Source organism: Brevibacillus fortis, from assembly GCF_003013395.1.
Taxonomy (GTDB): domain Bacteria; phylum Bacillota; class Bacilli; order Brevibacillales; family Brevibacillaceae; genus Brevibacillus; species Brevibacillus fortis.
This window is the reverse complement of record NZ_PXZM01000003.1, coordinates 1-679,336: the sequence shown is the minus strand read 5'-3', so window position 1 is coordinate 679,336 and position 679,336 is coordinate 1. Positions and strand designations below refer to the sequence as shown.

At 47.0% G+C, this 679,336-nt stretch carries 616 protein-coding genes, 4 tRNA genes, 8 pseudogenes, 3 riboswitches and 4 other annotated features; of the genes and pseudogenes, 505 read left to right on the top strand and 123 right to left on the bottom strand.

Annotated elements, in window-relative coordinates; genetic code table 11:
* Positions 1-264: 264 nt before the first annotated feature.
* Positions 265-1,248 (top strand): ABC transporter substrate-binding protein, encoded by a 984-nt coding sequence (locus tag C7R93_RS04975; protein ID WP_106837745.1) that lies wholly within the window; start codon positions 265-267, stop codon positions 1,246-1,248.
* 54 nt (positions 1,249-1,302) lie between these two features.
* On the opposite strand, the gene C7R93_RS04970 is transcribed toward C7R93_RS04975, so the two are convergent.
* The 4 genes from C7R93_RS04970 to C7R93_RS04955 all read right to left on the bottom strand — a co-directional run bounded on the left by C7R93_RS04970 (position 1,303) and on the right by C7R93_RS04955 (position 5,198).
* A complete protein-coding gene (locus tag C7R93_RS04970; protein WP_106837744.1) occupies positions 1,303-2,097 on the bottom strand; it encodes a DUF817 domain-containing protein in 795 nt (264 codons plus the stop codon).
* A 38-nt stretch (positions 2,098-2,135) separates the two neighbouring features.
* Positions 2,136-2,939 carry an alpha/beta hydrolase gene (locus C7R93_RS04965; RefSeq protein WP_106837743.1) on the bottom strand — a complete coding sequence of 268 codons (804 nt, stop codon included), beginning with the start codon at positions 2,937-2,939 and terminating at the stop codon, positions 2,136-2,138.
* Complete coding sequence (locus C7R93_RS04960; protein WP_106837779.1) at positions 2,936-3,937, bottom strand: ABC transporter substrate-binding protein; 1,002 nt, start codon at positions 3,935-3,937, stop codon at positions 2,936-2,938. Before C7R93_RS04960 ends, C7R93_RS04965 begins: the two co-directional genes overlap by 4 nt.
* Before the next feature lie 70 nt (positions 3,938-4,007).
* The gene (locus C7R93_RS04955) at positions 4,008-5,198 is read right to left on the bottom strand and encodes a helix-turn-helix domain-containing protein (protein ID WP_106837742.1); all 1,191 of its coding nucleotides are present in this window, start codon (positions 5,196-5,198) and stop codon (positions 4,008-4,010) included.
* A gap of 348 nt (positions 5,199-5,546) precedes the next feature.
* Between C7R93_RS04955 and C7R93_RS04950 the strand changes: the two genes are divergently transcribed.
* From C7R93_RS04950 to C7R93_RS04935, 4 genes are read left to right on the top strand one after another with little or no spacing between them, the layout of a single operon-like run.
* Positions 5,547-5,876, top strand: a complete 330-nt coding sequence (locus C7R93_RS04950) for a PadR family transcriptional regulator (RefSeq protein ID WP_046234712.1) — start codon at positions 5,547-5,549, stop codon at positions 5,874-5,876.
* Between the two features lie 14 nt (positions 5,877-5,890).
* On the top strand, positions 5,891-6,757 hold the full coding sequence (locus C7R93_RS04945; RefSeq protein WP_106837741.1) for a pentapeptide repeat-containing protein: 867 nt from the start codon (positions 5,891-5,893) through the stop codon (positions 6,755-6,757).
* A gap of 12 nt (positions 6,758-6,769) precedes the next feature.
* A complete protein-coding gene (locus tag C7R93_RS04940) occupies positions 6,770-7,531 on the top strand; it encodes an ABC transporter ATP-binding protein (protein WP_106837740.1) in 762 nt (253 codons plus the stop codon).
* The gene (locus C7R93_RS04935) at positions 7,532-8,299 is read left to right on the top strand and encodes an ABC transporter permease (RefSeq protein ID WP_106837739.1); all 768 of its coding nucleotides are present in this window, start codon (positions 7,532-7,534) and stop codon (positions 8,297-8,299) included. It begins immediately after the preceding gene.
* Between the two features lie 202 nt (positions 8,300-8,501).
* Here the strand turns inward: C7R93_RS04935 and C7R93_RS04930 are convergent, their stop codons facing one another.
* Positions 8,502-9,329 (bottom strand): sulfurtransferase, encoded by an 828-nt coding sequence (locus C7R93_RS04930; protein WP_106837738.1) that lies wholly within the window; start codon positions 9,327-9,329, stop codon positions 8,502-8,504.
* A 93-nt stretch (positions 9,330-9,422) separates the two neighbouring features.
* On the opposite strand from C7R93_RS04930, the gene C7R93_RS04925 reads away from it, so the two are divergent.
* A complete protein-coding gene (locus C7R93_RS04925) occupies positions 9,423-10,022 on the top strand; it encodes a DUF502 domain-containing protein (RefSeq protein WP_106837737.1) in 600 nt (199 codons plus the stop codon).
* A gap of 164 nt (positions 10,023-10,186) precedes the next feature.
* On the opposite strand, the gene C7R93_RS04920 is transcribed toward C7R93_RS04925, so the two are convergent.
* The gene (locus tag C7R93_RS04920) at positions 10,187-10,426 is read right to left on the bottom strand and encodes a hypothetical protein (RefSeq protein ID WP_106837736.1); all 240 of its coding nucleotides are present in this window, start codon (positions 10,424-10,426) and stop codon (positions 10,187-10,189) included.
* Positions 10,427-10,491: 65 nt separating this feature from the next.
* Positions 10,492-10,935 carry a DUF2621 domain-containing protein gene (locus tag C7R93_RS04915; RefSeq protein ID WP_106837735.1) on the bottom strand — a complete coding sequence of 148 codons (444 nt, stop codon included), beginning with the start codon at positions 10,933-10,935 and terminating at the stop codon, positions 10,492-10,494.
* A 167-nt stretch (positions 10,936-11,102) separates the two neighbouring features.
* On the opposite strand from C7R93_RS04915, the gene C7R93_RS04910 reads away from it, so the two are divergent.
* The 3 genes from C7R93_RS04910 to C7R93_RS04900 all read left to right on the top strand — a co-directional run bounded on the left by C7R93_RS04910 (position 11,103) and on the right by C7R93_RS04900 (position 12,996).
* Positions 11,103-11,477 (top strand): ATPase, encoded by a 375-nt coding sequence (locus C7R93_RS04910; RefSeq protein ID WP_106837734.1) that lies wholly within the window; start codon positions 11,103-11,105, stop codon positions 11,475-11,477.
* A 106-nt stretch (positions 11,478-11,583) separates the two neighbouring features.
* The gene (locus tag C7R93_RS04905) at positions 11,584-12,543 is read left to right on the top strand and encodes a tetratricopeptide repeat protein (protein ID WP_106837733.1); all 960 of its coding nucleotides are present in this window, start codon (positions 11,584-11,586) and stop codon (positions 12,541-12,543) included.
* Positions 12,544-12,609: 66 nt separating this feature from the next.
* On the top strand, positions 12,610-12,996 hold the full coding sequence (locus C7R93_RS04900) for a VOC family protein (protein WP_106837732.1): 387 nt from the start codon (positions 12,610-12,612) through the stop codon (positions 12,994-12,996).
* Between the two features lie 96 nt (positions 12,997-13,092).
* Here C7R93_RS04900 and C7R93_RS04895 read toward each other — a convergent pair whose 3' ends face one another.
* The 3 genes from C7R93_RS04895 to C7R93_RS04885 are packed head-to-tail and all read right to left on the bottom strand — an operon-like array spanning position 13,093 to position 15,682.
* Positions 13,093-13,899 (bottom strand): ABC transporter permease, encoded by an 807-nt coding sequence (locus tag C7R93_RS04895; RefSeq protein ID WP_106837731.1) that lies wholly within the window; start codon positions 13,897-13,899, stop codon positions 13,093-13,095.
* Positions 13,880-14,683 carry an ABC transporter ATP-binding protein gene (locus C7R93_RS04890; protein WP_106837730.1) on the bottom strand — a complete coding sequence of 268 codons (804 nt, stop codon included), beginning with the start codon at positions 14,681-14,683 and terminating at the stop codon, positions 13,880-13,882. Before C7R93_RS04890 ends, C7R93_RS04895 begins: the two co-directional genes overlap by 20 nt.
* 6 nt (positions 14,684-14,689) lie before the next feature.
* Positions 14,690-15,682: an ABC transporter substrate-binding protein gene (locus C7R93_RS04885; protein ID WP_106837729.1), complete on the bottom strand. Its 993-nt coding sequence runs from the start codon at positions 15,680-15,682 to the stop codon at positions 14,690-14,692.
* 126 nt (positions 15,683-15,808) lie between these two features.
* On the opposite strand from C7R93_RS04885, the gene rnz reads away from it, so the two are divergent.
* The 4 genes from rnz (at position 15,809) to C7R93_RS04865 (ending at position 17,934) form a co-directional block, all read left to right on the top strand.
* Positions 15,809-16,762 carry a ribonuclease Z gene (gene rnz, locus C7R93_RS04880; RefSeq protein ID WP_106837728.1) on the top strand — a complete coding sequence of 318 codons (954 nt, stop codon included), beginning with the start codon at positions 15,809-15,811 and terminating at the stop codon, positions 16,760-16,762.
* A 46-nt stretch (positions 16,763-16,808) separates the two neighbouring features.
* Positions 16,809-17,033, top strand: a complete 225-nt coding sequence (locus C7R93_RS04875) for a hypothetical protein (protein WP_106837727.1) — start codon at positions 16,809-16,811, stop codon at positions 17,031-17,033.
* 26 nt (positions 17,034-17,059) lie between these two features.
* On the top strand, positions 17,060-17,716 hold the full coding sequence (locus C7R93_RS04870) for a YczE/YyaS/YitT family protein (protein WP_106837726.1): 657 nt from the start codon (positions 17,060-17,062) through the stop codon (positions 17,714-17,716).
* Positions 17,717-17,844: 128 nt separating this feature from the next.
* Positions 17,845-17,934 carry a YjcZ family sporulation protein gene (locus C7R93_RS04865; RefSeq protein ID WP_106652846.1) on the top strand — a complete coding sequence of 30 codons (90 nt, stop codon included), beginning with the start codon at positions 17,845-17,847 and terminating at the stop codon, positions 17,932-17,934.
* A 110-nt stretch (positions 17,935-18,044) separates the two neighbouring features.
* Here the strand turns inward: C7R93_RS04865 and C7R93_RS04860 are convergent, their stop codons facing one another.
* Complete coding sequence (locus tag C7R93_RS04860) at positions 18,045-18,317, bottom strand: stage VI sporulation protein F (RefSeq protein ID WP_106837725.1); 273 nt, start codon at positions 18,315-18,317, stop codon at positions 18,045-18,047.
* A 187-nt stretch (positions 18,318-18,504) separates the two neighbouring features.
* On the opposite strand from C7R93_RS04860, the gene C7R93_RS04855 reads away from it, so the two are divergent.
* Positions 18,505-19,425, top strand: coding sequence for a S8 family peptidase (locus C7R93_RS04855; protein ID WP_106837724.1), 921 nt, complete (start codon positions 18,505-18,507; stop codon positions 19,423-19,425).
* Positions 19,426-19,494: 69 nt separating this feature from the next.
* Here C7R93_RS04855 and C7R93_RS04850 read toward each other — a convergent pair whose 3' ends face one another.
* Positions 19,495-19,821 (bottom strand): hypothetical protein, encoded by a 327-nt coding sequence (locus C7R93_RS04850; RefSeq protein WP_106837723.1) that lies wholly within the window; start codon positions 19,819-19,821, stop codon positions 19,495-19,497.
* 69 nt (positions 19,822-19,890) lie between these two features.
* Between C7R93_RS04850 and C7R93_RS04845 the strand changes: the two genes are divergently transcribed.
* Together C7R93_RS04845 and C7R93_RS04840 are read left to right on the top strand one after the other, a co-directional pair.
* Entirely contained in the window at positions 19,891-20,337 is a 447-nt protein-coding gene (locus C7R93_RS04845; RefSeq protein WP_106837722.1) for a YaiI/YqxD family protein, read from the top strand.
* Complete coding sequence (locus tag C7R93_RS04840; RefSeq protein WP_244191440.1) at positions 20,337-21,008, top strand: phosphatase PAP2 family protein; 672 nt, start codon at positions 20,337-20,339, stop codon at positions 21,006-21,008. Before C7R93_RS04845 ends, C7R93_RS04840 begins: the two co-directional genes overlap by 1 nt.
* An 8-nt stretch (positions 21,009-21,016) precedes the next feature.
* Here the strand turns inward: C7R93_RS04840 and C7R93_RS04835 are convergent, their stop codons facing one another.
* Positions 21,017-21,898, bottom strand: a complete 882-nt coding sequence (locus C7R93_RS04835; protein ID WP_106837721.1) for a LysR family transcriptional regulator — start codon at positions 21,896-21,898, stop codon at positions 21,017-21,019.
* A gap of 134 nt (positions 21,899-22,032) precedes the next feature.
* Between C7R93_RS04835 and C7R93_RS04830 the strand changes: the two genes are divergently transcribed.
* A complete protein-coding gene (locus C7R93_RS04830; protein WP_208637782.1) occupies positions 22,033-23,250 on the top strand; it encodes an MDR family MFS transporter in 1,218 nt (405 codons plus the stop codon).
* A gap of 278 nt (positions 23,251-23,528) precedes the next feature.
* Here the strand turns inward: C7R93_RS04830 and C7R93_RS04825 are convergent, their stop codons facing one another.
* Together C7R93_RS04825 and C7R93_RS04815 are read right to left on the bottom strand one after the other, a co-directional pair.
* A complete protein-coding gene (locus C7R93_RS04825; protein WP_106837720.1) occupies positions 23,529-24,917 on the bottom strand; it encodes an amino acid permease in 1,389 nt (462 codons plus the stop codon).
* Positions 24,918-25,420: 503 nt separating this feature from the next.
* Positions 25,421-26,839, bottom strand: coding sequence for a sigma-54 interaction domain-containing protein (locus C7R93_RS04815; protein ID WP_106837718.1), 1,419 nt, complete (start codon positions 26,837-26,839; stop codon positions 25,421-25,423).
* A 196-nt stretch (positions 26,840-27,035) separates the two neighbouring features.
* Between C7R93_RS04815 and C7R93_RS04810 the strand changes: the two genes are divergently transcribed.
* On the top strand, positions 27,036-28,247 hold the full coding sequence (locus C7R93_RS04810; protein ID WP_106837717.1) for an ornithine--oxo-acid transaminase: 1,212 nt from the start codon (positions 27,036-27,038) through the stop codon (positions 28,245-28,247).
* Positions 28,248-28,516: 269 nt separating this feature from the next.
* Positions 28,517-28,654 (top strand): sporulation histidine kinase inhibitor Sda, encoded by a 138-nt coding sequence (gene sda, locus C7R93_RS04805; RefSeq protein ID WP_007725857.1) that lies wholly within the window; start codon positions 28,517-28,519, stop codon positions 28,652-28,654.
* A 106-nt stretch (positions 28,655-28,760) separates the two neighbouring features.
* Here sda and C7R93_RS04800 read toward each other — a convergent pair whose 3' ends face one another.
* Entirely contained in the window at positions 28,761-29,270 is a 510-nt protein-coding gene (locus C7R93_RS04800) for a molybdopterin-binding protein (RefSeq protein WP_106837716.1), read from the bottom strand.
* Positions 29,271-29,678: 408 nt separating this feature from the next.
* Here C7R93_RS04800 and C7R93_RS04795 point away from each other — a divergent pair, with 408 nt between their 5' ends.
* From C7R93_RS04795 to C7R93_RS04775, 5 genes are all read left to right on the top strand, one after another.
* Positions 29,679-31,205 carry an AbgT family transporter gene (locus C7R93_RS04795; RefSeq protein ID WP_106837715.1) on the top strand — a complete coding sequence of 509 codons (1,527 nt, stop codon included), beginning with the start codon at positions 29,679-29,681 and terminating at the stop codon, positions 31,203-31,205.
* Between the two features lie 131 nt (positions 31,206-31,336).
* A complete protein-coding gene (locus C7R93_RS04790) occupies positions 31,337-32,506 on the top strand; it encodes a MalY/PatB family protein (RefSeq protein ID WP_106837714.1) in 1,170 nt (389 codons plus the stop codon).
* 78 nt (positions 32,507-32,584) lie between these two features.
* Complete coding sequence (glsA, locus tag C7R93_RS04785; protein WP_106837713.1) at positions 32,585-33,517, top strand: glutaminase A; 933 nt, start codon at positions 32,585-32,587, stop codon at positions 33,515-33,517.
* Between the two features lie 93 nt (positions 33,518-33,610).
* Positions 33,611-33,892, top strand: coding sequence for an Fpa/YlaN family protein (locus tag C7R93_RS04780; RefSeq protein WP_106837712.1), 282 nt, complete (start codon positions 33,611-33,613; stop codon positions 33,890-33,892).
* A gap of 108 nt (positions 33,893-34,000) precedes the next feature.
* Positions 34,001-34,241: a binding site (T-box leader), on the top strand.
* Positions 34,242-34,290: 49 nt separating this feature from the next.
* Positions 34,291-34,531, top strand: a binding site (T-box leader).
* A gap of 63 nt (positions 34,532-34,594) precedes the next feature.
* Positions 34,595-35,929: a sodium-dependent transporter gene (locus C7R93_RS04775; protein WP_106837711.1), complete on the top strand. Its 1,335-nt coding sequence runs from the start codon at positions 34,595-34,597 to the stop codon at positions 35,927-35,929.
* A 56-nt stretch (positions 35,930-35,985) separates the two neighbouring features.
* Here C7R93_RS04775 and cax read toward each other — a convergent pair whose 3' ends face one another.
* Positions 35,986-37,029 (bottom strand): calcium/proton exchanger, encoded by a 1,044-nt coding sequence (gene cax / locus C7R93_RS04770; RefSeq protein WP_106837710.1) that lies wholly within the window; start codon positions 37,027-37,029, stop codon positions 35,986-35,988.
* Between the two features lie 102 nt (positions 37,030-37,131).
* On the opposite strand from cax, the gene C7R93_RS04765 reads away from it, so the two are divergent.
* On the top strand, positions 37,132-37,398 hold the full coding sequence (locus C7R93_RS04765) for a hypothetical protein (protein ID WP_106837709.1): 267 nt from the start codon (positions 37,132-37,134) through the stop codon (positions 37,396-37,398).
* Positions 37,399-37,454: 56 nt separating this feature from the next.
* Here C7R93_RS04765 and sleB read toward each other — a convergent pair whose 3' ends face one another.
* Positions 37,455-38,213: a spore cortex-lytic enzyme gene (gene sleB, locus C7R93_RS04760; protein WP_106837708.1), complete on the bottom strand. Its 759-nt coding sequence runs from the start codon at positions 38,211-38,213 to the stop codon at positions 37,455-37,457.
* Between the two features lie 154 nt (positions 38,214-38,367).
* On the opposite strand from sleB, the gene C7R93_RS04755 reads away from it, so the two are divergent.
* The gene (locus C7R93_RS04755; RefSeq protein ID WP_106837707.1) at positions 38,368-39,996 is read left to right on the top strand and encodes a thiamine pyrophosphate-binding protein; all 1,629 of its coding nucleotides are present in this window, start codon (positions 38,368-38,370) and stop codon (positions 39,994-39,996) included.
* Between the two features lie 74 nt (positions 39,997-40,070).
* Positions 40,071-40,412 carry an Asp23/Gls24 family envelope stress response protein gene (locus C7R93_RS04750; RefSeq protein WP_106837706.1) on the top strand — a complete coding sequence of 114 codons (342 nt, stop codon included), beginning with the start codon at positions 40,071-40,073 and terminating at the stop codon, positions 40,410-40,412.
* 46 nt (positions 40,413-40,458) lie between these two features.
* Here C7R93_RS04750 and ftsW read toward each other — a convergent pair whose 3' ends face one another.
* The gene (gene ftsW, locus C7R93_RS04745; protein WP_106837705.1) at positions 40,459-41,628 is read right to left on the bottom strand and encodes a putative lipid II flippase FtsW; all 1,170 of its coding nucleotides are present in this window, start codon (positions 41,626-41,628) and stop codon (positions 40,459-40,461) included.
* A gap of 64 nt (positions 41,629-41,692) precedes the next feature.
* Positions 41,693-42,037: a YugN family protein gene (locus C7R93_RS04740; RefSeq protein ID WP_106837704.1), complete on the bottom strand. Its 345-nt coding sequence runs from the start codon at positions 42,035-42,037 to the stop codon at positions 41,693-41,695.
* Positions 42,038-42,187: 150 nt separating this feature from the next.
* Between C7R93_RS04740 and C7R93_RS04735 the strand changes: the two genes are divergently transcribed.
* Together C7R93_RS04735 and C7R93_RS04730 are read left to right on the top strand one after the other, a co-directional pair.
* The gene (locus C7R93_RS04735; protein ID WP_106837703.1) at positions 42,188-42,628 is read left to right on the top strand and encodes a CBS domain-containing protein; all 441 of its coding nucleotides are present in this window, start codon (positions 42,188-42,190) and stop codon (positions 42,626-42,628) included.
* Between the two features lie 114 nt (positions 42,629-42,742).
* Positions 42,743-43,780 carry a MerR family transcriptional regulator gene (locus C7R93_RS04730; RefSeq protein WP_106837702.1) on the top strand — a complete coding sequence of 346 codons (1,038 nt, stop codon included), beginning with the start codon at positions 42,743-42,745 and terminating at the stop codon, positions 43,778-43,780.
* 253 nt (positions 43,781-44,033) lie between these two features.
* On the opposite strand, the gene C7R93_RS04725 is transcribed toward C7R93_RS04730, so the two are convergent.
* Positions 44,034-44,642 carry a hypothetical protein gene (locus tag C7R93_RS04725; protein ID WP_106837701.1) on the bottom strand — a complete coding sequence of 203 codons (609 nt, stop codon included), beginning with the start codon at positions 44,640-44,642 and terminating at the stop codon, positions 44,034-44,036.
* A gap of 139 nt (positions 44,643-44,781) precedes the next feature.
* Between C7R93_RS04725 and C7R93_RS04720 the strand changes: the two genes are divergently transcribed.
* The 9 genes and pseudogenes from C7R93_RS04720 to C7R93_RS04680 all read left to right on the top strand — a co-directional run bounded on the left by C7R93_RS04720 (position 44,782) and on the right by C7R93_RS04680 (position 58,140).
* Positions 44,782-45,489, top strand: coding sequence for a thermonuclease family protein (locus C7R93_RS04720; protein ID WP_106837700.1), 708 nt, complete (start codon positions 44,782-44,784; stop codon positions 45,487-45,489).
* Positions 45,490-45,704: 215 nt separating this feature from the next.
* Entirely contained in the window at positions 45,705-47,396 is a 1,692-nt protein-coding gene (locus tag C7R93_RS04715) for a methyl-accepting chemotaxis protein (protein ID WP_106837699.1), read from the top strand.
* Positions 47,397-47,420: 24 nt separating this feature from the next.
* Positions 47,421-49,868 carry a bifunctional diguanylate cyclase/phosphodiesterase gene (locus tag C7R93_RS04710; protein ID WP_106837698.1) on the top strand — a complete coding sequence of 816 codons (2,448 nt, stop codon included), beginning with the start codon at positions 47,421-47,423 and terminating at the stop codon, positions 49,866-49,868.
* Positions 49,869-49,910: 42 nt separating this feature from the next.
* A complete protein-coding gene (locus C7R93_RS04705; protein WP_106837697.1) occupies positions 49,911-52,361 on the top strand; it encodes a bifunctional diguanylate cyclase/phosphodiesterase in 2,451 nt (816 codons plus the stop codon).
* A 263-nt stretch (positions 52,362-52,624) separates the two neighbouring features.
* Positions 52,625-55,228, top strand: a complete 2,604-nt coding sequence (gene ppsA / locus C7R93_RS04700) for a phosphoenolpyruvate synthase (RefSeq protein WP_106837696.1) — start codon at positions 52,625-52,627, stop codon at positions 55,226-55,228.
* Between the two features lie 201 nt (positions 55,229-55,429).
* Positions 55,430-55,632 (top strand): annotated as a pseudogene (gene copZ, locus C7R93_RS04695) (copper chaperone CopZ).
* A 103-nt stretch (positions 55,633-55,735) separates the two neighbouring features.
* Positions 55,736-56,362: a nitrite reductase gene (locus tag C7R93_RS04690; protein WP_106837695.1), complete on the top strand. Its 627-nt coding sequence runs from the start codon at positions 55,736-55,738 to the stop codon at positions 56,360-56,362.
* Positions 56,363-56,529: 167 nt separating this feature from the next.
* Positions 56,530-57,402: a cupredoxin domain-containing protein gene (locus tag C7R93_RS04685; protein WP_106837776.1), complete on the top strand. Its 873-nt coding sequence runs from the start codon at positions 56,530-56,532 to the stop codon at positions 57,400-57,402.
* Between the two features lie 48 nt (positions 57,403-57,450).
* Positions 57,451-58,140, top strand: coding sequence for a cytochrome c biogenesis CcdA family protein (locus C7R93_RS04680; protein ID WP_244191439.1), 690 nt, complete (start codon positions 57,451-57,453; stop codon positions 58,138-58,140).
* Positions 58,141-58,205: 65 nt separating this feature from the next.
* Here C7R93_RS04680 and C7R93_RS04675 read toward each other — a convergent pair whose 3' ends face one another.
* From C7R93_RS04675 to C7R93_RS04665, 3 genes are all read right to left on the bottom strand, one after another.
* A complete protein-coding gene (locus C7R93_RS04675) occupies positions 58,206-59,321 on the bottom strand; it encodes a copper amine oxidase N-terminal domain-containing protein (protein WP_106837693.1) in 1,116 nt (371 codons plus the stop codon).
* 67 nt (positions 59,322-59,388) lie between these two features.
* Positions 59,389-60,240, bottom strand: coding sequence for a copper amine oxidase N-terminal domain-containing protein (locus tag C7R93_RS04670; RefSeq protein ID WP_106837692.1), 852 nt, complete (start codon positions 60,238-60,240; stop codon positions 59,389-59,391).
* Positions 60,241-60,303: 63 nt separating this feature from the next.
* Positions 60,304-61,971, bottom strand: coding sequence for a ribonuclease J (locus C7R93_RS04665; RefSeq protein WP_106837691.1), 1,668 nt, complete (start codon positions 61,969-61,971; stop codon positions 60,304-60,306).
* A 165-nt stretch (positions 61,972-62,136) separates the two neighbouring features.
* Here C7R93_RS04665 and C7R93_RS04660 point away from each other — a divergent pair, with 165 nt between their 5' ends.
* Positions 62,137-62,556, top strand: coding sequence for a thioredoxin domain-containing protein (locus tag C7R93_RS04660; protein WP_106837690.1), 420 nt, complete (start codon positions 62,137-62,139; stop codon positions 62,554-62,556).
* Between the two features lie 88 nt (positions 62,557-62,644).
* On the opposite strand, the gene C7R93_RS04655 is transcribed toward C7R93_RS04660, so the two are convergent.
* Positions 62,645-63,085, bottom strand: a complete 441-nt coding sequence (locus C7R93_RS04655; RefSeq protein ID WP_106837689.1) for a protease complex subunit PrcB family protein — start codon at positions 63,083-63,085, stop codon at positions 62,645-62,647.
* Positions 63,086-63,146: 61 nt separating this feature from the next.
* Here C7R93_RS04655 and C7R93_RS04650 point away from each other — a divergent pair, with 61 nt between their 5' ends.
* Together C7R93_RS04650 and C7R93_RS04645 are read left to right on the top strand one after the other, a co-directional pair.
* Positions 63,147-65,042: a hypothetical protein gene (locus C7R93_RS04650; protein WP_106837688.1), complete on the top strand. Its 1,896-nt coding sequence runs from the start codon at positions 63,147-63,149 to the stop codon at positions 65,040-65,042.
* A 72-nt stretch (positions 65,043-65,114) separates the two neighbouring features.
* Positions 65,115-65,570, top strand: a complete 456-nt coding sequence (locus tag C7R93_RS04645; RefSeq protein WP_106837687.1) for a YlbF/YmcA family competence regulator — start codon at positions 65,115-65,117, stop codon at positions 65,568-65,570.
* Position 65,571: 1 nt separating this feature from the next.
* On the opposite strand, the gene C7R93_RS04640 is transcribed toward C7R93_RS04645, so the two are convergent.
* The gene (locus C7R93_RS04640) at positions 65,572-65,901 is read right to left on the bottom strand and encodes a hypothetical protein (RefSeq protein WP_106837686.1); all 330 of its coding nucleotides are present in this window, start codon (positions 65,899-65,901) and stop codon (positions 65,572-65,574) included.
* 75 nt (positions 65,902-65,976) lie between these two features.
* Between C7R93_RS04640 and C7R93_RS04635 the strand changes: the two genes are divergently transcribed.
* Positions 65,977-66,321 carry a YlbG family protein gene (locus tag C7R93_RS04635; protein WP_106837685.1) on the top strand — a complete coding sequence of 115 codons (345 nt, stop codon included), beginning with the start codon at positions 65,977-65,979 and terminating at the stop codon, positions 66,319-66,321.
* 144 nt (positions 66,322-66,465) lie between these two features.
* Complete coding sequence (locus C7R93_RS04630) at positions 66,466-67,230, top strand: LamB/YcsF family protein (RefSeq protein ID WP_106837684.1); 765 nt, start codon at positions 66,466-66,468, stop codon at positions 67,228-67,230.
* A 32-nt stretch (positions 67,231-67,262) separates the two neighbouring features.
* On the opposite strand, the gene C7R93_RS04625 is transcribed toward C7R93_RS04630, so the two are convergent.
* From C7R93_RS04625 to modA, 3 genes are read right to left on the bottom strand one after another with little or no spacing between them, the layout of a single operon-like run.
* On the bottom strand, positions 67,263-67,925 hold the full coding sequence (locus C7R93_RS04625; protein WP_106837683.1) for an ABC transporter ATP-binding protein: 663 nt from the start codon (positions 67,923-67,925) through the stop codon (positions 67,263-67,265).
* 16 nt (positions 67,926-67,941) lie between these two features.
* A complete protein-coding gene (modB, locus tag C7R93_RS04620) occupies positions 67,942-68,628 on the bottom strand; it encodes a molybdate ABC transporter permease subunit (protein ID WP_106837682.1) in 687 nt (228 codons plus the stop codon).
* Between the two features lie 30 nt (positions 68,629-68,658).
* Entirely contained in the window at positions 68,659-69,456 is a 798-nt protein-coding gene (gene modA, locus C7R93_RS04615) for a molybdate ABC transporter substrate-binding protein (protein WP_106837681.1), read from the bottom strand.
* Between the two features lie 143 nt (positions 69,457-69,599).
* Between modA and C7R93_RS04610 the strand changes: the two genes are divergently transcribed.
* The 5 genes from C7R93_RS04610 (at position 69,600) to C7R93_RS04590 (ending at position 73,657) form a co-directional block, all read left to right on the top strand.
* On the top strand, positions 69,600-70,559 hold the full coding sequence (locus tag C7R93_RS04610; RefSeq protein ID WP_106837680.1) for a helix-turn-helix transcriptional regulator: 960 nt from the start codon (positions 69,600-69,602) through the stop codon (positions 70,557-70,559).
* Positions 70,560-70,757: 198 nt separating this feature from the next.
* Entirely contained in the window at positions 70,758-72,626 is a 1,869-nt protein-coding gene (locus C7R93_RS04605; RefSeq protein ID WP_106837775.1) for a stalk domain-containing protein, read from the top strand.
* Positions 72,623-73,144 (top strand): shikimate kinase, encoded by a 522-nt coding sequence (locus C7R93_RS04600; protein WP_106837679.1) that lies wholly within the window; start codon positions 72,623-72,625, stop codon positions 73,142-73,144. The genes C7R93_RS04605 and C7R93_RS04600 overlap by 4 nt, the downstream gene beginning before the upstream one ends.
* A gap of 57 nt (positions 73,145-73,201) precedes the next feature.
* Positions 73,202-73,363 carry a YqzE family protein gene (locus tag C7R93_RS04595; RefSeq protein ID WP_106837678.1) on the top strand — a complete coding sequence of 54 codons (162 nt, stop codon included), beginning with the start codon at positions 73,202-73,204 and terminating at the stop codon, positions 73,361-73,363.
* A gap of 39 nt (positions 73,364-73,402) precedes the next feature.
* Entirely contained in the window at positions 73,403-73,657 is a 255-nt protein-coding gene (locus C7R93_RS04590) for a YkuS family protein (RefSeq protein WP_106837677.1), read from the top strand.
* 33 nt (positions 73,658-73,690) lie between these two features.
* Here C7R93_RS04590 and C7R93_RS04585 read toward each other — a convergent pair whose 3' ends face one another.
* From C7R93_RS04585 to C7R93_RS04575, 3 genes are all read right to left on the bottom strand, one after another.
* Positions 73,691-74,548, bottom strand: a complete 858-nt coding sequence (locus C7R93_RS04585) for a hypothetical protein (RefSeq protein WP_106837676.1) — start codon at positions 74,546-74,548, stop codon at positions 73,691-73,693.
* Between the two features lie 110 nt (positions 74,549-74,658).
* On the bottom strand, positions 74,659-75,783 hold the full coding sequence (locus tag C7R93_RS04580) for a YqhG family protein (RefSeq protein WP_106837675.1): 1,125 nt from the start codon (positions 75,781-75,783) through the stop codon (positions 74,659-74,661).
* 36 nt (positions 75,784-75,819) lie between these two features.
* Complete coding sequence (locus C7R93_RS04575) at positions 75,820-77,526, bottom strand: DEAD/DEAH box helicase (protein WP_106837674.1); 1,707 nt, start codon at positions 77,524-77,526, stop codon at positions 75,820-75,822.
* Between the two features lie 221 nt (positions 77,527-77,747).
* Positions 77,748-77,845: riboswitch (glycine riboswitch) on the top strand.
* Positions 77,846-77,962, top strand: a riboswitch (glycine riboswitch).
* 78 nt (positions 77,963-78,040) lie between these two features.
* On the opposite strand from C7R93_RS04575, the gene gcvT reads away from it, so the two are divergent.
* The 5 genes from gcvT (at position 78,041) to C7R93_RS04550 (ending at position 84,081) form a co-directional block, all read left to right on the top strand.
* Positions 78,041-79,144, top strand: a complete 1,104-nt coding sequence (gene gcvT, locus C7R93_RS04570; protein ID WP_106837673.1) for a glycine cleavage system aminomethyltransferase GcvT — start codon at positions 78,041-78,043, stop codon at positions 79,142-79,144.
* 41 nt (positions 79,145-79,185) lie between these two features.
* Complete coding sequence (gcvPA, locus tag C7R93_RS04565; protein WP_106837672.1) at positions 79,186-80,538, top strand: aminomethyl-transferring glycine dehydrogenase subunit GcvPA; 1,353 nt, start codon at positions 79,186-79,188, stop codon at positions 80,536-80,538.
* Entirely contained in the window at positions 80,531-82,000 is a 1,470-nt protein-coding gene (gene gcvPB, locus C7R93_RS04560) for an aminomethyl-transferring glycine dehydrogenase subunit GcvPB (protein ID WP_106837671.1), read from the top strand. The genes gcvPA and gcvPB overlap by 8 nt, the downstream gene beginning before the upstream one ends.
* Before the next feature lie 99 nt (positions 82,001-82,099).
* On the top strand, positions 82,100-83,179 hold the full coding sequence (locus C7R93_RS04555) for an undecaprenyldiphospho-muramoylpentapeptide beta-N-acetylglucosaminyltransferase (RefSeq protein WP_106837670.1): 1,080 nt from the start codon (positions 82,100-82,102) through the stop codon (positions 83,177-83,179).
* A gap of 71 nt (positions 83,180-83,250) precedes the next feature.
* Positions 83,251-84,081 carry a lipoate--protein ligase family protein gene (locus C7R93_RS04550; RefSeq protein WP_106837669.1) on the top strand — a complete coding sequence of 277 codons (831 nt, stop codon included), beginning with the start codon at positions 83,251-83,253 and terminating at the stop codon, positions 84,079-84,081.
* Between the two features lie 55 nt (positions 84,082-84,136).
* Here the strand turns inward: C7R93_RS04550 and dat are convergent, their stop codons facing one another.
* On the bottom strand, positions 84,137-84,988 hold the full coding sequence (dat, locus tag C7R93_RS04545; RefSeq protein WP_106837668.1) for a D-amino-acid transaminase: 852 nt from the start codon (positions 84,986-84,988) through the stop codon (positions 84,137-84,139).
* Between the two features lie 318 nt (positions 84,989-85,306).
* On the opposite strand from dat, the gene C7R93_RS04540 reads away from it, so the two are divergent.
* Positions 85,307-86,644, top strand: a complete 1,338-nt coding sequence (locus tag C7R93_RS04540) for a M28 family peptidase (protein ID WP_106837667.1) — start codon at positions 85,307-85,309, stop codon at positions 86,642-86,644.
* Between the two features lie 121 nt (positions 86,645-86,765).
* Here the strand turns inward: C7R93_RS04540 and C7R93_RS04535 are convergent, their stop codons facing one another.
* Positions 86,766-87,773, bottom strand: coding sequence for a hypothetical protein (locus tag C7R93_RS04535; RefSeq protein ID WP_106837666.1), 1,008 nt, complete (start codon positions 87,771-87,773; stop codon positions 86,766-86,768).
* A 156-nt stretch (positions 87,774-87,929) separates the two neighbouring features.
* Between C7R93_RS04535 and C7R93_RS04530 the strand changes: the two genes are divergently transcribed.
* The 3 genes from C7R93_RS04530 (at position 87,930) to C7R93_RS04520 (ending at position 90,074) form a co-directional block, all read left to right on the top strand.
* Entirely contained in the window at positions 87,930-88,493 is a 564-nt protein-coding gene (locus C7R93_RS04530) for an NADPH-dependent FMN reductase (RefSeq protein WP_106837665.1), read from the top strand.
* 99 nt (positions 88,494-88,592) lie between these two features.
* On the top strand, positions 88,593-89,024 hold the full coding sequence (gene mntR / locus C7R93_RS04525; protein ID WP_106837664.1) for a transcriptional regulator MntR: 432 nt from the start codon (positions 88,593-88,595) through the stop codon (positions 89,022-89,024).
* 120 nt (positions 89,025-89,144) lie between these two features.
* A complete protein-coding gene (locus tag C7R93_RS04520) occupies positions 89,145-90,074 on the top strand; it encodes a patatin-like phospholipase family protein (RefSeq protein WP_106837663.1) in 930 nt (309 codons plus the stop codon).
* 41 nt (positions 90,075-90,115) lie between these two features.
* On the opposite strand, the gene C7R93_RS04515 is transcribed toward C7R93_RS04520, so the two are convergent.
* Positions 90,116-90,475 carry an ABC transporter C family protein gene (locus C7R93_RS04515; protein ID WP_106837662.1) on the bottom strand — a complete coding sequence of 120 codons (360 nt, stop codon included), beginning with the start codon at positions 90,473-90,475 and terminating at the stop codon, positions 90,116-90,118.
* Between the two features lie 36 nt (positions 90,476-90,511).
* Positions 90,512-91,459 (bottom strand): DUF1385 domain-containing protein, encoded by a 948-nt coding sequence (locus tag C7R93_RS04510; RefSeq protein WP_106837661.1) that lies wholly within the window; start codon positions 91,457-91,459, stop codon positions 90,512-90,514.
* Between the two features lie 124 nt (positions 91,460-91,583).
* Here C7R93_RS04510 and C7R93_RS04505 point away from each other — a divergent pair, with 124 nt between their 5' ends.
* The 9 genes from C7R93_RS04505 (at position 91,584) to C7R93_RS04465 (ending at position 99,790) form a co-directional block, all read left to right on the top strand.
* Positions 91,584-92,096, top strand: coding sequence for a YqhR family membrane protein (locus tag C7R93_RS04505; protein WP_167402430.1), 513 nt, complete (start codon positions 91,584-91,586; stop codon positions 92,094-92,096).
* A gap of 156 nt (positions 92,097-92,252) precedes the next feature.
* Complete coding sequence (aroQ, locus tag C7R93_RS04500) at positions 92,253-92,693, top strand: type II 3-dehydroquinate dehydratase (RefSeq protein ID WP_106837659.1); 441 nt, start codon at positions 92,253-92,255, stop codon at positions 92,691-92,693.
* Positions 92,694-92,721: 28 nt separating this feature from the next.
* Entirely contained in the window at positions 92,722-93,792 is a 1,071-nt protein-coding gene (locus C7R93_RS04495; RefSeq protein ID WP_106837658.1) for a M24 family metallopeptidase, read from the top strand.
* A 41-nt stretch (positions 93,793-93,833) separates the two neighbouring features.
* Positions 93,834-94,391, top strand: coding sequence for an elongation factor P (gene efp / locus C7R93_RS04490; RefSeq protein ID WP_106837657.1), 558 nt, complete (start codon positions 93,834-93,836; stop codon positions 94,389-94,391).
* A gap of 223 nt (positions 94,392-94,614) precedes the next feature.
* Positions 94,615-95,019, top strand: a complete 405-nt coding sequence (gene tnpA / locus C7R93_RS04485) for an IS200/IS605 family transposase (protein ID WP_146142406.1) — start codon at positions 94,615-94,617, stop codon at positions 95,017-95,019.
* A gap of 2 nt (positions 95,020-95,021) precedes the next feature.
* A complete protein-coding gene (gene tnpB / locus C7R93_RS04480) occupies positions 95,022-96,113 on the top strand; it encodes an IS200/IS605 family element RNA-guided endonuclease TnpB (protein ID WP_106837655.1) in 1,092 nt (363 codons plus the stop codon).
* A 155-nt stretch (positions 96,114-96,268) separates the two neighbouring features.
* Entirely contained in the window at positions 96,269-97,123 is an 855-nt protein-coding gene (ant(6), locus tag C7R93_RS04475; RefSeq protein ID WP_106837654.1) for an aminoglycoside 6-adenylyltransferase, read from the top strand.
* A gap of 422 nt (positions 97,124-97,545) precedes the next feature.
* Complete coding sequence (locus C7R93_RS04470; protein ID WP_106837653.1) at positions 97,546-98,115, top strand: RNA polymerase sigma factor; 570 nt, start codon at positions 97,546-97,548, stop codon at positions 98,113-98,115.
* The gene (locus tag C7R93_RS04465; RefSeq protein ID WP_106837652.1) at positions 98,096-99,790 is read left to right on the top strand and encodes a DUF4179 domain-containing protein; all 1,695 of its coding nucleotides are present in this window, start codon (positions 98,096-98,098) and stop codon (positions 99,788-99,790) included. Before C7R93_RS04470 ends, C7R93_RS04465 begins: the two co-directional genes overlap by 20 nt.
* 51 nt (positions 99,791-99,841) lie before the next feature.
* Here the strand turns inward: C7R93_RS04465 and C7R93_RS04460 are convergent, their stop codons facing one another.
* Genes C7R93_RS04460 through comA form a run of 3 tightly spaced genes read right to left on the bottom strand, consistent with a single transcriptional unit; the run spans position 99,842 to position 101,868 of the window.
* Positions 99,842-100,303 (bottom strand): DUF441 domain-containing protein, encoded by a 462-nt coding sequence (locus C7R93_RS04460; RefSeq protein WP_106837651.1) that lies wholly within the window; start codon positions 100,301-100,303, stop codon positions 99,842-99,844.
* Between the two features lie 36 nt (positions 100,304-100,339).
* Positions 100,340-101,056, bottom strand: a complete 717-nt coding sequence (locus tag C7R93_RS04455; protein ID WP_106837650.1) for a 2-phosphosulfolactate phosphatase — start codon at positions 101,054-101,056, stop codon at positions 100,340-100,342.
* Positions 101,047-101,868, bottom strand: a complete 822-nt coding sequence (gene comA, locus C7R93_RS04450) for a phosphosulfolactate synthase (RefSeq protein WP_106837649.1) — start codon at positions 101,866-101,868, stop codon at positions 101,047-101,049. Before comA ends, C7R93_RS04455 begins: the two co-directional genes overlap by 10 nt.
* Positions 101,869-102,017: 149 nt before the next feature.
* Here comA and C7R93_RS04445 point away from each other — a divergent pair, with 149 nt between their 5' ends.
* The 21 genes from C7R93_RS04445 (at position 102,018) to C7R93_RS04345 (ending at position 116,867) form a co-directional block, all read left to right on the top strand.
* On the top strand, positions 102,018-102,281 hold the full coding sequence (locus C7R93_RS04445; RefSeq protein WP_007725730.1) for a YqhV family protein: 264 nt from the start codon (positions 102,018-102,020) through the stop codon (positions 102,279-102,281).
* A gap of 79 nt (positions 102,282-102,360) precedes the next feature.
* Positions 102,361-102,840, top strand: a complete 480-nt coding sequence (locus C7R93_RS04440) for a CD1247 N-terminal domain-containing protein (RefSeq protein ID WP_106837648.1) — start codon at positions 102,361-102,363, stop codon at positions 102,838-102,840.
* A 139-nt stretch (positions 102,841-102,979) separates the two neighbouring features.
* Positions 102,980-103,942, top strand: a complete 963-nt coding sequence (gene spoIIIAA, locus C7R93_RS04435; protein ID WP_106837647.1) for a stage III sporulation protein AA — start codon at positions 102,980-102,982, stop codon at positions 103,940-103,942.
* On the top strand, positions 103,930-104,448 hold the full coding sequence (spoIIIAB, locus tag C7R93_RS04430; protein ID WP_106837646.1) for a stage III sporulation protein SpoIIIAB: 519 nt from the start codon (positions 103,930-103,932) through the stop codon (positions 104,446-104,448). Before spoIIIAA ends, spoIIIAB begins: the two co-directional genes overlap by 13 nt.
* Positions 104,449-104,464: 16 nt before the next feature.
* Positions 104,465-104,668 carry a stage III sporulation protein AC gene (spoIIIAC, locus tag C7R93_RS04425; RefSeq protein ID WP_007725726.1) on the top strand — a complete coding sequence of 68 codons (204 nt, stop codon included), beginning with the start codon at positions 104,465-104,467 and terminating at the stop codon, positions 104,666-104,668.
* A 13-nt stretch (positions 104,669-104,681) separates the two neighbouring features.
* Entirely contained in the window at positions 104,682-105,071 is a 390-nt protein-coding gene (spoIIIAD, locus tag C7R93_RS04420) for a stage III sporulation protein AD (protein ID WP_007725724.1), read from the top strand.
* Between the two features lie 16 nt (positions 105,072-105,087).
* A complete protein-coding gene (spoIIIAE, locus tag C7R93_RS04415) occupies positions 105,088-106,272 on the top strand; it encodes a stage III sporulation protein AE (RefSeq protein ID WP_106837645.1) in 1,185 nt (394 codons plus the stop codon).
* Positions 106,273-106,280: 8 nt separating this feature from the next.
* A complete protein-coding gene (gene spoIIIAF, locus C7R93_RS04410) occupies positions 106,281-106,958 on the top strand; it encodes a stage III sporulation protein AF (RefSeq protein ID WP_106837644.1) in 678 nt (225 codons plus the stop codon).
* Positions 106,959-106,989: 31 nt separating this feature from the next.
* Complete coding sequence (gene spoIIIAG / locus C7R93_RS04405; protein WP_106837643.1) at positions 106,990-107,685, top strand: stage III sporulation protein AG; 696 nt, start codon at positions 106,990-106,992, stop codon at positions 107,683-107,685.
* A gap of 13 nt (positions 107,686-107,698) precedes the next feature.
* Entirely contained in the window at positions 107,699-108,373 is a 675-nt protein-coding gene (locus tag C7R93_RS04400; RefSeq protein ID WP_106837642.1) for a SpoIIIAH-like family protein, read from the top strand.
* A 207-nt stretch (positions 108,374-108,580) separates the two neighbouring features.
* Positions 108,581-109,081, top strand: coding sequence for an acetyl-CoA carboxylase biotin carboxyl carrier protein (accB, locus tag C7R93_RS04395; RefSeq protein ID WP_106837641.1), 501 nt, complete (start codon positions 108,581-108,583; stop codon positions 109,079-109,081).
* Positions 109,082-109,097: 16 nt separating this feature from the next.
* A complete protein-coding gene (gene accC / locus C7R93_RS04390) occupies positions 109,098-110,453 on the top strand; it encodes an acetyl-CoA carboxylase biotin carboxylase subunit (RefSeq protein ID WP_106837640.1) in 1,356 nt (451 codons plus the stop codon).
* Positions 110,454-110,522: 69 nt separating this feature from the next.
* On the top strand, positions 110,523-110,939 hold the full coding sequence (locus C7R93_RS04385) for an Asp23/Gls24 family envelope stress response protein (RefSeq protein WP_106837639.1): 417 nt from the start codon (positions 110,523-110,525) through the stop codon (positions 110,937-110,939).
* 152 nt (positions 110,940-111,091) lie between these two features.
* Positions 111,092-111,649 (top strand): alkaline shock response membrane anchor protein AmaP, encoded by a 558-nt coding sequence (gene amaP, locus C7R93_RS04380; RefSeq protein ID WP_106837638.1) that lies wholly within the window; start codon positions 111,092-111,094, stop codon positions 111,647-111,649.
* 12 nt (positions 111,650-111,661) lie between these two features.
* Positions 111,662-111,874 (top strand): DUF2273 domain-containing protein, encoded by a 213-nt coding sequence (locus tag C7R93_RS04375; protein WP_106837637.1) that lies wholly within the window; start codon positions 111,662-111,664, stop codon positions 111,872-111,874.
* 47 nt (positions 111,875-111,921) lie between these two features.
* Positions 111,922-112,326, top strand: a complete 405-nt coding sequence (gene nusB, locus C7R93_RS04370) for a transcription antitermination factor NusB (RefSeq protein ID WP_167402429.1) — start codon at positions 111,922-111,924, stop codon at positions 112,324-112,326.
* A gap of 18 nt (positions 112,327-112,344) precedes the next feature.
* Positions 112,345-113,307 (top strand): tRNA (adenosine(37)-N6)-threonylcarbamoyltransferase complex transferase subunit TsaD, encoded by a 963-nt coding sequence (locus C7R93_RS04365; RefSeq protein WP_106837635.1) that lies wholly within the window; start codon positions 112,345-112,347, stop codon positions 113,305-113,307.
* A gap of 88 nt (positions 113,308-113,395) precedes the next feature.
* Complete coding sequence (folD, locus tag C7R93_RS04360) at positions 113,396-114,250, top strand: bifunctional methylenetetrahydrofolate dehydrogenase/methenyltetrahydrofolate cyclohydrolase FolD (RefSeq protein WP_106837634.1); 855 nt, start codon at positions 113,396-113,398, stop codon at positions 114,248-114,250.
* A gap of 112 nt (positions 114,251-114,362) precedes the next feature.
* Positions 114,363-115,745 (top strand): exodeoxyribonuclease VII large subunit, encoded by a 1,383-nt coding sequence (gene xseA / locus C7R93_RS04355; RefSeq protein WP_106837633.1) that lies wholly within the window; start codon positions 114,363-114,365, stop codon positions 115,743-115,745.
* Complete coding sequence (gene xseB, locus C7R93_RS04350) at positions 115,714-115,965, top strand: exodeoxyribonuclease VII small subunit (protein ID WP_007725705.1); 252 nt, start codon at positions 115,714-115,716, stop codon at positions 115,963-115,965. The genes xseA and xseB overlap by 32 nt, the downstream gene beginning before the upstream one ends.
* A complete protein-coding gene (locus C7R93_RS04345) occupies positions 115,965-116,867 on the top strand; it encodes a polyprenyl synthetase family protein (RefSeq protein WP_106837632.1) in 903 nt (300 codons plus the stop codon). The genes xseB and C7R93_RS04345 overlap by 1 nt, the downstream gene beginning before the upstream one ends.
* A 53-nt stretch (positions 116,868-116,920) precedes the next feature.
* Here C7R93_RS04345 and C7R93_RS04340 read toward each other — a convergent pair whose 3' ends face one another.
* Positions 116,921-118,615: a M3 family oligoendopeptidase gene (locus tag C7R93_RS04340; protein ID WP_106837631.1), complete on the bottom strand. Its 1,695-nt coding sequence runs from the start codon at positions 118,613-118,615 to the stop codon at positions 116,921-116,923.
* Positions 118,616-118,865: 250 nt separating this feature from the next.
* On the opposite strand from C7R93_RS04340, the gene dxs reads away from it, so the two are divergent.
* From dxs to C7R93_RS04290, 9 genes are all read left to right on the top strand, one after another.
* Positions 118,866-120,752, top strand: coding sequence for a 1-deoxy-D-xylulose-5-phosphate synthase (gene dxs / locus C7R93_RS04335; protein WP_106837630.1), 1,887 nt, complete (start codon positions 118,866-118,868; stop codon positions 120,750-120,752).
* A complete protein-coding gene (locus C7R93_RS04330) occupies positions 120,749-121,567 on the top strand; it encodes a TlyA family RNA methyltransferase (RefSeq protein ID WP_106837629.1) in 819 nt (272 codons plus the stop codon). The genes dxs and C7R93_RS04330 overlap by 4 nt, the downstream gene beginning before the upstream one ends.
* A gap of 128 nt (positions 121,568-121,695) precedes the next feature.
* Complete coding sequence (locus tag C7R93_RS04325) at positions 121,696-122,553, top strand: NAD(+)/NADH kinase (protein ID WP_106837628.1); 858 nt, start codon at positions 121,696-121,698, stop codon at positions 122,551-122,553.
* Between the two features lie 5 nt (positions 122,554-122,558).
* Positions 122,559-123,008: a transcriptional regulator AhrC/ArgR gene (gene ahrC / locus C7R93_RS04320; RefSeq protein ID WP_017248017.1), complete on the top strand. Its 450-nt coding sequence runs from the start codon at positions 122,559-122,561 to the stop codon at positions 123,006-123,008.
* A gap of 16 nt (positions 123,009-123,024) precedes the next feature.
* Positions 123,025-124,749 (top strand): DNA repair protein RecN, encoded by a 1,725-nt coding sequence (recN, locus tag C7R93_RS04315; RefSeq protein ID WP_106837627.1) that lies wholly within the window; start codon positions 123,025-123,027, stop codon positions 124,747-124,749.
* 196 nt (positions 124,750-124,945) lie between these two features.
* A complete protein-coding gene (gene spoIVB / locus C7R93_RS04310; protein ID WP_106837626.1) occupies positions 124,946-126,280 on the top strand; it encodes a SpoIVB peptidase in 1,335 nt (444 codons plus the stop codon).
* Positions 126,281-126,539: 259 nt separating this feature from the next.
* A complete protein-coding gene (spo0A, locus tag C7R93_RS04305) occupies positions 126,540-127,328 on the top strand; it encodes a sporulation transcription factor Spo0A (RefSeq protein ID WP_007720793.1) in 789 nt (262 codons plus the stop codon).
* 391 nt (positions 127,329-127,719) lie between these two features.
* Complete coding sequence (locus C7R93_RS30565) at positions 127,720-128,034, top strand: hypothetical protein (protein WP_244191437.1); 315 nt, start codon at positions 127,720-127,722, stop codon at positions 128,032-128,034.
* Positions 128,035-128,301: 267 nt separating this feature from the next.
* A complete protein-coding gene (locus tag C7R93_RS04290; RefSeq protein ID WP_106837624.1) occupies positions 128,302-128,988 on the top strand; it encodes a hypothetical protein in 687 nt (228 codons plus the stop codon).
* 276 nt (positions 128,989-129,264) lie between these two features.
* On the opposite strand, the gene C7R93_RS04285 is transcribed toward C7R93_RS04290, so the two are convergent.
* A complete protein-coding gene (locus C7R93_RS04285) occupies positions 129,265-129,465 on the bottom strand; it encodes a hypothetical protein (RefSeq protein WP_106837623.1) in 201 nt (66 codons plus the stop codon).
* 215 nt (positions 129,466-129,680) lie between these two features.
* Between C7R93_RS04285 and C7R93_RS04280 the strand changes: the two genes are divergently transcribed.
* The 3 genes from C7R93_RS04280 to C7R93_RS04270 all read left to right on the top strand — a co-directional run bounded on the left by C7R93_RS04280 (position 129,681) and on the right by C7R93_RS04270 (position 131,693).
* Positions 129,681-130,151, top strand: a complete 471-nt coding sequence (locus C7R93_RS04280) for a hypothetical protein (RefSeq protein WP_106837622.1) — start codon at positions 129,681-129,683, stop codon at positions 130,149-130,151.
* 112 nt (positions 130,152-130,263) lie between these two features.
* Complete coding sequence (locus C7R93_RS04275) at positions 130,264-130,839, top strand: beta-class carbonic anhydrase (RefSeq protein WP_167402432.1); 576 nt, start codon at positions 130,264-130,266, stop codon at positions 130,837-130,839.
* Positions 130,836-131,693 carry a metallophosphoesterase gene (locus tag C7R93_RS04270; RefSeq protein ID WP_106837620.1) on the top strand — a complete coding sequence of 286 codons (858 nt, stop codon included), beginning with the start codon at positions 130,836-130,838 and terminating at the stop codon, positions 131,691-131,693. Before C7R93_RS04275 ends, C7R93_RS04270 begins: the two co-directional genes overlap by 4 nt.
* 7 nt (positions 131,694-131,700) lie before the next feature.
* Here the strand turns inward: C7R93_RS04270 and C7R93_RS04265 are convergent, their stop codons facing one another.
* Positions 131,701-132,567, bottom strand: coding sequence for a LysR family transcriptional regulator (locus tag C7R93_RS04265; protein ID WP_106837619.1), 867 nt, complete (start codon positions 132,565-132,567; stop codon positions 131,701-131,703).
* Positions 132,568-132,667: 100 nt separating this feature from the next.
* Here C7R93_RS04265 and C7R93_RS04260 point away from each other — a divergent pair, with 100 nt between their 5' ends.
* The 8 genes from C7R93_RS04260 (at position 132,668) to C7R93_RS04225 (ending at position 138,422) form a co-directional block, all read left to right on the top strand.
* Positions 132,668-133,480, top strand: coding sequence for a class I SAM-dependent methyltransferase (locus tag C7R93_RS04260; protein WP_106837618.1), 813 nt, complete (start codon positions 132,668-132,670; stop codon positions 133,478-133,480).
* Entirely contained in the window at positions 133,464-133,844 is a 381-nt protein-coding gene (locus C7R93_RS04255; protein ID WP_106837617.1) for a VOC family protein, read from the top strand. Before C7R93_RS04260 ends, C7R93_RS04255 begins: the two co-directional genes overlap by 17 nt.
* A complete protein-coding gene (locus C7R93_RS04250) occupies positions 133,841-134,644 on the top strand; it encodes a class I SAM-dependent methyltransferase (protein WP_106837616.1) in 804 nt (267 codons plus the stop codon). Before C7R93_RS04255 ends, C7R93_RS04250 begins: the two co-directional genes overlap by 4 nt.
* Before the next feature lie 116 nt (positions 134,645-134,760).
* Complete coding sequence (locus C7R93_RS04245; protein ID WP_106837615.1) at positions 134,761-134,937, top strand: DUF2759 family protein; 177 nt, start codon at positions 134,761-134,763, stop codon at positions 134,935-134,937.
* Positions 134,938-135,091: 154 nt separating this feature from the next.
* Positions 135,092-136,258, top strand: coding sequence for a putative cytokinetic ring protein SteA (gene steA / locus C7R93_RS04240; protein ID WP_106837614.1), 1,167 nt, complete (start codon positions 135,092-135,094; stop codon positions 136,256-136,258).
* Positions 136,259-136,283: 25 nt separating this feature from the next.
* Positions 136,284-136,838, top strand: a complete 555-nt coding sequence (locus tag C7R93_RS04235; protein WP_106837613.1) for a copper transporter — start codon at positions 136,284-136,286, stop codon at positions 136,836-136,838.
* Positions 136,825-137,517, top strand: a complete 693-nt coding sequence (locus C7R93_RS04230) for a glycosyltransferase family 2 protein (RefSeq protein ID WP_106837612.1) — start codon at positions 136,825-136,827, stop codon at positions 137,515-137,517. Before C7R93_RS04235 ends, C7R93_RS04230 begins: the two co-directional genes overlap by 14 nt.
* Positions 137,499-138,422, top strand: coding sequence for a UDP-N-acetylmuramyl pentapeptide phosphotransferase (locus tag C7R93_RS04225; RefSeq protein ID WP_244191436.1), 924 nt, complete (start codon positions 137,499-137,501; stop codon positions 138,420-138,422). Before C7R93_RS04230 ends, C7R93_RS04225 begins: the two co-directional genes overlap by 19 nt.
* Here the strand turns inward: C7R93_RS04225 and C7R93_RS04220 are convergent.
* Entirely contained in the window at positions 138,419-138,679 is a 261-nt protein-coding gene (locus C7R93_RS04220) for a DUF2627 domain-containing protein (protein WP_007720834.1), read from the bottom strand. The two genes, C7R93_RS04225 and C7R93_RS04220, sit on opposite strands and share 4 nt — an antisense overlap.
* A 216-nt stretch (positions 138,680-138,895) precedes the next feature.
* On the opposite strand from C7R93_RS04220, the gene C7R93_RS04215 reads away from it, so the two are divergent.
* From C7R93_RS04215 to C7R93_RS03950, 53 genes are all read left to right on the top strand, one after another.
* Entirely contained in the window at positions 138,896-140,965 is a 2,070-nt protein-coding gene (locus C7R93_RS04215; RefSeq protein WP_106837610.1) for a sigma 54-interacting transcriptional regulator, read from the top strand.
* A 233-nt stretch (positions 140,966-141,198) separates the two neighbouring features.
* Positions 141,199-142,290, top strand: a complete 1,092-nt coding sequence (locus tag C7R93_RS04210; RefSeq protein ID WP_106837609.1) for a Glu/Leu/Phe/Val dehydrogenase dimerization domain-containing protein — start codon at positions 141,199-141,201, stop codon at positions 142,288-142,290.
* 139 nt (positions 142,291-142,429) lie between these two features.
* Positions 142,430-143,851: a dihydrolipoyl dehydrogenase gene (lpdA, locus tag C7R93_RS04205; RefSeq protein WP_106837608.1), complete on the top strand. Its 1,422-nt coding sequence runs from the start codon at positions 142,430-142,432 to the stop codon at positions 143,849-143,851.
* Between the two features lie 18 nt (positions 143,852-143,869).
* Positions 143,870-144,862 (top strand): thiamine pyrophosphate-dependent dehydrogenase E1 component subunit alpha, encoded by a 993-nt coding sequence (locus C7R93_RS04200; protein WP_106837607.1) that lies wholly within the window; start codon positions 143,870-143,872, stop codon positions 144,860-144,862.
* A 13-nt stretch (positions 144,863-144,875) separates the two neighbouring features.
* Positions 144,876-145,859, top strand: a complete 984-nt coding sequence (locus C7R93_RS04195; protein ID WP_106837606.1) for an alpha-ketoacid dehydrogenase subunit beta — start codon at positions 144,876-144,878, stop codon at positions 145,857-145,859.
* A 20-nt stretch (positions 145,860-145,879) separates the two neighbouring features.
* The gene (locus C7R93_RS04190; protein ID WP_106837605.1) at positions 145,880-147,217 is read left to right on the top strand and encodes a dihydrolipoamide acetyltransferase family protein; all 1,338 of its coding nucleotides are present in this window, start codon (positions 145,880-145,882) and stop codon (positions 147,215-147,217) included.
* A gap of 241 nt (positions 147,218-147,458) precedes the next feature.
* Positions 147,459-149,609, top strand: coding sequence for a copper amine oxidase N-terminal domain-containing protein (locus C7R93_RS04185; protein WP_106837604.1), 2,151 nt, complete (start codon positions 147,459-147,461; stop codon positions 149,607-149,609).
* 329 nt (positions 149,610-149,938) lie between these two features.
* The gene (gene mce, locus C7R93_RS04180; protein WP_106837603.1) at positions 149,939-150,355 is read left to right on the top strand and encodes a methylmalonyl-CoA epimerase; all 417 of its coding nucleotides are present in this window, start codon (positions 149,939-149,941) and stop codon (positions 150,353-150,355) included.
* A gap of 91 nt (positions 150,356-150,446) precedes the next feature.
* On the top strand, positions 150,447-151,568 hold the full coding sequence (locus tag C7R93_RS04175) for a M20/M25/M40 family metallo-hydrolase (protein WP_106837602.1): 1,122 nt from the start codon (positions 150,447-150,449) through the stop codon (positions 151,566-151,568).
* A gap of 145 nt (positions 151,569-151,713) precedes the next feature.
* Positions 151,714-152,913, top strand: coding sequence for a DUF3866 family protein (locus C7R93_RS04170; RefSeq protein WP_106837601.1), 1,200 nt, complete (start codon positions 151,714-151,716; stop codon positions 152,911-152,913).
* Between the two features lie 161 nt (positions 152,914-153,074).
* On the top strand, positions 153,075-153,632 hold the full coding sequence (locus C7R93_RS04160) for an NUDIX domain-containing protein (RefSeq protein WP_106837774.1): 558 nt from the start codon (positions 153,075-153,077) through the stop codon (positions 153,630-153,632).
* Positions 153,633-153,636: 4 nt separating this feature from the next.
* Complete coding sequence (locus C7R93_RS04155; RefSeq protein ID WP_106837599.1) at positions 153,637-154,809, top strand: endonuclease Q family protein; 1,173 nt, start codon at positions 153,637-153,639, stop codon at positions 154,807-154,809.
* Positions 154,810-154,876: 67 nt separating this feature from the next.
* Positions 154,877-155,503: a stage II sporulation protein M gene (gene spoIIM, locus C7R93_RS04150; protein ID WP_016739960.1), complete on the top strand. Its 627-nt coding sequence runs from the start codon at positions 154,877-154,879 to the stop codon at positions 155,501-155,503.
* Between the two features lie 94 nt (positions 155,504-155,597).
* On the top strand, positions 155,598-156,062 hold the full coding sequence (fur, locus tag C7R93_RS04145; RefSeq protein ID WP_106837598.1) for a ferric iron uptake transcriptional regulator: 465 nt from the start codon (positions 155,598-155,600) through the stop codon (positions 156,060-156,062).
* A 156-nt stretch (positions 156,063-156,218) separates the two neighbouring features.
* A complete protein-coding gene (locus C7R93_RS04140; protein WP_106837597.1) occupies positions 156,219-156,458 on the top strand; it encodes a YqzK family protein in 240 nt (79 codons plus the stop codon).
* A gap of 93 nt (positions 156,459-156,551) precedes the next feature.
* On the top strand, positions 156,552-157,439 hold the full coding sequence (gene xerD, locus C7R93_RS04135) for a site-specific tyrosine recombinase XerD (protein WP_106837596.1): 888 nt from the start codon (positions 156,552-156,554) through the stop codon (positions 157,437-157,439).
* A 117-nt stretch (positions 157,440-157,556) separates the two neighbouring features.
* Entirely contained in the window at positions 157,557-158,729 is a 1,173-nt protein-coding gene (gene deoB / locus C7R93_RS04130) for a phosphopentomutase (protein ID WP_106837595.1), read from the top strand.
* 60 nt (positions 158,730-158,789) lie between these two features.
* Entirely contained in the window at positions 158,790-159,599 is an 810-nt protein-coding gene (locus C7R93_RS04125; RefSeq protein ID WP_106837594.1) for a purine-nucleoside phosphorylase, read from the top strand.
* Positions 159,600-159,623: 24 nt separating this feature from the next.
* Positions 159,624-160,931, top strand: coding sequence for a pyrimidine-nucleoside phosphorylase (locus tag C7R93_RS04120; protein ID WP_106837593.1), 1,308 nt, complete (start codon positions 159,624-159,626; stop codon positions 160,929-160,931).
* A gap of 330 nt (positions 160,932-161,261) precedes the next feature.
* Positions 161,262-161,732, top strand: coding sequence for an Lrp/AsnC family transcriptional regulator (locus tag C7R93_RS04115; protein WP_012686077.1), 471 nt, complete (start codon positions 161,262-161,264; stop codon positions 161,730-161,732).
* 113 nt (positions 161,733-161,845) lie between these two features.
* Positions 161,846-163,504, top strand: a complete 1,659-nt coding sequence (locus tag C7R93_RS04110) for a peptide ABC transporter substrate-binding protein (protein WP_106837592.1) — start codon at positions 161,846-161,848, stop codon at positions 163,502-163,504.
* 249 nt (positions 163,505-163,753) lie between these two features.
* Positions 163,754-164,686, top strand: a complete 933-nt coding sequence (locus tag C7R93_RS04105; protein WP_106837591.1) for an ABC transporter permease — start codon at positions 163,754-163,756, stop codon at positions 164,684-164,686.
* Between the two features lie 6 nt (positions 164,687-164,692).
* Entirely contained in the window at positions 164,693-165,610 is a 918-nt protein-coding gene (locus C7R93_RS04100) for an ABC transporter permease (protein ID WP_106837590.1), read from the top strand.
* A gap of 14 nt (positions 165,611-165,624) precedes the next feature.
* Positions 165,625-166,614, top strand: coding sequence for an ABC transporter ATP-binding protein (locus tag C7R93_RS04095; protein WP_106837589.1), 990 nt, complete (start codon positions 165,625-165,627; stop codon positions 166,612-166,614).
* 14 nt (positions 166,615-166,628) lie between these two features.
* Positions 166,629-167,588 carry an ABC transporter ATP-binding protein gene (locus C7R93_RS04090; protein WP_106837588.1) on the top strand — a complete coding sequence of 320 codons (960 nt, stop codon included), beginning with the start codon at positions 166,629-166,631 and terminating at the stop codon, positions 167,586-167,588.
* Between the two features lie 181 nt (positions 167,589-167,769).
* Positions 167,770-169,842, top strand: coding sequence for a methyl-accepting chemotaxis protein (locus C7R93_RS04085; protein ID WP_106837587.1), 2,073 nt, complete (start codon positions 167,770-167,772; stop codon positions 169,840-169,842).
* A 146-nt stretch (positions 169,843-169,988) separates the two neighbouring features.
* Complete coding sequence (locus C7R93_RS04080; RefSeq protein ID WP_106837586.1) at positions 169,989-171,173, top strand: D-alanyl-D-alanine carboxypeptidase family protein; 1,185 nt, start codon at positions 169,989-169,991, stop codon at positions 171,171-171,173.
* Between the two features lie 147 nt (positions 171,174-171,320).
* Positions 171,321-171,671: an anti-sigma F factor antagonist gene (spoIIAA, locus tag C7R93_RS04075; RefSeq protein ID WP_007724108.1), complete on the top strand. Its 351-nt coding sequence runs from the start codon at positions 171,321-171,323 to the stop codon at positions 171,669-171,671.
* On the top strand, positions 171,671-172,120 hold the full coding sequence (gene spoIIAB, locus C7R93_RS04070; protein ID WP_106837585.1) for an anti-sigma F factor: 450 nt from the start codon (positions 171,671-171,673) through the stop codon (positions 172,118-172,120). The genes spoIIAA and spoIIAB overlap by 1 nt, the downstream gene beginning before the upstream one ends.
* Positions 172,121-172,131: 11 nt before the next feature.
* Positions 172,132-172,887 (top strand): RNA polymerase sporulation sigma factor SigF, encoded by a 756-nt coding sequence (sigF, locus tag C7R93_RS04065; RefSeq protein WP_017248054.1) that lies wholly within the window; start codon positions 172,132-172,134, stop codon positions 172,885-172,887.
* Positions 172,888-173,080: 193 nt separating this feature from the next.
* A complete protein-coding gene (locus C7R93_RS04060; RefSeq protein ID WP_106837584.1) occupies positions 173,081-173,695 on the top strand; it encodes a stage V sporulation protein AA in 615 nt (204 codons plus the stop codon).
* Positions 173,692-174,111, top strand: a complete 420-nt coding sequence (locus C7R93_RS04055; RefSeq protein WP_106837583.1) for a stage V sporulation protein AB — start codon at positions 173,692-173,694, stop codon at positions 174,109-174,111. Before C7R93_RS04060 ends, C7R93_RS04055 begins: the two co-directional genes overlap by 4 nt.
* 81 nt (positions 174,112-174,192) lie before the next feature.
* Entirely contained in the window at positions 174,193-174,684 is a 492-nt protein-coding gene (gene spoVAC, locus C7R93_RS04050; RefSeq protein WP_106837582.1) for a stage V sporulation protein AC, read from the top strand.
* Positions 174,685-174,697: 13 nt separating this feature from the next.
* Complete coding sequence (spoVAD, locus tag C7R93_RS04045) at positions 174,698-175,723, top strand: stage V sporulation protein AD (protein ID WP_106837581.1); 1,026 nt, start codon at positions 174,698-174,700, stop codon at positions 175,721-175,723.
* Positions 175,723-176,073, top strand: a complete 351-nt coding sequence (gene spoVAE, locus C7R93_RS04040; RefSeq protein WP_106837580.1) for a stage V sporulation protein AE — start codon at positions 175,723-175,725, stop codon at positions 176,071-176,073. The genes spoVAD and spoVAE overlap by 1 nt, the downstream gene beginning before the upstream one ends.
* 29 nt (positions 176,074-176,102) lie before the next feature.
* Positions 176,103-176,717 carry a stage V sporulation protein SpoVABEA gene (gene spoVAEA / locus C7R93_RS04035; protein ID WP_106837579.1) on the top strand — a complete coding sequence of 205 codons (615 nt, stop codon included), beginning with the start codon at positions 176,103-176,105 and terminating at the stop codon, positions 176,715-176,717.
* Positions 176,671-178,140, top strand: a complete 1,470-nt coding sequence (locus tag C7R93_RS04030; RefSeq protein ID WP_106837578.1) for a spore germination protein — start codon at positions 176,671-176,673, stop codon at positions 178,138-178,140. The genes spoVAEA and C7R93_RS04030 overlap by 47 nt, the downstream gene beginning before the upstream one ends.
* 179 nt (positions 178,141-178,319) lie before the next feature.
* Positions 178,320-179,642 (top strand): diaminopimelate decarboxylase, encoded by a 1,323-nt coding sequence (gene lysA / locus C7R93_RS04025; protein WP_106837577.1) that lies wholly within the window; start codon positions 178,320-178,322, stop codon positions 179,640-179,642.
* Positions 179,643-179,766: 124 nt separating this feature from the next.
* Entirely contained in the window at positions 179,767-182,040 is a 2,274-nt protein-coding gene (locus C7R93_RS04020; RefSeq protein WP_106837576.1) for a GGDEF domain-containing protein, read from the top strand.
* A gap of 68 nt (positions 182,041-182,108) precedes the next feature.
* Positions 182,109-182,537, top strand: a complete 429-nt coding sequence (locus tag C7R93_RS04015; RefSeq protein WP_106837575.1) for a peptidylprolyl isomerase — start codon at positions 182,109-182,111, stop codon at positions 182,535-182,537.
* Between the two features lie 183 nt (positions 182,538-182,720).
* Positions 182,721-183,389 carry a site-2 protease family protein gene (locus C7R93_RS04010; protein WP_106837574.1) on the top strand — a complete coding sequence of 223 codons (669 nt, stop codon included), beginning with the start codon at positions 182,721-182,723 and terminating at the stop codon, positions 183,387-183,389.
* A 19-nt stretch (positions 183,390-183,408) separates the two neighbouring features.
* Positions 183,409-184,173 (top strand): segregation/condensation protein A, encoded by a 765-nt coding sequence (locus C7R93_RS04005; protein ID WP_106837573.1) that lies wholly within the window; start codon positions 183,409-183,411, stop codon positions 184,171-184,173.
* The gene (scpB, locus tag C7R93_RS04000) at positions 184,163-184,747 is read left to right on the top strand and encodes an SMC-Scp complex subunit ScpB (protein WP_106652983.1); all 585 of its coding nucleotides are present in this window, start codon (positions 184,163-184,165) and stop codon (positions 184,745-184,747) included. Before C7R93_RS04005 ends, scpB begins: the two co-directional genes overlap by 11 nt.
* 144 nt (positions 184,748-184,891) lie before the next feature.
* The gene (locus tag C7R93_RS03995; RefSeq protein WP_106837572.1) at positions 184,892-186,061 is read left to right on the top strand and encodes a D-alanyl-D-alanine carboxypeptidase family protein; all 1,170 of its coding nucleotides are present in this window, start codon (positions 184,892-184,894) and stop codon (positions 186,059-186,061) included.
* The gene (locus tag C7R93_RS03990) at positions 186,054-186,644 is read left to right on the top strand and encodes a nucleoside recognition domain-containing protein (protein WP_106652985.1); all 591 of its coding nucleotides are present in this window, start codon (positions 186,054-186,056) and stop codon (positions 186,642-186,644) included. The genes C7R93_RS03995 and C7R93_RS03990 overlap by 8 nt, the downstream gene beginning before the upstream one ends.
* A gap of 11 nt (positions 186,645-186,655) precedes the next feature.
* Positions 186,656-187,189, top strand: a complete 534-nt coding sequence (locus tag C7R93_RS03985) for a spore maturation protein (RefSeq protein ID WP_007724050.1) — start codon at positions 186,656-186,658, stop codon at positions 187,187-187,189.
* Between the two features lie 114 nt (positions 187,190-187,303).
* Positions 187,304-188,053: a pseudouridine synthase gene (locus C7R93_RS03980; protein ID WP_106837571.1), complete on the top strand. Its 750-nt coding sequence runs from the start codon at positions 187,304-187,306 to the stop codon at positions 188,051-188,053.
* Positions 188,054-188,160: 107 nt separating this feature from the next.
* A complete protein-coding gene (resA, locus tag C7R93_RS03975) occupies positions 188,161-188,685 on the top strand; it encodes a thiol-disulfide oxidoreductase ResA (RefSeq protein ID WP_106837570.1) in 525 nt (174 codons plus the stop codon).
* Positions 188,686-188,698: 13 nt separating this feature from the next.
* Positions 188,699-190,333: a cytochrome c biogenesis protein ResB gene (resB, locus tag C7R93_RS03970; protein WP_106837569.1), complete on the top strand. Its 1,635-nt coding sequence runs from the start codon at positions 188,699-188,701 to the stop codon at positions 190,331-190,333.
* Between the two features lie 24 nt (positions 190,334-190,357).
* Positions 190,358-191,587 (top strand): c-type cytochrome biogenesis protein CcsB, encoded by a 1,230-nt coding sequence (ccsB, locus tag C7R93_RS03965; protein WP_106837568.1) that lies wholly within the window; start codon positions 190,358-190,360, stop codon positions 191,585-191,587.
* A gap of 88 nt (positions 191,588-191,675) precedes the next feature.
* Entirely contained in the window at positions 191,676-192,392 is a 717-nt protein-coding gene (locus tag C7R93_RS03960; RefSeq protein WP_012686105.1) for a response regulator transcription factor, read from the top strand.
* Between the two features lies 1 nt (position 192,393).
* Positions 192,394-194,178, top strand: coding sequence for an ATP-binding protein (locus C7R93_RS03955; protein ID WP_106837567.1), 1,785 nt, complete (start codon positions 192,394-192,396; stop codon positions 194,176-194,178).
* Positions 194,179-194,192: 14 nt separating this feature from the next.
* Positions 194,193-195,323: an HAD family hydrolase gene (locus C7R93_RS03950; protein WP_106837566.1), complete on the top strand. Its 1,131-nt coding sequence runs from the start codon at positions 194,193-194,195 to the stop codon at positions 195,321-195,323.
* A 39-nt stretch (positions 195,324-195,362) separates the two neighbouring features.
* On the opposite strand, the gene C7R93_RS03945 is transcribed toward C7R93_RS03950, so the two are convergent.
* From C7R93_RS03945 to C7R93_RS03920, 6 genes are all read right to left on the bottom strand, one after another.
* The gene (locus C7R93_RS03945) at positions 195,363-195,638 is read right to left on the bottom strand and encodes a hypothetical protein (RefSeq protein ID WP_244191435.1); all 276 of its coding nucleotides are present in this window, start codon (positions 195,636-195,638) and stop codon (positions 195,363-195,365) included.
* Between the two features lie 12 nt (positions 195,639-195,650).
* Complete coding sequence (locus tag C7R93_RS03940; RefSeq protein ID WP_106837565.1) at positions 195,651-196,934, bottom strand: ArsB/NhaD family transporter; 1,284 nt, start codon at positions 196,932-196,934, stop codon at positions 195,651-195,653.
* 118 nt (positions 196,935-197,052) lie between these two features.
* Positions 197,053-198,636 carry a phosphoglycerate dehydrogenase gene (gene serA / locus C7R93_RS03935; protein ID WP_106837564.1) on the bottom strand — a complete coding sequence of 528 codons (1,584 nt, stop codon included), beginning with the start codon at positions 198,634-198,636 and terminating at the stop codon, positions 197,053-197,055.
* Entirely contained in the window at positions 198,629-199,783 is a 1,155-nt protein-coding gene (locus tag C7R93_RS03930) for a pyridoxal-phosphate-dependent aminotransferase family protein (RefSeq protein WP_106837563.1), read from the bottom strand. The genes serA and C7R93_RS03930 overlap by 8 nt, the downstream gene beginning before the upstream one ends.
* A 71-nt stretch (positions 199,784-199,854) precedes the next feature.
* Positions 199,855-200,103 (bottom strand) — a binding site (T-box leader).
* Between the two features lie 372 nt (positions 200,104-200,475).
* Positions 200,476-200,682: a ferredoxin gene (locus tag C7R93_RS03925; RefSeq protein WP_007724004.1), complete on the bottom strand. Its 207-nt coding sequence runs from the start codon at positions 200,680-200,682 to the stop codon at positions 200,476-200,478.
* 103 nt (positions 200,683-200,785) lie between these two features.
* The gene (locus C7R93_RS03920; protein ID WP_106837562.1) at positions 200,786-201,697 is read right to left on the bottom strand and encodes a hypothetical protein; all 912 of its coding nucleotides are present in this window, start codon (positions 201,695-201,697) and stop codon (positions 200,786-200,788) included.
* Positions 201,698-201,777: 80 nt separating this feature from the next.
* On the opposite strand from C7R93_RS03920, the gene C7R93_RS03915 reads away from it, so the two are divergent.
* From C7R93_RS03915 to C7R93_RS03890, 6 genes are all read left to right on the top strand, one after another.
* Entirely contained in the window at positions 201,778-202,893 is a 1,116-nt protein-coding gene (locus tag C7R93_RS03915) for a YpbB family protein (RefSeq protein ID WP_106837561.1), read from the top strand.
* Positions 202,890-204,401 (top strand): RecQ family ATP-dependent DNA helicase, encoded by a 1,512-nt coding sequence (locus C7R93_RS03910; protein WP_106837560.1) that lies wholly within the window; start codon positions 202,890-202,892, stop codon positions 204,399-204,401. Before C7R93_RS03915 ends, C7R93_RS03910 begins: the two co-directional genes overlap by 4 nt.
* A gap of 16 nt (positions 204,402-204,417) precedes the next feature.
* A complete protein-coding gene (locus tag C7R93_RS03905) occupies positions 204,418-204,996 on the top strand; it encodes a CPBP family intramembrane glutamic endopeptidase (protein ID WP_106837559.1) in 579 nt (192 codons plus the stop codon).
* A complete protein-coding gene (locus C7R93_RS03900) occupies positions 204,993-205,667 on the top strand; it encodes a LysM peptidoglycan-binding domain-containing protein (protein ID WP_106837558.1) in 675 nt (224 codons plus the stop codon). The genes C7R93_RS03905 and C7R93_RS03900 overlap by 4 nt, the downstream gene beginning before the upstream one ends.
* Positions 205,668-205,717: 50 nt before the next feature.
* Positions 205,718-206,632 carry an NAD(P)/FAD-dependent oxidoreductase gene (locus C7R93_RS03895; RefSeq protein ID WP_106837557.1) on the top strand — a complete coding sequence of 305 codons (915 nt, stop codon included), beginning with the start codon at positions 205,718-205,720 and terminating at the stop codon, positions 206,630-206,632.
* A gap of 375 nt (positions 206,633-207,007) precedes the next feature.
* Positions 207,008-207,607, top strand: a complete 600-nt coding sequence (locus C7R93_RS03890) for a genetic competence negative regulator (RefSeq protein WP_106837556.1) — start codon at positions 207,008-207,010, stop codon at positions 207,605-207,607.
* 73 nt (positions 207,608-207,680) lie between these two features.
* On the opposite strand, the gene C7R93_RS03885 is transcribed toward C7R93_RS03890, so the two are convergent.
* Entirely contained in the window at positions 207,681-208,424 is a 744-nt protein-coding gene (locus C7R93_RS03885) for a PIG-L deacetylase family protein (protein WP_106837555.1), read from the bottom strand.
* 311 nt (positions 208,425-208,735) lie between these two features.
* On the opposite strand from C7R93_RS03885, the gene C7R93_RS03880 reads away from it, so the two are divergent.
* Positions 208,736-210,025 (top strand): Glu/Leu/Phe/Val family dehydrogenase, encoded by a 1,290-nt coding sequence (locus tag C7R93_RS03880; RefSeq protein ID WP_106837554.1) that lies wholly within the window; start codon positions 208,736-208,738, stop codon positions 210,023-210,025.
* Positions 210,026-210,674: 649 nt separating this feature from the next.
* On the opposite strand, the gene C7R93_RS03870 is transcribed toward C7R93_RS03880, so the two are convergent.
* A complete protein-coding gene (locus tag C7R93_RS03870; RefSeq protein WP_106837553.1) occupies positions 210,675-211,646 on the bottom strand; it encodes an asparaginase in 972 nt (323 codons plus the stop codon).
* Positions 211,647-211,728: 82 nt separating this feature from the next.
* Between C7R93_RS03870 and prsW the strand changes: the two genes are divergently transcribed.
* The 17 genes and pseudogenes from prsW (at position 211,729) to C7R93_RS03790 (ending at position 224,956) form a co-directional block, all read left to right on the top strand.
* A complete protein-coding gene (gene prsW / locus C7R93_RS03865) occupies positions 211,729-212,403 on the top strand; it encodes a glutamic-type intramembrane protease PrsW (protein WP_106837552.1) in 675 nt (224 codons plus the stop codon).
* Between the two features lie 20 nt (positions 212,404-212,423).
* On the top strand, positions 212,424-212,582 hold the full coding sequence (locus tag C7R93_RS30170; RefSeq protein ID WP_007716480.1) for a hypothetical protein: 159 nt from the start codon (positions 212,424-212,426) through the stop codon (positions 212,580-212,582).
* A gap of 25 nt (positions 212,583-212,607) precedes the next feature.
* Positions 212,608-213,266: pseudogene (locus C7R93_RS31000) on the top strand (cell wall hydrolase).
* A 32-nt stretch (positions 213,267-213,298) separates the two neighbouring features.
* Positions 213,299-214,666 carry a germination protein YpeB gene (gene ypeB / locus C7R93_RS03855; RefSeq protein ID WP_106837550.1) on the top strand — a complete coding sequence of 456 codons (1,368 nt, stop codon included), beginning with the start codon at positions 213,299-213,301 and terminating at the stop codon, positions 214,664-214,666.
* Between the two features lie 113 nt (positions 214,667-214,779).
* Entirely contained in the window at positions 214,780-215,463 is a 684-nt protein-coding gene (locus C7R93_RS03850; protein WP_106837549.1) for a flagellar brake protein, read from the top strand.
* A 25-nt stretch (positions 215,464-215,488) separates the two neighbouring features.
* A complete protein-coding gene (locus C7R93_RS03845) occupies positions 215,489-215,671 on the top strand; it encodes a hypothetical protein (RefSeq protein ID WP_106837548.1) in 183 nt (60 codons plus the stop codon).
* Positions 215,672-215,990: 319 nt separating this feature from the next.
* Positions 215,991-216,662 (top strand): (d)CMP kinase, encoded by a 672-nt coding sequence (gene cmk, locus C7R93_RS03840; RefSeq protein WP_106837547.1) that lies wholly within the window; start codon positions 215,991-215,993, stop codon positions 216,660-216,662.
* Entirely contained in the window at positions 216,659-217,249 is a 591-nt protein-coding gene (locus C7R93_RS03835; protein ID WP_106837546.1) for a lysophospholipid acyltransferase family protein, read from the top strand. Before cmk ends, C7R93_RS03835 begins: the two co-directional genes overlap by 4 nt.
* Before the next feature lie 188 nt (positions 217,250-217,437).
* Positions 217,438-218,610, top strand: coding sequence for a 30S ribosomal protein S1 (gene rpsA / locus C7R93_RS03830; RefSeq protein ID WP_106837545.1), 1,173 nt, complete (start codon positions 217,438-217,440; stop codon positions 218,608-218,610).
* Positions 218,611-218,686: 76 nt separating this feature from the next.
* On the top strand, positions 218,687-219,739 hold the full coding sequence (fni, locus tag C7R93_RS03825; RefSeq protein WP_106837544.1) for a type 2 isopentenyl-diphosphate Delta-isomerase: 1,053 nt from the start codon (positions 218,687-218,689) through the stop codon (positions 219,737-219,739).
* An 85-nt stretch (positions 219,740-219,824) separates the two neighbouring features.
* On the top strand, positions 219,825-220,460 hold the full coding sequence (locus C7R93_RS03820; RefSeq protein ID WP_106837543.1) for a YphA family membrane protein: 636 nt from the start codon (positions 219,825-219,827) through the stop codon (positions 220,458-220,460).
* 7 nt (positions 220,461-220,467) lie between these two features.
* Entirely contained in the window at positions 220,468-221,373 is a 906-nt protein-coding gene (locus C7R93_RS03815) for a YIEGIA family protein (protein ID WP_106837542.1), read from the top strand.
* A 3-nt stretch (positions 221,374-221,376) separates the two neighbouring features.
* Positions 221,377-221,559, top strand: coding sequence for a capping complex subunit for YIEGIA (locus tag C7R93_RS03810; RefSeq protein ID WP_106837541.1), 183 nt, complete (start codon positions 221,377-221,379; stop codon positions 221,557-221,559).
* A gap of 54 nt (positions 221,560-221,613) precedes the next feature.
* Complete coding sequence (gene der / locus C7R93_RS03805) at positions 221,614-222,927, top strand: ribosome biogenesis GTPase Der (protein WP_106837773.1); 1,314 nt, start codon at positions 221,614-221,616, stop codon at positions 222,925-222,927.
* Positions 222,928-222,942: 15 nt separating this feature from the next.
* Positions 222,943-223,545, top strand: a complete 603-nt coding sequence (plsY, locus tag C7R93_RS03800; RefSeq protein ID WP_106837540.1) for a glycerol-3-phosphate 1-O-acyltransferase PlsY — start codon at positions 222,943-222,945, stop codon at positions 223,543-223,545.
* A gap of 13 nt (positions 223,546-223,558) precedes the next feature.
* Positions 223,559-224,611 carry an NAD(P)H-dependent glycerol-3-phosphate dehydrogenase gene (locus C7R93_RS03795; RefSeq protein WP_106837539.1) on the top strand — a complete coding sequence of 351 codons (1,053 nt, stop codon included), beginning with the start codon at positions 223,559-223,561 and terminating at the stop codon, positions 224,609-224,611.
* A 78-nt stretch (positions 224,612-224,689) separates the two neighbouring features.
* On the top strand, positions 224,690-224,956 hold the full coding sequence (locus C7R93_RS03790) for a stage VI sporulation protein F (RefSeq protein ID WP_106837538.1): 267 nt from the start codon (positions 224,690-224,692) through the stop codon (positions 224,954-224,956).
* Positions 224,957-225,076: 120 nt separating this feature from the next.
* Here C7R93_RS03790 and C7R93_RS03785 read toward each other — a convergent pair whose 3' ends face one another.
* Entirely contained in the window at positions 225,077-225,553 is a 477-nt protein-coding gene (locus C7R93_RS03785; protein WP_106837537.1) for a hypothetical protein, read from the bottom strand.
* Positions 225,554-225,687: 134 nt separating this feature from the next.
* On the opposite strand from C7R93_RS03785, the gene C7R93_RS30555 reads away from it, so the two are divergent.
* The 7 genes from C7R93_RS30555 (at position 225,688) to folE (ending at position 230,266) form a co-directional block, all read left to right on the top strand.
* Entirely contained in the window at positions 225,688-225,876 is a 189-nt protein-coding gene (locus C7R93_RS30555; protein WP_106837536.1) for a DUF2768 family protein, read from the top strand.
* Between the two features lie 12 nt (positions 225,877-225,888).
* Complete coding sequence (locus C7R93_RS03775; RefSeq protein ID WP_106837535.1) at positions 225,889-226,185, top strand: 2Fe-2S iron-sulfur cluster-binding protein; 297 nt, start codon at positions 225,889-225,891, stop codon at positions 226,183-226,185.
* 16 nt (positions 226,186-226,201) lie between these two features.
* Complete coding sequence (locus tag C7R93_RS03770) at positions 226,202-226,549, top strand: 2Fe-2S iron-sulfur cluster-binding protein (protein WP_106837534.1); 348 nt, start codon at positions 226,202-226,204, stop codon at positions 226,547-226,549.
* 16 nt (positions 226,550-226,565) lie between these two features.
* Complete coding sequence (locus C7R93_RS03765; RefSeq protein ID WP_106837533.1) at positions 226,566-227,294, top strand: hypothetical protein; 729 nt, start codon at positions 226,566-226,568, stop codon at positions 227,292-227,294.
* A gap of 182 nt (positions 227,295-227,476) precedes the next feature.
* Complete coding sequence (spoIVA, locus tag C7R93_RS03760) at positions 227,477-228,955, top strand: stage IV sporulation protein A (RefSeq protein WP_106837772.1); 1,479 nt, start codon at positions 227,477-227,479, stop codon at positions 228,953-228,955.
* A gap of 236 nt (positions 228,956-229,191) precedes the next feature.
* Positions 229,192-229,464, top strand: a complete 273-nt coding sequence (locus tag C7R93_RS03755; protein ID WP_005831316.1) for an HU family DNA-binding protein — start codon at positions 229,192-229,194, stop codon at positions 229,462-229,464.
* A 235-nt stretch (positions 229,465-229,699) separates the two neighbouring features.
* On the top strand, positions 229,700-230,266 hold the full coding sequence (gene folE / locus C7R93_RS03750) for a GTP cyclohydrolase I FolE (RefSeq protein WP_208637785.1): 567 nt from the start codon (positions 229,700-229,702) through the stop codon (positions 230,264-230,266).
* Positions 230,267-230,524: 258 nt separating this feature from the next.
* Here folE and C7R93_RS03745 read toward each other — a convergent pair whose 3' ends face one another.
* Positions 230,525-230,923 (bottom strand): hypothetical protein, encoded by a 399-nt coding sequence (locus C7R93_RS03745; RefSeq protein WP_167402427.1) that lies wholly within the window; start codon positions 230,921-230,923, stop codon positions 230,525-230,527.
* Positions 230,924-231,231: 308 nt separating this feature from the next.
* Here C7R93_RS03745 and C7R93_RS03740 point away from each other — a divergent pair.
* The 37 genes from C7R93_RS03740 (at position 231,232) to C7R93_RS03565 (ending at position 262,234) form a co-directional block, all read left to right on the top strand.
* Positions 231,232-231,308 (top strand) — tRNA-Pro (locus tag C7R93_RS03740).
* A 111-nt stretch (positions 231,309-231,419) separates the two neighbouring features.
* Positions 231,420-232,130 carry a lytic transglycosylase domain-containing protein gene (locus tag C7R93_RS03735; protein WP_106837531.1) on the top strand — a complete coding sequence of 237 codons (711 nt, stop codon included), beginning with the start codon at positions 231,420-231,422 and terminating at the stop codon, positions 232,128-232,130.
* Positions 232,131-232,167: 37 nt separating this feature from the next.
* On the top strand, positions 232,168-232,398 hold the full coding sequence (gene mtrB, locus C7R93_RS03730; RefSeq protein ID WP_007716531.1) for a trp RNA-binding attenuation protein MtrB: 231 nt from the start codon (positions 232,168-232,170) through the stop codon (positions 232,396-232,398).
* A 76-nt stretch (positions 232,399-232,474) separates the two neighbouring features.
* Complete coding sequence (locus tag C7R93_RS03725; protein WP_106837530.1) at positions 232,475-232,990, top strand: hypothetical protein; 516 nt, start codon at positions 232,475-232,477, stop codon at positions 232,988-232,990.
* 125 nt (positions 232,991-233,115) lie between these two features.
* Positions 233,116-233,952, top strand: a complete 837-nt coding sequence (locus C7R93_RS03720; RefSeq protein WP_106837529.1) for a heptaprenyl diphosphate synthase component 1 — start codon at positions 233,116-233,118, stop codon at positions 233,950-233,952.
* Between the two features lie 4 nt (positions 233,953-233,956).
* Positions 233,957-234,676 carry a demethylmenaquinone methyltransferase gene (locus C7R93_RS03715; RefSeq protein ID WP_106837528.1) on the top strand — a complete coding sequence of 240 codons (720 nt, stop codon included), beginning with the start codon at positions 233,957-233,959 and terminating at the stop codon, positions 234,674-234,676.
* Positions 234,677-234,752: 76 nt separating this feature from the next.
* Entirely contained in the window at positions 234,753-235,622 is an 870-nt protein-coding gene (locus C7R93_RS03710; RefSeq protein ID WP_106837527.1) for a UbiA-like polyprenyltransferase, read from the top strand.
* Complete coding sequence (locus tag C7R93_RS03705; protein ID WP_106837526.1) at positions 235,619-236,215, top strand: UbiX family flavin prenyltransferase; 597 nt, start codon at positions 235,619-235,621, stop codon at positions 236,213-236,215. Before C7R93_RS03710 ends, C7R93_RS03705 begins: the two co-directional genes overlap by 4 nt.
* A 4-nt stretch (positions 236,216-236,219) precedes the next feature.
* Positions 236,220-237,083 carry a menaquinone biosynthesis protein gene (locus C7R93_RS03700; RefSeq protein ID WP_106837525.1) on the top strand — a complete coding sequence of 288 codons (864 nt, stop codon included), beginning with the start codon at positions 236,220-236,222 and terminating at the stop codon, positions 237,081-237,083.
* A 9-nt stretch (positions 237,084-237,092) separates the two neighbouring features.
* Complete coding sequence (locus C7R93_RS03695; protein ID WP_106837524.1) at positions 237,093-238,058, top strand: polyprenyl synthetase family protein; 966 nt, start codon at positions 237,093-237,095, stop codon at positions 238,056-238,058.
* A 104-nt stretch (positions 238,059-238,162) separates the two neighbouring features.
* On the top strand, positions 238,163-238,606 hold the full coding sequence (ndk, locus tag C7R93_RS03690) for a nucleoside-diphosphate kinase (protein ID WP_007716560.1): 444 nt from the start codon (positions 238,163-238,165) through the stop codon (positions 238,604-238,606).
* Positions 238,607-238,734: 128 nt separating this feature from the next.
* The gene (locus tag C7R93_RS03685; protein ID WP_106837523.1) at positions 238,735-239,508 is read left to right on the top strand and encodes a CheR family methyltransferase; all 774 of its coding nucleotides are present in this window, start codon (positions 238,735-238,737) and stop codon (positions 239,506-239,508) included.
* A gap of 76 nt (positions 239,509-239,584) precedes the next feature.
* The gene (locus C7R93_RS30165) at positions 239,585-239,743 is read left to right on the top strand and encodes a hypothetical protein (RefSeq protein WP_007716564.1); all 159 of its coding nucleotides are present in this window, start codon (positions 239,585-239,587) and stop codon (positions 239,741-239,743) included.
* A gap of 228 nt (positions 239,744-239,971) precedes the next feature.
* Positions 239,972-241,135, top strand: coding sequence for a chorismate synthase (gene aroC / locus C7R93_RS03680; protein WP_106837522.1), 1,164 nt, complete (start codon positions 239,972-239,974; stop codon positions 241,133-241,135).
* A complete protein-coding gene (aroB, locus tag C7R93_RS03675; RefSeq protein ID WP_106837521.1) occupies positions 241,135-242,235 on the top strand; it encodes a 3-dehydroquinate synthase in 1,101 nt (366 codons plus the stop codon). The genes aroC and aroB overlap by 1 nt, the downstream gene beginning before the upstream one ends.
* Before the next feature lie 2 nt (positions 242,236-242,237).
* A complete protein-coding gene (gene aroH, locus C7R93_RS03670; protein WP_106837520.1) occupies positions 242,238-242,615 on the top strand; it encodes a chorismate mutase in 378 nt (125 codons plus the stop codon).
* 288 nt (positions 242,616-242,903) lie between these two features.
* Positions 242,904-244,418 carry an anthranilate synthase component I gene (trpE, locus tag C7R93_RS03665; protein ID WP_106837519.1) on the top strand — a complete coding sequence of 505 codons (1,515 nt, stop codon included), beginning with the start codon at positions 242,904-242,906 and terminating at the stop codon, positions 244,416-244,418.
* Positions 244,412-245,437 (top strand): anthranilate phosphoribosyltransferase, encoded by a 1,026-nt coding sequence (trpD, locus tag C7R93_RS03660; protein WP_106837518.1) that lies wholly within the window; start codon positions 244,412-244,414, stop codon positions 245,435-245,437. The genes trpE and trpD overlap by 7 nt, the downstream gene beginning before the upstream one ends.
* Complete coding sequence (gene trpC / locus C7R93_RS03655; RefSeq protein WP_106837517.1) at positions 245,427-246,227, top strand: indole-3-glycerol phosphate synthase TrpC; 801 nt, start codon at positions 245,427-245,429, stop codon at positions 246,225-246,227. The genes trpD and trpC overlap by 11 nt, the downstream gene beginning before the upstream one ends.
* Positions 246,224-246,892 carry a phosphoribosylanthranilate isomerase gene (locus C7R93_RS03650; protein WP_106837516.1) on the top strand — a complete coding sequence of 223 codons (669 nt, stop codon included), beginning with the start codon at positions 246,224-246,226 and terminating at the stop codon, positions 246,890-246,892. The genes trpC and C7R93_RS03650 overlap by 4 nt, the downstream gene beginning before the upstream one ends.
* Positions 246,855-248,075, top strand: a complete 1,221-nt coding sequence (trpB, locus tag C7R93_RS03645; RefSeq protein WP_106837515.1) for a tryptophan synthase subunit beta — start codon at positions 246,855-246,857, stop codon at positions 248,073-248,075. The genes C7R93_RS03650 and trpB overlap by 38 nt, the downstream gene beginning before the upstream one ends.
* 2 nt (positions 248,076-248,077) lie before the next feature.
* The gene (gene trpA, locus C7R93_RS03640; RefSeq protein ID WP_106837514.1) at positions 248,078-248,896 is read left to right on the top strand and encodes a tryptophan synthase subunit alpha; all 819 of its coding nucleotides are present in this window, start codon (positions 248,078-248,080) and stop codon (positions 248,894-248,896) included.
* Between the two features lie 29 nt (positions 248,897-248,925).
* Positions 248,926-250,020: a histidinol-phosphate transaminase gene (hisC, locus tag C7R93_RS03635; protein ID WP_106837513.1), complete on the top strand. Its 1,095-nt coding sequence runs from the start codon at positions 248,926-248,928 to the stop codon at positions 250,018-250,020.
* A 69-nt stretch (positions 250,021-250,089) separates the two neighbouring features.
* Complete coding sequence (locus tag C7R93_RS03630) at positions 250,090-251,193, top strand: prephenate dehydrogenase (protein WP_106837771.1); 1,104 nt, start codon at positions 250,090-250,092, stop codon at positions 251,191-251,193.
* A gap of 91 nt (positions 251,194-251,284) precedes the next feature.
* Positions 251,285-252,568 carry a 3-phosphoshikimate 1-carboxyvinyltransferase gene (gene aroA, locus C7R93_RS03625; RefSeq protein WP_106837512.1) on the top strand — a complete coding sequence of 428 codons (1,284 nt, stop codon included), beginning with the start codon at positions 251,285-251,287 and terminating at the stop codon, positions 252,566-252,568.
* Between the two features lie 320 nt (positions 252,569-252,888).
* Complete coding sequence (locus tag C7R93_RS03620; protein ID WP_106837511.1) at positions 252,889-254,010, top strand: amidohydrolase family protein; 1,122 nt, start codon at positions 252,889-252,891, stop codon at positions 254,008-254,010.
* Positions 254,011-254,157: 147 nt separating this feature from the next.
* Positions 254,158-254,748 carry an RNA polymerase sigma factor gene (locus C7R93_RS03615; protein WP_106837510.1) on the top strand — a complete coding sequence of 197 codons (591 nt, stop codon included), beginning with the start codon at positions 254,158-254,160 and terminating at the stop codon, positions 254,746-254,748.
* On the top strand, positions 254,745-255,395 hold the full coding sequence (locus tag C7R93_RS03610) for a zf-HC2 domain-containing protein (protein ID WP_106837509.1): 651 nt from the start codon (positions 254,745-254,747) through the stop codon (positions 255,393-255,395). The genes C7R93_RS03615 and C7R93_RS03610 overlap by 4 nt, the downstream gene beginning before the upstream one ends.
* Positions 255,396-255,523: 128 nt before the next feature.
* On the top strand, positions 255,524-256,471 hold the full coding sequence (locus tag C7R93_RS03605) for a tetratricopeptide repeat protein (protein ID WP_106837508.1): 948 nt from the start codon (positions 255,524-255,526) through the stop codon (positions 256,469-256,471).
* A 103-nt stretch (positions 256,472-256,574) separates the two neighbouring features.
* On the top strand, positions 256,575-257,693 hold the full coding sequence (locus tag C7R93_RS03600) for a hypothetical protein (protein WP_106837507.1): 1,119 nt from the start codon (positions 256,575-256,577) through the stop codon (positions 257,691-257,693).
* 9 nt (positions 257,694-257,702) lie between these two features.
* The gene (locus C7R93_RS03595) at positions 257,703-257,918 is read left to right on the top strand and encodes an IDEAL domain-containing protein (RefSeq protein ID WP_106837506.1); all 216 of its coding nucleotides are present in this window, start codon (positions 257,703-257,705) and stop codon (positions 257,916-257,918) included.
* An 89-nt stretch (positions 257,919-258,007) separates the two neighbouring features.
* Positions 258,008-258,430: a DUF2487 family protein gene (locus C7R93_RS03590; RefSeq protein ID WP_106837505.1), complete on the top strand. Its 423-nt coding sequence runs from the start codon at positions 258,008-258,010 to the stop codon at positions 258,428-258,430.
* A gap of 252 nt (positions 258,431-258,682) precedes the next feature.
* A complete protein-coding gene (locus C7R93_RS03585; protein ID WP_069845319.1) occupies positions 258,683-259,201 on the top strand; it encodes a Rieske (2Fe-2S) protein in 519 nt (172 codons plus the stop codon).
* 1 nt (position 259,202) lies between these two features.
* Entirely contained in the window at positions 259,203-259,874 is a 672-nt protein-coding gene (qcrB, locus tag C7R93_RS03580; protein ID WP_106653045.1) for a menaquinol-cytochrome c reductase cytochrome b subunit, read from the top strand.
* 28 nt (positions 259,875-259,902) lie between these two features.
* Positions 259,903-260,694 (top strand): menaquinol-cytochrome c reductase cytochrome b/c subunit, encoded by a 792-nt coding sequence (locus tag C7R93_RS03575; protein ID WP_106837504.1) that lies wholly within the window; start codon positions 259,903-259,905, stop codon positions 260,692-260,694.
* A gap of 76 nt (positions 260,695-260,770) precedes the next feature.
* The gene (locus tag C7R93_RS03570) at positions 260,771-261,370 is read left to right on the top strand and encodes a DUF1405 domain-containing protein (RefSeq protein ID WP_106837503.1); all 600 of its coding nucleotides are present in this window, start codon (positions 260,771-260,773) and stop codon (positions 261,368-261,370) included.
* A 48-nt stretch (positions 261,371-261,418) separates the two neighbouring features.
* A complete protein-coding gene (locus C7R93_RS03565) occupies positions 261,419-262,234 on the top strand; it encodes a sporulation protein YpjB (protein WP_106837502.1) in 816 nt (271 codons plus the stop codon).
* Between the two features lie 59 nt (positions 262,235-262,293).
* On the opposite strand, the gene C7R93_RS03560 is transcribed toward C7R93_RS03565, so the two are convergent.
* Positions 262,294-263,151: a YitT family protein gene (locus tag C7R93_RS03560; RefSeq protein WP_106837501.1), complete on the bottom strand. Its 858-nt coding sequence runs from the start codon at positions 263,149-263,151 to the stop codon at positions 262,294-262,296.
* 216 nt (positions 263,152-263,367) lie between these two features.
* Here C7R93_RS03560 and C7R93_RS03555 point away from each other — a divergent pair, with 216 nt between their 5' ends.
* The 15 genes from C7R93_RS03555 (at position 263,368) to C7R93_RS03485 (ending at position 278,921) form a co-directional block, all read left to right on the top strand.
* Positions 263,368-263,706: a nucleotide pyrophosphohydrolase gene (locus C7R93_RS03555; RefSeq protein ID WP_106837500.1), complete on the top strand. Its 339-nt coding sequence runs from the start codon at positions 263,368-263,370 to the stop codon at positions 263,704-263,706.
* Position 263,707: 1 nt separating this feature from the next.
* Complete coding sequence (gene dapB / locus C7R93_RS03550) at positions 263,708-264,460, top strand: 4-hydroxy-tetrahydrodipicolinate reductase (RefSeq protein ID WP_106837499.1); 753 nt, start codon at positions 263,708-263,710, stop codon at positions 264,458-264,460.
* A 50-nt stretch (positions 264,461-264,510) separates the two neighbouring features.
* Positions 264,511-264,921 carry a methylglyoxal synthase gene (locus C7R93_RS03545; RefSeq protein WP_106837498.1) on the top strand — a complete coding sequence of 137 codons (411 nt, stop codon included), beginning with the start codon at positions 264,511-264,513 and terminating at the stop codon, positions 264,919-264,921.
* Positions 264,918-265,613, top strand: coding sequence for a bacillithiol biosynthesis deacetylase BshB1 (gene bshB1 / locus C7R93_RS03540; protein ID WP_106837497.1), 696 nt, complete (start codon positions 264,918-264,920; stop codon positions 265,611-265,613). The genes C7R93_RS03545 and bshB1 overlap by 4 nt, the downstream gene beginning before the upstream one ends.
* A gap of 16 nt (positions 265,614-265,629) precedes the next feature.
* A complete protein-coding gene (gene bshA, locus C7R93_RS03535) occupies positions 265,630-266,757 on the top strand; it encodes an N-acetyl-alpha-D-glucosaminyl L-malate synthase BshA (RefSeq protein ID WP_106837496.1) in 1,128 nt (375 codons plus the stop codon).
* Between the two features lie 142 nt (positions 266,758-266,899).
* On the top strand, positions 266,900-268,123 hold the full coding sequence (locus C7R93_RS03530; protein ID WP_106837495.1) for a CCA tRNA nucleotidyltransferase: 1,224 nt from the start codon (positions 266,900-266,902) through the stop codon (positions 268,121-268,123).
* Positions 268,113-269,096 carry a biotin--[acetyl-CoA-carboxylase] ligase gene (locus C7R93_RS03525; RefSeq protein ID WP_106837494.1) on the top strand — a complete coding sequence of 328 codons (984 nt, stop codon included), beginning with the start codon at positions 268,113-268,115 and terminating at the stop codon, positions 269,094-269,096. The genes C7R93_RS03530 and C7R93_RS03525 overlap by 11 nt, the downstream gene beginning before the upstream one ends.
* A gap of 261 nt (positions 269,097-269,357) precedes the next feature.
* Entirely contained in the window at positions 269,358-270,221 is an 864-nt protein-coding gene (gene panB, locus C7R93_RS03520; protein ID WP_106837493.1) for a 3-methyl-2-oxobutanoate hydroxymethyltransferase, read from the top strand.
* Positions 270,218-271,084 (top strand): pantoate--beta-alanine ligase, encoded by an 867-nt coding sequence (panC, locus tag C7R93_RS03515; protein WP_106837492.1) that lies wholly within the window; start codon positions 270,218-270,220, stop codon positions 271,082-271,084. Before panB ends, panC begins: the two co-directional genes overlap by 4 nt.
* 20 nt (positions 271,085-271,104) lie before the next feature.
* Positions 271,105-271,488, top strand: a complete 384-nt coding sequence (gene panD, locus C7R93_RS03510; protein ID WP_007723146.1) for an aspartate 1-decarboxylase — start codon at positions 271,105-271,107, stop codon at positions 271,486-271,488.
* An 82-nt stretch (positions 271,489-271,570) separates the two neighbouring features.
* Positions 271,571-273,025: a tetratricopeptide repeat protein gene (locus C7R93_RS03505; RefSeq protein ID WP_106837491.1), complete on the top strand. Its 1,455-nt coding sequence runs from the start codon at positions 271,571-271,573 to the stop codon at positions 273,023-273,025.
* 91 nt (positions 273,026-273,116) lie between these two features.
* Complete coding sequence (gene dinG, locus C7R93_RS03500; RefSeq protein ID WP_106837490.1) at positions 273,117-276,020, top strand: ATP-dependent DNA helicase DinG; 2,904 nt, start codon at positions 273,117-273,119, stop codon at positions 276,018-276,020.
* A gap of 41 nt (positions 276,021-276,061) precedes the next feature.
* Positions 276,062-276,961, top strand: a complete 900-nt coding sequence (locus C7R93_RS03495) for a ComEC/Rec2 family competence protein (RefSeq protein ID WP_106837489.1) — start codon at positions 276,062-276,064, stop codon at positions 276,959-276,961.
* A 15-nt stretch (positions 276,962-276,976) separates the two neighbouring features.
* Complete coding sequence (locus C7R93_RS03490; protein ID WP_047069024.1) at positions 276,977-277,600, top strand: redox-sensing transcriptional repressor Rex; 624 nt, start codon at positions 276,977-276,979, stop codon at positions 277,598-277,600.
* A gap of 16 nt (positions 277,601-277,616) precedes the next feature.
* Positions 277,617-278,921, top strand: a complete 1,305-nt coding sequence (locus C7R93_RS03485) for an amidohydrolase (RefSeq protein WP_106837488.1) — start codon at positions 277,617-277,619, stop codon at positions 278,919-278,921.
* Positions 278,922-278,984: 63 nt separating this feature from the next.
* Here the strand turns inward: C7R93_RS03485 and C7R93_RS29915 are convergent, their stop codons facing one another.
* Positions 278,985-279,164: a hypothetical protein gene (locus C7R93_RS29915; RefSeq protein ID WP_146142405.1), complete on the bottom strand. Its 180-nt coding sequence runs from the start codon at positions 279,162-279,164 to the stop codon at positions 278,985-278,987.
* A gap of 133 nt (positions 279,165-279,297) precedes the next feature.
* Between C7R93_RS29915 and C7R93_RS03480 the strand changes: the two genes are divergently transcribed.
* The 23 genes from C7R93_RS03480 (at position 279,298) to C7R93_RS03370 (ending at position 306,795) form a co-directional block, all read left to right on the top strand.
* Positions 279,298-280,002: a hypothetical protein gene (locus tag C7R93_RS03480; RefSeq protein ID WP_106837487.1), complete on the top strand. Its 705-nt coding sequence runs from the start codon at positions 279,298-279,300 to the stop codon at positions 280,000-280,002.
* A 29-nt stretch (positions 280,003-280,031) separates the two neighbouring features.
* Complete coding sequence (locus C7R93_RS03475) at positions 280,032-280,511, top strand: cell wall elongation regulator TseB-like domain-containing protein (protein ID WP_106837486.1); 480 nt, start codon at positions 280,032-280,034, stop codon at positions 280,509-280,511.
* Positions 280,512-280,663: 152 nt separating this feature from the next.
* On the top strand, positions 280,664-281,191 hold the full coding sequence (locus C7R93_RS03470; protein WP_106837485.1) for a hypothetical protein: 528 nt from the start codon (positions 280,664-280,666) through the stop codon (positions 281,189-281,191).
* Positions 281,184-282,695: an AAA family ATPase gene (locus tag C7R93_RS03465; protein WP_106837484.1), complete on the top strand. Its 1,512-nt coding sequence runs from the start codon at positions 281,184-281,186 to the stop codon at positions 282,693-282,695. The genes C7R93_RS03470 and C7R93_RS03465 overlap by 8 nt, the downstream gene beginning before the upstream one ends.
* Positions 282,696-282,873: 178 nt before the next feature.
* Positions 282,874-285,744 carry a WIAG-tail domain gene (locus C7R93_RS03460; protein ID WP_106837483.1) on the top strand — a complete coding sequence of 957 codons (2,871 nt, stop codon included), beginning with the start codon at positions 282,874-282,876 and terminating at the stop codon, positions 285,742-285,744.
* A 216-nt stretch (positions 285,745-285,960) separates the two neighbouring features.
* A complete protein-coding gene (asnS, locus tag C7R93_RS03455; RefSeq protein ID WP_106837482.1) occupies positions 285,961-287,250 on the top strand; it encodes an asparagine--tRNA ligase in 1,290 nt (429 codons plus the stop codon).
* A gap of 122 nt (positions 287,251-287,372) precedes the next feature.
* Entirely contained in the window at positions 287,373-288,056 is a 684-nt protein-coding gene (locus tag C7R93_RS03450) for a DnaD domain-containing protein (protein WP_106837481.1), read from the top strand.
* 105 nt (positions 288,057-288,161) lie between these two features.
* Positions 288,162-288,584 (top strand): hypothetical protein, encoded by a 423-nt coding sequence (locus tag C7R93_RS03445; protein ID WP_106837480.1) that lies wholly within the window; start codon positions 288,162-288,164, stop codon positions 288,582-288,584.
* Entirely contained in the window at positions 288,565-289,737 is a 1,173-nt protein-coding gene (locus C7R93_RS03440) for a glycosyltransferase family 4 protein (protein WP_106837479.1), read from the top strand. The genes C7R93_RS03445 and C7R93_RS03440 overlap by 20 nt, the downstream gene beginning before the upstream one ends.
* 122 nt (positions 289,738-289,859) lie before the next feature.
* Positions 289,860-290,906 carry a glucose-1-phosphate thymidylyltransferase gene (locus C7R93_RS03435; RefSeq protein WP_106837478.1) on the top strand — a complete coding sequence of 349 codons (1,047 nt, stop codon included), beginning with the start codon at positions 289,860-289,862 and terminating at the stop codon, positions 290,904-290,906.
* A complete protein-coding gene (locus tag C7R93_RS03430; RefSeq protein ID WP_106837477.1) occupies positions 290,903-291,706 on the top strand; it encodes a glycosyltransferase family 2 protein in 804 nt (267 codons plus the stop codon). The genes C7R93_RS03435 and C7R93_RS03430 overlap by 4 nt, the downstream gene beginning before the upstream one ends.
* On the top strand, positions 291,703-292,653 hold the full coding sequence (locus tag C7R93_RS03425) for an NAD-dependent epimerase/dehydratase family protein (RefSeq protein WP_106837476.1): 951 nt from the start codon (positions 291,703-291,705) through the stop codon (positions 292,651-292,653). The genes C7R93_RS03430 and C7R93_RS03425 overlap by 4 nt, the downstream gene beginning before the upstream one ends.
* 26 nt (positions 292,654-292,679) lie before the next feature.
* The gene (locus C7R93_RS03420; protein ID WP_106837475.1) at positions 292,680-293,753 is read left to right on the top strand and encodes a glycosyltransferase; all 1,074 of its coding nucleotides are present in this window, start codon (positions 292,680-292,682) and stop codon (positions 293,751-293,753) included.
* A gap of 12 nt (positions 293,754-293,765) precedes the next feature.
* Entirely contained in the window at positions 293,766-295,052 is a 1,287-nt protein-coding gene (locus C7R93_RS03415) for a UDP-glucose dehydrogenase family protein (protein ID WP_106837474.1), read from the top strand.
* A gap of 97 nt (positions 295,053-295,149) precedes the next feature.
* Positions 295,150-297,009 carry an oligoendopeptidase F gene (pepF, locus tag C7R93_RS03410; RefSeq protein WP_106837473.1) on the top strand — a complete coding sequence of 620 codons (1,860 nt, stop codon included), beginning with the start codon at positions 295,150-295,152 and terminating at the stop codon, positions 297,007-297,009.
* A gap of 249 nt (positions 297,010-297,258) precedes the next feature.
* Entirely contained in the window at positions 297,259-298,482 is a 1,224-nt protein-coding gene (locus C7R93_RS03405; RefSeq protein ID WP_106837472.1) for an efflux RND transporter periplasmic adaptor subunit, read from the top strand.
* A gap of 4 nt (positions 298,483-298,486) precedes the next feature.
* On the top strand, positions 298,487-301,582 hold the full coding sequence (locus C7R93_RS03400; RefSeq protein ID WP_106837471.1) for an efflux RND transporter permease subunit: 3,096 nt from the start codon (positions 298,487-298,489) through the stop codon (positions 301,580-301,582).
* Between the two features lie 124 nt (positions 301,583-301,706).
* Positions 301,707-302,495: an SDR family oxidoreductase gene (locus tag C7R93_RS03395; RefSeq protein WP_106837470.1), complete on the top strand. Its 789-nt coding sequence runs from the start codon at positions 301,707-301,709 to the stop codon at positions 302,493-302,495.
* 20 nt (positions 302,496-302,515) lie between these two features.
* Entirely contained in the window at positions 302,516-303,007 is a 492-nt protein-coding gene (locus C7R93_RS03390) for a YajQ family cyclic di-GMP-binding protein (RefSeq protein WP_106837469.1), read from the top strand.
* A 92-nt stretch (positions 303,008-303,099) separates the two neighbouring features.
* A complete protein-coding gene (locus C7R93_RS03385) occupies positions 303,100-303,576 on the top strand; it encodes a hypothetical protein (protein ID WP_106837468.1) in 477 nt (158 codons plus the stop codon).
* Between the two features lie 66 nt (positions 303,577-303,642).
* On the top strand, positions 303,643-304,434 hold the full coding sequence (locus C7R93_RS03380; protein WP_106837467.1) for a phosphotransferase: 792 nt from the start codon (positions 303,643-303,645) through the stop codon (positions 304,432-304,434).
* A 79-nt stretch (positions 304,435-304,513) separates the two neighbouring features.
* Entirely contained in the window at positions 304,514-306,172 is a 1,659-nt protein-coding gene (locus C7R93_RS03375) for an AMP-binding protein (protein ID WP_106837466.1), read from the top strand.
* Between the two features lie 116 nt (positions 306,173-306,288).
* Complete coding sequence (locus C7R93_RS03370; RefSeq protein ID WP_106837770.1) at positions 306,289-306,795, top strand: GNAT family N-acetyltransferase; 507 nt, start codon at positions 306,289-306,291, stop codon at positions 306,793-306,795.
* A gap of 78 nt (positions 306,796-306,873) precedes the next feature.
* Here the strand turns inward: C7R93_RS03370 and leuD are convergent, their stop codons facing one another.
* Entirely contained in the window at positions 306,874-307,458 is a 585-nt protein-coding gene (gene leuD, locus C7R93_RS03365; RefSeq protein WP_106837465.1) for a 3-isopropylmalate dehydratase small subunit, read from the bottom strand.
* Entirely contained in the window at positions 307,455-308,885 is a 1,431-nt protein-coding gene (gene leuC / locus C7R93_RS03360) for a 3-isopropylmalate dehydratase large subunit (RefSeq protein ID WP_106837464.1), read from the bottom strand. Before leuC ends, leuD begins: the two co-directional genes overlap by 4 nt.
* A 114-nt stretch (positions 308,886-308,999) precedes the next feature.
* Here leuC and C7R93_RS03355 point away from each other — a divergent pair, with 114 nt between their 5' ends.
* Genes C7R93_RS03355 through C7R93_RS03340 form a run of 4 tightly spaced genes read left to right on the top strand, consistent with a single transcriptional unit; the run spans position 309,000 to position 312,413 of the window.
* The gene (locus C7R93_RS03355) at positions 309,000-309,887 is read left to right on the top strand and encodes a LysR family transcriptional regulator (RefSeq protein WP_106837463.1); all 888 of its coding nucleotides are present in this window, start codon (positions 309,000-309,002) and stop codon (positions 309,885-309,887) included.
* A 58-nt stretch (positions 309,888-309,945) separates the two neighbouring features.
* Positions 309,946-310,293: a thioredoxin family protein gene (locus C7R93_RS03350; RefSeq protein ID WP_106837462.1), complete on the top strand. Its 348-nt coding sequence runs from the start codon at positions 309,946-309,948 to the stop codon at positions 310,291-310,293.
* A 33-nt stretch (positions 310,294-310,326) separates the two neighbouring features.
* Positions 310,327-311,235, top strand: a complete 909-nt coding sequence (locus C7R93_RS03345) for an RluA family pseudouridine synthase (protein ID WP_106837461.1) — start codon at positions 310,327-310,329, stop codon at positions 311,233-311,235.
* 59 nt (positions 311,236-311,294) lie between these two features.
* A complete protein-coding gene (locus C7R93_RS03340; protein WP_106837460.1) occupies positions 311,295-312,413 on the top strand; it encodes a YheC/YheD family endospore coat-associated protein in 1,119 nt (372 codons plus the stop codon).
* 64 nt (positions 312,414-312,477) lie between these two features.
* Here the strand turns inward: C7R93_RS03340 and C7R93_RS03335 are convergent, their stop codons facing one another.
* The 3 genes from C7R93_RS03335 to C7R93_RS03325 form a co-directional block, all read right to left on the bottom strand.
* Entirely contained in the window at positions 312,478-313,278 is an 801-nt protein-coding gene (locus tag C7R93_RS03335; RefSeq protein ID WP_106837459.1) for a VOC family protein, read from the bottom strand.
* A gap of 99 nt (positions 313,279-313,377) precedes the next feature.
* A complete protein-coding gene (locus C7R93_RS03330; RefSeq protein ID WP_106837458.1) occupies positions 313,378-313,830 on the bottom strand; it encodes a GNAT family N-acetyltransferase in 453 nt (150 codons plus the stop codon).
* Positions 313,831-313,857: 27 nt separating this feature from the next.
* Complete coding sequence (locus C7R93_RS03325) at positions 313,858-314,355, bottom strand: NUDIX hydrolase (RefSeq protein ID WP_106837457.1); 498 nt, start codon at positions 314,353-314,355, stop codon at positions 313,858-313,860.
* A gap of 158 nt (positions 314,356-314,513) precedes the next feature.
* On the opposite strand from C7R93_RS03325, the gene C7R93_RS03320 reads away from it, so the two are divergent.
* Both C7R93_RS03320 and C7R93_RS03315 read left to right on the top strand, forming a co-directional pair.
* Positions 314,514-315,875: a D-serine ammonia-lyase gene (locus tag C7R93_RS03320; protein ID WP_106837456.1), complete on the top strand. Its 1,362-nt coding sequence runs from the start codon at positions 314,514-314,516 to the stop codon at positions 315,873-315,875.
* Between the two features lie 22 nt (positions 315,876-315,897).
* Positions 315,898-317,514 carry a serine hydrolase domain-containing protein gene (locus tag C7R93_RS03315; protein WP_244191445.1) on the top strand — a complete coding sequence of 539 codons (1,617 nt, stop codon included), beginning with the start codon at positions 315,898-315,900 and terminating at the stop codon, positions 317,512-317,514.
* Positions 317,515-317,654: 140 nt separating this feature from the next.
* On the opposite strand, the gene C7R93_RS03310 is transcribed toward C7R93_RS03315, so the two are convergent.
* Complete coding sequence (locus C7R93_RS03310; protein WP_106837454.1) at positions 317,655-318,398, bottom strand: class I SAM-dependent methyltransferase; 744 nt, start codon at positions 318,396-318,398, stop codon at positions 317,655-317,657.
* Between the two features lie 236 nt (positions 318,399-318,634).
* On the opposite strand from C7R93_RS03310, the gene C7R93_RS03305 reads away from it, so the two are divergent.
* Positions 318,635-319,084 carry a hypothetical protein gene (locus C7R93_RS03305; RefSeq protein WP_106837453.1) on the top strand — a complete coding sequence of 150 codons (450 nt, stop codon included), beginning with the start codon at positions 318,635-318,637 and terminating at the stop codon, positions 319,082-319,084.
* Between the two features lie 66 nt (positions 319,085-319,150).
* On the opposite strand, the gene C7R93_RS03300 is transcribed toward C7R93_RS03305, so the two are convergent.
* Entirely contained in the window at positions 319,151-320,602 is a 1,452-nt protein-coding gene (locus C7R93_RS03300; protein ID WP_106837452.1) for an amidase family protein, read from the bottom strand.
* 142 nt (positions 320,603-320,744) lie between these two features.
* The gene (gene trhO / locus C7R93_RS03295) at positions 320,745-321,689 is read right to left on the bottom strand and encodes an oxygen-dependent tRNA uridine(34) hydroxylase TrhO (RefSeq protein WP_106837451.1); all 945 of its coding nucleotides are present in this window, start codon (positions 321,687-321,689) and stop codon (positions 320,745-320,747) included.
* Positions 321,690-321,886: 197 nt separating this feature from the next.
* Between trhO and dut the strand changes: the two genes are divergently transcribed.
* Positions 321,887-322,423, top strand: a complete 537-nt coding sequence (gene dut / locus C7R93_RS03290; RefSeq protein WP_106837450.1) for a dUTP diphosphatase — start codon at positions 321,887-321,889, stop codon at positions 322,421-322,423.
* A 72-nt stretch (positions 322,424-322,495) separates the two neighbouring features.
* Here dut and C7R93_RS03285 read toward each other — a convergent pair whose 3' ends face one another.
* Complete coding sequence (locus tag C7R93_RS03285) at positions 322,496-322,798, bottom strand: DUF3846 domain-containing protein (protein ID WP_106837449.1); 303 nt, start codon at positions 322,796-322,798, stop codon at positions 322,496-322,498.
* Between the two features lie 149 nt (positions 322,799-322,947).
* Here C7R93_RS03285 and C7R93_RS03280 point away from each other — a divergent pair, with 149 nt between their 5' ends.
* The 6 genes from C7R93_RS03280 to C7R93_RS03255 all read left to right on the top strand — a co-directional run bounded on the left by C7R93_RS03280 (position 322,948) and on the right by C7R93_RS03255 (position 330,285).
* Positions 322,948-324,174, top strand: a complete 1,227-nt coding sequence (locus tag C7R93_RS03280; RefSeq protein WP_106837448.1) for an NAD(P)/FAD-dependent oxidoreductase — start codon at positions 322,948-322,950, stop codon at positions 324,172-324,174.
* Positions 324,175-324,394: 220 nt separating this feature from the next.
* Positions 324,395-325,456, top strand: a complete 1,062-nt coding sequence (locus C7R93_RS03275; protein ID WP_106837447.1) for a sulfate ABC transporter substrate-binding protein — start codon at positions 324,395-324,397, stop codon at positions 325,454-325,456.
* Positions 325,457-325,486: 30 nt separating this feature from the next.
* On the top strand, positions 325,487-326,323 hold the full coding sequence (gene cysT / locus C7R93_RS03270; protein ID WP_106837446.1) for a sulfate ABC transporter permease subunit CysT: 837 nt from the start codon (positions 325,487-325,489) through the stop codon (positions 326,321-326,323).
* Positions 326,324-326,335: 12 nt separating this feature from the next.
* Positions 326,336-327,202, top strand: coding sequence for a sulfate ABC transporter permease subunit CysW (gene cysW / locus C7R93_RS03265; protein ID WP_106837445.1), 867 nt, complete (start codon positions 326,336-326,338; stop codon positions 327,200-327,202).
* The gene (locus C7R93_RS03260) at positions 327,199-328,320 is read left to right on the top strand and encodes a sulfate/molybdate ABC transporter ATP-binding protein (RefSeq protein ID WP_106837444.1); all 1,122 of its coding nucleotides are present in this window, start codon (positions 327,199-327,201) and stop codon (positions 328,318-328,320) included. Before cysW ends, C7R93_RS03260 begins: the two co-directional genes overlap by 4 nt.
* 351 nt (positions 328,321-328,671) lie before the next feature.
* Positions 328,672-330,285 carry an ABC-F family ATP-binding cassette domain-containing protein gene (locus C7R93_RS03255; protein ID WP_106837769.1) on the top strand — a complete coding sequence of 538 codons (1,614 nt, stop codon included), beginning with the start codon at positions 328,672-328,674 and terminating at the stop codon, positions 330,283-330,285.
* 66 nt (positions 330,286-330,351) lie between these two features.
* Here C7R93_RS03255 and C7R93_RS03250 read toward each other — a convergent pair whose 3' ends face one another.
* Both C7R93_RS03250 and C7R93_RS03245 read right to left on the bottom strand, forming a co-directional pair.
* The gene (locus C7R93_RS03250) at positions 330,352-330,546 is read right to left on the bottom strand and encodes a hypothetical protein (protein ID WP_106837443.1); all 195 of its coding nucleotides are present in this window, start codon (positions 330,544-330,546) and stop codon (positions 330,352-330,354) included.
* Between the two features lie 43 nt (positions 330,547-330,589).
* Positions 330,590-332,233, bottom strand: coding sequence for a PucR family transcriptional regulator (locus tag C7R93_RS03245; protein WP_106837442.1), 1,644 nt, complete (start codon positions 332,231-332,233; stop codon positions 330,590-330,592).
* Positions 332,234-332,386: 153 nt separating this feature from the next.
* On the opposite strand from C7R93_RS03245, the gene C7R93_RS03240 reads away from it, so the two are divergent.
* The 18 genes from C7R93_RS03240 (at position 332,387) to C7R93_RS03155 (ending at position 349,275) form a co-directional block, all read left to right on the top strand.
* Positions 332,387-332,584 carry a DUF3311 domain-containing protein gene (locus tag C7R93_RS03240; protein WP_106837768.1) on the top strand — a complete coding sequence of 66 codons (198 nt, stop codon included), beginning with the start codon at positions 332,387-332,389 and terminating at the stop codon, positions 332,582-332,584.
* On the top strand, positions 332,581-334,071 hold the full coding sequence (locus tag C7R93_RS03235) for a sodium:solute symporter family protein (RefSeq protein WP_106837441.1): 1,491 nt from the start codon (positions 332,581-332,583) through the stop codon (positions 334,069-334,071). The genes C7R93_RS03240 and C7R93_RS03235 overlap by 4 nt, the downstream gene beginning before the upstream one ends.
* Positions 334,072-334,098: 27 nt before the next feature.
* Positions 334,099-335,721 (top strand): amidohydrolase, encoded by a 1,623-nt coding sequence (locus C7R93_RS03230; protein WP_106837440.1) that lies wholly within the window; start codon positions 334,099-334,101, stop codon positions 335,719-335,721.
* Positions 335,718-336,977, top strand: coding sequence for a M20 family metallo-hydrolase (locus C7R93_RS03225; RefSeq protein ID WP_106837439.1), 1,260 nt, complete (start codon positions 335,718-335,720; stop codon positions 336,975-336,977). Before C7R93_RS03230 ends, C7R93_RS03225 begins: the two co-directional genes overlap by 4 nt.
* A 128-nt stretch (positions 336,978-337,105) precedes the next feature.
* Positions 337,106-337,963: a carbon-nitrogen hydrolase family protein gene (locus C7R93_RS03220; RefSeq protein ID WP_106837438.1), complete on the top strand. Its 858-nt coding sequence runs from the start codon at positions 337,106-337,108 to the stop codon at positions 337,961-337,963.
* 36 nt (positions 337,964-337,999) lie between these two features.
* Positions 338,000-338,671, top strand: coding sequence for a GNAT family N-acetyltransferase (locus tag C7R93_RS03215; protein ID WP_106837437.1), 672 nt, complete (start codon positions 338,000-338,002; stop codon positions 338,669-338,671).
* 41 nt (positions 338,672-338,712) lie between these two features.
* The gene (locus C7R93_RS03210) at positions 338,713-339,384 is read left to right on the top strand and encodes a GNAT family N-acetyltransferase (RefSeq protein ID WP_106837436.1); all 672 of its coding nucleotides are present in this window, start codon (positions 338,713-338,715) and stop codon (positions 339,382-339,384) included.
* Positions 339,385-339,504: 120 nt separating this feature from the next.
* Complete coding sequence (locus C7R93_RS03205; protein WP_106837435.1) at positions 339,505-339,840, top strand: DUF4406 domain-containing protein; 336 nt, start codon at positions 339,505-339,507, stop codon at positions 339,838-339,840.
* A gap of 25 nt (positions 339,841-339,865) precedes the next feature.
* Positions 339,866-340,108, top strand: coding sequence for a hypothetical protein (locus C7R93_RS03200; RefSeq protein WP_106837434.1), 243 nt, complete (start codon positions 339,866-339,868; stop codon positions 340,106-340,108).
* Positions 340,105-341,403: a sigma-54 interaction domain-containing protein gene (locus tag C7R93_RS03195; protein ID WP_106837433.1), complete on the top strand. Its 1,299-nt coding sequence runs from the start codon at positions 340,105-340,107 to the stop codon at positions 341,401-341,403. The genes C7R93_RS03200 and C7R93_RS03195 overlap by 4 nt, the downstream gene beginning before the upstream one ends.
* 163 nt (positions 341,404-341,566) lie before the next feature.
* Positions 341,567-342,436, top strand: coding sequence for an energy-coupling factor transporter ATPase (locus C7R93_RS03190; RefSeq protein WP_106837432.1), 870 nt, complete (start codon positions 341,567-341,569; stop codon positions 342,434-342,436).
* Positions 342,433-343,293 (top strand): energy-coupling factor transporter ATPase, encoded by an 861-nt coding sequence (locus C7R93_RS03185; protein ID WP_106837431.1) that lies wholly within the window; start codon positions 342,433-342,435, stop codon positions 343,291-343,293. Before C7R93_RS03190 ends, C7R93_RS03185 begins: the two co-directional genes overlap by 4 nt.
* Before the next feature lie 13 nt (positions 343,294-343,306).
* A complete protein-coding gene (locus C7R93_RS03180) occupies positions 343,307-344,143 on the top strand; it encodes an energy-coupling factor transporter transmembrane component T family protein (protein WP_106837430.1) in 837 nt (278 codons plus the stop codon).
* 66 nt (positions 344,144-344,209) lie between these two features.
* On the top strand, positions 344,210-344,767 hold the full coding sequence (locus tag C7R93_RS03175) for an ECF transporter S component (protein WP_017248213.1): 558 nt from the start codon (positions 344,210-344,212) through the stop codon (positions 344,765-344,767).
* A complete protein-coding gene (locus C7R93_RS03170; protein ID WP_106837429.1) occupies positions 344,767-345,729 on the top strand; it encodes a P1 family peptidase in 963 nt (320 codons plus the stop codon). The genes C7R93_RS03175 and C7R93_RS03170 overlap by 1 nt, the downstream gene beginning before the upstream one ends.
* 37 nt (positions 345,730-345,766) lie before the next feature.
* Positions 345,767-346,984: a M20 family metallopeptidase gene (locus C7R93_RS03165; RefSeq protein ID WP_106837428.1), complete on the top strand. Its 1,218-nt coding sequence runs from the start codon at positions 345,767-345,769 to the stop codon at positions 346,982-346,984.
* A 143-nt stretch (positions 346,985-347,127) separates the two neighbouring features.
* Entirely contained in the window at positions 347,128-348,915 is a 1,788-nt protein-coding gene (locus C7R93_RS03160; RefSeq protein ID WP_106837427.1) for a M3 family oligoendopeptidase, read from the top strand.
* 120 nt (positions 348,916-349,035) lie between these two features.
* Positions 349,036-349,275 carry a hypothetical protein gene (locus C7R93_RS03155; protein ID WP_106837426.1) on the top strand — a complete coding sequence of 80 codons (240 nt, stop codon included), beginning with the start codon at positions 349,036-349,038 and terminating at the stop codon, positions 349,273-349,275.
* A 78-nt stretch (positions 349,276-349,353) separates the two neighbouring features.
* Here C7R93_RS03155 and C7R93_RS03150 read toward each other — a convergent pair whose 3' ends face one another.
* On the bottom strand, positions 349,354-350,262 hold the full coding sequence (locus C7R93_RS03150) for a C40 family peptidase (protein ID WP_106837425.1): 909 nt from the start codon (positions 350,260-350,262) through the stop codon (positions 349,354-349,356).
* 177 nt (positions 350,263-350,439) lie between these two features.
* On the opposite strand from C7R93_RS03150, the gene C7R93_RS03145 reads away from it, so the two are divergent.
* From C7R93_RS03145 to C7R93_RS03045, 21 genes are all read left to right on the top strand, one after another.
* Positions 350,440-350,516, top strand: a tRNA-Asp gene (locus tag C7R93_RS03145).
* Positions 350,517-350,559: 43 nt separating this feature from the next.
* A tRNA-Thr gene (locus C7R93_RS03140) sits at positions 350,560-350,635 on the top strand.
* 7 nt (positions 350,636-350,642) lie between these two features.
* A tRNA-Leu gene (locus tag C7R93_RS03135) sits at positions 350,643-350,729 on the top strand.
* A 228-nt stretch (positions 350,730-350,957) separates the two neighbouring features.
* On the top strand, positions 350,958-352,004 hold the full coding sequence (locus C7R93_RS03130) for an NAD(P)/FAD-dependent oxidoreductase (protein WP_106837424.1): 1,047 nt from the start codon (positions 350,958-350,960) through the stop codon (positions 352,002-352,004).
* Between the two features lie 156 nt (positions 352,005-352,160).
* Positions 352,161-352,790, top strand: coding sequence for a VanW family protein (locus tag C7R93_RS03125; protein ID WP_106837423.1), 630 nt, complete (start codon positions 352,161-352,163; stop codon positions 352,788-352,790).
* A gap of 132 nt (positions 352,791-352,922) precedes the next feature.
* Entirely contained in the window at positions 352,923-353,468 is a 546-nt protein-coding gene (locus tag C7R93_RS03120) for a hypothetical protein (RefSeq protein ID WP_106837422.1), read from the top strand.
* Between the two features lie 57 nt (positions 353,469-353,525).
* Positions 353,526-354,152, top strand: a complete 627-nt coding sequence (locus tag C7R93_RS03115; protein WP_106837421.1) for a fumarylacetoacetate hydrolase family protein — start codon at positions 353,526-353,528, stop codon at positions 354,150-354,152.
* 334 nt (positions 354,153-354,486) lie between these two features.
* Positions 354,487-355,389, top strand: a complete 903-nt coding sequence (locus C7R93_RS03110) for a C40 family peptidase (protein ID WP_106837420.1) — start codon at positions 354,487-354,489, stop codon at positions 355,387-355,389.
* Between the two features lie 203 nt (positions 355,390-355,592).
* On the top strand, positions 355,593-356,198 hold the full coding sequence (locus C7R93_RS03105; RefSeq protein WP_106837419.1) for a TetR/AcrR family transcriptional regulator: 606 nt from the start codon (positions 355,593-355,595) through the stop codon (positions 356,196-356,198).
* A 33-nt stretch (positions 356,199-356,231) separates the two neighbouring features.
* Entirely contained in the window at positions 356,232-357,743 is a 1,512-nt protein-coding gene (locus C7R93_RS03100) for an o-succinylbenzoate--CoA ligase (protein WP_106837418.1), read from the top strand.
* A gap of 10 nt (positions 357,744-357,753) precedes the next feature.
* Positions 357,754-358,170: a MaoC family dehydratase gene (locus C7R93_RS03095; protein WP_106837417.1), complete on the top strand. Its 417-nt coding sequence runs from the start codon at positions 357,754-357,756 to the stop codon at positions 358,168-358,170.
* Positions 358,167-359,213 (top strand): 3-oxoacyl-ACP synthase, encoded by a 1,047-nt coding sequence (locus C7R93_RS03090; protein WP_106837416.1) that lies wholly within the window; start codon positions 358,167-358,169, stop codon positions 359,211-359,213. The genes C7R93_RS03095 and C7R93_RS03090 overlap by 4 nt, the downstream gene beginning before the upstream one ends.
* 67 nt (positions 359,214-359,280) lie before the next feature.
* Positions 359,281-360,450, top strand: coding sequence for a substrate-binding domain-containing protein (locus C7R93_RS03085; protein ID WP_425266726.1), 1,170 nt, complete (start codon positions 359,281-359,283; stop codon positions 360,448-360,450).
* 12 nt (positions 360,451-360,462) lie between these two features.
* Positions 360,463-361,233: an ABC transporter ATP-binding protein gene (locus tag C7R93_RS03080; protein WP_106837415.1), complete on the top strand. Its 771-nt coding sequence runs from the start codon at positions 360,463-360,465 to the stop codon at positions 361,231-361,233.
* Entirely contained in the window at positions 361,217-361,918 is a 702-nt protein-coding gene (locus C7R93_RS03075) for an ABC transporter ATP-binding protein (RefSeq protein ID WP_106837414.1), read from the top strand. The genes C7R93_RS03080 and C7R93_RS03075 overlap by 17 nt, the downstream gene beginning before the upstream one ends.
* A gap of 27 nt (positions 361,919-361,945) precedes the next feature.
* Positions 361,946-362,806: a branched-chain amino acid ABC transporter permease gene (locus C7R93_RS03070; protein WP_106837413.1), complete on the top strand. Its 861-nt coding sequence runs from the start codon at positions 361,946-361,948 to the stop codon at positions 362,804-362,806.
* Positions 362,807-362,813: 7 nt separating this feature from the next.
* Positions 362,814-363,812: a branched-chain amino acid ABC transporter permease gene (locus C7R93_RS03065; RefSeq protein WP_106837412.1), complete on the top strand. Its 999-nt coding sequence runs from the start codon at positions 362,814-362,816 to the stop codon at positions 363,810-363,812.
* 142 nt (positions 363,813-363,954) lie between these two features.
* Positions 363,955-365,538 (top strand): acetate--CoA ligase, encoded by a 1,584-nt coding sequence (locus C7R93_RS03060; RefSeq protein ID WP_106837411.1) that lies wholly within the window; start codon positions 363,955-363,957, stop codon positions 365,536-365,538.
* 105 nt (positions 365,539-365,643) lie between these two features.
* Positions 365,644-366,459: a transglycosylase domain-containing protein gene (locus tag C7R93_RS03055; protein ID WP_106837410.1), complete on the top strand. Its 816-nt coding sequence runs from the start codon at positions 365,644-365,646 to the stop codon at positions 366,457-366,459.
* 156 nt (positions 366,460-366,615) lie between these two features.
* Complete coding sequence (locus tag C7R93_RS03050; RefSeq protein ID WP_106837409.1) at positions 366,616-366,864, top strand: YuzF family protein; 249 nt, start codon at positions 366,616-366,618, stop codon at positions 366,862-366,864.
* A 70-nt stretch (positions 366,865-366,934) separates the two neighbouring features.
* Positions 366,935-367,828 carry a manganese catalase family protein gene (locus C7R93_RS03045; protein ID WP_106837408.1) on the top strand — a complete coding sequence of 298 codons (894 nt, stop codon included), beginning with the start codon at positions 366,935-366,937 and terminating at the stop codon, positions 367,826-367,828.
* An 80-nt stretch (positions 367,829-367,908) separates the two neighbouring features.
* On the opposite strand, the gene xerS is transcribed toward C7R93_RS03045, so the two are convergent.
* Positions 367,909-369,021 carry a tyrosine recombinase XerS gene (xerS, locus tag C7R93_RS03040; protein ID WP_106837766.1) on the bottom strand — a complete coding sequence of 371 codons (1,113 nt, stop codon included), beginning with the start codon at positions 369,019-369,021 and terminating at the stop codon, positions 367,909-367,911.
* Positions 369,022-369,167: 146 nt separating this feature from the next.
* On the opposite strand from xerS, the gene C7R93_RS03035 reads away from it, so the two are divergent.
* The 4 genes from C7R93_RS03035 to C7R93_RS30160 all read left to right on the top strand — a co-directional run bounded on the left by C7R93_RS03035 (position 369,168) and on the right by C7R93_RS30160 (position 372,302).
* Positions 369,168-369,545, top strand: coding sequence for a (2Fe-2S) ferredoxin domain-containing protein (locus C7R93_RS03035; protein WP_106837765.1), 378 nt, complete (start codon positions 369,168-369,170; stop codon positions 369,543-369,545).
* Positions 369,546-369,839: 294 nt separating this feature from the next.
* Complete coding sequence (locus tag C7R93_RS03030) at positions 369,840-371,033, top strand: glycine C-acetyltransferase (RefSeq protein WP_106837407.1); 1,194 nt, start codon at positions 369,840-369,842, stop codon at positions 371,031-371,033.
* A complete protein-coding gene (locus C7R93_RS03025; protein ID WP_106837406.1) occupies positions 371,030-371,992 on the top strand; it encodes an L-threonine 3-dehydrogenase in 963 nt (320 codons plus the stop codon). Before C7R93_RS03030 ends, C7R93_RS03025 begins: the two co-directional genes overlap by 4 nt.
* Before the next feature lie 151 nt (positions 371,993-372,143).
* On the top strand, positions 372,144-372,302 hold the full coding sequence (locus C7R93_RS30160; protein WP_167402426.1) for a hypothetical protein: 159 nt from the start codon (positions 372,144-372,146) through the stop codon (positions 372,300-372,302).
* Positions 372,303-372,387: 85 nt separating this feature from the next.
* On the opposite strand, the gene C7R93_RS03020 is transcribed toward C7R93_RS30160, so the two are convergent.
* Complete coding sequence (locus tag C7R93_RS03020) at positions 372,388-373,992, bottom strand: glycosyl hydrolase family 18 protein (protein ID WP_244191434.1); 1,605 nt, start codon at positions 373,990-373,992, stop codon at positions 372,388-372,390.
* A 146-nt stretch (positions 373,993-374,138) separates the two neighbouring features.
* On the opposite strand from C7R93_RS03020, the gene C7R93_RS03015 reads away from it, so the two are divergent.
* The gene (locus C7R93_RS03015) at positions 374,139-375,113 is read left to right on the top strand and encodes a YpdA family putative bacillithiol disulfide reductase (RefSeq protein WP_106837404.1); all 975 of its coding nucleotides are present in this window, start codon (positions 374,139-374,141) and stop codon (positions 375,111-375,113) included.
* 13 nt (positions 375,114-375,126) lie between these two features.
* Here C7R93_RS03015 and C7R93_RS03010 read toward each other — a convergent pair whose 3' ends face one another.
* Entirely contained in the window at positions 375,127-375,465 is a 339-nt protein-coding gene (locus C7R93_RS03010) for a histidine triad nucleotide-binding protein (RefSeq protein WP_007727375.1), read from the bottom strand.
* 72 nt (positions 375,466-375,537) lie between these two features.
* Positions 375,538-376,827, bottom strand: coding sequence for an acyl-CoA thioesterase/bile acid-CoA:amino acid N-acyltransferase family protein (locus tag C7R93_RS03005; protein ID WP_106837403.1), 1,290 nt, complete (start codon positions 376,825-376,827; stop codon positions 375,538-375,540).
* Between the two features lie 155 nt (positions 376,828-376,982).
* On the opposite strand from C7R93_RS03005, the gene C7R93_RS03000 reads away from it, so the two are divergent.
* Complete coding sequence (locus C7R93_RS03000) at positions 376,983-377,423, top strand: Rrf2 family transcriptional regulator (RefSeq protein ID WP_012686286.1); 441 nt, start codon at positions 376,983-376,985, stop codon at positions 377,421-377,423.
* Between the two features lie 128 nt (positions 377,424-377,551).
* Here C7R93_RS03000 and C7R93_RS02995 read toward each other — a convergent pair whose 3' ends face one another.
* Positions 377,552-379,015, bottom strand: coding sequence for an MFS transporter (locus C7R93_RS02995; protein WP_106837402.1), 1,464 nt, complete (start codon positions 379,013-379,015; stop codon positions 377,552-377,554).
* Positions 378,993-380,072: a bifunctional transcriptional activator/DNA repair enzyme AdaA gene (locus C7R93_RS02990; RefSeq protein ID WP_106837401.1), complete on the bottom strand. Its 1,080-nt coding sequence runs from the start codon at positions 380,070-380,072 to the stop codon at positions 378,993-378,995. Before C7R93_RS02990 ends, C7R93_RS02995 begins: the two co-directional genes overlap by 23 nt.
* Before the next feature lie 324 nt (positions 380,073-380,396).
* Between C7R93_RS02990 and C7R93_RS02985 the strand changes: the two genes are divergently transcribed.
* The 11 genes and pseudogenes from C7R93_RS02985 to C7R93_RS02930 form a co-directional block, all read left to right on the top strand.
* On the top strand, positions 380,397-380,771 hold the full coding sequence (locus tag C7R93_RS02985; RefSeq protein ID WP_106837400.1) for a response regulator: 375 nt from the start codon (positions 380,397-380,399) through the stop codon (positions 380,769-380,771).
* 137 nt (positions 380,772-380,908) lie between these two features.
* Entirely contained in the window at positions 380,909-382,270 is a 1,362-nt protein-coding gene (locus C7R93_RS02980) for an ethanolamine ammonia-lyase subunit EutB (protein ID WP_106837399.1), read from the top strand.
* Between the two features lie 20 nt (positions 382,271-382,290).
* The gene (eutC, locus tag C7R93_RS02975; protein WP_106837398.1) at positions 382,291-383,124 is read left to right on the top strand and encodes an ethanolamine ammonia-lyase subunit EutC; all 834 of its coding nucleotides are present in this window, start codon (positions 382,291-382,293) and stop codon (positions 383,122-383,124) included.
* Between the two features lie 76 nt (positions 383,125-383,200).
* Positions 383,201-383,410, top strand: a complete 210-nt coding sequence (locus tag C7R93_RS02970; RefSeq protein ID WP_007727355.1) for a hypothetical protein — start codon at positions 383,201-383,203, stop codon at positions 383,408-383,410.
* A gap of 377 nt (positions 383,411-383,787) precedes the next feature.
* A complete protein-coding gene (locus C7R93_RS02960; protein WP_106837397.1) occupies positions 383,788-384,717 on the top strand; it encodes a helix-turn-helix transcriptional regulator in 930 nt (309 codons plus the stop codon).
* Between the two features lie 82 nt (positions 384,718-384,799).
* A complete protein-coding gene (locus C7R93_RS02955; RefSeq protein WP_106837396.1) occupies positions 384,800-385,294 on the top strand; it encodes a GyrI-like domain-containing protein in 495 nt (164 codons plus the stop codon).
* 120 nt (positions 385,295-385,414) lie between these two features.
* Complete coding sequence (locus tag C7R93_RS02950; protein WP_106837395.1) at positions 385,415-385,999, top strand: TVP38/TMEM64 family protein; 585 nt, start codon at positions 385,415-385,417, stop codon at positions 385,997-385,999.
* An 11-nt stretch (positions 386,000-386,010) separates the two neighbouring features.
* A complete protein-coding gene (locus tag C7R93_RS02945) occupies positions 386,011-386,700 on the top strand; it encodes a response regulator transcription factor (protein WP_106837394.1) in 690 nt (229 codons plus the stop codon).
* Between the two features lie 7 nt (positions 386,701-386,707).
* A complete protein-coding gene (locus C7R93_RS02940; RefSeq protein WP_106837393.1) occupies positions 386,708-388,054 on the top strand; it encodes a HAMP domain-containing sensor histidine kinase in 1,347 nt (448 codons plus the stop codon).
* An 80-nt stretch (positions 388,055-388,134) separates the two neighbouring features.
* Positions 388,135-388,761 (top strand): LysE family translocator, encoded by a 627-nt coding sequence (locus tag C7R93_RS02935; protein ID WP_106837392.1) that lies wholly within the window; start codon positions 388,135-388,137, stop codon positions 388,759-388,761.
* A gap of 42 nt (positions 388,762-388,803) precedes the next feature.
* Positions 388,804-388,953 (top strand): annotated as a pseudogene (locus C7R93_RS02930) (MFS transporter); the annotation flags it as partial.
* 41 nt (positions 388,954-388,994) lie between these two features.
* Here C7R93_RS02930 and C7R93_RS30155 read toward each other — a convergent pair.
* Positions 388,995-389,150: a hypothetical protein gene (locus C7R93_RS30155; RefSeq protein WP_167402425.1), complete on the bottom strand. Its 156-nt coding sequence runs from the start codon at positions 389,148-389,150 to the stop codon at positions 388,995-388,997.
* 277 nt (positions 389,151-389,427) lie between these two features.
* Positions 389,428-390,657, bottom strand: coding sequence for an MFS transporter (locus C7R93_RS02925; protein ID WP_106837763.1), 1,230 nt, complete (start codon positions 390,655-390,657; stop codon positions 389,428-389,430).
* A gap of 287 nt (positions 390,658-390,944) precedes the next feature.
* Here C7R93_RS02925 and C7R93_RS02920 point away from each other — a divergent pair, with 287 nt between their 5' ends.
* The 7 genes from C7R93_RS02920 (at position 390,945) to C7R93_RS02890 (ending at position 400,802) form a co-directional block, all read left to right on the top strand.
* On the top strand, positions 390,945-392,039 hold the full coding sequence (locus C7R93_RS02920; protein ID WP_106837391.1) for a GerAB/ArcD/ProY family transporter: 1,095 nt from the start codon (positions 390,945-390,947) through the stop codon (positions 392,037-392,039).
* Positions 392,036-393,460 (top strand): spore germination protein, encoded by a 1,425-nt coding sequence (locus tag C7R93_RS02915; RefSeq protein ID WP_158264006.1) that lies wholly within the window; start codon positions 392,036-392,038, stop codon positions 393,458-393,460. The genes C7R93_RS02920 and C7R93_RS02915 overlap by 4 nt, the downstream gene beginning before the upstream one ends.
* Positions 393,457-394,599, top strand: coding sequence for a Ger(x)C family spore germination protein (locus C7R93_RS02910; protein WP_106837389.1), 1,143 nt, complete (start codon positions 393,457-393,459; stop codon positions 394,597-394,599). The genes C7R93_RS02915 and C7R93_RS02910 overlap by 4 nt, the downstream gene beginning before the upstream one ends.
* 220 nt (positions 394,600-394,819) lie before the next feature.
* Positions 394,820-395,947, top strand: a complete 1,128-nt coding sequence (locus tag C7R93_RS02905; RefSeq protein ID WP_208637780.1) for a P1 family peptidase — start codon at positions 394,820-394,822, stop codon at positions 395,945-395,947.
* A 219-nt stretch (positions 395,948-396,166) separates the two neighbouring features.
* Positions 396,167-397,915, top strand: a complete 1,749-nt coding sequence (locus C7R93_RS02900) for an ABC transporter ATP-binding protein (RefSeq protein WP_106837388.1) — start codon at positions 396,167-396,169, stop codon at positions 397,913-397,915.
* A gap of 22 nt (positions 397,916-397,937) precedes the next feature.
* Positions 397,938-398,720: an IucA/IucC family C-terminal-domain containing protein gene (locus C7R93_RS02895; RefSeq protein ID WP_106837387.1), complete on the top strand. Its 783-nt coding sequence runs from the start codon at positions 397,938-397,940 to the stop codon at positions 398,718-398,720.
* 123 nt (positions 398,721-398,843) lie between these two features.
* Positions 398,844-400,802 (top strand): EAL domain-containing protein, encoded by a 1,959-nt coding sequence (locus C7R93_RS02890; protein WP_244191433.1) that lies wholly within the window; start codon positions 398,844-398,846, stop codon positions 400,800-400,802.
* 27 nt (positions 400,803-400,829) lie between these two features.
* Here C7R93_RS02890 and C7R93_RS30150 read toward each other — a convergent pair whose 3' ends face one another.
* Genes C7R93_RS30150 through C7R93_RS02880 form a run of 3 tightly spaced genes read right to left on the bottom strand, consistent with a single transcriptional unit; the run spans position 400,830 to position 405,434 of the window.
* Positions 400,830-400,967 carry a hypothetical protein gene (locus tag C7R93_RS30150; RefSeq protein ID WP_167402424.1) on the bottom strand — a complete coding sequence of 46 codons (138 nt, stop codon included), beginning with the start codon at positions 400,965-400,967 and terminating at the stop codon, positions 400,830-400,832.
* A gap of 7 nt (positions 400,968-400,974) precedes the next feature.
* Positions 400,975-403,833, bottom strand: a complete 2,859-nt coding sequence (locus tag C7R93_RS02885) for a DEAD/DEAH box helicase (protein ID WP_106837385.1) — start codon at positions 403,831-403,833, stop codon at positions 400,975-400,977.
* The gene (locus tag C7R93_RS02880; RefSeq protein WP_106837384.1) at positions 403,830-405,434 is read right to left on the bottom strand and encodes an SWIM zinc finger family protein; all 1,605 of its coding nucleotides are present in this window, start codon (positions 405,432-405,434) and stop codon (positions 403,830-403,832) included. Before C7R93_RS02880 ends, C7R93_RS02885 begins: the two co-directional genes overlap by 4 nt.
* A 234-nt stretch (positions 405,435-405,668) precedes the next feature.
* Here C7R93_RS02880 and C7R93_RS02875 point away from each other — a divergent pair, with 234 nt between their 5' ends.
* The 7 genes from C7R93_RS02875 to C7R93_RS02845 all read left to right on the top strand — a co-directional run bounded on the left by C7R93_RS02875 (position 405,669) and on the right by C7R93_RS02845 (position 411,615).
* Positions 405,669-406,523 (top strand): DMT family transporter, encoded by an 855-nt coding sequence (locus tag C7R93_RS02875; protein WP_106837383.1) that lies wholly within the window; start codon positions 405,669-405,671, stop codon positions 406,521-406,523.
* A 100-nt stretch (positions 406,524-406,623) separates the two neighbouring features.
* Positions 406,624-407,508 (top strand): YitT family protein, encoded by an 885-nt coding sequence (locus C7R93_RS02870; RefSeq protein ID WP_106837761.1) that lies wholly within the window; start codon positions 406,624-406,626, stop codon positions 407,506-407,508.
* 153 nt (positions 407,509-407,661) lie between these two features.
* Positions 407,662-408,444, top strand: coding sequence for an IclR family transcriptional regulator (locus C7R93_RS02865; protein ID WP_106837382.1), 783 nt, complete (start codon positions 407,662-407,664; stop codon positions 408,442-408,444).
* Between the two features lie 12 nt (positions 408,445-408,456).
* Positions 408,457-409,104 carry a pyroglutamyl-peptidase I gene (gene pcp / locus C7R93_RS02860; RefSeq protein ID WP_106837381.1) on the top strand — a complete coding sequence of 216 codons (648 nt, stop codon included), beginning with the start codon at positions 408,457-408,459 and terminating at the stop codon, positions 409,102-409,104.
* A 16-nt stretch (positions 409,105-409,120) separates the two neighbouring features.
* Positions 409,121-409,843, top strand: coding sequence for a 5-oxoprolinase subunit PxpB (gene pxpB / locus C7R93_RS02855; RefSeq protein ID WP_106837380.1), 723 nt, complete (start codon positions 409,121-409,123; stop codon positions 409,841-409,843).
* A complete protein-coding gene (locus C7R93_RS02850; protein ID WP_106837379.1) occupies positions 409,840-410,847 on the top strand; it encodes a 5-oxoprolinase subunit C family protein in 1,008 nt (335 codons plus the stop codon). Before pxpB ends, C7R93_RS02850 begins: the two co-directional genes overlap by 4 nt.
* Before the next feature lie 3 nt (positions 410,848-410,850).
* Positions 410,851-411,615, top strand: coding sequence for a LamB/YcsF family protein (locus C7R93_RS02845; protein WP_106837378.1), 765 nt, complete (start codon positions 410,851-410,853; stop codon positions 411,613-411,615).
* An 18-nt stretch (positions 411,616-411,633) separates the two neighbouring features.
* Here the strand turns inward: C7R93_RS02845 and C7R93_RS31090 are convergent.
* Positions 411,634-411,821: pseudogene (locus C7R93_RS31090) on the bottom strand (hypothetical protein); the annotation flags it as partial.
* Positions 411,822-411,976: 155 nt separating this feature from the next.
* Between C7R93_RS31090 and cdaS the strand changes: the two are divergent.
* Entirely contained in the window at positions 411,977-412,591 is a 615-nt protein-coding gene (gene cdaS / locus C7R93_RS02835) for a sporulation-specific diadenylate cyclase CdaS (protein WP_106837377.1), read from the top strand.
* Between the two features lie 104 nt (positions 412,592-412,695).
* Here the strand turns inward: cdaS and C7R93_RS02830 are convergent, their stop codons facing one another.
* Entirely contained in the window at positions 412,696-413,922 is a 1,227-nt protein-coding gene (locus tag C7R93_RS02830) for an aminopeptidase (protein WP_106837376.1), read from the bottom strand.
* A gap of 246 nt (positions 413,923-414,168) precedes the next feature.
* Here C7R93_RS02830 and pepF (C7R93_RS02825) point away from each other — a divergent pair, with 246 nt between their 5' ends.
* Both pepF (C7R93_RS02825) and C7R93_RS02820 read left to right on the top strand, forming a co-directional pair.
* Positions 414,169-415,968: an oligoendopeptidase F gene (gene pepF, locus C7R93_RS02825; protein WP_106837375.1), complete on the top strand. Its 1,800-nt coding sequence runs from the start codon at positions 414,169-414,171 to the stop codon at positions 415,966-415,968.
* An 81-nt stretch (positions 415,969-416,049) separates the two neighbouring features.
* Positions 416,050-416,379, top strand: coding sequence for an MGMT family protein (locus C7R93_RS02820; protein WP_106837374.1), 330 nt, complete (start codon positions 416,050-416,052; stop codon positions 416,377-416,379).
* Here C7R93_RS02820 and C7R93_RS02815 read toward each other — a convergent pair.
* Positions 416,376-416,735 (bottom strand): Lin0512 family protein, encoded by a 360-nt coding sequence (locus C7R93_RS02815; protein WP_048032795.1) that lies wholly within the window; start codon positions 416,733-416,735, stop codon positions 416,376-416,378. The two genes, C7R93_RS02820 and C7R93_RS02815, sit on opposite strands and share 4 nt — an antisense overlap.
* Positions 416,736-416,900: 165 nt before the next feature.
* On the opposite strand from C7R93_RS02815, the gene C7R93_RS02810 reads away from it, so the two are divergent.
* A complete protein-coding gene (locus C7R93_RS02810; RefSeq protein ID WP_106837373.1) occupies positions 416,901-418,865 on the top strand; it encodes an ATP-dependent DNA helicase in 1,965 nt (654 codons plus the stop codon).
* A gap of 41 nt (positions 418,866-418,906) precedes the next feature.
* Here C7R93_RS02810 and C7R93_RS02805 read toward each other — a convergent pair whose 3' ends face one another.
* Entirely contained in the window at positions 418,907-420,523 is a 1,617-nt protein-coding gene (locus tag C7R93_RS02805; RefSeq protein WP_106837372.1) for a multicopper oxidase family protein, read from the bottom strand.
* A 1,367-nt stretch (positions 420,524-421,890) separates the two neighbouring features.
* Between C7R93_RS02805 and C7R93_RS02790 the strand changes: the two genes are divergently transcribed.
* Both C7R93_RS02790 and C7R93_RS02785 read left to right on the top strand, forming a co-directional pair.
* A complete protein-coding gene (locus C7R93_RS02790) occupies positions 421,891-423,966 on the top strand; it encodes an acyltransferase family protein (RefSeq protein ID WP_106837371.1) in 2,076 nt (691 codons plus the stop codon).
* A gap of 172 nt (positions 423,967-424,138) precedes the next feature.
* Positions 424,139-425,026, top strand: coding sequence for a DMT family transporter (locus C7R93_RS02785; RefSeq protein WP_106837370.1), 888 nt, complete (start codon positions 424,139-424,141; stop codon positions 425,024-425,026).
* A 71-nt stretch (positions 425,027-425,097) separates the two neighbouring features.
* Here the strand turns inward: C7R93_RS02785 and C7R93_RS02780 are convergent, their stop codons facing one another.
* The 3 genes from C7R93_RS02780 to C7R93_RS02770 form a co-directional block, all read right to left on the bottom strand.
* Positions 425,098-425,625, bottom strand: coding sequence for a GNAT family N-acetyltransferase (locus tag C7R93_RS02780; protein WP_106837760.1), 528 nt, complete (start codon positions 425,623-425,625; stop codon positions 425,098-425,100).
* A 96-nt stretch (positions 425,626-425,721) separates the two neighbouring features.
* Positions 425,722-426,660: an alpha/beta hydrolase gene (locus C7R93_RS02775; protein ID WP_106837369.1), complete on the bottom strand. Its 939-nt coding sequence runs from the start codon at positions 426,658-426,660 to the stop codon at positions 425,722-425,724.
* A 64-nt stretch (positions 426,661-426,724) separates the two neighbouring features.
* Positions 426,725-428,035, bottom strand: coding sequence for a helix-turn-helix domain-containing protein (locus C7R93_RS02770; RefSeq protein ID WP_106837368.1), 1,311 nt, complete (start codon positions 428,033-428,035; stop codon positions 426,725-426,727).
* Between the two features lie 396 nt (positions 428,036-428,431).
* Here C7R93_RS02770 and C7R93_RS02765 point away from each other — a divergent pair, with 396 nt between their 5' ends.
* The 23 genes and pseudogenes from C7R93_RS02765 (at position 428,432) to C7R93_RS02655 (ending at position 457,803) form a co-directional block, all read left to right on the top strand.
* The gene (locus C7R93_RS02765) at positions 428,432-429,364 is read left to right on the top strand and encodes an ABC transporter permease (RefSeq protein ID WP_106837367.1); all 933 of its coding nucleotides are present in this window, start codon (positions 428,432-428,434) and stop codon (positions 429,362-429,364) included.
* Between the two features lie 3 nt (positions 429,365-429,367).
* Positions 429,368-430,312 carry an ABC transporter permease gene (locus C7R93_RS02760; RefSeq protein ID WP_106837366.1) on the top strand — a complete coding sequence of 315 codons (945 nt, stop codon included), beginning with the start codon at positions 429,368-429,370 and terminating at the stop codon, positions 430,310-430,312.
* 28 nt (positions 430,313-430,340) lie between these two features.
* Complete coding sequence (locus tag C7R93_RS02755) at positions 430,341-431,360, top strand: ABC transporter ATP-binding protein (protein ID WP_106837365.1); 1,020 nt, start codon at positions 430,341-430,343, stop codon at positions 431,358-431,360.
* Positions 431,361-432,308, top strand: coding sequence for an ABC transporter ATP-binding protein (locus C7R93_RS02750; protein WP_106837364.1), 948 nt, complete (start codon positions 431,361-431,363; stop codon positions 432,306-432,308).
* A gap of 36 nt (positions 432,309-432,344) precedes the next feature.
* The gene (locus tag C7R93_RS02745) at positions 432,345-433,973 is read left to right on the top strand and encodes a peptide ABC transporter substrate-binding protein (protein WP_106837363.1); all 1,629 of its coding nucleotides are present in this window, start codon (positions 432,345-432,347) and stop codon (positions 433,971-433,973) included.
* Between the two features lie 80 nt (positions 433,974-434,053).
* On the top strand, positions 434,054-435,856 hold the full coding sequence (locus C7R93_RS02740; protein ID WP_106837362.1) for a S9 family peptidase: 1,803 nt from the start codon (positions 434,054-434,056) through the stop codon (positions 435,854-435,856).
* Positions 435,857-435,861: 5 nt separating this feature from the next.
* The gene (locus C7R93_RS02735) at positions 435,862-437,880 is read left to right on the top strand and encodes a S9 family peptidase (RefSeq protein WP_106837361.1); all 2,019 of its coding nucleotides are present in this window, start codon (positions 435,862-435,864) and stop codon (positions 437,878-437,880) included.
* Between the two features lie 135 nt (positions 437,881-438,015).
* Complete coding sequence (locus C7R93_RS02730) at positions 438,016-439,365, top strand: spore germination protein (protein WP_106837360.1); 1,350 nt, start codon at positions 438,016-438,018, stop codon at positions 439,363-439,365.
* Positions 439,362-440,432 (top strand): GerAB/ArcD/ProY family transporter, encoded by a 1,071-nt coding sequence (locus C7R93_RS02725; RefSeq protein WP_106837359.1) that lies wholly within the window; start codon positions 439,362-439,364, stop codon positions 440,430-440,432. The genes C7R93_RS02730 and C7R93_RS02725 overlap by 4 nt, the downstream gene beginning before the upstream one ends.
* Position 440,433: 1 nt before the next feature.
* The gene (locus C7R93_RS02720; RefSeq protein ID WP_106837358.1) at positions 440,434-441,531 is read left to right on the top strand and encodes a Ger(x)C family spore germination protein; all 1,098 of its coding nucleotides are present in this window, start codon (positions 440,434-440,436) and stop codon (positions 441,529-441,531) included.
* Between the two features lie 235 nt (positions 441,532-441,766).
* Positions 441,767-443,146 carry a M20/M25/M40 family metallo-hydrolase gene (locus tag C7R93_RS02715; RefSeq protein WP_106837357.1) on the top strand — a complete coding sequence of 460 codons (1,380 nt, stop codon included), beginning with the start codon at positions 441,767-441,769 and terminating at the stop codon, positions 443,144-443,146.
* Between the two features lie 170 nt (positions 443,147-443,316).
* Positions 443,317-444,288 carry a peptide-methionine (S)-S-oxide reductase MsrA gene (msrA, locus tag C7R93_RS02710; protein ID WP_106837356.1) on the top strand — a complete coding sequence of 324 codons (972 nt, stop codon included), beginning with the start codon at positions 443,317-443,319 and terminating at the stop codon, positions 444,286-444,288.
* 96 nt (positions 444,289-444,384) lie between these two features.
* Entirely contained in the window at positions 444,385-445,962 is a 1,578-nt protein-coding gene (locus C7R93_RS02705; RefSeq protein ID WP_106837355.1) for a glutathione ABC transporter substrate-binding protein, read from the top strand.
* A gap of 95 nt (positions 445,963-446,057) precedes the next feature.
* Positions 446,058-446,960: a M15 family metallopeptidase gene (locus C7R93_RS02700; protein WP_106837354.1), complete on the top strand. Its 903-nt coding sequence runs from the start codon at positions 446,058-446,060 to the stop codon at positions 446,958-446,960.
* Between the two features lie 79 nt (positions 446,961-447,039).
* The gene (locus C7R93_RS02695) at positions 447,040-447,687 is read left to right on the top strand and encodes a TetR/AcrR family transcriptional regulator (RefSeq protein WP_167402423.1); all 648 of its coding nucleotides are present in this window, start codon (positions 447,040-447,042) and stop codon (positions 447,685-447,687) included.
* Positions 447,688-447,926: 239 nt separating this feature from the next.
* Positions 447,927-448,442 (top strand): acetyl-CoA carboxylase biotin carboxyl carrier protein, encoded by a 516-nt coding sequence (gene accB, locus C7R93_RS02690; protein WP_106837352.1) that lies wholly within the window; start codon positions 447,927-447,929, stop codon positions 448,440-448,442.
* Between the two features lie 31 nt (positions 448,443-448,473).
* The gene (locus C7R93_RS02685) at positions 448,474-450,597 is read left to right on the top strand and encodes a methylmalonyl-CoA mutase family protein (RefSeq protein WP_106837351.1); all 2,124 of its coding nucleotides are present in this window, start codon (positions 448,474-448,476) and stop codon (positions 450,595-450,597) included.
* Complete coding sequence (gene scpA / locus C7R93_RS02680; RefSeq protein ID WP_106837350.1) at positions 450,597-452,768, top strand: methylmalonyl-CoA mutase; 2,172 nt, start codon at positions 450,597-450,599, stop codon at positions 452,766-452,768. Before C7R93_RS02685 ends, scpA begins: the two co-directional genes overlap by 1 nt.
* Complete coding sequence (meaB, locus tag C7R93_RS02675; RefSeq protein ID WP_106837349.1) at positions 452,765-453,817, top strand: methylmalonyl Co-A mutase-associated GTPase MeaB; 1,053 nt, start codon at positions 452,765-452,767, stop codon at positions 453,815-453,817. Before scpA ends, meaB begins: the two co-directional genes overlap by 4 nt.
* Positions 453,818-453,821: 4 nt before the next feature.
* Positions 453,822-455,387, top strand: a complete 1,566-nt coding sequence (locus C7R93_RS02670) for an acyl-CoA carboxylase subunit beta (protein WP_106837348.1) — start codon at positions 453,822-453,824, stop codon at positions 455,385-455,387.
* 18 nt (positions 455,388-455,405) lie between these two features.
* A complete protein-coding gene (locus C7R93_RS02665) occupies positions 455,406-455,855 on the top strand; it encodes an acetyl-CoA carboxylase biotin carboxyl carrier protein (RefSeq protein ID WP_106837347.1) in 450 nt (149 codons plus the stop codon).
* Between the two features lie 14 nt (positions 455,856-455,869).
* Positions 455,870-457,216 (top strand): acetyl-CoA carboxylase biotin carboxylase subunit, encoded by a 1,347-nt coding sequence (gene accC / locus C7R93_RS02660; protein WP_106837346.1) that lies wholly within the window; start codon positions 455,870-455,872, stop codon positions 457,214-457,216.
* 90 nt (positions 457,217-457,306) lie between these two features.
* Positions 457,307-457,803, top strand: a pseudogene (locus C7R93_RS02655) (SRPBCC family protein).
* Positions 457,804-457,877: 74 nt separating this feature from the next.
* On the opposite strand, the gene C7R93_RS02650 reads toward C7R93_RS02655, so the two are convergent.
* Positions 457,878-458,693, bottom strand: coding sequence for an alpha/beta fold hydrolase (locus C7R93_RS02650; protein ID WP_106837345.1), 816 nt, complete (start codon positions 458,691-458,693; stop codon positions 457,878-457,880).
* Between the two features lie 112 nt (positions 458,694-458,805).
* On the opposite strand from C7R93_RS02650, the gene C7R93_RS02645 reads away from it, so the two are divergent.
* From C7R93_RS02645 to C7R93_RS30545, 4 genes and pseudogenes are all read left to right on the top strand, one after another.
* On the top strand, positions 458,806-459,759 hold the full coding sequence (locus C7R93_RS02645) for a helix-turn-helix transcriptional regulator (RefSeq protein WP_106837344.1): 954 nt from the start codon (positions 458,806-458,808) through the stop codon (positions 459,757-459,759).
* Between the two features lie 2 nt (positions 459,760-459,761).
* Positions 459,762-460,097, top strand: a complete 336-nt coding sequence (locus tag C7R93_RS02640; RefSeq protein WP_106837343.1) for a hypothetical protein — start codon at positions 459,762-459,764, stop codon at positions 460,095-460,097.
* A 70-nt stretch (positions 460,098-460,167) separates the two neighbouring features.
* Entirely contained in the window at positions 460,168-460,542 is a 375-nt protein-coding gene (locus C7R93_RS02635) for a hypothetical protein (RefSeq protein WP_106837342.1), read from the top strand.
* 6 nt (positions 460,543-460,548) lie between these two features.
* A pseudogene (locus tag C7R93_RS30545) lies at positions 460,549-460,759 on the top strand (MFS transporter); the annotation flags it as partial.
* 72 nt (positions 460,760-460,831) lie between these two features.
* On the opposite strand, the gene C7R93_RS02625 reads toward C7R93_RS30545, so the two are convergent.
* A complete protein-coding gene (locus tag C7R93_RS02625) occupies positions 460,832-461,425 on the bottom strand; it encodes a TetR/AcrR family transcriptional regulator (RefSeq protein WP_106837341.1) in 594 nt (197 codons plus the stop codon).
* Between the two features lie 179 nt (positions 461,426-461,604).
* On the opposite strand from C7R93_RS02625, the gene cyoE reads away from it, so the two are divergent.
* The 12 genes from cyoE (at position 461,605) to C7R93_RS02565 (ending at position 478,255) form a co-directional block, all read left to right on the top strand.
* A complete protein-coding gene (gene cyoE / locus C7R93_RS02620) occupies positions 461,605-462,522 on the top strand; it encodes a heme o synthase (RefSeq protein WP_106837340.1) in 918 nt (305 codons plus the stop codon).
* Positions 462,523-462,669: 147 nt separating this feature from the next.
* Positions 462,670-462,852, top strand: a riboswitch (cobalamin riboswitch).
* Between the two features lie 135 nt (positions 462,853-462,987).
* The gene (locus C7R93_RS02615) at positions 462,988-464,316 is read left to right on the top strand and encodes a prenyltransferase/squalene oxidase repeat-containing protein (RefSeq protein ID WP_106837339.1); all 1,329 of its coding nucleotides are present in this window, start codon (positions 462,988-462,990) and stop codon (positions 464,314-464,316) included.
* Positions 464,317-464,319: 3 nt separating this feature from the next.
* Positions 464,320-466,359 carry a DUF4430 domain-containing protein gene (locus tag C7R93_RS02610; RefSeq protein WP_106837338.1) on the top strand — a complete coding sequence of 680 codons (2,040 nt, stop codon included), beginning with the start codon at positions 464,320-464,322 and terminating at the stop codon, positions 466,357-466,359.
* A 59-nt stretch (positions 466,360-466,418) separates the two neighbouring features.
* Positions 466,419-467,930 carry an S-layer homology domain-containing protein gene (locus tag C7R93_RS02605; RefSeq protein ID WP_158264005.1) on the top strand — a complete coding sequence of 504 codons (1,512 nt, stop codon included), beginning with the start codon at positions 466,419-466,421 and terminating at the stop codon, positions 467,928-467,930.
* Positions 467,931-467,941: 11 nt separating this feature from the next.
* Positions 467,942-468,964, top strand: a complete 1,023-nt coding sequence (locus tag C7R93_RS02600; protein WP_106837336.1) for a DUF4430 domain-containing protein — start codon at positions 467,942-467,944, stop codon at positions 468,962-468,964.
* 13 nt (positions 468,965-468,977) lie between these two features.
* Entirely contained in the window at positions 468,978-469,634 is a 657-nt protein-coding gene (locus tag C7R93_RS02595) for an ECF transporter S component (RefSeq protein WP_106837335.1), read from the top strand.
* Positions 469,624-470,538 carry an energy-coupling factor transporter transmembrane component T gene (locus C7R93_RS02590; protein ID WP_146142404.1) on the top strand — a complete coding sequence of 305 codons (915 nt, stop codon included), beginning with the start codon at positions 469,624-469,626 and terminating at the stop codon, positions 470,536-470,538. The genes C7R93_RS02595 and C7R93_RS02590 overlap by 11 nt, the downstream gene beginning before the upstream one ends.
* Complete coding sequence (locus C7R93_RS02585; RefSeq protein ID WP_158264004.1) at positions 470,531-472,186, top strand: ABC transporter ATP-binding protein; 1,656 nt, start codon at positions 470,531-470,533, stop codon at positions 472,184-472,186. The genes C7R93_RS02590 and C7R93_RS02585 overlap by 8 nt, the downstream gene beginning before the upstream one ends.
* An 83-nt stretch (positions 472,187-472,269) precedes the next feature.
* Positions 472,270-472,599, top strand: a complete 330-nt coding sequence (locus C7R93_RS31085) for a heterocycloanthracin/sonorensin family bacteriocin (protein WP_208637779.1) — start codon at positions 472,270-472,272, stop codon at positions 472,597-472,599.
* Between the two features lie 151 nt (positions 472,600-472,750).
* Positions 472,751-474,694 (top strand): putative thiazole-containing bacteriocin maturation protein, encoded by a 1,944-nt coding sequence (locus C7R93_RS02575; RefSeq protein ID WP_106837331.1) that lies wholly within the window; start codon positions 472,751-472,753, stop codon positions 474,692-474,694.
* A complete protein-coding gene (locus tag C7R93_RS02570) occupies positions 474,691-476,631 on the top strand; it encodes a TOMM precursor leader peptide-binding protein (RefSeq protein WP_106837330.1) in 1,941 nt (646 codons plus the stop codon). Before C7R93_RS02575 ends, C7R93_RS02570 begins: the two co-directional genes overlap by 4 nt.
* A gap of 22 nt (positions 476,632-476,653) precedes the next feature.
* Positions 476,654-478,255: a SagB family peptide dehydrogenase gene (locus C7R93_RS02565; RefSeq protein WP_106837329.1), complete on the top strand. Its 1,602-nt coding sequence runs from the start codon at positions 476,654-476,656 to the stop codon at positions 478,253-478,255.
* Between the two features lie 40 nt (positions 478,256-478,295).
* Here C7R93_RS02565 and C7R93_RS02560 read toward each other — a convergent pair whose 3' ends face one another.
* A complete protein-coding gene (locus C7R93_RS02560; RefSeq protein ID WP_106837328.1) occupies positions 478,296-480,041 on the bottom strand; it encodes a cysteine desulfurase-like protein in 1,746 nt (581 codons plus the stop codon).
* Positions 480,042-480,315: 274 nt separating this feature from the next.
* Here C7R93_RS02560 and C7R93_RS02555 point away from each other — a divergent pair, with 274 nt between their 5' ends.
* From C7R93_RS02555 to C7R93_RS02485, 14 genes are all read left to right on the top strand, one after another.
* Positions 480,316-480,819 carry a GNAT family N-acetyltransferase gene (locus tag C7R93_RS02555; RefSeq protein WP_106837327.1) on the top strand — a complete coding sequence of 168 codons (504 nt, stop codon included), beginning with the start codon at positions 480,316-480,318 and terminating at the stop codon, positions 480,817-480,819.
* Positions 480,820-481,137: 318 nt separating this feature from the next.
* Positions 481,138-481,749, top strand: a complete 612-nt coding sequence (locus C7R93_RS02545; protein ID WP_106837325.1) for a DedA family protein — start codon at positions 481,138-481,140, stop codon at positions 481,747-481,749.
* Between the two features lie 184 nt (positions 481,750-481,933).
* Positions 481,934-483,418, top strand: a complete 1,485-nt coding sequence (locus tag C7R93_RS02540; RefSeq protein ID WP_208637778.1) for an amidohydrolase family protein — start codon at positions 481,934-481,936, stop codon at positions 483,416-483,418.
* Between the two features lie 188 nt (positions 483,419-483,606).
* Positions 483,607-484,449, top strand: a complete 843-nt coding sequence (locus tag C7R93_RS02535; RefSeq protein WP_106837324.1) for an ABC transporter ATP-binding protein — start codon at positions 483,607-483,609, stop codon at positions 484,447-484,449.
* Positions 484,382-485,137: an ABC transporter permease gene (locus tag C7R93_RS02530; RefSeq protein WP_106837323.1), complete on the top strand. Its 756-nt coding sequence runs from the start codon at positions 484,382-484,384 to the stop codon at positions 485,135-485,137. Before C7R93_RS02535 ends, C7R93_RS02530 begins: the two co-directional genes overlap by 68 nt.
* Positions 485,138-485,166: 29 nt before the next feature.
* Entirely contained in the window at positions 485,167-486,162 is a 996-nt protein-coding gene (locus C7R93_RS02525) for an aliphatic sulfonate ABC transporter substrate-binding protein (protein ID WP_106837322.1), read from the top strand.
* A gap of 79 nt (positions 486,163-486,241) precedes the next feature.
* Entirely contained in the window at positions 486,242-487,102 is an 861-nt protein-coding gene (gene kynA, locus C7R93_RS02520; RefSeq protein WP_106837321.1) for a tryptophan 2,3-dioxygenase, read from the top strand.
* A 199-nt stretch (positions 487,103-487,301) separates the two neighbouring features.
* Entirely contained in the window at positions 487,302-488,402 is a 1,101-nt protein-coding gene (locus C7R93_RS02515) for an ATP-binding protein (RefSeq protein WP_208637777.1), read from the top strand.
* On the top strand, positions 488,363-490,765 hold the full coding sequence (locus C7R93_RS02510) for a DUF5682 family protein (RefSeq protein WP_106837319.1): 2,403 nt from the start codon (positions 488,363-488,365) through the stop codon (positions 490,763-490,765). The genes C7R93_RS02515 and C7R93_RS02510 overlap by 40 nt, the downstream gene beginning before the upstream one ends.
* Positions 490,750-491,889, top strand: coding sequence for a VWA domain-containing protein (locus C7R93_RS02505; RefSeq protein WP_106837318.1), 1,140 nt, complete (start codon positions 490,750-490,752; stop codon positions 491,887-491,889). The genes C7R93_RS02510 and C7R93_RS02505 overlap by 16 nt, the downstream gene beginning before the upstream one ends.
* A 19-nt stretch (positions 491,890-491,908) precedes the next feature.
* Entirely contained in the window at positions 491,909-495,376 is a 3,468-nt protein-coding gene (locus C7R93_RS02500) for a DUF4132 domain-containing protein (RefSeq protein ID WP_106837317.1), read from the top strand.
* A 2-nt stretch (positions 495,377-495,378) separates the two neighbouring features.
* Positions 495,379-497,037, top strand: a complete 1,659-nt coding sequence (locus C7R93_RS02495) for a hypothetical protein (protein ID WP_106837316.1) — start codon at positions 495,379-495,381, stop codon at positions 497,035-497,037.
* Positions 497,038-497,061: 24 nt separating this feature from the next.
* On the top strand, positions 497,062-497,352 hold the full coding sequence (locus tag C7R93_RS02490; RefSeq protein WP_106837315.1) for a hypothetical protein: 291 nt from the start codon (positions 497,062-497,064) through the stop codon (positions 497,350-497,352).
* A gap of 147 nt (positions 497,353-497,499) precedes the next feature.
* Entirely contained in the window at positions 497,500-499,440 is a 1,941-nt protein-coding gene (locus C7R93_RS02485) for an AraC family transcriptional regulator (RefSeq protein ID WP_106837314.1), read from the top strand.
* 165 nt (positions 499,441-499,605) lie between these two features.
* Here the strand turns inward: C7R93_RS02485 and C7R93_RS02480 are convergent, their stop codons facing one another.
* Positions 499,606-500,529, bottom strand: coding sequence for a LysR family transcriptional regulator (locus C7R93_RS02480; protein WP_106837313.1), 924 nt, complete (start codon positions 500,527-500,529; stop codon positions 499,606-499,608).
* A gap of 133 nt (positions 500,530-500,662) precedes the next feature.
* Here C7R93_RS02480 and C7R93_RS02475 point away from each other — a divergent pair, with 133 nt between their 5' ends.
* The 6 genes from C7R93_RS02475 to C7R93_RS02450 all read left to right on the top strand — a co-directional run bounded on the left by C7R93_RS02475 (position 500,663) and on the right by C7R93_RS02450 (position 506,526).
* Positions 500,663-501,709, top strand: a complete 1,047-nt coding sequence (locus C7R93_RS02475; protein WP_106837312.1) for a 2,3-butanediol dehydrogenase — start codon at positions 500,663-500,665, stop codon at positions 501,707-501,709.
* Positions 501,710-501,885: 176 nt separating this feature from the next.
* A complete protein-coding gene (locus C7R93_RS02470; protein WP_106837311.1) occupies positions 501,886-503,463 on the top strand; it encodes a glutathione ABC transporter substrate-binding protein in 1,578 nt (525 codons plus the stop codon).
* 248 nt (positions 503,464-503,711) lie between these two features.
* Positions 503,712-504,116 carry an IS200/IS605 family transposase gene (tnpA, locus tag C7R93_RS02465; RefSeq protein ID WP_425266725.1) on the top strand — a complete coding sequence of 135 codons (405 nt, stop codon included), beginning with the start codon at positions 503,712-503,714 and terminating at the stop codon, positions 504,114-504,116.
* 2 nt (positions 504,117-504,118) lie between these two features.
* Entirely contained in the window at positions 504,119-505,210 is a 1,092-nt protein-coding gene (gene tnpB / locus C7R93_RS02460; protein ID WP_106837309.1) for an IS200/IS605 family element RNA-guided endonuclease TnpB, read from the top strand.
* 136 nt (positions 505,211-505,346) lie between these two features.
* Complete coding sequence (ybaK, locus tag C7R93_RS02455) at positions 505,347-505,832, top strand: Cys-tRNA(Pro) deacylase (protein ID WP_106837308.1); 486 nt, start codon at positions 505,347-505,349, stop codon at positions 505,830-505,832.
* A 142-nt stretch (positions 505,833-505,974) separates the two neighbouring features.
* On the top strand, positions 505,975-506,526 hold the full coding sequence (locus C7R93_RS02450; RefSeq protein ID WP_106837307.1) for a dihydrofolate reductase family protein: 552 nt from the start codon (positions 505,975-505,977) through the stop codon (positions 506,524-506,526).
* 79 nt (positions 506,527-506,605) lie between these two features.
* Here the strand turns inward: C7R93_RS02450 and C7R93_RS02445 are convergent, their stop codons facing one another.
* Positions 506,606-507,433, bottom strand: coding sequence for a hypothetical protein (locus C7R93_RS02445; RefSeq protein WP_106837306.1), 828 nt, complete (start codon positions 507,431-507,433; stop codon positions 506,606-506,608).
* A gap of 131 nt (positions 507,434-507,564) precedes the next feature.
* Between C7R93_RS02445 and C7R93_RS30530 the strand changes: the two genes are divergently transcribed.
* Together C7R93_RS30530 and C7R93_RS02435 are read left to right on the top strand one after the other, a co-directional pair.
* Positions 507,565-507,867: a hypothetical protein gene (locus C7R93_RS30530; protein WP_244191431.1), complete on the top strand. Its 303-nt coding sequence runs from the start codon at positions 507,565-507,567 to the stop codon at positions 507,865-507,867.
* Positions 507,756-508,334, top strand: a pseudogene (locus tag C7R93_RS02435) (ABC transporter substrate-binding protein); the annotation flags it as partial. The gene C7R93_RS30530 and the pseudogene C7R93_RS02435, both read left to right, overlap by 112 nt.
* 292 nt (positions 508,335-508,626) lie before the next feature.
* On the opposite strand, the gene C7R93_RS02425 reads toward C7R93_RS02435, so the two are convergent.
* Both C7R93_RS02425 and gltC read right to left on the bottom strand, forming a co-directional pair.
* Complete coding sequence (locus C7R93_RS02425) at positions 508,627-509,064, bottom strand: VOC family protein (protein ID WP_106837305.1); 438 nt, start codon at positions 509,062-509,064, stop codon at positions 508,627-508,629.
* An 87-nt stretch (positions 509,065-509,151) separates the two neighbouring features.
* The gene (gltC, locus tag C7R93_RS02420; protein ID WP_106837304.1) at positions 509,152-510,054 is read right to left on the bottom strand and encodes a glutamate biosynthesis transcriptional regulator GltC; all 903 of its coding nucleotides are present in this window, start codon (positions 510,052-510,054) and stop codon (positions 509,152-509,154) included.
* Between the two features lie 124 nt (positions 510,055-510,178).
* Between gltC and gltB the strand changes: the two genes are divergently transcribed.
* Both gltB and C7R93_RS02410 read left to right on the top strand, forming a co-directional pair.
* Positions 510,179-514,792: a glutamate synthase large subunit gene (gltB, locus tag C7R93_RS02415; RefSeq protein ID WP_106837303.1), complete on the top strand. Its 4,614-nt coding sequence runs from the start codon at positions 510,179-510,181 to the stop codon at positions 514,790-514,792.
* Positions 514,793-514,912: 120 nt separating this feature from the next.
* Complete coding sequence (locus C7R93_RS02410) at positions 514,913-515,425, top strand: WG repeat-containing protein (protein ID WP_106837302.1); 513 nt, start codon at positions 514,913-514,915, stop codon at positions 515,423-515,425.
* Between the two features lie 311 nt (positions 515,426-515,736).
* On the opposite strand, the gene C7R93_RS02405 is transcribed toward C7R93_RS02410, so the two are convergent.
* A complete protein-coding gene (locus C7R93_RS02405) occupies positions 515,737-515,949 on the bottom strand; it encodes a glycine zipper domain-containing protein (RefSeq protein ID WP_106837758.1) in 213 nt (70 codons plus the stop codon).
* Between the two features lie 192 nt (positions 515,950-516,141).
* Here C7R93_RS02405 and C7R93_RS02400 point away from each other — a divergent pair, with 192 nt between their 5' ends.
* Positions 516,142-516,564, top strand: a complete 423-nt coding sequence (locus tag C7R93_RS02400; RefSeq protein ID WP_106837301.1) for a VOC family protein — start codon at positions 516,142-516,144, stop codon at positions 516,562-516,564.
* 75 nt (positions 516,565-516,639) lie between these two features.
* Here C7R93_RS02400 and C7R93_RS02395 read toward each other — a convergent pair whose 3' ends face one another.
* From C7R93_RS02395 to C7R93_RS02385, 3 genes are all read right to left on the bottom strand, one after another.
* Positions 516,640-517,968, bottom strand: a complete 1,329-nt coding sequence (locus C7R93_RS02395; RefSeq protein WP_106837300.1) for a GntP family permease — start codon at positions 517,966-517,968, stop codon at positions 516,640-516,642.
* A gap of 25 nt (positions 517,969-517,993) precedes the next feature.
* Complete coding sequence (gene gntK, locus C7R93_RS02390) at positions 517,994-519,535, bottom strand: gluconokinase (protein WP_106837299.1); 1,542 nt, start codon at positions 519,533-519,535, stop codon at positions 517,994-517,996.
* A gap of 196 nt (positions 519,536-519,731) precedes the next feature.
* Positions 519,732-520,598 (bottom strand): MurR/RpiR family transcriptional regulator, encoded by an 867-nt coding sequence (locus tag C7R93_RS02385; RefSeq protein ID WP_106837298.1) that lies wholly within the window; start codon positions 520,596-520,598, stop codon positions 519,732-519,734.
* A gap of 171 nt (positions 520,599-520,769) precedes the next feature.
* Between C7R93_RS02385 and gnd the strand changes: the two genes are divergently transcribed.
* Positions 520,770-521,666 (top strand): phosphogluconate dehydrogenase (NAD(+)-dependent, decarboxylating), encoded by an 897-nt coding sequence (gnd, locus tag C7R93_RS02380; RefSeq protein WP_106837297.1) that lies wholly within the window; start codon positions 520,770-520,772, stop codon positions 521,664-521,666.
* 55 nt (positions 521,667-521,721) lie between these two features.
* On the opposite strand, the gene C7R93_RS02375 is transcribed toward gnd, so the two are convergent.
* Positions 521,722-522,426 carry a MerR family transcriptional regulator gene (locus C7R93_RS02375; protein WP_106837296.1) on the bottom strand — a complete coding sequence of 235 codons (705 nt, stop codon included), beginning with the start codon at positions 522,424-522,426 and terminating at the stop codon, positions 521,722-521,724.
* A 179-nt stretch (positions 522,427-522,605) separates the two neighbouring features.
* On the opposite strand from C7R93_RS02375, the gene C7R93_RS02370 reads away from it, so the two are divergent.
* On the top strand, positions 522,606-523,871 hold the full coding sequence (locus C7R93_RS02370) for a class I SAM-dependent methyltransferase (protein WP_106837295.1): 1,266 nt from the start codon (positions 522,606-522,608) through the stop codon (positions 523,869-523,871).
* Between the two features lie 2 nt (positions 523,872-523,873).
* Positions 523,874-526,459: a metallophosphoesterase gene (locus tag C7R93_RS02365; protein WP_106837294.1), complete on the top strand. Its 2,586-nt coding sequence runs from the start codon at positions 523,874-523,876 to the stop codon at positions 526,457-526,459.
* Positions 526,460-526,509: 50 nt separating this feature from the next.
* Here the strand turns inward: C7R93_RS02365 and C7R93_RS02360 are convergent, their stop codons facing one another.
* Positions 526,510-527,922, bottom strand: coding sequence for an alanine/glycine:cation symporter family protein (locus C7R93_RS02360; protein WP_106837293.1), 1,413 nt, complete (start codon positions 527,920-527,922; stop codon positions 526,510-526,512).
* A 42-nt stretch (positions 527,923-527,964) separates the two neighbouring features.
* Positions 527,965-528,942 (bottom strand): glutaminase, encoded by a 978-nt coding sequence (locus C7R93_RS02355; RefSeq protein WP_106837292.1) that lies wholly within the window; start codon positions 528,940-528,942, stop codon positions 527,965-527,967.
* Between the two features lie 265 nt (positions 528,943-529,207).
* Between C7R93_RS02355 and C7R93_RS02350 the strand changes: the two genes are divergently transcribed.
* The 13 genes from C7R93_RS02350 (at position 529,208) to C7R93_RS02290 (ending at position 542,754) form a co-directional block, all read left to right on the top strand.
* Positions 529,208-530,467 (top strand): ATP-binding protein, encoded by a 1,260-nt coding sequence (locus tag C7R93_RS02350; protein WP_146142407.1) that lies wholly within the window; start codon positions 529,208-529,210, stop codon positions 530,465-530,467.
* 4 nt (positions 530,468-530,471) lie between these two features.
* Complete coding sequence (locus C7R93_RS02345) at positions 530,472-531,404, top strand: response regulator (protein WP_106837290.1); 933 nt, start codon at positions 530,472-530,474, stop codon at positions 531,402-531,404.
* Between the two features lie 149 nt (positions 531,405-531,553).
* Entirely contained in the window at positions 531,554-532,303 is a 750-nt protein-coding gene (locus tag C7R93_RS02340) for an alpha/beta fold hydrolase (RefSeq protein WP_106837289.1), read from the top strand.
* Positions 532,304-532,310: 7 nt separating this feature from the next.
* The gene (locus C7R93_RS02335) at positions 532,311-532,895 is read left to right on the top strand and encodes a TetR/AcrR family transcriptional regulator (RefSeq protein ID WP_106837288.1); all 585 of its coding nucleotides are present in this window, start codon (positions 532,311-532,313) and stop codon (positions 532,893-532,895) included.
* A 331-nt stretch (positions 532,896-533,226) separates the two neighbouring features.
* On the top strand, positions 533,227-533,889 hold the full coding sequence (locus C7R93_RS02330) for a GntR family transcriptional regulator (protein ID WP_106837287.1): 663 nt from the start codon (positions 533,227-533,229) through the stop codon (positions 533,887-533,889).
* Between the two features lie 11 nt (positions 533,890-533,900).
* The gene (locus C7R93_RS02325; RefSeq protein ID WP_106837286.1) at positions 533,901-535,238 is read left to right on the top strand and encodes a serine hydroxymethyltransferase; all 1,338 of its coding nucleotides are present in this window, start codon (positions 533,901-533,903) and stop codon (positions 535,236-535,238) included.
* A 263-nt stretch (positions 535,239-535,501) separates the two neighbouring features.
* The gene (locus C7R93_RS02320; protein ID WP_327951806.1) at positions 535,502-536,509 is read left to right on the top strand and encodes a LacI family DNA-binding transcriptional regulator; all 1,008 of its coding nucleotides are present in this window, start codon (positions 535,502-535,504) and stop codon (positions 536,507-536,509) included.
* Positions 536,510-536,574: 65 nt separating this feature from the next.
* Positions 536,575-537,543: a sugar phosphate isomerase/epimerase family protein gene (locus C7R93_RS02315; protein ID WP_106837284.1), complete on the top strand. Its 969-nt coding sequence runs from the start codon at positions 536,575-536,577 to the stop codon at positions 537,541-537,543.
* A gap of 10 nt (positions 537,544-537,553) precedes the next feature.
* Positions 537,554-538,612 carry a Gfo/Idh/MocA family protein gene (locus tag C7R93_RS02310; RefSeq protein ID WP_106837283.1) on the top strand — a complete coding sequence of 353 codons (1,059 nt, stop codon included), beginning with the start codon at positions 537,554-537,556 and terminating at the stop codon, positions 538,610-538,612.
* Between the two features lie 34 nt (positions 538,613-538,646).
* A complete protein-coding gene (locus tag C7R93_RS02305) occupies positions 538,647-539,984 on the top strand; it encodes an ABC transporter substrate-binding protein (protein WP_106837282.1) in 1,338 nt (445 codons plus the stop codon).
* Between the two features lie 108 nt (positions 539,985-540,092).
* Positions 540,093-541,403: a carbohydrate ABC transporter permease gene (locus C7R93_RS02300; protein WP_106837757.1), complete on the top strand. Its 1,311-nt coding sequence runs from the start codon at positions 540,093-540,095 to the stop codon at positions 541,401-541,403.
* 12 nt (positions 541,404-541,415) lie between these two features.
* Positions 541,416-542,243: a carbohydrate ABC transporter permease gene (locus tag C7R93_RS02295; protein WP_106837281.1), complete on the top strand. Its 828-nt coding sequence runs from the start codon at positions 541,416-541,418 to the stop codon at positions 542,241-542,243.
* Positions 542,244-542,262: 19 nt separating this feature from the next.
* Positions 542,263-542,754: an SRPBCC family protein gene (locus C7R93_RS02290; RefSeq protein ID WP_106837280.1), complete on the top strand. Its 492-nt coding sequence runs from the start codon at positions 542,263-542,265 to the stop codon at positions 542,752-542,754.
* A gap of 80 nt (positions 542,755-542,834) precedes the next feature.
* Here C7R93_RS02290 and C7R93_RS02285 read toward each other — a convergent pair whose 3' ends face one another.
* The gene (locus C7R93_RS02285) at positions 542,835-544,244 is read right to left on the bottom strand and encodes a sigma-54 interaction domain-containing protein (protein ID WP_106837279.1); all 1,410 of its coding nucleotides are present in this window, start codon (positions 544,242-544,244) and stop codon (positions 542,835-542,837) included.
* 231 nt (positions 544,245-544,475) lie between these two features.
* Here C7R93_RS02285 and pdhA point away from each other — a divergent pair, with 231 nt between their 5' ends.
* The 5 genes from pdhA (at position 544,476) to C7R93_RS02260 (ending at position 549,770) form a co-directional block, all read left to right on the top strand.
* Positions 544,476-545,543 (top strand): pyruvate dehydrogenase (acetyl-transferring) E1 component subunit alpha, encoded by a 1,068-nt coding sequence (gene pdhA, locus C7R93_RS02280; protein ID WP_106837756.1) that lies wholly within the window; start codon positions 544,476-544,478, stop codon positions 545,541-545,543.
* Entirely contained in the window at positions 545,540-546,523 is a 984-nt protein-coding gene (locus C7R93_RS02275; RefSeq protein WP_106837278.1) for an alpha-ketoacid dehydrogenase subunit beta, read from the top strand. Before pdhA ends, C7R93_RS02275 begins: the two co-directional genes overlap by 4 nt.
* A gap of 17 nt (positions 546,524-546,540) precedes the next feature.
* Positions 546,541-547,842, top strand: a complete 1,302-nt coding sequence (locus tag C7R93_RS02270; protein WP_106837277.1) for a dihydrolipoamide acetyltransferase family protein — start codon at positions 546,541-546,543, stop codon at positions 547,840-547,842.
* On the top strand, positions 547,843-549,288 hold the full coding sequence (lpdA, locus tag C7R93_RS02265; protein ID WP_106837276.1) for a dihydrolipoyl dehydrogenase: 1,446 nt from the start codon (positions 547,843-547,845) through the stop codon (positions 549,286-549,288).
* 131 nt (positions 549,289-549,419) lie between these two features.
* Positions 549,420-549,770 carry a VOC family protein gene (locus C7R93_RS02260; RefSeq protein WP_106837275.1) on the top strand — a complete coding sequence of 117 codons (351 nt, stop codon included), beginning with the start codon at positions 549,420-549,422 and terminating at the stop codon, positions 549,768-549,770.
* Positions 549,771-549,909: 139 nt separating this feature from the next.
* Here the strand turns inward: C7R93_RS02260 and C7R93_RS02255 are convergent, their stop codons facing one another.
* From C7R93_RS02255 to C7R93_RS30515, 4 genes are read right to left on the bottom strand one after another with little or no spacing between them, the layout of a single operon-like run.
* Entirely contained in the window at positions 549,910-550,500 is a 591-nt protein-coding gene (locus C7R93_RS02255) for an NAD(P)H oxidoreductase (RefSeq protein ID WP_106837274.1), read from the bottom strand.
* 2 nt (positions 550,501-550,502) lie between these two features.
* Positions 550,503-550,736 (bottom strand): hypothetical protein, encoded by a 234-nt coding sequence (locus C7R93_RS30525; protein WP_244191429.1) that lies wholly within the window; start codon positions 550,734-550,736, stop codon positions 550,503-550,505.
* The gene (locus C7R93_RS30520; RefSeq protein ID WP_244191428.1) at positions 550,733-550,960 is read right to left on the bottom strand and encodes a hypothetical protein; all 228 of its coding nucleotides are present in this window, start codon (positions 550,958-550,960) and stop codon (positions 550,733-550,735) included. The genes C7R93_RS30525 and C7R93_RS30520 overlap by 4 nt, the downstream gene beginning before the upstream one ends.
* A 38-nt stretch (positions 550,961-550,998) precedes the next feature.
* Positions 550,999-551,163, bottom strand: coding sequence for a hypothetical protein (locus C7R93_RS30515; protein WP_244191427.1), 165 nt, complete (start codon positions 551,161-551,163; stop codon positions 550,999-551,001).
* Positions 551,164-551,331: 168 nt separating this feature from the next.
* Between C7R93_RS30515 and C7R93_RS02245 the strand changes: the two genes are divergently transcribed.
* Together C7R93_RS02245 and C7R93_RS02235 are read left to right on the top strand one after the other, a co-directional pair.
* Positions 551,332-551,679 (top strand): winged helix-turn-helix transcriptional regulator, encoded by a 348-nt coding sequence (locus C7R93_RS02245; RefSeq protein ID WP_106837273.1) that lies wholly within the window; start codon positions 551,332-551,334, stop codon positions 551,677-551,679.
* A gap of 491 nt (positions 551,680-552,170) precedes the next feature.
* On the top strand, positions 552,171-552,665 hold the full coding sequence (locus C7R93_RS02235; RefSeq protein WP_106837755.1) for a YdhK family protein: 495 nt from the start codon (positions 552,171-552,173) through the stop codon (positions 552,663-552,665).
* A 92-nt stretch (positions 552,666-552,757) separates the two neighbouring features.
* Here the strand turns inward: C7R93_RS02235 and C7R93_RS02230 are convergent, their stop codons facing one another.
* The 3 genes from C7R93_RS02230 to C7R93_RS02220 all read right to left on the bottom strand — a co-directional run bounded on the left by C7R93_RS02230 (position 552,758) and on the right by C7R93_RS02220 (position 555,933).
* A complete protein-coding gene (locus C7R93_RS02230; RefSeq protein WP_106837754.1) occupies positions 552,758-553,228 on the bottom strand; it encodes a GbsR/MarR family transcriptional regulator in 471 nt (156 codons plus the stop codon).
* Between the two features lie 133 nt (positions 553,229-553,361).
* Complete coding sequence (locus C7R93_RS02225; RefSeq protein ID WP_106837271.1) at positions 553,362-554,747, bottom strand: M14 family zinc carboxypeptidase; 1,386 nt, start codon at positions 554,745-554,747, stop codon at positions 553,362-553,364.
* Positions 554,740-555,933 carry an MFS transporter gene (locus tag C7R93_RS02220; protein ID WP_106837270.1) on the bottom strand — a complete coding sequence of 398 codons (1,194 nt, stop codon included), beginning with the start codon at positions 555,931-555,933 and terminating at the stop codon, positions 554,740-554,742. Before C7R93_RS02220 ends, C7R93_RS02225 begins: the two co-directional genes overlap by 8 nt.
* 358 nt (positions 555,934-556,291) lie before the next feature.
* On the opposite strand from C7R93_RS02220, the gene C7R93_RS02215 reads away from it, so the two are divergent.
* Positions 556,292-557,140 carry a VOC family protein gene (locus C7R93_RS02215; RefSeq protein WP_106837269.1) on the top strand — a complete coding sequence of 283 codons (849 nt, stop codon included), beginning with the start codon at positions 556,292-556,294 and terminating at the stop codon, positions 557,138-557,140.
* 95 nt (positions 557,141-557,235) lie between these two features.
* Here C7R93_RS02215 and C7R93_RS02210 read toward each other — a convergent pair whose 3' ends face one another.
* Positions 557,236-557,865, bottom strand: a complete 630-nt coding sequence (locus C7R93_RS02210) for a hypothetical protein (RefSeq protein ID WP_106837268.1) — start codon at positions 557,863-557,865, stop codon at positions 557,236-557,238.
* Between the two features lie 285 nt (positions 557,866-558,150).
* Between C7R93_RS02210 and C7R93_RS02205 the strand changes: the two genes are divergently transcribed.
* From C7R93_RS02205 to C7R93_RS30510, 3 genes are read left to right on the top strand one after another with little or no spacing between them, the layout of a single operon-like run.
* Entirely contained in the window at positions 558,151-558,573 is a 423-nt protein-coding gene (locus tag C7R93_RS02205) for a MaoC/PaaZ C-terminal domain-containing protein (protein WP_106837267.1), read from the top strand.
* A gap of 26 nt (positions 558,574-558,599) precedes the next feature.
* Positions 558,600-559,853, top strand: a complete 1,254-nt coding sequence (locus C7R93_RS02200; RefSeq protein WP_244191426.1) for a class I adenylate-forming enzyme family protein — start codon at positions 558,600-558,602, stop codon at positions 559,851-559,853.
* 19 nt (positions 559,854-559,872) lie between these two features.
* Positions 559,873-560,118 (top strand): AMP-binding enzyme, encoded by a 246-nt coding sequence (locus C7R93_RS30510; RefSeq protein WP_244191443.1) that lies wholly within the window; start codon positions 559,873-559,875, stop codon positions 560,116-560,118.
* 40 nt (positions 560,119-560,158) lie between these two features.
* Here C7R93_RS30510 and C7R93_RS02195 read toward each other — a convergent pair whose 3' ends face one another.
* Entirely contained in the window at positions 560,159-562,243 is a 2,085-nt protein-coding gene (locus C7R93_RS02195) for a sigma-54-dependent Fis family transcriptional regulator (RefSeq protein WP_158264003.1), read from the bottom strand.
* A 203-nt stretch (positions 562,244-562,446) separates the two neighbouring features.
* Here C7R93_RS02195 and C7R93_RS02190 point away from each other — a divergent pair, with 203 nt between their 5' ends.
* From C7R93_RS02190 to C7R93_RS02160, 7 genes are all read left to right on the top strand, one after another.
* The gene (locus C7R93_RS02190; protein ID WP_106837265.1) at positions 562,447-563,607 is read left to right on the top strand and encodes an acyl-CoA dehydrogenase family protein; all 1,161 of its coding nucleotides are present in this window, start codon (positions 562,447-562,449) and stop codon (positions 563,605-563,607) included.
* Positions 563,608-563,623: 16 nt separating this feature from the next.
* Positions 563,624-564,793 carry a CaiB/BaiF CoA transferase family protein gene (locus tag C7R93_RS02185; RefSeq protein WP_106837264.1) on the top strand — a complete coding sequence of 390 codons (1,170 nt, stop codon included), beginning with the start codon at positions 563,624-563,626 and terminating at the stop codon, positions 564,791-564,793.
* Complete coding sequence (locus C7R93_RS02180) at positions 564,790-565,560, top strand: SDR family NAD(P)-dependent oxidoreductase (RefSeq protein WP_106837263.1); 771 nt, start codon at positions 564,790-564,792, stop codon at positions 565,558-565,560. The genes C7R93_RS02185 and C7R93_RS02180 overlap by 4 nt, the downstream gene beginning before the upstream one ends.
* Before the next feature lie 30 nt (positions 565,561-565,590).
* Entirely contained in the window at positions 565,591-566,769 is a 1,179-nt protein-coding gene (locus C7R93_RS02175; RefSeq protein ID WP_106837262.1) for a lipid-transfer protein, read from the top strand.
* Positions 566,770-566,797: 28 nt separating this feature from the next.
* Positions 566,798-568,489: a long-chain-fatty-acid--CoA ligase gene (locus C7R93_RS02170; RefSeq protein ID WP_106837261.1), complete on the top strand. Its 1,692-nt coding sequence runs from the start codon at positions 566,798-566,800 to the stop codon at positions 568,487-568,489.
* A 290-nt stretch (positions 568,490-568,779) separates the two neighbouring features.
* Complete coding sequence (locus tag C7R93_RS02165; RefSeq protein WP_106837260.1) at positions 568,780-570,258, top strand: Lsa family ABC-F type ribosomal protection protein; 1,479 nt, start codon at positions 568,780-568,782, stop codon at positions 570,256-570,258.
* A 162-nt stretch (positions 570,259-570,420) separates the two neighbouring features.
* On the top strand, positions 570,421-570,999 hold the full coding sequence (locus C7R93_RS02160; RefSeq protein WP_106837259.1) for a dihydrofolate reductase family protein: 579 nt from the start codon (positions 570,421-570,423) through the stop codon (positions 570,997-570,999).
* 63 nt (positions 571,000-571,062) lie between these two features.
* On the opposite strand, the gene C7R93_RS02155 is transcribed toward C7R93_RS02160, so the two are convergent.
* Positions 571,063-572,028 (bottom strand): DHH family phosphoesterase, encoded by a 966-nt coding sequence (locus C7R93_RS02155; RefSeq protein ID WP_106837258.1) that lies wholly within the window; start codon positions 572,026-572,028, stop codon positions 571,063-571,065.
* An 86-nt stretch (positions 572,029-572,114) separates the two neighbouring features.
* Positions 572,115-574,127 carry a sigma-54 interaction domain-containing protein gene (locus C7R93_RS02150; protein ID WP_106837257.1) on the bottom strand — a complete coding sequence of 671 codons (2,013 nt, stop codon included), beginning with the start codon at positions 574,125-574,127 and terminating at the stop codon, positions 572,115-572,117.
* 249 nt (positions 574,128-574,376) lie between these two features.
* On the opposite strand from C7R93_RS02150, the gene C7R93_RS02145 reads away from it, so the two are divergent.
* The 7 genes from C7R93_RS02145 to C7R93_RS02115 all read left to right on the top strand — a co-directional run bounded on the left by C7R93_RS02145 (position 574,377) and on the right by C7R93_RS02115 (position 582,605).
* Positions 574,377-575,987, top strand: a complete 1,611-nt coding sequence (locus tag C7R93_RS02145) for a glutathione ABC transporter substrate-binding protein (protein ID WP_244191442.1) — start codon at positions 574,377-574,379, stop codon at positions 575,985-575,987.
* Between the two features lie 29 nt (positions 575,988-576,016).
* Positions 576,017-576,937 carry a nickel ABC transporter permease gene (gene nikB / locus C7R93_RS02140; protein ID WP_106837255.1) on the top strand — a complete coding sequence of 307 codons (921 nt, stop codon included), beginning with the start codon at positions 576,017-576,019 and terminating at the stop codon, positions 576,935-576,937.
* Between the two features lie 17 nt (positions 576,938-576,954).
* A complete protein-coding gene (locus C7R93_RS02135) occupies positions 576,955-578,499 on the top strand; it encodes an ABC transporter permease (protein WP_106837254.1) in 1,545 nt (514 codons plus the stop codon).
* 10 nt (positions 578,500-578,509) lie between these two features.
* Positions 578,510-579,475: an ABC transporter ATP-binding protein gene (locus C7R93_RS02130; RefSeq protein WP_106837253.1), complete on the top strand. Its 966-nt coding sequence runs from the start codon at positions 578,510-578,512 to the stop codon at positions 579,473-579,475.
* Positions 579,476-579,495: 20 nt separating this feature from the next.
* The gene (locus tag C7R93_RS02125) at positions 579,496-580,461 is read left to right on the top strand and encodes an ABC transporter ATP-binding protein (protein ID WP_106837252.1); all 966 of its coding nucleotides are present in this window, start codon (positions 579,496-579,498) and stop codon (positions 580,459-580,461) included.
* Positions 580,462-580,498: 37 nt separating this feature from the next.
* The gene (locus C7R93_RS02120) at positions 580,499-581,854 is read left to right on the top strand and encodes a M20/M25/M40 family metallo-hydrolase (RefSeq protein ID WP_106837251.1); all 1,356 of its coding nucleotides are present in this window, start codon (positions 580,499-580,501) and stop codon (positions 581,852-581,854) included.
* 175 nt (positions 581,855-582,029) lie between these two features.
* Positions 582,030-582,605 (top strand): hypothetical protein, encoded by a 576-nt coding sequence (locus tag C7R93_RS02115; protein ID WP_106837753.1) that lies wholly within the window; start codon positions 582,030-582,032, stop codon positions 582,603-582,605.
* Positions 582,606-582,717: 112 nt separating this feature from the next.
* Here the strand turns inward: C7R93_RS02115 and C7R93_RS02110 are convergent, their stop codons facing one another.
* Entirely contained in the window at positions 582,718-583,089 is a 372-nt protein-coding gene (locus tag C7R93_RS02110; RefSeq protein WP_106837250.1) for an ArsR/SmtB family transcription factor, read from the bottom strand.
* The gene (locus C7R93_RS02105; RefSeq protein ID WP_106837249.1) at positions 583,090-583,524 is read right to left on the bottom strand and encodes an SRPBCC family protein; all 435 of its coding nucleotides are present in this window, start codon (positions 583,522-583,524) and stop codon (positions 583,090-583,092) included.
* A 214-nt stretch (positions 583,525-583,738) separates the two neighbouring features.
* Between C7R93_RS02105 and C7R93_RS02100 the strand changes: the two genes are divergently transcribed.
* The 9 genes from C7R93_RS02100 (at position 583,739) to tyrS (ending at position 595,393) form a co-directional block, all read left to right on the top strand.
* Positions 583,739-584,515, top strand: a complete 777-nt coding sequence (locus C7R93_RS02100) for a putative protein N(5)-glutamine methyltransferase (RefSeq protein WP_106837752.1) — start codon at positions 583,739-583,741, stop codon at positions 584,513-584,515.
* A gap of 401 nt (positions 584,516-584,916) precedes the next feature.
* Positions 584,917-586,392 carry a protein adenylyltransferase SelO gene (locus tag C7R93_RS02095; RefSeq protein ID WP_106837248.1) on the top strand — a complete coding sequence of 492 codons (1,476 nt, stop codon included), beginning with the start codon at positions 584,917-584,919 and terminating at the stop codon, positions 586,390-586,392.
* Between the two features lie 107 nt (positions 586,393-586,499).
* Complete coding sequence (locus C7R93_RS02090) at positions 586,500-587,318, top strand: VHS/ENTH/ANTH domain-containing protein (RefSeq protein ID WP_106837247.1); 819 nt, start codon at positions 586,500-586,502, stop codon at positions 587,316-587,318.
* A gap of 110 nt (positions 587,319-587,428) precedes the next feature.
* On the top strand, positions 587,429-588,391 hold the full coding sequence (locus tag C7R93_RS02085; protein ID WP_106837246.1) for an AAA family ATPase: 963 nt from the start codon (positions 587,429-587,431) through the stop codon (positions 588,389-588,391).
* A 14-nt stretch (positions 588,392-588,405) separates the two neighbouring features.
* Entirely contained in the window at positions 588,406-589,044 is a 639-nt protein-coding gene (locus C7R93_RS02080; RefSeq protein WP_106837245.1) for an RNA ligase family protein, read from the top strand.
* A gap of 137 nt (positions 589,045-589,181) precedes the next feature.
* Positions 589,182-590,243: a suppressor of fused domain protein gene (locus C7R93_RS02075; protein WP_106837751.1), complete on the top strand. Its 1,062-nt coding sequence runs from the start codon at positions 589,182-589,184 to the stop codon at positions 590,241-590,243.
* Positions 590,244-590,282: 39 nt separating this feature from the next.
* Positions 590,283-591,947, top strand: a complete 1,665-nt coding sequence (locus tag C7R93_RS02070) for a DUF6138 family protein (RefSeq protein ID WP_106837244.1) — start codon at positions 590,283-590,285, stop codon at positions 591,945-591,947.
* A 318-nt stretch (positions 591,948-592,265) separates the two neighbouring features.
* Positions 592,266-593,765, top strand: coding sequence for an ATP-binding cassette domain-containing protein (locus tag C7R93_RS02065; RefSeq protein ID WP_106837243.1), 1,500 nt, complete (start codon positions 592,266-592,268; stop codon positions 593,763-593,765).
* A 73-nt stretch (positions 593,766-593,838) separates the two neighbouring features.
* Positions 593,839-594,068 (top strand) — a binding site (T-box leader).
* A 56-nt stretch (positions 594,069-594,124) separates the two neighbouring features.
* Complete coding sequence (tyrS, locus tag C7R93_RS02060) at positions 594,125-595,393, top strand: tyrosine--tRNA ligase (RefSeq protein WP_425266724.1); 1,269 nt, start codon at positions 594,125-594,127, stop codon at positions 595,391-595,393.
* Positions 595,394-595,451: 58 nt separating this feature from the next.
* Here the strand turns inward: tyrS and C7R93_RS02055 are convergent, their stop codons facing one another.
* The 3 genes from C7R93_RS02055 to C7R93_RS02045 are packed head-to-tail and all read right to left on the bottom strand — an operon-like array spanning position 595,452 to position 597,966.
* Positions 595,452-596,663, bottom strand: coding sequence for an MFS transporter (locus tag C7R93_RS02055; RefSeq protein WP_106837242.1), 1,212 nt, complete (start codon positions 596,661-596,663; stop codon positions 595,452-595,454).
* 31 nt (positions 596,664-596,694) lie between these two features.
* Positions 596,695-597,510, bottom strand: a complete 816-nt coding sequence (locus C7R93_RS02050; RefSeq protein WP_106837241.1) for a MerR family transcriptional regulator — start codon at positions 597,508-597,510, stop codon at positions 596,695-596,697.
* Between the two features lie 12 nt (positions 597,511-597,522).
* Positions 597,523-597,966 (bottom strand): hypothetical protein, encoded by a 444-nt coding sequence (locus tag C7R93_RS02045; protein WP_244191424.1) that lies wholly within the window; start codon positions 597,964-597,966, stop codon positions 597,523-597,525.
* A gap of 97 nt (positions 597,967-598,063) precedes the next feature.
* Here C7R93_RS02045 and C7R93_RS02040 point away from each other — a divergent pair, with 97 nt between their 5' ends.
* The 13 genes from C7R93_RS02040 (at position 598,064) to C7R93_RS01975 (ending at position 645,215) form a co-directional block, all read left to right on the top strand.
* Positions 598,064-598,480, top strand: coding sequence for a MarR family winged helix-turn-helix transcriptional regulator (locus C7R93_RS02040; protein WP_106837240.1), 417 nt, complete (start codon positions 598,064-598,066; stop codon positions 598,478-598,480).
* Positions 598,481-598,483: 3 nt separating this feature from the next.
* On the top strand, positions 598,484-599,674 hold the full coding sequence (locus C7R93_RS02035; RefSeq protein ID WP_106837239.1) for an MFS transporter: 1,191 nt from the start codon (positions 598,484-598,486) through the stop codon (positions 599,672-599,674).
* Positions 599,675-599,925: 251 nt separating this feature from the next.
* On the top strand, positions 599,926-600,390 hold the full coding sequence (locus tag C7R93_RS02030) for a DinB family protein (protein WP_106837238.1): 465 nt from the start codon (positions 599,926-599,928) through the stop codon (positions 600,388-600,390).
* A gap of 170 nt (positions 600,391-600,560) precedes the next feature.
* Positions 600,561-601,709, top strand: coding sequence for an AI-2E family transporter (locus C7R93_RS02025; protein ID WP_106837237.1), 1,149 nt, complete (start codon positions 600,561-600,563; stop codon positions 601,707-601,709).
* A 778-nt stretch (positions 601,710-602,487) separates the two neighbouring features.
* Positions 602,488-605,766 carry a tyrocidine non-ribosomal peptide synthetase TycA gene (gene tycA / locus C7R93_RS02020; protein ID WP_106837236.1) on the top strand — a complete coding sequence of 1,093 codons (3,279 nt, stop codon included), beginning with the start codon at positions 602,488-602,490 and terminating at the stop codon, positions 605,764-605,766.
* Positions 605,767-605,860: 94 nt separating this feature from the next.
* Positions 605,861-616,630: a tyrocidine non-ribosomal peptide synthetase TycB gene (gene tycB, locus C7R93_RS02015; RefSeq protein WP_106837235.1), complete on the top strand. Its 10,770-nt coding sequence runs from the start codon at positions 605,861-605,863 to the stop codon at positions 616,628-616,630.
* 104 nt (positions 616,631-616,734) lie between these two features.
* Entirely contained in the window at positions 616,735-636,198 is a 19,464-nt protein-coding gene (gene tycC / locus C7R93_RS02010) for a tyrocidine non-ribosomal peptide synthetase TycC (RefSeq protein ID WP_106837234.1), read from the top strand.
* 84 nt (positions 636,199-636,282) lie between these two features.
* A complete protein-coding gene (locus C7R93_RS02005) occupies positions 636,283-638,064 on the top strand; it encodes an ABC transporter ATP-binding protein (RefSeq protein WP_106837749.1) in 1,782 nt (593 codons plus the stop codon).
* Positions 638,065-638,066: 2 nt separating this feature from the next.
* Positions 638,067-639,866 carry an ABC transporter ATP-binding protein gene (locus tag C7R93_RS02000; protein WP_106837233.1) on the top strand — a complete coding sequence of 600 codons (1,800 nt, stop codon included), beginning with the start codon at positions 638,067-638,069 and terminating at the stop codon, positions 639,864-639,866.
* Positions 639,863-640,564, top strand: coding sequence for a 4'-phosphopantetheinyl transferase family protein (locus C7R93_RS01995; RefSeq protein WP_106837232.1), 702 nt, complete (start codon positions 639,863-639,865; stop codon positions 640,562-640,564). The genes C7R93_RS02000 and C7R93_RS01995 overlap by 4 nt, the downstream gene beginning before the upstream one ends.
* On the top strand, positions 640,565-641,326 hold the full coding sequence (locus C7R93_RS01990) for a thioesterase II family protein (RefSeq protein ID WP_244191423.1): 762 nt from the start codon (positions 640,565-640,567) through the stop codon (positions 641,324-641,326).
* Positions 641,327-641,377: 51 nt separating this feature from the next.
* Positions 641,378-642,961, top strand: a complete 1,584-nt coding sequence (locus C7R93_RS01985) for an alpha/beta hydrolase (RefSeq protein ID WP_106837231.1) — start codon at positions 641,378-641,380, stop codon at positions 642,959-642,961.
* Between the two features lie 298 nt (positions 642,962-643,259).
* Positions 643,260-645,215, top strand: a complete 1,956-nt coding sequence (locus C7R93_RS01975; protein ID WP_106837229.1) for a GTP-binding protein — start codon at positions 643,260-643,262, stop codon at positions 645,213-645,215.
* Positions 645,216-645,315: 100 nt separating this feature from the next.
* Here the strand turns inward: C7R93_RS01975 and C7R93_RS01970 are convergent, their stop codons facing one another.
* Positions 645,316-645,936, bottom strand: coding sequence for a Crp/Fnr family transcriptional regulator (locus C7R93_RS01970; protein ID WP_106837228.1), 621 nt, complete (start codon positions 645,934-645,936; stop codon positions 645,316-645,318).
* Between the two features lie 82 nt (positions 645,937-646,018).
* A complete protein-coding gene (locus C7R93_RS01965; RefSeq protein WP_106837227.1) occupies positions 646,019-646,666 on the bottom strand; it encodes a Crp/Fnr family transcriptional regulator in 648 nt (215 codons plus the stop codon).
* A gap of 317 nt (positions 646,667-646,983) precedes the next feature.
* On the opposite strand from C7R93_RS01965, the gene C7R93_RS01960 reads away from it, so the two are divergent.
* From C7R93_RS01960 to C7R93_RS01910, 11 genes are all read left to right on the top strand, one after another.
* Entirely contained in the window at positions 646,984-648,471 is a 1,488-nt protein-coding gene (locus C7R93_RS01960; RefSeq protein WP_106837226.1) for a 4-hydroxyphenylacetate 3-hydroxylase family protein, read from the top strand.
* A gap of 63 nt (positions 648,472-648,534) precedes the next feature.
* Complete coding sequence (locus tag C7R93_RS01955; RefSeq protein WP_106837225.1) at positions 648,535-649,071, top strand: 3-hydroxyanthranilate 3,4-dioxygenase; 537 nt, start codon at positions 648,535-648,537, stop codon at positions 649,069-649,071.
* Complete coding sequence (locus C7R93_RS01950; protein WP_106837747.1) at positions 649,062-650,066, top strand: amidohydrolase family protein; 1,005 nt, start codon at positions 649,062-649,064, stop codon at positions 650,064-650,066. Before C7R93_RS01955 ends, C7R93_RS01950 begins: the two co-directional genes overlap by 10 nt.
* Positions 650,063-650,524, top strand: a complete 462-nt coding sequence (locus tag C7R93_RS01945) for a RidA family protein (RefSeq protein WP_106837224.1) — start codon at positions 650,063-650,065, stop codon at positions 650,522-650,524. Before C7R93_RS01950 ends, C7R93_RS01945 begins: the two co-directional genes overlap by 4 nt.
* 10 nt (positions 650,525-650,534) lie before the next feature.
* Positions 650,535-652,001 carry an aldehyde dehydrogenase gene (locus tag C7R93_RS01940; protein ID WP_106837223.1) on the top strand — a complete coding sequence of 489 codons (1,467 nt, stop codon included), beginning with the start codon at positions 650,535-650,537 and terminating at the stop codon, positions 651,999-652,001.
* A gap of 32 nt (positions 652,002-652,033) precedes the next feature.
* Complete coding sequence (locus C7R93_RS01935; RefSeq protein WP_106837222.1) at positions 652,034-652,819, top strand: 2-keto-4-pentenoate hydratase; 786 nt, start codon at positions 652,034-652,036, stop codon at positions 652,817-652,819.
* A gap of 22 nt (positions 652,820-652,841) precedes the next feature.
* The gene (locus C7R93_RS01930; RefSeq protein WP_106837221.1) at positions 652,842-653,729 is read left to right on the top strand and encodes an acetaldehyde dehydrogenase (acetylating); all 888 of its coding nucleotides are present in this window, start codon (positions 652,842-652,844) and stop codon (positions 653,727-653,729) included.
* A gap of 25 nt (positions 653,730-653,754) precedes the next feature.
* Positions 653,755-654,777: a 4-hydroxy-2-oxovalerate aldolase gene (dmpG, locus tag C7R93_RS01925; RefSeq protein ID WP_106837220.1), complete on the top strand. Its 1,023-nt coding sequence runs from the start codon at positions 653,755-653,757 to the stop codon at positions 654,775-654,777.
* A gap of 12 nt (positions 654,778-654,789) precedes the next feature.
* Positions 654,790-655,578 (top strand): 2-keto-4-pentenoate hydratase, encoded by a 789-nt coding sequence (locus C7R93_RS01920; protein ID WP_106837219.1) that lies wholly within the window; start codon positions 654,790-654,792, stop codon positions 655,576-655,578.
* 373 nt (positions 655,579-655,951) lie between these two features.
* Entirely contained in the window at positions 655,952-656,629 is a 678-nt protein-coding gene (locus C7R93_RS01915; protein ID WP_106837218.1) for a response regulator transcription factor, read from the top strand.
* The gene (locus C7R93_RS01910) at positions 656,626-658,428 is read left to right on the top strand and encodes a HAMP domain-containing sensor histidine kinase (protein ID WP_106837217.1); all 1,803 of its coding nucleotides are present in this window, start codon (positions 656,626-656,628) and stop codon (positions 658,426-658,428) included. The genes C7R93_RS01915 and C7R93_RS01910 overlap by 4 nt, the downstream gene beginning before the upstream one ends.
* 277 nt (positions 658,429-658,705) lie before the next feature.
* Here C7R93_RS01910 and C7R93_RS01905 read toward each other — a convergent pair whose 3' ends face one another.
* The 4 genes from C7R93_RS01905 to C7R93_RS01890 form a co-directional block, all read right to left on the bottom strand.
* Entirely contained in the window at positions 658,706-659,452 is a 747-nt protein-coding gene (locus C7R93_RS01905; RefSeq protein WP_106837216.1) for an SAM-dependent methyltransferase, read from the bottom strand.
* 197 nt (positions 659,453-659,649) lie between these two features.
* Positions 659,650-660,153, bottom strand: coding sequence for a stalk domain-containing protein (locus C7R93_RS01900; protein WP_146142403.1), 504 nt, complete (start codon positions 660,151-660,153; stop codon positions 659,650-659,652).
* Positions 660,154-660,155: 2 nt separating this feature from the next.
* Positions 660,156-660,941 carry a hypothetical protein gene (locus tag C7R93_RS01895; RefSeq protein WP_146142402.1) on the bottom strand — a complete coding sequence of 262 codons (786 nt, stop codon included), beginning with the start codon at positions 660,939-660,941 and terminating at the stop codon, positions 660,156-660,158.
* Between the two features lie 240 nt (positions 660,942-661,181).
* Positions 661,182-661,868, bottom strand: a complete 687-nt coding sequence (locus C7R93_RS01890; protein ID WP_106837213.1) for a hypothetical protein — start codon at positions 661,866-661,868, stop codon at positions 661,182-661,184.
* Positions 661,869-662,307: 439 nt separating this feature from the next.
* Between C7R93_RS01890 and C7R93_RS01885 the strand changes: the two genes are divergently transcribed.
* The 7 genes and pseudogenes from C7R93_RS01885 to C7R93_RS01855 all read left to right on the top strand — a co-directional run.
* Positions 662,308-662,973, top strand: a complete 666-nt coding sequence (locus C7R93_RS01885; protein ID WP_106837212.1) for an N-acetylmuramoyl-L-alanine amidase family protein — start codon at positions 662,308-662,310, stop codon at positions 662,971-662,973.
* 14 nt (positions 662,974-662,987) lie between these two features.
* Complete coding sequence (locus C7R93_RS01880) at positions 662,988-663,644, top strand: GDSL-type esterase/lipase family protein (protein ID WP_106837211.1); 657 nt, start codon at positions 662,988-662,990, stop codon at positions 663,642-663,644.
* Between the two features lie 37 nt (positions 663,645-663,681).
* A complete protein-coding gene (locus C7R93_RS01875; RefSeq protein ID WP_106837210.1) occupies positions 663,682-665,088 on the top strand; it encodes an MBOAT family O-acyltransferase in 1,407 nt (468 codons plus the stop codon).
* An 80-nt stretch (positions 665,089-665,168) separates the two neighbouring features.
* Positions 665,169-666,242, top strand: a complete 1,074-nt coding sequence (locus tag C7R93_RS01870) for a DHHW family protein (protein WP_106837746.1) — start codon at positions 665,169-665,171, stop codon at positions 666,240-666,242.
* A 25-nt stretch (positions 666,243-666,267) separates the two neighbouring features.
* Complete coding sequence (locus tag C7R93_RS01865; RefSeq protein ID WP_106837209.1) at positions 666,268-666,774, top strand: DUF4358 domain-containing protein; 507 nt, start codon at positions 666,268-666,270, stop codon at positions 666,772-666,774.
* A gap of 359 nt (positions 666,775-667,133) precedes the next feature.
* Complete coding sequence (locus tag C7R93_RS01860; RefSeq protein ID WP_106837208.1) at positions 667,134-667,700, top strand: SLOG family protein; 567 nt, start codon at positions 667,134-667,136, stop codon at positions 667,698-667,700.
* A 529-nt stretch (positions 667,701-668,229) separates the two neighbouring features.
* Positions 668,230-668,525: pseudogene (locus tag C7R93_RS01855) on the top strand (sensor histidine kinase); the annotation flags it as partial.
* A 285-nt stretch (positions 668,526-668,810) separates the two neighbouring features.
* Here the strand turns inward: C7R93_RS01855 and C7R93_RS01850 are convergent.
* Positions 668,811-669,515, bottom strand: a complete 705-nt coding sequence (locus tag C7R93_RS01850) for a response regulator transcription factor (RefSeq protein WP_106837207.1) — start codon at positions 669,513-669,515, stop codon at positions 668,811-668,813.
* A 118-nt stretch (positions 669,516-669,633) separates the two neighbouring features.
* Between C7R93_RS01850 and C7R93_RS01845 the strand changes: the two genes are divergently transcribed.
* From C7R93_RS01845 to C7R93_RS01825, 4 genes are all read left to right on the top strand, one after another.
* Positions 669,634-673,353, top strand: a complete 3,720-nt coding sequence (locus tag C7R93_RS01845; protein ID WP_158264002.1) for an ATP-binding protein — start codon at positions 669,634-669,636, stop codon at positions 673,351-673,353.
* 948 nt (positions 673,354-674,301) lie between these two features.
* Complete coding sequence (locus C7R93_RS01840; protein WP_106837205.1) at positions 674,302-675,210, top strand: ETX/MTX2 family pore-forming toxin; 909 nt, start codon at positions 674,302-674,304, stop codon at positions 675,208-675,210.
* A gap of 446 nt (positions 675,211-675,656) precedes the next feature.
* The gene (locus C7R93_RS01830; RefSeq protein WP_106837204.1) at positions 675,657-677,693 is read left to right on the top strand and encodes a transporter substrate-binding domain-containing protein; all 2,037 of its coding nucleotides are present in this window, start codon (positions 675,657-675,659) and stop codon (positions 677,691-677,693) included.
* Complete coding sequence (locus C7R93_RS01825) at positions 677,671-679,041, top strand: sigma-54-dependent transcriptional regulator (protein WP_106837203.1); 1,371 nt, start codon at positions 677,671-677,673, stop codon at positions 679,039-679,041. The genes C7R93_RS01830 and C7R93_RS01825 overlap by 23 nt, the downstream gene beginning before the upstream one ends.
* Positions 679,042-679,336 lie beyond the last annotated feature (295 nt).

Below are 679,336 nucleotides of genomic sequence, written 5' to 3'. Positions count from 1 at the left end.
ACATTAAAAAAGATGACCCCAGATGAATTCAGGAGTCACCTCATCGCTGCTTAAATTTTCAACAGGCTTATTTCAAATACTGTCTATTTCTTGGGTAACAGTTCATAGGCAGGAGGTCTTTTTTCATTTCCATCAACAAAAAGTTGAGCATCCTAGCATAATCCGCTATAATACCCATTATGATTTTGATAATTATTCTCAACGAGAGTGTGGTCAAGCTGGAGAAAGTGGCTTGATACATAGTGCAGATGGAGGAACAACCGAATGAAAAAAATAGCAAAACATTCAATAGCAAGTATGGTATTAGCAAGCTTAGTGCTCATCGTGAGCGCATGCTCTGGTTCGCCGAACGCTGCGACTCCTGAGACGCAAACGGGTGATAGCCAAACGACGACCCCAGCTGCCGATGCGACACGGGTACTGAAGGATGCGATGGGAAATGAGGTAAAGGTGCCAGCTCAACCGCAGCGCGTGATCGCTTCTTATTTGGAGGATCATTTAGTAGCTTTGGGAGTGAAGCCAGTAGCACAATGGTCAGTAGGGAACAGCGAGGTACAAGGCTACCTGCAAAAGGAGCTAGCGGGTATTCCAGCAATTCCTTACGATCTGCCACCGGAAGTAGTCATGAGCCACAATCCTGACCTGATTATTTTGGACAGCGCGACCTTGATCCAAGGCGACAAGTATAGTCAGTACGAAAAAATCGCGCCAACCTATACCATTGGAAAAGAAAAGAACACCGATTGGCGCAAAGAGCTCCTGACAGTAGGGGATGTCCTCAACAAGGGGGAAGAAGCGAAGAAAGTGCTGGCGGATTATGAGACATTTGCAGCCGAGTCCAAACAAAAGTTGCAGCAAGCGATCGGAGAAAAATCAGCGGCAGCACTGTGGATGACTGGGAAAAATGTGTATGTAGCACGTCAGGACTTGTCTAGCGGCGATGTGCTTTACAAGGACCTTGGGTTTAAGGTTCCTGCCATCGTACAGGAAATCTCCAAGTCAGGAGAAGCAAACTGGAACGCGATTTCCATGGAGAAATTGGCTGAACTCGATGCCGAGTACTTGTTTATCGTAAATAGTAATCCGACTGCTGTGGAACAACTGCAAAAGGATCCAGTATGGGCGAATATCCCTGCTGTGAAGAATGGAAATGCGTATTCGTTTGCCAAGGATTCCAGTTGGCTTTACACAGGCGTCATTGCCAACCGCCAAATGATCGAAAATGTATGGAGCAGCGTTATCAAATAAAAAGAGAAAGCCTAGCCACCCTTTGCTGTTTCGTGCGAAGAGTGGCTAGGCTTTTTACATGTGTTTCTTGCTATCATGGGATTGGGATCTTCTGGATTTTACGTGCTTCAATTCCGCCACGATAATAAAGCTCACGATGACAAGTAAAAACCACGAGCTGATTTTACTGAGATGCACGAGCTCCCAGCCTGCCCTTTGATTCGGATAATTCCAGGCGCCGAGGAACGTCGCTATATTTTCCGCAATCCAAATGAAAAAACCAATCAAAAAGTAGCCGAGGGGAATCGGCATGAACAGCGTCTCGTTGGCAACGCGAAAATAAACACGAGTTTTCCAAAAGACGATGAAGATAGCCGCCATCAGGACCCAGCGTAGATCCCAAATATAATGGTGGGTGAAAAAGTTGAGGTAGATCATCGCGCCCAAGATCGTAGCGATCATCGGATGCGGCCAACCCTCGATAGTGACATGTAATCTCCGCCATGCTTGACATAAGTAGCTCGCGACACTGGCGTACATGAACCCACTGTAAAGAGGAACGCCAAGCACCTTGCTGTACGCATCCTCCGGATAGCTCCAAGATCCCATATGCACCTTGAATATTTCCAGGCACAGTCCGATGACGTGAAAGACCGTGATGACCTTCAATTCGTCCCGAGACTCCAAGCCGCTTTTCACCATGAAGATCTGGAAGAGTAGGCAGAGCAAAAGCAGGAGGTCATACCTCGGCAAACCGGGAATGGTGACGAACTTGGACAAGGCAAGCGATCCAAAAATAAAGACCGGAAACAAGCAAGACATGGCTTCTTGATAGCCGAAATGAAGCAATAAACGTATATATCGTATCATTTGTCTGTCCTTCACGTTCTGAAAGTAGTTTCAGAGGGTTATTCCGTAAGCACGAACCGCACAAGTCTATTAATAGCGGAAGGCAGCACGCTTACGTGGCCCTCATCTTCGAATTGGATGTAGCTCACTTGAACACCTTTGGTAGCGAGTGGTTCCATGCGCTCGACGACCCGTTGAGCACCCTCGACCATGAAGGAGAGCTCATCACCACCAACAATGACAAGGAGCTTGACTTCATGGTCCCCTTTCCATTGGGAGATGAAGCGTTCCTGCTCCCTCAATACCTCGTCATTACCCCACCAGACGGAAGGGCTGCCAGATACGACGTGTGAGAAAAGCTTCGGACGCGAGAACATCGTATACAGTGTGAAATGACCACCCAAGGAGTGCCCAAAAATCGCCTGTTTGTTTGGATTTATTTGCCATTCGGAAGAAATAGCTGGCATCAACTGCTGTTCAAGGAAATCGAGGAACAAATCAACTCCGCCATGCTCTGGCCAAGGCTGCCCATTTGGTCGCTCAGGAAGTGTAGCAGCATCCACCGGCATGGTCAGATCGTAACAACGGCGGTCCATGTCAAATGGCAGTCGTGATGGATAGCCGATTCCTACAACAATGGCTGGGTTGAAGCCCTTTGGCTTGCGCGTTTGCACCTTCACCGTCTCGGCAATCGTTCCGAACATCGCATCGCCATCCACTGCATAGATAACAGCATATCCTTCAGGAGGAGCCTCAGCTTCAGGAATCGCAATCATAATCCGATAGTCACGACCTTGGCTTGATTGCAGTGTCCACTCTACACAATTACTAGGGGAATAGCCGTTTTTCTCTATGATCCTCATTTTGCAATCAATCCTTTCACATCGTCAATGACTTTCATATGTGCGATCAGGCCGCCACTTAACCAGTGATCTCCCTCTACCCTAAACGTACGACCGTTTTTCACAGCCTCCATGCTTTTCCAAACAGCACTCTCTGTCAATTCTTTCTCGTATGCATCTCCTGTACCAGCGTCATTGATGAGGAAAATGTAGTCCGCATCCAGATCAGGCAAGCTCTCTAGTGACAAATTAATCCCACCGCCGGATACAACCTGACTCGGCAAAAAGCCTAGTTCATTGGTAAGGACGTATCCACTGAAGAAATCATACTTGATGAAGAACATCCCTCTGCCATTAAAGCGAATGATCGCTGCTTTTTTGCCTTGGATATGGGGGGCCAGCTCTTTTTTGGCTGATTCGACATGCTCCTTATATTTCTGCAAAGCTTGTTCAGCTTCCGTCGACTTGCCCAATATATCGCCAACTATTCGTACGGAAGAGTCAAGATCAGCATTTGCTTGCTTGAACACATACGTCGGAGCAATCATTTTATATTTATCGTACACACCGCTTTCCATATGATTGGCATTGTGCAGCAGAATGAGATCCGGTTCATGGGCCATAACCGCTTCCGGCTCTGGAGGCAATCCACCTGCGAAGGTAATGGACGGCAGATCTTTAAGCTTATCTTGTAAGTACATTTTCGGTCTTGAGCCAGTTGACCATTGCACGACAGGCGCAACGCCAAGTGCAACCAAAGTATCTTCCAGATTGGGAGCGAATATTTTGGCAGGTGCGGATGGTAATGTCACCTCGTTACCCATTTCGTCCTTTAGTACCCGCGGGTAGGCAGGTTGGTCGGCAGAGCTCTTTGCTGATGCTTCGGCACTCTGAGTCGCCGATGAATCGACCTTCTGCGTCACTGCCTCACTGCTTGCATGGTTTCCGCAGCCTGCCGCAAGTCCAGCAACGAGCATCGTCGTGGTCAGCATCAGCGCTAGGTTCGCTTTCTTTGTCATGCGGAGCTTGTTTCTACGATCCATATAAGTAGAATCCCCTCTCGTTGATAATGTTTCTCACTGAAAAACATTATAAATCACCCAAGAAAGGGGCTCCATGGACAACACCTTGAATCGCATTTGGACTTTTCCCCGTTACCATCAGCAGCATTTCATCCAGCATCCGGTTCATGGAAACTGGTGAATACTCGTACCACGGATTAGAAGGTAAGGGATAGAGGTACCCATTTTGAACAGCGCGAAGTCTTCTCCAAAGCGAATGATGCTGGAGTGTCAGCCAGCTTATGCGTGTTGACTCATCCAGACAAACGAACAACAGGATTCGCTCCGGGTCTAAGCTCGCAAGCTGTTCGAGCGTGATTGGCTGATTGCAAGGTGACGTTTCCTCTTCCACAAGAGTAAGCTGCAAATCATCGCATAAAAGCTCCTTCATCCCCTTGTTGTTGTAAAGATGGATGCCATCCCGATAAAGTCGAATGATCGCAAACTTATCTTGCTTGAGCTCGGTCTGCAGGTCTGCACGAACGGCAGTAGCCTTCGCCTCATAAAAAGCCATCCAGGAATCACATACTGCTTCTTTGCCCGTGTAGCTAGCAATTTCACGTAATTGCTCTCTCCAGCGAGAAGACTGCAGGGGCAAGACGTCTATGCCATGTGCGGACAAGCGTTGTCTGGTAGTCTCGGGAAGCTCTATGTGGCTAATGACAACATCCGGCCTGGCAGCCAGAAGCATGATTTCCTGATCGTCATCGTTCCACGGTGTCTCGACCGCTTTTAGATGAACCGTAATCTGTTGCTGATACTGCTGATAGTAATAGGGGGTCCACTTCGCATCTAAAGGAGCAGCGACTGGTATAATCCCCAGTACTACTAGATGTCCCAGCAGGGAAGGGGAGTAGACGGCAACTTTGCGCTCGCAAGCTCTTTCATACGCGGAGGGGGACACACCCACTTCCTTCTTGAACTTCCGGCTAAAGTAAAATTCATCGCTATACCCGATTGTTTTCGCAATATCCCGCAGCCTCATGTCCGTCTCGCGTAACAATCGCTTGGCGTGATTCATACGCAGACTCGTTACATAGTCCATGACACTTTGTCCGTAAGCCTTCTTGAACGAATCACCAAAATAGCTCGGACTCAAGTTCGCCATCGCTGCGAACGTAGTTACGTTTAACGGACGATCGAAGTTACAGATCATATAGGCGCGAACCTCACTGAGTGCCATTTGGCGACTAGGCTCGCATTCTTCGTTATGCTTCATGAATCATCCACCTTTTCAGGCAAGTGCACAAGTTTGTGATAATGATAATTATTATCTATGAATGGTACTGAAAATGATAGGGGAAGAAAAAATAAGACGACCGCCTCCCTTGCTAGGTCAAGTGAAGCAAGGCAGTACCCCAAAGGGTAGATGGGCTAGGTTGCTGTTGTTTGCAGGTTGTTGATTGTTATTTGCAAAACAGCTGAATGCTATCGTATCCGTTAGGTTAAAGAATCAGTTAGATACCGCTATGAATTTATATCATGTTTTCAATCAAAGTATTTGATTAAAAACACTACCTTGACAGTCATGGTAGTGTGTCGTACTATACAAATACGGGGTGACTATATGAGTGAGAACAAAATTACTTCTGACCTGTTGCGCGGGCATACCGATACGATGATCTTACGGCTCTTATCCGAAGCTGACCGCTACGGTTACGAGATCGTCAAGCTGATTGCCGAACGCTCGGGCGGCGAGTATGAATTAAAGGAAGCCACGATGTACTCCAGCGTCCGGCGGCTTGAGGTGGACGGTGATATTGAGTGGTACTGGGGCGATGAGTCTCAGGGTGGACGGCGTAAATATTTTCGGATAACCGAAAAGGGCAAGGCGACTTACGCCCGCAATAAAAGCAACTGGGAATATGCGAAGCGCGTGCTTGAAAACTTATTATAAGGAGTGTTGAGGTTATGAATGAGAGATTGACCAACTATTTGAACGGCGTTTTCGCACCGTACGATGGGGTAAAAAGCGTCACTGAATTAAAGGTCGATCTGCTTTCCGATTTGCAGGAGCGGTTCCGCGAACTCAAAGCCGAGGGTAAGGACGACGAAACCGCTTTTGAGATGACCATTGATAGCATCGGCGACATTGAGCAAACGGTACTGGAGGTCGCTAACCTCTCCCGCTCGCTGGAGCGGCAGGTGGTGACGAACTTTAGCGCGAGTAACCTGCCTAAGAGCGACTTTGCGGGCGTTATCGCGCACAAAGGAAAATTCACAGCGAGCGCGTTGCGAGGCTCTGATTTCACGGACGCGGACTTGACCGGCAGCTCTTTTGCGGCTAGCGACGTACGCGGTGCCCTTTTTGACCGCGCGAACCTGACCGACTGCAATCTAACTTCCCTTGATCTTTCGGATGCGAGCTTTATTCAATCCATCCTTATGCGCACCAACTTCAGCAAGTCGGGGCTAGACGGAGCAAAATTCATAGGTGCAAAGCTGACCGACGTCAAGCTGACCATGATCGACCTCAGAAAAACAATCTTTGAAAACTGTATGTTTGACGGCGTTGACTTCAATTCTTCCGATCTGCGAGGTCTGTGTCTTGACGGGCAAACCTTTAACGGCGTCAAGTTTGAGAAGGCGGTACTGAACGAAGTTTCGTTTAGAGGCGCGTCGTTCAAAAATGTGTCTTTCCATTCCTCGTTTACCTTTTCTAAGAAATATTACCGAGCTATCAAAACCATCTGCTTCGACGGCGCGATGATGGATAAGTTGACCTATGCAGCGCTTAAAGGGATGGAAGCTGATTTGTCAAAGGTTACGGTCAGATAAGGAGGATAACATATGAAAAACAAGTCCATTCAAGTGAAGGGACTGCAAAAGTCCTACAAGCAGCATCAAGTCCTAAAGGGCGTCGATTTCGAGGTGGAAAAGGGCAGTATTTTCGCCCTGCTCGGCTCCAATGGCGCGGGCAAGACAACGGCTGTCAAAATCCTCACCACGCTACTAAAACCAGACAGCGGAACCGTTACCGTAAATGGATTCGACGTTGCATCCAAGCCTGACAATGTGCGACAGGCGATCAGTCTGACCGGGCAATTTGCTGCCGTGGATGAAATTCTGACCGGACGAGAAAATCTTCTCATGATTGCAAAGCTAAGATACCTCAAAAATCCGCGTCAGGTTGCAGACGATTTGCTTAAGCGCTTTGGTCTGACAGAGGCTGCCGACCGGAGGGTGTCTACTTATTCAGGTGGTATGCGCCGCAGGCTCGACATCGCCTTGAGTCTTGTGGGAAAACCACAGATCGTTTTCCTCGACGAGCCGACAACTGGGCTTGACCCCGAAGCACGCATCGAGGTTTGGAAGATCGTCAAGGAGCTTGCCGACGGAGGCACGACGATCTTTCTAACCACACAGTACTTGGAGGAGGCCGAGCAGCTTGCCGACCAAATTGCCATTCTGCACGAGGGCAGGATTATTGCCAGCGGCTCGCTCTCGGAGCTAAAGAAGCTGTTCCCATCCGCAAAGGTCGAGTATGTTGAAAAACAGCCTACATTAGAGGAGATCTTCCTCGCGATCGTCGGTAAAAAGGAGGCTATGTAAATGGAGGTGGCAAAAAACCACTTTTTAAGCGATATGGGCGTTATGCTTGGGCGCTCACTGCGCCATATTACCCGCAGTATGGACACCATCATCACGGTCACCGTCATGCCAATCGCATTTATGTTGCTGTTCGTCTACGTGTTTGGCGGTGCCATTCAAACCGGAACGGATAACTATGTGAATTACCTGTTGCCCGGCATACTACTGATTGCTATTGCGAGCGGGGTATCCTACACGGCTTTTCGCCTGTTCACCGATGTGCAACGGGGCATATTCGAGCGGTTTCACACTATGCCGATTTCACGTTCCACCTTGCTGTGGGGGCATGTGCTGACCTCGCTAGTATCCAACGCCATATCGGTCGTCATCATCATTCTCGTAGCGCTAGTTATGGGCTTTCGTTCGTCGGCGGGGATACTGCCATGGCTTGCGGTAGTCGGTATACTCTCGCTGTTTACGCTGGCATTGACTTGGGTCGCGGCGATTGCCGGACTGTCCGCAAAAACGGTGGACGGCGCAAGCGCCTTTTCCTATCCGATTATCTTCCTGCCGTTTATCAGTTCGGCGTTCGTGCCGACCGAGTCGATGCCATCGGTCGTTCGCGCCTTTGCCGAAAACCAGCCGGTGACCTCGATAGTGGAAGCCATCCGTGCGCTACTGTCAGGCCAGCCGGTAGGCAATGATATATGGGTCGCTCTTGCGTGGTGCATCGGAATTTTGCTCGTAGCATATTTCTTTGCAATGAGGGTATATAAAAATCGGGTGTGAAAATATCCTCAACAAAAAAGAAACAAGAGATCCAAAATGGCTCGTGAGGCAATGGCTTCACGGGCTGTTTTCTTTGTTGTGATATTCGACTTTGCTTGACTAGCTCTTTGTCACGTTGTCCCCCAAAGAGGGCCGCAACAGCCTGCCTCCTGGCAACCTGTCACAGCCCCCAAACCCGCGTCCCGACGCGGCCTCTCGTTTCTTACTCTTCTCCTGTCGCGATCGGATTATCAGGATACGAGCTCCAGTCACTCCAACTGCCCAGATACAACTTCACATCTGTTCGACCAGCAGCATGGAAAGCAAGCAGATTGGAGCAAGCTGTCACGCCTGAGCCGCAATAGACGATCAATTCTTTATCGGCATAAGGGGCGAGACGCTTTTGCAGCTCGTCTGCCGGGAGCATCGTCTGATCAGCAGCGAGGTTGTCTTTGTAAAAGAAATTGTGCGCTCCGGGGATGTGTCCTGCTTTTGCGTCGATCGGTTCGTTCTCGCCCCGGTAGCGTTCTGGCGCACGAGAATCGAGCAATACAGAATGCTCGCTGCGTTTTTGAACACCTTCCATGTTAACCAGCATGTCGTGGCGGACATGGGGGACGAATTGACGAGCTTGTACAGTAGGGACTACTGCTGTTACCTCATAGCCAGCCTTTTTCCAAGCAGCGTATCCGCCGTCGAGTACAGCTACCCGATCGTGACCAAGGTATCGCAACAACCACCACAGACGTCCTGCCATCGCCATTTCCTGATCATCGTAGGCGATGACAGTCGTGTTGGCATCGATTCCCACTCTTGAAAAATGGGCAGCCAGCAGATCCGTATCTGGTAGAGGATGACGGCCACCATGCTCACTTTTTGCGCCAGAAAGGTCACGGTTCAGATGAAAGTAGAGGGCTTGCGGGATATGGTCCTTCTCGTATTCCTCTGCACCTGCTTCAGAAGCACTTAAAGCAAAACGACAATCGACGATCACCGTATTTTCATCATTCAGATGATCCTTGAGCCATTGAGGTGTGACAAGTGCTTGCATGAATCTCCCTACTTTCGCTTTTTTTCTTCATCATAGCAGATGGCAATCCAATCAGGTACAATAATTACGGTAAGGTGGGAGAGGAGAAGAGAGATGAAGCGTTTCATTCGCTATTTTTTAGAGGGGCTATTGTTTGTCATTCCTTTGGCAGTGACAATTTATATTTTGTACTGGATTTTCACGACAGTGGATAACTGGTTCTATATGCTGGTCAACAACTGGTTTAATCTCCAAATTCCTGGACTGGGCTTCGTCTTGACCATAATCGGCATCACGATTGTTGGCTTCCTTGCATCCAACGTGCTGACACGCGGAGTACTGTCGCTAGTGTCCACCGTTTTCGAGAAAGTGCCGTTTATCAAACTCATTTATACGTCCATCAAGGATTTGATCGGAGCATTTGTAGGGGAGAAGAAGAGCTTCGACAAGCCGGTGCTCGTGACGCTATCAAGGGATGGAAATGCAAAGGCAATCGGATTTATCACAAAGGAAAGCCTCGATTCATTTGGTCTCACAGACCATGTAGCGGTATATTTACCGCAGTCGTACAATTTTGCAGGAAATCTCCTGTTGTTTCCGAGCGATCAAGTACAGCTGCTTGAAACGGAAAGCTCAGAAGTCATGGCTTTTCTGATATCGGGTGGGGTATCCGGAGGAGCGCAAAACGTCAACAAAAAAAGTAGTGATGCATAAAAAAACAAACCTCCAGCGCCACTAATCGAGTGGTTTTGGAGGTTTGTTGCTTGTTGTTTAGGTAATTTGTTTTCTAGAACGGATGTTTTAAAAAATCCGATCTGGGCTTATCCACATGAAAAAGACACTCAAACGAGTTTGAGTGCCCTCTGACTTCATTAATGTTAACTGCTAAAAAATCCACTATGGCTGGAATATTTGCGACGATAGTGACGATGACCGTATGTTCGATGCCCCATCTTCCAAGGCCGGTATCGGTAATCGCTGCTGCTGTACTTGTGATAGCCACGTCCGGTCATTTTCCACAAGAACCGGGAGCCTTTCTTAAAGAGGACCGCCACAATGACAATCGCAACGATCAATATTACGAAACCGATCCCCAAAATCGTGAGTAGGACTGACATCCACATCGTCTCCTTGCCAAAAAGGTCTTACCCTTTTTTACGGATGACTCCACAGGAAGTTTCAATTATCCCTCGGCATTCAAAAATTTCTCATAGGGCGTGTAGTCGATTTCTTTGGATTTCAGGTGGGCAATGAGCCATTTGTGGTCACGCTTAGGGGTTGCTACGATGTACCCCTTTACAATCAAATCTGTTGTAATGGTGGATGCTTTCTCTTCCAGCGCGATCTGACCGATTCTCGCTGCGATGGAACGTCTTGCAACATCACGAAACAGCTGTGGCACAGGTTCAACCAATTCATTGAGCAAGGTCAGACCCTCATCTGTCCAGAGTGCTCGCGTCTGATCTATGTAATGATCTTGCCAATCCAAGTCAGATTTTCCGTCTTGCTTGGGCATGGACTTGAGAAATTTGCGGAACATGAAGTACCCGCCAATCGCCATAAGACTTACGAGAACGATGGTCCAGCCAACGATAAACAGGGAAAACTCTGTAGACATTTCACCCATACCTTGTACACCTCATTACCAATATCCATTCATTAGTAAAAATTGTACCTTATTTTGGTTCGGGCAACAAACTTTTTGTGCGTTTGCCTATCCTTGGGGTTTGCTCTTCCCAAGAACACATACAATTTAGTATGATTAGAATTAATCTTTATTGGGAGTTGACGCTCATGTTCAAGCTTGGACAACGCGTCGTCATTGTTGCCGACTCCTTCGAGCAAGGTTTGCCTGTGGGTGAATACGGTTACCTGATTGCTCGTGACCGCAATCCGGACAGCGCATTTTCCTGGGTTTTACGCATTCCGAAAATTGATAAGCAAATCGCCGTTGTAGAAGAAGATATCGCCTTGGAGGAGCAATTGCTAGAGGAAGAAGCAAATCGCATCTCCCAGGAGGCTTTACTTGATTTTGCATTGGCGACAAGGAACGAAGCACTGTTTCGACAACTGATGGGAATGGAAGATGCAGAAGAGGCAAATGACGAACCCGCGAAGGAATCAATGGAGGAATTTATCCGTAAAGTAAATATCAAAGCATGGATCTAACTGGCGGTTTTCCTTGTGTGGAGAATCGTTCTTCTTCTTTGGAAATATCTTGTCCTTTTAACAAGCATTTGAAACCTTTGTGAGGAAATGAAAGAGAGGCTGTTTCATGTCTGAATTTGTGACGTTTACCAATGAGCTTGGTCAAACCATCGATATGTCCCGAGAGGATTACCAGAAAAAAATCATTCCGCAAAATCTGGATAAGTACTGGGATGAAAAAGATAAGCTTCGCGATTTTGCGATGGAGTTGGTGAAGGGTCAATTTCATGAGCAAGCCCAGATCGCTGCTGACAGGCTTCTCGAATTATACGGGCCAATTGAGTCTGCTCTCATTTTCCGTGCAGTCGTTCATATGCAGGCGAGAGAATTTGAAAGCGCTAAAAAAATTCTGACAGATTGTCTGGAACGATTCCCGTCCTCGGGTACGGCTTGCACCAATTTGGCAAAAATCTTCGCGTTTGAGGGAGATGAGGCAAAAGCGTTCGAGACCCTACATACAGGTTTGCACAAAGACCCGAATCAAGAAAATGGCTTGAACATGTTTGTCGAGAGCTTCTTGCAAAGAGGGAAAAAGGATGAGCTGAAAGGGCAGCTTGAGTCGCTGGCAAGTAAAGAAGGCGCTTGGAGACCACAGCTGCAACTGGCTCGTCTAGCTTTGGAGGAGGAGGATCTCCTGCATGCGATGAAATGGTACACGGTAGCGATTGAAGGAGCGAAGGACCGCTTTGAAGTCGTCATGACTGTGACTGGTGAACTGGGACAAGCGGGTTATGTCTATCAGTTGATTCAGATTTGTGAAAAGTTCTGGACGCCACATTTCCCGTATCCTTATGCTGGCTTCAACTATGCCAACGCGCTGTTGGCGACCGATCAAATGGAAAAGGCAATTGTCATCCTGCGAAACATGCAAGAGCATTTGCCAGATAACTACAAGCCAATGGTCGATCACTTCCTGAATCGGGTGCCAGGAGCACTGGAAGTCGAGGCTGCGGCACAACAAAAAGTCGTTGAGACTCAAGCAGGCGATACGGCAACGAAAAAGAGCTGGTGGAAGTTTTGGAAGTAAATCGATAGTGGTAGCGCCCGGCATTTGGTTGTCGGGCGTTTTTCTATACGAAAAGGGGGGATTGCGATGCTGCATCATGTTGAAGTGTATGTTTCCAATCTGGCGCGCTCAAAAGATTTTTGGAGTTGGTTGCTGGAGAGTGAGTTGGGCTATGTGCGCTATCAAGAATGGGCAAGTGGGATTAGCTGGAAACAGAACGCTACTTATCTAGTATTTGTGCAGGCAGAGGAACGCTTCCTCGATACCCCGTATCATCGGTGTCGAGTGGGTCTGAATCATTTGGCATTTTACGCAAGGGATCGCGAGCATGTAGATGAGATGCGGGAGGAAGCCATACGTCGCGGCATCTCTGTGCTCTATCAGGACCGGCATCCGCATGCTGGAGGCGAGGGACATTACGCGTTGTACTTCGAGGATCCGGACAGGATCAAGGTCGAAATTGTGGCTCCGTAACCTGGCGGAGGAAAAACTAGCAGGAGGAGTGTGGTGCATGGAAAAACGGTGCAATCATCCCCGGCAGATGAATGGCACCGTTTTTGTAGAAGCCATCTATTTAAACTGGCTGGTGAGCCGTCGCTCTATATAGGCTACGCCTTGATACATCAGGGTAGCGATTACAGCGATAATAGCGAGACTCATCATGACCAGGGTAAAATTAAACACTTGGAAACCGTATATGATCAAATACCCCAAGCCTTGCTGGGATACGAGAAACTCTCCGACTATGACGCCCACCCAGGAAAGACCGACATTCACTTTCAGCGTTGCGAGGAGGGTTGGAATGGTAGCTGGCAAAATAACGAGCGTGAAGATTTGTCGTTTGCTGCCCCCGAGTGTTTGGACGACTTTGACGTAGTTTTGATTGACTTCCTTGAAGCTGGTGTAGACGTTAATCGTGGTAATGATGACCGAGATCGCGCAGCCCATGGCAATAACGGAGAGCAATCCTGGCCCGAAGCCGACGATGAAGACCGGACCAAGAGCTACCTTGGGCATACTGTTGGCAATTACGAGATAAGGCTCTAGTACGCGGGAGAGAAATGGCGACCACCAAATGATCGTTGCGATGAGAGCACCGAGGATCGTTCCCAAAAGAAAGCCAATGATCGTTTCCCATACAGTTAAACCGACATGCGGGAGAAGACTGCCATCCAGCAATTGCATCCAGAATTGAGCCCAAATCTTGGATGGATAGCTGAAGATGAGCGCATTAATGGTGTTGGTTCGAGCCAAGAGCTCCCATAAGCCGAGAAAAACGAGAAAGAGGAACAGTTGAGTGGAAAAGACGGAACAGCTCATACGCTTTTCTAGCTGCAAGTAGCGGCGATGGAAGGATTCAATTTCCTTTGGTTGCATCAGATACTACCTCCATCTCTTTCCACACGCGATGGAATAAGTCTTGGAATCCATCATGATTTCTAGCGTCGAATGGCAGAGCGTCCCGGATGGGGCTGGGCACGACAATCTCGCTGTTGATGCGTCCTGGGTTGCGTGAAAAGATATAAACGCGATCACCCATTGCGATCGATTCGGAGAGATCATGTGTCACAAGGACTGCCGTTTTTTTGTGCCGACGCAGCGTTGAAAAGATCAGGTCTTCGAGCTTGAGTTTGGTCTGGTAGTCCAATGCCGAGAATGGTTCGTCAAGCAACAGCACATCAGGCTGACAGGCGAGTGTTCGCACGAGTGCAACCCGCTGCCGCATACCGCCTGACAGCTGCTGAGGAGAGGATTTGCGCACATCAGACAGTTCCATTTCATCTAGCAGATGCAGAGCGTACTCCTCTGTCTCCTTGGTACGGATGCCTTGGATATCGAGTCCGAGAAACACGTTGTCTTCGATGGAGCGCCAGTTGAACAAATAGTCTTGCTGAAGCATGTAGCCAACTTGCCTAGACGTTCCGCTGACTTCTCTTCCGTCGATCCGCACCTTGCCTGCTGTCGGCTTCTCAAGCCCTGCAATGAGTGAGAGCAGCGTCGTCTTGCCACAACCGCTGGGACCAACCAGACAAATGAAGTCGCCTTCCTCCACGCGCAGGTTAATGTCTTGGACCGCCATGAACGCCCTGGTCGTGGATAAATAAAGATGGGTCACGTGGCCGAGTTCTATTTTTGCCGGCGTAGAAGAAATCTGCTTCATGACGGCCTATTTCCCTTCCTTGGATTGGGTCGCAAAAGTGGTGTTGACCAGCTTGGTGTAATCAGCGCGTTGCTTTAACTCACCGGCTGCATCCATAATGTCTTGGAGTTGGTTCCATTCTTTTTCTTCCAAAATGGGATCAGTCGCATAGGAGCCCTGTTCCAGATAACGTTGAACAGCGCTTTCCAAAATAGTTGGATCGATTTGCTGGAAGTACGTAGCGATCACATCTGCCGTTTCTTTTGCACTGTGACTGGCAACCCACTGTTGCCCTTTGTAGACCGCATTGGTAAACTTTTGGATAGTTGCTGCGTTGCTGTCGATATAGCTTTGTTTAGTCATGAAGACGGTGTAAGGAACGGTTCCGCTCTCTTTGCCAAAAGAGGCGACGACATGGCCGATTCCTTCCTGTTCAAAGCGGGAGGCTTCCGGTTCAAATAGCTGTACATACTCTCCGGTACCAGATGCGAAGGAAGACGCAATATTTTTGAATTCGATATTCTGAATCAATTCCAGATCGCCTTGCGGATTGATCTGGTGCTTTTTGAGTACATACTCTCCGACCATTTGCGGCATGCCGCCTTTACGTTGCCCCAAGAAGACACTGCCTTTTAGCTTGTCGAAAGTAAAGTCATCCATTTTGTTGCGAGAGACGAGAAAGGTACCATCCGTTTGCGTGAGCTGCGCAAAGTTGACAACTGGATCGGCCGCTCCTTGCTGAGAGACGTAGATGCTGGTCTCGGAGCCGACGAGCGCAACTTCGATGCCGCCGGATAATAGAGCCGACATCACTTTATCTCCGCCCGGAATGGTTGAGAGCTCCACTTCCAGACCTTCTTCCTTGAAAAATCCTTTTTCAAGTGCGACATATTGCGGAGCGTAAAACAAAGACCGAGTTACTTCACCAATTCTTATTTTTTCGGGAGTGCTGGAGCAGCCAGTCAAGACGGCCGTCAAAACGAGAAAAGCGGCCAGCCCCAGCGCCAAAAATCGTTTCATGATTAGGAGTCCCTCCTTACTAGGCTGTGTATATTGTAGGCTATGCGCCCAGACAAAAAAGGGTGAATGCCTAGAGATCGAGACAGGCACATGTTAGGGGAGGGCCATAAAGGAGATGGAAATAGCGTGATCGTTACATTTTTAGGCACCGGATCAGGTGCACCTACTACGCGAAGAAACGTGAGCGGGATAGGCTTGCGATTTTTACAGGCTGGCAAGTGGTGGTTGTTTGACTGCGGAGAAGGGACTCAGCATCAATTACTGCGAGCCCCGATGAAAATTAGTCAATTGGATAAAATCTTTATCACCCATCTGCATGGGGATCATTTGTACGGACTGATTGGACTGCTTGCGAGCCGGTCTTTGCGCAATACTGAACCGACTCCGCTGGAGCTATACGGACCACCAGGACTCGACCGATATTTTCGAGCTGTCATGGAGGCAAGTCCGGTTCATTTGCAATATCCATTGGAAATAAAAATCGTCAGTGAAGGTGTAATCTACGAGGACGAAGAGATCGTGGTGAGTTGTCGAATGGCGAAACATCGCGTGCCTTCTTTTGCTTATGCCGTGATGGAGAAGGAGAAGACAGGAGCTTTTCAAGTAGAACTGGCAAAGCAGGCCGGGGTGCCTTCAGGACCGTTATTTGGAGCTTTGAAGAGAGGAGAACAGGTCACACTCGAGGATGGTCGTGTTCTGGACGGGAAGGACTTCGTTGGAGAGCCGCAGCCAGGACGCAAAATCGTCTTCAGTGGAGATACAGAACCAAGCCAAGCGGTTTTGGAGCTGGCAAAAGGGGCAGATTTGCTCGTCCATGAAGCGACTTACGCTCATCACGACAAGGAGCTGGCGACCAGAAGCGGACATTCCACAGCAAGCGAGGCGGCTCAAATTGCCAAAGAAGCGGGCGTGAAAGAACTATGTCTGACGCACTTTAGTCCACGTTATGAAGATGAAGATGGTGATTTTTCGATGGAGGATCTGCTGGCAGAAGCGCAGCAAATTTTTCCCGCGACCCAATTGGCAGATGATCTTGGCAGTGTTTCTGTAAAGCGAGAGAGAAACGATGGGAGAAAATAATAATCCTTGCTATAATGAATGATCACGATGGAGGAGGTGGGGGAGCATGAAGCGGATTACCTTTGCTACACCAGAAGAACTTATTCAACATTGTCAGACGGAAGAAGTCAGCCTCGTTGTCGAATATCGAGACGATGTGAACAAGCAACGCCAGGTCATTTTGACGGGAGAGCAGCTTGCAGAGGCACAGACCTACCTGAACTTCTCCAAGTCCGAAGCGTTTTACCGGAAGGACGGGCTTTTTTACGAAGTCATTGCAGGCTGGAAGTAAACCACATCGTCAGGAGATGAGCAAACGTGTCCGGCAGAGGGTTCAACAGGCCGATTGCAGTTCGCTACATGATGTTTGTGCTTGGCTTGTTCGTGGGTGCATTGGGTACGGTATTTGCCATTAAAGCAAACCTCGGTGTAGCACCTTGGGAAACCTTTCACATCGGCCTGCAAAAAACATTTGGATTAACGATTGGCATATGGTCTCAGATCGTAGGAGTCGTTGTCATTTTCGCCACTTATTTGGTGGCAAAATTGAAGCCTAATTTTGGAATGTTCTTAAATATGATTTGCTTTGGTGTTTTTCTCGATCTTATCTTATGGTTGGATTTTATTCCTGAGCTGCAATCTATCTGGGCGAGGCTCTTGATGTTTCTTGTAGGTGTTATTGTTTTGGCTGTCGGGATCGGAATGTATTTATCTCCTTCTCTTGGGGCAGGACCGCGCGACAGCTTCATGCTGGCGATGAACGAGCGTCTTGGCTGGAGTATCCAGCGAGTACGACTCATCATAGAAGTAACCGTACTGCTTGCAGGTGCTGCTTTGGGCGGACCTGTGTCAATCGGCACGATACTGATTGCACTGTTAACGGGACCGATGATTCAACGGACGATTCCGTTTTGGCGTCATGTCATGAAAAAGCAGTATGGACTGCCAGAGCCAGTTGAAAGACAAGCGAGCTAACCTCCTTTTCATTTGTCAGTAACTGTGTGAAAAACCGGGAAAAAAGGTCTTGTATAGGCGATGGTCCAATCATCCTTGAGCATTCGCACATACAGTATGACTAGTTGCTGGCAAAGGAGGGAAAGCGAATGAGTCTGTTCAACGGAGGATTTGACGACTTTGCTTTAATACTGGTGTTGTTCGTATTGCTCGTTATCGTTGCTTGCGCTTGCGACTAACGAAAACACTGGGCATCAGCTTGGCATGAAGGGAGAGCGATTTTTCGCTCTCTCTTTTGTTTTGCAAAAAAAAGGCCTCGCCAAAGAGGGGCGAAGCCAAAGAAATGATCTTATCCGAGCCGATCATGCACTTGCTTTTTTACACTGGACATTTGTTTATCCGAAAGTTTGACACCTACAGCTTTGCTGACTTTTTTTATCAACTCGCTTAATTTCTTTTCGTCTTTCAAGTCTTTCATGGAGAAGTCTTTTGCCAGCGATCGAATATCGCCCATCGTCCATTTCTTCTTACTTTTTTTGTTGATGGATTTCAAGAGGGAACTTGGACTGTCCTTCGCTTTGAGCTTGAGTCTTGCGCTTGCTTTTCCTTTTGCTTTTGCCATGATGTTTCGCTCCTTTCAAAGGAATACGCCTGCCCTATGCAGTTATATGGAAAAGCAAGGGAGTTCGCTTGGACAGATTCACACGGCAATTCGCCTATTTTGGTCAACGTTGTGCAATGGCCCAAACCCATAGGGGGAGCCGTGACATAGGATGAGTCAGAACGACGCATGACAGGAGGCTAGTAGGTTGAAAATTGTTAGCTTTCATCGGGATACGCCGTTTACCGAGATACTGTCAGATTTGAAAACCAAGGTTCTGTCTAAAACCGAGAGACTTCCATGGCGATGCTATGATGACCTTTCTTGCCTATGTGTCAAACAAAAGATTTTTGAGCAGCATGAAGAGCTTTTTCGAAAGTATAAAGCGATGGTAGAAGAGAACATCACCGTTAGTGTCCATGCGGAAGGGGAGGATGAAATTCCGTGGGGCGTGCGATACGTGGGTGCACAGAGATTGTGGCGAAAGGGGCGCGGAGCAGGCGTCAAGGTCGCCGTCATCGATACGGGAATCTCCCGCGATCATTTTGATTTGAAGGATCAAATTAAGGGTGGCATCCAACTTATGCGCGGCAAACAAAACGGACATGGTACGCATGTAGCGGGGATCATTGTAGCCGAGATGAACCAAAAGGGAATTGTCGGTGTTTCTCCAGAGGCCCATTTATATGACGTACGTGCTTTTGATCAAGAGGGCAAATCATCTTTGTCTACCATTTTGCAGGCCCTGCAATGGTCGATTGCCAATCAGATGGATGTCATCAACATGAGCTTTGGCATGCCCCAGTATAGCGAAGCAATGGCGAGAGCAGTTGGTCGGGCCAATCAGCAAGGAATCGTGATGGTAGCATCGGCAGGAAACGGTGGGGGAGAAGTGGAGTATCCAGCGCGGTACGATGGGGTTTTAGGTGTCAGTGCGATTGATCAAGCGGGTAAACTGGCATCCTTCAGTGCGAGAGGCAAGGGCGTAAATATGAAGGCACCCGGAGTAGATATCCTGTCTACCTGGCCGGGGAATCAGTTTAAAAAGCTGAATGGCACTTCGATGGCCGCCCCGCATGTGGCAGGGCTGAAGGCGTTAGAAATTGGGCGCAAGCGAAAAAAAGCATAGCGTTCCTTATGAAAAAACAGCTCCGAGGCTAAAAATGAAGCCAAGGAGCTGTTGCTTTTTATAAACGAATTATTGATGGATTTTGGTGCCATGGTCTTGCTGGACACGGAACCATATATTAAGATCATTAATAACACTGGCCAATTCGTGGATCTCACTGTTCAATTCGCAAGATCTTACGAAATTTTCCTCTTCGGACATTTGCGTGGTTTTCTCAATAATGACCTTCTCTACCCGGTGTATTTGATCCGGAATGGTCGCGCGGATTTCTTCCCACTCCAGTAACATGTCCGCTCTTTCTACATTCGAATAATCTTCCCATTCCAGATGTAGCACGGGAAGACGTATACCTAGCCGTTCATCATGGATAAATTGATAGCGCAAAGGTGAACTCACTCCTCTCCACCTCCATCATACCAAAAATGAATCGGTACGGGGAGAGAAATACACGCGAAAGGAGAACTCATGTCAAAAGGACGTGTTCTTATCGATGCGGACGCTTGTCCGCGCCAGGCTCTCCTGACTGCCCAAGCATTGTGCAAGGAGCTCGACTGGATCTGTTTGACCTTTGCCAGCTATAATCATCAAATCGGCAACGCAAATCATGTAACGGTAGATGCTGGCCCACAAGCGGTAGATATGAAGCTGGCGAACGAAACGAGCTCAGGGGATGTCGTGGTGACGCAAGATATTGGTCTGGCAGCGCTCATCCTTGGGAAGAGAGCCCATGCCCTGACACCGCACGGGATGGTTTTTGACCCCGAACGGATTGCGTTTCATTTAGAAGAACGAAATGAAAAGGCGAGATATCGGCGCGGGGGAGGTCGTACGAAGGGGCCTGCTGCTCGCACGCGTGAAGACGATCAGCGATTTGCTGAGTCTTTGCGCTTTTTGATGGAAAGAGGCGAGTAATGATGAATCAGACAACTAGAAAAAATGGATATGTACGCGGAGCACTTACGTTTGCTGTTCTTGCCACGATCATGTTTGCCCTCTATGTAGCGGGGAAAGTGGCAGGCATGGATCAGGCTGCAATCGCATTTGCAGAGTCGATTCGCTCGGATGCAGGGACTGCTTTTTTCCGTTTTGTAACCAATCTTGGCGGAGGTATGTTTCTTGTACCTGTAGCGGTAATCATGTTCGTTGTCCTATACATAAAGAAATATCGTGTGGAGGCAATGTTTGTACTCATTTCCCTTGGTGCCAGCGAAATAGCAAATGAGCTCTTAAAGCTGTTCTTTGGCAGACCTAGACCGAGTGGCATCAATCTGATTGAGCTGCCGGAGTCCTTTTCGTTTCCGAGTGGTCATGCGATGATTGGACCAGCCTTTTATTGCATGGTTGCATGGTGGATTACCCAATGGTTTGCGGAGAAAAGATGGTCGTCGCTCTTGCAGCCTGCGGTTTTTATTTTCGTGGCATTGCTCGCGCTCAGCCGTGTGTACTTGGGTGTCCATTATTTGAGTGATGTGCTTACCGGCTTTTTCCTGTCAATGTGCTGGTACTATCTCCTTCGTCTTGGCTATGAAGGATGGATGGGGAGACGAAGCACGGTCGTCGACCCCATTCCGCATTCCAGATAATCATAAAGCTATGTGGAATAGCCTAATTCACTCATTAAACTCAGCCATTTTTCTACGCTGGGTTTATTTTTTTTGTCCTTTGGCAAGACGATATACGCTGAGCGTTTGGGAGGCTTATTGCCTGTTATGATCAGTTCCTTCAACGTACCTGCCGCAAGCTCGGCTTTGACCGTAGAGCGCGTCATCAAGCTCACGCCGAGACCTTCTTTGATCAAATCGATGGCGAGCTCTGCTTTGTCTACTGTCAGCTTGGGTACGTAATTACGTGGCAGTGTCTGTCTAATCCACTCGTTGAAGGGAGGGCCCCAATTCACGTACAGCAACGGCAGATTGCGCAGCTCGCGCGAATCGACGTGAGTAGATGCGGCAATGGGGCTCTCTGGACAGCAAACTAGGACAATCTCATCATCCCACGTCGGAATGACGTCAAAGTTGGGCAGGGACGGGGGGACGTACACGATTCCTATTTGAATCACGTTGTCCAGCAAATACTGGATGACATCGGATGAGTGCCCTGTCTTTGTGCTGATCGCAATTTGCGGATACCGATAGTGGTACTCTTTCAAGATCGGCTCGAGGGTGGAAGTCCAGATCGCGTTTAAGCTGCCGATCGATAAATAGTCTTCATAAGGCTGGAGGGAAGCGACTTCATTTAGGGCTTCATGGGACAGCTTGAGGATTCTCTCTGCATACGGTAAAAGGGTTAAGCCTGCTTGGGTAATCTCAACACTTCTTTTATCACGAATGAAAAGAGGCTTGCCAACTTTTTCTTCCAGTTGCTTGATTCGCATTGTCACCGTAGACTGGACTAAGTGGAGCATTTCCGCAGCCTTGGTGAAGTTCTTCGTCTGGGCCAATGTGTAGAAAGCGCGTAATTGTTCGAAGTCCATACAGTTGGAATCCCTCTTATCTAAATATTTGATTACCATATACAAAAATGTTCGTTTCCCAAATTATACCCTGTTCGCTAAGCTGGGGATATCCTTATTTCATGTGGGGTATCGGGAGAGCGAGGGGTATTTGGATGAAGTGGGAATGGTGGCGAGAAACGCCCTTTTCAGTGAAGCTGCTGTTAAGCACATCTTTTATGATGAATATGGGCTTCTATGCATTAATCCCATATCTCACTTTGTATTTGACGGGTAGCATCGGCTGGACACTGACGATGGCAGGGATTGTCCTGAGTGTCAGACAGTTCTCCCAGCAAGGTCTTGCCTTTTTGGGCGGTGTGATGGCAGATGCCTTCGGCTACAAAGGAGCGATGTTCCTCGGATTGGGCGTGCGTGCCGTTGGTTTTGCGATGTTCGCATTCTGTACCGAGACGTGGCACTTTTTTGTTGCCGCGATTCTTTCTGGATTGGGTGGGGCGCTGTTTGAGCCCGCTTGTTCTGCTGCCTATGCGATCATTACACCCGAGGCCATTCGAAAAGAAGTATTCTCCCTCCGCAATGTGCTTGGTAATATTGCAGTTGTCGGTTCCCAAATAGTAGGGACGGCACTCTCGGCTATTGATTTTACGTACATTTCGTTGTTTGCAGGGGCCGTCTTCGGACTGAATACAATTGTGATCTTCTTTTTATTCCCACCGATTCGCGCCACTAATACACGGCATAGCATATGGGAAAGTATGTCCACGGTAGTGAAGGACAAGCTGTTTGTACGATTTACCTTTATTTTGATGGGGTATTATTACTTGAATATGCAGGTGTTCTTAACGATTCCGCTGTTTGTTGAAAATGTTACGCATAGCAAGGCGAATGTAGGGATTGTGCTTTCTGCGCTCTCGCTGTTTGTGATCTTGTTTCAGATGAAGGTTACACAATTGCTGGAGGGTTATCAGCAAAGGCTTACCTTAATTGGCATCGGGACGTTGTTTATGAGTGTGGGACTATTTCTGTTCGCATTTGCCGATTCATTGTGGCTCATTCTCTTGGATGTTTTCCTTTTTGCACTGGGTAGCATGATTGCGGTACCGAATTTGGTGGATGTCGTTCCGCGTTTTGCTCCCAAGGACTTGGTGGGCGCCTATTACGGATTCAACGGGTATTCGATTGCCATCGGGGGTTCATTCGGACAGATAGCGGGAGGATGGGTGTACGATGTAGGGCTGCGCTTGCAAACACCGTGGCTGCCGTGGACCATTTGTTTGGTCATCGGGTTTTGGGTGGCCTGGATGCTGCATCGCATGGAACAACAAACCGGACAAATCGGAAATGATCTAAAGAAAATAGCTCGCTCGTAAATATTTTTGGGCGAAATGAAACATTTTCCATCGCTCATACGTATATAACGATAGAGATGATTGGCGCAAGAAAGTGAGGGAATTTTATGGAAGATATGAAAAAGTTGAAGCGTATGTTGCTGGTAACGAGTTCCCTTGGATTTGCAGTCTTTGCCATGGTAGTCGTTACGGAAATTGTCCGAATCTCATTGTAGCATTGCCAAGCCTATCGCATATAAAACATGAAAAGCTTGCAGTCCCTTCTTGAAAGAGGGGGCTGCAAGCTTTTCTTTTTGGGTTTAGGCTTCGAGTTTCTTTTTAAAATGGAATTGATATACGCATATCGCAATGATCATGAACGGAACTCCGCAGTACAAGGCGATGCGCTGTTCTGAATCGAATGCCAGACTCACGAGAACGAGCAAGTTCAAGATCAAGGAAATCAAAGGCAGGATTGGGTACAAAGGTGTACGGAACTTCAAATCCTCCAGCTTGCCTCCATTTTTCAGGTAATGGCGACGGAAAGCGAGCTGTGAAGCGGAGATGGAGATCCAACCAACCTGTGCGCCGAGACCAGCGATAGACAACAGTACCATGAACACCGTATCTTCTGCAAGAAAACCGGACAGAAGAGACAAGAGAGCAATGGCAAAAGTAATCAACAAAGCGTTCATCGGAATCCCTTTTCCATTTACGGCCCCAAGCTTTTTCGAAGCCATTCCTTCTTTGGACAGGGAATAAAGCATACGAGTTGCTGCGTACAAGCCAGAGTTGGCTACAGACAGAAGTGCTGTCAGAACAACGAAGTTCATAATGTCAGCCGCATAAGGAATCCCAATACTGTCAAATACGACGACAAACGGACTCTCAATCACACCCGCCTGTTGGTGTGGAATCATCCCTGCCACGATAGCAATCGCCAGAATGAAGAATACGAGTGTGCGCCAAACTGTTGTACGAATTGCTTTCGGAATTGTCTTCTCTGGATCCTCACTTTCTCCGGCCGCAATCCCGATCAACTCGGTACCTTGGAAAGAGAAGTTCACGGTTATCATCGTCATCAGCAAACCTGTAATTCCAAAGGGAAGAAGAGGGCTTTCTGTAAAGTTCGAGAGCATTGGCGCAGGCTGACCGTTTTTCAGGTCGATGAGGCCAAACATCGCCGCTCCACCCAAAATGATGAACAAGATGATAGCGCTTACTTTAATGCTGGAAAACCAGAACTCAGATTCACCGAACGCTCGAGCGGATAAAGCATTTAATGCAAAGAGCACTACACCGAAAATCGCGCACCACATCCAAACAGGTGAGTCAGGGAACCATCGTTGCATCAGCAATCCTGATGACAACAACTCTAAAGCAACGGTCACGGCCCAACCAAACCAATACAACCAGCCTACACCAAACCCAAGTGAGGGGCTAACAAAGCGGGTCATATATGTTTGGAACGAACCGGCCACTGGCATGGCAACTGTCAGCTCGCCAAGGCATAGCATAGTCAGGTACATAATAAAGCCGCCGACTAAATAGGAGAGAATGGCACCAACTGGTCCTGCCTGACTAATTGTATAACCTGATCCGAGAAATAACCCGGTTCCGATTACGCCGCCAAGAGAAATCATAAAGAGGTGTCTGCTGTTCATCGTGCGTTTCAATTGATTGTGTTGCTCCATGTTGCTTTGGGACATATAACCCTCTCCTTCACGCGAGTATGTTAAATGGATGTATGCGTTTTCAGGCGCGATAGCGATATATGCTCTGCAAGAATGATACCAAAAGAAATAATTTATGAAAATAATATTTTCGAGACATATATTGCTAAAAAGTGCAAAATGATTCGGCAGTTAATGCAAAATAATTAAAAAAACGCCAAATCTCTTGGCGTTTATTGAACTTCCTGAAATTAACATGAAAGTTTTTAGAAGGTAACGATAAACGAACAAAGAAAAAGCACAGAGCTCGCAGACCTTGACAACGCCTACCCAGTCGGAACTTCAAAAAGGGGACCACGCTTGTCGAACACTTCTTCCGTGGGAAGCTTCCGCCCGTAGGGTGGCTTTGGCTCGACGGTCCCCTTTTGGGAGTGGAGACGGCCAGTGAATCCCACCTGCTGGCGTGTCAGAGTCGAAGAGAACTGTGCTTTTTCTTCTCCTCCACTATGTTGACTCAAACCAAAATGTGCTTTAACTCTTTATCCTTTAATCCCCAGCTTACGCAAGCGATACTGCAAGCTCTGACGACTGATTTGCAATTCCTTGGCTGCTCGTGAAATATTTCCGTTATAGCGTTCCACAACATGGTGAATATATGCTGTTTCAAATTCTTGCATGGTTTCCTTCAACGGCTTTCCTTCGTCCACAAATGGCAACGCGTGAGGGGAAGGTTGCTCGACCGTCACGGAACCGGCTGGCGTACGACGCAAAAAGTGTAAGGGCAAATGTTCATAGCGAATGGTTGATTCGTCAATCATCAGATTCATGGAACCCTCAATCAAGTGTTGAAGCTCACGCACATTGCCAGGCCAGTCGTGCTGGATAAAAAATTGCAGAACCTCGTCACTAATGCCTCTTACTTCCATTTGGAACAGCTCATTGTATTTTTCGATAAAATGGCTCACCAGCATCGGAATATCGTCCTTGCGTTCCCGAAGCGGGGGGAGAAACAACGTGACGACTCCAAGACGATAGTACAGATCTTTTCGCAAATGCGAGTTCGCGATTGCCTCAACAGGATCTTCATTAATGGCCGCAATGATGCGTACATCGATCGACCGATCCTTTGTGTCACCAATACGTCTAATCGACTTCTCTTGCAGAGCACGCAACAATTTTGCCTGTAGTGGCATACTAAGCGAGTTGATTTCGTCGAGAAAAAGTGTTCCGCCTTCCGCTTGCTCAAACAATCCAGGTCGCTCTACTGCACCGGTAAATGCTCCACGGGCAGTTCCAAACAAAAGCCCTTCGATCAGGCTATCCGGAAGCGCAGCGCAGTTTTGTGAAATAAAGGGACCAGATGCACGTAGACTGGCATTATGAATGCTTTGCACGAACAGTTCTTTCCCCGCACCAGTTTCACCGACTACCAATACGGACGAGGAGGTGCGTGCTGCGCGTTTGGCATTCTCTATGACATCGAGAATCGGACCGCTTCTCCCGATAATGTGCTCGAATGTGTAGCGTGACCCGTTTTTTTGCAGCAGGTTTTCTCTGATCAATCGTTCCATTTTGGTGACGTCATTTGCGATTTCCATCGCGCCGATGACCTTGCCGTTTTCAATGATGGGGTACGTATTGTTGATGGTTGAAATTTCTTTTTGCTTGTCATTGAAATACGTTTGGCGTGTATTGCGAATGCTATTTCCGGTACACAAGCATGTGAGCAAGGTACTTTCCTGTCCTGACGGGAACTGAAACACCTCTGCCAAAGGTTTGTGCAAAACGTCTTGTCTGGTCATCGATTCCAGCTCAGTCATTTTGGAATTGTAGACAATCGTTGTCCCTTCCGAATCGATGACATGTACACCTTCATTCATTCTGTCCAAAATATGTTCATAAATGCGCAAGAGAGTGTCAGGTGAAGAATTATGCGTAGAAGACGACACCGTGGTCACCAGCCTTTCCTTATGATGGTATCATAGCATAAAGGGAATGAGTGCAAAAACATTATGCACTGCAAAAGAATATGAATATGATATGCAAAATTTTTTTGCTAAACAGTTCGGATAGGATCGACTTTGTGGGGTTTTCCTGTTTGGCATCGTTCTTGCTAGATAATTTTAGCAAGTGATCTTGAAGGAGGCTAACGACATGAGTAAAACAAACGTGGTTATTGAACAAACAGAAAAATACGGTGCGCACAACTATCATCCGCTACCGATCGTTATTTCCAAAGCAGAAGGCGTATGGGTACACGATCCGGAAGGCAATAAATATCTGGATATGCTGAGTGCATATTCTGCGCTGAATCAAGGGCATCGTCATCCACGTATCATCCAAGCTCTGAAAGATCAAGCAGATAAAGTAACGCTCACTTCCCGTGCTTTTTACAATGACCAACTGGGTGAATTCTACGAAAAGCTCTCTGCGGTAACAGGAAAAGAAATGATCCTGCCAATGAACACCGGTGCAGAAGCAGTAGAAACAGCACTCAAAGCGGTTCGTCGTTGGGCTTATGATGTGAAAAAAGTACCGGAAAACCAAGCAGAAATCATCGTATGTGAAGGCAACTTCCATGGCCGTACAGTCACAGTGACGTCCTTCTCGTCTGCAGAAGAGTACAGACGTGGCTTCGGACCATTCACACCTGGCTTCAAAATCATTCCTTATGGCGATATCGAAGCACTTAAGCAAGCGATTACACCGAACACAGCAGCATTCATGCTGGAGCCGATCCAAGGGGAAGCAGGGATCATCATTCCGCAAGATGGCTTCTTGAAGCAAGCGCAAGAGGTATGTAAAGCAAACAATGTACTCTTGGTCAGCGATGAGATCCAAACAGGCTTCGGTCGCACAGGTAAAATGTTTGCCAGCGATTGGGAAGGTGTAGTACCAGACATGTACATCATGGGGAAAGCTCTTGGTGGTGGCGTGTTCCCAATTTCTGCAGTAGCAGCGGATAAAGAAATCTTGAGCGTATTTGAACCAGGATCCCATGGTTCTACCTTTGGCGGAAATCCACTCGGATGTGCAGTTGCCATAGCAGCTATGGATGTATTGGCTGACGAAGGTCTTGTACAACGCTCCCTGGAAATGGGCGCATACTTCATGGAGAAATTGGGAGAAATTAACAACCCAATCATCAAGGAAATTCGCGGTCGCGGTTTGTTCATTGGCTTGGAGCTGACAACAGCGGCTCGTCCATATTGCGAAAAACTAAAAGGACTGGGCCTCCTGTGCAAAGAAACACATGAGACAACCATTCGCTTTGCACCGCCACTCGTCATCAGCAGAGAAGACCTGGATTGGGCAATTGACCGAATCAAGCAAGTTCTGCACGTGACAGAAGTGGCAAACGCATAAAAACAATGACGAAAGCCATCCTGTAGAGGGTGGCTTTTTACATGAATTTAGACAGAATAGTCACATCATTCGTTCGACAAAATTCGACTAGCTGTGGATAAATGGAAAAAAACATCCACAAAGGAAATGCTTGGATGTTTATCAGTTACACACAATTTGCCCACATGTTACCAACAAGATGTCCACATTGCTTGTGGATATCCGAACGATTGTTCGATACGGAAGCTTTTGATACAATGGGCTCATATTAGAGATGGAGGTGAGCAAAGGTGAAATACTTAAGTGACCAAATGTTGATAGAAGTATATCATCGCGCTGTCGACCTTCAACTAGATGCAGCTTTTATCGAATTGCTTCGCGAAGAACTACAGCATCGAAATATCCGTATCACACAGTTCAGCGCCTAAGAGCAATATCATCACACATACGTAACATATGGCAAAAGCCATCCTCTTTACTTCGAAGGAGGATGGCTTTTGTTATGCAAGAAACGATTATCTTACGTGGCTTATCTTACGCTTGCTCGGTAATAAACTCCAGAGCCGTAATTCCTTTGATCGGGGCTTCATTTGCTAGCAACACTTCCGGCAAATAGAAGTACACAGGGCCATCTTCTTTAATAGGCTTGCCGTCTTTGGAGAATTGCAGGATGGCTCTTCTTGCCTCTGCAAGTGGTAGTATGATCGCTTCCTGATCCTGACGGTGAAGACGAACATGAGTCACCTCTGGAAGTGGCTCAGCATTAGTAATGAAGGGATCAAGACGGATTCCGTACTCGCCTTCGAGCACTTTGCGTTCTTCGGCTAAGCTTTTTCGTTCGGAAGGAAGCGTAGCCCCCTCGCGCAATTCCTTATCCCACTGCGTCCCTGTACCATGCAAATACTTTGTCTGCGTAGCCAGCGAACTATCATCTTCGCCCGAGTATGTTTTCAGATCGAATTTGCGTTCATCAAATACCCAAACAGTTGGATCTAATGTAATAGGGAAAGCAATGGCCCCTTTGAACACGATAACATCAGACATACGTCATTCCTCCGTGATCATTCATAATCGATTTCTATTTTACTATAGACCTGCAAATGACAGCAATTATCGAAAAAAGCGAAAATTTCATAAAATAGTCTAAAAATTATTGACATGCATTTTATAGATTATATAATCATATTAGAAAGTTATTATGTGAGAGTGAACTTTGCCTACTGGATTTGAACTTCTGCTAAAAAGTTGGAGTCAGATAATAGGCATTGTGTACAAGCTTTTCGATTATTGGAAAGGCTTTCACGAAAAAAGGGAAGCTCACTTCGTCTTTCTCCCGCAGAACCATCAACGGTGATGATCGCAAGAGAAGGCAGACCAAATCATTCATCCCGAGGATGGTTGCAAAGCCGCAAGAACATTCAGGGAATTCAAACGACTTAGGGGGGCGAAACTATGGCGAAAGGCACGAATGTGCAAGCAGATCTGATGAAGCAAAAAGGTATCTTAAAGTGGATTGAAACGGTAGGGAATAAACTCCCGCATCCATTTGTGTTGTTCATTATTTTGTGTGGTGCATTGATGGTAGTCTCTGCAATCCTCGCAGCTATGGATTTTTCGGTTATGCATCCTGCAAAAGGCGAAGAGGTTGCAGTTAAGAGCTTGCTTAGCGTCGAAGGTATTCACTGGATTTTAACGAGTATGCTGAAAAACTTCATTGAATTTCCAGCACTTGGTCTAGTTCTAGCGATGACGCTTGGAATTGGACTGGCAGAAAAAATCGGTCTTTTGACGACTGTTCTACGCAAAATGATGGCAGGCATTCCGGCATCGGTTGTCAGTTACGCAATTGTCTTTGTCGGTATTTTGGGAAATCTTGCTTCTGATGCAGCCATGGTTATTATTCCTCCGCTTGGCGGTCTTGTGTTCTTGGCAATGGGGCGTCACCCGATTGCAGGTTTTGCAGCTGGTATGGCTGGTGTATCCTCCGGTTTTACAGCGAACTTTTTCATCGCTGGTACAGATGCTCTCTTGGCAGGGATCAGTACCGAAGTAGCGAAAACGATTGATCCGAACGCAATGGTTACGCCAGTGGATAACTGGTTCTTCATGTCAGCTTCCGTTGTGATCCTCGCTTTCTTTGGCGGATGGATTACTGATAAAATTATCGAACCACGTCTTGGCACGTATCACGGCGAACGAAACGTACAATTCGAAGAGGTAACTCCTCAAGAGAACAAAGCACTGCGCAAAGCTGGTATCGCAGCGTTGATTTTCGTGGTGATTGTAGGATTGCTGGTCGTTCCAGAAGGTTCACTGTTGCGTGATCCAAAGACAGGTGGCTTCTTGACATCACCGTTTTTGAAAGGAATTATCCCAATCATCCTGCTGTTCTTCGTAACCGTATCGTTTGTGTATGGTAGAGCAATGGGACTGATTAAAACATCAAGGGACATTCCGCATTACATGTCCGAAGCAATCAAGGATATGTCCGGCTTTATTGTGTTAGCGTTTACAGCAGCACAGTTCATCGCGTTCTTTAACTGGAGCAATATCGGTATCTTGATGGCTGTTAATGGCGCAGAATTCATGACAAACATGGGCTTGACAGGCTTGCCGATCATTATTGCCTTTACACTCTTCACGGGTATCTGTAGCTTGTTTATCACGAGTGGTTCAGCGCTGTGGGCGATCCTGGCACCGGTATTCATGCCAATGCTGATGCTGTTGGATTACAACCCGGCGTTTATCCAAGTCGCTTATCGGATTGCAGACTCTGCGACCAATACGATCTCACCTGTGAATCCGTATATCCCGCTCTTCCTAGCTTTCTATCAGAAGTACAATAAGAATGCAGGAATGGGTACGATTTTCTCTACCATGACTCCATTTGCAATCGTTTTCTTGGTCGTTTGGATCTTGCAATTGACAGCATGGTACTTCCTGGATCTCCCATTTGGTCCTGGTGTATACGCTCGCTAATCTATTTCAAAACAAGAAGAGAGTCGCTCATCGGGCGGCTCTTTTTTTCGTACACTTGAAGCTTGGACAATTGGAAAAAGACGGTTTATGCTGTGTGTATAAGTGTGAGGGGAATTAAGGAGGGAACGAACGTGTACGATTTTGATCAGCGCATCGAACGCAGAGGGACAGAGAGTGTCAAATGGGAGATTCAGAATCCGAAATGGAACGGTGAAGGGATGCTTCCGCTGTGGGTGGCGGATATGGATTTTGCTTGTGCTCCTGAGATCACGGAGGCATTGATCAAACGGGCGAGTCACCCGATATACGGATACACGCTGAAGTCAGATGCCCTTTATCAGAGCTTGAAAGAGTGGATACACAAGCGATTTGGTGTAGAAGTGGAAGTGAGTTGGATGACAGGGATACCTGGAGTCGTTCCCGGCATTCACGTAGCGGTAGAGGCTTTTACAGCTCATGGAGATGCTGTCTTGATCCAAACGCCTGTGTACCATCCTTTTTACCATGCAGTCGAAAATCGCAGACGTCATGTCGTTACCAGCCCACTCTTGGAGCGTGACGGCCGCTATGAAATGAATTGGGATGATCTAGCACAAAAGCTAAGCGACCCGCGGGTGAAGCTCATGCTGCTCTGCACACCGCATAATCCGATCGGGCGAGTATGGACCAAAGAAGAGCTGGAGCGTTTGGGAAGATTGTGTGTAGAAAATGGCGTGATTGTGGTTGCCGACGAGATTCATTCGGATTTGGTCTATGAGCCAAATATTCATACGCCTTACTATTCACTAGCACCGGAGCTGGCCAACCAGAGTGTGACCTTTCTATCAGCCGCCAAAACATTTAATTTGGCGGGTCTGTATACATCTTATTTGATGACAGAAAATCAGCAGCTTTTACGGGACTTCACGATCACAGCATCCAAAATGGGCTATGAAAATCTGAACCTGTTTGGGATGGAAGCAACGATTGCTGCCTACCAACATGGAGAAGCATGGCTTGCGGAACTGTTGATCTACTTGCGTAGGAATGCAGCCTATGTGCATGAGTATTTATCGACTCGTATTCCTGGGGTATCCATGGCAATTCCGGAAGCAACATACTTGGGGTGGATGGATTTTAGACAGCTAGGACGTAGTCAGGCGGAGTTGAACAAGCTCATTCGCGAGGAAGCAAAGCTCGGTTTGCACGATGGCACGACGTTTGGGCGGGATGGTGCAGGGTTTATGCGAATCAATTTTGCCTGCCCCAAATCCATTCTAGTCGAAGCGATGGAACGATTGGAGCACGCCATTCAGAAGTAGGGCCAATTTGACATGGGTATTGTAGAAATCTACAATCGAATCTATACACATCGATGTAATAGACTGAGGGGTTTTTCGATGGATCTGAAACGAGCCTCCGAACAATTGGAGCAAGTACGTAACCAGTCACTAGAGTATACAAACAAGGGGAGTGTAGCGTCATACATCCCTGAATTGGCAAAAGTCGATCCACATCAATTGGGAGTGGCTGTATGCTTGCCCGATGGGACGATATTTTCTGCTGGTGATGCAGATGTACCTTTCTCGATGCAAAGTATCTCTAAGATTTTCTCTCTGATCGTCGCCTTGTGCCAGAATGGCAAAGAATACGTGTTTCGGCATGTGGGGAAAGAGCCAACTGGCGACCCGTTTAATTCTATTATTAAGCTGGAGACGACCGAATCACATAAACCACTGAACCCGATGATCAATGCAGGGGCCATTGCGGTTGCGGGCATGATTCGCGGTGCCAACGTGGACGATCGGCTAGATGCTGTACTGGCTTTGATGCGGAAAATGACGGGAAATCCCCATCTTTCTATCAATCAGGCTGTTTATTGTTCGGAAAAGAAAACGGCAGATCGAAATCGTGCCCTTGCGTGGTTTCTAAAGGACAGCGGCATACTGGAAACCGATGTGGAAGAGACACTTGATCTGTATTTTCGCCATTGCTCGATAGAAGTGACCGCCAAGGAAGTAGCTACACTAGGGATGGTGCTTGCAGCAGACGGAATTCTCGTGAATACGGGCGAGCGAGTGATTCCGGAAGAGGTAGCACGAATCTGCAAGACCTTCATGGTGACTTGCGGGATGTACAATGCCTCTGGTGAGTTCGCTATTGACGTAGGAATCCCAGCGAAAAGTGGGGTTGCCGGCGGTATTATGGCAACAGTGCCACAGCGAATGGGTATTGGTGTGTTTGGTCCATCTTTGGATGATAAAGGAAATTCAGTGGCGGGTGTCAAGCTTTTGGAGCTGCTCTCAAGAGAGTGGAAGCTTGGTATCTTTTAGCTTCTTGCAGTTGATCTGTCTTCTCCCCTTTTCAAATGGCCCAGAATCGCGTACTATGTATGATAAGGATGGAGGCAAACGGAGGGATAGGTTTTGACAGAAATTAAGGTTCCCGATCTGGAACAAAAAGCGCTAGCGTTGCTTCAAGCAGACGCCGACAAAATTTACAAGCTGATCGACGTACAGATGGAAAACCTGACCATGCCGCAGTGCCCACTGTATGAAGAAGTGCTGGATACCCAAATGTTCGGGCTTTCTCGTGAAGTAGAGTACGCGGTCCGCTTAGGACTGATTAGTGAAGACACTGGTCGAGAAATTATGGGTTCATTGGAACGAAAATTGGCCCATCTTCATGAACTGTTTAATCAAAAGTAAGGCGAGGAGAGCGGCGATCATCCTCGCTTTTCATTTTGTAGAAAGAAAAAACACTTGCCTATTTCGTGTATTTATATTAAATTAAACTCTATAATTTTTTATTAATTTTGAAATGCAATGACGGAGACTAGTATGCGGAATCACCACTTGTCAGGGAGAAGCTGCCTTAGACTGAAAGCAGCTTTGAAGTGCGCCCCGTAGAATTCCCTCCTGAGCAGCCCTCTTAATGGTTTTTGCCTAGTAGGAGGAATCGGGTCATTCCCGTTATCAATGATGGAGAGAAGTGCGAAGGGATTTTTGTATCCCGTGCACTTAATCAGGGTGGTACCGCGAATAACTCGTCCCTTTTTTGGACGGGTTTTTTTATTTTCGGAAAACGCCCTATAACCTAATCATAGAAACAAGCAAGGAAAGAGACTAGTAAACGGACCAGCAGCATGACAGGGAAGGTTGCCATAGACTGAGAGCAGCCCAATGCTTAAGCCCCGTAGAATTCACTCTTGAGCTGACCTCTGAACGCAGGCGCCGCCAGTAGGAGAGTCCGGGTCATACCCGTTATCAATGACGAAGCGAGGCATCGCCAATAAGGGATGTCTAAGTAGGGTGGTACCGCGAGAAAAAGAATAACTCGTCCCTTTTTGGGGCGGGTTTTTTTGTATCCATTTTAGGGCATAAAAAGAACATCTTTGGAGGGTGAAAAATATGAAACAAGCCGAACAATGGACGAGCAGGCTCGGCTTCATCTTGGCAGCAGCAGGCTCGGCGATCGGACTGGGGGCCATTTGGAAGTTCCCTTATATGGTCGGAACGAGCGGTGGTGGAGCGTTCTTTCTGCTATTCATTATCTTCACGCTAGCAATTGGTCTTCCGTTGTTGCTAGGAGAATTCACAATCGGACGCAGTACACAAAAAGAGGCGATCAGTGCGTATAAAACAATCGCGCCAGGGTCACTTTGGCATTGGATCGGTCGCCTTGGGGTGATCACTTGCTTCTTGCTCTTGTCCTTTTACAGTGTGGTGGGAGGCTGGATTCTTAGTTATCTTCTTCGCGGGTTTACTGGTCAATTGCAAGGACCAGCTTATGATAAAGTGTTTGGTGACATAATCGGTGATCCTATTGGTGCAGTAGTTGCCCAGCTGGTTTTCATGCTCATTACTGCATGGGTAGTAGCGAGAGGCGTACAAAGTGGAATTGAGTCCGCTAACAAGTACATGATGCCTGGTTTGTTCCTTTTATTCATGGTATTGATGGTTCGTTCCTTGACGTTGGATGGGGCGATGGAGGGAGTGTCCTTCTTTCTGCGTCCTGATTTTTCCAACCTGAGTGCTGAATCGATCCTGTACGCATTGGGTCAATCCTTTTTCGCGCTGAGCGTCGGGGTGTCCGTCATGGTCACGTACAGCTCGTACCTCGCCAAAAACGAAAGTCTGGTTCGTTCTGCCGGATCCATTGTAAGTTTGAATTTGCTCGTATCGCTGTTTGCTGGTTTGGCGATTTTCCCTGCGGTGTTCTCCCTCGGAGTAGAGCCAACAGCAGGGCCGGGATTACTGTTTATCGTCTTGCCTTCCGTGTTTGAACAAATTGCCTTCGGCGGTATTTTTCTGTTAATCTTTTTGGCTCTTTTCCTTTTCGCTACGTTGACTTCAGCATTTTCGATGCTGGAAATTATCGTTGCTTCTCTGGCAAAAGGAGACGAAGCCAAGCGCAAGCGTCTCGCTTGGGTGGTTGGTCTGTTGATTTTTATCGTCGGTGTTCCGTCAGCTTTGTCATTTGGCGTCTGGAGCGAGGTTACGCTGTTCGGCAAGTCTATCTTTGATGCGATGGACTTTTTGGTCAGCAATATCTTGATGCCGCTTGGAGCGCTGCTCATTTCGATCTTCGTTCCTTTGAAAATGAAGCGCGAGACCTTGATAAACGAGCTGGGGGCGCATACTTCTCTGGGCAAACGCCTGTTTATCATTTGGCTTCTCCTGATTAAATATGTAGCACCGATCGCGATTCTGGCAGTTTTCCTGAAAATGCTGGGTATCTGGTAAAACAAAGAAAGGCTTCGCCACATAGGATGGCGGAGCCTTTCTTTTGGGGGAGGGACTTACGCGAAGAAAAAGACCGTACCCAAAATAATATACACGGTCAAGAGAAGTACGCCTTCAAACCAGTTCGTGGCGCCATCCCGTGTAATAGAAATGGTAATAAAGGTAGCGACTCCGATTGCAGCCAGTTCAAAGGTAGTGAACACGATGTCCATTGGATTGCCTAGCAAGAGACTGATGATGACGAGAGTAGGGGCCACGAACAACGCAATCTGCAAGCTGGAGCCAATCGCAATCTCGACTGCTGCACCGATGCGTCCTTTTAGTGCCAAAAGCAAGGCAGCGCTGTGTTCTGCGGCATTCCCGATGATCGCAATGACAAAAGCACCGACGAATAACTCCGACCAGCCTAACGACTTGGAGACATGCTGTACTCCCTCTACTAGCCATTCCGAAACAACGGCTACGAAAAAAGTAGAGACAGCAAGCATCAAAAGAGAGACACCCTTGGACCATACCGCATCACTTTCTTGCGGCTCGATATCCGATAAAAAATCGCTGTGCGTAATCATCGAAAAGATCAGCCACAAAATGTAGGCAATGATAAGCAGGCTGGCGATGACGATACTGATGATCTCCACCTTGATCATAGGCAGATCGAACATGAAGACAGCCGGTATGAACAAAGCGACGATCGCGAGTGTCATCAGGGAAGCATTGTGACTTGCCAGCCTGCCATTAAAGGTTTGTTCTTTGTACTTTAGACCGCCTAGCAACGTGCTCAAGCCAAGAACCAACAGCATATTTCCGATGATCGCACCCGTAATAGAGGCTTTGACCATATCGAACAAGCCTTCTTTTACAAGAAAAAAAGCAATAATGAGTTCTGCAGCATTTCCAAAGGTGGCATTTAGAAAGCCGCCAATTCGATCTCCAGCGTAATGGGCGACGCTCTCTGTCGATTTTCCAAGCCAAGCCGCCAAAAAAATGATGGCAAGGGAAGACGTGGCGAATTGGAGCATTTCATTTCCAGAAAAATAGTGGGCGTAGAGAGCTAACAGCATGCTCCCGCCTACTAATGAGAAAAAAAGTTTCAAGTTCATATCATCACCTCAGTAGTTTTTACTCATCCCTAAATCCTCATAGGTATAGAGTTCCTGTTCTGGACAAAACTAACCATGAACAAGAAAAGTGAGGTGTTTTTTATGACCCAGCCTTTGTTGTGCCCGACATGTAAATCGAATCGGATGAGGTTCACTGTCATCGAGCAGACCCCTCGCTATATAAGACTGGACCCACAGTCAGGCGAAGTCGTAGCAGAACTCAATCAAGAACAGCTCGATTTGTTTCATCAGCCGTACAAAGGTGAGAACTACATGATTCAATGTGGCGTTTGCGGTACCACAGAACCGGAAGAGCGATTCATCAAAATGGCCCAACATATGCAATCGCAACGTTCGAATGGAGGCTAGAATAGGAAAACAGGCACGCAGTTTACGACTGTCGCGCCTGTTTTTTTTATGGAAGGCTAGCGGCAAAAGATGTGTCTGCCGATCTTTTTGATTTGAGGGCGGCTCCAAATCCAACCAGATGTAGCCGTATCCGGGTTGAAATAATAGATGGCCCCGTCTGATGGGTCCCAACCTTTGAGCGCATCATTCACTGCTTTTTTTGCCTGCTCGTTCGGTGACAGCCAAATCTGTCCATCCGCCACAGCCGTAAAGGCACGAGGTTCAAAGATAACGCCTGCTGGTGTATTGGGGAAGGAAGAGTTCTTCGTCCGGTTCAGAATAACAGCCGCCACTGCCACTTGGCCAATGTAAGGCTCGCCACGCGCTTCTCCGTACACGGCATTCGCCATCAAGCGCAGGTCGTTCTCCGATACCCCGGCTGCGTGATAGGTAGGCTTAGAAGGCTTCGATGGTGCAGGTGTAGCGGTTTGGGGTGCCCCGAGATCAGAAGCCGTGGGCTTATAATTTTTCGTTGCGTTGTACAGCTTTACTTTCGTCTGTGCCCCGAGGACACCGTCTACGGTTAAGCCAAACTCATACTGAAAGTTACGCAACGCCCAATAAGCACCCCACCCGAATACGCCGTCTACTTTTCCCGTATAAAATCCAAGGTGCTTCAAGCGATACTGCATTTCGCGCACGTCTGAGCCTTCTGCCCCTACTTTGACGATTTGCTTACTAAATGCATCCGAGCGCACCGGAGATACTATAACCGCAGTCGTAACCAGAAGTGCGAATACTACTACAGGTAGCAGCCATTTGACAGGCTGTTTCATTTCTTACCCTCCTTCGGGTATGGATTTGAATATCAGTTGATTATTGTTAGGTTCTCCAACTTCCGTCATTTTGGCCTTAGTAAAATAATGGAGAATGCGTAGACTACCAGTAGTGTCTGGGTAAGGGACTACGTTACGTAAAGGGTGGGTTTTCATGCAGGTCGCGCAATATTTGACGGAACAATTGATCAGATGGGGAGTAAAGCGAATATACGGTGTGGCAGGTGACGGAATCTTTGCTTGGCTGGATCAGATCGCGAAGCAATCCGACATCCAGTACATTTCATGCAGGCATGAATCAGCTGCGGCCATGATGGCAAGTGCGGAGGCAAAACTGACGGGGTGTCCGGCTGTTTGTACCGCGACGATGGGGCCGGGTTTCGTCAATTTGCTGAATGGACTTGCAGATGCGCATACGGATCGTGCACCCGTTATTGCGATCACAGGTCAAGTGGAGACATACAAGCTGGGTGGCGCGTACAAGCAGTTTATCTCACAAGAAGACATGATACGTCCCATCAGTTTTTATTCGACGACGATTACACATCCCGATGCAATCCAAAGTGTTCTGCATAAAGCATTTGTCACGGCTATGCAGCAAAAAGGAGTGACGCATTTCTCCATTTGCAAGGACGTCTTTTCCCAGACGACTTCAGATGCAGTTCTTCCTGCACTTCCACGCATTCCACATGCCATTTATCCCGATCGGATGGAGATAGAGCTCGCTTGCGAGCAGGTTGTGAAGGCGCAAAAGCCTCTCATACTGCTTGGAATCGGTGCTCGTAAGTCAGCGGATTCGTGTGTGAAGCTAGCGGAACAGTTAGGGGCAGGCGTATTGCTGTCGCTTGGAGCAAAAGGGGCAGTAGAAGAATCTCATCCACTTGTGATCGGTGGATTGGGAGAGGGGGGGAGCGAAACAGCTTTACATGCCCTTGCGGAAGCGGATTTGTTGTTGATTTTGGGAGCGAGCTGGTTCCCCCGCGCTTTTTTGCCAAAGAAACTGTCCGTCATTCAAGTAGATCATCGGCCTGGGTCGATTCATGCACACCCTTACCTCCAGTCTGTTACGGCCGAATTGGACGATGTCCTGCCAATTTGGATGAGACGGTTGCAATCACGCAGATTGGATGAGGCGTGGCAGGAACAAATCAAGCGATGGCATGGAGAGTTTGGCGAGGAAACAGAGCAGGCTGTTATTCAGCAACCGAGTGAACAAGTGAAGCCACAAACCTTGATACATACGCTTGGGGGCTTGGTAAATGAAGATGCGATTATCGTCCTGGATACGGGTGAGCACACCATCTGGTTTAATCGTGCGTTTCGGGGGAAAAAACAGATCCCACTCTTTTCTGGGAAGTGGCGAACAATGGGGTTTGGGTTGCCTGCGGCTGTGGCTGCAAAGCTAGCCTATCCTGAGAAGCAGGTCGTCTGCGTCGCAGGGGATGGGGGATTGCAAATGAATCTGGCAGAGCTTTTGACAGCGGCACAGCTCCAACTGCCAATTGTAATTCTCGTGGTGAACAATGGGACATTGGGATTAGAAGAAGTCAAAATGAGTCAGGCTGGTTTGATCCCATTTGGAGTGAAATTACGTAACCCAGATTTTCAACAATTGGCGAATGCTTGCGGGATCAGTGGAAAGGTTGTCAAAGAGGTACAAGCTCTGGAGCCGGTATTGCGGGATGCACTCGCAGCAGATCAGTTGACACTCGTCGACATTCATTGCACGTCTCCGACACTAACGGAAAGAAAAAAACAAATTTCCTTCCAAGCCCAAGCATGAAATGTTTATAATGAGAAAAAAGGTAAATGAAACCAGTGGGCAAGTGCGAAACGGGCGAAGAGGAGGGCGGCCTGATGGCTGACAGTCTTGGCGAAATCAGAGTAGCAGATCAGGTGATCGCGATCATTGCTGGCGTTGCTGTAGAAGAAGTGTTGGAAGTCACAGTCCGTTCAGGCGGAATCTATCAAGACTTGGCGAAAAAGCTTAATGGCGGCGCGAAAGGCATTACCGTATCCGTAATAGACGACAGAGTCACCATTGACATGCGTGTGTCCATTCGTTATGGGGCGCAGATCCATCATGTCTGTCAAGTCCTGCAGGAAAAAGTAAAAGAAGCCGTCGAAACATTGACTGGTCTGTATGTGGAAGCTGTGAATGTACGGGTGGAAACAATTGAACTCTTTCAAAACGAGTAAGGAAAAAGGGATACTGGACGCATCCGGTATCCCTTACGTATGTTACTTACATGGCATATGGCTGTTTTTGCAATTGCTCCTCTACCTTCTGGCGACTGACTTCCCGTGAAATACTGAGCAAAAAGCCAGTGGAGAGCAGACATACGAGCAAGGAGGAACCACCATAACTAATAAACGGCAGTGGTACGCCTGTCAATGGAATCAAACCCGTTACTCCGCCAATGTTTAAGATCGCCTGTATGGCGAACATGCTGACAACACCGATTCCGGCAAGACTGGCAAAGGTGTCTTTTACACGCAGACAAATATGGATGCCGCGCAGCAAGAAAAGCAAGTAGATCAAGAGGAACACAGAAGCGCCGATAAAACCAAGCTCTTCTGTCATGATCGAGAAAATAAAATCGGTATGCCTCTCCGGCAAATACAAATACTTTTGAATGCTTTTTCCAAAGCCTGTCCCAGCCAAACCGCCATGTGCAATCGCAATCCATGATTGAATGATGTTGTAGCCAGTACCATCCATATCACTCCATGGATTGAGGTAGGAGTAAATCCGATTCAAGGCATGGGGCTTTGCTGTGATGTATACCAATAGGGCAACAGTCACAGCTGGTGCACCAAGACCGACCAGTTGACGGATTTTGGCCCCACCACAGATCATGACAATCAAAGCGCACCCAAGCAAGATGGCGGCAGAACCGAGGTCGGGTTGGACTACAATCAGCATAAAAAACAGTCCCGTTACCATCAGTGGGGGCATCAAACCAGATTTCAGCTTTTGTATCCCGTTCCCTTTTTTAGAGATGATCGCTGCCAAGTACAGAATAAGGCCAAGCTTGGCAAACTCCGCAGGCTGTAAGGTTGCAGAACCGATTTCAAACCACGATCGAGCTCCGTTAACTTCCTTACCTATACCTGGAATAAGGACCAGGAGCAAAGAAAAGAAGCTGACGAACGCAATCAATAAGAAATTTCTCTTATAAAAGGAGAAGGGGATATTCATAGCCACAAGCATCCCAACGACACCGACCAGCAAGAAAACCGATTGACGCTTCACGAAATAAAGCTCATCTCCGCCACAATAATCACAGCCGCCGCTTGTAAAGCTGGTCAATGCGAAAATGGAGCTGGAGCTGAGCACCATGGTTATGCCAAACCCAACAAGTAGGGCGGTCAAAAACAGGAGCAAGAAGTCAGGAACGCCCCTCGTCTTCATAAAATACCCCCTCTACGTGAAACAGAGAGGGGATTCCTCTCTGTACACTGTGCCATTTCATTTTTTAGTGTGAGGACAGCTTTTCGCCCAGCATTTGCAGCTTCAATTTCACTGTTTTTACAACGGAGTCTGGCATTGGGTAATCGTAATCCAGACCGTGTGGGAAAAGATGTTTGCCCATATAAGGATCTTCGAGCTTCAGGACGGCGTGCGTATCCTCAAGTTTGCCTTCTGTCACGTTCGCTTCGATACGCAGGTAGAAGACGTTGCCTTTATCTTGGATTTTATAATCGTATGTAGCATGCTTGTAATCCCAAGCGCCGCGATCAAAGCCGAGTTCGCTCATGTAGTGCTCCAGATCGGCGAAAAAGACTTCTTTCGTGCCAATCCCCGTGTCCTTAATGACCATTCTTTTTCCTCCTAAAAATGGGTGAGATATTCACTTATTAATCATAGTCTGTTTTTGGAAGAAGCGCAATATATCATACTCTTTCTTCGCATGAAACGATAGGAGAGCGGACAAACTACAATCGTTGATTAGCAAAAGGAGGAGAATGAAATGGCAAAGCTGGAAAATCGCACACTGCGCGAAATCATGACAAAAGATGTCGCTACTGTGACGCTTAAGGATAATGTGTATGAAGTGGCTTGCAAAATGCGCGACTGGAATGTAGGGGTCATTCCGGTTGTAGATGAAAAAAATGATGTGATCGGTATCATTACGGACCGTGATATTGTGATTCGTGGTTTGGCTGAAAAGCATGAAGGATCGGCTGCCACCGAGGTAGTCATGACACGGGACATTATTCTCGGTCAACCAGGAACGACGGTTGATGAAGCGGCAAAGATTATGGCTCAACATCAAATTCGTCGATTGCCTGTTGTCGAAAACGGCAAGCTGGTTGGCATTGTGGCGTTGGCAGATATGGCTGTACGTCAATTTCACCAGGATGAGGCGAGTGACGCTCTCCAACAAATTTCTGAGCCGGCGACACATTAATAGGATAGAAACGAGCTGTCGGGAGGAATCCGGCAGCTTTTTTTCTTTCGTTCTGTACATTCACGCTGCGTCAAGGTTTATGATAGGGAAAGAATGATACAGGGAGAGAGATCCATGCAAATCAAAGACATGGCCCATCGCTTGCAAATAACCCCACGTGCGATTCGATATTATGAAGAAAAAGGATTGATCAAGCCATCGAAAGCAGATGCGTCCGGGTATCGCCAATTTACAGAGGAGGACGTCTGGAGGCTGCAAACCATCATTACACTGCGCGAGGTCGGGATGGCGGTAGAAGACATTCGGGAGCTCCTGATTCAAATGAAAGATCAGGAAGGCAGTCTTCTCTATTATTTAGAGTTGCAGCGTTCGTTTATGTATACAAGGTGGGTTGAAATGAGCAAGGTCATCCAAACGACAGAAGCGATGATTGAGCGGATAAAAGGCAGAGAAACGATTGATCCAGGAGAGCTGTTTACACTGGCAGAAGCGAACAAGCGATTGAAGCAGACACGGGATAACTGGGTGGATCGATGGGATTTTAATGAATGGGCTGACCGCTACGACGAATGGGTACATGGCGGGAGTGGTCATGAATCATACGAAAACGTACTGGACGAGGTCGTCGCGACAGTTGCGGTCAAACCGGGAGAATACGGCTTGGATGCTGGAACGGGGACAGGAAACCTCGCAGGGCGTCTCGTGAAAAAAGGGGCCAGGATGAGCGGGTTCGATCAATCTCCGCAAATGCTGAAGCAATGCAGAGCAAAACACTCAGAGGTCGAGACAAAGCTAGGAACCTTTTTCGCATTTCCGTTTTTAGAAAATCGGTTTGACTTTGTGGCTACGAGTTACGCCTTGCACCATTTGACCGATGATCAGAAACAACTGGCATTGTCGGAATGTCGTCGCGTTTTAAAACCAGGAGGACGATTGGTCATTGCCGATTTGATGTTTGTGGACCTGACGCATAGACAAGCGCATCTTGATGCCCTAGAGGAGGCAGGTCATACGAGAATGATTGCAGATATTCAGGACCGCTGTTATGCAGATCGCTCCCGATTGCTACAGGAGCTTGCCAATCTTGGGTTTACGAATGAAGTAAGACAGCTTGGCACCTATACGCATTTGATCTTGTCGACTTGTAAATAGTACGTTTGAACACGCATTTCACTTTTGGGCTCTTCCAACTACTGGCACGCATCTAGCCTTTTGCATAGGCTGTAGCGAGAAGGAAAGGAGGACTCCACCATGGGTCTGTTCGACGGTTTTTTTGATCGCGATAACGAGGAATTTATATGGATTATTATAGTCGTGGTCGTCCTGTTGTTCTTGTTTAGCGCCGATCGTGACTAAAGTCTGGACGTATAGACAAAACGACCTTGCGCGAAGGTCGTTTTTTTCGTTAGAAAAAACGGATTTCTTTATTCAAAACATGCTCGCGCGGTGGCTGTTCCCGTGGCGCTGCATAGGGGGTCAAGGAAAAGCAAACACCGTCAAGTTGATCGGGGAGGGCGGGGCTGACCGTAAACTGGAGGGAGATTTCTCGGTCAGAGCCGCGCGCTCCGCTTTTGCGCACATGGTGCTCCTGCGAGGTTGCGATTTCGAGCATGAGATGCGGGCGTAGCATACCGATGTCTTCGTCGGTATCGGCCATTTTTATCTCGATATGTACGATGCTCACATTTTTATGTTGTATAGCATGTGTCAACGTGTAGGTAATACCGTCAAGTATCGTTGTTTTCATAATCGGAAGTACACCTATCAACTCGCCGTTCTCATTCGGGAAAACTGGCCTTGCCTCTGAATTCAAAGTGTGCAGAAACCAGCCCAGCTCATCTTCATCGATACTATATCTCTCAGCCCATTCCTGTCTGATTTCCTGGGGTGGGATTAATCTTTTCCCGTTTGCAAGCACTTTTCGCTCATGCAGAAGCTGAAGAATACACTCGTCGATTTTTTTGCATTCGTCGTTGTACCGGTTTGGTACCAGTTGAAATTCGGACCAGCCCATCTAGTATCGCTCCTTTTTTATGTTTTCATTATTTTACCAATAATCTTGAACGTTTGTACTTTTTCCTCTCCTATTGACCTCCGTTGGCAAATCTACTACGCTGGAAAACAATGCAACGTAGAAAAGGGGAAGAAAGAAAATGAAGCACGTAACCATATATCTGCTCGCACTGGTTCTTTTGCTATCGGCATGTGGAGCGTCCGGCAAGCCTGAAGCTAACGGCGAGATAGATGCTGTGATCAAACGAGTGGTTGATGGCGATACATTCGAACTGGACAGTGGGGAAAAAGTACGTATGATTGGCGTAGATACCCCAGAGACAGTGAAACCCAACCACCCAGTCGAACCGTATGGGAAAGAAGCGAGCAATTACTCCAAGGAGCTTTTAACCGGAAAAAAGGTCAAGCTGAAGTTCGATGTTGAGCCTTATGACAAATACAAGCGTTTGCTTGCTTATGTATATATGGAAGACGGCACATTCGTCAATGAAAAGCTCATTCGTGACGGCTACGCCCGGATCATGACGATTCCACCGAATGTAGCCCAAGCAGATCTGTTCTTGGCAGCAGAGCGGGAGGCGCGGGAGCAGAATCGTGGGCTGTGGGCCTTAGAAGGGAAGCAGACAGATACTCCTAAGGAAAAAGCCAAGCCAAAACAGTCCAAGAACAATACCGCGGCAGACACCGCGCCACCAGAAGGCAAGACGATCAAGGGCAATATAAACAGTAAAGGCGACAAAATCTATCATGTTCCTGGCTCGGCTAGCTACGAGCAAACAAAAGCGGAAATGTGGTTTGCGACGGAGGAAGAAGCGCAGCAAGCAGGTTTTCGGGCGCCAAAACGATAATATATGTAAGAAAGCCTCGTCTGCTTTGGCAGTCGGGGCTTTTACATTGTCGAAAAGAATTACAAAAATGTTTCAGAACGATGTTTTTTTGATAAAAAAGGTCAAAAGTCCTATAGAAAATGCCGTTATATAAGAGGAAGGGATTATAAAACAACTTACATCTTTCACAGAAAGAAAAAATAATTCGTAGAATTATGATGGAGGAAACAACTATTATGAAGATGACGGTAAGGAAAAAGCTATTTTTAGGCTTTTTGGCAGTGTTATTACTTTTAGTGGCAGTCGCAGGGATTGGTTATTCTCAGATTTCATCCATCGATTCTCGCTACAGTACAATGATCCAAGGTCGTGTCAACAAGGAGATGCTGTCCAAGGACATTATCGCAAGTGTAAGTGAACGCCAAAAGTATGCACGCGGTTATGTCATTGTAGGCGAGGACAGCTATCTGACGGGCTATACAAAAGCAAATGACAGCTATAAAAAGCTTACATCAGAACTATCCCAAATGGGCATGACGTCTGAAGGACAAAAGCTTGTAGCAGAGATGAATGAGCTGCATGCGCAACACGAGAAAATTATTGATAGGGTCGTTGCCTTGAAACAGCAGAACAAAGTAGAAGAGTACACACGCTTGGTCAGAGATGAGTGTACACCAGTCGGCGAATTATTTATTCAAAAAGCGCAAGAATTCGTTGATCTCGAACAAAAACTGTTGGAACAAGATATTGCTGAGCTGGATAGCAGTATTCAATCTACCAAGCTTCTGGTTATCGTGCTAAGCTTGATGGCGCTTTTCACTGGAGTAGGTATCGCCATTTTCATTGGAAATGCCATTTCTCGTCCCGTTTTATTGATCACGAATGCAGCAGAACAAATTGCCGCAGGGAATTTGGCCTCAGCAGATGTTCAAATTAAGAATCGCGACGAAATAGGAGAACTGGCCCACCATTTTTCCCAAATGAAGCGCAATCTGCAAGATTTGTTAGAACGAGTCTCTTTCCATTCCCAGCAAGTAGCCGCATCCTCCGAGGAATTGACTGCCAGCTCCGAATTAACACGTCAGTCAGCAGAACACGTATCGCAATCGATTGAAGGTATTGCAGCAGGAGCTGAGCAGCAAGTCAATGATGCCGAGAATGCCACACAGATTGCAGTGAAAATCTCTCAAGTTATGCAGCAAGTATCCATGAGCATGCAGCATGCGATCGGGTCATCCATTGAAGCGAACCAAACAGCAACCGAAGGCAATGAAGTGGTAGCCAAATCAATTGAACAAATGAATGAGATTAATCAAAGAGTGAGTTCTTCTACCGAAGTGGTCAACATGCTTGGCGAAAAATCAAAAGAAGTCGGCTCAATCGTTTCGATGATTACCGAAATCGCTAGTCAAACGAATTTATTGGCTTTAAATGCAGCGATTGAAGCGGCGAGAGCGGGAGAACAGGGAAGAGGATTCGCAGTCGTAGCGGATGAAGTTCGCAAATTAGCAGAACAATCCGCGCAAGCAGCATCGCAGATCGCTTCCATCATCGGGGATATTCAAAGAGATACAGAAAAGGCGATTAACGTCATGAGTCAAGGGGACGTAGCTGTTAAAGAGGGAGTCATCATGATCGAACAAGCTGGGGTGGCCTTCTATAAAATTTTGGGAGTAGTAGACGAAGTCTCGAAAAGAACACAAGAAATGTCAGGACAAATCACAGAAGCCAATAACGGAACTGTTTCCGTAGTGGAATTTATAGAGGGAATTGCGCATGTTTCAAGAATGGCAGCCGAAAACACGCAAAGCGTAGTTGCTTCTGTACAAGAACAATCAGCTTCTATGGAACAGATTACAACCGCTTCCAGTACACTCGCCGAAATGGCAGAAGAGCTGCAGCATTCCATCCGTAAGTTTCAATTGTAGTGCGACAACAGGCGGGGGTGCCATGTGTTTAATAAAATCAGAGATGTTAAGTATGCATTATCTGCATTGGAAGAGTCATCTGTTATTTCGATAACGGATGAAAAAGGAATCATCACCTACGTCAATCACAACTTCTGTCAAATCTCCAAGTTTAGCAGAGGGGAATTAATCGGAAAGAACCATAACATCGTCGATTCTGGTTTCCATCCGCGAAACTATTTTACAGCGTTATGGGATACAATCAGCCGAGGAAAAGTATGGAAAGGCGAAATGAAAAATCGGGCGAAGGACGGTACGGAATATTGGCTTAGCATGACATTAGTGCCGTTCATGAATGACAGTGGATTCCTTTATCAGTACGTGGCAATCGGGACGGACATCACGAAACGAAAGCAGATGGAAGAGTCTCTTTCGAAGACGATGAAGGACTTGCACGATATCAAAAATGCACTTGATGAATCCTCGATTGTAGCGATTACAGACGACAAAGGCGTCATTACCTATGTAAATGACAAGTTCTGTGAAATCTCCAGATACGAAGTGGATGAATTAGTTGGAAATACACATCGGGTCGTTAATTCTCGCTATCATTCCAAGTCGTTTTTTAAATTGATGTGGGAAACGATCAAGCAAGGTCGAGTCTGGAAGGGCGAAGTGAAGAATCGTGCCAAAAACGGCAATGAATACTGGATGAATACGACCATCGTGCCATTTCTAGACGACCGGGGAGTTCCGTATCAATATGTTTCGATCCGCACGGATATTACCGACCGAATTGAAGCAGAGGCAGCTTTGGCAGAAGCATTGCAGAACGATTTTCGCAGGACGGTCCAAAACTTGCAAAACTGTGTGTTCAAGATCGTGACAGATCCAAAAGGGAACATCACCTATACCTTGTGTGAAGGGAAAATTGCCGAAGAGCTTGGGTTAACATCTGAGAGGATGCTGAGAAAAACGTCGTATGAAATTTTTCCTTATGATGTGGCTGAGCAATTGGAAAGCAATTTTCGCAGAGCATTTACTGGCGAGCCCGTTACCTTCGAATTGAAATTATCCGGAAATGATTATTATATTACGTTGTCACCTATTGAGGAAAACGGGGAGATCGTGGAAATGGTAGGCTCCATGATTGACATCACCGAGAGAAAAAAGGCGGAAGAAACGATTCGCTACATGGCCCATTACGATTCCTTAACTAACCTGCCGAATCGAACGCTTTTTCATGAAAAGCTGGCAAAGGCTATGCTCAAAGCAAAACAAAAAGACGAGAAAATTGGCGTCATGTTCATCGATTTGGATCGATTTAAAAACATAAATGATACGCTTGGTCACTCTATAGGGGATGTGCTTTTACAGGCCGTAGCAAATCGTCTAATCGGTTGTTTGCGAAAAGGGGACTCTGTTTCTCGACTAGGCGGAGATGAGTTCGCCATCTTTCTCACAGGAGTCACACGCAAAGAGGTTAGCGAAATTGCGCAGCGAATCATCACGAGCATGTCCGAATCGATTACGTTAGAGCATATTGAAATCTTCATCACACCAAGCATCGGCATCAGCATGTATCCGGATGATGGAGAAGATATTGAAGCACTGTTGAAGAATGCGGACGCTGCCATGTATTTGGCAAAAGAGCAAGGGAAAAATAATTATCAATTTTTCTCGGAGGAGCTGCATCAGGTTCTAGCCAAAAAGCTACAGCTTGAAAGAGAGCTGCGAAAAGCTTTGGATGAGAAACAATTTACGCTGCACTACCAGCCGAAGGTTTTTTTGCAGACGGGCCAGATTATCGGTATGGAGGCTTTGATTCGATGGGAACATCCAGAGCTCGGCCTCATCCCACCTATTCAATTTATTCCGATCGCGGAAGAAACAGGCTTGATCGTACCACTTGGCGAATGGGTGATGCGTACAGCCTGCCAACAGACAAAAGTATGGCAAGAAGCGGGGTATTCACAGCTTGCGGTTGCAGTGAATATCTCTTTGCGTCAATTTATGCAAAACAATCTCATTGAGATGATTACCTCCATCTTGGAAGAGACGAGACTGGCACCTCAATTTTTAGAGCTTGAAATTACGGAAAGCATGGCATTGGACGTGGATTATACCATTCGGATTTTGAATCGATTAAAAAGTCTTGGGATTAGCATCAGTATTGATGATTTTGGGACGGGCTACAGTTCTTTGAGCTATCTAAGTCAATTTCCGATCGATCGGCTAAAAATCGACCAATCCTTTGTCCGGAATTTGAATCCTCGGAATCAAGCAATCATTAAAACAATCATCCATATGGCACACAACATGAAAATTGCCGTTATCGCAGAGGGAGTAGAAACACAAGAACATGCTGATTTTCTAAAGGAACAAATGTGTAACGAAGTCCAAGGTTACTTCTACAGTAAACCGCTCCCCACGAATGAAATCGATTCGCTTTTGCAGATAAATGGTTATGGAGTAACAGGCAGCATGGTTTAAGTGAGACCATCCAGATTAACAAAAGGAAAGCGGTGAAGAAGCTTGGATCATCAGATACATGGGACGTACGACAGTTACCTTGTGATACTATCTTATTTAATCGCGGTTGCAGCTTCTTTTTCTGCTCTCAACCTTGCAGCCAGAGTGAGTACAAGTAAGGGGAAGCATCAGCTACTCTGGTTGATTTTTGGTGCCACGACGATGGGGGTCGGAATATGGTCCATGCATTTTGTTGGAATGTTGGCACTTACCCTCCCCATTAAGGTTCTATATGACATGGAATATGTCATCCTGTCCGTCGTCTTTGCCATTTTTGTCTCAAGTATAGCCTTGTTTACAGTAACGAAAAGCAACCTGAATGCAAGACAGCTAGGTATTGCGGGAATTCTTATGGCTGCTGGGATATCTGGCATGCACTACGTGGGAATGGCCGCGATGATTATCGAAATTACATACGATCCGTGGATCGTCATCCTATCCGTCATCATCGCAGCGACTGCTTCCGCAGCGGCACTATGGCTCTTGTTTTACTTTCGCCGTGATCAGTCGAAATACGCGTATGTATACAAATTGGCCAGCTCACTCATTATGGGAGCTGCAATCGCGGGTATGCATTACACCGGGATGGTTGCTGCGCATTTCTACGTAACGGAAATGCCAACAACCGAAGTGGAAACGCAGATCGAGTCGGAGACCCTGGCTTATATCATTGTCTTGGCCACCTTTTTACTGATCGGCATTACATTGTTCGGCTTGTTTATTAACAAACGACTCTCGCAAAAAGATACAGTCATTCAGGAAAATGAAAGCTGGTATCGTTCCCTTTATAAAAATAATGAGTACGGCATTATTTCCTTAGATACAGGTGGATGCATTATCAAAATGAACCCGGCTGTCACGAAGATTGGTGGACTGCTGGAGGAAGAATTCATCAATCAACACGTATCCAAAATTCGCATGCATATTGTTGAGGAGAAAAGGGACATCACCATAGATTCTTTTGCCCAGTCTTTTCAGCCCATTCGTAATAATTTTGAGACGACCATCCTTCATCCCAACGGAAATCGCGTGGAGCTGAGTGTGCTCAATGTCCCGGTTGAGATTGAAGGAGAGGTAGTGGGGAATCACATTATTGTGAAGGATATTACGGAGGAGAATCGTGCGAAAGAAAAAATCAAGTATTTAGCTTATCACGATGAGCTGACCGACCTACCGAACCGAAGGAAGTTTAATCAAGTCCTTCATCAATCGATTGAAAAAAGCAGCCAAGATTCATCGAGCTTTGCCGTCATTGTGATCGATATCGATCGGTTCAAAATGATCAATGATTCCTTGGGACACTCCTATGGCGATATCTTTTTGCAGGGTGTTAGTAACCGAATCGTAGAGAGTGCAGAAGGGTACCATGCAACCATTGCGCGGATGGGGGGAGATGAATTTACCATCCTCTGCGAAACCGGAGCGGACCGCAAGGAAGCGGCGAGTTTAGCGGATAAGATCATTGAAGCGTTGAAACAGCCATTCTCACTAAAAGACAGTGAATTTTACATATCAGCAAGTATTGGAACGGCAATTTTCCCAGACCACGGAACTGATGGCGTCGCGTTGCTCAAAAAAGCAGATACGGCTATGTACGAGGTGAAAAAACAGGGGAAAAATGGCCATCTGTTCTATACGCCGGATTTTGATGTCCAATTGCTGAAAAATATTGAGATCGAAAGTGATCTCCGAAAAGCAATTGAACGAAATGAGCTGGTGGTGTATTACCAACCTCAATTTCATGCAGAAAGCAATCGCATGATCGGAGTGGAGGCGCTCGTCAGGTGGAATCATCCAACCAAAGGGATGCTTTCACCAGGAGTGTTTATCCCTATTGCGGAAGAGACAGGGATGATCTACGAGATCGGTACATGGGTGCTTCGCGAAGCGTGTAGGCAAATGAAGCAATGGCATGATAAAGGGGGACCGTTGATACCTGTATCCGTCAACTTATCCTCTCATCAATTCCACCAGCGGAACCTAGTCAAGTACATCAAAAATATTCTCGAAGAAACCAAGCTTGCCCCGCACTTTTTGGAACTGGAAATCACAGAGAGCATGATGATGGATCCGGCCGTATCGATCAGTATCCTACATGAGTTAAACAAAATTGGAACGAGAATCAGTCTGGATGATTTTGGAACCGGTTACAGCTCTTTGGGCTATTTAAAAAAGTTCCCGATCCACAAATTAAAGATTGACCGCTCCTTCATAACAGACCTGTCTCGAAATGATAACGATAAAGCTATTGTGGCCACCATTATTTCGATGGCGCAGCATCTGAAATTGGATGTGATTGCAGAAGGCATTGAAACGAAGGATCAGTTGGACATTTTGACAGAAAATCATTGCAAGAAAATTCAAGGGTACTATTACAGTCGCCCATTATCTGCCAATGAGGTGGAGCAAGTGTTTTTTGTTCCCACCAGGAGGCATCTTAGCAAAGAAGCGTAAGGAAAAACTCCCTGTCTTTTAGAGATGGGGAGTTTTTTGGTATCTAAATGTGACGAATGGTTGTGGAAAATCAAAAAAGAACCTGGGCAGTTTTACCAGGTTCTTTCATATTGCACATGAATAGACACGATGATATAATCGGATCACGACTGTCTTTTTGTTGTAAAAAAACACAATTGTTGCATCTTACAACTTTATCTTATCATGCCGGTGAACTCTTGTCAAATGTTTTTTCTCAATTTAATGGTTAGGAGAGATGTTGAATGAGTTCTTTCGTTCTCGGTTTTCATGAAATGGAAAAACAGCTTTTGCTCGTTGGCGGAAAAGGGCTGAATTTAGGGGAATTATCAAAAATTCAAGGAATACAAGTACCAGAAGGATTTTGTGTTACAACAGTGGGATATCAAAAAGCCATCGAACAAAACGAAGCGTATCATGCTTTATTGGATCGACTAACTATGCTAAAGGTAGAAGATCGAAATCAAATTGGTGAAATCAGCAGGAAGATTCGACAGATCATTATGGAAGTAGAAATTCCTTCCGATGTTGCGTGCGCAGTTACTCACTATCTCTCCCAGTTTGGAGAGGAACATGCTTATGCCGTGCGTTCTAGTGCGACTGCTGAAGATTTACCACATGCCTCTTTTGCTGGTCAACAAGACACCTATTTAAATATCATCGGCGTCGATTCCATCTTGCAGCATATCAGTAAATGCTGGGCTTCCCTATTTACGGATCGAGCGATAGTCTACCGTATACAAAATGGATTTGACCACAGTCAAGTTTATTTATCCGTTATCGTTCAAAGGATGGTTTTCCCACAGGCTTCAGGGATTTTATTTACCGCTGATCCAATTACATCCAACCGGAAGTTGCTATCAATCGATGCTAGTTTTGGACTTGGAGAAGCACTGGTCTCTGGCTTGGTATCTGCCGATTGTTATCAAGTACAGGAAGGGGCAATCGTCGATAAGAGGATAGCAACCAAAAAATTGGCGATCTATGGACGTAAAGAAGGCGGAACAGAGGCACAGCAGATCGATCCTGATCAGCAAAAGACGCAAACACTTACTGAACAACAAATATTACAACTGGAACGCATTGGAAGACAGATCGAAGCTTATTTTGGTTACCCACAAGATATTGAATGGTGTTTGGTTGATGATACTTTTTATATTGTCCAGAGTCGGCCAATTACGACTTTGTACCCGATCCCTGAAGCGAATGATCAAGAAAATCACGTGTACGTATCAGTCGGCCATCAACAAATGATGACCGATGCCATGAAACCACTGGGATTGTCTTTTTTCTTGTTAACGACTCCTGCACCTATGCGTAAAGCTGGTGGAAGGTTGTTTGTTGATATTACAAATATGCTGGCTTCACCTGACAGCAGACAAACATTACTAGATACCCTGGGACAATCCGATCCGCTCATAAAAGACGCACTTATGACCATAATGGAGCGAGGAGATTTTATAAAATTCGTACCAGACGATAAAAAAGAACTGAGTTCCAGTAAAAGCATCTCGTCTGCGGGTTCGCAAGCACAGATGGAAAGCGATCCGACAATTGTCGCTGATTTGATTACGAGTAGTCAAACATCGATCGAACAGTTAAAACAAAGCATCCAAACGAAATCAGGATCAGATTTATTTGATTTTATTCTTGAAGATATCCAGCAATTAAAGAAGATTTTATTTGATCCACAAAGTTTGGGTGTAATTATGGCTGCTATGGATGCTTCATCATGGATCAATGAAACAATGAACAAGTGGCTAGGTGAAAAAAACGTAGCAGATACGCTTTCTCAATCTGTACCCAACAATATTACTTCGGAAATGGGTCTGGCGCTATTGGATGTCGCTGATGTGATTCGTCCTTATCCAGAAGTAATTGATTATTTACAACATGTAAAAGAGGATAACTTTTTGGATGAACTGGTTACGTATGATGGTGGACAGGAAACCCAAGATGCTATCAATGATTATCTCAACAAATACGGAATGCGATGTGCCGGTGAAATCGATATGACGAAAACGCGCTGGAGCGAAAAACCAACTACACTTGTCCCCATGATTCTGAGTAATATCAAAAACTTTGAGCCTAATGCTAGCAATCGGAAATTTGAGCAAGGGCGACAGGAAGCTTTGAAAAAAGAGCAAGAATTATTAGAGCGATTGAAGCAATTACCGGATGGTGAACAAAAAGCCAAAGAAACAAAACGCATGATCGACCTAATCCGTAATTTCAGCGGGTATAGGGAATATCCAAAATACGGCATGATTAATCGCTACTTCGTGTATAAGCAGGCTTTACTGAAAGAAGCCGAACAACTTGTAGAAGCCAACGTTATTCATGGAAAAGAAGATATATACTATCTCACTTTTGAAGAACTTTACGAAGTCGTACGCACAAATAAATTAGATTACGAGACCATCAGCAAACGAAAAGACGATTACAAGTTCTTTGAAAAACTAACTCCCCCACGAGTAATCACGTCTGATGGTGAAATTATTGTAGGTGAGTACAAACGAGAAAATCTCCCAGCAGAAGCTATTGTAGGTCTACCTGTCTCTTCCGGAGTTATTGAGGGAAGAGCACGTGTCATCATAAACATGGAAGATGCTGATCTAGAAGATGGAGATATATTAGTCACCTGCTTTACTGACCCTAGCTGGACACCATTGTTTGTATCCATAAAAGGCCTAGTCACCGAAGTTGGTGGACTGATGACTCATGGAGCAGTTATCGCACGTGAATTTGGCTTACCAGCAGTTGTCGGCGTGGAGAATGCGACCAAACTGATAAAAGATGGGCAACGAATTCGCGTGCATGGAACGGAAGGGTATATCGAAATATTGTAATGGCTGAATACGTCACGAAAGAGCCTCTGTCGTAATGGATACGATCGTTCAATCAAAACAGCGGAGAGCCTAAGGTCTTAGGTTGCCGCTGTTTTATTTATCAGCGCAACAGGAGAATTGTAAATTGGGTATTGAATACCCTACAGGGGTATCGTAAAATATAGTCAAATAAAGCTTCCCAAAATCAAAGGAGGATGTAAGATGAATGTCACTTTGAATGTTCAAGGAATGTCTTGCAATCACTGCGTCATCTCCATTGAAGGTGCTCTTCAAAAACTAGACGGGGTTAGCCAAGCAAAGGTAAGCCTTGCTGACAATCAGGTAAGCGTGGCTTTTGATGAATCCGTTGTTTCGCTGGAAAATGTAAAGAGACCATTGAAGATCAAGGATACGATGTCGTTTAAAGCAAAGGTTTAGGGAAAGGTTGTGATAGTAGAATGGCAGCCTTTCTTATAGTTTATATTTAACTGAATATTATAAAAATAATAATTGTAGGAGGATTGCCCTTTGAAGCGTGTACAGTTTGCCATAAGTCCAGAAATTCGTGTCGGTGGTTCCGTGTTTACGCCAACAGATATGGTGGCGATCGGTCAAATCGTTGGCGAGGATGCACAAATTGAACTGTCGACCTTCCAGCAGCTTATAATCGAGATGAACGAAGAGAAGGCTGAGGATGCGAAAAAAGCACTGCGTGAAAAAGGCTTATGCGTGTACGAAACGGGTTCTGTTGTGAAGAATTTGTCTGTCTGTTCTTTTTGCAAAGGAGCAGAAATTGAAGGGCTAGATGCAGCAAGAAATTTAAATGATACGATTGCAGGGATGACGGTTCCTTTTACGATGAGGGTCGGTTATACGGGATGCCCGAATGCCTGTGGAGAGCCATTGGTAAAAGATATCGGGATCGTCAAGCGAAAAGAAACTTTTGAAATCTACGTCGGAGGCCAATCGAAAACAATGGAGGCCAAAACAGCCGAGCTTCTGGTTGAGCAGGTGAAGGAAGAGCAATTATCCTCCATCGTCCAAAGCATCATTACGTTGTACCAGACGCATGGGAAAAAGAGAGAGAAGTTTTTCAAGTTTGTCGAGCGATATGGATTGGAGAATGTCCGCAAAGAATTAGGGCTGTCTTCCTGACAAGGGAAGATCGTCGAGATCGGACCGATCCATGAGAGTCTGTATCATCCCTCTCACCCATACATCCAACGAGGATGTCCTTTTCTTGTTCGCTTTGTCCTATTTTGTTGGCGTAGGACATACTTTACAATGAGGGGAATATACTCGGGGGTGGTATCTTGAGCGCGGTGTATCAGGTCCTGATCTACGTCGGTTTTGCTTACGTTAGCTTCACATGGTTTATATGGCGACGAAAGCAGGGAATCGATCATATGCAAGGTATGATGAGCACGATGTCGGTCAGTATGTTGATTGGGTTGATCGGTGGGTTGATCCTGGGCGATGTTTACAGGGGAGACCTTTATGTATCCACCATGTGGGGAATGCTGGCAGGTGGACTGTCTGGTTTTCTGCTAGGGGTTCCCTTGTCGATCCTGAGTATTGTGGAAGGAATCTTATCGGGTGTCATGGGCGGGATGATGGGCGCCATGCTGGGAGAGATGGTTCCGGGTGAAAAAGTAGAGCCTCTCTTGTTTGTTTTCGTCATGCTCTATACCGTATGTATGCTGCTCGTAGCCAAGCTGATTGATTCCAATAAAAAAGAAACGAAGTGGTCCTCCTTTTTTCATCATCCAGGCACTCCAGCTGTGTTGCTGCTTGCCGTCTTCTTCTGGTTCCAATCATTACCGTTTCCATCCCCGGCTCTGTATGCAGGCGATCGCGCAACAGAAATCAATCTCACAGCCGTCGACTTTTCCTATCAACCGAACCAATTTACCGTGAAAAAAAATACGGAGATCAAAGTCGTCTTTCAAAATGATGGCAATGTAGAGCACGATATTGAGGTTGTGTCCCATGGAAAAATCGTTACGATTTCAGAATCGAGCAGGGAGCATCATCATGAAGCAAAGGCTGAGGGCGTGGTTCATTTGCACGCCAAGCCAGGAGAGTCTGTTGAAACTGTGTGGAAGGCATTGGAAGAAGGAAGCTATGAATTTTATTGTACGATCCCTGGACACAAAGAAAGTGGCATGATGGGACGCTTGCAAGTGACGGGATGAAGCAAAGGAGAGGCGAATGGCGCATGGATCAGCAAGCCCTTTTCCGATTTGTATTACGGAATGGGCGAGCAAGCACCGTTGATTGGGGCATTGCTGCTCGGGGTAGTCGGGGCGTTTGCACCGTGCCAGCTATCAGGGAATGTCGCTGCTTTTACGGTGTTCGGGAAGAATGTCTTTGTCCAAGCTGGCTTTCGCAGTCATGTATGGATGTTCATCCTTGGTAAAGCAGTCGTGTATTCCGCTTTGGGAGCAATCGTATTTGGGTTTGGCGAACAGCTCTCTACCCAAGCGATTCCCTTGTTTCAGTGGGCGAGAAAATTACTGGCACCGATGTTTATACTGATTGGACTGTTCTTACTTGGATGGATTCGACTGCCCTTTCTACATACACAATCATTCGAGGAAAAAATCAAGCGTTTTTCTGAGCGATTTGAAGGAAAGACACAATCCTTTTGGCTTGGCGTTGCCTTTTCCCTCGGGTTTTGTTCGACGATGTTTTGGCTCTTTTTTGGACTGACGATGCCACTGATGTTCGCCAGCTCTTTCGGGCCGATCATTCCCACAGTATTTGCACTTGGTACGGCGCTGCCGCTGCTCATCGTTCTACTGCTGCTTGCTGTTGCAAGTGATAGTCCTTCTCTCATGAACAAAACGAGGACATGGGGTACGTTAACGCAGAAGTTAGCTGGAATCGTGTTCGTCCTGCTCGGTATTTCGGACTTTATGGCATTTTGGTAAGGGGTGTGACAAGACACAATTTGAGGGAAAAAAAGAGAGCTGGTGGGCTCTCTTTTTCGTTGACTTCAAGGGAGTGGTGGTATGACTGTGACAGATTTCAATCCCCATATATGATCGAAATAAATAGAGCAATTAAGCATTTCGGAAATATCTCGCAACGGTACAACAAGGATGGTATTATTGTACAGCTTTGCTTTTGCAGATGCAGTTACTTGGCTCCCATTAAGAAGGAATCGATTACTTCCGACTGGAAGCGTTATGGTCGAATCTCCTTGTTTGAGTGTTGCAGTCTGAGTTGGATCGTCCCATTGAATGGTGGCACCAAGCGCTTTTGCTAGTTCGCGAAGCGATACATAGGTGACATCATTTTCAGTAAAGGTTTGATTCACCAGCTTTTGATTATTTACGGTCACGTTCAGCGCTTCTGCATAAGGAGCCGTGCTTTGGGAATCGGTTTGTATCCTAACGATCAAGTCATCAAAGTTTGTGAACTTGGATTTTAAAAGGTCGAGTGGTATTTTAAATGATGTTCTTACAAAGTGTCCTGGCTCTAAGCGAAGTGACGCATTGATAACAGGGTGGGTATTCTCGGGATATAATAATCTAGTTTCTTCGTAGTTTAAAATCTCCAATCCAGAGTATGTAAGGTTAACCGCTGTTGCCTCTCCCCGATTCATCACAATCATATTTTCAATATAATGAGTGTCTGTAACTTCAATAGAGGTTGTTTCCGTATATATGCCTGGACTAAGCTCTGCTTTGCTCCCAAGTGTAAACGTATATGTAGGCTTTAAGTAAGCACCAGTCAAATCTGAAGCTTTTGTAACTGAAGGAACAAGATCAAAATAAATACTATTTTTTCCCCCTAACAGGTTATTTCCTGGATACATTACTTGGCTTTGAATTTCAAGAAGCTCAGAGTCTATACTTATTTTTTTTCCATTTTTATTATGCAGTTCAAGTTTCCCAGAAAGGTCCAATATTTCATAGGGACTAACATTGCCCCAACTCAAATAACCATGTGCATAGTGACTCCCATTCTCCCTTGTCGAGAACTTTAATTCGGTCAATTCAAACTGCAAAGGATTCTTCTCAAAAGATGCATAGGACACTGGAATTGATGCAAAGAAAATAAAAAAGGTGAAAGCAAGGCACGTAAAAAGTCTAACCATCTTCCCCATTTCAAATCACCCCAAGATTGAAAATATCATGTTAGAAAAGCCTTCAAGAAAGAAGGCTTTTCCCTACTCATCTGTAAAGATTATTCGGAACGACGATGACGGTTTTCTGACCCCCTTTATGTTCAAAAACAACATAGTAATCAAGCATTTCTACAATATCTCGTAAAGGTACAACCAGAGTGGTGTTATTGTACAGCTTCGCTATTCCCGACACAGTAGTTTCGCGACCTTCATCAATAAAGCGATCACTGCCAACCGGTATGACTATTTTTCTATCGTATTCCATGAAGTTGTCTCTCAGGATGAGCGTTGCCGTTTGGGTAGGATCATTCCACTGGATAGTAGCACCAATAACGCCGGCTAACTCGCGAAGGGAAACATAAGTGACATCATTTTCAACAAAGGTTTGTTGCACAAGCTTTTTATTATTTACGGTAACAATCACTGCTGAGTCGTCTTTATAAGGAGCAGCGTTATCGTGGATAAAGTCTATACTAATTTTTCTGATGTCTTTCAAGTTCTTAAACCTAGAATCGATAAAATCAAAGGGTAGTTCAAATCTTGCTTCTACAAACTGTCCCGGCTCTAGCTTCAACGACGAATTGATAACAGTATGGCTAGTTTCGGGGTAGAAGTGAACCATTCCGTTTCTGTCCGTAAATGAGAGGCCTGAGTATTTAAAATTTGTAGCGGTTGCTTCACCTTGATTAAGGAATAGGGCATTAATAAAAAAACTGGTTTCCTCTGATCCTCCATAAATCATTGAATCTCTAATGACATTTGCTTTGAGTTCTGCCTCTTTCCCTAATGCAAAAGTATAGTTTGGTTTTAGATAAGCCCCTTCAGACACTGGAACCAAAGCAAAGAAAATAAAAAAGATTGCAAGAAGGCACGTAAAAAGTCTAACCATTTTTACCATTTCAAATCACCCCAAGATTGAAAATATCATGCTAGAAAAGCCCTCATAAAGAAGGCTTTTCCCTCACACATCCATAATAATCGGCAGAATCATGGGTCTGCGCTTTGTTTTGGCATACACGAATTTCCCAATCGCTTCCCGCATTCCTTGCTTCAGGCGGTTCCACTGACTCACATTGGCTTCTTGCAAATTGGTGATTACCTCGGATGCAAGGCGAGTCGCTTCTTCCAACAGGCCCTCTGATTCCGGGGCATGAATGAATCCGCGAGAAATAAGGTCAGGACCCGACAAAATCTTGCCGTCGGTTTTACTGCGCGTCACAACGATCACGAGAATGCCATCTTCCGAAAGATGTTTGCGATCCCGTAATATTCCATTCCCTACATCACCGATTCCTAAACCATCCACCAAAGTATTTCCGGCAGGGATTTTTCTTTCCTGCACCGCCGCACCATCCTGAATATCCACGACATCTCCGTTATTTACGATAAAAATTGACTCGAAATCAACGCCGACGGATTCAGCCAACAGACGATGTTGATGGAGCATTCGATACTCACCGTGAATGGGAATAAAGTATGTTGGTTTCATGAGAGTGAGCATGAGCTTCAACTCTTCTTGGAAGCCATGACCGGACACATGCATGCCTGTCCCAGAGCCATAAATAACGTTGGCGCCCATGATAAACAAGTTGTCGACGATGCGTGCTACATTCCGTTCATTTCCCGGGATAGGGGAAGAAGAGAGGATGACAGTATCGCCGCGTTCTACTTTCACGTGTCGATACCCGGAGGTCGACAATCGAGATAAAGCGGCCATGGGTTCGCCTTGGCTTCCGGTGCATAGGACAGCGACACGGCCTGGATCGAGCTCGCTCACTTCTTCTACTTCCACCAGCATGTCTTCTGGAATATGTAAGTAGCCTTGTTCCGATGCGATTTTGACCACATTGACCATACTTCGGCCCAATAAAGCGAGCTTTCGATTCGTCGCTTCTACGGCATCGATGACTTGTTGCAGGCGGTACACATTGGAGGCGAACGTCGAGACAAAAATTTTCTGCTGTGCTTTCCCGAACGCTTCCAATAGACGATCGCCCACATGTTTTTCCGATGGCGTAAAACCGGGACGCTCTGCATTGGTACTTTCTGACAACAAGGCGAGTACACCTTTCTGTCCGATTTCAGCCATTCTGTGCAAATCGGGGGATTGCTTATGCACCGGCGTCAGATCAAATTTAAAGTCTCCCGTATGCACAATGGAGCCTGCTTTTGTCTCAAACACGACACCCAAGCAATCCGGAATGCTATGGTTCGTTTGAAAAAAGCTGATCGTGAGCGATCCTAATGAAATGGTAGAGTGACGATCGATGGAGATGAGAGTGGTCTGATGAAGCAAATCATGTTCTTTCAGCTTCAATTCGATTAGTCCTAGTGTCAATCGGCTACCGTAAACAGGGACATTCAACTGTCTTAGAAAATAGGGAATGCCCCCGATGTGATCCTCATGACCATGCGTGACAATCAAGGCACGGACTTTTTCCTGATTTTCCAGCAGATAACTAATGTCCGGTATGATCAGATCAATTCCTAAATAACTCTCATCCGGAAACTTCGAGCCACAATCAATGAGGACAATTTCATCCCCGCATTGAATTCCGTACATGTTTTTGCCGATTTCATATACTCCTCCTAAAGCAAAAATAGAAAGAGTTTCATTCCATCCATTCATACGCAGTCAATGACCTCCCCAAAGTATCTTGTGGTTACTTTTGCCTATTGGAAAGCTGAGTATGTATGGATACAGAGGTTAGATCATCATGCAAAAATGGATGAATGAACCAATCAGGAGTCGGGCACACTGGGGTAAGACTCATTTTGGAAGGGAGCAGCTCCGGTGAAAACAAAAAGATTTCTTTTCCGCTTGTTTCTATTGATTGCCATTGCGGCTGGTGTGGAATGGTTTGTGTACGCGAACCAACAAGCGCAAACCGAAGTGGTAGCAGAAGAATCGCACGCTCATCATGCAGCGCCGACACTCGCTGTGACGCATACCCTTGAGAAAGATGATTTGCAACTCAAATTGGCTGTTACGAACTTCTCCTTTTCCCTCGAAAACATGGGGAAAGAAAACAAGCACGGGGAAGGGCATGTTCACCTGTACCTCGACGGCAAAAAGATCGCTAAAGTATTTGAGTCGAGCTATGTCTTGAAGGATATCTCTGCTGGGAAGCATGAGGTCAAGGTAGAACTGGCCCATAATAACCACGAGTCGTATGGTGTTGCAGAGAGCTTTTCCATTGAGGTAAAGCCCTGACAAGTGAGGGTAATTGTTGGGAAAAGGAAAAAAGCCGACTTCGATACGCCTTGTGGCATTCGAACTGTCGGCTTTTTTCGTGGATAGACTAGCGCATATGCACACTGACTTTTGCTTGCTGGTCTGGCAGGGCTATAACCAAAGTCGGATAGCTGATGACTTGCGTTTTCATCGAACCTGGAGCTGGTGCTTGTACCCGAACGTGTACGGCAAAGGCATGAGGGCCTGTCCGCTTGACTTGGTCCGCTACTAAACGATATCCTCCTGTTGGGCGCTGTCCCGCACCTACGACTACATAGGATTTTCCATTACCACGGACAATTGTGTGTCCGCCATTTTTTCGAACCTTCTTCAAAGCTTCCTGTACGGCAGGCGGATAGGGAGCAGCCACAGCTTCATATGCAACATCTGCTTGTGCAACCTCTTTCGCCACCGGCTCAGATACGGTAGGATGTTGAGGTGACAAGACTTGTGTACCCGTTACAGCCAAGGTTGCTGTTAAAAGCAAACTAGGAAATACATGCAACATCAAGATCCCTCCAATAGGTAAAAGTAATGGATCGAACAACATATAGACTGAGGTGACAGGCGTGCGTGTGAAGGATTCGCTGGAATACCTGTCCGAATCAACGCGACAAGCGATTCTACATGAACAGACCAAACGATATCAGATTGCCGAAGAGCAAGATGTAACAGCGAGATTATTGGACCCTGTTTTTATTGGGCAAGTGTGGGAACAGGCAGATGAGTTGGAACGAGCCGTTATCCGGCTTTTCGTAACCAAAGCGACGAGAGGTTTTTTTAGCAAACGAACTTGGGAACGTGAAACGGCAAAAGAGCACAGACATCTGTCAGTCGGCTTGACAAAATTGCGGCGGCTTGGACTGATCTTGACTGTACGGAAAATGTGGAGTGAGATCGGCTATTTAATGCCACAAGAGGTTCGAGAGCAGTTGACGAATCAAATGCTGCCGGAAGGCTCTCAGGCTTTTGTTTCTCTTTCAAAAACGCTCCCTTATTATATATCAACAGGCAGAGGGATACAGCTGGATCTTTTTGGGCTTCTGTTGTTTATACGGGACAACCAAATTCCCATTACGCAAAAAGGAAGTATTCATCGCAGGATGTCGCAAAAAATGCTACCACTGCTCTCGCTGACAGACGAGCATGTAAAGGGAATCGTGATTCCACCGCTCGATCAGGAACAAAGAGAGGGCTTATCCTTGACCGTTGTGCTTGATATTGCTCTCAGACTGGGCCTGGTGCAACGGGACGGGCGAGAACTTGTACTCGACGTCGATCGAACGAAGCAATGGCTGCATCAACCACCGCCCATACGTTGGGAAGAGATGTACCAACTCGTCATGGAACAATTTTTGCCGCATGGCGACTGGTGGGAATTTTTCGTTCAATTGATGAGGCGGGTTCCTCTCGAGCAGTGGTGTTCCATCCATGAGCAATTGCGCATGCTAAAAGAAGCAGGATTCCCTTTACCCGACAATGCAGAGGCGCTAATTGTCGAGCAATGGATGCATGTGCTGTTAGGCTTAGGATGGATTCAGCTCGGGATGGACGAGGAGCGAGGGATTTTTTGGCGGTGGAGTAGCTTGCCGCGATTATCGTCAGAGGAAGGCTGGTTTGTGGACCCCACAGGCGCCATTACAATCCCTCCGCTTGTTCCGTTGCTGGATGTATGGGAAATCAGCCGATTTTGCCAGCTCCAATTTGATGGGCAATTGATTCGGGGTGAATTGCAAGCAAGGCTGTTGCAACCGTATTTGGCACAAGGGGGGGCAGAGGAGCAAATCATAGAAAAGCTTAGGGCCTCCTGCGTTCATCCGTTGCCCGAGAGCTTGATAGAGGTTGTGAGCCAATGGGCGAGAACAGCAAGGCAAATTCAAATGGAGCCGTACTTCCTCGTGCGGACAGCGCATGCCGGATTTCTGGAAGAATGGCGCGAAATTCCTGACTTTCATCCATTTCTTACCCAAGTGATATCCCCAAATGCGTTTTTGATTCCGTTCTCGCAGGAAAAAGAACTGATTCGCTTGCTTCGTCACTTTGGTTATGAGCCGCAAGCGCTGTCACATGTTGCTAGCGCAAGCAAAGAGCTCCAGCCACGCGAAAACAGTCAAGCGGGGAATAAAGGTTTGCTTCTCATCGAACGGCCTTGGGACGGTTATGCTATTGAAAACACGTTCCCTGAGCAAAATGAGCAAATCGCCGCGCTACCCAAAATGTGGACGAAGCATTTCCAATCGTATCATCCACAATCCATGAGGGACTTGTTTAAGCGTGCAACAGAACTGAAGCTGGAAGTGGAGATCCAGCAAAGTGGAAAAGAAAAGCTGCGGGGGTTACCGACAGAAGTACGCCTGGAAATGGGGTACTGGATGGTTACGATCGCTGGACAGAGCGGCAAACAGTGTTATCGTCTCGACAACATCGAGCGGGTGCGCATTGTAGTGCCCGAATATCTGTACTAAGGGTGTGCATCGTGATACAATCAGGGATGACGTAAAGTTTTCAAGCTTTACGGCGAAAGGAGGTCTCGCTTTATGGATACATTGGAAGCTGTGGATATGACGCAGTTGATAATGGAGTCTCATGAGCTGTCCACGATGATTAACCAATCGCGCGAGGTCTCGGGGTACTTGCAGGCCAAACGCCAAATGGAAGCAGATGAGGAAGTGCAACGTCTGCTCGTCGTGTTCGAGGCTAAGAAGGAACAGTACGAAGATGTGCAACGGTTCGGGAAGTATCACCCCGATTACAATCATATATCCAAAGAAGTACGGGAACTGAAGCGCAACATTGAACTGAGGGATTCCGTACAGGCATTCAAGCGAGCAGAGGATGCTCTGGATGAGCTCTTGTATCAGGTGAGTAGAACCATTGCTCATTCCGTATCAGAAACAATCAAGGTACCGAGCAACAATCCATTTTTAGAGGCGCAGGGCAGCGGTTGCGGGACTGGCGGAAGCTGTGGATGCAGCACGAAAAAGCCATCGTAATTTACGCTGTACCCGATTCATTTTGGCGTAGCAGAAAACAGTCTTCACAAAGATTGCCACAGCAAAATTGCTTTTCGTCAGGTACGCGAAAGCGGAAGCGATACACATGCTGCACGTCATCAGAACGCACGTAAATGCATTCTGGCTTTAATTTGGTATCAGTGGTCAGGCGCTCTCCTGTTTCCATTAGCTGCTTTGTCAGCATAGGAGCAGGGAGCGTACTGCTTACATAGAAAAAGCGCTGGCCTGCATATGTTCGCCAACTGCTATGGGTCACGATTTTTTCGCGGTGAAGCGCTTCCTCGAATTGATGATAAAACGTAGCCAGCATAGACCACGATTCCTTTCTGTAATAAGCTTTCACCAGTAAGTATACCATGATTGGGAAGGAGACCGACGGCAAAACATGAGAGAGCGACGTCTGGGGGTCGCCGTGTGGGTGAAAAACACGCGTGCCGCCAAAAATTTACGCAAATTTGGCACCATTCATTACATCTCCAAGCGCTTAAATTACGTTTCGATGTATGTGGATGCCAATTTGTTGGATGAAACGATTCGTATTATGGAAAAGCTGCACTTCGTAACGAAAATTGAACGTTCCCATCGCCATGAGATCCCGGTAGAGTACAACAATGCCAGACCGGATAAGGCAAAGGAATACGATTATAAACAAGAGAAGAACCAGGTAATGGCACTAGCAGAGACCTTACTGACAGAAGAAAGCAGCCAAGCAACCGTTGGTTCGACATAAGTTGTTCATAAGCTGCCATTTTTCGGCAGCTTTTTTGCTTTTGTTAAACTGGCGTACATGGTATGCTAAAGTGGAAGAAAACGAGAAGCCACGCGCATGAATGCGTTTTCAAAAGATAGATTAGGGAAAGAAAGGTGAGCATACATGATTCATCTGGATATTAACTGCGATATGGCAGAGGGTTTCAGCAGAGGCCGACAATCAGAGGATTTGGGGATTATGAAATGGATCACCTCCGTTAATATTGCTTGCGGATTGCATGCAGGGGATCCCCATATTATTTGCAGAACAATCGAAGCTGCACTCAGGCATGATGTGAAAATCGGGGCTCATCCCGGTTATGCAGACATTCAGGGCTTCGGACGTCGTTCGATGAACTTGTCTGTCAATGAAGTGTATGAGCTGGTGTTGTATCAAGTTGCAGCTTTGGCTGGGACGACAAAAGCACTCGGTGGGGAGCTTCACCATGTGAAATTGCATGGCGCCCTATATAACGAAGCGGCTGAACGCCCAGAGCTCGCTGAAGCGGTGGTCCAAGCCATTGCGGATATTGATGAAGAACTGATTCTGTATGCACTGTCTGGCAGTAAGCTCGTAGAGGCAGGCTTGGAACACGGCCTTCAGGTGGCAGAGGAAGTATTTGCAGAACGGGCTTATTTGCCGAATGGTCGATTGGCCCCGCGTGAGTTGGAAGGAAGCGTGCTGATCAGCAAGGAAGAACGCATGGAGCAGACACGCCAGCTCGTTTTGAAACAAAGAGTAAAGACGGTTAATGGCGAGCACGTTGACTTGGCGGCCGATACCCTTTGCGTCCACCACGAGAGCCATGACATACTGCAATTTCTTGTCGAAGTACATAAATGGGCAAAGCAAAACGATGTGAAGATTGAACCAATCACAGCTCGATAGTAAAAAAGCCATTCAGCAATGCCATCCCATTATCAGGAAATGGACGTTGCTGGATGGCTTTTTTCATTTTTCCGTTCTTTGATTGTGCCGTTATCGATCAGTAAAATGACATCCGCGAGCTTCTCGGCTTCTTCACGATCATGGGTGACCAGCAGAAACGGGATGTTCCAGATGGCGTGAAGGCGAAGCAACTCATCCTGGCATTGTTTACGCGTATCCGCATCCAGTGCGGATAAAGGCTCATCAAGGAGCAGAATGTCGGGTTCAGTAGCAAGTGCACGTATGAGTGCCACCCGCTGTTTTTGTCCTCCGGATAACTGGTGCGGATATTTTTGCAGCAGATGATCGATTCCCACCGTAGACAACAATGGAGCCAAATTGAGCTCATGTCCCTTTTTCAAGCCGTATCGAACATTTTGCTCCACCGTCATGTGAGGGAACAGCGCATAATCTTGAAATAAATACCCGATGTTGCGCTTTTGAACGGGAAGCGGCTTCTGTCCTTCGCGATAATAGACGTTCTCATTTAATTGGATCACGCCGGTATCAGGATGAACCAGACCTGCAATACTGTTCAGTATCGTTGTTTTGCCAGAGCCGGATGGTCCGAACAGCACGACAATTTCCTTCTGTACCGAAAAGGACACATCCAAAATAAAATCAGGCAAACGCTTCTGAATGTTGACGGAGAGCATCTACCATTCACCTGCCTTACTTTTGATTGGCGTACCTGCGCACATTGCGACGACTCCACCAATTCAACCAGAGTGTCGTACCCATACCCAAGGAAACAATAATGATGACCCAAAACAATGCCTTATCCATCTGACCAGCCTCAACAGCAAAATAAATGGCGACGGGAATCGTATCGGTTTTCCCAGGGATGTAGCCTGCGAGCATGAGAGTAGCACCAAACTCCCCTAAACCACGGGCAAAAGAAAGAACAAACCCGGCCAACAGGCCAGGCCAAGCCAACGGAAAGGTGACGGTCCAGAACAATCGCCATTCGGAAGCGCCCATCGTGCGTGCCGCATTCTCCAAACGATGATCAACTCCTGTGAAGGCAGCGACAGCACTCTGATACATCAACGGAAAGGAAACGACAATTGAGGCAATAACGGCTCCTGTCAGTGTAAAGACGACGGTAATGTTGAACCATTCTTGCAAAAGCTTGCCGAGAAAACCGTTTTTCCCGAAAAGCATCAACAAGCCAAAGCCGACAACAGTGGGAGGGAGAACGAGCGGAAGTAAAAAGAAAGACTCCAGTACATTCTTCCCCCAAAAATCCTTTTGTGTCATCCATCTTGCAAAAACCATCCCAAGGACAAATACAAAGGAGGTGGAGAGCGCAGCTACTTTCAGAGAGAGCATCAAAGGAGTAAGATTGGTTTCGATCACGCTTGCCACCTCCCATTCGATTATGCTGGTTTATTGAAACCCGTACTTCTGTAAGATCGCTTTTCCTTTGTCGCTTGTCAAGTAGGCAAGAAAAGCTTTTGCTGCTTCAGGGTTTTTCGATGCGCTGACGACCGCACCTGGATAAACGATCGGCTTGTGCCATTCAGGCTTGGCTGTCGCCAATACCTTTACATTTTTCGAAGCTGCGGCATCACTGGAATAGACGATACCGACTTCCGCGTTACCGGATTCCACGAAGGTCAAAACTTGGCGAACATCGCTGCCAAATACCATTTGTGCGGAAAGCGAATCCCACAATTTCAGCGAATCCAATGTTTCTTTTGCATATCGTCCTGCTGGGACTGTCTCAGGCTCACCGACGGCAATATGCTTGATCGCTGCGTTGTTCAGTTCTTCAAAAGAAGTGATAGCGACAGAGCTTGTGTTACCTGCAATGAGAACAAGCGAGTTTTTCGTGAAGTCTTGGCGAGAGTCTTTGTTGATCAGGTTCTGTTCCTCTAGACCATCCATATCTTTTTTACTAGCCGACAAAAATACGTCAGATGGAGCGCCTTGGGTAATTTGTGTAGCGAGTTTGCCTGAGCCTCCGAAGTTAAAGGTCAGGGTCGTTCCCGGGTGTTCCGTTTCATATTGGGTTTTTAACTCATTCAAGGCATCAGTCAAGCTGGCTGCGGCAGATATCATTAGTTCGACCTTTGGTGCATCGGTTTTGGCCGGTTCACTTGCTTGTGGTGTTGTTTGTGTTGTCGAGCAAGCAGTGAGCATCAAGCAAAATGCCGCCAATAAAGCTAACCAGTGCTTCTTCATAAAAAAAGACCTCCATAATTATATTTAGTTATAATTAATTATAACTGGACATAACTAGATTATATTGATTCGTAATGAATAATCAATTGCGATTTTACGACACTTGATTGAAAATATAGCAAAGGAGATGACGGAGGCGGGACATGAGTCAACAAAATTCTTATACCACAGAAGAAATAGCGAAAATTCTACGTATTTCCAAGCTGACGGTCTACGATCTGATTAAAAAAGGAGAGCTGCCCGCTTATCGCGTCGGTCGGCAAATGCGCGTAGACGAAAGCGATCTGGAAGCGTACAAGGCGAAGGCAAAGGGAGAATACAGACAAGCCTCAGCTGTTAGCATTCGAGAGACAGGACAAGCTCAGCAATCGTCACGACATGAGCAGGCTGGTACAGGCCGCAATATCATTATCAGCGGGCAGGATGTGAGCCTGGATTTGCTGGCGGGGCATCTGGAGAAAAAGGATGAGGCATACCGACCGCTTCGCTCGTACGTGGGCTCTCTGAACAGCCTCGTGGCGATGTATGCGGGTAAGGCGGATATCGTCAGCACGCATTTGTACGATGGGGATACCAATGAATACAATGTCCCGTACATTCGTCGCATATTGTGTGGGCATCGTTATGTCGTCGTCAATATGCTGTCACGTTGGGCGGGATTCTACGTTCAGGCAGGCAATCCGAAACAGATCAAGACATGGAGTGATTTTACCAAGCCAGGTATTCGAATGGTCAATCGGGAAAAAGGATCCGGTGCACGCACTTTGATTGAAGAGCAGTTTCGATTGGCAAAAATAGCGGGGAGTGACGTAATTGGCTTTGATCGGGAAGAGTCCAATCATCTGGCAGTCGCAGGGGTAGTGGCACGGCGCGAGGCAGACGTAGGGGTGGGCATAGAAAAGGCAGCTTCACTCGTCGGAGTGGAGTTTGTACCAACTGTGCGTGAGCGATATGACCTCGTCTTATTGAAAAACAAGGACAACGAACAGCTCATTCAAGCCGTTCTTGATGTTCTCGGGTCACTCCCGTTTCAAAAGGAATTAGAAGCAGTTGGAGGCTATGATCTCAGCCAAACCGGAAAAATTATGTACGAAACTTGGTAAAAGCTAAAGAAAGCTGCCAATCATTACGATACAATGAGTGGCGGCTTTTTTATTTTTCGCAGGAAAGAGATTATCGTCAAATATGGCGTTTTCTCTACAGAATCTCCTGATTTTCTACTCAGTTTGACATATATTTGCTACAATGAAACAAAAACATTTAGCGCCTGCCGCCGGGCGATTTATTATATGGGGGCTGTCATGAAATCACTACATAAAACGAGCTTGCTAGTATGTGTGACGATCCTCGTTTTTTTTGGCTCAGCTGGGGTCGTCGCGTATTGGCCAGCAATTTCTCAAATCATTGCCATGAATCAATCTCCGGAGGAGGAGCAAAAGTTCGTCGATCCATTCTCATATGATCCTCCACTGCCGTCTTATGTAAAGGATCTAAACCCTGTATATAAGATTCAAGCTGAATTACATACGTCTGAAGCAAAAATAACGGGAAACATGACCTTGGAGTTCGACAACCCGAAGACGCCAGATGTACGGCTGTATATTTACGACTACCTGTGGAACAAAATGACGGTGAAGTCGATTCGCTACAAGGACAAGCCGCTTTCTTTTGAACGTGGTCAATCGCTGGTGAAGATGGCCAATCCTCTCGGAAAGGAGCTTCGTGGCGCTTTAACCATTGAATTCGAGAACCCGGTTCCGCGTAGGGGTACTCGCTTTGGAGTCAAAGACGATATATGGACGTTGACGACATGGTATCCGATGCTCGGTGCCCAAAATCAAAAAGGCGTTTGGTATGACCCTCCGCAACGCGTTGATTTTGGTGATCCATTCGTTTACCACTATGGGGATTATGATGTGTCATTTACCTCTCCACAAGGCTACCAATGGGTCAGTTCATGGGGCAGAGGACAATCGAAGGCAGTTGGTGGCAGTAAGCAGCAAGTCCATTATCAAGCAAAAAATCTGTTGAACTTTGGACTGGTGGGAAGCCCGCTTTATCACATTGAAACGATTCAATTTGCTCCGAATTTATCGGTTGACATTGCATCCGTCGATAAAGGAAACATTGAAAGAATCAAGACCATTGCCCAATCAGTATTTCCTACTTTTATCGATATGTTCGGTCCGTTGCCGTATCCACACGTGGCGATTGCGGAGACAAGTACAGGAACGACGTACGCGATGGAATACGCTAACCTCGCCATATTCAAAAGAGACATGCATCATAACAATCTGCTCGATCATTGGCTTCCGCATGAGGTGGGGCATCTTTGGTGGTACAACAGTGTGGCTACACTGGAGTCCTCGCATGGGTGGCTTGATGAGGGGCTGGTGGAGCTCGGCGTGTATCATTACTTGCAGAAGCGTTATGGTGCGCAATCAGCTACGAGTCTGTTAGACGAGTACAACCGGGATGTCAAACGTTTGCAGGAGCGTTATCCAAATGGAAAGCTGGACAAGCCGTTGCAGAAGTTTGTCACAGAAGAAGAGTTTAAGCTGACCTGGTATTCCCGGGGAGCACTCCTGTTTGACAACCTGCGCAGCAAGATCGGTGACGATGCGTATAAGCGATTCTTGCAGCGCGTCCAGCAAAATTATCATGGCAGTGTCATTGGTGCAGAGCATCTCGACCAGGCACTTGGGCAAACCTTGCAAGGGGAAGCAAAATATTTCACCCTGTATACCAATAGTGCAAATAAGAATGGCTTTGGTGCATTGCAGTTGGAGCCCTATATCACCACGATCATCAACAACATGAGTTTTTATCCATCGATTCCGGCGCGGGTAACCCAAAATACGGTGTACATTCCGCTGCGTGAGCTAGGTGAGAAAATGGGACTAGCGATTAGCTGGGACGACAAGAAGCAAATGATCCGCGTAAAAGGAAATGGACGCGAAGTATTTATAAAGGAACGGGAGCGCTTTGCTGACGTAGCTGGGAAGCGAATAGATTTAGGCAGCCCGTTAATCGAAATCAAAGAACGTACGATGGTCCCACTGTCATTTTTTGAACAAGCAATGGGATATGAGACAGTATACAATCAACAACAAAAAACAGTGAAGATCAATACACACCGAACGATTGGAAAGGCGGCAGAAACAAAATGACGAATCTGGTGTTGGTCGGATTTATGGGAACTGGAAAAACTACGGTGGGCGCCGCACTCGCTGCTTCTTTAGGAATGAAGCATACGGACTTGGATGATGCGATTGTGGAAAGCGAAGGGCGCAGTATTCCAGAAATATTCACCGCTCAAGGCGAAGCGTATTTCCGAGACGTCGAGACGAAACGTCTTGCACAATTACTGGCAGAAGGATCTCAGGTAGTAACAACTGGTGGAGGAGCTGTATTGCGGAAGCAAAACGTAGAGATGATGATGGAGCATGGCATCGTCATCGCGCTGCATGCCACAGAAGAAGAGCTCATCAAGCGTTTGGAAAATGATACAGGTAGGCCTTTGTTGGCAGGAGGAGTAGCGACAAGGGTAAAAACCTTAATGGCAGAGCGCGCAGGTGTATACGATTTCGCGCCGATTCAGGTGGATACGACAGGAAAGAGCCTTTCCGATATTGTGTTGGAAATTACGACCCAAGTGGTTGAAAGAACGCAGGACGGGGAACAATAGAGGGGACAGCGCTTGCGCCGTGGTGTGAATCCGCGAGTAAGAAGGAGGTCAAGTGTGATGTCCTTTCAGGAATATTTAAAGTACCTGACAAAACAGTTTGTTCAGTACGTGGATACCCCAAAAGATGAACGCCGTTTGCGTAAGACTCCACGCGAGTCATGGGCTTCACGCTGGTTTGGTGCCATTCCGATGTCCATTCGACTGTTGTGGCGCAAATAAAATTCGTAAACCTACCATGAACGAAGACGGAGGGTGCATATGGCGAGAGTAGCGGTAGAAAATTCCCTGTCTGAAGTGTGCGAGATGTTGCGTCAAAATGGTTACGATGTTGTTGATCTGGGCAACTGGCAGCAGGTTGTAGATGCGATTGTCATCACAGGCCAGGACATCAACGTACTGGGTAATCAAAACAAAACGATTACAGGAGCTCCCGTCATTAATGCAGAGGGAATGACGGTCAATGAAATTTTTCATGCCGTTCATGAACGTCTGTCTCCTACAAATCATCGGTGAATAAAACACGTAAAAAACAAGCTCTCCAACCGGTTATTCGGAAGGAGAGCTTGTTTCGTTTACAAAAAATCGTCCGACGCGATGAGCATAGGAATACGGGACAAAGCGCAGACCCTCATCCCATACGCCCACATACGCATTTTGGTCATTCCATAAATGCAGGGACCCCACGACAAAGGGAGCCAGTACTTGCGATTGATGAATCGGGACGGCCAATGTTACAGGCGAGGTATAATCTTGTCGCCACAATTGGTTCCAGGACACGTCTGTGTCTGTTGTACTCATTTGGCTAACCCACCCAATATGGTCAAAAGGATCAGCCTCGATAGCGCTTAAAATTCTCGTTTGCGTCAGGCGCTGCCCATTTTGTATGAGCTGCTCGCTTGCAAAAGCATCGACAGTAGGCTCACTGACTTGAAAAGAAGTGGGATACATTTCTCCTGTTTTTGCATTGACCATTTGTGTATCTGGCTTCTGGGTGATCAGCCAGTGGGAAGCAAACCCGTCATAAACTGGTTCTGCCGCTATTTCTTTCGGAGCAAAGGCGTCATCGAACAAGATGTACTCCCCGACACCGTATTCCAGCAGGACGAATTTCTCATGGGAAGTTGAATCTGGTGATTCTCCTATTACCAAATATCCGACTTGCTTGTCCGCCTTCTTTATACTTACCAGCCATTGATGTTGCCCTGCACCAAGTGTTTGCACGTCCGTCTTTGCGTCCTGCCATTGCTTGAATTGTGGGTCTCGGCTTGAGATAGCATCCATCCATTCTCGAATTTGTGCTTGGAATTGCTTGTCCCAGCTTGCCTCGTCTTGCGCAAAAGCTGGTAAGGAAAGCAGCATCAGAGACAAAAGAGCAGCGATAAAAGGAAGAAATCGTCTGGTCACAACTATGCACCACCTTTTGTAAAGGCTTAACCTATTCCTATTGTAACCAGCTATGACAAAAAGATTTGTTGCAACGTGTCTTTTCTATTCCACATTTTCTCGTTGATCTTTTACATGATTCGCCCAGATGCGGGGAGATGTCGCATGCTTTTTGCTTTCGAAGACCGCATGAGGGGAGGGACGGAAGATAAATAGAACAAGCCACCATTGATGAACTGAACCTCGATCCGCGGCTCGTATTGCCATGCCAGCTCGTCTTTTCGGCGTTGTCTTTCCTCATCTGGCGTGCTCTTCTTCCATTCCGCCTGATTAATCTCTTCGCGTGGGGTGGTTTGGATTCCATTTGCACGTAAAAAGTCGAGGATTCGTCCACCAGAAGCCCGATATTCGTCAAAAGCTATTGGCTGTTCGACAGAAGGTGGCCCAGCAGGATCAGGTTCGGGATGCGGAGCTTCCTGTTCGAGTGATGACTGAGCTTCCGGTTGCTCTACTTCTTCTTCCGTTTCGTCTGCGTCTGTCTGCTCATTTTGTGGTTCGCGCCGTGCCAATTCCTCATAATACGCTTCCAAAATGGTCATTTCTTCGGTCAAACGTGCGCGCGCGTCCTCCGCCCATTGCTGATCTTCTTGTTCCAATGTATGTTCGACTTCCTGTTGTGCCATTTGGAGGGCTTCCTGTATGGTGACCCTTCGATCCAGCGTGTAATAGTAGTCGGGGATCGCGGGGGTCAAGGAAAGTTGAAATAAAAATGAAGTGAAATCCGTCACCATCCGTGGTTGATGCAAATTAATTCCCATATACAACAGAATGTCGCGTCGCTTGTCACAAAGTAGGGAAATTTTCAAGTTCATTCCGAGCCAAGGCACGAGAGGGGTTGAGCGACGCTTACCGGCATTGCCTAAAATGCCACCTTGTTGCTCGTACATACAGACAAAGCTGCCATGCTTTTTGGCTGAAGCGAAAATTTGTTGCATGCGTGCAGCACCAAGGTGCAGATGCTCGGACCGCAAACCCTCAGGCGTGCAATCCGGATGAAAAGTAAAGGTGAGCACTAATGGCTGATAAGCCAAATTCATCTTATCCACCCAGCTCCAGTAAAAAGGGCGGTTGCCGATATCCTTGTCCACCTCAACAGGGAGTTTGACTGTCAAATATTCCGGGTGAGATTCGACGATATGGGCAGAAAAAGTCGCTAAATAGCGCTCGACAAATTGTCTGACCTGTTGTTGCTGCATCAAGAGACCTCTTTTCTTTTTCGTTTCCAGCAAGATTTATTGGTCAGCCGCCTCAGAAAGCGGGACCGCTGCTTTTGTTATTTTGCTTGCTCGAATCGCGTGACCAATGTTATCGAGCTTCAACGCCATTTCTTTGGAGGAGCGGGAATCCATAATAATTTGAATCAGATTATCTTCCAAGGACTGACTTAGATTCAGGCGCTCCACAATATCATCGAGTTCACCGATGACCATTTCAAACAGATCGATTTTTTCATACAGCAGGTTGAGAATATGCTCTTCGATCGTTCCTATTGTAGATAAATTGTAAATGTGTACATCCCTTTTTTGTCCCAGGCGATGGACACGACCGATTCGTTGCTCCACTCGCATGGGATTCCAAGGCATGTCGTAATTGATTACCTGATTGCAGAACTGCAAATTGATGCCTTCCCCGCCAGCTTCCGTCGCGATCAGGACTTGTGCACGATTTTGGAAAAGATCTGTCATCCAGTCTTTTTTACTGCGTTTAAAGCCGCCGCGGAAGGGGACGGAAGTAATGCCGTGGTCGTGCAAATACTTTTGCAGATAGTTTTGTGTTGCCCGATACTCTGTAAAAATGATCACTTTGTCGTTGATTTGTTGAATGAGCTCAACCGTTTTGGCAGCCTTGGAATGCGTCTCTATTTGTTTGATCATCTCTACTAGCTCAAGAATTTGCGTACGCAAAGGAGAGTTCTCGCCGGTGCGCTGGTGCATATTATACAGCGTCATGAACGCAGCTTCCTTACTAGAGCAGACCTCTCGCTGTAAGGTAATCAGAGCAAGGGAGTTGAAGCCTCCAACCCCAAATCCTGTTTGATATTGCTCGCGGACAAAGCGGGTCACACCTTCGTACAAGGTCATTTCCTCAGGGGAAAGGTCAATCGGAATCGACTGAACGCGACGACTGGTGAATTGGATACCACCATCACTTCGTTTGTTGCGAATCATGACCTTTTCAATTTCTTCTCGCAATTTCTCGCTGTTTTTGGATTGGCGTTTGCCCTCTACGTAATTGGTAGAGAAGGTGGAAGTATGGCCAAGGTGACCTGGCTTTAACAAATTGATGAGGTTGTACAGCTCGTCCATCTCATTTTGAATCGGAGTTGCTGTAAGGAGCAGGCAATATTTTTTACGGATTTCTTTGACGAACTGATAGTTGCGTGTCCGTTTATTTTTGAGTTTATGAGCTTCGTCGATGATGAGCATGTCGTAATCGATGTCGAGAACGTGACGCCTGTGAGGGTCTCGTTTTGCTGTATCAATCGATGCGACTACGACTTCGTGCTGCCGCCACATATACTCTTTTTTTTGCGCCACTGCTGAAATGCCGAATTTTTGATGAAGCTCTTTTGTCCATTGAATGACGAGAGAGGCGGGAACCAGAACGAGAATTTTTTTAGCCAAGCCACGAACCATGTACTCCTTCATGATCAACCCTGCTTCGATCGTCTTTCCCAGACCGACCTCATCTGCGAGGATGGCACGGCCGCGCATCTCTAACAGGACACGTTTCGCCGTCTCCAACTGGTGAGGAAATGGCGACAAGAGTGGGAGGTATTTCAGACATTGCAGCTGGTCAAACTCGGGAACAGCCATCGCTTCTTCCGCTTCCAAGGAGAGCTTGAACAGCTCCCACTTATCCCAGGGACCATCTTCTTGCAAGCGTTCTGTAAGCGGATTGATCCAACTCGTATCAAATGAAATAGGAACATTCGGCATAAATAGATACCCCTTTACGTTGCTCTGCCATAACTTTCATGGTTAACGCCAAAAAACTGAACGTTTTTCTATTGTCAATGTGTTTTGTTAAGTTTTTCTGAATCTGACTGTTAATTTGTATATTTTCAACTTCGAGCTCTCATGGTAGGATAAAGAGGTAGTACATCTATTAGTATGGAAATGATAGCAAAAACTTATGTATGACCATGAAACAACCGCGAATGATGGTAGTAGGGAGAGACTGCTTGAACGCTTGGCAGCGCCGAAGGAGCAAGCCGGTAACGGTGAATCTCTCAGGCAAAAGTACCTCTACCGGACGCAACTCTGGAGAGAGCTCACACGAGCCACCAAAGGGGAAACTTGCATATGGGGGAACGATGTAACCCTCACGTGATTCGCAAGGTAACTCTCAGGTACCAAGGACAGAGGAGGAGAAATGGGCACCATTATTTTGGTGTACCCGTTTTTCCTCCTCTGTTTTGTTTTGGATCTTATTGTTCACAGGAGGTGCCACATGTCCAATTTGAAACGTACGCCACTATTTGATTCTTATGCAAAGTATGGCGCGAAAACCATCGACTTCGGTGGGTGGGATCTGCCAGTGCAGTTTACAAGCATTGGTCAAGAGCATGAAGCCGTTCGGACAAAAGCTGGTCTATTTGATGTTTCCCATATGGGAGAAGTGGACGTAAAAGGGGAAAACGCTCTTTCTTATCTCCAGCGTGTGACTACGAATGACGTATCCAAGCTGGCAATTGGACAGGCGCAGTACAGTGTGCTCTGCTACCCGGATGGTGGGACGATAGATGATCTGCTTGTTTACAAGTATGCAGATGATCATTACCTGCTCGTCATCAACGCGGGCAATATCGACAAAGACTATGCGTGGCTAGAAGAACATCTGATTCCAGGCGTAACGATTGAGAATATTTCGCCACAGACAGCACAAATCGCGATTCAAGGTCCTTTGGCAGAATCCATTCTGCAAAAGCTGACGACTACTGACTTGTCTCAAATCGGCTTTTTCCGTTTTGAGCGAGATGTGCAAGTGAGCGGCATTCCGGCATTGGTCTCCCGTACTGGCTATACAGGCGAGGATGGCTTTGAGATTTATTTGGATGCCAATCGTTCGGCAGAGCTGTGGGACATCTTGCTCGCAGCAGGAAAAGAAGAAGGTCTTTTGCCGTGCGGTCTCGGTGCGCGCGATACGCTTCGTTTTGAAGCCAAGCTGCCACTGTACGGCCAAGAGCTCAGCAAAGACATCACACCGATCGAAGCGGGCATTGGCTTCGCTGTCAAGGTAGACAAAGAAGTGCCGTTCATCGGTCAGGAAGTGCTGAAGGCACAAAAAGAAAATGGTGCCCCGCGCAAGCTGGTAGGGATCGAAATGATCGACCGTGGGATTCCACGGACGCATTACCCCGTCTATGTGGGGGAAGAGCTCATTGGCGAAGTGACGACAGGAACACAATCTCCAACCTTGAAGAAGAACGTCGGTCTCGCTCTCGTAAAAACCGAGCATGCTGCGTTAGGTACACAAGTAGAAGTAGAAATTCGCGGAAAACGTCTCAAAGCAGAAATCGTTGCCGCTCCATTTTATAAACGCCCGAAAAACTAATCGATCCACCACATACATCCTTTTAGAGGAGGACAACGTCCGTGAAATACCGCTACCTGCCCCAAACTGATCAGGACAAGCGCGAAATGCTGGAAACGCTTGGCATTTCAAGCATCGAAGAACTGTTTGCTGATATTCCGGAAGAAGTACGCTTCAAAGGTGCTTTGAATATTCCAGAAGCCCTTTCCGAGCCAGATTTGGTGAAGTATTTTACACGCCTCGCAAATAAAAACGTGAACTTTAGCACGCATGTTAACTTCCTCGGTGCAGGTGTTTATCAGCATTACACGCCGAGCACAGTCAATCACATGCTGCTCCGCGGAGAATTCTTTACCGCTTATACACCTTATCAGCCAGAGATCAGCCAAGGTGAGCTGCAAGCTATTTTTGAGTTCCAAACGATGGTATGTGAGCTGACAGGCATGGAGGTAGCAAACTCCTCGATGTATGACGGCGCGACTTCTTTGGCAGAGGCAGCGATGATGGCTGCTGGTCACACTGGCAAAAAGCGCGTAATCGTTTCGCGCGCTGTACATCCGGAAGCGCGTGGTGTTTTGAAAACATATGCGTATGGACAAAACGTTGAGCTGGTTGAAGTAGGTATCAACAGCGATGGCGTTACAGATACAGCGGCTCTGGAAGCGCTTGTCGATGAAAACACAGCAGCGGTCATCGTGCAGTATCCGAACTTCTTCGGAAACGTCGAGGACTTGGGAGCGATTGAACCAATTGCGCACGGAAAAGGTGCACTGTTGATCACATCCTCCAATCCGCTTGCTCTGGGTGTACTGGAGGCGCCAGGCAAATTGGGCGCAGATATCGTAGTGGGCGACATGCAGCCATTCGGTATTGCAGCATCCTTTGGCGGACCGCACTGCGGATATTTCGCTACGACATCCAAATTGATGCGCAAAATGCCAGGTCGTATCGTTGGTCAAACGAAGGACGAAAATGGCAAACGCGGCTTCGTATTGACGCTGCAAGCACGTGAACAACATATTCGTCGTGAAAAAGCGACTTCCAATATCTGCTCGAACCAAGCGCTGCTCGCTTTGGCTGCTTCCATTGCCATGACAGGACTCGGCAAGCAGGGGGTACAAGAAATGGCGATGATGAACCTGCAAAAAGCTCATTACGCCAAGAATGCCCTGCAAGCAAAAGGCTTGGAGATCGTATACACCTCACCATTCTTTAACGAGTTTGTCGTGAAGCTGAACAAACCAGTTGCAGAAGTGAACAAAGGGCTGCTGGCTGCTGGAATCATCGGGGGCTATGATCTCGGTCTCGACTATCCAGAGCTTGCGAATCATACCTTGTTTGCAGTAACTGAGCTACGTACCAAAGAAGAAATCGACACATTGGCGGCTGAATTGGAGGCGATCACACGTGCGTAACGACCAGGAGAAAGCACTGATCTTTGAAATGAGCAAACCAGGCCGTGTGGGCTACAATTTGCCGGCATTGGATGTTCCAGAAGTAGAAGTAGCAAGCCTTTTGCCAAAGCATCTCATTCGCGAAACACCAGCTGAGCTGCCAGAGGTATCTGAGCTGCAATTGGTTCGTCACTATACAGAACTGTCTCGTCGCAACCACGGGGTAGACAATGGCTTCTATCCGCTCGGTTCTTGCACGATGAAATACAACCCGAAAATCAACGAAGACGTTGCCCGTTATGCAGGCTTCGCGCAGACACATCCGTACCAACCGGAAGAAACAGTACAAGGTGCCTTGGAGCTTTTGTACAATCTGCAAGAAGAGCTCGCAGAGATCACCGGGATGGACGCTGTGACCCTGCAACCAGCTGCTGGTGCTGCGGGTGAATGGACAGGATTGATGATGATTCGTGCCTACCACGAAAGCCGTGGAGAAGGCCACCGTACCAAAGTAATCGTGCCGAACTCCGCACATGGTACGAACCCGGCATCTGCTGCTGTAGCTGGCTTGGATACCGTAACCATTGCATCTGACGATCGGGGATTGGTTGACATTCAAGCACTGCGTGATGCGGTTGGTCCTGACACAGCTGCCTTGATGCTGACAAACCCGAACACACTCGGACTGTTTGAGGAAGATATCGTGGAAATGGCGAAAATCGTCCATGAAGCTGGCGGTCTGCTGTACTACGATGGTGCGAATGCGAACGCGATTTTGGGAATTGCCCGTCCGGGAGACATGGGCTTCGACGTGGTGCATCTGAACTTGCACAAAACGTTTACAGGACCTCACGGCGGTGGCGGTCCAGGTGCAGGTCCAGTCGGCGTGAAAAAAGTTCTCGAGCCATTCCTGCCTACACCAATCGTAGCGAAGAAGGAAGACGGAAGCTTCTACTGGGATAGCAATCGTCCGGCTTCCATCGGTCGTGTAAAAGGCTACAACGGCAACTTCGGTATTCTCGTTCGTGCGTACAGCTACATTCGTACAATGGGTCCAGAAGGCTTGCTGCAAGTTTCCCAAAACGCAGTGCTCTCAGCCAACTACATGATGCGTCGTCTGGCAACGGCTTATCATCTGCCATTTGACCGCGTCTGCAAGCACGAGTTCGTTTTGTCTGGTGTGATCCAGAAGAAGCTGGGCGTTCGCACGCTCGATATCGCAAAACGCTTGCTCGACTTTGGCTATCACCCGCCAACGATCTACTTCCCATTGATCGTAGACGAGTGCCTCATGATCGAACCGACCGAAACCGAGACAAAAGAAACGCTCGATGAGTTCATCGACGTCATGCTGCAAATTGCCCGCGAGTGCGAGGAAACGCCAGAAATCGTTCAGGAAGCTCCTCATACCACTGTGGTCAAACGTTTGGATGAAGCGACAGCGGCAAGAAAGCCGATCCTGCGTTATCAGCCGCAAGCATAATCTTCGATTCCAGGAAAAGTCGCCTGTTGTTACGGGCGGCTTTTCTTTCCGTTTGGTGCTATCATGGGGGAAGAAGAAGCAGGGGAGGGTTCGAGCTGAATGAAGAGAAAAATTGTCTTTACTGGTGGCGGTTCGGCAGGACACGTCACTGTGAATCTTGCGCTCATTCCCCATTTTATCAAGCTGGGTTGGGATGTTGCCTACATAGGTTCTGCGACAGGAATCGAACGAGAGTTAGTCGCCAGCCATCCGGATGTTCGCTATATAGGCATTTCTTCGGGGAAGCTGCGACGTTACTTCGATTGGAAAAACGTGAGTGACCCGCTGCGAGTCCTCAAAGGCATTTGGCAAGCTTCTCGCTTTCTTGGCAAGTGGAAGCCGGATGTGATTTTTTCCAAAGGAGGCTTCGTTTCTGTACCTGTAGTGTTTGGGGGCTGGGTAAACCGACTTCCTGTCGTCATCCATGAATCTGATCTGACGCCTGGTCTCGCTAACAAGCTGGCTGTCCCTTTTTCCAGTAAAGTGTGCGTAACTTTTCCAGATACGCTTTCGAAAGTGCCGAAAAACAAAGGGATTCACGTAGGCGCAGTCGTGCGAGAAGAGCTGAAACAAGGTCGAAAAGAAGCAGGGCTGGCTTATTGCTCCTTTTCAGCCAAAAAGCCTGTCCTACTTGTCATGGGTGGGAGCTTGGGAGCACGGAGAATTAACGAGGCAGTGCGTGGTACATTGCCCTCCTTGCTAGAGCATTTTTCGATCGTACATATCTGCGGCAAAAATCAAATCGATGAAACGATTCAAATGGCAGGCTACAAACAATTCGAATATGTACAGGAGCAATTGCCAGACCTGCTGGCGATGGCTGATCTTGTCGTGTCACGTGCAGGCTCCAATGCGATCTATGAGTTTTTAGCCCTGCAAAAGCCGATGCTCTTGATCCCGTTGTCCCGTGAAGCAAGTCGGGGGGATCAGATATTGAATGCGCAGTCTTTTGAAAGGCAGGGCTTATGTCATGTGCTGCTGGAAGAAGAGCTGACGGATGAGCGCTTTTATCGAGCAGTGAATCACTTGCATAAGAACAGGGAGACCATCTTGGAGCGAATGCGCGAAGAAAATGAGCAGAAAACAGATGCATTGGCGCAGGTCATGGTTATTTTACAGGAGACGGCCCGTTCAAATTAGCCCATCAAAAGCTTGCCGTCCTTCGTGCCAGAAGCGTACAATGAAGGCGTTGTGAATGAGGAGGTACATAGATGGAACAGTGGCGCTATATCGTGACGGAAGCAATGTCACCCGCGATGAATATGGCAGTAGATGAAGCAATTTTGCAGTTGCACAGTGAGGGGAAGGTTCCCCCGACCGTTCGCTTTTACACGTGGGACCCGGCGACACTGTCGATTGGTTATTTCCAAAAGGCAATCAAGGAAATCAATCTGGAGGAAGTTCAAAATAGAGGACTGGGCTTTGTTCGCAGAGCAACCGGAGGGCGTGCTGTTCTGCATGATCAGGAGCTGACATACAGTGTCATTGTATCCGAAGACCATCCGAAAATGCCCTCAAGTGTGACGGAAGCCTACAAAATCATTAGCTTGGGACTGCTACACGGATTTCAAAACCTTGGACTCTCAGCGGAAATGGTCTCGCTGGCGAGTGAAGAGGAGAAGGAAAAGTACAATTCTCCAGGTTCATCTGCTTGCTTCGATTCGCCTTCTTGGTATGAACTCGTAGTAGAGGGGAAAAAAGTAGCGGGAAGCGCTCAGACCCGACAAAAGGGTGTTATTCTTCAGCACGGCTCCATTCTGCTTGATATGGACGTAGATTTACTATTCTCGCTCTTACATTTCCCATCGGAGCGGGTAAAACAACGGATGATCGATAGTTTCCGCCAAAAAGCAGTGACGATCAACGAAGTAAGCCCTCGGCCAATCAGTCTCCAAGAATCCATCGAGGCGTTCTCGAAAGGCTTTGCATCCGGATTGGAAGTGGAATTGATTCCGTCAACGCTAACGGATGAAGAACTCGCTTTGGCAGAAGAACTCGTGAGTACGCGCTATGCCACAGACGAATGGAATCTGCGTCGTTAATCAATAAAGAAAAGCTCTCTCGGATGGAGGTTCATACCGGGAGAGCTTCTTTTCATTATACGAGTACACTTGTGTTGATATGCTGTTCAAACAAGTCTTGTAGTTTAAGTATGACAGGTCCTGGGTGTCCGTTGCCGACTGCGGCGCCATCTACCGAGATGAGCGGCATGATTTCCGCGGTCGTGCTGGTGAGGAATACTTCATCGGCTTGTTGCAAGAAAGCAATGTCGAATGCTTCTTCATGTACGGTGATGCCATTGTCCCGAGCCAAATCAATGACTACTTGGCGAGTAATTCCGTGCAGGATCAGATTGTCAGCCTGATGCGTATACAGCTCGCCATTTTTCACGACGAACAGATTGGAGGCGCTGCACTCTGTGATGACGCCGTTACGGTGCAAAATCGATTCTTGGGCACCTGCATCCTTTGCGTATTGTTTGACAAGAACAGCCCCCAACAGATTGAGCGTTTTAATATCGCAACGCAGCCAGCGGATATCTTCGACGAGCTGAGCTGTCCAGCCTTTTTTCATATCAGCGACAGGGCGGTCCTTGCTACGGACAAAGCCCATGATCACAGGCTTGATACCAGACGGGATATCGTGTACACGCGGTGAGGCGCCACGAGATACTTGCAGGTAAAGGCTGGCGTCGTCATTCTCCGTGATGTTGTTCTTGGCGATCAACTGATTGGCTAAGTCAGTCAGTTCTTCATGGCTCCATGGAAGCTCCATTTTTATTTCTTTGGCACTTCGGAACAAACGGGTGAGATGACCATCCCATTGGTACATGCGCCCTTTATAAATACGTACTACCTCATATATGCCATCCCCAAAGTTATAACCACGGTCTTCTGGATCAACAGCCACTTGCCCATCTTCTACCCATTTGCCATCTACATACAGCATGGTACTTCCCCCTCAATGGATTCCAATCCGTTTCTTTCAAACGGTTTTTTTGTTGATTCCACCTTAGCAAAAGGGAAGGACATAGGTCAATTTGAAAGTCGCCTTTTCTTTATCAATAATTTTACGTAAGAAAGTACCTTTCTATTAAGAATTCATATGGAGGGAAGTCACTCGAAAAATCGACGTTTTGGGAGAAGGAAAACGAAAGCTGTCCGGCGGTGGCGCAGGATGATGTTATTTGACTAACTATTCTGACTAGACGCTACTTGTCATAACCGCCCATAATAAATGCAAAGAGCGAAGGAAAGGGAGAATGCCATGCGATTTGTCCGTCATTATGCGCTATGTGCCTTGCTTGTCTGTGGAACGATATTGCCGTTACCTTTCCTTTCAGATCATGCTCATGCAGAGGAAAATCAAGATTGGATCGATAGTGAAAGTCTGTACAGCCATGTCGAGCAACTGGCAAGAACAGCCCGTCCACCTGCTACAGAAACGGAATTTGCAGCAGCTGTCTATGTGGAAAATACTCTTCGTTCTTACGGGTACACGACCAAGCTCGATCCCTTTTCTTATTATACGTATCGAAAACCTACTACTCTATCACTAACCATGGAAGAATGGCCGGATCAAAGATGGACAGCGAGCGGATTTGCTTTTGGGATCAATGGAACCGCGACAGCAGAAGTGGTGGATGCAGGCTTGGGAAGAGCGGTTGATTTTGCGAATGATGCATCTCGGGGGAAGATTGCCTTGGTCAAACGAGGAGAGATTCCGTTCGGAGAAAAAGTACGCCAAGCAGCGGCTGCCGGAGCCGTTGCTCTTATCATCTGGAATGATCGAGTGGAAGGCTGGAATGCTTCGCTGGGCGAACCGTTAGATATGGCTGTTCCTGTGATAGCTTTGTCCAAGGCTGATGGCTCGAAGCTCCAAAAACGCATTAGGGACAACTCGCACATAAAGGGAACCGTAAAGGTAGAAGGAGCCATAACCAGCAAACAAACCTCGTATAATATCGTGGCAAGCAAAAAGCCCAATCAAAACGACACGGGGCAAGTCGTCATGGTATCCGCTCATCATGATTCCGCTGGGTTGTCGGCTGGGGCCAATCACAATGGCTCTGGTGTAGCAGCCTTACTTGAAATAGCGCGTAATATGGCTGACAAGCCGATCGATACCGAAGTGAGGTTCGTAAGTTTCGGTGGTGTTACTTCGGGAAGCAGAGGCCCGATAGCATATGCGAATTCCTTATCAGTCAAAGACCGACAAGCCATGATTGCAGCCTTTTATGTCGATGGAGTTGGCAGTCAAAAGGCAGAGTTGGTTGCAACCAATTCGCTGGGCAACGAAAATTTGCCAATCCAACTCCTGAGAGAAGCAGGGGTGTCTCCTTCCGACAAGGAAAGGACGCGAGAACGAAATGGTGCAACGGGCTTTTTGGCCGCAGCAGGTATTCCTACGGCTCTTGTGACGAATGCAGGGTCGGGACAAGCAACAGAGGACTCTTTAGCGCAAATTGATCGGGAACAAATAGCAACAGCAGCAAAGGCGGTCCTTTCAGCAATCCACAAAATTACGGAACAAACAACGCCACCTTATCCGATGGGTTCTCCAAGTGGGGGACAGCTGAGAGCGGAGAGTGAGGCTTTGCAGTAACCGTCTCCTTTGGGGGACGTTTTTATTTGTGGTAAAATAAAGAGCGGTTAGCTGCTAGGCTTCACGAAAAATGTGGTCAAGAGTTTTCTTGACCACTGGGAAGCTTGTTTTTTATTTGTGCTCAATTCTGACGCTTCCAAACGTACCAGCCCATTAAGAACATGCCGCAATAGGTCGCTGCACTGGCGATCATAGAAATACTCCACGGAACAACGAGTGGGAGCAGTGAGAATACAAGGACGGTAAGCAGCATGACGACGATCAACGGCAGCATTTGCAGATGTTGACGGGTTGCAATGGGATGTGTCAACGAGTAGAGTAGGGCAGCGAGAATGACTCCGCCATGCACAAGGGAGAGGATAGCAAGGAGCCAATCGCCTCCCGTCATCAGTTGGACTAAAATTTGCTTGATGGGCAGCACAGAGGCGTGGGCATCATGCCAATGGGCAAGAAGGATGGCTTGACCTAACATCGTAAACAAAAGGAAGATTCCAGCTCCTAAGATTGCCCCCATCCGAACAGTTCGCTCATGGGATGCATGTACTGCCAGTGGCAGAGTCGTAGCCAAGCTGATGAGAAAATGCAAGGCAAGGAAAAATACAGAGTGAATTAGCCAGTTCACATTCATCTGATAACCCAAGCTCGGTATGGGAACATGGGATTGTGCGCTGAAAATCAATCCGAATAATAATAAACCGATTGACAGAGATAGGGCTGTTGCAGTGACAATCCATCTCCAACGATTTATGATAAAGAAGATGGCTGTAATGGACAGAAGGATGAACCAGAGTGGAGACAACTCCTCCAAGAGGAAATCTGCCTGTTGGCCAAGCATGACTCCTGTATAGCCCAATAGCAGAATGTGGGTGATGACAGATAGGCTAGAAGCGAACGCTTCACCACACAATACATAGTACAGCTCGTACAGGGAGCGAATTTGCTTGCGATGGCAAAAGGTCAACAGCTGGACACCGAACCATCCGAGGCCAAGAGCCGCAAGTGCAATGCCAATCGTCCCCCAGGAACCGAAATAAGTAAAAAAGCGTAACCACTCATATCCACCCAAATAGAATCCGCCTAACGCAGACCCTGCAAAAAGTACGGCGATATGCCAAGCGACTTTGTCCATAGGCATCATCCTCACTTGCAACTTGGTACAAGTGTATGAGACAAACAGGTATGTTCAGAACACACGATATTAAATAAACATATATGTTTACAAAATATACTTAATGGAATATAATGATGAACATACCAGTATTTAGATTATCGATGGGGTGAAACCATGAAAATTGTAGGAATAGCTGGAAGCATGAATGCCAATTCTACGACAAAACAAGCGATTCATATTGTACTCGAAGCAGCGAAGGCTGCAGGTGCCGATATTGAAATGATCCATCTCGCGGACTGGAAGCTGCCGCTGTATGATGATCGTGACGATACCAGTACGTATCCTGAAATTGTCCATCAATTTGTCAAAGCGGTATCTGACGCGGATGGGCTTGTGATCGGTTCGCCTGAATACCATGGCACAATGACAGGCGCTTTGAAAAATGCCATTGACTTCCTGGAAGCCCGTATATTGCGCGACAAGCAGGTTGCCATTATTGGCGTCGCTGGGGGAAGCATGGGTGCTACGAACACGGTCAACACCTTGCAGTTAATCATGCGCAACCTGCACGCATGGCCATTGCCATCTAGCCCTTCCATCCCAAGTGCTTACAATGCCTTTACACCAGAAGGCAAGCTGAAGGATGAGCGTTTGCAGGCACGCATGGAGCAGTTGGGAGAACAACTCGTACAATATGTCCAAATGATGAACCCAACACGAGAAAAACAGCTGCGATAGGTACTTTTTGCTTGCAAATGGTTCTCATTACACGGTATCATATTTCTACGTGCCTTTTTTGGCTAGATGAAATAACGGTTTGGAAATGAGGGGTTCACAATGCCGCCGACGCCGAGTATGGAAGACTATTTGGAACGCATTTACAACTTAATTGAAGAAAAGGGCTATGCTCGTGTCTCCGATATTGCTGAAGCGTTGGAAGTACATCCCTCTTCGGTCACGAAAATGGTTCAGAAGCTGGACAAAGACAAGTATTTGGTCTACGAAAAATACCGTGGACTTGTCTTGACACCAAAAGGGAAGAAAATCGGAAAACGCCTAGTGGACCGTCACAGTCTGCTGGAAGAATTTATGCGGATCATTGGCTTGGATGAAGAGCATATTTATAAGGATGTGGAAGGAATCGAGCACCATCTTAGCTGGGAATCGATTACATGCCTGGAGTATCTGGTTCAGTACTTCGAGGCAGATCCAAAGCGAATAGAAGAGCTTCGTAACATTCGTTTGTTAGATGAGCAAAAAGAGGAATAGTCTATATCTTTATCGTATTATAGCGCAAGCCGACCAGGCTTGCGTTTTTCTTTGTGGTAACGGAAAAGCTGTCGTCTTATACATGGAAAATGGAGAGGAATTTTAGGGAGGGGAAACAAGGTGAAAGCGGATGCGGTCTTTGAAGGTGGTGGCGTAAAAGGAATCGCGTTTATCGGTGCCTTGCGAGTCATGGAGGAGAATGGATACACATGGGAAAGACTCGCTGGTACCTCGGCAGGCTCCATTGTAGCAGCTTTGCTCGGCGCAGGCTACTCCAGCCATGAATTGAAACCGATCTTTGAAGAGCTGGATTACCTACACTTTCTCAAGCGCTCAGGGCTGGGCAGGCTCCCTCTCATCGGACCACTCTATGAACTAGTCGTGCGGGAAGGGATTTATCGAGCAGATCGAATCGAGTTGTTCATAGAGGATTTGTTACGGAGAAAAGGAGTTCGAACATTTGGAGATCTTCCTCCTGGTAAGCTGAAAGTTGTCGCATCAGATGTCACTGACGGAAAAATGCTGATACTTCCCGACGATTTGGCACGGTATGGTGTAGAACCAGATCATTTTCCTGTGGCACGAGCGGTTCGCATGTCTTCGTCTATTCCGTTCTTTTTTCAGCCTGCAAAGCTGGCAAGTGCTGGACATGTCCACTACATCGTCGATGGCGCATTATTGAGTAACTACCCCGTGTGGTTATTTGATGTACCGGGGACACCGCGGTGGCCGACGATTGGTTTTCGCCTAAGTGATGACCAAGACAAGAGAGAAGCGACGAGCATCAATGGCCTTTTTTCCTTCTCGAAGGGATTGCTTGCGACGATGCTAGATGCGCATGACCGCCTGTATGTAGAAAAGGCGAAAGCCGTTCGGACGATTTTCATTCATACGTTAGGGGTGAGGACCACCGAATTTCAGCTATCAAAAGAAATGAGACATAAACTGTTTGAATCAGGGGAGGCAGCGGCTCACAAATTTTTGGCACAATGGGATTTTGAAGATTACGTCAAAGTGTTTCGCAATAGCTCTCCGAAAATGCTGGTTTAATAAAAAAACAGGTCGCCGATTCAGGCAACCTGTTCTTGTTTTTAGTGGGAGATATTATTTTGCGATTTTTCGTCTTGCTTCTCTTTTTGCTTTCCTTTGCTGCCTTCGATCACACGAAACGGATGATCTTTTCTCGGGGTAGTCGACTGCTTCTTCACAGCTTGCCGAGAAATGGAGGGCTTTGGCTTCACCTTGGCCTTCGGTTGTCTAGGTTTGCCAGAGCCTGCGCCTTGTGAAAAGAAGGAGCCGGTTTGTAAATAGTTGCGCACGACCAAGAAAAGTACAACGGATAATCCCAGGATGACAATCGTACTGACAGGATCATTGATGAGCGTCATCAAAAATCCGTAAATCGCCAATACCATCACTATCATTATCACTGGTGGAATGCGGCGTAACATAGGGCCTCACCTCTATGGGAATAAAAATGCCTCACGTTATCCGGTCGTAACCATTCTTTCCTGCACGTGCTTCTGATCAAGCTCCCGCATCTTCTGGAACGAAGCGATGGCTACCTCGACTTGGCTGTCATCTGGTTCACGAGTTGTGATCTTTTGCAGCCACAATCCTGGATAACCAAGGTAACGTAGGACTGGTACATCACGGAGCTTGTTTGTCCACTGCAAAACTTCATAGGATACACCGATGACCAGTGGCAAAAGAACAATGCGTTGTACGACCCTCTCCGTCAGGGAGTCATAACTGAATAACGAATAAATCACAACACCGACCAGCACCGAGAAAATGAGAAAGCTACTCCCGCAACGGTAATGCAGGGCGGAAAATTTTTGTACATTGGCTACTGTTAATTCTACCCCGGATTCGAATGCGTTAATCACTTTATGCTCAGCCCCGTGGTATTGAAAAAGCCTTTTAATCAACGGAGCTTGTGCAATGGCTGTAATGTAACCGAGGAGGAGCAAGATTTTAAATCCGCCTTCAGCCAACGTTTGAGGAACGCCATCCGGTACCCATTTACCGAGTAAGAAATCGGCCAGAAAAACGGGAACGAGTGTAAACACGAATTTGCCGAACAGGAAGGAAAGTACCCCGACGACAGCAACACCTAAAATCATGGTGAGCTTCGATGGACTTTCAGAAACCTCTTCTCCTGACTCCATACTGTATTGTTCAGAGGCGAAGTTGAGATGTTTGGCCCCATTGGCGCTGGCTTCGACCAAACCAACAATCCCACGCAATAACGGAATCTTTTTTAGCGTAGTAATCCATTTATATTCCGATCTTGGGGATTCAAAATACTCAATTTCATGATTTTTTTTGCGAACAGCTGTAACAGTCATGGTTTTGCCACCGAACATAACTCCTTCGATGACGGCCTGACCGCCGTAGCTAGGTACGTTTTGTTGCGCCAATACAATCACCATCCTTACTACTATATTAACGGAAATGGCGACTTGAAGCTACAAGGAGTTCGCACTTTTCCAACAAATGTAAAGCAAAAGTGAAAAGCTTTGAGGAAGAGCATACTACAGAACAGAGGTGATGGAAATGGAAGTAAGCAAAACAGGACGGAAGCACAAACAAGCACGAGTATCCCAAACGGAGGAAAGCAGGCAAGGGAGTAAAAGACTCTCGACTTCAAAGATTTTGGAGGTCGCTTTCTGGGGAACAATCATTTGGGGGCTCATTCGCTTGATGGCTCACTTTTTGAACATGACCCCGTACGGAGTCGGAGCGTTTGCACGCCCCTTTATCAGTATTGAGGATGAAAATACGTTTGCGAGCTTGTGCCTTGGTGCCATCGTGCTGTTCGTTGAAACAGTCGTTGCTTCATTTGTGTTCAGCTTGCTTTTTAGCCGGATCCGTGCATGGTGGCTAGGACTCGTCTACGGGGCAGTCATGCTAGTAATAGCGGGCTTCTTCTTTCATATCGGAAATTGGGAAGTAGCCACTTTGAGTACGGAAGGGGCTTGGTATCTGACGTTTGGCTTGTTCATCGGGATGACAATCATGCTCGAGCAATCAGACGAGAATCATGCTTGGAATGAGTCCACAAGGTAGGAGGATTTCTCCTTTCCTTGTCAAAATGGATGTAACAATGTTTAAAATGTTGTCTAGATGAATGCCCACTATGGAACCAGGACGGCTTGTGGTAAAATGTTTCATTAGTAAAAAAACTTTTTTCGAAGAATGTAGATGATGGGGGAGGAATGGTCGATGACTTCCGTTTTGTTACTGAACGGGCCCAACCTGAACTTATTGGGGACAAGGGAGCCGGATGTTTACGGAAGGGAAACGCTGGAAGATGTGGTAACAATCCTGACGGGTGTCATGGATGAGTTGGGCGGAGTGCTTGAGCATCTCCAATCGAATCACGAAGGTGTCCTCATCGACGCGATTCATCAGGCGAGAGGTGTCCATGACGGCATCTTGATCAATCCAGGGGCTTTTACACATTACAGCTATGCGATTCGAGACGCATTGGCCAGTGTGGCTCTGCCAACGATTGAAGTACATATTTCCAATATTCATGCACGAGAAACATTTCGCCATCACTCGGTCATCGCTCCTATTGCGATTGGACAAGTTGTCGGGTTGGGAATCGATGGATATGAATGGGCGCTAAGAGCGCTCGTCCGTAAAATCGAAAAAAAATAAAAGCTTTCGAAAAGGGGAAAAGGCAGCCATGAAACAACGTCTGCATAAATTGCGCGAGGCACTTACACAAGTTGGAGCAGAGGCGTTTATTACCGAAAAAACAGAGAACCGCTTCTACCTGAGTGGTTTCACTGGATCAACGGGATGGGTGATTGTCACCGAGACAGAGGCGTTTCTCGTCACTGACTTCCGCTATGTGGAACAAGCGCAAGAACAAGCACCTGATTTTACGGTAGTAAATAACGAGCGAAAAGCTGTTGAAGCCATCGCAAAGCTCCTGCAAGAGAAAGGGATCAAGCGCTTGGCATTCGAGAGCAGCGTGTCTTTTAGCACCTATCAGGAATGGAACAAAGGATTTGACGGAGTGGAGCTGGTACCAACAAGCGGTCTGCTTGAAAAAATCCGTATGTATAAAGACGACTCCGAGATGGTCATTATTCGGGAAGCGGTTCGTATCGCAGAAGCTGCGTTTACACATATTCAAGGCTACATCAAGCCAGGTGTGCGCGAATCCGATGTTGCTTTGGAATTGGAATACTTCATGCGCAAACAAGGAGCGACGGGCTCTGCCTTTGATATGATCGTAGCGTCGGGTGTACGCGGCGCTTTGCCACATGGACGTGCGTCCGAGAAAGTGATTCAAGCAGGGGAAATGGTTACGCTCGACTTTGGTGCTGCTTATCAGGGTTACAATTCTGACATCACACGTACGTTGTCCGTCGGAGAGCCAGACCCGAAAATGCGAGAAATCTACGAGATCGTTTTGCGTGCACAGTTGGCAGGCTTAGAAGCATTGAAGCCAGGTGTATCCGCAAAAGATGCGGACGCAGCAACGAGAGATATCATCACAGCAGCAGGCTATGGCGATGCCTATGGACATAGCGCAGGTCACGGTCTCGGACTGGAAGTTCACGAGCTGCCAGGGTTGTCGACCGTAAGCACCTTCGTATTGGAGCCAGGTATGCTCGTTACGATGGAGCCAGGCATTTATGTAACAGGTCTTGGTGGCGTGCGCATCGAAGACGATGTGTGGATTACAGCTGATGGTCACGAGAACCTGAACAAGTCCACGAAAGAGTTGCTCATTTTGCCTGTGTAATTTATACTTATTCTGTTATTGATTGATTTGGGAGGACTACCATGATCTCTGTAAACGATTTTCGTACCGGTTTGACAATCGAAGTGGATGGCAATATTTTTACCGTGCTAGAATTCCAACACGTAAAACCAGGTAAAGGTGCGGCATTCGTTCGCTCCAAGCTGCGTAATCTGCGTAGCGGCAACACGACAGAAATGACCTTCCGCGGCGGCGAAAAAGTAAACCCTGCTCGGATTGAATCCAGCACGATGCAGTACCTGTATGCTAGTGGCGATGAATACACTTTCATGAATACTGAAACATTCGAGCAAATGACGTTCACTCAAAAACAAATCGAACGTGAACTGCGTTTCCTCAAGGAAAACATGAACGTGCAAATCATGCAGTACAACGGAGAAACAATCGGTATTCAATTGCCGAATACTGTTGAACTCGTTGTAACAGAATGTGAGCCAGGTGTAAAAGGTGACACTGCTTCTAACGTAACAAAGAAAGCGACCTTGGAAACTGGTTTCGTAGTAAACGTTCCTCTCTTCGTAGAAGAAGGAGAGCGTCTGATCATCGATACTCGTACGGAAGCATACGTTTCCCGCGCGTAAAAGTACGGATTGCAAGAAAAGCTGTGCCCATTTGGGTGCAGCTTTTTTTTATCACTCGTGCCGTAAAACCCCTTGCTTTAGCTATGGGGATATAAGGCACTTTGCTCTGCATCCCCTGTAGGGGGTGCTAAGAGCAAACAAAAATAGTCCTTTTTTTGCAGATCTCTGTTAGATATGTCTTCTCTATCTAACGAAGTGGTATAATTAACCATAGGTGATGGTTTTGAGTAGATCAGTGGAAAGTAACCATAATGTCGTATTTGACTGTAAATATCTCGTTGTTTTTTGTCCGAAGTATCGTAAAAAGGTTTTGAAAGAGCCAGTAGACATTCGATTAAAAGAGTTGTTTCTTGAAAAGGCAGTGGAACTACGTGCGGAAGTTATTGAAATGGAAATCATGCCTGATCATGTTCATTTGCTCATCAAATGCGATCCGCAATTCGGAATCCACCGAGTCGTAAAACATTTGAAGGGCTATACATCCAGAGTGTTGCGGATGGAATTTAGACATCTCAAAAGCAGACTTCCCTCGCTATGGACAAACTCCTACTTTGTTGCAACGGTTGGCACGGTGCAACTCGATGTGATTAAGAAATACATGGAGTCTCAAAAAGAAAGGAATGATTGAACTTGCACAGAGCCTACAAATTCCGTTTGTATCCAAACAAAGAACAAGCAACGCTCATCAACAAGACAATTGGATGTACTCGCTTTGTATTCAATCACTTTCTTGCGAAACGAAAAGATGCTTACGAACAAGAAAACAAAACGCTGAATTACAATGACTGTTCTGCTTTGCTCACGCAACTCAAAAAAGAAATCGAATGGTTGAAAGAAGTGGACTCCACTGCCCTGCAATCAACCTTAAAAGATTTGGACTCCTCATACAAAAAGTTTTTCAAAGAGAAAAAAGGCTATCCCAAATTCAAGAGCAAGAAGAACCCAAAGCAATCCTATACATGCAAGATGAACATCAAAATAGAAGGGAATCGCATCAAACTTCCTAAGCTGGGATGGGTATCGTTTGCTAAATCCAGAGAAGTTGAAGGGCGAATCCTATCGGCTACGATTAGATGTAATCCTTCAGGTAAATACTTTGTGTCCGTATTGTGTGAAACAGAGAGTAAATTACTCCCAAAAGTAGAACAAACAGTTGGGATTGACCTTGGGATCAAGGATTTCGCTATTCTCTCTACTGGTGAGAAGGTGGCAAACCCCAAATACTATCGCAAGTATGAAAAACAACTGGTGAAGTGGCAACGGATTCAATCTCGTAGACAAAAAGGCAGCAACAACCGGAACAAGGCGCGTATCAAAGTAGCTCGACTCCACGAAAAAATTGCAAACACCCGTAACGATTTCCTACACAAGCTGTCAACCAAGCTGATCAACGAAAGCCAAGTGATCTGTTTGGAGGACTTGCAAGTGGAAAATATGATCAAAAATCACAAGTTAGCCAAATCCATTGCAGATGCTTCGTGGTCGATGTTTCGTACGATGCTGGAGTATAAGGCAGAATGGTATGGAAGAAAGGTCTCCATTGTTGGAAAACAATTTCCTTCAAGCCAGCTCTGCTCAACTCCAAACTGTGGATACCGCAACAAAGAAGTGAAAAGTCTCAACTTGCGCAGTTGGATATGTCCGAACTGTGGCATACAACATGATCGTGACCAAAACGCTGCTATCAATATTGAGCAAGAAGGACTTCGATTGTTGGCGTAGTCAACTAAACTGTGGGACACACAGGGATAGCTTGGTAAAATTCACTCCGTTAGGGGTGACTACCCAAGAATCCCCCGCCTTTAGGCATGGGGAGTGTCAAGCAATTACACTACATTAAGTGGTACAAAGAAATAGTAGGGTGGAGGGGTACCGCATTGAGAACGGAACAAGAAATGATGAGCATGCTGATCGATTTCGCCAGGAAGGATGATCGAATCCGCTTAGTAACCTTGGAAGGATCACGCACGAACAAAAATATATCCGCTGATTCATTTCAGGATTATGATATTTCGTATTTTGTGACAGAGATGGATTCTTTCAAGGAAAATGATCAATGGCTTAATATTTTTGGGGATCGGATCATGATGCAAAAGCCGGAGGATATGGAGCTTTTTCCGTCCGAATTAGGAAATTGGTTTTCCTATCTCATGCTATTTGAGGATGGAAATAAAGTAGATCTGACGCTGATTCCGATTGACGAGACAGAGCAATATTTTGCAGATAGCGACGGCTTGGTTGAGGTTTTGCTAGATAAGGACGAACTTATCAAACAAGAGGTGCTCGCTTCCGATCATCAATATTGGACCCGGAAGCCAACTGCTAGAGAGTTCGATGACTGCTGCAATGAATTTTGGATGGTCTCTACTTACGTGGTCAAAGGTCTGGCGAGAAAAGAAATCTTGTTTGCGATTGACCATCTAAACGAAATTGCCCGACCGAATTTGCTCCGAATGATGGCATGGCAAATCGGATGTGAGAAAGGATTTACCTTCAGTGTCGGGAAAAACTACAAATTTATCGATCACCATCTTCCAAAAGAAGATTGGGAAACATTACTATCCACTTATCGCGAAAATGGCTACGCAGACATGTGGGAATCGTTATTCACTTGCTATGATCTATTTCGAAAGTACGCCAGAGCGGTGGCAGAAAGTCTCGGATATTCGTATCCCAACTACGATGAAGCTATTACTAAATATGCGGAAAATATCTACCATTCATGGAAGTGATGGATGGAACTCGACCGCCTTTTTCAAGGGCGGTTTTATTTTTGGAAGGTATCAATCCACCAACAAAGCTGGTGAGAAGAAAAAGCACAGGGCTCGTAGACCTTGACAACGCCTACCCAGTCGGAACTTAAAAAAGGGGACCACGCTTGTCGAACACTTCTTCCTTGAGAAACTTCCGCCCGTAGGGTGGCTTTGGCTCGACGGTCCCCTTTTTTAAGTGGAGACGGCCAGTGAATCCCCCATGCTGGCGTGTCAGAGTCGAAGAGAACTGTGCTTTTTCTTCTCCTCCACTATGTTGACTCAAACTTTTTTAAAAAATGCATTCATTCATGGAAAGAAAATCCAAAATGATCCGTTAATCCAAATGAACCTGCCAAAACGAACGCTGCGCAGCGAACTTTTTTGAAATGGGAGGATTTCTTTTGCAGGATGATTGGTTGCTCATTCAACAGGTACAAACAGGGAATCGGGATGCCTACGCGCACCTGGTCGACAAGTACAAAGATCGATTATACAGCTATCTTTATCGAATGACGGGACAGCAGCAGGATGCCCAAGACCTGACACAAGAGGCTTTCATCAAAGCGTACTGTCAACTGGATAAGTATAAGCCGACAGATGCTTTTTTGGCCTGGCTGTATCGGATTGCGTCCAACTTGTGTATAGACGCGTGGCGCAAGAACAAGCACTACGCCAAAACACCTTTGGAAGAGACACGGCTGATTGAATCCGATACACCCGAAAAAGCTTATCTGGAAAAAGAAAAGCAAGATACCTTGCAGCAGCAAATCATGGCGTTGGGTGAAGAATACCGCGTTGTGTTTTTGCTGAAATACTTGGAACAGATGAGCTACAAAGAGATTAGCGAGATTTTGCATGTTCCGGTTACAACTGTACAAATGCGTATCCATCACGCAAAGAAAAAGCTCCGGGCTAGTATCGCGCAAGAAATGTCAGGAGGTGCTGCTATCTATGAATTGCTCCAAAACTGAAGAGTTGCGCAAGTATTTGACTGGTGAGCTATCTGCAAGTGAAGCTAGACTGCTGGAACGACATGTCGAAGAGTGCCTGCTCTGTCAGCGGCAGATGATGGAGGAAGAGGATAGCAGCGAGGAGTTCCCGAGCCTGCACGCGCCAAGCGCGTTGCCCACAGATTTTACTGCCCAGGTGATGACGGCGTTAGAGCAAGTAAAATTGCCAAAGCCAAAACCAGATTGGAAAAAAAGGAGTGTAAACATTTTGAAGAAAACTGCGTTAGCCGTAGCGAGTGTCACGGCAATCATAACATTTGGTTCGATGGTATCCCCGACGTTTGCGAGCTATGTAAACAGTGTCATCCAACAGATAAAAGGTGTCGATCAAGGAATGAAGCAGGCAGCAGAGAATGGCTATGCCCAAGCAATCAATAAAAGTGCAACGGATCAAGGAATTACACTGGTTGTCAAAGAAGTCGTTGCAGACCCGGCGCGGATGGCGATCATTGCAAATATCGTGGATCAAAATGGCAAGCGTATCCCGTTTGATCCGGAAAAAGACGCATTGTCCCTTACTTACAAAACAAAATCAGGTGAAGACCTAAATCCTGGGGGAGGGGGCTATTCCTACGGTGAAGAAGAAGAATATCTTGTCGTCAGCCATGATATTTTCCGATTTCTGAAAGATAGCAAGTCATTACCAGATGAGATGATCGTCGGTGTCGAAGCAAGCATGTTGGGTGGGAAAGAAGGTAGCTGGAAAGTAGAGTTTCCAGTAGATATGAAAAAGGCAAGGGCAGTGGCAAACTATACAGAGGTCGGACAAAAATATATGACACCGCACGGGATCCAGATCATGTTGCAAAACATTATGACGGTACCGAGCACGAGTATGATGGAAATGGAAATTAACTGGACAAAAGAAAGAGAAGAACAAATCCAAAAATGGAAAGAGCAAAACGGTTGGATTGTAAAAGAGCCAAAAACAGGTGTGTTTACAGAAGCGGAGAGGATGGAGAGGTATTTTATCGACATGGGAGTAGCATTCCAAATATTTGATGAAAAAGGGAATGTAGTAGCAGGATGGGACGATGCCATGCATGAAGAACTCAACCAAATCCGAAAGAACAACGTAAAGCATTCGTATCGAGGAAAAGTGCATGATGACGGCAAAGGAGTTACGAAATGGAATGGGATAACTCCGCTAGCAAAGGATCAAACGTACAAATTGAAAATGCATTCCCTGTACCTGTATGAGCCATCGCAATTTCAGGCAACCATCCCGGTGGATACCTTGTTAAAGGATAAGGTGAGCTTGACGAACAATGACAGTACCTATACCTTAACGGGCTTTACCTTAAAAACAACGGAGGACGAAGAAAAAATTGGGAATGAGACCTATTTTGGAAAAGGTGCACTGATTCCGTTCTCGGCTATACTGCCAGAAGGGATCGTTTACACGACTGAATGGTCGGCACTGGATGAGTCCAAACAAACATACAATGTATCTCTTAACGGAACAACATATACAAGAGGTAAGGATGGAAGAGTGCATGTTACAGGAACATTCTTCATCCGCGACCTTGAAAAACAGCCGAAAGAATTAAAGCTGTCTCACCCTATCCAACAACGCCAATATCAAGACCTCAACTGGGAAGTTCCTTTTGAGACATCAAACAACGCTAAACGCTAAAAACAACATAGACAAATCCCCCTCCTATGTAAAAGAGGGGGATTTCACTTTCTATCTGCTTCCAAACCACTCCCACAGCTTCAACACGAAGGCAGTAATACCAGCAGCCATCAAAGGTCCGACGGGAATACCCCGAAAAAACACAATGCCAATAATCGAGCCAATCACGAGCCCAACAATCATATGCGGCTCTGTTCGCAGCAAATCGAGTCCTTTTCCATTCATCCAGGTTGCAATGGCCCCACCAGCCAGTGCGGTTAAGCCGACGACCGTAGTGAAGAGAGGTGTGACGTCTTTCCACGATATTTTTTCGCTGGCGAATGGAACCAGCACGGAAATGGTCAAAAAGAGCAGGCCGAGCTCCAATCCGCGACGTTCTACCGTTGGAAAAAAGCGCTCCAGTGCCGTTAGCTTCAACACCAACAATATACTCGCGGCAGTCGCAATAATTGGTGAGCGCCCAATAAGACCGATAACGATCAGGATGACAAGCATCACTTCTCCAGACATCATTGGCATCAAAACCCCTGTCCCTGTTCTCCTTTCACATTATGAGACAAGGTGTGGGAGTATGCGTTTCTCCTTGATGTAAGGAACGATTTGATACTGATCAACTTGGGAGCAGTACCGTAAATCATTGGTGTGATGATGCTGGACGAGTCTTTTTCCTGTAGTTGTGTGGGGCAGTAGCTCACTTAGTTTTCCAGCATAGTAAAGGTAGCTCGCCTTCAGAACTTCACCCAGATCGCAAATTTGGATGCTTGGCAGCGATTGCTGTGCCTGCGCGATCATCAAGCCGGCAGCCAGACCGTCCTCCAGCGCAAATTCCGACCGGGTACCCGCGCAGTACAAGGTAATATCGAGGTGATGCGAGAGGGCGTGCTTGATGCATGCAGTGGCATTCAAAAAGCAGCCAATCAAAAGAGCATGGGCACGTTCTGCTTTTTGGATCGCGCGAGTCCCATTCGTCGTGGTGAGAATAAGCTGGCTCCCCGTTTTCCCCAGAGCTGCGATTTCGGTTGGTGAGTTGTTGCAGTCGAATTCCGGGATTTTCTTGCAGTGGCGTTCGCCAGCCAAAATACAGTCGTTAGCGCGAAGGGAGTTCGCTTGCCCAATTGTTTCGACCGGGATTACGCTACGAAATCCATTGCCTAATGCGGTGACAATCGTACTGGAGGCACGAAGCACATCGATGACGATGACAACATGTTTACTGATCTGTTCAAAACGAATTTCTTCCACGGTCGGCACCACTTCTATTCGCACGGAAAACACCTCCCTTTCTCCATGAGAAGGGCTGTATCGCCGCGCAATCCTCGCCGTAGCGTCTCCACAGAGAATACATCTGTATAGGCAATATTTCCGAGATTAACGTCGCTGCCAATGGCTTTGATGAAGCAGACCTGTTGATCTTTTTGTGGGGCTTCCCAGATCAGTCGGGAGGCTTTTTCATTGGCTGCTTTGACAATGTCTCGAACAAAGGCATCGTCAATCTTGCCATCTTCATCACAAACACCTACAGTACCACTCTCTCTCGCTTCCACAATAACGTGACTGGCACCATTGTGCAGATCGAAACTGAGCGTCTCCAGCAATTCCTCTCTACATGTGCGATAATCGGCCTCTTTTTTTCCGACCTCAGTGTAGACCACCAGATCATTGTCTAGAGCGTAATTGATGGCTTCCTGACGCTGTGCGAAGGTTAAAGGGAACGTCCCATCGGATATTTCTACCGCAGTAAAACCGAGAGAGTGAATCAACTTCATGTACTCTGCAATCGTATTGTGCTGAATGGCAATTTCAAAAAAAGTTCCTCCTGGCATGATGTGTACGCCATTTTGTTTTGCGAGGGTCAATTTTTGGTTGAGTATTTCGAGTGGGTACAGAGCGATGGTGCCAAAACCGAGTTTGTATAGATCGATATAAGGAGCAGCCAGCGCTAATAAGTCGGAATATGCGGTAAGTCCAAGGCCTTTGTCAATGACCATGGTTAAGCCCTTCACACGGGGCTTCTCTCGTATTCGCCCGGACGGGTTTGCCCAGCTGTCAGGCAAAAACGATTGATCACACTCTACCATCGGCAAGTTCCTCATTTCTTCTAGGCGTATGGTTCAGTGTATGCCTAGTTGAGGGGAGGAGTGAGGGCAAACGCCTATAGAGGTGGTGCAAAAAGTGCTGAAATGAAGTGGTACAGGCATAGAGTGAAAGGAGGGGAGGACGAGACGGTATGTTGGAAAAAGCAATTATGGGTATGGCGGCACTTAGGGTCTTCTCAGGCAGTATCGAGATCATTGCAGCTTTGCTCATTTTAAAAGTGAACCAGGTCGAAAAAGCACTGCTCATTAATTCAGGGCTTGCGATCGTTGGGCCGATCATCTTGATCACCACTACGACAATCGGCTTATTAGGCATGTCAGATCGGGTAAGCTTTGCCAAAATCGCTTGGATTCTGGTGGGGATCTCCTGCATCCTGATTGGCGTCCGCAAATAGTTACCCATTTCCTTCCATTGGTAAATCCAGACACGATGGGGAAGGATATGTGGGAGAGATTGGATGGGAGGGAATGTGGATGCCAGAATCATTGGCGAATCGAATCGCATACTTGCTAGGGTTGGCAGATGGGTTGGAAGTGGGTGAGAAGAGCCCTGAAGGAAAAGTGATGGTAGAGATGATTGAGATTCTAAATGAAGTAGAAGGTCAGCTACGAGAGCTTCACGCGCGAGTGGAAGAGGCCGAGGATTATGTGGAGGCCTTGGATGAAGATTTGGAGGATATTGAGCTCTACCTTTTTGAAGATGAGGATGACTTGTATGAAACCGTTGTCGATTGTGAGGACGATGACGACGAGTACGCGACATTCTACGATTTGGATGATGATGAAGACGCGCAACTATATGAAGGACAAGTCGATCCCCATCTCGATACGACCTACGAGTTCGCATGCCCTAGCTGCCAGAAAGAAATCTATCTGCATGAGGGCAAAGATGAGGAAGGTTTCAGACACTATGTAATAGAGCCGGTGGATAATAAGAAAACGGATAATCGATGATCCCTATAGGAAAAGCTTGCACTCGCGTTTCTAGCACGAGAGCAAGCTATTTTTTTTGCATAAAACCCGTCCACCTCCGCATAGGATGGAGGTAAGTCAGAGTGGACAAAGGCAGAATGCTGCAAAAGGAGGGTACCTGATGAATGAGATCTTGGTGATATTGCCAGCAACATTACGCACGATTTTGACGGCCCTTCCTATCGCGGTAAGAGAGAATCTGGAAGAGATTCGGCTTCGGCAAAGCCAGCCGCTAGAAGTCCGGTTTGGCCAACAATCTAGCTACGTGACATCATCGGGGCAAATCACTTCCATACCCGCTCAAGGATGGCTGTTTTCAGCAGAAGAGGCTGCAAAGCTCTTAAACCAGGTCAGCCAGCATTCTCTCTATGCCTTGGAAGAAGAGTTGAAAAGGGGCTACATCACGGTGGTTGGCGGTCATCGCATTGGCATTGCGGGAAAAGTGGTGCTGGACAAGGGAGAAGTGAAAGGAATCAGAGATGTGACCAGCTTCAACATCCGGATTGCCCGCGAGAAAAAAGGCGCGGCCAAGAAGGTCATGCCGTATTTGTTTGAAGATGGCAACTTGCTGAACACGCTGCTCATCTCCCCACCTCAGTGCGGGAAGACAACCTTGCTGCGTGATATGGCGCGAACTATCAGCTACGGGAGCGAGTGGTCTTCAAGTCGCAAGGTAGGAATTGTGGACGAGCGTTCTGAATTGGCGGGATGCTTGCAAGGAGTTCCTCAACGAGACGTCGGACCGAGGACGGATGTACTGGATGCTTGCCCAAAGGCTGCGGGGATGATGATGCTGATTCGTTCCATGTCTCCTGATGTTCTGATTGTGGACGAGGTGGGAAGAGCAGAAGATGGCGATGCTGTCTGGGAAGCGATTCATGCAGGTGTAGCCGTCATTTGCTCGGCGCATGGAGCAAGCGTCAAGGAAGTGGCCGAACGCCCCATGCTGGGCAAGCTGATTCGATATGGAGCCTTTTCACGTTATATCGTACTCAGCCGCGCTAAAGGTGTCGGAACGATCCAGGCCATCTACGATCAAAGCATGAACCTGGTTGAAAGGGAGAAGGTTGCATGGTCAAGCTGATGGGAGCCGTACTCATCCTGTTTTCGGCGTCGATGGTTGGTTGGCAGATCGGCAAGTATTACGCGAATCGTCCCGTTCAGCTTCGGGCTCTGCTCGTTGCTCTGCAAATGCTCGAAACGGAAATCGTTTTTGGGATGACCCCATTACAGCGGGCGTTTGTGAAGGTCGGTCATCGCGTCTCTGAAGAGGTAGGGAAAGTATTTGTTTTAGCCGCTGAATTCTTGCAAACAGAAAAGGCGCATTCGGCTGAGGAAGCCTTGCAACAAGCAATGAACAGACTCTGGACACAGACCGCCTTGCGAAGACAAGAGCGAGAGGTGCTTGAGAGTCTAGGTCAGGTACTCGGATCATCCGATCGGGAAGACCAGCAAAAGCATTTGCGCCTAGCTGTCACCCACCTGCGAGGGCTGGAAGAGGAAGCTCGTGCAGAACAGGAAAAGTACGAAAAAATGTACAAGAGTTTAGGCTTTTTAGGTGGACTCTTGGTCGTCATCCTGATGTTCTAAAGGCGAGGTGTTCACAGTGGATTTTGATTTGACACCTGTATTCCAGATAGGAGCAGTAGGTTTCATAACAGCCATCCTGCATACGGTCCTGAAGCAGGCGGGCAAGGAAGATATTGCGCATTGGGCAACTCTGGTCGGATTCATCATTGTCCTGTACATGGTGTCCCATTACATCGGCGACTTGTTCTCCGAGGTAAAACGCGTCTTCCTGTTCAACTGAGGAGGGGCTCCAGATGGAGATTGTACAAATAGTCGGACTAGGACTGGTGGCTACGATTCTCGCGCTAGTCATTAAGGAACAGAAGCCGATGTTCGCCTTTTTGCTGGCGATCGCGAGCGGAGTCATCATCTTTTACTTTCTCGTCGGAAAAATAGCAGATGTCATTCGGGTTTTGGAAAGATTGGCGGTTCAAGCAGATTTGAACCTTGTGTTTCTGGAAACGATTCTAAAAATCATTGGAATTGCCTACATTGCTGAATTCGGTGCACAGATGACCCGAGATGCTGGACAAGGTGCGATTGCTTCGAAAATCGAGCTCGCTGGCAAAGTTCTCATCCTGGTTATGGCTGTACCGATCATCCAAATCATTATCGAAACAGTGATCGACTTGTTGCCGGCATAAGGGAGGTGGGATGTCCATGGCACACACTTTCAAGCTGATCCTGTTCTTGTTCCTGCTCCTTGCCTTGTTTCCAGTTGCCGTGTCTGCTGCTGTGACACCCGCGGCCGGTCCGATCAATCAAATCGTGCAACAACAGGTCGATCACTTGCAGCTAGACCGAGTCGAGCAGTACTGGCAACAGTTGCAGCGCGACTATAAAGGGTATTTGCCCGACTTGAAATCGCAAGGCTTTATCCAAATCCTCATGCAGCAAGGTGACTTCAGTGTTTCAGGAGTGCTGCAAGGAATGGGCAAGTTCATCTTTCATGAGATTTTGATGAATGGCAAGCTGCTCAGCTCCATTATTATCATTACGGTCTTCGCGATGATTCTCGAAACGATGCAGAACGCCTTTGAACGTAATGCGGTGTCAACAGTGGCGTACTCGATTGCTTATCTCGTCTTGATGGTACTTGCGATCAATAGCTTTCATGTCGCCATTACTTATGCCAAAGACGCAATCGCGAACATGTCTGATTTCATGCTGGCTATGATCCCACTCGTCATCGCGCTGCTTGCTTCAGTAGGGAATTTGGCATCAGCCACGATGTTTCACCCGCTGATTATCTTCATGATCAACACCAGTGGCATGATGATCTCGTACGTCGTGTTTCCGCTACTGTTTCTCTCAGCCATGCTCTCTATCGTCAGTCTGTTTTCAGAGAGGTATAAAGTAACGCAATTAGCGACCTTGCTTCGCAATATTGCAATGGGTGTCCTTGGCTCATTTCTGACGATTTTTCTCGCCATCATTTCCATACAGGGAGCGACTTCAGCAGTTGCGGACGGGGTCACTCTCCGAACAGCGAAATACATCACGGGCAATTTTATCCCGATAGTAGGTCGTGTGTTCTCCGATGCGGCAGATACCGTACTCAATGCCTCGCTTCTGGTCAAAAATGCCGTTGGCTTGGCAGGAGTTTTGATCCTGATCATACTTTGCGCGTTTCCGGCTTTGAAGATACTGGTACTGGCTCTGATCTACAATCTGTCATCTGCCGTTCTCCAACCGCTTGGAAACAGCCCAATCATCAGTGCGTTAGGTACGATTGGGAAAAGTCTTTTGTTCGTCTTTGCTGCTTTGGCGACAGTAGGCCTGATGTTCTTTCTGGCGATTACGATCATTATTGCGGCGGGCAACATCTCCATGATGGTTCGGTAGGTGATGAGATGACGTGGTTAACACTGTGGTTGAAAAAAATTATCCTGCTCGTCCTTTTGGCTGCCTTCCTCGATCTGATCCTGCCAAATACGACACTGCAACGCTACGTAAAAATGGTGATGGGCTTGATTCTCTTGCTGACGATCATTTCTCCCGTGTTCAGTCTGTTCAGCCTCTCGCAGGAAGATTTGGCCTTTCGTCTGGATCGCTACCAACAAGAGCTGAACAAGCCTGCTTCGGCAGAGTGGAAGCGCATCACTGATAAGCTGCTCGGTCAACAAAATCAACAGATGACCGCTTATGTCCAGTCGCAGGTAGCGTCCTCGGTAAAAGCCAGTGTCAAAGAGCAGTACGGCGTCACTGTCGAAGATGTGACGATTACCGTCAATCAGCAAAATCCGGAACAGCCAACCCTAGAGCGAATCGAGCTGGTAGTCGCTGACACGAACAAGGAAGAGCAAAAAGGGCAGAGCACGATTGAACCGATTAAACCTGTCCAGCCTGTCGAGATTACGATTGGCGAACCGATTGAGATACAGCCTGATCCCAAATCAGATATTGCAGCAACAGCCCATCACGACAATCCACTTTACGCACAAATCACAAACGATGTAGCGAAAGAGTGGGGGCTTTCGAAGAGTCAGGTCGTCATCACGGACGAATCGAAAGAAAGAGAAAAGCAGTAGCGGATACAGTCAGTGAAGCGAGGTGAAAACAATGAACCAATTATGGGAAAAGCTGAAAAGGCTGTTCATGAAGCAACAAGGCGAGGCGATGCAGGAAGAGAAGAAAATCGTAGTGGGGAGCAAGGGCAAAAATCAAAAACTAAAGCCGCTGCATTATTTCATCGTCATATTGGGAATTGGCGTAGCCATCATGATTTTGACGGATTTTCTCAGAGTGGAAAAAGATCAGCCACTCGGATTTGGAGATATAGGGAATGAGGCACCCGGTCCCTCTGGAGGCGATGTAACCTCCCAGGTACTGGGGGGATCACCGACTACGGATGTCATCGCAGAATATGAAAACATTTACGAAACGCAGCTTCGCGATATCCTCGCTTCTGTTGTCGGCGTAGGCGAAGTGGAGGTCATGGTCAATCTGGAATCAACACCAGAGCTGGTTGTGGAAAAAAACCGTAACATTCGTTCCTCAACCAATCAGGAAATGGACAAAGAAAAGGCAACCCGCAATCAAAATGACCAGTCACGAGATGAACAAGTAGTCATCGTCCAAGGTGGGAAGCAAGATGCACCCGTCATCGTGAAGACGCTGAAGCCGAAAGTCCGCGGGGTCCTGGTAGTGGCTAAAGGGGCCGATAACATCCAGGTTAAAGCGTGGATCACTGAAGCCGTACAAAAGGTTTTGGATGTTCCCGCTTATAAAATATCCATTTTGCCCAAAAAAGGGTAGGAGGTAATGACGAATGATTCTGCGAAAGCAAACGGTATGGTTGTTGACAATGCTTGCTGTCATGGTTGTGCTCTCCGGATATTACTTGGTGAAGGGGCCGCAAGAACAGGTTCCAACATCAGGACAAGAGCAAGCCGTCCAGAAACAAGAGCAAATTTCCGGTGTGGTTGTTGAATCCAAGCAAGTCGATCACGCCCCACAAGCAACTCCTGTCGATAAAGCTCCAAAGGCAACTCCGGTAGACGGAACAAGTGGCACTAAGGAAGCAAAAACTCCTGCTGCGCCAGAAGCGAAACCAGCCGCAACAAACACGGTTGTCCCGGTTGCAGAAACGGCGAGCGAAATTTTCCAGGGCTACAAAATGAAACGCGAAGCCATGCTAGCGCAACAAAAAGACGAGCAGCTTGCGATCGTAAACAGCACGGATTCCTCTCCGCAGGCAGTAGCAGAAGCGATGGCGAAGTTTGAAGAACTGTCCAATACGGAAAGTGCTACGATGACTGCAGAAGAAATGCTCAAGGCGAGCGGCTATCAGGATGCGGTAGTTACCGTCCAAAATGACAAGGCGACAGTCATTGTACAAAAAGATAAATTAAGCGCAAACGAGGTCGTGGAAATCATTGCAAACGTGAAGCAGCACTTGAATATCCCGGCGACAAACATTAACGTACAATATAAGTCATCCTAACAAAAGCTGCGATACTTTCTCGTAATAAGGGATAGGAGAAACGGGCATGATGGTAAGGATTTTCTCGCTTCTGTTGGAAAAGAAGCGGGGAAATCCTTTCTTGACGTGGTATAGGCAACAGGCTACCATGGATTTATGGTTTGCCAAAAGGATACATAATGGACTCCACGAACCTTATTGAAAGAAAAGAAGGAGTGCTTGTTCGTAATGAAAATGCATGAAATCCGCGAAATTATTAAGTTAATTGATCAATCTTCCATTCAAGAATTTAACTTGGAAACAGAAGGTGCCAAGGTGTCTTTGAAAAAATCCAATGGTACGGAAACGATTGTCGTAACGCAACCAGCGGTTCAAGCTCCTGTTGCAGCACCAATAGCACATATCCCGGCTCAGCCAGTTATCGCGGCAGCGCCAGTCGTAGCAGAAGCTCCGAAAGCAGCAGCTGTACAAGCATCGGATGAAGCAAATCTCCACAAGATTGTATCTCCAATGGTAGGGACTTTCTACAGCGCACCAGAACCAGGCAATCCGGCTTACGTACAAGCTGGTGACAAAGTGACTGCGAGCAAAGTCGTTTGCATCGTGGAAGCCATGAAACTCTTTAACGAAATCGAAGCAGAAGTAAGCGGCGAGATCGTGAAGGTGCTCGTAGAAGACGGCCAATTGGTTGAGTATGGCCAAGCATTGTTTTTGGTGAAGCCAGAATAAGGTGGGGGAGAGCGGAATGTTTCAAAAAGTATTGATTGCCAATCGCGGGGAGATTGCCGTGCGTATTATCCGGGCATGCCGCGAGCTGGGCATTCGTACGGTCGCCGTATACTCCGAAGCGGATCGTGAAGCGCTTCATGTGAAGCTGGCCGACGAAGCCTACTGTATTGGTCCAAAGGCATCCAAGGAAAGCTATTTGAATATAGCAAACATCATGAGTGTAGCGACCAAGGTAGGGGCAGACGCCATCCATCCTGGTTATGGCTTCTTGGCAGAAAACGCTGACTTTGCCGAGATTTGTACCGCCTGCAACATTACCTTTATCGGTCCAGACCCAGAAGCGATTGTGAAGATGGGGGACAAGTCCACAGCCAAGGATACGATGAAAACTGCAGGAGTACCGACTGTACCTGGTACGGAAGGGCTGATCGAAGATGTGATTGACGCTGTTGTCACAGCAAATGAAATCGGCTATCCTGTCATGGTCAAAGCGACGGCGGGTGGCGGCGGACGCGGGATGCGCGTAGCCGTTAACGACGAAGATTTGGAAAAAGCGATCCGTCAGGCGCAAAACGAGGCGAAGACGGCTTTTGGCAATCCAGGGGTTTACTTGGAGAAGTTCGTGGAAGGTCCACGACATGTGGAAATTCAAATCATGGCTGACAAGCATGGCAATGCCGTATACTTGGGTGAGCGCGACTGCTCCATACAACGCCGTCACCAAAAGCTGATCGAGGAAGCTCCATCTCCAGCTTTGAGTGAAGAGCTGCGTAGGCAAATGGGTGAGGCTGCCGTTGCGGCGGCAAAAGCCGTCTCCTATCACGGAGCGGGTACTGTCGAATTTTTGCTGGATAAACACGGACAGTTCTACTTCATGGAAATGAATACGCGCATTCAGGTAGAGCATCCTGTAACAGAGCTGGTGACTGGCTTTGACCTGATCAAAGAACAGCTGACCGTAGCAGCAGGTCAACCATTGTCCTTTACACAAGAGGAGATTCAAATGGATGGCTGGGCAATTGAATGCCGTATTAATGCTGAGAACCCTGCGAAAAACTTCATGCCTTCGCCAGGTCGTATCACGGAATATTTGGCGCCAGGCGGTTTTGGTGTGCGCGTTGACAGTGCAGCGTATGCGGGATATTCCATTCCGCCATACTACGACTCTATGATCGCCAAACTGATTGTGTGGGGCAAGGATCGTAACGAAGCGATTGAGCGCATGAAACGCGCCTTGAGCGAATTTGTTGTAGAGGGTATTACGACGACGATTCCATTCCATTTGAAGGTAATGGAGCACGAAGTATTTGTCAGCGGGAATTTCGATACGAAATTCTTGGAAACCTACGACTTGAACCTGGATGAAGAGTAAGTAGGGCTGATTTGTAAAAATACGGTGTGCTTGGTATAATGAAATACAAATTAGAGGGAGGTGCGAAGCATGGAAGAGTTTACTCCAGATTTAGATAGAACAGAACTTGGTAAGGTCCAGATCGCTCCCGAAGTGTTGGAAGTGATCGCCGGCATGGCTGCGTCCGAAGTAGAAGGTGTGGCGCAAATGAGCGGCGGTTTCGTAGGAGAAATAGCTGAACGTTTAGGCCGTAAAAATATAGCGCGTGGTGTGCGTGTAGAGGTTGGCTCCCGTGAAGCAGCGGTGGATGTCTCTATCATTGTCAAATACGGACATCGCATCCCGGAAGTCGCTCGAAATATTCAAGATAGTGTACGCAATGCGATTGAGACCATGACAGGCCTTTCAGTAGTAGAAGTAAACGTACATATCGTTGATGTTGAGTTGAAAGCTGAAGAAAAAGCGCCGGCACCAGTACCGGTCGAAGATCACCAGCGCGTGCGCTAACAAGCAGCGGATGGATGCCCCCTACGAACAGGGGGCATTTTCCTCATTTGAAAACCTGATTTTATTTAGGCTTTCAGCGTAAATTCATGGAGTTTTCCGGAGCGTGCCGTGTTTGGCTCCTTTTTCAAACATGGCTGAAAGGAGAGGTGCTTGTGAACTTGTTTGACCGCTTTATCTTGACGATTTACAGCTTTGCGCTCATTGTTTTGTCCTGCATAGTGATAGCAGCTACCAGCGGACTGATCCCGCAAGATTTTTTCCGTCCATACGTGGATCAGATGCTGGCGGGTACGAACATCACCTATCTCATTGTCGCGATTATTTTCCTCGTAGTCAGCCTTCGCTTCTTTTTCAGTTCTTTTCGCTCTAACAAGCCTAAAGTAGAACGGGGAATCCGTCAGCGCAGTGATTTGGGTGAGGTTAACATTACGATTCAGACGATCCAGACCATTGCTGAGCGTGCAGCCCGCCGTGTAAAAGGAGTGCGCGATATGAAAACGACAGTCAAAGCACTCGAGAGCGGCAATATTATCACCCTGCGCGTTTCGGTAGATGGAGAAACGCCATTGCCTGAACTGACACAGAAGCTACAGGCTGACGTGAAGGAGCAAGTCGAAGGGATTGCTGGTGTTGTCATTTCCGAGGTGGCCATTGTCGTGACGGAAGTAGCTCAGCAGGAAAATTACGCGGCTCGTAAACGGGTGGAATAGAAGGTGAAGTCCATGGTGTGGGAGTTATTGTGGGAACACAAGGGGAAGCTAATGGGGATTTTGGCCGGACTTTTTTTCGGCATCATCTACCTTCTCGCCGGATTTTGGGATACACTGGTTTTGGTTGTGCTTGTCGGGACCGGTTATTATATTGGTCGCAAGCTCGATCATAAAGAGGACTTGCGTGAGATACTCGACAAAATTTTGCCAGGCAAGTTTCGGTGACATAAAGAAGGTCCGAGCTCAATTTAATTAGTAGGTGAATGAATGGTATGAAACGACGAACAGCACGAGAAAAAGCAGTCCAATGTCTTTTCCAAATCGATATGGCAGAGGTTCCGCTAACGGATGCGGTTGCCCTCGTAATGGAAGAATCCGAGGAAAATGCGCAGTACTTGCGTTATCTCCTCGACGGTGTAATGAAAAACTTGACTGAGATTGATTCAGAAATCAAGAAGTATCTGCGTGGATGGCAATTGGAACGGATTGCCAATGTAGATCGAGCTATTCTTCGTCTGGCGTTTTACGAGATCATGTTCGAGCAAGACACTCCTGACAAAGTCGTGATGAACGAAGCGATTGAAATCGCGAAGCTCTTTAGCGACGAGCAGTCCCACCGATACATTAACGGTGTGTTGTCGAGCTTCTTGCAATCGCGTGAAACCAAGCAGGCGTAATAGGTAGGAGATACAAGCATGAGTAAGGTAATGTTGGGCATCGACACGAGCAATTACCGGACATCACTGTGCTTGGCTCAGGAAGACGGCCAAATTGTCGCAGAAGCAAAACGCCTTCTAAAAGTAAAGGAGGGCAAGCGCGGACTGCAGCAATCTGAAGCCGTCTTTCAGCATGTGATGAACCTGCCGGAACTAAGTGAAGAGATGAAGTGGAAGGATTACGAGATTGCAGCGATTTGCGTAAGCGAGAAGCCCCGTCCGCAAGACGGATCGTATATGCCTGTATTTAAGGTAGGAGAGGGCTTGGCGAAATCGTTGGCGACTTATTTGCGCGTTCCCATGCATTTGACGACTCATCAAGAGGGACATATCGCGGCGGGGGAATATACCGCTGAGGTACGTCCGGCAGAGGACCGCTTTTTGGCTGTGCATTTGTCTGGAGGCACCAGCGAATTGTTATTGTGCGAGCGTCATGCAGCGGGTTATGCCATTGAGAAGATCGGCGGGACGATTGATCTGCACGCTGGGCAGCTGGTGGATCGGATTGGTGTGGCACTCGGTCTGTCCTTTCCTGCCGGTCCTGCTTTGGAGCAATTAGCCAAGGAATCAACAGGTGCATTTCGGATTTCTTCTGCGGTGGATGGGCTTTCCTTTAGTTTTTCTGGTCCAGAAGCGTCGCTTTTGCGTGAAGTGGAGAAAGGAAAGACGAGTCCTGCTGAGATTGCACGGGCGACAGAGCAATGTATTGCCAATACACTTGAAAAGTCATTGCGCCATGCAGTAGAGCAAGGCTACCCGAAGGACATCTTGATCGTTGGAGGAGTAGCTGCTAATTATTACATACGTGAGAGGCTAATCAAACGCCTGCAACACCCTGCTGTGAAGGCGAACCTGTACTTCTGTGACCCCGTTTACTCCGGTGACAACGCCTATGGAGTCGCTATGTTGGGGTGGATGAAGCAAAAGACGAACATTAAATAATTACGAACTTTTTATAATTCGGCTTTACAGCTGAGGGGGAAATCGGTACACTTAACGTATCGACGTTGATAAAGGAGGCTTTTTCTCCATGGCTGCAACCATTCTCCAGGGAAAAGAAGTAGCGCAGAGCATTCGGGCCGAATTGGCGAACGAAGTAGCTGAATTGAACAAACAAGGGATCGTACCGGGTTTGACTGTTGTCATTGTTGGCGACGACCCGGCTTCTCACTCCTATGTACGTGGGAAGGCAAAAGGCTGCGAGGAAGTCGGCATTTCATCCGAGATCATCATGAAGGACGCTGACATCACAGAGGAAGAGTTGTTGATTATCATTCAACAGTTGAACGAAAATCCGAACGTTAATGGGATTTTGGTTCAGCTTCCTCTTCCTGCTCATATTTCAGAGCATGCGGTAATCGAAGCCATTGCCCCTGAAAAAGATGTGGACGGTTTCCATCCGATTAGCATAGGAAACATGGTATTGGGAAATGAAACGATGCTTCCTTGCACGCCGCACGGGATTATTGAATTGATCAAGCGCACAGGAACCTCGATGGCAGGCAAGCATGCAGTGGTGATCGGGCGAAGCAACATCGTTGGTAAGCCAGTCTCATTGCTCCTGCAACAGGAAAATGCTACGGTAACCATGTGTCATTCTCGTACGCAAAATCTCGAGGATTACACCCAAAAGGCAGATATCCTCGTGGTAGCAACTGGTCGGGCTCATATGATCGGCAAGGAGCATGTCAAACCGGGCGCCGTCGTCATTGACGTTGGTGTGAACCGCATCGAAACGGGTAAGCTGGTTGGAGATGTCAAGTTCGACGAGGTCAAAGAAGTGGCTAGCTTTTTAACCCCGGTTCCAGGCGGTGTTGGCCCGATGACGATTACGATGCTGCTAAAAAATACGGTTGTGGCAGCCAAAAAGCAAGCAAAACAATAGAAGAAAATCTGCAATATATTATAGAATGGATAAGGCATAAGCTTTATCCATTCTTTTGCATAGTTCTTGTTACATGCATGGCAAAGCCAAGTTTTTGTAAAGGAGGGGCCGCATGGCATTGCAGGATATCTTATCAGTCAGTGATCTCAATCGTTATATTAAGATCGTGCTGGAAAAGGAACCCCACCTACAAGATATATGGGTGAGAGGAGAAATCTCCAATTTTACTCACCATTCCAGCGGTCATATGTATTTCACGCTAAAGGACAAGCAGTCCCGTATCAAAGTCGTCATGTTTGCGAGTTATAACCGTTTCCTGCGTTTCTTGCCCAAAGATGGGGCAAAAGCGATTGTACGTGGGTCAATTTCCGCATATGAACGGGACGGCGCGTATCAGTTCTACGCCAAAGAAATGCAGCCAGATGGTCTGGGCTCGCTTTATTTAGCATTTGAGCAGTTAAAAGAAAAATTGGCGCAAGAAGGGTTATTTGCAGCGGAGAGGAAGCGGATGCTCCCGCGTTTTCCCAAACGTGTCGGTGTCGTCACTTCGCCGACAGGAGCTGCCATCCGGGATATTTGCACGACGATTCGCAGACGGTATCCGCAGGCAGAGATCGTACTTTCACCAGCAGTTGTCCAAGGTGCGGACGCACCAGCATCGATTGTCTCCGCTATTCGGATCTTGAACGATCAGCCTAACATTGATGTTCTCATCGTAGGGCGCGGTGGTGGTTCCATCGAGGAGCTGTGGGCGTTTAATGATGAACACGTAGCGAGGGCAATTGCTGCTTCACTCATCCCCGTCATCTCCGCTGTTGGACATGAGACGGATGTGACGATCGCCGATTTCGTAGCAGATGTCCGGGCAGCTACGCCCACAGCCGCAGCTGAATTGGCTGTACCCCATTATTTGGAATGGGTCGAGAGAGTGCGGCAGCTCGAAATACGGATGCATCGAGCGGTTCGTGGCACTATGACAGAGCAGAGAAACCGTCTGACACGTCTGAGCAATTCGTATGCGATGCGCCAACCGGAGCGGAGGCTGGAGGAAGCCGTAGAACGATTGGATCGGGCACATTTGCGGATGCGTCAATCGATGAAGCATTTGCTGGAGCGAAGACGCGAGCGCTATGCGAGATTAGACGAACAAATCAAGCGCTATCGCCTCGCTGATCAAATCGGGGACAAACGGAAGAATCTAACCAAGCTTCGTGCCACCCTGGATGAGCGGATGCTGGGGCGTCTCAACCAAAAAAGAATGGCTTTCGCAGCTCGTGTAGCTACGTTGGAAGCGCTTAGTCCCCTGAAGGTCATGAAGCGTGGTTTCTCACTGGTTTACTCCAATAACAGACTCGTAAAATCGGTGGAACAGTTTGCTCCGGGCGACGAGATCATGGTACGATTAAGTGATGGCAGTGCAACTGCGCGTGTGGAAAAATTGAATCGGGAGGAGGAGAAGCACAATGGCTCGCAAAAAAACGGAGCAAGAGACTGATATGCAGTTTGAAGACGCGATGAAGCGTCTGGAAGAAGTCGTCAATCGACTCGAAGAAGGGGACATTCCTCTCGAAGAAGCGATTACGCTGTATCAGGAAGGGGTGACTCTTTCCAGAATTTGTGGCCAAAAGCTGGATGCAATCGAAGCGAAGATTACCCAGTTGGTGGAAGAAGACGGACAGGTAAAGCAGAAGGCTTTTCGTGTGGAAGGAGAATAATGATCGGCGTGCATACATTCGAGAGTTATTTGGTAGAGAAGACCAACTATATAGAACAAAGACTCTTGCCAGCACTTGAGCAGCAAGGAGTTCCGGAAAACTTGTATGAATCCATGAAGTATTCGCTCATGGCAGGCGGAAAAAGGTTGCGTCCCATGCTGGTGTTGGCGGTTCTCGAAGCACTGGACAAGCCGATTGAACGGGGTGTGGCATTTGCGGCTGCCTTGGAAATGATACATACGTATTCCTTGATTCACGATGACCTCCCCGCGATGGACGACGATGATCTTCGGCGCGGAAAACCGACGAATCACAAAGTATTCGGTGAAGCAACAGCTATTCTCGCAGGAGATGCTTTGCTGACGAGAGCGTTCGCCTACATTGCAGAAGCATACATGGATCGCTCCGATGTTTCAGCGTCCACTACCGTGAAACTGATTGCGGAGCTGGGAAAACGAGCAGGAGCAACTGGCATGGTTGGCGGACAGATGGCTGATATTGAAGGAGAGAGCAAGCGCCTTAATCTGGATCAGCTCGAATTTATCCATCGTCACAAAACGGGTGATCTCTTGATCGCAGCCTTGCGCGGGGGAGGCTACCTCGCAGAAGCAACCGAAGGACAAATGGAAGCATTGACACGCTATGGTATATGTATTGGTCTTGCTTTTCAAATTCAGGATGACATCTTGAATGTAGAAGGGGATGCCCAAGAGCTGGGGAAAGCAGTTGGCAGTGATGCGGATAGGGAAAAAGCGACGTACCCATCGCTTCTTGGTCTAGCCGAATCCAAGGCACGCCTTGACGAGTTGATAGCAGAGGCAAAAGCAGCACTTGTAGATGCAGGAATCGAGAACTCTGCACTCAGCCCTCTGGCTGACTATGTGCGTGATCGCAATAAATAAGGGAAAGCTGGCACCCCATACGGGAAATGCCAGCTTTTTTGCGTTCCTACCTATTACAAGCTTTTATCATCAATGCTATTTAAAAATTGCTCGATCTCACTAATCACAGATGGTATGCTGTCTTCCTCAAATGGAGAATAGAGCTTCGCTACTTGTACCAGCTCGAGAAACGATTTGCTACCTCCCTCTTGGCAAAGCGTCAAATAATCCTCCCAAGCCTGCTTCGGCTCAGATTGAGCCCGTTTCCAAAATTGGAACGCGCAAATCTGGGCAAGTGTGTAGTCGATGTAATAGAAGGGACTTTGAAAAATATGCGATTGCTGCTGCCAGAATCCGCCCTCCTCAAGATACTCATTCTGTGCGTAATTGCGATGCGGGAGGTACTTGCGTTCAATTTCACGCCAAGCGCGTTTGCGTTCTGCCGGGGTCATATCTGGATTCTCGTAGACAACATGCTGGAATTCATCAACAGACACGCCGTACGGAATGAATTGCAGGCCTCCACTCAAATGAGTGAATTTGTATTTGTCTGTATCTTCCTTGAAAAAACGCTCCATCCACGGCCACGTCAAAAACTCCATGCTCATCGAATGAATTTCACAAGCCTCAGCGGTCGGGAAATGATATTCAGGAACTTCAAAGTCTCGGCTTACATACACCTGAAACGCATGTCCTGCCTCGTGCGTAAGTACGTCGATATCATCAGAGGTACCGTTAAAATTGGCGAAAATAAATGGGAGCCTGTATTGGCTGAGGTATTCACAGTAGCCGCCTGTAGCCTTGCCTTTTTTGCTCAATAGATCTAAACAGTCATTGTCCAGCATGAAGTTGTAAAATTCGTCCGTTTCAGGTGACAGCTCGGCATACATCTGTTTCCCGTTTTCTACAATCCATTCCGGCGAACCTTTTGGGCTTGCATTCCCCGTAGCAAAATCAAAGGAAAGATCGTAATACTCTAGTGTATCAACACCAATGCGCTGGCGCTGACGCTCAACCAGCTTTGACGAAACTGGAACGATATGCTCAAGTACTTGTTGGCGGAAGCTGGCTACCATTTCGGCATTGTAATCGGTGCGGTTCATCCGTGCATATCCTAGCTCCACAAAACTCTTGAAGCCTAGTTTTTTTGCGATGCGTGTGCGTACTTTGACAAGCTGATCGTAAATGCGATCAAATTCGTCCGTATGTTGCTGCATAAAATCGTACTTCGCTTCATTCGCACGCTTGCGTACGTCTCTATCCTTCGAAACGGTAAAAGGTATTATCTCTGAAAGGTTTCGCTCTTCTCCTTCAAACATGATTTTGGCAGTAGCTTTTCGTGCGACATATTGACTGGACAAACGGTTTTCTTCCTGTAAATCAGTGATAACTTCCGGAGAAAATGTGCGGAGTGTGCTCTCTGCGATACGAAACAGCTGTGCTCCCCATTTTGCTTCCAATTCAGCGCGGAAGGGAGAATCGACGATCGCCTGATAATAACGGGAAACGATTCCGGTATACAAAGGAGTTGCTTCATCCCAAAAGTCCTGCTCCGTTTTGTAAAAGGAATCCTCTGTATTGATCGTATGGCGGATTTGTGCGACGTTACGCGTAGATTCCACTTCTTGGCGCAGTTTGTTCAATTGAGCCATGATGATATCTTGCTCAGATAAGCTTTCGGCATTTTGAAACGCTTTCAACAATTGCGAGAATTGTCCGTCTACTTTTTCCATATCCATGCGCTCATACTGAATTTGCGAGAACTTCACGGAGGTCCACCTCTTTTATTCGGATTATGTATTCATCACCATCTTACCAGAAATTGCAAAACTTAACCTCATATTCGTGTATGTTGATCAAAAGTGGTGTTTTTATTAAGAAACCGTTATAATGAATCAAGCTGAAAATAAGCGCAATAAGGCTCTTGCAAATAAAGGGAAGCCGGGTTTTCTATGGGCTTGATTGATATGCAGCATGCACAATCGCCGGAGAACGAACAGTGGAAAGTGAGGAATACCAATGCTGCTTACTACTATAAATGATCCTCAAGACTTGAAAAAGTGCACGCAACCGCAGCTACATACATTGGCATCGGAGATCCGACAGTTTCTAATCGAAACACTCTCGAAAACGGGCGGTCATCTAGCGCCGAATCTGGGAGTCGTCGAGCTGACGCTAGCGCTGCACTATGTTTTTGACAGTCCCAAGGACAAGCTGATTTGGGATGTCGGTCATCAAGCATACGTACATAAAATGCTGACCGGGCGCCGGGAGATGTTTCCGACCTTGCGTCAGTACAAAGGGCTTTGTGGTTTTCCGAAAATGGTGGAAAGCCCGCATGACGTCTGGGAAACCGGGCATAGCAGCACGTCGTTGTCTGCTGCAATGGGAATGGCGACAGCGCGGGATTTGAAAAAAGAAAAGAACCATGTCATTGCTGTGATCGGTGACGGTGCGCTGACAGGCGGTATGGCTCTGGAGGCCTTGAACCACATCGGTCATGAGCGTAAGAATGTCATCGTTGTGTTAAATGATAACGAGATGTCCATTGCGCCAAACGTTGGGGCCTTGCACAACTACTTGGGTAAAATTCGCTCGACGGAGAACTATCAATGGGCGAAGGATGAAGTCGAAGGATTGTTGAAATCCATTCCGGCTGTAGGGGGCAAATTGGCCAACATGGCTGAACGCTTCAAGGACAGCATGAAGTACTTGCTCGTATCTGGCGTGCTGTTCGAGGAGCTCGGCTTTACGTATATTGGTCCTATTGACGGACATAACATGGAACTGTTGCTGGATACAATGAAGACAGCCAAGCATACAAAAGGCCCTGTACTGATCCATGCCATTACGAAAAAAGGACTAGGCTATGCGCCGGCAGAAGCCGATTCGGTCAAGTGGCACGGTATCGGTACGTATAAAATCGAATCAGGTGATACACCAAAATCTGCACCAACGTATACATCCGTTTTTGCGGATACGATGATGAAGCTCGCAGATGAAGACAAGTCGATCGTGGCTGTTACCCCTGCGATGCCAGCAGGTTCAGGCTTGATCCCATTTGGACAGAAGTACCCGGACAGACTGTTTGATGTCGGGATTGCAGAGCAGCACGCATGTACATTTGCGGCAGGATTAGCAACACAAGGCTTGAAGCCGGTCTTTGCGATTTATTCGACTTTCTTGCAAAGAGCCTATGATCAGTTGATCCACGATGTCGCGCGCCAAAAGCTCAATGTGATTTTCGCCGTTGACCGTGCTGGGCTCGTCGGAGCAGACGGGGAGACGCACCAGGGGATGTATGACGTGGCATTCATGCGCATCATTCCGAATATGGTCATCATGGCACCGAAGGATGAAAACGAACTGCGTCACATGATGAAGACAGCAGTTGAATATAAAGAGGGTCCGATCTCTTATCGTTATCCGCGTTTGCCGGTTCGTGGCGTCAAAATGGATGACGACTTAAAGGTACTTCCAATCGGAAAAGCAGAGATTGTACGCGAAGGCAAAAACGTGGCGATCCTCTCGTTTGGTCACGTATTTGAAATTGCTGAGGCGGCTGTCAATCAGCTTCAAGAAGAAGGAATCAAGCCAATGCTTGTCAATGCACGTTTTTGCAAGCCTTTGGACGAAGAGCTTTTGTTCCGACTGGCGAAGGAAGGCTATGAGATCATTACTGTCGAAGAGGGCTGTGAAATGGGCGGATTCGGCAGCGCTGTCATTGAATGCTACAATCGCGCAGGCTATCATGGAATGAATGTACAGGTTGTTGCGGTACCTGATTATTATGTCGAGCATGGAAGTGTAAAAGAACAGCGGCAAGAGGTAGGGCTCACAGCTGATAATATTGCTGCGCGTGTCCGAGCCTTGATGCCAATTTCGAAGGGCGTAGTGGAAGCATGAGTGTAAGGAAAGAACGGGTAGATGTTCTCTTGGTCGAAAGAGGCCATTATGAAACCAGAGAAAAAGCAAAAGCAGCCGTAATGGCAGGCCTTGTGCAAGTAGCTGGCGAGCGCTGTGACAAGCCGGGAACCAAATTTGCCGAGGATGTTGCGATTACGGTGAAGGGCGAGGTACACCCGTATGTGAGTCGGGGTGGCCTCAAGCTGGAAAAGGCATTGCGGGTCTTTGAGATCGACATGAAGGATCGTGTCATGATGGATATCGGGGCCTCCACTGGCGGTTTTACAGACTGTGCGCTGCAAAATGGTGCGCGACTTGTATACGCTATTGATGTCGGGTACGGACAACTCGCGTGGAGCTTACGACAGGATGAACGGGTAGTGGTCATGGAACGGACGAATTTCCGTCATATGGACCCGGAGGCATTTGAACATGAACGTCCTAATGCGGCATCGATTGACGTATCGTTCATTTCTTTGCGACTGATTTTACCCGTGCTGTACCGTTTTCTGAAGGATGGCGGCGATGTTGTTGCGCTAATCAAGCCTCAATTCGAAGCAGGTAAAGAAAGAGTCGGCAAGAATGGAATCGTACGTGATCCAGAAGTACACGAGAGCGTGTTAACTGACATTGGACAATTTGCCAGTGGATTGGGTTTCGCACTGAAAGGCTTGGACTACTCTCCTATTACGGGGGGAGAAGGAAACATTGAATTTGTTATGCATGTCCAGAAAAGTGAGGGCGGCATGGATTCGGAAGCTTGGTTGCAATGCCTGACAGAGGTAGTTGCTTCTGCTCATGCGAATTTGAAATAGGATGAAAAACCAAAGCCTCGGGAGTTTTGTCACAATCGAGGCTTTTTATTTATGCACGTGAAGTTGTATACTTGTATATGAGGTTGTTCAAGAAGGATTTCCAACCAACCAGTTTTGGGGTGGATCACGTGAAGAAAATTGGAATCATAGCGAACAAAGGCAAGCCCGAAGCACGTATCGTTGCACGGGAACTGCTGTATTTACTTGAGGACAGAGGCGCGCAGGTATTCCTGGATGAACATGTTGCATCAGATGTAGGACATCCAGAACTGGGCGCATCTGTAGAAGAGATGGGGACGCAGGCGGATCTAGTTTGTGTATTGGGGGGCGATGGCACGCTACTCAGAATTGCTCGCCAGCTCGCCGGTCACTCTATCCCGATCTTTGGGATTAATTTAGGCACGTTAGGCTTTTTGTCAGAAGCGGAACCGGAGCATCTGCCTCAGGCTGTAGACAATCTCCTTTCTGGCAAGTACGACATTGAAAAGAGAGCGATGCTGGAAGCGTGTTTGGTGCGAAAAGGAACCACACTGGGGACATACACGGCCATGAATGATATTGGGATTGCAAAAGGATCATTTTGCCGGATCATTCAATGTGCGGTCTTTATGGATGACGAGTACGTCGCAACGTTCAGTGGAGATGGTGTCATTGTCTCTACGCCGACAGGATCAACGGCATACTCACTCTCTGCAGGTGGTCCAATAGTGGCGCCCAATGTGGACATGCTATTACTGACGCCAGTGGCTCCTCATTCTTTGACGGCCCGGCCGATGGTCCTGTCAGGCAATCAAACCATCCGGGTCGAAGTAGATGCCATTCATCAGGAGATGGGCCTGTCCATTGACGGGCAATTTGGTTATCGACTCGAGGGTGGCGATCAGATTTACATTAAAAAGTCACCATGTGTTACCCCGCTGATTAAGTGGAAAAAAGGTGGCTTTTTCGAAGCAATACGAACGAAATTACAAGGGGAATGGGAGTAATCCATATGAACAAAGGGCAACGACATATTCGAATTCGGGATATCATCAGTAATCAAGAGGTGGAAACACAGGATGATCTGGTGGACCGCTTGCGGATTGCTGGCTTTAACGTAACGCAAGCGACTGTATCCCGTGACATCAAGGAATTACACTTGGTAAAAGTGCCGCTCCCTGATGGACGATATAAGTATTCTATGCCTGCTGAACAAAAATTCAATCCACTGCAAAAGCTGAAACGCATGCTTGTGGATTCCTTTATTAGCATTGACCAAGCTGATCATTTTATTGTACTGAAGACACTTTCGGGACATGCGAATGCGGTAGCTGAACTGATTGACAACCTTCCATGGGAAGAAATCATGGGGACAATCAGTGGCGACAACACGATCCTGATTATTTGCCGTTCCAAAGAAAATACCAATGAAGTGACGAAACGCTTAATGGAAATGTTGTAGAAGGTGGTCGCTTGCGATGCTAGTGGAACTCTCGATCCGAAATTTTGCCATCATCAAATCAGTGACGGTCTCTTTCCAAAAAGGCTTAAACATCCTGACAGGTGAGACTGGTGCCGGTAAATCCATCATTATCGATGCGTTAGGTCTGTTGTTAGGAGGCCGGGCCTCGGCTGATTTTGTCCGTTACGGTGAACCTCGTGCAGAAGTGGAAGGACTGTTTGAATTGCCGCCTGGTCACCCTGGACTTGCCGTTTGTAAGAATGTCGGTGTCCAGATTGAGCAAGACGGTATGCTCGTGGTACGCCGAGATATATCGAATCAAGGGAAGAGTATCATTCGAATAAATGGCCAGCTCGTGACCCTCGCTATGCTGCGTGAGTTAGGGCCTTGGCTGGTTACGGTGCATGGACAACACGACACACATATGCTGATGCAGTCAGACAAGCATATCAATTGGCTTGACGCATATGGGGAAAGTGCGTTGGGAGCTGCGAAGCAAGAGTACGGTACCCTGTATGCTGCTTACCGTAAAACCAAGCAAGATCTGGAGCGTATGGCACGTAACGATCGGGAGCTGGTACAGCGCATCGATCTCTTGCAATATCAGCTCGATGAAATTGAGGCAGCAACCCTCACGCCTGGCGAAGACGAGAAGCTCATGCAGCAGCGGAAAAAGTGGATGAACATTGAAAAAGTTTATTCAACGATTCAAGACGCATACCGCGCATTGCATGGTGACCAGAAGGGCATGGATTGGTTAGGACATGCGATGGGAGAGCTAGAGCGTGGTGTGAACTACGAAGAACAGCTCGTGCCGATTTTGGAGACGGTCCAATCGGCATACTACCAGATAGAAGACGTGGTACATAACCTTCGTCAATTGTCGTACCAAATGGATTTTGAACCGGAGCAGCTGGCGGAGGTAGAACGTCGTCTTGATCAAATCCAGTCGTTAAAACGCAAGTATGGCAAAAGTGTTGACGATATTTTGGAGTACGCTGCCACGATTCAGGATGAATTGGATGACATGCATCACTATGAAGATCGCCTCCAGCAGGTAGAAAAGCAATTGCAGGAGTTTGCAGCCGATTTGGCGGTAGAGGCTTTGGAGGTGTCTGTTATTCGTTCCGAATGTGCAGGAAAACTCGCACAAGAGATCGAGCAGCAGCTAAAAGAACTGCACATGGAGCGTGCTCGTTTTGCCATCGATGTCAGACAGACGCCGGATGATGATGGGGTGGAAATCGACGGAATCAAGCGCTTCGTAGATGCGAACGGAATGGATCAGATCGAGTTTTTAATCTCACCTAACCCGGGTGAGCCATTGCGTCCCTTGGCGAAGATTGCATCCGGCGGGGAGCTGTCTCGCGTCATGCTGGCCATTAAAACGATTTTGGCGGGCACAGATCAAGTGGAGACACTCATTTTTGATGAAGTCGACACAGGTGTAAGCGGAAGAGCGGCTCAAGCGATAGCAGAAAAACTCGCCCGAGTCGCTGGACAGCGCCAAGTCCTGTGCATTACGCACTTGCCGCAGGTCGCATCCATGGCAGACGCGCATTTTCTGATCAAAAAGGAAATGAGCGAGAATGAAACGGAGACGCGGGTGCATCGTTTGTCTGATGATGAACGGGTAACGGAGCTGGCTCGCATGCTAAGCGGGGCAGAGGTAACAGCGAAAACAGAAGAACATGCGCGCGAGATGATCACTCTTGGTCGCGAACGAAAGACTGTCAGCTAATTTAAGTTGGCAGTCTTTTTTTCGTGGTTTCTAATGTTCAGAGTGGGTTATTTTCCTGACATAATCCGCTTGGCTGGTGGCAACATTAAAGGTACACAAGGTGGAGGTGTCCCTCATGACCGCTTGCGGTCAAACAAAATGGACTTGACCGTTTTGTTTTGTAGGTGTAGGTAGGGAACGGTAGGAGTGATTACTGGTGATCCGACAAAACAAAAGAAAATGGATGGGAAGTCTCCTTCTCCTCATCACGGCGCTTGTCGTGAGTTCCACCCCGTTCCGCGATCTGTCCTCCTTTCCCCGTGAATTGCGTTTGATGGAAGGGTCCCTCGAGCAGTTACGGGTCTCTGTGCCGGTAATGGGCACGCTAATCAATAGCAATCCTGATATTTTGCACGTTAACGGGACAGAGGCGCGTGAGGTTTCCGTTGATTTGAGCAGACCCATGTCCGTTGAACCGCGAAGGGCTGGGGAAGCCCAATTGCAGGTGAAGTGGCATAACATTCCGCTGACTGCTGTAAAAGTAAATGTATTGCCAGATCTGCGGTTGTACCCTGGTGGACAATCAATCGGGGTGAAGCTGCAAACAGCGGGTGTTTTGGTTGTCGGTCATCATTTAGTTGACGATGGTAAGAACAAGTTTTCTCCAGGTGAACAGGCAGGAATACACGTTGGTGACATGATTATCAAAATGAACGACATGTACATCAATGACATGAACGATGTAAAGAAATTGATTAACGAAACGGGAAAAAAGGATCACTCCGTTCAATTGCTTGTCGTTCGTGGCAAGGAAAAGCTATCGCTCACTTTGCACCCTGCGAAAGACAAAAAAGACAGTGAATATCGTATGGGTCTCTATATTCGGGATTCAGCGGCAGGCGTAGGGACATTGACCTTTTTTGATCCGAATTCCAAAGCGTACGGGGCATTAGGGCACGTCATTTCCGACGTTGATACTGGTCAAGCCATTGTTGTAGGGGATGGCCAGATCGTGCAAGCCAGTGTCACATCGATTGAAAAAGGACAAAGTGGCAACCCAGGGGAGAAATTTGCACGTTTCTACAATGAAAGTGAAGTTCTCGGAAATATAACCAAAAACACCCCTTTTGGCATTTTTGGAAAAATGAAAGACGAGCCCAAACGCAGTTATTATCAAGAGCCGTTACCAATCGCTCTTGCTGAGCAGGTAGAAGAAGGGCCAGCCAAGATTCTTACTGTCGTGGAAGGCCAGAAGGTGGAAGAGTTCGATATTGAGATTGCAAACGTGGTCAAGCAGCATTTTCCTGCAACCAAAGGAATGATCATTAAAGTCACGGACAAACGCCTTTTGGAAAAGACGGGTGGTATCGTACAGGGGATGAGCGGAAGTCCCATCATTCAAAAAGGCAAAATCGTCGGTGCCGTCACCCATGTGTTTGTCAATGATCCTACTTCGGGATATGGCTGCTTCATTGAATGGATGCTTCAGGATGCTGGCGTGAATGTGCGCGGTACTGCTGAATCCCGTACAAATACGAGCAAAGCTGCCTGAATGAAAAGCCGTCACGCGAACGATGCGAGACGGCTTTTCCGATTTTTGCAGTCCTTTGACGAATCGATTATAAATGGATGGATTCTTTGTCGAAATATCAGTTAAATCATTCAATCTTTCGTCATTGGCAGGAATGGAATTTGCTTTGTCGAATAATTTTTATAGAGAAAAGATGGTAAGGACTAATCCTTTTAGATTTGTTAACCTCTAGAACGCCACCTTCTTTCCAAAAGACCGTCCATTGTTAGGAGGAACGACCTTGAGCAAGATTGAAGTGTTGTTGGCAGATGATAACCGTGAATTTGTAAATCTGTTAGAAGAGTACATCAGTAGCCAGTATGACATGAATGTTGTAGGTGTTGCTTACAACGGCAATGAGGTAGTTCGACTGCTGCAGGAACGTGTACCCGATGTATTAATTTTGGATATCATCATGCCACATCTGGATGGCTTGGCTGTTTTGGAGCAAATACAGGCCATGCGCTTAAGTCCCCAACCTAAAATCATCATGTTGACTGCTTTCGGGCAGGAAGAGATTACGAAGAAAGCAGTAGAACTGGGAGCAGCTTACTACATTTTGAAACCGTTTGATATGGAGGTGCTGGCACAGCGCATCCGACAAATCATTACGACCAAACCTGCCTCTTCTTTTGTTTCTTCCGTGAAACCGCAAGCAACCTTGCAAATCCGCGGACGCAATTTGGATGCGAGCATCACCAGCATTATTCATGAGATTGGAGTTCCGGCTCATATCAAAGGTTATTTGTATTTGCGGGAAGCGATTACAATGGTATACAACGATGTCGAGCTGCTTGGTTCGATTACCAAAGTCCTGTATCCCGACATCGCAAAGAAATTCAATACAACCGCTAGTCGCGTAGAACGTGCGATCCGTCATGCGATAGAAGTAGCGTGGTCCCGTGGTAATTTGGACTCCATCTCCAGTTTGTTTGGCTATACGATTTCCAACACCAAGGCGAAGCCGACTAACAGTGAGTTTATTGCCATGGTGGCGGACAAGCTGCGGATTGAAGCGAAGATTAGCTAGGATGTAGATACTCATGTAAACGATCCTTACTTAATACAAAAGGACATTAGCATCTGCGTGCTAGTGTCTTTTTGTATTGGTAGGACTCTAGGATTCGAGATCCTAAGATGCGAAAAAGCAAAATTATTGGAGGTAGTTTTGAAAATTCAATTCTTTCAAAAAAAAATCTGGTTCCACAATCGAAAGTACATTGTTCTAACTCCTACATTTCATACAAGGGATATTTTTGCATGTGAATATGATAAAGATATATATATGATTTTTGGCAATCAATTATCGTTGCAGAATTTAGCTTGTTCTCCTTCATCATTCACTACAGCTTAATACGAATCAGTGGAAAGATCTAAGACAGAAAGTACATCAGCAAAAGGGAAGGGTTAGAAGTTTTGAAGTGAATCCAAGAAAATTTTCTGATTTAGATTATGATGATTATTCAAGGTTCCATTATAAGGAAAATAAAGATAAGATATTGATGAAGCGAGATTATGACACTCTTTTTCTAATAGGGAGCAAAATCGTATTTGAATACGCTTCTGGTTTTTTTGAGCCACTTTCAAGAACGGGAGCAGGTTCGTTTCTTAGGAGTTTTGGTCATGAACACTTTCATTTATATCCATTCACTTTAGACACGCAAGGTCTTAGTGTTGACTATTATGACAAAGTATTGTGGAACAAACATTTAAAAGATAATGAAATAAAAAACTAGAAGAATGGATAGAAAAGCGAGGTGCAAAATGGAAAATCAAAAAGAGCAATGCCCAAAATGTGGATGCAACGAGATTGGAAAAGGGAGGCAACCAAGGAATTCGGGAGTGTTTCCATTAGGGAAGCTTGTTCCTCTTAGTTCTGCGATCATTCATAGTATCTGTACAAATTGCGGGTATGTTATCGAAAGTTATATTGAAGACCCATCGAAATTTAAATACCCGAATACATAGGTTTTATTGAGAATGATTTCAATCGGAGATAAAAAATGAGCAAACTATTATCCTATAAAGAAATTCGTATTAGCTCTTCTACATCGCCTATTGAGTATAAGAGCGCTGGTTATCGTCAAAGGTATCTAGCCATTGAAAGAAAAGAGATCGCCAATACAGGTATTGACTGTGAAACCTGTCTTTTTTATGCCGGCGTATCAGGAATGGATATGAAAAACCCAACAAAAATATCCAACAAATTAAATCAAGGGATACATACACTGGACCAGGATTTCATTTCTGATCTATCCTGTCTCATTCCCAATGGTCATTACGTAGTAACTTTACTAAAGGTGTATCCAAGGGTTAAAAGAGAGGCACATGGGACTGAGTACTATAAGGCTGGGCTAAGGAACATGAGCAGTATGAGGAAAATCGAAGAATATATAGTACCGATACAATCTAGTGAATCATTAAATCCCATATCAATAAATGAGTACATAGAAAGGGTGGATGTAAAAGAAACACCAACGGCATTGAGCATTTCTTTCTTAGATATAAAATATCCACTAAAAGATTTTGATGAGGTATGGGTTTATAGTCATTTTTTATTGGACGGCCATCATAAAATGTTTGCGGCAGGTAAAGCCAAAAAAGCGATTACACTATTATCCTTTTTATCGATTGATGAATCATTCGCAAATAAGGAACAAATAGATAAACTTTTCCATGTTTTAACCTGAGTAGGATAGTCTGTGAAACAAGGGCAGGTCAATTATTGGTTATATGGGCAACACAGGTTTTAGCGTTGGGTATCATCTCCACTTGGATGTAGTTTTTGCAAAATTACTGGAAAGCAGCAGAAAAACTAAGCCGTGTGCAGTGGAAAGAAGTAAAGCCAGGTTATGTTAACCCTGGCTTTGTTTAGAACGTCATGAGATCCTGTGGATATTTCTGTAGCTGGTTACTTTGGGACTTGCTGCGGAAGTATTTTTCAATTCAAATAGTATTTCTGAGGACTACTCAATCCAGTTTGTTCCATGCCTTTGTCTGTCGTTTGACTCGGTTGATAAGGCAACATACCAAATTCCTGTCCCCTCATCAAATCGATCAATGGCTAATACGTAGGCAGGCAGTGGCACTTCTGGTGTGCTTGCCGTTTCACTACAAGCAGGAAGGATTAGTGCTATTGCAAGGAGTAAGGCTAGTTTTAATTTCAAGCTGCGACTCTCCTAGTTATGTTTTTAATGATTTTACCGAATTTAGGAAATATATAGGGATAGATCGATTGATATGGAAATGTTTGGTATAATTGTCGTGAGACTGATATGATCAGTAAAAAACATCTCTTTTCCAAAAAGGAGGGGGATGTTACTTTATGTATCCTGCAAAAGCAAATAAGGCATGAACTACTCTATCCGGAGGAATTGAACCAATGTGCCTAGAATTAATCGTCATGATAAAAGAAACACCAGGATTTGAACCTAAGCCGCTACTCTCTCCTTATGTTTTGTCAGGCAAGCTGTCACGCGAAAATAGCCCTCATTTTTTCAAGCGTTTTCCGAAAAGGCAGGGATGGTGGGTGACAACCGAAGAGGGTTGCGCTTGCAGATTTAGCATTTCCAAGCATCCTGATAAGGTAAAACTCGGAATGTACCCGGAAGAGGAGAGGCCTCGTCATTATCAAAGATATGTAGAGGACTATCAAAAAAGCATGACCAGAATGATGCAGCTACGTGCGTGGTGCGAGGAGCTACTTGATCACGACAAGACGCAGGTTGAACTGTATGGTCTATGGATGGGTGACAAATTCACAAAAAGAGAACCAATTTACGCGACGATCGAACACCTCTTTTCACCAAAAAAATTTCGTATAGACGAGCAACATTACATCCTGACCAGATGAAATCTCGATAAGAAACTGCCACAGTCCCTTGCGAGATTTTGATCCTCCTATGTAAAATAGAAAGCAGACAACACATAAACATACTACTAAGAGCGAGGCAGGTGCTGTGAAAGTGCGCAATTTGGATGAAATTCTCGCATATAACCGTGAATTTGTGGCGAATCAAGAATATGAAAAGTATCAAACAACCAAGTTTCCTGATAAGCGTCTGGTCGTACTCTCTTGTATGGATACCCGTTTGGTTGAACTCCTACCGAAAGCCATGAACATGCGCAATGGGGATATCAAGCACGTAAAAAGCGCCGGGGCAATCGTGTCCCATCCTTTTGGAAGTATCATGCGCAGTATACTTATTGCGATCTACGAATTGAATGCTGAAGAAGTGATGGTGGTCGGGCATTATGACTGCGGGATGAGTGCGATAGACAGCAAACGCACGATGGAGAAGATGCTGGAGCGAGGAGTCTCGGCTCAAACGTTTTCCACACTTCAACATGCAGGGATCAACTTACATAAATGGCTGCACGGATTCGATCGTGTAGAAGAAAGTGTGAAAAATAGCGTAGAAACGATTAAAAACCACCCGCTCCTCCCACCAAATGTGGAGGTCCACGGTTTACTCATTGACCCGGTTACCGGACTATTGGACGTTGTCGTGAATGGGTATGAGGCGAACGGAAAACAGTGAATGATCCAAACCTTGCCCCCATTTCACGGAAAACATTTCTCCATAAAATCACGAAATGGGTAGGTGGATTGATTGGCCTCGGTGTAGCGACTGGCGTGTACGGTCATGTCTGGGAGCGAAAAGCTCTTGAGATTGTGCGATTGTCCATCACGATACCGGGATTACCTGAAGCCTTTAAGGGAACAAAGCTTATTCAATTCAGTGATGTCCATCTCGGTCATTATTTTGAACCTAAAGACTTACAATCCGTTATAGAAATGATCCAGAGCGAAAAGCCGGATTTGATTTGCTTCACGGGAGATATCATTGATGAAGTGACGCGACCTCTGTTCGCCGCCGTCCCACTTTTCAACCAGCTCCTGGCCCCATTAGGCAAATTCGCCGTTTTGGGCAACCACGATTATCGAGCTGGTGAACAACAAAAAGTTCGGGATGGGCTAGTCGCGTCTGGATTCGAGGTGTTGGATAATCGGCATGTAGTCGTGCACAAAGATGGCCAGCAGTTATACATGGCTGGCGTCGATGATGTTTTCTATGGCGTACCTGATCTTCCACGGGCGTTGGAAAATATCCCGCCGGAGGGCAGCGTTATCTTGTTGGTGCATGAGCCTGATTTTGCTGATATCGCGTCAGAGCATCCCGTGCATCTCCAACTGTCCGGTCACAGCCATGGCGGACAAGTGCGCTTGCCCTTCATTGGTCATCTTCTGGTGCCGCAATACGGACGTAAATATGTACAAGGACTGTATCAGGTAGGTGGCATGGCTGTGTACACCAACAGAGGGTTGGGTACGACGATCTTACCTGTTCGTTTATTTTGCCGCCCAGAGCTTACGGTCATAACGCTACATTGAACTTTTATTAATAATGTTCCTTGATCCATTGGACGAATTGCTGGAAAGCATCGTCCTCTTTTTTTGGATGCAGGTAGGCGATGAGTGTAGGGCGTACTAATTCACCGTTTGCGAAATCGTATGCGACCAATCTTCCGGTCGCTAACTCGTGTTGTATGGTTCTTTCCGGAAGGATCGTGATTCCTAGCTGGCGTTCGACCATTTTTTTAACAGCATTAAAGCTGTCGAGTTCCATAATAATATTCGGAAAAACTCCCTGCTGTGCCAGATAGCGGTCAATCCGTTGGCGATAGGGAGCGGTGTGATTCCCGAAAACAATCATTTCCTCAGTTCCCCATGCCTGAAAACCAGGAAACTCGCTAGCCCAAGGATGGCTGGGCGCCATGACGAGCAGGAGCCGATCACTGGGAAGAAATTCTTGATGGATATGTGGATGATACATTTCACTCCCGAGGAAGGCAATATCAGCCGTTCCCGTTAGCAGAGCGCTGAGGGATTCTTCGTACAACGTAGAACGGACGTAGCAAGTAAAGCCCGGATGAGCAATACGGTACTCCCCGATCAGTCGCGGCAGCTCATAGGCGACAAAAGCCTTTCCTGCGACGATGTTCATCGATTGGCGCTGTTCTTTCTCTTGGATAAAGGAGCGCATTTGCTCCACGATGTTCGTAGCAACAGGTAGTAATCGACGTCCTTCACCTGTGAGACTGACCCCTGAGGCAGTGCGAACAAATAGCGCACTCCCAACCTGGCGCTCAAGCTGCTTCAATCGGTGCGTCAGTGTTGATTGCGCCAAAAACAATGCCTGTGCAGCACGATTAATTGATCCATGACGAGCAATCGTCAAAAATACCTCAAGACTTTCTCGATCCACTGTTAGTTGCCTCCTATTCAAATTCTCGATAACTAGTTATCTGTATTCTATAACAAGGATGACAAACATTGGAATATGATTAGGGCAGGAGGTGTTCCCGATGAAGAATCATGAGGAGATTAAACAGGCTGTGCAAGCGCAATTTGGAAAAAATGCGGAGCAATACGTGCAAAGCAAGACGCATGCAAAAGGCAGCGACCTAGAACTGATGGTGGAGTGGATGCAGCCATCAGAGAAGTGGCGGGCACTGGATATCGCCACAGGAGGTGGGCACGTAGCGAGGACATTGGCTCCACATGTGAGCTTGGTCGTCGCCACGGACTTGACTCGCCCGATGCTTATGGCGGCGTCTGCGGCTAATGATACAGCACTTGTCAAAAATGTGATGTATGTTCAGGCCGATGCAGAATCACTCCCGTTTCTCGATGAATCATTTGAGATCGTCACATGCCGAATCGCGGCTCATCATTTTCCAGATCCCGCGGCTTTTGTTTATGAGGTGAGTCGAGTGCTGTCCCCTGGTGGGTTGTTTCTGTTCATCGACAACGTTTCACCTGAGGAGTCGTCACTCTCGGCATTCATAAATGAGGTAGAGAAAACACGCGATCCCAGTCATGTTCGCTGTCTTTCCGTAAGTGAATGGCGCGATTTGTGTGAAGCGAATGGCTTGGCCCCACAAAAGCAGCAACAACGCAAAAAAAAGTTTGAGTTTTTACCGTGGGTCCAGCGCACTTCCGAATCATCTGAGCAGGAAGCGGCCGTCGAAAAAATGCTGCTGAACGCTACAGATGAACAAAAGGAATATCTAGGACTTACGAGTAAGGAAGGCAGAGTATTGACCCATCAGATTGACGAATGGATGGTTCTGTGCAAGAAAAGAGGAGGAAACGAAGAAGATGACAACAAAGCATGAATGGATTGGGCTCGATCATATACAATTAGCAGCACCAGCCGGAGCAGAGGACGTAGCGCGCAAGTTTTTCGGTGAGCTTTTGGGAATGCCCGAGGTTCCAAAGCCAGAGAAGCTTCTCGTTCGAGGTGGTGTATGGTTTCAATGTGGCGCTCAAATGATTCATATTGGAATCGAAGAAGGGTTCATTCCCGCGAAAAAAGCACATCCCGCATTCCTCGTGCAAAACATTGGCTCGCTAATGGAGCATCTGCAAGCACATGGGGTATCGATTCGGATTGACGAAGAAATCCCTCACCTTATCCGCTTTTTCACAGAGGATCCATTTGGAAACCGACTGGAGTTCATGGAGGCGAAGCAGGAATGACGATTGATTTTCACGCTGAGAAAAACCAGCTGAGCTATACAGGAAGAACCGCAGACGATTCGTGGAGTCAGACGATCCTGTCACTCATCAATCCCGTGGGAAAAAACGTCGTGGACATCGGTTGTGGCGGTGGAATTTACAGTAAGGCTTGGTCTGGGTTAGGGGCTGCTACTGTCACGGGCGTTGACTTTTCCCATGTGATGGTAGAAGCGGCGAGAGAGCAATGCGCTGACGATCCGAAGATTTCGATTGCACAGGGGGATGCCCGTGCAACAGGCTTACCAAGTCACTGTGCGGATATTGTATTTGCTCGCGCATTGATCCATCATTTTCCTGAACAAGACTTGCAGAAGTTTTTTAAAGAAGTGATCAGGTTATTGGCACCGGGGGGAATATGCCTGATCCAAGACCGGACGATGGAAGATGTCAAAATGCCAGCCTCGCCGACTCATTTTCGCGGCTATTTCTTTACCCGATTCCCGCGATTGCTCACGATAGAACAGACACGCAGACCGGATGATACAACGGTGCAGAACACGATGAAGTTAGCAGGGCTTGAACAGGTGAACAAAACTACGTTATGGGAGACAAGACGCGAATACGATAGCTGGTCTGAACTCCAAGCTGACTTGCTATCAAGAAAAGGCCGCTCCATTTTGCATCAATTGACAGATGTGGAACTGAAAGACCTCGTTCATACCATCCATGATCATGTAGCCGGGCAAGTAAAATGGATTGAGCAAGATTGCTGGAGTATATGGATAGGTAGCGCAACATGTGGCACAATAAAAGGGGAATAATTGTGAAACTTTTTGTTCACAAATTTGGATATGCTTGTCTCATAATACGTGAAGCTATATAATGGAATTGCCATTGTATTCCGGTTTGCGTCATCATGGTGAAGGAGTTGTCGTTCATGAAAATCGTTTTATTTGACATCCTGATGTTTATCTTCACATTCTTTATTGCTTGGGGCTGTTTGAGTTCCATCAAAGCGAAAAACACATTTGCAATCTTATTTGGCTTTGTATCTTTGGTGGTGTTCCTGTTCGCAGATGGTTTGATCATTTACTACATGGTCAAGGGTGCGTAGATTAAACTGAAAACGCTTCGCTTAAAAGAGGTTGTGCATTTGCACAGCTTCTTTTTTTTGTGAAAAACATCTCGATATTTTCATGAAACATGATGGGACCGTTTTTTGCATGTAGCAAGGAAATATTTAGCATACTAAGAGCGGAGGTGGAAAAGTGGGCAAACAAAAAGGTTCTGCAGCACATTCATTCATGGCTGTCGTAGCAGCTGATCTGAAGACGAAGCAGTTGTGCAAACGTCTCCACTCCCATCATATCGCCATCATTGATCACCCGGACGTTGATGAAATAGCAGCACAGTCCTTGTTGGAAAGAGGGGTAAAAGTCGTCCTTAACCTTTCGCCATTCATGACGGGGCAATACCCGGCTGAAGGGGCTCGTCGACTTTTAACAAACGGTGTCACACTCTATGAAGTGTTGGATGTAGATGTGTCGGATTCGTTCATGGAATGGATCGAAGGCAAGTATGCAACGATCCTTGAAGAAAATCTGTACATCTTTCTGGAAGAGAAGTGGGTCCATGTATGTAGGTTGCTGCAAGTTACGGTGCCATCCGTTTTAAACCGATGGCATGAAGCACACGATAAGTTGGATGACACACTCTCTTCGTTTATTGACAATACACTTTTGTACGCTAGCAAGGAAAAAGACCTATTTTTAAAACCACTTTGCCATGTGCGATTACATACAAAAATGGAACAGCGACATGTGGTTGTCGTCGTTCGCGGTAAACATTACAAAGAGGACTTACTGACGCTTTCTTCCTACATTCGGGAATATCGTCCTGTATTGATCGGAGTCGATGGCGGTGCAGATGCTCTCATGGCTGCAGGGTATCGTCCAGACCTGATTGTGGGAGATATGGACAGTGTCTCGGACAGAGCGCTCCAAAGCGGTGCGGAGATCGTCGTACATGCTTTTGTGGATGGAACAGCACCTGGAACGACCCGTATAAAAGCTCTCGGTTTACCGTGTCATGTCTTGCCTGCGCCCGGTACGAGCGAAGATGTGGCGATGCTATTAGCGTACGAAAAGGAGGCTGAACTGATCGTCACGATCGGCGCCCATACTAGTATGATTGATTTTCTGGAAAAAGGGCGCAAAGGTATGGCGAGCACGTTATTGGTCCGCACGAAGATCGGGACGAAGCTAATTGATGCCAAAGGAGTTAGTCATCTCTATCGGCCGAGCGAGTCATGGAAACTGTGGAGTTGGTGTATAGTCGCTATGCTTCTACCTGTTTCAGCCGCGCTCGTCATTAATCCAATCGCCCGACATGCTGTACACATGATCTGGACCCAGTGGCGGACTTGGGCTTTATGAACAACGCACTTTCATGGAGGTATACATGATACCCTTCCGCTATCATTTGATTTCACTGGCTGCCATATTTGTCGCACTTGGGGTAGGTATCTTGTTAGGAGGGACGGCAGGCCATTCATGGATTTCGCAAGGAACAAAAGAGATTCTTTCCAAAATGGAAGCAAAGTACGATCACGCTCTCAAAAGCAACCATGAATTAAGGCAGCAAATGAATCGATTGCTCAAGGAAGTTGCGCGCAGCAACGAAGAGGTCGTCCAACTCATGAGCATACGCTATGTGGATGAACTTGCGGGAAGTAAGGTGTATGTTTGGCAGGAGGATGGCAACGTTGCTGAACGGATTAAGCAACTGATGTATTCAGTAGGGATAGAAGTGGTTTCTTATCGCGAGGGAAACAGTTGGGAAGATGGCGTGCTTTTGGTTGTCGCCAGGCAAGCACCACTTTGGCTACGGGAAAAACAGGCGAATTCCTGGATTCAGGTTGGAGAAGTGCCAGACTCTCCTGCCAAACAATGGTCACTTTTGGAGCAAGTGCAAAATAGATTGGCAGAGAGGAAGGACTCGCGTGAAAAAAGTTAGCGTCGTCATCCCAGCGTTCAACGAACAGGCTTCCATCGGTGATACACTTCGTGCCATCCGTGAACGCTTTTTTTGTGATGAATTAATCGTCGTCGATGATGGCAGTAAAGATGAGACGGCAGATATCGCAAGCAAGTGGGCGGATAAGGTGATTCGTGCGCCGCGCAATCAAGGGAAAGGTGCTGCTGTTCAACTGGGCTGGAAGTGCGCCAGCGGGGATGTGGTCATGCTTCTCGACGGTGATTTGCGAGACAGCGCAGCAGAAGCCGCACATTTGCTTGCGCCGGTTCTGCAAGATGTTTGTGATATGGCCGTAGCTGTTCTTCCGCCTCCGCAAGTAAAAGCAGGTCTCGGATTAGCAAAAGGCTTGGCCCATCATGGCATCCGGATGTTGACAGGCTTTGAAGCAAGAGCTCCTTTATCGGGACAACGGGCAATTCGTCGCGAGCTTCTTAACCGGTTGGGGAGTCAGGATAAAGGATTTGGCATTGAGGTGGGGCTCACTGTCGATGCTTTGCGGGCAGGGTATCGTGTAGCAGAGGTCCCTGTCTTTTTTTCGCACCGTGAAACGAAAAACGATTGGGCAGGCTTCCGCCATCGTGGGAAAGAGTTTGTCGCGATTAGCCGAACGTTATGCTGGAAATGGTGGGAGGGGCAGGAGTGGAAACGAAAATCATAGTCCTCATGCTGCTCTTCGCGGTCGTTTTTCCGCTAGTGCTTAACCGCCTGCTGCATAAAATGGTTACCCAAAAGCTCTGCGCACTGGGGATGAGTCGATTCAATTACGATGGAGACCCCGTGCTGACAGCGGGAGGGCTCATCCTCGTATATTCGAGCGCTATAACCGGGATTGTGCTCGTAGGACTGCTTTTGCTCAGAGGGGCCAAAAGCGAGCTTCTCCTGCACGGTATTTTATTCGTAATAGGAATGCTTATAATGGCATTTTGGGGATGGCGTGATGATCGCGCATCAGATCGAGATGCAAAAGGCTTTCGTGGACATTTCGGCGTGTTATGGAGAGAGAGGCGAATGACGAGCGGCATGTGGAAGCTGATTGGTGGGACAAGCACGGCTTTTTGTCTTTCCTTAACTCTTTCGAACTCGTTGTGGTCAGGTATTGTTTCCTTTGGTTTACTTGCACTCTCCCCCAATATTATTAACTTGTTTGATTTGAGGCCTGGACGGGCGCTCAAAATGTTTTGGTGTCTAACAGCACTGGCAGGCGCTTTTGGCCTATGGATAATGTGGGCCAGTGCAGCGACGGCAAACTGGATTTTTTTGATCCCTGTTTTCATTGCAAGTATACTCATGTTTCCCCATGACGCTGGCGGCAAAATCATGCTCGGAGATACAGGGTCGAATGCTTTGGGATTTGCAGCGGGCTTTACCTTTGTCATCGGGACCCCCGTTTATGTACAGGTGTGCATGCTCGTTCTTTTTTTGTGTCTTCAGATTGCGGCAGAATTTTGCTCGTTTTCCCGCGTTATCGAACAGGTCGGTTGGCTCCATCGACTCGATCAATGGGGGAGAGCTACAGGAGCAGAAAATAAAAAAAACCAGACTGGCTCGTCCGGTTTGGTCTAGTCCTCGTCATCAGGTTCAGGAACCATGAAACGGGGCTGTACGCGATTTTTTTTGCGCTCGTGATGGAGAATAAATCCGGCAATAAACCATACAGGGATGGCGAAAGCCAGTATACCTAAAATGAGTTTTCCCCACAAAAATCCAACATCTGGAGAGGCCGAATAGAAGAATGCGTCGCGGATTAATTTGATTCCGTACATGGCGATTGCTGCCGGGATTACCATAATTAAGAGTGCAATGATTTTCTGAAAAACCAAGGGTTGGGTCACCCCTTTCTCTAACGCTGAACTACCTCAACTACTGCAGCACGGTCTATTCATCATATCGGATGCGAACTGCCTTGTCCACCGTCCCTGTTGCACACGAACGAGCGCACGTTAGGGAAGAACGCCTGTCCATCAACGATTTGTTGGAGTACAATGGTAACGAGTAAGATCGTAAAGAGGTTGTTCAAAAAGTGAGGGGTCTCTCGCATGCACAAGCTGCTCATCGTTGGTGCGGGACGTGGTGGAACAGCACTCCTGCGGATGCTAAACCAGATGGATCGATTACAAGTCGTTGCCGTCGTAGATCAACGGCCGGACGCTCCAGGCATACTGCTGGCTCGTTCATTGGGGATTCCCGTCGATCAAGATTATCGACCTTATTTGGATGAGGATCTGGATGTTATTTTAGAAGCTACAGGGGATTTGGGGGAGTATGAGCATCTCAGGCAATTAAAGAACCATAAGACGGTGCTCATCCCAGGAACGTTTACGAGAATCGTCATGAAATTGATACGGGAACGCGACAAGCTGATTGCGGTCTTGATGCAAAATCAGCGGGAGCGGGAAACGATGCTGGACTCCACGCATGACGCGATCATCGGGGTTAATCGCCAAGGAATTATTACGCTGTTCAATAAAGCTGCAGAGCGATTGATGGGCATTGAGGCGAGTGAAGTGCTGGATACAAAAGTTTCGGAGCGTATACCGAACACCCGGTTACATATTGTATTAAAGACAGGCTCTCCCGAATTGAATCAGGAGCAAGTCTTGCCGAATCAGACGCGGATTATTACAAACCGCGTGCCCGTCCGCAATGATCGAGGAGAAGTTGTCGGAGCTGTCGCCATTTTCCGTGATATTACAGAGATCATGGTTTTGGCAGAAGAAGTGACGAACTTGAAAGATTTGCAGAGCATGCTGCAAGCAATCATTCAATCTTCGGATGAAGCGATATCTGTCGTTGACCAATACGGAAATGGACTTTTGATCAACCCGGCCTATACGAGGCTAACGGGCTTTTCGCAAGATGACATCATCGGCAAACCAGCGACGGTAGACATTTCCGAAGGCGATAGTATGCACATGCAAGTCTTGAAAACGAAGAAGGCAGTGAGAGGCGTCCCCATGAAATTGGGACCAAAACGCAAGGACGTTATGGTCAATGTTGCACCTGTTCTGGTCGATGGAGAGCTGAAAGGCAGCGTTGGCGTCATTCACGATGTTTCCGAATTCAAGCGCCTGACAGAAGAGCTGGAGAAAGCTCGGCGTATCATACGCAATCTGGAGGCAAAATATAGCTTTGCAGACATAATTGGCTATAGTGAGCCGATGCAGCAAGCGATCGAGCAAGCCAAAAAAGCAGCGTCAACACCAGCAACTGTCCTTCTTCGTGGAGAATCGGGAACGGGGAAAGAACTGTTTGCCCACGCCATACATAATGCAAGTGAACGAAAATACAACCAATTCATCCGGGTCAATTGTGCAGCGATCTCAGAGAGCCTCTTGGAGAGTGAGCTTTTCGGTTATGAGGAAGGTGCGTTTACAGGTGCGCGCCGAGGAGGAAAGCGGGGGCTGTTTGAGGAAGCGAGCGGTGGAACGATCTTTTTGGACGAGATCGGCGAGCTGTCCATGAGCATGCAGGTCATGCTTTTGCGCGTCCTACAGGAGCGAGAGGTAGTGCGAGTTGGTGGAACGAAGCCAATCAACATCGATGTTCGCGTCATTGCGGCTACCCATGTGAATCTGGAGGCTGCTATCGGAGCGGGACGTTTCCGTGAAGACCTGTACTATCGTCTCCACGTCGTACCGATTCATATCCCGCCACTCAGACAGCGCTTGGAAGATATTAAGCCGATTGCTTTGTATCTGCTGCGAAAAGCCAATCTGGAATACGGAAGAAATGTAGAAGAGCTGCATGAAGAAACATTGCAGATGCTTCTGTCCTATCACTGGCCAGGCAATGTACGCGAGCTAGAGAATGTACTGGGCAGGGCGATGATTCATATGCGGATCAACGAGCGCATCATTATGCCGGAGCATTTACCCCCTCTGGAAAGAAGAATCGTTTCGACCAAAAAGGAAGAGACCCAGCGAGAGGGCACCACTGGTACCACATTAAAAGAAGCAGTGGAAAAAGCAGAACGCCAGCACATTTTGCGGGAACTGGCAGCAGCCAAAGGCAATCGCACCCTTGCGGCGAAACGCCTCGGAATCGCGATTCGCAGTTTGTACTACAAGATGGAAAAATTGGGCATCATGGATGTGCAGGAAGAGTAATGAACTAACTACGCAAAATGTTGCATGCAAATCTTTGCGTGTATATGCAAAAAAATGCAGACTTGACGTCGGGAAGCTTATTCCACGTTCTTGTAAATAAAGCGCTTTCATAAGTTTGATATTATTGGCATGACTTTTGCATATACTTTTTGGCGGGAAATTCTCCAAATGGAGCCCACTGTTACGCCTGCTTACCTAAGCGGAAAACGAAAGATACTAGGGAGGTTTCTTCAGTGAACATCTTTGATTACATGCAAAAGTACGATTACGAGCAATTGGTATTTTGCCAAGACGAAAATTCCGGGTTAAAAGCAATCATTTGCATTCATGATACGACACTAGGACCAGCACTCGGCGGTACGCGCATGTGGCCGTATAAAACAGAAGAAGAAGCGATTGTGGACGTATTGCGTCTCGGTCGTGGGATGACTTACAAAAACGCAGCAGCTGGACTCAATATCGGTGGCGGTAAAGCCGTTATCATCGGTGATCCGCGCGAGCATAAGAGCGAAGAGCTGTTCCGTGCTTTCGGCCGCTATATCCAAGGACTGAATGGCCGTTACATTACTGCTGAGGATGTAGGTACAACAGTAGCAGATATGGATATGATTCACTTGGAAACGGATTTCGTAACAGGTGTTTCTCCAGCATTCGGTTCCAGTGGCAACCCATCCCCAGTAACAGCTTACGGTGTCTACCGTGGAATGAAAGCCGCTGCCAAATTGGCTTACGGTTCTGATTCTCTCTCCGGTCGTGTGGTAGCCGTACAGGGTGTAGGAAACGTAGCGTACAATCTGTGCCGCCACCTGCATGAAGAAGGCGCGCATTTGATCGTAACGGACATCAATCAAGAAAACGTAGATCGCGCAGTGAACGATTTCGGTGCCAAAGCCGTAGGCGTTAACGAGATCTTTGGCGTAGAGTGCGATATCTTCTCTCCTTGCGCATTGGGTGCGATTATTAACGATGACACTATTCCACTCTTTAAAGCAAAAGTGATTGCAGGGGCAGCTAACAACCAGCTGAAAGAAGAAAGACACGGCGACCAAATTCACGAAAAGGGTCTGATCTACGCACCTGACTACGTGATCAATGCTGGTGGTGTAATCAATGTGGCAGACGAGCTGCAAGGCTACAACCGCGAGCGTGCACTGAAAAAAGTAGAAACGATCTATGACAGCATCCTGAAAATTTACGAAATCGCTGAACGTGATGGCGTGCCTTCCTACAAAGCTGCTGACCGTATGGCGGAAGAACGCATTGCAAGTGTAGCAAGATCACGTAATACTTTCCTGCAAAACGGCAAGACTGTTTACAAGCGCTAATCTCGTTTCTTCTATTAAAGTTCATACTCCTGTCCGCTCTTCTAGAAAGGGCGGTCAGGAATACATAAACGGTTTTCTTTGAATATTCATATTCTCGTAAATACACAAGTTAGCTTTCCGAATGAAAGGAGAGATCGTGGTGTCTCAAGAGTTTGATCTAGTCGTCCTCGGGGGAGGTACCGGCGGTTATGTAGCAGCAATCCGCGCTTCCCAATTGGGAATGAAGGTAGCAATCGTGGAAAAAGAAAAGCTCGGTGGTACTTGCTTGCACCGTGGTTGCATCCCATCCAAAGCGCTATTGCGCAGTGCAGAAGTATTCTCCACCCTGAAGGAAGCTGACAAATACGGAGTCTCGGCTGGTACTGTAGGCTATGACTTCACGAAAATACAAGAGCGTAAGCAAGGCATCATCGACCAACTTCACAAAGGGATTCAGTACTTGATGAAAAAAGGCAGCATTACAGTCTTTGAGGGCATTGGAAGAGTGATGGGGCCTTCCATTTTTTCTCCGCAGGCAGGTGCTGTTCGTATTGAAAAGGAAAACGGCGATCAAGAAATGATCGTACCACGGTTCCTTTTGCTTGCAACAGGTTCTCGTCCACGCACACTTCCCGGTTTGGTTATCGACGGCTCTTATGTGGTAACAAGCGATGAAGCGTTGCAGTGGGAGCAATTGCCAGCTTCTGTTGTCATCGTTGGTGGCGGTGTCATCGGGATTGAGTGGGCTTCCATGCTCAATGATTTCGGTGTGGAAGTAACTGTTGTGGAGTACGCCGACCGTATTTTGCCGTTTGAGGATGAAGAAGTGAGTAAGGAGTTGGCTCGTCTGTTGAAAAAGCGGAAAGTCAACATCGTGACGGGAGCAAAGGTGCTGCCTGAATCGTTGGAAAAAGGGGAAGGCAAAGTCTCTATTCAGGCGGAAATCAAGGATGGAGTCCAAATCTTCGAAGCCGAAAAGGTACTCGTATCAGTAGGACGCCAAGCGAATGTAGAAAACATTGGTTTGGAAGCAACAGAAATCAAAGTTGAGCGTGGCGTAGTTGTGGTGAATGAATTTTTCCAGACCGCAGAGTCTCATATTTATGCGATTGGGGATGTCATTGGCGGTCTGCAATTGGCACATGTTGCTTCGCATGAAGGAATACTCGCCGTGGAGCACATGGCTGGACAAAACCCGCACCCGATGGATTACACCAAGGTTCCGAAATGTACGTATAGCCGACCAGAAGTCGCAAATGTCGGACTCACTGAAAAAGAAGCAAAAGAACAAGGCTATGATGTGAAAATCGGCAAGTTCAGCTTTAAGCCGCTGGGTAAAGCACTGATCCACGGTGAGAATGACGGCTTTGTGAAGTTGGTCGTTGATGCCAAGACCAATGATTTGTTAGGGGTTCACATGATCGGTACACATGTGACAGATATGATTTCCGAAGCGGGCTTGGCCCGTGTACTGGATGCGACTCCGTGGGAGATCGGTCAGACAATTCACCCGCATCCATCCTTATCAGAAGCAATCATGGAGGCAGCTCAGGCTGTCGACGGAAAAGCGATACACAATTAGCAAGGAGGGAATGTAACGATGACAACCAAGCGGCATGAGCAAGTGGGATTAACCGATGCGCAAGTCCTTGACATGTATTATTACATGCTATTGGCCAGAAAAATTGACGAGCGCCAATGGCTGTTGAATCGTGCGGGCAAAGTACCGTTCGTGATTTCCTGCCAAGGTCAGGAAGCAGCTCAGGTGGGGGCAGCTTTTGCGATGGAAAAAGACAGAGATTTCTTGTGCCCGTACTATCGCGATCTTGGTTTGGTGCTGGTCTTTGGCCAAACAGCCCGTGATTGCATGCTGTCCGCATTTGCGAAGGCAGAAGATCCGAATAGCGGTGGAAGACAGATGCCAGGTCACTTCGGTGGCAAGAAGTACAATATCTTGTCGGGCTCAAGCCCTGTGACTACCCAAGTGCCACACGCTGTCGGTATGGCTTTGGCAGGTAGAATGAAGCAAAAAGATTTTGTTGTGTACGCATCGTTCGGAGAAGGCTCCAGCAACCAGGGGGACTTCCACGAAGGTGCGAACTTTGCGGGCGTCCACAAGCTCCCGGTAATCTTTTTCTGCGAAAACAACAAATACGCGATCTCTGTACCACTGACAAAGCAGTTGGCTTGTGAAAGTGTAGCAGACCGTGCGATCGGTTACGGCTTCCCGGGAGTCAGTGTAGACGGAAACGATCCGATTGAAGTATACCGTGTCATGAAAGAAGCGGTTGAACGTGGGCGCAGTGGTCAAGGGCCAACACTGATCGAAGCTGTTATGTATCGCCTTGTTCCACACTCGAGTGACGATGACGATCGTGTGTATCGTACGAGAGAAGAAGTGGAAGAAGCGAAGAAAAAGGACCCGTTGATTGTATTTGCTGCCTATTTGAGAGAGATCGGACTTTTGGACGAACATAAGGAAGCGGATATGCTTGCCCGCGTACAGCTGGAAGTGGATGAGGCCACTGAATACGCAGAAAACGCGCCATATCCAACACCAGAATCGACAATGACATACGTATACGGGGAATAAGGGGGGATCTTTTATGGCAGTCATTTCTTTTATTGATGCAATTACAATGGCGATGCGTGAAGAAATGCGTCGCGATTCCAATGTGTTTATTCTCGGAGAAGACGTTGGCGTACGCGGTGGGGTTTTCCGTGCGACAAACGGATTGATTGAAGAGTTTGGCGAGGAGCGCGTGATTGATACGCCACTGGCTGAATCTGCCATTGTCGGTGTAGGGATTGGTGCGGCAGCTTATGGTATGCGTCCAATCGCGGAGATCCAGTTTGCGGACTTCATCATGCCAGCTGTGAACCAAATTGTCAGTGAGGCGGCGAAAATGCGCTATCGTTCGAACAACGACTGGCATTGCCCAATCACGATTCGTGCCCCATTCGGTGGAGGGGTTCACGGTGCACTGTACCACTCGCAATCCGTAGAAGCGATGTTCACGAATACCCCTGGTTTGAAAGTAGTGGCACCTTCGACACCTTATGACGCAAAAGGTCTTCTGAAAGCAGCCATTCGCGATGAAGATCCGGTGCTCTTTTTCGAGCACAAGCGTTGCTATCGTTTGATCAAGGGCGAAGTGCCTGAAGACGACTATGTGCTGCCAATTGGCAAAGCAGACGTTAAGCGAGAGGGTACAGACATCACTGTCATCTCCTATGGTTTGACTCTGCACTTCTGCCTGCAAGCTGCGGAAAAGCTCGCACAAGAAGGGATCAGCGCGCATGTTCTCGATTTGCGCACACTGTATCCGTTGGACAAAGAAGCGATTGTAGAAGCAGCTTCGAAGACAGGCAAAGTATTGATCGTACACGAGGACAACAAAGAAGGCGGCGTTGGCGGTGAGGTAGCTGCCATTGTAGCGGAGCATTGCCTGTTCGATTTGGATGCACCGATTAAACGACTTTGCGGTCCAGATGTGCCGGCTATGCCATACAGCCCGCCGATGGAAAAATACTTTATGCTGAACCCGGAAAAAGTATTGGAAGCAATGCGCGAGCTGGCCAACTTTTAAGGCGAGGAGGACCAAGGATTATGGCAACGAAAGTACTTATGCCCCAGCTCGGAGAGAGCGTGACCGAGGGCACCATTAGCAAATGGTTGGTCAATGTAGGCGACACAGTCAAGAAATACGACTCACTGGCCGAAGTGACGACGGATAAAGTAAACGCAGAGGTTCCTTCTACCGTTTCAGGACGCGTCACTGAGATCGTCGTGCCAGAAGGTGAGACAGTCGCTGTCGGCACATTGATTCTCTATATAGAAGAAAGTGGAGCGGAAGGTTCTGCTGCAACACCTGTTAGCACGACAGAAATACCAGTTCCACAAGCACCTGCAACTGAGCAGCCAAAGGCAGCTACGCCGGCTGTATCCATTCAGCAAGCGCCAATCGCTGATGGACCAAAACAACGTTATTCACCTGCTGTTGTCATGCTCTCACAGCAACATGGCATTGATTTGTCCCGAGTTGTAGGGACAGGAGCAGGCGGTCGTATTACACGCAAAGATGTTCAAGCGATTATCGACGCCGGCGGACAAAAGCCAGCTGAGACAGTGAAGGAAACGGTTGCGCAGGCTCCCGTGGCAGCAGTCGAACCATCTACTGTCGCTCCAACACCTGCACCGTCAGCACCACCTTCCACTCCTGCTGCTCCAGTAGATATTCCAGTTGCAAGCGGTGATCAGGTTGTACCTGTAACGTCCATTCGTCGTACGATTGCAAACCGGATGGTACAGAGCAAACATGAAGCTCCACATGCTTGGACGATGGTCGAAGTAGACGTGACCAATCTGGTTAACTTCCGCAATCAGGCAAAAGGCGAATTTGCGAAAAAAGAAGGACTCAACCTCACTTTCCTGCCGTTCTTCATCAAAGCGGTCGTGGAAGCGTTGAAAGAGTATCCGATGATCAATTCCACATGGGCACATGACAAAATCATTGTGAAAAAGGACATCAACATCTCTATCGCAGTAGCCACGGAAGATGCTCTCTATGTTCCTGTGATTAAGCATGCTGACCAAAAATCGATTCTGGGTATCGCAAAGGCAGTCGACGATCTGGCAGCGCGCACTCGTGCAGGGAAATTGACGATGGATGATATGACGGGCGGAACCTTTACGGTTAACAACACAGGTTCTTTTGGCTCTGTTTTGTCACAGCCGATTATCAATGCTCCACAAGCTGCGATTCTTAGTGTCGAGTCCATTGTGAAACGCCCTGTCGTGATAAACGACATGATCGCAGTGCGTTCGATGGTCAATCTGTGCATGTCCTTGGATCATCGCGTGCTGGATGGTCTGATTTGTGGGCGATTCCTGCAAAGTGTTAAGCAAAAGCTTGAGAATGTAGGGCCGGATACCAAGCTGTACTAAGGTGTCATCGAAACCAGGTCAAATAAAGACCTGGTTTTTTGATGAAATAATCGCAAAAAAAATTTTCCAATTCGATCGTTACGCATGTAACTTTTTCTGAGACATCTTCGTCTTACCATTTGGAGCCAGTAAGTCTCATAAATGATCTAGAAGAGATTCCCACCAGATAGCATTTGTGGTAGACTGGTAGCGACCTGCTAGAGAGATTTTCCAGATTAACGGTAAATATGGGAGGAAAAACATGGAGAAAAGTAAAAAAGCACTACCAATAGTGCTGGCATCAGCGCTGGCCGCTACACCTTTTGTTGCAGTACCGCAAGCATATGCTGTCGAAAAATTGGATGTATCAGCTGACAACGATGGTGCCGGGAAAGAAAGTGACTATGATATTAAATTCACGCTAGAAGAAGACCTGTCGAGCGGAGATACCATCACGGTTGATTTCGACGATGATTTCGATGTGGATGATAAAATCAGTAAGAAAGATATTTCCGGTATAGATGTCAAAAAAGTTGAAGTAGATGACAATGAAGTAATTATCACGGTGGATGAGGATTTTGATTCCGGAGATAAAATCTCGTTTACCATTAAAAGCGGGATCACAAATCCTGACGATAAGGGTACATATGATGTAAGCGTAGAAACCGAAAATGAGAGCTCTGACACAGACGAAGTGGAGATCAAAAAAAGCAGCTCCAGCAGTAGTAGCAAGTCCAAAAACGATTACAGCGTAACATTGAGCAGCAAAGCAGCAGGCGAAAAAGTAAGCCTCAAACTCGGCAAAATTTCTCTGAGTGGTAGTGATGAGCTGGAGACGAACTCCACCATTACCGTCACTTTCCCGGAGAAAGGCATGTTGCCTTCGAGCATTGATGAAGACGATGTAAAAGTAAACGGTACGACAGCGAAATCCGTCAGCATTAGCGGCAGCTCGGTAGATATCAAGATTCCGAGTGGAGCAGACTCAGATGATTACATTACGCTGGAGTTTGACAAATCTGCTGGCATTGAGAATCCTAGTTCCGGCGACAAATATGTTTTCAAAGTGAAATACGATGGTACGACATATGAGTCAGATGAATTCGAAATTACGAAAAACGGCTCCAGCAATAGCAGCGCTTCCGACAGCTTTACGGTAAATCTGTCTGATCCAGGGGCAGGAGCGCGCACTAGCTACACATTTGATGCTGACTTCGGCAGCAAAGAGTTGAAAGAAGATGGAGAACTGATTCTCGAGTTCCCGTCGTCTGATATGGTACCGGGTATTTTGACAGCTTCAGACTTCTTGCTCAATGGAAAATCAGCGAAGAAAGCAACTGCAATCGGGAACAAAATTGCCTTGGTTGCGCCAACCGGCTTCAAAGCGACGAGCAAAGTGAAGGTTGAAGTTACTTACGGGGCGTGGATTTCGAATCCTAAATCGGCTGGCAGCTATACGTTGAAGGCTACTGTTTCCGGAAGAACCTTGGAATCCAAATCCTTCAGCATCGGTGGCTCTTCTGTGAACCCGACGCCAACCAACCCAACTAACCCGACTAATCCAGTACCTGTTCCAAATACAACTACGAACAACAGCACCGCGACAATCGCGTTGACGCAAAATGCACTTGGCAAGCAAACGGGTGTAAATGTGGCAATCAAAGGATTGGGTGTTGGTCTGCAAAAGCAGCGCGATTTCGTCGAGATCGTATTCCCAGTAGGCTACAAGGTGCCGGCTTATATCGCACCAGCTAATATTTCTGTGAATGGTGTAGGTGCGAATTTCGTTGCTGTTCGTGGACAAAACGTTCTGATTTATCCATCTCAGGATATTCCGGCGGCAACAAACGCTAATGTCGTGATCAATCCAGCGGCGAACATCGTAAACCCTGCTGTGAAAAACACATATAGCATCAGCGTATTTACTTCCGAAGAAAGAGGTTTGCTGTTCGCGCGTGCTGTTGGTGTAGGTATGCCTTCGCCTCAAACGAAGCCTGTAACGCCAACACCACAACAGCCGCAACAACCATCGACGGTTATTCCTACGAACTCGGCTTCCTTTAAAGTAAATACGGCAAACTTCACACTGCATGGCAAAACGTATCCTCTCTCTGTAGCTCCTTACATTGCAGATGGAAATACGACCATGGTTCCAGCCCAATTCTTTAAAGAAGCGCTGGCACTGACTACGCAATGGAACAATACAAATGTTGCTGTTATCAGTGGAACCAAAGTAGTGAAATTTACAGTTGGATCGAAAACAGCAAAAGTAGGCAAAACGGAAGTCCAACTGCCAACACCTGTTGTCCTCAAAAACGGCATGCCAATGATTCCAATCCGTACCGTTACGGATAATCTTGGTTATAAAGTCGGCTGGGATGCGAAAACTTCCAGCGTATTTGTACACAAATAAAAACTAGCTGGGACAAACAAAAACCCCTTTCCGCTTTTCGGTCGGAAAGGGGTTTTTCATCGTTTATACATCACTCGTTTATTGAAAGTAAAAAAATGTGGGAACAATAAGTGAGAGTATTAGAATGCCGATCAGGATTTTTGCAAAGAGCGATTGGTGTCTCATTCTAATCGAACCTCCTTTCAAGGTAGAGGAAATTATCAGGTGATTCTGTAAGTGGCTGTGCTAGAATGAAGGAAAGGATATCATTGGCTTTCTTTTTTAGCCCATGCTGAAATTGTACCGAAATGTAGCCAATGAGACAACCACTTACAAAAGGATGATGATTCGTGAGCGCACCGAACAAAATTGCCCATATCGGCATTGCGGTAAAAAGCTTGGAAAAGACGCTTCCCTTTTATACCGAGCAGTTGGGATTGGAGTTGGTTGGAACTGAAATCGTAGAGAGTGAACAAGTACATGTTGCATTTTTGCAGATCGGGGAAAGTCATATTGAATTACTAGAACCACTGAGTGATGAGAGTCCGATAGCAAAATTTATAGAAAAACGCGGAGAAGGCATTCATCACATTGCTTTTGATGTAGATGACGTTGCGAGCCGTTTATCCACATTAAAAGAGCAAGGTATCCCTCTTATTCACGAGGTTCCCAAAGCAGGTGCGCACGGTGCATTAATTGGATTTTTGCATCCAAAGGCAGCGAATGGCGTTTTGTATGAGCTGTGCCAATATCCGAAAGAATCATAGGCGTTTACGTAGTAGAAAAAATTTTTTTGCGGTATACTGGAACTTGTGAATAAGTACCAAAATCGGGCAGTACGATCAGGAGGTAACGAGTGTGAGTACGATCAACCAAGAGCGTTTGTTAAATGAATTTCTTGAGCTCGTCCAGATTGACAGTGAAACGAAGAACGAAGCAGAGATCAACAAGGTTCTCAAAGAAAAACTAATTGCGATGGGCTTTACCGTAGAAGAGGATGACGCAGCAGCAAAAACGGGGCATGGTGCCAACAATCTGATCGCAACCTTGGAGGGAACTGGAAAAGGTCCAGCTATCCTGTTCAGCAGCCATATGGATACGGTTGTACCAGGAAACGGAATCAAGCCACAAATTCGCGATGGCTATATTTATTCCGATGGAACGACGATCCTTGGTGCGGATGACAAAGCAGGAATCGCCGCGATCTTTGAAGGTATTCGCAGCCTGAAAGAGCAAAACTTGCCACATCCTACGATCCAAGTCGTTTTGACTGTGGGAGAAGAGTCTGGACTAGTAGGATCCCGCGCAATGGATTCCAGCCTGCTGAAAGCAGAAATGGGCTTCATCCTTGATTCGGAAGGTCCGGTTGGAAAAATTACAGTAGCCGGTGCTGGACAATACCGCATCGTAACCAAAATCCACGGCAAAGCAGCGCATGCAGGTGTGAATCCGGAGGATGGCATTAGTGCTATAACGGTCGCTAGCAAAGCGATTTCCCGTATGCCGCTGGGCCGTATCGATGCGGACACAACTGCAAACATCGGTCGTTTTGAAGGCGGAAAAGCGTACAATATCGTAACGGATTATGTGGAAATTTGGTCGGAAGCACGCAGCTTGGTTATGGACAAGCTGGAAGCTCAAGTGAAAAAAATGACGACAGCATTTGAAGAAGTAGCAGCCGAGATGGGTGCGACTTGCGAAAATGACGTTATTTTTATGTATCACGGCTACAAATTCAACGAAGAAACTCCTGTTGTGCAAAAAGCGATTGCAGCAGTAAAACGTGTTGACCGCAATCCTGAGCTGGTTGCAAGCGGCGGCGGAAGCGACGGTAACGTATTTAACGGCTACAACGTGCCAAGCGTAAACTTTGCGATCGGCTATGAAGAAATCCATACAAAAAGCGAGCGTATGCCAATCGCTGAACTGAACAAAGCGGCTGAGTTGGTGCTTGCTGTTATTGCAGAAGTACAAGAGTAACCAAAAGAAGGTCGGAATCTCCTTGTGAGGGGTTCCGGCCTTTTCGTTATTTTGCTTTCTCGTTTGTATGTTTGAGACAACCACTGTTCATCATAGACTGAATAGAAAGCTCCGGGACGAGGCAGGAATGAAAGGGGGACGCTGCGTGCTCCGTTTGGCGGTGGGGACGGTCCAAAAAGTGCTGGAAAAGCAAACAGGGATGCAGATACTCGAAGTCCGGACAGAATCGGTTGCTGGACACAAAATGGAGAGAGTGTTGTCTTTTTTGCAGGAGGATTATAAAAGTGGGGATGTACTTCTGATCAATACAACCGCTGTCCGTCTTCAATTAGGGACAGGCGGGTATCATTTTGTTATAGGAAAGATTGTCCAACCAGAGGAAACCGATGTCCTTCCGAATGATTGGGGGCATGTCATGAAAATGCGCTATTCGCCGTGGCAGCTGGCGGTTGATTCGGTAGAAGAACAGGCCAGTCCGTACCATCCTTTGTTTGTGCAAGAAGACTTATCCTTGGAAGGTACCCCTGTTTTGATCGGAGAGCTGCACAGTCTTCTGCCTGTTGCGGTTCTTTCTTTGCATAAAAACAATCCAAATGCCCGTATCGTATATGTCATGCCAGACGGCGCCTCCTTGCCGATTGCCTTGAGCCAGCACGTCCATCAATTAAAAGCAAACGGGAGCTTGGCTGCGACAGTGACGACAGGACATGCATGGGGTGGAGATCGCGAGTCGTTGACGATTCATAGTGGCTTGTTGGCAGCACGCCATGTAGAGCATGCCGATATCATTGTTTGTATGCTGGGACCTGGTGTAGCAGGTACGGGTACCCCTTATGGCTTCTCGGGAATTCAGCTGGCCGAGGTCATTCATGCCGTATCCGCTCTCGGTGGAACACCCTTTTTTATTCCTAGAATCAGCTTTGGCGATCCACGTACCAGACATTACGGTGTCAGTCATCATACATTCTCGATATTGAACAGATTTGCTCTCCGTCCCGCCCTTGTTCCGATCCCGATTTTCGGGGATGAAAGAGATGAAGTTCTCACACAACAAATGAAAACGATTGAAGTTGCGGGAAAGCATAATTTCATCAAGGGAAAGGTCCCAGAATTGTCAGAACTGGCATCGCTGGAAAAGGGGTATGGCTTGTCCTTTTCTACGATGGGGCGAAATTGGCAAGAAGATCCTGCTCCTTTTCAGACGGCATGGATGGCTGCTGATTTTGTAGGAAACAATCTGGGCTACATCGTCCGAGCAGTTAACGACGCCCAGCATTCGCCCGCTTCATCAAGTACTCTTGAAGCGTTAGGTCTTTATTTGACCAGGAACGTAGTGCAGCCTTGATCTCCCAACCTTTCCCGACCATACGCAATTGCTTTTCGCTAACATATGTTTTCATTCGTGATCTCCTCCGATACAATAAGGTGGACAAGCTCTATGCTCCCAACTTATGGAGGGAATCGACGATTTAGAACGACTTCATGGAAAAAAGGATGGTGACGACAGTGAGTAAATATGATCACTTATATGAAAAAACCATTTCCAGTCAACCGATTTATGATGGAAGAATTATTAAGGTCAAGGTGGATGAGGTGCTTCTGCCCAATGGCAACACAGCTAAGCGAGAAATCGTGAATCATCAAGGGGCGGTTGCCGTATTGCCGATAACAGATGATAACAAAATGGTTGTGGTTCGACAGTTCCGCAAAGCATTGGAGCGCAGCATCGTGGAAATCCCAGCGGGAAAGCTGGAGCCGGGGGAAGAGCCGCTTGCATGTGCGATACGCGAGCTGAAAGAAGAGACGGGCTATGTTGCGAGTCAGTACACACCGCTCAGCTCTTTCTACACATCGCCAGGCTTCGCGGATGAAATTTTACATGTTTTTGTGGCCACTGGTTTAAAAAAAGGAGAAAGCAAGCCGGACGAGGATGAGTTCGTCGATGTGCTGGAAGTGACTCTGGAAGAAGCGCATGCCCTGCATCAAAGCGGAGAAATTCGAGATGCCAAGACGGTAGTGGCATTGTTTGCATGGGAAAACAATATGCTTCGCGAACGTGGCTAGTACCATGCTGCGCTCCTTTTTTTGCGACATGCATATTCATATCGGGGGTACGTGGACGGGTAAACCAGTGAAAATAACGGCTTCCCGCCAAATGACACTTACCAAAATTTTAGAGGAAGCCTCAGATAAAAAAGGAATGGATGTCATTGGGATCATCGATGCACATTCACCGGAGGTTCAGGATGAGCTGGTAGATCTCTTGGAAAAGGGATTAGCGACTGAGCATGAGGATGGAGGAATTACCTACAAAGATACTTTGCTCATACTGGGGTGCGAAGTAGAAATCAAAGAGCCAGGACGTGGTGCAGCTCATTTTCTTGTTTATCTGCCGAAGCTACGAGATATGAAGCAATTTACTGCCTGGCTGTCTGAACGCTGCAAAAATGTGCATTTAAGTTCTCAGCGCATCTACACATCCCTTATGGAATTACAAGCCTGTGTCCAGCAATTGCAAGGCCTCTTGATCCCGGCACATATTTTTACGCCGCATAAAGGGTTGTATGGGAGCTGTACGGATTCGATGGCCGAAGTACTTGATCCTTCGCTCATCTATGCGGTTGAGCTGGGATTGAGTGCGAATACCCTCATGGCCGACCGCATATCCGAGCTTCATGACAAAACCTTTCTCACAAATTCAGATGCCCATTCACTAGCGAAGATTGGCCGGGAATACCAAGTGATGTATATGCAAGAGCGATCCTTCGCAGAGTGGACGAAAGCAATCAAACGCATCGGTGGCAGAGGTGTTCATAAGAACTACGGTCTGCACCCCGAGCTTGGCAAATATCATCAGACGGCGTGCCAAGGGTGCCAGTCTTTACTAGCGGCTGATGCTTCGGGTAAATGTCCGGAATGCGGTTACCAACGGATTGTGCGAGGGGTTGCAGCGCGCATTGATCAGCTGGCGGATATAGAAACATGCAAGCATCCGGTGTTCCGTCCTCCTTATATCGAGCAAATCCCGCTGGAATTCATCCCGGGGATCGGTCCGAAATTGTTGGACAAGCTGTATCGGTCGTTTGGTACACAAATGAATGTATTGCATCGGGTGAACGAAGAAGAGCTCACCCATGTTGTCGGAGAGAAAATCGCTTCGCTTATCGTGCAAGCACGAGAGGGAAAGCTGTCTGTCCAAAAAGGGGGCGCAGGTACTTACGGAAAGATCGTCCCGATGTAGGTTGTCATAGGGGGGAACTCGTCCGCATAAGCTGTACAGTAATCAGCGAAGCGGGAGGCGACGAAGTGTGCGTTCACGAGTCGGACAAACTATCCAATCCTATGCGAGAGAACATCAGTCACTCTACTGGTTCACGATCGTCCTGTTTACGATGGGCATTATTTTCGGAGCCGTCCTCGTCAATTCACTGCCACTATCACAGAAGCAGGAGCTGTACGGTTTTTTGCAATATTTTTTCAACAGTCTTGGGAGTGATGGAATCCCTGAGACCAGTGCCCATTTTCAGCAGGCGTTTGGTCATTATGCCAAGACCATCGCGATCATGTGGGTACTAGGGTTGTCCATCATTGGGTTGCCCATGATTTTGTTGATGCTCTTCTTAAAAGGAGTCGTGGTTGGTTTCACCGTCGGTTTTTTGGTGAGTCAACTCCAATGGCAAGGCGTAACATTTGCCATGGTGGGTGTTCTCCCGCAAAATTTATTAGTCGTCCCTGCCCTTTTTATTGTAGGGGTCAGCGGAATTTCATTTTCCCTTCGACTCATCCGGACGAGAGTGCTGAGCAAAAGAGATGTCATCATGCCGCATTTTATGGGCTATACCGTTCTTGTTCTTAGCATGCTGGCGGTATTGACGATTGCAGCCTTGTTTGAAACCTTCATTTCCCCCAGGCTGATGCAACTCGTACTTAATTAAGAATAATTCTCAGGTAAGAACTTATGCATTTGACTTATTCGATGCGCCTCTACTATAATAGGAACAGGTTTCATGCGAGCGGGGAGGGGCATTAATGTTGGAAGAAAAATTAGAGAAAATTAAGCAGCAGTTGCATTCACAAAACTACAAGCTGACACCACAGCGTGAAGCCACTGTTCGCGTGTTGTTGGAGAATGAAGAAGATCATTTGAGCGCGGAAGATGTTTACTTGTTGGTGAAGGATAAAGCACCGGAAATCGGGCTTGCTACCGTATACAGGACATTAGAGCTGTTGAGCGAACTGAAGATCCTTCATAAAATGAATTTTGGCGATGGCGTAGCTCGTTACGATCTTCGTGATGATAATGCTGCCTATCACCATCATCACCTCATTTGCCTCCATTGTGGTACGGTGGATGAAATTTTTGAAGATCTGCTTGTCACAGCAGAAGAGAAAGTCAAGAATGTTTATAACTTTTATATTACCGACCATCGATTGACCTTTTACGGAATCTGCAATCGTTGTGTAGATAAAGTGAACGTGGAGGACTTCAAATAAAGTCGACTTCTCTGGGAACGGAGAAGTTTTTCTTTTTTCCTTGGGAGCTTTTGTAATGGCAGTCCTATTCCTGTGGAATCCTAGGAGAGGATCGATTCGAATGGAGTAAGGGACAAGTGCATATAAATGAAAAAAAGTCTGTAAGGAGGCTTACGGATGAAGGTCTCTTATCGCCGCTTGATGGAGGGGCTTCGTTTCTTGCTTCTTTTCATTACCTGCACCTTGCTCTCCTACGGCATCATTACTTTGCTGGCGGACAAATTTCTTCCGGCAAACCCTTATCATGAACCACATGGGAATGCGGTGAAGGTAGTAAAAGTCATCAATACCTCTCAGGCACAGGATTTTGACGGATATGTCGCACGACTACAGCTCTTTTTTTTAATGGGAGAGTAATGCAAGTTTCAGTTTTTTATTTGGAGAAGCAGGAGTTTCTTTTTCTTTGTGGAAAGCAATACAAGATACTTATCAGCTGAAGGGGACAGCTTCATGGACAGTCTGATTGATCAGTTTATTCATTTCCTGACTGTGGAGAAAGGGCTATCGAGAAATACCCTGGAATCCTATCAACGGGATATGGTGGCCTTTACCTCGTATTTACAGGAGCAAGGTGTCACTCGAATAGAGGATTCTACTCGTACGCACATCATTGGTTACTTGCTTGTTTTACGGGAAAAAGGACGTGCTACAGCAACGCTTTCTCGCAATATGGCATCGATACGAGCGTTTTATCAGTTTCTCATTCGGGATAAATACATAGAGAAAGACCCATCCATTCATCTGGAAACACCGAAGATCGAGAAACGCTTGCCGAAAGTGCTCTCTGTTGAGGAAGTGGAATGTCTTTTGGAAAGTCCTCCTGTCAATCATCCTGCCGGGCTGCGGGACAAGGCGATGCTAGAGCTTTTATATGCGACAGGCATACGTGTCTCGGAGTTAGTCAATCTGGATAGTGCTGATGTAAATCTGGATATGGGCTTTGTCAAGTGCTTGGGAAAAGGATCAAAAGAGCGAATCATTCCGTTAGGCTCGGTTGCCATTCAAGTGGTTCGCCACTATTTACAGGCAGGGCGCCCCAAGCTGGTAAAAGGAACTGGCGATTCTGCATTATTTCTGAATCACTTGGGCAAACAAATTACACGGCAAGGTTTTTGGAAAATTATCAAACGATATGCCCAAAAATCAAACATCCGTGCAGAGATTACACCCCATACGCTTCGCCACTCTTTTGCCACTCACTTACTGGAAAATGGAGCCGATTTGCGCTCTGTCCAAGAGATGCTTGGGCATGCTGATATTTCAACCACCCAGATTTACACACATGTGACCAGAACGCGGATTAAGGACATCTATGCCAAGACGCATCCGCGAGCATGAGTATGAAAAACGATCGACTCCGCCTGATTATCGGGCGGAGAAAAATTTTCTGAATCAGGTCAGACGTCTGACGACTTGGTTGTAGAATCGAATGACTGGTAAACAGGAGGCGCTAAGATGCAGTATTCACGAGTTTTTTTGATCGTCATGGACAGCGTAGGGATTGGCGAACAACCTGATGCCCCTAAGTTCAATGATGCAGGATCGAACACCTTAGGTCATATTGCAGAACGTGTTGCAGGATTTTCATTGCCTAACTTGCAAAAATTAGGATTGGGAAATATAGCACCACTCCAAAACGTTGCGCCAGTAGCAACCCCTATGGCCCATTATGGAAAAATGCAGGAAATCTCCATGGGGAAAGATACGACGACTGGTCATTGGGAAATTATGGGTCTGCATGTTTCTACTCCGTTTAACACGTATCCAGACGGATTTCCACAAGAGCTGATCTCGGAATTTGAGCAACGTATCGGTCGCAAGGTGCTTGGCAACAAGGTCGCTTCGGGGACGGACATTCTCGACGAGCTTGGCGAAGAGCATATGAATACTGGTGCAGTGATTGTCTATACGTCTGCGGACAGTGTATTCCAGGTGGCAGCGCACGAGGAGATTGTTCCGCTTGAAGAGCTGTATCATATTTGCGAGGTAGCTCGTGAGTTGACGCTTCGAGATGAATTCGCCGTTACTCGTGTCATTGCGCGTCCATTTGTTGGACAGCCAGGCAATTTTAGCCGCACAGCAAATCGCCACGATTATTCCGTGAAGCCATTTGCTCCGACAGTCATGAATCGTTTGCAAGATGCTGGCCTTGCTTCTATTGCGATTGGCAAAATCGGTGACATCTACGCAGACGAGGGCGTTACCCAATCTATCCGTACCAAAGATAACATGGACGGTGTGGATCAAATCCTGGGTACGATGAAACAATCGTTTACAGGCCTTTCTTTTGTCAATCTCGTAGACTTCGATGCGAAGTTCGGTCATCGCCGCGATCCAGAAGGGTATGGTCAGGCATTGATGGAGTTCGATGCACGTATTCCAGAGCTTTTGGAAGCGCTACAAGAAAGGGATTTACTGGTAATCACGGCAGATCATGGAAACGACCCCGTACATCATGGCAGTGATCATACGAGAGAATATGTTCCGTTGCTTGTCTATCACAAGGGTATTCAAGCTGGACAAAATTTGGGTATCCGTGAAACATTTGCGGACTTGGGTGCGACCATCGCAGACAATTTTGAGGTAAGTGCTCCAACGATTGGGAAGAGCTTCCTTAATCATTTATAAAGGTTAAGTAAAAATAAACATTTATATAATAGAAGAAACACAAAAAAGGAGAGAGTTGAAATGGCAAATTTCCATGATGCAGTAGCATATATCGAACCGAAACTAACAGAAAAACCTACGATTGGTCTCGTACTTGGATCTGGGCTGGGTGTTTTGGCGGATGAAATCGAAAATCCAGTGATCATTCCTTATCATGAAATTCCTGGCTTCACTGTGTCCACCGTTGTCGGTCACAAAGGACAACTCGTGATTGGCAAGCTGCAAGGCAAGCAAGTCGTTGCGATGCAAGGTCGTTTTCACTTTTATGAGGGGCATGGTCTGGACGCCGTTGTTTTCCCGATCCGTGTTATGAAGCTGCTCGGCGTAGAAACCATTATTGTGACCAATGCGGCTGGCGGAATTAACGAAGGTTACAATGCAGGCGACCTCATGCTGATTTCCGATCACATTAACATGACGTTCCGCAATCCATTGATCGGTGCAAACGATGAAGAATTGGGACCACGCTTCCCAGATATGTCTGAGGCTTATTCCAAGCAGCTCCGCAAGCTTGCACATGAAGTTGCGTCCGAGCAAGGAATCCAGCTCCGTGAAGGTGTATACGCAGGTCTGCTTGGTCCTACCTACGAAACTCCTGCCGAAATCCGCATGCTTCGCTTGATGGGTGGGGATGCTGTCGGGATGTCAACTGTACCAGAAGTAATCGTGGCACGACACATGGGTGTTAAGGTGCTCGGTATTTCGTGCATTAGCAACATGGCAGCAGGTATTTTGGAACAGCCCCTGTCCCATGATGAAGTTATGGAAACAACAGAGAAGGTAAAATCGCAATTCCTGGCTCTGGTTAACGGTATCGTAGCCAAAATGTAAGTAACGGATTCGGAGGGATTAACGATGCGTATGGTCGATATGATCGCCAAAAAACGTGATGGCGGAGAACTGACAACAGAAGAGATTCAATTTCTGGTGACAGGCTATACAGATGGAAGTATTCCGGACTACCAAATGTCCGCTTTGGCAATGGCAGTCTTTTTCCGTGGCATGACTGCGAGAGAAACGGGAGATCTAACCTTGGCAATGGCAGGGTCAGGCGAACAGCTTGACCTGTCTTCCCTGCAAGGAATTAAGGTAGACAAGCACAGTACAGGCGGAGTAGGGGACAAGACTACTCTTGTTGTTGCGCCATTGGTAGCGGCAGCGGGTATTCCTGTAGCAAAAATGTCTGGAAGAGGCCTCGGATACTCAGGAGGCACCATTGACAAGCTCGAGTCCTTCGCAGGTTTTGAAGTAGAACGCACACGCGAGCAATTTTTGCAGCAGGTGCGTGATATTGGCGTGTCCGTAATCGGGCAGTCTGGCAACCTGACACCTGCAGATAAGAAGCTGTATGCTCTGCGTGACGTGACAGCTACTGTAGAAGCTGTACCGTTGATTGCAAGCTCCATTATGTCCAAGAAGATTGCTGCTGGGGCAGATGCCATCCTGCTTGACGTGAAAGTAGGGAAGGGCGCTTTCATGAAGAGCATTGAAGAGGCAGAGACATTAGCAAATGCGATGGTTGCAATCGGCAGCCAAGTAGGACGTAAAACGGTGGCGGTTATCAGTGATATGAACCAGCCGCTTGGCTTCGCTGTGGGCAATGCACTCGAAGTGAAAGAAGCGGTGGAGACACTTGCAGGTAAAGGTCCTCGCGATTTGACTGAGCTGGTATTGGCTATTGGTTCGCGCATGCTTGTTATGGGTGGACTCGTTACGAATGTGGAAGAAGGACGTAAGAAGCTCGAAGATCTGATGGCTTCCGGAAAAGCAGTGGATAAGCTGGCAGAGATGGTCGAGGCCCAAGGTGGAAACAAGCAGGACGTCTATGATTTGTCTCGTCTGCCGCAAGCAAAGCTTATTCATACCGTTACAGCCGAGCAGGATGGCTATATCAGCGAGATTGATGCGGAAGCAATCGGTCATGCTTCTGTTGTCTTGGGTGCTGGCAGATTGACTAAAGAAATGCCAATTGACTTGGCAGTAGGTCTTGTTCTGCACAAAAAACGCGGGGATCAAGTGAAGGCTGGAGAAGTATTGGTTACCATTCATGCCAACGAAGACCGTCTTCTGCAAAGTGCTTTGAAAGAAATGGAAGGGGCCTTCCAAATTTCGACAGCGATCGATGGAGATCAACCGTTGATTTATAAAATTATCGAAGCATAGAACATCCGAGTGTTAGTTGATTAATCAAATAAAACAAGGCGTGCAGAGCTCATGCGCACGCCTTGTTTTATGAGTAAAAATACAGTTTTTCGAAAAAATATTGTTGATTAAATCTAGTTTTTCATATTCAATAGTAAGATATAAGTCCATATTTATCATATAAAATATATTTTACTGTTCGGATTGACTTTATAAAGTTTTATTATTCTACTTGTCAAATTTCGTTGACACCGCTATCATTTCCGATTACTTTTATTGTATTAGACTGTTTGTAAAAGATTATTGCGAAATTCGTAAAAAATTGATGGAGGTTCCCAGAAAATCGTATTTATGAAAAAGCTGGACCATGTCGACAGACAGATTCTGCAAATCCTCCATGAAGATGGGCGTATCCCATATACAGAAATCGCCCATCAACTAGGCGTGAGCGAAGGAACGATTCGATCGCGCATCACTCGTCTTTTGCAAGACGGAGTCTTCCAATTCGTAATTCAACCCGATCCAGAGAAATTAGGATTACATGTGCAGGCTATCATCGGGTTAACCACAAAGCTAGGTTTGCAGAAAGAAGTGGCAGAAAAATTAAGCAAATTTTCTGCAGTACGCTTTGTAGGCGCTTATAGCGGTAAGCACGACTTGATTATCCAAGCGTGTTTCCATAGTAATGATGAGCTAATCACCTTTGTCAACGAACGACTCTCTCAAATTGAAGGCATTGCAGCTGCGGACGTTTCACTGGAACTGAAGCAGTACAAAGATACCTTCTCTTTCGTTCAAGACGACGAGGTGACCCTGCAATGAAAGGGGTTGATGCCTTCCAGCCGAAGTCAAGCAGCTTCGTGTAGTTTTCATTTTTTTCGTCCTTTATTTTCAGAAAAAAGACAAAAAAGAAAAACATACTGGGGGTTATTGCGTTGAAAAAGAATGTGTTTGCACTTGTGAGCTCGATTGCTGTATTAGGAACTGCCCTGGCAGGGTGCGGAGGAGGCCAACCAGCTGCCGCTCCACCAGCAGGAGGAACACCTGCAACTCCAGCACCTTCACAGCCTGCAACACCAGCTGCTGAGAAGAAGCCACAAGTTTTAAAGATGAACTTGCACTCGGAGCCACCTACAACTGATCCAGGGCTCGCAGAGGACACGACTTCAGGCGCGATTATCTTGGCAACCTTTGATGGCTTGACGCGCATTGGTACTGACGATAAGCCGCATGAAGCTGCCGCAGAGAGCTACACAGTCTCTGATGATAAGCTCACTTACACATTTAAAATCAGAGAAGCGAAATGGAGCAATGGTGATCCTGTAACAGCACATGACTTTGAGTATGCTTGGAAGCGTGCTCTCGATCCAAAAACAGCTTCCAACTACGCATATCAGCTGTACTACGTGAAGAATGGCGAAAAAGCAAATAAGGGCGAAGCAAAGCTTGATGAAGTAGGCGTGAAGGCACTTGACGATAAGACGCTGGAGGTTAAGCTGGAGAATCCTACTCCATACTTCCTAGAATTGCTTGCATTCCGTACCTACTTCCCAGTTAACAAAAAAGTAATTGATGCAAATCCGAAGTGGGCAGGCGAAGCAAGTTCGCACGTCGGAAACGGACCTTTCAAAATCGAATCTTGGGAGCACAAAAGCAAAATGGTGCTCGTGAAGAACGACAATTATTGGGATAAAGATAATGTAAAGCTCGATAAAATCGAATTCTCCATGGTAGAAGACGAAAATACAGAGCTCTCCATGTTCGAAAATGGCGAAATCGATTGGGCTGGGGCACCTATGAGTGCTTTGCCAACAGATGCAATTCCAGCATTGAAAGATCAAGGCAAGATTCAAACCAATCCAATCGCTGGTACGTACTGGTACAAGTTCAATACCGAGAAGCCGCCATTTAATAACATTAAAGTTAGAAAAGCATTTGCCTACTCGATCGATCGCAAAGCCTTGATCGACAACATTCTCCAAACGGGTCAAATCCCGGCAACAGGCGCTGTACCTCCATCCATGGTGCTGAATCCAAACGGCTATTTCAAAGACAAAGATTTAGAAAACGCGAAAAAGCTTTTGGAAGAGGGACTGAAAGAGGTTGGCATGAGCAAGTTGCCAGCGATTACGTTGTCCTACAACACATCTGAGGCTCACAAGAAGATTGCTGAGGCCATCCAAGACCAATGGAAGAAAAATCTCGGTGTAGATGTGAAACTCGAGAACAAAGAGTGGAAAGTTTACCTCGAAGATATGCATGAGGGTAACTTCCAAATTGGACGGATGGGCTGGCTGGGTGACTTCAATGACCCAATCAACTTCCTGGAGCTCTACAAGGATAAAATGGGTGGAAACAACGATACTCGTTGGGAAAATGCAAAATATAAAGAGTTGTTGAACCAATCCGCTCAGGAGCCAGACCTCGAGAAACGTAAGAAAATTTTGGCAGATGCAGAGCAAATCCTTATGGATGAAATGCCAATCATGCCAATTTACTTCTACACGCAATCTTGGGTACAGAAGCCAGAAGTGAAAGGCGTTCACCAAACTGGTTTGGGTGACGTGGATTGGAAAGGCGCTTACATCGAGTAATTTCATAACGAAGGAAACGGGATTTGCGGCAGAGGGTATATGGTTGCGCATATACCCTCTGCTATGCAAGCCCTTCCCATAAATACCAGCTGGCTTGATTGCCAGCAAAGAGAAAATAGAGAGAGAAGCTTTACTGCAAGAGATCTAAGGGTTATTTACACAGCCGATTTTTACACTGTGTCGATAGCGTTCCGCAGTGTAAACATGGGACGTGAAAGCAATCAAAAATCTACCAAGGGGGTAAGTTAGTTGATCCGTTATCTCGGTAAGCGCATCATTTTTATGCTCATCTCGCTCTTCTTAATTGTAACGGCCACCTTCTTCATCATGAAAGCAGTACCAGGTGGTCCATTTACATCCGAGAAGCAGGTCCCGCCGGAAATTAAGGCAGCACTAGAGGCAAAGTACAAGCTGAACCTACCGATGCACGAACAGTACTTTGAATATTTGAAGGGTGTAGTAACGTGGGAGCTCGGTCCGTCGTTTACGGAGAAATCTTCAACTGTTAACGACATGATTAATCGTGGTTTCCCAGTTTCTGCTCACTTGGGAGCACAGGCTTTATTGCTCGCTATTTTTGGTGGGATTACGCTAGGGGTTATCGCAGCGCTAAACCATAATAAATGGCAAGACTATTCCGCGATGGTCATCGCCGTTTTGGGATTATCGGTACCAAGCTTTATTTTGGCGTCCTTTTACCAATACATTTTCGCTATTAATTTGGGCTGGTTTCCAATCGCGAAATGGGAAGGATTTGAATACACCATCCTTCCATCATTGGCACTCGCCGCATCACCGATGGCATTTATTGCGCGTTTGACGCGTTCCAATATGATTGAAGTTATGGGTCAAGATTACATCAAAACAGCAAAAGCAAAAGGTTTGCACACTGTTGCTATTACAGTAAAACACGCAATCCGTAATGCGCTCTTGCCAGTTGTTACTTACCTGGGTCCACTGATTGCCGGTATTTTGACAGGTGCATTCGTTATTGAACGTATTTTCGGTGTTCCTGGTCTTGGTCGCGAATTCGTATTGTCCATTACAAACCGCGACTATACGGTAATCATGGGTACGACCGTGTTCTACTCCATGATCCTAGTTGTGATGATTCTGATTGTTGACATCGCATACACCTTGGTAGACCCACGGATCAAACTTTCGGACGCAGGAAAGGAGTAATGACACGTGCAAAACTTGACTAAAGAACATTTCGAGCCAATTTCCGTTGACCTTCGTCAAGCGGAAGCAATCAAGCGCCCAAGTCTCTCTTTCTGGTCTGACGTTTGGCGTCGTTTGAAAATGAATAAAGTCGCAATGATTTCTATGATCTTCATTGCTGCATTGATTGTATGTGCCATTGTGGTTCCATGGCTAACTCCTCAAGATTATTTTACGACAGATCTGGCTGGCAAGAACAAAAAGCCGTCTGCTGAACATTGGTTTGGAACAGATGACCTAGGCCGTGACGTATTTGAGCGTATTTGGTACGGAGCACGTATCTCACTGCAAGTAGGTCTTGCCGCAGCGTTCATTGACCTGATCATTGGTGTGATCTGGGGCGGTATCGCAGGTTTCTATGGTGGAAGAGTAGATGAAATGATGATGCGTTTCGCAGATATCTTGTTTGCGATTCCGTACCTGCTGGTTGTTATTTTGTTGATGGTTGTTTTAGAGCCTGGTGTCGGAACGATTATTCTTGCCTTGACGATAACGGGATGGATCGGAATGGCCCGGATTGTGCGTGGTCAGATCCTTCAATTGAAAAACCAAGAGTTTGTACTGGCAGCACGCTCCCTTGGTGCTGACGCCAACCGTCTGATCTTCAAACACTTGATTCCTAATGCTTTGGGTCCAATCATCGTAACGTTGAGTTTGACTGTACCTTCCGCGATTTTCGCAGAATCCTTCTTGTCCTTTATCGGGTTAGGGGTTTCTGCACCGATTGCATCGTGGGGAACGATGTCCAACGAGGGCTTGCCGGCCATGAAGTATTATCCATGGCGATTGACATTCCCGGCAATCTTTATTTCCATGACCATCTTGGCATTTAACTTGTTCGGTGACGGTCTGCGTGATGCAGTAGACCCACGCCTGCGTAAATAGGAGGGAACGTCGTTATGGAACGCATTCTTGATGTAAAAGACCTGCATGTATCCTTCCATACGTATGCAGGTGAAGTAAAAGCAGTCCGCGGTGTGAATTTTCACGTCAACCGCGGAGAGGCTGTAGCGATTGTAGGGGAGTCCGGTTGCGGTAAATCCGTAACCGCTCAAACCCTCATGAAGCTGATTCCGATGCCTCCAGGTGAAATCAAAAAAGGGCAAATTCTCTTCAATGGCGAGGATATTGTCAAGAAGTCGAAAAAAGAGATGGAATCGATTCGCGGTAAAGATATCGGGATGATCTTCCAAGATCCAATGACTTCCTTGAATCCTACAATGACCATCGGTAGCCAAATTACCGAGGGCTTGATCAAACACCAAAACATGTCTAAAGCTGCAGCACGTGATCGTGCCATTGAGCTGTTGACTATGGTTGGTATTCCGCAACCTGAGAAACGTGTGGAGCAATATCCACACGAGTTCTCTGGCGGTATGCGTCAACGTGCAATGATCGCAATCGCTCTCGCCTGTTCGCCGAAGCTGTTGATCGCGGATGAGCCGACGACAGCTTTGGATGTAACGATTCAGGCGCAAATTTTGGACCTGATGAAAGATTTGCAAAAGAAAACGGGCACTTCCATTATCTTGATCACACATGACCTTGGTGTTGTTGCTGAGATGTGTGAACGCGTAATTGTTATGTACGCAGGGAAAGTGATCGAGACTGGAACAGTTGACGATATTTTCTACAATCCGCAACACCCTTACACCAAAGGCTTGCTTCGCTCGGTACCACGTCTTGACTTGAACCGTGACGAGCCACTGACACCGATTTTTGGTACACCGCCAGACCTTCTGCGTCCGCCAGCTGGCTGTGGATTCACCGCGCGTTGCGAATCAGCGATGCGTGTGTGCCAAGAGATCGATCCTGAGCTGAACGACATCAGCACGACTCAGCGAGCAGCTTGTTGGCTTCAGCATCCGCTTGCTCAGAACCGTGCGTAGAAGGAGGGATATCAGTGGATAATCGTGAAAATTTGATTGAAGTACGTAATCTCAAAAAGTTCTTTTCGATTGGCGATAATACTCTGAAAGCTGTGAATGATATCTCGTTTGAGATCAAACGCGGAGAAACATTGGGCGTAGTAGGAGAGTCAGGCTGTGGAAAGTCCACTGCCGGTCGTACCATCTTGCGACTGTATGATGCGACTGAAGGGGACGTCCTGTTTGAAGGTAAGAGCATCATGAATTTGAACCAGCAGGAAATGAAGGCGATGCGCCGCAACATGCAGATGATTTTCCAAGACCCATACGCATCCTTGAATCCGCGTATGACAGTTGGGGACATCATTGGCGAGGCGCTGGATATTCATGGCCTGGCGACTGGTCAAAAGCGCAAAGAGCGCATCCAGGAGCTCCTTGCCTTGGTAAGCTTGAATCCTGAGCATATGAACCGTTTCCCACACGAGTTTTCTGGTGGTCAGCGCCAACGTATCGGAATTGCCCGTGCATTGGCAGTAGAGCCAAAATTCATCGTGTGTGACGAGCCGATCTCTGCTCTGGACGTATCCGTACAAGCACAGGTTGTAAACCTGCTTGAACAACTGCAAGAAAAAATGGGTCTGACTTACATGTTCATTGCCCATGACTTGTCCATGGTAAAATACATTTCCGACCGTGTAGCGGTTATGTACCTGGGTAAAATGGTTGAGCTGGCAGAAAGTGATGCTTTGTATGAAAAGCCGCTCCACCCGTATACTCAAGCGCTGTTGTCGGCGATTCCGATTCCAGACCCAGAAATTGAGCGTAACCGTGAGCGCATTGTATTGCAAGGAGATGTACCTAGCCCTATGAATCCACCAAGCGGTTGCCATTTCCGTACGCGTTGCCCGAAAGCGATGCCGGAATGCGCTGCATCCGTACCTGTATGGAAAGAAGTAGAGCCAGGGCATTTCGCAGCCTGTCATTTGTATAACTAAATCAACTACAAATAACGAGTTCCGAGGCTACTCGTGCAGCCCGGAACTCGTTTCCCTTCATAAGGGAGGTTTTACCTCTGAAAAAAATGGGTATTGTTACCCAGAGGAAGTTTTTTTTCAGGGGTATTTTTTCGGAGTTCTACACTGGAAAATTGTAGGAGTGGAAAAGGGGGCAAGCAGCATGAGTAAATTTTTGTCGCCACGATGGAAAAAAAAGGAGGCATTTTCGAATCTCATACAAAAAGTAAATGTAACAAGCCAAGTAGCATCGGAAAAGCTTAAAGGATCTCTTGCAACAAAAATGATTGTGTTTGGTCTAATCCTTGTACTTATTATCATCGGTTCTTTGCAATACATAGCCCTTTCCTTTTCGAAATCAACGTTGTTTAGCATCACCTCAAACCAGGCGAAAATGCTGGCTGACCAGCATGCGAATAGCATAGAAGATGACATTAAGGCGATTGTGAACTCCACCAAATCGGCGGGAACCAAACGTGTGATGATGACAGACCTGCAGCCGCTTATCATGGAGCAGTTTACTTTATTGCGCCAAGCACATAAAGAAGTATCCAGAATCTATTTGATTGACACGGCTACCGGGAAATCCCTGTATTCCTTGACCGGGACGAATGAGATTGACTTCAAGCAAAAGCAGTACTTCCAAAGAGCGCTAACCACGAAATCCTTGGTCATTTCTGATGAAGAAATCGTTGAAGGAAGCAACAAGAGTTTTCTTTATATTGCGACACCCATAGGGGAAAAAGCCGATGATACGAGCCGGTTGTTCGTTGTTGGCTTTACGATTGACCAAATGATTCAAAAGATTCCTGAGATCTCTTTCATGGAAAATGGCTATGCATTTGTCGTTCGACAAGATGGTTTGGTTGTGGCCCATCAAAATCCGAATAATAACAACAAGCTCGTGCTGGCAGGGGATAAAGATTATGAAAAGATGCTATCCCTGATGCAGCATGAGACAAGCAACAGCTTACTGTACTCGGATCATGGTATTGATTCGTTTGCAGCATTCGCACCGATCCCGATGTTGAAATGGAATGTGGTTTTGTCCACGGGAACCGACGAAGTGTATGGTGAAGTGGATGGAATGTGGCTGTACTTCGTGCTCTTCAGCTTGCCGATCATCGGACTCTCGGTTTGGGCGATCTGGTGGTTTGCGAAGCGGATTCGACTGTCTCTGTTCGCGATAGCACGCGATATGGATCAAATCGGCGCCGGACATTTTAATATTAACGTAAAGGTTAACGGCAATGATGAGTTGGCTATGGTTGGCCGCAAAATGAATGACATGGCGGCTGAACTTCGTAAGCTGATTGCCCTTGTACAGGGACAAGCTACACAACTGAACGTAGCGACAGATGAGCTGACATTGTTTGCGCAAGAAAATAAAGGAGCCATTAACGTCATTACGGATAATATCTCTACGATCGCGCAACGCGTCTCTACGCAGACGAATGAAGTGCAAGCAACGGCCAATACCGTCTCTGAAATATCGGAAGGTGTTGAACAGGTGGCTGTGGCTGCCGAATCTACATCGGTTGCTACGACCCGTACGTTTGAGAGAGCGCAAGGCGGAATGGAGCTAGTGGAGAACGTAATCAATACGGTACGACGTGCCACAAGTGAGGTAGAGCGTACAGCAGGGCAAATGCACAGCCTTCGTGAGCGGGCTCGTGAAATTACGAGCATCGTCGAAATGATTACGAGTATTGCATCGCAGACGAATTTGTTGGCGCTGAATGCAGCCATTGAGGCTGCCCGTGCTGGAGATGCTGGTCGAGGATTCTCGGTTGTAGCAAGCGAAGTTCGTAAACTCGCAGAAGAAAGCAGCTCCTTCTCTGAGCGTATCGCGTCCATTGCACATTCGATCAATGATGAGGCAATGGATATGAGCAAGCATATGGATGAGATCGTTACAATGGTGAGTGGAGGCTTGCAGTCTGTCGAGTCTGTGGGTACTGCTTTCCAAAATATCGTGGGAGAGATTCAATCGGCTGCAGAGCAAAGCGAATCGATGACGGCAACCTCGGAAGAGATGGCGGCAGGTAATCAGGTTGTGACGAACTCCATGCAGCGTCTTGCCACCATGTCGGATGAAATTAGTGAATCCATTTCAGGTGTGGTAGAGACAGTTGACGAGCAATTGAATTCGATTGCACGCATTAATGAAAACGTGGAACAATTGAAAAAAATGGCGGACGAGCTAACTCAAAATGTGAGCCGCTTCGTCATTTAAGGTAGAGTCCCTTCTGCAAGCTGCGGAAGGGACTCTTTTTCGTGAAACCGGATGTGCTTTCGAGAAGATAATCTTGCCGTTTTTGTGTGAATATTTTCCTTTCGTGATGGTGAGAATAAAACCATGAATGGAGGGAAGAGACTGCTATGAAACGGAATGGATATCTCGCTCTATGCTTTGTTATGTGCTTCACCATCTTTTCTCCGATGGCTGTTGCCAAAGAAAAGGCTGGACAGCAAAAGGGCGATAATCATTTTGCCCCACTAGCGTCATCCGCGGTGATGATTGAAGCGGATACGGGAACTGTCTTGTATGAAAAGAACGCAAATGAAAAAATGCCACCCGCGAGTATCACCAAAGTAATGACCATGCTTTTGATCATGGAAGCGGTGGAGCGGGGAGAGCTTAAGCTTACCGATAAGGTTCGTACGAGTGAAAGAGCAGCATCGATGGGCGGGTCGCAAATTTTTTTACAGCCCGGTGAAGAAATGACGGTAGAGGACATGCTGAAAGGGATTGCGATTGCTTCTGGAAATGATGCCTCAGTAGCGATGGCTGAGCATTTGGCTGGGACAGAAGAGAGTTTTGTTGCGCGAATGAATGAACGCGCACAGCAGCTGGGAATGAAAAATACGCATTTTGTCAACTCCAATGGACTTCCTGCCGCGAATCACTATTCATCGGCGGTAGACATTGCGATTATGTCACGCGAACTCTTAAAGCACGAAGGCATCACGAAGTTCACTGGTACGTACCAAGACTACTTGCGCAAAGATACGGAGAGCCCCTTCTGGCTTGTTAATACGAACAAGCTGGTGCGTTTTTATGAGGGTGTGGACGGTTTGAAAACAGGATACACAGGGGAAGCGAAATACTGTTTAACAGCGACTGCCAAACGCAACAACATGCGTGTTATTGCAGTCGTCATGGGTGAGCCAGATGTAAAAACGCGCAACAATGAGGTTTCGACCATGTTCAATTATGCATTCACACACTTTCAAGTGATGCCGATGTACAAAAAGGGAGAAGCTGTGCGCGCACTCGTTGTGGATAAAGGTCAGAAACCACAAATTAATGCGGTGACACCACATGCAGTAAGCTTGTTGATGAAAAAAGGAGAATCAGCTGATACCTTCCAGAAGGAAATTGTCATCAATGAGGCGGTTCATGCACCAATAGCAAAGGACCAAGTAATCGGCCACATTTTCATCCGAACAAAAGATGGCAAGGAAGTAAACCGAATCGATCTGTTCCCAGAAGATCAGGTAGATAAAGCCAACATGTGGGAGATTCTCAAGCGAACCACCAAGAGCGTTTTGATAAGCTACTGACAGACAGCATGAGCGCGAAAAGAATCGAGTTGCCCCGAATGGAATGGCGCGGCTGCTCGATTTTTTTGTTCTTTTGTCGGCTGGCAGGAATTGGTTTCCTCGAGGAAGAAAGAGAGTTTCTATCAAGGGAGAAGGAGTGTGTCAGCTATGAGTTTACGAGTTGCGATGGAGACACGGCAGGACGTGCTGGTGATCCGTTTGCAGGGGGAGCTGGATCATCATACGGCAGAGGAGTTGCGTAAGAAGGCGGATGACCTTTTGCGTACCTCTACTATACGCCATATTGTACTGAGTCTGGCTGATCTGACGTTTATGGACAGCTCTGGTATCGGAGTTATTTTGGGAAGATACAAGCAGATTTCTGCCCGCTCTGGAGAAATGTACGTCTGCTCGATCAATCCTACGATCTATCGAATATTTGAGATGTCCGGGTTATTCAAGGTGATCAAGTTTCGCGAAAACGAAGCGGATGCTTTGCATGTTCTGGGGGTGGCGTAATGATGGTACAGCGTAACTTTATGTCAGTGTCGTTTGCAGCATTGAGCCAAAATGAAGCATTCGCACGTGTAGCAGTCGCAGCCTTCATTTCGCAACTCGATATTACGATGGACGAACTAGAAGAAATCAAGACCGTTATATCCGAGGCTGTTACGAATGCCATTATTCATGGTTATGACGAAAATCCTGAGGGTGTGGTACAGATTTCTGTGCGAATTCAAGAGGACAGCATTGATCTGATCGTGGAAGACAATGGACGAGGTATTGAGAATGTGGAGCAGGCCATGCAGCCGCTCTATACGACGAAACCGGAGCTTGAGCGTTCTGGAATGGGCTTTACGATTATGGAGAATTTCATGGATTCTTTGGAAGTGGCAACGGTTGTGGGTAAAGGAACAACTGTGCGCCTCACCAAACGCCTGGCGTTTGCCAACGCCTTGCAAAATTAGGGGTAGTGCCTATGGGTGCCGATATCAAAAACGCGAGTCAACCATTTCTGACCAATGACCAAGTAAAAGAGCTAATTGCCAAAAGTCAGGCTGGGGACACTGAGGCAAGAGAGCTTCTCGTCAACAGCAATATTCGGCTGGTCTGGTCCGTCGTCCAGCGCTTTATCAACCGTGGATACGAAGCGGATGATTTGTTTCAGATCGGTTGTATTGGCCTCTTGAAAGCCGTAGACAAGTTTGATCTCTCCTATGATGTTCGATTCTCAACCTATGCTGTTCCGATGATTATTGGAGAAATTCAGCGCTTCTTACGCGATGACGGTACAGTTAAGGTAAGTCGATCACTCAAAGAAACAGCCAATAAGGTACGACGAACAAAGGATGAGCTGTACAAGCAATTCGGTCGCGCACCCACGATTGCTGAGGTTGCGGACGTGGTGGGGATTACGCCAGAAGAAGTCGTGTTTGCGCAGGAAGCGAATCGGGCGCCCTCTTCCATCCATGAAACGGTTTTCGAAAATGATGGGGACCCCATTACTTTGATCGATCAGATTGCGGATGAAGGGGTCAACAAATGGTTTGAAAAAATCGCCCTCAAGGATGCGATCAGTCGATTGAGCGAGCGGGAACAACTCATCGTCTACCTGCGTTACTACAAGGATCAGACGCAGTCGGAAGTAGCAGAGAGGCTGGGAATCTCGCAAGTGCAGGTATCGCGCCTAGAGAAGCGCATTTTACAAACGATCAAAGAGCAAATTGAACATTAACTGATGCAAACACTCCGGTCACTACGTGGCTGGGGTGTTTTGTTTTGTGAAAAACGACTCGACGTTTTTCATTAAACAGAATGTGACCGCTTGCGGTCAGCAAATAAACGATCATTTCCGTTTATTTGCATGGGTTTTATGGCTCGGCACATACTAGCGAATAATCAGGTATGTGATGGAAGGGGAAGGTACCATGAAAGACGCGTTGTTTCTGCGCCTGCGAAAGCGATTGGCCGTACAGCCACAAGCAATGATCACGCTTGGGGACATCTGCCAGCTTTTCTGGGATGGAGAGCGCGAGGAAGCGTTAAAGCGGATGCCCATTTACCAGACAAAGCCAACGGATGGGAATTTGATCATTATCGATATTATGCAGGTGATTAAAAGGCTGCGTTCTGTCTATCCCGACGTGGAACTGGACGTCCAGGGTGCTCCTCAAATTATAGTGGAAGTACTCAATTCACGAAAGAAATCGAACCCGATTTTGGTGGCGATGGTGTGGCTTCTGTTGTTCATTGGCTCAGGCTTGGCGATCATGAATTTCCATACCGATGTCAGCATGATGCAGGTTCACGAACGAATCTACTATTTGATAACAGGTGAAAAAAGTTATCAGCCTTTGTGGATGCAAATCCCTTACTCCATCGGGATCGGCTTGGGGATGATCCTGTTTTTTAACCATATCTTCCAGAAAAAAATCAACGAAGAACCTAGTCCGTTAGAAGTTGAATTGTTTATGTACCAGCAAAACCTGGATCAATACTACTTACAAAATGAAAATAAGGAAAACCAGCGGACGAAGAAATGAGCGTCATCCAGTGCTTGTTGCTTATATTAATCGGGCTGGGTGGAGGACTTGCAGTAGGGAGTGGGCTGGTCGCGTTTATTACCGTTCTGGATATTATTCCAAGGTTGACGCAATTAACGAATGCTCATCGGTATATCCGCTCGCTGGAATGGGCTCTAGTGGCAGGAGCGCTTTTTTTTACGTTTATTGATTTTTTTCACTGGGGTGCTCGTTTGCCCGTTATCGTTTCTTCGATTTACGGAATATTTGCAGGGATATTTGTGGGGACACTTGCCGCAGGCTTGACTGAGGTACTGAATGTCTTTCCGATATTGGCGAAGCGAATCCACATGGATGGCAGTCTTCTCTTTCTGTTGATGGCGGTGGTTTTGGGAAAAGTGACGGGTTCCTTACTGCAATGGCTGCTCCATCTGTGAAATGGTAAATACCACTATTCATAGGCAACTTTAGAAAAAGGAAGGATATAGGAAGAAAGCTTACAAAGGGAGTGAAAGGGCATGGCAACCAAAACAAAATCCAAATCCAAAGCCCCCGGATCGATGCAGATGACCAAACAACTGTATCAACAGCAGGCTTCCAAGTTCCAGCCCAAACGAAATGTTCTGCTTAACTCGTTTCGTGCTTTCTGGGTAGGAGGGACCATATGTTTGTTGGGTCAGGCCATTCAAAATATGTATATTACGTTCTTCGGATTTACGGAGAAAACGGCAAGCAATCCGACCGTTGCGACGCTCATCTTTCTATCCGTTTTGCTGACTGGGCTTGGTGTGTATGACAATATCGGGCAGTATGCCGGAGCAGGATCAGCGGTGCCTGTTACAGGCTTTGCCAACTCGATCGCTTCTGCTGCCATCGAACATCGGAGCGAAGGGTTTGTGCTCGGCGTTGGGGGAAATATGTTTAAGCTTGCTGGTGCGGTCATTGTATTTGGGGTTGTTGCTGCTTTCATTGCGGGAATATTAAAGAGCCTGATCAACATGTTTTTCTAAGGGAGGGCTGTCGGTGTCAAACAATCAACCAGTGAAACGAGTCAATCGGCAAACCTGGCACTTCGATCAAAATGTTCGCCTGCAATGCTCGGCAGTTGCTGTGGGACCAAAAGAAGGAGAAGGACCACTGGCGCACTTGTTTGATAAGATCCACGACGATATGTATGCAGGCCAACAGACATGGGAAGACGCCGAACGCCAGTTGATGGAGGATGCAGTCAACACCTTGCTGCAAAAGGCAGGGATCACGGGCAAGGATGTGGATATCATTCTTGCTGGTGACCTGTTGAATCAGAACATCACCACCAACTTTACAGCAGAAAAGCTGACGATTCCGCTTCTGGGCATGTATGGAGCTTGTTCTACCTCGATGCTTACACTGGCAAATGCTGCGGCTTTGGTAAACGCAGGCTACGCCAACAAGGCGATTGCTGCTTGCAGCAGCCACAATGCCACAGCGGAAAGGCAGTATCGTTATCCTACGGAATATGGGGGCCAAAAGCCGCCAAGCGCCCAGTGGACAGTGACAGGAGCCGGTGCGGGATTGGTCGGGATAGGGGGAAGTGGTCCGCGCATTACGTATGCAACGATGGGAAAAGTAGTGGATATGGGGATTAAAGACCCGTTTGACATGGGAACGGCCATGGCGCCAGCAGCTGTCTCGACGATCCAAACGCATTTTCAAGATACGGGGCGCTCTCCACAGTTCTATGATTTGATCGTGACTGGCGACCTGGCAGCTGTCGGGTTTCCGATTCTAAAGGAGCTCATGTTGACAGAAGGATACGACATGGATCAAGTCTACAATGATTGCGGATTGATGATTTACTCCCCCGATCAGGATGTATTTGCAGGCGGGAGCGGTTGTGCCAGCAGTGCAGTGGTCACGTATAGCTACATTTTGGATCAACTCAACCGTGGAATACTGAAAAACGTGTTGGTCTGCGCCACGGGAGCTCTCTTAAGCCCGGTAAGCTATCAGCAGGGCAATTCGATACCGTGCATCGCCCATGCGGTTGCACTTGAAGGAGGAAAATGATGGAGTACCTGATTGCTTTTGTCGTAGGGGGATTGGTTTGTGTAGTAGGTCAGCTCCTTCTGGATGTTGGCAAGCTAACGCCTGCTCATGTCATGAGTACGCTGGTCGTGGCAGGAGTATTTCTCGATTTTATCGGCGTGTATGACAAGTTTATTGATTTCGCAGGCGCAGGTGCGACTGTACCGATTACGAGCTTCGGTCATTCTTTGTACCATGGAGCCATCAGCGAGGCTGAACAACATGGGTTCATCGGTGTGGCAACCGGGATTTTTGAGGTCACGAGTGCGGGTATATCGGCTGCGATTGCATTCGGATTTTTTGCCTCTCTCGTCTTTAAACCCAAAGGGTAAGTCCAGGCAGTAAAAGGCGGTGACCCAGCATGGACACAGTACGCCGGAAAGTTATAGTGGTGACAGACGGAGATCATATTGCCCAAAAAGTTATCGAGAGTGTCGCCAAGCAATTTGGTGGTCGATGTATATCGCTGTCTGCCGGGAATCCGACTCCATTACGAGGCAATCAGATGGTCGAACTCATTAAAATGACACCATATGATCCTGTAATTGTCATGTTCGATGACAACGGAGATTACGGCAAGGGTAGAGGGGAGAGAGCACTCGAATACGTGGTGAAGCATCCTGATATCGAAGTAATCGGTGCGATTGCAGTAGCCTCGAATACACGCTGGGTCAAGGGTGCGACTGTTGCTTATTCCGTAAACAATCAAGGACAAATTGTAGAAGAAGCCGTGGATAAGGACGGGTACGCAGACGAGCAGCTTCAGCATCATATTTATGGAGATACCGTAGACATCTTGAATTCCTTGCATGTACCGAATGTCATAGGCATTGGAGATATAGGGAAGATGGAAGGTAGGGATAGCTTGCAAAATGGTTGTCCCATCACAACAAGAGCAGTGCAATGGATAATGGAAAGGAGCGGCTCTTATGGCACAGGTCACGGAAAAACGGCATCCCATTTCGACTTATCTTGAAGAGAACCAGAAGTATTTGAACGACAGGCTTGGTGTTGGCAAGAGTTTTGATATCGGGGTCCATGATTTTTATGTGGGTCATACACGAATGTTGTTGTATTACATAAATGGCTTCGCCGAAAGCTTGCTTATTTCGCAAATCATGCGTGAGCTAAACGATGTGCGTGAGCGTGATCTGGCTGATAACGCTTTCGACCAATTGTTTCATAAGTTCATCCCTTTCTTCCAACTTAGTAAGGTGGAAACGACTGACGAATTTATGGATAAATTGCTCGTCGGTCAAGTAGGGCTTATTATTGACCGATCTCCTCACGCCATTATTATCGATGCCAAAATCCTGCCGAATCGCTCCCCACAAGAGCCAGATACGGAGCGAATCGTTCGTGGCGCGCATGACGGTTTTACAGAAGTACTCGTAACTAATACGGCTCTTACTCGTCGAAGAATACGTGATGAACGGCTCCGCTTTGAAATCATGCAGATTGGGGAGCGTACGAAGACAGATGTCGCGGTTGCATACTTGCATGATGTAGCGAATGAAGAGCTGGTCCAAACGTTAAAGGAGCGACTACAAAACATCCAAATTGACGGGATACCGATGGCGGAAAAAACCGTCGAAGAATTTATCATCGGAAAGACGATGAATCCGTTCCCTTTGGTACGATATACAGAGCGCCCCGATGTGGCTGCTGTACATCTATTGGAAGGTCACGTACTGATTTATGTGGATACTTCACCGAGTGTCATGATCACACCCGCTACTTATTTTCATCATGTACAGCATGCGGAGGAGTATCGACAAACACCGGTAATCGGAGCTTATCTGCGCTGGGTTCGTTTTTTGGGGATTTTTGCTTCCGTTTTTGTATTGCCGATCTGGCTGCTTTTGGTCATGCACCCTTCCATGATACCGGAGCCACTTCACTTCCTAGGGATCAAAAAGATGGGCAGCATTCCTATTTTGGCACAATTTTTGATCGCTGAGATCGGTCTGGACTTGATGCGGATGGCCGCTATTCATACGCCGGCACCCCTCTCGATTGCCGTTGGTTTATTAGCCGCCATTCTTGTTGGGGATGTGGCGATCAAGGTAGGACTCCTTGCACCCGAGGTTATCTTGTATTTGGCAGTTGCAGCAATCGGGATGTATGCAACGCCCAGTTATGAGTTGAGCTTGGCTAATCGACTTATTCGCTTGTTTCTGATTCTCATGGTAGGCTTTTTCTCTACACCGGGATTGATGATCGGACTAACGCTCGTCCTGATTTTCTTGGCTTCCACACGTTCGCTCAATACGCCTTACTTATGGCCGTTCATTCCCTTCAACTACAAAGGGATGAAGGATATTGTGGTACGGCTGGCTGTGCCAAGCAAAAATAACAGGCCGAGTATCGTTCGCGCGCAAAATTCCTCTCGGCAATAATATTCTGAAAACGGATGGCTTCACCCATTGTCAAACGCACAACCTTGTAGTAAATTGTAGGAAAGCCTTACGAACAAAAGTTTCTGTATGGCAACTGACGTTCCTCGTTGGTTGCCTTTCTCTATAAAATTTTGTCTATATACATCATCGGTGCGAATGAACTGGGGAGGAAACGAAACATGTACTTACACGGGACAAGTCGAGTGAATGAACAAGGAAACCTGGAGATCGGAGGCTGTGATACGACACAGCTAGCTACAACTTATGGAACACCTTTATATGTGTATGACGAACAACAAATTCGCACCAAATGCCGGGAATTTGTTCATGCATTTCACAATACAGGTTTTTCCTTCCAGGTTGCTTATGCGAGCAAAGCTTTTTGCACGATGGCAATGTGCAAGCTGGTTGAAGAAGAAGGCTTGTCACTCGATGTAGTATCTGGCGGCGAATTGTATACGGCCCTGCAAGCTGGATTCCCCGTAGAGCGCATCCATTTTCATGGCAACAACAAATCTCATGATGAGTTAATCATGGCGCTTGACGCCAAAATCGGCTGTTTCGTAGTGGATAACTTTTATGAGTTGCACATTTTGGCGCAATTGGCCGAAGAGCGGAACGAAAAAGTCTTCGTACTCCTGCGTGTCACACCGGGTGTAGAAGCTCATACGCATGAGTACATTTCAACAGGGCAGATCGACTCCAAGTTTGGCTTTGACGTGCAAAACGGCCAGGCTCTTGAGGCGATTCAGTTTTCTCACGAAAGCGATCATCTCCATTTATTAGGGGTTCATAGCCATATTGGCTCACAAATATTTGAAACAGAAGGCTTCCTCGTCGCTGTCAAACGATTGACAGAACTGTTGGGTGAAGCAAAAGGAAAGCTTGGATTCCTGCCGGAAGTACTGAATGTAGGAGGCGGCTTCGGTATTCGGTATGTAGAAGGCGATACACCGCAGCCCGCGGAAACGTATATCAAAGCCATTACAGATATTGTTCGCCAAGAACTCACAGCGCTTGCGATTCCGCTGCCTGAGATTTGGATCGAGCCAGGTCGGAGTATTATAGGGGATGCAGGGACTACCTTGTACCGAATTGGATCGCAAAAGAACATTCCAAATGTCCGGAAATATATTGCGGTCGATGGTGGAATGACAGACAATCTGCGACCAGCTTTGTACGATGCACAATATGAAGCAGCGATTGCGAACAAAATGAATGCACCTGCTACAGAAGTTGTTTCCATTGCCGGGAAGTGCTGCGAGTCAGGTGATATGCTCATCTGGGATGTGAAGCTGCCAGAAGCGCAAGCGGGCGATATTCTCGCAGTCCCAAGCACAGGGGCATATGGTTATTCGATGGCGAATAACTACAACCGGATTGCTCGTCCTGCTGTTGTATTCGTAAAAGACGGAGAAGCAGAAGTGGTCGTAAGACGCGAGACGTACGCAGAAGTAGTCGGTCACGATGTTTTGCCAAAACGCGCGCAGCTTATGCGCTAAACTTCATAAAAACTCCACAAACCTTCCCGATTGTTTGGGAAGGTTTTGTATTTCCTTCATCTGCCATTCATGATTGCTTAATGTTTTCTCGGCATAATGAAAGGGTGAGGGGGAGCGATTCATCATGTTGTCGACTCTTATGAAGCGATTTCGACGAATACCCTATTTTTCCTTGGACAAACGCCAATGGATGAAGGCGATGATTCGGCAGGAATTGGATAGAGAGAAGAAAGTCGTCCTTTTTTATATAGATATCGTCAAGCTGACTGAGGTAGAGCATCGCTACGGTGATACGAGTGCCAAGAGAGTTCTTCATATATTTGAAACTATTTTGCCAGCTGTAGCTCGTCAAGCATTTGAAATCAAAGGGAGAATCATCGCGATTCAAAAACTGTGGGGAGATGATTTTGCGATCTACACGTCCTTTTCGAAAATGATGAGCGAGGAAGACTGTCAAATGCTATCGATTCATTTTCAGGAGTTAGCTGAACGACAGCTAAATCGACAAGTGAGCTTCGTCAATCGCGAGGAGCTTCGCGTCCATATCGGCTATGCGGAAATCATCGGAGAAGATATCGTGAAAGAGATGTATACCTCTGTCAAACATGCTGTTCATATGGCTAAGTATGGGATTACCTCTGAAAAATATGCGCATATCAGACAATTTCACAAGCTGCTTGCAGAAGAAAACGTTCAGATGCATTTCATGCCGATTATTCATTTGCCAAATGGCGAAGCTTTGGGATGGGAGGCACTGGCGCGAGGACCGGTCAACAGTCTCTTTGCAACTCCCGCTGCCTTATTCAATTATGCGCAGGAGACGGATACTGTTTTTCGTTTGGAGCACATATGTCGCAAACGAGCATTGGAGCATATGCGCTACCTGAAGCCGCATGAAAAACTATTCATCAATCTGGACCCACGGGCGATTGACGATCCGTTTTTATTGCGTGGAAAAGTCCAGTTGCTTTTGGCAGAGTATGAGCTGACGCCACAAAACATTGTCTTTGAGATTACAGAGCGCCACGCGATTACAAATTACGCTGCCTTTCGAAAAATCATCGAGGAATACCGCAAGCAGGGCTATATGATTGCCGTAGATGATGCGGGAGCAGGGTATTCCAGCTTGGAATCGATTACAGAAATTTACCCAGACTTTATTAAGCTCGATATGTCATTGATCCGCAATATCGATGTCGATCCGATTAAGCAGGCGTTGTTGGAGACGTTTGTTTCCTTTGCTGACAAAGTGAACTGCAAAATCATAGCAGAAGGGATCGAGACGGAGCGAGAGCTGGAAACGCTCATGGACGTCGGTGTCATCTATGGACAGGGTTACTATTTAGGAAAGCCGGACAAAGGGATGGCACAGCTATGTGGGACGGCTATGAACTTTCTGCGGTTTACGATGGAAAGGCGGATAGAAAAAGAAGCAGAACCAAGGCTGTCCACTCCGGCTATGACCGAAATCTTGGCGAAGACAATCAGTGTGGAAAAGCACGTGAAAGTAAGACGCATCCATGAAATTTTCGAACAAAATCAACGAATTGAAAGTGTGGTTGTGCTGGAGCACGGCATACCGGTTGGACTTGTCATGCGTTTTTCTTTGTATCAAATTCTCGGCGGTCAATACGGAATCGCGCTGTATTATGAAAGGCCTGTTTCTCAAATCATGAATACCAACCCACTCAAAGCTACCAAAGACGACAAGCTGGATGAGGTAGCGAAGCGAGCGATGGCAAGAGACGCCTATCATTTGTATGATGTAGTCATAATAATTGACGAGCATGGCGAGTACATCGGTATCGTTACGGTGCAGAAGCTGTTGGACAAAATGGCTTCCATCAAACTCGAGATGGCGAGCTCCGCCAATCCGTTGACAGGTTTGCCGGGGAATGTGCAGATTGAAAGGGAATTGAATCAACGGCTGAAACAGAATCATCATCATGTGGTCATCTACTGTGATCTCGACCGTTTCAAATGGTTTAACGACCACTACGGGTTCGAAGTGGGGGATCAGATTATCGTTCGAACCGCGAACTTGTTGCGGGAAGCTTCGAAATGGTACGGAAGCGGCTCAGACTTCATTGGTCATATTGGCGGAGATGATTTTATCCTGATTACAACAGTGCAATGTGCGAATGACGTTGCCTTGTTTATTATGGATGCTTTTACGCCGTATTTTTCGGACATTTATGAAAAGCGTAGAATGGGTGACGGTCAGGAGCTCTCGATGTCGATGGCAGGTGTCGTCCTTTATGCAGGGAAGTACACCAGTGCGGAACAAGTTGCGGAGAGGGCAGCGTACGTAAAAAGGGTGGCAAAAGCGCAGTCGGGGACTGTTTTTATTACCGACTGTGAGTTACCTGGCGAAGAGCAGATGTGCATGGAGGGATAAATTGGACGTCAACCGTTCTCCATGGTAGAATGGGTACGTTAACTTTACAAGGTATGGAGGTTCAACATATGAAAAAAGCGCTCATCACCATGGAAAATGGTAACCAAATCGAGTTGGAGCTGTTCGATCAAGAAGCTCCGGGCACAGTAGGAAACTTTGAGAAATTGGCTAACGAAGGCTTCTACAACGGTCTGTCCTTCCACCGTGTTATCCCTGGCTTCGTAGCACAAGGCGGTTGTCCTTACGGAACAGGTACAGGTGGCCCAGGTTACACAATCAAATGTGAAACAAAAGGAAACCCACACAAGCATCTGCGCGGTTACCTGTCCATGGCACACGCAGGAAAAGACACAGGCGGAAGCCAATTCTTCATCTTGTATGATGCTTTCCCTCACCTCGATGGCGTACATACAGTATTTGGTCGCGTCACTTCCGGTCTGGAACACATTGATGCAATCAAACAAGGCGATAAAATGGGTACAGTAAAAGTAGGATAATAGTAGTGAAATGAACACCGATGAGGGAAACCTTGTCGGTGTTTTTTCGATAGGATGCATGCTGGGTCCAGCTGAAATGGGGTTGTAAGCCTATCTATCTGCTGGTATGCTAGAAGATAGACGATTTTTATCAGGAGTTGTTCAAAAAGATGACTTTTTGAACGCGGATGATTGGAGGAAGCAATGGATCTTTTTCATTTTGATTGGAAAACGGTACCGTTTCGCATGATTGCGTTCGTTATCGCTTTTACTTTGCATGAATGGGCGCATGCCTTTGTCGCTTGGAAGCTGGGTGACAATACGGCGAAATCGGAAGGCCGTTTAACATTAAATCCCATCCCGCATATTGATCCGTTTGGTTTGATTCTCATCCTGTTTGGTCCGTTTGGTTGGGCGAAGCCGGTGCCGATCAATCCTCTTCATTTTCGCGGGAACAAGCGTTTAGGTATCGTCTATGTTTCGTTTGCGGGTCCATTAATTAACCTGATACTCGCAGTATTGTTTTGCGTCGTGTTATTCCTTGTGGATGGTTCCGGTGTACTGGTGGGAATGCATGAAAAAGTAGCTTATGCAATTAAATGGACATTAATATTTTCTGTCTGGATCAATACAGCTCTTTTCATTTTCAACCTTTTACCGATTCCGCCATTGGACGGTTACAAGATACTGAGATTCTTGTCTCCTCGCAGTTGGGATGGAAAGTTTTATAATTATGAAGTCTACGGACCTTGGATTCTTCTATTACTAATTTTTATCCCAGGTGTCCGCACGATAATCTTTGGAGTTCCCCATGAGATTGCTCTGACATGGGTTGAACAGATGGCAATTAATATCTTGAAAGTGTTCATCTAACGGAAACGAGGGACGACTTTTGGCTTACAGCATCAAACTTGATTCCTTTGAGGGACCACTCGATTTGTTGCTCCATCTGATCGACAAGGCTGAGGTGGACATCTACGACATACCGATAGCGGAAATTACGGAGCAATACCTCGCGACGATTGACAAGATGCAAGAGCTCCAACTGGATGTGGCCAGTGAGTTCGTAGTCATGGCGGCTACGCTCCTCTCTATTAAAAGCAAGATGCTGTTACCCAAAAAGGAGGAGCATGTCTTTCAGCAGTTCCTCGATATGGATGTAGATGAGATAGACCCGCGTGAAGAACTGGTTGCGCGTCTGTTGGAGTACAAGCGCTATAAGATGCTTGCCGAGAACCTACGAGAAATGGAAATCGGCCGTAATCAAGTTTTTACGCGGCCCGCAGAAAATTTGTCTCCTTATGCGCGTGAAGAGGATCATACTGTGACGAATGTGACCCTATACGATTTGATCAACGCGCTGGAAAAATTGGTAAAGAAAACAAAAGAAAAAGAACCGATGACCACGGTGTCGCGCGACGAAATCTCCATTAAGGATCGGATGACGGAGATACGCCAAGCCGTACGTGGCGGTGGGATGGTTCGATTTTCTGAGTTGTTTACCCAAGGGGCGACGCGTACAGAGATTGTAACAACCTTTCTCGCCTTGCTTGAGCTCATGAAGGCTAAGCACATTACGTGTGTACAAAATCAATTGTTTCAAGACATCATCATCTGTGAAAACGGAACGGAAGGAGCCCATACCGATGGACTATGACAAGCTGAAAGGCGTAATCGAGGGCTTGCTGTTCATCTCGGGTGACGAAGGAATCGATGCCAAAGAAATCAGTGAAATCACTGAGGTGTCGGAAGAAGAGGTCATCGACTTGATCGAAGACATGAAAGCTGACTTCCGCCGGGCAGGACGCGGTATTCAAATCGTGGAAGTGGCAAAAGCGTATCAACTGACCACTCTGCCCGAGCATGTGCCCTATTTTGAACGGCTAGCAACATCGCCAGGCCAGTCAACGCTGTCACAAGCAGCATTGGAGACACTCGCTATTGTTGCCTACAAGCAGCCTCTGACCCGTTCGGAGATTGAAGAAATCCGTGGCGTTAAATGCGAGAAAGCACTGAACACCCTCTTATCCAAACAACTCATTCGCGAAGCGGGGAGAGCAGAGGGGATCGGACGCCCCATTTTGTACGCGACCACCAAAGAATTTTTGGAGCATTTTGGTCTACGGGAACTGGGGGATTTGCCAGAACCGCCTGTCAATCTTGATATCGAAGAAGCGCGACTGGAAGCATCAGCGCTATTCGGAAAAGCAGAAGAACCGACAAACGACTAGTTACAGCTCGGACAGTTTTTCGTACTATCATACGACTCGTCCCCATATACTATGGTACAAACCTGTGTATCGTGGTATAACGACGGCTTTTCTCTTGCCTTATCGGCAATGGTGAGTCCAAGTTTTCAAATGGGGAGGACGTTTATGAACATACGAAAATATCTGTCCGGCGTACTCGTCGTTTTTCTTTTTATACAGATGGCACTTACGCCGGCAGCGGTGGTAAAAGCTGCTGCCGCTCCACCTGGCATATCAGCCGAAGGAGCGGCGCTAATCGATGTTGAGAGTGGGCGGATTCTTTACTCCAAAAACGGTACGAAAAAAATGAGGATTGCGAGCCTGACCAAAACGATGACAGCAATCGTAGCGATTGAGATGGGCAAATTGGATGCACAGGTAACGGTACCACAACAAGCAGTAGGCGTAGAAGGTTCATCGATCTACTTGAAAAATGGAGAGAAGCTCACGCTTGAAGAACTGCTGTACGGTTTGATGCTGCGGTCTGGCAATGACGCAGCAGTAACCATCGCGACGCATATCGGAGGATCAGTGCCTGGATTCACTTACTTGATGAATGAAAAGGCTGCAATGATTGGAATGGAGCATACCAATTTCACCAATCCGCACGGTTTAGATGACAGTAACCAGCATTACTCCACGCCAGAAGATATGGCAAAGCTGTCCGCTTACGCCTTACATAATCCGGTATTTCGTCAAATCGTCTCAACGAAAGTCAAGGATATTTCTTGGGAAGGTGAACAGTGGGACCGGCGTCTACTCAACAAAAACAAGATGCTACACCTATACAACGGTGCTGATGGCGTAAAAACGGGATACACCAAACTCGCGAAGCGCTGTCTGGCTTCTTCTGCCACACGGGATGGGAGGCAGCTGGCGACGATTACCCTGAATGCTTCTGATGACTGGAACGACTCCTCCAAGCTGATGGATTGGGGCTTTGCGAATTATCCGCTTAAAGAGCTGGTCAAAAAGGGGCAGGAGGTAAAGCCTGACACGCCAGTCACACTTGAAGCAGGAACTCATCTCGTCACAACAAACGCTTTTCAGTATCCACTGCAAACGGCAGAGGCAGAGGGGATTCACAAGCGTGTCGTTATGGGAGAATCAACGGTAACACCGAAGATGAACGGTCAACTGGCAGGGTTTCTTCAACTCTATTTAAAAGAAAAGATGATTGGGCAGGTTCCGTTGCTAGTTAGTGTGGATACGCCGACTTTAGCCGTTCCGCAAGCTTCACACTCGATGTGGCAGCAGTTTTGGGGCATCGTGTCAGGGGGGCTGTGGAGTGCTTAATGTCATCTGGCTCGGGCTCATTGTCATTAGCATTGTCGTTGCGGCCATGACGGGACGGATGGAAGCGATCAATGCAGCAGCGTTTGAGGGAGCCAAGACAGGAGTAACCGTTAGTCTCGGACTACTCAGCGTTCTCGCCTTTTGGATGGGAATGATGCGGATTGCAGAAAAGTCAGGACTCCTTGAACTATTGGCGCGGGTATTGTCACCGATCATCCAAGTCCTTTTTCCCGATGTACCAAAAGGGCACCCTGCTATGGGATATATCCTCTCGAATATGAGCGCAAACCTGCTCGGACTCGGTAATGCAGCAACGCCAATGGGGCTAAAAGCCATGGAAGAACTCCAAAAGCTGAATCCAGACAAGCAAAATGCTTCGGCTGCCATGTGTACGCTGCTGGCGATCAATACAGCGAGCATCACGATTATTCCTACGACGATGATCGCGATCCGCATGCAGTATGGCTCCGTAAATCCCGTAGAAATCGTAGGTACTACGCTGTTATCTTCCTTTGCTGCCACGATTGTCGCCCTGTTGATTGATCGCATGTATCGTTATCGGCATATACGAAGACACAGATAGGGGGAGTCCTTATGTACCAATGGGTATCCCTGCTCTCTCTTTGGGCCATTCCCGTTACGATTGCCTTTGTCTTGTTGTATGGGTGGCGGAAACAAGTCCCCGTCTACGAGACGTTTGTAGATGGAGCAAAAGGCGGCTTAACCACTACGATTCGGATACTCCCGCACCTGATTGCCATGATGGTCGCAGTGAGTATGTTTCGGGAGTCAGGAGCATTGGATCTATTACTTCGCGCACTCAAACCGCTTCTTGACCTGCTGCATTTTCCAGAAGAACTGGTTCCGTTGGCGTTGCTTCGTCCGTTGACAGGAACAGGCTCACTTGCGATTGCAACAGATCTGATCGCGCAGTACGGTCCCGATTCTTTTTTGGGCAGATTGGCAGCTACCATGCAAGGGAGCACAGATACGACCCTGTATGTCCTAACCGTTTATTTTGGTGCAGTTGGCATTCGGAATTCTGCCTATGCGTTAAAGGTAGGCTTGTGGTCGGATCTGGCTGGCGTCATATTCTCACTGCTCATTGTCTCCTATATTTTCGCGTAAAGAAGTCCAAATAGTGTAGGCTGATAAAACTTCCTCATGGATATGGGGAAGTTTTTCCCTTTTTCTTGTCCACACTAGTAAGAATGGGTATGATGTTGTAGAGGTGAACCAACGATGGAACGTTTACAAAAAGTATTAGCGCATGCTGGAGTCGCCTCTCGTCGCCATTGTGAAGAATTGATTGCGCAGGGCAAGGTGCAGGTAAATGGCCAAGTCGTACGAGAGCAGGGAATAAAAGTCGATCCGCTCAACGACAAAATTGTGGTGAATGGACAGCAGGTTAAGCTGGAGCAGCATGTGTATCTACTGCTGTACAAGCCGACTGGTGTCATTACGAGCGTCACAGACCCGCGCGGCAGACGAGTAGTGATCGATCTGTTGAAGGGAATAAAAGAACGGGTATATCCAGTCGGTCGCTTGGATTATGATACTTCCGGCTTGCTGCTCTTGACGAACGACGGAGAGCTTGCCAACAGGCTGGCACACCCAAGCTATGAAATCGATAAAGTGTATCGGGCATGGGTAAAGGGAATCCCCAGTCAGGAAAAAGTACGCAAGCTAGCAACCGGCATTCGTTTGGAAGACGGCATGACTTCTCCCGGTCAGTCCAGATTGTTGACGTCAGAGTCTAGCAGCCAGAGAGCATTGGTAGAACTGACGATACATGAGGGACGAAACCGCCAAGTGCGCAGAATGTGTGAGGCGATTGGCCATCCGGTTTTGACATTGGAGCGAATCCGTCTAGGGTTTCTCACTTTAGATGGGCTAAAGCCGGGCGAATTTCGCAGGCTTACTCATGAGGAAGTAGAGAGCTTGAAGAGGGGATTGGTTCAAAAGCAACGCAGTCCGCGCTCGAAACATTGATTCGTTCAAAATCTGTTCATAAGTTGTGCGCTGTCGGAAAAACTAGGAACGCTATAATAGAATGGGAAAACGATGCAATTTATTAGCAGTAGATGGGAGTAGGCGTCATGAACAAAAGCAATCGTACATATGTCAGGATCGCGGTATTGGGTGTTTTGCTTGTAGCGCTGGTCTTTGCACTCTATTCCAGCTTTGTGAAGGACCCCGGTGCTGTGAAAGTAGGAAGCGATGCTCCGAATTTCAGCTTGGAGCAACTGAATGGACCAGAGGTGACTCTGGAAGGCTTGAAAGGCAAGGGCGTTATCCTCAATTTCTGGGGCACGTGGTGTGAACCCTGTAAAGAAGAAATGCCGGCACTGCAAGAGCAATATACGAAGTTCAAAGACAAGGGATTGGTTGTAGTCGGTGTCAATATCGGTGAATCGCCAGTTGCCGTAGAACCATTCGTGAAGCAGTTCGGGATTGACTTCCCTATTTTGCTCGATCGCCAATCGGAAATTACAAAGCTGTATCGAATCGGTCCAATTCCGACAACCTTTTTCATCGACCCAGATGGAGAAGTGCAGGACATTTTTATCGGCCAGTTAGATGAAGCGATGATTGAGTCGAAAATTACAAAAATCTTGCCGTAAGTGAGGAGCAATGATGGATCAGCGAAAATGCGAATGCGGTCATACCAACCCGGTTGGGACGCTGCTCTGTGAGACTTGCGGGAAGCCTTTGAATGTGGAAGTCCACGAGCAGACATCGTTTCCTGACATGCGTTATGAAGGAATGGCAAGACGTTCACAAACGAATAAGACGAAGGTAATCGATCGAGTCTGGAACTTTTTTTCTTCGGTCAAAATTGCAATCGGTATCATTATTGTCATTTTGGTGGCGTCCGCAGTCGGAACCATCTTTCCGCAGCAAATGTACATACCGGTCCCCGTTCCGACTGAAGCAGACGTTGCCCGTTTCTATACGGAATCATATGGAACACTGGGAACGATTTTCTACGGACTAGGCTTTCACAATATGTACTCCTCATGGTGGTTTGTGACCCTCCTGGTCATGCTCGGTACTTCTTTGGTTATCTGTAGTCTGGACCGCGTAGTGCCGCTGTATAAAGCGTTAAAGAAGCCAAGATTGAACCAGCACAAGTCCTTTTTGAAAGGGCAAAAGCTGTTTGCAGAAGGGGAGCTTGCTCCAGAAGCCAATCAGGAAGCGATACTGGACGCCTCCGCTTTGGCATTGAAGCAAAAAGGATACCGCATTTTCCGCACGGAACGAGCGATCATGGCTGAAAAAGGTCGTTTTAGCCGTTGGGGTCCTTACATTAATCACATCGGACTGATATTGTTTTTGGTCGGTACCTTGATGCGAAGCCTGCCTGGCTTTTACTTGGACGAGTACGTCTGGGTGCGTGAGGGACAAACAATGGCGATTCCAAATACCCCGTACTACATAAAGAACGAGAACTACACGACAGAGTATTGGTCGGAAGAAGAAATGCCGGAACAACTGGAGCTTAAGGGCGGAGCCATCGTGAAGAGCTACCAGACAGAGGCCATTTTGTATGAAAATAAAAGCGCTGACGTTCCAGGGAAAAAACCGGATTTGGTAGAAGTGCAGAAGGGGCCGATCGTCGTGAATCATCCGATGGAGCAGGACAGCCTCTACATTTACCAGAGCGGCGTGCAAGAGATGCAGCTTGGAGCGCTTAATTTTACACTGGTCGATTTGAAAAACAATAAAAAAGAGATCGGTCTGATCAAAATTGACCTGTACAATCCACAGCCCGAGCAAACTATCGCGAATGGGTTCACGGTAAGGATTTTGGACTACTTCCCCGATTTTATTATGGGAAAAGACGGGAAGCCGGCAACGAAAACCAATTTGCCTAAAAATCCGATGGTGGCCTTGGAGGTCATTGGAGAGAACGGCGCGTATAACGAAAAAGTGGTTTATCTAGAAGGAACCATTCTTACACAGAAAAATGATCCGCGTTACGGACTCGACATCAAAATGCCTGATTTAGTCGATATTGCAGGACTGAATATACGGGTGGACAAGGCACTGCCGCTGATTTATTTCGGTTCGTTTATCTTCCTTGCGGGCGTTGCAATCGGTATGTTCTGGCAACATCGTCGGGTTTGGGTACAAACACAAGAGGGAAATATCTTGGTAGCAGCTCATACGAATAAAAACTGGTTCGGTCTTCGCAGGGAAGTAGACGGGATGGTTAAACAAGCCGAGCTCCCTGTCACGATAGAAGATAAAACGAAGGCCAAGGCCTAAAGCTCCAAAGGGGGTACTAACAACGTGCAGCTCATTCAACTGAGTGACTGGTTATTGGATATCGCGTTTCTGCTCTACGTCATCTCGTCTATCGTATTCGCGGTAGCCGTTACGGGGAAAAACTGGGCAGGGCGTGATCCCAAGCAACACGAAGAGCGCTATGGACGGATTGCTTATTGGTTAGCTGTTATCGGTTTTGTGGCGCAAACAGGGTACGTAGTTGCCCGCTGGATTGCCGGCGGTCACAGCCCGACGAGCAATATGTTTGAGTTTATGGCATTCTTGGATTACTGTATTATCTTGGCCTATTTGATTATTTACCGGATCTACAAGCTGACCTCGATTGGGGCGTTTGTCCTGCCGCTTGGGGTTATCATGCTCGCGTATTCGTACGTGTTCCCGAAAGAAATCACCCCATTGATTCCGTCTTTGCAGAGCTATTGGCTGCATATTCACGTGACTACCGCTGCACTGGGTGAAGGGATTTTGGCAGTTGGTTTTGCAGCGGGTCTGATGTATTTGATCCGTACTGTTCCGCAGCATATCTCAACGAAAAGTACGAAATGGCTGGAGATCGTGCTCGCTGTGGTCCTGATGCTCGTTGGATTCATTTTGATGGATTCTACTTTTGCTCGTATGGATCAGAAGACAGTATTTGAGATGAGAAAAGAAGAAATGAATGCAGCAGGACAAATGGTAAAACCGAAAGTGGAGTACATCCTGCCAGCAATTGTTTCACCTGCTGATTCAACGATAATGAAGGAAGGGCCGATGTCTCCACTCTTTACGGCACCTACCTGGATGGAAGGAAAAGACGCCGCACGTAAATTGAACACGATGCTGTGGTCAGTTCTTACAGGTGTGATTCTGTACGGCGGATTGCGCTTGATTTTCCGAAAACGATTAGGGGCTGCAATCAAGCCTTCCGTTGAGAGCGTAGATCCTGAGCTTCTGGATGAGATCAGCTATCGAGCGATCAGTATCGGATATCCTGTGTTTACACTCGGAGCTCTTATCTTTGCGATGATTTGGGCAGAAGAGGCGTGGGGACGATTCTGGGGCTGGGACCCGAAAGAAGTATGGGCGTTAATTGTCTGGCTCTTCTACAGTGCCTACTTGCACTTGCGTCTATCCAGAGGATGGATCGGTGCAAAGTCAGCCTGGATGTCTGTCATCGGGTTCGTCATTATTTTGATTACACTAGTCGTGGTCAACTTGGTCATTGCTGGTTTGCACTCCTACGCTGGGGTGTAAAATTTCTACGAAAAGCTGGTTTTACCACCAGCTTTTTGGACTATCTTCTTACAGTTTTACGATATTATGAGAGCAAGAGGTGTTCCAGATGGAAAAAATGGCACGTATTCTCGTAGTGGATGATGAAGAACGCATTCGCAGACTTCTGAAAATGTACTTGGAAAGAGAAAACTTCTTGATTGATGAAGCAGATAATGGAGAGCAAGCAGTCGAAATGGCAGTGGGAAGTGACTATGACATCATTTTGCTCGACTTGATGCTGCCAGGAATGGACGGGATCGAGGTATGCCAGCGTGTTCGTGAATTCAAGGCAACCCCTATTATTATGCTGACGGCAAAAGGAGAAGAAACGAACCGCGTTCACGGGTTTGAGGCAGGGGTGGACGATTATGTGGTGAAACCGTTCAGCCCGCGTGAGGTCATGTACCGGGTAAAAGCGATTCTTCGTCGCTCTTCCGCGACAGCATATTTGAAGACAGAGACATTCAACAGTCATTCTGTTCTCGTTTTCCCGGAACTGACCATTGACCACGATGCACACAAAGTCATCGCAAGTGGCCAAGAAGTGAGTCTGACTCCGAAAGAGTATGAGCTGTTGCACTATCTGGCATTGTCGCCAGATAAAGTGTTTACGCGTGAAGAGCTGTTAAAAGATGTGTGGCACTACGAGTTCTTTGGCGATTTGCGCACGGTGGACACGCATATCAAGCGTCTCCGCGAAAAATTGAACCGTGTTTCTCCGCAAGCTGCCAATATGATCGCCACGGTATGGGGTGTCGGATACAAGCTAGAGGTGCCTAAGTAAAGTGGACGTTATTTTTCGCAGTGTAGTCGGAAAGCTATGGATGACCATTATTGCCTTATTTGCTCTCGTCTTGACGATATTCAGTTTGTTGCTCGTTCAATCCTTTGATAGCTTTTATAGCAATCGGCAGTCCAAGAATTTGCACGATCTGGCAGATGGCATCGCAATCGGTTTAGCGCAGAGTCCGGATATGACAGCAGCGATGGAGATGGCTTCCAGGTTTGGCTTGGTCCATCATACGGGAATGGTCATTCTAGATGAAAAAGGCAACCAAGTCGGTATGAGCGAGGGAGCTGGTCTCCCTCGTATTCCAGTAGAGCAATTGCTCCAAAATCCAGCGTTGCGTTTACCTGATGCGCTGGCAGGCAAGCATCCTGCCACCAAAACGATTTATATTGATGTGAAGAATTCCGCTGATCACACGAACAACAAGCATGAATTGCTTGCGGTCGCTGTGCCTTTAGAATTGGCAGCAGGGAAAACGGGCGCAGTGGTCATGTATCAGGCGATTGAAGATTTTGATGATACGGTTAGTGAAGTCAGATTTTTAATCTTTGTGGTTGGCGTTATCGGATTCGTCTCTACCACTGTATTCGCCTTTTTCCTCTCATCGCGTATTACGATTCCATTACGTCAGATGAAAGAAACGGCGCATCGTATTGCGGAAGGGGACTTTCATGCTGAAATCCCGATCAAGACCCAAGACGAGACAGGTGAGCTGGCTGCTTCTTTTAACACGATGGCAAGCAAGCTCAATCAGTTAGTCGATGCACTGTCCAAAGAGAAGGAGCAGCTGGCGAGTGTCCTTAGAAGCATGGTAGATGGTGTTGTGATGATAGATGCGAGCGGTAAGCTGGCCGTAACGAATCCTCCAGCAGAACGATTCTTACGCGATTGGAATTTCGAGCATTCAGAGGAGCCTGTGCCGTTGTTCTCGTTCTATCAGCAGGTATTGCAAACCGGACAGGAAGTGACAGAGAATGTCCCTGTTCAGGGGCGGATATGGTCCGTTGTCATGGCACCTTTGAATGATCGCGATCAAATCCGTGGCGCTGTCGCAGTTCTTCGGGACATCACGCAGGAGCGCAAGCTGGATAAGATGCGGAATGATTTTGTGGCAAACGTATCCCATGAGCTGCGAACACCTCTATCCATGCTACAAGGATATAGTGAAGCGATTGTGGATGATATCGTGGCTACACCGGAAGAGCATAAAGAATTGGCGCAGATCATCTATGACGAGTCAGCGCGTATGACCAAGCTGGTGAATGAATTGCTCAGTTTGGCGCGGATGGAAGCGGGACATGTTGAATTGTTCCAGGAGACGTTGGAGTTGCGTCCTTATTTGGAGCGCATTCAACGCAAATTCACCAATTTGGCGAGGGAACGCGAAATTCATCTCTTCCTTGAAATATCGACGACGCACACGCATGTGCTCATTGATCCAGATCGGATGGAGCAAGTGCTAACGAACTTGATCGATAATGCGCTGCGGCATACCCCAAGTGGGGGAAGCGTCACTATTCGGGCGCGCGGGGATAAAACGTTGCTGGTTGAAATAAGCGATACGGGCAGTGGCATCCCGCAAGAAGATTTGCCGTTTGTTTTTGAGCGATTCTACAAAGCTGACAAAGCTCGCACACGTGGTCGACTAGGCGGAACTGGTCTTGGACTAGCCATTGCGAAAAACCTTGTCGAGGCACATGGTGGCACCATCAGTGTACAAAGTAAGCTGGGTGAGGGAACGACATTTACGATCGCCTTGATGCTGCATAAAAACAAATAGGAGTGTAGAGAGAAATGATCAAAACGATCTTATTTGATGTTGACGGGGTTATGTTGAGTGAAGAGCGTTACTTTGATGCTTCTGCATTAACAGTGTGGGAATTTTTGTACAGCCCGCAATATGTAGGCCTTGCAGGCGAGGAATTCACACCTGCTCCAGAAGAAGCGCAAATCAGACGAGTGCGCGAGCAAGTTTTCGCTCATGATGAAGTGCTGAATTTTATCAAGTCACGTGGAATCAACTCAAACTGGGACATGGTTTTCCTCGCGTTTTCCTATCAGTTGATTCGTTTGATTGAAGCGGTTAAAACGCAAGTTCCAGAAGCAACTAGTCTTCTCAACGAACAAATTGATCGACCGCAACTGGCAAAAGTGAAAGAGTGGGCTGCTACTTATGCTCCTGATTTCCAAGTAGACTACGCGGCGTTCACTGCTGATTTTGCTAAAGGTTCCGCACAAAAAGCAGAAATGCTGCTCTACCTGAATCAGATTGCAAAAGAGCGTTGCGGTGTTTCAACAGAAATGTTCTCTCGCAATAGTGATCTATGGCAGTTGATTCAAAAGACATTTCAAGAGTGGTATCTCGGTGATGAGCGCGTGGCGGCATCGATTGGACGAGAAACCATGCAGCCAGGCAAGAAGGGCTTCTTGTCAGACGAGATTCCAATTGTACCGCCGGCAGAAATGGTCGAGTTGTTCCGCACGTTAAAAGAAAAAGGATATATTCTGGGTATTGGAACAGGACGTCCTACCATCGAGACACATGTTCCCCTCAGTGAGATGAACATACTGGAATGGTTCGATCCAAACCGCGTCGTAACTGCCTCTCACGTACTCGATGCGGAAGAAGCATTTCCTAGCTTTGCGCCAATGTCCAAGCCACATCCTTATTCCTATGTGAAAGGGCTGCTCGGACTCGATGCACCGATTAGCGATGCTGTCCATTTTTCATTGCCAATCGAAAATGGAGAAGAAGTGCTGATTGTCGGAGATTCGCTCGCAGATTTTCTCGCGGCTCGCTCGATCGGTTGCAAGTTCGCAGCGACATTGACTGGGCTGTCTGGTCAAGACGCACGCAGCAAGTTTGAAGAGGAAAAAGCAGATTTTATTCTGGATGATGTTCGCGATATCCTTTCCATTCTGTAAACAAAGAAACTCCGCCGTATTAGAAACGGCGGAGTTTTTTTAATCCCAACAAATCGATTGCAAGCATTTGAAACGAAAGGTATGAATCAGAAAAGATTCAATCATGTTAGTCCTCACGATTACCTCGAAAGAACCGTCTTCACGAGAAAAAAACATGACATCCGTATAGTCTTTGTTCCCTTCAAAATAACGGCGAACCTCTTTCAAGCGCTCTCGCATCGATTCGGTTTTGACGATGATTTCGAAAGTAGCGCCCTGCTCAGAAACAATTTCCTTGATCTCGATTTCCTTTTCATCATAGGTGTAATGGAACAAAAGTATTCCTCCTCACCAAATAAAATAACGAAGGTAAACGTAGACATGAGCAATCATGATAGAGAGGATCATCAACGGGAAGGCGACCTTCATAAAGCTGAAAAAGCCGATATGATATCCTTCCTTTGAAGCCAAGCCAGCAACAATCACGTTGGCACTAGCCCCAATCAGGGTACCGTTCCCTCCTAAACACGCCCCAAGTGCAAGGCTCCACCAAAGCGGCTCCAAATTGGTGATCCCAAGAGCGCCCATTTCCTTGATCATCGGAATCATGGTGGCAACGAACGGGATGTTGTCAACAAAGGCAGAGGCGATCGCGCTCAACCAGAGGATCAACAGAGAGGTCTTCAGTGAATCTCCACCTGTCAGATTTATCGCTTCACTTGCGAGCTTTTTGATCACGCCTGTCTCAACTAAACCAGAGACGAGAACAAACAGGCCAATGAAGAAGAAAATCGTATTCCATTCCACTTTGCTGATCGCGTCTTCTAAATAATGCTCTCCAGTAAGGAGGAGCAATAGAAAAGCTCCAGTTAAAGCGATGGTTGCCGATTCCAAATGAAGGGCCCCATGGAGCATGAATCCAATAATGGTTAACCCCATCACCGACAAAGACTTTTTCAATAAACGGCTATCGGTAATTTCATCGCGCTCATTTAGCTGCATGATTTTTGCACTCAACTCAGGTGACGTTGTTAACTGCTTTCGGTAAATCAAGACCAAGCAAACAACGGTTACAGCCATAATCACGATGATAATTGGGCTCAGATTCACGAGAAACTTCATAAAATCAAGCTCGGGTACAGAACTACCAATCATGATATTCGGTGGGTCACCGATCAACGTAGCTGTTCCTCCGGCATTGGAAGAGATAATTTCGCTGATTAAAAAAGGAATCGGATTCAGCTCGAGCTGGCGAGCGATGCTAAACGTCACAGGTACGATGAGAAGTACAGTGGTAACATTGTCCAAAAAGGCGGAAGCAACGGCCGTGATCAAGCTCAGATAGACGAGGATGCGAATCGGTTTACCCTTTGCGACCTTTGCCGCACGGATGGCTACATACTTGAATACACCGGTCTGCGCCGTAATGGCAACCAAAATCATCATCCCAATGAGTAGACCGAGCGTGTTAAAGTCGATGTGGTGAATCGCTTGTTCCTGTGTAACGATCCCGAACAAGACCATAAGAATTCCGCCGGACATAGCGACGATGGTTCGATGTAATTTTTCGCTAATAATAAATGCATAGGTAACTAAAAAGATACCAATAGCGAATAATGCCTGGTTCGTCATAAGAAGCTCCTTCCTAGGTGTGTAGAATTATCTTGTCCCATTATAGCTCTAACCAAAATAAGGGTAAAGAAAAAGACCCGGCATATGGCCAGGTCTATTCTTGTTTGGAAAGGAGAGGCTACAGCTCGATTTGTGTAACGCTTTTCACTTCGGCCAGCTCGCCCATCGTATCGAGCAGCTCTGGGGTCAATGGTTTGTCGACAGAGAGCATCATAATCGCGTCTCCACCCATATCACGGCGTCCTACCTGCATCGTTGCGATGTTTACACTGTTTTCACCCAAGATCGAGCCAACACGTCCGATTACACCAGGACGGTCATTATGGTGAATGTAGAGGAGGTAGCCCTCAGGTGCTACGTCAATCGCAAAGTCGTCAATTTTTACAATACGCGCACCGTAACCATTGAGTCGCGTTCCAGCCACAGTACGTGTCTCTTGCGTCGTTTTTAAGCTAACGGTCAATAAGTTCGTAAAGCCTTTGTTTTGCGCTGCCTTTTGCTCAGTTACGGTGATGTCACGTACTTTTGCCAAAATTGGGGCGTTCACATAGTTGACTTCCTCACCCAAGCGGAAGGACAGCACGCCTTTGAGGACTGTGCGAGTCAATGGGGACGTGTCTACATCCGTCAGCTCACCGCTATATTTAATCGAAATCTCCGAAATGGAACCTACTGTCACTTGGGCAAGGAAATGTCCAAGCTTTTCACCCAGCGTAAAGTACGGCTGAACTTTTTCCATCACGTGTGCAGGGATCGAAGGCAAATTCACGGCGTTTTTGAATGGCTCGTCACGCAGAACCTTCAGGATTTCTTCTGATACGTCTACAGCCACGTTTTCTTGCGCTTCAATCGTCGATGCTCCTAGATGTGGAGTCGTTACCACTTGTGGCAGACCGACGAGAGGGTTGTCTACAGGTGGTTCTTCTTCGTAAACGTCCAGAGCTGCCCCCGCGACTTTTCCAGCGGTAATCGCCTCGTAGAGAGCCTTCTCGTCAATGATTCCCCCGCGAGCGCAGTTGATCAAACGAACGCCATCTTTCATTTTCGCGAATTCACGCGAGCTGATAATATGGCGGGTTTCCTTTGTCAGCGGAGTATGGACGGTAATAAAATCTGCTTTGCGGCAAATTTCATCCACAGTTGCGTTGGATACTCCCATCTTTAGTGCACGTTCCTCAGTCATGAAAGGATCGAAGCCCATGACGGTCATGCCAAATGCTTTCGCGCGCTTCGCAACCTCGGAACCGATACGGCCCATACCGATGACTCCCAATACTTTGTTGTTTAATTCAACCCCTTGGAAGCTTTTGCGATCCCATGTACCGTCTACCAGCTTCTTGTGAGCTTGAGGGATGTTACGAGCGACAGCCATCAACATCGCAAACGAATGCTCTGCAGTAGAGATGGTGTTGCCGTCTGGAGCGTTAATGACTGGAATACCTGCTTGGGTTGCAGCGTTGATATCAATGTTATCGACCCCAACACCGGCGCGACCAACTGCCTTCAGCTTTTTGCCGGCAGCGAGCACTTCTGCTGTCACTTGGGTTTGGCTGCGCACGAGTAGTGCATCATAGTCGCCAATCACAGCGATCAGTTCGGCAGGGGAGAGGTTTGTTTGACGAACTACCTCAACATCAGAAGCGTCCAAGAGTTGTTGAATTCCAAATTCGCTAAGTGGGTCAGTAATGAGTACTTTATACATGTGCAATGAGCACCTCCTGAGCAGCTTTTACACCAGCACCCAACTCTACTGGGGCACCGATTTGGTGAAGCGACATTTCGATGGCAGAAATGACTTGCAGGACATCCAGTGGCTCACAATAGCCCATATGCCCGATGCGGAAGATCTTGCCTTTCAAGTGCTGCTGACCGCCAGCAATCGTGATGTTGAATTGCTGAGTTAACATTTTGCGGAGAGCTTCTGCATGAAAGACACCAGCAGGGTCGCAAGATGTAACTGTCGTCGATGCGTACTTATCTTCCGCCATCAGTTTTATGTTTAGTGCTTTCATCGCTGCGCGAGTCATGTCTCTCATCAGCTCATGACGCTTCACGATAGCTGGCAAGCCTTCTTCCTCCAACATATCCAATACCTCGGCGAGACCGAAAATGAGGGATACAGCAGGCGTATACGGTGTTGTTTGTTCAGCTAAGCTCTTGCGGTATGCTTTCAGGTCCAAATAGAAGGCGAGCGATTTGTTTTGCTCAATCACTTGCCATGCGCGTTCACTTGCAGCGAGGAAGGCAAGACCTGTTGGCAGCATGAAAGCTTTTTGCGAGCCAGTTACCACGATATCGACACCCCAAGCGTCCATTTCACATGGAACCGCGCCGAGGTTGCTTACCGCATCCACAATGAAGAGGGCGTCTGAATGAGTGCGGATTGCTTTCGCCAAGTCAGCAATCGGATTTTCTACGCCAGTGGATGTTTCACAGTAGGTGGCGAAAACGGCTTTTACTTGCGGCTTTTTTTGCAGGAATGCTTCAACTAGCTCTGGCGTTATGGCTTCGCCCCAAGGCACTTCCAACCGATGGGCGATTACACCGTAACGCTCGCATATTTTTGCAAAGCGCTCACCGAATGCACCGCTGACGAGAATGGCAGCTTCATCGCCTGGTTGGAGCGTGTTTACGACGCCCATCTCCAGCGCGCTCGTTCCGCTACCTGCCAAGATGTATACGTCCTGCTTAGTGCCAAAGTAAGGCTTCAGTCTTTCAGCAGTACGGGCGAAAAGAGCGGAAAATTTGCCGCTGCGGTGTCCAATCATCGGTTGGTTCATCGCCGATTGGACACGTGCTGGAATGGGGGTAGGACCAGGGATTCTCAAAATCATTTTGTCTGCAAACATGGTTTCTCTCCTCCTATTTATGTGCATATCAAAAAAACCTCCCGTTCTCACACTGCTCCTATTACAGAACAGTGAGGGACGAGAGGCTTTGCTTCGCGGTGCCACCCTCATTCGCTCTTTTTTTCTCAAAAAAGAGCCTTGGTAGGTACATGACCTTAAAGAGATAACGGATCTACCGTTTGCGTCTACTGGGATAGTGAATCCACTTTTCAACGCAGCAGCTCAGAAGTGCTTAACCGTGGGAGAAACCGCCGATTCGCAGCAACCATCGGCTCTCTGGGGATTTCTCATTCACAGCGTTTCTTCGTCGTCGCTGTTGTTTTATAAGGTGTTTCGTAAGATTTGTACTTACGATATCACGTCAAAATGACACCGTCAAGAAGAAAAACAAGAAAAAATGAACATTAATAATTTTATGTCGGTTATCGTTCGTGAATAATAGTTAATTGGATGGTTGAAAGTCCATGAAAATGACCAAAACACGAACATTAAGATATTAACCTCACAAAAAATGGGAAAAACACATTTTAATGTTCGGTTTTTGCTGTTGCTTTTATCTTACCGAAAAATCACAAAAGAAGGAACGGGAAGTTGTTGATCATTCGTTCAGGGGAGGAGGGGAGGGCATAATAAAAAACCTCTTACATACCGAAGTACGTAAGAGGTTTCTTCTTCCATTAGTAGATGGAATACTATTCCACTTTAATAGAGTCGGTCGGGCATCCTTCAGCAGCATCACGAACATCGTCATGCAGGATATCCGGGATTTCAACGCTGTTAGCATTGTCATCCAACTTGTTGAACGCAAGGCCCTCATCGTCATAATCAAAGACGTCAGGAGCCGTGGCGCCACAAGCACCGCAAGCAATACAAGTATCTTTATCTACCCATGTAGTCATCGTGGTTTCACCTCCCATACCGAAGTGGTACGTCCACTATCATAGACCATTGTATGCTCTTGGTGACAAGATTTCAAGATTGAATCAGTCTAAAAATGTACGACTACTTATAAAGAGGGATTTCAGGCGCCTTCAGCACGGAGTAGAGCTGTGTATTTAAGCGTTTAAAATCTCCCGCAGATACTGCATCTGTTGCGTTTAATACCTTCACGGCAGCGGCTAAATCCTTGATACCCAGTGCTTGAACTTCATTAGAGGCGATGAGCAAATCAAGTCTTGCAGTCAGGTCCTCAGGATTATAGCTGCTCCATTGGTTGCTTGCGGACATAGCAACAGCTGCGAGATAGGTGCGGTAATGAAACGGATACTGCTTCCACTGCGCGGTGTTAACGGTTCCAGGGATTTGCTTTGGCATGGGTTGCTTCACCACATAAGCCGATTCCCAAGAAGCAATGGAGTGATACACCATTTCCTGTGCCGTTAGCCAGTTATTTTCGAAAAGCGTCAGATTCGCTCCGATAGAAGCAGGCGTAGCATTATTTTGATCGGAACGAATCTGCTCCATACTATCCAAATACGCCCGTACACTGTTCGTAAAAGTGGCGTGAGCTTGTCTTAACATGGGGGATGTCGGCAATGGAACGTTTTTCTCCAGCTCTTTCCTTGTCTGGTCAGCTAAATTGCTGAGCTGCTTCAAGCCATCCTTCCGTTCACTTTCATTCATTTGATTCCATTTATCCATCGTATTAAAATGCGCTTGCTTCAGATCAAGCAACGGTGCATAAACGGCATAGTAAAATCGAATAAAGTCCTGTTCATTGTACAGCTTTTGCTCACGTAGCAGCTTTTCTTTTTCAGCTTCCTTTTTCTCAGCTTCGAGTACGGCGGCTTGTTCCGACTCCAATTGTGTCTTCATATAATGGGCCCCGAAAAAAAATCCACCAACTGTGCATGCAAGTGTTATGATGATCATGTACGCCATCATAAATTCAGTTTTTTTCAATCGTTTTGTCATACCATCCTCCAAATCCAATGATGCAGTTTACTTCGCTTACTTTAAGCTTTGCAAAATATAGAATGATGTAAGGAGTACCAATGAACAGTCGGAACAGTGCGGCAGAGGAGCAGGACCTTTTATGTGCGGTCGCCTTGAATGCCATGTTACCTCTGGCCAATGAACGAACGCTGCAATCAGCCTACTACATACTGCGTGGCAGAAAAGCCAATCAGACACTGCAAGATGTGCATTTGTATACCCTTTATCCGTATTATCGGATGTTTTCTCGTTTTCCAAGAGAGGATTGGGAGAAAATAGTTTCAACTTTATTTCAGGCAGGCTGGATTTTACCTGTTGATGCAGTTGGAACGAACTCGAAGCCGACATTTACCTTTTCTGATACAGGATTGCAGCATGCCAAACATACGTACCAAAAATATCGATTTGATGTGTGGTTCGCACCTTTTACACAGTCCGATTTGGCGGAGCGAATCGAACCATTTTGGAGCAGGCTTCATCTTATGGTGCAGACGATCTCGCAAATGCATCATGGTGATCTCGGCTTCATACCGGTCGTTTCGGATAAGACAGCACAGCGTTGGGTAAAAAACCAATTGGCTGATGCGGCCATGCGAAATGCGTGGAAACAGCAATTGTCTGACGAGCTATATCGACTGTGGGAGCCCTTGGATGAAGGTGTACAGGAGCTTTTGTTTTGTCAGCTGTCAGGAGCAGGGCAAGTGGGCAAGACCATGGGGCAAGTAGCAGACATTCGCCAAACGAGTCGTGGCTATCTCACGCTGCAATTTCGATACGGGCTTGGCGCTTCGATACAGACGCTGCTTGCGAAGAGCAATCTTTTTCCTCTTTTATCAAAACTAGTTACAGAAACGCACAAGCTAGATCCACGTCTAACCGAAAGTGCTGCAAGAACATACGCCATTCTTCAGACTGGCTGTGGTAAAAAAGAAATAGCGAAGAAACGACAAATGAAAGAAAGTACGATAGAAGATCATTTGGTAGAAATTGCCCTGCGCTGTTCGGAATGGGACATGACGACGTATTTGCCGAATGAGTTGGCAAAAGAGATCGTGGAAACAAGTGAGCGCCTCGATACAAGCAGACTCCGGCTCATCAAGGATCAATTGGAAGAGACAGTTACGTATTTGCAAATCCGATTGGCACTGGCACGCGCGACAAGGAGGGCAAAATGAATAATCAGCTAATGTCCGACAGATTAATGCTGCATTTCGGATACGACTCATTTCGCCCCGGTCAGGAGTCCATAATTGAGCGTCTATTGCGTGGACGAAGTGTTCTCGGGTTATTAGCAACAGGTGGCGGGAAATCAGTGACGTATCAGCTGCCAGCATTGCTTTTGCCGGGTCTGACCGTCGTGGTTTCCCCACTAATCTCCTTGATGGTCGATCAGGTGCAGCAGCTTCGAGCGCGAAAAAAAATTCCGGCTACCTATTTGAACAGCATGCAGGATCCGACAGAGTCCCGCGAAATCTTAAAAGGGCTCGCGGAAGGAGCGTACAAGCTGTTGTATGTTTCTCCGGAAAAACTTCAACAGCCCTATGTTCAGCAGGTGTTAAAGCGGGCGAGAGTGTCTCTAATCGCTATTGATGAAGCGCATTGCATCTCGCAATGGGGACATGACTTTCGTACAGATTACTTGCGATTGCCGGAAGTCGTGAAACAGTTGGGAGCACCGCCTGTTCTGGCTGTGACGGCAACTGCGACAGCGACTGTTCGTGAGGAAATTTGCAGCTTGTTTTCCATTGAAAAGGAAGATGTCGTGTTGCAGTCCCTTAATCGGGCAAATATCGCCTATGATCTGGTTGAAGTTACGGAGGAAAGTGACAGGCGTTCTTATGTATTTGATCAGATAGATCGTTTGCAGGGCCCTGGGATCGTTTACTGTAGCACGAGACAAGCTGTAGATGTGTTGGCAGCCTCTTATCAACTAGACGGGAAAAAACGCGTTCACGGTTACCACGGCGGCATGAACAGCATGGAGAGAATGCTGATCCAATCCCAATTTCTCGCGGGAGAACTGGATGTTATTATTGCAACCAATGCATTTGGTATGGGAATCGATAAGTCAGATATTCGCTACGTCATCCATTATCAGATGCCAGCCAGTCTGGAGGCATACGCACAAGAAATAGGGCGGATCGGTCGTGACGGCAAGCCAGGGTATGCGCTGCTTTTATTTTCGTGGGACGATCTGCAGATTCATCAGCACATGCTGGAGAAGGAGTACCCGACACAAGCGCAAGTTCAGAAATACGACCAGTTGTGCAATTCCGGAGTACCCTTGACGAACGAGGCATTAGCGATGGCAGATATATCAGAAGAAATGAGCGCACTTCTTGCTTTTTATGCGGAAAGGGTGCTGGCCTCATACGAAGTTGCCGCTGCGGGAGAATCGTATCCGAAGGCTCAAATCATTTGGCAGGAAACGGAAAAAAGAAAAAGCTTTAAACAAAGAAAACTGGCAGAAATGGTATCTTACGTACGAGGAGAAAACTGCTTGCGTGCGAGCATCAATACGTATTTCAAAGAAAACGATCATCAATTTGATCTGTACTGCTGTAAGAAATGCGGTCTAACGAAGGATGCCTACTTCAAAACGAATGACAATGCAATCGCAAAGAATGAACAAATCAGATGGAATTTGCGGCAGGCGTTACACACTCTTTTGCCGAACAAATAAAGGAGAGAAACATCGAGTGAGGGAAGATCGGCTAGAGGTGGATGAAGCCACTCTTCGGCTGAATCTATGGTTGACACAAGGAATCGTGATGGGAGTGGCTGCTGCCGGTAGCTTATTGGTACTGGGCTGGGATGCTACCCTTTCCTTGTTTACATTGCCAGGTTGGAATGCCGTGCTGTGGGCCATGTCTGTAGCCGCAGGCATTATCACCGCGAGTATTGCGATGGATCATTACTTGCCCAAGCGATGGCAAGATGATGGCAGTATCAATGAAAAAGTTTTTGGGACCATGTTACCATCCACCACAATTCTCGTCTGTATGGTAGTAGGGGTGGGAGAGGAATGGCTATTCCGTGGAGTTATTCAATCGCTTACCGGGAATTTTTGGAGCAGTCTTATTTTTACGCTGATTCACGTACGGTACTTGAAAAAACCGCTCATGATTATAAGTGTATTTGGTACAAGCTGGATCTTGGGACTGTTGTTTTCCTACTATCAGTCCCTTTGGCCTTCGATTGTGGCTCATATCCTAATTGACGTCATGTTAGCTTTTTATTTACAAAATACGATCAAGAAAAAGGGGGAGGAAGAGTGAATCTCGAGCATAATCCATTACCACCCCGACGCTCCCGTCATACTCGCCCAAAAGCGTCGTTCTCGTTTAAAAAGTGGATTCAACCGGGATTGGTCTTGTTTGGATTTGTTTTTTTCGGGTTGATTGGTCTTGAGTTGTACAGAGCCAATGCCCCACATGAGTCCGTAGCTTCTGGTAGTGTTAAAGTGGAAGAGGTTAACAAGCCGAGTACCACTTCGCAAGGAAACAAGACAGGCGAAAAGGAGCCTGTATCCGTAGTTCTTCCTTCTACGCCTGATCCCAATGCAAGTGTAACCAACCCACCTACCAAAGCGAAAACGACCGAATTAAAACCAATTGAGCATTCAGTGAAGGCGACCACAAGCGTACAGACACCTGCTGTGAGCCCAGCTCCACCCCAGACTTCGACTGGGACACCTGTAAACAAGGCAAACCAGATCGCGAGTACTACTAGCAAGGCAGCTACACCGGGAAAACAAGCTTCAACACCTCCTACAGCAAAATCGAAGGTCGTAAAACATGTGGTGAAGAAGGGCGAAACGTTGTTTATGCTGTCACGAAAGTACTATGGAAACAATTCAAACGTAGGACGAATCGCAAAATATAATGGACTTCATACAGAATCAGGCCTCGTTGCAGGGAAAGTTGTTTTGGTACCCATCGCTCAGTAATGAGATCATGCTCCACGGGCAATGCTATCGGGAAAAGGATAAGCAGGTGGATGCGAGTGGAGTATGATACGGTCATTGTCGGTGGCGGGATTGCAGGGTTGCAAACCGCAATCCAGCTTGCAAGATGCCTTCGACGCGTTGTAGTAATTGACATGCCAGGTGGTCGATCAACAGTCGCCAAAGCCTACCGAAACATTCTCGGATTTTCGGAGGGGGTTAGTGGCGATTTTTTGCGTCAAGTAGGAAGGGAGCAAGCACAAAAATACGGCGCTAGCTTTTTAACAGACGAGGTAACAAAGCTTGCTACTGACGCAAGCGGCTTATTTTCGGTAGGTACGAAAAATGGCATACATACGCTTACTTCACGGACACTCGTATTGGCGACTGGCATTTGTGATCCGTTTCCAAGGATCCCTGGCTTCACCGATTGTGTAGGAACATCGATCTTCTTGTGTCCCGACTGTGACGGCTATGAAACAGTAGAGAAAGACACGGCAATCATTGGAGCAGGCCAGCACGCTGTTTCGATGGCAGACGAGCTCAGCTATTATACAAACAGGTTAACAGTCATTAACCATGCAAAAGTGCAGGTGGATACGCATGCTCTCTCTGGACTGAGCCAGCGAGGGATTTTGTATCGGGAGGAAGAAGTATGTGCCCTTCATCATGCGTCGGGGCAATTGCAAGAAATCGTGCTCTCTTCAGGTGAACGCTTGTCTGCAGAAAGAGCATTTCTTGCCTTTCCTGGTGCTCATGCATTGACAGAGCTTTTACGTGGTTTTACCGTACGCATTCATGAAAAGGGGCACATTTATACCAATCCGCGAACAAAAGAAACCGATCATCCCAACATATGGGCTGTTGGAGATATCAATGAGCATTCTCAACAAGTGTCGATTGCCATGGGCGATGGAACTCAGGCGGCCATTTGGATTCAAAAGCGGCTGCGTGAATATGAGACGTAGAAAAGGCGCCGATTCTGGGCGTTTTTTCATGTACAACTCCTTATGAATGAGAAGGAACCCGAACTAGCAGGGCTAAATATAAATAGGTAAGAAGAACAATGAGGTGGAACGTTTCCTGGGAAAGCGCAGGAAATGACAGACAACAACAAAGTTTCTTTATCCGCGAGTGGATTCGACATCGATACGCGAATGATGCGTAGGTGCCATGGTAGCTTTGTTCCAGTAGCTAAATGTGATATGATAGGACTACCCCGTATTTTCCAGTCCATCAAAAAATGGATGAATGCCAACAGGTATTCGCCGGAGAATGTGGAGAACTCTTACAGGCTTACCATCATATTTTGTAGTACGACTGGATGGCGAGGAGGGACAGTCATGCGTGTTGAACGCCTTGGTCAAGATAAAATACGAATCTTTTTAACTTTTGACGACCTCACAGAGCGCGGGATAGAAAAAGAAGACATGTGGCGTGACATTCCTAAAGTTCATGAACTGTTCAACGACATGATGGAACAGGCTTATCACGAATTAGGGTTTGAAGTATCAGGGCCTGTTGCAGTTGAAGTGTTCGCCTTGCCAGCTCAGGGAATGGTCGTAATCGTAACGCGTGGCAAGACGGGCTCAAAGGACGGAAAAGAGGAAGAGTTCGAAGATGAGGATGTATACGAACTAGAGGTTACATTGGAAGAAAGCGATTTGATCATGTATGCCTTCCGGGACTTTGAGCATATGGTTGAAGCCGCCCATCGCATTAACGCTCTTTTGACCAATGGAGGAGCTGCCTACTTCTATCAGGGGAAATATCATCTGGTGCTGGAGGAAGTCGAATTGGATCAGGAGCGTTATCACAAGCTAATTGCGATCCTCTCTGAGTACGGAGAAGCGACGCCGATAACGATTTATGTGTTGGAAGAATACGGGAAAGTGATCGTTGCCGACGATGCTGTAAAAGAAATATGCAGGCATTTCACGTAATCGAAAAAGAAATGTCTGGGAATATAAAACAGCACCTAGTCAACCAACTAGGTGCTGTTGCTGTCTGTACAGATTATGCTAGGCCAGCAAAAAAATCAGCCTCTTTACCTTGAATGGTATAGTTCGGAAGGCTGTGCCAAGCCAATATGTAATGATTGCTTGGCGGAACAGAATCGTGTTTGCCTTTTGTAACCCCTGGGAAAACGCGCTCTACCGATAAGTGCTGTGTTCTGTGCGCCCGCAAGGCATCTGCTACTTTCTGCATGTATTCCGGGGCGTGAATGATCGTCGTAATGCTCTCGATTGGATCCGTAAAGGGAGGCTTTATAGAACCAAATCCTTCGTCGGATGAGCGAGTCGCATAATAGAACTTTCGTACACTCGTATCTGGGCCTAAAGAAAGGACAGCCTGGGTGGTAGCATGGCTAATTGCCAAATGGTCAGGATGTCCGGAGATGCCATGTGGTGCAAACGTAACGACGATTTCCGGTTGGATCTGGTGAATCGCCTGGTGGATACGAGTAACGAGCTCATCTACGGGCACTGTGTTTAGGAACTTATCCTGGTATTCCCAGACGTCTACCTGATCGAAACCGAGTATGGCACAAGCGTCGCGAAGCTCTTGCTCGCGAAAGCGAGGGAGTTCTTCCGGTGTGCATAACGGTGGTTCACCAGCTTTCCCTGCTTGCCCTTTTGTTGCACACAATAGATAAGAGCTGGCTGTTTTTGTTTCGCTATATTTGGAAATGGAAATCCCACAAGCAAACGTTTCGTCATCGGGATGGGCAAAAACAAACAAAATAGATTTTTTTTTCATAAAAACACCTCCATGAATAAACTTCCACCATTACCTTTTCCATTATGGCATAAATTCACTAATCCTGTAATGAAAGAAACAAGTTTGGGGACAATACAAGCATGATTGGACGTGCATTTGAAGCTGTTTGCGCAAAATGAAGTTTGTAAAAGCGATTTCAAAATGAATGGTAAATAATTGAATGATTATGCAAAACAAGGCACGAAAACGTTTTCGAAATGGAAAAAAAACATTTTTAAGCTTCTCATAAATGATACAAGCGTGTATACTAAAGGCGGCATTGACCGAAAACATTTTTGAGGTGGTAAGTAATGGGTAATCAAGACGTGGTAACCGAAAGCACCGAAGGGAAAGAAAAGCAAGAATCATTGAACTTGCTCCATTCAACTCAAACGGTGATCAAGGAAGCACTGGAGAAACTAGGTTACCAAGAATCGATGTTTGAACTCTTGAAGGAGCCGCTACGCGTTTTGACCGTACGCATTCCGGTTCGCATGGATAACGGCGAAGTAAAGGTGTTTACGGGCTATCGTGCACAGCACAACGATGCAGTAGGTCCGACCAAGGGGGGCATTCGTTTCCACCCGGAAGTTACTGAGGATGAAGTTAAAGCACTTTCTATCTGGATGAGCCTCAAAGCCGGTATCGTTGACCTGCCATATGGCGGTGGTAAAGGCGGTATCATTTGCGACCCGCGTGAAATGTCCTTCCGTGAACTGGAAAGACTGAGCCGCGGTTACGTTCGCGCAATCAGCCAGCTTGTGGGCCCTACTAAAGATATTCCAGCTCCGGACGTCTTTACGAACTCACAGATCATGGCATGGATGATGGACGAATATAGCCGTATCCGTGAATTTGACTCGCCTGGTTTCATTACGGGTAAACCAATTGCTTTGGGTGGTTCCCATGGCCGCGAAACAGCAACTGCAAAAGGGGTAACCATTTGCATTCGTGAAGCAGCGAAGCGTCGCAACATCGAAGTAAAAGGTGCTCGCGTAGTTGTTCAAGGCTTTGGTAACGCTGGTAGCTACTTGGCAAAATTCATGCATGACGCAGGCGCTAAAGTCGTAGGTATCTCTGATGCGTACGGTGCCCTGCATGATCCGAACGGTTTGGATATTGACTATTTGCTGGATCGTCGTGATTCTTTTGGTACAGTTACGAAGCTGTTCAATAACACGATTTCCAACAAAGAACTTCTTGAGCTGGACTGCGACATTTTGGTTCCAGCAGCGATCGAAAACCAAATCACAGCTGCAAATGCTCACAATATCAAGGCGCAAATCGTAGTAGAAGCGGCAAATGGCCCAACTACTCTTGAAGCGACTAAGATTTTGACTGAGCGTGGAATTCTACTGGTTCCAGACGTACTGGCTAGTGCCGGTGGTGTGACTGTTTCCTACTTCGAGTGGGTACAAAACAACCAAGGCTACTACTGGTCTGAAGAAGAAGTAGAAGAGAAGTTGGAAAAAGTAATGGTTCGTTCGTTTGAAAATGTATACTCCATGTCTCAAACTCGTCGCATTGACATGCGTCTGTCTGCTTACATGGTTGGTGCCCGTAAGATGGCTGAAGCTTCTCGCTTCCGCGGTTGGGTATAGTTTTTCAAACAACCCTCCATATATTAAGAAAACATGGCTTCGCCAACTTTGGCGGGGCCTTTTTTTATTGGAGGTATGTGGCTGTAGTGGAGAGAAGAATATTTCCAGTCTAGGCTCCAGGCTCCGTCCTACTGGGGGATAAGACTGTCCGCTCCGAAGGAATTCGCGGGGAATCGCAAAAGTGGTAGCTGCTTCGAAGTAGGAGCACGGTTGCGTTTCTTTTGCCCGCTCATCCCTTCTCCGCTTAGTAGGACTCCACAAGTCGCTACGTCTGGAAATATTCTTCTCTGTCGTATCTGATTCATTCTTCAATCTTTTAAGTCTTTTAAAACAAGGTTAAACATGGATAGCTCGTAGAGGAAACAGGAGAAAACAGCGAAGATCTTAGGGACACCGACGGAGACTCCATGCAAAAAGCGAAACACGCCCTTAAGCGGCCACCTCTGAAACACATCACTGAAAGGACTACTTTGGCCGCGGTTTCGCTTTTTGCATGGAGTCGTGCAGTCAATCCCTCAGGGGGTGGCCCTAGAATCTGAGCGTTTTCTCCTGTTTCCTCCCCACCACCACAACAACGTACAAGGGGCCCTGTTCATTATTCATTAAACGAAAAAACCTCCTGATGTGCAGGAGGTTGTCGTCATATTATTTACTGGTCGAATAACTGCTGCAGCTCTTTGAAATCCCGTGTTTTTTGAAGCGTTACAATTAACTTTAGACGAGCTTTTTGACCGTTCAAGCCATTGGAGAAGATGATGCCCATCTCTTTTAGTTTGCGGCCCCCACCTTCATAGTCATAGATATCCTGCACCTGGCCATTATAGCAACGCGAGACGAGCACAATCGGCACGCCCTTGTCCAGTAATTGCTGGAGGGTAGGGATGATCGCGGGAGGAAGATTTCCTAATCCGAATGCCTCTACAACGAGTCCATCAATGGATTGCTCCAACAAAAAATGCAACCAAGCGGGCTCCATGCCAGCAACTGCCTTGATCAGCGGTACATTCGCATCAGCATGGGTAATGGCATACTGCTCTCGATCCAATGGAGCATGGTGGTATTGCACACTTTTTTTCGCAATAGTTCCAATCGGGCCGTATTGTGGCGACTGGAAGGTAGCGACATTGCTCGTATGTGTTTTGGTTACGTGACGTGCTGCGTGAATTTCATCATTAAAAACAACGATAACGCCTTTGTTCAGACTTTGGGAGTCAGCAGCTGCGCGAACGGAAGAAATGAGATTTACGGGACCGTCAGCCCCGAGCTCATTGCTGCTGCGCATGGCTCCGGTTACGACAATCGGGACGTTGACCGACAATGTCAGATCCAGGAAGTATGCTGTCTCTTCCAACGTATCGGTCCCATGCGTAATGACAATGCCATCATAATGATCGTGTTGAAAGGCTTCCTCAATATGGAGTCGCAGCTGATTCATGATGGCAGGAGTCATGTGAGGGCTAGGCAGGTTAAGTACATTTTTCATGGTGACGTCCGCGTGTTTTTCTAAAAAAGGAAGGATTTTGTTGACTGCTTGATCATCCAGTGGCTTTACGCCTTCTGAGTCATCGACAGACATGGCAATCGTGCCGCCTGTATTCACTACCAAAATTTTTTTTGACATGATCTCTCTCCTGTAGCGGGTTTTCATCAACCAGTATTCATGGTACGATGAACAGTAGTCTTGTGTAAAGGAGTAATAAAAGATGATTGCTTTGATCGGCGCGGCAGTTGCCCCCGGTATCGCCATCTTAAGTTACTTTTACCTGCGTGACAGTCTCGAACCGGAGCCGATTTCGATGGTGATCCGGTCGTTTATCTTTGGGATGCTGCTGGTCGTACCGATTATGGTGCTCCAGTACATCATGCAGAATGAATGGAACTGGCGGGATGGCATTGTCGCGGAAGTTTTCCAATCCGCTGTCGTGGAAGAATTTTTTAAATGGATGGTCATCTATTTTACAGTTTATAAACATTTGGAATTTGATGAGCCATACGATGGAATTGTTTATGCTGTTGCGGTGTCACTTGGTTTTGCTACGTTGGAGAATTTGTTCTACCTCATTATCAATGGGACAAACATTGCCATCTGGCGTGCCTTTTTGCCGGTATCCAGCCATGCGTTGTTTGCGGTGTGGATGGGCTATTATCTCGGAAGGGCCAAGTTTTCCAAAGACGCCAAACATGAGCGGCTTTTTTTATGGATGTCGATTACTTTGCCGATCAGCTTGCATGCATTGTACAACGTGATCTTTTTGGCAGTGCAAAATTGGTTGGTAGTGATTGTGCCATTCATGCTCGTTTTGTGGTGGCAGGGCTTAAAAAAGGTACAAAGAGCACACGATTACGGTTCTAAAAATCTCTCTTCACGTCCACAATAGACGGTAAGGAGGAGACGTGCGTGTTAAAAACCGAACGAGCAAAAGTGACTATTCAATGCAATGTATGTGGAGAAAAGTTTACACTGCGTGGTCATCGAGAACCTGGAGGGCAAATAGAAACAGGGTTCAAGCAGTGCCTATGTGACAATGACAAGCACTTTCGGATTGACGAGTCCTGATCTTTTCCATTCCCAACTAAAAAGCGTGACAACTCTATGTGGGCCGATGCATTTAGCATCGGTCTTTTTCATATCCAGATTTACATGCATAATCCAATCTTTCTCCACTAACACTATGCAAAGATTTCAATACATGCCAAGGAGGATTCAGCCGTGCGTACAATCTGGATCGCAGGTGTGTTGGTGATGTTGGTAGCAGCGGGCTTGAGTGGTTACAAGGTCGTCTGGAAGGAAAAGAATGTAGCTGCCGTACAAGAAGAACAGATGGCTGCACCTGCAGCAAAGAAAAAAACCGCCAAGACCAAAGCCAGCTTTCATCCTTCACGAGTCTCTGACAATGATTTGAAAATCATGGCGAATGCTGTTTACGGGGAGTCAAGAGGAGAGCCATTTGAAGGGCAAGTAGCTGTCGCAGCCGTTATATTGAACCGCGTGAAGAGCCCTTCGTTTCCTGATACGCCCTCGGCTGTGATATTCGAACCACGTGCCTTTACGGCAGTTGCTGATGGGCAAATATGGCTTACACCGAATGAAAGCGCAACGAAAGCAGTGAAGAATGCACTAAACGGCTGGGATCCGACCGGAGGCTGCACGTACTATTTTAATCCGGATACAGCAACATCCGGTTGGATTTGGAGTAGGCCGCAGGTCAAAAAGATCGGGAAACACATCTTCTGCAGATGATCGATGCGTAATCAAAGGAGGAGTGGCAAGGGATGATATATGGAGCAACAGCACGCGTTTTATTTCCCGTCGCCCTGGTCGCCTTAATAGGTGCTGGTGTGTGGGGATATCAGGAGCACAATGAGAAGAACTCAGTCCTGATCAAAGCGGAGAACTCATACCAACGAGCTTTTCACGATCTCACGTATCATGTGGACAAGCTGCACGATGAGTTAGGCAAATCGCTTGTGGTCAACTCCCGCAGACAAATGACGCCAATCTTGACGAATGTTTGGCGGCTTGCTTATGCGGCACAAGCGGATGTCGGACAACTCCCATTGACCTTGATGGCGTTTAGCAAAACCGAAGAAATGCTTTCGAGGGTCGCTGATTTTTCCTATCGCGTAGCTGTACGCGATCTGGATAAGCAACCGTTGAGTCAGAGCGAATACAAGACGTTAAAGAGCTTGCACACCCAGGCAAAAGATATCCAGGATGAACTACGCAACGTCCAAACACTCGCGATGGACAAACAATTGAGGTGGATGGATGTCGAGACGGCATTAGCGAACAATGATAAAAAAGAGGACAATTCCATTATCGATGGCTTCCAAACCATTGAGAAAAAAGTGCAGGAATACCCTGATTTAGACTGGGGCGTCGGGATACAGAGTCTCGATAAGAAAAAGCAGCAGCGAATCAAAGGGATCGATGGCAAACCAGCCACGAAAGAGGAAGCAGAGAAAAGTGCACTGGAATTTCTCGGGATGAAGCCGGGAGATGCGAAGGTAGAAGTAAACGAGAACGGCAAGGGTCAGGAGTACTCAGCATATAGTGTGCGCGTCACGCCAAATGGACACAAGACAGCCATTAACCTCGATGTCACCAAACGCGGCGGAAAAGTCGTTTGGATGATGAACGAGCGTGCAGTTGGCGAGGAAAAGCTGGACATGAAGCAGGCGGAAGAAAAAGGGCGAGTGTTCTTGCGCAACCACGGGTTTGAGAATATGCAGGTCTCCGAGATTGACAGCTACGACCGCAACGCACTCTTTACGTTTGTCCCTGTTCAGGATGGCGTCAGAATATATCCGGATGGGGTGGTCGTTGAGATTGCGCTGGACAATGGAGATGTTACTGCCTATAACTCGACGGAGTATCTGTTTAATCACAAAAAGAGAATTCTTTCACAGCCCCGTCTCTCAAAAGAAGAAGCAAGAAAAAAAGTCAATCCGAGTGTAAAAGTGACGGATCAGCGCCTTGCCCTCATCGAAGGGAAAAACGATGGGAAAGAAGTGCTGACGTGGGAAATGACAGGCAGCTTTGAAGGGAATTCGTACATGATCTACATCAACGCCATGAATGGAGAAGAAGAAGAAGTGGTGAAAATGGAAACGGGATCAGGACAGAACGAAGGACAATAGCATTGAAAACCATGGGGAAAGCTAGTTTTTTAGCGGCTTTCCCTATTTGCTGATTCGAAACAAAAGGGTATATAATGGAAAGGGTGATAGGGAAGGGGAGGAACATTTACTTTATGATGCTTCCACGAATAGGACAAACAATCAGACTAAACTTCACGAGTTCCTCAGAAGAAACGGAGCTGCAAACTTTCAAAAGCCGTGTGGCTGATTTGAAGGATGATGTAGCTTCCATCGAGTTGCCAACCAGCGAAAACACTGGAAGGACTGGGATATTTCAACCAGGGACAGAATGCTTGGTTTGGTATGTTGGCGAGGATGGCTCACGCTATGAATTCCGCTCTGCGATTGTCGGCAGGCAAAACAATCACATTCCTGTACTGCTTTTGCAACTGCCGGCCAAAGAGGAGATTGTGCGAACACAGCGACGAAACTACTTGAGAATTGACACCACGGTAGACATCGCAGTCAAACTGGATGATCCGATTCGACGCTATCATTTTCTGGCACGAACGCTGGATATCAGCGGTGGTGGGCTATCTTTTAGCTGTGAGGAAAGCTTTCATTTGAAGGAAAAAGACAGCTTGCACGTCTGGATTTCCCTTCCAAGTAAAAATGGACAAGTCCAACATGCTTTTGTGGTGATGGAAATCGTCCGCCAAAAACCGGCGGAAGAAAAAGGTTTGCACCAATGGATATCAGGGAAGTTCACCCAAATCAGTGAGCAAGATCGGGCAAAAGTGGTTAGAGCGTGTTACGAGAGACAGCTAGAGCTTCGCAAAAAAGGCGTTGTGGATTGACGCTTCATCAGAGGAAGTGACCCTATTGACCAGTCAGTACAACGATCGTTTTCGCAGCTTTTCCAAACGGGTAGAAAAAGGCATCATGATTGGAATTGTCGTATGCGCGATTGTACTGACAATAGGCGAAGTCCTCATTCAGTACGCACCCGCAAGACTCGTATTAATCGAAACAGAGCGCTTGGAAGGCGTGTCCAGAGAGCCCTAAAGGTTTGCGCATGCTTCCATACTATGGTACTATTATAGATATTATATAAAACGGTCTTGGATCGTTTTTTTAGACCCGCTATTGGTCACAGCTGATTAGAAAAATGTTTCGATGTTTCAATCCCCTGAAGAGAGGGGACATTTTTTCATTTGAACGAGTACACCGTAGTGGTGGTCACGTAAATTGCACTCGTTTGCTGGCTATCGTTCGCCTATAGCATTCAAGAGTCGTGAGAGACAACTGTTTTGCCCTCGACACGATAACCAAGTGTCAACGCGTTCAAAAAGACCGAACTAACGTACATAGCAGGTGAGAAATAATGAACATTGCCATCGATGGACCAGCGGGAGCAGGCAAGAGCACTGTCGCCCAAAAAGTAGCGGGACAACTGGAATACGTGTACATTGACACGGGTGCCATGTATCGTGCCCTTGCTTGGGCAGTCCACCATCATCAGCTCCCTATCAACGATGAGTCTACAGTTTCCGAACTTTTGCAAAAAAACAAGATTCAACTGGTTCGGGAAAACGGACAGCAACATGTATACTGGAATGAAATCGATGTCACAAGCTGGATACGTTCCACAGAAGTGAGCCAGTACGCCTCCATTGTAGCGAGCTACGGTTCCGTACGTGAGCAAATGCTTGTGCTCCAGCGACGATTGGCGACTCAAGGCAATGTCGTCATGGACGGCAGAGATATCGGTACTCATGTTTTGCCTGATGCAGATGTCAAGATATTTTTGACGGCCTCCAGTAAGGAGCGTGCAGAACGCCGCTGGAAGGAACTACTCGCAAAAGGTACCCAGACAGACTTGGCTGAGCTGGAAAAAGAAATCGAAGAGCGAGATCGACGGGACATGCAGAGAGAAGTGGCACCTTTGCGCCAGGCGGAAGATGCCGTTTTGGTAGACACAACAGGAATAACCATTGATCAGGTAGTCGATCGCATCCTGCAAATCTGCGAGCGAACGGGAGAGTCAACCCATTGAGTTACTATCGTTTATTCAGAGGTTTTTTTCGCATAATTTTTTCGCTTGTCTTTCGTTGGCAAGTGATCGGGCGTGAACATATACCTAAGGAAGGCCCAGTGATCCTTTGTGCCAACCATATTTCGTTGTGGGACCCACCTCTTCTCGGGAGTGGGATCGAGCGTCAGGTTCATTTCATGGCCAAAGAAGAGCTTTTCAAAATTCCGGTCGTATCCTTTCTCATTACCAAATTCGGTGCATTTCCGGTCAAACGGGGTGCAGGAGATCGTGCGGCCATTCGCACGACTCTCAAATTGCTGGAAGATGGAAAAATCTTTGGAATTTTTCCGGAGGGAACCCGCAGCAAAACAGGGGAACCAGGAGAAGCGATGCCGGGTGTGGCGATGTTCGCTCTCAAGTCAGAAGCCGCGGTCATTCCGGTAGCCATTATCGGGCCTTATCGACCGTTTCGTTCCATTAAGATCGCTTACGGAAAACCAATCAATCTGACGCATCTGCGTGAGGCCAAATCAAGCGCTGATACGTTGAAGGAAGCGAGCGATCTGATTATGGAGCACATTAAGCAATTACGGAACCAGCATCTCTGATCGCAAACGGTATAGAATTGCTAAAGGGACGAATACTAAATCTGCTGGAACTTACTGGCTTCATCAGTACTAACTGCCAGCCATCAGGCGACAGTTAAAAATATACATGCTCCCGCTTCGTGTAGCGAGGTTGTACACAACCTGTACATAGACGTTTGGGACTGGATGGTATTAAGGAGGTCTTTTGAATGATGGAAGAAACGAACGTAAGCTTGACGGATGCAACAACTATTTCCGTAGGAGATGTCGTAAAAGCAACCGTAACAAAAGTTGAGGACAAACAAGCGCTTGTAGATCTAGGTTACAAGTACGATGGTCTGATTCCTATCAGCGAACTGTCTCCACTGCATGTTGAAAAGGTATCTGATGTGGTAGCGGTTGGTGATACTTTCGAAGTGAAAGTCATCAAGCTTAACGACGAGAAAGAAGAGCTCGTTGTCTCCAAGAAAGCCGTAGCGATGGAATCCTCTTGGTCTGATCTTGAGCAAAAAATGCAAGCTGGTGAAATCATCGAAGCGACCGTGAAGGAAGTAGTGAAGGGCGGTCTGGTTGTTGATGTAGGCGTTCGCGGCTTCATTCCGGCTTCCATGGTAGAGCGTCATTTCGTTGAAGATTTCTCCGATTACAAAGGCAAAACGTTGGCTTTGAAAGTAGTAGAAATGGATAAGGAAAAGAATAAAGTTATCCTGTCCCATAAAGCAGTTTTGGAAGACGAAGTAAAAGTGCAAAAGCAATCCATTATGGATAAAATCCAAGTGGGTCAAGTATTGGAAGGAACGGTTCAACGCATGACCGATTTCGGCGTATTCGTGGATATCGGTGGTGTTGATGGATTGGTTCACGTATCTGAACTTGCTTGGAACCGTGTAGATAAGCCGTCCGATATCGTGAAGGAAGGCGACAAGGTACAAGTGAAGGTCCTCAAAATTGACCGTGAAAACGAGCGAATTGGCCTTAGCATCAAGGAAACGCAAGCAGGTCCATGGGCGAACGTTGCTGAAGATTTCAAAGCGGGCTCTATTCTGAATGGTACTGTAAAACGTATGGTGTCATTCGGTGCATTTATTGAGCTGGCTCCTGGAATTGAAGGCCTCGTACACATCTCTCAAATTGCAAACCGCCGGGTGAATACACCAAGTGAGGTTTTGAAAGAGGGCCAAGAAGTACAGGTGAAAGTATTGGATGTTGTTCCACAAGAACAGCGCATTAGCCTCAGTATCCGTGCAGTAGAAGAAGACCGTGTGGAGCAGGCAGAACGTGCGAGCAAGCGTGAACAGCAACAATTCACGCAAGAAAACAACCAACCAATGGGCGTGACATTGGGCGAGTTGTTCGGTGATCTGAAAGACAAGTTTAAGTAAGATAAAAAGCAGGATTCATGGGGATACGCTCTGGCGTATCCCTTTTTTCTGGGAGTGAAAGTCTAGGAGGGGTACGATGGATCGTCGTTCGATTAGAAAACTGGATCATATTCGAAATGCTCTTGTCAGCGGGGAAGATGGTGCAAATAGCTTTGATGATGTTAGCTTTGTTCCGAACAGCTTGCCGAATACAGCGTTAGCTGAAACCTCACTGGACACCGAGATCGCATCCTTGCGACTCTCCTCGCCGATTATGATCAATGCGATGACGGGTGGAGCTGGTGGGACTACGCAGATCAATCAAAAACTGGCGATGATCGCAAGGGAACGCAATCTGGCTATGGCTGTTGGCTCACAAATGGCCGCTCTGCGTGATCCAGAGGTTACGGATAGCTATCGGATTGTCAGGCGGGAACATCCACAGGGGATCTTGTTTGCAAACGTTGGGGCGGAGGCTACAGTGGAGCAGGCAACAGCAGCAGTGGAGATGATAGAAGCGAACGGACTGCAGATCCATCTGAATGTCATGCAGGAGCTGTTGATGCCTGAGGGTGATCGAGATTTTCGCGGCTATCTCGAGCGCATTCATGCGATCAGGGAGAGCCTGGATGTGCCGGTTATTGTCAAAGAAGTTGGTTTTGGCATGGCGAAGGAATCGATCGAGAAACTAATGGAAATCGGGATCAGAACGATCGATGTGGGTGGACGTGGCGGAACAAATTTTGCTCAAGTGGAAAATATGCGAAGCGAACATCCTCACGCGATGTTTGAGGATTGGGGATTCACGACGGTGGAGAGCTTGCTAGAGGCGAATGCTGTCGGTCATCCTGGAATGTCGTACATAGCAACGGGCGGTGTTCGTCATGGACTCGATGTAGTCAAAGCTGCTTCTTTAGGAGCGTCCGCTGTCGGGATGGCAGGGGCAATGCTGCGTCTGGTTCAACGCGAATCTCTGGAAGAATGCTTGGCTACTGTAGACAGATGGCATCAACAAATTCGTGTGGCGATGACTGCACTAGGAATGAAACGTCTGGCAGACACGGTTTGTACCCCTGTGATGATCACGGGAAAAACAGCGGAGAGAGCTAGGCTACGTCACAGGCAACTGGAGAGACTGGCGCAACGTTAGTTAGTGGACGAGCATTCGATTCATGAAATTTCCTTGGTTGAGGCATACTTTTGGGGGAGACAACCATCATTTTGAGGAGATGAACATGAACGAGGGAACCGTTGCGATCCTCATCCAGTGGTCTTTGCTATGTCTTGTCTGGATGGGAAGCTTTGACTTGCAGCTGCGAAACATGAAGATGGAACGCAGACGAGTGCTCGCAGTGATCAGCGCGTTTTTAATTTGTACGTTTGTTAGCTGGGAAATCTATTTCGCCCCCATTCAGGTTAGTCTAAGTGGAACGATATTGCCACTGATCGCAAGCATTGTCCTTTACACAAAGCTCATGTCCAAAATACGCAGATTGTACTTGCTGAGTGCGCTGGCAACGGCCCTTTTGCTATTTTGGCTGCGTTGGCTATTTTTTACCGATCCGATCTTGCTGTTTTGGGATGAAAGGATCATTGTACCCGCTGTTGGAGTCAGTACGATTTTTTTGATGAGCAGAACAAATCTGGGTCAGCTGTTTCAGCTCACGCTCTCCATGCCGCTCGCAGATGCGATACATTCGCTATATTTTTGGAAATTGTCGGGTTCCTGTCATTGGGGTTCGGAGTATGCGCAAGATCTACTGTGGAGTGGCATATCTTTATGGGCTCTCGTGAGCATAGTCTGGTCTGCGGTTCGTCGTATTCTTGGTAGAACAGAACCAGAGTCTTCCCATTCCGATACGGGCAGGTGACGCTAGGGTGTTGAAGGAATTGCTAGCTTATGAATACGTTTTTCCTTTAGTTCTGGGGTTCCTTTTCGGCATTTTGTGTCGGATTCATCTTTTGCGAACAGATTATCGACAATATCCAACCTATCCACACGGTAAAATTATTCACGTTTCACTTGGGGTGATCGCATCTGCGCTCGGAGCGTTAGCGATTCCTGCTCTGCTCAAAGAGAATTACACAGCAGTAACATTTTTGACGGTGGCTGCTCAACAATTCCGCGATGTCAGGAACATGGAACGCACTACTCTGACGGAGATCGATAAGCAGGAGCTGGTGCCCCGTGGTGGCCCTTATATCGAAGGAATCGCAATGGTGTTTGAAGGGCGCAATTACATGGTCATGTTTACCTCTTTGGTGACAACGACGGCTACCATCCTTTTTCATTGGTGGGGCGGTGTCATTGCAGGTGTCATCGCCTTGATGATCTCTCGCAAGCTGCGCTCTGGGAAAACACTATCGCTGATTGCAGAGATTGAGCCGGGAGAAGTGAGAGTCGATGGAAAAGACTTGTATGTCAACGACATTTACATCATGAACGTCGGGTTGGCAGATGCCCAACAGATCATACGTGAGCAAGGTGTGGGTTTTATTGTGACGCCGAGGGATGCCAATGCCAAAGTCACGATTGCCCACCCAGGACAGCGGCAAGCGATTCTGCACGATGTTGCGACGCAGCTCGGTGTATATACAGATACGGGAGAGCCATCGCTAACACCGTTGGTAAAACGTGATATACAGTCAGGGAGACTGGGCGTATTTTTATTGCCGCAAGAAAAAGATTTGGAACGCGCAACGTCCGTCATTCGTGCAGTCCCGATTCTCGAAAGCGTCTTCCGAATGCCAACGAAGACTAGAATCGTGAAAAAGGAGCTGTAGGTCATGACAGGATTAATCTTGGCGGTGATTACGACGAACAGAGACAGAATTGCGGGTGGTGTCCCGATTTTTATCGAGTCTACTACGGAGGGTATGCAGCAAACCGCTTTTACTTTGGAAAAGATACTGGACGCGATGGTGCATGAAGTGAGCGCCGATACCCTTATCATTGTTCGGCATAAGTAGTGTATGGTATGATTAGCTAGTCAAAACGTAAAATGAGAGAGAGTGTTGTTGATTATGGGATTACCAGTGGTAGCCATTGTGGGGAGACCCAACGTGGGGAAGTCCACGATTTTTAACAGATTGATTGGCCAACGAGTCGCGATCGTGGAGGATATGCCGGGAGTAACCCGTGACCGCCTGTACGGGAAAGGTGAATGGCTAACTCATACTTTCCATGTGATTGATACCGGTGGAATTGAGTTTGGCGAGACCGACGAGATTCTTACACAGATGCGTTACCAGGCAGAGCTCGCGATTGATGAAGCAGATGTCATCATTATGATTGTAGATAGCCGTACAGGTGTGACAGATGCAGATGTTGAACTGTCACGGATGCTGAATCGGACAGGAAAACCTGTCGTACTCGCGGTGAACAAAGCGGATAATCCGGAAATGCGTGCGGATATTTACGACTTTTATTCCTTGGGCTTGGGCGAGCCATTCCCTGTCTCGGGTAGCCATGGTCTTGGCTTGGGCGATATGCTGGAAGACGTGGTTCAGCATTTCCCTGCTGAGGATGACGAGGAGAGAAAAGAAGATGTCATTCGCGTATCCATCATCGGTCGTCCAAACGTAGGGAAGTCTTCCTTGACGAATGCGATTCTTGGTGAAGAGCGAGTTATAGTCAGTGATGTTGCCGGAACGACCCGTGATGCGATCGATACGCCGTTTGAGCGCGATGACCAAAGCTACATTCTCGTGGATACGGCAGGTATGCGCAAGCGTGGTAAGGTGTATGAAACAACGGAAAAATACAGTGTAATGCGCGCGATGCGTTCCATTGAAGATTCGGATGTTGTTCTTGTTGTCATTGACGGTGAAGAGGGAATAATCGAGCAGGACAAGAAGATCGCAGGTTATGCACATGAGGCTGGTCGCGGTGTAATCATTATCGTCAACAAATGGGATGCTGTCGAAAAAGATGACAAAACGATGCAACGCTTCACTGAGTTGATCCGCGAAGAGTTCAAATATCTGCATTACGCACCGATCATGTATGTTTCTGCGAAATCAAAACAACGTGTTCACACGATTCTTCCAAAGGTCAATGAGGTTTCTCAAGCTCATGCGATGCGAGTTCCTACCTCTGTCCTTAATGATTTGGTAACGGATGCGACAATTCGTACCCCACCACCGTCTGATCGTGGAAAGCGCTTGAAAATCAACTATACGACTCAAGCGACGGTGAAACCACCGACGTTCATTCTGTTTGTTAACGATCCAGAACTGATGCACTTCTCCTATGAACGTTACATAGAGAACAAAATCCGCGAAGCATTTGTGTTTGAAGGCACGCCAGTACGAATCTGGACGCGGAAAAAAACGTAGGGAGAGAAAAACGCCATGGTGTTATTATCCTGGGTGCTTAGCTATTTAATCGGTTCAATTAGCTTTAGCTATCTTATCGCCAAAAAAGTCGCAGGAATTGACATACGTTCTCATGGCAGCGGAAATGCCGGTGCAACCAATACCCTCCGGGTGTTAGGAAAAGGCCCCGGCATTGCCGTTCTCCTTCTTGATGCACTAAAAGGAATAGCTGCGATGGGACTGACTCACCTCATGACAGGGGACCCGGCAGCGTATGCAGTGGCAGGCTTGTTTGTTATTGCCGGTCACAATTGGCCGATTTATTTTGGATTCCGCGGGGGAAAAGGCATTGCGACGACGCTAGGTGTCGTGCTAGGTTTTTCTCCCTTGGCATTTTTGATCGCTGCCGTATTGGCTGTCATTGTTATTGCGATCACTCGCTTTGTTTCATTAGGGTCATTGGTTATCGTAACGGTTATCCCATTTACCCTTTACTTGTTGGACAAACCCATTTCCTTTTTTTGGGCGAGCTTGGCGATCGCAATCTTTGCTTACGTTCGTCATTTTAATAATATCCGCAATCTTCTTTCAGGAAACGAACGGAAACTAGGGGACAAGTCCAACCGGAAGCTGGGATAGAGAACGTACGGATATGAGAAAAGTGGAGGGGGACGTATTGGTTCAAAATGTTACGGTCATTGGGGCCGGAAGCTGGGGAACGGCACTTGCAACAGTCTTGGCGGACAACGGGCATCAGGTTACGCTTTGGGTTCGGGATAAAAAGCTGGCAGAAGAAATAAACAGCAAGCATGTGAATGAGAAGTACCTGCCGGGAGAAACGCTTTCTGCCAACATCGTGGCGACGACCAATATTCAAGAGGCAGTAATTGGCAAGCGCATTGTTCTCCTCGTTGTTCCTTCACATGCCATGCGCCAAATTTGTCAGCAAGTGGCTCCGTACTTAGAACCGGATGTCCTTTTGATCCATGCGACCAAAGGCTTTGAACTGGAAAGCCTGAAGCGAATGTCAGAAGTCATTGCGGAAGAGGTGCCAAAAGAGATTGCGTCCAGATTGGCTGTATTGTCAGGGCCGAGCCATGCCGAGGAAGTAGTCAAACGGCAACCAACGACAATTGTGATGGCATCCGAATCGGAAGAAAGCATGTTCCGCTCTCAGGATTTGCTGATGAATACGAATTTTCGTGTGTATACCAACCCGGATTTGATTGGCGCGGAGATCGCCGGAGCGTTGAAGAACATCATTGCACTTGGTGCAGGGATGTCTGATGGCTTAGGGTATGGAGACAATGCAAAAGCGGCCTTGTTGACCCGTGGCTTGGCGGAAATTAGCCGTCTGGGTATAAAGCTTGGTGCTAAGCCGCTTACGTTTTCAGGCCTGGCTGGTGTTGGTGATTTAATTGCCACTTGTACGAGTAAACACAGCCGAAACTGGCGTGCAGGCTATATGCTCGGACAAGGAAAAAAACTCGATGACGTGCTGACACAGATGGGGATGGTCGTCGAAGGCGTTCGCACGACGAATGCAGCCTTTTCCTTATCGCAACGCGAGCAAGTTGAAATGCCAATCACTTCTGTTCTTTATGGAATGCTGTTTGAAGGAAAAGAAGCACGTCAAGGCGTGGAAGAACTGATGGGGCGAGGAAAAACCTTTGAGATGGCGTACCTCAATCCCGATGCGGAATAAGTCATGAATGAAGTATCACCGAATTAGGCTTCTGCACATACGATAGGGTGAAAGCCCATGTGCAGGAGGAGAGTTCACATGAATAACATGTCGAAGCGACTTTTTGAGCGTTTGCAAGGGAAAGCAACGGAAAATGTCGATGAAGAAAAGCTTCGCTCACTGGCCGGTCAGGTTAAGCGCAGTGATTTTGAAGACGAGACCAAGCTGCGTCAAATCATTCGCACGCTCGCTACCCTTAGTGGAAAGCAATTAACTCCTGAAAAGGAGGATAAAGTCATTGAAATGTTTCGCAATCAGGAAATCAATCTGAGTGACATGTCCTCCTTGACCAAGCTACTCAAATAAGAGAAATGGGCGATTATGCCCGTTACCTGCAACAAAAACCGTCATACAGTAAGACTAGGAACAATCATGGCTCTACAGGGACATGGCTGACCTACAGATTGCAAGAAAAAAAGAGGGATCTTATCCCTCTTTTTTTCGTTCCTTGGTGTTGCTGCTAACCTGTGTAATCAAGTTCTGGACCAAAGGGGATTGCAGGAGACCGAGTAATTGCCCGATATCTATATTGGCTAACAGGTTGCCTAAGCCTCCTGATTCCTGGGGTGTTTCTGCTGCCTTTTGTGGCTCTGGAGCAGCTTTGCGTTTGCCAGTAGGCTTGTCGGCAACGACTTCAGGCTCAGGTGTGCGTTTTCCGAGATTCTCAATCATCTCCATCGCCCCGTACAACGAATCCATTGTGTCTTCTACCTGCCGAATCGTGCTGCCGATCCCTTTGATGTTATGGCGCATTTTCGAAACGGAGGTGCGCAAATCGACCGCGGGCAGGATTTTTTTCGGTGTGATGGAAAGGGAGACATTTTCGACTTGGTCGCTTAATTTTTTGCTGGGTATAGGCGCGTAAGGATTCCGCCATTTTCGATTATTTACTTTATTACTCAACGTTTCATCCCTCCAATGGGCGAATTCATCACGATAGTCTATGCGAATGTCTAGTATTAGGTTCGCAAGCGTCAGACGAAGAGGGGGAAGTATGGTATAATAAAGCAAAAAATGCAAAGGATGCTGCAGTCCCGATGTATATTGATCCTATGACAAAGATGAACATTTCCCTCATCGCCATTGGGCTAATGTTCGTCTGCAATTTAATTATGATCTTTGCCAGAAAAATAACCAATACGTTTTTGCGGTTCCTTGTGAAGACCTTCGCATTTTTATTATTACTCGTCGTGCTTGTCATGATTTTAATTGTGATTTTTGTCTAGGGAGGATTATCGATGTCAACGATCACACTACTTACTCGTGCAGGCAGTCATGAAGTCTCGATCGAGTTGAATCAATCGATTGTTGCTCTTGCGAAAAAGAACAATGTCGTGTGGGGCCATGCTTGCCAAAGAGGGGTATGTGCACAATGCCGTACGCATGTTTTGGAAGGGGCAGAGTTCTTAAACGAAGTGACACCAGAAGAAAAACTGCGATTGCGCAAGGCAGAACGAGCAGAAGGCTACAGATTAGGCTGCCAGACGAAGATTGTTTCACCAGGAACAGTCAAGGTAGCTCATCGACCGTATTAGTAAAGGAAGTGACGGAATGGGGAAAGTAACCTTTCTCCCGAGCAAGAAGAGTGTGAAGGCGCGCACTGGGCAAACCTTAGTCGGTATCGCTTCGTCAGCTCGCGTCGTAATCCCGCAGAGATGCGGTGGGCACGCATCTTGTCTGATGTGCCGCGTGGTCGTTGAGGATGGCCTCTTGTGCCCGCCAACGGTGCTAGAAAAGCGCAAGCTGCCTGAAAAGGATCTGGCGAATGGCATTCGTTTGGCCTGTCAGGCAAAAACGACGGAAAAGGATTGTACGGTCAGGATTCCAGAAAGCAAGCTGAAATCAGTGGTAGCGGCTGCACTCGAGCGACAACGCAAAGAAAATGAAGATGGAATGTAAGAGGTGTGTACATAAGATGTGGCAATCGTGGCGAAAATCGTTCAAGCTTGTGATCAGTTTGACGATTCTGTCTTCCCTTTTATCTGGCTGCTTGTATCCGGATGAGCGCAGGGCAGAGAATCAAATTCCTAGTACATTTTTTGTAGAAGCAACGCAAAAAGCGATTGAGCAATTTCAAAAAGACACAGCAGTGTTGCCGATCGTAACGAAATCCATCGATACTCCTATTTTTGAAAAATACGAGATTGATTTCCGCAAGATGATCCCTAAATATATGCCGGATGTACCTGGGAACGCATTTGAAAAAGGCGGCGTATACAAGTACGTACTGATTGATGTGGATACAAAGCCGACAGTGAAGCTCATTCATTTGGCAGCTGTCAGTACGGTAGCGGACGTACAGAGTGAAGTAGACCGTTATAAGGGACATTTCGAAAAGCTGCCTGTACTCGCTGACTTGGGGAATGGATACTATTCCATCGATCATGAACGGCTCGGGTTAAAAGCATGGCAAGTGCCGTCCACGATGGGGACTTACTTGCTGCCACTGGTCATGAACGCCCAAGGACAAGTTGGGATCGATTATGCTACGGATATCGCGCAATTGCTTCGGGATACAAAAGTAACCGTACCGGATAAAACAGACCCACGGTACGTATTGGCGCGCAATTCCATGTTCGTGCCAGCAAAATCGTTTCCATATGAAATGGTGAATGGTGAACCGAAACTTCTCAAACTAAATTAACTTCGTGAAAAACGACTCTGATCAGGGTCGTTTTTTTTTTGTTCTAGTTAACGCAAAAATACATATATTTGTACTGTCCACAAAACTAGTACGAGATTCCCTACGAAAATACTGGCGGTCAGGGATAATTCGGAAAATCGGTCATAGTGTAAAAATAGACAAATAGAAGGAGGTCATCGATGGTGGAACGAGTCGACATCTTTAAAGACATTGCCGAACGGACGGGCGGAGACATCTACCTCGGAGTGGTAGGCCCTGTGCGTACGGGAAAGTCGACCTTTATCAAACGGTTCATGGAGCAAGTTGTAATCCCGAATATCAACTCTGAAGCGGAGCGGATTCGAGCTACAGACGAGTTGCCGCAGAGCGCTTCAGGACGAACAATCATGACAACCGAACCCAAATTTGTTCCGAACCAGGCCGTTAACGTACATGTGACAGAAGGACTCAGCATCAATGTCCGCCTCGTTGACTGCGTTGGCTATACGGTGCAAGGGGCAAAGGGGTTTGAAGACGACAATGGCCCAAGGATGGTAAATACACCTTGGTATGAAGAGCCTGTACCATTTGAGGAAGCGGCCGAAGTCGGCACACGCAAGGTTATCCAGGAACACTCAACCATCGGAATCGTTGTGACAACGGATGGCAGCATCGCGGAAATACCGCGTGTAGGATACATCGATGCAGAGGAGCGGGTTGTAAACGAGCTGAAGGAAGTTGGAAAACCGTTCGTGATCGTGGTGAACTCGACGCGTCCGCGCTCCGACGAAGCACAAAACCTTCGCGTACAGCTCCAGGAAAAATACGATGTACCAGTCGTTGCTTTGTCGGTTGATCATATGACAGAGCAGGAAATCTTGCTCCTCATGAGAGAAGTCCTGTTTGAATTCCCAGTCCATGAAGTAAATGTCAATCTTCCGAGCTGGGTGATGGTGCTGGAAAACGGGCACTGGCTACGTCAAAACTACGAGGAAGCTGTACGTGAGACCGTGCAGGACATCCGCCGGTTACGCGATGTGGACCGTGTCGTCGGCTTCTTCAATGACTATGACTTTGTAGAGAAAGCCTCTCTTGCTGGTATGCATATGGGGCAAGGGATCGCAGAGATTGACCTCTACGCGCCAGATGAACTGTATGACCGCATCTTGATGGAAATTGTCGGCGTAGAGATAAATGGCAAGGATCACTTGCTGAAAATCATGCAGGAATTCGCACATGCCAAGCGCGAGTTTGATCAGGTAGCGGAAGCATTGCACATGGTCCGAAGTACGGGCTACGGTATAGCAGCCCCGTCGTTGCATGAAATGACCTTGGACGAACCTGAACTAATCCGCCAGGGACCGCGCTTTGGAGTCAGACTCAAAGCAACAGCACCGTCTATTCACATGATTCGGGTGGATGTCGAGTCTGAATTCGCTCCGATTATCGGAACAGAGAAGCAGAGTGAGGAGCTTGTCCGCTATCTCATGCAAGATTTTGACAAAGACCCGCTTTCTATCTGGAACTCCGATATTTTTGGACGCTCGCTCCATTCCATCGTTAGAGAGGGAATCCAGGGAAAAATTACCATGATGCCAGACAACGCCAGATACAAATTGCAGGAGACATTGGGTCGAATCATCAATGAGGGATCGGGTGGCCTGATTGCGATTATACTCTAAAAATAGTTCTAAAGTCCTATAAACAACAAATATAAGGAAGGCATCTGACATGACGAGATGCCTTTTTTTCTTGTATTTCGTTCAAATTCGACAGGAGGGGCTTGAATTTAAGAAATCGGTGTATTACTATAAGCTTGTCAGATCGGTAAAAACAACCAATCGTGTATAAAACGCTTCGTTTCGGTTAAGAAAAATAATAGCTAGGACTTGGTGTTCTTTGAGGGGAGGTGAATATAATGAACAAAACAGAACTGATTGCAAAAGTGGCTGAAACCACAGAACTCACCAAGAAAGATGCAACAAAAGCAGTTGATGCAGTTCTTGACGCAATTGCAGATGCATTGAAAACTGGTGATAAAGTCCAACTGATCGGCTTTGGTAACTTCGAAGTTCGTGAACGTGCGGCTCGTAAAGGTCGTAACCCACAAACTGGTGAAGAGATCGAAATCGCTTCCAGCAAAGTACCTGCGTTTAAACCAGGTAAACAACTCAAAGACTCCATCAAGTAGTTGTTTCTTTTGAGAACGAAGCACTTACATAAAAAATCCACATTGATAAAATGTGGGTTTTTTTCTGTGTACATACAGTTTGCCTATGAAAATACTGGTATATCTTTTTGTCTTTTTTTAAACGATATGGTAAGATTGGCTTTGATCGCGAGCAGGCACTAAGTCTGACAGGAACTTGGCGCAGGCAGACTTTAGTGATGAGAAACAAGGCGTATGCCGTTACATAGGAGGTACAATCATGAATGTCGACTTGGATAAAATACAGCAAGCTGTTCGCATGATCCTAGAAGCAGTAGGGGATAATCCTGATCGAGAAGGAGTGCTAGATACCCCTAAGCGAGTTGCTAAAATGTACGCCGAAGTATTCGAGGGCATGCATATAGACGAAGAGCAGTATTTCGAGACTGTCTTTAGCGAAGATCATGAGGAAATGGTTTTAGTGAAGGATATTCCGTTTTACTCCATGTGTGAGCATCACCTGGTTCCCTTTTTCGGAAAAGCGCATGTCGCTTACGTACCGCGTGGGGGCCGCGTGGTAGGACTGAGCAAGCTGGCACGTGCGGTTGATACCGTGGCAAAACGCCCGCAGTTGCAGGAACGAATTACAGCAACAGTAGCTGACGCGATTATGCGCAAGCTCGATCCGCATGGCGTGGTTGTGGTTGTAGAAGCAGAGCATATGTGCATGACGATGCGTGGTGTGAAAAAGCCAGGGTCGAAAACGATTACCTCTGCTGTTCGCGGGATGTTTGAGAAAGATGCGGCTGCCCGTGCAGAAGTATTTAGCTTGATTCGCTCATAGTCATCGGATTTGCATACGGAAATTATATTCAATCTATAAGAAAAACGATGTAGTAGATAGAGTTCCAGCCAATCGCGAGTCGCCTTACAACACTTCTCATTCGGAAAATCATTCGGGGAGGGGTGTTTTTATTTTTAGAATGACTGATAAACGGACGTGAATTTTTAAGGAGAGCGTGGGCCGGATTTCGGTGCGAAAAAAACGAACGTCCTGGCAGGAACGTCCGTAATATTAGCCCACGCAAATCTAAAGGTTGCCCTACCAGGGTGAAGGGAATCGAGCCGCTTCAAAGTTCATGAAGTGTACTGTATTTTCGAGTGGTTCGGGAACAGTAGTACCATCCGTGGTGGCTTGAGCAAAGACTTGAACCGCATCTCCTGCAGATAATTGGAGGATGGAGGAAGCGCTCACCAGATTGACGATCGCCAATTCTTCACCTAAAAAATCGTTATCAGCAACTCTTAGCGTCCCGTTTATTGCAATAAAGATTCTTACACTGTAGCTAGTAGGAACATTAGCGAAAAACCCTAGACTCGCTATGATCAAATATACGCCATTATGTTTCGGAGTAAAGGTCGATGTGCTCGGATTATACTCATTGTTTAAATCAAATAATTCATCAGGATATTCAATTGCTGTCAGATCAGCAGGCCCCACATTTTATGCAGTAGCTTGATTGATGGCTCTGAATGCTGACCTTGTTTTTGTTGTTATTTTCATTGTGGATGGAAGAACAGCAAGGGTGAGGTTGTCTTACACTGGAACGGTATTTGACATGCGGCTCTCGTACAAATTGATGGGTATTAGGCTGACACGTGAGGAATCTTCATAATCTGGTAAATTATTCAACGGGATGAAAAAAGATGGAAGATATTAGCGCTTTTGTCTTGCAAGGGTGAGTGGCTGTATTGTATAATCAAAAACGTAAGTAGGGAGTAATCTTTTCACGACTAACGTGAAAACGTCGGGATGTGGCGCAGCCCGGTAGCGCGCACCCTTGGGGTGGGTGAGGTCCAGGGTTCGAATCCCTGCATTCCGACCATTGCATAGAACGATCAGAAGCCTTGAGCATAGGCTTCTTTTTTTGTGTGAAATTTCTATTCTCCCAAGTAGTGCCATTTTGCTATTGGCTTCCTGATCTTTCTTTTTTATAATGATAGGTAGACAAGCTAGGGAAGGGTTGTTCAATGCTATGAAGGTGCCTGTATCACTTCAACCATATTTGCAAACATTGCCGCAAACCTATGATGCCTCTTCGCTTTCGTATGGAAACGAAGGGCTCTTCTCGGACATCCTGCAGTCCCAGTTAGCAACAAACGGCCAGCGGGTTATCAGTTCGCAGGAGATTTTGGCCAAGCTAGATGGTTCAAGGAACTGGAAGATTCCTGCCCATAATCAAAATGAGCAGTCCCTGTTTTTTGCGAAAGGGCCATCTGTTCCTACCCCGGAAATCTTGGACAAGATTGATCAGACAGCGAAAGCGATCGGAGTAGACGTTGATCTGGTGAGAGAGGTCGTCAGGGCCGAATCCAATTTTAATCCGAATGTAGAATCTCACGCAGGGGCGAAGGGCTTGATGCAGCTGATGGACAATACGGCAAAATCCATGCAAGTCCGCAATGTATACGACCCTGATGAAAACCTTGCAGGTGGTACAAAATATTTGAAGTCGCTATTGGATCGTTATGATGGAGATGTGAAAGTAGCGCTTGCTGCTTACAATGCTGGTCCAGGTCGGATGAGTCGTCTAGGAATCAGCAGTGATGACGAGCTTGAAGCGAAGTTTGACCAATTGCCGCAAGAGACACAGCGCTATGTAGACAAGATCATGAGCCGACTGGAGTCAGAAGGGGCATCATACTAGACGTACGCGCATACCGTATTGGTCAGGAGGAAACATATTGGCACAACCATCGGGTTTTAACCAGGATTATTTCGTAGTCAAAGCGAAGGAAAATGGCGTTCATGTGATCGGTTTAACAAGAGGCACTGATACGCGTTTTCATCATACAGAGAAGCTCGATAAAGGCGAAGTCATGATTTTTCAATTTACGGAGCACACCTCTGCGATTAAAGTGCGAGGTAAAGCAGTGATTTACTCGCAGCATGGCGTCGTGGATACGACCGAATAAAGAGCAAGTCGTTTTGCTAAGAAGCAGGCATAGCCTGCTTTTTTTGTTTGTACAATGGAGGAGAGGAGGGATGTCTATGCCGCGCCAATTGTTGATGGCGATTGCTGTTTCCACTTTCTTGGCACTGATGCTGTCGCTCGTTCCTACAAATCAGTGGATGCAAGCGGATATACCGACGTTTCAGTCAGCACGTGCCATTCACTTAAGCGAGCAAAATGCCCTTGATTTGTTTACAAGGATGTCGACGCATTATAATATTAAGCGTATAAAATGGGAAAACCCATCGATCTATGTCGATTTTGTGGTGAAACCAGCCGGAAAAGTAGAGTTAAACACTGTCTATCAAGATTTTTACCGTTTGACATACGACTTGCGTACCTATGCAGACAATGTCGGACCCGTATACTATCGCTTGTTGGAGGAGACGGATCCACCAAAAGAATCGAGATTATTGATTGCCATACAATCGACAACGGGAAATCTGGTAGGACATGACAAACCTTTGACCGACCCTTCGGATATCCAAACCTTTGTAAGCAGTACATTTCCTATTCGGATCGAGCCGTATTTTTATGAGCGAATTAGTCCCTGATGGAAGAAGTATGGTATGATAGTAGAGACGGCCTTTTGACCGGACGGCAGAGGAAGACCGAAGAGTAAGGAACAGTACGGAACAGGCAGACATCTATAGGTTGTGCAGCTTGTGGAGGAGGACGCATGAGCAAAGAACTTTCCCCGAATGTAGAAGAAGTTCGGTCCATTATCGAACAAATCTACAAGAGAATCACCCATTCCTATGTAGAACATTATGTTGACGTTCCTTCCATGGCGGAAAATCGTCTAGAGCTGTTGTACCTTTTTTTGCTGGAACAAGACATGCCGAAGGAAAAAGCTTCGGTTTTATGTACAGCAACAGGGCTTGTCCAATTGGGACTAGACACGCATGAGCTCGTGAAAAATGAGTACGACTCCTCACAGAGCGCGGAGCGAAACCGACAGCTGACCGTACTTGCGGGTGATTATTACAGCAGTCGCTATTATCACCTTCTGGCTTCAGCGGGTGAAATCCAAGCCATTCAAGTGTTGTCGGCAGCGATTCAGCGAGTGAATGAAGCGAAAATGAGACTCTACGTCGCTGGGCGAGACAGCAAGATTTTATCAGATGAAGAGTACTGGGAACTGCGAAATACGATTGATACGGGCTTATACGTGGCTGTTGTAGAGGAGTATGCCGATTCGACTGATCGCTGTCGCTTCTGGAGCGATCTGATGAAGGAAACAGCCAAGGTAGAGAGTGTGATCGAAGAGTGGGAGCAGCTCAAATGGCAAGAACAAGTCCCCTTTGGTTTTGCCCGCTTTTTGCTGCAAAAACCTGGGGCTACACTCGCGCAAGTTTTGTCTGGCGTTGAGGGGAAAGCCATCGAATTAATCGGCTTGTGTGAGCAAATGGTGCGTACGCTGCATCCAGCAGAGACACGTAACATGCTTGCATCCATTACGGCACGGTACTCCCATCGGATCAGTCGCTTGAAGAAGGTAATTGAGGAGATGTAGCCAAGTGAACCAGACACAGATGAATGAGAAAGCAGAGTACGTTCACTCCGTTTTCGAGAGCATTGCAAGCGATTACGACAAAATGAATAATGTAATCAGCTTTGGCAGTCATATTGCGTGGCGTAATTACACAATGAAGCAGATGAATATCCAGCCAGGGCATACGGCGTTGGATGTTGCCTGTGGTACAGCAGACTGGACCATTGCATTGGCCAAGGCTGTTGGAAAAGAAGGCAGTGTTGTTGGTCTTGATTTCAGCCAGAATATGCTGGATGTAGGGGCATATAAAGTGGCGAACGCAGGTGTTGGTAACAACGTAAAGCTAGTGAACGCAGATGCAATGAATCTGCCGTACGAGGATCATACATTTGACTTCGTGACGATCGGGTTTGCCCTGCGCAATGTACCGGATGTTCAGCAGGTCTTGAATGAAATGGCGCGTGTCGTGAAGCCGGGCGGTAAAGTCGTTTCTCTGGAAGTGTCCAAGCCTCCATTCATTCCGTACCGGAAGCTATTTTACTTATATTTCTATAAAATCTTGCCATTGATCGCAAAGCTGACAGTCAACAAGTACGAAGAGTACGCATGGCTGCCGCATTCCCTGACCAATTTCCCGGACAGTCGCGAGCTGGCAACCATGTTTCAGAAAGCAGGCTTGGACCCGGTTCAGGTCAAATTGTTTATGGGTGGCGTATCAGCCTTGCATATTGGCACCAAGCCATAGCTTGACGTATGCGATGGCGCTAACGCGTACATGGGGAGTAAACCGGTATTTCTTCACTAGATAGGAAGTGTCATAGATGGGTCTACGTAAATTGAAAATCATCTTGGAAATGATAAAATTCGAGCACTCCCTTTTTGCCTTGCCTTTTGCTTTTATGGGAGCTGTTTTGGGAAGTATTGTAGTAGAGAATGCATGGCCTACCTGGTCAGAAATTTTTTGGGTGACGGTAGCTATGGTGGGCGCACGCAGTGCAGCGATGTCTTTAAACCGAGTCATCGACCGGGTTATTGATGCGAAAAATCCTCGGACGGTCACGCGAGCGATTCCTGCTGGCCTTATTTCGATTGTGGAAGTCATTTTGTTTATCGTGGTGTCATTTGCGGTATTGTTCATTGCTGCATTCCAGTTAAATGATTTGGCTGTGAAGTTGTTGCCGCTTGCCGTGTTTGTTCTTGTGCTTTATTCCTATACGAAACGCTTTACTTGGCTTTGCCACTTTGTTCTCGGGGTTGCCATTGGGTTTGGGCCGTTGGGTGGCTGGGTAGCTACAACGGGGCAAGTAGATGGCATCGGCCTGCTATTGTTCGCATCCGTTATGTTCTGGACTGCGGGATTTGATATCATTTATGCGTGCCAAGACGCAGAGTTTGACCGAAAAGAAGGACTCCATTCAATGCCGAGCCGCTTCGGAATTGCCAATGCACTTCTGATTGCTCGCGTATGCCACGTTCTTACTTTCGTTGGCCTGATGTCCTTGTATGTAGTTGCAGACTTGTCTATTTGGTTCCTGGTAGGTGTACTCATTTCGGGTGCAATTTTGATCTATGAGCATACGTTGGTGAAGCCAACAGATCTGTCCAAGCTAGATATGGCATTCTTCAATCTGAACGGCATCTTGAGTGTCGTGATGTTTACCTTTACGATGATTGATTTGGTGATTGTATGAACAAGCAAAAGTGGGCTGTCGGGATAACGGGTGCAAGTGGTGCTATCTATGGTGTTCGAGTTGTCCAGGAGCTTTTACGTGCTGGACATATCGTTCACTTGATGATTACAGAAGCAGGCTGGCAAGTATTTCGTGATGAACTGGATTGGCACACGGATGACAGAGAAGCTCTATTGCAGGAGAAGCTGCATCAAGACTTTTCGGGTGAGCTACATTATTGGGGACTGCGAGATTTCAATTGTCCCGCAGCCAGTGGTTCCTATCGCTGTGACGGTATGATCGTAGTACCGTGCTCGATGGGGACTGTTTCTGGCATCGCACATGGCGCGTCAGGTAATTTGCTGGAGCGTGTTGCTGATGTCATGATCAAGGAAGGTCGGCGCTTGGTCATCGTTCCGAGAGAGACGCCGCTCAATGCGATTCAGCTTGAGAACATGCTCAAACTAAGCCGTCTGGGAGTCAAGATTCTGCCTGCCATGCCAGGCTACTATCAGAAGCCGCAAACCATGGATGATCTGATCAATTTTGTTGTAGGGAAAACTTTGGATGCAATTGATGTACCACATTCGCTGTTCCGGCGTTGGGGGGAATAAACGCATGCAAAAGTCTTTGCGTGTAGGGCAAATTTTGTATACCAATGTATTGCCGGTTTACTTCTATTTTGATCAGGCGAAATTCGAAGACCGAATCGAATTCATCCGCCAAGTTCCTGCCCAGTTAAACTCCGCAATGGCGAATGGCGAGATTGACTTGGGACCGATTTCTTCGTTTAGCTATGCTGAGCATACTTGCGAATACGTGGCATTGGCAGATCTGTCTGTCAGTGCCAAGGGGAGAGTAGGCTCCCTTTTCTTATTCAGCAAAAAGCCGATTGAACAATTAAACGGTGCCAAAATAGCATTAACCAACACATCGGCTACCACAGTGAACCTCTTAAAGATCATTCTCCATAAGTTTTACGATTATGAGATTTCTTACGTTACACAGGAACCCATTTTGCAAGAAATGCTGGAGGATGCTGATGCAGCGCTCTTGATCGGGGATGACGCCATTTCGGCTGAGCGAACGGCCAACGACCTGCATGTCTATGACTTAGGGGAGCTGTGGCACCAATTTACGGGCTATTCCATGACCTTTGCCATTTGGGCTCTTCGTCGAGCGGTTATTTCAGACCATCATGATTTGATCGCAGAAGTCCATGCATCCTTTTTAGAGAGTAAAAGGAAAACAAGAGCGAATACAGCCCCATTGATTGACTACGTTCACACACATTTCGGTGGAGAGAAAGAGCAATGGATCCACTATTTCCAAGGATTACAGCACGATTTCGGTGACGTTCAGCGGATTGGACTGGAGTACTATTACCGATGCGCAGCGGAGCTGGGACTTCTATCGGCACCTGCAACCGTCGATCTGTGGCAGGCTGGCGGCCGACAGACCAATACTACGTTGACGAGATAGGTGGAACGGATGAATCTAGTCGATATTTACTTCAAGATGAAAAAAGATGTCCAATACATAGAAGATGAACTGGAAAAAGCAATTGATACGCCAGTTCGAGAGCTGAATCAATCTTCGACTCACTTGCTCAAGGCAGGAGGAAAGCGGATTCGTCCCGTTTTTGTTTTGCTTGGCGGTAAGTGGGGCAATTACGATGTCAAAAAACTAAAGCATGTGGCCGTTCCTCTCGAACTGATTCACATGGCTTCCCTGGTGCATGATGATGTGATTGATGATGCGGATAAGCGTCGCGGGAAAGATACCGTTCGGATGAAGTGGGATAACAAAGTAGCCATGTACGCCGGCGACTATATTTTTGCACGGGCATTAGCCATTGCTTCTCAACTCCCTATCCCGCAATTGCACCAAATTTTATCGAATGCAATCGTCGAGGTTTGCAAGGGAGAGATCCAGCAAGTAAAAGATTTGAATAACTGGGACCAAAACTTCCGTACGTATTTGCGCAGAATCAAACGAAAAACTGCGCTATTAATTGCGATTAGCTGTCAATTAGGAGCAGTTGCAAGCGGTGCGACAGATGAAATGATTCGCAAAATGTACTGGTACGGCTACAATGTGGGGATGGCTTTTCAAATTACCGACGACATTTTGGATTTTACAGGGACTGAGAAGCAGCTAGGGAAGCCTGCTGGAAGCGATTTGGTGCATGGAAACATTACGTTGCCAGCGCTTTATTCGGCTCATCATGGAAAAGCACGGGTGCAATTCCAGGAATGGATCGCGCAAAATACTTTCTGGGATCATACGGATGAAGCGATTCGTATGGTGCGAGAAGATGAAGGCATTGCCTTTTCGCAGCGCCTCGCTGAACGGTATATTGCCCGAGCGCATGCTATTCTCGCGGATTTACCTAACAACCAAGCAAAGACATCTTTGACAGGTATTGCCAATTTTATTATCGATCGCAAATTTTAATGATATTTTGACGGTCTGCCTGTTGCTTGACCACTCTAGTTTTGATAAAATTTTCGTTGGTGTCCTATACACCAATACATAGCTCTAATGGAGGCATACTTACAATGGAAAAAACATTCCTTATGGTAAAACCAGACGGCGTACAACGCAACCTGATCGGGGAAATCGTATCCCGTTTTGAGAAAAAAGGCTACCAACTCGTAGGTGCTAAGCTGATGACAGTTAGCCGCGAACTGGCTGAAGAACACTATGCAGAGCACAAAGAGCGCCCGTTCTTCGGTGAACTGGTAGACTTCATCACTTCCGGACCAGTATTCGCTATGGTATGGCAAGGTAACAACGTAATCACAACTGCTCGCGCTATGATGGGCAAAACTAACCCAGTAGACGCTGCTTCCGGTACAATCCGTGGCGATTTCGCTACTTCCGTTGGTATGAACATCATCCACGGTTCTGACTCTCCTGAGAGCGCTGAGCGTGAAATCGGCCTCTGGTTCTCCGCTGAAGAAGTTCTCTCCTTCGAGAAAACTATCCAACGCTGGATCTAAGAATGATACGGAAAACCCCATTTGTTGGGGTTTTCTTTTTTTTGTCAAAATCTTTGTCAAAACAGATAGGATTATGGCGAAATATAGCGAATGAAGTTAGGGAGTTTGCAAAGGGGGTACGATTCAGCATGGAAGATAAGGACTTTCTCCAATTTATTGCTAGTGTTAAGAAAATGACTGGAATTGATCTTGCCCTCTACAAGGAAGCACAGATGAAGCGCCGTCTAACCTCGTTGAGACAAAAGCGGGGGTACAACACATTTGCCCAGTATTTCGATGCCATCGCGAAAGACAAGGAGCTTTTCTATGAGTTCCTTGACAGGATGACCATCAACGTATCGGAATTTTTCCGCAATCCAGGCCGATGGGAAGTTCTCGAGAATAAAATTTTGCCACGCTTGGCAAAGCAATCGCCGCGGGTGAAATGCTGGAGTGCGGCATGCTCGACAGGGGAGGAGCCGTACACACTCTCACTGATTTTGCTACGCAAGAAGATGGATGCGACCGTGCTTGCTTCCGATATTGATGAGGGAGCATTGGCAAAAGCGAAACAAGGGGTATATACGGACCGCTCCCTGCAAGATTGTCCGAAAGACCTCGTAACAAAGTATTTTGAAAAGGATACACTCAGCTATCGCATAACGGACGAAGTGAAGAGAAAAGTGACGTTCAAAAAACATAATTTGCTGGCGGACTCATTTGATTCTCAATTTGATTTGATTATTTGCCGGAACGTGATGATTTACTTTACCGAGGAAGCAAAGCATGAGCTGTATCATAAGTTTAGTCGGGCACTGAAACCAGGTGGGGTTCTCTTTGTAGGCAGCACTGAGCAAATCTTTCAGCCGCAACAGTACCAACTGGAAACAGAGGATACGTTCTTCTATCGAAAGATGGGTTGATTCATGTTGGCCTTAGTATATCTCTGCTGTTTTTTTCCAAGACTAGGAATACCTACTTTGCTAGAGGAGGCAGCAGATGGATAAACACAAGGTCATCGAAGCATACCGTCGAGGGCTGATCACACTGCAGGAATGTGGTCAGATATTAGGGGCGGAGAGGACACAACTAGATGATTTGATACGCGTGGATCACACTCGAAAACCGCTGAGCCCCAATCCTTTTTTTAACGTGTAGGTATGTCAATCCTGAATCATTCGCGATAGCGTAAAGAGAGCGCTTCTCCTTATACGGAGGGGCGTTTTCCTGTAAGAAGAAAAGGTTTTTCGCAAACGTTTGGCACTTTTGTATTTCCACGGCGTACTAGGTATGATATTATAGCGCTTAAAAGTGATAAAGGACAGCACCCCGAAAAGAGTACCAGTAGGGGGTACAGGCTGCCTGGAGGATGGAGGAAGGATAGAGATGCGTTACTTGACAGCAGGGGAATCCCACGGGCCGCAATTAACAGCCATCATCGAGGGCGTACCGAGCAATTTGCCGATTTCCATTGAGGAAATTAATGAGCAGTTGGCGCGTCGTCAGAAAGGCCATGGTCGCGGCAGAAGAATGCAGATTGAAAAGGATCAGGTGAAAATTCTTTCTGGTGTCCGTCATGGATATACAACCGGAGCTCCTATCACACTGGTCGTTGAAAATAAGGATTGGACGCATTGGCAAGGAATCATGAGTGCTGAGCCTGTAGAGGAAGGCGCTGAAGAAAAGCGTCGTGTTTCCCGTCCACGCCCTGGACATGCTGATTTAAACGGGGCTATTAAGTATCATCAACGCGATATGCGCAATATTCTGGAACGCTCCAGTGCTCGTGAGACTACGGTTCGCGTAGCTGTTGGTGCTGTAGCCCGCCAATTGCTAGCTGCATTTGGTATCCGTATTGGCGGACAGGTACTCCAGATCAATGAGATCGTGGCGAAGCGTCAAGAAGTGAGTCTGGACGAGCTGATTGCTCGCACAGAAGAATCGCCAGTACGCTGCTTGGACAAAGAAGCAGAGCCACTGATGATGGCAGCGATTGACAAAGCAAAAGAAGACGGGGATTCCCTCGGTGGTACCGTAGAAGTGATCGTAGAAGGCGTGCCGATTGGTTTGGGTAGCCATGTGCAATGGGACCGCAAGCTGGATGGACGTCTTGCACAAGCGATTATGAGCATTCAGGCTTTCAAAGGTGTCGAAATCGGTATCGGTTTCGAGGCATCTGGTCTGAAAGGCTCGCAAGTTCATGACGAGATTATTTGGAACGAAGAAACAGGCTACAGCCGTAAAACGAACCGTGCAGGTGGACTCGAAGGCGGAATGACGACAGGAATGCCTGTAGTAGTACGCGGTGTTATGAAGCCGATCCCTACCTTGTACAAACCGTTGATGAGTGTGGATATTGACTCCAGAGAGCCATTCTCAGCGAGCATTGAGCGTTCCGACAGTTGTGCTGTTCCAGCGGCAAGTGTGGTTGCGGAGGCAGTTGTAGCGTGGGAGATCGCGAATGCGATGTGCGAAAAATTCCCTTCTGATTCTCTTGACGACATGGCAGAAAACGTACGTCAATACCGTGCTTACACGGAGAAATTCTAATGGGTGTAGAGAAGCTGACTGTTGAGCTGGGGGAGCGTTCCTACCAGATTGTGATTGGCGACGGTCTTTTGCACCAGGCAGCAGCGTTGCTAGTAGAGGCAGGAATTGCTTCTACTAGCAAGCTGATGATTGTCACAGATGAGAATGTGGCCGTTCATTACTTGGAGCCTTTGCTCGATGTTCTGCGGGAGAATGGGTATCAGGCCCACTCTGCAATCGTCCCTGCTGGTGAACAATCCAAGAGCCTGGCTGTCTACGAACGTTTGATGACAGAGGCTATTGAAGCAGGATTGGACAGGAAGTCTGCTGTATTGGCTCTCGGTGGTGGAGTCGTCGGAGACTTGGCTGGATTTGTGGCTGCTACGTACATGCGCGGCATTGATTTTGTTCAAATGCCGACTACCTTGCTCGCACATGATAGTTCGGTGGGTGGAAAAGTAGCCATCAATCATCCGCTCGGAAAAAATCTCATTGGTGCTTTCCATCAGCCAAAAGTAGTCATTTACGACACGAAAGCCTTGCGCAGCTTACCGAAGCGTGAAGTCGCAGCAGGATTTGCAGAGGTTGTGAAGCACGGACTCATCGCTGATGCTGCCTTTGTCGATTGGCTGGAAGACAACGCTGATTTGCTATGGCAACTCGATTCAGAATTATTAGGGAAAGCCATTGAAAAAGGTTGCGCAGTCAAAGCGGCTATTGTTTCGCAAGACGAGACAGAGCAAGGGCAGCGTGCATTGTTAAATTTGGGCCATACGTTTGGTCATGCGTTTGAAGCGCTGTCTGCCTACTCCACCCTGAATCATGGAGAAGCCATCTCGATTGGGATGTGCTTGGCAGCAAAGGTAGCGGAACGTATTGGTTTTGCCGAGACAGGTGTATACAATCGCACGAAACGGATGCTGGAATTGTTCCATCTGCCAACTGCGTGGCCGGGTACTCTTTCTCCAGATGCTGTGCTAGAAGCCATGAAACGAGACAAAAAGACGGTAGGCGGAAAGCTGGCATTGGTGTTGCCGAGGGCAATCGGGCAGGTTGAAGTCGTCAAAAATATAGAAGAAGAACTCATACTGGGAGTCATGAGAGAAGAAGTGGAGGGATAAGGATGGGAATGAGAGGAATCAGAGGCGCGGTCACGGTGGAAGCCGATACGCGTGAAGAGATTGTCTCCTCTACCAAATGGTTGTTGGAGGAAATGGTAAGCCACAATGAAATAAACCCCGAAGACATTGGTAGCATTATTATCACGACGACAGAGGACCTCTGTGCGACCTTCCCAGCGCAAGCAGCTCGCCTGCTTGAAGGAGAAGCTTGGCAATATGTACCCCTCATGTGCGCAAGAGAAATCCCGGTGCCGGGTGGCTTGCCGCTTTGTATTCGTGTCATGATGCATGTGAATACGGACAAGACAGCAAAAGACATTCATCACGTCTTTTTGCGTGAAGCAGTCAAGCTGCGCCCGGATTTGACAAATCGCGGTTGACAATTATGGCGCTCTCTTTTACCATAAGTGAAACGAGAGCGCCTCGTTTTTCCGGTAATAAGCAAAAGCCGGCTGAGAGCAGAGAATGAGTAGAGCAGAGTTGAGATGAGTTAGGTCGAGGAGAGAAGAGAAGGCTGGGTACATATTGACACCCAATCCAGGTCTCTTTGTCTGGATTTTTTTGTATACAAAAAATTCTCCCCCTACCTCTCGCTCTAGGAAGCGGGTGTAGAAAAGGTGGATGTCTCATTCCCTTTTCTCTCCCACTAATTGAGGAGATGAGAGTCCATGTATTTCCCTTCCCTTGCCGAGGTTAAGACCCTCTCGGCGTCGCATTCCCTTATCCCTGTAAGCATGAAACTGTTGGCGGATCAGGAGACACCGATTCGCTTGTATCAGAAGATTCGCACGAGTGATTCTTTTTTGCTGGAGAGTGTAGAAGGTGGTGCTCGTTGGGCGCGTTTTTCTTTCATTGGTATGAATCCTTTTCAGATCGTGGAAGCAAAAGGTGAAGAAATCACCGTTTCCTATCGCACTGGTGAAACGCTTGTCCAGACAGGAAATCCCGTGTCCTTTTTGCGTGAAGAAACCGATCGCTACAAAAGCCCGAAGCTGCCGGGGTTGCCTCGTCTTAGTGGGGGTGCAGTAGGTTTTTTCGGCTACAATACATTGCGCTATTTTGAAAATTTGCCAGCACATCGCAAGGAAGCTGTACGAGTGCCGGATATGCGCTTTCTGTTCGTAGACGAGATGATCGCATTTGATCATTTGAAGCAGGAAATTCAATTGATTGTGAACCTCCATGTGGAGCCAGGCGACACTGCGGATACTATTGGCGAAAAATACAAGCAAGTCTGCGAACGAATCGAGGAGCTGGCTGCAAAAGTCATGGCTCCGCTTGAAATAGATCAACGCATTCAAGTAGCGGCAGATACACCAACGCCATTAACAGTAGAACCAAATATGACGCGCGAGCAATATGAGCAGCTAGTCGTGCAGGCGAAAGAATATATCGCAGCAGGCGACATTTTTCAAGTCGTGTTGTCCCAACGTTTTTCCGTAAAGACAGATGTCGATCCTTTTGCGGTGTATCGATTGCTGCGTACGTTGAATCCTTCCCCGTATATGTACTATCTCGAATACGAGGGCGAGACCGTGGTCGGGACATCACCAGAACTGCTCGTGCGTGTAGAAGATGAAAAAGTAGAGATGCGACCGATTGCAGGAACGCGAAAAAGAGGGGCAACCCCGCAAGAAGATGCTGCGCTAGCGGCTGACCTTTTGGCAGATAAAAAGGAGAGAGCCGAGCACTACATGCTGCTGGATCTAGGGCGCAACGATGTAGGGAAAGTCTCTGCTTACGGAAGCGTGAAAGTGGAGGAAGCACTGGTTATTGAAAACTACTCCCATGTGATGCATATGGTTTCGCATGTGACAGGCAAGCTTCGTGAAGGACTGCACGCTTTCGATGCATTGCTGAGTGCTTTTCCGGCTGGTACGGTATCTGGTTCTCCCAAGCTACGGGCGATGGAAATTATTGCAGAGCTCGAGCCTGACGCACGCCATCTGTATGCGGGAGCAATTGGCTACATTTCGTTTGATGGTTCACTCGATAGCTGTATCACGATTCGAACGTTGTTCTTTCAGGATGGTTACGCACATGTACAGGCAGGAGCAGGCATCGTAGCGGACTCAGTCCCTGCGAGTGAATTTCAAGAGACGGTGAACAAAGCAGCAGCGATGCTCTCTGCGTTAGAAAAAGCTGAACAGATGTTTGTCAGAAAGGTGGAGTTGTCATGCTAACGTACGCGCTAGAGCAAATTCTGCTTGGTAAACACTTAACACGAACGGTTGCAGAAGAGGCCATGGGCGAGATTATGGACGGAAAGGCAACTCCGGCTCAAATAGGTGCATTTTTAGCGAGTCTTCGCTTGAAAGGCGAGGAAGTAGAAGAGATTATCGGTTTTGCCAAAGCGATGAGAGCGCGGGCGATGAGTTTTCCGATCGATCAGCCGGGTTTGGTAGACACCTGCGGAACAGGCGGCGACGGTAGCCATACCTTTAACATTTCGACGGCGAGTGCAATTGTCGCAGCGGCTGACGGGGTACGCATCGCGAAGCACGGGAATCGTGCGGTTTCCAGCAAAAGCGGTAGCGCTGATGTTTTGGAAGCGTTGGGAGTGCCAGTCAATTTATCTCCAAAGGATGCGGCAGACTGCCTGCGTGCAACGAATCTCTGCTTCCTGTTTGCTCCCCTGTACCACCAAGCGATGAAGCATGCGGCTGGTCCGCGAAAAGAATTGGCGATTCGCACGGTGTTTAATTTACTTGGACCATTGACGAATCCTGCAGGTGCCAGCCATCAGCTGATGGGCGTCTATGATGCCAAGCTGCTTCCAAATGTAGCCGCAGTCCTGAATGAGCTGGATGTGAACAGAGCGCTCGTTGTTGCAGGCTCGGATGGTTTGGATGAATTGACGGTCACGGGAACGAGCCATATTGCCGAGTTGCGGGATGGGCGCATTTTGACTTATGAAATCGAGCCTGAACAGTTCGGTCTGCGTAGACATGAGAAGGATGCTTTGCGCGGCGGTGATGCGAATGAGAATGCCAAGATCATTCACGACGTGTTTTCCGGTGCACGCGGGGCAGCACGCGACATCGTTTTGCTGAATGCGGGAGCGATCCTTTACCTCGCAGATCGAGTTAGCTCGATTGAAACAGGAGTTATACGTGCAGCGGAACTGATCGACGGCGGACTGGTCATGCGCAAGCTCGAACACGTTCGTCACATCGCAGGAGGAATGATTCATGCTTCGTAAAATCGTAGAAAAGAAACGCGAAGAGATCGCACGTCTTTATACAGATACAACGGTTTCGGCATTGCTTACAGCAACGAAGGAAGTCCAACGTCCACGCGGATTTCGTCAGGCATTGGAGACGAGTGTACGGCCTGTAAGTGTGATTGCCGAAGTAAAAAAAGCATCGCCATCCAAAGGATTAATTCGACCTGATTTCCAAGCAGTGACCATCGCGAAGGCTTATCAAGCCGCTCGCGCAGAATGTTTGTCTGTTTTGACAGACGAGTCCTTTTTTCAAGGGAGCTTGAGCTATCTGCGGCAAATCCACGAGGCAATCGATCGGCCATTACTCAGAAAAGACTTTCTTCTTGATGAAATTCAAGTCGTCGAAGCAAGAGCAGCAGGTGCAGATTGTGTGTTGCTCATTGCCGCCATTCTCGATCGGGAAATGCTTCGTCACCTGAACCAAACTGCCGAGGAGCTGGGCATGGATGTACTGGTTGAGGTCCATGACAAACGTGAATGCGAGCTTGTTTTTCAAGCGATGGAACCAAAATTGCTCGGGATCAACAATCGAAACTTAAATACATTTCAAACTGACCTTGCCGTGACGCATGAGTTGATTGCAGAGCTGCCCACATCATTGACGGTCGTTAGCGAGAGTGGGATTTCGACACCAGCGGATATTGCGAATGTCCGAAGTGCAGGAGCCAGAGCGGTGCTGGTTGGAGAGCATTTCATGCGCCAAAAAGATGTAGAGCGCGCAGTCATTGATCTCGTGGGAGAAGCAGCACCGGGGGTGAGTGTATGACTCGTTTAAAAATATGCGGGATTAAGCGAGCGGAAACACTTTCGCTGTTAAAAGAGCTAGAAGTTGATTACGTAGGCCTTGTTTTTGCGCCAAGTAAAAGACAAGTTGATGCACAAACTGCTGGAGAATTACTAGCAGCTGTTCCCGGCCATCCTCCTGCTGTTGGCGTGTTCGTGAATCCTACGATAGAAGAGCTGGAGGAAGTGCTACACAAGGCACCGTTATCCGTGATCCAGTTGCATGGACAGGAGACGCCAAAATTTTGCCAGCAAGTTCGGGAGCGGTTTGCAATTCCAGTATGGAAGGCGTTGGCAGTAGGCGGAGAAGCGGATGCTGCTCAAGCAATCCAATCCTATCAAGGCATTGTAAGTGCCTTTTTGTTTGATACGTATGATCCTAGTCATGCAGGTGGTACAGGGAAGAAGTTTTCGTGGGAGCAAATCCCTACTTTGCAAGCTGCATGCAAGGACGCAGACTGCATCATCGCTGGAGGGATTCATGCGGAGAATGTAGGAGAATTAATGGGACAGTATCAAGCAGGGATTGTCGATGTGTCCAGTGGAGTAGAGACGGATGGCGAAAAAGACGCCGAAAAAATAAAAGTATTGGTGGAGAGGGTGAAGGCGCATGAACAACAGTCAAACAACTACGCGAGTCGTGCCTGACGAAAACGGGCGATTTGGTGCCTTCGGAGGCAAGTTTATTCCGGAAACTTTGATGAATGCAGTGACACAGCTCGAGATCGCTTTTGAAGAAGCTCGTCGTGACCCGGCATTTGTTCAGGAATTGAACGGACTTCTCAGCGAGTATGCTGGACGCCCAACCCCGCTCACCTATGCAGAGCGTTTGACGAAAGCGGTCGGCGGTGCCCAAATTTATTTGAAGAGAGAAGATCTCAACCATACAGGTGCACATAAATTGAACAATGCTTTGGGCCAAGCTTTACTTGCCAAACGGATGGGCAAAAAATCAATTATTGCAGAAACGGGCGCTGGTCAGCACGGAGTGGCAAGTGCAACCGTTGCGGCAAAGCTCGGACTCTCCTGCAAGGTGTTCATGGGAGAAGAAGATATTCGCCGTCAGTCATTGAATGTTTTTCGAATGAAGCTGCTTGGTGCCGAAGTCATCCCTGCGGTTTCTGGATCACGTACACTTAAGGATGCGACAAACGAAGCGATTCGCCATTGGGTTTCTCACGTAGATGAAACATTTTATGTCATCGGATCTGTGGTTGGCCCACATCCGTATCCGTACATCGTACGCGAATTCCAGAAAATTATCGGGGAAGAGACTCGCAGTCAAGTCCTGCAAATGCTCAGAAGGCTGCCGGATGAGATCGTTGCTTGCGTGGGTGGCGGAAGTAATGCGATTGGCATGTTTTATCCGTTCATTCAGGATGAGTCTGTCGCGCTCAGAGGGGTAGAAGCGGCAGGAAAAGGAATCGATACCGATAAGCATGCGGCAACACTAACACTTGGACGCCCGGGAGTCATCCACGGTTCCTTGACCTACTTATTGCAGGATGAATGCGGACAGGTACAAGAAGCTCATTCGATTTCGGCTGGCTTGGATTATCCGGGAGTAGGACCTGAGCATGCTTATCTGAAAGACAGTGGAAGAGTGACCTATACATCGGTAACGGATGCGGAAGCTCTCGAGGCAGTACAAGTGCTTTGCCAAACAGAAGGCATCATCCCAGCATTGGAGAGCGCACATGCGATAGCGGAAGCGATAAAACGTGCGAAAGAGATGTCTTCAGACAAAATACTTGTTATTTGTTTGTCTGGTCGAGGTGACAAGGACGTACTGACTATTCAAGAAGCGCTGACAACAGGAGGGGGAGAGTAATCATGACGACAGCTCTTAACAGAATCGATCAATTATTCGCCGATCGAGATCGCAAGCGATTCATCCCGTTTCTAACGGTAGGCGATCCTTCGATAGAAGCAACTTTCCACCTCGTAAAAGCGATGGTCGAAGCGGGGGCTGATCTCATCGAGCTCGGTGTCCCTTACTCCGATCCTTTGGCAGATGGCCCAACGATACAACGTGCTTCAGAGCGCGCGCTGGAAAATGGCGTGACGATCGGGGATGCTTTGCAATTGGTCAAAAGGCTCCGCGAATCAGGTATGGAGGCTTCCATCGTCCTGTTCTCCTACTTCAATCCGGTTTTACAATATGGTATCGAGCGCTTTTTTGCCGATCTTGCGGCCTATGGTGCTGACGGTGTTGTCATTCCTGATTTGCCCATTGAGGAAAATGGTCCAGCAGTGACCGCCGCAAAACAGCATGGTATTCATGTCATTTCACTCGTGGCACCAACTTCCAGTTCCAGAATCAATACGATCGGCGCGCAAGCAACCGGATTCCTCTATTGTGTATCGTCGCTGGGTGTGACGGGTGCCCGCGTGGACCTGCGAGAGGATTTGGCAGATTTTCTGGAGCGAGTAAAGGCGAGCACAACAGTTCCTACAGCGGTAGGCTTCGGAATTTCCACACCGGATCAGGTAAGAGCAGTAGCGCCTCATACGGATGGAGTGATTGTGGGAAGTGCCATCGTACAGCAGATCGAGAAGCATGTTGAAGAGTTGAAAGACCCCATACAAATGCCGCAAGCTGTAGAAAAAATAAAAACCTTTGTACATCAGTTAGCCAGTGCGCTACAATAGTGGGAAAAATGTGACTGGAGTGAACGTGGATGCAACCGAAACAACGCATACTCAATGCCCCGGTATATCAACCTGGCAAGCCCATTGATGACGTCAAACGTGAATTTGGCTTGACAGAAGTCATCAAGCTGGCGTCCAATGAAAATCCTTTTGGTTCCTCACCGAAGGCGAAAGCCGCCATTACGGAACAATTGGATAATTTGGCCCTTTATCCAGACGGTGCAAGCCTTAATCTGCGCTGGGATCTTGCTGACTTCCTCGGGGTCAAACCAGGCCAATTGTTTTTCGGCAACGGGTCTGATGAAATTCTGTTGATGATCTCGCGTGCTTTTTTGGGCGAAGGAACAAACGCAGTCATGGCGACGCAAACGTTCTCGCAATATCGCTCAAATGGGATCATTGAAGGAGCAGACCTGATTGAGGTGCCGTTGAAAGATGGCGTTCACGATCTTGAAGCGATGGCTGCGGCTGTCAACGAGCAGACGAAGGTCATATGGGTATGTAACCCGAACAATCCGTCTGGCACGATTGTAACGACATCCGAGTTGGAAGCTTTTCTGAAAAAGGTTCCCAAAAATGTGCTGGTCGTTTTGGATGAGGCTTACTACGAGTATGTGGTTGATCCAGAATATCCACAAACAGTACCGATGCTCGCTGAGTATCCGAACCTGATTATTTTGCGTACGTTCTCCAAAATCTATGGCCTGGCTGCTCTTCGTATCGGCTACGGTATTGCTACGGAGGAGCTCATTTCCTCTCTAGAACATGTGCGTGAGCCATTCAATACAGGCACACTTGGTCAAGTAGCAGCACGAGCGGCGTTAAAAGACCAGGAATTTGTGAAATCATGCCGCGATCGTAATCGTGAAGGCATGAAGCAGTTTACTGATTCCTTTGACGAGTGGGGACTTTCTTACTATCCATCTCAGACCAACTTTATCTTGGTTGATTTGAAAAAGGATTCCGATGAAGTATTCAAGAAGCTGCTCTCTCAAGGCATTATCGTTCGTTCTGGTAATGCGCTAGGCTTCCCAGGTTTTCAACGCATTACCATCGGGACAAAAGAGCAAAATGATAAGATTCTTTCTGTACTAAAAGAAATCGTGACTGGAGCATTGAAATAGAGGACGAAGATGCCGGGCATGCCTCGGCATTTTTGTCTAAGAGAGTTGAAGGAAGGATAGAGAGTGGAGATGAAAAAAACCACCATTACTGTAATCGGCGTCGGGCTGATCGGCGGCTCAATTGCGCTGTCTATGCGACGCGATCCAAATATTCGAGTTGTCGGCTACGATGTACGTCAGGATTGCCTGGATAAAGCACTGACGCTTGGTGTCATTCATGCTGGCACGACAGATTTGCAAACCGCAGTGCGAGAAGCAAATATCATTTTCCTGGCATCACCTGTAGAGCAAATCGTTGCAACCATTCGTTCGTTAGTGGAAATGGATTTGCAGCCTGGTGTGATCATTACGGATGTTGGCAGTACAAAAGCAGGTATTGTCAGACAAGCGGTAGATGTCATTCCCGATCACGTTACGTTTATTGGCGGACATCCGATGGCTGGTTCGCATAAATCCGGTGTGGAAGCTGCTTCTGACCGTCTTATGGAAAATGCCTACTATGTATTGACACCAGCGCCGGGAACACCTGAAGAAAAAGTAAAGCAATTGTCTGAACTACTCACACTGACACGTGCAAAGGTCGTGCAAATGGACGCGGCTTCCCATGATCAGGTCGTGGGTGCAGTCAGTCATTTTCCGCACATTCTCGCTTCTTCTCTGGTCAATCTGGTGGCAGGGTACGATGAGGAAAATGCTTGGCATGCAACCCTTGCTGCTGGTGGCTTCCGTGACATTACGCGCATTGCATCGAGCAACCCTCAGATGTGGCGTGACATCTTGCTGCAAAACCGCGATCCCATCTTGAAAATCGCAAAAGATTGGGCAAACGCATTGGAAGATGTCGTTCACCTCGTAGAAAAGGGAGATCCAGAAGGAATCGAGCATTTCTTCAAAAAGGCACGTGAATTCCGCGACAGCTTGCCGGAGCGCAAAACGGGTGCATTGCCTCCATTGAACGATTTGTATATCGATATCCCAGACAACCCGGGCGAAATCGGACGAATCACGACACTGTTGGGTGCAAAACAAATCAACATCACGAATCTCCAAATCAGAGAGACACGGGAAGACGTTTATGGGGTGCTGCGCATTACATTCCATTCACAACAAGAGTTGGAAAAGGGAGAGGAAGTTCTTCGCTTTTTCGATTACAATGTATACAAGCGCACATAAGTTTTTTTATGTAAAAACACTTTACAACGAAGACGCTTCACAGTGCGACTGGTGATTTGAGAGAGCGTGAGAGAGAAAAGGAGTGGAAGAAATGCTTCGCGTACAACAAGCCAACCAAATCAAAGGTACCGTTCGTGTGCCAGGAGATAAGTCCATTTCCCATCGTGCAGTTATGTTTGGAGCTCTAGCAGAAGGAACCACAACTATCGAAGGCTTTTTGCCGGGGGCCGATTGCTTGAGCACGATTAGCTGCTTCCGTCGGATGGGGATCGAGATAGAACAACAAGGAGATGCCGTAACTGTACAAGGAAAAGGCTGGTACGGCTTGCAGGAACCATCTCAGCATTTGGATGTAGGGAACTCCGGTACGACCATTCGCTTGATGGCCGGGATCATGGCGACACAGCCTTTCCATGTAGTGATGGAAGGCGATGAGTCCATTGCCAAAAGACCAATGCGCCGTGTGATCGGACCGTTGCGTCAAATGGGCGCCAAAATCGATGGACGAAAAGACGGCGAGTTCACACCGCTATCCATTCGTGGCGGGGAGCTTCAAGGGATTGCGTATCAATCCCCAGTTGCAAGTGCACAAGTGAAGTCAGCGATTATGCTGGCAGGGCTGCAGGCAAAAGGCGTGACGAGTGTAACAGAGCCGCATTTATCCCGCGATCATACAGAGCGTATGCTGCAAGCATTTGGTGTACAAGTCGTGCGTGATGGCTTGACTGTTTCAGTAGAAGGCGGACAAAAGCTGAAGGGCCGTGCCATTTTTGTTCCTGGGGACATTTCTTCCGCTGCCTTTTTGATTGCAGCCGTGATGGTCGTACCAGGCAGCTCTCTTCTGATTGAAAATGTCGGGATTAACCCAAGCCGCACGGGTATCATTGATGTGGTCAAAGCGATGGGGGGAAGCCTGGAGCTGCTCAATGAGCGAGTCGTAAATGAAGAGCCGGTTGCAGACCTTCTCGTAACACATTCGGAGCTGCACGGTATTGAAATCGCCGGGGATATCATTCCACGACTTATTGATGAAATTCCGGTGATTGCCGTCATGGCGACGCAGGCAAAAGGGCAAACCGTTATCCGTGATGCCGAAGAGCTGAAAGTAAAGGAGACAGACCGTATTGCCACGGTGGTAAGTCAGCTGTCCAAATTTGGTGCTAGGGTGACCCCTACCGATGACGGAATGATCGTCGAAGGAAAGACAGAATTGACAGGGGCTGTCATCGATAGCATGGGAGATCATCGAATTGGCATGGCGATGGCGATCGCAGGTCTCGTTGCCGAAGGGGAGACGACGATTGAAAATGATGATGCCATTGATGTATCGTTCCCTGGCTTCCACGAGCTGCTTGTGAGAATCAGTCAAAAGTAAAGAATGAAGAGAAGCCTGTGCCTCTAAAGGGGAGCAGGCTTCTTATTTTGTCGCGAAGAGAAAGCGTTCCGAATTTTAGCAAAAATGATTTGACAAGCGCTTACATTCCATTTATTATAAAAGTACAGTATGGTTTCTCTCCACTCCTATCCAATATAAGAAAGCACATGTGTGCTACCGTCGTTTGAATGCGCTTACATCAACGGCGGTCTTTTTTTGTTTAAAAATCGCTTTGGTCCTAATTTAGTACTTTTTCCCCTTTCTGTGCATATGCTCGTACAAGAATAGTGCATACATAAGAAGCGGGAGGGGGACGAGCTATGCTGGAGCGAGGGATGGTCATACGCGGGGGAACAATTGTCACAGCACTCGAAATGAAAGAAGCTGATATTTGGATTCGTCATGGGAAAATCGTACGAATTGCAAAAGATACCTTGACGAAAAATCCGTTCAACGATTCATATGAAGAAATAGATGCTACTGGTATGTATCTTTTGCCGGGTTTCGTCGCACTCCCGACACATTCGTTATATAAAATCAAAGATGTAGATGTTTATATAGAAGCCATGCGAAATCTCATCAGAAGTGGATGTACAAGCCTGGTGGACATCTTCCGACCAGAGAGTTGGATGAGCAGACCACAGATTCACTATCAACAAACTCAGCATTTCAATAGCTTGTTGGATTATGTTTGGCACGTGGAAATCGATGTCGCTGATCTGCACGGTGACCGCTTAGCGGAGTGGTTTAACCATGGCTGCTCTTCGTTTCATGTCACGATTCGAAATCCAGAAGAAATTTCCACAATAAAATGGGAAACGCTTTTGCAACTTCATACGTCTAAACATACGATCCTTCACATGCAGGTGCAAAATGATCCGTTCTTGAAAAAAGAACAACGGGAACACATTCGCCAGATTTGGATGGAGGCTACTCGTTATTGGCGGTTACGCACTGTCATTACTGATTCTCACGCAGCCTTTCATTTTGAAGAAAATGACCCGTACTTTCATATCTTTCGTTTGCCTGCTGAAGTGACGGATCAAGGGCTTCGTCAATTACATCGTCAATGGTTTGGGAGCTGGCAAGTAGCCTCTCCGATTCACGATGTGCGAATTGATACGCGAAAGAGCTGGTGCAAGCCAGAAGAATTGCTTTCTTTGCTAGTCAGGCTCACTTCGACAAATGTTGCCAAAGTAACTGGACTGTATCCGCGAAAAGGAAGCTTGACAACTGGCGCAGACGCTGATATCGTTTTCCTGAAAAAGGAAAACTGGTTGACAAAGATTGATCTTTCCACTATTCTCAATTTTAGTGAAATGCATCTTCCAACATCTGTTATGTCGAACGGTAAATGGATATATCGAGATATGCGGTTTATCCCTTTGATTGGTATGGGTAAGTGCTTATTCGACACGAAGCCCTACGCTTATGTCATATAACCCCGGTTTGGGGGTTTTTTCGTGAATGGTTTCCAGCAGACAGACGAGAAAAAGAATCGTAAGGTCGCGCAACTTTTTACATCCCCAGCAGTCTAATTATGCAAAAGGCCGCTGAGGGATCGGAATCGCAAGGAGGTAATCCTGATCATGACCGATTCCCAGCTTATCCGAGAGATTAAAGAAGGTAATCTGGAATGCTATGCTGAACTGATTCGTCGATATGAAAAAAAGATCCTCTCATTTGTCACTCATCTTTTGCGTCAGGCACATTTAGAGCATATAGCGGAGGATATATGTCAGGAGACGTTTTACAAGGCGTATAAGAGCATTCATTCTTTCCGAGATGTAGAAGCTACATTCTCCACCTGGCTCTATACGATTGCACGCAACTCCGTACTCAGTGAATTGCGCAAGAGCCGCAATTCTGACGTGTATCTGGATGATACGTTGCAAGTGCCTATGGCATCTCCAAAGTCACTGCCTGAGCAAGTTTTGCTCCGGAATGAACGGGAGAGCATGGTAAGACTGGCAATCAACAGCTTGCCAGAGAAGCAACGCTCAGCGCTGATATTACGCGAGTACGAACAAATGGATTACACAGAAATCGCTACGATACTAGATTTAACAGTGAGTTCTGTGAAGTCTTTGCTGTTTCGAGCGCGGCAAAGTATTCGTGGACAGTTGGAAAACTACATCCTGGACCCTCATTTGGATGAAGCTGAAGGGATGAATCGATGATGAGATGTGAAGAAGTTCAGGAAATACTGCCTGAATACGCCGAAAATCTGTTGCCTGAGGTGACTCAACGCCGGGTTGATCACCATATGGCGGCATGCTATGCCTGTCGTTCCGACTATGAGATATGGTCGGACAGTGGTGAGTGGATGGAGATGGATAAAGAAGAATACCATTCTGTAACTCCATCACGTTCCATTGTAGACGCGGTGATGGCCCGTATTTTATCGGAAGAGCAGTGGGCGATCCCAATTGGCAGGAAAATTTTCAGCGTGACAGCGAGAATGCGACGCATGGCTGCGAGTGTAGCTGTTTTGTTGCTCATGGTCTTTTCGTTCACTTTATATGTGAATACAAGTACCACGGAGCACGCGAATTCTCTGGTTATTAACGGAGAAGTTATGGAGATTAACACGCCAAAAGCGCAAGTCATTTCCTCTTCGATGCAAACAGACGATGGTACATACGTGGTAGAAGCACAGCCATATACGTCGCAGGGAGATTCGCTGGAACATGCCACTGCTTCGATCGTACCGCTCGATGGGAAGCCGACTTCTACTGATTTAGCCAAACCGAATTACAATATCGTACTTAGTATTTTTGGAATCCTTATCACTGTTCTTACAATGAGCTGGCTAACGCGAGCGTAATGGTATATGATCAAGAGTAAAAGAAAAGACCGTCTTCGGACGGTCTTTTGTGGCTATTTTATTAGAGTGGTTGTTCAACAAGCACGTAGAGCAACAAGGCCACGCAAAATACATATGAGGTGAAAGAAATGCCGAAAAAGTGGCTGCTTGTCATAGACGAAGCGATCAAGCGTATCGAAAACGATGAAGTGGAGTTGGGTTTGACCGCCTTGCAAAAGGTTCAGGAACATGGAAAAGATTTGCCGGATGTCATGATGTATTTGGCAGAGGTCTGGTACCGACTCGGTCATTTGGAAGAGGCGGGTCAATTGCTGACAGATGTCATGGCGAAAAATCCACAAATGGATTCCTCTTTGCGTAGAGAATGCCAGCTGCTGTTGGCGGAGATTGCTTTGGACTCCAGTGATTTTGAGACGGCGCAACATCTTCTCTATGAATGCAAAGAATCTGGCTTTGAAAGCATCCAGCTTGACTTGCTGCTCGCGGATCTGTATTCACTCCAAGATTTAGATGAAGTAGCGGTCAAGTATTTGGAGCAAGCGAGACTAAAAGAGCCAGATAACCAAGATATTATGGCAGCGTTGGGTAATATGTATTTCCGTATAGGAGAAGACGAGAAAGCAATGAAGCTCCTGGAACGAGCTGGGGATGAAAGTCTGTCCATGCTTCTGACGAAGGGGCGTTCGTACGCACAAAGCGGTCAATTCGAACAGGCTTACCAAGTATTCCGTCAGGCGTTGGTCATGGATCGTTCGCCAGAAGTGCTTTACGGATGTGCACTGATGGCGTTCCACGTAGGACGACTGGATGAAGCAGCAGAATTGGTTAGCAGTTTGCAAGCGGTCGACGAGGAGTATGTGGCTGCGTACCCATTATCTGCAGATGTGAATCTTTCGATGGGGAAAACAGAAGCGGCTATTGAGGCTTTGAAGCAATATGTATCTTTGTCAGGTTTCGATTTGGATCAGATCCGTAGGTTGATTGCCCTTTTGACTCAAGCGGGGCGCTATGAGGAAGCGAAAGAATACCAACAGCTTCATGACCTGTGGGACCATGAAACCGACGAGGAATCATAAAAAATCGACAAACAGGAAGTCACTTCGGTGGCTTCCTGTTTATTTTTCCGCATTTTGGCAAGAATGAGAGACAAGTAAGCCATCGTAAAGAAGGGATGCAAAGATGAACTTGGCTGAGATTTTGGTGTACACCGATATCCGGCAGCTCCATCAGATTGCCAACCATTACGGATGCGAATGCAACCCTCATTCCAAAAACGAATTGATTACGTCACTGCTGTCTAGCTTGAGGCACAGGTTGACAATCTCTCAAGAAGTTGAGCAGCTGAGCAGTGCGGAGACCCATTTTTTGCTCCAATTGTTCCTGGACAAGCGTACGGTCATGTCGCTTGAGGATTTGTTGGCGAAGGCTGGAGTGGCACTGGAGTGTGAAAAGGAAAAAAAGCAGGAGGAAGGACGGAAGTTTGTTGCAGCTGCAATGAAGCGAGGATGGATTTTTCCGGCGAAAAGTAAAACAGTAGGGCAGTATCAAATTCCGCTGGACATCCGTGAGCCGTACTTGCAAGCGTGGCTAACGAAGTGGCGTGAGTCAAACGCATTAGTTCATCCCGGTCCGCAAGCTTATAGGGATGAGGGAACAGCTCTATGCGATGATATCATGCAATTTTTACAATTTCTCCAGCAGGAGCCAGTGCCGCTAACCGCAGAAGGTGGCATGTACAAGCGTCATCAGCAGCAGCTTTTTCAATTTTTGTACGTAAAAGAAGAGCCGCTATTGCCGCAAAAATGGCGTTTTGGGTACGGTCTGCACTTTGATTTATACCCTGACCGTTTTTCGTTGCTATACGATTTCTGCTACTATCACCGATGGATTGAAGAAGTGGATGGCAAGGTAGCAATAACGGAAGCAGGGAGGGAGCGACTGGAGCAAACGTATAACGATCAATTGTACCATGATGTCATTCGCTTCTGGATGAGGCTGTACAAGCGGGCTATTCCGAACTTGCCGATGCTGGTTCAGCTTATTCCATTGATCGCATCGGGTGGTTGGGTAAGTCAGCAATCGCTGATGGACACGCTGCTCCATTGGATGAAAGAGTTTTACTACGATTCGCCTACAGATATTTTGGTGAATCGGGTATGCAAGATGATGGTGCATCTGGGATTGTTGCGCGTCGGTCAAGACGAAGAGGAGCAGTGGTTATACACCGCAACGTATGCGAGCCAGACTTGGCTTCGAAAATACAATGGTTTTACCGAAACGACTATTTTATTGAAGTGAGGGATGGGTATGGAGTGGCCGAATTTCTATTCCAACGCGTACGGAACGAACAATCAAATGGTTTCCGGTTTACTATCTGAAATGGTGATAGACGAGCAGATGCGTCAATATCGCAAGCGCACGCTAATCCAGGAGATTGATGAGGCACTTGCAACGAAAAACAAAGAGCTGTTTTTGCGGTTAACAGACGAATTAAAAGAAATCATGGCTTACGAGCAAGCCTAATTACATAATCGTATGTGTTATTGCGAGTCTCCGACCATTCATGGTACGCTTGTTTCCAGAAATGAACGAGGAAATGAGGAGACGGCTCTATGCAGTGGAACTTGAACGATTTTGAAAACTGGGAGGAGTTGCGGTCCTTTGTGGATACCGCGCTGCTCCCTCTTTATTTGTACAGCTCGGACAGAAAAGTAGAAGAGCATGTTGTGCGCACGAACTACTTATTAAATGTGGCTGCCGGGATTGAGCAGCGGCTGAAGGGACGCGTGCTGCTGTTTCCGTTAAGCTATCAAATTGCAGAAGAACAGCTGGAGCAAAGAACACCGGCGGAATTCCTCTATAAAGTAGTGCTTCATTTTCGTGGAGAACAGATTCAACTAAAGGAACGATCGGAAGAAGGCGTGTTGACTTTAATGGTAGGGGATGAAGACCTGGACTCTTCTTTGCGATTTGAAGTGACCGTGGATGTGCTGTACAAAGAGGTCATCAAGATGTGGCAAACTGGGCGGGGATAATCGTTTTGACTTAACAAAGAGACGCAATAGAGAAAGCGTTTTCCGGTAATACTACAGAAAAATGGGTGGGGCAAGGTCTTAAATTTGACAATCTGGCAACAATATCCTGTCACACATCGTTTGGGTAAAGACATGTCCACTGGACATTCTTGACATCTTTATAGGCGTTAGCTATGATTGGGATTGACCTAGTGTATATGTATGAAAATGCCATCGTAGCGCTATTTTACAGGATAAGGAGGGAAAAAAGATATGGGAGACAAACGCGAAATTTCCAGGCGTACTTTTTTGAACTACGCCCTGATGGGAACTGGCGGATTCCTTGCTGCGGGAATGATCACCCCAATGATTCGCTTTGCGGTAGACCCCCTTCTGCAAGGACATGCAGGTGGAGATAAAGTAGCTGTCGGCAGTCCGGATGAGTTTAGTGCCGTGCCAAAACGCGTTGAATTCAAGGTCCATACCAAGGACGGTTGGTATGAATCAGAATCTACACTTACTGCATGGGTTACCAAGAACGACAAGGGTGAGATTCTTGCTCTGTCCCCGATCTGTAAGCACTTAGGGTGTACGGTTGACTGGGGAACTGGCCCAGGACAACCAAATGAGTACTTCTGTCCTTGCCACATGGGTCGTTATTCGATCAATGGCGAGCACATTTTGGGAACGCCACCGACGGCCTCTCTTGATGAGTATGAGACAGAAGTCAAAGAGGGAAAATTGTATTTAGGTAAAGTGAAAGCAAATCCTCGTCCGGGGGTGAACGGCTAAAATGATGCAAAAAATGTATGATTGGGTCGACGAGCGCTTAAACATCACTCCGATGTGGCGTGACTTGGCTGACCACGAAGTACCTGAGCACGTGAACCCGGCACATCATTTTTCCGCTTTTGTTTACTGCTTTGGTGGACTTACGTTCTTTATTACCGTTATTCAAATTTTGTCTGGTATGTTCTTGACTATGTACTATGTACCAGACGTTATCAATGCTTACGAATCCGTTAAGTACCTCCAGAACGAAGTAGCGTTCGGGGTAATCGTACGCGGTATGCATCACTGGGGTGCCAGCTTGGTAATCGTGATGATGTTCCTACATACTCTGCGTGTATTCTTTACAGGTTCATACAAAAAGCCTCGTGAATTGAACTGGGTAGTCGGCGTACTGATTTTCTTCGTTATGCTGGGTCTTGGTTTCACAGGGTATCTCTTGCCTTGGGATAACACAGCATACTTTGCGACTAAGGTAGGTGTACAGATTGCAGACTCTGTACCATTTATTGGTCCTTATGTAAAAACGTTGCTCACAGGTGGAGACATTCTAGGGGCGCAAACGCTTACTCGTTTCTTCGCGATTCACGTATTCTTCCTACCAGGCGCACTGCTTGGTTTGTTGGGAGCTCACTTTGTTATGATCCGTTCGCAAGGTATTTCGGGTCCACTATAATCGGTCTTCGAAAAAAGGAGGAAATAGCATGGCAAAACAAGATAAAGATGCTACCTTCGTCGGAGATTCCCGAGTATCGGCGAAGCGTATCCCAAACATTTCTCCATCCTACGCGGACTTTCCAGGTAAAAACGAGCCGTTTTGGCCGAACTTCCTGTTGAAAGAGTGGATGGTGGCAGCCGTTTGCTTGGTTGGCTTCCTCGTGTTGACGGTTTCTCATCCGTCACCGTTGACTGACAAAGCAAACCCGAATGATACATCATTCATTCCGTTGCCAGACTGGTACTTCTTGTTCCTGTATCAATTGCTGAAATATCCATGGGCTGCAGGGGATTGGGTCGTGCTTGGAATCGTTGTTATTCCAGGTATCGCATTTGGTGCACTGATGCTGGCGCCTTGGCTGGATACCAGCAAAGATCGTCGTCCAAGCAAGCGTCCAGTTGCTACTGGCTTAATGCTGACTGCACTGGTTGGTATTTTTTACCTGACGTGGGCGGCAAACCATGAATATCATCTGGCTCACCCAGATAAAGGTAAAGGAACTGGTGGCAAAGAGGGATCTAGTGCAACAGCACCTGCTCCTGCAGACACTAGCTTTAAAGCAGATGCACTTTGGAAAGCGCAAACAAGCTGTATGGGATGCCATGGTAAAAACATGGAGGGTGGCATGGGTCCAAACCTCCAAACAATCGGTGCAACTTTGGATGCAGCCAAGATTACTGACGTCATAAAGAACGGTAAAGGCGCAATGCCAGCCGGTTTGATCAAAGATGATGCGGAAATCGCAAAGCTGGCTGAATACATGGCTGGCTTGAAATAAGCTAATAGAGGAAAAGCTGGCTGGTAATGCGGTCAGCTTTTTCTTTAGCGGCGTACACAGCGGGAGACGATTATACATGATCTGGATATGGGAGTGGTTTCGGCAATCTTTGGGCAAAAGGTGGTTTCTTTGGACGCTGTTCGTCGTCAACTTTTTGGGAACCATATATGGATTCATGTGGTATGGTAACCAATTGGCTGAGACACCAGCGTATTTAATTCCTTTTGTCCCTGACAGCCCGACAGGTAGCGGACTTTTTTCGCTTGTACTCCTTACCTATTTGTTGGGTCGCCACATTCCTGTACTGGAAGCTTTGGCTGGCATCACCAATTTTAAGTATGGTGTCTGGGCCGTCTGCATTATCGTGGTTGGTTGGATGATGGGCAATGAAGTGCGTTGGACAGACGTGATGCTGATCATTTCCCACACCGGCATGGCTGTGGAATCTGTTTTGTATGCGCGTTTTTACAAGCTAAGTCTTCTGCCGGTGGGAATCGCTGCGCTGTGGACACTGAATAATGATTTTCTCGATTACGTCATGGACATCCATCCGTGGCTGCCGAGTGTGCTGGATCCGTATGAGGGCTTCGTTGGCTTGTTTACGGTTCTTCTCAGTCTGATCTCGATCTCGGTGATCTGGTGGGTCAATATGAAGTATACGACAAATAAGGTCTAATCTTGTCCTCCTTTCCATAGGCTGTACTAGGGAAGGAGGTTATTTGCGTTGAAGAAAAATATCCGGTTTTTATTATTCTTTCTCATGATCGGGTTGTTCTTGTCGTGGCCCATTCATAATTTGTACTCGAAGCTGAACCAACCGATAGAAGAAAAGCAGTTGGCAGCATTGGATCAAATTGCGCATGAGTTACTGACGTATGCAAAAAAGGGAGATCTTGAAGGGGCAGAGCAGCGCATTGTACAACTGGCGGAACGATTCCCGAACCAGCATTTGCCCAATCCGATACGAATTGAGAGTTTGAATGCAGTGACTCAGTCCATATTGGCAGCCAAGCAAAGTTTTGCATCTGCAAACGCAAGTGAACAGCAATTGCTGTGGCATGCCACGCGGGTCCGTATCGCCATAGACGCATTGACACATGATCACCAGCCGATGTGGCGCAGCTACTATCCTTCACTCGTAACACAGGTCCAAAATTTGCAGCTATCGGCTGTTGAACGGAATTTCAGTCAGTTTCGCGAACAGTTCGATGAGAATTACCGATTATTTTTGGCCATTAAGCCAGGCATGAGTATTCAGCTTCCGGAGGGACAAATGTCCTCGATTACGGTTGCCTACGATATCATATCCAAAGAGATGCGGAACTCCCAAGTAGATTGGCAGTTAGTACGAGAGGCGTTGCGAGAATTGAACAACTCTTTTCAAGTGGCTTTTGTGGGAGAAGAGAAGAGTACGTTTGCTCGTTTGATGATGCGGCCAGATTCACCTATCGTGATTCTCGCATCGATCTCGATTGCTTTGGTCATGGCCTTGTCTTATGTGGCGTGGAAGAAATATGATGGAGAAATCCGTTCAACTTAATGGATGCAAAAAACCTTGCCTGTACGAAAAGGCAAGGTTTTTTGCTGTGCTGCTTCGTTCTAGTCGTGAAGCGGTTTCTTGTTTTCATCAAGGGTGAAGCCTTCTCCGAGAACTTCATGCACATCGTTGACGATGACAAAAGCATGCGGATCAATTTCTTGCACAATGGTTTTAAAACGCATGACTTCATTTCGGCTGACAACGACATAGATGACTTTCTTTTCATCGCCAGAGTAGGCACCTTTACCCGCAAAGAGTGTCACACCTCGTCCTAGATCGAGAAGTTGCGTGGCGATGTTATCTGCTTCGTTGGATATGATCGTCATTGCTTTTCCTGCGTACGCGCCATCCTGGAAAAAGTCGATGACACGTGCTGCGATAAAGACGACGACGAGGGTATACATGGCGCTCTCTAGATTCAAATAGACGAGGGACGCCCCAATGACCAAGATGTCTCCGAAAAACAACGTCCTCCCCATACTGATACCCATGTATTTCTGAAGCAGTCTAGCAATGATGTCTACACCGCCGGTTGTCCCGCCGTAACGGAAAATAATCCCTAGACCGACACCAACAGCTACCCCGGCATACAGGGAAGCGAGCAAGCGATCTTTCATCGGCAATGGAAGTACACCATCAAATACGGACAAAAAGACGGAGAGAGAAACCGTTCCCAAAATCGTGTAGAAAAAAGAAGTTCGTCCAAGAATTTTCCAGCCCAAGAAAAATAGCGGTATGTTCAGGACGAAGAAGACGATTCCCTGATCCACAGCAGGAACTAACAGCTTGATCAAAATACTGATACCAGTAATTCCACCCTCAGCTAGATGGTTGGGAATGTTGAACGCGTTAATACCAAATCCCATAATGGCAGAACCGATGATAATGGCAATGATACTGTCAAGACGAATTTTCATATTTCCTCCTGTTCGCCGGACCAGGAAAAGGCTTCCCCCCGGACATGATGTGCAGGTAATACTTGGGTTACCTGAGGGCTATCCGAAAGCCATTATAAATGAACGCTCGTTTGATTGTCCATATGCTGGAAAGACAAAGTATTGTGATTTGGCAAACGAAGCCTTTTTTAGTACGATAGGTGAAAGAGAGAAGAATGTGAAAAAAGGAGTGGGCGGATGGAACGGGAAAAGACTATGCAAGAGATGCAGCATGAAGTTGATCAATACATATCGCAATTTAAAGAAGGCTATTTTTCCCCGCTTTCGATGCTGGCTAGGATGACGGAAGAAGTAGGTGAACTAGCCAGAGAGATTAACCATTTCTATGGGGAAAAACCGAAGAAAAAGGACGAAGGCGAAAAAACAGTAGAGGAAGAGCTGGGTGACGTACTCTTCATCGTGATTTGTTTCGCAAACTCACTCGGTATCGATTTGCAGGAAGCGTTTGATCGTATTATGCACAAGTTTAATACTCGCGATAAAGATCGCTGGACGAGAATAGAGGAGAACGAGTAGCATGACTAAACAAATCCGTGTAGCAGTTGCAGGCGCAAATGGTCGAATGGGGCAAGAAGTAGTGAAAATGCTAGCGCAAGATCCCACGCTCGTTTTTACAGGCAATCTGGACACGCGTGTGAGCGAAGAGGGAATCAATCAGCAACTGGACGAAATGAAGCCGGATGTTCTAGTAGACTTTACGACTCCGCATACCGTGTATCGTCATATGGAGCTCTGTCTGGCTCGTGGTGTGAGACCGGTCGTGGGAACAACGGGACTGACGACAGAGCAGCTGCAAGAGATGACAGAACGCTATAAAGAAGCGGGACTGGGTGCCATCATTGCCCCGAATTTTGCGATCGGCGCGATTCTATGTATGAAGTTTTCCGCAATGGCGGCAAAATATATGCCGCATGTGGAAATTATCGAGCTGCATCATGACCGCAAGCTGGATGCGCCAAGCGGAACTGCTTTGAAGACGGCCGAGATGATCGCAGCCGTTCGGGAAGAGCTCAAGCAAGGGCATCCTGAAGAGGTGGAAACGATTCCAGGCGCTCGCGGTGCTGACTACGAAGGCTTCCGGATTCACAGTGTCCGTCTGCCAGGCATGGTTGCTCATCAGGAGGTTTTGTTTGGTGCAACAGGACAAACGCTCTCCATTCGCCACGACTCGATTAACAGAGAATCATTCATGCCAGGCGTGAATATGGCCATTAAAGCCGTGATGAATATGAACGGATTGATTTACGGATTGGAACATCTGATTGATTAAACGTTTGATTAACATACACACGATACCCAGCCATAAAGGGAGAGGTTTTCTTGAAAATTGCATTGATTGCCCATGATCGAATGAAAGAACAGATTGTGCAACTAGCGATGGCCTATGAATCCATTTTGGCAAAACACGAGCTGTATGCAACAGGAACAACTGGGTCGCGAATCATGGAAGCTACGTCGCTGTCCTTAACCCGGTTTCTGTCAGGGCCATTAGGAGGCGATCAACAAATCGGTGCGATGATCGCCCGCAATGAGATGGACTTGATTATCTTTTTGCGTGATCCGCTTACCTCACAACCACATGAGCCTGATATTATCGCGTTGCTTCGACTGTGTGATGTGCACAAGATACCGTTTGCCACGAATCTCGGTTCGGCAGAGATCATGCTGAAGGCTTTGGAGCTGGGACAACTGGATTGGCGCGAAGTGGTGCATGAGGAGAATGAAGCATGAGTTCACTCGATATTTTGGCAATCGGAGCGCATCCTGACGATGTCGAGATTGGCGCGGCAGGCAGTCTGATCTTGGCAGCCAAAGAGGGGAAGCGCGTGGGGATTCTTGACTTGACCTATGCTGAGCTGTCATCGAATGGAACGGTTGAAAGAAGGCAGCAAGAGGCGGCTGCGGCTGACCAAGTGATGGGAGTGGCTGCTCGCTATAATTTTGGTCTACCTGATCGTGGCTTGGAAGCTGTCAGGGAAAGTGCGATTGAACGTGTCGTAAAGCTAATTCGTGAAATACGCCCAGCCATTGTGCTTGCGCCTTATTATTCGGATCGTCATCCAGATCACGAAAGCGTAAGTCGGATCGTTCGAGAGGCGGTGTTTAATGCGGGCATCCGCAAGTATTTGCCGGAGCCTTCTTTGCCTGCTTATCGACCTTCGCAATTCCTTTACTATTTCATTAATTCCACTGTCACGCCTCAGGTTGTCGTGGATATCACCGCTGTTTATCCGCAAAAAATGGAGGCGCTGCGTTGCTACCGCAGTCAGTTTGAGCTAGAAAAAGGTAGTGTTCAAACACCGCTAACCAATGGGTATTTGGAGTCTGTCGAGTATCGAGAGCGACTGTTTGGTCAGCAGGCTGGTGTAGCCTATGCAGAAGGATTTGTCAGTGCAGCTCCGTATGTATTAAAGAGCTTGTGAGAAGGAGTGACACTGTATGAAGATCGGGATTACTTGCTATCCGTCATTGGGCGGATCGGGGGTAGTAGCCACAGAGCTGGGCAAGCTATTGGCCGAGCGGGGACATCAAGTCCATTTCATTACAGGTGGAATGCCATTTCGCTTAGGAGCGTTTCACCCGAACATTTTTTATCATGAAGTAGAAGTGAACAACTATGATGTTTTTAAATATCCACCCTATGATTTGACCTTGGCGAATCGAATGGCGCAAGTGGCGAAAAATGAAAACTTGGACTTATTACATGTGCATTATGCTGTGCCACATGCGTTGTGTGCGTTTCTCGCCAAGCAAATGGTTGGGGATCATTTGAAAATTGTGACCACCTTGCATGGGACTGATATAACTGTTCTGGGTTATGACTCGAATTTGAGTGATATGATTCGCTTCGGCATTGAGCGAAGCGATTTGGTAACAGCGGTGTCCAATGATTTGATCAGGCAGACGAAAGAGCTGCTGCATGTTGAAAAAGAAATAGTCCCTGTGTACAACTTCGTAGACAAGCGGCGTTATTACCCGAAAGAGGTAACGAAGCTGAAAAAGGTATTTGCACCGAATGGTGAAAAAATTCTTATGCACATCTCTAATTTCCGTCCGGTCAAACGAGTTCCGGATGTGATTGAAATATTTTCGCGCGTACGTAAAGAAATGCCTTCCAGACTGATCCTCATTGGTGAAGGGCCCGAAATGGGTCTGGTCCGCAAGATGATCGCTGAGCTCGATCTGAGTGACGATGTTTGCTTCCTCGGCAAGCAGGAGGACGTCGCAGAGGTATTGTCGATGGCAGACATCATGCTGCTCCCATCGGAAAAGGAAAGCTTCGGTCTCGTCGCATTGGAAGCAATGGCTTGTGGTGTGCCTGTCGTCGCTACAGTGGCAGGAGGATTGCCCGAAGTCGTTCTGGATGGTGTGAACGGCTTTTTGCGTCCAATCGGGGACGTTGAAGGCATGGCGAAAGAAACGATTCGTCTCCTCCAAAACGAAGAGCTATACCGCGAATTTTCGACGAATGGCATTGAACGATCCTGCAAAACGTTTTGTCACGAAACGATTGCATCCCAGTATGAAGCGCTTTACGCCAACTTGCTGGCTAGTACATCCGATTAAAAACTAAGTTTTTGAACGTAAGATCGAGCTTTTGGCTAGCTGATGCACTTTGGATATAAAAATAAACAATCCATACAAAACTCTCATGAAAAACGCCTCCTTGTGTAGATCAGGCGGAGCAAACTAGAAAGGGGGGATTGGATTGGCGATAGAATTGGCAAAGCGTGTTCTTGACAGATTGGAGGAACACGGCTTCGAAGCTTACTATGTAGGTGGTTGCGTCCGCGATTGGCTTTTACAACGACCTGTTCATGATATAGATATATGTACGAATGCCCATCCCGGCGACGTCATCCGATTGTTTCCCGATCATGTCCCGACTGGTCTGAAACACGGTACTGTGTCTGTAAAAGTTGAGGGGCAGATGTTCGAGGTAACCACGTTTCGGACGGAAGGAAAATATGAAGATTACCGACGACCCGCTGAGGTTCAGTTCGTTTCAGAACTTCGGCTCGATCTGGAGCGACGAGATTTTACGATGAACGCAATGGCTATGGATCGTAATCAAGTATTGCACGACCCGTTCGGTGGACGTGAGGATATGGAGCATCGGATGGTTCGGGCTGTAGGCATCCCACTAGAGAGATTTCAGGAGGATGCTCTTCGGCTTTTACGAGGTGTACGGTTTGCTTCCCAATTAGGTTTTGCTATAGAAGATCAGACCATGCTAGCCATGAAACAGACGGCACCTTTATTAGCTCATATTGCTGTGGAGCGGATAAGGGAAGAGCTGAATAAAACACTCGACAGCAAAGCCCCAGAGGTAGGTTGTCAGTTGTTGAATGAAACGAAGCTCATGGCTTATGCCCCTGGTGTAGAAAAACTGTTCGTCCTGTCGAATGAGCATGTCTGGCGGCTCCATCATTTGGAAAGCATAACTCAAAAATGGTCGTTACTACTGTTTGCGGCGAATTATTCTCCTGTACAATCGCGTGAAGTATGTCAGTTCCTCAAAATGTCCAAGAGAGAAACAGAAGCAATTTGTTGCTTGGTTGAACTTCTGACACGATTGCAGCCGCAATGGGATGTCCCTCAATCAATCGAGTGGGGGCCACTGCTGCTTGAAGTAGGGTGGGACACGTGCAACGAGTTCGCCATTTTATTGCAAGCGTGTTGGTGGAAAGAGAGGCAATCGTTCTCGAAACAAGCACTCATCGATCAATACGAGAGCATGCCTGTCAAAACTCTCAAGGATTTGGCAATCACGGGGCTTGACCTGCAAGTGGCTATTCAGAAAAAGCCAGGTGAGTGGATTGTCCACGTCTTGGAATCGTTGCTAAGACAAACGGCTTTGCACGGTTTACCAAATACACCAGAAGCACTCGTCGAAGTTGCAAAGAAAGAGGTTGCACAAGATGAACATTAAGCAAGTCATCCTTCAAGCATTCCGTGACCAGCCGGGTAGTTTCATCTCTGGTGAAGAATTAAGCCAAACATGTGGTTGTTCAAGAACGGCGGTTTGGAAACATATCGAAGAGCTGCGCCGGGATGGTTACGAGGTAGAGGCGGTACGCAAATCGGGGTATCGCCTATTGGTAGCTCCTGATCGCTTGTCAGCAGCAGAAATCATGGCTGGGCTTGCGACAGATCGGATCGGACAAAATGTCATCGCTTACGATGAGGTGGTATCGACACAACCACTCGCACACGAGGCTGCTGCCAAAGGGGCAGTAGAAGGTACGCTAGTGCTAGCAGAGCTGCAAACAGGTGGGAAAGGCAGACTAGGTCGACCATGGCATTCTCCGAAAGGTACGGGGATCTGGATGAGCTTGATCATCCGTCCTGCGATTCCTTTGCCGAAGACACCTCAGATGACGTTGTTAACGGCAGTAGCCGTAGCGAAAACGATTCGGGAAGAAACGGGATTGCCTGTCAAAATAAAATGGCCGAATGATATTTTTATTGGAGACAAAAAAGTATGCGGGATTTTGACAGAACTGAATGCAGAATCGGATCGGGTCAATTATTTAGTAATCGGAATTGGGCTCAATGCCAATAGTGTCGAGACTGATTTTCCAGCTGAACTGGCACAGATTGCGACTTCACTTCGAATTGAATCTGGTGAGCCACTCAAGCGTGTTTCGTTTATTCAGCGGCTTTGCCGAATTTTTGAAGAAGAGTACGACCACTATTTGCAAGCTGGCTTCGAGCGTGTAAAACAAGAGTGGGAGGATCATTCGTACACCATTGGCAAATGGGTGACCCTCCAGACGATTTCACAACAGCTTGAAGGTCGTGCCGTTGGCTTAGATGAGGAAGGCGTACTGAAGGTCGAGGATCAGGCGGGACAGATTCACAAAGTTTATTCGGCTGATGTCAATTATCGTGCAAATGATTAAATCATTTGCTATACTCCAATTTGGAGGCTGTATCACTACGTGAACGGTACTCCTGGAGTATTTTTGGATAGATCGTGCAATCTTAATGCAATACGTGTATGGACAAAAATCTGCTCAGAGCCTGTGTGGACCGAGACAGAAGGAATCCGTTGGACGCATGATGTCTTTTTGACATGGACAACCTTCTCCCGATTGACGTGAGAAGGTTTTTTTATTCCTCACACGATCCACGGGCTTGATGCAAAAGAGGAGAAATGAAAAATGGCAACAAACGACAGACCCATTACGACTTCGAGTATCCGCAAGAAAAAAGAAACGCGAACCCCGATTACCATGGTGACCGCCTATGATTATCCGTCAGCCAAATTAGCGGATGAAGCTTGCGCTGATATGATTCTGGTTGGTGATTCATTGGGAATGGTCGTACTCGGTTATGACTCCACCATCCCTGTTACGATGGAGGATATGCTACATCATACGAAAGCAGTAACGAGAGGGGCCAAGCGTGCATTTGTCGTGGCGGACCTACCTTTCCTCAGTTATCACGGAACGCTTGAGGAAGCGGTGAAAAACGCGGGCAGACTAATGCAAGAAGGGCTGGCCAAGGCGGTCAAGATGGAAGGGGGGCGTGAACTCGCCCCAATCATTACACGTTGTGTACAAGCAGGCATCCCTGTCGTTGGACATATTGGACTTACCCCACAATCGGTCCATCAATTAGGTGGTTACAAAGTACAAGGTAGAGATCTGGAGGCAGCCCAAAAATTGTTGGACGAAGCTCTTGCCATTCAAGAAGCGGGTGCATTCGCCATTGTTCTGGAATGTGTTCCAGAAGAGGTCGCAGGCATGATTGCGGACAAGCTGGACATCGCTGTGATTGGGATCGGAGCAGGTGTGACTTGCGATGGACAAGTGCTGGTGTTCCATGATCTGGTCGGCTACGCATCGGATATCACACCGAAATTCGTCAAGCGCTACGCAAACATCGGAGAAACAATCCGTGAAGCGATTGAGACCTACAACAAAGAAGTCGAAGCAAGAAGCTTCCCGGGGCCTGAGCATGTCTTCCATGCCTCAGAAGAAACCATCAAGGAATTGTACGGGGAAGGAGTGAAGCAGTCATGATGCAAACGATGATGCAGCAAGTCTCCACAATTGCAGAGATGCGCGTTCATTTAAAAGAAGCACGTCGGCAAGGCAAAACGATCGGGATGGTGCCGACTATGGGATTTCTGCATGAAGGACATCTCAGCTTGGTGAAAGCTGCCCGTGAAGTATGCGATTTGGTCGTGATGAGCATTTTCGTAAACCCGCTGCAATTTGGGCCGAATGAGGACTTTGAACGCTATCCGCGTGATATCGAACGGGATAGCAAATTGGCTGAAGATGCGGGAGTGGACTTCCTATTTACCCCGGAAGTCAGCGAGATGTATCCAAAGCCGATGTTGACCAATATTTCAGTTGCGAATGTGACGTCTCCATTGTGTGGAGCTTCTCGCCCAGGCCATTTTGATGGCGTATCGACCGTCGTCAATAAATTGTTTCAAATTGTCCAGCCCGATTACGCCTTTTTTGGACAAAAGGATGCCCAGCAGGTAGCCGTTGTAACGCAAATGGTTCACGACTTGTCGATGCCAGTTCAAATCGTTCCATGCCCAATTGTACGCGAAGCGGATGGACTTGCCATGAGCTCTCGAAATGTATACTTGTCAGCGGACGAGCGCGCACAAGCGCTAGTGCTATCACAGAGCTTGAAGCATGCAAAAGTATGGTTGGGAGAGGGTATGGCTCTTTCAGAAATCAAAGATCGTATGACGCATATCATTTCCGAGAAGCCGCTGGCTGATATTGATTATGTGGAAATCTTGAGCTATCCAGCGCTTGCACCAGTCGAGCAGGAAACAGCAGGTCAATCGATCATCATCGCGCTAGCTGTTCGTTTTGGCAAAACACGCCTGATCGACAATACGATTACAACAATCAAGTAGAGAAAAGGGAGGAATTCTTAGTGTTCCGCACCATGATGAAAGCAAAAATCCATCGCGCAACGGTAACCGAGGCAAACTTGAACTATGTTGGCAGTATTACCATCGACAAAAATTTGTTGGATGCACTGGATATTTTGCCTAATGAAAAAGTACAAATCGTCAATAACAACAACGGAGCACGTCTGGAAACATACGTCATCGAAGGTGCTCCAGGTAGTGGCGTCATTTGCTTGAACGGAGCAGCTGCACGTCTCGTACAAGAGGGCGATATCGTCATTATTATTGCCTATGCGATGATGACGGATGAAGAGGCGAGAACCTACAAGCCACGTGTCGCCATCATGGATGAAAAAAATCAGATCAAAGAATTGATTGCAGAAGAAGTACACGCGACGATTCTGTAAGCGATCTGTCGCTTCCTGCATAGAGCCACCTGCCTTGTGAGACAATGAAAGTACTCATGCCTCATAGGGGGTGGCTTTTCTTGTGAAAATCGAAGACTGGTTCCATACGCTTCGTAACAAAGCGCAGACGATTGAAGAGAAGTGGCAGAAGGCTTCTGAAAAAGAGCGTCTTCAGCTCGCGGAACAATTGTTTCAATTGCGTCAAGTAAGCGATACAGTCGTAGACCTGTGGCTTCAATTCGAAGAAAAATTATCGAATGCCATTCGAAGTATCAAGGAAATGGAAGGACAGCTTCCGGCAGAAGAGAAAAAGACGCAACAGTCGCAGGTGAATACAGAAGCACCAAAGGCCGTTGAAATGAAAAAAACAGCAGACGGAAAAAAGAAAGACCATTCCCCGGAAACCAATCTATATGAGCCGATTTTTCGTCGTGGGGAAGGATTTTATCATTTACGCATGTTCCAGGACGCGAAAAAGTGTTTTGCAGAATTAGTCCAAAAATCACCAGACTGGGAAAGTGGCCGCCTGTACTACGCCTACAGTCTCCTATTGTGTGAGGAGAAAGAATTAGCCTTTCGGGAATTCCGTCTTCTCGGCAGGACAGCAAGCTCACCTACCATTGTGGCCATCAGCTTCAATGCCATCGGATGCATACTGGCAGAGGAGGAGCAATGGCTAGAGGCGGCACAAGCTTTTAAGACGTCTCTCGAGATCAAGCCAGAACAAGAAGAAGCCAAATACAACCTCGCGCTATGCTATTTAAGGGATGGCGATGCACAGGAAGCTTTGGACGAATTAGAACCGTATCTAGAAGAAAACGAGCACGATTGGGAAGCGCAGATGCTATGGCTGCGTGCTGCCAAATTACTGCATACGATGGATCAGACGGTGGAATGGAGTCCACCGAAAGGCTTGCAGCTGCCGACACGTGATTTGGACAGCGATACTCTTCAGGAAATGGCTTCTCTGTACGAAACAGTGGGCAACTACCACCGGGCACAAATTTGCTATCACTTTTTGGCTGAGCGTTTACCAAAAGATGGGTGGACGTGGCATGGCTTGGCTTGGAATACTTGGCTCATAGCGGGTACGAAGCGCGCATTGACGCTCGTCAAAAAAGCAATCAGTCTTGCACCTGAAAATGACGACTTTCTTTTTAGTTATGGATGGATGCTTTTGTTTGACGGAAGGGTAGACGAAGCAATCAAAGCGTTTCGGATCATACTGGAGAAAAACCGAGACAATCGTCTCGGACAATCCGGGATGATTTCCGCATATGAAAAGCTTGGGGATACACAAGAGGCGAAACGGTTAGCAAAGTATTTCCTGGAAGACGCTGAGCCGTATGTACGTTCGTTAGGGTATCTTCATCTGGGAAGAATCGCGGTTGTGGAAGAAAATTGGCGCCTAGCTGAACAATATTTTCAACGGGCATTGCCATTCGCAGAACAGTTATGGGAAATCCCCATCTATCTACAATTGTGTGCAAGCAAGCTCGGTCAATCAGAAATGCAAACCGAGCTCGTACAGCCTTAAATGTACAGGAGAGCAGGAATATTTCCCATCGTTGCCGAATGTGAATGGGTGCGGATTGAATGTTTCCGCCCAGGTTACGAGGTGACAGCGTTTGAATCGATTACTAGTTGTAGACTTTGAGACGACGGGAAGCCATCCACGCCAAGGAGACAGCATCATTCAGATTGGTGCCGTCGCAATCGATGACGGGCAGATTACCGAGAGTTTTTCCACCCTGATTCATCCTGGCCAGGATATTCCCCCATTTATTACCCAATTAACAGGGATTACCAATGAGATGGTTGAAAATGCTCCTTCCTTGGAAGAAGTATTTCCAGATTTCTTGCGTTTATTGGACGGACGAGCTTTTGTTGCACATAATGCAAGCTTTGATCTCCAATTTTTACAAGAAGCCCTGCTGAGCCAGGGCTATTATGCGTTCGATGGCTATGTGCTTGATACAGTAGAGCTATCCCGTGTTCTTTTGCCAATGCAAAATAGCTATAGACTCGGAGAACTAGCGTCTGAGCTGGACATAGAGCACGATAATCCCCATCAAGCAGACAGCGATGCACTTGCCACGGCGCAGCTCTTTCTCCACTTGCTGGATATTTTAAAGAAAATGCCGCTTGTGACGATCTCGCGGCTACAGATGCTCGTCTCTTCGTTTCGCTCTGATATCGAGGTTCTTTTACGTCAGATCGAAATGGAAAAGCTCATAGAACTGCCAGAGCTGGATGGAACGCCAAAAGAAACGGATTCCTCAGACATGTGGGATATTTATCGCCAGCTGGCCCTTCGGAAGCGAGAAGAAAAAGCAACGGTGTCTCTGAAACGTCCCCATATCGATGCGGGCGTGACTAAAGCGTTTGCTGATCAGCTCGAGGATGTTTTGGGCGAAAACGGGCACATGCAAGCTAAAATGACGGGGTATCAACGTCGGGATGCTCAAGACGCGATGATGCATGCCGTCTATGAGGCAATGGAGGATGGTGCGCATTTACTGGTAGAGGCAGGGACAGGTACGGGAAAATCATTAGCCTACCTCTTGCCGGGGATTATTTGGGCCCATCACAATCAGCAGCAGCTGGTGGTCAGTACCAACACCATTCAATTGCAGGAACAGCTATTCCATAAGGAAATCGCTACCTTGCAGGAGTCGTTGCCGTTTTCCTTCACAGCTTCGACACTAAAAGGCAGAGGAAACTACTTATGCTTGCGTAAATTTGAACAAGCCGTAGACGAACCTGTAGAAGGAAGCAGCCAAGAAATGCGGTTGGTCAAAGGACAGATGCTGACGTGGCTCACGCAAACCGTTACCGGTGACGTGGAAGAGCTGAGCATGCCCCCAAGTGGTCAACTGCTATGGCAGCAGGTAAAAAGTGATACGAGCTCTTGTTTGAATCGGGCTTGTCCTTGGTTTAGCCGCTGCTACTATTTCCAGGCGAAGGAACGCGCACGCGATGTTGACGTACTCATCGTCAATCACGCCCTTTTTATCAGCGACTTGCAAGCGGAAAACAGAATCCTCCCTTCGTATGAAGTTGCCATCGTTGATGAGGCCCATCATTTGGAGGATGCCGCGACACAGCATTTAGGCAAGCAGTTTTCAACTACGCAGCTTCTCTTCTTGTTAGATCGTGCATCGCTTGAAGAGAGTGGGGCTATTGCCCGCTTCGCAGAAGAACTGCAAAGCTGGATGCCTACCGTACAAGAAGATGTTGCCACAATGCTTCAGGAGCTGAGAAAGCAGTCCGCTTCTTTGCGAGAGAAAGCGCAGCAATGGACGCAGCTCTTGTATTCATGGGCATCAGGGCGCGCGGAGGAAACGACAGACGCCGGACGTGAGACAGTACGTTATCGGATCGAATCGTTTGTAGGCAAACACGAGAAAATACGCAAAGTAACCAAAAAGCTGATTGAAGGGATGACAGCACACGCTGCGGGCATCGAGCAGCTTTTGCGAACCACTCCACAAGAAGAAAAGCCTCCTTTTGCCGTACGCAGTCTACTGACGGATTTATTCGGTCTGATCAAAGACTGGCAAAACGCCGTGGAGCTACTTCACTTCTTTTTACTTGAGCAGGATGCCGAGTATGTATATTGGATGGAAGTAGAGTCCCGGACAGCTCGCAAGCAGGTCCATTTGTCAGCAGCACTCTTGAAGGTTGCCGACTCACTGGCAGAACCGCTTTTCGCGCAGAAGCGGAGTCTGATCTTGACATCAGCCACTCTGACTGTCAAAAACAGCTTCTCCTACATCAAAAGCCAGTTTGGTCTTGACCAACTACCTGAGGAACGAGTGCGTACCTTGTCACTGCCTTCGCCGTTTCATTATGAAGAGCAGGGGCTGCTGTTGATTCCATCAGATTTCCCCGCACCGGGCAAAGAGAGTGACCATACGTATTTAGAAGAGGTAATTCAGGGTTGCGTTGATGTCGTACTGGCTTCGAAAGGAAGGACGCTGATTCTGTTTACCTCCCACTCGATGCTTCGACTCGTTTACCAAGCGATGAAGGAACGGCTTGCGGAGGCTCCAGAACCGTATACGTTATTCGGTCACGGCATCGATAGCAACAATCGGAGCAAGCTGGTACGTCTGTTCCGAAGCATGGAGAGAAGTGTTCTGCTAGGGACGAGTAGCTTCTGGGAAGGTGTCGATATCCAGGGGGAATGGCTGAGCAGCTTAGTCATTGTTCGCCTCCCATTTGCTCCGCCGAATCATCCTGTATATCAAGGCAGGGCAGAGCTGTTGAAGGCAGAAGGAAAGAACGCCTTTATGTCTTTGTCTCTTCCACAAGCCGTTTTGCAATTCAAACAAGGTGTAGGGCGATTGATTCGCCATCACTTGGATCGCGGGGTCGTGATCGTATTCGACACTCGTGTGGTTGAGTCGAGATATGGACGTTCATTCCTTAAATCTTTGCCGCCATTTCAGATCGAAAGTGGTTCATGGCCAACGCTGCGAGAGCGCATAGAACCATTCCTTAGTATGCAATCCCTGTCAGATTCATAAAATGAAGCAATAGTCTCATAGGGATTAAGGTGATAAAATAAATGTTATGGAAAAAAGCGTGGCGTTGGTGGATTGTGGTTCTCTGTGCGATTTTCCTTTGCGCATGCTCGATTGACAGTCATTTGCTAGAAGCAGCAGTGAAGATCGAAGATCCGTTTGAAACGGAGACCGAACAGGACTTTTCTGGTCTCATTATCACCTACTTGGCACTTCCTCATGGTGAAAGTACACTTTTGAGAATGCCAGGTGGCAAAACGATGCTGATTGATACGGGTACGGCAGAAGATTGGCCCGTTCTTTCAGCGCGTTTGGCAGAGCTTAAGATCACACGGCTCGATTATGTGGTGTTGACGAACGATCAGCCTGAATATATGGGAGGCTACGCTTCATTAAGCCAGCAAGTGCTTGTAGATGCCGTCATTTTGCCCAAGCTGATCTCACCATCGATTCGCCATGTCGTGCTGCTTCGCCCCAACCAAAAGCAGATGGAAGCAGAACAAGGACAAGTACTTACTCTTGACCAAGAAATCTCCATGGAAGTTTTGCTTCCGGATGAGCCATTATTTTTATCGCCACAGAACAATTCTCTCGTTTTTCGATTGATGCACGGTCAATTACGGTTTTTATTTATGAGCGCCGTGAATGAAAAAGCAGAAGAGAGACTGTTGGAACAAAAAAATGACAAGCTGAAGGCGGAAGTGCTCAAGGTAGCCGGTCAGGGGAGCAATCAAGGGTCTACGCAACCCTTTCTGACGCAGGTCGATCCGCAGGTCGCCATTATTCAAACAGGCCGATCGCGGGATCAAATGAAAGAAGGTCAGACGGAAGTCATGGAGCGCTTGGGGGAGTCATGGGCGGAGACATATATTACCAGCCACGACGGTTCCATTACCATTTTATCGAATGGAAAAGAATATCGGATTTTGAAGCAAAAGAATTAGGGGGGAAGACCGAACGTGGCAAAACACGAAAAGATTTCGGAAGCGGTCGTCCGTCGTTTGCCGATTTATCTGCGTTACCTCAGTTATTTGCAGCAGGTTGAGGTGACCACCGTTTCCTCCCAACAGATGGGCAAGAATCTTGATGTGAATCCTGCCCAAATCAGAAAAGATCTTGCAGCTTTTGGTGATTTTGGAAAAAAAGGAATCGGCTATGATGTCGATTATTTGGTGGAAAAAATACGTGAAATTCTGAAGCTAACGGATGAAATCCGTGTGGCTTTGGTCGGAGCTGGACATTTGGGCCATGCCATTAGTAACTACAACGCTTATTTGAAAGATAACATGCGGATTGCGGCCATCTTTGACAATAACCCCGAAAAGCAGGGCAAAAAGGTCGCAGGTATACCGATCCAGCCTTTATCAGAGCTGGAAGAAACGATCGTAAACAAGCAAATTAAGCTGGCGATTATTACGGTACCGGCACCTGCTGCGCAATCCGTATGTGATCAGTTGACTCAAGCGGGTATCAGGGGGATCTTGAATTTCGCCCCTACGACGATTCGCGCAGGAAAAGATGTTCGCATTCACTATGCGGATGTGACGTCCAACCTGCAAAGCTTGGCCTACTACTTGACGTAAGAACGGAGTGTATACTATGAAAAAGACGATCCTCATTCACGCAACAGTCATTACCGCTAACGATACGAATGAAGTCATTTATGATGGTGCCGTAGCATTCGAAGGCAACAAGATTACGTACGTAGGCCCAACGCCTGAGGACCTCTCGGAAGCAGGATACGATGAAGTCATTGATCAAAAAGGGGACTACATACTGCCTGGATTAATCAACACACATGGACACGCTGGCATGTCCCTCCTGCGCGGTTATGCAGATGATTTGCCGCTGCAACAATGGCTGGAAGACAAAATGTGGCCATTGGAGGCGCAATTCACGGGGGACACAGTAAAATGGGGTACCCAATTGTCGCTTATCGAGATGATTCGTACTGGAACTACTACGTTTGTAGATATGTATGATCATATGGATGTCGTGGCGAAGGAAGTCGATGCAGCTGGAATGCGTGCACGCCTTTGCCGAGGTATGATCGGTCTGTGCTCCGAAGAAGAACGTCAAACAAAGCTGAAAGACGCGACTCTTTTTGCAAAAGAGTGGCATAATCAGGCAGACGGTCGGATTACAGTCATGATGGCACCGCATGCGCCGTACACTTGCTCGCCAGAATTTATTACCCAAATTATCGAAAAAGCCGATGAGCTTTCCTTGCCGCTTCATATCCATATGTCTGAAACCGCTTGGGAAGTTGGGCAAAACGAGAAGGACTATGGACTGCGTCCAGTTGCTCATTTGGAAAAGCTGGGAATGTTTAATCGCCCAACACTCGTCGCGCACGCTGTTCACCTGACGGATGAAGAAATCGACATTTTGGCAAAATACAACGTGAGAGTTTCTCATAACGTAGTGAGCAATCTGAAGCTGGCAAGCGGTGTTGCGCCAGTTCCGAAGATGTTGGCAAAAGGTGTCAGCGTTTCGCTGGGTACCGACAGCTCGGCAAGCAACAACAATTTGAATTTGTTTGAGGAATTGAAACTCGCTGCGATCCTGCACAAAGGTGTGAACAACGATCCAGTAGCCGTACCAGCAGAGGAAGCACTTCGCATGGCTACTCGTTATGGCGCAGAAGGGGTATTCCAAGAGGAAACACTCGGAAGCATTGAAGTAGGCAAGCAAGCTGACTTGATCGTGCTAGATAGTCACCAAGCACATTTCCACCCAGCCCACCAACCGATTTCACACGTGGTGTACGCAGCAAATGGACGAGATGTGAAAGATACGATTGTAGCGGGTAAATTCTTGATGCGTAATCATAAACTGTTGACCATCGATGAGGAGCGCGCGATTTACGAAGCGAACCGTGTATTCCAAACGTTAAAACGGTAAAAGGCTCCTGTCAGGTGGGGGACAGGAGTAAGGAAGTGCAGGTGTAGGTAGGGGAATTGGATACTACGACGTTCCGTTGTTCATTTTCGCCACAGCTTTTGTCAGGAGATGATGGCGAAAATGAAGAGTGGGTGTGTGCGACCATTGACGCAAGGGAGACGACAATCCTGCCCAGGAGACGCGGTATTCCTGCAACAGAAACCCAAGTATGTCAGGAGATGTGGTTTGTTGTGAAGCTGTCACGCGCTCACCTCCTCGGGGTGTATATGTAGTATGACCGCCTGACCTCAAGCTATGATTAGCAACTTTTCCGTGTCGTTCTAAAACCTTCCCGTATAGCATAGGCTAAAGACAAAAATGGGACAGGGGGGACGACATGTACATCCGGCCCAAAATGCTGTGGTGGCTCATTCCTATCCTACTCGGTCTATTCCTCCTCGGTATTGTATTGGGGACGGTAAGTCGATCAGCCAATACAGACAGCACAGATACTGCGTCTGCGGTCAAACAAACAGCAGGTACGGAGCAGACTGCGACAACGGTAGAGGAGCTTTTGGAGCAGATCACGCAGGACGAGGAACGCTCATTTTTGGTATACATGCAGGATCAGACCTTGCATGGGCGATATCGAAATGAACAATTTCAGCTCGCAGGAGAAATCGGTGGCCACCAGCTTGAAATAGCCAGAGAAGATGGGCAGCCAGTGTCGGTGCGAGTTGATGGTCAGATTCAGGATCATGCCGCACTGCCCTATGCGCTGTTCACCCCGCATGAGCACGCAGCTTTGCTCAAGGGAGTTTTGCAATCTGTTCGTCCTGAACGCCTGAAAGATACTGCAGGGCAAGGATGGAGTGGATATCGGATAGCGGTACCACCTGAGGAAGTCTCTTCGCTATTATCGATGTGGCTAGGTCCATCCTTCCCCATTCAGGATTTGACTTCGAATGTAACGAACGGAATTAACGTCAACTACCAACTATGGTACGAATCATCTACGGGGCAGCTTCGTCAACTGAAGCTGGATTTGCAAATACAAACGGCAGTTGGAGTGAAGAGAGATCAGCTTCGATTCCGATTGTAATGTCAGCCACGTAAAGGAGTTACTTTGCTGTGTTAGTACGAATTATCCTATCAATCGTAGCCGTCATTTTACTAACGGGAGCAGGATTCGCCTATCACTTGACGGCTTCAGTAGCAGGAGAGCGCAAACAATTTGAGGAGACCGTTCGTCAGTGGGTCCACGACCGTACAACGATCACGGAGATTGAATCCATTGATGAATATCGAGGCAAGGAGAGCTACGCGGTCGTCATTGGGAAAAATAAGGCGGGGACACCGGTTGTTGCTTGGATGACAGATCAAAAAGTTAGCTTTGATCGAATGGATCTAGCAGTTCCCAAAAAGAATGTAGAAGAGGCGGTTTACAAGTCATTCCCGCAATCGGAGATCACTCATTTGGTTCCTGGTCTCGAAAACGCCAAGAAATTTTGGGAAGTCACTGTTAAAGACAAAGACGGTCGTTTTCACTATATTCACTATGATTTATTCACAGGTGCTCTACTAACCTCATACGTGCTTGCGCCAACCTAATACGCTTCCTTGACGACAGGCCTTTTCCTTATGGGAGAAGGCCTGTTTGGCATTCCACCCAACATCTGTATAAGAAATTGATATACTCATATGATATACTGGGGACGTTGCAGAGAGAGAAAACGAGAACGATATTTATGGGGGGAGTAGCCGTGCAGTTGAAAAAGAGCACAATTGGATTGTCTTTGGTAGCAACATTGGCACTCCTGTTCGGAGGATGGTTCTTGTATCAAAAGATGGAGATTGAGGAGCCAATCCGTGCAGAAATTGGACAAATGCAGTCCGCAACATTGGGCAATTTGGAGATCAACAAAGATAAAATTCAAATAGATGTAACTGTTACAAAGCCAGACGCTTTTCCAGCAGAATATCGCAATCTGTTAGCAGAAACAAAAAAGATTGCAGGGGAAAAAGAAGTAGTCATTGACATAGACAACCAGTCGACAACGATGAACGATATATGGCAGAGCGGTCAATTTGTGTTTACTGAAGCGGTGGAATTACATGAATATAGCCGCATTCCGGCCCTCATGGAACAATGGAAAAAGGGGAATCAGCTGGACGAAGCATCTGCATTGATGGATGACGAGAACATTTATGTTTACTTGAAAAAAGGAACGGAGGATTTTTACACCATCATATCCCGTTCAATTGAAAAAGAGGTGACGGCACGTGCGTAAGGAAATACTGATCGGCGTCGTACCTGCACTGTTGATTTTTCTTGTTTTTCTAGGTGTAAATATTACGCCTTTCCTGGTATTTGGAGCCGTACTGGGGGCGATTTACTTTCTGGTTATTCGTCAACAAAATGGACAAGGCGGGAATGTCGCGCTTGGTGGGAAAAGAAAAGTAAACAAGCACGAGCTGCCGAAATCGGACGTACAGTTTGCTGATATCGGTGGACAGGAACGCGCAAAAAAAGAACTGAAGGAATCGCTTGATTTTCTGGTGTACAAGGACAAAATTGAGCAATACGGGATTCGCCCGATCAAAGGTGTTCTTTTGACAGGTCCTCCTGGTACGGGTAAGACACTGATGGCGAAAGCGGCAGCGAACTATACAAATTCTGCTTTTGTGGCGGCTTCAGGTTCGCAGTTTGTAGAAATGTACGTCGGTGTCGGTGCACAACGCGTCCGTGAATTGTTTCAAGAAGCGAAGGCATTAGCAGAGAAAAATGGGCAAGACAGCGCGATTATTTTTATCGATGAGATCGATGTCGTCGGTGGAAAAAGGGACGGTCAACAGCAGCGTGAATACGATCAAACCTTGAACCAGCTGTTGACAGAGATGGATGGTGTAGCTACGACCGACAAGCCGAGAATTTTAGTCATGGCAGCTACGAACCGGAAAGACATGCTCGATGCAGCGCTGTTGCGTCCTGGTCGTTTTGACCGTCATATTTGCGTTGATCTTCCAGACAAGCCAGCACGCGAGCAGATATTGACCATTCATACGGCTAATAAACCGCTTGGCGAGGACGTCACACTGGAAAAAGTGGCACAGGAGACATTCGGTTTTTCTGGCGCTCAGCTGGAAAGTGTAGCGAATGAAGCGGCCATTTACGCCATGCGTGACCGTCAGGAAAAGATCACTGCGAAGCATTTTGCTTTTGCTGTGGACAAGGTCATGCTCGGAGAGAAGGTTGACCGTCAAGCATCAGAGGAAGAGAAGAAGCGTGTTGCTCTTCATGAATTGGGCCATGCCATTGTCAGTGAGATGGTGCGATCAGGCTCTGTCTCGCAGGTCACGCTGAGTCCACGTGGCAAAGCACTTGGATACGTCCGACAAAATCCAATGGAAGACCGCTATCTGTATACCAAGGAAGCAATGGAAAAGCAAATCATGGTTAGCCTCGGGGGAGCCGTAGCGGAGGAAATCTACTACGGTGGACGCAGTACTGGATCGAAGAATGATTTCGAGCAAGCGCTGGGAATGGCACAGGAAATTGTACAAAGCGGGATGTCGGATCTGGGGATTGTACATTTGCAATACGTGGAGAAGAGTCGTATTCATGACGAGGTTGAGCGCCTCTTGGAAGGATTGCTCACAGAAACTCGCAATCTTTTGAGACAGTATGACTCCGTTTTCCAAACGGGCTTGTACACTTTGATGGAAGCAGAAGTTCTGCAAGGCGATGAGTTTAGGACGCTTTTGTCACAAACGAAGGAAGAAGTTGCGGTATAAATGAAGATAAAGAACCTGCTAGCCAATGGAAGAGTTGGCGAAGCAGGTTTTTTTGCGTTTGCTGGCAACTTAGGCAAATAAGGACGAAACAATTTTGTAGACGCGGTGCCAAATACCGAAATGGCTGAATATCCTACAAGAGTGATACGGGAATGAAATCAGGAGGCAAGGAGACCCTATGGCCAATGTGAACCGGCGAAAAACAAACAAAAGTCTGAGTAAAACCTTTAGGCAGACCATGCACGAGTTACCGCTCTCTTATACATCATCACCCGATCGGGAGTGGATGGAAGACCTCGAATTAAATCTGCTTGAAAGTAATTTGGAGAGCAATCAGAGAATACCTCCCCTCTCTGATGCCACACCCAAAGAGCAACAACAACCGATTCCCAAAGTACCCAAGCAGGACCTATCCTCCAGACAGGACTCGTCTTTCAAACAGGAGTCGTCTTTCAAACAGGACTCGTCTTCCAAACAGGATTCAACTTCTAAACAGAGCGTATCCTCCAAACAAAACTCAACAGCCAAACAAAACTCATCCACCAATCAGAACTCATCCACTAATCAGAACTCATCAACCAATCAAAACGCATCCACCAATCAGAACTTTTATTCGAAGGTCATCAAAGATCGAAATGATGATCGTGTCCAATCGTTTGTCTATACAGACGACTTGACAGATCAATCGGTGACAACAGAAAAAATTGCGAATCGTGCCATTGACTCATCCAAGATTAAGCAAGGCGCCGTGGATAATTCGATTTTGAAGGATTATGCCGTGGACAGCAGCAAACTCGCGGACATGAGCGTAACCTCCACCAAACTCGCACCGCATGCGATACTGAGGGATCATCTGGGGCGGGGAATCGTAGACGGTGAGCATTTGCAGGATTATTCGATATCCGCGCAAAAATTGATCAATCATAGCATTACGTCGGAGAAGTTAGCTGATAAAACCATCGACTCCATGAAATTTGCCGACCACTCGATTCAGAGTAAGCATATTCAGGAGCAAGCCATTACGCATGAGTTGATCCAGGATCAATCGATTACTACGGAAAAAATAAAAATGGGATCCATTCAAACAAGTAACCTCGCCAATTATGTGATCAACACAGTGAAGCTTGAGGATGGAGCAGTCACAGGAGATAAAATACGCGATGGAGCAGTCACTTCGACGAAGATAGACGAGGATGCAATTGAGTCTCAACATATCCGTGAAGGCTCCATTTACCGTCACCACCTCACTGAAGAGCTAATAGATGGCAGTAATATTAGCGCTGGCAGCATCACGAATCATCACATTGCATTTCAGGCCATTTACAGCCAGCATTTACAGCCAGAAGCAGTGACCAGTGATAAAGTGGGGCCATATGCGATTTTGACTGAGCATTTGGACAATAACAGTGTGACGACAGAAAAACTCGCCAAAGAATCCATCGGTAGTACACATTTACAAGCTGGTAGTGTCCTAGCGAGCCACTTGCAAGACGGGATGCTGACGTCCAAAAAAATTGGGGATCAGCAGGTTACCACTGGAAAAATAGCCGACAAGGCTGTCACTATCGACAAATTGGCGAACAGGAGTGTAGGAGAGAAACACTTACTCGACGAGAGTGTGAGTTCACGACATCTGATTGACGGGTCCATTCGTTCAGAAAAGTTGGCAAGAAGATCTGTAGAAGAACATCATTTGGCTGACAAACTCATTGGGGGCAATCATCTACGCGAATACATCATCCACACGCAACATCTGCATGACCACTTGGTGACCACCTCAAAATTGGCGCCGGAATCTGTTTCCACAGACAAAATTTCAGACCTAAGCATTACGACAAGCAAAATTGGAGATGCCGTCGTCACAGCCCCCAAAATAGCCAAAGATGCGATCAAGACACGCCACCTGGGCAGAGCAGCCGTCACAGGGGAAAAGATCGCCGAAAAAGCAATATCGTCTACACATCTCAACAGTCATACCATTCAAAATGAACATCTCCAGGGTAACTCCATTTCCAAGGAAAAATTACAGGAAGGCAGTGTCACCCGAGAGAAAATAGCTGACCAGAGCATTGATGCGAGCAAGCTGGATAGCCATTCGATTCATGGTGCTCATGTCATAAAAGGCAGCTTGGATGGAACCCATATTATGGAGGGGACGCTCAAAGGAAATCATCTTGTCACCAAAAGCATAACAGAACAGCATCTGCAAAACCGGATCATTACGCAGGAAAAACTGGCAGAGGACTCCGTGACCGGTTCCAAAATTGCGCCCAAAGCTGTCTCTACGCTTCACATTGCGAATGAGTCGATTACGGCTGAGAAGCTGAGCTTTCCGGTCATTGAAACGCATAATCACGTAGGAGTAACCTTTCAACAATTCGGTTTCGTCCCATTCAGACTTTCTGCCACGAGCAAGTCCACAGATGTGACCGTTCGTTTGCCACAGCCATATGCGGATACACATTATTGTATGGTGGCGATGACAAATCAACCGGGGATATATACGTCGCTCAAATACACCAAGAGGACTTCTGCGATCATCACCGTGTTTCGCAATCAAGAGGGTCAAGAAACGACTGGTGTAATTCACTGGATCGCGATTGGAGAAAAGGGGATAGGTGTTCCACACGAAATATTGGAATGGTCAACGGAGAGGGAGCAACTGGAGGCAGAAGAAGTCGACGAAGATCAGATCGAGGAAGATCAAGACATGGATGATGAAGACATGGATGATGAAGATACCGATGATGATGACACCGATGATGATGACACCGATGATGATGATGCCGATGATGAAGATACCGATGATGAAGACTCGGATGATGAAGACACGGATGATGAAGATACGGATTATGAAGATACGGACGATGAAGACACGGATTATGAAGACACGGATTATGAAGATACGGACGATGAAGACACGGAAGATGAGGACATGGACGAGGATGACATGGATGAAGATGAAGAGGATACGGATGAAAGTGATCTCGAGCAAGATTATTATGAAAGTAGTGAAGAATACGATAGCGATATCGAGTATGATAAATAATTCGGTAGGAAACAACAATGGGGCGAGTGGATGAATCAGAAGCAGGGAGGCCGATGTTGAGATCAGGTCTCCCAAATGCACATTTTGTTTACATAATTATTTTATGGTTAACATTTTAAAAGAGACTTTCATTGAATTTGCAGGCCCCCAATAGTATAATTGTTAGGTATACTTAGTCTGTATTTGCGTGGCATGGTAAATGGAGGGAATCATTCAATGTTGACGACGATTGCCCGAATCGGGCAGCATGTTGGACAAGAAGTACGCCTGGGATGCTGGTTATACAACAAACGCAGCAGCGGCAAGATTCAATTTTTGCAGCTCCGTGATGGCTCTGGTTTTATTCAAGGTGTAGTAGTAAAAGCAGAAGTAGCGGAAGAAGTGTGGGAGAATGCATCGCAGCTCACACAAGAAAGCTCACTATACATAACCGGTGTTGTTCGTGCTGATGACCGCGCACCAAGCGGTTACGAACTGACAGTAACAGGTGTGGAAATTATTCAGATCGCCCAGGAGTATCCGATTTCCTTGAAGGAACACGGTGTTGACTTCCTCATGGACCATCGCCACCTGTGGTTGCGTTCTCCACGTCAGCGTGCAGTCATGGCTGTGCGTTCCGAGGTGATTCGCGCCATGTATGAGTTCTTCCACGAGAACGGATTCGTAAAGGTAGATCCACCGATTTTGACACCGACCTCTGCGGAAGGTACCACTAATCTGTTCCATACCAAATATTTTGATGAGGATGCATATCTCTCGCAGTCCGGCCAGCTTTATATGGAAGCAGTCGCTATGGCGTTAGGTCGCGTTTACTCTTTCGGTCCAACTTTCCGTGCTGAGAAATCCAAGACACGTCGTCACTTGATCGAGTTCTGGATGATCGAGCCGGAGATGGCATTCGTGGATCACGAAGAAAATCTGCGTATTCAGGAAGCGTTTGTTTCCCATGTGGTACAATCCGTATTGAAAAACTGTGGACGCGAACTGAAAACGTTGGAGCGCGATACATCAAAACTGCAAAATGTAACGGGGTCGTTCCCACGCATCACGTATGACGATGCGATCAAGCTCTTGCAGGAAAAAGGTAGCGAGATCAAATGGGGAGACGACTTTGGGGCACCGGATGAGACCATGATTGCGGACCACTTCGACAAGCCTGTTTTCATCACCCACTATCCTACCGAAATCAAGGCTTTCTATATGAAGCCACACCCTGAACGCCCGGAAGTGGTTCTGTGCGCGGATATGATCGCGCCGGAAGGCTACGGCGAAATCATCGGGGGCAGCCAACGGATTGATGATCCAGAACTCTTGGAGAAACGTTTTGCTGAGCATGAGCTTTCGGAAGAGGCTTATCGCTGGTATTTGGATCTGCGCAAATACGGTACAGTTCCTCACTCTGGCTTCGGTTTGGGTCTGGAGCGGACGATTGCATGGATTTGCGGTCTGGATCATGTGCGTGAAACTATTCCATTCCCACGCATGCTGAATCGTCTCTACCCATAGAGAGTTTCTTTATCGATCAAGGATCTACACCCTGTTGCGAGAGGGCAGCAGGGTGTTCCTATTGTTTGACAGCGCGTTTTACGCACTCCCTTGTTATTCCAACCCAGAGGTGAATATGCGTTATGGACTCCCATATATTGCAATTGTTGCAAGAAGGAGCAACATCGGTCTCCAACCTTCTTTTGAAAATGTATAAGCGTATGTCATTGACTGATGACGAGATGATGCTACTGATTCATCTGCTGTCCTTTCAGCAGGAAGGGAATCGATTCCCGACCTTAACGGAGCTAGAGGAACGCATGTCCATGACGAGCAGGAGATTGATTCAATCTCTTCAAAAACTATTAAAAGAAGATTGGATTACGATAGATGAGTTTATCGATCCACAGACTGGTATGCGTCATGAGCAATACAATTTGACCCCGCTGTACAAAAAGCTGTACCAGACCTGGCGGGAGCAGCAAGCAGATCCGCGAAGCATGGAGCCATTCTTGGAAGTAGCTGTTTCTCTGGATGCCGAACCTGTTGCCATTTACGCTCGTTTTGAGCAGGCATTTGGTCGCCCGCTAGCACCGTTTGAATTGGAGAATATCCATATGTGGACGGAACAGGACGGTTATCAGGAAGAATTGATTTTGACCGCTTTGCGTGAGGCTGCAACCGTCGGCAAGCTCCACATCCGCTATATCGACAGGATCTTGCTCGAATGGCAAAAGCAACAGATAACAACCGTGGAACAAGCGCGTCTTTACAGCTTGAACTTCCGCAGACAAGCAAATATGAGAGACCACGGGCAACCGCTTTGATTTCATCCAAATCAAGCGGTTTTTTCTATGTCACCGTACACGTACCCATTTTCCTTGTCTGTCATAAGATATTACGTAGATGCAAGCTTCAGGAGGCGATGACTTGTGGAAAAACGAAAAAAATGGGATCTGTCTCATTGGGTAACACCAGGTGTATTTTCAGGAAGTTATGTCGTAGATGAGGCCGTTCAACGTATTTCAATCGTAAAAGCCAATGAAAAACAGGAAGAGGAAGTAACAGTAAACGTCCAGGAGCTAGTCGTAAATACAACAGCAGAACAGCCGAAGGAACTGGTCTTGGAGCCTACCTTCGAAATTATTATGAGAGAGACTGACGAGGCAGTCGTGGAACAGGTTCACAAGCTTGAGGAAGAAGTGATCGAACTGAAAGAGGCGCTTGCGTCGTGGGAAGAAAGATGGGAGAAGCTTGAAGAAAACCACACAAAACAATTGCAGTATTTGTATCAAGTAGTTCTTTCACTGAAAAAGGAGTGGGAGATCGAGCGAAATGAACATCGCAATTATTAGTCCGGGCCCCTTTTCTGTGCCACCGGTCAAAGGAAGCTCGGTCGAACACGATATTGACGAGGTCACAAAGATGATCGACCCCATGCATAACGTCACGATCTACACTCGTCAATGTGCGGCTTATCCAGCCTCATCCGTGGACGAAAACCGAAAGTTCATTCGCGTCCCATACCAAGGGCCAAAGCCGTATTTGCGCCGGATTATTAACCATATCAAGAAGAACAAGCCAGATGTCATTCTCGTGGAAAACAGGCCGATCTATGTTTTAACCTTAAAACGGCATTTTCCCAAGATCCCAGTCTTTGTGAATATGCACTCTCACGTGTACGGGTCACAGCCGATCATCAGCAAGGAAAATATGCGGCGTGCAGTTCGACTGGCAGCAGGTTTTATTACGAACAGTGAATTTTTACGGAAACATTTTATTCGGACGTGCAAGATACCTGCAAATAAAATTCATGCGGTTCACCTCGGAGTCGATGTCACGCCTTATCAGGTGGCAAAGATAGCGATTAAAAAAATGCGTCAAGAACTCGGATTGAAGCCAGATGATCGCGTCTTGTTTTACGCAGGGAGACTCATGCGTGGAAAAGGGGTGCATGTGCTGATTAAAGCCTTTCACCAGGTGAGCAAACAAGACCCGAAAGCCAAACTCGTCATTGTGGGCGGTACGGGATACGGCGGTAATCGCCTGAATCCGTATGTTCGCGAGCTCAAGCGCCTTGCGAAGCCTTTGGGTGAAAAGGTTCGATTCGTCAATTTCGTACCATCCGCAAAAATGCCGCTTTACTACCAAATTGGGGATGTCGTGGCGACACCATCCGTTTGGAAAGAAGCATTTTGCCGTGTCAACTTAGAGGCAATGGCTTCCGGAAAGCCTGTCATTTCGACGCCACGGGGTGGCATTCGTGAAGTCGTTGCCCACGAGCAAAGTGGCTTTATCATCCCGCCAAAAGATTGGCAAAAAGGTTTGCCACAAGTCTGGGAGCTGTTGTGGAGTTCACCTGCCGTCCGGATTGAAATGGGCAACCAGGCCCTGCAACGAGCTAAGTTTTTTTCTTGGTATGCGACAGCGCAAGGCTATCTGAACGTGTTTGAAACAGTAGTTCCAACGCGAAGCGAAGAGAAACAAGAGCTTTTAAAAACGGGGTAATTCGAGCGTAAATGATGTAGGTGGTTGCCTTTTCTTGCGCCAATGTGGACGTCTGCCCTGTCCAGCTTTCCAGATACGCATACCTTATAAGTATCGCAGAGCACAACTGGGGAGTGATACTTGTGAAAGGGTTAATCTTGTGCGCTGGACGTGGGACGCGACTGCACCCCTTTTCCTATTCGCAACCGAAAACCCTCCTCCCTGTGGCCAATCATCCGGTCTTACACTTTTGCATTCGCAAACTACGTGAAGTGGGTATTCAGGACATCGGCATCGTGATTCATCCTTCTCAAGTACAGATTCCTCCCATGGTGGGTGATGGTAGTCATTTCGGGGCTACCATTACGTTTATCAAGCAGGAGGTACCATTGGGAATTGCCCATGCTGTCCAACTAGCGCAACCGTTTTTGCAAGACGATCCATTTATCTTGCTACTAGGTGATAATTTATTGATGGATTCGCTTCACGGGCTTACACAAGCGTTTACGAAGGGAAAATCCGACGGTGTTGTGATGCTGAGTAAAGTGGAGAGACCACAGGATTATGGGATCGCAGAAGTACACAAAGGACGATTAATCTCTGTAGAGGAGAAGCCACGTCAGCCAAAGAGCAATCTGGCGGTTATTGGCGCATACCTGTTTACGTCACCTATTTTTGAGTCGATTGCAACCCTGCAGCCATCTCCCCGAGGCGAACTGGAAATAACGGATGCGATTCAATCGATGATTAATCGCGGCTTTAAAATGGCTCACTCCGTCACCAGCGGAAAGTATTCGGATGTGGGAACCATTGATCGCTGGCTGGAGGCTAATCAGTGGATGCTTACCAGGGAGCTAGGCAATCAACATCAAGTTGGCAAAGGAACCATTGTGAAAAATTCGAAGATTACGGGTCCCGTACTAATCGGTGATGATTGTGTGATTGAAAATTGCCAAATAGGACCGTACGTCTCGATCCAGAATGGCGTAAGCTTGAAAAATTGCTCGTATATCGAAAATAGTATCTTGCTAGAAAACTGCTCGCTGCAAGACATTGCATGGAAAATAACGAACAGCGTTTTCGGCCGCTCATCGATGATGACGGGTCAATCGTCTAACAGCACGGGTGTTTTCATTGTAAGCGACAAATCGTCCATTTGCATTCCGGCTGTCAAGAGGGAGGACGTATGAATCCGACCTTTACTGTAGTCATCCCGACATACAATCGCGCCAAATTTATTCGTAGAGCCATCAGAAGCGTCCTGAAACAAACCTCAAAAGATTGGAAGCTGTTAATCATTGACGATGCGTCCAACGATCACACTAGAAGAAAAATTGAAAAATATTTGTACCTCCCAAACATTATGTATCATCGAATGGAACAAAATTCTGGAATCGGCAAAGTCATGAATCAGGCATTGTCCATGGTGGATACCCCTTATCTCGTACAACTCGACTCGGATGACTGGTTACCGAAACGAACGCTGGCAGTGATCAAAAAGTACATTCACAAAAGCAAGAAAAGCACAGCTCTCTTCTATGGCAATATGAACATCTGGAAAGTTAGGCGTGGAAGATATATCAAGACGATTAAGGTGAAGCACAAGACATTTCATAACAAATACCAGTTTCTGAAGTACAATCGTTGGATGGTTTCTCCACGCTGCTATCGCGTAGAAGCGCTGCATAAAGTGGGTGGTTGGGATACCTCGGATCGATACGAGGGAAGGATTATGGAGGATCGGCGAATCATTTTGCGATTAATTGAAAAGTATCGGGTGAGATACATCAACAAAATCCTTTACAACCGTACGAAGCATAAAGGTCAGCTCACGGATAGCAAGATGAAGTTCCGCCGTAATTATTTGCGAAAAAAAACATTCAAATTTTATTTGAAAAGGTGGGGCAAGAAGTACAAGGCCATCTATGGTTACAAGAACGGTTATTTAGTCATTAGAAGACTCAAGAAAGTGAGGCGTCGGAGGCGATGAAGAAAGCTCTTGTCACCGGCTGTGCAGGTTTTATTGGGTCTCATTTGACGCAGCGCTTGTTGAACGATGGCGTGACAGTCATCGGGATAGACGGGTTCATCGATAACTACGATGTAGCTGCGAAACTGCGTAATCTGGCCGAAATAGGAAAGCATCCTGCCTTCACCTTCCACTCTACAACGCTTCAGACTGGGCGTTGGGACATTTGGCTCGAGAACGTTGATGCTGTTTTCCATCTCGCTGCCCTACCGGGAGTGAGAAACAGCTGGGGAAAGTCCTTTGCTGATTATGTTAGTCATAATATTTTGGCTACACAAGAATTGCTGGAGGCTTGCTTGCAAAGACCGAAGCCACCTGTCATCGTGGTCTCGTCTTCCTCTTCGGTTTACGGGACGATGCAAGGGACATTAACCAATGAAAATGCGCCTCTTCGCCCAGTTTCCCCCTATGGGGTGACCAAGGAAGCGATGGAGCAAATCTGCTCAGTTTATGTGAAAGCTTATGGACTCCCGGTTAGCATGCTTCGCTACTTTACGGTATACGGTCCCAGACAGCGACCCGATATGGCTTTTCATCGTTTCTTTCGTCAAATGCTGAAAGGCGAGCAGGTCATCATGTATGGTGATGGCCAGCAATCAAGGGACTTTACGTATGTGACAGATGCGGTAGAGGCGAATCTGCTCGCTGCACAACATGCTGTTCCTGGAGACATTTTTAATGTGGGTGGAGATCGGGAAATCAAGCTCATCGATGTGCTATCCATCATGGGCACGTTAATGAATCTGACCCCTCGCATTACGTATCAAAATGGGCCAGCAGGTGACTCCTTACGAACCTGTGCGGATATCCAATTTGCCCAACAACGCTTGGGATACAAACCAAAAGTAACGTTAGAAGAGGGTCTTCGCCATCAATTAGCAGAGATTCGTTCGCAATCGAAGGGGTAATACCCGTCATAAAGGAGGCCAGTTGCATGCATCGGGTCCTCGTTTATCGCAGAAAGTTTCTTCCCAAGAGTGAAACATTTATTTACGAGCAATTGCTAGGACATCAAGTGGTAAAACCCGTGGTGTTGACCCGACAGCGAGCCTTTAACCGAAAACAATTTCCTTATTCGCCGGTCTATGTGCGCAAGCATATGGCCGGCCTCTCCACTTGGCTGCGACGAAAAAAAATCAAATGCCTGCATGCCCGTTTTGGTCCTGCTGGATTAGAATTACTTCCTTATGCACAAAAAAGCAAGCTTCCCCTGATTACTTCCTTTCATGGTTTCGATGCGACCAAGCGCGTCAAAGAAAACCCAGTGTACAGGCGCTCCCTTAAGCGTCTCTTTCGAAAGGGCAAGGCGTTTACAGTCGTGAGCAATCACATGAAAAAGCGATTGATTCGTCTGGGCTGTTCCCCGTCCAAAATTACCCTTATCCGCTCAGGAATTGATTTGCGCAAATTTCCCATGCTGCCTCGACACCCCGTAGAAAATGGGGAGTACCGATTGCTAAGCGTAGGGAGACTGACCGAAAAAAAGGGGATGGATACGTTAATCAAGGCGTTTGCCCACGTGCATAAAAAACATCCCAAGGCGAAGCTAATCATCGTCGGTGATGGAGAAGAAAAAAAGAAGCTCAAACGACTGATCAAGAAAAATAGGTTAGGCACACAAGTCGTGCTCAAAGGTGCTTTGCCACATCGTGAAGTCCAGCGTGAACTGGCCAAATGCCATTTGTTCATCATCGCATGCAAGACAGCGAGAAATGGCAACCAAGAAGGGATTCCCAATGTCATCATGGAAGCGATGGCTAGCGGACGCCCTGTCATTTCCACCTATCACGCGGGGATTCCTGAGCTGGTCGAAAATAAGATAACCGGATATCTTGTCCCAGAGAAATCGCCGACTGCGCTAGGGAAAATGATAAACCGTGTACTAACAGAAAGTCACGAGTGGGCACAGATCACGACGGAGGCTCGATTGAAAGTAGAAAAAAACCACGATATCCATAAGCAACGGATGAGGCTAGAAGAGCTCTACTTGCGTGTGTCGAAAAAATGATGAGGTGAAGGAATGAAAGTTGCCGTTATTGGGACCGGCTACGTTGGTTTGACGACTGCTGTTTCCCTTGCCATGAACGGTCATCAGGTGATTGGTATTGACCTCGTTGAAGCCAAAGTTGAAAAATTACGCCAAGGGATCTCACCGATTTACGAACCAGGCTTAGAAGAGGCATTGAAAAAAGTATTGGATGAAGGCGCGCTTGTTTTTTATACGGATCTGGCAGCGGCAAAGGATGCAGAGATTTATTTCGTTTGTGTAGGGACACCGGAAGCACCAGACGGCACAGCCGATTTAACCTATGTATTCGGTGCTGTTTCTGACATTGAAAAGGTCCATTTGCTCGCACCGCAAGAACGCATCATAGTAATCAAGAGTACCGTCCCAGTCGGAACTGGCGAAAAAGTCGCGGTGATGCTGGCTGGCTGCCAAGGAGTATCTGTTGCATCCAACCCGGAGTTTTTACGGGAAGGGAGCGCATTATTGGACGCACTGGAGCCTTCGCGAATCGTCATTGGCGTAGATAATTCTAAGGCAGAGGCTCGCATGGAGGAGCTGTACAAAGGCGTGAAGGCACCACGGGTAATAACCACCAGAGCAAACGCGGAGCTGATCAAATACGCTTCGAATGCGTTTTTGGCAACACGAATCTCCTTCATGAATGAGCTAGCACGGTTAAGCACAGCGCTTGGGACGGATATCGTGACGATCTCGCGAGGCATGGGACTGGACAGCCGAATCGGTCCGCAATTTTTACGGGCTGGTGTAGGCTATGGCGGTTCATGTTTTCCGAAGGATACGATTGCGCTCTTGCAGCTCGCAGCCGAGCACAATATTCACTTGAGCATTTTGGATAAAGTGCGAGAAGTGAATGCTACGCAGCCTAGCTGGTTTTTGGAGCAGTTGTGCTTGCAACTCCCTGATCTGAAAGGCAAACAAATTGCCGTTCTGGGGCTGACGTTTAAACCGGATACGGATGACATCCGCGAAGCGCCGTCACTCAAATTGATAGAAGCACTGCTGCAAAAAGGGGCTTATGTGAAGGCGTTCGATCCGATTGGAGCATCTATTGTCAGCAAGCAGTTTCCACAGATCACATACACCCAATCCGCGGGTGAAGCATGTGACGGAGCACACGCCGCATTATTGGTCACAGAATGGGAACAGTGTGTCCAATTAGATTGGAAACAGGTTCATCAAAGCATGGCGCAGCCTCTCTTGGTAGACGGACGAAATGCTTGGCCGACCCAGGATGTAAAGGAAGCTGGTTTTCACTATATCGGAGTAGGGAGAAGCTGACTTTTCCATTTCGGGAAAGCTCGGCTTTTTTTCTGTGGAAAACGTGAAAGCGCCTGATTGATTTGAACCTGTAGGCATAATACGATAGGATAAACATATGGATGATTTGACCATTTCATCTTACATGGATAACGAGGGAGTGATCACGGTGAATAAAAGCAAAACACTGCCGAAACGCAGTGACGTCCCCACTGAATACAAATGGCGTCTTGAGGACATTTATCCCACTGATAATGATTGGGAAGCGGACGTACAAAAAGTAAAACAGCTCACGGAAAAAATCGCAGCAATGAAAGGCTCTCTGGCTACTTCCGGGAATCAGTTGCTGACCGTGTTGACTCTGCAAGATGAATTGTTGAAGACGCTCGACCAAGTCTACGTCTATGCACGTATGCGCAGGGACGAGGATAATGCGAACAGCAAGTATCAAGGACTGACTGACAGGGCGACCAGCCTCAGCACGCAGGCATACGGCTCCATCTCGTACATACAGCCAGAAATTTTGGCCATTCCCACGGAAGACTTGCAAACGTGGATCAAAGAAGCAGAGGGCCTTGCGCACTACCGGATTCTGTTGGAAGAGATTACCCGCTTCAAGCCACATACATTATCTGCCGAGGAAGAAGCATTGCTGGCAAATATGAGCGAGCTTGCGTCCTCACCTTCCAAAATATTTGGCATGCTCAACAACGCTGACATGAAGTTTCCGATGATCACGGATGAAAACGGGGAGGAAGTCGAGCTGACCAAGGGACGCTATACGCAGTTCATGGAAAGCAAAGACAGACGCGTGCGCAAAGAAGCATTCGAGGCGTTGTACAATACGTATGGCAAGTTCCGCAATACGATCGCGGCCTCGCTGACATCTGCCATCAAAGGGGATGTTTTCTACGCACGGACGAGAAAATATCCATCTGCCCTATACGCAGCCTTGTTTGCCGATAATGTGGAGCTTCCTGTTTACGATAACCTGATTGCAACGATTCATGAGCATCTTCCGCTTATGCACCGATACATTGCCTTGCGCAAAAAATTATTGGGTGTAGATGAGTTGCACATGTACGATTTGTATGTGCCGATCGTACCTGAGACGGATATGAAAATCCCGTATGATCAAGCTGTAACGACGATAAAAGAAGCACTACATCCACTGGGTGAGGAGTACGGTCGCATCCTGGAAGAGGGCTTTTCCAACGGTTGGATTGACGTGCAGGAAAACGAAGGGAAGACAAGCGGAGCCTATTCATGGGGAGCTTATACGACACATCCGTTTGTGCTCATGAACTATCAGGACAATGTCAACAATATGTTTACTCTGGCGCATGAGATGGGTCACGCTTTGCATAGCTACTATTCCAATCACGCACAGCCTTATACGTATGCTGATTACAAGATTTTCGTAGCAGAAGTGGCCTCCACGCTGAACGAAGCACTTTTGATGAATCATTTGCTCGAGACGACGACTGACAAGAAACAGCGCATGTACTTGATTAATCATTACCTGGAGCAATTCCGTGGAACGGTATTCCGTCAAACCATGTTTGCCGAGTTTGAGAAAATTGTGCATGCAAAAGAAGAGCAGGGAGAGCCGTTGACATCGGAATCTCTCAGTGCAATCTACCGTGAGCTCAATGTTGCCTATCACGGTCCGGATATGGTCGTAGACAGCGAGGTTGATTTGGAATGGGCGCGGATTCCTCATTTCTATCGCGGCTTCTATGTGTATAAGTACGCGACAGGCTTCTCGGCTGCGACGTCTCTTTCCAAGCAGATTTTGGAGGAAGGCCAACCAGCCGTGGATCGTTATTTACAGTTCCTCAAGGGCGGCAGCTCAGATTATCCGCTCAATCTGCTAAAGGGCGCAGGTGTAGACATGACGTCTCCAACACCAATTGCAGAAGCATTGAGTGTCTTTAAGGAATTGCTAGAAGAACTGGAACAACTGGTTGCACAATAATAGGTATCACCTCGAAAAAGGCAGTTCAGGTCTATGACTTGGCTGCTTTTTTTGTTAAATTTTTCTTTAATATTGTCCAAGAAAAGGTAACTTTCCCATTTTTCTTGCGTATTTATTTATGCGCTGTAAGGTGCTGTTCTCCGTCTCGGGGCGGATATAAATTTCCACCCGCTGACTGTTTTGCAGCAAAGGTAAAAACTGGCACAATTACGCCATGAGGAATGATTGTGAAAATTTGGAGGAATTCTTGTGAAAAAACGGGCATCGATTATTCTGGCTTCCGTAATGTTGGTTGCAGCAGGTTGTTCAGCACCAGCACCAGAGGCACCACAGCAGACGGAGGTAAAGGCGAAGGTAGTAGAGGTAGTTAAGGTTCAAAAAGCAGCAAAGCCAGTGATGCTCGCAGTCACAGGGATGGTGGAAGCTAAGCGGGACGCGGTGCTGTCGTTTGGTACTGGCGGAACCATTTCAGCGATCTCTGCCACCAAAGGTGCAAAAATCGCCCAAGGTCAGTTATTGGCCACATTGGATACTCGCTACCAACAAAAAGAAATTGCAGCGGCACAGGGGCAGGTGGAGGAAGCAGCAGCGCGGAAAATCAAGACGTTAAAGGGAGCGACAACAGAAGCAATTGAACAGAAGCGCCTGCAGGTAAAAAGTGCGCAAGACAGTCTGGATAAAGCAAAGCAGGATCTCGCAACAAGTGAAAAGCTATTTGCTGGCGGAGCCATTTCGCAAAACGAAATAAATACGAGCAAACGGGCTGTTACGCAAGCAGAGATTACACTGCGTGACGCTCAGCTGTCTCTGAATGAACTGCAGAAAGGAGCGGAACCAGAAGATGTCATGGTCGCCAACGCATCGATTAAAGCTGCTGCAGGTGGTGTAGACCGTGCGAAGAAGAGCTTGGATGATGCGAAAATTCAGGCGCCATTCGCAGGAACAGTCGTGGATGTGAACTTACAAATCGGTGAGCAGGTGTCGCCCGGTCAGGATATCATTCGCCTCGTTGACCTGTCCGAAATGAAGGTAACGTTGGATGTTTCCAATGATTTGATTGGTCAATTCCGTGAGAAAATGAAAGTGCAGGCTTTGTCGGACGATGGTAAGAAAAGTGAAGGAACCATTGCATTTATATCTCCAGTTGTGAACAAGGATACAGGGAAGTACCGCGTTGAGATCACGATACCGAATGCAGAGGGTTACTGGCGTGGAGGAATGGCAGCGACGGTTGAGGTGCCGCGCCAAGTGAATGGCTTCCTCGTGCCACTGGAAAGTGTCGGCGTGAGTCAAACCGACCATTTCGTGATGGCAGTAGAGAATGGACTGACTGTAAGAAAACCAGTGAAGACCGGTCAAATGGTCGGAGACTCCATCGAAATCGTTTCTGGAGTGAAAGAAGGCGACCAGCTCCTGCGCAGTGGAATTACATTCTACGTCGAAGGGCAAAAAGTAGAGGCGAAGGGAGAATAGTTACATGAACAAGATGATTCTCTTTTTGCTGAAAAGACAGCTAATCGTCTACTTATTTACATTTTTGCTCGTCATTGCAGGTTTGGGGTCCTTGTTCAGCTTTAATATCGAACTCGTTCCAAAGACGAATTTTCCTGATATTTATGTAAGAATTTCCGGTGGTGCACTGCCACCAGAAGAAATGGAAGAAAAAGTAACGAAAAAAGTAGAACAAGAACTAAAATCGATTAGTGATATTAAAAAATACTCTTCTTCAACAAGTGCAGGTTCTGTCAGAATCAATGTTTCTGCAAATGAAGGCAAAGGCGAGCAGGTGAAGCAAGATGTACAAAATGCCGTTAACCGTCTCCGAAACGGTTTTCCGAAAGCCGTTGACTCTGTAGATATCTTCCAGAGCAATATGGGTAGCGATCAAATGATTGATTTTGCCATCGTGGGAGCAGAGCCGAAGACCATGCTGAGTTTGGCAAAAACCTCGATCAAGGACCGCATTGAAGAAGTCGAGGGAGTCAAGGAAGTAATCGTAGAAGAGAAAAGCTTCGAGAATAAAATTACCATATCCTTTTTGCCACAGCGATTGAATGCCTATCAGACAACGCCAGCAGCTATCATTTCACAGCTTCAGGATACAAACTGGAAGCAAGGGATTGGTACACTGGAGAACACGGGATTTGATACGGTTGTCATGATTGACAATACTTATCAGACCCCACAGGAAATAGAGGCACTGCCAATTGATACACCGAGAGGAACCGTTTCTCTGAATCAACTGGCACAAATTGAAGATTTGCGTGGTAAAGTGAAAGACTTTGTCGCCCTGACAAATGGTTCCGTGTTTATTCAAATCAGCGTGACACGGGCAGACGGCTATGACTTGATCACGACACAAAAGAATGTAGAAGAAGTCGTTCGCAAAATGAACACAGAAGCAAACGGCAAATACAACATCAAAGTCATGTTCGAAGGAGCTTCCTTTGTCGAGCATGCCGTGAGCAACCTCAGCCGGGATGTCATGATTGGTGGGGCGCTTGCGATCATCATCTTATTCGTCTTCCTTCGCAACTGGAGGGTCACACTCGTCATCGCTACGACGCTGCCGCTCTCTGCGTTCATGACGTTTATCGCGATGAAACTCGCAGGCTACAACATTGATATGATCAGCTTGCTGTCGCTTAGCTTGTCAGTCGGCTTGATCGTCGATGCCGCCATCGTCGTATTGGAAAGTATCTATCACTACCGGGAAAAGGGCGAAGAGCTGAAGCAGGCCATTATTAAAGGAACGAGAGAAGTTTTGACACCTGTGTTCACCTCGCAGCTCACGATCATCATCGTCTTTTTGCCACTTGTCTTTGCCGATTTTGAAGATTGGCTGAAACCGGTTTTGGCTACCATCGCCTTTACGGTATCCGCTGCCATTATTGCATCGACGATCGCTGCTTTCTTCTTCGTTCCCGTGTTTTCCAATCGCTTCTTGCAGAAGGATAAGCACGTTTCGCTTGAAGGAGAAGGCAAGGAACACTTTATCATTCGCGTATTCAGCGGCATTTTACATGTAGCGATTAGACATCGAATAAAAACGGTTTTACTCGCAGTAGCATTGCTAGTTGGTTCCGCTTTCCTCACACCTTTTATGAAAATGGGTCAAGGAATTAACCCCAATGAAAATATCGTCTTTGTCACTATGAAAATGCCGATCGGTACTACGTTGGAAACAGCCCAAAAAGCAGCCATCACTGCGGAAACATCTATGCGGGAGATTCCAGAAATCAAGGATGTATTCTTCTTTACTTCCAAGGAAGAAGCAACATTGTTCATTTCCTTAATTCCGAAGACGGACAGAACACGTGAAAAGGACGCTTTGAACGAGGATATTAACAAGCGCCTGAATGCGACCCCAGGAATCGAATCCGTCTCCATGTCTTTCGGACAACAAGGCGGAAGCGGTCCGATCCAACTGGATGTTTACGGGGATGATATGGAAGTCATGCGGAAGATCGCAACCGATCTGGAAGCGATGCTTGGAACGATCAACGGGCTCACCAACATTCGCAACGATTTTAAAGAAGGAAAAGAAAAAGTTACGTTGCTGCCAAAACAAGAAGCGCTTACCAGACTGAATGTAGATCACCGTTCCCTTTTGCAGCAACTGAGCGTGTTAATTGGCAGCCAACCAATTACGTCCATCACACAAGATGGAATCGAAGTAAACATCGTTGCCAAGATGCCGGATAATTGGCTGAAGCACCCGGATCAGCTCAAAACAATTATGGTGACATCGAAAGACGGGGCAGCAGTGCCTTTGGCAGACCTGGTAGATATGGAGTACAGTAAGTCTCCGATCACGATTGAGCGTAAAGAAGGCGACCGCATCGTTACGGTTTCTGCCGAGATGTTGGGAAGTGAATTAGGGGCAGTAGGCCGTGAGATTGATGAGAAATTGCCAAACGTGCCTGTACCAGCAGGTTATAAAGTGGAAATCGCCGGTAAGCTGAAAGCGCAAAGCACGAACATGAGCCAAGGGATCTTCGTATTCTTAGGTGTTCTGGCTCTGATTTACGTCATCATGGTTGCCCAGTTCGGGCGGATGTCTCAACCGTTTATCATCATGCTGACCATTCCGATGGCACTGGTCGGAGTCGTGCTTGGATTCGTTCTTACGCAGCGGACATTCGGTGAAATGGCGATGATCGGGATCATCATGCTTGTCGGTATCGTCGTATCCAATGCGATTCTCTTGATCGACAGGATCAACCTGCTGCGCAAGCGCGGAATGGATACAGCTGAAGCCATTATCCAAGGAACGAAGGAACGGATTCGTCCTGTTATCATGACGAAGCTGACAGCGATTTTGGGAATGCTGCCGATGGGACTTGCGATGGCGGAAGGCTCTGATTTGGAAGCACCACTCGCAACTGCCGTAATCTCAGGTTTGGTCTTCCACACGATCGTCACACTGGTGCTCGTTCCAGTACTTTACTCCCTGTTTGAGGGCGCGAAGGCAAAAAGACTGGCGAGAAAAGCCGCTCGTCAGGCGAAGCGTGAAGCAAAACGAGAGGCGAAACAAAACAAAGATAAGAACGTACCTCCGACAGAGGTATAGTGATTGGAAAGAGAAGGGGAGCATGTGCTATACCCCTTCTCTTTTGCTTTTCCTTCGTCTGAAAGTTCTGTAGAATAAAGAGATAAGTATACATACATGAGTGAACCATGAAAGGAGCATGCATATGGATCTATTTTTGCAAGGCAAAACCGCTCTGGTACTCGCGTCGTCAAAAGGATTGGGGAAGGCAACAGCGCTATGCCTCGCCCAAGAAGGTGCGAATGTCACGATATGCGGTAGAGATGAGGCTGCTCTGGAAATCGTTCGTGCGAAAATCGAACAGGCTACTGGCAAATCTCCGCTTGCTGTTATGGTGGATGTGACAAAGGAAGAAGACATAAAGCGAGTTGTCGAAGCAACGGTCAAACATTTTGGCAGCGTCGATATTTTAATCAACAATTCAGGTGGGCCTGCAATAGGCAGATTTGATCAGCTCACCGACGAACAATGGATGCAAGCCTTCCAGTTAAATTTGCTCAGCTATGTACGTGCGATTCGTGCTGTTTTGCCTCATATGCGAGCGAACCAATTTGGAAGAATCATCAACTTCGCTTCCTCGTCTTTTAAACAGCCGATTGAGAATTTACTTCTGTCCAATACGTTTCGTACAGGGGTATTGGGCTTATCCAAGACACTTTCCTCAGAACTAGGACCAGATGGGATTCTGATTAACACCATCGGGCCTGGCAGAATTGCGACGGATCGAGTGGCACAACTGGATGGGCTTACCGCAGAAGCGAAGAGCATCAGTTCAGATGAAGTAAGGGAAAATTGGGAGAAGCAAATCCCATTGGGCAGATATGGTCAGCCTGACGAGTTTGCTCGCATGGTGACGTTCTTGGCTTCCCCAGCGAACAGCTACGTGACAGGTCAATCCTTCCTCGTCGATGGTGGATTGATCCGCGCGATCTAATAAAAGAGAGGAGAATTCCTTTGAGTAAAGAGAGCTCATTTGATATCGTGTCCAAAGTTGAGTTGTCCGAAGTGAACAACGCGATTCAGACCGCCTTAAAAGAAATCGAGAACCGCTTTGATTTCAAAGGGAGCAAGAGCAGCATCTCCTTGGAAAAGGAAGAGCTCGTTCTCGTCTCCGATGACGACTTCAAGCTCAGTCAGGTCAAAGACATTTTGCTTGGCAAGCTCGTCAAGCGGGACGTCCCGATCAAAAACCTCGACTACGGCAAAATGGAGCCAGCAGCGGGCGGCACTGTCCGTCAGCGTGTCAAGCTGGTGCAGGGAATCGACAAAGACAATGCGAAAAAGATCAACAGCATCATCAAAGATACAGGGCTTAAAGTGAAAACACAGATTCAAGACGATCAAATCCGTGTGACGGGCAAAAGCAAAGATGAATTGCAGCAAATCATCAACGCGATCCGCAAGGCTGATTTGCCATTGGATGTACAATTTATTAACTACCGCTAACTACTAGAAAAGTTTTTACTTCTAACTCTCTTCCCTCTCGCATATGCATGTACAAATAAGTGACAAGCACTTGCGAAAGGGAGAGTAGAGACATGAAGGTCTTTATTATCAGTATGCGCAATCTCATTTTAGGCGGAATTGTTTTTCTAGTAGTGCTAGTGGCGGGGATCGTACTTTTGGTCAAAGACCCTCTGAGCGTCTCCGACTCTTATCGACCGTCAGACCCGACTACTCCGGTTACAGCGACGGCACCCATGAACCAGCCAACAGGGTCAGAAAAGCCGGCGCTGAATATGGAGGTCAAGGTGGATGGGACGACGGCAGAAGTATCCTTGCTCACAGAGAACTTCACGTTTGTTCAGGAAAATGGCGAAATAGCCGAGGGCCCAGTCTTTGGTGAGGGACACGCACATTTATACTTGAATGGCGAACCAAAAGGGATGATTTATCAACCAGAGTTTTTACTGAAAAAGTTGCCCAAGGGAGAGCATGAAATTCGCGTAGAGCTAAACTACAGCAATCACCTGCCATACAAGGTAGAGACTACGAAAAAAATCGTCGTGAAGTAAAACAGATCGCGTTCCACAACAGGGACGCTTTTCTTTTTGGGCTGAAGGGAAAGGAGCGTTTCTGAAATGTCAAAACCATCAAAGGAAGAATTATTAGCGGGTGGAAACGTAACAAACGTTTACCGTTTTGGCAATACAGTCAGAAGGGAAGTAAAGCCAGAAAGCAAGAACATCCATGAATTATTGAAGCACTTGGAAAGAAAAGGCTATCCGTATGCTCCCAAATTTTTAGGCATCGATGGAAAGGGGAGAGAAATCCTGTCCTTTATAGAAGGAGAGCCTGGTCATGCTCCTTTGAAGGAATATATGAAGTCGAACGAAGCGTTACAAGAAATTGCGAAGATGCTTCGGCTTTATCATGATTCTGTCAGTGATTTTCCGTTCGATGATCAGTGGCATTCGTTGGATCACACGCCTGAACCGCGTGAAGTCATTTGTCATAATGACTTTGCCATGTACAATATGATTTTTCATCAACAAAGACCGATTGGGATTATCGATTTTGATGTAGCAGCTCCGGGTCCAAGACTTTGGGATATCGCTTATACTCTCTATACCTGCGTGCCTTTCAGTAGATTCTCTTTTTCTGAATCCGGAGAAAAAATCCATTACCAACCATTGCTGCATGCCAATCAGCGAAAACAGCGAATGACATTGTTTTTTGAATCGTACGGGATGGAATGGAAGGAGAATGCCGTTGAGATGGTATTGCTTCGATTAGAAGGTCTATGCAGGACCATCGCCAGAAAAGCGAGTGAAGGCGATGCTGCTTTTCAAAAGATGATCGAGGAAGGTCATATTCGTCACTACCAAGAAGACATCGCATTTATTCATAAACACAAGGGCGAATGGGTGTAGGACGTGAATGGAAAAAGAAGGGTTTGTGGCATAAAGGAAGAATCATACAGAATAGTCTGAATGTTTTGGGGGTGCTTGTATGATCCATATGACCACAATCGGCAACATGTTAGACGATACAGCCAGTAAGTATCACGAAAAGGAAGCGCTGGTTTATTACGAACGAGGGCTTCGTTATACGTTTGGGGAATTTCAAGAGATATGCAATCAGGCAGCGCGGGGCTTTATGTCTCTTGGCATTCAAAAAGGGGAGAATATCGCGATTTGGGCAACCAATGTGCCAGAATGGGTGATTTCCCAATTCGCCACAGCGAAAATGGGTGGTGTGCTGGTAACGGTCAATACGAGCTACCGGGTACATGAGCTGGAATATTTGCTGCGTCAGTCAGAGTCAACGACGCTTCTGTTGATTGATTCTTATCGCGATGCGAATTATCTCGCCATGATTCAAGAAATTTGCCCGGAGTTACAGACATGTGAACCTGGAGCGCTACAATCCAAAAGGCTTCCGCATTTAAAAAATGTCATCTATCTAGGGAGTGAGAGACAGCCCGGGATGTTTCTGTGGAGTGATTTGCTCGAACGTGCTGCAAGGGTCACGGAAGAAGAGCGGATATCGCGCCAGGCGATGCTCTCACCTGATGATGTCATCAATATGCAGTACACATCCGGGACGACCGGCTTTCCAAAGGGAGTCATGCTGTCGCATGTCAATATCGTCAACAATGCCATTAAGGTAGCGGAATGTCAGCGGCTCGGGCTAGAGGATAAGGTGTGTATTCCTGTTCCGTTTTTCCACTGCTTTGGTTGTGTGATGGGGACCTTGGCATGTGTGGCGACTGGTGCGACGATGGTTCCTGTCATCGCCTTTGATCCCGGCGTGGTACTTACGGTTGTGGAGTCCGAGCGCTGCACAGCACTGTACGGTGTACCCACCATGTTTATTGCAGAGCTGAATCATCCGACTTTTACCGAGCGTGACTTGAGCTCGCTGCGAACAGGCATCATGGCCGGTTCTTTATGCCCGATTGAGGTCATGAAGAAGGTCGTCGATCAAATGGGAATCCGTTACATTACGATTGCGTACGGACAAACTGAAGCTTCTCCTGTCATCACACAGACCGTACCAGAGGATTCCCTCGAGCGAAAAGTATCCACTGTCGGCCGTCTGCATGCAGAGGTAGAAGCAAAAATCATCGATCCGGTGACAGGTGACATTTTGCCGCCAGATGTACAAGGCGAGCTGTGCACCCGAGGCTATTTGGTCATGAAGGGCTATTACAACATGCCAGAGGAGACAGTAAAAGCGATCGATCACGAAGGCTGGCTACATACCGGAGACTTGGCAACCGTAGATGATGAAGGCTACTATCGGATTACTGGCAGGCTCAAAGATATGATCATTCGCGGAGGGGAAAATATTTATCCACGCGAAGTGGAAGAATTCCTCTATACGCATCCAAAAGTGTTGGACGTCCAGATTGTAGGTGTACCTGATGCCAAATACGGAGAGCAGGTATTGGCGTGCATTCGGGTAAAGCCTCACGAGACGTTGTCGGAGGATGACGTGCGGGACTATTGCGAAGGGAAGATTGCTCATTACAAAATCCCTCGCTACATACAGTTTGTAGACGAATATCCGATGACGGCTTCTGGAAAAATACAAAAGTTCAAGCTGCGGGAGCAAGCGTTGCAGCTGTTTGGGCAAAGCAACCCAAACCAGACTGGAACTGCATAGGAAAAGGTTCATGCGCCGGGGAAATACTCCTGGTGTTTTTTTTAGATAGTTCTTCACATTCTAGCAACTCTTGATAAAATAAGTGGAAATGAAAAATGGGAGAGGTGCAGCTTAGAATGGAAGTTCGTTTTTTGGGACCAGACGATGCAGATGAGCTTATCAAGATTAGACTGGAAGGGCTGCAAACAGATCCAGATGCATTCGGCTCTACTTATGAAGAGGAAATCCAAATGCCTAAGGAAGAGTGGCTGAGAAGGCTTTCTCAAGGAGAGTCGGGGGATAGCGGCTATTTTGGAGCTTTTGTGGAAGGACAGCTGGCTGGTATCATCGGTTTTTTCCGGCATAGAGGGTTGAAAGCAAGACACAAAGCGTCTATCGTCTCCATGTACGTGCGAGAAGCGTATCGCGGGACGGGTGTCGCACAAGCGCTCATGCAGACCGAGCTCGCGTATCTGGAGAAGCGGGGAGATATCGATACCGTACAGCTCGCTGTCGTCACGACCAATCCGGCTGCCATTCGTCTCTATGAGAAAATGGGCTTTCTCCCATATGGAGTGGAAAAACGGGCACTGAAAATCGGCGATCAATACTTCGATGAAAGTCACATGTATATTCTACTATAGGACAACCATGGAAAAAGCGAAGGCACACAATAGTGGATGCCTTCGCCTTTTTCTATGCGTTACGCTATGGATTGAAAATTAACGACTTGCTTCGTATGCAGCGATCTTATCTTCATACTGTAACGTAATTCCAATATCGTCGAGGCCATTCAGCAGGCAGTAACGACGATAGGAGTCAACCTCGAACGGGTAGGAGAGACCTTCACTGTCACGAACGACTTGTTCTTGCAGATCGATGGTCAGCTGATAGTTCGGCTTGTTTTGAGCACGATTGAACAGCTCATCGACTTGCTCTTCACTCAACTTGATCGGCAGGATGCCGTTTTTGAAGCAGTTGTTGTAAAAAATGTCCGCAAAGGATGGAGCAATCACACAGCGGAAGCCATAATCAAGGAGAGCCCATGGTGCATGCTCACGAGAGGAGCCACAGCCAAAATTGTTACGGGCAAGAAGGACAGTAGATTCCTTGTATGCAGGCGTATTTAAAAGGAACGTATCGATTGGCGCACCATCGACAGTAAAGCGCCATTCGTAGAACAGGAATTGACCAAAACCGCTGCGCTCAATACGCTTCAAGAATTGCTTGGGGATAATCGCGTCCGTATCTACGTTTACACGATCGAGTGGAGCTACCACTCCGGAGTGGATGACAAATGGATTCATTGGAATACCTCCTTGCTTACGTTCTCGCTTTTCCATTCACGTACATCTACGAAGTGACCTGCGATAGCTGCAGCCGCAGCCATTTCCGGGCTGACCAGATGTGTCCTTCCGCCTCGTCCTTGACGTCCTTCGAAGTTCCGGTTGGAAGTAGAAGCACAACGCTCACCCTCGGACAGGATATCTGGGTTCATCGCCAGACACATGGAGCAACCAGATTCGCGCCAGTCAAAGCCAGCTTCTTGGAAAATGAGGTGTAAGCCTTCTTGTTCAGCGAGCTGCTTAACTGCTTGAGAGCCGGGAACGACCATTGCGTGAACGGAAGGGGAGACCTTGCGTCCTTTTGCCACTTCGGCTGCTTTGCGCAGGTCCTCGATCCGACCGTTCGTACAGGAACCGATAAACACGCGATCGATTTTGATGTCGCTCATAGGGGTACCAGGCGCAAGATCCATGTACGCCAGAGCATCTTGTGCCGCTTTGCGCTGTGCGGTTGTCTCGAATGACTCAGGGTCTGGAACAGTGTTCGTAATGTTCGTACCCATACCAGGGCTCGTTCCCCACGTAACTTGCGGAGCGATCTCGGCTGCTTCGATTTCTACACAGGTATCAAATGTAGCGCCTTCGTCTGTGCACAGCTCTTTCCAAGCCTCGACAGCTGCAAGGAAATCTTCCCCTTGTGGGACGTAGCGCTTGCCTTTCAGGTAGTCAAAAGTAGTTTGGTCAGGAGCGATTAAGCCGGCACGAGCGCCACCCTCAATCGTCATGTTGCACACCGTCATACGTTCTTCCATGGTCAGGTTGCGGATCGCAGCACCTGTGTATTCTACGACGTAACCAGTTGCAAAGTCAGTTCCGTATTTTGCGATAATCGCCAAAATTAAATCTTTTGCACTGACACCGAATGGCAGGTCGCCGTTCACGCGTACTTCCATCGTTTTTGGTTTCGATTGCTGCAAGCATTGCGTTGCAAGTACATGCTCCACTTCACTGGTACCAATACCGAAGGCGAGGGCACCGAATGCTCCGTGAGTAGAGGTGTGGCTGTCACCGCAGACGATTGTTTTGCCTGGATGTGTAAGCCCGAGCTCAGGACCAATGACGTGGACGATTCCTTGATCAGGGCTATTCAGATCCGCGAGTGTAATCCCAAATTCCTCACAGTTCGCCGTCAAGGTTTCCATTTGTTGACGAGAAATCGGGTCTTTGACATTAAAGCGGTCAGCAGTCGGTACGTTGTGGTCCATGGTCGCGAAGGTAAGCTCTGGACGGCGTACTTTGCGGCCAGCCAAGCGGAGTCCTTCGAAAGCTTGCGGTGAAGTCACCTCGTGAACCAGGTGCAGGTCGATATACAAAAGGCTCGGCTTGCCTGCCTCTTCGTGAATAACGTGATTGTCCCAAATCTTTTCAAACATCGTACGGGCTGTCATCATGTTTTCCTCCTTCGATCAAAAACTCTTAACAAGGTTGTAACATGGCAAAGAGAATAGTTCAAAGATATAATACTTATAAGAAGGATAGTTTTTGCCTATCGGGAGGTTTATATGGAGTTACGACAAATTCGTTATGTACTCGCTGTTGCGGAAGAACGCAGTTTCTCTCGGGCAGCCAATCGATTACATTTGGCCCAACCCTCGTTGAGCCAGCAAATTGCGAAGCTGGAGAAAATACTCGGTGTCAGCTTGTTCCATCGCTTGCCGCAGCATGTAGAACTGACTGATGCGGGCCAGCGCTTCGTACAGGTGGCGCAGACGCTCGTCGATATGTCAGAGGGGCTAGAGAGGGAAATGCGAGCCTATGCAGTAGGAGAAAGCGGCAAATTGCTAGTAGGAAGTCTACCGATTACAGGGGCGTACGTGCTGCCTAGGGTATTGCCTACGTTTACACAGCAATTTCCCGGTGTCGAGCTGCAATTGATGGAAGAAACGTCGAGTCATTTGGAGCAGCTGCTCGTGCGGGGGAAAATTGATGTAAGCCTGCTAACCATGCCCATCAGTGAGCCTACGCTTACGATCATTCCTGCGATCAATGAAGAAATCTTTTTGGCTGTACCATCCAATCATCCGCTCGCCAAACGTAAGGAAGTCGATCTTGCAGAGGTAGCCGATCAGCCTTTTATCCTGTTAAAAGAAGGACAAGGCTTCCGCACGATTTCGCTTCGGCTCTGTGAACAGGCGGGGTTCCGGCCAAGAATCGTTTTCGAGAGCACCAACATCCAGACCGTCCAGTCACTTGTTGCAGCAGGCATGGGGGTGTCGTTTGCGCCGAAAATGATTACGCTCGCACCCGGAACGATTGAGCCGCCAACGTATGTGCGGATCAAAACAAAACCTTCTCGCACACTCGTCGTGGCGTATCGAAAGGACAAACCATTGTCTCGCCCGGCTGAAGCGTTTGTGCAATGTCTCATCGAGCAGGGTGGAAAAATATAGAGTGATTTCCCCCGCCTGTGGTACACTATTGCCAAATCATTCTGGGAGGAAGATAAGCATGAGAGAAATAAAGACAGAAGCAGAATTCGAGCAAGTGATTGCAGCAACAAAGCCAGTCATCGTCAAATTCTTCACGGATTGGTGCCCAGATTGCCATCGCATTGATCCATTCATGCCTGCCGTGGAGGAAAAATACAAGGAACAACTGGATATGATAGAAGTCAACCGTGATACTCTCCCGGACCTGTCTCAAAAGTATGATGTCTTCGGGATTCCAAGCTTTATTGCGTTCCAAAATGGAAAAGAACTGGTTCGCTTCGTCAGCAAGCTCGGAAAAAGTCGTGAGGAGATCGAGCATTTCTTAGACCGTGCCATTCAAGTAGGTAAAGGACTCGAGCAAGCGTAATTGCATGAACATAGAACAGGGAGATAGAAAGAAATGTTAAACATGAAAAAAGAAGGGGAATGGCTCGTTGCTCACTTACGAGACAAAGACGATGCCATTCCGATTGGGAACCTGCTGCGTGAAGAGTGGAAGCTGCCTCGCAAGCAGGTCCATCTTTTATTCCAATACAAAGAAGTACTGCTGGATGGTGAACCTATCGCTCAGCATGTTGCGGGAACAGCAGGGCAGGAAATTCGGCTGCGGATGTGCAAGCCTGAGCCTTTGGGGCTTGATCCGGCTAGTGAAGCTCCCGAGATCTTGTACGAGGATGATCATTTGCTCATCGTGAATAAGCCGGTTGGCCTTCTGTTACATCCGACTGAACGACACCATCATATGACGTTGGACCATCTCGTGTCAGGCCACTTTTTCCGTACGGGTTTGGAAGCAAAAGTCCGCCATGTCCATCGGCTGGATCAAGATACGTCAGGCGTTGTTCTGTATGCGAAGCATGCGTGGGCCTCTGCACTGCTAGATGAAATGCTGCGTGAGCGCACAATCAAGCGTACCTATGTCGCGTATGTTTCGGGACTAATGCCCAAAGAGCGCGGGAAAATTAATGAGCCCATTGGAAAAGATCGGAATCATGGAACGCGCAGAAGGGTCACACCAAACGGAGATACAGCTATTACTCATTACCAGGTAGAAGAACGCTTTCAAACAGCTACGAAAGTGGAATGTCAATTGGAGACGGGGAGAACCCATCAAATCCGCGTTCACTTCAGTTATATTGGGCACCCGCTCTTGGGGGATGAATTGTATGGTGGCAAGCGCGAACTCATTAAGCGACAAGCGCTACACGCCGCAGTACTCAAATTCGAGCATCCATTCGGTGGAGAACTTATTGAGGTTACGGCCCCGTTGCCACTCGATTTGTTTCACTTGGAAAAGAAGCTGAGATAAGCGCCATTTGACTACAGGCTGAATAAACTGCCAAGGAGGAAACGAGAGAGGGTGGTCTTTTGAAACGACCCATAATCGGCATTTTGACTTGGCGGGAAGGCAAAAGGTTTGCAGAGCCAACCTATTTTCGGCGACTGTTCAAGGCTGGACAAGAACTGGGCTGTACCGTTTTCTTGTTTTCACCAAAGGATGTACTCGGATCTGGCAAGCAGGTGAGAGGGTATGTCCCGGGGAGTAACGGCGGCTGGCAAGCACGGATATTTGACCGTCCAGACGCTGTATTCGACCGATACCGTTATACACCGACACAGGCATTTAAGAACTACGTGGCCTTTCGACAGACGAGTAATTTTTTGTACGCAAACAATCGATTGGCAAACAAATGGCGTGTACATGAGGTGCTGCATCGGGACCACAGAATGCATCGTTGGCTTCCGGAGACCCACCTCTATAATCGACAAAGCCTGGTCAACATGCTAGGCAAGCATCCACTGCTCTACGTAAAGCCACTCAATGGAACAGGGGGACGAAACATCCTGTCGATTGAAAAACGTGGCGACGAACTGAGACTGCTCGGCAGGAACAAACAAAGGGCGAAAGTATCCACTGTAGTAAGAGACAAAGCCGCTGCCCAGAGATGGGTGGATCATTGGACGAGACAGGAGAAATACATCGTACAGCAAGGGCTTCGATTGCAGCTGGTTCCTACGCGTGCAGTAGACATGCGTCTCTTGATTCAAAAGAATGGGCAGGGTGAATGGAGCATTACAGGTCATGGGATTCGCGTAGGTCCAGAACGCAGTGCAACCTCTAATCTGCATGGCGGCGGAAAAGCGATCCCTGTTTCGGTATTTCTCCGGCCAAAGTTTGGGGAGGAACGAACTGCACAGATCGTGCATGATTGCGAGCAGCTTGCTTTTCAAACAGCGGAAACACTCGAGGATCATTTTGGACGGATGGTTGAATTTGGACTGGATATTGGCATCGATGTAGATGGTCGCGCATGGCTGATCGAAGTGAATCCCAAACCAGCTCGGGAAATCTTCCGGGAGATGGGGGCAATGGAGCAGTACAAGAATGCCATCACTCGCCCGCTAGAATATGCCATCTACCTTGCGAAAACACAAGGACGCGAAGGTCGCGAGCCACTTTTGAAGAGAAAGGTCGCCAGAGGATAGCGTGAAAGTGTAAACAGCGGTAGTCAGGGACCACGTTTGAAGTCCTTGTCTGCCGCTGTCTTTGCTAGGGCAAGATGGAAAGCGGTAACTGCAATTTGCTCGGGATGTCAGGGGCGTAATCGGGTGTATGAATAACAGAAAAAGAGTATCCTCCCCGGACGAATGTAAGCTCATGAGCGTCTGAATGGAACAGGACATTGCTTTTTTCAAAGCGCCTCCGCACTTTTTGCAGGAATGCTTGGTCAGGTGTTCCAAATGTGACGTGCATTTTTGGTGGTAACGCTTTCATGGCAATGGGAATCCAAGGCCTGTTTTTCCATGTGGCTACAATATGTGCCGTTCCTCCGATGACGAAGCTAAAAATTTCGCCATCCTCGTATGTTTTCAGGCTGATATTCGATTTTAACCATTGCGTAAAAACAGGAACACTTTCCACGGGACAACCCACTTCCCGTAAATACATAATGTGCAGGGGAGTCGATGGCTCGACGACTTCTTCTGACACATACTCGTGGGCAATAATCTCCAGAAGATTCCCGTCTCCATCGCGGAAATACAGGTTCATCCGTTGCTTTTCCTGATCAATGTCATGCCCATCCTCCCATTGAACAATCAAAAGACCAGATTCTTTGATCTTTTTCGCTGATTCATGAAACAGGGAATAAGGTACTTGAAAAGCAATATGGGCAGGGGAGATCGGCTCATACACTTCTTCAAAGGTTAATCGAAAATGGGGTGTGACCTGAAACGTAATTTGTTTGTCTGATTGAGATGAAATCGGAAAGCCGAGACGGTCTGCGTAAACCTGATGTACCCCTTGGATGGACACGGTTTGTAATGTTAAATTAGAAAAATGCGTGATCACCTGGCATCACCTTTTCCTATAAAAAGATATCTTACAATAAAGTAACATAATATAGATTATGTATACTCAAATGATTCACACTGTTTCTAGACAATCTTCTCAAATATCTTGAGAGAGGCGAACCATATCTACTACCTGAATCCCGTTTTCGTAAATCTCTTCCTCATAATGCCGCAAGAAAAAGTCCCGATCGATCCAATTCATGCGAAATCCACACTTTTGATAAAGGGCGAGCTGACCTACACTAGAATTCCCTGTGCCGACCTCGATCGTCCTAAACCCAAGAGACTTCGCTACTTCAATGGAATCAAGAACGAGCTTTTTGCCAATGCCCTTTCCTTGATGGGCCTCATCGACGGCAACATTCACGAGTTCAATCGTATCCGGTCTGGTTGGAATCAACACGTAGACGCCTACGATGTTCTCCTCCAGAACAGCGACATAGCATTGACCTCTTTGTAAATAATCTTCCACCAATCTGACAGAAGGGTCAGCCAATAAGAGTAAATCCATTGGTGGTTGTTCCTGTACTGCAAGCTTGCGAATTTCCATCCGTGTTTCTCCTCCGATTCAAGCGTTTTATGAGCCAGTCGTTACTGGCTTTGGCAATGGAGCTGTTTCATAGTTGACAATCTGGTTATTTTCGTACGTAAATAAATGCTGACAAGGGTCAGCTTCTTCCAGCATGTACGGTAAAAACATGGGAAGGTTTTCCGGGACGCCAGCATTGTTTGGATCCAAGATCCACGCTAGCTCTTTCCAATCAAGTATGCCTTCTTCCACCAATTGCGGAGTTTGAGAGCGCTCGAAGTCTTCTGGAAGATCAGCGAGAAATGCATACATACCGCCCGCTTGACTTCCATCAACGAGCCAAGAGACAATCCCTTTGTAGTAAGCGGTTTCTAGCAAAATGCCTGTCTCTTCCCGAATCTCGCGAAGGACACTGTCCAGTGGAGTCTCTCCGTGCTCTAGCTTACCGCCTACGCCATTCCATAGCCCCATCAACGGTGATTTGTTGCGATTCAGCATGAGTATTCCATTTCTATGTTTGAGAAAGCATATGGTATAGCGATACATGTTATCACTTTCCTTTTTGTACAATCGACTTCTTTAACACGACCATTGTATCAAATGAGTGGATTCCTCAGTTATTTTTATTTGGTTTTCCAAAAGAAGTTTCGTAATATTTCGTTATAATAACAAAGAAGAGTGGAAGAATAGGGGGCTCGTTCAAGATGGTAAACAATGAAAAGGTGGAAGGGCTAACATTAGAAGAATGGAAAACGAAATATCCGATTCTCCATAACATGACGGAAACAGATGAAGTGTTCTGGACGAACCCTGGCTATGACGAGATCGCAAAAGCAACGCTTTTTGTTACGCCAGAGGAAGTCCAGGATGCAGAAGAACGTTTGCGGCGTTTTGGCTCATTCATTCAAGTGGCTTTTCCCGAGACGAGAGAAGCTGGTGGTTTGATCGAGTCCCCTCTCGTTCCGATAAAAGAGATGCACAAGTACCTGGAGTCTCGCTTTGCGTCGAATATACAGGGGAATCTCTGGTTAAAATGCGATAGCCATTTGCCTATTGCAGGCTCAATCAAAGCGCGGGGCGGCATCTACGAGGTGCTGGCACATGCAGAAGAATTGGCCCAAAAATATCAGATGCTGCAAACGGACAAGGATTATGCTGGTTTTGCTTCGGAAGAGTTCCGGGAACTGTTTTCCCGTTATTCCATTGCAGTAGGCTCGACTGGAAATCTTGGTTTGAGCATTGGGATCATAAGTGCTACGCTCGGTTTTCAAGTCACCGTACATATGTCAGCAGACGCCAAAGCATGGAAAAAGGAATTACTGCGGGCAGAAGGGGTCCAGGTAGTGGAGTACGCATCGGATTACGGAAAAGCGGTGGAAGAGGGCAGGAAGCAGGCTGAAGCCGATCCGAACTGCTATTTCATTGATGATGAAAATTCCAAACGATTATTCCTCGGCTATGCAGTAGCAGCCGAACGATTGAAAAGACAACTAGAGGAACAACAGATAAAAGTAGATCGAGATCACCCGCTGTTCGTCTACCTTCCGTGTGGAGTTGGTGGTGGTCCTGGTGGTGTTGCGTACGGGTTGAAGCTCGTCTATGGCGACAATGTTCATTGCTTTTTTGCGGAACCAACTCATTCTCCCTGCATGCTGCTAGGTTTACTGACAGGACTCCATGATAAAGTCTCCGTTCAAGATTTTGGGATAGACAACAAGACAGAGGCGGATGGTCTGGCCGTTGGTCGTCCTTCCCGATTGGTAGGGAAAATGATGGAGGACCTGCTGAGTGGCGTGTTTACAGTGGCTGACGAGGAGCTATACGCCTTGTTGCGTGGCATGCGCGATCACGAAGCAATTCGATTGGAGCCGTCCGCATTGGCTGGCATGCCAGGACCTGCTAGATTGTTTCAGCAGGAGACAGGGCGTCACTATTTGGCGAAGCAAGGTCTAACGGAAAAAATGAAAAACGCGACCCACATCGTATGGGCAACAGGTGGGAGTATGGTGCCGGAGAACATCCAGGACGAGTACTATGCGAAAGGTCAGGAAACCAAAGAGAAATAAAAAGGATGGGTTGGTGAAAGAAATGAATCCTGTCATGGAAGCAAAAATCGATACAATTTTTGATCAATGGCGACAAGGTGTATGTCCAGGTGGTCAGGTTTTGATTAGAAGAGGTAGCGAAATCATTTACGATAAATGCTTCGGTTATGCGAATCTTGAACATAAGCTTCCCGTAACAGGTGACAATGTTTTTCATGTGGCCTCCGTTTCCAAACAAATAACGGTAATGTGCATTTTGTTGTTGCAAGAAGACGGCAAGCTCGCGATTGACGATGATATCCGCGAATACATCGGTGATCTCGTAGCATTTCAAGAACCCGTTTCGATCCGGAATCTGATGAACAATGTTAGCGGAATCAGGGATCAATGGGAATTGCTCATGATACAAGGGGTCAGAATTGATGACACCATTACACAAGAAGATGCGAAAGGCGTGATTCGTTCACAAACGGACTTGAATTTTCCGCCTTTATCTCGCTATATGTACAGCAACTCCAATTTTACCTTGCTCGCAGAAATAGTGGAAAGAGTTGCAGGCCAAACATTGAACGATTTTGCCAAAGAGCGTATTTTTGGCCTGTTAGGCATGGAGCATACATGCTTCAAGGATCGGTATTGGCAAATCGTTTCGAACCGAGCAGATTCCTATAGACCCAACGGAACAGAATTTGTCCATGCTGTCTTAAACTATGGAACATATGGCGCAACCTCTCTCAATACGACTGCGACTGATTTTATGAAGTGGATGGAAAACTTGAAAACGCCAGTCATTTGCAAACAAGAGACACTTCAGCTGTTATTTGCATACCCAATTCTTTCAGACGGGACGATTAGCCATTACGCAGGAGGTCTTTCCGTAGACGATCCGAATCAGCATGCGGGCCGTCCCTTTATCAGTCATGGCGGTGCTGATGCCGGCTTTAGAAGCTATATCGTCCGCATGACAGAAGATGATCTCGATATCGTTCTTTTTAGTAATACGGAAAACATACAGCTTGAAGTCGCAGCCGAAAAGATCGCGGCGATCGTAATGGGATATGAAGAGGAAACAAATCAAGAAGTGGTTGATATGCCTGATTTTTATACGGAAGATTTTGATGAAAATGACGCACCGGGCAAGTATTATACAAAAGGTGATGCGCCCATTTTAGCAGACATCGTAAAGAAAGACGGACAATTGTACATGCTTCAAGAATATGGGGCTGTGCTCCTCGTTCATAAGTATGGAAATTGCTTTGAAGTCGGCCCGTTTGAATATGAGGTATTTCTTGGCAAACAAGCAGGAATGCGTTATGGTGCGAGAGACATCCCGTTTGAAAAATGGCGGCCTACATCCAAAAGCAGGGAAGAACTAGACCGATATACGGGGAAGTACAGATGCACAGAACTGGAAACAACGTATGAAGTGATAGAAGAAAACGGACTGTTGTGTCTATCTCACCGCAGAAATGGGAAGCATCCACTCGTGCAAACAGCTGATGATGAATTTATCACAGGTGGGGGAGAAAATTTGGTGGCTTTGCGCTTAACATTTACAAGAGGGGCAGATGGGACTGGAAAAGGCTTTGAGCTTTCAACGGGCAGAGTAAAAAATATCGCCTTTTCCAGGCAAGACCTATTCTCGTGCGTAGAGTCGTAACATGAGTCGACAAAAAGTTCTCGCTTCGTGTATTTATTTCGCGTCTTTAAATGACATAATATTTGTTATGTAAACAAATTGAGTACTAATAAAAACGTAGTAAAGCCCGGATCACTCCTCCGGGCTTTTGTTCATTTATTTCAAAGAGTCTTCTGCGTCTTGAAAATAATAAACGTGGGCCTTCTTACTTCTGAAATCTGATGTGGCTGCAAGAGGAGTCCTTCTGGTGTGCAAGTCGGCTCGATGATCTCTTGCAGGGTAAGCCCCGCCTGAATTAACGTATTGACGGCAGTAGACATGGAGCGGTGGTAAAAAAGAGCCTTTCTGCCGTTCATCATGTGCATTTCTCGTTCTCCGTCCTCCAGATAGTTGTCCAACGGCCAGAAATGCTTATTACCTTCTTCGTCACGTACCCAACCCTCGACCTGTTTGCGAGCGGTAATATGCGGATGGAGTGTAGAGTAAACGAAATATCCTCCACTGCGCAAGGCGCGGCTTACTTTGTTGATCACGTGCTCATAGTCATGAACATAGTCCATAACGAGAGAGCTCGTGATGAGATCGTAGTCATGATCGGCAAGCCCCACGTCCTCCAGGGAGCCATGTAGATACTGAATGTTCTCATGACGGTTATTCGTCCGGGCATACTCCAGCATGTTGTGAGAGAGGTCAACACCAATCACTTCACGTGCGCCTTGTTCTACACAGTATCGAGCAAACTGTCCGCCACCACATCCAAGGTCGAGTACACGCAATCCTTTTAGGGAGGGGAGACAACCGCGAAAGGCGGGCTGTTCGATCATATCATTTTCCGACTCACCGGACAGACGGAGTTTTTGATAGTCCTGGTAAAAATCCGGTTGATCATATAGATTTTGTTTCATCCCATACCACCCGTTTCTATTTTTTTCGGATTCCTATTATGTATAAAAGAGGAAGATGATGTCAAGATTCGTTTAAAATGATTGAAAATGAGAGCAGGAGTTTGCCTTTTTAACGAGAATAAGTGAGAGACAACCTATTTTTGCGATTCCGTCCGCATTGCTGTGACGGTTTTTTTCTGTAAGGAGATTTGGTTTCGGCAATTTTTGGCGAGACTGAAATCGAAGGAGGGATAAACGTGGACCAAATACTTCAATTGATCAAAGATTACTGGCCGATTGCGCTAGGTATCATACTCATCATTATGGCTGCCCAATGGGTGGTGCGGAGCATTATTCGAATTATTTCACTCGCCGCTATTATTGGTGTTGTGCTCGTGTTGTTTTTCCAATTCAGTCCTGAAGAAGTGATTCAAATGGGACGTCAAGCTGCCGTAGCTACACAGGAAGTCGTCGATAAGACGATTACACCGGTATTGGACAAAGAGCTTAAGGATGCCGATATTTCCTTCAAGGAAGATGGCACCTATGAAGTGAAGACAACGAGTATTCGTATCGTAGGCAAAAAAGGCGAATCCAAAGCGACTGTCTATTACAAGGATGAGGAATGGGAAGTAAATATCGGTCAATTGAGCAAGCTATTCCAGGACCGACTCGGGAAAGCGGAGCAAGAGAGCAAGACGATGTAGAAAGGGAAAAACGCATGGGCCTGAATAGGTCTCATGCGTTTTTTGCTGGATAGGCGAGTACTTCCTCTACGCTGTGGACATATTCGGAGCTACACGCAGTCGAGTTGCTTGCTCATAAGCGTAGGCAAGGCGAAGGAGAGTAGGCTCCTGGAATGCCAATCCCGTCAGCATGATGCCAAATGGCTTGCCCGCGGAAGTATAGCCGGCAGGAACCGTAATCGAAGGGTAACCCGCCTTGGCCGGGATAGCATAACCCGTACTGCCGGGGTACAAGAGTGCATCGAGTTGATGCTCCTTCATGACAGCAACAAGACCTTGTTTCTGTGACATTTCCAAATTGAACAGGCGATTTGCCAGATACTCCGGCTCTGTCAGCGTACCACTTGTTTGCTCGGATTCTTCCAGCAGCTCCTGCCCATAAAGCAGGGCTTGTTCCGCATGTGCCCGATTAAAAGCAATGACATCCTGTAGGGAGCGGATCGGGTAAGAGGCTGGTAAGGTTTTTAAGTACGCGTTTACACCGACCTTGAATTCATGCACGAGAACATGTCTGTCCCAGTCCGCATTTTCTGTCGGAATGGTAACGGCATCTATGACAGTTGCGCCAGCCTCTTTGAGTTTTTCAATAGCCGCTTCATACAAGGCGATTTCTTCGTCTTCGCACTCAGCCAAAAATCTGGAGCGTACAACGCCGATACGCGCACTCTGCAATCCATCTGCATGGAGGAAGGGGAGGTAATCGGTATGTGTAAGACCATCGCTTTTTCCTGTCACCGGATCATTTGCATCTACACCAGTTAGGGAGCCAAGCAAAATAGCTGCATCTGCCACGGTTCTCGCTATGGGTCCAGCTGTGTCTTGGCTATGGGAAATCGGGATGATACCCGAACGGCTGATTAAACCAACAGTAGGTTTGATTCCCACGAGCGAATTGTGCTCCGCTGGGTGGAGAATCGACCCGGAAGTCTCCGTACCGACTGCCACAACAGCAAATCCTGCGGCAATCGCAGCAGCAGAACCTGAGCTAGACCCGCCTACATCGAGTACACCAGGGCCATATGGATTCAATACTTGTCCACCGCGCGAGCTGTAGCCATCTGGCATGTCATTGGAGACAAAGTTAGCCCATTCGGTAAGATTTGTTTTCCCTAAAAGGACGGCACCTGCTTCTCGAAGCTTCGCCACAACAAATGCATCCGCAGAAGCAAACGCATCCGATAGAGCAAGAGCTCCTGCCGTCGTGTGCATCTTGTCAGAAGTCGCAATGTTATCCTTGATCAGTACAGGGATGCCGTGAAGCGGCCCGCGACTGCCTGACACCGTTCGTTCCCGATCGAGGGACTCTGCGATCGCCAGTGCATCTGGATTCAGTTCACTAATGGCATTGATTCGGATGCCTTGTTTATCGTAAGTGGCAATTCGCTGTAAAAAGGCGAGCGTTAATTCACGGGAAGTTGTCTGTCCTTCTGTCATTGCAGTTTGCCAGTCGAGAATGCTCGTATCATGAATCAACGACATAATGTATCCCCTTTTTCGAATGATTTGATTTTTATTATAGTACCAAATTCAGGTAAAGGGAAAGAGAGGGGAGTGTGAACCTTTTGCCTATAAAAAAACAAGCTGACTCTATGAAAGAATCAGCTTGTTCGTACGTGTATGATTAAGCGTTTGATCCAGCAGCTTCCAGCTTCGCTGTTTCTTCCGCTTCTACATAACGGTTGCGAGGGTGCTCGCGGCATTCGTCGGAGCAAGAACGCTTGTATTTTGTCTCACATTCTGGGCAGCAGAAGTGCTGTTTGTTGCAGAATGGGTTCGCGCAGTTGAGATAACGGTCTTCAACGGTACCGCAGTAATGGCAACGACCGATGACGACGTCTTCTTCTGTATGGTTGATCGGTACGGAGATGCGCTCGTCAAACACGTAGCACTTTCCATCCCACAGACGTCCTTGGACTTCCGGATCTTTTCCATACGTGACAATCCCGCCCTCAAGATGGTAAACATTTTCAAAACCTTGTTGCAGGAATACACCTGTCAGCTTTTCGCAACGAATACCGCCAGTGCAATAGGTGAGGACTTTTTTATCCTTGAATTGGCTCATGTTTTCACGAATCCACTCAGGGAACTCACGGGATGAATCCACTTCAGGGCGAATCGCACCACGGAAATGTCCCAAATCGTATTCGTAGTAGTTGCGACCGTCAAGGATCACGACGTCTTCTTCCTGCATCATTTCGTACCATTCTTTTGGATTCAGATAGGTGCCGACTAGTTTATTCGGATCAACATCCTCCTCCAAACGCCAGGTTACAAGCTCTTTTTTCGGGCGCACAAACATTTTTTTGAACGAATGTTCTTCCGACTCATCTATTTTAAACCACATATCACTAAAACGTGGATCTTTTCGCACATATTCCATGTAGGCGTCGGTTTGTTCAATCGTACCGGATACGGTTCCATTAATGCCTTCCGGGGCTACGATAATCCGCCCTTTCAGCCCGTTATCCTTGCAAAATTGCAAGTGCTCGGCTGCGTACTCCTCATAATTTTCAATAGGAGTATACTTGTAATACAACAAAATGCGATATGGTTTTTGTACTTGCAAGGTACAATTCCACCTTTCTTTTTCAATTGTGATTGTTAGATGCAACGGTGATTATATCACATTCCATTGTTAAAATCGCTGAAAAAGAAAGGGATTTGTGAGGCTTTTATGAAATTCTGTGCTTCTTGCTGGAAGTGGACGCATCTTGTACACTATGAATGGTATTCAGTTGACAGGCTATAGAGGAGAGACATTACATGAACATGACAAATGAGCGCCTGGTTACACAGGTGAAAATTAAAAAGCTCCACCAAGACGCCGTGATCCCAGCGTATGCGAGAGCAATGGATGCGGGCTTTGATCTGGTCGCGGTAGAGGATACATTGATTGCCCCTGGACAATCCGCAAAAGTTCCAACTGGTTTGGCGTTCGCGCTTCCAGAAGGATTTGAATTGCAAGTGCGTCCTCGTTCCGGGATCAGTGCAAAAACTAAGCTGCGCTTGTCCAATGCACCAGGGACTGTTGATGCAGGCTATCGCGGTGAAGTATGCGTACTGATCGATAACATTCGGATCGCATCCGGAAAAAGTGGCCAGGTATGTCTGGGCGCTGGCGAAAACGAAGTAACTGTTGAACAAGAAGTCGATGCACATAGCTACTTGATCAAAAAAGGGGATCGGATTGCACAGGGCGTGATTGCAATCGTTCCAGTCGCGCAATTTGAAGTAGTCGATGAGCTGGATGAGACGGAAAGAGGTGCGGGCGGCTTCGGCAGCAGCGGTATTAAGGGCTAAGGGCTAGTGCATATGTAGTGAAAAGGCAAGACCCCTGATCATACGTCAGGGGTCATTGTTTTGGTCACGCCCTTATCCTTTGGAGGATAAAAACTGCTGAATTCTCGTAAGGTCGTCATCGGTCAGCGAACGTCCATCTGCTTTGACGAATACGCAAGGTCCATAGACCCAGTCTAAAAACCCATCTGATGTGATGGGGAAATTATTTGCTTGTACCCCGCGCGCATCTTCATTCACAACAAGGGAGATTCCCTCTAGATGGTCATCCTCCACTACCTCGTAATCACCACCCACCAGCTCCTGTAATTCAACCGTCTCAGCGATTTCACGAACAACTGCATGTTCATGCGGAAGCTTTACGTATACCGTAGTCAAGCACAATCACTCCTTCTGTCACCCATCATAACGTATAACCAATGAATTGTGCGATAGGGGAGGATGCCTGCTGGCGTGTTGGTTATCCTATGGTTGAGAATGTAAGTAGGGTCCGCATTTGGATACTTTCAGCCTGAGGGGACATTCTGATGAATATTGTGACCGGTAAACTCTATTGGCCAGAAACATTGCCAGCCCCACTCCGATACCCCTCTCTAACGGAGGACGTAAAGTGTGATGTACTGATCATTGGTGGCGGTGAGGCAGGTGCGCTCGTTTCCTATTATCTCAAGCAGCATGAGGTGGATGTAATCCTTGTGGATAAACGGAGGATTAGTGAAGGCAGCAGCAGTGCTAACACGGGTTTGCTGCAAATATGCAACGATAAGACTTTGACCGCTTGCATCCATTCATTCGGTGAACAAAAAGGGGGGCGTTTTTACGAGCTGACGCGGCAGGCAGTTGATGAATTGGAACAAATTTCTGGGCAGCTAGACCTGTCTCCAGATTACATAAGGCGTGACAGCTTGTACTATGCCAGCGAACCAGCGGATGCGGAGAGCTTGCGGACAGAGTACCAGTTATTGAAGAAGTACGGCTTTCCCGTAACGTATTTTGAGCGACCAGATATAGAAAAGCAATTCTCCTTTTCGAAGGAAGGAGCTATTTATTCCAAGGGAGATGCGGAGCTCAATCCGTACAAATTTGCCAACGGTGTGATCGCCCACTCTGTGAAAAAAGGGATGCGTGTATACGAAAACACGGAAGTCGTCCATCAAAAAGTGCAGGATGGAGGGCTTTTGGTCTATACCAAAAGTGGGCACACAATCAAATGTAGGCGTGCCGTTTTTGCCACTGGCTACGAGGCACAATCTATGAAGCGCAATGCCAATGCCGTGATTTCCAGCTCGTTTTCCATCGTAACCAATCCAGTAGATGCGTTTCCGGGCTGGCCGAAAGCATGCTTAATATGGGAAACAGCCCGTCCATACCTGTATATCCGTACTTGTCCGGATGGGAGAATCATCGTCGGAGGACTTGATGAGCCGTTGAAGGACTTAAAAAAGAGTGATGCATCAAGTCTGAAGAAGCGCGATCATTTGCTTGCAAAAATTCAAGAGTTATTTCCACAGATTCCAATGCGAGCCGAATATTATTGGGGAGCGACTTTTGTCGATACCCATGACGGACTCCCGCTGTTTGGGGAGCAGGAAGGCTATCCGCATTGCTTGTTCACGCTAGGCTACGGAGGGAACGGAACCGTCTATTCGACCATCGGCGCGCAAATCATCAGTGATTTGATTACAAAAGGAAGTCATTCAGACGCCGATCTTTTTGCTTTTGACCGGAGGAAATATGCCAGTGCTACAGTCTGATCGAAAACAGCTTTCCCATTCAACGGGAAGGCTATTTTTTTGAAAACGGGCGTGCCCAAATTTGCTGGATGGGCAAGTATCATTTGAACGTGGCCTACCTGCCCAGCATAGGGTAGATGGAAATAGCGTTGACAGGATTAAAAAGGCAGGTATAATCATCAATAACATAGTATTCCGAGTAAAATACTATAGATTAAGAAGAGGAGTGAGGGTGAGCTGTATGAAAACCACGAAAGGCAAGGTCCACACGATCCTGCAACGCGTAGGAATCGTTGCTTTGGCAGCTGCTATGGCAGGCTGCTCGGCATCTGCACCAGCAGAAACAGGTAATGGGGCAGCGGCCAGCAACTCAACGGTAGAGCTGCTCAATGTATCCTACGATCCGACGCGAGAGTTTTATCAAGATATCAACAAGGAGTTTGCCTCAGAGTGGCAACAAAAGACTGGTCAAACAGTGACGATCAAGCAATCACATGGCGGTTCAGGCAAGCAATCCCGTTCCGTCATGGATGGTTTGGAAGCAGATGTAGTCACCCTTGCCCTCGCCTATGATATTGACGCGCTTGCCGAACGAGGTCTGATTCCTGCCGAGTGGCAAAAGAAGCTCTCGGACAACAGCTCGCCTTACACCTCCACGATTGTGTTTCTCGTGCGCAAAGGCAATCCGAAGCAAATCAAAGATTGGGATGATTTGATCAAGCCTGGTATCTCTGTGATCACACCGAACCCGAAAACTTCTGGGGGAGCTAGATGGAATTACTTGGCTGCCTGGGGTTATGCCCTGAAGACAAATGGGGGAGATGAAGCGAAGGCACAAGAGTTCGTGGCACAATTGTTTAAAAATGTACCCGTCCTCGATTCTGGGGCACGTGGTTCGACTACTACTTTTGTCGAACGTGGCATTGGGGATGTGCTGATTGCATGGGAAAACGAAGCGTATCTCGCTGTCAATGAACTAGGGAAAGACAAGTTTGAGATCGTGAATCCATCCTTGAGCATTTTGGCTGAACCGCCTGTCACCATCGTTGACAAATACGCTGACAAGCATAAGACAAAAGAAGTAGCAGAAGCATACCTCCAGTTCCTGTATACGAAAAAAGGCCAAGAGCTCGCAGCCAAGCATTACTACCGCCCGCGTTCGCAGGAAGTGCTCCAAGCACATACACCCGCATTCCCCGAAATCAAATTGTTTACCATCGATGAGTTGTTTGGTGGTTGGACGAAAGCACAAAAGACTCATTTTGCCGATCAAGGCGTCTTCGATCAACTTTATAAACCATAGACCTACACTTTCCTCAGAGGAGTTACCTTCATGAGAAAATCACTGAGCACAAGAGGGTTTTTGCCAGGCTTTGGCATGACCATGGGCTATACAATCATCTACCTGAGTCTTCTGGTGCTGATCCCTCTGTCTGTCTTGTTTTTAAAAGCGTCGACCATGAGTTGGGAGCAATTCATTGGGACGATCATGGATACGAGGGTCCTTGCCTCCATTCGTGTGAGTATTATGACTTCTTTCTTTGCGGCTTGTCTGAATGCGGTGTTCGGAGTCTTGGTGGCATGGGTGTTGGTTCGGTATCAGTTTGCGGGGAAGCGGATCATTGACGGCATTGTTGATCTGCCATTTGCTTTACCTACCGCTGTAGGCGGGATTGCCCTGACTTCTATCTACGCTGAAAATGGCTGGATCGGGCAGTACTTGGCGGAGTGGGGGATCAAGGTAGCGTACACCCCCATCGGCATATGGGTCGCACTAACGTTCATCGGTCTTCCTTTCGTCGTCAGAACCGTCCAGCCTGTGTTGCAGGATTGGGATTTGCAAATGGAAGAAGCAGCGGCTACGTTGGGCGCTACCCGATGGAATACATTTTGGCGTGTGGTTTTGCCGCATCTGTTACCGGCGATCATTACGGGTTTTGCGCTCGCCTTTGCCAGAGCACTGGGAGAGTATGGCTCTGTCGTATTTATCTCCGGGAACATGCCGCTGAAAACAGAGATTGTGCCCCTTTTGATTATGACCAAGCTGGAACAGTTTGACTATGCAGGCGCTACGGCAATCGCAACCGTCATGCTGGTGATTTCCTTTGTCATGCTTTTGATCATTAACTACTTGCAATGGAAAATCAATAAATTCGATGCGGCCCGTTAGGAGGTATCACGTATGAAGCATTTGACGGAGCCGGCCTATATTCGATGGACACTGATTATCGTGGCCTTGCTCTTCCTCGGCTTGTTTTTGATCCTGCCACTTGTTGCTGTATTTACAGAAGCGTTTCGGCAAGGAGCAGGGGTGTTCGTGGCGTCCATTACAGATGAGGAGACGTTATCCGCTGTCAAGCTCACCTTGCTTGTCGCTGCGATTAGCGTACCGGTGAATGTGACGTTCGGGATCGCGGCTGCGTGGGCAATCGCCAAGTTTTCGTTCCGGGGTAAAAATGTGCTGCTTACCTTGATAGACCTGCCATTTGCCGTGTCTCCAGTAATTGCGGGTCTTATCTTTGTCCTCTTGTTTGGGAGTCAAGGCGTGGCGGCGCCCTTGCTTGCGGCATGGGATTTCAAAATTATTTTTGCGGTACCAGGTATCGTACTCGCGACGACCTTTGTTACCTTTCCGTTCGTCGCTCGTGAACTGATTCCCGTCATGGAAGCACAGGGAAGAGACGAGGAGGAAGCAGCAGTCTCGCTCGGAGCAAGCGGCTGGAAAACATTTTTGCGCGTCACACTGCCAAACGTAAAATGGGGGCTCCTGTACGGGGTCATTTTGTGCAACGCCCGTGCCATGGGTGAATTCGGTGCTGTATCCGTCGTTTCCGGTCATATCCGCGGCATGACCAATACGCTCCCGTTGCATGTGGAGATTCTCTACAACGAATATCAATTCGCTGCTGCCTTTGCGGTAGCCACCTTGCTTGCTGCCTTAGCCTTGGTAACGCTTATTCTGAAAAGCTTGATCGAGTGGAAAACCGAGCGGCAGGCAAAGCTGGATGAGGAACAACACTACGACGTGACAGGAGAGAGAGCCGGATGAGTATCGAGGTAGTGAACATAACGAAGTCATACAAAAGCTTTACGGCGCTGAAAAATGTGAATCTGCATATTCCGGAAGGCGAACTTGTAGCTCTTCTCGGGCCTTCCGGATCGGGAAAGACGACGCTTTTGCGTCTCATCGCTGGACTGGAGCAACCACAGGAGGGGAGCATCCTCTTTCACGGAGAGGATAATACGAACCGCGACGTGCGTGAGCGGCAGGTGGGGTTCGTTTTTCAGCATTACGCCTTGTTTCGGCATATGAACATTTTTGACAACATTGCGTTTGGGTTGTCCGTACGCTCCCGGAAAACACGACCGAGCAAGGAAGAAATCAGTGAAAAGGTTCATTCGCTTCTAAAGCTCGTTCAGCTAGAAGGGCTCGCGCATCGCTATCCCTCACAGCTATCCGGTGGGCAGCGCCAACGTGTTGCATTGGCAAGGGCGTTGGCGGTGGAACCAAAATTTTTGCTGCTGGATGAACCGTTTGGCGCTTTGGATACGAAAGTGAGACAGGAGCTGCGTCGCTGGCTCCGTCATCTGCATGGAAAGCTTGGGCTGACGATTCTGTTCGTCACGCACGATCAGGAGGAAGCCATGGAATTGGCGGATCAGGTAGTTGTGATGAATGAAGGGCGAGTGGAACAGGTAGGATCGCCCGAAGAAATTTATCATCATCCGGCGAATCCGTTCGTGTACAGCTTTCTGGGGCGGGTCAATCTGTTTCACGGACGAATCCAAAATGGCAAAATCAAGCTCGGCGAGGCAGAGTTCGAGACCGATTGGAAGGATAAAGCGGTGGAGGCTCCCGCTGTCGGATACATGCGGCCACATGACGTAGAGATTTCGTTGCGCCCGTCTGAAGGGAAGTCTGCCAGATCTGTTCAGGCCGTGATCAATCATATTTCCCTCTTAGGTCCGATCGTTCGCCTTGACCTGAAGCGTTTGGACACGGATGAGGTGTTTGAGGCAGAGATGAGCAGGCAGCGATTTTTGGAATTGAACGTAGAAGAGCAGAGTATCGTTAATGTGACCTTGCACAATGTATCGATCTATGTGGAGTCACAGCCTTTACAGACACATCCTCCTGCCCTCGTTCCGTTGCAGGCCAGTGTTTGATCCGATTGATGGCAAATAAACCGGTCTGCACATGCCGCAGGCCGGTTTTTGATTGAGGCACTCTCTACTCGCCACGTTGCTTGGAGCGAGTCTGTTCTTTGCTAATTGTGTTCGATCTACGGGTTTGCGAAGGGTTTTCTTTCTTTCCCATCTCATTTTTGACACCATTGTGCTTGGACATTTCTTAAGCCTCCTTCCCACTGGATTGCCATGGTAGTTTTCCCTGTCCAACTCTTTTTCATGAATCAGCTATTTTTTGCTGTGCACAAAAATCGTTTACCTTTTGCAAAATGGGGTCATCTCTGGTAAGATAAGTGTTTGAACGATTCAAAAAAGGCAGGTATTGCGACGATGATAAGCACTCAGAACGTGACGCTGCGCTACGGTAAGCGCGCACTGTTTGAAGATGTATCCATTAAGTTTACCCCAGGTAACTGTTACGGCCTCATCGGTGCGAACGGTGCAGGGAAGTCTACCTTCGTGAAGATCCTCTCTGGAGAGATCGATCCGACGAGTGGTCACGTTTCGGTGACACCGGGCGAGCGTATCGCTGTATTAAAGCAGAACCACTTTGAATTCGACGAATTCGAAGTGCTGAAAACGGTCATTGTGGGTCATAAGCGCCTGTTTGAGATCATGGAAGAGAAAACAGCTCTCTACATGAAAGAAGACTTCTCCGAGGAAGATGGCAATCGTGCATCTCAACTCGAAGGCGAATTCGAAGAACTGAACGGCTGGATGGCAGAAGCAGATGCGGCTAGCTTGCTGATCGGTCTGGGTATCCCGACTGACTTGCACGACAAGCTGATGAAGGACCTCTCTGGTACGGAGAAGGTACGTGTTCTGTTGGCACAAGCGCTGTTTGGTAATCCACACATCCTGTTGCTGGATGAGCCTACGAACCACTTGGACATCGAGTCGATTCGTTGGTTGGAAAACTTCCTGGCAGACTATGAAAACACAGTTATCGTTGTATCCCATGACCGTCACTTCCTGAACAAGGTGTGTACGCACATCGCGGATATCGACTTCGGTAAGATTCAAATGTACGTGGGTAACTACGACTTCTGGTACGAATCCAGCCAATTGGCACTGAAAATGGTTCGTGATCAGAATAAGAAGAAAGAAGAAAAAATGAAGGAACTGCAAGAGTTTATTGCGCGTTTCTCTGCCAATGCTTCCAAGTCGAAGCAGGCGACTTCGCGTAAAAAGCTGTTGGAGAAAATTACGTTGGATGACATTCGTCCTTCCAGCCGTAAGTATCCTTTCATCAACTTCAAGCCAGAGCGTGAAGCGGGTAAAAACCTCGTAGCAATCGAAGGCTTGAGCAAGACGGTTGAAGGCGAAAAACTGTTTGAAAACCTTCACCTCACCATTAACAAAGGGGACAAAGTTGCTTTTGTCGGACCGAATGAGCTGGCGAAAACGACTTTCTTCCAAATTTTGATGGGCGAAGTTCAAGCAGACAGCGGTTCTTTCGAATGGGGCGTTACCACTTCCCAAGCGTACTTCCCGAAAGATAACGCTGAGTACTTCAATTCTGACTTGAGCCTGGTTGACTGGCTGCGTCAGTACTCCAAAGATCAAGACGAGACATTCATTCGTGGATTCCTCGGTCGCATGCTGTTCTCGGGAGATGAAGCACTGAAAAAGGCGAACGTATTGTCCGGGGGAGAAAAAGTTCGTTGCATGCTGTCCAAGATGATGCTGGCAAGCGCCAACGTATTGATCATGGACGAACCGACGAACCACTTGGATCTAGAATCCATTACTGCCTTGAACAACGGCATGATCGAATTCGACGGTACGCTTCTGTTCGTATCTCATGACCACCAGTTCGTACAAACGATTGCGAACCGGATCATTGAGTTCACGCCGAAGGGTGTCATTGATAAGATGATCACATATGATGAGTACCTCGAGAGCGATGAAATCAAGCGCCTGCATGAAGAGCATTACGCGTAAGCTTGATCCACATAGAAAAAGCCCTTGGCTTCGCACAAACCGTGCTGAAGTTCAAGGGCTTTTTTCTCATGATGGCGAAGAAGTGGTGTCCTCCACGAACTCGACTTTGCTGAGGAACGCTTCCTTGCTCGAAAAAATAACGCGCTCTTTTCGCGGGGAAGTAAAGAACACGACGATATACTGGTCATCGATGTATTCTACCGTGCCTCGTTTTTTCGGTCTTTGTATAGTTTTCACGGGTTTATTCAACCACTCGTTCATCTTTTATTCCTCCTACCAGGCTTTCCCTTTCATTATACCAAGATTAGAGACGATGCCCAATGACATGTGCAGTTATGGCAATGCGAAGCAGCATTTGATCATGTCCATTTTCTGCGTTCAATCCGGTCCATTCCCGGATCAGCTGGATGCGGTACTTGATTGTATTTTTATGAACATATAAACGACGCGCGGCTTCCGCGTAATTACCATCTGCTTGCAAAAACACTTGCAAGGTTTGCAAAAGCTGTCCGTTCTTTTCGCGATCATAGCTTTGGATTTTGCCCAGACATTCATCCGCAAACGCTTGGGCTTCTGTCGCAGGATCATCTGCGTACATGATTCGCTCGAGCCCTAAGTCTTGGTAGCTTTTGAGGCTAAGAGAAGAGACGTCGACATGGTTTGCAGCATGTAGAGCGGATCGAAAGCTGATCAGTGCTTCCCTATAACTACGAACGATACCTTCTCGTTCAGGATGATAGCGCCCAATTCCTACAAAGACATGCTTGTCCATCTGTTTGGTGATCGTTTTCAAGCACTGTTCTTGTAGCCATTGCGGGAGCGATTCAACAGGGGCATGAATATAGAATGGTACGAGCAAAAGGATGCGATTTTCCTGATCCAATCCATACAGAATCGCTTCATTTGAGGATAAAAAGCTGTGCAACGCATTCAGAAGGTGATGGTTTTCTTGCCAAAGTTCGATGCTGGTTTTGTCATGGGGTGAGGAGCTTAGGATCATCGCGATATAGTGATCGGAGAACTCCCAGCCGACTTCATCCGCCTTTCGCATGAGCATTTCGTCAGAGACGATCTGGCCACTGACGAGTTGTTGCAAGAAATCATTGCGAAAACGCTGAAATGTTTCCTGGATGGCTCGTTGCCGCTGTATCTCAAGGGACAGGAGGGCAGCACTTTGCTCGATGGCGACTTTTTCCCACGCGTATAAATCACGCTCCCGCTGTCCAATCATGATGGCTCCCTGCACAGTTTGGTCGTGGAGAAGCCACCGAACATGAACCCCTTCTTTTTGTCTGCGAAGAGGCTCTTGTGTTAATCGAATCGGGGCGCGCTGACCGTAGAGCTTGCCTAATGAATCATCGAGTGGGAGCGGAGCAAGAGAAGAATCCCATTTCCATTTGTGCTGGGGGACATGGATGGAGACAGGAGCATCAAGGATATCGGAAAGTAAATCTGTCAATGTAGAAATCGGCGCTCCTCCCGTTAAATAGTGATGAAACCGTTCGTAGATGGCATGGGTCCTGTCCAGCTCGATGCGCTGTTTGTCATTGATGTATTGAACGACTGGCACAATGACATCTGACCAAGCTTTATCCATCGGAAAGGACAGGATGGGAAATGCCTTTTGCGTAGCGTGGGTGAGTACGGCTTCAGGAAGGTCCTCAATGTATCGACCTAATTTGATGGCAAGCCCCGGGGTGCCTATGGCGACTAGCTCATCGATGAGCGTAATCAGCCGTTTCGTACATGTTTTTTGCTGTGAGAGAAATGGAAAGCCTGTCGTCAGGACGAATTCACCAGCTCGCAGCCACCTGTGGCCATCTGGAGAATCAAACGAAGTAACACCCAGCAGTTCATTTTCTAAGGAGGACGCGCCTGCAAGCACTGACGATTCATCAAAGCCACCCACCTGTATGAGCTCACGGACAGTAATCATTACGCTCACCATGCCTTCATCATCTTTTAGCTACTTGCACAAAACCCCGTCCTTTTTTCTAGCCAAGGGAACAAAGGAGATATTTGAATTTTTCGATAATACTAATGTACATGTCCAGGATGTGTACAGGCAATGGGACAAATCGAACAAACTGGGGGGAGTCGCATGAAAGCGAGAGATTGGCTAGGGGTACTGCCGTTCATAGGGATGCTGGGAGGAATTCCGTTTGTGAATCGGGTTGAACCTTACTTATTAGGCATGCCGTTTGTCCTATTTTGGATCGTCCTCTGGGTTGTCTTAACTTCCGTTATCATGGCATTCCTCAACAAAATCGACCCTGCTACGAAGGAGGACAGCCAATGAATATCGCCTTAATCATTATTTTTGCCTTTCTAGTGCTGTCCTTCTACTCTGGTATTCGTGCACAAAAAGGGAAAGACATGAATATGGAACAATGGACCGTTGGCGGTAGAGGATTCGGTTCGATCTTTATTTTCTTGCTGGTAGCGGGTGAAATTTATACGACATTCACCTTTTTGGGGGGCAGTGGTTGGGCGTACTCCAAAGGGGCACCTTCCTATTACGTTCTCTCATACATTTCTCTCGCGTATGTCATTTCCTACTGGCTCTTGCCGCCAATTTGGAAGTATGCCAAAGAGCATAAGCTAGTCTCCCAATCTGATTTTTTTGTAAGCAAATACAATAGTCCGATACTCGGTATTTTGGTCGCAGCGGTCGGAGTCATTGCGATTATTCCGTATCTCGTCCTTCAATTCAAAGGCTTGGGAATCATCGTATCAGAGGCTTCCTATGGCTCGATTTCGCCAGCTGCTGCGATATGGATCGGGGTCATTGCTGTGACGATTTACGTCATGATCTCAGGGATTCACGGCTCGGCTTGGACGGCTGCCATTAAGGACATCATGATTTTCTTTGTCGTCGTTTTCCTCGGGCTTTACCTTCCGTTTCATTATTACGGGGGCATCCAGCCGATGTTTGAAGCCGTACAAGCCTCCAATCCTAGCTTCTTGACTTTCCCTGAAGAGGGATTAAGCATTTCCTGGTACATTTCTACGGTACTGGTCACGGTGTTTGGATTCTACATGTGGCCACATACGTTTGGCTCTGTGTTTTCGGCGAAAAATGCAAATGTGTTCCGCAAAAATACGATCATGCTGCCGCTCTATACCTTGATGCTGCTGTTTGTGTTCTTTGTCGGCTTTACCGCGATTCTGCAAGTGCCCGGTTTAAAAGGGGCGGACGGCGATTTGTCCTTGCTCCGTCTCTCCTTGCAAACATTCGATCCGTGGGTGGTCGGGATCATTGGAGCAGCAGGCTTGCTAACTGCGCTTGTACCAGGCTCGATGCTATTAATGACAGGGGCGACGCTCTTGGCGAAAAATGTGTACAAAGTCATGGCTCCTCACACATCTGACGCACAAATTGCTCGGATTGCCAAATGGTTGGTGCCTGTCATCTCGTTGATCTCGCTGTATTTTGCAATGAGTGGGGGAGATACGCTCGTAACGCTGTTATTAATGGGCTACAGCTTGGTCACACAGTTATTTCCGGCATTGCTTTTCAGTCTCCCTGCCAAGCCGTGGGTGAATAAGTACGGTGCGTTTGCCGGGATTTTATGTGGGGTGTCAACCGTTGCGTATGTAACGGTTTTCCAAGTGACGATTGCGACCGTGTTCCCGAATTGGCCAGCGGTTGTCAAAGACTTGAATATTGGTGTTGTGGCGTTGCTAGTCAATCTCGTCGTGATGTTCACGGTGACGTTTGTGACGAGGAATCTATTTGCACTCAATCGTCATACAGCAAATACAGAAGGGACACCAACTCTTTAATACTTATTTTCTAAAGGAGGCAGTTATATGGCAGATATCGTTTTTCTCAATGGACAGGTGATCACGGTAGATCAAGAGAATCGGGTGGCAGAAGCAGTGGCAGTCAGAGGGAATCGCATCCTTGCTGTTGGGTCTGGTGAAGATATGAAACAGTTGGTTCAACCACATACAACCGTCATTGATTTGCAAGGGAAAAGTCTATTGCCCGGCTTCATCGATGCTCACCTCCATATTACGATTTACGGTACGAACAAGCTTGGGGTCGATAGCAAAGCGAGAAGGATCAGGTCGATTGATGATCTGCTCAACGCACTGAAAGAACAAGCGGAAAAAACACCAGCAGGCGAATGGGTGAGGGCATGTGGTTTCGATGAAAATCTCATGGTCGAGAAGCGCTATCCGACGCTTGCCGAACTGGATGAAGTGACGACAGACCATCCTGTTTTTGTAATGAGGACGTGCGCTCATCACTCTGTCGTAAACAGCAGAGCGCTTGCCATAGCGGGTTACAACCGAGACACACCCGATCCCCAGGGTGGACGTATTGATCGTGATGCGGAGGGTGAGCTAACCGGATTCCTCATCGAAACGGCACATATGAACATGTTTGAAAAGGCTGCCTTTACGGAAGCAGAGTACATGGAAGGGCTGCGATTGGCTTCGGAAGACTTTGTTGCTGCGGGCATTACGAGTGTTCATGATGCGGGAGGATACGGTCCAGAGAACTACCGGGCGATGCAAAAAGCGGTACAGGAAGGTGGCGTGAAAGTCCGCATCTACGCAATGGTATGTGCGCTGAATCAATCCGATGATTTTGTCCGAAAGATGATTGATGCGGGGTTGGTAACGGGTACGGGGAATGCTCGCTTCCGTATCGGACCAGCGAAAGTTTTTACAGATGGGGCAAGCATCGCGCCCACGATGGCCATGCGTGAGCCGTTCACCAGCCGACCAGATGATTGCGGAATTCTCTACTACGAACAGGACGAGTTGAATACCATTTTGGGAGAGGCACATGCACGAGGTTTTCAAATTACCGCTCATGCTCAGGGAGATCGAGCAATTGACATGCTGCTGACATGCTTTGAAACGGCATTAGAAGCACATCCGCGCGAGAACCACCGACATCGAATTGAACATGCTGGTGTATCTGCGCCTGATCTGTTGGTGAGAATGGCTCGACTAGGTGTCGTACCCATTCCGAATCCTGCTTTTATCTACGATTACGGCGATTCGTATGTGAATAACATCGGAGAACGCGTCGGGCATATGTTTCCGGCGAGGGATCAGTTCGACGCGGGGATCATTGCGGCCGGAGCGTCGGATAGTCCCGTGACTGATTTCAATCCGCTGATCGGGATTCATGCTGCCGTTAATCGGTTGAGTAAAACAGGTCTGGATGTGGGGAGCAATCAAAGGGTCAGCATCATGGAGGCGATTCGCATGTTCACCTGGAATGGAGCGTACGCCAGTTTTGAGGAGGGGATCAAAGGGAGTATTGAAGTCGGGAAGCTGGCTGATCTCGTGGTGCTGGACGGCGATATTTTGGCAACCTCTACTGATCGCATCAAAGAGCTGCGCGTAGACAAAACGATGATAGATGGGGAGTTCGTCTATCAACGCCAAGATGAGGAGGTTCTACAAGCATGAACGTAAAAGCGAGAAAGCTTGCGATCAATGAAGAACGGTTGCAAAAACGAATCGAGCAATTGGCGCAAATCGGGAAAATAGGGGAAACGGGTGTATGTCGACTCGCTTTGTCTCCGGAAGATCGGGCGGGCGTAGAGCTGGTGCGTAGCTGGATGGAAGAAGCAGGTCTTCAGACGCGGATCGATGACTTTGGCAATTTGATTGGTTGTATGGCAGGGAAGGATGACCAAGCACCGATCTTGATGATTGGCTCTCATATCGATTCGCAACCATACGGCGGTCAGTACGATGGTGTGATCGGGGTATTGGGCGGACTGGAGGTTGTCCAGACGTTGAATGAACAAGGGATCATGCCGGCACAGCCTATTGAAGTCGTTGCGTTTTGTGACGAAGAAGGATGCCGGTTTCAAAAAGGACTGTTTGGTTCCAAAGGCATTCTCGGAATGCTGGACCCTATGGATTTGGAGAGGACGGATAAAAACGGAATCACACGAAGGCAGGCACTGATTAATTTTGGCTGCGACCCTGATCGCTTGGAAGCGTCGATTTATCCAAAAGAAAGCATCGGTGCTTATCTGGAGCTGCATATTGAGCAGGGGCCGATCCTAGATGATGCGAAAGAGGCGATTGGAATCGTGTCTGCGATATCAGGGCCTTTGTGGTGGACAGTCGAGCTAACTGGCTTTGCTGGGCACGCTGGTTCCGTACCGATGCCGATGCGAAAGGATGCACTGGTCGGAGCGGCAAAAGTCATATTGGCAGTGAACGAGCTGGCAAAGCTCGATCCACAAGCGCCAACAGTCGGTACAGTCGGTCACTTGGAGGTTTTCCCGGATTCGCGCAACATCATTCCGGAGCGGGTGCGTTTTTCGATTGATTTGCGGGATATCGATTTGCAGCGTCGCGATGAGCGTGAACAAGCATTGCGCGAGGCGATTGAGCTAGCTGCTGTAGAAGGTGGATTGCAATTTACGATCACTGAAGATACAAATAGTGACCCGCGTTATTGTGCAGAGTGGATAAAGGCAATCATGCATGAGGAGAGTAGCAAGCTCGGTGCCTCTGTACGCGAACTGATGAGCGGTCCTTTCCATGATGCTTTGGCGCTCTCATACGTCTGTGATTACGGGATGATTTTTGTCCGCTGCAAGGACGGCATCAGTCATAATCCGCAAGAATACGCAGCCTATGAAGACGTGGCATTGGGAGCAGAGCTGCTCTACAAAACTGTTTTGCGGATGAGCACCAGCCAATAATAGCGAGAGTCGCCCATCTACGTGGATAGGCGACTTTTTTCATACAGCCAATGGCGAGACTTTACAGACTGTTTTTGATATATTTTAGTCTGAGAGGTTCATTTCACGATGGAGAAAGGAAGAATGGCATGAAAATGCGTGTTTCCGCTGTGCAGTACCATCTGCATACCATACATAGCTTTGAAGACTTCGCCAATCAAGTTGAGCACTACGTGAAAAACGCGCAAGAGTACGATACAGAATTTCTCCTATTCCCGGAGCTCTTTACGACTCAACTCATGTCAATCGGAGACGAGCAGGGCAATGCGCTTCCGATTACCGCATTGCCGTCATTCACTGACCGATATGTCGAGCTGTTTCGTTCTCTCGCTGCCAAATATGAGATGTATCTGATTGGCGGAACGCACATCATCGAGGAAAACGGCAAGCTCTATAATACGGCTTTTCTGTTTTACCCAGATGGACGTGTAGGCCAGCAGAAAAAAATCCATATCACGCCATGGGAAGTAAAAGGCTGGAACATGGGGGCTGGCGACTCGCTGCAAATCTTTGAGACCGACAAAGGGAAGGTCGCGATGATTATTTGCTACGACATCGAGTTCCCTGAGTGGGTGCGTATTGCCAAAGCGCGTGGTGCAGACGTCATTTTCTGCCCATCCTGCACGGATGACCGCCACGCATTCCACCGCGTACGTTATACCAGTCATGCCCGGACGATTGAAAATCAGGTGTATGTCGTACTGACTGGTACCGTAGGCTCGTTGCCGACAGTTGATTTCATGCGTGCGAACTTCGGACAAGCGGCGATCTTGACGCCAAACGATGTTCCGTTTCCTCCGCGAGGCATTCTTGCTGAAGGGGAGGTTAACCACGACATGATGGTAACCGCTGACTTGGATATCCAACTGCTATATGACGTGCGGGAAAAAGGCTCCGTAACAACGTGGCGCGACCGCCGCACCGATTTGTATACAGACTGGAAGTAAACATTTCAGCGTGATCTAGACAGCAGGAGGATGAATATGTACAGAAAAGAGCTGTATGTATTTGAAGGGGACAAGCCACGCAAAGCCGTTATTCGCAACTACAATCGCTCAGACTTTTTCGAATTGATCCAAATACAGGCGGAGAGCTTTCCCCCACCGTTCCCATCTGAGCTATGGTGGAATCAGGAGCAGTTGACGAACCATATTACGTTGTTCCCGGAAGGCGCCATTTGTGTAGAAGTGGATGGTATTTTGGCAGGTTCGATGACAGGGCTGCTTGTGAAGTTTGATCCGGCCCACCCTGAACATGAGTGGGAGGATGTCACCGATGGCGGTTATATCCGCAATCACGATTCACAGGGGGACACGCTGTACATTGTGGACATTTGCATCCGTCCGAGCTTCCGCAAGCTGGGATTAGGTCAACAGATGATGCAAGCGATGTATGAGCTGGTAGTACAAAAAGGACTGCGTAGATTGCTCGGCGGAGGTCGGATGCCAGGATATGGACGTTATGCAGACCAATGGACACCTGAGCAGTATTTGGAGCGTGTTCTGACAGGGGAAGTAAAAGACCCGGTGATTACATTTCTCATGCGCTGCGGTCGCACGCCTGTTCAGGTCGTGGCCGATTATTTGGAAGATGAGGAATCCCGCAACTATGCGACACTCATGGAATGGAAAAATCCATTTCAGCAGCATCTGTAGGGCGTTTTTCCGACACACTCAATCGAGAGGGGATATGACTGATGGAATTCGTACGTATTCAACATATTGACAACCCGCTGTTTGCGAAAATGCACCGTTTGATGCAAGAGGTTTTCCCACCTGAGGAAGTATTGGCGTACGACCTGTGGAGAGAACCGCTGGAAGATCCGGGCATTCGCGTATTTGTCGCTGTCCATGAAGGAGAAGTTGTGGGCGCTACCGAATACCGTTACTACACAGACATGAACGTAGCGATGACAGACTTCACGATCATTGGTCGAGAAGGACTCGGAGTGGGACGATTCCTCGCCAGAGAACGTCAAAAGGACCTACTCGCTCTGGCTGCTGAAAACGGCAAGGAGCTGTACGGGATGTTTGCAGAAATCTATGACCCGTACCGTGTGGAAGAACACAGCTTTGGCGGCATCAAGCCAATGGACCCATTTGTACGCCGTGAAGTGCTCTCCCATTTAGGCTACAAACGCACGAACTTTACCTATGTACATCCATCCTGGCAAAATGACGGGGAAGCGGTATCCGGACTCGATCTGGGCTTCATGCCGACAAACGAAGAGCAAACGAAGCTCGAAGCAGATCTGATCGTTACTTTCTTGAAGCGTTATTACGCCGTACTTCCACAGAAGCCGCAGGCATGGCTCGACATGGTGAAAGACTTGGAGAGCAAAGAAACGGTGGAGCTTCTTCCTATCTAATCGAAAGACATCGAGAATACACTCTCCTGTGGAGTTATGATCAAGGCTCCACGGGAGTTTTTCGTAGATGGCAAGTCAGATTATTGCGAAAAATAAACGCCTTATGAAGAGGGATTTACAATGAAAATCATCACACTATGCGGGTCTACAAAATTCAAAAAGGAATTTGAGCAGGCGAATACGTATTTGACGCTCCAAGGAAACATCGTGATGAGTGTAGCTTTTTTCGAACAGAGCGAGGGCTTTGAGATATCGCAGAAGCAAGCAGATCTCCTCACAGACATTCACTTACGAAAAATCGATTTGTCTGACGAGATTTTTGTCATCGATGTAGAGGGCTATATCGGAAGCAGCACAAGCAAAGAAATTGCGTATGCAAAAGAAAAAGGGAAGTCGGTTCATTACTACTCCACGAGCGGGATAAACGAGAAAGTGATTGCCGCATTCTTTGGCTAACCAGAAAAAAACAGAGGTGAACCAGGTGAAAGCTCAAAATCTAGCATCGATCTTCCTTTACATAGCCGTCATCTTTCACTTGCTGGGAATGAGTGGCTGGACTTCTGCAAAGTTGGCACAACCAATCGAACTCGTCATCCTCGCGTTGATGCTCCTGTCCATTTTCATTTTACGGAAAAAGAAACGAAATAAGCGTCGGGCAAGAAGACCAGCGCCGGAAGTAGCAGTCATGCTTGAGCATGCCGAAGAAGGAGAGCCAGGCAAATGATCCATGACATCCACATTCAGGCGATTCTGGACGCTTCCCACGACGGGATCATCGCGGTCGATCGGGATTCCATTATTATCGGGGTTAATAAAAACGCGATGGAAATACTCGGTCTGCCAGGCAATATCGTTGGACAAAAAATTACCCGTTATATTCCCAATTCAGATATGCTGAGAATTTTGGCAACGGGAAAAAAAGAGATAGGGGACATCGCAACGATCCTGAATCGACAAATTATCATCAACCGTTTGCCGATTGTCGTAGATGGGGAAATCGTTGGAGCGGTTTCCACCTTTAAAGAGATCACCGACATTCAAAAAATGGAGATGCGCATTCGTAAGCAGAGCATGGAGAGCGGCTTGGAAGCCAAGTTCCGTCTGGAGGATATCGTTGGAGAATCTCCTGCGATCCGAGAAGCGAAGGAATGGGCGGAAACATTTGCACGGACAGATGCGACAGTTCTCATACAGGGGGAGACTGGAACCGGCAAGGAATTGTTTGCCCAAGGAATTCATTTGAGTAGCCAGCGTGCAACCGGGCCGTTCATCCCGGTTAACTGTGCGGCTCTCCCCGGCAATTTACTGGAGAGCGAGTTGTTTGGCTACGAGGAGGGCGCTTTTACCGGCGCGCGAAAAGGTGGAAAGCCCGGGCTGTTTGAATTGGCCCATGGAGGCACTCTGTTTCTCGATGAAATCGGAGAGATGTCGATCCCGATCCAAGCGTTGCTCTTGCGTATTTTGCAGGAGAAAAAAGTGCGCAGAATCAGCGGGGAGCGCATTGTCCCTGTCGATGTGAGAATCATCGCGGCAACGAATCGGGATTTGGAACGACTGGTAGAGGAAAAGCAGTTTCGCTCAGACCTGTATTTCCGCTTGAATGTGTTGACGCTAGAGTTGCCTGCTTTGCGAGAGCGGATTGAAGATATTCCGCAATTGGTGGCATCAATCATTGGAGAAATCAAGGAACGGGAAAATAAAAGGCATCTGAAAGTGGAGGAAGCTGTTTTCCACGTTCTCAAACAATACGACTGGCCAGGTAACGTACGAGAGCTGCGCAACGTGGTGGAAAGAATGGTCTTGCTTTGTAAGAATGAAGCTCTCAGTAAGGAGGACACAGCTTTTTTTGCCAAGAAGCTGTATCAGCGACAATCTGACAGAGACCAAGAAGAGAGAGAAGCAGAAGTCATCCGAAAGGTTTTGGCGGAAACGAAGGGAAACAAGGGAGAGGCGGCGAAAATTTTGGGAATGGATCGGTCCACGCTGTGGAGAAAAATGAAGCGCTACGAAAGGTTGTAGAAATTGATGCAATTGCAACATCTGTGATGCATGTTTGCAACAGAATGACTCCGTTAATTGTTTAATTTACAGAAAATTAAAAACATATTCATTTGGCATGGTAGTTGCTTATTTAATGGATGACACCACACATACGACTTTTACGAAGAGGCGAGGAGAGAGCATGACAGCACAACCGATTATTCGTGTAGAAAATGTCTCGTTTGCCTATCAGGTGAACCAAGATCAACAAATTCCTGTCCTGCAAAATGTCTCCCTTGAAGTGTTTCCAGGAGAGTATGTCGCCATCATCGGTCATAATGGGTCCGGTAAGTCAACGCTGTCTAAGCATCTCAATGGAATTTTGACCCCAAGCGAAGGCGATGTCATCGTTAACGGAATCAACACGCGTGAAAAACAGCGAATCCATGAAGTGAGGAGTCGTGTCGGGATGGTTTTTCAGCATCCTGACAATCAGATTGTCGCGACGATTGTAGAGGACGATGTGGCCTTCGGACTGGAGAACATTGGAACATCAGCAGAAGAGATGAAAACACGAGTTGATTTTGCCCTGGAGGCAGTAGGGATGAGTGCGTTTCGCCATCGACCTCCTCATCATTTGTCTGGCGGACAAAAGCAACGGATCGCCATTGCCGGGATACTGGCAATGAAGCCACAATGCCTTGTCATGGACGAAGCGACGAGTATGCTGGACAGCTACGGTAGACGGGATATACTGGCAGTCGTTCGCAAGCTGCATCGCGAAGGAATGACGATCGTCACAGTTACTCATCACATGTCAGAGGTAGTCGAGGCAGATCGCGTCATCGTGATGGAGGGCGGTAAGATCGTATTGGAGGGTACTCCGCGTCAAGTATTTTCCCATCAGGAAAGACTTCGCGAGCTTCATCTGGATGTTCCAGACGCGAGCCGAATTGCTCATCTCGTTCACTCCGGACATAGCGAATTTTCACGTGATCTCATTCATATTGGGGAAGTTGTCGCGGAGGTTAATCGTGTATACATCAGACAAGCGGAGGCGAGTGGTTCATGACGCAACCGATCGTACATGTGGAAAACCTTTCCCATGTCTACATGCAGGGAACGCCCCTCGAACATCGGGCTCTCGACCAGGTGAGCATTCAGGTGGCGGAGGGCGAATGCTTGGCGATTATCGGTCATACAGGATCGGGAAAGTCGACGTTAATCCAGCATTTTAACGGCCTAATTCGCCCGCAGTCCGGTAAGGTCATCATCAATGGTATGGACGTATCTTCACCCAAGATCGATATTCGTACGTTGCGCAGACAAGTAGGATTGGTCTTTCAAAACCCGGAGGATCAACTGTTTGAAAAACTGGTCGGTGATGATGTAGCCTACGGGCCATTTCGGATGGGGCTGCCGCTAGAGGAAGTGAGGCGACGTGTTCAATGGGCGATGGACTTGGTCGGCCTCTCGTTTGAGGAGATGAAAGACCGTCCGACCTTTGCCTTGAGTGGCGGGCAGAAGCGCAAGGTGGCATTGGCTGGCGTTCTTTCCTTGCAACCCAAGGTTCTTGTTCTTGACGAGCCAACAGCAGGGCTTGACCCGCGCTCTCGTCTTGAGCTATTGGATCGCATCCGCCGTCTCAATCGTGAAGAAAAGCTAACGGTCATTTTTGTCTCACACAATATGGAAGAGGTCGCCAAGCTTGCTGATCGTGTCTACGTCATGGCAAACGGCCAATCGGTCTGCGAAGGGACGCCACGACAAATTTTTGGCAATCAAGAATTGCTGCGGCAGCATCACATCGGCACACCGGAATCAGTTGATATTTTATACAGACTCCGTGAGCAGGGCTACAGCATCGATCCTAGTGCTTTTTTACCCGAAGAGACGGCGATGGAAATCTTGAAACTGATGAACCGCTAAGGAGGGGGTCCACATGTCAGCAGAATTTGAATTGACGCGTAATATTACCATTGGTCAATATTTGCCCACTGCTTCGGTCGTTCATCGTCTCGATCCTCGTTTCAAGCTTGGTGCTTTTGTCATCCTCATTTTAGCGATTGCCATCTGCGATACATACGTGGGTAACCTGTTTGCTTTAGCCATTTGTATCTGGATGTTTCAAATCTCGAAAATCCCCCTGCATTACGGCATTTCCGGGATTAAGCCCGCTATCCCCTTTATCATCATTTTGGCGATCATGCAGCTGCTTTTTTACGGCGAGGTTGTCAATGGTGGAACCGTTTATTTGAAATACGGCTTCATCACGATCACGAGTGAGAGTGTACGCCTGGTCATTGTGTCTGCCATGCGTTTTGTGGAAGTGATCTTTTTATCGAGTGTCCTCACGCTCAGCACTTCTACGACGGAACTGACGCACGGAATGGAGCGGTTGCTGGGGCCTTTGGAAAAAGTAAAGTTTCCGGTTCATGCGTTTGCCTTGATCATCACGATTGCTGTGCGCTTTGTGCCTACCTTCGCGATGGAGATGGAAAAAATGATGAAAGCACAGGCATCCCGTGGTGCGGATTTCGGTACAGGAGAATGGTGGCGGATCATCCAGCGAACAAAAGACATGTTTCCCATCATCATCCCATTATTTAATGTCGCGCTCTCCAGAGCAGAGGATTTGATTTTGGCAATGGAAGCCAGATGCTACACACCAGGAGCTGCCCGGACCAGATACACCGAATACAAGGCAGTAGGAAAAGATTACGCCGCGCTGATCGCATGTATTGTCATTTCAGCCGTCATGCTAGCCATACCATGGTAAGGAAGACTAGCGGGAACTCGCCCAAGTAGGGCATTCCACATAAAACTCGTAAAAGGAGGAGTATGCATGGAAAAAGGCTTGACCGTTCGTAAGATTGTCATTGCAGGCGTCCTGGGCGCGATAGCGATTTTGCTCGGGGTGACACGTCTCGGCTACATTCCGGTCCCGACAGCAGCGGGCAATGCCACCATTATGCACATCCCGGCTGTCATCGGGGGCATTATGGAGGGCTGGGGCGTTGGTATGATCATTGGCCTTATATTTGGTGTCTCTTCTTTCTTAAATGCCACCGTTCCGCTTTTTAAAGACCCTCTTGTAGCTATCTTGCCACGTTTGTTCATCGGAGTGACTGCTTACTTGACCTATGTCGGATTGAAAAACGTCAATCAGTACTTGGCGATTGGCGCCGCTGGCTTTATTGGGGCGATGACAAACACGATCTTGGTACTGGGCATGGCCGTCATTCGAGGATACATGACACTCGGTGTAGCGACAACAGTCGCGATCACGAACGGCTTGCCAGAAGCAATTGTTTCCGTCATTGTTACATTGGCTGTCGTTGCAGCTTGGAAGAAATTGGGCTCAGCGGGCAGACAAAAATCAAAAATTTCAGGAGACTTATAATGACCGGAACGATTGTTGACGTACCCGGCGTTCTTGTCGGGCATGCACAAAACGAAGAAACATTGACAGGATGCAGTGTGATTGTGCTGGAAAAGCCGTCTGTTTGCGGCGTGGATGTCCGGGGTTCTGCCCCGGGCACCCGCGAGACGGACCTCTTGGACCCTGTCAATTTGGTGAGTGTCGTCCATGCGATTTGCCTTTCAGGCGGCAGTGCATACGGGTTGGATGCAGCTACAGGAGTCATGCAGTATTTAGAGGAACAAGGCATCGGACTGGATGTTGGCTATGGTGTCGTTCCTATTGTTCCTGCGGCAGTCTTGTTCGATCTGGCAGTCGGCGACTATCGGGTTCGTCCGGATCGTCAAATGGGCTATGAGGCAGCGCAGGCAGCGAGTCGTGAGACGGTCGCGCAAGGAAATGTCGGTGCTGGTACAGGTGCGTCAGTAGGCAAGCTGAATGGATTTGGGAATGCGATGAAGAGTGGTTTGGGCACAGCTTCTATGACTTTGCCCAATGGACTCGTCATAGGCGCTATCGTCGCGGTAAATGCGGTAGGTCATGTCGTAGATCCGCAGTCAGGGACGATCCTCGCCGGGCCAAGAGATGAGCAGGGAACCATTCGGGATAGCGTGGATATAATGCGCCAGCAAGCTTTTGCCCCGATTCCTCCTGGTACGAATACGACGATTGCTATAGTCGCGAGCAATGCCCGCTTGTCCAAGACGGAAGCAAATAAAGTAGCGCAAATGGCTCACGACGGGCTCGCCCGTACGATCCGGCCGATCCACACGATGTACGATGGCGATACGATTTTTGCTGTGGCAACAGGCGATATAGAGACGAGTGTAGACTTGGTTGGCACGTTGTCCGCGGATGTGCTGGCAGAAGCCGTCATACAAGCGGTTAAGCACGCAGAGGAAGCAGGGGGACTGCCATCTTATCGTAGTTATTTCCAGAAATAGGTGTAACATAATTGGATGCAGAGGAGAGGATTGTCGGATGAATCAGGTGATATCCTTTGTTGACGAGCAGGAAGTTGTGCGCCTAACGCAGGAGCTAGTTAGAATTCCGAGTGTGTTTCGCCCCGATCAGGCAGGAGCGAATGAAGAGCGAGTCGCGCTATTTGTCGCCGATTATCTTCGCAACATGGGTTTGCAGGTCTTCTATGAGGAGGTTGTTCCAGGCAGACCGAATGTCATCGCTTTTTACGATTCGGGCAGGCCTGGCAAAACACTTCTGTTCGAAGCCCATACAGATGTCGTAACAGAAGGGGATCGGGATGCTTGGAGCTACGACCCTTTTGGCGGGACATTATCTGGTGGACGTATCTACGGACGTGGCTCCTGTGACACAAAAGGAAATCTGGCTGCGGCGATATGTGCCGTCAAAGCCATCCAGCGATCGAAACAGTCTTTTACAGGCAAAATCCTCCTATGCATCCCTTGCGATGAGGAGAGCATGATGATCGGGATCAAAGATTTCATCCGTCGCGGCTGGGCCAACAACGTCGATGCGGCGATTATCTGCGAACCGGAAGAAAACCAGCTCTGCATTACACAAAAAGGAGCCATGCGAGCAATTCTTCGTACGTTTGGCAAGATGGCGCATGGAGCCATGCCACTGACGGGAATCAATCCGAACACAAGGATGGCACGCGCCATTGTGGCATTAGAGGAGCTGGAGCGCAAGGAAATGGCTCGTCTGGGAGACCATCCGATGTTGGGGTGGCCGAGTATCACTCCGACGATTTTGCAGGCTCCGGTCAAAGGAGACGCCCAAATCAACGTCGTCCCTGATCAATGCATGACCACGCTTGATATTCGCACGGTACCCGGGCAAGACCATCAAGAACTATTCAAGGAAATCATGGACATATTAGATGAATTAAGCAAAGACGATGACAAGTTCAAAGCCACCCTAGAAGTAATTGAAGAGCGTCCTTGGACTTTGACTGGTATGAAGGAAGAAGTCGTGACTGCCGTCGCAAGCGCCTATCGGGAAATCACGAAAAAAGAACCCGTATTTAATGGCGTCCCAGGAGCAACAGATGGAACCTTCCTGCACAAGGCCGGCATTCCGATTTTGACGACAGGCGCAGGCGATCGCCACATCCCTCACCATGCAGATGAGTACGTATCTATTGACCAATTGGTAGAATCCACCCAGCTTTTTGCCTTGTCTGCATTGACGTTTTTGACGCAGCCGGTGCGAGCTTGATCACCTGCAAAAGAACTCTGCTTACGCTAGCGGCAGAGTCTTTTTATTCTCACTAAAGAAGTTTTCTTAGTAAAAACTTGCAGAATCCATCTAAATTTTTTTACAATAGGTTTGTTACATAAGCGAAAAGGAGGCACGTGCCCATGAATATGCGCTGGAATTTGAACGTCTTGTATTCCTCGTTTGATGCGCCGGAATGGAAACAAGATTGGGAGAAGTTAGTACGAGAAATGGAAGAGATCAAAGGCTGGGCAGTGCAAAACTTGCAATCTTCAGAAGATGCAGTAGCGAAGATGGAGACATACATAACGATGATGACCTCCGTTCTGCAAACGCAGTTCCGTTTGTACGCCTACGGAGAGCTGACTGCCAGCGTCGATGCCAAAAATGAAGCAGCACTCCTCTCGATTGAAAAAGTACAGAATCAGGCAGTTGAGTTGGTTGAACCAGGCGTACAGTTCCAGAAGTGGCTAGGAACGTTGAGCAACTTGGACGAGTTGATTAGCCAGTCGGAGCTGTTAGAGACACATCGTTTTATGTTGACAGAAATGTCAGATAAGAGCAAATACATGCTCAGCGAAAAAGAAGAAATCATCCTGGCAAAGATGAAAAATACAGGGTCAAATGCATGGACAAAGCTCCATGAAATGCTGACTTCCACATTGCTCGTAGACATTACAATCGATGGGGAGCACAAACAGCTTCCATTGCCAGTGGTGCGGAACATGGCGAACGAAAAAGACCCGCAGCTTCGCAAAACGGCATACGAGGCGGAGCTTGCCGCTTACAAAAAAATCGATGAAGCTGCTGCTGCCAGCTTGAATGGTATTAAGGGCGAGGTTATTACCGTAGCGAAGCTCAGAGGATATGAATCGCCGCTGGATAAGACGTTACAAGACTCCCGCATGGACCGCGAGACACTCGAAGCAATGCTTCAGGCGATGCGTGAGAGCCTGCCATCCTTCCATAAATACTTCCGTACAAAGGCGAAGCTGCTCGGCCATGAGAGCGCTCAGTTGCCATTCTATGATTTGTTTGCGCCAGTGGGTGAGGCAGACATGCGGTTCTCGTATGAGGAATCCCGTGACTTCATCGTGAAGCACTTTGGTAGCTTTAGCGAAAAGCTCGCCAACTATGCAGCACGAGCTTATGACAACCAGTGGATAGATGCTGAGATTCGTGAAGGCAAGCGTGGAGGGGCATTCTGCTACAACCTGCACATCGTAGGGGAGAGTAGAATTATGTCCAACTACACAGGCAGCTACAACGATGTGAGTACAATGGCACATGAATTGGGACATGGCTACCACGGAGAATGTCTCGTAGATGAAGCATTCCTCAATAGCGAATACCCGATGCCAATCGCCGAAACCGCGTCCATTTTGTGTGAAACCATTATTGCCAATGCAGCGCTTGAACAAGCGACTTCCGAAGAAGCATTTGCGATTTTGGAAAACGATATTAGCGGAGCGAGTCAAGTGATCGTCGATATTTATAGCCGTTACTTGTTCGAGACTGCAGTATTTGAGCGCAGAACAGAAGGTGGCTTGTCTGTTTCCACTCTGAACGAACTGATGCTGCAAGCGCAAAAGGACGCTTACGGAGATGGTTTGGATCCGGCAGCTCTACACCCGTACATGTGGGTATGCAAACCGCACTATTATAGCGCGGACTACAATTTCTACAACTTCCCGTATGCTTTTGGGCTTCTGTTTGCGAAAGGCTTGTACGCAGAGTATCTCAAGCGCGGGGAAGCATTTGTTGAGCAGTACGACAAGCTCTTGTCCGTAACGGGCAAAATGAGCGTTGCAGATGTAGCAGCGATCATGGATGTTGATGTACGCTCAGTTGATTTCTGGCGGAATTCACTCTCTTTGGTTGGAAAAGATATCGACAAATTCGTTGAGCTCGCGTCTGCTCGCCTGAAATAAATAGGAAGAACGTCCGCTATGTCATTGGCGGACGTTTTTTATTCATGACGTAAAGCGTTTTTGTACGCATAGGGAACAGAAGGGAAGGAGAAAGTAAGAAAAAATAGATGAGGTGATAACGTGGTAAACGGATTGCAGTTACTCGACCTACTACGGGAAACGGAGAACAAGATGCTGCATTTACATAGAGCCATCGACAGAGTAAGCAGCGAGCCTGATTTCAAGGAGTCTGTCAGTGTTCTTACCGTAGTCGTACGTGATTACCAGCTTCAGCTCGACAAAATGAAACAAGCGTTGGGTAAAATCGAAATCGGAGGGCAACAACAGCAACAGCAGGCCCATAATACCGAAATGCACTAAGTGAAAGAACGACAAACAGCCCTCGAACTGCTGCAAAAGGCAGATAGGGCTGTTTGTTTGCTTTATGTGCAGGAAAGCTTACTGGAAATTAGCGTAACGTTTAACGCCATAAAACGGGTAGAGCTTATGCATGTATTCGACTTTACCATAGCGAACATCTTCGCCATTTGCATGCACGATTGCCCCATTACCCAAATAGATTGCTACGTGAGACACGCGTCCTTTTCCAAGCGAATCGTAGAACAAGAGGTCACCTGGCTGAGCTTGATCTAGTGACACTTCTTGACCGCCACGGAATTGTTCTTCAGAAGTGCGCGGAAGTGTAACCCCAAGCTGTTCAAAAACGTATGAAGTAAAGCCACTACAATCAAAGCCATTCGGTGTAGTTCCGCCTAAGACGTATGGTGTCTGGAGCAAAGGCTCAAAAATTTCCGTCATTCGGCCCAGATCTTCTGCATTTACCTCGGCAGGTAGCGAAACCGCAGATGTAAGATTTGGACTTAGGAACTCTGTAGCAACGTATGCTTCATCATCTTCAAATTCGATTTTCGTCCATTCACTGCCTGTTTCTACGACTTCTACAATCGAACCGAATCTCAGCTTGCCTAACACTTTTGCATCAGTCGTTGGCTTTTTACGCACATTCAGCACGTCGCCAGTGACGCGGGCTTTTTCACCAGCGGTTAGTTCTTTAGGCTCAGTGGTAGCGTTATCATTCTGATTGACAGCTACATCGGAAGGAATGTCAGACGTAATAGAACCAGAATTGTTTGCCCCATGAATAGACAAAGTTTGTCCAATTGACAATCTATCATCATTCAATTGGTTCCATTGAATGATTTGATCCACTGTTACCTGATGCTCGCGAGCGATCTTGCTCAACGTATCACCTGCCGATACCACATACGCCGATGAGGAAGCATGGGCAGCAGTAGGCAGCAGAGTGAAGAGGGCGAGGAAGGTGAGTAGCCTCGAAGTCTTTTTCATGTCATCGTCTCCACCAATCTACTAAAATCTGCATATCTAGCTAAAATTCTATCGGATTTTGGTTGGTAAATCTATGAAAAAAATAATCTTTTATTGTATTTTTTAAAAACTATTGCATTACGAGATAGGATCGTGCTATATTACAGAAGTCGCTGCAAGATGGAGACAAAACTACATGGAGCTGTGGTGAAGTTGGAGTTCACGCCGGTCTGTCACACCGGAGGTCGCGGGTTCGAGTCCCGTCAGCTCCGCCATTCTTTCCCTAGAATGTGCGAATTACATAGTTTCTCGTAATGTGCCGGTATAGCTCAATTGGTAGAGCACCTGACTTGTAATCAGGGGGTTGTGGGTTCAAGTCCTATTGCCGGCACCATTTTTATGCGGTCGTGGCGGAATTGGCAGACGCGCTAGATTCAGGTTCTAGTGGTGGCAACACCGTGGAGGTTCAAGTCCTCTCGACCGCACCATATTGCAAACAACAGGTTCGTAAATTGGCTGATGAAGCTATTTACGAACCTTTTTATTTTTCTTGAACCGTTTGTCATATTCCATTGCAGTTCAAGCGATAAAGTTTCTCATTGATTGTTGAATCCTCCTCCATTTTCCATTACAATCACATTGTGATAATGAATCTCATTTTCATCAATATTTTTGATGATTCATAAACAAACAAGAAGGACTGTGGAGGGGTAGTCATGGGAGAACAGTTGGAGCTGTTTGATGTAACCATTATTGGCGGTGGCCCTGCGGGGATGTACGCTGCCTTTTATAGCGGAATGCGCGATATGAAGACAAAACTCATTGAAGCGAAAGAAGAGCTCGGTGGACGAATGTTGATCTATCCAGAAAAAATGATCTGGGATGTAGGCGGTGTACCACCACAGCTATGTGAAAAGCTGATTACCAATCTGGTGCAACAAGCGAAGACATTTGATCCGACCATCGTGCTAGGCGAGGCGATTATTGGATTGGAGCCACAAGAAGATGGCACGTACATACTCGTTGCAAAATCCGGGAGACGGCATTGGACTCGCACGATCATACTGGCTTTGGGTCGCGGTATTTTGAAAATGGCAAAGCTGGAGATCGAGGGAGCCGAGCGCTACGAGGTGACAAATCTTCATTATACTGTGCAGGAACTGGAGCCATTCCGTGGTAAGCATGTCCTCATCTCAGGGGGCGGGGACTCCGCGGTCGATTGGGCAAACGAACTGGTGCAAATCGCAGCATCCGTAACTGTCGTGCATCGCCGTGATGTATTTGGTGGGCATGAGCGGAATGTGAAGCGAATGAAAGAGTCATCTGCGAAGATTCGCACACCGTATGCGGTCACGCAATTGCAAAGCTCAAACAAAGAAACAATCGATAAAGTGACGATACGTCATCTGGAGACGGACGAGACGGAGCAAATCGATGTCGACGCCATCATCGTCAATCACGGATTGAAGGCCGATTTTACAGGGATTAAAGAGTGGGGCATGGACATGGATGAGTGGAACGTGTTTGTCAGTCCTCGTCTGGCAACGAATCTGCCTGGGATTTTTGCGGCGGGAGATTTTGCGAGCTTTGACAGCAAGATTACGCTGATCGCGGGGGCATTCACAGATGCGGCTTTAGCCGTTAACAGTGCCAAATTGCACATAGACCCGGTAGCTGACCGGATGGCGTATGTTTCTTCCCATAACCAGCGCTTTAAAGAAAAGAACAAAGCCCTTGGGGTCATCGATGAGGATGACGAGTAGAACCACCAGTACGAAAAAGCCCAACATTTGCGGGTTGATTGTCGCTTTTCCCATACGGTACATTGTTAGAGGCAAGGTGTACGAACAATGACAGATATATAAATACGGGACTTCGCGTCTGTAAATCGATCAACAAATGTGGGAGAGGAAGTAGAAATGAAGAAAGTTCGGCATTGGCCGATGAGTATGGCAACCGTGGCCCTTATGTTCTCGCTCGGTATGAGCTACGCCCCTGAGCGTGCAATGGCGATACAATTGGATCCGTTATCTCCTGCTTTAGAGTTGCAGGAAAATTTGCAGGAAAAGTATGTGGAGAAGATGGACCTCCAAAAAGAGGAGGTTCTCGGCTTTTATTACTCTTCGATGAAAGACAGCACCGATGCGCGTAAACATAACATCAAGCAAGCGTTGATCAAGATTCATAATGAAAAAATTAAACCGCAACAAGTCTTTTCTTTTAATGAAGAAGTGGGCAACTCGAATTTGCCTGAGGATGGCTGGCAAAAGGCTGGGGTTATTCAGAACGGGCAGCTCGTCGATGACTATGGAGGCGGGATATGTCAGGTTTCCAGCACGCTTTACAATGCAACTGCTGGAGCGGGGATGAACATGGTGGAACGACATAACCACAGCAAATCAGTGGGGTACGTGCCAGTTGGTCAAGATGCCACAGTTGCGTATGGCTATCTGGATTTCAAATTTGCCAATTTGTATGATTTCCCTGTGAAAATCAAAGCAAAATCATACGGTGACGAACATGTTGTGATTGCGATCATACGTGCATAGCATGAAGGAATAAAGGGGGCATCCTATGGATGAACCCTGTTTTTTTCGGTATTTCATCAGGAAAAAAATGGATGATTATTTGGTTTTGAGTCATGCATTGCTGACCATACTGTTTTAGAGGGAGGTGCCGTGATGTTCGTTCAGGTGACAGGTGGTTCACACAATCAAGAGGTTCTCGTCATGGGAGAACGGTTAGATCGCCAGCAGGATGGTTGCTATCTTTTGCCTGGGAGACTCGTCCACGCATTGAAGCCACAGGATTTGCCGGTAGGAATCCGATTCAAGCTCGCGGGTGCGCTGCCCTCCGGCTACGGGTTTTATCGGGAGGACTCTGTTGTTTTTCGCCGAACGAATGAAACTCCTTCCCTGTGGATTGATGTCACTTCTACATATATGGTTGCTGAATGGGATGGTTTGTTCTCGGTAGAAGCGACAGTTGAAGCCCGAAAGCATGTCGTGGAACAGCAGCAGCAGTTTGCCTTTGTCCTGTCCGAAGCGACAGAGCAGCAAGTGATTTTCCATTACGAATTTTCCTGGAGCTCTAAACAAGAGATGGATCTTGAAAGTGCCTTGGAGTCGATTTGTGATACCGTGATTGAAGTAGAAGCACGAGGGAATGCCCGTCTTTGGCCTGGCTATCGGAACTACATGGACGACGACGTAGAAGACAAGCTATAATGCGTCATGCAGCCATGATATAGTGAAAAAAAGAGAGCAGCCAAAGGAGAGGACAAGATGGAGTCAGTCAAAAATATTTATTGTGTCGGGCGCAACTATCGATTGCATGCTGCGGAGTTAGGGAATGATGTGCCAACCAAGCCAATGATTTTTGATAAACCAACGCATGCGCTGGCCAAAACAACCGGAGAAGCCATTGAACTTCCTGGTTCCCGAGGAGAGCTCCATTATGAGGCAGAGCTCGTGATTCACATCGCGAGACCTTATGAGGCAGGAGCTACGCTTGACGAGATGATAGACCAAATAGCACTTGGCATTGACTTTACTTTGCGGGATGTTCAGAGTGAGCTGAAGAAAGCAGGGCATCCATGGTTATTGGCAAAAGGGTTTAAAAATTCAGCGATTTTAACTCCGTTTCATCCTTTCCCAGATATGGAGAAGCTGTACCAAACCGATTTCTCCTTGCTGAAAAATGAAGAGCAAGTACAGCGCGGCAATTTGCGTGATGTCATTTTTGATTTAGAGACAATTATGGCTTATATTTCCGAACATTTTGGATTAGATAAAGGGGATATCATTTACACGGGTACACCAGCGGGGGTAGGACCAGTTTCGGATGGAGATGTTCTGACTCTCAAGTGGGGAGAAGAGTCTTGGGGGCAGTTTACCGTCAAAATGAAATAGGTAAAAAGCGAAAACCATCTTCTGACAGAAACATGCAGAAGATGGTTTTTGTTTGGGGCAAGGGCCTGCGTTCAAAGAGAAACAATTGTACAGAAAGCCGTTAAAATGCCGTTTTTTTGCGAAGAAAACCAACTTTGAAACCGTTTTGTAACCTTTATGGTTCCATGGAACTAAGGAGTAGTAACCGCCTACTTTGCACCCCATTTTGTGACTAGTCCCATGATACCAATTCCACTATTGGAAAATTTTACGGTCTTATCCTCCTGTTTCCTCCTGCGCTATTCTTGCCATGTACCCAAGACGGGTGCCACAACATGACAAGGAGGAAAAGAAAGTGACGAAACGAGATTGGGTAATGAAGTCGACAGTAGCAGTCATGCTGAGTACGTCCCTGTTAATGGGTGGTCAAGTTGGAGAAGTGGCCGCTAAGACACAAGATTCAAAACAGTCAGAGGTTGCAAAGGTTGCTACTTCCTTGATTGGGAAGGATTACGAGTACAAAGCAAAGGGACCGAAGCAATTCGGATCTGCAGAGCTGGCTACGTATGCGTACAAACAAGTAGGGATTTCCATTGGGAGCACAATCTCTAGCCTGTACAAGACTGGGAAGAAAGTATCCGAAAAAAGCGTGGAGCCAGGGGATTTGGTGTTCTTCGCCTCCAGCGGAAGCGGCAGCCCAACTTTTATGGGAATATACATAGGCAGTGATCGATTCGTCTATTCTTCGCAAGGAGAAGACGAGGTAGTTGTAAAAACATACTCGAAGTACAGTGACAAATTTGTAGGGGCTCGTCGTATTATTGATACAAATTCCTCAGAGAATACGCCTAGCAAGCCAGAACAGCCAGTTAGCAAAATTGCCGATCAAGTGATCAAAAATGGCGAAAAGTATTTGGGCACGAACTACAAATACGGTTCAAGCAGCAGCACTACCAAAACGTTTGACTGCTCTTCCTTTACCCAACGTGTATTTAAGGAAGCGGGAATTACCCTGCCACGCGATTCCCGTCAGCAATCCACTGTAGGGAAATCTGTTTCCAAAAGCAACTTGCAAAAAGGTGATCTGATCTTCATGAAGGCCTCCGTAAACAGTTCTTCTGATCGGATTACACACGTGGCTATTTACGCAGGGAATGGAAAAATCCTGCACACTTACGGTAGTCCTGGTGTGACTTATTCCAAGTACGATGGAACGAACTGGGAAAAGCGCACAGTGAAAATCAAGCGCGTCATTTAAGCATCAGTATCCATTTCAGCTCTCGTGCATTTGCATGGGAGCTTTTGTATTATAAGACGCTTGTTCTCACTGATCGTTTCGCGTCAATTTCTGGCAATCGTGCAAAGGGAATCATACCGTTTTCCGTTCGCCGAAAATGAGCAGCGAGAAATATGTTGTAATATTTAGAATTATACATATAATAAAACTGAGAGGTGATTCAGGTGTCAGAAAATAGTCAGCCTACCCCTGTTTTGACCAAGAAAGGGCAGGAGACCCGCAAAAAAATACTAGATGCCGCAGAGCATGTGTTTGGCGAGCTAGGCTATTATGATGCGTCCATCGTCTTGATCACACAGCATGCACAGGTATCCCAAGGTACGTTTTACAATTATTTCGAGTCCAAGAAAGCGATCTATGATGAATTGATCAGGCAGCTCAGCAGAGAGCTTCGTTCGACGATTAAAGAAGCGATCTTGGAAGCAACCACGCAAGAAGAAAATTTGCGTCTGGGATTTCTGGCCTTTTTTCGTTGGATCAAGCATCATCGCAACATGTACAGCATTATTCAACAGGCTGCACTCGTCGATCAGGAGCTGTATCGCTGGTATTACGCCAAACTGGCAGCGGGGTACGTACGAAGTCTGAAGACCGCCATGAACGAAGGAGCTTTTAGAGAAATGGATCATGAGACATTGGCTTACTGTCTCATGTCGATTGGTCAATTCATCGGGATGCGTTGGGTGTACTGGGAAAATGAAGACGTACCGGAAGAGGTGCTAGAAACAGCCATGTCGATGATTATGAAAGGGATTGCTGCCAAGCCATAACCGGTCCATTTTATAGGCAAAGGAGTAGAGTTCATGCACGGAATTGCTTATTGGATTGAAAAGCGAGCCCGAATCACTCCGACGCGGATCGCAGTGATTGCCAACGATCAATCCCTTACTTATCAGCAGATGAATGAGCAGATCCAACGTCTTGCCAACTATTTACGACATGAGCTACAAGTCAAAAAGGGTGATCGGATCGGCATCTTGTCCCAAAACAGTTTGGAGTATGTGCTTCTGTTGTTTGCCATCGCCAAACTTGGTGCGATTGCCGTCCCCTTTAATATCCGCTTGACCCCTGCAGAATTAGACTATCAGTTTGAGGATAGTGGTATCCGCGTGTTATGTGCCCAGCCTGAGTTCGCTGCCACCATCGAGCTGATCAAAGGGAAGGCCAGTGTCGAGCACATGATATGGCTGGAACCGGGAGAACTCCCATGGAACCAGACATCCCAGCAAGGCAGGACTGAGGCAGATGACGGCAGTGGAGATGATCCTTACATCATTTGCTATACATCAGGAACGACAGGAAAGCCTAAGGGAGCAGTGCTCACCCAAGAAAATATGTTTTGGAACTCCGTACACAATGTAGCCGCGCTTGATCTCACATCAGAAGACTGCTCGATTGTCTTATTGCCACTCTTTCATATCGGAGGAATCGGACTGTTTGCCTTCCCTACATGGCTTGCTGGCGGGCGCGTCGTTGTCGCCGGGAAGTTCGAACCTGATAAAGCGATTCAACTCATCGAAGCACACCAAGTCACCATCGTGATGGGTGTACCCGCCATCCATGAAGCGATTCGTCAAAGTCCCTTATTTGCTACCACACCATTCGATTCCGTCCGTTGGTTCTACAACGGCGGCGCTCCATGCCCCATGGAACTCATCCAGCAATTTCAGGAGCGAGGCCTCCCTTTTGGACAAGGATACGGCCTAACAGAAACATCACCCACCGTGTTTATGATTTCGAAGGAAGATACAGAAAGAAAAGCAGGTTCGATCGGCAAGCCCGTCATGTTTTGTGAAGTCCGCCTGATCTCGGATGACGGAAAAGACGTGGATCAGGGCGAAATCGGAGAATTGCTCGTCAAAGGTCCGAATGTAATGAAGGAATACTGGAACAGACCAGAAGAAACAGCCAAGACCATCCGGGATGGGTGGCTCTACACAGGGGATTTGGCACGCTTTGATGAAGAAGGGTTCGCCTATATCGTAGGCAGACGCAAAGACATGATTATCTCTGGCGGGGAGAACATTTATCCGTTGGAGCTGGAACAGGTTATCAGCGAGCTGGATGGCGTTCAGGAGGCCGCAGTCGTTGGCGTACCCGATGAAAAATGGGGAGAGGTCGCGAAGGCGTTTATCGTACCCAAATCAGGTGCAGTCATTACGGAAGCATACATCAAAGCGCATTGTGAGCAAAGACTGGCAAAGTATAAAATTCCGAAGTCATTCGTGTTTCTAACCGAGCTGCCACGCAATGCAACAGGGAAAATCGTCAAGCAAGCCTTGACCAGATTGAAGATTGATTCCATTACACAATGAGGTGATTCGCATGGGGAGATTTGTAATAGGGGAGCAAGCATCTTTTAGCAGAACGATTACTGAAACAGATATCGTCTTGTTTGCGGGAATGAGCGGGGATTACAATCCAGTGCACATCGACCAACAGTACGCAAAAGAGACGCGGTTTGGCCAGCGTATCTCACATGGACTGTTGACGGCGAGCATGTTTTCCAGATTGCTCGGGATGCAGCTGCCTGGCATCGGTTCCATTTACAAGGACCAGACCATTCAGTTTACCGCTCCTGTATTGATCGGAGACACGATTACCGCGACTGCTACTGTACTGGAGTATCAGGAAGAGCGGGGCATGATCCGATTGCTTACAGAATGCACGAATCAGCATGGAAAAGTAGTGCTGACTGGAACCGCGACGATGCTCGTACCGAAGGAAGGAGCGAAAGTATGAATCATCCTGAAGCGAATGCGATCCATGAGCAGACCATCGGCGTGGAAGCGACGTCCGTATTTTTTCCAGAGGGAATAGAAACAGCTGAGCGATTGGCTGAAAAGACAGGAATACCCACGCCTGTTATTATCGAAAAATTCGGTTTATATCAAAAGCATGTCGCAGATGACACCCTTCACGCATCAGACCTCGCTGTTCTCGCTGCCCAACAGCTGACCGGCTCGGTGATCGATCCATCTGAGATTGATGTGATTATTTACTTCGGCAGTCCACACAAGGATTACTATGTATGGTCCAGCGCACCGAAGATTACATACGAGCTAAAAGCGACAAATGCATACGGTTTCGAGATGATGAATGTCAGCTCATGCTTTCCAATCGCCTTGAAGGTCGCCAAAGATATGCTAACGGCAGATGCATCCATCAAAAACATCTTGCTGGTTGCTGGCTGCAAAGAATCACAGATCGTCGATTACGACAATCCTCGCTCGCGCTTCATGTTTAATTTTGCAGATGGGGGGACAGCCGCTCTCGTAAAGCGTGGCGCTACAAAGAGTAGAATTCTTCACAGCTGTATCATTACCGATGGTTCTTTTCACGATGATATTAGGGTACCCGCAGGCGGCTCGAGGCTACTACCTAGTCATGAAACGGTGGAAAACAGACTCCACTACATCGATGTGCCGAATCCGAGCGATATGAAACAACGACTTGATCCCATCTCTATCCCGAACTTTGTTCATGTGGTAGAGCAGGCATTGGCAAAAAGCAATCGTTCCTTGCATGATTTAAAGCTGCTGCTTCCTTTGCACACAAAGCGTTCGATGTTCTTGGAGCTGTTGGAACGTCTGCAACTTAGCGAGGAGCAGGCCGTCTATCTCGATCATTACGGGCATTTGTCTGCACTCGATCCGTGTATTGGACTGCATGTCGCACAGCAAGAGGGACGTCTTGCCCCTGGGGATATTGTCGTAGCTGTCAGTGCTGGAACTGGATATACGTGGGCTGCAACCGTTCTGGAATGGTTAGCCGAATCGCAATGAACATTTTGATTTTCGAGGAGGAACTGGCGTGAAAAAAAGAGGATGGAAAATGTTGCTCCCGCTAGCGATGTCTGTCGTGCTTGCTGTTGGTTGCAGTCAAAATGAAAGCGCTTCATCTGAAGTCGGTAATACGATTAAGGTAGGCGTATTGGCTTCGCTCACAGGACCATTGGAGAGCTACGGCAAGCAGACGGCTAGAGGTTTTGAGCTCGGACTCGATTATGCAACAGAAGGCAAGCGAGAGATCGCTGGCAAAAAGATCGAGTTTGTCGTCGAGGATACCGAGACGAAACCGGATGTCGCCGTCCAAAAAGCAACGAAGCTCCTGGAGACCGACAAGGTAGATTTTCTCGTAGGCTCCTCGAGTTCAGGCGATACGCTGGCGGTCCTTCCCCTGGCAGAAGAGTACAAAAAAATCATGGTCGTAGAACCGGCTGTAGCAGATAGCATCACCGGGAAAAACTGGAACAAATATATTTTCCGCACTGGTCGAAATTCTTCGCAGGACGCAGTTGCGGGTGCCGCGGCGATTGCTTCCAAAGGAACGAAGATCGCGACGATGGCCCAAGACAGCGCCTACGGCCGAGAAGGAATCGAGGCGTTTAAGACCGCAGCTGAAAAATTAGGGGCCATCATTATCGAAGAACAATACGTGGACACGAACACGACTGATTTTACAGCCAACATCCAAAAAATCATCAGTGCCAAACCCGAATATGTGTTCATTACGTGGGCAGGCTCGAACTCCCCGTGGAAACAGCTTCAAGATATGCAGGTACAGCAAAAAGGCATCAAGGTATCTACGGGGGCGCCTGACATCGCTGCCTTGAAAACGATGGAAGCTATGATCGGGATGGAAGGTTTCTCCGTGTATTACCATTCGCTCCCGAAAACGAAAATGAATGACTGGCTCATCGATGAGCACAAGAAGCGTTTTAACGGCGAGATTCCGGATTTATTTACGGCTGGCGGGATGACGGCAGCAGTAGCGGTTGTAGAAGCACTGAAAAAGACGAATGCCGATACGGATTCGGAGAAGCTGATTGCCGCGATGGAAGGCATGACATTTTATACGCCGAAGGGCGCGATGAAGTTCCGGGAGGAGGACCATCAGGCTCTGCAAACATTGTACGCGATCAAGCTGGAGAAAAAAGACGGAGTCGATCATCCTGTTCCTGTACTCGTCCGGGAGATGACGATGGAAGAAACAGCACCACCTGTCAGGAACCAGAAGTAGAGGAGGTGTGTGATGAGTTACTTGTTGGAAACGGTTGACGTAAGCGTAGCATTCGGGGAGCAAACAGTCATAAACAAGGTATCCCTACGCATACCGAAGCAGCGATTTACTTCGATCATCGGACCGAATGGAGCCGGAAAGACGACGTTGTTTAACTTGTTAAGCGGGCAGCTTACTCCATCGCAAGGAACAATCAAGTACAAGGGGCAAGATATTACACACTTGCCCCCAGCAGCACGAACGAGATTAGGGATTGGCCGATCGTTTCAACTGACGAACTTATTTCCCAAGCTGACAGTGCGGGAAAATATTCGATTGGCCGTGCAAGCCGCACAGGGAGTTCGGTTTCGTTTATGGATTTCCCAGGCAGATCAGAGGCGACAGGCAGAGGATGTTGAACGTTTGTTGCATCTCGTATTGCTGGAGAAAAAAGCAAATGTTCTAGCGAGCCATTTGGCGCACGGGGAGAAAAGAAAGCTAGAGCTAGCCATGCTCCTTGGACTGCGTCCGGATGTGCTCTTGCTCGACGAACCGACGGCCGGGATATCGTTGGAGGAAGTCCCAGCTGTATTGAAAGTGATCGAATCGATAAAGGAAAGCAATACATGCACGATTATCCTCATCGAACACAAGATGGATATGGTCAAATCCCTCTCCGATCATATGGTCGTTTTGTTCCATGGAGAGCTATTGGCTGAGGGGACACCGACTGACATGATGCGAAATGAACAGGTGCAGTCTGCCTACTTGGGAGGGTTGTATAAGCATGATGCTGCAACTTGATCAAATTGAAACGTACCTCGACCAGTTTCACATCTTGCAGGGTGTCTCGCTATCCGTGCAAGCGGGCAGTATTACCGTGCTGTTTGGACGAAACGGCGCGGGCAAAACAACGACGCTTCGCTCCATCATGGGACTTGCCCCGATCCGTCATGGTCAAATTCGCTATCGAGGAGAAGAAATCGGACATCTGTCGACCTATTCCATTGCACGTAAGGGGATTGGCTATGTACCGGAGAATCAAGGGATTTTTCATGATTTTACGGTAGAAGAGACATTCCGCCTTGCCATGCAAAAAAATGACGACGAACAAAAAGAAAAGCTCGCGTGGATGCTCGATCTATTTCCTGATCTGCGTCACTACTGGAAAAAGAAAAGTGGGCACTTAAGCGGTGGTCAAAAGCAAATGTTGGCCATTGCACGAGCTTATGTGAACAGCAACGGGCTCTTGTTAATTGACGAGCCGAGCAAGGGACTGGCGCCTATCATGGTTGAAAAGCTCATGTTCCACATCGAATCGATGAAGCAGAAAACGACCGTGCTTTTAGTCGAGCAAAACTTTATGATGGCGAGCATGATCGGCGAGCAGTATTACTTGATGGATGAAGGGAAAATTGTCCGCGGTGGCGCGATGCAGGAGTTGAAGGATGATGCAGATACGCGACAAAAATATTTGGGCATTGCCTGAGCGTATAACAGGGAGGGAGAGGATGAAATGGATGTCGCGATTAATTTGCTTGTAAATGGATTGGCGACAGGCATACTCATTTTTTTGCTCGCTTCCGGGCTCACGCTGATCTTTGGCTTAATGAGTGTGTTGAACTTTGCCCACGGTGGATTGTTTGCCTGGGGAGCTTTTGCTGGTGTATGGCTTTTCGGATTGACGGATAGCTTTCTTCTGGCCATCGTAGGTGCTGTCGTTATCGGGATGCTGCTCGGTTTCGTGTTAGAGCGCGTATTGATCCGTCCCGTGTACGGTGATCATATTCAGCAACTACTAGTGACATTGGGCGGAATGCTCGTGATAAGCGAATTGCTCAAGGTGTTTTGGAGTCCCAATCCCATTCGGGCAGTTTTACCGGATTATTTGCAAGGGAGCATTGAGTTTGGTGACATCATACTGATCACTTATCGCTTGTTTGTCATCGCAGTGGGAGTAGTTGTGTATCTCGGGCTGCATCTGTTGTTGACGAGAACGAGATTAGGCTTGATCGTCCGAGCAGGCGTCATCGACAAGGAAATGGTCCAGGCACTCGGCATCAATATTAAACAAGTGTTTACCTTCGTCTTTTTGCTGGGGGCAGGCATGGCTGCGCTCGGAGGTAGTCTGCTGGCACCGTATTCAGGGGTTATTTTTGCGGAAATGGGTATGCAGTATGCGATTCTGGCATTCATCGTCGTCATTGTCGGTGGGATGGGGAGCGTTCAAGGCTCTATGGTTGCCGCGATTTTAGTCGGGGTGCTTGGCTCGTTTATGGCTTACTTCGTTCCTGAGCTTTCACTGGCAGTGAACATGTTGCTGATGCTGGCCGTGCTGCTAATCAAACCATCCGGCCTGTTTGGAGCGAAGGGGTGATCATGCGTTGACTACATCCGGATTGTTGAACCATCGATTTATTCTGTTTGTCTTTCTTTCCTTGGCGGTTTTGCCGTTTCTTTCAGACTCACGAAGCATTTATATCTTGTTCACCCAAATCTTTATCTTTGCGATTTTTGCCATGAGCTTTGATTTGTTGCTCGGCTATACGGGGATCGTCTCGTTCGGACACTGTATGTTTTTCGGAATTGGTGCGTACTCCGTGTCTTTATTCCTGAAAAACTTTGATGCGACGATCGGCTATTTCTTACTTGGCGTACTCGTTGCCATTGTGCTCTCCGGTATGCTCAGCTATGTGATCGGGATGCTGTCCTTGCGATTGAAAAGTCATTTTTATGCGATGCTGACCTTGGCGATATCCCAGCTGCTATTCGTATTGGCAGAAAAATGGCGTTCGCTGACGATGGGTGGGGATGGCTTCACCTTCCCGGTGCCTGAGCTGTTTCGTGATCGATTGTCCTTTTACTATGTATGCCTGATTCTTATGGTCATGCTGTTCGTCATTTTGCGGGCGTTTACGCTCTCTCCACTTGGCAAGGTACTGAAAGCCATCGGTCAAAATGAACAACGTGCGGAAGCGTTAGGCTATCAAATTCTTCATTATAAGGTAATCGTCAGTATCGTTGCTGGAGTGGTTGCTGCGATTAGTGGGGGCTTGTACGCGGTCATGCTGCGATTCGTGAACACCCAAGTGTTTTCGATTGAAACGACGCTGGATGCGCTCTTGATGAGTATGATCGGTGGGCTGGGAACGCTATTTGGCTCCATTTTGGGGTCGGGGATTGTGGAGCTGGCGCATCACGGGCTGACTGAGTTGGCGAAGCTTCACCCCATTTTCGAGAGATGGGTCATCTTCCTTGGTCTGCTCTATATTTTGGTCGTGCTCTGCTTTCCGAGCGGAATTGTCGGTAGCTTTCAAGAGTGGAGGGAAAAAAGAAAACAGCGTTCCGTGCAGCCTGCACCGATCACGGAGCAAGTAGAGTAGAGTGATAGGAATGAAAGAAGGGAGGTCAACCTTGGGAACAGGTTGGCCTTTTTTCGTCCCATATTTGTCGAAAGAAAAAGGTAAGAATTATAGTTATGTCGAATTATTATTCATCAATCTTTGAAAAGGTGGAGATGTGCCTATGGAATTGAACTTTCCAGAAAATTATAACTTCGCTGCCCAAGTAGACGAATGGGCGAGAAAGCACCCGGAGAGGCGAGCTGTTTGGGAGCTAGATGAACAAGGTCAGGAGCAAATCCTTACGTATGAAGATTTGCGCCAATATTCAAATAAAATTGCAAGTGGATTACAGTCCATTGGAATCGAGCATGGGGATCGGGTACTCGTCCTGGTTTCCCGAGGTATATTGGCTTATGGTCTGTATTTGGCACTGCTGAAGCTGGGGGCAGTAATTTTGCCAGGGTCAGAGATGTTACGTTACAAAGATATCGAGTACCGGATCAATCATGCAAAGGTCAAGGCTGTGATCAGCTTCGCGGGAGTAATGAGCGAGGTTGATCTGACGAGAGGCAACTGTTCTACCCTGCAACACTACATCACGACGGGCGAAGAGAAAGAGGGATGGATTTCGCTTGAGGGATTGCTCCAGGGACAGGACACAGAATTTGAGGTAGTGAACACGAAGTCGGATGAGTTGGCCTTCCTTTCTTATACGTCAGGAACGACGGGGGGACCAAAAGGGGTTATGCACGTTCACGGTTGGCCGTTTGCGCATTTGGCTGTGGCTGCTACACAGTGGCTGGACGTTCGGGAAGGTGACGTGGTTTGGGCAACGGCAGGGCCTGGTTGGGCCAAGTGGATCTGGAGCCCGTTTGTTTCTACGTTAGGGCTGGGAGCTACTGCGTTTGTCTATAAAGGAAAGTTTTCTGCGGAGAATTATTTGACGATTCTGCAAAATTATCCAGTTTCTGTCTTGTGTGCGACACCGACCGAGTACAGAATCATGGCAAAAATAACAGATTTGGATCAATACAAGCTGTCCGCCTTGCGCTCCGCATGTTCGGCTGGTGAACCGCTCAATCGGGAAGTGATCGACACATTCCGTCGCGTATTCCAGTTGACCGTGCGAGATGGATACGGTCAGACAGAGAATACTTTGCTAGTGGGTACCTTTGTCGGCGTGGAGCCAAGGCCAGGTTCGATGGGCAAGCCATCGCCAGTTGTGAGGATTGCCGTTATTGACGACGAAGGAGCGGAGCTGCCCGTAGGCAAAGTGGGCGATATAGCCATTGATCGCCATATGGTGGCGCTGTTCAAAGGCTATCTGGATGATCCCGAACGAACTGCCAGAGCGTTTCGTGGCGACTGGTACATTACGGGTGATCAGGGTCGCATGGACGAAGATGGCTACATCTGGTTCGAAGGGCGTTCAGATGACATTATCATCTCAGGCGGATACACGATTGGTCCGTTTGAGGTCGAGGATGCATTGGTGAAGCACGCGGCAGTAGCGGAATGTGCGGCAGTTGCCAGTCCTGATCCAGAGCGTGGTCATGTGGTAAAAGCCTTTGTCATCCTGAAAAAAGGGAATGAGCCATCTGAAGAGTTGATCGTGGAATTGCAAAATCATGTCAAGCAATTAACCGCTCCTTATAAATACCCGCGAAAAATCGAATTTGTTCACGAACTGCCGAAGACGACCTCCGGTAAAATCAGACGGATCGAGCTGCGACAGCAGGAGGCACAGCAAGATCAGCATTCGTAATGGTTTGTCTTACGAAACTGTAAGATTGCTGTAAGTGGATTCGATGGGAGGAAATGCGCGCATCCCCTACAATGTGAGTAGAAGCAAGGCAAGGGGGAATGCAGCATGAACCACCTTCCAATCCCATTAGGAAGAAACACCGACTTGTATGAAGCGGCGAGCATGCCCAAGAGCATCAAGAAACTCGGTGTTCATTGGAAAAAACGACTACGTATCAGTTTTCTCGTGATCATGATGGCAGCCATATTGGCGCCGCTCGTGTTGACATGGACAGGGAATATATGGATAGATGAAAAAAAGCTGGCTGCGGTACAGCAATCCAACAGCTATGTAAAACTGGACGAAATGCCTGATCATGTGTGGAAGGCGTTCGTTGCGATTGAGGATCATCGGTTTATGCAACATCCAGGAGTGGATCCGATTGGATTGAGCCGAGCGATCTGGATCGATATCAAGGAAGGTGCCTACGTGCAGGGCGGAAGTACGATAACCATGCAATTGGCGCGGAACTTGTTTCTGACGAACGACAAAACCATGACTAGAAAAGTGAAGGAAATCGCGATCGCTTTGCAATTGGAACAGCGATACAGCAAAAAAGAACTGCTCGAAATGTATCTCAACGTGATTTATTTCGGGCACGGAAAGTACGGGATTGGCGAGGCTGTTCCCTTTTACTTCGGAAAAAAAGCAATAGAAACAGGAGATCGAGCGGTAACACTGGGAGAAGCGGCAATGCTTGCTTCTTTGCCGAAAGGACCAGAGCGTTACTCACCGGTAAAGAACTGGGACCGAGCCAAACAGCGTCAAGCAGTTGTGTTGGACCGTATGAACGAGTTGGACGTGATCGGTCAAAGCGAAAGTACATTGGCAAAGAACGAGAAGATATCCGTTGTTCCTACTGCCAAACGCGCTGGGAAATAAGCGAATGTGATGGAATCCCCTGTCTAGATGGCAGGGGATTTTTGCTATGGAACCGATCAAGCATGCAGAATGGTAAGGATCTTCTATGCACTCACCCATCCCAACTGTTGGGCATAAAATACAGGGAGGAACTACAGGAAGGAGCCCAAAAACGTTATGAGTTCGTATCCTTTTCAGCCACAAGCACAACCAGCGTCGAGTAGCCCCTCTATGAATTCCTTCATTGACCCTTATTTGTATCAGACGTTGCAAAGTGTCATACGGCGTGAAGTTGCCATTCAAACAACCCAGGGAAATCTCCGTGGAATCGTAGTTGATGTGCTACCTGACCATGTGGTAGTGCAGACGGGTGGTTCTACGTTTTTTGTACGCATACAACAGATCGTCTGGGTCATGCCGTTTTAAACTGGTATGAAACAACCCTCCGCACACATAAAACAGTACAGGTAGGTGCAAAACGGGGGAGGGAAGCGGGTTGTTTACTCGTATCAACAGGTTGGCAATTGAGCTGCCAGAGCCGGCTTATGGAGATGCCAACGCCGCTGCGGCCGTCCAGGAGCTATTGGGCGGTCGTTTTGGTGAGATGTCAACGCTAAACAATTATTTGTTCCAATCCTTCAACTTTCGCGGAAAGAGCAAGCTGAAGCCGTTTTATGACTTGGTCTCCAGCATTACTGCGGAAGAAGTTGGGCATGTGGAGCTGGTCTCCAATGCAATCAATCTATGCATGAAAGGCATTACACGGCCAGGAGACCCTGATACGACTCCACTGAATAACGGATTGAATAAGCGAAATACGTACCAATTTATTGCGACTGCACAAACCGCCATGCCAGGAGACTCCATGGGTAAATCATGGACAGGTGATTACGTTTTTTCGAGCGGGAATCTGGTGCTTGATCTTTTGCACAACTTTTTTCTGGAATGTGGAGCGCGTACGCACAAGATGAGAGTGTACGAAATGACAGATCATCCTACAGCTCGGGCCATGATCGGCTACTTGCTCGTCAGAGGTGGTGTCCATATCGTAGCGTACGCCAAAGCGTTGGAGATCGCTACCGGCGTGGATTTGACCAAAATGCTGCCTGTACCCGATCTCGACAATGAACAATTCGATGCAACGCATCCGTATATCGCGATGGGACTGAATCGCAAGCTGTTTACATTCAGCTATCAGGATTATCAGGATATCGCCATGATTTGGCGCGGCCCATTGCCTGATGGTGGCACAGCTGAGGTCATTCAAGGCGTCCCGGATGGCGGCCCGGTACCAGAACTAGATGAATTGCCTGAAGAATTTGCGCCAGGTGTGTCGCGGGAAGACTTTATGAAAATCGCGGAACGCTTGCAAAGGTCAGCGGGGATGTAGATGGAAGAGGAAAAAGCACGAAATAAGTGACCAGTCCGCAGTGGTGTGCAGATTGGTCACTTGTTTTTGTTGAGACACTCTTACGTTGTTCGGTTTACAGCCTTGCCCAGAGCATCTTCTAGTACATGGGCATACTGCATGGTTGTTTCAATTTTGGAGTGCCCCAGTTGTGCTTGGAGTTGATGGGGGTCAGGGTTTAAGCGGAGAAACTGCGTAGCAAAGCTGTGACGAAGCTTATGTACAGACAAATCAGGGATGCCGAATGCTTTGGCGTACTTTTTGACGAGCTTCTGGACAGAACGCACTTCGATGCGATGCCCATTTGGATTGGTCGGGGAAACAGCGAGAAAAACAGCGTCCTCCTGCGGTGCGGGATTGTATTTATCTCGCAGCTGCAAGTATCTGGCTAAGTACTCCTTACCCCAGTCACTGAAGAAAGGTGCGTCCTCTTTCTTTCCTTTGCGGATCAATTTCAGCTGGTTTTTTTCCATAATAATGTCGGATAGATCGAGACTGACGATCTCTGACACACGGAAGCCACCGGAGAGAATCATCGCGATCAAGGCGGTATCCCGGTCGCGGTTTTGCATGTGATACTGCCTCTTTTTTTCCGTATCACAATGGGCCAAATATCCGTTAAAGACAAAGTCGACGAATTGATAGATTTCGTCGTCAATCAGGATTTTTGCCCGGATGGCGTGGGCGCGTGCGAGGGGAGTCAGCTCTATGATCTCCAGCTCGATTTTGGCGAGTACGTTCCGGGTCAAATACGATTCGCCATTCTCATCCTCAGCGAGGGCAGACAAGTAATGAAAAAGCGATTTCAAGCTCGATATTTTTCTGCTGATGGTACGGTCGCTGTACTCTTTCTTCGCGCTTTTGGTAGGGTTCGAGAGCAACGCGGATCGCTCATACAGATGCGATTCCTGCAAGTATAAGATGTAGCTTTCTACCGTTTCCTTCTTCAAGTCATTCAAATCGCTTAACGGAATGTCCTTCATATCTGTCGCGGTACTCAATCCTTCTGTCATCATCCAGCGAAAGAAAAAAGAAAAATCGCGAAGGTATCCAAGCAAGGTGGAGGGTGAATTCTTTTTTGATTTTTTATGCTCAATAAACTTTTCGACATACCAGGGATAGGAGCCAACTATTTGCAAAAGCTGCAAGGCATCGCGTTGTTTGGTAACGGACATGCTTTCACCACCAAAATCTTTTTGTAAAACGTATACGAACATATATTCTACCAAAAACCAAACGTTCTGGGAATTGCAAATTGAACAAGAAACCGTCATGATGAGGAGTGTGTATGGATGTTGGACAAGGACGGAGAGGATTAATAGTGGCAACATGGGACTTATCTCAGACGAGACATCATGTGCTGATCTGTAATGGTGGAAGCTGTATGCGTAAGGGTGGCGAAGAGGTCACGGTAGCAATACGCGAAGCGATTACCAACGCAGGTTTGGATGACTATGTACATACAACCCGCACGCGCTGCAACGGACGCTGTGAGGACGCATGCGTGATGATCGTGTACCCCGAAGGAATCTGGTATGAAAACGTGACGCCAGAAGATGCACAACTGTTGGTGGAAGAGCATTTTCAAAACGGCAAACCAGTAGAGGCATTGATGACGCATCGCTTTGAAACGAACGGCTTTGTACGTACGATAGACACCAAGCCTGGTATCTTAAAGTCACAAAAGGCAAAAAAATGAGGAAAAAGCCACGATCTGCTCACATGAAGCAGGAGAGTGGTTTTTTCTTTAGTAGGAGTCTAAGAATTACGACAAAAGGAGAAAGTAGGAGAGATGACAATGCTGTAATGAAAAAGATTGAAAACGTTAACAATATGTCTTTGTGATGTGGACGTTTTAAGTAAATGGTGGTAAGATGATTGTAGATTAAGTTGATTTAATGCGAATTTTATCACAATGATATGTCCATACAGCGTGAACAATTGTTTTTGTGGAACTTACTAATCGATGGCTGAATTAATGGAGGGATTCTCGTTGGCGAGCAAAACACTTGAACATTTTTTACATGAAAATTTGGCAGATTTGAAGAGTAAGGGACTGTATAACGTCATTGATCCATTGCAAAGCGCGAACGGTCCTGTCATTACGATTGCAGGAAAAGAACTGATCAACCTCTCCTCCAATAACTATCTGGGCTTGGCTACTGATCAACGCCTTGTGGATGCTGCGATTGCAGCAGCAAGCAAATATGGCGTAGGGGCAGGGGCTGTACGCACGATTAATGGTACCTTGGACTTGCATGTAAAGCTGGAAGAAAAGCTCGCTGCCTTCAAGCACACAGAAGCTGCTATTGCTTACCAATCTGGCTTTAACTGCAACATGGCTGCGATCTCTGCTGTCATGGACAAGGACGATGCGATTCTATCTGACGAGTTGAACCACGCTTCCATTATTGATGGATGCCGTCTGTCTCGTGCGCAAATTATCCGTGTGAATCACTCGGATATCGATGACCTGCGTGCGAAAGCGAAGGAAGCAAAAGAGTCCGGCAAATATAAAAAGCTGATGGTCATTACCGACGGCGTATTTTCAATGGATGGCGATGTTGCCAAGCTGCCTGAAATCGTAGAGGTAGCCGAAGAATATGACTTGATTACGTATGTAGACGATGCCCACGGCTCTGGTGTTCTCGGTAAAGGGGCAGGAACAGTTAAGCATTTTGGCTTGTCTGATAAAATCGACTTCCAAATCGGCACCCTTTCCAAAGCAATCGGGGTAGTCGGCGGTTATGTAGCGGGACGTCAAGAGCTGATCGACTGGCTCAAAGTACGCAGCAGACCGTTCCTGTTCTCGACTTCGCTGACTCCAGCGGATGTGGCTGCTTCCATTGCGGCTATCGATATTTTGATGAACAGCACAGAGCTGCACGACAAATTATGGGATAACGGACACTACCTCAAAAAAGGCTTGAAAGAACTCGGCTTCAATATCGGCGATAGCGAAACGCCTATCACTCCTTGCATTATCGGAGACGAACAGCAGACCCAAGAGTTCAGCAAGCGACTGTATGAAGAGGGCGTGTACGCGAAAGCGATCGTATTCCCGACTGTACCAAAAGGAACGGGCCGTGTACGGAATATGCCAACAGCGGCACATAGCAAAGAAATGTTGGATCGTGCCCTTAGCATCTACGAAAAAGTTGGGAAAGAAATGGGGATCCTGAAATGAAAAAAATTCTGGTAACCGGGGCGCTAGGACAAATTGGTTCCGAGCTCATCATGAAATTACGCGATATTTACGGAGCGGACCACGTCATCGCCACAGATATCCGGAAAAACGAAGACGATCCTGTGGTGCAATCGGGTCCATTCGAAGTTCTTGATGTCACCGACGGGAACCGGATGTTTGAGTTGGCGAAGAAACATGGCGTGGATACGATCATGCATTTGGCTGCATTGTTGTCTGCAACAGCAGAAGCTAAGCCTCTCTTGGCATGGAATCTGAACATGGGCGGTCTGGTAAATGCTCTGGAAGCAGCGCGTGAGTTGAACTGCCAGTTCTTTACGCCGAGCTCGATTGGTGCATTTGGTCCGACGACACCGAAGGACAATACGCCGCAGGACACGATTCAACGTCCTACGACCATGTATGGTGTAAACAAGGTATCTGGAGAGTTGCTCTGCGATTACTATTATCAAAAGTTCGGGGTAGATACGCGCGGCGTACGCTTCCCAGGTCTGATCTCGTATGTAGCGCCTCCAGGTGGTGGTACGACGGACTACGCAGTAGATATCTACTACAAGGCGATCCAACATGGAGCGTATACGTCCTACATCGGCAAAGGCACGTACATGGATATGATGTATATGCCTGATGCGCTGAACGCGATTGTTTCCTTGATGGAAGCAGATGCCTCCAAGCTCATTCACCGTAATGCGTTCAATGTAACGGCGATGAGCATTGAGCCAGAGGATGTAGCGGCAGCGATCCGTAAACACATTCCTGAGTTTACGCTCTCTTATGAGGTCGATCCTGTGCGTCAGGCGATTGCCGACAGCTGGCCGAACTCTATCGATGCTACGGCTGCCTTGCAAGAGTGGGGCTTCAAAGCAGAGTATGACCTGGACAAAATGACCGAGGACATGCTTGCAAAACTGCGGGGAAAGTTGCTCCAGCAAGTCGGGTAAACGAATAGTAAAAAAGGAAAACTGCCATTTCTTGTTGACTGTACACAAGGGTGGCAGTTTTTGACGTTTGTATGCACCTCCATTTGTATGGGCACATTAACAAAGCTCCAGAATGGCTGGCGAAAGCAGATGAGAACAAAGGAGGAGCACCATGGATTTACCCAAAAAATCGAGAACCAATCATACACAGCAGAACGAGGAAGTACAAGCTGTCGCAAATAAGGGAACCCCAAACAGTGTTGGGAATGAAGAGCGACAAATAGAAAGCTGGGGCTGGTCAAATAATACCGAGGGTGTTCAAGAGCATTGACTTGTTTTCAGTAGGTAGCAAGGCTCCCCAAAAAGGAAAAAAGCATCTCTGCCATGGCTGTTACCAGGCGGAGATGCTTTTTTGATTACAGTTTTTCGCGTGCATGCTTGAGCGTAATCGAATTCGCGATCGCTGTCCACATATCGGTTGATTCAGAACCTACGTACCAGTACGCGAGCCCACCAATTTGCCATTGGAGACTAGCCTGAGCTTTGAGCCCAATCGAACGGCTTTCTTCTAGCCAAATCGTATGCGTCACGCCTTGTTTTTGATACGTCGAACGATATTGTCCAATTTTATCGTCCCACACTGTTTTTGCTCTGTATTGGGAGAGCAACTGGTAAGACTGAGGGATGCTGATATCTGTCGATTTTAATGTTCCATTCGATTGATACCAGTCGCGTGTGTATAGAGGCATTCCGACGATCAGCTTTTGCGTCGGAACCTCGTCCAGCAGGTCGGTAATGACTTTCGTAAACCAAGGCAAGGATGCCACGGAGCCTGCTTTTGATCCGCCTACCCAATGCTCTTCATAGGCCATTACTACCAAATAATCCGCATGCTTTGCTAATTTAGCAAAATCAAAAGGATCGCTCCAGTCTGAATCACCATCAGGCGGAATATCTACAGAGAGTACAGCACCTTTTGCATGAAGAGCAGTCGCGAGCTCCTGAATGAACAAGGTGAAGTTGTTGCGATCCGCAGGGGAGAACCCTTCAAAATCAATGTTGATCCCATCTAGCTGGTACTTATCAATGTACGAAGAAAGCTTTTGCACGACTGCTTTTCGTTTAGTGGGATTAGACAGCATGGCGTGGGTAGCAGCGGAATCGAATTTGTTTCCGAATAGCGGCCACACCTGCTTGCCATTTGCATGTGCCCAATGAACGAGTGAGGCATCCGTAAAGTCGCTAATGGTTCCGTCCTTTTGCAGGAAGTACCAGCGCGGAGACAGCGTGTTGACTCCGCTTTTCTTGACCTGTGCAATGAATTCCTCTGTCGTGGATTGGTATTGCCATCCGAGAGAGACAAGCGGTTTTGCTGTAACGTTTTGCTTCTTCAGATTCTCCTGAATGCGATACAAAATAACAGCCGTTTCTTCTCTTGATAGTGCTTGAGTCGGGCGGAAGTAGCCGTTATAGCCGACCAACCATTTCTTCTTCATGGCGTGGCTAACAGAGGCACGTGCCCAGCTCGAAATCGCATTGGCATCCTTCACAGAAAGCTGGTAAGAAGGCGAAATGCTCTGTTCCAGTGCGCGCACGAGAAACGCAGCTGCCTCTTCGCGAGAGATCGTCCGCTTCGGAGCAAAAGTAGTAGGCCCGATGCCATTCGCGATGTTAAGTCCAGCAGCAGCTTGTACGTACCCGTATGCCCAAGAGTTTTTCGGGACATCCGAATAAGCTGCGACATTGCTGACAACCGGCTTAATACCGAGCGTGCGTGTGAGCATCGAGACAAACTCAGCACGCGTCACCGGGCGAGTCGGGTGAAAATACCCGTTTTCATCCCCAGCGATGACACCTGCTGCATGCAGCGAACGGATTTGCTCAATCGCATAGCTGTTTGCGATATCTTTTAAATTTTTCGTCGATGCTGTTGATGAAGGAACTCCCATTGCAAAAGAGAGACCGTACACCAAAAAAGCCAAGGAGACTAACCAAATATGTATGTTTTGTTTTTTCATCATACATCCAGTATAAGAAGAGAGAACCAATCTTTCATTGGTTAGATTTTGGTAGAAACCTTACAGGGGTGCCCGAACTCTTTTATTGGATAAACGATATGATATGATGAAGGAATAAGAATAGAGAGAATGAAGCGAGGCGGAGAGAAATGGAAGACGTACTGATTGTAGGCGGTGGGCCTTGTGGACTGGCAGCGGCAATTGCCTGCAGGCGGGCTGGACTTGATCCCGTCATTATTGAAAAAGGGTCGCTCGTCCACTCGATTTATCGCTACCCGACCTACATGATTTTTCATAGCACACCTGATTTACTGGAGATTGGGGGCGTACCTTTTGCAACGGCGAACGACAAGCCGACCAGACAGGAGGCACTCAATTACTACCGACTGGTAGCAGCGCGTGAACAATTGCGCGTGAACGTATATGAAACGGTGACGGAAGCGAAGAAGACGCCAGCTGGCTTTCAGGTCACGACTACAGACCGATTTGCCAAAACGCATACGTATGAAGCGAAAAACTTGGTGATCGCCACAGGTTACTTTGACAATCCGAATCTGCTACAGGTCCCGGGCGAGGAGTTGCCGAAGGTATCGTCCTTCTACAAGGAAGCGCATCCATATACAGGGCTGAAAGTAGCGGTAGTAGGGGGAAACAACTCTGCCGTAGATGCGGCGATGGAGCTGGAGCGGGCAGGAGCAGAAGTAACGGTGATTTGTCGCCGAACGGAGCTGTCTGACAAGGTCAAGGCATGGACAAGGCCTGTTTTTGAGAGTCTGATCAAAAAGGGACGAATCGACATGCTGTTCGGTGCAACTGTCGAGAGTATCGAGGAGCGTTCAATCAAGGTGAAAACAGGGGAGGAAGTCATTACGCTTGCCAATGACCATGTGTTTTCTTTGATTGGATACCGTCCGGATCGTACATTCCTTCATTCATTAGGGGTTATGATTGACGAGGAAACGGGAATCCCTACACATCATCCAGAAACGATGGAGACGAACATCCCAGGTCTCTATATAGCGGGAGTCATTGTGGCGGGCCATCACGCAAACGCCATTTTTATCGAAAATGGAAGATTTCACGGTGATGGTATCGCCCGCCACATTGCCTCTCATAGGGAGTAGTAGTTGCAATTGATTAGAACTGCCACTCCAATTGTCTGCCTCCGATAAGGTGATAGTGCAGATGGAAGACGGTTTGTTGTCCGTGTTTGCCAATGTTGGTCACGATACGGAATCCGTCCTCGTTCACGCCCATTGTTTCTGCTACTTTTTGCAGTGACAGATGGAGGTGACCGATCAGCTCCTTGTCCTCAGGCTCGATAGCTAGAACGGATTGGATATGCTTTTTCGGGATCATCAGGACGTGTACAGGGGCCACAGGATTAATGTCGTGAAAAGCCAATACATGCTCGTCCTCATACACTTTTTTAGACGGAATGTCTCCGTTTACGATTTTGCAAAATAGGCAGTCCATAGGGCTATACATCCTTTCTAAAATGATAGAGAGTAATGCCTACTTCGTCATGCGAGTAGGCTTTCCCTGTTTTTACCCTGGAAAAGTCCGTTCCAAAAACTGAAGAACCTCTCGCCAAGAGTGTTCGGATGCGTAGGCGTTGTTTTTGGGCGTACCACCATTGAGCTGTGTGCGGGTAGTCGGTATGTAAGGAAAACGGATCCCATGTCCTGTTTCCGCGTAACGCAAATGCACCACCGAATGAGCAAACTGATGATCCTTTAACCGTTGCACCATATGTTCGCAATGCTCTGCTGCTGGCCACCAGTGATCGTCATCCGAGGAGAGGAAGAGGATTGGGCCATTGATTTTTTCTACAGGAATCTCGGCATCCTCTACCCACTCACAAGCTGCCCAGGCCTCGGCATGGATGTGGTCGATGCGTTGACCTGCCTCGAGCCGTTCCTGTGAGACTTTTGTCTGCTCCTCTGTCCATGGTACGAATGGAAGAGGCTCTCCTTGAAACGACCAAGAGGATTGTGGGGAGAACGTGTCTGATCCAGCGAATGCCTTATCTGTACCGATACTCACAGTAGAACTGGGACTCGAAGCAACAACAGCATGTACGTGTTGATCGATCGATGCTGTGACTAATGCCAATTCTGCACCTTTTGAACGTCCGAATAACGTAATTTTATCAGGATGTACGGAGGGCCGCTGCTGTAGCCAATGAATGGCGCGTTGAACATATTCGATCGGGATCTGGCGAATCTCGTCTGGAAGATCATTGCATTGGAAGTAAGCGAGTGCTAGTGCCGGATAGCCGTGAGAGGCGAACAAAGCAGCAAATTGGGAGCATGAGCCAATTCCGCCTTCGCTTCCACCTAGTACGACGATTGCGGGTCTTTGCTCTGTGTGGGGTTTTGAAAAAAACAGGCCGACCAGGCCATGGTCGAGTATTTTCTGTATCGATACGTCGCGGGAGACAAAAATACGTTTCACCACTGCTTTCGCTACGGGTTTATCGTAGACTTCTGCCGTTAATTCTATCTCGGTGGAGCGTGGAGTGAACTGAAAGTCGTCTAGAGAATAGGGATGATAAAAACGCATGGTCTGGACATTCGTAGACCAGAAAAGCCCCATAGGGTCAATTCCCTCATAAGTACCAAATAAGGGAGCTTGGGAAACCAAATCGACACAGCCATTTTCGTCCGCTTGAAAGATGGCATGCGAGGATGCCGTCAAATCTCCTCCAGGCAACCCGTTTTTCAGAGTGGCATGAAGGGTGATTAATTGATTCGGGACAAACCCGCTGAGTGTGATATGGACGGGAACATCTAGCAAGGCTGTTGCAGGCGTAACTTCAATTTGTGGAAGTATCATTTTAGTCAACACTCCTTCCAGATTACGGGAAAACTTGACACTGTCATTATAGTAGAATCGATAAAAGTTCGACGTGACGAAATGTGACGGTATGGTTAACTTGACTTCTCGTAAAGGGTGTAACTATAATCATTACAACGAAAGGGTGACAACGTATGAAAATCAGCAGCCGGTTCTCCATTGCGGTTCACATCTTATCACTGCTTTCCATTGATTCCAATTCGCATTGCACTTCCGAATGGATCGCAGGTAGCGTGAACACGAATCCCGTCGTGATCCGACGTGTGCTGGGGCTGTTGAAGAAGGCTGGGCTCGTGAATGTACGTGCCGGAGCTGGCGGCGCTTCTCTCGCCAAGGAACTGGATCAAATCACGCTTCTTGAGATTTACCGTGCAGTCGATGTCGTGGAAGAAGGGCAACTTTTTCACATCCATGAGCAACCGAATCCCGATTGTCCAGTGGGAGCGAATATACAGTTTGTGCTGGAGTTGATTTTGACCCGTGCGCAGCATGCAATGGAGGAGATTTTGGGCGGAGTGAAAATGTCTGAGCTCGTAGATAACCTCCGTCAAAAAATAACCGAAAAAGCGCAGTAACAACAAAAATGCCCTTGCCTATGCGAGGGCATTTTTGCGAGGAAGGAGTGGCCAGTATCGGGTCGACACCCGCCATCTGAATGATGGGGGAGGTGATCTGAGTTCCCCAGTTGGAGGAGAAACACTGCTCATCCGGACCGTTGGTTTATTTGCTCTTCCTTCCAGCGAGTTGTCTTCAATTGCGGCCGCATGAGAAAAAATCCTAAAACGATTGCGATAGCGAAGAAGATGGCGAAGAATCGGAAACCGTTGCTCGTGGCAAGAATTAAGGCACTCTTCGAGTGGGCGAGCTCCCCAGCTCCCGTTTTAGAGAATAGAGGCAAGACGGATGCAGACTTGACGCTTAGTTGTACGACTACCAAGGAAAGCGCCTGGCTAATTGCCCGACACATTTCGTACACGGTCCAAAACATGCCGGAAGCGGAACCGGCTCGCTCTTGAGGAGCAGCCGACAGCACCGCTTTCGCGAGCGATGGCCATGACAGCCCAGTGGCAGCGGAAATGATCAGAAGCGGAATAATCACAGCCATGTTCGAAAGCTGAGAACCTAACTGTCCAAGGAGCAGAAGAGCGAAGCCGATCAGGAATGATCCTAACAGAATCATGCGCACAGGGCCGAAACGGTCGGCAAGTTTCCCGCCAAATGGGGCCGTGAAAAGTTGGGGGATCGATAATGGGAGTAATAGTAGTCCTGCTTCCAATGGAGTTAAGCGATGCGCTCCTTGGAGATATAGCATCAGGAGAATGGCGACGGCAAAATAGCCGATGCAGTAACTCATGGTAATGCCTAGACCTATCGAATAGTTTCGATAGGTGAAGAGGCTGAGAGGAAATAGTGGATGCCGGACACGTAGCTCAACGAGTACGAACGCTATCCCAAAAAGTAGAGCGGTTGCGAAGAGGCCAATGGTAGTTCCTGACGCCCAGCCCCATGTCTGCCCTTCAGACAGAGCAATAAGCAAAGCGACTAAACCTGGTCCAAAGGTCAGTATACCTAGCCAGTCGGTCTTGCCCTTTTCGATGGGGGGCGTGTGTTTGAGAACGAGTAGGCCAGCGAATAAACCAATGACTCCAACGGGAACGGCCACGAAAAAGATGGATCGCCATCCAAAATCACCGATAAGCGCGCCTCCGATCACAGGACCGATGAGTGATCCAGTCACCCATGATAGGTTGTTTATCCCGAGAGCGATACCGAGCTGATTCGGCGGGAATGTCCGTATGAGGATTGGTGTTGCTGAGGCCATTGCCATTGCTGCACCTATCCCCTGAAGAAGCCGTGCACCGATCAGTGTTGCGCCGGAGTTCGCCAGACCGCAAAGCACAGTGGAAATAGTGAACAAGGCGATCCCCCATAAAAAAATGCGCTTGGTTCCGAGCATATCGGACCAACGCCCAGCAGGAAGTAAAAAGAGTGTACTCATAATGTAGAATGCGGTGATGGTCCACATCCCGATGTTGATCGGAATACGCAGATCTTCCATGATAGCAGGAAGACCGATAACCACAATCGTCGCATCTAAATTGGTAATGAACGAAACAAGCGTGACCACAGATAAAACGGCCCATTTATTCGATTGTACGGTTGTCATTTTGTACACTCCTTTGCATTTCTTTTTCATGATGAAGCAGCCAGCGTTTGCGTGAAAGTCCTCCTCCGTAACCACCCAAATCACCATTGGAGTTGATGACACGGTGACAAGGAATGACAATCGCTATCTGATTCGCACCATTTGCTTGAGCGACAGCACGAAAGGCGCTTGGTTTCCCAATAGCTGCTGCAACATCGGAATAGGATGAAGTTTGGCCGGGGGGGATCGTTTGTAAATACTCCCAGACCATTCTTTGAAAAGGCGATCCGCACAAAAACAAAGGTGTTGCAAATTCTGTTAACTTTCCGTCAAAATACTTCTCTAACTCACGTTCAATCGTACGGATTGGTGCTGTGGAACCAGGGATAATCGCTGACTTCGTTCTTTGTCTAAGACGTTCAACTTCTCGTTCCAAGCCGCGGCGATCAATGAATTCAAGTAGATATAGTGCTTCTTCATCCGCGATGGCTATCATGGGACCGAGTCGCGTATCCAGCCACGATGCCTTTAAGACATGATGATCTCCAAGAAGAGTAGGTGCTGCCCCCATAATTCGTGAAAATGCGTCTCGAAAACCACTGCTGGACTCGTAACCGGTGGTTAGTTGAGCATCGATGATTGCTTTTCCTTCTCTGATTTCTTTCAGTGCGATACCCATACGTCGTGCCCTTGCATATTCAACAAACGTCATGCCAAAACGCTTTTTGAATTGGCGGCGGGCAGTTGAAGCGTCCACGGATAATCTTTGAAAGTCTTTTTCCGTCCAGCGCTGCTCGGGGTTTTCTTCTACAGCGTTTACTAGCAGACGCACAAGCTCTGAAACATGATTGGGATGTGAAAGCGGACGGCAACGCTGGCAGGGCCGGAATGAGGCCAGAAGTGCTTGTTTGGCATGATCAAAAAACTCACAATTAACAAACTTAGGTTTTCTTGCTGGACATGTCGGGCGACAGAATACACCGGTTGTTTTGACTCCAACAAAAAAGACCCCTTCATATTCTGAATTTTTATCCAGTAAAGCCTGATAATACTCGGACTTCATCTCGGCCGTTATCATTTGTTTCCCCCTCCATCTTTATGTTTTCATTTTATCGCTCACCAAAAATGGCTGCAGCCGAAAATCGTACATTGATTTTTTAAAGGCGATGACACGCCTCTGCGAGAAGAGTACCGTAAGAGGGGCGCTTTTAAGAGAAACGGATGGATCGTAGAAGCAACCCTCTCTGACATCCATAGACTGGATTTAAGCTGGAATTAGCCAGAAAATATAGATATAATAAATGTATTCAGAAATATGCAAGAAACCGACAACGGCGTCGGTTGCGTATGGAAATGATGAGCAGTTGGCACGTCCGTTCACTGGTGATCGGGAGGTGGAGTATTGCGTCAGCATTATCGAGTCATCATCATAGACGACGACCCCATTACACGTATGGACCTGGTCGAGATGTTGCAAGAGCAGGGATATAACGTCGTAGCTGAAGGAAAAAACGGCAAAGAGGCCGTTCGATTGACGCAAATGTGGAACCCGCATCTCATTATTATGGATGTCAAAATGCCAATTATGGACGGTTTGACAGCGACTGGGATTATCCGAGAGCATTCGGACGCGGCTATCATTCTCTTGACTGCTTACAGTCAAAAGGACATGGTCACGCAAGCCAAAGCGAAAGGGATATGTGCCTATCTAGTCAAACCCGTCATGGAAGAAGAACTGCTACCGGCAGTAGAGTTCGTGCTTACGGGCAAACAATGAACGCAAAAAAGTGAATCGTAGGAAGAGCAACGGCGCTTGGACCTAGGCGAGCATTTCGTCTTATGTTTCGAAGCGCTTTTTTACGTTCCGTGAGATAGAAGGCAGGAAAGTTGAAAAGAAAGTGAGTGAAGCTAGAGATGAAATTGGCTTGCGTTGTACGAAAACAGCATTACCAGTTTACTTCGGTTCGTGATGTATTGGCAAAAGCGAGTGAAGAAAAGTCTGGCGATCACATGAGTAAACTAGCAGCCACTTCCGCACTGGAGCGGATGGCGGCCAAAGTCGTATTAAGCGAAATGCAACTTCGTGATATATATGAAAACCCAGTCATTCCGTACGAAAAAGACGAAGTGACACGGATCATTTATGATGATATCAATCTCTCCATTTACGATGAGATTAAAAATTGGACAGTAGGAGAGCTGCGGGAGTACATCTTGTCGTTTTCCACAGGAATGCCTGAGCTCACAAGAATTAGCCGTGGACTCACTAGCGAGATGATTTCCGCTACTGCCAAGCTGATGTCCAGCATCGATCTGGTTATGGCTTCGCAAAAAATGAAGCATCAAGCATATTGCAACACACTGATTGGCGAGCCAGGAAGACTTGCGTTCCGTTGTCAGCCGAATCACCCAATCGACGATCCCGATGGCATTTTGGCTTCAATGAAGGAAGGCTTGTCATATGGATCAGGAGACGCTGTTATTGGAATTAACCCCAATAATGACTCCGTTGAAAGCGTTACCAAGCTGTTGAAAATGACACATGATTTCATGCAAAAGTGGGAAATCCCAACGCAAAACTGCGTATTGGCCCACATCACAACACAGATGCAGGCTCTTCGCGGTGGAGCGCCTATTTCCTTGATGTTCCAAAGTCTGGCAGGCTCACAGCGAGCGAATGATGCGTTTGGCGTGAACAAGGAGATTTTGGATGAGGCCATGGATTTGATGCTCCGAAAAGGCACAGCGTCGGGACCGAACGTCATGTATTTTGAGACAGGACAAGGCTCAGAAGTGTCGCTGGACTCCCATGAAGGCGTCGATATGCAGACGCTGGAAGCGCGTACGTACGGTCTTTGCCGTCACTGGAAGCCGTTTATGGTCAATAACGTCTCAGGCTTTATCGGACCAGAAACACTCTATGATGGCAGACAGATGATTCGTGCTGATCTGGAGGATTTGTTCATGGGCAAGCTGCATGGTTTGCCGATGGGAATCGCTCCTACCTATACGAATCACATGTATGCGGATCAAAATGACCAGGAGATTGCAGGGATGCTGACGACCTTGGCAGGGGCGAATTTTTATATGGGCGTACCAGGTGGGGACGATGTCATGCTCAGTTACCAGGACACGAGCTACCACGATGACGCCAGCTACCGCGAGCTCTTGGGACTGCGACCTCTCCGAGAATTCGAGAAATGGTTGGAAAAAATGGGCATTATGGAAAATGGTCGTTTGACAGAGCGTGCAGGCGATTTAACCATTTTTGACTAACGAGTGGGGAGGTAAGCATGATGAAACAGATCAATATGGACGATTTGGTCCAGCGCGTAATGGATGAGCTGTCCAAAATAGGTCAGGGCGTGATTGATTTTCCTGAGCAAAAGCAATGCGGGGTAAAGAACCCAAACAATCCAGAAGCATTGGAGCAAGCCATGAAACGAACGCCGGCTCGCATCGGTATCGGTCGGGCGGGTACCCGGATGAAGACGGGAAGCTACCTCCAATTTCGTATTGATCAGGCAGCAGCACGCGATGCGGTCATGAAAACCATCAGTCCGCAGCTGATCGAGAGCCTGCAGCTACCTGTCCTCCATTCAAGAGCGACGAGCATGGAGGAGTATTTAATGAACCTCGACTCAGGACGAATGCTATCGGATGAGTCCGCTCGCTGGCTGGAGCAGAATGGGGATAAAAACAAAGACGTGCAAATCGTCATCTCGGACGGACTTAGCACCTCTGCATGTGAAGCGACCATTCCAGACCTCTTGCCTGCATTGATGCAGGGTCTGTCCATGCGAAACATCAGTGTCGGGAAACCGGTGTTCATTCACAAAGGCCGCGTGTGGATTCAGGACCAGGTCGCGTCCATTGTCAATTGCAAGGTCGTCATTTCCTTGATTGGGGAGCGACCAGGGCTTGCAACGGCAGAAAGTCTCAGCGCTTACATGATTTACAAACCGGATGCGAATACGGTAGAATCAGATCGTACGGTTATTTCTAATATTCATAAGGGTGGCACACTGCCGATTGAAGCGGGTGCGTACCTTGCAGAGCTTTTGGAGGAAATTTTGAAGTACCAGGCGAGCGGTGTAAAATTATCACAGCTTCGGGCGAATAAAGGGTAGATTCCCACTGGCGCTTCCTCCTGTCTTGCACTAGAATACATAGAAGATAACCAATTTCTATGAGGAGTTGCTACGCATGACGGAGCCAAACCAAAACGAAAAAGAAACCACTGAGCAAAAGCCTGGGAAGATCAGCCTGCAAGAAGCGATGAAGCGCAAAATGGCTGAGAAAAAACAAGCGCAAGCACAAGCCAATAATCCGTTGAATCAAAAGGCGCAAAATCAGAGTATGAAAAGCCAGCTTACTAAAAAACCAAACAATCAACGCAGACGTATGGGCGTATAGTTTCGAAGGAAGCAAGGCAAAAGGGAATGTGCAGCAAGTTTAGGCTGCAGATTCCTTTTTTGTATGATCATTGATACATAATGAGCTTCTACGTTCTAAAATGCATCGATAAACCAACAAAGCTGGCGAAAAGAAAAAGCATAGGGCTCGTAGACCTTGACAACGCCTACCCAGTCGGAACTTGAAAAAGGGGACCACGCTTGTCGAACACTTCTCCCTCGAGAAACTTCCGCCCGTAGGGTGGCTTTGGCTCGACGGTCCCCTTTTTGAAGTGGAGACGAACAGTCAATCCCCCCTGCTGGCGTGTCAGAGTCGAAGAGAACTGTGCTTTTTCTTTTCCACCACTATGTTGACTCAAAAGAAAAGTGGGGGCAATCATGAAGGTAGAACGGCTACTTGCTATTGTCATCATGCTGTTGAATAAACGCCGTGTGAGCGCCCGTGAACTATCCGACCACTTTGAAGTATCCTTGCGTACCGTCTATCGGGATCTGGAAACCATTAATGCAGCAGGAATTCCAATCGTAGCGTACCCTGGGGCAAGCGGCGGATACGAGATCATGGAGAATTTTACAATCGATCGGCAATACTTATCCTTGGACGAGCTGGTCGCAGTGATTGCTGCACTAAAAGGGGTTCATTCCTCTACAGACGATAAGCAAATCGGACAGCTTTTGGAAAAAATAAAAGCGTTGCTCACCACTGCACCGTCCTCCCTGCAAGGAAGTGCACATCCTGTCGTTTATGATTTTAACCCGTGGGGCAGTACACCGGCGATCGCCGAAAAAGTAAACAAGCTGCGAGAATCCATCGAGAAAAGACTTCGCGTGCGGATCACCTATACGAAAATACAAGGCGATGCGACAGAGCGCACTATTGAACCTGTCACACTGATAATCAAGGGCTATGTGTGGTACGTGTATGGCTATTGTTTACAGCGCCAGGAGGATCGTCTGTTTCGCTTATCGCGGATTGCAGACATGTCTGTGCTGTCAGAGGAGTTTTCGCCTCGCCCGTATCACGTAGATAAACTGGAATGGCTCGAAGAATGGGATACAGCGGAGCGCATTTCTCTTGTCCTCCAATTTGCGTCGCGTGTACATGTAAGGGTGCGGGATATGTTTGAACCAGAGACGATAGAGACGATGCAGGATGGCTCGTTGCTGGTACGAACGACGATGACAGACGATGAGTGGTTAAACGGAATGCTGCTTAGCTTTGGCGATGCCCTGTGTGTACATGAGCCTGCGCATGTGAGGCAGAGAATTGGTGAGACGGTAATAAAAATGGCAAAACTTTATGAATAAGCGTTGGAACGTTGACAGATAGTTGTCAGGGTAAGGTCGTTATACTAAGTCATGTAAACAAACTCTTACAGGAGCGTGGTTAATGATGAACCCAACGATTGTCAAACTGGATGAAATGCGTGTGGCAGGCTTACAAATTCGGACTACGAATGAGGCAGAATGCGGACCGAATGCGAAAATCGGAGAACTGTGGCAGCGTTATTATCAAGAAGAGCATCCTTTCAAAACTCCCCACCAAAAAGAACCAGGTGTTGTTCTGGGTGTGTATTCCGATTACGAGAGTGACGAGACAGGCGAGTACTCCTTGTTAGTAGGAACCGTCGTAGAAAAAAACGGGGAGCTGCCTGCTGAGCTTACGGTCAAGACGCTGCCGGCTTCTACCTATGCAGTATTTACGACGCGAGTAGGCCCGATGGTAGAGGTTGTGATGGAAGCGTGGGCGAAAGTGTGGGAGTGGTCCCATCAACCGGGGAACAAGCGGACATTTACCGGAGATTTCGAGCGATATGACGGAGTGCGCTGCGCTGACCCCAACAACACGCAAGTGGATTTGTACATTGCGATCTCAGAAGAATAATGTGAAAAAAGCAATCAGTCGTAGTCGATCAGGCTACGACTGATTACTTTTTTCCATGATTTCTTCACAAGTTTCGTTTACTCTAGAGAGAGAGTTGCAGAGGGGAGTCATACAGACAAGATGGATTGGATAACGAATATAGAAGCCCTAGCAGAATGGATTCGCTCTCTGGGGATGCTGGGGATTATCGGCAGTATATTATTGAACATCGTGATCAGTGTGGCAGGTGTATTGCCGTCCATTTTTTTATCGGGTGCGAATGCGGTAGTGTTTGGCCTGTACGGAGGGTTCTTGATTTCCTTAACGGGAGAGGTGGTGGGTGCTTGCATCGCCTTTTTCCTTTATCGCTACACGATAAAAAAAGCAGATCGGCGCCAAAAGCTGAAATCGTTCAAATGGGTACATGCCATCAATGGAACGACGAGTTTTCGCAAATGCCTTGCCATCGTTTTGCTCCGCTTGAACCCGATGATGCCTTCCGGTGTGATCAATTTGGGTGCGGCTTTGACGAATATCACCTTCGCGCAATTTTTAGTTGCGACCTTGCTTGGAAAAGTGCCGTCGATGGTATTTGAAACATTCGTCGGACATGATTTGATTACGTTTAGTGAAAACAAGTTTCGCTTGCTCTTTGCCTTACTAGCAGGTGCACTCGTCTTTTTGCTTTTCTGGAAAAAAGGAAAGGATCAAACACAAGAGGAGTAAGGGGGATTCACATGTCTACGATCCTGCTAGTCGATGATGAGCCGCAAATTTTAGAAATATTGTCCTCCTATCTGCAAAAGGAAGGCTATCATGTTCTGACCGCTCAAACAGGCAAGGAAGCAGTCGAAATGGCCACGACGGTCTCCTTCACCTGTATCATTTTGGACCTGATGCTTCCCGATCTGAGCGGAGAAGAAGTCTGTATCCAAATTCGCAAAGAGTCCCGTGTCCCGATCTTGATGCTAACGGCGAAAAGTGGAGAGGCGGATCGGATTCGCGGGCTTACGATTGGCGCTGATGACTATTTGATCAAGCCGTTTAGCCCGAGAGAACTCGTAGCGCGTGTTCGAGCCATTATGCGTCGTGCGGGCGATTATTCAACACTATCTGATTTCGTCGAGGTGGGAGACTTGACTATATCGATGAATGAGAAGAGAGTGACGAAAAATGGAGTCGCTTTGGAGGTTACGCCGAATGAGTACCGCTTGCTCACAACGCTTGTCCGCTATCCAGGAAGAACGTGGGGCAGGGAGGAGCTCGTGCGTGAGGTGATGGGCTTTGATTTTGAAGGATACGACCGAACCATCGATACGCATATCAAAAATCTTCGCCAAAAGATAGAGGCAGACGCGAAGCAGCCGGAATATATCAAGACGGTTTATGGATTGGGCTATCGCTTTGACGATCCCATGAAGAAGTGAGGCCAAGATGAAGCATATATGGGTGAAGCTCGCCTTTGTGATCATGACAGTCGGCGCATGCGCTGTTCTATTTTCCTCTTTGCTGTCCGTAAAGGAAATGGATGTTCATTTTTCAATGTATGCCAATGAAGTGAGAAATCAGCATAACCAAGAAATATCGCGTCTCGCACTCCAGGCGTATCAGGACAATCAAGGCTGGGGAGCGGATGCCTACCATAAGCTTGAAGCGGTTTCAGCGGTCTTGGGATTGCATATCACCTTACTCGATCAACAGCAACAAGTGCAAAAGGAGTGGGGCAAGCGGCCAGTCCATAATAGCCATTACAGTGTAGACAAGATTCCCCTTGTGAGTAAGGGTGTCATGATCGGGCAACTAGTGATCAGCCACGATGATCGGAGTGCGTATATGACCTTGGAAAGCCATTTTCAATGGGCGCATAAAAACACGACGCTGTGGACGATGGCTGTGCTGCTCATTCTGGTTATCATCATCAGCATACCGCTCGCCCGGACCATGGTTCGTCCAGTCGTACAAGTGAGCACAGCAGCACAACGAGTCGCGCGGGGCAATCTGTCCATACGCGTTCCGGAGCCTCGTGGCAAGGATGAAGTGACTTCATTGGTCGCTGCTTTTAACAACCTCGTCCAAAGTCTTGAGCACCAGGAGGAGCTGCGCAAGCGACTGACCTCCGATATCGCCCATGAATTGCGAACACCACTGAACACCTTGCTTGCCCAAGTAGAGGGAATGATCGACGGCATATGGGAAGCAACTCCCAAAAATCTCGAAAGCACAAGGTCTGAAGTACTGCGTTTAAGCCGTCTCGTTCGCGATTTGGATCAGGTGATCCAGGTGGAGTCGGGCTCCTTGCAAATGCGCAGTGAAGCGGTGGATCTGCGTGAGGTTGTCAAAGAAGTCACCGAGTCGATGAGTGCTACCTTTGCCCGTGCTCAAGTGAATTTTCACTTCAACGGAGATCACGCTGTCTGGATCAAAGGGGACAGGCAGAGACTGGCGCAAATCGTGGCCAATTTGTTGACGAATGCCTGCAAGCATACACCAGCGGGAGGAGAAGTCGTGGTCACTGTAGACAAACCGAGTACAATGGTCCGTATGCAAGTGAAGGACAGCGGCACGGGCATCGATCAAAAGGACCTTCCCTACGTCTTTGAGCGTTTTTATCGGGGAGATCGCTCACGAGCAAGAGAACGCGGCGGAGCAGGATTGGGTTTGACGATTGTGAAAGGGATTGTGGAAGCACATAAGGGAAGCATCTCGTTGGATAGCAGAGTGGGCGAGGGGACGACCATTACGATTTTGTTTCCGCCACAAGCTCATGAGGTCGAAAAGTAAGCCTAAACCGTATCGTTCTAGCTACACTTCGTTTATGATAGGAAGAGAATTTGAATATTCGATACAAAGAGGGAGAGCACATGTTTGATTGGACTACCATGGGAGCATTTTTGGCTGTTGTGATCGGCCTCTTTTTAATTCCAGGACCCGCTGTCCTGTTAACCGCGACGCGTACCGTACAGGGAGGACGTAAAGCAGGGATTATGGCAGGGCTGGGTATTGCCACCGGGGACTTCATTCATACGATTTTTGCTGCGGTCGGTTTATCAGCGATTTTGATGACATCTGCATGGGCATTCAATCTCGTAAAATTCGCGGGAGCGGCTTACTTGGTTTACTTAGGGGTTCGGGCCATGCTTGAAAAGCCGGTTGATCCAGAGCTGCCAAAAGTAACTCCGTTGCCACCGCTGCAATCGTATGGGCAAGCCATCCTCGCGGAAGTTCTGAATCCGAAGACGGCGTTGTTCTTTCTGGCGTTTCTGCCGCAATTCGTACATCCAGAGCGAGGGGAAGCCATTCTCCAGTTTCTCGTCTTGGGACTGATTTTCGCCATCTTGGGGTTCTTTTACACCGCGTTGATTGCGATCAGCATTAGACCATTGGGGCATCTGGTGAAGCGAATTTCCTGGCTGGGCCGCTGGAGTGGCAAGATCGTAGGTTCTGTTTACATCGTGTTAGGTTTAAAAGTAGCGCTGCAAGAGAGATAAGGTAATGAGTCGGGAAGACAGTCTTCCCGGCTTTTTTATTGCAATCTCGGCATTGCGATTGGCGCCTTCGTGGGAGGAATCATTGTCGATACGATTGGATTGATTCATACACCTTGGGTCGGCGGTGTGATGGTGCTTGGGGCAGCTGCTCTCACGGTTATCAGCAGCAAGCTTGAGAAATCTCGTCGTTAATCGTGGAGAGGCGGCGGATGGGAGAGGAATTGGCATCTGCCTTACTTCCTTCGAATCACGGCCCCCTGCAAAACAAAGGTAATTCCTAAGATTCCTGCGATTGCCAGCAGGCGAATAAAACCATTTGAGACAAACAGGTTGACGCAGATGAGCCCAATAATGATAAGAATAAGTATAATCACCGTTTTTCCCGACATGGATCTGTTCCCCTTTCCCCCATTGAAATGAAAATCACAAAATAGTCAGTCACTTATTGCGTAAGGTAAGTGGCCTCGTCAAATCGGACTATGCGGGTAGGTCCATGGCGTACGAGTTAATTTCAGGGCCGTCAGAATCTCCTAGCTCACTCTCCCAGTTCCTACTATTGTAGCGAATAGGCTAGAAGAAGAAAAGGACGTGAAAAAACTCCCTTCTGTCATCGCCAGGTTCTCACCGGCATGCCTGAAAGGGAGTTTCCGCTTGGAAAGCAACGCGTTACTTCGTCGCTAGCTGACGCTCAGTTGCCTGCTGCTTTAACGGCTGTCCGGCCAATTGTGATCGTTTGGATCGAATTATGATGGCCGTAATCAACAGCGCAATACCATTGATGATAAATACGAAGCGAATCGGGATGAGTCCTCCGAGAAAGCCGCCAATGATCGGCCCCATCATGGTCGCGAGCTGCGTTGAGGATTGGTTCAAGCTAAATGCTCTGCCGCGAAATTCTGGTTCCGTGACTTTTACAATCATAGCGTTGATCGAAGGATAAACAGCGGCAAAAAACAGTCCGTACGCGAATCGCAAAATGCCAAATCCATACAGATTGGTGAAGAAAAATTGCAGTAAATTTCCGATCGCTCCACCCATTAAGCCAATGAACAAGATTTTGGAATAGCCGACCTTTGTCCCGAGCTTACCCCACTGTGGAGCAGCAATGACCGTCGCGATGCCCACTGCCGCAAAAATGATGCCAGAGCTAAGGGAAGCATTTTGCTGCGAAGCGCCCAATTGCATGACATAGACAGTTAATAAAGGTTCAAGTAGCATAACGGAAATCGTGACCATCAAGCTCATACCGAGTATGGACATCAACGGACGGTTTGCCAGCGCAGCGCGCAAATCTTCCCGTACACTCGAGCGGGTGCCAGAGCGGTTCAAGTTCGTTTCCTTCACAAAGAAAGTTGCGATCAGCGCTGCTACGAGCACGACAAATCCTGAAAAAATGAAAGCTTCGGCGTTTCCCCACACATGACTGACGACACCGCCAACCAAAGGACCGATGATTCCTCCTGTTGCTCCCGAAGTCGCCATAATCCCTAGCGCGTAACCGACGTTTTTTTCTGGTGTATTCGTCGCTACCAGCGCAATGGCGGCAGGAACATAGCCGGCAAGCAAGCCCTGGAAGATCCGTAACACAAGAAACAAATAGGGGTCCGTAATCAAATAAGTCAAAAAGTACAACAAAGCGAGGCTAAATCCAGAGCGAATCAACATAGGCTTTCGTCCATATTTGTCCGCAAGAGAGCCCCAAAATGGTGAAATGAGTGCACTTGCTAAAAACGTGATGCCAAACGAAATGCCGGACCAGGCTTCCAGATGCTCATTGACCCCCAGTGAAGTATGCAAGAAGATGGGCAGGAAAGGGATGGAGATGGAGTAGGCGGTGCTACAGAAAAATACCCCAATCCATAACACAATCAAATTACGTTTCCATGAAAATTCCATTTTTCTGTCACAACCTTTGCAGTAAAAAGCAGGAATATCGTTATTGATCATTCTAGCACTGCAATTTACTGCTGACCAATTCGGAAATATGATCGGACTATTGCAAAAATGAAATAAGAGGAAATCTGGACGGCATTCGCAAATAATGAAAATCGGCTTACGAAAAAAGATTACAATCTTTCCGCTCGTGCCAACAGCATCCATTAAAGGAATTTCTCAGCATAATATGTACCATTAAGGGAAGATTACTCCATGATGACACTAAAGGGTAGAAAAAGGAAGTTATTATGGACAACCATCTGAAATCCATTCCATTCAACCAAGTAATCATGATCTTTCTATTGTCTTCTGGACTTATGAATCATGTCACGGTCATCCCATTTTTATTAAGTACGGCAGGACGAAGCTCCTGGGTATCAGTATTGGCAGCAACTATTCTCGTATGCTTGTGGGCTCCTCTTATTCGGTATCTCATGTGGAGTACAAATATGGAACCGTTACATACCTGGATTCAAATACGTTTTGGACGAATCGTATCTTATTTGCTCCTTATTCCAGCCATGATCTATGTCTTTTTTTTCGGAACCGTAACTTTGGTTGAGACGATTGCATGGGTGAAAACCATGCTTCTACCTGATACACCCGTATGGTTTTTGGCACTTTGGCTCATGGTTGCTTGTGGATGGGCGGCTATGTCTGGTTTTAATGTCATTGCCAGGGCGTCTGTATTTCTTCTACCATTTGTCGTACTATTAGGCTTTTTTGTAAGTACAGCCAATATTCCTCGCAAAAATTATTCTCATTTGCTACCGATTTTAGAGAACGGCTATTCGCCAGTTGTACAAGGATTGATTTACATTAGTGGAGGCTTGTTGGAAATTGTATTGATTTTATTCATGCAACCCTTTCTTATCAAAACGCCTAAGACAAGTAAGCTTATTCTTCTTTTATGGTTGCTTTGCGGTTTAACTATTGGACCTTTAATCGGGGCAATTGCGGAGTTCGGTATTGTAGAAGCAAGTAAACAACGGTTTCCGGCATTTGAAGAGTGGCGACTGTTGCAAATAGGTAAGTACATTGACCATGTCGATTTTTTTGCGGTATATCAATGGTTGGCCGGAGCTTTTATTCGCATTGCTTTGGCTTTGCTCATTCTAAAAAATGTACTCCCTCATCCTTGTGTAAAAAGATCAAATGGTATCGTTCTAGGCTTTGCTTTTTCAATGTTTGCCGTAGTAAGCCTACCATACAACGATAAATTGTTTTATGAATTCCTAGCTCAATGGTATTTTCCAGTGGCCGTATGGTTTACTCTTCTATTTTCCGGCATTCTTTTTGTCCTAATTGTCATGAGCAAGAAAAGAGGAGTGAGCTCGGGATGAAGGAAAGCTTTCTCGTAAGAATGAAAGAACTCATGGAATCATGCGCTGACATACAAATGCAACAATTTTCCAACCATGGTCAGATTGTGCACCTGTTTTACCAGTCGGCTTTAATCGATATGAAGCGTTTGCGCGAGTCTGTTGTTCCGAGACTCATTGATTTGCTCGAAAAAGGCGATTCAGGCTGGACAAGATTTCAGCACGAAATGGGTGCTGTGATATTGGTGCCCACACTGGAAGAAGGTGAGATTTCCGCCAATCTATTTAATGGGAAACTCCTCGTTTTTTTGGAAAAAGATTCTTCTTTAATAAGTCTGGATATAAGTCAAAAACCTACACGTAATCCGGAAGAAAGCCCTGTTGAACCAACCATACGTGGGGCACGTGATGGTTTCGTAGAGGAACTGGATACAAATATCGCACTTGTGAGAAAGCGCCTGTCCACCGAGAAGCTGCACGTTCAAATTTATACTGCGAACGGCTTGCAGCGAACACGCATTGCCTTATTGTATGTTTCTGATCGAGTGCCTCCACATTCTCTCAATGTCATTCGTAATAGACTTCTTCACTTAGAGAACACAACATTGACAGGGGGAAGTGGCCGATTAGAAGATCTGGTATCGGATTGCCGCTATTCTTTTTTTCAATTGAATGACTATACGGGAAGGCCTGACTTTGCCTCCGAACGACTGCTTCGAGGTAAATTTCTGCTTATTTTTGAAGGAACTCCGACCGCTACCATAGGCCCCATTACTTTAGCGGATCAATTTCTCAGTCCAGAGGATTCTTACTACCATTATATTGTTGCGACTGTCGGACGATTCATCCGCTTTCTCTGTTTTTTCTTTGCTTTCTTTATCCCGGGCTTCTATGTTGCATTATTGATGTACAATCAGGATCAGCTTCCGTTTCCGCTTTTGGCGACGATTGGTTTATCGAGGAGGGGGCTACCGATTCCGGCTATTATAGAAATGCTGTTGATATTAACTTTGCTGGATATCTTTAGAGAAGCCATAGCACGACTTCCGACTCCTATCGGTTCTACTATTACAGTAGTGGGTGGATTCATTATTGGAGACGCCGCATTAAAATCGGGACTATTGTCTCCAGGTATGACAGTAATTGCTGCTTTTTCATTTGTAGCAAGCTCTACTTTAGTTAATATCAGTTTGCAGGGGGCAGTTCGAATTTTACGTGTGGGCGTTCTTCTTTTTTCAGCATGGTTGGGTATTTACGGAACAGTCTTGGCTCTACTGTTTGTTTTGTTGTATTTGCTGAATTTGCATTCGTTTGGGTCTCCCTTTTTTCCATCAGAAAAAATAAATAGTAAGAATGGATTTTTTCGATTCATACGACCGCCATTTTCCAAAAATGGGTTGTCGGCTCATAAACATTCTGAAGGTGGAGAAAAACGATCATGAAAAAAATAGTTATGGCCCTCGTTATTTCATTCGTATTCATCTTCATTCTAGAGGGCTGTTGGGATGCAAAAGAAATCGAGAATCAAAATTATATAACAGCTTTTGGTGTTGATTACAAAAATGGGAGTATGGAGGTCTTCGCCCAAATCTTGAACTTCGAAAGCACTGCCAAAACCGAAGGAATAGTATCAAAAGCAAAGATATCTGTAGGAAGAGGTCAGGGAACGTCATTTATTGCAGCGATGGAGCAAATCTCGAAAAGTAGTCAGCGGCGTGAATTCTGGGGACATGTTTATTCTATTGTTGTCACTGAAAATATCCTTCGAGAGGGAAAATTAGCAGAAATCATTGATGTGGTAACTCGTCATCGAGATATGCGGTATTCGAAATGGGTATTTGCAACAAGAGAAAGCTTGGCTAATTTGTTATCTACCCACACCATTTTTGATGTAAGTAACCTGAATAGTATTTTGAGTAATCCGCAGGATCAGTATGAACAATTTTCCAACGAACGAATACTTTACATGAATGATCTGATTGCGGAGCTGAATGAACCGAATTCAACGGTATTGATCCCATCCATTCAGATAACTTCGAAGACCTGGCAAGAGAATAAGAAAGCGATCCCTTTGCTTGAATTAAATGGACATTTCATCATGAGTGGTTATCGCTACAAGGGTTGGATTAATCAGAGAGAGGCAAGGATGGGGCGCTGGACATATCGACATTTTAAGCAATCTAACATAACAATCGAGCAAGATTCAAAACCTGCCACAACATTGATGGTGAAAAGATCCGATTACGATATCCGTGCAAAAGTGGTTCAAGGAAAGTTGCGTTTTGCATTGTCGCTGTCTTTGACAGGGGAACTTGTTCAGGTGCAACAGGATGTACCATATGACAAAATCGAAAAGCTTGTAGGACAAACTGTTAAGAAAGAGATAAGGGAGTTTTATAATCGTGGATTGGAGCTACATGCGGATTTGCTTCAATTGGGTGTCTTTCTCTATAAGAAAGATCCGAAACGATGGAGAGAGCTAAGTGTTGAAGGTACCCTTCCATTGAACCCCACTACTCTCGAAAAAATCGATGTTCACTTTAGAATCGTGAATGGACATAAATATAGGCTCCGAAGGTAAGAGGGAATCAGTTTGGCAGGAAAGATAGGACAAAACATCGCGGATAAGGAATGGTGATCAAACATGCATAACATAACATTGGACAGCAATAACCCCATCTTTAATTTTACATAACGCAACAGCAATAGGAATAACTGCCTGTCAAGATAATCAAGTTATGTTATGATAAGACTGAAATTTCAAAATATTTAAATGAACTTGACGAAGGGCGGTTATGACTATGACCAAGGATTGGAAGGATGCAAGGCAATTACAAAAATCATCCGTAACCAGACGGAAGTTCCTCCAAAAAACGGCGATGCTGGGGTTGACTGCGGCTGTACCTGCTTCTCTTCTGACACTTGGAATTGCTCGTGGGAAGGATGAAGGTTCTCCCCGTTCTCCAAAGCTTGCAAGTGGTACGATCGTCGATGTTCCTGGCGTAAAAGTCGGACAAGTCCAAAATGAGGAAGCCTTGACTGGCTGTACAGTCATTGTGCTGGAAAAAGGATCAGCGTGCGGGGTAGATGTACGGGGTTCTGCTCCTGGGACACGAGAAACGGATTTGTTAAATCCGATCAATTCTGTCCAAGAGGTCAATGCTGTCGTTTTAACAGGGGGCAGTGCCTATGGCTTGGATGCAGCAAGCGGTGTCATGCGTTATATGGAAGAACAGGGCCAAGGGTACAATGTCGGGGTGGGCGTCGTCCCTATCATTCCAGCTGCAGTTATTTTTGATTTATCGATCGGCAGTGCAAAAATCCGTCCGGATCAGCTGATGGGCTACGAGGCGGCGCGCCTTGCTAGCAAACAGCCAGTCCAGCAAGGAAATGTAGGGGCAGGGACGGGTGCGACAGTTGGAAAAATGGCTGGGATGAAGCGAGCGATGAAGGGTGGACTAGGAACAGCTTCTCGCCGTCTGCCAAATGGTCTCGTCGTAGGTGCAATCGTAGCGGTGAACGCCGTCGGAGAAGTGCGGTTCCCCTCTACAGGAGAAATTTTGGCAGGAGCGAGGGAAGAGGATGGAAATATCCGCGATAGCCTGTCCTGGATGATCGATGCAGCAACTCCCCCGGTTCCGGCAGGGACGAATACTACCATCGCAGTGGTCGCGAGCAACGCGAATTTGAATAAAGTACACGCGAACAAAGTCGCGCAAATGGCGCATAATGGACTCGCAAAAACGATTCATCCGGTTCACACGATGAGTGATGGCGACACGATTTTTGCCATCGCCACTGGGGGCGTGGATGCTTCGGTCAATCTCGTCGGGACGCTGAGTGTAGAAGTGCTCGCGGAAGCGGTCGTCAATGCGATCCTTTCTGCCAAAGGAGCGGGTGGGGTGCCTGCTTATCAAGATTTACTTTAAGTGAAAGTTCGGTTCGAACCTCTCAGCTGGCAAAGGACAAGAGGCGTTCGAGCCGTTTTTTTCTTCATAGAAACCTTTCTTATAAACCAAATGTGCTCCAAACAGAAAAAAATCCCAATTAAGGATCGATATCAAGAGAAAATCCATATATAATGAAAATGATTTTCAAAATCAAATACTTGATTGATGTGTTCTTGAGAGAGAGGAGTTGCTGCTTCAATGCTTCGCAGATTTTTTTCTTACTATCGGCCTTATCGTGGATTATTCATCCTCGACTTCACGTGTGCAGTGTTCGTTGCCTTGTTGGAGTTGGGATTTCCGCTAGCAGTGAACATGGTTGTCGATCAATTACTTCCAAGTAAGGATTGGAATATGATCGTATGGGCGTGCATAGGACTTTTGGCTTTGTACGGTCTTAACTCGGGGATGAACTATGTCGTCACGTACTGGGGACATATGCTTGGTATTAATATCGAGACGGATATGAGAAAGAAGCTGTACGACCATATTCAAAAGCTCTCTTTCCGCTTTTTCGATAATACCAAGACGGGGCATCTATTATCTCGCCTAACGAATGACTTGATGGAGATCGGGGAGGTCGCTCACCACGGTCCGGAAGATTTGTTTATCGCCGTGATGACGCTGATCGGAGCATTTCTTTTGATGTTCAATATTAATGAAGAAATGGCGCTGCTCACATTCTTGGTGATTCCGCTCTTGATATTCTTCGTTGTTCACTTTAACCGTAAAATGACGGGAGCGTTCCATCGACTGTACGGTGACATGGCCGATTTCAACGCACGTGTTGAGGACAATGTAGGCGGAATGCGTGTCGTACAAGCTTTTGCCAACGAGCAATTTGAAAACAAAAGATTCGCTGAGAACAACCAGCGTTTCCGGATAACCAAGCTGTTATCTTACAAAATCATGGCACAAAATATTTCTGTCAGTTACGTGCTTATGCGTTTAGTCAATTTGTTTGTCTTGATTTGCGGAAGCTGGTTTGTCATTCAAGGTGAATTGACCTACGGTGAATTTATCGCTTTCTTGTTGTTAACAAATGTATTTTTCCGTCCTTTGGAGAAAATTAATGCAATTATCGAGAGCTATCCAAAGGGGATTGCCGGCTTTAAGCGCTACATCGAAATCATGGACACAGCGCCGGATATTGCGGATGCTCCAGATGCGATTCAGGTAGAGTCATTGAAGGGTGATATTTCGTACAAGAATGTTTCATTTAGCTACGATCAAGAGTCTTCTGTTTTGCAAAACATTGATTTGAACATCCGGGCAGGAGAAACAATTGCATTTGTAGGCCCGTCTGGAGCAGGAAAAACCACTTTGTGCAGTCTCTTGCCGAGATTTTATGAGATCGACGGAGGCAGCATCACCATTGACGGAATGGATATCCGCCAAATCACGTTAGCGTCACTGCGCAGCCAAATCGGGATCGTTCAGCAAGATGTGTTCCTCTTTTCTGGGACGATTCGAGAAAATATCGTGTATGGAAAACTAAACGCTTCTGAGGAAGATATCTGGGAAGCAGCGCGTCTGGCTAAACTAGAAGAGTTTATCCGTTCCCAGCCTGCTGGTCTTGAGACGATCATTGGTGAACGCGGAGTCAAATTGTCCGGTGGTCAAAAACAAAGACTGGCGATTGCGCGGATGTTCTTGAAAAACCCGCCGATCTTGATTTTGGATGAAGCGACCTCTGCACTAGATACCGAAACGGAGGCGGCGATCCAGCAATCCCTGCAAGAGTTGTCCAAAGGCCGTACGACATTGGTGATCGCCCACAGATTGGCTACCATTAAAAATGCAGATCGAATCATCGTTGTAACGGAACAAGGTATTACGGAGCAAGGCAGTCATGATCAGCTCCTGGCTCGTGAAGGCATCTATAGCAGATTGTATCAAGCTCAGTTCGGCACGTACCTTGACCAGTCGAACAAGGTATTTTCTGGATAATGGATGAGAGAGGGAGATAGTGATGCATGAATGGGATGACGATTTTTTAGCGCAACGGTTTGATATTACTTCAAAAACGAGACCCAACGCCTTATTTTCCATGAAGGCAAGAGATTTGGTAGACCCGAAGCATATGAATGAGCTCGTACAAATCTATGCTCCGCTAATCAAGGCACATGAGCTGACTGCTGCTGGTACATACATCAGCAGTTGGCTCACGAGCCCTTCTCTCGGTCTTTCGTACATGATTTCTGTCTGGAATCGTGCACTTCCCATGACGCTGGATAATATGACGATCGAATTGTTTTACGAGGATGATTATCCGCAATTCGCGTTTGTGATCCCGGCGCATGAGATCGTAGAAGCGCCTGCCAGCGAAGCAGAGCGCGCAATCTGGCGGAACGAATGCTATCGTGCGTACTTCCAAGACTTCCTGCATCCGTTGCTCACGACTCTTGCAAAGGTGACAGGCAACCCAGAAGCAATGCTCTGGGGACAGTTCCCGACCAAGTTCAATTACCATACGGATGCATTTGTGGCGTTGGTAGAACAGGATAGTATCAAGCAACAAGTAAAGGCTGATTACGATGTCCTCTGTCATCAGCTGGAAGGCGAGAGCTTTGGATTGCAAAAAAATCCATTCCGCGTGCGTGTGCGTTGGATCGAGGATATGCGTGATCCTCAAGCGAAAGTCCGTATCAAGAATCAATGCTGTTTGTACTATAAGACGGGGGAGCAAAAGTATTGCTATACCTGTCCGCGGATAAAAGAAGAAGAGCGTGCGCTGATGAGAATTCGAGCGTAGCTGACCCTCCCTTTGTGGAGGGTTTTTTCTATACAATGTAGACGTATGGACATATGCTAGCTTCTTCCTATAAAGTAGAGTCAGAGGTAAAGTTGGAAAAATCAGAATGATTTCCAGGAAGGCGTGGTTCGTATACAGACAATGAACCAAAAGGAACTGGATCGCTACGTTCGAGATTTTCATCAAGCGGTTGTCAATCAGCAGCTTAGCCTGTATTATCAACCACTCTACGACTTGAGAACAGGCAAAATAATCGGGGCAGAAGCACTGGTAAGATGGAACCATCATGAAAGAGGGCTATTGCCACCAGAGTGGATATTGTTGTTAGCAGAAAAGAGCGGATTGATTCATTTGGTGGAGGAATGGGTGATTCGAACGGCTTGCAAGCAGAACAAAGCTTGGCAGGACGCTGGATTGCCACCTCTTGTGACAGGTGTGAATCTGTCATCCTATACCTTGGAATCGGACCAGTTGGGTAGCAGAATTCAAGCGATCTTAAACGAGACAAACTTGCAGCCTCACTATTTAGAGCTGGAATTTACCGAGGATTCTACCAGAGATGGAGAGCGTACAATCGAGATTTTAGCAGAACTAAAAAGAATCGGGGTAAAAATCAGCCTGGACGATTTTGGTAAGGGCTATAGCAGCATTCAACATCTATCCCGCTTTGCTATGAACAAGCTAAAAATCGATCAATCTTGTGTAAGGGAATGCATGAGCGATGTCACACAGACAACCGTTATCAAAACCGTCATGGCGATGGCACGAAGTCTGGACGTGCAAGTAACGGCAGAAGGCGTAGAGACGCAAGAGCAACTGGATTTTCTTTGGCAGCTTGGTTGTGATTCTGCTCAAGGATTTTGGTTCAGTGAGCCGATGCCTGCCGAAGACCTGGCTCGTGTGTTGAAGCGTGAGGAAAGGTTTAGGAACAGTGCCTTTCTTCAACTCAATGGTGGACAACACCGAATTTTTGATACATACGAAGTGGAGCAGAGTGAGCGAGGAGATGTTTTTCGCACGCAACAACTTGTGAGTGAATCGCCCTATCGATTAATTGCAGAAAACTTGTCTGATATTATCGTGATCATCAATAGTCAGGGGGTCATTACGTATATTTCGCCATCCGTTCAATCCGTTTTGGAGATCGCTCCCGATAAAGTAGTGAGTCGACACTTGCTAGCTGTACTGCCACTGGAAACGGGCAGGCTCGTTATGCAAACGATTCGCCAGATCACGGTGGAGAAGCAGCCTCGCCTCATTACCTTTACTTGTCCGGACCGGAATGGAAATAAGATCACGCTGGAGGCAAAAGGAACTCCGGTGATTCATGAAGAACATGAGCCGAACCAAGTCATATTTATCATCCGAAATCATACGAAGCACGTGCAGACAGAAGAGTTTTTACAAAAGATTGACAAGCTATCCGTCATTGGACAAATGGCTGCCGGTGTTGCACACGAAATACGAAACCCAGTAACTTCTATCAAAGGCTTCGTACAATTGCTACGTCGAGATCAATGGAAGAGGGAATATTTCGATATTATGCTGGCTGAATTTCACCAGTTAGAGAGTGTCCTGCGAGAATACGTCTTTTTATCAAGAGATTGTACAGAACCGTACGAACCAAGAAAGATAGCGGATTTGCTGCGACAGGTTACAGGAATAGTGCAAGCGCAGCTAGAGCTGCATGATCTGGTACTGGATGTCAAGGAAGTAGAAGGGACCACGATTTGGTGCGACCAGAATCAAATTCAGCAGCTTTTCATGAATCTTCTGTCAAACTCGGTTGAGTCGATGCAAGAAGGTGGAACGATTCACATCCTGGCAAGGATGAAAGAAAGCGAACAAGTGATGATTACAATCATTGATCAAGGCTGCGGCATGGAGGAAGAACGGCTGAAACGATTAGGGGAGCCCTTTTATAGCACGAAAGAGAAGGGGACCGGGCTAGGACTTATGATTTGTTATAAAATCATTCAGGCACACGGCGGGTATATCCATTTTTCGAGTGCTCCGAATAAAGGAACGACAGTGGAGGTTTCCTTTCCACTCAGAAAATCAAACCCAAGGCTCGATCCTTAACGTGATCAGGCCTTGGGTTTTTCGTACTTAGTCTTTCTTTGCCTGGGTTTCGGAAAATTGTTCTTGAACAGCTTCCAAAAAACGCTGCCATACCTCGGGAAGCTTGGGCTCTTCTGTAGGGCGGTGCATAGTGGAATTGCCGTCGTTTTGTTTCACTGGCTCCATTCTCCATCTATCCTTTCGTGTCTAGCCAATCATGACGCAGGGTGAACAAGTCCCGCAGTTCCTCCGTTGATAGCTCCGTGATCCAGCTTTCGCCAGTCCCGACAATTTGCTGGCTTAAGGATAGCTTTCTCTCCATCATCTCATCAATGCGTTCCTCAATCGTCCCGAGTGAGATGAATTTATAGACGTGAACATTGCGCTGCTGGCCTATGCGATGAGCACGGTCAGTGGCCTGATTTTCTACCGCAGGATTCCACCAGCGATCTACGTGAATGACGTGGTTGGCTTCCGTCAAGTTCAAGCCTGTTCCTCCCGCGCGCAAGGAAAGAATGAAGACGGCCCCGCGTTCATGGTCCGGAAGTGTCGCGTCTTGAAAACGAGCGATCATCTCATCGCGTTTTTCTTTCTTTGTGGACCCATTTAGGAAGTAGACTGGTCCATAGCCTTCCCGAGTCAGTACCCGTTGGAGCAAGTTGCCCATTTCGATGTATTGGGTAAAAATCAGGCAACGCTCTTTCTTTTGACGAAGATCCTCAACCAATTCCAGCAGCCTTTCCAATTTGTGCGAACGACTGGCTTCATCTGCTGTTGAGATTTCATTCAAAATGAGGGCGGGATGGTCACACAATTGTTTGAGACGTGTCAGTGTCGTCAGAATCAGACCGCGCCGCTCCATCGGGGAGGCTTTTTCCATTCGATCAAACATATCTTGAATCGCTGTCTCATAAAGTGCGCCTTGCTCGGTAGTCAGCGGTACATATTCCTTGCTCTCATTCTTGTCTGGCAAGTCTAGCTGAATGTTCGGATCGGTTTTCACACGACGGAGCAGGAAAGGCTGAATGAGTCGTTGCACTTGATTGATGAGTTGCTGGTCTTGGTCGCGCTCGATCGGATGGACAAAGCGCTGGGTAAATTCCCCGAGACTTCCCAAGTAGCCAGGATTCAGGAAGTCAAATATTGACCAGAGCTCACTCAGACGATTTTCGATTGGAGTGCCTGTGAGAGCGATCCGATGCCATGCTTTCAAATCGCGAACAGCTGACGCTTGTTTTGTATAGGCATTTTTAATATTTTGCGCCTCGTCGAGACAAATCGTATCCCATGTAACCATTCCCAGTTCCTGCTCATCCAAATGGGACAGGGCGTAGGAGGTAATGACTAGATCCGCACCCTTGATAGCTGGCAAAAACGCCTCCTTCTTTTGGCGATCGTTGCCATAATGAATCATCACTTGAAGAGAAGGGGCGAATCGCTTCAGCTCTTTTTGCCAGTTGCCTATGACGGAGGTCGGGCAGATCAGAAGAGATGGAGTACTGGCTGGGCCATGTTGTTTGACGTGTAGCAAATACGTAATAAACTGAACCGTTTTCCCCAATCCCATGTCATCGGCCAGACAAGCTCCCAACCCAAACCGGCGTAAAAAGAACAGCCACGAACTACCCTCCAGCTGATAATTTCGCAACGTCCCGTGAAAAGTAGAGGGCTGCTCCATGATCGGGATGCGCTTTGTTTCTTGCAATTGATTCAAGAGCTCTCGCAAATGCTGGTTTAGCTGAACATCAACAGTTAGGGAAGTGGCGAAGTCGAACTCATCATCGGGCAGCTCCTCAGCCTCCACAGAAGGGGAGAGGTGCATTCTCATGACATCGCGCAGCGTCATGCCGTTTTTCGCTTGGTTTTTCTTGAGCGCTTCCTGCAACTGTAAGAATAGATCGGGAGTCAATTGTACCCAATGCCCGCGAATTTTCAGCAGGCGCTGCTTTTGTTTAATGAGTTGTTCAAATTCCTCTTCGGTGAGCTCCACAGGTCCCAAGGCGAGCTTCCATTCAAAATCCATGAGCTGGGAGACACCAAGAAAGGACTGTCTGCTAGCACCGACAGAAGAGGTAATCTTGGCTTTCAGCTTCGGTTTTACCCTCCGTACTTGTTCCCACCAAGCTGGCAGAAAGACGTGAATACCTGCTTGCACCAACTGCAAACTGCTCGACGTCAAAAAGATCCATGCTTGCTCGTTCGTCAGTTGGGTGAGAAAACGGCTTTGTTTGTCCTGGGTGTCTTTTAGCCAGGGGAGAATCTCTTTGCATTTGCCAAGGTCCGTGAGAAAACGATTCCAGTGTTCACGCCAGTCAGCAGGGATGCGGGCGGTGGCTACTCCCTCAGCTGTCAGCTGGTGTGGCTCAATGAGAAATAACTGATCTGGCTCTTCGCGATTCTGCAAATACACTTGGAGTTGCCAGTCATTGGGGTGCTCCTCTGCTTCGACGATTTGCAAGCATGTTCGAAACGGTGTCGTATCCGGCAGCCAGCCTATCGATTGCAACCATTCCTGTTCCTGAAGGTGTGGAGAAAGCTCGGCGCCCATGACGTACAGAGCCGGGTATTGCGTCAATAGCTGCTCCCACCTGCGTCCAATCTCGCGAGAGCCTTGCAAGGATTCCTCCAGGACGAGCGAAAGCCACCTGTGTCCGTACTCCGGAAAATCGTGAGGAGCATGCAGAGCTCTCCAGCCTATCTGTCCTTTTTTCCAGGAAGAAAAATCAGGTGCAAGGGAGCCTTGGGCGAGCGTATCACGGATCATTACCGCTACATGTGTAAATTGTTCAAATGGCGTGCTGGATGAATAGGTCCGATGCAAAAGCCACTGGGGGGAAACGAAAAAGGAGAGGGCCTTGGCAGGGCTGAGCAAAACGCCATGCTCGTTTTTGTCCAGGAAGGTGCCGTAATAGGATGACTCATCCCACGCAAAAAGCGTTCCTGCCAATTCTTCTGGATCGATCACTGCTCCTTGCGTGTCTTTGCCAGTAATCAAGAATTGTCCGTCTGCCAAAAGCTCTCCGTCTAGAACCAATGTAGTGACGGTGTTCATAAGTTGAAATTTCCTCTCCTTAGCTCTTCTTGAAAAGCACGTAACCGATTATGCTTGACAGATAATTGATCAACGTATCGTTCCCAGCGCGCATCTTGGTTTGCCTTGTTGTAAATCGTCCTTACCTTTTTCATGAGCTTGATCGCTTCTTTGTAGGCCGTTCGATTACGCTCCGCAATCAGCCTGTTCACCTCCCGCAAATAAAAAGGGAAGAGCAGAGTCGGTTCGGCTTCCTCGATTTCTTTCACCTGCATGATCGAGATATCTGCCATCGGCACTTGAAACGACATTTGCAAATCGATCCATTGCTGAAACTGTCGTTCTTCATATAAATAGGCAGCATATTCGTGATAACTGCTCGGTAAGAACTGCTTCAGCTTGGCGCCGCACTCGGCTGATCGTCCGACTTTCTCCATCGCTTCCTGCCAAATGGCGATGACGAGTCGGTATTGCTGTGAATCGGCTTGGCCGATTAAGGTCGTCAAAGAAGCAGTCCAATCGAGAAATCGTTGCCATTCCCCATTTCGAGCAAATGATTTCATATAGGACAAGTAGAAGGAGAGGTTCAAGCGGCTCATTCTTTTCCAGATACGGAGAGCAGCTTCGTCCTCTTTTTCCATCACATGAAAGTGGGCACGGAGCAGCAATCCTTTTTCCTTTTCGGCGGCAGAACTGTTTTCATCGTCGATCAGTTGATCCAGCACATGGATCTCCTCTTGGATCCACTCCGGCTTCTTCAAAAGCATCCACCATAACATTTGATAGGCGAAGATCCAGTAGAGAGAAGTGGCTTCGTTTTCTTTCAATTGTTTTGTCAGATGAAGAGTTTCTACGATGGCATCCTGGTGGTCAGTCAAAAGAGCAGGGATATCCGCGAAGTACAATGTCCCTTCTAATTGATCCAATAGCCGCTCGGCTGTCTGAACCAAATCTAAGAACCAGTAAGATTGGCGATACGTATTAACGAATTGCGTAAGCTTCATGAGATGAAACAGATTGGCATGAATGACAAAAAGTTGAGCCCGATCCTTTGGCCACGATGCAGCAACACCCAGCACATTTTGATAGCTCGATAATAACTCAGAGGAAGCTCGATACGATTCCATGGCCGCAAACAGGTTACGTGTCCAGCTTTCAAAAAATGTCCACCACTCTTTGACAGAGCTGTTCTCGGTAAGCGAAAAGGAAACAGACGCTGTATGAGACTGAGAAGTAGCGGTATGACTGTATTTATAAGCAGGAATCAGCATATGAGGAGAAAAAGTAACCCGTCTTGGTTGTTGGGAGCGGGTCAAATACGTACGAGGATTCTCGAACACACTGTACATCTGAAAAAAAGTAGCAGCAATATGCTTGCAAATGCGCGAATAAGGGCAGGTACAGGTACTGTTTTGAACCGTTTCCATATCGAGGCGAACATGATACACCTCGGAGCCTTGAACATCACTCGTCAAATAATGGCCTTGTTCTACGCGCGTATTGAAGACGACGCCATCTGAAAAGTACGTATAGCCCCGTTCAATGATGTGTCCTTCGACGGCAATTAGGATTTGCTCGCCTACTTGTATCGCTTGTTCCCGAGTCAACTCTCTTTGCAACATGTAGTCAGATCCTCCGAACGAAGTGTCATCCCTCCATTATAACCCAAAATGCGGAGAATGGAAAAAGATGCGTAGGATCACAGCATCGACAAACTGGTTTGACCTAGAGCAGAAACAATGCTTAATTTTTGCGGGGACTGGGTGTATACTGTACACGTCGAATAAAAAACAACTGAACGCAATGTGTTTTGTTGTCTTTAGTTGTATTTGTACAACGAGAGAGAAGGGGCACACATGCTATCGATTTCGATTTTGCTCGTACTATCGTCTGGCCTTGCGCACGCAGTCTGGAACCTGTTCACGAAAAAAAGTGAGAACAAAATGGCGTTTCTTTGGTTGATTACATTGCCAACAACCATAATCCTATTGCCAGTTCTCATTTGGGAATTGATGAACGTACAACTGACATGGTCCTTGGTTCTTTTTCTGTGTATGTCCTTTTTCTTGCAAGGATGCTATACCTTGTTGATTTCAAAGGCGTATACATACGGGGATATTTCACAGGTATACCCCATCATGAGGGGGACGGGGACGCTTCTCATTCCGTTTTTTAGCGCGATCTTTTTTCAAGAGTATCTATCTGTACCGGGATGGCTGGGTGTCATTTGCATCGTGATCGGAGTTTTCGCCATTAGCGGGATGATTGGCACTGGTCGCAAGGTTCAACCTGTGAATCCGCTTGCCCTGCGATACGCATTTGCAGTTGGACTATGCATTACAGGGTACACGTTAACTGATAAGCAAATCGTGCAACAATTTTCTCCATTCGCTTTATTGGAAATAACTAACTTTGCGTGTCTGATTGTCGCCGGGAGCTTCGTTTGGAAGAAAGGACTCATCCGCCGTGAGTGGCAAAAAAACTGGAGAACGATTGTGCTTGGTGCCGTTCTTTCACCAGGCTCGTACTTGTTGTTCTTGTTTGCCATGACTTTGGCACCACTTGCAGCTATTGCACCTATTCGTGAGGTAAGTACGGTTTTTGGGACGCTGCTCGGGGTGTTTCTGCTAAAGGAGCGACAACGCTTATGGCGTCTGTCCATGTCTTTGATGATCACGATTGGCATTATATCTATTGCTGTTTGGGGCTAATCGATGTTCAAAAGTCGGCTGGGAGAAATCCTGGCTGGCTATTTTTTTGCTACCAGGGAAAGATGAGGTGGTAAGAAAAAAACGGCTAAGGATGATCAAAATGGATGCAAAAGCAGTTGCACCGATCACTCATAAGCGGACGAAAAAAAGAAGGATCGTACTGAGAGCTCTCGGAATCATCATTGGAGCTTTGTTGGTAGCAGTCGGACTGGAAATATTTCTGGTTCCAAACAACATCATTGACGGTGGTGTAACCGGTGTATCTATTATGGCCTCAAAGCTGACAGGAGGCCCACTTGGATTATTTTTATTCCTGCTGAACCTGCCCTTTTTACTTATTGGCTACAAGCAAATTGGCAAGACATTTGCGGTTTCTACGCTGTTCGGAGTCGTCGTGATGTCGTTAGGGACGAGCTACCTCCATCATGTTCCTAGCTTGACGGACGATTTGCTCCTCTCTGCTGTTTTTGGGGGAATCATCATCGGAATCGGTGTCGGTCTCGTCATTCGCGCGGGCGGCTCCTTGGATGGAACGGAGATTGTAGCGATCCTGATGACGAGGAAAAGTCCGTTTTCGGTCGGCGAAATGGTCATGTTTTTTAACATCTTTATTTTAGGCAGTGCTGGCTTTATTTTTGGGTGGGACCGGGCCATGTACTCGTTAATTGCTTACTACATCGCTTATAAAATGATTGATATCACCATGGTCGGACTCGAGCAATCTAGATCAGTATGGATTATCAGTGATTATCCAGGAGAAATTGGTGATGCGTTAACGGCGAGATTGGGGCGGGGAATTACCTATTTGAATGGGGAAGGTGGCTACTCCGGAGACGTCAAAAAAGTCATCTTCTGTGTCATTACTCGGCTGGAAGAAGCAAAGCTGAAATCCATCGTGGAGGAAATCGACGCCTCAGCATTTTTGGCAATCGGTCATATTCACGATGTTTCTGGTGGGCGGTTTAAGAAAAAGAATATTCATTAGCCAACGAGTTGGGCCCCCTTTTCCTGTAGGTTGAACGGCGAGAAGGGGGTTAAAAAATGTATTGACCATGATGACAGAATTATTTTACGATTAACTTATACCAAAATACAAAATGTCATTCCGTATTTTGGGACGATAAAGTGGTGATGAAAAATGGAAAAAACAGCAAACCGAAGTGTGTTGAAAACACTGGAGTTCTTAGAGTACTTCATCGGCAACAGTGAATTGAGTCTGGCGGAACTCGTGGAATTGTCACAGATGCCGAAAAGCACGGTATTTCGGATCATCCAAACCCTTGAAATGCGTGGTTTCGTCTCCAAAACCACGAACCATCAACCGCCCAAGTACCAACTGGGCTTGAAGCTACTCGAGTTTGGAAACATCGTGGCACAGCGATTGGAGATCAGAAAAATTGCGCTTCCGTACATGCTGCAATTACGTGATAGCGTCGAGGAAGCCGTCAATTTGATTATTCGCGATCAAGATGAAGGAGTTTACATTGAAAAAGTAGATACACGTGGGTACGTGCGGATATACACCCAGGTAGGGCGAAGGGCGCCGCTGTATGCCGGAGCGTGCCCGCGCATTTTGTTATCGTTCATGCCAGATGACGAAATTACCGCTTTTCTGAATCGGGTTGAATGGAAAAAAATCGCTCCTGATACGAATACGGATGAGCAACTGTTGTGGAAATGGATACACGATGCGCGTAAGAGTGGTTACACCGTGAGCTACGGTGAACTGGAGCCGGATTCTGCAGCCTTGGCAGTCCCCATTCGTGATTTTACAGGACAAGTGATTGCTGGCTTGAGCTTAGCTGGGGCCACATCGCGTTTTACGGAGGAGCGTTTGGGACATTTGGTCCAGGAGACAAAAGCAGCTGCGAAAAGCATCATGAGCCAGCTGGGATATACGGAATCAATCACAGGCAAATAGGGGGAGTACGACATGAAGACGATTTTGGTAACAGGGTTTGATCCGTTTGGCGGTGAGTCCGTCAATCCAGCATGGGAATCGGTAAAAGAGCTAGGAAAGATCGAGTCTGCGCATTATCAAGTGGAGCTGCGTCAAATTCCTACTGTTTTTGATAAGTCGATCGACCAGCTTTATGCAGCGATTGAGGAAACCAAGCCGGACATCGTGCTTTGTATCGGACAAGCAGGTGGACGTGTCGATATTGCAGTGGAGCGCGTCGCCATTAATGTGAACGATGCTCGTATTCCAGACAATGAAGGAAATCAACCGATTGATACACCGATTCGGGAAAATGGAGCTGTAGCGTACTGGTCTACCTTGCCTATCAAGGCCATCGTCCAAGAATTGAGAAAGCAAGGAGTACCTGCGTCCGTTTCACAAACGGCCGGAACATATGTGTGCAATCATCTGTTTTATGGATTGATGCACCATCTAGCCGAACATCACCCATCAACACGTGGGGGATTCATCCATATTCCATATTTGCCCGAGCAGGCAGCAAGGCAGGCAGGACAGCCAAGCATGGCACTGGAAACGATTGTGAAAGGGTTGCAAATCGCAATAGAGGCAACGATTTCGCATGATCAGGATATTGTTGTGAGTGGTGGACAAATCAGCTGATCAAGAGGGGAAACGAATGAAGAACTATGAATTCTCTCCACTTGGCGATTCGGGTGTCATTGTCAAGCTAGGGGATGTGATTGTTCAAAGGACACACGAGATTGTCGTTATGTTCACGGATTATCTTCAGGAGAATCCTTTTCCGGGAATGATGGAGATCGTCCCTGGTTTTACCACCGTTGCGGTCTATTATGATCCGATCATTCTCGCACAGCAGTCTCTCCACGAGCTTATGCCTTACGAGAGCGTCCTCGCAATCCTTGACCAAATGTTCCAAGAGCTCACTGTCACACGCAAGGCACAGCCTAGGCTGGTTGAGATTCCGGTTTGCTATGGTGGAAGCCTTGGACCGGATTTGGACATCGTTGCGCAACAGAACAGTCTCACAAGGGAGGAAGTCATTGCGATTCATTCATCTGCAGGCTATTTGGTCTACATGATTGGATTTGCTCCCGGTTTTCCTTATCTCGGAGGAATGGACGAACGATTGGCGACCCCACGCCGCTCCTCGCCTCGCCTGTCGATTCCAAAAGGCAGTGTAGGAATTGGCGGCTCGCAAACGGGTATATACTCAATCGAGACTCCGGGTGGATGGCAAATTATCGGGAGAACACCGCTCAGTCTATTCCAACCAAACGAAAGTCAGCCAAGTCTTTTGCGTGCCGGAGACAAAGTTTGTTTTCGTCCTATCTCCGAGCAGGAGTATGAGTATGAGGTTGGGAAGAAGGTGTTTCCATGAGCATAGAGGTTGTATCCCCAGGGCTATGTACAACCGTGCAAGATATGGGCAGATACGGGTATCAACAGCACGGCGTCAATGTCGGTGGCGCGATGGACACACCAGCCGTACAGATAGCCAATATGCTCGTAGGCAATCAACGAGATGCTGCCGTACTAGAGTTGACGATAAAGGGACCGACACTCTTGTTTCAAAAGGACATGCTGATTGCGATCTGTGGTGGCGATTTCAGTCCGACCATTAACAAGAAACTAGTCAAGTCCAATCGAGCTGTCTGGGTAAGAAGAGGAAGCATTTTGCAGTTCAGCCATGCGAAACAAGGGTGTCGTGCTTATCTCTCCGTTGCTGGTGGATGGGATGTGCCAATCGTGATGGGGAGCCGCAGCACGAACCTGCGCGCGGGATTTGGGGGATTGGCGGGAAGAATGCTGCAAGCAGGTGATAGACTCGGTCACAACCCGCAGAGTCCATTCAGTTCGTATCTCGCAAAGCAGTTGGAACAAAAAGCCAGAGATCATGCTTTTTCTTATACGGATTGGTTTATTCCTTCCAGTTATTTTGCACATAGTCAGGAAAGGGGAGTTCGGGTTATTCGCGGGGATCAGTTCGATGATTTCACAGCAGAAAGCCGTCAAAGCTTTTTCGAACAGGCATTTCAAGTATCTCCCCAATCAGACAGGATGGGGTATCGCTTGACGGGACCTACTCTTGCTCTCACGTCTTCACTGGAGTTGATTTCTGCTGCTGTTACGATGGGAACGATTCAGGTTCCCCCAGCCGGTCAGCCGATTATCCTGATGGCAGACAGACAAACAATCGGCGGATATCCCAAGATCGGTTATGTGGCGACTGTGGATTTGCCAATCATCGCTCAATTGCGACCGGGAGAAACCATACGTTTTCAAGAGATTTCTCTTCATGATGCGCAACGGGCGCTGCACGAACGCGAACGGACCATGAATGAGATCAAGTTGGGGATGGAACTGACTGTGGGGTGGAGGTAAAAAATGAAGAGTGTAGATTTAAACTGTGATATGGGAGAGAGCTTTGGCGCTTACCGAATTGGGAATGATCAAGCCATCCTTCGCTATGTCAGCTCGGTAAATGTAGCTTGTGGTTTCCATGCAGGAGACCCGGGAACGATGAGAAAAACGGTGAAAATGGCGCTGGAGGCAGGTGTGGCCATTGGTGCCCATCCTGGATTCGCTGATTTGGTCGGCTTTGGACGCCGCAACATAGAGATTTCCCCTGAAGATGCATACGATCTAGTTGTGTATCAAATCGGAGCCCTACAAGCGTTTGTACGGGCAGAAGGGGGCATCATGCATCATGTGAAGCCACACGGCGCCTTGTACAATATGGCTGCCACAAGACCCGCTCTGGCTGAATCGATCGCGATGGCCATCTACAAAGTGAATCGGGAGCTGGTTTTATATGGCTTGGCGGGAAGCGAGTTGACGCGTGCAGGGGAAAAAATCGGTCTTGCGACGGCGCACGAAGTGTTTGCAGACCGTACGTACCAGCAGGATGGTACGCTGACACCACGCAGTCAGCCGGATGCGATCATTACGGATCAACAGCAGTCCCTCCAGCAAGTCATTCGTATGGTGAGGGAAGGACTCGTCCTGACCCAGCAAGGCGTGGATATCCCGATTCAGGCTGATTCGATTTGTATTCATGGCGACGGTGCCCATGCGTTGGAATTCGCACAGAGCATCCGGACAGCTTTGTTGGAAGCCGGCATTACAATAGCAGCACGATTTGCTCGATAGACATCTATCGGGCTTTTTGTTTTCAACAAAGCCTACCTTTGGTCCAACGACACTAAACTCGTTTTCCGTATCGTTGTCAGTTCGCGATCCTTCAGTCGGATTGGACAGCAAATGACAAAAGGACTTTCCTCGTCCAGCAGGGGGTAATGTTTAAAAGCATTCGAGTCTCGTACGATGTAAAGAAACTCATTCCTTTCCGTTAACATGTCGGTTTCGCTCCGTAAGCTGTTGATCATTTGTGTTTTACTATGTCCGGTTTGAATTGGAATTATCATCTAAGAAATCGAATGGTTTCCTATGGGGAGGGGAACAATCAAACAAAGAACGAAGCGTGAAGAGAAATCGAAATTGAGGGGTTCATATGGTGGAAGTTAACTGTGATACGTCATCGCTGAAGGCTGAATTACTGCAAGAGCTGAGGGGAATATCCGTTACGTTAGATGAGAGCATCCATGCATTAAAAAGCGAAAACGATTGCCTGCTCGGGACGTTTGATCATATACGCACCAAGTTTAGCCGACTCGAAACAGTAGCAGCCTCGTTTTATTTGCAATGCTACCTCTCACCCTATACGGAAAAATATCTGGATTTGTCCATGGCAGTGCAGCACTTGTCAAAAAGGCGTCAAGGCGCATTGATTGTCGTTGAGCGCGAGGACCCGCTTGAGTTACTGCTGCAAGCAGGCATACCGATTGGGGCGACGATGAGCCATTCCTTGCTGGAGTCGATCTTTTATCCAGGCAGTCCTTTGCATGATGGGGCAGTCCTGATTCGGGATAATCATATCATTTCTGCGGCCAATGTCCTGCCATTATCACAGGTTGTGGTCGGGGAAAAAAAGCTGGGAACCAGACATCGTGCTGCTTTGGGCTTGAGTGAAAAAAGCGATGCACTGATCGTCGTTGTTTCCGAGGAAACGGGGAAAGCGTCCTTTGCCATGCAGGGACACTTGTATCCGATTATTTCACCTTCATGAAAGTGCTCTGCGAGAAGTCCATGCAGCAGGGAACAAAAACGAGGCTGGATTTGTCATGATGATGATTAAATCCAGCCTCTCGCTATGTCTCTTTCAAGTTAGATTCAAGCCCAATTTCCGTTGCGGAAAAGTGGTTCGCGCTTGCCGTCAGCTGTTTCGCCATCAATATTCATCTCAGCTGAGCCGATCATGAAATCGACGTGAGTGAGGCTGATATTGATACCGCGGCTAGCCAGTTCCTCATTGGTCATGTCAGCGCCACCTTCAATATTCACGCTATAAGCGTTCCCAATCGCCAAGTGGTTGGAAGCATTCTCATCAAAGAGCGTGTTATAGAAAATGATATTTGATTGCGAAATGGGGGACAGGTGAGGAACCAAGGCAACTTCCCCTAAATAATGTGAGCCTTCATCTGTTTCAATTAATTGCTTCAGGGACTCTTCTCCCTTTTCAGCCGTTGCCGAGACAATTCTTCCCTTTTCAAATGTCAGGGTAAAGTTCTCGATCAAATTCCCATGATAGCTCAAAGGCTTGGTGCTGCGAACGGTTCCGTTTACCCCTTCTTTTAACGGCGCGGTAAAGACTTCTTCTGTCGGCATGTTAGCCATGAAGGAGGCACCGTCTTTATTTACGCTACCGCCACCAATCCATATGTGATTGGCAGGCAGCTCAATCGTCAAATTGGTGCCGGGAGCTTCGTAATGCAGATAGCGATATTGTTTGGCATTGAGCTGATCCACCTTGCTGTTCAGTGTCGCGTGATGGTCATGCCAAGCTTGGACAGGGTCATCCATATCTGCGCGAGTTGCGCGGAAGATCGCATCCCACAGGGCTGGTTCCTGTTCCTCTTGTGGCAAATGCGGGAAGACCATAGCAGCCCATGCAGGTGATGGAACAGCAAGCACGCACCAGCTCACTTTATCGGACATGGTATAGCTGCGGAATTTATGAAGAGCTTGTCCTGCTGTTTTGTTGGCAGTAGAAATGCGGTCTAGATTTACCCCTTTCAGCAAATCGGGATTCGCTGCAGAAATGTAGAGAAACGCCGCGCCATTTTCCGCCATTTCCTCTAATCCCTGTACCTTCCATTGCGGGTATTCACGAAACGCTTCCTCAGGAGCCAAATCATATTTCATCCGTGTGAGTTCATCGTCGGTCCATTCAATATGTACGTGCTTGGCACCTGCTTCGTACGCTTTTTTGGCTACCTTTCTCACAAAAGGAGCAGTAGATATTGGAGCTGTTACGACTAACGTTTGCATAGGCTGTACATTCACGCCGACTTTTACAGCGAGATCAGCGTAGCGGTCAAACAAGGTTTCAAAAGACATGGTTCATTCCTCCTTTTAAGAACAAAAGGCTTACTTGCACTCTATCTATTTTACCTTCCCCTCCGAAAACACCTGCTTATGATTTGAAAGAATTTCCTAGGAAAGCGCAGAAAAAGACAGATTACGGCCTATTTCGAGCAAGTTATCCACTTGTTTATTTTGGTTAATTGTAGGAAAATTCAAATGAAAAGGCAATTTTATTACATAAAAAATATTTTATTGGCAGAATTAAAGGAGGCAGTCAGAGTGAAGACAAGACAGACACGTGATCAAGTCGCTGTCGAGAATACGTGGAACCTGAACGATCTGTTTGAGAGTCAGGAAGCGTGGGAGCAAGAATTAACAGAAATTGTACATCATCTGCCTGTCGTCACTGCATTTAAAGGTCAGCTGCATACGAGTGGAGAGACGTTGTTGGCATGTTTGGAGGCAAACGAGGCGATCAATGTTCGGGCGAATATCGTAGCGACGTACGCTAGACTGCGATCGTCTGAAGACGGAACGAATCCACAAAACCAAGCAAACTCAGCACGGGTAGGGGATGTCGTGTCCCAGCTGAACGCTGCACTTTCTTTTATACCATCCGAGATTTTGGCTCTGCCTGAAGGGAAAATCGAGAGCTTCTTGGAAGAAGAACCAGGACTCGAAGTATTCCGCAAAAGCCTGAATGATTTACTGGAAACAAAGCCGTATCGTCTGTCGGCTGAGACGGAAGAAGCGTTTGCTGCGATGGGCGAGGTTTTCTCTGCACCATACAACATTTACGCGCGCGGAAAGCTGTCAGACATGTCATTTGCACCCGTCAATGATGGCGCAGGAAATGAGCGTCCAGTATCCTTCGCGCTGTTTGAGACCGATTATGAAATGTCGTCCGATACGACGCTGCGCCGTGCTTCGTACGAATCTTTCTCGAAGACACTCGCTTCTTACCAAAACTCCTTCGCTGCGGTATACGCAACAGAGGTGAAAAAACAAACAGTCATGTCTCGTCTGCGTGGCTATGAAACCGTAACGGATATGCTGCTGAAGCCACAGCAAGTTACACTGGATATGTACCACAACATCCTGGATATCATCGGAAATGAACTCGCACCGCACATGCGTCGCTATGCGAAGCTCAAAGCAAAAGAGCTCGGCCTTGAGAAATTGGCCTTTTGTGATTTGAAGGCGCCGCTTGATCCTGATTTCAGCCCGCCAATTACGATTGAAGAAGCTGGGCAAAAGATACTCGCTTCCTTGCAAGTGATGGGACCAGAATATACAGCCATTATGGAAAAAGCACTGAATGAACGCTGGATCGACTACGTAGACAATGTGGGCAAATCGACAGGTGCTTTCTGCTCAACAACATACAGCAAGCATTCTTACATTCTCATTACGTGGTCGGGAAATATGCGCAGTGCATTTACGCTGGCACATGAGCTGGGGCATTGCGGACATTTTATGCTGGCGACAAGGGAGCAAAGCTTTACGAACTCTCGTCCATCGCTGTACTTTATCGAAGCGCCTTCCACACTCAACGAGCTTTTGCTCGCGCAGCACATCGTGGATCAATCCGACGATCCTCGTCTGAAGCGTTGGGTCATTTTGCAATTGATGAATACGTACTATCACAACTTTGTCACGCATCTGCTAGAAGCGAGAATGCAACGTAAAGTGTACGAAGCAGCGCAAAAAGACGTACCATTGACTGCCAAACAGCTCTCAGAATGGAAAGGGCAAGTGCTCGCAGACTTCTGGGGTGATGCAGTTGATCTGGACGCTGCAGCGAGTCTTACATGGATGCGCCAGCCGCACTATTACATGGGGCTGTATCCGTACACATACGCTGCCGGTTTGACCGCTTCTACAGCAATGGCAGCGAGCATCAAGCAAGAAGGGCAACCTGCCGTTGATCGTTGGATCGAGGTGCTCAAAGCCGGCGGGACACTGACGCCGCTGGAACTGATGAAAAAAGCAGGAGTGGATATGTCAGATCCGCAGCCAATCCGCGAGGCTGTCGCATACGTCGGCAGTCTGGTTGACGAGCTGGAACGACTGTTTTAACCTGATAAAAGAAGAAAAGGCTTGTGATCGGAGGATCGACACAAGCCTTTTGATTTGATCAAGGAAAAAGGAGCAGCTATCATGACCGAATTTACGCAGCGCGCACTCAAAATCATTGCCGGGATTCCAGCGGGTCATCTCATGACGTACGGGCAGATCGCTGCGTTGGCCGGGAGTCCGAGAGCTGCCAGACAAATCGTTCGCATCCTTCATTCCATGTCCAAAAAGCACAAGCTTCCTTGGCATCGGGTCATCAACGCCCAAGGAAAGATCGGATTGCAAGATTTGGATTCGTTCACGCTGCAAAAAATGGCTTTGGAAAGCGAAGGGGTAGTCGTGTCAGCAGCAGGAGAAATAGATTTGGAGCGTTATCAGTTTCACCCACATGCAGCTGATGAGCCGGTATTCTAGTAACCTACCTCTACGGAAGCGATGACGATATAGGCAAGGTCGTTCTTGTCTTCTTTTTCAGCGATTACGACTCCACTGCTCGTCAGCATGCCGCCATCGACGATTTCGAAGGAAACTTCCCCGTAAGGCAGTGCTTTACGAACCGTTTCCAAGTCGAGCTTGTCCTTGTCAGCAGGAACGGCAAGTCTCACATTTACTTTCATGTTATGGATATCGTTTCCTGGCAGGACAGAACGCAGTCCAGGCATCGAATTATGATGGATGGCATTTTGAACAGCGCGGACTGCGGCTTTGGTGACGTTTTGTCCATGCATGTCGATGCCCATTCCTATTTCAATAAACATTACTTTTTCCATCGGATTGTTCACTCCTATTTCATTCTACTTTTCTACCATCCTTATCTTACCACGAAAACGAATGGTTTTTTCTCTCATCTGTATTGTGTTTATCGTCAAGACATGTCATCATAACATGTTGGCATCTATGCTTGACGATTTTTCATTAATGGAGGCAGGTCACAATTGGAACGTTATCCTTTTGCCTACGATCCGTCCCAGCCGTTCATCTCTCAGGTGAGCGATTGGGTAGCGGACGTTTTTTATGAAGTATTGCCTGAGGCTGGATTCGAGGTGCGTGATGAGCAAATCTACATGGCCTTTCAGCTCGAACGGGCTTTTATAGAAAAGCAAACGATTTTTGCAGAGGCCGGAGTAGGTACGGGGAAGACATTGGCTTACTTGCTGTACGCCATTTGCTATGCACGATATACCAGAAAGCCTGCTATCATTGCCTGTGCGAATGAGTCGTTGATTGAGCAGCTCGTAAAACCAGAAGGCGATATTGCCAAACTGGCTCGCCATCTGAACCTGACGATTGACGCGAGACTCGGAAAATCTCCTGACCAATATCTCTGTTTGCGCAAGCTGGATGAGGCGAGATTCCAGCCTGAGACAGGGGAAGCTTTTCAGCATATTTATCAAGAGCTGCCTTCCTTTGTTCATACACACGAGGCCTTGCAGTCGTTTTATCCGTATGGGGATCGCAGCACATATCCTGACCTGGATGATCAAGAATGGGCGCAGATGAACTGGGATACCTTTCAGGATTGCTTTGTGTGCGACAGACAGCACCGCTGTGGGCAGACGCTTTCCAGAAATCATTACCGCCAGTCAGCCGATTTGATTATTTGCTCCCATGATTTCTATATGGAGCATGTGTGGACTTATGAGATCCGGAAACGCGGAGGACAGCTACCGTTGCTACCACCGCATAGCTCGGTCATTTTTGACGAGGGTCATCTGCTGGAGCCTGCTGCTCAAAAAGCATTGACGTACAAGCTGAATCACTCGGTGTTCGAAGAAACGATTACGCGTGTCTTAAAGGGCGAGATCAGGGAAGAGCTTGCCATTGCCATCGAAGAAGCCATTGCCCAGAGCGAAGAGATGTTCTCCCGACTGAACGAAGAGAGCAAGGCTGTAATGGGCTCCAACCGCAAAGAAATCCATTTTCATCCGGAACTCATTGCAACCATCCACCGTTTTACGAGTCTCGTCAGTTGGATTGAAGAAGAGTTGGCGTTAGAAGGCGGTCTGTATACGTTGGACGAGTTCCAGCTGAGAATTGTCGAAGAGCATCTGGAAATGATGCAGCTGGCACTGGGACTTTTCCAAGACCCGGATCACGTCATTTCTTGGATGAGTGAAGAGATTACAGGACCTACCTTGGTCGTCATGCCAAAAAAGGTGCAGGAAGTACTGGAAGAGCGTGTATTCTCACAAAAGATGCCGATTGTCTTTTCGTCAGCGACTCTATCTGTTGATGGATCGTTCACATATGTAGCAGACAGCTTGGGCATTGAGCAATATTTGTCTTTCTCGGTGGCTTCTCCGTACGAGTACGACAAGCAAATGGAGGTTTACGTACCGACACTTTCTGCGACCGACTCATTTGCAGAAAAAATGAGCCAGGCTACTCAATTGCTGCAAAAATCAGCAGGTAGTGCGCTGCTGTTGTTTTCCTCCATGGAGGAATTACAGCAATTCAAGGCCGCCATCAAAAACGAGCCTACCTGTACGGATCTGCGATTCTTGTTTGAAGGAGATGCGGAAATCAGCCATCTGATCTCCCAATTCCAAAACGACGAGAAAAGCAGCCTTTGTGCGGTGAGCCTGTGGGAAGGGCTAGATGTTCCGGGGCCTTCGCTGTCCAATGTGATCATTTGGTCACTGCCATTCCCGCCGAATGATCCGGTGTTTACAGCAAAAAGAAAAAGTGCAGCGAATTCTTTCGACGAGGTAGATATGCCTTATATGCTGCTGAGACTGCGTCAAGGGATCGGGCGATTGATCCGTTCGAGAGAGGATAGCGGTTTGGTATCGATCTTGAGTCCGCAATTGAGCGAAAATGACAAGCTGAGACAGCAAGTTCAGGATGTTTTTCCGGCTGGGGTAGAGTGGAAAACGTCTTTAGACGGTGTATTGGCGTAATGAAAAAGCAGGAGCCTTCGTGGCTTCCTGCTTTTTTATAGTTATTCCGGCATGTTGCCTACAGTAGGGTCGACAACGAAATCTGGCTTGAAGCCTTCATATTTTACTTCAGATACCATCCCTTGCGCAGCATGGCCCAAATCGTGGCAGTGGAACATCCAGTCTCCTGGATTGTCGGCTTCAAAGGCGACTACATAAGATTCACCTGGTAAAATGTTCAGCGTATCTTTGACCAGTGGGGAGCCAGTGATAGGCTGTCCGTTTTTGCTCAATACTTGGAAGAAATGTCCGTGCAAATGCATGGGATGGATATCTTTTGGTGATTTGTTCACCATCGTGACTTTGACCAGATTGCCTTTTTTGACGTTGAGTGGGGGGACATCCGGGAACGTTTTTCCATTGATGGTAAAGGCCATTTTGCCATCTGCTGTTTCCGTGTTCAGATCCATTTGATACGTGATGTCATACTTCTGCTCCAGCGTAAAGTTGCTTTTTGCAGCCTCGCCGTATTTGGTGATGTCTATCGTTGGCATGTCGCCAGCTTCAGATTTGGCTGTTTTTGTTTCGGAGCCTTCGTAGACGATGGGTACAATAAGGGACTTGGCACCTGGATTTGTGCTGCGCTCCTCTAATAACCATTTGCCAGGATTGTTTGCGACAAATTCGAGATCATATCGTTCTCCTGGTCCGATATTGAGGAGCTGGCCTCCCACGAGGGGCGGATTATTGATGGGTTGCCCGTCTGTTGCCACGATTTTAAATTCATGACCTTGCAGGTTCAGCTTGTGGTTTAAGTATCCAGCATTGATTAGACGGATTCTGACTTTCTCTCCTTCTTTAACAGACAGCGGCTGGATTGCCGGACCTGTTTTTCCGTTCACCGAAAAAATCGTATACATCAACGGCATCATCTCAGAGTCACTCATTGGCATCTCCATACTAGCCATGTTGTGACCACCAGATGCAGAGCTATTCGATGTGGATGCTGGCATTCCGTGGCTCATACCACTTCCGTGCATCTCCGCCATGCTATCGTCCTGCATCCATTCATCCAGAACGAGGGTAACGTCCTTATCAGCTGGCTCTGGTGTAGCTGGTTCCACCACAAGTGAACCATACAAGCCTTTGTCTACCTGCTTGGCGCTATTTTGATGCGAGTGGTACCAGTACGTTCCGGCAACGTCCACCTTGAATTTGTAGGTGAAGCTTTCGTTTGGTCTTACGGCATTTTGAGTCACGCCAGGGATTCCGTCCATATTATTTGGGACGGGTAAGCCATGCCAGTGAATGGTGACCGGCTCGGGCAATTCGTTTTTCAGCGTCACGCTAATGGTTTCCCCTTGTTTGACACGAAGCTGTGGACCTGGAACAGTTCCATTGTACGTCCATGCGTTTTTCATGGTCTTGTCATCGAGGTGGAGCATATTTTCTTTTGCCGTGAGGGTAAACGTATTGCCTGTGAGCACCTCCATCGATGAGTCGCTTGCAGCAGACATCTGCTGTGGTTGCGTTTGTGTTTGTGTTGCTGTTTCAGGTGAAGAATTCATGTTGTGTCCATTATGATCCATCGAGGTATTGTCAGTGGAGCAAGCGGATAACAGCAGAACGCCACCTAGAACGATGGGATAAGCCCATGGGCGTATTTTCCGTTTGTTCATGTGCACTTTTTCCTCCTTTGAGCTGTTGGAGAAAGCGTACCAAACGATTGTGTAGAAAACATGAAGACGGGATGTATGACACTTCTGTTACGCATTGTGCAAAAATGGGAAAGGATGCGTGGACAAATGCTATAATGGAGTATCGTACATAAAAGTAATCAGTAGAATCGGACAGGGATGGTGTTCACGTTTGGGTAACGTAGATTTTGCGAGCTTGCCTTGGAATGTTTTTTGGGTTGGAGTCGCTTATTTTTTGGTCACAGGAGTCTTTTTCTGTCTTGGATTTATGCGATTGCTTTCCGAACGGGTGAAAAGTGGCATCGTATGTATGGTGATTGCGGTTGTCAGTGGTGGTTTTTTCTTGAATTATTTGTTTACTCATCATATTTAAATCTTGATAATCAAGCGAAAATCCTCGTCGGTGCTGGTAATCGATGGGGATTTTATTTTTGTCTTGTGTTTCCCGTTTCGATTGGCGAAAATGGTAGTGATAGGGGAGTAAACGTGGTTGATGTCGCTTTACTTCGGGGGATACCGATTCCATTGCAACGATTCCTCACAGATTGGTAGACGCTATACATACATGCTTTTGGATTTGGCATTTCATCATGCAGAAACTTATTGGCTCAAAGGTTTATCAACAAATGACAATCAGGAATGTCATTACAACTCGCAAAAATTACGAACTGATGCAGGCTGTTGATCAGTAAATCTTTTGTGACAAGTAAACATGTTGCATTTTGCATCTGACAGTGGTGGTCTGCGATGATCTACAATCGTGAAGCTGATGGGGGAAAGTATACCAGCAGCTTCTTTTTTTGTTCCGCGTTTTTACCGGGAAAAAACATGGTCAGAATGTAAACAGTTTGTAACGAGTTATCCCCCGAAACCGTCATATAATCAGGTTACAAACAACTATTCAGCAAGAGATTAGCGTGAGACAAGGACCGGGTAATTTCCTTGTGAGACCATCCACTATAAGGAAGGTGTGGTGCATATATAAGGGAGTAAGAGAACAAAAAACAACGAGACAGTGAGTAGTTGATCACATCCTGAATACGGGCAACGATGATGGGAAGAATTCATTTTCCATAAAGATAATGAACGAGATCAACCCCCGTTTTCGCACGATTCCAGAAACAGGGGTTTTTGCATTCATAGAGCACGCAATTCCCGATGTGTAATGACTGCCCCCAACAACAAATGATGAAAACAGAACGGAAGATAAAAGGGGAGAATGCAGATGTTTTGCATGGCGAGCACGAAGAATCACCATAAAAAAATAAAAAGGACGATGGGTACGGAAGAAATCAATAACCAGAACGAATTAATCACTCGCCATCATGCAACGATAGGAGGCCACCAGCATGCCTGAACCGATCAAAGGCGTAAGCAGCCGATACATGGCTGGGATCGACGGGCTTCGTGCGCTGGCGGTACTCGCAGTCATTATTTATCACTTGAATTACGACTGGGCACCCGGGGGATTGTTGGGTGTCGGGATTTTCTTCGTTTTATCGGGATATTTGATTACAGACTTATTAATTGCCGAATGGAATCGTAATGGCAGACTCGACATGAAAGACTTTTGGTTGCGCCGTGCCAGAAGATTGCTCCCAGCGCTTTTCCTCATGCTATTTGTGGTTATGGCAGGGGTAGCCATCTTTTCGCCAGCCCAGTTGGACACGATCCGAGGAGATGTCGGAGCAGCCGTTCTGTACGTGAGTAACTGGTGGCTTGTCTTTCATGATGTATCTTATTTTGAAAAATTCGGTCCGCCGTCACCTTTAGGCCATTTGTGGTCATTGGCAGTAGAAGAGCAGTTTTATGTGATTTGGCCGCTGGTACTCGCTCTAGGGCTCCGTTTCCTGAAGCGCAGAGGGCCAATCATGATCATTACTTTGGTGCTGGCTGCATTATCTGCGATCTCCATGGCCGTTATGTATGAGCCAGGTCTTGATCCGAGTCGTGTTTATTACGGAACGGACACACGGGTATTCGGGCTGCTGATCGGTGCTGGACTCGCCATGATGTGGCCGAGTCGCTTGCTTACGACGAACATCTCACAAAAAGCGCGAATCACGCTTGATCTAAGCGGTTTGCTTAGCTTAGGGATTCTTTTGTACAGCATTTGGAACACGAATCAATATGATGATTACTTGTACGAGGGCGGGCTAGTCCTTTTGTCTGTCGTCAGTGCGGTGCTGGTCGCGGTACTCGCGCATCCGGCAAGTATTTTGGCGAAATGGATGGGCTGCAAGCCATTGCGTTGGATCGGCGTTCGATCCTACGGTATTTATTTGTGGCATTACCCTGTTATCGTTTGGACGAATCCGATTATCGCGGAATGGGAATGGATGGCGGTACCTGGAGCGGTTTTGCAGCTTTTCGCAAGCATTTTGCTGGCATCGTTGTCATGGAAATATCTCGAAGAGCCTATTCGCTATGGCGCATTAGGCAGAATCTGGCATCGTTCCAATAAGGCAGGGCAGAAAACAAAACGGTTAAACCGTGTATTGGCAACTGGTTGCGCGATCGCTCTATGTGTCACGTATTATGGGATCGCTTCGCTTACGTCAGATGCGACCGCTGGAAATGTGACACAGACGCAGCCAACGCAGACTGTCACCGAGACAAAGGTTCCCGACAAGCCCCATGGTCCTGAGGTGCCAATCGTAGAGAAGAAACCGGAAACAGTTCAAAAACCAGCTACTCCACCAACAAAGCCAAAAAACGAGCAGAAGCCAAATAACAACGCACAAAAGCAGAAGCCCGTGGAGAAGCAAAAAGATTCGAATGCTTCCAAACAGCCTGACCCAAAACAGGAAGAAATAAAAGCAATCGGCTCCGGTAAAGGAATCACTGTGATTGGTGACTCTGTCATGCTTGACGTTGCTCCTTACCTGGAAAAGCTATTGCCAGGGATTGTTGTTGATGCCAAAATCGGAAGGCAAATGTCCCAAGCTCCTGAGGTGATTGCCCAGCTTAAGGCAAAAGGGCAAATGGGGAATCGTGTCGTGATTGAATTAGGTTCGAACGGTGCGTTTAGTAAAGGACATCTCGACAAGCTGCTGCAATCGCTGGATGGCGCAGAGCAAATCATTCTCGTCAATTCTCGCGTACCAAAACCGTGGGAGAGCGTCGTGAATAAAGTGCTGGCAGAGGCTGCTGCTGCCTATCCGCATGTCGTTCTTGTGGATTGGAATGCGGCAAGTGAAGGGCAAAGCTCTTACTTTTACAAAGACGGTGTTCATCCGAATAAGGAAGGCTCGCAAAAATACGCGGCACTCGTGGCGAGTGCAATCGCGCCGACGGAGCCAGAGAAGAAACCGGAAGTGAAAGAGGAAGAGAAAGCGACAGAGTCGACGGTAGAAGAGGCAGGGCAGATGGAAGGGGCATTGGAGGCAACTGAGGAAACCCCCATGGAAGAAATCGTACAATAAAACAAGGGAAGACCAGTGAACCAAGTCGTTCCTGGTCTTTTTTATGTGACAGAGTGTATAAACAAATATAATTTCCATCAAAGTATAGCAGATCAGCTCATGGACTTTTTTCGCTCTCTCCTGTACGATAGCTAACGGAAGAATAATGCATCGGGTGAAAGAAGGAACAATCATGATTCGGTCGTACTTGCTGTTGCTTTTTTGTGTGACGCTGTGGGGTAGTAATTTTGTGTTCGGAAGCATGCTGGTCAAAGAGTTTCCACCGCTATTTTTGGCAGATGTGCGCTTGCTTTTCACGTCTATGTTTCTGATCATTTACGCGTGGCTGACCAAAAAATTCGTAAAAATCACTACTCGTGAGCTAGGACTTCTTGTTTTGCTTGGATTGATCGGAACGTTGGCGAATCAAACGGCGTATTTCAACGGACTCTTGACGACAGATGCGACAACGGCATCGCTGATCCTTTCCTTGGCGCCGATCGTCACCGCAGTGCTGGCTTCGTTATTTTTGAAGGAACAGTTTACCTTGCGTATGAAGCTTGGGTCTGGCTTGGCTCTATTGGGAACATTCTTCGTAGTCGGAATTGGGGCAGGACTCTCCATTTCCAAAGGAGTCTTTCTCATTGTGATTGCTATGGTCACATTCTCGTCTTCTATGATCATCATTCGCAAACTGACGCAAACCATGCAGCCGTTTATTGCCACCGTTTACTCGACGACGGTTGGCACTTTGTTTTTGACTCCTGCGGCGCTGTTGACGATCGAGCCAGGGGCGCAGATCAGCCACGAAGTGTGGGCATGGGCGATGCTCATTTTGACCGCAATCCTCATGCAAGGAATATGTGGAATCGTCTGGAATCAGCAATTAAAAGTGGTAGGGACGGGCAAGGCAGCTATTTTCCTTAACTTACAGCCTTTTGTAGCCATGCTGGTCGGATTTTTACTACTTGGCTCGCAAGTGACCTCGATTCAAGTGGGGGGATCCTTGTTGATTGTCGTGGGTGTGATTGTTGCCAGTGTTCAAAAGAAACAATCTGTTCAGCCATCTAAATCGGTATAGAGCTTACTTGCTCATAAGAAAAGGACCTGATGGGAAGGTCCTTTTTTGCATGGAAGGAAAACGAATGGACGCTATACGAATTTGTACATCAGGACATCATCTGCGTATTCATTCTCAGCCAGCTTGAATTCTTTCACTTTTCGTCCTTCTTCCACAAATCCAAGGCTTTTGTATAAAGCAATCGCTCTCAGATTGTTGGAGAACACGCCTAAGCTCACTTTTTCAATGAGCGGATGTTGCTTTGCCCAAGCTAACAACTCCTTCAATAAAACCTTGCCGATGCCCTTATTTCTGTGAGCTTTCTGGATCATCATCGTGATCGAACCTGTATGAGACAAACGTTTGCGAGCCGGAGAAACGTACACGACCATGCCAGCCAATTCACCGTTTATTTCCGCTACCAACATGGTTTCCCTGTCATTGTCGATGATGTTTTGTATCCACTCAAGCTGCTGCTCCATGGTTTTGTTGAACTCTTCGGAAACAGCAATAAAAAATTCACCTTCACAAACCACATCACGCTGCAAAGATAAAATGGCTGCCGCATCCTCGATACGAACGATGCGAATGGTCACTTTGTCGTCTGTATGTCTAGTCAATGATTTCACCCTTCCCACCATAAGGAAGCGCAAGCAGTCGGAAAGGAGAGGAATATCCCCTGTTCGCTGGCTTACGCTTTGTTTATCCAATACGACCTACATTTTAAAAGCTTTTCGTAATTGTGCCGACATCTCATCCAACGATTCTTGCGCTTGCTTGATAGAGGTATGGAATCCGATGAAGGAATGGATCAAGCCTTGTTCATTTCGATAGACGACATCGACACCGCTATCGCGTAGCTTGTCTGCATACGTTTTTCCGCCATCTCGCAAAGGGTCGTATTCGGCTGTAACCACCATGGCAGGAGGCAGACCAGTGAGATCGGCTCCGTTGATCGGATCAAGATATGGATTTTGTCGATCGGCAGGTGGTAGATAATGAGCGAGGAACCAATGTAACAATTCCACATCCATCAAATAGCCACGCGCATTTTCCTGCATGGATGGATAGGGAGTAGTGTCCACAATTCCTACGGCTGGATAAATTAATAATTGAAAAACGATAGGCGGGCCCTGTCGTTCTTTCGCCATGAGACTCACTACTGGGGCAAAATTACCCCCGGCACTATCTCCACCTACCGCGATACGCGCTGGGTCAATGCCAAACTGATCAGGATAGGAGGAAATATAGTGGAGAGAATCATAGGCATCTTCCAACCCAGCAGGAAAAGGATGCTCAGGAGCGAGCCGATAATCGATAGAAATGACCACGCATTTTGCGTTATTGGCGAAGTTGCGACATACTGAGTCGACAGTTTCGAGATTGCCGATCACGAATCCGCCCCCATGATAGTAGACGAGTGCAGGGAAGGGTGCTTGTCCTTCTGGTGTGTATATGCGAACTGGAATATCACGGCCTTCTAACGGAAGGGATCGATTCTCTACCTTTTTTACATGTTCAGCTTCCAAGCCTGAATCTCGAATTTGATCAGTCGCCATTCGCATAACCTGTGGTGTCACGTGGCTAAAATCAACCTCATGACGTGAGCGATTGAAGACGTCTAATATTTGCTGAATCTGTGGATGGACGGGCATAAGTATGACCTCCTATTCGTTTGATATTGGATTTTTTGGGCAATGCTTTCTCATGGATAAACAATCAAATAGTTTGTGGGGAGGGGAGTATACGATAAATCTTTCGTGGGCGCCCCCGGTTCGTTGGGGTCTCTTCCCCAATTTGTTCAATAATGTTGTGCTCTGCCAAGTCACTTAAGATTCTTCGTGCGTTGCGAGGGGTCATCCCCATCCATTCCGCGATCATCGAAGCGCTAATATATTTTTGGCCCAACGCTTTTTGCACGGAAATGATTTTGTTAAACGTCGTAATACTGACCCCGGCTTTTTTCAGATTTTCACTGATTTCTTTGTCCTGCGTCCAATATTCGTAGCTGATGCTGTTCGTTTGACGTAGTGGTCCTTCAATCGAACCGTCATGGTCGACGAGAATAGCGGCATCCTTATGGTTTTTGGCATGGCCGAGAGCGAGCTGTGCATTGCGCTCAGCAGACAATGCTGTGACACCAAAGCCGATTCCCATATTGGCATGCGAATTGGTGAGCAGCTTGATTTTTTCCAAAAGGATCGTGGGGTGAAAGTCTGGATTGTCTTCGAATGATCCCCGGGTGGAAAATATGATGAACTTGGAATTGCCGACCGCGACGAAGCTGCCGGAAATCGACTCCGTGTAATCTAGCACGAGCTCTTGGAGCTTCAGGTCGAGGCGGCGTAGCTCGTACGCGTTTGCAGGCTCATTTACGAGCTTTTCCATATCAGTTACTTCAATCAATTGAACAGCAATTTGGGAGCGCTTGAAGTGGAGCGTTTCTCCCTCTTGCAGAATTTGCTTGAAAATCTCTCGAAATATGAAGCGCGTAAAGCCCATTCGGTATACTCTGATTCCTTGTCGTTTTAATTCTTCGGTGACGAAAAGCGTTCCCGTGACACAAGCGTCTACCTTGCTTTCCTGAATCAGGCGGGTGTGATAAGCTACCAATTCAGATCTCTGTCTGAATTCTTTATATGGCATTAGGTATGGATTCTCACAGTGCAGGCCCAATTCCTCTAAAGTCTCACGAAAATGTGCTTCCGAAATGGTATCGAAGCTCACGCGATCTAAAGAAAAGCCATCGCGGTATACCAATTCGAGCAATACTTTGGTCAGGACACTTGAATTGACTTGCGGATAAAAGGCTTTTTTCTTGCCAATATGCGCTTTTGCCATCGAGTAGGGGGCGACTCCAGAGAAGAACCAGATGTCTGTTTCCATATCATTTTCGGCTACATGTGCAGGTACTTGTTCCACTCCTTGATAAATAAAGGAGGTGAGCAGGATGTGATCGGAAAACTCTCGTCCCACAGCTACCATTGCATCTACTGAATCTTTTGGACCGACTATGCCAACTTTTATCATCAAAATGTCCTCCAAAAAAGTTAAACTACGGGATAAACAATTCGTCAGGAAGGAGATCCATCCTTTTTTCGGCATTCTAGTATGCCAGTCTTTCTTATATAGATAAAATATAACCCATCAAATGGGTATGCGGGTTGTAGAGACCACGAAGCTATAAAAAGGGATGTTTTAGGGAAAATTTCCGTATTAATAGTTGTATATTTGACAACTTTCAGCAAATTCCTTTATGAATCGATGCAAAAAATAAAAAAATCAGAATTGACATTAAATAATGACGGCACTATATTGTTGAATTAAGGAATGTTTTAGGTTAATTTCCGTTAAAGATTTTTCAAAAGGAGGGTGCGTTGAATTTTCTTAATCTTTTTGCAAGTCTGGACTAGGGGGCTCTTATAGATGTCGCGTTATTTACTTAAAAGAATTCTGATGATGGTACTCACTTTGTGGATCATTGTAACGTTGACCTTTAGCCTGATGCATATGATCCCTGGAGATCCATTCGCGTCAGAGTCAGATCAGTTGCCCGAGCAAATTTTGTTGAATCTGCGTGCCAAATACAATTTGGATGAACCGCTGCCGATGCAGTATTTGCTTTATCTAAAAAGTTTGGTCATGCTCGATTTAGGACCTTCTATTAAGTCGGAGACACGCGGTGTCAATGATATGATCAAAGATGGCTTCGGAGCATCTGCAATGATCGGTTTGCAGGCGATAGCAGTGGCCCTTTTTTTCGGACTTATATTCGGAACAATTGCGGCATTAAACCGAAATACCTGGATTGATTATGCGGCGATGGTCATGGCTGTATTAGGGATTGCTGTACCCAGCTTTATCATGGCGCCATTGCTCATTAATTACTTGGCAATCAAATGGCCGTTATTCCCAGTAGCGACGCTTACCAGTTGGAAACACTCGGTTCTGCCTTCACTGGCACTTGCTTTTGGACCATTAGCCATCATTACACGCTATATGCGCACGAGCATGATCGACGTGATGAACCAGAATTACATACGGACCGCTGAGGCAAAAGGAATTCCGACTTTTCTGATAGTGATCAAGCATGGAATCCGCAACGCTATTTTGCCAATCGTCACGTTTATGGGACCGCTCATCGCGGGGTTGTTAACTGGAACGTTTGTCGTCGAAAAGATATTTGCGGTACCTGGGATCGGCAAGTACTTCGTCGATGGCATTTTCAATCGAGATTATCCTGTTATTCTGGGAACCACGGTATTCTACAGTGCCATCTTGGTGCTCATTATCTTCTTGATTGATCTGGCCTATATGTTAGTCGATCCACGAATCAAACTATCGAGCAAGGGGAGGTAGCCAATGGCGGTAGATCAATCAGTAAATGAGTTGTTTCGACCAAGAGCTCAAAAAGCAGATGGACAGATCGCCCAAATGCGACCGAGCCTGACTCATTTTCAACAAGTAACGAGAAAGCTCGTCCGAAACAAGCTGGCGATGGTGGGCTTGACCCTGATTATTATGCTGATTGCCATGGCGATTATCGGACCACATCTCGTTCCGTACAGCTATTCGGATCAGAGTCTCTTGAGCGCGAATCAGGAAATATCGAGCGAGCATTGGTTCGGAACAGATGAGCTGGGACGCGATATGTTTTCACGGACATGGTACGGGGCGCGGATTTCACTCATTATCGGAATTTCGGCTGCGTTAATTGACTTGGTCATCGGTGTGACCGTTGGCGGTATTGCCGGATACATGGCTGGTCGAGGCAAAAAAGGTGACCGAATCGATACGATCATCATGCGATTGATCGAGGTATTGTATGGACTGCCGTATCTGCTCGTGGTGATCATGCTGATGGTTGTAATGGAGCCAGGAATTGTTACCATCATCATCGCGTTGTCCGCAACGGGTTGGGTAGGGATGGCTCGTCTCGTTCGGGGACAAATCCTACAATTGAAAAATCAGGAGTTCATCATGGCAGCGCAAGTGCTCGGGGCAAAATTCCCACGCATTCTGTTGCGTCACTTGATTCCGAACACCATCGGGGTCATCATCGTGAACTTGACGTTTACCATTCCGTCGGCGATATTTGCAGAATCTTTCCTCAGTTTTTTAGGGTTGGGTGTGCAAGCGCCTATCGCTAGCTGGGGCACGATGACCAACGATGCACTCGGTGTCATTTTGACAGGGGATTGGTGGAGACTTTTCTTCCCGGCCTTGATGATTTCCTTGACGATGTTTGCCTTCAACGTCTTCGGTGATGGCTTGCAGGACGCATTAGACCCAAGAATTCGCGAGTAACCTCGCCACGAAGATAGGAGGATCAGACATGGCGGATCATTTACTACAAGTAGAAAACCTCCGCGTACATTTCAAAACGTACGGTGGAGAGGTACAGGCTGTACGGGGAGTTACCTTTCATGTTGATCGTGGCGAGACGCTTGCGGTAGTGGGAGAGAGCGGCTGTGGGAAGAGTGTAACTGCCCAAGCGATCATGGGGTTGATCCCGAACCCGCCGGGAAGAATCGTGGATGGCCAGATTCGTTTTGATAGAAAAGTCATCACCGGGATGAGCAAGAAGGAATTGCTTTCGGTCCGTGGGGCCGAGATCGGGATGGTCTTCCAGGACCCGATGACGGCACTGAACCCTACGATGAAGGTCGGTGCCCAAATCGTTGAGGGATTTGTTCGTACCCATCAGGTCAGCAAAGAAGAGGCGCGTAAAAAAGCAATGGAGATGCTTCGTCTGGTAGGTATCCCCGATCCGGAAAAAAGGGTCGATCAATACCCGCATGAGTTTTCCGGGGGAATGCGGCAACGTGTCGTCATCGCGATTGCACTCGCCAATAACCCAAAGCTCGTTATTGCGGATGAACCAACGACGGCATTGGATGTAACGATTCAAGCGCAGATTTTGGATTTGCTGCGAGAATTGCAAGAACAGCAGCAGCTCTCCATCGTGATGATTACACATGACTTGGGTGTCGTAGCCGAAATCGCACACCGGGCCGTGGTTATGTATGCAGGAATTGTTGTGGAAACAGGCAAGGTAGAGGATATTTTCGCAAATCCGAAGCATCCGTATACATGGGGCTTGATGCGCTCTCTGCCGCGGATCGATGGCGTGGAAAAGGAACGACTGGTACCGATTGAGGGAACGCCACCAGATTTATTCCACCCGCCAAAAGGTTGTCCGTTCGCTCCGCGCTGTCAGTTTGCGATGGAAATATGCGAGCAGCAAATGCCGGACGCTTCCACATTCACTGAGGGTCATCAAGCTGCATGTTGGCTACATGATCCACGGGCACCGAAGCTGGAAGAATTGGTGGCAGCAGGGAGGCAGACGTAGATGAGCCAAGCGTTGGTTGAAGTCAAAAATCTAAAAAAGCATTTTGAGATCGGTAATGGAGTTACGTTAAAGGCGGTCGACGGCGTGACCTTCACGATTAATCGCGGCGAGACACTCGGGCTTGTCGGGGAGAGCGGCTGCGGAAAGTCGACGTTGGGCAGAACGATGATTCGCCTCTATGAAAATACAGATGGAGAAGTTTTGTTCAAAAGCAAAAATGCACACCGCTTAAAAGGGAAAGATGCAGAGCAGTTCCACCGCGACGTCCAAATGATTTTTCAAGACCCGCAAGCAAGTCTGAATCCGCGCATGACTGTCATGGACATTATTGCGGAGGGCTTGGATATTCACGGCTTGTCTCGTGGTGCAAGAGCGGATCGGGTCAAAGAATTACTGGAGCTGGTTGGTTTGTCTAAGGAACATGCGAACCGATTCCCTCATGAATTCAGCGGAGGCCAACGGCAGCGTATCGGGATTGCCCGAGCACTTGCGGTCGAACCGGAATTTATCATCGCGGATGAACCGATTTCGGCGCTTGATGTGTCGATTCAAGCGCAGGTTGTGAATCTATTAGAAGACTTGCAGCAGGACAGGGGGCTGACTTACTTGTTTATCGCCCACGATCTGTCCATGGTTAAGCACATTTCCACTCGAATCGGAGTGATGTACCTCGGCAAAATGGTAGAAATGGCAAACAGCTTCGAGCTGTATGCAAAGCCACTTCATCCATATACACAAGCATTGTTGTCCTCGATTCCGATTCCTGATCCGACGATCAAGCGGGAGCGCATCATTTTGCAGGGCGATTTGCCGAGTCCTGCCAACGCTCCAAGCGGTTGTGTTTTCCGAACAAGATGCCCAAAGGCCATGGAGCAATGCGCGGCACAGGTTCCTGAGTGGCAGGAAGCTGCACCGAATCATTGGGTGGCTTGTCATCTCTATCAGTAGTTCGATTTTCTATCTTAATATATAGGGGGAAACACCGTGAAGAAATTAGCTGCCTTTGCTCTGTCACTCTCGCTCGTCATTCCGGCTCTGGCTGGTTGCGGCGGTAGTGGCGAGTCAGCATCGACTGGAGGTACCACTACTCCAGGCGCTGCTGCCAAACAAGAAGTAGTGTTCAATGCCAAATCCGAGCCACCAGACTTGAACCCACTCACCTCGACTGATACCACGTCCTTCTGGATTATGGATCATTTGGGTGAAGGCTTGTACACCAAGGATAAGGACGGCAATCCGATCCTGGGACAAGCCAAGGAAGTGAAGCTGTCGGATGACAAGCTGAAGTATACGTTCATTTTGCGCGATGATGTGAAATGGACCAACGGCGAGCCAGTGACAGCCGAGGACTTTGCCTTTACGTACATGAAGCATCTTGATCCAGCAACTGCTTCGACTACGGCTTACCTGCTCTATTACATTAAAGGAGCAGAAGCATACAACAAAGGTACTGGAAAACCAGAGGATGTAGGCATCAAGGCAGTAGATGCCAAAACACTCGAAATTGAACTGGTTGCACCTACTTCGTACTTTGACAAAATGCTCGCCACCCGTTACTGGCACCCAATCAACAAGAAGCAAGCGGAAGCCGAGTCGAAATGGGCAGCAAATGCGGACACCTACATCTCCAATGGTGCTTACAAGCTCGTATCCTGGAAGCATGACTCCGAGCTCGTGATCGAAAAGAACGAGCATTATTGGAACAAAGCTGACGTAAAAATGGAAAAGATCACCTGGAAAATGGTGAATGACGCCACGACAGCTTATCAGATGTACAAGAGTGGTGAGCTCGACTTCAACAAAGAGATGCCATCTGACATTATCGCGCAAGAAAAATCGAGCCCAGACTTTAAATCCGTTCCTTACTACGGTACCTACATGTACATGTTTAACGTAACGAAAGAGCCATTTACGAATAAAAAAGTTCGCAAAGCATTCGCCATGTCGCTTGACCGTAAAGCACTGTCTGAAATGGTTAGCCAAGGTGGAGAGACACCAGCTTACTCGATGGTTCCGCGTGGAGCGATGCAACCAAACGGAAAAGACTTCCGCGAAGAGGGCGGAGACTACTTCAAAGAAGATTACGAAGCAGCGAAGAAGTTGCTGGCAGAAGGTATGCAAGAAGAAGGATGGTCTACACTGCCAGAAGTTACACTTATGTACAACACCGATGAAAGCCACAAGAAAATAGCGCAAGCGATCCAAGAAATGCTCAAGAAAAATTTGGGCGTAGAAGTGAAAATGACAAACCAAGAGTGGAAAGTGTATCTGGATACAACGAAACAAAAGAACTATCAAATGGGCCGTATGGGCTGGGTAGGTCAAATCAACGACCCTGCGTTTAACCTTGACTACTATTTGGGTGAAAGCCCGAACAACCGTACGGGTTGGGTGAACAAAGAGTATGATCAGTTGAATATGGCGGCAAAAGTGGAGCAAGACCCGAACAAGCGTATGGAATTGCTGCATCAGGCAGAAGCCATTTTGATGGAAGAAATGCCGTTCATCCCAGTTTACCACTACCAACAAAACTACTTGGTGAAACCAAACCTGGAAGGTCTCACTTTCCCAGTCAACGCGTTCCCAAGCGCTCGCTGGGCAACCAAAAAATAGAAGAAAAGAGGAGCTTCTCCTCTTTTTTCTCTTTACATACTCCAACCTATGTCTAGTAAAAGAAGAAAGGATGATTTCTCGTGATTTTGGATTATCTGCAAGTGAAATCCGCCTATCAATTGAAGGTGGTACCACAGCGTAGAGAGATTACCTTTTTAACGAAGCTGACAGGTATCGCACAGTTGTGGCGCTGGAATGAAGAGACTAACTGCTCGGAGCAAGTGACCTTTTTGCCTGATCGTGTGGTAGTAGTGGACCACTCCCCGTGCGGAACGAAAACGATTGTCGGTATGGACAACAAGGGTGACGAGCGGCAGCAGTTCTTTTTGCTAACGGAAAATGGTGCAGTTGTAAAGCCGCTGACAGACGCTCCTGGCTATTTCCACTATTTGGGAGGCTGGTCTCTGTGTGGGCAAAAGATCGCGTGGTCCAGCAATCGTCGCAATCCGCGCTGCTTTGATCTATTTGTTCAGGATGTAGAGAGTGGTGCGTATGAGGAAGTCTTCCGCTATGACGGTCGCACAGATCCAATCGGCTGGCTGCCAGATGGGACAGGGCTCATTTTCAGCGTGCAGGAGACCAACATTGACAATAGTCTGTATTTGCTGAATCTGCAAACGAAGGAAGCGCATAAGCTCGCTATTTGCAGCAAACATGCGCGCTATCATTCCTTGGGATTGTCCAAAGACGGCCAAACGGGATATCTCGTAACCGACCGCGATGAAAACACGAAAGCGTTGTGCCGCTTTTCAATGAATACGGGTGAGTTGGCCAAACTGGTGCACGACCCTAAATGGGACATCGAGGAGGCCAAATTATCCCCCGATGAGACGCTTCTTGCCTTCACGATCAATGAAGGAGGCTACTCCGTTCTCGCTCTCTATTCCTTGACGGAGCAACGCTGGGAGCGGGTGGAGGAAGGACCACGTGGAGTGATCTCTTCCTTGGCATGGGTGAGTGATGATCAGCTCGCCTATACATTGAAAAGTCCTACACTTCCTGGCGACATCTGGACGTACACCATTTCGGAGCAAACGAGTCGACGTGTGACGAGCATTGGTCAATCTGCTGTTCTGGACGATAAACTCATCGAGCCGGAATTGTGTTCCTTTGCCTCATTTGATGGCTTGGAAGTTCCGTATTTCCTCTATGCCAAAGATAGTTCTGAACATGAGGAGAAAAAACCAGTCGTCGTCTACGTCCATGGTGGGCCGGAGAGCCAAATTCGACCAGAGTATCATCCTGTTTTTCAATTTTTGGCGAACGAAGGCTTCATGGTGGTAGCACCGAATCTTCGCGGAAGCATGGGCTACGGTCGGGAATATGTCCAGCTCGATGATCGCCGCAAGCGGATGAACTCTGTAGCAGATTTGGCTTGGCTTGTCAAAGATTTAGGCAAACGCCCAAGCGTTGATCCGAATGCGATTGGCATCATGGGACGCAGCTACGGTGGCTTCATGACACTGGCTGCTCTTACGCATTACCCTGACCTATGGGCGGCGGGGGTTGATATTGTAGGGATTTCTCACTTCAAGACCTTTTTGGAAAACACCGGGGCATGGAGGCGGAGACTGCGTGAGGTCGAATACGGTTTCCTTGGGGAAGACGATGACTTTTTTGAAGAAATTGCTCCTTTGAACCATTCCCATAAAATCACGGCACCGCTCCTAGTATTTCACGGGCGGAATGATACCCGTGTTCCCGTCAGTGAAGCAGAACAGCTCGTAGCAGACATGCGAGGCAGAGGACAAGAAGTCGATTTGCACATTTTTGAGGATGAAGGCCACTTTACCGAAAAGCTGGACAATCACATCACGATGAATCAAAAAATTTCCCGGTTCTTTTTGGAGCGACTTGCATCCACCAATAAAATCGAGGAGTGATTGGCATGACTCAAACCCAAAGAGGTATAACGGCTGACGACTTGTATCAAATGCGGTATGCGAGTGATCCGCAGCTATCTCCAGACGGAAAAACGCTGGCCTATGTTGAAAACCAGATTGATGAGTCCCGTGCGTACCAAAATCACTTGTATTTACGTCGATTGGATGCGGATGATCCACAGCCATTGACGTCCGGCTCCCGCGACACCTTCCCGCGCTGGTCGCCGGATGGTTCGAAGATTAGCTTTGTCTCTAATCGTTCTGGAAAATCACAAATTTGGCTGATCGATGCAAACGGAGGAGAAGCAAGGCAGCTCACTCGTTGCAAAAACGGCGTCAGTCATCCGACCTGGTCGCCTGACGGCCAATACATTGTCTTCTCGTCGCTCCTGGATGCAGGTGAAACATTCGCAGACCTGGAGGGAACCGAGGAGAAAGAAAATGCCAAAGCCATCCATGTCGGAAGAATGAAGTACAAATCCGATGATCTCGGATTCATTTACGAGAAAAACAAGCAAGTGGCCATTGTTCATGTAGAAACGGGCGAGGTAACACCACTCAGCGATGGACCATACAATCATACGATCGGCTCTTGGTCGCCGGATGGAAAATGGCTCGCCATTACGGCGAACCGAGAAGAAGACCCTGATTTTCAGCACAGTGTCGACGTTTTTCTCATCCCTATTGAAGGGGGAGAATGGAAAAAGCTGACCAACAGCAAGGGGACTTTTGCCTATCCAACATGGTCATATGACGGCAAAAAACTAGCGTATATCGGAAGCGAACTGGAGACACATTTGTACGCAGCGCAAAAGCGCATCTGGGTCTATGATTTTGAAAAGGGCGACTATACATGCATCACGGCCGATTGGGACGTACAGGTTGGCGATTCCACCATCGGTGACATGCGCTCGCCAGGCCATCCGAATCCAGGTGCTGTATGGACAGCAGACGGAACAGGCATGTATTTCATCGCAAGTGAGCGAGGAAATTCCGGCATTTATCACGTAACGCTGGACGGACAAGTCACCAATGTTGCAGTGGGCAACCGGAATATTTACGGCTTTGCGCTGCATGAAAAAGAACAAACCGTGGTAGCTGCGATTAGTGATGCGTTTACTCCTGGTGATTTGTATCAGGTAAGTCTGAAGGACGGAAAAGAAAAACGTCTAACAGCGCTGAATAAAGAGCTCTTTTCGGGCATTGAGCTACCTGTTCCTGAAGAGATTGAGTTTGTTGCAAAGGATGGCTGGAAGCTGCACGGCTGGATGCTCAAGCCTGTCGGTTTTGAAGAAGGAAAAAAATATCCGATGGTACTGCAAATTCATGGCGGGCCGCACTCCATGTACGGGAATACGTTTTTCCACGAATTCCAGCTACTCGCTGCAAAAGGCTACGCCGTACTGTACACGAATCCGAGAGGGAGCTTTGGCTACGGAGAGCGTTTTGTTCAGGCGTGCTGTGGTGACTATGGAGGGAACGATTACCGTGATTTGATGACGGCTGTGCAATATGCATGCGATCATTTCGATTTTATCGATGAGGACCGCTTGGGTGTCGCAGGCGGCAGCTATGGTGGCTTCATGACAAACTGGATTGTTGGGAAAACCAATCAATTCAAAGCGGGTGTAACAGATCGGAGTATTTGCAACTGGGTAAGTTTTTACGGTGTCAGTGATATCGGTTATTACTTTACTGCCGAGGAGATTCAGGCAAATCCATTCACGAATCCGGAAAAAATGTGGCAGCATTCACCGATTCGCTTGGTGGAGAACATCGAGACGCCTTTGTTGATCATGCATGGAGAACATGACTACCGTTGCCCGATCGAACAGGCCGAGCAGCTATATGTAACATTGAAGCACCAAGGCAAGGCGCCGGTGTCGTTTGTCCGCTTCCCGGGTGCAAGTCATGAATTATCCCGCAGTGGTGATCCTCGGCAACGCGTGTTGAGACTAGAATATACGACGGATTGGTTTGACAACTATCTGACTTTAGACAAGAAAGTAAAAATAGCGGAATAATCGTAAGCCAGTCAAACACATTATTTTGTGTTTTGACTGGTTATTTCTATGTCCATTTTAGAAAGGGATAACTTGAATGATATAAATAACAAGCGAGCATAATATGGAAAAAGAAACCACAAAGGAGTGTTTCCTTTGATTCAACTTGAGGAGATTGACAGACAACTCCGAGAACTGAGTGAAACACAAGATTTTGAAATACAGCATCTTACTAATGGTGACCTTTCCATAGGATTATACTTTTATTCATCTTTGATTAATTCGAAGCTGATTCAGGAGCGTATTTCGGAACCTTTCTCCTCTTGTCATTCGTATAGTGAAATGAAAAACATCTTAGATGCGGAGCTTTTTTGTGAGCAGGTTCTAGACGAAAAGGAAATGATACCGAAGCTTCTAGAGGGTTATTCTTTAATCACTTTTAATGATACGTTTTTTTCCTTTTACGCGCCCAAGGTCATCAACGACAAAGTAGATTACGCTAAAAATGAAGCTTCTGTACAAGGGCCACCATTTGCGTTAACAGAAGATAGCTATGCAAACCTCAACCTAATACGAAGACGTTATGCTTCCTCCAATCTAATGGTGAAGGAAAAAGAGGTTGGAAAAAAACCAAAAGCAAAACTGTATGTTATGTATGACAAGCATGTCGTGAAAGAAACAGTTTTGCAGGAGCTGTTACAAAAGATTGATGATATTCAAGATGAGTTTATTCAAGCTTCTGGACAGCTTGAGAATTTATTGTCTCAAAAGAAATTTAACTTTGTACCTTTGATGCTCGTTACAGAAAGACCCGATCGAATTGTCTTCAGTCTCTCACAAGGAAAGATTGTCATTTTGGTCAATGGATCACCTTTTGCGTTAATAGCTCCCGCTGTATTTTACGATTTTATGTCTGCGATGGACGATCGGTATCAAACGTATTGGATAGGGATAGGTCTGGTCATCCTTCGCTATATTTCATTATTCCTCACCATATGTCTCCCTGCGATTTACATAGCAGTCATTTCTCATAATCCAGAGATCTTCCAAGTACAATTCGCATTGTCAATCGCAGGGAGCCGCGCTCCAGTCCCATATTCCTCATTCGTCGAAGTTCTATTTATGCTTTTCCTGATTGAGGTGCTAATAGAAGCCAGTATTCGTTTGCCAAAGTATATTGGTTCAACGGCTACAACGGTGGGAGGATTAATTTTAGGACAAGCAGCACAGGAAGCAGGACTGGTCAGCTCTGTCATGATCATTATTACATCAACTGTCGCGATTGCTAATTTTGTCGTGCCGATCAACGAGATGAGCTTTGCAATCAGGCTGGTAAAGTATCCATTAATCGTGTTTGCTACTTTATTCGGTATCCTGGGACTTATTTCAGGCGCTTTTTGTTTCTTGGTGTATTTAGTCAATCTGAGAAGCTATGGTGAACCCTTTTTTCGACTCCAATTCGGTGAGCATGCATCAACCAATTCGAAAAAGAGGATCTCTGGATGATGAATCGTTACTATTTTTATCCATTTATTTTATGTATGCTGGTAAATACCATTTTTTATGTACCCGTAATATTAGTGGAGTATCGATTTCAAGGTGCATGGCTAGCGATCCTCTTCGCGATTGTGTTTGGATCGACACTGGCTTATTTGTTTACCAGGACAATGCGTCAGTTCCCAGGTCAGGGGTTACCTGAAATTTTTGAACAACGATTACCTGTGATGCTAAGCTCCGTAATTAGCTTCTCTCTGGGACTCCTTTGGATAGTCGCTGGAGGGGTGGTTCTAATTGCATTTTCATATATTGCCAAAATGTTTCTGAATCCATCTATCCCCATTGAACAGCTCCTTTTCTGTTTAATTATCGTAAGCTGTTATGCAGCTACTCGCTCGACGGCAGCGATCAATTATTTATCGGAGATTATTCTCATATTCATTCTTCCAATCGTCGTTTTCATCTTATTTAAAGCACTCCAAAGTGAAACGTTTGAGTGGAATGCGATTATGGTCACGACGGAGTACATCTTTGAGATTCCTTCTTGGAATACACTAGCAACAGCGATGTTTTGCTTTACAGGATATATGACACTGATTGTGTTAAACAGGTTTTTTACTTGGAGAATATCACTAACCCATTTTTGGTTAGTACCGGTTACAGGGGCGATCACATTGGTGAGCACCTTCCTTATTCCGATTGGTATTCATGGTACGCAGGCTGTAGAAAATTACCTTTACCTTTGGGTGAATACAGTTGACTCGCTTCGAATGGAATTTGGATTTATTGAACGAGTCGTCTTCTATTATTTAATGGTTTACGTTGCGGTTTCTCTCTTGTTTATCTCGATGAGCTGGCATATTGGTACAGAGTTAGTCAGTAGTATTTTTCGTGGCCAATCCAAACGATATCGATGGATCATTGTTGGAGTCGTGGGTATCGCAACTTGGTGGTACGGGCGTTTGACAAATGAAAAGCAGCTGATTATGGTAGCGGAGCAGTGGTTTATGATTCGGTTTATGATGGAGCTCCTGTTGGTTCTTCTGATGGTTTTGATAGGAAGGAGGAAACAGTAACATGCGTAGAAGGCTAGGTGTGCTTTTCGGTGTGCTTTTCGTTTTGCTTTTGTTTGGGCTGAGTGGATGTGGATTCAAAGATATAGATAAACGATTTTTTGTAGTAGCGATAGGAATCGATCAAGGTAAAGAAAAGCAGTACAAGGTCTCATTAAAACTGGCGATTCCCACACATCGAATAGAGCCGGGTCATGCTGCGTTTCAAATCATTTCACAGGAAGCTGACACCATTTCTCAGGCGTTGGAACTCTTGAATTCCAACGTGGACAAAGAACTTGATTTGGGGCATTCAAAGATTTTTATTATCGGAAGGAATCTAGCGAATGACGAGATCCTCACAACAACAGATTGGATATTTAGAGGGAGTGATGTGCAGAGAATTGAGTATATGGCACTTGCGAATCCGTCAGCAGAAGAGATATTAGAAGCAAGTCCCAGATCTGAACGTGTTCCAGCAGACTCTCTTATTCTAAGCTTTGGACATGAGAAAATAGGATCGTCTTTAGCTGTAACAGAGTATTTATATGACTTTTACAATAGAATGTTCGAGTTGGGAAAAGACCCTTTTTTGCCTGTTGTTTCAAAAAAAGGAAAGTCATTCGAAGTGAATCAAGTGGCTTTGTTCAACAAGAAAGAATTAAAGATGGTTATTCAACCAGGGCAAACAGAATTGTTTAGCCAACTTGTTCGAAAACCATCTAATTTTGTAGTCAGCGTAAAAAAAGATCATCTTCGATACTCGCTATTGATTCAAAGCTTTACATATCGCTATCAGATTCAGACCCCCAGACAGCAACCCCCAATTTTGCAAATGGATATTAAAGTAAGAGGGCGAATTCAGGAAGCTAATCAAGCTTTATTTGATAAGAATTGGGGAGAAATAGAAAGGATTGCGGAGAAGAATATTGAAAATCGATACAAGAACCTGTTGGAGAGTATGCAGAAGCATCAAATTGATCCGATTGGATTCGGACTACATTATATGGCTAGAAATCATTACGGCAAGAAGGAATGGGAGTTGTGGCAGGAAATATACTCTAAAATGAAGTTTAACATTACAGTTGATTTGGAGATTGAAAGCACGGGAATCATTAAATGATGAGTGGCATACAAAACCTTGATTGAAGATAGGCAACAGAAAATCGAGGTTTTGTAAAAAATCATGGATTATCGTAATAATTCGAAACTTATTATTTGATCCTCAAAGGAAAAGCGGAGATAAATTCTGATAAAAGGAAGGAGATTTTTCACTCTTTACAGAAGATTTGGAATCAGGATGTTCCAATCATCTCGCTTTATCAATTGGAAACATGGTCAGTAGGAGGAACGTATTAATGAACAAAGAACAAGTCGTAGGCATTGTGCAAGAAAACTTGCCACAAGCAATCGAGAAGCTAAAGCAATATTTGAGATTTCCTACCGTATCCGCACAGCATAAGGCCATCCCAGAGACGGTTGAATACGTGGTCAAGATGATTCATGAGGTGGGCGGAGAGACAAAGGTGCTCGACAATCTTGGTGGCAATCCTGTTGTGTATGCGTTTTTTGCAGCAGGCAGTGAAGGGGACGCCAGTAAAACGATCCTATTTTACGATCACTACGATGTTCAACCACCTGAGCCGTTTCACGAGTGGAACACGGAACCATTCGACCCGACGATAATCGATGGAAAGCTGTATGCACGCGGTGCTGCCGACAACAAAGGTGACCTTGTTGCGCGTCTGACGGCAATTCACATTTTGCAGCAGCAAGCGGGTGGTTTGCCTTGCAATATTAAGTTCCTGATCGAAGGAGAAGAAGAGATTGGCAGCCCGAATCTGGAGCCGTATCTTCGAGAGTACAAGGATCTTTTCCAAGCGGATGCCTGCATTTGGGAATTCGGTGGAAAGGATGAAAATGAGCGAATCAGCATGGTTGCCGGGATCAAAGGAATGGCGTACCTGGAGCTGACCTGCGTTGGAGCAGATATCGACATGCACTCCTCTGTCGGTGCGTATGTAGATAATGCAGCATGGCGCTTGGTACAGGCATTGGCGACGATGAAAAATCAGCAAAACGAGATTTTGGTCGAAGGCTTCTTTGAGGGGATCGAGGAACCGACAGCCGATGAAAAGAAAGTCGTTTCCGAATTGCCGTTCAGTGAAGAGGCGACAGCAGCGCTATACGGTTTGAAACGCCCATTGATTACAGCAGCATACAGCGTGGACCCACGAGAAGCCATGGTTTTCCACCCGACTATGACTATCTGCGGTTTGGATAGCGGCTATACAGGAGAGGGCGCGAAGACGGTACTGCCGAAAAGCGCGAAGGCCAAGTTGGATTGCCGCCTTGTCCCAGGTCAAGATCCACAGCACATTATGAATTGCATTGAGCACCATTTGGAGAAGCATGATTTTACGGATATTACTGTCACCATGATCAACGGGCAAAAAGCATATCGCTCCGATTTCCACCATCCATTTGTTGCTCACGTTTTGGATTCGGCTCGCGTCATTTACGAACATGAACCAGTGCTTTCTCCAAATGCGGCAGGAACGGGTCCGATGTATATTTTCGGTGAACAGCTGAAGCTTCCTGTTGTCAGTACCGGTGTAGGCTGGGTTGGCTGCAAAGTACATGCGCCGAACGAATCCATTCGTTTGAAAGACTTCGAGGAAGGCATTGCCCATATGGTTGTCATGCTCTCTGGATTTGCCAAAGCGCTGTCAGAGTAGCAACATACGAGTGTCATGCAATCCTATTACGAAAAGGGGACCTTTCCTGGAAAAAGGTCTCCTTTCCTATTTTGAAACCCTCCCGCGGCACTTCCAGAGTGGACTTTGCTTTTGCAAACCATGTACAATCGTAAATGATAGAGTACATACATTTACAGGAGGCGAAATGCGTGAACAGCGATACACATCCATTCGAAATCGCAACCTTTGCAGGCGGATGCTTCTGGTGCATGGTCAGTCCATTTGACAAGATGCCAGGCATTCAACAAGTCGTCTCCGGCTATACAGGCGGTCATGTCGAAAACCCGACCTATGAACAGGTATGCTCTGATACGACGGGACACTATGAAGCAGTTCAAATCACATACGACCCATCGCTTATCTCATACGAGGAATTGCTGCAAATGTTTTGGAGACAAATCGACCCGACGGATGCTGGTGGTCAATTCGGTGATCGCGGTCAATCGTATGCGCCGGCGATCTTCTATCATAATGAAGAGCAAGAAAAGCTCGCCTTGAAGTCCAAGCAGGAGTTGGAAGCCAGTGGACGCTTTCAAAAGCCAATCGCAACGTTGATACTTCCTGCCAAGCCATTTTATTCGGCAGAGGAATATCATCAGGATTACTACAAGAAAAATCCGATTCGCTACCAGTACTACCGCGCGGCATCAGGAAGGGCGAAATTCACCAAGGAAGCATGGCGCGACCGTGCGAAGCAAGAAGACTTGAAAAAAATCTTGACCCCGCTCCAGTACGAGGTGACGCAAAACAACGGGACAGAACGGCCATTTACGAACGAATTCTGGGATCACAAGGAAGAGGGCATCTACGTAGACATCATCTCCAACGAGCCTTTGTTCAGCTCCATGGATAAGTTCGATTCGGGTTGCGGTTGGCCTTCGTTTACCAAGCCGTTACAGGAGCAAAACGTAACGGAGCATGTGGATGTGACACATAATATGATTCGTACAGAGGTTCGCAGCAAAGATGCAGATTCTCATCTCGGCCACGTATTCGAGGACGGTCCAGGAGAAAATGGATTGCGCTACTGCATTAATTCAGCCGCATTGCGCTTCATTTCGAAGGATCGTTTGGAGGAAGAAGGATTCGGGGAGTACAAGCGCTTATTTGAAAAAGAATAGAGTGTGGACCGCTACTCTCTGGGAAACATGGGAGAAGGGCGGTCTTTTTGCTAAACCTACAACTAGTTAAACACAAGAGCATGCAGGGAGGGTCCAATGTACACGCAGACATCCTTTCACAGACTAATTGGACTGTTACTCGCAGCAATCATGGCCATAGCAGGCTGTTCTTTCGGTGAGGGGCAACCTCACAACAATCAGATCGTACCTACACCCCAAAAGGTTGCCGAGGGTGGGACGTTAACCATTGCACGTATGTCAGATGCCGCCAATCTCGATCCCCATTTTATTTTGACGATCAATGAGGCGAGTGTCGTCCAAGGAAAAGTGTATGAAGGGCTCGTCAAACGAGATCGGAACATGAACATTCAGCCACAGCTGGCAACGGCTTGGGAACAAATCGACGATCTTACTTGGGAGTTTACGCTCCGACAAGGTGTTGTTTTTCATGATGGGACTCCTTTTCATGCACAGGCGGTCAAGGAAACATTTGATCGCGTATTAGATCCAGCGGTGGCTTCTCCGCGCGCAGCGATGTTCGAGAAAGTAAAGCAGGTAAGGGTCATCGATCCGTACAGAGTGCAATTCATTTTACATAAGCCATTTGCGCCCTTGCTTTCTATTTTGGCCAGTCACGAGGGGAGCATCATCAGCCCTACTGCCATAGATAAATATGGACGGGAATTATCGCATCACCCGGTTGGTACTGGCCCCTATCAGTTCCAATCATGGGAGCCTGGCAGTCAAATCACGTTGAGCAAAAACCAGTCCTATTGGGGCGAGGCCGCTACGCTTGATCAAGTCGTCTTCAAGGTTGTTCCGGATGATGCGGCTCGCATTGCAATGGTCGAGAATGGAGAAGCACATGTTGCGGAATCCATCCCTGTCATGGAGCTAGATCATATTCAAGCGTCCACACAGATGCGTGTGTACCGCAGTGATGCGCTCGGGACTGAGTTTATCGGGTTTAATGTAGCACGTCCACCACTGAATGATATCCGTGTGAGGAAAGCCATCAGCATGGCGATCGAGACGGGGGCGATTATTAAAGGGGTGTATAACAATGTGGGAACAAAGGCGAACTCACCGATTGGACCGCATGTGTTCGGCTACAGTCCGACTGTGAAAAGTTACCCGTACGACATCAACCAAGCACGTCGGTTACTAGCAGAGGCGGGTTATCCAGATGGTTTTCCTATTCAAATGATTACCTATAACAGACAGGATCGAATCTTGGTTTCGCAAGTGATACGGTCGCAATTAAAAGGGATCGGCATCGATGCGGACCTAAAAGTCGTCAGCTACGATGAATTTGTCCGAACCATTGAGAAAACGAAGGATCATGAGATTTTTGTCAGTGGCTGGGCAAATGCAACTGGGGATGCGGACTATAATCAGTACAATTTGTTTCATACATCGGGTGGCGGGGCTGGCAACAGTTTTCAATACAGCAATCCCGAGCTGGATCGTCTCATCGAGGCTGGTCGCAGCGAAACAGATCCAGCCAAAAGACTCACCATCTATGCAAAAGCACAAAAAGTAGAGCTGCAAGATGCTTTGGTTGTTCCGATTCGCAATCTAGAGAATTTGGCTGTTATCAGCAACAATATTCAGGGCTTCTCTATCAGTCCGGCGGGTTACCTGAATATCGATCAGGTCGTGATTTCTCAATAAACATGTAACGAAACGCAGGTCAATTATGTCATAATAGGTACGTACTTTAATTACCTACATAATTGGATCAGCTCCAAAACGAAAGGAACGTTACAATGAGAAGTTTTCGACACCGACTTTTGCATCCGCTCGTACTCGTAACCGCGATGACCTTTGTGTTGTCTGGATGTAACAGTACGGCTGCTCCACAGGAACCACAGACACCACCATCTGTGGAAACACCAACCCCTCCAAAGAATGAAGAAGCGAAGCCAAAGGAGGAGACAGCACCTCCATCTGCTGAAACACCGAAGCAAGAACAACCAGAGCAACCCCAGAAAGCGAAGCCAACGGAAACGAAGCCGGCAGAAAAGCCGCCAGCGGGTCAGCCACCTGAGCTGTCGTTCCCTGACATCGAGGTCGTGGGTGAGCCCGAGAGTGTTGCTGTTCTGGTGAACAAACAACGCAAGCTTCCGGAGAACTATCAGCCAAATGATTTAGTGTTTCCCAACGTTCCTTACCTGCTCCCTGAAAAGAGCGAGAAACGCAAAATGCGCAAAGAGGCAGCGGGTGCGCTTGAGCAGTTATTTGCTGCAGCCCAGGCTGACGGTGTCCAGCTGGCTGGGGTATCTGCCTACCGCTCCCACGCTTATCAGAAAGCGCTGTTTAATCGCTATGTAAAAAAAGACGGTGTAGAGAAGGCACGGACATACAGTGCCGTTCCTGGGACGAGTGAGCATGAGACGGGACTCGCGATTGACGTCTCCGGTAAGGATGGTAAATGCGCAGCAACGAGCTGCTTTGCAGGAACCAAGGAAGCGAAGTGGCTGGATGAAAACGTCGAGAAGTTTGGATTTATCATTCGCTACCCAGAGGGAAAAGACGCGATTACTGGCTATATTTATGAGCCGTGGCATTTGCGTTATGTAGGTGCCGAGATCGCGCAAGAAATCGGAGAAAAAGGAATCACGCTCGAAGAATATTCAGGTGCTGTGCCTGTTTCCACACCTACGAATTAAGGAAGAAACGTCGATCTCTCGCAGGTAGAATCGGCGTTTTTTCTATGTAGTTATGCTATAATGTTCACGGGTGAAGATAATGGCCGAAAAATCAATCAGAGAACGTATTATTGAAACTTCCATGCGCTTGTTTGAAGCAAATGGATACCACAAAGTAACTGTGGATCAAATTGTGAAAGAAAGCGGAACGTCGAAGGGAGGATTTTATCACAACTTCAAATCAAAGGATGAACTCCTCTACATCATTCATGATCAATTTATTACCTATGTACTGGAAAAAGCGGAAGAAGCTTACGAGAAGTGGGATACCCCGACAGAGCGACTGCAAGCGATCGTAAAATCTTTTGTCATGATGATTGATTTGTATCGCTCACAGGTTACGATCTTTTATCAGGAGAGCTTATTTTTAGCTCCAGAGTACTACACTGATATTGAAACCAAACGGGATCGCTATAAAAAAATCATGTTCACCGTCATTTCGGACGGGATCGAATCGGGTGAGTTCCGCCCGGAGCTGCCTGTGCCAATTGTGTCCATGGCTATTTTTGGAATGGTGAACTGGATTTACAAATGGTATCAGAAGTCAGGGACGTACTCGATCGAGCAAATCGCGGATATTTATGCAGATATGGTTCTGCATTCCGTTTTGAAATCAGATTCGATGGAAAACCCGGCATTTCAACGTTTTTTCCTACAATCGCAAGAAAGTCCCTTCAAGCCATTGTAGGGGTGTTAACAAGGATCATGCGGCTACACTCAAGCTTTTCGATAAGAGAAAGGGGCATAGTCGCTTGATGGTCCCTTATAAAATACATCAGTCAGACCAACTAGTTGGTCTGTACTAGTATTCTGACATTTGTTATAATAACGAAAAGACCAACTGGTCGGTCTTGTGCATTCGTTCCGGACCAACTAGTCGGTTCGTGAGGTTGTCCCAGTCAGATTGGGAATAAGGGAGGAATAGCCGTGCTTACCATTTACGAATTACGAGAACTTGTGAAGCTATTGGAGCAGACAGACATAGAATCTTTTGAGGTAAATGAGGAAGATTCGTCTTTGCGTATCAAACGAAGAAATGTGAATCAAATCCCAGCCGTAAAACAGGCATTTGTACAAACCAAAAGCGCGCCATTTGTGACCTCGGCACCCATTAAGTCTTTACCTAAAAAAGAAGTGATTGAGCGTCCAGTCGCAACGACTCCTGTTGAAGCTCCTCAGAAATCGGCGGAAGTGACAGAAAACTTGTATAAAATCACTTCTCCCATGGTCGGAACTTTCTATGCAGCACCTGCTGTGGACGCAGCCCCATACGTATCCGTAAATGATCGGGTAGATCCAACTACCATTGTCTGTATTGTCGAAGCCATGAAGCTGTTTAACGAGATTGAAGCAGAAGTAAAAGGGGAGATTGTCCAAATCTTGGTGGAAAACGGTCAGTTGGTCGAGCATGGACAGCCGTTGTTCCTGGTGAAGCAAGCGTAATGGAGCAGCTTTTAAGGGGAGGACTAGAAGAGTGAGCAAACATACATGGTTCAAGGAATTCTCCATTCCCACGTATGAGCAATGGCGGGAAGCGGCAGAAAAATCGCTAAAGGGTGCATCCTTTGATGCCAAGCTACTGACGCATTCGTACGAGGGGATTGTTCGTCAGCCAATCTATCGGCACGAAGATGTCAAAACATTGCCGCATCTGGAAGCGCTACCAGGAGAAGCGCCTTTTCATAGAGGGAATCAGCAACCCGGCGAGCAAAAGGAACACAAATGGCATGTCTGTCAGGAAATCAACGCAACGAACGCCAAGACATTCAATCAGGCAGCCGTAGACGATCTAGGACGCGGGCAAACCATGCTGCCACTGATGGTGGATCAAGCGACATTGGCTGGACTTGACCCTGACGAAGCAATGCCAGATACGATTGGACACAACGGCGTATCGGTTTTTTGTCGGGAGGATGTAGAGCAGGCATTTCAAGGGGTGAAGCTGGCAGACATTCCTCTTTACGTGAACACGGGAGCACTTGGCTTGCCCATTCTTTCGCTCATTTTGGCACATGTTGAAGCGACAGGCCAACAAGCCTCCGAGCTGCGCGGTTGCATCGGGCAAGACCCAGTAGCGGTTTTGCTCACCGAGGGCAAGCTTCCTTGTTCCTTGCAGACAGCTTATAACGCCATGGCTAGCGCGACGAAATGGGCAGTAGAGCATGCACCTGCGCTACAAACGATCATGGTTCAGGCCAATCCTTATCAGGACGGCGGCGGTAACGCAGTAATCGAACTGGCTTTTTCATTGGCTACTGGGATCGAATATTTACAAGCCATGCTTGAGCGGGGATTGTCCATCGAGGAAGTAACCCCACGGATGCAGTTCTCTTACTCGATTGGCTCAGATGTCTTCATGGAAATCGCCAAGCTACGCGCGGGAAGAATGCTCTGGTCAAATATCGTGGCGGCCTACGGTGGATCAAAGGAAGCCCAAAAGATGACGATTCACGCCAGAACTTCGGCCTGGACGAAGACGATCTATGATCCGTATGTCAATATGCTGCGTTCCACGACAGAAGCTTTCTCAGCCGTTATTGGTGGAGCAGATAGTCTGCATATATCCGCATTTGACGAAGCAATCCGCCCTGCCAATGAGTTTTCAAGAAGAATCGCCAGAAATACGCAAATCATTTTGCAAGAAGAAGCCCATTTGGGAAAAGTGATCGACCCTGCGGGGGGTTCCTGGTACGTAGAATGGCTCACAGATGCATTAGCGAAAAAAGCATGGGAGCTGTTTCAGCAGGTAGAAGCACAAGGTGGCATGCTGAGCGCATTAGAAGCAGGCTTCCCACAAGGCTTGGTCGCACAGATAGCCGATCAAAAAGCAGCGAGCATCGATACGCGTAAAAAGCTTTTGGTTGGAACTAACATGTATGCCAATACGGCGGAGCAGCCACTGCAAGCCGAGAGTCTTTCGAATATTCATGAAGAGCGTGCCGCTGAAGTCCGATCCCATCGGATGAAACAGAACGCGACTCACCTCTCCGTCGCGCTTGATGAGTTGGCGAAAAATACCGATGAGCTCGTGGCATGTGCAGTAAAAGCAGTGCTTCATGGAGCGACTGTGGGCGATATTGCAAAAGCCATGAGACGTGAAGATTCAGGGGAGACAATCATCCAGCCACTGCGTATTCACCGGGCATCCGAACGCTTTGAAGCCCTCCGGATGCAGGCAGATGATTTCTTGAAAACAACAGGAAAAAGACCGCCAGTGTTTTTGGCGACGATGGGACCAGTGGCAAAGCATAAGGCTCGTGCGGATTTTGTGTCAGAGTTTTTTGCGGTTGGCGGCTTTGAAGTAGCTCGCCAGCAAGCATTCTCTACACCTGAAGAGGCGATAGAAGCTGCGGTGGCATCGGGTGCGAAGATCACGGTCATTTGTTCGGACGATGCGAGCTATCCACAGCAGGTTCCACCATTGGCTCAAGCAATCAAGCAACGTGTACCTCAGATGACGGTTTTGTTGGCTGGCTTGCCTGACGGGGAGCAGCTGGCTGTTTATAAAGCAGCAGGTGTAGATGATTGCATCCACATGCGCTCCAATTGCTACGAGATGCTGCGAGAACTTCAGGAGCGGATAGGAGTGAGCTCATAATGAAGCGACCTGATTTTTCAAAAATGGCTTATCAGTCCAAAAGAGATGTGTCTGATTTGTTCCCTCAACTGGGTGTAAACCCACAAGAAAAGGAGCAGATGTGGCAGACGCTGGAGCAGATTCCTGTAAAGCCTCTTTACACGATGGAAGATGTGGAAGGAATGGATCACCTCGGCTACATGCCTGGCTTGCCACCGTATACGCGCGGCCCGTATCCGACGATGTACGTGACTCAGCCATGGACAGTTCGCCAATATGCCGGATTTTCTACGGCAGAAGAGAGCAACGCTTTTTACCGACGGAATCTGGCTGCGGGACAAAAAGGGCTGTCGATTGCCTTCGACCTCGCGACGCATCGCGGTTATGACTCCGATCATCCCCGGGTTGTCGGTGATGTCGGGAAAGCAGGTGTGGCCGTTGATTCCATTCTCGATATGAAAATTTTGTTCGATGGCATTCCCCTCGATAAAATGTCCGTCTCCATGACGATGAACGGAGCGGTTTTGCCGATTATGGCGTTCTATATTGTGGCAGCGGAAGAGCAAGGGGTATCGCAGGCGGAGCTAACTGGAACGATTCAAAATGACATTTTGAAGGAATACATGGTTCGGAATACTTACATTTATCCGCCAGAAGCGTCAATGAAGATCATTTCCGATATTTTTGCCTACACTTCTCAGCACATGCCCAAATTCAACAGCATCAGTATTTCAGGCTACCACCTGCAGGAAGCGGGTGCGACCGCTGATATTGAATTGGCCTACACCTTAGCAGATGGCTTGGAATACGTTCGCACGGGTCTTGCAGCCGGTATTGACATCGATGCGTTTGCGCCACGGTTGTCATTTTTCTGGGCGATTGGCATGAACTACTTCATGGAAGTGGCGAAAATGCGTGCAGGTCGCTTGATTTGGGCCAATCTGATCAAACAGTTCCATCCGAAAAACGAAAAGTCGATGGCACTGCGGACGCATTCGCAAACGTCCGGTTGGAGTTTGACGGAGCAGGACCCGTATAACAACGTTGTGCGGACGTGTATCGAAGCGATGGCCGCGGCTCTCGGGCATACCCAATCTCTGCACACGAACGCACTGGATGAAGCGATTGCGTTGCCGACCGATTTTTCAGCCAGAATCGCGCGTAATACGCAGTTGTTTTTGCAGGACGAAACAGAGATAACCAAGGTCGTCGATCCGTGGGCTGGTTCCTACTACGTAGAGTCCTTGACTGCGCAGCTCGTGGAAAAAGCGTGGGCGCACATCGAAGAGATCGAAGCACTTGGCGGTATGGCAAAAGCAATTGAGACGGGATTGCCGAAAATGAAGATCGAGGAAGCAGCTGCACGCCGTCAGGCACATATCGATTCGGCAAAAGAAGCCATTATTGGCGTGAACAAATACCGTCTGGACAAGGAAGATCCGCTGGAAATTCTCGAAGTCGACAACACAGCTGTCCGGGAAGCACAGATCAAACGATTGCAGGAGCTGCGCAATAACCGGGATGAGACGAGAGTGCAAGCAACTCTTCAAGCCATTACGGAATGCGCCAAAACGGGCAAAGGCAATTTGCTGGAGCTTGCCATCGAAGCGGCACGGGCAAGAGCTTCGTTGGGTGAAATATCCGATGCATATGAAAAGGTCGTGGGTAGGCACAAGGCGGTCATCCGCTCGATTAGTGGCGTCTACAGTTCCGAATACGCAGATGCCGACGAGGTAGCGGCTGTGCGCAAGATGGCAGACGAATTTGAGCAATGGGAAGGCAGACGTCCCCGTATTATGATCGCGAAAATGGGTCAAGACGGACATGATAGGGGCGCGAAAGTGATTGCTACCGCTTTTGCCGATTTGGGTTTTGACGTGGATATCGGTCCGTTGTTCCAGACACCTGAGGAAACAGCGAAACAAGCGGTAGAAAATGACGTGCATGTAATCGGCTTTAGCTCGCTTGCGGCCGGACACAAAACGTTGCTGCCACAACTGGTGGAAGAGCTCAAGAAGCTGGGACGGGAGGATATTGTCGTCGTCATAGGTGGTGTTATTCCGGCGCAGGATTACGCCTTTTTGCGAGAACATGGTGCGGCAGCTATCTTTGGGCCAGGAACAGTCATTCCTGTAGCAGCCCAACACGTTTTGCAAGAGATCGTGTATCGCCTGGAGGCTGCTGGACAATGACCGGGGGCAAGGCTGACAAGAATTTGTTGAACGTTACCTCCAAGGCACGCCTCCCACGCTTAACGGTGGATCAATACGTCACAGGCGTACGAGATAATAACCGAACGATTTTGGCGCAGGCAATCACGTTGGTCGAGAGCAATGCTGCCGCCCATATGGATATGGCCCAAGAGGTGATCAAACAGCTGCTTCCTCATACAGGTCAATCCATACGCATAGGTATATCTGGTGTGCCAGGTGCGGGCAAGAGCACGTTCATTGAAGCATTCGGCAGTATGCTTTGCGAAAAAGGTCATCGTGTCGCTGTTTTGGCCGTCGATCCGAGCAGTACAGTTACACGCGGGAGCATTCTCGGCGACAAGACGCGAATGGAGCTGTTGTCACGCAATCCACATGCCTTTATCCGACCGTCTGCCACGGGAGGCACGCTAGGCGGTGTCAATCGGAAGACACGGGAAACGATGCTGATCTGCGAGGCAGCAGGCTATGACGTGATTTTGGTCGAGACGGTCGGGGTTGGTCAGAGTGAGACGACAGTCCGATCAATGGTCGATTTCTTTTTACTGCTGATGTTGACCGGCGCGGGCGATGAACTGCAAGGAATCAAAAAAGGCATCATGGAAATTGCGGATGCGCTTCTGATCAATAAAGCCGATGGGGAAAACCGCACACGTGCCTTGATCGCCAAAGGTGAATACAATCGCGTTCTGCATTACTTGCAGCCAGCAACCACTGGCTGGGAGACGAAGGCATATATGTGTTCCTCTCTGACAGGGGATGGCATTGAGGAGATATGGGAAGTCATCGGTCAATTTCGTGAAAGCACCATCCAATCGGGCAGCTTCGATACAAGGCGCAAAGCGCAGCTACTCGATTGGATGCACAGTATGGCTCAGGACTACTTGCGCGCGACCTTTTTCGGCAACCAGCAAGTAGCCGAGCTGCTCCCCTCCATTGAAGGAGCCGTAGCGAGTGGCGAGATTTCACCGACGAGCGCTGTACAGCAATTAGTGGCGATCTATGAGAATGCGATCATGAAAAAGGAATAGAGAGATGGTGGCCCTTATGAGCAGCAATATGTACGAAAAAATTGATGAATTGATGGAACGCAAATATAAAATCCAGCTAGGCGGCGGTGATGCTCGCATCGATGCCCAGCATAACCGAGGCAAGCTGACTGCACGCGAGCGGATTGAGCTACTGCTTGACCCAGACACCTTTATGGAGCTGAACCCGTTTGTTGAGCATCGTGCCACGCATTTTGGTCTCGACCAGATGGAGGCACCTGGCGAAGGCGTCGTGACGGGCTACGGAAAAATCAACGGTCGTCCTGTCTATTTGTTCGCGCAGGATTTCACGGTGTTTGGCGGTGCTCTGGGTGAGATGCACGCGATGAAAATTGCCAAGGTGATGGACCTGGCAGCGAAAAACGGCGCTCCCTTTATCGGACTGAACGACTCTGGCGGCGCACGTATCCAAGAAGGGGTAAGCTCTCTGGATGGCTATGGCACGATTTTTTACCGCAATGCCATTTACTCTGGCGTCATTCCGCAAATTTCTGTCATCCTCGGTCCATGTGCGGGAGGAGCGGTATACTCTCCAGCGATTACGGATTTCGTATTCATGGTAGAGAAGACGAGCCAAATGTTCATTACAGGTCCAAAAGTGATCGAAACCGTTACCGGTGAAAAAATATCCGCGGAGGATCTAGGCGGAGCCAAAGTCCATTCGACGGTGAGTGGCAACGCCCATTTTACGGGAGAAACCGAACAGGAAGTATTGGAGGGAGTGCGCAGGCTGCTCAGCTTCCTGCCACAAAACAATCGTGATCGCGCTCCTGTGATAAAAGCAGAAGAGAATAATGGTTGGCAAGAAGAGCTCCTGGAGCTCGTACCTGCTGAAAGCACGAAAGTATACGATGTGCGCAAGGTCATCGGAAAAATCGTGGATCACGGTGATTTCATGGAAGTACAGCCGAACTTCGCCCGCAATATCGTTATCGGCCTGGCGCGTATCGATGGACACAGTGTCGGCATTATCGCCAACCAGCCAAAGGTCATGGCAGGCGGACTAGACATTCATTCATCAGATAAGCTGGCACGCTTCATACGCTTCTGCGACTGCTTCAACATTCCGCTGTTGACCTTTGAAGATGTCTCTGGCTTTTTCCCGGGAATCAATCAGGAGCACGGAGGAATTATCCGTCACGGCGCGAAAATCTTGTATGCATACTCGGAAGCAACGGTTCCCAAAATCACCGTGATTCTGCGCAAAGCTTACGGCGGTGCTTATGTAGCGCTCAACTCCAAATCCATTGGAGCAGATATCGTGTATGCTTGGCCGAATGCAGAAATCGCCGTTATGGGTCCTGAGGGCGCTGCCAACGTCATTTTTGCAAAGGAAATCGAACAAAGTGAGGACCCTGCTGCGATTCGCGCAGAGAAAATTGCCCTCTACCGAGAAAAGTTCGCTAATCCATATGTCGCGGCAAGTCTCGGCATGGTGGATGATGTCATCGATCCGCGCGAAACCCGACAAAAGGTCACGCAAGCCTTGGAAATGCTCAGAAACAAACAGGAAGATCGTCCGTACAAAAAGCACGGGAACATCCCATTATAAAAGAAAGGAGTCCTTGCTATGAAACTGCATGAACTGCGTGAATTCATCAAGCTGGTGAATCAGTCTTCCATTGAGGAGCTGGAATGGGAGAAGGGGAAGACTCGAATCGTCATAAAGAAAAGCGCACCAGTCGAGGTCGTGGCTGTCAATGCGCCTGTACAGGTGGGCGAAGTGGAACATGGTTATCAGGAGGCAGCTGCCACTGCTGAGCCCGTCAATGTTGTTCCTGAGGCACCCGAGGAAGTGACACAGCAAGTCATGTCTCCAGGAGTAGGACTGTTCTATGCGGAAGTGACAGTAGGACAGACGGTTCAAGCAGGCGAAAAGGTTGGACGCTGCACGGCTGATGCTCTTCAGCTCACTACCGACATTACATCTTCCGTGAGCGGCATTATCACGGAAATTCTCGTCGAGGACGGTCAATTTGTCGATTACGGAAAAGCATTGCTCGTTGTCAAAACTCAGTAAAAAGGAGCGCGCCTATGTTTACGAAAGTATTGATTGCCAATCGCGGCGAAATCGCTGTCCGGATTATTCGCGCTTGTCAGGAATTAGGGATACGTACAGTCGCTGTCTTTTCTGAGGCGGATCGGGAAGCATTGCACGTAGAATTGGCAGATGAAGCTTATTGCATCGGACCTACGGCGTCCAAGGACAGCTATTTGAACATGGCACGGATTATGACGGTCGCTCTTCACACGAAGGCCGACGCTATCCATCCGGGCTATGGCTTCTTGGCGGAAAATGCATCGTTTGCCCAGCTTTGCCAAGATTGCTCGATTACCTTTATCGGTCCCGATCCCGATGCGATCACAAAAATGGGTGACAAAGCCGTAGCAAAAGCAACGATGAGCCAAGCGAATGTTCCATTAGTTCCGGGCACAGACGGATTGATTGATGACATCGATGAGGCATTGCAGGTGGCACAGAAAATCGGCTATCCTGTCATCGTAAAAGCAACAGCTGGAGGTGGCGGCAGAGGCATGCGTGTCGCTTTTGACGCAGATGAATTGTCCAAGGCGATTCGGCAAGCCCAGAAAGAAGCAGAGACAGCATTCGGCAACGCCGGCGTGTACTTGGAAAAATACGTGGAAGAGCCGCGGCATGTGGAAATACAAATCATGGGCGATAAGCATGGCAACGCTGTGCACTTGGGCGAGCGGGACTGCTCTATCCAACGTCGTCATCAAAAGCTGGTAGAGGAAGCGCCATCCCCGGCGCTGGACCAAACGCTGCGCGAGCAAATGGGGCAAGCTGCAGTTGCGGCAGCCAAAGCAGTTTCGTACCACGGAGCGGGTACCGTTGAATTTTTGCTAGACAAGCACGGCCAGTTTTACTTCATGGAAATGAATACAAGGATTCAAGTAGAGCATCCTGTGACAGAGATGATTACAGGGATTGACTTGATCAAAGAACAAATATATGTCGCAGCGGGCAATCCGTTATCCTTCTCACAAGAAGACGTGAAAATCAACGGATGGGCAATCGAATGCCGTATCAACGCGGAGAATCCTGCGAAAAACTTCATGCCATCACCAGGGAAGGTCCTCAATTACTTGCCGCCTGGAGGTTACGGTGTGCGCGTGGACAGTGCGGTTTATCCCGGTTACGAAATTTCTCCCTTCTATGATTCGATGGTCGCCAAGCTGATCGTTTGGGGAACGGATCGCAACGAAGCATTGGCTCGTATGAAGCGGGCGTTAGGTGAGTTTGTCATCGAGGGCGTGCATACGACGGTTCCATTCCATGAGAAGTTGCTAGAGCACCCCGATTTTGTCGGAGGGAATTTCGCTACGAACTTCTTGGAGAAACATACACTGGAATTGTAATGAAAGATATGACAGAACAAGCTGCGGGGTTATCGTGGCTTGTTTTTCTTCATAATAAAAAGAGAACAACCGCGAAAAGGAGCCATGTAAATGAGCGATTACTCAATGATTGCACTAAAAATGACCAGAAATTTTGATGTCCCGCCTGAAAAAGTGTTTGATGCATGGCTGAATCAGGAGATAATGAAAAAATGGTTGTTTACATTGGAACGAACAAATAAAGTGGCACAAAACAATCCTCAAGTAGGGGGAACATGGGAAATTGTTGATCATCGAGACGGGAAAGATTATCATGCGATCGGAGAGTACATCGAAATTGATCGTCCAAACAAAATCGTCTTTACGTTTCAGATGCCCCAGTTTAGCGAATCAACCGATACCGTAATCGTGGAGCTAAGAGACACGCAGCATGGCTGTGAAATGACTTTTACGCAAACATCTTCGTTTTGCATGAAGAAAATTGGTCGCAAGCAGATATCGAGAAAGCGTTGAAAGAATACCACGATGGTTCGGAACATGGCTGGAATCTCATGTTCATGGGTCTAAAGGAATTAGTGGAAACAGGAAAAATTAGTTATCAAGGTTAAATGTGTATATGCGTATAAAGAGGGGGATAGAGACTTTCGGAAGTCTCTGTCCCCTTTTGCGCGTACATCGGATATTATTTCAACTCGTCAAGAAAGCTCTTTACAGCCCGATAGTATCCGTCAGGGTCCGTAGAATGGATATCATGCCCACACTCAGCAAAACTTTCGAGCTTTGTGTTTGGCCTTTGGGTCACCATACGATCGGCTTGATTTTCATCCAATACAAAGCTTTTTTTGCCATGAATCAGCAAGATCGGGCAAGAAGACGCTAGCCAGTCGCTCCACCATTCCCCGTCAATGTGTCGTTGAGAAATAGGCATGCCTTTTAAGTCAGAACGGAATCCCCAGCCTTGTTCATCCTCAAACACGCTTTCCGAAAAATAATCGATCGCACGAACGCCGACTTCTTCGAGTGATTTCCTGAGATCGTGTAAGGAAGGGGAGCGATGTGGGAGTTTTTCTGCAAAAGATAAGTCGGCCTTAATTTCTACTCCGATATCTTCCACAATGACTGCGTTCACAAGCTCAGGGTAACGAGCTGCAAATTGATACGCGTTAACACCTCCTAAAGAATGCCCGACAATCGTAACAGGGGCTCCATCGAGAACGGTCTTACTAAAGGCGAGAATATCATCGATGTAGCTTTCACGTGAATAATCCTTATTTGGGGCATGCTCACTCCAGCCGTGACCACGTTGATCCAATCCAATCACGCGCCAATCTGTGAATCTGGAAGCAAACGCTGTGAAGGTTCTTGCATCATTCATATGACCATGCAGCAGGAGCAAAACTCTCTGACTGTCACCGCCAAAATCAAGATAAGATAGTTTTACGTTACCGGATTGGAAAAATTTTCTCGTTCCTGTACCGTTTTCTTGTGGATGAAGCATACATTATTTCCTCCTTTTTATGACCAGCATCATGTCCAACTCGACTTCTCCTTCACAATAACAGATAATAGTGACAGGAATTGTCATAATCAAAAATTTGGAGAGTTAAGCCATGCCGAAATCAAAAAGACTGTTGGAAATGATGATGACTGTCAACCGGAAGCGCAAGTTTACGGTAAAGGAGCTTGCTGACGAATTTGGCGTTTCAGGGCGAACGATCCTAAGGGACCTGCAAGAGCTAAGTGAGTTAGGGGTACCTTTGTACTCCGAAGTGGGACCGCATGGCGGATACCATGTTTTGAAGGAAAGGATTTTGCCGCCTATTGCATTCTCAGAGGAAGAGGCGGTCGCAATCTTTTTCGCGATCCAGGCTCTTCGACACCATTCATCTCTGCCGTTTAAGACAGAATCCTCTTCGGCATTGAACAAATTTTATCAATTCATGCCACCGGATATTCGTGAGCGCATTGACCAAATGAAACGCCGTGTTGATTTCGTGACACCAAAGCGGCAAGCCAGTTCTCCGCATTTATCCATTTTGCTGGATGCCGCCATCCACCAAAAAGTACTCGGCATCACTTATGAATCGCGCGGACAACAATCCAAGCGGGATATACAGCCGATTGGAATCTATACGAAAAACGGTTTATGGTACAGCCCGGCTTATTGTTATCAATATCAAGATTTTCGTGTGTTTCGTTGTGACCGTATCCATTCCGCCGAACAATCGGCAGCGAAGCCGTTGGATCTTCGTGACATTCACTTGGAAAATCGCCAAATCAAAACAGGCGTGGATCAAGACACGGTCCACTTATTTGCGGAGCTGACCACTGAAGGTGTGCAGGCTTGTGAGGCTGAACATTGGCTAGCATCCATGCTGCATGTACGGCAGGATGGAAGTGGTTGGTTGGAAGGAAATGTAGCGAGAAGTGATATCTTATATTTTGTCAAGTTTTTGATTGGGTTGGGGAAAGAAGTGACTGTGCAGCATTCACCTGAAATATTGGACGGCATAAAAGCGTATTTGGCAGAACTGATAAGCATGTACGCGGGAATGAGGAGGTAGCTATGGCATTACCCAAAAAAGGTACGCGGGGTATAACGGTAGGAGAGCAGCGATATCGTTGGGTCATCACCCCAGCAGCGAAGGGGCTGCTCGCTTTGACGATTCAGCACAATGAAGGTATGGGGCAATTGATTCGCGTGTATGTAAAATCAGATGTGAATGATTTTTGGGCGGAGTTCCCAAATGTGCAACTGTTTGACATGAGAGTGATAAAGCCAGCTGACGTCGCGGCTATCATCGAAGAGGCGATCAAGCTGGGATGGCAACCTGACAAAAAGGGGGCACCTTTGAGCTTTGACCTCATCGGTAGCACGCTCGTCAAAAAAGGAGATACATAGTAAATCGGAGAATGCCAGCCATCCAATTGAAAGAGAAGCTGGCAGATGAACTGGATAGGAGTTGATCATCATGTGTCGATATGGAATGTATGGTCCATACAAACAAATATACGCCTGCTTTACTTGCCGAAAAGTGTTCAAGCAAACCTCCAAGTATGAGTTGACGGAGGAAGAATGGAACAAAATTAAGCATAGCTGTCCGCAATGTGGTGAGGGAATGAAGGAAATGGGGCATGATTTCAAGGCTCCAAAACAAACTAATGTGAAGCAGTGGAAGAAGGTTGAAATCCTCTTTCAGCATGGATTTAGCTATCATTCCTGTGGCTGTGGTGGCCCAGGCTACCGCCCAGCCCAATTAAATGAAGTGAACGAATTTCTCGAAAAGAACAAGCGGTTCAAAACAGAGGGAGAGAAATTGCTGAATAGACTCACAGTAAGGGTGTAAAAACGAGCAGGGGGCGGGGGCAGCTTGGCAAGTGGTGCTTTACTAAAACGACTCGGAACTCGACAAATTACGTTGATTAGCTGCTTGATGACAGCGGTAGCCTTTGCCGCTTGGACTCGGTGCTGGCTCTGTTGATGCATCACTGAACCATTATGTCGCCACGCATTATCAAGCACATCATATGAGCTGGCTGCATTGCTTCTGGGGTGTAGGTGCTAATTTCTAGCGTGTACGCTTCCTTTTTGGAAACGGATGGAGAACATGCAGGGTGCATGGGGCACGCGCTATTTTACGATAGCATGTTTTGCAAAGCTTTTCTGTATAAAGAAAGGGGCACTTGGTCGCCGCTTATGTAATAAAAAACGGTCATCCCATTCTCTAAAGCAAGAATGGTCCATGCTATTTCATCCGAGGATAGAGTAGAGTCACTTTCTTTTGGCATCAATGTCTGAATCGCCTTGGAAAGATGCTGCACCGACTCTATGACCATGTTCGACCACTTCTGGCGGACTGACTCTTCGCGCATGGCATAAAGCAAAAATTCCAGGTTCAGCATGCTCCACGTTCGATTTTGTTGCTGAACGGACATAAAATAAGCGTCCATGGCATCTATAAAATGCGATAATGATGGCTGGTGATCAATTACGTGATGGATATTGGAAACATGTAATTGCATCTGACTTTCCAAGATAGCGAGAAAGAGATCTTCTTTGGACTGAAAATGAGCATAAACAGCTCCTTTGGTAAATCCAGCATGGTCTGCGATTTTATCAACAGAAGCCCCGTGGAAGCCTAACTGAGCAAAGGTCTCAATGGCTGAGTCTATCAGCAATTGCCTTGTTTCCTGTTTACGTTCTGCTTGGGTTAATCTGCGTCTGTTCATTCGTCCTCCTCCTTCTCTTGACAATCATACCATATAGAATTAACATTCCATATAGTATTTAAATCCTTATCGGTATGTAAGATACAAATGGCAGTTTTGTAGGATTTAACCGTCTACTATGTCATGCTATTTTGGAGTACGATAGAATAGATCATCTAGTAAGAGGGGACAGTGTACGAATGCAGAGGGAAGAAAGCGTTGCAACGCGGAATCGGCCTATGTCCAATATTTTGGCACAAACGGTTAAAACGGGGATTATCAAATCGAATCTGATTCCGATGTTTGCCGGATTAACATTGGCTTTATATACGTATCACTTCAGTCTAATAGATAAGCTGACAGAAATCTTATTTGCTACGATTGGCTCTATTTTAATCATGGGCGCAGCAGGTGCCTTTAATAACGTGTATGATCGCGATATCGATTCTGTCATGGAACGGACGAAAAACAGACCTACGGTGACAGGGGACATATCAACGAAGACGGTTTTATGGCTCGCCTCCCTGATGACGATTTTTGGCTTGGTAGCTCTCGTCTTGGCATCACCGTTGGCTGCAATTATGGGTTTTCTCGGACTGTTTTTTTATGTTGTGCCTTATACGATGTGGACCAAAAGAAGAACGGTTTACAATACGGAGGTAGGAAGCATTTCTGGCGCTATGCCGCCGCTCATCGGTTGGGCTGCCATTCACCCAGACATCACGCATCCTGCTATCCTTGGTCTCTTTATCATCATGGTTATTTGGCAAATGCCTCATTTTTATGCGATTGCGATTCGCAAGCATGATGAGTACAAGGCGGCGGGGGTTCCTATGTTACCCGTGGTCAAAGGTGCACGACGTACCTACATTCAAACAAATGTTTATTTGGTTGTTTTAATTGCAAGTAGCTTTTTATTCTGGTCATTAAGCGCGGGCCTTACGATGATGGCCCTGCTTCTGAATATTTTATGGCTGGTTCTGAGTGTATTTGGATACCGGAAAATGGATTCGCAGAAATGGTCAAAAACGATGTTTATTTATTCGTTGATTCATATGACAGTGCTGTTCTCGACGGTGATTATTTACTCGCTGATGGGTATTATCTTCAAACTGTAATCGACTAAAATGGCTTTTTTATATCAGGCTGCCTTCTAATGGAGGTAGCCTGATTTATTATTGCGTCAGAAACGATAAACGACTTCGGATGATGAAAGATAAAAAAGGATAGTGACTGTTTGTGTCGAATGTACAAAATTAGAAAAAACTGTATATGCCTCGTTTGGTGATGGCTAATGCCATTGAAAAGGGAAAGTGGTGCAAATCCACTGCAGTCCCCGCTACTGTAAGCATGGACATAGCTCAAAAAATCCACTGGTAATCGTGCTGGGAAGGATGGGTTATGGAAGAAGTGTAAGCCAGGAGACCTGCCAAACAATGAGGTTACCTCCTTTTGCGGATTGGACAGAAGTGAGGGCATTTACTATGTTTATTTATTGTGAACATATGCCCCAATTCCTGTACTTCCTTCATCAAAAGAGGAAGTTTTTTTATTGAAAACATCATAAGGAGTTGAGTATTGTCATGTACAAACGGTTTGTGCAATCCTGGACCAAAAGCATTTCATGGGCACTTATTCTTAGCCTACTTATTACTACTGGAGCTTTTGCCCAACCTGCCCAAGCTGCTGCGACGAGCAGACAGGTAGACGCCGCTTTGAAAAATGTGGTGAAGTACTACTATAAAGCGGATAAGGATTATCGTTTTTCAAAGGATTTTGACTGGGAGTTAATCGGCTTGGAGCATGCCGGCGAGAAGTTGACTTCTAGCAAATGGGTGGACGATTCGGAGAAAACAGCCATTGATTTCTGGAGTAATGAAGTAAAGAAAGTGTCCGAACCAGGGCAGCTTGCCAAGGTATCCATTGGATTAATGAAAAATGGATATGATCCAACGAACTTCAATGGAAGGAACCTGTTGAAGGAAATCGAGAAACAACAAGATAGCAATGGGCGGTTGGGGGACGACCAGTGGACGACATTTAATCATGCGCTCTCGATGATTGCCCTTGAAATGTACGATTACTCGTATGACCGTGAAGAAGCTGTTGATTTTCTGATTGACCGATTGGAGGACTTTACGCCGAGTGATACGGTCTACCACGATGAATGGGCCTTTGCGCTGCACGCACTCTCTTTCGTAGAGAGTGAAGATGGAGTAAACGACATGCAAAAAGAAATTATGGCACAACTTCTCAGTGGTCGAGGATCAAACGGTTCCTTGAACGATAACCCTGACACGACACTCGAAACACTCGCTGCCGTTGCTTCTACAGGCGAAGATGTGATGAAGGGCGACTGGAACAAAAGTGTAGAGTACGTTCTGACTCAGCAGCTAGACGATGGTAGTTTCCCAAGTGCTTGGTCAAATGGAGAGACGAGCGAACTGACGACGCAAAAAGGCTTGTATGCGCTTGCTGTTCTGAAAAAGGGAAATGCACTCTTTGAACGTTTGACGAAAAAAGAAAAAACGGATCTGATTGTGTACCGCACGAACGAAAATCAATCAGAAAATGTCAAGGTGTATGATGGTATGACGAATTTCATCAAGGGAGAGGAATCTACTTCGACTTCTGCTGGTTACACGATTTCGAGCAAACAGCTATTTGTTAAAGCAGACGTGAGTAAATTAGCTGAAGAGAAACCAGTTGCAATCCTCGTCAAGGTAATGAAGGGGAAATCTATCGTCTCCCAGGCGATTGTAGAGTCTACTCCGACTACGACTCAAACGCTGACAGCTGGTCTCACGCTGCCAAGAGGAACCTATAGTGTTGAAATAAACTTCTGGTACGGCTTGGCGGAAAATCCCGAGGTTGCACAAGACAGTGTTTCTTTTACAGTGAAGGTAAAGTAACGAATGAGCTTGCGCAGACTAGCAGCGAGACTGCTTATTCTCACCGTGTTCTGCCTCAGCTTCTTGCAGGGGAATGTCAGTGCCGCCAGTAAAGATGCAACGATCTCTGCCAAGCAGAATGATCGTATGGTTGTCATAAGCGGGGAAACCTCCACAGAAGACCCCGCTTACGTTCCCCTGCTCGTTATAGATGCGAGAGGGCAGGCGATCTATTTTCAAGATGTAGTCGGCAAGGGTGCACCCTTTACCGTTTCTTTTGAAATTCCTGATGAGGTAGCCAAAGGAATGGCGGTAGCTACCCTGTTTTCCAAAACAAAGACGAGCCATTCATTCCCGATCCGTTCAATTAGTCAAGAACATGAAAAAATCAAGGTGACGTTCTCGATCACAGGGTACAAAGGAGAGGAAATTTTCGAGAAGAGAAAGCTGTCGGTAGAAGAGGGAATATCTGTTTTCCAACTTCTCCAATATGCTTCCGAGCTCGAAGACTTCCCGATCGAGTATGAAGATGGCAATCAAGATGGACACGATGTTTACATCGTAAGTATTGATGGCCTTGCCGAGTTTGATAAAGGACCTAAAAGTGGTTGGGTATACAAAGTGAATGGTGAAGGTCCACAAGTAGCTGTAGACCGATATTACTTGGAAGATGATGCTAAGGTGGAATTTTTATATACCGCTGACTTAGGCAAAACAGAGCTTGGCGAAAATGCCGATTCTTCCACGATCATCTATCAAATTAGCAGTTCGACTCTCTTTGACAATGCCATGCATCAACTGCAATACACTTCCACTGGTGAGCAGATCGTGGATGTTGTGATGAATGTGTTGTATGACTTGACCGTATTAAATGAAGAAGAACAACAGAAACATATGCCTGATGTTGCAACCCTGTTTCAAGCAGCTCACGAGAGAGCAGCTACCATGATTGCCAAAGATGCCGATGCTGTTTCATCTGTAACCATTAATGAACGCCAAGTAAAGGAATTGCTGGAAGAGCAGGCGATTTTTCGAATTAAGCTAGGTGAACATTTGGTAAATATGCCGCGCTTTCAACCTTTCCTCACGGAGTTAAAGCCGACCTTGGTCGTAGCGCTGCCAAACGAGGAATCGCTACAGTCAGCGGAATTGTTTTTTGATGAATATGCGTGGAAACATCTTCTGCTCTCCAAAGTGCCAGTCATCGCCGCAAAAGGGAATTGGCGCACGACCATTACGCCAGTGCAACCAAGCAATTCGCACTCGTTATCGTACAAGTTCCGTTTTCATGATGGAGCAGAACAAAGCAAGCAGTTGGAAAATTTGCAAACGCGAGACGGTAAAGACCCTTTCCCACTGACCTCTGGGTACCGTATTACAACAACACAACCTGCGGCTGGCTTGATCGCCATCGATTGGCCGATGAGCAATACAATAGAAGCTGGCATGTGGCCAACCTTGTATCAACGACCAAATGAACAGGGACAGTGGCTATTGACGACCACGTATTTACAAGTCGCGAAAAACCGTGTGACTGGCAAAATCGGAACGCATACGGGAGATGTAGCGGTGCTCGCGATTGAACCTAGCTATCAGGACTTGTGGGAGTTGCCTGCTCATCAGTCTTGGATAAAAGAACCAATCCTCGCGCTCTCCGCTATTGGTGTAATGGAAGGGCAAGGCGAGGGAACGTTCGGTCTGAACGATCCGGTAACGCGTGAAGAACTGCTTGAGACGCTGCAACAGTTACGTGGCGGCGACAATGTAGACAACCCGGCCATGACCCAAAAGATACAAACACCACTTAAACGGGTTGACGTTGCCCAGCTATTGGTGAAAGAAAGTGGAGTAAGTCAAGAAGTGAGCAAGCCAATGAACGTTTTTGTGGATGAAAAAGAGATTGCACCAGAAGCAAAGGCTGCCACACAAATCGTTTTGGCAAAAGGCTGGATGACGGGCAGAAGTGATGGTAGATTTGATCCTTATGCACTCGTCACTCGGCAAGAAATTGCAGTGATTCTATACCGTTATTGGAAAGAAACCGCTGGAGTGAAAAAGGAGTAGGTCGGGGCTTCCCGCCTACTTTTTTCTGCGAGAAGGACTGCGAAAGGATGGAAGCGCAGATGAGAGTAAAAGCAAGTTTGCTTAGTTTCATTGCGGGGATAACCCTGCTTCAGTCTACGGTCTACGCGCAAGTGCAGCCAGACATTCAGCATTCAAGCGCAAAAGCCGTTCAATACGTATCCGAAAAATACATGGCAAAAGGTGTAACTGCACTTGATGATTGGATGATCATCGGTCTTGCACTGCATGAAATGGACGTTGAAAATGGTTCGTTAGGGACAAAAAAAATTTGGGACGAGGAACTGAAAAAGCGCCTTCATGCTTTGGACGCCCGAAAAACAACCGATTATGCTCGTTTTATTTTGACGCTCGTAGCCGCAGGAAAAGATTCATCCAGCTTTGCAGGCGAAAACCTGATTGAAAAGCTGAAAAAAGCCCAGTTACTGAATGGGAAATTTGCGGACAGCATAAATGGACAGGGAGAGAATCTGATCAATGCACATGTATGGAGTATAATTGCTCTCCATGCTGCTGGGGAGCAGATTCCTCGAGCCAAACAAGCGAAGTCTTGGCTAGTGGGAAAGCAATTGACGGATGGTGGATTTCACTTTGATGCGGCGGCAAAACAAAGTGGCGTCGACATGACGGCTATGTCACTGCTGGCTATGCGCGCTCTGGGGATGAATAAGGATGAATCACCTGTAAAGAAAGCGCTTGCTTACTTGCAAAAAACCCAGAACTCATCAGGCGGATATCAAGAAGGGGGAGCTTTTAATGCTGAATCGGCTGCCACAGTAATCTCAGCTCTCATTGCTTGGGGAGATCAGCCAGCCTCTTGGAAGCAAGGAAAAACAAGCGTCGTCGATTCACTACTTTCTTTTCAAAAGACAGATGGTTCATTCGCACATACGAAAGGTGGCTTTGCCAACCAGATTGCCACCTCACAGGCGCTACTTGCACTCTCCGATTTGAGACGGCACCAGAGTTATATCAGCGTTCTCCGTGAAAAGGCTGGCACGCGAAAAGTACTGGCATTGCAGGACTTTCATTCCCATTACTGGGCATATCAAGAGATGGCAGATCTCGTGAAGAACGGCTACTTGCAAGGTGTGACGGCTCATCAGATGAAGCCTGATCAACAAGTCACACGCGCCCAATTCGCTGCCATGTTGCTACGTGCGGTTGGGGAGGAGCCGAACCAAAAAACACAAGGATTATTTCATGATGTACCTGCGAGTGATTGGTCCAGTAAGGTCGTGGAAAAAGCAGCGTCTCTTGGCCTCATGCAAGGGAGCAAAAAGCAGTTCCGTCCACATCAAGGCATCACCCATGAAGAAATGGCGACGATTTCCTCACGTGTTGCGAAACGGTATGGCTGGAAAAAGGTTTACGCTGCCTCCTTTACCCCTGTAAATTACAAGCTGGTCAGTCCATGGGCAAAAGTAAGCGTGATCGATATGCAAAACCGCAAGCTCATAGGCGGAACCAGGGCGACCTCATTTGAACCAAAAGCGACTGTCACTCGAGCAGAAGCGGCAGTGCTGATCTACCGATTGTTACGTATACGATAAGGGGCAAATAGATGAAGCGGAAAGATTGGCTTATCCTACTTGGTTCATTGGTTATTATCATTGCATGCTTGGCTGGATTCTATCAGTATCGCGTGTGGCAAACGGCAACAAATCATACTATTACGTTGGCGCCTAAGCCAAAGGTGAAAGCGGAAGGCACAGAGTCATTCGCAAACATCCTGATCACAAAGGATTTTGGACAAGAAACCGTCCTTTCTAATCAGGTTCCCGTGAAAGATGGCGATACGGTCATGGATATTCTGAAAAATTCGGGAGTGACGATCACTACCAGCTATAACGGAGGTTTCGTAGATTCAATCGGCGGGATCGCCTCCCAATATCGAAGTGGGGATTCCACAAGCAAGAAAGTAGATTGGTTTTATTACGTGAACGGTCTCCTGGCAGACGTAGGGGCGGCTGAGTACCCTGTATTTTCAGGTGACCAAATTTGGTGGGACTATCACTCATGGGAGCACGCCATCCAAACTTCTGCACTTGTAGGTCACTATCCGCATCCTTTTATAAAGGGCTTGGGTGAAGAACCAGCTTCACCGTTGCTCATCATGTACACGACGGGCTATGAACAGCAAGCGAAGCAACTCGTCGCGTCACTCAAGACTATTCGGCCAGATGTAAAAGAGCCGGTTGTTTGGGATGAACAGCAATTTTCAAGTGAGAATGCACTGATTCTCGTAGGAGATACGAAGTCTATCAGCCAATCGCAGAATGTAGTCGCGATTTTTGAGCAACGAGCTTCACATGGATTGTATGCGGATGTAAAAGTAGACGGAATCCAGTCGTACGATCAGACAGGAAAACCCGTATACGTTCACAACCAATCAGGTACTGGACTCCTTGCCAGTACATTGAATGCGGCGACCCGACTACCGATTTGGATCGTGACAGGAACCGACGAGGCTGGAATCGCTCAGGTCATAAACAGAATGAATCCAGCAAAAGCGAAAGACATGGAAGGATATTTCGGTGCAATCGTGACGGAAACAGAAATCATTCGCTTGCCGATCCGAAAATGAGGTGAAGCAAACCATGAATATCGCCCTCCTCATCCTTCTAGCGTTACTTAGTCTTTTCGCTATTCTCTTATTGGTGCTGGAAAAATCGAAAATGGATGAAAAAATCATCGCGGTCATCGCAACTTTAGGTGCGATCGCTTCGATTGCTCGCGTACCCTTTGCTGCCATCCCTAACGTACAACCAACCACGTTTCTCGTTATGTTAAGCGGTTATGTATTCGGTATCCGCGTCGGTTTTTTAGTAGGAGTGATCGCAGCAGTTTTCTCCAACTTCTTTTTGGGCCAAGGTACTTGGACACTGTGGCAGATGATGGCATGGGGATTGTCTGGCGCTTTTGCGGGTGGATTGAGGTACGTAACTGGAAGATCCGCTCAACCGCCGCTCAGTAAATCCGTTGATAAATGGTTGTTTGTTGGAAGCTGTACAGCATGGGGTTTTTTGTTCGATTGGATCATGAATCTATGGATTTTTGTAGGGATGGGTGCATTCATGAATATCGGTAGTTTTCTTGCACTCTACAGTGCGGGCTTGGCCTTTGACATTGCACATGCTGCTGGTAACTTCTTGTTTGCCTTGCTTCTCGGGCCTGGATTTGCTCGTATTTTTACCCGCTACCATCGGAAATTAGTCATTTCTCAATTGACGGTGAGGAAAAGCCATGATGTCTAGTCGATCTGCCGGAAACTCTTCTGTTTGGAAATCCGTACATCCTGTAGCGGTTTCAAGCATTCTCCTTGCACACGTTGTCACTGCGTTTTTATTTGATTATCATCCACTTTTGCAACTCGGCCAGCTCCTTTTTCTCATCCTTTGGGCACTTCAGGAAGGGCTTGGCAAAACGATGTGGATCACGTTTCGCTTCGGAATGCTATTCTCGATTCTTTTTATGATCGTCAATCCGCTCTTCGCGAGTCACGGCGGGACTTTTTTGTGGCGGGGTCCCATTGTTTCGATACTAGGCAGACTCGATTTCACGCTAGAGGAAATGGCGTATTCATTCATCGGAGTCATTCGCTTACATACCATCCTGGTACTGTCGGTAATGTTCCAACGTTTTATCGATCATGACCGCTTCTTTTTCCTGTTTGCCAAAATCGCACCGCGCTTCGTCATGACTTCGGTGATGGCCATCCGGTTGTTTCCGTTGTTAAGCCGTGAATTTGCAAGAATCAAAGAAGTTTCTCGATTACGCGGCATCCGACCAAAAGGTGGGGAATTGATTCATCGTGTGCGATACTATTCTCTTTTGCTCCGTCCGTTGCTTTTTAGTTCGTTAGAGGGAGCGTGGCTAACAGCTGAAGCATTGTACGCAAGAGGGTTCGGCAGTGGGAAAAGGAGCAGCTATCATGAGGTACCGCTTTTTCCCAGAGAGCTCATGAGCTGTATGATGAGTCTGGTAATCGTCGGAATTGTCATTTGGGGGAAGAGGTTTGATTTTGCTTCATTCTCCTTTTATCCAACGTTTAACTGGTCTGATCCACTGGGAGATTTGTTATTCTTGACGGGTTTGTTCGTATTATGGATGCTGCCAATTTATGGGCTTCGGGAGAGGAGGCAGGATTTGCATGCTTGAATGTGAACATTTGCATTATCAATACCCACAGAGTGATCGGCTTGCTTTGTGTGATATTCAAGTAGAGATCGTGCCAGGAGAGTTTGTGCTTTTGCTTGGGGAGAGTGGGAGCGGCAAGTCAACTTTTTTACGTGCATTGAATGGATTGGTTCCCCGTTTTTATGGAGGGGCCATTGCTGGCAATGTAAGACTACACGGTCAATCACTTGATCAGCTCACACAGCGGCAGATTGTGACATCTATTGGATTTCTTAATCAAGATCCTGAAAGACAACTCCTTCTTGATACGGTAAGAAGAGAACTTGCCTTCTCGATGGAGAATTTATCGATCTCACCTGAACAGATGCGCAGCAGATTTGCCGAGATTAGCCATTTATTCGGGCTAGGCCCTAAGCTATCTTCTCAGACGGATCAATTGAGCGGTGGGGAAAAACAAAGGTTAGCACTTGCCAGCATCTTGACACTTTTTCCGAGTATCTTGTTATTGGATGAACCTACTTCCCAATTAGATCCAGTTCATGCTGACGAAGTGCTGCAGTTGCTGCGACGTTTACATGAGGAGATGGGCATGACCATCGTGATGAGTGAGCACCGAATGGAGCGTTGCTATCATCTTGCGGATCGAATTCTTTATTTTGATCAAGGCAGGATCAGATTCGACGGGACTCCTCGGCAATTTGCAGCTTCTGCTATACAAAACAAGTCATGGCTGCCTTATTTGCCAGTCGTCGCTCAAGGAATGGCAGAATACTGCGGGGATCAGGATATTCCATTGACAGTGAAAGAGGCACGAAAGTTGGTTCAAAAGCAAAAGTTGGCGATCCCGCTTTCTTTTCATCCAGGCTGGGGGAATGTTACCATCTCCCGACAATCTCGCAATTGCGAAGTGCTCTCGCTGCGTCTAGGGACAGCTGGGTATAGGGAAAAACCAGATGTATTGCGACAACTGAACTATTGTATGTACGAAGGGGATCGAATTGCCTTGTTTGGAGAAAACGGAGCTGGTAAAAGTACATTCGCCAAAGCTCTAGTGGGGACAGTACCATTGACGTCAGGTGAGCTACAATGGTTTGGCAAGCCGGTGCAGATAGATTATCTGGAGAACACGCATCGGTATGTCGGGTACTTATCTCAAAATCCGAATGATTACTTCATGCATGAAACTGTGGAAGAGGAACTGTTGTTTACTTGTACGCTTGATAAATGCCGTACGAAAGAGGAAATTCAAACACGTGTAGATGAAATTTTATCGAAAATGGAACTGACGAGTTATCAGAAGCATCACCCGCATGATTTGAGTGGAGGGGAACGTCAACGGTTGGCACTCGCGATCTTGCTTGCCAGTGAACCGGAAGTTCTTATATTGGATGAGCCTACTCGTGGTATGGACCGCAAGCAGAAGGTACGTCTCGCTGAATATTTGCGGGTGTTGCCAGCAAAGGCAGTTCTGCTCATCACGCATGATGTAGAGTTTGCACTACTTTATGCGAATCGAATATCTGTGTTGTATGACGGGACGATTGTAACCGATAATCACCCCCAGGAAGTGTTTACGAATTCGTTAACGTATGCACCACAAATGTATCGGGTATTGCGTAAGAACGCCTCCCTAACGAATGAGAATGACTGGGAACAGCCGAGGTCCTGATAAAATGGGCGCATGATGATGGAACAAATACCCAACGTCACTTCATAAATCTAGAGTAGCCCCATGAAGTGGCGGAGGTGAAAATGATGGATGAGTTCAAAAAAGAACTAAAAAAACTGAAGGCTTCTGAAATAAACTCGGATCGAGTGCAGCGTTGGGACAAAGAAAAAATGAATGAGGCGACGCTAGTTCGTAGCAGGTGTGGTGGATGTGGCAGGTGTGGTGGATGTGGCAGATGCGGTGGATGTGGCAGATGTAGTTGTGGTCGTTGCAGTCGTTGCTCTTGCTCCTGCTCTTGCTCCTGCTCTTGCTCCTGCTCTTGCTCCTGCTCTTGCTCCTGCTCCTGCTCTTGCAGTTGCTCTTGTAGTTGCTCTTGCTTCTTCCCATGCTTTGTCGTAATAAATGACGAGTAATGATCATTACGTAAATGAAGCTCCTGCCCAAATTGTGTCTTGGCAGGAGCTTTTTTTTCAGACTGGAATGTGAGACAAAGAGTGGTACATAAAATAGCTGTGACATGTCTTGTCGCAAATTGGTTTATTTCACAATGGTAGGGGGAGGAGAATGGATAAGCTGAATCCTTCAATGCGCATAAAAGTGAAGCGGGATACAGTGTATGTACCCGATTCGGACGGGAGTGTGTATTTTCGCAATAACATCGGAACTTTTCGCATGAAGGGTGACATGATCGATCGATGGGTCGATCAGTTAATTCCCATGTTTAATGGTGTGCATACGTTGGAGCAATTGACCGACGATTTGCCGGAAGAATATCAGGAACAAATATTCCAAGTGGCCGGTACACTTTTAGAAAATGGATTCCTCCAAGATGTGAGCCTGGAGAAACCACATGAATTATCAGCAGAGGTCATGTCAAGGTATGCAGCGCAGATTGAATATTTGGATCAGTTAGGTGGATCAGGAGGGTATCGGTTTCAAAAATATCGGACAGAAAAAGTATTGGTGATCGGCGCAGGTTCCTTTCTCCTTTCGGTCATCCATGCATTGCTGGAATCGGGATGCGTTCAATTCCATTACGCCATCACGAATGAGACCCCGACCAATCGTGAGCGGCTAGAGGCGATGATAGAACATTCGCGTAGGAAAGACCCTCACGTGAAGCTCTATGAACGCAAGCCGGCGTCGTGGGAGGGTGCCGACTGGTCAGAGGCCATCGAGCCTTTCGCTGGTATTTTGTACATGTCAGCAAGCGTAAATAAAGACGAAATAAGTGCGATCCAGTCCGCGTGCAGAGAGCGGGAGAAGGTGTTTGTTCCGGCGTTATTTGTTCAGCAAAAAGGAATGGTAGGGCCGCTGATTCATCCACAGTCAGAAGCTTGCTTAGAATCGGCTAGGCATCGATTACATCGACAGGCTTTGTGTGCGGACCCCGAGCAACATCCATATTCAATGACGGCAGCAGCCATGCTGGCGAACATCGCTGTTTTTGAATGGTTCAAATACGTTGCAGGTGTCAATGACGCAGAGGACCCAAACAAAATTTATTTGTTAAATCTGGAGACGTTGGAAGGAAGCTGGCTGTCATACTTTCCTCACCCGATGCGAAAAAAAGACATGAGCATGGAGGTAATGGATGAGAGGGAGCTTGAATTGCAGATATCCAAAGAGGCAGAACCGAAAGAAAGTCTATTGGCTCTGTTTCCGTCATGGACCTCCCCTGATAACGGAATTTTTCACAGCTGGGATGAGGGAGAGCTTACGCAGCTACCGCTGACACAGTGTATGGTGACAGCTGTCGATCCTGTGACAGATGGTCTCGCAGAGCTTTTGCCTACTGTAGTATGCGCCGGATATACCCATGACGAGGCACGCAGAGAAGCAGGATTGCTTGGGGCAGAGATGTATGTGGAAAGAATGGTGAACCACCTAAGCGCACAACATTCAACTTATCAGGCCGAGCTAGAGAGCGACATCGGAATTGGAGCAGGGGAAACGGCAGCAGAAGGCTTATGTCGGGCGTTACGGCATTGTTTGACACTCACGTATGTGTCAGAAATGAAAGGACGACAACCAACGGCTAGATCTGTGGATGCTGACTCGATTGTGGATGAACAGTCCCAGTTTTATGTACGGTCTTTCGCTACATTAGGCGAAAAACCAACGATTGCAAAAGGGCATGAGGTGTGCGGATTTCCGGTGTATTGGGTGGGAACGCGCACGGGATGGTACGGGAGTATTGGCTTGCAAGAGCGAGATGCATTGCGAAAAGCACTAATGTATGCCCTGCAACAGATTCAGACGCCAACAAGTCAAATGTCCAAGTATGTACTGACAGCGCAATCTATTGCGTTGACGGGTGAAGCCATCGAACTGGTGCTCAGCAACGTTCAGGAAGAATCGGAAAAAGAGGTCTGGAAACAAGCTGTCGAGGTACTGGCTCTTCAATACCTTTCTCCTCGAGTCATGAATGCAGCGATAGAGCCTTTCCTAGAAGAGGACCTTGGCGGCGTATTCGCCCTAGTGCTCTCGCGGGAGGTGCTTCAATGAGCGCTGACATTCTTATCATTGGAGACGGAGTACTGGCGGAGCTGGTTTCAGAACATTTGAGCAAGGACTATCGAGTGCGGCAGAGCGAAAACATGGAGTCTGCGACAATCGGAGCAAATTTGGCGCTCCTGTTGCACGATACGTATCATCCTGCTTTGCATTTGCAGGTAGAAAAGCATTTCCGACAAGCGAATATTCCATGGTTGCGCGGTTTCGTTTCGTTCGGGGAGGCGATCGTTGGCCCGTTGGTTCGTCCAGGTCAAAAAGGGTGCTCCCAGTGTGCTGATATGCGGCGATTGATGGCGGGACGCGATCGCAAAGAGATGTGGAAGGTACAGCATATGCTGAGGGAGAAAGGCGGCATACCACGTGATCCATGGTCATCCCGCTCCGGGTTGTTACAAGTGGCATACCATGTCAGTGCGGAGGTTGAACGTATCGTAGAGGGTAGGCAAGCCCAGTTATCCGAGCATATCCAGTTTATTGATTTGCAAACATTGACCAGCACGCGCCACTTCTTTTTGCCGAATCCGTTATGCCCGGTATGCAGTCAGTTGCCTGATGATTCTGAAGAGCAGGCGAGAATACACTTGAAGCCTATCGTAAAGCAAAGTCCTGACAGCTATCGCACAAAATCGATAGCCGATTTGAAACAAGCTCTCTCCACCGAATATTTGGATTCCCGAACCGGGTTTTTGAATGGGAAAGTACGTGATCTCGTCTCTGTGTTCGCAGATGTCAGTGTCAATTTGCCTTTATTTTCGCATGATGAGGGCACGGCCGGCAGATCTGTTTCATTCGCGGATAGTGAAATAACGGCGATTTTGGAAGGGATGGAAAGATATTGTGGGCTGATGCCGCGTGGCAAGAGGACGATGGTACGCGATTGCTATGCAAACCTTGCGCCGTATGCACTTGATCCGACGACAGCGGGTACCCATTCTGAAGAGCAATATGCTCTGCCTGACTTTCCGTTTCTCCCGTTTGATCCCAAACGAGAGATGAACTGGGTATGGGGTTATTCATTTAAAGAAGAGCGACCCATTCTTGTACCTGAGCTCATGGCTTACTACAGTATGGGATTCGGGGAGGGAGTTGTATTTGAGACCTCCAATGGCTGTGCGTTAGGCGGCAGCTTGGAGGAGGCGATCTTTTACGGCATCCTCGAAGTGGTGGAGCGAGATGCTTTCTTGTTGACCTGGTATGCCCAATTGCCGTTGCCACGCCTCGATCTTTCTACGGCCCATGATCGGGAATTGCTCCTGTTGATCGATCGGATGCAGACGGTTACGAATTACGATTTGTACTTGTTTGATGCGACAATGGAAAATGGAATTCCAGCTGTATGGACGATTGCGAAAAACCGCGGAGAGGAAGGATTGCACCTCGTTTGTGCAGCAGGAGCGCATTCAGACCCCATCCGCGCTGTAAAAAGCTCCATTTATGAAACGGCTGCGATGCTCATGACTTTGACAGACAAGTACGAAGCGAACCGAGACAAATATTTGCGCATGCTCCACGATTCGTCCCTAGTGAAAAAGATGGATGATCATGCAATGCTATACAGCTTGCCAGAAGCTGCGGAGCGCTTATCCTTCCTTTTGGATGATTCACGTCCGATGGTCTCATTCGCTGAACAATTTCCTAGAAGAAACCAACATCGTGACCTAACAGACGATTTGCGGGATTTGCTCCAAGTGTTCCAGAATTTAGACCTCGATGTCATTGTGGTGGATCAAACGACACCAGAGGTAGGGCGCCATGGCTTATCTTGCGTGCGGGTATTAATTCCTGGCATGCTCCCGATGACTTTTGGCCATCATCTCACGCGAGTAACGGGATTGAAAAGAATATTGGACGTCCCCGTGAAGCTGGGCTACGCGAAAGAACCACTGCGTGTAGACGAGTTGAATCCTTTTCCGCATCCGTTTCCATAACATGCATCTGGGAGTGAGCCGGATGAGTCTTGAAAATTTCTTGTACCGTCTTCATTTTGATACAGAAAACGCCAGGCCAAGTGATCTCGAAGTGGATTGGGAAGATGCTCCGCTGACATACAAGATGTACAGGGGGCTACCTGTCATTCCCCTGCCAGAAGAGGTACCTCTCTCACTTGCAGATCAAAGGGTTTCACAAGGGTTGTCTCTTCATCAATTGGGCGCTTGGTTATGGTATAGCTACGGACTCATCCAAATCAGCCAAGGGCTGTTGACCACGACTCTGGCAGATGCAGGGTCTGAGTCGTTTTTGCCGCATGTAACGAATAGAAGACCGATTCCGTCTGGGGGAGCGCTCTATCCGAGTGAGCTGTACGTATATTTGAAGCTGTCGAGTATTCCTCCTGGTCTATACCACTACGATGCTGCCCATCACAGACTCGTACAATTGCGCGAAGGGAATTTTGATCATTTCCTTAGCCGAGCGCTAGGTGGCAGTTGTCCAGTAAATGAATGCTTTGGGGTTGCGTTCGTATCCATCTATTTTTGGAAGAACTTTTTTAAGTATGATGAGTTTTCCTATCGATTGCAGGGTCTCGATGCTGGTGTACTGCTTGGACAAATGCAGGAGATGGCTAAAAAGTTCGGTGTTTCGACTACGGTACACTACCAGTTTCTGGATCGAGCGATGAATGCACTGCTTGGTTTGTCAGCCGTTCAAGAGAGTGTATACGCAGTGGTTCCCTTATCATTTCAAACAGAAGGATCGATGCAATCACCCACACAATGGATAGAGCGAGGAGAGGAGACTGCAAGCGACCTAATGGGGGAACTCTCTGAGCAAAAGCATGTGCATGTGATGCGCTCAAAAAGAAGGAGGAAATATCCTGCGCTCCTGCAAATGAATGAGGCTGTCATGCAGGAATCTACCCATTCGTTTACCCGTTATTCGGATCATTTAGAAAGCAAGTGGACTCGTCTTTCCGATGAGCGAATTCTTCTCCCGCGTTTGCAGAAACCAAGCTATGATTTGGCGCAATTTTGCTGGGAGCGTTTTTCGCCAGAAATGGACTTTATCAGGAGGAAAACAGACCAGGATCAGGTAGCGCGTATCATGGAAATGACGATGAGTGCTCTATCGTATGGCAGTGATTTGGGAAAAGATCCGGAAGTAGCGTGGGGGAGGCTTTCTCTCTATGTAAGTATTTATCAAGTAGAAGGGATGCAAGACGGGGCATACGCTTACGAACCAGTGGAGCACGCTCTTTATCCGATTGTCTGTGGAGATTTACGAGCTCGTCTTCAAGACGGAATGACTATGGACAACGTGAATTTGTATCAAGTGCCGCTCTGCTTTCATGTGGCGGGTAAACGCGATCATTTGATCAATCAGCTAGGGTTTAGAGGATATCGCATCCAGCAGATGGAGGCGGGAATCGTCGTGCATCGCTTGCTTTTGGCAGCGTTCACGTGTGGAATGGGCGGCCATCCGCTACTCGGATTTGACGTCAAAAATTGCGACGATCTGTATAACCTAGAGACAGAAGAGAAAACCTGCTTGATTCAAATTCCAGTCGGGCATTATCGCGCCCGCGCTAGATTTCAGGGCGGGCTTCATGGATAAAAACGTGTAAGACCCGAGTCGCGTTGACCCGGGTCTTGTTTTATGCCGTTATCATTTCTTTGATACCTTGTATGAACCGTTCAATTTCCTCGTCGGTATTGTACGGTGCCAGCCCCGCTCGTATCCAGCCGCCGCTTTCATTGATTCCCAAACAATTGGCGAGTGTTGTCGCATAGAAATCCCCGTCCGCAACGAATATGCTATGCTCCTCGCACAATCGCTCACATATTTCTCGAGGAGAAAACCCTTCGATCCGAAAAGCGATCGTCGGTGTTTTCGGTACATCTTCACCCGCTTGATAGAGTGTGACACCGTTCATTGCGCCTAGTGCTTTTCGCAGCTTTTCTGCCAGCTGATTTTCATAGGCTTCGATCATCTCGTAACCAGAGCGAATTTTTTCAGAGAAGCTATCCCCGAAACCAAGCGAAGCAACAAAATCGATTGCGGGTCTGATTCCTGCGATTCCTTCATGATTTTGTGTTCCGGTCTCCAGTTTATCTGGATAAGAAGAGGCGGCAGGAACCAATTTGTAAACATCGAGTGCTTCAAAAATTTCTTTGCGGATGACAGCGATTCCAACATGAGGGCCGAAAAACTTGTAAGCGGAACAGAGCAGGATATCGGCGCCAATCTCGTCACGATGAATGGAGAAGTGAGGAACGGCATGAACGGCGTCAACAGCGATAATGACTCCTTTGGCACGTGCTTTTTGGGAAATGGCAGCGAGATCATGGATCGTTCCGACTGCATTGGAAGCGAGCCCGACCGCCATCAGTCTGGTTCTGGAAGTAAGTAGGGTATCGAGCTCATCGAGTTGTAGCGTAAGGGTTTCTTTGTTCACCTTCAACCACCGAACGGTCATTCCGCGATCAGCGGCAACAGTCAGCCACGGGTCTACATTTGCGCGGTGATCCATCTCAGAGACGATGATCTCATCCCCTTCTTTCCAATGTCGACCCAATGCACGCGCAATCGCAAAGGTCAGCGTGGTCATATTCGCACCGAAGGCTACCTCCATCGGCCTCACGTGGAAGAGGTCGGCTACGGCTTGCTTGGCATCTGCAAGGATGGCTTCTGTCTCCTTGCTCGTTGGAAAGGAGCCGTGTAAATTCGCCCCACCGTTCGCCATATAGCTGTAGATCGCGTCCATGGAGGATTTTACGACTTGCGAGCCACCTGGGCCATCCAGATAAACAGCGGGCTTGCCTTTGTAAGCTCGTTGTAGCGCGGGGAATTGCTCCCGGACTTTTTCAATGGGGAAAGGTTCCGATGCAACTTCTAAACGCCAATCATTGGAGCGCATAAAATGTCCTGGAGGGTATTCAAAGACACATTCTGATTGCAGAGTGAAACCGAGCTTACGGCAAATGGCATTTGAGGCAGGGTTGTCTACAGAGGGATAGGCATGAATAAACTTGTGTCTTCGCTCTTGGTTAATGAGTGTGATGAGCGAGGATAAGGCCACAGAGGCGATTCCTTTCCCTTGGAATGGTGGTAGAACGCTCCAGCCTACTTCGTATACGTGTTCTCCTTGCCAGTTGCGGTCCCAATAGCCGATGCTTCCGACAGGGGTGTGATCTGGCAGCAATACGATGCTGAACATCTTGCTCGTTAGCTGACCGTCCTTATTGACGTATCGCTCGTGCCGGGCAAGGAGTTGCTCCTCTGCTTCCGGACCTCCAAGATGCTCCATCATGCCAGGCGCATTCAAAAGACGCAACAAGGGAAGATCGTGATCTGCCCATGGCTGAATGCGGACAAGCTCAGTGTTTAGCGTAGTGGACATTTTTTCACTCCTTACCAACTGGATTTCCGTGGTGTCCAAAATGATTGTTATCTCTCATTATTCGGAAAAGACTCCAATTAATCAATGTTCATTTTGTTTGAGAAAGATAGATGGAAAATGATGCTATAATGTTAATTGCCCGAGAGATTCACTACTATCGGAGTATGTAATGAGTAGCTGAGGTGTAGGAATGGACCCTTTCTGAAAAAATGGAGAGTAAATCCAACGTCAATAGCTTCATCGACAAGAAAGGAAGAGGGAGGGGCACCTGTCCATGAATGAACTAAAAATCCAGACACAACGGCTTCTATTGATTCCATTTACACATAGAATAGCGACGAATGTTTTGCAAGAAAATTACGAAGAGTTAATGGGCATGGGACTTACATTAGGCAAAGGCTGGCCTGATGCAGATACAATGGAAACGATACACAAAATCATAATAGCACTCGAACGCGCAGGGGAATCGACAGGTTTTGAATCGTGGATGATCATTACAACGGATGGCATGAAGATCATCGGCGATGCCGGATTCAAGGGAGGACCGAATACGGAGGGAGAAGTGGATATCGGCTATGGAATTATTGAAGCCGAGCGAAAAAAAGGGTACGCGTATGAGGCGGCTGCAGGGTTAACGAATTGGGCATTATCGCAGCCAAAAGTGAAGAAGATTACAGCGAAGTGCCTACTAGATAACATAGATTCTGCCAAAATTTTAGTCAAAATGGGCTTTGAGGAAATAAAGAGAGACGACACAATGATATACTGGTCCAAGTAGTAGGAATAATCTGTTAGGTTTCCGCGAAATATTCGTGACAGTCGTATTAACGTGGTACATTGACGAGTCGTATTTTGGGTTGTCGATCTCGGTAATGGTTGCTTGAATAGACATACCCTCCGGATATTCCACTCATTCCCTATGATTGCAATATTATTTAAAAAATAGTCTGCATGAAAATTTTCAATGGAAGGGTAACCCAAGACCTCCTTGTTTCGTATTGAAATAAAGGAAAAGATTATCGCTTTTCATTGAACTATGCAACGCGTGTCTCTATACTGGAGAGATAAGCATTGGTAAATAACTGTGAGGGATAGCATGCAGAACTGGATGACCCAAATTATTGAACAATATAGTTACTTCGGTATTTTGCTCATGATGGCATTGGAAAACGTCTTTCCACCCATTCCTTCTGAGGTGATCTTGACCTTCGGTGGATTTATGACAACGCAATCATCCTTAACGGTTATTGGCGTAATTTTGTCAGCTACAATCGGTTCGGTGCTCGGGGCAATCATGCTCTATGGAATCGGTTATTACCTAGAGGTCAAAAAAATAGAGATAATCGTAGAGAGATGGGGGCATCTTCTGCGCATTAAAACGGCAGATATCCATAAAGCGAATGAATGGTTCGACCGATACGGGTACTGGACGATCTTTTTTTGCCGCATGATCCCATTAATCAGAAGCCTGATTTCCATTCCTGCTGGTATGACCAAAATGAATTTCCCGCTGTTTTTGTTGTTTACAACGCTCGGTACGTTTATTTGGAACATCGCCCTGGTGATGGCTGGTCACTTATTGGGGGAATCGTGGGAAGACATTCTGTACTATTTCGATCTCTATTCCAATGTTGTCTATGTGGTACTCGCAATTGCTGGGATTGGCTTCCTTATGATTTTCCTTCGCAAGCGAAAAGCAGATGCCTAAAAACTTACAAACCATCTTTCCTTTAAGGGAAGGTGGTTTTTCCGTTTACGACCAACAGGTAAACAAATTATAAAAAGTTGTAATTTTCTTGCAAATACACGATATCGAAATTGCGGTAAGGTGTAGGGAGGGGAGTAGGTGACATAGGTACCGCCCTTATTCTGGAGACTGGGGGAGAGGCAACTTGATCGATTTATTACTCGTAAACGGTGTAGTCATTACCATGGATAAAGACCGTCGTGTATTGCAGGACGGGGCAGTTGCTATTGATAAAGGAAGAATTTTGGAGGTAGGCGACACCCAATTGCTAAAAGACAAGTATCCCGCACAAAAGGTAGTCGACTGCGCGCATCATTGTATACTGCCAGGCTTTGTTGATGCACATGGTCATGGCGGACATTCGTTGTTCAAAACGATTGCGACGGACAACATCAACGACTGGATGCCAATCATGACCAACACTTACAAGCACTACGTGACAGACGATTTCTGGTACTACGAAGGAAAACTGTCAGCGTTGGAGCGGCTAAAAGCTGGGATTACGACAGGGGTTAGTGTCCTGGGCTCGATGCCGCGCTCAGATGATCCGATCTTTGCCTTGAATCACGCAAAAGCGTACAATGAGGTCGGCGTCCGCGAAATCGTAGCGACAGGCCCATGCAATCCACCGTGGCCGCATCCCTTCAGCCGCTGGGTCGATGGACAAAAAGTAACGAAGGAAGTCACCTATGAGCAGGTTCTCGCAGGAGCAGAAGCAGTGATTGAAGCCCTGAATCACGCGAATAACGATAAAACCAGAGCATACATAACGCCATTTGTCATCGTGACCTCTGTCAATCCGTCCTATCCGACACCCGCTGACCAATTGTTTGGCCTAACCGATTTCGACCGCTACCAAGCGCGGAAAATCAGAGAGATTGCGAAAAAGTACGACACGCGCATACATTCAGATGCTTTTGGAGGCATGATTCACCTCGCGATACAGGATAAAGAGTACGCGCTGCTCGGTCCAGACGTACATTTGCAGCATTGCCGGGGAATTTCTTTTGACGAGGCGAAAATTTTGGCTGAAACAGGAACGAATGTGAGTGCTTCTCCTGGTTTTGGTCAAATCAATGCACGCACCCCGATAACGGAATTGTTGGAGATGGGAGCGACCGTTGCGATCACGACAGACGGCACCTCGCCGATGACTCCTTTTGACATGTTCCAGGCAATGCGCAGAATGCAGCTGCTGCAACAAGCGGCGCTGCGTGATTATTATTACCTCCCGCCGGGCAAGCTGCTGGAAATGGTAACGATTGATGCGGCGCGCTGTGTCGGCTGGGATGACGAGCTGGGGTCGCTTACGGCTGGTAAAAAAGCGGATGTCATTACGGTTAATATGCACCAGGCCCACTTGAATCCGGAGAACATGCATGTCCATCGTGTCGTCTATCAGGCAGTTGGTGGAGATGTGAACCATGTCATTGTCGATGGTGAGCTAATTATGGACGAGCGACGCGTTTTAACTGTGGATGAAAAGCAAATCCTCCAAGAAGCGAATGAAGAGGCGAATCGCACAATCGAGAGAGCTGGTCTGGAAAAATACATGCAGCCAAGCAAGTATTTCTGGGGGCATGCGCGAGCTTATTTGGATGAGAGAAGATTTGATCCGACGAAGCTGTAGGGAAAAAGAAAGTGGCTAAAGAAGACGTAGTGCAATGCTGCACATAATCTGTTACAACCGCATTGAATAGGAGAAGGTGCCCGCCGCCTTCTCTTTTTCATTTTATTATAGTTGACAAAAACGATAGGATTAATCATTATTTATTCATAATCCCCATCGATAAAGTTGGAATAAAATGAGGTGCAGCCATGTATCTGACTATTGATAATGTTGTGAAACATTTTACGAATGAGCAGAAACAAAAAGTAAAAGTGCTGGATAATATCAATCTCGAAGTGGAAAAGGGCAGCTTCGTTTCCATTGTCGGCCCCTCAGGCTGTGGTAAATCGACGCTGCTTTACTTAATAGCCGGATTGGATCGACCAGACAGCGGTGACATACACGTAGCTGGCAACAAAGTGAATAAGCCCGGTCCCGACAGAGTCGTCGTTTTTCAAGAAGCGGGATTATTTCCATGGCTGACGGTTTTGGAGAATGTTACATATGGGCTGAAATTGAAAAAAATGACTATAGAGAAAGCCAATGAAAAGGCGCTGGAAGTGCTCAAAATGGTCCATTTAAGCAAATATGTTCATTCGTATCCCCATCAGCTCTCAGGCGGGATGAAGCAACGTGTGGCCATAGCTCGGGCACTTGTTATGGAACCAGACATTTTGTTGATGGACGAACCGTTTTCGGCGCTGGATGAACAGACGAGGATGGTCCTTCATAAGGAGCTGCTTGAGATTTGGCGGACGACCAAGGTCACGATTTTTTTCGTTACCCATAATATCCGGGAGGCCGTTCAGCTTGCGGAGAGGATCGTCGTTTTTGCCACACGCCCCGGAAAAATCAAGGAGATCATTACGGTTCCTGCCATGCGCGATGGAGTCATGCCGGACAGTGTGACATTAAACACGGAGCAGAAGGTGCTGTCGATCCTGCAAGAAGAGATAGAAAAGGTGCTAAAGGAGGAAATGGGGAATGACTACAGCTTTAAGACGGGTCATCTTCATCGCTATGATAGCGGCGATTTGGGAAGTCACATCTAGATTATCTGGTCTGCCATCGTTTATGTTTCCCAGCTTGACCCAGGTTTTCGAAACACTTGTAAATGGCTTGCTAAGCGGGCAAATTACCGCCGCGATTGGAAAGAGTTTGGGACGGATTCTGTTGGGCTTTCTCATTGCCATTATCGTCGGACTGATACTGGGTTACTTCATCTGGAGGTACAAACTCGTAGAAGATACGCTTGGCTTTGTGGTAACGGCGCTCCAGTCTATCCCGAGCATCGTCTGGTTCCCGCTTGCGATTATCTGGTTTGGCTTAAATGACTTTTCCATTCTTTTCATCGTGACGATCGGGGCGACCTGGACGATGACAGTAAACGCGACAAGCGGCTTTAAAAATGTCCCGCCGTTATATCAGCGGGTTGCCAAGACATACGGCTCGTCTGGCTTTCACTTTGTACGAACGGTGATTCTTCCCGCATCTGTACCGCAGATCATCTCTGGGCTTCGAATCGCTTGGGCATTTTCCTGGCGGGCACTCATGGCTGGTGAATTGCTAGGGGGTGGCGGTGGTCTTGGGCAATTGCTCGAAATGGGAAGGTCACTTGGACAAATGGATTTGGTGATATCTGTCATGATCATTATTGCGATCATCGGTACCATCGTCGATAATGTTGTCTTTTCACGCATCGAACGCAACGTTCAGATGAAGTGGGGAGTCCATTCATAAAGAAAAATGGCTAAGGAGTGTGTCGGCACATGTTTAAAAAAGTGTTCAGTACCGTTGTCGCGTCCCTATTATTAATGGGGATTGCCAGCGGGTGCGCTACAGGCGGAACAGAATCCGCAGATAACGAAGTAAGGATCGGATATTTCCCAAATTTGACCCATAGCGCAACGATCATCGCGCTGGAGAAGGGCTATTTCAAGGAAGCTTTTGGTGCGGATGTGAAAATTCAAACAAAAACGGTCGCCAATGGCGGTTTGTTTATGGAAGCCATGGCAACGAAGGCGATTGACGTAGGGACAGTAGGGCCAGGGCCGTTATTGAACTTTTATGTCAAGCATCCTGGGTATCGCTTGATTTCGGGGGCAGTTAACGGTGGGGCAGTCCTCGTTATGAATAGTTCAAGCAACATCACTGAACTAAAAGATTTAAAAGGCAAAAAAATCGCAATTCCTGTTATCGGCAGCACACAGGATGTCATGCTCAGAAAAGCACTGAGTGAGGTTGGCCTCAAACCGACGACAAACGGTGGAGATGTGGAGCTGTATGCGGCGGCTCCAGCAGATACGGCAGCATTATTCGTTCAAAAATCCGTTGACGGCGCAGCAACTCAGGAGCCGTGGGGATATGTACTGGAAAATCAGGCAGAAGGAAAATTGCTTCTGGACTGGGATCAATTCGCTTGGGGAAAAGAATCAACCAATACCGTGGTAGCAGCCAGCGATGAATTTCTGAAAAGAGAAGGATTGGCAACCGCCTACCTTCAAGCACATAAAAAGGCAGTCAAATTCATTCAGGAAAATCCCGAAGAAAGCCAAGACCTGATCATCAAGCATTTGAAAGGTCTGACTGGCAAAGAGCTGAGCAAAAAAGAAGTGCAGGCAGCCTTTTCCCGTTTGGAAGTAACAACTGAGGTCAATGAAAAAGTCATTCAGGAAATGGCCGATATCAGCCAGGAAGCCGGGTATATTTCCAGCAATAAAATCGACGGATTGATCGATTTGAAATATGTAGAAGCAGCGAAATAAATCGGGTGATAAAGAACGAATTTCAGCAGGAGGAATAAGGGGTGGAAAGGAATTAGATGGGAAAGGAGGTCATACAGCGATGAGACCACATGAACAAGGAAGGAATCAACCGAACGACACCTCATTGGAGACGCAGATTCATACTGATTTCCAAAAAGAAATGACGTACGGCGATTATTTACAGCTCGATCAAATCTTGTCGAGTCAACACCGTCAATCTACCCATCATGATGAAATGCTATTTATTATCATTCATCAGGTGAGTGAGCTATGGATGAAACAAATTTTGCATGAATTGTCAGCAGCAAATGAGTGCATCTGCAACCACGATCTGGAGCCTGCTTTCAAAATGTTCGCACGAGTCTCGCGTATCCAGCAGCAATTGATTAAATCATGGGATGTCCTTTCTACATTGACGCCAGCCGATTACCTCCAGTTCCGTGACAAGCTGGGTCATTCGTCCGGATTTCAATCCTTTCAAAACAGATTAATCGAATTTAAGCTAGGATATAAGAACCAGCATGTCCTAGCGGTGTATGCACATCAACCAGAGCTTCACGCCCAAATGAGTACGGCCTTGCAGCAGCCAAGCATTTATGATGCGGCGATTAGGGAGATGGCTGCTCGTGGCTTGCCAATTGATCCGGAATGTTTGAATCGCGATTGGTCACAGCTTTATGAGCCCAATCAGAGTGTAGAGCAAGCCTGGCTGACCGTGTATCAAAATGTGAACCAGTATTGGGATCTGTACGAGCTGGCAGAAAAACTGGTGGATATCGCCAGCCAGCAACAACAATGGCGTTTTAACCATATGACGACAGTCGAACGCATCATAGGTCAAAAGCAGGGAACGGGAGGGTCATCAGGCGTCATGTACTTACGTAAAGCGCTTGATCACCGTTTTTTCCCGGAGCTGTGGAGCTTGCGGACACTGTTGTAGAAAAACTCATCAAAAAAAGCGAGAAAAGCGTCTTGGGGACCCAGGGCGCTTTTTTTCGTGTAGTACTCATTTCACATCTTTTCACATATCTTTCCTAATATTGGGTACAAATACCCTTCTTTTCATAACAAACATATGTTTTCATTTTTTATAGTATACATATTTTTCAAGAACAACCAGAAATGGAGTGGGCATTTGGATGGAAACAATGAAGCCGCCAATGGAAGTGTTATATGCAAAACAGCTGAATGCGCTGCGATCCCATGATACAGGGGCGAAACCTCCCAATTGGCTGATGTCGCCCAGAGCTGTGCGCGATTTTATTTTAGGAACGGATGAACCTCTCTCTTATGAGGGAGAAAGTATACCGATTACGAAGAAGTTCTATGGAGACGATGTGCTTATTGAGCGCGCGATCGTCACGTTGGCAGGCAATCGCGGCTTGATGCTCGTCGGTGAACCGGGTACGGCAAAGACGATGCTGTCTGAGCTGCTGTCTGCGGCCATCTCTGGTACGAGCACGAATACAATTCAAGGCACCGCTGGAACGACAGAGGATATGATCAAATACTCATGGAACTACGCGATGCTGCTGGACAAAGGTCCTTCACTGCAAGCGCTGGTTCCTTCGCCGCTATACACCGGTATGAGCAAGGGGATTATTACGCGATTCGAAGAAATTACCCGTTGTCCGTTTGAGGTTCAAGACGTGTTGATTAGTATTTTGAGCGACAAGGTAATGAACATTCCCGAGCTGTCAGACGGCACCCTGTTTGCGAAGCCCGGTTTTAATATCATTGCGACAGCGAACTTGCGGGACAAAGGCGTCAATGAAATGAGCAGCGCGCTTAAGCGCCGTTTTAACTTCGAGACGATTGCGCCGATTAATCATGTGAAAATGGAAGCACAAATTATCGAATCACAAGCAAAAGTGATTCTGGAGCAAAGTGGCGTACATATCGAAATCGATCGTGATGTGGTTGAGATATTGGCGACGACCTTCATGGAACTGCGCACGGGAGAGACCAAGGAAGGATACAAAATCGATTCACCTCAATCCGTGATGAGTACAGCCGAAGCCGTATCCGTCTATGTCCAAAGTGCAATGACGTCCCATTACTATGATGGCAGGCCAATTTCTATGGATCGATTGGTTCAGAACATGCTGGGAGCGGTCGTCAAGGAAAACCAAAAGGACGCAAATATCCTGAAAACCTACTTTACCAAAGTGGTCAAAGAACGGGCAAAGGAAGAGGGTCTATGGGGAACGTATTACAACGAGAAGAAATGGATCAAATAAACGGTCAAGACCGCTTCATAAAATCATTCGTCGAAGAAGAGGTCTACAACCTCAGCAAACAGGTCGTCTATTTCCCAGTTCGTCATCATAGTCCTGCCTGCGCGTACCATTTGAAAAAAACGATCGAAGAGTATCAGCCAGAAATCATTCTGATTGAAGGCCCGGACCATAGCAACCATATCATTCCGATCTTGACGGATGAACGGACGAAGCCTCCTGTGAGCATTTATTACGCGTACGCTTCGGGGGAGCAAAAATACGTCTGTTACTTTCCGTTTCTTCTGTATTCCCCGGAATATGTGGCCTTGGTAGAAGCAAAACGACGGCAGATTCCTGCTGCTTTCATTGATCTAAGCTACGGAAGTCGCCTAGAAAGCTTGGAAGATGGCCATGATTTGAAAAAGAAGAATGAAAAGCTGTCCTATCACGATGAGCGCATGCTGACAGGCTCGCAGTTTATTCAGCGATTGTGCCAGACGATGAAATGCCGGAACTTCGATGAGCTATGGGAAAAGGTTTTTGAGATTGATGGCATCCGCAAAAAGACGCAGGATTTCGTCAAGGATGTTTTTGCCTACTGCTACTTGTCTCGAAAATGCTATGATGACGCTACTTTGGAAGCGGAAGGCGATTTGATTCGCGAGGCGCACATGCGTCAAAAAATTGCAGAGGCAAAACAAAAACATGCGAGAATTCTTGTGGTTACCGGGGGATTTCATACATACGGACTCCTCGAGGAACGCAAGACTTCCTACAAGATACAAAAGGTGCAGGAAGAAAAAATATACCCAATGGTGTACACGTACCAGGAAGCTGATCATCTGAATGGTTACGCAAGCGGGATGCCCTACGTTCACTACTACGAGAGTGTGTGGAAGGCACTGGAGAAGAAGGAGCCTGCTCCCTTCTCAAAAAGCGCCTTGATGTACCTCCCGCAATTGCTCAAAAGGCTGCGTGGCAAGGGAGAGACGACGTCGACTGCGGATGCGATCGAAGCGTACAGTCTCATGAGCGGCTTGGCCGTCATGCGGGAAAAGGCCGAGGGCGGTGCCTATGAGCTGATCGATTCCGTCCTTTCTGCATTTACAAAAGGCGAGCGCTCGATTGCAACCTCACAGCCAATCGAGACATTGCGAGAGCTGTTGACAGGAGACGGAATCGGTGAGGTAGCCCCCAATTCTCTGGATGTGCCTATCGTTCGCGATTGCAAAGACAGATGTAAATCGTTAAAGCTCGCGATCACAACGACAGGGCGCAATCAGAAGGTGCTAGAGCTGTATGCCAAGAAGTCGCATCGTGAAGCCAGCCAGTTTTTTCACTGCATGCAGTTTTTGGGTACAGAGTTTTGCACCAAAGAATCAGGACCGGACTGGATGACCAACCGGAACGTCAATCTCGTCCGAGAAACATGGCGCTACAGCTACTCCTCCTTCGTTGAAGCGCGTCTGATCGAGAGCTCGGTCTTTGGTGGGACGGTGAAAGAAGCAGCCGCGCAAAAGCTTGCAGATCTGGTAAAAGATCTGCCGCAGCACCAAAGCCATGAGCTGGCAAAATGGCTCTTGATGGCGGTCGTCATGGGATTGGAAGAGTTGGCAGATCGGCTCTTTGTATCTGTAGAAGAGTCCGTTCGACAAGATGGACACTTTCTCTCTCTTTGCAAAACTTTGAAGACACTCACCATTCTTTTGGAGCAAAAACGGTTGTTTGGTCTTACAGAGACAGAACGGCTGGAGAGCTTGGTGGAAGAGGTGTATTACCAGGCTGTTACTAAAATCGTCGAGCAGGGCAACCCGAACCCCGACGAACTGGACGAATTGGCCGATCAGCTCAAATTCCTGTACATGCTAAGTGAGAAAAGACAGGCGGATGATTCCCGAGAAATCTTTAGTGACCAACTGCTGGAATTACTGCGGAACGACAAGCTCCCTGCGAAACTGGAGGGAGTAGTGGTCGCGATCTTGTGCAATCTCGAAGTGATCGAGCACGCAGAAATCTCCAGACGCGCACGTGCATATATGTTCGGCTCGCCTGAGCAAATGCTGCATACGGCCGCCTATTTACATGGCGTTTTTATCGTGGCTCGTGACTATCTCTTTCATCACGAAGAAATCCTGCGCGATCTGCATCAGATGATTACAGCCTTGGCCTACGACGACTTTTTGCAGGTGGTGCCTGAACTGCGATTGGCGTTTACCTATTTTAGTCCAATGGAAATTAGTATGCTCTCGGAAAAAGTGGCAGCTCTCTTCCAAACAACAGTGGAACAAGTAACGAATGAAGTCATCGATGAGCGCACCTTGCGTGATGCCCGCATGCTCGATCAAGCGATCAAGGAGGAGTTTGCCAAATGGAACCTGATTTGAGCCGCGAAGCCTTGAACCGCTGGCGGTTGTTATTGGGATCTCATGCTGAGGAATCATTGGAAGGCAGCGGGGTCTATCAATCATCCGAGTTTTCCTATCAGGAACTAGACTCGATACTTGAGTTTTTATACAACCGTGAATACGGAGAAGAGCAAGGATATCGAAAAGAAGGCGGTCGAGGAGATGCTGCATTGACGGTTCCTGCCTGGCTGAACAAAATCCGCAAGCTGTTTCCCAAAAAAACGGTGGAAATCCTTGAACGGCAAGCCCTGGACCGCTATAACATGACAGAGCTGTTGACAGACAAAAAAGTGTTGGAAAGCATGGAGCCCAACATGACCCTCTTGAAAAACATCCTCCAATTTAAAGGCAGGATGAAAGGAGAGGTCGTGAAAAGCGCAAAGGAAATTGTACGCAAGGTCGTAGACGATCTACGGCGTCAGCTTGAAAATGAAGTGCAGACCAGCATCGTCGGCATACGCAATCGCCACAAACGCGGCTATTCGAAGTCGATGAAAAATCTAGATGTGCATAAAACGATTCGCAAAAATTTGAAAAACTACGACCGCAAAAAAAGCCGTTTTATCATCGATGAACTGTATTTCCACAGCAATATCCAGCATCACAACAAATGGAACATCGTGATTGTCGTGGACGAGAGCGGCAGTATGATGGACTCTGTTATTTACAGCTCTGTTATGGCAAGTATTTTTTACAAGCTTGCTGCATTGAAGACGCATTTGGTTATTTTTGATACGAAAGTTGTTGATTTGAGCCATAGACTGGATGATCCGGTCGATGTGCTGATGAGTGTGCAGCTTGGTGGGGGGACTCATATTGCCCAGGCGCTCAAATACGGAAGAACACTGCTCGAAAATCCATCGAAGACGATATTTATCCTCGTCAGTGATTTGGAGGAAGGCTATCCGATTAAGGAAATGTATCGCCAGAGCAAGGAAATTATTGACGCGGGCTGCAAGTTTTTAGTGCTGACGGCTTTGGATTTCAATGGCAACGCAACGTACAACCAGCATGCTGCAAGGATAATGAGCGATATGGGAGCCAATGTTGCAGCAATCACGCCAGATGAGCTCGCGCAATGGATTGGAAAGGTTATCAAATAGAGAGAAGGAGGAGTAAGGAATGGTTTTACGAAAGACAGACCTAAATCCGGTTACGAAGAAATTTGTGGAGGAGTTTATCAGTGCAAGTGATCGAAACAAGCATTTGTATGATCAAATCGCTGATTACGTTGCAGGTGACACAGACGAATGTCCGGCAATCACAGAGGACCCGCGATTTTACATCTATTCGGTTCGATCCGAATTTGACAAGCTGAAAAAACGCGGGGAGGAGCAGGCTTTCTATCGAGCAGCTGTACTGATCTACAAAGCAAGCAACCGTTTTTACGATAAGAAACACGTTTTGGATGAATGCATCCTGGACCAGATCGAATTGCAGAGTATGAAGGAAATCGATGAGGCTGACATCCGGGCAAAAGATCAGAAAGCATTGGAGGCCATGAGAAAAACGGCCGAGCATTTTGGTCCTGCGTTGTTTGGCGAATTTTTGTTAAAAGCTGCGGAGGATTATCACGTAAGCATCAGTCGTGATTACTCCTCGACATTTGAGCGGGCCAAATTTTTGCTATTCATTTCGTATGCGTACACGATATCTCCGAGCGTATTGGAAGCAGCAAAAGAAAAGCTGATGCCGATCTACTATTACCTGCTCACAGGTGATACGCGCGAATATATAAAAGAGCTGCATACCATTACAAAAGAAGTCGTGACTATGCAGTTTTCGAGTAACAATTTACTGACCAACGAGTCGTTGTACCCGTCGTTCGTCAAAGAGAAAAAGGCTGCGCTACGAGAAAAGTATTATCCTGAAGAGCAGGTCAAAGAAGGTTCCCTTTTGAACCAGAAGCATTTGAAGCGTTATATGGAGATGGTCATCAGCTTACTGTATTTCCGCATTCACGTCAAAGGCGGGATCAGTGCATTTTTGAAGAAGGAAGAGGAGATTGATCGGGAGCTGCTCGACACCTTGCAAATTCTTTTTGACATGTTCCCGCTGGATATCCTGTCTGAAGATAAGAGACTGTCTGGGCTCGTGCACATGGATGAGCCTTACGATCTACTGCTGGGACTACGCGAACATTTGCTATCCCCGCCGACGCTTTGGGAGCAGGTCAAACAGCTGGCGCTTGAAGATGTAACCAAATCCAGACGAGCGCTTGAGCTTGCTTCGATCCCGATGGTCAAAGGATTTTTATACAAAACGTTGGCGGCAGAAGGCGTGGATCTCTCCGAATTCCAACCTTCTTTGGAAGGGATTGTTCAAGACGCGCTGCGACGTGCGAAGGGCTCGACGAAGCTGGCGAACTATTTGGATGAAAAAGCTGTGCTGGAAGATGTGCTTGAGCATGTTCATCTGGAGGACGTACAACTGGTAAGACAGCAGATGATCCTGCTGAGCTTCTTGCCTGTGGACCATCCGTTTATTGCGCGTCTGATTCCGTTCATGTGCCAATACAAAGACAAGTCCAGTCGAAGAGTAGGCCATATGTGCTTCGCTCATGCCTTCCAGGATCGATTGATCGCCATTATTGATCATTATCAAAAGGATGAAGCTGTAGATATCCAGGCACTTTTCTATCAGATTTTGTCCATAAAGGAAATGCACTATTATTACACAGACGTCAATGAAGAGGTGTATCGTTCGTTGGTCGTAGCGAATCCGGATATGAGTCTGGCGCAATTTGACAAGCTGGATACGGAGCTTCGCGCGTTTGTGATGCAAACCCTATTAGCGGCAAAGGAGACACTGTCAGAAGAATTGCGCAACCAAGCGATTCTGCTCGGATTGTCTGACAGCTCGAAGAAAGTAAGCGGCCTCGGTGGTGCAGCGTTTCTTCAGGCCAAAGACAAGGAGCTTTATTTGCACGTCTATCAAACTGAGAAAAAAGCAAAGGTCAAGGAAATGGCGCTTGATGCGATTCGCTCCTTGGACAATAACAAGGAGATTTTCCAAGAGCTGTTGACAACAGAAAAGAGCAGCAAGTTTAAAACACTGCTGCAAACATTTATCGACGCCGAGGAGCAAGGGCCAGATGCGAGTTTGACCCATTTAGGCAACCTGACCGACAAGCGCAAGCTCACACGGATTAAATGGATGCCACTGGAGCGCATGCCAGTCCTTCGCGATCAAGATGGCAACGTGCTGGGGCAAGAAGTAATGGAATACATGCTAACGGCTTCGATCGATTTCCCGACAGCACCGAACCCGTTGGTGCTTGACTTGAAACCGTCTCTGCATGCGGCATCTGTTGCTGACTTTACAGTCGAAGCCTTGCGCTCATGGCTCGATAATGGAGCAGTCGCCAAAGAAAAATGGGTCATGCCGCTCTGCGTCGCCTTCGGAGATCGTCGCATAGTCGATACAATTGGTCAGTTAATTAAGGACTGGACAGATCATTCCCGCGGTGCTTTGGCGGCAGATGGCGTACGTGCCCTGTCGTTCTCGAATGATTTGACTGCGCTGCGTCTAATCGACCAGATCAAGCGAACGATCAAAAACAGGCAGGTCAAAACAGCAGCAGAAGAGGCACTCTCCATGGCGGCTGCGAATCAGAACATTTCCGCGATGGAACTGGAAGACAGACTGGTTACCACGCTCGGCTTCGATGAGTCCGGCAAGCAAGTGTTTGACTACGGCGATCGCACCTTCACGGTTAAGGTCAGCAATGAGCTGGAGCTGGAAGTCACGAACGACAGTACAGGAAAAGCAGTAAAAAATCTGCCTGCACCGTCCGCGAAAGACGATCAGGAGAAGGCTGAACAAGCGCGATTGACTTTTGCTCAATTGAAAAAAGACCTGAAAAACATGGTGAAAGTACAATCTCTTCGTCTGGAGGAGTCCCTTTCCAAATCGCGATATTGGTCAACGGCAGCATGGAAACGTCTCTTTGTGGAGAACGTGTTGATGCAAAAATTCGCAATCGGACTCATCTGGGGTGTATACGAGGACGGAAAGCTCACAGATACGTTCCGCTATATGGACGATGGGACATTTAACACCGTGGACGAGGATGAATATGAGTTGGCAGATGAGCAACTCATTGGCTTGATTCATCCATTGGAGCTCGACGAAGAGATGTTGAGCGGCTGGCGCACGCAGCTGGATGATTACGAGATTACGCAACCGTTTGAGCAGTTGAACCGGGAAGCGTTCCTGCGTACAGAAGAAGAATGCAAAGCAAATGAAGTGCTCCGCCTGCCAGATGAATCGTACTCACCTACCGCATTTGCAAAAATGATGGAGAAATTCGGCTGGGTCAAAGGAACGCCGCTTGATGCCGGTTATTATTACGAGTTTTACAAGCTGTATGACGGAATGGTGGCTGAGCTGAAAATCAATGGGGCGAGTATTTCGTATTGGGAAGGAATGGAGGATGTGAAGCTGGAAGCACTGGCTTTCTTTCCGAATAAAGATGCCGAGTACAAGCATTTTTACTTCAAACCAGTGGATCGGCTGAAGCTCACGGATATTCCAACACGCATTTTTAGCGAAACCGTCTATGATGTCATGCGTGCAGCAGGAAAATAACGATGGCGGATTTCACATCGGAATTTCATCGGTTTATCGCGCTGTGCAACGAAGAGTATCTGATCAAATACGCGAACAAAGGAATTTACAATCGTTCCATCAAGGAAATGGAAAAAGGACTCACCGTTACGTACGAGTTCAGGGACGATTACGTCGAGTGTGCGCTGTCTGATGACAGCGTATGCCGACTTCATGCGGATATTGATCGCTTTTCCTGCTCATGTCCATCTGACAAGATATGCAAGCATGTCATCATCGCCATCGTCTACTATGCCCAAAACCATTTGCAAGCAGGAGCAGAGGCTGACGATGAGTTGGAGACTTACAAGCCTGACTTTAGCTGGCTCTTGCAATTGCAGCCGGCTCACATTAGCAAGGCCTTTACCCCAGCGCAGCTAGAAGAAGCGCTGTTTCGCCTCGACTATTTCGAGGAGATGGAGGTCGTGGAAACATCCTTTTTAACCATGACATTGCGCACCCAAGATATATCCGTCTCTTTTGACAGTGATTCGGAGATCGGAAAGAGCATGTGCACCTGCAAGGCGAAAGGCAATTGCTTGCACAAGCTGGAGGTCATTTTGCGCTATCGGGCGCTGCATCAGCTACAGGATCGCGAGCAGTTACAAGCATCCGTAACTGATGTCAGCTATGATACCGATGTTGTAGCGGAAGCCAAAGCTCTAATCGCAGAGATTCTTGGCATCGGCTTGGCGAAGCTATCCCAGACGATTTGTACACGATTGGAGCTTCTTGCCATCGCCGCGCATAACGGGAATCTTCCCCGTGTGGAAAAGGATATTCGCGGCATTCATGGTGAACTGAACTTATTTTTTCAGCGTCATGTCAAGTTTTCAACGGAAGCGCTGCTCGACCGACTTTCCCAGGTGTATCTTGGCTTGCTTGCCCTAGAGAAGACCGATCAAACCGAAGCGAAAAAACAACTGCTCGGCAGCTTCAAGAGCAAGTACCATATGGTTCCGCAGTTAAGTCTGTATGCGTTGGGAGCAAATCCATGGGAGACGCGGTCAGGGTACAAGGGGATTACGTATTACTTTTATTCGCTTGATGATCAACGTATCTACACGTACACAGAAGCCCGCCCCGTGTATTATGAAGGCATTTCCTTTTCTTTTAAGGACAGCTATAAAGGCAAGGTTCCCTGGGGCGAGTTGATCTCCATGGAAGAGCTCTCTCATTCACAGGTCCTCCTGACACAAGCGAAGACGAATCGGGAGCAACGCTTGTCTTCCAGTGAAGAGACGCGGCTAACTATCGTGCCCAGAGACAATATTGAAGAGCTGGATCTCGGCAAGATTTTGGTCCACGACTGGTCAAGTGATTGGAAGGACGGAGCAGGCGACATGTTTGAAACCGCGTTGGACTCGGTTTTTGTATTGAAAGCGAAGAAGTTCAATCAAGTCGAATTCGATCAGAAAACGCAGCAGTTGATTTTGACGATCGAAGACGAGCAAGGTCATTCCCTCCATTTGAGCATCTCCTATCAGGGGGAATTCGCCCGTAATATACGTCATCTCGAACAAAGCAAACGATTGCTAGAGTTGCGCGATGTGTATTTGCTTGTGCAAAAGATAGGAGATGGGCTTTATCCGATCAGCATCATGCAGGGCAAATCGCTGACGAGCTTTAAATTGGACTTATAACGGTGAGGGAGTGGAGATAAGAATATGGAGGAGTTAAATTCCTTTACCGAAAAGCTGACGGAATGGCAGGAACGCTTGTTACTCAAAGGAATCCATAAACTTGACAAGCAAGATTTGCAGGAGTTGAAAAAGCTGCAAAATCTCGCGACAGAATACGATATGAGCTTCCTCGGCTCTCTAATAGAAGATCTACACGTGGAAGGCAATCGTTATTTGCAGGAAGTAAAAGCGGATGCGGAGTCGTTAACGCAGCAATATTTGTATGTGGTGCAGTACGTCAATATGATGAAAAAGCCATTGACTCGTTCCTCGTAATTCGGGTGCAGGAAAGGAAGAGAGATTCGTGAAGAGTCTCTCTTTTTTCTATGGGCTGTAGGAGTTAATTGACTGTGAGAATGATTATCAATAAAATAGAAGAAAGGTGAGGGATGGGCAACCAGAAGGAAATGGAGGATAGATGGGATGAGGCTAGAAGACTTCGCTCTATACTGGAATTATGCCACAATCAAAATTATAGATATTCGTAAGCAGTATCAACATGGAGGCGAAAAACTGGCTTCGTATCGGTTGCCGACGAGTGGGTTTATCTACAGCACGAAGGGGAGTGCTCAGATTTATTTGGACGGAATGAATGTTGACGTCAAACCGTTTTCGGTCTTGCATGCGGGCAAGGGTACTCGCTTGGACATTCATTTGACCGCGGAGGAATTCTCTTATTATCTCATCTTGTATAAGGCTGTCGTGTCGTTTCCTTGGCCATGGCGAAATGATCGTGTCATTATACGGGAAGAAGCAAGCGCTTTTCATCGAATCTATCAGTTGAAGCCCGATAATCCATTGGAGATGTTTGACCTCGTTCATCAGATTTACGAGGAATGGCAATGCACAAGCCAATTGCAAAAGTTCCATGTGAAGGCGCTTTTTCAGCTGTTCGTTTATCAGATCTTGCGACAATTGCATGTGCAAACAGGCCATACAGATAAGCCCGATGTGGTCGAGCTTGTCATTTCCCATATACATTCTCACTACCAAGAACCACTTACGCTTGATTCACTTGCGCAGCATTTTGGGTACAGTGCCAAGAATTTATCCAGACTCTTTAAAAAACAGACGGGTAACAGCTTAATCGACTTCGTGATCCAAGTGAGAATTCAAAAGGCCAAAGAGCTATTACTCCATACAGAAGCACCGATCCAAGATATTGCTGAAAAAATAGGTTATACGGACAGGTTATACTTCACGCGAATCTTTAAAAAGCTGACGGGAACTTCACCCGGACACTTCAGACAGCGAGGTGCATGGGAGATGGATACGGAAAATCGTCCATACAGATCGCGTGGATTGTCCATTGTTATGACGGGTACCCGACGGTATAGTAATGATGATTATGAGAATCGTTATCGTTATGATGGAGAGGAAGATTCATCCATGTACAGTCGCAAAGTGCCCATGGTGGCTACCTTATTGTTTTGCTTTGCACTCGTATTGAGTGCATGTACCACGAGCTCAACTACAACCAGCACTACGGGAGTCGGGCAAGCAGTTCAACAAACGGATACAGTTGAAAACAACAACCTGACCCGAAAAATCTCGACCATAAAAGGGGAAATCGAGATCCCGGCAGACCCGAAGCGAATTATCGTCGATCTGTATTTGGGAAGCTTCATTGCCTTGAATGTAAAACCAATTGGAACTCCAGAGCTGAATCTAAAAAATCCGTACTTCGCAGAGGCTTTGGCTGGCGTAGAGAATATCGGAGAGTACGAAAACATCTCGCTGGAAAAAATGCTTGAGCTACAACCAGACTTAATCGTCACGGGAAATGAAGCAGCCTATGAGCAGTATAAAAAAATCGCGCCTACGGTAGTCGTTCCCTTTGGTGAATTGAAGAACGTGCATGAAGAGATCACCTTTGTCGGAAAACTGTTGGGGAAAGAAAAAGAGGCAACAGCTTGGTTGGCTGAGTACGATCAGCGTATCGCTAGTGCCCGAGAGAAGGTTGCAAAGGCAGTGCCAGCAGACGCTACGTTCTCTATCATGCAGGATTGGGGTAAGAACACAGGCGTGTTTGGGGATAATTTTGGAAGAGGTGGACAAGCCGTTTATTCAGCGCTAGGATACAAGCCACCTGTAGGGGTAGCCAAAGAGATTATGGAGCAACAGTCCGTTGAAGTATCGGGCGAGGTTCTGCCTACTTTTGCTGGCGATTACATCATCCTGACATCCGAAGACCGAACCTTGTCCGATCTGCAGGCTGACCCTATTTGGGGAACACTCGATGCTGTGAAAAATAATCGCGTGTACATCTGGAAAAAAGATAAATCGTGGTATTTCGATCCAATTGCAACCTTATCGCAAACAGAGGAGCTAGCTGATTGGCTGGTGAGCACACAGAAGAAATAGAGTAAAGCTAGAGCAAGCTTCGGAATATGATTTATACGAAAGGCCGTTACTATGATGAATACCTGTATGGTCTGTTAAAAAGTGAATTTGTCAGATAGAAGGAACACGCTCCTATCGAACGGATAAAAGCCGCAGAAGAAACAGGTCTTCTGCGGTTTTTGTGTCTTACGAGTGTACGTTTGGCATTTTACTCATTTCATACTGAAAACGATTAACAAACAGCTCTGCAATTCGATTGACGTGATTCACTTCCGCACGCAAAAAACCAAAGAGAATGGGACGCTGGGGCATATCGAGCTCAACAGTAACGATTTCATTCATTGGACTTCGCATGTACGAGTTAAGAGAAAAGGAATAGTCGTGTCCGACTGAAATAGCCATTTGCCGAATCAATGCAACGCGAATTGCGTCTGTATGATTGGTTCGAAATAAGATGGAAGTCGAGCCGAACATGTGAGTAAGCTCGTCGATAAATTGATCGATAAATTCGTCATTTAATAAAACAAAAGACTGGTCACGAAGCTCTTCTATGGTCACGATCTTTTTCGCTGCGAGTGGGGAATGCTTGCTCATGGCAAGTACAAGACGACCTTTCGAAAAGGGCTGAAAAAATAAGCCGTTGTTTTTGTATCGCTCGTCGTCCTCATACATGGCAATCAAGCCCAGATCCGTTCGTCGATTCCGTATGTCCTTGACGATGTCCATCGAAGCTTTTTCCGAAAGTTCAAATTCGATGTCAGGATAGACAGCTTTCATGGTGGAAACGGCTTGCACGAGCAGGGGCATCGCTCCTGGTAAGACTGAGAGTCTCAAATGACCGCGCAATGCTTCCGTTTGATACGTGGCCTCTTCTTTTATATCTTGAACGGTATCCAAGATGTGCTGACATTTCTCAAGAATCGAGGAAGCTTCCTGTGTAGGGATGGCTCCTAACCGAGAGCGTATAAACAGCTTCATTCCGAGCTCATCCTCAAGGCGTGTAATGGCTTGACTGATGGTAGACTGCGTGACGAGCAAATTTTCCGATGCAATGGAAATCGATTTGGTTTTCGCGACTTCCACGACATAGACGAGCTGATCGATATTCATGTATCATGTCTCTTTTCTATTAATTTTCTTAAAGTTAACTGTAATTTATATTAATATATTTTAGGAAAAAAGAGGAGTACACTATACCATGCAAGCAGTTTCATAGTCTATGTAACGAGGAGATGCATGATAGATGAAAGCAGCCATATGGCATGGAAAAAAAGATGTACGTGTCGAAGAGGCAGCGCTGCCGGTCATTTCAGCGGGAAAAGTCATGATCCAAACAGCATGGGCGGGTATTTGCGGCAGCGACCTGCATGCCTACCATCATGGTATGGGAATTCCGGTAGAACATGTTCACCCATTGACCGGACAAAAGGCACCTATGACGATGGGGCATGAATTCTCGGGGATTGTAACAGAAGTCGGGGAAGGAGTAACGGGCATCCAACCCGGAGATCGCGTAGCCATTGAGCCTTTGGTTTATTGTGGCGAATGTGAGTATTGCAAAAAAGGACATTATAACCAATGCTTGTCCGTCGGATTTATTGGTCTTCATGCGAATGGCGGCTTTGCTGAGTATGTGGTTGTTGAGCCGAAAATGGTTCACAAGCTACCTGAGAATGTCACTTTGGAAGAAGGCGCCTTGGTAGAACCGGCTGCCGTTGCTTTGCATGCTGTACGGGAGAGTAAGCTACAGGTAGGAGATAAGGTAGCTGTTTTTGGAGCAGGTCCTATTGGACTACTCACCGTTCTTGCTGCCAAAGCGGCAGGTGCATCTGAGATCGTCGTCGTTGATGTTTCGCAGGAGCGATTGGAAAAGGCAAAAGTAATCGGAGCTTCTCATATTGTCAATGCTGCGGAGGTTGACACGGTTTCAACCATCTTGGCTCTTACTGACGGTATTGATGTTGCCTATGAAGCTGCAGGTGCACAGCCTACTTTCACCAACGCGCTTTCTGTCACCAAAAAAGGCGGACAGGTCATGGTGATCGCAGCCTTTGCCAAACCAGTAGAGATTGACTTGTTTCAAATGATGGTGAAAGAAACAAGTGTTGCGGCTACCCTGGCTTATCGACACATCTACCCGGAGGTCATTCGCCTGATTGCTTCCAAACAAATGGATGTGGCGCAGGTCATCACGAAGAAAATCGATCTCGCGAACATTGTCGAGGAAGGCTTTGAGCTTTTGTTGACAGATAAAACCCAAGCGAAGATTTTGGTAAACACCAACGGATAAAGAAACGGTTGGATAGATGGCTCTCTCCTTATTACAGGAGAGAGTTTTTTGTTTATATATAAAGTTGTAAAGAAACTGAAAATAAAGGTAAACAAACTGAAAAAATAATGACTGAATATTATCTAAAATAAAATATGTTTGAATGCTAAAACATTGCCAAGAATGGGGGAACACAGATGAAAAAGAAGAGCTTTTATCACACGCTGATTGCCATGACAATCGCGGTATCTGCGGCTTTGGCAGGATGTTCGTCGGGGCAGGATACGTCCACTAGTGGTGGACAAGCAGGGGGGACTGCGGAGGCTGGCAAAACAGGAGGAACCCTCGTCATCGCTCGTCTGTCCGATGCGAACAACCTAGACCCGCATTTCCTGTCCCAAATCCCTTCGGCAGCCATCGTTCATCACAAAGTATACGAAGGGCTTGTCCGAATGGATAAAGAAAGCAAATATGTCCCATCTCTAGCAAGTGAGTGGAAGCAGCTCGATGACTTGACGTGGGAGTTCAAGCTACGTCAAGGCGTGACGTTCCATGATGGCGCACCTTTCAATGCGGAAGCGGTAAAGGCAACGATCGCTCGCGTTCAGGACCCTGCCGTTGGCTCCAGCCGGATTAACATGTTTGAAGCAATCAAAGAAGTGAAAGTGGTTGATGAGTACACCGTACAGTTTCTTCTGAATTACCCGTACGCACCACTTTTGTCCGTTTTAGCGAGCGCAGAGGGAAGCATCATCAGCCCGAAAGCCATTGAGCAATATGGAAAAGATTTGAGCAAGAATCCAACTGGTACGGGCCCGTACAAATTCGAAAAATGGACGCCTGGCCAAGAAGTTGTTCTCGTGAGAAACGATAACTACTATGGCGGTACACCGAATCTGGATAAAGTCGTCTTCAAAACCGTACCGGAAGACACGACTCGCCTGGCAATGGTTGAAACTGGTGAAGCACAAGTTGCGGAGAACTTGCCTGTGACGGACATCGATCGCGTGCAAAATTCTCCGTCGATGCAGTTAGGACGATACCCTGGCTTCTCTGTCGATCACATCGGATTGAATACGAAGAAAAAGCCATTTGACGATGTGCGTGTCCGCCAAGCCATTGCCCATGCTATCGACAAGAAGACCATTATTGAAGGTGTTTACAACAGCGTGGGAACACCTGCAAACTCCTCGATTTCACCGTCAATGGTTGGATACAGCCCGAATGTAGAAGACATTCAGTATGACATCGAGAAAGCGAAGCAATTGCTCGCAGAAGCGGGTTATCCGAACGGATTCAAAGCAAAAATTGCCTTGAATGACAATAAGGCGCGGATTAGCGTAGCGGAAGTACTGCAACAGCAACTGAAGCCGATCGGCATCGATTTGCAACTGGATGTCATGGAATTCGGGGCGTATATCGAAGCAGCATCCAAAGGGGAGACAGACCTGTTCATGAGTGGCTGGGGGAATGCTACAGGCGATGCCGATTACAACCAAGCGAACCTGTATCACTCGAAAGCACATGGCGCACCAGGAAATCATTCCTTCTACAACAATCCGGAAGTGGACAAGCTGATCGATGAAGGACGTAGAGAAACAGACCCGGAAAAACGGAAGCAACTCTATGAAAAAGCACAACAAATCGAAATGAACGAATCTCCGCTCATTCCATTCCGATTCTCCGAGAACTTAGCGGCGATTCAAAAGAATGTACAGGGTGTATGGATTAGCCCTGCAGGCCATATCGAGATTGACGAAGTAACGATTCAATAATACGAGGCGCCGCTGACATGCTTGTGTCAGTGGCGTTTTTTTGTTGAAAAGTAGGACACCATCCCCTAAGATAGATTATCACTCGTGCCGTAAAACCCCTTGCTTTAGCTATGGGGATATAAGGCACTTTGCTCTGCATCCCCTGTAGGGGTGCTAAGAGTAAACAATAATAGTTTATTTTTGTCGATCTCCGTTAGCTATGTCTTCTCTATCTACCGAAATGGTATAATTAACCATAGGTGATGGTTTTGAGTAGATCAGTGGAAAGTAACCACAATGTCGTATTTGACTGTAAATATCACGTTGTTTTTTGTCCGAAGTATCGTAAAAAGGTTTTGAAAGAGCCAGTAGACATTCGATTAAAAGAGTTGTTTCTTGAAAAGGCAGTGGAACTACGTGCGGAAGTTGTTGAAATGGACATCATGCCTGATCATGTTCATTTGCTCATCAAATACGATCCGCAATTCGGAATCCACCGAGTCGTAAAACATTTGAAGGGCTATACATCCAGAGTGTTGCGGATGGAATTTAGACATCTCAAAAGCAGACTTCCCTCGCTATGGACAAACTCCTACTTTGTTGCAACGGTTGGCACGGTGCAACTCGATGTGATTAAGAAATACATGGAGTCTCAAAAAGAAAGGAATGATTGAACTTGCATAGAGCCTACAAATTCCGTTTGTATCCAAACAAAGAACAAGCAACACTCATCAACAAGACAATTGGATGTGCTCGCTTTGTATTCAATCACTTTCTTGCGAAACGAAAAGATGCTTACGAACAAGAAAACAAAACGCTGAATTACAACGACTGTTCTGCTTTGCTCACGCAACTAAAAAAAGAAATCGAATGGTTGAAAGAAGTGGACTCCACTGCCCAGCAATCAACCTTAAAAGATTTGGACTCCTCCTACAAAAAGTTTTTCAAAGAGAAAAAAGGCTATCCCAAATTCAAGAGCAAGAAGAACCCAAAGCAATCCTATACATACAAGATGAACATCAAAATAGAAGGGAATCGCATCAAACTTCCTAAGCTGGGATTGGTATCGTTTGCTAAATCCAGAGAAGTTGAAGGGCGAATCCTATCGGCTACGATTAGATGTAATCCTTCAGGTAAATACTTTGTGTCCGTATTGTGTGAAACAGAGAGTAAATTACTCCCAAAAGTAGAACAAACAGTTGGGATTGACCTTGGGATCAAGGATTTCGCCATTCTCTCTACTGGTGAGAAGGTGGCAAATCCCAAATACTATCGCAAGTATGAAAAACAACTGGCGAAGTGGCAACGGATTCAATCTCGTAGACAAAAAGGCAGCAACAACCGGAACAAGGCGCGTATCAAAGTAGCTCGACTCCACGAAAAAATTGCAAAAACCCGTAACGATTTCCTACACAAGCTGTCAACCAAGCTGATCAACGAAAGCCAAGTGATCTGTTTGGAGGACTTGCAAGTGGAAAATATGGTCAAAAATCACAAGTTAGCCAAATCCATTGCAGATGCTTCGTGGTCGATGTTTCGTACGATTCTGGAGTATAAGGCAGAATGGTATGGAAGAAATGTCTCCATTGTTGGAAAACAATTTCCTTCAAGCCAGCTCTGCTCAACTCCAAACTGTGGATACCGCAACAAAGAAGTGAAAAGTCTCAACTTGCGCAGTTGGATATGCCCGCACTGTAGCGTACAACATGATCGTGACCAAAACGCTGCTATCAATATTGAGCAAGAAGGACTTCGATTGTTGGCGTAGTTAACTAAACTGTGGGACACACAGGGATAGCTTGGTAAAATTCACTCCGTTAGGAGTGACTACCCAAGAATCCCCTGTCTTTAGGCATGGGGAGTGTCAAATTTTGTTGACTAGCGTGTAGTGGAGGTGGAATAGTGTGAAGCAAGGAAAAACGAATGCGATGCGGATATTGGACAAAGAAAAAATCGCATACACCATGCTGACGTATGCAACTGATGATGGGAAAATCGATGGGATCGCTGTCGCCCAAAAGATTGGTCGCGAAGAGAACGTTGTCTATAAAACACTGATTTCGCAAGGGACGAGCAAATCGTACTATGTGTTTGTCATTCCGGTTGAAGCAGAGCTTGATCTCAAAAAAGCGGCGAAAGCAGTCGGCGAGAAGAAAATAGAGATGATTCCCGTGAAGGAGATCACCAAGGTATCTGGCTATATTCGTGGCGGATGTTCGCCAGTTGGGATGAAGAAATTGTTTCCGACCGTGATTGATCAAAAAGCGGAAGCGCTTGATACGATTATTGTCAGTGGCGGAAACATTGGGGTGCAAATCGAGCTTACTCCCGAGAACTTGCTACGCACAACGAAAGGCACGCTAGCGGATGTTATTGATCAGCTAGTGTAAAACACACATAAACCCGCTAACTTCCTCAATCGGTCAGAAGTTGGCGGGTTTCGTTTTTGCCTTTTCTGTAATTAATATGACACAGGGTGACATATATAAAGGTCTAGTATGGGTGATAGATCAACGAAAGGAGTGACAAATCATGAAACGAAGAATCATTTTAGATTTAGCAGTTACTTTAGATGGTTTTATTGAAGGGAAAAACGGAGAAGTTGATTGGTGCATGATGGACTCTGAGATGGGGTTTATTGATTTCTTAAATCAAATTGATACGATTTTATATGGAAGAAAAAGTTATGATTTATGGGGACAATTTACTCCAGACAATGAACATACGGATACTGAAAAAGAAATGTGGGAAATTGTTCATCGTAAAGAAAAATACGTATTTTCCAAGACGCAAAAAGGGACTGATCATAAAGCAATATTCATAAATGATCATATTCTTGAAGAAGTAAATCAATTAAAGAATAAGCCTGGTAAAGACATCTGGCTATATGGTGGAGCAAGTCTTATCACAACTTTTATCCATTTAGGGCTTATTGATGAATATAGATTATCTGTTCACCCTGTTATTTTGGGAGAAGGAAAACCGTTGTTTATTGATTTAAAAAAGAGGTTGGATTTAAAAATGGTGAAAACAAGAACGTTCTCTTCTGGTGTTGTGCAACTCATCTATCATTGGAATGGTTAGATCGTTCAATCCAAACAGCGGTGAGTCTAAGACTATCTTTTCAGGTCTTAGGTCGCCGCTGTTTTATTTATCAGGCAGTCTAGAATTCACTAAGTAACTCTGTCCAAATCAGCATCGGGGAGTCACACGAGCAACAGTTCATTTCTCCTGCAAGATAGGGAAGGTGGGCAAGCAGCAAAGGTTCATCGATTTCGCATACCTGCCGAAATAACGCCTGGTACCGAGTGTCCTGTGTAGACGTCTGACTGTTAGGATTGATGGCGAATGGCTTGGCTATGCCGTGAGATACCGGGTCTTCCTCGTAGGCATATAAGCAACTCTTCTCCTCGTCCGGCCATAAATAGAGGGAAGTATCGCAGGTTGGACAGACGATCACATATTCATCTCCCTCCAAATAGGTGAGAAGCATACTGGCAATGTCTTTATCACCTCGAAAGGCAGCGTCCGCCGCTAATACGTAGCGCTTTTCTCCAGCCTGTTCTTCCGATTGTACCGATTGAAAGAGTGCTTCTGTCAGCTTGCTCAAGGATTGAATGGCACGATGATATTCACGGTAAATCTCTTGGATAGTGTCTGGCTCTAATTGAGTTTGCTCTCGTAAAAACTCCAAAGGTAAGTCTACCTGAGGCGCATTGGGGTTATTCGCTTCGAAAATCCCGCAGGTCACGAAGATATCCAACAAAATGTCAGGCCTTTTTGTTTTCAGCGCGATCTCTACTAAATAGGGGACCGCAGCATATGTACATGGATAAATTGTATTTTGATGATACAGAAGCTCCCAATACAACTCTTCTTTTTCTTCGGAAAAATAGTCATGCTGAATATGCTGGATGAGAGCAGGGACGCGATCGGAAAAACCATATGGACCTTGTAGCTTTTCCCAAGCAGGACTTGCTAAATCTAGCATCGAAACATCACCTCTCTTGCTGAAATGTGCCACTCTTGCCATTATCATAGTAAAATTTTCCTCGATCCGCTATACCCTCCGACTATACATTTTACCGACAACAGAGCATCTCTCTTTCTACGAAAAGACCCATGGTAGAGCTTAATTTTTGTTTAAAAGGGGAAAGAGGGATCTGCGTACAAGGAAAAGAGCACCAATTGCTGCCAGGACTTTGCTCGCTGCAATTCATGTCAGAAGTGGAAGCGAGGTTTGAATACGGTGAAAATGAGCCGTTCCACATGCTTGGCATCGGCATTCCAGTGTCAACCTTCCATCATTTCATGTCATTATTGCCGCTGATGACATGCGCGACCAATACGAAAAACTATCGCAAATTGCACCGACTGTCATCTTGCCTCAAGCTGGGGATTGGCGTGAAACCCTTCAACAAATAGCAGCTATTATTGGAAAAGAGGAGAAGTCTGCGAATGTGCTAGCCGAGTTTGATCGAAAATCGGCGGCATACAAAGAACAGCTCGCCTTTCGCAATCAGGAGTCAGTCATGTTCGTGATGTACAGAGGGAAAGAGCAGTTCGTTACGTGGAACGATGGACGTTTTGATCCATTTTATGATGGCCTTGGCTTGAAACGAACAGAAGGCGCCAATGAAAATGGGCAGCTCTCATTGGAGAGCCTCGCTCAGCTAAATCCAGACCATCTGTTCGTGATCAATAATTGGCAAACGCCGATCGAAGGCGGTGTGAAAGAGGCCCTGAAAGGTAGCAACGTCTGGAATAGCTTGAACGCCGTCAAAAACAACCGAGTCTATGATTTGGCAGACCCTTCGTTACCTGGACCGATGGCTCTTGCAAAAATAGACGGGATTGAAGAAATCATGAAAGCAATGGGAAAGCAAAAATAACGGGTACGATGATTCACCTTCATAGCAGCCACTCGAAAGACAACCCTCTTTCTTGGAATCGGTAAGCAACTAAAGGAGATCCATACGTAATGAAATCAGACCGTATAAAATTCCCGGCGGGATTTTGGGCGGGAATACCCAAGCCAGAACTCGGCATTGATTCCCCGATCATACGCTTCTTGGTGGTGTCACCGAAAGCGAGAGGCCATGGTATGTGAAAAGCTACTGGCTGCGACTGAAGGAAGATACACAAAAGTCCTGATGCATCTGTTCATCAGGACTTTTTTCTCCCTTACTCTGTTTGGAAGGAACCAAGAATCTCTAGGTAGTGTGAATTGTACATGATGCCGAGGACATTCCCAAATGGATCAAGGACAGAAGCCGTTATGAATCCGGCCCCGCGTTGGATCAGGGGTTCGTACTCTTTTGCTCCCATGGATAACAGCTTCTCCAGTACGGATTCGATATCGTCGACGTGCCAGTACATCACAGCGCCACCCGGACCAGGTATTGCAGCAGCAGGTGCAAAGCGGCGATCAATGAGGCCGAGTTCGTGCTGGTAGTCTCCAATGCGAAACTCGACATAGGCGAGCTGTCCATCCGGTCCAGACCGCTCGAAGTATGGCCCAATGCCCAGTAGTTCCGTGTACCACTTTTTTGCCGCCTGCACATCATCTGCCCAATAACTGATCGTAGCAAAGCCCCGCAAGGTTTGGTTGAGATTCTTCATCGAAGTTCCTCCTTCAAATGGATGATACTTCTGATTATAAGAGTCGACTACTGACAACTGTCTGTCAGTAGTTTGAAATTCTTTTTCTTAACTGTACTTACTCAACACATCAAAAAACTCTTTCAAAAAATGATAAAAAAGCTTTTCAGAAGGTGGAAGCTCACGGTTGTTGGGAATGATGATGCCCACTGTTCGCGTCACTAATGGCTCACTAATCGGGATTTTCACTGTCTCACGCGGAACGTTATCTGTTAACGTAAGCTCTGGCAACAAAGTGACGCCCAAGCCTGCCGCTACTAACCCTTTAATCGCATCGATATCTTCCCCTTCAAAAGCAACTTTAGGAGAGAAGCCCATTTGCGAGCAAGCATTGACGGCGATATTACGGAGGATGAAACCGGGTGGAAACAACACAAACGTATCTTCCTGCAACTGACTGAGCCGCAAACTCGGCAGCTTGGACAGCGGGTGCTTGGCGGGCAGGAGTGCCACGATGTTTTCCGCAAAGAAGATATGGCTGCGGACATTTTTTTCCTGAGTAGGAACAGGGCCAAGAAAAGCCAAGTCGATCTCACCGTTGATGACTGAATCGATCAGCCCCTGATAAGACCCTTGCTTCAATTGAAAGCCGATATCTGGATAGCGCGCACGAAAACCGGAGATGACCGTCGGCAGGGGATTGGCAGCGAGGCTGCTCGTAAAACCTACCCGAATCGTGCCGCGTGACGGGTCGAGGAACTCCTCGATCTTTTCTTTTGCTTTCTCGATTTCGTTCATCGCCATTTCGACGTGCTGCAAAAAGATTTTGCCAACTGCCGTCAATTTAATATTGCGACCTTCGCGGAGGAACAGCGACACGCCGAGCTCCGCCTCCAGATTGGCAATTTGCCGACTGAGGGCAGATTGGGCAACGTGCAAATTATGTGAGGCTTCGGTGAAGTGCTCTCGTTTGGCGACCTCGATGAAGTATTGAATCTGTCGTAGCTCCATGAATACCCCCACCTTACCCATTTATCTCGATTTGAGATAGATTTTGCATAAATTATATATTGTTTGTATCGTTTCACTCAATCTAAAATTGAAATACCAGAGAGAGCAAGGAGAGTGGAGATACATGACGACACAAGGAATGCCTGCTAAGCAAGGTCTGTACGATCCGATTTTTGAACATGACGCTTGCGGAATTGGTTTTATTGCCAATTTGAAATCCAAATCAACGCATGAAATGGTCCGAAAGGGTCTGAAAATTCTGTGCCAACTGGAACACCGCGGCGGTCAAGGCAGTGACCCAGAAACGGGAGACGGTGCAGGGATCTTGACGCAAATTCCACACGCCTTTTTCAAAAAGACCTGTAAAGAGCTGAATATCACGCTGCCTGTGCAAGGAAAATACGGTGTAGGTATGCTGTTTCTTCCAATGGATGAAGCGAAACGCCAAACGTATGAAGCGCAGCTGGAGGCGATTGTCTCAGCAGAAGGACAAAAGCTGCTCGGCTGGAGAACCGTTCCTGTCGATGCGACGAGAATCGGTAAAACGGCTGTAGCGAGTCAGCCTTATGTCCGCCAAGTATTCATCGGAGCCAGCTCGAATATACAGGACCAAATGGCGTTTGAACGGAAACTGTACGTCATTCGCAAGCAGGTGGAACAGGCAGCAGGTGCTGATTTTTACGCAGCGTCCATGTCTTCGCGAACGATTGTCTATAAAGGATTGCTCACACCAGGACAACTGGATGCTTTTTACCTTGATTTGCAAGATAATTCTTACACTTCTACCTTCTCGGTCGTTCACTCGCGTTTTAGCACGAACACATTCCCTACATGGGAGAGAGCACACCCGAATCGTTATTTGATTCACAACGGGGAAATCAACACCTTGCAAGGAAACATCAACTGGATGATGGCTCGTGAAAAAATGTTCCAGTCTGAGGCGTTTGGTGCTGATTTGGCAAAAGTGGTGCCAGTCATTGATATGGCGGGCAGTGATTCGGCGATCTTGGATAACTGCGTGGAGTTTTTCTCGCTGGCTGGCCGTTCTTTGCCGCATGTCGCGATGATGATGATTCCTGAAACGTGGGATCAGGATGAGCGAATCGACGAAAATAAGAAAGCTTTTTACGAATATCATAGCTGCCTGATGGAGCCGTGGGACGGTCCAACAGCTATTTCCTTCACGGATGGCAGACATATCGGCGCGATTCTCGACCGAAACGGATTGCGACCAGCGAGATACTATGTGACGTCCGATGATACGATTATTTTCTCATCAGAGGTTGGAGTTCTCGAAGTACCAGATGAAACGATTGTCCAAAAAGGCCGACTTAGTCCTGGACGGATGCTGCTTGTCGACCTCGAAGAAGGCAGAATCGTATCTGACGAGGAGATTAAGCAAAAAATCGCAAGCGAACAGCCATATCGGGAATGGGTAAAAAACAACCTGCAAGCTATTGAGGATTTGCCAGCAGCAGGTCGCACGGAGGAGTTACAAGGAGAGAGCCTGCTTGTACATCAAAAAGCATTTGGCTATACACAGGAGGAGGTTGACAAGGTACTTGCCCCGATGGTGGCTGAGCAAAAAGATCCTATCGGTTCCATGGGCGTAGACACACCACTCGCGGTATTGTCAGATCGCGCACAGCTTTTGTACCACTATTTCAAGCAGTCATTCGCCCAAGTAACGAATCCGCCGATTGATGCGCTGAGGGAGGCCTGCGTAACATCGACGCATACTGTGCTTGGCGCGGAAGGCAACCTGCTCACACCAGATGCGAACAATTGCAGAAGAATACGTTTGACCAACCCATTGATCTCCAATCAGGAGCTGACAAAGCTTCGCGCAAACCCATACCAAGAGTTCAAGGTGATAACGTTACCGATACTCTTCCCAGCGCAAGAGGGAGAACAGGGGTTAGAGTTGGCACTCGATCAATTGTTCGCTTCGGCGGACGAAGCGATTGCGGCTGGCTACACCTTGCTGATTTTATCAGACCGCGGAATGAATCCGGATTTGGCTGCGATACCTGCCTTGCTGGCTGGAAGTGGACTTCACCATCATCTCGTCCGTGCAGGGACACGTACCAAAGCTAGCATCATCATAGAATCCGGTGAACCGCGTGATGTGCACCAGTTCGCCATGCTGATTGGTTACGGTGCCGACGCGATCAATCCATACGTCGCCATCTCAACGGTAAACCATCTGGTTGTATCGGAAAAGCTGAAAGACATCACAATCGACGAAGCAATCGAAGTGTACCTGCAAACAGCCGTAGAAGGTGTTGTAAAGGTCATGTCCAAGATGGGCATTTCGACCATTCAGAGCTACCGCGGTGCACAAATTTTTGAAGCGGTTGGCATCCATTCTGCCGTCATCGATCGCTATTTTAGCCGTACTCCTTCACAGATTTCGGGGATCGGCCTGGATGTGATTGCGGAAGAGACACTGATTCGCCATGCGAAAGCATTTTTGCCTGAGCATTCTGAGGAAGCTTTGGATGCGGGTAGCGATTTTCAGTTCCGCCGTGACGGTGAATTCCACTTGTTCAATCCGAAGACGGTTCATGCCCTGCAAAAAGCTTGTCGGGAAGGCAGCTATGAGCAGTACAAAATCTATGCGGAACAAGCGACAGCACAGCAATTCGTGGCCCTGCGGCATTTGCTCGATTTCAAGTCCAATCGACAGCCGATTCCGCTCAGCGAGGTAGAATCTGTTGACTCCATTGTTCATCGTTTTAAAACGGGGGCGATGTCATACGGCTCTCTCAGCAAGGAAGCACATGAGACCTTAGCGATTGCCATGAACCGGTTGGGTGCGAAAAGCAACAGCGGGGAAGGCGGCGAAGATTCGGCACGGTACATCATGGATGAAAACGGAGATTTGCGACGCAGTGCCATCAAGCAGGTTGCATCGGGACGCTTTGGTGTATCCAGTCATTACTTGGTCAATGCCTCTGAGATCCAGATCAAGATGGCACAGGGAGCAAAGCCGGGTGAAGGCGGTCAATTGCCAGGAAGCAAAGTCTACCCATGGATTGCCGAAGTGCGCGGATCAACGCCAGGAGTAGGACTCATTTCACCGCCGCCACATCACGATATTTATTCAATCGAGGATTTGGCACAGCTGATTTTCGACTTGAAAAATGCGAATCCGCGTGCACGAATCAGCGTGAAGCTCGTATCCAAGGCTGGAGTCGGGACGATTGCGGCTGGTGTGGCGAAAGGTCTTGCAGATGTCATTGTAGTCAGTGGTCACGATGGCGGCACAGGTGCTTCACCTAAATCAAGCATTAAACACGCAGGTCTGCCATGGGAGCTCGGTCTTGCTGAGACCCATCAGACACTCTTGCTGAACGAATTGCGCGACCGTGTGGTTCTGGAAACGGACGGCAAACTGATGACGGGACGCGACGTCGTCATTGCAGCTCTACTCGGTGCGGAGGAATTCGGCTTCGCAACGGCACCACTTGTTTCCATAGGGTGTGTCATGGCTCGCGTATGCCACCTCGATACATGCCCAGTAGGTGTGGCGACACAGAATCCCGAGCTGCGAAAACGGTTTAAGGGTGATCCGCAGCACGCTGTGAACTTCATGCGTCTCGTTGCCCGTGAAGTTCGCGAGATTATGGCACAGCTGGGTTATCGCTCCATCGAGTCGATGGTCGGTCAGAGCCATGTGCTGAAGATGAGCGACAAGGCAAAAGAACACTGGAAAGCCAAACACATCGATTTGTCCGCGCTCTTGTTCCAACCGGATGTCTCCGAGGAAGTGGGCCGCTATCATCAACGCAACCAGGATCACAAGCTGGAAGAAACGCTGGATCGTCAAAAACTGCTCAAGCTGTGCAAGCCAGCATTGGATAAACAGCAGCAGGTAGAGGCTAAACTCGCCATTACCAATACGAATCGCGTGGTCGGGACGATCCTGGGCAGCGAGGTAACCAAACGCTTTGGCGAGCACGGTCTGCCGGAGGATACAATCCGCCTGCAATTTACTGGCTCGGCAGGTCAAAGCTTCGGGGCATTTGTACCGCGGGGCATCACACTTCGTCTCGAGGGAGATGCGAATGACTACGTAGGAAAAGGGCTGTCCGGCGGGAAAATCACCGTCGCGCCATCGAAGAAAAGCAAATTCGCACCCGAGCACAACATGATTATCGGAAACGTTGCGTTCTACGGAGCGACGTCTGGTGAGGCGTATATCAACGGTCTGGCTGGTGAGCGATTCTGTGTTCGCAACAGCGGAGTGACTGCTGTCGTTGAAGGAGTAGGTGACCATGGCTGCGAGTATATGACTGGGGGACGTGTCGTTGTTCTCGGTCCCGTCGGCAAAAACTTTGCAGCAGGCATGTCAGGCGGTACAGCGTACGTTGTAGCTGAGGATAAAGAAAAGTTTGCGGCGATGTGCAATCAAGAGATGGTACTCCTGGAGACGCTTGAAGATCAACAGGAGATCGCTCGAGTCAAACGCTTGCTGGAAAACCACGTCAGCCACACAGGTAGCCGTCATGCACAAGCTTTGCTCAATGAATGGGAACGTACAGTCAAACAGTTCGTCAAAGTCATTCCAAAAGATTACAAGCAAATCGTCTCCACGATGGAGGAGTTGGAGAAATCCGGTATGAAGCGTCAAGAGGCGATTTTGGCCGCTTTTGAAATGAGCCAGAAGAAAGGCGATGCCAAAGCACCGAAAAAGAAAGCGCCTGAGCAGTCCTTTGTCTCAGTGGGCAAATAATGAGGATAGCCGATGACTTATTTTGTGAGTCGTCGGCTTTTCTTTTGGTAACCAATCCCTTGTCCATGACGTCATAGGTGTAGGATTTTGCTAATAAGCCAGCGAAAGAAGGGATCATGGATGAAACGATTCACCATCATGGGTGTATCCATCGCTGCTCTGCTATTTTCGCCCGTCATCGCCACCGCTAAGGAAGGCGTGATCAACAGCAAGGGAGAATGGAGCGTGGCACCTACGTTCGAGGAAGTGAAGGACACGGGTGGACTCTACGCTGCAACACTGGGAGACAGTCCATCCAACCAATCCTGGGGTTTTATTGATCAAAGAGGAAAGTGGGTAATTAAGCCTCAATTCTCGTACGTGGGTTCCTTCGCTGCAAACGGACTTGCGCCTGCTGCACAAAAACTGAAATACGGTTACATCAATAAAAAGGGACAGTGGGTCATCAAGCCACAGTTTGACTATGCCGCTGATTTTTCCTCGAATGGACTCGCTGAGGCCAGAACAAATGGAAAGACCGAATACGGAAAGATCGGTTATATCAACAACAAGGGAAAATGGGTTATCAAACCGCAGTTTTCTTGGGTGAGGAGCTATTCTCCAGCAGGCTTTGCGGTGGTCGGTGTTCAGTAAAAAGAAGAGCGAAAGACTTTCTATCCCTGTCAGTTGCTATAAATACGGCGTGATTGGGATACTTTCTTTTCTATTGATAGGATTGGGAAGCTGGAGAATATTTGCTATGATGATGAGTGGCTCGAGCAAAGTGCGTTTTTGAAAGTGGGAGGCGAGGGATCGCAATGGGCATGTGCGGTAATTACATAATGGCATCCAAGCGTTCTTTAAGCGCGCCGTTGAACAAGAGAAAGGGCTTATTTTCAACATCAGCTAATAGAAAGAGGTGCAGGCTTGTCCCTGCACCTCGTTTTTCACACAAAGAGCTGACTCTATTCTGCTCGGTCTTTATCGGCATCATTATTCTCAACATCCCATGTGTCATTGGCGTCAGCCGCCACATTTTCTCCCATTTCGTTGCCAAGTGCACCCCCGGCAACCGCACCTGCAATGGTACCAAGTGGCCCTAAAATAGAACCTACGGCAGCACCGACTGCCGCACCGCCAACTGTTCCTACAGCTTCAGAAGCTCCACTGCCTGACATGTTCGCTTCGTTGTTGTCAACGTTGTCAACAGCATCGTTTTGATTGCGTTCGTTGTTAGTAGCCAAGATTGTCACTCCCTCGATTAGTGTTGGGAAGCTCTGCTATATCAAACGTGCAGTCCCAAGGCATAGGTTGCCCCAAACAAATAATTTAATTCCAAAAATAACCTTGAAGGTGGAGGTACCGAGATCATGATTCAATCCATTGTCCATATCGCGCTAGTGGTCAAAGATTATGATGAAGCCATTGAGTTTTATACCAAGAAGCTCCATTTTACCTTAGTAGAAGATACGTATCAGGCAGAACAGGATAAGCGGTGGGTTGTCGTAGCTCCACCTGGCTCTTCCGGCACCACCATCTTACTCGCAAAAGCTTCCAAGCCTGAGCAAGAGCCTTTTATTGGCAATCAGGCAGGTGGTAGAGTCTTTCTCTTTTTAAATACAGATGACTTTTGGAGAGATTATCATGAGATGGTCTCAAGAGGCATCCAATTTGTAAGGGAGCCAATGGAACAACCTTACGGAGTGGTTGCGGTTTTTCAGGATCTATATGGGAACCTGTGGGATTTGTTAGAGCTGAGAGAAGATCATCCGATCGCCAAACGAATGAAGTAGCGAGTTACCCATCCAGAAAAAAAACAGGTCTTACCTCCAACGATGTGGATGGAAAGACCTGTTTTTCATTATGTGTTACACGATATAGGACAGTCCCATGATCAAAATGATTGCCACAACAGAAAGAATGGTTTCCATCACTGTCCACGTTTTAAGCGTATCTTGTACAGACATATTGAAGTATTCCTTGATCAGCCAGAACCCAGAATCGTTTACGTGGGACAGAATCAGGGAGCCAGCACCTGTTGCCAGTACCAAAAGCTCTGGGCTTGTTCCAGGGATTTGCATCGCGATCGGACCTACGATACCGGCTGCCGTCATCATGGAGACGGTTGCAGAGCCAGTTGCTACACGGATCAAGGCCGCAATCAGCCAGCCTAGGAAAATAGGGGAGATCGCAGATGCAGTAGCGAGCTGGGCAATATAGTCGCCTACACCGCTGTTCAACAGTACTTTGTTAAATGCGCCACCTGCCCCGATGACGAGCAAGATTGTCGCGGTCGGCGCCAGGCAATCATTTGTGAATTTGAGAATGTCGTCTTTAGTAAAACCACGGTTGAACCCGAGCGTCCAGAACGAAACAATCACGGCAATCAACAGGGACGTAATCGGGCTTCCGATAAAATCAGCCCATTGGCGAATCGTATTTTCTTTTGGCAGCGTGACATCCGCAACCGTTGCAGTCAACATCAACAGCACAGGGAGCAAGACGGTGAAGACGGTGATCCCAAAGCCAGGCAAATCACGCTCGGATTTTGGCTCTGCCAACTGGGATGCGAGCTCTGGAGAGATGCTGGTTTTAACGCGTTTGCTAATCCAACTGCCGTAGATCGGTCCTGCAATAATAGCGGAAGGCAGAGCCACAATGATGGAGAGCAAAATCGTTTTGCCGACATCCGCTTGGAACAGATCGACAGCGGCCATAGCGGCAGGGTGCGGCGGCACGATCCCGTGAACGATGGAAAGACCCGCTACGAGCGGAATTCCGATTTTGACAAGGGAGACACCTGTTTGTCTGGCAATCGTAAACACGAGGGGAATCAAGAGAACAAAACCAACCTGGAAAAATACCGGAATCCCTACGATAAACGCCACGAACATCATTGCCCAGTGTACGTTTTTCTCACCGAAACGATTGATGAGTGTACGGGCAATGCGTTCGGCTCCGCCAGATTCAGCCATCATTTTGCCAAGCATGGTTCCCAAGGCTAGCACGATCGCGATAAAGCCGAGAGTGCCACCCATCCCATCCTTGATCGAATCCACAACTTTTACAAGCGGCATGCCGGATGCGATTCCCACAAATCCAGCGGCCAATAACAGTGCGATAAATGGGTTTAATTTGAAGCGCGTAATGAGAACGAGCAGGAAGATGATGGACAGCAGTGTAATGACGAGTGGCATGATGAACCCTCCCTAGTTGTTGTCTCTAGTTGTTCAACCGCTTTTGGAATTCGGCTATCAGCTTGTACTCTTCCAGCAGGTTGTAATAAACACGCTCGTATATATAGAAAAGCTCCAAATAGACACTGGATCGTTCCAAATCAGGCTCATGGCGATGGGAAATATGAATCATCTTTTTCACATCTTGCAAATCATCCATCGCTCCCAATGCATGCATGGCCAAGAGAGCGGCACCAAAGCTCGAGCTCTCATGACTCTCTGGAATCAGAACCTCATAGCCGAACATATCGGACATGATCTGGCGCCATTCCCGCGAGCGGGCGAATCCACCCGACGCACGGATTTCCTTGGCACCACCTGCCAGATCGCGCAGGGCGATACCGATGCTGTAGACGCTAAACAAGATTCCTTCGAGAACAGCTCGGATAAAATGCTCGCGCTTATGATGGAGGCCGATACCGAAGAAGGAGCCTCGAGCTTGGGCGTTCCAGTACGGAGCTCGCTCGCCGGATAGGAAGGGGAGAAAGAGCAACCCGTCTGCACCAGCTCGAACATGCTCGGCAGCTTGAATCATGACTTCATAGGGATCAACGCCGAGCTGTTTGGCTTTTTCCACTTCGGGCCAACTGAATTCATCACGGAACCAGCGAAGCATGATCCCACCGTTGTTCGATGGTCCGCCAATTACCCAATGATTTTCCGTCAGTACGTAGCAGAATGTCCGACCTTTTGGATCTGTGATCGGCTCTGGAACAACTGTTCTTACAGCGCCACTCGTGCCAATCGTGATGGCAACTTGTCCGGGATCAATGGCTCCGATACCGAGGTTGGCCAAAACCCCATCGCTGGCACCAACGACGAAGGGCGTATCCGGATCGATCCCGATCTCTTCCGCATAACGAATCTTCATTCCTCGCAGGATATGAGTAGTCGGCACAGGCTCACTGAGATGTTGCTTGGAAATGCCTGCGACTCGAAGCGCCTCCTCATCCCAGTCGAGCTTTCTCAGATTGAACAGCCCCGTAGCTGAAGCAATGGAGTAATCGACGATATACTCACCAAAAAGCCGATAAATAACATACTCCTTGATCGAAATAAACTTGGCTGCCCGCCGAAATGTATCAGGAAAATTCTCCCGGAGCCACATGATTTTGGGTAGTGGAGACATGGGATGGATGGGTGTGCCTGTTGCTAAGTAAATCTGATGACCGACACCGTCTGCTTTTAGTCGATCTGCTTGTGCCACGCTCCGATTGTCAGCCCAGATGATGCTGTTCGTCAGGGGATTGCCACTCGGGTCGACAGCGATCAGACTGTGCATGGCAGTAGAGAAGCCAATACCACCGATCTCGCTTTTGGCAATGCCTGCATGCTCCAGTGCTTGCTTCAATGCCTGGATGACAGCAGCAAAAATCGTCTCCGGCTCTTGCTCAGCCCAAGACGGCTGGGGAACGAGTAGCTGATAATCGATATTCCCCGTACCGCGGATGGCACCGGAAGGAGTGAAAACAATTGCTTTGGTACTGGTTGTCCCGATATCAAGCCCAATAAAGTAGGTTTGCGTCATAGATGTCACCCCTAATTGAATACGCTTTCAACGTGTTGTCATGGAGATAACGCGATTATATCGAAATTTTTTTCATTTGTTAAGCATTAAGAAAAAAATTATTTTATAAATGAACACTTTACATGATGCTTGTATGATTTGCATTTTTCTCCTGCAAGTTGCAAGAGGAGGCTAAGCAAAAGAAAAAACGCCTGATTTACAGACGTTTGAGTGAGATGGCTTCGCGGATGTGCTGGATATTGGCGATCGTATCATCTTGCCGCCGTAAGGATACGGCTACATAAAGCAGATCAATTAAGCTGAGCTGAGCAAGCCTGGATGACAGGGCTTCTGTGCGAAATACCGTTTCGCGCGAGGTCGTGTACAAGCACATGTCTGCGAGACGCACGAGAGGAGATTTCCCATAGCTCGTGATGCCGATTGTTTTGGCTCCGGCGTCCTTGGCAATCTGTAGGGCTGCCAAAATATCTTTATTGGACCCAGAGTGGGAGATACCTACGACGACAGCACCTTTGCTAAGCAGAGAGGCAGACATTACTTGATAGTGAGCATCAGAATGATAGAGACAAGGGATGCCTGTCCGCATAAATTTGTGGTAGGCATCCTGCGCGATGACGGCTGAGCCTCCCGAGCCGTAAAACTCGATCCGGTTTGCATTTTCCAGACAGGAGACGATTTTCATTAACTCATCTTTATTAATAATCTGCTGCGTATCCCGAATCGTCTCGATATTCGCTGTGAAAATTTTTTCAGCAATTGCACTGACGTCATCGTCGTCGAGATTGATTTCTTGGTGAATGGTTTGCTTTGGATTCGTGACTTCGCTTGCCAAGGCGATCTTGAAGGCTTGGTAGCCGCGAAATCCAAGCCTGCGACAGAGACGAAATACGGTAGCATCTGCACACTGACATTGGTCGGCTAGCTCCGTGATGGAGAAGTGAATAATTTCACTGGCATGCTCCAAAATATAGTCGGCGATCTGTTGTTCTTTCCCGCTTAATTGCGTATAGATAGCGCGTAATTGCGTGAGCACACGAGGAGCAGGTGGGGTGGAAGCGTTCATCAATAGGTACCTCCTAACGTTCCATTGTGAATCTGTACTGATAGTATAAGGAAAATCCGACTCCTTTTCATAGGTTCGAAAAAATTTTCTTCATTTTTGATGAAAGATGAAAATTTTTGTCTTATAATACGTGATAACGGAAATGATCCAAAAAGGAGTGACGTACTCGCTATGAAACTTGCGATTCTCGGATTAGGAAAAATGGGGTACAACCTCACGCTTAATTTGCTCTCGCATCAGCATGAAGTCGTAGCCTATGATGTAGATTCCACTCGTGCAGAGGAGTTGAGTCAGGAAGGCGCGCTTCCCGCATTTTCGGTGGAGGACGCTGTTGCGAAGCTGCCGACACCTCGCGTTGTATGGCTGATGGTACCGGCAGGAGAGATTGTAGATCAATTGGTTGATCAACTAGCTACCTTGCTTGCTGCGGGAGATATCGTCATTGACGGTGGCAATTCTCATTACAAGCAATCGTTAGATCGCTATGCTCGCTTACAGGAGAAGGGTATTCACTTCATGGATGCAGGAACGAGCGGGGGCATGGAGGGAGCGCGCCACGGAGCATGTATGATGATTGGTGGAGATCGGGAAGCATTCACTCACATCGAGCCGATGATACGCGACATTAACGTCGAAAATGGGTACTTGTATGCTGGGGAAGCGGGCAGCGGCCACTTCTTGAAAATGATTCATAACGGGATCGAGTACGGCATGATGCAGGCGATCGGGGAAGGCTTTGAGGTACTTGCGAAAAGCCAGTATAATTACGATTTTGCCGAGGTCGCACGTGTCTGGGCAAATGGTTCCGTCATTCGAGGCTGGCTGATGGATTTGACAGAGCGAGCTTTTAGAAAAGACGCAAATCTCGATGAAATCCGTGGAGTCATGCATTCTTCCGGGGAAGGAAAATGGACGCTAGAAACTGCACTAGATCTACAAGCAGCCACACCAGTGATTGCAATGTCCTTGTTGATGCGTTATCGCTCGTTGGACGAGGATACGTTCCACGGTAAAGTGGTCGCAGCCTTGCGCAATGAATTTGGCGGACATGCCGTAGAAAAGAAATAGAGGGTGTAACAGAGGATGAGCGATAATCGCTCGTCCTTTTTTCATTGTCTGGTTGTCAAACGAGCTTCAATACCTCACATAATTCAACCAACCGTCTAACTCCGTACATCTGATGTCGATTCCGGTCGTGGATACTTTTGATCGCATCTGCCGTCACTTTTTTGGCCTGTTCAATACTTTGATTTTCCACTGCTTGTACAATTTCTTTCATGTTCGTTAAAAAATACACTGTATTGCGCAATGTGCGGATAAGCAAAATCTTTCGTATATCCATGGGAGTAAATTGGCGGTAGCCATTCACAGGATCTCTTGGTAGTACAAGCAAGCCTTCTTTTTCCCAATGGCGAATCGCAGACGTTGTGACTCCTGTGTAAGTAGCGACTTCACCAATCGTCATGCGGTTTCGCCACTTTTTGCTGGGCGGAAGGGGAAGATCGAGATTTTCTAAAAGTTCGAGTGTTTGGTCTGCTGCAACCTTCTCCTGTTGAAGGTTGGCCTGCTCTTTATTCACGAGCCAAAAGGCAGCATCCATATCCGACTTTTGAATCGATCGAAGGACTTCACAGGTGACGGCAACTCCAAAGCCAGGAAACATGGCGCGCAGGCAACGAAAATAGGCAAGATGTACTTCTGTGTAGAGACGATATCCGTTTTCTGCACGATCAGGAGCAGGAACGACTCCCCATGATTCATAATGGCGCAAAGCACTCGTGCTAATATGTAGCTCGCGAGCGATCTCAATCGGCTTATAATAAGGCATCTGACGCACCTCCTGCTGGTTTGTTATCGCGGATTTCACTATATCAAGAACTGCCATTTCGAAGCAAATGTTTCTGTTAATTGGAAAGTCGTAATACTTTTACCCTGTTCAGCAGGGGATGGAAAAGCGAAGATTGCTAGTAAGTATTCATTCTTCTTTTCTCAGAGGTGAGACAACGTATGGCTATTGTTCAGCTACGATCAGAAAACCCGGACTTTTCGTACATGATCAAGAAAAATCCGAATTCCGGACTGAGTTTACGATCCATTCGAAAAGGCATCGCATACGGGTGGTTTTCCCACACGGATACATATAACGTTTACTTTAAAGATGCTGAAAATGAGGTTTCTTACAAACAATCCGAACAGGAGCATTTTGAATATTTGAATGTATCCCGGTACAATACACCCTTGTTTCCGTTAAATGCGATCAGTGAATTTTTTTCCGCTCCGATGAAGCAACACGACGAGCAGGATTCAGAAGGGTATGAGCATGTTTTTTTCATCAACATGATTCACATCGAGCGACCGCTGTATCTGACATTTTTTGAGAAGCACTTAAAGAACTTCACCTTTGAACTGAACCACCACGCCGATAAAAGCTACGCTTTGACTATCAAAACGAGAGCGAGTCTGCATCAGCTTCTCCACGTCGTAAGCGTGCTCTGCCTTTTCTTGAGCATGTTTGGAAAAGAGCACATCGATATATCCGATAACATCCTGGATAAATACATCAAGAGCATCAATGTCATCGATGCACCTTTTTACATACGAAGCCTGTTCGCACGCAACTTCCTGACAACCAGAGAGCGTTATCGTAAGTACAAGACCGAGATCGAGAAGACGAGTCGCTACCCCATTCAATTGGAGTATGGCAGCACCGGTTTGCAGAGAAGGAACTATATCGCAAGTCACCTTCCTTTTACGAAATCCATTGTGGATATCGGATGTGGAGAAGGCTTTTATGCGATTCCATTCGCTACCAAGCTACCGCAATATTACTATGCCATCGACATCGACGAACAATTGCTGGAATTAGTCAGGCACAGGGCGGAGGCAAAAGAAATCTCCAATCTGATTTTGTTCCACTCGCTTGATCAGTTTTTACAAGATTACAACGGTGAGCAGGTCGATGTCATTTTGACTGAGGTCATAGAGCATATGAGCAAAGAAGAAGCGAGAGCGTTCATCCACCAAATCTGCAAACGATTGGATTTTGACCATTTTATCATTACGACACCCAACTCGGATTTTAATCAGTTCTATGAGCTGGAAGGCTATCGTCACGACGATCATAAATGGGAAATGGGACAAGAAGAGTTCCAGGCATGGATGACGGAAATCATGAAAGAAGCCGGGGTGCAGGGGCAGTTTGTGTCCATTGGTGACGGCGTGAACGACATCCACACCACACAAGGCATCATTCTCCAGAGAAAGGGGGCGTAACGATGCTGATACAGACACAGGTTCACACGATTTTTATGCTCGTCGGTCCCACCGAATGTGGAAAAACGACCTTTGCCAAAGAAGTACTCATGCCGAAGCTTTCATTTCAAGATGAACCCAAAAACGTAACAGCAAATGTCCAATACATTTCCTCGGACAGCATTCGCCAGGAACTGCTGGGGCATGAGTACGACAAGTATGATCAGGTGATGCTGGAAGCCAGCGAGCAGGCATTCCAGCTCCTGTTTGAAAAGCTGCGCTTGGTGACTTCATTTCCGATCAACGCCGAGTTCGTGGTAGTCGATACAACAGGACTTGCAGAAGATTTCCGCTCAAAAGTCCGCGACATTGCAGCAGAGAACAATTACCGTTTGGAAGTGATCCTCTTTGACTATCGCAATCGGGAAGATTACTACGCATCTGAACGTTCAAAAAAACTGATTACTGGCCACATTCTCCGGTTGAAACAAGAAGTGCTCCGGTCATTATCCAAAGAAGGCTACCACACCATTCACCGGATACGACACAAAGATTTTTACACACTAGCAGATGAGGTGGCTAACCCGCGTTATGAGGTCGTGATCGAAAATAAGGAAGCGTATCTGGCTACGATCCTTCCCAAAGATCAAACATACATCATCATCGGAGACATTCACGAATGCGTCCACGAATTAAAAGGCCTCCTGCAAAACTACGGATTCAAGCTCGAGGACAATCGTCTCATCTCGACTGACAAGGTGCAGCATACCAAAATCATCGTCGCAGGGGACTGGATCGACAAAGGAGCGCAAACTAGAGAGATCATCGAGTTTCTATACGAGAATCAACAGTTTTTCTTGTTTGTACGTGGGAATCACGAAAATTTTGTCTACAAGTACTTGCGCAAGGAACTAAAAGGGGTAGACCCAAAGCTATTGGGGGATTATTTTGATTCCATACAGGTCCTGGAAAAAGACGCGGAATTAACAGAGATGTTTCATCACCTGTATACCCTAGCTCAGCCGTTTTATCGATCCAATGCGCTAACGGGCCCGTCCTATTATGTAACACACGCTCCCTGCAAAAAGAAGTACTTGGGCAAGCTTGATACGAATTCAGTGAGGCGCCAACGCAATTTTCGGATCGACCGAACAGCTTCATTGGAAGAACAACTTGCATTTTTGACGGTTGAAGCGGTCAGTAACCATCCGTATCATATTTTTGGACATATCGCGGCACAAAAAACGTTTCGCTTAAAGAACAAGCTCCATCTCGATACAGGATGTGTGCACGGAAATTCTTTAACGTCAGTCGTGATCTCACACAAGCCCTTTTTCAAATCGGTTCCGTCTGAGCATCGGGTGATGACAGAGGAGCTGCCGATCTTGTTCCAAGCAGAAAAACAAGTATCCATAGGAGATTTGGAAGAGGAAGAACTCCAGCGACTCCGTTACTGCTCGCAAAATAAGGTTAATTTTATCTCTGGAACGATGCCTCCAGCAGATAAGGATGGGGCGACTCAGGAATTGGAGTCGTTGAAGGCAGGGCTGGACTATTTCGCGAATCGAGGCATTCATCAAGTCGTGTTGCAGCCTAAATATATGGGTTCGAGATGCAATCTATATTTACATCATGACCGCGACAAGTGCTTTGCGATCAGCAGAAATGGTTATGCCATCAATCAAATTGATTTGACACCTATTTATGACAAGTTGCATGCAAGGTTCCGCGAATACATGGAGCAAAATGAAATCGCGATGCTCATCTTGGATGGCGAATTGCTGCCGTGGAGTGCAATAGGAAAGGGCTTGATCGAAAAGCAGTTTAAACCAATTGAATCCGCGCTGCGCAGTGAATTTGCATTTTTGCAGGAAAACGGTTTTGAAGAGGCGCTTCACCAACTCGTTCAACAATATGACGAGAGCGGATTCGAAAAAGATCAGTTCCATTTATCCAAGAGTGCGCTCACAGAAAAATTCGGTTCGAGCTTGTATCAAAACTACAAGTATTTGCGAGAAATCAAAGAGAGCTATGTTCCTGTCGACAAGCATGTGGAGGCCTATCACATTTATCAAAAACAGATTGAGCTCTATGCTGGAGAAGGGGAGCTTGTCTACAAGCCTTTTTCCATTCTAAAGGCTGTCTATTTGAATGGAGACGAGCAATTGCCGGATTGGAAAACATCCGATATGTATCGCTTCGTAAATGACGATCATTTTCTCGCCCTCGATTTGTCTGAGTCGAATGCGTATGAACAAGCTGCTGGTTACTTTTCTACGATTACACTGGAAAACAAAATGGAAGGCATCGTGATCAAGCCAGAGTATATCGATCAGAAGGTCGTGCCTGCCATGAAGGTTCGCAATCCTGAGTACTTGTCGATTATTTATGGCTACGATTACCGTTTCCCACACAAGTACCGCAAGCTTTTCAATCAGAAAAATATTTCGAAAAAGCTCAAGACTTCGATGCAGGAACACAGGCTGGGTGAGAGGATGCTTGGTTTCAAATTCGACGACATTTCTCCAGAAAATACGGAGTATCAAAAAGTAGTCGCCACGATGCTCTTTGAGGTGGCGAAGGAAAAAGAGATCGATCCGCGATTGTAAATGAAAAACGAGAAGCCGTTATCACACAGGCTTCTCGTTTTTTTCGTAGGTTATTTGTTGGAGGAAGGAGAAGCATCCCAGGCTTCAATATCATCTAGGCCTTCAATACTGTCCTTGTAGAACACAGGATTTTTTCCTGCTTTTTTCTGTTCCAAATAATCATGTAGAGCAGCATAGGCGACCTTCGATAACATGGCGATTGCAATCAGGTTGACAATGACCATGAAGCCCATGAACAAATCGGCCAAATCCCATACGAGCTGTACCTTTGCTACTGATCCGAATAATACCATAGCGAGTACACTTAAACGATACAGCAAAAGCCATGCTTTGCTCGTCTTTAAAAACTCGATGTTGGTCTCGCCATAATAATAGTTCCCGATCAATGTACTGAAGGCGAACAGGAACACCATAATGGCAAGGAAGCCAGAAGCCCAAGAACCGATATGAAAGCTCAGTGCTGCTTGGGACAGCTCAATGCCACTCAATCCTTGTTGCGTGTACGCGCCTGACAGCAAAATGATAAAAGCCGTGCTTGTACAAATCACGAGGGTATCGAATAGAACACCGAATGCTTGAATCAGACCTTGTTTCACTGGGTGGCTTGTTGTTGCCGTTGCCGCAGCATTCGGCGCACTACCCATACCAGCTTCGTTCGAGAACAATCCACGTTTGATTCCGTGCATGAGCGCTGCCCCGAGAGAACCGCCTGCGATTTGTTCGAAGCCGAACGCATTTTTCACAATGAGAGAAAGGACTTCCGGCATTTTCGAGATGTTCATGATCACGATGAAGAGTGCCATTCCTATGTACAAAATAGCCAGTACGACTACGATGTACTCAGACATTTTCGCGATACGTTTGACACCGCCGAAGATGATTGCTGCAAAAGCGATTGTCATGATGATACCAATTATCAGTCGATCTGTCCCAAACGAATTTTGAAAGGCAATCGTGATGGTATTGGATTGCACGGCATTAAATACGAGACCAAACGAAAGGGTGATGAGGACTGCAAACAGTGCGCCCATCCAACGTTTTTTCAAGCCTTTTTCCATGTAATAAGCCGGACCACCACGAAAACCGTTCTTATCTTTGATTTTATAAATCTGAGCGAGCGTACTCTCCACAAAACTGGATGCAGAACCGATAATCGCAATGACCCACATCCAGAATACGGCACCAGGACCTCCTAATGCGATCGCAATGGCAATCCCTGTAATGTTCCCTGTGCCGACACGTGCGGCCATACTGATACAGAATGCTTGGAAAGGGGAGATGCCGCCATCGTCTTTTGCTCTTCCTTCTTTAATGGAACGGAGCATGTCCGGCAACATTTGTACTTGCAAAAATTTACCCCGGAAGGTAAAGAACAAGCCTAACGCGATTAGCATGACAATGATAATATAGGACCACAAGAAATCGTTTATGGAAGCTGTTACGTCGAGTAGGAATTGTTCCATCGTGTCACCTCGAATTTGTTATGAATTTTTACTTAGTATTCTCTAAAAGATCGATACATCCCATTCCTGAGCGATATGTTTTAACAAAGAAACGCCCGCTACACTGTTTCCACAACCGTCGATAGAAGGTCCAAAAATACCGATTCCGCAGCCATCCTGAAGCGGTGAATGTGGTTTGCGGTTAGGAGGAACCAGTGTCATGATCCCACCTGATACGCCACTCTTTGCTGGCAGACCAACATTCGCAGCAAATTTGCCTGATGCATCGTACATGCCGCAGGTGAGCATCAGTGCTTTAGCCAAACGGACGACATCTTTCGGGAGAACTTGTTCGTTGCGCATCGGATGGAAGCCGTCGAGTGCCAGTATGAGACCGATCAAGGCGATTTGCTCGGTGGTTACTTCAATCGAGCATTGCGTTAGATAAACCTCCAAAGCATCTTCCACTTCGCAGGCCAGATAGCCCGTATCTTTTAAATAATGGGCTAATGCCCGATTTCTGTGAGAGTTTTCCCACTCCGAAAGAAACACTTCCTCGTTCACTGTTGGCGTAACACCCGTAATTTTACTGAAAAATGCATACAAGTAACGCAGTTTATGATCCGGTGTTTGACCAGGGAGGAGCGAAGATGTCGTAATAGCTCCCGCATTGATCATCGGATTAAAAGGCTTACCTGGTTTGTTCATTTCCAGACGGATGATGGAGTTGAATGCATCTCCAGTCGGTTCTACGTCTACCCGATCCAACACGTAAGGGATACCATGGTAGCAGCAAGCAGCAATAAAACTGATTACTTTGGAAATACTTTGCATCGTGAAAGGAGCTTCCCAGTCACCTGCCATGTGCATTTTTCCTGTAGGTTCGATGATACAAATACCTAACTGGTTAGGATCTGTTCTGTACAAAGCAGGGATATAACTGGCACATTTCCCTTCAGATGCCTTGGAACGATATTGTTCCACCCATTGCTGTAATTCATCCACGAGTAAAACCTGTTGAATCAACGCCCGTCCCCCCAAAAATCGTCTACAATGGCCTTACGCGAAGAGAAGAGAAAGCGCTTCCATGCTTCGCGAAATACATATAATGAACACTTTACAAGCACCCTACAAAATAAAACAAAAACTCACAGATTGTTTCACGTGAGTTTCACAATTTTTTTTTGAGACTTGTCCTACATGCGTTTCTCGATAAAAATAGAAAGGGCACCAAGTAACGACATGGGAAGTGAAAGGCGTGCGTGTTCAAACACAAGTAAAACGAGATTGGTATATATTGGTGCTCATGCTTATTACGGTCCCATTGGCAGGAGAGTTGAAGTTTTATCCGGTCAATGAGACATTTCGAATTAGCTTTGGAGCCCCTACCTTTTTCTTCTTTTTATTATTGTTTCAAAGAATTCCATCTGTTCTCGCGGGCTTTTTGACGGGGATTACGGTCGTAAGCTTTCGGATTGTGATTGACCTCATCGCTGGGTACCATACAGCATGGGAGGCTTCCCTCCAAGCGCATTATTCTAGCTTTTTCTTTTATTTCGCTTATTCTGTTCTGTTTTATTTAACTGGAATGCGCCGTTTTCACAATAGGACGATTTTGGTTGGGTTGATGGGAATGGTCATCGAGGTATTGGCTGACCTATTGGAGTTTCTATCCCAATATGTGCTGCTGGAAACCGTCCTCACTTGGGAAGCGGTTCAAGAGATGCTCGTCATTGCTCTGTCCCATAGTTTTATCGTGATTAGCTTTCTCAACATGATGAGGCTGTACGAAGCACAATCGAGGGAACAACAGACAAGGAAACAGAACGAACACATCCTAATGCTGATTTCTACCTTGTATGAGGAATCGATTCATCTGAAAAAAACACTGCAAAATGCCGAGAGTATAAGTATGAAGTCTTTTGAGCTATACCAAGGCTTGCAGGAACTTCATAAGGAACAGGTATCCTCAAATGTAGAGAGCTTTGCCAAGCAAGCATTGATTGTCGCAGGCGAGGTTCACGAGATTAAAAAGGATAACCAACGCATTTTTGCAGGGCTTTACAAGCTGATATCCGATGAAAGTATCACCGATTATATGGATATCCATCAGCTTGTGGACATTATCAGACGAAGCAATATGAAGTATGCCACTTTGTTGGAGAAGGACATACAAATCACCGCTTCTATTACGGGGATACATCCGCTCTACCACGTTTTCATGATGCTTTCCCTGATCAATAATCTGGTGGCAAATGCAGTGGAAGCCATTCACCAAACAGGATCTATTTCCATTGAAATTGATCGGATAGGCGATCTTGTGGAAATCAGAATCAACGATGATGGACCGGGGGTACCTCCACGGCGAAAGGCTTTGCTGTTCAAGCCTGGCTTTACTACGAAATACGATCGAACCGGCAACCCCTCTACAGGGATCGGACTGTCTTATGTACAACAATTGGTGGAACAATGGCAAGGGGAAATCTCCCTACAGGATGGAGTAGGCGGGAAGGGGACAACATTTCTCATGCAAGTACCAATTGATCCGATAACGAAGAAAGAGTGAGAAGATGCTGTTTTATTTAGTAGATGACGATGATGCCGTTCGCCTCATGCTGACGGAAATCATAGAAGACGAGAATTTGGGTGAAGTCGTAGGGGAAGCCTCTGACGGCTCGATGGTAGACGGACATACACTAACCGCACGCAACGTAGATATTTTGCTGATCGATTTGTTCATGCCCAACCGGGATGGGATTGAGACGATTCGCCAAGTGAAGCCGACATTCGCAGGAAAGATCGTCATGATTTCTCAGGCAGAAACGAAAGATTTGATCGCCCAAGCTTACGCCCTTGGAAGTGAGTACTACATTATTAAGCCTGTAAACAAGATCGAAGTCGTGACCATTCTCCAAAAAGTAATCGAAAAAATTCGTCTCGAACGTTCGATACGGGATATTCACAAATCGTTGAATGCCGTCATGCAAGTGGACCAGCAGCCATCTGGACAACCCCGTCCGTCACAGGGCAAACCACTTCGAGAGGCTGGTCAGTTTTTGTTAACGGAGTTGGGTATCGCGGGAGACAATGGAAGCAACGACTTGCTAGATATTTTGGACTTCTTGCATGGATACGAACAAACGCATACATTTAAAAATGGTTTTCCAGCACTGAAAGAGATCTTTGTGGCAGTTGCACAGGATAGGCTCGGAGTAGCTGTGGACGATTCACAAGTAGCCAAGGTTGTCAAAGCTTCTGAGCAAAGAGTCCGGCGAGCAATCTATCAGTCACTCAATCATTTGGCGTCTCTTGGGCTTGCGGACCTCTCCAATTGGAAGTTTGAGAATTACGCTTCACAGTTTTTTGATTTTACGTATGTGTGGAAGAAGATGGCGGAGCTAAAGAGCAATGCCGCATCGCCGGGTTCAGATATTCGGATCAATATGAAAAAGTTCATTCAAGTGCTATATGCAGAGGCGAAGCGCATTCAGTCGGAAGCGTGATTGTTCTGTCTCTGACATGTAGAGGTAAGTCCTGATCATGATGATTAGGACTTTTTGTTTTGGAAGGGAATGTTTATTATTGACTAAACGTTCATTCAATAATAAACTGGGATCAAATACCAAATCTACAATTCACGGAGGGATCACCGATGGATTTGTACTATGAGGTTTCAGGCGAAGGAAAACCACTCATTCTATTGCACAGCGGCGGTGCTGACATGCGGGATTGGACGTTTGTCGCGCGGATTCTGGCAAAGCATTATCAGGTCATCGCTTTCGACGGACGCGGATGCGGGAAATCACCGTCGCCAACAGAAGCAGCCAACTACGTCGATGATTTACTTTCTGTCATGGACTATTTCCAGCTGGATGACGCCATGCTCGTAGGGCACTCGATAGGCGGAAGAATTGCAACGGATTTTGCGCTTACTTATCCGCAGCGAGTGAGTAAGCTCGTGCTGATTGCTCCTGCTTTGACAGGGTATACACCGAGTCAGCCATTCACGGAATGGATGCAGAAAATCCAAGAAGCACCGGATGTTGACCGTATGGTTGAGCTTTCCTTATCCGCCTGTCCGTACCGCGTCGTGATGGAAAGTCCACAGAAGGACCTCTTGGTTGAGATGGCGAAGCATAATCTAGCAAAAATGTTCGAGTGGGCGACATCGGAGTCCGTATGGCCGCAGCCGCCTGCCATTGAGCGTCTCGCGCATTTGGCCAATCAAACATGCTTGATAATCGGGAAGGAAGATGCCCTGGATGCGCAACGTATTGCTGCATATTTTAAAGAAGTATTACCAGAGCACAGGTTTATTGAGATTAGAGGTGCCGATCATAAGCCAACGTTGACGCATCCTGAAGAAATCGCTCGCTCTATCACTGAATTTTTGGAGGATTGACTGAACCGTGCCCCGTACTCCAGCTGAAAATGAGCGCATTCGCCAAGCCGCAAAAGACAAAATCCATGCCGCCGCGATGACGCTGTTCATTAAAAAAGGCTACCACGCGACCTCAATCGACGATGTAGCTAAACAGGCCCAAATTTCGAAGGGACTGCTTTACAATTATTACAAAGGCAAAGAAGAGCTTCTCGCTGCGATGGTCCAGGTCCGGATCGAGGAAGTGAAAGAAGTGATGGAGGCCGCTATGAAGCTTGCAACTCCTTCCGAGCAGCTACGCCATATTGTCGAGGGTGCGCTTGATAACGTCTATGAGCGACCGGATGTCTATCGTTTTTACTTGAATTTGCAAACGCAACCCGAAGATGATCGGGTACTTGCTTCCTACAGAGAGCAGTTAAATGAGGAGTCACGCAGGCAGTTTGAAGTCCAGTGCCAGATCTTCCAGCAGCTAGGCGTAAAGGAGCCAAGACTGAGATCGCTCTATTTTTCTTCGGCGCTCCAAGGCGCAATGCTGATGATGACGACTTATCCGGATGGGTTTCCGGTTGAAGAGATGAAGGAGCAGATGATTCGGGAGTATGGTAGCTGACTTGCAGGATCATAGAGGACGTACAGTAATGATTAGGCTATCCCATTCGTAAGTTCTACTGGTGGGGCAGCCTCTTTTTCTTGCTAAATTGTTTGAGGGGGAATCGAAATGAAGTACGATAATGTCATTACTGGAATGGTTAGGGGAAGATTCACGTCATATTTGTGATGAGAGAGTTCAGGAGTTAATGGTCGTCTCAGTTATTGAATCGTTACTTACGGAAAGGGAAGTAATATACGGATTTTAGATGGAGTAACCTCATTGACTATCTCTTCTTTTTATCTAAATATTTAAAATTGACAGACATAAAGAAAACCAATATATTGGTTTTATGGATACCAACCTCATAAAACAAATTGAACGCCCCTCATTACGCGAACAGGTATACCAAGGCTTGAAGAAAGCGGTCGTTATGCTGGAGCTAAAGCCAGGCCAACGAGTCAACGACAACGAACTGGCGGCTTTATTTGGCGTGAGTCGAACGCCTGTGAGAGAAGCGCTCAAACGGTTGGAGGACGAAGGTCTTATTGAATCCGTTCCGGGCTCTCTCACACGGGTTACACCCTTACTTGAAAAGGAGGCGAAGCTCGCTTTTCCTGTTGTTGCGGCCTTGCACGGGTTGGCAGCACGATTGGCAATGCCTTTTGAATCGGAGGATATCTGTATTCTGGAGCAGTGGAATGAAAAGCTAAAGATTGCACTCGAACAGCAAGATGTGATCAAAGCGATTGAAGCAGATGACGGTTTCCACGACGTGATCCTCGAAGCTGCGGGTAATCGTGAAATCTACTTGGCACTTGAGCGAGTTGTACCGAAAATTCGGCGTTTGGAGTTTGCTCGGTTCGGTTCCTTAGAAGGGGTGGAATCAGTAGAACAGCACCGCAGAATCATCGAAGCGATTCGAGACAACAACAGTCAGCTTGCCTCTTCTTTGATGGAAGAAAACTGGATCAACCTTGGCAGATTGCTTACGGACCATTCCAATGATGAATAGGGGGTAATGGCATGAGTACGGTTGAAATGAAGGGGGAAGTACATGATTCGCGTGTTTTGCAATGGGCGCGCTCTATTATTGAAGAGAGTCCGTCACACTGGCTGATTCAGCAAGAGATCGTGAATGCTGTAAACCGCAATGCGATTTGGCGAGGCGAGGAATGCTTGAATTTGCTCGCACCAGAAGCACCCACCACTCCAATCGTACGTCAGCTGCTCGCTTCTGAGGTAGGCACGCGTGCTGCAGAAGGACATATCGGCAGCACGCAAAGATGGTTCGCTGGCACGAAATATATCGATGAAATCGAAGCGTTATGCGTCGAGCTATTGAAAAAAGTATTCCAAGCCAATTACGCTGACCATCGGCTGGTAGCGAGCATGATCGGGAATATGACGGTTTATGCGGCGTTAACGCAACCGGGCGATACGATTATGACGATCGCGCAACCATTTGGGGGGCATTCCAGCAATCGGGTGGACGGGCCTGCTGGCATTCGTGGTTTGCAAATTGTCGATGTGCCAATGGACCCCGTGGAGCTGACCGTTGATCTGGACCAGTTCGCTAAAGTCGCACGGCAAGTTAGGCCAAAGCTCGTTACCCTAGGCGCGTCGATGACCTTATTTCCGTTTCCACTGAAGGAGATGGCTGAGATCGTGAAAGAATGGGGCGGTCGCATTTATTTTGATGGCGCGCACCAGTTGGGGTTGATCGGTGGCGGTCAATTTCAGGACCCTTTGCGAGAAGGGGCATGTGTGATGACCGGCTCGGCTGGCAAAACGTTTAGCGGCCCACAAAGCGGCATCATCATCTGGAATGATCCGGAGTTATCGGTACCGATTACAGATGCCATCTTCCCAGCACTTGCTGCGACACATCAAGTCAATCGGGTAGCAGCACTGGCAGCGGCGGCGGCAGAGTTTTTGGCTTTTGGCAAGGAATACATGGCACAAATTGTGACGAATGCACAAGCGCTGGGAAAAGCATTCGATGAACGGGGAATTCGTGTACTTTGCGCTCACAAAGGCTATACTCGTACACATCAAGTCATTTTGGACGTAAAAGAGTTTGGTGGCGGTTACGAGGTGGGCAAGAGATTGGCAGAAGCGAACATCATCACGAACAAAAATTTGATTCCAGGCGATGGACCAGAGGATTGGGACTTTCCAAGCGGTTTGCGTATCGGGACGACAGAAATCACTCGCTTTGGTATGAAGGAGCAAGCGATGGACACGATTGCCGAGCTGATTGTAAGTGTGCTGTCAGGCAGAGAAAAGCCCGAGGTTGTCCGATCCAAGGTGATCGAATTGCGCAGATCGTTTAGCAAGATGCAGTTCTGCTTCCCAGAATAGAGTAGGATAAGCACCGCATGCCGAGTTCAGACCTTGGCATACGGTGCTTATTCCTGCAAACCTATCAGGATAGCGATGAATTACGACCATAGTTCGAAGATGGACTATGGTTTTTTATTGTCTAGATAAGAACCTTCCTCCAGCTCTTGCTCGGGATGTCAATGACATTTGTAATTAACTGAATATTGACAAAAGTGGGATCTGGGTGTTATTTTCACATTAGGAAAACGTTTACCTGGTACATAGAAAGTGAGTGAAGAACCATTACTGTAACCATTAAAGACATTGCACAGCTCGCCAACGTTTCCATCGCGACTGTTTCGCGTGTGCTGAACAATTCCAAGCCAGTCCGGCCAGAGCTGCGGGAAAGAGTCTTGAAAATCGTTCAAGAGACAGGCTTTCAGCCGAATGCGATTGCCAGGAGCTTGGTCAGCAAGGAAACCCGCATTATCGGGGTGATGATTCCCGATATCTCCAACAATTTTTACTCCAATCTCATCTATGGGATCGACAGCGTCATTAGCGAGTACGACTACAGCATGTTTTTGGCGATATCCGACGAAGTGGTAGATAAAGAACTGAAGTACTTGCGACTGTTCAAAGAAAAACAAATCGATGGTGTCATTATCGCGAGTATTCATTTTCTGGAGGGCAATATCCAGACGCTGCAAGAGATTCAAGTTCCCCTTGTTGTTACCGGCCATGATTTGCCCGGCTATCAGATTCCGACGGTCAACGTCAACAATGTGCAAGCCTCCTATGACGCTACCGCTTATCTCATCTCGCAAGGCCATAGAAAGATCGCGTGTATATCTGGTCCATTGTGGGACCCGCCGTGTGGTCTGGATCGCATGGGCGGTTACCGTAAAGCCATGCGCGCACATGATTTACCGATCCATGAAGGATTCGTCGTGGAAGGGGAATTCACAGCCAAGAGTGGATACGAAGCCATGCGCCGCATTTGTGAGGAAAAAATTCGTCCGACAGCCGTTTTTGTCGCAACAGACCTGATGGCGGTTGGCGTCCTCAATTACTTGTACGACCATGGCATACGTGTACCAGAAGACATTTCCGTCATGGGCTTCGATAATTTGGAGCTCGCCTCACTTTCCCGCCCCATGCTCACCACCGTGCACAATGACCCGTTCATGTACGGAAAAGCCGCAGCAGAACAATTACTCAGACAAATCCGCAATGAACCCGTAGAGAGAATGAGCAGCGTCCCACACCATCTCGTGATTCGCCAAACTGTAAGCGCTTTACTCGAGTGAGGCAACAAGTCTTACCATATAGAGCAAGAAAACGAGGTTTACGCATTCAAAAGGGGTGAAAAGATATGAAGCTAGGCGTATTTACCGTTCTTTTTAGCGAGAAGTCGTTTGAAGAGATGTTGGATCATGTAAAGGCAGCAGGTTTAGAGGCGGTGGAAATCGGCACAGGCTGCTATCCGGGCAATGCACACTGCAATCTGGATGAGCTGTTGGCCAGTCCAGAAAAAAGACGCGCGTACAAAAGAGCAGTAGAAGATCGGGGATTGATGATCAGCGCGCTCAGTTGTCACGGCAACCCGTTGACGCCTGATAAAAGCTTTGCGCAGCAGTCCCACGATACGTTTGTGAAAACGGTACAGCTTGCCGAGATGCTCGAGGTACCTGTGGTCAATTGTTTTTCTGGCACAGCAGGCGACCATGAAGGAGCGAAGTACCCGAGTTGGCCCGTTGCTCCTTGGCCAAATGAGTACCGGGATGTGCTCCATTGGCAATGGACAGAGAAGCTGATACCATACTGGCGCGAATGGGCTGCGTATGCGACCGACCATTCTGTTAAGGTTGCGTTGGAGCTGCATGGCGGCTTTCTCGTTCACACACCAGGGACACTGCTAAAGCTGCGAGAGCAGGTAGGCGAGGGGATCGGGGCAAACTTCGATCCAAGTCACATGTGGTGGCAAGGAATCGATCCGGTAGCTGCGATCAAAATCTTGAGCAAAGAAAAAGCCATCTATCATTTCCATGCCAAAGACACGTATATCGACCAGGAAAAGGTGAACATGTACGGGCTGACGGATATGAATTCTTACGCCAATCTACATGAACGTGCTTGGTATTTCCGAACCGTAGGCTATGGGCATTCGCAGCAGACGTGGGCGGATATGATGAGCGCACTGCGTATGAATGGATACGATTATGTCGTGAGCATCGAGCACGAGGATGCCCTCATGTCAATTGACGAAGGCTTTGAGCGCGCGGTTCAAAACTTGCAGCAAGTCATCTTGAGAGAGCCAGTCCAGAATCTATGGTGGGTCTAGGAGGGAGAAAATGACGAACCAACGCAAATGGAAAATCGGAATCATCGGTGCAGGAGGGATTACAGAAGCACATTTAGAGGCGATCAAGGAAGAGCCGCGAGCAGAGGTTGTTGCGATTGCAGATATTTCCGCAGAAATGGCTTCCTATCGTGCGAAACGGCATGGTATTCCGCAGGTTTTCACCGAATACGAGATTATGCTGCAAGAATCTGATACGGACGCGATCATTGTTTGTGTCCCGAACTACTTGCATGCAGAAGCAACCAAAAGTGCGCTTGCAGCAGGCAAACACTTGCTGTGCGAAAAGCCGATGGCGATGAATGCCCAGGAAGCAGAAGAAATGATCGAAGCCGCGAAGAAAGCAGACAAAATCCTCATGGTAGCACAAAACAACCGATTCCGAAGCGATTCCCTGCAAGTCAAAACATGGCTGAAGGAAGGAAAGCTGGGAAACATTTATCACGCCAAGACCGGCTGGGTCAGAAGAAATGGGATTCCAGGATGGGGAAGCTGGTTTACGCAAAAAGAATGGGCAGGCGGCGGTCCGTTGATTGATATCGGCGTACATATGCTCGATTTGACCTTATGGCTCTTGGATCATCCAAAGCCTGTATCCGTCCTCGGGCAAACGTACTCGCAATTCGGACCGCACAAGCGTGGCTTATCAGAGTGGGGCAGAATCGATGAAAACGGGAAGTTTGACGTGGAAGATATGGCAGTGGCGATGATTACCTTTGAGAACGGATTGTCGCTTACGCTCGATGCAAGCTGGGCTTCTCACATCGAAGAGGAAAACGTTTTCCTTCAATTATATGGACAAGAGGGTGGGGCATCCCTTCGTTTATTGGATAACCAGTTTAAGCTTTACCACGAGTGGAACGGCGTAACTGCCTCGACAGAAATCAAACCAAAACTTCAGAAAGAACGCGTACTCTTATTCCGTAATTTCATCGACGCCATCGAAGGGAAGGCAGAGGTTCTCTGCACACCGGAACAAGCCTTGTACATCAACAGATTGATCGAAGCCATCTACACATCCGCACAAAAAGGTGAAGCTGTCCGTTTTTAGGTTTTCTTAACATGAGCATAGGGGGTTACTTTAGATGAAAGTTGCGAAAAGACTTACATCCGTTGGACTTACCTTATTAATGGCGTTCTCATTGGCAGCATGTTCCTCCACACCTCAGCAAGCTTCTAAGGATACGACCCCATCACAGCCTGCAACACCATCCGCACCCAAAACAGAGCCCGCACAGCAACCAGCAGAAAAAATCAAGCTCGTTTACGCACGGGGCAAAGACTCAACGGATTCCACTGTAAAGCTCATAGAGGCATTCCAAAAAGCAAATCCAAACATCGAGATAGAGATTCGCGAAATGCCTGCGGATACAGGACAAAGCCATGACCAGTACGTCACAATGTTCAGTGCACAATCCTCCGAGATCGACGTGTTTGACCTCGATGTCATCTGGCCAGCTGAATTCGCACAGGCGGGTTACCTGTTGCCACTTGACCGCTTGATCGAGCAGGACGGGATCGAGACGGGTAAATATATCAAAGGGGCCATGGATGCCGGGAACTTTGGCGGCCAACAATGGACCATGCCCAAGTTTATCGACGCGGGTCTCTTGTTCTACCGCAAAGATCTCGTCGCCGAAGCACCAAAGACGTGGGATGACCTGATTGCTCAAGCAAAAGCCACGAAGGGCAAGGGCGGCACGAAGTTCGGTTACTTGATGCAAGCCAAGCAATATGAAGGACTGGTTTGCAACTTTGTCGAGTTCAGTGCATCGTACGGTGGAAAAATTTTGGATGAACAAGGCAAAGTAGCGGTCAACAATCCAGCTACGATTAAAGGGTTGAAAAAAATGATGGAGGTCGTCAAATCTGATTTCGTCCCAACCAATATCACGACATTCATGGAGCCGGAATCACATACGGCATTCCTCGAAGGGCAGGCAGCTTTTATCCGAAACTGGCCGTACCAATTCGCCTTGGCACAGGATCAGGCCCAGTCCAAAATCGTCGATCAAGTTGCGATCGCACCACTGCCAGCAGGGGATGCAGGCTCAGCAGCAGCACTCGGCGGTTGGATGGGCGGAATCAACAAGTTCTCGAAGCACCCGAAAGAAGCTTGGGAATTCCTCAAATTCATGACAGGTCCAGAAGGTCAAAAAATATCCGCAGTAGAAGGCGGGCTCGCACCAACATACCTGCCAGCCTACGATGAAGCGGATGTTCAAAAAGCCAGTCCGTTGTTTGCCAACAAAGATTTCGTCGATGGCGTAAGCGCTGCTGTATCTCGTCCAACAACTCCGATTTATCCAAAAATTTCGGAAGTGATCCAGATCGAAGTGTCCAAAGCGCTCGCAGGGCAGCAAACAGCCGAGCAAGCGGTGCAAAACATGGAAACGCAGATGAACGACCTGATGAAAAAATAAGCGGCAAAAAGTGGGGCTTCCAAGGGGGTCTAACCGGCTTCCTTGGAAGTTGCACAACGATCTGGCAAGCATAAGCAAGCTTCAAGCGGGAAGGAAGGTGGTGAACGGATGAATCGACCAACCAACATGTCTCTCTCAGAAAAACAGATGGGGTATTTGCTGATTTTTCCTGCACTGCTCATCATACTTGTTATCGCGATTTGGCCTGTCATGCGATCCTTTTGGATCAGTCTGCACGACATCCGGTTGAACGACCCGACGAAATCAGAGATTCACTCTTCATACGGACTCGATATGGAGCGCTACGTCAGTACGTTACCCAATCTGCTCCGGTATGTGGGTAGGGAGGCGGACTCTGCAGAGGGGTCATCAAAGGAAAAACTGAACGCGCTCCGAGCGCAAATCGAGCAAATGAACACTTCCCTCAACCAAACAGGCGAGATCGCGAGCCGATACCAAATGATCGACCAGCTATTACTGGACTTTAAACCAGTTCCCACAGAACTCAAATATGTGAGTCTGTCGAATGAACAAACAGAGTCAGTCAAAACCAACTTGGCAGAAGTCAGCGCGGTCCTTTTACAAATGAGTGAACAAAAGCTGCTTTCGAAGCCGGAGGGTGCTCTTGGCGTGATCCAAGGTATTGAAGCTTCGATCATCGAGCCCAACTTTGTTGGCTTTGCTTACTACAAGAAGTTTCTAACAGACGCCCGGATGTGGGGAGCACTGTACAATACGACGATTTTTACCGTCATCTCCGTTGCCATTGAATTGGTACTCGGCATGTTGATTGCGCTGTTGATCAATCGACCTTTTCGCGGAAGAAGTCTTGTACGAGCAACGGTGTTAATTCCGTGGGCGATTCCGACTGTCATTTCCGCGTTGATGTGGAAGTTTTTGTACGACGGGCAAAATGGCATCGTCGCCTATCTTTTTGAGCAGGTAGGGTTGATCTCTGATATGGGGATGCTCCTCACCACAAAGGCTGGGGCCTTGTTTTCCGTCATTTTGGCAGATGTGTGGAAGACGACGCCGTTCATGGCTCTACTCTTATTCGCTGGCCTACAAACGATCCCGCAAAGCTTATATGAAGCAGCTTCTGTCGACGGTGCCACCCGCACCCAGCAATTTTTTCGCATTACGCTTCCGATGCTGAAATCAACCATTCTGGTGGCGTTATTGTTTCGGACACTTGATGCGTTCCGCGTATTTGACCTGATTTACACGCTGACAGGTGGGGCACCTGGGAACTCGACCGAGACGATTTCCATCTACGCCTATAAAACGATGTTTGCTCAAATGAGCTTTGGAGAAGGCTCGGCACTCGCAGTCATTGTCTTTTTGTGTGTGGCGTTAATCTCCATCGGTTATGTCAAAATTTTGGGAGCTGATCTGCTGAGTGATGGCAGTGGCAAATAAGGAGGTGATTGGATGCGCAAACATACGGGTCCCTTGTTTTACGTGGGTCTACTGCTATTCGTTTTTCTAGTGATGTTCCCGTTTTTATGGATTCTCCTCGCAGCATTAAAGCCACCAGCGGAGCTGTTTGGAGAGCGAGCCTTTCATTTCATCATCCAGAATCCTTCGTTTGACAACTTTGTCCGCGTCTTCACGGAGAGGCCGTTTGCCCGTTACTTATGGAATTCGACTGTAGTGGCGACGTTAACGACACTTTACTCCATTACCATCGCTTCCTTTGCCGCATACGCGATTGCCTGGCTGTCCTTTCGGGGAAAGGCGATTATATTGGGTGTCGTACTGGCTGTGTCTATGTTTCCACAGATCGCTACCATCTCACCTATTTTTATGTTCATGCAATCGATGGGTTTAACGAACAGCTACATAGGCCTGATCATTCCTTATACGACTTTCGCGCTGCCGCTTGCGATTTGGAATTTGACCATCTTTTTCCGCAAAATACCGAGTGATTTGGGCGAAGCAGCCAAAGTAGACGGTGCGAGCATCTGGCAGACGATGACAAAAGTATTTTTTCCACTCGCCATGCCTGGCGTTTTTACGACGGCGATCCTCGTATTTATTGCAGCGTGGAACGAATTTTTGTTCGCCTTGACGTTGAATACGCAGGAAGCGATGAAGACAGTGCCTGTGGGAATCGTCATGTTTCAGGGAATGTTTACAATCCCGTGGGGGGAAATATCTGCGGCCTCCATCATCGTGACGATCCCGCTCGTGGTGATGGTATTGATTTTCCAGAAGCGGATTATCTCTGGCCTGACTTCTGGGGCTGTCAAAGAATAAAAGGGAGCCATTCTCTTGTTTGTCTCGCAAGTGTGATTATGATACGGTGGATGCAGCAATCAGAAAGCGAGTTGAGGAATGCATGAATAATCTTACAAAATTTCAGATTAACAGGCCTGCCCATGAAGTGTTCGAAGCATTCGTAGACCCCGCGAAGATCGGCAACTTCTGGTTCTCTTCCAGCTCGGCAAGGTGGGAGGAAGGGAAGAACTTTACGCTAATCTACGATATTTACAACGCAGAAGTAGGGATTACGGTTCACGAAATCGAAGTGAACAAACGAATCTTTTTTCAGTGGGCTGGAGAAGAAAATACCGTAACGATTACGTTAAAAGAGTTGGATGAAGCCACGACGATCATTGAAGTGAACGAAGAGGGTTTTCAAGAAAATGATCCTGCGCTCGTACAAAAAATGGTCGACAATAAAGAAGGTTGGGTTTACGTCTTATGCTGTTTGAAGGGGTATCTGGAGCATGGAATTCATACATTAAGAGAAGGGCTTGTGAGATAGCACCCGGATGTATTGCAAGAGCATGCTTTGAAATAATGAGAAAGCCCGAACCTAAGCGCATCGGGCTTTTTTCTATTGCACTATTTAATTCCGAGAGTGCGTTTTTTTCTTACGAGAGTAGATATGTTCACGTGCAGCTTATCCGCACATTGCTGCATGGTGCCGGTCTCTTTCAAGAGACGTTGGATATACTCGCGTTCAAACCGTTCGACCGCTTCTTTTAGCGGCAACGGCTCATCCATTTTGGCGAGATGGAGCGGCAGGGCTGTCTGTTGCGTATTGCGAATGGACGCAGGCAACTGATCAAATGTAATTCGCTCATTTTCACACATGTGGAAAGAACGTTCTACCACATTTTTTAGCTCGCGTATATTCCCTGGCCAATCATAATCCATCAGTGCCTCCAACGCATCTGTCTCGATGCGCATTTCTTGCTGGTACTTCCATTCCAGCTTTTTCAAATAGTAGAAAATCAGGGCCGGAATATCCTCCCGACGCTCACGCAAGGGTGGAATGGTGAGGGCAAGTACGTTAAGCCGGTAGAACAAATCTTGCCGAAACCTCTTTTGTTCAACCATCGCTTCTAAGTCACTATTGGTGGCAGCGATGATTCGCATGTTAACCTGACGTGATGTTTTCCCCCCAAGTCTGCGAATCCGTCCATCCTGCAAGACATTCAAGAGCTTCACCTGTAAGGGAAAAGGGAGGTCTCCAATCTCATCAAGAAAAATCGTTCCTCGATCTGCTAGCTCAAACAATCCCTCCTTTGATTGACTTGCTCCCGTAAATGCGCCTTTCTCATAGCCGAACAATTCTGACTCCAGCAAATGCTCGGGAATGGCCCCACAGTTAATCTTGATGAATTCGCCAGTTCGTCCGCTTTGGGCGTGAATGTAGTTCGCCATTACATCCTTGCCGACACCAGACTCACCTAGCAAGAGGACGGGGGAGTCATTGGTCGCAAATCGTTTGGCGAGTGAAGCAATTCGGTGCATGAGTCCACTGCGATAAATGATCTGCTCGTCAAAATCACCATCGGTTTGGATGTGCTGCAGCGCTCTTTGATACGCCGAACTGATTTGACGTGTTTCCTCCAGCTCCTTCTGAAGCGTATTCAGCTCCGTCACGTCACGCACATTTCCCACCACAAACAATAATTCATTATTTAGATCAAGCAGCGGGGTAGCTGTGTTGATCGCTTGCCGCCCGTTCGCATAATCGATCACGACACTATGCGTTTGTTTTGTCAAAATCGTACGTACAGCAGAAGAGTCAGGAACAAGGTGCATTTCTTTTTGCTCCATGAAGCTAAAATTATTCAAGATGTCGGCGGGAACTCCCGTGATGTTCAAGTACGCCTCATTATAGAGCAGGACGTAGCCATTACGGTCACAGATCGCCAATCCATCGTGAGACGTACTGAAGATGGTTGTCAGCAATTTTGCAAGCTCATGATTGTCACTGGCTTGGAAATACTTGGTCTGATACATCGAAGTCCTCCTAAGTAGGCTTGTAAACGGAATAGTCAGAATTAATCATCCATATGCAATCGTGCATATGCAAAAATGATCATTTTCGATTTGTTTTGTTGTGAAATCGCTTTCAATTGTTTGGCATGCTACTTGCTCTTCTATAGGGAGGAAAGCAGATGCAAGATGATCAGATTCACATTAACGAAAGACACCACGGTGTTTTTCATCGAAAAAGAGAGGGATGTTTCCATGTCTTCATTATATCAGGTATTGAGTCCAGCGGGTGAGCTGGTAGGCGATCTCAAGGGGCAATTAGACGAGGTGACGATGATCAAGATGTATGAAAATATGGTGCTGGTTCGCCAGTTTGACCGCAAGTCGATTAATCTGCAACGACAAGGCAGAATGGGTACGTACGCTCCCTTTGAAGGGCAGGAAGCTTCACAAGTAGGCAGCGCGATGGCATTAACACCTGGAGATTGGCTTTTCCCAACTTACCGTGACCATGCTGCGGCGATCGTCCATGGTCAGTCCATGGCACGAGTGTTCCTCTACTGGATGGGCCACATGGAAGGGAGTATCAGCCCGAAACATTTGAATATCATGCCGCCATGTGTACCGATCGCGACTCAAATGGTCCATGCTGTAGGGACCGCTTGGGCGAGCAAGCTGCAAAACGAAAAGCATGTCAGCATTGCCTACTTTGGTGACGGAGCCAGCTCAGAAGGCGACTTTCATGAGGCATTGAATTTTGCAGGCGTGTTTCAAACGCCGACCATTTTCTTCTGCCAAAACAACGGTTTCGCGATTAGCATTCCGTTTTCACAGCAGTCTGCATCGAAAACGATTGCACAGCGTTCGGCCGCTTATGACATCCCTGGAGTTCGGATCGACGGCAATGATATCTTTGCTGTTTGGCTGACCATGAAGGAAGCCATGCAACGTGCGCTCGATGGCAAAGGACCGACGTTGATCGAAGCGGTGACATTCCGCTATGGCGCACACACAACCGCAGATGATCCGAAGAAATACCGGGATCAAGAGAGTTTGTCCGAGGAATGGCGCAAAGAACGCGACCCACTCCAACGACTACGTGTGTTTCTGGAGAATCAGGGTTTATGGAATGAAACGAAGGAAGCAGAGCTGAATGCACGGGTAAATGAGCAAATCGACGCAGCTCTTGTCGATGCAGAGAGCTATCCGAAGTCCAAGCCGGAAGACATGTTCAAGCACGTCTACGCGGAACCATCGTGGATGGCGACGGAACAGGAAAGCGAGCTCGTCAAGCCATCGAAGCAGGAGGGAATCCCAGCATGAAACGCAAACTAACGATGATTCAAGCAATCACCGAGGCTATGGATCAAAAATTGGCAGATGATTCACGCATTATGCTGCTTGGCGAGGATATCGGTGTGAATGGTGGCGTGTTCCGGGCGACAGAAGATTTGATTCACAAATACGGCCCAGACCGTGTAGTGGACACGCCGCTTGCTGAGGCGGGAATCATCGGGTCGGCTATCGGTCTTGCCATGAACGGGAAAATTCCTGTGGTCGAGATACAATTTCTAGCCTTTATTTATCCGGGCTTTGAGCAAATTGTTTCTCATGCTGCACGCATGCGCTATCGGACTCGCGGACAGTACCACGTACCGATGGTCATACGTACACCGTACGGGGCAGGGATTCGCGGTCCTGAGCTTCACTCGGAGAGTGTCGAAACGTTTTTTGCCCATGTTCCGGGCTTAAAGGTTGTGGCACCAAGCACACCTTATGATGCGAAAGGCTTGTTGATTGCAGCAATGGAAGATCCTGATCCGATCATTTTTTTGGAGCCGACCAAGCTCTATCGCGCATTTAAGCAAGAGGTTCCGGAAGAAATGTATCGTGTGCCCATCGGAAAAGCGAAGGTCGTCCAGGAAGGTTCAGATATATCCATTTTTGCTTGGGGAGCTATGCTTCGTGTCGCGGAGGATGCTGCAAAACAGATCGAGCGCGAAAACGGTTTGAGCTGTGAAGTCATTGATCTGCGAACGCTCTATCCATTGGATCGGGATACGATCATCGCCTCAGTCAAAAAGACTGGACGTGCTGTTGTCGTACACGAAGCGCATAAGACAGCTGGGTTGGGTGCAGAGATCATCTCCATAATCAATGATGAAGCATTGATCTACATGAAGGCTCCCGTGAAACGGATTACCGGATTTGACGTGCCCGTCCCGCAATTTAGCATCGAGGATGATTATTTGCCAACGGCTGAACGCGTGAAGGACGGAATTATGGAAACGGCTACGTTTTAAGAGAAGGAGCGAGTCATATGGTTGAGTTCAAGCTTCCTGATGTGGGAGAAGGTATGCATGAAGGAGAAATCGTAAAAGTACTGGTTCGCATGGGTGAATCCGTTCAACAGGATCAGCCGCTGCTGGAGGTGCAGACAGACAAGGTGAATGCCGAGCTGTCTGCACCAGTGACTGGTATCATTCGTGAAATTTTCATCTCGGAAGGGGAAACCGTAGAGGTCGGAACTACCCTTCTCGTGATAGATGCAGGTGGGGAAGCAAAGAAGGAAGAGACAAAGCTTCCAGAAAAGGTCGTAACTCCCGAAAAGACAGTCCATTTTGCACCGGCACGCGCTGATCACCGACGCTCATTGGCCACGCCATACGTTCGGCAACTGGCGCGGGAAATGAAGCTGGATATCGAGCTGGTCACGGGTACAGGAGCAGCGGGACGTGTGACGGAAGAAGATTTGCGACAATTCGCCAGTCGACTGCAAAAATCGGCGCCAGCTAAGTTTCCAACGACGGCTACAGGCAATGAGCGGCTGTTGGAGGCAAGTACAGTGGCGGTTGAGTCTGAACAGGTGGTTCAGCCGAAAACAGAAACCACTATTCGTGTCGCCCCCTCGTCGCAGGGAGATATCGAGCGGCTACCTTTAAAAGGCATCCGGAAAAAGATTGCCGAGCACATGGTGAAATCAGTCACCATCATCCCGCATGTAACTTCAGTGGATGAACTGGAGATGGATCAGCTCCGAGCACTCCGAGAAAAGTTGAAACCACATGCAGATAAGCGGAATATCAAGCTGACCTTCTTGCCGTTCTTTATCAAGGCGCTGGTCATTGCCTTGAAGGAATACCCAACGTTAAACGCATCGATTGACGATCGTACGAATGAAATCTTACTCAAACGCTTTTACCATATCGGCATTGCCACAGATACGCCTGAGGGCTTGATCGTACCAGTCATCAAGGATGCAGACTACAAATCAATTTTTCAACTCGCAGAAGAAATCGATCAACTGGCACGCTTGGCTCGTGAAGGCAAACTGACTATGGAGCATATAACGGGTGGCACTTTTACAATCAGCAATGTAGGACCAATCGGGGGGCTACAAGCAACTCCAATCATTAATCACCCGGAAGTGGCCATTATCAGCTTGCACAAAATGGAGAAGCGCTGGGTCGTGCGTGAGGATGAAGGCGTCATTCGCTGGATGATGAACCTGTCACTTTCGTTTGATCACCGTCTGATCGATGGCGTGACGGCCGTGCGTTTTACTAACCGGATCAAGGAACTGCTGGAAGATCCGAATCTATTGTTTGCGGAGATGGTATAGATGGTAGTCGGGGAAGTAGCAGTGGAAACAGATGTGGTTGTTATCGGTGGTGGTCCAGGAGGTTATGCAGCCGCTATTCGTCTCGGACAGCTGGGGCAATCGGTCGTTCTGATTGAAAAAGAAGTCCTTGGTGGGGTCTGCTTGAATCGCGGATGCATTCCGTCGAAAGCACTGATTCATGCAGCAGGTGAATATCACAAGCTCAGTAGTCTGAATAAGCTTGGAATCCAACTGCCGACAGGGAAAGCGACGTTCCATATGCCGAGCTGGCAGTCGTGGAAGTCTTCTGTCGTTACGCAACTGAACAAAGGGGTCGATTATCTCTGTCAGGCCAATGGGGTTACAGTCGTGAAGGGAACTGCGACATTTCTCTCGAGTGATCGGATCGGCGTCGAGACGGGTGGTGATTTTGAAACATACAAATTCAAACACGCGATTATCGCGACAGGCTCACGTCCACTCATTCCATCATTTCTGAAGCCAGATGGAGAATATATTCTGGATTCAACTGATATGCTGGCACTGGAAGAGGTTCCGCAAACACTGGCCATTATTGGTGGTGGTTATATTGGAATGGAGCTCGGGATGGCGCTCGCCAAGCTTGGATCGCAGGTGACCGTCATTGAGGCTGCCGAGCGCATTTTGCCGCAAACAGCCGCCCATCTCTCTCGGGAAGTGCTCAAGCAGGCGAAACAGCTCGGGATGACGGTAAAGATCACGACGAAGGTAGAGAAGGCTGAGGTGGTGGATGGAAGAGTCACGCTCACTTGCACTTCGGAAAAGAATGGTTCCGAAAGTATCACCGCACATAAAGCGCTCATTACCATAGGGCGAGTGCCTAACACAGGTGAACTCGGACTTGCTCAGGCGGGAGTGGAAATGGACGAGCGAGGCTACATTCCTGTGGCACCGACCGGTAGTACGAATAAGTCGCATATTTATGCGATCGGCGATGTAACACCTGGCCCTGCTTTAGCACATCGTGCGGCGAAGCAAGGGATTGTGGCTGCGGAGGTGATCGCAGGGCTACCTAGCAGCGTAGATTCTCCGTATGTGCCTTATGTGATTTTTACCGAGCCGCAAATAGCTGGTGTGGGGATGACAAGAGAAGAGGCAGAGCTTCAAGGGTACAAAGTCAAAGTAGCGACGTTCCCATATCGAGCGAATGGCAGAGCACTAGCGATGGATAAAGGAGAAGGTTTTGCAGAAGTGATTGTGGACCAAGAAAGCCATTTATTGTTGGGAATGCACGTTGTAGGGGCTGATGCGTCGAACCTGATCGGGGAGGGGGTGTTGGCACTTGAGCTTGCTGCACGTGTAGAAGATGTAGCATTAACCATGCATCCGCATCCCACTTTAAGCGAGGTATGGCTGGAGGCTGCTGAAGCAGTGTTAGGTCATGCCATTCATATCGTAAACAAATCAAAAGTAGCTGCGAATAAATAGATTGATTATGAAACCTTAAAGACATGTGACGGATAATCATGACAATGATCAGCCTCGGGGAATATCAAGATTAGCATTTGCATGAATGTGCTACGCTTGAATTAATCTCGTGCAAAGGATGTGTGGTCATTATGAAACTGAATCACGTCAATCTTACCGTTACGGATGTTCCAGCTGCTTCTGATTTCTTGGAGAAATACTTTGGTCTTAAAAAGCTAGATACGTCCGAAGATACCCGTGGAGATAATTTTGGGGTCCTGTTTGACGATAATGGCTTGGTGTTTACCTTAATGAAGGGTGCCGAAGTCCAATATCCCAAGACATTTCATATCGGCTTCATCCAGGAGAGCGAAGAGAAAGTCAACGAGATTAATCAACGACTGAAAGAAGATGGCTACAAAGTTGCCTCACCGGTACGGTCACATGGCTGGACGTTTTATGTGAAAGCTCCTGGTGGGTTTACCGTTGAGGTTCTTGCGTAACGCACGAATTCACATAGTCAAAAGCCTTCTTTTCCTCACAAGAAAAGGGGGCTTTCTCATATGTTACATCCGGTATGTCAGAAGGGGTGGGCGTTTACTCTAGCAACGCCCACCTTTGGCTTTGATTGAAAGATATTTTTTATACGTGCAGGTTCTCTTTTCTCCCATAATGGAATCCAAATTGATACGCGCGGTCCAACAGCTGTTCGATATGAGCAGGGTTTTGCTCCAAGGTTTCATAAAGGAACTCAACCCGCGAATCATCGATTCCGGCGTAACTGGAGATACCGACATTGAGGTGGTGCGCCAGCATTTGGTCATAATTTCTTTTTTGAAAATGATCCTCGGGAGCAGCTGCGAGACCGATCCACAATGCATGCATATGATGCAGTTTACGTGAGCCATAGGCAAACCCGTTGTTCCAGACGCGATCGATATATCCTTTCAGCATGGCCGGCATGTTGTACCACCAGATCGGAAAAATGAAGGCTAACGCGTCGTGCTTTCTCATCCGTTCCATTTCGATCTCAACCTCTGGAGAATAGCGCTTATCCCCATTGTTCCAATCTGGCTCATCTTCCTCCCATAAAACAGGGTTAAATCCACTGCGATGCAAATCCAAAACTCCAACCTCATGTCCAGCATCTGTCAGCCCTTGAACGAAACGTTCTGCAACGGCAAAGGTCAAGGAATTGGTTCGTGGATGGGTAACAACTGTCAGTACTTTCATTTTCATTCACCCTCTATTTCTGTAGTAATTTGTATGCCAAAATCTTTGATACGGGCGACAGCGGTGTCGATGGGAAGCAATGTGTCAGGCAGATAGACTCCTCCAACAGCAAGTGGCTTGCCATTCCATCCGAGAATGCGCTCAATCGATAGCAAAACTCCAAGGGCTGTCATGTGGGCATGACGCTTTGGATCAGAGATGCTAATACGATAGGAGGCAGGTTTTCCCGTTTTCAAAATTCCCTTGATCTCGACATATCACCAGATAAACGCACCAATCTTCCATGTTTGGTAGCATCGACCCACTTCCATTGGGCATCTTGTCGCAGCAGGGCACGACTGATAAAGACTTCTGACTCTTCCAGCGTTGAAGGTCCAGTAATCCCAATGTGGGCAATTCCTTTCGTCAAAGCAGCTTGAAGGAGTACATCTCCAGGGGCTTGCACGGCGGCGACAATCAAATTCAGTTCCCCTAGATCCTCAATCGTTTGACCGTTCGTCAAGTCAAGGTAAGCTGTCCGAGTTCACGAGCGAGAGGAGCCCCTTTTTCCAGATTGCGACCTGCCAGTACAATCTCGACATCATTGTTCATGCTCCGGATTAGGCGAGCGATTGCACTGCCAATGACACCGTAGCCTCCCACGATCAGGATGCGATTCACCATGTTTCTTCCCTCCAGTTTTGCAAGTAAGGCGCTGGTATATCCGAATCATGCACCATATAATGGAATGTGAAAAGTACGCACTTTTTTGTGCTTTCGATACCAAAAAGTAATATAGGTACCAAAAAGTTCCTGTAAAAATCGTGGGTAATGAGGGAGGATAGCCAATCGATGAGGCCAAAGCTCAAGCATACATACCAGATTCCTTCTGAAGCGACGTTAGATGTTTTAGGTGGCAAATGGAAAACCTTGATTTTATGCCAGTTATACTACGGGCCAAAAAGGAATAGCGAATTGAAAAAACAAATGCCGGACATTAGCCAAAAAATCCTGACACAGCAGCTTCGCGAGCTAGAAGAGGACGGCATCGTCATCAGGACTGTGTACAGCCAAGTACCGCCAAAAGTCGAGTATGAATTGAGTGAATTGGGAGAAACGCTTAAGCCAATCATGGACCTCATGTGCGAATGGGGCGAACGTTACATTCGAGGGGAAATACCGGGGAAAGAGCACATATGATTTTGCCAAAAAGCATCTCTTTCAGCCTCTGAACATCGAAGAGTCGTATTGGTATTCTGAGGACAGGGGATTCATAACGGGGGAGACGGATTACGTCTTACGGCTTGCATTGGTGGAGTGACAGAATCGATTCAAGCAAGGATTGGACAGAGGATAGCTGGTACTATTTTGCCCTTGGCTTTGGCGGGCAGTACATACTTGCAGCAGAATAGAACGAAAACCAGTTCAGGACTCGAGCAAGTACTGAACTGGTTTTTTTTACTTGAAACATTTTACTTGGACGGTACGTCTTTATGGACAAGAGTTTTACTGGCATGGATCCCTGATCCGACAGTTTGCCGTCCGCTCTACTTTTACAGTGTCTTAGGATGTATTCATGTAAAGCAACAAGCAGGAGGCAAGTGGATAAGGAAGGTCTTGTGTATCCATAATACCTTACAGCAAGAGGAAATCTACTATTGACAGACAACAAGGAATTCGGGGTGTTTAGAATGAAAAAATGGAAACTGTTATCACTCATGCTGGTTACCGCTATGGGGTTAAGTGCATGTGGCGGTGCTGCTGCACCGGATGTAATGGAGCAAGTAGAGGTGGTACCGAAACCTACGTTTACGGTAGGGAGTGAAGTCATCTTGAAAGCAGGTCACCAGCCGGGAATGCAAGGGGCGAAAGCAAAAATTGTGGGGGCTTACGACACAACGGCCTATTCAGTGACCTATACGCCTACAACGGGTGAGCAGGCAGTGAAGGCTTATAAATGGATCATTCAAGAAGAAATCAAGAACCATATCAAGCAACCGTATAATCCGGGAACGGAAGTAGTCTTGAAGGCGGATCATGTGAAAGGGATGCTCGATGCATCAGGCAAGCTTGATACGGCAAATACAACGACTGTCTATATGATCGATTACACGCCCACAACAGGTGGAGGAGAGGTCAAGAATTATAAATGGGTGACGGAAAACGAACTATCACCAGTCAAATGATCGATGCCATCCTCCATGAAAAAAGGGCAGCCGTGGCTTTTTCACCGCCAAAGTTGCCTTTCTGCTTTTCCATTGATACAAGCGGTTTGATGTTACATGCGACGAGACTTCCACTCAACGAGCATTTGGTTTAGAGATTCCCTGTATAGCTCAATTCCTTCGAGCATCTCATGGAATCGCTGCATAACTAGATCACTTTGCTTCAAACTTTCAATTTGCATTCCTTTTTCTATGACATTCTTCAATGATAGGATTCGCTCTAAATTCTGTAATATCTCTTCTTCAATTGCGTTTGGTGCCATGATGTAATAGCTCACACGGTCACCTGTCACACTCTTTTTTTCCGCGAATCCAAATTTTAAAAGAATGCGTATATTGGTAGACACACTTCCTAGACTGACTTGTAATGTAGTGGCAATCTGCTCGGATGAAAGGGGTTCCTGTGAGACCATCAACAGTCCAATTATCCGACCAGCAATTCTGGATAATCCTTGATTTTCGTGATGGAGAGCCATTTCTTCAATCAATTGCATCGTTTCCGCCGTTAATTTGTCCAACTTCATGACTCCTTTTTCCTCGTTTTTCCCGATTTCCATGCTTTTGTCTATTATACTACCAATAATCATCACTTTCTTCAGAAAATACCAAAAGAAAATGCGCCTGCTCTGCTGACAGGCGCTCACGTCATACATTATTTTAGTGCGTGGCGGTGCTTTCATGGGTTTGACGAAGGAATTCCATGATCATCAAGGCAGAACCTAACTGGACCCCGCACAATTCGCGCAAAGGACGCATCGACCAGTTAAAAAAGGAGAGTAGCTCTTGTAAGCCTTGATCCAGCCATTTTTCTGAATCTGCTCGAATCTCTGAAAGGGTGATGTTTTCGGGCTGGGCATCCAGCATGCGAATCAGCATACTGCAGCAGCATAGAGAGCTCCATAGAGTGCGTAGTCTCAAGTCAAACATTTCAGCTACTGTTGCGAAGCGCGACAATGCTGCATCACTTTCCGCTAATTTTACATGATGGGATCGAGATTCCTCCATCCCGATCAGAAAATCCTCTACAGATCGCTGAAATCTGGTTGGTACCGTTATAAATGCCTGTGCGCTTTGGTACTGTTTGGATAAAAAAGCAATCTGTTCCCCTTCCAGTTTCGCTATGTCCAGCATAGCTTCCTTGTAGCTATGAGTGGTTTCAGATTTATCTTCCATCCTTGGATCCGTAAACAACGATAATTCCGAAACAAGGCAAAAGGTATGGTAACGTGCCCCAGCATAATCGCGGGACGAGCCCCCCATGAGGATTGCTTTGGCAGGGTCTTCTCCAGTAGGCAGGATACTTTCGTAGTAATCATACATAGCAGACAGCTCAGGCAGCTGATAAAAACCGTCTTGGATAGGTGGCATGAATGGCGCTTCCGGTTCGCCGATCATCAACGGTAATTGATGATCATGCGTCAGTTTAATGATCTGTTGGCACAATGCGTCGGGAAGAGGAGTCGATACATAATAAAACGTTCCGGTTTGATCGGAGCTATGCATGCTGTTGAGGAAATGCGGCTTGGCTTCATCAATCGCCCGCATAAATGCTACGGTTTCAGGAATGGGCTCACTGAAGCTGAACGTTTTATGCGCATATGGGAATGTCCATTCAACTTGTTCGAGCATACTGGGACGATAGTAGCTGCGGATGTAACGGTCTGGAGAAAAAGGGCCTCCGTACCATCCTTCATTCAATCGGCAACCATCTACATCGATTTCTTTGATGATATAAAAGGTATAATCCATTTGCTCTAATAGGGCAGTGTCCTCACATAGCTTCTTGCTGAGGTACTCTAGGGATAGAGCTCCAATCGGCTCATTTGGATGCGGACAACCGACGAACAGCGCGCGATGCTGGCCATTTCCGATTCGCAGCATGAGGATTGGGTGTCCGTCAGTAGAGTGACCAACGGTACTGAGGGTAACAAGATGTGGATAGGCGGCTGCTAATTCACGGGAAGAGGTGTCCAATTCCTCAATCGTTCGAAAATGTGAGAAATCAGGCATGTCTTGCAGCAGTTTTTGTATGAAATCAGTCAAGCTCCTCACTCCTTTTGAGATGGATGAGAAAAGAAGAAACAAAAGCGATTCCTGCACCTACTAGCAATAGGGCAAAACCGGCTTGAAAGGAGAACGCCTGAATGAATGCGCCCATCGCGATTGGTGTAAGAATACTTGCCAGTTTTCCTCCGGTTAACAGAATGCCACTAGCAGTGCCTAAAGCATCTGAGGGAATGATACGCATGGTAAGTCCAAGAATGGGTTGAGTGGTAAGGGAGAGAAAAAACAAAGAGATCGACTCAAACAACAGAAACAGATTGACATTTTCAGATAGGATCATGAGCGTAAGGAAAATCGTTGAGAACAAAAGGGACGGAATGACCATCATTCGAAACTTTCGATGAAAATAACGGTCAAACAACCAACCGCCAGCCAAATTACCAAGCATGGAAATGAGAAGAGGAAGCGATGCGTATAAGCCTGATTGGGTAATAGCGAGATGTTTTTCAGTTGTTAAGTAGGTAGGTACCCATGTCAAGCATCCAATCATCACGATTTGAATTCCGCAGAGCATACTTGTTAGTTTCCACAAATACCCGTTACGAAAAAGAGACATGAAAGGGGTAGGTTTCGACTTTGATGCTGAGCATGAAGGTTGTTTAATTACGAAAGGACGGGGAAGGAATATCCAGAGAATGGGGGCCAAGAGAAGGCCGATTGATGCAGTAACAAAAGCAGCTTCCTGCCATCCCAGTATCGCAATCAATGGTGCTACTAGAAAAGGGGCAAGTCCAGTCCCAATTGGTTCGGCTGATGAAACAATGGATAATGTGGTCGTACGGATGTTTGCAGGTGTTCGTTCGGCAATTGCTTTTAACATAGCAGGCAGAAGTGGGGCATCGATAAACCCCAACAAAACACGGACAACGAGTAAGGCTGCAAAACCTGTGACCGCCCCTGTAAGCGCAGTCAATATTGCCCACAGTACCAAGCTGATCACAATAATCTGCTTCGATCCTCGTTTATCAGCAATGATCCCTCCTGGAATGGTAAAAATCGCGAAGCCCAAAAAATAAGCACTCACGATCGCACCTTGCTCCACTGGATTCAGATGAAATTCCTCTCCAATAAGTGGTAGTGCCATAATGATGCTGTACGAGCCAAGAACCCCTACGAGCGTAGTGACAAATAAGAGCATAGCACTGATCGAAGCAGCCTTTTTCATGTACATCACCTCCTAAGATGTATTATGTGTATTATCTTAGTTATTTTCAGTTATTTTAGTCAATACTGAAATTACTGAAATATATGTACGGAATTGAAGGAAATGCCCCAGCCTTGGGTATCATTCCAGAAATCGTGGAGAAAGCGATCTGAAAAAGGACGTCAAAAAAAAGCGATGTACCGCTTTTTTGTTTGCCAAGGATTTTTCGTGACAATCGGCATGCAATGCATTATAGTAACCCTATTACTAAAAGTAAGTTTTTGATTGCAAATTCATAACTGCATAAAGACGGTTTTTTATGGTCAGCTTGAGAGTAGTCAGAAGAACGCCATTTGATAAAACGAGGAGGGACACACTCATGAATTTTCATCAAAGTCCGAATACGTTTGTCCAACAAGTCAACCTCAAGGTGCAAAACTTGGATCGATCCCTGGCTTATTATCAGGAGGTTATCGGTTTCCAAATTTTGAACCAATCTGCAACAAAAGCGGAATTGACTGCTGACGGCAAAACAGCATTACTTTCCATCGAACAACTCCATGCCGCATTACCAAAACAAAATCATACGACAGGTTTGTATCATTTTGCGCTTTTGCTGCCAAAACGCTCAGATTTGGCTAGCATTGTGCGACACTTCTCTGCGTTGAATTTGCGCATCGGGTCCTCGGATCATCTTGTTAGTGAAGCCTTATATTTATCGGACCCGGATGGAAATGGAATTGAAATTTATGCTGATCGTGATCCTGGTAGTTGGAGTTGGCATGGAAGCACCGTAGACATGGCAACAGATCCATTGGATTTTACAGATTTGTTGTCTAGCGGGGAACAGACTGCGTGGAAGGGTCTGCCTGCTGGTACCATCATGGGACATATTCATCTGCATGTATCGAAGTTGAATGAAGCGGAACAGTTTTATACCAACGGACTTGGCTTTGAGGTAGTGAACCGATATGGAGCTCAAGCACTGTTCATCTCCACGGGTAAATACCATCATCATATCGGGTTGAATACATGGGCGGATGTCGGTGCTCCACCGCCACATCCGAACAGTGCAGGACTTGAATCGTTTGTTCTGGTGCTCTCGAATGAGGAAGCGAGAAATCGTGTAATAGCTCAGTTAAGAGAAATCGGTGCATCTGTTCAGGAGGAGAGCGGCCATTTTGTTACGGAGGATCCTTCCGGCAATCGGATTCAACTGCATATTTAATTGGAAGCCGCAGGAGAGCTTTCATTTCGAATAACGAAAACGACCTGTGGGTTGCATGAATGGTTTTCCATCGTGCTACCTACAGGTCGTTTTAATTAGTACTTTCTTGTGAGGATTCGAGAATTCTGTCCGTCTACAGTGATCTCCCAGCCTCTTGGTATTTCATAAGCAAAGGCTGGCGAAGGATGCTTGATCGCTTCAATGCTGGACTCAGTAGGGATACTGGTGATATTTACGATATGTTTTTCAAAGAGATTTAGATTTACCACGACCCAGCCATATGGTACAGGCTGACTGGTTGAGACCCATTTATTCTCCAGCTCTTGAGGTTGGTACCGTTTTTTATTCTCATTTCTGATATCTATATAAGCCTGTCTCTTGCTGTTATAGCCTCGACCGATTTCTACCCAACCAGAAGGGATGTTAAAGCTTAAGCTTCTTTCCACTTGCCCATAATTAGCGCCAACAATATATTTCGCTATTTCATATCCACGCTGTGTTCCACGATGTGGCTCTTTTTCAATCGAAATCCATCCATTCGGAAAGAACGTATCGTATGCCACTACTAACGTATCACCGTACCGCCAGTTTCCTTCAAAGATATTTTTTTGTGGACGGACGATAGAGTCTTTTCCTTTTCCTACCGCATCTGCTGCTTGAGTCGGGACGATCAGGAATGACGATGCCAAGACGAGAATACCCAAACTTCTTACCACTTTTTTCATAGCTTTACTCCTCCATAGGAATACAAAAAATAAAATGAATTTCAATAAGTATGATAAATTCAAAGCAAAATTGAAAATTCCTTCTTTATGTGGAAGAAATTTCATGTAAGTAGTGGTCGAGGGAAAAACCAAGTTAGTGATTAGTGGCATTGTTTACAACCTGTAAAGCATCATTAACAACATTTTGTAAATGGCGCGTTACAGGTTTTTACGTTGTCGGTCAATTTCTGTCTTTTCTATGTTGGCATAATGCTTGCGTGTATGTGAATGAAGAGGTGATCAATCATGAAATTCGATGAGATTTCTATCGGACAAATGCTCGTAACTAAGTCATATAAAATGAACAAGGAAGAGATCATAGCGTTTGCATCGGTATACGATCCACAGTACATGCACATTGATGAGGAAAAGGCAAAGCAAAGCCGGTTCAAAGGGATCATTGCATCGGGACTGCATACCGTCAATATTTCCTTTAAGCTATGGGTGGAAACGGGGGTTTTCGGTGACGATGTCATAGCGGGTACAGGCATTCACAATCTAAAATTTCTCAGACCGGTATATCCCGAAGATGTTTTGTACGTCACAGCTACAGTCATAGAGAAAAAAGAAAGAAGGGAGGCAGGGGAAGTTACGGTCTTGCTCACTACTTTCAAAAATGAGGGGGAGCAAGTCTTGGAAGCAGAAATGTCAGCATTAATAGCCAAGTAGTATTAATCAGAAGGAGGGCAAGCGTAATGAATATCGTAAAAATGCTAGAGGTGAACGCCGCTCGACATCCGTGGAAAGAAGCGATCATTTATCAGGACAGACAGTATACGTATGACGAATTTAATGGGATCGTCAACCAACTTGCGCATGGGTTAATAGCTAGAGGGGTTGCCAAGGGCGACAAGGTAGCTCTGATGATGAAGAATTCGGATTACTTTGCGATCGCCTATTACGCTTGCGCAAAAATTGGGGCGGTACTTGTTCCGATGAATTTTCGTCTATTGGAGAAGGAATTGAACTATATCATCACACAGTCCGACTCGAAGCACATTATCTCAGATACCGAATTTGAAGAAGTTATTCTGCAAGCAATCTCTCATCAAGTACCGATCCAAAACCTCGTTTCCGTTCCTCAGGCGAAGAACGAATCCTTTACATCCATCTCTGAAATGTTATCTGAAAATAAAGAAAATATAGAGGTGGAGCTGACAGGGACGGATGATTTGCATATCTTGTACACGTCAGGGACAACTGGTTTTCCAAAGGGCGCTGTCTTTGATCATGATCGCGTAAAAAACGTTGCCTTACAATTTATTTTAACGTTAGGCTATCATTCCGAAGAGCGAATGATGAATTTTGCCCCGCTCTTTCACTGTGCGCAGCTTACCATTGGGTTGATCAGTGGTTTGTATGTCGGTGGTTTGTCGGTCATTTATCGCGATTTTAAACCGAGAGAGATATTAGCTGACATCGGCAAATACAAAATCACGACCTTTCTAGCCGTTCCTACCATGCACCTCGCTTTTCTGCAAATTCCAAAACAGGATGATTTTGATTTTTCCACGATGGAAAAATACACGTATGGCTCCGCGCCAATGTCTGAACACGTTGTAAGAAAATGCATGGAGTATTTTGGTTCTCATCAATTTTATAGTTTATGTGGTCAGACAGAGGGTGGTCCAAATGGTATCCTGTTATATCCAAAAGACCACGAGACGCACGCTGGCATGGCAGGAAGAGAATCATCTGCGTTTACATTATTTGATATCGTTAATGCCGATGGACATTCTACAAAACCAGGCGAGGTAGGGGAGTTTATCGTCAAAGGTCCAACCGTGATGAAAGAATACTATAATAACCCACAGGCAACAGCGGAAACGATTCGCGATGGTTGGTTATACACAGGTGACTTGGCAGTGAGAGACGAAGAAAACTACGTCAAATTAGTAGATCGCAAAAAAGATATGATCATCGGGTGGCGAAAATGTTTATTCCGTTGAAGTGGAAAACGTATTGGGGATGCACCCTAGCATTGCGGAAGTCGCGGTAATTGGCACGCCGGACCCCACGTGGGGGGAGCTGGTAACTGCGGTAGTAGTAGCAAAAGCGGGTGAAATAGTAAATGAGCAAGCCATCATCGATTATGCCAAGCAGCACGTAGCTGGGTATAAAGTTCCGCGAAAAGTGATTTTTGTCGAGAGTTTACCGAGAAATGCTTCTGGTAAACTCCTGAAATACCAGTTGAGAGAAAAAGTAAATGCCTAAAGAAAAGGCGGTTGACCCCAATATAGGTCAGCCGCACTTCTTATTCGAGCTGATATTTCTTCATTTTTGCGTATAGCCAAGGTCTACTGATCCCGAGAAGCTGGCTCGCTTTTGATTTATTTCCTTTTGCCTCCTTGAGGGCCGTGATGATCATTTCTTTCTCCGTCGACAGAATCTTGTCCTTATAGGTTGAGGGAATCTGCTGTGGCAGTGCTTTTTCTTCCGTCTCGTGCTGGAACGTAGGGAGATCATCAGCATCGATGTAGTCACCCGTTTTTATGTTAGCAGCTCTTTCCAGAACATTGTGGAGCTCTCTCACATTTCCTGACCAGGTATGCCTCATCAGCTTCGTCAACGCAGAATGGGTGACGCCTTTCACGTAAAATCCACTTTGATTGAGGCGATTGGTAATGGATTGTATGATGTCGGGTAAATCTTCTATTCTTTCTCGTAAAGGCGGAATGTTTAACCGCATAATATGTAATCGATAGTATAGATCCGCTCTGAACTTCCCCTCTGAGATTAATTGTTCAAGATTTTGGTTGGTGGCAGCAATGATTTTTGTATGTAAATGAATCGTCACTCCACTGCCAATCGGCTGAAATTCTTTCTCCTGCAGCACGCGCAATATTTTGGTTTGTAAGGGTAGCGACATATCTCCGATTTCATCTAAAAATAGCGTTCCATTTTGCGCGAGTTCAAACTTTCCTTTCATTCCGCCTTTTTTGGCTCCGGTAAACGCTCCATCTGCATATCCGAAGAATTCAGATTCAAGCAATTCAGAGGGAATCGCAGCACAATTCACTTGCACAAAAGCCCCCCTTTGTCCAGAAGCTGCATGGATCCCTTGAGCAAAGAGTTCTTTGCCCGTTCCACTTTCACCGACAATCAACACCGTAGACATGCTCTTCGCAGCTAATGTCGCCTCATGCTTGACTTTGCGGATTGCCTCTGATTCTCCGGCTATATCAAACAAGGTGTATTTGGTTCCTTTCATATTATTGATCTCGTTTTGATAGTCGGAGACTTGTTTTTCCAGCTTTTTCACTTTCGTTAAGGCTTCATGCAAATGGGGTAAGCCACGGTACGTTATTTTACAAATCGCGCTAATCGTTTCCTCTTTTTCCTTAATGGGCAAGATGGAAATGAGCGATTGTTGTCCGGCAATGATTTGTGGTGTATTGAGAATGCTGATCCCGCTTTGAATGACGTTTTCAATAGCAAGCTCCGGAAACAGCACAGTTGTGGAACGCTGTAATAGATCCTTGCTCTCCAGGCCAAACAAATCGGTGAAGCCTTTATTCACCATGGTAATTTCGGCTTTTTTATTGACTAGAATGATCCCATCATAGGCGAACTCGATAACCGACCTAAGCTTTTGTTCCCATTCTTTTGTTAGCTGCAATTCATTGATAGTCTGTTCAATTTGCGTAACGTCCTCCAAAATAACCATCGCGCCAACCAGTTCATCATGGCTGTGTAGCGGATAACAATGTACGTACAGATTTAAATCGTTCCATGTAATTTGTTTCTTTGCCACCTTGGCGCGTTCTTGTACTATCTCCTCGATTAGCTCTCGGATCAAATGCAATTCCGGATGATCACGAAAAGCATTCAGTTGATTTTCGTTGATGTTTAGCAGTTGGTGGGCTAATGAATTCGAAGCGTTGATCTGGAAGCTCGTATCAATCGATAGTAAGCCAAAGTTCAGATTATGAAAAAGGAGTGCTAGCTGCGATTCGAATTGACTGAGGACAATATTATAGGAGCGCAGTAGTTGTTCAGTGGAGATGACCCCAATCGGAACCATTTCTTCGTTCACTACAGGCGCATGTCCAACCTTATGCTTCAACAGGTACTGTCTTGTGAATTCAATCGTAGCGTTTGGGGATAGATAGATCGGATTCGGATGGTAGTATTCGGCGATGGTAGTATCAAAGGATGGCTGTGTGGTTAGGATTTTGAATATTTTGTTTTTCGTGATGATACCGATCAAACGATTGGATTCATCAATAACTGGAAGCATATTGGAGTGGGTTCTTATAAACAGGGGTAGCACATCATGGAGTGTGTCATGCTTGGAGCAGCAAACAAAATTCTTGGTCATAATATCAGTGGCGAGCATACGATCCCCCCTTATTAACGGCATTATAGCAAATGAAAATGGATGCGTTAACACTTTTTGGATAAGTTTTTTACACTTTACACTTTTCTGTAAATAATCAATAACAGTTCGCAATGAAAGACCCACCACTTTGCAAGTCCGAGAAATGGCACGGTATTTGCATAAATAAGCATACGAAGAATACTAAGAATGGAGGAGCCAGCATGTTTCAAACAATCGCCATTGAAGACGAATGGAAGCTATTCAAAAAATCGATTGAGGCCTTTGCCAAAAAAGAGATCGAAGCTAACTATAGCAAATGGGAAAAGGAAGGGATGTTCCCAAGAGAGCTATGGAATAAGCTGGGGGAGGCTGGTTTCCTATGCGTGGGCATACCCGAGCAATACGGCGGTTTAGGAGCACCTCTTTATTTCGAGGCGTGTATCATTGATGAATTCAGTCGGCTCGGGTACAACTCTATTTCCGGGGGACTTGCCGTTCATTCGAACATCGTCGCTCACTACCTGTTAAACTCCGGTACGGAAGAACAGAAAACGCATTACTTACCCAAAATGGCCACAGGGGAATATGTGGGTGCAATCGCAATGACTGAGCCTGGCGCCGGAAGTGATTTGCAAGGGATCAAAACGACGGCAATGAAGCACCCGGAAACAAGTGAATACACGATCAATGGCTCGAAGACATTTATCTCGAATGGTCAAATGTTTGACTTTGTGATCGTTGTAGCCAAAACCAATCAAGAAGCTCCCGTTTCGAAAGGTACAACTCTATTTATTGTGGATGAGTCGACCAAAGGTTTAACAAAAGGGAAGAACCTGAAGAAAATAGGTCTTCATTCTGCCGACACATCAGAACTATTTTTCGACGATGTTTGTGTGGCGCCTAGTCAAATCCTCGGTGCATTAGATGGTGGCTTTATCACGCTGATGAATGAACTGCCCCGGGAGAGGACGATCTTGGCAGTTGGTGCTTGTGGTGCTATGGAGGGAGCCCTAGAAATCACGATTCAGTACCTGCAAGAACGTGAAGCGTTCGGGAAACCACTTAGCAAGCTACAGGTGATTCGTCATAAAATCGCCGAGATGGTAACCGAAGCAAAAGTGAATCGGGCCTTTGTGAATCAGTGCTTGGTCTTACTAGAGAAAAACCAGCTGTCTACAGCCGAGGCAAGTATGGCAAAGCTCTCATCAACGGAAGCGCAATGCCGAGTGGCTGACGGTTGCTTGCAGCTATTTGGCGGCTACGGCTACATGGAAGAATATCCAATCTCCAGAGCGTATACAGACGCGAGAGTTCAACGCATCTATGGCGGTACTTCCGAAATCATGAAAGAAATTATTAGCAAGGACGTATTGGGAAAATAGAGGAGGAGGATGACATGTGGGGATTTTAACGGGGTTAAAAATATTGGATTTCTCCACGCTCCTGCCAGGACCCTTTGCTACCATGATGCTTGCGGATATGGGAGCAGATGTACTGAAAGTCGAATCACCGCATCGCGAGGATATGGTAAAGCATCTTCCTCCGATGGATGGCGAGGTGTCTGCAACATTTGCCCATCTCCATCGTTCAAAGCGATCGTTAGCCCTTGATTTGAAAACAGAGGAAGCCAAAGAGGTCGTATATCAGCTGGTGAAAGAGTATGATATCGTGATCGAGCAATTTCGACCAGGTGTGATGGATAGAATGGGCATTGGTTATGAAAAACTGAAGGAGATAAATCCAAGAATCATTTACTGCTCGATCTCAGGCTATGGACAGACAGGACCGTATCGGGATCGGGCCGGTCATGATATTAACTATTTATCGTTAGCAGGTGTTGCTGGCTATTCATCCAGGAAAAAGGAAGCTCCGGTTCCAGTTGGGATACAGGTAGCGGATTTGGCAGGGGGATCGATGTCGGCCGTTATCGGAATTTTAGCTGCAGTTTATCACCGCGAACGAACAGGAGAAGGTCAGTATATCGATATAAGCATTACAGATGTAGTTTTTACATTGAATGCTGTGTATGGCCCAGGTTATCTAATTGGAGAGATTGAGCCAGAGCCTGAATCCTTGCTATTAAATGGCGGTTATATTTACGACTATTATGAAACAAAGGATCAGCGATATTTTTCCGTCGGCAGTTTGGAACCGCAATTCCAAGCAAGATTATGCGAGCGCATCGGTGATGATCGTTTACGAAGTCTGGGCAGTAGTCGACGGATAGAAGATCAGCGCGCTTTCAAGACGAGACTTACGGAAAAATTTAAACAGAAAGATTTTGCGGAGTGGGTAACGATTTTTGGCGGTGATTTTGACGGCTGTGTAGAGCCAGTTCTAAAATTTTCAGAAGCGGTCGAGCATCCACACATAAAAGCAAGAGAACTTCTTGTCACTATTACGAAAGCAGAAGGAGGCACACAGCAGCAGATCGCCTTTCCCATCAAGTTTTCCACGCAACCAGCTGCGTACCGATTTACAGGTGTGCAAACAGGGACGCATACAGAAGAGGTTTTCAAAGAGATTGGCTTTGATCCAAGGAAAGATAGAGGAGATGAACGAGAATGAATCTACACGATAAAGTAGCGATTGTAACAGGAGGGGCTTCAGGGTTAGGTTTGGCGACAGTGACGAGGCTGGTCGAGAAGGGCGCGAAGGTGGTTATTTTTGATGTCAATGAAGCAAAAGCAAAGGAAGCAGTCGACCAATTAGGCGAGAATGTCCGCTATGCACTAGTGAATGTAGCCGATGATGAATCGGTACAACAAGGGATCAACCAAGCGATCAAAGCTTTTGGTGCGATACACATAAGTGTGAATTGTGCAGGTGTCGGAACCGCAGGGAAAACAATTGGAAAAAAGGGGGTACTGCCTTTAGAGGCATTCACGAAAGTTGTCGGCATTAATTTGGTAGGGACCTTTAATGTATTGAGGCTGGCGGCGAATGAGATGAAAAATAATGAGCCACTCACCGACTCAGGAGAAAGAGGTGTGATTATTAACACGGCTTCTGTCGCTGCCTTTGATGGGCAAATGGGGCAAGCTGCATACGGGGCAAGCAAAGCAGGAGTAGCAGGGATGACCTTGCCAGTTGCACGTGACTTGGCTGAGTTCGGGATTCGTGTCAACACGATTGCACCTGGTTTGTTCCTGACACCCATGGCTGATTCTTTGCCCGAAAATGTAATGACAAAGCTCGCGGAAAGTGTTGAATTTCCAAAACGATTGGGACGCCCGTCAGAATATGCAGAGCTGGCAACATTCATCATGGAGCATGAGTATATAAACGGCGAAGTCATTCGTTTAGACGGCGGCATTCGGATGTCACCACGGTAAAAACAATCAATTAAACAGGAGGTTAGCGATATGACGAACCAAGCAAATGTGATAGGTGTAAACATGGTGAAATTTGAGAAGCCAGGTAAACATGAACCTTATGAAGTCATGGCCGCAAAAGCAATTACGGGGGCCTTAGCTGATGCTGGTATTACGCTGGCAGAAGTCGAGCAAGCCTATGCGAGCTACGTATATGGCGATAGTACATGTGGGCAAACTGCTCTCTACCAGGTAGGAATGACAGGTATTCCGATGATCAACGTCAACAATAATTGCTCATCCGGGTCTAGTGCCCTTTACATGGCACGACAAGCAGTGGAAAACGGTGCTTGCGAATGCGTCCTAGCGTTTGGCTTTGAAGAGATGCAGCCGGGAGCGTTAGGCGAGCATTGGACAGACCGGACCTCTCCCTTTCAGTGGATATACAATCGGTTTGATGAATTAAACCGTGAATTGCCTGATGGGCCTGTTGCCTTAAAGGTTTTTGCAGCAGCTGGTTCAGAATATCTCGAAAAATACGGAGCGCATCCTGAAATTTTCGGGAAAGTGGCCGTTAAATCGAGGCAACACGCAGTCCATAATCCTTATTCCTTGTTCACGAAAGAGCTCCATTTAGACGAAGTGATGAATTCGCCTGTCGTATATCCTGGTTTAACCCGCTTGATGGCGTGTCCACCTACATGTGGAGCAGCAGCAGTCATCGTGTGCAGCGACAGCTTTGCCAAAAAGCATCAGATTCATAAGACTGTGAAAATTATTGCTCAATCGATGACGACGGATAAACATAATAGCACCTCGAACAATCTGCATTTAGTCGGCAGTGACATGACAGCACGGGCAGCCGCACAAGTGTATGAAAAAGCTGGACTCGGCCCAGAGGATGTCGACGTTGTAGAGCTGCATGACTGCTTTACCCCCAATGAAGTCATTACGTACGAAGGACTGGCGCTCTGCGGTGAAGGGGAAGCAGAGAAGCTAATTCATGAGGGGAACAATACGTATGGCGGGAAATACGTGGTCAATCCTTCCGGTGGACTCATGTCAAAAGGGCATCCTCTTGGCGCTACAGGATTGGCTCAATGCACAGAATTGGTTTGGCATCTGAGAGGGGAGGCAGGAAATCGTCAGGTAGAAGGGGCGAGGATTGCCCTTCAGCACAATCTTGGCTTGGGCGGTGCATGTGTTGTCACGATGTATAGCAAAGGTTGAAAACTAGGGATAGAGGGGGAATTTGTTCATGAGAATGGTAAAAGGATGCCCATCTACTTCGATGGATGACTATCAATTGAACACGACAACTTTGATACGTCATGCAGTGCGAAATTTTCCAGATCAAGAACTTCTCTATCGCAGTAATCATCAGCTTTTTCGTTATACGTACAAGGATGCCTACAAGCGCATGATGAGGATTGCCAATTTTCTTGAAAATAAACTTGAAGTCCAACCAGGTGATAAAATCGGCGTGCTCGATTGGAATTCCGAGCGACATTTCGAATTATACTTCGCCATTCCTGGGATCGGGGCTACACTTTTGCAAATGAATTTGCGTATTTCTCCAGATGATCTAGCCTATGTGACCAATCATAGCGAAGCGAAATACATTTTTGTTGATGAGTCATTGTTGTCTGTGGCCGAAGCAATAGCTCCAAATCTGCAAACCGTTAAAGGCTTTATCATCATGTCAGATAAGCCGATGTCGGAAATAAAAACAACGCTAGCGCCTATCTATCCCTTTGAAGAAATGATCAAGGATGAACCAGCCGAATATGACTGGCCAATTATCGAAGAGACGACAGCTTACAGCGCTTGCTATACATCCGGAACTACGGGCAGACCAAAAGGCGTCTATTATTCCCACCGCAACATGTATCTTCACACCATGGCGGGAGCGGCTTACTTTGGCGTTGATAGCCATGACTGCTTACTGGTGATTGTACCGATGTTCCATGGTCAATCATGGGGACTCGTGCACGTTGCTGTCATGATGGGGGCAAAAATCATTTTCCCAGGACGTTTTATGGCAGAAAACACTGCACCACTCGTAGATTTGATGATCGCGGAAAACGTCACGATTACAGGAGGGTCACCGGCGATTTTTCTTTCGATGCTGCAATATATCCGGACCCTTGAAAGGAAGCCTGATCTTAGCCGTGCAAGGTTTTTATCTGGTGCATCAGAGCCACCCGTATCCTTAATGAGGGGCTTTAAAGAGCTGACAGGGGCCGAAATTATTCATGCATACGGCGCGACGGAAACGACACCATTGGTCGCCATTAACTACCAGATTAATCCCACTCTGCGAAACAAATTGACGGTGGAAGAAACGTGGGATTTAAGAAGGAAACAGGGACTGCCGATTACGGGCGTTGATTTTACCTTATTTGATCCAGATACAGGTCAAGAAGTCCCACGTGATGGCAAATCAGTCGGTGAAATATGCATAAGAGGACCATGGATCACGGGTGCTTACCACCTTACACCGGAAGATGAAAGCGGTTTCCGAAATGGTTACTGGCGAAGCGGTGATGCAGGGACCATCGACCAGAATGGATATGTAAAAATTGTTGATAGAATCAAGGATGTCATCAAGAGTGGGGGCGAATGGATTTCCTCCATCGATATGGAGAATGCGTTAATGGGCCATCCTGAGGTTCTTGAGGCAGTAGTTGTCGGAATCCCGCATGCCAAATGGCAGGAACGTCCACTTGCTCTCGTTCGCATGAAAGACTGCAAAGTAATTCCAAGAGAAGAGTTTGATCATCTCTTGTACGAACATTTTACCAAGTGGCAGCTTCCGGATCAGATTCTGTTTGTTGAAGAAATCCCCAAAACGAGTGTGGGTAAGTTTAATAAGAAAGAAATTGTGAAACAGTATAAAAATCTCTATCTTGGAATGGAGTCTGAGGGAGTCGTGTCGTCGGAATTATAAAAAGGGAAACTTGTTGAAACTAAAAATTGGATATGATACAATGCTGGTAAATTAATGACGGGAGCTGAAAGGTATAATGGATTCTTTTCTTGCCTAAAAAATAAAACAAAAAAGCGAAATCCTTCGCATGTTTTATTCTTTATACGCAAGAAAGTTACATTATCTTTTCACTCAATCAATATATCCATGTCTAACTCTTGTTTGAGTTGGATTTGCTGTATTTATTTGAGCTACAAGAGAGGGTAACTTTCTTGTAGCTTTTCTAATTTTTAATACAGGGGGATAATTGTATGTCACTAATTAATGTGAATAACCTGACGTTTGCCTATGAAGGCAGCTTCGATAACATTTTTGAAAATGTGAGCTTCCAAATCGATACGGATTGGAAATTGGGGTTTACGGGAAGAAACGGGAGAGGGAAGACCACCTTTCTCAACCTGTTACTTGGTAAATATGAGTACAGTGGAAAGATTACGGCTCATGTCAGTTTTGAGTACTTTCCGTTCCAGGTCGAGAACAAGGAAAATCAAACGCTTGATATCATTCAAGACATGGTGCCAGACTATCAGCTATGGGAATTAATGCGGGAGCTCTCCCTCTTACAGGTTTCAGAGGATGTCCTGTACCGTCCTTTTGAAACTTTGTCAAATGGGGAGCAAACGAAAGTGATGTTAGCCGCCTTATTTCTAAAGGAAAACAGTTTTTTGTTAATTGATGAACCAACCAATCACCTCGACATGCATGCACGAGAGCTCGTCAGTGATTATCTTCATTCGAAAAGCGGTTATATTCTGGTGTCTCACGACCGGGCATTTCTAGACAACTGTGTCGATCACATCCTTTCCATCAACAGGACGAATATAGAGGTTCAAAAAGGGAATTTCTCTGATTGGTGGGAAAATAAACAGCGACAGGATAACTATGAACTCGCTGAGAATGAGAAGCTCAAAAAAGACATTAAACGCTTGTCGGACGCAGCCAAACGTACAAGCAACTGGTCGGATGCTGTGGAAAAGACGAAAAACGGGACATTAAATTCTGGTCTCAAAGTAGACAAAGGGTATATTGGTCATAAGGCTGCGAAAATGATGCAACGCTCCAAGTCGATTGAGAAACGACAGCAATCCGCGATTGATGACAAATCGAAGCTCCTGAAAAACATTGAAAACCAGGATAGCCTAAAGATTGCACAGCTTGCTTATCATAAGAACCAAATGGCTGAACTAGAAAAGGTTTCGATTCATTATGGAGAGAAGCTAGTTTGCTCAGATATCAACTTTACGATCGAGCAAGGAGAGCGTATTGCGCTGGCAGGCAAGAACGGTTCAGGCAAATCAAGCATTCTCAAGCTCATTTGCGGGGAGGACATCGATCATACGGGCACCTTCCGTAAGGGGAGTCAATTGAAAATCTCGTATGTTTCTCAAGATACTTCCCATCTAAAGGGCAATCTGACTGACTTTGCGCGAGACAGCGGGATCGATGAAAGCCTGTTTAAATCGATTTTGCGCAAGCTGGATTTTTCCCGCGTGCAATTCGAGAAGGACATTTCTGCTTTTAGTGGCGGACAGAAGAAGAAAGTACTGATTGCGAAAAGTCTTTGCGAGAAAGTCCATCTTCATATTTGGGATGAGCCGCTTAATTTTATCGATGTCATTTCTCGCATGCAAATAGAAGAATTGTTGCTCGAACACTCGCCAACGATTCTATTTGTGGAGCATGACAGGGAATTTTGCAATAACATCGCTACAAAGATCGTTGAACTGTAATAGGACAAAAAGTGTCTAAAAGAAAGAGGGTGGGGAAAACCGTTTCGTTTTCCTCACCTTCTTTTTAGTCGGAAGGGAAATTTGAGCAATCGAGAAGAAATACTGAGTAGTGAAATGTGGTAATTTTTAGTTAATACTATATGGAAGAATGGTGGAGATTCGATGGGGAAAATAATTACAAACGTAAGCAGCACATTGAATGGTATCTTTACTGGGCCGACAGGAGAAGAAGACAATATGGTAAGCTGGGCGTTGCCTGGCATCATGGATGCGACAGATGATGGTCTTGTGTTCTTCCAGAAGGCTGACGCAATCTTGATGGGGCGGGTCACCTATGAAGGTTTTGCAAGCTATTGGCCGTTCCAAGAGGGAGAGTGGGCTGATGCTATGAATAAGACTCAAAAGTTTGTAGCAACCAATAATAGTGAGCTTACAGAAGTTCACTGGGGGGACTATGATGGTACCGTTAGACTCCTTAATGATGATGTCATGTCGAAAATAAAGGAGCTAAAAGAACAAATCAAGGGTGATATCATTGTTCCTGCAAGCGCGGGTCTTGTTCAAGGTTTGATAAATGCTGGTTTGCTTGATGAACTCCGAATCATTATTCATCCAGTCTTAATGGGCAGCGGCAAACATTACTTTGACAACATCCATACACGTCACGACATGAAGTTGATAGAAACGAAGCTTTACGAAAAAAGCGGCTCAATGCTAATGCGCTATGAAATCGTAAAATAATGGATAACAAAAAAAGCCCAATTTCTCAATTTTAAACGGGAAATTGGGCTTTTTCATATTGAGCTAATTCGTTCGTAAAGCAGGGTATACAAAGGCTTTTACCGTAACGCCCGTAAAGGAACATCCAGAAGCCTTTGGATGACCGCCGCCCCCGTAATGCTGGGCGATCATAGACAGATCCACGTCTTCCCGAATGGTTCGAAAGCTGATTCTGCCTTTCCCGGGATCGAGCATTGCGACGAAATCAATCATTTCCGCATTTTTACATAAGAAATTGCCTGTCGTGGAGTGATATTGTTCAAGGAAAACTACGCCGACCTGATACGTTTTTGGCTCGTCTAAATCGATTTCTACGGGAATCAGCTTCATTTGCTTCAGCTTTTTTTGTTCAAATTCATCGATTCGTTTTTCCTCTGTATAGATGAGAATCGATTCTACTTCGTTAAATACGAACTGATCCGTATCGGCACCCTCACCACGCAAGCGTTCCAACACATTTTGAACAAACGTTTCTCGTTCGACCATATAAAATAATATGTTCAGTTGATTGGCTTGAACAGTACCGGTTGCATCCCAGTCCCACGTATCAAAAGAACGAACCAGCTCCACATAGTCAGCGAGTACCCCAGTAGAAGTCAGATATCCTTGGCTTAGCAGGTAATCATAATAAAGGCTCGTTGCCGAGGTCTTTTTCCCAGCTTCTTCTGTGATAACGTTTGCCCATTCGTACTTGGAAGCCAATGGCAAGGCGGTTGGGTGATGATCGATCAAGACAAACGCATGTCCCTGATCGACCTTTTTCTGAATGAGCAACGCGACCTCGTCATTGACACTTACATCGGTAATCACGACATACATTTCGCGGGAAAGCTCTTCTTCAATAAACTTTTGTACTTCTTGATTGACTGTGTAAGGAGTCACTCCACGAGAATCGACTTCTTGATTGGAAAAAGCAATCTGACTAAGGATCGCACATGATACGCCATCCAAGTCTTTGTCACTGAAATGAATGATTTTTTGATGATTCATTAGGCATCTCCTTACTAAATGAGTCCGAATTTCGTATTTCACTACCATGAATCATTTTTCCCATGACGGCAATCGATAGACCACTTTTATTTCAAAAACCTCAATCCAGCATCGGTTAACCTCGTCCCAAAAGGTCCTCGGCTCTTCACAATATATCCTCGCGATTCCAGCACATCCAATCGGCTGCGAATCTGCTGCTCGCTCAATGGCTTTGCCCAATCCGTGCTCATTTCGGTTATTTTCCGTCGATTTGGCCTTTCACCACGTTCTGCTATGGTTTGAATACTTCGCAAGATGAGCAGCAGCTCGTCTTCTTCATCAGGAATGACCGGATCTTCGGTAGGTGAATCATCACTTTTTAGAAAGCTGCTTTCCCACGGCATATCCTCGATTTGGATGGTATTCTCGTCACATACAGCCAGCATGTAATCGATGGTGTTCTTTAACTCCCGCACATTTCCATACCACGGTAGGGATGTGAGCTTCTCGATGACTTCCGGCTTGACAGTTACCTGTGGGTGCTGGCTTTGCCGGATAAAATGCCGAACAAGAAGAGGGATGTCATCCGTTCGAGTCCGCAGGGAGGGGAGATCAACAAAGAGAACACGTAGTCGATGGTACAAATCTTCCCGAAAAGTCCCTTTTTCGATCATTTGCAGCAAATTTTTGTTAGTGGCGGCAATGATCCGTACGTCGATAGGAATGATTTTGCTTCCCCCGATGCGTATAATCTCCTTTTCCTGCAGGACGCGAAGAAGTCGTGCTTGTAGTTTCAGGCTACTGTCTCCGATCTCATCCAAAAAGATCGTGCCGCCGTTCGCCTGCTCGAACAAGCCAACTTTTCCGCCTTTTTTAGCCCCTCTGAATGCACCGTCATCATACCCGAACAGCTCGCTTTCCATCAAATCCTCAGAAATGGCGCTGAAATTGATGGCGAGATACGGTCTCTTGTCTCGTAGAGAAGCATTGTGAATCGCACTCGCAAAAAGCTCCTTGCCTGTTCCGCTTTCCCCTTGGATTAGCAGGGTGAGGTCGGTTTTGGCCAGCTTTCTTGCCGTTTCTTTTGTGCGCGTGAGGGTTGAGCTTTCCCCAATCATATCGTCAAACGTGTATTTTGCCACAAAGCCTTTCTTTTTCAATTCGGAGCGTAGTGATCTTTCCAACTCGATCGTCTGTCGCGCATTCTTAAACGTAGCAACGAGTGATTGGTCATCGTTTAATGGGAAGCGGTGAACAATCACTTCAACCTGACCGAACGTAAACCAGCGATCCTCTTCCTGTGAACGTGCAAATAAAAAGTCGATGAGCTCAGGATGATCGATGGCATCGTCAATTTGTCTGCCGATAACACGCTTGGCAGAGACACCAAGCAGAAGACCGAGTTCCTCATTGAAGACCGTTATCTTGCCATCTTGCGTAATCGTCAAGATCCCGTCGTTGACGCCATCCAGCACATCATTCAAGTGCTTGTTCAAATCCGTAGCGATCTGGTTGGCATCCGCCAGCCGCTTGCTCAATTGAATGATCTTGCGCAAATAGCGCTGAGAGATAACATCTCCTGGTCCGTTGAGTTGGAAATGGTCGAGTATTTGATGTATCGTCGAGATGTCCATCAGACGTGGACCGATGCTAACTGCCTCTTGAACATGGTCAGGGATTAGCTCGAACGCCCCTGGTGTCACCGCGAGATCAATTTTTTCTACATGTGGAATACCGGGGTAATAGGGGATGTACTGAATGTGATCAATCCCCAGCTTTTTCAGTGATTCAATGGACTCCAAGCATGTTTCTAATGAGTCATTGACATAGTAAGCTTTGGTCCCGGCTGGCAAGTATAAGAGTTTGTCGATGTTTTCGTAATTGATGATCCTTTTGGCGATGATGAGTTTGCAATTTGTGCCAAGGCATGCCCTTATTTTTTGTTCTTCTAATACGAGCGGGTGGGAGAGGACGACCAATTGATTATGAAGAGATGTGGGAAGTTCCTCCTCAACAGAATAACTGCTCATCCGCACATATCCGTCCATAATCTCTTGGAGCTGATTGACAAGTGCAGTTCGGGTGTCCTTGCTGCCAGCCAGTAATACGAATTCGTTCATCATGCCTTCCTCGCTTTTGGTTATTTGGGTATGTTTGGGTAAAATAGCCGCAATAAATAACCGAATATTCTTTATCTTAAACCAAATAGCTTTTCAGTGCACGAATAATTAATCGGGAAAACCAGCAAATATCAAGGGTTCAGTACAAGGAAGCAGCATAGACAGCTGCCTATTTTTTTTGGCATAGATCATGCTAATTAACTCCGTAGTTTCACATCATTGCTAGAAAGGGGAGCGATTTACGTGCAGATGAGAAAAAGAGTGAGATTACTCACAGTCAGCTTTTTGGTGGCAACTGCTATGCTAGCTGGCTGTACGAGCAATTCTGGTCAAACCCCGCCAACAAACGGACCAGCACCAGAACACGCCGAGCAACAAGAAGTACCAGTAAAAGCAGAATTAAACGCGGAATTAACAGTGGCCCTCGAAGCTGAGGCCACCTCACTTGATCCTTGGAATTCCACGGATAGCAACACGCTACACATTTTGTCCACGATGTTCGAAGGACTGCTTACCCGGAATGAAAACGGAGAGGTTGTCCCTGTTCTTGCAACCGATTACCAATTAAACGCTGATGCAACAACACTTACTTTTCACTTGCGAAAAGGAATTCTTTTTCATGACGGCACAGTCTTTGATGCTAATGTAGTGAAAAAGAATCTCGATTATGTGCGTAACAAGGAGAATGGCATGGCGCGAGCGAGCTTCTTTGGATTTATCAAGGAGGTTACAGTAGTAGACCCGTACACGATAACTGTCACGGCGAATGTACCCAATTCTGCGATGGTTGCCTATATGGCACATCCTTCTGCCAGCTTCAAATCGCAGAAAGAATTGCAAAAAAAGATCGATGATCCGAAATACAATATGGACCGCAATCCAGTAGGTACTGGTCCCTACCAATTCCACGAATGGAAGAACGGGCAGTTTGTGAAGGTTGCTGCTTTTGATGATTACTGGGATAAAGAGAAACCGGCAAAGCTAGCAGCGATTCTGTTTAAGCCTGTGATGGAGGCGAGTACGAGGGTCAATATGCTAAAAGCTGGCGAAGTAGACATCGTGACAAGTTTGCCGACACTGGATGCACGAATGATAGGGGAAGACGCGAATCTAGATGTTTACTCTGGTCCATCGCTCAACATGATTTATGTCGGTATGAATACAAAGCTGGATAAGTACAAGGACAAGCGTGTGCGTCAGGCGATGAACTACGCGATAAACAAAGAACAGTTGATCAGTCAGGTTGCAGACGGGTATGGCACAGCTGCCGACTCTCCGCTTTCGCCATTGGTAAAAGGCTACGCGAAACAGCAAAGCTATCTATACAACGCTGACAAAGCGAAACAACTGTTGACGGAGGCTGGTTATCCAGATGGTTTCGCAGCTACGTTGTGGACGCGCAATTCAACGGAATTCGTCGCGATTGCTGAAAATATCAAGATGCAGCTGCAAGCTGTAGGGATCAAAGTAGAGGTGCAAGCTTACGAGAGCGGCACGCTGTTTGAAATGCTGGACGCCGGAGAGGGCACTGATTTGTATATCGGGCGATGGGGGGCGGGTACTGCTGAAGCGGATTGGGGAATGAGACCAAACTTTGCCTCTGACAGAATTCCACCGAACTATAATAACTCTGGCTTTTATCAGAATCAACAAGTCGATCAGCTGTTAAATGAAGCATTAAAAGCAACGGACAACAGCATGGCACAGCAAAAATACGCCGAAGCACAAAAAGTCATCATGGATGAGGCCCCCTGGATATTCCTGTATGTCCCGGATGTGGTGATCGCAAAACGGAAAAATGTTGTGGATGTGGGGGTTACCCTTGATACAGTTCGTCTCCATGCTGCTTACAAACAATAAGCTAGTTTTACAAAAAGAAGGTGTAGGAAATGGCTAGATATATTATCGGTCGCGTATTGGGTATGATTCCCATTTTAATGATCATCTCGATCCTATCTTTTTTGTTCGTACATCTTACCCCTGGTGATCCGATCCGCATTATGTATGGTGCCGAAATGGATATGGCCACCTATGAGAAAGTAAAAGAGAGCCTGGGCTTTCATGATCCACTCTATGTGCAGTACGGGCGGTATCTTCAGCAAATTTTGACGGGAGATTTCGGTGTTTCTTACAAATCGAAGACCAATGTTTCTGACGAGATTGGTAAGCGGTTCTTATACACGCTTGGATTAACGTTTGCTGCCATGTTCTGGGCTCTCATCATAGGTCTGGTTGTTGGGATATATTCTGCGGCGAAGCGCAAGTCGATTTGGGACCGTCTAGGGATTATTTCAACCACGACCATCATTAGCATTCCGGAGTTTTGGTTCGGACTCATACTCATGCAAATTTTTGCTGTGCAGTTAGGCTGGTTTCCGACGAGTGGCAGCGGAACCTTTGTCCACCTCCTGCTTCCGTCGATAACACTCGGATTCGGTGTATCTGCGATCATTGCCCGCTTTACACGTTCTAGCGTCCTTGAAGTATTGCAGGAAGATTTCGTACGTACAGCCAAGGCAAAAGGGCAGCGGGAATCAGTCATTATTTGGACGCATGTATTGCGAAATGCGCTAATTGCCGTGATTACGATGACCGGGCTGCAATTTGGCTTTTTGCTCGGAGGAGCAGTTGTCGTTGAGCAAGTTTTTGCATGGCCGGGGCTGGGATCGTACTTGATTGATTCGGTTCTCGCTCGCGATTATCCGGCCATGCAAGCGCTCATTCTGCTCTTTTCTGTCCAGTTTCTCATCGTCAATCTTCTTGTAGATATCAGCTACAGTCTCGTGAATCCACAAATCCGCTATGAATAACGAAGAGGAGCAGACGAATGAAAAGTCAGAAGACTTACTCTTTCTATCAACTATTTTTGAAAAAGTTCAAGAAACAGACGATGGCGGTCATAGCCTTTTGGATCTTAATCGGAATCTTTCTGCTAGGGCTGGCAGGACCATGGATCACGCCATATGATCCGAATCGGCCGGTAACGGAGCAGTATGAAGAAAAGGGAATCGACAGAACGAATGAAATGACCGGAATGATTCAAATTACCGGGATCATGAGTGATGGAGCAGAACGACCTGTGTCTGAAGTAATGTTGCAAAGTTCGAACCGACAGATTTCCTCTGTCAGTGAATCGAGTGGCACGATCACCATTACGCCAGTCGGGCAAGGAAGCACAACGGTGCTGATAGCCAAAGGAGATGTCGCTACGCAGATCCAGCTCGACGTTTCTGTAGAGGACACCCCACCCATTCTCACACAGCTGTTACTTCATGGTCCGCCAGGCAAGGTAAAGAAGGGGGACATCTTACAGCTTGAGCTGGAGGCCACGCTTTCAAACGGTGATAAGCTGGTCGGCTTGGAACAAATACGTAGCAATCTACAACAATTAATGGGGGCGAGGAAGACTGACTCTCATGAAAAAAACGGGTTCTTAACAGCTAGGAAAAAGCAATCGGAAGAGGTCGGGCAAATTCATTACCAGTCGACAGATGAAAAAGTAATACGTGTAAGTCCAGATGGAATGGTGACCGCGCTAGGTCAGGGTATCGGACAAGTGAAAGTATCGATCGGGCCCGTATCTACCATTGTTCCGATTGCTGTTGAAACACCGCAGCAAGAGCCTGTACTTGTCAAAATCAAACCTAGTCAGACGCATATCGCGCTTATGGATAACAGGAAGCATCAACAACCTTCTCTACTTCACTGGTTCGGAACCGATCATCAAAATCGGGATATCTTCAGCCGTGTATTGGCTGGGACTCGAGAAACGCTATTCATTGGTTTCGTATCTGTCGGGATCGGCGCTGTTATTGGGACGTTGCTTGGGCTGTTAGCTGGATATTACGGAAGGTGGATTGACTCGATCATTACACGCCTAACCGATATCTTGTTGGCTTTTCCGGGGATTTTGCTCGCGATTGCTGTCATCGCCGTGCTAGGGGCAGGGATGGTCAACATTATTTTTGCAGTAGCTGTTTTTACGGTTCCTATCTTCATCCGCATCGTCAGAGGGAGTGCTTTAGCCTTAAAGCAAATGACGTATGTGGAAGCGGCCAAATCAATCGGCGTGCAAGATTTCGTCATTATCATGCGGCATATTTTGCCTGGGATGCTACCTGTGGTCATGGTTTATTTGACGATGAGAATCGGTACAGCGATTCTGCTTGGTGCTGCTCTTAGCTTTCTCGGTCTAGGTGGTGACATAACAGCTCCGGAATGGGGGGCGATGTTGAGCGCAGCCAAAGACAACAGCCGGAATTTTTTCTACCCAACATTTTTTCCTGGAATCGCCATTGTGCTGACCGTCGTCTGCTTCAATTTGTTTGGCGACGGTCTGCGAGACACGCTCGATCCCAAGCTAAAGGAGTAGAAGTGAACGAATGAATACGCCTATTTTAGAGGTCAACCAGCTCCAGGTTTCTTTTAAGAAAGAGAAGGAAGAGATTACGGTCGTCAACGGTATTTCCTTTGTTGTTCATGCAGGTGAAACCTTGGGGATCGTCGGAGAATCCGGTTGCGGTAAAAGCATCACGTCCCTATCGATCATGCGCCTGATCAGCTCACCCGGCCGCATTACGAGTGGGCAAATTGTTTATAACAACAGGGATTTGACCCAACTCTCCGAGGAAGAAATGCGTATTGTCCGAGGAAACGAAATCTCGATGATTTTCCAGGAGCCGATGACCTCCCTAAACCCCGTTTTTACCATCGGCCGACAAATCGATGAGATTATTCTGCTTCATACGTGCGCATCCAAACAGGAAGCAAAAGAACAATCTATCGAGATGCTAAAGCGCGTCGGTATATCCCGTGCTGAGCAAATCTACCGAAGCTATCCATTTGAGTTGTCGGGTGGAATGCGGCAACGGGTAATGATTGCGATTGGAATGGCATGCCAGCCAAAGCTGTTGATCGCGGACGAACCAACAACGGCGCTGGATGTAACGATTCAGTTGCAAATCTTAGATCTGATGAAAAAATTGCAAGAAAAAGAAAACACAGCCATCATCCTAATCACTCATGACCTGGGGGTGGTCGCTGAGATGTGTGACCGCGTTCTGGTGATGTATGCAGGTGAAGTCGTGGAAGAAGCTGTCGTCGATGATTTATTCCATAATCCTAAGCATCCTTATACCATTGGTTTACTGCAATCCATGCCCTCTTCAGTAGAAAAGAAAAGCCGCTTATATACGATCAAAGGACAAGTCCCGCCAGCAGGGTCGATTACCAAGGGGTGTCGCTTTGCAGAACGGTGCGATCATGTTATTGACCGTTGCTGGGGGGAAGAGCCCGCGATTGTTTTAGTAGGCAATAATCATACGTGCCGATGCTGGTTACATGCCTAGGAGAAACGGGAGGTGTTGGGATGGACCCATTAGTAGAAGTACAACAGTTACAGGTGTTTTATCCAGGTAAGAACAAGCTGCTGCAAAAAACGAAGAGTGTAGTGAAGGCCGTCGATCATGTTTCGTTTACCATCAATCAAGGAGAGACGCTTGGGCTGGTAGGAGAATCAGGATGTGGAAAATCGACGATGGGCAGGGCGATTTTGCACCTGATAAAACCAACTTCAGGGGAAATCGGTTTTGCAGGTAGGAATTTATCTTCCTTATCAGCGAGTGAACTGAGGCAACAGCGCAAGCATTTTCAAATGGTGTTCCAAGATCCGTTCTCGTCGCTTAACCCACGATTGACGGTAAAGGAAATTCTGGATGAGCCGCTAAAAGCCCATAGATTGGGTGATGAACATCAGCGTTTGGAAAAAATACACCATATAATGGAGGTTTGCGGGTTAAATCGCACGTATGCTGAGCGGTATGCTCATGAATTTTCCGGAGGGCAGCGGCAACGAATTGGCATCGCTCGTGCCCTGATTCTTCAACCACAGCTAGTAGTGGCTGATGAACCCGTCTCTGCACTAGATGTATCGATCCAGTCGCAAATCTTAAATCTCATGCAGGATTTACAAGAAGAATTTCACCTCACGTACTTGTTCATCTCCCATGATCTGGGGGTGGTTCGGCATATATGCAATCGTGTCGGGGTCATGTATTTAGGGAAAATGGCGGAGCTTGCGACAACGGAACAATTGTACGCCAATCCATTACACCCCTATACCAAGACGTTGTTATCCGCCATCCCAGTGGCAGATCCCCGATTGAGGAAGGAACGAATCATTTTGCAAGGGGACGTACCTTCACCAGCCAACTCTCCACAGGGCTGTGCTTTTTCAAGTAGATGTCCGAATGTGATGGAGATATGCAAAGAAATCAGACCAGACATGCAACAAGTGACCGATTCACATAGTGTGGCTTGTCATCTCTATGTCTGATCAAAAAAGGAAACAATAGATAGGAGAGAAGATAGCAATGAGTTTGGCTACTGTTCAGCATCTGATAGAGGAGCGTAAAGAACATTATTTACAGCAATTGTTCACTTTGTTGAAACAGAAAAGCATAAGTACAACCAATGTAGGCGTACGAGAATGTGCGGAGCTGTTGAATGAGATGATGCAGGCATGTGGGATACAGAGTCGTCTAATGGAAACAGCGGGACATCCAGTTGTGTATGGGGAATGGATAAAGGCTGAGAATGCATTCACAGTATTGATCTATGGTCATTATGATGTCCAGCCCCCTGAGCCGCTCGAGGAATGGCTGTCGCCACCCTTTGAACCAACCATACGAGACGGAAGGATTTATTGTCGAGGAGTAGGAGACAACAAAGGCCAGTTAATGGCTCAGGTACTGGCGATTCAAACGTATTTGGACAGCTTTGGTGAGTTGCCAGTCAATGTGAAGCTGGTATTTGAAGGGGAGGAGGAAAACAGTAGTCCTCACCTCGCTACTTTCGTTGAAGAGAATAAAGAGCTATTGGCATGTGACCTTGTTTACACATCAGATGGGCCCATGCATGGAAGTGGCATTCCTTCTGTTGAGTTAGGTGTGAGGGGTATTCTTGGTATCGAACTGGTAGCACACGGAGCAAAATGGGATCATCATTCGGGAAATATGGGAAATATTGCACCCAATCCGGCATGGATGCTAATTGACTTGTTAAATACGATGCGTGATGAGCAAGGGAGGGTGCTAATCGAAGGATTTTACGATAACATCCGCCAACCGACTGCCTATGAGCTGGATTTGCTTCGCAAGCTTCCTTTTGAGCGCGAGGCGTTGATCGAGCAGATCGGATATCCAGATATCGAAGCGGACGCCGAAACCTTTTATCGCTTGGTATCCTTGGAACCGACTTTCAATATTTGCGGCTTCCACAGTGGATACGGGGGAGACGGCTCCAAGACGATTATTCCAGCCACTGCACGCGTGAAAATGGATATACGGCTAGTCATCGATCAAGACCCAGACGATATTTTTCAAAAGCTTTGCGAACATGTGAAAAAACACACTCCTTCCATAGAGGTCTTGCATCAAGGAGATATGAAACCTTCTCGTACTTCTGCTGAACTAGAGATTGTGAAAGTGGTTACACAGGCAGTCAGGGATGCCTACAGAGTAGAACCTCTTCTTGTGCCTGGAGTCGGCGGGAGCCTCCCCGATTATGTCTGGACACAGATTCTCGGAGTCCCATCCGTGATGGTCCCGTATGCGAATGCAGATGAGGCGAATCATGCGCCAAATGAAAATATGAAAGTGGATCTTTTTTATCAGGGCATTTCATGTACATGCCATGTGATTCATCGATTAGGGGAGCTTTCAAAGTAAGAATCAATAAGTGGTAATTTGCTATTCATATCCATTTGTAATATAATGCTTGCGTTAATAGCACTCCACGTATCAGTTCAACGGCACGGGCGTGTTCGCGATTGTTCGCGATCGCCCTTCTTTCTATTACGCGAGTAAACAGTGGAGAGAGAATATGGAAAAGGTGGTCCTCAACATGAAAAAGTCTACATTGATCCCAGCTGCACTTCTGTTAGCAGTCCTGACTGCTTGCGGCAATACGCAAACGGCAGAGCAACCAAATACTCAGAATCAAGCGGCAACAGGTACCCAACAGCCAGTTGGTGAAGCAACAGCACAAAAGCCTGAAGAAGCGAAGAAAGAGGCACAGCAAGTATTTGTCGCTCCACAAGAAATCGTGGTGTATAAGCAAGGGGAGAAAACATCCCTGAAGCCGGAAGATGATAAGTTTAAGGAAATTCTTGCGCTCATGAATAAGCGTTTTGAAACACCTGCAGCTCTGTTGCGTTTTGATGAAAGCACCCAAGCTGTAGAGAAGGACAAAAAAGAAGCGTTGGCTGTTGAATTCAACTATGCGGAAGTAACGACAAATACATTGCCTGCACTTGTTGGAGAAAACAATAAAGCGGAAGTAAAAGCTAAGACACTGTTCCTCGTATTGTCCGGAGATAACAAGGACCATATGTTTGATTCTGAAGATGGCAAATCGTATGGTACTGCACCGCTGCAACTGACCGAATCCACTGAACTGACTGAGCTCTTGAATAAGTAATTGACTGCGTAATTGAACTACAGCAGGCTGTCGAGAAATCGGCAGTCTTTTTGTTATTCGAAAAAAACCTCCTGATCAAGGTCAATCGATCAAGAGGGAAGGGCATGACAAGTTATTTCTTTTGTTGATCCGGTTTCGTTTGTACGATTGTTAGTTCCGTATCGCCATCGGTCTCCACCAAGTGCTTCAGCATAGACAGCTTATTGTTCCAAAACTGCTCGTAAAAGGAAAGCCACTGTTTTACTTCTGTCAGGGGACCGGGATGCAGCCGATAGATTTTCTCGCGACCTACCTTTTGTCCCGTAACCAAATCTGCGTCAGCAAGTATATGAAGATGCTTGACCACAGCAGTTCGGCTTATGGGGAAATGAGAGGTAATCGCTGAGATGGGCAATTCTTTTTCAGCTAGCAAGCGAAGTACTTCTCGACGAGTAGGGTCAGCGATCGCTTGAAATACATCAACCTTTTCTGCTGAAGCAGACATTTAGCCCTCCACAACCTTTTTCAAACGCTCGTGAACAATACCAACCCAACCTTGATTCATTCTGTCGCGGATCACAGAGCTCTTCTCGTTTGCTTTTCCAAGGATGGCATCTGCTGCTTTCCACCCGCCATGAATGAGGGTAAACTCCGTTTTATCTCCTAGGTCTTTTAAAAGAAACGAGACTACCCAACCGTCTGTATCCCAAGCAAAAGAAAGGCGATGAGGAGCTTCTATTTCCAACACTTTGCATGGCGAAGGCCCAAAAGGGGATTGGATATGAAACTCATGACCTACCACTGGTTGAAAATCATTCGGCATAAACCAAGCAGAAATGGCTTCCGCAGTGGATACTTTCTCCCATACCTTTTGAATAGGGGCGTCGAAAACGATCGTTTGTTGAATATCTTCTACGGTTTGCTGATTGTTCTGTTCCACGTGAGTCTCTCCGTTTCGTAGTGAAAATATAACACCATATGGTTTTGCTTTATGATGATATAACACCTTTTGGTTTTATGTAAATGGTATTTTTCCTCCAATAGGCGTGTCTTATTCCGGCGTCCAACTATTCAACTAACGGGCAGTTAGTTTAGTAACCATGAATTTTCGAATCTGATAAAATAAGTGCGTGACCCTTAAATTTCCAATAGGAGTGGATGATACCATCAATAGAATTATCGTAAACAGGCTTCGGGCTGCCGGTTGTGTTTTCGCTGAAGATGAGGCCCAATTGCTCATCTCCGCAGCACGGACAACTGCCGAGCTTGATGACATGGTAAACCGGCGAGTCGCAGGCTTGCCCCTCGAACACATTCTTGGTTGGGCCGAGTTCTGTGGTCTGAGGATAGCCGTGGACACTGGAGTTTTCGTACCACGTCAACGTACCGAGTTTCTAGTCCGCCAAGCTATCGCACTGGCACGGTCAGGAGCCGTAGTGGTGGACCTGTGTTGCGGATCGGGCGCGTTGGGTGCCGTGCTAGCCGCAAATTTAGAGCGGATCGAGTTACATGCAGTGGACATCGATCCCGTCGCAGTAAGGTGCGCTCATAGGAACATCACTACCGCTGGTGGTCACGTCTATGAAGGTGATCTTTATGAAGCTCTGCCCGCCACATTGCGGAACCGTGTCGAAATCCTAGTCGCTAATGTACCCTACGTACCAACCGAGTCTATCAGGCTACTTCCCCCAGAGGCCAGAATATATGAAGCGCCCATTGCGCTTGATGGAGGCGAGGACGGACTTGACGTTATGCGGCGAGTGGCGACCGAGGCAGCACTCTGGCTGGTTCCGGGTGGTCACTTATTTGTCGAGACTAGTGAGAGACAGGTGCCAGTAACAGTCGAAATCTTCGCACGCAACGGGTTAATTCCGCAAGTGGCAACTGACCATGAACTAGACGCTACCATCGTTATCGGAACAAGAACCTAGCTAGTTTCTAAGGTATTAGTTAACTAAATTTCTCAACTAACGGGTTCGATAGCTCAATAAACCAGGCCAGTCTAACACTTTATTTTCGTGTTTTGACTGGCCTTTTTGTATGGAAGGTTTGAATGGTCTAATACCTATTTTTTTAAGGCAAGGAGCTTACTTAGACAGAAATAGCACCAAATCAACAACATCAATCTAATACTTTATTTTCTCTGAACATGTGTATAGTAAATTTGCATCCACTTGTTTATTTTCAAATAAGGTTCATGATGATTGCCTCAAGTACATTATAATGCGTCAATGTGCTCCAATTGTGCATGAAAAGGGTATAATAAATTTGCAAAATGTATCACGCGTACGGCTACTTCAATCCAAATAAAGCATCGATAAAAGGAGATACAATGACAGACAAAAAACGAACAATCGAGCCGGGATGGAACTTCGATAACAGCTATGTCTCGTTGCCAAACTCATTTTATTCCAGATTCAGTCCACCACCTGTGCGATCACCGAAGCTCACTATTCTCAATAGACCGCTGGCAACGTCACTAGGGCTGAACATAGAAGCCCTTCAAAGCGACGAGGTCGTAGCCATGCTCGCGGGAAATGAGACACCAGAAGGCGCAATGCCCCTCGCCCAAGCATATGCCGGGCATCAATTCGGTCACTTTACCATGTTGGGTGACGGACGGGCTCTCCTGCTTGGCGAGCAAATTACACCCTCAGGCGAGCGTTTTGATATTCAATTGAAAGGCTCAGGCAGAACGCCGTATTCACGCGGCGGCGATGGTAGAGCAGCGCTTGGCCCGATGCTGCGTGAATACATCATTAGCGAAGCCATGCATGGACTCGGTATTCCGACCACTCGCAGCCTTGCAGTAGTGACAACCGGCGAGTCTATCTATCGTGAATCCGAGTTGCCTGGTGCCATTTTGTCACGTGTGGCTGCCAGTCATATCAGAGTGGGCACGTTTCAATTCGCGGCAAGATGGTGCTCGATTGAAGACCTCCGCGCGTTAGCTGATTACACGCTGCAAAGACATTTTCCAGAGATCGAAGCAGAAGAAAATCGTTACCTGCTCCTATTGAAAGGAGTCATCAAGCGTCAAGCGGAGTTGATTGCCAAGTGGCAACTCGTGGGCTTCATCCACGGAGTAATGAATACCGACAACATGGCGATCAGCGGCGAAACCATTGATTACGGTCCGTGTGCTTTCATGGACACGTATGATCCCGCAACTGTATTTAGCTCCATTGACGTTCAGGGTCGCTATGCTTACGGAAATCAGCCGTACATTGCGGTGTGGAATCTTTCTCGTTTTGCGGAAGCCTTGTTGCCGTTACTTCATGAAAATGAAGCGCAGGCTGTGAAAATAGCCGAAGACGCCCTCGCCGAATTTAGCAAGCAGTATCACAGCATTTGGCTAACAGGAATGCGGGCAAAGCTCGGATTGTTTAACGAAGAGGAACAAGATGAAGAGCTGATCGAAGGTCTGCTTAACATGATGAAGGATCACAGCGCAGACTATACGAATACTTTCCGTTCCCTGACGATCAATCAACCAGAAGATACGGTCCTGTTTGGCACGAGCGAATTCACGGAGTGGTATGAGCAGTGGAAAGCGCGACTAGCTAGACAGCCAGAAGATACCATCGCAGTACAACAGTTGATGAAAAAGAGTAATCCGGCAGTCATCCCCAGGAACCATCGTGTAGAAGAAGCATTGGAAGCAGCATGGAAAGAGGGCGACTACTCTGTGCTGGAACGGCTGCTTGCTGCCCTTTCTGATCCATATGCCTACACTCCTGAGCAGGTAGAATACACGACTTTACCAGCGGAATCAGCAGGTCCTTACCAAACGTTTTGCGGAACGTAGTAGCAACGCAATCCGAGTCCAACGATCTTTCACACGTTGGACTCTTTTTTCATACATCCGATCCGCGCTAAAATATGGAAAGCAAAGAAAAAAGGAGCAATCGTTTTATGGATAAAAAAGCAAAGCAAATCTTAATCAAAACATTTTGGAGCAGCAACGGGTGGAAGAGTCGCCCATACGATTTTTCGGGAGAAGATTTTGAATACGCCAAAAGTAAAGGCCTTATGTTTGACCTGCTGACGATCAGTCACGAGGAGTGCATAGACAGAATCATTACCCTGCATGAAAAAGTGACAAAAGAGCAAGTTGCCGCTGCATTTTTGCACAGTCTCTCGACACGAAAGGTGTACCTGCGCAGCGCATTGTCTAGCTGGGCCTTGACGGAGCCATTAACAGCCCATGCGTTCGATAGTAATGCCGGCAAGTATACGAATCCAGAAAACGGCACCTACTTCGCCATGTACGGAGACTGTCATAAATGCGACCGTTACCATATCGCTGGGAGAGAACTATATACCGATGAAGATTTAAATGTCCTGAATTTCGAGAGAATCAAGTGGGGAGGTGTCCGCCTGAACTATCTGCCGTACCTCATGCTTGATCTGGAGCTGATAAGCAAGGAAGAAAATCTTTCGGTACAGGAAGAAGATGTTGCCATCCTCCGTCAGGTGCTAGACATCATCTCCAGCTGTGAACCAACAGATGCCGCCCGCCAACTGGAGAAGCGACTCCATGGTGTCTTTCCATCTAGCAAAAACGAACGGGATGTCTTTATGGAAATTCTTTCTTCGTCTGGTATCTTGGCTCCAAGCAAGGACAGGCCAGGGCGGGGCGGGAAAAACGACTTTTTCGCCGTTGTGAATTGGCGCGGGGAAGATAGCTATTCCGAGCAAGCTGTCCAGAACTTCTTTGGTCCGTGGCTGTAAAGAACGGAAAATCTAGGAACAAAGAAGGGTGCCATCTAAACTCGAAATGTGTATAATATTGGAAAAGAAAGTCGAAAGGTAAGTTTCTATTGAAAGGAGGTGAGATATAAGTGAAAAAGAAATTAATCGTCCTGTCAGGCATTGCGGGCAGCGGCAAAAGCAAATGGGCACAAGAAATTGCCAAAAAGGAACGTGCAACCATCGTGTCTACGGATGAGATTCGCCAAAACTTATTCGGTGATGAGCGAAAACAAAAGAGGTCTGCACAAGTATTTTTTGAGGTTTATTCGAAAATCGCAACGGAGCTGTCGAATGGAAGGAATGTCATCTTGGACGCTACGAATATTGACAGAGAGAAAAGAATGAAGGTCCTTGCCAAATTTCCCGATGTTCAAAAGGAATGCTATTACCTCGATGTTCCCTATTCCGTATGCTTGGAGCGCAATCAGTCCAGAAAGAGAACCGTAGACGAATACATCTTAGCGAAGATGCGGAAGAACTTCCATTTTCCCATTAAGAATGAAGGTTGGGATCACATTCATCTCTTGCACGAGCCTGTTCCCTATGCCATGGAAAAAGAGGAGTTTGTTCAGTTGCTTCAAGATGAACCCTCCTATGAAGTGTTGTTCGACAGGTTGAATGCCATTCCGATCTTCCATGAGATGTATCAGTTTAATCAGGAAAACCCTTATCATCAATATCCTTTGTGCAAGCATACGTATCATGTTTTCGATTATGTAAACGCCTTTTACACGGAAGAAGACAAATTTCTCATGCAAGTGGTCGCCTTGTTTCACGATACAGGAAAACCATTTTGCAAAACGTACAAACCGATGAAAGGCCATTACTCTTACTACGGACACGAACATGTTTCTGCGCAAATTGCTTGCCATTTCTTAAAAGAATTAGGATTCGAAGATGGTTTTATCTTCGAAGTTGTCAATCTGATTCAAATGCACATGAAGATTAACTACGGAACGCAGCAAGATATTTCCGAGATTTATCATTTATTGGGCGAAGAGTACCTGTGGAAACTGTACTTCTTTAAGGAAGGAGATGCCTATGCCAAATAAGGAGGTGAAAAACGATGTTGAAAAAATACCCGAGAACCTTTCATTTACCCTGGTCAAGAAGTAGAACCGACGATGATAAAATCTTACGAACGGTTCGTCATTTCGAGGGAAAAGAAATAGTCGTGACTGAAAAGCTGGATGGCGAAAATACCACGCTTTACCGAAACCACATCCACGCAAGGTCACTGGATAGCAAAGACCACGCATCTAGACATTGGGTAAAAATGTTGCACGGGACGATTTCGTTTCATATCCCGGAAGGCTGGAGAATTTGCGGGGAAAATGTATATGCACTGCACTCGATCTACTACGAGCACCTAACGAGCTATTTCTACGTTTTCTCCATCTGGAACGAAAACAATGAATGCTTGTCGTGGGATGAAACGGTAGAATGGGCCAAATTACTTGGCTTAGAAACAGCGCCTGTCTTATACAGAGGGAATTGGAAGGAAGAGACCGTCAAAAGCTGCTACACCAGACAATCTGTCTTTGGCGGAGAACAAGAGGGGTACGTGGTACGAATAACGGAGAGGTTTCCTTACGAAGATTTTAAACAGTCTGCCGCCAAATTTGTGCGCAAAAATCATGTACAAACCGACCAGCACTGGTTATCGAAGCCAGTCGTTCCGAATGGAATAACACAAGGCAATTAAAGACTTTCCTATAGAAGGGAATGAGAACGATGTAATTTGCAAAGTGGTATTGACCGTCTGATAGAGTATCCAAAAATTTCACTTTGGCTATTGTTAAGACAGTCACTGCATAGGAGGCAAGCGAGTTGAACGAAGAAATGAATGAAGAAACGACATCAACGGGCTGGGATGCCATTGATCAGGAGATGGTAAAGATTTATGGAGAACAGGAGCCTAAGCATTACGGGACGCTCATCTCGTATGCGCTAGGTGGCAACGATCCATTGGATGGAATTAGCGCCTACAAAGCGGTCGAGCCCTATCCGCATTGGCATTTTGTCACGTATGGATTTAGCGAGCTGTATGAAAAGGAATCCGAGAATGAAGAGGAAAGCGGTTTTGGCTTTGAATTGACGTTTCGATTGGCGCGAGGGGACGACGAGGAAGAACCGCCTGCATGGGCGCTGAATCTGCTTCAAAATATGGGACGATACGTATTCAACACCGGCAATGTTTTTCATGCAGGTGATCATTTGGATGCAAACGGTCCGATTTGCTTGGGCGCTGATACCCTACTGACTGCCCTCGCTTTTGTCAAGGACCCGCAGCTTGCCGAAATCGATACACCGAATGGTCGGGTACAATTCTTGCAAATGGTGGGAATCACAGGCGATGAACTCGATGCGATGATGGCTTGGAATACACGTGGCGTACTCGATGCTGGCTTGCCATTCATGCCTTCCTACATAACCGATCTCGAGCGTGATTCGCTCCTTCGGAATGCTACAGTTTCTGCTGCTGTTCAGAGTGGAATGGAACAAGAAGGATCCAACACTGCCTATTTGTTTGTCAGCCAGTTAGGTTGGGAGCTAGGTAAGAAAAGCTTGTTTAAAAAGACGCATTCGACCCTCAGGCTCGGAGCAAAGCAAGCGGAAGTAATCGGAAAAATTCTCCGGGGTCGCATTAAAAAAGGGGAGAGCCTGAGTTTAGTGGGACCTGATGTCCGAGTTGTATTTGAGGCAGGGGAGAAGCCTGAATGTATTCCTGGAGAGGACGTCATTCGTTTTATCTTAGATGATCCGACCGCTGTTGCACTCAGCAAGCAATTGCTTCCTAAGGAAAGCAGCTTTGATATCCCTTCCCTGAAAGGAATTGCCATAAGCATTGTGAAAACCAATATTACCGATAGCGAGGGCAATGTCGTCAAGGTCATCGGTTAAGACGGTAGCACTGTTTTTTTGCAGGAGGAGAATCAGTCAATGAATCAGGCAGCAGAAGCATTTCTAAACGATGTATGGACTTCCATTCAAGACATTTACCAAAAAGAGAGCCAGCGGATCAGCGATATCAAAGACTGGAGTCGACTGCAGGCAGGGATCAAAGACTACCTGAGAATGGCATGGAGAAAAGGAAAACTCAATTGGGCCAATGGCAAAATCCACGTGGATATCCATGAACCTTTCAAATGGAGTGACGACTCGTACAAATACGACGCGGGTTCTTACATGGAGGAGCTTACAGAGGAAATTCTCAAGCAAGAGTTTTTTCCCGCACTGTGTGAACGAATGGATTCCCTTTTCCATTCCAACGACTATGATCCTCACTTTTTTGATTACCGCTTCGAGCTCGTCTTTGAATTCGAGTGGAAACAATCGATGCAGTGCCATTCTCACCATTTCGTAAACGAACGAAAACTCGAGAGTCTAAAACAAGAGCTGGATCACTTTATCGAGACAAAAATTATGTCGGAGCTTCCAGTACGTCCGCATGAAAAAGACGATTTTTTCTTCGCTCATTGTCTCGTCAATCTCGATCTGTTGGAACAAAAGCAGGAGGTTGTCGAACCGCTCATCCAGCGTCTTAGCGATAAGTTGCGCTCCAATAAAGAACGCAGTGATTCGTGGACATACCACTATACTTTGGCTTTAAGAGGCTGGGTGGAGGAGCGTTTTTTAGAGAAGTATTTTGATCGTACTGGGCATTATGGAATGGATTGGGTTTTGAAGCCTGAGCAGGATCGTCAGGAACCCAAAATAGAGGACCTAGACTTTTTCCTGTTCGTCGCCCTAAAAATGGGTAACAGGGAGCCGGACACCCGTAAGAAGTACCTGGACCTCGCTGTTCAGCTTGGCTCTAAGCAGGCTATGGACTATGTAAAACGGGGAAGCGGTCGCTTTGAAAACGGGTATAAAAGCAGTCTGATTCAAGCAAGTGCCAATGACGTTTTGCAAGCGATTGACATCCGTATCGTATCTGAGGAAGAAGCCGCCTATGGTGAAGCGATTGATTTTATCAACAGCCTGTTGAGGGAAGGCTTTCCTAAGGGGTACAAGCTCAAGCTGAAGAGCAGCGAAAAGCACTACCTGCCATTAAAAAAGCTGGCAAAGTCAGGACTCCATCAGTTTTTTGCGAATGCGTCCCGTTACCCTGCCTTATTTCCGAAGCTCGCAGAATATGCTGAGCTTGCGATGGAGGAGTTCGCGTGGTATGGGGATGTTGAGCCTAGTGAGAAATCGGTCATGCCTGGCACCTATGCGGTATTTGCGCTTGGCTTGTCTAGCAGCGATTATTTTCCACTCGTTCAACGGTATATGCAGCTGGTCGACACCGAGCATCAGTCTGCCCAGGACGATTATGCCATTCCTTTTATGGAGGCGCACGGTGTAACCGTAGAGATTATGCCAGTACTCGTCTCTCTTTTGCTTGGCAGTGGCGAAGGGGCGAAGCCTTTGAAAAATATCGCCATCGATCGTGAAGAACTGGTGGATGCTCTCATCGCGGAGCTTGCAGCGATGGAAGATTACCATCGGGAAACCGTTATTTATCGCATATTCGGCGGGAACAAGAAGCTCGCACAGGCGGTAAAAAAGGAATCGTCTTCCCTCAAAGATAAGCTTGCACAATTGCTAGCCTTGGTCGGATAGATAGCTTCATTGACATTATTTAGAAGGCCATGCTATATTGAACTCAACTACTTTGATCGGAGGGTGAATCATTTGCGCAATTGTTTATTTATTGGAAAAGCCAATCCTATAATAAATAAACAAGAAGCCAAATTCACCCGAAATTTATATCCTGAATCCCTGTATGGTCTATTTTTCATATAGCGATTTCAAGTATGAGAGCAAGATGCTTCTGTTTATTGGACAGAAGCATCTTTTTTTGTTGTCAAAAATCGGAGGGTGATGCACATGAACAACAAATAAATCGGTGAAAACACAGAAATGAAATGGGGGAAGCACATGATAGAAGTGCATAGCATTACGATTACGACCAAGAAAGACAGCAGGACTCTCCTACATGATTTGCATTTAAACATTCAAACAGGCGACAAGATCGCCATCATCGGTGAAGAAGGAAATGGAAAAAGCACCTTACTAAAATTTATCTACAATGAACAACTGATTGCCGAGTATTGCACATTTGAAGGGAAAGTGATGAGAAGCGACTATTCATTGGGTTTTCTATCACAGGAGCTATCGGACAAAGAAAAACAAATGACCATTGCCGACTTTTTTGCCGAAAATCAATGGAGCAAAGAGCTGCTGAGAGCGATGGATGATTTCGGCATTCATTCATTGGATTCAGATCAAAAGATGGGTGTTCTTTCCGGGGGTGAACGCTTCAAATACCGGTTTTTAAGTCTGTTGGCTCAGAATCCTGATGTTCTATTGCTGGATGAACCCACGAATGATTTGGATATTCAAACGATGGAGTGGCTGGAAGGCTTTATACAACAGACGACTTTTCCTGTCTTATATGTATCGCATGATGAAACATTTATCGCGAATACAGCAAACGGTATCCTTCATATGGAACTGACAAAGCGCAAACAAGTACCCAAGTATACGTTTTCAAGAGAACCATATGAGAGTTACCTCGGCAATCGCGAGAACCACTTGAGCAAACAAGAACAGATAGCGAAAAAGCAAGCTTCAGACCATAAAAAGCAAATGGCGAAATGGCATGACGTTTGGAATAAGGCAGAGCATCAACATCGGAACGTATCCCGGTCAGATCCGCGATTGCAAAAGAAAATCAAGTCTCTGAAAAATCAAAAGGAGCGCATAGAGAGGGCATCCGAGACATTTCAAGAGGTACCGAGTGTGGAAGAGGCAAGTGAATTCCGTTTTGATTTTGCGGTACACGTGCCTCGCAGTAAACAAATTCTTGACTATTCATTGGAAATACTGCAAATCGCGAACAAACAGCTATCGAAACAGATTCACTTAACCATCAAGGGTCCAGAAAAAGTCGCGATCATTGGGGAAAACGGGATCGGAAAAACGACGTTGTTGAAAAAGATCATGGATGAGCTAGTCGAGCATTCGGCATTAAAGATCGGTTACATGCCCCAAAACTATGAAGACCGGTTGGATTCAACGAAAACACCGATTGAATTCTTGGAAACATCGGGGAGTAAAGATGCGATTACAAAAGCGTATACGTATTTAGGCAGTATGAGATTTACAAAAGAGGAGATGCATCAACCCATTCAAAACTTGTCTGGGGGACAGAAAGCGAAATTGCTCCTGTTAAAAATGATTTTGGATCAATGTGAAATATTGATACTGGATGAACCGACCAGAAACTTCAGTCCTTTGACGACTCCTGTTCTGTGCCATGCGTTAGCCGCTTTTGACGGTGTGATTATCAGTATTTCGCATGATCGACGGTATTTACAGGAAGTCGCAACAACTGTCTATGAACTAACTTCTGACGGTCTCACGAAAATAAAATAAGGGATGTTAGCGGAATAATAGCTAGATGGTTGACATTGCTAACTTATTTCAATATACTGTCTGTAATTCATATGAACATACGTTGAAAGAGCGCAGTAGCAGCTTATTCCCTGTTCTAGAAAGCCGGGGGTTGATGGAACCCGGTACACAGTAAGCGAGCGAATTACACTCTGGAGTATCTCGGGTAATGCCGAGCGGCACCGCGAACGATAACTCGCGACGAGTGGCATGATTGGCCTAAAGCAAGCGTTTGGGTCCATTGTGCAAGATGGGTGGTAACACGGTTATTCAATCGTCCCTATGTCTACAATAGACAAGGGGCGATTTTTTATTTTCATCATAGGAGATTGAAGGAGTGTATGGCAGTGAATATTATCGATGAACTCGAATGGCGCGAAGCCATCAATCAGCAAACAGATGCAGAAGGGCTGCGAGAATTAACGAATGAAAAAGCAGTCTCGTTATATTGTGGTGTGGACCCAACAGGTGACAGCATGCATATCGGTCACTTGATTCCTTTCATGGTACTGAAACGCTTCCAGCTCGCTGGTCATCGTCCGGTCATTTTGATCGGTGGTGCAACAGGTACGATTGGCGATCCGAGCGGCCGTCAATCTGAGCGTTCTTTGCAAACACTGGAACAAATTCAGGAGAACGTAGATGCACTTACCGCTCAAATGAAGAAGCTGTTCGTTACAGAAGGCGACAACCAAATCCGTTTGGTGAACAACTACGACTGGACGCACAAAATCAATGTCATTGAATTTTTGCGTGATTTTGGTAAAAACTTTAGCATCAACACGATGCTTGCCAAAGATGTTGTGTCGAGCAGATTGGAAAGCGGCATTTCGTTCACGGAGTTTTCCTATCAAATTCTGCAATCGCTGGATTACCTGCATCTGTACAAACATGAAGATGTTCAGCTGCAAATCGGCGGTTCCGACCAGTGGGGTAACATCACGAGCGGTCTCGATCTGATTCGCAAAAAAGAAGGACCAGAAGCAAAAGCATTCGGTCTCACCATTCCTCTGATGCTGAAGGCAGATGGTACGAAATTCGGGAAGACAGCAGGAGGAGCTATCTGGCTCGATCCAAACAAAACAACACCATTCGAATTCTACCAATTCTGGGCGAATACCGATGACCGCGATGTTGTGAAATACTTGAAATACTTTACGTTCCTCTCCAAAGAACAAATTGAAGAGCTGGCTGAAAAAGTACAGACCGAGCCACATAAACGCGAGGCGCAAAAAGCGCTGGCTGAGGAAATGACGAAATTTGTGCACAGCGAGGAAATGCTGGAGCAGGCGAAGCGCATTACAGCAGCTTTGTTTACGGGTGATATTAAATCGCTATCGGCAGATGAGATCGAGCAAGGCTTCAAAGAAATGCCGACGTATGAATCTACCCTCGAAACGAAGAACATTGTTGACTGGCTTGTTGAGATCGGCATTGAGCCTTCCAAGCGTCAAGCGCGTGAGGATATTACAAAAGGCGCTATCTCCATGAATGGCGAGCGCGTTACCGATCTCGAACTGGAAGTAACACCAAGTCTCGCTATCGGCGGCCGCTTCATCATTATCCGCAAAGGCAAGAAAAACTACAGCTTGGTGAAATTATCTCAATAGATGAAGGAATAAGAAGCTTCCCTGGAAACATGAAGGGAAGCTTCTTCCTCTATTTGCGTTATTTTCGTGTTTGACAGTCCTCTAATGTATGCGTGTGATAGGACATCGCTTTGCGATCTAAACTGTAGCTGATAAATGTCAGCAAGGATGCCGCGATCGCGACAATCGCACCGACCCAAGAAACATCAATGAGTTCCCTGTTTGTCGTTATAAATCCACCTAAAGCTGATCCGAGGGCGATCCCAACATTGACAGAGACGGGAGTTAATGAGGAAGCCAAATCTCTGGCAGCGGGATAATGTTTATCGGCCAAATCAATAAAGTACAATTGCATCGTGGAATTCATGATGTAAACGACCAGCGCCATAAAGGATAGGCTGATGAATCCACCGAGTAGGGAATGCGGCGAAGCATAAAGAGATGCGAGAATGACGGCTTGCATCAGATAAACATACCGGAGCTTTCCAATCCCGTTGTGAGCTGCCAGTTTCCCACCAATCAGCGTGCTAAAGATAGAAATCACCCCGTACAGTAAAAATACGAGACTCAAATATTGATTCGGTACGAAGAGCACGTCTTGCAGCAAAGGAGTTAAATACGTATAGACTGTGTAGGTCGCGCCGATGCTTAATGCCGGAATAAAGAACGCGATGATGATACGTGTATTGGTCAATAACCCGATTTGTTTTTGCAAGGAACTGTTCGATCTCTTAAGTCCTTTCGGGATGGTCGCTGCACTTGCTAGGAGAGAAATGATCCCTAATAGTGCCGCAAACCAAAAGGCCATTTGCCAACCGCCCCATTGTCCAATAAAAGTACCGATTGGAACCCCAACCACGCTGGCGATCGTGAAGCCAGCAAAAATGATAGAAATTGCGGGCCCCCTTTTCTCAGCAGGCATCGTTTCACTGGCAACGGCCATGGCAAGTGCAATCAAAACCCCGGTCACAACGGCAGTCAAGATTCTGGAAACAAGAAGCAAGGCATACGACTCAGATAAAGCCGTAAGAATATTCCCTGTAATAAAGACCCCGATCAACGTAAGTATGAGTGGATACTTGGCAAATCGGCTGAATATCGCCGTTAAGATCGGTGTACCGATTGCAAATGCAATGGCAAAGGCTGATACTAGCGAGCCTACTGTTGAGATCGATATGCCCAACTCGGATGCCACATCACTAAGCAGCGAGATAATGACAAATTCACTCGTACCCAGGACGAAGGTCAATAAAAATAAGGTAAAAGTTAGGAACTTTTGCTGTCTGTTCAAAAGCTGAATCTCCTCTCCACATGTTCTATTTTCAAGCTTTTTCGACGGCAATCTGGAGCTCGGCGACGTAAGAGTCCGGGTCATCTGGACTTTCACGACGAACACAAATTTCACGACGGGGTTCGTTCTCTTTGATCCGATATCCATTTCGTTCAATCCACAACGCCAATTCGACACTCGCAGTGCAACGGCATGTCGTCCGACAATGATGGATGAGCGTAGCCATCAACGGAATTTCCGGCAATTGCTTTACGGTAAAGGGGGGGACGGTCTGAAAGTCCTGAGAAATTAGACGCGCCACTTCCACATCCATGTTGTCATCACATTCCTCACAGCCATGCCAAAGAACCATCCGGGAAAGAGAAGATTGACCAGAACGTCCCAAATGATCGTCCAGCTGTTGGAATAGCTCGGGTATTTTATTGAATGGAGTTCTTTTTCGATAGGATAGGACGAGCTGCGGCTCTACTTTTTTTAGAATAACGTCATGCGAAGGCAGGCTTTTCCCTTCATTTTCGATGGCGTACAGGCGATCCTTGATGAGATTCAATCTTGCTTGCTCCTTATCCAGAATGGACTGAATTTCGCTTTGCTTGATTCGAAACATCCCCCTGATTTGTTCGAGTGGGATTTGCTCGCTCATCATCTGACGAATTTGATCTAATGAGAAACCCAATTCTTTATAGGCCAAAATCCGATTAAGCTGAAACATTTGGTCAGCCGTATAATACCGATAACCTGAAAATTTGTCGGTATGAGCTGGCTTGAGCAAATGCACTTGGTCATAGTAACGGAGTGTTTTGACGGAGACTTGACTAATCTTCGCAAATTCACTGATTTTAAACATGGCGAAACCTCCTTACTTGCGTATGTTCTGTACCGAGTATAACTTTCCCGTTAAGGGGAGAGTCAAGCGGCGAGGCAATGGGAATGGGCAAGCTTGAGAGAGGGCGAGCCAATAATCCATGATTTCGCGTATGGTCGTCAAATGCAATTTGCCTTGATCACGTAGCGAGTCCATTCGCTTCAACAAACGGTCAAAATCGGGATGGATGATCCAGTTTCCTTTGGCATCTCGAATGAGAAATTTCCCGCCTTGCTTTTTGGCAGGTAATCTTGCCAAGTAGGTATGGTTGATAAAAACCCCACAATTTTGAATGAGCTGCTGGAGATTTTGCTCCCGATACAGATAAAGGGTATCTTCCGGAATGGTGGCAGCCAACCTTGAGTAAAACGGGCCAGTAACTGTCGGATGCGACCAATAGAGAGGGGTGCGTAGGGCGTCGCCTCTAAAAAGCCACAAGATTATTACCCATCGTTATTTAGACCTTCTCAACCAACAAGTAAAGATATATAATTAATTAAATTAATTAACTAAAACGAATAACAAAGGAGCTACTATGTACCCTTTCTTTTCAAAAGTCGCATTCACACACCGTATGTACAATAACCAATTGCAAGAGGAGTTACTGCCATTCGGAATATCCGTCACGCAATGGGCATTAATTCGTTATCTCAAGAATAATGGAGCTGCTACTTTTAGCGACGTCGCCGATTATTGGCAAGTAGAGAAGCCGGCGATTACACCGATTGCACAAAAATTAGCTGCGCGTGAATTGATCTCGATTTCATCTGGAACAGACAAACGGCAAAAAATTATGTATTTGTCAGAGAAAGGTGAAGCGCTACATAAGACGATTATGGAAGCGACTGATCCATTCTTGGAAGAAGTAATGGAGGGTATCTCACGGGAGGAAAGAGACGCAGTAGCCTCAGTGCTAGAAAAACTAATCATGAACCTAAAGAGAAGAGGGTAAGCAGTGAAAAAGGATAGGCTTTGGACAAAGGAGTTTGTCATTGTTTCTTTCATCAATTTTCTTCTTACACTTATGTATTTCTTACTAATGGTTACGATTGCTTCGTATGCCAAAACAGAATTTCACGCTTCGACCAGTTCAGCCGGATTGGTTTCAAGCATCTTTATTATTGGTGCTTTGATTGGTCGATTGGTCACCGGTAGAGCGATTAGTCACATTGGTACGAAAAAAACGCTTTGGATTGGGTTAGGATTTTTTGCTGTCACTTCGTTCCTTTACTTTTTCACTTTCCATATCAGCTTGCTACTGGTTAATCGATTGCTGCAAGGGATTGCAGTTGGTATCGCCAGTACAGCAACAGGTACCATTATTGCGCAAATCTTGCCTGCGTCTCGCAAGGGTGAGGGGATTGGCTATTACAGTTTAAGTGCGATTTTAGCCACTGCAATTGGTCCTTTTCTCGGTATGATCTTATTGCGGCTTGAAAATGGGTTCATCTGGATCTTTACGATGAATGTCGTGTTTTCCCTGATTTGTTTGATGTTTTATGCCATGGTAAAAATCAATGTTCCGGTACTTTCCGCAAGCGTGAAGGAGGAAGCAAAAGGTTCTCTGCTTTCGAAATTCATCGAACCGAAAGCCCTGCCGATTTCATTCATTGCCTTATTAATCGGTTTTAGCTATTCGGGCGTCTTGTCATTTTTATCCTTTTACGCGGACGAAATTAATCTCTCCTCAGCATCCAGCTACTTCTTCTTGGTGTACGCCATCGTCATTATCCTCTCGCGACCATTCACTGGAAAGCTAATGGACGCAAGGGGGGCGAACATTGTGACATACCCCAGCCTGGTGATATTTGCTCTAGGAATGCTTTTATTCAGTCAAGCATCTACTACCTGGATGCTGCTGCTATCTGCCGCAATGATTGGAGTGGGCTTCGGAAACTTTAACTCCATTGCCCAAACGGTAGCTGTGAAGGTGACCTCTCCACATCGCTTTGGATTAGCAACCTCTACTTACTACATTTTGTATGATCTAGGTTTAGGAATCGGGCCGTATCTGTTAGGATTTATCGTACCGCATACAGGATACCGTACGATTTTCGTCGGGATGGTTGCCTTTATCCTTTTCAGTATCCCACTGTATCACTGGCTACACGGCAAACGAGATCGGGAATTGATACGTGCAGCTTGAATTCATACCAAAAACGTTTAGTCACGACAAAGGATGACTAAACGTTTTTTTATTCTATTTAACCGAGCAGGGAAATAGCCCTCAAACACAAAATACTGCTTAGCATTGTTGAGCTTTTATAACGAAGGTTAACGAATCCGAAGCAGAATTAAATGAAGCTATCAAAGCGGTACGTTTGCCTACTTTTACCCCTTAACCAAACATACTATAATCACAGGAAAGCATGTGTGAAATTCAAGGAGGGGACAAGAGTGGAAGCGTTGATAGAAGAGTATGGTCGTGGATACAACATGCTTCGGGAAGCAATAGAAGGATTGACCGAGGAAGAGGTTCGCTTCAAGCCAGCACCAGATAAATGGAGCATTCATCAAATCCTTATCCATGTAACGGATTCCGAAATTTTGTCTACACATCGGTTGAAAAAAGTATTGGCTGAGGAAGAGCCACTTTTGATTTCGTTTGATCAGCGTGCTTGGGTGGATAACTTGGCGTACGATCTGTTGGACCGTGACCAGTACCTCCAATTATTTCAAATGCTCCGCTGTAGTATGCAAACCATTCTGGAAACGTTGACCTGTGATCAATATGAGCGTGTAGGAGTTTATGCAGATGCAGGGCGGTTCACCTTTAAAGAGTTGCTTGAATATCGAGTTGAGCATGTTCGCGACCATCTTGCCCAGATCGAACGGGTACGGGCTGCGTACAAGCAAGCTTGATATAACAAAACACCCGACGCATGGGTGTTTTTGTTTGGTTTTTGTGGGGCATTCAAGATATAATAAAGGCTTGGTGAGAATCTGCTGTAAACCTGTGGACATACTAATTGGAAAAGTTATGGACAAGCTCATCACCTTAGAAATCACAATCGTTAGGAGTCTGTAAGAGAATGATGGATAGAATAAACTGGCCAGATATGAAGAAATACATCATGATTGCGACTTACACCGTACTATTGTTCGTTCTGTTCTGGAATTTTACGGCTGTCAAGTTGTTCGTCTTTGAAATATTTGATTTATTGGATCCCGTCATTTATGGTATCGCCATTGCCTACATTTTAAACATTTTACTGAGATTTTATGAAGAGAGAGTATTTGCTCCCATCAATCGGCGAAACAATCGAATCTGGTTGAGAGTGAGACGTCCATTTTCCATTTTGTTAACATTAGCGACTGTTCTGGTATTGTTGACATTTTTGATGTGGTTTATTGTTCCTCAGTTGATCTCGAGTATTTCCGTGCTTGCCTTTAGTCTGCCGAATAATATGGAATCATTGAAAGCATTCGTGGATAGTATCGCAGCGAAGTTTCATTTGTCTGGCGATCTGTGGAATACACTCGTAGAGAAGTGGAATGAGATTCTGACCAAGTTTGGACAGTTTTTCTTGACTTCGATTCCTGTGATTTTGGAATTCACGAAAATGTTTACGATCAGCTTTATCGATATTATCATGGGTCTGATGCTGTCCGTTTACTTGCTGCTCAGTAAGGAAAAGTTAACGATGATCGCGAAAAAATTGCTATATGCCTACTCCTCAAAAGAGAGGGCGGACAGGGCTGTAGAAATTGGTGAAATTACGAACAAAGCATTCAGTGGTTTCATAGCGGGTCAGCTTACTGAGGCACTGATACTTGGCTCGCTCTGTTTTGTCGGCATGTGGATGTTCCATATGCCATATGCGCTTCTGGTGAGTGTGATCATTGGCGTAACGAGCATTATTCCGATCTTTGGCGCTTACATCGGGACCATTCCCAGTGCGTTTATCATCTTGATGGTTGATCCGGTGAAAGCCATTTGGTTCGTCGTATTTATTCTTGTATTGCAACAAATCGAGGGTAACTTTATCTATCCAAAGGTCGTAGGGAATTCCATCGGATTAGCGGGCTTATGGGTCATGCTGGCCTTGTTAGTGGGTGGAAGTTTATTTGGTATCATGGGCATGTTGCTTGGTATTCCTGCTTTTGCCGTCGTATTTACACTAGTCAGAAGTGCTACGAACAAGCGACTGCAGGAGAAGAACATTGTGATAAAAGAATAAGGGCAAGGGCATAAACCTCCTGAGATGCTTAGGCTTATTGTCAAGCAGAGGGCTCACACTTTTGTTTAGAAACACAAAGTGTGGGCCTTTTTACGTCCTCGAAAACGTGAGCTAACAATATCGTACTTGCCATTAGTTAGGACTATGGTCCTTAGTGATTTAAAGACCTGGTTTTTTAAAAATAAACATTTTTTACAAAAAATACCTATTTTTATCTGTACAGAAATATTCTCTCTGCTATAATGAATAAAAGTTTAAGCTACGCAAGAATATGTATGCAGAACATAACGATGACTTCGCAGGACAATTTTTCATGAAAGGGTGATACACAAACGAACCTCGCGAATACGGAGGTGTGATGGTTATTTTTGCTGCAACGATGTTGTGAACCCATTGGGCTAGAGTACCAGTGAACATTGTTTATCCAAATAATGGTAAGAGGCTTTTGTCCTGAAAACACTTCAACACAAACAGGGAATTATCCCCATTGTGAAAGTTTGTAAAATCTTGGAGAATTTGAAGGTGAAAATCGGTTCATGACCATAGATATAGATTACTGGATGGTAATTACAAAAAAGATACAAATTCCCACATATTTTGTTACATTCGCCCATTATACTTAATGTTGTTGAAATTGATACTTCCATTTTTTTCAATACCATTCATTTTCTTGCAGTTTTGTTAACCGCTTTTACCTTAACTGTCACTTGTTTGGCCATCACATTGTTTTGTCACACTTCATGATAAACAAAAGTTTGCCAATTATCGGAGGGGACATATGTTAACAAATCAGGCCAATCTCATCGACTTGGAGTGGGAAAAAGAACAGGTAGCCTTGTTTAATGATACAAAGGCTGAATATCCACAGGATAAGTCGATTCATCAGTTGTTCGAGGAACGAGCAGAAGCTGTGCCAGACAGAGTTGCCATCGTTTATGAAAACGAGCGCTTAACCTACCAGGAGCTCAATAGGAAAGCCAACCAATTAGCAAGAGCACTGATCGAAAAAGGGATTACAACCGACTGCATTGTCGGTGTCATGATGGAAAAATCCATTGAATATGTTACGGCTATTCTGGCCATTCTCAAGGCTGGCGGAGCGTATGTTCCTATCGATATCGAATATCCCCGTGATCGGATTCAATATATCCTGCAAGACAGTCAGACCAAAATCGTCATCACTCAGAAAAACGTCAGCAAGCTTGTTTATGACGTCGGATACCGTGGTCCTGTAGTTGTTCTCGAAGAAGAAAAACTGGATACTCGCTCAGATTCCAATCTTCACTTACCAAGCAAGCCTACAGACTTGGCGTATGTCATTTATACATCAGGCACAACCGGCAAACCGAAAGGAACCATGCTGGAGCATAAAGGGATCGCTAATTTGCAAACATTCTTCCAAAATACGTTTGGCGTTACACCTGCAGACAGGATTGGGCAATTTGCCAGCATGTCTTTTGATGCATCGGTATGGGAAATGTTCATGGCTTTACTAACCGGTGCCAGCCTCTACGTCCTTTCCAAACAGACGATTCATGATTTCATCAGTTTTGAAAACTATTTGAATGAAAATGAATTGACCATCATCACGTTGCCACCCACTTATTTAACTCACCTCAACCCAGATCATCTTACTACACTTCGCATCATGATTACGGCAGGTTCAGCTGCCAACTTCCCTTTAGTGAATAGATGGAAAAACAAAGTAAGGTACGTAAATGCATACGGACCTACGGAAACAAGCATTTGCGCGACGATATGGGAGGCACCTTCCAATGCGCTCATCAACCAAACGATCCCAATCGGAAAACCGATTCAAAATACGTGCGCTTATATTGTCAATGAAGAGCTACAGCTGCAGCCAATTGGCAGTGAGGGCGAATTATGCATAGGTGGAGCAGGCTTAGCCAGAGGATACTGGAATCGTCCAGATTTGACCGCCGAAAAATTTGTAGATAATCCGTTCGTACCAGGAGAGAAGATGTACAGAACAGGAGACCTCGCCAAATGGCTGCCGAATGGAGAAATCGAGTTTCTCGGCAGAATCGACCATCAGGTGAAAATCAGGGGTCATCGGATAGAGTTGGGTGAAATCGAGTCCGTTTTGCTGAAACATGAACAAATAAAAGAGGCAGTGGTAGTCGCTAGAGAAGACCAATATGCTCACCCCTTTTTGTGCGCTTATTTTATTTCGCAATTGGAAGTAACTCCTACGCAGATCAGAGAATTTGCCGCTCAAAAGCTTCCTGCGTACATGCTTCCTTCCTATTTCGTGAAGCTGGATAAAATGCCACTCACGCCAAATGACAAGATTGATCGCAAAGCATTGCCTGAACCTGATTTTTCTGCTCAGACAAATCTTGCATATGAAGCCCCTAGAGATCAGACAGAATCGATTCTCGCAAGCGTTTGGCAAGAGGTATTAGGAATCGAGAAAATTGGGATTCGCGATAATTTTTACTCACTCGGTGGGGATTCCATTCAAGCGATCCAGGTCGCAGCTCGTTTGCATGCCTATCAACTAAAGCTAGATACGAAAGATTTGCTGAATTACCCGACAATTTCTCAGGTTGCTCTTTTTGTCAAAAGTACGACGAGAAAAAGTGATCAGGGAATCATAGAAGGCCCTGTCAGGTTAACGCCGATTCAACAATGGTTCTTTGAAAAGAACTTTACGAATATGTTCCATTGGAACCAATCGTATGTGCTGTATCGTGAACAGGGATTTGATCCTGAAGCCATCCGAAAGGCCCTGGATAAAATCCTTTCGCATCACGACGCGCTCCGCATGGTTTATCAGCAAGAGAATGGGAGAATCGTTCAACAGAATCGTGGGTTGGATAACGATTTATACCATTTCCTTCAATACGATTTGACCTCGCATTCGGATGTTCAGCAAGCGATCGAAGAAGAGACGAGACGTTTGCATAGCAGCATGAATTTACAAGAAGGAGATTTGGTAAAGGTAGCGCTGTTTCATACGCTCCAAGGCGATCATTTGTTTTTGGCTTTCCATCATTTAGTCATGGATGGAATTTCTTGGCGCATCTTATTTGAGGATCTAGCAACGGCATACAGTCAAGTACTAGCAGGAAAAGATATCGTCCTCCCAGAAAAAACGGATTCTTTTAAAAATTGGGCAGTATGGCTAAACGAGTATGCGAATAGTGATGAGTTGCAAAGAGAAATACCGTATTGGGAGAATCTCGAATCAGTAGCTAGGAATGCTTCTCTTCCGAAAGATTATGAAACGGTGGGCAGTAAACAGAAGAGTATCCGAAACATACAGGTCGGATTACTAGCAGAGGAAACCGAACAATTGTTGAAGCAGGCAAATTCTGCTTATCAAACCGAAATCAATGATCTGTTACTGGCAGCGTTGGGGCTGGCCGTCGCAGAGTGGAGCAGGCATGACCAAATCGTGATTAATCTGGAAGGGCACGGGCGCGAAGATGTGATCGAACAGGCTAACGTGACAAGAACAATAGGATGGTTTACGTCCCAATATCCAGTATTACTAGATTTGAGTCAAATTCGTCACTTACCTGACCATATCAAATGCACGAAAGAAAACCTGAGGAAAATCCCCAATAAAGGCATTGGCTATGAAATCTTAAAGTATATGACAGAACCGGAAAGACGACGTTCCTTGTCCTTTTCCTTGCAACCCGAAGTAACGTTTAACTACTTGGGTCAGTTTGACTCAGGCTTTAACAGTGAACAGTTTAGCCGTTCTCCGTATAGTTCGGGCAACTCGCTGGGGGCGGATGGAAAGAACAATCTGAGTCCCGATTCCGAGATTTATACCGCTTTGAATATTACGGGAAGAATTGAAGGTGGAGAGCTTCTCATCACATTTACTTACAGCGAGGAGCAGTTTAGAGAAGAGTCTATTCATCAATTGAGTGAGAACTATCGTAAACATCTCCGGTCAATCATCACGCATTGCTCGCAGAAAAAAGAAGTAGAGCGGACTCCAAGTGATTTTAGTCTGAAAGGACTTCAAATGGAGGAAATGGATGACATCTTCGAATTACTTGCCGATACGCTTAACTAAATAAGCTCTTGATAATATTTAGTGGGGAAAAACATGCTTTCTACTACCATTTTTATACAAATATGACAAATAATGTTGATATCGAGGTGCCGGAATGAGCATATTTACCAAAGAACAAGTACAAGATATGTATTTATTGACGCCCATGCAAGAGGGAATGTTATTTCACGCCTTGCTAGACGAAGAACATAACTCTCATCTTGTACAGATGTCCATTTCGATTCAGGGCGATCTTGATGTTGGTTTGTTTACCAATAGCTTGCGTGTGCTGGTAGAGAGATATGATGTGTTCCGTACGCTGTTTCTCTATGAAAAATTAAAGCAGCCTTTGCAGGTTGTCCTGAAGGAACGGCCCATTCCTATCCTATTTTGCGATTTAACTGCATACGACGTGCAAGAAAAGCAGCAGCGCTACACGCAGTACAAAAGGAATGACCAAGAGAAAACCTTTCATCTGGCGAAAGATTCGTTGATGAGAGTGGCTATTTTCCAAATGACGGAGAGCGAATACCAAGTCATCTGGAGTTTCCATCACATACTCATGGATGGTTGGTGCTTCAGCATTATTTTTGATGACTTGCTTTCCGTCTATTTATCCTTAAAGAACGGTGCTCCGATCTCCCTTGAGCCGGTGCAACCATACAGTCTGTTTATTCGATGGCTGGAAAAGCAAGATAAACAGGCTGCTCTCTCATATTGGAGAGAGTATCTGGAACAGTTTGAACAGCAAACGTCCTTGCCGAAATTTGGGAAGCCTTCTAGCAAAGCCTTTCTACCGGCACAATATCGTTTTGTGCTGGACCGTACGCTAACGCAGCAGCTTTCTACGATCGCAAGTCAAAATCAAGTGACTTTGCCGACTGTGATTCAAACCTTATGGGGGATACTCCTCCAATCCTATAACTCTTCGAATGATGTGCTCTTTGGCTCTGTTGTATCCGGGAGACCAACTGAAATCGTCGGAATCGACAAAATGGTTGGGTTGTTTATCAATACCATTCCATTCCGCATTCAAGCAAAAAACGATCAAACCTTTGCCGACTTGATAGAGGATGTGCACCAGAGATCACTGAAATCCCAGTCATATGAGCATGTGCCTTTGTACGATATTCAAAACGATTCCGTATTGAAGCAAGATTTGATCGATCACCTGATGGTCATTGAAAACTATCCGTTAATGGAGGCCTTGCAGAAAAAGACAGCGACACAGCAAGTAGGCTTTACCATTTCAGATGTAGAGATGTTTGAACCTACCAATTATGACATGACCGTCATGGTAATGCCCAAAGATGAGATTGCGATGCGTTTTGATTATAATGCTGCTGTCTTCGACGAGGTTTTTATTCAAAAAATGGCTGGCCACCTCAAGCAGATCGCGGTTTGCGTGGCAAACAACCCGAAGGTAGCTCTTCAAGAAGTTACCTTGCTGACAGAAGCAGAAAAACAACAACTGATTGACAGAAACCTTGATACATCTGATGCCTATCCAGCGAAAACCATGCACGAGCTCTTTATGGAACAGGTAGAAAGAACACCGAATCAGGTAGCTGTCGTATTCGGAGAACAGCAGCTGACATATCTGGAGCTAGATGAGAAGTCCAATCAGCTCGCCAGATTTTTGAGAAGAAAAGGGATTGCAGCAGACAGCCTGGTTGGTACGATGATGGATCGTTCCATCGAGATGATTGTAGGAATTCTCGGGGTTTTGAAAGCCGGTGGTGCGTTTGTCCCGATTGATCCGGAGCTACCAGAAGAACGAATTGCCTACATGCTCGAGCATAGCGGGATTCAGTTGGTAGTGACCCAGCAGCATTTACTAGAGAAAGTCTCTGCTTCTACTGAAAAAATAGACATCAGCGCTCCAGCGATATGGGAAGAGAACAGTGCGTCTGTCGAAACGTTCAATCATCCAGACGACTTGTTTTATATCATCTACACCTCAGGAACGACGGGGAAACCAAAAGGCGTCATGCTTGAGCATAAAAACATGGCAAATCTGATGAACTTTACGTTCACCAAGACCAACATCGATTTTCATGAAAAAGTATTGCAGTATACCACATGCAGCTTTGATGTTTGCTACCAGGAGATTTTCTCTACGCTGCTTTCTGGGGGACAGCTCTATCTCATCACGAATGAGATGAGACGACATGTAGAAAAACTGTTTGCCTTTATCCAAGAAAAACAGATCAGCATTTTGTCCCTCCCTGTATCGTTTTTGAAATTTATCTTTAACGAAAAAGATTATGCGCAAAGCTTCCCGCGTTGCGTCAAGCACATAATCACGGCAGGGGAACAACTGGTCGTCACCCATGAGCTACAGAAATATCTACGAAACCAACACGTATTTTTACACAATCATTACGGGCCGTCGGAGACACATGTGGTAACCACCTACACGATGGACCCAAGCATGGATATACCAGAGCTGCCACCAATCGGAAAACCGATCAGCAATACAGGCATTTATATCCTGGATGAAAAGCTGCAATTGAAACCTGAGGGCATTGTTGGAGAGCTGTATATCTCTGGTGCGAACGTAGGAAGAGGGTATTTGCACAATCTGGAACTGACTGCGGAGAAATTTCTCGAGAACCCATATCGATCAGGCGAAAGAATGTATCGAACGGGCGACCTGGCCCGTTGGTTGCCGGATGGCACTATCGAGTTTTTAGGGCGGATCGACCATCAGGTAAAAATCAGGGGTCATCGGATCGAGCTGGGAGAGATCGAATCGCACTTGCTCAACCACGACTTAATCAAGGAAGCCGTAGTCATCGACAGAGCCGATGAGACTGGTGGAAAGTACTTGTGCGCCTATGTCGTACTGACAGAGGAAGTCAGCAACGAGGAGCTGCGGGTGTACTTATCCCGAACGCTCCCTGAATATATGATCCCTTCGTTCTTTATGAACCTGGAGCGGATTCCGGTCACGCCTAATGGAAAAACAGACAGAAGAGCCTTGCCCATACCTGAAGGGAATGCTTTTAACGGAGCGGAATACCTCGCTCCGACAACCGAACTGGAACAGAAGATGGCAGCTATTTGGGAAAACGTACTAGGCGTGACGCCGATTGGCATTCAGGATAATTTTTTCACGCTGGGAGGTCATTCGCTAAAAGCGATTCATCTCATTTCCCGGATGCAAAAAGACTGCCAAGCAGATGTACCGCTTCGCGTATTGTTTGAGCGACCAACCATTCAAGAACTCGCCAAGTATGTGGAAGGTGAAGAGGCAGGAACGTATCTCGCTATTCCGCGGGTCGTCATGGAAGAGCATTATCCTGTATCCTCTGCGCAAAAGCGCATGCTCATTTTAAACCAGCTTGATCCGGCTAGTACGGTTTACAATCTGCCCGTTGTGACGGTACTCGATGGGGAATTGAATGTGCAGCAGCTGGAGGATGCCATATCCAGCCTCGTGAGTCGTCATGACTCGCTGCGAACCTCCTTTCATACTATCAACGGCGAGCCGGTTCAACGCATCCACCAGGAATGCAAGCTGCCAATCGCCTACATGGAAGCGACAGAAGAACGTTTGAATCAAGTCATCATGGATTTCATGCGTCCGTTTGATTTGGAAAAAGCTCCATTAAGTCGGGTTGGACTGGTCAAACTGGGAGAGCGACGCCATGTCATGATCATCGATATGCACCATATCATCTCGGATGGCGTGTCCTCGCAAATCATCCTGAATGATCTTGCGCAGATCTATCAAGACAAATCCTTACCAGAGCAACGCATTCAATATAAAGACTTCGCGGTGTGGGAAAAAGGTCTGGCACAGTCAGACGAATTCAGAAAACAGGAAGCGTATTGGACCGAGCGATTCGCTGGTGAAATTCCTGTCTTGAACCTGCCTTTGGATTACTCTCGACCATCTGTTCAAAGCTTTGAGGGTGAACGTTATCTATTCCATACAGAAAAACCGCTGATGGATCGTTTGCAGCGAGTTGCATCCGATACGGGTACTACACTCTACATGGTGCTAATGGCAGCCTATCATGTTTTGCTCGCGAAATACTCCGGACAAGAGGACATGGTGGTCGGAACCGTGACAGCTGGAAGAACGCACCCTGACACGGAAAGCATCACAGGCATGTTTGTCAATACGCTGGCCATGAGAAATCAGCCGGTGGCAACCAAAAGCTTCAAGCAATTTTTACGAGAAGTGAAGGACAATACTCTCGCTGCTTTTGAGCATGGGGATTACCCGTTTGAGGAGCTCGTCGAAAAGCTGGCGGTCAATCGAAATCGAAGCCGTAATCCATTGTTTGACACCTTGTTCATTTTGCAAAATATGGATGCCGATCCGATCGAGATCGAAGGCATGACAGTGACGCCTTACGTGCCAGAGGGCAAAATGGCGAAATTCGATTTGTCGCTTGAAGCAACCCAAAACCATGCTGGTCTTATGTTCTGCTTCGAATTTTGCACCAAGCTGTTCAAGCGGGAGACCATCGAACGCATGTCGCGTCATTATATCCAAATCTTGCAAGAAGTCATCCGGAACACGGACGTGGCTCTCTATCAGATGGAGATGCTAGCCGAGCCAGAAAAGCAGGAATTGCTGGTCGATTTCAACGACACATTCAAGTCTGTTCAGTTGGAAAGCACACTTCCACAGCTATTTGAAGAACAAGTGCTGAAAACACCTGATCAAATCGCGGTAGTTTGCGGCGACAAACGATTGACATATGAGGAGCTCAATAAGAGAGCCAATCAGCTTGCACGTACTTTGCGGAAAAAAGGAGTGAAGGCTGACCAAAGCGTTGGGATTATGGCAACTCGCTCCTTGGAAATGGTGATTGGAATCCTGGCCATTCTCAAGGCTGGTGGAGCATATGTGCCCATCGATCCAGAATATCCGAATGATCGCATCGCTTATATGCTGGAAGATTGCGAAGCCCGTCTGGTACTTACGCAAGAGCATCTTGGAACAAAGATTGCTGATAGCGTGGAATGCCTATATCTGGAGGATATGAGTAACTATTCTCGTATCACCACAAACTTAAATCCGATTCATACGGCAACCAATCTGGCTTACATCATTTACACATCTGGTACGACAGGCAGGCCAAAAGGGGTCATGGTGGAGCACCGTGGGATTGTCAACAGTGTGACGTGGAACAAAGAAGAGTTTGCCTTATCTGTCCATGATAGAGGTTTGCTGGCTCTATCCTTTGCCTTTGATGGTTTTGTCCTTACTTTCTTTGCGTTGATTCTATCCGGTTCAACCGTTGTCTTGACGAAGGATGAAGAAGCCAAAGATCCGATAGCGCTCAAGAACCTGATCGCAACATGGAGTTGCAGCTACACGTTATGCGTGCCAAGTTTGTTCCAGGCAATTTTGGAATGCAGCACTTCCGACGATATCAGTCCGATGAAAATGGCTGTGCTCGGGGGAGAAAAGCTATCGCCGAAGCTGGTTGAGATGTGCAAAGAGATGAATCCACAGATGATTGCTGTCAATGCGTACGGTCCAACAGAAAGTAGCGTTATTGCCACCTATTTGTGCGATACACTGCCAGATGCTCCGATTACGATTGGACGGCCAATTGCAAACACAAGCATATACATCGTGGACCATTCCCACCAGCTGCTACCAATCGGTGTAGTGGGAGAAATATGCATAGGCGGACTCGGTTTGGCACGCGGATATTGGAACAGACCAGAACTTACCGAGGAGAAGTTTGTTGCCAATCCATTTGAGCCGGGTGAACGCATGTACAAGACCGGTGACCTTGGCAGATGGCTCCCTGACGGAACGATTGAATTCGCAGGACGGTTAGATGAACAGGTAAAAGTGAGAGGATACCGGATTGAGATCGGGGAGATAGAATCGGTTCTGCTCAGCTATGAAACGACCAATGAAGCGATTGTCGTTGCCTATCTGGATGGAAGCGGAGACGCGTATCTGACGGCGTATTTCACTGGTAAGGAAACCATCTCTGAAGCGGCGCTTCGAGCACATCTATCTCAAGAGCTACCAGCGTATATGGTACCAACCTATCTGGTTCAACTGGATGCTTTCCCGCTCACACCAAATGGCAAGATCGATCGCAAAGCCTTGCCGATGCCTGAAGGAAAGCCTACAACCAGTGTGGAGTATGTCGCGCCTGCTAATGAAGTAGAGGCAACACTGGCAAAGATTTGGGAAAACGTCCTTGGCATCTCCGGTATTGGAGTGATGGATAACTTTTTTGAGCTGGGTGGCCATTCCTTAAAAGCTATGACGGTAGTGGCGCATGTGCATCGGGAGTTTCAAACCGATCTCCCTTTGAAGCATTTCTTTGAACAGCCTACCGTTCGGGCCTTGTCCCAGTTGATTAAGCACAGCGAGCAAGCATCAGATAGATCAATTCAACCAGCAGAGCCGCAAGACTACTATCCGGTATCATCCGCCCAGCAGCGTATGTACGTGCTTCATCAGCTGGAAGGAGCGGGTATCAGCTACAATACGCCTGGCATGATCATGTTGGAAGGGAAACTGGTACGTGAGCAACTCGCGTATGCCCTGCAAGCTCTGGTAGACCGCCACGAGATTTGGAGAACGTCATTTGAGATGGTGGGAGATCAGCTCGTTCAAAAAATTCACGACCGCGTGGAAGTGGAAATCGAGTATCGGGAAGCAGAGGAACATCAGATCGACGACATTTTCCATTCGTTTGTCCGTCCGTTTGATCTTACTGTTTCACCGCTCATACGCATGGGCTTGGTGAAAATCTCGGATGAACGCCATCTTCTCCTCTATGACATGCATCATATCGCAGCAGATGCCTCATCCGTCACGATCATATTCAACGAGCTAGCCGAATTGTACCAAGGCAGACACTTGCCTGAGCTGCGCATCCAATACAAGGATTTTTCTGTCTGGCAAAAACGCTTTAACGTTTCCAATGACTTCAAGAATCAGGAAGATTATTGGCTCTATGCGTTTGAGGGGCATAACACTGTCTTGGAGGTTCCGACAGATTTTCCACGCCCAGCTGTGAAAAGCTTTGAAGGCGACCAAATCGTGCTTACTACCGATAGACCTCTGCTGGAAGCTTTACATGCACTGGCAGCCGAAACGAAAACGACCTTGTTTATGGTTTTGCTAGCCGCCTACAATGTGCTGCTCTCGAAGTATACAGGGCAGGATGATATCGTTGTCGGAACGCCAATCTCAGGCAAGACGCGAGCTGAGCTGGAACCGATTGTGGGCATGTTCGTCAATACGCTTGCAATCAGAAACAAACCGACAGCAGAGAAGACCTTCAAGGAGTTTTTGATGGAAGTCAAGCAGAATGCCTTGGATGCCTATGATCATCAGGATTATCCGTTGGAAAGTCTGGTTGAAAAGCTTGGTATTCAACGTGATCCGGGACGCAATCCACTGTTTGACACGATGTTCATTCTGCAAACCGACGAGTTGTATCGAAAAACACTGGGTCAACTGACCTATCAACCGTATGAATCGACGAGCGCGCTTGCCATTTCGAAGTTCGACATGTCTTTTCACCTGACTGAGCGGGAAACAGACCTGTTACTGCGACTAGAGTACAGCACCAAGCTGTTTAGAAGAGACACCGTAGACAGAATGTCGAATCATTTCATGCAAATTCTACGTAATGTTACGGCAGAACCTGAAAAGCAGCTTCAAGCGATTGAGATGCTGACGGCAGAAGAAAAGCAGTTGTTACTGGTGGAGTTCAATCATACAGACAGAGAGTACAAGGAAGACCAGACCATTCAACAGCTCTTTGAGGAACTGGCAGCGAGCACGCCTGATCAAACGGCCATTGTATTTGAAGAGAATCAGATGACGTACCAAGAGCTCAATGAAAGAGCGAACCAGCTAGCCACCGTATTGCGCGAAAGAGGAGTAGGCCCATCGCAAATCGTCGTCATGATGGTAGAACGTTCCTTGGAAATGGTCATTGCCACACTCGCCATTTTAAAAGCTGGCGGCGCCTTTTTACCGGTCGATCCCGATTATCCAGAAGAAAGAATCCGCTACATGATCGAGGACAGTCAAGCGAAGCTCGTGCTTACTCATTCTCACCTGATACACAAGGTGTCCAGTCAGGCAGACATTATCGATTTGGGTGATGCTCACAGCTATTCGTCACAAGCAGACAATCTGTTTTGCATCAACAAGCCGTCTGACCTCGCCTATATTATTTACACATCTGGCACCACAGGCAATCCAAAAGGCGTCATGCTGGAGCACAAAGGGGCAGCCAATCTGCAAGCATTGTTCAAGAATCAATTCGGCGTAACACCACAAGACCGTCCAGGGCATTTTGCGAGTATTTCTTTTGACGCATCGGTATGGGATATGTTTATGGCTCTATTGACAGGGGCAACCTTGTATATCATCTCCCGCGATACGATCAACGATTTCCGCAAATTTGAGGAATACGTCCACAAAAACGGAATTACTATTCTCACGTTGCCTCCGACGTATGCCATTTATCTTGAGCCTGACCGTATGCCGTCATTGCGTATTCTGATTACTGCGGGATCGTCAGCTTCTACCGCGTTGGTAGAGCAATGGAAAGAGAAAGTGACCTATATAAATGGCTACGGCCCCACAGAGAATACTATTTGCGCGACACTCTGGAAAGCTTTGCCGCATGAACCAGTCGGTCAGACCATTACGATTGGGAAACCCGTTCAGAACACGAAGCTGTACATCGTGGATGAACAAATGCAATTGAAAACAGTTGGTCAAATGGGTGAATTGTGCATCAGCGGGGTAGGGCTAGCCAGAGGATATTGGAATCGACCAGAACTGACGGCTGAAAAATTCGTCGACAATCCGTTTGTGCCGGGAGAAAAGATGTACCGAACCGGGGATCTGGCCAAGTGGCTTCCAGACGGAAATATTGAGTACCTCGGCAGAATCGATCATCAGGTAAAGGTTCGCGGTCATCGTGTAGAGCTGGGCGAAGTCGAGAGTGTTTTGTTGCGATATGAGACGATCATTGAGGCGGCGGCCATCACACATTTGGATGACCACGGGCAACCGTACTTGTGCGCATACTATGTAGCCAATGGGGAAGCAAGTCCAGCACAGCTGCGAGAATTTATGGGGAAAGAACTGCCAAACTATATGGTTCCCTCGTTCTTTGTTCAGCTGGATAAAATGCCGTTGACTCCAAATGACAAAATTGACCGCAAAGCACTTCCGAAACCAAGCCACGAAGAAAATATGGGCCGAGAGTATGATGCACCGCAAAGTGAACTGGAACAATTACTCGCAACAGTCTGGGCAGAGGTATTGGGAATCAAACAAGTGGGATTAAAAGACAACTTCTTTGAATTGGGCGGCGATTCCATCAAAGCGATTCAGGTATCCACGCGTCTGCACGCTTCAGGCTGGACGCTTGCGATGAAGGAACTGTTCCAATATCCGTCGATTGAACAAGTCGTTGTTCACGTCATTCCGAACAATAGAGAGAGCGATCAGGGAGTAGTAGAAGGCGCGATTATCTTGACACCCATCCAGAAATGGTTCTTTGAGCGCAATTTCACTGACCGTCACCACTGGAATCAGGCTGTCATGCTGTTCCGCGAGGATGGCTTTGATCCAGGACTTGTTCAACAAGCCTTCTATAAAATCGTCGAGCACCACGATGCGTTACGGATGATATACAGACAGGAAAATGAGACAATCACGCAAATCAATCGAGCGCTGACAGGTGAGCGATTCCGCTTCCATTCGTATGACTTGAAAGACCATGCAAATAGCGTGGCTCACATTTTGGAGTTGTCTGATCACTTCCAAAGCAGTATCGATCTGGAACAGGGACCACTCGTCCACTTGGCACTCTTCTCCACAAAAGAAGGGGACCATTTACTGATCGCGATCCATCATCTGGTCGTGGATGGTGTCTCATGGCGCATCTTGTTTGAAGATTTTTCATCTACCTATTCGCAGGCTCTCCATAATCAGGAGATCGTCTTGCCGAAAAAGACAGATTCATTCAAGGATTGGTCGGCTCAATTGCAAAACTATGCGGAGAGTGATGAGCTTTTACGTGAAGCTTCCTACTGGCACAACCTCGAGCTCACGACCACGGCAGAAAAGTTGCCAACCGATTTTGTCACAGCTGATCGTAAACAAAAGCACACCCGTACAGTAAAGGTCGAGTTGACTGCTCAAGAGACAGAAAACCTGTTACGTCACGTTCATCATGCTTATCACACAGAAATGAATGACCTGTTGTTGACTGCGCTGGGATTAACCGTGAAAGAATGGACGAATACTAGCTACGCTGTCATCAACCTTGAAGGTCATGGTCGCGAAGACATTCAGAATGAAATGAATGTGACCAGAACGATTGGGTGGTTTACATCCCAGTTCCCTGTTGTGCTTGATATGGAAAAATCAAAGGACTTGTCTTACCAAATCAAGCAAATCAAAGAAAGCTTGCGCCATATTCCGAAAAAAGGAATTGGTTACGAGATTTTGCGCACGATGACGGCGGATAAGCTGCGTCCATCCTTGCAATTTTGCCTGCAACCGGAAATCAGCTTTAACTACCTCGGGCAATTTGATTCGGATGTAAAATCGGGCGGGTTTACGTTCTCACCACTCGGTACGGGTCAGCTTTTCAGTCCAGAATCTGAGAGAGTATTCTTGTTGGATATTTCCGGCATGATTGAGGATGGAAAGCTCCAGATCAGTTTTGGTTACAGCAGTCTCCAGTATAAGGAAGAAACCATTGCGAAATTGGCAGCCAGCTATCGGAATCACTTGCTCAATATTATTGAGCATTGCATGTCAAAAGAAAGTGGAGAATTGACACCGAGCGACCTGGGTGATGATGACCTTTCCATGGAAGAACTGGAGAACATCCTGGAATTAATTTAATCACTCGACAAGAGAAATGCTATTCCTCCAATAAAAGCTGGGACATTTCACTTTTATTGGAGGAACCCTCTTTAAATCGATAAATCACAGAGTTGAGGTGCAGAATGAAAAAGCAGGAGAATATCGCAAAAATTTACCCGTTAACCCCATTACAAGAGGGTATGTTGTTTCATGCTGTCAAAGATACAGACAGCAGCGCGTACTGCCTCCAGATGTCCGCGAAACTCCAAGGTGATTTTCACCTGCCCATTTTTGAAGAGGGCATGAACAAGCTCGTAGAGAACTATGAGGTTTTGCGCACCGTATTTGTTTATCAAAACCTGCAGCGACCTCGACAAGTTGTTTTTAAAGAGAGAAAAGTTGCTGTTCATTTCGAAAACATTGCTCATTTGCCAATAGATGAACAGAACGATTACATAAAAGCGTATACCAGTCAGCATCATACGTTTGAGCTGACGAAAGACGTTTTGATGAAAGCTGCCATTTTCCAAACAGGGGAGAACCAGTATCAATTCGTTTGGGCGTTCCATCATATCATCGTTGACGGTTGGTCTTTGGGCGTATTGCTTCATAAGCTCCTTGCTTATTACGCTGCAATTCGTAAGGGCGAGCCCATTTCGCGGGAAGCAACAAAACCATACAGCGAATATATCAAATGGCTGGATAAGCAAAACAAAGAGGAAGCACTTACTTACTGGCAGAACTATCTGGAAGGCTATGACCATCAGGCTGATTTCCCTAAAAAGAAAAATGTAGCGGAAGATGGCAGTTATGTACATGTGGAGAAGCTCTTCACAATCGCACCTGAGAAGACACAGCAGCTGATGCAGATCGCCAATCAGAATCAGGCTACGATGAGCAGCGTGTTTCAATCTCTATGGGGCATTTTGGCAAGCAAGTACAAAAATTCTGATGATGTGGTATTCGGCTCTGTTGTATCAGGTCGTCCACCTGGAATTCAGGGGATTGAGAGCATGGTTGGGTTGTTCATCAATACAATTCCAACCCGCGTGAAAACGAACAGGGAACACACCTTCAGTGGGCTGCTCAAAACAGTTCAGAAGCAAGCCTTGGCTTCTGCTACTTATGATTTCGCCCCGTTGTACGAAATTCAGAGCAAGACGGTACTGAAACAAGAGTTAATCGATCATTTGGTGACGTTTGAAAACTATCCGGATCATTCCAGGAGTGATTTGGAGGATTCCTTAGGCTTTCAATTCAACGTGGAAAATGGGGAAGAACAGACTTCCTATGATTTTAACGTTGTGGTAGCGGTCGCTCCTTCGAATGAGATGTATGTAAAGTTGAGCTATAATGCTTCGGTTTATGAAGAGTCATTCATGAACAGAGTAGAAGGGCACTTGAAAACGATCATTGAGCAGGTCATTCACAATCCGAATGTGTTGCTTGAAGATATCAGAATCATCACGGCTTGGGAAAAACAGCAATTGCTGGTAGCTTATAACGACACGGCCGCCGACTATCCACGCGACAAAATGATTTTCGAGCTGATCGCGGAGAAAGCAAGACAGATACCTTCGAAAGTTGCGGTTGTTTGCGGTGAAGATCGCCTTACTTACCAGGAGCTTCAGGAGCGTTCCAACCAGTTGGCCAGAGCTCTGCGTGGGAAAGGAATTACCCAAGGCAGTATCGTCTCGATTATGGCGGAGCATTCACTGGAATTGATCGTAGCTATCATGGCTGTCCTCAAATCAGGTGGCGCCTATTTGCCGATTGATCCCGAGTATCCGCTTGAGAGAATTCAGTATTTACTAGATGATAGCCAGACGACGATTCTCTTAACACAGTCTCATCTCCAGGAAAAGGTCGAATTTGAAGGCGACATCCTCTATTTAGACAATCCTTCCTTGTATGAAGGAGACAGCACGAATCTTGAACCAGCTTGCACACCGAATGATTTGGCTTACATGATCTACACCTCCGGCTCCACAGGGAACCCGAAAGGCGCGATGATTACTCATCAAGGTCTGGTCAATTACATCTGGTGGGCCAACAAGGAATATGTCCAAGGTGAAGCTGTAGACTTTCCTCTTTACTCTTCCATTTCGTTTGATTTGACTGTCACCTCGATCTTCACGCCGCTTCTGTCTGGCAATTCGATCTATGTCTACAGAGGAACAGACAAGGTACAGGTCATTTTAGACATCATCCAAGATAACCAAGTGGGGATCATTAAGCTGACGCCAACACATTTGAAGCTGATTGAAGAAATAGATGGAACAAACAGCAGCATCCGACGGTTTATAGTCGGTGGTGAGAACTTGCCAACCAATTTGGCGAAGAGAATCTATGAGAACTTTGGTCAGAATGTCAAGATTTTCAACGAGTATGGACCTACCGAAACGGTTGTGGGCTGCATGATTTATTTGTATGACCCTAAAAATACCATCCAAGAATCGGTACCAATCGGAGTCCCTGCAGACAACGTCCAGCTTTATTTGCTCGATTCCTCTATGCAGCCGATACCCGTTGGATCCATTGGTGAAATGTATATATCTGGTGATGGCGTAGCCAAAGGATATTTCAATAGACCGGAGCTGACCCAGGAAAAATTCATCGATAATCCGTTTCGTCCGGGGACCAAAATGTATAGAACTGGCGACCTAGTGAAATGGCTGCCAGACGGCAACATGGAATACTTGGGAAGAATCGACCATCAAGTCAAGATTCGTGGGCATCGGATTGAGATGGGCGAAATTGAAACGCGTTTGACGCAACATGAATGGATCAAGGAAGCCGTCGTCATCGCTGAAAAGGATGACAGTGGTCAAAATGTGCTCTATGCCTACATTGTATCTTGGCAGGAGTTGACCGTATCGGAATTGAGAGAGCATCTGGGAAGTACGCTTCCCTCCTACATGATCCCGTCCTTCTTTATCCATTTGGAGGAAATTCCGCTGACAGCCAATGGAAAAGTAGAGCGGAAGAAATTGCCGAAGCCTGACGGTGCAGTTGTAACGGGGACAGCGTACGTGGCTCCTCAGAATGAAACGGAAACAAAATTGGCTGAAATTTGGCAGCAGGTCCTGGGGGTTAGCCGTGTAGGCGTTCACGATCATTTCTTTGATCTGGGCGGACATTCACTGAAGGCTATGACAGTCATCTTTCAAGTCTCCAAAGCGTTGGAAGTGGATTTGCCAGTAAAGGCACTGTTCGAGAATCCGACTGTATCCCAGCTCGCCGCTTTCATCTCGAAATCGGGGAAAAGCGAGTACATTGCTATTCAACCGGTTGCAGTAAAGGAATTTTATCCCGTATCTTCTGCTCAAAAAAGAATGTACATCCTTCAGCAATTTGAAGGAAGCGGAATCAGCTATAACATTTCGGGCGCAATCTTGCTGGAAGGAAAGCTCGATTACAATCGTTTTGCGAGTACGGTTCAAAGACTGGCGGAGCGCCACGAAGCCTTGCGAACCTCATTCCACCGGATCGATGGTGAGCCTGTACAGAAAGTTCATGATGAGGTAGAAGTACCAATCTTGATGCTGGAGTCTACGGAAGACAACGCGGAGCAGATCATGCGCGATTTTGTCCGTCCCTTTGACTTCGAAATCGCTCCGTTGATTCGAACAGGCTTGGTCAAATTGGGCAAAGACCGTCATTTGTTCTTGCTCGACATGCACCATATCATCTCGGATGGAGTTTCGTCCCAAATTTTGTTGGGTGAATTTGCCAAGTTGTACAAAGGGGAAGCCTTGGAGCCTCTTCCTCTCCAATACAAAGATTTCGCTGCCTGGCAAAATGAACTGTTCCAGACAGATGTGTACAAGAAGCAGGAGCTCCACTGGTTGAATACATTTGCTGATGAAATACCTTTGCTCAATCTGCCGACTGATTATCCGCGTCCAACCATTCAAAGCTTTGAAGGAGATCTTGTCCTTTTTGAAGCAGGAAAAGAATTGACTGAGCGTTTGCACAGGGTAGCAGCAGATACGGGTACAACCCTGTATATGGTCTTGCTCGCGGCTTACCATGTGCTGCTGTCCAAGTATTCCGGCCAAGAGGATGTCATCGTGGGTACGCCTGTCGCTGGTCGTTCTCATGCCGATGTGGAAAACATCATGGGGATTTTTGTGAATACGTTGGCGATGAGAAATCATCCTACGAGCGACAAGACCTTTACCCAATTCTTGCAAGAAGTGAAACAAAATGCGCTTGCGGCCTATGACAATCAGGATTATCCATTTGAAGAGCTGGTGGAAAAGCTTGCGATTCAACGTGACATCAGCCGAAATCCTCTGTTTGACACCATGTTTTCATTGGAAAATGCGAATCAGCAGACATTGGAAATCGAGCAGCTTACAGCAGCTCCGTATGAGTTGTTTAACAAAATTTCAAAGTTTGATCTTGTTTTGAATGCCAGTGAGTCGCAATCTGACATTCAATTCCAATTCGCGTTTGGAACGAAGCTGTTCAGGAAAGAAACCATCCAAAGAATGGCCCATCATTACATGGAAATCCTGCGCACGATTAGTGCACAGCCGAATGCCATGTTAGCAGAAATCGACATGTTGACAAAAGTAGAGAAACGCGCGCTCATCCTGAACGTCAACGATACTTTTGTCGAACGATCCGCTGATCAGGCTTTGCATCAATTATTTGAAGATCAAGTAGCGCTTACGCCAGATCAAGTAGCTGTAGTCTATGACGGATACACCTTAACCTATCGTCAATTGAACGCCCGGGCGAATCAAGTGGCTCGTTTGCTGCGGAGTAAAGGAACTCAACCAGATACGTTGATCGGAATTATGGTAGACCGGTCCATCGGGATGGTTGTGAGCATGTTGGCCGTGTTAAAAGCGGGTGGTGCGTATACACCAATTGATCCTACCTACCCGCCAGAAAGAATCCAATACATGCTCAGCGACAGCAAAGCTCCGATTCTACTGACACAACGTCATTTGAAAGAGATAGTAGAGTATTCAGGAGAAATGATCGACGTAGACGATGAAGCCATTTATGCAGGTGACGACACCAATCTCGACAATGTCTCTGGCGGGAATGACTTGGCCTATGTCATCTATACATCTGGATCGACCGGAAATCCCAAAGGGGTTATGATCGCGCATCAAGCGATTTGCAATCACATGCTCTGGATGAAGAATGCCTTCCCACTGACCACAGAGGATGCTGTCTTGCAAAAAACGCCATTCAGCTTCGATGCTTCCGTATGGGAATTTTACTTGCCATTCATCACGGGGGGACGCCTGGTACTGGCAAAGCCAGACGGACATCGCGACATCGAGTACATGACTCGCATGATCAGAGAAGAGAAGATCACGACTTTACAGATGGTTCCTTCCTTGCTGGACCTGATCATGACTGAACCGGGATGGGGCTCTTGCACGAGCTTGCAACGCGTATTCTGCGGTGGGGAAGCATTGGCACCTGCACTTGTTTCGCGCTTTTACCAGACGCAAACGGCACAGCTAATTAACCTCTATGGCCCTACAGAATCCACAATCGATGCGACCTACTGGATTTGCCCTCGGGTGCCGGAGTATGGCGTGATTCCAATTGGCAAACCGATTGATAACGTCCGTTTGTACGTCCTAAATTTGAGCAACCAGCTCCAGCCTGTAGGGGTTGCAGGAGAACTGTGCATTGCTGGTGATGGGTTGGCCCGCGGTTACTGGAATCGTGAAGAACTGACAATAGCCAGCTTCATCGACAATCCGTTTGAACCGGGTAGCAAGATGTACCGTACTGGAGACATGGTAAGATATCTACCCGACGGCAACGTGGAATATCTCGGACGCATCGACCATCAGGTCAAAATCAGAGGACACCGGATCGAACTGGGTGAGATCGAAGCAAGGCTTTTGCAGCATGAATCGGTAACAACGGCCATTGTCCTTGCTCGTCCTGATGAAAAAGGGCAAAACAACTTATACGCCTATATCGTTTCCAAACAGGAAATCAAGACAGCTGACCTGAGAGCTTACATGGCTTCCCATCTGCCATCGTATATGGTTCCTTCTTATTTTGTTTATTTGGAGAAGCTGCCGCTCACGGCAAATGGCAAGGTAGATCGTAAAGCTTTGCCTCAACCTGAGGGAGCATCCTCATCAGAAACCGTATATGTAGCGCCGCGCAATGAAGTGGAATCCACGCTCGCAGAAATTTGGCAAAGCGTACTTGGCGTGAACCAAATCGGGGTACACGATCATTTCTTCGAGTTGGGCGGACACTCCTTGAAGGCGATGAACGTCATCTCTTTGATCCATCGTTCCCTTCAAGTAGATGTGCCGTTGAAAACACTATTTGAATCGCCTACGATCGCTGACTTGTCGGCATACATCTCTACTGCTAGCAAAGGCAAGTATACGACGATTGAACCTGTCCAAAAGCAGGAGTATTACCCGGTGTCTTCTGCACAAAAGAGAATGTTTATTCTCCGACAAATGGAAGGTGCAGACATCAGCTACAACATGCCGGGCATCCTGTACATCGATGGCAAGCTGGATACAGAGCGTTTGCAGCAAGCGCTCAAGAGTCTGGTGAGACGCCATGAATCTCTGCGTACCTCGTTCCACTCCATGAAAGGAGAGACTGTTCAGCGCGTACATGAAGATGTCGAGCTGGAAATCTCGTTGTTGGAGTCAACAGAAGGAGAGCTCAAACAAATCGTCGAGCAATTTATTCAACCGTTCGATTTGGAAAAAGCTCCACTGATTCGCGCTGGACTGGTCAAACTGGAACTAGAACGCCATCTTTTCATGCTAGATTTGCACCATATTGTGGTGGACGGCGTATCTATCGGTATTCTTGTTCAAGAGCTTGCTCAACTTTATCACGGGGAAGAGCTGCCAGAACTGAGCATTCAGTACAAGGACTTTGCCCATTGGCAGAATCAATGGGTTGAGACGGAAGAGTTTGCTGCTCAGGAAGCCTATTGGATCGATACCTTTACGGGAGAAATTCCCGTATTGAATCTTGCAACGGATTATCCGAGACCTGGTGTGAAAAGCTTCGAGGGTGAGCGATTTATTTTCGGCTCCGGTGCCTTTTTGAAAAAAGAATTGAATCGACTTGCCCATGATACAGGAGCTACGCTCTACATGGTACTGCTGGCTGCGTACAATGTACTTCTCTCTAAATACTCTGGACAAGAGGACATTGTCGTTGGAGCGCCTACTGCCGGCAGGTCCCATGCAGAAACGGATTCTATTATTGGTATGTTTGTCAATACACTGGCATTGCGAAACGAGCCTGCAGGGACTAAGACCTTCCTTACCTTTTTAGCAGAAGTGAAAAACAATACGCTGAAAGCTTTTGAGAATCAGGATTATCCACTGGATGAACTGATTGATAAGTTGAACATTCAACGGGATCTGAGCCGCAATCCTTTGTTTGACACCGTATTTATCTTGCAAAATATGGATCAAAAGCCATTCGAAATGGCGCAACTGACGTTTACACCCTATATGGCAGACGTGAATCAGGCAAAGTTTGATCTGTCCATGGAGGCGTGCGAAGAAGATGAGGAGATCATCTTTAGCTTGGATTACTGCACCAAATTGTTTTCACGAGAAACGATTGAAAAAATAGCGGCTCACTTCATTCGAATCCTTCATGCCGTTATTGAGCAGCAAGCAGTTACCTTATCCGAGATCACTATGCTTTCCGATGAGGAAAAGCATCGCTTGTTAGTAGAATTCAATGATACGCATAAGGAATATCCGCAGAACAAGACACTACATGAGCTATTTGAGGAGCAAGTGGAAAAAACACCACAGGTTCCAGTGGTTGAAATCGGCGATAAGCAGATGTCCTATCACGAACTGAATGAGCGAGCAAACCAGCTTGCCGTTACCTTGCGAGAGCGGGGAGTAAAGGCTAACCAAATCGTAGGAATCATGGCAAACCGTTCTGTGGAAATGGCTGTTGGAATCATGGCCATTTTGAAAGCAGGGGGAGCATACGTGCCTATCGATCCAGAATATCCGGAAGATCGTGTAGCCTACATGCTGGAAGATTGCGAAGCCCGTTTAGTGCTTACCCAAAAACATCTTGGAGCAAAGCTGGCTTCTAGTGTGAGCGTGGAGTGCCTGTATCTGGAGGAAGTGAAGAACTATTCTCCCAACCGTTCGAATCTCGAGCCGATTCAAACTGCTTCCGATTTGGCTTATGTCATCTACACATCCGGGACAACAGGCAAGCCAAAAGGAGTAATGATCGAGCATCGTGGCATTGTCAACAGCGTGTTGTGGAAGAAAGAGGAGTATCAGTTTAGCGTCGATGATAGAAGTCTTGTGCCCCTATCCTTTGCGTTTGATGCCTTTGTTCTTTCCTTCTTTACACCGATCCTTTCCGGTTCAACCGTCGTCTTGGCGGAGGATGAAGAAGCCAAAGACCCTGTATCTCTCAGAAACCGCATAGCAGCTGCGAGATGCACCCAAATGACATGCGTGCCAAGTCTATTCCAAGCAATATTAGAATGCGCTTCTGCTGCGGATATCAGCTCCATGCAAACCGTCACACTTGGGGGCGAAAAAGTATCTGCTCAGCTCGTTGAGAAGAGTAATCAGCAGAATCCGCAATTGGTCATCATCAATGAATACGGTCCGACAGAAAGCAGTGTCGTCGCCACTTGGCAGCGAATTTCGCAACTGGATTCTGCGATAACGATCGGACGCCCCATTGCCAACACCAGCATCTATATCGTGGACAAATTCCATCAGCTACAGCCAATCGGCGTCGTTGGGGAAATTTGCATCGGTGGCCACGGCTTGGCACGTGGATATTGGAACAAGCCGGAGCTCACAGTAGAGAAGTTCGTTTCCCATCCTTATTTGGAAGGCGAGCGCATGTACAAGACTGGCGATCTAGGAAAGTGGCGCCCTGACGGAACAATTGAATTTGTCGGTCGTTTGGATGAACAGGTAAAAGTAAGGGGATATCGGATTGAAATCGGTGAGATTGAGTCTGTTATGCTCTCCTTTGAAAAGTTGACTTCAGCTGTCGTGATTGTCCATGAAGACCAACTGCGCCAAACGTCGCTTGCTGCTTATTTCACGGGAGAAGAAAAGCTTGAAGTCTCGAATCTGTGGTCGTATCTGTCGCAAAGCTTGCCGTCCTACATGATACCTGCGTACTTAGTCCAGCTCGATCAGCTCCCGCTTACACCTAATGGAAAGATCGACAGGAAAGCCTTGCGGAAACCAGAAGGCAAGCCTGTAACGGGAGCAGAATATGTGGCGCCAGCAAGTCCTGTGGAAATCAGGCTGGCAGAGATTTGGGAAGGTGTGCTTGAGGTAAGCAACATCGGTGTCCTCGACAACTTCTTCCAGCTAGGTGGACATTCCTTGAAAGCCATGTCGCTCGCTGCACAGATTCATCGAGAGTATCAAGTCGAGCTTCCACTCAGAGTGCTCTTTGCGACACCTACCATCCAGGCATTGGCACAGTATATCGAGACGAGTGGAAAAGACACACATGTACCGATTCAGCCTGTACCGTGGCAAGAGCATTATCCAGTCTCATCTGCACAAAAGAGGATGTTTGTCCTGCGCCAGTTTGAAGGTACCGGAACAGTCTATAACATGCCAAGCGTGTTGTATATCGAAGGCGATCTGGATCATGCGCGCTTTGAACACGCGATACAAGGGCTTGTCAAGCGACACGAATCGTTACGAACATCCTTCCACACCGTGAATGGGGAGCCTGTTCAGCGTGTACATGAGGTAGTCGAACTGGATGTGCGCTATCAGGATTTGAAGGAAGATCAAGTCGAGCAAACCATTGAATCGTTTGTGCAAGCATTTGATCTAACGAAGGCTCCGTTGTTGAGGGTCGGACTCTTCAAATTAGGAGCGAAGCGACATCTTTTCCTGATGGATATGCATCACATCATTTCGGATGGCGTCTCTGTTGGAATCATCATGGAAGAATTCTCGAAGTTGTATCGAAACGAATATTTGCCAGAGCTTCCTGTTCAATACAAAGATTTTGCTGTCTGGCAGACTGAGCTGTTCCAAACGGACATCTATACAAAGCACGAGAACTACTGGTTGAAGTCCTTCGCGGGGGACATTCCTGTCCTTAATCTGCCGGCCGATTATTCTCGCCCTCTGGTTCAAAACTTTGAGGGAGATTGCATTTCGTTCCAGACAGACAAAACGTTGATGGACGATTTATACAAGCTTGCCCATGGGAACCAAACCACGCTGTTTATGGTCTTGCTGGCGGCTTACAATGTGCTTCTTTCCAAATACAGTGGCCAGGAAGATATCGTAGTGGGAACACCGATTGCTGGCAGATCGCATGCTGATGTAGTAAAAGTCTTGGGGATGTTTGTCAATACATTGGCTTTGCGAAACTACCCGGACGGAACGAAATCGTTCCAGGCATTTTTGGAAGATGTCAAACAGAATACGCTGCAAGCTTACGCCCATCAGGATTATCCGTTTGAAGCCCTAGTCGAAAAACTGGAAATCCAGAGGGATCTCAGCAGAAACCCGCTGTTTGACACCATGTTTATTTTGCAAAACCTGGACAAAAAAGCTTATGAGCTGGATGGTCTGAAATTTGAAGCATACTCCGGGGATGGGCAGCAGGGTAACGCAAAATTCGATCTCACATTGGAAGCCCATGAAGATGAAACGGGACTGCATTTCGGCCTTGTTTACTCTACGAAATTGTTCCAAAAAGAGACGATCGAAAGAATGGCTCGCCATTTCCTCCAGGTTCTGCGAGAAGTCGTTGCCAATCACACCGCTTCCTTGCATGAGATCAGCTTGTTGACCGAAGAAGAAAAGCAGCTGGTGACGGTTGCATTTAACAACACGTTTGTCGATTATCCACGCGAAAGCACCATCCAAGAGCTTTTCGAGGAGCAGGTTCTGAGAACACCTGAGCATGCTGCCGTCATATTTGACGGACAAATGTTGACGTATCAGGAGCTGAACCAGAAAGCCAACCAGATCGCAAGTGCGCTTCGCCGTGAGGAAATCGGGAAGGATTCCGTTGTAGGACTGATCGCAGATCGTTCTCTCGACATGATCACAGGCATCATGGGTATCATCAAAGCGGGAGGCGCCTACCTGGGGATTGATCCGGAGCATCCATCAGAGCGCATTTCTTACATGCTCGAAGATGGCGGCGTGAAGGTTGTCCTTGTTCAAAGACATCTGTTGCATCTCGCAGGCGAAGGTCTCATTCCAATCGTTTTGGAAGACGAGAGCCTGAAGCAAGAAGATGTCAGCAACCTGACCAACCTCAATGACGCCAAGGACTTGGCTTATGTGATGTACACGTCGGGTTCGACGGGCAAACCAAAAGGAGTCATGGTCGAGCATCGAAATGTTACTCGTTTGGTGAAAAATACGAATTACGTTCAGGTACGCGAAGAAGATCGCATGATTCAAACGGGCGCGATAGGCTTCGACGCCATGACGTTTGAGATTTTCGGAGCTCTGTTGCATGGTGCTAGTTTGTTCCTTGTGAGCAAGGATGTTCTGTTAGATGCAGAGAAGCTGGGCAGCTTCCTGCGAGAGAATCGGATTACAACGATGTGGTTAACTTCACCACTGTTTAACCAGCTCTCGCAAGACAACCCGCCAATGTTCGAAGGCTTGCGTGCGTTAATCGTCGGTGGCGAAGCACTGTCTCCGAAACACATCAACAAAGTAAACAGCGCTTATTCCGATCTAGAAATTTGGAACGGATACGGCCCGACCGAGAACACGACCTTCTCTACGTGCTATTTGATAGAGAAGGAATTCGAAGACAATATTCCGATTGGGAAGCCGATCACGAACTCCACTGCTTATATCGTGGATCGCTACAATCAGCCGCAGCCAATTGGAGTGCCGGGTGAATTGTGCGTAGGTGGAGACGGGGTAGCTAGGGGATATTTGAACAAGCCGGAATTGACCGCCGAGAAGTTTGTTCCGAATCCTTTTGTTTCAGGTGAAAACATGTACCGCACTGGGGATTTGGCGAGATGGCTGGCGGATGGAACGATTGAGTATTTGGGACGAATTGACCAACAGGTTAAGATCAGAGGCTATCGGATCGAGCTTGGGGAAATCGAGACCGTTCTCACCAATCTGGAAAAGGTAAAAGAAGCTGTCGTTACAGTGTTGGATGATACGAACGGCCAAAAAGCTCTCTGCGCTTATTTTGTTCCAGAAGAGGAACTCGACGCAGCAGAGTTGAGAGAAGCTATTTCCAAAGAATTGCCTAGCTACATGGTTCCAACCTTCTATGTCCAAATGGATAAGCTGCCTTTGACGGCAAACGGAAAGCTCGATCGCAGAGCATTGCCAGAACCATCTGGTGATCGGGTCCACGGCTCCACATATGTCGCTCCTCAAAACGCGACCGAGACGAAGCTGGCTGAAATTTGGCAAGGGGTACTGGGAATTCATGCGATAGGCATTCACGACAACTTCTTTGAATTGGGCGGACATTCCCTGAAGGCCATGAATGTGATCACGCAGGTGCATAAGGCATTTCAGGTAGAGCTTCCGTTAAAAGCACTGTTTGAATCACCTACGATCCATGAGCTGGCTGCCTATATCACTGCGAGTGAGATGGAAAAGTTCGAGACGATTCAACCAGTAGAGCAAGCAGACTTTTATCCAGTCTCGTTCGCACAAAAAAGAATGTACATCCTGCATGAATTTGAAGGAAGCGGAATCAGCTACAACGTACCAAATGTGCTGATGATAGATGGCCATCTGGAATACGAACGCTTTGAACACGCCATCCGAACGCTGGTAAAACGACATGAATCCCTGCGAACATCCTTCCATTCGATAAACGGGGAACCAGTGCAACGAGTCCATGAGGATGTCGCGCTTCTCATTGGGATTTCCGAGGCGACAGAAGACCAAGTAGAACAACGTATTCATGAGTTGGTTCAGCCGTTTGATCTCGAAGTGGCTCCGTTGTTCCGGGTTGACTTGATCAAACTGGGAGCAGAACGACATTTGTTCTTCATGGATATGCACCACATTATCTCGGATGGAGTATCGCTTGCAGTCATCGCCAAGGAGTTTGCGAGCTTGTACGAAGAAAAGCAACTCCCTGACATGCGTCTCCAGTACAAAGATTTCGCTTCTTGGCAAACAAAGCTGGCCCAGTCTGAGCGCTTCCAAAAACAGGAGGATTATTGGACGAATGTCTTTGCAGGGGAGATCCCATTACTCAACCTGCCAAATGATTTCCCAAGACCTACTGTTCAAAGCTTCGAAGGCGACACGGTAGCGATCGGCACAGGAAATCACTTGCTTGCGGAGTTGCGACAACTCGCTGCAAATACTGGCTCCACACTGTTCATGGTGCTTCTGGCAGCCTACAATGTGCTGCTGTCCAAATACGCAGGACAGGAAGAAATCGTGGTCGGCACACCGATTGCAGGTCGCTCCCACGCAGATGTAGAACGAATCGTCGGTATGTTCGTCAACACGCTCGCCTTGAAAAATGTGGTAGGAGGCAACCTGACCTTCCGCGAGTTTTTGGGTGACGTGAGACAAAATGCACTAGATGCGTTTCAACATCAGGATTATCCGTTTGAGCATCTCGTAGATAAGCTGGAAGTGCGGCGCGATCTAAGCCGAAATCCGCTATTCGATACGATGTTTAGTCTGGGGCTTGCGGACTCTTCTGCATTAGAAATTGCAGGACTCAACATGTCCGCTTACCCGGTAGATGGCAAAATCGCGAAATTCGATATCGCTCTGGATGCGATGGAACAGCAGGATGAGCTTCTCGTGCAATTCAGCTATTGCACGAAGTTGTTTGCAAAAGAATCGATCGATCGCCTGGCAGCTCATTACGTCACTCTATTACAGACGCTCATTGACAATCCAGATAGCAAGCTGGCCGAGATCAGTGTCTTGTCAAAAGACGAGATGGATCAAATGCTGCATGATTTCAATGCAACAAAAGCCGCTTATCCGACGAATAAAACGTTCCAGGGGCTATTCGAAGAGCAGGTTGAAAAAACACCGAACCAGGTAGCCGTCATTTTCGAAGATGAACAGCTAACGTACCGGGAATTAAATGAAAAAGCGAACCAGCTCGCACGTGTTTTGCGTCAAAAGGGAGTCATGCCAGAGAGCAAAGTCGGCATCATGGTAGACCGCTCCTTGCACATGGTAGTAGGGACGCTCGGTATTTTGAAAGCTGGCGGCGCCTATGTCCCGATTGATCCAGACTATCCGTTGGAGCGTCAAGCATTCATTTTGGAAGATAGCGATGCGAAGCTGTTCCTTACCTTGCAACTGATGGATACACAGCTTGCATTCCCTCACGAAACCCTCTATCTCGATGCAGAAGGGCTGTATCAGGGAGAAGCGGGCAATCTGGAGCCTGTGGCACTGCCAGAACATGCCGCTTACATCATCTATACTTCCGGAACGACTGGTAAGCCTAAAGGGGTCGTGATTGAGCACCGTAGCTATGCGAATGTCGCGTTTGCATGGCAGGATGAGTATCATTTGGACACCTTCCCTGTTCGCTTGCTGCAAATGGCGAGCTTCGCCTTTGACGTATCGACAGGCGACTTTGCCCGTGCATTGCTCACAGGAGGGCAGCTGGTGATATGCCCGAATGAGGTCAAAATGGACCCTGCTTCTTTGTACGAGATCATCAAGCGATATGAAATTACCATTTTCGAAGCGACACCAGCTTTGATCATGCCGTTGATGCATTACATTTACGAAAACAAGCTTGATATCAGTCAGATGAAGCTCCTGATTCTCGGAGCAGACAGTTGTCCAGCAGAAGACTTCAAGACCTTGCTGACCCGATTCAGTCATACTCTGCGCATTATCAACAGCTATGGGGTAACAGAGGCGTGCATCGATTCCAGTTATTATGAAGAAACTGATGTCGCATCCATCCTCTCAGGAACGGTACCGATCGGAAAACCGCTTCCGAATATGCAGATGTATGTAATGGATCAACAATTGAATCTTCAGCCTGTTGGAGTCGTGGGTGAGTTGTGCATAGGGGGAGCAGGGGTCGCTCGCGGTTATTTGAACAGACCCGAGCTGACGCAAGAGAAGTTTGTACCGAATCCTTTCAGGCCAGGTGAGCTGTTGTATCGTACGGGTGATCTGGCGAAGTGGCGCGTAGATGGCAATGTGGAATTCCTGGGGCGTAACGATCATCAAGTGAAAATCAGGGGTGTCCGTATTGAGCTCGGCGAAATCGAGACACAGCTACGCAAGCAAGACGGAATCTTGGAAGCAGTCGTGGTCGCAAGAGAGGATCACAGACAAGAAAAGTATTTATGCGCGTACGTTGTGGCAGAACGCGAGATCGACACAGCACAATTACGTCAGGAATTGCTGAAAGAATTGCCTCAAGCGATGATTCCATCGTATTTCGTATCTCTTGAAGCACTGCCGCTTACCGCAAATGGGAAGATTGACAGACGTTCCTTGCCGTCGCCAGATGTATCACTACTCAGAACGACGGAGTACGTAGCACCTCGTACGGAATTAGAAGCGCAATTGGCCCGCGTATGGGAGCAAGTGCTGAATGTAGAGCAAGTAGGGGTTCTGGATGATTTCTTTGTAATTGGCGGTCACTCCCTGCGTGCGATGAGTGTGATTTCGCGCATGCATAACGAATATCAAGTGGATATCCCGCTTCGTATTTTGTTCGAAAAACCAACGATTCTGCAATTGGCCGCACACATCGAAGAGACAGCAAGAGGGTATGTCATTTCGATTCAACCAGCACCTGCTCAAGAGTATTACCCTGTTTCATCGGCCCAAAAGCGCATGTTTATCCTCCATCAATTTGAAGGAGTCGGCATCAGCTACAATATGCCTTCGACCATGCTGATTGAAGGGAAGCTAGAACCGGAGCGAATAGAAACAGCGTTCAAGCAGCTGATTGAGAGACATGAAAGTCTTCGTACATCTTTTGCAGTTGTAAATGGAGAACCTGTTCAGAAGATTCACGAGGAAGTTTCTTTTGAACTCTTGTATACAACGATCACAGAAGACCAGGCTCAACAGGTTCTTTCGTCCCTCGTTCAGCCATTCGATCTGGGAGTGGCGCCGTTGCTTCGTGTCCGGCTTCTGAATATCGGGGAAGATCGTCATGTGCTCTTTACTGACATGCATCATAGCATTTCCGACGGTGTATCATCTGGCATTCTCCTGACAGATTTCGTGCAGTTGTACCAAGGAGATGTTTTGCCAGAGCTGCGAATCCAATACAAGGACTTCTCCGTATGGCAACAGGAGCTTTTCCGATCCGATGCCTTCAACAAGCAAGAAGAGTATTGGGCTCAAGTGTTTGCAGACGAAATTCCAGTGCTAAACCTGCAAACAGATTTCAGCCGACCAAGCATTCAAAATTTCGCCGGAGATCAGTATACAATCGGAACCGGGAAACAGCTGATGGAAGGCTTGAATCAGTTGGCGCGAGAAACAGGAACGACGCTGTACATGGTACTCCTTGCAACGTACAATGTACTGCTTTCCAAGTATTCCGGGCAGGAGGACATCATCGTCGGCACACCGATTACAGGTAGATCTCATGCTGATCTGGAACCGATCGTCGGTATGTTCGTGAACACATTGGCGATGAGAAACAAGCCGCATGTTGCGAAAACATTTACCGAGTTGTTGCTAGAAGTCAAGCAGAATGCATTGGACGCTTACGCTCATCAGGACTATCCGTTTGAGGAACTGGTGGAAAAACTGGACATACCGCGAGACTTAAGCAGAAACCCGCTCTTCGACACCATGTTTACTGTCCAGAACAATATGGATGAGTCAATCGACATGCTAGGCTTGTCACTCGCTCCTTTCATGACGGATCAAGCCGGCAACCATTCCAAATTCGATTTGACATTGATTGCCACAGAAGAGCGTGAAGAGATCAGCATTGGTGTCGAGTACAGCACAAGCTTGTTTGCGAGAGAGACCATTGAACGATTTAGCAACCACTTCATGGCAATTGCACAAATCGTTGTGCAAAATCCGCATATCCGCTTGCGTGAGATTGACATGCTCACAAAGGAGGAGAAGCAGCAAGTTTTCGAGAATTTCAATGATACATCTGTAAAATATTTACAAGACAAAACGCTGCATCAATTATTCGAAGAGCAAGTCGCGAAGACGCCAGATCAGGAAGCCATTCTCTTTAACGAGCAATCACTGACGTACGCCGAGCTCAATGAGCGAGCTAACAGACTGGCAAGAGTTCTGCGCACCAAAGGTATCGGACCTGATCGTCTTGTAGCGGTAATGGCGGAGCGTTCGCCAGAGATGATCATTGGCATCCTTGGTATTTTAAAGGCTGGCGGTGCGTATGTTCCGATCGATCCGGCGTATCCGCAAGAACGCATTCAGTACTTGCTTGCGGACAGTGACGCTGCCCTGCTTCTCTGCCAATCACATCTGTCAGAATTATTGTCTCGCGTGTCGAGTGGACTTGATTGGCTTGATCTGAACGCAGAGCATGACGCCGGGATGGATGGCTCCAATCTCGCATCACTCAATCAACCGACCGATCTCGCCTATGTGATCTATACATCGGGTACGACCGGAAAGCCGAAGGGCGTCATGATTCCGCATCAGGGAATCGTCAATTGCTTGCAGTGGAGAAGAGATGAATATGGATTCGGACCGGAACACAAGGCGTTGCAGGTATTCTCGTTTGCCTTCGATGGATTTGTAGCCAGCTTGTTCGCTCCGCTTCTCGGAGGTGCTTCTTGCATCCTGCCAAGAGAGGAAGAAGCCAAAGATCCAGTAGCGTTGAAGAAACTGATTGCCTCAACGGGAGTTACCCATTACTACGGTGTGCCGAGTCTGTTCCAAGCGATTCTGGATTGCTCGACTGCTGCCGATTTCTCTCCTCTGCGTTGCGTAACATTGGGAGGCGAGAAGCTACCTGCACAGCTTGTGCAAAAAACGAAAGAAAAGCATCCTGAAATCGAGATCAACAATGAATACGGTCCGACCGAAAACAGCGTCGTCACCACCATCTCTCGTTCGATCGAAGTAGGTCAAGATATCACGATTGGTCGACCGCTAGCCAATGTACAGGTGTACATCGTAGATACACAACATCACTTGCAACCGATTGGCGTAGTGGGAGAGCTATGCATTGGAGGCCCCGGACTAGCGAGAGGTTATTTGAACAAACCAGAGCTCACACAAGAAAAGTTCGTTCCGAATCCGTTCGTACCAGGAGAGCGCATGTATAAAACCGGTGACTTGGTGAAATGGCGGACAGACGGCACGATCGATTACATCGGTCGGGCTGACGAACAGGTGAAGGTGAGAGGGTATCGCATCGAGATCGGGGAGATCGAGAGCACCATACTCACTTACGATGGCATCGATCAAGCAGTGGTGGTTGTGCAAGAAGATGACGTAACAGCCGTACAGTATCTTTGCGCTTACCTGGTCACAGCAGCAGAGGTATCCATTTCCGAGCTGAGAAGGGATCTGGCGAAAGAACTGCCTGCTTACATGGTTCCAAGTTATTTTGTTCAGTTGGATCAACTTCCACTTTCGGCCAATGGAAAAGTGGATCGCAAAGCATTGCCGAAGCCACAGCAATCGGATGCGTCCACACGTGAGTACGTGGCACCAAGAAATGCGACCGAGCATCAACTGGCATCCATTTGGCAGGAAGTTTTGGGAATAGAACCGATTGGTATTACTGACCATTTCTTTGAACTAGGTGGACACTCATTGAAAGCAACGCTTCTGGTTGCAAAGGTATATGAGTACATGCAGATTGAACTGCCGTTGAATCTCATCTTCCAGCATCCAACCATTGAGAAGGTAGCGGATTTCATCACGCACAAGAACTTCGAAGGCAACTCCGGAAGAGCCATTCTCTTAAATGAAGAGACAACGAGAAAGGTATTCTGCTTTACACCGATTGGAGCCCAGAGTGTCTATTACCAGAAGCTTGCTGATGAAATTAAGGGCGTCTCCCTGCACAGCTTTGATTTCATCCAAGAAGACAATCGACTTGAGCAGTACATCGAAGCCATTGTCGCGATTGATCCAAAGGGACCCTATACGCTCATGGGATATTCATCGGGAGGCAATCTGGCTTTTGAAGTCGCAAAAGAACTGGAGAATCAAGGATATGTCGTGACCGACCTCATCTTGTTTGATTCGTACTGGAAAGACAAGGTGATGGAGCGGACTCTGGCGGAAACCGAAAGTGACATTGCCCAGTTATTTGCCGAAATTGGAGAAAACATCGAGATGTTCAACATGACACAAGAAGACTTCAATTTGTACGCTGCCAATGAATTCGTCAAGCAAAGCTTCATTCGAAAAACGGTCAGCTATGTGATGTATCACAATCAACTGATCAATACGGGTGCAACGAACGCATCGATCCATCTCATTCAATCAGAGCTGGAATCGGGCGAGGAAGATCTGGTTGCAGTCAAATGGAATGAATCCGCTTGGACACAGGCTACGAAACGACTGATGACGTACGAAGGGAACGGAATCCACTCCAGCATGCTGGGAGGAAATTACGTGTCAATGAATGCTTCCATCCTCAGAGACATCCTGCAGGAGCTGTTCATTCTGAAATAAGACCGCGGCTTTGTGATGATTCCCCTTGGGAACAACGTTTTCCAAGGGGAGTTCATCCAATACATCATTGGAGAGGAGCAGCACATGATTTTTACCAAGCAAGATCAGCATAGAAAGAAAGAACCCGTGTTTGGCTGGGTACTCTCGTATGTAAAGCCTTATCGAGGTTGGGTCATTATCTGCATCATCGCTTCGCTTCTTGTAGCCGTGGCAAACATTTGGATGGGAATCCTGATCAAAACCATGGTTGAACATACGGACGATTTCGACAAGCTGGTCAGTATTGCCCTCATCATTTTAAGTATGACCATCGTCGGTTTTCTCTCGAAATATCTCATCACGTATTCGGCAGCTAGATTCAGTTCAAGAGCGATGAGAGATTTGAAAAACAGCATGGCTTCTCATCTCGAAAAGGTCCCCATGTCTACCATGGATAAATATCATTCCGGCGATCTCGTTTCTCGGTTAACAACGGATGCCCAAATCTTGCAAAGCTTTTTGCAAAAGCATTTTTTCCAGCTTTTTTATCTACCAGTTGTTTTTACTGGAGCTCTTGGACTGCTGTTGACGATCAATTGGAAGTTAATCATCTTCAGCGTCGCGATCCTTCCAGTCGCCATCGTGATCACAGGCTGGATGAGCAGACCGCTTCAAAAGTATTCGGAGCAAGTGCAGGACCATCTGGGTCAAACGAACGCCATCGCGCAAGATACGCTTTCCGGGATTCACATGGTCAAAGCTTTTCAATTGGAAGGTGTCCTGTATCGGAAATACCATGCAGGTATGAAGCAGGTATTGAAAAATGCGATCCAGGCAGAGAAGAAGCGCGCGTGGATGACAGCACCAGGGATTTTATTGTTTTCTTCCCCGATCCTGTTTTTCGTCGCTTACGGTGGGTACTTGATTCAGGTGGGAGAATTGGATCTGGGCAGCTTGGTCCTCTTCAGCTATTTGCTCCACTTTATTATCGAACCACTTTCACTCGCACCCGTGTTGTTTGCCCAAGTACAAGAGACATCAGGTGCGGCAAAACGGCTGCAAGAAATTATTTCACAGCCAGTTGAACAAAATGATCAGCCGGCGATTTCTGTTGATCCAGAGGCGATTCCGGTACAGTTTGAGAACGTTACGTTTGCATACGATCAGGCAAAAATTCTTGATAACGTAAGCTTTACGTTACTTCCGAACAAGACCGTTGCGTTAGTAGGTGCCAGCGGGAGTGGAAAGAGCACCATCATGAAACTGCTGTGCGGGTTTTATCGAATGGAACTGGGCAACGGGAGCATGAAAGTATTCGGGCATTCCATGACTGACTGGAATATGACGGACATGCGGAGCTATCTTTCCATGGTTTCTCAGGATACGACGCTATTCCCCGTGTCCATTGCGGATAATATCTCCTATGGACGCATTCATGCGACACAAGACGAGATCATCGCAGCGGCAAAAGCAGCCAATGCCCATGACTTCATTATGGAGTTGCCGCAAGGATATCAAACAAAAGTGGGGGAACGAGGATCTCGTTTATCCGGAGGACAGAAACAGCGCATCGCAATTGCTCGAGCGATCTTGAAGGACGCCCCGATTCTGCTGCTGGATGAACCTACATCTGCCTTAGATACAGAGTCGGAAGCTTTGGTTCAGGAAGCACTGGAAAATGTAATGAAAAATCGGACCGTTCTCGTTATTGCTCACCGCCTGTCCACGATAAAAGACGCGGATGAAGTGCTTGTTCTGGAGCAAGGACAAATCGTTGAGCGAGGTACACACTACGATTTGCTCGCCCATGGCGGTGTTTACACCAGATTGTATCAAAAACATTTTGCCACAGAGATGCACAGATCGTTGGCAGCAGAGGGGGTATAGGCATGTTCATCCAGAACGTGATGCGGGAACTACTTCAATTGCTGTCGTTTATGAAATCCAAAAAGCGAGCGTATATTTTGGGACTCGTGGGTGACGGAATCGGTCAAGCCGCTGTATTGGTATCCTTGCCGTTCGTGTTCAAGGATCTGACGGATTTGGCGAACACAAAAGACCCTGCTTTATTAACCAGAGCGATTATCACCATGTCTGTGATGTTTCTCTTGCTGAGTATCCTATCGCCATTTTTCAGCTACATCTATCGACGATGCGTTCGCGAGCTCATTGCCAACATTCGGCTTCAGGTCTATCAACGATTGAGCAAGCTGCCTTTCGATTATTATGAGCAGCATCATTCGGGAGATACGATGTCGAGACTGGGTAACGATGTTGTCCTTATGGAAAACGCGTACGCAGAGCAATTGAAAACATTAAGCATTATCCTGCTGTCGCTGATCGGGTCGATCATTGGGATGTTTGCAATGGATTGGAAAATTGCCGTCGTCCTGTTGCTCGTAAGTACATTGACTCTTTATGTAAATACACTGTTTGCTAAGTCGGTACGGCGCATTGGCGACCGAATGCAGCAGCAGATGGGGATGGGGACAGAAAGATTAAACGATTTTTTGTCGGGGTTGCCCATCATCAAAATGTTTCATTTACATAACGTTGTGACCGCACGTTACACGGAAGCAAACGAAGAAGTAACAAGGTCTGCCATCAAACAAGGGCATAAACACGGATTATTGGAAGGGACCAATTTTTTCATCCAATTCTTAAGCTTCGGAGGAATGCTTGTTTTTGGAATCATGATGGTTTCCAAGCAAATGATCGGGTTGGGCGTGCTGGTCGCCCTGGTTCAACAACAAATGCTTGTTACATTGGCATTTCTCCAGCTTGGCCAAGTTATCACAGCGTTACAGACCTCGCTAGCAGGCGCATCTCGCGTCGTCGAATTTCTGAATGAACCGATCGAACCAGAAGAGTATCAGCAGGAGTCCGACAACGAACAGCAATGCGAAAGCATGCTGAAATTGGAGCAGGTCGTTTTCGGATACAACGAAGCTACAAGCGTGCTGGATGGTGTTTCGTTGCGAGTCGAGCAAGGCCAAATGGCTGGTCTAGTAGGAACGAGTGGGAGTGGAAAAAGCACCGTCATGAAACTCCTGTTAGGGTATTACCCACCTGCAAGCGGCACTCTTTATTTGCTGGGCAAGCCCATGGGAGCTTATTCTCTAGCAGAAATAAGAAGCATGATCTCCTACGTCCCTCAAGATGCCTTTTTGTTCGAAGGAACCATTGAAGACAATATCCGTTACGGATGCCTGGATGCTTCGGAAGCGGAAGTCATCAAGGCAAGCAAAGCAGCTTATGCGCATGATTTTATAATGGAGCTATCAGATGGCTACCAGACCAAAACAGGAGAACGCGGTGCGAAACTATCTGGCGGACAGCGTCAGCGAATAGCGATTGCCAGAGCCATTCTGAAAAATGCGCCGATTCTTCTACTGGATGAAGCAACCTCCGCATTGGATGCAGAATCGGAATATTGGGTGCAGCAAGCATTAACCGTACTCATGAAAGATAAAACGGTACTCGTCATCGCTCATCGCCTGTCAACGGTAGAGGATGCAGATGTGATTTACGTGATGGATCAAGGAAAGGTCATCGAGCAAGGTCGTCATGTTGAGTTAATGAGGTACAACGGAACGTACGCAAAATTGTATGAAGTGCAGCAGCGAAAGGATCGCGCAGAACAAATCCATAGTCTTGAATTCTCGGAAAGAAGAGTGAGTCCTACGTGATTGCCATTTATGCTTTGAAAAGTCCTGCTGTCATGGATAAAGCGTTGTTCAGCCGATTTTTGCAAGCACTACCCGAACCGAAACGAGAACGGGTCAACCGTTTCAGAAATCCGGCTGATTCCTATCGGGCGTTGCTCGCAGATGTGCTTGTACGCTCTCTCATTTGTGAAGCCTACGAGATTCCCAATGACAACATCGAGTATGACTACAATGCATACGGAAAACCATTTTTCAAACCATTTCCCAACTTCTGCTTTAATGTCTCGCATTCCGGAGATTGGGTGGTCTGCGTCACGCATGACTCGCAGGTGGGGATAGATGTGGAGCAAATATGTCCGATTGAGTTGGATGTTGCCACTCATTATTTTGCACCAGCCGAAGTAGAGGATCTCCTGGCGAAAGATCCGAATGACCAGCTTTCGTATTTCTACGACCTTTGGACTTTGAAGGAGAGTTATATAAAAGCCAGAGGCATGGGGCTGTCCATCCCATTGCAATCGTTCGCCATTCGAAAACATCTAGACCAATCGATTACGTTAACGCAAAATGATTCGCCCGTTGCATGGTCATTTCAACAGTATGAGATCGACCCAGAATACAAATTGTCAGTATGCGGGACTACCAATGAGTTTGCTGATCATGTAGTCATGAAGGATTTACAAGATTTGCATCAGGCCCTTTTTTACAGAAGGATCTAGATGTCATTACATGAGGAAAGGGCGGGGAAAGAGATGAAACTGTTCTGCTTTCCGTATGCAGGTGGACTACCCAGCATCTATTACGGTTGGAGGCGAGTATTGTCGCCAGCATTTTTGGAAATTGATCCATTCGAGGTGCGGCCTTCATTTCTGGGAGATAGCATAGTTCTTTCCACCTCGATATATGAGGTCTTGGAGGATGTATACCAAAGGATCACGCCAGAGCTGGGGGAAGAGCCATTTGCCTTTTTTGGCCACAGCATGGGCGGATTAATCGCGTTTGAACTGACGCGAAAGCTGTTGCAGAATGGGGGGCCACTGCCCCAACACTTGTTCTTGTCTGCTTCCCGCGTACCACATGCGTATCGTAAACTGGTGAAAACTTACGACCTGCCACATAACGAGTTCATCGAATCATTACGTACACTTGGGGGCACACCCGATGAAATTTTGGACAATCACGAGTTGCTTGAACTATTTTTGCCCACGATTCGCGCTGACTTCCAAGCCGTGCAAACTTACGAAATGAATACCGATCTTCCTCAGCAAATTCCTGTCAATATGTCAGTTTTGTTCGGGAAAGAAGATTCGATTGAACTCCAGGATATTGTGGCATGGCGAGACTATGGCGGGCGAGAATGCAAATTTTACCCGATGCCTGGTGGGCATTTCTTTATTCATCACCAAATGAATCCGATCCTTGCGATCATTCAAGACACATTGAATGCGAAACAAACAGTTGCAATCCGTGCACAATTCTAATGATTGTGTATGGCAACAATAAATTCTAAGGTGAAGGTTGGTGTTCTTTTGATGAATCAGAAAGCACTATCTCGTTTGTTGGCGGCCGTTACATTATCAACGGCGCTGGTCTACCCGCAAGCTGCAAGCGCAGCTGCTCCACCTCCGGCTTTGCATGATGACAATCCAAATGGTCATTTTGGTGACTGGTACACAGGTGCAGTTCCTCCCAATGTATCCGACTCCAAGCCTGTGATCCTGTTTGTCCAAGGTCTGCACTCCACCTACAAAACCTGGTATACAACAGACGGATTTTATGATGCAGCCTATAATGCCGGGTATCGTACTGCTTTTGTGCAACTGAAGGACGCGGATGGTACTGGCGGCAACATGTGGACAAACGGAGCCAAGCTCGCGGAAGTCATTAAAAAGGTTGCGGATTATTACGGTGTCTCCAAAATCAATATCGTTGCACATTCCAAAGGTGGCATTGATACTCAGACGGCACTCGTCCACTACGGCGCACATCAGTATGTCAACGTCGTTCACCAGATTGCTACGCCAAACAAAGGTTCAGAATTGGCTGACTTGGCTTACAGCAATTGGGCAGGATGGCTTGCTGACATTCTTGGTAAAAAAGACGATGCGGTGTATTCCCTCCAAACGTCATACATGGCCAACTACCGTTCCCAGACTGACAACCGTGCCGAAACTCGTTCAACAAAGACATACATGGCCGCCGGAACGGGGGACGATGGCATGTTTAGTCCTACCTGGTTTGGTCATGCGGCTATTCCAGGTGAAGATGATGGCGCTGTTTCCGTAGAATCTGCCTTCGGTTTGTCTTATGGGATTAAGAGCTTTACCAAAGACATTTCCCACGGTCAAATAGTGAAAGCCTCGAATACATGGAATCTGGTCGAACCGAAATTGCAAAAGGCATCCACTCGCGAACGTGCAAATAAAGTAAGCAAAGACAAATCAAAAACATCCACTTTGGAAGAGAGCTCCGTCATTCTCCGTGGTGGCGAAGTGGAAGACAACGCCTCGGAAACATTTTTCCTGGAGAGCGGAATCGCTCAGTTCAATCTGGATACGATGACCTCGTCAGAAGACACCGTTGTGACCTTGATCAGTCCGTCTGGTAAAGAGTATGAAGCGGATCGCAGTAAAAATAGCGATTCGGAAGAGGAACCCGAGATATTCAAAGGTGCTGTTCATCACTTCATTGAAGTAGAGGAGCCTGAAGCAGGCGAATGGACACTTGAAGTGGAGGGCTCTGACGACGCCTTTTTCATGGTTGGTTCTGTGGAAGGCGGAGAACAAGCGAAAGTAAAGGCGAGCAAAAAGGTATTCAAGAAAGGCGACAAAGCGAAGATTTCTGTCGACCTGGGGAAAAACGAAATTGATCAATCGTTACTGGAAAAAGCAAACCTGACGCGTTCGCTGAACGGCGAAAAAGCAAACGTTCTTGATGAAGTGGAGTTTGCCGTAAAAGAAGATGAGCTTATGGGCAATTTTTCCGTGCCGACCAAGCCAGGCGTTTATAATCTCTCCTTTGACGTAACGGGCATCAATGAAAACGGTGAACCATTTACGCGCTCCATCAATTACAACTTTGCGGTGACAAATAGCGATGGAGAATTAGAAAAATAAGAGCAAACCATTTCGCGGCCCTGAAGAAGGGCCGTTTTTTTTCTGAATACAACCGCATCCCAAATGGAATTGTAGTATGGAAGTGGCAGGGAAAGGAGACACCTTCTACTCCCCAATGAACGACAAGCTACAGTTGAAAAATTACGAGAAATCCGATTGTTTGAGCGTTAACTTGACATTCAATCCAACAGAGGTGAACGCACGCATGGTTCAACTTGGCAAGCCTATCCTTATTCTCGATTCTTATGTTTTAATGAGAAAAGAAATTGCAGTCGAGTAGCTATGGAAGAGGGATAACATGAAGCGTCTAACGATCGGCTTGTTTGCCCATGTGGATGCGGGCAAGACTACTTTCGCCGAACAGTTGCTATACCATACGAACAGCATCCGGTCGCGGGGCCGAGTGGATCATCAAGATGCCTTTTTGGACAGCCATGATATCGAGAGGAAAAGAGGTATTACCGTGTTCGCCGATCAGGCGGTGATGCACCATAAGGGCGACGTTTATTATTTGATCGACACGCCTGGACACGTCGATTTTTCTTCCGAGATGGAGCGGGCGATCGGGGTAATGGATTACGCGATCGTGATTGTCAGTGCGGTAGAAGGTGTTCAGGGTCATACCGAGACAGTCTGGCAGTTGTTGCGCAAACATCGGATACCGACATTTTTCTTCATCAATAAAACAGATCGGATCGGCGCGGATGCCAGCAGGACGGAAGAGGAGATACGCAGTCAGTTGACAAGGGATGTCTGTTCCGTCAAGGACAACTTCGCCAACGGCATCGTCGGTGAGAGGCTACGCGAGATGATGACGGAGCGGAACGAGTCATTGCTAGAAGCGTTCATAGAGGAAAGGGACGATCAAGCTTTTTGGCTGGGTGCCTTGCAGGAGATGATACGAGAAGGGTGTCTTTTCCCCTGCGCCAACGGCTCGGCATTGCAGGATGATGGCGTTGTAGAGTTCCTGAATCAACTGTCCTTGTTGACGACTGCGTCTTATGACGAGACGGCTCCGTTCGGAGGGCGCATTTATAAAATTCGACACGCAGCAAACGGATTGAGACTAACGTTCGTCAAAGCGCTGAGCGGCAAGCTGAAGGTACGAGAGCTACTCAGCTATGAGAGCGGTGGACTTCGATACGAAGAGAAAATTACACAAATCTTATTGTTTAATGGTAGGAAATCACACGCGGTTGAACACGTAGCTGCCGGAGATTTGTTCGCAGTCGTCGGCTTGTCCGAGGCCGAAGCTGGACAAGGGGTGGGGCTCTACTCAGACAAGTTTGCTTATGAGACTGAGCCGACACTACAGTCGAAAGTACAGTTTGACGGTTCGCTTCACGTGCAGCAAGTGCTCGGTGCGTTTCGCATTCTGAATGCGGAGGACCCATCTCTGAATGTGGTTTGGGAAGAAAGTTTGCAAGAGATTCACATTCGTGTCATGGGTCTGATCCAATTAGAAGTGCTGGAGCAGGTTGTGAAGGAACGCTTCGGTTTCGTTGTCTCTTTCGGCCAACCAGAAATCTTGTATAAAGAAACGATACAATCTGCTGTGATGGGGTATGGACACTTCGAGCCACTCAGGCATTACGCGGAAGTACACCTCCTACTTGAACCGGGAGAGCGAGGCAGCGGTATCCACTTCACTAGCGTATGTCATCCTGATGAACTGAGTTTTAACTACCAGAATCTGGTTGACTCTCATCTCTACGAACGGGAGCATCACGGGCTATTGACAGGTATGCCGGTCACCGACTTGAAAATTACGCTCCTTAAAGGCCGTGCTCATAACGAACATACGCATGGGGGCGACTTTCGTGAGGCCACCTTCCGCGCGTTGCGGCAGGGACTGGAGAAAGCGGAGAATATGCTGTTAGAACCATATTATGACTTCAAAATAAAGGTGGGAATGAACGAGATGGGGAGGGTACTTTCGGATATTCAGCGCGCCTCAGGTTCATTCGAGCCACCGCAGATGTCGGATACGCATGCGGTCATTACGGGAAAGGTGCCCGTAGCAACATTCATGAATTACAGCACTGAATTCGCTTCCTTCACGCATGGACGAGGCAGCATCCGCTGTATATTTGGTGGATACGATCGCTGCCATAACGCGGAGGAAGTGATTGAAAAGAAAAGCTATGAAAAGGATGCAGATCCGCTTTATACATCCTCCTCGATCTTTTGCGCCAAGGGGGCAGGCTACTCCGTGCCGTGGGACGAGGCAGAAGCCAAGATGCATCTGCTCTGAGCAGAACCGAACAGGGCTGTATCAAGATTTTCAAAGGTTATTTTCAATGTAGAGGGCGAGCCTGATTAGGTTTCGCCCCATTTACATTTGATTTGTGTCTTCAACAGCTCACTATCCCACGCAATCCTTCTATATCCACGACTCGAATGGCACTACGCACAGATAGCTCAATCAAGCCTTGCTGTCGCCATTTCTGCAAAGTCTTGTTCACCGTAATGCGAGACGTATCAATATAGCGTGCAAATGACGTCTGATCGATAGGGATATGATTATTTCCGTGCACAGCTATCAGTTTGAGCAGATAATTAGCCATCTGTAGCTCAATTGGACTGTCAGTGAACGCGATGATTTCAGCCAGGAGACGGAGCTTATAGATTTGTGAATTGGTGAAGATCACTGCCGACTGTGGGTGGTCTTGGCAAACGCGTGATAAGACCTCGTCGGAGAAAAAGTAAATGATGGAAGGAGAAGTAGTTAAGGCTGATGTCAGGTATGAGCCGTTGTAGGCGCCGTGCTCCCCGAACAACCCACCTGTGGGAATGTAATCGATAGACCGCTCATGCCCGTTCTCAGATAAGAGAGTGATCTTTACGCTCCCTTTGTCTAGATAATAAAATCCAGTTCCTACATCGCCTTGATGGTAGATAGTTGTGTGTTTTCCCATTTCGATCTTCTTGCCATATATGAGGTACGGGGTCCACTGATAGCGGAGACAGGCCATTGTGACCACCTCTCACATTTAATGGATGTTACGGCGCTTCTCCATGGAAGGGAAGGTAGTGACTCTTGCCAATTCGATATGCTTACACTGTGCAAGCAGTATGTGCCGTGAGTTGTGGAGGCTTCAGCATATCTGGGCGTTTGACGATAAAGGATCGGTTTTTGATTTCAATGATGCCATGTTCCTTCCATGTCTTCAGGATCTTGTAGACAGTGATACGGGTGAGGCCAGCACATTCAGCAAGCTCTTGTTGAGTGAGGGGAACCTCGTGATTTTTATAGTCTTCGCATATGTTGAGCAGGAGACGAGCGATTTGCTCTTCTGAAGTCAGTGCCTTCATGTTGATGGCGGTTAGAAGAATCCGCATTTTTTGATTGATTGTTTGGGTTAAAAGAGACAAGAGTTCAGGGCGTACCTTCAGCATTTCGAGGAATTGCAAACAGGAGAAATGGTAGACGACTGCATTCTTTACAGCAATAGCCGTGGTGAAATGCGGTTGTTGATCCATCGTCTGAAGACCCATGATTTGACCAGGGACTACGATGTTCACCAGGCGATCTTTCCCCTTGATGGTAGAGGTCACAATCTTGACTAATCCCTTATGAAGATAATAAAAACCTTCTCCCATCGTCTCTTGCTTATAAATAGCTGTTTTTCCTTTCACAAATTGACGAGTGCCATATTCTAAAAGGGTTTCCCATTTCAAATCAGTTTCAAAAGGGGATACCATCCTCACTGCTCCTTTCCTCATCCATTATCTTGCCTCTTCCAATCACCCACCCAAGATTAAGTCTTAATTTTCTGAACTCACTACTCTTGATTATATGAAAATAAAAAGCTCCTTACCAATGTTTCAACGTGAAAATGACGTGCATTCGAAAGAAAAACAGAATTGATGTTAATTCGTTTACATATCCTCAGTTGCCCATGAATTATTTTTCAGCCGTGATGTTAAGTGGGTTACATTTTTCAGAAAAGACAGACACTATAATGCGGTTTAAGAACAAAAACGACTCAATCAACAAAAAACAACAGGGAGGAATTGTGGTGGGAATCCGTACTGGTGACCAATACATTCGGGGCTTAAGATCACGACAACCGGAGATTTGGCTGCAAGGCAGAAAGGTGACAAACGTATGTGAGGAAGCTGTTTTTCGACAGCCGATTCATGAAATAGCCAAACTGTATGACATGCAGCATGACGAGAAGTATCAGGAGAAGATTACCCATATTTGTCAGGAGACCGGTGAGCGTGTGAACAACGCCTTTCTCGTTGCAAAGACCCCTGAGGAATTGCAGGCGAAACGAGCCTTGTACGAAGCTTATGCGGAAGCCACTTTTGGCTTGATGGGAAGAACGCCGGATTTTCTCAATGTTGTCTTGACGTCGCTATACAGCAATGCGTCTTTCTTGGAAAGTTACAATCCGCAGTGGGCGGAAAACGTGAAAAATTATTACAAGTATGTTCGTGACCAAGACCTGTTTTTAACACATGCGATTATCAATCCGCAAAATGACCGCAGCAAGTCCTCCCATGAACAAAACGATGTGTACACCCATTTGGGGGCAGTAGAGGAGACGCCAGAAGGGCTGATAGTCAAAGGAGCGAAAATGCTGGCAACGCTGGCGCCGATCACGGATGAAGTCTTCATTTATTCGTTCCCGGGGTTCAAGCCAGGAGATGAGCGTTACGCCTTGGCATTTGCCATTCCGATTAACACGCCGGGCCTACGCATCATTTGTAGAGAGCCCATGCAGGATGGAACTCGTTCCGTTTATGACCATCCTTTGGCATCGCGCTTCGAAGAAATGGATGCTGTTCTAGTCTTTAATGACGTACTCATACCTTGGGAGCGCTTGTTCCTGTATAACAACGTAGAAGCGGCCAACCTGCTTTATCCAAAGACAGGCATCGGACAGCAACCGGCGCACCAGACAGGGGTGAGAGGACTGTTGAAGCTCCAATTTGCCACCGAAGTTGCCATGCGGCTGGCAGACTCCATCGGGGTAGACATCTATCCGAATGTCCAAAACAATCTCGGGGAGCTAGCGCAATCGCTGGAATCGGTCAGAGCGCTCCTGCGGACAGCTGAGCTAGAATATGAGACCTTGCCGTCGGGCGAGCTCATGCCGGGTTACGTACAGCTCGAAACCATTCGCGGACTGCTTCCGAAGCTGTACCCGCGGGCGATCGAAGTCATGCAAATTATTGGAGCAGGGGGATTGCTCATGTCCCCGACTGACAGTGATATGGAGCATCCCGAGTTGATGGAGGATATGGAAAAGTTTTATGCAGGACGGAAGGGTGTCTCCGGTACAGATCGGGTTCGCTTGTTTAAGCTCGCTTGGGACCTGTGCGGGGAAGCTTTCGGACAGCGTTTGCTGCAATACGAGCGGTACTATACCGGAGATCCAGTGCGCAAACTGGCGATTTTTTATAACAATTACAAGAAGTTTCATGCATGTACGATGGTGGATGACGCGCTCAGCGTTTTTGCTGCCAAATCGGCATCGCAGACGGAGCAAGTTCTTTAAACAAGCAGGAGAAACGATCTCACATAATCGCTAGGAGTTAAAAAAACAAGGAGGGAATAGAGTATGAGTAGATTGGCACCTATCCATTTGTGGAAGTTTATCGAGGATCACATCGATCAGCTCAAGCCACCGGTGAATAACAAGGTGATTTGGAAAGATGCAGAACTAATGGTCATGGTAGTGGGAGGGCCGAATAAGCGGCGCGATTTTCACATTGATCCATCCGAGGAAGTCTTTTACCAGCTCAAGGGTGATTGCTTCGTAGAGATCATGAATCAGGCTGGGAAGCGAGAGATCATTACGGTCAGAGAAGGCGAAATGTTCCTTCTTCCTGCGAATGTCCCGCATTCCCCACACCGGATCGCGGATACGATCGGACTCGTGATTGAGCGCAACAGAGATGAGGGAGAACTGGAGGACTTTGCTTGGTTCTGCGAAAACTGCGACCACGAAATGCATCGTGTACGGATTCAATTGACCAACATAGAGGTGCAGGTAAAAGAGGCGATCGAAGGATTCAACAGCAATCTGGAGCTGCGGACATGCCAAAAATGCGCGCACGTCATGTCTCCGGAAGCGAGTGAGTGGAAATGCGAGTAGACTTCCATACCCACATTATTCCAGAGGATCTCCCCAACCTGGCTGAGCGCTTTCATGGAGAGCGTTGGCCAGTTCTGCACCGCACTTGCACATGCGGGGCAAATATTATGGTCGGGGGAAAAGTATTTCGCGAAGTGACGGATCAGGTGTGGGATCCCCAAAAACGGATTCATGACATGCAGCAAGAAGGCGTGGATATACAGGTGTTGTCACCCATTCCAGTCACGTTTTCCTACTGGGCCCCGGCAGCCGAAGCGGAAGTGATGGCGCGGATTCAAAACGATTTTATCGCAGAGACGGTCAACCAACATCCGAATCATTTCATCGGATTGGGTACAGTTCCCTTGCAAGACACCGAGGCAGCCATTCGGGAAATGGATCGCTGCATGCACGAGCTCTGCCTGAAAGGGATCGAAATCGGTACCAACGTAAATGGCAACAATCTGGACGACCCGGGACTGCTTCCTTTTTTTGAAATGTGTCAGACATGGGATGTGCCACTCTTCGTACATCCATGGGAGACGCTGGGCAGAGAACGGATGCCTCGGCACAACCTGATGTACACCGTCGGGATGCCAAGCGAGACAGCGCTTGCCGCAGCAAGTCTTATCTTGGGAGGCGTGATCGAGAAGTTTCCGCGCCTGAAAATCTGCTTTGCCCATGGCGGCGGCTCTTTTCCTTATATTCTACCCAGGCTGGACCAAGGCTGGAAGGTATGGCCGCATCTGCGTCTGACCGATCAACCGCCTAGTGTGTACGCGAAACAATTCTACTTTGATTCCTTGACGTACGATCCACTGAACATCCCATACATGATGAAGCGCTTTGGCGAAGATAGGATCATGATGGGATCGGATTATCCCTTCCTGCTTCGTGAAACACCTCCCGGGGAAGTCATCGATCATACATTGGAGCTGACTGACGAACAGAAGCGGGCGTTGCTGGGTGAAAACGCGCTTCGCTTCCTGAACCTAAAGGAGATGAACGGACAGTGAAGCATCAGACTGAAACGCCGGAACAACGTCTACAGGCTATGGGCCTAGACCTGCCCGAACCAAGACAGCCGGCCGGGAATTATGTCGGTTGTGTCCAAGTGGGCAATCTCCTCTTTCTGGCAGGCCAAGGGACAAACGAATATCGAGGGAAGCTGGGACAGGATGTCACGATAGAGGAAGGTTACCTGGCTGCCAGGCAGTGTATGCTCAATCTGCTGGCTGTTGTCAAACATGAGCTAGGGGAACTGGGGAGAGTCAAACGAGTGGTCAAAATACTCGGATTCGTTAACAGCGATCCAGCTTTCATAGATCAGCCTAAAGTCATGAATGGGGCATCCGATTTGTTGGTGGAGCTATTCGGCGAAAAAGGCAGGCATGGGCGGTCCGCTGTAGGGATGGCCCAGCTCCCACTAAATAACGCCGTAGAAGTAGAGATGATCTTGGAAATCGAGAATTAGGAGGATTCCCATGAGTCAGACTGCCAAGGAAAACCAGGTACGAAAAGACGCCAAGCTATTCATAGACGGAGATTACGTGGACGCTGTTTCCGGTGAAACCTTCGATACGATCAACCCAGCGACAAATCTCAAGCTGGCCTCTGTGGCCAATGCAAGTGAGCTGGATGTAAAAAGGGCGATCGACGTGGCGCAGCGTACGTTTGAGTCTGGTGTTTGGAGCGAGATGTCCGTAGATGATCGCGCCAAGATTCTCTGCAAAATGGCTGACCTGGTGATGGAGCGTGTGGACGAACTCGCTTTGGTGGAGACGCTCGATGTCGGCAAGCCGATCAAAGAAAGCCGGGGCTTCGATATTCCGAGGGCGGCGGCCAATTTGCGATTCTTTGCCGAAATGGCCAAATACATGGTCCATGAGCATTATGAAATGCGCCATTTTATGTCCTACGCCAAATATGCTCCGGCAGGTGTGACAAGTCTGATCATTCCATGGAATTTGCCCTTCATGCAGATGACCTGGAAAGCATCGGCGGCTTTAGCGGCGGGAAATACCGTCGTTGTAAAGCCTGCCTCGTACACGCCTCTCTCTGCGGTGATGCTCGGTGAGATTGCCAATGAAGCAGGTCTGCCTCCTGGCGTGCTCAACATTATCACTGGTCCGGGCGTGACTGTCGGGACGGCGATGACGACGCATCCCCATGTGCGCCGGATATCTTTTGTGGGAGAATCTAACACCGGAAAGACCGTCATGCAGAATGCCGCTTCGCAACTGATTCCGGTATCGCTCGAATTGGGAGGCAAATCAGCCAATATCGTGTTTGAAGATGCCGATCTTGATGAAGCGGTAAAAGGGTCGATCGAGGCGATATTCCGCAATCAGGGCGAGATTTGTCTGGCAGGATCACGTTTGTTGGTGCAAGAAAGCGTATATGATCAGTTTCTGGACAAATTTGTGGCGGCTGTTCAAAGGATCAAGGTGGGAAATCCTTTGGAATCAGAGACAGATATGGGAGCGCTGGTGTCCCGCAGTCACTTAGAGACGGTGGAGCACTACATCCAGATCGGACTGGAAGAAGGAGCCAAGCTCGGTTACGGCGGAAAACGGATCAGCGGGCTGGGTGACGGCAATTTCCTAGAGCCAACCGTTCTCTATGATGTAGACAACAAAATGAGGGTGGCCCAGGAAGAGATTTTCGGTCCAGTCATCGTGATCATTCCATTCCGTACAGAAGAGGACGCTATTCGGATCGCTAATGATTCGGTTTACGGCTTGGCAGGAGTGGTTTGGACCAACGACCTGCGTCGCGCGCATCGCGTGGCTGATCGAGTGAAGTCAGGTCTTTTATGGATCAATTGCTGGTATGTGCGTGATTTGCGAACTCCGTTTGGTGGTGCCAAGGACAGCGGGATTGGCCGTGAAGGCGGGCGTCACAGCTTCGAATTCTACTCCGAGGTCAAGACAGTCACCATGAAATTATAGCGAGAAGGACAGCAAATGAGGGAGGGAGCCGTGTGAACATAGAAAAGATCACGCGATTCGCCGATCATTTAGCGGCGGCGAGTCGTGAAGGAGTGGGAGTAGCGCCACTCACTTTACTGGATCCGCAAATCAGCGAGATAGAGGCATACCACGTTCAATTGAAGACGATTGAGCGAAAAGTGAAAGAAGGCGCGAGGATTACAGGAAAGAAAATCGGCCTGACCTCTCGTGCCATGCAGACACTGCTTGGTGTGGAACAGCCAGACTATGGACATCTATTAGACGACATGGTCGTGGAAAACAACGGAGAACTGCCTTTCGAGCATGTACTTCAGCCAAAGGTAGAAGCAGAAATTGCCTTCCTGCTGAAACGCGATCTGAAAGGACCACACGTAACAATCTATGATGTCTTGATGGCAACGGAATATGTAGTGCCTGCTTTGGAAATCGTGGACAGCCGTATAGCCAACTGGCAAATCAAACTAGAAGACACGGTTGCGGACAATGCATCCTCGGGCTTCTATGTGCTGGGTGGACATCCCGTGAAACCGCAAGATCTGGATCTTCCCCTGGTAGGAATGGCGTTTTATAAAAATCAGGAGCTGGTCAATACAGGTGTTGGTGCCGCCGTATTGGGCAATCCCGCAGCCTGTGTGGCGTGGTTAGCGAACAAGCTGTACGAATTAGGGATTACACTCAAAGCAGGAGAAATCATCTTGTCCGGTGCGTTATCGGCAGCGGTTGAAGCTAAGCCTGGCGATGTATTTCACACACGGATTGCTGGACTTGGTTCAGTAGGAGTCAGGTTTGGCAGGTAAAAAATAGGAAAGGAGGGCATGCATGAAGAAAGTAAAAGTAGCAATACTGGGCTCGGGGAACATCGGGACAGACCTGATGATCAAGCTTGGAAGGTCGCCAGTTCTTGAACTGACGTCCATAATTGGAATCGATCCTGATTCAGACGGTCTGCGTAGAGCAAAGGCAGCTGGATACTACGTATTTGACGGCGGATTGAAACCGTATTTGGAAAGCGGTGTGGATCTAGCGGATATCGTCTTTGATGCTACTTCAGCCAAAGCACATATTCGGCATGCCAAGGCGCTCAGGGAGGCAGGAAAGTTCGCCATCGATCTGACGCCTGCTGCTGTGGGTCCCTATGTAGTACCATCTGTGAATCTCGGTGCGCATTTGAATGAAAAGAACATCAACCTGATCACGTGCGGCGGCCAGGCTACTATTCCGATCGTTCATGCGATAGGGAGTGCGAGTCCGGTCAGCTACGCAGAGATCGTGGCTACTATTTCTAGTAAAAGCGCGGGTCCTGGCACACGTTCCAACATCGACGAATTTACAGAGACGACCGCACATGGTATCGAAGCGATCGGCGGAGCGAAGAAAGGCAAGGCGATCATCATCCTGAATCCGGCGGAGCCGCCGATCCTGATGAGAGATACGGTCTATGCAGTAGTGGAGGAAGGGGCGGACCGACAGGCGATCGTGAAGGCTATCCACCAGACCGTTGCCTATATTCAATCATACGTTCCTGGTTACCGCCTTCGCTCAGAACCGATCTTTGATGAAAACAAAATCACCGTTTTTTTGGAAGTGGAAGGCGCGGGTGACTACCTCCCTACTTATTCAGGCAATCTGGATATCATGACGGCGACAGCGGTGAAGGTAGCAGAGGAATATGCCAAGCATGCTGTCGGCATCGGTACGGGTATATAGCCACGAATGAAAGGAGGAACCGCATATGAGTCGTGATATTGTGATTACCGAAGTAGCGCTTCGAGATGGGAGCCATGCGATCAATCACCAGTTTACTGTGGAGCAAGTATCCGCGGTGGCGCGTGCATTAGATGAAGCGAACGTACCGTATATTGAAGTCTCCCATGGAGATGGATTGGCCGGATCGTCCCTGCAGTATGGGCTGTCCAGGACCCCTGAACTGGAGCTGATCGAGGCTGCCGTTTCCGTTTGTAAACAAGCGAAAGTGGGCGTGCTCTTGCTGCCGGGAATCGGCACGATCAAAGATTTGAAGACGGCAGCAGGGCTAGGGGTAGGCATGGCACGAATTGCCACACATGCGACCGAAGCGGACGTATCAGCCCAGCATATTTATCGGGCTAAAGAACTTGGCTTGACGACAGTTGGCTTTTTGATGATGTCGCATATGGCTGCTCCAGAAAAACTGGCGGAGCAAGCTGGACTCATGCAAAGCTATGGAGCTGATGTCGTGTACATCGTCGATTCTGCTGGCGCTCTGCTACCTGATCAAGCAGGGGAACGAGTCCGGGCATTGAAGCAATGTCTGAAAATTCCCGTTGGCTTCCATGCACACAACAATTTGTCTTTAGCCATGGCCAATACGCTCGTCGCCATTCAAGAGGGTGCCAACTGGATTGACGGCAGTGTTCGGTGCTTGGGTGCAGGTGCGGGCAATACACAAACCGAGGTTCTCATTGCTGTACTGGATCGAATGGGCATTCAGACGGGCGTCGATCTGTACAAAATGATGGACATGGCAGAGGAAATCGTGTCGCCGATTCTTCAAGTCCCACAGGAAATTACCAGAGACGCTCTGATTCTCGGATACGCGGGTGTTTATTCCAGCTTCCGGCTTCATGCCGAGCGTGCAGCCAAGAAATTCGGCATCGACTCCCGGGATATTTTGATCGAGCTGGGAAGACGAAAGGCCGTCGGTGGACAAGAAGACATGATCGTGGATGTCGCAGCGGAAATCGCCCAACTGAACAGCTCTACCAAAATCAGATAGGGGGTGATCAGCGTGCAATCGGAACTATTGTACAAAAGGTTGGCTCAGAAGCTGGTGGATGCGGAGTTGAATAGGGAGGAGGTCGTGAAATTGACGGCTGAATACCCCGAGCTGACAGTGGAAGATGGATATCGTATTCAAAATGAGCTGGTCTCCCTCAAGCTTCGGCAGGGACATCGAATCTTTGCCTCTAAAATGGGATTGACCAGTCAGGCAAAAATGAAGCAGATGAATGTTCACGAACCGATTCGGGGCTACATTTTTGACTATATGAATATCGAGGACGGCATTCTACCGATCAATGAATTGATTCACCCCAAGGTGGAAGCGGAAATCGCCTTTGTTTTGAGTGAGGATTTGGAAGGACCCGGCATCACTTACTCTCATGTCCTAGCAGCCACTGACTATGTGGTTCCCGCACTGGAGATTATCGACAGCAGGTATGCGCAGTTCCAGTTTACCTTGCCGGATGTCATTGCCGACAATACTTCGTCTTCCCGTGTGTTTATCGGATCGATGTGGAGAAAGCCTGATGAACTTGAACTCGATTTGGTAGGCGTCACTCTTTCGATCAATGGAGAGCTCAAAGACTTGGGGGCTGGTGCGGCAGTTCTCGGTCATCCAGCCCACTCGGTTGCGATGCTGGCGAACATGCTTGCTCGCGAAGGGCGCAAGCTTCACAAGGGAGATTTGATATTGTCCGGGGGCATTACCGGTTCCCACCAGCTACGGGAAGGGGATGTCGTAAGCGCCAAATGGGGTGGCCTCGGAAGCATTGAGTTTGTGGTGAAAACGGGATAGGCAGTAAGGCGAAAAGCCGAGAAGCCGAGAAGAATGAGGGAGTTATCCCATATTCTCTCGGCTTCTTTTTACGTCCCAATTAGGTCTCCGCTGAAATAAGCCTGGATTACCGATACCCCTTATTGTTGAAGAGCAGAGGATGAAGGACCTGCGGATCACACCCCATACATTTACCCGACAAGTTCAATAAAAAGTTTATATTTTTAAACAATTTTAACTATCACGGATGCACAATTTGAATATGACGAGGTCATCAATAAGTTTCCCGTCTAATTTCCGCTACTTTGTGGTTGGTGTCAGCGAGATGATACTACTAATCCTTAATTAAAAATGATAGTATTGCTGGGTAAAATCACAAGGGAGGTATCATCCATTGCCAAAAACCATCTTGATCGTTGAAGATGAGCATATATTGCGAGAAATCTTGAAGGATTATTTCGTAAACGAAGGCTATGAAGTGTTAGAAGCTTCGGATGGGAATGAAGCACTATCCTTATTTCAGACGAGTGAAGTACACTTAATCCTATTAGACATCATGCTGCCTGAATTGGACGGATGGTCTGTTTGCCAACGCATTCGCAAGTCTTCCAACGTTCCGATTATCATGCTGACAGCTCGCGTCGATGAGGATGATACGATCTTTGGGTTTGAACTGGGGGCAGATGATTACGTGACCAAGCCATATAGCCCTCCTATATTATTGGCACGAGCAAAACGGTTGTTGGAGAGTCGGCATGTTCCCGGACTAGCAGATGAGGAGTTGTCGAGCAGCGGCATTACGATCCATTTCCCATCCCGAACAGTTACGGTAGATGGGAGCAAGACCGATTTAACGCATACTGAATTTGAAATGTTAGCTTATTTGATGAGGAATAAAGGGATGATCATCACGAGGGAGCAATTGATCACCAAAATATGGGGATATGATTTTACGGGCGATGATCGAACCGTAAATAGTCACATTCGTAATCTTCGCTCGAAACTAGGGGGAAAATCAACATGTATTACCACGGTCGTTCGGTCCGGATATAAATTCGAGGAACTAGTATGAAGCGCAGCATAGTATTGAAATTGTTTCTCTTGACGACGACTTTATGCTTGGCTATTCTTGCTTCCATTTATGTGGGACAGACTGTTTTCTTCAAACAATTTTACATCAATAAAAAAGTGGCGGATGTTCAAGAGAGCTTGAAAACATTTGAACAAGCATATGCAAGCAGTTATAAAGATGTGCAAGCAATCCAGCGGCTGGAGCAAGAATATTACCGCCAGCACAATACATGGGTCACCACACTGGATCATCTTGGGAATATCAACTACGCCCAGGATGTTGCCATAGAAGTCAAACTGTCGCCTGATAATGTCAGTCCCTTTTCCAATCAAACTCTGATCATTCCACTATACGGCTTCCTGAATATAGAGGAACTCAACGAGGGAAGCTTTCTTCGTACCGGAGCGATGGTTACCATTCAAGGGATTACGAAAGATAAAGCGGCGGTTGTTCCTTATCGGCTGGGAATTGAGTGGGGGAAGGTAACATTTGAAAATAATCAAATCGCCAAAAAAGAGCACGAGCTGATTCCAAAATTTCAAGACAGGGAAACATCGCTCAAAGCTTTCCCATCCATCTATCTTTTTGGAACCATTACCAAAACTCATCTTCCTGTGAAGAACGAAACACCCCGACTACTCTATACAAACCTTGTGTTTATGGACCGAATCAAAGAATTTCAAGCTAACCTGTTACTCAGTCCAGAAAAGATGAAGTTGACTGCCCCCTGGACGTATCTTGTAGAAAAAAACGATATCAAGTACCAATTGTTCGTCCATCCCATACAGAATAAGGACGGGAAGCCAGAATATATTTTTGCCATGACATCCTTGCAGCCCGTTGATGAAGCGATCAGTATGATTAAAGAATACTATGTATACCTCATTTTATTTGTCCTGCTCCTCATCTTGCTAAGTTCCTTCTACTATTCGAAACAGATCGCGAGACCTTTACTGCGTATCAACCATACGACAAAAAAGATCGCCAGTCTGGATTTCTCGGAGAAAATTCCCATTGTATCCAAAGATGAGATCGGGGATTTATCACACAATATTAATATGCTCTCTGACCGGCTGCATTCTTACATCGAACAACTACAGCAAGATATTGAGAAAGAAAAGCAATTGGAACATACGAGAAAGGAATTCATCTCAGGGGTATCGCATGAGTTAAAGACACCGCTAAGCGTGATCCAAAGCTGCCTGTCGATCCTAAAAGACGGGGTGGCGAGCCATAAGAAGGATTATTATTTCGAAGCGATGGAAAATGAAGTGAAAAAGATGGACATGCTCATTGTAGATATGCTGGAATTGGCGAAATACGAGTCCGGGACGTACAAAATGAAGATGGAGCAGTTTCCGCTAGATACAGTAATTACTCAGACTTGTGAGAAATTGCGGTCAGGAATGGAAAGCAAACAGTTGAAATTGCATACCGATCTTGTTCCGGCCAACGTAGTGGCCAACCAACTACGCATCGAGCAAGTTCTCGTCAACTTCCTGACAAACGCCATTCGTTATACGCCTGAACATGAAACCATCATCATTTCGAGTATGGAAGAGAAGGACATGGTAAAAGTTTGTATCGAAAACAAAGGGGCTCATATACAGGAAGAACATCTCAAGAAAATATGGGATCGATTCTATCGAGCGGAGTCTTCCCGTCACCGTTTAACAGGAGGAATCGGGCTCGGTCTTGCGATCTCCAAAAAGATTTTGGAAATGCATGACGTACCATACGGCGCTTACAATACGGAAGAAGGCGTCATGTTTTACTTTTATCTAAATAAGGAAGCATAGACATTATGTATTTGTTCAGTGAAAATAAAGTATTAGACCGGAACCCCTTATGGCACAAGGAGTCCCGGTCTTCTAAATCAATAGATATTTGAAGAATAGTTTTAGACTCAACGTCAGAATGAAGCAATTCAAAGATCTAAACTGAATAATAAAGTTGTAGACTGCCTCATTGAACTAACGTTCTCCGTTAGTTGAAAAGAGGCTACCTCGTAGTCCACAGGTAGCCTCTTCTTGCGCATATATTCTACTCTCAATTCCCAATTGGTAGTGTTTAGTATTAATTTCTAAGGAGATATAGACCGAAACCTAATGTATCTCTACCCCATTCTAGATACGTATTTCTCCAACTCCTAATTCTTGTTAGCATAACTTCCACGTCGGGATCATTAGGGTTTTCATAGCAATATTTTTCAATAGAGCTCGCATAAAGACCCTCGTATGCATCCCAATCATCTTCACTTGCTACAACGGAGTAAAGCGGTGTCAGCCCCAACTGTTCACCCAGTTTTACATTTCCATGATGTGTCTTCAAATCTTCAAGTTGTGCGCCGAGCGCCTGTAAATACTCATTTGGTGGATTTTTCTTCCAATATCCCTCACCAACGAGAATATAACCACCGGGATGAACGCATTTCCTCAACGCTCGCAACGTAGCTGCTAAATCCCCAATTGCATGTGTAGACCCAATGCATATACCCAGACGAAACTCGAAAGTGGAATAATTGTCCATCACTTGTTTTGCATCTTCATTGACAAATTGGATGCGGTCTAACGAAATTCTCCCGTTGGCACGATTACGAGCCGTTTCGATCGAACCATTATACAGCTCAATAGCAGTGGCTGAAATGTTATATTTCTCAATATAACGGATGAGCAATTCACTTGTTCCAGCTCCAATGTCAATCACTTTATCATTGGGGGTCAACATTGTTTGATTAATAATCGTGTTGATCTTGCTTTCGCTGATCGGATTGCAAAATTCATGATCCCTGTGGGCTATCGCCGAGAATTTGTTTCTGTCCATTGTTTTCTCCTTTGCTTGAATCAGTCTTTATATTCAGCGTAAAAGGCTGACGGGTCGATTTCCTCAATTATGGCTTGAAAGGTTATTACCGAGGGGATTGATCGTGACACCCACTCCTCTCTAAGCCTAGAAGTGTGGAGCAGCTTTCGTCCCATATGACTGATTATTTCCGGGCATGCTTTTAGATATGAGTGTATTTAATTCGATCTTGGAATGACGATGATTAGCTCAATTGGCTCTTTCGCCCACGTCCGATCATAGATGACCTCGCTGTCAAGTAGTCCGGAAAAGAATCGCAAAGGCACGATAAGGGTGGTGTTTTGAAATAGTCTTGGTTCGCTATTTAATACCCTGTCCTGATCCCCATTCAACGAATAATAAGGGTTTCCTACTGAGGTAAGTATCGATGTGTTCCCTTTCTTAACCAAAGCAGATTGAGTACGCTCCTCCCAGGTCACGGTAGCTCCGAGTGCTTCCGCTAGATCGCGTAACGGTACGTACATGGTGTCATAGTCATCCACAATATCTGAGTCTAGCCTCTGGTTATTGACGAATATTTCCTGACGATTAATTCGATGGGGCGTTGAGTGACCGTACTCCGTTTCCAACCTGAAGGAGATGTCTTTTATTTCTGGCAAAGGAACAGCAGGTCCTTCTAACGGGAGATCGAAGGATACTTTGACAAATCGCCCTGGCTCCAATGTCAGAGATTCGTTAAGGAAGGGATGCTTTTTGTGTATATGACATCATAATAGGGTGGTTTCTCCCCCCAGCCTACAATCACAGAATCCCATTTGAAGTTAGTAGCAGTTGCATCACCTATGTTGAATACAGCAGCTTCCACATGCAGCTTGTTATCTCGATACGAGGCAGAGAGCAGTTTCGTCTCGATATTAGCCTGTGGAATCGTCTGTCTTCCCGGGCTAAAAGAGAGCTGATCACGAATATAAGCTCCATCTAGTTGAGAGGCATCCGTAATGTCTTTTACGAGCTTGAATTGAAGATCTGCAACAAGACTCAGTTCACTATCACCTGCTAACACAGGATCTTTTTTGATAGTAGCTGGTGCCAGGCTGATTTTCTTGCCGTTTTTACTATAAAGGTCGAGAGTCGCTTCCAAATATTCAATTTCACTCGGGCTGGTATTTCCCCAAGAAACAGTGGCATATGCCAAAGGTGGATTTTTTGATTCATCCAACTCTATATGATCCAAGCGGAATTGGAGCGGGCCGGAATCAGTAAAGTCATCTGCAAAAGCTTGCACGGGGACAAGGAGTAAGTTTTCATGAGTGTCATCACCATCCAGTAAGTAATGTAGAAATGGAAAAATATTCATTGCTATTATCATTCTAGTGTAAACAATATCACTTTGTCTGCAAAAAGAGGAGATTCCATAGAGTTGGAGGCGTATTGGGTGGTGATCAGCACAAATGAATAAAATAGCGCGGAAAAGCCTTGCAACGTGCTCCAATACTTCGGCATCCTTCATGTGCTTATAGGTATCCCGTCTAGCCTTCTGATCTCGTCAGCCAGATTGGTCAGTGAAAATAAAGTAGTAGACCGGAACCCCTTATCGTTCAAGGAGTCCCGGTCTTCTAAATCAATAGATATTTGAAAATTAGTTTTAGACTCAACGTCAGACTGAAGCAATTCATGGATCTAAACTGAATAATAAAGTCATAGACTGATTAAAATTGCCCATTTCTTTTCTGATACTATCGTAATTCTATCAGATCACGCTTTGCAATACACTTTTCATTCCAGGGAATATACGGGCAAAGACATTAAAATATATCATGATTAAAGATATAATAATAGCTATTAGTAGAATGGCCAATAGTTTCTTTTTGTTTTTCGGGATTGTAAGTAACAAAACAACTATCATTATTAGATATATTCCTATAAGCCATGGTATTAAATAGTAATGAGTGTGAAAGGGTAAGTAAGCGTTACGTAATTCAAATCCTTCTGACAGCAATACTGTGATTGGAAAGGCCGAAACAATATTAGAAAACAATCCGCTTCCACGCGCATACCACATAATATAAGCGCAAACAGGTGATACAGCCGCGCATATGCTCCAAAAAATAATTTCTCTTTCCGGGAAAAAATGTAGCACAAGCGTTGTGTACACATAATAAACGGTAAGCATCGCCCCAAAAAAGGCGAATATTTTTACAGCCGCTAATTTGGGCGAATAGCTAAAAACCGATAAAAGTGTTGCAACAAATACCCATATACCAAGACGATCACCTATACTAGTGAATATTGGGTTGAAATCAGGACTATCCACAATTTTTGCTGCTAAACCCAAAATAACTCCGGCAACAGTTGCACATACTATTGAAAAAACTTTTTGCTTTGCAGTTGATTTGTTCGCAATTCTAATCTGATTCAACCTATTGTATATTTCCATTATACCTCTCCTATTTTTTTGATTTATTTACATATCCAGAAATAAGAAGCTTGAGAATGTCTAAAAAGAGAGCTTTTTCTCGAGATCCTGTTAATGCATATAGACGATGAGCTACCCGAAGTACTAATACTTCTTACATGTAGTCAACTCAGTCTTACTTCCTCCCAAGAATTATTTTATCAGAATACGGCTGTGATTATTGTGCTAAACTGCCCAATAGCTTAATGATCCTGCGAGTCTAAAACTTTATTTTCTCTGAACACTATTACCCAAGTGCAGAACTCGCTTCTGTGCTTTTTTGTTTTCTTTTCGTTTTAGCGTATTCTTTAATCCATTTCGATTTATTCTGCACTTTATCTTTATCTCCCCCTAGTATTCTCTTACTAAGCAAGAAGACGAAATCCTTGCTGAATGTAAGAAAGAGAGGAGGGGGCAGTAAATGATCAGTGACAAGAAATTCATTTTTATGGCATTGCTCGTATTTGTCATGGTTATGTTTGGTTTTTTGTATAACCATCCTGACATCAGCAATGCTAGGCAAGTCGATTCGCCCGCCTACAAGATTGTCATCGATCCAGGACACGGCGGCAAAGATCAAGGCGCGGAGGGAGTGAGTGGTCAAGTCGAAAAGGATTTTACTTTGCAGCTAGCACGCAAGGTAATGGAGTTAGCGGAGCAGGATTCGCGCATGCAGGTATATCTGACGAGAAGCGATGATCGCTTTTTATCTTCGATAGAGCGAGAAAGACCGCAATTTGCAAATCAGTTGGGGGCAGACTTGTTTATCTCTCTCCACGGAAATACCTATACAGATCCTACTGTTTCGGGAACAGAGACGTATTATTATCATCCGGAATCCCTTCTGCTTGCACAGAGCATCCAGAATCATGTGAGAGATGCGACCGGCTTTAAGGATCGGGGTGTAAAAAAAGCTGATTTTTTTGTCGTCAAGGATACAAATATGCCGGCAGTATTACTTGAGGTTGGTTATCTAACCAATCCGTCGGAAGAACAAAAACTGTTCGAAGAAGATTTTCAATATCGTATTGCCGCTTCGGTAATAGAGGGTATACAAGATTATCTACGAACAACTGAAAACACTTGAAAGGAAGTAATACCATGAGAAAAAATACTTTTGTAACGATACTGACAGGAATTATTGCATTATCAATTACTGCATGCGGAAATCAAGCAACACCACCCTCCGTACCACAAGAGAGTAGTTCCGTTTCCACTGCAACGGAGGCTCCGTACAAAAAGATGTTTCAAACAAGTGTATTTGTAGGGGATTCGATTATGGAGGGGCTTTCCTACCATGATGTCCTGGATGCAGCCAATGTGAGTGCGGGTGCAGGCAAAACAGCCGAATTCGCGTTGGAGGATGTTAGTGAGCTGATAAAAAGAAATCCGAAGCACGTCTTTATTCAACTGGGATCAGATGACATCCTATGGCCGACAGACGATCCCCTGACATACTCGTATAAGCAGTATGCGAAATTAATCGACAGCATCAAAAAAGGACTTCCAGAAGCACAAATAACCTTGTTATCGGTCACACCGGTTACTGTGGAAGCGGAAAAGATCGAGCCTCGTTATCAAAAAATTAACGATTACAACAAAGGATTACAAGTGCTTGCTACTGAGAAAAAAGTGGCGTTCGTCGATTTGTCTCCGATCTTTGTCAGCAATCAAGATCTGTATGATAAGGACGGCATCCATTTTAAGGAAAAATATTACGGGCTTCTGTTGGACTTCTTGAAAGACCACATGAGCTAACATTCTAAAATCTACGAAAGACTGAAGGTGGTCAGAGTTGGTATTTAGCAGTCTCATCTTTCTGTACTACTTTCTGCCGATCACGATATTACTCTATTTTGTATTGCCAACGATCCTAAAAAATTTTGTACTCTTTGCCACGAGTCTGGTGTTCTATGCATGGGGAGAACCTGTGTATGTCTTCCTTATGCTCTTTTCAACGGTTTTTGATTATGCAAATGGCCGATTGATTGACAAGTATAGACACCACAAAGGGATTGCCAGAACGGTGTTTATTACGTCACTTGCCGGAAGCTTGGGCATTCTCGGATTCTTCAAATACGGCGGGTTTGTCCTGGACAATCTCAATCATTGGTTCGGTCTGAATGTGCAAACTGCTGACCTTCCGCTTCCGGTGGGTATATCCTTTTATACGTTTCAAACGATGTCATATATCGTGGATGTGTACCGAGATCGGGTGCCTGTACAAAAAAATATGCTGTCCTTTGGACTCTACGTGACGATGTTTCCCCAGCTGGTGGCCGGGCCTATCGTGAAATACGGCGATATTGCCCACCAGCTTTCCTATCGAAAAGTGACGTTGGAACGATTTGGCGAAGGGGCGGAATTGTTTATAAAAGGATTGGCCAAGAAAGTGCTGCTCGCCAACAACATCGGTACGTTGTGGACGAGTGTGAAAACAGTGCCTGCTGATGAAGTCTCTGTTCTTTCCGCATGGATTGGCATCATCGCCTTCAGCTTTCAGATTTATTTTGACTTCAGCGGATATTCGGATATGGCGCGCGGCCTTGGCAAAATGTTTGGCTTCGATTTTATGGAAAACTTCAGGTACCCTTACATCTCGAAAAGCATAACGGAGTTCTGGCGCAGATGGCATATTTCATTAGGTACCTGGTTCCGGGAGTATGTGTATATCCCCCTTGGGGGGAATCGGGCAGGCATACTGCGGCAGTTCATCAATTTGCTTGTGGTATGGTTTCTCACCGGGCTATGGCACGGAGCAAGTTGGAATTTTGTTATCTGGGGTATGTATTTCGGGCTGTTTATTATGATGGAAAAATGGTTTCTGTTACGCTGGCTGCAAAACTCGCATGCCTTTGTCGGACATGTTTATACGATTCTAGTTGTGATCGTTGGATGGGTCTTCTTTGAATTGGAGCATATCTCTGACGCCTGGACATTCATCCAAACCATTTTTGGATTCGGTTCGCATAACGTCACTGACACGCAATCACTTTACTTCTTGTCGACTCATTGGCTTCTCTTGCTCCTGATGGCCGTGTGCGCGACTCCATTTCCGAAGCAAGTTGTTTCGTACTTGAGAGAAAAATTTCATTTGGCGGGGAATGCTGCCGCTGTTGCCATGCATGTCTTTTTTCTCCTGATGTCCACAGCTTTCCTGGTTAATGAAACGTACAATCCTTTCTTATACTTTCGATTTTGAAGAAGGTGGTATTTCTGAACAGACCTAATTTTACGTACACACGCATGGTCGCAATTCTGCTGATCGTTTTTTTGGGGAGCATGACGGCATGGAACCTTTTGACTCCAGATAAACTGTTCTCAGAATCGGAAAATCGGAGTTTGGAGCAACGAGCGAGCTTTTCCTTTCGAAGTCTGATGTCGGGAACGTTTGCTTCCGATGTAGAGAAATACATTGCTGACCAGTTTGCGGGAAGGGATATTTGGATCGGGTTAAAGTCGGAGGCGGAACGGATGGTTGGGAAAAAGGAGAGCAACGGGGTTTATTTGGGTAAAGATGGATTTTTGCTGCAAAAATTCACCCCGCCTACCGAGGATACTCTGAAGGCAAAGGTCACAGCGATCCATGCGTTCGATGAAGTGACTCCCGCTCTACGAAAATACGTGATGTTGGTTCCTACGGCGCAGAGTGTGCTAACCGACAAGCTCCCTAGCTATGCCACCGATCCTGGCGAGCTCGCTTATAGAACGAAAGTGCATCAATCTTTACGTAAACAGATTCATATCGTAGATGTCTATCCGGCGCTTATCGCCAATCAGGATCAATCTATTTATTATAAAACAGATCATCATTGGACTACCCATGGCGCTTACTATGCCTATCAGGAGTTGGGCAAGAAGATGGGATTTGAACCAAAAACAAAACAAGATTTCCGTATGGAAACTGTGACAAATAGCTTTTATGGTTCTTTGTATTCCAAGAGCGGTTACAGGCATGTGAGGCCAGACAGCATAGATCTTTATTTGCCAAAGAAGAGTCAGACGTACGATGTCACGTATGTTGATGAGCAGCGGCGGTCGGACTCTCTGTACGAGAGAGAGAAATTAGAGAAGAAGGACAAGTATACAGTCTTTCTTGGCGGAAATTATGGCTTGATTAAAATAAGTACGGAAAACCAGGAGGGCAGAAAACTGCTGGTGGTCAAAGACTCCTACGCTAATAGCTTGGTTCCTTTTTTGACGCATAACTTTCAAGAAATCTATGTCGTTGATCTCAGATATTATGATGGGGATATCAAGAAACTCATACAGGAACAGCACATTCACGACATGCTTTTGCTATACAATGTCCAGACGTTTTTTGAAGATCCATCTATCCAGACTTTAACAGAATAGGCGAGAGGAAAGGGGATCAAGTAATATGGCAGGATTGCTTGTTAACAGAGGTAATAATTATTGGAAATGGTTGGTTCCGTTACTTTTTTGGACAATCTTATTAGGCGGGATAACTGGATGTTCGAATACAGAAGAAGATACCTCGATTCATACAGCGACGGAGGTAGGGGAACACATCAAGCAAACTGTAAAGCTGGAGGAAATGAAACAAGGCGATCTTACGAAACTGCAAAAGCTCTACCAGATTGCTCCTGAAGAGGTGGAAGATTTCGTCTTGTTTACGGCTTCATCTAATGTGGAGGCAGATGAGCTCTTGGTACTAAAATTAAAAGACATCAATCAGATCGATGTTGTCAAAGAGAAAGTGCAGAAACGAATTGAGGCGCAGACCGTAAAGTTTAGAGACTATCGCCCGATAGAATATCATCTCGTGGAAAAGCATGTTTGGAGGGTGAAGGACCAATTTATACTCTTCGCGGTCTCCGAAAAAAACGATCAAATTAAACGCGCTTTTGAAGAGTTTTTTCAATAACGACTCTCGTTAGAGTAACACTTATTTATGTGGATGTTTGCTAACTGCTGGTAATTGTTTACTTTGCGGGTGGTGTCAGCTACGCTTGTACTACCCCAAATAACAAAAATTTGAATCGAGCATGAGGCGATTCCATGAGTCTTCAGACTATGGATAGCCTCTTTATTAATTGATAGGCCGGCAACTAACAAGCAGCAGCTCACCTTCAGGAAAGATAGGAAAGTAATCATCCAATTTATCCTGAGTCATTCAAATGTGTGATAATATAAGAAAAATATGAGACGGAACACTAATGAAGAGATAGTGAGTGAAAAGAAATCTAATTTCTGCTAGCGTTCTTTTAAACTAGAGGTGGCAACATGTTAAAACGTATAATTGTTTCAGGATACAAGGCTCACGAGCTTGGCATTTTCAATGAAAAAAATCCGGGGTTAGCCATTATTAAGAAAGCATTGAAGCGGGAACTCGTAAGATTCCTTGAGGAAGAATTGGAATGGGTCATCATATCAGGTCAGCTCGGGGTAGAAATGTGGGCAGCCGAAACTGTTCTGGAATTGAAAAAGGAGTATCCACATCTAAAACTGGCGGTAATTACTCCGTTTTTGAATCAAGAGGAGAAGTGGAAAGAAGAAACCCAGGATTACTACCGAAATATTGTGACGCAAGCCGACTATATTAATAGTGTCTATCAAACACCTTACCAGGGAGTTTGGCAGCTTGGAGAGAAAGACAAATTCTTGCTATCCAATTCAGACGGTATCTTGTTAGTATACGATGAAGAAAACGAAGGCTCACCGAAATTTCTAAGTAAGCTCGCCGCAAAAAAATCGGAAATGGGCGATTATCAGTTATTTCGAATTAACGCATATGACTTACAGAACATTGCAGAGGAACAGCAGCAAGAATTATACAATGACTACTTCTAAACAAATAAACCAGCTACGAAAAGCTGGTTTATTCTTGCATAGTCGCTGAGGACTGAAATCGACCAAAACCCATTGAAAATCGTCATCTTACTTTGGATAAATTATCGAATATGCTACCTCTCACGATCTTTATGCGTAAAGTACGGCTTATAGTCGCTTGAAATCCTCCTCCTTTTTTGCTCTTCAACAAACTCATTGATGAGATTTTCATATAATGGCGTACCTTTTTCTATCATTTGAGGTATCGGATAGAATTCAATCCACCGAAAATGATATCTTCTATGCCAACGGTTTTCATTCAAGTATTTTGAACAGGTTTGAGCATTTCGATTGAGTCTTGCTTTGTAGAACTCATCCGAACAAATTCTTCTGTGATTTATCACGGTTAGGTCCATTTAGGAGCGCTAAACGCTAAAATCAGGCTAATCGATGGGGACTATTCTGTTGTCATCAATGAGCAATCTCCTGCGAAATAATGAAGTTCAAATCTCCAGGATGAATGTCCTCATTCACAATTTGTTAAAGGTACCTGCTGAAGAATGCGATTGAGCATTCCACGTTCAACAGCAAAATCGTGATTCAAGTAAAGATACACCGATCTATACGGAGCTGGTAATTCAAGATTTCGGAGAAGGAATTGACGCTGAGGAATTATCGCATATTTTTGATCGATTCTACAAAGCAAGAGGTTGTAACAAGCATGATTCGACAGGGGTAGGCTTGGCGTTGGTCAAAGCCATTATTGAAGCACATCATGCCTTGATTAAAGTGGAGAGTGAGAAACATAGCTTTACAAAATTTACGATTCCCTTCATGAAGTATTAAGTCGGGGTGTATGTGCGCTGCAAGAAGTTCATGGCCCGTCAAAGAGGGACAACGTCGCCGGCATATAGATGACTTCTGAATCTCACCAGGAGTCATCTATATTTCGGGGATTTATGCCGAATATTGTAGAAACTCTTGATTGGTGATTCTATTTATTCACTACATTCGTACAAATATGAAAAAAATGTGAAGGAAACAGTCATTTTTATCATACGAGATTCACTTAAATCTCAAACTTTTGCCCCATAATACGCAGAATAATCAATCGATCATTGAGGAGAACTATTACTCACCGTCAGGACAAAATTTGTAGCCCACTCCCCAGACGGTTTTGATGTATTTGGAATCGTTCGGTTTATCCTCTAATTTTTTACGGAGCTTGGCAACATGTACGTCAATGGCACGCTCGGTAATAAAGGAGTCGTACCCTCGCAGGGCATAAATTAATTCTTCTCGGCTAAAAACCTTTGATTTATTACTGAGCATTAGTCGAAGGATTTCAAATTCTGTGAAAGTAGTCGTAACAGGATCACCGTGCAAATAGACTGTCCTGCGCTCATGATCAATCATAATTGGATCTTCTGTACTAACTTCCTGAGAATTAGCTGGTTCGTTAACTCGTTGGGCAAACATGCTTCGACGCAAGAGAGCGGCGACACGCGCAGCAAATTCACGCATACTAAAAGGTTTGCAAACGTAATCGTCGGCTCCAGCCTGCAAAGCTTCAATACGTAACCGAACTTCCATGTCCATCGAAATCATCAGAATCGGGGTAATCATTTCATTCCGTATTTCTCCACAGAGTTCAATCCCGGTGCGATCTGGAAGCCATTGGTCCAGGATGATCAGGTCGGGTTTGAGGCTTAAGGCGAACTCAAACCCGGCTAATGCGGTTTCAGTCCTAGTCACGCTATACCCTTCTTCAGTTAAATACATAGACAACATCTCGCCAATCATCAAGTCATCTTCAATGAGTAGTATAGTATTCATGTTGAATCCATCCTTTACTTCGTAAGAAAGAAAAGTATGTATCGAAAAACAATATAGTAAATTATACTATGGTTTCATTTAAATCTCCAATTGTATGCCACGGATATGTGAGGGAGTCATGTTTCGTTTACTTCGTAAAAGAATGATCATCATTTTTCTGATAAATGCAGTTTTATCTTTCGCAGGTATTAAATGCGCCAAGTACCTCATTTCTACTCAACATCAAATCCATCAGACAGAATTAGAATCCTTCATGCTCGTAATGGATGCTACGGAAAAGACTTCTAGTTGGTTGTTTGCACGAATCACAGAGTTAGAAACGGCTGGAAAACTATTTGATAATCATGATCCTACTGAGAGAAGATTAGATGATTTCACGAGGATGATTCTGGATTCAGACGAAACATACCTGTCTTTAGAATTCTTTGATAGGAATGGAAATGAAATGTTAAGGGATGGAAGTTCCAAAAACATAAAGTCCACAGCTCATTTTCAGGAAGCGCTAAATGGCAGGACTACTTTATCTGATCCCTACCAGGATGAAAACGACAATCATTGCGTGGAAATAGCTGCTCCCATTCTCGATTATCAACAGCAAGTGGTTGGTGCAGCTATAGCAACTCTCAGCTTACAGAAAGCATTTTCAGCATTCTCAAGCATAGAAGGGGTTCCAGAGGACAGTCAAATGTGGTTGCTCATTCAACCAACAACCGTCCTGATCGACAGCACGCAAGGAAGCATTGCCAGACAACTCAATCATCTCCTTTATACTGAGCTGAAAGAAGCACTAGAGCAACATGTCAGGTCAGAAGGAAATTACGGTCAATTTGATTTAAGCCAGGATGTGAGAATGTATTACGCCCAAGTGCCAAATACAAATTGGTATCAAGGACTAGCACTTCCCATCGAGGAATGGGATATTCCCCTCATCACAGTATGGTTGGATCATGCAGAAGGCATTCTCTTAGCTGAGTTGGTACTGTCAAGCTTGTTCATATTTGGTATGTATCATGGACGACAACAGCACAGTAGAAATCAAAATCAAATCCGAAAAGAAACAGATGACGTCAGCCCAGGTTCTGTTGGTGAAAATCCACCTCTAACCCGTATACACGATCTTCTCGAACCTTATGATTCGTATATTCATCACCATCACTATGTCATGATTGTGACGGATCGAGATTTCTTAATCCGTTCCTTTAATAAAAGGGCAGAAGATGTGCTTGGCTATTCTTCAGAAGAAGTACTGAGAAAAGAAACTCCTCTTTTGTGGTTAGACAACCAACAACTCGTCGAACGCGCATCCTTTTATTCCAAGGAATACGGTAGGAAAGTAGATGCAGATTGTCATGCATTCGTATTTCCTTCTTGTAAAGGCTTTCCGGTGGATACGGAGTGGCTCTGGAAAACAAGGAATGGAGACTCTGTTACGGTAGTGGCCAACGTTAGCCCCATGATGTCATCAAATGGAGCGATAAAAGGCTATGTCATTCTCGCTCGTGAAACGAAGATCAATGAAAGCACAAGAGATCGTCTATTCAATATTGCAGAAAATGCCCGGGATATTATTGCAACCTTTGATGCAAATTGCGACATGTTTTATATCAACCAAGCTGGGTTGAAGTTTTTGGGTATCAATCAGTTACGCGATGAAAATAAAAGTTTGATGTACTATTTTTCTGACAAGACAAAAAAGTTAATTCAGGACGGATTGAATATCGCCGAACAAAAAGGGCATTGGGTACACGAGTCCGAGTTTAATTCGCCACTTGGAAAAAGTATAGTTATCTCACAAGTCATTGTGCCTCATTTCCCAAATGACGGCGGTGAGGTATTCTTTTCTACCATCATCCGAGATATTTCAGAACTCAAGCGTATCCAGGCAGAATTAATAAACGCAAAACAGGAGGCTGATGAAGCCAATCATGCCAAGGGCGTTTTCCTTGCGAAGATGAGTCACGAAATAAGAACGCCGCTGAATGGGATAATTGGACTTAGCCAGCTACTACAAATGACTAGCTTGAATGAGCTACAGGAAGAATATTTGCGAAAGATCATGGATTCATCAAGCTTACTGTTTCAGATTATTACCGATATACTGGACTATTCCAAAATAGAGGCAGAAATGTTTTCATTGGAGTGCAAAGAGTTCCAGTTAGAGGAAATCATTCAGCAACTCAGTGGCCCCTTGAGCGTGCTGTTGGGAAATAAACCGGTTGACTTGCTTGTCGAAATAGACGACCATGTACCGAATACCATTACCGGAGATTCTCTCCGACTGGCTCAAGTATTGTTGAATTTGTTAAGTAATGCGATCAAATTCACGGATGAAGGCATGATTGAGCTTACCGTTAGAAAGATAGAGGATGCTTATAAGGAATTCAAATTAGAATTTGTCATTAGAGATACCGGAATAGGGATTCGCCCTGAAATCATGAATAAACTGTTTCAACCTTTCGTACAAGCAGAAGAAGCAACGACTTGGTACCAAAGTGGAACTGGTCTGGGGCTGGTAATTGCAAAAGATATTACGGATGCAATGGGTGGAACCATCAAATGCAACAGCAAACCTACTATTGGAACAGAGTTTAACATTATTCTTCCATTCGAAAAAAGCACAAAGGAACTCCGCCAGCCTTTCTTCTTGCCGGTTCGGATACTTGTCGCAGAAGAAAACGAAAGAGTAAGAGATAGCTTGATAAAAGCGTTTTCTCCCCTATGTAACCAGATCATTGGCACGGATACTTGGTTAGGTGCCATACAATGCATGGAGACCCAAACATTCGATGTCCTGATAGTAGACGGGGAGTTAGCGTACGAAAAATCGAATCCGTTACTAACCTGGTTGCCGATGATCATGGAAGGAATGCGGGACGACATGAGGACGATCGCTTATACGACTCTGGAGGGAAGGGGGATCATTCAACAATTACCTGTTCAACACAGACCAGACAAAGTTTTGGTTAAGCCTGTTACTTCGTTATGTTTAACTCAGGCAGTAGCCGCTGTTTGTTCACTGGATTACTTTGAAGAATCTTCACCAGAAAATGAAGATGAAGCACAGAAGGCCCCACCCGTTCCTGGTGATCGCGTACATCTCCTTCTTGTTGAAGATAACAAAATCAACCAGATTGTTATCCAGCATCTTCTTGAAGCACATGGATATAAGGTGACGATAGCCGAAACTGGAAGGCAAGCTCTGCAAATCCTTGAGAAAGAAGTCTTTGATGGCATCCTGATGGATCTGCATGTTCCCGAAATGAACGGCTTGGAAACGGCAAAGAGAATCCGCAAAGATTCTCGATTTTCCCAGATCACGATCATCCTCCTTACTGCTGACATTACCCAGCAGCTATCATTACACAAGGAGTTCAATGACGTGCTCTACAAGCCAGTTAATCCTTCTCAATTAATCGAAGCGTTGCCTATTCATTTGAAGGTCAATCCAAGAAAATCCAATTCCTCTGAATGGAGGGACAAAACTAATCTGGTTTTCTCCCCAGAGCTTGGCATCGATGTCAGGGAAGCATTAGACAGGCTGGATGGAAAAACACATATCTACAAGAGAATGTTACAAGTTTTTCAGAAAGAATATGAGACTTTCTTCGAGCGGTTAACGAAGTGCGTGTCAATTCATGACTATGCTTTGGCCTTACACATGCTTCACGCCCTAAAAGGTGCAGCCGCGAATTTAGGTGCTATTGAATTGATCGATGCAGTAGCCGTCGCAGAAAAAACAATTGCTGACAGTGCGGATCTCACTACAGTCCTGGAGCATCTGCAAGACAGCTTGAACAAAGCTTTGACTGCATGCACTTGGTTACTCGAACAGCTTTAAATCATTGGTCCCTTTCCGTTGATTACAACAACCGAAAGGGACTATTTACTTTTCCTGACAAATGAAGCGAATCGGCTGCTGAGAAAAATATTAACAGTCTTTACGAATGTTCATAATGACTCAGCTCATATTCGAACTTTTTTAACACTTATCTTGCATCCTTATACATATACAGCAATTACAATCCTCATTGGGAAAGAGGCGGAAAAATGAAAGAATGATCTCAAGCGATTCCATTTCAAAGCTACTGAAAGGAGAACATCTTCATATGAAATCAATCAAGTTTACAGACCCGAGCAGAATTAATAGCAAAGTATGTAGAAGCAAAAAGGAATGCGAACCTTCAATATATAGAAGCCGTTTCACAATATGCCATCATGCAAGAAGATCATATACAGCATGATGAAAAGAAATCTTTTTTAGAACAAGAAGCTAGGCGGACAGGATTTGACGCTTTTGTCCTCACGGATCTTTCTGGCAATGTACTGAACGCTTGGACGAACCTATAAATATCAGTGACAGAGATTATTTTAAGCTGGCATTGACAGGAACAGAGAATGTTCGAAAAGAGAGTTGTTTCGTTGGGGCTATCCAAAAAGTCTGCCAATTCGCGACTTTACGGACAGCCCCTCTGTTTGGCACAAACTTCTCATGAATATATTTCCAATTTGTTAATTCATGGTTTTTTTGAATATTAACATTTCTTTTTGTAGGAACTGAAACTTTTTTAAATATTTTCCTGCATAATCGGCCTTGTCGAGAGGGTATGGAATAAAAGCGGAAGGAGGAGAAACGCAATTCGTAGATTCGCCTCTCTATACTCTTCTTTGACTGACTGTCACCAATTACATGTAGCAAACGTGTTGGCTGGGAACTGTCTACTGCATGTCTACTGCAACAACGAAAGCTGTAAGCCTCGTACATGTAAAAGAAAAGGGGAGAGTATGAATGAAAAAATGGATGTGCTTGCTGTTGGCATCAGCCGTTTGCGTAGTACCAAGCGTTGTGGCTCCGCCAGCTAATGTGATGGCAGCGGAACAAAGCAAGAGTGGCGCTGTTCAAGATATTGACGAAAGAATTGTCAAAATGATTAAAAGTGATGATGGACAATTAGGCTGGGGACAGTATTACACAGATCATAAGATAGACGATTTTGTATTGCGTGGCAGTAATATACAAAGCTCCAATATCGAGAATACGGAAATTTTAACGGTACATGACAGTTTGTTAACGAACAACTTGCCATCTACACAAACGATGACATCAGCAGCTTACGAACATGCATTTACTGAGACGACCAGTACAACAAATACAACGGGTTGGACATTTGGTTATGCATACAATGCGTCTGCTACTGTGTGGGTTGTTTCTGCATCGCATAATTTTAGTGTCGACTATAATATGTCCACAGCGAATACTACAGAAAAGTCCGTACAGAGAACCCTCATTGCACCTCCTCAAAACGTTGTTGTTCCCCCGTATAAAACATATAAGGTCAATTATGTTTTTGAAAAAATGACGATCTCCGGCAAAAACAACATTGAAGCAGATTTGTTTGGCAGAGTCTTCTATAGAAATGTGCCAGATCTGTCCTATTCTTTAGGACAGACATGGGCTTGGGCCAAAGATAAACAGGGCTTCGAGAGAGTAAATCGAGAGCTCAATTATCCATATGATCACTGGCTCCGAAATGGAATTCGCACCCAGGGCGTAGGAGAATTCAAAACGGAATTTGGAACGAGACTTACGGTTGTCTTTGAAGACGTGACCGATCCCCGTAACCCAGTAGTAGTAGAAAAGAGAGAGGTTCCTGTAAAATTTAAAACAATTTCCGAGAACGTTAGAGAAGTAAAATAAATAGCAAATAGGAAGACGTTGACCTGGCACTAGGCTGGGTCTTCTTTGTTATCCGTGGACTATCTGACCAGCCTGGGGCACAGTCATGGCAAATTAGGCAGACAACCAACAAGCAGCAGCTCAACTTCAGGAAAATTAGTTTAGCGAAAAGGCAAAACTAACGGAGCAAAAGCTGCAAATGCTCGTCCCAGCGCTCGATACCTGATGACAAGCTGGCCTATAAGAGCGCCGATACCTTCATGGAGCGTTTGATCGGTGAAATGCGCAGCCCGTACAAGGTAACGCGAGCTCCAGTAGGCAATGTCATCTATACACGCCACCTAAGTCGGTCTAATACTTTCATTTATTACCTACAACTTTATTTTCACGAAACAATAGGCGCTTGAATTTCGATCAACAACACTTTATCCTTTTCAACAACAAGACGGTGAACGGAGGTGCATAGCATGATTGGCGGAAAGAAAATAGGGATCGGGCTGATGCTCGGAGTGATTCTGCTCATGACTATCGGCATGACGATCCCCAGCGAGGTACATCAGGAAAAAGTCATTCGCATCGCAGGGGACAATAATTTTCCGCCCTTCGAGTACTTTGCCCAGACTGGCGTTTTCAGCGGCTTTAATGTAGACATCATGAACGCCATTTCGATTGAGACAGGTATGCGAATTGAATTCGTGCCCTTGCCCTGGAATGTAGCTCTCGATGCCTTGCGAAACGGACATGTCGATGCCGTGCAAGGAATGAAATACAGTCCTGCGCGTGACAAGCTGTACGATTTCTCAGCTCCATACTTTTTAAGCTCCCAGGGGATATTCGTGCGAACAGACAATGTGCACATCTTCGGGATCGGAGACCTGACTGGTCGGAGGGTCGCCTTCCAAAAAGCAGACATCGCGGCTGATCTTTTCCTTGAGCTTCAAAATACCAGCTTCATCGAGACAGACAGTCAGGAAGAAGCTGTGCAATTGCTCCTCGACGGAAAGGTAGACGCGTTTGTCGGCAATCGCATCACGGGGCAGTACTTCCTGCAAAAAAACAACCAGCAATCCCAAATCAAAATCGTAGGCGACCCGATCGATCCGACTGATTATGGAGTCGCGGTTCTTCCTAAAAACGTGCAGCTACTGACTGAGATCAACAAGGCTATCTCCAAGATCAAACAAAACGGAACGTATGACAAAATCGAACGAAAATGGTTCGGACAGTACATTAGACCAAACACGCCTAACTTGGAGCGCCTTCGCCTCTATCTAGAGTGGGGCTCCGGCATTGGCCTACTGATCGTCCTCGGGATTTTATGGTGGAATCGCATGTTGAAAAAGGAAGTACAGAGAAGAACCTCCCAGATCCACGAAATTAATCGGGAGCTGAAAGAAAAAATGGCGCTGCTCGAGGAGAATCTGCAATTTCAACAGCAGCTACTCAACAGTACCTACAGCTTTTATGTCACACTCACCCAGCACAGCCGCATTTTTTTGATGAATCGAAAAGCAGTCGACTTTCTTGACGTCGATCACCATTTAACGGGCCTTCCCCTGAGCGGAACGATTCTTGCAGAGTTTATTCCCAATAATCAGGTCGAGGATGTCCTAATGCAGGGTAGTACGTATCTGGAGCAGGAGATCGTTTGGGAAAGGGAACGAGACGGGCAAGCCCAACGGCTGGTGATCCGCTACAATATTTTTCCGATTATTTCTCCTGCAAAGGAAATCACAGGAGCCATCATCAACTTTCATGATGTGACCAAGCAAAAAGACATGGAAAAGAAGCTGGAGAGCGAAAACAGATTGCGGTCGTTAGGGCAATTGATTTTGGGGATTGCACACGAAATCCGCAACCCCCTGACCTCTATTCTCACCTATACTCAGCTTTTGCCGACCAAATTTGACAACCCCAAATTTCGCAATTTCTTCGCGCAGCAGGTGCCTGGCGAAATCCTGCGCCTGAATGATCTCGTGAATGATCTGTTGGAGTACGCCCGGCCAAAACCGCCGCACCCAGCCCGTTTCCGTGTCGCTGACCTGATGGAAGCGGTCCTTGCGCTGTGCAGCCAGAAGATCAAAGAGAAAAAGGTTCAGGTGTCACTCAGCCTTCCCCCTCACTTGTGTATCGAGGCTGACATCAACCAAACCAAGCAGATTTGGATCAATGTCGTGCTCAACGCCATTGAATCGATGGAGGTGCAAGGCAAATTGAATATTCGCGGATATACAGAGGGGCAGATGGTCGTCGTCGAAGTAGAAGACAATGGGCATGGCATGTCACCAGAAGACAAGTACCGCATTTTCGAGCCCTTCTTCAGTACCAAAGCAAATGGGGTAGGTCTCGGACTCTCGATCACCTATCAATTAGTCAAAGAAAATGGAGGGGCCATCGACCTGCACAGTCAGCTTGGTCACGGCACCACCATGATTATTCGCTTGCCGATGCCACAGCAAGAAACAGAAGGGAAGGACTCTTATGCACCATCTGTTAGTCATTGATGATGAACCTGCCATCTGTCAGTCACTTGAATTTGCCTTGGAGGAAAAGTATCTCGTCAATACCTTCACCGACCCAGAAGCGGCGCTGCCTTTCCTCCAGCAGGTAGAGATCGCTCTCGTCCTGCTCGATTTAAAAATCGGGGCTCATGACGGAACAGAAGTGCTCAAGGAAATCAAACGGCTGTCACCGGATACCGTAGTGATCATGATGACTGCCTTCGGAAGCATCTCTTCGTCCGTGGAAGCCATGCGGCACGGTGCCTTCTACTATTTGACCAAACCCTTGATGATGGACGAGCTGGACATTTTGCTATCCAAAGCAGAAGAATTGTACCAGCTGCAGACGCGCGTCAAATGGCTAAGCGAAGAGCTGGATAAGCTGTCCGACAGCTACGGTCTGATCGGAAACAGCAAAGCCATGCAACAAATCCTTGATCTGATCGATAAGGTCAAAGACATTGACTCCAGTGTGTTAATCAACGGCGAAAGCGGAACAGGCAAGGAGCTGGTCGCCCGCGCGATCCACTACCAAGGACAACGCAGAAACAAGCGGTTTCAGGCAGTCAACTGCGCAGCTATTCCCGATAATTTGTTGGAATCCGAGCTGTTTGGCTATGAAAAAGGGGCTTTTACCGGAGCCATGCAGAGCAAGCCCGGGCAGTTTGTGCTAGCTGATGGCGGCACGATCTTTCTCGATGAAATCGGGGAAATGGATATGTCCCTGCAAAGCAAGCTACTGCGGGTCATTCAAGAACGAACCGTGACCCCGCTGGGAGGACTGGAAGAGAAATCAATCGACGTGCGGATCATCGCGGCGACCAATCGAGACCTTTGGAAGGAAGTCAAAGCACACCGTTTTCGCGAGGACTTGTACTATCGGCTCAACGTCATCCCGATCCAACTCGCTCCTCTGCGCGAACGAGAAGGGGACGTGCCGCTGCTCGTTCATTCCTTTATCAAAAAAATTAGCGAGCGAATGGGCAAGCCGATCGACGGTATCTCGCAGGAAGCGCTGCAAGTGATGGAAAGCTACGATTTTCCCGGCAACATCAGAGAGCTGCAAAACATCGTAGAACGGGCGATTGCCTTGACAAGCTCATCCCTGATCGAAAAGCGAGATTTGCCAAAGGAACTGCAAGGGACGCAGCCTAAGCAGGTCACGAGCAAGCAAAAGCTGATCCCTGTCTACGTCGGGGATACGCTGGAGCAGATCGAAAAAAAGGTCATCCTGCACACCCTCGCCCATCAGGAAGGAAATCGCCGTAAAACAGCGCAATTGCTGGAGATGGGCGAGCGAACCTTGCGGGATAAGCTGAAAAAATACCAAGATGAACAAGAAGAGGAATAGACGAGGCGGCAGAAATGGCCGGCGGCAATTTTCGCAGGGCGGCGGATTTTGCCGCCTTTTTTGTATTTTCAAAATACTCACCCAACTCATGGCAAACGGCCTAAGAATGGCTTTAGACAGCCTCTCGTTTGCTATTGCTTCTACTTTTCCTCTTCGATTTCTCGATTGGCACGATATGTGAATATAGCTAATGTTCGAAATTACTAAAATATATTTGGTAGGGGGTTTACAACATGAAGGGATTTCGTAAGGGACTGTTCTCTCTGTGTGCACTGCTCGTCACCGGGGCTTTGAT

Excerpts from the sequence above, each read along its gene's own strand:
- C7R93_RS03090 (WP_106837416.1), top strand. The coding sequence starts at position 358,167 with ATGAATCATCCTGAAGCGAATGCGATCCATGAGCAGACCATCGGCGTG.
- C7R93_RS04810 (WP_106837717.1), top strand. The coding sequence starts at position 27,036 with ATGAGTAAAACAAACGTGGTTATTGAACAAACAGAAAAATACGGTGCG.
- C7R93_RS04345 (WP_106837632.1), top strand. The coding sequence starts at position 115,965 with ATGATCGGCGTGCATACATTCGAGAGTTATTTGGTAGAGAAGACCAAC.
- C7R93_RS02375 (WP_106837296.1), bottom strand. The coding sequence starts at position 522,426 with ATGCCTTATTATAAGCCGATTGAGATCGCTCGCGAGCTACATATTAGC.
- C7R93_RS02365 (WP_106837294.1), top strand. The coding sequence starts at position 523,874 with ATGCTGATACAGACACAGGTTCACACGATTTTTATGCTCGTCGGTCCC.
- C7R93_RS03185 (WP_106837431.1), top strand. The coding sequence starts at position 342,433 with ATGACGCAACCGATCGTACATGTGGAAAACCTTTCCCATGTCTACATG.
- C7R93_RS02960 (WP_106837397.1), top strand. The coding sequence starts at position 383,788 with ATGAAGGTAGAACGGCTACTTGCTATTGTCATCATGCTGTTGAATAAA.
- C7R93_RS03610 (WP_106837509.1), top strand. The coding sequence starts at position 254,745 with ATGATGAGATGTGAAGAAGTTCAGGAAATACTGCCTGAATACGCCGAA.
- C7R93_RS30165 (WP_007716564.1), top strand. The coding sequence starts at position 239,585 with ATGGATAAACACAAGGTCATCGAAGCATACCGTCGAGGGCTGATCACA.
- C7R93_RS03010 (WP_007727375.1), bottom strand. The coding sequence starts at position 375,465 with ATGGACTGCCTATTTTGCAAAATCGTAAACGGAGACATTCCGTCTAAA.
- fni (WP_106837544.1), top strand. The coding sequence starts at position 218,687 with ATGGATCGTCGTTCGATTAGAAAACTGGATCATATTCGAAATGCTCTT.
- C7R93_RS02970 (WP_007727355.1), top strand. The coding sequence starts at position 383,201 with ATGACGGAGCCAAACCAAAACGAAAAAGAAACCACTGAGCAAAAGCCT.
- C7R93_RS02220 (WP_106837270.1), bottom strand. The coding sequence starts at position 555,933 with ATGAAAAAGGCTGCTTCGATCAGTGCTATGCTCTTATTTGTCACTACG.
- C7R93_RS02990 (WP_106837401.1), bottom strand. The coding sequence starts at position 380,072 with ATGATAACGGCCGAGATGAAGTCCGAGTATTATCAGGCTTTACTGGAT.
- mntR (WP_106837664.1), top strand. The coding sequence starts at position 88,593 with ATGCCGCCGACGCCGAGTATGGAAGACTATTTGGAACGCATTTACAAC.
- spoVAEA (WP_106837579.1), top strand. The coding sequence starts at position 176,103 with ATGGACACAGTACGCCGGAAAGTTATAGTGGTGACAGACGGAGATCAT.
- C7R93_RS04115 (WP_012686077.1), top strand. The coding sequence starts at position 161,262 with ATGAAAAAGCTGGACCATGTCGACAGACAGATTCTGCAAATCCTCCAT.
- C7R93_RS02905 (WP_208637780.1), top strand. The coding sequence starts at position 394,820 with ATGACCAAGGATTGGAAGGATGCAAGGCAATTACAAAAATCATCCGTA.
- C7R93_RS03080 (WP_106837415.1), top strand. The coding sequence starts at position 360,463 with ATGAGTTACTTGTTGGAAACGGTTGACGTAAGCGTAGCATTCGGGGAG.
- spoIIIAG (WP_106837643.1), top strand. The coding sequence starts at position 106,990 with ATGAACCAATTATGGGAAAAGCTGAAAAGGCTGTTCATGAAGCAACAA.
- tyrS (WP_425266724.1), top strand. The coding sequence starts at position 594,125 with ATGGCAGTGAATATTATCGATGAACTCGAATGGCGCGAAGCCATCAAT.
- C7R93_RS04960 (WP_106837779.1), bottom strand. The coding sequence starts at position 3,937 with ATGACAAAGAAAGCGAACCTAGCGCTGATGCTGACCACGACGATGCTC.
- C7R93_RS04865 (WP_106652846.1), top strand. The coding sequence starts at position 17,845 with ATGAGTCTGTTCAACGGAGGATTTGACGACTTTGCTTTAATACTGGTG.
- C7R93_RS02300 (WP_106837757.1), top strand. The coding sequence starts at position 540,093 with ATGAATCGACCAACCAACATGTCTCTCTCAGAAAAACAGATGGGGTAT.
- C7R93_RS02230 (WP_106837754.1), bottom strand. The coding sequence starts at position 553,228 with ATGAAGTTGGACAAATTAACGGCGGAAACGATGCAATTGATTGAAGAA.
- C7R93_RS03820 (WP_106837543.1), top strand. The coding sequence starts at position 219,825 with ATGAACGAGGGAACCGTTGCGATCCTCATCCAGTGGTCTTTGCTATGT.
- C7R93_RS02570 (WP_106837330.1), top strand. The coding sequence starts at position 474,691 with ATGAGCGCTGACATTCTTATCATTGGAGACGGAGTACTGGCGGAGCTG.
- C7R93_RS01880 (WP_106837211.1), top strand. The coding sequence starts at position 662,988 with ATGAGAAAAAATACTTTTGTAACGATACTGACAGGAATTATTGCATTA.
- C7R93_RS02130 (WP_106837253.1), top strand. The coding sequence starts at position 578,510 with ATGAATACGCCTATTTTAGAGGTCAACCAGCTCCAGGTTTCTTTTAAG.
- C7R93_RS02235 (WP_106837755.1), top strand. The coding sequence starts at position 552,171 with ATGAAAAAATGGAAACTGTTATCACTCATGCTGGTTACCGCTATGGGG.
- C7R93_RS04365 (WP_106837635.1), top strand. The coding sequence starts at position 112,345 with ATGAGTAAGGTAATGTTGGGCATCGACACGAGCAATTACCGGACATCA.
- trpD (WP_106837518.1), top strand. The coding sequence starts at position 244,412 with ATGCTAACGTACGCGCTAGAGCAAATTCTGCTTGGTAAACACTTAACA.
- C7R93_RS31085 (WP_208637779.1), top strand. The coding sequence starts at position 472,270 with ATGATGGATGAGTTCAAAAAAGAACTAAAAAAACTGAAGGCTTCTGAA.
- C7R93_RS01970 (WP_106837228.1), bottom strand. The coding sequence starts at position 645,936 with ATGGCCTGTCTCCGCTATCAGTGGACCCCGTACCTCATATATGGCAAG.
- accB (WP_106837641.1), top strand. The coding sequence starts at position 108,581 with ATGAAAATGCATGAAATCCGCGAAATTATTAAGTTAATTGATCAATCT.
- C7R93_RS02165 (WP_106837260.1), top strand. The coding sequence starts at position 568,780 with ATGTCACTAATTAATGTGAATAACCTGACGTTTGCCTATGAAGGCAGC.
- C7R93_RS01850 (WP_106837207.1), bottom strand. The coding sequence starts at position 669,515 with ATGAATACTATACTACTCATTGAAGATGACTTGATGATTGGCGAGATG.
- C7R93_RS04255 (WP_106837617.1), top strand. The coding sequence starts at position 133,464 with ATGACAACAAAGCATGAATGGATTGGGCTCGATCATATACAATTAGCA.
- C7R93_RS04795 (WP_106837715.1), top strand. The coding sequence starts at position 29,679 with ATGGCGAAAGGCACGAATGTGCAAGCAGATCTGATGAAGCAAAAAGGT.
- C7R93_RS04200 (WP_106837607.1), top strand. The coding sequence starts at position 143,870 with ATGACAACCAAGCGGCATGAGCAAGTGGGATTAACCGATGCGCAAGTC.
- C7R93_RS03170 (WP_106837429.1), top strand. The coding sequence starts at position 344,767 with ATGACCGGAACGATTGTTGACGTACCCGGCGTTCTTGTCGGGCATGCA.
- C7R93_RS03230 (WP_106837440.1), top strand. The coding sequence starts at position 334,099 with ATGGCAGATATCGTTTTTCTCAATGGACAGGTGATCACGGTAGATCAA.
- C7R93_RS03440 (WP_106837479.1), top strand. The coding sequence starts at position 288,565 with ATGAACATCGCAATTATTAGTCCGGGCCCCTTTTCTGTGCCACCGGTC.
- C7R93_RS03910 (WP_106837560.1), top strand. The coding sequence starts at position 202,890 with ATGAATAATCAGCTAATGTCCGACAGATTAATGCTGCATTTCGGATAC.
- C7R93_RS02870 (WP_106837761.1), top strand. The coding sequence starts at position 406,624 with ATGGATGCAAAAGCAGTTGCACCGATCACTCATAAGCGGACGAAAAAA.
- C7R93_RS03770 (WP_106837534.1), top strand. The coding sequence starts at position 226,202 with ATGGGGAAAGTAACCTTTCTCCCGAGCAAGAAGAGTGTGAAGGCGCGC.
- C7R93_RS02115 (WP_106837753.1), top strand. The coding sequence starts at position 582,030 with ATGAAAAAGTCTACATTGATCCCAGCTGCACTTCTGTTAGCAGTCCTG.
- C7R93_RS02155 (WP_106837258.1), bottom strand. The coding sequence starts at position 572,028 with ATGAATCATCAAAAAATCATTCATTTCAGTGACAAAGACTTGGATGGC.
- gcvT (WP_106837673.1), top strand. The coding sequence starts at position 78,041 with ATGTCCAATTTGAAACGTACGCCACTATTTGATTCTTATGCAAAGTAT.
- scpA (WP_106837350.1), top strand. The coding sequence starts at position 450,597 with ATGAAGCGACCTGATTTTTCAAAAATGGCTTATCAGTCCAAAAGAGAT.
- C7R93_RS04215 (WP_106837610.1), top strand. The coding sequence starts at position 138,896 with ATGCACAAGCTGCTCATCGTTGGTGCGGGACGTGGTGGAACAGCACTC.
- C7R93_RS02820 (WP_106837374.1), top strand. The coding sequence starts at position 416,050 with ATGACCGAATTTACGCAGCGCGCACTCAAAATCATTGCCGGGATTCCA.
- C7R93_RS04235 (WP_106837613.1), top strand. The coding sequence starts at position 136,284 with ATGATACCCTTCCGCTATCATTTGATTTCACTGGCTGCCATATTTGTC.
- nusB (WP_167402429.1), top strand. The coding sequence starts at position 111,922 with ATGAAACGACGAACAGCACGAGAAAAAGCAGTCCAATGTCTTTTCCAA.
- C7R93_RS02295 (WP_106837281.1), top strand. The coding sequence starts at position 541,416 with ATGCGCAAACATACGGGTCCCTTGTTTTACGTGGGTCTACTGCTATTC.
- C7R93_RS04030 (WP_106837578.1), top strand. The coding sequence starts at position 176,671 with ATGGCACAGGTCACGGAAAAACGGCATCCCATTTCGACTTATCTTGAA.
- C7R93_RS02875 (WP_106837383.1), top strand. The coding sequence starts at position 405,669 with ATGCTATCGATTTCGATTTTGCTCGTACTATCGTCTGGCCTTGCGCAC.
- C7R93_RS02170 (WP_106837261.1), top strand. The coding sequence starts at position 566,798 with ATGAGAATGGTAAAAGGATGCCCATCTACTTCGATGGATGACTATCAA.
- C7R93_RS03895 (WP_106837557.1), top strand. The coding sequence starts at position 205,718 with ATGCGAGTGGAGTATGATACGGTCATTGTCGGTGGCGGGATTGCAGGG.
- C7R93_RS02600 (WP_106837336.1), top strand. The coding sequence starts at position 467,942 with ATGAAGCGGAAAGATTGGCTTATCCTACTTGGTTCATTGGTTATTATC.
- spoIIIAD (WP_007725724.1), top strand. The coding sequence starts at position 104,682 with ATGGAGATTGTACAAATAGTCGGACTAGGACTGGTGGCTACGATTCTC.
- C7R93_RS04140 (WP_106837597.1), top strand. The coding sequence starts at position 156,219 with ATGAAGGTCTCTTATCGCCGCTTGATGGAGGGGCTTCGTTTCTTGCTT.
- C7R93_RS03980 (WP_106837571.1), top strand. The coding sequence starts at position 187,304 with ATGGAACGTTTACAAAAAGTATTAGCGCATGCTGGAGTCGCCTCTCGT.
- C7R93_RS03595 (WP_106837506.1), top strand. The coding sequence starts at position 257,703 with ATGGAGTGGCCGAATTTCTATTCCAACGCGTACGGAACGAACAATCAA.
- C7R93_RS04730 (WP_106837702.1), top strand. The coding sequence starts at position 42,743 with ATGCAAATCAAAGACATGGCCCATCGCTTGCAAATAACCCCACGTGCG.
- C7R93_RS04250 (WP_106837616.1), top strand. The coding sequence starts at position 133,841 with ATGACGATTGATTTTCACGCTGAGAAAAACCAGCTGAGCTATACAGGA.
- cdaS (WP_106837377.1), top strand. The coding sequence starts at position 411,977 with ATGGTGGAAGTTAACTGTGATACGTCATCGCTGAAGGCTGAATTACTG.
- C7R93_RS04655 (WP_106837689.1), bottom strand. The coding sequence starts at position 63,085 with ATGTTGCATGTATTTCCTAGTTTGCTTTTAACAGCAACCTTGGCTGTA.
- C7R93_RS03495 (WP_106837489.1), top strand. The coding sequence starts at position 276,062 with ATGTTATGGAAAAAAGCGTGGCGTTGGTGGATTGTGGTTCTCTGTGCG.
- C7R93_RS01930 (WP_106837221.1), top strand. The coding sequence starts at position 652,842 with ATGAAGAAAGTAAAAGTAGCAATACTGGGCTCGGGGAACATCGGGACA.
- pcp (WP_106837381.1), top strand. The coding sequence starts at position 408,457 with ATGAAGACGATTTTGGTAACAGGGTTTGATCCGTTTGGCGGTGAGTCC.
- C7R93_RS03220 (WP_106837438.1), top strand. The coding sequence starts at position 337,106 with ATGAAAATGCGTGTTTCCGCTGTGCAGTACCATCTGCATACCATACAT.
- C7R93_RS03425 (WP_106837476.1), top strand. The coding sequence starts at position 291,703 with ATGAAGAAAGCTCTTGTCACCGGCTGTGCAGGTTTTATTGGGTCTCAT.
- aroA (WP_106837512.1), top strand. The coding sequence starts at position 251,285 with ATGCTTCGCGTACAACAAGCCAACCAAATCAAAGGTACCGTTCGTGTG.
- dut (WP_106837450.1), top strand. The coding sequence starts at position 321,887 with ATGAACATGACAAATGAGCGCCTGGTTACACAGGTGAAAATTAAAAAG.
- C7R93_RS02405 (WP_106837758.1), bottom strand. The coding sequence starts at position 515,949 with ATGTCAGGCAGTGGAGCTTCTGAAGCTGTAGGAACAGTTGGCGGTGCG.
- panC (WP_106837492.1), top strand. The coding sequence starts at position 270,218 with ATGATGCAAACGATGATGCAGCAAGTCTCCACAATTGCAGAGATGCGC.
- C7R93_RS03605 (WP_106837508.1), top strand. The coding sequence starts at position 255,524 with ATGCCGAAAAAGTGGCTGCTTGTCATAGACGAAGCGATCAAGCGTATC.
- C7R93_RS04245 (WP_106837615.1), top strand. The coding sequence starts at position 134,761 with ATGAAAATCGTTTTATTTGACATCCTGATGTTTATCTTCACATTCTTT.
- C7R93_RS02935 (WP_106837392.1), top strand. The coding sequence starts at position 388,135 with ATGTTTGATTGGACTACCATGGGAGCATTTTTGGCTGTTGTGATCGGC.
- C7R93_RS02110 (WP_106837250.1), bottom strand. The coding sequence starts at position 583,089 with ATGTCTGCTTCAGCAGAAAAGGTTGATGTATTTCAAGCGATCGCTGAC.
- C7R93_RS02760 (WP_106837366.1), top strand. The coding sequence starts at position 429,368 with ATGGCGGTAGATCAATCAGTAAATGAGTTGTTTCGACCAAGAGCTCAA.
- accC (WP_106837640.1), top strand. The coding sequence starts at position 109,098 with ATGTTTCAAAAAGTATTGATTGCCAATCGCGGGGAGATTGCCGTGCGT.
- C7R93_RS02285 (WP_106837279.1), bottom strand. The coding sequence starts at position 544,244 with ATGTATCAGACCAAGTATTTCCAAGCCAGTGACAATCATGAGCTTGCA.
- modA (WP_106837681.1), bottom strand. The coding sequence starts at position 69,456 with ATGAAGAAGCACTGGTTAGCTTTATTGGCGGCATTTTGCTTGATGCTC.
- C7R93_RS03215 (WP_106837437.1), top strand. The coding sequence starts at position 338,000 with ATGTACAGAAAAGAGCTGTATGTATTTGAAGGGGACAAGCCACGCAAA.
- C7R93_RS02695 (WP_167402423.1), top strand. The coding sequence starts at position 447,040 with ATGGCCGAAAAATCAATCAGAGAACGTATTATTGAAACTTCCATGCGC.
- C7R93_RS02395 (WP_106837300.1), bottom strand. The coding sequence starts at position 517,968 with ATGCCACTCGTCATTACACTGCTGTCCATCATCTTCCTGCTCGTTCTC.
- C7R93_RS02490 (WP_106837315.1), top strand. The coding sequence starts at position 497,062 with ATGGAGGAGTTAAATTCCTTTACCGAAAAGCTGACGGAATGGCAGGAA.
- C7R93_RS02040 (WP_106837240.1), top strand. The coding sequence starts at position 598,064 with ATGTACCCTTTCTTTTCAAAAGTCGCATTCACACACCGTATGTACAAT.
- C7R93_RS04290 (WP_106837624.1), top strand. The coding sequence starts at position 128,302 with ATGAGCAAACTATTATCCTATAAAGAAATTCGTATTAGCTCTTCTACA.
- C7R93_RS03085 (WP_425266726.1), top strand. The coding sequence starts at position 359,281 with ATGTCTGTCGTGCTTGCTGTTGGTTGCAGTCAAAATGAAAGCGCTTCA.
- gltB (WP_106837303.1), top strand. The coding sequence starts at position 510,179 with ATGACGACACAAGGAATGCCTGCTAAGCAAGGTCTGTACGATCCGATT.
- C7R93_RS03485 (WP_106837488.1), top strand. The coding sequence starts at position 277,617 with ATGAAAAAGACGATCCTCATTCACGCAACAGTCATTACCGCTAACGAT.
- C7R93_RS30515 (WP_244191427.1), bottom strand. The coding sequence starts at position 551,163 with ATGGTGAATCGCATCCTGATCGTGGGAGGCTACGGTGTCATTGGCAGT.
- pepF (WP_106837473.1), top strand. The coding sequence starts at position 295,150 with ATGGATGATTTGACCATTTCATCTTACATGGATAACGAGGGAGTGATC.
- C7R93_RS03705 (WP_106837526.1), top strand. The coding sequence starts at position 235,619 with ATGAACAAGCAAAAGTGGGCTGTCGGGATAACGGGTGCAAGTGGTGCT.
- C7R93_RS04515 (WP_106837662.1), bottom strand. The coding sequence starts at position 90,475 with ATGTTACGCCGCATTCCACCAGTGATAATGATAGTGATGGTATTGGCG.
- C7R93_RS04860 (WP_106837725.1), bottom strand. The coding sequence starts at position 18,317 with ATGGCAAAAGCAAAAGGAAAAGCAAGCGCAAGACTCAAGCTCAAAGCG.
- leuD (WP_106837465.1), bottom strand. The coding sequence starts at position 307,458 with ATGAATCCATTTGTCATCCACTCCGGAGTGGTAGCTCCACTCGATCGT.
- C7R93_RS02385 (WP_106837298.1), bottom strand. The coding sequence starts at position 520,598 with ATGAACGCTTCCACCCCACCTGCTCCTCGTGTGCTCACGCAATTACGC.
- C7R93_RS04600 (WP_106837679.1), top strand. The coding sequence starts at position 72,623 with ATGACGAATCTGGTGTTGGTCGGATTTATGGGAACTGGAAAAACTACG.
- C7R93_RS03725 (WP_106837530.1), top strand. The coding sequence starts at position 232,475 with ATGCCGCGCCAATTGTTGATGGCGATTGCTGTTTCCACTTTCTTGGCA.
- der (WP_106837773.1), top strand. The coding sequence starts at position 221,614 with ATGGGATTACCAGTGGTAGCCATTGTGGGGAGACCCAACGTGGGGAAG.
- C7R93_RS04015 (WP_106837575.1), top strand. The coding sequence starts at position 182,109 with ATGAAAAAAGCGCTCATCACCATGGAAAATGGTAACCAAATCGAGTTG.
- C7R93_RS03590 (WP_106837505.1), top strand. The coding sequence starts at position 258,008 with ATGCAGTGGAACTTGAACGATTTTGAAAACTGGGAGGAGTTGCGGTCC.
- C7R93_RS04625 (WP_106837683.1), bottom strand. The coding sequence starts at position 67,925 with ATGCTCTCCGTCAACATTCAGAAGCGTTTGCCTGATTTTATTTTGGAT.
- fur (WP_106837598.1), top strand. The coding sequence starts at position 155,598 with ATGTTGGAAGAAAAATTAGAGAAAATTAAGCAGCAGTTGCATTCACAA.
- dat (WP_106837668.1), bottom strand. The coding sequence starts at position 84,988 with ATGCTGTATGTAGATGGCAAATGGGTAGAAGATGGGCAAGTGGCTGTT.
- C7R93_RS04495 (WP_106837658.1), top strand. The coding sequence starts at position 92,722 with ATGAAACAACGTCTGCATAAATTGCGCGAGGCACTTACACAAGTTGGA.
- C7R93_RS04915 (WP_106837735.1), bottom strand. The coding sequence starts at position 10,935 with ATGGGTGAAATGTCTACAGAGTTTTCCCTGTTTATCGTTGGCTGGACC.
- C7R93_RS04670 (WP_106837692.1), bottom strand. The coding sequence starts at position 60,240 with ATGGTAAAAATGGTTAGACTTTTTACGTGCCTTCTTGCAATCTTTTTT.
- C7R93_RS02765 (WP_106837367.1), top strand. The coding sequence starts at position 428,432 with ATGTCGCGTTATTTACTTAAAAGAATTCTGATGATGGTACTCACTTTG.
- C7R93_RS01885 (WP_106837212.1), top strand. The coding sequence starts at position 662,308 with ATGATCAGTGACAAGAAATTCATTTTTATGGCATTGCTCGTATTTGTC.
- C7R93_RS04765 (WP_106837709.1), top strand. The coding sequence starts at position 37,132 with ATGACCCAGCCTTTGTTGTGCCCGACATGTAAATCGAATCGGATGAGG.
- meaB (WP_106837349.1), top strand. The coding sequence starts at position 452,765 with ATGACCGGGGGCAAGGCTGACAAGAATTTGTTGAACGTTACCTCCAAG.
- C7R93_RS03570 (WP_106837503.1), top strand. The coding sequence starts at position 260,771 with ATGATCTGGATATGGGAGTGGTTTCGGCAATCTTTGGGCAAAAGGTGG.
- C7R93_RS03775 (WP_106837535.1), top strand. The coding sequence starts at position 225,889 with ATGTCAACGATCACACTACTTACTCGTGCAGGCAGTCATGAAGTCTCG.
- cmk (WP_106837547.1), top strand. The coding sequence starts at position 215,991 with ATGAACATTGCCATCGATGGACCAGCGGGAGCAGGCAAGAGCACTGTC.
- C7R93_RS02160 (WP_106837259.1), top strand. The coding sequence starts at position 570,421 with ATGGGGAAAATAATTACAAACGTAAGCAGCACATTGAATGGTATCTTT.
- trpC (WP_106837517.1), top strand. The coding sequence starts at position 245,427 with ATGCTTCGTAAAATCGTAGAAAAGAAACGCGAAGAGATCGCACGTCTT.
- C7R93_RS03920 (WP_106837562.1), bottom strand. The coding sequence starts at position 201,697 with ATGACAAAACGATTGAAAAAAACTGAATTTATGATGGCGTACATGATC.
- C7R93_RS02735 (WP_106837361.1), top strand. The coding sequence starts at position 435,862 with ATGACTCAAACCCAAAGAGGTATAACGGCTGACGACTTGTATCAAATG.
- C7R93_RS04060 (WP_106837584.1), top strand. The coding sequence starts at position 173,081 with ATGAAAGACGCGTTGTTTCTGCGCCTGCGAAAGCGATTGGCCGTACAG.
- C7R93_RS03710 (WP_106837527.1), top strand. The coding sequence starts at position 234,753 with ATGGGTCTACGTAAATTGAAAATCATCTTGGAAATGATAAAATTCGAG.
- leuC (WP_106837464.1), bottom strand. The coding sequence starts at position 308,885 with ATGACAGCCCGTACGATGTTTGAAAAGATTTGGGACAATCACGTTATT.
- C7R93_RS02510 (WP_106837319.1), top strand. The coding sequence starts at position 488,363 with ATGGGGAACGTATTACAACGAGAAGAAATGGATCAAATAAACGGTCAA.
- dmpG (WP_106837220.1), top strand. The coding sequence starts at position 653,755 with ATGAGTCGTGATATTGTGATTACCGAAGTAGCGCTTCGAGATGGGAGC.
- C7R93_RS03795 (WP_106837539.1), top strand. The coding sequence starts at position 223,559 with ATGAGAAAAGTGGAGGGGGACGTATTGGTTCAAAATGTTACGGTCATT.
- resB (WP_106837569.1), top strand. The coding sequence starts at position 188,699 with ATGGATCAGCGAAAATGCGAATGCGGTCATACCAACCCGGTTGGGACG.
- C7R93_RS03225 (WP_106837439.1), top strand. The coding sequence starts at position 335,718 with ATGAACGTAAAAGCGAGAAAGCTTGCGATCAATGAAGAACGGTTGCAA.
- dxs (WP_106837630.1), top strand. The coding sequence starts at position 118,866 with ATGCTGCTTACTACTATAAATGATCCTCAAGACTTGAAAAAGTGCACG.
- C7R93_RS03020 (WP_244191434.1), bottom strand. The coding sequence starts at position 373,992 with ATGATGAAAAAACAAAACATACATATTTGGTTAGTCTCCTTGGCTTTT.
- C7R93_RS02705 (WP_106837355.1), top strand. The coding sequence starts at position 444,385 with ATGTACACGCAGACATCCTTTCACAGACTAATTGGACTGTTACTCGCA.
- C7R93_RS02785 (WP_106837370.1), top strand. The coding sequence starts at position 424,139 with ATGATTCGGTCGTACTTGCTGTTGCTTTTTTGTGTGACGCTGTGGGGT.
- C7R93_RS04750 (WP_106837706.1), top strand. The coding sequence starts at position 40,071 with ATGGCTGACAGTCTTGGCGAAATCAGAGTAGCAGATCAGGTGATCGCG.
- C7R93_RS03280 (WP_106837448.1), top strand. The coding sequence starts at position 322,948 with ATGAATATTGTGACCGGTAAACTCTATTGGCCAGAAACATTGCCAGCC.
- C7R93_RS03450 (WP_106837481.1), top strand. The coding sequence starts at position 287,373 with ATGGACTCCCATATATTGCAATTGTTGCAAGAAGGAGCAACATCGGTC.
- spoIIIAE (WP_106837645.1), top strand. The coding sequence starts at position 105,088 with ATGGCACACACTTTCAAGCTGATCCTGTTCTTGTTCCTGCTCCTTGCC.
- C7R93_RS02925 (WP_106837763.1), bottom strand. The coding sequence starts at position 390,657 with ATGGAATTTTCATGGAAACGTAATTTGATTGTGTTATGGATTGGGGTA.
- C7R93_RS04530 (WP_106837665.1), top strand. The coding sequence starts at position 87,930 with ATGAAAATTGTAGGAATAGCTGGAAGCATGAATGCCAATTCTACGACA.
- lpdA (WP_106837276.1), top strand. The coding sequence starts at position 547,843 with ATGGTAGTCGGGGAAGTAGCAGTGGAAACAGATGTGGTTGTTATCGGT.
- C7R93_RS02670 (WP_106837348.1), top strand. The coding sequence starts at position 453,822 with ATGGTGGCCCTTATGAGCAGCAATATGTACGAAAAAATTGATGAATTG.
- C7R93_RS02635 (WP_106837342.1), top strand. The coding sequence starts at position 460,168 with ATGTGTCGATATGGAATGTATGGTCCATACAAACAAATATACGCCTGC.
- C7R93_RS04510 (WP_106837661.1), bottom strand. The coding sequence starts at position 91,459 with ATGGTGATTGTATTGGCGCAACAAAACGTACCTAGCTACGGCGGTCAG.
- C7R93_RS02585 (WP_158264004.1), top strand. The coding sequence starts at position 470,531 with ATGCTTGAATGTGAACATTTGCATTATCAATACCCACAGAGTGATCGG.
- xerS (WP_106837766.1), bottom strand. The coding sequence starts at position 369,021 with ATGTCCGTTACCAAACAACGCGATGCCTTGCAGCTTTTGCAAATAGTT.
- C7R93_RS04080 (WP_106837586.1), top strand. The coding sequence starts at position 169,989 with ATGAAACGGAATGGATATCTCGCTCTATGCTTTGTTATGTGCTTCACC.
- sleB (WP_106837708.1), bottom strand. The coding sequence starts at position 38,213 with ATGAAACAGCCTGTCAAATGGCTGCTACCTGTAGTAGTATTCGCACTT.
- C7R93_RS02605 (WP_158264005.1), top strand. The coding sequence starts at position 466,419 with ATGAGAGTAAAAGCAAGTTTGCTTAGTTTCATTGCGGGGATAACCCTG.
- resA (WP_106837570.1), top strand. The coding sequence starts at position 188,161 with ATGAACAAAAGCAATCGTACATATGTCAGGATCGCGGTATTGGGTGTT.
- C7R93_RS03915 (WP_106837561.1), top strand. The coding sequence starts at position 201,778 with ATGAACAGTCGGAACAGTGCGGCAGAGGAGCAGGACCTTTTATGTGCG.
- C7R93_RS04665 (WP_106837691.1), bottom strand. The coding sequence starts at position 61,971 with ATGAATGGATGGAATGAAACTCTTTCTATTTTTGCTTTAGGAGGAGTA.
- C7R93_RS01905 (WP_106837216.1), bottom strand. The coding sequence starts at position 659,452 with ATGGACAGAAACAAATTCTCGGCGATAGCCCACAGGGATCATGAATTT.
- C7R93_RS04965 (WP_106837743.1), bottom strand. The coding sequence starts at position 2,939 with ATGAGGATCATAGAGAAAAACGGCTATTCCCCTAGTAATTGTGTAGAG.
- C7R93_RS02940 (WP_106837393.1), top strand. The coding sequence starts at position 386,708 with ATGAAGCATATATGGGTGAAGCTCGCCTTTGTGATCATGACAGTCGGC.
- C7R93_RS04330 (WP_106837629.1), top strand. The coding sequence starts at position 120,749 with ATGAGTGTAAGGAAAGAACGGGTAGATGTTCTCTTGGTCGAAAGAGGC.
- C7R93_RS03985 (WP_007724050.1), top strand. The coding sequence starts at position 186,656 with ATGTACCAATGGGTATCCCTGCTCTCTCTTTGGGCCATTCCCGTTACG.
- C7R93_RS02610 (WP_106837338.1), top strand. The coding sequence starts at position 464,320 with ATGAGCTTGCGCAGACTAGCAGCGAGACTGCTTATTCTCACCGTGTTC.
- C7R93_RS02815 (WP_048032795.1), bottom strand. The coding sequence starts at position 416,735 with ATGGAAAAAGTAATGTTTATTGAAATAGGAATGGGCATCGACATGCAT.
- C7R93_RS01830 (WP_106837204.1), top strand. The coding sequence starts at position 675,657 with ATGATTGGCGGAAAGAAAATAGGGATCGGGCTGATGCTCGGAGTGATT.
- C7R93_RS03615 (WP_106837510.1), top strand. The coding sequence starts at position 254,158 with ATGACCGATTCCCAGCTTATCCGAGAGATTAAAGAAGGTAATCTGGAA.
- panB (WP_106837493.1), top strand. The coding sequence starts at position 269,358 with ATGGCAACAAACGACAGACCCATTACGACTTCGAGTATCCGCAAGAAA.
- C7R93_RS01845 (WP_158264002.1), top strand. The coding sequence starts at position 669,634 with ATGTTTCGTTTACTTCGTAAAAGAATGATCATCATTTTTCTGATAAAT.
- lysA (WP_106837577.1), top strand. The coding sequence starts at position 178,320 with ATGTACTTACACGGGACAAGTCGAGTGAATGAACAAGGAAACCTGGAG.
- C7R93_RS02910 (WP_106837389.1), top strand. The coding sequence starts at position 393,457 with ATGAAAAAAATAGTTATGGCCCTCGTTATTTCATTCGTATTCATCTTC.
- C7R93_RS02640 (WP_106837343.1), top strand. The coding sequence starts at position 459,762 with ATGGCATTACCCAAAAAAGGTACGCGGGGTATAACGGTAGGAGAGCAG.
- C7R93_RS01940 (WP_106837223.1), top strand. The coding sequence starts at position 650,535 with ATGAGTCAGACTGCCAAGGAAAACCAGGTACGAAAAGACGCCAAGCTA.
- nikB (WP_106837255.1), top strand. The coding sequence starts at position 576,017 with ATGGCTAGATATATTATCGGTCGCGTATTGGGTATGATTCCCATTTTA.
- C7R93_RS02205 (WP_106837267.1), top strand. The coding sequence starts at position 558,151 with ATGAAATTCGATGAGATTTCTATCGGACAAATGCTCGTAACTAAGTCA.
- C7R93_RS02895 (WP_106837387.1), top strand. The coding sequence starts at position 397,938 with ATGCATGAATGGGATGACGATTTTTTAGCGCAACGGTTTGATATTACT.
- C7R93_RS02210 (WP_106837268.1), bottom strand. The coding sequence starts at position 557,865 with ATGAAAAAAGTGGTAAGAAGTTTGGGTATTCTCGTCTTGGCATCGTCA.
- C7R93_RS03720 (WP_106837529.1), top strand. The coding sequence starts at position 233,116 with ATGAGCAAAGAACTTTCCCCGAATGTAGAAGAAGTTCGGTCCATTATC.
- C7R93_RS01910 (WP_106837217.1), top strand. The coding sequence starts at position 656,626 with ATGAAGCGCAGCATAGTATTGAAATTGTTTCTCTTGACGACGACTTTA.
- bshB1 (WP_106837497.1), top strand. The coding sequence starts at position 264,918 with ATGAGTTCACTCGATATTTTGGCAATCGGAGCGCATCCTGACGATGTC.
- C7R93_RS02245 (WP_106837273.1), top strand. The coding sequence starts at position 551,332 with ATGAGGCCAAAGCTCAAGCATACATACCAGATTCCTTCTGAAGCGACG.
- C7R93_RS04835 (WP_106837721.1), bottom strand. The coding sequence starts at position 21,898 with ATGGACTTCGAACAATTACGCGCTTTCTACACATTGGCCCAGACGAAG.
- kynA (WP_106837321.1), top strand. The coding sequence starts at position 486,242 with ATGAGACCACATGAACAAGGAAGGAATCAACCGAACGACACCTCATTG.
- C7R93_RS03260 (WP_106837444.1), top strand. The coding sequence starts at position 327,199 with ATGAGTATCGAGGTAGTGAACATAACGAAGTCATACAAAAGCTTTACG.
- serA (WP_106837564.1), bottom strand. The coding sequence starts at position 198,636 with ATGTATAAAGTACTCATTACTGACCCACTTAGCGAATTTGGAATTCAA.
- C7R93_RS03940 (WP_106837565.1), bottom strand. The coding sequence starts at position 196,934 with ATGACGAACCAGGCATTATTCGCTATTGGTATCTTTTTAGTTACCTAT.
- C7R93_RS03320 (WP_106837456.1), top strand. The coding sequence starts at position 314,514 with ATGGTAAACAATGAAAAGGTGGAAGGGCTAACATTAGAAGAATGGAAA.
- deoB (WP_106837595.1), top strand. The coding sequence starts at position 157,557 with ATGCAGTATTCACGAGTTTTTTTGATCGTCATGGACAGCGTAGGGATT.
- C7R93_RS03395 (WP_106837470.1), top strand. The coding sequence starts at position 301,707 with ATGGATCTATTTTTGCAAGGCAAAACCGCTCTGGTACTCGCGTCGTCA.
- C7R93_RS02330 (WP_106837287.1), top strand. The coding sequence starts at position 533,227 with ATGGATACCAACCTCATAAAACAAATTGAACGCCCCTCATTACGCGAA.
- C7R93_RS03525 (WP_106837494.1), top strand. The coding sequence starts at position 268,113 with ATGAACATTAAGCAAGTCATCCTTCAAGCATTCCGTGACCAGCCGGGT.
- C7R93_RS03245 (WP_106837442.1), bottom strand. The coding sequence starts at position 332,233 with ATGGTGAGCGTAATGATTACTGTCCGTGAGCTCATACAGGTGGGTGGC.
- dapB (WP_106837499.1), top strand. The coding sequence starts at position 263,708 with ATGACTAAACAAATCCGTGTAGCAGTTGCAGGCGCAAATGGTCGAATG.
- C7R93_RS03995 (WP_106837572.1), top strand. The coding sequence starts at position 184,892 with ATGAACATACGAAAATATCTGTCCGGCGTACTCGTCGTTTTTCTTTTT.
- C7R93_RS03050 (WP_106837409.1), top strand. The coding sequence starts at position 366,616 with ATGAGTTCGTATCCTTTTCAGCCACAAGCACAACCAGCGTCGAGTAGC.
- C7R93_RS04975 (WP_106837745.1), top strand. The coding sequence starts at position 265 with ATGAAAAAAATAGCAAAACATTCAATAGCAAGTATGGTATTAGCAAGC.
- C7R93_RS02885 (WP_106837385.1), bottom strand. The coding sequence starts at position 403,833 with ATGAACACCGTCACTACATTGGTTCTAGACGGAGAGCTTTTGGCAGAC.
- C7R93_RS03735 (WP_106837531.1), top strand. The coding sequence starts at position 231,420 with ATGATAGGTAGACAAGCTAGGGAAGGGTTGTTCAATGCTATGAAGGTG.
- C7R93_RS04120 (WP_106837593.1), top strand. The coding sequence starts at position 159,624 with ATGCGTATGGTCGATATGATCGCCAAAAAACGTGATGGCGGAGAACTG.
- C7R93_RS04825 (WP_106837720.1), bottom strand. The coding sequence starts at position 24,917 with ATGTCCCAAAGCAACATGGAGCAACACAATCAATTGAAACGCACGATG.
- C7R93_RS02125 (WP_106837252.1), top strand. The coding sequence starts at position 579,496 with ATGGACCCATTAGTAGAAGTACAACAGTTACAGGTGTTTTATCCAGGT.
- bshA (WP_106837496.1), top strand. The coding sequence starts at position 265,630 with ATGAAGATCGGGATTACTTGCTATCCGTCATTGGGCGGATCGGGGGTA.
- cysW (WP_106837445.1), top strand. The coding sequence starts at position 326,336 with ATGAAGCATTTGACGGAGCCGGCCTATATTCGATGGACACTGATTATC.
- C7R93_RS03385 (WP_106837468.1), top strand. The coding sequence starts at position 303,100 with ATGAAGGTCTTTATTATCAGTATGCGCAATCTCATTTTAGGCGGAATT.
- C7R93_RS03950 (WP_106837566.1), top strand. The coding sequence starts at position 194,193 with ATGATCAAAACGATCTTATTTGATGTTGACGGGGTTATGTTGAGTGAA.
- C7R93_RS02080 (WP_106837245.1), top strand. The coding sequence starts at position 588,406 with ATGTTGAAAAAATACCCGAGAACCTTTCATTTACCCTGGTCAAGAAGT.
- C7R93_RS03400 (WP_106837471.1), top strand. The coding sequence starts at position 298,487 with ATGAACAAGATGATTCTCTTTTTGCTGAAAAGACAGCTAATCGTCTAC.
- C7R93_RS03375 (WP_106837466.1), top strand. The coding sequence starts at position 304,514 with ATGATCCATATGACCACAATCGGCAACATGTTAGACGATACAGCCAGT.
- C7R93_RS02645 (WP_106837344.1), top strand. The coding sequence starts at position 458,806 with ATGCCGAAATCAAAAAGACTGTTGGAAATGATGATGACTGTCAACCGG.
- C7R93_RS02065 (WP_106837243.1), top strand. The coding sequence starts at position 592,266 with ATGATAGAAGTGCATAGCATTACGATTACGACCAAGAAAGACAGCAGG.
- C7R93_RS02950 (WP_106837395.1), top strand. The coding sequence starts at position 385,415 with ATGGATTGGATAACGAATATAGAAGCCCTAGCAGAATGGATTCGCTCT.
- xseB (WP_007725705.1), top strand. The coding sequence starts at position 115,714 with ATGGCTCGCAAAAAAACGGAGCAAGAGACTGATATGCAGTTTGAAGAC.
- C7R93_RS04385 (WP_106837639.1), top strand. The coding sequence starts at position 110,523 with ATGGAAGAGTTTACTCCAGATTTAGATAGAACAGAACTTGGTAAGGTC.
- C7R93_RS02945 (WP_106837394.1), top strand. The coding sequence starts at position 386,011 with ATGTCTACGATCCTGCTAGTCGATGATGAGCCGCAAATTTTAGAAATA.
- accC (WP_106837346.1), top strand. The coding sequence starts at position 455,870 with ATGTTTACGAAAGTATTGATTGCCAATCGCGGCGAAATCGCTGTCCGG.
- C7R93_RS02050 (WP_106837241.1), bottom strand. The coding sequence starts at position 597,510 with ATGTTTAAAATCAGTGAATTTGCGAAGATTAGTCAAGTCTCCGTCAAA.
- C7R93_RS03130 (WP_106837424.1), top strand. The coding sequence starts at position 350,958 with ATGGGAGAACAGTTGGAGCTGTTTGATGTAACCATTATTGGCGGTGGC.
- C7R93_RS03120 (WP_106837422.1), top strand. The coding sequence starts at position 352,923 with ATGTTCGTTCAGGTGACAGGTGGTTCACACAATCAAGAGGTTCTCGTC.
- C7R93_RS02830 (WP_106837376.1), bottom strand. The coding sequence starts at position 413,922 with ATGTCTTTTGAAACCTTGTTTGACCGCTACGCTGATCTCGCTGTAAAA.
- C7R93_RS02350 (WP_146142407.1), top strand. The coding sequence starts at position 529,208 with ATGCTTATTACGGTCCCATTGGCAGGAGAGTTGAAGTTTTATCCGGTC.
- C7R93_RS02005 (WP_106837749.1), top strand. The coding sequence starts at position 636,283 with ATGATTTTTACCAAGCAAGATCAGCATAGAAAGAAAGAACCCGTGTTT.
- C7R93_RS04775 (WP_106837711.1), top strand. The coding sequence starts at position 34,595 with ATGAAACAAGCCGAACAATGGACGAGCAGGCTCGGCTTCATCTTGGCA.
- C7R93_RS02450 (WP_106837307.1), top strand. The coding sequence starts at position 505,975 with ATGAAACGAAGAATCATTTTAGATTTAGCAGTTACTTTAGATGGTTTT.
- C7R93_RS04445 (WP_007725730.1), top strand. The coding sequence starts at position 102,018 with ATGTTGGAAAAAGCAATTATGGGTATGGCGGCACTTAGGGTCTTCTCA.
- C7R93_RS02070 (WP_106837244.1), top strand. The coding sequence starts at position 590,283 with ATGAATCAGGCAGCAGAAGCATTTCTAAACGATGTATGGACTTCCATT.
- C7R93_RS02150 (WP_106837257.1), bottom strand. The coding sequence starts at position 574,127 with ATGAACGAATTCGTATTACTGGCTGGCAGCAAGGACACCCGAACTGCA.
- C7R93_RS04725 (WP_106837701.1), bottom strand. The coding sequence starts at position 44,642 with ATGGGCTGGTCCGAATTTCAACTGGTACCAAACCGGTACAACGACGAA.
- tycB (WP_106837235.1), top strand. The coding sequence starts at position 605,861 with ATGAGCATATTTACCAAAGAACAAGTACAAGATATGTATTTATTGACG.
- qcrB (WP_106653045.1), top strand. The coding sequence starts at position 259,203 with ATGATGCAAAAAATGTATGATTGGGTCGACGAGCGCTTAAACATCACT.
- C7R93_RS03890 (WP_106837556.1), top strand. The coding sequence starts at position 207,008 with ATGCGTGTTGAACGCCTTGGTCAAGATAAAATACGAATCTTTTTAACT.
- C7R93_RS03255 (WP_106837769.1), top strand. The coding sequence starts at position 328,672 with ATGATAAGCACTCAGAACGTGACGCTGCGCTACGGTAAGCGCGCACTG.
- C7R93_RS30155 (WP_167402425.1), bottom strand. The coding sequence starts at position 389,150 with ATGTCGGGAAAAACGGTGATTATACTTATTCTTATCATTATTGGGCTC.
- C7R93_RS02470 (WP_106837311.1), top strand. The coding sequence starts at position 501,886 with ATGAAAAAGAAGAGCTTTTATCACACGCTGATTGCCATGACAATCGCG.
- C7R93_RS04020 (WP_106837576.1), top strand. The coding sequence starts at position 179,767 with ATGTTGTCGACTCTTATGAAGCGATTTCGACGAATACCCTATTTTTCC.
- C7R93_RS04755 (WP_106837707.1), top strand. The coding sequence starts at position 38,368 with ATGCAGGTCGCGCAATATTTGACGGAACAATTGATCAGATGGGGAGTA.
- C7R93_RS03250 (WP_106837443.1), bottom strand. The coding sequence starts at position 330,546 with ATGAACGAGTGGTTGAATAAACCCGTGAAAACTATACAAAGACCGAAA.
- C7R93_RS04095 (WP_106837589.1), top strand. The coding sequence starts at position 165,625 with ATGGAACGCATTCTTGATGTAAAAGACCTGCATGTATCCTTCCATACG.
- C7R93_RS04605 (WP_106837775.1), top strand. The coding sequence starts at position 70,758 with ATGAAATCACTACATAAAACGAGCTTGCTAGTATGTGTGACGATCCTC.
- C7R93_RS03790 (WP_106837538.1), top strand. The coding sequence starts at position 224,690 with ATGAATAACATGTCGAAGCGACTTTTTGAGCGTTTGCAAGGGAAAGCA.
- C7R93_RS01825 (WP_106837203.1), top strand. The coding sequence starts at position 677,671 with ATGCACCATCTGTTAGTCATTGATGATGAACCTGCCATCTGTCAGTCA.
- C7R93_RS02410 (WP_106837302.1), top strand. The coding sequence starts at position 514,913 with ATGAAACGATTCACCATCATGGGTGTATCCATCGCTGCTCTGCTATTT.
- C7R93_RS04945 (WP_106837741.1), top strand. The coding sequence starts at position 5,891 with ATGAATGAGAGATTGACCAACTATTTGAACGGCGTTTTCGCACCGTAC.
- C7R93_RS02750 (WP_106837364.1), top strand. The coding sequence starts at position 431,361 with ATGAGCCAAGCGTTGGTTGAAGTCAAAAATCTAAAAAAGCATTTTGAG.
- C7R93_RS04720 (WP_106837700.1), top strand. The coding sequence starts at position 44,782 with ATGAAGCACGTAACCATATATCTGCTCGCACTGGTTCTTTTGCTATCG.
- C7R93_RS04955 (WP_106837742.1), bottom strand. The coding sequence starts at position 5,198 with ATGAAGCATAACGAAGAATGCGAGCCTAGTCGCCAAATGGCACTCAGT.
- C7R93_RS02565 (WP_106837329.1), top strand. The coding sequence starts at position 476,654 with ATGAGTCTTGAAAATTTCTTGTACCGTCTTCATTTTGATACAGAAAAC.
- pxpB (WP_106837380.1), top strand. The coding sequence starts at position 409,121 with ATGAAGAACTATGAATTCTCTCCACTTGGCGATTCGGGTGTCATTGTC.
- C7R93_RS02770 (WP_106837368.1), bottom strand. The coding sequence starts at position 428,035 with ATGATAAAAGTTGGCATAGTCGGTCCAAAAGATTCAGTAGATGCAATG.
- C7R93_RS03165 (WP_106837428.1), top strand. The coding sequence starts at position 345,767 with ATGAATCAGGTGATATCCTTTGTTGACGAGCAGGAAGTTGTGCGCCTA.
- C7R93_RS02790 (WP_106837371.1), top strand. The coding sequence starts at position 421,891 with ATGCCTGAACCGATCAAAGGCGTAAGCAGCCGATACATGGCTGGGATC.
- C7R93_RS02615 (WP_106837339.1), top strand. The coding sequence starts at position 462,988 with ATGTACAAACGGTTTGTGCAATCCTGGACCAAAAGCATTTCATGGGCA.
- C7R93_RS04555 (WP_106837670.1), top strand. The coding sequence starts at position 82,100 with ATGAAGAGAAAAATTGTCTTTACTGGTGGCGGTTCGGCAGGACACGTC.
- C7R93_RS04910 (WP_106837734.1), top strand. The coding sequence starts at position 11,103 with ATGTTCAAGCTTGGACAACGCGTCGTCATTGTTGCCGACTCCTTCGAG.
- C7R93_RS02305 (WP_106837282.1), top strand. The coding sequence starts at position 538,647 with ATGAAAGTTGCGAAAAGACTTACATCCGTTGGACTTACCTTATTAATG.
- C7R93_RS02090 (WP_106837247.1), top strand. The coding sequence starts at position 586,500 with ATGGATAAAAAAGCAAAGCAAATCTTAATCAAAACATTTTGGAGCAGC.
- C7R93_RS03575 (WP_106837504.1), top strand. The coding sequence starts at position 259,903 with ATGGCAAAACAAGATAAAGATGCTACCTTCGTCGGAGATTCCCGAGTA.
- rpsA (WP_106837545.1), top strand. The coding sequence starts at position 217,438 with ATGATGGAAGAAACGAACGTAAGCTTGACGGATGCAACAACTATTTCC.
- C7R93_RS03330 (WP_106837458.1), bottom strand. The coding sequence starts at position 313,830 with ATGGAAATTCGCAAGCTTGCAGTACAGGAACAACCACCAATGGATTTA.
- C7R93_RS01870 (WP_106837746.1), top strand. The coding sequence starts at position 665,169 with ATGACGGCATGGAACCTTTTGACTCCAGATAAACTGTTCTCAGAATCG.
- C7R93_RS04940 (WP_106837740.1), top strand. The coding sequence starts at position 6,770 with ATGAAAAACAAGTCCATTCAAGTGAAGGGACTGCAAAAGTCCTACAAG.
- C7R93_RS02525 (WP_106837322.1), top strand. The coding sequence starts at position 485,167 with ATGTTTAAAAAAGTGTTCAGTACCGTTGTCGCGTCCCTATTATTAATG.
- C7R93_RS03190 (WP_106837432.1), top strand. The coding sequence starts at position 341,567 with ATGACAGCACAACCGATTATTCGTGTAGAAAATGTCTCGTTTGCCTAT.
- C7R93_RS02515 (WP_208637777.1), top strand. The coding sequence starts at position 487,302 with ATGGAAACAATGAAGCCGCCAATGGAAGTGTTATATGCAAAACAGCTG.
- C7R93_RS02325 (WP_106837286.1), top strand. The coding sequence starts at position 533,901 with ATGAGTACGGTTGAAATGAAGGGGGAAGTACATGATTCGCGTGTTTTG.
- C7R93_RS02310 (WP_106837283.1), top strand. The coding sequence starts at position 537,554 with ATGACGAACCAACGCAAATGGAAAATCGGAATCATCGGTGCAGGAGGG.
- C7R93_RS04085 (WP_106837587.1), top strand. The coding sequence starts at position 167,770 with ATGAGTAAATTTTTGTCGCCACGATGGAAAAAAAAGGAGGCATTTTCG.
- folD (WP_106837634.1), top strand. The coding sequence starts at position 113,396 with ATGGCTGCAACCATTCTCCAGGGAAAAGAAGTAGCGCAGAGCATTCGG.
- C7R93_RS04895 (WP_106837731.1), bottom strand. The coding sequence starts at position 13,899 with ATGCAACCAAAGGAAATTGAATCCTTCCATCGCCGCTACTTGCAGCTA.
- cyoE (WP_106837340.1), top strand. The coding sequence starts at position 461,605 with ATGCAGAGGGAAGAAAGCGTTGCAACGCGGAATCGGCCTATGTCCAAT.
- C7R93_RS03205 (WP_106837435.1), top strand. The coding sequence starts at position 339,505 with ATGAAAATCATCACACTATGCGGGTCTACAAAATTCAAAAAGGAATTT.
- C7R93_RS03180 (WP_106837430.1), top strand. The coding sequence starts at position 343,307 with ATGTCAGCAGAATTTGAATTGACGCGTAATATTACCATTGGTCAATAT.
- C7R93_RS04905 (WP_106837733.1), top strand. The coding sequence starts at position 11,584 with ATGTCTGAATTTGTGACGTTTACCAATGAGCTTGGTCAAACCATCGAT.
- C7R93_RS02560 (WP_106837328.1), bottom strand. The coding sequence starts at position 480,041 with ATGTCCACTACGCTAAACACTGAGCTTGTCCGCATTCAGCCATGGGCA.
- C7R93_RS03025 (WP_106837406.1), top strand. The coding sequence starts at position 371,030 with ATGAAAAAAATTCTGGTAACCGGGGCGCTAGGACAAATTGGTTCCGAG.
- gltC (WP_106837304.1), bottom strand. The coding sequence starts at position 510,054 with ATGGAGCTACGACAGATTCAATACTTCATCGAGGTCGCCAAACGAGAG.
- C7R93_RS03175 (WP_017248213.1), top strand. The coding sequence starts at position 344,210 with ATGGAAAAAGGCTTGACCGTTCGTAAGATTGTCATTGCAGGCGTCCTG.
- C7R93_RS03350 (WP_106837462.1), top strand. The coding sequence starts at position 309,946 with ATGAGAGAAATAAAGACAGAAGCAGAATTCGAGCAAGTGATTGCAGCA.
- C7R93_RS03700 (WP_106837525.1), top strand. The coding sequence starts at position 236,220 with ATGCAAAAGTCTTTGCGTGTAGGGCAAATTTTGTATACCAATGTATTG.
- C7R93_RS02715 (WP_106837357.1), top strand. The coding sequence starts at position 441,767 with ATGAACAAAGAACAAGTCGTAGGCATTGTGCAAGAAAACTTGCCACAA.
- C7R93_RS03650 (WP_106837516.1), top strand. The coding sequence starts at position 246,224 with ATGACTCGTTTAAAAATATGCGGGATTAAGCGAGCGGAAACACTTTCG.
- aroB (WP_106837521.1), top strand. The coding sequence starts at position 241,135 with ATGGGTGTAGAGAAGCTGACTGTTGAGCTGGGGGAGCGTTCCTACCAG.
- C7R93_RS02340 (WP_106837289.1), top strand. The coding sequence starts at position 531,554 with ATGGATTTGTACTATGAGGTTTCAGGCGAAGGAAAACCACTCATTCTA.
- C7R93_RS04935 (WP_106837739.1), top strand. The coding sequence starts at position 7,532 with ATGGAGGTGGCAAAAAACCACTTTTTAAGCGATATGGGCGTTATGCTT.
- C7R93_RS03310 (WP_106837454.1), bottom strand. The coding sequence starts at position 318,398 with ATGAAACAAAATCTATATGATCAACCGGATTTTTACCAGGACTATCAA.
- cysT (WP_106837446.1), top strand. The coding sequence starts at position 325,487 with ATGAGAAAATCACTGAGCACAAGAGGGTTTTTGCCAGGCTTTGGCATG.
- C7R93_RS03345 (WP_106837461.1), top strand. The coding sequence starts at position 310,327 with ATGTTAAACATGAAAAAAGAAGGGGAATGGCTCGTTGCTCACTTACGA.
- C7R93_RS04950 (WP_046234712.1), top strand. The coding sequence starts at position 5,547 with ATGAGTGAGAACAAAATTACTTCTGACCTGTTGCGCGGGCATACCGAT.
- spoIIIAF (WP_106837644.1), top strand. The coding sequence starts at position 106,281 with ATGACGTGGTTAACACTGTGGTTGAAAAAAATTATCCTGCTCGTCCTT.
- C7R93_RS02175 (WP_106837262.1), top strand. The coding sequence starts at position 565,591 with ATGACGAACCAAGCAAATGTGATAGGTGTAAACATGGTGAAATTTGAG.
- spoVAC (WP_106837582.1), top strand. The coding sequence starts at position 174,193 with ATGGCAACCAAAACAAAATCCAAATCCAAAGCCCCCGGATCGATGCAG.
- C7R93_RS04610 (WP_106837680.1), top strand. The coding sequence starts at position 69,600 with ATGAGTCAACAAAATTCTTATACCACAGAAGAAATAGCGAAAATTCTA.
- C7R93_RS01955 (WP_106837225.1), top strand. The coding sequence starts at position 648,535 with ATGAGTAGATTGGCACCTATCCATTTGTGGAAGTTTATCGAGGATCAC.
- C7R93_RS04590 (WP_106837677.1), top strand. The coding sequence starts at position 73,403 with ATGGCGAGAGTAGCGGTAGAAAATTCCCTGTCTGAAGTGTGCGAGATG.
- C7R93_RS03370 (WP_106837770.1), top strand. The coding sequence starts at position 306,289 with ATGGAAGTTCGTTTTTTGGGACCAGACGATGCAGATGAGCTTATCAAG.
- prsW (WP_106837552.1), top strand. The coding sequence starts at position 211,729 with ATGATTGCTTTGATCGGCGCGGCAGTTGCCCCCGGTATCGCCATCTTA.
- trpB (WP_106837515.1), top strand. The coding sequence starts at position 246,855 with ATGAACAACAGTCAAACAACTACGCGAGTCGTGCCTGACGAAAACGGG.
- gntK (WP_106837299.1), bottom strand. The coding sequence starts at position 519,535 with ATGACGCAAACCTACTTTATTGGGCTTGATATCGGGACAACCAGTACC.
- C7R93_RS04635 (WP_106837685.1), top strand. The coding sequence starts at position 65,977 with ATGAGAGAGCGACGTCTGGGGGTCGCCGTGTGGGTGAAAAACACGCGT.
- C7R93_RS04460 (WP_106837651.1), bottom strand. The coding sequence starts at position 100,303 with ATGATGTCTGGAGAAGTGATGCTTGTCATCCTGATCGTTATCGGTCTT.
- C7R93_RS03415 (WP_106837474.1), top strand. The coding sequence starts at position 293,766 with ATGAAAGTTGCCGTTATTGGGACCGGCTACGTTGGTTTGACGACTGCT.
- tycC (WP_106837234.1), top strand. The coding sequence starts at position 616,735 with ATGAAAAAGCAGGAGAATATCGCAAAAATTTACCCGTTAACCCCATTA.
- C7R93_RS30150 (WP_167402424.1), bottom strand. The coding sequence starts at position 400,967 with ATGGAGCCAGTGAAACAAAACGACGGCAATTCCACTATGCACCGCCCT.
- C7R93_RS02665 (WP_106837347.1), top strand. The coding sequence starts at position 455,406 with ATGAAACTGCATGAACTGCGTGAATTCATCAAGCTGGTGAATCAGTCT.
- C7R93_RS04010 (WP_106837574.1), top strand. The coding sequence starts at position 182,721 with ATGGATCTTTTTCATTTTGATTGGAAAACGGTACCGTTTCGCATGATT.
- C7R93_RS04260 (WP_106837618.1), top strand. The coding sequence starts at position 132,668 with ATGAAGAATCATGAGGAGATTAAACAGGCTGTGCAAGCGCAATTTGGA.
- C7R93_RS03000 (WP_012686286.1), top strand. The coding sequence starts at position 376,983 with ATGAAAATCAGCAGCCGGTTCTCCATTGCGGTTCACATCTTATCACTG.
- C7R93_RS04540 (WP_106837667.1), top strand. The coding sequence starts at position 85,307 with ATGCGATTTGTCCGTCATTATGCGCTATGTGCCTTGCTTGTCTGTGGA.
- C7R93_RS02000 (WP_106837233.1), top strand. The coding sequence starts at position 638,067 with ATGTTCATCCAGAACGTGATGCGGGAACTACTTCAATTGCTGTCGTTT.
- C7R93_RS02195 (WP_158264003.1), bottom strand. The coding sequence starts at position 562,243 with ATGCTCGCCACTGATATTATGACCAAGAATTTTGTTTGCTGCTCCAAG.
- C7R93_RS02880 (WP_106837384.1), bottom strand. The coding sequence starts at position 405,434 with ATGTTGCAAAGAGAGTTGACTCGGGAACAAGCGATACAAGTAGGCGAG.
- C7R93_RS02845 (WP_106837378.1), top strand. The coding sequence starts at position 410,851 with ATGAAGAGTGTAGATTTAAACTGTGATATGGGAGAGAGCTTTGGCGCT.
- C7R93_RS03275 (WP_106837447.1), top strand. The coding sequence starts at position 324,395 with ATGAAAACCACGAAAGGCAAGGTCCACACGATCCTGCAACGCGTAGGA.
- C7R93_RS02650 (WP_106837345.1), bottom strand. The coding sequence starts at position 458,693 with ATGCTTCATCCACAAGAAAACGGTACAGGAACGAGAAAATTTTTCCAA.
- trpE (WP_106837519.1), top strand. The coding sequence starts at position 242,904 with ATGTATTTCCCTTCCCTTGCCGAGGTTAAGACCCTCTCGGCGTCGCAT.
- C7R93_RS04550 (WP_106837669.1), top strand. The coding sequence starts at position 83,251 with ATGGAACAGTGGCGCTATATCGTGACGGAAGCAATGTCACCCGCGATG.
- C7R93_RS02075 (WP_106837751.1), top strand. The coding sequence starts at position 589,182 with ATGAATGAAGAAACGACATCAACGGGCTGGGATGCCATTGATCAGGAG.
- hisC (WP_106837513.1), top strand. The coding sequence starts at position 248,926 with ATGCAACCGAAACAACGCATACTCAATGCCCCGGTATATCAACCTGGC.
- C7R93_RS01865 (WP_106837209.1), top strand. The coding sequence starts at position 666,268 with ATGGCAGGATTGCTTGTTAACAGAGGTAATAATTATTGGAAATGGTTG.
- gnd (WP_106837297.1), top strand. The coding sequence starts at position 520,770 with ATGAAACTTGCGATTCTCGGATTAGGAAAAATGGGGTACAACCTCACG.
- C7R93_RS02725 (WP_106837359.1), top strand. The coding sequence starts at position 439,362 with ATGATGAATCGTTACTATTTTTATCCATTTATTTTATGTATGCTGGTA.
- aroH (WP_106837520.1), top strand. The coding sequence starts at position 242,238 with ATGGGAATGAGAGGAATCAGAGGCGCGGTCACGGTGGAAGCCGATACG.
- C7R93_RS30510 (WP_244191443.1), top strand. The coding sequence starts at position 559,873 with ATGCACCCTAGCATTGCGGAAGTCGCGGTAATTGGCACGCCGGACCCC.
- C7R93_RS01990 (WP_244191423.1), top strand. The coding sequence starts at position 640,565 with ATGTCATTACATGAGGAAAGGGCGGGGAAAGAGATGAAACTGTTCTGC.
- ypeB (WP_106837550.1), top strand. The coding sequence starts at position 213,299 with ATGATATATGGAGCAACAGCACGCGTTTTATTTCCCGTCGCCCTGGTC.
- C7R93_RS02475 (WP_106837312.1), top strand. The coding sequence starts at position 500,663 with ATGAAAGCAGCCATATGGCATGGAAAAAAAGATGTACGTGTCGAAGAG.
- C7R93_RS03930 (WP_106837563.1), bottom strand. The coding sequence starts at position 199,783 with ATGTTTGCAGACAAAATGATTTTGAGAATCCCTGGTCCTACCCCCATT.
- C7R93_RS02995 (WP_106837402.1), bottom strand. The coding sequence starts at position 379,015 with ATGACAACCGTACAATCGAATAAATGGGCCGTTTTATCTGTGGTCACG.
- C7R93_RS03125 (WP_106837423.1), top strand. The coding sequence starts at position 352,161 with ATGAAGAAAGTTCGGCATTGGCCGATGAGTATGGCAACCGTGGCCCTT.
- C7R93_RS02180 (WP_106837263.1), top strand. The coding sequence starts at position 564,790 with ATGAATCTACACGATAAAGTAGCGATTGTAACAGGAGGGGCTTCAGGG.
- C7R93_RS03695 (WP_106837524.1), top strand. The coding sequence starts at position 237,093 with ATGAATCTAGTCGATATTTACTTCAAGATGAAAAAAGATGTCCAATAC.
- C7R93_RS03055 (WP_106837410.1), top strand. The coding sequence starts at position 365,644 with ATGAACCACCTTCCAATCCCATTAGGAAGAAACACCGACTTGTATGAA.
- C7R93_RS04465 (WP_106837652.1), top strand. The coding sequence starts at position 98,096 with ATGAATTGCTCCAAAACTGAAGAGTTGCGCAAGTATTTGACTGGTGAG.
- sigF (WP_017248054.1), top strand. The coding sequence starts at position 172,132 with ATGGGTGCCGATATCAAAAACGCGAGTCAACCATTTCTGACCAATGAC.
- C7R93_RS03755 (WP_005831316.1), top strand. The coding sequence starts at position 229,192 with ATGAACAAAACAGAACTGATTGCAAAAGTGGCTGAAACCACAGAACTC.
- C7R93_RS02215 (WP_106837269.1), top strand. The coding sequence starts at position 556,292 with ATGAATTTTCATCAAAGTCCGAATACGTTTGTCCAACAAGTCAACCTC.
- C7R93_RS02095 (WP_106837248.1), top strand. The coding sequence starts at position 584,917 with ATGACAGACAAAAAACGAACAATCGAGCCGGGATGGAACTTCGATAAC.
- C7R93_RS03325 (WP_106837457.1), bottom strand. The coding sequence starts at position 314,355 with ATGTATCGCTATACCATATGCTTTCTCAAACATAGAAATGGAATACTC.
- C7R93_RS03195 (WP_106837433.1), top strand. The coding sequence starts at position 340,105 with ATGATCCATGACATCCACATTCAGGCGATTCTGGACGCTTCCCACGAC.
- C7R93_RS02775 (WP_106837369.1), bottom strand. The coding sequence starts at position 426,660 with ATGCCCGTCCATCCACAGATTCAGCAAATATTAGACGTCTTCAATCGC.
- C7R93_RS02275 (WP_106837278.1), top strand. The coding sequence starts at position 545,540 with ATGAAACGCAAACTAACGATGATTCAAGCAATCACCGAGGCTATGGAT.
- C7R93_RS02495 (WP_106837316.1), top strand. The coding sequence starts at position 495,379 with ATGGCGGATTTCACATCGGAATTTCATCGGTTTATCGCGCTGTGCAAC.
- C7R93_RS02345 (WP_106837290.1), top strand. The coding sequence starts at position 530,472 with ATGCTGTTTTATTTAGTAGATGACGATGATGCCGTTCGCCTCATGCTG.
- ppsA (WP_106837696.1), top strand. The coding sequence starts at position 52,625 with ATGAGTTCTTTCGTTCTCGGTTTTCATGAAATGGAAAAACAGCTTTTG.
- C7R93_RS03015 (WP_106837404.1), top strand. The coding sequence starts at position 374,139 with ATGGAAGACGTACTGATTGTAGGCGGTGGGCCTTGTGGACTGGCAGCG.
- C7R93_RS01965 (WP_106837227.1), bottom strand. The coding sequence starts at position 646,666 with ATGGTATCCCCTTTTGAAACTGATTTGAAATGGGAAACCCTTTTAGAA.
- C7R93_RS01985 (WP_106837231.1), top strand. The coding sequence starts at position 641,378 with ATGAATCAGAAAGCACTATCTCGTTTGTTGGCGGCCGTTACATTATCA.
- C7R93_RS02625 (WP_106837341.1), bottom strand. The coding sequence starts at position 461,425 with ATGAACAGACGCAGATTAACCCAAGCAGAACGTAAACAGGAAACAAGG.
- C7R93_RS30160 (WP_167402426.1), top strand. The coding sequence starts at position 372,144 with ATGGATTTACCCAAAAAATCGAGAACCAATCATACACAGCAGAACGAG.
- C7R93_RS04280 (WP_106837622.1), top strand. The coding sequence starts at position 129,681 with ATGTGCCTAGAATTAATCGTCATGATAAAAGAAACACCAGGATTTGAA.
- C7R93_RS03600 (WP_106837507.1), top strand. The coding sequence starts at position 256,575 with ATGAACTTGGCTGAGATTTTGGTGTACACCGATATCCGGCAGCTCCAT.
- C7R93_RS03160 (WP_106837427.1), top strand. The coding sequence starts at position 347,128 with ATGAATATGCGCTGGAATTTGAACGTCTTGTATTCCTCGTTTGATGCG.
- C7R93_RS04575 (WP_106837674.1), bottom strand. The coding sequence starts at position 77,526 with ATGCCGAATGTTCCTATTTCATTTGATACGAGTTGGATCAATCCGCTT.
- C7R93_RS04845 (WP_106837722.1), top strand. The coding sequence starts at position 19,891 with ATGTCAAAAGGACGTGTTCTTATCGATGCGGACGCTTGTCCGCGCCAG.
- C7R93_RS04630 (WP_106837684.1), top strand. The coding sequence starts at position 66,466 with ATGATTCATCTGGATATTAACTGCGATATGGCAGAGGGTTTCAGCAGA.
- C7R93_RS03630 (WP_106837771.1), top strand. The coding sequence starts at position 250,090 with ATGAAAAAAACCACCATTACTGTAATCGGCGTCGGGCTGATCGGCGGC.
- C7R93_RS03810 (WP_106837541.1), top strand. The coding sequence starts at position 221,377 with ATGACAGGATTAATCTTGGCGGTGATTACGACGAACAGAGACAGAATT.
- C7R93_RS03480 (WP_106837487.1), top strand. The coding sequence starts at position 279,298 with ATGTACATCCGGCCCAAAATGCTGTGGTGGCTCATTCCTATCCTACTC.
- C7R93_RS03100 (WP_106837418.1), top strand. The coding sequence starts at position 356,232 with ATGCACGGAATTGCTTATTGGATTGAAAAGCGAGCCCGAATCACTCCG.
- C7R93_RS03005 (WP_106837403.1), bottom strand. The coding sequence starts at position 376,827 with ATGATACTTCCACAAATTGAAGTTACGCCTGCAACAGCCTTGCTAGAT.
- ftsW (WP_106837705.1), bottom strand. The coding sequence starts at position 41,628 with ATGAAGACGAGGGGCGTTCCTGACTTCTTGCTCCTGTTTTTGACCGCC.
- C7R93_RS02200 (WP_244191426.1), top strand. The coding sequence starts at position 558,600 with ATGAATATCGTAAAAATGCTAGAGGTGAACGCCGCTCGACATCCGTGG.
- C7R93_RS04440 (WP_106837648.1), top strand. The coding sequence starts at position 102,361 with ATGCCAGAATCATTGGCGAATCGAATCGCATACTTGCTAGGGTTGGCA.
- C7R93_RS02485 (WP_106837314.1), top strand. The coding sequence starts at position 497,500 with ATGAGGCTAGAAGACTTCGCTCTATACTGGAATTATGCCACAATCAAA.
- recN (WP_106837627.1), top strand. The coding sequence starts at position 123,025 with ATGCTAGTGGAACTCTCGATCCGAAATTTTGCCATCATCAAATCAGTG.
- C7R93_RS03420 (WP_106837475.1), top strand. The coding sequence starts at position 292,680 with ATGCATCGGGTCCTCGTTTATCGCAGAAAGTTTCTTCCCAAGAGTGAA.
- C7R93_RS02865 (WP_106837382.1), top strand. The coding sequence starts at position 407,662 with ATGGAAAAAACAGCAAACCGAAGTGTGTTGAAAACACTGGAGTTCTTA.
- C7R93_RS02255 (WP_106837274.1), bottom strand. The coding sequence starts at position 550,500 with ATGAAAGTACTGACAGTTGTTACCCATCCACGAACCAATTCCTTGACC.
- C7R93_RS03075 (WP_106837414.1), top strand. The coding sequence starts at position 361,217 with ATGATGCTGCAACTTGATCAAATTGAAACGTACCTCGACCAGTTTCAC.
- C7R93_RS02915 (WP_158264006.1), top strand. The coding sequence starts at position 392,036 with ATGAAGGAAAGCTTTCTCGTAAGAATGAAAGAACTCATGGAATCATGC.
- C7R93_RS04125 (WP_106837594.1), top strand. The coding sequence starts at position 158,790 with ATGGCAAATTTCCATGATGCAGTAGCATATATCGAACCGAAACTAACA.
- C7R93_RS02500 (WP_106837317.1), top strand. The coding sequence starts at position 491,909 with ATGGTTTTACGAAAGACAGACCTAAATCCGGTTACGAAGAAATTTGTG.
- C7R93_RS03960 (WP_012686105.1), top strand. The coding sequence starts at position 191,676 with ATGGAAAAAATGGCACGTATTCTCGTAGTGGATGATGAAGAACGCATT.
- C7R93_RS04735 (WP_106837703.1), top strand. The coding sequence starts at position 42,188 with ATGGCAAAGCTGGAAAATCGCACACTGCGCGAAATCATGACAAAAGAT.
- C7R93_RS04885 (WP_106837729.1), bottom strand. The coding sequence starts at position 15,682 with ATGAAACGATTTTTGGCGCTGGGGCTGGCCGCTTTTCTCGTTTTGACG.
- C7R93_RS02530 (WP_106837323.1), top strand. The coding sequence starts at position 484,382 with ATGACTACAGCTTTAAGACGGGTCATCTTCATCGCTATGATAGCGGCG.
- C7R93_RS02535 (WP_106837324.1), top strand. The coding sequence starts at position 483,607 with ATGTATCTGACTATTGATAATGTTGTGAAACATTTTACGAATGAGCAG.
- C7R93_RS01860 (WP_106837208.1), top strand. The coding sequence starts at position 667,134 with ATGTTAAAACGTATAATTGTTTCAGGATACAAGGCTCACGAGCTTGGC.
- spoIIAB (WP_106837585.1), top strand. The coding sequence starts at position 171,671 with ATGATGGTACAGCGTAACTTTATGTCAGTGTCGTTTGCAGCATTGAGC.
- C7R93_RS02575 (WP_106837331.1), top strand. The coding sequence starts at position 472,751 with ATGGATAAGCTGAATCCTTCAATGCGCATAAAAGTGAAGCGGGATACA.
- C7R93_RS03925 (WP_007724004.1), bottom strand. The coding sequence starts at position 200,682 with ATGACTACATGGGTAGATAAAGATACTTGTATTGCTTGCGGTGCTTGT.
- C7R93_RS04920 (WP_106837736.1), bottom strand. The coding sequence starts at position 10,426 with ATGTCAGTCCTACTCACGATTTTGGGGATCGGTTTCGTAATATTGATC.
- C7R93_RS03885 (WP_106837555.1), bottom strand. The coding sequence starts at position 208,424 with ATGAAAAAAAAATCTATTTTGTTTGTTTTTGCCCATCCCGATGACGAA.
- C7R93_RS03095 (WP_106837417.1), top strand. The coding sequence starts at position 357,754 with ATGGGGAGATTTGTAATAGGGGAGCAAGCATCTTTTAGCAGAACGATT.
- C7R93_RS02025 (WP_106837237.1), top strand. The coding sequence starts at position 600,561 with ATGATGGATAGAATAAACTGGCCAGATATGAAGAAATACATCATGATT.
- C7R93_RS02400 (WP_106837301.1), top strand. The coding sequence starts at position 516,142 with ATGATTCAATCCATTGTCCATATCGCGCTAGTGGTCAAAGATTATGAT.
- C7R93_RS04840 (WP_244191440.1), top strand. The coding sequence starts at position 20,337 with ATGATGAATCAGACAACTAGAAAAAATGGATATGTACGCGGAGCACTT.
- C7R93_RS01895 (WP_146142402.1), bottom strand. The coding sequence starts at position 660,941 with ATGAAGGATGCCGAAGTATTGGAGCACGTTGCAAGGCTTTTCCGCGCT.
- C7R93_RS02315 (WP_106837284.1), top strand. The coding sequence starts at position 536,575 with ATGAAGCTAGGCGTATTTACCGTTCTTTTTAGCGAGAAGTCGTTTGAA.
- C7R93_RS02920 (WP_106837391.1), top strand. The coding sequence starts at position 390,945 with ATGGACAACCATCTGAAATCCATTCCATTCAACCAAGTAATCATGATC.
- scpB (WP_106652983.1), top strand. The coding sequence starts at position 184,163 with ATGGACTATGACAAGCTGAAAGGCGTAATCGAGGGCTTGCTGTTCATC.
- C7R93_RS03380 (WP_106837467.1), top strand. The coding sequence starts at position 303,643 with ATGTCAAAACCATCAAAGGAAGAATTATTAGCGGGTGGAAACGTAACA.
- C7R93_RS04580 (WP_106837675.1), bottom strand. The coding sequence starts at position 75,783 with ATGCAGCAACAACAGGTCAGACAATTTGTCGAGCGCTATTTAGCGACT.
- C7R93_RS01890 (WP_106837213.1), bottom strand. The coding sequence starts at position 661,868 with ATGGAAATATACAATAGGTTGAATCAGATTAGAATTGCGAACAAATCA.
- C7R93_RS04800 (WP_106837716.1), bottom strand. The coding sequence starts at position 29,270 with ATGTCTGATGTTATCGTGTTCAAAGGGGCCATTGCTTTCCCTATTACA.
- C7R93_RS03685 (WP_106837523.1), top strand. The coding sequence starts at position 238,735 with ATGGAAGATAAGGACTTTCTCCAATTTATTGCTAGTGTTAAGAAAATG.
- tycA (WP_106837236.1), top strand. The coding sequence starts at position 602,488 with ATGTTAACAAATCAGGCCAATCTCATCGACTTGGAGTGGGAAAAAGAA.
- C7R93_RS02980 (WP_106837399.1), top strand. The coding sequence starts at position 380,909 with ATGAAATTGGCTTGCGTTGTACGAAAACAGCATTACCAGTTTACTTCG.
- C7R93_RS03870 (WP_106837553.1), bottom strand. The coding sequence starts at position 211,646 with ATGTCAAAAAAAATTTTGGTAGTGAATACAGGCGGCACGATTGCCATG.
- C7R93_RS03150 (WP_106837425.1), bottom strand. The coding sequence starts at position 350,262 with ATGAAAAAGACTTCGAGGCTACTCACCTTCCTCGCCCTCTTCACTCTG.
- spoIIIAA (WP_106837647.1), top strand. The coding sequence starts at position 102,980 with ATGAATGAGATCTTGGTGATATTGCCAGCAACATTACGCACGATTTTG.
- C7R93_RS04890 (WP_106837730.1), bottom strand. The coding sequence starts at position 14,683 with ATGAAGCAGATTTCTTCTACGCCGGCAAAAATAGAACTCGGCCACGTG.
- C7R93_RS03355 (WP_106837463.1), top strand. The coding sequence starts at position 309,000 with ATGGAGTTACGACAAATTCGTTATGTACTCGCTGTTGCGGAAGAACGC.
- asnS (WP_106837482.1), top strand. The coding sequence starts at position 285,961 with ATGTTGACGACGATTGCCCGAATCGGGCAGCATGTTGGACAAGAAGTA.
- C7R93_RS02445 (WP_106837306.1), bottom strand. The coding sequence starts at position 507,433 with ATGCTAGATTTAGCAAGTCCTGCTTGGGAAAAGCTACAAGGTCCATAT.
- C7R93_RS04830 (WP_208637782.1), top strand. The coding sequence starts at position 22,033 with ATGAAGTGGGAATGGTGGCGAGAAACGCCCTTTTCAGTGAAGCTGCTG.
- C7R93_RS03300 (WP_106837452.1), bottom strand. The coding sequence starts at position 320,602 with ATGTCGTTGATTCATGATACGAGCATTCTCGACTGGCAAACTGCAATG.
- C7R93_RS30555 (WP_106837536.1), top strand. The coding sequence starts at position 225,688 with ATGTATATTGATCCTATGACAAAGATGAACATTTCCCTCATCGCCATT.
- C7R93_RS02425 (WP_106837305.1), bottom strand. The coding sequence starts at position 509,064 with ATGAAGAATCTCAACCAAACCTTGCGGGGCTTTGCTACGATCAGTTAT.
- C7R93_RS01840 (WP_106837205.1), top strand. The coding sequence starts at position 674,302 with ATGAAAAAATGGATGTGCTTGCTGTTGGCATCAGCCGTTTGCGTAGTA.
- pdhA (WP_106837756.1), top strand. The coding sequence starts at position 544,476 with ATGTCTTCATTATATCAGGTATTGAGTCCAGCGGGTGAGCTGGTAGGC.
- C7R93_RS02555 (WP_106837327.1), top strand. The coding sequence starts at position 480,316 with ATGAATGAACTAAAAATCCAGACACAACGGCTTCTATTGATTCCATTT.
- C7R93_RS02720 (WP_106837358.1), top strand. The coding sequence starts at position 440,434 with ATGCGTAGAAGGCTAGGTGTGCTTTTCGGTGTGCTTTTCGTTTTGCTT.
- C7R93_RS03430 (WP_106837477.1), top strand. The coding sequence starts at position 290,903 with ATGAATCCGACCTTTACTGTAGTCATCCCGACATACAATCGCGCCAAA.
- C7R93_RS02360 (WP_106837293.1), bottom strand. The coding sequence starts at position 527,922 with ATGGAACAATTCCTACTCGACGTAACAGCTTCCATAAACGATTTCTTG.
- C7R93_RS02145 (WP_244191442.1), top strand. The coding sequence starts at position 574,377 with ATGAGAAAAAGAGTGAGATTACTCACAGTCAGCTTTTTGGTGGCAACT.
- aroC (WP_106837522.1), top strand. The coding sequence starts at position 239,972 with ATGCGTTACTTGACAGCAGGGGAATCCCACGGGCCGCAATTAACAGCC.
- efp (WP_106837657.1), top strand. The coding sequence starts at position 93,834 with ATGATCTCTGTAAACGATTTTCGTACCGGTTTGACAATCGAAGTGGAT.
- cax (WP_106837710.1), bottom strand. The coding sequence starts at position 37,029 with ATGAACTTGAAACTTTTTTTCTCATTAGTAGGCGGGAGCATGCTGTTA.
- C7R93_RS02595 (WP_106837335.1), top strand. The coding sequence starts at position 468,978 with ATGAATATCGCCCTCCTCATCCTTCTAGCGTTACTTAGTCTTTTCGCT.
- C7R93_RS04055 (WP_106837583.1), top strand. The coding sequence starts at position 173,692 with ATGAGCGTCATCCAGTGCTTGTTGCTTATATTAATCGGGCTGGGTGGA.
- C7R93_RS04970 (WP_106837744.1), bottom strand. The coding sequence starts at position 2,097 with ATGATACGATATATACGTTTATTGCTTCATTTCGGCTATCAAGAAGCC.
- eutC (WP_106837398.1), top strand. The coding sequence starts at position 382,291 with ATGAAACAGATCAATATGGACGATTTGGTCCAGCGCGTAATGGATGAG.
- C7R93_RS04595 (WP_106837678.1), top strand. The coding sequence starts at position 73,202 with ATGTCCTTTCAGGAATATTTAAAGTACCTGACAAAACAGTTTGTTCAG.
- C7R93_RS01950 (WP_106837747.1), top strand. The coding sequence starts at position 649,062 with ATGCGAGTAGACTTCCATACCCACATTATTCCAGAGGATCTCCCCAAC.
- C7R93_RS03060 (WP_106837411.1), top strand. The coding sequence starts at position 363,955 with ATGGAATTGAACTTTCCAGAAAATTATAACTTCGCTGCCCAAGTAGAC.
- C7R93_RS04195 (WP_106837606.1), top strand. The coding sequence starts at position 144,876 with ATGGCAGTCATTTCTTTTATTGATGCAATTACAATGGCGATGCGTGAA.
- ndk (WP_007716560.1), top strand. The coding sequence starts at position 238,163 with ATGGAAAAAACATTCCTTATGGTAAAACCAGACGGCGTACAACGCAAC.
- spoVAE (WP_106837580.1), top strand. The coding sequence starts at position 175,723 with ATGGAGTACCTGATTGCTTTTGTCGTAGGGGGATTGGTTTGTGTAGTA.
- C7R93_RS30530 (WP_244191431.1), top strand. The coding sequence starts at position 507,565 with ATGGTAGAGCTTAATTTTTGTTTAAAAGGGGAAAGAGGGATCTGCGTA.
- C7R93_RS02545 (WP_106837325.1), top strand. The coding sequence starts at position 481,138 with ATGCAGAACTGGATGACCCAAATTATTGAACAATATAGTTACTTCGGT.
- C7R93_RS04715 (WP_106837699.1), top strand. The coding sequence starts at position 45,705 with ATGAAGATGACGGTAAGGAAAAAGCTATTTTTAGGCTTTTTGGCAGTG.
- aroQ (WP_106837659.1), top strand. The coding sequence starts at position 92,253 with ATGACTTCCGTTTTGTTACTGAACGGGCCCAACCTGAACTTATTGGGG.
- C7R93_RS04400 (WP_106837642.1), top strand. The coding sequence starts at position 107,699 with ATGATTCTGCGAAAGCAAACGGTATGGTTGTTGACAATGCTTGCTGTC.
- xerD (WP_106837596.1), top strand. The coding sequence starts at position 156,552 with ATGGACAGTCTGATTGATCAGTTTATTCATTTCCTGACTGTGGAGAAA.
- C7R93_RS03460 (WP_106837483.1), top strand. The coding sequence starts at position 282,874 with ATGGCCAATGTGAACCGGCGAAAAACAAACAAAAGTCTGAGTAAAACC.
- C7R93_RS04375 (WP_106837637.1), top strand. The coding sequence starts at position 111,662 with ATGGTGTGGGAGTTATTGTGGGAACACAAGGGGAAGCTAATGGGGATT.
- C7R93_RS02270 (WP_106837277.1), top strand. The coding sequence starts at position 546,541 with ATGGTTGAGTTCAAGCTTCCTGATGTGGGAGAAGGTATGCATGAAGGA.
- C7R93_RS03765 (WP_106837533.1), top strand. The coding sequence starts at position 226,566 with ATGTGGCAATCGTGGCGAAAATCGTTCAAGCTTGTGATCAGTTTGACG.
- C7R93_RS02190 (WP_106837265.1), top strand. The coding sequence starts at position 562,447 with ATGTTTCAAACAATCGCCATTGAAGACGAATGGAAGCTATTCAAAAAA.
- C7R93_RS03620 (WP_106837511.1), top strand. The coding sequence starts at position 252,889 with ATGCTGGAGCGAGGGATGGTCATACGCGGGGGAACAATTGTCACAGCA.
- C7R93_RS02260 (WP_106837275.1), top strand. The coding sequence starts at position 549,420 with ATGAAACTGAATCACGTCAATCTTACCGTTACGGATGTTCCAGCTGCT.
- C7R93_RS04155 (WP_106837599.1), top strand. The coding sequence starts at position 153,637 with ATGCTGCGCTCCTTTTTTTGCGACATGCATATTCATATCGGGGGTACG.
- C7R93_RS04740 (WP_106837704.1), bottom strand. The coding sequence starts at position 42,037 with ATGGTCATTAAGGACACGGGGATTGGCACGAAAGAAGTCTTTTTCGCC.
- C7R93_RS02900 (WP_106837388.1), top strand. The coding sequence starts at position 396,167 with ATGCTTCGCAGATTTTTTTCTTACTATCGGCCTTATCGTGGATTATTC.
- C7R93_RS04925 (WP_106837737.1), top strand. The coding sequence starts at position 9,423 with ATGAAGCGTTTCATTCGCTATTTTTTAGAGGGGCTATTGTTTGTCATT.
- C7R93_RS04190 (WP_106837605.1), top strand. The coding sequence starts at position 145,880 with ATGGCAACGAAAGTACTTATGCCCCAGCTCGGAGAGAGCGTGACCGAG.
- C7R93_RS03240 (WP_106837768.1), top strand. The coding sequence starts at position 332,387 with ATGAAAGCGAGAGATTGGCTAGGGGTACTGCCGTTCATAGGGATGCTG.
- C7R93_RS03235 (WP_106837441.1), top strand. The coding sequence starts at position 332,581 with ATGAATATCGCCTTAATCATTATTTTTGCCTTTCTAGTGCTGTCCTTC.
- trpA (WP_106837514.1), top strand. The coding sequence starts at position 248,078 with ATGACGACAGCTCTTAACAGAATCGATCAATTATTCGCCGATCGAGAT.
- C7R93_RS03070 (WP_106837413.1), top strand. The coding sequence starts at position 361,946 with ATGGATGTCGCGATTAATTTGCTTGTAAATGGATTGGCGACAGGCATA.
- C7R93_RS04185 (WP_106837604.1), top strand. The coding sequence starts at position 147,459 with ATGGAGAAAAGTAAAAAAGCACTACCAATAGTGCTGGCATCAGCGCTG.
- C7R93_RS03585 (WP_069845319.1), top strand. The coding sequence starts at position 258,683 with ATGGGAGACAAACGCGAAATTTCCAGGCGTACTTTTTTGAACTACGCC.
- C7R93_RS02505 (WP_106837318.1), top strand. The coding sequence starts at position 490,750 with ATGGAACCTGATTTGAGCCGCGAAGCCTTGAACCGCTGGCGGTTGTTA.
- C7R93_RS03115 (WP_106837421.1), top strand. The coding sequence starts at position 353,526 with ATGGAGTCAGTCAAAAATATTTATTGTGTCGGGCGCAACTATCGATTG.
- spoIIAA (WP_007724108.1), top strand. The coding sequence starts at position 171,321 with ATGAGTTTACGAGTTGCGATGGAGACACGGCAGGACGTGCTGGTGATC.
- glsA (WP_106837713.1), top strand. The coding sequence starts at position 32,585 with ATGGATCTGAAACGAGCCTCCGAACAATTGGAGCAAGTACGTAACCAG.
- C7R93_RS04930 (WP_106837738.1), bottom strand. The coding sequence starts at position 9,329 with ATGCAAGCACTTGTCACACCTCAATGGCTCAAGGATCATCTGAATGAT.
- C7R93_RS03850 (WP_106837549.1), top strand. The coding sequence starts at position 214,780 with ATGATGCTTCCACGAATAGGACAAACAATCAGACTAAACTTCACGAGT.
- xseA (WP_106837633.1), top strand. The coding sequence starts at position 114,363 with ATGGCATTGCAGGATATCTTATCAGTCAGTGATCTCAATCGTTATATT.
- C7R93_RS02370 (WP_106837295.1), top strand. The coding sequence starts at position 522,606 with ATGGCTATTGTTCAGCTACGATCAGAAAACCCGGACTTTTCGTACATG.
- C7R93_RS04640 (WP_106837686.1), bottom strand. The coding sequence starts at position 65,901 with ATGCTGGCTACGTTTTATCATCAATTCGAGGAAGCGCTTCACCGCGAA.
- C7R93_RS01975 (WP_106837229.1), top strand. The coding sequence starts at position 643,260 with ATGAAGCGTCTAACGATCGGCTTGTTTGCCCATGTGGATGCGGGCAAG.
- C7R93_RS04535 (WP_106837666.1), bottom strand. The coding sequence starts at position 87,773 with ATGGACAAAGTCGCTTGGCATATCGCCGTACTTTTTGCAGGGTCTGCG.
- C7R93_RS02850 (WP_106837379.1), top strand. The coding sequence starts at position 409,840 with ATGAGCATAGAGGTTGTATCCCCAGGGCTATGTACAACCGTGCAAGAT.
- C7R93_RS02135 (WP_106837254.1), top strand. The coding sequence starts at position 576,955 with ATGAAAAGTCAGAAGACTTACTCTTTCTATCAACTATTTTTGAAAAAG.
- C7R93_RS02700 (WP_106837354.1), top strand. The coding sequence starts at position 446,058 with ATGAGAAGTTTTCGACACCGACTTTTGCATCCGCTCGTACTCGTAACC.
- spoIIIAB (WP_106837646.1), top strand. The coding sequence starts at position 103,930 with ATGGTCAAGCTGATGGGAGCCGTACTCATCCTGTTTTCGGCGTCGATG.
- ahrC (WP_017248017.1), top strand. The coding sequence starts at position 122,559 with ATGAACAAAGGGCAACGACATATTCGAATTCGGGATATCATCAGTAAT.
- C7R93_RS02590 (WP_146142404.1), top strand. The coding sequence starts at position 469,624 with ATGATGTCTAGTCGATCTGCCGGAAACTCTTCTGTTTGGAAATCCGTA.
- C7R93_RS03880 (WP_106837554.1), top strand. The coding sequence starts at position 208,736 with ATGGGTAATCAAGACGTGGTAACCGAAAGCACCGAAGGGAAAGAAAAG.
- C7R93_RS04675 (WP_106837693.1), bottom strand. The coding sequence starts at position 59,321 with ATGGGGAAGATGGTTAGACTTTTTACGTGCCTTGCTTTCACCTTTTTT.
- C7R93_RS02755 (WP_106837365.1), top strand. The coding sequence starts at position 430,341 with ATGGCGGATCATTTACTACAAGTAGAAAACCTCCGCGTACATTTCAAA.
- C7R93_RS04645 (WP_106837687.1), top strand. The coding sequence starts at position 65,115 with ATGGATACATTGGAAGCTGTGGATATGACGCAGTTGATAATGGAGTCT.
- C7R93_RS04900 (WP_106837732.1), top strand. The coding sequence starts at position 12,610 with ATGCTGCATCATGTTGAAGTGTATGTTTCCAATCTGGCGCGCTCAAAA.
- C7R93_RS03210 (WP_106837436.1), top strand. The coding sequence starts at position 338,713 with ATGGAATTCGTACGTATTCAACATATTGACAACCCGCTGTTTGCGAAA.
- C7R93_RS03560 (WP_106837501.1), bottom strand. The coding sequence starts at position 263,151 with ATGAAAATTCGTCTTGACAGTATCATTGCCATTATCATCGGTTCTGCC.
- C7R93_RS03315 (WP_244191445.1), top strand. The coding sequence starts at position 315,898 with ATGAATCCTGTCATGGAAGCAAAAATCGATACAATTTTTGATCAATGG.
- comA (WP_106837649.1), bottom strand. The coding sequence starts at position 101,868 with ATGGTAGAGTGTGATCAATCGTTTTTGCCTGACAGCTGGGCAAACCCG.
- C7R93_RS04505 (WP_167402430.1), top strand. The coding sequence starts at position 91,584 with ATGGAAGTAAGCAAAACAGGACGGAAGCACAAACAAGCACGAGTATCC.
- plsY (WP_106837540.1), top strand. The coding sequence starts at position 222,943 with ATGGTGTTATTATCCTGGGTGCTTAGCTATTTAATCGGTTCAATTAGC.
- C7R93_RS02805 (WP_106837372.1), bottom strand. The coding sequence starts at position 420,523 with ATGAACAAACGGAAAATACGCCCATGGGCTTATCCCATCGTTCTAGGT.
- C7R93_RS03555 (WP_106837500.1), top strand. The coding sequence starts at position 263,368 with ATGGAACGGGAAAAGACTATGCAAGAGATGCAGCATGAAGTTGATCAA.
- C7R93_RS02955 (WP_106837396.1), top strand. The coding sequence starts at position 384,800 with ATGATGAACCCAACGATTGTCAAACTGGATGAAATGCGTGTGGCAGGC.
- C7R93_RS04875 (WP_106837727.1), top strand. The coding sequence starts at position 16,809 with ATGAAGCGGATTACCTTTGCTACACCAGAAGAACTTATTCAACATTGT.
- C7R93_RS02480 (WP_106837313.1), bottom strand. The coding sequence starts at position 500,529 with ATGAATATCGATCAGCTCGTCTATGTCGTGGAAGTCGCGAAAACCAAA.
- C7R93_RS02120 (WP_106837251.1), top strand. The coding sequence starts at position 580,499 with ATGAGTTTGGCTACTGTTCAGCATCTGATAGAGGAGCGTAAAGAACAT.